Source organism: Microbulbifer maximicatervae (SeqCode), assembly GCF_052467815.1.
Map to the genome: position 1 here is coordinate 3,936,223 of NZ_CP174326.1, position 922,746 is coordinate 4,858,968.

Sequence of the window (922,746 nt, forward strand, 5' to 3'; positions counted from 1 at the left end):
TTAACGGCCCGAATCGGTATGCCGACTTTGATCCAGCCAGGGGAGCCGGAGCCGGTATCAGTTCAGGCACTCGCGGATATTGTCGGCCAGGCTTGCGACTAGAGTTTTAAGAAAACACGAACAGCACAAAAAAAGTGATTACGGAATTTTTACTTATAAAACGGGGTTAGGAGGAGAGATGCAAAATCAATCAGGGTTGATCATCGAAGGGCTCTTTAAGACATATAAAAATGGGGTGAAGGCGTTAAACGGCGTTAACTTGGAAGTTGGCCCCGGCATGTACGGATTACTTGGGCCTAATGGTGCCGGGAAAAGTAGTTTGATGCGTACCTTGGCTACCCTGCAAACCCCGGACAGTGGTCGGATCATGCTGGATGGTGTGGATGTGCTGGCAAAGCCGGACTTTATGCGCAGTAAACTGGGCTATTTGCCGCAACATATCGGCGCCTATCCTGGAATTGCAGCGCGGTCATTACTGGAGCGTTTTGCCTGGCTCAAAGGCTTCACCGAAACAAGCGCAAGACGCCGTGAAGTGGATAGGCTATTGGAGCAGGTCAATTTGGCCGATGTAGCCGATCGAGCCGTATCAACCTATTCCGGCGGTATGCTGCGTCGTTTTGGTATTGCCATTGCATTGATTGGCGAGCCGCGCCTGATCATCGTTGACGAGCCAACCGCTGGCCTGGACCCGGCTGAACGCAATCGCTTTCACTGTGTTTTGGCGGATGTCGCGGCGGATGCCATTGTATTGCTCTCTACCCATATCGTTGAAGATATCGAAAACCTGTGCCAGCGCCTGGCCATATTGGCCTCTGGGCGTATTGTTGTTGAGGGCACAGCCCCGGAGGTCACAGACCCTCATATAGGCAAGATGTGGCAAGCACTGATTCCCCGTGGCGAATCACTTCCCGCATCCCTGCACAATATTGCCAGACCCGATGGTACCCAGGTAATCGTACACGGGGAAAAACCCGCAGACTCTCGTTTTACTGCCCACACGCCTCGCCTGGAAGATATTTATCATCTGGCTATTGAGCAGGTAAAAGACCAGCGGGAGGCTGCATGAACAAGCTGGCGCTTATTGCCCATGAGGCAAAGCTGGAGATAAGAGCCGGATTTAGCAGCGGCATCGTGGCTTTGGCCTTCTGGGGGCTGGTGATCTACCTGCTTCTGAATTTGGTCAATGCCGACTACATGCAAAAAATGGGGGCCACAGATATTCCCCGAAACTCACCATCACTCATTTACCTGATGGGTGCGGGATGTATGTTCTTTCAGTTTTTTGCCTGGGCCTGGGTTTTCTCGCAGCCTATTTTGCGGGACCGCAAAGCCAGTCTGCATGAAGTGATCTATACAACACCGAATTCCCTGAGCGTAATGCTTTGGGGGCGGTTTCTTGGCGCTGCGGTAATAGGAGCCATATTAAGTGCATCTGCGCTGGTAGGGTTTTTGGTCTCGCCGGTATTGGTGTGGATGGGCTTGCTGCCCGAAACAGCGATTGGCCCAGCCCCCTGGAAAGCCCTTGGATTTGCATGGATCTGGTTACAGATTCCCGCGAGCATCGGTATTGGCGCTCTGTATTTTGTCGCTACGTTGCGAACTCGCAGCCTGGCCGGTCCTTTTGGGCTTGCAGCGGCTTTAATGATGTTGTGGATGTTTGCTGTGATCGTTCTTCGGGGTGGCAATATTAATCCGCAGCTGGCTGCGGTAATGGACCCCTCGCTATTTACTTTCGTTTATACGGAGGTTACTTCCTGGACACCTCTGCAAAAATCAACCTCGCTACTGCCGTTTACTTTGGGTTCGGTACTGAATCGAATTCTATGGTGTCTTGTTCCTTTGCTTGCCTTGGCGGCTTGCCTGAAATACTTGCGAAGGGAAACACTGGTACTGGAAGGGGCTGCCAAACCTGCCCGGGCTAAGGCCGCTAAAAAGGCAGCCACTCGCAAGGTTAGAGATTTCTCTCCATCTAAGCCCGATACCGCATCGGTTGGCCGCTCCCTGCGTCAACTCATGCTGGAAGCCCGCTGGAGATTATTTCACGTATGGAGTAGTCGCGCTTGGTGGGTCGGTGTTGCGGTCCTGGTAATAATGGGGGTGGCTAGCTCGTTTACCCAGATCATCTGGCACGCTGAAGGACCTATGGCACCGCGCTTGGAAATGCTATTGCCGCTTCTCAAGGATGTTATTTTCCTGGTTATTGCTTTTGTAATTGCCGCATTGACTGGCTTGGTGTGCCGCAGGGATCAGGTGCCTGGGTTTGACGACATGCTGTCTGCAACCCCCGCGCCCGACTACACACGATTATTTGGCGTTGCCCTTACCGTATTCGCCATGACGGTGCTGTTGGCCCTGTTGCCGGGTCTATCGGGCATTATTGCTGTGCTTCTCACCGCTCCGGCATCTGTCGATATCGTACAGGCGTTTACTTATCAATTGCTGATAGTGACAGCTCCTTTATTGGAGTTGTCGATGATGGTGCTTTTGGTGCATGCACTGTTCCGCCATGCGGGCTTTGCCTATTCCATGTCAATGTTTGTGACCTTTATTCTGGTCCTCAATCATGAGCTGGAGCTGGTGCATTACCCGCCCTATGAAGTGGGTATCACCGCTCATATTCAATTGTCAGCACTCAGTGGTTGGGAACCCTGGATCGGTTATTTATTGGCCTTGGATGGATTTAAAGTTGCGCTTGCCCTATTGATGATCGGCCTGGCTGCTCTTTTGATTCCCCGTGGACTGGATAGCCGCATGTCTCAGGGTTTTGCCCTGATACGTTCACGCCTTATGGCCCCTCAGGGCGCCCTGGTGGCTTGTTCCGCTTTATTTCTTCTCGGTCTCGGTTCTGTATTGGGAGATAAGCTGGTAGTGCAGGGCGGGTATCAATCACCAGAGCAACTCAAACAAGAAGATGCCCTCTGGGAATCTTATTGGCTGCCGAAAGCGAGTGGGTTTGAGGTGTCCGGTGGTGAATTGAATATCAATATCAACCCGGATAACCAAACAGTAGAAGGTGAGTGGTTATTGCATAAAGTTCATGTCGAAGGGCAGGGCTTGCAGTTTGAATTACCCCACGGATTTGTATTGGTTAAGGCCTTAGTGGGCGGGCGTGAAGTCACACCGGATCAGCGTTACGACCATATGTCGCTGCCAGTATCAGGCTGCTCTGATCAGGGTTGTAACATCAAACTGTTGTGGCAAATGACGGCGCCGGGGTGGTCCGCAGAGGGAGAGCCCTCAGGGCTGACTGCCAGTGGAGTCTGGTTACAAGCGAGCGATATTGTTCCGCGTATCGGTGTTGACCCCGAGCGTATCTTGCGTGTGTTAGCGGAACGTGAAGCGCTGGGCTTGAACCCTGAGTTCAGCCTGCCGGCTTCACAACTGGCCACAACCCTTGAGGGCGCGGCCCCATCGGGGGACTGGCGTTGGCAGATCCAAATCCAAAGGGATGATAAAAATGTCTTTAGTGAGCAGGGCAGCACCCATGGCCCCTTGGATTTCTCCATTCAATGGGCACCCAATACGAAACTAGCGGTATTCGATGGGTTTGATGTTTCCCATGATTCCGATCGCTCAAATATGGTTTCTGCCATTGCTAAAGACGTAGGGCAGATGCAGGCCTGCGTGAGCCAGCGGCTGGGTACTGATATCGAAATTAAACGGATTGCCCAATGGCCAAGAGGACTTGGAGAGACACGGGCCAGCGGTAATTTGCTGCAATTGTCCGAGGGGCCTCATTGGGATATTGCCGATGAAGGTACAGGGCGTTGGCTGCGGCGGGTCGATATCGCCCGAGCTTTGGCCCGCCAGCATTTACTGGAAAGTTCGGACTTACGACGTATTGCCGGCTCCGCGTGGCTCAGCGATGGAGTTTCTGGAGCGATTGGCCTGCTTTGTGTAGCGGAAATCGACGGCATCGAAGTGCTTGATGATGTGCTGGTTCGATACTCCGATAAGACGACCAGAGACTTGGCTGGCAGTGAGGTACCCGTTGAGCGCTTGAGCACCGCACCGATTTCCGGTTGGACTCGCTACTATGCGCCGGTGGCCGCACTGGACTGGACGCTTCTGCAATCTCCTGAGTCCCTGTCCGCGTTACTCGATGACATCAAGCAGCAGAAGAATATTGAAAATGTACTGAGCGCTTATGTCGGTGAGACACGGACGCAAAATATGCTCGGGGCTCCTCTTTCATCAGCTCTAACGGTCGAGTACCTGGAGTCCGGTCAAATACGCCTGGACGGACAGCGTTGGCGCTGGGAGAAGGGTGGATGGCAACCGGTCGCACAAACGGCCAGCTACCGTTTGCTAGCCGATATCAATGAGTTGGATTCCGAGGTCATCAATGGAAAAACGCTGATTGAGCGTCTGCCCTCGGAGAAAGTTCTAGCGCTGGATATCTGGCCTTCCTATCAGCGGGACCCTGCACAGAATTTACTGGCTGAGAGTTCTGAAGTATCGAATATCAATTAATAGCCTAAGTAATAGAAAGGAAATTCAATTTATGCTCAGCTTAAACCTAGATAAGAAAGTACTTGCGAAACAAATTTCGCTAATATCGGCAAGTCTGCTTTACGCTTCCGGAGCCTACTCTGCGGCGGAAGGAGCGGAAAAGGAGAGTTATTCCGAAACAGAAATGGAAGTCGTTGAAGTTACTGCCCGGCTTACAAAAGAGAAAGCCAAGGATGTTCCCTTCAGCTTGAGTGTTGTTAGCGAAGAGGATTTGAAAAACCGATTGCTGCTCAATTTTGAAGATGCATTGCGCAGTGCACCTGGAGTAGATGTATATTCTTCCAGTGGTGCGGTGGATGCAAATATCCGTATTCGCGGGGTTGGTTCACTGACTCAGGTAAATAAGGATGATGGCTCTGTTGTTGTGAACCTTGATGGCGTATCTATGCCTGCGGGAAATGTGTCCCTTGGGACTCTGGATATCGAAAGATTGGAAATATTAAAGGGTCCTCAAGGAACCTTATTCGGGCGCAACAGTGAAGCTGGCGCTATTAATATTACCACTAACAAGCCAACCGAAGAGTTTGAAGCTTACGGACGTGTAGAGCTCGGAGAGGATAACCAGAGTTTATATCAAACTGTTATCAGCGGCCCATTCTCTGAGTCACTCCGTGGCCGAGTAGCCATCCGACATATCAGTGAGGACCATTGGGTTGAGAATACGACTAACGGCGATCCAATGACTGAACCCAAAGACCTGGCTTTCAGAGGTAGTCTGGAATGGGATTTGGGTGCGAAAACATCAGCCTTATTTATTGCTGAGAAGCAACAACAGGAAGGCTTTCTGAACCTTCAGTTATTACAACCTTTCGGTGATGACCCTGGCAGTGAACACACACCAGGAGCTTTTGACGATAATGAAAAAACCGTTGAGCGATTTTCCACTGAAATCAATCACCAATGGGCTAATACTCAACTGACTTCTATCACTGCATTGGTCAACACGGATTTTAGTTACCTAACCGGTTTTGACCAAGAGACTGCCCAAGCAGTGTTCAATTTCCCAATGGAGTATCTTCGTGGCGATAGCCAGGACGAGCAGACCATCAGCCAGGATCTACGCTTGTCCTCATTGCCTGAGGCATCTACATTCTGGGTGATTGGACTCAATCTACAAGAAGGTGAAAGAAGTTTTGACTCAATTGATTTGGTGTCCTTCGCCAATCAATACCGGGATTACGATACTGATAGCCAGGCTATTTACGGTGAGACTACATTACCTGTAACTGACTCCCTGAAATTTACAGCTGGATTACGTTACACCCAAGAGAGTAAGAAGTACGCCGGTGAGTATTCCAGCTACGGTACGGATGGCAATCTCTACGTTTCTCAAGATCAAAGAGATTTGGACGATAGTTATACAACTGGCCGATTGGCTCTTGGTTATTCGCTGTCCAATTCCACAAATATCTATGCAGTTGCCGCACGAGGCTATAAATCTGGTGGGTTCAATGACTTTGCTTTGCAGTCTGCCGATAGCGTTGCTTACAAGCCCGCAACTGTCGACACCTTCGAGCTAGGCATTAAAAACGAGTCAGACAGTCTGAATATCAGTGGTGCTGTATTCTTTAGCTCAGTGGAAGATGATCATTTGTTAGGCTTTGATTTTGCTTCCTATTCCTCTGCTGCAGTAAATGCAGATACGGAGACATTTGGTGCAGAGCTTGAGGCCGATTGGTTTATTACCGAGCAGTTTAGTATTGCCGGTGGCTTGAGCTTCCTGGATACGGAAATTACAAAAGATGTGTATGGTGTTTCCGGCGGTGACGTTTTGGCGGGTAATGAAGTGCCTGACGTACCCAGCTGGAGTGCTAGCCTGGCATTGAATTACTACCAGCCTCTGCCAGACTTTATGGGGTTAAGCGCACCGGCTCTCAATACTAACCTGACTGTACGCCATGTAGATGAGCGCCCGGCAGATGCACAAAACCACTTTAACCTGGATGCTTACAGCAAGGTGGATCTTCGTGTAGCACTGCAAACGGACTCTATGGAGCTTTATCTGTTTGCTGACAATCTGCTTGATGAGCAGTATCAGTTATATGGCTACACCAATGCGATATTTGCCCCTGATGCCAGAATAGGGGCGCCGGCAAAAGGACGTCGTGCGGGAGTTGGAGTTCTATACCGTCTGTAATGAGATTTCGACAGTTTAGTTAACGACTGTTTTATCTATCTTGATGGTGAGTGGATCAATCTCTGTAGAGATTGATCCACTAAATAGCTCAGAGGCTCCTTAGCTTGCTGGGTTGATTGTACTCCCATGCAATAGAGTCGGGTCCAAATTTTCTCTCAGACCACTAACCTCTATACCCGTAACTTTGGTTGTAGGCCCGGGTTTGATATTAAATGTGGAATCTTTATCGATTAAACGTTGTACAGTTTTCCAGTCCTGTTCACTGACTTCCATGTGCACTTTACTCAGGCCAGTAGCACCATTTTTATGGTTTGTTTCTTGAGGGTACTGAGGTGGGTTATATGGACTTACAATAAATGGCAGTCGCTCAGAGCGAGGATATACAAAGCGGAAGCTGGTTTTTTGTCCGTTTGGCTTGGTTCGTTGCCAGGGAATCACTCGCCCGGTTTGAACACCCTCACGCTTCATCGCTGAAAGATCATTATCAAAATCGTCACTGACTAAGGCAACATCACAAAAACCTTCCCCTTCTTGCGACCAACGTATCATCCTACGTCCTGCGCCCCGGCCGGCAAAGATATCAATAATCCATTTGAAATAGTGGGCATTGGATGGAGATGTCAATAACTCAATAATAGCCCCTTCACTAAACCAAATATGGGCGTGCTGGGCGTTCTTTTCTTTTGTGGCGTAATCCACAGAAAAGCCGAGCTGACGGAAATCTCGTACAGCTTGATGAATATCCTCCACCCAGAGTAAAACGTGGCTACAGCGTGTTCTCATAAGAGTGCCTTTTGTCTAAAAATAGTGTTGCTTGTTTGGTTTTTATTTTTTAGGCGGCAGTTGTTAGTTAATCATTTCTTGTGGTTGATTTAACCATACCAGAAATTACGATAAGGGTGATTTAACTTTTGCCGAAATTTTAATAATTATGAAAGTAATATAATCTACTTGGTGATTCTTTCAGGAATTGTATGGGCCGCTGAACAGTGTAGGGGTCAACGCTCCGTAGTGAGAATCGGGTGTCTATTTCTAAAAACACAAAAGATTGATGTGGCTTGGACCGAGCAGAAATTACTCTGAAACCTCAGGTTTGATCCCCACGCAATATTTGGCGGGAACCTCATCTAAGCTAAATGCCTTCATCAGTTTTCTGCTTGCTCCCACATAAGACTCTACCGTTGCACCAGACCAGTAACCCGTATCACAGCTCAGGGATACACAGTCGCCTCCAAAAGTTACAAAAGGCTTATCACGCACAATCTTGCATGTGCATATGGCTTTGAGAGGATTCATCGGATCGACAATGCAGGGTTGATCCAGGCAATCAGTCCAGGGTTTACCTTCGGGGCAGGAAAGTACAGGCTTGGTGGGAGCCTGCGCGAAAGAAAATGTCGATAAGGCTTTTTTGACGTCGTTTGAGTCAGTCACAGGAGTCCGGTTTTTACATTCAGAAAACCCGAAGTTCAACCCCTTATTAACGTCACATCTGCAACTTGCATTTGAATCTGGATTACTGGGATCTGGAATGCATGGGGCAGATGTGCATAGAACATACTCATTATTACAAATGATGCCCTCACTATTCTTGATTGAGTTATGACTATTCTCTTCTGCTGCCGTTTTAGCTCCCATAAAAGCAAGGGAAATCAAAATTATTGTGAATAGAAGTGACAGTTTCATCATGAGCAGCTCTTTTATATGTTAATCGCCAAAATAGAATGAAAGCTGATATTTCTCAGATGAAGACGATTGAAGTGTCGTTTTTTCGATTGGACTTGACTTCATCCCGCTCGATATCTCATGGACTATCAGCCCATTTACGGTGCCTCTGTTCTATTCGACAAGGGATCTTTGGAGTTAAAAGATACACTGGGGCCGCCGTAGGAGTATGGTTGGGAGGCTGAAGGTTTTAGCGGTAAAATTTGGGATCGAACCCTGGCTCCATCCTTGGGGCCACAAAAGAAGTGGGTAGCGGCTAGGTCAATGACATATAGATAAAATTCAAGTTAGCTTGCGGTGGTTTTGGCCAATTTCAATAGTCCAGCTTTCAGAGACACCGGAGGCTTCAGCGAACTGCTCCCAATTTGCTACCGCACTTGCGACCTGATCAATTATCTCCATTGGGCGCTTAATACTGATGGATTCCCCTAATGTTATTAAGTCATCTAAATTGAAGTGATCACGCTTTCCGTTAATACTTATCTGGTGTTGACTTGTCCAAGCTCCGCCAGGATTGTGGGCATAAGTCAGGTCAAAGGCTGGTGAAAGAGACCATTCTCCGGCTGGGTCCATAAGAAATGCAATATTCTTTGTATGATCATCTTGATTCCTGGCCAATACGTTGAAGACCATACGGCGATATTGCTGAACGGCTTCATTTTTAGGCAGATATAGTTCACGCATTATGCTGAATACTTGCTCATAGGAGTGTGCGCCTGCCATGTTGAAATCCAAGTGCGCAATACCACATAGAGACTGCATATGAAGCTTTTGCCCGTTTACCCGATCAAAGCGCCGCGTCATAAAATGCGCTCGGCCATTTTCCTCCAATAGCCGGCATTCCGCCATATTGATACCCGCTTCGCGAGCCATACGATGATAGGCGTATTCAACCCGCCCGTAGCCATCGCTTACCCCGAGTTCAAGATCTCCAGCGCCGTCAAATTTGAGAAGCCAGTAGTCATAGCCTTTAGGGGCGGGGACCTGACCAGAGCGAATATCCCCCATAGCATTCATGGCAATAATTGCTTTTGCACGGGCGCCTCCCGCACTGGTTCCTACGCGCAATATGTCCAGCAAGGAGCCTGATTTTTCAGTATCACTATGTCCAAATTGCGTGTTGAGATCTGTCTGCCTATTGGTAATTGCGGCAGCTAGTTTGACTAATTCTTCAACGTTCAGGTCGACAGAATCTTTGAAGGTGCCGTCCACCGCCGGTTGAAATTCAAGCGCTCCCATACCACGAGTACCGGTGTAACAGAGTCGCTCAATAGGGTTGAAGCTCTCTGGAGTTCGCCCTTGGCGTGCGAGCCAGGCATCAATCACCGCATTGCCGAACTTGTCAGGCAGGCAATCGGCGAGGAGTCCCGGTAATCCTTTAAATGTTTCCCGACCGAGGCCGCGAAATGTATATGGCTCATTTGAAGCTTCAATAGGCATGGTTATCGGAGCTATATCCAGCCCCCGACGCAAGAACTCCGGTGCATACTCGAATGAACCATAACCACTGTCACCCCAGTGGACAGCGCCTACCAACTCGCCCCACAAGTGAACTGTTGCGGCATTTGTCTGGTTTACCATTCCGGCTTGCTCCTTTTCTTATTGCTGTTCAAGGGCAGGGTATCGCGCTGATTCTGTGAGCTGCGGCTGGCTCTCTGCCGCTGTTTACCTTGAGTAGCAATTTGCATCGGACTTACTGCCGGTTCAGGTAAGAAGCTATCCAATGAATCAAGTTGGCGAAGTACTCTCAGCGCAGCAACAAGGCTATCAAGCCTGCCACGACCAGCCTCCAGCCCTTTAATGGTGGAGGTGGATAGGCCTGCACGCTCAGCCATGTCATCCTGAGTAAGGTTCATTCGTAAGCGGTAGTTTTTGAGACGATTGCCCAGCGACTCAAGTATTTGCTTATCTGATTGACCGTGAAATCCCATAATAGTTGCCTTTCCACCCTTTGATTAGGTTTTGTCGAGCTAAAGGGTGCTTTTTGAGCTATTATAGTCTACAAAAGTTAAAAGTGTTAATAGGTGGAGTTGCAGCTATTAATGCTTAAATTGATCGTTTACAGGTGTTATTCAGGCTATTATTTGTATTAATCCTATTATTGATGGAGGCCGCCTCTACCGGAAGCTCAACTTCTGCTGGCGATAAGAGAAACACCTGTTCTACATAAGATTTGATGCCATAGGCGGGCGACTACTTTCCTCGGGGATGATTAGGCTCCACTGCTGCTATTAGATTTCTTGCCGTTGCCAAATGGGAACAACTAAGAGGTTTCTATGGATATTTACATTAGATACTGCCATGAACAGTGGCCTCAAATTAACTAGAAGCAAATTGTTTCCCTATATTGTTCTATGGGTAAACCAACAGTAGCTGACCGTTACAAAATTTATCCCTGTTAACTCCTAGTTAATAGGAAAGCTTATTTATAAGCTTACTTGTAGTTTGTGGGGGAAGTTTGGTTGTGATTAAATTTTTATAAGCCTGAATACCAGTTTTAGTATAGAGAGTCTCAGCTCTTCTAAATCTTATATCTTCTGCTATTTACGTTGTCTTAGGTTCTTAGTTAATGGAATATCGTACAAAAAATATCGGGATAGCTCGCATTGTGACTCCATATTGGACTTTCGAGTGAAAAACGCCTTTACTAAGCTCCTCGTACAAGCAGGTATTGAGTTAATTGGGTTTGCAGTCTAGTTTCACTGGTGCGCATCCATTTCGTATTTGAAAGCCACTCTAAGTATTGTAGAAAAGTAGATAATGAAGAAAAAAATTGATGCGGCTATATCAATAGTTTTAGTGATTTGTTCATTCTTGGCCGCAGGCAAGGTTTGGGCAAGAGAAGAAGTTGCTACATCTCCCATACCAGATTGGGTAACAAAGGTAGTAGTTCCTGAAGTAAATGAGCGGCCGATCGATAAAATCCAGGATGGGGTTCATTATCTTCTTCTGGACTCGCAGATCAAAGCGGGGGATAAGCCAGAATTTGAATACTTCTTTCGAATGGCTGAATACATTATTAACCCAGAGGGGGTTGATGAAAGCTCACAGATAAGTATTGATTATGACCCAGAGTATCAAAAGGTTACATTACATACTCTTAATGTGATCCGCGATGGACAGGTTTTAAATAAACTCAATACTGCGCGAATAGATCATATTCGGCGCGAAGAGGAGATGGATGAGTCAGTCTACCATGGTCAATTAACACTCAATATTTTGTTAGACGATATCAGGGTGGGTGATGTTGTAGAGTATAGCTACACGCGTTCGGGGGTGAATCCTGTTTATCAGGGGATATTTGCATATAGCTCCAGTCTGAATTGGTCTGTCCCACTTGAGAGACTCTATTTGCGTATATTGTGGGAGAAGCAAACACCTCTCTATAGTTCAATTTTAAATAGCGATTTGGAACTCAAACAAAAAGATCTGGGTGGTGCCAGAGAGTATGTCATCGAGGACAATAAACTTGATCCACTTAAATCTGACGATGGGACTCCTTCCTGGTTTAGTCCTTGGGGCGCTATTTACTTTAGTGAACAGGCAACCTGGGAAGCTGTTGGTGTCTGGGGGTTAGGGTTATATCAAGGAGTTTTTAATGTTGATGCGGAGATAGCTAAATTAGTCGCTGACATCAAGTTAAATCACAAAGATAAGAGTTCCCAAATCTCTGCCGCACTTCGGTTTGTCCAGGAGGAGATACGTTACTTGGGAATAGAGTTGGGGGAAAACTCACACAAGCCCAGACCAGCCAGCACGACTTTGCGGTATAGATATGGAGATTGTAAAGATAAAACTGTACTGTTTTTAACTCTATTGAAAGAACTTGGAGTTGATGGCTACCCGGCTCTAGTGAATACCGAAACAAGACTTACTAGCGGGGCAGAAATAATCAGTACACCCTGGTAATATAAACTGCATGAAATACGATGCCAGAAAACTTAGTACTGAGGAGCAGCACCTCATACGTAAAATTGCTGTTCAGCGAGTATTTGATGGAGAATCTGCGGCGGAGGTTAGTCGTAGCTTAGGGCTGGGGAGCAGAACTATTTTCCCATGGTTAAGGACTGCTCGGGAGAAAGGTATTGAAGCGCTATCTCCAAAAATTAGACCTGGACGCGGTAGAAAACTGTCAGCTATTGAAGAAGAGGAAGTCAAACGATGGATTATTGGTGGCGATCCAAGGCAATATGGCTTTGATTTCGGATTGTGGACACGTCAGATCGTATCGGATTTGATTTTTGAGAGATTCAAAATTGAACTTAGCGTTTCTAGTGTCGGCACACTTCTACATCGACTGGGCCTGACGCCACAAAAGCCTCTACGAAGAGCTTACGAGAGAGATGAGAAGGCGGTGAATAAATGGGTAAAGGAAGTCTATCCAAAGATTAAATCTTATGCGAAAAAAACTGGTGCAGAAATATTTTGGCTGGACGAGGCTAGTATCAGATCAGACGATCCACTCCAAAGGACATGGGGAGAAAAAGGAAAAACTCCAGTGGTAAAAACGAGTGGTCAAAGACAGTCAATCAATGCGATCTCAGCTTTATCGAATAGAGGTGGCTTCTGGTATCATATTTATAGTGGAAAGTTCACGGCAGAAAAGTGCGTAGAATGCTTCAAAAATTTCCAGAGAAGTCAGAAAAGACCAGTGATTCTCATTGTTGATGGGCACCCAGTACACAAATCGAAAAAGGTATTGGAGTATGTCGATTCACAGGATGGAAAGCTTGAAATGGTGTTCTTACCGCCATATGCACCAGACCTAAATCCAGATGAGTTGGTCTGGAATCATATGAGAAATATAGGGACTTCAAAGAGGCCGCTGAAAAAAGGTGAGACACTACTGAGTCGTGCAAATGCAGATTTGCAGAGCATCAAGAAAAATAGAAAACTTGTGAAATCATTTTTTCAAGAGTCGACTGTATTCTTTGCTGCTGCCTAGGTAGTAAAGATAGAATCCCCAGCGTACGGTCATTTGACCATGTTATCAGCTATTTTGAATTTGAAGACAAAGAGTATTGGGTAGATCCAACGCGTAGCTATCAGCATGGTGACTTGAGTAGTATTTTTCAGCCAGATTATGGAAAAGCACTAATACTCAGGCCGGGCACTGATGACTTGGTAAATATGGAGCCAGATTTCGCAAAGTATGGAGTATTTGTAAAAGATGAGTTCACAGTACTGGATGACGGCCCTGCAACCTTTACAACCACTACTGTAAATTATGGTAAGGACGCCGAAAGGCAGAGACAGCGTTTAGCTAGCAATGGGCGAGATCAAATCCAGACAGAATATTTGGAGTTCTTTGAGGATTATTATCCCGGGATTGAAGTCGCTGCTCTAATTGAGCTAGAAGATAACCCAGAGCGAAATATGTTCACCTCTCATGAGCAATATAAGCTGGAAAATTTTTGGGAAGATAAACCAGATAGAAAGCGCCACGAGGTTGATTTTTATGCAAACATTGTTAGCCCATGGGTATCTGAGCCGGATGATCAGGATAGGCACCATCCGTTGGCGTTATCGTATCCAGAGCATATAGAGCAGGTTATTGAAATTCACTTCGAAGGAGACGATTGGTTTTTTGATAGTGAGTATTTTGAGGAAAATAACAGCTTTTTCTATTTCAAAAATGAAGTTTCCTTTCAGGAAGACAGTAAGACGCTTTCACTGAAATATATATACCGCAGTAAGGCTGATCATGTTAAGCCGAGTGAATATCAAGCCTACGTAGAGGCTATTAACAAACTCAAGAATCAACTGAGTTACGGTATCTATCAGTCTTATGAAAATACTTCAGGAGATACTGAGAGTGGTTTCTTGTCACAGTTATCGCTCGCCACGTATATCTATATCTATGCCGCCATGTATGTCTTCCTGGTCTTTATGTGGCGCTTTGATAGATGGAAGAATCCTGTAAAGGAAGATACGATTTTTTACCCTGTCTCCCTGGGTAAGCTGACGGCGATGTGGGTTTTTACATTCGGAATTTTTGGTGTTTATTGGTTTTATAGAAACTTCAAATATATCCGGGAGCAGGAACGTAGTGCGATCATGCCGCTCGCTAGAGGTATTTTTAACAAGTTCTGGTACTTCCCCCTTTGGAATAAACTCCGTGAAGATAGTGAAAATCGATATGGTAAATCATATTTGCCAAACAAAAGATTTGCAGTTGTATTGGCCATTACCTTTTTGATCTCACCAGTCTTGGGTAGATATACGGGCTACCCCCTGGTGTTCCAGCTTCTAACCGTGCTAACAGTATTGCCATTGGCAAACTATTTACTGTTTGTGAATGGTGATAAGTCACCAGCGGTAATTGAGGGTTCCAAATGGCGTGCTAGGCATGCTTTGTTAGTGGTGTTGAGCTTGCCTGTGTGTGGGCTGGTGGTCGGTGGAGAGTTTGGTTTTTTAGCTAGCGACAAGGTTGTTGAAGGCAGTGAGATATCAGATAGGGACCTCAAGTTTATGCAGAGAAAGGGGATCCTAAAGGCTACAGATGAGGTAGCATATTTCTATAGTGACGCGCTTCTATTCGTGAGTGAAGATGGCAATGGCTTTACACAACGCCATGTATTTTCCTATTGGAAAGATGGGGATATTTTGGAAAAGGAAATGGCATCTTACGAAGATATTGAGGACCTACAAGTAGACTGGTCCAGTTCATTAGGCGATACCACCACAGTAACTGTTGTCAGAAAAGATGGTAGTGATTTTATACTTTATGTTTCCAATCTTGGGGGGAAGGATAAGGTGTTTATATCCTCTCTGAAAGAGCGGTTGAAAGCTGTTCTATAGGTATGGTTGGGGTCTGCTGGAGCTTAAATTTATAAAATAGCTCCAGCTGTCCTACCTTGAATTTTTTAGACTTGGGATAAGGTAAAATTCATAAATACCTCTTGTACTTTTTCAGTCTTCAGGTTTCATACCTAAAGACTGAAAAAGCCTCTGATGTTGTTCAGGTTCCATTTCTTCAAACTTATGGTGCTATGCGAGCGTTGAGGCTTCATCAATCCCTTCGGCTCTAATGATTTCTACCCATTGGCTCTTTGTGACCATTATTCAATAGAGAGTTGTTCGCTTTCTTTCCTACGCACCCAGCTTGCTGCCAGTAAAAATTGCTGATAGATTCTAAATGTGATCACATTTCAGCTGGGCAAAAATGTAAATAAGTTAAAGGGAAGGGATAGTTTATGGTGAGTCCGATTGTAAGGGCCGGGGCGAAGCAGAGTAGTGAGGTCGCAGGACTGGTAACAAAATTGCTGCAAGCTCTTGTCGGTCATAAGCGCAACATCGATCCAGAGGTCATGGCAGTAACGGCTAAGAAGTTACTTTCACAAGATAATGGGTTCCATGCTTTCCTATATTATGCCGATGGAGCTCCAGTGGGCGTTATTACCCTATCAAGGTCTGCTGCTATTTATGCCGGTGGCAACTATGGGGTAATTGAGGAATTGTATGTTGAGCCAGAGTTCCGTTCACAGTTTATTGGTAAGGCTCTTTTGGATGAGGTGATCAGATTTGCGAAGGAAGAGGGCTGGCCACGGTTGGAAGTTAGTACTCCGGAAAGAGAAAACTGGCAACGAACAATTGATTTTTACCTCCGAGAAGGTTTCCTCGAAAATTCGGTCGGGGAGAGGTTGAAGCTGGAATTGTAGCTCTTAACCTGAAAAGGAACAGGTCGCTTTGAAAAAAGAAAGTCGTATAGGCTGAGTTTGATCTGACAGGGTAATTCAAAAAGTAGCGCTGTCTGCCAGATCAAGCTTGGGCCACAGGGCTCAGTGGTGTGTTAAACCAGAGCTGCGACTAGCCTCAAACAAAAACCATGACCGCTTTTCCGCCTGATCAATATACTCTTCCAGCAAGCTTGCTGTAGCAATATCTCTATGCTCATCACAAAGTTCGTGGACTTTACGCATACTTGCAATCATTTCCCGATTGTCTTCGCCGAGCTCTAACAGCATATCTTGCGGATCTACATACTCGGCATCATTATCTGAAGAACGCTGTAGCTTAGCGATATGGCCAATGGAGCGAAGCGTAGTGCCTCCTAGTTTGCGTACGCGCTCCGCCAGTGCATCGGTCATCTCAAATACTTCATCGGCTTGATCATCGAAAAGCAAATGATAGTCCCTGAAGTGGGGGCCACTGACATGCCAGTGAAAGTTCTTGGTCTTCACATATAGGCTGAAAGTATCTGCCAGCAGGGTATTAACGGCGATAGTAATGCTGGCCCTCGCACTCTCACTTAAATCAGATGGGGCGGCTAGCCTGGATTGTGTGCCTACCGCTTCTCCAGTTGCTTTTCTCATATCAAACCTCATAAGTTATGACAAAGGTACAGGTGTGGCAGTCGGTGTCTCCATGGCACTAGATTAGACACCTATATGGAGACTAGCCATTCACAAAGGGGAAGATATTTAAGGTCTTCACAAAGAATGTCCTCTCTGAACTTGATAGTTCTCGGGGAAGCAAAGAAGCCTATGCCTATAAAGCTATAGCCAGGTGCGATCGTTTAATTTCACTAGTGAAAGAACACCTATAAAGACCAAGATATAGCAGCTATACAATTCGGAGTGATTAGATTTTCTGCTGATTTGTCAGGCGGTGAATGGTTAGCTCAAGTAAGTGGCTGATAACTAGTGTCGATTAAAGTAGTAGATTTTTTCTTTACTTTCATGCTCGCAAGAGCGCCCATCCCTCATTGAATCAACTTAGCAATCATCAAAGTCATAGTTAAATAAAATATTTTTGATGTGATATAACATTGCCTTATGCTTAAGGAATAAGGCCGTATTTTTTGTCATAAGTGATCTGTTAATCCTCTTTGGCTGTGTCTCTCGTGAACCATTCCACACTTTTTTGCGGAAAAATATTTATTACTAAAGTTTTTTGTAGAGATTTAAAACTTGTCATCGCAGTCCACATGAGTTTCGAGATCTCCATTGAGGACAACAATTTCCGAGTCGTTATACATTTGTACCAAGATGAAACAATGGTACCAATTTCGCTCAAGCTAACTAAATGATCCTAAATTCAGCAGTTTTTGGGCTTTCCCTTTATAGAATTTATTTAGCCAAAGCGGGGCGGTTTAGGAGTAACCAATATCGAATGATTTTTTGGTATTGGAATAAATATAACTTCGGAGAAACCACAATAATGAAATTATCTTTAAAATTTCTTTTACAAAAGACGGCTTTAGCAAGTGCATTCTCATTGCTATGCACTGCGCCTTTTGGTGCCTATGCGGAAGAAGCGGATAACAAGCTGCTAACTGATCGCATCATCGTTAAGTACAAAGAAAGCGCTAAAGTTGGACGGGCCGCTACTATGGCTCAGGAAACTGTGGAAAAAGCTTCCCGTCGCGCTGGCCATAAAATGCACCATCTGCGCCGCATAGCTACTGGCGCTCAGGTAATGCGCCTGGAAGGTCGAAAAAATAGAGCTGAAGTAAATGCAATTATCGATCGCCTGAGGCAAGACCCGGATGTGGAGTACGCAGAACCAGATCTGATCTTGAAAGCAGTGGCTGTACCTAATGACCCAAGTTACCTCAATCAGTGGCACTACTATGAATCTACAGGTGGCTTGAACCTTCCATCAGCCTGGGATACCACTGCGGGTAACGGGGCTGTGGTCGCGGTACTCGATACTGGTTATCGACCCCATGCAGACCTGGCAGCCAACATTTTGCCGGGCTACGACATGATCGACGATACCTTCGTTTCCGTAGATGGCGATGGTCGCGATAGCGATGCCACCGATCCGGGTGATTGGTATAGCTCTGGTACTTGTGGAGATAGCTCCTCAAGTAACAGTAGCTGGCACGGTACCCATGTTGCCGGCACTATCGCTGGCGTTACCAACAATAATCTTGGTATCGCAGGTGTTGCCTATGAGGCCAAGATTGTTCCTGTCCGTGTGCTCGGCCGTTGTGGTGGCTATACGTCAGATATTGCTGACGGCATCATTTGGGGTGCTGGTGGTTCTGTCAGTGGACTGCCAGCCAATGCGAATCCCGCCGACGTACTCAATCTCAGCCTTGGCGGCAGCGGAAGCTGTGGTACTACTACACAAAATGCCATCGATACTGCTCGCAGTCTCGGTGCGACGGTTGTTGTAGCTGCTGGCAATAGCAATGCTAATGCAAGCCAATTTACTCCTGCCAGTTGTGATGGGGTGATCTCAGTGGCTGCGACTAATCGCAGTGGCGGTCGTGCTTACTACTCTAACTACGGCAATGTAGTAGATGTTGCAGCGCCGGGCGGAGCACAGAGCTTCGCCAATGACTCCGACGGCGTCCTCTCTACCTATAACAATGGTGCTACTGACCCAGGCAGTGATAGTTACTATTACATCCAGGGCACCAGTATGGCGGCGCCTCATGTGGCCGGTGCCGCAGCATTGCTCTACTCTGTAGACCCTACCTTGACCCCAGATGAAGTTGAATCAATCCTCACCAGTACCGCACGGAGCTTCCCGGCTTCTTGCAGCAGCTGTGGCTCAGGTATTGTCGATGCAGCAGCGGCCGTAGCCTCGGCCAATGGTGGCGGCGGTGGTGGCGGTAACGACGGCGGTGAACTTGAAAATGGTGTTGCTGAGACTGGTATCGAGGGTAACAGTGGTGATGAAATTAACTTCACCCTAGAAGTGCCTAACAACGCTACAGACTTGTCTTTTGTAATGTCCGGTGGAAGCGGCGATGCTGACCTCTACGTTCGCCATGGCAGCGCCCCCACAACCAGTACCTATGACTGCCGCCCCTATACTTCAGGCAATAATGAAACTTGTGATATCGATAACGTACAGGGAGGAACCTATCACGTCATGGTACGTGGATATAGCTCCTTCTCTAACGTAAGTCTCGTGGGCAGCTATACCGCAGGTGGTGGCGGCGGTGGCGGTAGTGACAGCTGGGAAGAGACAAATCTTAGTGGTTCCCGCAACGGCTGGCAGCATTTCACTATTGAGGTTGATAGCGGAGCTTCAACGCTGAGCGCCGTAATGTCTGGTGGCAGTGGGGATGCAGATCTCTACGTCCGTTTCGGCCAAGAGCCCACCCGCACAGCCTACGATTGTCGCCCTTACGAGTGGGGTAATGATGAAAGCTGCAGCATCAGCAATCCAGGCGCAGGTACCTGGTATATCAGTATCCGCGGTTACTCTGACTACTCTGGCGTTTCTCTGAGTGCTAGTACTGAGTAAATGGGCTAACTCCCACTCGACAGGTTCCTGTGGGGTGGGTAGATAGCTGTTCTACTCAAATAATGCCAGTCAGTTAAGCTGACTGGCACTTTCATTTAACACGTTGATCTCTGCAGAATCCTTTCCTAGTGATATTGCCGGCAATATCACCAATTCTGTGATGATCATTTCCACTGTTCGATTAAAGCTCGTTTTATCAGAGTGAATTACCTTCAAGCTCCAGCCTTTTCTTTAAAGTTGATAAATTTTCGAACGGTATTTTGCAGCCTTTCTGTGCACAGTGATTGGAAAGCCCTTAGTTATCTCTATATCGGTGCAAAGACAGATAAATAAGTTTGTTTAGGTGGAGGCTGTCACAAGAATAGAAAGAGGCCGACAATCACCTAAGAAGGATACATCGGTTGCCACTACTATCCCTGTGGGCAAAATTGAAACACTGGTACTAATTTTGTCTCGATATCCAGCCATGACTTGCTCAGGCATATATCTTGCGTAAAGCCTAACGTGCCCTGTCACAACAGGGACAGTGGTACTAATGGTTAGGATGTTACACCCCGTCGGCTAAATCATCATGGAGAGATAACAATAATGAAGTCACTGTTGAAAAAATCCACTCTAGCAGGTGTGTTTTCACTTCTATGTACAGGCTCCTTCGCCACCCAAATGGATAACCTAAGTAGTTCCCCAACAACTGACCGGATCATTGTGAAATACAAGCAGGATTCCACGATCGGACGGTCAGCGAGCATGACTCAGGAAACTGTGGAGAAAGCCTCTCGCCGTGCGGGCCACAACTTGCGCCACTTGCGGCGCATGGCGACGGGTGCACAAGTCATGCACCTGGGGAGCCGAAAAAGCCAAGCCGAGATCAACCTGATAATCAACCGCCTAAAACAAGACCCCAATATTGAGTACGCTGAGCCCGACTTGATGATGCACCCTATGGCGGTCCCTAATGACCCCAGCTATTACGACCAGTGGCACTACTTTGAAGCTGATGGTGGACTGAATTTGCCCGCAGCCTGGGATATAACTCAGGGGGAGGGCGTGGTAGTAGCAGTTATTGATACCGGTTATCTCGCTCACACAGACCTCATGGACAACTTGCTGCCTGGTTACGACATGATTTCGGATTCCGATATCGCTGTAGATGGGGATGGCCGTGATAGTGATGCCAGTGATCCCGGGGATTGGTATACCGATAGTTACTGCGGAAACCCACTTTATCCCGAATTTGATAGCAGCTGGCATGGCACTCATGTGGCCGGCACCATTGCTGCCGTCACCAACAACAATATGGGTATCGCTGGGATAGCCCATAAAGCAAAAGTGCTCCCCGTTCGAGTACTCGGCCGCTGCGGCGGTTACACATCTGATATTGCTGATGGCATTGTCTGGAGCGCTGGCGGCTCGGTTAGTGGTGCACCAGCCAATGAAACTCCGGCTCAAGTGTTGAACTTGAGCCTGGGGGGCTTTGGCCTCTGTGGAAGCACAACTCAAAGTGCCATCAATACAGCCCGTAGCCTGGGCGCCACAGTTGTTGTTGCCGCAGGTAACTCTGGGCGGAATGCCTTCTGGTTTTCGCCGGCTAACTGTTCAGGAGTCATTACAGTATCCGCGACCAACCGCTCCGGAGGACTTGCTTACTACTCCAACTACGGCAATGTGGTCGATGTCGCTGCCCCCGGAGGTGAAACTAACTCGGTGGAATCCGATGGCGTTCTCTCTACATTAAACAGCGGCGCGCGAACTCCCGGTAGTGATAGCTTCGCTTACTACGCCGGCACCAGCATGGCCGCTCCACATGTTGCCGGTACAGCCGCACTTATATATTCAGTCAAGCCCGATGTTACACCAGATGAGGTTGAATCCATTCTCACCAGTACAGCCCGAAGTTTTACAGGCTCATGTCGGCGCTGTGGGTCAGGCATTGTTGATGCGGCGGCAGCCGTTGAGGCCGCTATAGAGAATTGAACTGTCGAAAGGCGCTAGCTTAATAAAAGACCGACATTTCGTCGGTCTTTTACACTTTCCCACTAAAGGATCTAGCCAAGTACAGGGGTGAGGTTAATATTCATCCTTGTTCCCATGCGGGAAATGGATCATTCAATGTCGCCCAGTATTCTTTGCCTCGTAGCACTTCGTCCTCGCTTAGCAGGCAGTCATCAAGCGCTTTTGTCATGCTGGTTTGATTCAAACTCTGGCCAATAAATACTAGTTCTTGCCGCATATCACCAAAGGGTTCTACCCATTGTTTTTCAATGGAGCTGCGATAATTTTCGTCTGTGGGCCAGTTTTCTTTGGGTATAGCTTTCCAGAACATCCCAGCGAAACCATAGTGGGCAATGCCTCCCGCTTGACTCCATTCGCCTGCAAACTCAGGGCGGGACGCCAGCCAAAAATACCCTTTGGAACGAATTAACTTGCCGTGCCTCTCAGTATTGTGCAGAAATTGATGAAATTTTTCTGGATGGAAGGGTCTACGTGCTTCGTAGCTGAAACTGCTAATGCCATACTCTTCCGTTTCAGGAATATGTTCACCTCGCATCTCTTTAAGCCAACCAGGTGCTTGCTGCGCGCGCTCGAAGTTAAATAAGCCGGTACTTAGAACCTCGTCAATATCGACTTGCCCTTGAGAGGCCGGAACTATTTTTGCCTGCGTATTTAGAGTTCGCAGAATGGCCTCTAGGCGCTCAACATCAGAAGGGCCAGCTAAATCTGTTTTACTGATCAGAATGACATCTGCGAACTCGACCTGGTCGATCAGCAAATCAGTTACACTGCGTTCGTCGTCTTCACCTAATGATTCACCAGCATCCTGTAAAAATACGGCCTCGTCATAGTCCTTTAAAAAATTGACTGCATCGACCACCGTCACCATTGTGTCCAAACTGGCAACATCAGAGAGAGAAACACCATTTTCGTCGGCAAAAGTGAAGGTTTCTGCAACGGGTAAGGGTTCAGAAATCCCTGTTGATTCAATAACGAGATAATCAAACCGTCCTTCCTGCGCAAGCTTAGTGACTTCCTCCAGAAGGTCTTCCCGCAGAGTGCAGCAAATACAGCCATTACTCATTTCAACAAGCTTCTCCTCACTACGGTTAAGAGAAACTTCGTTCTGTACTTTCGTCGAATCGATATTGATTTCACTCATGTCATTGACGATTACAGCAATTTTTTTGCCTTCGCGATTGTTCAGTATGTGGCTAAGTACGGTAGTTTTACCGGCACCTAGAAAACCTGAAAGGACGGTGACAGGGAGTTTGTTTGTATGTGCCATTAGCCTCTCCGCACTCTGAGTATTCATCCATGTGTACTAGGTTAACCAGATGATGCGCAATGATATATCGTATCTTTCTTGGGTCAAGCTATTTCATCTATATGAGGGTAGGGCGGTAGTATTACCGCTCCTCCTTTACCCGCTTACTCCGCCCACTTTCATGCCGCTCTCGCATATCGGAATCAATGTAGCGATCGGTCGTAGCCATACTTGCATGTCCCGCATCATCGCGCACATGCTCGCGGGGGCGGTACTTCACATCTTCAGAAATACCCGTATGGCGGAGCCAGTGAACAGTAGCAGCCTTAAGATCTTCAGCATCTTCCCCTAAGCCTTCTTCAACCATCCGTTGGTGGGCAGCATCAAAGCAGTTTTGAACAATCAGGCGAACCTGTCGGGTACTGGTAACCGGTCCCTTGCCACGGGACTTGTGCACCAGAGGTGTCTGCTCGTTAATGCTGGGCAGAGCAGGGAGCTGCAAATAATTCCTGTAGCGCTTCAAGGCCTTCAACATTTGATCGCAAACAGTGATCGCCCGGCCTTTGTTACCTTTACCCGTAACGTGAAACCACCAGTTTCCGTCGCGATCTTTCTTAAAATCACCCATAACTGGTGCCGATCTTTCATCTGCAACCAACTCAGAAATTCGCAAATACATAGCGAATAGGGCGTTCATAATAAATAAAGTTCGCTCGTGATCAGTTGGCGATGTCTCGGCCATGATCTCAGCAGTCTCCAGGACATAATCCCACTGCAAGTTGCTGATTCGACGTACAACCTGGCTTTGTTGCTCACGTCGAACAAACTTACTTTTCTGGCGAATCAGTGCCACAGGATTGGCTGGAACCAAGCCTTCTTGATAGAGAAAATCGAAGAAGGATGACAATGCAGTAAAGATGCATTTGATCGCTGCCTGGGATGGCCGAAACTCCTTGGGAGAAGCTGTCTTGCCAGCACGAAACTCAACTTTGGACACACTGACTACGAATGGCCGCCAATCGGCATTCACAACGCGCTCGCCATTTTGTGTTTTGAATCTGGCAACATTTTTAGTTCCGATCCAGGCAATTGGTGGCTCAATGCAAAACTGCACAAACTCCTCAATGTGTTCGCGCTTCAGAGTCATTATTGAAACTTCTTCAATGCGCCAAGCCCATTGCAGCAAGCGCTCAAGTTCACGGCGGTAGCTGTTAAACGTTGCCTGGCTGCCGTTATAGCTGTAAAGAAACTTAAGCGTGAACTCCAGATCGGTATCAGCACCAGGAATCTGCTTGCTGAGATAACGGCTAGCTGAAAAGCTGGTGCAGCGGAATGGATTCTCAAGGTTGCTCAGGTTGTCGATGATTGGTGCTGGTGGCCGGTTGGAAGCAGACATAGAAATATGGAGTTGTTGTTGGAATGCGTGGACTGCCAAGTAAAGTACTTAATCAGTATTCATAAAAAGCCGTTATTAATCAATAATTTATCATAATTTTTGCCAACTAAAACCTAGATTTCCAACATAAGCGACACACGCTTGCCCACCAGAAATTCCAGTGGGCTCCAATAATTTAACATTTTTCTTGGGCGGGCATTAATACGAAACACCGCATCGTCAATCTGGCTTTTCGGTAACTTGCCAATCTTCATCCCTTTCGGGAAGAAACGCCTTAGCAGCCCATTGGTGTTTTCGTTCAACCCCCGCTCCCACGAGTGATATGGCTTCGCAAAATATATCTTGCAACCTAGTTCCCGCGCAATCGACTGATGGCCCGCGAATTCACCGCCGTTGTCGAAGGTTATGGTTTTACACACTGCTTGATATGGCTTCAGCATCTGCTTGATGGCACGACTCACAGTCTTCTTACTCTTATTTGACACTCTGCGAGTGAGCAGCAATTTGGAAACTCGCTCAACTAAGGTCACCAGATAGCCATCTTGACCATAAACTGTATCCCCCTCCCAATGCCCGAGCTCTGTATTGCCATCAACAATCACAGGACGTTCGTCAATGTCGATGCGCCCCGGTATAAGCTTCACTCCCGCCTCAGGGCCCGTGCGTTTGCGATAAGGTTTACCTTTTCGCGGTAGGCGCAGTCGCCAGTTGAGCCGCTTAATCCAGCGGTAAATCGTTGAGCAGCTGACGGTTTTGTTACACTTCTCAAGCCGCATGCGCCCGGCAATTTGTTCGGGGCTTGCGTTTTTCAGTTGGTGGTCGATTTGCACTTTCATGGCGAAATCGAACTTAGTGTATTTGTGCGCTCCGTGTCGCCGCTGCAGCATCTGTCGGTGTGCGCTCTCCGCACTATAAGGGTTACAGCGGTTTAATTCGCGGGAAACAGTTTTGTTTGAACGACCGAGCTTTATCGCAATGGCTCGTGCTGAATAGTTCTGCCCATTAAGGACTTCAATCTGGTATCGTTCTTTCAGGGTCAGCTGGCTGGTATGGGTTCCCATGGGGTTCCTGGCTTGTTTGTGTGGAAGCTAACCAGCCTACAGCTAGCTGGCCCCCTCTGCTATCGCCAAGTGTGTCGGTTGTTATGGGAATCTAGGAAATACTTAATTGCACAAATATTTATCATTGCGGAATCAAAAATTCACTTTCCCAACTAAAGTACTTAATTGAACGACCAGTATAGGCCTTGGATAAGGTCTTCAATCCCGACTTGTCTTCAACTACTCCTAGTATACTTAGAGAGAGTTTTTAGCGATGGCATAGCATACCCCTCTCACTCTGATAATGTTTAAGCACTAAAAGCCAACCAACTGTCAGTGGATAGGTTTACCCCAACGTTCGCCTTAACAGCAATGTCCCTTGATGCCAAGATTCCACGAGAGAAATATTTAATTAGTGGAAATTTGAAGTTCTATTTCTGGTACATCTTGATTTTAACTAGTAGTGTTAATTGGAATCCTCTTCTTCACGAGCAATAATTATTTGGTATTGTTGTAAAATTAATTCTGGCATCCTCTACAGAAAGACCATTATAGCCCAAATGCGCTTATTATCATGAGCTGCCCAGCCAAGCTGGTATGCCATACGTTTTAACACCGTGTTTAATTATCCGGAATTGCCTACGATAAGCCGCTCTAGATCATTTTGACTAATACTGGACGCAATGGGAATAATCCGCGCAGTATTCCGTAATTGCCTTTAAAGGGAGCTGGTATGACTGTCAACATGTCTCAAATGTAACATTTAAGTCATTTCCGCTCGCACCTGTCTATGCGGCCAGCATGGTGGTGGTAAACCCCTTTTCTGAGTTTCCTACGCTTGAGCTGAACGCCCTGATTACCCGATTTAATATCATACTGCCTAGCAAGGCATGGAAAGCAAGCTTCGGATAGAGTGAGTGTGCACCCATAAGCTGGCGTATTCGTCCCCCTATAAGTTGTCGCAGTTAGGGGCCAGAAGGGCTATGACTCACAAAACGACCAGTAAATGAGTCATAGATCCAAGTTCTATGACTCAAGTGAATGGATACCCTCTCCCGGTTACACCTCTATTACAGAAGCAAGCCGAGACATCAGCCGTTACTTGATGACTTACTGCAACTGGGAGCGTCCCCACCAACACAATGACGGATTACCTCCCGCAAAGCGGAAGAAAAATTTAACTTACTGTCCGGAAATAGTTGACCACTACACCGCCACCATTTAAAGAGAAAAGCTTAGGGCCTTCTATATTGGCTAACGAAACTTTACCTACTTCATGAATAAGTATTTATAAGCGTATTATCCATTCTTTATGAGCTATGAATAAGTACCCGTAAGTAGTGAGTCCTTTTCACTTTTGACTGTGTAGGCTACAGCATCACTAAAATTAGGACAGTTAGTGTTTTCTCATATTCTTCAGATATGGCTGAAACAGCCCAACCGGGGTAATTGATCTAATCCCAATTTATCAAAATCGAGGGGTCTGGGTTCAGAAGAAAATTGTATTCACCAAGTACGGCTGCACCGGCACTTATAATACTGTGGAAGAGCCCAGATAAGCCCCTAATATCTCACCTCGTAAGCAGAGGGGTATAGTGTCCTCCTGCTGGCCTCCGGGTAAATACCGCACATCAATGTACTTCATTAGAGTTTCACTAGCGGGCACATAAAACAATTGCTTTTATTGCCTATTCACAAGTTTCCCAGTTGGTGGGAATAGGGGAGAGGTATGATAGAAGGAGAAGGTATCCCTCTCCACTCACTTCAAAGGTCACGGTACTCAGGCCGAGTTTAGCTGCCTCAGGCTCCTAATCGATAACCTAAAAACTTTCACACTGACACGTGTCATTACCCGATTTATCCGCCGGGGCTGCCTGTCAGCAAACATTCCCATGAAGTGAGCAATCACGAGGCCTTTGGCCATAGATTAGCAGTCTTGACCGACCTCTTAATATCACAAATATAGCTATTTCATTCTTGTGACATTAAGACGAGGTGCTAGTATCTATCACATATATAGTTGATAATGACATTTGTGATACCCGTTAAAGAAAAAACTACAGATGCCCGTAGAAAAACTGTTTACCGAACCTGAGTTGCAAGTGCTCCTTGATATGAATGCTGCGCCCCCTCACGGGCAACGAAATGCAGCCCTTATCATTGGTGCGGTGTATTGGGGTATTACCCCATCAGAGCTAAGTTTGCTTCGCCTTGAAGATGTTATGGATCAAGGAGGGCAATTCTTCAGGGTTTGGACGCTTCCAGCCTCAACAGCCTACAACGGCGAGGTAAGGGAACTACATACTGAGGATCATGTTCTTCCATTCTTTGAAGCTTATATGGGTCAGCGAGTTAAAGAAGGATTGTATAAAAGTAATCAGTCCTGGTATCGGAACTCAGACCCTAAAAGTTATTTCTTTTTAAATGATCGTGGCGAGCCATTTAAATTGTCACCACGAAAAAAGGGGGCCACTGATTACCAGCCTGCTTCTATGAACTCCAAGCTGAAGCAGCTTATTGCGAATACTGGTATTCAAGGGGCGAAACCTTCCACCTTTAGAGATACATTCATAAAGAATATGTATGAAGCAGGGTGTGGATACAAAGAACTAATGAAGGTTAGCGGCATTAAAGGCAAGGAAACACTTGATCGAAAAATCAGGCCGCACGAGCGAGAACTTGAAGCTGTCTTTAAAAATCTCTTTTCAAGAGTAAAACAACCTACATGATTTAGCTGTGAGTTCAACTGGCCGTATATTGCAGAAGAACTCATTCACTATTGAGCCATAATTTATCGTATCAAGTGTTAATTACGATATAAACAAATTATTCGCTAAGGCAATATCGCCGGATCAATGCTTATGAAATTAGAAACTGTCGTAGTAAAAAACTTTCGTTGTTATGAAGAGCTAGAAATTGATCTTCATCCCCAGACAACCGTGCTGGTAGCAAATAATGGTCAAGGTAAAACCTCGGTACTCGATGCTATTCGAGTAGCGCTCTGGCCCTATGTCAGTCAGTTTGATCTAGCTAAGGGTGCATATGTTGACCCTGCTAATACAATCACTATTGATGATGTTCGAATTGTAAAAGTGAGCTCCGAATCTACAGCTGCAGGCTTTGGAGTGCTTGATGAAATGGCACGCCAATTTGCCTCTTCTGTCACTGCTACGGGAGACTATGGGAAAGGCAAAAAAATCTGGGAACGCTATCGTGATAGTGAAGCTGTTAAGTCCCAAACTAAAGATGACAAAGCTTGTAGAGATCTTAAAAGCTTTGCTAAGGGTCTTCAGCAACAAGTAAGAGATTTGGATAAAGAGCCAAAAACATTACCTGTATTTGGTTACTATGGAACGGGCCGGCTTTGGAAGGAAAAGCGCCTTACGGAATCAAAAAAAGGAAGTAAGGCCAATGATGAAGGCATCCGTACTTTCGCCTTCAGAGATTGTCTTGATCCTGCATCTAGCTATCGTCAGTTTGAAGATTGGTTTACAGCAGCTTACAAACGAGTTTTGGAGCATCAGATTAGCCAGCTGCAACGAGGGACAACTTTTATAGATGTTGATCCAAAACTAAAGATACCCGTTAAGGTTGTACAAGATGCAGTCAATGAAGTATTGAAGCCTGTTGGCTGGCAGAACCTTCAGTTTAGTCAGCGTGATGACGAGTCGCTGGTACTACGCCACGACGAATACGGTGTAATGAAAGCAGATCAATTAAGTGATGGTATCAAGAATATCTTGGCTATGATTGCTGACATAGCGTATCGCGCAGTACTGTTAAATGGTCATCTCGGCGAAGCGGCGGCCAAAAAGTCGCCCGGTATCGTCATGATTGATGAGGTCGATATGCATCTGCATCCCCAATGGCAGCAGACTGTTATCGGCTCACTCCAAGCAGCGTTTCCAAATATTCAGTTTGTCGTAACAACCCATAGCCCTCAGGTCCTATCTACAGTGCCATCAGAGAGCATTCGTATTATTCGACATGAAGTTAACCCAGATACAGGCAAAATTGAGTCATCCGCTAGCCCGGCCTCGGTTCAAAGTCTTGGCGTGGCAAGTGCGAATATTATGGCTGAGCTGCAGGGTGTTGACCCTGTGCCAGATGTCGAGCAGGCACGATGGCTGACAGAGTATAAGGCGCTTATTGTAGAGAGTAACTTGGATAGTGAAAAAGCAAAGGGGCTTAAGAACAGAATCATTGATCACTTTGGTGAAAACCATCATGAATGGTTGGAGTGCGAGCGTTTAAGACGCCTGCAGGTCATGAAAGCAAAACTACCTAAAAGAAGTAAATAAGGAGCTTTCATGCATAAGCTAAACAGGCCTATTCCGCCTGCTTGTTTAAGCCAATATCAACATGGCAGAGACAATTGGCATCAGGTCACGCAGGCCCATAAAAATGAGATCTGGTTGAAGATTGATGAGATGCAGAACGGTCGCTGTGCGTATTGTGAAGCCACTATTAGGACAACACCTGGCGAGCGAAATGCCCATTTAGAGCATTTTCGCCAAAAAAGAACTGACTGTTACCCTCAGGGAACATTCCTATGGAGTAATTTGTTTGGTTCCTGTGGGCGTGATGATAGTTGCGGTAAGCACAAAGATAGACAGCTGCCTTATAACTATCAAGATCTGATAAAAATGGATCAAGATGATCCGGTAGATTATTTGAGTTTTCTGTCTGATGGGAATGTTGTTCCTGCAAAAGGGCTGCATCCAGATCAAAAGAAGCGAGCCGTAGAAACTATTCGAATTTTTAACTTAAACGGCTCTTTACGGCAGATACGAGAAACAATGCTGAAAGGCTATATAGAAACAGCGGAAGAATTTGCGGATTATGCTGCGGATTTTGAGGAAGAAGAATGGTTGCCTTTGCTTGAAGAAGAATTAGAGAATATTAAGAACTTGCCGTTTACAACAGCTATTAAACATGTGCTTCTTCCGGCTTAAAATCTTAATATGAGACAACAGAAATAGTGGGATATGGATAGTTGGAATATGGTTCTGTGATAATATCTATGTTAATAGCGCTAGAGTGATCACTATATAAATTTTAGGTATGAAGGATAATTATGGCGCACTTAATTGAAACTATTCGAAACTCATCTTTAGGTGAAGCAATTCTCGAGCTGGAGCGGACTCATGAACTAATTGTTTATGCAGCAATATCTGCACAAAATGAAATCGGCTCTAAAATAAATACTTGGGGTTCGGACTTGAAGCGATTAGAAGTAGTATTGCCGCAAGGTCAGCTCTTATTAGGAAAGTCTACAGAGAAGCTAGTTGAATTGATAAATATTCTAGCTACAACTGAGCGGACAATTTCAGCGTTAAAATGGTTTGAAACTCTGTATCCGAATGCCTTCCTCAGAGAATGCCACTCTTCAACAAGTGATGATACGGGAGGTAATGATATTGTGTTGATAGAGCCTAAATCTGAAAAGGTAATTGTTCGATGTGAAGTTACGGACGTTACTTCTAGTAATCCGGGGCAGAATGGAAAAGAAAAGAAGGACCTAAAGAACTTGGGGTGTTCCTACGCGCTACCCAGCGACGGAGTTGATAGGTATATCGCAACGTCTTTAGAATTTTCAAATGCCCTTAAGTCTGAAAAACGAAAGTGGAAGTCTCTACATTACAGGTATTTTGCCCATGAGACTAAATGTAGCAATCAAACGGTAATGTTGGAAATCGTCAGCGCCTAACTAGCGTATGTTGCCGGACTGGTTTTCCGCTGCGCTTAAAATTAGTCTCAGGGAGGTTATTGGAAGGTGAAATTGTGGAATGAGTCTGACATGAAAAATTCTTTTGGGCGTCGAATTGCTAGAGGTATGCCCAGTATGCCCAAAACCATGGTTCTGGGATTTTTAATCTCGGAATGGCTGTTCCGTGTTCATAGCGATAATCAACATCCTATATCAATAAAGGAATTAGATAGGAATATGAAGTTTAGGGCTTGTGGTTGAGCCGGAAGACCGATGTTCTCCATATAACAAGAAATCTCAATACCCCTACTCACAAACTGTTGAGGATGAAATCGTAGAAAATATGGGAGGGAATATTTACGGGCCATATACCGGTCGATATTTTGTTTCTGATAATGAAACAGATATAGAGCACATTGTTGCAGCTTCGGAGGGCCATGATAGTGGGTTATGTGCAGCGAATGAAAATGGAATGATTTATCTATGAGTCTTGCAGGTATTAGGTCGAACAGGGGGGATGCTTATCAACGTGCTGTGGCATTGAACTGGGTTGTTCAAATGCTGACTGGAGAAAAGGTCGAAGGTGTGATGGTTGACGTTATCGCAATTCCTGGCGAGACCTATTCCATATACGGCGATGACATTGTAGTTTTCTACCCCCACGATCGAAAAGCATTTATTCAGGCAAAGGTCAATCAACCAAATCACTTATGCTGGAGGTTGAGTGATTCGGTGTTAAAAAAGGAGCTGATAGCCGCGTACAAGCAGTTGTCTTCAACACCCTCATGTGATTTTCTCTTTTACTCCCGAACGCCGTTTGCTGATTTAGAACGGGTGATAGAGGAGGTTAATTGTTATCCAGATTATGCTGCTTTTGTGCGACAGGGAATAAAAAAACAGCAGCAGGTTTTGGATGTCCTTGTGAGCCTTTGGCAATGTACTGCTGAACAAGCATTTTTAGCAATAAAGCGTATTAAGATTGGTTCACACCACTCCGTGGAAGAGTGGGAGCAGCACAGTTTTAGTTTGATGAGGCTGCATTTTTCACAGCCACAGACCGCTATTCAATTGCTTTACAGCTATGTAGACAAACAGCATAGTAAATTGGCTGAAACGCAATACATCATTGACAGACAGTCTGTACTAACCATGTTGAAAGAGCATGGAATCTACCCGGTGCTCAATTTCAATGAAGAGAAGATTATCCAGTCTTTTCGAGCATTTTCCGCTCAAGGGCGACAATGGGTAAGGACGATAGGCGATACAGTCATTCAAAGGCCTGTCGTTGGAGATTTAATTCAGGCCGTGGAAGATAATACGCCAACGGTTCTATTGGAAGGTGTGGCTGGAGGGGGAAAGACCTGCATTCTTCTTGATGTGATAGATCATTTCGATAATGAGGATAAGGTTGCTTCTCTTTTTGTAAAAGGTGATCTCTATGCGCATATTGAATCATTATTTCATCTTAGGGATTTTGGATTGGATAATGATCTCGTTGCACAGTGCGCTTTTTTGGCAGAGAAGAGAAAAGTAGTCGTTGTTATTGATTCTCTGGATGTATTGGCTGTAGGAAAAAGCCATAAAAGCCTGTGTTGCTTTCTTGGCCTGATTGCCTGTCTTCGTCATGTTCCAAATGTCACGATCATAGCGGCTTGCCGTTCGTTTGATGTTGCTTATGACCCAATGCTGAGAGAAATGGACTGGCATGATACAGTTAAGATCCAACCGCTTTCCTATGAGAGTGATGTTTCTCCGCTACTGGTTACATGTGGAGTGCCTCCAGGTGACGTCAGTCAATCTCTCCAATCGTTATTGATTATTCCCCAGAATTTGAGGCTATTTTATACCCTTATTAAAAAAGGGATGGTTCTTCAAGATATTGAAGAGCATGACCTCTACGATCTCTATATACGTGAAGTGATTGAAGGACACGAATCATTCGGCCGCGAGGTTGTTGATAAATTACAAGATGTGGCAGCCAGTTTACTTGCGGAGCGCAGTTATAATTTCAGTAGAAATTCGATCCATTTAGATGATCAAGTTATTACTCGGTTGTTGAGCGAAGGTATTTTAACCGAAGTTGATGCTTATCAGTTGATGTTTAGCCACCAGACCTTGGCTGATTCTCTCCACATTCGTAAAGCTCAGAAGGAAGGTGTTGACTTGCTGAGCTTTGTAACTTCACAGCCTCAGCTACCTTTTGTGCGCCCTGCAGTTAGAACGTTTGTCCAGTATCTTCGATTTGCGCAGCCCAGAGCTTTTACTAAGCAGCTGAAGACCTTTTTGTCCGATAACTCTGTTGCTACACATTTGAAGCGGCTGTCGTTAGAGACGCTTGCAGAAATGTCACCAAGACAGTCTGATCTGGTGATTATCAAGGCACTGGTTGGTTATTCACCCGCTTTACTGAAACGATTTTTGGATAAAGCCGATGATGCTATTTGGTTTGATCTGCTTCGAGGCCCATTGGTTTCATTTTCGGCTACCTCGGCTGGAGAAAATATTGCAGGGACTGTGTTGCGGTATTTTGAGCAATTCGCGGAAGGGAATGAAGAGTGGTTAGTTAATGTTTGGCATCGTGCTATTGATGAGCAGTGGTTACCTATGAGTAGCCTTGTATGGAGCATATCTTCGTCATTGAAAAATTTGAAACGGTGGGATCTTGACCCAATAGCCGGTTTGTTAGAGAAGCTTTTAGATGCCAAACCTGAACATAGTGATATCGGTGGGGCTATATGCAAATATGTAGATGCCACGAATAGCAGTGATGAGTTGCTCTGGAAATTTATCGTTCAAGATGCAGAGCCTATTGAAGATATTAAGCGGGGTAAAGAAATAAAATTAAACTGCAAACGACATGATTTACTTGATGATGACTATCTAGAGCAGCGACTAAAGACCTCTGATGTCTTATTTGGTCTTGCGATGGATTATTTACTTCAGTTTGCATTTGATCACAATGAACTTAAACAATATTCTCCATTCGAGTCGATACTATTAGATTATACATCACACCACAAACTCCATAACAAAAGTGATATCTACTCACATGACTCTATTCACGAGTTTATGGATGCAGTTGAAGGTGCGCTGATTTATCGGTCTGGCAATGATGATTTACTATGGCGACAGTATGAATCAAAACTGAGAGAGAGCCGGGAATTGGGTGTTCGCTATCTGCTATGCGAAGCTTATACTAAGAATATCGACAAGTATATCGAGAGCATCAGTCTACAGCTTTTAGATCGTAAATTACATCGTTATGGATATTTGGAGTATGAGCTTGGACTGTTGGCAAGTAGAGCTTACCCACAGTTGAGTCCAGAAACCCAAAGGAATCACCAAGAACTGATTCGGCATCTATACGATGATGTTGACAGTGAGTATGAGGGGTGGATTGAAGAAAACATCTATGAGCGATTACTTTACGTACCCTCTATCTATCGCCTTGAAGAGCATGCTGATTTTTATCGGCGCTGTGAAAAGAAGTATGGCAGTTATAAGCCCAAACCGAAAATTACTTCCGGCGGAGGATGGGTTCGATCACCAGTGTCGAGTGATCAGCTTATTGAATTGAGTGACAACGGACTGGTAAAGCTTTTTTATCATTACGAAAGTGTAGGGCATTGGGATTTAAGGCAATCGGACAGTTTAGTCGGAGGGCAAGAATCTTTGGTAAGCGAGTTGAGGAACGCTGTATCTTGGGTGCCAAATCGATTTTTTGGCTTGATTCCTCTGCTTCTTTCTCCTGATGTTTCAAAGGTTTACCTTTTTGCGATTATAGACGGTGCCGTTTCACATCTGACCTGCCGTTTTGGCAATACCCGTAGTCCTAATTGGAAGAGGGTGGAGCCTCTTCCTGATGGCTATAAGTTGGCGACTACAGTATTAGGATTGATCGAAAAGTATTGTGAGCTGAAAGAAGCTCATTGTTATAGCCTAGCTAGGGCAATAGAAGCATGTGCGTATGTGCTAGATGATGAATTGAGCATTAATAGGATGATATTTCAGCTCTGGCGATTAGGGTTAGCTCAATATCCGGAACCAGCAAAGGATGAGGAGCAGCAGAGTTATATTGGTGCAGGTATTAATGCGCCACGAGGTATAGCAGCTAGTGCTTTGATGACCATCGCTGAGGGTTTTGCGAAGAGAAAAAAGCCTTTATGTGGTGAGTTATATTTGCTCTTGAGTCGATACGCATCAGACCCTTCTATGGTTGTTAGGTCGATTGTTTTATGGCGACTACCGTATTTCTTGAGCCGAGAACCTGAGTTTGGGTGGGAGCTGGTGGAATTGCTTATGGCTGGTGCTAGTCCTCGTTTAGGAAAGCACTTAGAGCGTACACTGTACTATCAGTATCACTCGAATTTCCATCAGGTAGCTCCCTATATTGACCAAATCAAGTATCTTGATGATGAGAAAACCGGAGCAGCATGGGGGCGGCTTGCAGCCTTATCCTATTTGTCAGGCTACATTTCCGAAGAAGATTTATGGTCTGGCGTATATGACAGAAACCCATCTCAGCTAGAAGGCATTGGGCAAGTATTTGTGGCTAATCTTGATAGCCAAAAGAGCCTTAAAAAATGTATAAAAGGTCTATCCCTGCTGTTTAAAAATGGTGTAGCACAAGCTGTTTTTTCTGATTTTGAGCTGGCTTTAGAAACTAAAGAGAAGCTACGCAACGTACCCCTAGAGTTGATCAGAGTTTATATTAATTACATTGAATTTTCTCATCTACGTGAAGTGGATGGAATATTCCTTTGGCTTGAGAAACACGCTTTATTGATGCCCCGTGATATCTTGGGGGTATTGGAGAAATTGATTGAAAGGTTAAAGGAGTTGGATCAAGCGATTTATTTCCATCGACCAGAGGCTCTGATTACAACAATTAAATTGTTGCTACAGGAGGCAGATTTATCAGATGATAATGAGTTCATTGATAGAGTTCTAGCTGCTCAGGAATGGTTTTATGATCAAGGGGTGAATGAACTTGAACGATTGCTGAATTGATAATAGCTAGGCTAACTATCAAAAACCCAAATAATGGGGTGACTGACTAGTTGGCGCACATCATATTGGAACTTAAATTACCAACATAGGTTGTAGTAGTTCAGGCTGTATCTGGCAGTTACCGGTCTTTCAGAAGACGCTCTGCCAAGTCAAATTCAGTTTGCAAGCTTCTCTTTCCAGTTGCTGCGCCCCCCTGGGGGACCCGAATACCCTACGCTTACGTAGCTTATTTGGAGACTCGAACTTGCCTAAGGAAGATTATCTTCATACTAAATACCCCTTAATGGATCAGTGATGACTATTCGAGATTGAATAAGGCATCCTCTAGCACTTCCTCAGGTGGTTCTTCATAGATTAAGGTTGTTGATGGGTTAACGTGCCCGGCAATTTTCTGAGCTATTTTAACTGATTTCTTTTGTTTATGGATGACATTGGTAATCAGCGAACGCCTGCCACTATGTGAACTAGCCTTTTCGATGCCGGCCCAATCACGAAGCATCAAAGCCATATGTTCTTGCAATGTGTTGGGAGAGTAGGGACCGCCTTATTGGGTAATAAAAAGAGGGGAGGAGGGTTTTATCTTCTCCCCTTTAGCAAGTCGTAAATTTAGATAGCGCGCCAAAGAGTCGCGGAGACCTTGGTCAACCATCGGGAGGTCCCGTGATCTTCCTTTATGCTGTTTAACTGTTGGGTAGAAATCTTCTGGGCTGACGTCAGCGCCTGATTTGGCTAAAGCTTCAATTTGCCTAACAACTTTGTTGAAACTATCAATATTGAAGCTGATCGTTTTACGTTGGTAGTGGCTTTTGGAGCGCTTCATGGCATCTGCACCCTTGGTATAGGCTGCAGGTAGGCTCATCACTTCCAACAATTTTAGTTCAGTGCCCATAGAATTAAGCTTGGCAACTTCCTTCACTGGTAGAAGAGCAATCTCTTGGGCACGCAGTCCCAGTTTAAAGCTGACCTGCATGATGGCCGCGTTCTTTTCTGGGTGGCGGTGGTCCTGGATCACCTGGAAGAGGTGACTTTGTTGTTCTCGTGTAGGGACGCGAGCTTGACCAGATTTGGGCATTAAAGACCTCGAAATAGGGGTGAAAAATAATCCGTAATAATGTTATTTTAACGGATTATGGCAGGGTATCTAGCTTAAATGCTAGATCTATAAGTGGCTATTCAAACGAAAGCTATAAGTGTACTTAGCTTATAGGCGCTTTTTTGATCAGCTTCATCCACGTGAAGTCGCCAGTGCACTTCATAGGTAGATTCACTTATACACCTATTAGCACGGTTCTTTCGGCTCACTTGTCCAAAGGTTTTTCAGAATTGCGTGAGTAATTTGGTCTTAGGAAAAGGCTTTGATGCGCTCCGATGATTGTATGCGAAAACACCTGGAATCCTGGAATCCTGGAATCCTGGAATCCTGGAATCCTGGAACCCTGTCACCTTAGAGCGCTGTAACCTTGGAACGCTATGACCCTGGAGCGTGGAAACTTAGAACACAGGAAGACAAAATGGAGATTACTCGGTCGGAACTAGAGTAGATGGACGCACGATTAAGTGTTTTAGTTGGAAATTAAGTATTTTAGTTGGCAAAAATTAAGTACTTTAGTTGGACGTCCATGCGGCAAATTATACGGAAAAACAGGCATTTATAAAATATCCGATATTCACAAATATCGGAAATACTGGGAGCCCTGGTGGGGCCTAGGTTTGAAGTTTTTGGACGTCCAACTAATGAGCCTGTAGCCACAGGATTATTAACGTTCAGGTATTAGAATTAAAATTATAGGCTGTCGTACTATCTACGCTGACTGTATTACCAACGGCCCTACTCCAACGGTAACTGGGTCACCATTTTCATCAAAATAGGTTCCTGGCACTGGAGAAAAATTACCGTTCGGCCCCTTTTGTGCAAGAGAATTACCTATTGATCACCTTAGCTGAGCCAACATATACAACTGAGCAAAAAAACAACGCTAGAGTAAACCCTACCAAAAAGATTGTAATTCCATAAAGTAAACCGCTGCTACCGCCATATTCTGACATCGAGTTAGTAACCAAGCCCGACCATAAAAGGAGCACCCCAAAAATTAAAGAGGTAATAATTGATATAGCTATACCTTTTCCTCGTGATCGAACAATTACAACCGAGGCAATGAAAGACAATAAAATGACCGCCAGTGATCTAATTAATATGTAGATAACATCTAAATGCCCACTTTCATCAATATAACCAGTGCCGGCTTGAGAAAAGCCAAACCATGAGACCATTGCCAAATTTAGGGTAATTAGAGTCCAACGGAAACCTAATTTGTAATTCATTGTTATTATCCTAGCCGATCGGTTAAAATTTGTGCGGCGAAGAGCTTTAGGCGTGTGAGGCTTACAAGAAAATGTCAAACTAAAGGGGCCACTCTTTCAGCATATCACTAGTAATATACTGGTCAGGCTCATACTTACTTAGAAATCTTTTGAAATCCATCCCAAGCTTTCCCGGCGAGGATTTGGACATCGAATCTAAGTCTTTCAGTCCAAAGCCTACCTTCACAGCCCCCTCGATATTAGCTTGGTACTTAGTCAACACTGCATTCCAGAGGAAGGAAATAGGACGAGCCCATTCTCGCAAATTGCCGCTATGAGATAAAGGTACAAACTTCCCGCTAGAGTCAAGTATCCAACCATCTTTTGCTTTTGATCGCCGATTCTCCAGAGTGGCAAATGTCTGCTCGTCCAAAAAACGAGCCCCTAATGCTTTGAAGCTACTCTTTGTGTGCACTGTAATTTTTCCATTTAAAAAGCACACTACAGGAAATGTAATAACCGAATCCATTTATTATCCTCGATTACTCGCCCTTTCCAGCTTTAAGGCTTGCCCCAAATGGTAACGCATACACCATCAAATTTTCGCTCCTCTCGGTAGATAAGTGGCCCTCTGCAATGCACACTTAAATTCAAATGAGCCACTTTGACCTCGAGTCCCATGTCTTTGGGTGGGTTGTGCCCACCCTATTTCGTTATGAATTATCTGACACGGGGTTACAGTCGATTGTCCTCTAGGTACTTTAGCGCAACACTTAATGCTTCATCAGGCTCTGTATTGATGTGGGGTTGAATTTTATATACTGGTTCGCCGCGTATCGAGGCTGACTGCCCTATTGGCAGCGCAATTGTCGTACCGTTTGTAAATTCAAATGTATAATTTGTAGACATTAGGCCTGCTGTCTCTGATCCTATCAGAATAGTATTTTCTCGATCTAAAAAAGTTTGGGCGAGCATCTCTGGCGCACTACCAGTATCATCACTTATCAGTACAATTACTCTTGCTTTTGAGAGTGGATGATGAGCAGTAGAATTATCTTTCCGTGATAGAGATCTTTCCATTGACGTCCTATTACCGGCCTCAACACTACCGTCTTTCAACCAGAAAATTCTTCCGATCCGTCAACCAATTGGCTTGAGTAGAGCTGCTGATCTGAGAAAAACTGTCTGGTGAGATAAAATAGCGGGACCAGATTGCCCCCTGGTTGATCGCGCAAATCAATAATCCAATTCTGTACCCCGTTTTCACTATATTTCTCGATTAGTGCGCCTGTGCGGGTAAATTCCGCCTGTCGAGCTGTTTCAGAACCAAACTTCTTGGGGAGAGAAATTAAGGCAGTTTTATTGCCAACTAAACTTAATTCACTCTTCAGTTGTCTTGTTTCTCCATACGCGGAGGTATCTGCCCGATTATAGATTGTAAGATGTTTATGATTGAGTTTTGAAAATAATGCAGTGAGAGCCGCATCTGCTTGATCATCGTTTTGAATTCCCATAAAAACGTCGTCTGCAAATTGTTCGAACTCTGTAATATCGATCGTGTCGCGCAAAATGTAGTGATCTTTGATTAGTGAAAGCGCATATTCTTTGAGTTTGTCGTAAGACTTGTTCGATTCAGCCTCAGTTTTATCTTGTAATAATTGCACATCTCCCAGCCACACTTCTCCAGATGAAAACATAAGATAACCGACTATTGCATTTGTCGCTTTACTAAGGCGTGGGATGCTCACGGAAACTGTGCGCCAATCGTGAGTTCCACTAACTGGATCATTTCTCATTTCGTATAGATAAAGGGGTGATCCATTGCCTTCAACCTTAACGATAAAGTGGCCAGTTTTAGTGACTTCATTCGCCTTGATTTTGAATTTTAATTCTGTTGGCCCCTTATGGAAAATTGATGGATCAATATCAAGAGTCATAAATAGTTGGCTGTCAGCTTGAGCTACTATATGCGCCAAAGCCCCTTCTGATGTTGAAACAATATTGCGAGTAGCGTTGTTAGTCTGAAATTTCCATTCCTCAGAAATTTGTAAGGTCTTCGAGTCTGATACAGATGTTGAAAGAGCATTTTGTGATAGAGCCAAAAAAGTCAAAACTGCAGTATTAATTATTGTTTTAAAGTGCATGGTCGCCGCCTTTCCTGTCGCATCCTCAAGTAAAGTTAAATTGATGCTAAAGTTTTAAGAAATGGATATTAGAATAGGTGTGTAACCATCTAATCATTGCAGGATGAAAAGTACAAGATTTTATTGCGGTAGCAAATAAATTTTCATTACCTGAAAAAGGTTCATTCGTACTAACTTATTGCGGTATATATTGATCCATTCTTAATCGGCACCTGGATTAAATTCTCATTTGATGTATCAAGGGTAGGTTTTAAATATTACTTCGACGCCACATGATAAAGGTCTTATGACATGGAATATCATCATATTAAATACGAGCAAATTGGCCCTGTAGCCATCGTTACTTTTAACCGTCCAGAGGTTAAGAACTGTATTGGTACTCGCGCTCACCGTGAGCTGGTGGATGCATTCGATCGCTTTCGTACCGATGACGGAGCAAAAGTTGCGGTAATCACCGGTGCTGGCGATTCTGCATTTTGTGCAGGGGGTGATTTGAAAAGCAATCTTGCTGCAACCGAACCTACCAACCACCCCGATCCTGACGTGGCTGTTTTATGTCCTGTAGAGCCCGCTGATATTGCCCGACATAATCGAGGTGAAGCTCCAGGCATTATAGGTCCATCCCGCTGGACCGATATTTATAAGCCTATCATTGCGGCTGTGAACGGAATCGCTTATGCGGGTGGCTTTGAGTGGGCATGTTTTGCCGATATGCGGATTGTAGAAGAACACGCATCCTTTGGAATGACTTGTCGTCGTTGGAATATCGGCTTAGCCGATGGTGGTACTCAGCGTTTGCCGCGTATTGTTGGTATGGGGCGAGCGCTGGAGTTAATCATCACGGGAAAAGTTATTGATGCTAAAGAAGCTTATCGCATTGGGTTGGCCAACGAAGTGGTGCCAAAGGGAGCCGCATTAGATCGTGCCGTAGAGTTAGCACAGTATATCTCCACCCTTCCCCAGCCAGCGATTCACTCTGATAAAGAAGCTGCCATCCGTGGTTATGGAAAGGATCTTGATGAAGGTCTACGAATTGAGGCTGAGTGCTTTAACCGATTATTCAGCGACTCAGAATCCAAAGAAGAGCTGTCCGAAGGCTTGAGGCGTTTTAACGAGCGCGATCATCCTGACCGAGTACGGGGACAAGCCAAAACACCCGGCATTATTCGTAGCGAAATGGAGTAATTGTGATAAGCCAAAAGAAGGCTGTATTCAAGAGGATGTATTGTTTAGGGGCTTAGATACCACGAATATCTCGGACAATATAGTAGAGGCCCATAGTGGCTATATGGGCCTCATTACTTTGGTGAATCAGTGGGGTTCTTATCGTCACTTTTATGATCTGGACAGCCGCCCTCTTCCCAAGGCCCAGTTTTTATTAGACGCATGAATCGGATACATGTTGTTTATTTGCTGTTACGCTCAACCATTCGAATCCATATCCTTACTCCAAGCCATTGGCAAAAACGCATCATCGAGACTGACATTCAGATTGTGGGTAGAGTAATTCGAGAGTACTTTTAGGCTAGTTCCAACTATCACCTCTAGAACCGTCTCTTTCGTATAACCTGCTGCAAGAAACGCCTCAACTTCCTCTTCTGTAGCCCATCCACGTTTCTCATTGATAATGACACTGAATGCTCGGAGCGCTTCGAGTTTAGGGTCATCGAGTGTTTTACCGCTACGCAGAGCCTTGATTACATTTTCATCTACACCGGCCATTTTGCAAACTGCGGTATGCGCAGCCATGCAGTAGGTGCAACCGTTTAGGCGGCTGTTTGTCATCAGGATTATCTCTCGCTCCGTTTCGCTCAAGCGAGATTTATCGAATAATCCCATAAGTGTTAGGTAGCTCTCCACCATTACAGGTGATTCGGCCATGGTTGCCATTAGATTGGGTACAAATCCCATTTTCTTTTTAGCGGCTTCTAGAGTGGGCTTAGAGGCTTCTGGTGCTGTTTCAATTGTGTAACGTGTAAAATTGACCATGAGTCTTACCATATAAGTTGGGTTTTACGGTGCTCGATATCGATTTACATTGAGTGCTTCCACCTCTTTGGCGCTAGTCAGCGCTAAAGAGGTGGAGGTGTTTACATACTATGCAGTTGTAGACTGACTGAGCTTTTCAAGTACGGGAAATAAGTCGCTGGGTTCGGGGCGACGTGTATAGTCAGGATTCACCTCCGCATATGCGATTGTTCCATCGGTATCTATGACATATCTTGCAGGCATAGGTAAGTTCCACGCGCCGTCACGATGGATGGTCGGGAGTTCGACTTTGAACACCTTGTGGAACTCAATTACATAAGGTTGTAATGTCCAGCGGATACCAAACTCTTCAGCAAGCTTTCCACTTTGATCAGTCAGAATTGGGAAGCTTAGCTTGTTATCCCTCTGAGATTTGCGGCTTTCAGCGGGCCCTTGCATGGAAATAGCAACCAGGGTTGCGCCACGCGCTTTGATCTCTGCAGCAACTTCTTCTAACGCTTGCAGCTCAATATTGCAGTAAGGGCACCACACGCCTCGATAGAACGTTAGAATAACGGGCCCTTTGGCTAGGAGTTCTTCCAGGACAAGGTCGTTACCTTCTGAATCTGGCAATGTAAAGTATGGGACTTTCTCCCCTACTTTAATCGAACGTTCAACTTGGCCACTAGCAGCCAACTCCTTGGATGATCTGGCAAAGGCTTCAAATGCTCCTTCCGGGGCCTGTTGCTTAAATACTTCTTTGAAAGCATCTAGTTTGTCTTGAAGAGACATAACCTATTCCTCTAATGGTTTAAAGTTTGGAAGCGCGAGCTTTGGGTAAGCCTTCGATGTGACCTGGCTAATTCTCCAATTGGTCTCTATGCAGGTACTTACGCCAAACCACTATTGGGAAGATTAGTTGCTTTGATTTGCGCTATAAACATGCTATTTTGATACTCATTGTATCCATTAGGGACACAATCTGTGTTTCAACAAGCCCATTTGAACGAAATAGTTGTATTTATTGCCGTTGCCGAACATGGAAGCTTTACAAAAGCGGCGGCATCATTGAACTCAACCAAATCAGGCGCTGGTAAGGCAGTGAAGAAGCTTGAGGAGGAATTGGGTCTTAAGCTATTCAACAGAACCACACGAAGTATCAGGCTGACAGAAGAAGGCAAAATATTTCTAGATGCTGCAAAACATGCGTTAGAAACAATCAATGAGGCCAGGCTTTTGCTGCATGCCAGGAAGGATGAGCCTGCTGGACGATTGCGTATCAATTTGCCAATAGGCATAGGCCGAACTATTGTCAGTGCTTTGAAGGGGTTCACGCAGTTGCATCCCAAGGTTACGGTCGAGGTCTCTCTTTCAGACAGTCTAGAGGACGCTATTAGAGGTGAATGGGATGTCGTCGTGAGGATTGGTGAACTGGAAGATAGTTCTTTTATCGCAAAAAAAATATGTGAAACCAGACGTATCCTGTGCGCTTCACCTGAATATCTTTCACAAAAGGGTATGCCAAAGACTTTGGAAGATTTAAAGGAGCATGATTCTCTTGTTTTCCGTGCACCTACAGGAAAATTGAGAGGCTGGTTGTTCCAAGAAGATGGAGGCCCAATTACTGAATTTTCCCCCTCACCGCTAGCAATATTCAGAGACGGACGAACTCTGATTGATGCAGTGGTAGCCGGTATGGGAATAGCTCAGGTTTATGATAAAGCGCTTGGCTTTTCTGTTCAAAATAGTGAAGTTATTGAGTTATTCCCAGAGAAAGCAGTTCCAGGACCGCCTGTTAGCGCACTGATTCCCAGTGGTCGAGCGATGCCGGCAAAGACCAGAGTCTTTATCGAGTTTCTAAAAAAGGAACTGAGTTAAGCCCCGGATTACTGGGTGGACTAGGAGCAACCTAAATTCCAACTAGTGCTGTTTCTATTGTTCTTTACAGCCCAGCTCTCGATAGTTGGCGGTTCTTTACTGTTGCAAGGCTTCAAAGTTCGATATTACTCTCTGTAACATCCGATATTAATTAATGTATCTTTGAACCCAGGCTCCAATAACATTACCGACATATTCAGCATCTGATTTTTTCATAAGCAAATGATCGGCTTTGTCTAAAGAAATAAAACTTTTAGGATGGTTCGCAGCAGCGAATATTTTCGCCGCATGCTCAATTGAAACAGTGCTGTCTAGTGGTGAATGCATTACGAGCAGCGCTTTCCTTAATTCCTTAAGGTTAACCAAGACGTCTGCTTCATTTATATCATCAATGAACTGCTTCTTTAGCGTAAACTCTCGGCCAGCCAGAACCACTCTTGCCTGACCTGTTTTATTGATGCTATCGAGTTCATCTTTAAACATATGCTGGATGTGTTTAACATCACTTGGAGCAGCTATAGTAACAACAGCTTTAGCTGTCTTTATCATGCCAGCGGCTTTCAAAACGGCAGCACCTCCAAAACTATGCCCAATTAACAATTTTGGTGCCTCGAAGCGGTTTTCGATTTCATTGTAAGCACTAAGTAAATCTTCAACATTGGATGAAAAATTAGTATTGGAAAAATCTCCATCACTATTACCCAATCCGGTGAAGTCAAACCTTAATACTGATATGCCTTTACTGGTTAATGACTTACAAATATTGCTTGCTGCAATAATATCTTTTGAGCAAGTAAAACAATGTGCAAAAATTGCATAAGCCTTTGGGGTTCCAGCAGATTCCTCTAACTTGCCCTTTAATTCTACGCCATCACGATTTGGGAAGTTAAACTCCATGACGTTCTCCAATTTCAATTACTTATAGAATACTCTAATCTCAACAAGGAAAAACCCCTGTCTATCATAGAAAGGGGTATGTGAATATGTGATAGTCTTTTATATGTCAATTAATATAAGGTAGACCTGTATTTGCTTAGGCATCGATAGAATCTTCAGGCTTTATATAATCCATACTGGTTGTTCTAAGGCTGATCCTACCCATCAACAACGGACACACCACTAAGCGACTAGTTGTTCCTCAAACGCCTCAGGGCTGAGATAGCCATTGGCGCTGTGTAAGCGATTTCGATTGTAGTCTATCTCTATATACTCAAATACGGTCTCTCGCATGAGGCACCTTGTGGGAAAGCGGTTACCATGGATTGCTTCTACCTTAAGTGAGTGAAAGAATGTTTCTGCACAAGCGTTATCATAGCAATTACCTTTGGCGCTCATGCTGCACCGCAGACCATAAGCTGTAATCAAAGATTGATAATCTTTAGAGCAATACTGGCTTCCCCTGTCAGTATGCACGATAACATTCGTAGGTTTCTTACGTCGCCATAAAGCCATTTGAAGAGCGTCACAGACCAATGTAGCTGTCATCGTTTCTGACATCGCCCAACCAATAACTAGCCGACTATATAGGTCTATCACTACAGCCAGATATAACCAACCTTCTTCCGTTCTCAGGTAGGTTATATCCCCAGCCCATTTCTGATTCGGCCCTTCAGCATTGAAGTTCTGCTCGAGCAGATTTGGAGCTACTGGCAGACCATGTTTTGAATAGGTTGTGGCTTTATATCTCTTGGCGGCTTTAGCCCGTAGGCCCTGTCGACGCATGCTGGCAGCAATTGTTTTTTGATTATATTTACTCCCCTCACTGGCCAACTCCTTCGTCAGGCGAGGAGAGCCACTACGTTCTTTACTGGCTATAAAGCGCTGCTGTACCAAGCTATCGAGCTGCATTCGGTACTGCTGGTACCTGGATTGGCCGGCCGATCTTGACACCCAGTCGTAAAACCCACTGCGAGATACGTTCAATACCTTGGCCATCGCTTTTATGCTGAATTCATGCCTGTGCATTTGCATGAAGGCGTACCTCATTTCAGGCTCTTTGCAAAGTACGCTGCGGCCTTTTTTAAGATCGCCAGCTCCTCTGCCTGCTCAGCCAGCTGCCGCTTAAGGCGAGCATTCTCTGTGGCCAGCTCTCTCTCGGCATCCCCTCGGCTCTGATGTAACTTAGCCTTGCTTCGCCATCCGTAAATCTGAGAAGGATGTAACCCAAGCTGTTTAGCGGCAACGCTTACCCCAACTTTGAGCGCAAGTGCTAGGGCATCCTTTCTATACTCCTCTGAGTACTGTTTACGAGTGGTTTTGGTTGGTTTATTTGATCTTGTCATAGAGCACCTCTGCTGCGTAGTTTATCGCTTAAGAGAGTGTCCGTCGTTGGTGGGTAGGATCAGGCATTTACTTAATCCAGATTCAGGCCTGCGACAATATTGCTAGCTAGACAGTTATCTTTCACTCTTCATGGGCCTATCGATAAGCTCTATGAGAGATTGATATTTTACCTCGCTAGGCGGTACCTTTGAGAGTTGGGTTAGCATCTAAAGTCTGCGGCTTTGAGCCTTCAAAAACATGCAGAAACGTTGTCGGGTCTGGGCGTCTCCGATAATTGTCGGTCTCATCACCGAATATAACCGTACCATCTTCATCCAGTGCTATCACTGTGGCCATAACGGTATCCTTAGGGTACCCAGGCATTCCTGCAGGGGAACCGCCAATATCTTCAATGCCTAGAGCTTTAGCACCCATTAAGTTGTCATCTTGAAGAATTTCAAAATGACCAGGTAGGTCAAGCTTGTCGGCTAACTTCCTTGAGTTATCGTAGCCTTGGTTAGAGATAAACTTTACCTTCACATCATATTGCTTAAGTGTCTCAGCATACTTCTTCACTTCTTTTAACTGGTTCATACAAAATGGGCACCAGTTGGCTCTAAAGAACACTAATAGTGTTTTAGATTCGTCAAAAGAAGTGGAAGACACACCTGATTTATCTAATCGATTAAAATTCATTTCAGGAAGTTTTTGGCCTTTTGATATGGCCTTGCTCTTTCTGCGGTTGTAAACGGAGAATGACCAGACATACCAATGAAGGGATACGAAGCCCAGGGCAGCAGCTGCAATAGGAACGTACTGAGACAAGGACATTGGAGCCTGGTTCGAATAAGTTGAATAAGCAACCAGTGCAACTCCTAAAAAGTTAACGGCTTGAATAACTGGCAGCCTTTCTGATGTTCTTGAAATGCTGAACACATTTGTCAGAACCATCAAGAAAAATGGTAAAGGCAAGGTCGTTAAAAGTGCGCCGACCCAAACCGGATCGCCGCCAGACATATAGATCATGATGCCGGACCCTACTCCGCCAAGCATGTTTAATAGAATCATTGGTAAAATAAGTTTTGCTTTCATTTCAAGCTCCTGAAGCGTTGGGTTAATGTCCAAAACTTGCGATCTACCCTAGTACATCACATTGACTCAATAATTAGTTCAAATAGAGAAATAATGTTGCGAAAACGGATACAATGCTTTTGAGATGACTGATCCTACCCATCAACAACGGACACACCACTAAGCGACTAGTTGTTCCTCAAACGCCTCAGGGCTGAGATAGCCATTGGCGCTGTGTAAGCGATTTCGATTGTAGTCTATCTCTATATACTCAAATACGGTCTCTCGCATGAGGCACCTTGTGGGAAAGCGGTTACCATGGATTGCTTCTACCTTAAGTGAGTGAAAGAATGTTTCTGCACAAGCGTTATCATAGCAATTACCTTTGGCGCTCATGCTGCACCGCAGACCATAAGCTGTAATCAAAGATTGATAATCTTTAGAGCAATACTGGCTTCCCCTGTCAGTATGCACGATAACATTCGTAGGTTTCTTACGTCGCCATAAAGCCATTTGAAGAGCGTCACAGACCAATGTAGCTGTCATCGTTTCTGACATCGCCCAACCAATAACTAGCCGACTATATAGGTCTATCACTACAGCCAGATATAACCAACCTTCTTCCGTTCTCAGGTAGGTTATATCCCCAGCCCATTTCTGATTCGGCCCTTCAGCATTGAAGTTCTGCTCGAGCAGATTTGGAGCTACTGGCAGACCATGTTTTGAATAGGTTGTGGCTTTATATCTCTTGGCGGCTTTAGCCCGTAGGCCCTGTCGACGCATGCTGGCAGCAATTGTTTTTTGATTATATTTACTCCCCTCACTGGCCAACTCCTTCGTCAGGCGAGGAGAGCCACTACGTTCTTTACTGGCTATAAAGCGCTGCTGTACCAAGCTATCGAGCTGCATTCGGTACTGCTGGTACCTGGATTGGCCGGCCGATCTTGACACCCAGTCGTAAAACCCACTGCGAGATACGTTCAATACCTTGGCCATCGCTTTTATGCTGAATTCATGCCTGTGCATTTGCATGAAGGCGTACCTCATTTCAGGCTCTTTGCAAAGTACGCTGCGGCCTTTTTTAAGATCGCCAGCTCCTCTGCCTGCTCAGCCAGCTGCCGCTTAAGGCGAGCATTCTCTGTGGCCAGCTCTCTCTCGGCATCCCCTCGGCTCTGATGTAACTTAGCCTTGCTTCGCCATCCGTAAATCTGAGAAGGATGTAACCCAAGCTGTTTAGCGGCAACGCTTACCCCAACTTTGAGCGCAAGTGCTAGGGCATCCTTTCTATACTCCTCTGAGTACTGTTTACGAGTGGTTTTGGTTGGTTTATTTGATCTTGTCATAGAGCACCTCTGCTGCGTAGTTTATCGCTTAAGAGAGTGTCCGTCGTTGGTGGGTAGGATCATCGCAGCGTTGACAGGCCGAAGCGATTAGTTTTTGAAGTCCACGAGCATTGCAATCTTAATCTGCCAAACAGCACCGAGTCGCAAGAAAATGCATCTTTGGTTGAAGTTGCATTCAGGGGCTCTGAGCTTGGTACCATCGTTACTCTGACACATACGCTTCTCAACACTGACTACGCAAAACTGGCAAAAGTCAGTTGGCCTCAATCAATTCGTCAAATGGAAGCTGTACTTACCGAATCTTTCACGAGCTAGTGTTTTCTCTAATGGGCTGGATTAATGAGTTAATGTAAGTTTTCTTTGGATCAACAATATAATCCAGCTAGCGATAACAAATGGTGCGGTTAATACAATAATATCAGCGCTCATAAAAGCCATTGCGATTGGAACGGTTAATATGCTCCCTGCAAGTGGGGCTAGCCATCGCTTACGACCATTTGATAATGCAATAGCGCTCAAAGATGCATTGTAACCGAAGAGCCCGGCATGTAGTGGTCTAATCCTTCCGGACACTTCGTTAAGATGGTAAAACTACCTAGCGAGGTGAAGTATGACAACAAAAGGTACACGCCGGAAATTCAAGCCGGAGTTCAAGAAAGACGCCGTAGCTCTTGTCTCAGAACAAGGGTATTCGATTTCCAAGGCCGCAGAGGCTGTAGGAACCACTGCTAACAATCTGCGACGCTGGATAAAGGAGCTGGAGCAGGAAGAGAGCGGAGTAAGGTTGGATTCGGGCGAACGAGCTGAACTGGATCAACTGCGACGTGAAGTAAAGCAATTGCGGATGGAGAAGGAAATCCTAAAAAAGGCCAGCGCCTTCTTTGCGAAAGAAATGAAATAAAGTACGAATTTATTAAAAAGCAGCAAGGTAGCTTTCCAGTTAGAGTGCTCTGCCGAGTAATGCAAGTAAATAAGAGCAGCTATTACGAATGGTGTCGTCGTAGTGATAGCCCAGTAGATGGCCAGATTTGGCAACTATGCCATCGATTGAAGGCCTTATTTGCAGAATCTCGTGAGAGTCTCGGAAGCCGTCGGTTAATGAAGCTGTTGCGCAAAGAAGGCTTTGAAATTGGGCGTTATCGAGTCCGCAAACTCATGAAAAAGCTCGGCTTGGTAGTAAAACAGAAGAAGCGATTTACACTAACCACAAATAGCAAGCACCAACTGCCAGTTGCTGAGAATCTTCTAAATAGGGATTTCTCACCGAGTGCTAAAAATCAAGTTTGGACTACGGATATTACCTATATCTGGACTTTGCAGGGTTGGTTATACCTAGCAGTGGTAATTGATCTTTATTCACGCCGGATTGTTGGCTGGCACTTAGACCGCCAGATGGAGACGGCCCTGGCAAGTCGTGCACTGGTTATGGCTATCAATTTGCGCACCCCAACAAAAGGTCTGCTGCATCACTCTGATCGAGGTAGCCAGTATGCCAGCCATAGCTACCAAGCGCTACTAAAGCAGCATGGAATGGTGTGCTCAATGAGCCGCAAGGGAAATTGTTGGGACAATGCACCTACTGAGCGTTTTTTTAGTAGCCTGAAGCGGGAATGGTTAACAGGAAACCTCTATCCGACAAGGGAGGGTGCGATAACAGACGTGAGGGCCTATATTGCGTATTACAATTCACGCAGGATACATACAACACTGGGGGACGTAACCCCTATCGAATTTGAAAAATGTGCTTAGGAAAGTGTCCGGTTGGAGTTGACCACAACAGCAAGAATTAAAGTGGGTGATAATGCCAGGAACATGGCCAGTGATGTGGCCAGCATTCCACCAATAATACTCCAAAACGCATGAGATTTATTCGAGATAAAAATCCCAATTAAAAAACAAATACCTGTAATGGCATTGTTCTGAAAGATGATTTGACCAATACCTTCGAATATCCCCCAGGTTGAGGTGTTTTCGTTAACGATTGCTGCAGTTGGCGCTAGATCTAGTGCTGGAGCCAATATCCATATAGCCCATATCACCAGAATGTAGGGTGCAGTATAAGGCGGAAGGACAAAGTTAAGCAGCATAAAGCGCATGATCAAGACTGTTAAAGCACTTCCACCGACAATCAATAAAACAGTCATTAAAGATGGAGCATATAATAAGAATATGACTACACCGATCAAAGCTCCATTGTACCCAAATAGTCCATCCTCAATTTGTTTTACGGGATAATTAAGAATATTTGCACAGGCAGTTGAGGTGATAACCCCAATTGCGACTCCTATAGCCATGGCAATAGAGTTAACTGTTACTCCGAGTATGAATAGAAAGCCACTCAAGGCGTTTCTTTGCAGGGTGACCTGGCTAATTCCTCTGAAGAGACTGACAAGACAATTTCTGAGTTTTGTAGTTATTGGCTTTGTCATAGTATCTCTATTACAGCCTTAATTCGAATTAGTTAGTGTGGCTGCCAGATTTTGAGCCAAGTGAAACTAGAATATATTCTGTATGAGATTAGCAAAGGGATTATCCATTATCTTTCTTAACCTGAACAAGTTGTAATAGTCCCTGCCCACTCACTTGTTCACGGTCATAAATATACTATTAACTTTAGGTCATCCAGGATAAGCCATGGGCAATACACAGTTACCAGGTAAGCTGATTTTTTTCGATATATTGTAGTGCTACTTAGTTGACTGTCACGTTCTGACCAGAGCCCCGTAGCCTGCTTTAGCTTATTAGATTTTCTTTAACCTGTGATTGAATGTGCTTCCCCAAAAACCATCTACAATTCAACACACCACTTAAGCGCCGTGGGTAGTACTTTAAGCTCTTCCGGTGTATATGGTTAAACGATACTTTCGGTAGTGAGGTAGCAAGCATGTTTAACAACGTAGGTTGGATTATCGAGGGAAAGATAAGAAAGGGACATGAAGCGGAGTTCAAAGCTGTTGTGAATGAGATGGTCGCAGCAACTAAGAAAGAAGGTGGAACCCTGAACTACCAGTATTACGTAACCGATGATGGAAACGTGCTTATCTATGAGCATTTCAAGGATTCCAAATCCGCTCATAAGCATATTGACTCGTGGGACAACTTTGCCGATCGTTGGATAGCAGCTGCTGAACCGACTCGCTTAGTCCACCTGGGAGATATGCCACAAGATCTTCGGGAGCGTCACTCAGGCCTGCAATCAATTCTGTACCACCCTTACGCTGGATTTGAACGTTCAGGCGGTAAGGCTCACTAACCCTTAAGGGAAGAAAGTAAAGGTGTAAGACTTTCACCAGTTGAGCAGATAACTACATGTTTCAAGACAGCTGGTGAAGGCTTGGTAACTTTTCATTTAGAAAAAGTTACTCCGGCAGTTTCATGGAATCCCATATTTTTCAGCCAATCGATCGATTTCTGCTTGTGATCTGGAATTATCTGGACACTTCGCACCAAACCATGGGTTTAGGTCACTATCTGTATTTACAGCGGGTAGCTCTTTAACATCAAAACAGCGGTCTCCAACTTGAACAAAGGTCCCTGTCGAGGTCTGGTATCTGTTTTCTGTAGGCTGATATCGACGGACTTTGTTGCGTTCCCTGGCTATTTTTCTCTCAAGAGCGGGATTGAATACAGTCGGTTGTCGCCCTGACCTTGGCGCAGTTGGGAAACCCTCGGAATGGGGCCTTGCCTCTAATGCTCCTTCCAATTTGGGTGGTGGCTCTTCTATTTTGGCTGGCCTCACCTTATTCAAACTATCAGGTATTGGCGGGCTAGTAACGGTTACTGCATCTGTCGAAGCGGTATCCTGCTCTGATACTACGCTCGGTTCTTCAGCAGTTGGCGGAGACGTAGAAGGCAGAGGAGTAAATGGGGCCAGTAATTTGACTTCTAGCGACGTGTTGGTCCTGGGAGTTGGACCTGGAGCGATTGATACTGGAACAACTATCAGTGCTATATGGGTTCCAATAGCAATAAGTACTGAGACTGCAAAGCGCCAATTTTGGGTGGTTTTGATGTTGGAGAGTGAAGGTGTCGTCGTATTAAAATCCATCTACTTCGTAGACCATATCTCAATAGACCTGGCCAAAATCCTTTTCCGAAAAACTCTGTGATTAGTGCGATAACAGGTAGGACTCCCACAGATCTTATAAGTTCTTTGGAGGCTCCAACTTCACCTGGTTGTTACTTTATGACAGTGAGGCCATCACCCTTCTCCATCTCGATGCCTAGCCTTCTTCGCTCCTGAATACACAGAGAGTCGGCCTAGGAGTTCCTAGTCGAACAAATCCTCGTAGCCTTACTGTAAGAATTTGCACTCCAGTACGACCAAGATGGGTATCTAAACAGATTGTCTTCAAATAGGGGCTTATACCCTGCCACTAAGGATATGGATCGTATGAAATTTATCCGCTTAGCTCTTCGCACCTTGATCGCCGCTACATTAGCTTTTTCTATGTCATTCGCTCTAGCATCAGAGCCATTTTCCGAAGAACGATTCAAGGAGTTACAAGCCGCCAAACGACCCACTTTGATCGATGTGAGAGCAGATTGGTGCCCAACCTGTAAAAAGCAGGGCGAGATTCTGGCGCAGTTTCAGAGGGACAATGCCCAGTGTGGCCTTACGATCCTGAATGTGGATTTCGACTCCCAGAAAAAGTGGGTTAAGCACTTCCGCGCTCCTCGGCAATCAACGCTACTACTGTTTAATGGGGAGCAACAGGTGTGGTTCAGTGTTGCCGAAACTCGTGCCGATGTAATTCAGCAGAATATCTTCGATTCAGTTAAGGCTTGCACTGACAATGCTTGAGCTTAGCGCCATCCCCCTGGCTTTGATCGCGGGCACTCTCAGTATTCTCTCCCCCTGCGTTTGGCCGTTGGTGCCAATGGTTGTTGGTGCTTCTAATAGCGCCGGGCGTTGGGGGCCGTACGCGTTGGCGATTGGGCTGAGCTTGTCATTTGCATTGGCAGGTACTGTGCTGAGCTTTCTATTGGTCTCCTTAGGATTAGACCCAGAACTCTTCCGCTATATTGCCGCGATAATGTTAGTGGCGGTTGCACTAGTCTTGTTGATCAAACCACTTTCCGATTGGCTGACCTTGCGCTTATCAAAAATCACCGCAGGGGCGAGCATTACCGGTGATGGAGCTTGGGCTGGGCAGTTTGGTATTGGCTTCCTTACCGGAATCATCTGGCTGCCATGTGTTGGCCCTACCCTGGGTGCCGCTATAGCACTGGCTTCCACGGGCCAGCAATTGGGGCAGTCATTTATGGTGATGTTTGCTTTCGGACTAGGTACCGGTGCAGCACTTTTAGTGGCTGGGGGGTTATCGAGGCAGATTTATACTCGACTGTCACCATCAGTTGGGGCTTTCGCGATTGGAGGCAAAACAGTACTAGGTCTTATACTATTACTGCTCGGGGTACTGGTCTTGAGTGGGCTTGATAAGGTAATGGAAGCCTGGGCTTTGAATTGGATTCCCGAGTGGACTTTCAGTTTTTGATGGTCTTTTAGTGGCAAGCCAAGCCATATTGGTTTTTATGGGCCGGGTATTCTTATTCGGCCTTCTTAACTTGGAATCACAAAATTAGCCTTACGACTCAATAGGTACTCGCTCCCTTCATCGGCGTGAATGCGCACTTTTCATATTGGAGGATTTACGGTGGTAGAAATCGAGTGCCTATGGGAGTGCAATGATGGATTGGGTGAGACACCGATTTGGTCAGCGGAAGACAAGTCTATTTATTGGGCTGATCACGTTAACCCCGAACCTGATCCCACTGATGCCCGGCCTCCATCCATAAGAAGTTTCAATATCGAAACAGGCGAACGCAAGACCTGGGAGATGCCTGAACAAATAGGCTCCTTTGGCTTCCGCCGTGGAGGCGGAATGATCGGAGGTGGATGCTCCGGTTTCTTTGCGATCGACTTGGAAAACAGGCGTGTCGATACAATCGTTAATCCTGAACCCGGTAGGCCCCACAGTCGTTTGAATGATGGCAAAGTGGACCGCTATGGACGTTTCTGGTGCGGTAGTATGGATGTGCGTTTTAAAGACAAATCTTCCTATCTCTATTGTTTGGAGCCCGATTTAACTTACCGAAAGGCCGATAAGGATTTTCGCTTTGTTGTAGCCAACGGCATTGCTTTTGACCCTGAAGATACGCGAATGTATTTCGGGGATACCTTTGGACATATGGTTTACGTATTCGATCTGGATATCAGTGACGGCCGGATTAGCAACCGGCGCCCTTTCTTTTCCATAGAAGACCGACAACCAGGAATTGTCGACGGTGCAACGGTAGATTCGGAGGGGTTTTACTGGTTTGCGTTGAATCTTGGAGGCAAAATCTTGCGAGTAGATCCCAAAGGAAGGCTTGATAGAGAGATCGATCTGCCGATTCGCAGCCCTACCTGCATCGCTTTTGGCGGTAATAATTATGAGACACTGTTTGTCACATCTCAGCAGTCATTCCTCACTAAAGAGGAACTGGCTCGACATCCTCAACCGGGCTGTATCTTAGCCGTTCACGGGCTTGGAATTCAGGGGCTTCCTGAGCCAAAGTTCGGCAGTTAATCTGCTGTTGAATGCAACTCTTCAAACAGGCATCCCGAATCTTGCGTTCTGTCGGGCTAGAATCTTTGTGTGTGATAAATCTGAATCGCCAATTGGACAAGAGAGGTGTCAGTTGCGTATCCCTGCCATCCCACCAGAAGAACTCAGCGAGGAACAGAAACCCCTTTACGAAGATATGAGTAATGAGATGAAGGGGTATTTCACAGGTTTCATCAAGAAGCGCAAGGATGGCGCTTTACTGGGGCCCTGGGCACCAGCACTGCAATATCCCAGGTTTGGAAAGCCCTGGTGGGACAATATCAAGGCTATTGCAGACAAACCCACGCTTCCTAAGACCGCTCGGGAAGTTGCGATTCTAATCACCGCAGCTCATTTTAAAGCGGGTTATGAGCTGTACTCCCATACGGTTATTGGTGAGAAAAGTGAGTTGGCAAGGAGCAAAATTGCCACTATCGCAGCGGGCCAGCGTCCGATAGACCTAACTTTTGAGGAAACCGCTGCTTATGATGTCGCCGCATCACTTGCAGCTGGAGGCCGCCTGCCAAAGGCTACTTGGGAGATGGCCGTGAGTGCTTTCGGTAACGAGGGTGCCGCCGAACTGGTCTTTCTCGTGGCTGGCTATCATCAGGTCTCTGCCATTTTAAATGGTTTTGATATTTCCATACCTGGCGACGGGAGTTAGGGAGCGTCTCGGTTCGGGAGGGGGCAAGAATGTTCTGGATTTATCCAGCCCAACGACACACTCATCCTATATGTAAGTTGTGAAAAAAAGTAGCGTCCTCTGAATGCTTGAAAGTAAATACCACTCTCTTCGAGAGTAATTGAGTGGAAGGTAAAGTGTGTAGTTGGGATAGGTTGCAGCGCCCTATTCCAGTGCTGTACTGATTCTATAAAGTTTACGAGATGGCATTCGCCATCTCGCAGGAAATAGCCCGTTATTGGGCGGCAACAGCTTGGGGTATATCTGCAGGCTGCTTTAACTGGGATACCTGTCTATAGATATATCTGCTCGAATAGAGGCAAATGACACCCATTACCAGGGCGCCCAGGTCAGTGAAGACTACTGGCAAAGTGACGGACTTCCAGGGGACCAGCAGACCATTTCCAGTTACCAGCGCATTCAGCAGCGGGATGCCGCACAGCAGCAAGCCTGCACAAAGTGAGAGATCTGCTAACGCAGGTTTTATCTGGCGGCTCAACATCGCCCAGGCTATGGCCACTCCCCATACAGATAGATACACCATTTCAATCCAGTGAAAGCGCTGATCGCCACCACTACCGGGAGGTAACAGCTTATTGGCATAGAAAGTGGCCGCGGTGGCGACAACCAAACCGGCACAAACCCCTACCGTGAGCAAACTGAGGAACCAGCCGGAACCTCGGGTATTAATATCACCAGAGGGGAGCTTTTGCCTCTGTGCCTTGCGAACCTGCCAGATAACGGTGCCCGTTACCATCATCAAACACAATGCCAATCCCAACACAAAGTACAGGGCTTTTATCAGGAAGCCACCATAGAGTGCGTAGTGAAGCGGAGTCAGAGAAAAATATACCCGCATAAACGGACCTGAATCCTGCACTGGGTTATTGATGTTAACTACTTCGCCATCTTCACTGCGGTATTTGACATCTACAAAGCGCGCCAGCGCCTCGTTTGTTTGGCCCGAGACTTGGACAACCTGATTGCGATCCCCGTAGGCCTCCACATAAATGGCTTTGGGTTTCGCATTAGGCACTTGGTCCTGGTAGCGCAGCAGCATTTGGTTATAGCTATTGGACAGCAAAGGCTCGCCAGTTATCTCAGGATGTTCCCCCACTACCGAGGCGACTGCTGCTTCCACATTACCTTCAAAAGCAGAAAATGCAGCAACCTGGATCATAATGCCATTCAAGCCAAGTATTGCGCCGGTAAAAGCAATCACTATATGAAATGGTAGCGGCCAGACCCCTAATACTTTGTGCAGGTCTGTCCATTTGAGCCGCCTGCTGCGATCCAAACGGAATTTAAACATCTCTTTAAAGATTTTCTTGTGAATGATGATGCCACTTAATATGGAGAGCAGCATCACCAAGCCCATCAGTCCAACCAGGTAGCGTCCAAAAGGCCTGGGAAACAGTAGATCAGTGTGCATATACGTCAATAGCTCAGCGAAATCAGAGCCGCTGGGCGGCAGCACTTCACCGGTATTGGGGTTTATATGGCGTACCTCGGTTTCCTCGCTTTCAGCATCAGTCCAGAGCACTTCCAGCATAGGGTGGTAGTAGTCTGGCATTGAGATCATAAAAAAGCTGTCCTCACCGATATTTGCCTCGGCGAGCACCGGAGCGACCAGTTGATCTACATCCAAAGGCGCTTCAGTATCGAAGGCAATACGATACTCGGGGCGTTCCCATTGGGTCAGCTCGTGGCCAAATAGTGCGACCACGCCGGAAAAGGAAATTACGAATAGCAGAATAGAAAATAACACCCCAATCCAGGAGTGAATTTCGTAAAAAAGGATATTGCTACGCTGTTGCATTTAAGTTGGCTAGACCGAAAATTATAAAAAAAAAAAAGAGCGCTTAGTCCGAGCATGACCAGCAACAGGGACAATAGGTATGCCGCTGCGCGCCAAGTTGAGGCGGCGAGTAACCCCATACTCATATACCCGACCCATAAAAGTGTCGATAACATAGATCCCGCTGCCATCCGTTCTGTTGGCTCGGCGGACGGCCAGTAAATCGACAACATCACCGTGCTGGAAAACATCAAGATAATGCTCAGCACAATGGTCAGGGCGACCTGTTGCCAACTGATTTTTATTGAAGCAGCCATAGAGTTATCCGATAGTCAGAAGAGCCTGCTCTAATACCAACAAGCCCACTACTGACAGCGGAAAATGGCGAAGCAGCCAATTAGGTTTGATTGGGGCGAGCAGTGCTTGTAATAAAGCACAGAACATCGCGACACAAAGCCAGATGGGTATCCCTACCTCCCAACCATATAGGAATCCATAAGGAATTGAACTCACCGGAAGCACCCACCAGGCAATTCTTTGTAAGCGCTTAAAACTACTGAGCTGTAGATCTTTATGTCTGGTTACAAAAATAAGTAGTACAGCCAAATAAGTAAGTAGGAAAGCCACCAGGTTAGACATTGAAGTTTTCCAGCCTTCTTTGCTTAGAGGTCGCGGATTTCTTGAACATCGCCTTATTCTTTACAGAAATGGAGTTTCGTAGTTGCAAATATTGCCTTCAATACTGGGAGGCTTTGTATTTAGCGATCTACCGGGTTTAAATTTAAGCCATAAATAATAATCATTATCAGTTGCAGTCTATCTTAAGACATATGTTTGTTCAATTGGCTTGAAAATGCAGACAGACTGGAAGGTAGCAAGGAAGAAGTGCTAAGTTCTTTTACCTTTCTTCCATATCTTATCGTTCTTATCATGTGGATTATTGACTTCGAAGCCAGTGGCTTATCCAAGCAGAGTTACCCTATAGAAGTTGGCCTCTGCTCTTAAACAGTGGAATTCCAGGCGCTAATAAAACCAGTGCCACACTGGTCTTATTGGTCCGATGGTGCTGAATCAATACATAACATTTCCCGATCAAAGCTGGAATCCGAGGGTATAGATCCAACTACAGTGGCTTATAGCCTAAACAGGATTCTTTCAGGTCAGATGGTCTATTGCGATGCCCTGCACTGGGACAATTTTTGGTGCAATGCCCTTTTTTCTGATACTGGTATTCATCAGGAGTTTGAACTCAGGGATATTCAGGAGCTAATAGGTGGCTCTGATAATCACCTAAGAACATTCATTAATGAGCGCGAAAAGCTGGAGGACTCTGACAAATTCACAGTTCATCGAGCGCTGGATGATGCAAAAATAATCAGGAAGGCACTAAAAGTAGCATTAGCAGGCTGATATGAGTGAGTAGCTTTAGAGCTAAGTAAAACGGTCGTCCACCTTAGACTAACTAACAGAGAGCCGTAATTAGGGAGCCTCTGAGTAACTCCGTGATACCTCTGGCATGCAGAGCGGTTCACAATCAAGGCGCGGCTTCGCAGGTATGTCTAGACCTTTCAAGAAATCGCAACGCGGAGTGTGAATCGCTCTGCAAGCCCCGAAGGGCGGGTCTTGAAGGCCACAGCTGCTGCGTTGCAGCTCTTGCAAAGGGCTACGGCCATTCGCGGCGAGCTGCGCCTAACATCTGCAGCCTTCAAGACCCGCAGAGGCATTACGGAGTTACTCAGAGGCTCCTTAGATCTATTACTTCTGCACCTTGTGGAGGCACTAACTTTTTGCCGCAATAAAAACACCACTTGCTATAAGCAAAGCCCCAGAGCCGTATTTTAGAGCCGGGGTCTTTCCTGATTGACTGATTGTTGACCGTGCCTTGCAGGCAAGGTACGCATAACCTGCCATCACACTGCCTACAGCTAGCGTTGCAAGTGCAAATATAATTGTAATGTCCAAAGAAGCAACGCGAGTTAGATCGAGGAAGGCTGGAAAGAAGCTTACGTAGAAAAGAATAGCTTTCGGATTACCCAGCGTGGTGACTATGCCCAGTAGAAAACTTGAAAAGCTGCTATGGGAGTGGCTTGTTGCAATTTGGTTTTGGTTGACTTGTCTTTTCTTTGCTGAGAGAAAGAGATTCGCTCCCAGCCAGATAAGATAGGCTGCTCCAGCATATTTAATAACGATGAATAAGCTCCCCAAGGTTTCGGCTAGCGTTGCTAAGCCAAGCAGAGCTAACAAAATAAAGAAATAATCACCAACAACAATTCCCATTACTGTAATTAATCCCTGGCGCAAGCCGAGTGTCACTGAGCGGGAAACAACAGCTAATACTCCCGGCCCAGGTATCAGTGCTAGAACTAGCATTGAAATGAACAGAGCTAAGGATGTAGAGATTGTCATGAGGTACTCAGTGATAGTTAGAGCTTTTATGCATTGATTCTATATGCTCAAAAACTGTACGTAAATTGTGCTTTTGAGGCTTCTGGCTAGCAAATCCTTGGCAACTGCTCCCCTGGTAAACGCCGCAATAGCCGATCACATCCCAAATTGTTTTTTAAAATAACCTGGGAGCTATTTCCTCCCCCAACAGTACCAATAGCCGCAAAGCTGCTATCTACAGTTGCTTTTCGAAGAATGGAAAGTGCCAACTTAACATCGGCTTCGGGGACAAAAGCCACAAAACGCCCCTCATTCGCTACATAGAGTGGGTCTAGCCCCAGTAACTCACAAGCGCCCTGCACGGCATCACAAACAGGTATCTTGCTCTCCTCCAAGGCGAAGGTCCGCCCGCAGTTTTCCGCTAGCTCCACCAATGCGGTGGCTAGCCCACCTCGTGTGAGATCTCGCAGACAATGAACTTCAATTTCGGCATTGATCATTTGTGCAACTACACCATTCAGTGGCGCACAATCGCTGAGGAGATCACTTTCAAACTCGAGTCCTTCGCGGCAGGCCATTACCGCCATTCCGTGGCGGCCAATATCGCCGGATAGAATAATAGAATCACCCTGGCAAATGCGGTTGGGATCAATGGGTTGTTCTCTTATCAGGGTACCGATGCCACTGGTATTGATATAGAGCCCATCCCCCTTCCCTTTCTCTACCACTTTGGTATCGCCGGTGACTAAGGTAATTCCTGAGCTCCGGGCAGCCTCAGCCATCGAGATCAGAACCCGTTGGAGAGTTTCCATGGACAACCCCTCTTCGAGAATCAAGCCGCAGCTTAGAAACTTGGGTTCCGCGCCTGCCATGGCCAAATCGTTGACGGTGCCATAAACGGCGAGCTCACCGATGTTTCCTCCGGGAAAGAAAAGCGGTGAGATTACAAAGGAGTCGGTGGTAAATACGAGCTGATCCGGTTTCCATGGAAGTGTTGCACTGTCATGGGCCTGGGATAGCCAGGGGTTAGAGAAGACAGGTTGAATATATTGATCGATCAAGCGTTGGGTCATCTCCCCACCGCTGCCATGGCCGAGGCGTACGACCTCGTCAGCGGTTGGTGGAATTGGACACTGCAGATTCATTCGATTCCACCTGGTTCTGGTATCGATAGTAGGCCGCGCAAGCGCCTTCAGTGGAAACCATTGGCGCCCCCAGCGGTTGCTGGGGTTGGCAGGTCTTAGCGAAGTGAGGACAGTCCCCGGGCTTTTTTAGCCCCAGCATAATATCCCCACTGATACAGCCCCTGTTTTCAGAAATGCTCAATGCTGGCAGATTGAATGTTTGTTCTGCATTGAATCCTGAGTAATCGTCGCTCAGTACCAGACCGCTAGCGGGAATCTCACCTATGCCGCGCCACTGCTGTGTTGCTACTTTAAAAACCTCTTTAATCAAGTCTTGGGCAACGGTATTACCTGTTTTAGTAACCGCGCGCTGATATTGGTTTTCTACTTCACAGCGACCACTCTCTAATTGACGGACACACCGGAGTACGCCTTCAAGAATATCCAGGGGTTCAAATCCTGTAATCACTATTGGAATCTGGTGTTTTTTCACCAAACGGCGGTATTGACGATATCCGGTTATTGCACAGACGTGACCCGCAGCAAGGAAACCTTGAATCCGGCAGTCTTCACGGGCACATATCGATTGAATTGCCGGTGTAACCAAAAACTGGGATATCAATGCGTAAAAGTTGTCGATTTGCTTTTGCTTGGCGAGGGACAGCGCCAGGGCATTGGCGGTAGCAGTCGTTTCAAAACCCACCGCAAAGAATACGACCTGCTTGGTAGGGTTCTGCTCTGCCATATTGAGCGCTTGCAGCGGCGAGTAGACAATACGGACATCGCCTCCGGCAGCTTTGACTTCTAGTAAATCTCGATCTGAACCGGGGACTCGCAACATATCGCCAAAGGAGCAGAAGATAACATTGGGCACTGCAGCAATCGCAATAGCTCTGTCGATAATTTCCTGAGGAGTAACACAAACCGGGCAACCGGGCCCGTGTACCAATTGAATCTCCTCGGGCAGTAATTGCAGCAAGTTGTATTTCGCGATGGCATGGGTTTGCCCTCCACAGATCTCCATTAGAGTCCATGGGCGAGTGGTGACTTTCTGAATCTCTGCCGCAATCAGCTTGATGTTCTCGCCGTTGCGATATTCCTTGAGGTATTTCATTACAGGCTGACTCAACCCAATGTTTTGAGGTACTCGAAAACCTTATTTGCTTCTTCTTCTCTCAACTTGCTGATCGCGACTCCAGCATGAACGATCACGTAGTCTCCTACTTCAGCCTCGGGTACCAATGATAAATTTACAGCTTTACTGATACCGCCGAAGGAGATTTTTCCAGTGCGCTCCATGGCTGATTGTTGCTCTATTAATTCGATTCTTCCGGGAACTCCCAGGCACACTAGGAACTCTCCTCTCCCAATGATTGCCCAGCAGCATCCATACATTGGGCGTAGTGGATCTGGCCCAGCGATATTCCGCCATCATTTGGGGGGACCTCGCTGTGGCTGTGAACGGAAAAGCCCTGACTTTCCAGAAGCGCAGTGACGGTTTCGGTAAGCCGCTTATTCTGGAAAACACCGCCGGACAGAAAGATATTCTTTTCACCTTGTTGCGTTGCTACTGCCAGCGCCATCTGCGCGAGTGTGTTGTGAAATGCAGCGGCCCTTTGTGGCAGTGATCGGTTTTCATCGTAGATCAAAGCACTAATACAGGGTGTCCAGTCCAATTCCAGTAGGTTCCCTTTTTGAACAAGGCTAAAGGGGTAGCTTTCTTTAGAGCTGACGCCACGGGCACACTGTTCTAGAGCCATGGCTGCCTGCCCTTCAAAGCTGGTATGCGTAGTCAGTCCCAGGAGTGCGGATACCGCATCGAAAAGGCGGCCGACAGAGCTACACGGTGGACTGTTAATCTCACCTTTTAACATGGTGACCAGGTTTTGACGCTCGCCACGGGTGAAACAGCGCTTTAATTGTCGATTCTCCAGGGCGACAAACCCGGAGATTTCATACAAAAGTCCGGCCGCAGAGCGCCTGGGCTCGCGTACGGCCTTTTCACCGCCCGGCAGTGGGAATGTGCGAAAGCTGGCGATGTGTTTGACTGGAGACCGTCCATTCCAGTGAAAGAATTCTCCACCGCGAACAATGCCACTGCGGTCGTAACCAGTTCCATCCCAGCAGATTCCCAGTGCAGGTCCCGAGTGAGCGTGTTCTGCCATGCAGGAGAATAGATGGGCAATATGGTGCTGAACGCCAATACGCACAGCTCTTTGCTTCATAGCCCAGCGGTGAGAGGTATAGCCTGGATGGAGGTCGTGGATTAATTTTTTCGGGCGGCACTGCTGTAGTTTGGTGAGATCGCCAATAGTTTGGTTGAAGTGCTTCAGGGTATTGGCACTACCTAAGTCGCCAATATGCTGGCTGGGATATGCCCACCCGGCGTGAGACAGTGCAACTGTGTTTTTCAGGTCCGCCCCCAGGGCCAGGAAGCTCTCTCGTTCACCTTCGCCCTTTGTGCCTGGTACAGGCAAGGTGATGGGAAGTGGCGCGTAGCCCCGGGCTCGACGCAACATCAGCGGACGGTTATTGACCACCCTGAGTACAGAGTCATCCAGCGGGCGCAAAATTCGGCGATTGTGAACCAGGAAGTAGTCAGCGATTTTACCCAAGCGCTCAAACGCCTCATCATTTTCTGTACAAATAGGCTCTTCTGCGAGATTACCGCTAGTAGCGACAAGAGGGGCTCGATACTTTTGCGCGAGCAAGTAATGTAAAGGTGATGCAGGCAGCATCACCCCCAAGTCGGCAAGATTTGGAGCGACCAGCGGATGTATCCTAGAGTGACTGTCATCCTTCGCTTCCAATAGAACAATCGGTCTTTCTCGGGTTGATAGTAGCTGCGCCTCTTGCTCCGAGACGCAGCAATCCTGGCAGACACTTTTCAGCTCGTCATATAGAAGCGCGAACGGCTTATGCGGACGTTGTTTGCGCTGGCGCAAGTTGGCGAGCGCCTTACCATTGGAGGCGTCGGCTAACAGTTGAAAGCCGCCTACCCCTTTAAGGGCAATAATTTTCCCCTGGGCAAGGGCATCAAGGGCTTTGGATAGTGCCCGACTCATCTTCGCAATTGTAACGCCGGCAGTATTACAGAAAAGCAATTGAGGGCCGCACTGTGGGCAGGCATTGGGTTCCGCATGAAAGCGCCGATTGAGGGGGTCCCGGTACTCCCCCGAGCACTTTCCGCACAGGGGGAAGTGGTGCATGGAGGTGTTGACACGATCGTAGGGCAGTTTGTAAATGATGCTGTAGCGGGGGCCGCAAAGAGTACAGCTGATAAACGGGTAGTCGTAGCGGCGATTGTTAGGATCTGACAATTCCCTGAGGCAATCATCACAGGGAGCCAGGTCTGGTAAAACGATGGTTGAACTACTGGCATCACGGACACTGGGTAAGATTCGAAAGCCGTATTCCGCCTGCAGGGCCACCGGGTAGGATTCAATGTGAGTGATGCGACTGTAGGGCGGCTTCTCTGAAGATAACTTATCGATAAACTTTTCGATTTCCCGGCTTTTGCCTTGGACTTCAATTCTCAAGCCGCCGCTGTAGTTGGCCACCCAACCTTTTAATTGAAAGCTATCGGCCAAGCGATAGACAAAGGGCCGGAATCCTACTCCCTGCACCAATCCGGCGATTTCAATCCGGCGGCGTTCAGTGGCCATCAATCTCCTCAAACTTTAAGCTCTCCAGGATTACATCCTGGGCTTCCTTGTGATTAATATCCTTAAGCTCATCAATTTCCAGCTTAATCCCCTCGAGAGAAGTCCCGAGTATCTCCCTGTCAAAATGCTCCCTCAGATGCGCTGCAGACATATGCGCCAGGGCACCCAAGCGCAAGCGAACGCCGATCGGCCTGCCGGGTTCATCAGAGGCCAGTTCCTGGATTTTATCGATCAGGTTTTTGATGAGATTCTGTTCGTGCATAGTGGTCTCCGCTGTATAGCGTTAGGTGCGCGATAATCATTTGCTCTGCTCGATGGGCTGCACTGGCCACTTTGGGTGATAAGCCCTGTCCTTTTGCCAGACTTTCTGAGTTGATCGCAAAAACATCCAGATGTGCCGGCAGCGAATCAATATGTTTTCCCATGATCAGCGCTTCGGTCAGTCCAAATCCATGGCTTGATGTATTGCACATCGATGGAGCAAATGCGTTGCCTAGACCATCAATGGCGACGACTTCCCCGATAGGGTGCTGATCGCTTACCATGGCGTCTACAAGGCAAACCCATCGACCTTTCCATTGCGAGAGCAAATGTAAAATATCGCCACCGCTTTCGAGGTATTCCACCACCCCTCCAAGTTTTTGGCGAAGTCGAGCGATGATATGTGGCCCTACTCCATCATCACCGCGCAGGGGGTTCCCCAGGCTCACCAGTAACCATGGATTGCTAACTTTGCGCTTGCCCATAATTCAAATGTAGCTGTAGGAAGTGAGTGGAGCAGGAAATGCAGGGGTCGTAATTCCTTATCGCCCGTTCACATAACCCCCGTAATTTATCCTCAGGAAAGTGTATAAAGCTCGGCAACATCAAGCGGAGGTCATCTTCGATGGTCTTCTGGTTTTGTGAGGTGGGAGCGACAATTTTTGCCGTCGTAATCTTGCCTTTCTCATCAATGTCATAGCGATGATACAGAAGCCCACGGGGTGCTTCTGTGGCTGCACAGCCGCTTGCGGTTCTCGGCTCGGTCTTTAAATGAGGCTCGGCTGGGGGTTGGTATCTATCAATAATATGCAGAGCTTCCTCAAAGGCATGTAGTACCTCCAGGCTCCTAACGAGGATGCTTTGGAAGGGATTTAAACAGGGGGCGGTAAAGTTGATCTCCTCAGCCAATTGCAATGCTCGAGGTGACAGCTTGTCGCGATTAAGGTTGTATCGTGCGATAGGGCCCACCAGATAGGCGCCCCGTTCCCGTAAAGTACAGTGCAGCGCGGTGCTGTGAGCGACGTGCTCTTCTTCAAAGTGGTTCTCATAGTCTTGGGCGCTAATATTGAGTCCCGCACTGGAGGTGATCCTGCCCTCGTTCATTGGGTATTCTGACGGGTGCGTTAGAGCGACAAATTCGTAGTGATTATCCCTTCGCCATTCGTAGCTGGGGAAAGGCAAAGCTGCGGACCAGCGCACCAGTTGCTCGGTGAGATCCCGGGCCATTTCCAGCTGAGCTACCAAGGTTGTGAGTTCTCGGGCTTCCGGAACCTTGTAGAAACCCCCTACCCTCACATTAATCGGGTGTACTTCCCTGCCACCAATAAGGCGAACCAGGGCATTGCCCGCCTTTTTAATCTCCAGCGCGTTCTTAACAATCTCTGGATGATCCTTAGCCATTGCGACTGCATTGGGATAGCCGAGGAAATCTGGTGCATGGAGCATGCTGATATGCAGCATATGGCTCTCGATCCATTCACCGCAGTAAAGCAATCGACGAAGCATACGCAAAGCGCCGTCGGGCTTTAGGTTCAGGGCATTCTCCATGGCATGCACAGCACTCATTTGGTAGGCCACCGGGCAGATCCCACATATGCGCGCGGTGATATCTGGGGCTTCCAAGTAATCGCGCCCTCTGAGAAGGGCTTCGAAGAACCTTGGGGGCTCAAAAATCTTGAGCTGTACATTTTGTACGCCGCTATCGTCGTAGTCGATATGGAGGGCTCCCTCCCCTTCGACCCGAGCGAGATAATCTACCTTAATCGTTTTGCTGCGATCCGCCATAAAGCTCACCTGGAGGCAGATTTATCACCAATGTTTGGGGGGGATTAACGCTCCCCATCTTCTTGCCTATCTTCACTTTGCACTTTAAAAGAAGGTGCTAGTGGATTGAAATTCCTAAGGTTTTCAACAATTAAAGTATTTTCTACATTTAGTTTTTCATCCCACCAATGGCAAAGTGATTCGGTGTTGGGATTTTCCTTGGGACCGTAGCAAGCGTAGCAACCGCGGTTGTAACTGGGGCAAATAGCGCCACATCCCGCGTGTGTAACAGGCCCCATACAGGGGGTGCCATGGGCAACCCAGATGCAAACATTGCCGCGCAATTTACAGTCAATACACACCGAGTGATTGGCAACCTGGGGGGCTCGCCGGTGCAGGAATGCACTGATTACTTCAAGCAATTGATGCTTGTTGATAGGACACCCCTGCAACTCAAAGTCCACTGCTACCCTCCCTGATATTGGTGTGGATTCCTTGAGAGTGGCGATATATTCCGGGTGGGCATAGACCACATCGGTGAACTCCTGCACATCGGCAAAGTTGCGAAGTGCCTGAATCCCTCCAGCTGTTGCACAGGCGCCAATACTGATTAGAAAGCGGGACTGACGTCTGACCTCTAGGATTCTCTCTTCATCTGCTGGCGTGGTAATGGAGCCTTCGACGAGAGAGATATCAAAAGGGCCCTCTTTCACCTCACTGGAAGCCTCCAGGAAATAGGCGATATCTACCTGGGCTGCCAAAGAAAGAAGCTCATCCTCACAATCCAGTAGGCTCAGTTGGCAGCCATCACAGGAGGTGAACTTCCAGACGGCAAGCTTGGGGGGAGGATTACTACTCGCTATAGGCTGTTGATTTGAAACCATGAGCGAATATCCCGGTAGCAAAAGACAGGGCCATCTTTACAAACAAAATTAGGTCCCCACTGGCAGTGGCCACAGATTCCAATGGCACACTTCATGTTGCGCTCCATGGATAGATAGATATTGGATTCAGCCACACCTTTATGGAGAAGAACCTGTATGCAAAAGCGCATCATGATCTCGGGTCCACACACAAACACTAAAGCATCATTGCACTCCAAATGAGTGACTCGCAGAGGGTCGGTAATCACACCAATATGCCCATTCCAGTCTGTGCTGGCGTGGTCCACAGATGTCACCAGTTCAAATGAGCTGCGCCAGTGACCAAGCTCTGGCTGGTAAAGCATTTCTTCGGGGCGACGAGCCCCATAGAAAACTTGTAGACTCCTGGCCGGCAAGTGCCCCTTAAGAAAGCTGTAGATCAGGGGCCGCAAAGGCGCTAGCCCGAGTCCGCCGGCGATGATCACTACGGGGCGATTTTCCGCCAAGTGAGTTGGCCACCCCTGCCCGAATGGTCCCCGGATACCCAGTTGCGCACCAACTTCCAGTTTGCAAAGCGCTTGGGTTGCAAGTCCCTGGCCTTTAATCGTATGGGTAAGTGGGTCAGCGGATGGCGTACTGGGGCCACTTAAGGAGATAGCAGCCTCCCCGGCACCAAAGGCATAAAGCATATTGAATTGCCCGGGCTGAATGGGTGATGGGGTCCCAGCAACTCGCGTCAGGGATAGAGTGACAGTGCCAGGAAACTCTTCGCGCCGATGGGTAACACGCCATAATTCAGGGATCACAGCGAGGGATTCCCTGTGACGGATGTGGCCCGTAAAGGTCCAACAACTGTATTCGTGCTGCTTGCAGTCGTTCTGTAGCAACTTTGGTAAACCGTTTCATCAATTCGAAACCGAGTCTCGGTTCTTTTTCGCACTTATCTCGGAGGCACTGCCCGCCGAGTTTAAGGCTGCGAACTGAGGTCAGGGCTCGGGCATCGAAGGCACTCAAGTAGGGAGGATAAAGCCAGGACCAGCCGAATATATCACCACCGTGCAGTGTCATCAGGCAAAGGGGCCCATAGTTGGGGACAAAGGTTTCTACGGCGACACGCCCAGATCGAATTAAGAAGAAATGGTTAGCTGGAGTGTTTTCCCTGGCAAGGTATTCGCCTTCTTTATAGTGACTATTGCTTGTACACCCGGAGAGGAATGCCAGGTCCTTGTCTGCCAGCCCGGTAAAGAAAGGGTGCTCCTTGAGTAAGGTGGTGACAACTTTCATTTTTGTTCCTGGGCGCGAATATTCTGTATCTCTTCCGTGATATCGATGCCTACTGGACACCAGGTAATACAACGTCCACAACCGACACAGCCAGAGCTATCAAATTGGTCATACCAAGTGGCCAGTTTGTGAGTCATCCACTGTCGATAGCGGCTGCGGGTATCCGCCCTAACTGGGCCGCCAGACAAATAGCTCAACTCAGCCGTAAAGCAGGAATCCCAACGCTCCCAGCGCTGTGCTTCATTTCCGGTTAAATCTGTTGTGTCCTCAACAGTTGAGCAGAAGCACGTGGGGCAAGCCATAGTGCAATTGGCGCAGGAGAGGCAGCGCTCGGCGACTTTATCCCAGTTTGGGTTGTCATAATTGCGATAAAGCAGTGTCTTCAGGTCAGAGCTGTCAAAGCTGCGGCTACCGTTACTCACTTGATTTTCGGCTTGCTGAACGGCAGCTTGCCCCTCTTGTTTCTCCGTTTCTGAGGCATCAACAGTGGGTAGTTGCTTTAACACTCTGTTGCCTTGAGGGCTTCCGCTGCATATGAGGAAGAAGTGGGCATCGGAGGTCAGAACTTCGGTGATTACCAGATCACTGGGCAGTCGCACCTGCGGACCCGTGTTCATTGAGGTACAGAAGCAGGTATTTGCTGCCGTTGTGCACTCTACAGCGATAGTGAACAGCTGCGCTCGACGTGCCTTATAGCTGCTGTTGGCGTAATCCCCCTGTGCGAGGATACGATCCTGGATAGCGATGGCGTGTAGCTCGCAACTGCGAACACCGAGAAACGCCAACTTGACCGGAGGCTCTTCAATTTCCAGAATCTGAACATCCTCTCCAGAGCGGCTAGCACTCCAGAGCTGGCGCTGGGGCAGCTGAAGAAACTGCTTCCAGGAATGGGGGCCAACGGCGTAGCCAAAATAAGCCTTGTCATTGCGGTGCTCCACCCGGTATTGCCCCGCCTCTTGCTGATCCGTCCATCCTTGGGGAAGATCTGTGGGAGTTTCAATCTCACCATAGGTTATAGACCCGTTATGCAGTATCGGGCCAAAGAGCTGGTATCCTTCACTGCGAATTGCCTGAATCAAACAATCCAGGTCATTCGCTGCCAGTTTAAGAATTTCCACGAATAGCCAAGAGTTGGCTCCGAAAGAGCAGTAGTTGGTGATCTACTGATTTTTAGGTCTGTACCGGCGCATTGCACTAAGACAAAAGTGCCAAATTGCTAAGAAGAAAGTTTAGAGACATATCTACTATTTTGGGCTTTATCAAGGGAAAGTGTTGCCCTCTAACCAAAGTACTTCATAACCTTCTGATATTTATACACTACGTACCATCTAAGCAGAATAACTGGCGCACTGGTCGCCATCACAAGTACTACATCTGCCCCAAGCTTGTTTAGATTGATAGCGAGTAAAGAAAACTCGAAGATATCGATAAGCACAATTACTGGAATAAAGAAGATCCAGAGTTGCTCGAAGCCTATTCTCTTGCCAAACGCCAGCCCAAACAACACTACGTAGAAAAGGGAGGATACAGTCAGGCTGACTACCAGCCACCAAAAGGGAATGCCTGTGGAGCCATCAGTAAAGACTGTATATTGGGAATATAGCTCCAATGGAAGCAGGATAAAAAAAGCAATTTTCCAGCCTACACTGGGACTATAGGTGATACGAGTGCTATCGAGATCACTTTCTGGAGCTTGGTAGGGGTTCTGCACACTTAGCCTTTATCTTGAGTCGCCGTTGAGAGCGTAGAAGCTTCTGATCATCTCAATCCTATGAGTTAGTACTCAGCTAAGCAATTCTTTTTGGTTGCTATTGGGGTACCTAATTTTCTTTGCCGTTTTCCCTGCAACTTATATAGATTGACATCTCAGTTTTACCTTGTTAACACTGTAAGGAAGCAGGTTGTATTGTCACATTTATGCGATGAGATGCCTCACATTATCGACAAACACTTGTGCCAAGTATTGACTTTAAAGCTGCAGACAATATCCTCGCTGTTCAAATTTTGATAGTCACAGAACCTAGCTGGTAAATAATGAGCACTTCAATTTAGCTCAGGGAATGGCGAGAAGTAACTTTCGGATTGGTAATTGATACCTACCCGGATTAGTGGTGAATAATAAGGAAGTTCGAGATGCAGAATATGTATCAAGCACCAGATAGCCCTCTTACAGACTCTATTCCGCACTACAAGCCTAGTGTGGGTTGGAAGATACTTTTTTTTATTCTTGCACCTCTGGAAATCTACTCCCAATATCTTGGTTTCACTGCTGAAGAGTGGGAACTCCCCATTTGGTGGATGATTTTTAGTCTATTGGTATATGTTGTATTTTTTGTTGCCCTGTTTGGCCTGGCCTTTTCGAAAAGAATTGCTCCCTCAAATGTATGGCGTTTCTATTTACCCATTTTAATTTCCACCGACGTATTTGAATTTTTTTCTATTATAGGGGATTTCAATATGTCGGTACTGAGAAACCAAATCATTATTATGATTTGGCTTTCAGTCATATTTTTTACTTGGTATATCGTTTACAAATATCAAAAAGTAATGAGATATTTTAGCTAATATCAGTAGTCCACTTACTTACCGCCTTTTTAGTATGTTATTGGAAGGTATTACCGACATTACCTGTGCCAGTTTGCGTAGTTAGCGCGACTTCACCGCTGCCAATCTGAAAGGTTGTTTGAATATTGGAGACACCATTTTGCGTCACCAGGATACTGCTACTAGTACCGCTATGTTGATTGATTTGGGAAGAGTTAGAATCACCAAACTGACTCAATACTAATGAGCTTGAGAACAAAGCCCCGTCTTGCCCTTGATCTATTTCTGCCGTGTTCGCAGAGCCGTCTTGGTTGACTTGGGTAATACAGGAAACAACCTCTATCGCAACGATATTTTCGTTGCCTTGATCAAGATTTACGTTATTAGATGTTCCCGACTGGGTAACCTCGCCCACGCTAGAAGTGATATTTTCCTGATCCATCAACGTAAAGTTGCTATTTCCAATTTGAGTAATGACGCCTGTTGCAGCAGACATATCGGTTTCCTGTTCTACTCGTCCAGTATTCGAATTGCCGATTTGTGTAACTATTGCTGTACTGCTGGTGGCTACCTCATCCTGCTCGATATCTATGAAATTGGAAGAACCCGTTTGGCTGGCCATAGCAAAAGTAAAGGTTACACCTCTATCCTGGTCTAGGTTGGCAAAGTTAGAATCACCGGCCTGGCTGTAGGTTGCCGTGCTGCTGTCTACTCCGAGGCGCTGATCTAGAACTACTGTGTTCGACATGCCCTGCTGGGACGCAATGAGTGTACTGGAAGTAACATCCACCTGTTGTCGGATTTGGATGTCGTTTAAGTCTCCAGTCTGAGTGCCGGTGAAGGAGCTGAATTGAGCATCATTCTGTAGCAAGGTTGCTGTATTTTCGTTGCCATTTTGGTTCAGGAGAGCTGAAGTTAACTGGGTTCCGTCTTGCTGTACCGCTGAGGCTTGATTCAAATTTCCCGTCTGTACCAATTCGATAGTACTTTCGGAAGTCCCCGTAGTTTGGGATGCATCCGAGTCATTGAAATCTCCGAGTTGGGTCTGAACAATCAAGTTGTTATCCACAGTGCCATCTGACTGATCAGAAGTTGCATTATTTCCAGTACCTTCTTGGAATACCAGGGTGACATTATTATCAGCTAGAGGGGATATGCTGGCGGCAAATAGCGCGATTGCAGCCACAAAAGTGGTCACTTTCATAGAGGTAATCCCTTATTGGTTAAATCTTATCGGGCGACCGCTTATAAGCCTCGACTGCAAGCCTGGATGAGTATTTAGGGAGCCGCCATAGGAAAAAATGACTGAATAACTAAGAAAAAAGCTTAGGTTGCTGTTTGTTCACCGGGCCGACTTGCTGTATAACCATACAGCCCCAAAGTAATCTCTGCCTCATTATTTGCATATCACGTCATGAGGAACTGGTGTGCGGTATCGACGATAGATAGATCGAAAAACTAGCGCTTGTACCATGACCCAACCGATAGAATTGCCAACTGGCTACTACCTAGACAACTTTAAAGCGTTAATTGACTTTGTTAACCAACACTATTCCTGGATTCTCACCAGTTCTGAGCAAGATTTTTTCAAGACTTTCCAAGGGTTGGATATTTGTAGCCAGCGACTTTATGTGCGTTTGTTGTCCCGTAAAGGTGTGCCCTCCTCTGGAGGATCGCTTTTCCGCCTGGAGAAACTCAGTTACTCTGAGATAGAGAGCATTGAAAGGGCTGCCGCTGTTTTGGATGGTTCCGGATTACTTTGCTACAGCCCAGAGTTAACGGTACAGGAATATCTACCACTATTTACCAAAGCTGAATTGCTTGCGGCAGGACCCTCGGGTATATCCAAGTCTCTCAGCCGGCCTTCCCTCGAGCAACTACTGCTTGAAGACTCCAGTTCGAGTGGCTGGTTTGTGAAGTTGCTTTCTCAGCACAGGGTACTAGCCGTCCAGGGGGCCGAATATTTCCAGACTTTCAAACTGTGTTACTTTGGCAACTTGAATCAGGACCTTACTGATTATGTATTACGGGATCTTGGGCTTTATCGGTATGAAGCTTATCCGCTGGACAAGAAAAATCTCCCCTTTCAAAGTCGCGCACAAATTGATCAGCATCTGCTTTACTACCAGTGCCTGGAGTTGTTAGAAGAGCCATTACTGGAAGATGCAGAAGCCATAATAGCCTTATCTGCTAAACTGCCAGAAGGTATCGATGGTGACTCAACCCTGGCTCGTCGGCTGGATAGAATACGTCTTAAGTTGGCACGGCAGCTTGAGCGGCTCAATGCTTTTGAGCAGGCCGATGCACTATATCAACTTTGTAAAACCCCTCCCTCCCGTGAGCGCCGCGCACGAATTGCCGTAAAGCAAGGGTACGACACTCTAGCATTGGAAATATGCGAGGAAATAATAGCCTCCCCTATGGACCAAGCAGAAAGAGAGTTTGCTCTTAGCTTTGGTTACCGCACAGCCAAACGAAGTGGAGGCCTCAACAACTGGCAGGCACCTCATAAAATCCAAGCCCCCACTGAAGTGATAAGTTTGGCGCAGGGGGAAAGCTGTGTTGAGCTACTGGTGGCAGAGCACCTTGAAGGTTCTAGCGGTGGTGAGTGTTTTTATGTAGAGAACACCCTATTCACCGGTGTGTTGGGCCTCTATATTTGGGACATACTATTTGCACCTGTGCCTGGTGCTTTTTTCAATCCCTTTCAGGTAGCCCCAGCTGATTTCCGCACTGCGGATTTTTACTATTCCCGACAAGCGCTATTCACCCAGCGATTGGCTGAAATAGAGCATGAGTCCTTGAAGTCCCGTGTCCTCGCTACCTTTGCTGAGAAACAAGGTATTGCCAACCCTTTGGTTACTTGGGAGGCTTTGTCTACAGAACTACTTGAGAAGGCGCTGGATAGAATCCCCCCAAGTCATTGGCGTTCAATTTTCACTCGCATGCTCAGCGATATCACACAAAATAGAAATGGGCTGCCTGACCTCATTTGCTTTACTCCCTCCGGTCACTATGAACTCGTGGAAGTTAAAGGTCCTGGGGATCGCTTACAAAAAAACCAAGAGCGCTGGCTGGCGTTTTTTGCTGAAGAGGCGATCCCTCATCGCGTAATTCATGTGGAGTGGCACTAGCTTTGGATAGCTTAGAGCCGGCTGAGACTTTGAATCTTTCTGTAGGAGAGCTGGTCGCTTTTTCCTGCCGCAGCGGAGATTTGCTTCGGGAGCCAACTTCAGGGCCCTCTGCCCAGGAAGGGATTCGAGCCCATCAGAAGCTACAAAAGCAGCGGCCCAAAGACGCTGAGGCAGAATACAAGCTCAAGACTCAAATAGAATGGATGGAACAGCAGGTTACTTTGAGCGGCCGGGTCGATATCTTCCATCCGAAAAGTGATTTGCATAAACCGGCTCAACTGGATGAAATTAAGACCACTTATTTACCCCCATCGAAGTTGCCCGAAGCCGCCAAGAAATTGCATTGGGCCCAGCTAAAAATTTACGGCTATTGCCACTTGGTAAATGAAGGCGCTACAGGTGGTACAGATACAGTTGCCCTGCAAGTTGTCTGGTATAACCTCAAGGAGCGCAAGGCCTATCCAGAATGCATAGAGTACCGCTTTAGTGAGTTAGAGGCCTTCACTCTTGAGGCTCTCACAAAATATTTGTGTTGGCACAGGGCTTGGCAGGAACATCGGCAACAGCTTATTGGTACGGCGAAACAGCTCGCTTTTCCTTTCTTACAATACCGCCCCGGCCAGCGCCAATTGGCAGTGGAAGCCTATCGGTGTTTCCGGGACGGTGGTGAGCTGGTGGCTGAAGCTCCCACGGGAACCGGTAAGACAATCAGCACCCTATTCCCAGCCATAAAGGCAATTGGCGAGGAAAAGCTGGATCAGCTGATTTACCTGACAGCAAAGAATTCCGGTCGACAAATGGTGCGGGAAACTATTGAGGCACTTCAGGCGAGTGGCTTGCAACTATCTTTGCTTGAAATTCAAGCAAGGGAAAAAACCTGTGCCTGTAACCTGGGGCTTTGTACTCGTGATGATGACGGCATCTGTCCGAGAACAAGAGGGTTTTATGATCGACTTCCAGTTGCAATGGATGCCCTGCTCGGCCGGCCCCAGTTAACTCCCAAAGAGATTGCTGATGTGGCGGATCAGCAGCAAATCTGCCCCTTTGAACTCTCCCTTCAGATATTGCCTTGGGTAGACTTGGTGGTATGTGATTTCAATTATGTATTTGACCCTTTGGTACGCCTGACCAGTTTTCAGGACCAGCGCAATCGCCGCGCACTGTTAATCGATGAAGCTCACAATTTGATCGACCGCGCCCAGGAAATGTACAGTGCAAAGTTATCCCGCCGTGATAGTCGCCGCGCAGCTAATGCTTGCAAAGGGCACTCTCCGACATTGCAGAGAAGTATCCAGTCTCTGGTTCGGGCAATTGAAAATTGGATCAAGCGATTGCGAGAAGTTGGTGTAGCTCAAAGCCGCAGTACTTTTGAAGGGGGTGAAGTTTGGGTCACTGCAGCAACAGGTGAAGCAGAGCATCCAGAATCGGTTTCCCGAGCAGTGCAAAAAGTGCTCTCCACGGTCAGCCAACTTACAGAAAGCTCTCAGTCGCCCCCGGAAGAAATAGCGGAGTGGTTAAGGTCTGTCTATCGTTACGCCGTTATTGAGCAGGAGCTTTCCAATCAGCATAAAGTCGTCACACGGGTGATTGACCGGGATGCTCCCTGGCAGGAGCAGGAAATTAAGCTACTTTGTTTAAATGCTGCACAGTTTTTACAGCGATCCTATCAGCAAAACCAAGCCGCTATACTCTTCTCTGCGACTTTGCGCCCAGCCAGCTATATATATAGTCAACTGGGTGTAGAGCATGAGTCGCCCTACTTAAGACTGCCCTCGCCTTTTCAGCCGCAGCAACAGGGCGTCTTCCTGTGCCCATATATAGATACGCGTTACCAAGCCCGCGACCGCTCAATAGAGAACCTCGTCGACATTATTTCCCGTACCTTTTACAGCCGAGCAGGAAATTACCTGGTATTTTTTCCCTCTTATCGTTACCTGGAGCAAGTTGCTGAGAGTTTTAAGGCGAGATTCCCGGAAGTGTGCTTGTTACAACAGCTGCCGGGACAGGGAGAGACAGAGCGCGCTGAGTTTTTGTCTGGATTCAACGAAGGTAACAAGAGCCTTGGGTTTGCCATTATGGGGGGTATCTTTGGTGAAGGCATTGACTATGTTGGGGAGAAGCTGGTTGGCACTATTATCGTCGGTACTGGGCTTCCGCAAGTTAATGTTGAGCGGGAACTACAGCGCGATGCTGCAGAAACCACTGGCATCCATGGATTTGACATTGCCTACCGCTATCCAGGGATGACTCGCGTACTGCAAACCGCCGGTCGGGTTATACGTTCCGAGTCTGATAAAGGTGCGATCATTTTGGTAGATAGCCGCTTTTCGGAACCTTTTTATTGGCAGCTTTTTCCAGAGCACTGGCAAGCGGCGATTTGTCGCAACACCGATCAGTTAACGAGCAACTTGGAGCAGTTCTGGAGCTTGAGCTAATCCAGGTTTTTAGGATTTGTACTCCCTCAGCCCAAATTTTCCCAGCACCCAAGCGATAAGTGTGCCGCTCAATATCCCTGCTGTATTGGCCGCGAAATCCAACCACTCACCTGTACGATTTACGTAAGGTTGGAGCAACTCTATGCCACCGCTCCACAGTACAAAAAATAACCCTATTAGCCACCAGTAACTAGGCCTGCGCAGAGCGACGGGGAACATCAGTGCACTATAGGCAATTAGGTGATTGGTTTTGTCGGTGCCGGGTATATTGGGTACTTCGGGAAGCGGAAACAGGGATAGGCTCGTAATAATGCACAAAAATACCACTGTTAGCAGAATCCAGTAGTTGTAGACGAGCCTTAAGGGAAGTTGAATTATCATTAGTTCCTACTAATTAGGGTTACATTGTTAGCCTAGTGGCACTGCATCTGCATCCAAACATCTGAGAACTTCAACTGCGCAAGGTCTTCATTGTGTATAGAGAAATACAATCTTCCTGCATCTCCCCACATAAAGCCACCAAGACTATTGAGTTCCAATAGCAACTGCCAATCTTCAGCTTTGCCTTTACCCATAATCCTTGCCGCATCTTCAGTAATACCATCGTGCTGTACTGGATTGGGGTAACCAGAAATTTGGAGTAATTTTGATCCTGTAAGGTTTTCTTTCAGGGTGCAATATGCATCAAGCAAGTAATCATCTTCTTCAAATATCTTTAACTCCTCATAAGGATACTCGCCTAAATCTGGAAGGGAAAAAGAGCGCTTGAACGATATTTTACTTTCAGGATAAATCGAAGGTAGTCTCTTTGGCTTTAACAGTCCCCCAAAGCGCTTTTTATAGATACAGGGGGCCTGGTGATTCGAGAGTGCTACATCAGCTGGGATATAGATTATCCGTATAAAGTCTTTCTTACCTCGCACATCCGCCCAAACTCCATCACAGTAAAAAAAGAGCAAGTAGCCTGCCGATGGCAGGATAGGTGATTTTACTTCTGCGCAATTGAGCTGTAGGAGAAACGCCAAAGGCAAACCTCGATAGAATGGCCACTCAAAGTCAGCAGGGACATCAGGGTGCCCCCCAATCTTAGATGAGCCCTGCTCAATAATATCAGAAGACAATTCAGCGGTAGTACATTCAACACACAGCGATTCTATTTCATTCAAAAAAGCTTCAAGACCGACCGCTTTAAGTTCTTTCAATAACAACGCTAGATACTTCCTTCAATATTCGCCCTGGCACGCCTTTCATATCTGTCATAGAAGTAATCAGTGTGATAAAACCTCTCTTGAGACAAAAATTCCCTTAATAGTTCCCTGCGTTTCTTTTTGTAAATCATAATCGGTACCAGCCGATACTCTTTACGGACTTGTTTTTTATAAGCTTCGAAAGCGCTTGTGCTGGCACCCAGGATCGTTAGGTCAATGTCGATAATTAGCTTTTCATCAATACTAACTGGCGTGTAATTGTGGCAGGTTGCCATAATAAATTGGTACACCCTATCCACTCCTGCGGGACAATACCCGGAATCGATCAGGAACTTTTTTGCCCATAGAGCACTGTTTTCTTCATTCTTAGAGGAAAATGGCTTGTAAATCGCATCGTGAAACCAGATAGCCAGCTCGACCTCTTGGGGGTGCTCGGCAAGCTCTGCAACTTTATCAAAGTGCTTCAGCATCCCATCAATGTGATGCCCTGTATGATAATGCCTGTGATTCTCTGCATACGAAGAAACTAACTTTTCGAAGCACTGAAGGGATTCAGGAAGATTGAGTGCCCCCATTAGGTTGAGCCATCTATTTTGGTTCATTGGCTAATCCTCGGAGCGTCATCTTTCCGTAAACCCGTAGCTTCATGAATCCTTAGATACTTATTTACTTTTTTGTACCAGAGTGCAAGTTGAGAGCTGGCAAAGACGCTATTTGCGCCTATTCCTCATAGTAAGTATCGGGGGACCACTCTGACAAGCCGCTGGCCACTTCATTGGGGAGACAAGCCAGCTTTGGTAGGCAAACTTTAAAGGTAGTTGGCCAACGTTGCGGTTAACTCCTGGGTTTTGAGGAAAGCTCGTTTAATCGAATCCCGGTGCCTTTCATCAGCAAATTCCTGGTACTCCGCATTGATTTCATGGAACTCCTCAACCCCCAAATAGTGGCTTAAAGTTCGGATATGTGGCCCCAGGTGATTCATTTGCTCACGGATTCCTCCTTGTCCAAAGCCATACTCCCCGGCAGAGGTGATTAGCACCAGCTTTTTGCCAGACATAATAGGCTCTAAGGGGAAATCACCACGGTCTAAATCAAAGGTGAACGTCTTGTTGATACGAACAACTTGATCGAACCAGGCCTTAAGTGCGGCAGGCATGCCGTAGTTATACATCGAAGTGGACATAACAATGATATCCGCCTGGGATAGCTCATCAATCAAGATGTCAGAAAGCGCTACCAGGGACTGCTGCTCCTTGGTGCGATCCGCTTCAGGCGTAAAAACCGAGGCAATCCAATCTTGATTAATAAATCCTGGTGGGTTTAAACCGACATCTCTATGGATAACTTTATCTTTAGGCCTCTTTCCTAGCCAGCTGCTTATAAAATTCGCGGCAACTGCTTTGGAGATGGAGGTATGCCTGGGTATATTCACACTGTCTTGTGATGCTGCTAAGCCGCTCCACTTCTGGGCACTAGCGTCAATATGTAATAGTGTTTTCATAGTCTGGAACCTTTACTAAACCGTCTGAAGGTTCATCTATGGTGATGCTGGGGAGTATCCTTGACAAACGGGTTATTTCTTCTTATAGATGAGGAAAACTCATCTATAAGAGATTCTGATCGGTGTACCCGAACCTACCCTCCCTCAACGCCCTCAAAGTATTCGATGCTGCCGCCAGACTGGGCAGTTTCAAGAGAGCTGCGGAAGAACTCTTTATAACGCCGACAGCCGTATCACATCAGATAAAGGGTTTGGAGGAATCCCTGGGCACAACATTATTCGAGCGCAAAACCCGTGCCGTGCAGTTGACCAGTGAGGGGCGGATGCTCGCTCAAACTACCTCTCAAATTTTTCAGCAGCTCACTGAAGCTGTGAATGAAATAACGAGTTCAAAGAAAACACTGACCGTCAGTGCGACATCAAGCTTTGCTGCAATGTGGCTTGTGCCCCATCTGGAGAATTTTTATCAGAAATTTCCAGATATCACTGTTTCAGTAATTACCGGTGAAGACGTGAGTGATATCGAGCGAGATAGACGCATCGACATCGCTATTCGGTACGGGAAATACGATGAAAGTACAAAAAATGCCCTCCACTTGGCCACCGAAACAATCGGAGTCTATGCTGCACCAAGCTATCTGACTCAGATTAGGGATATTTCTGAAGCTCAACTTCTGGAAACAAAATGGGTCAATCCGTCACTTCCACCGCTGAACTGGCAAACTCTCCTCAAAAGAAAACTTGATGGCATTCGCGTGCGGCAGTTTGACCAGGAGCATCATGTAATCCAGGCCGCCTTGGCTGGCCAGGGTATTGCGCTAGTAAGTTCGCTTCTTGTTCAAAATCCTTTGCGCAATCAATGGCTGGTTCTTTTTAGAGGAGACTCCAAGCTTTCAGGGATTGAGGGATTTACCTATTCCGCATTAATACCTAGCCGCCATGCAAGAAATGGAAATGTGTTGGCTTTCGTAACCTGGCTGAAGGAAGCACTACGCAATGCTCCCTATAGTTAGGTACATCCAGCTGGTACTGAACTCGCCTTCGGGCTTGCCGAGAGTAGGTATGTACCTAACCTAAGCCCATACCAAGAGCACAACATGTTGTGTTCATCTATTAATCAACGTGCCATATATAGTGATCTGGATCAATTGGTGTCTTTATCTCTTCGATATGCTCTCCCCACAAATTGTGAGGAAGGCCGATGACCAGTACCGCTATACCCGACAGCGAAGCCGCACCAGCTTCAGAACAGATTTCGCAGGTAAATTCAGATCAACTGTTGGTGCGTAAGCGAGATGGCAGGACACTGGCTTTTGATGCTCGCAGGATCACCTTGGCTCTTCTCAGTGCTGGCCAGGCAACGGAATCTTTTGATCAACAGGAAGCGGAGCAACTTACCGAATCTGTTCTTAAAGTGATCAAACACCGCTTTGATAGTGGTGAGCCCATTGATATTGAAGAGATTCAGAATATTGCTGAACAGGTATTGATCAATAACGATTACATTGATACTGCGCGCGCCTATATCGCTTATCGGGGGCGGCATGCGCAAATGCGCACTGATCGGCAAACGCTGGTGGATGTCGGTGCATCTATTGAAGAGTATTTAGAGCAAGCGGATTGGCGAGTTGCAGCCAATGCGAACCAGGGATATTCCCTTGGGGGATTGATCCTGAACAGCGCAGGTAAAATGATTGCCAACTATTGGTTAAATCATGTTTATTCCCCTGAGATCGGCGCAGCACATCGGGATGGCGATTTACACATCCACGACCTGGATATGTTGGCTGGATATTGTGCAGGTTGGTCGCTGCGCACCCTATTACATGAAGGGCTGAATGGTGTTCCGGGAAAAGTCGAATCGGCACCGCCGGCCCACTTGACCAGCGCGGTCGGACAGATTGTTAACTTTCTTGGAACACTTCAAAACGAATGGGCGGGCGCGCAAGCATTTAGCTCTTTCGATACCTATCTTGCACCTTTTGTGCGCAAGGACCAGCTGGACTACGCGACCGTACGTCAGTGCATTCAGGAGCTGATCTTTAACCTGAATGTACCATCCCGCTGGGGTACCCAGACTCCCTTTACTAATCTCACTTTCGATTGGGTTTGCCCCCAGGATTTGCGCGAGCAGGTGCCTGTGATTGCCGGTCAGGAAATGCCTTTCACCTATGGCGACCTGCAAGAAGAAATGGATCTAATCAACCGCGCCTATATCGAAGTCATGAGCGAGGGGGATGCACGCGGTAGGGTATTCACCTTCCCTATTCCCACATACAACATCAGTGAGGATTTCCCTTGGGAGAGCGAAAATGCTGAGCGGCTGTTTGCCATGACCGCTCGCTACGGTCTGCCCTATTTCCAAAACTTTATAAATTCAGACCTGAGCCCAAACATGGTTCGTTCCATGTGCTGCCGCTTACAGCTTGATCTACGCGAACTGTTGAAGCGCGGCAACGGCCTCTTTGGCTCCGCCGAACAGACAGGGTCGCTCGGCGTAGTAACTATCAACTGTGCCCGCCTTGGATATCTCTATAAAGGAAACTGGCAGCTTCTGCTCACCCAGCTGGACAAACTGCTGATACTTGCCCGTGATTCCCTTGAAGTGAAACGGAAAGTCATCCAACGGCATATGGATGCAGGTCTGTTTCCCTACACTCGCCGCTACCTGGGGACTCTGCGCAACCACTTCTCCACGATCGGGGTAAACGGCATCAATGAGATGCTGAGAAACTTTAGTGGGGATAACGAAAGTGTGGTTACGGAAGATGGGAAAGCACTGGCCGAGCAATTACTCGACCATATCCGTATGCGCATGACTGAATTCCAGGAACAAACCGGGCATCTCTACAACCTGGAGGCAACTCCGGCAGAGGGCACTACTTATCGGTTTGCCCGCGAAGATCGCAAACGTTACCCGGAAATTATGCAGGCTGGTAGCAGTGAAGCGCCCTACTATACCAATTCATCCCAGCTGCCAGTGGGCTTTACCGATGATCCCTTCGAGGCCCTGGCCCGACAGGAATCCCTCCAGTCCCGTTACACCGGTGGCACTGTGCTTCATCTTTATTTGGGCGAGCAGTTGCCGGATGCCGATAGTTGCCGCCGCTTATTGCGGCGTGCTCTGGAAAACTACCGCCTGCCCTATATCACCGTGACGCCGAGCTTTTCTATTTGCCCGGTCCATGGATATCTGAGTGGCGAACACGAATTCTGCCCACGCTGCGACGAAGCTCTCCTGGCCCGAGAGCAATCCTGTTGTAGCGACTAAACCATACTTTCAAGGAGAAAGACCATGAGCCAACAAGACACTTTATTGAGAGAAGAAGATCGTACCCGCTGCGAGGTATGGAGCCGGGTAATGGGGTACCACCGCCCAGTTTCATTTTGGAATCCGGGAAAACAATCAGAGCACCGGGAGCGCCAGTTCTTTGTGGCGGACAACAGCAGGAATGCACTAAAAACTTATGAGTAATAAGTTACGTGTCGGTGGATTCACGTCGTTTACGGCAATCGACTTCCCCGGCGAGTTGGCAGCGGTGGTTTTTTGCCAGGGATGCCCCTGGCGCTGCCGCTACTGCCATAACGGCGATCTGCTACCTGCGCGAGCACCCAGTGCCTATGACTGGGATCAGATCCTCACATTTTTAGGCAGTCGCCGGGGCTTGCTGGATGCCGTTGTGTTTTCCGGTGGAGAACCCACCGCCCAGAGTGCCCTGGAACCGGCGATTGCCCAAGTTAGGGATTTGGGATTCAAGGTTGGGCTTCATACTGCGGGAATCTACCCCCGCAAGCTGGAACGCCTGATCCAAAGTCTTGATTGGGTGGGGTTGGATATCAAAGCAATGCCGGAAAACTACCCTTCCATTACGGGTGTTGATGGCAGTGGTGCGGCTCCTTGGCAAAGTGCGGAGCTTCTCGCTCAGTCCAAGATACCTCTGCAAGTGCGCCTTACCAGGCATCCGAGCCTCACAACTGATACTGAACTGAATCAAATACGGGAGAAACTAAGCGGTATTGGCATTGAAAAGTTGGAGGTCCAGCGCTGCAATAGTGAGCAAGCGATTGATCAGACACTTAAATTTATGTCCCATTAAAACAGTAATCTCGTGTTAGTCGCTAATAGTTCACTAATATAGCCAGGAGAATCGCCGTAGCTCTAACTTAAAGGCTCGCCTTACGGGGTTTTAAGGGGCTCCCTAGATCGTGAATTCCTCTGAAATCCAGACATATCACAGAAATATTCATAGGATTCATATCTGATTTAAATATACTCAATGCACTTGCAAAATTTGAATCTAAAACCCTATCTTCAATCTGACCCCGCTGAATATAAGTAAAAATAACTCCCTTTTACTTTGAAATTTATAGTTATCATTCGGGTTGGAAATAAGTACTTATTATCTAAGGAGCCTCTGAATAACTCCGTGATACCTCTGGCATGCAGAGCGGTTCACAATCAAGGCGCGGCTTCGCAGGAATGTCTAGACCTTTCAAGAAGTCGCAACGCAGAGTGTGAATCGCTCTGCAAGCCCCGAAGGGCGGGCCTTGAAGGCCACAGCTGCTGCGTTGCAGCTCTTGCAAAGGGCTACGGCCATTCGCGGCGAGTTGCGCCTAACATCTGTAGCCTTCAAGACCCGCAGAGGCATTACGGAGTTATTCAGAGGCTCCCTAAGTTACAAAGAGCGACAACGGACTCTCTCATATAAGTTTACTCCATAGATAAAGGTTATTATCAGGGATTGACTAACTCACATCTAGAAAGAGGCTCAATACTAATGAAAGGGGTATATTCTAGACCTGAATTTAGTAGTCTCGGTGACTCCGGCTCATCTGATCCATTTGTTAGACGCTTTTATGATATTGATAAGGATATACGACATCTGAATTACGGTAATTTCCCCCCTCTAAGGGGGAATTACGAGGACTGGAAAAATTTTATTGAAGATGCTGTTTCTGAAGATGCTTGTGCAAGTGCCGAGTTGATTGAAGCTAATGAAATGCTAGCAGCTTGGGAGACATCTCTAGGCATTGGAAAAGTAGCATCGTTTCCAGTCAGCGTTAGTGCAAATATTACAGATGTATGTAATGCCAGATGCAATTTTTGCGCATACTTACCTGAGCGAGTTTCAAACCAAAAGTTGTCATATGAACAGTTGCAAAGAGCTGACTGGTTGAAGTTTTGTCGCTCTTTTACACCTAATGGTGGCGGTTTGGGTGAGCCTTTTGCTCACCCCAAAATTTTGGAGATTTTAGAACAGTTAAGGTCGACTGCGCCCTATTTGTCCTTGGGCTCAGTTACTAATGGTTCAATCATGCGTCCTGAAGTGACGGATATCGTGGCTCAGTACTTTTCATATCTTTATGTTTCAGTAAATGCAGCTCGTAAGGAAACCTATGAATGGACAATGACCCCATTAAAATGGGAGCGGTTTATAGCTAATATGGATCGATTAAATGATTCAAAGAAACGTTATGGTAGAGAGCGCCCATGGCTTAGAGCTGGATACGTTGTACACAGTGGAAATCTTGATGAATTACCAGAATTACCCTCATTACTACATCGATTTGGATTTAGGGACCTAAATGTTAACCCGATGGTGCCACCACCCCAGTATGGTCGTAATCACTTGCTGACAGACAAAGCTAGTATTTTTAGGACACCTCATAGGGCAAACACTATCTTCCGTCAATTAGAACAAGAATGTGCGCGGAATAATATTTCAATTACAAAACCTCTGCCGAGCCTGGAAAAACTACTGGGTGCAGCCGTAGATAAAGGCGTTCCAACTCATGACGATTCTGTAATCATTGTAAGCGATAAACCCATCTATACCGCCTCAGGCGCTAGCACAGAACTGGAAAAACCAGTTGTCCCTCGTAAGCTACATAATTCAGATCAAAATCTAAGTGATATAGTTGCAGCTGCTAAAGCGGAATTTGCACGAAAGGAATCGAGGAAAAAATATCCACCGGTCTCTTTACCTCAGGCCACAGGTTTAAATATAGCCAAAATTGCTGCCAGTTACTCTGATATAGAGTCCACGCTCAGCAGCGGAGATGATGTGTCTCTTAGTTACGAATGGTCCATTTTTGATAGGCAAAACCTGGTGCCCGTGTGCTGGGCTCCTTGGAGAGCGCTGAAAATTAATATTTTTTCGCAAACTCAAGTCTGTTGTAACTTCTTTAGGAAACTGCCGAGTTTCAAGTGGACAAATGCCAAGAGTTTCCACAACGAAGAAAATATGTGGAATCACCCTTATATGCAGCATTTAAGGGCAACAATGGGAACTCCCGAAGAGGTCCCCTACTGTACCTTATGCAAAGCAACGGACAAAAGGCATCTAAAAAATGATGATGAGAAACGTTCCGCGATGCAAACAAGCCAAAAGACCTATTATGAGATTATTTCTGGCTTATCTGGTATCAAGCCCCAAGGAAGGTTCGATGAGATAGAGTCGCCGCTATATAGGTGGGAGATTAGCAGCTCACTGCCCGACAAGAGAACTGTCTCACCTTACAGTAAGGAGCTGTCATATTATCGATACGCCATCTTCCAACATGGATTTCATAATGTTGGTCGAGTGCTGATTTTTGCACGTGTTCCAGCAATTTGGGCGCCATTCCTAGCAGAAGTAAATGAATTTGTACATATATTGACACCGCTACATGGGCAATCCCTTATTGTCCAGGATATTTTACAAACTTTGGATTTTGATAACTACAAGTTAACAGTTTTTGAAGATCAATCGTTGGAGGACAATTCTGCTCACCCCGATTTATATGATGCAATCTGGTTGGATGGAATGATTTTTGAGAGCTATAACCGTGATGACATATTATTTGGCTTGCGTAAACGACTAAAAAAGGGGGGAAAACTCAGAGTCATCCAAGCTCCCGGAATTGGTAAGCTCGCAGATATAATCCTCTCTAACGGGAAGGACTCGCAGCAACACCTGGAAACACTTAGGAGTGGAGTCCAGTTTTCTGGTAAAGGCAGCTTCTTCACCCAAAGTGGCGTTCTTTCCATGTTAAAAAAGTATGACCTTTCTCTGAATAAAATGATGCCTCCATCTGGTAGTCGGATGACAGTATCGGAGAATACTGAAAAAATTAGTGAAACAGAGTTCATTGAGAAACTTGAACACTTTATCTGTGGAAGTGGAGCCAATCCGGAAAAGTATCTTGCAGGGATGGATCGAACAGTATCTTTTGCAGCACTTGCCGTTTAGTCTTTAGAATTCCTGTAGTACCACAATTAGGGTGGCGCTCAATTTATAACCACTTGCAATCTGTTAAAAACGCTTTCTAGTGGATAGATATTGTTACATCCTATCGCTTATTTGCACCACGAGATACCTCTATTTAGAATCACAGGCCGACCCCAGAGGGACCGGCCAGGCCATGCACTAGCTGGCAAGCTGTTTGGCGATGGCAACACCAACACCGTGTGCACTTGCTGGGTTCTGGCCGCTAATCACTCGCCCATCTTCAATAACAAACTCCTGCCAAGGTTGTACTTTGTTGTAGCGGGCAGCGCCCCTCGCCAAAGATTCTTCCAGCAAAAATGGGATGTCATTAATGGTGCCGAAGTCAATCTCCTCCTCACGAGTGAAGCCGGTGACAGACTTGCTAGCCAAAAGCTTTTCGCCATTGCTCAGGGTGATAGGCAGGAAACCAGCCGGGCCGTGGCATACTGCGGCCAATGTGCCACCCTCTTCGTAGATCTCGGCACTTAGCTTTGCGAAGTCTTCGTTAGTTGCCAAGTCAGAAAGCAGACCAAATCCACCGGGGTAGAATACTGCATCATAGTCTGCAGTATTCAGTTGGCTCATAGGGATGGTGTTATTGATACGGTTTTGGAAATCTGAATCATTAAGCACCTTTTGGTTGATGTCGTCACCTTCGATGTCAGTGCCATAGAGTGGTGCTTTCCCCCCTTTAATAGAGGCGATGTCATAGTCGAGTCCATTCTCCATAAATACGCGAATCGCGTGAGTCAACTCAGGTGAGTAGGTGCCATTTGCCTGGTCAGTTTCACCAAGAGTGGCGTGGTTGGTCACTGGAATAAGTACTTTCTTCATGTTTCTTTCCTATGTTGGTCAGCATTCAGTGGGGAGGGATTGTAGATTGTCCCTATTCTGCTGATAATGCGTAAAATCTGTTAAATACCTTTGCAGAATGGCAATAATCGAGATTGAGAAACATGGAAAATTTTGACGGCATAGTCGAGTTTGTAGCGGTGGCAGAAAGCCAAGGTTTCTCAGCGGCTGCCAAGCAACTTGGCTGCAGTACTAGCCATGTAAGTAGGCAGGTCTCCCGTCTGGAGGAGCGCTTGGGCTCATCCCTTTTGGCCCGCTCAACACGTCAGGTAAGTCTGACCCAAGCCGGGACCGCCTATTACCAGCGGTGTAAAGAGTTAGTGGTTGGCCTGCAACAGGCGAATGAGCAGGTTAGCCAGCAACAGTTTCAGCTCAATGGAACACTAAGAGTTAGCGGTGCTGGTATCTTTGCTGAGCAATATGTTGCCCCTGCCCTGATGGAGTTTGGCTTGAAACACCCGGGGTTGAAAATCGACATGGACTTCAATAGCAGAATGGTCAATTTCGTCGAGGATGGGATTGATTTTGCCATACGCTATGGTCGCCTTGAGGATTCCGGCTTAGTTGCTCGTAAACTGGCCGACCGCCAAATGATGGCTGTCGCAAGCCCGAGTTACCTGAAAGAAAATGGTATACCCAATCACCCCGATCAACTAAAAACGCAGAGTTGCTTGGTGGCTAACAATGATGAATGGGTTTTTGACCTGAATGGAGAGCCTGTAAGCGTAAAGGTTAGTGGGCGCTGGAGAACAAATAATGCCCATGCGATCGTGAAAGCTTGCGAGCAAGGCTTGGGTATAGCTTATATGCCCAAAAGCAGTTTCAGTGGTTCAATTCAACAGGGCTTACTGGAGCCTATCTTGGAATCTTTTTGTGGGCGCGGAGCCAGTAGCTGGATCGTGTATCAGAATCGTCGCTTTTTACCCATGCGAGCGCGAATGGCGATTGACTATTTGGTTGATTACTTTTCTGACTGGGTGGAATAGAAAGCTATTGGATTAGTTGAAAGGAATAAAAGCACTCCCCATTTCTTGCAAGCCTTCAATCTGGAGGATTAATATCCACCCTCCTCCAATCGACTGGCATTGATTATGGTCCTGACCAGGGCATTTTATCGCAGTGGTCACACTGCAACCCAGCAACGGCAACCCGTTTCGTTTGTGGATGTCAGGAAGAGATTTGGCTTTCGCTCTATTGCTGTTGGCCGGTGGGTCACTCGCGAGGAGCGCGATCGGGCCGCTGGGCTTTTTTATGATGCGCTTGTTGATTTAATGACCATTCTTCAAGGACCAGAAGTGTTGGTATCCTTACGAGGTACATTGTCTTTTCAATATGGAATCGGCGGGCGCCCGGGGATGGCTGCCTTTTATGACCCCTCTGCCCGGAGCTTTTCTCTCGCCAAAAACGCGGGGCCAGGCTCTATTGCCCATGAATGGTTTCATGCATTTGATCATTACTTGGCCCAAAAAGCGTTCAGTGGTACGTCCAGTACCATGTATGCCTCAGAGGCGTGGTTGCGGAATGCAACTCCAGTGCCCCACCCGCTCAATGACTTACTTATTACGTGCTTTAAAACTATGATGCTGGATGAGAGTGGTAATAACCCCAGTGACTTGGTGACTGCTTCCATCAGTGCCGATAAAGCAAATGGTTCGCTCTACTACAGTGAGCCTGTAGAGCTGAGTGCCCGGGCTTTCGAAGCATTTATTCAGGATGCCAGTATCAACAATAATTTTTTGGTTGCTGGCTCAAAGGCTAGCCAAGAGGCAAAAATGGGACTGTATCCACAGGGAGAGCAACGTAAAAAAATTAATCAGGCTTTCACAGCCTATTTTTCCTATTTAGGACGAAGCCTTTGGGCTTCCACTGGTGGGGACAATGACGTCAACCCTTAGGAATACCTTTCTTCTGGGCACGGCCCTTCTCGCAGGTGTAATCGCTTGGGTATGGTCTGAACTATCAAAAAGCTATGAGTTGATTGCAATAGCGAGCGATCCCGTACTGTCAGCGGAGCGTGGATTTACTGATGCGAAAGATGATTTTATTCATAACCGGGCTAAGTTCGTGAATGTTTATTCTCCGGGGGGTGGCCATGTAACGCCCGGGATACTAGGAGAAGACTTGCAGGGTAGGCTCGCTGAGTTCAGTCCTCAGGAAAAATTTTTCTTATGTGGAACCGGCTTCCATATAGAAGATTACGCACTGAATAGCGAGAAGCTTGAACAGAACAAATTCTATGCCCAGGCATACAATGCCAAGTTACTACAACTGATTACCCACACAGTTTCAGAGTAATCATTGGCCGGATTCTGATTATTTCAACTAATCATATTTAGCCATTCCTCATTGTGGTAATTTTCTCTGCACCAGTTTGCAAACAGCCAGTGTCTTCATGAGCCAAAAATCGCCCTCACAATTCAATATCCTAATCGTCGAAGACGATCGAGGCCTAAACGATCAGCTCAGCGAAATGATCCAAGATGCAGGGTATCAAGTGAATGCCTGCTTTGACGGGAATACCGCGCTATTGGAAGCCGCAAAGCAACAACCGCAGTTAATTTTACTCGATCTAATGCTGCCAGAAATGGATGGTATTTCCCTGCTCAAGATTTTGCGTAAATCCAGTCAGGTGCCGGTCATTATTCTCACCGCTAAAGGGGCTGAAGAGGAAAGGATCACGGGCCTGCGCTACGGGGCAGATGATTATGTGGCTAAACCTTTTAACCAGACTGAGCTTTTACTGAGAATTGAGGCCTTATTACGCCGAAGTCAGCCAGCTCAGGCAGAGAGCGTCCACTACACCGAGATCGACAATCTTCGGCTTGATTTGAATGCCCTGCAGGTATTTGCTGGTGGCCAGCCTATTGAATTCACAGCTGCTCAATTTAAGTTGCTATGGGAATTGGCAATACATCGTGGTGAAGTTTTGAGCAAGGCATATCTTTCCCAGCAGGTCCTCAATCGCACCCTGGGTGCCTATGATCGCAGCTTGGACATGCACCTTAGTCGGGTCAGGCGCAAATTGACTGGTGCTGGCTGGCGAGGGGATCGGTTACAGACGGTACACGGCAAGGGGTACTGCTTGAAATGAACCGGAAACTTCTTTGGAAACTCTGTCTGCTGATTACGTCCGGTATTGTCGCCCTCTTCTATCTTATTAACTCCCTCACCATCCGTACTGAAGAGCAGATGAGTTTACTGGACCCCTCTCATCGGCAGGAGTTAAAGCAGTGGGGCAAAAAAGCAGAGATGCGCTTTCTCTCTGGCGATAAAGCCGGATTGGAACAATGGCTGAAAGCGCTTCAGGAGCGGGAGGATACCTGGGCCACCGTTACTCAGTATGAAGTAACCCATATCGCAGGTGAGCGAGGGAATGAGCATCGGTACATTGGATATAATCTCGGCCGCGATGTGGATTGGAAGGTCCACCTGTATTTCGAAGACAATCCGGTAATGGAAATCCCGTTTACAACCGAGAGAACCAGCTTATTGATACTGCTCCCTGACAGGATGCGCCCCGGTGGCTACTGGCAAACCACTCGACTAATGATGCAGATACTACTGCCGATGGGCATTTTGGCGCTGGTATCCCTGATGCTTTATCGTCATATTATGCATCCCTTGCGAAAACTGGAGCAGGCAACACGGGAATTCAGCCGGGGGAATTTTGATGTGCGAGTCCACCATCAGTTGGGCAGCCGTGACGATGAGATTTCCGAACTGGCCAAAACCTTTGATCAGATGGCAACCCGGATAGGCGAGCAAATTGTCAACCAGCGGCAACTGATCGCTGATCTTTCCCATGAATTAAGAACTCCTCTTACCCGCTTGGATATTGCGATAGAGGGCGCCGGCACCCGCTATTCGGACGATAGAAATATCCGGAGAATTCAAAGGGAGTCTGCCCATATTCGACGTTTGGTGGAGGATACTCTTACCCTTGCCTGGCTAGATAATGAGCAACCCTCTATAGGTACCGAAGACCTGGACTTGGTAGACCTTATTGATGTAATTGTCGAGGATGCCCGCTTTGAATTCCCAAATCGCACTATCTGCACCCACTTGCCGGATTCAGCGAAAATAAGGAAATCCAATCATCAGGCTGTTGGCCAGGCACTGGAAAATATCCTGCGCAATGCGATGCGCTATACCCCTGCGGGACAAGCTGTTCACGTCCTTCTGGAGAAAACCGGGAAAGATCAGGTCATTATTGATATTGAAGACTCGGGCCCTGGTGTACCGGAAGCTTTGCTGGACAATATTTTTAAGCCCTTTTTCAGGGCCGATCAATCACGCACTTCAAAATCGAAAAATTTTGGACTTGGCCTAGCCCTAGCACGGCGCCAGCTGAATAGTGTAGGCGCAACAATTAGAGCCTCCAATCGATCCGCTGGGGGTTTAAGTATGAGGGTCACACTTCCCACGCAGTTTTCCGAGTGTTTGGAGCCTTCGTAAGCTGAAATCGCCATCAAATGTAACAAATGCAACACTGCTGTACTTTGTAAGTGCCAATAGGAATAATTCGCATTAGCAAATAGGTAACTCTGTGAAGGACACCACATGGCCCGCAATATTTCCCACAACAAGTACGCGTTACTCCCCTTGATGGTATCCAGCGCCTTGGCCTCTGGCATCAGCCAGGCACAGGAAGCGCAGGAACCAGAAGATACCGCTGAAACCCCGATGGAAACCGTAGTAGTTGTCGGTGTAGCAACGGATACCGAGATTACGCCTGAAGAACTTGATAAGCAGCAGGCAAATGATCTTAGTGATATTTTTCGCCAGATACCGTCCGTATCTGTTGGTGGATCACTGGGTATCGCACAGAAAGTTTATATTCGCGGCATGGAAGACACTCTTCTCAATGTTACTGTAGATGGCGCGCCACAAACCGGCACCCTCTTCCATCATATTGGCCGGGTATCGATAGAGCCGGAGTTATTGCAGAAAGTTGAAGTACAGGCTGGCGCAGGCGAAGCTACCAGCGGTGCTGGTGCGATCGGAGGTGCAATCCGCTTTGAAACCAAAGATGCCGATGACCTGCTTGACGAGGGTGAACAGTTTGGGGCAATAGTGAAAGGCGGTGTCTTTAGTAATGATGGCCAAAAAGCCAGTGCTTCAGTTTACGGGAAGATTACTGAAAACTGGGGGCTTCTAGGGTCATTTGTGACCATTGAGCACGAGAATATGGAAGATGGTGACGGCAACACCATCTATGGCACCGCTTCTGATCAGGACCTCGCCTTCATGAAATTGAGTGGTGATGTATCTGAGAATCAAAAGCTGAGCGTCAGTTTTGAGCAACGGAATGAATCTGGAGAACTCAGCCAACGCCCCAATTGGCCTGCCTATGAGGGGCAAACACTCTATCCAATGGATGCTGAGCGCCAAACGTTTGTTGTCAATCATCAATTTTCTCCCAGTGCTCTGATTAACCTGGAGACCACGGTTTATCACACCAAGTCAGAGATGGAGCAAAATGTCTACGATCGATGGGGCAAGTACGGCGCTTCAGTAGAGTCCCTTGGCTTTGATTTGCGAAATACCAGCAATATCGGACAACACACTATCACTTATGGTGTAGAGGGCCGTGAAGATGAAGTGGAGAGCCGTTACCTCTCGGAACCCTATATTGGTATCTCCTACAGCGAGGAAGGCCAAATTCTCAGCGCTTATGTTCAGGATCATTGGCAGGCAACCGACGCACTATTATTGAGCTTTGGAGTGCGCTATGACGAATACCAGCTGGAACAGGTTACCTATGATGATGAGACCGATAGCCAGGGTTTCAGCCCCAATATCGGCATGAGCTATTCGATTACTGATGCCCTCACCCTCACTGCTGGCCATGCAACAGCTATGCGCGGCAAGGAGGTTGGAGATGGATTTACTCTAGAGTCGGCGGTGATTGATCCTGACCTGGATGCTGAGACCGTTGACAATACCGAACTTGGGCTGGAATACCTTCAGGATGGCCTTGGGCTAAAAGCTGCTATTTACCGCAGTACAATCGATGATGTTATTCTCGATCAGCTTGGAAGTGGTACTTACTACGAAAATATTGGCGAACTGGAGACTGAAGGTTTTGAGCTTAGCGCCTCTTACGCTTGGAACAAGTTGTCACTCAGTGCTGCTTTCAGTCATAGCGATTCGGAACTAAATGGGTATACCGTTGAGGGCTATGAACACAACGGCTTGGCAAATGCCCGTGGCGATACCTGGAACCTGACTGCCACTTACGCCTTTACACCCAAGTTAGAATTAGGTTGGAACTACACTCTGGTACAAGACCTGAATGATATTGAGGTTTTACAGCGTGCAGTTGAAATTGGCTGGATCGATAGCACCCAAACAGTGGATAAGCCGGGTTACCAGGTACACGATCTTTACTTGCACTGGGAGCCTCTTGCAGATGATCGTCTGAATGTTAATTTAGCGATTCAAAACCTTCTTAATGAGCACTACCGCGACCATTCCAGTGTAGCGGATTATAGTGGCATTGATGGTTGGGGTATCGTAGCCGGGTTATACGAGGCAGGTCGAGATATCAGACTATCAGTTGACTATCGTTTCTAATTTCCTTTTATTTTTATTTACGATCTGGGCCCAATACATTTGTATTGGGCCCTTTATTGCCTATGAAATCCAGAAACCGTTTACTGTGGATCAAACTCCACACCTACTTTTCCTGCTTTTTTTTACCCATTGCTATTTTGTATATCGCCACTGGCGTACTCTATCTATTTGATATTGAGGGTGGTGTCGATGAGCAAATTGAGTACACCGTTTCCCTTCCGAAAGGCTTACCCAACAATGAGCAAGAAACTCTAAATGTTATATCTCCAATTGTGCAGCCTGCAGAGGTGGCACTACCAGCAGATTTCTATTTGGAAGATGGGTGGATTGGTTGGTATGGCTACAAGCGCCAAGTCTATTTGGAGCCAAGCGAAGACAAGCAATCTGCGATACTCCATGTAAAGGAGCACGACCTATGGCATCAGTTTCTGCTGATACATAAAGGTCATGCCGGGCCGCTTTTCTGGTTCTCAGCTATTATGCTCGGTGCCAGCCTACTATTTAGCCTGATTAGTGGGTTAGTAGTTGCCTTTGCGGTACCAAAATTCAGGAAAGCCGCTGTTCAATTTACTTCATTGGGATTCATTGCCCTGGTAGTTGCCTTTTTTATTGGGGGCTGAATGAGGAGCTTTTAGCCAAGGGGCCTTTGAATAGTTCTGAATAATCCCTACGGGCCTGAAAGGCCCGCGATACAGATGTTTCAGAGTAACTCACAGGCCCCAAATCCAGCCAGGTGACCTCAGGCCAGTTGACAAATCTTACCTTCTAACTGCTGTTTAAATTGATAGAGATGAATACCATCTAAAAAACAGTGGTTCACTTCACTATATAACGAGGTGATAAGACGTCCCCCCTGACTTTGATATTTCCCCCAGGCAATAAAAGGTATTCCAGGGTCACAGTTTTCTTTCTGTACCGGTTTTACCTGTAGGCTGGAAAAATCTCCCCAGGGGTAGCTGCTAATATTCAGAATATCATGGCGGTTTATGAACTTTTCGACAGGGAGGTGCTCGGTTTGTGACAATGAAAGCTCTTTTGTCTTGTGTACGAACTCCGTCAGACTCTTCTCCATTCCAGCCATAACGAGCTTAAACAACCCATCCTTGCCCCCTAAATCAGCAAACAATGGGTGCACCATATCGTGCTCCATGGGTTGGCTATCGACAATACGGTGTCTAAAGCCCTCTATTTCATTTGCAACCTGAGTGACCAAATAGATAAGGCTATAATAAAAAGGGAGCGCATTTTGTTTACAAAAAGAGACTAAATTTGTCACATCCAACGGCTGGGTTAGGCCTATTCGAGTTGACCCTGCACTGCTCATAAAAAATTTAAAGTGGGCCTTTCTATCCCAACGTTCGATATCTATCGGGGTCATGGACATATGAATATCGAGCCTTCAATGGATATTCATAGTTTAGGGTAGATTATAAACAGCACTAGTGTTGCTAGTAGTTTTTATCTAGTTGGAATACCCGGAATATATTTAGAGGCATTAGATAATATACTGTAATCAACATATCAAAACGCCCTTCCCTTCCGGCTCATACCATTTTTAGCATCGCTACCATATTCCTCTTTCGCCCCTGCTAGGGCACTAAAATAAGTCTAACAACAGACTGTACCACCTCATAAACAGCGATCATCTGTGCATAATTTGCAAAAGTGATGTTCCTGCTTATAAGTTTTAAGAAGGATGCGACTCCCTATAATAACTTCCAGCTGTTACAGCGAAATATCATCTAGGTAACCAGGACTATTAACTATGACTACCAAGTACGAAAATGCCGTTTTGGATGATCAAGCATTGATCGAGGGACTTAAGTCTATTAACCCGGTATGGGGAGATCTAGCTGTACGAGTCGCAGGCGAGGTATGGGGAAAGCCGCTTCTGGATCAGAAAACCAAAGCACTAATCACTATCGCTATTGACCAAATGGCGCTCAATGTAAATGGTGAAGGTAACCCGTTTGGAGCCCATGTTGATATGGCTCTCAAACAAGGTGCAACGTATGAAGAGATTGAGGAATTGATTGTTTTTGCCTCAATGTATACGGGCTTCAATAAAGGGGCTACCACTATGGGCGCACTGAATAAGCTTCGCCATGATCGAGGAGACATCTAATGGCTATCCCCGGACTTAAAAAAGCAGATCATATAGGATTCACCGTCCCCGATGTTGATTTGGCCGTTGAGTTCTTTAGTACACACTTTGGTTTTGAGTTGGCTTATACGTTTGGGCCATTTGCTTCAGACGATACTTGGATGACGGATCACCTTAATGTAAATCCTCGTGCAGAGATCAAGAAAATTGCTGTTATGAATGCTAACAGCATCAATCTGGAAATATTCGAGTATGCCGACAACATAGAACGAAATAAGGTGGCACCAAACAATGCTGATGTTGGGGGGCATCATTTAGCATTCTATGTTGAAGATATTGATGCTGCGGTTGAATACCTCAAGAAGCAGAATATTGAGGTACTTGGCGCTCCTACGGTAATGACTGAAGGGCCAACTGAAGGAGAGACCTGGGTGTATTTCATGGCTCCATGGGGCATGCAACTTGAACTCGTATCATACCCTAATGGAAAGGCCTATGAGCATTTGACTAACGTACGTTTATTTGACCCTCGATGAATATTCTCGCCACTATTTTGGTTGTTATCGCAGGTATGGGGCTCTCTGTCGAGGCGGGTCTGTTGGGGCCCCTAGGTATGCAGGTTGGTCACTTGTGGGCCACCCTAAGCATATTTGGTGTTGGGACAGCCCTACTTTGGCTCATCAGTCTATTTGTCCCCAGTGCAAAATATATAAGCTGGCGAGAGGTTCCAAAGTGGCAGCTTTCAGGTGGCTTGTTAGGACCTGTTTACGTTGTTGTTCTAACTTTAGCCACTCCTATACTTGGAGTAGCTATGACCATGATCGGGATTCTTGTGGGGCAAACAGCCAAAAGCTTCCTAATTGACTCACTGGGGTGGTTTGGGGTACGTAAACAGCCCATTAATCTCCTGAGAGTATGTGGGGCAACATTTTTATGCCTTGCATTATATTTTACCTACTTGGGAGCCAAATTATGATTGGGCTGATGTTACTCGCAGTACTATCCGGCGTAGCGTTGAGCTCCCAGGCAGCAATTAACGGAAAATTTGGAGAAAGTGTAGGAGTTGTCCAAAGCGCCCTATTTACCTTTGGTATCGGAGCTGTAGTGATGGGCTTACTGGTGTTTTTCTTTGGAAAACACAGCGGCCCATCAATTCTTTCCGTACCTAAGTGGCAACTAACAGGTGCACTTTTTGGTATCTTCTACATGATAGTCGTAGTTGCTGTTGTTCCCAGAATTGGTGTGGCATCAACAACAATTGCAACGATTTTTGGGCAGATGAGCATGAGTTTGATTATTGATACCCAGGGATGGTTTACGAATCCGTCTATCCCGTTAAGTTCCTGGCGAATTGCCGCAATGGTTTGCGTAGTTCTAGCGTTGATCTGTAATTACCTTGCTAATCGGAGAGCGCCAGTTCGCAGTAATGAGGCACTGCAGCCCGCTATCCAAAGTTAGCTGAATATACAGGAGTAAAGCACTACTCAGAGGGGCCATAACATCACTCAACAGTTACCCACTATCGACCGCTAGCTAATGAATTACGATATATCAATATTAGAGTTAAAACTGTTCTTAATGACGGCCCAATTGGGTAACTATTCTGAGGTTTCCAGGCAGCAGGGAATGACACCGTCCTCTGTATCGCGAAAAATGGCTCAGCTAGAGGGGAAAGTGGGAACCAAACTACTGCACCGTCATACCAGGGCAATATCACTGACGGATGAAGGTACGGCCTTTGCAAAGTATTGTAGCGATATTGTTCGTCAGTATGAGCTAGTGTGCGGGCAAATTGAGCAAAGAGCCAACACACCACGGGGGGTTGTTAAAATCAGCGCCCCCGTTGCTTTTGGGCGGCTTCATATTGCTCCTTATATTCCAGATTTGTTAGAGCTCTATCCGCTGCTTAGGATCGAAATGCAGCAGACAGATAGCTTTATTGACCCTGCTAAGGAGGGTGTTGACTTACTTATCAGAATTGGAGCGCTCCAAGATTCAGGCTTGAAAATGAATCGCTTTGGCAATCATAACTTTGTATTGGCAGCCAGCCCGGAATATCTGAGGGTAAATGGGGTCCCGGAAACCCCAGAGCAGTTAATTGCTCACAACTGTTTGGTATTTAAGGGAACCAATGGGCTACAGCGCTGGTTTATCGGTAAAGATAGTTTGACACCCTATGAAGTTAAGGGATCACTTTACAGCAATAATGCAGAAACACTGGTTTCCAGTGCTATAGGGGGAGCTGGGGTTGTTATGTTCCCAACCTGGTTAATCAATGAAGAGATTCGGTTGGGCAAGCTGGTTCCTATTTTGACTGACTACCGCGCATCTTCATCGGCAGAAAACCAAACTATCAATGCACTCTACTTACCTACGGATAACCTGGCTCCCAAAGTACGTGTTGTTATTGATTTCCTTAAGGAGAAATACGGTAGTCCCTGCTATTGGGATGCTAAATAGAGAAGCCCTCTTGCTATGACTCTGTGGGTATCGTGTACATTGTACTGCAGACAGGTTTTGGTTACAGGCAGGGGCTCCTGCCTCGGCCTGTAACTTCTGCTTGGTATTGACTAGCCAGCTAGTCTAAATAAGCTACAGTCATCAAATACCGTAAGAAGAGTTAAAATTTATAACTCACCATTAATGACGTACGTCTAGAGCTATCAGTGTCCACGATTGGGCTATTACTAATCTCATCGCCATACCAGGTTTGATATACGCCCGCCATAAGAATAAGGTTTGGGCTAATGTTGTATCCCACTTGTACACCTAACCGGGTAATGATATCTGCATCTGCTTCATACGCTGCCCTATCTTGAGTTACCTCATTTAGGTCCACGCCATAGTAGTAATCCAACGCACTATCACTTTGCCAGCTTATACTGAAGTCGGGTTTGATGATCCACTTTTGGTGCTTGTAAGGCAAACTATATCCAGCCGATAGACTGTATCCGTCGTGGGTATCACTGATATCTTGTGAGATGCCAATCTTCCAAAGGCCTACCGGGCTTTTATAGTTCATTGATAAGTTGGCAAGAATCGCCAGGTCAAGCTCTTCCATATCGCTGAGCTTATCACTGTCCCCTCTGTCTCTATCGCCCGCCAGGTCACCGCCAATGCCAAACTTCACTCGAAGTTTTTCGTCGTGGTACAGGTCAACACCCAACTCAAAACCCTGAAAGTAAAAGCGCTTGTAGCGGGCTGAGATCAATGGAAATATGTTGTTTTGGTCCTCTCCATCAACGTAGATTGACTCAACGCTAAAGGTTCCAATACCTACAGAAAGTGCCGTCTCATCCTGCTTTGGCGGCTTCTGGGTAACTTCATCTGCAAAAGCTAGGCTGGATAATGCCGAACCCACCAGCGCGGTGCACATACTCAAAGTTAATGGCAGAGAACTCTTATGGTTTTGATCTTGCAAACTAGACATATTGAATCCCAATTTGAACTGGTTGAAGTTCCGTTATTTCAGGAGTGGATTCTATGCCGCTAAAGGTAAACGCCAGGTAAATAAACTCATGCCCAGGCCAGGTTAACGGTTAAGTATTGTTCATTTTTGTTGTAAGAAAAGATCCATTGCTGCTGATCGGCCACTTGCTTAAGGATATGAAGACCTAAACCAAAACCCTGCCCTTCCCCCCTGTCAAAATGCACCTGCTGCTCCGGCAGTATGGGGTTCTGAACCCGGATTCCATTTGCATCAAAATCAATATCGATAATTCCCTCAAGGGTATGCTCAAAGGCATTTCTGAGCAGATTGGTTATGGCGATATCCAATAGCACTTGTACTTGCTTCAAGTTGACCAAACTATCCGAATTGAGATGAACATGTACATCTCGCTGACCCAAGAGGTATTTGAGCTGCTCAACCCGAGTTTGAATCATATTACTGAAATCAAATTCTGTTGATTCCAGATTTACCTTGCTTTGAGATAGCAGCAGAAGTGCCTGTGTCAGCTGGGTCATCTGTTCATAGGAGCGCTCAATCTGCTCCAGTTGAGTATCGATTGGCTTACCTTTTTTTTGCCTTACCTTCACCACATGCAAGGCACTGCCAATGGTTGCCAAGGGGGTTCTCAATTCATGGCTCGCATTCTGTAGAAATTGCTTTTCCTGCTCTTGATGATTCCATACCTGCTGTAGCGACTCTTGCAGTACCCGCCCTACACGACCAAATTCATCCTTCCTTTGCTTTAAAGATTCCGGGATCGGAGTCAACTTATGCCGACTCTTTTGCGCAAATTTCTCTAGGTCTTTTAATGGCGATATCACTTGTCTTGCAAGAATAAGTGGCACACTTAACGCTAAAGTAAGGGTTAGTAAGACACCGATAAGAACTTCAATTTCTACCTTTTTGTACTTGCTGGGTATTGCAGCTTCTTCTATTTCCAGCACGTAGTAAGTTGTCTTAAGGGCGCTTTCAGCATAAGGCATAATGGCTAAATAGTAGCGATCATCAATTAAGTCTTTGCTAAAGTGCACCCTTTTTTCTTCGCCGTCAGCTTCCTCTAACACGCGCTTTGCCGTATCTGGTAGTAAACTGTACTCATCATATGTTTGTAACTGGGCAAAAAAAGGGTCATCAATAACCCCTCCAGCCTCAATGATACGTTTTTCAGCTACAGATATCAGTGTCGCACCTAAAGCGTGCTTAACCATTTTGATTTTGGATCTCTCGACGACAACTGCACTGCACGCCACAATTGCGGCAAGAATCCAAATATAGTGAAAGAAAAATTTTCTACGAATGGAGCGATCAAAGGCTTTCATCACGCTTCCCCAGGATAACGCCCTTCCCTCTGATCGTGTGCAGTAGTGGAATACTGAACCCCTTATCGATTCCCTGCCGCAACCGATACAGATGTACTTTGATTACGTCGGATTCAGGGGAAAGAAACTGCCATAAATGCTGTTCAATTTTTTCTTTAGTAACCAGCTTTGGACTCTGTTGCATCAAAAACACGAGCAATTCCCAACAGATTGGGGGCAGATTTATAGATTTCCCCTGCCTGGTGACTTCATGGGTCTCTAAATTAACTTCCAGGTCCTCAACTTTATACCGGGTTTGGGTAACACGTCGTTTTATCGATAGAGACCGAATCCGCGCGACCAGCTCAAGCATTTCGAAGGGTTTAACCAGGTAGTCATCCCCTCCAGATTGGAAACCGGTGATTTTATCGTCCAATTGGTCCAGCGCGGTCAGCATCAATATTGGTGTCGAGCTTCCTGCATTGCGCAACTTAGAACTCACTTCGAAACCGCTTCTACCCGGCATCATGACATCAAGTACGATTACATCGAAGTCATGCTTTGAGGCCAGCTCAGTGGCCATTATTCCATTGTCAGCGTAGTCACATCGAATATTGTACTCTTCGAGGCTCTCGATAATATTGGCCGCCAGCGCGTGATTGTCTTCAGCTAAGAGTACCAATAATGGCGTTTTGCAGTCAGGCCCCATTGATCTAGTCACTCAAAAGTTCTTGATACCCTGGAATGATAAGGCTCAATGGGTAAACAGTAAGTAAACAAGTGTAAAAGTGATGAAATTTTAACCACCTGTATAAAGCTTGCTTGTGAGCAGGCCTCACTACAAATACGAGATCTATAGCCCCTCTTCCCAAAAGGCTATTTGATTGCTGGATTACAATTTCGGTTAAAACTCATTTTCGGCAATAGTTGCTGCCAGCTGCTTTAGCTTTGGCTGCTGCCCCTCGATATTGGTGAGTCCAATTATTAAATGGTTTTCTTTAGGAAATATGACGATTAGGGCGCTAAAGCCATAGATTCCGCCAGATTGCGTATACACTTTTTTGCCAGCGACTGTGGAGGTAACCCAGCCAAAACCATATCCCCTCTCGACAAAAACATCCTCTTTGTCAGCGGCAGAAATCAAAGAGCCTGTGGCAATGGATTCGGACCAGGTTTCCAAGTCTGCCAGGTTACTGGACAAGGCCCCCGCAGAATAAGGAATCGACATATCAATATAATTTGCCAGCTCAGCCTGGTTAGCGGTTGCATAGCCTTGAGCGTGGCTCGCTTGGGAGATTGTACTCTCGCCATATATTGTATGATCCAAGCCTAGCCCCTCCAGAATATGTTGGGACAAGTACTGCGTGTAGGTGTACCCGGAGATCAACTCAATAAGGTACCCCAGTAAAATATAGTTTGAGTTTGAATAGCTATATTTTTCACCAGGCTCGAACTCCAGAGGCTTAAACTTAGTCAGATTGACCAATTCCAAAGGACTAAAAGATTCATTGTGGTCAATGCCGTAAAAAAACTCTGGGATACCTGAGCGATGAGTGAGGAGGTGTCTAAGGGTGATCTCATCTCGTCTTGGGTAGTCCTTCACAAAATGTGAAACAGGCATGTCGTAGCTGGGAATTTTCCCAGTGTTTTTTAGCTGTACAACCGCTAATGCCGTCAGGGTCTTGGAGAGAGAGCCAATTCGATACTGGGTATCAATTCGGTTAGGTATCTTTTGGGCTACATTGGCAAAGCCGAACCCTTTTCTCAAAATATCGGTGCCATCACGCTTGACGAGAAATGACCCTATAAAACCTTCAGATTCAAGCAAACTTTCAGCGCTGGTGTAATCCGAGTGGGATGGATGACTGTAGACTTGTGGAGAGAGTGCACCGAAAGAAGCGATTAACAAAACCGCAAGACAAACTGCTTTCATTCTTATATCCGTGAAACTGTAGATGAGCTGGTAGCAACCCCTGGTCAGGGGCAAGAAATAGCCAAGGTCTTAAAGAAAAGCTAGTCAATTTTAGTGAGGTTTCTAGAAAGTTGATCTGCAACGGCAAAAAATGCCTGCAGATCTTTTTTGTCGATGCCTTGCATCAGATCTTTTGAAAAGTTTCCCTCAATTTCCTCTACACGAGCAAAGAATTGGTTGCCTTTGCCGGTAAGCCGTAAAAGTTTGCTGCGTCCATCACTAGGATTGGGAACACGCTCTACCATTCCCGACGTACACAGCTCATCGACCAATCTTGTAATTTGCCCTTTGTCTCGCTTTAAGGCCCCACCTAATTCTGCTGGCGTCAGCTCCTGTTGAACCCATATTTGCCTCATTGCCCGCAACTGCTGGGGGGCGAGTTTTATCCGCATTTTCTCAAGTTGAGGTGCTATCTGCATGCCCAAGTCGTAACTGAGGCGGAAGATCGCTTCATGAATACTTCTGTGCTTTTCCACCTGATGTTCTCCTGACTTTAAAAACTGTGTGCGAGAGAGTCGCACTTTAACTGATTTGCCCCGTCCAAGATAGTTGACATTGGTCAACCAAATGGAATAAGTTGATATATGTCAACTAAAAGCATTATGGAGATTACTACTATGAAGATACCGCCAACCCTGAAGAAAGTAATTCTGGCTGCACTGGCTTACACTTGGATAGAAGCGGCAGTTGCAGCCCTAGGCCGGCGAGTACTGCTGACTGATATTTATGATGGAGCGGACTTCTTTGACACTGTTGAGCCGTCACTATCCGTATTCCTACAAGGTATGAGTATTCACTTTCTTGCTGGGTTGCTAGTTTCTTTGTTATTTGCACGGATGTGGACATCAGCAAGGCCTGATCGCCCTGCATCTCCGGTAACCTATGTAATCGTGATGGGACTATTGCACTGGGTGCTGGCTGTCTATGGCTATATTCCTCGCCACCATATGACTGATGCGGGAGTCTTCCTTGGACTAGAGACCCTCTTTGTTGCTATTACTTTTGCGCTTTATGGTCTGGTGCTCAGCAGAATATTCAAGCGGCAGAAAGATAGTACCAAGGTACAATCGGTAGGAGGCTGTCAACTAACTTAGTTGAGCTTGGTAGGTTTTTTAGAGTGAGAGGTTTTCCCGGCTCTGTCAGGTTTTCCAGAGGAAAATAAAAACCGGCAATATATGAAGGGTATTACTTCTGAAGTGCCTCCCCAGCAAATATCTTGCCGGGGAGGTATAGCGGTCTCGCCCCTTATTGGGGGCGAAGCCTAAAGTTTACAGGCAGACAATGTTTTCTGCTTGTGGGCCTTTAGCGCCCTGAGTCACGGTAAACTCTACCTTCTGGCCTTCGGCCAAGGTTTTAAAACCGCCACCGGAAATTGCGCTGAAGTGAGCAAAAACGTCGGGACCGGATTCCTGGGCGATGAAGCCAAAACCTTTCCCTTCGTCAAACCACTTAACGGTACCAGTAACTGTATTAGACATAATAGATATCCTTGATTGAACAATTGCGCTCCAATTGAATGGAGTTGTGCGGGCAAAAAGTATTATTTTAAACGAGACCGAACGAAGGATTATGACTAAAACTACGAGGTAAACTGCAATAAAAAATGGCTTTTAAACCGGCGGACGAATAGTAGCACTAGCCTGTCACCTATGTCCACTTTTTCCTAAATCTACCCCCGACATTGGCACTCAGACCGCCGTCCACTGCCGCATAAAGGCGCGATGAACCGGAGGCACTGAGGCGATACAGTGGGCCGATAGCCACAATGCCGATTTTGCCAGAGGATTGCTCGAGGAGATCAGCTTTCTCGCCAGCTCTGTTTTCTTAACCACGGACTCCCCTGCCTCATGCCGGGAGGTAGAGTAGCTATCGACCGCACCGTTAGCGATAGCAGATGCTGCGGCTATGGCGTCGGCCATACCCAGATTCATCCCCTTTCCTCCCACTGGAGAGTGGCAATGGGCTGCGTCTCCAGCCAATAACACCCGGTGCTTTCGGTAAGTTTTTGCCTGTCGGATGGAGATTTTAAAGGCCGCTGTCCTCCGGATGTTGGCGATTTCTATCGGCAGCCTGAGGGTTGCCAGGGCATCTTCGGTTGATGATGCGATACGAGCGCGGCGCCGCTCGATAGGGAGCACCAAGGTGAACTCACCTTCCCCGCCGTACAGGTCCAGGGCAATCTCTTCCGGATCGAAGTTTCCTCTCAAATCCACATCCGCAATTGACCACTTATTGGGCAGATCAATACCAGGGTACTGTATTTTCAGCTGCTGTCGCACGGCGGACTGTATGCCGTCTGCGGCAATCACCCAATCAAAAGAGGCGCTGGTATTGTCCGAGAAGTTGACGGCCGCCTTGTCCGGGGTGGTTGTGATGTTAGTGACTGAGACCCCGTACTCAACTTCGACACCCCTCTCGGCAAGAGTGTCCCGGAGGATTCCCTCGGTCCGGTTTTGCGGCAGCCCCAGAGGCACCCTATCGCGAAACTCATTCCCGCTGTTGTCGATATAAACCAGGGTTCTCTCATCGCGCAATATGTGCATTTTCCTCAGGGGCATCGCCTCTACAAGAAAGGAATCTGCGGCGCCCAGTTCACGAAGAGCATCAATGGTGGCTGGCATAATGCCAACAGCGCGGGAGAGTTCAGAGGGGCTGTCTTTGTGCTCAACAATACGACACTTCAGCCCCAGGGATGTGAGAGCGACTGCAGCAGTCAATCCGGTCGGACCGGCACCAATTACAAGGATGTCCATCGATACAACTTGTAGCCTGAAAGCTCAACCGGTCGACACAGAATGCCTCGATCGCTACAGGGAGCTTGCTGCTGCAAGCTTAGACAAATTTCTACAGCTGTAGAGGGGCGTAATGGCCACTAAATGCGTGCACAACCGCTCTTCTCCGGTGTCGCTACTTAAGTGCTTTTATCTCCGTCGGAGGAGTCGGGGATGTCACTGTAGCCCAGTGCCGTTGCGGGCTTATCCATTGAGGCACCCTGGCGATCCAGAACACCGATATCCAGTACTGGGGAAGCATCGATATGTTGAGCATCCATCATTTGGGCAACGCGCTGTAGAGAAGCAATTATCATGCTTTGCTCCCAGTCTTTTAGATCGCCAAACTGACGAGCAAATTGGTCCTGAAGCGGGATGGGGGCATCGCGCAAAGTCTCCGCGGCCTCCTCAGTAAGGTAAGCATGCACTTTGCGCTTGTCCGCCTGGGAGCGCTGGCGATAAACCAAGCCTCTCTTCTCCAGGCGATCCAAAATATTAGTTACTGTTGCCTGGCTCAGGCTTACCTCGTTGGCCAGTTCGCCGATCGTCACTTCACCCTTATTGCGAATAGCTTGTAGCAACAACACCTGCGGGGCGGTTAAGCCGGTGGTTTTAGCCAGGTGTTTGGAGTGCAGGTCCGTGGCTCTTATTACCCGCCGCAGGGCCACTAGCACTTGTTCGATACTGTTCAAAGTTACCTCTCAATCATGGAGTCAGGGTGATTGCCGGAATTATATCGCCGTACCCCTCAATCACTAAGCGCTTATAACCCGACTGCGAAACATCACCCCCACAAGAGTCTCAAGCTCCATCACAAAACTGTCCATTTTATGGCCAGGCGATCTCTCAGCCGGCATCTCCAATAGAAAATTTTATCGACCTCGAAATATTATTTTTACCTGCCTATAGGCTGTATATCCCACATATCTAGGCATTTCTAGGTCAGATATTGTGACTTGATTCGCCTCAAGTATCCTGGACTTTGAATTTAATTTGTGTACGATATTTAGCGTTCAAAGCATTTTTAATAGTAACCCGGCATAAAAATGCCTCTAGAAAGCTATATTTACGCCATTTGCTCAACACTTGTGCAGGTAAATATTTAGAGGTGAAAAAATATTTAGTCGGTTGGGAAGGTTTTTTGTCTAGCTCAGAAAATATTTTGTTGCGCAGTCCATTGATTGAAGATGGGATGGCCACTTACCGATTGATCAAACGTTGCCCTCCCCTGGATACAAACTCCAGCTACTGCAACCTCCTCCACTGCAGCCATTTCGCCAACACCTCAGTCGCCGCAGAGGTTGATGGAGAGCTGCTGGGCTTTATTTCCGGGTATATCATCCCCGACCGTACAGACACCCTTTTTGTCTGGCAGGTGGCCGTCGACGAGAAAGCCCGGGGGCTTGGACTGGCCTCCCGGATGATAAGTCACATCCTCGAGCGTCCTCACTGTGATTCGGTCAGATTTATTGAGACCACGATTACAGAACACAACCTGCCCTCTTGGGCGCTCTTCCACAGTGTCGCCGATAAATTATCGGTCGATCTTCACTCCTCCCCCTGGATGGACTCTCAAGCCCACTTTGATGGGCTGCACGACTCCGAAACCCTTGTCCGCATCGGGCCTTTCGCCCTCGAAGAAACACCATAAAAGAGAAAATCATGAAGATCTTTGATGAGATTGAATCAGAAGTGCAAAGCTATGCCCGCTCCTTTCCGCGAGTTTTCAATCGCGCAAAAGGCGAGCTGATGTGGGATGAGGAGGGAAATCAGTATCTGGATTTCCTGGCTGGTGCCGGCACACTCAACTACGGGCACAACAACCCACTGTTCAAGCAGGCACTGCAAGATTACATCGAGGCCGATGGAATTACTCACGGCCTCGATATGCACACCAGGGCCAAGGGAGAATTTCTACAGGCACTGAATGAGAAAATTCTCAAGCCGCGGAATATGGAGTACGTGGTGCAGTTTACCGGTCCGACAGGGACGAATGCGGTAGAGGCGGCGATGAAGATTGCCCGCAATGTAACCGGGCAGCAGAACATCGTCACCTTTACCAACGGTTTCCATGGCGTAAGCCTTGGCTCGCTGGCCGCCACCGGCAACTCGCATCACAGGGATGCTGCCGGTGTCAGCCTCAATGGTACGCACCGCATGCCCTTTGACGACTACCTGGGCAAAAATATCGATACCACAGAATACCTCGATAAAGTCCTCTCAGATTCCAGCAGCGGTATTAATTCTCCCGCAGCAGTGATTGTTGAGACAGTTCAAGGGGAAGGCGGTATCAATGCGGCCAGTATCGAGTGGCTAAGAAACCTTCAATCCGTCTGCAAAAAACACGGCTTACTTTTTATTGTCGATGATATCCAGGCTGGCTGCGGCCGCACGGGCAACTTTTTCAGCTTTGAAGAGGCCGGTATCGAACCCGATATCATTACGCTATCCAAATCCCTTAGTGGCTATGGGCTGCCATTTGCGCTGGTGCTAATGAAACCAGAGCTGGATCAGTGGAAGCCCGGTGAGCACAACGGCACTTTCCGTGGCAACAATCTGGCTTTTGTAACTGCGAAAGCCGCTATCGATCATTACTGGTCTGACGAAAACTTCTCACGGGAGATTAAACGCAAGGGCAAATACATTTCCGAGCGTTTGAATGAAATTGTCAGCCGATATGGTGAGGGCAATTTCACCACTAAAGGCCGGGGTATGTTTCAGGGTATCGACTGCATCAGCGGCGAACTTGCAGGAAAAATCACCAAACTCGCATTCAAGCAGGGGCTGATTATTGAAACCAGCGGAGCCGATGACCAGATCGTTAAGCTCCTTTGCCCACTGATTATCACCGATCAAAACCTTAAAAAAGGGATCGACATTATTGAATCCGCTATCCGGGAAGTCTGTGCCGGAGAGCGGGATATGCCTGAGGAAAGAGTCTTTTTTGAAGCCTGCTAGACTTTAAGGGCCTCTGAAAGGCTCACGCAAAAGATCCAACTGCGCAGGCTGCAAATTAAGAATATTGCTGACCAGCCAGACTCGAACACACACGAAACAGCGAAATACCAATGATTGTCAGAAGTTTACAGGAAGCTAAAAAATCCGGCCGCCGGGTTGTTTCACCGGATAGCAACTGGGAGAGCACCCGACTCCTGCTTAAAGATGATGAAATGGGCTTTTCTTTCCATATCACCACTATTTATGCAGATGCTGATTTCCAAATGCACTATCAAAACCATTTGGAAGCGGTTTACTGCATTTCCGGCAGAGGTGAGGTAGAAACTCTTGAGGATGGCAAGAAGCACCCTATCGAACCTGGAACTATCTATATTCTCGATAAGCATGACCGGCACATTTTAAGAGCCTTTGAAGAAATGACTATGGCCTGTGTATTTAACCCCCCTTTGAATGGCAAGGAAGTACACAATGCTGAGGGAGCCTACGAACTTGAGGCCGACAAGATTGATGAATAATTAGTCAGTCATAGGGCAGTATCCATGAAGTACCTTCCAGATAGCTCAAGTGTTACCAGGGAAGATTGTTACCCCTCCCGAAAACCGGGCCTTCTGGGTGGTACCAGGGTGCGCAAAGATCCAATTGTGTATGGGGACTGCCAGTCCCTCTCCCCACTGACATCATCTCAACTCAAGCGCTATGCAGAACAGGGCTTTGTTGTACTGGAGAATATGTTTTCCCAGGCGGAGATTAACCTTTTTACGCAAGAGTTGGCGGAGATTAAACAGCGCAGACACACTGACAAGTCGGAAGAAATTATCACCGAGCCTGAAAGTAACGAAGTGCGCTCAGTCTTTCGTATCCACAAAAGCAGCCAAATTTTTAACCAGCTTTCCAGGGATCAGCGGCTATCAAGTATTGCGAAATGTATTTTGGGTGATGAGGTTTATATCCATCAGTCTCGCGCGAACTACAAACCTGGTTTTCGCGGGAAAGATTTTTATTGGCACTCCGATTTTGAAACCTGGCATGTCGAGGACGGCATGCCCCGTATGCGGGCACTCAGCATCTCCATTACCTTAACAGAGAATCATCATTTTAATGGCCCATTGATGCTGATTCCCAAGTCCCACCACCATTACATTGCTTGCGATGGGGAAACGCCAAAACGGAACTACCTCAGCTCACTGAAAAAGCAAGAACTTGGTATTCCCTCAGATAGCCATTTGAGGTCCCTGGTATCCAATGGCGGAATATCAGCTGTTACAGGCAAGCCCGGCAGTATTGTTGTGTTTGACTGTAACTTAATGCATGGCTCCAGCAGCAATATCAGCCCCGACCCGAGGTCTAATTTGTTTTTTGTTTTTAATGCCCTGAGCAACAAGGTGGAGGCTCCGTTTTGCGGCTTGCCTCCCAGGCCGGAATACATCTGTGCGAGGAAATCAATTTCTACTATCTGAAGCAAATCTCAATTCAAACCACTCACCCAGTTTTTAAGAGAAAGAAGGACCAGTAAGAGACGATGCATACGATAGAAAAGATTGGCGGCACCTCTATGACGGACTACGAAGCGGTCCGGGATAATATTATCAAAGGTGACTCCAAGGGGATCTACAATCGTGTTTTTGTAGTCTCTGCCTACGGCGGTATTACTGACTTGCTTCTAGAACACAAGAAAAGTGGTCAACCAGGTATCTATGCCCTCTTCTCCAGCAGCATTGAGGATGATAGCTGGCTGGTTAAGTTTGATGAGCTTCGGGCAGCACTGCGGCAAATCAACGAACGCCTTTTCGGGCATGGCGATCTTCTCGCGGAAGCGAACCTGTTTTTGGATGAAAGGCTGGAGAGCGCCAAAAAATGCCTGAGAGACCTGCAAAGCCTTTGTCAGCACGGCCACTTCTCCCTCGACGCTCACTTGGGCACGGTAAGGGAGATGTTAGCCAGCCTCGGCGAGGCCCACAGCGCATGGAACACTTCTAAACTGTTGCAGCGGGATGGTGTAAATGCCTGCTTTGTCGATCTGACTGGCTGGCGCACCAACAAGCACATACCCCTGGATGAGCGTATCCGGGATGCCTTTGCCACTATCGACTTAAGCAGGCAGCTGCCCATTGTTACCGGCTATGCCCATAGCGATAAAGGCCTGCTGATCTCGTTTGATCGGGGCTACAGCGAGATGACTTTCAGTCGTCTCGCCGTCCTTACCGGGGCAAAGGAGGCGGTGATTCACAAAGAGTTCCACCTGAGCAGTGCAGACCCTCGCCTGGTGGGAGAGGGAAATGCAGTACCCATTGGCCGCACCAATTACGATGTGGCCGACCAGTTGGCCAACCTGGGTATGGAAGCGATTCACCCCAAAGCCGCTAAGGGGCTGCGCCAACAAAATATCCCTCTCAGGGTGAAAAACACCTTCGAGCCCGAGCACGCCGGCACCCTGATTACTGGTGATTACATCAGCGACTCTCCACGAGTGGAAATTATTGCCGGCTGTAAAGGGGTTTACGCCCTGGAGTTGTTTGACCAGGATATGGCGGGCAGCATCCACGATTATGATCGCGAAGTGCTACTGGTGATCAAGCGCTTCAAAGCCCACATTATTTCCAAAGACACTAATGCCAATACCCTTACCCATTTCCTCTCCACCAACCTGAAAACAATTAAGCGGATTCAGGCTGCATTGGAAGAGCATTTTCCCGAAGCCGAACTGAACCAGCGCAAAGTCGCCATAGTTTCAGCCATCGGTAGCGATATGCAAATCCCCGGCGTGCTGGCCAAAGCGGTGCAGTCGATGTCCAAAAGCAATATCCGCGTGCTCGCCATGCACCAGTCCCTGCGTCATGTAGATATGCAGTTCATCGTTAACGAGCCAGACTATGATGCAGCCGTTCGGACTCTACACGAGGCACTGGTAGAGATTTACAATCACGGGACGGCGATATGCCTCGCATCCTGAGCCTTTGTGCCCTGCTCTTTTTATTAACTTCCGTCACCTCTATTTCCCAGGAAGCGGAAGAAAAGAAAAAAGACAGTGCGCAAAGCGAAGTCGACACCCTTGAGAAGCCCTTGTACACACCCTTCATCGAGCGCTATATGCTCGACGAAATTAAGCAGCTGCGAATCGATCAGGCTAATGCCAAGCAGGAATTGATTCAGCAAATTGTCGATCGTGAACACAACTCTGTCGATCGAGCCGTAGCCTACGCAACCGATACGGTTACCTACTTTTTCTACTTGATAGCCGCCGCCACTTCAATTTTGGTTTTAGTTGGTTGGCGGTCATTTCAGGATATTAAAGAGCGGGTGCACTCCCTGGCCGATGAGGAGATCTCAAAGCTGGTCCAGGAATACGAAAAGCGCTTGGAAGTTATAGAGAAGCAGCTTCAACAGAAAACACAACATATTGAAGAAAACCGCGAGGAAATCGAGCTAACCCAGGAAGTACAGTCCCTGTGGCTGCGCGCTCAACAGGAATCTTCAGTGGCCAATAAAATTGCCATTTACGACGAGATTTTGCGCCTCCGCCACGAGGATGTAGAAGCCCTTACCTATAAAGCTGATGCAGTGCTGGAGCTTAATGAACCCCAGTGGGCCGCCAATCTTTGTCACCAGGCCCTGGGTATTGATCCAGATAACAGCCATGCCTTCTACCAGCTAGCATGTGCCCATACTGCCATGGGTCAATTTGATGAAGCGCTGCGTTATCTGGCGGAAGCCATTAAAAGACGGGAAAGCTACCGCGATGAAATCCTGGTTGATAGTGCCTTACAGCCTCTAGCGGAAAGTGAAGTATTTGAGGAGCTCGACCAGGTTATTGCCAATACTCCCTCGCCGCAAAGTGGTGGCAAGGGGAGCTAGAAATATTCGGATAACCTCTGAAGACCACCCCATAAAAAATACGGGATAAAAATAATTGGATTGCCGATGATCTATTCATTTCTTGGTTTTTTACTTTTGTTCACTCTGGTCGGCCTCTCTTCTGCGATGTTCAGCCGTCAAACCAAAGCTGACTATTACCTTGCCAGCAGTGGTGTCTCCCCCTGGCTGGTGGGGTTGTCTGCCGTGGCAACGAACAATAGCGGCTATATGTTTATCGGGGTTATCGGCTATACCTACACCACTGGGTTGGCCTCCATCTGGTTGATGGTGGGGTGGATTGCCGGTGATTTTCTGGCTTCCCTCTATGTACACAAGCGATTGAGGACCGCTACCAGTTCAAGTAGTGAAGTCAGCTACGCAGGTGTTCTCAGTAACTGGCACGGACAGAAGTACTCAGCCCTGCAGCGCCTGATCGGCATCATTTCCCTGCTGTTTTTACTAACTTATGCCTCTGCCCAAATGGTTGCCGGCAGCAAAGCCCTGCACGTACTGCTGGATTGGCCTCTCTGGTCCGGTGCTGTAGTTGGAGCTGTGCTTGTATGCCTCTACTGTTTAGCTGGCGGCATCCGCGCGTCCATTTGGACTGATGCGGCCCAATCCATCGTTATGATGGGGGCTATGGCAGCACTTCTAGCCGTCGCCCTTGCCAACTTGGGTGGCATCACCAGTGCGGCGATACAAATGCAGGCTATTGAAGGTTTTACCCATTGGTTTCCCGAGGGGCTCGCCTTTGCGGGCTGGGGCGGGGTGATACTCTTTGTGATCAGTTGGGGGTTTGCTGGATTGTCTGTGATTGGACAACCCCACGTTATGGTTCGATTTATGACCCTGAAGGATTCCAGCAAGATGAACCGGGCAAGGGCCTGGTACTATCTGTGGTTCATCCTTTTCTATTGCATGGCTACCGGGGTCGGCCTGCTATCCAGAGTGTTTATTGCCGATACAGGGAGCTTTGATGCGGAGCTTGCTCTTCCCACCATGGCTATGGATTTGTTGCCCCCTGTTTTTGTTGGGCTGATCCTGGCTGGTATCTTTGCCGCAACCATGTCCACCGCAGACTCCCTGCTGCTCAGCTGCTCCGCAGCCATTACCCACGATATTCTTCCGCACAAGATTGAAAAAACCTGGTTTCTCAAGCTTGTCACAGTTGCGATAACCGGCGGCGCATTGCTGTTGGCGCTCGCCAACAGCCAAAGTGTGTTCAGCCTGGTTATTTTCGCTTGGTCGGGACTTGCCAGCGCATTTGGCCCCCTACTCCTGGTATTGTGTTTTGGGGGTAAGCCATCCCAGGCAACCGCTATCGCAGCAGTGATTATCGGCTTTACAGCAGCGATTACCTGGCGGCTACTGGGGTATCACGGCGTGATCTATGAGGGATTGCCGGGTATTGCAGCTGGGTTAGCAGTGCTATATCTGGCCAGCCTGAACCGCCAAACCTCCACTTTACGCGAGGCAAACAGTTAAATTCACTCAACGTAATTCTGGGGAGGTAGAGCCTCCCCACCTGCCAGACCTTCACCAGCTAGAGCCTCCTCCCCCAAAAGCGACAAATCCTATCTCCTGCCGTCCGAAGCCCCCGCCCTTCGGGCACCTGACTTGACCCCGAGACAGCCAGATTGAGCAAAATTCATACAGTGATTTTTATAGAGTTCAAATGAGATTTTTGGCCCAACCCAGCCCACTTTTAACCCTTGAAAATACGGATTAACTCTGTAGTCGCTGAAAAATAAATCCTCCTACGAATCCGCCAGCTTTGTTGCATTGAGTGCTAACAATTAGAGTTCAAATTAAAAATATGTTACATTTTGTGTAATATCGCTCGATAAACGACTATCGAGCTCGGGCTGGAATCTGACGATTAGGGACAAATGTCTTCGTCAGACCGGCCCTTTTTTATGATGACTGGACCTTCACGATCGGCCCATTGCGCCCTTCAAGTCCATCGCCAACGAACAACCGACTGACCCTCTGTTAAAGCAGTATGGAGAGACAGATGTCACTGGACAAACAACGGAATTTTGTAGACGGCCGCTACCTGTCGAATGAGAGCGGCGAGTGCTTTGATGTATATAACCCGGCGACCAACGAGGTCAGCTATCAGGTTGAGGTTGCCGACGAGAAGGTACTCGCAGAAACCATCGAGAGCGCCAAGCGCGGTTTTGCCCAGTGGTCAGCGATGATGCCGGTAGAACGCAGCCGCATCCTGCTGAAAGCAGTAGCACTGTTGCGCGAGCGCAACGACGAACTGGCAGCTATCGAAGTGACTGATACTGGCAAGCCCTGGCAGGAAGCCAGTGTTGTCGACGTGGTGACTGGGGCCGACTCTATCGAATTCTTTGCCGGCCTGGCTGCAGGCATTGAAGGCAATCAGCAGCAAGTCGGTGAGGACTTCTACTACACCCGCCGCGAGCCCCTGGGCATCTGCGCCGGAATCGGTGCCTGGAACTACCCCTTACAAATCGCTTGCTGGAAAGCCGCCCCGGCCCTGGCCTGCGGTAACGCCATGATCTTCAAGCCTTCCGAAGAAACCCCCAAAGGTGCTTTGAAGCTGGCCGAAATTTTTATTGAAGCAGGCATGCCTCCTGGTGTGTTCAACGTAATCCAGGGTGACGGCAAGGTCGGCGCCTGGCTGACCAACCACCCGGATATAGCTAAGGTATCTTTTACTGGCGAAGTAGGTACCGGTAAGAAAGTGATGGCTGCGGCCGCTGCGAACCTGAAAGAAGTCACCATGGAGCTGGGTGGCAAATCTCCGCTGGTGATCTTTGATGATGCCGACCTGGAGCAAGCCGTTTCTGCTGCCATGCTGGGCAACTTCTACACCCAAGGGGAAATCTGCACCAACGGTACCCGGGTATTTGTACACCGCAGCATCCACGATCAGTTCCTCGCTCGTCTGAAAGAGCGTGTTGAGCAAAATATTATTGCCGGTGATCCGATGAATCCGGACACCAACTTCGGCGCCCTGATTTCTGCCAAGCACCAGCAACTGGTAATGGACTACATCAGCAAGGGTAAAGAGGAAGGCGCGACCCTGTTCTGCGGCGGTCACACCCTTTCACCAGAAAATTCCCCCAACGGTTACTTCGTTGCTCCCACCGTATTCACCGACTGTCATGACGATATGACCATCTGCCGCGAAGAGATCTTCGGCCCGGTAATGTCGGTACTGGTCTTTGATGATGAAGACGAAGTGATCCGCCGCGCTAACGATACCCGATTGGGCCTCGCCGCCGGCGTATTTACCCGTGATATCACTCGCGCCCACCGTGTGATCCACCAGATGCAAGCGGGTATCTGCTGGATCAATGCCTACGGCGCTTCCCCGGCAGAAATGCCGGTGGGCGGATACAAGTTATCTGGAATCGGACGCGAAAATGGACTTGCGACCCTGAACCACTATACCCAGCTAAAAGCGGTGTATGTGGGCCTGGCACCACTGGAAAGTCCATTTTAAGCGGTACCCTGTATGAGTGAGTTTGACTACATCATTGTCGGCGCCGGCTCTGCCGGTTGCGTTCTGGCCAACCGCCTGTCTGCCCAGGAAGATAAAAAAGTCCTCCTGGTAGAGACAGGAGGTAGCGATCGCAGCATCTTTATCCAGATGCCCACCGCGCTGTCCATCCCCATGAATACTGAGAAGTACGCCTGGCAGTTTACGACTGAACCGGAGCCCCACTTGGACAACCGCAGTATGCACTGCCCCAGGGGCAAGGTACTCGGTGGTTCCTCCTCGATTAACGGGATGGTGTACGTGCGCGGGCACGCTAAAGACTTTGATGAGTGGGCACAGCACGGCGCTGAAGGCTGGGATTACGCCCACTGCCTGCCCTACTTTAAACGCTCTGAGACCTGGGCTTTCGGCGGTGACGATTACCGTGGTGACGAAGGCCCACTGGGGGTCAATAACGGCAATGAAATGGCCAACCCCCTTTATGGAGCCTTTATCGAAGCTGGCAAGGAAGCTGGCTACGACTACACCGCAGATTACAATGGTGAGCAGCAAGAGGGCTTTGGCCCCATGCATATGACGGTAAAAGATGGTAAGCGTTGGTCTACCGCCAACGCTTACCTAAAACCGGCAATGCAGCGCCCCAATTTGACGGTATTGACCCACGCCACTGTGCATAAGGTGATTCTGGAAGGTAAACGGGCAGTCGGAATCAAACTTGAACGCAGGGGAAAGACCCTGGAATTCAAGGCGCGGCAGGAAGTCATCCTCAGCGCAGGTCCCATCGGCTCCCCTCACCTTCTTCAGCTCTCCGGAATCGGAGATCCAGACACTCTGGCAGAAGCCGGTATCGAACTCCAACACGAACTCCCCGGCGTCGGCCAAAACTTGCAGGACCATCTGGAGTTCTATTTCCAGTTCCGCTGCAACCAACCGATTTCCCTGAATGGCAAGCTCGATCCGTGGAATAAATTCCTGATCGGCGCTCGTTGGATACTGAAGAAGGATGGTCTCGGAGCCACCAACCATTTCGAGTCCTGCGGTTTTATTCGCTCCAAAGAAAATGTGGAGTGGCCGGACCTGCAATATCACTTCCTGCCAGCAGCCATGCGCTATGACGGCCGCGAAGCATTCGATGGCCACGGCTTCCAGGTGCATATTGGGCACAACAAGCCCAAGAGTCGCGGCAGGGTCAAAGTAGTGAGCAGTGATCCCAAGCAATCCCCTTCAATCCTGTTCAACTATTTGCAGGAGAAAGAGGACATCGAGGGTTTCCGTGCTTGTGTGCGACTGACTCGCGAGATTATCAATCAGCCAGCTTTCGACGAATACCGAGGCGATGAAATCCAGCCCGGCACCGATATCCAGACTGATGAACAAATTGACGCTTTCGTACGGGAATCCGTCGAGAGTGCTTACCACCCATCCTGCTCCTGCAAGATGGGCACTGATGCAATGGCAGTGGTAGACCCGGAAACCCGTGTACACGGATTGCAGGGCTTGAGAGTTGTAGATTCCTCCATCTTTCCGACCATTCCCAACGGCAACCTGAATGCGCCCACCATTATGGTGGCGGAGCGGGCTGCTGACCTGATTTTAGGGCACCCAGTATTGGCGCCCTCCGAGGCACCGGTAGCGACCAAGGCTACCAGCACTCAGCGACCTGGCCGCCCTGCGCGCTCAGTTAGCTGATTTTTCGTCGGCGCTCTGGCAGAGATTTGACTGCCCCCTTCAACTGCGACGGGGATACTCAAATCTCGCACAGCAATGCCCTCTGGGGGCGCCGGCATACCAATAACTAGCTGGAGACTCAGCATGACAGCTTGGCTTTCTGCGGGATTATTGTTTACCTTCACGGCAATAATTTTCTCGCTGATTAAATGGGGAAATGTGAAGATGGTCGGGGTGACCCCGGTTAAAACCTTCACTTTTATAGCGATCCTTTTCACCTCCGGCCTCGATGTAGGCCTTATCATGTTCCCCCTCACCGAGTTCGGTGGCTACGCAGACCTAACCGCAAACCCAGAATACGGCTTCACCAACGCACTCGCGATTGAGTTTGGTTTTTGGGCCTTCCTGATCTGGGGCTTCTACTTCCTCACCTGTTTTTACTTCTGCATTATCGAACCCAAAGTTAAATTCTTTGAGATAGGCCTGGTAAAACTAATCAACAATGTAGTGATTATCGGAACCTGTGCCTTTACCGCCTACTTGTTGCTCAGCAACCTGCCCTGGTACCTGCCGCAAGTTGGCGATGGTGAAACTATTGTTGGCACCTTCTACCTGATCGTCTTTGCAGTGATCGCCGCTGCGGTCTACTCATCCACCAGCCTGCGCTATGTACGCTTCCTCAGCCTGGCGACTACCTGGATGTTTATTGGCCTGATCGCGGTAATGTGGGTAGGCGCCTTTACTGGTGAGAACGGCAGCGTTGGAGACTTTGCTTCCACCTTTGCACTGCTCGGCGGTTACTTCGGCAATATCCACCAGTTCGCACTGCCATTAAATGACTACCACGAGTTCTACCTGTTCTGGTGGTTTGCCTGGAGCATTATGATTGGCCAGTTTACCTCCCGCTTTGTGGGCGGCCTGCGTACTTACCAAGTGCTGGCGGCGATGCTGATCTTCCCATCCATCCCCATCGCGCTCTGGTTCACCGTGCTCTACTACTACTCCAGCCAAGGCCTGGATACCAGTGGCTTCTACAACCTGGCCATGGTCATTGTGGGCATTACCTTCGTGATCAACTCGCTGGACTCCCTGATTCGCCTGTACACCGACAACCTGGGTATGACTGTTGCGCGCCTGGGCAAGTGGAAATACTTCGCCCTGAACCTGGTTGCGATGAGCCTGCTCACCCTGCTGTTCAAGCTCAACTTCCTGCAAATCCAGTGGATCGGCGCCCTGGTAATTGGCATTTTCTTCTGCTGCCTGGGTTACATCCTGGTGAAGCGCTTCAGGGCGGTAGCAACTATCGATTCCTCGCCTAAAGAAAACAAGATCGACTTTAACAAGATCGAACTGGCGAGCTAACTGTTGAAATCCCTCGTCTAGTTTGGCGGGGGCTACAAAATATAAATAAGTGGTAATTGAACAATGAAATCAACTTTGAAACTTTCTGCACTGACCTGCGCTTCCTTGCTGGTACTTGCCCAGCAATCCCAAGCGGAGTTGTCCTCTACTGTAAACCTGACTACTGACTACACTTTTAACGGTGTCAGCCAGACTCAAAACGACCCAGCACTGCAAGCCAGTCTGGACTACGGCTTTGATAACGGCTGGTATATCGGCACCTGGGCTTCCAACGTAGACTTCGGTGGCGATGACGATACCAACTTGGAGTGGGATTACTACGCTGGTAAGTTTATGCAGCTCACTGACAAAGTGAGCCTGGATACAGGTATTGCCTACTACACCTATCATGGTGATAGCGCTTCTGATGAAGGCAATTATCCAGAAGCCTATGCCAAATTAGGCTACAGCTCTAACCTGGGCGAATCAGAAGTTAATGGCTGGTACAGCTGGGACTACTTTGGTGGTGGCGGTAGCCACTACATTATGATGCTGGCGCACACCTTTGAGTTTGCAGAGGGGCACAATGTTCGCTTCAGTGTCGACCGCTCTACCTCCACCAATTTGGACAATTGGGACTGGGACACTAAAAAATCGTACAACCACTACCGAGTGGAGTATATGACCTCCCTGGAAGGCTTTGATTTCAATATTGCCGCCGAGAATACTAATCTTGACTGGGGCATTGCTGACGAGCGAGTTGTCTTCTCTGTTGCACGCACTTTTAGTCTTTAAACTATAAGTGCAGCTGGGGCCTAAAAAGCCCCAGCATATCTTACTAGCCTGCTCTCAGGGTGCTTCTTCTTTCCCTCTCCGGCTAATCTTCTTTACAGATTTCATCACAACTTGCCCTGATGCAGTATTTCCACTCCAAGCACCTTCCCTAGCCGCCCCTTCCAAAACAATTTCCCTTTCAAGGGTAACAGGGTGCAAATTCAAGTCATGCCGAGCAACTTTAACCATTGAGATACACAGCAAGAGGGCAATTAGCAACAAAGGAACACCGGCGATAATACTTGCCGCCTGCAGTGCTTCCAGTCCGCCAATAAGCAACAAGGCAATAGGCATTACTGCCAGCGCGAAGGCCCAGAAAATTCGATTCCACCGAAGCGGCTCGCCATGGACCTCTTTCTGCACAACTGCGGCAAGAATATGAGATATGGAGTCAAAAGTAATGACCGTAAAAACCAGCGCGATCAGCGTATACAGCAGCACAACTAACTGGCTCGCCGGCAACTTATCTAAAACGGCAAAGATCACGGTATTGGCCCCCTGCTGATTCAGTATTTGTACTAAGTCCAGCTCACCCGAAAAATGCAAGTAAACACCGTAGTTGCCTAGCACCATAAAAAACAAGAAGCAGCCAAAAGTTCCAAAAAATAGTGCCCCAAGAATCATCGCCTTGATAGTCCGCCCTCCGGAGATACGCGCAATAAATAAGCCAATACTCGGAGCAAAAACCAACCACCAAGCCCAATAGAAGACGGTCCAGTCCTGGGGGAAGCGAGTATTGGGGAACTGTTTAAAATGAGAGAAGGACTCAGTCCAAGTGGCCATTTGCAAGAAGTTATGCAGCGCTCTACCCAGTGAATCCAACCCACTATTGAGCATAAATAATGTTGGTCCCGCGATAAACACGAAGAGCAGCAAGACGAGTGAGAGAAAAATTGTAAAGTTTGATAGGACACTAAGGCCGCGCTTTACGCCGACAAGAGCACAGTAACCAAATAATAGCGCACAAAATATCAGTGCCCCAACCTGAAATCCCACCCCAGTAGGAACCCCAAATAGCTTATGCAATCCCAAAGTAATCAGCGGCGCTGCAATACCAAGCCGTGTAGCCGCGCCCCCCAGCATGCCAAATACCAGGGAAGTATCGATAAGCTTACCAATAGGTCCACTCACTCTACGCTCGCCCAATACTGGCGCAAGCGCAAGGCTCAGCTTCAGAACCTTGCGTTTACGCACATAGTAGTAATAGGCAATTGGCAGTGCGGGGATTAGATAGATAGACCAAGCCAGTGGTCCCCAATGAAAGATACCGTAGGAAACCGCCCAGCGCGCAGCTTCCGCAGAGTTTGCCTGAACCTGGAATGGCGGCTGTTGATAGTAGTAAATCCATTCAACCATCGACCAATATAAAATAGAGGCGCCAATACCGGAAGAAAACAACATGGCAGCCCAGGATAGAGTTGAGAATTCGGGGCCCTCTTTCCCCCCTCCCAACTTTATCCTGCCAATATCACTAAAGGCGATATACAGCACAAATAACATCGCACCTAGGCCTAGCAGGAGATAAAAGACCCCCAACTTCTCTGTCACCAGATCTTTAGCTGCCAATAACCATAAAGAACCCGCCTCGGGAAAGAGGATCAAGGGCACTGTCACCACTAGTAGCAATGCAAAAGAGCCCCAAAAGGTGGGCTTGTCTATGAGATCCTTTGTTCCCTTATTCAACAAGGGTTCCTTCTGAAAAGATGTTCTTACAAAACGGGAAGGAGTTGGGAGCTAAATCAATTACAGTCTGGCTATTTTTTGACCAGACGGAACAAAGTTGCTGAAACTAAAGACGCCAATCTTTAAGGCGAGCACTGCACTGCCATTTACCAACCGCTGGCATGACGTGATTAGCATCCTTTTGAGTGCTGATTTAACAGGCCAAATGCAATTCAAGTGTGAACAGGATGTGCATACTCAAATACTATTTGAAACGGGGCTTTCCCAAAGGAATACCGAGAAGCGATATGTATAAGAAGGCTATCGCCGCCATTGTGGGCCTGGCGCTATTTGCATGCACCAAGGACAAGGATAGGAATATCAATGTTAATGATTTTGAACCTGAACCAAAGATAGGGATTTACGACATTTCCCAAGAAGACTGTGAGCTGATGAAGCTCCGGCAGGTTCTTCGGAACAACTCCCCTATTGGCTGTGAAAGGCTGAAAAGAGTCGTCTTCAACTATACGCCTCTCTTAGATCCCCCTGCTCAGGATAATGTTGGCATCGAAGCTGATCTATACCGCAGAGGCGCTGTTGTTGTACTTGATATCGTTGCCGAGAACGTCCTGTCTCTATTTGGCGAGATCTACCGATCTCGCTTTCCAATACAGTCAGCCATTCCTGTCGAATATTTTACTCTGCAAGAGCGAATGGCAGATGATCGAAACAACACGCTGGCTTTTGATTCCCGGCCTATTACTGGCGGAAGCAGATGGTCTGAGCACGCTTATGGTGTTGCTATTGATATTAACCCCCTACAAAATCCCTACCTGTATATTGATAAACACACCCGAGCCAAAGTAATCCCTAAGGATGCAACAGAAGGATATTTAAACCGGGCAAAGTTTCGCCCGGGAAAGCCAACCCGTATGGGGATGTCTGAAGATGTAACCACAATCTTTGCCAGGCATGGCTTCGCTGTCTGGGGTGGAGACTGGAATGTCCCGATTGATTATATGCACTTCCAGGTTGGTTCCCGTCAATTCATTAACCGCCTTGTAACTTTGCCAAAGGAAAGAGCAAAACAACTATTTGACCGATATACCGAGCAATTGAATCGCTGTTTTGAGGAGAGCAACTCGATAAAAAACGCTACTCACCTCAGAAAACATTGTGTCGATAAAGTGGTGTCAGAATTTGATGGAGAGCAGGAATGAAAACGGCCTCCTCCTGCTGCCCAACTGTTAAAGTCGAGATGGATGGCTTCCCGGATCACCCTCTATATGGGGCTTGTCATCGTGGGAGACACCGTGTTCCGATTGGGTTGGAACGTCCCAGTTGCCCTCTTCCGTCCACGGATCATCCTCTGGGAACTCTTCAATATAGATTTCCTTCTCTTCGTAGCTCGGCTGGTAGCGCAAGTCATAGTGAGCGGCTTTCACAATCGATATGCACAGCAGTAAAGCAACAATTAAAAGCGGCACGCCACCGATCACGCTGGCAGTTTGCAGCGTATCCAGGCCGCCCAAAAACAGCAGCGTTATCGGCATCAGTGAAAGCGCAAATGCCCAGAACAGGCGGTTCCATCTAGCCGGCTCTTCATCGACCTCTTTCTGCACAACAGCAGCAAGAATGTATGAGATGGAATCGAATGTAGTTGCAGTAAAGATGAGGGCGAGCACCGTATACACCAGAATCACCAGCTTACTGCCGGGAAGTGTCTTGAGCGTGGCAAAAATTGCAGCAGTTGCGCCCTGTTCATTTAGCATCCCCACCACATCCAGCTCACCGGAAAACTGTAAGTAGACGCCGTAATTCCCCAGCACCATAAAGAACAGGAAACAGCCTAAGGTGCCATAAAAAATGGAGCCAACCACCATGGTCTTAATGGTTCTCCCCCGCGAGATACGGGCAATAAATAAGCCGACACTCGGAGCAAAAACCAACCACCACGCCCAGTAGAAGATGGTCCAGTCTTGGGGGAAATGGGTGTCAGGAAACTGCTCAAACTCTGCAAATGGCTCAGTCCAGGCGGCCATATGGAAGATGTTATCCAAAACACGACCGAGGGCATCCAAGCCGGTGTTCAACATAAATAAAGTGGGGCCAACCAGGAAAACAAACAGAAGCAGCACAATAGACAACCACATATTCAGGTTGGAAAGTGCGCGGATACCCTTCTTAAGCCCAACAAAAGCGCTATAGCCGAAGATTGCCGTGCATATCATCAGCACTACAACCTGGGTTCCCAGTCCGGTGGGCACGCCCAAGAGTTCATGAGCCCCCTGAGTGATCAGCGGCGCGGCTATCCCCAGGGTCGTAGCGCCACCGCCCAACATGCCAAAGATAAACAGCACGTCGATCAACTTACCAATTCCACCTTGGGCACGCTGCTCCCCCAAAACGGGCATCAGCGCCTCACTAATTTTCAGTACGCTGTGATTTCTAACGTAGTAGAAGTAGGCAATTGGCAGAGCGGGAATCAGGTAGATGGACCACGCCAGCGGGCCCCAGTGAAAAATACCGTAGGCAACAGCCCAGCGCGCAGCTTCGGGTGTGCCTCCTTCAACCTGGAAAGGTGGGGTTTGGTAATAGTAGATCCACTCGACCATAGACCAATAGAGAATCGATGCACCGATGCCGGCACAAAACAGCATTGATGCCCAGGAAATGGTGGAGAACTCAGGGTTTTCTTCAGCTGTTCCCAGCTTGATCTGGCCGATATCACTAAACACGATATAGACCATAAAGAGAATTGCCCCGACACCCAGTGCCAGATAGAAAACCCCCAGCTTGTCAGTAACGAAACCTTTAGCGGCTAAAACCCAGGCGGCACCAACTTCGGGGAACAGAACCAGTGGGATTGTCACTGCCAACAGCAGCGCCAGTGAACCAAAAAAAGTGGGTTTATCGATGATTTCTCTGAAATGATTGGACAACACTTGCCTCCCAAATGCCTTGTGAACCGCGGCAAATAAAAGCAAGGGGGACTTTATATAAGGAACTTTATTATGCGGTGTTAGTGAGTAGGACTTATATAAGGATAGGTAGATCAACTACAGCTAAATTTGCTCTTACTTATCTTTAATAGTACCAGCTAGTCAAAGTATTTCAATTTGACAGTTGTCACATCTGTTTAGATGCGACAACCAATTGAACTGGGGCTATCAACTGACGACGGCCCCAACCTGCCGGGTTCTGAACTACTGCTTACCCAAAGATTTTTCCAGTTGAGCAAACTGTCCTTGCAGCATTGCCTTCTCCTGTAGAAGGATACGATTCTCGTCTGACAAGGTCTCTATCCGGTCTTTCGTAGCACCCAGTTCCGCATCCAGTCTTTCCAGAGATACTTGCTGAAGCTGAATTTCTTTCGCCTGTCCTACACCGCTGCTCTGGAGGCGGGCAACCTCATCCTGTAGTCGTGTAATTTCAGAAGATTGGGATTCAGAGCTTGCTGCCTGCTCTTCAGCCTGCCGCTTGTAGTTTGCCGCTTCGGCTTGAGCGGCGCCTATATTTTCACGCAACTCCTGCTTTTCCCGATTGAGCTCAGTAATTAATGCCTGCCCCTGTTTGTACAGGAGATCCTGCTCAGAAATCCTCTGTTCCGCCAACCCAAGTTGCTCCGTCAGTGAGGTCACCTGCCCCTTAAGTTGCTCACTGGAAGATCGAAACTGATCTCGCTCGTGCTGCCGGTCTGTAGCTGTTCGTTGCTGGAAGTGCTCAAAGTGCTCGCGCACATCGCGATTCTCCTGCTTCATCTCTTCAATTGAGGCCTTCTGCTCCTCAACTCGAGCCGAGGCCTGCTCCAATTGAAACTCACTTTTTTCCAGTTCTGACTGAGTTTCACCCAGGGTAACTTTGAGGCGGCGCTTCTCACCTTCAGAAGCTGAAAGCTTCTGCTCCAGCTCGCGAATCAATGCGGTTTGCTTGCTACTGGTCTCTTGAGCTTCATTTAGTCTCTCTGTTATCTCCAGCTCTTTAGCCTCAAATTCCTGCTGAACCTGCTCCACTCTTTGGCCTGCATCGCCCTGGATACGCTGATGAAGCCCTTTCAGTGCCTCCACCAAATCTTTAGGCAAGCCGCTGACATCAGTGCTGCTGGAACTCTCGCTTTTCCACCGTTTTAGAAGCGGCGCAATTGTACTTTTACTCCCAGTCCCCAGATAAGCGCGCACCCTATCAACTGTCGGTTCCTCCCCCCGGGCCTTAATCGCCTTTGCTGCTTCAAAAATGTCCAGATAGGTGACCCCTGTGCGCGCCATTAGCCTTTCCTCAGATTATTTTGTACTAAATTACGTATTACGTAATAATACATAATATATAAAAATAAACCAATTCTTGAATTAACCCATCTAACCTTCGATAATGATTCTTATCGAAGGTTATAAAAGTAAGGGAATCCCCCTTTAACGTACCCTCAGTACAAATAGTGGTTTCCGGGTGACGCAGAATTCATGAGAAAACAGCCCCTAGCCTCAACCAAAATCCAACCTCAGTTCCAGCTCAGCAGTACATCTAGCGGGGCTGGAGCACTTCTGACTGAGGGTGACATTCAGAAGTACCTGCGAGCAGCGACTTCAGACAGCACTCGCAAAGCCTATCGGTCTGCCATTCGCCAGTTCGAGAAATGGGGAGGCCGACTCCCCACCGATAGCCATTCACTGGTTAGCTATTTATTGAGTCGGGCCGAGCAATTGAACCCACGCACCCTGGATTTGCACTTAACCGCTATAGGCCAGTGGCACCTTTATCAAGGCATTTCCAACCCAGTCGCTGAGCCGCTAGTACAGAAAACCATGCGCGGTATTCGCCGCACCCACGGAAAGCCCAAGCAAAAAGCCAAGGCGCTGAGCCTCGAACACATTGCGGCCCTTACCCGACAGTTGCGCTCTCAACCAGACTCCAAGAAGAAGGCCCGTGACTTGGCATTGGTGCTGGTAGGTTTCTTCGGTGCCTTCCGGCGCAGTGAGCTGGTGTCGATCCAGGTAGAAGACTTGATATGGGAGGAGGAAGGCTTGATCATTCGCCTGCCCAAATCAAAAACAGATCAAAGTGGTCAGGGAATGATGCGCGCCCTTCCCTACGGCACCCCTGAAATCTGTCCCGCACGAGCACTTAAGTCCTGGCTAGACGTTAGTGGCATTAGAGCTGGGCCAGTATTTCGGTCAGTCAATCGCTGGGATACGGCGCAAAGTCGACAGCTAAACCCCACAGCTATCAACGATCTACTGAAAAATCTCGGGGAAGCCTGCGGTTTTGACTTTGTTGCCGAACTCAGCAGCCACAGCTTTCGCCGAGGCCTGTCTACTTCTGCTGCGCGAGAAAAAGTTGGCTTTGAGCTGATCAAGAAGCAAGGTGGGTGGAAGAGTGATGCCACTGTCTGGGAGTATATTGAGGAGGGGCAACAGTTTACCGACAACGCCTCAGCTATCTTGATGAAGAAGATGTCGGAACTACTATCTTAAGAAGTTGGTATTGACCTGCTGGCAAGTCCCGCCTTTCAGGCGGGCAGTATATGTGCGGAAGTATTCAGCCTGGCTGCTGGGTGCTTGTTACGGCACAAACTTAACAAGTGTGTGATTTTCGCCTTCAAGTTCATTTTCTATGATGCTGGAAATTACCTCCCAATCTCCACCGGCAAGCCCCGCACCTATTAGAGGATACCCAATCCTCTTCCCCGGAAAATCTTTCTTAACTTTGGTGAATACACTGCGTATAGCCTCATAATCCGCCATTACCCCCTTACCTCTCCAGTGAAACTGAGTGTAAGCATTGACGACCGTAAAGCTGGCCTCTAACTGTGGTATGTAAGCACTTGAATAGGTGCCCAGTTTAAGTCGTGAGCCTTTTTCTGTACCCAAGTCTGCTGCGTAAGCTTCAGGGAAAAGCTTCTTGATAGTTAAGGCTATCCCCTTTCCCATTTGGCACTGGCAATTACACCCATGGACAATTACATCAAAATGGCCCTCAAGTGCCATTTTGATCAAATCACCTTCTACTACGTTCATCCGCGACCTCTGGAAATCTAAAACGCCTCAATAACCCTTGGCTCGTATTCAGTGAGCTAAGGTGCAAGCTATCTAGCGCAATTGCAAACCCTCTTGATTGATTATTGCTCTCAACTAAAGGCGGTCTCAAATCTTGGCTTATAGGTAGAAGCATGCTTGTTGATAGACTTAAAGCATCGGATGTGACAGAAAAATCGTTGTATATCTAGCTTTTCCGTAGACTGATCGACATTGGCTACAAGGGAACCTCTGAATAATTCCAAGCCAATTTGGTAGTATTCAGTAATCCGTCAAGACTACGATAGATTATGCACCAAGTCACCTTTGCCGAAGCAGAATATAAGCTAAAGCGCCGTATAACTCGCCGAGAGCAGTTTCTTTCTAAAATGGAAGCCCTCATCCCATGGCAACGACTAGAGGCTCAGATCACTCCTTGCTATCCACAAGCCAAACGTGGCCGACAGCCATATCCATTGAGTGTCATGCTCCGTATTCATTGCATGCAGCTATTTTATAATCTCAGTGATCCCGCTATGGAGGATGCACTGTATGAAATTGAATCCATGCGTAGTTTTGCTGGATTGACTTTGAGTGGCCCAATTCCCGATGAAACAACGATTCTTAACTTTCGCCACTTATTGGAGCTCAATCAGCTAGGTGCAGCTCTTTTTGATGAAATCAACAAGCATCTTGCTGAGAATGGCATGGTACTGCGTGAAGGCACGATTGTAGATGCCACTATTATCTCTGCGCCAACTTCAACCAAGAATAAAAAGAAAAAACGTGATCCAGAAATGCATCAAACAAAGAAAGGCAATCAGTGGCATTTTGGAATGAAAATGCATATCGGGGTTGATGATGTGCTCGGAGTAATACATAGCATAGATACAACAGCAGCCAATTCGCATGATGTCACAACCACAGAGCGAGTTCTCCACGGGGAGGAGAAAAGAATCTGGGGAGACTCTGGGTACATTGGTGCGGAGAAACGTGAAGAGTTGAAAGAGCGGGAGGCAGATTGGTACATAGCAATGAAGCCGAGTAAGCTAAAAACTCTTCCAGGGCGTGATGCACTCCGTAAAGCGGAAAAAATCAAGGCGCAGATAAGAGCAAAGGTCGAGCACCCCTTTCGATACATAAAACGGGTATTTGGTTATGACAAGGTCCGCTATCGGGGACTGGTAAAAAATACTGAGAGGCTGTGCTTACTGGCAGGCTTTACCAACTTATTAATAGGGAGAAAATACTTGGCCACCTAGGGGTGGTGCGCCTGAAATCCGCCAACTGGGGATTTTAGGTGAAAAATTAGGGGGCTATTACGCGAAAATTAAGCGTTTTGCGTCGAAAAGTGAATTTTTCAAAAAAATCAGCTTAATTCTAGAAAAATGCTTCATTGATCAGAGGTTCCCAAGATCTACTGCACAAGGATCAAGTCCCCCTTGATTTTCAATATGCTTCCCGCACAAAAAGCACTGATAACTTTTGTTATCTCTCATAAATGAATAACTTTTACATTTGTAATACTAACTTACCCTACGCTCTTCGTACGATTAGATAAATCATACTTTATTAGCGCCGCTTTCAGGTGTTTTGCAGACTTAGATGTTTCATTCAAAAACCACAAGACTTCACAAACAAGAAAGAAGAATGCGATTCCAATTAAAAGATAGTCTTTCTTCACTATCCCATAGATTGCTGCCGCACAAAGTGGAAATATATAAGGCCAGTATGCAATCAAAGTTCGCTTCAGCCTCGGATCTTCAGCAATGCATTGAGCAACAACAGCTCTCTCTTCTGGGGTCAATTTCACAGCTAATCTCTTGATATTCTTGTAAGACGGCGATTGCTTCTATCCGTGTAGCAAGCTCGCCCCCACGAAACCTTATATGTTATTTTCAAGCGCATCTGGCCAGACTGCGACGCATTGTCGATAATCCATTACCTTATATTCTTTAGTCAAATACACACAATTTTCACCATCAACTGATACAAACCTCTCCCCTTCAGGTAATACATATATCGGGAGCAGCTCTACAATATACCCTTGATCCGTTGAGCGGGCATTGTACACTATTTGCTCCGCAGCTTTCTTGTGACTAACTTGTTTGTAGTAAAATTGGCGAGCCCTATCAACTGCCATAGCCAACTTGGGCGTTACAATGTAATCCTTGCTAGGTATCCACTCTTGAAGTGCTTCCAGCTCTTGGGGCAAACACATCAAAGCAAAGTAAAATGCTGTACGCTTCATTTAAATACCTGGAGGCTCAAAAATACATGTAATAGATTGTTTTTCACACATTTATCACAAACCTCTTAGTAGTTTTACTTTTCTATAGAGATTAAAAGCCATATAGCCAACACTTCAAACGAGCAAGGCAGGCCAGAGGGTTGAGCCACAACCCTGCAGGCAGGTGACTGATATTTGCACCATCACTGCTGACCCAACTACCTACTCTGAATTGAGTTATTTCTATAGTCATGCCAGTATCGAGTAAAATTGCCACATCAGAAACTGTAACTATAAATTGATAAAGTAAGCCCTATTATTTGAAAGACTAATTGTTCTTTAGAATGACTCACTCTTGATACTTATAATGCTCCCATAACAGCCGACCTAAGCAAACTCAAAGTACTCTACTGTAGTTAATTGGCTGGATATGCCTCCCTATACCGCAGGCCAATTGCAGAGTACACATATTCAGGCTTACCGCGCTCTCGCAGGTATTTCTCAACCTTTTTATAGGGGACCAGTAAAGATATGTCATCGCGATCTATTAGAGCAGCATACCACCCGATTTCCGTCACTTGAATGACGACACATGATAAGCCCGGGTTAACAAACTTCATGTAACGGCCACTTTGATATCCCCAGCCATGTAATAGCTGAACAATTACTACATCAGGATTAGCTTGATCACCTGACACCTCTAAAATCTTAACCACCGCCAAGTTTTTATCATTAGCAATATCTTTGTAGTTTAAGCCAGTTTCCGGATAAATATATTGAAATTCACCGTAAGGCGTTGTAGGTGGAATAATTGTTGGCGGTGGGTAATCACAAGCCAGTGTCTTCGGCACCGCCAAAATCAATAAAGATAAAGTTAGACCATATTTCATATTTGTACCCCACAAAGCTCCTACAAGCGGCAGTCTTGCTGGGAGTGCGCTTTCGTCTATAAAGTAGCGATAGTTGATAAACTTGCTAAGTGTTCTATACACCAAGCTTAACATGCCATCACCTGCACCTAGATTATAAACACCACCCAGCATGGGCTTGAGCCTCTCTGGGTGCGGCACTCCCCCTGCTTGCTTCATACGAACAAAATCAACGATACCTCAAGAGAAAGGCAAACTAAAAAGGTTCGCCTGGGGCTGGAAACGTAAGTGTTGGCTAATTAGTAAGCGATACGAGCATCATTATTGCCTGATGATTATGGCAAATGAATATACTGGGCTACAAAACCGACGATAACACCAGCACCTTTACTGCTTGCTATGGGTCTCATTGAAGATTGATTCCCAATCCCGATCAAAGGTCTCGGGTATCGATGAGGATGACCTCCGAAAGAACAGAACCCCAACGTGAGCTTCATGACCCTGCCCTGCAGAATGATCAGCTGTAACCTCTTCAATAAAGCCGCGCATAGTGCCACTGCCATCTAAAGTCAAATTTGTAACGCTCTCATCGGATACATCAACAGCTACCAACTCGATTCTATTACCACTCTTCATATAGGCAAAGATACCGATATCCTTGGCAATAGTGGCCTCATTCACCGTCTCTTCAACAGCAGTCAGCTGGTGTTTAACATTCGGTTTCTTCGTTACCTCAAGATAGCGACCGCCACCGCCCACCCCCGTTTGTTTGAGGACCTTAAAAGTTCGGCAAATCTGCCCCTTTTCTAAGGTAAAGGCGTCTGAGCTATGCTCGTAAAAAATAAACGACTCACCTTCAATCGCACACCAGACCCCTTCCAGGGAATCTTTGGCTTCCGATTGGGCATTGGCGTGAGTAGCAATAAGAGTCAGAAGCACTGAGAGCAACAGAAGTGATAGCTGATTGATTATTTTCATGGTGACTTCCAAGATGGTAGTCAGTCAAATATAGGCGCAGCTTTACGGTTAGATAATCTCGAGGCAAGCCGAATCACGCCAATAGTAACGATCCCCAGCGGATCCTGGATGAATAAGTCGAAGTCTGGTATCCACAAGTTGTGCAGACTAACAATGTGTCGCAGATCTATTTTGATGAAGTTCAACCCGCCCCTCTTTGAAATCACGGGATTAGAACTCAGGCTATTATCTAAGTGGTGGCAAGGAGGCCCAAAATGACGACGTTAAATCAGAAGCAAATTGAAGACTGCAAGTCTAGCGCGTCGGACTTCTCCGACCTCAAGGCGCTATTCCTCAACTGCACACTAAAGCCAACACCTGAACTCTCCCATACAGACGGCCTAATTCGCATATCCAGAGAAATCATGGAGCGAAACAAAGTCTCAGTTGAGGTATTACGCCCCGTTGATCACGATATCGCTTTTGGTGTTTACCCGGATATGACAGAGCATGGCTGGGACACTGATGAGTGGCCACTGCTCTATCACCGGGTTGAAGACGCAGATATCCTGGTTATTACCACGCCGATCTGGTTGGGAGAGAAATCCTCTATCTGTACCCAAACTATAGAAAGGCTCTATGCGAACTCAGCTGACCTGAACTCCAAAGGCCAGTACGCATACTATGGCCGGGTGGGCGGTTGCCTTATCACCGGCAATGAAGATGGCGCAAAGCACTGCGCCATGAATATTCTCTACTCTCTGCAACACCTTGGCTATGTTATCCCTCCCCAGGCAGATGCGGCATGGGTGGGAGAAGCTGGCCCCGGCCCCTCGTATCTTGACCCCGGTTCCGGTGGTCCACAAAACGACTTTACCAATCGCAACACCACCTTTATGACCTGGAACCTGATGCATATGGCGCGAATGATAAAAGAAGCTGGGGGCATTCCCGCCCACGGCAACCAGCGCTCCGCCTGGGATGCCGGCTGTAAGCCCGACTTTCCTAACCCTGATTATCGATAGAAACATCCTGCATTTTTAACTTTATAGAGCTAAGCAGCCTAAATTTGTTGCTGTTTGGCTAAGTCTATCCGTATTTACAAAATCCTATTTACAAGGTGTAGCACCAGGGATAAATTCCCGCCTTCTTTGCTCCCATTAACACCCACCTGACCGGCATAGCACTCTTACCTCCATAAAGGGGTGCTAGGCGTTGCCATATGAATTGGTGGTCCAGTAATTCCTGTGAGGTCCCTGTCCCGAATGAAACCAGAGTTCTTAGCGCATATCCTGGATAGCAAATTATTTATCACTATATGCCTGATCTCAGTAGTGATGTTATTACGTGGTCTGCTCACGCTAGTAATAGCACGAAGTAGTTGGCAAAAAGCGGATAAGCGCCGCCGTATAAATACCGTACATAACCTTGGCAACTTGTTGTTGGTTGTTGGCCTGATGGCAATTTGGGTAAGCGAACTCCGGGACTTTGCCCTATCCATTGCCGCTTTCTCTGTGGCAATTGTATTGGCACTTAGAGAGGGGGTGCAGTGCCTCGTTGGTGGCTTGTATCAGGCAAACATGCGCTCGTTTACTGTGGGAGACTGGATTAAAGTCGGCAATCAATTTGGTGAAGTCACCGATAGTGACTGGCTAAGCACCACCCTTTTAGAAATCGATCCTCACGGTTTGGGCAACGGCTATACAGGAACAACTCTGTACATCCCTAACAATGCCTTCTTTACCCAACCAGTAAAGAACCTGAACTTTATGCGCCGGTATATCGAGCATACCTTTTCGATTACCCGGGAAAGCAAAGGAATGAATCCATTTGAAGCCAAGAAGTTTATCTCTGAGCGACTTAAAGAACACTGCGAGTCCTTCCGTGAAGTTGCCGAACGCTACTGCAACCTGATTGAGAACCGCATGGGCGTTGAGCTCTCGGGACCGGATGCCAAAGTCTGTATCACGACCAATGAGCTCGGCCACGATGTAACCACGGTAACCGTATTTTGCCCCCGAGAGGAAGCCACCAATATCGAACAGTTGGTGACTGAAGACTTCTATAACTTTTGGTTCGAGAAGACCAAGGACGTGGAGTCTAAAGCTTAACGCAGTCGTATTAAAGGGTATCGGCGATTGAAGCCGCTAGCAGTTCTGCATTGCTAGCGGCTCTTGTATGAATTTGTGCCGTTAACTTTCCCCATCAACCCGGAAGTTGGCAACCTCCCAGGCGCGCTCACGGATAACCCGGGCATTATCTTCAAGGTTGGAGGTGCCTGTAGGGTCTCCATCTATTGTGATATCCGGGTTGGACCACTGCTGAATTCTGGGGCCGCCTCGATCCGATGGGCAATTGTAGGCCATCACACTCCTCCAAGTTGAAGGGGTGGTATTGCAGTAGCCGTGGCCATATTCAAACGGCTCCATATTCGAATCACTGTAGATAATATGTCGGGCTCCCAGCAGGTGGCCAATTTCATGGGCAAAGCTGAAGTACCCCGTTGCACACCCTTCCCTTGCGAAAGCAAAAGCTGTTGATTCCGACGCGTAGATCATCTTAGCCAATCCACATGATCCGCTGTACAAATCATTGCCGGTTAAAACAATCATTACATCTGCACTATACAAGTCTCTTAGTTCGTATAGCTCTTTGGTTTCTGGGTATGCGTCATTCGAAAAGTACTCGCGGTCCACATAGAAGCTACCGCTTTCTGCATAGCTGGTTCTATAAGCGTGAACAATTTCTACCGAGGTATCGACTTCACTATTGGCAAATGAAACATTGGTTTCCTCTTCCAACAAATCCATGTAAGCGGGTACATCACCGGCATCTGCCTCAAAAGCATCGGTATAAGCGACTATAACGGTTATTTTTCCACCAGAGTCAGTAGTCGCAATTCCTGAGGTTGTGTTTAGCGCACCAACCTTGGAAGTAAAATCCATCTCTTCGAAGTAGTTACTATCATGGTCGACAAGTGAATTGTCTGGAACCTCAGCGATTGTAACCGCACCTTTTCCGGCAGGTCTCACTTTGTAGAGCCTACCTTCAGATTGTATTGAGCCAACAATTCTACCGTTGTTCTCGGCTAAGGTAATAAACCCTTTTCCATCCTCGGAAAATGCAGATAATGAAGCCCTATTTTTTGTTGATCGAATATTTTGCAAGGTAAACCGTTGCTTGCCGAGCTCACTGGAAACCTCAAGGGTACTACCGGGCTTCAAGCTAAAAATCTTATTATTTAAACTTTTTTTAGCTTTATGTGAGATTAGATTTGATCTACTTTCACTCATGGAAGATTCAAAAACAACATGCACATTTTCTTCTGAATGAGCGCCAAATGTAGAAAATAGCAACACGAAAGGCGCAAGAACTTTAAAGCTTTTCACAGACATACTCCCTGTATCTGCTTCTCGGAAAATCAATTTAGAAAGATCCGCACTAAAGATGAAAATAAATCTGTTAATGCAGCCTTTCAAAGGCTGAATAGAAATATTTATTGAAATCCGCAGTGCGCGGCTACTCTATATGATTTTTAACTAAAAAAATATTCTTACGCCTACCAATAATTTAACTTCGCAAATTTTTGACAAGTTACTATCTGAAGAGCAGATAACTTTTTGGAAAATTAAATTCAAATGGGAGCTTAATCACAATCCTTTAAATGGAAACTGAAAATATTTTACTTAACCACTCAATAAATGCTCTAACCCTGGGAGATAAAAAGCGATTCTGGGTGAACACAACCGATACCGGCTCGCTGGGCGGGCGAAAATTGGGCAATATTTCAACTAAATTTCCAGCATCCAACTCTTTTTCTACATGAAACTTTGGAAACTGAGCTAATCCGAGCCCCCGCTTAACGCCATCCAAGTAACTCTCTGTCCCGGTTACCGTCAATTGCGCCGAAACTTGCAACGTCTCTACCCTATCGCCAAGACAAAAAGAGAGCGGCGTAGACTTCCCAGTCGTTATAGAGCGAAGCGCTACAACACGGTGACCATTCAGTTGCTCCAAAGAGCTTGGGTGGCCGTAGTGTTCCAGGTATTGCGGCGATGCGCATGTAAGCCGTTCCAGCATGGTTAAACGCCTGGCAATCAGCTCACTATCCGCCAAGTGTCCATAGCGAATAGCACAGTCGACCCCTTCTTGGACTAAGTCCACCCATCGATCCCCCTCACTCATTACCAAAGAAATGTCAGGATACTGGGCAAAAAATTGGGGGAGTTGCGGCACAACAAAATGACGGGCAATAGTTCCTTGTACATCTACCCGCACCTCACCGCTTGGCAATAAACCTGTAAATGCCCCTTCTGCCTCCTCTACGTCCGCAAGTATTGAAATACAGCGCTGATAATACAGTTCCCCATCCAGTGTTGCCCTGACCTTGCGAGTCGATCGCTGCAACAACCTGACTCCCAGCCGTTTCTCTAGCCGGTTGATCACCTGAGTCGATGTCGACCTCGGAATCCCAAGGTCAGTAGAAGCGGCTGTAAAACTGCCCCGCTCCACAATCCGCACGTACAAGCGCATCGCATCCAGCTTATCCATATCGCCCTATTGTTTGGTTATTTGGAATAATAGGTTCTATTTTAGCCGGATTATCTACATGAATAACACGAATAGTATGGGAATACAGCCAAATCAGGGAGCTGCAAGGGCAGCTCCAGTAATCACTACGGAGATCATTATGGAGAAAGTGGCACTGGTAACAGGAGCTTCCCGTGGCATAGGCGCGGCGATCGCCTCTCGCCTGGCAAAGGATGGCTTTACCATTCTGGTGAACTTTGAAAGTAATATTTCAGCTGCCGAAAAGTTGGTAAACCGCATTGAAACCGAGGGTGGCAAGGCGGTTACTGCCCAAGCCGATATCAGTGATCAACAGGCGGTTTCACGCCTATTCAACTCGGCAGAAGTCACCTTTGGCGGAATCAATACTGTCATCAATAATGCGGGCATTATGAAACTAGCCCCTCTGGCAGAATGTGAAGAAGATGATTTCGATCGTCAGGTAGCTGTAAATCTTAAGGGCACCTTCAATGTCATGCGTGAAGCCACCGCAAGGCTTCAAGAAGGTGGCCGGATTGTCAACTTATCCTCGAGTGTCGTCGATTTGTGTATGCCGACTTACAGCGTATATGCGGCGACCAAGGCAGCTGTTGAAGCTCTGACCCAGGTAGTCGCCAAGGAATTGCGAGGGAGAGATATGACCGTGAATGCCGTCGCCCCAGGGCCCACCGCTACCGAGCTATTCCTGTCGGGAAAGACCGATGAAATGGTGAGTACTCTTGCCAAAATGTCACCACTTGAACGGTTGGGCAGGCCTGAAGATATTGCAAATACCATTGCCTTTTTAGTCAGCGAGCAAGGTAGCTGGATCAACGGCCAAGTTATACGAGCCAACGGTGGAATTATCTAGCTTCACAGCCAATGCCCGCCTCAACTTAACAATCTCCAACTGTTCGTTATACCAGTTGGAAAGAGGACTAAAAACCAATGGTCGATCAAGCCCAAGTACCGTCGGCTAAATACATCAGGGATACCCTTATCGCTGCAACTATTGCCAGTGCAGCAGCATTCACTTGCTCTATGTTAGAACTACCACCCTGGGCTATGTTTGTTGGCTGGGTTGCTTTCTTTACCCAGCCAGGCTCTGCCTTCAGCGCAATCTCCAGTGGGATTTGTGTTGCTCTGGGAATATTGATGGGGATGACAGCAGCTATAGTTAATGCCCTATTGCTACCAATGATGGGCAATATTGCCTTCGCGGTTATAGTGTTTTCCGTTGCATTTGTGGTGGTATCACTTAGAGGACTGCCACTTGTAGGTAATATCATTGCCTGGTTTTTAGGGTTAATCACTTTCTTTGCAGCCCATCCAGCCAACGTTCTATCTGGAGTGATTGGGCTGACAATAGTGACCGCTCTAGGCATCCTCGCTGGCTATTGCTGCTCCTACCTACAATCTCTTACTGGAGAAAGTAAAGCTAATTGATAGTTAGGGAGTCTCGGCATAATTCAGTAATATCCTACAGGACTTAAGAGGCTCCCCGATTTTAAGCTGGTAATCCCAACTTATGTTTAAAACTATATAAATTGAGCGCTAAGTCGTATCCCCCTCTCTCAATTCACACCGCAAATATCCAGTATCTTATTCATTAGGTCATTATTTCTACTACTTAACATACGCGATACAGTATAGTGGTTTTTATTTTTCAAAAGTATATATTCGTATGGGCTTTTCGTTTGCTGTAGCTTCCCACAGTATCTTTTTGACTGATCAATAAATTCCGCAGTCTCATCATCACCTACTGCAACAATCGCTTTGGTGAAACATCTAATATCGCCAAAAATGGGGCTCAAATTAGTAACGTCATCTTCTGATAAACGCAGAGATTCATTGAGATAAGATTGCCTCATCTTTGTTAAGTCATAGAGCCCGCTTAACATAATAGCGCCGCTAATTGAGCTACGGACTTCAGGTGTCCACTCAAATTCTAAAATTTTAGCCACAAGGAATGCCCCAACAGAGTGACCACAGATCACTATATTACTGGGGTTGCCATTCCAGCGATCGATATTTTTATATATCCATAAGAATGCCTTTATATTTTGCTCAATAATTTCTTTAACACTGACGGCGGGCGCCAAATCATAGTTAACCAAAGCAACTGTACACCCGGCCTCTACAAAGGGCTTGGCAATATACCGGTATTGCTTTTTATCTAGCGCCCGGAAGTACCCTCCGTGGATGAATACAAATACCGGTGCATTGGGGGATTTAGCAGGAAATATATCTACTTTCTCACCGGAGCTATCTCCATAGCTGATATCCAGCGAGTTTCTTAGGGTTTGTGTAGCCAAATAGCTTTGTAGCCCATTGATTAGCAGATGGGCTCTACCAAATGGGTGCCGCTTACGCAGATTAAACTGATCATCATACTCACTCATTAACTCTGTCGACTCCGCAATTACCGGCTTAAACTGCCTATTTTACACCAAAGGAACTCTCTAGAGTCTGAAGAACCTCTAAACAAATTCGTGCCCCCCTGGCTTACGGGGCAATTCATGCTGAGGCGAGGCTTATCATTTAGCAGGCGGGTTTATGGGGTACTCCTCGAAACACTAAGGATGGACATTGAAACCTCTTTCGGACCGATGCCCTTATATGAGCTAGGCCAGCTTAATGAACGCGTAAGTCTACTATTAGCAGTTCGAAGAATAAGTATATTTCGTACAAAAGCTAATCAACAAAGAAGGAACCCCTATAATAATTAAGACCTACAGAGTATTTAAGGAGCCTCTGAATAACTCCATAATGCCTCTGCGGGTCTTGAAGGCTGCAGATGTTAGGCGCATGGCCTAGTCCTTTGCAAGAGCTGCCACGCAGCAGCTGTGGCCTTCAAGGCCCGCCCTTCGGGGCTTGCAGAGCGATTCACACTCCGCGTTGCGACTTCTTGAAAGGTCTAGACATTCCTGCGAAGCCGCGCCTTGATTGTGAACCGCTCTGCATGCCAGAGGTATCACGGAGTTATTCAGAGGCTCCTTAACAAACAAATATCTGCCAAATATATTAACAAGCCAGATATTGCGCACAAAATTATAAGGCCATCTCGCTTTTATTAACCCAAATAAAGAAGATGTAATTTAGTCAGGTTTTCTGATCTATATATAACGCCTATAGTTAAACTTTTAGTTTTATCCTACAAATTTTGAACTACAGATCCGCAGAGGACCAAAAGAATGTTAAAGCGTTTAACCGTGTTTATTCTAAGCCTCGTTATACTGTGCGGCGTACCCTTCGTATCATCCCAAGAAAACCCAAAACCTTTTGTTTTCACTGCCATTCCAGACCAGGACCCGGAGCGCTTACAAAAACGCTTTGGCAAAGTTGCACAGTATTTGTCCGACACGCTTAGGGTTGAAGTTAAGTACTTACCGGTGAAGTCCTACAGCGATACGGTTGAAGCCTTTAAAAATAACAAAGTTCAATTGGCCTGGTTTGGCGGATTTACTGGAGTACAGGCCCGTGTTGCGGAGCCTGGCGCCAAAGCCATTGCCCAGGGAGAAGGAGATCAAAATTTCACCTCCTATTTTATTGCTAATAAAAGTACTGGGCTCACTCCCTCAAAAGAGTTCCCCCACGGTATTGAGGGTATGACCTTTGCTTTTGGTTCAGAGCACTCCACTTCTGGACGGCTAATGCCCGAGTATTTTATTCGAAAAGCACTGGGCAAGCCCCCTGCCGAGGTGTTCAGCCGTGTGGGCTTTGGAGGTGACCACTCCAATACGCTCGATCTAGTACAGTCTGGGAAATATCAGGTGGGCGCCCTAAATCACAAGGTGTGGGAAAATGAAAAGAAAGCCGGCAAAGTGGATGAAAGTAAAGTGCAAGTAATCTGGAAAACCCCAGGATATCCAGATTATAACTGGACAATTCGTGGGGATGTCGATGAAACCTGGGGCAACGGCTTCTTAGACAAGGTCCAGCAGGCAATTTTGAATATGCGGGACCCTAAACTACTTGCCGCATTTCCCCGCAAAGGGTTTATCAAAGCCGACAACTCAATGTACCAGCCAATCGTCGAGACCGCTCACGAAATTGGCTTGTTGAATAATGAGTAAGCGAATTAGGTTCAAACTGTCCCTACTAACCAGTTCACGACTTAGCTAAGAAGCCTCCAGGGGAGTTAAACCCTTCAAACGGTCCTTGATAATAGCCGCCAATCTCCGTGCGCCGGGACCGATATCGTCCCGGTTAGGGAGGATCAGGTACATAGGGACCTCCCTTTTACTTCCTCCCTGGAGGGGCAAGGGCTTCAAGCTTCCTTCAGCGAGTTCATTCAGAATTTTGTCTTCTGGTAGCCATGAAAAACCGTAGCCTTTGCAAGCGGCGCCAATCAAAGAAGACATACTACTTAGAGTCCACCGCTTAGCCACTTCAACCGTGAGCGTTTTACTACCACTCTGGGGGTTCGTATCCCGAACCACCAGGTGACGATGATTGCGTAGGTCATTCATAGTTAGCGGGCGGTCCAGCTCATGCAGGGGGTGCTTGGGATGGGCTACCGGGATTAGACGTGCAGGAGCTGGCAGTAATTCACCGTTGTAGCCCAGGGGAATTCTGGGGCTTATTGCAAAATCAACCCTTCCCTCATTCAAGGCTTCTAAAGTTCCACTAATCACCATCTCATGCACTTCAATACGAGTCTGGGGGCTCTCTTCGCCAAAAAGTGCAAGGCAATCCAGCAACAACCAAATTGGGAACAGCACCTCCACGGAAATCGCAATCTGGGACTCCCATCCAGCCGAGGCCCGGCTGGCGGCCTGCTCCAATGCAGAAGCATCCTCCAGTAATTGCTTTGCGTGACGGTAGAGCATCTCACCAGCGGGAGTCAGAATCGCCTTGCGCCCGCTAATAGTGAAAACTGCTACAGCCAGTAGTGATTCCAACTTCTGCACCGAATAGCTTACCGACGACTGACTCTTATGCAGAAGCTCGGCGGCCTTTGCATACCCTCCCCCTTCAACTACCGCTATCAAGCAACGCCACTGCTCAAGAGTGATCTTTGGGTTTGATAATTGCGCCAACTGTTGTTTCATGATCGAATTTTTCGATGTAAATAAGCAAATAATTCTAATTTTTAATCAACTTAATGAATGTTTCAATAGCTTCATACAAAGTTAGTTACGAGGAAGCAGTCATGGCAAAGGTACTCAACATCAAGTCCAGCCTCTTTCGAGAGAACGGCCAGTCATCTCAACTTACGGACAATTTCATAGCGAGCTGGAAGGCTAAGAACCCGGAAGATGAAATCATCCATCGTGACTTGGTATCCGAGCCTGTACCTCACCTGAGCCTGGAGCACTTTCAAGCCCACAATACGCCAGCTGATAGCCGTTCAAACAAGCAAAGTGAAATTGCAGAACTTTCGGACAAGTTGATAGAGGAGATATCATCGGCAGATCTGCTGGTGCTAGGTATCCCGATGTATAACTTCAACATCCCATCTAACTTGCACACCTACTTCGATTTTATTGCGCGTGCCGGGGTAACATTCCGATATACCGAAAACGGCCCTGAGGGCTTATTAAGGAACAAAAAGGCCGTCGTCTTTATTTCACGGGGTGGTATTTATGGTGACGATCATCCCCAAAGTAATTATCTTCGACAGTTCCTTGGGTTTATTGGTATTACTGATGTGGAGTTTGTCTATGCTGAAGGTCTGGCAAAGGGAGATGAAGCAAAAGAGAAGGCGCTGGCAGCTGCGAAGAAGCGTATTGCTGAACTTGTGTGAGATTCGGCGATAACCAAGTTCTTATGTGAGTACCTGAAGGGGGAAACTAACTCTCCCCCTCTATTTAAAAAAATGGACAGGTTATTGTTTAACCCATCCTACATATATCAAATCTCATTTAGAGCTTCTTAAAATAGAGTGTTACCCCAAGTGCACCGCCATGATCTGTAAAATCCAAATAGCAATGTGACATAGCTTCCCTTTGAACTTGGGAAAGCAACTTGTTTAAATCATAGTTATTCATTTGCATTCTAGGAGCCATAAAAGGCTCGCCTTTAAGAAGGTTAAGAATATTTCCTACAAAAGGCACAGCACTGCTCAGAAATGAAGTCAATCTTTTTAATTTTGAAGTTTTAGTGTATGAAAAATGGGCAACACAAATTCCACCCGATTCTAATTTATCAAGCAGAAGACTAAATAGTCTTTGCCCTTTTTTAACAGGGATATGTTGAAACACGATAAAGGAGTGGATGAAGTTGAACTTCCCTTGAACTAGAGAGAGGCTCTCATCAGCTTTCACGAATTCAATATTACTTAAGCCCTGCTCGCGACTATTTCTTTTAGCCTCCATAAGCATCGAGTCAGAAATATCAACTCCTGTAACATCTTCAGCAATATACGCTAAAGGGATCGCTACTCTTCCAACTCCACAGCCAAAATCAAGCGCTCTCTTGACGACCAAAGCATCATCTACATGCTGTTTCACTTTTGTGAGTGTATTATGGACATGGCTTTGTCCCGTTTTAAAGAAATCTTCCTTTACACTATCTGTTAAGTTTTCCTTCCTAAATTTTTCCTCGGTTAGAACACCATAATAAGCATCATCTTTGCCAAATTTTTCCCACTCTTTGTCAGAGTCAGCAATAAACATCGATATTCTCCCGCTACTACCCCGCTCACTCCAAATCTAAGATTATTTGAAATAAGCAATTCCATTTGACCTTGAATACGAAACGATTGTATCAAGAAACGGTTTCCCAGAACGAATATTTTCAGAGTACCAATGTACCAATTAGATCCTCGAGGAACTCAAAACATATTGACTGCCTTAACAAGCCACGCCCTACTCAGATTGAGTAGTTTCAATAGCGACTCTAATCTATTTAGCTGTACCTTGATTCCATAATATATTATATGGCTATATAGCTAAGTAAAAGCAATCCACCCAGGCACTACTTTTTGCCAACTGAATTATTAGAGTTTGCGGGCTTGTAATAAGAACATAGAAAACCCCCTTCTTGATACAACCCAATGCGTCGAGTCCCTGCAACTCTAATTAGGGACTCTAAGTTTGAGGCGGTGATCACGCAAAAGAGTATTTGTTTTTCAGATGTGGTAAAAACACTATTGTTTAGCTGTTCACCGCATCATCCATATACTTCACTGACTCGCCAATAGAAATAGTGAACACGCCGGCATTGCCATTAATATATTCACGTTTCCATGAATTATAGCCTTCCTCATGATCAGGTATCTCAGGCTCCCCCCCATCAGTTCAGATATGCTTACCCCTAGCACCTCAATGACCTCCCCACTATTAGGGTTATTAATCTTTATACCTGAAATCTGAGCATGCACTACCATTGAATCGCCCTTAAACTCTTCCATTTTTACTCGCAGAATATCAAATAAGAGTAAGAAGACAGTGGGCCGTGCAATCAAGCAGATGCTGAAGTCTTATCAGGCCGCGTGTAAAACCATAACTTACAACAACGGAGGTGAATTCGCTGGGCATCAGTCGAGCGTGCGGGAACTAGGCTGCAATATATATTTTGCCAAACCGTATCACTCGTGGGAGCGTGGTTTGAGCGAAATTACCAATGGACCGCTGAGGCGTTTTTTCCAAAAGGGATAGAGATTAGCAAGTTACCGAACAGGTAAATTGACGATGCAGTGTATCGTATTAATGCCCGACCTAGAATGATGTTAAATTATTGGAGCCCGCTGGAATTTCTAGTGAGTAAGCGTCTGTCACTTATGTTGGCAATCTAGCTAGCGCTCTGGGTGCTCATTAAGAATTCCTGATCGTTAAAAAACAGGAGAGTAGAGAAAAGTTGGTGGGTGTTTTAGGTGGGCTTGCTTAATCGCTTACGAAACATCCCGGTTAAAAGTGTTTTTTGAGGATGTTCCGTTATTTAGCGGTGTGAATCTTTTTAGATAACCCTTCTTCGACTCTGCGAAATCAACAAACCTCTACAGATTTTCGCACCACAAATGACACCGCAAAACATGATAAGTAAAATATCGGGTCGGGCGTGCTGCCTGCGTCGACCAAGCCTAGGATCTTCCATGTCACCAAAGTAGTGTAAAAGGCTTGGGACTGCCCTCGGTAAAGCGCCATTAATACTCATACCCCATAGAATTAGGGTATGAGCGGAAATTCTATAAGTTAGTACGGGTACGGCTTCTGCTGGTCAAAATCATTCCCTCGGCTAGGTGACCGACAAGCAGTGAAATGTATCCTAGTGTATTTTAACTTGTTTTCAGTGATAACCTTGAAAACATCAGCCAATTTAATGTTGGCACCCTTTTTCACTAAAATCAGATCGTGGGTATGAAGTCCACCTTCCCAAGCGGTTTTGATATTTTCCAGATGTGGACCGCCTTTTTCGTTATACGAAAGATTATAGTTGCGAACCTCTGCACCGCAGCCAGCAATAGAGATCGCTTTTCCAGACCCCATTCTCAGAAATGTTTTAGCTTCGTCAAATGTGACTAAACCATTCTTGTTATCCTCGTCGGCAGGCTTACCCGTTTTAGTCAAACTTCTGACTGCATGATCAGTAGAAGCAGAGCCATGAAAGGAGTAAAAGTACATCGCTACCTTTTCTGGCAGCGCCACAACTTTGGCGCCTTTATCAAATGAACCATGCGCATAAAGAATGGCCTCTCCCCCAGTCGAGTTATCTTTTTTATGTATTATTACGTTTCCGAGTTCAAGAGTTTTCATAACAATCTCTATCAATTAAAAGGTTAGTTAAAATTCCCTATCCGGGTCTAGCTGTATTCAATATTTACAGATTAATAAATTCAGATCAACGGTAAAATCCGTAAGGGCATCACCCCGCCCGCTATTAATAGCCGCAAACCTGCTTTCCGAACAACAACATAATCATGCACACCTGACATAACAAACACATTAGGATAAACATCTCACAATATGGGTTGGAGCATTAAATTTATCAATTAAGGAATTTTCCGTGCACATTTCAAAACCGGGAAAAAAGGAGCGATACTAAAGTCATACTGTAGATTTCTCTCTACAAAATATACCGATTAAAACTCACAAAATAAGTACTGATATTATGGTTATTCATTGAAATAGTGGCTATACCGCCATCAAGAATTGCTAAAGTCTCCACCAACATACGACACTTCACCACTTGGAATTGATTTCTTTCCTGTATTCACAGAATGTAAAAAATTAAATGTGAACAGGCTTACGCTCAAATTAACTAAGAACTATAAGTTGCCTCATAAATTGATTGAGCCTTGTCTTCCCCAGCTACAATGTAGAAAAGTAGGTCTGAAACCTATTGATAACTGAGTATGTTTTGAAGCTATCTTATGGATTTTGCTATCAGGTTACGAAAGAAAGACCATCCTTCACCTTACCCTCCACTGAGCACTTGCTGGAAAGACCTCAGTTTTAGCGCATGCTTGGTTTCGAGGTATGGAGGATGTTTCTCAGGTAGTTTGATCAGCGGTCTCTACTTAACTAGTAGTGGTGTAACGAACAAACTATTTAAATAAATTGTGACCCAACTGCTGCTTTTGGTATACAGACAATGTCCACCCCCGTAACAATAGCCCTCACTGAAGAGGAACGTAAAGAGTTTCAACGTCTCTGTCGCAGTGGTAAGACTCCAGCGGGAATCAAAGAGCGCCTGTCAATTGTATTGATTGGCGATGAAGATTTATCGAACAGAGAAATTACTGAACGCTTGCCCTTTAGTGCCCATAAAATTGCTAGATGGCGAAACAGGTTCGCAGAATCTGGCTTTAAAGGTAATGAGAAAGATCTACCACGGGGATCAAACCATGGCGGCCATGCAGGCGGAATTGGAGGAGCACCTCGCCAGCAGGGACAAGCCCAACCGCAAGAATGGTACCACCTCAAAAACCATGAAAAGTCCCGCCGGTAGCTTCGAACTGCAGACGCCACTGGACCGTGCTAGTACTTTTGAGTCTCAAATCGTGAAGCATCAAGCCCAGCTTACCGACGAACTGGAGCGCAAAATCACTGCCCTGTTTGCCTTGGGTAACAGCTACCAGAACATTCGTACACATATTGCCGATATCTGTGGAATGGAGCTTTCCAACGGTACCAACAACACAGTTACAAACAAGCTGTGCCTGGGCTTAAAGCCTGGTGTGAGCGTGATCTGGAGGCTATTTACCCTATCGTCTAGCTCGACGCTTTTCATTATATGATCAAGGAAAATGGTCGTTATGCTAGCAAGGCCATTTACACGATTCTTGGTCTCAATATCGAATGCAAGAATGAATTGTTGGAACTCTATTTATCCGACCAAGAAGGCGCCCGCCATTGGCTGAACGTCCTAACTGACCTCCATAACCGTGGGGTCAAAGATATCCTGATGGCATCCAGGGCTTTCCCGAGGCCATAGAGATCATCTGCCCAAATACCGAGATCCAGCACTGCATCATTCACCAGACCCGAAACTCGCTGAAGTATATAGCTTCAAAAAATCAGAAGACCTTTATAGCTGATATTAAGTGCATCTACAAAGCGGCAACGCTCTATACCGCCGAGAGCGCTTTAGATAAGCTGGAAGCTCGGTGGGAAGAAAAATATCCAATGGTGATAAAGTCGTGGGGCAGTAAATGGACAATTCTCTCTACCCACTTTAAGTACCCGGAATCTATCCGCACACCGATCTATACGACAAATGCAGTGGAAGCCGTCCACAGGCAATTCCACAAGCTGGCCAAAAACAAGGGAGACTTCGCCAATGAGAATAGCTTACTGAAGCTTCTGTACGCCGGCATACTAAAAGCCTCCGAGCGCCGGACGCACCCGATTCAAAACTGGAATCTGACGCTGTCACAGCTAACGATCCACTTCCCCGATCGTTTGGAGAAATACATCAGCCTCTGAGGCTATGGCTGACACAGAGTTTTGAATACTCTCCATTTGTCGCTGAAATGTGGTAGCAAATCTATTATTTAGCTGTTCACCGCATCATCCATATACTTCACAGCCTCTCCTATAGAAATAGTGAACACTCCGGCATTGCCATTAATATACTCTCGTTTCCATGAATTATAGCCCTCCTCATAATCAGGTATCTCACACTCCCCCATTAGTTCAGATATGCTTGCCCCTAGTGCCTCAATTGAAAACGGCATATGAGTAATTTCCTCAATGACCTCTCCACTATTAGGGTTATAAATTTTAATGCCTGAAATCTGAGCATGTACCACCATTGAATCGTCCTTAGACTCTTCAATTTTTAATATGATAACCCGCGAATTCTCCTCGCCCTCTCGATTATCATATTTCCAAACTTGACCTTCTTTAACTTTTAAATCCATCCCGACTCTTCACTTTAAATTATCTGCTAATAACATTTATGCAATATCGGTGCTTCCTTGCATGCCCCATAGAAGTACTAATCTATGAACGTCCATATCAGGCTTCTATACTGCACTCTATCTAGCTTGGAAGTGAGGCTCAATCATGTATGGATAGCTACTCACCTTGCCTGGAATTAGCATTTTGACTCCAAACACTATTCGGCTTCTTGATTTAAATCATTGCTGATGTTTCATTACTTCAGCGAGTAATTTAAAACGATGACATGTTGGCGGAGCTGGAACTAAAGAGGTTCACTTTGTATCTTGAGACTCGCAGTAGCACCCTATTCAGGGATCTTGTGGTTTATGGGGGACCAAAAGTAAAAAGCCAGGCCCATTAACCTGGCCTGGCTTTATTTACTTTATAGTTAAAGCTCTGTTAAAGCGCTTCGGCCTCTTCTGCTCTCTCATTTTTTTCTGACGAGATGTCTTGTTTAGCCAGCTCCACTTCCTGCTTTTGCACTCTCTTGCCAAACAACCGCTGCACCACAACAAAGAACAGTGGGATAAAGAAGATTCCCAGTAGAGTTCCAACAATCATGCCGCCGAACACACCGGTACCGATTGCCCTTTGGGCACCTGAGCCAGCTCCGGTTGCTATGGCTAAGGGCAACACCCCCAAACCAAAAGCGAGAGATGTCATTAAGATCGGGCGCAACCTGTCCCGTACAGCTCGCATCGTGGCATCTACCAACTCCATACCGTCTTCCAGGTTCTGTTTAGCAAACTCCACAATCAGGATGGCATTTTTACTGGTTAGCCCCACTGTAGTCAGCATCGCCACTTGGAAGTAAATGTCGCGCTCCATGCCCCTTAGGCTATTGGCCAGTACCGCACCCAGGATTCCCAAAGGAGCCATCAATAGTACTGCTGTCGGTACAGTCCAGCTTTCATAGAGAGCAGCCAAGCACAAGAACACAATCAAAAGGGACAAGGTATACAGCAATGGGGTTTGTGCTCCAGCAGAGCGCTCTTGATATGAGAGACCACTCCACTCCATACCAATACCTGCGGGTAGCTGCGCCACTAGGCGCTCAACCTCTTCCATTGCCTCACCAGAGCTGACTCCGGGTGCAGCCTGCCCATTAACCTGCATTGAGGGAACGCCGTTATAGCGCTCCAAGCGGGGGGAACCGTACTCCCAGCCAAAACTGGCGAAAGATGATAGCGGTACCATATCGCCCTTATCGTTACGCACTGACCACAACTGGAAGTCTTCCGGGACCATCCTAAAGGGAGCATCAGCCTGCATATACACCCGTTTTACCCGCCCGCGATCGATAAAGTCATCAATATATGAACCGCCCCATGCTGTACTCAAGGCGCTGTTAATATCGTCGATAGACAACCCAAGCGCAGCGGCTTTTGCATTATCAATTTTTACACGGAATTGCGGTGTATCCTCTTGGCCATTGGGGCGAACATTAGCCAAAAGTTCACTCTGCCCGGCCATTCCCAGAAACTGGTTCCTGGCTGCTGTTAAAGCCTCATGACCCAAACTGCCATTATCCTGAAGGTAAAAGTTGAAACCACCAGAAGAACCCAACTCGGGGAGCGGCGGAGGTGCGAAAGCGAAAGCCATCGCATCTTTAATTTGCATCAAGGCACCCATCGCGCGCATGGCGACAGACCCAGCGCTCTGAGACTCTTCTTCACGCTGGGACCAATCTTCCAAATTTACAAAAGCAATACCTGTATTTTGCCCGCTACCGGCAAAGCTGAACCCCTGTACCGAGAATACTGATTTCACGATACCCTGCTCATTGTTCAGGAACTGGTCCTCTACTTTTCGGATAGAGTTCATAGTGCGCTCCTGGGTTGCCCCCACCGGCGCCTGCACCATGGAGAACAGCACACCCTGGTCCTCATCCGGCAGGAACGAGCTGGGCAACCGTAGGAATAGGAAGGCCATGACTGCGGAAAGCGCAACAAACAACAGCATGAAACGACCGCTGCGCTTCAAAATACCTTGCACTCCACCTTGATAGCGCTGGCTACCTCGATCAAAGTTGCGATTGAACCAGCCAAAAAAGCCCTTCTCCCCATGCCCCTCCCCTTTGGATATTGGCTTCAGCAAGGTCGCACAAAGCGCTGGTGTCAGGATAATCGCCACCAACACTGACAACGCCATAGCGGCAACAATCGTGGCGGAGAACTGACGGTAGATCACGCCGGTGGCGCCATCCATAAATGCCATAGGCACAAACACTGCCGACAAAACTACGCCAATGCCAATCAGTGCCGCAGTAATCTGGTGCATCGACTTCTTAGTCGCTTCTTTAGGGGAGAGTCCTTCCTCCCGCATCACCCGCTCGACATTCTCCACCACCACAATGGCGTCATCCACAAGCAGACCAATGGCCAGCACCATGGCAAACATTGTGAGCATATTGACCGAGAATCCCAGCGAAGCGAGCACGGCAAAAGTGCCCATCAGTACCACGGGTACTGCAATCGTCGGAATCAACGTGGCGCGGAAGTTCTGGAGAAACAGATACATCACCAGGAATACCAGGACGATCGCTTCAATCAGGGTGGTGATGACGCCCTTAATAGAGGCCTCAACGAACGGTGTCGTGTCAAACGGTACTACTGAGGTCAGGCCACGGGGAAAGTAAGCCTCCAGCTCCTTCAACTTGGCTTTCACCCCCTCAGCAGTTTCCAGGGCATTGGCCCCAGTCGCCAAGTTAATTGCAATGCCGGTTGCGGGCTGGCGATTGTAACGGGAAATAAACTCATAATTCTCCGCACCTAGTTCGACCCGAGCTATATCGCCGAGGTGCAAGAGCGAGCCGTCGTCATTGGCTCTGACGATAATATCCCGGAACTCCTCAGGGGTTTGCAAACGTTCCTGGGAAGTAATTGCCGCATTTAGTTGTTGTCCTGGAATAGAGGGAGCAGCACCGAGGCTTCCGACCGTAACTTGTGCATTTTGGGCCCGCACTGCGTCGGTAACATCATCAGGAGTAAGTTCATAGGTGGTGAGCTTATTGGGATCGAGCCAAATCCGCATCGCGTACTTGGAACCAAATACCTGCACATTGCCCACGCCTGGCACCCGGCTGATCGGGTCAACAATGGCCGAATTGATATAGTCAGCAATATCATTGCGGTTCATGCTGCCGTCTTCAGACACAAAGCCGGCAACCATTAGGAAGCCACCTCGAGACTTACTAACATTTACTCCTTGTACCTGGACCTCCTGTGGCAGCAGCGGCATCGCCAGTTGCACTTTGTTTTGCACCTGGACCTGGGCCGTATCCGGGTCAGTTCCATTCTCGAAAGTTAAAGAGATTGAAACGCCACCGTTGGATTGACTGGTGGCGGACATATAAAGGAGACCATCGAGGCCCTTCATGTTGCGTTCAAGGATTTGAGTAACCGAATCCTCAACCACCTTGGCGGAAGCGCCCGGATAATTTGCCTCAATATTGATCGACGGTGGCGCAATATTTGGATAGCGCTCAACTGCCAGCTCGCCGATAGACAACACACCTGCCAGTATCGTGATAATTGCCAGCACCCAGGCAAAGATGGGCCGATTGATAAAAAAACTTGCCATAACCCCTACCCTTAAGACCCCTGCTGTGCAGGCGCTTCGCCAGCCTGTTGACCGCCTTCAGCCGCCGGCAGCTGCTCATTTTCGCGCTCGCTGGCCTGTACCGGGGCTCCTGGGCGAATTTTCTGCAGTCCGGCAACTACGACCCTGTCCCCGGCCTCGAGCCCATCTTCCACTAGCCAGCGATTGCCAATCGTACGACTAACCCGCACAGATCGCTGGGCAACCACATTTTCCTCATTAACAACCATGGCTGAGGTGTTGCCCTTTGGGTCCCGCGCGATTCCCTGCTGAGGTACCAGAATTGCGTCTTCACGTACACCACTACCGACAATTGCGCGCACATACATACCCGGCAACAGCATGGTATCCGGGTTTGGGACAACTACTCGCAACAACACGCTGCCAGTTGAGGGATCGACACTGGCCTCGGCAAACTCCAGCTTGCCCTGGTGCTCAAATTCGCTGCCATCTTCTAATAGGATTGTCACAGGTAGATGAGTGGCGTCGGCCAGTGTGCCCGCTTGAAGTGCTCGGCGGAGGCTAACAAGCTCAGCTGCCGACTGGGTAACCTCAACATAGATAGGATCTAGCTGCTGCACTGTAGCCAAAGTTCCGGCCTGATTGGCCGTTACCAGAGCGCCTTGAGTAACTGTTGACTTGCCAATTCGGCCAGTAATCGGAGAGGTGACCCGCGCATATTCCAACTGGATTTCCGCCCTGTGCAGCTCCGCCTGAGCTGCGGCTACATCGGCTCGGGCCTCCTGAAGATCGGCTTCTGCAGCATCATTTTCCTGCGTGCTAACGGCACCATTACCTACCAGGTTCGCGGTACGCTCGGCTTTGAGGCGAGCGATGTTCATAGCCGCCTTTGCACCTTGAAAATTTGCTTTGGCACTATCAACGTCAGCACCGTAGAGAGCGTCATCTAGCTGGTAAAGCGGCTGACTTGCACTGACTTGGCCACCTTCACGGAACAATTGGCGTTTTATGATGCCATTAACCTGCGGGCGAACCTCGGCCACTTTAAACGGTGAAGTCCTCCCCGGAAGCTCCCTGGTAAGGGTGACTGATTCAGGCTGAAGTGTGACTACGGTCACTTGGGGGACCATTCCCGGTGGAGCCGAAGCTTCCTCGTTACATCCCGCCAACAATGCGGAAGCGACCAAAAGACTGGTGAGGGCTCGGGCTTTTAACATGACTACCTCTAAACCTGACTGCACAGACAAAAAGTTGGCAGCTAGCGGAATTTTTAAGTGACAGGGAAATCCAATTAAAGTAGCGTGGCATTTTATGGGTTCGTACGAAACATGTTCAACTGTTCATAATCGTGCAATTTTCATCTAACATGCACTTTCACCCAGTATATTCAAGGATTTGCACAGAAAGTCCCTTTGTCCGTTTGCGGTTAATTGCTGTAAAAATGAGTCAGAGTGAAACTAATAATTGATTAAAGAAGCTGCAGTTCCCCATGACCAAACGCAGAGATGAGCAAATTTTAACCACCCGTGAGCGTATATTAAACGCCGCGCTCAATGTGTTTCATGAGTATGGAGTGTGTCGCCCTTCCCTTTCTGAAGTTGCAAAGCTGGCTGGAGTTAGTTGCGGTGCTGTTGCCGACCACTTTCACAGCAAAACCGGTTTGCTACTCGCTCTGACAGAACGCATGGTACTACCCGGCGAACAACTTTGTAATAACGCCGGCGAGCAACTCAACGCCAATCCCCTCGGTACACTGCGAACCCGCTGGGTGTGGCTGTTTCAGGAAATTGCTTGTAACCCAGAGTGGCAGCAGGTACTTGAGATTATCTTCCATCCCTGTGAAGAAAAGGTTACCGAGAACAATGAAGCCCACTTGCGTATGAAGCAAGGGCGCACCCGCGGGCTTGAGCGAATGGCACAACTGATTGCCCTCGCAGTATCCGAGCGCCAACTGCCCGAAGATCTTGATACAGACCTCGCGATGCAGATGTTACACGGTGGCCTGTTCGGTGTGATTGAAACTTGGCTCTTATCCTCAAGAATTGAAGATATCGGCGAACTCGGTGAACGCTATATCGACTCTCTAATCGATATGATCCGCTTCTCCCCCACCATGCGCTTAAGTTCACGGTTGGTCCACACCCTGCACTAACGCACCTTATCAATGTCGGTGGGGCATACTCCCTTACAGTGCTCGCCTCACCATAGATACCTTTTCTCTTTCACTGTTTATTGGAAAGCCCCCACTCGTTATCTTGACCCTTAAATCATTGGTTACAGCGAAGTCAAAGCGCTCTTATCTAACAAAAACACTTAACTATTATCCATTAAACCAATTTTGTTAAATCAGAAGGCAAGTACTCAACAGGAAAACAAGCATGTTCTCCCTCACCAATAGCCATAAAGAAGACCATGGCACTGTCTTTATCCAACTTCAGCAGACTCTCAAACTCTTCATCGTAAAAAGCGCCCGCTATAAATACGTCTTGCTTAAGAGAGTGTGCATAGAGAAATATATTCTCAGATAGATGGCCGGCTTCAAGGTAAGCCATCCGATAGATACGGGAATGACGATACTTGGACCAGAACCGATTAAATTTGCAGACAAAGCAAATATTAACTGCGGCACCCTCGGCATAGGGCTGACCGACCAGCAAGCGGCGGATCTTATCATGGCTAACAGGACCTCCGACTTTGGTCAATCCATGATCAATTGGATTGTAAAGGTAAATACCAGGATCAATCCCCTGTACCGAATGCACTATCAGGTAAATATCTGTAGCTTGTAAGGCGCCGCCAGCAGGGCTGCTGCGAAAATATCCAAAATAATTTATTTTGTCTGAGTGGGCCTTATAAAACTTTTCAACAAACGGAGAAGTACGAAATTTTACACAATGAAAAAGTATTTTTTCCAAAAGCTCACGTTTTAAAGTGGTACCCGGTACAAATTTTCGTGAAGAAAACCGGGTCCCAAACACAGACTCCAACTGATTGGTGGTAGGAAAGCTATTCAGTGGAATATCCACTTCTGGATAATTGTACTTGCCTTTAGCCTTTTCCGGCACCTGTTTACAGTAGTCAACATACTGTCCTACCCAAGATACCCTGGGATCTTCACTAGCCCCTTCTTTGCCCTCAGTCGAGGGCGGTAACGAAAGCTTGGTACCATAATGGTAAAACCAGGATAGTACATCCCAACCCCATTGTTTCCGAGCTAAATCACCGCTGATGAAGGCTCCATTACTTTGAAGGAAATCTGCTGCCTTAGTTTCTCCTGTCTGCACATCGGAATAAAATTTATCCAGAATATTTATGAGGGTTTCTTTATCCAAAGCCCACTGATCGTGATGAACAACATCCCACAAGATGACTTCATTTTCACTGAAATAGAGAAAGAAATTATCTAATAAAGCAGCGCCTTTCATCATCGCTTAACCATCATATTTACTAGAAGTGGTAAAAAAACTAGAAAGGCAGAATCGCTAAATTCTTGATTTGTCTGTATTAGCCCTGAATGAGACGTCCCTCATTTTCAAGGGCCATCTCATTTTTTGTGAAAAACTACCTTCTATTAACAGGTAGTGTAGACTGTGACACAAACTCCCAGAGCATAGGGTGTTGCGTCTTCTATATATACCCTTTTCATGATAAATCCCTCCATTCAAACTACTTTAAATTACTCCTTCAACTGAGTACTAGTATAAAATGCACACATTTCCTAGATCGAATTGATATATGAGAGCTAATAAAATACTCAATTGCGCCTAAACTGAGTACGCTGATATGAAATTAAAAATTTACAGAAAGGTGCGGACACCTCCCTGTGTCCGCGTGACTGGGAGGCAATCAGGTTAGAAGCTATAAGTCAGCCCCATATAAGCTCGTCGGCCTGAATATGAGGAGCCCCAAACCCTATTTTCCTCGCCCCAATATCTATCCACTTTCTCTTCGGTAAGATTGATTATGGAGGCGGTCAATGTCAGGTTATCCATCAAACGATAAGACGCATTAACATCCAACTGATCGTATTCATCAGTGAAAGTGTTCATGCCATTGTGGAATCCGTCTGCATAGTCACTGCGATAATTGTAAGAAGCGCGAATGCTAAAGTCGGTATTTTCATAGTAGAGGGACAGGTTGTACTGGTCCTTCGAAGTGCCGGCAATTTCTGTTTTGGTTTTGATACCTTCAGAGTCGATCTCAGCTAGCTCCGTATCTGTGAAGGTATAGTTTGCATAGACTCCAAAGCCATTATCAAAGGCATACTGAACAAACAGCTCTACACCTTGCGCGGTAGCATCAGTGCCATTTACCGGCATAGACATAGACACTGTCCGGGTAACACCATCGATATCCCTTGTCACCGTGGAACTGCCGTTGATTACAAACGAAGCAATATCCTTTCTGAACAAGGTCAGTCCTGCAGCAGAGGCATCATCGAAATACCACTCCAGACCCAAATCAAACTGATCAGCTCTATAAGGCTCCAACTCAGAATTGCCCGCATACCCCTGACTGACGGTTGAGCCGGGCAAAGGAGCGTGGATCACTTCTGAACCACCGAGGTTATCGTATTCCACTCTCGCTACGACTCTGGCGAGAGCTGCGCGCATAACCAGTTCATCGGAGATATCCCAAGCGATATTAGCACTTGGTAAAATATCAGTATTACTGCTGTCACGAATATTGGGTTCGTCCTGTAAGACCCCATCAATATTGTCGTAGGTGCTCGCATACTGCTTGGTCTGGACTGCTCGAATACCAAAGTTTCCGCGCAGGACTGCCGAGGCAAAATTCTGCTGTACATAAGCAGCCGTAATTTCCTCACCAACCCGGTAAACCTGATTTTTCTCGACGATTACCGTAGGGTCACCATAGGTTGCGTATAGAAACTCTTTTAACTTATCAAACTCCAGATAAGCGAAATTTGGCACATTCACACCGCCGATAATATTATCGACAGGGCCGTTTGAAAGGATATCGATCGTGTCGGGCACGCCATCGGGGTCAGTGTGGAATGAATCGCTTGGCCACCAGGGGTAACAAGCTCCATCGACATCACCCCAGTTAATCGTAGGACAAGGGGGATTATCATCATCCCAGGATTGTTTGGTGATGCGGCGGTTTATCTCATGGTCCCGGTACTTAACCCCAACATCCAGGGAGGTAAGCCACGCATAATCCATATCGATGGAAACGTCCAGCTGGTAGTAACTCTCCTCGTCCTCGCTGCTGGTCCAATGGGATGAGAACCAGTCATATAAAGGATAAGTATTGGGATCTCCCAGATCTGCACTGGTACCAATTTCGGCAGTACCACTGCTGAGATCCCAGCTCCAATCAGTTGCAGTGCCATAACGGGAATTGACTGATGCAAACAATTTCTCAGAGGGGCCGCCCTCTGCACTGGTATTACCGACTACCAACCGAGCACTATATCCATCTCCCTCGTAACTGATATTGAAATCCAGCGTGTCCGAAACATATTCCGCTCGTGTGTAGTCACCAGCTACCTGTGGAGACTGTAGCTCTGCCTGGCCCCGATCGAGCATACCAATGCCAAGAAGAGTATCACCATCTTCATCAAACTTGAGACTGCCCGGCGCTATTGCATCCCCGTAGTTCCACTCAGGAAATACGATACGATAATTCTCTGAGTTGCCGCCCAGCTCAAAGCGGAAATAATTGACACCAAATTCCAGCTGTTCTACCGGACGCCATTGGGCACTTAGCTGCATGCCATCCCGGGTCCGTTCCTCTTCCAAGACACTACCGACAACGGCTCGCGGCGCATAGAAATCCCGGTATTCATTACCGTCGATATCCACCATCGGCCCCCTGGCCTCTACGCCAGTCTGGGGGGACTCATCGCCCTGCCACCCCCAGTTTTCTACCGAGGTGCTAATTACCCGGTTCTGACGATCCTGCTTTGAGTATCCAAACAATACGCCAAAGGTTTCCTGATCATTTTTCCATGAGTAAAAACCGGTGTACTGAGGTTCGTACTCCTCAGTGACATCAGCATAAGTACTCTCAATGGATAACATGCCCTCCCCGGAATCCAGGTCCAGTGGCTTGCGGGTGTGTAAAATTACAGTACCACCTATCCCGCCTTCATCCAGTTTTGCTTCTGGACTTTTATACACATCCGCTCGGGAGATCATCGCTGAAGGTAGCAATGCGTAGGAAAATGATCGGGATGGATCATCGCCGGGAGTGGCTATATAGTTTCCATTTAGCTGGGTAAAAGTGAGCTCAGGTGCAGTTCCTCGGATACTTACCTCGGCACCCTCGCCGCCGCTTCGAACGATGGATACTCCCGGAACCCTCTGCAAAGAGTCTGCAACATTCTTATCGGGGAATTTACCCATATCTTCAGCGGTGATTGAATCTACCACCGCATTGGAAAAACGCTTTACATCGAGATTTTTCTCCATGCTCCGACGAATACCCAATACCTCTACCTCCTCTAGCACCAGACTCTCTGTATCAGATTCACTGGTGCTCTGGGCATTTGCCATACCGACAACACTGCACAACACTAGAACACTTACGGACGTCCGCAATAGATCTAGCTGGCGATTTGTATTTAAGGGTATTTCTCTCATTGCTCAAATTTCTCTTTTATTATTTTTTTCTAGCTTTCCGTTCACCCTAAAAGCCCGACATATCATTTGCCGGGCCACCGGAATATGCCCTACTCTTATCGATCCAGTTCTGTCTCGATATTTTTATATGTACCTATAGCGCTAAAGCAAAAAGCGTTTTTAGCTATCCAAGCCAAGTCGCTTGAGAACTTCAGGGGGTGCTCCAGGGAAACTCGCCATTGGTCGGTTACCCACATAGCCAATATCCGCCATACCTTCCTCGGTGGTATAGAAAGCGGTGGACACGAGAACTCGAACTTTGGCAAAGAAACGAGCACCAGCCTGGAACTCAGGCTTCGCCGTGCGAGTCCACTTTATATCCTCACAGATGGCTACTTTTTGAGGCTCATTCAGATCGACAAAGGAACCTCCAAATCTGCGCTTGGACTCACCCTCCAGCCAAACAACCCCTCCCCGAATCGTGACAAGATCCGCTTTATTATTGGAATATGGGGCGCTGACATATTCGTTGATGTAGTGATGAGCCCCGACTGAAGAGGCACTCGGAGAAGTTTCATCTGCGGGAATAATGACGTCGCAAAGTGCTGCCAATACCGCTAACTCACCCATTTCAAGCTGCATCTCCCAAGGCACAACGGGATTAAGAAGATCCGGATCTGTCGGCGTGCCCCTGGCCAGAGTCTGCTTCGGGGCATCCAGGTTCTTTACTACCGGTTCAGCCGCTGGCACCTCCTCTTTCACTACAACTTTTTGCGCTACTTTCTCAGAACAGCCAATGACTGGAACTGCAGCAGCGGTGGTAGCAATCAAACGTAGGGCGTTGCGCCGACCCAGGTTGGTTTTTTCCTCGCTCATATCAGATATTCCTCTTCTTGAACTGGTCCACGATGTAGTCGCAGGTGCGCCAGGCCAGCGCCATAATGGTCAGGGTTGGATTCTTATCAGCATTGGAGACAAAGGGTGCGCCGTCAGTAAGGAAGAGATTCGGTATTTCCCAGGACTGGCAGTAAGGATTGAGCACGGAATCATTCGGATTTGAGCCCATGCGCGCGGTGCCGACTTCGTGAATGATCGCACCGCCGTTGATAATTGCCTTGGCACCGTCGGTTTGCACGGTAGAGGTGACCTTACCACCCATACCCTCAATGATTTCAGCAAAGGTTTTGTGCATGTGAGCGGCCTGGTTCAATTCCTGGTCACTCCATTTCCAATGGAACTTCAGTACAGGGATGCCCCACTGATCTACCTGGTCCTTATCAATTTCACAGTAGCTGTCCTCGTTGGGAATCATTTCCCCGCGACCGTCAAACCACACAAAGGAGCCGTAGTAACGCCGGCAGGCTTCTTTCAAGTCTTTGCCATAAGCACCATTGGTAAAATCACCCATACCGCCGAAAGCACCTGCGCCCGGCATACTGCGACCACCGCCGAATTCAATGTGGTAACCACGGGCAAAATCCAGGTCACCACGCAATTGTTCCTTGTACAACCACCAGGGCATATACATGTGCATCGCCGATGCGCCGTCCTCGTTGTGGGCAGGCATACTTTCCAAAGCGGGAATCTGCCCGCCGATACCAGCTCCCACTGTATCCATCAGGTATTTCCCTACGGCACCGCTGCCATTGGCGATACCATCGGGGAATAAAGTGCTTTTGGAATTAAGGAGAATGCGCGAAGTTTCAGCGGCACTGGCTGCAACAACCACAGCGCGGGCACTGGCAAATTTTTCCTGACGGGTATCTTTATCAATATAGATAACCCCGTTAGCCTTACCTTTTTTGTCAACGGTAACTTCACGCACCATGGCATCAGTAATGATATCCAGGTTGCCCGTCGCTAATGCCGGTGGCAGCAGTACAGTCGTGGACTGGAAATTCGCCTTGATAGAGCAACCGCGACCACAGGGCGTGGCCCAAAAACAGGCTGCACGAGATTTCATCGATTCCCGGGTAACGTCCTGGGCAAGTTTATTTTCCGGGAATAGTTTCTGCGGAATATTTTCGTGATCTAGGCGCTCACTGAGAATAGCCAGGTGAGAGGGAATTACAGGGATCCCCAGTCTATCGCACGCTTTTTTGGCCAGGAGTTCATAGGCACGGGGCTTCGGGGGCGGCAGCAACACACCCGCAGAAGAGTCGGGAGTATTCTCTAACCTCTCGTTGGTGCCATAGACACCAATGAGCATCTCGGTTTTATCGTAGTACGGGGCGAGATCGTTATAACTGATCGGCCAGTCAAAACCGAGTCCGTCCCTTGAATAGGGTTTAAAATCATACTCACCCATTCGCAGGGAAATCCGTCCCCAGTGGTTCGTGCGACCACCCAGCATACGGGCACGCCACCAATCGAAACGGCGGCCTCTTTCCCTAGAGCCCTGAGTGTAAGGTTCACCAGGTACCTGCCAACCTCCATCAACCGTTGCATCATAGAAACCGAACGGCTTTTCCGGTGTGCTACCCCCACGCAAAGGCGCATCTTTTGGCAGATTAAACATCGGGGTTTCCTTGACTGGGTCATAGGATCTCCCCGCCTCCAGCAATAGAACCTTGAGCCCTGCAGTGGCTAGTACATAGGCAGCCATACCGCCGCCAGCACCAGATCCAACAATCAGTGCGTCATACTCTTTCTTCTCGAAGTCATCATTCGGCATCGCCTCTCTCCTACTTCATCAATTATTTTTGTTTTACTCATTTAATTTTAATTAACCTATAAGATAAATCTGTAACCGGTTACATTTTTTGTCAAAATTTTTTATCTATCCGTTACATCTAATGTCTAACTTATGTTTTTTTAACCAAAAATATTAATTCTTATGAACATTTTTAACGAGCCTAGAAATCCATAAATATTTTGATCAAAAAATGAGAGTAACCGGTTACATTTTTAACCAAATAATTATTACTTACTCACTATATAGATCATCCTGTCGTGACAAGCGCAGCAAAAGCTCTTTCGTTGCTTTGATCCCCCAGTCTTCATCGCCGGCGCCTTCATACTCAATCCCGATATACCCCTTGTAACCCGCCTTTTGAATTATCCGCAGCATCCGGGCAAAATCCGTATTGGTCTCATTTCCCCGCTTATCAAATGAAAAACTCTTTGCGCTGATTCCGCGGGCAAAGGGCATCAACTGCTCTACTCCCAAGTAGCGGTCGTAGTCACCAAAGTTCCCAAAGTCTGGCAAACTTCCACAGTTCGGCATACCCACTGACTGTAATAACTGGGATAACCAAAGTCCGTTTGAGGAATAGCCACCGTGGTTCTCCACCACAATATTGATGTCGAAATCCAAGGCAAACTCTGAGAGAGCTCGCAGCCCATCTCTACAAGCAGAACTAACCTCCCTGCTACTACCCTGTCCGCCAGCATTCACTCTGATAGAGTGGCAACCCAAATATTTGGCAGCTTCAACCCACTGGAAATGATTTTCTACCGCTTGTTGTCTTTCGCCAGCATTTGGGTTGCCAAGATCACCTTCTGCATCAACCATAATCAAAAGGCTTTTAACCCCGTGATCTATTGCACGCACTTTCAACGCTGAAAGAAAATTCTGATCCCTGGCCTTATCGGCAAAAAACTGATTGACATACTCTACCGCGTCAATTGCAAATGCCTTTCTTGCCTTAATAGGGAAATCCAATACCTTGAGAGTGCCACTTCGCAATTGCCGATGCAGGGACCATTGGGCCAGGGAAATGTTCACAGGGCCACCCGGGGTATTGGTAATGATTCGCCCACTATTACCAAACAAGGGGGCGGTAAAAGCAGCTGCAGCCAAGCCGGCACCAACCTGTAGCAAAGTTCTACGCTTCATTCCCGCTCCCCAGCTTGGAGTAGATTGCCAGACAAGTTACCAGGGGAATCTTCTCTAGTGCCATCCTTATCGTTTTGATGCAATGAGCGGCGGAAACCACTAATCGCTCCTCCAAGGTCTTCTCCCAGACGGCGGATCTTGCCACTACCAAATAGTAGAACCGCTAACACAAGAACAATAAGTACCTGCCAAATACCCACGCCTGAAATACCCATGATTTACAGCTCCCGAATTCTGATATTGCGGTACCACACTTTGTCGCCGTGGTCTTGTAAAGCAATAAAGCCGCTCTCACTACGGGCAAAATCGGGGTAAGAGGAAAACTTACTGTTGGCAAGACGTGTATCCCAATCTTCAGACCAAAGTTCATAGCTGACAATCATGCTTCCATTCAGCCAATGTTCAACCCGACCATTCTCCACTCGAATACGCGTTTTATTGAATTCTCCTGCCGGCTTTACCTCATCTTCGCTGGGTGCATACAAGTCGAAGACTGACCCTGCGCTGTGGCTCAGTTTTTCCAGTTCGGGAAAAGCACTGTTATCAAGTACCTGGTATTCCATACCTGACATCCAGACTGGTGCATTGCCACCAGCTACCCGATAAATAATGCCGCTGTTGCCTCCTTCAGATATCTTCCACTCCAGTTCCAGCTCAAAATCAGAAAACTTATCTGCAGTGACGATATCCCCCGCTCCACCAGCAGTGAGCACCAGGTTGCCATCAACGACCTGCCAGGACTCTCCTACATGGGAGCCATTGGCACCGGTCCAACCCTGCAACGTTTTACCGTCGAATAGATGCCTCCAGTCCTTAACCGCTTGTATACCGGATTTTTCCGGCATCCGTTCACAACCCCCTAGTGTGACTAGTAGTGCTGCAGAGGCCAGTAAAGACGTGCAAAATTTTGTCCCAGTGAATTTTTTCATCGTTGTTATCTCCACATGAATTGGTGTTTATCTAATCAGTTTGCCGCGATGGGTTTACATCCGCACTTTATTAATCCTGATAGCGGGCCGTACTTCCCCTTACCACTAAATCAAAGGGCAAAATAGTTCGGCTCGCTTTTAACGGTTTTCCGTCAATAATGCGACGCAAGGTTTCCATCGCATATCTGCCCAGCTTCTCTGCGGGCTGGTCAATTGTCGTCAGGGGCGGGTCCGTAAATTGCGAAAACTCAATATTATCGAAGCCCGCCACTGATACATCCGCAGGCACCTGCAAACCCATTTCCTTCGCTTGATGAACAGCACCAATAGCCATTTCATCATTCATACAAAAAATGGCGGTAGGCGCACTGGCTAAAGAGAGCAGTTTTTTTGCACCCTCCACACCAGACGGCATAGTGAACTCCCCGTTTACAACCAGGTCAGAATTCAACTCGAGACCGTGCCGTTGCATCTCCTCCTCAAAACCGGCCAGGCGATCACGCACAATCGGACTATTAAGTGGGCCGGTCACTATGCCGATCCGGCGGTGACCCAGCTCGATCAAATGGCGAGCCATGGCTTGCGCTGCGCCGGAATTGTCCAGTTCAACAACCGGATAGCGGTCGTCTTCAGCAATGCGCTCACACGCATTTACCATTGGAATCGACGCTGCTAAAGCTGCATCTTTCTCTGCAAATGGATAGCGGCTATCCAGTTGAATAAGCCCATCTGCCTGATTCGTCAGCGCCATTCCCGCATAGAACTGCTCGTGAGCTGGTTCGCCCTTGGTATCTCCCAGCAATACGGAGTAACCCTGGTCTTGAGCTGCCTTTTCTATCCCTCGGATAACTTTGGAAAAAAATGGATTGGCGATATTTGGGACCAGAACCATCACCGCAAATGACTTACCGGAACTAAAGTTTCTCGCCAACATATTGGGCCGATAGCCGGCCTCTTCCACCGCTTTCAGCACGCGCTCCCTGGTCCGTGGAGAAACCATTTGCGGGTCTTTCAGGGCTCTGGACACGGTCGCGACGGAAACACCGGAGCGACGTGCAACTTCGCGAATGTTTGACATACTTTTCCGTTACTTTGTTGTTAGTAGTCGACTATTTTCGCACAAATGGAAAACGCCTACTGGTTGCCTACTGCAGTGACACCTTGCACTTTGCTCGCTGCCTGCCTGCGATCCCAAAACCAGATAAACGCAAAAATCGGCAGCAAGATAAGGGGAACCACGGCCAGTGACTGGAATGATTCGATAGAGGCAGTTGCCAACACAGCATCCAGTTCATCGCCCGTTAACTTTTCAAAGGCTTCCAAACCACCGGCAGCCTCAATCTTGGCGTTGTCGAAAATTTCTCCAAGTTTCGGCAGTACGAACTGAATAGACATTCCCCCAGCAAACCCCAGCAACCCCAAAAACAGTGCGCCACCGCGTACAAAACGCTCGGATACCGTAGCGAGCATGGTGGGCCACATATAGCAGACACCGATGCCCCAAACTGTTGCCGCTAAGAATGCAGTTACCGGGGTTCTCGCCATCCCTAAGCAATAGAGGCCAACAGCTGCAAGTAAACTACTGAGCCACAAGAGTCCAATGGGAGAGAGTTTTTTGGCCAGCCGTCCGGCAAAGTGGCGCATTACAAACATCAACATGCTGACATAAACCAGAATGAGAATGCCCTTCATACCGACTACTCGAGAGAGCGTCAGGTCAACCCACTGCCCTGGAGCCAGCTCTGTTGCAGCGGTTAGCCACATACAGATCCATAGCACGATAAACATCGGCTGCCTGAAAACTTCTTTAAACATCTCGCCATAACTGATGCCAGAGGAAACCCGTTCAGTTACCGGGAATTCTGTTCTGGACACAAGCCACGCCATGACCACAGCCGGTAGGGCCAAAACAATCAGGTTCAACTGCCAGGGAAGTTCAAGCGCAGAAATGGCTAACCCAAGTAATCCGCCCACCACAATCCCGGCAGGCCACCAGGCATGTAGTACATTTAGGCGCTGAGTTTTATTTTCAGGATCAACCGCTGCAACCATTGGGTTACTGGCGGCCTCCACAGCCCCCCAGCCCAAACCGGTAAGTAACAATCCCGCAAGAACCAGATTCTCAACGCCCTCCCCGGGGGTTACTAATGATGCTGCAATAATAAGCAGACTGCCCAACACGTAGCCTATTGATGAGAGCATTAACATCCGTTTGATACCGACCAAGTCCACCAATGCGCTGCCAAATAGCAGGGTTAGGGCAAACCCTGAAAAGGTAAATCCAAGCGCTTCTCCAACCATTGCGGTGGAGTTGGCAAGATCAATATGATCATAAATGTCCGACTGTAAGTTGCCGGCGATCGAAGCCCTCACAGCAAACCCAAGACCAATCATAAAGATTGACAGATTTCCTACCAGGAAGACATTCCTGTGCAAAGCCTTTGTCTGTGTACTCATCTATCCAGTCTCCGCATGATTTATTGTTATTCGTTGTTCACTGGGATTGGCAAAAATTAGTCCAGCCCTAAAATCCTACGATTTCGAGCGCGATCTGTTTCAGCACCGGCAAAATCATCAAAAGCTTTGTCAGCCACGGTTATCAGGTGCTCTCGAATAAATGGCGCACCCTCGCTGGCCCCCTGCTGTTGATCCTTAATGCAACACTCCCATTCCAATACCGCCCAGCGATCGTAACCGTACTGGGTCAGTCGGCTAAAAATCCCACGAAAATCTACCTGACCATCCCCCAGGGAGCGAAAGCGACCGGGGCGGTCAATCCAAGGGGCGTAACCGCCGTATACTCCAGCCCTTCCACTCGGATGAAACTCCGCATCTTTCACATGGAAAGCCTTGATTCGCTCGTGATAGATATCGATAAAGGCCAGGTAATCCATTTGCTGTAAAAGCAAATGGCTCGGGTCATACAAGATGTTGGCTCTAGGGTGATCTTCCACCTCGTAAAGAAACCGCTCGAAGGTCAATCCATCATGCAGGTCTTCACCGGGGTGCAGTTCATAGCAGACATCGACCCCCGCACTGTCAAACGCATCCAATATCGGACGCCACAAACGGGCCAGTTCGCAAAAACCTTCTTCAACCAACATCGCTGGGCGCTGGGGCCATGGATAAAAAGTGTGCCAGAGTAAAGCGCCGGAGAAAGTTGCATGGGATTTGAGCTTCAGGTTGGCACTAGCCCGAGCGGCAAGAACTAACTGATTGCTCGCCCACTCTGCACGGGCTTGCAAGTTTCCGCGTACTGCCTCTGGAGAAAAAATATCCAGCATTTCCTTATAGGCTGGGTGAGCTGCGACCAACTGCCCCTGCAAATGCGTAGATAATTCAGAAATCTGTACCCCAGCCTCCTCACAGATTCCCAGTACATCATCACAGTAAGCTTGGCTTTTACTGGCCAGCTCAAGATCGAAAATCCGCTTGTCCCAAGTGGGAACCTGGATGCCTTTGTACCCCAGGTCTGATGCCCAACGAGCCATAGATTCAAGCGAAGCTGGCTGTTCGCTCGATGGGAGAAACTGGGCGAGAAAAATTCCGGGCCCCTGAATTCTGGGTGCCTTCATTTATTGTTATCCTTTTTACTGCTGTACTTATTAATTCTGCAACCAACCCTTTCCAAGCGATTGGTTTGCACCTTTTGAGAAAACTCTTCAAAAGGTAACTGGCCGCAGGCCGACACCGGCACCTCCCTGTGCCGTACTAGCTGCCGGACGCCCACCCTGCCAGAGATACCTAAATTCTGTGAGGTTGGACCTAGCCACTCACTTCCAATAAGGCGCCAGGGAAACCCATGAGGATTTTGCGCGACTGCTCTCCAGCACACCGCGCACAAATGCCATCGCGCGAACACCTACATCAATGTTGCCAACGGCAGGACTGTTCTTTGAAACTAACCCCTTCCGGCGGCCTCGGACTTGACCAGCAAAATCGCGATAGATATTGGCGAAGGCCTCTATATAGCCCTCCGGGTGCCCTTGAGGTGTCCGGCAGAAAGACCTGACGTCTCCATCCAGATACTCACAATCCGCACCGGCTTTCCAAATCGCCACAGGCTGCCCCCTGCGCTTTACTTGCAATTGGTTTGGGGCTTCCTGCTCCCAAAACAGCGAACCGTCTTCACAGTAAACGCTGATATTCAGGTTGTTCCCCTCTCCTCCACAGACTTGACTGGCTGTAAGTGTTCCTCGGGCGCCCTGATCTAATTTAAATAGCGCTGCACCGTCATCATCCAACGCTCTTTCATCAACTACCGCTTGCACGTCTGCGCAGACTTCAGAGATATGCTGGCCAGTAAAAAACTCCACCAGATGATGAGCATGGGTGCCTATATCCGCAAAGCAGCCACTTTCTCCCGAACGTGCAGGATCTGTTCGCCAATTCGCCTGCTTACTTCCCGTGGAATCACCGGCTAGTGCCAGCCACCCCTGCGGATAGGCAACAGTAACTCGTCGAATAGACCCCAACTCTCTCCTGCCCAGGATTGCTCTCGCTTGCATAACCAGAGGGTAAGCAGCATAAGTGTGGGTCAAACCATAAAGATGCCCGCTTTGCTCCACTTCCTTTTTAAGCTCAAGTGTTTCTTCCAAAGTGGAGGCGGCTGGCTTGTCGGAGAGGACATGGAATCCCGCCCGCAACGCAGCAATAGAAACGGGTAAATGGAGATGGTTGGGAGTTACTACAGATACAAATTCAACTCGATCATCAGCGCTGCGACGGGATTCCTCTTGGAACATCTGTTGATAGCTTTGGTAAATCCGGTCCGGGTGTAGCCCCAGCTTTTCACCAGTTTTACGACTGCGTTCGGAATCGCCACTAAAGCAGCCGGCGACTAGTTCTATCTCACCGTCGAGAGCTGCTGCCATCCGATGGATTGCACCAATAAAAGCACCCTCTCCACCACCAACCATGCCCATTCTTATTTTTTTAACCAAACCCCATCCCCTCGGGCCACTCAAAGAACCAGCTGAATAAACAGCCTATTTATTTTTATTTCCGTGTTTTGTAAGCGGACACGCTGTTTCCAAATCGCGGTTTTCGTAGCACTCCACCGTTTGAAACAGAATGTAACCGGTTACATTTCAATTTAAGATACAGAAAAAAAATGTCTTTGCAAGCGAAATACGTTGTTAATATCGCCTTATTGGACTCATAGACTAATGGCTCGACGCCGAAATACTAAGCAAATCACCTGATTGGCAGGCCCATTTTCTGGACAAACTCAGCCCAAGAGTGCCACTTCAGCTCGTCGCTTTGCCATTTATTACAAATAGCTTGATGACCAACTGACAGCGACAGCAAGCTACCTGTCGCTTCAGATTGGGGATGCCGAGGCCTAGCTTTTGAGCGAACCCATTTCCCGGCCTCCTTTGCAGCTTCCACGGCGAGACCCCAGTGATTCGGCCAAACCGCCAAGAAATTGGCTATATCAAAGCTGTGGATGTGGTATGGACGCGGATAGTTTAACTGCACAAGAGCATCCCCATCCGGCCCTGGAGCGTCAGTTTTCCAACCTGCGTAAACACCCCAATGGCAGCCGGCTGCCCAATCCTCAAACCCGGTCATACAATTTGCCAATCTATCCAGGGTATCCCGGATTAACGCCCTCTCTATGGGTGGGGCCACCCTCATGTCAACCATACCAGAGCGAAATCTGGGGTGCTCTGGATTGAGGGTGAGTATCCAAAGTCCCTCTCCACTTTCCAGCGGGTGATATGCCACTACCATGTCCATCAGGAAGGCTGAGATTGGAGGGGTATTAGCCCCCTTAGCCAGCAACATATGTAGGGGCCGAACAACTTGACTATCCCGCACACCTTGAGCTGGCACTCCAAGACTTTCGAGTATTGCTGCATTGCCCGCCCCGCATGCTGAGAGAACCAACTGGGGTTTTATTTGGTGGGAACTACCACCGATATCGGCAGAGACCTCAGTCACGCCACCACTATCTTTGTCGAATTTTCGGATACTCCCTTTCACCAACTTCTCGCTAACAGGAGCACTAAAACGTCGATAGGCTTCAGCGCCGTCAAACATAAGGTCATCAGCAAATCGATAGCACTGATGCGACGGCAAGCTAGTTGTTACCAGTGGAGCTGGAATCGGCACCTCTTCCACTGGAATACCCGCCGCAATCCAGTTGGGCTCGACAGTATCTAAAAATTCTCGGGGAAGCGCGGCATAAAAATCTGTTATGTGGCTATCAACACCATCGCTCTCCAGTTGTGTGCGCCAAAACTGTGCGGCCTTTAAGTAAGCTTTTGCCGCACTTGGGTGTGCCGCATTCCAGCCTGAGGAGAAATAGCCATGAAAGTGTAATGACTCGGCATCGTCTAACCCCTGGTCTATTGCCAGCACAGAATAATCTGTTGATAGCTCTCGCAACAATGAAATCGCTTGAATTCCGCCCCCTAATACCAGGACGTCTACGTCTACCGTTTTAGCCATGGTCAGCCTCAAACAAATCCTATCTATCACCACTTAGCAAAGGCTGGCCTTCTGTCAACTTCTAGGACCTCAGCTCATTCACCTAGGTGACACTTTTTTGAAATTCAGATTAAACACAGAACTTGGTTAATCCGTTCCAGTTATATCCCCGTAAAGAGATTGTCGCTTAGCTATGAAGCTGGCGGCCTAAAAAACTGCGAACACAAGGAGCGAGGAAATGAAGAGTTTATTGAGAGGTATAGGGATTGTACTGTTTGCACTCAGTACCCAGGCCGTTCTGGCAGATGATGAACTGGAAACGGTTCCCTATGTCGATGTGAATCAGTATCTCGGCAAGTGGTATGAGATTGCCCGGCTACCGCAAATTTTCCAGCCGGCTTGTACTGCGGTAACAGCGGACTACGGCCTCAATGATGATGGATCTATCAGCGTTTTCAATTTTTGTCGAATCTTACACCCAAAATATGGGTTCCCGATCAGTGTTCAGGGTACTGGAGTCCCCATTGATGAGACGAACAGTAAACTTGCTATCACCTTCTTTGAGGGTAAAGCTGCCGGCGACTACTGGATACTAGAGCTAGATCCTGGCTATCAGTGGTCACTCGTTGGTGATCCGGACCGCTCCAGCCTCTACCTGTTAAGCCGCACTCCCCAGCTGGATGAAGCTATTACAGACTATCTACTAGACCTGGCAGTTACAAAGCATGGTTACAACATTGACCACATCATCATGACCCGCCAGCTGACTGAGTAAATAATAAAGCGGGTGTCACACTTCTGGCACCCGCCACTTAACAAACCACATTAACTTTTCATTAATTCTTTATAATCAATAGGTTAACTCATTATATTAATGTATTTTCTTATATTTTTGTGTACTTTATGTTCGCTAGAGTATTCCCGTCAGCTAGCAACCCATATCAGTTATAGTTACCACTCCATTTAATAGAGCACCCCATACTTGGCAGCTGCTTTTCCGGCCCTGCCCCAGTCTCTGCGATCAACTTCATTGCATTGACCAGCTCCCTGGTTCGGCCTGCCGGGTTTCCCATTCCCGCATCATCGATTCGGCCTCGATATTGGAGCCCTCCATCCTTATTCAGCCCGAAGAAGTCTGGTGTACATACCGCCTGGTAAGCTCTCCCAACGGACTGATCTTCATCAACCAAATAGGGGAAAGTAAACCCATGGTCTCGGGCAAACTTCGCCATATAAGGAGGGTTGTCAATCTGGTAATCGCGATAATCGTTTGACATAACAGCCAAAACATTAATGCCCAGCCCTTGTAGCTCTCGCACATCCTCAGCTAGACGATTTGCAATCGCCTGAACATAGGGACAGTGATTGCAGATAAATGCAATCAACAGCCCCTTGCTTCCCAGATGGTCCGACATGCGAAAGCTCTTGCCGTCAGGGTCTTTCAGGGTAAAGTCTGGGGCTTTCCATCCGAAATCACATACTGGTGTATCTAGTAACATTGCCCGATCCTCTCCTGGGTTCTAAATTAGCTTTCAATCTCAAGTACGCTCTTGGCATAGGGGGCGTAAATTTTTGCGACCTCTTGAGCCATCTCATCTGGATAAACAAAAAAATCACCCGTTGTTAGTGCCTTCATAATGCCATCGAAGACGATGCTCGCTGGAGGGGCTCCCTCTCCCATGCCTGCGGAGTCGGCCATATCCGTCTTGATTGGACCAGCAATAACACTGATAACTTGAGTCCCCTGCTCGACCCAGGCCTCCCTCAAACCCTGAGTTACTGCATAGGCAGCCGCCTTTGAGCCGGAGTAACCAGTAAATGGGAGAAAATTTTTGATGGATGCCAGTGAGTTCATTTGGACAAAGACACCCCCACCATTAGATTTCAAAACAGGGCCAAACGCTTTGGCCAGGTTTATCAGTGGGTAAACATTGCCCTCCATCTGATACTTGAAGCTCCCCACAACATCATCGTCCAAGGGTGTCGATAGCTTCACTACGCCCGTATTGGAGACAACCAAATTGACATCACCGGCAACCTTTGCAGCGCTTTGAATGGTTTCTTCACGTGAAAGATCAAATTTCATAGGAGAGATCCTTGTTTCCACTGTTTCCGACCAAGTGGTAAAAACACAACTCGCAGATACAACTACTGGCACTCGCCCGATATTCGCCTATTGCTCCGAAATCAAAACACCATTTTTGCGGTCACAGTGATTATTGGAGCAACACTTCTAGCCGAGGAGCGCTCACTCGAATTAATAAAGTGGTAACTGGTGCAACTTCATGACCCTAAAAGCCTTCAAAGTCATCAAAGTGGTTCTGACCTGTTAGTCAAAGTGCTTGTTTTTAACGCTTTTTTACAGTTGCAGTTACACAATAGTTATGATGACCATACATACTCAAGCCTTCAAAACGAGAAAAAATGCCTCAATTTCACACTCAATAGGAAAGCTATTTTGCTAAATACAGTGTTAAAGAAAAAGATCCATCTCTGATTAGAGGTATTTCATGCCCTTTGGAGCTTTCAGCCTTTATACTTGTCCTAAGCTATAGGTCGCCGAGCCATAAGGGCCGGACGCCTATGAAGTAGGACGTATAAAGAGACTCCCTATGCTTACCAATCGGATCGCCGCTTACTTTTCCGGCTTCTTGGTCATTGGCCTTCTTTCCACAAGTGTTCTGGCAGAGCCAGAGCGAATAGCCCCCGAAGAGGGTCAAGGTGGTACTGCACAAGAGATAGTCAGCAAGCTTGAAATGCTGCACTACAACAAAATCAAAATCGGCGACGAAATGTCCGAGAACTTGTGGAACGAGTATATCGATGCACTCGACCCCACTAAAAGTTACTTCCTCGCCTCTGATATCAACGAATTCCGCGCGTGGGAAGCGGAGATGGATGACCAGCTTCGCGCTGGTGATGTCACCGCTGGGTTCAGTATCTACAATCGTTTCCGCCTGCGTATGGGGGATCGGCTAGATAACATCCTGTCCCAACTAGAGAAAGGCCTGCCCGCCTATGACTTTTCTCGGGAAGAGACTCTTGAGCTGGATCGAGAGGAAAGCCAGTGGCCCAACTCGATCAGCGCTGCAGATGAGCTGTGGCGCAAGCGCTTAAAGAGCAGCATCCTGAATCTTCGCCTTACCGGTAAGACCGATGAGGAAATCCAGGACCTTCTTGTGCGCCGTTACAAAGGCCAAAAGAAGCGCCTCGAGCAGCAGAAGAGCGACGACGTTTTTGAGCTCTATATGAATTCGTTGACTCGTCTCTACGATCCGCACAGCAATTACCTGTCACCGCGCTCATTGGAAAACTTCAATATGAGCATGTCCCTCTCCTTGGAGGGTATCGGTGCTGTGCTACAGGCAGACGAGGAATACACCAAAGTTGCTCGCCTGGTACACGGTGGTCCAGCCGACCGCACCGGCAAGATCAAGCCCAACGATAAAATCGTGGGTGTTGGCCAGGATAAAGAAGGCGAAATGGTCGATGTAGTGGGCTGGCGCCTGGATGATGTTGTCGACTTGATTCGCGGCAAGGCCGGTACCTATGTTCGCCTGGAGACCATCCCCACTGGTGGTGACGGCACTCACAAGACTATCTTGATCAAGCGCAGCAAAGTGAAGCTTGAAGATCAGGCGGCCAAGAAGGCAGTGTTTGAATTCTCTGACGGCAGTAAGAGTTACAAGATCGGTGTGATTAACCTGCCGACCTTCTATATCGACTTCGATGCCTATCGCCGCCGCGACCCCAACTATAAGAGCACCACGCGAGACGTTGCCCGTCTTCTGAGTGAACTTAAAGAGGAGAAAGTTGACGGTATTATCCTGGATCTTCGCAACAATGGCGGTGGTTCACTGCAAGAAGCCACCATGCTCACAGACCTGTTTATTGATCAGGGCCCTGTTGTGCAGATCCGCCACGCCAATGAGCAGATTTCCCGCCATAACCGCTCGCGCTCCCGCGCCATGTACCGCGGGCCGCTGATGGTATTGATCAATCGCTTATCCGCCTCTGCATCCGAGATTTTTGCCGGTGCAATCCAGGATTACAACCGCGGCCTGGTGGTAGGTAACCAATCATTTGGTAAGGGTACTGTGCAAACTATGGCTCCCTTGAAGGAAGGCCAGTTGAAAATTACCCAGTCCAAGTTCTACCGGGTTTCCGGAGACAGCACACAGCACGCGGGTGTGAAGCCGGACATCGATATGCCACAGTTGATTGATGCCGAAAATGTCGGTGAAAGTGCTTACGATACTGCCCTGCCCTGGGACCGTATCCACGCTGTGCCTCATGCGAAGTATTTCAACTTGAAGATGCTGATCCCGAACTTGATTACCAAGCACAACAAGCGCACGGAAACAGATCCAGATTTTGTTTTCCTGCGCGATCAGTTCAAGTTCGACGCTGAGCGGGCTGACAAGAAGTATGTCTCTCTCAACGAATCAACTAGAGAGAATGAGCGCAAGTCCGTTAATCAGCGATTGCTGGATATGGAAAACCGTCGCCGCAAAGCTAAAGGCCTTGAACCCTACGAGAACTTTGAGGCATACGAAGAAAGCGAATCTGAAGAGGTGGCTAACATTGGTGGTCCTGTAGAGATCAAGTTGGAAAAAGATCCAATTTTGAATGAAGCGGGCTATATAATGGCGGACTTTATCGGCCTCGCCGATAAGGCCAGCAAGGCCCCGCCCCAAGTTGCCAATTTCTAAATACTGATAGGCACTGGGCGCGGCGTGCGCCCGGTCCGCGAACTAACTCTTAGGTCGGGCTAGCCCGACCTTTTTTATTTTGGGGGAAGAGATGAAGGTTGTTTCCTTTAACGTCAATAGTATTCGCACTCGCCTGCACCAGATGCAGGCCCTGGTAGACAACCATCAGCCCGATATCATCGGCCTACAGGAAACCAAAGTCACCGACGAAGATTTTCCAGTAGATGCGATAAAAGACCTGGGCTATGAGCTGATTTATTTTGGCCAAAAAACACACTACGGCGTTGCCCTGCTCTCACGCCTACCTTTTATTGATCGCGAATACGGTTTCCCAACTGATGCCAGCGACGCCCAGCGCCGTATGGTTGCCGGCAAGTTTGATATCGGCGGTCCTGAGCCCCTCACGGTTATTAATGGCTATTTCCCGCAAGGTGAAAATCGCGAGCACCCGGTTAAATTTCCGGCAAAGCAAAAGTATTACGCCGACCTGGATACCTACCTGCAAACCACGTGTAAGCCGGAAGCGCCTGTATTGGTTATCGGCGATATGAATATTTCACCCAGCGACCAGGATATTGGTATTGGTGAACCCAATCGCAAGCGCTGGCTGCGCGATGGCAAATGCAGCTTCCTTCCAGAAGAACGCGAGTGGCTTCAAAAAATTGAAGGCTGGGGGCTCACCGACACCTTCCGCGCACAAAACCCAGAAACAGACGATGTATTCAGCTGGTTCGACTACCGCAGCCGTGGGTTCGATCGCGAGCCCAGACGCGGCCTGCGTATCGACTTGATTCTAGCCACCAACCCTCTTCTGGAAAAATGTGTCGGGACTGGCGTGGACTACGATATTCGAGCTATGGAACGCCCATCAGACCACGCGCCTGTATGGGCCGAGTTTAAGCTATAAGCACAGGTTACAGCCCGCTGGTTCAGTGGGCTATTTTTAAGACTATGAATATATGGTTTTCCATATATAATTGTTAAAAAGCCAAATGGAGCCCTCCAATGAAAAGGCGTGTTCTGTTTGTTTGCGCCGGGGACTCTGCCCGCTCACTGATGGCTGAGGCACTGTTGCGGCATTTTGGAGGCAATTCATACGAAGCCGTTGGCGCCGGAACCAATGTCCACACAGTGGACCCACGCGCTCTGCAAGCACTGGAGCGACTGGGGGTTTCAACAGAGGGACTCATTCCCAAAGCTGTAGAAGATGTAGCTGACCAACCTTTTGACCTAGTCATCACACTTTGCGACAAAAGCCGGGAAGAATACGTACCCTCCCCAAAAGTTGACAAAATGATTGCCTGGAATTTTAAGGAACCGACAAAGCGACACTGCTTCTGCCCTTTTTACACCACGGCACGTGAATTGAGCACTCGCATCAAACTACTGGTCTTGGCCCAAGCCGAGGCAGATTTACGAAAAAGAGCGGCATGAACCCAGTACAGTTTTACAAATGCCTGGCCGATGATACGCGGCTACGCACATTGCTCCTTATTGCTCACGAGGAAGAGCTTTGCGTATGCGAGCTAACGGCAGCCCTCGAATTGAGCCAGCCGAAAATTTCCAGGCACCTCGCCTTGCTGAGAAGTTCAGACCTGCTCCAAGACCGCCGCCAGGGGCAGTGGGTGTTTTACCGAATCAACCCTGACTTAAATGCCTGGGCAAAGTCTGTACTGTTCGACACCTTGCAGGCGAACCAGCACTTTATTACCGAAGACCTCAACAACCTAATTCAAATGGGAGACCGGCCAGAGCGCACAAGTCTGTGCTGCTGATATTGCCTGCCGACCTAAGATTTAAACTATCCAGATATATATGATTTTTCATATGTGCCTGACAGAAACGGAGCAAAATTAACAATGACCATCAAAATTGGGATCAATGGATTTGGCCGAATTGGCCGGCTGGTACTGCGCGCTGCTTGGGATTGGCCTGAAGTTGAGTTTGTCCAGGTTAACGACCCTGCCGGTGATGCAGCCACTCTCGCCCACCTGCTCAACTTTGACTCTGTACACGGGCGCTGGCACAGAGAGGCGAAAGCCGTTGATGACACAATTCAGGTTGATGGCAAAACAATAACCTGTAGCCGCAATACCGCTATTGCAGATACCAATTGGAAAAACTGCGACCTGGTTGTAGAGGCCTCCGGTAAAATGAAAACTACTGAACTTCTTCAAGCCTACCTGGATCAAGGGGTAAAGAAGGTGTTGGTCTCTGCACCAGTTAAAGAGGCTGGAGTTCCGAATATTGTCCTTGGAGTGAATCAACATATTTACCAGCCGGACAAACACCAGATTATTACCGCCGCTTCCTGTACGACTAACTGCCTTGCTCCAGTAGTAAAAGTTATTCACGAAAACCTGGGTATTCGTCACGGTTCAATCACCACTATTCACGATATCACCAATACCCAGACTATCCTCGACGCACCCCATGGAGATCTACGCAGAGCCCGCTCTTGTGGTGCCAGCCTGATTCCCACAACAACAGGTTCAGCTACAGCTATTGCCACCATCTTTCCAGAGTTGTCCGGCCGCCTAAACGGCCACGCAGTTCGTGTTCCCCTCGCCAACGCATCCATTACCGATTGTGTTTTCGAAGTGGAAACCGCCACTACCCCAGAGGCAGTAAACCAGTTATTTAAGGACGCTGCAGAGGGTGAACTAAAAGATATCCTCGGCTATGAGGAAAGGCCCCTCGTCTCCGTGGATTACAAAACCGACCCCAGATCGAGCATTATCGATGCTCTATCGACCATGGTCGTTAACGGCACCCAGGTAAAAGTTTACGCCTGGTATGACAATGAATGGGGTTACGCCAACCGCACGGCGGAATTGGCTCGAATGATTGGCACCATGGGCTAAGCAGCCAAAGTACAATGGGGCCGGAAGGAAAGAACACACTGCACCTGAGGGGTACGCCTCTCCATGAGCTCATATTTTTTCCTCCCACTTTTAGTAAGTAGCAGTACACAGAACAAGATCATGCAGTTTCTTCACAATTTATCGTCGCCAGTGCGCCAATACCTGCTGGTAACAGGCAATTACTGGGCATTTACTTTGACTGACGGCGCTCTGCGCATGCTGGTGCTGCTGCACTTTCACGAACTCGGCTACAGCCCTTTGCAAATAGCCTTGCTTTTCCTTTTCTACGAATTCTTTGGCGTAGTCACTAATCTTGTCGGCGGCTGGCTCGGTGCCCGGATTGGACTCAACCGGACCATGAACTTGGGACTGGCCTTACAGGTTGTTGCTCTTTCCATGCTGCTGGCACCCAGTCAGTATCTCTCGGTCCCCTTGGTTATGGCCGCCCAAGCCCTTTCCGGTATCGCCAAAGACCTGAATAAAATGAGTGCGAAGAGCTCAATCAAGTTACTAGTGCCCGATCAGGCCAGTGGCACCTTATATCGATGGGTCGCCCTTCTTACCGGTTCGAAAAACGCGCTAAAAGGCTTGGGCTTCTTTCTCGGCGGTGCCCTACTCGCCTCACTTGGCTTTCAAGGCGCGATTGCATCGATGGCCCTAGCTCTTGGAATAGTTTGGATATTGAGTCTCAAATTTCTTAAGCGGGACTTAGGGAAAGCCAAAGCAAAAAGCCGATTTAGAGATATCTTTTCCAAGAGTCCCGCAGTCAACATATTGTCGGCCGCGCGCTTACTCTTGTTTGCTTCCCGGGATGTTTGGTTTGTTATAGCTCTACCGATTTTCCTGGCTAGCCAGTTCGGTTGGAGCCACTGGCAGGTAGGTACCTTCCTGGCATCCTGGGTGATCGGATACGGCATAGTGCAAACCCAGGCCCCAAAGGTCACGACGGCACGTTCAGCTCAGGCTCCGGATGGTCGAACCGCACTATTCTGGGCAATAGCGCTCACTGCAGTGCCCGCATTAATCGCAATCGCATTATATAAAGGGGGGGATCCACAGCTCGCCGTACTGGGTGGACTTTTGATGTTTGCTGTACTCTTCGCCGTAAATTCATCTTTACACAGCTACTTGATAGTTGCTTATGCTCGGGAAGATGGCGTCTCTATGGATGTGGGCTTCTACTATATGGCAAATGCCGCTGGGCGATTACTAGGGACACTGCTCTCGGGGTGGGTATTCCAAACTCAGGGGTTGGTGGCTTGCCTACTTATTTCCAGTGCTTTTCTTCTGTTAACCGCACTGGTTTCACTGGGTTTGCCCAGACACAAAACCGGGGCTCCGGAGATTGGCAGCTTAAGTAGGAGCTGATCCGATAGCAGTATGAGTGCTACTTGCCAGCGCAAGCTGGCAAGTAGGCTGAGGGACTGTTTCGACTTGCGCGATTCGATACAGTTTGGACTCAGGTATGCACCCCATTTGAAATAGAATCAAAGCAAGGACCAAATACCTCATATAACACCCACCTCAAGTCCAAGTGCACAGCTCTACAGGAGCTGCAAAAACTCGAGATTAAAATGTCTGGATTTGGCACTCAATGCCTATTTACCACTAATTCCTGCCAAAATTAGCGCAAGAACTATGACTTTTTAGTCACGGTCATCCTTAGCAAAGTCCGATCCTTTTTGATGTAGTGATGGTAAAGAGCGGCCATTACGTGCCCCAGGATCAAGATCCACACCACCCACTGCCCTAGAATCTCCTTATGGATAAAGTCCACAGGCTTCTCAAACTCTTCAAAGGTTAGCCCCATTCGATCCTGAACTATCGCCACAAAAGCTTGGGTGCTCTCAAACTTAGGAATTTCAAACAGGAAAAAGTAATCCGTATCCACGCCTGTTCCGATATACCCTGTTAGCGGAGCGACGATCATAATCAAGTAGAGAAGAACATGACCGGTATGAGCGGCAAAATGTTCCAGGGAGCTACCTGGTTCTAATGGCGGTGGCGGATTAGTGAGACGCCATACGACTCTTAAGATGACGATCACCCCAATGGTGACACCAATAGATAGATGTAGCTGCAAGGCAGTCCAATTCGCCGGTGTTTCCTCTTGGGTAAACCACTGACGGTAGTAGACTGAAATATAGGAACCCAAAAACAATAAGGCCGTTAACCAATGTAGCCACTTGGCTACTGAACCGTAACTGTCAGGTTGATTTCTCAGGCTCATTTCTATCTCTTTCCCACTTCCGAAAACTATATTCTATCGGCAGTTCGCCTACTATTTCTCCGAGTAGAATCTACGTAAACCCAAAATAAAGAGTACAACACCAAACGCTTGGACAAAATGATAGATAATATTGTGATCAAGGTCCCAAATGATACTGACTGATAAACTTCCATCTAACTGGACAGCCATTGCAACAATACTAACTATCGAGCCAAGTGCCATAAACCAACTACCACGCAGTGAGCTTTGTCTCCTTAAGGCTAATATAAAGTACCCTATGAAAGCCACCGCGCAGATTAAAAACTGATAAACAGCAAAAGCAAAAATTTTATCTTTAAGTGAAAAGGAAAAAACAAACAATATCAGGAAAAGAAATAACACTGGAAAAATAGCCCGTTTGGAAAAACCTTCATTCACCAAATCTACGCTAACCGCAAGAACAAAAGAAGAAATTAGTAAACCAAGTAAAAAAAGTATTCCATACCATAAGCAACTTCGAAAATATGGTCTAATTTCAACCCCATGATATACGGCCGCCATTAATGAGGCGATAAACATACTACCTAGGCAGCAGCAAAGAATACAGTCGACTCTTGAAAAAATGATTTCACAAGTTTTCTATTTTTCTTGATGCTCTGCAAATCTGCATTTGCACGACTCAGTAGTGTCTCACCTTTTTTCAGCGGCCTCTTTGAAGTCCCTATATTTCTCATATGATTCCAGACCAACTCATCTGGATTTAGGTCTGGTGCATATGGCGGTAAGAACACCATTTCAAGCTTTCCATCCTGTGAATCGACATACTCCAATACCTTTTTCGATTTGTGTACTGGGTGCCCATCAACAATGAGAATCACTGGTCTTTTCTGACTTCTCTGGAAATTTTTGAAGCATTCTACGCACTTTTCTGCCGTGAACTTTCCACTATAAATATGATACCAGAAGCCACCTCTATTCGATAAAGCTGAGATCGCATTGATTGACTGTCTTTGACCACTCGTTTTTACCACTGGAGTTTTTCCTTTTTCTCCCCATGTCCTTTGGAGTGGATCGTCTGATCTGATACTAGCCTCGTCCAGCCAAAATATTTCTGCACCAGTTTTTTTCGCATAAGATTTAATCTTTGGATAGACTTCCTTTACCCATTTATTCACCGCCTTCTCATCTCTCTCGTAAGCTCTTCGTAGAGGCTTTTGTGGCGTCAGGCCCAGTCGATGTAGAAGTGTGCCGACACTAGAAACGCTAAGTTCAATTTTGAATCTCTCAAAAATCAAATCCGATACGATCTGACGTGTCCACAATCCGAAATCAAAGCCATATTGCCTTGGATCGCCACCAATAATCCATCGTTTGACTTCCTCTTCTTCAATAGCTGACAGTTTTCTACCGCGTCCAGGTCTAATTTTTGGAGATAGCGCTTCAATACCTTTCTCCCGAGCAGTCCTTAACCATGGGAAAATAGTTCTGCTCCCCAGCCCTAGGCTACGACTAACCTCCGCCGCAGATTCTCCATCAAATACTCGCTGAACAGCAATTTTACGTATGAGGTGCTGCTCCTCAGTACTAAGTTTTCTGGCATCGTATTTCATGCAGTTTATATTACCAGGGTGTACTGATTATTTCTGCCCCGCTAGTAATAGCGAAAAAGACAATCCAAATATTTCTCTTCCAGTATTTCTCCCTTACAAATATCAACAAATAAAGAGCGCCAATAAATGCGACCAGAGCCAGCCCGACATTAGTAATTGCAGTTAGCAGGTCTATTTCGCCATGTACTAGATTCATTCTATTTCGGATATAGTCGATACACTTTCATATGCAATCTCTACCCACCCCAAATCGCAACGTTATTACGCAATATATCAAACTTTCTGAGAATCAACTGAAATTACGTGTGTCATCTACACGAGCTAAGTCATACCAATTTCTCAAGTGGAACCTCAATAATGAGGCAGACGTAAAGTGTAAAGAACACGAAGACAAACAAGAGCCAGCGCGCCATTATATTTCAAGGCGGCACTGACACTTATTGATCGTTTCAACTCTTATCAACTGGCTATAACAGATATAATCACCTTGCCTTTAGCGCGTCCTGAAGCGAGATATGAAAAAGCTTCTTTGCCTTGCTCTAAAGAATAGATCTTGTCTATTACTGGAGAAAGAGTCTTCTGCCGGTACAGACCTCCCAACTCACTCAGCTGCCCGCCATTAGCCTCCATAATAACCATTCGATAGAGCGCAGATTTGCCCTTCGCTGCCTTCATTAGCTTTCGTGACTTAAGCGCCAATAGCTTGCGGAGAAACCAACCTAGCCCAAGCTCTTCAGCTGTCTGCGGATCTAAAGCCCCTTTAACAGAGACAACACGCCCACCAGTTTTCAGGACCTGAAATGCATCCAAAGCATACTGGCCACCCAAAGTATCGAACACGACATCCATATCAGATAATAATTTCCGGTAGTCATCTTTTTTATAATCAATAACAAGGTCGGCACCGAGTGCTTTCACCCACTCCACATTCGCACTACTTGTTGTAGTCACCACATAGGCGCCTACAGACTTCGCCAATTGGATTGCCATAGAGCCAACACCACCTGAGCCTGCATGTATCAGCACTTTCTCGCAGGACTTCAAACCCGCAACTTTGATCAAAGACTGATAAGAGGTCAGCCCAACGAGCGGAATACCCGCCGCTTCACTGTGTGACAAGTTTTCGGGCTTTGCAGCCAAGTGAGAAACACTAACGGTGAGATATTCTGCAATAGTGCCCACATGATCCTCCCCCACCCTGGAAAACACCAAGTCCCCTACACTGTATCCAGTAACATCATTCCCCACTGCTACAACTTCACCGCTGACATCCCGGCCAATACCGACCGGAAATACTTCCTTTCGTACCGATTTAAGCTCCCCCCGCAACATCATGTTATCAACTGGATTTACGCTAGCGGCATGCACCCGAAGCAAAACTTCACCAGCCTTGGGGGTGGGAACCTCAGCTGACTGAAACTCCAGGCTGCTATCAATATCCCCATAGCGAGTCATTTTCAAAGCTTTCATTGGTCATCCTAACAATCGGTTCAACAAACATTGAAAGCGATAGTGCCCATACTGCGACCATAAAAACAGGTGGTAATAGGTATAAGTCTTTTGTCATTATGGCAATAATGGGGAATATTTTGAGCCGATGACAAACAGTTAGAAGTTGATTATGGACAAAATCAGAGCATTGCGTTACTTCAAGCGGGTGGTAGAACTGAATAGCTTTACTGCAGTTGCTGAAGAATTCGAGGTTCCCGCTTCATCAATCTCTCGCCGCGTAAAAGATCTGGAGCAGTCCTTAGGAGTGGAGTTACTGCAACGCAGTACCCGCCAAGTCAAGGTTACTGAGCTCGGCAAGCTCTACTATTCGATGATAAGTAAAGCAATTCGCCAGCTTGAACAGGCTGATGAACTGGTTAGCCAGACATTTGAAGCGCCCAACGGTCTGATACGTATCAGCTGTCTCCCAACTTATGGAGAGCAGCATTTAACCCCCCTTCTTGAGAAGTTTGCCCAACGTTACCCCAATATCGTATTCGACTTAACCTATAACGATGACCTGTCCCAGTTAGGGAAAGATCCCGTTGATATTGCGATTCGCGGAGGGTTTGCCCCGGATGAGCATGTTATTGCTAAGCGGCTGTCTAGTAATGAATTCTCTCTCGTAGCCACACCACAATTTATCGAAAATCTGGAACACGACCGCCCCTTGAACAAGTCAGCGATTGAGTCTGTTCCCAGCTTGCAATACCGGGGGCCACGGGGAGTCATTGAGTGGTATATGCTCACTGACGGTCAGTGGCAGCCATTGAAACTGTCCCCAAAGGTGATTAGCAATAATGGTAAGGCCCTAACAGCAGCCGCGCTAAATCATCGCGGCATGTTTTGTGTGCCCTCTTGGAGTATTTGCAACTATCTCGAATCAGGAGAGCTGGTACAAGTTCCTTGCGAAGGTAAAGTTTCAGTTAGCCCCGGTGGCGATTTGGGAGTTTTCCTGCTTTACGAACGCGGTAAATATCAAATCCCCAAGATAAAACTCTGTGTGGACTTTATCTACAACAGTCTAAATGGACGATAGAAGGGTATTTAAGGCACCGCTGAAGAATTCTGTAATATCACTGCGGGCCCTTTCAACGCGCCCCCCCTGTATTGCGACCGCTTGATAGATCTGAACATTCCTGTATAACCACACCCTGATTCTGAACCGTCTTAAAAACCGGAGGCATCACGGAATTGTTCAGAGGTTCCTTAAGTCCATTTAAGAAGTTTCCAAAACAAACCTGGGCCTTAAATACATACGTAATTATCAAACTATCCCTGTATTTTTTGTTTAGGAATAATTTTATTTACCTTCGCCCCCCAGATGAACATATTAAATTGAAATGGGGCAGCTAAATAGCACACCAAAGGCAAACCACGATTTAAGATCCCAAATGAGCTAATCATGAGGCTATAAGATGATTAGCTCACAGCAATAGGCAACTGCAGCTAGTGCATGAAATTAAACATCTAACTTGGAGAAGAGCAATCCAGAAGCTATAACCCTTCAGGGTGGCCACTAGCGGCAGAGGTACAAAAGGCTTTATTTCCAATAAGCTTACATAATCAAACTTTTAGCGCAAAAAAAAATTGCGCAATTAATTAATGATCTAAATTTCATCATTGCAGACCACCTCCAACTATATAATAAGACCATTGCAACCGGAGAAAGCACGCCTTAACCAAGCTGCCAATCCCGTCCTCAAAGCTAAGAACGTACTTGTATGCAGCCATATCTCAGCTATTGATAAAGTACATTCAGAAGCTGGCGGAGATGTAACTTTCAGTACACCAACAATCCACACTAGCGGATGCTGTTGAAACAACAACACCGCCCTACTCCCCAGCATAAGACTTGATAATGCTATCCAATCACGTGCTTTAAGTAACTTGATTTGACAGAGGTGCACAAGTCCATGTGGCAGTTATTACCAGCCATCGGCAACTACAATTAAAGAACGCTTGATAGCTGGCACATCTTGGAACTACTCAAAGTTATGGTTCAAAGCATCCTCAAATGAAACAGACTTAATCACGCTCCTAGCTGTAAAACGATTCATCCTTGCGGTATACGTTGACTTACATCTCTGTGAAGTCCCCAGATCCCTAGCCTTAATCTCATTGGCTATAGCCCAGTGCCATTGAGAATGATATTTAAAAGTTTTATCGGCCAGCTTTGTGCAAAGTTCCCAATCACCAAATCGCTTAACCCTCGTGTCCGGCTCTCCAAGAAAAACTGAACAACCAGTGGACAGAATCGAACCCGATATGACCAAAACCTTTAGAATTCTCATACTCTATAAACCCAAATGATACTTCAAGGATGAGCTTTTCGATATCCTGAACCAGATCACAGGATCGTACGACATCGCCAGCCCTCATCCATCTCAATTACTACCAGATACTCGTAGGCTACCCATAAGCATTCTAGAAAATCACAAAATATTAACATATTATTGATATTTAGTCATTTTGTTCTGTCTAATATGCCTAAGGTATTTGCATGCCCAATTTAAGTACCACTTGGTTAGTTAATTTTAGCTACCAGCTAAACCTAGTAAGCGGCCTATCCTATCACTCCCACTGAATCGCATATTGTTCAATACTCAAGTCAAAGAAGAGGACTCTAAGAGTGACCACTAAAATATCGGCGATTTAACTCCCTATTTATCGGTTAATGTGGGAATCTAGGATCGATTACACAGAAAATGGGGTGCCAAATATATTTGGCAAAGCATTATCACTCTTGGGAGCGTGGATTGAACGAAAATACGAATGGTCTACTGAAATGTTTCTTCCAGCAAGGTATGAAATTGACAAGATACCCAAAAGCCGTATTGACGATGCAGTATTCCGAATAAACACCCGCCCAAGAAAGATTCTAAATTACTTGTGCCCACTAGAATTTCTAGCGGGCAGGCGTGTGTCACTTATGTTGGCAATCTAGGATTTAGCATGCTGATCATTATCGGCCGCAACATGCAGCGTGACCGAATTTCACAGGGTTTAAAATTCAAAGGAGTATCCAAAGTACGGCTATTAGGTTCAGTGACATCATTATAAAGTCAGTGATAAAGATAAAACGCATCACGCCTTTAACTTGCCACGGCCCTTCACCTTTTCGGTTTTGTAGGGCTACCGGGACATTGTAAATAAATTGTGTTCCGTGAGTGACAGCAAAGGCCAGCAGCAACGTAGCGCGTTGCACATCCGTAGCAAATACTGAGGGGCTAATTAGCAGTAGTATATTGAGGAACGCCAATGAGAGGTTAAAACCACCCAGAAATTTTCCCGATTCTGCCAAGATATTAAACACGGGGGTATCTCTGTTTTCCCTGGGTACCAGCAATTTGGCAAATATATGATTTCGCAAAGAGAAGACATTAAACCCCATTAGAAACCAAATTGTGTTTAACACCAAAACAATTTCAAAGATCATCGGTATCTCCAAGACTTACTAATTGCCCACTGTTTGGGTTGTGTATTTCAGGCGTTACCTAATACCGGCCAAAGGTCCACAATCTCGCCTTTGCTGTAGACCGCAATATCACCAAACTGCAGGAACACGGACTCACTTTGAGTGGGCCTTAAGAAGACCCACTCGTCTTCATTCAGTAACACTTTTTTAGAGCCATTCAGCATTTCCTGGTTACTGGAGCGGCCATAGATGGGATTGATCGACAAGCCCTTTGGTGATTCAGGCTCCGCCTTCCAATAGCCGCCAGACATAAAGAAGCTTTGCTCCCGATTTGGGTTCAACCAACTAAAGGGTCCGGTGAGCCCTTCTATGCCGGGTATCTGTGTCTGTGACAATTTTTTCAATACCGGACTTGCGATATACGCCGCTGGCAAATGATCAGACAGGGTGGGAATATCAAAGCCCGTCGGTTTAACCAGGCACGAGCCAGCGGCAATCTCGTTACAGGGAGCCCGGTCTGCTCGGGATTTGTACAGTTGGTAGGTTGGGCTACCGGCAGCGTTCAAAGTGGCCGCCTTCGGGAATGCACTTCCCAGCTGGATCTTAGCTTGCTCCACCCTGCTTTGGTAAATATCCAACCCCCGAGTGATTGCCTTTTCAGGTCCACCGAGAACACCTGGCATTTTTGCGGCGTGGGCGTCGTAACCCATAAAACCGGAAAATTCCAAATAGGGTTCCCGCTGAATGATACCGAGCATCGCGGAGAGATCTTCCGCACTGGCAATGCCACCCCGGTGTAGGCCTACATCAATCTCGATATTAATTCGCAAGGATTGTTTGAGCGATCGTGCCAGATCGGCGTATTGATTAAGTCTGCGGGGGCTGTCAACCAGCCACTGTAACTGCCGCGTAGGATCAAAATGCTCCGCCTTAGTGCCAAAATAAAAGGCCTTTGCCGCAGTAATCGGGAGAGGTTTGCCCAGCAAAATATCACTCGCTGGATAAGATTTAACCAGTTGCTGTAGAAATGGCAGCTGGAATACCATGATGCGATTAGTATTTGTTCGCTGAGTAATAGCGTCCAGCAGGTTTAGCGAGGGCAAAGATTTAGCCACTACCCGGTAGTCATAGTGACCTCTGAGGTGGCCGGCTAATATATCGGCGTTCTTTTGCAGATTTTCCAGGTCTACGACTAAGGTGGGACCAGAAAAGCCGGCATTATCCAGAGCTTTAGAAACACTGGAGAAGTATTTGCTGTGCCCTCCCTGCCCTTGCGCTTTAGGGCGAAGAACGGCGACACCTGCCGCCGCTCCTAACGCGACCCCACCTAGTATTAGCTTTCGTCGCTTGATATCCATTGTGCTTTCCTCTTTGAGGGTTCACTGCTGAGCAGCGTTGCTCAGGTAAAAAGCGTTTTCAGATAAGGGTTTAAGAACTTACCACTGGGGTCTAGCTCTCGGCGAACCTCAAGAAAATCCTGCCACTGAGGGTAGAGCTCGGCAAAGTCCGAGCCTTGTAGCTTGTTTAACTTGCCCCAGTGCGGGCGGCCCCCATATTTGCGCATAATGGGCTCAATGGCCTGGAACAGTGGTAGGTGGTCCTCTTCAAAGTAGCGGTGTATGGCGATGGATACGGAATCTTGCTTATAAAACGGACTCAGCCAGATATCGTCAGCTTTAACGAAACGCACCTCGATAGGGAAGAAAACATCCAGATTATTTTCCTCAATCGTTCGACGTATTTCCGCGAAGGCTTTCAAACCGTCCTCGCGGGGCAAGTGGTACTCCATTTCATTGAAACGTACGTTTCGCTCACTGGCGTAATTCCGCCAGGAGGACTCGACAACGACTTCTCTCTCGATATCTTCCATCGCATTTTGCAGCGCAAACTGACGCAACTTCGGTGACCAACCCAGCCAGTCCCGCACAGATTTCAGGGTCATTACTGCTTCATTAGTATCTTCCCGCTCCGTAGAGAAGATTTCCTCTGTGGTCGGCTGGTGGGAATCAGCCATGCACATCCCAGAAAATGGGATATAGTAAAATTCAAAGTTACGATTGGCCTCTGCCAGTGCTGTAGCCTGATCCAACACCTCTTCCAGGGGCGCTACCCAAGATTCACGACGCAAACGGTAGCTGGGCTGGTTCTGCATACGCACCTTGGTCACCATACCCAGGCTGCCAAGGGATACTTGCGCTGCCGCGAACACCTCGGGGTTTTGCTCACCATCACACCAGAGCGTATCCCCTCCTGCGGTCACCAGTTCCATACCCGCTGCATAGCTGGACATACAACCCAAGCCTGCACCGGTTCCATGGGTCGCGGTTGCCAGGCAACCACCTAAAGTCTGCTCATCGATATCTGGTTGGTTAATCAGCGCTTGACCGATATCCTCTAAGGGTTGGCCAATGTCTGCTACACGGGTGCCGGCGTAGATCGTCGCCTGCACTTTGTCAGAATCGTGGTCGGCGACACCGGTAATGCGGCCCAATGAAATAATTGTATCGTCAGTGGGTACCAGTGCAGTGAAGGAGTGACCCGCACCTACCGCCCTGACCGTACCTTGCGCTTCCGCAATTATCGTTTGCAGTGCAGGAATATCTTTGGGTGCCAGACGATGGGCCGGCAGACACTCTTGTGAACCAGACCAGTTCCGCCACCGTACTCCCGCTTTTTTTGTCGGTGGGGCTGCAGCTTGCAATAAGGTGCGTGCAACTGATGAGATAGGCGCGGCCGCTAATGATGCGGAGCCGATCGCGATAGAGTTTATAAACTGGCGACGATTGAACCCCATATCCTTTACTCCGCTGTAGCCATAAAGACAATCAACTGTTCAAACTGCTCGGGGGAGCACTCAAAACAAAGGCCTAGTGGCGGCATACCCTGGAACCCATTGATAGCATTTTCCACCAACACATCCATCCCCTTCTCCATACGAGGCTTCCAGTTGGCTAAATCTCCGGTAAGGGGTGCGGCACTGGCGCCAGTGCTGTGACAGCTGCGGCAAGTGCGAGTATATATTTCAGCGATTTCCGGATCAGCGGGCGCAAGAGACAGCGCTCTTTGGGTCAAAAATGCCCGGTTTTTTTCACTATCCTGCGGAGGCTCAGAACATCCTTGAATGACATTTAGTATCAAAACCAGGGACAAGAGCTTAAAGCCCCGGCGCAAAGCTACCAGTTCCATATGCGTACACCCACTACATTATTGTTGTTTATTTCTTTTTAGCTATTGCCAAAGTTATTGTGTACATATCGCTGGCACTATTGTTAATCATGATGGCCGCTAAAACAACTACCTGAACTCACCGGTCTCAATATTTGCTATCACAATTTATTTGCGTACCAATTATAGGATTACAGCAATAGAACCACAGGCCGAGGAAATCTTACGGCTGACATCAACATTTGCGAAACCAATAAATGACTTGTCTAAATAACAGATTGGTTTCTGAGTATTAAATGGGGCTACCGATGTTTACCAACATATAACCATAGACAACCAGCCGTCGGCCAAGATGGCCACAGAAACAATTAATTCACTCGTGGATTGAAAGATTTAAGAAAATCCAGATACATATCAATTGTCCACAATGACAACAGCACTAGTGAAAAACTTAAAATATTCGGAGAAAAAATAGAGTTTTATCTACAGACCGAAAGAACTGAGCACACTATATGTCATGCTTAGAACTTTACTTACAAATATTGCATATAGAAATGGTTATATTTTTCCGAATCCGGCAGCATTGGATTTGAATAAATAATTATCAGCCAGCCGGTAACTTTTTTATCAGCGCTATCCATGCAGCGCTTCCCTGTTGAAAGATCTTCGCTCAGGAGAAGCGAACAGAAAAAAAGTATTAAGAAAGTGATAAACGATTACTCAGGTTTCGTTAGCTGCTTAATTCAACTGTCAACCTGACATGAGGATGTGGCTATCGGCAATCTGCTCATCACATTAGTCGTTGAGAATCAGCAGGAACAAGAATACCCTTGCACTTTTCGACCAGGCAGGTATTCAGTGGTTAATAGAGTGCAAGCATCCCTCAACGGGCCGGAACTGTCAGAGCTAATTCAAGGCTACTGGCGTGTGAGTGAATGGAGCCTAAGTCCTCAGGAGCGCCTGACATTCCTGAAACAGCATGTAGACCTTGGAATTACTACCGTCGATCATGCAGATATCTACGGGGACTACTCCTGCGAACAACTGTTCGGCGAGGCGCTAAGGCTTGATCGCTCTATTCGCAATCGCATTGAAATTGTCACCAAATGCAACATTAAGCTGCTCTCTGAAAAGCATCCCGGCAGAAAAGTAAAACACTATGACTCCAGTGCTGATCATATTCGGCACTCGGTCGATAACTCCCTTTCTCGTCTTGGCGTGGAGCATATCGACATTCTGCTTCTTCACCGGCCGGATATGTTGATGGATGCGGATGAAGTCGCTAGTGTATTCACCGAGCTCGAAAAGGCTGGCAAGGTAAAGCACTTCGGCGTTTCCAATTTTACTCCCTATCAATTTGACCTGCTGCAGTCCCGGTTAAGCTCCCCACTAGTAACAAATCAGGTCGAGATCAACCCTGTCAACTTTAGCGTGGCAGAGGATGGAACCCTGGATCAGTTACAGCAATATAGGGTTCACCCCATGGCCTGGTCCTGCCTAGCAGGCGGAGAGATTTTCACGAGGTCAGATACTCAAGCTGAGCGTATACGTGTCACCTTGGACGGTATTAAAGAAGAGGTCGGGGCTGCCAGTATTGACCAAGTAATCTATGCCTGGGTACGACGCTTCCCTTCCAAGCCCTTAGCGATTGTGGGCTCAGGAAGTATTGAAAGAGTCAAATCGGCTATTGAAAGCTTAAAACTCAACTTAAGTAGAGAGCAGTGGTACAAAATATGGACTACCGCTAAAGGTTGCGAAGTTCCATAAAATAGCGTAACCCTCTAGAGAAGCTTTCGGTTACTCTTCTACACTAGCTGACTTCAGCCCAGATTTTTTGCTACTGGGAATAAGGCGATGCAAATTGTAATTCACTGCATCACCTGTTCCCCTAATTAGCTTTAGCCCTGCTGCCCCATTTGACTTGACCACTGCATTAAGCGGCCTTGAGACATGTTTTTATTTTTTTCATCTCCAGTGTTCATAAATGATGCCAATTCAGTTACGTAATTTCCCTTACGCCAATCGTAAAGGAAACTTGCCAGCACGTGAAAAGCCGCATCCGAGCAATTAGAAATAATTTGTAATTGGCCGTTATTATTCCCCTCCAAAGAGCTAAGTCTTTCCATCCACTTACCAGGAGCAAATGCATATTGGAATGTAATGCCGGTATTGTTGAGGTGGCGCCCAAATCCTTGGGTACCTAAAAGATCCTGTCGTAAAAAATCCCTGAAGTCGTTGTGCTGAGTCTGGCTAATTTTAAGACCATAGTATTGCGCTGTTGGATCCGCGTTCATGCCAGTGTCATCACGCCAACGGCCGTCAATAGGCCGCATACTATTATGGCGCCCACCTACTGAACCTTTAAATGCACTCCAAGAACTATTGGGATCCCAACCAACAATCGTATCGATAGCCCCATTGCTACCGGAAATTAGTGCGGTGTGCCCATTCCAAGTCCTACCCAGCGAGCTTTCTATTCCTCCATTGCCCTGCCATTGCGCATAAAACCTGGAAAATAGAGAGCCGTACGACCTCAAACTGGATACAAAACAAATACCAGCAAAGTGCTCCTGACACGCCCTAGGATTAAAACCTCTTCCACTCATCGATGACATCCTCCATAACGACTGTAAATAACGTCAGCATTAAAGTCTTATTTTGTTTAGCCAAGAATTCTTTCAATTCACACCTAAACCCGATGAATCATTATTTTTATTTCTAAGGGCTAAATACAAACTGATAAATTCACCATGCAACTCGAGATTATTTGATACCAAACAGGTACAAGGGTGTCAACACGAAAGGTGTGTATACAAAGAGAGAAGGTAACACTTCAGGAAGAAATACTACTTAGAGATTACACCGCTCAATAATCAAAAAAAACTTTTCAAAGAGATTAAAAGGTGGATGCGTGGCCCCTAAAGACCCACTATTAAAAATTAATCGCTTACCCATCAAAAAATCAAACTATAAGAAGCTATTAAAAAATCACCCTACAATTAATAAAATCGCAGATACATACTAAGAAATTATAATTTTTTAGTTTTCCCTTCAGGCTTAATAGTACTTCCATCTTCGAACCCTAGAAGATTAACTTGCTGAAACTCCTTTAAGATCAGTAGCAACATCAACCTGTGAGTCAGGCAGAAAAAACTTATCAATGTCTTTAGGTACCGGAGTCATCCTAGGCCATACCTACCTAGACCAACCTTATAAAAGAAACAATTCTTGCATTTTTCACCAGACTTTCAGTACAGGTGACTGGAAAACTACCATATCGAGATCGATTGGCCGCTATTTACAAATAAATTCTAAAATAAAACAACAATTCAGATATATGTGTAACCAGGCTACACAAAATTGGGGGCTAACTTGGCATATTTTGAAGATCCAAGGCTCTCGGCTCACCACAATCAGAGCAAAGGTTGAGGCAAGCCTGGAGTAGAATTATTTGCTGACAACATCGATTCCTGGATTACCCAGAGTACCGTTCAGTACAGATGCCAGACGAACCCCACCCTGTTGTAATCGCATTTCAACAGAGTCCTGACAGCGCAGAAAGTACTTTTCACCCAATTGTGCTTCAGTGGTATAGGCCAGCTTGTGGGCCAATTTGTGGGATTCCTGGGCCCAAACTTCAACCGAGGTAGACTGCCAAAGCTGCCTTTCGGACCCGCTAATTTTTTTTACTCGCTCCTGAGCGTAATCTTGCCAATCTAAAACTAAACGGGATACTAAGTGAATATCCCAAAGTGCGTGTAGGTTTGTTTCACTCCCATAAAACTGGACTTGCACATCATTACCACCCTTATCCGAAAGTAATCCGGTATGTAGCGGCTGATGAAGGTCTCCAACAAAGTGGGCAATAAACATTAGTGCTTCTGCTCGCTCTTTCTTGGTGCGCGAGCGATCGGCCAGTACCTTCTGATAATTTTGGATCGCCTTTAATATACACCCTACAGCAGGGCAATCCCGCTCCTCAACATAAGTACTCCAATCTCGCGACAGGTTTATATAGTGGAGTGGCGCAGCCCAGTTGTAAGCCTCGTTAGATCTAATTCGATCAGCCCAAGTTGTGGATTCAGCTAGGTGCGGCTCACCGACTTCATCAAGGAGCAACTCTATTTCGGCAGCTACCTCCGGGTCCAGGTAATGCCATGCAATTTCTCCAACGACCCTGTGGCCATCATCTCCCCAAGCGTATGCCTGTGTCATAGCTGTGAGTCCGAATAGTGCAACTGCTATACAGGCAATTATCAATCGTATGCTCATTGGGCATGTCCGCCAGAGTGAATTTGCTGGGTACTTTAACGCCAGTATGTGACAAGTTCACGGCTGTAATAATTTATTTATATGTGCACTACATAATCGCTTCAGCTCTTAGACAGTACCCAATAAAAATCACATAACAGCCTCCATTGGAACTTGGAACCTAAGTTGCAAGAGCAAAACTCGATAATTACTTGGGTCACTTGAGTTGGCAATTCTTTAGACCAGGAAAACGCTATGAAACCTTCTCTGTTCCCGCGCGTATTACTATCTGCGGCGATTATTTCTGTTGCTAGTACGGCGCAGGTATCTCAGGCACAGGAAACTGCAGCCGGCATTCGCGGCTCTATTTCCGCAAGCAACGGTCAAGCAATTACCAATGCGACTGTAACAGTGGTTCACACCCCCTCCAATAGCCGCCGTGAAGTAGAAGTCAGCGACGCGGGGCAATTTAACCTGAGTGGCCTGCGAGTGGGTGGCCCCTACACCGTCACCATCGATTCCGAGGAAGGCCAGCGAGTTATTGAAGATATCTACCTCTCCGTTGGTGATATCCTCCCTCTGAGCCTAACCCTCGGCACTAGCAACCTGGAAGAAGTAACCGTATTGGGACAAGCGCTCAGCACCTCCCGCTTAGCTGTAGGTCCATCTTCGCACTTTAACAGTGGCGACCTTGCCAGCGCCCCTTCCATTAATCGCGATATCAAGGATGTGCTACGTCTCGATCCGCGAGTTTATGTGGATGAAGCCAATGTTGATGCTATCCAGTGCGCCGGCGCCAACCCTCGCTTCAATAGCCTTACGGTTGATGGCGTACGCATGAATGACAACTTCGGCCTAAATAGCAATGGCTACCCCACTGAACGTATGCCGTTCTCGTATGATGCTATCGATCATGTCGCCGTCGAACTGGCGCCGTTCGATGTTCAGTACGGAGGTTTCAGCGCTTGTAATATCAACGCAGTGACCAAGTCCGGCACCAATGAGTGGCATGGTTCATTTTTCTACGACTACACCGATGATGGTTTTCGTGGTGATTCCCTGGAGGGTGACGATATCGATGTGGCCAGCTTTGATGAGAAGCGCTACAACGCAACTCTCGGTGGAGCCATTATCGAAGATAAACTCTTTTTCTTTGCTGCCTATGAAAAGCTGGAAGGCGTTGCCACTTTTGACCGAGGACCTGCAGGCAGCAGCTCTGCCACCGAAGTACAAGGGGTTTCCCAAGAGCAGCTCAATGAGATTATTCGTATTTCCAATGAAGTCTATGGCTACAATCCGGGCGGCCTACCCACCAGCATGCCAGAAGAAGACGAAAAGCTGTTGGTGAAACTTGATTGGAATATCTCTGACGGTCACCGAGCTGCGTTTACTTACAACTACAACGACGGCTTTTCCATAGCCGAGGCCGACAATGACCCCGATGAGCTGGAACTATCCAACCACTATTACGAGCGCGGAGCCGAATTAAACTCCTATGTTGCACAGCTTTTCTCCGATTGGAGTGACATATTCTCTACAGAGGTGAAGATTGGCTACTCCGATTTGGACAATCGCCAAAACTCCCTGGGTGGAACTGACTTCGGTGAAGTACAAATCACCACTTATAATGACCACGATAACGATGGCAGCGATTCCCGTGCAACGGTTTACTTGGGAGCAGATGACTCACGTCATGCGAACAAATTGAGTTATGAAAACCTTACTTTTAAGCTCGCAGGTAAACTGCTGCTGGGTGAACACAATTTAACTGCAGGCTACGAGCACGAAAATTTCGATGTTTACAACCTGTTTATCCAGGAAGCTGCCGGCGAATACCGTTTCGATAGCATCGAAGATTTTGAAGCCGGGATTGCCAACCGGGTAACCTATGAGAATGCAGCTGGCACCAACAATATTTTAGACGCTGCCGCTGAATTCAGTTACAGCATCGATACACTCTACGCCCAGGATGAATATACCTTCGCAAATCTGGACCTGACAGTGATTGCGGGACTGCGTTATGACCGCTACAGCAGTGATGACAAGCCAGTAGCTAACGCAGACATAACCTCTACTTATGGCTTTTCCAACCAGCACAATATGGATGGCCTGGACCTGCTACAACCTCGCCTGGGCCTGAGCTGGAACCTTGACGATAACCTGGAGCTACACGGCGGTATCGGCCTTTACTCCGGTGGGAATCCCAATGTATGGATTTCTAATAACTACTCAAATAATGGTGTTCTGCAAATCGAAGCCCAAGATAGAAGCGGCACCCCCCTATTTGATATGGATTGGACCAATAACGGCGATCCGATCTATGAAATCCCACAAGACCTCTATGATATGGTCGCAAATAGTGATGGTTCTGTAGGTGGGGTCAACCTGATGGATCCGGATTTTGAACTGCCATCCATCTGGAAGTATGCAATCGGCGGTAGCTACGAATTTGAATCCGGTTATTTAGCATCTATAGACTATTTGTACAGCGATTATCAAGATGCCGCAATTATTCAAGATATCTCTCTTGAGCAAGTTGACTCGACTGCTGATGGGCGCCCGATTTACGGCAGTGCCAATGGTCGCAGCGAAGACTTCATGCTGACCAATGTGGATGGCGATTCCGGTTATTCCAGCGTACTTTCTCTCGGCCTCAGCAAGTCTTTTGATTTTGGCCTGAGTATTGCCCTTGGCTATGCCTTCACCGAAGCTGAAGATGTTAACCCCATGACCAGCTCTGTGGCTTACTCCAATTACACCAAAATCGCTACCGCTGATGCACAGAATCCAGGCACTGCAACATCAAACTATGTAGTTCCCCATCGCTTCACTTTGAAGTTGGATTACACCCAAGAGTTTTTCTCAGGCTACGAAACACGATTCACCTTGTTTGGTTCTGCCAATGAAGGCATTCCATACAGCTACACGTTTGGTGATCAGATCTTTGGTGATGCGGGCTGGGGTCGCGGCCTGCTCTACGTACCCTCAGGCGCCGATGATGCCAATGTTGTATTTGCAGATGACTTCGATACTGAGGCCTTCTTCGCCTGGGTTGACTCTGAAGACCTGGATAGCGGGACTAAGGAACGCAATTCACTTAACAGTGATTGGTGGACCAAGTTCGATTTGCGTATCGACCAACAACTACCGGGATGGCGTGCGGAAGACCGGGTTAACGCGTACTTTGTTATTGAAAACCTGGGCAACCTGCTGAATGACGAATGGGGCGTTATGTATGAGGGCGGATTCCCTCGTTACCAGTCAGCGGTAACGGCCAGCATCGACGACCAAGGGCGCTACGTATTTGAGGAATTCCTGGACCCAGCGGGGCAAACCCGAGTGACCGATGCCTCTCTATGGAGTGCTCGTATGGGGGTTCGCTACGAGTTCTAACCCATACTTTGTCGAATGCCGCAGCATTTGCTGCGGCCATTCCTATTTCCCCAAACCAAAAACCATTTCTCGGTGCCGATCATTTCAATAGCGACTGATAATGAGTCTTTGGAATAGCACTTTTCTCAACTTCCAAAGCCACAAGACGCCCACCTTGAGTAAATGGGAAATAAAAAAACCGCACTGAAGTGCGGTTTTTTTATCGAATATCAAAGCAAGATCAGTAAGCTAAGCACTACCCAGCCAACGCGCCAAGGTTTCCCGAAGAAGATCTTTACTCAGTGGCTTGGTCAGAAAATCATCCATTCCTGCTGCCAGGCAACGGCCCTCAAATTGCTCTTCAGTAGTACTGGTTACAGCAACAATAGGCAGGCGATCATCCGGGCGGTGCTCAGACTCCCAGCGACGCAGTATCTCGATAATCTGCGCACTATGATCCGTATTTTGCTGGCAGTCCACTAACACCAAATCATAATGGCCTTCAGACAAGCGAACTAAGGCATCATCCGCATCTACCGCTATATCTACCTGGTAGCCGAGGGCCTGAAGCATCTCCTCAGTCACCCACTGATGTGGCCTGGACTCCTCTACCAATAGCAAAGAGTAGTGGCGCGGCTGATCCGCCCCACCGGTAACCACTCTTCGACAGCTTCTTTTCGCACCGCCAAACAGTAATCCCACTAACGCATCGTGCAGTTCTTTACGGGTCACCGGTCGACTCAGATACTGTGACGATGGTAAGAGTTGCTGCAGGTGAGCAAACTCGCTTTTCTGGCCAAAGCCGCCCAGGCATACCAGGCGACTCTCTTTTTCACCAGCCTCTTGGGACTCTTTAAAGAAAGGCGTAATGGAGTCGAAAAGAGTCGAATCCCCCATTGCCGGTGCCATCATTACCAATTGGTTGCGTTCTACCGCTTGGCGCAGCAACTGCTCGACTTCACACTCGCAACCTTCGCACCAGCGGATGGACTTTACATCCATCCCAAAAGAGCGCAGTACCTGCGCGAGACCAGAAATAAACAGGCCCTTCTGGTGAATTAACAGGACTTCAATATCCTGTAATTTCCTATCCGGTGTGAGATAGGTTCGCTGATTTGGCTCTGTAGAATACTTGATTACTACCTGATAGCGGTTACCATCCGGCGTTGAATGCAGCTGTAGATAACCGCCCATCGCTTCAGCTAAACCTTTAGCTATCGACAGCCCAAGACCTGTAGTTACCTGGGTGGTATCCATACGGGAGAAGGCACCGAAAAGTTCGCTCTCGTCCGGCAATATCTCACCGCGCCCATCATCCATCAAAGTGATCGAGAGCTGCCCCTCTACCGTGGTGATCGGGTTATAAGATACCTCCCCCCACAGCTCGCCTCTTTGGGCAATGCCAGTAGCGGAGTCCACCAGATTGCGAATCAGCTGGGCCGTTTTGCGATTATCCCCTGTCACCATCACCGGGAGATTGTCATCAATCTGGAAGTTAAATTCTAACTCCTGACTGTGGGCAGCTCTCGCTGCAAACTTGAATGATTTTTCCACCGTTTTCACCAGGTTAAAGGGGCCCTGGCGCAAGCGGATATCCTTTCGGGCCACACGGGTAAACAAGCCTACATTATCAACCAGTTTTAGCTGCTGACTACTGGCGGCCTTGGCCAGCTCCACCCATTCGCGTTGTCGCTCGTTTAATGGTTCAGCTTCCAGCAGCGCCAGAGCGCCGAGGGAATCAGATAGCTGACTACGAAATTCTTGGCCGATATTGGCAATAAACTCATTGGTCAGTTCAACTGCAGCTTCAGAGTGTTTGCGGGCTGCAGCCAGGCTACTCGCTCTCTGTTGCAGCTCCTGCATCGCAGACAGACGCTCCCAATAGTTCTCCGATTCGCGACGGCCCTGGTGGGCAGTCAGCCAAATAAAAGCGAGGGTGAGAGTCCCGTAGATGGTCCCCAGGATCATGCCCGAGAACAGTGCCATTAGCGCTGCTGGCAGTAGTGAGGTTGCTGTGAACCAGGTCAGGAAACGATGGTAGGGAGAAAATACGGTGGTGACACTGGAGCAAAAGATTACCGAGTAGATCCACAGGAAGTGGGTCTCAGGCGCAAACCCCATTAAATAGACAAAGTAAAATAAAGTAATGCCCCACCAGGCTGAGCCGATAATCGAGAACAGAAAGTAACGATTGCGCCAACGATTTGGTCCCGAGCCATACAGGTGGTCGAAGCGAAAAACGTAGTAGCCCCTGATCAGGGTTAGTACTACCAGGCCGATTCCCATTGTTAATAACAGGCGCGGAGCTTCTAGGCGCATATCGCCAATAGAGGCTGCGATCAGAAATGCAAAAAGGGAGAGAACCATGCCGCGCCGGGTATATTTGGCGATACGCATATCAGTTGCGCGGCAAATACGTCTGTCTTTTTGAACCTTGAGTTCAGGGCGATCAAATATAGACATTGCGACCTTCCCTGAGAGACTGGGTATCCGGTGCCATTGAAGCTCCCTAGCCTATCCCGAGTACTTCAACCAAAACGGTCTTTATTAGAAACCCCAGCAGTCCAAGCCCCAGAGCGAGGAACAGAATAAATGTCCCAAATCTACCAGCCTTGGAATCTTTTGCCAGGTTCCAAACAATAAACACCATAAATAGAATTAGTGCACCGATTCCCAACCACAGGGAATACTCTTCAAACTGCTCAAATGTCATGCGTGCATTCGCTTAAAAAATTGGCGCGCATTGTACAGTGCTTGAGGGCAACTGGTAAGTCATTGGCAAAATCTAGTCGACCACTGTACCATTTGGTAAAACTATAAATTCAAGCACCCTGATAGTAGTCGCCATCCTCTGAAGCGTGAGTGCCGCAACGAAGCCTGCGAACCTCTTTATCCCGGTAGCGGCTATCATGCCAGCATCTAGGAAGTGGCTCACCAGAGAGGAAGCATAAGTCAGTTTTATCGAAGACTTCTGGGTCTTGAATCTCTTCACCCCACAGATAACGGCCCACCACAGTCAGCTCGTAGGGATTCGAAAGTGTGACAATATCAGCCACTTCTACCAAATGCTTGGTGGATATGTCTTTAAAAAGCATAGTGGCACCTTTTTCCTCATTCCTAATCCAGTATAGGGCTAAAGATGACATTTCCGCCTAAAACCACCCTACTTCTGTGGGGATGCACACGATTGGGAGCGCCGATGACGACGTGCGCTTAAGAGGTGGTGGGGAGAGGCAGGCCCGAGTTCTATATTCGAGCCTGCCTGTAGGGAGGTTACTAGCCTTCGATCGTCAATCGAGCAGAGACCATACCTTCATCGGCAAGGGCATCCAGATTAATCGTACGAACAGCCATTTTCTCCTGCATTAGGCGATTCAACCAGGGTTGCAAATCCTGATAACGGACTTCTTCAATCCACAATCGAATACGGTTTTCACCCTCAGGCTCAAAGCGCTTAATCACAATCTGGTTTTGTTTGGCCGCACTAGTAACGCGCTGCAGAAGAGTTCCTGAAGCACCACCAGTTCCACCGCCTGCGGGCTTTATTCGCTCCAACGTCGGGCGCTGGCCCTCCATCCAGTTAACCAGCTCACGATTTTCTTCCGCTCGCAAGCGGGACTCATCAAAGAAGCCCTTTGCCGGGGAGTACAGGCCATAAACAATAAAAATTACGGCTCCGAATATACTTAGCAGACCTAAGGCTCTCTGGTCATTGGGCGGAAGTGCCTGCCATTTTTGGCGCCACTGTTCGATCTGTTCTTTCATTATATTGCTACCACCAATCTCTTCTTACGCTTGGCTGCTTTATGTAAACCGCTGGCTCTAACGTAAGCGAATACGGCCTGAAACGCCTTTTTTCAACTCGTTCGCACCTAACAGGTCCGCCTTGATCCCACCGCCAGATAGCTTGCTGACAAATGCATCGAGATCAGACAGGTTTTCTGCCTGAAGTTGCAACACCATTTCTCCACGCTGACCATCGAATCGCAGGGACTGTAACTTTAATGCGCCCCCTTTGTGAGCAATCCAGACTTTACTCAACTGCTGCATCTGGGTAGAGAAAGCACCACCCTGATTACCCGCGCCTTTCAGAAAACCTTCAAGCTGTCGGCGCATCTGGGCAGACGGTCGAGTATTCGGGAACAATTCCGTAAACATCGCCTGGGCCTGCTCTTCAGACTGGTTGCCCTTCCACTGATAAAAAGCACCGGCACCGACGAAAAACAGTAGCTGGATAACAAAACAAGCGGCAGCAACTTTAGCCGGGCGTATCCACCAAACCGCAGCGCTCTTATTACTCGATAACTGATAATCTCCAGTGAGCAAGTTTGTTAGCAGCCCCAGCTTGAACCGCTCAATAAAGACTTCTTCCGCTGAGCGCTGGTTAAGCTGTAAACCATCACCAAACTGGGATTCCAGCTCAGCAATCAGCAATCCATCCTGCTCGCCAGCCCCCAGCAGTACTACCTGTTTGTTATCGATCGGCTCGCCGCTTTCAGAGTCGTCTTCGCTTTCAGATTCATCACCTTCATCAACTAATAGCGAACCAAGGAGAGGTTGTAAAAAATCGCGATTAACAGTTAGACCCTGCCCGGCACCTTTCCAGATATGCGCTTGGCCGCCATCCAGCCACAGGCGAATGTCACCTTCGATCAGGCTAAGTAATTCATACTCCGGTACTACAGCAGCCAGCGGCCACTGGAGCCGCTCCAACTGGGAGTGAAGCGCTTCTATTTTTTCAACATCAATGGCGTATACGCTGCAGAGATCACCAGTGCGGGGGCTGCAGGCAAAGTGCAAGTCCTCGACATCCTGGGCTAAATGCTCCTCAACCATGTAACCAATGGCACTTGCTTGGCGACGAGCTGCCTTAGGTATAGTTTCGAGGCCGCTCCATACCCAGTTACCAGGCACCATCAGTAGCGCTTTGGCTCCCTCAGGAAGGTTGAGCTGAGGGAATTCCGGCTGCTCTTCGACAGCTTCAAATTCGGGATTAAATGCCTGAGCAAATTCTGAATCCAGGGTTACTTGTTGCCATTCACCCTCTTGCCACTGATGCAAACGCAGAGTCAAATCCGCAGTTTCACTCAGCCGCAACAGAACCAAAGACGACTGTGGAGGCGCTACTGGGGCTTCAATCTCATTAATGCTTTTCTTTTTAAACATACAATTTCTAACTATTCGCTCTCTTCAGTGCTTTCGTAGTCGAGTAGCTCCTGCATCATTTGACCAGAAAATGTTCGGCGCTGGCGCTGGCGCACCCGAACCGAACCATCTGTGCTATTCCGAACAAGGGCGGACTCCCAATATTGCCGGTATTCGCCATCTTCCCCGAGTTGGACAGCAATACGCGCCAGAAAGTGCTGGCTTTGATAGGTAAAAGGCCCTGAATTGGCGATGTCATAATCAGCATATTCACTCGAATCGCTGATATAACCACCCGACTCACGAAGTTGCACCAACTTAGAAACACTCGCAGAGGGCTCAATTGCCTCAATTAGCTCCTCAGAGGCAGTGTTGATATTTACCAGGGTTCCCGTTTCCGGGAGGGCACAGAGAAAAGGCACTAACTTCTGCCAATCCTCTAGCTCCATATCCACTACCGAAGACAATTCAGAGATGTCACTGATCATTATGTCCGGTGTTCGATGGGCAAGTTCTCTGCCCAAATAACCATCATCCTCTGTAGCTGAGGTTCTCGGGGTATCACCGTCATCCACCCAATCCGCGATTGAGTTGGCTAGATCGGACTTGCCAGTGACGTTATTCACTAGGCGCTGGAAAATCGCAAACTGATCACTATCGCTGCTATCAGACAAATTATTCACATTGAAACATGAATGTAAGTCCATGATATTCATGCGAATTTTGCCATTGTCAGGATTGAATTGCAGAACCGGGAATGCCCAGGACTCCAGAGAGTGATCTGCAGTCTCCTCCTCTTCTTGATCCTCCTCAAAGTCTTCTAACAGAGCTACCCGCGTCCAGGCTTCCGCAGCTTCAACAAACTCAGCAAGCTGTGTATTGGCCAAAAGTGCACCACTACGGGAAATCGCAATTTGATCCCGCAATATGGCATGGGTTACCGCCGCGATAGCAATCACCATCACCAGCAGTACAACAATCAGAGCTACCCCCCTTTGACGACCCAACGACTTCGACATATCGCTACTTTTCATGGCCTAAGTCCCGTTATCGTCATTGTCATCAGAAGAACTATCTTCCTCTGTCAATATCTGGAAAACGCGACGGATCTCTCCGTACTGTTGGGTGACAATAACGAACTCAATAGCTTGAGGAAGGCGTGTATCGGCCTCTGTTGTGGAAGTAGTAGTACTAACAGGCGGCCATTGGGCAACCCAGGCATCACTGTCTGGATCCAAGTATTGAAGGCTCAAGCTTTCGACACCCATTAGGAGGGGCTCAGTAATGGGCTCAGAGTCGGGGGACCGGTCCAAAACCTGCCATCGACTGCGTAACAACAGCCCACCGAACTCTTCATCCTCCCCCCCTGTACCGATAGTCAAGGAGTCGGTTTCAAGGTCCTCGGCATAACCGATACTGTAACTTAAGCGCAGCAGCTCTCCGCGAGGTTCACCTGTGAGGTTTGCCGCACCTAAGCGAGTAAACTCCAGCTCATCTTCGTCCCCGCGCAATGCGGGCTCATAGCCGCTATAAGCATTCTTAACCGCGCGGGCAGTGACTTGGCGAAAATCGTTATCTATACGGTACATCGCCATAGAAAAGCGGCGTAGCTGTTCCGCTCTCTGATCCACCATTTCTTCAGTATCAAAAAAGAGTCCCAGCAGGGAGAAAGAACCGACACTGATAATTGCGACCAGGATTAAAACAACAAGAACTTCAACAAGGGTAAAGCCCGACTGGCTGGGAAGGCGCATAGACATATTAGTTACTCCTCCGCAGCCCAGGCATCCAGAGTCAGGGTCGGGTACTCCGCATCCAGGTGGCCCACCTCAATAATGATATGGCGCAAGCGCTCATTACTAGTGGCCTCTACACGGGCGCTTACCTCCCACTCCTGCTGTCCAAGCACTACCTGATCAGTTTGTTCACCCAGTGGAGGCCAGGGAGTTTGCACGCGAACCTGGGAGAGCACCTGTTGGGCAACCCAGTTTGCGGAAAGTCGGTCTTCCATTACTCGCTGCTGGCGCACACTGCGCTGCATTGCTTGCAAGACACTGGCGGCAATAACCCCAAAAATGACCAGAGCTATTAATACTTCCACTAAGGTAAAGCCGCGCTGGGCACCCTTAAATCTCATCGGCCTGCCACTCTAGCTGCAATCCATTCAGGCTGGTGTAAGAAATTGTCGCGCCTCTAACATCGTCGCCATTCTCAACAAGATACATGGCAACCTCCACTGGAAGCACCTCTCCACTAGAGAGAGCAACAAATTGGGGAACTACCCGATCTTCGCTGGTTTCTTCCGCAAATTCGGTAGATTCTGCCGAGGGCAGTTCGGCCTCTGTTATCACTTCGAGGCGTACAATTTCAGGCAGCTCATGAGCGGCAAAACGTGCAGCGCGCCTTCCGGACACTACTGAATCCAAGGGCAGCCAGGTCATGGTCTCCTGCTCAAAATGCACAACACTATAAGTGCCTTGTTCAAAAACAACGCCGTAATGCACTTTGTCAATCAGGGCTCGATCCGCAACCAACTGTAAAAGGGCCGACAGGCGCTGGGCTTCTTTTTGCCACACACGCCCGCCAGAATTCCCCATCGATAGAGTCGCCATGCCCGCCAGAGAGGCGATGATGACAATCACTACCAACAGTTCGATCAGCGTAAAGCCGCGGCTTCGACCGATGCTATACATCAAGTACAAATTTCAGGTGTTACAGGTCAGTAACGTAGATATCAGCGGCTTCGCCCTCACCGCCCGCTTTGCCATCGGCACCGAGGGTGAACAGGTCGTAGGCACCGGCACTGCCTGGGCTGATGTACTGATATTCATAGCCCCAAGGATCTTTTGGCGCTTTCTTAAGGTAGGGCTCAGTCCAGTTCTTCGCTTCGGGGAAGCCGGATGGGCGGGATACCAGTGCCATCAAACCCTGGTCAGAGCTGGGGTAGACAAAGTTATCCATACGGTAGAGGTCCAGTGCAGTCTCGATGGCTTTCAGGTCAACCCTTGCCGCTTTCATGCGAGCTTCTCCGGTCTTGCCAAGTACATTAGGTACAACCAGTGCACCAAGCACCCCGAGAATTACGATCACCACCATAATTTCAATCAGGGTAAAGCCACCACTTTTACGTAGGGTTTTCATTTTTCTCTCCTAGTTCACTCTAACTCTGGGAACCCCAAGGGTCACGATACCCTTCGTGACCCCAATTATTTAAAAGTCACCAAATCAGTAAATTACACGATTCCCCAGCCTAAAGCAGCAACATGCCCAGCAAAACTGCCGCTCCCAGCCCAACAAGAATCTTCGACGCCTCTAGCAGTGTAAAGCCGGCGCTGCTGCGCAAGGATTTCATACCAACCTCCTGAAGCAACTACGCAATTTCTCTTTGACCTACACCTAATTTGAGCGTTAAACGACCAATTCGTTCATGCTCAGAATTGGCATCATAATAGCCATAACGATGAACAACACGATGGCAGCCATTATCAGCAGCATCAAAGGTTCAAAGATGCTCACAAAGGCAGTTACCGCACCCTGCAAATCCTGCTCTTGCGAATCCGCCGCACGCTGCAGCATTTCATCGAGAGTGCCCGAAGACTCACCACTTGCGATCATGTAGATCATCATCGGTGGAAAATAGCCTACATCTTCCAGTGCTTTACGAAGGCTCCCGCCCTCGCGCACGCTCTTTTGAGCCGCATCGAGCCTGTCTTTAAGGAAGGTATTGGTCATTACCCCTCCGGCGATACCCATGGCTTGTACCAACGGGACACTGCTGCCCGTAAGAATCGCTAGGGTACCCACATAACGAGCACTCTGAGCACCGCGTATCAACCAACCAATAATTGGTAGCTCCAGCAAACGATGGTGGAAACGATATCGGATTGCCGGGCGCCGCAGCATCATCACAACCCCAAAAATGAGTGCTCCAAGTGCCGGCGGCACCAACCAGCCCCAGGCAGAAATAAAATCACTCATGGACACCAGGATACGGGTAGCCAGCGGCAAAACCTGCCCGGTGCCGGTAAATACCTCGATAACATCAGGCACCACGTACACCATCAAACCGGTTACGACCAATACACAGATAAATACCAAAACAACTGGGTAGATCAGAGCAAGCTGCACCTTCTGCCGGAATTGCTGCTGCCCTTCCGTGTAGTCACCGAGGCGATCCAGCACCGCATCCAAATGACCAGAGTGCTCCCCTGCTTCAACCGTAGCGCGATAGAGTTTGGGGAATGCCCGTGGAAAACTGCTCAGGGCCAAGGCAAAGCTGTGCCCTTCAAGAATTTTGCCCCGAACAGCCAATACCACGCGCTTGATTTTTTGGTTGCGAGTCTGGTTGGCAATGGCCCCAAGGGTTTCTTCCAGGGGAATACCCGCTCGAAGCAAGGTGGACATCTGCCGAGTTAGCAGGGCCAGGTTTTTAACACTCAGCCCAGGGCTACCAGATAGAAAGCTGGCACCGCCCTTCTCTTCTTTCTCGGTAGCTGCACTGACTTCCAGGGGCACCATACCTTTAGCGCGCAGCTGTTGCCGCGCAGCGCGCGCGCTATCCGCCTCGAGCGTACCGCGGCTCTTGCGGCCGGATGCTGCCAGCGCTGTATACTCAAAAGCTGCCACAATCAGGACTCCTGCGTAACTCGTAGCACTTCCTCTAGGGAGGTCCTACCCGCCAGTACTTTCTCTATGCCGTCGTCGCGGATGCTGGGGCCAAGCTTGCGGGCTTCTGCAACCAACTTACTCTCTGAAGCGCGATCGTGAATCAATTGGCGCATCACTTCATTGAGCGGCACCAATTCATAGATACCGATACGACCGACATAGCCACTGTGGCTACACTCTTCACAGCCATTGGGTTGATAAATAATGGCTTCTTCATCGGGTTTGACACCCAGAACCTCACGCTCGCTGCTGTCAGCCACATGAGGTTGCTTGCATCCAGGGCACAAAACTCGCACCAGTCGCTGGGCTAGAACACCAATCAAGCTGGACGATAAAAGAAAAGGCTCAATTCCCATATCCACCAGGCGGGTTACCGAACCCAAAGCCGTGTTGGTGTGCAGGGTTGAGAGCACCAAGTGTCCGGTCAAACTCGCCTGGATTGCAATCTGCATAGTCTCCAGGTCTCGAATTTCACCGACCATCACCACATCTGGGTCCTGACGCAGAATCGCGCGAAGCCCCCGGGCAAAAGTCATATCGGCTTTGGTATTTACCTGAGTCTGTCCAACCCCTTCCAGGTTGTATTCCACCGGGTCCTCAACCGTCAGAATGTTCTTCTCACGGTTATTGATACTGCCGAGGCCAGCATACAAGGTGGTGGTTTTACCGGAGCCCGTTGGTCCGGTCACCAGGATAATGCCGTGGGGGTGTCCCAACAGGTCTGTCATCACACGCAAGTCGCGATCTGCCATCCCCAGCTTACTCAGGTCCATTTTGCCCGCTTGCTTATCCAGCAGACGCATTACAACCCGCTCACCCGCCGATGACGGCATGGTAGAGACACGTACATCTACCTCTCGGCCAGCCATCAAAAGGGAGATCCGGCCATCTTGGGGCACACGTTTCTCTGCGATATCCAGCTTTGCCATTACCTTAATACGGGATACCAGCAATGGAGCCAGAGCACGCCGAGGCTGCAGTACTTCGCGGAGTACACCATCCACCCGAAAGCGCACAACGAGGCGCTTCTCAAAGGTTTCAATATGAATATCCGAGGCGCCCTGCTTGAGCGATTCGGCAAAAATTGCGTTGATCAATTTGACGATGGGTGCATCGTCTTCCTGCTCCAACAAGTCTTCAGTCTCAGGCAGCGAATCGGCAACTGCTGCAAGATCCAGGTCTTCACCCAGGCCTTCGACTTCGGAGAGGTTGCCCCCCTCCCTGTTCTCGTACAGGCGTTGCAAAGCGCCCTGGAAAACGCCTTCCTCTACAGCCTCCAAAGACACAGCCGCACCACTGATGCGCTGCACTTCGGCAACCGCTGATGGACTCAGCGGCGCCACATATTGGCAGAGGGGTTTGCCTTCCTGCTCTGTTAACAAAACCTTGTGACGCTTTGCGAAAGCGTAGGGAAGGCGGCGAATTGTTGGAGTCCCTGTTCCTGTTTCAGCCGTCATTTAGCTTCTTCTACCTCCAACACCTCAACGTCCACTTCCTCTTCCAGTGATTCAATGGCAGCACCATCTATAGAACCATCTACCGGAGCAGGGCTCTCGTTATAGGTACCGGTTGGCGGCATCATATCAGGCAGCACATCACCGCGATGCCAATCCCAGATCAGGCTGGTGCGGTCTTTCAGGAATATTTGCTTTTGCTGCATATCCATATAGCGTCTGCGCGTCTCCTCGTAGCCAGCAACCTGGGTACTGAGGATTCTGGGGCGTAGAAATACCATTAGATTAGTCTTGGTAACATCTTTACTAGTGTTGCGGAAAAGACGTCCGATACCGGGGATATCACCCAGCAGGGGCACTTTGGACACTGACTCAGAAACCTGATCTTCCATCAGGCCGCCCAGCACTAGAATGGCGCCATCATCAATCAGTACTTTAGTGCGAATTTCGCGCTTGCTAGTGACGATATCCGAAGCCCCAGTTTCAGCCTCAACTGTCGACGGCAGAACATTTTCAACTTTTTGCTCAATTTCGAGAGTTACTGAGTTGTTGTTGTTAACACGGGGAATCACTTTGAGGGTGGTACCTACATCTTCACGCTGAATAGTGGTGAAGGGATCGTCATTACTACCAGACAGCAATTGCTCACCAGTAATGAAGGGTACGTTCTGACCTACCAAAATCTCAGCTTCTTCATTATCCAAAGCCATGATGGTCGGTGTAGACAGAATATTGGTATTGGTTTCAGAGGCCACAGCATTAATTGCTGCGCGAATATCAGTACCACTCAGGTAACCCAGATTTAGTGCACCTGCGCCCAAGAGGTCAGTTACTGGCAGCGAGAACGGATTAATCTCGCCATCATCATCAAAAGAACCAGTATTGTTCCAGCCCGCAACCGCATTGTCACCAGCACCGGCAATCCAGCTAATCCCCAGCTCATTACCAGTACCTTCTGTCACTTCGACAATAATTGCTTCGATCAGAACCTGCGCTCTGCGCACATCCAATCTGGCAATAACACCTTTCATTGTCTCAAGCAGTGCGGGAGGGGCAGTTAATACCAGAGCATTGAGAGATTCATTAACCTGGATACTAACTTCAACATTTGCAGCTTGCTGATCCTTCTCAGTGTTTTGGATACTGCCGCTCATACCTTCAAGAATTGGCTTTAGGTCTGCAGCATTTGCGTACTGGATATAAACAACTGCAGTGTTGCCATCGCCATCTAGCGGCGCATCTAGGCGACCGATAACGGTCTTGATCTGCTGTCGAGTAACTGGGTCTCCGGTCAGCAAAATGCTATTGGAACGTTCATCAACAGAGATTCGCAGAGGCTGCACTTCTTTGCCAGCCTTGTTTCCGCTGGTTTGAAGAAGGTCATTAAGTACCTGTTGGACTGCTTTCGCGGAAGCAAACATCAGCGGTACCACTTCAATATCAATGGCACCAGCCCGATCAAGCTGTTTCACCAGACGAATAATCTGGTCAATATTGGCAGCGCGATCGGCAATGATCAGGGTGTTGGTATCCGCGTAAGCCGCCAAGTGCCCAGTTTGCGGAATCAATGGGCGAAGCATGGCGATCAACTGTGAAGCGGAGATATTCTCTACCCTTACAGTACGCACAACGAGGGACTCCGCTGGAGCGCGAGTAGTCTCATCAGCGACAGGTATTGCTTGCTGCTTGGCTAATGCATCTGGAACTACCTTCCAGGTGCCACCCTGCTCCACTAGGCTAAACCCGTTAACCTGGAGCACGGACATAAACACATCAAAGGCTTCGTTATGAGTCATGGGGTCGCCGGCAACCACAGTGACCTTACCTTTAACGTTTGGGTGGACAATAATATTTTTGCCAGTGAAGTCAGCGGCCCAATTGATCAAATCACGAATGTCTGCATTGTCGAGAGAAAGGGTAACCCGCTCCGGGCCCTGAGCCAGCGTTGCAGTACAAACAAAAAAACTCAATCCGACCGCAAGCAGCCGTCGATAAAACATCTTCATCATTATTTATCTGGCTCTAGTAAATGTTCAAAAAATCAAAACAATCTAGGTAGATAGTTTTTATTTAGGCTCACGCTGAGCACGTCGCTCGCGGGCCAATTCACGCAGTTGCTCCATTCTCTCCCGAATGTTCTGCTGGTTCTCACCCCGTTGCGCAGTGCTTCTTCTGGAGGAGCTGGAACTCGCCGTTCTCTGCCTGGAACTACTGACGCCTTTCAAAGGTACGTTTGGTCTTCCATCCACTTCTGGGTATGTCAGTTTTTCCATCCTGCCATTACGACGAAGAACCACGTGGTCAACCTCAACAGAATATAGTTCGGCGCCACCTGGAAGCCGATCACCAACATACAAACGCTTGGAGGGTTTACCTTTCTCCGACACCAGAGCACTGGCTTTGGTTTTATTGGAACTATCAAAAACACCGGATAAAACGATATTCAACTGAGTCAAAGGAATATTATCGAGATCGACTTCAGGGACTTCCGTAGCTTTTTTAGGTTCAGCACGACCAAAGAACGGAGTGCTGGGGAGACTGGCAGCGCTGGGGGGGAGAGCCCCTCTCGGGCTTTTGCGCTCTACCAGCAGAGACTCCTGCGGATCGCTTGGTACCAGTAGGGAGCCATAAGCAAATAAGTTGCCGGACAACCACAACAGGCCAATAGCTGACGCCGCCATGGTGCCACGGGAAAGACCTTTGCTCGGCTCACCCTGGGCAAACTTATTGCCAATTGAGCCTACGGCTCGTGCTAGAGGGGACATGAACATACCCACATACAAGTTCAACTTTCTGAGGTTATTGGTTTTTGACGCCTATTTTCTTGCCTCAGCCCGGGAAAGGCAACGCTCTTTCAAGTTAAACGCTGCAAACCCTCATTTCGTCCCTTAAATTGCACACTAGTTCCGCAGTTTGTCACCAAAAAACGAAAAAAGGCGGCATGACGCCGCCTTTTTCAATGCTAGCTAGTATAGCAATCGGGCATTACAGCTTTGTCTCAAGCTCTGGTACAGCTTCAAACAGATCAGCTACCAGGCCATAGTCAGCAACGGAGAAGATCGGTGCTTCTTCATCCTTGTTAATGGCTACGATAACCTTGGAGTCTTTCATGCCTGCCAAGTGCTGGATTGCGCCGGAGATGCCAACGGCAATATACAGGTCAGGAGCAACGATCTTACCGGTTTGGCCAACCTGCATATCGTTAGGTACGAAACCTGCATCCACAGCAGCACGGGAGGCGCCAACTGCAGCACCCAGCTTGTCGGCCAGTTTATACAGCATTTCGAAGTTTTCGCCATTCTGCATGCCGCGGCCACCAGAAATGACTACGCTCGCAGCGGTCAATTCAGGGCGATCGGATACAGCCAGCTCTTCACCAACAAAAGAGGAAACACCAGCGTCATCTGCGATATCTACAGACTCAACTGCGGCACTTCCACCTTCAGCGGACACTGCGTCGAAGGCTGTAGTACGCACAGAGATCACCTTAATGGCATCGGAGCTCTGTACAGTGGCAATGACGTTACCGGCATAAATCGGGCGCTTGAAAGTATCTGCACTTTCAACAGCAACGATGTCGGAAATCGGCTGTACATCCAGCAGCGCAGCAGCGCGTGGCAGCATGTTCTTGCCGGTAGTAGTGGCTGGAGCCAGGATGTGGCCGTAGTCTTTGCCCAAGTCCGCTACCAGCTTGGCAACGTTCTCAGCCAACTGATGCTCGTAAGCAGCATTATCTGCCAGCAGTACTTTGGAAACGCCTTCAGCTTTAGCAGCAGCTTCCGCGACAGGGCCGCAGCCAGATCCAGCAACCAATACAGCAACATCACCGCCAATAGCCTTGGCAGCAGCGATGGTATTGAGCGTAGCGCCCTTCAGCTCGGCGTTGTCGTGTTCAGCAATAACCAGAATGCTCATCAGATTACCTTCGCCTCGTTTTTCAGTTTCTCTACCAGTTCAGCAACGTCAGCAACCTTAATGCCTGCTTGACGCTCAGCCGGCGGCTCAACTTTCAGGGTTTTGGTGCGGGGAGTAATATCAACGCCCAGCTCATCCGGGGTCGTGGTATCGAGAGGCTTACGCTTTGCCTTCATGATGTTAGGCAGGGAGGCGTAACGCGGCTCATTCAGGCGCAGGTCAGTAGTAACAATGGCAGGCAGTTTCAGTTCAACAGTCTGCAGGCCGCCGTCAATTTCACGAGTTACCTTAACAGCGTCGCCTTCTACGGCAACTTCAGAGGCGAAGGTACCCTGCCCCATGCCAGTCAAAGCGCCCAGCATCTGGCCGGTCTGGTTGTTATCGCCATCGATGGACTGCTTGCCCAGAATTACCATTTGAGGCTCTTCTTTCTCAACAATCGCTTTCAAGCATTTGGCTACTGCCAAAGGCTGCAGCTCAGCATCGGTCTCAACCAGGATACCGCGGTCGGCACCCAGGGCCAGTGCTGTGCGGATTTGCTCTTGGCATTGCTTGGAGCCCATGGAAACGGCGACTATCTCGCTGACAACGCCTTTTTCCTTCAAGCGCACCGCCTCTTCTACTGCGATTTCGCAGAAGGGGTTGATAGACATTTTGACGTTGGCTGTATCAACGTCAGAGCCGTCCGCCTTGGGGCGAACCTTGACGTTGTAGTCAACAACGCGTTTCACAGCTACAAGAACTTTCATGGAAATCCCGTCTCAAATATGCTTTTTAACAGCCGCGACTGATAATTCACGTCGCGAACGGATACGGTGTTCTGGTCAAACAAGTGTTTGAACGGCGTGTATGGTGGCGGTTCTATAACGCAAAATCAATAGTCAAATGGAAGTCCCTCCTGCCATTCACAAAATCTATTTCCGGGAATAAGAACCACCTATCCACCCCCAGTAAGCCGTTGAAATACAGCGCATTTGCCATAGCAAATGAATAGTCATGCAATTGGTAGGGTTGATTAAACGCCTATATAATCCGCCAGCAATATAAATGATAAGGCCGGATTGGCCGCAAAAAAGTTGAATACAACTGCTGAGGAGAGTGCCGTGGAACGCGAATCAATGGAATACGATGTAGTGATCGTGGGTGCCGGCCCCGCTGGATTGGCCGCGGCCTGTCGTATTCGTCAGCTCAATGAAGACGTCTCTGTATGTGTCGTGGAGAAAGGCTCAGAAGTAGGAGCTCACATCCTATCCGGTGCTGTATTTGAGCCCACCGCCCTTAATGAACTCTTCCCCGACTGGAAAGAACGTGGAGCCCCCCTCAATACTGAGGTAAAAGGCGACGACATCTACGTCCTGCGCAGCGAAGAGAACTCTATAAAAGTCCCCAACATGTTTGTGCCCAGCACCATGCACAACGAGGGCAACTACATTATCAGTCTCGGCAACCTGTGCCGTTGGCTGGCAGAACAAGCCGAAAGCCTGGGAGTGGAAATCTTCCCTGGCTTCGCCGCTGCCGAAATTTTGTACAACGAAGATGGCTCTGTAAAAGGTATCGCTACTGGCGATATGGGCATCGGCATGAACGGAGAGCAGAAAGACTCTTACATGCCGGGCATGGAGCTGCATGCCAAATACACTCTCTTCGCTGAAGGTTGTCGCGGTCACCTGGGCAAGCAGCTGATCGAACGCTTTAAGCTAGACGAAGATGCCGACCCACAACACTACGGCATCGGTATTAAAGAGATTTGGAAAGTCCCTGCGGACAAACACCAGCAAGGCCTGGTTGTTCACACCGCTGGCTGGCCGCTGGAACAAAGCTCCACCCACGGTGGCGGCTTCCTTTACCACCTCGAAGACAACCAGGTTGTTGTCGGTCTGATTACTGACCTCGCCTACAGCAACCCCCATGTGAGTCCATTTGACGAGTTCCAGCGCTATAAACACCATCCGGTAATCAAGCAGTACCTGGAGGGTGGCGAGCGCGTCGCCTACGGTGCCCGCGCCATAGTAAAAGGTGGCCTTCAATCCCAACCGAAAATGACCTTCCCTGGCGGCCTGTTGATCGGTGATAACGCCGGCACCCTGAACTTTGCCAAGATCAAGGGCAATCACACCGCGATGAAATCCGGCATGATCGCGGCTGAGTCTGTAGTTGAAGCCCTCGCTGCTGAGCGCAACAGCGAAGAGCTGACCGACTACACCACCAAGTATCGCGATAGCTGGGCCTGGAAAGAGCTGCACATGCAGCGCAACTTCGGCCCTGCCCAGCACAAATGGGGCAACATTCTGGGATCTGCCTATGCATTTGTGGATATCAATATCTTTAAAGGCAAGCTTCCCTGGACCCTGCGCGACACCAAGGCTGACCACGCCCAGCTCAAACCTGCTGCTGACTGCGCAAAGATTGACTATCCGAAGCCCGACGGCGTGCTCAGTTTTGACAAGCTATCTTCCGTGTTTATTTCCAATACTAACCACGAAGAAGACCAGCCTTGCCACCTGACCCTGAAGGACCCAGAAGTTCCGCTGAGTCACAACCTGCCGATTTACGATGAACCCGCGCAGCGCTACTGCCCTGCCGGTGTTTATGAGGTTATTGAAGACACCAACGGTAAGCGCTTCCAGATCAACGCTCAAAACTGCGTACACTGTAAGACCTGTGACATTAAGGACCCAACCCAAAATATTGTTTGGGTAACCCCTGAAGGTGCCGGCGGCCCCAATTATCCAAATATGTAATTGGGTCTACACATAAAAATGGCGCCGATGGCGCCATTTTTTATTGCTTGAGAACGCATATTTTCGTGCACTTAATCTAAGGCACAGCCAGCTGACCTCCCTAGAACTTGTACTGCGCGCTCAATGCGAAAGTCTGCCCAATCTCCTCTTCAAAAACGGTGCCCCCCTGCCTCTCAATTTCAATGGCTTCACCCAAAAGGTTCTGCACTTTCGCCTTCACCGTCACCTCATCAGTTGGATACCAGAAGTAAGTCAAATCCAGAGAGTGGAATGGCTGCTCAAATGAATCGGGATGAGGATCTCGCCCCGCTTTGTAAAGGCGCTCACCAAATACGTTATAAACCAAGCTGGCAGAATGGTTCCCGTCCGGGCTATCAAAGCCGAGCAGCATATTAACCACATAATCAGATGCCCCTGTCATTTCGCGGACTGCATTAGTCGGTGCATCAGCCTCATCACCGGCAACAATTTCCGAGTCTTGAAGCGTAATATTGCCCTGCAGGAAGAAGCTATCCATTGGGTCAGAGATAAAGTTAAGGCTTTTCATACCCTCTATTTCTATACCGGTAATCTCACCAGACTCAGCATTTATAATCTCTCGCGCAATATTGTCATCACTTGAGGCAGCTTCAAAAAACTCAATAGGATTAACAATATCCTTATAGAAAGCCGAAATAGTCAGGCTATCGCCGCTATCAAAAAACCACTCTGCGCGAATATCGTAGCTGTCGATCTCCGACGGCCGAACACTCGAATTCCCCCTGATCTGATCATCAGTGTGCGGATCTATATAAATAGCGTCGGTAATTTCACGCAAGTCGGGCCGAACAGCAGTCTTGGATGCGCCGAATCTCAACTGGAATGCCTCCGCCCAAAATGACCCCATATAGGTCAAGGATAATGAAGGATAAATATCATCATCCGTATATACCGCTTCAGCCAACTCCTCGGGGTCATTCGTAATCTGTGGTTCACTTTGCGAGAAACTATAGGGGTTCCACTCTAAAGCAGCTTGACTATAGTCCTCCCATCGGGCCCCAGCTGAAATACGCCAGGTTTCCTCAAGAGTCCAATCGAATTTACCGTAGATCGCATCTGTCGAAGTAGCAGCCAAATAACTTTGCTTGTTACTACCAGACTTGGCAAAAACAAAATTATTCTCATCATCTGTAATATTGGTATCACTGAACACATCACCCAGAGGATCATCAAGAATTGCGCTATCAGCGACATTGAAGATATCCAATCCGAACTCAGTTTGCTTATAGGAGCGCCCTTTCTCAATCCGAGCAAATCCTGCACTCAACTCCAGTGTGGACGAGGAAAATTCAACAGGCAATGTTGCAGACCAACCGTAGTTTCGAACCTCATCCTCCAGCTCAGTAAATCGGAAGCTAGCGCTCCGCGAAGCAATATCCACAGTTGAACTGAGAACTTCACCTGTTTCCGGATCGGTTTCGGTACTCGCAATAACCTCAACCTGATTGGGAATGTCAGTTATCGCTGTCGCATCGGAATAAAACCAATCAACCACCAATTCCTCAGGAATCCAACTTAACAAACCAATAGGCAGCAGCCCCTTAGTTTCCGGACCAAGGGAATGGCTCCCTTTTAGCTGGTGAAGCTCCAACTCCCGCTCTTCATATTTCAGTTCGTAGTTTCTAAATCCAGTACCGTCAGATAACAAGCGATTTGAATTAAAATAGTCGCGGATAGAAGTTTCATCATCCGTATTCCTTAAGAACAAGCTAGTACTTTCAACCGCATGTTCATCCGAAAAACGCAAGCCCAGGTTTAAGTTTCCACTGATATCCACGGAGTAAGTAGACTCATCTCGATGATCAATCTGCTCTTGCGGATTACCGTAATCACGAATAACTCGCTCACTCTCCCTCCACTTACTCTTGTAAGAGCCTCCAGCCAGAAAACCAAGCTCCCAATCATCTCCAAAGTAGAAGCGGTTCCCCACGCTAGCCTTATAATCTTGATCGGGATCAGTAGACGCCTTTGTGATTGAAATATCACGGTTCAAGCCCAGGGCCAATTCCCTGTTTATTGCTTGCGCCGCTTCATATGCCTCCTGATTGCTGGAATACTCATTGCCTTCAGCAATCAGGGTGTCACGAATACCTGCAACCGTCAGATCTCCTTTAAAGCGTTGCAGGGCTGCAGAAATTTCCCCAGACATAGCCCGGGTTCCATCATCGGTGCCCCAAATATCATCATCTCCACCGCTATAGCTGAGCGCATCCCCACTGACTTCACTGTTGCTACCTGTACCAATTTCGACCGAGTAAGTCAGATCATCAGGTATTCCCTTAGTGCGGATGTCAACATTGCCACCACCAAACGAGGCAGACTTATCTACCGAGTAGCTCTTCTGTACCGCCAGCGATTCCACGATAGAGGTTGGGAATAGATCCAGTGGGATGACATTTCTGGTCAGATCCGGGGATGGCACCGTCGAACCATTGAGAGTTGTACTTGAATATCGCTCACCCAAGCCCCTTACGTAAACGAACTTGTCACTTATCAGGGATAATCCAGATACTCGTCGCAGCGCTGCGGCTACGGTAGAGTCCCCCACCCTGCTGATCATCTCAGCCCCGAGGATATCCGTAACTACCTCCTCCTCCAGGCGCTCGCTAATTAGGACTTCAGCTGAGTCTCTAAGGCGCCCATGGACAATAACCTCTTCAACTTCAGGTGCAGAGTTTTCAACTAGCTCTGCATCTTGTGCAGACGCAACGGAAGCAAATGTCGAGCCCGCAGCTATCGCTAAAACAAGCGGCGCCCTTTGAAATTTTTCGTACTTAGCCATCGAACCGGCCTCTTTTCGTTCCAAAGAATCGCGGTCTGAAATCAAAGAAGGCGCCGACTCCATCAGCGAAGGCGGCGCCTTAAATGATCGGGAGCTGTTTCCCAAACCGCTACCTCAAGCTATTACTCAAACCACAGAGGTTGAGCGCGGTCACCTTGATGCAGGCCATAGGTCCAACCTTTAGTCCAGTCGGTACCATCCTGCTCAAGCGCTCCCAAATAGGCGCGACCCAACTCGGCAGAAACTGTCGGTGCAATGCCATCGATCATTTGAGCAGATTCGTCAACGGTAAACATCGCAGGGGAGCCGCCGAGTAAAACAAAGTCTGTATCGGCGTCAGAGGTTGGGTTAACTTCACCGGAGATGGTGGCAAATTGATTGCCGCTATCTACAGCCCAAGTCTCCACATCAAAACTATCTTCATCAGTTTTAGTTCGATCTTCACAAGCAAAAATATTAGAAGTCAGGGCCACCTCGGTGCCTGCAGATGCTTCATCCCGAGTCTGAGAGCTCTCAACACGTAGGCAGTAGTTATCCCCAGCTACTCCGGTCTCATCAGCGAAGAAGGAAGCAACAATTATGGAGTTGCTGATCATCGGGTAAATTCCCTCACGCAGACGCCAACCAGCGCCCGGATCATGGGTACCCTCTTCTTGAGCAGAAATAATGCAGGTCAGGCCATCAATTACCGGTCGACTATTTAACCCCTGGCCAATCAACGAGGAATAGTCAGTAGCATCGCTGTAGGATCCAATTCCATCGGCCTCAATACAGTGATTGCCGTCGGTCTCACTTTGAATCACCAACGCATTGGTAATACTTCCGCGATAACCTTCATCGATATCAATGGAGTCATCACGAACATATAGCGCAACATAGTTTTCTACGTCTACGGCACCGCCGAAGAATTCGATACCGTCATCATAAGTGGAGTAAGTTTGAAGGTTGCGAATGGTTGTTCCATTACCCACGGCGTCAAATGCAATTCCGTTCAACTCATCACCACTGGCAACTTCAGCACCCGTGTGCTTTACAACAACATAAGAAAGCTCGCCAGAGCTGTCGGCATTATTGTCTCCACCGTAATAGGAGGTGTTGTCATCGGTGGAACCTTCAGCAGCTACGTGACACTCACCAGCAAGGGCAAGATTGCCGCCATCAATAGAGCCTGTGTACTGGCACTTATTGGTTACACCAAAGCCATTTATAACCATCCCCCCCCACTGTGAAACGTCTTCGGGACCTACAGTGCCGAGGACATCAGTCTCTGAGGTGAAGGTGATTGGTGAAGTTTCAGTACCGCGAGCAAATACTTGTGATCCACGGTTTACAACCATAAATGCTGAATTATCTTTAAAGGCGATAGTAGCACCCGCTTGAATTTCCAGCTTAACGCCATCACCACCCTCAGAAATCCCTGCTGCAGCCAGATCAGAGTCGCTGGAATAACTTTCACCAACAAACAGACTGCCACTAAAGATATGAGCCCCATCGTTATCCAGCGCAGCCAGATACAAATCTTCAGTCAGGGGGTTTGCTGCAGAAACAAAGTCAGCAGTGTAATAGCAGTTACTATCGCTATATTCACCTTGCACACTAGAACTTTCTATAGTTGCACATGGATTCTCATCCGAAGAATCACCACCTGGATTGGTGATAGAATTGTCCACCGAGTTATCTACTGTTTCCGGCTCGATACTCACACCGCCACCGTCACAACCCGCTAATAGCGCAGTAATCGCAGCTGCCATTAATAGCTTATTCTGTACCCGCTTCATATTTCCCCCTATAGGAATTTCAATCCAAAACTTTAATTGCTTCAACTCCGCCATTTTTAAAAATATAAATGGAAGCTACCAAGCAAATAAAAACTATATTTTTTTGTTTCGCCGTAGCGATTTAGACGGAGGAAAGTTTAGAAATGCACTGTTGCGGATTTGTTACTTATTTAGATATTTCCGTAAATTATCGAATTAATATTCTATTCCTTTCAGAACAAATACACTTATATTTCCATAAGATTTCAAACACTATTTTTTTAATAGAAATGAAATACAGCAACACCACAAACAAATAGTACGGACATGTATATTCCCGGGCTATTTTCCGGACTCAAGCAAGCACCGGCGCAATCAAGTATAAATCCCATAGTGCTAATCAAAATAAAGAAGCGATAGTGGCATCCACTAAACAGTTTGATACCAAAGATATAAATAAGGAAAGTTCGTCGAGAGAGTAAAGTTAGGAGCTATAGGGTCAAGCAAGTACTTTCTAAACTTGAACAGTGTGGAGCAAGGCTATGAATTAAAGCCCCAGCTACAAATCAGCGCTGAGGCGCGAGGAATCCGCCAGCAGGAACCTGAAGCTATCTAATTGCAAGAACCCAGCAGGAAATCTTTTCCGTCACTTTGCACAAAAAGCTTATCGGAATCGCGATCCCCTTCAAGCGCCCAGTCTACCAACTGGTAAAAAACATCCCGGGAAGCGCGAGCCTGTAACCCCCCTCGAATCTCCAGGTAGGGGATTGGCTGCGGCGGGGCACCAAAGTCTCTCAGTTGCCACTGCCCCTCTTCCGACAGCTCAACAACGTCGCCCACATTTGTGGTGAAAAGTAGTTGTTGATGAGTACTCCCGGGGTTGCGGGCCACCTGAGTGATCACAAATGGAACATCCTCCACTGTGATTCGCAGCTTTTCGACAGGGGTGACAAGGAAGTATTCATCCCCCTCACGCTTCAAAATGCTGGCAAACAGTTTCACAAGAGGGTGACGACGAATCTCTGTTCCCTCGTGGATCCAACGGCCATCAGATTTGATGACCATATCCATGTCCCCACAAAGCTCTGGGTTCCACCTTTCTACAGGTGGATGCCCATGAAATTCAGCCTGTAATTTTTGCAGCTGCTGGAACAGGGGCTCAGCCAAGGGCGGACCCCGCAGAATCGCTGTGATGGCTTGTTTGGCTTCCCTCTGGCGTTTTGCGAGAGGACATATCACCGATATGCACACCCACATCCATAATAAACTCCATCAAACCTTCCCTGTCCTCTATTACATTGGCAAAAGACTTGGAGTGATAAAGCTCTACCGCCCCTTGCACAAGCGCCCAGTATGTTGAGTAATAGAAGTATGCAGGAACGTTCTTCAGCATGCCCTGCTCCATACGGCGCTCAAAGACCCGATTGAGAGAAGTGGCATTGGAATTACGGATGTTGTGGAGCTCCGCAATCATTTCTGGAGCCAGGTTCAACGCGATAATCTTCTCCTCCAGGCGCTGGAAGAGTCTATCTTTGCCAGGATCGGCCATACGAGATTCAAAATAGGCGCGGGCTGGCGCGGTGATATCACCTTGCTCAGCTAAAGCTACGGCGGTTTTAAGGCGTTCGGCTAGGGATTTCTCATAATCCATCAGCAAGCGCATGTAGATTTCTGTCTTGGAAATAAAGTGCTTGTAAATTGTGCCCTTACCAATATCCACGCGCTCGGCAATCTGTTCGACCGTGACCTTCTCTTCACCGTGCTCCAACAGAAGCTCCAGAGCCGCATCCAGGATACGCTGCTCCCGCGCGCGGAACCGCTGAACCTTCTCTTTTGCCTTATCCATACTTCCGACCTTCTTTGCCCTTAAAAATGGGGACTGAAATTGACTATTCATTCATGAATAATAGGCAATTCAAGTCGGTTGGAAAAGTGAATCGGGGAATTAGACTGCCTAATATTGAAATTTTTAGTCTGTTTTGCTTACTTTTCAATCAAAATGAGCCTGATTTAGGCGCTGCGTAACTTTTAATTTTAGCACATTGTGACACCTGTCAAGCCAATACCGTAGGGATAGTGCCTTAGGGCTGGGTGCCGAGAGACATCGGGGTAGTCCATCACCCCGAGTTGCTTTTGAACTACAGCAGCAAACACCGCAGAGAAAAGCGAACACCTATTAAACAGATTTCAACTTCAGCTCTAATAAAGGTGCCACTACATCACTATCTTGCGTACGAATCCAAAGCATCTCCTCCTCAGAATAGAGTTCAGCAACAATCGCGTTTGCCAATTCACAATCATGGGAGATCAAGTGCTGCGCCAACCACTCAGCAGCAAAACTACGCTCCTTGCCGAGAGTACCCTGTGAGCGCTTATACAAATTTTTAACGGCCTTCCGCGTGTACTCAATCGTGGCGACACCCGGGGTAGCCTCAACCATCTTGCGATGCAGTTTCTTGCTTTTTTGATTAATTATGTACGGAAGCACCTGCCCTGAAACGTAGTCGTGAGTAACAGCACCTTTACAGGGGCAGTTGTAAGACTTTCTGTTCGCAAATATTTTCTTCAACGCATTCAGATGGTTATTGGTTTTGTAAGCAGATCGGGCCGCTAGACCAGCGTAACCAATAGACAATGCAGTCCCCGCGACAACCAAGCCAATTCCTGTCGCTGAAGTTGCTGCCGCCGCACCGGTAGCCAACCCAGTCAAAGTAGCTCCTGTGGCAGTTTGCGCACCCCATACCCCGTAATACGCAGCGGAGCCAACGCCCCCAACCACAGCCTTTGCAGTACGGTGCCTGCTGACAACCTTGCCAAATTTAAGCGGTGGACGAATATCAATATTTCCGTGTGGCACCTAAGGTATCTCCTACTTCTCTTATTCAATTTTTGTGAGATAGCTGCAAACAATTTAGTTTGACTATCCCCAACAACTATTGGCGCTTTATATCACGAAAATAAGCAAGAAATCGACATGTTGAAATAGTCAATAGCACAGAATATCAAGTTGGCTGAGAAAACCGGCATTTGCGTACTGTAAGTAGACAGATGACAAAAGAGGAGGAGTACCTGTGACCAAAATGGGCCTAACGTTCAAAATATGAATGGGGTTAAAGGGATTTGCTGTTATTATCCTTTTGATTAAGAGCGCAAAGCTCCCCATCTGCAAACTCTGTTAAGTGGAATAGGTAACGGGCAAAATCCCTTATGTTGGAAAAATTAGGTAAGTTATTGGATGTTGAAGAGCTGGATCGAAATCTCTTCCGCAGTCGTCATCACGTTGAAAATTATCGTAAAGTGCTTTTTGGCGGGCAAGTTCTGGGCCAGGCACTGATGGCAGCAACTCGTACCGTTGAGCATCGCCTACCCCACTCCCTACACGCCTACTTCCTCCGCCCTGGCTCTAGCGAGCTGCCGGTGATCTACGAAGTAGACCCAATCCGCGATGGCGGTAGCTTTACCACTCGTCGCGTAGTCGCCAAACAGCGCGGGCGCGCGATTTTCAATATGTCCGCCTCCTTCCAAATTCGGGAACCAGGATTTGACCATCAGGCCGACCTGCCTTGTGTCGAGATTCCCTCCCCTGAGAGCCTGAAAAACACCCAGGAGCTGGCCCTGGAAGCTGGATTGGTTAGCCCGCAGTACGATCAGCGGCGCTATATGATCGATTTTCGTCCGGTAGACCCACAAAGCTACTTTGGCGCTGAAACTCGCGAAGCCAAGTGCATGTTCTGGCTGCGGGCAGAGGGCGAGATGTCGGACGACCCGATGGAGCACCGAGCAGCACTTTGCTATGCATCCGATATGGGACTCCTGGGTACCTCCCTACAACCGCACGACATATCCTTATTCGACCCCCAATTGATGCCCGCGAGCGTTGACCACGCGATGTGGTTCCACCGCGATTTCCGCCTGGATCAATGGCTTCTCTATGTAACGGATAGCCCTTCGGCAACCGGTGCCAGAGGCTTTACCCGCGGCCAGATTTTCACCCGCGACGGAACGCTGGTAGCGTCTACCTGCCAAGAGGGACTGATTCGACAAATAAAAAATTAAATCAGTGGTTTACAGCAGAAAAATTGCTGCTATAGTGCCGCCCCTTCGCAAATGATGCGAAACAAAAAACGGTGAGTAGCGCAGCCTGGTAGCGCACTTCGTTCGGGACGAAGGGGTCGGAGGTTCGAATCCTCTCTCACCGACCAGATTTTCAAAGCCCGCTTTTAGCGGGCTTTTTTGTGCCTGAACTCTTTAGCTTGAGCTGACGATAAGCCGTTCAGATTGCCCCTTACTTTCCCTCAGCACATCGCACCTGGAAAAAGTGCAAGCAACTCCTACTTGCACCTTGTTGGGGCCCCACCTTAGAGCCACTTGCTATTCAACTTCGTCAAATTAGGGGCTAATGCGGAAGCAAACTACAAAAGTCAGATGCGATGGGGGCAAATAAAGAATTGGTTTCAGAAATACCGACGAGGCTTTGAGTATGGCTGGCTTAACTATTTACGCCGATAAACAACTAAGAGATTGCACCCTCAAGGCAGCTGTGTAATTACCCATGTAAACCTTTAGAGTAAAAGCTCTACCAGGAATGAAATCATAAACACAAAAAAGCCCGCTAAAGCGGGCTTTTTCTTTTTGTATGGTCGGTGAGAGAGGATTCGAACCTCCGACCCCTTCGTCCCGAACGAAGTGCGCTACCAGGCTGCGCTACTCACCGAGGCCGCGAATACTACTCATCCATTTTTCAAAGATCAAGTAATTTTTGGCGCGAATGTCATCATGAGTCATTTTGCCGACACAACCGGTCTTTGAGCTGTCCTCAAAGGCAGTCTAATCCGCATTATAGCTGGACCTCCCCGGCTCCAAGCGCCTCTTTCTACACTGGAGATTCAAGCTTTACGGTTGCTAGTAATTGCCCCTATCTCCGACACATCCATTTAGTCTGCCAACTAACAACCAATCCCTTGTTCTCCCTGGGGTCGAACACTTTCCACCAATCTATCCACTCTCTGAACCCCTCTTCTCGTATACGGCAAACTGTGGTCGCCAAAAAAATACCGATATTATTTCTATCCACTTTCTTGTATTTACGTATCTTCAACGACTATCAAGTACTTTTAGTTTTGAGAGCACACGTATAAAAAAATGCAAAGCTCTCCACGGAGAATGCAAGAGTTTGGTACAGAAAAACCAAGAAGGGTATACAGCGCGAGGCAATAGCAAATTACATTGAAACGCAACTAGATATCGTTTTTTGATGTTTTGAGTAAGTAGACCTTTACATAAAAGCGAACTGATAAGTTCTATAAGTTACTTTTCCAAGACATCGATATATACAGTTACCTTTAAATTCCAGTTCGCTATTTACGGATATTTCTACAAGTGCCGCTAGTTTTCACCGGGCATCCGAGAGGGATTTTCCTGAGCCCTAACACCAATACAATGGAGCAGCACCCTGCACGCCACAAGAATATTTACCACCCATTTAAGTATCAAATTCCAAGTAAAACTTTATTTTTTAAAAAATACTCCTTTTGGAAAAATTACAAAATTTTAAGAAAAATAGTGACTACAATTGCGCCCCCATTACCTTTTTGTTTCCCGCTCCATTTTTTTTCAAACTTTCCCTGTGCTTCTGAAAAGCTTCTCTATACTCAGATCAGCCGGCTGAGTGTCCGTCGCAAGATGCAACAACTCGAAAGCTCATTACCGATTTATTATCAGCAGGCTGATCCTAAAAACGGGGCTCTATCAAGCTCCAAAATTCTCACCCGTAAACCATGAAATAACCTGGGCGATAGCCCCCTATCGTCATTGGTCTACTCGAGGAGTACGTTCATGTACCAACCATATGCATATGCTCAAGGGATCTTTGGACAACCACAAAACTATGCCGCACCTCCGATTAATCCGGTCGTCGGACTCACTCCCCCCCAGCCATACCTACCGCTTCAACAGTTAGCACCACAAGGGTTGCTGGGAGAGTTTATTAGCCGCGCAGCTCCGGTAGTTGGTGGCATTGTCGGTGGACCACAAGGTCAATTGATCAATGCACTCGGCGGATTGGGCCAAGTACTGCCCTTCCAGGCCGCACCACAGCTTCCACACCAGTTAGCGCCCCACATTCCTCAGCAGCTTGCTCCACAGATTCCACCTCAGTTCGCTCATCAGTTTGCCCCCCAAAACTATCTCAGCGAATTGATAAATCGCGCGGCCCCTGTTTTGGCCAGTTACATCAATAACCCTCAGGCACAGCTAATCAATGCAGCCGCCCAGCTAGGACAGTTCCTGCCCTACCAAACCGCTCCGCAACTGGCACCGCAAGGTCTCCTCGGTGAGCTGGTTAGCCGTGCCGCACCTGTTCTTGGTAACTACATTGGTGCGCCCCAACAAGGTCAACTCCTTAACAACTTGGCGCGCCTTAGCCACCTACTACCCTACCAGGCCGCACCGCAATTCGCGCCACACCTCATTCCTCAGACCTATGTCGGCCAACCGGTAAATCAACTGGCACCTGTGGCTCCGGAGCAGTATGGGTCGGTTCCCCCGCAGGCTTTTGCACCACTGAGTCAACCGGTGCCATTCCAGGCTTTCCCGCAGCCGCCACAGCAACCTTTTCAGAATTTGAGTGGCATCGGACAACCACTGCCCTATCAGGCAATGCCGCAACCCAACTCAGCCTTTCAGCAACAAGCTTATCTGCACTAAAAATGATGCAAAAAGGGGCTTCACGCCCCTTTTCCTGGGGGTGGGTTCGCCCCTGCCCTACTTTGGATAGCACAGTCACAATGAGAAGAAAATGAAGAAGTTTGAGCAATATGTAGCCGTACCCAATCGTAAGGTATCAGCTAGCACTCTGGAGCTAGAGGAGCTGGTGAAGGAAGCTTCAAATTGCCCCGATGTTAAGGACGTTACTTTGCGCAAAAGCAACGTCACCCTTGTGGCTACACCCGATGCCGTCGACGACCTAAGAAGGAAATTGGGAGGCAAAGTAATTATTGATCCGGATCAACCTGTCCACCCTCTCAATTGAGACTGAAACCCACTCGATTCACCACTTTCAGACGTTTCACACGCGTACTAAATCAGTACCGCACTGAAAGCGAAGGAACATGAACATGACTGAATCCCGACAAGAAAAGGCCGCAGGAGAACCTTCGGTCGAGGTTGCAGAGAAAGTCGAGTTACTTATTTCACCCCGCCGCAGCCTGATGGCTAAATCCATGGGCGTGCAGCCATTGAGCTCGGGCTCAATGCACCATGTGATTTCCACTATTGCCAGGCAGGCAGGTTGTGAGGTGCTTCGTGAAATACGCCCCGGCAGAAAACTAAAAACGCTGTCTTCCGCCGATGAGGCCACCAATATTTACAAAGTCCGTATGGATGTGGATGCTGCTGCGGCACTTTACCAGACCACACCACCAAACGTCGCCGTTGAACTGGACTCACTTCTCTCTTACGGGCAAGCGAGCTATTCACCGACCTTTTCCGCAGTTTTTGCACAGCAACCCGGACTATTGCGCGAATACCACGTCCAGGCACAGCAGGTGCACTTCCGCGTTATCGGTGCAAAAGGTGAGCCCATACGCGACGCGCAAATAATTGTTGAAAGTGCGGGCTTTCCTCAAGAAGGGGTCACCAACAATAAAGGGGAAGTCGCGCTCAGTATTTTTGCGCAAAGCGGCGGCGCTCAAGTGAAATCACTTCTGATCCGCCCCGCCAAAGATTTCTGGAACAAATATATTCGCAGCCCCTCCCTATCACTCACCGGTGTAAACCTGGTGAAACTCCAACCCCTAAGCGAAGCCATACCCAACTTCCCCAATGATGCTTCCTATGGCTGGGGGCAAAAGTACATGGGCCTGGACCAGCTACCCGATGAATACACCGGCAAAGGTATCAAAATCGCAATCATCGATTCCGGTGCGGACAATAAGCACCCAATACTGAGCCACTTAAAGAATGGTATCGATGTCACCAATAATTACGATGCCAATAGCTGGGCAGAAGATATCGTCGGCCATGGAACCCACTGTGCGGGAATTATTACAGGCCAACCCTCTGGCACCGAGGCAATACGCGGTTTTGCTCCTGAAGCCGAAATCTATGTATTCAAAGTTTTCCCCGGCGGGCAATTTAGTAGCTTGATTGATGCGCTCTCACATTGCATAGAGCTCGGCGTTGATGTGGTGAATATGAGCCTGGGCAGCTCTGATTCATCAGAGGCTGTTGAGCAGCAAATCGAGGAAGCAGTCCAACATGGTATCGCCTGTATAGTTGCCGCTGGCAACAATGGCGGGGCAGTCCAGTACCCAGCCAGATCCCCAAATGCTATGGCTGTAGGCGCTCTTGGAATGCTCAATGAATTCCCCAAAGATTCCTGGGAAGCGCAAACAGTAATACCCTCAACAGCATCAGCCGACGGTCTATTTGTTCCTAGGTTTAGCGCTTTCGGCCAGGAAATTTCTGTTGCCGCACCTGGTGTGGGTATCGTTTCGTCTGTGCCTGACAAAGGCTTCGATGTTCAGTCAGGTACATCAATGGCCGCGCCGCATATTACCGGTTTGGCAGCACTACTACTTGCCCACCATCCATTATTTAAAGGTGCGCTCCGGCAGAAAGATGTATCCAGAGTGACCGCCTTATTCCAACTGATCCAATCCTTGGCCGCACCAATGCCCCTCGGGGCAGAGAGAGTTGGCGCAGGTGTTCCCAAGCTTTTCGGTATCAACTCCGCTTTTGAGTCCGCCAAAGAGCAAGCAAGGGCCGCGGCTACTCATGCCGCTACCGCGCAAGGCCCCTCCCCAGCCACTCCATACTCTGGGTTTACTATGAGTCCGTTACAGGGCTACCCCCCTCAAGCTACACCCAGTTGGCAGGGGCAGTTTGTGCCGGGAGGCTATTACCCTTCCGAAATAGCCGCGGTTAACCCCCAGCAACCAATGGTAAGCAGTTTTCCAGATGGATTTGCCCTGAGCGCCTACGGTATGCAGTTCGTTGATCCCCGCGCAATCAGATATTGGTAGCTCTGTCTCCATCGTTAGTTAGACTGCAAAAGACCTTTCAAGACCGCAGCTATGCTGCGGTCTTGTCCTTCGTAGCGCTCAATTCCCACTTTGTCAGCATGCCTGCCCACTAATTCAGCCCTCTCAAAAGATGTTTGTGCCGGCCCACCCATATCTATCTTCTTGTTTACTTATACGGGAGATGCTTAAGAGAATGCGCCACCATATGATAACGACTTTGTAAGTGTATTCTTTTTAAGTGGTACATATCTGAAAACCAATCCAATGAAACCTGACGGCACAAAACTGTCACCTCATAACTGGCTAGCTTGTGACCAGTTTGCTTGAAGGTGACACAAGGGCACCTGTAGGCTTAGATACTGTCGAAACGACTAATTGTTGGATTTCCCGCTGAAGAAATGATGCTTAAACGATTACTAACACTGCCGCTATTACTCGCCACTCTATCCCCTGCTCTTCAGGCTTATGAGATTCTTTACAGTGCAGAGATCTCGCCCAACTCCAAGCTGGCTGAGGTGGAAATGGCGCTCAGCGGTGATGATATGCCAAGTAAGCTCGTTCTTAACTTGCGCTCTGGCCGCTATCAGGACCTGGAAAGTGACACCCCTCTAAAGATCGAGGGCGACAAAGCAACCTGGCAACCCGAAGGGAAGAACCCCGTCCTTAAGTACCGCTTTGTCATAGATAACCAGCGTAGCAACGGTGGCTACGACTCACGGATCACCAAAGACTGGGCAATTCTCCGCAGCGATAAATTGATTGCACCGGTATCGGCAACCAGCCGTGGCCGCTCTACCGCCCGCCTTAAGCTGGAACTTCCTGACCAATGGTATGCGGCCCTGCCCTACCCTGAGATCGAAGATAACCTATACGAGTTATCTGACCCCAAGCGTAAGTTTGTAAGACCCAAGGGCTGGATGATTGTAGGGAAAATTGGCAGTCGGCAGGATATGATTGCCGGCACTGAAACCCGTGTTGCAGGCCCTAAAAATGAGAACATTCGGCGGCAAGACATCCTGGCCTTCCTAAATTGGAACCTGCCAGAGCTCAAGAAAATCTTCCCCCTCTTCCCTGATCATCTATTGATCGTAACCGCTGACGACCCCATGTGGCGCGGCGGGCTGTCGGGGACACGCTCTCTATATATGCATGCTGATCGACCATTGATCAGCGGCAACCGCACCAGCAGCATGATCCACGAATTAGTTCATGTGGGCACGGGAATTCACGGTGACGATGAGAGTGATTGGATTGTAGAGGGACTGGCTGAGTTTTATTCCCTGGAGATTTTAAGGCGAACTGGTGGCATCAGTGAGACCCGCTATCAGGAGGCGATGGATAAACTGATCAAGTGGGGTAAGAAGGCTCCTTCACTATTAGTCGAACGCTCGTCCGGCCCCATTACCGCCCGTGCGGCCGGGGTAATGCAGCAACTGGATAAAGAGATTCGCGAGGCCAGCAATGGCAAGGCAAGTATTGATGACGTCGCACGAGAACTGGCTCAAGCACGCGGTGAAGTGACTCTGGAAAGGTTTAGGTCCCTGTCTGAGAAAGCAGCCGGTAAACCCGTGGATGCATTAGCCACAGAAAACCTGACAGACCGGGCGAAAGACTCCAATAAATAGCAGACAAAAAAAAGCCCTGACGACGGGGGGGGAGAGCGTCAGGGCCAAGACCATTAGGAGTGAAACTTGGAGGATTTCATCCTTGCTTCCGGGTGGTAGCCATGTGAGCCACCCTACCAGCATTACTAAACACGTTGGGGGAGATGTGTTAGCCAGATAAAGACAGTATCGAACACAGGTCACAGATTGCCAGCACACCTGAAGATTAATTTAGAACAAATGGAAATAGGTTCTTGAGCACCAGTGCTAAAAGTTATTACAGCCCTCCCCCACCATCAGAAGGTAACTTTTCCTACTTTTTTTCACTTGATTGCAACATTGATGAAAACAATGCTTGACTAATCCTCTAGAGTCCCTAAAATGGCGCCCACTTACACAGCGAAACGCACGTAAGTATAAGAAAACGCTAGGATTTTTCAGATTTATCAGATAGAATTCGCAGCGTTCTTTTCCGCCAAAGGCGGATAAAAAAGGCTAGGTGGCAGAGTGGTCATGCAGCGGACTGCAACTCCGTGTACGCCGGTTCGATTCCGACCCTAGCCTCCATTTTCCTCTTCATTGCAGTATCCTGTTGAATGCAATGAAAGTGAGAATGAAGGGCAACTATTAAACATCGCCCTCTCTCGCAAAGGATCTGCCCGGGTGGTGGAATTGGTAGACACAGGAGACTTAAAATCTCCCGGCTTCACGGCCGTGCCGGTTCAAGTCCGGCCCCGGGCACCAATCAGATCTTTGAAACCAATAATTTACATATCTTTTAGTGCAAATTTTATGCGCTAACCTCTACCCTCCTCAAACGATACAAATCTAGTTAGCGTTTTTGCTGAGCGAAGAAAATAGAGCTCGCACTTCCCATCACTGATAGCTTCTAAACCTGGCGATAAATGCAGCTAAAGCATTAGTTATGAGGTTCTCATCAAGGCGGGCTGACTACTCTTAATGGTCATCAGCAGGCGGGGGATGCACCCGATTCTGAAGGACGTTGCAGGTTTATCAAATGCCCACAAGCACTGTGTTACGAACAAGCCTAAAAAATAAATGCTGACGATCTCTAGGCTGACAGCTTCAGATTGATGAAGGCAGAATTGGATTGGAGCGTCACCTTACATCAATAAAATACGAAGAAAGCTTCATTTATTAAAGCAACTGAGTTTTGATTTAAGCATTACAGCAACCCAAATCCTACAGCGCTTGGAGTCAGCCCCCCCCCTAGTGGACACTTATCAACCTCCCGCCAGCTGGCATGCAGCGGTCTACTAAACCCAGACACCAATATAGGTGGTGAAGTTACCAATAAAATAGATACTCGATGAGCCGGCAACGTCGAGCCTCTATCAATTTCAATACGTTCAGAAGAGGGAATGGCGCTAACTCCAAAGTAAATTATTATAATGAAAAATCGTATTTAATTACTTAGAAACACGGGCGAGCTCCCCGTTTTTGATAATACCGGAGCCAAGATCAATTCAATTCTAGATTTTTCTTAATTGTTTCGCCCTTTATGGCAAGTAGCCCAAAGTGCAGAGGCAATCCAATCTATGTTCAGACCCTTGGCTCTACTAGTATTCGCATCAGTCCCGATACTATTATGGATATCTTTTCCTGCTATCCGACTCTTCCTCCCTCAACTTAACGGCGTTAATTGTAATGGCCTTGCTTGCGTTGAAGATAAGAAAAGGCTCGCAGAAGCAACCGTACTATATCGATCAGCGAATGATTTACTGAACAGAAACAGTCTTCTACTAAATAGCCAACCTACTTTTGTTTATTGCTCAACTGTCGAGTGTTACCGTTCATTTGGCGGCAGGCAAGAGAGGGCCATATCTTTCCCTTACTCGGGCACTGTAATTGCGCCGAGATCCTGGCAGGTCTATATTACTCAACATGAAATGGTGCACTGGTTTCAATTTAAAGAAATCGGCCCACTGAATACAATACTTAAGCCTGAATGGCTTAGAGAGGGAATGGCGTACCTATTCCTGATTCAGATATCCCTGATCACTATTACCCAATAAGAATGGCACTCAGATATGGAGTGGAATGAAGTTATCTGCGCAGCAAGAGGGCTTTAGGGAGTCTCTAAATAATTCCGTAATATCTCTGCGGGCCTTCAGGGCTCATCCACGGGGCTTTCAGAGCGATTCACACCCTGCGTTGTGACTTTTTGAAAGATCTGGACACTTCTTGCCAAGCCGCGCCTTGATTGTGGGCCAGAGGCATCACGGAATTATTTAGACCCCCTAGACCTAGCCCAGATTGTTTGGCAGCAAATTTATAAGAAAATATTCCCATGAAGATAAAGACATCACCTATAAATGCATTAATTTCTGCACTTTTCACTATTACGCTTTCCAGTTTCAGCTATGCAAAGGAGGTTGAGCAGGTTGAATTTCTGAACCCAACAGGATCAGCCTCAAAGCTACCGTTTTCAGAGGCTGTAAAAGTTGGCAACCAGCTATTTCTTTCTGGCCAAATAGGGTTTTCACCGGAGACTAAGCGGTTAGCCCAAGGGGGATTCTCTGCGGAGACCAAACAGACTCTAGACAATATAAAGCAAACTCTGGAGCGCCACGACTACGAAATGAAAGATGTTGTTAAATGCACGGTCATTTTAACAGATATCAAGAATTTCCCTGAATTCAACAACATCTACCGAAAGGCTTTTGCCTACCCCTACCCTGCAAGGACTACTTTTGCAGTGAAGTCCCTAGCGCTGGGCGCCCAAATTGAAATTGAGTGCATTGCTGCCAAGTAGTCATTGTTAAAATTGGAAGTGCCTGCCCCCCTATTTGACTCATCAGAACTTTTACTGCGATCTAGATTTTTAGTATACGTTGGCACTTAAACTCAACACGCAGGGTCACCTAAGTGACCCTGCGATATCTCGACAATAAAACAACCCTACTTACTTATCTAAAAGTTGAAATCATCCAGCTTCCACCAGCAGTGCCCATCGCCAGGTAAATCAAAGCCAGCTGATGTAATTCGGCCTTAACGCGGTTGTATCCGTTAAATACAAAGGAACCAAAATTGGGATCAAAAAGTCTCCAGGTATTACCATTCTGTACTTGAATTGCAATGGCATGACCACTGTTGGGGCCCAGGAATCCTATCAATGCAAAGCCTTGGTTAAGGCGCGCCACCCCCTGCCGTATCCATCGCAAAAATGTGGAGAAAGGCTCAAATGGATTCAACTGATGCCCACGGGCGATACAGTGCTCGGTATACCCATCTGTCCGACAAATCGTCCTTAATCCTGACGAAATACCCATCACATTTCCCTGGATCTGCTGCTGCGCGGAAATTGCTCTTTGCATTGTATAGATAGGCTGGCCAAAGCTTGTGGTCGACCCGCCAACAGCCCTTAAAAACATACCTGGAGCTGCTCTGTTAAGGGCGTTTCCAATTCCCGTATTGTGGTACCGCTGTTGCAATCCTGCCTGGAGGTGCATATTTATATGACCGCCGGGTTGCAAGCCGAGTCTCACCCACATGTAGGATAATGCGTAACAAACTCCGCGCCTTACATCATTGTGGACGCCGGGTTGGATGTAATTTGCCTGATCCAATAGAAATTCTGTTTCTGTTAGTTTCGGATTGAACATGGAGGTCTCCCTATTCTTTAGAGATAGTGGACTTTTGCCTATCCGCAGTATCGCGGCCCATGTTCTATTTTTCTCACCTACAGCTTTATCTCTATCAATTTTCTTGCGGCTTTTTTAGCTTTAAGTCATTTTAAAATGTAAACCGAAATTTGATTACACTCAATTTCAACCGGTTTTCAGGGCTTTAAGAACAAAATACGATAAAATTTCCAGTTTGAATTGCGTTTGGACAGGGGCAGAACGTATATTTATTTTTAATCATATACAAGTACGAGTATCGCGCTGGTAATAACAAACCCACCGGAACAGTGAGATATCAAATACCAGCGCTAATATATCTGTTGAGAAGGCTGCGGAATCTAAATCAAACCTTTCCATATGATATTAACTGGGTAGTTGGGCAAGGAAGAAATCTCTAAGGTTCTCACCCATTACTTTACGGATCTCTTCTTCAGTAAACCCTTGCCGAAGCATTTCTGCGGTAAGCACGCCCAATTCACTCACGTCAAATGCAACCTTTACACTGCCGTCATAATCCGAGCCCAATGCGACATGATTCACACCCAGTGTATCAATGGCATAACGGATGGATTTAACAATGCTCTTGGGGCTGGTATCGCAGACAGCACCAGGCCAGAAACCAATTCCAACCAAGCCGCCTTTGCCCGCTATCTCCTTCATTAGCTCGTCACTGATATTCCGGCATGAGTTACACGCCCCCTGAAGCCCGGTATGAGAAACAATCACTGGGCGCTCGGCAATATCCAAAACTTCGCGGACGACCTGCTCTGAAGAGTGGGCGACGTCAATCACAATGGAGCGCCTCTCCATCTCCTTCACCGCTTCCCGGCCAAATGCACTCAAACCCTGGCCGCTTTCTCCATGCAGGGAGCCACCCAGCTCATTGTCAAAAAAGTGTTGCAACCCCATCACCCGGAATCCAGCATCGTATAGGTGACCGATATTTTCGATCTCCCCTTCCAAAGGGTGGGCACCTTCAGTGCCAAGGAGTGCAGCCAAGACCTCTCCGCCCTGCCTCCTTGCTGCAAGCACCTCTTGTAAATCTGCCGCACTTTTGACGATACGTATTTGATCAGGCGCAGATTGCTGTAGCGCATTAACACGCTCTGCATGATAGAGCGCCCGTTCATACAAGCTGCCCCACGCCTTTACTGGCCACGCCTGAGCAATGGCCAATAAGGTTATATTATCGCCAGCTTTGCTGGAGTTCTTTTGATAGTTCTGCCCCCGGGGAGACTTGGTAACTGATGTGAAGACCTGGATACCCAGGTTGCCTTCTCGCGCCCGGGGAAGATCCAGATGACCATAGTCGGCTCGCTTCCTCAAATCCCTGGCCCACAGGAAACTATCTGCGTGGAGATCCCCCACCAATAGACTTTGGTGTAGCGCTTTAGCCTCAGGTGACATCGCTGCAATTTTGCCCGGCTCTACTTTGTTCATCGACTTTTCAATAGCCGGAAGCAAAAGCCATTTCCAACTGGCGAACAATATCACCACCATTGTTGTCAGAAGAATGGACCACTTTTTCATCTATTGTCTCCATTAGTAGAAATCCGTGGGGAAGTTTGCACAGAGGCAACAACCTTCTTCGATCCATCAGGATTACAGAATGAAGCAATTGGAGCGCCTGCTCAATAAGCAAGCAAAACAAATAGAATTGTGGTGGCCGTGGAATAAGCGTGGGGACATCAACCTCGCACTTATCAGAGAGAAAAATGAAGGACAAGCAGTGATCAAGCTTTTACAACTGAACTTACTCGTATTATTCGCTCTATTCATGGGTGGTTGCGCCGCTTTATCACCCAATTTTCAGCAGCCTGAAGTTGAGATTATTGGGCTGGAGCCGCTTCCTCCTGCCGTCGGCAGCGACCTGCGCTTCAGAATCCATTTGCGTATTTTCAATCCTAACAATCAAGAACTACCCCTCTCCGGGATCTACTACAAGCTCAGTCTTGCCGGCCATAAAGTAATGGCAGGAACCTCAAACAACCTATTGCCCATTGCCCCCTATGGCCAGGATGACATCTCGGTAGACGCAACTGCGAGCTGGATGGGGTCTCTATTCGCCGCCGCTGAATTAGCGAATAGAGGGCAGCAATCGGTACCCTATGAACTTCAGGCAAAGATTGGCCTGAGCAGGTCCTTTGTGCCTTCCATTACAGTGCAGCGAAGTGGCGAAATTCGACTGAATCAGAATCTGGGCCTCTACCACTAGCCCAGGCGTATTCACCTTGGAATTAGCGCTTTAATCTCCCCAGTCGCCGACCTTGTCGGCACCGGGGATCTGATACTCAAGATAGTCTTCAATGGTGAATGGCATCTCACTGATGACTGCGCGCACGCGTTCACCAATAGCCTGTGTCTCAGGGCGCGCATTGGCCAGCCCGGTATAGGGTATGCCTTTACCGCTGGATACGTCTGGATATTTACGTTTAAACAAGCGGTGGCGGGCCACCATATGATTGAACTGGCCCTGGGTGTAAATTAACGGCACCAACTGCGGGGACTCCTCCCGGGGGTCCATATATAAATCGTAATAGGCCTCCGGCATCCCCGACCCTGCCACCTCCCCCGCTCCCAGCCAATGCCTCTTATATCGCCCCTTTACTGTTGCCCCCAATTCCTTGCCCGTATAGATAAATACATAATCCCGGCGGCCATGGGTATCGCCGTTTAGGAAAAGAGCGGTCTGATCGAGGCCGTCAACGACGCGATCCGTAGGAATAGCATCAGTTGCTCCACCCAAGCGAGCGAAAGTCGTATACAGGTCAGTGATATGAATAATATCTCCTGCCGTTTGTCCCGCTTCGATAGTTCCTGGCCACCAGGCAAAAGCAGGTACGCGAACGCCGCCCTCAGTAAAATCCCCTTTGCCACCCCGATACAACATGGGCAGCATTCCCCACCCCGCCGGCGGACTGTGGACCATAGGGCCGTTATCCGCCATTGCAACGAACAAGGTATTTTCAGCGAGCCTCAAGCTTTTCAATTCTTGCATCAGCACCCCGACAAAGTTATCCATCGCCGGGAAGGCATCGGCAACCATCAGCCCGGCCACCGAGCGCTTGGGGTTATACATCGCCATGAAATTAAGAAGGTTGGGCCAGTAGGCAACGAAAAACGGTTTCTTCTGCTCCGCACTGCGTCGAATAAACGCCAGCGTTCTCTGTTCTGCTTCTGGATCAAACTTAGCGAAGCACTCGTTGGATGTTCCGCACCACTCCCGCCCGGCTTGTCCTTTTTTCCCCTCGATATTCATTACCCAGCCAGCGGGTATCAGACCGGGGCTGTCCAACTGATAGGGATCAGGTGGGTAGATTTCGGGGAACATGCCCAGCACCGCATTCGCCACATTTGCCTGGGGGTTAAACAGGGAGGTAATCTGGTTCATTGGGGTGAACAACGCCTCATCAAATCCCTGATTGTGTAAATAACTCTCCTCGATATCTCCAAGGTGCCCCTTGCCAAAAAAGCCCGTCGCATAACCCGCTTGCGAAAGTACCTCGGCAATAGTGACTTCTTCGGCGCGCAAACCAGAAAACTCGTGGGGCATCCCCACTTCACCCATACCATAACGCACCGGTAGCCGTCCGGTGAGGGCAGCGGCGCGGGTCGGAGTGCATGAGGGCTCAGAGTACATGCGGGTAAAGTTGATACCCTCTGCGGCCATCTGGTTTAGGTTTGGCGTAGAGTAGCCAAAGTTCTTTTGCAGCGCAGGAAAACCGACAGCTCCAAATGCAGTGTCATCCCACAACAGGAATACGATATTCGGTGGCTGTCCAAATTTCTGCCGCAATTGCTGCAAGCGTTGCTCAACTTCCAAATCCTCTTGATCCCAACGATCGCCGTTTTGCATCTTGAGAATATAAAACTCGGCATCGTGTACAATTTGCCCCTCGACAGTGAGAGTGATGCAAAGCAGCCAAATCATAATCAGGTGGCTTTTGACGGACATGAGCTTCCTATAGATCGCAGAAAAGTATCTAACAATTTAGAGGAGCGCAGGGATTTGGAAGAGGAAGAGCGAGTTGAAACGTGGTAAAGAGCGCCTCGTTTTCCAGCACATGCCGGAGTCGAGGCGCCAATTTTGTGAGAGAGGTAATCCCCCTCTATCTACTTATCCTGGCTGTCGGCCATAAGGGCCGGCCATGCGGCGCGCAAGTACATCACCATAGTCCACAAGGTGAGGCCGGCAGCAATATAAAGAAGCAGGTATCCAATAGTTTCCATCACCGGAAACTCTCTAACATCGAAGGCAAGCAAAACAAGAATTGCTGCCATCTGTGCAGTAGTTTTGATTTTGCCTACATAGGAAACCGCAACGCTACTGCGCTGCCCCAACTCAGCCATCCACTCCCGCAACCCCGAGACCGCGATCTCCCGACAGATAATCACCGCCGCAGCAATCGCAAACAGCGGGTGGTCATGTAATCCCACCAGCAAGACCAATGCAGTAGCCACCATTAACTTATCGGCAACCGGGTCCAGAAAGGCTCCCAGGGCAGTACTCTGGTTTAATTTTCTGGCGAGATAGCCATCAAGCCAATCGGTAATTGCGGCAACTGCAAAAATTGCAGCAGAAGCAATGTAACTCCACTTGTACGGCAAATAGAAAACCAAAACAAAAAATGGGATCAAAGCAACACGTAACAGTGTCAGTTGATTGGCGATTGTCATACTTTTCTCTATTCTTGCGGAGGGCGTACGTTATCAAGCCATCGCGCAAAATGAAACGCTTTGGAAAAAACTGGCCATTTAATCGCCAGCTCACTCCTGTTCTACTCGTGGTGTAGTGCCGAGTATATATCCTGAGCCAATTTACGGCTGATACCATCCACGCTGGCAATCTCCATTACTGTTGCACGCTTTAGCTCCTGTAAACCTCCAAAATGTCGCAGCAGTGCCCTGCGGCGAGTAGGCCCTACTCCAGCAATACCTTCCAGTGGGGACTCCCTGCGTTTTTTATCCCGTTTTGCCCGGTGGCCAGCGATAGCAAAGCGGTGCGCTTCATCTCGCACTTGTTGAATTAAGTGCAACGCTGATGAATCGGCGGAGAGTACAAGCTCTTTGTTACTGGAAACCACATGTAGTGTTTCAAAGCCGGCTTTTCGTGTAGTTCCTTTGGCAACACCAATAATTTGAACTCCGACGATGCCGAGTTCATTCAGAGCTTCTACCGCCTGTGTCACCTGGCCTTTTCCCCCGTCGATCAACAGGATATTGGGGAATTTGCCCTCGCCACCGGAAAGGCGGGTATAGCGCCGCTTTAGCGCCTGCCCCATTGCCGCATAATCATCGCCCGCCTGGATACCCTCAATATTGAATCGGCGATAATCCGATTTCACCGGGCCACCGGTATCAAATACAACACAGGACGCAACCGTGGCCTCACCGGAAGAATGGCTGATGTCAAAGCACTCGAGCCTCTCCGGGAGCTGCTCCAGTTCGAGCACTTCCTGGAGTTTCTCGAACCGACTGTAAAGTTTTTGCTGGGCTGCAGTTCGACTGCTCAAATTCTGTTGCGCTGCTTGTTGCGCCATTTCAACCCAAGTGGCCCGCTTGCCACGCAACTTATGGGTGATACCGACATCGCGACCACACTGCTCGCTAAGAGCCTGTTGAAGTGGTTCGAGATCCTGTAAGGCCTCTGAAACCAATATCTCACGGGGGATCTCTCGGGGACTGCCCAGGTAAAATTGCGGGACAAATGCGGAAAGTAGCTCTGGCGGTGTGAGTCCCAGGCGCTCACTGGGAAAATAACTGCGACTCCCCAGAATTCGCCCCTGCCTGACAAACAGAACGTGTACGCAACAGCTACCGCCTTCACTGGCTATTCCCAGCACATCCACATCGCCACTTGCACCTTCAGCTACCTGGTCCGCTTGCAGACGACGCAGTGCGGAAATTTGGTCTCGCAGTCTCGCGGCTTTTTCAAACTCCAGCGCTCGGGATGCCTCATCCATTTGGTCAGCCAACTCTCGAATAATGTTGTCACTTTTACCCGTGAGAAACATCTCTGCGTGGCGTACATCCTGGCGATAGTCCTCGGGGGAAATAAAATCGACACAGGGAGCGGTGCAGCGCTCTATCTGATATTGAAGGCAGGGCCTTGAACGGTTGCGAAAAACACTATCTTCACAAGAGCGGATTCGAAAAGTTTTTTGCAAAAAGTTCAGGCTGTCGCGAACCGACGATGCGTTTGGAAAAGGCCCGAAGTATCGGCCTTTCTTGCGCTTGGCACCGCGGTGGAATGCAATACGGGGAAAAGTGTCATTGCTGGAAAGAAAGATATAAGGGTACCCTTTATCATCCTTCAGCATCACATTGTATGGGGGCCGCTGGGACTTGATCAGGCTTTGTTCAAGCACCAGGGCTTCGGTTTCACTGCGCGTAACGGTGACTTCGATGTTTCCAATACGCTGCACCAGCGCCATGGTTTTTGTCGTTAGTCCGGAGCTGCGAAAGTAGCTCGACAACCGATTGCGAAGGTTCTTGGCTTTCCCTACGTAGAGGATTTTATTTTCGGCGTCGAACATCTGGTAGACGCCGGGTTTGCGAGTTACTGTCGCGAGGAAACGCTTGCTATCGAACATCTGGCAACCGGCCTCAATATTTTACAAAGTTCAGCCACTTTTCAATTAAAGTGCAGCTTCTGGATCAAGAATCTGATGCTTAACAGCGAGGATCGTCAACTCCACATCACTATTAATATCTAACTTCTCAAAAATCCTGTAGCGGTAGCTATTCACCGTTTTGGGGCTTACCGAGAGAGACTTTGCAATATCCGCAACCTTAGCACCATTAACGATCATGTCTGCAGTCTGCAATTCCCTTTTAGATAATTTTTCAAACGGAGATTGTTGTTCATCCTGGCCACTGACACTTCGCATCGCCATTTTGGTTGCCATGGAATTACTGATAAACACACCACCAGAAATTACAGTGCGTATCGCTCGAACCATTTCTTCAAGGTCCGCACCTTTAGTGACATACCCCATAGCCCCTGCCTGCATCAAGCGACCAGGGAACAAGTCATCATCGAGTGCGCTGACAGCTATAACTTTCGCCTCCGGGCATCGCTGTAGTAGCTTCCTGGTCGCTTCAAGGCCACCCATACCTGGCATTTTTACATCCATTAGAATGACATCAACATTGGACCGGCGAACGAATTCCAAGGCCTCCTCACCACAATTTGCCTCTCCGGCGACTTCTATACCCTCAACATCACCCAGCATGCGCGAAATACCCATTCGCACAAGATCGTGATCATCCACCACTAAGACTTTGATCAAGCTATCCCCAACTACGGATAAGTGCAGTGGCCACGCCGCGTATACATCCTCAACGCACGAGCTCTATCAACTGCGTTTTCTTTTAAGCTCACGGTGAAACTACCCCGTGTAGGTCCCCCTGGAACCCAATCGCAACATACCAGACAAAAACGCTACTGCAAAGCAGAAGCACCGTTTCAAATGCTGCCGATCAGACATTTAACCACAGGATCTTGCTGCCTTTATAACATTTAATTATACCGTAAAAACGTACCGATTGATTTTTCTGCGAACAGGGTGAGCGCTTCCGCAAAATTTGCGATTAAACATTCACTTTCTCGCAGAAAATATTTATGAAAGAAATTGAAATATAAAAAAATCTTAGAAACAAATTTTGTTATAACAAAATAATCGTCAACAACTAGAATAATTCTCTGTTGAGCTTATGCCTGAGCAGGACTCCCCAAAAGAAATTCGCACTTAGCTATTGGGTACTTACTGATTGTCGTTCAGTGAAGAAAAAGAAAAGGTTTGTCGGCGCCACCCTGCAAGCAGCACCGAATTGCTTACGGATAGTAGCGAGGTTCAGGCTCTAACGTAACACCAAACTTAGCCTGCACATCGGAAGCTATGGCGCTAGCCAATCTAGTCACCTCATCGCCCCCGCCCCGACCGGGATTAACCAAAACCAATGCCTGCTGGTGGTGAACACCAACCGCCTCTTGCCGCTTACCCCTCCAACCAGCGCGATCAATTAGCCAGCCCGCCGCCAACTTCCAACCTTCACCGCTGGCATAAGCTACCAAATCGGGATGTTCCGATTTTAGGCTTTGATAAATGTCCGCATTCACCACAGGGTTTTTAAAGAAACTCCCCGCGTTGGGAATTTGATCGGGGAGCGGCAATTTACTGTTGCGAATATCGATAACCGCAGCGGCAATTTGCGCAGGTGTCAAGGAGTCACAATTCCAACCTTGCTGGGAAATAAACTGCTGCAATGCTGGGTAGGAAACTTTCGGCTGCCAATCTTTTGCAAGACGAAGATTTACCTGGGTAATAATGTACTGATCCAGCAGCTCTCCTTTAAACACACTATTCCGGTAGTCAAAGTCACACTCTGCCACAGAAAAGTTATGCAGTTCACCGGTAGATATTTCCATGGCCTGTAAGCTACAAAAACAATCGCACAGCTCTACACCGTAAGCACCAATATTTTGGATGGGTGCTGCACCCACTTTTCCTGGAATTAATGCGAGGTTTTCCAGCCCTCCCATACCCAGCTCAACAGTAGACATAACTAACTGGTGCCAGCCCTCCCCAGCCGCCGCCTCAATAGTGCCACCGCGACCATCGGGAGTAATTTCCAACCCGCGTAACCCAACCTGAATGGCGAGCCCTGGAAAGTCCCCCGTTAATACGACATTACTACCTCCACCCAACGGTAAGATCGGCAAACGCTTCTGCTGTGCAAAACTCAAAGCCTCACGCAACTCATCCAGCGTTTCCACCCGCGTAAAAAAAGCGGAGTTGGCCGAGATTGCAAGGGTATTGTGGGGCTGTAAATCGATATTAGCTTCAATCATTGGGTACTACATCAGGCCAGGGTTTCACGCATACGCTGAAGATCCTGCTCAGTATCCACACCTCCGGGCACTTCTGCACAGGCATCTGCTACGTGAATTTCTTGATCGTGGTAAAGAAAACGCAACTGCTCCAAAGCCTCAAACTGCTCCAGTGGAGCCATAGGCCAGGAGATAAACTGGCGCAATAGCGCAACACGGTAAGCATAGATACCGATATGGCGACGGGGTTCCAGGCCCCTTGGCAATTCGCTGCTATCCAAAGCAAAGGCGTCCCGCGGCCAAGGGATTGGTGCACGGGAAAAGTACCTGGCCAGTCCCGACTCTGTTGTCACTACCTTAACGATATTGGGGTTGCGGAAATCCTCCACTGAAGTGATGGGCTCCGCCAGAGTTGCAACGCCGGCCCGCTTGCTCACGGCCAGGTTTTCAGCAACCTGATTTATCACCTTGGCGGGTATCAAAGGTTCATCGCCCTGCACATTGACCAAAATACGGTCCTCGGCAAGGCCCAGATTTTGAGCCACTTCCTGTAGTCGATCAGTTCCTGAGGCATGCTCTGCAGAAGTCATACACACCTCAGCGCCGAACCCATGAGCCACCTCCGCTACACGCATATCATCGGTGGCGATAACGACCCTTTGAGCATCACTCTCACGGGCACGCAAATAAACATGCTCCACCATCGGCTTGCCGCCGATATCAGCCAAGGGCTTGCCTGGCAGGCGGCTCGAGCCATAGCGTGCGGGAATAATGACGTCGAAAGAAGAGTTACTTTTCATTTTCACTAAATTGTTGCAAGTGCTTGTGTACTTTTTGATAAAAAAGGTCTGGCAACTTGGCCCGCACCTCGAGTGCCCACCAATGACTTTCCCAGAAATCACGGCATTTCACTGCATCTTTCATGGTCATGATCACCGGGGTTTCCCCATCGAAATGTAGTTCTTGGGGGCTGAATTGATGGTGATCGTCAAAAGGTTGCTCTGTCACCTCAAATCCCAGCGTTTTCAGTGAACGGAAAAACCGCTTGGGATTACCGATCGCTGCAACCCCGTGGCAAGGCCCCACCTCTGGCCCTGACGACAAGCGCAAAGTAGAGGTTTGATCGAGGTTAAACTGATGCCAACATGAAGGCTCAAGCGTCATCTCAAACTCTAAAAGCCCTCCGCACTGATCCCGGACCTTAGCTTCTGGCTCGCCATTACTTACCAGCATGTCGACGCTTTGCAGACGCGTCGCCGGCTCCCTCAGAGGCCCCCTGGGCAACATATGGCCGTTACCCAAACCTCGATGACCATCAACCACACAAATTTCGTAACTGCGCCACAAACTATAGTGCTGTAGCCCATCGTCAGACAAAATAACATCGCACTGGTGATAGTCGATCAGGGCCTGCGCCGCCTCGGTGCGATTGGGAGAAACCATCACCGGCACACCGGTGATCAAGTGCAGCATCAGCGGCTCATCCCCGGACTCCAAGGGGTGGGATTGGGCAGTCACTTGGTAAGGATATTTTTCTGCACGACCACCATAGCCACGGCTGATAATCCCCGGATTGCGACCCCGCTCCTTTAGCCAGCGAGCCAGCTCCGCCACCAATGGCGTTTTACCCGCACCACCAACGGTGATATTACCGATGACGACGACAGGAACTGATAAGGGCTCCGGTGGAGTGCGCGAACTCATTACCCGGCGCCGTTTGCTCACCCCCCCATAGAGTAATTCCAGCGGAGTAAGCAGGGAGAGCGAGCGACCTTCACCCTTTTCCGGATACCAGCGTTTGTTAAACCAGTCTTCCAGTGACATCCAGATGCCCTACCCCATTGTTTGCTGCTGTAACAGAGATGCGTATCGCCCACCCTGGGCAAGCAGCTCTGCGTGATTCCCACACTCTACAATTCGACCTTTCTCCATCACCAGAATACGATCAGCATTCTCGATCGTACTCAGGCGATGGGCGATAACAAACGTGGTGCGGTTTTTCATGACTTCAGCCAGAGCCGCCTGAATGTGGCGCTCCGATTCATTATCCAGCGCTGAGGTAGCCTCATCCAAGATCAGTATGGGCGCATCCTTAAGCAGGGCGCGAGCAATAGACAAACGCTGCCGCTGGCCGCCGGATAGCATCTGCGCATTATCTCCCAGAACCGTATCCTGCCCCTGGGGAAGCTCTTCAATAAATTGAGCCGCATGTGCCTGCTCTATAGCACGCAATACATTTTCCTTCGGTGCATGCTCTAACTCACCGTAAGCAATATTGCGATATACAGTATCGTTAAACAGTACGATATTTTGGGAAACCATACTGATATGGCGGCGCAACTCTTTAAGTGGCACCTTGGAAATATCAGCCCCATCGACCAGGATACGTCCACCTGTCGGCTCGTAAAACCTAGCCAGCAGACTTACCAGCGTGCTCTTGCCGGAGCCAGACGCACCCACCAGGGCTACCGTTTCTCCCGGATTTACCGCGAAACTGATGTCGGAGAGTACTTTGGGTGCTGCCGGGTCATAGCTAAACTCAAGCCCTTCAAAAGCTACTGTTCCATTCACAGGCTTAGGTAGCTGAACTTCACCATCCTGGGGCTCTCTGGGAGCATCCATTACTTCAAAGATACTCTCCGCTGCCGCAATACCCTTCTGGATATCGGCAAAAATTTCGGAAAGGCTGCGCACTGGCTTAGCCAATGATGCAGCTGCACCAATATAGGCGGCAAAAACCCCAGCAGTCATGGACTCAACCATACCCGGTGCCAGAGCCAGCCAGACAATAGTTGCAGTAGACAAACCAACCAGGATCTGAATCACAGAAACACTGGCATTGTTTGCTACTACGAGCTTCATAAACTGCCGACGGTTATTGTCGCTGGCAGAGAGGAAACGGGATTTCTCGTAATCCTGTCCCCCATACATCCGCACCACTTGATAGCCATTGATCGCTTCCTGGGTGACATGGGTAACGTCGCCCATGGAATTCTGGATGCGATGGCTCAGTTTGCGGAAACGCTTACCCACGATACGCACAATAAAGGCGATCAAGGGGGCAAAAAGGAAGAAGGTTAAAGTCAGCTTCCAGTTCACCAGTAACAGGTAGGTCAAGAGACCAATTACCGTAAACGACTCGCGGAAGAGTACCTTCACCGCCTTGGTGATGGAGTTGGTTACCTGCTCAACATTGTATGAAACCTTTGAGATCAGGTAAGCGCCGGTATAGCGGTCAAAATAGGAGCTGGGAAGCTGGCCAATTCTCTCGAATAGCTGTGTTCGCAACTCGTGGATCACTGCGCGGCCCACATAGGCCAAACCATAGCTGCCGACAAAATTGCCAATAGCCCTAAGGACAATAATCAGCAACATTGCGAGCGGTACAAGCCAACGAGCAGTCTCCTGGGGCATTACTCCATCGGGGTAATAGGATGCTACAAACTTTGAGAGAAACCCGCGACTCTCTTGGATACCAGCCCCCACTGCATCGAGCAACAGCTCGGTCACAGCAATCAGGCTGACGCCCATGATCGAAAACAGGAAAAAGCCCAGTACCGCAACCCCAAAAATTGCCATGTGCGGGCGGGCGTAAGTAAGCAATCGACGATAAGTTTCCGCCCCATTTTGCGGCTTGCTGGGAGGCGCTTTTACTTTCTTCATACAGACCAATGAATGGACTCGCCCCAACTGGGGCGAGTGGGCACAGAAACCGAAGGTAAGTCAGTTCCCAGTCAGGGTTCCGCGCTAGTTTTCTTCCGGTTGCCGTGTAGTAATGCTTAGGTTGACAAAGCCTAGCTGTCCAGCGGCATCCATTGCCCGAACCACGGCTTGGTGATGAGCGGTGGCGTCGGCGGTTATCACAAGCGGGCGATTGTACTCGCCTGCGGAAACTTCCGACAGCGCAGATTTGAGAGTGTTGATCTTCTTATTGATTAAAGCCTGCCCATCTACTGAGTATGAGCCATCGGAGCTGATCAAAATCTCCACAAATTTAGGCTGTTCAACAGCTTGGGGGCCTGCTGCTTCAGGCAGATTCAGCTTAAGGTGGCTTTCCTTAGTAAAGGTTGTAGACACCATAAAGAAAATCAATAGCAGGAATACCACATCAATAAGCGGCGTCAGGTTAACCCCTTCCTGCTCTTTGGCTTGGCGGCGGAATTGCATCGCTTGCTACCCCACTCAGGCTGCGACTTCGATTTTACGATCGCTATGCAAGGCATCAACAAGCTTGACCGCTTCCTGCTCCATTGCCACAACAATGGTGTCAACGCGACGCTGGAAGTATCTATGCGCCATCAATGCCGGAATCGCTACGGTCAAGCCAGCAGCAGTGGTGATCAGGGCCTTACTGATCCCACCGGCTAAGGCAGCAGGATTACCTGTACCCTGAATTACAATTTGTCCGAATACATCAATCATGCCAATCACAGTCCCCAGCAGGCCAATTAGCGGTGCCACTGCAGCAATAGTACCGAGAGCACCTAAAAACCGCTCAAGCTCATGAACTACTTGACTGGCAGTCTCCTCGATACTGTCCTTCATTACTTCGCGACCGTGGCGAGAATTGGAAAGACCCGCAGCAAAGATTTTCCCCAATAGACTGGAGTCGCGCAGCTCCTTTAATTTTTCAGCATTGATCTGGTTGTTTTTGAGCCAACCCCAAACTTCCCCTAGAAGGGTATTCGGTGCAATGCGCTGTGAGTGCAAAGTCCATAAACGCTCTCCGCAGATAGCTAAAACTGCTACAGAACAAAGCATGATTGGTACCATCAACCAGCCGCCGAGCATTAATAAATCGTATAGTTTTGTTTCTTCTACCACTTTTATAGTCCCAAACAGCGAAAGGCTTCATCGGAAAAATTATTAGCGCATCTAAATATGCGTGGAGCTGCACTTTACCACAGCTGATCCCGGCGGCTAAGTCCTCCCATACTTCGTTAGTCCCTGTTGTGACTCGCATACCAAAACCGAGGTGCCAAACGAGCCTGTTTAACTTCAGGTGCTTCCTCTCCGTGCCTCCACAAAAACTCGATCGCACCACTCTCAGCGGTATTTAAAATTCTTGCACCGAAGTTTTGGTAGCGCTTCACAACATCGGTGTGAGGGTGGCCAAAGTGATGGCGGAAACCGGCACTAAATACAACCCGTTTAGGCCTGGCCCATTCGAGTAAAGCGACCGATGAGGAAGAGCGGGAACCATGATGAGGCGCGATCAGTACGTCAACAGCGGAAAATTGTGGATACATTTTAGACAGTTGATATTCAACCTTACGACTGATATCCCCAGTAAGCAGTAAACGCACCCCCTGCCACTCAGCCAAAATTACACAGCTGTGATCGTTCTCCTCACCATCCAGTAATTCCTCTCCCTGTGCCGTTAAGGAGGGCCATAACCATCGAAATGATATATCTCCCAGCTGTTCTTCCATTCCTGCCCAGCACTGCTCAGTAATCGTGGCTGGCGATAATGGTAAATTGCTAGTTAAAGTCCCCGGAGCATAGAGCTTTTTTGCTTCAATGTTTCTAAGTAAACCCGCCACGCCGCCGGCATGATCCCTATCACCATGACTGACGATTAGCATATCTAGTTCACTACCTCCGCTACTCATCAAGTAGGGAGCCACTATCGAACCTCCCGCGCTCCAGCCCGAGGGGATTGAAGGCCCTGCATCATAAACAATACGACTTTTTCCAGTGCTGATAACTACTGACAACCCCTGACCAACATCCAGGACTGACAACTTCAAACGCTCATCTGCCGGCGCCAATGTAGAAAGCCAGGGCTGAGCAACTGGAAGAAAAAATAACCAGCCCAACTTGCGCCCTGGCAACCCTTTAGGCAGCAAAAGTAGCACCGCGCCAAGCCCGGCGATGACTATCACCAATGCAGTGGAAGCAATCGCAAAACCACGGAACCCCGGTATCGAATGATCGACAATATCGAGCGCAGTCATCAGCAGATCCAATTGCCAACCTGCAAACTGCAGCAGCCAAACACCCAGCTGAGTATCAATAAATACAGCACCTAACATAAGTGATGGTAAAATAGATAGGCCCATCCAGGGAATCGCTACAAGATTGACCAATACACCTGAAAGGCTAAAGCCAGAAAAATATATTATCGATGGGATAAACAAGCCAATTGCAATCAGCCACTGGCTGCGCAACAGCTGCCATAACGATAACTGGGAAAATCGATGCTGCCATGAGGTTACAGCATCAGAGGCCTCAGCCTTCGGCCTCCATTGCGGCACTCGACTTAAAGCAATTCGCCCACTAAACCCCAAAAGCAGACTGCCGACGGCCACAAATGACAACCAAAAGCCAGCACTGTAAAAAGCCAGTGGCTGCAAGCTAAGCACTATTGCCAGTGCCAATGAGAAAGCAAAACCCGCTCCCAGTCTGCGCCGCCAGTGCCACCCCAGCAATAGCACCCAGGTCATTACAAGCGCCCGTTGTGCGGATAGAGGAACGCCGGCGATCAAGGTATAAACAAGGCTAGCCACCAAGGCGAGTCCTATCGCAATACCAAAACGGCTGGTGCCCGTGAAAAGCCCAATCCCTTTTGCCAGAAAGGTGCCCATCAACAAAATACAACCGGCCACCATGCCCACATGTAAGCCAGATATGGCTATCAGGTGGCCTGTACCTGTCCTTTTAAGCAGGTCGGTATCACCTTCGCTCAACTGACTGCGATCCCCTAGTAATAGCGCCGCTATCAGGTCCGGTCGATGGATCGGTAACTGGCTAATTTGGGAGCGCAATTCATCCCTTAACTCGATAATGCCTCCCCCCTGCCCCAGCCACTGAGGGGGATAATCGCGGGGGCGAACATAACCTGTTGCCGTAATTCCCTCTCGCAACAGCCAGCCTTCATAGTCGAATGTATGTGGATTAACACTTCCCCTTGGGCTTCTCAATCGGACAGGCAATACCCATTGGGAGCCACCCCGCAGACGAGCTAGAGCCTCACCGTCAACTCGGTACCAGGTTAGGTTGAGAAGGCTACCGATAGATAGCTCTGGCGGTGATAACTGGGGCTCCTCTTCAGTTAAAGAACTAGAAACGATATCCACAACTCGAGCCCGGAAACGCACCGTTCGTGATTCGGGACCAGCGCCAAATCCTCCCCCCTCCGTTAGCTCAGGCAGGGAGACTAGATCCAACTGAAGTACAAAGTCTGCACCGTGTGCGTTGAGGGGAAGCCGTCGATCCAGGGATACTCCATGAGAGTGGAGTGCCCAGGCCGCACCAATAAATGAGAGAAGGATCAGAGCAAGGAAGCGCCAGCGGCGTGTGATCCCCCCAACCAGCAAGGATAGGGAGATATACAATATCCACAGCGTACTTTCAGCAGGCAATTGGGCAAGGCAGCCAACCGCAATTATGGATAGTGAGTAAACCCAAAGGTATATGCTGGGCCCTGCGAGATCGATAATGCCTCTCGCCCCGGCCAGTAAATGCGAGAACCTGTGATTCAGCCCCCCCAAACTCAATAATTCCACCCGCAGCGCCATCCTTTGCACCACCTTTTCTGTTCAACTATTGACCACTCGCACCCAAATCAACGATGATTGCGCCCCACCGCTCCAGGCGCCTAAAACCTTACTGTAGCTAGCTTACCTGCCATTCATAGCACCGGCCGGTCACATATTTTTAAGAAAAATGCCATTTTTAACATGTTTGTAATATTCAAAACGCAGAATCCGCACCAAATCGAAAGGTAGCCAACTAGGACGACACGGAAGGCACCTTCCAACCCAAAACCATAAACTGTGCGAGACGATTATGAATAAGACCGCTCTCTCTCTGGCCATCGTTGCCATGGTACCTGCTCTGGCCAACGCCCAAGATGAAGGCGATGTACTCGACTTTTACGGCAAAGCCAATGTCACTTTCCAGGCGGCTGACGAAGGTGATGATTCTGTCACCGACGTTCAGAGCAACGCTTCCCGCCTGGGCGTTAAGGGCGAAATCGCCCTGACTGAAGGCGTTAAAGGTATCTACCGTATGGAATACGAAGTAGATATGGACGGTGACGCTGACGATACTTTCTCCCAGCGCAACATCTACGCAGGCCTGGAAGGCGGTTTCGGCCAATTGATCGCGGGTAAATTCGATACTCCCCTGAAAGTTGCCCAGAAGAAAGTTGACCTGTTCAACGATCTGGAAGGCGATATCAAGAGTCTGATCACCAACAGCGATAACCGCGAAGAAGACGCGCTTCAGTACACTACCCCTTCTTTCGGCGGCTTCAAAGCTTCCGCTGCTTTCATCAGCAACAAAGAAGAAGTTATTGACGACGTAACTGGCGAAGAACGCAACAACGGCGTATCCATGTCTGTCGCCTACGACAACAATGGTGTTTACCTGGCCTACGCTATGGACCAGGACGTTGAAGATCAGGACGTTGATGTTCATCGTTTCGTAGCCCAGTACAACATCGGCCCCGTACAGGTAGGCGCCCTGTTCGAAGAGCAAGACACGGATGATGGGGAAACTGTTGATGGCTGGATGAGTTCTGTTGCTTACAAACTGGACCAGTGGACACTGAAAGCCCAATACGGCCAATCTGATATCAAAGAAGAAGGCGGTGAAACTTTCAGCCTGGGCGCAGACTACAAATTCAACAGTGCAGCCAAAATTTTCGGCTTCTACACCGACGAAACCGCTGACGACGACTACGATCGCAGCTACGCCGGTATTGGTGTTGAATACAAGTTCTAATCATTCCTGAGGTGCAGCGATCCAATTTGGGAAGTGCGATTCTGTCGCATAGGGAAGATTGAGCAGTAAAAAAGGCGGCCTTTGGCCGCCTTTTTCACTCTGGGGAATTTCCTAAGGAGCCTCTAAATAACCAATAGATCCATAAAGCGATTAACTGACAACTGCTTTAACCCTTGAAGATCATTAATAGCTGCAAAAATTTTGTTAGCCCGCCCTTGAGGGAATCGCGTAGCTAAATTACTACGGAACTTATCTTCCAATAACGGAATCCCCTCCCGTCGGCGACGGCGGTGTCCCATCGGATATTCAACTTCAATCTTTTCTGATGCGTCACCACTTTTAAAAAATACTTGTACCGCACTGGCTATAGAACGCTTATCTGGGTCTAAATAATCTTTTGAGTAACCTTTATCTTCTATCACTTCAATCTTGTCCCGCAAGATATCGATCTCTTTGTGATCGCGATGAAAATCATCTTCATAAAAACCTGGCTGTAAGTCACCAAAAATAAGCGCCACTGCAACAATATATTGCAAACAATGATCCCGATCTGCCGGATTATTTAATGGACCTGATTTAGTGATGATGCGAAGGGCTGATTCATGTGTGGTCACTACCACCTTGGTAATATTATCGATACGGTCTGCAACCTGTGGATGTAAAATAATTGCCGCCTCACAAGCTGTTTGACCGTGAAACTCAGCCGGATAAGAAATTTTGAATAAGATATTCTCCATGACATAGGAGCCAAAACTTCTGGGGAACTGAAAATTGCGCTCTGATGGTGGTTTCAGTTGCTGCTCAGCATTCAACTTGCTAAACAGGACATCATAAAACCCCCATTGTTTCGCCGTAAGTACTCCGGGCACTCCCATTTCTCCACTTATCGCCAAATCAGCCAAGCGAACACCACGGGAACTCGCATCACCTGCAGCCCAGGACTTGCGTGATCCAGTATTCGGGGAGTGCCTATAGGCCCGCAATGCTCCACCGTCCGCCCACGCCTGAGACACCGCCGCCATTACTTCCTCCCGCCCAGCACCTTTAAGCCAGGCAGCCACAGCGGCAGAAGCAACCCGCACCAGTAGTACATGATCGAGCCCAACCCGATTAAAGCTGTTAGACAATGCCAAGACACCTTGAATCTCGTAGGCTTTGACCATTGCTTCGAGTACCGCGCCCATTTTTATTGGGCTTCCCCCTTTAACTAATCGCCCTTGCGACAGGTGGTCACAAACGGCCAATATTGCCCCAAGATTGTCAGAGGGATGCCCCCATTCAGCCGCCAACCAAGTGTCGTTGTAATCGAGCCATCGAATTGTACAGCCGATGTCCCATGACGCTTTTATCGGGTCCAAGCGAAACCGGGTGCCAGGTACCCGGGCCCCATTCGGCACCCATGTCCCCTCCACCCAGGGACCTAACAACTTTGTGCATTCAGGGAAACTCAACGCCAGAAAGGCACACCCCAAGGAGTCCATCAGGCTTAACCGTGCTGTTTCCCAAGCATCACTGGAACCCACTTTGAAATGAAGCACATAATCTGCGATATCCTGTATCACCTGATCGTAATCGGGGCGGATATTCGGAGCGGGGTCAGCAATCATGATTGAATAGCCCGTGAAATTGTCGGAGGGCAAAACAGATGGAGTAAGATTAGCTGTTTCCTAAACTTCAGATAGTTAAACAAACGACCGAAGAATTTTATATTGTTAGGAATCTCTAAAAACAGGAATCAACCCACTTGCAACGAACTAGCGATCCAATAAAAAAGCTTCGATTCCTCAAAGAAACGGTATTACTCCGACAAGGGGATTCTGGTTCCCAGGTTTATTTTATTCATGCCGGCTACGTCCTTATCCAAAAAGTGGACTACTGCGGCAACCTAGCCATTATCGATCTCTACGGGCCCGGATCATGGTTTGGACCAGGTCTAACTGGGAAAAACATGGACATTCAAGCAACCGCCAAATCCGGCAGCGAACTGGAAGTTACATCCATTCAACATCTAAACGCCGTGATGGAGCGCCAATCACAGACCCACGATGGGCTATTGCAACAACTAGCCACAAGGGAATCTCAGCTTCAGCAACGTCTTTTCCTCCACATCACCGCCCCCTTACCGGTCCGGTTGGCCAATTTGTTAGCACAACTATTTAATTACCGGGGACAACCCTGTGGTCATGGACATCAACTAGACATCAAGTTGACCCAGTCCGAACTAGCCGTCATGGCTGGTGGCAGCAGGCAAACAGTCAGCCAACAGCTTAAACAGTGGAAGTCTGATGGTGTTATCGACTATACGCGCCAATATATCTGCCTTCTCGATCAAACCGCGTTAAAAAGCCTGGCAGAGAACCAAATATATGCGCCAGTGTCAGCCAGCTGACAGTTTTACCCTTCCCGCCTTCATATACTTTCCAGCAGCTGAAACCCGGGTATAGCTCTCCCACATCAACAGCAATGGAAAAGGATTATGCGCAGCGCCTACTTATTTACCTCTTTAGTTCTGACACTCGTATTGGGTATTTCTGCAAAGGCCGATGAAAACCTCAATTCAACCTATAAAAGCATGGTTGATAGCCAGGGGAATATTACTTTGCCGGATAATTACCGCCGGGAATGGGTCTTCCTGGGCTCCTATCAGGTAAAGTCCTCGAGTGGCGATGGATGGGATACTCATAATGTTTATACCCAGCCCCAGGCAGTAGAAGGGTATCGCAAAAAGGGGAAGTTTCCCGATGGGACAGTTTTGGTAAAGGATGTTAATAGCACCCAATCGGAGCCCTTAACCACAGGGTTGGCTTATTACTCCTCAGACCTTCAATTCACTTTTATGATGGTAAAAGACGATAACAACCGCTTCCCAGAAAACCCGGCTTGGGCAGAAGGCTGGGGATGGGCTTTATTTAAGCCAGGAATAGCCAAAAGTGAAACTGAAACCTGGAAAGGCACCGGGCTTAACAACTGTTTTGGATGTCATTTGCCTGCCAAGAATAATGACTGGGTATACACACAGGGTTATCAGCAGGTCCTGCAGAACTAAAAAGTAAACAGCAAAAATCAGAGGTTAGAGGTCTATTATTCGGCTAGAGTAACAGCATAGATTCCCTCCATAACAGCTTATCACCCCCACCCCAGCGCTAATTGATTTATATCAATTAGCGCGATCTTGAATACCGTTAACATGCGGCCGCGTCCGACTATTCCACTATGAGTTTTTCCGTGTTTAAACCTGAGTTACTGTCCCCCGCAGGGACTTTAAAAAATATGCGATATGCGTTTGCCTATGGTGCCGATGCCGTTTATGCCGGCCAACCCCGCTACAGCTTGCGTGTGCGCAATAATGAATTTAAAAATATTGAAACCCTGCGCCTAGGCATAGAAGAAGCACACCAGCAGGGAAAACAGTTCTATATCGCCTCTAATATCGCCGCTCACAACGACAAAGTTCGCAGTTACCTGCGGGACCTGGAAGAAATTGTCGAAATGGGGCCTGACGCCCTGATTATGTCCGACCCGGGCCTGATAATGATGGTAAGGGAGCGCTGGCCTGATCTGCCAGTCCACCTATCCGTACAGGCCAATGCGGTAAACTACGCGACCGTAAAGTTCTGGCATCGCCAGGGGTTATCTCGGGTGATACTTTCCCGGGAATTATCCCTGGATGAGATTGAAGAAATTCGCCAGAGAGTGCCTGAAATGGAGTTGGAAGTCTTTGTCCACGGTGCGCTCTGTATCGCCTATTCCGGGCGCTGCTTGCTATCCGGTTATATGACCCATAGAGATGCCAACCAGGGTGCCTGCACCAACTCCTGCCGCTGGCAATACCAAGCTCATGAAGCCAAAGAGAATGAAGTTGGCGAGTTGATTCATGTGCAAACCCAGGAACCCACCAAGCAACCCACCTCCGCCAGTGAAAGTACTTCCCAGGCCTTTTTACTACAGGAAGAGGGTCGCCCTGGAGAATATATGCCGGCCTACGAAGATGAGCACGGTACCTACATCATGAACTCCAAAGATCTGCGGGCCGTACAGCACGTCAAGCGCCTCTCGGAAATGGGCGTTCACTCTTTAAAAATCGAAGGTCGCACCAAATCCCACTACTATGTGGCTCGTACTGCTCAGATCTATCGTCGCGCGATAGACGATGCTGCAGCAGGAAAAGACTTTGACATGAAGATGATGGACGAATTAGAAACCCTCTCGAACCGGGGCTACACGGAAGGTTTCTACCGTCGCCATCCACCAGCAGAATACCAGCAATATGAAAAGGGATTGATATCAACTCCGGGCCAACAGTTCGTAGGCGAGCTTATTGACGGCAGTCCTGAGTATTTGACGATTGATGTAAAAAATCGCTTTGAACGCGGTGATCAATTGGAGTTAATGACTCCCAGCGGTAGCTTGTTCTTCCCCTTGGAGCAAATGGAGAATACGGAAGGTAAGGCTATCGATGTGGCGCCAGGCTCAGGGCATATTGTGAAAATTCCTCGGCCGGAAGGTATTGAAGATACGCAATTGCAGCGGGCATTATTGGTCAAAGCACTGGGCTAAATAACTACCCACAGTGATAAATATGGCGTAATCGCCTTTTTGCAGCTCGTTTTAGCAATCTAGGGAACCTCTGAATAACCCAGAGGCTCCCTAGAAGACTCATTCAGTTTTCTAAAGCACTTCACTCCCCCATCTATTGGCCTACTTACAACCGTTCAGGAAATTTCAAACTCCAGCACTAGACAAGTGCCACTAGCTTGAAAGTCAGCTGAATCCTCAACCACTTCATTCCACATATTTTTCTGCTCGGCTGCAGCTATCTTCAGGGAATGAAAAAGAAACAACCTTGAAATAGCAAAAGTCTCAGCTAGCCTCTAGGCACTAGGCGCACCGCTTACTCTCTCATGCACTCATGGATGAATAGCATATGAGTCACTTCCTGGACCGCCTCACCTTTTTTCGCCAACGCACCGAAACTTTTTCTGACGCTCATGGAATTACAACAGGTGAGTCCCAGGATTGGGAGGATGCCTATCGCAAACGCTGGGCGGCTGACAAAATTGTACGGTCTACCCACGGTGTCAACTGCACCGGCTCTTGCTCATGGAAAATCTACGTAAAGGGCGGCATTGTTACCTGGGAGACTCAACAGACTGACTACCCCCGCACCCGGCCCGATCTACCCAACCATGAACCGCGAGGCTGTCCCCGGGGTGCCAGTTACAGCTGGTACCTCTATTCCGGCACCCGAGTGAAATACCCACTGGTTCGGGCACGATTGGTGGAGGCCTGGCGCAACGCGCGCACCTCTAAATCCCCTGTAGATGCCTGGCGCTCTATTACAGAAGACCAGAACAGTCGTGAGAGCTGGGTTTCCCGCCGTGGTAGGGGTGGTTTCGTCCGTATCGGCTGGGATGAAGTCAATGAGATAATCGCCGCAGCTAACGCCTATACGATCGACAAGTACGGACCCGACCGAGTCGCTGGCTTCTCCCCTATTCCCGCAATGTCGATGGTTTCCTATGCCGCCGGCAGTCGCTATTTATCACTTCTCGGTGGCGTGCTGCTGAGCTTTTACGACTGGTACTGTGACCTACCCCCCTCTTCCCCCCAAACCTGGGGAGAGCAAACCGACGTTCCTGAGAGCGCTGACTGGTACAACTCCGGCTATCTCCTGGTATGGGGGTCAAATGTCCCACAGACACGCTCACCAGATGCGCACTTTTATACCGAAGTGCGCTACAAAGGCACTAAAAGCGTTGTAGTTTCACCGGACTATAGCGAGGCCTGTAAGTTTGCCGATCTGTGGCTGCACCCCAAGCAGGGAACAGATGCCGCCTTGGCCCTGGCACTCGGACATGTTGTTCTCACCGAGTACTATGTAAAGCGGCAGGTTCCGTATTTTATGAACTACGCACGGCAATTCACTGACATGCCATTCCTGGTCAAACTGGTTGAGCGGGATGGACAGTTAGTACCAGACCGGTTGTTGCGGGCGGCCGACTTCAGCGGCGCTCTGGGTGAGGACAACAACCCCGACTGGAAACCCGTCGCTTTCGATGAACCCAGCGGTGATATTGTCTGCCCCAACGGCAGTGCCGGATTCCGCTGGGGACAACAGGGCAAGTGGAACCTGGAAGAGAAAGATGGCCAGGGGCGCGCTATCAAGCTCGCACTGAGCCTGGAGAAAATATCGAACAGCCGGGAAGCCGTTGCATTCCCCTATTTTGGCGCCGATGCCCCTGAAACCTTTGTTGCAACCGGGCACGATACCATCCTGGCGCGTACGATACCGGTAACGACCGTCGAACTAAAAGGAGGCCCTTGCCAAGTAGCCTCCACCTTCGACCTGTTTCTTGCCAACTATGGCGTCGATCGCGACTTCGGCGGCGGCAATATAGCAAAAAGCTACGATGATGATCTGCCTTTTACCCCCGCCTGGGCCGAATCAGTTTGCGGTGTAAAACGCGATGCCATCATCCATGTTGCACAGGAATTTGCCACCAATGCTGAGGCTACTGAAGGCCGATCCATGGTGATCCTGGGCGCCGGCCTCAATCACTGGTACCACATGGACATGAGCTATCGCGGCATTATTGCACTGCTGATCATGTGCGGCTGTGTGGGTAAATCAGGAGGAGGATGGGCACACTACGTCGGCCAGGAGAAACTTCGCCCACAAACCGGCTGGCTGCCAGTCGCCTTCGCCCTGGACTGGAACCGCCCTCCCCGCCATATGAATGGCACCTCATTTTTCTATGCCCATACCAACCAGTGGCGCTATGAATCCCTGAAGGTTTCCGACATCCTTTCCCCACTCGCCCCCAGGGGAGACTGGGGCCAGGAGATCATCGACTACAACGTGCGCGCCGAACGTATGGGCTGGCTGCCTTCCGCACCACAACTGAATACTAATCCACTAGAAGTTGCTAAACAGCTTACCGAAACGGGGGAATCCCCCGCAGAAGCAATTCCCAGAAAATTAAAATCCGGCGAATTGGCATTTGCCAGCGAGGACCCGGACAGTCCCCAGAATTGGCCGCGCAACATGTTCTTCTGGCGCTCCAATGTGCTGGGTGCCAGCGGCAAAGGTCACGAGTATTTTCTCAAACACTTTATCGGTTCATTGCACGGCGTGGTGGGAGAAGAAAATGATGCTGATGAGGGGCGCCCCAGTGAAGTGCGCTGGCATGAAGAGGCCCCTGCCGGCAAACTGGACCTGATGGTGAATATTGATTTCCGCATGTCGACCACCAGTTTGTACAGCGACATAGTCCTGCCCACCGCCACCTGGTATGAGAAACACGATCTCAACACCTCAGATATGCATCCATTCATCCACCCCTTAACCGCTGCGGTGGACCCGGTTTGGGAGTGTCGCAGTGACTGGGATATTTTCAAAGGGATTGCCCGGAAATTCTCAGAAATATGTCCGGAGATACTCGGCGTGGAGCGGGATTTAGTATTGACCCCGATCCAACATGACACACCCGGGGAAATTGCCCAGCCCTACGAACCCAAGGATTGGAAGCGCGGTGAATGCGAGCCCGAGCCTGGCGTTACCATGCCCAGTATCGCCATTGTAGAGCGCAACTATCCAGCCACCTATGAACGCTTTACCTCCATAGGCCCAGAACTGGAACACAAAGGCAATGGTGGCAAAGGGCTCAACTGGAATACCAATACCGAGATCGATAACCTGGCTAATCTCAATGGCAGGATCAAGTCAGGGGAGTGCGCCGGGCGCCCCAAAATCGAAACCGACATCGAGGCCTGTGAAACCATTCTGATGCTGGCACCGGAAACCAACGGTGAAGTAGCGGTAAAGGCGTGGCAAGCACTGGGAAAAAATACCGGCCGTAACCACGAGCACTTGGCCGAGGGTAAAGAAGAGGAAAAAATCCGCTTTCGCGATGTAGTATCACAGCCCCGAAAAATCATTTCCTCTCCCACCTGGTCCGGTATCGAAAGCGAGCATGTTTCCTACACCTCTAACTGGACCAATGTACACGAGCTGATTCCCTGGCGCACAATCACAGGCCGCCAACAACTGTACCAGGACCACAACTGGATGCTGGCATTTGGAGAGGGGTTCGTTACCTGGCGGCCTCCTATCGATACCCGTTCAGTCAAACAGGTGCTGGGGAAAATCCCCAACGGAAACCCAGAGATCCAACTCAATATTCTCACTCCCCACCAGAAGTGGGGAATCCACTCTACCTATACTGAAAACCTGATTATGTTGAGCCTCAACCGGGGCGGCCCGGTGGTGTGGATGAGTGAGGAAGATGCACAAAAAGCCGGTATTAGGGACAACGATTGGATCGAGGCCTTCAACATCAATGGTGCCCTGACGGCCCGCGCGGTGGTCTCCCAGCGCATCATGCCGGGCTCAGCCATCATGTACCACGCCCAGGAAAAAATCGTAAATACCGTGGGCTCGGAAATTACCAATCAGCGCGGTGGCATCCACAATTCAGTCACCCGGGTCAATATGAAGCCAACCCACATGATCGGTGGCTACTGCCAGCTAGCCTATGGTTTCAATTACTACGGCACCGTCGGCGCCAACCGCGACCAGTTTGTGGTGGTGCGCAAAATGAATGAAATCAACTGGTTTGACAAGGAAGTACTACCGGCTACGACTTAAACAGCCTCACTCTCACCACTGCCCCAGCAAAATAATTTTGTGAGTTGTTATGGATTTGGAAATGGACGCGCAAGGTCGCCGGCATAAAAACAGGAAGCTGAGATGAAAATCCGTGCCCAGATTGGGATGGTCCTGAATCTCGACAAGTGTATTGGCTGTCACACCTGTTCAATTACCTGCAAAAATGTATGGACCAACCGCGAAGGTGTCGAATACGCCTGGTTTAACAACGTGGAATCCAAACCCGGTGTTGGTTACCCGAAGGACTGGGAAAACCAAAAGCGCTGGAACGGCGGCTGGATTCGCAAAAAAAATGGCAAGCTCCAGCCCCGGGCTGGCTCAAAGTGGCGCTTGCTGGCCAATATTTTTGCCAACCCGGACCTGCCGGAAATTGATGATTTCTATGAGCCCTACACCTTCGAATACGACTGGCTGCAAAAGGCTCCAGAGCTCCAGGCACAGCCCTCAGCCAAGCCCCGCTCATTGGTCACCGGTGATGTACTGACAAAAATCGAATGGAGCGGCAACTGGGAGGATGATCTGGGCGGCGAATTCAGTGCGCGCTCAAAGGACTATAACTTCGCCGGTGTCGAAAAAGAGATTTACAGCCAGTTTGAGCACACCTTCCTGATGTACCTGCCACGGCTGTGCGAGCACTGCCTGAATCCATCCTGTGTAGCCTCCTGCCCCTCTGGTGCTATTTATAAACGGGAGGAGGATGGCATCGTCCTAATTGACCAGGGCAAATGCCGTGGCTGGCGTATGTGCGTTTCCGGCTGCCCCTATAAGAAGATTTACTACAACTGGTCCACTGGCAAATCTGAGAAATGTATCTTCTGCTACCCCAGGATCGAAGCCGGGATGCCAACCGTGTGCTCGGAAACCTGTGTTGGTCGTATCCGCTACCTGGGCGTTATGCTCTACGATGCCGACCGAATCGAGCAAGCCGCTGCCGTAGAGAATGAAAAGGACCTGTATCCCGCGCAGCGGGATATCTTCCTCAACCCCCACGATCCCGAGATCCAGGCGCAAGCGGCCCGCGATGGTATTCCCCAGGCATGGCTGGATGCCGCAATCAAATCCCCCGTGTACAAAATGGTAATGGACTGGGAGGTGGCATTCCCCCTGCATCCGGAATACCGCACTCTACCGATGGTCTGGTATGTCCCTCCTCTATCGCCAATTCAATCCGCCGCTGAAGCCGGCAAGATCGCCGTTAACAAAGGGATGCCAGATGTCAGTTCGCTACGAATCCCTCTGCGCTACCTGGCCAATCTCCTCACTGCCGGCGACGAGGCACCGGTAGCCCGTGCGCTGGAACGGATGCTGGCAATGCGCGCCTATATGCGCGCTAAAACCGTCGATGGAATAACCAATGAGGAAATCCCAAAAAACGTAGGCCTCACCCGGGTAACCATTGAGGATATGTACCGCTATATGGCGCTCGCCGCCTACGAAGACCGCTACGTAATCCCGACCAACCACCGTGAATCCGAAGAAAATGCATACCACCTGCGCGGTGCTATGGGCTTTAGCTTTACGGAACCACACAACGGAAGTACCAAGCTTGATCTATTTGGCGGCCCCAAGCGCATGCCGGGTAAACGCTATACGGATACCCCCTAATGAAAAGGTTATTACGTGCTCTGGCATTACTACTGGACTACCCCAGTGAATCCGTGAAAACGCATATCAATGATATTCGCGAAACACTGGACAGTGAGCAAACACTTTCCAGCATAGATCGCGCCATGATTGCCCCCTTGCTACGTAGTTATTTACAGCAGGAGCTGCTGAGCTTACAAGTGGACTACAGCGATTTATTCGACAGCTCCCGCGCCCTATCACTACATTTTTTTGAACATATTCACGGTGAAAGCCGCGAGCGCGGCCAGGCAATGCTCAATCTGGGCGAAGAGTACATTGCACACGGCTGCTTCCTTCAACGCGATGAGCTGCCTGATTACATCCCGATCTTTCTGGAATTTATTTCCTGCTTGCCAGAAACCGAAATCCGTGACTGGCTATCGCAACCGGCCCATGTATTTGCCGCCTTAGCCCAGCGCCTCGACGAGCGCCAGTCAGCGTACGCAGGGATCTTTCACCTGCTCATAAAACTCGCAGGAAAACAGCCCGATGCCCAAGCGGTAAAGGAATTACTTGCGCGAAACCAACAAGCAACGGAAACGTCTGTCGAGGAAGAATGGGAGGAAAAACCCATCACCTTTACAACGCCCCAGCACCAAGTTCCACCAAGCGGGATTATCGCGCGGCTGAAAGCCGCCGGTAAATTGATTATGTCTTCCAGCGAAACGTGAAATAAACCACCCAAAAGTTTATTGAGACAAACACCATGCACAGCGTCATCAACTATTTATTATTTGGTTGGTACCCATATGTGGCCCTTACCGTACTGGTGCTCGGTAGCATCATTCGCTTCGACAAAGGCCAATACAGCTGGCGATCACAATCTTCACAGTTCTTACGCCGCAAACAGATGATGCTGGGGTCTAATCTGCTCCACCTGGGAATCCTGATCCTGTTTGTTGGGCACTTTGTTGGCCTACTGACTCCTATTGGGGTTTTTGATTATTTTGGGGTGAGTCACAGCTTCAAGCAGTTAATGGCACTGATCGTTGGCGGCCTTGCCGGAATTGCCGGATTTATTGGCTGCAGCATACTGTTACATCGTCGGCTCTATTACGCTCGCATCCGCCACAGCTCTTCGGTCGGTGACATCCTGGTCCTTGTGCTGATCTGGCTGCAGCTATTTATCGGACTGGCCACGACCATCTGGACCATGGATCACCTGAGCGGTAAGGAAATGGTATTATTTATGGGCTGGGCTCAGGGCATACTCACGTTTACTCCCTCTGCCTCTGAGCTGATTATCAATACCCAGCTCGTCTACAAGATACACATTGTGCTCGGGCTGACACTATTCCTGATTACCCCCTTTACACGATTGGTGCACATCTGGAGTGCGCCCTTTGCCTATGTGTTGCGCCCCGGATACCAAATAGTGAGATCGCGAAGACTCGCTCGCAAAAGTACGACGCCGATACCTGATCCGACCGCACCTCAACCGACAAGCTCAGCACCCAAGTGAAGGCTCAATATGAGCAAAGACAACGCCATACAGTATATCGAACTGCCCCCCTCTCCTACTGGGGCAAAGCTCCAAGACCCCGTATTACCATCTGCCTGCGAGGTCGGCGGTTGCGGTTATGGTCCAGACGTTGAACACACACCGATGCCTGCCTTTGCCGAGGTGCGAGTCAATGGAGTAGAGATTACAGCCGAGGAGATTGCGCGGGAGATGCAATATCACCCAGCCCCAGAGGGCGAAATCGCTTGGCACCAAGCGGCAAGGGCTCTGGCTATTAGGGAACTTCTGCAGCAGGTTATCGCCAGCAGACGTCACAAAGGACAGAGACAAAACGATACCGACAATCCCAATGACACGGAAGAAAATACAGAAATAAGTGCTTTACTGGAGCGGGAACTACCCGCAGCCCACGTCACTGAAGAGGAATGCCGCCGCTATTACGATGGGCATATCCATCGTTTCCGCACGCCTGACTTATTTGAGGCCGCTCATATCCTGATTGAACCCATCGAAGATACCGACAGTGGTCGGCTGCAGGCAGAGCAGCAGGCTCGACAGCTCACCAGCGAATTAGGCAACGATGCAGAGAGCTTTGCCGCAGCCGCTCGGGAATTATCCGGCTGTCCAACAGCCCAGCAGGATGGCTCACTGGGCCAGGTTCGCCGTGGCGAGCTGGATCGGGCTGTACAACAGGCCCTGGAAGCGCTGGCAGAGGGATGCACTGGGCGGGAACCGGTACAGAGCCGTTTCGGCTGGCATGTGGTGCGCCTGCATCGCCGGATTCCCGGGCAGACACTGCCATTTGAGTTGGCCAGGGAAAAAATCCTCGACATGCTGGAAGCGCGCGCTTGGGTAACATCGGCCTCAAGGTTTATTGGTGAACTGGCGCGCACTGCCAATATAGAGGGCGTACAACTCGATTTAAATGCATCGACGACTGAGAGCCCAGCATCATGAGTATCAAAAAACCTCCCAAGGATGCCCACTTGAACCCGGACCTGCACGCCGTGCGGGATGACACTTATGGCCCGGACCAAGAAGGACACGACCCGATGGAGTCAGTCTCCGTCAAGCCTGAAAAAAAACGCCTATGGCCAATGGTGTGGGCCATTGTGACTATTGCCTGTGTACTGATTGCGGTGTTTCTACTGATTCCTTAAGCCTCGGGATAGGGAAAATCCATCATGGCTTCACTACCTGCCGCCTCCCGGCCCGATCAGGTTCGGGCATTGAGCCTGAGCACCATCGCCTTTACCGCCTGCTTTGCGGTGTGGACGATTTTCTCGATCATTGGCATTGCGATTAAAGAAGAGCTGAGTATCAGCGAATCCGAGTTCGGCCTCCTTATTGCAACTCCGGTCCTCACAGGCTCTGTCACCCGCCTAATTCTTGGCATATGGACAGAACGCTATGGTGGCCGCCTTGTCTTCACCCTGCAAATGCTGCTCACCGCTCTTTCCACCTGGCTGCTGACATTCGCCTCTACCTATCCAATGTATCTGCTGACCGCCTTGGGGATTGGCTTGGCCGGAGGCTCATTTATTATCGGGGTTACTTATGTCGCGAGTTGGTTTGAGCCCGAGCGACAGGGCACCGCTCTGGGCATTTTTGGCGCAGGTAATGTGGGCGCTGCCGTTACCAAGTTTGTAGCCCCCTTTATCCTGGTGGCTTTCGGTTGGCATATGGTGGCCTATATCTGGGCCGCTGCGTTGGCGCTGATGGCGGTCACTTTTTTTGTATTCGCTAAGGATGAACCCCAGTGGGTGGCGCAGAAGGAATCTGGCAAGCCAGTGCCCTCATTTGCAGAGCAATTCAAGCCTTTGGAGGATATTCGTGTTTGGCGATTTTCTCTGTACTACTTCTTTGTATTCGGCGGTTTTGTCGCCCTGGCACTGTGGACCCCCAATTACCTGATTGAAGTCTACGAAGTGGATGTGCGCACTGCCGGCATCTGCGCCGCAGCCTTCTCTCTATCGGCATCACTATTTCGCGCTTATGGGGGACATCTCTCTGACCGTCACGGCGCGCGGACCATAATGTACTGGACCTTTGGTTTCTCCCTGTTACTACTGCTGATGCTGTCTTACCCACCCACCCAGTACATTATCACTACTAAAAATGGGCCACTGAGTTTCAGTACCCAGATGGACCTATTGCCATTTGTAGTGGTGCTCTTCCTGCTCGGCTTCTTTATGAGCCTGGGCAAAGCAGCAACTTATAAACACATCCCGGTTTATTACCCCAAGCATATCGGTTCTGTCGGTGGACTAGTGGGAATGATCGGGGGGTTGGGCGGCTTCATACTGCCGATTATTTTTGGCATCGCATTAGATTTAACAGGTATTTACACCAGTTGCTTCGCAATCCTCTTTGCCCTGGTCGTATTCGCCTTAATCTGGATGCATTTGTCGATTCAAGCTGAGGCCAAGCGCCCAGAACAGGTTGAAGATACTGAAGAAGATCTGCGCCCAACGGAGGAAGAAGCCAGAAAAGATCGGGTCTTGGAAGACTGGAACCCAGAGGACAAAGAATTTTGGGAAACCCGAGGCCGCACCATTGCACGGCAGAACTTATGGATCTCTATCCCGGCCTTACTTCTCGCATTTGCGGTGTGGATGGTCTGGTCAGTAGTGGTAGCGAGATTGCCTGCGATCGGTTTTAACTTTAACTCCGCCCAATTATTCTGGCTTGCCGCCCTACCCGGCCTGTCTGGCGCCACATTGAGAATATTTTATAGCTTTATGGTGCCCATCTTCGGCGGAAGGCTGTGGACCGCAGTATCCACAGCATCCCTATTGGTGCCGTCAATTGGCATGGGTTATGCCGTGCAGGACCCAACCACACCATTCCTGATTTTCCTGGTATTGGCCCTGCTTTGCGGTTTGGGCGGGGGCAACTTCGCCTCCTCAATGGCAAATATTGCTTTCTTCTTCCCGAAGAAGGAAAAGGGCCATGCTCTGGCACTGAATGCAGGGCTCGGTAACCTGGGCGTATCGGTGATGCAGTTTCTGGTACCCCTGGCGATCACTGCGGGCATTTTCGGCGTGCTGGGTGGCAGTCCACAACAGGCGGATGATGGCACCTTGCTATGGATGCAGAATGCAGGCTTTATTTGGGTCCCGCTGATTATTGCTTCCACGGCGGCCGCCTGGCTGGGTATGAATGACATCGCAGATGCAAAGTCCAGCTTTGCAGAACAAGCTGTTATTTTCCAGCGCAAGCACAACTGGTTGATGTGCATCCTCTATACCGGCACATTTGGTAGCTTTATTGGATACTCCGCTGGATTCCCATTGCTGACACGGCTGCAGTTTCCGGATGTTAATGCGTTACAGCTGGTATTTTTAGGGCCATTGGTGGGGGCCCTGAGCCGCGCTGGTAGTGGCTGGCTAGCGGATAAATACGGGGGCGCCAGGGTTACCTTCTGGACCTTTGTCGGAATGATGCTTGCAGTACTCGGGGTAATTTACTTTATTGCCAACAATGAAGCAGCCGGGGCTTTCTGGGGATTCTTCACCTGCTTTATGGCCCTGTTCTTCCTCACCGGGGTCGGCAATGCCTCAACATTCCAAATGATTCCAGTGATTATGGGCAAAGAGATCCCACACCTTATACCCAGCTTGAACAGTGAGGAACAGAAACGCCAGATCGACCGCGAGAGTGCTGCCATAATTGCTTTCACCAGTGCCATCGCAGCTTATGGAGCTTTTTTTATTCCCAAGGCGTACGGAACATCCATAGAGGTTACCGGTGGCCCCTTGGCGGCACTGTGGGGATTCCTTATCTTTTACCTGATTTGCCTGGTCATCACCTGGCGCTTCTATTCTTCAAGGTATGGCTTACTTTACGACGTAGAGCGCGGTTCCTGCAATAATTGACATAAGAATAGAATAAAGAGTCAGGAGATTGGCTCTATTGTGCAACCCCCCAATTATTAGAGCCTGTGCTCAATTACATAATCGCATCATTACCACTGCGGGCAATCAGCTCAAGTCCGGGGCGGTCACACCAGTAGCCATCCACCCCCGGCGGCAAGAGTTGTGGGAGCAATTCACCGTGCCGGGCACGATCGAAAGCTTCAATAACCTGGTGCGTTCGTTGCCATTGTGGAGACAGGCGCAGAATATCAATATCCATTTCACACAGTTGTGGGTAGTGTGGAAGTAAATTAACTACTTCCCCGGATAGCGTCTGAATCCCATTTATCACGAATAAATCTTCTCCTTCCTGAGATGCCAACGGCAACCCATTGGGATACTCCATGCAACGGTAATCGCAATTATCTTTTGCCAGCCCGTGGTGGCGGGCAGTAAAGCAGCGCGCCGAATAAGCCAGTGGCATATGGCCATGGGCAAACAGCTCAATTTCTGGTTTATTGGTGCAAACTTCAAGCACCGCTCTCAATTGCTGCGCCCCCATTTCTACCGGCACCGTCCAGCGCATCATGCCTATTGACATTAGGCGTTCTACGACTTTGTGATTATAAATATTGACGGCAGGACCACAGGTAAACGGCAGCCGGGCTTCCGATAAAAGCTGTACTGCCGACATATCATTAGCTTCAACCAACCACTGACCATTGTCACAGATTTTCCGTACCCAGTTGAGATCCGCATTGGATTCCAGCAACGTCAGTGTAGACAGGACTATTTGCTTGTCCGAAGCCTCCGCCAACATCCGGGCCAGATCCAACCAGTCCGCCGCTCGCAACTCATGTCTCTTACCACACACCACTTCTCCCAAATAAATAATATCCAGCGGTGCCGAAAGAATTTCTTCATAGAAAAAATTAATATCGGTACGCCGCCAATAATATTGCGCAGGTCCCAGAGCTAGCCGCATCTTTTGTCCTCTACTGCCAGGGGCGATCATAAGCGCCCAGAGTCGTTTGCTTGCCTTCAGAATTTTTTGCCAATGTATCCCGCCAGCGATCCCTCACAGAGAAATCATCACCAAGCTGTAACACCGCATCAATCGCCTCACGCCAAGTGCGCACTATTTGCGATACATAGGCAGGACTCCGCTGTCTGCCTTCTAGCTTAATAGCCTTTATACCCGCCAACCTCAGCTCCGGCAGCAGAGCCATACTATTCAAGCTTGTCGGCTCCTCAAGCGCGTGCTGACGCTTTTCGTCAACGATAAACCGGCCCTTACACAAGGTTGGGTAGCCAGCATTTTCACCCTCGGTAAACCGGTCGATCAGCACTCCATTCAGCCTGGTTTCCAGTCCGTTCGCTACATTCCTCCATTCCACCGCCTTGGCCGGCGAACAAACGCCGTTCTTATTAGGCGACTCTCCAGTTACGTAGGAACTTAGATGACAGCGCCCCTCAGCCATAATACAAAGGCTACCGAAACCAAAAACTTCCAACTCCACTGGGCTGGCAACTGCCAATTGCTCTACTTGTTTAAGTGACAGTACCCGGGGTAGAACCGCACGGCGGACACCAAATTGCTGCCGGTAGAATTCCAATGCGGGTCCACTGGTAGCAGATGCCTGCACCGATAGATGGAGAGCCAAATGCGGATACTTTTTCTGCGCATATTCCATAAGACCGATATCCGCCAAAATCACGGCATCAGCACTGAGCCCTGCCGCCCTATCTACCGCTGCCTGCCAGCGCGAAAAAGTATCTGGCTTTGCGTAGGTATTAATAGCCACATATAACTTTCTACCTCGGCTGCGAATTCGCTCCAAGGCACGCAACGCACTCTTGTCATTAAAATTTAGTCCGCCAAAGTTCCGTGCATTGGTTTCATCGCTAAAACCGATATAAACCGCATCTGCACCATTATCGACTGCGGCCTCCAGTGCTGGCAGGCTCCCGGCCGGGCATACAAGTTCCATAGTTGTTCCCTAATTAATTCGGGTAATCATTGCTAATTCAGCAGCAATAATATCCAGCCAGCGCAGGGTCCACTGCGGTATGCGGCTTCGATCGAGTGCATCAAGCCGGTTCTTTACTGTCAGACCAATTTCGGTCTGTCCACCGAGGCATAGCCTACGTTGGAAAAAAAGCGTATCCGGGTCCTCACGACCGCTGGCAATTGCCAGAAAATCGGCAATATCAGCTGAGATAGTAGAGTCAGCCACGGCGTGAGCTGGCGCGCGTACAAAGAGTGTGTCGCGCTTACTTACCCTAAGACAAACTCCCATATCCCTAACGGTAACTTCCAGCACCTGACCATCTAGAAAGTCGAAGAGTCCATCGTTTAACTCCTCTGAAAGCCTCGTATTTAGCAATTTGATAAATGCGATCTCACCCGGCCAGCTGGGTAACAACGGCATTACTCTGCAGCTGAGTCGATAGCCCATATGTGAAATTGATTTTCTAATCGCCAGCATTTTCCCTCCATATCCGATAAAACAGCTACAACTTAGCTCCAGCTTTATCATTTGCCCTGAAGCCTGCTATGCATCATTGTGGAAAACGTTACTCCCTTTGACCTTCTTCAACAGGAGTATTCAATGTTTAGTGATTTTCGCAGGAAGCCCCCTCAGGGTAAGAACCAAATACTTCCAAAGATGAGTAGTCGACATCCATTGTTTGTAAAACATCAAGCTAAAGGAATGGACCCCTATATTTTAAGAATTACCTTGATCATGGCGGCCATACGGCAAAGGATCACTATTGGCAGATGGCCGTTAAATTCAGCGGATAAGTGGGTCACGGTTCTGTCATCATAGACAGCTGGGGAATCACCACGGAATTCCAGATACGCTCTATTTCCTCTTCACACGGGTCCGCATGCATTTTTTTTCGGACCCCCTCCTTGGAAAGGTCGATGTGTACTTCAGGTTCAACCCCCTGGCGCCTTAAGCAGTTGATGGCACAGTGCAAAGGACAGCCATCCAGGACAATTTTCTTACGCCCTGATTTTGCAGTTTTAACCAATGCATCTACATCTCCTCCGACCCCAGCCACACAGGACATCTCTGCCTGCGCATTCCGGTCTAGCTTCACAGCTAAAGTATTTGCTAACTGTGCGGCACTGGAACACCCGGAGCATGCATAGACCAAAGGCAACTCCCGGTAACCTGATTTACTAGTCACTATCGATTTACCCCATGTAAATTTGTTCCGGGTATCTATCACTGGATTCGCGACATTTTTGATCAGCGGACATATTCTTCAGCAGAATGCGCTTCGAGCAATTCATTAACCGAACCACTATGAAACAGAAGACAAGAATTTATGCACCCCAGACGCGCTGAGAATACGTCTCTATAAACGCATAATCGGTATCCATGCCTCACACGGCCGCAGGCGCAGTAAACTCTCCCCTCAATTTCTAGCAAAAACCTCCTGAATAAATCAGAGGTATCTCTGCATACCCTAAACTCTATAGGAGTGGCTCCACGAGAATAACCACACACTACAAAATAAATAATTTGCCACCCGGAGCATTTAAATACAGTTAAATTGTGATACACCCGGATAATATATAAAATCAATAAAAAAGTGACACCTGCCCATTATAGGTAGGCACAGTGCATTTACCCCCAAATAGGTAGAGAGATTTGCGGGCAACAATAGCTCTATTTAACTAGAATCAAATTCTGACAGGGACTTCCAAGATAAATAGAAGATAAGGGTTCAGCCTCTTTTTTTAGAAAATTTTTTTTGGTATTGCCAAATCAGCCTCTACCACGGAGATACAACTAGCTTAACCAGTTTATCTAAAGCTCTCTAGATTGAGTGTCAATCCAATCAATTTATACGCGCCCCTCCCAACTCCCTACCTGCTCAGGACAAGATATAACTCGCACCATTATTTCGGACACTGCCGGAAATAACATGACTATAAGATAAAGAACCAATCAAACCACACCTATGAAAACCAAATAAATGCTCGATCAAGTGTGACCTATAAGCAACCTCGCGAAAATTTAAGGTATCTAGAAATCGAAATACGCTTACCACTTTTCAATATCTAGATCTACTTGTCGGGGTATAGATCAACAACTTACTTTAAGGTTTACGTACCCGTTACTGACTACTACACTGCTGCGACACATATCTATTAATAATGGCAACCATTACAGAGAGCGTGACATGAAACGCTATGGCCTGCACCTTGCTTTGGCCTGCTTGTACTTCTCCAGCCCCTCTATCGCGGATATAGCCGAAACAAAAGGGGGATTAAAAATCACCTCTGATGATGGCAATTTCTATGGTGAACTCGGCGGAATTATCTTCTTTGATGGATATATTTTTGACAAAGATGACTCTTTTTACTCCGAGTTAGACGAAGATTATTTTGTTTTTCGAGATATAGACGAGCCTGTAAACACCACTGACTTTCGCGCTGTACGCTTGATAATGAGAGGAAAACTATGGAAGTGGGAATACAAACTGGAACGTGATTTCTCCATTGCCGGCACTAGCGGACTTTTAGATGTTTATATGAATACTGAAGTCTTTAATGGAAAATTCATCACAGGGAATTATAAGCCAAGTAGATCTCTTGGTGAGCTAATCGGACAAAATGACATCCTGATGATGGAGCGCCCCTTTGCTTCAGACGGCATTTACTTTGGCCGCGTCAGGCAACAGGGGCTTGGTTGGCATACTTATTGGTGTTGCCATACATTCGGCATTGATGTGTTTAATCTGCGCAATCCAGGCAACCCACGGAACTCAGGTATCGGTACTGCAGCAAGGTTCACATGGGCCCCGATCAATGATCAGATAAGCACCCTTCACCTGGGTGCATCAGTGAGCTACGAAAACCCCAATAGATTCACCCTTCCACGCACAGCCTTTGTTGAATATTCTGGACGCCGTGGCCTTGGTCAGCTAATTGCACTAAGCCCTGGCGGAGATGACCTTTTCTTTGGGGAATTTGGTGACGACGAATTTTACCTTGGCAGCCCTGAAGGTAACGTCCACTTCACTGGGCTAGAATTAGCTGGCACCTATGGGCCATTTTATTTTCAGTCAGAATATGCTTTTGGAAAATTTACCGGGGATTATTTTCTCTCCGAGCTAACCTTCGAAGAATTTTTTGGAGCTCCACCAGACTTTTTCTGCGACCCTTTCTTCGGGTGCTTCATAGGCGATCAGGACGTTCGCACTTGGTATATTACTGGCAGCTGGGCTGTTACCGGAGAACGAAAGCCCTACAATGAAAAAAGAGGCACTTTTAAGTCTATAAAGCCTATCCCTCCGGCAGGTGCTCTTGAGTTAACCGCTCGATATCAGTCTATAGAAAATAGGGATATCCCAGACATGAAGGCTAGCAATTTCGTATTTGGATTTAATTATTATTTCAATCCCAGAGTGCGTGTAATGTTAAATATAACTTTAGGGAACAATAGATTTCTAAGTGACGACACAAATCAATTCGCTGTTCGTATTCATGGATTTTGGTAACTAAAGTACTCACTGCGATATAGTCATCCAATATGGTACTCCATTACAAATCCTAGACACCAAATACAAATCATTCAATGTAGCAAGACTGAGATTTCCAGATTATTCAACAGCTTTACTCTTTAATGCTCACTGAACAATATATTGCCAGTAGAGTCAACTTGTAGTGGTCTAATCCTTCCGGACACTTCGTTAAGATGGTAAAACTACCTAGCGAGGTGAAGTATGACAACAAAAGGTACGCGCCGGAAATTCAAGCCGGAGTTCAAGAAAGACGCCGTAGCTCTTGTCTCAGAACAAGGGTATTCGATTTCCAAGGCCGCAGAGGCTGTAGGAACCACTGCTAACAATCTGCGACGCTGGATAAAGGAGCTGGAGCAGGAAGAGAGCGGAGTAAGGTTGGATTCGGGCGAACGAGCTGAACTGGATCAACTGCGACGTGAAGTAAAGCAATTGCGGATGGAGAAGGAAATCCTAAAAAAGGCCAGCGCCTTCTTTGCGAAAGAAATGAAATAAAGTACGAATTTATTAAAAAGCAGCAAGGTAGCTTTCCAGTTAGAGTGCTCTGCCGAGTAATGCAAGTAAATAAGAGCAGCTATTACGAATGGTGTCGTCGTAGTGATAGCCCAATAGATGGCCAGATTTGGCAACTATGCCATCGATTGAAGGCCTTATTTGCAGAATCTCGTGAGAGTCTCGGAAGCCGTCGGTTAATGAAGCTGTTGCGCAAAGAAGGCTTTGAAATTGGGCGTTATCGAGTCCGCAAACTCATGAAAAAGCTCGGCTTGGTAGTAAAACAGAAGAAGCGATTTACACTAACCACAAATAGCAAGCACCAACTGCCAGTTGCTGAGAATCTTCTAAATAGGGATTTCTCACCGAGTGCTAAAAATCAAGTTTGGACTACGGATATTACCTATATCTGGACTTTGCAGGGTTGGTTATACCTAGCAGTGGTAATTGATCTTTATTCACGCCGGATTGTTGGCTGGCACTTAGACCGCCAGATGGAGACGGCCCTGGCAAGTCGTGCACTGATTATGGCTATCAATTTGCGCACCCCAACAAAAGGTCTGCTGCATCACTCTGATCGAGGTAGCCAGTATGCCAGCCATAGCTACCAAGCGCTACTAAAGCAGCATGGAATGGTGTGCTCAATGAGCCGCAAGGGAAATTGTTGGGACAATGCACCTACTGAGCGTTTTTTTAGTAGCCTGAAGCGGGAATGGTTAACAGGAAACCTCTATCCGACAAGGGAGGGTGCGATAACAGACGTGAGGGCCTATATTGCGTATTACAATTCACGCAGGATACATACAACACTGGGGGACGTAACCCCTATCGAATTTGAAAAATGTGCTTAGGAAAGTGTCCGGTTGGAGTTGACCACAACAACTATTAAGCTTACGTCATTCACACTATCTATATTTCCACGCCATTCATCGCAAGTAACTAGCTCTACTATCTATTTTACTGCACTTTCATTCCTTATAAGGTTCAGCAGAAAGTTGATCGTTGATATTTGGGTATGGATAAATAAAACATGTTCAGCTTAGCAAGTTACAAGCACCGAGATCCGGAAATTCTCAAAACTCCAATAGATATCTCCTAAATCTCAATATGTTTAATTTTTCATATTTTACAGAATCAGGCAAAAAAGCTACACAAAAAGAAAATTGCATAACGTTTACTTAACTCAGGAAATGCCTCAAAATGGATATAATTAAAACCAAGAAACGCCCCCTGATTAAGCACCCTTTAATGCTGGGTGGTGCTGCTCTTGCTTTAGTGGCATTTACCAGCACTCTCCTCTTACTTCCTGATAGCGCCTACAAAGTTGAGCGGGAACAACTGATGCTAGGCACCGTCCAACGGGGAGACCTGCAAGTTGTGGTAGATGGTTATGGTAGGCTGCGTTCAGACAAGCAGACGTTAATTACCGCTCTAACCGCAGCGAATGTTGAAAAAATCATGTTGCGTCCTGGTGCAGAAGTACAAAGTGATAGCATCATTATGCAGCTGAGTAATCCAGAGTTAATGCGCGACCTGGATGCAGCCGAAACCTCCCTGGAACAAGAGGAAGCTAATCTGCGTCGGCTTGTTCTGAACAACCAGCGCGATGTTCTCGCGGAGGAAGCCATACTCGCGGAACTGAACTCCAATTACCAAGTGATCAAGTTGCGTCGCGAAGCTGAGGACGAGCTGGTAAAAAGTGGAGTGGTTTCCCAGCTCACCTACCAAACCACCGTCTTACGCCAGGAACAGATGAAAAAACGTGTGGACCTGCAAAAACAGCGTATCAATCACTTGCGCAAAGTCGCCGTCGAATCAGAGTTGATCCAGCGCGAGCAAATCAACCAAGCCCAAACCCAATTGCAAAGTATCCAGCAACGTACAGACCGACTGACAGTACGCGCCGGCCTGGACGGCATACTGCAACGACTACCGGTAGAGCTGGGGCAAGGCGTCGATCCCGGGCAGGAGCTGGCACTGATCGGCAGCGAGACTGATCTTCTCGCTTTGGTTCAAGTACCACAATCCAAAGCAGAACAACTGGAGGTTGGCCAGCCCGCTGAAATTGATACCCGCAGAGAAAAAGTCGAAGGTATGGTAACCCGTATTACTCCTGAGGTTCGGGACGGCAATATTGAAGTGGAAATTGCTTTTAGCGCGGGCGCGCCAGAGTCTGCCAGGCCACAGCTCAACGTCGATGCCCGGATCTTCACTGCCACGATGGAAGATACGCTGTTCATCGAGAGGCCTATCAATGTGCAGAGACACAGTGAGGCCAATCTCTTCCTGATTAATGAAAACGGGGAGGAAGCGGCACTCCAGCCCATCAGCTTCGGCGAGGAGTCAGGTCGATATATCCAGATCACCCAAGGCCTCAATGAAGCAGACCGCATCATCCTCTCGGATATGGCCAATTTTAATGAAGCTGAGCATATCCAGATTGTTGACTAAAGCGAGAACAGGGAGTTCGCTATGTCCAAGCCAATCCTCCATATGGCCGGGATCACCAAGGTGTTCAGCACCGAAGAAATGGAAACTCACGCCCTGCGGGGCGTTGACCTGAGTATTTACCAGGGGGAATTTGTATCTATCTGCGGCCCCTCGGGTTGCGGTAAATCCACACTTCTCTCGATTCTCGGCCTGCTGGACCTCCCCACCAATGGCAGCTATCAGATTGAAGGGTTTGAAGTCGCTCAATTGTCGCTGAGTGAGGCGGCGACTATTCGCAACGAGAAAATAGGCTTTATCTTCCAATCCTTTAACCTGATTGACGAACTCTCAGTCTACGACAATATCGCCCTACCCCTGCGATACCGCCGCAATCCTATTCCCAAGTCTGAAGCCGACAAAAAAGTGAAACACTGCCTGGAGAAGGTGGGGATGAGTCACCGGGCCTCTCACAAACCTAACCAGTTATCCGGTGGCCAACAGCAGCGAATCGCCATAGCCCGCGCGCTAGTTGGCAATCCATCCCTGCTACTGGTGGACGAGCCCACCGGCAACCTGGATTCCCACAATGGCGATGCAGTAATGGAAATGCTGCGGCAACTCAATAATGAAGGTACCACCTTATGCATGGTGACCCATGACCCTCGCTATGCAGATATGGCCAGCCGTCAATTGCATCTGCTGGATGGAAAAATCTCAACGCCGCAGCCCATACTAGAGCCCCATGAGATGGCCCTATGATCACCACAAAGGACCTGTCCATTGCCCTCCAGTCCCTCAATCGGGCGCGGAGCTACGCCACCACTATTACTCTGACCCTGGGTATCACTCTCGGCGCCCTGGTAACGCTGTTTAATCTCAACTACCAACTGCTGGCCGCGCCCCTACCCTACCCGGACGAAGATCGGCTGTATGTCGTAAATGGTAATCTCTACCAGAACAAGCAGCTGCGGCTGGAAAACAACAGCCAATACCCCGCCCTGGTTGAAATCTATAAAAACGACAGTTTCTTCGAGTCCAGCGCCTTGGTGTACTTCTGGGAAGATGTGGTCCGCAATTTATCCGGATCACCACGGGTTAATGTTTCCTATGTCTCTCCGGAATATCTCCAGCTGGCTGGGGCACCCCTGGCCTTGGGCAGACAATTCAGTGCCGATGAAGGGCTCGATAGCCGAGTCCCCGTGGCGGTTATCAGCTATCAAACCTGGGAGCAGATGTTCCGGCGCAACCCAAATGTCTTGGAGCAAAGCCTGCAATTTGGGGAGGTGGACTTTCGTATTGTCGGCGTCATTGCCAAAGACTTTATTGAACCGCAGATCTATAAACAGGGCCGGCAAACAGCGGTCTGGCTGCCCTGGGACTTTAACGATACACAAGTAGAGCGCAGAAATAATTGGAGAGGCTTCCTGCCTTTTCGCATGCTCACAGGAAAGCTGAAGCCGGGCATTGACCCCGCCAGTGCGGGGCATGAATTGAGCACATTAATGAATGCCCAGTATCAAGCGGCCCTAGCGGGAAGATCCTCTTCGGTAGAAAGGTCCGTTGAATACCGACTCACCCCCTTCGCCAATAAAATACTTGGCGACAGCGCCACGCGAACCCTAATGGTAATGGGCGGTACACTGGTGCTTCTGTTAATTGCCTGCGCCAATGTTACCAACCTGATTCTTTCTCGCGCAGCCAAACAACAACGCAATATGGCGATACAGGTCGCGTTGGGCGCACATAAAAAACATATCTTTTTGGCCCTCCTATGTGAAATCGGCCTACTTATGTTAGGGGCTGCATTACTTTCTCTACTTTTAGCCCTGGGATCGACGGAAGTATTAAAGGTGATGGCTACGGAACAAATTCCTCGCATTCAAGAGCTCACCTTAAACTGGCAGACACTGGTTTTTGCACTGTTGTGTGCCTTACTGCTCGCCCTGTTCTTCTCAGCCATAGTTAGTCGCCAGGTTAATTACCGCGCACTGAATCAAATGCTGCAGAGCAGCGGCAAAGGTTCCGGCGTACAGATCTCGCCTCTAATCCGCAAAGTCCTCATCAGCAGCCAAGTGGCGATGACCAGTTTGCTTATCGTCGCCAGCTTGCAGATTTTCCTTCAAGCTAACCGACTGATTAACCAGCCCTTTGGCTTCCCCTTGGACAACGTTCAAGTAATGACTCTGAATATCGGCAATCTTAGGAGTGCCCCCGCTGCCGAACGGGAGAGTTACCTGAAGGCCATCAGGCAAAGATTGCTGGAGCACCCTAAAGTACAAAATGCCAGCCTGAGCCTAAACACTCCTATCTCCATCAGCCGGCCACTCTGGACCACATCCCTGAGTCATGATGCCAGCCGACAAAACCCGGTGATGGCCAAGACCACAGTGGTCGACGAAAACTACCTTTCCATTTTGCGTATGCCTTTGATAGCTGGCCGCCATATCAATGCGGCTGAATTTTCCGATAACAATCGCATGATGCTCGTCAACGAAACCCTGGCCCAGCAACTGGAGCCGGATGGAGAAGTATTAGGCAATCGCTACTACTGGCGAGGTGACTTGCCCTACCAAGTGGTCGGTGTAGTACGCAACGCAAGCCTGCCCGGCAAAAAGGAACCCGCCCGCTTATTTGTGCGCGGTATCAACGTGAGCTATCCCCTACTCGTACTCAGGCATAAACCTCACCAACCGCTCAGCACCACAGAAATAAATCGGGAATTTGCCCAAGTAAACAGGCAGTACAAAGTTTCTGAGCTATTCTCCCTGGAGCAGGCGCGAGACCTACTCCTAAGCAATGACCGGGTGTCAGTTTGGGTAACCACCGCCCTGACGTTACTGGCACTCAGTCTCGCTGCCATCGGTATCTTTGGAGTACTCAGTTACAGTGTACAACTGCGGCGTACAGAGCTTGGCGTGCGCATGGCAATCGGCGCCCGTCCAGCGACGATTTTCTATCACACCCTGATCGATAGCCTGATTCCCGTCGTTATTGGTATCGCTGTAGCGGCTTTGGCCCTAGTCCCTCTGGCGCTTTGGCTTGAGCAAAGCGAGTTCAGTATTGAAACCAGCCTCTGGGGCTGGCTGCTACCACCACTACTTATTATCGGCCTAACCGCCTCGGTGACCCTGCTTTCAGTATGGAAGATAATCAACAAGCCCGCGATTTACGCATTGCAAGGAACAGGATAATTACTTTCCACCTGATAGCCGCTGCTTGAGGTTGCGCGCTCATCGTGCAATCTTTACAGCAAACACAACAATAAGAAATGGAACAGCCAATGCAGCCTCAGCAGTGGTTATCAAACGGAAAGATTTTTGATTATCAAAACCACCAACTCTTCTATGTCGATAGCAACCCAAGCTGCCGACATAAACCAGTGCTGCTTTTGATTCACGGTTTTCCAACCAGTAGTTATGACTGGCAAAAGGTATGGCCCCAACTGACAGAGCACTATCGCTGTATTGCTATGGATATGCTGGGATTCGGCTACTCAGACAAACCCAAGCAGCATAACTACAGTATCTATGGGCAAGCTGATTTACATGAAGCTCTTCTGCAACATTTAAACATCAACAAGGTCCACCTGCTGGCCCATGACTATGGGGATACCGTTGCCCAAGAGTTACTCGCCAGAGCTAATAGCGGTGGTACCACGAGGTATACCTCAGCATGCTTGCTGAACGGCGGTCTATTTCCAGAAACTCATCAAGCACGTTTCGTACAAAAACTGCTGCTCTCTCCCGCAGGCTTCCTGATCAACAAACTGATGAGTTACCGACAGTTTTGCCGCAGCTTCAGTGCCATTTTCGGACCAGACACACAACCCTCTGGCAGAGAATTGCGAGACTTGTGGCAAATTCTCCAATATAAGAATGGCAACCGGCTCCTCTATAAACTAATCAGTTATATGCGCGACAGGCGCCAACATCGTCAGCGCTGGGTCGACGCCCTAAAGCAATACCCCGGCCCCCTGCTACTAATCAATGGCTCACTGGACCCAGTTTCAGGGAAGCATATGGTGGATCGATTTCGGCAACTGATAGATCGTCCAGCAGATATTATTGAGCTGGGGACGATTGGGCATTATCCGCAGTGGGAGGCACCTACTCTTCTAGTCTCGAACTATCTAAAGTTTATTGAGGCCTATTCAAACAAAGAGACCCAGGTCAGCCTATAAACAAAGCCTGGACTGCCAAAACCCACTTAAATTGATAAAAGGCCAGTATCAATGAAAGAATTACCAGGATGTATAGCTCCATATAAGAAAACCCCTGAATTCACTGAGGAGAATATCCCCCCAGGACTACTGAAAGATCACACTACCAAGGAGGGCGTATGGGGGAAGATAATAATCCTCGCTGGGTCACTGGAATATACGATTCAAGAGCCCGAGGTGGAGATTATTGAGCTAAGTCCAGAAAGATCTGGCGTAGTAGAGCCAACTGTAAAGCACCATGTTAAGCCGCTGGGGGCAGTAAAATTTTATGTTGAATTCTATCGATAAAGAAAGATTAAAGTGACTGACATAAATCGCCACACCAAGCTGTAGTGTTTCTTTTTCAAATTTCCGAACACAGATAGAGACGGCAAATAACTCAAATCTAAAATTTAATAGGAAACCAACTTTACTCATAAATAGTCTGAATATTTCAAACCAACACCTCCCGAATAAAGAAGACATAAACCAAAAGAACTCAAGGATATACCTATGCTTCGAATAATACTTTTTACCCTATCCACCCTACTCGCTAGCGCTGTAAATGCCGACTCATCTAATGATAAAAAAAACATAGAAAGGGCTGTACTCGACTATATTGAATCACAACATCAAGTTAAGCCCGACTTAATGAGTAGAGGTTTAGACAAAAAACTAGCGAAAAGGACCTACTGGAAAGCCAAGGATGGCTCAGAGTTTATAATGGAGACAGATTATGAAACTATGCTTTGGGTAGCTGAGAACTACAACAAGGATGGTAATAAATTTCCTCCGACCCCAAGACTTGATATAGATATTCTCGATATCGACAGTCGAGCTGCATCGGTAAATTATCTGTAGATGAATGGATTGACTATATGCACTTATATAAAAATGACAAGGATGAATGGAAAATTATCAATGTGCTCTGGCAGTACCATGACAAAAAAAGACATATCAGCAAATAATATACTTAAGAGACATAATCTAGAAAGACCCAGGTAATGCTCAGATTTTTAAATATCTTAACAATAGCTTTCACCATTTAGACAACAAACAATTGGTACAAAGTTTACACTTAAAGCTTAATTGGTACGAAGATTTAAACTGCAATTTAAACACCAACTGGGACATAAACAGATGATATCCTTCGTGATTGCCTGACACCCAGGTTACAGTTGAAACCCAGGAAGGCTTACGGGTGTTTTTATCCGCCTACTCTCCAGCCAATAACTGGCTAAACCCGGTATGACTCTGATATAAAGCCGTCAGATTAGACGCTTCAATTTGGTAGTTGTAGGCCGAGAAACAATCATTTTCTTTTAATTGGAATTAAAGGTCGGGGATAGATATGGACATCAGATATATCAATCATCTCTTTCTAATTGTTGTACTAGTACTGCTCGCCAGTTGTGGTGGTGGTGGCTCTGGATCGGGCACGGATAACGACTCAACGACAGAATCATCTACACCTACACCGGATCCAGAACCCGACCCAGATCCCGAGCCCGAGCCCGAGCCAGCTCCCGAGCAGGCATTGGAATTAGTGAACCACTGGGGACACGGTGCCTGCCTAGATTTCACTATGAGAAATGACATTGTGTATTGCGCAGCAAAAGGGGCAGGAACAGAAATATATCGTATTGAGCCCGGTAAATTTGTCCCTATCGGCAATCTCGACACCGCCCAAACCAGCAAGAATTCTCCTGAAACAAGTGATATAAAGTTAGTTGATAACAAATTGTATGTGGGCAGTCGTGGAAACTGGATAACAATTTATGATGTAACTATACCTGATACTCCAACTTTATTAGGTGAGTTTCCGGGTTCAGACTACGCGGGCGTTAACGATATTGAAGTGATAGGGAACTACGCCTACGTTTTCTTGACTTACGGAAAAATTGCAGTTTTTGATATCCATAACCCTGAACAAATTAGTGAAGTAGGCCAGGTCGGCCTTTACAACGAAGACAGCACTTACAGTGAGATGGGATATATGGCAATAAACGGAGATGTCATGTATGTCACAGACTACAATAATTTCTATATTATCGATATCACTGATTTGGCTAACCCCCAGATTATAACCAAGCGAATAATTAATAGTGCCGGTGCGTTAGGTGCCGCAGCATTTTATCTGGATGTCGACAGGCTCTATTCAGTGGGCACTTCTGGATTGGATGTTTACGACATCTCAGATGCATTTAACCCTATTAAGCTCAAGACTATTGGAGGTACCTATGGAGATGCGGTAACAACACACGATGGACTCCTATTTTATTCCTCATACTATCACCCCCTTTCCATATACAGCATTTCCGACGACAGTTATCTCGGTGGACAGTCTGTCAACGTGGAACTTGGACAGGTCTATACCATAGGCGTGATTGATGGAAGCCTTTATATTTCAAGTACTACGGGGCTATGGGAATTGGTCGACTACGACGAGACCACCATAAAGCTGGAATCTGTCCTTGATAGCCAAGGAAATGCAAATAAACTCCTAGTGTACGATGAATATATATTCTTATTAAATTATGCTGGCCCAATTAGGGTTCTCGATCAGAACTTGCAGTTGATAAACGCTATCGATGGTCAATTTAGGAATATGGCCATCTCAGAAAAGGGATTGTTGTACGCAGCAAACGGGCCAACATTTACGAATTTCGTACAAGCTTTTGATATTACTGATATTGATAAAATTGCTCAACTGAGTGAAGTTGATCTTAACGACTACCTCGATCCAATTGGATATGGCTGGGCAGAAAGTATCGTTGTTGAAAATGATATGGTTTTTATCTTCGCCAGTGTCTGGGGGGCAGACGATCAAGTACTCTCATTTACTGACGATAAAACTCTTCCGTTTTCAGATGGAAAATCTGTGTCACTTGAATTTGACGCTTATGCAATGGTTGCCGATGATAATAATTTATATTTTACAGGGTCTGGTAGCTGGATAAAGAGATTAGATCTGACCACCTGGCCATACGATATAGAATTCTCTGAATTTTCTGCATACACAACACAGGTAACTGATATCAATTTTGCCAATGGGAAGATGTATGTTAGCTCTTATCAGGACATTGAGATTTACGGTAAATCTGAGATTAACGAACCTGTTTTCGAGTTCACATATCATTCGCCTAATATTAACGACTATTCGAATGAGATTAATGGTGCAACAGATTTTCTGGGCAACTTGATCTACATTTCTCAGAACAGCCAACTCTGTTTACTGGCTGCACCATTGACGGAGGATTCCGAAGCTACTTGCGCAGATCCTGTCGCAGGTTTCACAGCTGACTTACTGGTTGTCGACGACCATATATATGTGACAGGAGGCACAGATGGCCGAATTTATAAGTATAACTACCACTGACTACATTGATCATTGCTAGGATCGTAACGGAACCTCTGCACAATTCCGTAATATCCCTGCGGGTCTTGGACGCTACCGATGCTAGCTACAGCTCATCGCAGCCTTAGTCCTTCCCAAGGACTAAGGCCTTCAAGGCCCGCTCTACGGAGCTCTCAGAGACTCCCTGATTACTATGTAAATTTTCTGGCATGAACTGGTTATAAAGGTTAGTTTTCAGGCACATTTACCCTTATCTGCCAAATCTGAAAATATGGGTATTCTGATACGTATAAATCTGCTGCTACCTACAGACAAGCTGCGTTGATATTGATTGGGGTCGTAATATTTGGCTCTATACCCTAAGGAAACCTGTGACCTCAAGTGATTACTCCTTAATCAGCATTAACTGTCTAGCTATAAAATATTGTGGATGGTCTTGCTTTTGCCGGCAGCAGTACCTAGCCAATTCGGAAGTAGTGCATAAGTACTCTCACCTTCAATAACACAGGGCGGGCTCTTCAGCTAAATAAACCGGAAGCTAAAAATAAATTTTCCAGTTCTCACTAATGAAAAATCACTAGCTAGTAAGAATCACTAAATAGCAATCTAGATTTTTATTGCAGCCAATAGCCGACTAGAAGATACCTATTGGCTTTTAGATGGCCATCCACTACCCTCCATTATAGAAAGGAGGATAGATATGATTCGAGCAGTTAAACACTCTGACTCTTTAGAAATCGCTAAAATCTACAATTACTATGTAAAAAACACCTATATTACTTTTGAAGCTGAACCGGTTTCCACTGAAAATATCGTCAACCGAATCGAGGAATGCGCAAAAAACAAGCTTCCCTGGCTTGTTGCCGAAGGCGAAGACCGCGTACTCGGCTATTGCTATGCCAGTAAATGGAAAGGGCGCTGTGCATACCAGTACTCCGTAGAGGCTACCGTATATTTGGATATGAACTATGCCTCAAAAGGCTGGGGTTCAAAGCTCTATGCAGAACTGTTTAAACAGTTAAGCGAACTCAATGTCCACGCAGTAATCTGCGGTATAGCTCTACCAAATACTGGCAGCGTAGCACTTCATGAGAAGTTTGGAATGGAAAAGGTTGCTCATTTTAAAGAGGTGGGTCGAAAATTTAACCAATGGATAGATGTCGGTTATTGGCAATGCTTACTCCCATTAAAAATGGTTAAAGCATGAAACAAGAATTTCATACCCGGAGTGCATTTGTAATACATATTACTGCGCACCCACGTTAACTCTAACAGGACTTTTTACCTTAAAATGGTACCAAAATTTCTCAAAGATCATAATTGCACACTTTTACGCCGCAAGGACTATTGCATCGAGTAATCGAGACTTCATTTCATTACCGGAAAACCAACAATGCCGGCTACGAGTTCAATTCTCATAATTGCTTCAGCTGGCTGAGTATGGGACTACTAAAGGGCTCAATAAAATAACGGGCTCAGTTTTCGACCATTAGTTAACCCAAGATGAGGCTATTTCAGAGCTGGATGAAACAAACCCAGCATCACATCAAGGATACAAAGTTAGCTAGTTTCACATAAGCAATGACCTCTCCGCATCAATGTTACTTGGTGAAATCCAAAGGTCGAAAACGAAAAATTGCGACTTAGCCTTTACCTCTGCAAAGGCGCGCAATAGCTACCTAACGCCCTAACCTTACAATATTGGTGATAAATGGCGATTCCGCCTGATCTTTCCTAACTTACAGCTTATCTATATTCAGGGAAGCGGTTTTACCCATCATATTTACACTCAAAACAAGGGTGGAAAAATTGCTACCGAGAAAGCCGCAGCAATAACTGGGCTGCATTTAATTTAGCTTATACTCCATCAAAAATAACCGGGCTATATGACCACTACACTTTTCATCACGAAATCCCAACTCATTAAATGCGACATCAAAACTAAAAACGAACATTCGATTATCACCAAACAATCGAATATACTCGCGTAACAGATCGAGATAAGATTACTAATAATGTAAAATAGAAGAGTATTTCTAATTCAGGGGGAGCAAAATGATTTTTTCAACTACGGAAACAGTGCCAGAAAGAGAGATATCGGAGATATTGGATATCGTTACGGGTAACGTTGTTCAGTCAAAACATATTGGCCGTGATTTAATGGCTGGCATCAAAAGCATTGTCGGAGGAGAAATCCGGGGCTACACAGAGATGTTAACCGAAGCGAGAAACAAAGCTTTTCAAAGATTGAGTGACAGTGCCCGGCAAAAAGGCGCTGATGCCGTAGTAGGCATTCGTTTTACTACAAGCGCAATTATGGATGGCTCTTCAGAAATTCTTGTTTTTGGTACGGCTGTAAAACTAAAAAGATAGATTGAAATATCCCTAAATTTTGACACGCATGCTCGCAGACAACTGGCTCAACCTACAAATGATTACAAATTTATTTGACCCCTAAAGCTCCACCGCAAACTGCCCCAGTTTTCTCCGCACTGCAGGAATAGAACTGGCGGCAGCGATTAACGCTCGAAATTCAAATCTTGCTTTCAGGGATTGTCCAGTAATCATTTTCCGACCACGCTCAGTAACCTCAATAACCTTTTTATCTTCTTGATGGCGCAATTCAGAGTAGCCTAGGAGCTGCCCCTCAGTGATCCGTTTTGCCAATTCGGCTGCATCAGCTATCCCAAGGTTCATACCACGACCTCCAACCGGAGAGTGGCAATGGGCAGCATCCCCAGCTAGATGTATCCTACCCTTTGAGTAAGTTTCCGCTTGCCGAATTGAGATTTTAAAGGTTCCCTCCCGCCGAACCCTCTTAACATCCACCGCCATCGGAAATGCTTTAATTGCATTATCACAGCTAGCTACCAGACGGTGTCGGCCTTCTCCCAATGGCACTGCAACAGCGACCACGCCAGATTCCATTTTGACCAAGGTAAACTTTCTTTTAGGAGGCCAATCCCCTGTATCAACATCCGCGATTGACCACACTTCTTCCAAGTCAAATCCAGGATAACTGATACCTGCAGCTTCACGAACAGTACTGCGAATACCATCCGCTCCTACAACCAGGTCAAATCGCTCCTCTTCACCATTGTCAAAAAAAGCCACTACCCCGCTCTTTTCCTCGGTAAGGGTTTTGAGTTCTTTCCTATATTCAACTTCGACTCCCATACCAAATAAAACCTGAGCCATGAGAGCTTCAGTTCTGTCTTGAGGAAGTCCAAGAATGGCGGGGAAATAAGTCCGATCGGAATGAAGGGGAAACTCTAGTGCTAAATGCGTATTTAGGTAAATGCATGCGCTCTGAACCGCGATCCCCTCAGCAATCAACTTTTCAGAAACGCCAGAGTGTGAAAGCAACTCAAGGCTGCGAGAAGTAACTCCCACCGCTCGACTAAGGGTTGAAGCGCTATCCCGGCGGTCCACAATTCTTGGCAATAGCCCTCGCCGAGCAAGCTCGACCGCTGCTGTAAGGCCCGTGGGCCCAGCCCCAACAATCAGTACTTTCACAAGCTACCTCATATAACCCCACCTAACATTAAGATAGTACACATGAAAGAGTAAAAGTGACTTTAAGGTCTGAGACTCTTAATAAAAACCCAGGCCGCTACCTATGACTTCTTTATAGCAATACTAGTCCCGCTTTGTGAGGACGTAATTAAAAAGGCATGGCCATTACAAACTCTATCTGCCTTTAGCTTTTTGTTCCACAGTTCTATGCTTGGGTATTATTTATGTTGGGTTTAAGTCTGGTATTCAGTATAGTCTTTGAAGTAGAACAAGCTTAGGCTAGAACTGAGGCATAACAAAGGAATATCAAAGTGAAAAGAATTGCCACCGCACTGCTATTTTTATTTGCGGCGATTGCCTGCTACGCTTTCGGAGTCCCTGTGGGAGGAGTAATCTTCCTTGCTCTTGGCATTATCTTTGAAGGAATCTTCTGGATTAAGCTATTTAAACGTAAAAAGGAGCCAACATAGGTGTAGTGATACAACGTTATTTCGGCTAGATTCAATTGAACTAGTGATTATCGAATAAACTACACGCCTCAACCTGGCACCATAGAACAGGAAGGTCGCTTACTCCCTAAGCCACCTAATTGCCATCCCATCATTCCATAAATTTATTTTCCAGCCATCAGTAATCCCCACCTCACTATTGGTACGCACTTGCATCAGGAATAGATACCGAGCACGGAAACCATGGAGGAAACTTGAGACATATTTAAAGACGGACTAAATTGTGCGTCGTTAAATGGATTCTATAAGGAAATACCCATGTCCCTTCACCGCTCACCACGCTGGATTGCGGTCATTCTTCTTTGTCTTATTGCTATGGCTTGCTCACAAGAAAAGTCAGAGAAGAAACTCGCTGACACCCCCAAGCTTGCGGAAGGCGGGAGCGTTGAAGAGGGTAACAACCAGGCACAAGCTCTCAGCGTCACTAAGAAAGTGCATAAAAAAGAAGCGGCGTCTTCTAGTGAAATAAGCTCGAAAGCTGATGAAGTTCAGCGCACTTCTGAAACTAATTCTACTGAGCTGACAGAGAATGATGCTACCCCTGCACAAGTCACAGCCAGTGCCAGTACTCAAATCTCCGGGGATCACTTTCTAAAGGTCCTCCATGTTGGGGAGCGGACGTTTAAAGATGCACGGGCCATCGCTGTTATCTTTTCTGAACCTTTACTGGGCAATGCCCATTTTGGCTCCTACTTGAATCTATCCCGTGACGATGGCGAGCGTGTAGATGGTGGTTGGGTTCTCTCCGATAACCAGAAAATTCTCTATTTTCCTCATATTGAACAAGATACTCGCTATAAACTCACCGTGCTCCCGGGTCTGCCCGGCGAAAACGGCTTGGAGTTACAGGAAGAGAAACAGGAGAGGCTTCGCACCCGACGGATTGAGCCCAGTATCAGCTTTGCCAGCAATGGAAGTATTTTTCCCGCGACGGTAACTCCCGGCCTACCTGTTACTGCAGTCAGTGTTGAGGCCGCACAGATTCACTTCCATAGAGTGAAACCTGAACATTATTCCGAGTTCTTCAGGCTGATCAAAAGCCAGTCACTAAAATACTACTACCGCTTGAAGTCCCTCAATCAAGTGGCCGATTTTGTCTATAGTGCCCAGTTCGATCTCACCAAGGAGAAATATGTCCAGCGAGATTTCGACCTCTCTATCGGGCATATAAAGCCCCTGCAACAACCAGGTATCTATGTCGCGGTTATGCAGCCGGCAGGCATGTATGACACCAATCTCTATGATGTCACCCACTTCTCTATCTCCAACTTAGGCCTTCATGCGCGGTACTATCCAAACAGTGTTGACCTCTATGTTTCATCTCTGGATGAAGGGCAGGCTCTTAAGGGCATTGAAGTTGAGCTGCTCAACAACAAAGGGGAGCTAATCCAGCAATACACAACCGACCAAGACGGCCAGGTGCGCTTTGCTCTGACGCAGGAACAGGAAGACTCACAGCGCTTCTTCATCGCAAGAGATCCTGATACCGGTCACTTCTCCATTCTCGACCTGCGTGAACCTGCATTGGACCTTTCGGATTTTCAGTTGGGCCAGCGCCCTTCAAGACCGATGGAGTTTTTCATGTATGGCCCGCGAGATCTGTATCGTCCCAATGAATCGATCCAGGTGAGCGGGCTGCTGCGCAATTATGATGGTCGCTATATCAAAGACCTGCCGATCAAGGCAGAACTCATAAAGCCGGACAATACCAGCGCGCGCGCATTCACATGGCACGCCAGCGCGCCCGGATACTACGAAAAGCTTATCCCACTTCCACAAAATGCACCTACCGGTGACTGGCGTTTGGATGTTGAGCTAGCCGATGGGCGCAAAGTGAAATATCCATTTAAGGTAGAAGAATTCTTGCCAGAGCGAATGAAGCTGGTTTTGCAAGACGGTGAAGAGCGCAGTCTGGTAGAGGGCCATAAAGAATCTTTCGAACTTCAAGTAGAAGGTAGTTATCTCTATGGTGCGCCAGCGGCAAAGAACCGCCTGGAAACTCTGGTGCAAATTAGCCACTATCGCGAGCCCTTTCCCCAGTGGAAAGGGTTCTTATTTGGGAACACTAGTGAATCTTTGCCCACGCGACAGTTTCATGCCCCAACGATTGAGCTCAATGAGGAAGGGTTGAGCAATCTGACTTTGCGCTCCCGTTGGAAACGAGCAAAGAGCCCGCTGAAAATCAACTTGGTTTCCAGCCTGTTCGAATCCGGCGGCCGCCCGGTAACTCGCCAACATCCAGTCCTGGTATGGCCCACACACCCGGTGGTAGGTATTCGCCCAAGTTTTGGAGAGGAAAACCCATCGGCCAACAGCAGGCCTGAATTTGAAATAGTGGTTGCCGACGCACAGGGCGAGCCTGTTATCGGGCGGGATCTCAAAGCGGTGTTAATTTCCGAAGACCGCCAGTACTTTTGGGAGTACTCTGCAAATCGGGGCTGGCACTATGAATACTCAAGTGCTGAATTTGAAACTTTCAGTCGCCAGCTCCAATTCACCGAAGAGCAGCCACTTAAGCTCACAGTCCCAGTGGAACATGGCCACTACCGCTTAGAGGTCACTGATACCAATACGGGAGCAACCAGCAGCTTACGCTTCCACGCCGGCCGGGACTGGTATTACTGGTGGCGTAAGGATCAAGTAGCCAAAGGCCAGGCTGCGCGTCCAGATACCGTGGCCCTATCACTGGATAAACCTAGGTACTCTTCTGGAGATCTGGCGCAACTCACCGTAGTACCGCCCGCTGACGGAGAGGCGTTGGTGTTGGTGGAGAGCGACCAACTATTGTGGTCCAAACGACTACCTGTAGAAAAGTCGGGCACCAATATCGAAATCCCAATCTCTCCTGAGTGGGATCGCCACGACACCTATATTTCTGTTACTGCTCTGCGCCCTGCGGACAAGAGTGAGCGTATCGCCCCCAATCGCGCTTTTGGTCTCGCCCACCTGCCCCTGGATCGCGATCCTCGGCGTCTGCCCATTTCACTCGAAGCGCCCACGAGTGCCCTGCCCGGCTCGGAAATTGAAGTTACCATTTCTGCTGACGAAAATTCTATCGAACAAAACGGAAGCAAAGCCTGGGCCACCCTGGCCGCCGTCGATGTCGGTGTACTCAATATCACCCGCTTCGAAACCCCGGATCCCTTCGAGGCCTTTTTTGGCCAGCGCCGTTACGGTGTGGATGTAAGGGATATTTATCATCGCATTATTGAATCCAACAGTGGCAAACTGGTGGAGCAACGTTTTGGCGGCGATGCGGAACTGGCCCGAGGCGGCGACGAGCCCAACTCCGACGTTCAAATAGTATCTTTATTCTCAGGACCCGTTGAATTTGATACTCAGGGCCAAGTAAAGGTCGCGCTACAACTACCGGAGTTTAACGGACAGCTGCGCCTGATGGCGGTTTCTTTCAGCAAAGACCGATTCGGTAGCACCGACGGAGAAGTAACAGTCGCCTCACCGGTTGTCACCCAAGCCGCCTTGCCTCGCTTTATGGCCCCTGGTGATAGCAGCACACTGGCCCTTGACCTCAATAACTTAAGTGGCCGCTCCCAGAAACTCACTGTAAATATGCAATCAGTGGGCGCGGTAGATTTGGAAATGGGTGAGCGGATGCTGGAACTGGCGGATGGTGAACGCAAAACTTTGCGCTTCCCTATCACCGCCAAAGATGCCACCGGAGATGCGGAGTTCAAACTGGTCGTGCAGGGTGCCGTCGATAAAGATGGAAATAATATCAATATCGAACAGCAGTGGCGCCTGGGCGTGCGCCCCGCTTGGCCGGCAACCACACGCAACCAGCGCAGACTCCTGTCCCAGGGCGAGAGCTTCAGTGCCGATAGCAGCTTCCTGGATTCCCTAATGCCTGGAACTGTTCAAACCCTGGTATCCCTGGACAGCCGACCGCAACTGCAGTTACAGGATCACCTATCCAACCTCCTGCAATATCCTTACGGCTGCCTGGAACAAACCTCCAGCCGGACCTTCCCGCTAGTCATGGCAACGCCGCAGCGACAGCAAAAACTGGGCCTTGAACCTCTGGATGAGAATGAGCGGGCCGAGCGTATCGACGCAGGTATTGAACGCATTTTCAGCATGCAAAAAGGGAACGGCAGCTTTGGCCTATGGAATTCCGAGTCTTCCGAAAGCCAGTGGCTAACCGCCTATGTAGTCGATCTTCTATTGCGGGCCCGGGACCAGGGAATCGTATTTGACGATAACCGCCTGGAATCCGCACTCAAGCGCCTGCAGGATTACGCCCGTGAGCGCGGTACTTTCTATCAGCAACGCTATAGCTATAGTCCCGATTTCTATGCTTATGCCTCAAGAGCTTACGCTGCCTATGTGCTCTCACGAGTACAGAAAGTGTCTCTCGGGCAACTGCGTACCCTTTATGAAAGCGGCTCTAGCCTGACCCAATCTCCCTTGCCAAATCTGCATATGGCAATCGCTTTGCACACCATGGGCGATGCCACCCTGGCCCAGGAGGCCCTGCAAAAAGCGCTTAAAATCGAGCGCAAACGCCGCAGCTACTATGGCGATTATGGATCAGACCTACGGGATACGGCCCAAATGATCTCCCTACTCCTAGAGCACAATTTCGCAGGTGATAAAACGGAATCCCTGGTGTTCGAACTGGCAGATCTTCTCCACGGCCGCCAATATCTCAGCACCCAGGAGCGCAATAGTGTGTTTATGGCTGGAGCACAGTTGCAACTCAATAGCAGTGCAAACTGGTCTGCGACTATGGCCAGTATTGATGGCTTGCGCGAGCTCAATAGCGATAACCCGCACAGCGCATTATTCCGTGGGCGCGAAGCCGCCAGCGCACTTGAGGTAACTGCACAGATAGAAAAGCTCTATGCAGCAATCACTATCAATGGTTACAGCAAGGAGTCGCCAGAGGCGGAGATGAATAAAGGTGTCAGAATTAAACGCAGCTACCACAATTTGGATGGCACGGAAGTCATTCCCAACCAGGTTCGTGAGGGCGAGCTTTACCTGGTGCGTTTACAAATTGATGCGGACCAACGCCTGCCCGACCTACTTGCAGTGGACCTATTGCCCGCAGGTTTTGAGCTGGAGAATCAAAACCTGGCCGACAGTGTCAAAGTGGATGAACTCGAGTTCGATGGCAAAAGTATTGCCCAGTGGCAGGACACCCAGGACAATATCCAACACACTGAATATCGCGATGACCGCTTTGTGGCGGCACTGGATCAGCTGAGATACAAAACCACCAATCTCTTCTATATCACCCGCGCAGTAACCCCCGGCAACTATCAGGTACCCCCACCCTACGTAGAGGATATGTACAAACCGGAACGCTTCGCTATCGGTGAAAATCCCCTAACGCAAATGCGGGTAATCGGTAAACAGTGAAGCTGTTGGCCACTATCCGGAGAGCCTGGCAAAGCAGCAGTCGCAGAGTTCGCGCACTGCTGCTTGCGCCCGCCGCCCTCACAGCGGTACTGCTACTGCTCGACTTTGCTTTCCCTCCTCCTCTTCCCGAAACTCAAGATTTTGCACGAGTCGTTGCAGATCGTTACGGCAAACCACTACGTTTCTTTGCCGACAGTCGCGGAGTTTGGAGATACCCAATATCTCGGGAAAATGTATCACCGCGCTTTATCGAAGCTCTTCTCACCTACGAAGACCGACACTTCTATCGGCACCCCGGAGTAAATCCGCTAGCCCTATTGCGAGCTTCAGTCCAATACCTTCGCAATGGACGAGTCGTTTCCGGCGGTTCCACTCTCACCATGCAGGTAGCGCGACTACTGGACCCACACCGCAAAACTCTGCCGGGCAAAACCAAGCAGATATTGCGTGCATTGCAATTGGAGTGGCACTTCAGCAAGAATGAAATTCTCGATCTGTACCTGAACCTCGCACCTTACGGCGGCAATATTGAAGGCGTGGAAGCAGCCAGCCGTCTATACCTGCGTAAATCAGCCTCCGACCTTACCCATGCGGAAGCTGCACTGCTAGCTGTACTCCCTCAGGCGCCGAGCCGCCTGCGGCCAGATCGGCATCCTTTAAAGGCACAAAATGCCCGGGACAAAGTTCTGGATAGGCTGCAGTCATTTACCGTCTGGAGCGCAGAGGATGTTAAACGCGCCCAGCTTGAGCAAGTCTATGCGGAACGCTTGGAATTCCCGCAAAACGCCCCGCACCTAGCCCGCAGACTGGTAAATACCATCAGCGACCAAGAAGTTATTCGCACCACAATCGACGGCAACATCCAGCGCGGATTGGAAGATTTCCTTCGGGATCATATGGATAGCTATCCAGCCAAAACATCTGCAGCTGTTGTAGTTTTGGAGAATTCCGATTTATCCGTGCGAGCCTACGTGGGAGCTTCTCATTTTGGTAACGGGCGCCGCTATGGCTATGTGGATATGGCCAGGGCTGTACGCTCACCGGGCTCTACGCTCAAACCCTTTTTGTACGGACTTGCCATTGATGAGGACCTGATTCACAGCGCCTCCCTGCTCAGCGATGCGCCCCGCATCTACGGCGATTACCGCCCTGAAAATTTCCATCGAGGCTTCGCCGGCCCTGTCACCGCCACTGCCGCCCTTCAGAAATCTCTCAATGTCCCTGCAGTTCAGCTACTGGAACATTACGGCCCCGGTCGATTGGCCGCAACCCTGGAGAATGCCGGACTAGCACTAGAGTTTCCCAGTGGTGGTAGACCCAACTTGGCCATGATTTTGGGGGGCGTAGGTGCTCGTCTTGACCAGCTGACAGGTATTTATGCCGCACTGGCACGGGGAGGCCAGACTGCAGCTCCCCGCTATTTACCCGAGGAGCCCGTACGTGAAAGGCATCTGATGTCTCCTGAGGCGGCTTGGATTACATTTGAAATCCTCGCTTCCAATCGCGGAGGTTCCCGCCGTTGGCGCAATCTGGTGCGACAAAACAAGGCAGATATCGCCTGGAAGACAGGCACCAGCTACGGCTATCGGGATGCATGGGCGATTGGCGTAACTCCCGGCTACACCGTCGGCATTTGGGTAGGCCGACCGGACGGCACTCCCCTACCCGGTTACTATGGCTCCATTAGTGCTACACCTCTATTGAACGCAGTTATCGCCGCATTACCAGACAACAAACAACAGCACCTGAAAAAGCCAGATTCAGTAACTCAAGAGACTATTTGTTGGCCGCTTGGGGGCCAGAAGACGCTCACACAAACCAGCCACTGCCATCTGCAACACAACGCCTGGTTAATCCAAGGGCGCACACCCAGAACACTATCGCCGCAAGGTGAGCCTCTGCGGGCAGCACAAACCTTTAGTTTCTTTGCAAACCGGCAAGGTATGCGGGTAAAGCCCAGTTGTATGGATTCTACTACTGAAAGGCATAGCCTAGCCCTTTGGCCAAAAGAACTGGAATCCTGGCTACCCGCAAACCAAACCCGGGCCCAGCAAATTCCTCCGACGGCTCCCGAGTGTTACACCCCGACTGCAACAACAGGAACTCCACTAAAAATTATCGGAGCTGGAGACGGTAACCAGTATCGACCTACCGGCAAAAATGCCCCACTTCCGCGTTTGACTCTGAGCGCGATTGGCGGACAGGGAAAGCGCTATTGGTTCCTAAACGGTGAACCCAAGGGCGAAACCCTCGGAAACGAAAATCTGGCACTACTTCCGGGCAGTGGTAAGCACCAAATTGCTGTACTGGATGTTAGCGGGAATGTCGATCGGATTGTGATTTTTGTAGGAAGCGACAACTGATTTTCATAAAGCAGAAGACTGCCATGTCGTTTCTCTCACTGAACATATCCCTTAGTGTCACCCTATCGGCAATCGAGTGTCAGCATTGGCGTGAAACATCGTAGTTCGGGTTTAATTTTAGTAACTCCGCAACTTACCCAAAATAGGGAAGACGCGAATGCACAGCACACCTTAAACGCAGTATATCTTTCCGTCTTCTCCAGCAGTATCACTTACACGCTTCTACTTTCCCCAGATTAAAACCTCCCCGAACTTAATCCAAACAGGCAGGTTCTGCTGTTACATGAGTATTGCCAATCCAAGTATTACTTCCACTACAGGTTGGATCGCTAGGATCACGTAAATCAAATGCAGAATTATCAAGCGATGTATTCCCTACCACCACATTATTCTCATTATTGAATCCAGCGATATTGATACCGGCTGTATCAGGCGAGCCATTTGTCCCATTTTCCATTACTATATTTTGTATTATAGAAGTACTTGATACATCCACATTGAGTTCAATCCCATTACTCGCACTGCCGGTAACAAAGTTTTGAATAACTGTTGTGTTACTTTCATTAATATCAATTCCGTTATCACCATCAGTACTACCGACAACAGTATTTAGCTGAACCAGTGTAAACACACCATTTACCGTAATTCCCTGATCACCGGCTGATTCAATATAATTATTGATAATTTGGTTTCGATCGCCTCTAACATCTATACCATCATCATTGCCAGTATCAATAATTTGATTCCCAACAATATTATTGGAGTTACTATCAATAACAATTCCCTCTCGTGGAGAGTTTAATATCATAATTCCATCTATGGTATGAAATCCATCTCCCTCCAGGTTTAAACCATCTGGGCAGTCGGTTATCGTCCCACCATAAACGGCACCAGATAATCCATTAACCAAAATTCCAGCAATACTTTCTAGATTTGGGTTGTCACAAATAATTTCCCCGCCCTCTGCCATCGTAAGGCTTCCACCGGGTCCAGTTACTGTTACCGCATAGGGATTCGCCAGGCTCAGTTCACAATTTAGCGTTTCCGACAGGGTTTCAGCTGTTGTTATAACATCGCCACAATCAACAGCCATAACTAGTGGTGATGAGAACAAAGTAGCACTTGTGACGAAAGCTGTGACTAACTTGTGGTAACAGGTGTTCATGGCAGGTCCCTCTCATTGATATAAGAAAATTGTAGGCATAAGCCACACTTCACGTTTCCAATATCAATGAAAAGAATTTATTCTGAGCCTAAGGGGGCTTTCATTATATTGCTCTATCTCCCATCTATTGTTTGAGCTAGGCAAGCATAACGAAACTTTGATAACGCCAGTAAATAGACACTGTAATTGCCTTTACAATTTACCCAATTAATCCTTGAGGCCTACTAAAAGAACCTCAATAGCGATTCACCCCTATTTATCGTCTCCTTAAAAGCTATTCTCGAACAGGACGTCATTTATCGACAGCTGTCCACCACGCCCATTCGCAACTTTTGCCGCTTTTCCAATCACTATCATCATCCCGATCAAATAACCTTCGGGCAAATTGATCAGCTCAGCGACTCTCTCTGGGTCAAACCCAACCATTGCACCTGTGTCATATCCCATCGACTTTGCCGCTAACATCATGGTTTGTGCTGCCAATCCGCAGCTTCTAATAGCCTCGTCCCGCTGTAGTTGCTGCTTACCCTTGTAGAACTCAGTTAGCATTGGCACTAACACATCCCTAGCCTCTTTCGGCGCTTCGGCCCAGTACCGCTCCGGCCGGTCGCTCCAGGCATTAATATCTGCACAAAGTATGATCAACTCAGAAGCATCTTCTACTTGCTGTTGCCCCCAGGCTGCATCTTTAAGCTGACTGCGAAGGGAAATATCTGTGACACGCAGGAAACGCCAGTGCTGAATATTGTAAGAAGTCGGCGACAACATGGTCGCCTGGACCAGACGGGTGAAGTCCTCGACAGGCATCTCTGCAGTGATATCGAAATGCTTAACCGAGCGGCGGGATTCAACAGCTTTAAACAATTCCATAAGTTTCTCTCTGACTATCGTTCGTTGATTGAATGTCGATGAGAAGAAGCTTATTGGGTTTCCTTATCGTTGATAATGGGGTTCGACGGAGACTTACTGTTGACGAAAGGTTAACAATTTACTGATCCCAGTAAGGTGTATCGCCGCCAAAGTACTCTATTGCAAAGTCTATAAAGGCGCGGACTTTGGCTGGCATAAACTGCCGCTCAGGGAAAACCGCATAGATAGACTTGGCAGGCATCTGGTACTCCTCAAATAGAGGAATTAGCTTTCCAGCCTCAATGTCTGGTCCTGCCACGAAGGTGGGTAAGCGACCTATCCCTACACCCTGAAGAAGAGCTTCCCTCAGTGCCTCACTATTATTTACCTGGTAGTTACCCTTCACCTCGATGGTATGTAAGTGATTGTCTTTGATAAAACCCCACTCTTTCACATCCCTGGAATAAGTAAAAATCAGGCAATTATGGGCGCTCAACTGCTCCAGTTCTGTGGGCTCTCCGAATTCCTTCAAGTAGGAAGGTGACGCACAGAGTACACTTTTCAGAGGTGCAAGTTTGCGGGCAATCAGGCTGGTATCGGGAAGGTCACCTCCGCGAATAGCGATATCAAAGCCCTCCCCCACTAAATCGACAACTTTATCGTCCAGTATCATGTCGATACTAATCTCGGGGTAACGCTTCATAAATACGGGAATTAAGGGAGCCAGGTGTAATCTACCAAAGGACATAGGAGCATTGATCCGCAAGCGCCCCCGAGGCTCCCCCTGTAGCTGCAGAACTGCGTCTTGTGCATCTTTGGCCGATTTATAAGCAATGCGTGCGTGCTCATAAAAATGCTCCCCAGCCTCCGTCAGGCTCAACTTTCGCGTAGTTCTGTGCAAAAGCTTCACCCCAAGCTGCAGCTCCAACTGGGTAACCCGCTTGCTTACCGCTGATTTTGAGATGCCAAGTAACTTTGCCGCCGGGGAAAAGCCACCGGTTTCTGCCACAGTCACAAATATTGGAATTGCTGCAATTGTCTCCATAGGCGACTGTTTCCTTCTCCTCAACAGTGAGTGTCTATAATGCTGGATTATCAGTTTACCAGAAACGACATACACTTATCTCTCGCTAATAGAGGGAAGAAGCATGAGTGAGCTTACCAGGGACATAACCCCATCAACTACAAGCCCCAACACCTCGCTCTGGTGGGTTCACTGCCTGATGATTCTTTGTACACTACTGGTTGCAGGATCATTTCCTATTGGGGAGTTAATCGCCGATTCACTCCCGGCGGATTCCATGATGTTGATTCGATTCTTAATTGCGGCGGGACTATTTGCACCCTTCATATTTTTAAAGCACGGGATTCAGCTTCCAGAACCCAAAAAACTGCTGGGATATGCTCTACTCAGCATCCCACTAGTTATCTTTTTCTGGTGTATGTTTGAAGCACTCAAATACACCACTGCAGTGAATACCGGCGCTCTTTTTACAACAGTTCCGGCGATGACAGCCATCTTTACTTTGATCATCAATGGCGAGCGAAGCAGCACCCGCAAAGTTATCGGCCTAACCCTTGGGACTCTGGGTGCAGCCTGGATTGTATTCAAGGGGAGTGCCTCAACAGCGATAACGCTAGACCTAAACAAAGGGGATTGGATATTCACCCTAGGTGCTATATCACTCAGTTTATATAACCCGCTTATCAAGAAGGTTCACTCAGGGGAGCCTACAGAGGTCATGACATTCTGGGTTATTCTATTTGGTGCGCTCTGGTTACTATTGCTCTCTTTTCCAAACTTGAACCAGATAGAATGGCGAAATATACCCACCGAGACTTACGGCGGGCTATTCTATTTAGCCTTATTCTCAACTTTAATTAGTTTTTTTCTGCTGCAATTCAGTACATTAAGGATCGGGGCAACTAAAGTAGCAGCATATAGTTTCTTGAATCCGATATTTGTACTAATAGTGGCCATAGTATTGGAAATGGCAAACTTTAATATCAGCTTTATACCTGGAATAGTGTTGGTCTTTGCAGCCATGCTATTTATCCAGGCGGAAAAACCTAAGGAATAATATCTCTGAACAGCTTATAAGAGATAGAATCGCACTGCCATCAACAGGTGCAATAATTCTAGTCGACAGGCTTTTCTATCTCATAAATTGCATCAGAAATATCCTCCAACTTAGAGGACACTATTACCTGAGCATCATGTAAACCCTGATTATAAAAGCCAGCCCCCATCTCCTTTGCAAGGAAATCAATAAAGAACTCCGCTTCAAAACCGCCAATTTCCAGCTCAAATTCTTTAGACAAATAACCCCTAACCTTTTCGATTAGCTCTGATTTCCGTCTTTCTTCCAACTCTATTGTAGACATTATCTATTTTCCACCAATACACAGATTCAGAACAAACACCCAGACTCGTAGGAGAATAACACAAATCTTGAGTCTCCTTAATGAAACCCAAATGAGCACCATGCACACCGATGCTAACCTTTATCAATAAACCGGTCGGTGCTAGATTCAAGTCTATTCGGACTAACAAGAATCAAACAGGATCTAAATGAGACTCTTTAACTACTTACTTGCCCTTCTTATACTGGGCAGTAACTACGGTTGCTCAGAATCAGGCAACGAAAGTTCAGTAACCTCATATAACAATGCTCGCGCCTCCAGTAAGGTAGTTGCAGATATTCGGTTCCCGGAACCTATTTCAGGCGGCAATCAAGGTGGGCGAGGTCAATATATTGCTTACGAACACTTCCTGACAACTGAGCTACCTGCTGAAGAGGTTGAACCTGTATTCTACAAGCTCCAATTACTCTGCCAGCAAGAGATGGAGAAAGAATGCACAATATTGCATTCTAGTCTCAGCAACGGTGAAAAGCCCTACGGAAGGATTCACTTTAGAATCCACCCCAGCGGGGTCGACAAAATCATTGATCTGGCATCAGAGCAAGGAGCAGTGATACAGCGAGAAACCAAAGCAGAAGATTTACAAGATGTCATTATCGACAACCAAAAGCGCCTTGAAATGTTACTTCAGTATCAGTCGAGGCTTGTAGAGCTGGAACAAAAATCTGCCAGTGACATCGATACTCTAATCAAGGTTGCTGAAAAGTTAGCATCGGTACAATCTGATATTGAGTATTCACAGGGGAAAAAAGCTAAACTGCTCAAGCGAACTCAGATGGATGTGGTTCAAATTGAGTTACACTCAAAATCCTACACTTCTTTCTGGGCCCCCATATCAAACTCCCTATCTCATTTTGGTGGAAACTTGTCTGACGGGTTATCTGAAGCAATCACTGCAATCGCATACCTTTTACCTTGGACTCTTATCGCCCTATTTTTATTTTATATGATTCGCATAATTTGGCGCAAAACTAGATCCTAGCTACTTACATAACCCCAAGATACTTGCATGCCTTAACAAGGCAAAAGAACTCGTAAGAAGCTTTGACACCACACACGAGATATAAAAAAAGCCGGACAATTTAAAATGATCCGGCTTTTTATTATGGAGCAGCAGTAACTACTTAGAAGTTGTAGTTAAAGCGCACACCGTAGCTCATTGGGGTAGAGAATGGTCCGGATACCAGGCCATCACTTCCATCTGCGTAGTACGGAACAACTTCGTCAGTCAGGTTGTTGCCATAGGCTTCAACATTCCACTGATCGTCCGGGCTTACGTACTTCACAGAAGCATTGACCATCCAGAATGCGTCACGACTATCATCGTAGGCCGAAGTATCACCAACCGGGAACTCATGCTTGTCAACGTTCCAGTAGGTCAGGTAAGACTCATCTTCCCAATGAATACCGATAAACGGAATAATTGCACCGCCGTGAGCCAGCTCAAAGGTATGATCGTAATTGATGGTGAAGCTGAATTCCGGTGATACCGGCAACTCATTGCCCTTCAGGTTACGGTATAGCTCCTCGTTACTATTGTCGTGAGCTGCGCCCCAGTCATCAATCTCAAACAAGGATTGGTTATTGAAGTTCCAGCGGTTCCAGAAATCAGAGGTAATTTCTGTTTTCATCCAAGTGGCAAAACCACTAATTCTGCCATTCGGATAGGGAGCCCAGTCAAACTCAAACTCCATACCCATTATTTCTGCTCTAGCAGCATTTTTTGTCAGATAGATAACATAGGGCTCAGTAGTGATATCACCCGTCAAGTTACCTTCGTCATCCCGCTCCTCAACATAGTAAGTATACGCAGTATCCGGTGCGGCAAGCTGCATATCTTTATATTGAGAGAAGAAGAAAGTATTAGCCAGATTTAAGCGGCCATCAAGGAAGCTACCTTTAGCACCAAATTCCCAAGTAACAACCGATTCTTCATCGTAGTTGGTATCGTAGGTTCCAGCTACTACTCGATTGCCATCCTCATCATAAATATACTCAGCGGTATCTGGGTCTTGCTCGTATTGATAAATAACATCACCCAAACCACCGGACTTAAATCCAGTTGCAACATAGGCATAAAGCATAACGTCATCAGTTAGATCGTAATCCAAGCCGATGCGATAATCTGCATTGCTCCATGTATCACTAGTATCATTGTAGGTTTCTACAGTGTAGATCGAGTCGTCAGCAAAGTAACCTGTTGAGAGAGTATTAAAGGTAGCTTGATCATAAGCCGGGAAGCAGCCATATTCATCAGCGCCCCATTCTATGGACCAATCACGGGTACAACTTAAATTGTTGCCGCCCTCATCGCTCTTCTTATCCTGAGTGTAGCGTCCGCCCAGTGTGAGGTGGATTGTATCGGTAAGACTGTAAGTTGCCTGAGCAAATGCGCCACTAGCCTCAACAGTTCTATCTGGCTGGCGCCAGAAAACGGCATTATCCAGTGAAGCCAAGAAGTAACCATTAAGGTCATTGGTCTCATGGAAATAGAACAGGCCAGTGATCCATTGAAGTGGAGCATCATCGGTAGATTGGAGCTGCAGCTCGTGGGAGTATGAAACATTTTCTGCATCAGTGATGCTCATGCTCATGTCCCAGGTATTTCGACCTGCATCAACATCGATCAGGTTACTGCGGTTTTGTACTGCATAGCCAGTGTTGTACACAAATGCCATGCTATCGCTAAAGTCCCAGCGGAAGTTGGAACGGAATGCACTCATGGTAAGATCAAGTTCACCAGGAACATTCACAGCTACAGTGTATTCATCCGCACCGGAACCGTAATAAGTTTCGCAATTTACGCCATCATCGCGCTCATCAGCTTTATCACAGTCAATGGTATTAATACCACCGGCACTTTTGTCCTCATAATGCTCAACTACGGCATACCAGGAAATATCTTCACTTGGTTCCCACAGGGCACCAATACGTACGGCTTGCTGGTCAACATTCCCGTAGAAGTCATCTGCATCAGCCCTTACCAGGGAAACATCCTCAGATGCCCACCAGTTTCCATTTTGGGTAAAAGTGCGTTCTGCATCGTCGGAAAGAGTAGATGCACCAAGGCTATCAGCATCAATATAACGATTGTCGTACTGGTTAGCATCGTAATAACCAGTCAGGTAGGAATCACGCGTTTCATCCATAAAGGATGCGCGAAGTGCGAAGGTGTCAGAAACCGGGATATTGATAACACCCTTAACCAGCTCTTGATTCCAGCGGCCAAGTTCAACACCGACAGAACCTTCAAATTCGTCAATTACCGGTCTTTTGGAGATAACGTTGATGGCACCTACTGTGGAGTTGCGTCCATATAGGGTACCCTGCGGCCCACGCATGGCTTCAACCCTTTCGGAGTCAAACATCATTGCCATTGCGGACTGCGGACGTGCAGAGTAAATACCGTCAAAGTGCAAGCCTACCGCCGGATCGCCAAGTTCACTGGTATTAGTAGAGCGCACGCCGCGCATAGAAATTACTGGGGAGGACTGGGAGGCATCGTAGCCAATATCCACGTTGGGGATAGTGTTGCCCAGATCTTTTACATTCTTAATACCCTGGCGATCAAGCTCTTCTTGCGTAAATGCACTGATCGCTACGGGGGTATCCATCAAATTGGTTTCGCGCTTGGTTGCGGTAACCGTTACTTCTTCCAGCGCCCAATCGTCATCCTGTTGGCTATCTTCCTGAGCCCAAGCCGACACTACCGCGACATTTGCCATTGCAATTGCAAAGGTAAGTGGTTTTTTAATTCTCATTGATGTCTCTCCAATCTGCTGCAAAAGGAAAGCCACATTTATTTTTTAATGAATGGCCATCCCATAGGGCCGTCGGCAGTACGGCGGCTAGGCTAAAATCTCAAAAAGAAGGGACGTTAGAAACTCAGATACGATAGAGCGGATCGCGACTAGGACAAAGAGGACTAGTTCACAATTTGCTGTCACTAGTTGCGACCAGCAAGTCAAATAAGTACTGAAACCGTAGGATTCTTACACCAGCTTTCTACGAATATTGGGAGTTTTTTAGAGAATATCTGCTTGCTTACCCAACGCCTCGCATCCCAACAGCAGGCCTTAAATATACGTACGCTGAGCAATAAAGGCTATATCTAAACAGACCTAGATGTGACTATTAAGGCAAGCCCTGTCTCACAATGATAAAAATACAGCTTTTTCTGAGATAAAAAACTACCTGAAAACATAGGAGAACCGAAAGAAAAGTTGCTGTCAGAATACCTGAAACTTATATTTTCCTATAAAGCTAAATATATGCGGAATATAAAATTTGACTGGAGTAAAAATTTAAAACCGATTCCTAATCAATTTTTAGAGAAGGAAAATAAAAAGGGGCCCAAAGGCCCCCTATAAAGAAATCACTAAAGTCCTAAAAGCTATCGCCAGGTATTCGCACCCAACCCTCCATTAGGATTCGAGCGCTGCGACTCATAACAGCCTTGATAGCAGTCCACTGCCCTTTGACCTCTTTGGCTTCAGCACCCACACGCAAGGTGCCTGATGGGTGACCAAAACAAACGGAGTTGCGCTCACCCCCGCCGGCAGCAAGGTTGACCAAAGTCCCAGGGATCGCTGCGGCGGTGCCAATGGCTACCGCTGCCGTGCCCATCATGGCGTGGTGCAACTTGCCCATAGATAAAGCGCGCACGAGGAGGTCGACCTCGGAAGATGCTACTGCCTTGCCACTGGATGCAGCGTAATCCTGCGGTTTAGCGACAAAAGCAACCTTAGGGGTATGATGGCGATTGGCAGCTTCTTCAATGGTAGAAACCAATCCCATCTTTACCGCACCGTGAACGCGAATGCTCTCAAACATCGCCAGTGCTTTGCTGTCACCGTTAATGGCATCCTGCAATTCAGTGCCGGTGTAGCCAATATCTTCTGCATTGACGAAAATCGTCGGAATGCCAGCATTGATCATGGTGGCCTTGAGCACACCTACATCGGGCACTTCCAGATCATCGACCAGATTACCGGTAGGAAACATGGCACCCTCACCATCGGCGGGGTCCATAAATTCCACTTCCACTTCAGCCGCCGGAAAAGTTACTCCGTCTAGCTCAAAGTCCCCGGTTTCCTGAACTTCACCATTGGTCATAGGTACATGGGCAACAATGGTCTTGCCAATATTGGCCTGCCAGATGCGCACGGTGCAGATGCCATTTTCTGGCACTCTGTCGGGCTCTACAAAACCGCTATTAATCGCAAAGGCACCCACGGCGGCGGTGAGATTGCCGCAGTTACCACTCCAATCAACAAACGGCTTATCGATGGAAACCTGGCCAAACAGGTAGTTCACATCGTGATCGGTTTTATCGCTGGGCGACAAGATTACCGTTTTGCTGGTGCTTGAAGTAGCGCCACCCATACCGTCGGTTTGCTTACCGTAGGGGTCTGGACTACCAATCACACGCAGCAGCAGGTTATCACGGGCCTGCCCCGGCACCTGCGCAACTTCGGGCAAATCTTGCAGGCGGAAGAAAACGCCCTTGCTAGTTCCCCCGCGCATATAAGTCGCGGGGGTTTTTACTTGAGGAGCAAACTTCATAACTCAGGCCGTCGCTTCTGCTTCGAGGAAGTCTTTAGCAAAGCGCTGCAAAACACCCCCAGCCTCATAAATGGAAACCTCTTCTGCGGTATCCAGACGACATGTAACAGGAGCCTCAATCGTCTCACCATTAGCACGGTGGATAAGCAAGGTCAGCGTGGCATGGGGAGTGCGCTCACCGATTACGTCGAAACTCTCGGTACCATCGACACCCAGGGTTTCACGGGTAGTGCCCGGCTTAAACTCCAACGGCAATACACCCATACCGATCAGGTTGGTGCGATGAATTCGCTCGAAGCCTTCGGCAACAATCGCTTCCACACCGGCAAGGCGCACACCTTTCGCAGCCCAGTCACGAGAAGAGCCCTGCCCGTAATCAGCACCTGCAATGATAATCAGAGGCTGCTTCCGATCCATATAGGTCTCGATGGCTTCCCACATACGGGTAACCTGCCCTTCCGGTTCGACTCGAGCCAGGGAGCCCTGACGGACCTCGCCATTATCATCGCGCACCATTTCGTTGAGTAGCTTCGGGTTGGCGAAAGTTGCACGCTGGGCAGTGAGGTGGTCGCCACGGTGGGTCGCGTAGGAGTTAAAGTCCTCCTCCGGCAATCCCATTTTCGCCAGGTATTCACCGGCAGCACTGCTGGCCAGAATGGCATTGGACGGAGACAAGTGGTCAGTAGTGATATTGTCACCCAGCACCGCCAGCGGGCGCATGCCCTTCAAGCTGCGCTCGCCCGCCAGGGCACCTTCCCAGTAAGGTGGCCGGCGGATATAGGTGCTCATCGGGCGCCAGTCGTAGAGTGCGTGGCCCTGCTCTTCTGCGGCATCCCGCTCTTCGAACATGGGAATATACACATCGCGGAACTGCTGTGGCTTCACGCTCTGACGTACGATCGCATCAATCTCTTCGTCGCTGGGCCAGATATCTTTCAAGGTAATCGGGTTGCCATCGGCATCGTATCCCAGCGCATCTTTTTCAATATCGAACCGAATGGTGCCGGCAATAGCGTAGGCAACGACCAGTGGCGGTGAAGCCAGGAAAGCCTGCTTGGCATAGGGGTGGATACGACCGTCGAAGTTGCGGTTTCCGGACAGGACCGCAGTAGCATACAGGTCGCGATCGATCACTTCCTGCTGAATTTTCGGGTCCAGGGCACCGCTCATACCGTTACAGGTGGTGCAGGCGAAAGCCACTACGCCGAAGCCCATCTGCTCCAGATCCGGTAGCAGGTCGGCCTCTTCCAGATACATTTTTACCGTTTTGGAGCCTGGAGCCAGAGAGGATTTCACCCAGGGTTTGCGGGTCAGGCCGAGCTTGTTCGCATTGCGGGCAATCAGGCCTGCGGCAATCATATTGCGCGGGTTACTGGTATTGGTGCAGCTGGTAATCGCGGCAATAATCACAGCACCATCGGGCATCTCACCGGCTTTCTCTTCCCAGGCTTTAGCGATACCGCGATTGGCCAGTTCCGAAGCCGGCAGCAGCGCGTGGGGGTTGGAGGGGCCAGCAAGGTTGCGACCCACTGTGTCCAGGTCAAACTTCAGTACGCGCTCGTATTCGGCATCCTTCAAGGTGTCGAACCAAAGGCCCGTTTCCTTGGCAAACTTCTCTACCAAAGCTACCTGCTCATCATCGCGGCCGGTGAGTTTGAGATAGTCGATGGTTTGCTCATCGATAGAGAACATGGCCGCAGTAGCGCCATACTCTGGAGTCATATTGGAAATAGTGGCGCGATCGCCCAGGGTCAGGTTGGAAGCCCCCTCACCGTAAAACTCCAGGTAGGCTCCAACCACGCGCTCGCGACGCAGGAATTCAGTGAGAGCCAATACCAAGTCGGTACCAGTAATACCCGGCTGCAACTTTCCGGTGAGCTCCACTCCAACAATATGCGGCAGACGCATATAAGAGGCGCGGCCAAGCATCACGCTCTCAGCTTCCAGGCCGCCAACACCCACAGAAATCACACCCAGAGCGTCTACCATCGGCGTGTGGCTGTCGGTACCGACACAGGTATCCGGGAAGGCCACGCCCTCGCGCACCTGCACCACCGGAGACATTTTCTCCAGATTGATCTGGTGCATGATGCCGTTACCGGGGGGAATCACATCGACGTTTTCAAATGCGGTTTTGGTCCAGTTGATAAAGTGGAAGCGATCTTCGTTACGACGCTCCTCTACCGCACGATTTTTTTCAAAAGCATCCTTCTCAAATCCGGGGTGCTCTACCGCGAGGGAGTGATCCACAATCAACTGGGTGGGAACAACTGGATTTACCTTGGCGGGATCACCGCCTTTATTGGCAATGGCATCGCGCAGACCGGCCAGGTCTACCAGCGCAGTTTGGCCGAGGATGTCGTGGCACACCACTCGGGCTGGAAACCAAGGGAAGTCCAACTCGCGCTTACGCTCAATAATCTGTTTCAGGGAGTCGGTCAGTTTTGCCGGCTCGCAGCGACGCACCAGGTTTTCCGCCAGAATACGTGAGGTATACGGCAGTTTGGCATAGGCTCCGGGCTGGATCGCGTCAACAGCGGCTCGGGTATCGAAATAATCGAGGTCTGTACCGGGCAGTGATTTGCGGTAATCAGTATTCATAGCAGGTAAATCAGTCGAATCTTTTTTTAAAATCGTATCTCTTCTGAGGGTGGCTCCAGGCCACTCACCAAAGGCAACCTGGAGCCGGCACACCGGGTGTGCCTCATTTCAAAAGTGAAATGAAAATTAACCGCGCTCAGCGATTGGAGTTACTGTACGGGGCTCAACACCTACGTACTCCGCACTCGGGCGAATAATGCGGTTATCAGCGCGCTGCTCGAATACATGTGCAGCCCAGCCGGTAACCCGGGACATTACAAAAATCGGGGTAAACAACTTTGTGGGAATACCCATAAAGTGATAAGCGGAAGCGTGGAAGAAGTCTGCATTACAGAACAATTTTTTCTCGCGCCACATCACTTCTTCACAGCGAACAGATACCGGGTACAGCACGGTATCACCAACATCTTCAGCCAACTTTTCAGACCAGCCTTTGATAATCTCATTGCGCGGGTCGGACTCGCGGTAAATGGCGTGGCCGAAACCCATAATCTTCTCTTTGCGCTCCAGCATGCCCAACAGTTCTTTCTCTGCTTCGTCGGGATTGGCGAAACGCTCGATCAGTTCCATTGCCGCTTCGTTGGCACCACCATGCAGAGGACCACGCAGGGTGCCGATAGCACCGGTGATGCAGCTGAACAGATCGGACAAAGTGGAAGCACAAACGCGAGCGGTAAAAGTAGACGCGTTAAATTCGTGCTCTGCATACAGAATCAGGGAAACGTTCATGACCTGCTCGTGCAGTTCATTGGGCTTCTCATCGCGCAGCATATGCAGGAAGTGGCCGCCAATGCTGTCATCATCGGTTTCAGTTTCGATGCGCACATTGTCGTGGGTGAAACGATACCAATAGCAGATTATGGAGGGGAATGCGGCCAGCAGGCGATTGGCTTTATCCAACTGCTGGGCGAAAGATTCTTCACCTTCCAGGTTACCCAACATGGAACAACCGGTGCGCATTACATCCATAGGATGGGCATCAGCCGGAATGCGCTCAAGCACTTCTTTTAATGCCTGCGGCAGGCCACGCTTGGCTTTCAGCAGCGCCTTGTATTCCGCCAGCTCTCCCTCAGTGGGTAATTCCCCATAGAAAATCAGGTAGGCCACTTCTTCAAACTCACAGTGCTGGGCCAGATCCTTAATATCGTAACCGCGGTAAGTCAGGCCGGAACCGGATTTGCCCACTGTAGAAAGTGCAGTTTTACCTGCTACCTGGCCGCGCAGACCAGCACCGCCCAATGCTTTCTCTACCATCTTCTTATTTCCCCTGTTGTATACACATTTGCTGTGTTCATCCAATTGAAAGCGCAGCGCCCGGCTTTCGCACCGGGCAGCTTGTCCCTACTTTGTGAAAAGGTCGTCCAGCTTCTGCTCAAACTCGTGGTAATTCAGGTAATCGTACAGCTCCTCACGGGTCTGCATGGTGTCGACAACCGCTTGCTGATCGCCATTTTGCAGGATGCTGGTATAAACATTTTCCGCCGCGCGGTTCATCGCACGGAACGCCGACAGTGGATACAGTACGATATCTGCGCCCGCTTCGCCCAAATCTTTGGCGTTATACAGCTTGGTTTTACCAAATTCGGTAATATTCGCCAAAATCGGCACATTTAGTGCGTCTTTAAAGGCACGGTAGTGCTCAAGTTCAGTAACCGCTTCCGCGAAAATGCCGTCAGCGCCAGCCTCAATACAAGCCTGGGCGCGTTCAATAGCTGCATCGAGCCCTTCCTGTGCAAAGGCATCGGTGCGAGCCATTACAAAGAAATCGTCATCAGTACGGGCATCTACCGCCGCTTTGATACGGTCGACCATCTCCTGCTTGGAAACAATCTCTTTATTCGGGCGATGGCCACAGCGCTTCTGCGCTACCTGATCTTCGATGTGTACCGCAGCGGCACCTGCGCGGATCATCTCTTTAACGGTGCGGGAAATGTTGAAAGCGCCGCCCCAACCAGTATCGATATCCACTAAAAGCGGCAACTCACTGGCAGCAGTTATGCGGCGCACATCCTCCAGTACATTATCGAGACTGGTCATACCCAAGTCCGGCAGACCGTAGGAGGCGTTGGCAACACCGGCGCCAGACAGGTAAATCGCCTTGTGACCAATACGTTCGGCCATAATGGCGGAATAGGCGTTGATGGTACCAACCACTTGCAGCGGTTGATTCTCGGCGAGTGCAGCGCGGAAACGCGCGCCAGCAGAAGGCTTTTGGCTCATGCTCTACCTCAGTTTCTTTTCAATGTTTATTCTCGAGGCGCGGATATGCCGGCGCATTAACAGCTCCGCCAGCTCACCATCCCCAGCCTCAATGGCCTCAATAATATGGTTGTGCTCGCGGAAAGCCCGTTGGGCCCGGGGACTGGCCATCCCCAACTGGTAGCGATACATACGAACACGGTAATAAAGTCGATTGCACAGGGTATCGATCAGAAGATCATTCTTTGATGCCTGCACGATACGGAAATGAAAATCAAAATCCCCTTCCGGCTGGAAGTACGCCTTACCGGCCTGCAGCTCTTCCTGCTGCTCATGGTGATAGAGCATTTGGCGCAGCTCGACCAGGTCTTCCTCGGTGCGCTGTTCCGCTGCTAGACGGCAAGCCATGCCCTCAAGGGCTTCGCGAACTTCATAGAGTTCCAGTAAGCCGCGCTCACTTAACTCTACAACCCGGGCTCCGACATTGACCTTGCGTTCCAGCAGCCCCAAAGACTCCAGGCGCATCACGGCTTCGCGCAAACTCCCGCGACTGGCATTAAAGCGGCGCGCCAGTTCCGGCTCGCTAATTTTGCTGCCAGAGGCAATTTGCCCCTCCACAATTTCAGCGCGCAAAGTCAGAAATAAGCGTTCAGCAAGGCTTTGGCGTTCCTCTGAAGCTGAACCGGCAGTACCAACTACAGTCATGCAAGACCTGGATTGTCGACAATCTTAATGGGGCATGACATTAAATCACCAGCATTCTCTCGTCAACTGCAGGCATCTACGATTAAACATTAAGGATTGTTGACAATAGGGCAAAATAGGTGACTTTCAACAGAGCAGTAGTCTTGCCATGTTTAAGTGGGCATAATAGCGCCCGCGCCAGATGAGCCTGTTCGACTAACGCGAGCGCTCTATGCTTTATTTGGGGCTTAGGGAAAATCCCACAGATAGAATATCCAGGCCTCGGAACAGCGCTTGTTTTAGGCTGCCACCACCCAGGTTACAGACAGAGTTATGCCGAAGAGTATTATCAGGCGATGGCTGCCAAGCCCCGAAGAAGTTAGAGCCAACAATGGCCTCAAATTTCTGGGGACTCTTCTCCACGACCCCAACCTTTTTCATTTGAACCGACACTCAGTCTCGGTCGCATTTGCGGTTGGCGTATTTACCAGCTTCCTCCCTTTGCCAGGGCAAATGGTTATTGCCGCCCTGCTCGCACTTTGGCTGCGCTGCAATCTACCTTTGTCAATGATTCTTGTATGGATCAGCAACCCAATCACCATGCCGGCTATTTTCTTTAGCACTTACAAGCTCGGCGCCTGGGTTCTAGGGGCGCCACCGGTGGATTTCAGCATCGAACTGTCGTGGGAATGGTTGACTAGTGAAGTCGGGAAGATCTGGCTGCCACTATTTACCGGCTCTCTGATTGCCGGGGCATTCTTTGCGACAGTGGCCTATTTTGTCATGCGTGCCCTCTGGCGCTGGCACGTTGTGAAAAGATGGAAATTGCGAATCCAAAGGCGATCAGCGGTCAGTTAACTTTTCCCACTGTAACCCCTCTGCAGGCACCAACAGGCAAAAGCCCCTGAGGCAATTGCCAGCAATGCCTGCAGGTAATACTCGGTAAGAGCACCTAGCACCAGAGCTGCAATAGCTCCAACAAATAAAGCCTTGCGGGCCACCTTAATTTTGGCGGTAGCCGCAGCCAACGCTGCCGCCCACACCACCATAAATGCTGAAAGTACCGCTCCCAGTGAAACAATCCAAATGGGCCAGATCCCCCACCCCTCTGCGTAGCAAACTGAACCACTACGCATGCCTGGCGGACAAAAAACCCTTAGGTACCGCCCATCCAGCATCAAGGTAAAACAGGCAGCCAGCACCCAAGCCAAAATTGCGGCGGGCACCGGCAGATATCTTCTGAAAATTGAGACCCTACCCAAAAGCCCAGCCCGAGTTACTCATTGCGCAAGGCCGCTGCCGGCTGAACCCGACTGGCCTTAAAGGCCGGATACAAAGTTGCCAGCAAGCTAAGCAGAAAGCCCGCCGCCACAACCAGTGCCACGTCTGCCCATACCAACTGGGACGGCAAATAATCCACGGGATAGACATCAGACTTTAGGAACTGAATGCCGAGCATTGATTCCAGCCCCGCTACCAATTTGGTCACCGTCAGGGAGCCTAACACCCCCAACGCACCGCCAACTACAGCCCCCACAAGCCCGACCAACGCCCCCTGACTCACAAAAGTCAGCAAAATCTGCCGGGTACTGGCACCCATAGTGCGGAGGATGGCGATATCAGCATGCTTATCGATGACCACCATTACCAAAGTGGAAACCACATTAAAAGCGGCAATCGCAATAATCAGGAAAACCAGTAACCCCACCAGGTTGCGGGACATTTGAATAGCCTGGTAGAGATTGCCGTGGGTTCGGCTCCAATCAGTACCGTAGAAATTGCCCCGAGGCAAGTCTTGCAGAAGACGCCGCATAATCCAGTTGGCCTCGAGCATTTCATTGACCCGTAACTGGACCCCTGCCCCACCGCTACCTCCAGCCAGAGTCCTGGCCTGCTGCCAGGCAACCAGGGCGAGAGATTGATCCAATACAGTGCCAGAGTGAAAAACCTGCGCCACTTTAAATCCAGCAACCCTGGCTGCCTTGCGTGCACCGGTGGCACTATCGTTATTTGGTACAATCAGGGAAAGGTAATCACCCGCCTCAACCCCCAACTTCTCAGCGAGCCCTTTACCCAGAACCACACCCGGTTCAGATGGGTCCAGCAAGGCATCGAAGGATGAGGATTCAAGGAAGTCCCCGATATTGGAGACTTCGGTAATTGTCTCCGGGTTGACCCCCTGCACCAACAGCGGCGTCACTTCAGCCCCACGCCTGGCAAGCGCATTGACCTGCCACACTTCTGCCGCGGAGAGAACCGCAGGGTCGGAAACCAATTGTTGGCGCAACTGGGCCCAATCCACATCAGGGCTCCCGTTGTAAATAGTGACATGGGGCATGATTCCCAGGATTCGCTCGCGCAACTCCCGGTCAAAACCATTCATCACCGACATCACCACAATCATCAAGGCAACACCGAGGATCAAACCAATCATCGATAAACCGGAAATGAATGAGACCAAACCGGCCGAATCGTCATTTCTGCGCTGGGCACCGGCATAGCGAAGCCCAATATAGGCGGGAAGAGGCTTAAACATGATCACCCTGGTGCCAGTCAGCAGTCAGCCGCCCATCGATCAGATGCAGACAGCGATCCAGGGCTGCCGCCAGATCCGGGTCATGGGTAACAATCACAAAGCTAATTCCCATCTCCTGATTCAAGCGATCCATCAATTTATGGATCTCTGCCGCCGTAGCCCGATCCAGATTGCCGGTGGGCTCATCCATCAAAACACAGGCAGGCCTTGTCACCAGTGCCCGGGCAATGGCCACCCGTTGCCGTTCACCGCCAGAAAGCTGTGATGGCTTGTGCCCCATGCGTTCACCCAGGCCTACCGCCGTGAGCATCGCCTCTGCCTCTTTGCGAGCTTCGGCAACTGAACGCTTACCTATCAGTAATGGCATGGCGACATTTTCCAGGGCGGAAAACTCGTTAAGCAAATGGTGAAACTGGTATACAAAACCGAGACTGCTATTTCTCAACCAGCCCCGCTCATTGGCGTTGAGTTCAGCGAGATTCTTACCCGCAACCCAGACCTCACCGGAGCTTGGGGTATCGAGACCACCAAGCAAGTTGAGCAGTGTCGATTTACCAGAGCCGGAAGCGCCGACGATGGCCAATTTCTCGCCCCGCTTTACCTCAAGCTCAACACCACTCAGAACCTCCAGGTCCCGGCCTCCCTGGCGATAATGTTTGCGCAATTGCCGACAAGCCAAAACAGCACCATCCGGGGCCGGAGCTGGCTGCGCTTTTTCCGTATCTATTTCCACTCGACTGTTCATCAAACTATTCGCTGTCTCTCAACATCTATAAATCACACCAAAACAGGCCGACTTATATAAATTATTCGTAACGCAAAGCTTCCGCCGGCTCAATCTGTGCCGCTCGCCAGGCAGGAAATATCGTTGCCAACAGGCTCATACAAATTGCCGCCGTTAGCACCACCACTGCATCGCCGACACGGAATTCAGAAGGCAGGTAACTAACAAAGAAAACACGGGGGTCAAATATCTTGGCGCCTACCACCGACTCAATCCAGGTCACCATTTCAGTCAGGTTCATCGCTATCACGATGCCTAAAACAGCACCGGCAAAAGCGCCGATAATGCCAATGGCACTCCCCTGAATCACAAACACCGCCATAATCTGGCGGGAGGTGAGCCCCAATGTCCGCAACACTGCAATATCGGAGCGCTTATCCGCAACCATCAGTACTAATGCGGAGACAATATTGAATGCGGCCACGGCGACAATGATCATCAGCATCAACGTGACAACGGTCTTTTCCATTTTAACTGCCTGGAAAAGACTTCCCTGGGAATCCCCCCAATCTTCACCCTGAAAACCTTCGCCCAGCTCATTTGCATAAACAGAAACAAGCCCCAACGCATTGTCCATATCGTCAAAGCGCAACTGCAGCCCCTGGACCTTACCCGTCATCCGGGTCAGGCGCGCAGCATCTTCAATATTGATCAGCGCGACATTCTGATCCACCTGCGCACCCACAGAGAAAACACCCGCAACCGTGAAACGCTTTGTTCTGGGGAATATACCAGCGGGGGTAACGCTGACTTCTGGCAGGGTCAGTATTACCGAATCCCCGGGAATCACATTGAGCTGATGGGCAAGGATTCGCCCCAGAACCACCCCGTAGCTGCGGGGCTCGAGCAAATCCAGGTTACCCATCACCATATGCTCACCGACGGTAGACACCTTGCGCAGCGCTTGCGGTTCCACACCCTGGAACTGGGCACCGTGACTGCTGCCGTGGGCACTCAAGAGGGCGTAGCCATTCACAAAAGGGCTGGTCGCTTCGACATGTGGCTGAGCTTCCAACTGCCGTGCAGGTGTCTCCCAGTCCGCAAGACCGCCTTCCCGCTCGACAAAGCCGTGAGGTACAACACTTAGTATTCGGGTTTTAAGCTCACGATCGAAGCCGTTCATAACAGAAGCGACAACAATCAACGCAAAAACACCAAGGGCCATTCCCAGTAGAGAAAAGCCATTGATAAAGGAAATAAACTGCTGCCTGCGGCGGGCAGCCACGTAGCGCAGACCAATAAATAGGGGAACAGGTTTTAACATAGGGTCGATTTAAACGGAAAAACGCCAGGAAATCCAAAGATTTAGACAGGTTTACCGAACGTTGTAGGTCTTGAGCTGGGCCTTCAGGCGCTTCAACGCCTCTTCATCCCACTCCTCTGGCTCTGTAAGGGCGAGCCATGCCAAGGTATATCCCCACGGGGTATACCGGTGACCAAAGGATAATGGAGCGAGCCCTACATTTAAGTCTGCCAGCAGCTGCAAGCCTGTAACCAATGGGTACCACTCTAGATCTGGGGATACATCCGGCCCTCTGGGCTGATCCAGCCAGTCGGGCCTTTCCAGCACCCAGCGCACACTGAAAAATACAATGGGATCACTGGCATGCTGTAGAAACGCAATCCTGAACTCCCCCCAAGGCTCACGGCCAATATACCCCCCATACTGATTACCAAAACGCACCACCTCCCCTCCTTTAAACTCGGGGAGCCAAGCTGGAGTGCCCGGATCTCGGTTTCTTACAATTTTGCTCCAAATACCTACCCCGAGGGGCGGCCCGGCCCATAGAGCCCCGTCGATGGGATCATCGATAACGTCATAGAAATCGAAGGAGTCTTCGGAAAGTTGAGCGCCAAGACTGAGGCCAAACAAGTAAACTCGGGGCCGCTCATCTTCTGGCAACTCAGCCCAATAATCATAGATGACCTTAAACAATGCTCGCGCCGACTCGAGCCCCTCAGAATCATCCGCCATCAGTGCTATTGGGCTGGATAAATAGGAGTACTGCGCTGCAACAATAGCTGTATTACCGCGGTACAAAAACTCAAAAGAATTTACAGCACCGGGATCAACCCAGCCGGCGCCGGTTGGAGTTGCCACTAACAAGATCTCACGCCGGAATGCACCAACCCGCTTTAACTCCTCCAGCGCCAACTGAGCGCGCTTCATGGGCGTCGAAGCGCTATCAAGCCCAACGAAAACCCTGATAGGCTGTACTGCAGAACCAGCTACCTCTTTTATCTCTTCCACTGTCGGCCCCAGCGTTAAAAACCGGCGCCCCTGATTGCCAATGTCATCCCACTTGATCAGCGAATTGGCGCCGCCAGGAAGGTTGGGGTCCGCCGGTGGGGGAATACTTTGTGCATAAGAATTATCTAGCCGCTGATAGGTCGATGAAATCACATGCAATCCTGCTTTCAACAGCACCCCATTAAAAACAGCCCAGTAAAGAAGCACAGCCGCCAACACGCCCACAAGCATCGCCACTCGCTCCGGCACATGCTGCTCCACATAGCGAGTCACCAGGAGGACTATTCGCTGAAACCCTTTTCCTAAGCACCACAACACGAGGAACATGAAGAGCGCAGTCATAGCTACAGTAATCGGTCCTACGGACCCCACCCGCTCCATGCTCATAAGAGCACGGATCGAGTTCTGCCACCTCACTCCCTGCCAAAGAGATAAAAGGATAACCAAGAGACATACAGCCAATACGCTCCGATCAAATAAGCGCCTCTGCCATGGAGAAACCGCCAGATTTGGAATACCCAGATATTTCCAGAGCCAACTAAGAATGACCCCGAAGACATAGCCAACAAAGAACGCTACGCCGGCCAATATTCCTTGCATAAAGTCACTGCGAGGAACAAGGGATGGCGTAAGGGAGAGCGCAAAGCAGATGGAACCAATAAGAAGGCCGAGAATTGAAAAGGTATTAACCAGCCTCATTCTTGTCCGCTCGACAAGCCAAGCATAATAAACAGCCTAGCATAGGCGCCTAGACAACCAGCCAAGTAGTCTTCTGTTCAGCCGCATCAAAATTCGATGTAATAACGCTGCAATAATATAGGTGTCAATTCGTAGCACCTAACATCCCAAAAGGCGCATTTATTTCTATTCTTGACGCCAAAACGTGAAGAAGAACAGGAGCATTGGCGGAAATTCTGTTTTAATGGGACGGCTAATGGAACATCTACATCGGAGAATAAAAAATGTTCAGCAGACTCCGCAGCGGATTGAATTGTCTCGCTGGCTCAATGGCACTACTTCTTACTTTTGGCGCCCAGGCGACAACCATTGAAGTACCCGTAGGCACCCAGGGTGGGGAGCTCACCATTGAAGAAGTCCGTGGGCTTAAAAAACATGATGTGACCTCACGCCTGGGAGAACCCCTTGGTATTGAGGGGCCAATTGGCGAACCCGCCATCACGCGCTGGGAATACGGCGAGTTCTACGTTTTCTTTGAGCAGGACACCGTCCTACACACGGTGAAAAAACCCAGCGGCTGATCTAGCGCATTCTGGCAGGCGCTCAACTGAAGCTGCCTGCCTCACCCAAAGTGAAGCACCCCACTCTAGCTGCAGCTGCAGCTGCAAGATAATTCAGCCCCGCCCTTTTGCTGATTCGGAAAATTTATATCACAGTAACCTGAAGCAACCACCTCCAACTGGAGTTACAAGCTGTGCGCTATATCACCATTCTGCTTTTTGTACTAACCACCATTGCCCAGGCTGAAGTCACCCTGGTGGAAGTGATTAAGTCCGAAAACAAAATGCACTTGCTCGATGGCGACAAGGTTATAAAGAGCTACCGTGTAGCCTTCGGCGGGCACCCCCAAGGACACAAGCGGCAGGAAGGCGATGAAAAAACCCCCGAGGGACACTACACGCTGGACTACAAAAAAGAAGACTCCTCTTATTATCGGGCAATGCATATCTCCTACCCCAATGCCGAAGACCGCACTCAAGCTGAGGCTCGGGGAGTCTCGCCAGGTGGCTTCATTATGGTCCATGGCCAGCGCAATCGACTCGGATGGCTCGCTCCAATCACCCAACGTTTTAACTGGACTGATGGTTGTATTGCCCTTACCAATGACGAGATGGATGAGTTTATGGCACTCGTAAAAATCGGCACCCCCATTGCAATCCGCTGGTGAGACATCACCAATATAGAGGCCATAACAGCTCTTCAAAGTCCTTAGGGAGATTTTGAAGAGCTGCCCGATAGCCAAGGGACTGGATTTCCCCTCTACAACCAGTCAATATGCCCGCCGTAACTTCACCTTGGTGGGGTGGTCAACTTTTAGGCAAGCTGACAGAACACCACCTTCCGGACTAATGAGAAACCGATAGAAAATGACAGTAAAAGTCGAATCCGTAGATAGCCTATTGAAATGCAGCGGTCGCGAGGGCGAAGAAGTCCGCGTTCAAGGCTGGATCAGAACCCGCCGCGACTCCAAAGCCGGCCTCTCTTTCCTGGCCGTACACGATGGCAGCTGCTTTGATCCGATCCAGGTGGTTGCTGAGAATCACCTGCACAATTACCAGTCAGAAGTGCAGCGCCTGACTACCGGCTGCGCGGTAGATATCCTCGGTACCATCAAACCATCCGAAGGCAAGGGACAGTCTATCGAACTGCTCGCCACCGAAGTCCAGGTTGTCGGCTGGGTGGAAGACCCGGATACCTATCCCATGTCCCCCAAGCGCCACACTATGGAGCACTTGCGCGAACACGCTCACCTGCGCCCGCGCACCAATGTCAGTGGTGCCGTAGCCCGCGTACGTAACTGTATCGCCCAAGCGATTCACCGTTTTTATCACGAGAACGGCTTCCTCTACGTGCACACCCCAATTCTCACCGCTTCTGACTGTGAAGGTGCTGGCGAGATGTTCCGGGTCAGTACCCTGGATATGGAGAACTTGCCGCGCACAGATAAGGGTGCGGTGGACTACAGCAAGGACTTCTTCGGCGAAGAGAGCTTCCTCACTGTATCCGGCCAGCTGAATGTTGAGAGCTACTGCCTGGCCATGTCCAAGGTGTACACCTTCGGCCCCACCTTCCGTGCAGAAAACTCCAATACCACTCGCCACCTGGCAGAGTTCTGGATGGTTGAGCCGGAAGTGGCCTTTGCAGACCTGGCAGATGTAGCCGACCTCTCCGAGCAAATGTTGAAGTACATTTTCAAAGCAGTACTGGAAGAGCGCGCCGATGATATGGCCTTCTTTGCCCAGCGCATCGACAAGGAGGCTATCAGCCGCCTGGAAAATATCGTCGACAACGATTTCGCCCGCATCAACTACTCCGAAGCGATTGAAATCCTGGAAAGCTGCAAAGAGAAGTTCGAGTTCCCCGTATCCTGGGGTATTGATCTGGCCTCTGAGCATGAGCGTTACCTGGCAGAGAAGCACTTCAAAAAGCCAGTTATCGTGATGAACTATCCGAAGGATATTAAAGCCTTCTACATGCGCATGAACGACGATGGTAAAACTGTTGCCGCAATGGACGTTCTGGCACCGGGAATCGGCGAAATTATCGGCGGCGCCCAACGTGAAGAGCGTTTGGAGAAGCTCGATGAGCGTATGGATGAAATGAATGTACCCAAGGAACACCTGGACTGGTACCGCGACCTCCGCCGCTACGGCACCGTGCCTCATGCGGGCTTTGGCCTGGGCTTTGATCGCATCGTGTCCTACGTGACCGGCATGGGCAACATCCGCGATGTAATCCCCTTCCCGCGCACACCGAAGAACATCTCGTTCTAAATAAAAAGCCCCGCAACGCGGGGCTTTTTATTTCACATACAAATCTTCAAGCGCTCAGCCCAGTTGCTGTAGCAATGATGTCATCGCTCGCCTTTTCACTGATCATATAGACCGGCACCACAATGAAGAAACCGGGGATTCGGGGGAACACCGAAGCATCCACTACCCTTAAATTATTGGTGCCGTGAACCCGGAATTTACTGTCGACAACTGCCATAGGATCACTGGCAGGCCCCATTTTATTGGAACAGGAAGCGTGATGTCCCCAAGCTTGGTTCTTAACAAAATCGCCAATTTGCTGATCTGACTGAACCTCATTACCGGGCAATAATTCCCTGGAGACCTGCTTACTCACAATAGGGCCCGACATAATATCCCTGGAAATTTTTACCCCCTCAACAACTGCCTGAAGGTCCTCTCCCAGAGCATCATTACCTTCACCGAAATAGTGGAAGTTGATCTCCGGCGTGTCCCTGGGATCAGCAGATTGCAGGGTCACACGTCCGGCGGTATTGTTCGTATGGCCTTTCAGTACAATCCAGGAGAAACGGTCTTTGTAGTCCCGCAACGCCTGGGAGTACCCGGGAAAGTATCCGTGGAAATCGGAGGGCACTCCGAAAATAAACAAGTCGGGATCTTCCAGCTCCGGCTTGGAACGTTTGACCAGAGACAATACCGGACCATTTCCACTATAGGGCCCCTGATTGAACCAGCCATAGCGATAGCGATTTAAGCAGGGATCATTCCCCTCCCCCCAAGTGCAATCTTTAAGAAGGGCAAGATCCTCACTCATCTCACTAACAATTCCGACCTCGTAGCGATCCTGGAGGTTCTCTCCTACCCCAGGCAGATCTACCAGGGGCTCTATGCCGTGATCTCGGAGCTCATGGACGGGACCAATTCCCGACAACTTGAGAAGTTGCGGGCTATTGAAGGCCCCTCCAGACAAGATAACCTCGCGATTTGCCCGCACTTGCCTCAAGACTCCGGCAGTACCACTTTCGTCATGGTAAGGGTCTGCCTTATACAGGCTCGCCCCCTCTAAAAACTCCACCCCAACAGCAGTATTCCCCTCAAACAACACACGAGTTGCCAGTGAATCTGTACGAATATGAAGCAAGTTTGGGTAAATTGATTGAGTATCTAAGAGGTATTCGCGCACACTGGTACGGCGGTTTCTACTATCTGCTGCCATAGGGGCGATAAAAGGCCCTTCTTGGCCACTGGCCACGTCCCAATGATTGATATCCAGGCGAAGATTGCCGCTGATAATTTTTTCCAGGGCCCCTTCGAGCCCATACTTGGCCAGCGCAGCCTGCGCAACTTTCAAGATCGCCGGGTCTTCCAGCAATAACGCGGGGTTGCCGCGATTCGTGGGCAGCCAACCATCAAAACCGTGGCGAGATGGATTGGAGAAAATTGGGCGGGGCACATATTCACAACGCTCTAATCGCTCAAAATATCGCCGCATATTTGCACTATCCCAGGAGATATCCCCTGTATCCCGAGCTATGCGGTCAAAGTCATTATTATGTGGATAGACCGTAATCAGTGCGTGGTGCGTGGTACAACCACCGATAGTACTCGCACGTGGGTAGAGGATTCCCTTCCCGGAAACATATTTTTCGTCCAGTTGCTGCTGATTGATATCTGCATAATGCTTGACAAAAAAGTCCCAGCTCAATTTGGGGTCTTCAGACGCGAAGGGGTGCCATGCTGGAATATTATGGGTGTCATCACTGGGGTCGTCAGCACCAGCTTCCAACACCAAAACAGAAAATCCCGCCTTTGCTAAATTTACCGCTAATGGCCCTCCACCCGCACCCGACCCAACAATCACGTAATCATATTGATCATAGAAATTCCGATTCAACATTGAGAGAGCGGAAACCAACCCTGTCGAAGCTGCGCTGGCAGCGATACCTAATTGAACCGCCCCTTTAGTGAAATTTCTACGGCTAATCTTTTTATTAGAAACTCTCTTATCAATCGAATCCTTCTCTTCCATAGTGCCTTATCCATTCTTATAAAGTTCTACCCGAGAGAAGCATTATGCATGCCGGCTTTTTGTAATTGTGTCTTGCGAAGGTTACTTCAGGCTAAAGCTGAACCTAATTACCAACACAAGGATGCATCACATGCCTATAAGCGTATCGATATATAACTTCTTAAATACAAATCAAATAAAGCCCTCTCATTCCACCTTGAGAACCCAAAGAACAACCACCCGAAAGGCATCCAAAAATGACAAACCATTGCGAAGGGAAACAAACAAACTCAAGGACGCATCTCATAGAGAAAAAAAATCAAACAAAACACCCCACACCACCGTAGAACAAAAAAATGGAAAAAATTTGAACAATGGTTGGGAAGTTTAAGATTTTATGCATTGATGTAAGTCTACCCACCGATAAATTACTCCGCACAGCAAGTAACAAACTCAACTTACATCCGCAGCTTTCGTGAATTTTCTACACAACAAGTCGCAAAATATTCTTATCACCCTTATTGAGAACTTAAAACATTGCCCAAAGTATCAATCTATCTATATGATTCAACCACTAAAATTAATTGCGATTTCTGGAATAACAACTAGATTAATAGACACCAAAAAAAGCGACCCGATTCAGTCAAGAACGCTTAGAAGTATCGGTCATAAGTTTTAGCTGATGACTGTGAGAAGGAGATCAGAATGTCTGGAAAAGAGCTCTATATCACCTACGAAGAACTTTTAAAACTCGAAAACTTTAGAAAACCCAATTCACCCCAACAAAAACCACAGAACATTGACATCACCCACTTAGATGATATCGAAGTAATCATTGCAAATGGCAAGGGAATTCAGGCCCTCGACAGAGAAGCCATTAATGAGCTACCGCTAACAGGTTGGGTATGCAGATTCCCTGCGCACATTCACCCACCCAAAGGATTAAAATTCATTCAAATCAGCGAGCACATATTTAATATCGCTCCTGCCAGAAATATGCCCCTGCAGAAATTTGAAGCTTTAGTCAAGGAACTCACGATCAGTGCCATCACGATTTTCAAAAAACAAGGTCGAGCAGTCTAATCGTGATACGGATTACGGTCTCTGGCAAAGCGGCATTCTACACAATTGCCGCTTTGCTACGATACGCGAACACTTCTTTCAGGTTATTAATTTTTGAAAATCAATCAATTTCCTGATGTAGGCTCTCATCTGTGGAGTGTCAAATTGCCCCTGATACCGATCAGGGTCATTAATTGATCGCCCCCGAATACCAGGACATCCACCAAATCGTATTAGTGTAGAAAACGCAGGCATTAACTGCAGCTCCTCTACAGCTGCTTTAATTTTCAAGTCCAAATGATCTGAATATTCATCCACATATTTGGTAACCACCCCCATCCCCGACAGTGTTTGCGAGCAAACCATATTCCCAACTGTCCCAAACTTGGGAAAACGATGAACCTCTTTAAAATCCACTCTATCGAAGCTAGTTAACAAATTTTTCTTCAACACCAATTCTGCAAACTCCAAATGCTCACCCCTCTTCGGCTTCATACCCGTCACCTGATAATGAAGAGCCTCAAATGGAACAAATAGATTACTCCAACCTTTCTCTATCTTAGACAGGGCATGATTTTTATAAGCCGCCTTTTCCTGATACTTATCAACTGTTTGAAAAACAGAAAGTGCCAGACCAACAACGGCCACCCCTGCCGCCACTCCCCCTACCCGAGTTATTCTTTTTATCCCAACTCGACTTTCATCCCATGTCTTTCCATAGATAGCTATAAGTGCTGCAATTGCAGTTAATGCATGACCTAGAATTGAAATTATTAAATCCATTATATTCTCCCAATCATTCAAACCTCTATTTCTCGTAGGCAAGGGGTATAGAAGTTGCAATACCCCATTATTTTTACTGGACCTCACATAAATTTAAATACAAAAATGGACCAACCAAATAAAAGCACTTAAAAATCACCAATAACATCGAACAAGCCAAGCAATGATTCAATTAGCGCCTTTAGAAGCTTCTTTATCAGATATAACATCAAAAAACCGGCTTTTATTTCTAATCTTTATTTATCTAGTCTAAATTAGGCTTTTTAGGCATAACCACTTATCACAAACAGCTCCTGGAACTTGACCTGAAACGGCTAAGGACTATACCTACTCACGAGAATACAAAATCCGCGCCATACACTGACCAGCTGGTATCCATATGATACATCTATTTATGCACGCAAATGTCAAGGATTACAATGAATGGCACAGAGTACTGGAAGAGTTTATGCCTACCTTAGAGAAGATGGGAGCTACTGCAACATCCGTATATCGTGAAATTGATAATCACCACAATGTAACCGTAATCCATGAATTCCCCTCAAAAGAAGAGGCTATTAATTTTGTTAATAGCGACGAGCTACAGGAGGCAAGGAAAAAGGCTGGCGTTCTCGTAACCCCAAAGATTTGGTATACAGAAAAGCTCTAACTGATTTATGAATGCCCGGATTGAACAAAGAAAAATGGATGTCAATAGTTATATGTCTTACTTAATCAATCCGGGTTACTCTTATCTCTACTAATATCACAATCATAAAATCAATCACTTAAAGGTTCACCTTGGCAAAAATATGCTCATCAAAGTACTTACTCCCCTTCTGAATGGAGCAATTCAAAACGCCTTCCAAGTCAAAACCAGCTTTCTGTAGAACTCGCACCGAACCATCATTTCCAGAAAAAACCGAGGCAAAAAGCCTGACAACTTTTCCAGAAGAAAAAATATCACTTGAGAACCTTATCAGAGCTTCTGTTGCAATTCCCTTACCCCAATACTCTTTTGCAATCCAATAACCTATTTCCCCAGAGTGTGAATGCTCAAATTCCTGTTTATGCATGCTAATTACTCCACACAAAACACCATCACACTCTATAGCTTTTACAATTCCCACCTCTTTACTACCAACTTCTACCCACCAGGCAGCATCTTCTGCTGTATAGGGGTAGGGTATTCTGGAGGACAGATATTCCAAAACTAATGTGTCATTTAAGTACTCAACCAGTAATGGTTCATCGCGCTTAGTCAAATCTCGAAGTTTAACCATATTATTTTCCCTTTTAGAGGAATCCACAGGAGGCAACCTGGAAGCAGGTAAATATTGGGTAAAAGCAACTCAATCAGAAGCTCTTTGACGCTTCTCAATGGGCTGAACATAATGATTTGAAGGGCCTGCAGGCTCGAAAACTCGAGCCCTCACCTTTCTATACAACCAATAAGGTGCGACGCAGAGAAAGCTACCTGTTGAAGGCGTAGTCAAAGTCAAATAAATGCTGCCCATCTTCAACTTTAATGCTCATTTCTCCAGATAATCCGGTAAGTTCACCTGTGCCAGAATCAGGGACAACCTCTAAAACAAGTCGATCCTTACCCTCTTTCATAGTGCCAAAGTGCTGCAGCACAAAAGTTCCCCTTTTACCTCCCAAGGCGCCGACCACTTGCTCTATTGCTACATAGCCCGCAGAGCCTTTGACTGGTGTAACAACACTGAGCATCTCACCTTTACTTTCAGCTGAAAGGTCGCCATGGAAAATTTTATTGATAGACATGCGCCCCAAATTTGAACCCTCAATCCCCTTAGCATAAGGGTCCATAGGCTTTACAGTGACATCAAACTTTCCTGAGATTTTCATACTGGCTCCGTGTGAGTATGGTTAAGACATCGACAATTTTACGACCCAATCTTAGCACCGATAATAGAGATACCATGGGTCGCGCGTCTGTATTCAATAATCTAATCGATTTTACTGTATATAAAAACAGTGTCCGGGCAAAAATAGAGAGAATGGTAAAGATTCGTTGGGGAAGAAAGCATCACCAGTTCAATCACCACCCAAAAAGTCTACTTTTTAGCCTACTTTGTATTTGGGTAGCCTCTGGAGTATAAAGAACTTACGATTGCAACTTCCCGCAAACTCGCCAGCAAAAATCACAATCAAGAAAGCCGTACGATTTCTCGTACGGCTTTCTTTCAATTGACAACGGTCAAGAAGCTTAAACTCCCTTTCGAACTATCCCGCTGCAACCGCACCATCCTGCGGAATCCCGGGCTCTTCATCCTCCCGGGGCTCGGTAAACCCAAAGTCCTCCAATATTCCGTAGAGCGCCGGTAGCACCAGAAGGATCAGAATAGTAGAGCTGCTAATACCAAACACAATACTGGTGACCAGAGGTACCAACACTTGTGCCTGCAAGCTGGTTTCAAATAGCAGTGGCAACAGACCGACAATTGTAGTCAGTGAGGTAAGGAAGATTGCCCGGAAACGATCGCGACTGGCCTGACTTGCCGCGCTATGTACATCCATTCCCTCACGCACTCGCCGCTTCACAAACTCCACCAGCAAAATTGAGTCATTGACCACAATTCCGGCGAGAGAGACAAAACCCATCATACTGGGCATAGACATATTCTGCCCCATGATCAGATGCCCCCAAATAACACCAATCAGTGCCAGGGGAATAGCCACCAATACAATCAGAGGCTCCACGTAGCTACGGAACTGCATGGATAGGAGAAGGTAGATACCAATGGCGCCTATTAACAGGGCTCGACCAATGGACTTGCCGGTAACCTCACTGTTTTTCATTTCCCCTTGCATATCAACGCGCAACCCTGGGAACTCACGGGTTAACTCAGACAGGAACTTCTCCTGGGTGTCGCCAAGTACCTGTCCAGCATTTGCTTTCTCTGTAAAAACATCAGCAAATACACTCACTACCCGCTCGCCGTCAATACGTTGAATTCGCGCATACTCCCGATTCATTTCTATATCGGCAACGGCAATCAACGGTACTCGTTGCTTGGTAGCTGGATGGATAATAACCAATTCATCGAAACGGCTCAGCGCTCCGCGGGAATCTGCATCCATACGAACTTGTATCTCGTAGGTTTCCCCCCGATATTGAATTTCATCTATCTCCATCCCCTGGTAAGCAGCTCGCAACTGATTGGCGACATTGCTGGCATCCAGGCCGGAGGCATAGGCGCCTTCACGCATTTTGACGGTGAGTTGCGGCTTGCCGGGACGCAAGTCATCCACCACATTCACTACGCCGTCGTATCCACGCAACCAATTTTGCAAGCGAATGGACGCTGCCTTTAGTTGATCCAATTCCAAACCGGCAAGGCGTATGTGGATAGCACGGCCGGCAGGGCCCAAGGCCGGCTCTTTATAAAGAATAGCGATTGCCCCTGGTGTATCGCCAGCAGCCTCACGCCAAGCATGGCGTAACTCATCCATGCTGGTATTGCGACCTTCAGCGGCGAGCAGATCGACATTAATTGTGGCCACATGGGGCCCCGATTCAAAGGCATCTCCGTTAACACCAAAAGTGACACTCGTATGGGTCACCAGAGGTGCTCTTTCATTTTCAGAAAACTCTGAGGCAACTTGATCCAACGTCTTCAACTGCTTATCGACTAATTTCTCCATATCGACCAAAGAAGTGCCTTGAGGCATTAAGATCCGAGCTTGTAATAAATCGCCCTCCAAGGTGGGAAACCCCTGAAACTTGACGATCCCCGATGTCATCAAACTAATAGTGACCAGGAATAAGCCAAATACACCCCCGACAAAGGCATAGCGATATTTAACAGCCCAATCTGCTGCGCGCCCCATATTTTCTCGCCAACCATCAAAACGTTTGGCAAAAGCCTGCTTCCAGGCGGGGGTGCGACTTTTATGCTCAAGGGCATGACGCAAGTGTGCCGGCAAAATCAGGAAAGCCTCGATCAGACTAATGAGCAATACAGAAATCAATACAATGGGGAGCACCTTGAGGACCTGCCCCATATCCCCCTTAATAAAGACCAGTCCTCCAAACACCATTACCGTAGTTGCGAATGAAGACAGTACTCCACGAGCCACTCGCTTGGTGCCATTGATAACCGCTTCCAACGGCGACCTTCCCTCACGGTGTTCACTGGCAATACTCTCCGATAACACAATGGCGTCATCCATCAGGATACCAATGGCAATCAGCAGTCCTACCAGACTGATCATATTAATGGACACGCCCATGGCCGTGATCAGTGCAAACGAACCCAGGAATGAAACCGGCAAGCCCATGACCACCCAAAAGACGTAGCGGCCACTGAAAAACAGATAGAGAGCCAGCGCTACCAAAATCAGGCCCTGCCAGGCGTTAGCCATAATCATCTGCAAGCGATCCGCAACGATAGAGGCGCTGTCCTGGGTTAGCGTGAGTTTCATACCCTCAGGCAGATTTTCATTTTCACGGTCGACAAAGTCCCGTACGGCTTCAAGCACACGCAAGCTATCATCCACACTATTCTTCTCGACATTGAGAAGCGCTGCTCGATGGCCGTCAAAAGTAATTTTGTCTTCAGCCAGCTCAAAGTCATCGTAAATTTTTGCAATATCCCCAAGTCGAACTTCCGCTCCATCACCACCTTTAATCACCACCAGGTTTTCCAATTCTGCAACCGTGCGGCGCTCTTCGGTAAAACGTACCTGGTATTCTCGATCCGGCGTGGATACCTTGCCGGCGGGCATATCGATCGCTTGCTGGTCAATAATATTGGCCAGGTCCATCACGCTGAGTCCGTACTGGCGCAAGTTATAATCTGAAACTTCAATCTGAAGCTGGTGGTCAGAAAAACCGGAAATGCGCACAATAGGAATAGCGGGATCGCGGAGTAATTCGCGGCGGTAGTGCTCCGCCAGCTGGTTTAATTGGGGCAAAGGAAGGTCAGCACTGATAGCAATACTAACCACCCCCTGAGTGCGGCCCAGTTCTTCAATCACCGGGCGCTCGCTTTCACCAGGAAGCGAATCGATACTGTCTACTGCGGATTCCACATCAGCAACAAACTGGTCCATATCACCGGTTTCTTGCATCTTGAGGGTCATCAGGCCCAGATTATCTTTTGCCTCACACAATCGCTCATCAATAAAGCTGATTCCATCGGTGGCCTCCTCCAAGGGAAGGCAAATACTATCTTCCACTTCGGCTGCTGCAGCGCCGGCATAGGGAACCGAAACCTGAACTTCAAACTTATCGATTTCCGGCATCGTTTCACGCTTCATGCTGGGCAGAACAAAAAGCCCGCTTAGCATCAGCGCAACCATTAATAAATTGGCCGCCGTTGGGTGGCCGGCAAAATAACGAATCACTGCTGGGCACCTCTAGCGCTCGCCGCAACGGATTGTTCTGCGCTGACAACGGAAACTGCCATTCCATTAATCGCAGGGATTACATCAGTCACAATAACCTGCTCACCGGGATTCAATCCCTCGCGGATCACAGTGGTGTCGCCCTGGTGGTAGTCAATCTGTACGGGGCGCACTCTTAGTTGACCATTTTCTACCAGATAAACCTTGCCTTCATGGAGGGCGCGGCGGGGTATAGCGAGTGCCGGTGCGGCGGGAGCCAATAACTCTACACGGGCATACATACCGCGAAATAGCGGTGGTTTTTCACCGGTCACAGCTTTGCCATAGGGGTCATCCACAGCTACAACAACGGAGAGTGTTCGACTGGTGCTATCCAGGGTTCCACCCAAGCGCACTACCCTCCCCTGCCACTCACTATTCCCCGGGCCACCCACCAGGGTGATCCGAGCTTCCAGCCCTAACAACATTTTGGGTAGATCATCAGGAGTCGGATTGGAATCGATGCCAGGCCTTAAATTGCGCAAAAGTGGAGCCACATGAACCATAGGAAGCTCTGCTGCAATTTCTACTTGGGCAAGGCCGCTTGCATCAAATAAACGGGCATTGCCAGCAACATATTGGTTTTCTTCAACATGAACTTCGCCAATACGAGCATTAAATGGCAGGATCACCTGGGTGCGCTCCAGATTGTATTTACTGTCCCGTACCTGAGCTTCTGAGCGAGCTATCTGGGCTTCAATCACTTTGCGGCGGGTCGGGAAAAGGGAAAGCTGGCTGCTCTGGTTCTGCACTTCCTGGCGCAAGCGCAGCATATTTTGTTCTTCAGTATCTACGGTCGAGCGGGAGACGGTTCCCTTAGCAACTAACTTTTGTTTGCGAGCGAGTTCTTTCTCACCCAATTTGAGAGTGCGCTCGGCGATGTCCAAAGAGCGTTTACTATTGGCTTCTTCCACATCCAGCTCTTGCAAATTAGCGCGATTTGCAGCCAAGTCACTTTCAGCCTGCGCCAGGGCAAGCTGGTAGCTGGTATCATCGATCTTCAACACCAGTGTACCGGCAGAGATAATATTTCCCCGCTCCAATTCCGGAGCTGTATACACCACCCTACCACTGACTTCTGCATTGGCTTCCAGGAAAGTACTGGGTTTCACCTCACCATATGCAATAGCTTGAGCTCGCAGCGGTAACTCCTGCACTTTAATTGCGTCTACCACCGTTATAGGAGCCTCAATAGCATCGTGTTTAGGCTCACCTTTAGTAACGACCAATGCCATAGATATAAACACCCCCGCCGCTATCAAAGCTGGTAATGCCAGCCGGCGATTCATCAGTGCTTTCATATGAGTCTTAATTTCCATTGCCGACTTCCTCGCCTTTGGTCACAGATTTATTGGAAACGCCACGGAGTAAGAGTTGAACGGTATGGTTAATCCATCTCTCCCGGTTTTCCTCCCCCAGAGCAAAGCCAAGCCCCTCCTTCAAGGGGTCGCCAGCGATGAAGGGAAAGGCAATCAGACTGATAAAAGAGACTGGCATCAGGTCAATATCCAGGTCCTCTCGCAACTGGCCGCTGGATTGGAGAATTCCCAGCAACCCGCGCAGCTTTGGCACCAGTTGTGAGGCTAACCTGTCAACAAAGAGTTCGCGCATTCGACCAGATTTGGAAGCCACTTCATCAGCAATCAGGCGCGGAATCCAGGGCTCCTTGATGTATAGGCGTATCATTCGACTAATTGCTTCTTTCAGCAACTCTAAAGAGGGCTCCCCTCCATCCAGCCCTGCACTGACGAACGCGGGGCCATACTGCATGATTTGGCTCCGAACCACCTCGATAATTAGCCCCTCCTTGCCGCCAAAGTGGTAACTGATCATCGCAGAATTCACCCCAGCTCCCTGAGCAATCTCCCGAATGGAAATATCGCGGAAGGCCTTATTCCGAAGTAGAGAGTAGGCTGAGTGCATAAGTGCCTCACGCACCTGGGATTCACGCTCAGGATCTTTTGGGCGCCCGCGGCCTCGAGTGGATGGCTTATCAGTCAAAGGATACAACCTTAATTAATCAGATGATTAATTAAATGTTAGAAGCCACATAAGTACAAGCGCGCTTTGTGACTAAAAGGTCAGAAAATAGAGTGGCTACCGTTAGGTAGCGAGGAGTAGTCGATTCGATCTGGCAACCTACCCCTCTAAAACAGGAATCGGGCTTTCTCTATTTTTCTAATGGGACTTGGTGGTCCAATGATCTGCGACATCTATCTGTAGCAAATAGGTAAGTCCGCCTATCGTTGCATACAGCCCGGCTTAGACTGAAAGCGCCAAAAAGTTGGTCCGTCATAACGTGACAACATTTTCTGTGAGGAGCTTTAAAGATGGGCGGTGTAAAATTTACGGTAAACACCGCCAGCGCTCTATATCTACCGAATCTACGAAAAGGCTCCACGACGGAAGTTGTATACAGCCACCTGAGAAAGAATAAATAGTGTAAATGTCACTATCAATCCTGTCAGCATTACGGGTTCATAGCCCTCAACCAATACAGAAATTACTCGTGAAGAACCGTTAAATAGGAAGTACATCGAGGCAGGAAGTATTAATAGCCACTCTTTGCGAAACGCTCCTATTGCCGTAATGATAGCAAGGCTAAGTGTCGGAGCACCAAGGGTACGCAGATTGGTGAAACCATAATTAGTTGTAGCATCAAATCCAGCGGGGCCATTAATGATCTCAGGGAAAAGCATAGTCACTAATCCTGCTGAACCCAGCACAAGTACAAATATACCGGAAAGAAATTGTGAGAAACGAATCATATTAAATATTCCATTTGGTTGGTAAAGCGAAAAGATTGAGTATTTGAATACCTTCTGAAAATTTCCTTATTATCTCTACTAGGCTTTCAGGGGCTCCTTAACTTGGATAGCTGCCGGAAATAGGCCAAAGCGATGTTCCTAATCGACCGAATCAAGCTTCACTATTCATTGATTACATAGGGGTAAGACTGATTTTCGCTAGAGCTTCCAGCAAAGAACCGTTGCCCTGCTGCCCATTACTTAAATGATATAAGTAGTAACTTGCAGCCCAATTGGACTTTTGGCCCCACTTTCAGTGTTGCTATTCAGGATCATTAGAATCCACGAATAATCGTGTTTATTGTCCTTTTCAACAGGCACCAACAAGTAGAGAAAAGTGAACGATTTATATGCAACGCAGGTATCAGTTGTAGCTCGCGCTAGGAAGGCACCAATCAGGCCTCTAGGGTGATAACTAATGCGCTTCGGGCAAAAAATAGAACCAATATCACAATTTGCTTCAGCAGTGAGAATATATTCATTCTTTAGCCCCTCAGTAACAAGAGGGTTTAAATATAAGGACATATCGGTGAAGACGTACGCTGTTAAAACAAGGACTAGGTTAAGCGGTAAGTCAACAATTCACTTGAAACATCCAGTCAAGGATTTGTACAAATCCGTCAAATCGCCTTTTTACGCATTTGGGAAGGGGCTACTTGGTAGTGCTGTTTAAACACCCGGGAGAAGTAGCTAAGCTCGTCAAAACCGCACTCCAAAGCAATCTCTGTCAGGCTAAGATCGCTATTTAGAATCAACCGCTGTGCTTTCTCCATTCGTTTCGAAGCAATATATTTCGTGGCACTGCAGCCATAGACTTGCTTGAATTTACGAGTAAATGTTGACTCACTCATATGACAAAGAAAAGCTAGATCCGCCAGTTTCAGCGAAGTGTACAAGTGAGCTTGCACCACTTCCTGTAGCTTAGGTTGCTGCCTGACGAACAGCTGCCCCAACATCTTGGCAACTCTTCCACTACTATCAAGCCTGGGGATAAGCTCTACTAATTCTCGAATCTTTAATACCACTAGTGGCTCACTGAATACTTCTGGCTGCTGGATATAGTCAATTATGCTACGCATATAATTGGAGAGCAGTACAGATTCCTGCAGGCGCTCAGCCGAGGAATGCTGTTTAAGGGGATTATTACCATCCTTAACAGCACTTCTGCTTTCACCATTATTATTAAAGACATCAGGCATATCATTTGGGTAGAGTCGCAGTAATAGCTCTGACGTTAGCCGAAAACCGATGAAATTAACTTCATTATTTACTCCATCTTCGTGCCATTGATTAATAAAATTATCCGTCTTCATTAGCACAGTAGCGCCTGGACTCAAGGTGAGAGTTTCATCACCACAAACCAGGGTTGAACGGCCACTGATAACGTAAACCAGCCTTGCCTCATCAATCAAACGGTCTTGATAGCTTAATGGCGCTCTGAATTTTCTCTGACCAAGCACCACTTTTCCTTGTATTTTAAATACGACTGATTCTTCGCTATCTGGCATAAATTATTATCTTTATCAAGGGGGGAGTTACTTCCAATCACCTGGAGGCAATATCTAACGTTTTTCCTCCAAGAGATCAAGTTAAAACAAGTGACTAAAAACAACCTTCCCTTCCAAGAACTTTTTGAGAATAAGAGATTAAGAGACTCTGAATAATTTCGCAATAGCTCTACAGGCCTTGAAAACTGTATGTGTGTAAGCTGATTCCATTATCGACTCACCATCTATGGTTCACACCCCAAGTCTCTTGGTTACACTAGCCCGCACTTAAACAATTAACCGCTTAACCAAATAAAAACTTCAGAGACAGTCACAAAGTCAGACCTTACAGTCTAAGAGTGAAGAAAGAAAACACACGATTAAATGGGAAACCTACAATTGAATGAACAGAAACGTTGTAAAACCTGACGCACCCGGAGTCTTATATAGGCCTGTGAGAATGACTAAGAACAAGTTATCGCTGAGCTGAAATTCTGATATGCTTGTACTCCAAAGGCAAAGCAAAATTTAAAACTTCTCGATAAATCTTCGATTCGAACATTAATCGAGATCCCTAGCCTGGCAAATAGTTGAAAGTAACAGGAGATAACTGACTAGGCGCCTAGACTACTCTTCGTCAGCAAAAGCCATTCAAAAATAACCAATATTTCATCTAAGACATCCCGCCTATTCATAGCAAAAGGAAAACTAAGAAAGCTGAATAGCCTATTACACGAAAACATAATGAGTAACCACCATTTCAGACACAACCAAAAAAGTATCGTTCAATACATCAGCGTCAAATGCAATTTTTTAGTGGGAGGGTAATTTCAACTCCCAGGTCTAGCATAATAAAAACTCTGGTTGGTTTTGGACGCACTTTCATTCAGCATGCGTATTTTCACTGCAAGCTCATACAGGAAAATCTAAAACTCACCACCGCTTGTGAGTGGCTAGGACCTGGATATACCGAAGGGAGTACCCTCCTATTATTTGGCACTATTAGAAAGGAAAACATTACAAGTTGCCTTCCAACAATACCTTTTCTTTCCATCCAAAGAACAATTTATTCCCTAATTAGATATTAGCAATGAACTCCAAAGCGGCCACTAAAGACACTAGAAACTCTGCTGTATTTATTGCTCATATAGATTTCAAGTATATGCTCACCGAAATTTCAGGTTCATGATCTCCCATAGATCCAACTGTATATTCATAATATATGGTCACAAGCAACTAGATATATCGATCGGAATATCTTTTATATGATCGATTACCTAGATCTAACAGGTTGGACTAATTAGCAGTTAGACATTAAAAAATCAAGTTCCCTCCTCCTTTAAAGGCTAATTATCTCTGCATAGGATCGGTTCCTTCGTGAAGCACTCGCACTTCAGACCTTCTATTCAGGTGTACAAGATAAATGGATATGACATTCAACTAGGCAGCACAAATTTTCATATAACCGCAATTTCTATATCTTAGCGATATTGTATTCACCCTTGATCAAGCATCTCTTCATCACAACCAGAATCCACAACTATTTTTGAGAGAAATAAGCGACATGACTAGGCACACATGCCTGAAACTCATTTAACCATGAAATTCTCATCTGAGAATCTAATCCTTTTTTAAATTTTAGTTGCGCCTTCCTCAACCCCTTTGAACCATAAGCATTAACAAACGAAATCTCATCCCAAGGAATAACACAAGAGCAAACCCCAAGACAATATATAAAAACGCCCTCCCCCGTAACATTTAATACCACAGTAAATATATTGCCTTGAAAAATTAAATTACCCTTCAACAAATCCCCATCCTCAGAAACTTCAACATCCCTAGCTATTGTTTTAAGAAACATCTTAAGGGACTTTCCTCTAACAATCTCCATAAAGTTAGCAATTAATATCCACACACAAAAAAGGAATGCACCTGAGGCGACAGTTACCCCCCAGGAACCACTAACCTTAAAAATCAAGAACAAAACGAAAGAAAAAACAATTGCTAAAATAAGCCTCCACATCCAAAAACACCGATTATTCATAGAGTTTAATTTAGAATGGCTGAGTATATTCAGATGAGGGGCGCTTCGGTACCGAAGGTATTCTTCCCCTAGAAATAAGTCCACTCGTGCTCGGAAGCTCAACATTTAACGCCTCCTCAACTCCAGCACCCAGCGAACGACGAAGAGCCTCAGCAATAAATAGCTTTCTAGCTCTCGGCCAGCCGTTAACCCAGTGAGCGGCTCTAACCCCCCCGTTAACTAAACCAGTACCTCCCAGAACAACAAAACCAAAATTATGGACATCTTGGCTTGCAGATAGATAGGCCTGACGCATAAGGCCATTGGTTATATCACGACTGGTTATTGTTAATGTAGAAAGCCTCAGCTGCGTCCAGCGTGCTCCTAGACTATATTGAGCAACCTTCAGGGCCCCCTGATCAACACTTAAATCGTTTTCCATCACCGCTAAACCTTCAGCTGCAGCCTGATATGCCTTAAAATCATCAAGCTGATCCCATTGGACCTCTGGCACCATTTTTCCGACAAGTTCATCATCTGAAAAGTCACCACCAGAATCCACTTCTGTAGTAATTATTGATTTAAACGCAGCCGTCACCGCTCCATTTGCAAATTTACCGCCAGTCATGTTCGAAACAGTACCACCAACAACTGCACTCGCCGCTACCTTACCAAAATCACCATCGATACTGCCAATAACAGGAGACGCTGCAGTGCTCACGGCAGCAGACACAAATCCATGACCAAATTTCCCTCCTTGCAGCACGCTCATGGTCCCACCAACCATACCAGAATAAAAAACTGCTTCTCCAAACGTTATCGCGCCACCCTCGTAACCTGAACCGATTTCGCCGAAAGCATAAGATGCTATATAAGAAAGCCCGGCAGACTTTAACGCGTCGCCTGTGGAAACTCCCATAGCCCGACCAAATTCATAGGCCCAAATTGCTGATCCTATTGGCCCCCCGTAATAAGTGGCAATTATATTACCAACCATATTAACTATCTCTGGGCCTAGAACCTTCACAGCTGCCCTGATAATACTCCGGCCAATTTTCTTTGCTAGTGAGTGCAGGAAGTACCCACTAGGGTCAGTCGCATTCAGTGCGTTATTACGTACATAACTATAGCGGTTATACATCTGTGTATCTGCAGCTGCCTGGACAAATGGATCTGCCTGTAAAAAACGCCCCAAGCGAGGATCGTAGATCCGCCCATTCATATGGATCAAGCCGACTTCATCCAGCATCTCGTGGCCAGTATATCCCCGAGTAGTACGACTATGATCAAAGGTAGTCAGAGCGGTTAGAGACAGCGCACTCCAATTGGCCGTATTTCTACGTTGTCCCCATGCATCGAAGGACATTTCTTGCACCACGCTCCCGGTATCATCGGTTAGCAAGTCCATTGACCCCAGGTGATCCTTATAGAGGAAGACTTTATCGGTTGTCTGTACCACAAAGGCTGAGTCCGTCTTTGTTGTGTATACCGCTACTCCCCCCAAGTGCCGCTTCCATTCAATCTCATTAGGCGCAGAAGATTTATGAATACGTTCAACACCACCGATATACCAAGTTTCAGTTACCTCCCCGCTATCCTGGTTAGTATCTTTTCGGTAATAGCGGCTGTGGTTAGGGGCGTATAGAAATTCAGTTGAGTGATTGCCCTTAACAATGAGTGAAGCCTTATCGAAGGTGGTATAAGTGATAGATCGCCCACCATCAAAACTGTCTGAGGTCATATTACCGTTAGCATCGTAGCTATAGCTTACTCCACCGGCTGTAGTTACCGCATGTGGTCCGAATCCATTCTCTCCGTAGGTATACGAACCAACATCGCTTTTATAAGTAATATTCCCAATGGTGTTGTAGCGAATATCCTGGTCAGAGCTACTAAGGCCACTACAGTTATAGTTATTACTTCCTATATGGGTCTTAATCAGGCGATTGAGATTATCGTAGCAGAAGCTCTCGCGCAGGTTTTTGCTGCCACTCTGGTTGTGGCGACTGGTGAGGTTACCAAGGGTATCCCATTGATATGTAATATCTTGGATACCAAAAGTGCCTAAGACTGTAGAGCTCTGATTCAACAGGCGACCGGTAGAACCCTCATAGGTATAACTAGTAGTTGCGCCATTGCCTAATAATTGCTCCTTTAATTGTCCTCGAGCAGTTTGATCTACAACTTCCTGAATCAAGTCCCCACTACTGAGATCAGTCACTTTATACAAATAACCATTGCTATTGTAGTAATTCCGAACCCCCGATTGCCCGGAGCTAAGTAAACTGTCCAGCGCATCGTAGCTATATTCAACCCGACCATAATCATCAAATAGTGTTGTTGTTACGTAGACTGGCTCAGAGCCATTTCCATCAAAGTCGACCGCTTGTGTATTATTGCGACCAAGATGGTCATACTGATATACCGCCTGGTAGCCAGTTACACTATCCGTAATCGATTCAACCAGACCAAGACCATTTTGGGCAGTGTCATAGAGCCAACTGACGTCACTGGTTAGATTAGTATCATTTTCTTTTTCTACTCGAGTCAGTTTTCGGCCAAGCGCATCATATGTAAATTCCACCGTATGGCCATTGGCGTTTGTCTGTTTTTTAAGCTCCCCAAAGCCAGTGTATTTATAAGTCCAGCTTCCCTTATCTGGATCATCCATACTTTCTTTTCGGCCAAGATCGTCATAATTTATCGTAACGGTAATGGGGTAATTGAGGCCATCGCCCTCATCAATATGGCCACCTGAAGCATTTGTCTTACCCCAAGATTTAGCCTTGTGAAGATTGCCTTGACTATCATACTCGTACGTCAGACGACCATCCGCTGCATCAACTACTTCTATCAACTCACCGGCAATATTTTTGATTTCTGTTTTCTGCTGGCCTGCATCATTCGTAGTAACTGTAGTCAGCCCCAAATATTCAACGACAGAAGTAGAGTCATCTGGAGCTGATATCAGTATAGGGCGCCCTAACAAATCATACTCGGTCTCAGTCCACATACGTGTATCGCCAGAAAAATAGGGCTCACTGAAAAATTTAACTCTCCCGAGACTGTCATATTCTTTGTCAGTATAAATTGAGTTGTGTAATCCTTTCACCTCTGCACGAACCGATCTCCCAAGAGAATCGAAATATTCCCTACTCCAGCTACCCGTATTACTACTGGTCGTGACTTTATATTTTGCACCATTCGCACAGCTACTTACGCAGCGTTCATACTGAGTTTTTTTATCTGCTCCCGCATTGTTCCAGCTATACCCTTCACGCCCGAAAGCATCATATGAGAAATAGCTAATCAATCCATTGGCACTTTCCACAATAAGCGGAGCACCAAAGTGATTTCTTGAAACTACTTTTTGCTCCAAGTGACCAAGCGCGTTATAGCTTTCCAATAAGTAGCGGCCAGAGGGATCATAAACAGAACTGGCACTGCGGCTTACTTCACCGGCTGCACTAACAGTCTTCTTCTTGATATTGCCAAAGTCATCATATTCATATGATGTCGTTAGGGTAAATTCAGATTTCCCTGGTTCAATTACTTCAGTTTTTAGCAACCCTTTGTATATTCCCGAGGAGTAATAAGTGAAGGACGACTCTCGCACATGGCTGGACATACCCGGTCGGGAATTGGTGACCGTCGTATTGCTGAGCCGGCCCATTTCTTTATCCCAAGAACTACTGCCGTAAATATTGACTGTTTCTTTTATAAACCGGTCATTTGTCACGGCATCAGTAGTAACCACATCAATTGTCAGCGCATTGCCATATTCGTCATAGCTGCTAGTAGTACTTACAGTACGTAAAAGATCCCCGGGAGCAGTGCCATTATTTTTCAGGTCGTAAGTATCTTCTACGGCATTATAAATGTATGGCTTGTAAGGAACTGCAGGGGTACCACTCCCAGTCCACCCTTGTAAACGCCAGTTATTGGACGCACTCTTAAGAATCTCTCCGCTGGCAGTGCGAGTCTCTGTTAGCAGAGGCATCCCGGTAAATGGGAAGTCCTGCCGATAGGTAGTTTCTGTAACTACTCCTGTCTGGTCATCCGTTGTTCTGATCTTTTGAAATCCCAGCATACCACGACCAGCGGCCTGCAGCTTCATCTGGTGATAGTGATATGAAATTGAGCTAGTGGCCGACTGACTGACTGACCCAGGATTAATACCTGCGGCAGGTGCAGTACTGTCCACTTTGGAGATTAAGAACATTGGAGCAGCAATATCAAGCACTGGCTTGTCTCTGCCAAGAGTATGACTATCCGAGGGAAGTATCCAATCCCCATTCAATGCAGAGTAGAGAGAAGCGGGATCGCTGGTAGTTACGGGAAAACAGATAGTTTCCCTACTTATACTAGAGTACTTTGATATATATAAATCATCAATATAAGTTACACATTCCTCGCTTGTACTAGTAGACATCTCAAGCCGGGAATAAACATCTCCCCCCAACATATTGGCATAGGTAATTTCAGTAACGTTACCTATGCCGTTATCAATTTTTTGAATTACATTTCTGGGGGTATTCTTGTATTCTGGGTATAGGTCATTGGCCAGCTGCGTATATACCTTTCCACTCGAATGATCATATTTATGATAATCGATCTGGCTATCGCCATTTGTATCGACAAACCAAGAGAAGTCCCTATCGTCAGTACCTATATACTTCCAGTTTTTGGTCGTATTAACAAAATTATTTGTATTCTGATCAAAGTATCTAACTTTTACATATCCAGTATCAAAATCTGGCCAAACTAAATCTGGATATCCATCGTTATTAAGATCCGCAAAATTTGCCTTATCACCAACGGTAAACGATCCTAAACTTACGAACTCTGTTCCTGTGCTTAGTTTCACTACTAGCGAGTCTGAATCATCTGACAAGCCGTATATATATGCTATGTCTGTGAGTCCATCGCCATTAATATCCACAGCTATAGGGTCTTTGCTGTGACTACTGTATGACAGTAAACCCATAGAGTTAAAGGTTTGGTCACTATGATTCAGGGTCACCACATGATGCCCCTCATAAGTGGCGCCTAGATAGGTCCAAGTGTAGCCTGAACTACATGTAGAGATTTGCTGTGAAGTATCGTCAAAATTTTCTAATGAGAGTGGCTGATCTTCTCCTATCTCAGCCACAATAGGCTCAATACCACCATCATTTCGAACACAACCCCAACGGTCATCATACGTAGCAATTAATAAATCTATCGCCCCGTCGCCATTAAAATCTCCTAAGCTATTGGGCACTCTTTTATCTGGACTACCAGAGATAGTTCCATCCACATTTAAAGTATAATAATCCGGCGAATTACTGAACTTGTAGTAGTTGTCTGAAGTGATTGCTGCACCATAAGACTCCAAGATTCGAACTGTTATCTTCCCACTGCTAGCAGCAGAGATATAATCCGACAGCCCATCGCCATTAAAATCAGCAAAAATTGCATCTTTATCACCTAACCCAGTACTTATGGGATTTGAACTCAGCTGCCATTTGCTTCCACTATAGCGGCTTAGAAAAACATGCCATTTTTCTGCTGAAAGACCATATGCGCTACGTGAGTTATAGATTGCCAGATCCTGCCTTCCATCTCCGTTATAGTCCAATATACGAATAGCAAAGTCTTTACCTACATTAGTACCTGTAAAATAAGCCAAATCAAAATTTGACCCCGAGAAATATTCCCTTACAAACTTTGTCCCATTGGAAATAGCATATTTGACCCGTGTATCAGTATCATCATCATCCGCATCCCCTTCAATCCATATAATATCCTGCTTTCCGTCACCATTAACGTCCGCATACTTGTAATCGACTAGAAAGCGCGATGACGCAGGAGAAAAGTCAATAGCTTCGTAGGTAGTACCATCATGGTACATAGGTGGTTGTAACCAGTCGAAAGTGACAGCAGGTAAACAGCTAGAACCTACACACTCTTGAATAGTTGAAAGCAGAGAAGTTCTATCAGAGTAACTTTGAGCCGAACCAAACTCTAGTACGGGCTTATATCCCAAACTATATTCCCGAATAGTGTCACCATCAGACTTAGAAACCACTTTCTCTAACCGCTTTGTGGTTTTAAGCTCATAGCCACCGATATAACTACGTAAATACTCTGGCCGAGCGCCGTACTTAAATTCTATTTCAGCCTCATAACTCCCAGAACCATAGGCATATCGCACTTCCTGTATTCGATGTCCGGTAGTCTCATCCCCTTCGTAGTGAAATTCAATGTGGTTGCCAACACTATCTTCGAAACGATTCTGTGCCCATGCCAGCGTGTTGCCACCGGCTAAAAGCTTTGCATCGTCACTATTTCCGTAGTAACTAATTGAGCCATCTTTGCGCTCGACCGTGAAATATCCTGGCGCACCAAGACTACCCCCCACAGAAGTGATTTTGGCAAAAGAATCCAATTCGGTCTTATAAGTGGCCCCAACAGCACCATACGGATCTCCACCAGAAACTACTAACCGTTGGCCATCCAAGCAAAATCTATCTGACTCAGACCAACTTATAGGAGCTAAATTTTCATCACTAGCTAATGTTTGGCGGCAACGTGAAATCCCGGAGAGGCCGCCAATTGACCATCCACGGCCAAGCAGACCATTTCCACCATTTCCTGTATAGCTCAGGGACATCCCGGGAGTCACGCCCGCAGTACCCGGCGCTGTTACAATAGGAACAGAATATGTAGCCGCACCAGATTCATTTACCCTAAATTGGCCAGCTGTCATTCCAGCCATATTTGGGTTGCCTGTAACAATAGGAGCATCATAACTATCGAATGTCCCATAAGCATTCGCTATTAAAGATGCATCAATCACCCCTTCTACCAAAATGTCATCACGCCCATCGCCATCGATATCTTCAATAATTACCAGATCTGGATTTGCTCCCGATAAGATAACAGCCACTTCCGTCGTATTACTTCCAATCGGAAAACTTTGTGCTAAATCTGGCAGGCCGTTGCCATCCGCGTGTAGGATAAGGGGAATACTAGATAACACCAATAAATCTGATGCTCCATCCCCATTGAAGTCACCGGTCAGAGATATATTTTTATCAAGAAGCTCTAAAGTATTAATCTCAGAATCTGTCAAAGTAGACTCAACGGGAGGTGTATAAGCTAGATCATATCCAATAAGGGCCCCAAACATAACAAAACTGGGAAGCTCTGCCATAGCTACAGGCAAGGTTACGTCACCATGAAGCATGATAATGGGACGATGGTATTCAAAATAGAGATCATCCTTACCATCTCCATTTATGTCCCCACTATAAATATGGTACCCATTATCCCAAATACCAGTAAAAGCATAAGTATTAGCCGATAAAAACCCGCTAACAAAAATAAGCAAGCAGATAGAAATAATGCGCATGAGGAGAGCCCCGAAAAGCAGCAAGATATAGTTTTAGTTATGGCTACCACTGCTAAAAATCGATGCCACGCGCAAAGCTACAGGCATTTCAGCGAGCTTACAAGCATCGATAAATAAACTTTTCGAAAAAGACCAGCCTAATACTGAAAAAACTGACTAACTCTCACGAATCATTTCAACCGTGCATATTATTTTCAGGTATAGGGAAAGCTAAATGATACTGACGTATAAACTATGCGCAACTAACACTAGTAATATGCATAATATTAAAATCTAAAACCAACCCAAGAGCTCTTTCAGTTCTTATAGTTAACTTAGATAACTCAATCAAAAAAATGGCTAGATTGTTCATAGGAGTGAACTTCAAATAATTCGTACTTACAGGCCTCGACAATTACCAACCTAAATAGTATTGATCTATTTTCCCTCCAAGCTCCATTTTTAAATTAGCGCATTAACTTCAATTTTAGTTCCCACCGGATCAAAGAATACCAATTGCCGAAGATTGCGACCCGGAACATCCATTTGATGGCTAGCAACACCTAGCGCATCCAAACGTTGTTTTATAGGCTCCAAAGCTTCTGTACGAAACGCAATATGATCCAGGTAGGGCTTCTCAGGCTGGTCACCGCTCACCTCACCATCTATTAAATGCAAAATAGCCCTACCATTGCCATAGAGCCAAAAACCATCTCGCTTAAAGTTAGGCCTCTCACCCTCTGTCAGACCGAGAACCTGGACATAGAAGTCCCGTACCCGCTTTAGGGTTTCCATAGGAGCAGTAATATTGACGTGGTCGAGTTCCATCTGTTTTCCCTAAGTTACAAGGCACATCCTTGTGCCTGATTAGCAGTAAGTTATCTATCTATAACTTACACAATACTCTTGTTTCGCAACTCTTCTACTTGCTCGTCACTTTTGCCAAGCAAATCCCGCAATACTTCCTCAGTGTGCTCACCCAATACTGGCGGCGCCTGGGTGTAGTCGAGTGCGGACTCAGAGAAGATTACAGGGTTACGCACAGTCTTCACCTTTCCAGCTTCCGGATGATCCTGCTCAACCACCATACCCCGGGCCTGTACTTGAGGATCAGCAAAAACCTCCTCCAATGTATTAATAGGCCCACAGGGAACATGAGCATCACTAAGATGCTGGAGCCACCAAGCGGAATCGTGCTTACGAGTCGCCGCTTCAATCTGCGGCACCAATTCTTCACGGGCCATTACCCGCGCTGAGTTAGTCCCGTAGGCAGGATTTTCTGCCAGTTCTTCTGCACCCGCGATTCCACAGAAGCGTTTAAACTGGTCATCATTACCCACTGCCAACATAAAATAGCCATCTTTTGAGGGGACTGCCTGGTAGGGGACAATATTGGGATGGCCGGTACCCTGTCGCTCAGGGCTTTTACCAGAAGTAAGGTAATTTTGGGCTTGGTTAGCCAACCATGAAACCTGGGTATCCAATAAGGCGAGGTCGATATGCTGGCCAACACCCGTATGCTGCCGGTGAACAACAGCTGCCAATACAGAAGATACCGCGTACATCCCTGTCATCAGGTCGGCTACGGCCACCCCCACCTTTTGCGGGCCCGCGCCCGGTTGCCCTTCCGGCACACCGGTAATACTCATCAGGCCACCCATCCCCTGGATCATCGCATCATAGCCTGCTCGTTTTTTGTACGGGCCAGTTTGCCCAAAACCTGTAATCGAGCAATAGATAACACCAGGATTGATCGCCTTGATGGATTCATAATCCAGGCCGTACTTTTTCAGCCCATCTACTTTGTAGTTTTCAAGGAGGATATCGCATCGGGCTGCCATCTCCTTGATCAGGGCCTGGCCATCTTCAGTAGTGATATCTACGGTTACTGATTTTTTTCCGCGATTGGCACTTAGGTAGTAAGCGGCATCAGCAGTATCATTTCCCTTCTCATCCTTTAGGTAGGGAGGGCCCCAGTGGCGAGTGTCATCCCCTCGCTCCGGGCGCTCTACTTTAATAACCTCAGCCCCAAAGTCAGCAAATACCTGCCCAGCCCAGGGTCCGGCGAGAATACGACTTAAATCGAGTACCTTTAAGTGTGCGAGTGGACCTGCCATAACTTCCTCATATCGCTTACTTGCGGGTTAACCGCATATTTTTGCGGCAGCCTAACAGATAATTTGTGCCCGCGCCCTGATTGGCGGCCGTAGCTATTCGTCTTAAACTTAGGAGTCTCTGAACAAACCCGCGATACGGCTAGCTTACGGAGCGATTCAAAGTTAAGGCGCTGCCTCGTAGCAACGCCTGGACCTTTCAAGAATTCGCAAGGCAGAGATATTACGGTTTTGTTCAGCGGCTCCCCTGATTGTGCAATAAAAATAAGGAGGCACAGCATGGCCGCAATAGAAGCGCAAAAATTTGAATCTTTTCGCGAGTTTTATCCATTCTACTTACAGGAACACAGCAACCTCACCTGTCGTAGGCTGCACTTTTTTGGTACCAGCCTGGTGTTCGCGACAATAATTGCGGCTGTAGTAACTTCCAATATGTTGTGGCTGGCAGTTACTCCTGTCGCAGGCTACGGGTTTGCATGGATCGGGCACTTTTTCTTTGAAAACAATCGCCCGGCAACCTTTAAGTATCCGTTCTACAGCTTTATCGGTGACTTTGTTATGTTTAAAGATATGCTGATCGGACGAATCGACCGCTAAGCAAACTATTTTTTATTGGCCGACAAGCCGTATTTCCGCAATTTGTTGGCCACAGCGGTATGAGAAATACCCAGCTCCTTAGCCAGCTCCCTGGTTGAGGAGTGACCTTTGATAATGTCCGCCAACAACGCCCTCTCCAACTGCTCCATCATTTCCTTATAGGTAAGTCCACGGCCCCAGTCCCGCCAGGGAAGTTCCGCCTTAACCATTAAATCCGGCACGTCCGCACAACTGATCGACGCCGCCCCTCTAATCAAGCATTGACTGGATGCGGCCATTAAATAGTCCCTGAGGCCATTGAAGTTATCCGGCCAGTCGTGCAGCTTGATCAATTCCATCACCTCGCTATCAAAATCGAGCTCACTAGCCTCTGGAGACTCCTGGCGCATTAAAGTAGTGGCATAGCGCGGTAGAGCCGGTCGCATATTTCGCAACGGGGGCAAGGACATCGCTAATGACGAAAAGAGCTGCGCAAGTGGCGGCGCAATAGATTCCCTATCAATAGCGGTGGCCACCAATCTCAGCGATGCCGGCAAATTGCAGAGTTTTCTCAATAAATCAACTTGAGCTTCTGTTTTGAGAGTATGTATATCCTCAAGAATCAAAGTACCCGTTCGACGAAGATGTGAAGGCAGCTGCATAGTCCCATCACTGGGGATAATTCGATAGCAATCAGCCCTTGAGGCCGACGGGGAGAGGTAATGCACCGCACAGGCAAACGTTGTCTTTCCTGTGCCCCGCTCACCCAGTATCAACAGAGGTGCGCTGAGTTCAGATAAGTCCTGCAACTGGAGGCAACTCCTTCGACGCAAATCAAAATCCCACAACACCATCGGTCTTGGCAGCTCAGTGACAAACTCGCTGCTATCCCAAGGCTGTAAACGCAGTACTGCCCCAGCCAGTGAATCCACTGCTCCGGGATTTCCCTCCAGGGTGATCGGGGACCAGTCCACACGAAAACTCTGCCCCCGCACCACTAACGGCAGTCCATAGCGAGGCACTGCAAAATCCCGCAGTAATTCAGCGACCTGCATAAGCGGCAGGAATCTCTGAAGCTGTAGGCCTGGCACCTTATCCAGGCTCACACCAAAGGCCCTCGCTGCTGCCAGATTCGCAGCGACCACCCTGCCCTCCCGATCCACGCTTAGAACCGGATCAGTCACATGACTCAGCAAAGTGTCCAACTCGAAATGGCGGCGCTCCAGGGGCAGTAGAGAAATCCTCCGCACCCGCTTAACCCCAGGAACCTGATGCAGGGACTTCTCGATAGTCTGGTATTGAGTGGCAAGCATCCCGGGCGCTATGAGATAGACCTTATCCCCACTGTCACCCCCGAGCTCACCAGAGGTTACATTTATTCGATATTCACCGAATATCTGCATTATTTCATGTAAAATACCGACACGATTTGCGCAAGTAATCTCTACCCTCACAGCCCCACCTGTAAAGAAATATTTACAGAAAGTGTAATTTGAACTCCCCGGAAGGCGCAATAGCTCCCCTCCACCTCTCCCCACCATGGGCGCGCCTGGCTAAAAATAGAGGTCGAAACATAACAACAACAGGTTCAGCGGCGGTGCTGGGCACTGGAAATTAGCGAAAGCCACCGAGCCGCAGGAGAGACATTCATGAAGAAAGAAGCGAAGAAGGCAAGCAAGTACGTTGCCCGCGAGCCCAATGAAGATGGCTTTATCGAGTATACCGACCTTGAACACCAGACTTGGCAGCGCCTTATTGAACGTCAGCTGGATGTCTTACCCGGTCGCGCCTGCGACGAATATATGCACGGCCTGGAGTTGCTGGACCTACCGAAAGACCGCATCCCCCAGCTTGAGGAAATCTCCAGTGTGCTACGCAAAGAAACGGGCTGGGAAGTCGCCCGGGTTCCCGCACTGATCGGTTTTGAGACTTTTTTCGGTCTGTTGGCAGACCGAAAATTCCCGGTTGCAACCTTTATTCGCACCCCAGAAGAATTTGACTACCTGCAAGAGCCGGATATCTTCCACGAGATTTTTGGCCATTGCGCCATGCTTACCAACCCAGCATTTGCAAATTTCACCCATAAATACGGGCAACTAGGCCTTAAAGCCTCCCCCAAGGAGCGTGCCTATTTAGCCCGCCTGTACTGGTTTACAGTGGAGTTTGGCCTGCTGAACACAGACGATGGGCTACGTATTTACGGCGGCGGCATCCTGTCCTCACCGAAAGAGACTCTCTATGCATTGAGCCACCAGCCAGAACGCTATGATTTTGACGCAGTTACTGCACTCCGTACCCCATATCGTATCGATATCGTTCAGCCCATTTACTACGTACTGAATAGCTTGCAGCAGCTGCAAGACCTTACCGAAATTGACCTGATGGCCAAGGTGCGCGAAGCCATTGAACTAGGCTTATTTGAGCCCCGCTTCCCCCCTAAAGACGCAGCCTAACTTACGGCACGAGATTGGGCAGCCAACATCCGCCCAATCTCAACTACCCAACTAAAAAGCTCCCCCAGAAGCGTTGCATATTTAGGGAAATTCCACTACCAGCACTCTCGCCCGGAGCCTATCGTATCTGCAGTAGGTGTGATGGGAGTTGATGACAACTCATCGAACGGCCCTCTCACCCACTCGCCCAAATACCGTCAGGGGTTGCCAGGGAGGCAACAAAATCAGAGCAAGGACACAGAACCCCTACCTTATAGGGAGCGGATAGCACTATGTCCTCACTTGACGCGATTGATAGAAAACTTCTTGCGATTCTGCAATCTGACGTCAGCCTTTCAATCGAGGAGCTGGCGGAGCGTGTGGGCCTGACAAAAACCCCATGCTGGCGCAGGGTGCAGAAACTGGAAAAGAGCGGCATCATTCGGCGCAAAGTCGCCCTGCTCAATGCAGAGATTCTAGGACTCCCGGTCTCAGTGTTTGCCCAGGTCAAAACTGACCAGCACACACCGGAGTGGGCAGACAACTTTGCCGAGCATATGGCTCAACTGCCCGAGGTAGTGGCTTGCTACCGCATGGCAGGCGACTACGATTACCTGTTGCGAGTGGTAGTCAGCGATATCACAGCCTACGACCGCTTTTACAAAGAGTTAATCCGGCACGTTGGTATCAGCGATATTGTCTCCAACTTTGCCCTGGAACAGATCAAAAGTACTACCGAGTTACCGATTCCGTCTGGTGAATAAGGTCTCAACAGAAGCACTTGGTAGGCACATAGCTCTTTCAGCTGTTCGCACATCTATGGATAATGGTTAAATCTCGCTCACACATAAGGATGGCCTGTGGCGGACAGCTCCCTTTTCCAATCATTCTTCTTGATCTTTAGTGGCGCAGCAATCGTCGCCTCACTGGCTCTCTTTGGACGGCAACCACTTCTGGTCGCCTACATCGCTCTCGGTGTTCTACTAGGCCCTTCAGGATTCGCAGTAATCGATAACCTGCGGCTGCTATCCGACATGTCCAGTGTTGGAATTATCTTCCTGCTCTTCCTATTGGGGCTGGATATGCAACCACAGGCACTGGTATCTGTATTGCGCAAAGCTACTTTTGTGGGGGTTGTTAGTTGTGCAATCTTCCTCGGCCTCGGTTTTGCCATAGGCTTGCTATTTGGGTTCACTACCGTTGAGTCCTGGGTAATCGGCATGGCGCTGATGTTCTCTAGCACCATTATCGGTATCAAGCTCCTTCCCACGACGGTACTTCACCACAAGCACCTGGGTGAGCTTATGGTGGGGCTTCTTCTCTTTCAGGACTTTGTAGCAATAGTCTGCCTAATGGTACTGCTGAGTGATAACACCGGTGATGAACAGATCTGGCAATTGGCTCTCTCCTTTGGATCGCTGCCTCTGCTACTCCTTTTCGCCTGGCTTATCGTAAAATATATTTTATTGCCACTATTTACCCGCTTTGATCGCTTCCACGAATACGTATTCTTAATGGCACTTGGATGGTGCATGGGAATGGCAGAGCTGGCAGAAGTTGTCGGCCTTTCGAGGGAAATCGGTGCATTTATTGGTGGTATCACGCTGGCCGCCAGCCGGATTTCACAGTACATCGCCCTCAGTCTTAAACCATTGCGAGACTTCTTCTTGATCCTTTTCTTTTTCAGTCTGGGAGCGCAATTCGAACTTGCCATGCTCCCGGAAATCCTAGTTCCGGCACTGGTTACGGCCGCTGCCGTACTGGTGATAAAGCCCGTTGTATTTCACTTCCTACTTGGGAATCGTAGTGAACACAAAGTGCTCTCGTGGGATATTGGGTTTCGGCTCGGGCAGATTAGCGAATTTTCACTATTAATTGCCTTACTCGCTTATACACAAAACCTGATTGGCAGCGAAGCTTCACATCTAATCCAGGCGACAGCAATTCTGACCTTCCTGGTATCATCTTACATTGTGGTAATGAACTTCCCCAATCCCATTGCGATCAAGGATGAACTGCGAAGAGACTAAACCCCTTAGCCTCTTCCAGCAGAGGGGTTTAGCAGAGCGCAGCCATCAACTAACAATGGTGGCAACTCACTAAAGCTTAAACACCTTCTCAGCATTCTTATATAAGAAGAGTTCGGCAACCCCATCCTCCAACTCCAGAAGGTGCAACTCCTTTAAACACATCTCCGGTGTGAGCATCGGATAATTGGTCCCGAACATCACCTTATTTTTACCGTGAGACTTGATAAATGAAACCAACTCACGGGGGTATCGTTTCGGCTTATATGCAGAAGTATCTATATAAACATTGGGGAACTTGGTCGCAAAAGCGATCATTTCATTGTGCCAAGGATACCCAATATGGCCGCAGACAATCTTTAGATCGGGAAAATCGAGAGCAATCCTCTCAATATGAGCCGGTCGGCCAGAATCAGAGCTGCGCAACGGCCCGGTAAGACCCACTTGCAAACAAACTGGCACATCCAGCTCAACACATGCCGTATATAGCGGATAATACAAAGGGTGAGTACAAGGCAACTCCCAGAGCCACTGCACAATACGCAGCCCTTTAAAGTCATGCTCCAAAACATACTTGCGCAGGGTTTGCACAGCCTCTATCGGCTTTCGCAAGTCCACTGATACCAGACCGCAAAACCTGTCAGGATGAGTTAAAGTAAGATCCAGTACTTCATCATTGCTAATCAAGGCCCCGCTCGGTCCATGCCAAGCAGAGATCAATGCCTTGGATACGCCTGCCATATCCATAGCTGACAGGGTCCACTCAAGGGGAACTTCTTTAAAATCCTGCCCCATCCAACGTTTTAAAGTATCAAAGAAAGGTTCAGCAAGAAAACGCTCTGTAGGATGCTGGGCCCAAACATCAATCACCGTCATGTTAGCAACTCCCCGCTCTTAAAGTGCACTTCAAGTTAGAGTTAAGACAAAATGAAAGCCATTCGCTTGTAACCTTGGGACTGCCTCTAAGTGGAATGCAGTACCCGCCACGACCAATCCATTAAGCTAACACTATCAAGGTGCCCCCACTCTTCTTAAACATTATCTTTCAAAAAGCCTAACAAATTAGCTAACCCTGAAGTCACTTCGATATAGAGGGGAATTAAAAGCTCCTACAATCATCAATATTATTTATGCCTAACTCTCCCCAAACATCATGTATTCACACCAACAAAAAATAGACGGATTTATTCAGGCCCAATATCCACATAAAAAATTCGACAATAAAATCAAAAAATTGACCAATAGAACACTTTAATTATTTAATCGTAAACTCCTCTGGAATCTCTCTCGAATATTTAACCCCCCTCCCTTTGAGATCTTCTGAATTTCACTGAAACGCACCGCCCTAAGCTCTACAACATCCTTAATAAGAACGTCGACATAAACCATCAATACATTCCCATCAAATTTTGGAAATTGTAATAGCACCATCACAGCCACCACTAGCAACAAGCATACAGAAGCACTAAACAAAGAAAAACCTTAAGAATTTTACCGGCATAAAATACTGATTCAATAGTGAAAATATTCCCAATTAAAAACAACCGATACAAACAATAGATTGCGATTAGAGGCAAGCATCTACCTCTGCTGCAACAATTAATCTTCAACAGGAAATCAATCGAGTAATATTATGCCACTAGTAAGAATGAAACAAGAAACAGCGATAAAGCACTTTTACGCCATCCCAGCAAATAACAATATGATTGCTGGCGTTTTAAGCGATTCAGGTTTACGTAGAAGTATTGCAATTACACAACATAAAGAAAGACCAGATTCAACAGACAAGAACACCACACTTTTTATAAGACAGTCAACTTTTGATCAAATAGTCCGCGGCGAATATTGCGCTCAGCATGAACGCCCTATTGGTAACAACCCAAATCAAATTGAACGATATGTTTGCAATAGGGACATAGTTGCAAAAGTAACAACAAAAAAACACATAGACGCTTATGAAGTAGAAATTGACCTGATTGACGACGATACGGGTGATGCCACATTTAACTGTCAATTTCAAAATGATGAATGGCTTCTATGGCACATGAACAACTAACAATACCATTTAGATACCAATAAATTCATTTCCTCTAAAAATGTAGCTAAGTATTAAGCTGTTAACTTTAGCTACATTTTTATGATCCAAAGTATAAAGGGATTATAGTTGTTGCTTATAGCCAGGTTATTCATCAATCTATTGAGCACCAATAGGCGGACACAGTTTTTTCTTATGCCCCCTTCAACCCCAGAGTGCCCAAGATCATTCACCATATAAAGGACAAAAACATATCCATTATTATCTAAAACCATCCACGCTAAAGCCTATAGACGCTCATGGCAAAACTCACTTTCTCATGTCAATTTATTGACTTATAGTATTGAGCCGATCTTTCACCGCCGCAGAATCTACTGCAGTGTAACTCGAAATCAGCTTTTGTCGTTCACAGTCTTTACCAAGCATAATTCCTACACCTATCATTATCCCAGCCGGAACCGTAAAAACCGACACCCAGATCTCACCCAGCCCAAAAAATCTGACAGCAACCGCCGAGACTACACAAAGAAAAAGTGCAGTAACTTTAAGAAGAACCTCACCTGACTTATAGATTTTCAGTCGCCCCTCAAGATCCTCTTCCCTTTTCAAAAGCTCCTGCAAGACCCCTATCTCATATTCTTTTTTCATCTTTGAATCCAACACTTGTTTAAATGATATACACCAATACAAAAATAAAAACGATACCCCGCCAATAGTTAGTCACTGCTTTTCCCTATAGCAATGAAGTGCCCCTCACTGACAAAATCGACAACCTCAAGTGAACTAAATTGCTTCGATAAGTTTTCACCTTCCAGGTTCCACTTCCAGCCTTCTTTCTGCCAATCATAAAGATCTTCATCTTCACAAGAAATCACTTGATCTTTGATCTGAAGCTTTTGGCAATAACCGGAAGCACTCCATAAGTGATGTTTTGACGGCATCAGATAACTATTTTCTCGTGTAAGTAAGAGAAACACTCTTACCTCACCCCTATCTTTTAAAATCAAATACGAGTGCCCCCAATAGCCATCAAAGCCACTATCTATAATTACAAAGCGCTTTTCTTTCAGCTCGCCCATGTCGAACCTTATCAAATGCTCACCAGCATTGGCAGGCATACTCCACGATTCTATTAGTGGCTTAAAACTGAAACCAATACCACCCAGAAGCAGAGATATCACTAAAGCAACTAACACCCTCTTTCTATACATGGAAGCTCCCTCTCCTAAGAACCAACGACACTACTTACAAAAGGCACGGCGATCATTCGAAGCTTCCCGACCAACTAACCCAGCCTTGTTAAGCAATTAGCAGAACCTGTGCTAGACCTCCCTGGCACGATCCACCCTATCGATTAAATCTTCAACAACAGGGCTTTTAGAGAAAAAATTAAGTCTCATAGGGGGGATAAAAGCCAACTCCTTTCCAATATCCCCCTCCGTGCGCACTTGCAAAACAATTCTCTCCGGCGCGTTCATTTGGGCATAGTTGATATTAATAACATCTTTAAGTTGAACTCTTTGCCGCTTCCTCCCTTTTTGAAAGAGCAATGATTCCCCCTCATCGTATACTTCATCAGCCAAACTCCACAGCAGCTTCTTAAAAAAGACAAAGCCAAATACAGCCATGAAAATCGGCATAACTAAAAGCATAAACGAATCTTTAACCGCGCCTCCAGATATGGAGGAAGCCATAAAAAACACCAAAAAACCAAACCACGCACCTGGAAAAATTCTCTTAAAATAGAATGTAGATCCTGATATCTTCTTCATATTTGCATACAACTCTACGCGTATTTAACCCTAAACATTGCCTTTCAGTGCGGATTGCGCCACCGCTCAACGAACGGTGGCGCCCCACTTAACCACAGAAAACTCCCATTCAATAATGCCTGCCCGATATAGTTGATTTATCCACTCTCATACCTATGCAGTTATTGGCTATCTGGTGCCTGCGCATGCTCACTTAAACCACGTCGCACCTGCCATATCTATTTATAATTGTCACTTCAGTGACGATATCGATTAGGATCTTTTCAGGTCAAAATAACACCCACCAAAGTTAACCCTAAAATGATAAGCCTTGAATTTTTCACCACTTGGTTTTAACTCGATATGAGCCTCCAAAGGCACCTGAAAAATATTATCGGCTCCCTCAGGACCTATCCATGCTGAGCCGCTGAAACGACAAGACTGGTCGCAAAGCACCAATCATCAAGTGATCTTTCCTTAACCAGCAGAAAACTAAGTCTTCTCACTGCCAGCCACTCCATTCGCAGCACTCGTCGCTTAATTCTCAGCTTGCTGGAATAAATATACTTCCAGTACCGATCCTCTCTCGATCCAACTTCTTCCGTCATAAGTCAGGCTTCTATTCGAAGCTAGCTGAAGGGGTAATGGTTAGGCAGGTAGCTAGCTCGACAAAAACAATACTATAAGTCGATACTTATAACATTCTAAAGGTGAGGAGGCGAGGGAGACGTGATATGAAGGGGGCTGGAGGAAGGCTGGCGATACGATACTCTTCAATCAGCAGGCAGCCCCCTACCCGCTGATCCAAAAAGCCACCCCCAAGCAGGAAATGACTCAGTTCTAAAAAGAACGCCCCAAAATACGCTTGGCAGCATCCATCGCAAAATCCTTATAATCCGCCTCTACTTGCGCCATCTCCAACTCATATTTGAACTGTTCTTTACGCGGCAGTTCTTTCCAGTCTTTGAGAATTGGGATATGACTGGTTTTCTCTGCGATGGTGTAAAAGGCCACAAACTCTTCACGCACTTTATCTTCCACCTGAAGTGCATCCAAAAGAACGCGAATACGAATCGAAGCTTCGGTAAGCCCTACACCATCATCCAACAGGGTGCGGGCAATAATCTGGATGCTGTCGTTTACTCTTTCGCGCTGATCTTCAGCAGCTTGCTCTAACTCCGCCAGTTGTTCGGCCTGTTTCTTTTGTGCTACTGATAGTTTGCGCAGATAGTAGCCAGCCACAATAGCGAGAGCAAAAATGATTACTGCTGCAAGAATAAGCAACCAGGTTGGGAAAACGGTCATTAAAAGTACACCTTTAGCAATGCCAGCCCGATACTGGCAGTAACAACAGAAAGCAATGTGCTGAGCCCCACAATATTCGCCGTAAGCTGGCTGTTCCCGCCCATCGCATGGGCCATTACAAAGGCCGAGATCGCACAGGGAGCACCCGTCATCAGGATCAAATATCCCAAGTACTCAGGGCTCATGCCCAATGCCAAACCAATCAACAGGCAGACAATCGGGGCAACAACCAGTTTAAGTAATGAGGCCGCCAGCGCTGTAGGGGAACTGCGCATCAGTGTTCGCATTTTCATGCTGGCACCAATACAAATAAGCCCCAATGGCAAGCCCACAGATGCAAGATACTGAATGGTATCGTGCAGCACCTCCGGCAACCTTACAGCCAACAAACGGCACACAATGGCTGCGATTACACCGAGGATAAGAGGATTCTTGACCAGCTCCCACAGCATCACCCGCCAGCCAAATTTTCTGTCCTTATTGTAAAGCACGAAAAGAGCGACGGCGATAACATTAAACTGAATCGTAAGTGCCGCTACCAACCCTGCGGAATTGGAAACACCCTCACTTCCGTAGGCTTTTTCGATCCAGGCAAGGCCGACAATCGCCACATTTCCACGAAAGGCTCCCTGGATAAATGCACTGCGATCCATTGGCGCTACCGGCCGTGCCAGCAACCATGCCAACGGGAGCATTACAAAAGTGCCGAGAACCCCTGCTACCAGTAGGTCTATTTCTTGCGCGGGGCTGGTATCCGAGGAATAGATATTAATAAAAAGCAGTGCCGGCAAAGCTACGTGGAAAACAAGCCTTGAAGCATCATCAATAAAGCTGTCCCGAACTATCCCTTTATACTTGAGCAGGTATCCGCCAATAATCACCAGGAAAATCGGCCCTGTGACTGATAGCGCGAATACAAGATTTTCCATAAAAAGTTATTCTTCCGCAGTAGTTTCCTCAGCCTGTGGCAATCCCTTTACCTCAGGCTGATCCGCTCGCTCCCTTAAGTCCGCAGAAATCTGTTTACGGGTTTTAGCACCAAGCTTACGCAGACTATCAATACGCTTCACCGCGTTACCACGGCCTGTCGCCAATCGCTTGTAAGTCTGCTGGTAAGCGTCATCAGCCTGGCGCAGACGGTCACCAAGAATGTCCAGTGACTCCAGCACCATAGCAAACTGATCGTGCAACTTGCCGGCCTCGTCGGCGATTTTTTCCGCATTCTTATTTTGTTTTTCGTAGCGCCAGATATTCTCGACGGTGCGTAGTGTCGCCATCAGGCTGGTTGGGCTAACCAACACAATTTGCTTCTCATACGCGAAACGGAACAGGTCCGGGTCCGCTTGCATAGCCAACATATACGCAGCTTCAATGGGCACGAAAATAAAGACGAAATCCAGGGTGCGCACACCCTCCAGCTGCTCGTAGGCTTTCTTGTTAAGGCCGGTGATATGGGCGCGCAGGGAATTCACATGCTGTTTCAGGGCTTGGGTGCGCTCCTCATCGGTTTCCGCCGAGCTGTAACGTTCGTAATCAACCAGGGAGACCTTAGAATCGATAATCAGGTCTTTGTTTTCCGGCAGGCGCACAATCACATCCGGCTGGCGCCTGCGGCCATCGCTCGTCAGGGTTACTTGTGTTTCGTACTCGCGACCCTTCTGCAAGCCGGACTCTTCCAGCAAACGCTCAAGCACCACTTCACCCCAGTTACCCTGGATCTTGCGATCTCCCTTCAGGGCCGAAGTCAGGTTCAGGGCCTCATCGCTGATGCGCTGGGTTTGCTCGCGCAACGCTTTGATCTGCCCGAGCAGGCTATTGCGCTCGGCATTTTCACGATCATAGACATGCTCCACCCGCTTGCGGAAATCCCCCAGCTGGCGCTCCAGCGGATCGAGACTTTTGCGCAGGCTGTCTTCACTGCGGCGCACGAAGCTCTGCTGCTTCTCTTCAAAAATCCGGTTGGCCAGATTCTCGAACTGTTCACCCATGGCAATACGCATTTGCTCCATCAGCTTGCGCTGCTCCGCCAGGGCCACCTCCCCTTTTTCTACCAGCACCTGGCTTCTCGTGAGCTGTTGCAGCTTGTCCGCCAGCTCGGTACGCAGGGATTCCACCTCAACCCCAAGTTGGGATTCCCGCTCGCGGCTGCTATCGATACGCGCCTGAGCCACCTGCAAAGCGGCTTCGCTTTGCAATAAAGCGCGGCGGCTACTGGCTCGCGCCAACCAAAACACCAAGCCCAACAGAAACAAGATGGCAACTGCCGCCATCACCGCATGATCGGCATTCAATTGCAGCGGAAACGCTGGCATAGAGTGGTACTCCCAGACCTGGAAAGAGATGGATAAATCAGGATTTTGCCAGGGGCCTCGCCCGCTGGCCTGCCCGGGAAATAGCCCAAGCGAAGGCGCCATTCTACCAGCTTGCCCCTGGAAAGTACCCCGCGCCAGCCCGGCCGATAACCTCAGTAACAAGGGATAGGTTTGCGCCCGAGAAGACCCAGCGGGAATTTTTACGGGGTTTTAGGTATTCTTGGAGGATTGGTTTCGATGTTGGTACTCCAGAACGCATGCACAAACACAGCGCCCACCCAGATAGCCCAGCTCCCAGCGCCCTGATCTTTGATTCCGGCGTGGGCGCCATCAGCATTGCGCGGGAGATCCGCCGCCTGGTGCCGGGCCTGACCTTGCACCTGGGTGTGGACAACGGCTTTTACCCCTACGGCAATAAAAGCGAAGAGGAGCTGCGCCCCCGCATCGTCCAGCAGTCCCAGGCCATGATGGAACACTGCGGGGCCGATATTTTAGTGGTGGGCTGTAATACTGCCAGCACCCTGGCCTTGCCCCAACTGCGCGAATCCCTACAGAAACCCGTAGTGGGCGTTGTGCCCGCTGTGAAACCCGCCGCTGCCGCCAGCCGCTCGCGCACTATTGCCCTGATTGCCACTGAAGGCACCGTCAACCGCCGCTACACCCGAGAGCTGATTGAGCAATTTGCCAACGGCAACCGGGTAATTAATGTGCCCGCACCGGAGTTGGTGCATCTGGCGGAAAGCAAACTGCGCGGCGAAGCTATCACCGCAGAGGATTTGGAGCCGGTCTTGCACCGCGTATTCCACACCGCCGGCGGTGACCAAGTGGATATCGCCGTATTGGCCTGCACCCACTTTCCCCTGCTGCGGGAAGAACTGGACCAGTTCGCCCCTCGCTCAATCCAATGGCTGGATTCCGGCGAAGCCATCGCCCGGCGAGTGCGCTGGTGGCTGGAAGAACTCGAGCTGATGCTGCCGGATACCCCAAACACTGGCCGCCTGATCACCAGCACGGTTGACCTAACCGGCAATATAGAACGGGCCTTCAGCGAGTTCGCCCCAGTTGCTGAACCCCTCGAACCCAACACCTAAGATCGCCAAAATGATGAGAACTGCGCACTTGGGTTGACAGCTCCGTCACAAACCGCGACCGTTCCCCGAATAACAAGCCCTAACCGGTACCCGAATTCATGCTGAAGCCGGCATTTCCCGCTCTCGAAATATTTGCGCAGCTGCCTCCCGGAGGACTGCTGCTCACCCCCAACAACCGTTTGCGCAACCGCTGCCAACAGGTGTTTGCCGCGCAGCAGTCGCCCGGTGCCTGCTGGATGCCGCCGCCGGTGGAATCCTTGCGCAGCTGGCTGGACAAGCTCTGGTTCCAACTGCAACAGCGCAACTGGCAGCCCGCCTTGCAACAGGTATTGAATCGCGAGCAACGGCAATTACTCTGGCAGCGCGCCCTGGATGAATCCCTGGACCGGCAACTGCTCAACAGCCAGCAGTTGTGCCGGGATACCGATAACGCCCTGGCGCAGCTACTCCAATGGCAACTGATCTCCGACCTCTCGCAAATAGATGAAGCGCTAACTCCCCTGCTGGAACAGTTCGCACTCTCTATGCGTAGCGATGAACTGCCGCTGTGCGCCATGATCAAGGCCTTTGCCACTGAACTTCAGGCCCACAGCGCCATCACGCCAGACCAGCGCGATCAATTGATCCTGCGCGCATTCCAAGAAGGCATTCTGGAACCCGTCGCGCAAATTGATACCGCCGGCTTTGCCCAGATTTCGCCCCTCGCCAATGCCCTGATTCACGCAGGTGCAACAGCTGTTAATGAAAGGCCAGGACTTACCCAGCAGAGCGAACTATCCGTAGCCGCCTGCGCCGATTTGGATGAAGAACTCTACCAGGCAGCCCTTTGGGCCGGGCAGAAATTGGCCGAAAACCCCGGCCACAGCGTCGGTATAGTGGTGAATAATTTGGGCCAATGCCGCGTCCAGGTGGAAGCGGTATTTTCCCGCGTGCTCGAGCCCCAATACCTGGACCCGCAGCAACCGCGCTACACACTGCCGTTTAACTTCTCTGCCGGTACGCCCCTGGCACAGACACCGGTCGGCAGCGCCGCTTTACAATTGCTATCGCTACTGCAAGACGAATGGGATTACCCCCAGTTGCAAAACATCCTGTTCAGCCCCTTCTGGGGTGACGACAGTGAAACCTGGCTGCGCAGCGCCCTGTTCCGTCGTTTACAAAAACTGGAACTTCGCCGCATCGACGGCGCAACCCTGCGCTACTGGGCCGAGCGCACCGCAGAAGTCCTCCACTTGGAATCACCGCAACTGCCCCGCCAGCTGGAGCAAATGGCCGAACGCGCCCGGCGCTGGCAGCGAGCCCCCGCAGAAATTTGGGCCGCGCGCTTTTCCGAAACCCTCAGCGCACTAAACTGGCCCGGCAGCCGCAACCCGGATAGCCAGGAGTACCAACAGCTGATGCAGTGGGAGTCGACCCTGGAAGAGTTCGCCGCAATCAGTGCCTGCGGCGGCAACCTGCCCCTCACCCAGGCCCTGCAATTGCTGCGACAGATTGCCAGCCGCACCCCCTTCCAGGCGGAAACCCGCGATGGCCCCCTGCAAATTCTCGGCGTACTGGAAGCCGGCGGCCTCGCCTTCGATCACCTGCGCCTGGTCGGTTTCGGCCAACAGCAGTGGCCGCCGGCACCGGCGCCCAACCCGCTGCTGCCAATTCAATGGCAAAAACACTGGAAGATGCCCCGTGCCAGCGCCGAGCGGGAACTGGAACTGGCCCGCGAACTCACCGCCGACCTGCTCAATGCCAGTGGCGATATCGTCGTGAGTTACACCTGCGAAGAAGATGGTGTGCAGCAAGGCCTGAGCAGCTTGTTTGAAAGCCCACAACAAGCCCAACACTTTGCCGAAGGCGCCCTGCACCATCACTACAGCCAACTGGCGCAAGCCTGCCAGCTAGAAAAAATCGAAGACAAAAAGCTACCGCCACTCACACCCGCCGAATGCGAACGGGTGCGCGGAGGAGCTTCGGTACTCAAGGCCCAGGCCCTGTCCCCGTTAAATGCGCAGTTGCGCTTCCGCCTCGGCGCCAGCAATTTTACCCAACCGGATATCGGCCTCGGCCCCGCCGAGCGTGGCAATGTGGTGCACCAGGTGCTGGCGGAATTCTGGCAACAGTGCGGCACCCTCGCACAACTGCAAGCTATGGACGACGAGCAACGTCAAGCGCAAATCGAACGCGCGGTGGAGCGCTCCCTCGGCAGTGTGCGCAAAAAATACAATCACCTGCCTATTGGATTTTGGGCCATGGAAAAGCAGCGCCTGGAGCGCCTGCTGCAACAATGGCTGTCCGTGGAACTGGACAGGCCCAATTTCTCCGTAGAAAAAGTCGAATGGGAACAAGCCGTGGAAATCGGCGGGCTGCACTTTAACCTGCGCCTGGACCGACTGGACCAACTCGCCAGCGGCGAACAACTGGTAATCGATTACAAAACCGGTATCCCCAGTATTCGCGACTGGCTTACCCAGCGCATCCGCGAACCCCAGCTGCCGCTCTACGCCCTCTTCCAACCGGACGCCCACGCCATCGCCTTCGGCCAGGTGCGCAACGGCGACTGCAAATGGAATGGCTGCGGAGATTTGGAGCACCCCATTACCGGCATAAAAGCCGTGGGCGATACCGAAAAGGAATCCCCCTACGGCACCTGGAGCAATCTGGTGGAGCACTGGCGCTACAGCCTGGAATCCCTCGCCACCGAATATCGCAGTGGTGTAGCCACCCTCGCCTTTGATCGCCCCACCGATAACAACAGTGAACTCCGGCCCCTAAACCGCTGGCCGGAAAGGGAGCAAATAACCGAATGAACGAAGTCGTGACCACTCCCGCCCTGCGCCGCCCCATCGATGCCGACGCCCGCAGCCAAGCCCTGGATATCAGCCGCAGCTTTGCCGTGTCTGCCCCGGCGGGCTCCGGTAAAACCGGCCTGCTCACCCAGCGCGTATTAAAGTTGCTCGCCGCCTGCCAGCAACCGGAAGAAGTGCTGGCCATTACCTTCACCCGCAAAGCCGCCGGTGAAATGCGCGAGCGCCTCATCGACGCCCTGCACAGCGCCCGCGACCAAGCCCGGCCAGATAATCCCCACGATGCCATCACCTGGGATTTAGCCCGCGCCCTACTGGAGCGGGATCGCGAACTGGAATGGGAACTACTGCAAACACCCCAGCGCCTGCGTATTCAAACCATCGACGGCCTCTGCCGCAGCCTCGCCAGCCAACTGCCGATCGAAAGTGGCCTGGGCGCACCGGGTGAACCCCTGGAGCGTACCCAAATCGCCTTCGAACTGGCCGTGGTGAACCTGCTCAAACACCTCGATGGCGAAACCCCAGACGCAGACCTACAGCAATTACTGCTCCACCTGGACAACGACCTGGGCCAGCTCAATAAATTGCTGCGTATTTTGCTGGATAAGCGCGAGCAATGGCTCGGCCCACTTTTAAGCGTTAACTTCGACGGCGCTCAGGACTATTTCCATTTTGTTATCGACGAACTGGTAGCAGAAAAGCTGCAAGACCTCACCACAGCCCTCGGCAGTTATGCCGGGGAACTGCTGGAGCTGGCCAGTTATGCAGGCAGCAATCTACAAAAGGAAAACCCCAGCCATGGCCTGTGCCTCTTCGCCGAACTGGACGATTTCCCCAGCACAGGCAGCAGCGGCCTGCCCGCCTGGCTCGCCCTCGGCAGCCTGCTCCTCACCAACACCGGTGATCTGCGCAAAGGCGGCGGTATCAATAAAAAACTCGGTTTTGGCCTGCCGGATAAAAAAGATCCCGAGCGCCCCATCGCCGAAGAATACAAACAGCGCATGAAAGACCTGCTGGCGGAACTGGCCGGCAACGAACCGCTGTTATCCGCACTGCGGGAAGTGGGCAAACTCCCCAGCGGACTGCAACAGAGCCAGTGGCAACTGCTGCAAGGGCTCGCCCAGGTACTGCCCAAGTTGGTCGCAGAATTAAAACTGGTCTTCCAACAGCTGGGCGCCACCGACTATACCGAAGTGGCCCAGGCCGCACTGATCGCCCTGGGCGATAGCGATAACCCCACAGACCTGGCCCTAAAACTGGACCTGCAAACCCAGCATATTCTGGTGGACGAGTTCCAGGACACCTCCCACACCCAGCTACAACTGCTGGAAAAACTCACTGCCGGCTGGCAGCAGGGAGACGGCCGCACCCTATTTATTGTCGGCGACGGCATGCAGTCCTGTTACGGCTTCCGCAATGCCAACGTGGGTATTTTCCTAGATGCGCGCAAACGCGGTATCGGTGAAGTCCCCCTGGAAGCCCTCGATCTCCAGGTAAATTTCCGCTCCGAAAGTGCAGTGGTGAACTGGGTCAACGAGACTTTCCAGAGGGCCTTCCCGCAAGCAGACAATATCGGTCGCGGCGCCGTGCGCTATCTGCAATCCGAAGCTTTTAAAGGCAGCAAATGGGCCGAGCCATCGGTAAATTTTTACGGCTGCATCGATGATGAAGACCGCAACCGCGAAGCCACTCAAGCGGTTGAACTGGTGCAGCAATTACAAGCGCAAGATCCGGAGAGCCGCATCGCTATTCTGGTGCGCAAGAAAAAACACCTGCAAAAAATTCTGCCGGCCCTAAGCGCCGCCAATATCGCCTTCCAGGCCCCAGAGCTGGCGCCGCTCGCCAGTAAAATGGTGGTGTTGGATTTACTCAGCCTCACCCGCGCCCTGCTCGACCCCAGCGACCGCATCAGCTGGCTGGCCGTACTCCGCGCCCCCTGGTGCGGACTTCAGCTACCAGATCTCTATACCCTGGCCAACTGGGGCAATGGAGATATCACCGTAACCGATACCAGCGCGCGCCCACTATTAATGGCCTTGCAGGAAGTAGACGATATCGCCCTGCTCAGCGATGAAGGGCGCACACGCCTGGCCCAAGTGGCTCCCAAACTGCTGCACGCCTGGCAACAGCGCGGCCGCAAACCCCTGCGCACCTGGATTGAAGGCCTCTGGCTGGAACTGGGCGGCCCCGCCACCGTTGCACAAAAATCTGACCTGAATAATGTGCAGGATTTTCTGCAATTATTAGAAGCCTTCGATATCGGCGGAGCCATTACCGACTGGCAACAGTTCACCCTGGCCCTGGAACAGCTCTACGCCCGCCCCGCCCAGGATGCCAAAGTGCAGGTGATGACCATTCACAAATCCAAAGGGCTGGAATTCGAACACGTACTGATCCCAGGCCTGGATCAGGGCGGCAAACCCGGCAGCGATCAACTGCTGCGCTGGAGCGAATGGCTCAACCGCGAAGGCGAAAGCCGCTTCCTGCTCGCTCCTAAAAATGCGCGCGGCGGCCGCGACCCGGTTTTTGAATACCTGAAGCACGACAACAGCGAACGCGAACGCCTGGAAGGCACGCGCCTGTTGTATGTAGGCTGCACCCGCGCCATCCGCTCGCTGCATCTTTTAGCCTGCATCAACCGGGATGAAAAAAAGGGCCACCTAAAAGCCCCCGGCAGCGCCGCCCTACTCGCCGGTATCTGGCCCAGTGTTTTGCACCACCAGGAAAGCGACTGGTGCCACTGGCTGGAAGCGGAAGAAGCCTTGCTAAACCAGGACGAAGCCAGCAGAGATCACGACTACCTGTTACGCCTGCCCAACCAATGGCAACCCCCGGCCATGCCCCGACAGGAATGGCTGGCCCAATACCGCATGCCAGACTACCAACCCAAAACTGAGGAAGAAGACAATATTCCCGAGCTGGGCCAGGTAGCCCTGCGCTGGCTCAAACACGCCGGCACCGTAGCCCATGAAACCCTCGCCACCATTGCCGAGACCAATATCAACGACTGGACACCCAGCAAACTGGAAGCCCAGCGCCCCCTATGGCAACTGCGCCTGAAACAGTTGGGGCTATCTGCCACCAGCCTGGACCGCGCTGCTGAGAAAGTGGAGATCGCCGTACGCAACAGCCTCAACTGCCCCACCGGTCGCTGGTTATTGGATGGATCATTAAGAGAATCCGCCTGCGAACTGGAACTCCACAGCGGTGGCCGACAATTAAGACGTTCTATTGTCGACCGCACTTTTATCGATAACGAAGGCACTCGTTGGATTGTCGACTACAAAACCGCAGAGCCCAGTGGTGAAGAAAGCCAGGAAGAGTTTATTGCGGCTCAGCTGGAGCAGTACCGGAATCAGTTGGAGAATTACCGCAAGCTCTTTTATGCGCGGGGAGAGCGGAATATTCGGTGTGCGCTGTATTTTCCGTTGATGCAGAGGTTGGTGGAGTTGGGTTAGGGTGGATATAGATAGCATAGTGACAGGCTCACTGTTGTAATTAGTTATAGGAATCGCAAGGAATATATCGTGATATATGAAACCCTAAAAGCTCGGACCAACCCTTTAAATCATCCTGAATTAAAGGGATTTTCAGCTACATCCTAAATCACTAGTGAGAAAAAAGAGAAACATTTAGAGGAAACTACAAAACTCCGTATATAAGGCTTCTATTAAATACACATTTAAAAACTTGCTTTTTTTGTGCATAAATTCTTAAACCAAAAAATTACTGTCCTGCATAATTTACTTTGCAGCTTTTGCACACAATTAAAAGTAAAATTTCCGTACTAGAAGCTCACAAAGTAAATTATCAAAAAATAAAATCTAGGCATTTTCTTCCGGAGGGGATCCACCTTTTTCATCGAGCAATAGCTCATTCTTTTCCGGGAGATTCATTAACTTGTGCAAAATATCGCCAACAACTGGGTCCTGAAGGACCTCCGAAAGCCCGTATTCCAATGCACCCTTGTCTTCACAGTAAATCTCATCTGAACCAAGAGTAATTTTACACGGATAGCCTGCCCGATCCATCTGCCACTTTGCTAGCTCTTTAGTCACTGAACTTTCTGCTTTTGGATTTTCTGCTGCAATTGCCAGATAGTATTTCTTAGGCTCGAACAGTGCCACTTTCAAAGGATGTGTAGGCTCATAGAATTTCTCTCTACTTATCCTGATTTTACCGTGCGAAACAGATTCCAGCTGCCTATTAAGTTCCTCAAAGACTGAGCCTATTTCCAACTTATTAGAATCAGCTATTTCAGCAGATTGGATTCCTTTATTAAATGATTTGGTAAAATCTATCATACTATGCTGCCTTTTCAATTACACCTAAAACAGGGAAATGATCAAAATGCTCTTTAGGGTTTATTACGAGATCCTTATAAAATGGGATATCCAATATTGTTGTTAACCTCTCATTAATATGCCAATCAGAGCGCCCCAAAAAGTTTGAAGAGAATATTATCTGATCAAAAGTTCTCCACCGAGAAATGGTTCCAGCTCTATGATAATAAGTACCACATTCATAATAGTGATCCTGATCAGAGTCAGATGTATATGGTTCGTAATGGCCAATTCGTCTCCAAAATGGATTATAAAGAAGGTGGCTCTTACTATTAACTAGCCCCCTATCTCGGGTGGCCATTAAATGCTCAGCAAGAGATTGATCAAAAGGTTCATCATTGTAATCACCTAAAAGGATAAACGTTGCATCATCTTTATAGGTTTCTATAAGCGAATCAATTGAATCTCTTAACTTCATCCCAAGCAATGCGCGCTCTGGATCATTGGGCTTCATATGTAGCCTGCTAGGCCAATGAGATATGAATATGTGTAATGGAACCTCGTGCTCACAAAACATCAAATCTAGTCTTTGAGCAATCTTGAATACTCTACCGCCTTTTGAGGCAGTTACACGCATAGAATCAATTAATTTGAACTTATCTCTTCTATAAAGTACACATGTATCGAAATAAGCTCGCCCAGCCTTTTCAAACCCTCTATAGACTTCATAGTCTTTTGTCTGACAGTTTTTAACTATCTCATTAATATCAAGATCAGAAACTTCACCAAGTGTAATGAAGTCTATATGCAACTCAGTAGTGAACATATTAATGATATTTCTAACATGCTTCTTATGCTCCAAGCTTGATCGATCCTTACCAGCAGGGGAAAGACTTGTATTCCACCACAAAAAAGATAAATTCATCTACCTCTTCATCCCAAACCTGTAGAATTCAGCTATTTTATAATCAAAAAAAACTGTAATATCATATGTCATATTATAACTATCTTAAAGCGCATGTTCGATCTTACCGATTAGATCATCGAATTCATTGTTGACGACATTTACATATTCCCTAATAGCAATAGTTTCGAAATATTCTTTACTTCCTTCAGCCTCTTTAGCTAATGCTGATGAAATATCATGATGATCTTCAATTTCATCTCTTTCAAGTAACCAAGGAATATCTAGATCATATTCATCTCTAAAAAAGTTTTGCACTTCATTATTAAGAAAAACTTCTTTCTCTGGCGGCATCTCACCAGGAAATTTATACAAGCCTTTTACAGGATCCTCCCCTACATCTGGGTCACGTATTGCTATAGCTTTCTTTCCTGTGGAAGTTAGTATATCTTTTGCCACTCTTACTGCATCCTTGTCACCAACACCATGCACCGCTATTGCCTTCAATAATTCCTTTCTTTTAGACCGGATTATCTCCTTAAGTAAAATCTTAGCAAATTCATCCTCAACACATATATCTAGCTCTCTGGCATGGCCACCCGACAAAATAGATCTTGCATGAGTTGTAGAAATCTTATTGCTTATCCTTACCCCATCTTCATTCCTTATTAGTAATTTTCTTGCATCAGATGGTAATGCATTAAGGATGGCACTCGAATGAGTGGAAAGTATTATTTGATGGTGCCGTCTATTACATACATCTATGAGGTACTTAGTAAACTCATACTGTGATCCTACCCATCAACAACGGACACACCACTAAGCGACTAGTTGTTCCTCAAACGCCTCAGGGCTGAGATAGCCATTGGCGCTGTGTAAGCGATTTCGATTGTAGTCTATCTCTATATACTCAAATACGGTCTCTCGCATGAGGCACCTTGTGGGAAAGCGGTTACCATGGATTGCTTCTACCTTAAGTGAGTGAAAGAATGTTTCTGCACAAGCGTTATCATAGCAATTACCTTTGGCGCTCATGCTGCACCGCAGACCATAAGCTGTAATCAAAGATTGATAATCTTTAGAGCAATACTGGCTTCCCCTGTCAGTATGCACGATAACATTCGTAGGTTTCTTACGTCGCCATAAAGCCATTTGAAGAGCGTCACAGACCAATGTAGCTGTCATCGTTTCTGACATCGCCCAACCAATAACTAGCCGACTATATAGGTCTATCACTACAGCCAGATATAACCAACCTTCTTCCGTTCTCAGGTAGGTTATATCCCCAGCCCATTTCTGATTCGGCCCTTCAGCATTGAAGTTCTGCTCGAGCAGATTTGGAGCTACTGGCAGGCCATGTTTTGAATAGGTTGTGGCTTTATATCTCTTGGCGGCTTTAGCCCGTAGGCCCTGTCGACGCATGCTGGCAGCAATTGTTTTTTGATTATATTTACTCCCCTCACTGGCCAACTCCTTCGTCAGGCGAGGAGAGCCACTACGTTCTTTACTGGCTATAAAGCGCTGCTGTACCAAGCTATCGAGCTGCATTCGGTACTGCTGGTACCTGGATTGGCCGGCCGATCTTGACACCCAGTCGTAAAACCCACTGCGAGATACGTTCAATACCTTGGCCATCGCTTTTATGCTGAATTCATGCCTGTGCATTTGCATGAAGGCGTACCTCATTTCAGGCTCTTTGCAAAGTACGCTGCGGCCTTTTTTAAGATCGCCAGCTCCTCTGCCTGCTCAGCCAGCTGCCGCTTAAGGCGAGCATTCTCTGTGGCCAGCTCTCTCTCGGCATCCCCTCGGCTCTGATGTAACTTAGCCTTGCTTCGCCATCCGTAAATCTGAGAAGGATGTAACCCAAGCTGTTTAGCGGCAACGCTTACCCCAACTTTGAGCGCAAGTGCTAGGGCATCCTTTCTATACTCCTCTGAGTACTGTTTACGAGTGGTTTTGGTTGGTTTATTTGATCTTGTCATAGAGCACCTCTGCTGCGTAGTTTATCGCTTAAGAGAGTGTCCGTCGTTGGTGGGTAGGATCACTGAGCACTTTCATGTAACGAGGTTTCCGGCTCTTCTAACACAAATAAACTATGTTCAGGGCTGTTCTCCAACTTATCAATAGTGTAAAGAACTCTTCCTTCTCCAAACCCCATGTGATTCTCTGAATAAGAGTAACCAAGCCTTGTTGCTATGCCAATTTCCGAAGCTTTCTTCTTATGTGATAGCCCTTGAAATACGATATCGTCATATCTATGTCCAAGCACTCTTGCAAGTTTTGAAACGACCTCTGAATCAATTTCTCTTTTCTCAGTCAACTCTAAGGTTTTAGCTCCATAAATACTCAAATCCCGCCTTTCAACCTTAGGGATATATACTGTAAAACCTATATAGTAACAATGTCTTTCAGGCTGTCGTTTATAACCAGACCACGCAGATTTAGCTCGAGCAACTGTTAGCATTTGAGGCGCTGTATAATCATCTGTTTCATAATGATATATTACCTTGGCATCGTCAGAGATCGGTGTAGGATCGGCTTTGGAAACCGGAAAGAAGTCTTTTATATACTGCCTTTTATAATCTCTTGCAGTGGTTGGCTGTTTGTACGCACATACTGCCAGCTGACCTAACGTACTCTTACCAGCTCCATTTAACCCAGAAACGGCTGTAATAGGCGAGTCAACCTCGAAGTCTAGGTTATTAATTTCTCTAAATCCGTGAATCTCGATCTTCCTTAAGCAAGCTCCAAAATTTTTGTATCTATTCTTAATACTATATTTTGCCTGAATCTTCTTTTTGGGGTCCGGCATTTATAATTTTCCTTTTTAAGACATCAAAGGTCAAGCACCCATCTAAAAATTTATAGATCGATTATAAAGCTTACATAGTATGTGCAAAAACCTGACTGAAGCCAAGACTGCAAGAGCAAAACATTCCTAAGCGCCTAGTAGCTTACTTATGATACAGCGCTCCATTTCTTTATAAACAAGCGTATCCTCATCCAATAAATCAGCCATTACATCCCGCATGAACATATCTGCATTGTTCCCACAGCGTGTTAGATTTAGCAACCTCTTTAAACCTAGATATATATCTCCACTAGCTGATTTTATATCATCAGGGGCTTTACCTCTCTCGATACTCTTTTGTATTGCATCACTCTTAACTTGTAGTGCTTGCTCCTTTAATATTCCAAGCTTGTCAGAGTCCATTGATTGGCATTCAGAGGTTTCCCTTCCAATTAACTCAGCCCTAAATATTTGCTCAACTAATTTTATGATCAACTCATCATCCAAAAGATACGACTCAAGATGTCTTCTAGAGGTTACATATATACCTCTAAGTTCAAGCTCTTCAACCTCTTGATCAGACTTGTCATCGCGATCAACCAAGCGTACCAGCCTGGAATTTGGAAGCACTTCCGACAAAAGTTTAAACCCTATATTTTCAGGATTTTCGATCTCGTTACAAGAACCACCCGATACGAACGCTAAGCCTGGATACTTACCCTTAAACAACTTTGTATATAAAAAAGAATCAAAACTCTTCCTGCGACGCCCATTAATATCTCCCTCACACATCACTAAATATTCCGGATTTAGAGTGGCAGAGAAATCCCCCAAAGCCACTGATAGAAATTTCTCCCACATTAACCCATCAATGGAAGCAGGTGTAATTTTGGCCTCACTATCAAAATCAACTTCACCAAAATCGATAAATACAACGCTTCCAGGATCCCTGGATGAAAGCTCTTTAGCCATTCTCATGACACCTAGAGAGTGCGTCGTCATCCACATTTGGGAATTATTGGGAATCACCCTAAACATCTCTTTAATTAACCTTCCCTGAAGAGATGTATGCATATGAGTTTCAGGTTCATCAATAAAAAATATAGTATTATCGTAGTGTTCAATCTTAACTAAAAGATCTAACAATAGATCAAAAGCTGCCTTCTCACCGCCAGAAAGATTCTTATAATGATAGGAGGCAACCTCCCCTTTTTTAAAATGAAAAGAACCATCACCAAGCGGATCACCTATATTATTGAGAACCAAATCGTCAAATACATTTAGCATTGACTGCCTAACCCTCCCTATCAACTCCTCCCTAAGCTCTTTAACACTCTTTTCATTATTAGTTTCAGAGTACACGCCAGAAATAGTATTGTGTACGAGTCGTTGATAGTTTTCAGAAACAGTTTGGTCATTGTCAATAAAACGACTTACTTTAAGATTTTCGTGTGGCGGACCCACTTTTGAAAAGCGTGAAATATTAAAGTCTGGATCATTTCGATAAGCTGTTCGAAAGTACATCGATTTTTTTTGCACAGCCACTCCATGAGGGTGGTCATGAAATACGACACGGACACTATCATTTCCACTAAAGGCTATACGAGTATCTTTGCGATAGTACTTTTCATCATTTGGCGCTCCAAAACCTGAATTCGATCGATACCATGAATTAAAAGCATCAAACAAAGAAGATTTCCCACTACCATTCGGCCCTGCGATTATTACTAACTTCGCATTCTCTGGAATATCCGAAATCCTTAAGCTTGTAAACCTTTTAAAATTATCAAGTGAAATGCTAGATATTTTCATATAATCCCCCACTTAACTCTATCATACAGCTGTGAACAAAATGATAATTATAAGAATACCAAATTTAGTATTCATCAGCGGCCTACCATGCAATAGTAGATAGTATAATTTTGTCTTGATTAATGATACACTCAGAACATTTTCATGTGCCACATTATCCCTGCCATCTGATCAAGAAGTAACGCTTTTCGACCAACTTTCGCATACGCAATTGATTTTGTTAAGTCTACATCTACAACATCCACTTTCTTTGGGATATTACCTCCATTGCGCTCAACAAAAGTATCAATTGAGTTCCCTTAACTGAAGCTCTTTAAATTCCGCTCTAGCACACTAGCAACAACAATCACCTGCAGATCTTTTGTGCTTTTTTAATAAAATAATCAACCTTTTCAAGTAAATTACCCAGATTTACCAGCCAAAATTAGGCCTCTTATAGAATTTAACCAAACCTATCTGCCTCTATTACGCTCTCTATGACCCTAAGAATTTCAATCTACATTGTTATAGTAGCCGCCATTGCATAGCCAAACTTCCCTGAAAGTCAACAAAGTAAAGAGATTAGCAAAAATTATCGACTTGAAAATTGCAGATGACCCTGCTTTTTAAAAAGCAAATCAACCCAGAACCTTCTTCGAGCACTTTTACGCTGAATCTCTTGTACTTAAGCCTCCAAGGCTATTGACTCATCAAGTCGCCGCAACGGTATTTCCGCACCTAAAATTTATCCCCGAGCTACTAAGGGCCGTTACCCTTTGCTTCTACACAATCAAGTCACCCAATAAAAACTTCCGCATATATTAACAGCCCAATAAAATCAAATTAGAAATGTAGGCACCTAAATTATCTTATTGGAATTTATTAAGCTTTCTTTAATGGAAAAGCCACGTAAAATTGCGAAGTATTTGTCAGCATTAAGGGCTTCAATAAGGAAAGATCTTCAAAGGTGGCATTTTAAGAGAGGCCAAAGAATTCCCTTAAAAACCAGGCCTTAATAGGGGAACGGTAGCGTGAAATAAGAATAGATAGAAGGCGCTGACCCAAGGTGCTGCAACACCAGGGGCCAGCTAACCAAATTGATAAACCGAGTATCAAGATGGCTGTATGCATACTACGCTAGAAACCCGCTCGTCTTCAATAAAGTGGAGCACTATCAGCAGCTTGGAGCGACCCCCCAAGCTCTGGGAGCCTAGCGCCCGCCTTTTCCTATTCTGCGCCCACCGCCCCCGCGCCCCACCCCACTCTTCCACCAAGTATCACTTACCAAGCTTCCCCACCAAGGAATGCCCACCCACAGCTTGAGTATCGGTAGGAAGAAAACATGTTGATCCTAAAGCGCCGAACAGGTGAAAACCTAAGAATTGGAACGAATGTCTCGATCACAGTGTTAGAAGTGAAGGGAAATCAAGTAAAGATAGGCATCCGCGCCCCCAAATCTCTTCCCGTACATCGAGAAGAGATCTATGTGCGTATTAAAGAAGAACACAAAGTAGGCAATTGAGGGTGTTGAGGACCGCTTCTCAAAGGAAGGATTCTATACTTAGCCACCACTGCAATAATTTAATTTTATTAAATAACAAGATGTTTCAGATTCCGATTATCACACTAGCGCCGCCTGCTAGTGTCAAAAATCAGACTATAGCGGCGGCGTTTTGGCCTCACTAGTTGCTTTACTAGAGCCTTTATTTCGATGAGGTATTGAACTCTATTCTCATTGGTAAATCAGTCATAGCGTAATGTATGAACTGTTGCCCTAACGCTGTAAGTTCATAGCCTTCGCTCTCATCAAATGCAGATACCGATGGCTTAGGGCCGCTACCTTTAGGGCGTCGTTGCGACGTTTTAGTTATAAAATTTCCCATGCGATCTCTTTCTTTATGCTGGCGAATAATACTACCGGTACTGAGGTCTCTGAAAAGAAGTTTATAGAGATCCGCATCTGCTGAATCTTCACGAACTTGCCCCTTACCTATTTTTCTCCAGATTTGGCCTCTAGTGATCCCACCATTATTGTAAATTGCACCAATTACCTGAAAATGCATTTCGGAATAGATGTTGATCCAGTCAATGAACATTCGGACCACATCATCACTAGAAACTTGACAACTAGCCGCATTTGCAAGAATGTTACGAACATATTCACGCTTCTCTTCACTTTCAGCACAGGACCACGCTCTAAAAGTTTTCTTCACTAGTGACTGGTAAGAACAGCTCTCAACTCGTTCTGAAATTGCTTGATCTTGTAGATCAAGCCTTCCCATGATTTCGATTATGGTCTCTTCTTTTTCTTTCAGCTCATCCTCAAGCATCCGAACCCAATGCTCGAAGAAACGATTTACCTTATCTTGTTCATGCTCAGACCAGGCGCCAGCGATTGCAGAGAAGACTCCACCAGCTATAGGTATCGCCCCACCAACAGCAGATAAAGTACCACGAGTTACTTTTGATACTTTTCTGCTTTCTGGACGTTTTCTTTCCGCAACACCTTCAATTTCATCGCTCATTATTATTTCCCTGTGATTGACCAACCGAGGACATGAAAAACCCATCCCACTCTCATTTTTAACTTCTACGATAAAAATAGTCTACTCGCATGAAAACTAAATCAGAGATCACGTAGAACCACAATTTTTTGCAATATTCAACTACACACAAAGGTGCATATATATTCTCAAATTTTTCTACAGTCTGAGTACCAAATTCAGCGGCACCTCAGACATCCATAGGGACTATCAATTAGTTCACTTGCTTGTGATTTTTAATTACTTAACCAATATAACCTTGCTCGTATCCATGAGCGAATTCCGTGTAAAACTCTTATCCTTGCTGATTCTTAGGACTCCCCTGTTAAAAGAGACATTACCTATATACCTATCGCCCAAAGATAATCTACCGATCAAGCGAACAACTGGTGTGCTTAATAGCTGCGGCGCCTCATCGTCATACTCGAGAAGATCAGCATCTTCAATCACTACGAGAATTAATGAATGAAATGTTCCTGATCCACTTGCATCATCATATGTATGAAGAGCGTGAACCCCAGATTCTGAAGTACCTAGATACTCGTACCCAAAAACACCCTGACCATCCTCGCCCTCAACTTCAACAAAAGTTCTATCTTCAAGTTCACGAACTCTTATATCACCATAATATCTATTGCTTCTATTTGATCCATCGATATCAACTGAAACAATTTGTCTTTTTGAGTCTGAAATCCATCCGATTAAATCCTTTATAATTAAGGGACTTATTAATTGATCATTTCGAAAAGAATAAGGGCATTTTCTCCAAGATCTGGCTGATACTGAGTCACTTGAAAATATCAATTCCGGCCTTTTATGAAACTTGAATAAATAAAGTAGAAACCCTGAAACAAGAATCAGAAAGAACCCTAAAAATAATGTAGTATTTTCTACAGATTCGATACTTTCATACCCGATTGTAAAATTGCTTGAACTGATAGAGATTCCATTAAGAATAAAAAGCAGTTTAGGCATCAAAATTAAACTAAACCCAGAGATGAGCGCCCCATAGATCACTCGATTCTCAATTTTCGGATTTATAAGTGAATCTATTCGCCTTAATATGATATCTGATATATTATCTTTCATGTAAACCTAAATATATTATGAGACTAACAATTAACTCAAAGCAGAGTCTATATATCACGCTTTCCTATAATTCCCAAATTCGTTAGAGAGACCGCCCTCGTAAATCCACCTACACCGCACCCAAAGATCCAAAGGCAGCCCTGCACACCAATCAAATAGAGTACTCATCCAACGAACGCCATTCACCAACTTTCAACATCGAGGAATACTTTGCTTACCCACGAGTTCTGTCTCAGCAGAAAACAAACACGTTGATAATAAACCGGCAAATGGGCGAAAACCTAGAAATCAGGACTAAAGTACCAACCAAAGAGCTTAAAGTTAAGAAGAGTCAGGTAATGCTAAACATCCACGTCCAAGCCTCACCCATCTAGCGAGAAGAGAACTAAGTGCGCATTAAAAGAGAACAAAAAGCAGGCAATGGGAGGTGCGAACAGCACAGTCTCCACGGAAGCAGGCTCAACCTCTATTATCAATCGATAATTCGCTTGAAAGAACCATTTACATGCCAGGCAATACTCCCACATACCCACTGCACAAATGAAAAAAAATAATTTTTCAAGCACTTCATAGGATAAAGCATGAGGAATGCTAAGCGATGAACTACTCCAATTTTCTATTGCCTCATACCTGTGAATAAGGAATAACACAAACCTTCGCCGTAATTAAACTGATCATCTGGTACATGAACTGTCGCGGAATAATTGCCACGGCCTCCGTAGCCAATGGGCGTAGCTCACCTTGCATGATTTCTTCTATCTCTGTTGGACGATATCTAGCAGAGTGCCCTAGATAAAACATAAATAAATATGAATTGCACAGATGGTGATAGGTACCTTCTTGAATAGAGCAATAGTATCTATAGCCATTTCTAGTCAATATAGACGCGAACCCTAATCTTGAATATTCTTTAAGAACATTTCGATACACCGTTGGCCAGTTGTTATTGTTAACCTTCTTCTTTCGCTTACTGCGATAAACAACATATCCATTAGATTCATACGGGGGGGAGAAATATTCTTTACGCTCACCCTTCAAAAATTTATCAGTATCCACCAGGCTTTCACTCCCCTTTGCATATGAAACCTCAGTTTGCAAGTATGCATTTGATTCATTTACGCAGAAACTTATATTCACTGGAAGATATTTTGGTTTTTGGAAAAAGCCTAGATTCTGGCTTATTCCATTTAATTCCGGTATATACCAAAAAACATGTCGTAGGTTTATTTCATGCTTACCCGAAACTGGAGTACCCATTATTTTTGAAAACTCAAGGAAAATATTTGTGCAATCTTTCATTTTCCCCGAGATAGTCAATGAATGTTTTTTGGCGTGTGTGTTTGTTATCCCATGATGCTCCACAATTTCTTCTAACTTAATCTTTTTTACAGAAAGAAGTGATTTAACTAGGTTCATCATTCCATAGTAATAAAGAGTGCCTTTCGTAGGCATATCTATTGACTCTGCTGACTTGTAAAAATCTTCAGCTAAGGAGGAATAATATCTAGCTCGATTTAGATATTTTTTATTATCTCCTACGGATTTCTCAATTTTCTTAAGTAAGCTTCCATGCAAGTACGACCATGGATCAGCTGTTAAGACAGCGGGCTCCGCCGGGTTGACCAAGATGTGTGAGTAACTGACCTTCTGATACTTAAATTTTGCTACTTTTAATTCCTTTAAAGCCATATCAAATACTCACTTTTAAAAAAATCATTACACAATGTGTCATAGTTGAATTTAATAATGCTATTTTAACACCCTATACAGTCTTAGTAACTCTGAATACCCACTAATTTTAGTGACGAGTAGGCAAGCCATTCTGGATACCAACCAAATAGAAAAGTAAACAAGACTTTGGTAACCAGGAAAGTAAGTTGACATTAATACTGCAAGAACGTAACAAATTCTATAGATTGTGAAGAGTACCAAGCCCTGAAAACATGCCGGTTTTTCCCTACCCTGTGCCTACGTCACCCACACATCGCCCTACTACTCTACGTTAAAGCATGACTCACTAACCCTCCTACCAAGGAAGACCTAACCACAACTTGGATATTATTAGGAAAAAACGGGTTGATCCTAAAATACCGAACCGGCGAAAACCCAAGAATTGGAACCAATATCTCAGTCACGGAACTGAAAGTGAAAAGTAAAGATAGGTACCCACGCCCGCAAACTCCATCTCGTCCGCTTTGAAGAGATTTATGTGCGTATTGAAGTAGGTAAATGATGACATTGCGGGCAGACTCTCAAAGAAAGAAGAGCGTATTGTAGCTACAAAACCTTCTTCCGGGGCAAGAGACGCTTGTTAGATTTCTTCGAACTCAATTGCAAATTCCCCCTGTTTACGTTTTGCAATGTAAAATTGTACTTTATTATCTCTAAATATATTTTTAACTGTTTTGACTGATTCCTCATTGGACCTTAGACCAAAATATATAGCGGTAATTGGTGCAGGCAGAGGCAGAATAACATTTCCTCTTTTTGCTACCAACCTCCATTCAGCTTCGTATTCCCATCCTTTGGCCTTTGTAAACAGGTTGACGTCTAACAGATCAATGATTCGGTTTAGGTTTGGATATTCGCTTGTATAGCTTACCTTTCTACACATAAAGTGGCTAAGAAAATTATTTTCTATATTTTTTCTCTCAAATTCAACACAAAATCCTGTGTGGTTATTTGCATAATGAGCCCACATAAGTATGTCATCATTCTTTTCACTTAAAGAGAATACTCCGGACTCTCTTGCCTCGTTCATATGCTTCTTAATAGACGTATCTTCAACTTCTTTCACGGGCTTTAGAGAATTTCTTTCTATAATTTCAGCGATTTGCTTTTCAGCTTCCGCTGAGTCATAAAGCTCCCTAATTAATTCACTTAGCTGATGAAGCTGATCATCAGTCGTTTTAATGCCTCCAGGCGTAAGCGAACAATCAAAAGGATCATTAAAATGTTCTGGTTTTGGCAACCACATTTCTTTATTTACAAGCATTTTCATCGAAAATTCGTTAAATGCTCGATACTTGTATAGCTTCGTAACTTCTGGGTATTCCATAAAATGTAATAGTCAATTCAAAATCAGTATCTATATATCATGCTTTTCCATAATTCGAAAGCTCATTAGCCCTGCGAAAGAAAAGGGACAATTCTGAATATCCTCAAAGTAGAGTCGCTAGCAGAGTAGCACTAACCAAATGAGGAAATTGCCATCGAAGATATAAAAACAGTTTAAATTCAACAAATTACAGTGATTCTCCAGCTCAGGAAGACTAGTACCCACAATTCTCTATTCTGCTTCACTATGGCCCTTCCCTTCACTCTAAGCACCACTTACAAAACTCCTCCACCAAGGGATACCCACCCACGACTTGAGAATCAGCACGAGGTGAGCATCTCGACCATAAAGCACTGAAACGGCGAAAGCCTAAGAATCGAGACGAATGTCTCAATCAAAGAGCTGAAAGTGGAAGGGAATCAAGTAAAGGCAGGCATCTCCCCCTCAATCCCTCCCTATCCACCGAGAAGAGATCTATATGTGAATGAAAAGAGAGTAAAAAGTAGATAGTGAAAGGACCTGAGGGCAGATTCACTAAGGAAGGAGGCCCGAACGCAAGCTTTCACTTCCATGAATCATGACTATGGGGGCTGGCATGGCAAGCCAACTTTGAAATAAGTATTATCGTGTCCCCGGAACCGGCTTCCCATATAAGAGACGGGAAGCCCATCACCCTCGGTATAGGTGTAACCCTATTGGATAACAATCACATAAGCTGGTAGTGAAAGGGCTTAGTCTCTTACGACTTCAAAATCAGAATCACTAGTGTATAACACGAATACTCCAATCCAAACCACATGACATCTACTTTTAGGAGTGGATCACCCAGCGTAAGGTTACTAGCTTATAAATTAAGTTCTACAACACGTACTTGCTACGTAATCTTGCGCTCAAGCCTTTCTCGTTTTTCATGCAACTTGGCTTTAGTACTCTGCAGGTCATTACTCTGGATAATAGCTCTCGCAAAGTAAAAACATACACCTACTCCAGTACCAAGCCCACCAAGACAGAGACCATAAATTACACTGCGAAGCAACAAAGGTGGATTTAAAAAATGAACCATTAATAGAAGTACGATTACAATAAAAAGAAGAAAGAAACAAATAAAAATTAGCGTAAGTGAACTTCTCAGCAGCTTAGTATTTCCTTTGCTCAGCTTCTCGACAAACTCTTGATGAGAGTCTATCTCTTCAATCTTCTTTCGGATCTGATCTTCCCTAAAACGAATATATTTGATACACGCTATTCCAGCGAAAAACGAAACTATAAAAGATGTGACAATTACTTCCAGGCTCACAGTTTATCCTTATATATCGCTTTTACATAATGCTATAATCACGCACCTGTTAAGTAAACTACTTTATTACGAAACCTCGTCAACCTCCGGAAGTCTTGCCCTCCCATTTCCTATTCTGAGCCCATCACCCAACGCCACACCCCACTCTTCCTCCAATAATCACTTACCATGCTTCCCAATCAAACAGTATCCATCTACAGCTTTAATATCAGTAGGAAACAACATATTGCCCCTAAAGCACCGAGTTGGAAAACGCCAGGAATTGGAACCAATGTCTCAGTCATGATACTGGTAGCGAAAGGCAATCAAGTAAAGATAGGTATCCACGCCCTCAAATACCTCTCTACTCATCGAGAAGAGATCTATATACGCATCAAAAATGAACAAAAAGTCGACATTTGAAGACGCTTAGGATAGTTGATTCAAGAAAAGAGGCCTAAGCTGATTTAAGTTTCTATAAATAGCAAACATAGCTTATCCGGTAAGTGGTACATTTTTTACGGAAAGAATGTACTTGATGTGCTTATTTAGTATTTTTTACTTCGAGCTCTAGCTGTGCTTTTGCCTTTTTTATTAGCTCGAGGCAGTCGATTGATGCTGAGGTAGCCTTGTCACAGTTGAATTGCCAACCCTCCTGGTTCTCTGCGATGTCGATTTTTAAAGTTGCTTTAAAGTAACCCCAATATAGATTAGCTTGGTCCTCTATAGTCAGTAATTTTTCTTTCACGCCGGGAAAGTATAGGGATGAAATCATTAGTACTTCTGATATAAGATCATGTGCTTCGCCGTAATTTTTATCAAAATAGCGAATTTTATCTTCGCCTTCTGCCATATCTACTTTGGCTAAAGATAACTTCAACGAGAGGCTTGACAAGTTGAAGTGAATTTTTTCAGCCAATTTACGTCTGTTTTCATAGTTTGATAACTCTCGATCTATTTTGGATTTTTTCTCGATCAAATATGCTTGAAGCACCCCGCTAAGCAGTGCACCAGACAAGGCCGAGCATGCGGCGATCAATGCGTAAGTTGATTTGATATCCAAATAAACCTCCGAGAATACTTAACAGTTAATTCAACATCACAACTTTATATCACGCTTTTCTATAATTTCAACTCCTGTCAGCCTTGTGACTGAATAATATTAGACACTAGCAGTTCTGGACACCCACCAAATAGAGTGGCGAGCAGGGAAGTAAAAGAGAAATGGGGAAATTGGTATTTGGTCTATAAAAATGATTTGAATTCAACAGGTTATAGTGAAATACCGAGTCATGAAGACTAGCCCCCTTCCCTATTAAGCACCACTGTGACCATTTCCCACTCGAAAAGCAGTACTTACCAAACGTCCCAACAAGGGATACCCACCTACGACTTGTGTTTAAGAGCAATTCTGGACACCCATCAAATAGAGTAAACTCAAGATCTTGCAAAAACTCCCTAAGCTCTGAAAGAAAGGTACTGGCTTTTCCCTATTCTGAGTCCCCGCGCCCTACCCCACTCTTCCACCAAGTATCACTGACAAAGCTTCCCCACCAAGGAATGCCCACCCACAGTTTGAGTATCGGTAGGAAGAAAACATGTTGATACTAAAGCGCCGAACAGGCGAGAACCTAAGAGTTGGTACGAATGTCTCGATCACAGTGCTGGAAGTGAAGGGAAATCAAGTAAAGATAGGCATCCGCACCCCTAAATCCCTTCCCGTTCATCGAGAAGAGATCTATGTGCGCATTAAAGAAGAACACAAAGTAGGCAATTGAGGGTGTTGAGGAAAGGCTCACCAAGGAAGGAGGCTCCAGACGATTCTCCTTCCTTTGGTTAACAAATCTAGCTCTTTGCTGAGCCGTAACCAAACAGTTAGGGCCTGAGTTTTGCTAATGATTGCTCGGACAAGTAACATTGAGGGCAACACATCAGCACAATAACTTGTTAGAGTTAAAGTGGTTCCCTACTGAAATTGGTAATTTGTTGACCAAAAACTTCTATTGCTTGTTTTTCTAAACGTTCCTTGAGGCCAATAACTTCTAGATAGTCATTCCCAGCATCTGCCACTTCATCCTCATCTTCAGATTTTTCACAAATAGACTTTAGACGCTCAGCTTCATGAGTTATTGCTTCAAGTATTATCCGGGTTTCCCAATCACATAGTGATGAGTTCATTTCTTTTATATGTGTCATAACGCAATCTGCTTTTTGAATACCTTCTGACATTTAATTGCCAATCTTGAAAGTAGACCCTTGAATTCATCCAGAGGCATATTTGCCGTTGGAGCGATACTATTATGCCTATCAAAAGAAAAAAAGTAGGCACTGAAAGGCCGCGGGACCAGATTCACAATGGAGGGAATCCCACCCAAATCTCCTCCCCTCTTTCATCATCATAGTGGCACCTTTGAGCGCACACTATTTCTATGATGGGAAATGTCACAGCCATACAGTTACTTCCAAATGTATTAGAAAACAGCTGCACACACTCTATAAGTGAAAATCGACACTAACTGGGGAGATCAGCTGAGTTCAAGACATAGCTAGCATTGCTGCAATCTGTTCACACTAATTTTTATCAGTTACCTCTTCCCATTCATCTTCATAACCGGCTGAACGAAAATATGCCATCAGCGTAATGATGATTTTCTCAAGGATATATTCACTACTCTCACCTTGCTTTTCATCTTGCTTATTAGACTCACTGACAGTTCTCCAGAAAAACTCAGCGAAGTGAATGGCCTCTTCTTTATTAGCCAAAGATCCCGATTTGATTATATCGAGGCTTTTTTTATCATTGAGTAACTCTGCATAATGCAAAAGAAACTCCTTTTCCTCGGGCAATTTATAATTAATCACCCTATCACCTTCGTACCATCTCTTATTACACTCATGCGATCAGCAACCATCTGGAGCTTTTGGACTAGTTGAGAAGCCGTCATTCTCCTCGTAATGGTTAGAAAGTAGTGTCTATTATCTTTCTGATCTTGCACAAATTTCAGATCAGGCGGCAAATCTGACTTCTCCAAAACCCAAAATACGTCGACATTTTTCCCAGGGTTTTTAGATGCTTTCAGCTTATTTATTGATTTGAGGTGCTGCCAGTTTGCCGAAAAGCTGAGTCCCGTCTGATTATGAGGAATCACCCACTCGTGCTTCCTCTATAGAGATTTAACTTTGGTGTATCAAACTTTGGTTACCGTACTATCGCCATAAAGAGGCGCATAACGTTGATCGCCGACTGTAATACCCTAGTAAACTCATAGTAGTTCGCGTGAAAAATTAACTATATTTTTTCCGTATTTTTCAACTGCTTTCTCTTTAAGAGGCTTTAGTAGGAGCCTTACTTCAATAAGATCATTACCAACATCCGCGATCTCATCTTCATTATCCGATGTTTCGCAAATATTGGACATTTTTTGTTCCATTTCTATCAGCGCTTCCAGGATAATCTTGAGCTCTGATTCTACTAGGCTTAATTGAAAGTCATTCATACCACTCTACCTTCTTTCTTAAAAACTCTTGTGGCGCTAAGGGCCATTTCTTCGAGAAGTCCTTTAAATTTATCAACCGGCATATTCTGGGTGGGAGATATGCAATAGTGATGGGCCTTATCTTGAACCATCTTGAGGCCCATTGGTGGTTTAGTATTTGGTTGAAATCTCCAAACCCAACCCGTCATCGGGGATTCATTAATCCCTTCCCGATCAAAAACACTTATACCCTTGCCGTTAGCGATAATTACTCGAATGCCATTGACCTCCATTGTATCAACATCCTTTGGTCTAACATTTGATAACTTTGGGCTTGTTGAATTACCGAGCCTAAATAGCTCTTCTGGAACAATGAAGAACTCCTTTGGGAACATGATGATCTCCTTTTCAAGATACTGAATTAATCCTGGCCCCACACCGAACAAAAGTATAAACCGCTAAGGCTATTGGCTGAAGAGGATAATTATACAAAAATTTGGTATTTACGATCTCTTATTCGAAAATATTAATTTTTTTACCTCTAAGGGCAATTCTGGACACCCTCCAAGTAGAATAGCGAGCAGAGCAACAGTAGCCGGATAAGAAAATTGGCATTGAAAATATAACAAGTTGTAAACTCAATAAGTTATATTAGCTAATCAATTCAGGAACACTTATATCCACCCTTCCCTATTCTGCACTATTACGACTGCTCCCCATCCGCAAAGCATCACTCACCAAGTTCCCGCAGTAAGGAATCCCCTCCCCACATCTTGAGTATCTTCACGAAGTAAGTAGGTTGACCATAAAGCACCGAGCCGGCGAAAGCCCATAAGCTAGTACAAGTGTGCTAGCTGCAGTACTGGAAGCGAAAAGCAATCATGAAAAGATAGGCATCCACGCCCCCAAATCCCCTCAGCCCATCGTAAAGGGATCTATGTGCGAATCGAAAGGTAAGCAATAGAAGGAGTTAAAGGCAGATTCTCCAAGGAAGGAGACTCTACCCTAATAGGGCTCCAGAGAGGCGCTATTGATAGCTAGCTATCTTTCAGGTAACGGGCGGTATGCTCATAGAACCCTTTTCACACCTACAAGGAATTACCTCTCTACAAAGCGGAAAAGACAGTACAAGTTAGAGTGAACAAGTAGCCTAGCTACTTAGCAGAAGACTTTGATCGTTTTTCAACCTACTCCTCCTCATCAATACGATCTACTAGGTTTTCTGGTGAACCCAAGGTACTGTCTTTTTCAAGCTCTTTCTTGATATCTTCAGGAAGTGGTTTGAATAACTCTTTTGCTTTCTCTTCAGCATTCCTTTTTACTTTCTCGTAACTTGGTTGACTCCTCATGAAACTCCTATCAGAAAGTGAGGGCTAATATGGTGGGTCAATGAGCCTGCTACGGAGCTTATAAATCAAACAGGCAATGCAGCTAGCGAGCGAGTGAAATATCGACTACCCGACAGTTTTCACGGTGTAGTTTCACAGTCGGCTGACCACCGCCACGTCCATACTTTGATTCTTCCTTCGGAATCACTAAATAGAAACTGCCATCAACAATCAACTTGTAGTCCCCAACTTTTGCGCTTTTGGCCGGAAACTTTGTAGCAATTTTGGAAACCCCTTTTTCAAGAGCTAGTTCATGTGAACACAAGCAGGCGCTTGCAGTGTGGGAACAAACTGTCAATGCCATGAAAACTATTATTTTTACATTAAAATTATAGAATACTTTAAACATAGCAAGTTACCTTGTATGTATGGCTACCCATTTAGTAATACAGCCTTCTTGTTGGAGCGAAACTGAAAGCGAGTCTATCAATATATACTCGTTAAGAGTCATTGACAGATGCCATTTCCTCTAATTTTCTTTTCGCAAACTTACCCCTTTCTGATACAGGGTGAGACTTATCTGAAGCAAACTTGTTAGCTAACTCCTTTGCAATAACTGCTTCAATTTTACCCAGCTCTCGTATCAAAATCTCAGCTGAAACTCGTCTAACGATAGACGAGCGATCATCAGATGATAATTCTAAAAAATCGAGTATAGGGGTCTTGATGTCTAGTTTTCGTTCACCTACGATGGGCCTTACCCTACCTTCACAATAGCGTATATCTGTCCATTCCCATTTCCGGCCCTCCATCCATACAATACGGCCTTCAAATAAACTACGATATGCCTTAGCTCTAACCGAAGGTTGAATAGCTAATCTCGCTATTTCTTCTAAATTCTCATCAAGAATAGGTGTGCGCCCAAGCTGGGAAAAAAATGATGGCATGGGCCCAGACGCAGACGAAATTAACTTACGCCAAAGCGACTCTGCTATATCTTTTTCACAAATGATTTGAAGAATAATCTGCTTGTCTTCTTCCTTGATCCTACCCCATGAGTTCCAATTTGATAGTGCAATACATAGTGCTTCAACTACGCATTTTGGATCAGTTAATTTTGCTATCTCAGGAAGCTTTTCCCTTGCAGCCTCACGCACTTGAGGCACCCAATCATTCAGCCTACGAACGGCAAGCGAGAAAAAGAATGTATTTGGCGCTCCTCCCGAAAGGGCTCGTAGAGCTTTCTCTCTTTTGTAACCATCCCAACTAATTAGGTCAAGCCAAGTTATCAGCTCCTTAGGTTTTGACCAAAGCTTCCACTTGGAAGGCGTTGATTCTCTTAGTGCTGAAGAGAACTCAGTGCGTATAAACCGTTCCCAGTAGTCAAAACTGGAAAGAGATAACTGACTCGTCACATCAACTAATGCAGACATATCAGCTACAACCTTGCTCCCCGAATTTATCGAGTTCGCAAAGTCCTTAACTGCTAAAATAACTTTCTCTTCCATCATCTTCAACTGTTGCACCTATTTCACGGCTTGAGTAGTGGTAGGACAGCCGGTTACCCTAACTGCCCCCACGCAGATCCGGACGTGCGGAACTACCGCATCCGGCTCTTCAGTAATATATTCGCTCGTGTAAAGCACGAACCCTAATACCAGTCCACAAGTATACTGCGTTTGTATACTCGCGGTGGCTTTAGCCCAAAATATCCCAGCATTTCCTTTAGACCATTCCAGTTGTAACTCTTGCGCTGACTCCGCCGGTTGAGCCATTTGTGTATGCTGTGTAAAACATAGCTGTACAAACGGGACAAGCTTCGACTGTTGTCTGGTAGACCGAAGTAGTTCTGGAACCCCTGTAGCTTGCGCTTCAGTGTGGGCAGCCATTCTCTCAGACGCTCACTGCGCTTGGCTTTGATCCAGTGGTAGAGCGCTTCCATTGCGCCCTTCTGTTTCTGTGCGGCAGTCCGGCGCCTGAGCCTGGGGCGTTTGTTGACGTCCAAGCTCCAGTAGAACTCAAAACCCAGAAACTGGAACTGCCGTTTTCGGCCCGGATGGAAGCGGCTAAAGCGCTTCAGGTGCGTTTTCTCGGGGGCTAACTGCAGGCCAAACTTGTTCAGACGTTGCGGTAGTACCCGGTAAAAGCGCTCTGCATCCGTTTTCAATTGGAAAGCCACTACATAATCATCGGCGTACCGGATTAGCATGGCTCTGCCACGCATACGCGGCTTAACCTTCTTCTCGAACCACAAATCCAGGACGTAGTGCAGATAGATGTTCGCCAGTACCGGACTGACCACACCTCCTTGCGGGGTGCCTGCTGCCGCTTTACTGAACTTACCATCTGGAGTTTGCACGCGTACTTTCAGCCACTGCTTAATCAGTGTCAGCAGGGCTTTGTCGTCGATACGAAGGGCTAGCATCCGCAGTAACCAGTCGTGATCCAGCTGATCAAAGAAGCCTTTAATATCGGCTTCAACGATGTAGCCGTAGCCTTTGAATTGCAGATTTAAGCCAAGACTGTGTACGGCTTGGTGGGCGCTTTTCCTGGGACGGTAACCGTAGCTGAAGGGCAGAAAATCCTGCTCCCAGATACTTTGCAGTAGCTGCGCTACGCTCTGCTGCACCAGTTTGTCTTCCACCGTAGGCAGCCCCAGTGGGCGCTGCTTGCCGTTGCCTTTGGGAATCAATACCCGCTTAATCGCCTGGGTGCGGTAGCGTTTGTCACACAGCCGTTGATGTAGGCATTGAATATTTTGCGGCAGTCTTTGCCGGTAAACCTCGGTAGTTACTCCGTCGATACCGGGGCGGGCCTGCTTATTGAGCTGGCCCCAGCTTTGATACAGCAGGTTGGAATTTAGCAATTCTGAAACCTGTGTCTGGGGTGGCTCTGTGCTTTAAATGCGATGGCGTGCAAGGCGGTTGTCATAGTGTCTCCAGCCCTACTTTGTCCAGACTATGTTTCTGTTGCACACCGATATTACTGTCAGCTCCTTCGCCATGTAAGCGGCTTTCCCGCTCTCGGACTACTATGAGCTGATCCGACTTCCGAGTGGTCTTCGTTGGTTTCACCATTAGGCTTAACGTCCCTACCTGTTCCTTCAGGAACCTGCTCGGATCTCTCAAGTTCTCAATACCTCTCTTTCTACATGCCACGGCTTGATAACCCCGCCGATCCGCCACAACCTCACCAATGCGGTTGCTTTGCCTGGACTTCGATGGCGTTACACATCTCGTCAATCGGAGCTCACTTTATTATCGGAGCGATACCAGCACTTCAGGGTCACGATAACCCCTATGGTCTATAGAATTCTCTGTGTACGCTTCACATAGTTTGTTCACAGTGAGAAAAAAAATGAGTATATTTTTTTTCCTTCTGCTCCGCCCTACGCGCAACACTCGATACGGGTGGCTGGTTAGGCCTTACCCGACAGGGACTTCCACCCTGCAAGAAGCATCAAGCTTAGCTTGACGTACTAACGCCCAAATCAGCGGAGTTTCAGTTCCGCTGTATTTTCTTATTACATGCCCTACGCCATCTCTCTTAGCAAGTGAATAGATGTATTTTTTGGCAACCCCATTGAGCTTGCCAAACCATCTATACGATTTGCCACCATGATAATCTCTGACTCGGCCACCCCTATCGCCTCACACAAAGCAGGATAATCAACCTCAATTTTTCTATCTGTGGCCGGGATGAATGGCTCGTCATCAATGCACTCAATTATTACTTTATCGCCCTTTCTAAACGCACGCGGACTTGGATGCCCCTCAATGGCTATGTAGAGATCGGATTCCGACTTCAATCGCATCCAGGACTCAAGATCAGCCATAGTCCCACAACATTGGGGAAATAATTTATTAACTCCATTTATGACTAGAGCAAAGCCGCCAAAGAAGGCGCAACAATCTTTGACTTCAAAATCTGATATATGCAGTTCAATTGCGCGCGCCAAATTGTTGTCATTAAGCTTACTTAACGAATGGAATTGATGATCAGCTGAATATCCGACCAAGTCTCGATATCCACTTACTGTAAGTAGCTCGTCTCTTGCAGTCGAGCTACATTCTTTCCTAAGATCGTAAGCCTGATCTGATATTGGCAACTCTATTAATGCTTCTATTTTTACTTCCATATTTATGAAATTCTGGCCCACCACTTCCTCAGCCACCCGATTCCTCTCCAAGACATCACTTACCAAGCTTCTCCGCCAAGGAATGCCCACCCACGGCTTGAAAATCAAGCACGAAGTAAGCACTTTGACCATAAATCACTAAACCGGCGAGAACCTAGGAGTCGGTACGAATGCCTCAATTATCGAGCTAAAAGTAAACCAGAATCAAGTAAAGGCAGACATCCACACCCATCAAACGAAATGAACCCTCCGCACACATCTGAATGAAGCTAATGAGAAGCGGCCTCACCAAAGGAGGCCTGCCAGGGCTTTTTCTTAAGCAGTTTAACTTTAGTGAATGGCAAGAAACACAAAACTTCAATTATCTCGCTCCCGGTCACATCAGATGCGCCATGGCCTCATCTGAATTTGCTCATCGGCGGTCACTCCCGTACGTATAAAGCTTCGACAGTACTTGCGCCCAGAGAGTTAGCCTTAACCATATAGCCAGTTAGTGCCCCTGATGCATCGCTTGGTAAATCTAATTTCTTTGATAATGCATAAACCGTAAACTGGTACCGGTGGGCGCCATGGCCTTTAGGTGGACAAGCACCACCAAAGCCCCTTAAACCATAATCATTTACTATTTGTATACTACCCTGAGGGATACGGTTTTTTTCTGAGTTTCCTGCATCAGCCTGAAGTGAAGTAGTATCTTTGGGAATATTTACAAGTTGCCAATGCCACCAACCACTACCTGTTGGTGCATCAGGGTCATATGCAAAAACAGCAAAAGCTTCTGTCCCTTCTGGCGTATTAGACCAAGATAACTGTGGTGAAATATTACTACCAGTACAGCCGAATCCCTGGAATTCCTGCTCTTTGCTCATAAATTTTCCAGCATGTATATCTTTACTCGATAGCAAAAATGACTCTGCACAAGCCGCACCGGATAAGAGCACTGTAAAGACAACAAAACTGAACCTGCTTATTACACTTGACATTTTTTCTCCAAATATATTCCGAATGAATACTTATGATAGGAGTTTCAAATTCAGAGTAATAGATCAAAAACAGTCAAAGTTTTGCCTCAAACGTTCACTCTTGTTTTTCTCAGTTCTATAGGGGTTATGCCAAAAGCTCTCTTAAACCTATCTGCAAATCGAGACTGTGACTTATAGCCACACCTTTCTGATATACGGCCTACAGGCTCAAATGTCGTTTGAAGCAAGTGCAGTCCAAAGCCAAGCCTGACATCATCTATAATAACTTTAACACTTGTACCTTCACCATTTAACTTCCTTCTTAGTGTTGACTCACTCATTGCTAATTTTGACGCCAGCATATCTACCCTTAAGTCCGCTGCTGGATTTTCACTGATAATTCTATATAACTTTTGACTCACACTCGCTGACTCCAATACAGAAGCTACTTCTTGGTACCCCAAATAAAATAATGTTTGTAATATTTCTTGTCTTCGAATATGCCATAGATCTGAAGAAACGGATGAACCCCATTCCATAAACTGATGGAGGGTTATCTCCAAAGTAGAACCTACCTCACCGGTAAAATAGCTTTTTTCAATACTCTTCTCAAAAATTAATCTATCGAAATCCTTATATTCAAATTCAATAAGCAGCGCAAAATATTCCGAATCGACTGGGATATTTCGCATATCAACTTTAGGGCTATTAGATAGAAATATAAACTCCCCCAGCTGAGCAGCTCTTTTGGCTATCCCCACCTAGTTCCTTGCATCCGTCAAGTACACATATCAAGGTAGGATTAACAATTGGAACATTAAAAATATTTTGTTCCTTATATGAGGAATAAACTGAAAAAGGTAAGCTCTTACCCTCCTCCAGCAACTGTTTTGCTAATTGCTTAAGTTTTAACATAAGTTGATTGAGCGCCTAACAGTAAATTCAAAAGCAGGGTCTATATAGCATAACCATCAATAATTACAAAATGTTCCAACCCAATCACGCACAATCAGATTCTACCCACTAGCGACGGACACTCTCTTAAGCGATAAAATATGCAGCAGTGGAGCTCTTTGGCCAGACCAAGCAATCCAACCAAAACCACTCGTAAACAATGCTCAGAGAAGTATTGAAAGTACTGGCGTTCAAAATCGGTGTTAGCGTTGCCGCTAAACAGCTTGGGTTGCATCCTTCCCAGTAATGATTTAAATTCAATAGGTTATAGTGAAATCCCAATTCAGGAAGGCTCGTCCCCGCCCTTCCCTATTCTGCACCACTGCGGCCATTCCCCACTCGCAAACATCTTAGTTCTCCCTATAAGCGATACCCAACCACGGCTTGGGTATCAGCCTGAAGTAAGTAGATTAACTATAAAGTAATGAACCAACGAATACCTCATTCACAGTACTGAGAACGAAAGGAAATCAAGTAGAGATAAACACCCACTCCCCAAGCTCCTGCCCTTTCATCACGTAGAGATCTATATACACATCGAAAATGAACAAAAATTAGACACAAGCGGAGAGTTAATAGCGAATTTCTCATAGTGGAGGCCATAACCAGGCTTCCTCCATGAGAGTTAAACGTTATTTGAGTCAAGGATACGGTAATTACATGTAATAGTTCAAATACAGCTATATCATGACTTAGAGTTTGCTTTAGTAAAAAAATAATCAATCACTTAAATCCGATAATTTGGATATACTTCAAATTTTGATAAATCCACTTGTATCTTAAAAATTACAATACGATGACCTATAAACTCTCATAGAAAAAGGCCTTGAACGAGGCACGCTTTATTTTTTACTAAAAAGAGGAGAGATTATTATCCCTATACACTCTAGATTTTCAATTTACACTGATATACCACAGAAATATTTTGAGACCTCATGAAAGTTGGGTTTCGCCATAACTTCAAAAGAACCTCAAAACATACGTTGTTGCCATATAAAATCTATAAGAGAGCAGCTTCACCTAAATATTGCTCGAGAGGCATTCGACTAGACATCAAATCCTTCAAAGGGCTAATATTAAAATTTATTTTTGCCAAATGCAGATTAGTACGATGCTCGAACTCTTTTTCTCCATTGTTACTTCCTGAATTAACGCTATGCTTCTCCTTGCTCGAAAAAGCTATACTGGCCCCACCAGCCCTCATTGCAGAGCGTAAATCTTTTTGCTTTATTTTAAAATTTTCTTTGTGACTAAACACCCAGAAATTCACTGAGCTACTCTTTATTTTTGAGACCCGATGAATTGCTTCACATGTCTTTGCGTACAACCTCTTGTTTCTTCTGACAAGTGTTTCATTAGTCTCTTTTTTATTAGTATCTACATTTAGGTTTTTTACGTAAATATCACTCAAGAAAAATTCTGGCCTAACGCCAAACCATTCCGCAGCTATATCTAGCGCTTTATAAATATCTCTTGAGCTAGTGGCATCAACACCAAAAACCCATAACTCGCCACCTAACCAAGCTGCATATCCTTTCGACTCAGGATCTTGCTTTTTAGCTCCCTCCAATCCATACGCATAGCTAGTTATAAATGGAGATCCAGCTGCACTTCCTCCATAGGTTGATTTCCATGCTGCATAAGTTAGATAGCAAGTTCGCAAAACAAAATGCCTATCAACTTCCCTGTTATTAAAAATAACACTGACATCAACTGTCTTATCGCCTATATCTCCCTCAGCTAAAGCCATTGCGAAAGGGCGACTTTCACCAATATTTCCGCTATCTTTTATTCCCATCACTTTATCTCTAGATCAAATTCACAACTATTAAATTTTACACAAATAGCAAGACAAGAAAATAAATGAAGAATTACGGATGATTACACCCAAATGTAATCAAGAACAAACCATATCTTTTGTAAGCGATCTTACGAGGTCGCAGGTGAAAGCTGTGTTTAGAGTATAGGAATAGCGTCGCTGAACACCAGCGGGCAAACATTCTGGCCCGCCACCAAATAGAGTGGTTAGCAGGGCAATAGTAGTCGTATAGGGAAATTGAACCTGTAAAAATTTGTATACTCAATAAGCTATAGTGCATCGTAAACTCAGAAAGAATATCACTCATCCTCTGCTACCCTGCACCGCTACGGCCCTTCCCCACTCGTAAAGTATCAATCACCAAGGAATACCAACCCTCAACTTGAGCATCTTCAGGAAGCAAGTAGGTTGACCATAAACAAAAGCTCTGCAGTAGGCACAGGTGTTACAGTTACAGTGCGGAAAGCGAAAGCCAATTAAGTAAAAATATGCATTCACACCTCCAAAACTCTCCATTCATCCCTAAGAAGTCTATGTACCCACCAAAAGAGTACGAAAAGTAAGCAGCGCAAGTTATTGAGAGCAGATTTTTCAAGAATTGAGCAAATACCCATCTTGCATTCCTTTACGTGGCTAATTCTGCAGGGTACTAAATGTATTGCTTGTTTAAGTAACCGCTATAACATCATATCCTTAGTACGAAAGCGGCAATATATTAGTTCTTTGTGTTGAGGTACTGCCTACTCATCAGTTAAAACTAAATCAGAATTCATGTAGAAGCACAATAGTTGGTTAAATTTCAGTCGCGCCTGAAAGATCATAGATATACGCTAGTTTCTACAGTCTGAACGTCCAGCTAATGCGCTACGTACTGAAGTATTACTTTTAAATTGGATTTCGAACCTATCGAGCAACACAAAAATAAAGCCAGGATTTTGCCATCCTCTCTCATTTTTTGTTATTTAAGGTCTTGTGATACTATAATCACATATCTACCTCTTTTGGAAAGCCAGCCATCCCCAGTTTCTTAAAGGCTGAATACAGAGCCTCTCGGTCTTTTTTCTTTAGAACCACCTGCGCTGGAACAAAGCGATTCATACCGTGTAATATGCCCACTTCTCCAGTACGCTTCTTCACTACGAGCTGTTTGGTGGCTGCACTTAGCGTAGAAACCTCTTCATCAGATAGTTTTATTTTCAAGTGATTTAGTCCTTGCTTAATACGTCATATAACACTCGCCGCACACACGAGTAACTTGTCACAGTTTCAACGTATAAAGTACACGCTTATGCCAATATTGTTAGAAGCATTTCTCAACTCAAGAACCAATTTCCTTGGATAGCACCGGCTCCACTACTCGAAAATACCAAAACGAGATTGAGGTAAACAATAAGATTACAGTTAGGCCCTCAGTGTGCGTAGCGGAAGCGCTATCCAAACCGAAAACAAACTCAATAAACAATACTGGCGGAAGAAGCATAAACAACACAATCACCATATTGTGAGGTACTAGTGCCAGCGACAAAAAGGCTGGCCTTCGATAATCAGTACGATGACGATGAGCATGCCTGTGAAGCTTATGGCCTAAAATCCAGCTTCTAAATATTAGTGTGATTATGTATGGCGTTATGCAAAGGAGCACAACAGCTGACAAGCTTAAAGATGCAGGGCTATCTACAATTCGAAGTAAAATTTGGACTAGTAACAGTGTGGAAAGCAATAATTCCCACACATTCTTACCCTTTATCAATGAAAAAATCATCGTTGAACTCGAACTCCTTCTGCATAGGCAGCCTTGTAGTGAAGATGAATCCACAACAGAAAAGCTGCCTCTATATCAGCTTTATTAGCTATATATTGCACGTTCTCTTGCATCCCTTTCTCTATCCGGGTCTTCTATACTTTTGGTAGCTTCCAGCTTCTTTAGGTAGTCAGCCGGAACCCCAATTTCTTTCGCTCCATATATCACGTGATATAGATACCAAGAATAAGGCTGCAAAGAAGGATCCGTATTCGTTGCATAATATGTAAATGCTTCGAGCGAATACCCCTTAGCGTCAGTCACCCAAACTCTCTTTTCCTGATAGCCGTATCCTAAGCCCTCCACTCTATCAAGAGTACCTTTTTCGCTATCTGATATTTCAAACAGGGCACCAATAACATAATCCCCTGGGTCTCGAGTAAATAGTGCATCGCACTTACCAGATCCGTCTTTTTTACTCACTTTATGAAAATAGAGACAATGTTCAGTTAAAGTAAATACTCCTATCCGCACGGCACTTGGAACTCTTTCCTTCAATCTTGGAAGGGACATATTTGACCCGTAAGCAAAATACCTCACGCTGGCCCCATACTGTTAACCGTTAATCAAAATTAGTTGTTGGTTCTTTCAAAAGAATAGAGGAAATAGCTCTACTATTCAGGCATGCAGAATAGAACATAAATGCCAATACTGCCTTAATTCGCATCTTGCGAATAGTCTAGTTAGAAGTCCACTTCTTATTACGAACCAGCCATACCCCCGAAAACTAACGCCTTCCCGAAAGCTACTTGCTAGTCTTCTCCATCCTCGGGAAATACCCATGTCTACAACTCACCTATTCCGTTTCTAAGGGTAGAACCTGGGATTACGTCGTAAAATTCTTTCGCACAATTTGCAGAAACCTTGTGGGTATTAAAAATAGGTAATGGAAAATACTGGGCGCAGTATCTCCTTCCTATAGGGGAGTGAGATACTCTCAGATAACAAGACACACTAAATCTCAATTATCGCATTAACTCCAATACAAATTTTCGAGTGACACAATACGCAACGAAGTGAATCTGATATTTTTTAGTGTTCTAGGGGGTTTATTTTACATTCACTAGGTAGCTTTTCAATATTTTCATATACAATGCTGGCTGCTGTAAATAAATTAGTATCAATAAAGAAGTCATTACATCGTGGGATCATGCTCATTCTTCTCTCAAAACCTACAATTCCATCTCGTGTCGGCTTATGACTTACAGCAATAGAAACTCTTGTTTCATCGTCACAGGAAAAGGATTCATCTCCTAGATTTGGAGCAAGCTTCAGGTCTCTTATCGCTTTATTTAAACTATAAATTACCTTCACTTTTTCAATCTTCGGAAACTTAAATTGGCAAGGAAGTGTACCTGAATGGCCTAAATTGGCGTAACCAGCGCTCCCATCTGATGTTACCCAGATAACTTCATACTGTCCCCAACCGTTTGTAAAGCTAAACTGGGTAACCCAAGGTTCGATTGGGCTATCTGTGAGTGCTATACGGGGAATAATCAACAGTAAAAATAAGTATATGTACTGCACTTTAAAAGTGTTCTCTAAATTAGCTTGACATCTGTAGGCGCGTAGTCTGTCAGTGTTCAGGGGTTAGCAACCAGGCTATAAGCCGAGTATTTGAACCTGTTAAAGCCTTAGTGCTCCAAGGTGGCTTTATCTGCTTCCACAAAGTACTTCCCTTCAATTGCACCACTTGGCTCTTACCAGAATTTCTCCCAGCTAACAAAATACTACTTGGCCATATCTATACTGCCAGAGTTGTGAGTATACGTATAGTAGCCCTGGACATCCGTCAAATAGAGCGCTTGCTCAACAAGAACACCTGCTACACCTTTCCGCCAAGAATTACCCACTCGTGGTTTGAGTAGCGCTAGATAAAATCATATTGATCCTGTATATGCTATACCGACCAAAGCCTAAAAACTTGTACTACTGCTTCATTTGGCACGCTAAAAGTGAAGAACAGCTGCGTAACCAAAAGGCATTCACCTCCACCAAGCCCCTCTACCAAGCCCCTCTACCAACCTTGAAGAGATCTATTCGCGACTATAGTGAACAAAAAATAGGCTATGGGAGGCGTCACGGATAGATTCGCCTAGGCGGAAGGTTTGATAACAACTATGTGTTAATATTTACATGGACCAATAGCCAACAATATGATGCTTACCTTCTTGATCGGCTTTTAGGCGTACACCAAGATCCCTATAGCCTGGGCAAGATATGTAAGCATGATTTGTCGCAGTACCATCGCCAATAGGTGGCTGGGCATCACCAAGCACTACCCGAATTAGTACACAAAGAGAAAACTCTTCGCCGTGCAGAAAGTTTAGATCTTATATTGTTACCGACATGAACAAAACTACTCGTTTCACCAGTTTCTAGTAAGATACTCAATGCACCACTGATCGATTCATCCGCCAAACTGTCAAGTGAAGCTAATAGTAATAGTAATAGTATTGAAATACTCTTCATAATTTTTGACATCTTATATATACGGGTGAGCGAAGCATGGTGTAACCCGGCAGTTCACGTTTTTTGGATAATTTTCTATTGATTGTTATGAGTTTTTACCATTGGGGTTTGAAAGTGTTGTATACAGTCAGGTATATACTCTTGCCCTAGCAACATAAATTTTACGCTAGCTAAGCTACTCAATAGAAATTTTCATACTAAGGCAACCAACATCCATCTATTGACACGCATAGAAACTTAACTCTCTGCTCCGGCCAAGCTATGAGTGGCGTAAGTAGCGTAATTAGTATGAGTTTCTTCATTAGAGCTAACAACTTAAAGGACTGGAGAATTCTGTAGATCGCCTAATTGTGAAGACTCTGCTTCAGTACCATATTTGAGTTCAATGGTATAAACTCAATCCATACATCCCTCAGTGGCAGGGTATGAATCTTGACCAGGGGCTGCATCAGGTCTTCTATAATTTGAGCTTGTATCCATTGGCTCAACAAAGCATACAGTAATTAGGCCGCCAACTAATGGAAATAACCAAATTAAGATGCATTGGATTCCCTTTTGAACCCTATTAGAGTAGTCAGAACGTATACACCCTATGTTGCGTAAAGGTTGAAAGAAGCCAATACAGATAGTGAAAATACCAAAATATGTTCTTGCTTCATAAAAACTTGCACCTCATCCTAACAGCCTGATAAGAGCCGCTTCGAGAGCAATTTATTTGTCTAAAAGCTACCTTATACGGCCTTGCCATCTAATGGTTGATAGAAGTGCATGAAGGCTCCTGAAGGACATGCCGAAAATTTAATGAGTTTGTATTTTGATGAGATCTTGCCATTTTCAAACAAACGTTTTCCTTCTCCAACAACTACGGGAAACGTCCACAGTCTAAGCTCATCTACCAAACTATGCTTTAGAAGTGACTGTACCAATTGCCAACTTCCATGAAGCTGCAACAGCGGCCCTTCCATTTCTTTAACTTTGCCGACTTCTAAAGCCGCATTCGAGCTCCTGAGCTTGAATGAATTATTCCACATGAGATCATCAGTGCCTGATGTCACAACGTATTTTTTTGCCTGATTAAGTTTATCTGTGATTGGATTGCCAGGTTCCGCATTCGAGAAATTTGAGGCAAATAAGTTGTATGTATTGCGCCCTAATAGCAGATCATACGGTTCTGCCATTGCTTCCTTTCCCACTTGCTCCATGACTTCATCCCAACAATCTTTAGCCCAACCTCCATGACTAAAGCCACCTGAAAAATCTTCCTCAGGTACACTCGGAGCTTGCATTACACCGTCAAGCGTTTGAAATATCAATATGGCTAATTTTCTCATTGGTTGATTCTCGCGAAGAGCCGAATCCTTTGTGCGGTATAAGTCCAAATATACCCTTATGTCCCGAAATTGAATTCAGTACCGATTTATAAAGTCAGCGAACAAGTATAAGTGTGATAGACACTGACTACGCATAACTCGAGTAACTAATTGGGCCTATGCCTGAATAGCGAGGCAAATACAGCTTATCTTATGAAGCCTCAGGAGATCAATGTCGGCATCTATGCCAACCAGAAAGAATTCCATATCTATATGGAACTGCTAGACCACTCTTTTGTGTCACTAATAACCAAATCTTCTATTAGACAACTGCAACCCCTTAAACCCGAATGGGCGCTAATAGAAACTACGGAAATACTTGAATTAAACTCTATTTTCGTCGTGCCCTAAGCGTTCAGTCGACGCAGCCAAATCCAATAAATCATACTCACCCCATGATCTAGAAAGACGATCACACTCTGAACACAATGAAAAACAACCTATATCGGGTGTAAGTAATGTCCACCAGCTTTACAAACACCCATAAATACTTTTTAAGAAGCCCCATCAGATAAACGATTAATACCATAGATAACTGACGGAATACCTACTAAAGCACAAGCAAATGACATTCCTAAATAAGGCAGCATCTCCATTGTGTATTCCACATCCTCATAGTCAAATCCCCGGATGAACTCATGAAGTAAGAAGACAAATGCCACTGTGAAAAATATTCCTATCGTAAAAGGCAAGCTTTTAATGGTTAACTTTTTCATGATCAGGTATTTCCTCTACCAAAATGCCCAGACAGACCCCACTGGTCCTACTCAAAATTTCTACTATCACAGCAAAACAGAGAATTGAAGCAAATACGAGATATAAATTTCTTTTTTTCATACTACTCCTAATAGCTCATATACTGGGCTTATATACCCCGATTCCTATTAGAGGGCCACATCGAAATAAGCAGTCTCGTGTATAAATATAAGTAGCTTTAGGTACCGACTCGTACTCATTGCTATGTATTTACTCCATCAAGGTGACCTTACCCGCGTCTACGCTCCAAAGGCCAGCAGAAGTGCTTACATAAATTTTCTTCTCATGATACAGACTCAAAAATACATGAAATTCAGTTGGTACATTTGAGATCAAGTGAGTAGAGAACGGGATACCATCCCCCTCAGCCGGAACCAATAGACAGGTCTTTGTTGATGGAGATACATCCACAATATCATTACTACCTAACCTGAGTCTGAACTTCAGATGACGGCCAAATTGAATACTAGAATCATTCTCAGGGCTTAATAGGAGATATATATTTTCAGTTTCAAACTTTTCATCCACTACCGATACAGCTTTGTACCTCCCCTTACATACAAGGTCTTTAGACATTTCTAAGATATCCTGCTCTCTGCTTGTATAGGGTGAGCTTCCATCTTCTGAAAGCACTGCATCGTATAGCTTCTTCCCTAAGTATTCTGAGTGTGCCACCTGGAATCCTGTATCTGCATCATTTCTCACAGACGTAGTTTTACATCCAGAAATAGCCAAAAACGTTACAGCCATCAACACTATTTTTTTCATTATTGTATTCTCTAATTCAAGTATAACGGTTGATTCAAAGTTGGTACCTATATCACGTTTCTCAATGATTCGGAAGCTGGTTAACTCAACCATATACAAATATATAAAAGTTCACACTCCACCTTTAGATAGTACGAACGCTCAATATAAATAATACAGCAAAGTCTTTATAGCTCTCCCCCCATCCATACTCTACTTATTTCCAGAAAATTTCATAGAAAAACTGACTTAATTTATATCTCTTGGCAATTTATAGAAGGGTTTATTTCATATTTAATTCCCCCCCTACTCCATCCTAATTCGCAAGTTTCCCATAACCATAGCTTGAAGCACTATATCACCCTCCTTCCACCGCACAGAAATCTATGTATCCATTGAAAATGAACAAGGAGTAGGTCGTAGAGTGTGTTGCTAACAGGCTCTGTGAGAATGAAAGACCGTGCCAAACCTCTCCGTAGAAACCAGGCATTATTAAGCCGCAAGATACATAATAAAAAAGAGCCCAACGGGGTTGAGCTCTGTTGTTTCATATCTCATTCATGCCCTTACCACTTGCACATGTGCAGTGGGTGATTCAGTAACATAAGGGCTTTTACTATTCGCAACGCCGTGTTGACCAACCAATTTTTTGAAAACGGCATCCCCTGTACCACCACCAGAACCGGCATGCCCTGGATCTTGGGCAATGCCAAAGTCCTGTTTGCCCGGGTGCCAGTGTCCACCTGCGTGGTCCAATGTATTGTCATCATAGGTCTTTGATGCTACATAACCCAGATGATCTGAGAATCTTGCGAGAGTGTTGTACTGAGCTTTCATTTCTACTGAGTGTGTGTTGTATTGCCTGCGGACCTTTCCCAGGGCTTCTTGAGCAGACCTTGAAGAACCAGTAAATAACGACCAAGCCGCCAGAAAACATCCTGTACGCCCGGTCCCGCCCCAACAGTGGGTGGCAACAGATCCATAAGCGCTACGCTCATGGACAGCCTCGCAGTAACGTACCAACTGTTTAACAGAAGGGGCATGCCAATCCGCTAGAAAACAGCTAAACCATTTAAAATCTGGGAAGGTTCCAGAGGTTGCAGCTTTCGTGGCAGCTGCCCCATTACTTTCAATAGTTATGACTGTTCGAACATCATTTTTATAAAGCCAGAGGCCTGCCTTATCTAGATCTGGATTGCTGTTGAATTTCGACATACCTCCAATACCTGGGCTCATCCAGCTGAAATTTTGTGGTTGAATTTCACCACCAAGATGTGTAAGCAGATAGTTAAGTGCATTTCTATATTTTAACTTTTTCCTTGCCGACATTGGACGAATGGCACCTAAAATATCGGCTACAGAGGCTTGCCCGGGGTCTGCATTGCGTAGCACCGTGTACAAAGATCTCAAAGAAGAACGCGCCTCAGTAAATCTACTGTTCGCTACATTTACCCGCTGCTTAAATGTATTAAAAACGTACATTTTTATTCCTTTTAATCTAATCGTTTAATATAACAACCGACCACTATATGATTGTGCGCCATACCGGCACAAGAGAGCTTCATTTAAGTCTGCCATAATTTATTTTTAGATCTATGTGTTTTCACACAATTTTCTAAAAATGATCAATTACTGCAAATAAAAGCTTAAGCATCCTCCCAACAAGCATCATTTTTCAATTTTTGCCTCAAAGAATGCCGCTCTCAGTTTGAACATCAATAGGAAACAATCAGACAAGTGCAAAAGTTCAGATTTATGGAAGCCCAGCAAGTGGAACAAGTGTCCCACTATCACCACTAAAAACGGAAATAAATCTAGTAAGGTCTTATTTCCATGTCTTTAATCTACTTCCCCATACGATACGAAGAGATCTACTTACGCACTTAAAAGAAGAAAAATAAAAACTGGAAGACATTGAAGGCAGATTCTCCAATGAAAGAGAGACTAACAAATCCTTCCTTAAAGAAGTTAAACTCTATTTTTTGAAAAAATGCGGCAATTGCTTCATATCCCCCCTCAAAAACAAACACTCTAACTAAGCACACCTGTATTTATATCCTACAGGAAATACACCCAAGAAAGAGCGTTTGCTTTTCTGAGTAGGACCATCTTTTGTTGCCATCCTTCGCCTTGCTTGGTAGTTTGTCTAGCTTAGCGAAGTATCCAATGGAGTTAAAATTGCTACATACGTATGCATACAACCTTGCCGCTGCTTAAAGTGTATTATAGGCACCACCGGCTTAGTTAGATGGTTATTTTGATAATTTGGAACTTACGGTACTGAGAGCACGGTACAATTGCATAAATCATCACTTTCAAAAACTGTTTGATCACCTGCTGTAAGACCTGGAACTGGAAATAAGCGAACAGTTAATGGTTTATTTAGTCGATAGGCCATAGTTCCGGTATCTCTCATAAGTGCAGAGATCTTTTCTATGGGAGTATCGCCAGGAATGGGAACCGTATCCAAACCGATGCCACAAACAGCACTGAATGTTAGAAGGGATCGTATATCAAAATTGTCCTTTTTAGTCCCTTCAGCCAAGCCAGTATCTTCAGTTAATGCCAGCATAAGACCAGAGAACCCGACTAAATCTACCCCCTCTATAGACTTGAAGACTTTTGTCAATAATGACGAAGCTTCAACTGTTCCGGATGCACCAAAATATTCTACACCCATTTGTTTATAGACTTCAGCCATACTTGAACAATCTTTTGAAGGCGCTGCAGAACTATCAAAGCCAGAGAACCTAAAATTGTGTTTAGACTGTGAGTTCAATATGACTTCATTGATGCTTGAGATATGATATTGAAGCGCATTTCTCATAATTTGAAAGTAGTTTTTGTAACGCTCATTATGGCTCTTAGTAGATGCACTTAGACTGTAAAGTTTTAGCACATTCACAAGTAAATCAGGGGTCTCCAAACCAATAACAAAACAATTACCTAGTTCTTTTCGATGATAGCTAGCAGGAAAGTATGGGATAAGAGGTTCACAATTGAAGTTAACGGTGAAATTGAAATTCCCCTCTCCTCTTTCCGTGATTTGACTAATCTTTAACACAGTTTTAGCCGATTCTTCTATAAGATCATTGGTAAGAACCCCAAACTCATCAAGGCTCACATTCACGCAGACATTGCATAAATCACCGAAATCTTTAATCAACTCTGGGAGTAATTTTATCTCATTTTTGGTTTTTGCTTCACCAATAGCAAAGCGAATTCGGAGCCCAGACCTGTTTGCCCCTTCCAATAATTTACTTATATACTGCAGGTCAACTCTTGCTGTTTCATATGAATCAGTATTTAAATATTCGCCAAACGAATTAGTGACAACCCTCACCGACTGAACAATATACCCATTATTATGAAACTCCTTTGACAGGCTGGCACAAAAAAATGATGCCTTCTCAATTTCTTTTTTCCAACTATTTTTATCTCGCCCCAAACTAATAAAAGTTGTAACTGTTCTAATTCTGCATAACTCTTTGCTTTTATAGTTCACGTCTTCACTTCTTCCTTGGTGGTAAATTGCTCTTCCAAAGTCCATCTTTAGATTTTAATGTTAACTCATCCCCTAACGGTATCCTGCTAGCTGTTTTTTCCTGATATTTCATACAGAGCAGATAATGCAGCTTTAGCTTTCTCTGATTGAACAAAGATATGGTCATGAAAATAGGCAGCTACTACGTTTGCACTGATACCTTTTGACATAAGCTTATTTGATATTACAGCGGTCAAGCCAACAGCATTTAAACTTGAATGTACCGTTAACATTATCTGTTTGTAAGTACTTTCAAATCTGATATTTTCGTTCTCAGCAATGCTTTTTAATAAAATCAGGGTTAAGCCTTCTGGTTCAATAAAACTGGCACGTGGCTGCAAGTGAACATAATCAGATAGCTGACCTGAGACATGACAAAATACATACTCACTCTCAAACAATTGTGGATTCATATCATCTAATAGTTTCCCAAGATCTACTGTTCCTGACATTAATATCCTCCAGCATTCTAACAATGGTGAGTTTGGTGAGGCCGCTTTCTTTGTGGCCGAAACGAGATTATTGCCGCCACCAATCAACCTGGCAGCATGCGTATAGTATCTTTAGCTTTGATAAACATGGAGAATTTTTTAACAAACCAGGCTGGAGCCCTATAAATATAGATGTACATCTAGAAGCATGCTCTATAAGAAACGGAAAATAAATAGCACAACCCATTCCAATCCTCCAATACTGTTTCGTAAATCTTGCAATCAACTATACCTTCACTATCAGCCCCACTCTATCGACAGTAAAATACTGCTCACTCATTGTGCAAAGCGCGCATATCCAGCGCGCTCAACTTAGCCTAAATTCTACTACCCAGAAAGATTCTCCAAGCTTCGCTTTATCGCTAACAGCTAAATCAGGTACATCACTATTGACACCTTAATATTCTTGATATATTTCAGCTATCAGCAGCAGTCCCAGTTATACCAGACTTTAGAAAAGTCTTTTTTCTTTAGCGCTTCTCTTTCGATAAAGAAGTTACCTACACCCATATCACCCCACATTATTTGATTGTCACCCACCAGTTCAGAGTCCATCTGAAATAACAAAAGCCAATTATCTTTTTTCTCAGAAATACGTGGATCTTCTTGTGCAAAACTAGCATAACCCCCTATTTTACTGCCTTCAGCAGAAAAATTCTCGTACACATATTCAGCAAGGTCGTCCTCATACTCCAAAGGATCAGACGCATACATCTCATATCTATAGTCAGTAGGTGATGGTATTTCTTTATCGAGGATACATTCAATTCGATACTCCCTAGAAGCGGGAAGGAAATGTTCATCATTCGCTCCTGGAAGATCTTGCTCTAAATACAATTCATTTTTTTCAATTTCAGGATGGTATATGATCCGATAGCCGCTAGGCGATGAAATTACTTCTTCTGTAGGTCTGTCAAAATCCATCCCGTAAACGTCATCATCCTCGATAAAAAATTGAAGTATTCCACTTTCAGGATATTGACTCAATTTGGGTAGCTCATCGAAGTTCAGCTGAGCCAAAAGGATTAACTTGGCACCATCATCTGACACAGGATATGCCTTACCCTTTGGCCAATATGGTTTCCCGCCAAACTTTGTACTCCAAATATGTTCAGCTTTCTCCGCTTTTGGGAACAACTTAATTGCCGGAAGGCTAAATTTCTCTAGCTCGGAACGAATTTTCTTTGCTTCTAATTCAATATCCAATTTCTACTCCATTTTCAAGACTGACGCTCAAGCATTACCTTGTAAGCTAACAGTTAATTCAAAATCAGCATCTATATATCACGCTTCTCTTTAATTCCAAAGCCCATTGGCTTAGCCAGCTGCCCCACCCCCAAGGGCCACTTACCGAACTCCTCAACCTGGAACGCTACCCACAACTAGACTAATAGTAGAAACTAGGTTTAGTGCCAAACCGCCGAGCCATGAGAACCCTAAAATTGGGACATGTGTATTGATTCCAGTGCAAGAAGTGAAAGGTAAACAAGAAAATATAGGAATCTTCCCCTGAAATTCTACCTACCCTCCGAAAAGGGCTATATACGCATCAGCTACTCACAATAGCCAAATAATAAACATAATTGAAGTGCGTTTTTTTCAAATATACGGCTAAAACCCATACTTGCAACCGATATAGTTAAGATCAAATTGGCAGCATTTTATTTACAGGGTAACGAAATCAATCCCGCAACACATAAGGTAATAATTCAGTATTACCAAATTAATTTTGCGATTAAATAATATTCGCCCTAACATACGGAGGCCACCATGATTTTTCCAGAAAACTTTAAAGCAATAGTAATCAATCCAGCCAACCTGCATGCCAAGCCACCCGGAATAAAGTATAAAATTAGGGATTCAATCGGTCAAAATTTTTTAGTTAAAAATTATGACCTCCTAATCGGTGAGTGTGTAACTGTACATAATGAAGAAGACGGCTATTTCTATGTCACAAGAGATTTAACTGAAAACTATCAAAAGGGATATATAAAAAAGAAGGCTCTTATCGGTCGTGACAGTATTGAAAAAAAGAACATTACTCAAAGTCTAGCCCCAAATCAACATATAAAAAGATACTACCTTGATGTTATTGATATCTTTGGGAATAGAATACAGCAAGTAAAGAGAGTTATTGACATTCCCCTGAATAAGCGGGTAGCTGAAGAGTTGCTAAGGGAGATTGTATTGCAGGGTATTTCTGAAGCCGGTAACGCCATTACCTTTGGATTAGGAACTGGTGTTTCAAAAGCTGCTGACAACTGGTTAATTCCCAAAACACAAGGAAAAATTAAACTGGAAATATCAAACGATATAAAAGGCAAAAAAGCGCCTGGGTATATCAGTATTTACCGTAAACTAAATCACCTTTACAAAGGTGATCGTGAAGGCGAAGGTACTTTATTAGCATTTGAAGAGAGATGTAACCAAACTTACTACTCCTTGGTACACTGCCTGTTAAATAGAGAAGAAATGGATATAGAAACCAAACAGGAGGTAATTGACCACTACTTCCTCAAGCTGAACAGTTCATTCCCCTTAGTTGATCAGTAAAATAATAATATTGCCTTGGCTGAATGCCAAGGCAATATTTTCCAGAGACACTCTAAACACCTAATCTATATGGCCCGTCATCTCAATAGGCAAAAGTAAAACCACACAGAACACTAGGTATCTAGCTACTAAAGTAGACATGGAACGCATAACAATATCGCGATGTACCCAAATACCCCTTGTGCAATAGCCGACTATGATGACACTCCTCACTGTGTGGTAGGCGCATTTCTGATTGATAGGGATATCAAGTGCGGAAAGGATTGTGGGCAGGTATTGTTTCGTGGAGAACACGACCTGGCCAGGGCTTCGAAGGTCCATAGAGAATTTTATTTACCAGACAGACGTCAAAACTAACAAGTTAAAAGCGGCTTTGAAGTCGATGGCTGCTGAAAGCTAGTACAACCCCCAAGCACCTGCATTACTGTTTCTCCACCTCAACCTGTGCCACTACCGCAGGCCAGACCATTCCCGCCCTCGTTCCTACTAGTAGCATTACGAAAGACATCTCCAATGCTAGGAAAGTGCCAATAGGATGATTGGGAACGCCTCGTATCATCAGGTAGAGCAAGTAGCTCATAGTAAGCAGATTACCCGCGAGCGTAACGTTTAGCGCATAGCGACGCTCTTGCCAGAGTGGCTTACAGAGGAGGAGGTTCAACACCGCCGTGCCGGCGAGCATCACACCGGGCAACATCAACAACAAACGACGGGATAAACCAATTCCATCGCTGGTTATAAAAGGCCAGGTGGCAACAAAGTGGCCCTGGGCTCCAAGGAGGAAAAACAATCCCAGAACTACAGCGCCACAGGCGGCAAGGCGATTCAGTGCATTGCGTTGCAAAGCGGGTTTTGATCTAGAAGCCGACATCGTACTCCCCCACAGTGGCCAGGCCACATTCGTAAGCGAATACGACTGCCTGCGCACGATCGCGCAGCTCCAATTTTGACAGCAAACTGGAAACGTGGGTTTTCACGGTAGCTGGGCCAATAAACAGGGTTTCGGCAATCTCTGCATTACTCTTGCCTGCGGCGATGGCTTCCAGCACTTCACGCTCCCGAGTGGTCAGACGCTCCAGGCGTTTTGCCAGGTTGCGCCCGGCACCCAATTTCTGTGCGAACTGGCTAATCAGGCGTTGGGTGATGCCCGGTGCAAGCATGGCACCGCCCTCTGCTACGGTGCGCACTGCCTGTACCAGCGCCTCTGGGGGAATATCCTTGAGCACAAAACCACTGGCGCCAGCCCGCAGCGCACGAAACACATATTCATCAGGATCGAACGTGGTCAAAATAATGACACGGCAAGTTGCATCACTAGCTTCCAGTATGTGCGCTGTGGATTCCAGCCCGTCCATCTCCGGCATACGGATATCCATTAGGATGATATCTGGCTGGTACACTCGCGCGGCTTCAATTGCCTCGACACCCGTACCGGCCTCGGCGACCACCTCGATATCGGGCTCGTTATCCAAAATCAGGGCAAAACCGCGCCGCACCAAAGCCTGGTCGTCCACCACCATCACTCGCAACATTATGTTTTCACCATTCCTGTAGGTATTTGTGCATATACCTCAAAACCACCACCATCGACTACACCCGCATACAAATGGCCACCGAGCAGTTCCGTGCGCTCGCGCATGCCTGCGATGCCGTGCCCTCCGCCGGGTTGCTTGTCAATAGCTGTTTCTTCCATGGGCCGCTCGCCGACAGTATTTCCATCATCGCACACTCGAATCGTGAGAGTGCCGTGGTCTGCGCGTACACTCACTTGGACTCGCGCTGCGGCACCGACGTGCTTGATGACATTGGTGAGAGATTCCTGAACGATGCGATAGGCGGCGAGCGCGACGCTAGTTGGCACTTTTCCCAGTGCGCCGTGGGTCTCGTAGTCAACCAGGGTTAACACCCGTCGGACCTTTTCAATCAGAGCTGGCAAATCGTTGAGATCTGGTTGCGGAGTGAGTGCAGTGTCGTTATTAGTCGGTCGCAGTACACCGAGTAAATGACGCATTTCCGTCATGGCCTGACGGCCAGCCTCCTCTACAGAAGCCATAGCCTCACTGGCAGCTTGCGGGTTATTGCGACTGATAGCCCTGGCGGCACCGGCCTGCACAGTCATAAGACTCACTTGGTGCGCTACCACATCATGCATTTCACGGGCGATTCGAGTGCGCTCAGCCGCGACTGCACGCTCGGATTCGGCATTGCGTTCGCGCTCTAAATACTTGGCTCTCTCTTCCAACAATCGCAGATATTCGCCGCGAAAGCGCAGCCGGCGGCCGATATACCACAGCGCCCATACCAGCATCACCGTTACTGTGCCTGCTGCAGTTGGCTGAACCGGAATACCCTGGTCAAGCGCCACAAAAACCAGCGTCGCGATAACGCCAAAAAAGCTGGCCCGGGTATTGGCCTCGTAACGACCGAGGCTATACAGCGAAATCGCCATAGCCACGATGCCATCTGCCGGCAAACCCAGCTCCAGCAATATTGTTGCGCCGAGAATAACGGCCTGTACCTGCCAAGGGTGGGTGCGACGCCACAACAGAGCGAAGGAGCCAACGAATGCACACTGGAAAGTAATAACATCCGACAGGCTCTGCATGGATAGCACTCCGGGCGAGCCGTTGCGCGACCACATCAGTAGCGTTAGCAAGAACATAAGCAACGCAATAAGCAGGTCGGTCAGGTGCGGCCATCGCTCAAACGGCCCACGTAAGGGCTGCCACATAGGGAGCTTGGGCAGTTCCGTGCTGGCATTGGGCGGATTCGGCGCAGGCGTACTTAGGGACGAAGATTTCATTTCCGCATGCTAAACCAGGGGCAACCAGCTGTCATGGGACTTTCGGGGGAGATGGATACGGCAAACTCTCCACCTTTTGGGGGAGTTCGATTCCTGCCTGCGGCCGATGTGCGTAGGTCTGAAAAAGCAGAACATGTCCGGCAAGCACATTCAGACCCAATACGGACCATAATCGCCTGGAGAACCCCATGAACGACGCTGTACTCAGCCAAACACTACCGCGACCATTCGATACCCGGCGGGCAGTTAACCTGTCGGTAAAAACCTGGTTCTGCATCGCGGCTATCGGCCATGCGATCTTCTTTGCCTATATCCTGGCCGTCTTCTACCCTCCCATTGCCGAATCAGGAGTGCACGGCTTGAAAGGGCTACACCTGCCGGCAGGCTTCCGCGAGGGAGATATATTAGGCAACCTGGCTTCGGTGAGCCACGTGCTATTGGCCGCGATTGTCATCGGGGGTGGTCCACTTCAGCTAATCCCTTCGGTGCGGCGCCATGCCCCTAACTTCCACCGCTGGCTGGGACGCAGCTATCTGCTGACCGCTGTCATAGCCAGTATTGCGGGGCTCTACATGACCTGGACGCGGCACACTTTTGGCAACCTGGTGTCGCAGATCAGCATTACAATGGACGGCATACTGATTCTGTTATTTGCCTTTCTGGCATTGCAGACTGCGATGGCCAGACGCATTGCTGAGCACCGCCGCTGGGCCTTGCGTCTTTTTATGGCAGCAAGTGCAGTGTGGTTTTTTCGTGTAGCCTTGATGGGCTGGGCAATGCTAACCGGCGGCTGGGGGATTGACTGGAAATCCTTTACCGGGCCTTTCCTATATGCACTGGGCTTCGGCCAATACCTGCTCCCACTGGCCATGCTGGAATGGTATTTTCACTGTCAAAAGCGTGGAGCCGCACAGGGTATCCAGGTTGCGTTTGTCAGTACATTAGTGCCGCTGACCGTGTTTATGGCCATTGGTATTTTTGCTGCTACGATGGGAATGTGGCTGCCACGGATCTAAGGCTACCTAGGCTGGTTATCGTGAACTTCTTATGCTGATTTGGCTTTAGAGGTTCACGACTTGGAAATCCCGCTACTGGCTACTGAAGTAAGACACAAATTGCAATCCTGGGCACCCACTGAATAAAAGTACGATGAGCATCCGTACCCCCTCGCCGAATGGGAACCATCTATATACACAAAGAAAAATACGAAAAGCCTACAGAGAAGCAGCCCGGGATGGATTCTCCAATACGGAAGGTAATACAGAACCGTTAGCCAAATAGAGTCCCGCCCAGATTAAATAGGCCGTGATTACCGTATTAACCCCCGACAATTCAAATCTAGTGAAAAACAACTGAAGATCCTAATTGACGCATTCATTTAATACTCAGTTGGATACATCACCTAACACCCAGAGTTCAATGGACCAAGCCGTTAATCAGTAGTAAGTGATCAGGTTTGCATTACACACCTTACCCTCAATACTTACTAAAGGTCGTGTTTTGATTAGCTTGTTCGAAATGAAATACTTCGATCACCAAGGTATAAAGAAGAGCGTGATCAACAGTATTAGTAAAGCTACCGCCCCCTAAACCTGTTAAGGAACCTCTGATCAATGAAGCATTTTTCTAGAATTAAGCTGAATTGTTTGAAAAATTCACTTTTCTACGCAAAACGCTTAATTTTCGCGTAATAGCCCCCTAATTTTTCACCTGAAATCCCCAGTTGGCGGATTTCAGGCACACCACCCCTAGGTGGCCAAGTATTTTCTCCCTATTAGTAAGTTAGTAAAGCCTGCTAGCAAGCACAGCCGCTCAGTATTCTTTAACAGTCCCCGATAGCGGACCTTGTTATAACCAAATACCCGTTTAATGTAGCGAAAGGGGTGCTCAACCTTCGCTCTTATCTGCGCCTTGATCTTTTCCGCCTTACAGAGTGCATCACGCCCAGGAAGAGTTTTCAGCTTGCTCGGCTTCATTGCTATGTACCAATCCACCTCTCGTTCTTTCAACTCTTCACGCTTCTCCGCACCAATGTATCCGGAGTCACCCCAGACTCTTCCTTCCTCCCCGTGGAGGACTCGCTCTGTGGCTGTAACATCATGCGAATTCGCTGCTGTTGTATCTACGCTATGTATTACTCCGAGCACATCATCAACCCCGATATGCATCTTCATTCCAAAGTGCCACTGATTGCCTTTCTTTGTTTGATGCATTTCTGGATCACGCTCTTTCTTTTTATTCTTAGTTGAAGTTGGTGCAGAGATAATAGTGGCATCTACAATGGTGCCTTCACGCAGTGCCATGCCATTCTCAGCAAGATGTTTATTGATTTCTTCAAAAAGGGCTGTACCTAGCTGATTCAGCTCCAGTAAGTGGCGAAAGTTAAGAATCGTTGTTTCATCGGGAATTGGGCCGCTCAAAGTCAATCCAGCAAAACTACGCATGGATTCAATTTCATACAGTGCATCCTCCATAGCGGGATCACTGAGATTATAAAATAGCTGCATGCAATGAATACGGAGCATGACACTTAATGGATATGGCTGTCGGCCACGTTTGCCTTGTGGATAGCAAGGAGTGATCCTACCCATCAACAACGGACACACCACTAAGCGACTAGTTGTTCCTCAAACGCCTCAGGGCTGAGATAGCCATTGGCGCTGTGTAAGCGATTTCGATTGTAGTCTATCTCTATATACTCAAATACGGTCTCTCGCATGAGGCACCTTGTGGGAAAGCGGTTACCATGGATTGCTTCTACCTTAAGTGAGTGAAAGAATGTTTCTGCACAAGCGTTATCATAGCAATTACCTTTGGCGCTCATGCTGCACCGCAGACCATAAGCTGTAATCAAAGATTGATAATCTTTAGAGCAATACTGGCTTCCCCTGTCAGTATGCACGATAACATTCGTAGGTTTCTTACGTCGCCATAAAGCCATTTGAAGAGCGTCACAGACCAATGTAGCTGTCATCGTTTCTGACATCGCCCAACCAATAACTAGCCGACTATATAGGTCTATCACTACAGCCAGATATAACCAACCTTCTTCCGTTCTCAGGTAGGTTATATCCCCAGCCCATTTCTGATTCGGCCCTTCAGCATTGAAGTTCTGCTCGAGCAGATTTGGAGCTACTGGCAGACCATGTTTTGAATAGGTTGTGGCTTTATATCTCTTGGCGGCTTTAGCCCGTAGGCCCTGTCGACGCATGCTGGCAGCAATTGTTTTTTGATTATATTTACTCCCCTCACTGGCCAACTCCTTCGTCAGGCGAGGAGAGCCACTACGTTCTTTACTGGCTATAAAGCGCTGCTGTACCAAGCTATCGAGCTGCATTCGGTACTGCTGGTACCTGGATTGGCCGGCCGATCTTGACACCCAGTCGTAAAACCCACTGCGAGATACGTTCAATACCTTGGCCATCGCTTTTATGCTGAATTCATGCCTGTGCATTTGCATGAAGGCGTACCTCATTTCAGGCTCTTTGCAAAGTACGCTGCGGCCTTTTTTAAGATCGCCAGCTCCTCTGCCTGCTCAGCCAGCTGCCGCTTAAGGCGAGCATTCTCTGTGGCCAGCTCTCTCTCGGCATCCCCTCGGCTCTGATGTAACTTAGCCTTGCTTCGCCATCCGTAAATCTGAGAAGGATGTAACCCAAGCTGTTTAGCGGCAACGCTTACCCCAACTTTGAGCGCAAGTGCTAGGGCATCCTTTCTATACTCCTCTGAGTACTGTTTACGAGTGGTTTTGGTTGGTTTATTTGATCTTGTCATAGAGCACCTCTGCTGCGTAGTTTATCGCTTAAGAGAGTGTCCGTCGTTGGTGGGTAGGATCAGAGTGATCTGAGCCTCTAGTCGCTGCCATGGGATGAGGGCTTCCATTTGAGAAAGAAACTTCTCTCGGCGAGTTATACGGCGCTTTAGCTTATATTCTGCTTCGGCAAAGGTGACTTGGTGCATAATCTATCGTAGTCTTGACGGATTACTGAATACTACCAAATTGGCTCGGAATTATTCAGAGGTTCCTTAAGTGATTACTTGACTCTATGAAAATATTCACGGCCAATTTCACTCTCTAGCTTTACCCAATACAGGTTCTCATTAACCACTGTAAGTTGGTAAGTATCTATTTTGCCAAATTTCTCGTATTCAACTTCGATTAAGTTACTTGTACACGTTTTGTAATTTATGCCTGATACATCCCCTGAAAAAGCAAAAGGGTAGCTTTTCCCTTCTATTACCACTTCTATATTTTCAGTTTCATGCACCTCTAGAAAGTCTTCCGAATATGTAATTATCATATGGCCAAAAGCGTATTTGACAAAGTCTAATTGCTTGCGCTCGACTTTTGGATTTTGGGATGCGTAATCATAGCTTTCTTTCATCGAGGACTTCCAAGTCCCAAAGAGAAACTCGCAAGAGTGCGCCACTTGAGAGCATAACATCAATAGGATTATAAAGACTGACTTCATTGCTTATTCACTTAACCAATTTGGAACTGCAAAGAGTTGGAAAATCAACGCCAATTAAGCGATCGCTATCCTTGGGTCGAGAATGCCTCATGGTACGCAACCTCTCCTTGCGGAAAATTACGGTTAAACGACAGCGCCTGGAAGTACTCTGCAGGAACCCCTGGCAAAACCAACCCCTCGACAACCTTAAAGCCAAACCGCCCATAGTAATTGGGGTCCCCTAGTACGACACAACCCGCAGCCCCCTGCTCTTTGAGGTCCGCAAGGGCTTTTTCCACTAGTTTTGAACCAACCCCCTCACCTTGATGCGCAGGCAATACCGAGATCGGCCCAAGCCCATACCAGCTAGTTGAATCATCAGAAATATTGACTGGAGAAATAGCAAGATGACCCAAAATTTCTCCATCTAATTCAGCCACTTGAGACAAAAATAGCGCACCAGCCCGGCGAAGAGCCCTCACAATAAATTGCTCAGTGTGATCAGTATACGGAGCTTCCCGAAAAGCTAATTCTATAACTCGGTGGATTAGCTCAATATCTCGGCTACTCTCATTGCGAATCTTGACGTCCAACTTTTTATCCCTTGAGGAAGTTAATTGTTAGTTCAAAAACGATGTCTATATATCCCATTTTTCTATAATTACAAAATTCATCATCCCTCCATAGTAGCAATATAATTCTAGCTCTATCGCGGTTACACCCAGCAAGATTGAATGTTATATCAATTTTTGATTATCACGATACAGCCTAAAATCCTGCGATAAAAACGAACGAAGTAGACGCTTGAATATCGGCAATCTTTGTCTTTCCGAGAAGGCTCTTTCTTTAGCAAAATTGTAAACCCAACGTATATTAGTTAGAGATTTTGGGGAATGCCGATACTTCAGAACCGCATATAAGATTACCCTATGCGCTCAATTTCACAAAACCACTAACGCGGCCCACAACAAGTATAAAGCAGCATCCGAAGCTCTAAACTTATTTATATTCTCCATAACGTCTTAATGACGCCCCTTCTTAGAAAGGGCCGCCACTAAGTTATTATAAACTTATCGGGATTCCAATTGGTGTTGTTGAGCACGAGTAACGTAGTCTTGATATGCCGGAATTGAAATGGCAGCCAATATTCCAATTACAGGAATTATTAAAAAGAAGAGTACAAGTACCAAAACTAATGCCGAACCACCCTTTTTATTTCCATACTTGTCAAACCACTTCTCGTTAGATGTGCATAAGAACACAATACCTTCGATAAAAGCGATTAATCCAGGAATTCCTGTCCAGCAGAACAGAAGATAGAACAATCCCCACCATTGGCCCAGATAAAATCTATGAAGACCAAAACCGCCTAAAAATATTGCCAACAGTCCAGCAGCCACTTTCCCCTTACCACCTATCTGCTGAGCCACTCCGCAACTTGGGCAAGTAGATGCCGTTCTTGAAATCTGGGAACCGCAATCCCTACAAAAGACCAAATTTCGCTCAAGTTCAGATGAGGGTTGCTCATAGATATTTCCGTCCAAAATAAGGCTCCTTAACCTACTTCTATAAATATAACAGTTCGCTGAAAAGCAGCATCTATATATCACGCTTCTCAATAATTCTAAAGCCCACTAATCCAATCTTCTCCACACACCCGCCTATTCCACCCCTAAGAATCAATTCCCAAGCCTCCCCTCCACTGAGTGGCCACTCATATCTTGCGTGCCGCTAGAAAACAACTAGATTGAGCCTCCTGAGGTGAATGGCAACCAAGTAAAGTTAGGCATCTATGCACCAAAAGACTGACCGTCCCACAGAACAAAGATTTAAGTACGCACTTACTACTGGGGTGGAAGGAAAGAATACACCACACTCGAGACACGCTGTGAATACATCCCTGTAAGCTCCTAATCGGCATCCATGCCTCATAGGGTCCCAAGCGCGGTGTATTCTTTCCTTCTCCCTTTTTAGTAATATGGACTAAAAGTAATTTATAGAGGACGTTGATAGCAGGCAATTCCAGAAAGGGAATCCAACAGAGCACCAAATCCTATAGAAGTTTCCCACTATCAGCGAACGATTCATTACTGGTAGCAACGCAAACCGTTTGGCATAGTTCCATGGAGATGACCAACCTGGCCTGCTTGATTATCGCCGCCTCACTCGATACCCACTACTAGCTATATCCGGCGATGCACCCCGTTACGTAAGCGTGAATATTGCCTCCCCTATACCTGTTGTTGGTAAAACCACTGTGAAAATAACTTGTGTGACCAAACATATCGGAATCGCCCTCTTTAGAACTGGATGTACGAATTCAAACTTCAGCCGATCAATAGTGACTGGAATAAGTAGCGGTCCATATGTGCATAGAAGAGTAAATGCACTCCCATCAATGGGAGTTATGGGACAAAAGGGAATTCTAATTGCAGAAGCAGGAATCATTCTTAAAGAAGCAAAAAACATAAAGTACTTATGCGAGTACAAGCTACACCTATAAATCACTCCCAAGATATAGAATACAGCAAAGAAAATAATTTTGTGTAAAACTTCTCAAAATAGACTTTGCTTCAGCGGATTTGGACAATCCATAATTCCAGGCATCATCTCAATACCACTAACCATCTAAAACAAAGAGCAAAACACTCACGTACCCAGGCTTCCTATGGATGGCGAATTTTCTCGAGAAAACCAAAAGGGGTTGGATACAAAATAAAATATACCAACCTAAATACAATATTTCATGAGCAACAGGATCGAAGGGTTCACTCTTTGTGAGTAGCGAGGAATCAGTGATGTGAGTATTACACAAAGTAGAACGATAGAAAACTTGCGGTAAAGGAGGCTACGCTTAAAACCGCAAACCTTTTTTGATACTGCGAGTCACTTACCTCCTCCAAATTAGTATCCTTTTATTGTTACTAGCGACTCACAGTTAACCCAAGGAGCTCCTTACAAAGCCTTCTCAATAATTAGTGCTTACGTACCACTGAGAACCAGAAGACTGTAAACTAGCTGCCCCCCCCCCCCGCATACCAGATTAGCGAAACCGGATCAAATTCAGTGAAAGACTAAAAGTAAAGATAAGCATTCACCCCTCAAGCCTATCCCCACCCACGGTGAAGAGGCCTAAAAGGAATGAGAAGCAGGAAGTGGCAAGAAATGTTAGGCCATGATTATCGTGCTGACTTCAGCATAACCAGCCACAGGTGAAAAATATCGTAGGCTCAGTAAAAGCGATATAAATAGCTAGAATAAGATCTATATCCTAGCAGGCCGGCCAACTGGTACCGCCGTACTTTGCGGTTCGATTATCAGCTGCCCCGGGTAATCATTTGGTTAAAATACGATATTAAAGTCTCTCTTTGTATGGCTCTCGCCCCATACGCAAGTAGTATTGCCCTTCCATGAAGAGACTCAGGCTCAAAATTTATTACTTCTGCCCAATTAGCAGGGGCAAGCTCAACAAGAACTCACCAAACGCCACCCAATTCCCCTAAAGCTACTGCCACTGCAAATCGCTACCAGTCCAACGTGTAGCCTGTCTTGTGGAGCCCAGTTTTTTGTGGCCGAAATGACTTCAATGGTCTTGTACCGGAATTACAGGAGGCCCCACACTTTGAGTGTTACTGGAATTAAGCTAAAAATTGATCTTCCCATCTTCACCCAAAATTAAATGATTAAGGACTTGATCTTTTGACAATTTACTCTTTCCCTGTAAATCAGTCTCTCGTTGCTCCAGCATTTTAGCTCGAGGCGTTTTTCCTAAATCCTGGGTAGCTCCACCGCTACTAGGAATATTTACATATGGATCACCGGACCAAAGCTCGGCATTAAGCAGATCCTCTTGGCTAGCACACCCTACCCCGCATACAGCCATGAATATGGCCATTACAATCAATTTACTACTCATAATCCTCTGAACTCTACACAATACATTATCGCCGATCTCACTAGACCGATCCGTTGCATGGCCTGGGTATCTATTGTATTTGGTGAGATACAAATAGGAACAAAACCAGCCTCCATGTGCCAACTACCTTTAGAACGCCACATTGTAGCTTGATTAGGCCATGATTAAGAGAAATTTTGTGTTCAAGACTTCATAATTCTGCCACCAAAGAAGACTTTCATCGCTTATTTAGCTCCTACCTTCTTGCCATATCGCCCACCGACCTGCCCCACTACAAAGAGCTAGTTACCGCCATGACATCTTCATCCACTACTTGGCGATCACTAGCAAGCATGTGCCCTTAAAACAGTAACTCAGAAGGGGCCTGTACATTGGTACGAATGCTCCAGCCCTACAGCCAATTCGAATGGAAGTCAAGCAAAATTGACGCCTCTATCACCAAACCCCTTAGTGTTGCTGTGCAGGGCCCATGTGCGCATCAGCAGTTATCAATGAAAGTCATTAATGACACGACAAGGGCAAGCGAGCTCTTTAATTCAGAGCCGCTTGAGTTTCTTTGAATTGGCGACCCTGCATCAAAGGTATCGGCGTATGTTTTCATTGTATGTTCCTCATCACTAACATGTCTTTTTTATTACAACTTCCCCCAGATTTTCCGACGCCACTATCATCCTCATTTTCAGGCGAAACCTAACCGTAAGAAGGAAGAAACAGCACGCAAGGTACTCTTGCGTGGAGATTTAAAGGAGAGCTATCAAACTGTTCGCCGCCTATCATATGGCGCAATTTCAAAGGTCAGTATTCAATTTGACTTGCCCCGACATCTAGCTGGACTAAGATGTTTGAGGGTTAATGAGTCATTACGTGTCTACCCTGCTTTTAGGTGGTTCTATCTCAGCCTGGTTCAAATATGGGTATCTAGCTGGACTGGCCATTAGAAGTTATCAGTACGTATTCCACCTTTGGCCGATGAATCACCCGTAACACTCATTACACATACATCTGAAATGTTAACTTCCTGATAATTATTTTAGGCACAATTACGAGGCTCACGAATTTTATATCGACACAATATTACCCACAGAATGTAAAACAGATATTCAAGTGCAGAAGCTTCTTAACTGAGCACTCACAATTAGGATGTAAGAGGACATATATGTTTACACAACTCTCTCCTTTAATTAAAAAACTACTAATTGGTGATCGCAGCTGGGAATGGATACCCATTTTAGTTGCACGCCTATCTCTGGGGCTATTTTTTTCAGTGTCTGGATATAACAAACTATTCGATCCCAAAAAACATGAAGATCTTATAAATTTGATGAATGAAATAGGAATGCCTTTCCATGAATCTATGGCGATAGTTTTAGCTAGTATAGAATTTTTTGGTGGACTGTTATTGTTTGTTGGACTCTTGTCAACACCTGTCGCAATTGTATTGACGATTACAATGATTGTTGCTATCGCTACGGTCGAAATTGAACATGTTATTCCTAAAGGTATTGGGCCACTGGATTGGATGAGCTGGTTTCTTTATCTACCTCAAGTCTTATATATTATTTTATTTATTTGGTTAATGGCTACTGGCCCAGGTCGATTTAGCTTAGATTATCTAATTGCCAATAAGTTAGGACTTAACAAGAGCAGTTAAATAAAATAGATAGATACGCAGGCATAACAGATGCACACTGAATTGCTATCAGCATTAGCGTAATCCTTGCTTTGCAATAATCAGAATTTGCAACTTCTCAGAAACATACAACCCTGAACACTCGAGAACACACTTCAAATACTAACAACCAAAGTGGAAAACCAGAAAAATTGGCGAACAGCCAACCCACCTTATATCGCTAATATTAATTTTTATATATTAGAAGAATATCCTTGTGCTATATATTGAGAATCTCGATCTTAATATACAGTTAGCTTTGGCTTTATTCTTCTCTACCTTATAGCCGCTCATAGAGCCCATTACATTATACGTGTTGAGAAGGTGTAAGTTCATAGCCATGAACATTTAATTTAAAATATAGTGGACTGTCATAGGGAGTTCTACTTATAGAAACACAAGTTACTAAAAATGGAGAAGGGAAGAATACACCGCGCTTGGGACCCTATGAGGCATGGATGCCGATGAGGAGCTTACAGGGATGTATTCACAGCGTGTCTCGAGTGCGGTGTATTCTTTCCTTCCACCCCAGTAGTAAGAGACTATTCCACCCTCCTCCAGTACTACAAATCTCATAATCACATATTTCTCACAAAATTCCAGAATAATCTTTCCACCTCATAAACATAAGTAAGAATGGCTTTAATACACTGAGAAGCATTCGATGCAGTATTTTCACATGGATAGACATTCTTCTTTTGAGCACTATCAGTTATTAGATTTGGTCTACACTAGTCCACATCAGACAAAGCCACTCACCGTTACCAAATAGTAGGGCATGCTTAACCCGGGAAGAATTTAATTTACTGGAACATGCCGCAGCGACCAAGGGATATCAAATGGAAAAACAACCCGCCGTAAAAAGTACTCGATTTTGGTTGTGGATTTCTATTCTTATTTTTGCCGCATCCAACTCTGTCGTTGCTAAAATAGGCGAGCTTGGAGCCCACTATCCCATTCATGGGCACAATCCAATTTCCTTCTGTAACCTCTTATTCGCTGGAAATCTTCTGGCGGGTATAACTCTTCTTATCATTTATAGAAAAGATTGGCGTCTCGACCTTCTAAAGCAGTACCCCTTTAAAGACTGGTTTTACATGTTTGTACTCATTTTAATGTCTGGAGTTCTTGCTCCCGCATTCTTCTTTATTGCCCTAATGATTACAGAGGTAACCAATGTAGTTTTAATCTCAACCCTAGATGCACCCTTAGGACTACTACTAGCTTATGTAATGTTCCGGGAGAGGCCTACAGGGTTCTCGATAGTCGGTGCACTTATTGTAACCGTAGGTGTTATTGCTATTTTCGCTCTGAATCAACCCCCAATGGAAAATCAGATGACAATGAAAATGCTGGATGTTGGAAATCCAGCTGTGAACCAATTTCTACAAACCCTCCCCAAAGCTGGAGAGATTTTAACGGCGGTAGCAACACTTTTAGGGGTGATTGCCGTTCAAGTGAGCCGGAAACTACTTGATCGTGTTCCTATTGGTGTATTTTCAGTTTTCCGTATGCTTGCAGGAGTGATCCTCTTTTCGATTATTGTTCTCTCTGTATTTGGCCCTAACCACTTTGACGACCTTTTTTCCCCTTTCCTCTGGGTATGGATGCTTGTATACGGAGCAATCATTATCGTTTTTGGGCAGATCACATGGTTTAAAGGTCTTCAAGGAGGTGCAAGCTCTGCTGATATCTCCATCGCGACAGCCATCACTCCGGTTGCTGGTACCTTCTTCGCCTTTCTTATCCTGCAAGAGGTCCCCAACTTTGCTCAAATCATTGGGGGAGTCATCATTATGGCAGGAATAGCCACCTCTTTGCTCGGGCAATATCGTGAACAGAAAGCTGTCGAAATGAAGTATAAGAAGCCATGCTCATTTAAGGGGGTGTAGCCCTTTAAAGCTTCATTATCAGCAAAGAGCTACAGGCTTAGGGCACCCAATTAGACGAAGAGATATTGATCTACTGAGATAGATAAAGTAATAGAAGAAGAGTTTTACAGAATATAAACCCAAAATCACCACTCCGTATGGCGGAAGCGTTTCACTTACATTAATCGATTTATGTACGATACATCCGCTAGTTCATACCAAGTAGATGTTCGCCTCTAGCCAATATAAAGCTAGCAGGTTGATCGATGTACATATTATCCAATTCTCTTTGCTATCTTCGACATAATAAAGATAGCAATCCAGGAAAGCTACCCCGATAAATATATAAGCTTACTAGACAATTGATTGAAGAGAGAATTTGTGTAAAGCTAAAATTCTAGTACTTGGAGGAATATCTCAACCATATAACTTGAGATCAAAAGTGTGAAGTTAAAGTTAGTATCACCACGGAGGACTTTAAACAACTTCACCAGTATTAATTTATTAGATATCGCAACAAAGCCACTAATAAGCCAATACATATCTTCTGCCATTTTATTCAAATGTAACAATTAACTACCTCAGAGCGAAAAGTTAGCCCCCCTTTTGTAGGCAGTACTCCGTCTCCATTATTGCGTTACCAAAATATAAGTCTGTCCAGGCCAGGCTATAAAACAAGTTATAGTTGATTCAGCCCTTTTTATAATAATATTCAAGAACAAGCTTATCTTTATGTAACAAAAGAACACATTCATAATCACCATACCTCCCCTCTTCCAGCTCCTGAGTAAGTATAAAGATAGAACTTTCACTATTATCATCGGTTACCAGCTTTCCAATATGATTCCATCCTTCTTATTAGCTGAACTTGAGTCAATATAAGCTTCTGTAAGAAGCTGGTGTGTTTATCGAAGGAATATCTCAAATTATTGACATCAAACTCCGGCAATTCTGGACACCCTTACTAACTACTTCAGAAACACATTGGTGCCAAGCGTGCCGCACTCACCACTAATGTAGTTATACTATCTAAATGTTTTACCTGAAAAAACTATTTTCAAAAGAATCGTAAATAAATAGGTTAACTTGAAAAATTTCACCAGAAATATAAGTTTACAGCATCGTGTTTGGTCATTTTCATCTATTATTTTTTAGATCTAACCGGATGAGTTTTAGAAAAACCTGCAGCTATATCAGCAGCCTCAGTCGAGCATATGGGATGCCCCCAGCCACTTGAACTGACATCATCGACAATATCGTTGACAATGTTGTCATCGTTGCTTGGACTGACGCCAGCAGGAACATAGTCCAAATTGAGCTTATGCCGAAGTTTCCATGCGATATTATGGTCTGCACAAGAACTGTCACCACTTAGCCCAACAGCACCAAGAAGCTCTCCAGCTTCACTGTACAATGCTAAACCGCCACCAAATACGTTAACCCCACCAATCTTCTTACCAATCATAGGGTCGCTCTCTGTGCCAAATTCACTTGATGAGCCACCATAAGCTACGCTAGTATCAACTGGATTGCTATGCTGCAAACCGTACAAACTACCGCCTGGTTGAACTGCTGAAAACAGATTGGCTGTAGAAAGTGATAAACCTGGAAGGCTGAATGAATTTGCTGTATTTGCTTTTTGTGCAGAAATGACTCGGCTCCCAGGCCATTGATCTCCTCTATCTTTACCCGAGAATACAACCGCTTTTACGACTCCATCTCTATCAACTACGGTAGCCCACATATTGAGATTAAATCCACCGTTTCCTTGACTGATAACTTCTCTGAGAGCCCTCTTAAGTTCAGAATGTACGGGTAACTTATCTGAATTGACCTCCACTTTAACTTCCCCTTTTATTGTTTAAGTGGTTGATGACTATCCATACTAGTGCATTTTCTCAAATACTCCAGAGGCCTCGAATACTGAGGACTATCCCTTACACCTGAAATTTTTAATTTTGCAATTGATTTAGATGCGTCTTTTGGATAGCTGATAGTTTATATACCTACAGTTTCACTTATTTCTACTACTGCATACATCATCACTGCAGGATAGGCTATATCCTCACTGCCGAAACGATTGGGGGGGGCTAGAGTGGCTTATTATTTACTTTTACAAGAGTCTAGATTTATAGGTGATATGATACGTAATGATCTTATCCTACTACCGATCATTTTGAGTGACTGAAAGGATCATAACCTGCCACCCAAAATACATTTTCTGCACCATTCCCACCTACTGTATCAAATGATTCATACACCCATAGATCAGGATCTAAATCTCTATCTATTTTATTTGAGAGATACTGAATATTACCTTTGATTGATACATTCTTAGGATTTGAGGAAAATATTAAAACCAATGTCTTTAATGAGTCGCATTTTCTTAATTTATCAAAGTCACTTCTGATTCCTGGTATTTCTGGACTGCCTGTTGAACTCATCCAACGCTTCATTTCCACGGCAACCTCTACTTTCGAGGGGAGATCTTCCCTAAACACAACAAGATCAATGAGGTCATACTCTACCTGAATCCTTCTGGAAAAGTGTCTAAACAGGTACCTTGCAATTATAAACTGATAGTATCGTTCATTGTTTATACTCAGAACCCCAGTCTTATCGCATGAGTAGCATTGATTATTAGAAAGTGACTCACGAAGATAATGATCCTCCTCCTTGAGAGCATCACAAGATAAAAAAACTAATTCCTTTAACAACGATTCCATCTAAACCCCAAAATGATATTGCCCGACGTATTGCTGGTCCGTGCATTAAGACTAAGCCTTGAGAGGAAATGGCTATCCTCAATAAACATAAACCCAGTCAAATAATATTCATAATTTTCTAAGGCTCCAGCCTTCAAACAACAATAACATTCTCCTATTAATTTACCAAAAGTTAAAGCTACGCCTTACTTAGATCTCAGGGGAAACCTATCCTATCACTACTGCAGGAATTCTCTAAGCTGAATATGATTGCCTTCAGGATCCGCTATATTACACACTTTAAAAATTGAATTTGACCATTCGCCTTTCAAAGCCTTACCGCCCAACCCCTCCGCTTTACTCTTTGCAGTATTAAGACTTTCAACTGCAATATACAATTTAACAGCATTAAATTTCCGCTCCGGAATTTCCTCAGGCGGGGCATGTACAACAACATTAAACCCTCCCCCACCTATACTAACCAGCTTATCTGTTTTATGCAGCACAGATAGGTCAAACATCTTCAAATAAAATTCGGAGAGAGCCTGCATATCCTTTGCATATATAATAGCTCCAAATTTTACCATTTCACTCATAATTGAGACACCTGCAAAATTATAACCCCTACCGCATTGAGCGATTAGCCAAGGCATAAAAGCTTTCAGTATATTAGATAGTCACTCGGGGCTAAAGCTTTATCTAAAGCCTACAATTGAAAATGACTTTGCCTTTGAGTGGCCAGGACCAATATTTATTATCTGTTTTATAGATACCCACTTAAGCCTACCAACAATTTAGGGGTACACTCAATAAACAGACAACAATTGAAACGAGTGGCTAATAGAAATTTTTTTCGGACCCATTACGATCTTGACCCGCTCTTCTCAAAGTTTATTTCAGCAAATTCTTACGTTCGACCAGCTATCCGTTTTGATAGGCTACTAGATGCCTGTAGTGGTCTAATCCTTCCGGACACTTCGTTAAGATGGTAAAACTACCTAGCGAGGTGAAGTATGACAACAAAAGGTACACGCCGGAAATTCAAGCCGGAGTTCAAGAAAGACGCCGTAGCTCTTGTCTCAGAACAAGGGTATTCGATTTCCAAGGCCGCAGAGGCTGTAGGAACCACTGCTAACAATCTGCGACGCTGGATAAAGGAGCTGGAGCAGGAAGAGAGCGGAGTAAGGTTGGATTCGGGCGAACGAGCTGAACTGGATCAACTGCGACGTGAAGTAAAGCAATTGCGGATGGAGAAGGAAATCCTAAAAAAGGCCAGCGCCTTCTTTGCGAAAGAAATGAAATAAAGTACGAATTTATTAAAAAGCAGCAAGGTAGCTTTCCAGTTAGAGTGCTCTGCCGAGTAATGCAAGTAAATAAGAGCAGCTATTACGAATGGTGTCGTCGTAGTGATAGCCCAATAGATGGCCAGATTTGGCAACTATGCCATCGATTGAAGGCCTTATTTGCAGAATCTCGTGAGAGTCTCGGAAGCCGTCGGTTAATGAAGCTGTTGCGCAAAGAAGGCTTTGAAATTGGGCGTTATCGAGTCCGCAAACTCATGAAAAAGCTCGGCTTGGTTGTAAAACAGAAGAAGCGATTTACACTAACCACAAATAGCAAGCACCAACTGCCAGTTGCTGAGAATCTTCTAAATAGGGATTTCTCACCGAGTGCTAAAAATCAAGTTTGGACTACGGGTATTACCTATATCTGGACTTTGCAGGGTTGGTTATACCTAGCAGTGGTAATTGATCTTTATTCACGCCGGATTGTTGGCTGGCACTTAGACCGCCAGATGGAGACGGCCCTGGCAAGTCGTGCACTGGTTATGGCTATCAATTTGCGCACCCCAACAAAAGGTCTGCTGCATCACTCTGATCGAGGTAGCCAGTATGCCAGCCATAGCTACCAAGCGCTACTAAAGCAGCATGGAATGATGTGCTCAATGAGCCGCAAGGGAAATTGTTGGGACAATGCACCTACTGAGCGTTTTTTTAGTAGCCTGAAGCGGGAATGGTTAACAGGAAACCTCTATCCGACAAGGGAGGGTGCGATAACAGACGTGAGGGCCTATATTGCGTATTACAATTCACGCAGGATACATACAACACTGGGGGACGTAACCCCTATCGAATTTGAAAAATGTGCTTAGGAAAGTGTCCGGTTGGAGTTGACCACAACAGCCCCCTCTAAAATTGTCATACAAGCAAGATACATACCTACTAAAGCCTATTATCCCTAGCAGGCCTCCTTCACCTTAGCCACAAATATCGGAGAAATAATGCTATGAAGATGGCGACTTTTATCAGTCTACCTATTCGCACACAGAGGCGGGGTTGAGATCTAACATTCCAAGGTAGCGTACTTTCCAAGTCATTTCTAACAGCACTCAACCTGTACCCAGAAGCCACTCTCGTGGCTCATACAAGCCGAACGAAAAGCATTCTTTGCTTATCTCGTATAAGTTAAAATGCAGCATATATAGCCCTTTTTCTAACCAGCCGACCAGCTCCCCAAGGGAGAGAAAAGCGCCAAATCACCGCTCTATTACAAGAAACTCTCAAATAGGCAACGATACCAGTCAACCGGGGATAGTTATTATCGTTGATCCAGGCGCCTTTTAGAGGTCGCAAAGATTACGATACCTTGCATGTTGTGTTCGAGTCTGTAATATGTAGTTAAACACGCGTCAGGGATTTGATCGTTAAAATCATTATGTATCAGTATACGTATGAGCCTACTCCCAAAAATGTCCTACTGGACTTAATGGGTGTAAATAGGCGCCATGAGCTTTCAACTAGTCAGCTAGGGTTCATATCTGACGCATTTGACATTTCCACCAATAATCTTCGCGTAACGTTAAATAGATTGGTTGGAAGCGATCTGATTACTCATGATGGGCGCGGCATGTACCGCTTAACGGAAAAAGCTTTAGCGAAACGAGCTTTTATTGATCGCTGGCAACAAAATACCTTTCACTACGAAAGTTGGGATCACAGTTGGATCACTTGTCACTTGCCCAAAGGAGTATCACGTACTACTCGAAAGAAGTCATTGATGGTTCTCGAATGGTATGGCTTTGCCGCTGGGCTAGACCAATTGTGGGTACGCCCTAATAATTTGAAGCTAGCTCATTCTGAAATAACTGTAGAACTGGAAACTCTTGGCCTCGAAGAAGGTGCGTATTGCTTTGTACTACAGGAAGTACCAGATTTACTGGCCTCCCATTGGGCTCATCAGTTATGGGATGTTGAGAAGCTCGATAGCGAATATGAAGCTCTTGTACAAACTCTTGAAGATAGCCTAAAAGCTCTTTCAGGGAAACCTGTTTGCGCAACATTGTATGAGACATGTCGCTTAGGTGGTGAGGCTATCCATCGACTAGCGGTTGATCCTCTATTGCCGAGAAATATTAGACCTCAAAATAGGTATCAACAGTTGAGAAATATCGTGCACAAATACGATCGCGCTGGTCGGAAAATTTGGCTAGATCAATTGAAGACGTTAGGTGTTGACGAATAATCACGACAAGGTGCTACACAATGAATGTTCCTATTAGCAAAGAAGAACTCAAGCCTTTTCTCCAGCGTAGTGACACCAAAGCTTTATGGATTGTTTCAAGGACATGGCTTGAAATTTCAGGAATTTTTTTAATTTCGGCATTGCTACCCCACTGGTCTACTTATATCGCAGCTATCTTCTTGCTTGCGGGAAGACAACAGGCGTTGGCAGCGATCATGCACGAAGCCGGCCATAAAACACTTTTTGCAACACGCTCCTACAATAATTTTGTTGCAAAGTGGTTATCTTCTCCTTTTTTGCTAATGGATGGTGAAACCTACATTAAAAGCCATCTAAAACATCACCGAAATGCTGGCACCGATCAAGACCCAGACCTAAAGAACTATAAGGACTACCCGGTAAGTAAGAAAAGTCTGTTCAGAAAATTTACTCGGGATTTTTTGGGAATTACAGGTTTAAAGGCGAATCTATATTTATTTTTGAGCGGACGAGATCTATTAAGTCGAAATAAACGGACAAATTACCAGCTTACACGCGGCCTTTTTGTTAATGGCATCATGTTTGCCATATTGTGGGCCTCCGGATTTCCTCAACTGTATGCTTTGTGGGTAATTGCCTACCTGACTGTGTATATGGCTATTATACGTATGCGTCAAATTGCCGAGCACGCTGGGGTCAAAGACCTATATCACTTGGAACCAAAATATAATACACGATCCATTCCCAGGGGGCTTTTAGGCTTATTATTTGTCAGTCCCACCGATGGACTAAGCTACCACTGTGAACATCATGCATTTATGGCTGTCCCTACCTACAACCTAAAAGCGCTACATAAATTTCTTAAAGTGCGTGGGTATTATAATGATGTGGAGATGGCCGGAAATTACTTTGGCGTACTGAAACAAGCAGTAAAATAATGTTTAATTGCTATTATCCTCTTAGAGAAAGAACAATTTAGGCCTCGATTCCCGACCGGTGCATACAGCATTGTTTTCCCAGTTCTTAAAATATTGTAATATTGCTGAATATAGTCATAAGCAGCAGCAAAGCTTTTTAGCATGTGAGAAGCTATTTTCTAAAGCTTTGCTGCTTTCTAAACCTCCATTGGTGAGTGTCTCCAGATCCCCAACTCTACATAGAAAAAGACTCAGCTATTACTTTCTACCGCAAGCTAAAAATACCAGGTGTTTTCGGCAGCTTCCCTAATGACGGTCTTAGCCAACAAATAATTTGAATTTAATATCGGAAGAGCAGAGTTTGAATTATTAATAATTAAAGGAATTTCGGTACACCCAAGTATAACCGTATCACAGTCTGGGCAGGTTAAGAAATCAGCGCCTTGAGCTTTTTAGCAGAGGGCAGCATTAGCTCAGCAATCCCCATTAAATCGTGAGCACTTAGTCTATCCACATAATTCCCTAAGGAATGAGTAAACATAGAAACCTCAGGGTGTCTATAGACCCCTAAAAGTTTTAGGACTCTCAGTACATATCGTTTTGTAACTTAGGGCCGCACCTTCGGCTGAGCATCCAACTATACCTACATATTTCGACAACATGTTTACTATATCGATACCCTCAGCCTCTAATATCTTTTTGATATTCATAGCGTTAACCACGTTCAGGATTACCTGAATTCAATTTAATCTGCGTTACCTGAATCGAAGAAGTTGCTCTCAGAATAATCATCTCTCCCCCAATGAGAATTGCTCATAGAAGCAATGGAAGACTCTATTTCTTTTCTAATATCCATTGAACTTAGGTTCACACCAAGACTCGTGCAATATATATCAAATTGATCTTTGCCGGACCACATATATATTGCATAAGCTTCATGCTTGCAATACTTTGGGAAGTGTTTTTTTACGCTCTTGGATACTTTATCCCCAGGGTATTTCTTCTTGTTTCCCCAGTCATCCGAAAGCTTACGCTTCAAATCCCTTTTGAAAACCTGTATAGCTTTCCGTCGGCCTCCTAAATTAAAAAACCACACACCTAGCGCCCCTTACCATATCCACTACCAATAGACAATTTAATGGTAGCATGCACTGTGAATTGAAGATCGACGAATGTTAATGCACTTTAATCTATAGCGATTTAATTTTTTACCCCAATTGGCATTTTCAAAATAAACCGATCTCATAACTTATGAACACTATCAGTCAGCTCATTAAAAATTTGATTGGGTAGATTTGATGTAGCTAATATTAAGTATTTTCAAAACTGAAAACTTATTTATAGACATGCGCCGCATAGCGGCGCTGCATATATAGAGCAACTCTAAATATTACCAAACTTTTGGTTGAATGCTTCATCACTCATAGTCAATAGAATGATAAATTCAATAAAGGCTACAATTGCGGGGATGAATGTCCAGAAAAACACTAGATATAGAATCCCTAAACCAACCTGCCCAAGATAGAATTTATGAACACCAAACCCACCTAGGAAAAAGGCAAGCAATGCTGCTGCAACTTTACTCTTGCCGTTTGGAGCCAACCCAGATCGCGCTGACTGTCTTACCCCGCATTTAGGACAAATTTCCGCTCTTTCTTTAATGTTTTCCCCACAGTCACTACAGAACTTTTCGTCAGCTCCCTTGACTCTATCCACAACTACGTCATTCATTTTAAATAATCTCCGTTTTGCCACTATGTAGAACTTGGCGCCCGTGCTTTATACACACCTTTTGGGATTATTCAAAGCCTCAACATAACAAAATTGTTTAATAGATCCCCCCTAAACCAACACAAACATATACAGTCGTACCACTTAAGGAGCTAGAGCGCCATAAATATCCATACTTATAAATATTACTTCCGGATATAGGGAGCTTATCGGTTAATAAATGCCTATTTATATATCACCTTCGAGGGGGGGGCTATGAAGATCCAGGGTAGAGGCAACCTCTTTCGTGTCAATGGCTCATCGGTGTCCCGTTTATACTACCGTATACTCCGGGCACTTAAATTTAAGCCGTCGGATTTATTATTGGAAACCTATAACCTTACTTAGAATTTATATCTTAGTAGCTAAACCGCGACTCAAATGATTTACATAGTGTATTGGTCAACTAATGTCGGGCAGTAAGTTAAGTTTTTTCTTCTGTTTTTCCAGTTGGAACTCCGCCATTGTATTGGTAGGGACGCTCGATGTTGTAGCAATTTATCAAATAATGACTGGTATCTTGGCTTGCTCGTGCTAAGGCGCTGTAACCGGGAGAAGGTATCCGTTCACTCTTCAGATTCCAGAACTGGCGACTCATGTATTGACCTCCTTGATCCGGGTAGAACAGAACTCCATCTAGTTTTCCTTGCTGCTCCCAGGCCAGCTCCTGTACTTTTATAGTTAATACTGTATTTGAGCGTCCTGAGAAAGGCGCCAAACAACCTATCCTCTCTATCACTCCCATCTAATTTACGCTGTGCAGTTCTGGCCCTGTAATCTATTCATCAGCTGCTATCTTGCTTTAAGCAGCAAAGCTGAAGCTTGGGGAGGAAGTGCTTATGTCTATCATGTGCCGTTTAGCCCTTCTGGCAGTAGTTTTTGTAGATCTGATGGGCCAGGGATTGCTGTTTCCGATTATCAATGAACTGGTTATGTCGACAAAATTCCAGTTTTTACCTGCTGATACACCACAATCAACTCGGCATTTATACTATGGGGTTGTGATCGGTAGCTTCTTTCTGGCGTGGTTCGTTGGGTCTGTATATATCGCCAAGCTATCTGACAGTATTGGACGCAAGACTGCAATGGTACTGTGTTTGGTGGGAGCTATGGCCGGGTACGCGATCACTGTTCTCTCTTTGATAAGCAATAGCCTTTGGCTTCTTATTCTCGGACGAGTGATCAGCGGCTTTACTGCGGGAAACCAGCCTATCGCTCAAGCAGCAATGATTGATGCCAGCCAAAGTGAGCTGGAGGCTTCCAAGAACCTAGGGTTATTGGTAGCAGGAATGAGTGCTGGGGCTGTAGCTGGACCGATTATGGCAGGAGTCTTGGCAGACAGGGAACTATTGGGGAGCATAGCCAGTATCCAGCTGCCCTTTTACTTTGCTCTGGTACTTGTCGCTATTACTTTGTTTTTGATCCTGACCTTTTATCACGATACTCGCCAAGCCCCGATGCAGCTTAGGCTTCGCTTTCTGGATCTATTTACTCAGTTTATACATCTGAAGGACCGCCCTCGAGTTGTCCGACTTTGTCCTGCCTACCTCTGTTTCATGCTGGTGCATCTCAGTTTTTATATATTTATCACGAATTATTTAAGCAGCAGATTCCAAGCAGGCCTGCTAACAACCAGTATGGCCATGCTGACTATGGGTATTGCGGTGGCAATTTCCAGTCTTTATATGGTCAAGCCTGTTTTGTCCCGCTGGACTAAGTCCCTGGTAGTTATGGTTTCCGCCTTAGTAATGGGAGCGAGCGCGCTAGTCTTCGTATTCAGCAGCCACATTTGGCTATGTTATCTCAGTGTGTTCTTCGCGTACCTTTGCTTTGGGATCGCTTACCCCGCTCTCTTGAATATATTTGCCAATAGTGTCGATGAGACGGAACAGGGTTGGGTAATGGGAATAGCTACTGCAGGCTTCACCTTGGTAGCAAGCTTGATTTCACTCGCGGGGGGCATGGCTATGGAAGTTAATATCCGCTTGCCATTTTACATTACAGCAACTGCATCGATATTAGTGTTTGTTTTAATCCGGTGGAGCTGGCGAAAGCTCCCTGGCGTAGCAAAGTGAAATACGGGGTAAATAAGTAACTGACTTGCTCTGCCAGTAATACCAGACATGGGCCCATCAGGGTAAGCTGAAAGGCCCATAACTTTAAACCTCGCCCCTCATGAGTTAATGAATCGCCTGCTCTCTAGCTAATCCACAGTCTACAGGGTTATTTACCTCCACACTTAAATCTAGAATACGGGCGATCCACCATATAAATGGCTCAACCTGACCACTTAATGTACAGCTGCCTGTACAAATACCATCGAGCAGCGACTGAACATCGTGAAGCCGCAAAGCCATGACAGACCTCTGATTTCTTAGTGTTAATGAGCAAAAAGGAACGTCGTCAGCCGAGTGATCACTTAGGGTTACTTTGCCACCATCAATTAAAATCCTCACCGGCTCAAACTGTTCAGTAACACTCACTGACAAGCACAAGTTGGGCACGGGGCTGGATTGTCGGTTGATATATTCCTTTAGGAAGTTAGAAAAGGTATTTGCCCACTCAGCAATTTCAGCAAGGGCTTGCCCCAAATCCATAGCTTCCTCTTTTATTTTCTGGGGTTGAACATCAACCTCTTTTTCAGCCTCAATAAGAGCTTCCAAGGTCCTATCAACATCCTCCCTAGTGTGAGCTGCGGAACAAATCAACCTCAGGCGCCCTCGGCCACTTTCAACTATAGGATAGGTGACAGCAGAAGTTTGAATACCGCGCTGATATAGGGCTTGTACTATCCCGTATAACTTATCTTTATCACTAAAATGGGGCGTAATAATTGGCCCATCACCTGTTCCCAGGTCGTACCCAGCCCGCTCAAACCTTTGTCGCATATAGCGGGTCGTATCCCATAATTGCTCGCGTAATCCATCGTCAGATCTAATGCGCTTCAATGCTGCTAATGCAGCAGCAATATCTGCGGGGCTGACAGAAGCCTGGAAAATGTATGCCCTCGCTGAGGATTTCAGCAGATCAACATATTCCTTATTCGCAGCAACAACGCCACCGAGACTACCAAGCGACTTGCTAAGAGTTGTCATTATAAAGTCTACTTGATCTGTAACTCCTTGAGCCGCACAGATGCCCGCACCGCTTTCACCGTAAAAACCAAACGAATGTGCCTCATCAACCAAAACGAGGGCATTGTATTTCTTTGCTGCGCGTACAATCTCTGCCACCGGTGCAGCCCCTTCCCCCATACTATAAACCCCCTCGAGTACCACTAAAATTGTACGGTAAGGGGATACCTCCGACTTGAGTACAGACTCCAGATCAGAAGTGCTATTGTGTTGGAAAGTCCTGATTTTGGCTCCACTGAGGCGAGCTCCATCAACAATTGAGGCATGGCAAAGCTGATCGATAACCACGACATCATCTTCACCAAGAAGTCCTGCGACGACCCCGACATTGGCTGTGTAGCCCGTTGGAAATAAGCAAGCTCCAGACTTACCTACTAAATCAGCAAACTCCGCTTCAAACTGCAGGTGGAGGTCTGTCAGACCTGATGCCGCTGCAGAAGTACCCATTCCGGTACCGAGGTGCCGAAGAGCCGACGATGCCTGCTCGATAACTGACTCATCCCTATTCAAGCCAAGGTATAAGTTTGTAGTCCATATAATGGCATCTTGAGTATCATCGCTGTAAACATCCGTTACTGTGCCCCGAGTACCACTGCCTGTGAGTAAAACCTTGCTATAAGGATTCCTCTCCTGGTTATTAACCATCGCAATCACAGCTTGCAACAACCTACTTTTATCGGAAGCAGACCAGGATGATGCCTTTGCAACTTGAAAACTTGGATGACTCAATTGGAGCTGAGACTGGAAGTGAGCCAGCTGATCGGTTTTAGCGCCGACAGCCACGCAAGGTGATTCAGAATCAACTTTGCTATCCATCAAGTCGAGCATATAGCCAGCCAATAACTTTGGCGTGGGGTAATCCTGAATTGCTTGAACAGTAAGCGGACGTCCCGCGCAATGGCTGAGACGGCTAGCCAACTCTAACGTCGTCAAAGAATCCAATCCCTGCTTATCGAATGTTAGCTCTGGTAATACACTTTCGGGATTTGAGTGGTTCATAAGAGAAGCCATCTCACCCTGAATAATTGACATAATAATTGTTTCGCTATCCACAGATAAAGCTGCGAAGTGTCCAAGTAATTTGCTGCCTTGGTTAATATCATCATTTGCGGCAAAACTATTATCAACAAAGGCACTGAAATCGACTTTGAGGAGTGCTAGTTTTTTTCGGTCGAGCTTATTGTTAGGGAGCAGAGGCAACTCACGTAGATGTCGAACAAAATGGGGAACCATATATTTTGGAAGACGCTCATTGAGAAAAGCCTTTACAGTTTCCTCAGTAATTGCCTTATCTGTAACGACAATATAGGCCACTAGTATCTGTTGCCCTGCTCCGCCATCAACTACAGTAGCGGCCGCTGCATTAACCCCGGTTAGCGACTCAAGTGTCGACTCGACTTCTTCCAACTCAATACGATACCCCCTGATCTTTACCTGACAGTCAGCACGCCCCAGATATTCTATTTCCCCATTCTCTGTCCATCGGCATAGGTCTCCCGTTTTATACAGACGTTGATCCGCTATTCCAGTATCGGGAGCTGTCTGAATAAATCGCGCCTTGGTTAGTGGCTCATCATTCAAATAGCCTCTAGCGAGCTTGTCACCCGCCAAATATAGCTCCCCCTCTCTACCGGGAGAAACCGGTCGCAGATTTCTGTCCAAAATATACGCGCAGGAATTCGGGAGAGTCTTCCCTATCGTAATACTACCGCTACCAGGGCTAACCTCAGTATAAGTAGAATAAACCGTATCCTCTGTGGGACCGTATACATTCACTATCCTCGGTTTAACCGCCCCTGCATAAATCTGATCAACCAAGGACTGTTTAAGTACCTCACCCCCAAAAATCAGGCAACGGATTCCCCCGGGCAGCTCTTCTACTGAAAGTAAGGCCTGCATTGCTGATGGAACAGTGATACAAGTTCGCACTTGCGCAAGAGAGGGTAACTGCGGCAACTCCAAAATATTTTTTGCCAATATAACCCGGCCACCCAATGCTAGAGCTCCTATAGTCTCCATCACAGACGGGTCAAAACAAACTGAAGTCGAAGCTAGCACACCTTCAAGCTCATCATTACTCAATAGCTCGCTCATGGACTTACTGAGAGCGATAAGGCTGCGGTGCTCAATAGCGACCCCCTTCGGGTTTCCGGTAGAACCCGACGTATAGATTACGTAGGCCAAATCACTCGCACCGGGCCTTACCTGCTCGGGCGGCAAGTTCGGCGACTCCCCTCGTAACTCATCAATCCATAGCAGCTCATTAACACCAAGACACAAGTTTGCACTACTATCACAATCAACTATTGCTGCCGCAGCTTTGGAATGTTCGAGCATATACCGCACGCGCTCTTGCGGGTAAAGCGGATCTAATGGGACATAGGCACAACCTGCACGCATCACACCAAGTAAAGCAGCGACCAACTCCCAGGATCGATTCATACAGACCCCCACCAGGGAACCTGGCTTAACTCCCCGGCTTACCAATTCAGCTGTAATCCCATTGGCGCGCTTCATTAGGAAAGTGAAACTTACCTTCTTGTCGCCATCAATAATAGCGACCTTATCGGGACTCTTTAATCTTTGTCTTTCGATTAAATCACAGACTGTCTCTCCCGATGATACAGCAGCTATTTCTACTTGACTTACATCTTCGGGTTGAACTTTCAATTCGTCTATTGAGCTGCACACTGAACGTTACCTTTTATACTTATTAAAATCTGAAAACTAACTTTCAATCTATCTCGCTGTCTTTCAAATTTGGTCAAAATTTTATGTTATTTGAAAATACAGAGGAATCATTCGGTAAACGGGAAGTATGCCGGGAATAAATTTCATAACATTGAACTAGCCCAGCATTTCCGCTACTGAAAATTCAATGAATGAAGAGGAATACAAATAGATCGAGCGTTCTGGAAGCTAGAAGCGGAAAGCGGAAACCACTGGGGAAAAATCGGTCACAAAAGAAGTGGCATTGAGAAGAGATGCAGTCGGCACAAAATGCCGACTGCATTTAAATCTATTTATGTACAACTACACCTTCACCTCTAAGGCGGATAAAGTTGTTTTTCAGCCATACGAATAACTGTGGAATATCTCTACCCATCATTAAATAGAGACAGGGTACTAATAACAATGAAATCGCCGTGGCAGCAAGTATTCCATAGCCCAGCGAGATCGCCATTGGAATCATAAAACGCGCTTGCACCGAGCTTTCAAAGATCATCGGCATCAAGCCGCAGAAAGTTGTTACAGTGGTCAACACAATTGGGCGGAAACGCCGCGCTGCAGCTCCCTTGATAGCACTTTCCAAATCGGCACCATCATTTCGAAGGCGATTGCTGTACTCAATCATTACCAGGGTATCGTTAATCACAACTCCGGCCAGTGCTACCATCCCCAGCAGACTCACCATACTGAGTCCATACCCCATACCTAAGTGACCAAGTAACGCACCGATCACACCAAAGGGTATCGCCACCATTACGATCAACGGCTGTACGTAACTCTTTAAGGGAATTGCCAATAACAAGTACAGCACCGCCATTGCAAGGGCAAAGGTCATCGCCAGGCTTGCCAATCCCTCTCGCTCCTCCGCTTGGCGTCCCTCATACGAAACACTTAAGCCGGGGAATTCAGCTTTCAATTGGGGGACCACACTTTCATTCAGCTCATTAATCACAAGCGTCGCTTGGTCACTGGGCTCCACATTGGCGGTAATTGTTGTAACCCTGCGGCCTGCTCGGCGATTAATCGTGGCATAGGCGCGCCCTTTATCAATTTTTACCAGATCTGGCAGGGGCATCCAAAGTCCATTGCTGGCCCGGATCATAATGCTATTCACATCATTGATATTGGCTCGCTCATCCTCTGGCAAACGCACCATGACCTTCACCTGATCCCGGCCGCGCTGTTGGCGCAGGGCCTCAGCCCCGTACAACGCTGCCCGCAACTGGCGACCAATATCCTCCGCAGACATGCCCAAACTTTTGGCCGTTTCAGTCAGCGTAAGGTCCAACTGGGTTTTACCGAGGGAAATACCGGGATCGATATCGCTGACATTGGGGAATTTCTCCAGTTCATCCCCTAAACGTATCGCAGCTTGCTCTAAGGTATCCGTGTCGGTATGACGAAGCTCCACGGTTAACGAGGAGCCAGCGCCGGGACCGCCACGGTCAGAAGCTGTTGTCGCGCTAAGGGCACCGGCAATGGGTCCCACTTCCTGGCGCCAGGCGCGAATAAACTCACCGGTGGAAAAAGGACGCTCATCTGCGGGAACAAAGAAAGCGTCCACCATAATCGCGTCATCGCCCATCAAACCGCGAATCCCCAGGAAGACCTTTTCTTTATCGTATTGCTCGAGCACCCTATCGGCAGCAGTAATAATCTGCGAGCGCGCTTTTTCCAGCTGGGATTGGGCCGTCCCGGTGGGAAAGGTGACAGCAAAGCGACCGGAGTCACGCTCCACCCTGGGCATCAGGGTGAAGCCCATACGGCCGCTAGCGGCATAACCACCAACCACCATCAGTGCCGCAACTGCCACCGCAATAGTGGTGTAGCGATGCTTGATACATATATCCAGGAAGGGCCTAAATCGCTGCTGTACAAAACGATCCAATCCCCGCGCCAGCATTTTCTGCCGCGCGGCAAAGCGGCGCGCCCGGCGACTTTTATAGCCGCGACGAGAGTGGGCCAAGTGACCGGGCAAAATAAACAGGGCTTCCACCCAGGAAATAATAAATACCGAGCCCACCACAAAGGGAATCACACCAAAGATCTTGCCCATAAAGCCGGGTAAGGCCATCAATGGAAGGAAGGCGACAATATTAGTCAGAATCGCAAATGTGAGCGGCACCGATACCTGCCGGGCACCGGCAACGGCAGCCTCCAGATTGCTGTAGCCTTTTTGTCGCCACTCGTGGATATTCTCACCGGCAATAATTGCATCATCCACCACTATTCCAAGGGCGATAATAAAGGCAAACATACTTACCATACTGATGGAAATATCCAGCCCAGGCAGGAATAGCAATGCCCCCAGGAAGCTGGTAGGAATGCCCAGTGTTACCCAAAAAGCCAACCGCAATTCCAGAAAGGCTCCGAGCACAACAAATACTAATAAGAGCCCAATAAAACCGTTCTTCAGCAGCAGGGTCAGACGCGCTTTGAAAATTTCTGAGTCGTCATCTCGAACTGTCAGGGTCACCCCCGGAGGCAGGCTTGCCCTGACCTCATCAACGACTTCATGGGCAGCCTCACTGACACTCATTGGTGTTTGGTCGCCCACCCGGTAGATCTTGATGCTGATAGCTGGCTCGCCGTTAAACACCATATTGCGCGCTTCTTCCTCAAGCGCATCGCTGATATTGGCAACATCCTTTAAATAAACAGCACCGCCACCAGCGCCCTGGGCAATAACAATATCGCCGAACTCACGAGCCCAATCACGGCGCTCGGTCACCCGAACCAATATCTCCCCCGCATCAGACTTAACGCTGCCGCTGGGAATATCTACCGCTGCATTTTCTACGATGCTTGCCACTTCCAGCAGGGTAAGCCCATAGCGACGCAGGTCATCGCGGCGAATCTCGATCGCCACTTGTAAGTCCCGCATACCCTGTGCTTCCAGCTGGGTAATACCGCTGTGCGCTTCGAGCTTATCGTAAACCTGCATCGCCAACGCGCGCAGGTTTTGCTCGGTAAGATCGCCGTGCAATACGAGGTCCAGCACATCCCGTTTGCGCTCAGCCAGACTGACCTGGGGCTGCTCAATATCTGTGGGGAAAGTGGTAACGGAATCGATAGCCTGCTGAATATTCTGGTACACCAAGGCAGCATCAGCATCGCCTTCCAGCTCCAGTGTCAAAGAGGCACTACCCTCATTGGCCCTCGCGGTCATCTCCTTGATCCCTACCAAGCCCTGTACCGCCTGCTCTGCGGCCACCAGTACACCGCGCTCGACTTCCTCAGGGCTGGCACCGGGATAGGAAATGGACACGCTCACAGTGTCCAGGCTGAACTCCGGGAAAACTTCCTTTTTAACGATGGTCGAAAAAATCAAACCACCGATCAGGAAAACCAGCATCAACAAATTGGCGGTTACATGGTTGCGCGCCATCCAGGCGATGGCGCCCGTGCGGGTATCGACCTTATCTTTGGATCTATTCTGCTCAGTCATCTGCGCCCCCAGCATTGGGTCCACCGGGGCCGCGCCTTGGCGGCCGTTCTGCAGAGGCAGCCGCATCTATCGGCGGACGCTGCTGGCGATTACTGTCTCCGGCAATTCGCACCGGCATACCCTCAGTAACGGTTACCAACCGGGTCGTCACTAAGGCTTCTCCACCGCTGAGCCCCTGCTCCAGGACTGCAAAGTCGCCGCTCATATAGGCCACTTCTACCGGCAGAACCGTGGTGCGGTTCTCGCGAACCACCCACACATTGTTGCCGTCTTGCAACGCAGTGAGGGGGATACGCACGCGCTCATCCTCACTTTGGGAAACGATCTCTACTTTCGCCAGATCGTTGAGAAGCAGCTGCGGCTGAGACGGATCCTGGACGGAAAGCGGGTCTTCCAGCTCTACCAACACACTGGCGAGACGACCCTGCTCTTCCAGTACCGGGATAACCCGGACAAACTCACCGCGGCGGTAGACGCCCTGCGGCCACTGGCTGCCGTAAATTCGAACTTCAACATCACCGCGTCCGAGCCGGTGCAGTTGCGACGCGGGAACCTCAACGGCAATCTGGAAACGGTCGGCACTAGCGAGGCTGTAAAGAGTATCTCCCGGAGAGACGCGATCACCGACGTCGGCATCACGCTCAACTACCAGGGCATCAAATGGGGCGCGAATCTCGGTAAGCCGAAGATCGCGTTTAGCCAAGGCCACATTTGCCTCTGCGGATTTTACTGCCGCCTCTGCTGCAGCTCTCTGAGGCTCGCGCAACACCAGAGCCTTATCCGTTCCAGACAGGGCTGTGCCGAGAAGCTCGTATTCCTCTTGAGCAACTTGCTGCTGTCCTTGCTCCTGCTGCAATTCAGCACGGCGTTCGGCGAGGGTGCTCTGGGCCGTCATCAGGGCCAACTGGTAGGGCTCCTGATCAATACGCAACAGCACCTGCCCTTTTGGCATTACGGCTCCGGGGCCCAGATCATAATCGAGCCACTGCACCTGCCCCTGTACTTGGGGCTCCAACTCCGCTAACTCACGGGCACTCACTTTACCCAGCGCGCTCAGGGTCACAGGAAAACGACCCTGCTCAGCAACGGCTACATCGACTGTCGGCGGTGGCGATTTGCGCTCACCGCGACTGACCGACGGTTTTTCCCGCATCATCCAGTTGAAGGCCAGGAATGCCAACACCACCAAAATTATGGGGATCAGCAGGCGCCAATTGAGTTTCTGCAACATCAGTTATTTCCCTCCAGGTACAACTCCAAATCCACTGGCTCGGGGGCTGGAAGATCCGCCTGGGGGATCCCGCCGGAAAGCGCGCGGTAAAGTACTACTCGGTTTTCAATCAGTTCGCGCTCGGCAGACAAGATTTGTCGCGCCAAACTCTGTTGTTCACTCGTCGCGGTCAACACATTGAGGAAGTCGATGGTCCCCCGCGCATAGGCGCGGCTTTGGCGCAGAACCAAAAGGTCTGCGAGACGCTCACGCTCACGTAGATGGTTGAGTCTCCGCTCGATCAGGCTCTCTCGAATCAAGGCCTGCTCTACTTCAGACAAGGCTTCATTGACTGCACTGCGGTAGAGCGCCCAGCGCTCCTGCAGAACGGCGTCCTGTTGCTCCCGGGCTGATGCCAGGGCGCCACCATCAAAAATCACCCCCTCAATAGAGGCTGCGATGGCCAAGAGCCAGTTTTCAGTCACATCACTAATTAAACTGGTGCCATTGCTGGCTACCGCAGACAAACTAAATACGGGCAGTCGATCTGCCCAGGCCTCATCGGCTAAGTGATAGCCCTGTAGAAGGTCTCGCTGCGCCTCAACGACATCCGGGCGGCGCAATAACAATTGCGATGGCACGCCGGTCTCTGGCAGGGCTGGTAATACCGGCAACCCGGCCTGTTCGTGAATAATGCTGCTAAGTTCCTCGACATTGATACCCAAAAGCACCGCTAACTGTACTTTTAGAGTTTCGGCATCCGCTTCCTCCTCATCCAGTTCCTGCTGTGACTGCTGGACCAGTTGCTGTTGCTGCAAAACATCGGCTGCACCTGAGACGCCACGACCAAAGCGCAGTTCCAGAACCTTCAGGCTTTTGCGATTGATCTCCAGCTGTTGTTGCAGCAAATCCCGCTGCCCCCACTGCTCCCGCAACTCCAACCAGGTAGCTGCCACCTCGCTCGCCAGGGTCAGAGCTGCCGTCTGTAAATTCTGTTCCTGGGCCAGGTAAGCCGCCTCTGCAGCACTGGCACCGGCACGAACCCGCCCCCAAAGATCCACTTCGTAGCTGGCGGCGATACGGGTACTCCAACTATTGCCCTCCGCAGAGGGATCGGTGAACTCGCCGGAAGAGTAGCGCTGCTCAGTATTTTCAATACTGGCGGTCAGTCTTGGCCAAAGGCCCGATCGCGCTCCCCGCGCGGTGGCTGCGGCCTGCTCCAATCGCCAATAGGTAGCCTGAATATCCGGATTATCTTTCAGTGCCAGCTGTACCAAATTGTCCAACTGCGGATCTTCCAAATCTCGCCACCAGCGCAAACTCGGTGCGACGGTACCCGATGCACGAAAAGATTCTGGTAACCCTAAATTTTCATCGGGTTGAATGGTCTCAATTGGCTGCGAACTACAGCTGACAAGCAGCGGAACACAAATTGCCAAAATACGGTAAAAGGACAAGGAATATCACCGAAATTAAACGTTTAATCGTAAAAAATAGAGATTTATTGCGTGCATTATCCGCCCCCCAAAATCGCTCGCAATGCGTTTTACTCTTGTTTACAAAGCATACGTAAAATCAGGCAAAAAATTGCTGCCCGCAGGAGTGCCGAAAACCGACTACTTCGGTATGATGCGGCACACTAAACTGAATAGTCATCGGGGTTTGACGCGGAGCTTATCCAAAAAGTCTCCCCTCTGTACAAAGGTGCTCGGCCTTCTTCAGCCGGCCCCCTTGGACGCTCCGGTGGAATTAATAACGGAAGTAGAAGAGACAAACCATGAGTAAACATCAGCCACTCGCCCATTGGGACGATATTTTGCTGCTGGACCAACAGCTGACCGACGAAGAGCGCATGGTGCGCGACACGGCACGTGAGTACTGCCAAAGCAAACTGATGCCCAGAGTTCTCGAGGGTAACCGCCACGAAATCTTCGATCGTGAAATCATGAACGAGATGGGTGAATTGGGCCTGCTCGGTTCCACCATCGAAGGCTACGGCTGTGCCGGTCTCAACTACGTTTCCTACGGCCTGGTGGCGCGCGAAGTTGAACGCGTCGACTCCGGCTACCGCTCCGCCATGAGCGTTCAGTCCAGCCTGGTTATGCACCCAATTTACGCTTACGGCAGCGAAGAGCAGAAGCAGAAGTACCTGCCCAAGCTGGCATCCGGCGAATGGGTTGGCTGTTTCGGCCTGACCGAGCCCGATGCGGGTTCCGATCCCGGCGGCATGAAAACCCGCGCCAAGAAAGTCGATGGCGGCTACCGCATCAGCGGCTCCAAGATGTGGATCACCAACAGCCCAATCGCCGACGTTTTCGTTGTTTGGGCGAAAGATGACGACGATATTATTCGCGGCTTCGTGCTGGACAAGGGTATGGAAGGCCTCTCCGCACCGAAGATCGAAGGCAAGTTCTCACTGCGCGCCTCCATTACCGGTGAGATCGTGATGGACAATGTGTTCGTTCCGGAAGAAAACAAGTTCCCGGAAATTGGCGGACTGCGCGGCCCCTTCGGCTGCCTGAACCGCGCTCGTTACGGTATCTCCTGGGGCGCCATGGGTGCCGGTGAGTTCTGCTGGCACGCCGCTCGCCAGTACGGCCTGGACCGCACCCAGTTCAACCGCCCTCTGGCTCAAACCCAGCTGTTCCAGAAGAAACTGGCTGACATGCAGACCGAAATTACCCTGGGCCTGCAAGCCTCCCTGCGCGTTGGTCGCATCATGGATGAGAACAAGCAGTTCGACCCCACCATGATCTCCCTGGTGAAGCGCAACAACTGTGGTAAGGCACTGGATATCGCCCGTATTGCTCGCGATATGCACGGCGGCAACGGCATCTCCGACGAATTCCACGTAATTCGCCACGTGATGAACCTGGAAGCTGTAAATACCTACGAAGGTACCCACGACGTACACGCATTGATCCTCGGCCGCGCCCAGACCGGCCTGCAAGCATTCGTGTAAAACACGTCTAGTTCGATGCTCACGGTATTTTCCGTGGGCATCGCCCTTATCCCATCACTTCTTATCTGCTTACTTCTACCTCGGCCCCAGGTTGGTAGCACAAAGCCATTAAACTAAAGTTCGGAATAATCACGCAAAAAGGCGGCGCATAGACTGTGGAGCAGTATTAAATTATTACCCACACCAAGCAAAGTACTGCACCGAAAAAAACGTTTGGATTTAAAGTAAAAATAATTTGAGAGCAGGCCAAAACTCACTGTGACCGTTTACGCATCATCGAACCGCGAAACAAGTAAAGACAGCCCTCAGCAATTATTAAACTCTCAATAAAGGTATAAAAAGGAAGTTTTGGGAACCGCGGAAAGCCCAAACAGAGAGCTCAACAAGCTGAATAAAATTATTACCCCTCCCCTAACTTCCCTCCACATCAACAATCTCCTGCCCCGGATTTCGATCATTTAATTTCACTACACAAAGAGCAATACCCAGCAACACAACAAAAGTCGCTACCCACTCAACAAATGTAAGATATTCACCGAGGATAATTGATGAGCCGATTATTCCCACAATAGGAACCAGCAACCCAAATGGTGAAACGCAGGCAGAGGAATAGCGACGAATTAAATCACCCCATAAAATATAACCAACCAATGTCACCATGCACACTTGGTAAACAATTGAAAACCAACTGGCCGTATGCGCCTGAAAAAAGAAAACCCAGGGAGTATGGCTCTCATAAAATATTGACAAGACCAAAAGAGGTACCGGCGGCACCAATGAAGCCCAAACCATTAAATGAAGTAAGTTAACACCTGGCATCCTGCGGAATACGATATTCGCTATCGCCCAAGACAGCCCCGCCCCCATAATAAGGATAAATCCCACTATCGTTGTCGACCCACCTTTATCGGCATAGTAGAAGAATACAGAGAACCCTACAGCCGCTATTACCAAACCCAAGCACTGCTGCATATTTATCTTATCGCCAAACAGCATTGCGAATAGCAATAGGGTGAATGGCACCTGCGACTGCATAAGCAGTGACGCTACACCCGCTTGAATATCGGCCTTCATGGCGTAGTACATCAACCCCAGAGAGAGAAACTCTAAGAAGAAACCGAGCGCAACAACATTGAGGATCGAGGTCTTGGGGAATGGACAAAAGAAAACCAGAGGAACAGCGACGAGGGTGAAGCGAACCGAAGCCAATAACATTGGCGGGAAGTCGGCCAGCGCCACCTTGGTTATCGGGTAATTCAGTCCAAAAATTGAGACTGCCAGCAAAGCCAACAGTATGCTTTTATACGGCATCTCTACAGCCAGTGAACAATGGACGTAACCAAAGGGTAGCAGCCTCCATTACTCTTCTGCGCCTAATGGGCCCTTGGTCATTGTTTCAATAGCTCCCTGGTACCGATCTATTGCGGCGCCTCACACTTCTCACCAGTAGATCGCTGCTCAATTCCCTTTGCGTAGACAGAAGTGCTATTCTCCCCTGCCCGCCAATCTCTGGATGTAACGATGATATGGATGAGCTGCTGCACTGGTTTGAATTGATCGGTATCGCGGTCTTTGCCTTCAGCGGCGTACTCGCCGCCGGCCACAAACAGATGGATTTATTTGGTGCCGTGGTACTCGCCTGCGTCACCTCTATTGGCGGCGGCACCGCCCGGGACATTATTCTCAACGTCCCTGTATTCTGGCTTGACCACACCTATTACCTGTGGATCGCCTCAATTACCGGTGTAGTAAGCTTTTACCTGATACGCTATCTAAAGGTCCCTATGCGCCTGCTAATGGTGGCAGATGCCATTGGACTCGCCGTTTTTGTGGTGCTCGGAACCCAGAAAGTACTAGAACTGGGCTATTCCGCGACCATCGCAATCGTGCTCGGCGTAATGACCGGTACTTTTGGCGGGGTGATTCGGGATGTGCTGTCCGGTGACATTCCACTTTTACTCCGGCGAGAGATCTATGCCACCGCTGCCCTTACCGGTACGGCCATACTCGTTGCCTTGGACAATGTAGGGTGGCTACCCCATGAGCTAGTGGTGGCTATTGCTGTATTTGTGACCTTAGCGATTCGCCTCGCGGCATTGCGCTGGAATATCTCCGCGCCAGTGGCACGCTTCGGCAAGCACTGACCCACTCAAAGGTCTGAAACCATAAACCACTATTTAGTAGCAGTCACAGGAATAATCTAAGTGCAAAAAGCCCGATTGCGCATTCTCCTCATCATTCTCTTTTCCATGGTGATTGGAGCCTGTGAGCGCTCGACAAACTCTGCTCAAACCGGTCAATCCCCGCAAAAACAATACGCTCGCCTGGTAGCAAAGCCCTGCTGGTTCAAAACCGATGAAACCTGGCCTTTCACCCAGTGTTTCATGATGGAGGTGCCGGAGAATTATGCCCACCCAGAAAAGCGCAAAATCCGCTTTCCGGTAGTGCGCTTCCGCGCCACAAACCCCGATCCCAAGAAAATCCCCCTACTCCACCTAGGCGCCGGAGGCCCCGGAGCCAGCATGGGGTTAGAGCCCGAGAACGCCAGCGATTGGTTGTGGCTTAACTATGCCGCCATGACAGTAGAAGACGGCCGGGATCTTTTTGTTATAGACCCCAGGGGCACCGGTATGGCCCAGCCACGCCTCACTTGCAGCGAGTTTATCGAAGATGCCGATACCGCCTTCCGGCGCAACCTGTCTCCGGAAGAAGAGGCCCGTGTTTTCTCCTTCAGTATGGAGCGCTGTTACAGTCGCCTGAGCAAAGGTGCCGACTTGGCCCAGTACAACAGTTCTGTGATCGCCAGGGATGTAGAAGAGCTGAGAAAAACCCTCAAACTCGATAAATTCGATCTCTACGGGGTGTCCTACTCCTCCCGCTACGCCCTGACAGTGGCCCGCGACTTCCCGGAATCAGTGCGCACCCTGGTGCTTAACAGCGCGGTCTTCCCCAATATCGTCTACACGCAGCAGCTCCCACAGGACTCCCTGGCTGCCTACGAACGCGGCCTGAAGCATTGCATCGAAGACGAGAAATGTAACAGTCGCTATCCCAATTTGCGCCGCAGGCTGGAAAACCTGATCCAGACCTTAGACGAAGAGCCGCGCACCATTCCGATCAAGCACCGCTACTCAAAACAAAGCTATCCCTTTGTGCTTACTGGACAGCGCTTGCTGAGAGTTCTATTCCAGGCGCTGTATAACGAAAACTTCTACAGTGAACTGCCCAAGATGATCGAAGGGCTGGAAAATGAGGGCGATGAAGGTCTACAGCCAGCCCAGGATGCCATCGCACACTTTATGGAGATCGTACTGGACCCCTACTTTGGGGATGCAGCCGGCGTTAGCCACTTCTGCTATGAAGAGGCTCCCTTTGTCGATTTTGATCAGGCCAGGGCCAACGCTGCAGACACCGGCATTCTCGGCGGGGCCGTGCGATCAGATTTAAATTTGTTGCAGCTACAATGCCGCATCTGGGCAATCCCCTCTGCTCCTCTCACTGAGTCAGAAGCCATCTCCACCCCAGTTCCAGTGATAGTGTTACACGGCGGCCTGGATCCGGTACTGGCCGCAGATGATGTCGATATCGCACGCAAAGAGCTACCGAATCACCAATGGCTGCTATTTCCCAACCTGGCTCACGATATTATTTCCGCAAGCAACTGCGCGGAGCGGGCAGTAGCGCGCTTTCTCGACAACCCTGCCGAAGATCAAACCGAAACCACCATGACTTGCCGCAAAGCGGAGCTGGCAGACCAGATTTCCACCGAAGAAGAGTCTGAGTCCCAGCAAGAAGCCGAACAACAGGCCGTTGAACCCCAAGCAGCAGAGGTCCCTGCCCCGGAAAGCGGCCAATAACCAAAAACAACAGCTGAAGTTACACGACAAAAGCGGTATCAAGGATTGAGGAGAGGCCGATGGAGAGCAACAACAACCCCGCCCTGATTGAAGTTGCGTATTTGGTAGAGCTCAAAAAGACCGGCGAACCCGTAATATTGGACTGCCGCTATAGCCTGGCGGATCACGATAGTGGTGAGCGGGACTATCGGGCTGGCCATATTCCCGATGCCCATTACGCCTGCCTGCACCGTGACCTCTCTGCCCCTGTGCAACGCTACGGCGGCCGCCACCCAATGCCGAGCGCTGCACAGTTCCAGGACTACGCTCGCAATCTGGGAGTCGATAGTGGCACACAGGTAATCGTCTACGACGACAACCGCCTGGGTTTCGCCGCCCGTGCCTGGTTCCTGTTTTTCTTCTTTGGCCACAAGAAAATCAGCATTCTGAATGGCGGTCTAAAAGCCTGGCTCGATGCAGGGGAGGATTTGGACACAAGCGAGCCCACTCTATCCAAGCAAGGAAACTTCAGCGCACAACCAAAAGAAAATCTTTTGGTTCATTACGAGACTATCAAACAAAACCTGGATAAAGCACCCTGGCAGTTAGTAGACGCCCGGGACAGTCAGCGCTTTGAAGGAATTGAAGAGCCTATCGACCCGATTGCCGGACATATACCTACCGCCATCAACCAGCCCTGGCAAAACATAACTGACAAAAACAATGGCAAAGTGAAATCTATTGCCGAACTTAAATCACAGTTTGGCAACTTGGCAGATGGTAAACCACTTCTCAATTACTGCGGCTCCGGAGTTACTGCCTGCGTTAATTTCTATGCACAATATTTAGCTGGTCGCCACGACTCACTACTCTATCCAGGGAGTTGGAGTGATTGGTGCGCACATCAGTAAAAGAAAAAATCAGAACTCCTTAGCACACACAACTGTCAAGAGGTCATTTAAGTAGATACAGCGTACTTGTCCAAACTATATGGCTATAAGGTAACGAGGCCAAAAAAGATAAGAGACAGAGCCCGGCATGAGGGTTAGCGATCGGGAGTACGCCCCTAAAAAGCTAGAAGAAAAACCCAAATATAATAGCTAAATTTAAATTCAGCCCACACTCAAAAAATTCTCAGCCGACTAACGTAAATACTTTGGTAAAAGAATCCGCAGCTATAGCCATCACACCAAATGTGAAATTATTCTTCTCATTACAATGAATACTTTTGGTACATACATTAGAAAATATCTCAGCCCTCACCAAGCGGAATAAAGCGGATAACCCACACTGCGCCTTCCTCCAAGCATCTCTTGATACTGCCAATGATATTGTAATATTTTATCGCCACTCGAGATTGCGAACAATTATCAAAAGCCTAATGGAATATTCTTTTTACCAAGCCTGTGCAACAAATTGAACTACCAGACGCCTCTAAAATCAGTATGCCTCTCAGTTCCGAGATCTATTAACAGATGATAGAATGCAGCCGTTTTGAACATGCCATTAAAATTTATAGATCATGCTTTCAGCGGCAAAAGATGGCTACACAGGTCTCAGGAGAGTAACCCGAACTGATACTTACGTACCAATTATTGTCGGCATCAGCTTATGGGAAGAACTGGCTGGGAATTGAAATAACTGTGTTTGCCTTGCCAGATTCTAATATCTATAGGTCTCAATCATAAGGAGATTAATCGTGAGATACAGGAAAGCATAGCTTTACATCATTCAGAAGAAAGGGGGTGGTTAGTGCATGCACCCTAAAATTAGTAAGTAAAGGCACCTGACATCACAACCTTAACTAACTCTGGTTGTGTAGCAAGTGCATTAAGCGTTATGTGATATGAATAACACGCGTAGTATATTCTTTAAGTATCTGTCATTTTTAAGCATATTATTCCCTTCCATTTGTTTTTCGGGTAATTACTTACCTTTAAATAGCAGTTGCGATGGATTCCCTAAAGTTGCTGTAGGTAGTATTAAAGGAACCTGTATTGGGATTGTCAGTCAGTTCTCAGGTTTTAAGAAGCCCCGTAAAGCGATCCAATTGGGCAAGCGCAGTCTCCTTATAACCGATATGGGCGGATGGTCCGAGGGTAAGGGAATCCTCTGGCTCCTTGAGTCCTCTGATGATCATTTAAAAGGAAATGTCACAGTTACCCCTCTGTTGCATGGGCTCAATATGCCTCACGATATTGAGATGGACCCCAAGGGACGTATTTTAGTAGCAGAGACTAATCAGATTCGTCGGCTAGAGTTAGTAGACAACCAAATTGTTTCTGATGAGGTAATAATTGGAAATTTACCTCACAAGGATTCGCTGCATCCTTTAAGTAATTTCGTTCAACTACCTGACAACTCACTGTTAATTAACTTTGGCTCAAGAACTGACCAGTGTGAGCGTCATATAACGGATGGTAAGTGTAATGAGCTAGACGAGAACGGTCTCTGGCAATACAGCTATAAAAATTCTACCGATAGCTACTCCGCAACAGGAAGACAAATTGCAAATGGGTTAAGGAACTCAATGGCCCTGGTGGCCCACTCTTCCGGGGTAATACTACAGGCAGAAAATAGCAGTGATGTGAAGGATGCTGATGAGCCCTATGAGGAAATCAATATAATCAGGGAAGATGGATTTTATGGCTGGCCCTACTGCCTGAATGAAATGTTTGATCAAGGCAAAATCAAAAATGGCTGCCATGTCAAGAACTACCACCCTCCCTATACACTTCTACCTCCCCATGTCGCCCCACTAGATATGCTATATAGCCAATCCAGTAAAATACCAGCGTTAAATAATAGACTTTTAATGAGCTGGCATGGGTACCGTGTGGTAGGTAATCGGTTGGTTGCCTATGATATCGATCATAATGGGCTACCCGTTTTAACCGACAAAGTATGGTTTAACCGTGACCCTATCGCACCAAGCACAGAGTGGACACGCCATCCATTTGCCCCCCAGGGAGGAATGTCACAACAAGCTCAACACATAGAAATTATCACTAACTGGAATCAGGTACATAACCTTCGCCCCGAAGGCGCACCGGTTGGCTTAGTTATGCTTATGGATGAAACATTATTAATCGTCGATGACAAAAATAGAGCTATTTTAAGGCTTGCTACTGGAGAGTCATATATAAGTGAAGAGCCTATTACTGACGACGATGACATTGACGCTGAAGCTATGGCCACAATTTTGGACAAGCACCCGAACCTTAAAAATACCCTAATTGAACACTGCGCCTCATGCCATGAAGATATAGCTAAATCACCGGAAAAGCTGTTAAACAACACCAGCGGCTGGCTTAAGCCTACAGATGGAGTCATGAATATCGAACTAGCGCTATTCAACCCTGTTCGCCCAATGCCTCCATCATCCACAATGAGCAAAGAACAAAAACAACAATTGATCAATAGCATTAAGTCTATTTTTGATTAACTGTTTCCGCGAACACCTAAGAGAGGCGAAGATATAACCATAAACCCAGGGTCTGCATTTCTTATTGCGAACAACATAAAATATACGCGACACTAAGAAATGTAACCCTTTGGCATTCGGAAAAAGCACCTTAGGAAATCAGTTAAACTTGACAATAACAGGCAACTATGAACCTTTGCCTTTGGGCAGTTATACCAACTTAACAGAACAGTAACAATATACACTTTTGAAAAAAATTGCAGCAAAAGGGAGTTTAAGACCTTGATTAGTTCACCCACAAAATGGGAATACAAAAAAGAAACCCAAAAAGTCACAGGCGACATTGACAACTCAAACGCTAGTATTATTGTCAATGTAGCAAAAAATTCCCCTGCAGATAGTATTGGATTAAAGAAGGGTGACTTTATCCTCAGCTTCAATGGGGAACCATTGATAGCTCAAGATGAAATTGACTTAACCTACGGTAGAGGAACTGTGAATTACCGCTTTTATTCACGCGGTGATCACACAATATTAAATGTCAAAGCATCCCCAGTCCCTCTCGGGGTTATTACTGAGCCGAGTTCAAATTATATCCTAAAGGAGTTAAAGACTGGCAGCTTCCCTGGCTGGGAGGGATTTCGCTTGCTATGGAAACGCAGAGATTGAGAGAGACTGCTTGAAGCAAGCGAGGCCACATATTCAGACACAAGTATTAGCCGAATAATTAGAAAAGCATTTAAGAATTTCGGGAAAAATGCTGGAATGCTTTATAAAGGTGCATCACTTTTTGAAACAAACAGGGAAGAAGAAGGTATCCATCTAATTTCTGACTTCATCGACAATCAACTATCAAGCTATGAAACATTTGAGCATGCCATAGCCTATTTTTATGCCTCCAAGTGGTGTGAACTGAGGGGGGATAAGGAAGGTATGTAGTGGTCTAATCCTTCCGGACACTTCGTTAAGATGGTAAAACTACCTAGCGAGGTGAAGTATGACAACAAAAGGTACACGCCGGAAATTCAAGCCGGAGTTCAAGAAAGACGCCGTAGCTCTTGTCTCAGAACAAGGGTATTCGATTTCCAAGGCCGCAGAGGCTGTAGGAACCACTGCTAACAATCTGCGACGCTGGATAAAGGAGCTGGAGCAGGAAGAGAGCGGAGTAAGGTTGGATTCGGGCGAACGAGCTGAACTGGATCAACTGCGACGTGAAGTAAAGCAATTGCGGATGGAGAAGGAAATCCTAAAAAAGGCCAGCGCCTTCTTTGCGAAAGAAATGAAATAAAGTACGAATTTATTAAAAAGCAGCAAGGTAGCTTTCCAGTTAGAGTGCTCTGCCGAGTAATGCAAGTAAATAAGAGCAGCTATTACGAATGGTGTCGTCGTAGTGATAGCCCAATAGATGGCCAGATTTGGCAACTATGCCATCGATTGAAGGCCTTATTTGCAGAATCTCGTGAGAGTCTCGGAAGCCGTCGGTTAATGAAGCTGTTGCGCAAAGAAGGCTTTGAAATTGGGCGTTATCGAGTCCGCAAACTCATGAAAAAGCTCGGCTTGGTTGTAAAACAGAAGAAGCGATTTACACTAACCACAAATAGCAAGCACCAACTGCCAGTTGCTGAGAATCTTCTAAATAGGGATTTCTCACCGAGTGCTAAAAATCAAGTTTGGACTACGGATATTACCTATATCTGGACTTTGCAGGGTTGGTTATACCTAGCAGTGGTAATTGATCTTTATTCACGCCGGATTGTTGGCTGGCACTTAGACCGCCAGATGGAGACGGCCCTGGCAAGTCGTGCACTGGTTATGGCTATCAATTTGCGCACCCCAACAAAAGGTCTGCTGCATCACTCTGATCGAGGTAGCCAGTATGCCAGCCATAGCTACCAAGCGCTACTAAAGCAGCATGGAATGGTGTGCTCAATGAGCCGCAAGGGAAATTGTTGGGACAATGCACCTACTGAGCGTTTTTTTAGTAGCCTGAAGCGGGAATGGTTAACAGGAAACCTCTATCCGACAAGGGAGGGTGCGATAACAGACGTGAGGGCCTATATTGCGTATTACAATTCACGCAGGATACATACAACACTGGGGGACGTAACCCCTATCGAATTTGAAAAATGTGCTTAGGAAAGTGTCCGGTTGGAGTTGACCACAACAGTATTGAACACTGGCTGTTAGCCTCAGATAGAAGCAATGCTGGTGAGTTTGAGAGAATCTCTCAAGAAACTTACCTGAAAGGATTTGATCCAGCTCCCAAGAGGTATAAATGGATAAATAAAGAATTTCCGAGCAGCTATATTCTTGAAAATATAGGTAGCGGGGGTACCACCTCTCTTACTGAGTCATTGGCGAGACTAGATGCCAGTCAACTTTTACCCGTTTGCGTGATGCCATTCTATCGAGGTAATGGACCTTACAATGATGCACTAGGCTGTTATGGAAGTATGTTTGAATATATTTCCGATAAAATTGCTCCTATGCACGTCATTTTGGATTCTCCTAAAAAAGAAGAAGGAGAAGAATGGCGCTACGAAAATGAGGAAAAACTCATCAATAATGGCGTTCCTTTTGAACTCCTATATGATCCGGAAAGTTCGATTTCTAAATCTCTAGATCTTGAGTATTCACCAGTATTTTACCTTCTAAACCAGGAAGGTTTTATTGTTTATGAGGGCGCGCTCAGGAAGGCCTATGACTATTGGGACACACTAGTGGCCCATGCGGAAATTAATGTAACTAATGGCGAACCGTCCGTGTAATGTATCTGTTATGCGTACACCTAAATCATTTCAAGTTTCTGATAGTGGAGTATCCACTCTGAGCGAGTGGTGCCGATCAACAACCCTTTCAAATGGACAAGTAATGCGAGCGAAGATAATTCTTCAGCTCAACGAAGGCATGCCTCCTACAGATGTAGCTACTGCACGGAGAACGCCACCGAAGACCGTTGATCGGTGGAGAAGCAGTTTTGAGCAGGAAGGTATTGAAGGTCTGCATGAGCGTGCTCGTAGTGGTCGGCCAACCCTTATCGAGAAGGGCATAATCACTCTTGAGAGCGTGGATTGAACGAAAATACGAATGGTCTACTGAGACGCTTCTCCCCGAAAGGTATGAAAATTGACAAGATACCCAAAAGCCATATTGACGATGCAGCATTTCGAATAAACACTCGTCCAAGAAAGGTTCTAAATTACTTGAGCCCACTAGAATTTCTAGCGGGTAGGCGTGTGTCATTTATATTGGCAACCTAGGATTTAATAACAGCCAAATACAGGGAAGTAAGTTCAGAGAAGGCAGGAAAAAGACAGAAAAGTGAAGTGGAAGTAACTGTGTTCAGCATCACAAAAACAGGCAGCAGTCACCGCGCCGCCTGCTTCTGCAATCTATCAATTCTTAGTCGTGCATTGGGTTGCGAAGAATTGGGCAAACAGCGTCTTCATTCTTAGCCATATACTGCTGGTGGTATTCCTCGGCATAGTAGAACGGTTGAGCCATGCTGATTTCGGTAGTGATTGATCCACGATCTTTGGCATCCAGCGCTTCCTGCACAGCTGCCCTGCTCGCTTCCGCCTCCTGTTTCTGACCTTCGTTCAAGCAGAAAACACAGGAACGGTACTGGGAACCGATATCGTTACCCTGGCGCATACCCTGGGTTGGGTCATGGTGATCCCAAAAGATCCGTAGGAGTTCTGCATAGCTCACCTTTTTGGGATCAAAGATCACTTTCACCACCTCTGCGTGCCCGGTACGGCCGGTGCAGACTTCATCGTAGTTCGGGTTTTCAGTGGCGCCATCGGTGTAGCCAACGGCAGTGGCAAACACACCATCCGTATCCCAGAACACATGCTCTGCGCCCCAGAAGCATCCCATACCAAAAATGGCGACTTCCAGGTGCTCGGGGAATGGCTCTTTAATGGTGTTGCCATTTACAAAGTGGGTGCCACTGATCTCCATCGGCTGGGGCCGGCCGGGCAGCACCTGGTCCGCATCGGGTATCTGAAATTTGTCGTATTGCATACTGTTTTCTCAAGTGCAGGTATTTTCTTTTGTCAGGATAGCTCGAAGGCGCTTATCCTCCCAGATCAAGTAATATTAATCCGCGAATCACGTAGTTAAGAGGACTCTTGATACGCAGAACAAACATTGGCAGATCAACACTATAAGGAGTCGTCATTGGCGCGCTTAATCTTACTGATTTTAATCGCCATCGGTGCCTGGTATCTCTGGCAAAAAATCAAATCTAGCTCACCGCAGGAGCGGCGCAAGCAGATTTTTATGGCCTGTATCGCCGGCGTCGCCGTAATAGTGGTCGTGCTGGCTATCACCGGGCGCCTGCATTGGGTAGGAGCAGCGCTCGTGCTCATTCTTCCTGTGTTGGGCCGTTTACTCAGTCAGCTCTCCCGTTATTTACCCTGGTTGATGCCACTGTTTGAAAAGTATTCAAACAGGCGCCCAAATCCAGGGGCCACTCAACATCCTCCGCCTCACAACTCCGAGGGCCCGCCACTCTCGGAACACGAAGCGCGCCGAATCCTCGGCGTTGATGCCAATGCTGCCAGAGATGAAATCATTAGTGCACACCGAAAATTGATCCAAAAACTCCACCCAGATCGCGGCGGCAACGATTACCTGGCATCGCGTATCAACGCCGCTAAGGAGTTACTACTGAGCACTCTTGGTTAAACCTTACAAAGCAGGTGGATATACCTGGCCAATTGCCGATAGGGGTCCACCTGGGAGAATTCAAGCTCCTTTTCCACAATGGCCGACGCGGGCAACTTTTCCCGGATTAATGGCGTCATAAAGTCGTGGAAGCAGCGGATGCCGCTGTGACAAACCACGGAAAAGCCCGCTTCGGTCAGCCAGTCTTCCACCCATTCCGGCAGCAGTGGATTCTGTGGAGTGAGGCTGCCAGGGTGGCCACCCCAGTTATCCCCTTCAATATTGCGGTCCAGCTGGCGAAAGCTGCCCCGCTGTAATAGACGGAACTCAAGGGCACGCCGATTGTAGAAAGTGAGCGAAAGATGCCCACCAGGCTTTAACAGGCTGCGCAGCTGCTGCAACGCCTGTTGCGGCTGCTCCAACCATTCCAGCACAGCGTGGCAAATTACCAGGTCTGCGTCCTTTAACGCTTCTACTTGCGGCAGTTCTTGCAGGGGTTTATGCAGCAAGGTCATTTGCTTTTGCAAATGGCGCTGGCGAATTTCCGCATCCGCGAGTTCAAGCATCTGCGCAGAAATATCTGCGAGAAAAACCTCGTGCCCAGCCTCAGCCAGATCCATGGCAAAGTGGCCCTGACCACCCCCAGCGTCAACGATTTTTAGAATGCGCTGCTCGCTCCCCAACAGCAGCGCTAGATCCCGGTTGAGCACTGCCAGACGAATGTCCCCTTTGAGGCCACCATAGATACGGTTGCGAAAACGGTGAGCGAGATCGTCAAAGTTTCGATCTTTACGCAGGCTGTCACCCATCGGAGCCCTCACCTTGCAAAGCCTCATTGCATCGACGGCGGTTCTCGACGAATTTGCGCTGTAGCGCCTCTTCCATATCAACCCCCAGTACAGCGGCCAGTTTGCTCAAGTACATCTGAATATCCGCCAGTTCAGCGGCAACTTGATCGGCCTTGTCGCCTGCCATTAGATCCTGGATATCTTTATCACTGCACCATTGAAAGTGCCGCCCTAACTCTGCAACTTCCACAGATAGCGCCATGGCCAGGTTTTTTGGGGTATGCAGTGACTGCCAGCCGCGCATTTCAGCGACTTCATCAAAAGCCGCCAGGATTTCACGGTCTTTCATCGAATTTTTTCCTCTGCTGGCGCTCCAGCCCGCCCTCCCGGGCCGCCAAAATTGAATTCAGTGCGCGGGACAGAAACTCACGCCTGTATAAAACACAGACAACAAACAGATAGCCGGCAACAAACAGGATTGGATGGATAAACCAGCCCAGCACTGACATTGAGAAATAATAAGAGCGCAGACCGTAGTTGTAACTGTGGCCCGCATGGTCGATCACCTTGGCAGTACTGATGGCAAACCGGCGTCGCTCTTCCTCAGATAGATCACCGGTTTCCGGCGGCGGTGCTGCACCAATGAGCACATTGGCGAAGGAGTACTGGCGCAGTGACCAGGTAAAATTGAAAAAGGCGAAGATAAAAATCAGGATCAGCAACATCACCTTGAGTTCAAACTGCTCAACGGTGGTGGGCTCCGCAAAAGGCAAACTGGTGAGCACTTCGATGGCCGCCTTGTTCGCCGTCAAAGCCGTCACTAAACCCGCCAGGATAAGAATACTGGTGGAGGCAAAAAAACCAATGACCCGCTCCAGGTTACTGAGAATAGCGGTATCAGCCATGCGCATATCCCTATCGAGCATACGCATCATCCACTCAACGCGGTACCACTGAAGCGATGAAGTAAGGCACCAGGTTTCCTTGGCTTTTTTTCGCGCAAAAACGGTGTAACCCACCCATGTGATAAAAAAGCCAATGACACTGGCAATATCCAACCAGGACAACCTCTAATATCTCCGTGTTCGTCTACATTTATGCCGTAGCTTCGGCAAGCGAAGTCTTCGCCCTACTGGCATCCTTGTCAACACTGTCTTTCCGATGTGTGCAAGCGGTAGAATAGCGCCCTTTCGCCGGCAGCAGTGGCCGGCCAGAAAATTCATATAACTCCAGGGAGCTGTCTTTTGAGCAACTCACATCCTGCATTTGAACTGGTTACCAGCGCAGATATTGATTCTCTCGGCGTGCGCGTCGAGGAATACCGACACATTACGACCGGTGCCCAGCACCTGCACATCGCCGCAGACAACTCGGAAAATGTTTTCCTTGTCGCCCTGCGCACCGTGCCCGAAGACTCCACCGGTGTCGCCCATATTCTTGAACACACCGCCCTGTGCGGCAGTGACAAGTACCCGGTGCGCGATCCTTTCTTTATGATGATCCGGCGCTCACTCAATACCTTTATGAACGCCTTCACCAGTTCAGATTGGACCGCCTACCCGTTTGCCAGCCAGAACCGAAAGGATTTTGACAACCTTCTCGACGTCTACCTGGATGCGGTATTTTTTGCGCGCCTGGACCCGCTGGACTTTGCCCAGGAAGGCCATCGCCTGGAATTTGCCGAAGCGGATAATGCGAGCAGCGAGCTCGTCTACAAAGGTGTCGTGTTCAATGAGATGAAAGGCGCCATGAGCTCCGTCACCTCGCAGCTGTGGCACACCCTGAGCAAATATCTGTTCCCCACCACCACCTATCACTACAACTCCGGTGGCGAACCTACTGATATTCCAAAGCTGAGTTACGAGCAGCTGGTTGCCTTCTACCGCAGCCACTACCACCCCAGCAACGCCACCTTTATGACTTTCGGTGATATTCCCGCAGCGGAACACCAGGCCGCGTTTGAAGAAAAAGCGCTGCACAAGTTCGAGAAACTCGACAAGACCATTTCCGTTGGGCGCGAAGACCGCTACCAGGCGCCGCTGAAAGTCGAAGAGCACTACCCGTTAAATGGCGAGCCTCTGAAGGCCAAGACCCATATCGTATTGAGCTGGCTACTGGGTGATGTCACCGATCTTGAAGAGGCCCTGACCGCACACCTGCTCGCCGGCGTACTGCTGGATAACAGCGCTTCACCGCTAATGAAGCTGCTGGAAACCACCGACCTGGGCACTTCCCCTTCTCCGCTGGTTGGCCTGGACGATTCCCAACGCGAACTGGTGTTTGTCTGTGGCATTGAGGGTAGCGAACGCGAAAGTGCCGACGAGCTTGAGCAACAGGTTCTCGACGTGCTGAGGGACGTGGCGGAAAACGGCATCCCCTACGAACAGGTAGAAGCCAGCTTGCACCAGCTAGAATTACAACAGCGAGAAATTGGTGGCGACGGCTACCCCTTCGGCTTGCAATTGATTCTCACCGCATTGACCGGCGCCACTCACCGTGGCGATGCCATCGGCCTGCTGAATATCGATGCCACCCTGGAGCGACTGCGCGAGCAGATCAAAGATCCGAAGTTTATCGCCAATAAAGCCCGTGAACTTCTGCTGGAAAACCAGCACCGCGTACGTATGGTTCTGAGTCCCGATGAGCAGCTGGCTGCGCGCCGCGAGCAGGCGGAGAAAGACCAGCTGGCGGAAATCAAAGCCGCTCTCAGCGACAAAGAAAAAGCACAGATTGTCGAAACCGCCAAAGCCCTGGCCGATCGACAAAACCGCGAGGACGACGCTTCTATCCTGCCCAAGGTCGGCGTGGAAGATATTCCCGCAGAGCTTCCCGATGTCGAAGGCGAAGCAATAGAGTTGGGCCCACAGAAGTTGACCCGCTATAGCGCGGGCACCAACGGCCTGGTTTACCAGCAAATGGTCTGCGCGCTACCGGAATTCACCGAAACCGAAAAGCAACTGCTGCCCTACTACTGCCAGGTACTGAGCGAAGTTGGCCTGGGTGAAAAAGACTACCTGGAAGTCCAGCAGTGGCAGACCAGCGTGGTGGGCGCCCTGCACGGTTTCACCAGCAGCCGCACTGCCATCGACAACCTGGATCTCTTGTCCGGCCACTTTATCCTGTCCGGTAAAGCGCTGGCTCGCAATCAGGGCGGCCTGACCGAACTGATGCAAGCCACTATGGAGCAGGTGCGTTTTGACGAGCACGCCCGCATCAAGGAATTGCTACTGCAAACTCTCGCCCGCCGCGAACAAGGTGTTGTCGGCAACGGCCACGCCCTCGCCATGGCTGCCGCCAGTGCCGGCTACAACCGCGCCGCCTGGGAGAGCCATGCCAGCGGTGGTCTGCTGGGATTGCGCAACCTGCGAGCCCTGGTTGCCGGACTGGAAAAAGAGGAAGGCCTGCAAGACCTTTCCACTCAATTCCAGGCTATCCACCAGAAAATCCTCGCAGCACCGCGCCAGTTCCTGCTGGTGGGTGAAGAAGAGAAAATTGGCGATTTCAGCCAGACACTGATGCCACTGACCTCGACTTCCAGCATCGCCGCAGCCAACCCCGCTGCACCTTTCGAACGCAAACAAATCGAGGAACTCTGGGTTGCCAACAGCCAGGTGAACTTCTGTGCCAAGGCCTACGCCACTGTGCCTATGTCCCACCCGGATGCGGCACCACTGTCGGTTTTGAGCGGCTTCCTGCGCAACGGCTTCCTGCATCGCACCATCCGCGAACAGGGCGGCGCCTACGGCGGCGGAGCCGGCCACGACAGCAATATTGGCGTATTCCGCTTCTACTCCTACCGCGATCCGCGTATGGGTGAAACCCTGGAGGACTTCGACGCATCCCTGAAGTGGTTGGCCGAAGAGAAGCACAAGGAAGAACAGGTTGAGGAAGCGATCCTCGGCGTCGTCGGCGGTCTGGATAAACCCGGCTCCCCCGCTGGTGAAGCCAAGAAGAACTTCCACTCGGGCCTTTACGGCCGCACCCACGAGACGCGCCAGCAATTCCGCAAACAGGTTACGGAAGTTACCCTGGAAGACCTGCAACGCGTCGGTGCCACCTATCTGGACCCGAGCAAGGCCAGTACCGCCATTGTTACCGGTCCCCAAGGTAGCGAAGCGGCAGCCAAACTCAACCTGAAGGAAGAGAAGCTCTAACTGGAGCTCGACGATTCCCCGGCAATTTGTCCGGAGAAGCTCTGCGGCGCCGGCCAAAAACCGGCGCCGATCTATCGCCGTTATCCTCTAGCGAAGTTCCAATGAGTAAACACGACAATATTTATGCAAACCCACTGGGCCAGGTAGCCGGCTTCGAGTTCGATCGCCAGGTGGTGCAAGTTTTTCCCGATATGATCAAGCGCTCCGTGCCCGGCTACACCACGATCGTAGCCATGATCGGCACCCTGGCAGAGCGCTACGCCCAAGCCGGAAGCCGCTGCTATGACCTGGGCAGTTCCCTGTGTGCGGCAACCCTGGCCATGCGCCATCGCATTCCCGCTGCCGACTGTGAAATCGTCGCCGTGGACAATTCACAAGCCATGGTTGATCAGGCGCGCACAGTACTCGAAGCCGATAGCGGCGAGGTTCCCGTTCAACTTATCTGCGACAACCTGCAAAACGTAGCTATCGAAAATGCCTCGGTCGTAGTGCTCAACTTCACCCTGCAATTTATTCCGGTGGAAGAGCGCGAAGAAATCCTGCAGAAAATCCACGATGGTTTGCGCCCCGGCGGCATTCTGATTATTTCCGAGAAAGTGGACTTCGCCGATAAAGCCCACAACGAGTTAATGATCGAACTGCATCACTCCTTTAAAGCCGCCAACGGTTACAGCGCGCTGGAAATCGCACAGAAGCGCTCTGCCCTGGAGAATGTACTAATTCCGGAAACCCTGGATACCCACCGCACACGACTGAAAAATGTCGGCTTTACCAGTGTCGATGTCTGGTTCCAGTGTTTTAATTTTGCCTCTTTAATCGCCATCAAAGGCGCGCCGGAAAAGTAAGTACCCCGTGATCGACTACACCCAACTCTATCAAGGCCTGCAACACGTTCCCGCCCTGCGCACCTGGCTGGCCCAGCTGCCAACACAGGTGGCTGAAAACCTGAGCCCTCACCGCTGGGGCGACCTGCCGGATTGGCGCGCAGCGGTGGAAGCCCTACCGGAAATTGCGCCCTCCTCTATCGAACTCAACAGCAAAGTCAGCGCGGGCACTGCCGCCGATGCCAGCCCGGAACAACTCGAAGCCCTGGAGCGGGAACTGCGTAAATTGCACCCCTGGCGCAAAGGCCCCTGGGAGTTATTTGGACTAAATATTGATACTGAGTGGCGCTCCGACTGGAAATGGGATCGGGTACTTCCGCACTTGGCACCACTGGAAAATCGACTGGTGCTCGATGTGGGCTGTGGCAATGGGTACCACTGCTGGCGTTCCTACGGTGCCGGCGCGCGCCGCGTAATCGGTATTGATCCTTCCGCCAAATTTGTCGCGCAATTTTACGCGCTGAAAAAATACCTGGGCCGGGAAGCACCAGTGGATTTGTTGCCCCTGGGTATTGAAGCGCTCCCGGCAAACTTGCGCGCTTTCGATACCACTTTTTCCATGGGGGTGCTCTATCACCGCCGTTCACCCATGGATCACCTGCGCGAATTGCGCGAGACCCTCCGCCCCGGCGGCCAGCTTGTACTGGAGACATTGGTTATCGACGGCGGGCTCGGCGATTGCCTGGTACCCGAAGACCGCTATGCAAAGATGCGCAATGTGTGGTTTTTCCCCAGCTGCGCCACCCTGGAGAGCTGGCTGCGCAAGTGCGGTTTCCGCAACCCCAGGACCGTGGATTTGAACACCACCAGCCTGGAAGAACAGCGGCGTACCGACTGGATGCACTTCGAATCCCTGGCAGATTTTCTCGACCCGGAATCGCCAGACAAAACCGTGGAAGGTCACCCCGCGCCCAAGAGAGCGGTTTTGGTCGCGGAAGCGCCGTAGCTTGTCTATACGCTTAAGGTCTGGGAACTCATAAATTCCGCAAAATTTGCTGCTAATAGAATTTTGTACGGAATGGGGAGCACCATCTTGATTGTTGCGACTCATAAGGCAAAGTGCGCCCCTAAATAGTGCAACTATATCCTTTAGGGAGGGCTGCCGCAGGATGCAGCCCGGCGCAGAGAATATTTATGAGTATTAGCGTTTTTGAGCTTTTCAAAATTGGGGTTGGCCCTTCCAGCTCCCACACGGTGGGCCCCATGGTTGCTGCCCGCCAATTCGTGCAGGATTTGCAAGACCGGGACCAACTGCCCCGCACAGACCGTGTACAAGTCCATTTATACGGCTCACTGGCCCTGACCGGGGTTGGTCACGGCACCGATATGGCAGTTCTGATGGGGCTATTGGGTCAATCTCCAGACACCATTGATGTCGACTCGATTGACGAGAAAATGGCGCAAATCCAGAGCGAGCGCCACCTGTTATTAAATAGTGACCAGGATATCGAATTTATTCGCGAGCGCGATCTGGTTTTCCATATGGAGGAATTTCTTCCCCAGCACTCCAACGGAATGACCTGCCAGGCTTACGCTGGCGAAGAGCTGCTGTTCGAGCGCAGCTATTTTTCCATCGGCGGCGGCTTTGTGCTCTCCGAAGAAGATTTCGCTCACAAAGAGGAGATCGCCACCCTTCTGCCTTATGACTTCAGCAATGCAGAACAGCTGATGAAGATCTGTGATCATCACGGTTGGACTATTGCCGAGCTGGCAATGGAAAACGAAAAAGCCTTCCGCGGCGAGCAGGAAGTCAAAGACCGTTTATGGAATATCTGGAAGGTAATGGATGCCTCTATTGAGCGAGGCTGCCACCAGAATGGCATCTTGCCCGGCGGCCTCAATGTTCGCCGCCGCGCTGCTGAACTCTACCGGGAGTTGAGTAAACAGAGTCCGGAAGAGCGCAACCACGGCCTCGCCATTCTCGACTGGGTAAGTCTTTTTGCTCTCGCCGTCAATGAGGAAAATGCCGCGCGCGGGCGCATCGTCACCGCACCCACTAACGGCGCCGCTGGTGTGATTCCCGCCGTTATCGCCTACTACGTGGAATTTGTACACGACAGCAAAATTCACGGTGAATTGAAAGACCAGGTAGTGAAATTCCTGCTCACCGCCGGCGCTATCGGTATGCTGTTTAAAAAGAATGCCTCTATTTCTGCCGCTGAGGTGGGCTGCCAGGGAGAAATCGGCGTAGCCTGCTCCATGGCTTCCGCCGGCTTGGCCGCCGTAGAGGGCGGCACCAACCAGCAGATTGAAAACGCTGCTGAAATTGGAATGGAACACAACCTCGGCCTTACCTGCGATCCAATCGGCGGGTTGGTGCAGGTCCCCTGTATCGAGCGCAACACCATGGGTGCAGTAAAAGCCATTAACGGCGCACGCCTGGCCCTGCGCGGTGATGGCGCTCATATCGTACCGCTGGACAGCGTTATCGAGACGATGCGTCAAACCGGTATCGATATGCAGAGCAAATACAAAGAGACCTCTCTCGGCGGGCTCGCAGTAAACGCTGTGAACTGCTGATATTTTTCGGCAGGAGCACAAATCCGCTCCTGCCTCTTACTTAGCCCGGAAGATACCAAATTCTTTTTGTGGCATATCTCCAACGAACCCCCACCGGTCTTTAAAAGTCACTGGTTAAATATCAGCGAGCGATGAGCCCCAACACCCGCCATGGTGCCGGATGCAATCGCGAAGGTTCCGCTTTGCATCGGGTTGGATAAATCCCCAGCAGCAAAGACCCCCTTTACAGAAGTTTCCTTAAAGCCATCCACCTTCACAATCCGCCCGGTGAAAGACTCCTCCAGCTCCAACCCCAATTTATCGATAAACGGAGAGGTCAATTCCGCTTTGGGGCTCACGTAGAGCCCCTCCAGTGGCAACTTGCGGCCATCTGCTAAAACAACTTCACTTAAACTATCCCCCTCTCCCTCCAACTGCGTAATCGGGGCTTCTTCCAGCATTACTCCCCGAGCCAGCAGATGATCGAGCACTTCCCCCTGCGGATTGAATTGGCCCTGGGTAAACAAGGTAGTTGCGCCCCAATCGGGAATCATCGCCGCCTGGTGGAAAGACAGCTCGCTGGTAGCCAGCACACCTAAAGGGCGATCACTCAGCTCATAGCCGTGGCAATAGGGGCAGTGAATCACACTCCTACCCCAGCGCTCTTTCACGCCAGGGATATCCGGTAGCTGATCCGTAATGCCGGTTGCAAGAATTAGCCTCTTCGCTTTAAAAGTGGTACCTCCCTGTGCAGCAACAGCAAACCCCTCTTCCTGGACATCCACACTATCCGCAGTGCCTTCAACCACCTGGAAGCTCGAGTAAGCCTGTAGCTGGGAAAGCGCCGTGCTACGAATTTCCTCAGGCCTCTTACCATCCAGGCAAAACACTCCATGGGACGCTTTTGCAAAGCGGTTTCTAGGTCTTTTAGCATCCAGTACAACGACCTTACGCCTGCCGCGAACCAGCTGCATCGCCGCAGACAGGCCGGCAAAACTTCCACCGATAATCAATACATCCGTATCCATAGCCATCCCTCCGATATCATGTAACTTTTATTGTTACACAAAAATTCAAAACCGTACAACACACGTAACAGCAAAAGTTTCGTGATAAACTGCAGGATCAGAAATTTAGGTGAATTATGCGCAAAGACAGCCGATTATCCCGGGCACTTCATGTCCTTATCCATTTGAACATGACCGACAAGCCGGTTACCTCAGACAAGATGGCAGCTATGCTCCTCACCAATCCTGTGGTGGCTCGCAGAACTATGGCGCTATTGCGGGATCAGGGGTACGTGCGCTCCAGTAAAGGGCACAATGGGGGCTGGTCACTCGCGAAGCCCCTTAATGAAATTACACTTCTGGATATCCATAAAGCGCTGGGAGACAGCTCAGTTTTTACCATTGGTCTCACAGACGAACACACTAACTGTATCATTGAGCACGCAGTAAATGCCGCTCTAAAGGATGCAATGGATGAGGCCGAGAGTATTTTACTCGCGCAATTTGGTGAGATCACATTGGATCAGCTCGGTAGGGATTTTTCTAGCTCTGGGGTTTCAGAATAACTGCTCACATCCTAAGCTGCCGGGGAGACTCAGGTTTTTCTAGTTTCTGAATTTCCCCAAACAGCTATATCTATAATAAGATGTCAGAATAGACTCTATACTTTTAAAAGATACTTAGGGCCTGTCAGAGACATCAGGACCACATAAGCTTTTAAATTACTTAATAGATAAATTTCTTAAATCTGCGACATTTGTATAAAGAGTGCAATCATCACTACTCTTTATAATTACATCTCTCCCCGCCGCCAACGCAGATAAAAGAATGCTCAAATACAAACTTCCCTCTTCAGTAGTTCCATCAAAAACATATGAAAAACTACCATTTGTTGAACAGGCGACATCCCCAACTGGTAAATCTTCGGTTTCAACAAAGACTCGCCCTTGATATTGGGGGCCAGTATGAATCTGAGCGATTTTGCCAGAATAAACAAGCTCAGCATTACTTAATGCAGAATAAAAACCCAAGATCACCACAAATAAAACCCGCATAGATATACCTTTATTAAAAACCAAATCCGTTTAAAAAGAACCGGGATATAAATATATAGAACTGTTGATTTCAAGTAAATACCGAAAAATTCGCAACCTGCGTGAACTGCCTCAACTTATACTCTCTGTCCTGACTTCAACTCCTACTCAGCCGTTACCCGACAAGAAAAAAATCTCATAATTCTACCTAGCCACCATCTATGCTAAGCCTCAGTATTCTTTCTGGTATGGGTGGCAATTAGATAAAATTAAACTTGGGAAATAATTTTTTCTGGACTGGAATAACTTTAATATTTTCACAGCTTATCGAAAAATTCGCATTTGATTATTTCCATATAGACACCTAGAGGTACATAAGTACCTCCTCGACAGCTTTACATCCTACTCCGAAAAGGCACCCACCAACCAGATAGACTAATCTAAGAACTAGTACAATCTGGGAAGGTCTACCTGTGACCAAGTATAACAACCTATTCAACCGTCACTTCGCAAGCTCAAAAACACTGAGAAAAAGAGCAAAACAGAAAATTCCGAAATTCTCTTACGAATATCTGATAGAGGGCTGCATGGACGATATTGGCCTACACCGCAATCGCCGAGCCTTTAACTTTGTCAAAATGACACCTGAATACATTCGCCCAAACTTGACACCAGATTTGAGTTGCCAACTGTTCGGTAAGCTATACAGTGCCCCTTTTGGCATAGCACCCATCGGGCTACAAGGGCTTATGTGGCCAAATGCGCCAGTGATACTTGCTAGAGCCGCCTACAAGCACAATATCCCCTTCATTCTCAGTACCGTTTCTTCAGAATCACTGGAAAAAATAGCTCAAGTCACTCAGGGAACAGCCTGGTACCAGCTCTATAATCCAACTGAGCCAGCCATCCTTTCTGATTTGATATCCAGGCTAACCACAGCACAGTACCAACATTTGGTCATTACCATTGATGTTCCCACTTTTGGCTTACGTCCCAGGGACTTTCATAATGGATTGGCAATGCCACCGAAATTAAATATTAAGAATATCTGGCAAGCGATACTTAAACCCCATTGGAGCCTATCCACATTACGATATGGCCTACCCAAATTTAAGAACCTTGAATGTTACATCAACAACGATAATAAGAAACTTGAACTGACCGAATTCATGAATACTACGACTATGGGCCCGTTAGATTTTGACAGTTTGAAGCATATAAGGGACCTATGGCCTCACAAGCTTATAATCAAAGGAGTCATGAGTGAACCGGACCTACAGAGGGCAATCCAACTTGGGGCAGATGGAGTAATTTTGTCCAATCATGGTGCACGACAGCTCGACCTTGGAGGAGCAACACTTCCGATGTTGAACCACTTCTCTGGTTACCAAAACAAAATTCCACTGGCAATTGATAGTGGCATTAGATCCGGTGCAGATATTGCCGGTGCTTGTGGGCTTGGGGCTAAGTTTTGTTTCCTTGGACGGTTTTTTATGTACAGTGTCTGCGCCCTAGCTGAAAAGGGGGGCGACCATGCAATCTACTTGCTAAAAGCTCAATTAACTCAGGTGATGCAGCAAGTTGGGGCTGGCACCCTAAAAGACCTTTGCGAAAAGGTGGATCTAACACTAACTGAAAAGAGCGATTTTTAAAGAAACGCTAACACCGTTCTAAATGACTACCTAGCAGCAATACAAAATTATGGAATTGCACACCGATTAGTCGCCAGAGTTGATTATTGACCAATGATCAACTCTGGAAAAAACCATATAGTTAAAGGGATCGTAAAAACTCTAGCAGATCTGCCCTCTCTGAATCACTCATGGAACGATAATTTTCCCTGCTTTCCCAAGCCTCTCCACCATGCCATAAAATAGCCTCCTCAATAGATCTCGCCCGACCATCATGTAGAAAGCTACTATGCCCATTTACAGCGGCAGCCATCCCCAACCCCCACAATGGCGGCGTTCTCCATTCCTGGTTGTAATCGGTAGATTCACTCAGAGAGTCCGCCAGCTCTTCTCCCATATCGTGGAGCAACAGGTCAGTATAGGGGTGTATGGTATTCCCCCTTAGCTCAGCCAGGGGGTGGCGATGATCAGTATTCATTTCAGTGCGATGGCAGGCGTCGCACCCAGCCTCAGAGAACAGCCCCTCTCCGGCAAGCACGGAGTCGTTAGAAATACTATCTTGATCACGGGGAGGCGCTCCCAGAGCCTGAAGGTAACCCACCAAATCTTGCAGATACTCATCTGCTAACTCAGCTGAATGTTCACTATATTGCCTACAAGTTAACTGCTCATACCCACAATCAGCATCACCGTTACCGCTGGTGACTCCAATGTCATTATTGAGAGCATCTTGCGTAAAGCTGGTTAGACTGGCATGACTGGACTTCCAGCCAAAGCGCGCGATATATGGAAGACCACTGTCAAATTCCTTTACCAGAGCGGCCCGACCTGAAATCCCATCCTCATCGGAATCATCTGGATCATGCCACTCCAAGATCTCAGACTCAGGCACCGCCTCGAGTAACCCTAGCCCCAGTATTTGTTGCGGCATACGGGGGGAAAAGTACACTATATCGCTTCCAGTATCATCGAGCTTTTCGATACTGTAGACTGGTTTTCTCAAGGTATACGCAGTTCCGTCAGAGTAGTAATCCAGCACCTCTTCATAGGTAACTGCCACCTGCCCTTCAGCTTCTATCTTGTCATCAGAAGTAACAGTTTGCAATAAATGACCAAAGTAGTGATGGGGCAATGCTTGACTTTCGGTATTGAGCCCGCCCGATCCCAGTTTCATAACCATCGTTTCTGGGAAATAGCCATCCTCTGGAGACGGTCCACGCCCATTATTGATATGACACGCAAAGCATGAATTCTCTATTTTAAGATCAGTGGCCAAGTCTGCCAGCTCTGAAAAGCTTGGGTTCCCCTCCTCTTCGTGATCCCCAGAATCAAAATCAGTGTGAAACAACCTTCTACCACGCAAAAATGTATTATGGGTATCCCACTGAATATTCGATACTTCCTGCATATACGCAGCCCAATCGGCAATGCCACTATCAACTATATAAGTATCGTATATGTCGACCCCATCCAAAATTGGATACGTAGCTTGAGTGGCGTCATCTGAATCACCGCTAACCCATGAGCCATCGCTACCGACATAATAAGTTAAACTCTGCTCCGACAAATTTTCTGAGATAATTTCAGTAGCAGGTACAGAATCTCCCGCAATTATTGGAGTTGCTGTCGCACTACCTCCAGAACGAATACTTTCATCAATGTCATTATCATTGACAAGATAGATACCAGGCTCGCCCAATTGTATACGGTAAGTATTGGTATAGTAGATAGTCTGGCCTTCTACATTCTCATCCCCATCGTATTGCCCCAGAAATTGCTGGAATTCAAATTCCATCCATTCACCGGCTTCAAGAATACCATCATCCCCATTGTGTGCATCAAAAGTAATTAAACACACCCATACTTGCCCACTTCCATCCTCACCAGCCTCAATTAAAGGAGTATCCTCAAACTTAGCATTATTGTTGAAATCCGCTCGGTACACATTTGAGTATGCTGATCGGCACTCTGGAGAGCGATAGTGGGCATATTCAGGAGAATAATAGATTTCAATTAGGCTTTCACCTTTTGGAGTGTGATCATGAATTTCAAGGCCAAAGCTTCTATGTTCAAAATAAAAGGTAGGAAAAGTATAAAATGATTCCTCAGACTCATGACGCGACCTGGCCCTGCCACTAGCAAATGTCACAATAGTTCCATCTTCTTCTACATACCAATTTTGAGATTCATCAGCAGAATAACTACTATCAAAAAGTGGTATGTAACTTAGAGTGCTATTAGTGGAAACAAAATTTAATGCCTCATCAAACAGCATAAGCTCCCAAATAGTGTATTGAGAGCTTCCTTCACTTAACTCATTCCCCTGAATTCGTAGGTAGCGGTAGCTGCCTGACAGCTGGTGACTATCAATTCTAGCCCCATACTCCCCATCATATGCATCAACAAGAGTCACCCATTCATTACCATCATTGGAAGCCAGTATTTCATAACTAGCGGCATTATCATCACCCCAGTCTATGATTACCTTCGTCAATTCTGTTGCTTCACCAATGTCCAATGATAGATAGACTGCATCACCTTCCCCCTCCCAGGCAGTGCTTCTCAAATCATCAATAGCAAAAGCAGCTTCACCTACGGAAGAAGAAATTGTAGCTTCCAGAGCAATATTACTTCCTACGTTACTCGGGGTCTCCTCCACCGAGTTATAAATAGGTTCGCCATAGACCTGAAATTCATAGATTGAGTATCCCCAAAAATTTCCATCACTACGAGTCAATCCATTCAACCGTATATACCGAAACTTACCGGATATTTGAAAAGTATCTGTTCTATCTCCAAATTCTCCATCGGAAGACTCCGCTAACAGCTCCCATTCCTGTCCATCATTCGAAGCTTCAAGTTTATAAGTATCCGCATTTGCAGCCTCCCAGTAGAGAACCACTTGCTCTAGCTCAGAAGTAGTACCCAGGTCTATGGTTATAGTACTGGGATCTACCTGATGTGAGCTTTCCCAGCGTGTACTCATATCATTGTCAACGGCAAAAGATGCCGACTGCAACTCCGTACTTGCAGTAACACTTCGACCTTCAGACAGAAGTTCAGCCGTTACACTGGAACAAAAAAGAGATAATAGGGTTAGGATACAACTTACAAAAATTGTATTTCTCATCGTCGGGGCACCTATTTTTTTAGATACAGAAAGATCCCCCCATATGACGAGAGCCTTACTATCCCTGTAAAAAATGAACGCCCTTAAAAGCTCCACCGCGAAGGCGAAATCTTCTGAACTTTAATTATTTTTTTGGCTATAGTTAAATGGATTTCGATTGGTAAAAAACAAAGTAAAAGCTCCTGAGACAACTGCCTCAATGTCCCTTACAGTTCTGCAAATTAACCCATTCAACGCTAACTACTGAATTATATGCCACACCGAATTGTTATCATTATTTAATCGACCAAAGGGAGGGCAATAGAGTTAAGTCGGATAAATAGCAAATAAATACGACACTCTTGCGAACTATTTCACACCCCCTCCTACCCCTTACAATTCTTAACCATATGATCCAAATGCCAACCAAGAAGAGAGGCTTTTTTCTGCGCTAGGGATGGCAAATCAGCTTCTATAAACTGCCTGTTCAATATTTGTACACCCAGGATATGATTCAGCATTGCATCCAACTGAACTTTTTTTGATCTCGCTATAGACGGCGCCTTGTATTCTTTAATCAACCTATCTATGGCTGAGTATTGCAACAACCCAGCTGATTCAACCTTCACTGGGGTGACATATTCTTCAATAATTTCATGTACCCAGTTCCAGGCTCCAGAAACTGTATCTACTGGGGGAGCCATAAATGCAAACTTTTGTTTTCTACAAATAATATCAGGTAGAATTTTATCCATAGCTTTGCGAAGAACATACTTTTCCGTAGACCCACGAATCCGAATAGAGGGAGGGATTTGTGCAGCGAATTCAGCCAAATGATGATCAAGGAATGCTGGGCGGGTTTCAATGGAGTGTGCCATATCCACTCGGTCACTCACCCAGCCCAATATCTGAGTTTCAAACATTGTTTTTAGCCAGACATACTGGGATATATCCAGGGGGTGCCTTCCTTCGACTTGTAATAAGTCCAATTTACTTACAATAGCCCCCCCAGCATCGTATCCGCAGATCTCATTCTGCCAATCTTCATTTAGTAATTCTACAGCATGAAAATGGCAACTAAGCCAAGCTTGTAAACAAGCCGGGGTGAACCCCAGAACCCTATCCATCTCCGCTGATCGATAAGGGGTAATGGGCAACATAGCTCCCTTAAACAAGCTATTGCTCTCTTCTAGATACTTCTGCCAAGCTCTTCTTTGGGCTCGTTCAACTCCAGGAGAACCATACATATAAAAGTCCTTTTTAAATGCTGGATATCCTGAAAATAATTCATCCGCTCCCTCCCCTGTTATTACAACTTTATATCCATTAGACCTAACAGCCTTACTCAGTAAAAACTTTGCAACTGACAAGGTATTGTAGAATGTCCTTTCTGTATGCCAGACAGTATCCGTGTAGTGTTTGTATATATCCTCGCCGGAAATTTTTATCATTAATTGGTTAGTGCCAATTTCTCTCGCAACCTCCCTTGCAATAGATGATTCATCGTATTCTGGGCTTTCAAAACCTATTGTAAATGCGGTCTGAATTTTCTGAGAAAGCGACTCCCCTACTCCCAACAAACTACCAGAGTCAATACCGCCGGAAAGATAATAGACCACCGGCACATCTGCTTGAAGCCTTAAAGATACTGCATCTATAACCTTCTCACGCACCCCCTCAATATAATATTCATCTGTTCTATTAGAGACATTTTCCCTCGATGCGGGGAAACCAATATCCCAATACTTATGCCGCGAAATCACTAATCTGGAATCATACCGGCTAATTTTTTCGATACATCCAGGCTCAACCTGAAAAACACCATCAAAAGCTGTTTCTCCTGGAACAGAAACTTGTATAAGTTGATGATATATCCCATGCGGAGTTAAACGTCGATGCACATCGGGGTGTGCGAACAGGCATTTAATCTCAGAACCAAATACCAAACCCATTTTGGTTCTTGTCCAATATAGTGGTTTCACTCCAAACCGATCTCTAACCAAATAGAGACAGTCCTCTTCCGCATCAAAGAGAGCAAAAGCAAACTCACCTCGAAGATGTTGGATAGCTTCGCTTAAACCTAATTGTGCTATGAGGTGCAAAATAACTTCGGAGTCGCTTTTACTAAAAAAAGAAAATCCAGAAATACACAATCTGGCCCTAATACGTTGATAGTCATATATTTCACCATTATGGACCAAATAGTAGCGGCCATCTTGTGATATATATGGCTGGGATGCGCGGTCTTTACTGAGATCATTAATAGCCAAACGAACATGGCTCATTCCCATCCCCAAACCTTCGGGGTTTGCGAAACCTATACCATCCGGGCCGCGATGAAACTGAATAGCGGCCATATTTAGAAGAAGTTGGCCATCTACTGGCATTATTCTTGAACTATGAAAAATTCCTGCAATCCCACACATAGACGATACCTTTTGTCGGGATTCATTGAGATGTAAGATTCTAGATAATGTCACAAACCTCATTTGGATAACCACATATAGCGATTGCTAACGCCATTCTCACATATACACCACCTTTAGCTTGAAGGAAGTACCAATTATGCGAGGTATTGTCCAGATTCTTATCAAGTTCTTCCATACGAGGTAAAGGATGTAAAACAATTGCTTGTTTTTTCAATGGCGATTTGGCATTCAAAAAATAGCTATCCTCAAACCTTTTATGGCCTGCTGTCTTTAGCGATAGAGCATTCATGTAAACAATATCAAGCCTTGGAAGAACTTTAGCTACATCTTCGGTTAAATTTACTTTTAGACCTTTTTCCTGCAGTGCCAGAAATTGATCCTGCCGAAATGGCTCTTGCTCTTCCTTACCACACAAAATGAACACCTCGGAAAAAATCTCAGGAAAATGACTCAATATTGTCAGCAAGCTTCTCGAGGCTCTCATTCGGTCAGGAGCACCAATTAAACCTATTGTGTACTTCTTCTGCTCCCTTGTCAGGATTGCGGGATTCCACTTCAAAATCGTATATAAGTCGATAAGGGATTGGGTAGGATGCTCATCTATTCCATTACCGGCATTGATTATAGGAACGCTAAGATGATCTGCCATAACTTTAACTGAATTTTCACAGGAATCCCGTAAAACAACACAGTCACCATAGTTACTCACCATCTCAGCAACATCCGGCAAGCTCTCTCCAACACCAATACGTGTCGTTCCTTTATCTGTGATTGAGACTATATTCCCACCCAGGCTTAGCCAAGCACTCTCAAAGGACAATCTTGTCCGGGTACTCGATTCAAAGAATGCACTAATCAATATCTTCCCCCCTAAGTGATTTGAAAATTGGCCTCGATTTAACTCACAGCGACACGACAATCTAAGCAACTGTAAAATTGCACTCCTAGAAAGTTCACTGCTTGATACAAGACTTTTCCCATTCAAAGACTTCAAGTAACCCCCCCTTTCGGGAATGCTCTCCAATAAGGCTTTCGTCATTGAGATTGTATCTTTTCCGTGAGAAGCGCCAGCTATCATAACTATGTCTCGAGTGAGAAATTTGAAGAAACGGGCATCGTCAAACTCAAATTTAAATATATCAACACAATATTTCTGACATCTTTTAGCGATACTAGCCCCCTTCCACACAAAAAGTGATATGGCTGAAGTTATTGTAACTTGTCCCAATATGGTGTTCGTTGAAGCATCTCTCGCCAAATTCTCTTAGGAAGAAGCTGAAATGGTGCAATTCCCTGTTGAATCTGCCACCCACCTCCCAGCGACAAATACACTTGTACAAGATTAGCTGCTACGGCACCGCGTGCTATCGCCAAAATATCCTGCTGCTGAACATCTGATATCAGCGTAGTTATCACAGTATCAAATTCCACTTGGCCATTAGTATATTGAGACAGGGAAATGTCGACAGATCGCTGGGAGGCTTGGGCAGCCACCTCATAGTGAACTAATTGCCTTTGGGATTTTATATAAGCGACAATAGCGTTCTCCACATCAGCTTGCGCTAACAGAACTATTTGCTGATAGTCAGACACCAACTGCTGAAAAATCGCATCCTGTAGCCTGACATTGCTCCGAAGTCTTCCGTAGTTAAAGAGATTCCAGTCAAATTCAATAAAAAGGTCCCAGGCACTACTGCTGCCATTAAGTTGACCGCCATTGATATCGATAGCCCCTATCTCCCCACCGATACTAAAGTTTGGATAGAGTTCCGCCCTCGCAACACCTATTAACTCACCTTGAGCTGCCAGCCGTCGCTCTGCTGCACGGATATCGGGTCGCTGCCTTAATAAATCCTGAGGCATACCAACAGTAACGACTTTAGGAATCATAGGTATGGATGAGGGAAAAGAGACTATGTACCTCAAACTATTAGGAGGTATTCCCAGAAGGACTGCCAGGGCATTTTCAAACTGCTGTAAGCTTATCTCCAGTCCCGGCACGCTGGCTTCTGTGTTACTGAGCAACGCCTGCGCTTGCTCCGCATCCAGTGCACTGACCTCTCCTGCACGAAATTTGACTCTCGCGATCCTTAAACCCTCGCGTTGTACGCGAATGTTTTCCCTGGCAACTACCAGTCTGCGTTTCGTCGTGCGAATATTAATATAGGTCTGCGCCACCTGGGCAATAATAGAAACCAGCACACCATCATAGTCCGCTATGCTGGCTTCAAAATCTGCTGCGGCCGAATTAACCAACCTTCTTAACTGCCCCCAGGTATCTAATTCCCAAGTCAAGTTGAAGTTCGGGTAATATTCAGTCTGCAAATTGCCGGTGATGCCCGATCGAACATACTTTGAACGATCAATAAGCCCCTCAAGCTGTTGTGTTTGGGGATACTGGTTACCTATTGCAATAGCTAGCTGTTGCTGGGCCTGGAGAGCCCTGAGAGCCGCAGAACGCAGCTCCAGGTTATTCTCAATCGCAAGTGAGACTAATTCGTCCAGCGTTACATCTGAAAATGCCCGCTGCCACCACAATGGGTTAACGGCTTCCAAGGTATCCAGTTTTGAGCTGGTTTGATAGATCCACTCACTTTCGACCTCCACCGGCGGGGGATGGTAATCTGGCCCCAGCATACAACTACTGCCGAAGCTGAGCAGCAATGCCAACAGGCTCCCCTGTAAGCTCCGTATTAACCCTTTCCTGAAACTATTGGGATTGCACCGGTTCATCTTGCTCGGTGCCCGCAGAATTGCTCATTACTAGCACTGAGCTGGTAAATCCAACACGAAGCTTCACAGATTCGGGGACTTCTGTCAGATGAATCCTGACGGGAATACGCTGTGCAAGGCGAATCCAGTCAAATGTGGGATCTACCATTGGCAATAAGTCATTACCCGCAGTTCCATCTTTGCGAGCAATACCCCAGCCAATACTTTCAACATACCCTTCCAACTCTAGATGAGGATAAGCCATCAACTTCATAAACGCCTTATCCCCCGGAGCAATTCGACGAACAAAAGTTTCGCGAAAAAAACCATCTATACGAAAAGTGCTTATATCAACTACAGAAAGTGCGGGCTGGTTGGCGACGGCCTGATCGCCGTAACGAAAATCTATATTGGTGACATAACCAGTAACCGGAGCAACAACCGTTGTGTATTCAAGATTTAGCCGCGCCTGCTCTAGCAGCGCAAAAGCCGCACGAACGCCCGGGTTATCGGCTCCAAGCGCACCCAACTGTGCTCTAACCTGCTCCAGCTCTGCTTGGGATTGCTCCAGAGCAGCCATAGATTCCACCAAGCTGGCTTCTGCGCCCGCTCGATACTCAATTGTGGATTCATACTCAGCCTGAGCCGCTTGTAATGCCCTTACTGATGTCGCTCTCTGGGGTAGCAGTTCTCTCTGCCGATCATATTCAGCTTTGGTTCTTGCAACTTCGGCATCGAGTGCGCCGATATTACTTTTAGCCAGATCAATATTTGCTATTGATTCCCTAATCCTGGCCTCATAAGCGAGAACATTCTTGTTTTGCGCTCGGTACGTATCCAGAGCTTCCTCGTACTCTGCCTTGGCCTCTTCCAAGGCTGCTTCATATATTCGCGGGTCAATCTGAAACAGTAGATCCCCAGCATTAATAAACTGATTATTCTTAATAGGCAACTCAACTACCTGGCCAGTTACCCTGGGAGTCACTTGAATAATATCCGCCTGCACCTTCCCATCCCTGGTCCAGGGATTATTGAGATATCTCCAGAACTGGATAATAAGCAACAACAGTGCTAAAAGAACTATTGTTCCAGTAAAAATATACTTTCTATACCTAGCCACTACTATATTCCCAAGAATATCCTTCCTATAAAAATTGCATAAATTACACTAAGGGAGATAATGACAACCGGTGGATTGGCAAAATATCGGGACAAACGATACCGATCCAGAAGCCTAGCGGTTAACAAGGCCGCAACAACACCATACAAAGCTATCACCAATATTGGTGATAGATAGAAACTGCCTATTGATATATCGTGCGGCACTCTTTCCATTTAAAACCCTACAGACATTAAAGACACCTTTCCTCACAGAAAGCCTTCCAATCCACAGATTCTGAAACGCGACGAAATTCTACCAGATAGTTATTGATACAATGCGTAACACCCAAGAAATAAAGAAAGTTTGTTACACCCTCTCTGGACTTTTCACTACACTCCCTCAATTCCATCAACTCACCGACATCGATATTTGCCCTCTCAAATATCCTCCTATAACCTCTTCGCAGGGATTCAATATCAACCTTTTGGTTACCGCCAGAAAAATAGATAAGTATTTTGCTTGCGAGCCGCCTCCATATGAATGCCTCGCGAAGTAATCTTTTAGGAGCCACAAAATTGATTTTTTTCTTATCAATTTTATATAACAGCTTAACCTGGTTGGATATCAACATAGCCAAACCTATAAGGCTTTGCATCTGGCTTCTGGTCATACCCCGCATTTTTTTATCAGAAATACCCTCCACCCAATAGAACACTCTCTTCCTTGAAATCATAATAATATTCAGGTGGTACAATATATATAATCGGAAAAACCATGATTTCCTCTTCTTTTTTGGAATATCACCCTCCACCACCAGCCATGCAGCGCTGTTGAGAATCCTGTCAATGCTTCTCTTCAGGTTTATTTCTGGATGGGCAGTGAAGGGGATATTTCTTGAAACGGCCAAAATACAAAAAATTATTGCTAACACAAATAGATAATTTGTGTAAACCACAAAACTATACTCTTGAGAGTTGTTGAAATTGAAAATAATCTGAGGAAAGATAAGAACCAAGGTTCGAATCATCGACTGGGGCCCAAAGACCTTATTTGAGGAAAAGCTTACTACAAACGTCCATACAAAGATCACGACAGCCAACGAATAAAATCCATGCAATTTCGGCATTAAAAAGAAATATATAGGTGCCGATAATATGCATACTAAAATCGTGAAAACACAGGTTTCAAACAATTGAATTTTGGGGGTCATTGAGGCGAGAATACCTATTACTGTTATCAGTAATATAACCAGCAATCCACCAATCATATCAGGGATAAAAAGATATGCCAGATAAGCGATCCACATTCCCATCTGAACACGGACAATATTAGTCAACCTGTCTGGGTCGGGCATCAAAGCTCCAAGCCACCCTATACCATCACTACTTACCTGTCTCGAATAGGAGTCACCCCGGGTTTGTATATCATTTACTGAATCAATCAGAGATCGGGTTTCTACCTCCAAGTCATTTAAGGATTTTCTAGTAACGGCTAAAGCTGCGGTTTCAAAGGTTGACAACCTCTTTACTTCTTCAATATTTCCTCGAACCACTCTCCCATTGGCACTATCTACAGGCATTTCCTCTGAAAGGGCAGTTTCCACTTGCGCGAGACGCCCCTCAATGTCGGGCATGTATTCGTCGACACCAATAAGGAATTTTGATATACCAAGATCACCAGAGAGGGCTAAGCTTTCTTCCAACTTCAAGAGGGATTGCGTGACGGCTGTCGCAGATTGACCAAAGTGACCCCACTGCTTTCGACATTCCCACACCTCATAACTATCTGAGCTCGCATCGCCAATGGCTGTTTGTAAGCGCGTATCAAGCTCTAAAAGAGCAACACGCTTTTTACGCCTAATTTTTATTTTCTCGCCACTTCTAACCCGGGAAAAACAATTATCCGCAAACCGACGATGCTCTCTCAATAATTCCAGAGATGCTCTTCTTAACTCACCACGACTACAGTTAGGCCAGATCAAAACGGCTACCAATCCGTAGACAATTATTCCGAGCAGGGACTCCTGAATACGTAATACCCCAGCCTTGTAGGATATAGAAAAGTCACCGCCGGTCACATCCCACAATAAAAAGATGACATAACCACTTGTAAGCCAAAAGTACTGGTAGTTCGATCTCTGTAAAAAATAGACGCAGATAGACACCCAAATAGATAGGGCGATCATAAACAACCAGCGATCCTGTGGAAATAACGCGACGATTAACCAGCCTGCCAGCAAGGCAAATAGCGTCCCTAAAATCCACAAAATAGCTCGATTTAGCGACTGCCCAAGATTTGCCTGACTGCAAACAATAACAGCAAATCCACCCCAAAAAGGTTTTTCCCAATTCAGGCCTAAAGCGATGGCATAAACGATTACTAAAGCTGTTGCTAGCTTAATCGACTCTTTAATATTGCGAGACAACTGCAAAGCTTTCTCCGACCATTTCTACATGCTATTGCTTCACCATTTTGATCTTTGGCACAGCAACATTTATCTACCCTAAATACAAATTGGATATCCAAAAGGGAGTATGGCATATAAAGAGGTAGAGAAATCCAAGACCTGGGGGCTTAGCTAAAACATTCCGAGGCCTAACAATCCTCCCATTGGCACGAAATACAAATGCTGCAGCTAATAAAAATAAACGCCTAAAATACCAAAATGATTAGGTATATCTTCCAAGCTCTCTTATCGCAATCCTGAAGACCAAGCCTTCCCCCATCTTCGCCCCACAACTTTAAATACAATAATTATAAATCCTTAAGGCATGAGGGAAATGAAGTATTTGCAGTGTTGCCAGACCAAACATTGGTGCCAGAGCTACAATCCGAAGCTTCATTGTCATCTGAAAGGTCGTCAAAACCACTGCCCGTCACAGTATTCCCACTAACCACATTATCCATATTTGGGATTACATAGGGGCCACCAATAGCAATCCCTAAAACTTCGTTATTCTCAACAACATTACTGGCAATAACACAAAAAGAAGCACCTACAGTCTGCCCGTCAATTATTCTTGCCCCTAAGCTTATGGCTACCCCATTGCCTTCTAAATAGTTGTTTCCAATATAGGAAAAGAAACCAAAGCCACCTATTCCATCTTCGAAAAACCCAGAGATACTATTTCCAATAGCAACATTCGCCACGCCCTCCAGAACAATACCCGAAGCCTGGACATTAGTCGTATTTAACAGGGTACTTTGTCGGATAAGGTTACTATTACTTTCCGCAAAAACGCCTGCACCACTGGATTCCTCGACAGTTACACTGATTACTTTATGTAGGCCACTCCCCGCCAATTCCAATCCAGTTTCACAATTGCTAACAACTCCACCCGTCACAATTCCTGAGGTTCCTAATATAAGTACCCCAACCCCATCAGTGGTGCATTCAATTGCGCCGTCACCAGACATTGCGAGACTGCCATCAGGACCCTCAATGGTAATTGCTGGATCTTCACTGCAAGATAGCGGGTCAGTGAGCGCCTGCGAGTCAGTAATCGTATCTCCACATTGAACATCTGCTATGGCATAGGAGGAAAAAGCCGAAATCAACATTATCAGCCCCGCCAAATATCGCTTATTCGGAGAATTAGACATAGCTGGAGCCTCGACGTGAAGTTAAAATTAAACTTCAGTGTCGGACTCCAAAAAGCAGCTTGCCATAAGAATATATTCTCATTCTAACTTAAACGATAGAGATATATCTTATGACTAAAATCATAAAATCACTGACAATGCATCGACAATCGCCCTTATATACAAACCTAAAAACTAACCCAGCATATTAATTAACATACAACCAAGGAGCATTCCCAGATTAAAAACTCAGTTGATCACGATTTGCTTTTTAGGAAACCGTATAACACCGTCGCTTTCCCATCGATAACTGTCTTCCACCTCCAAATTCTTAAGCTGAACCCCATCAGGCATATTGATTCCTTTAATAAATCTGCCCGAATAATCCCAAAACCCCATATGACAAGGGTCGAATAAACCTTGCAGCGGTATATCTCCCGCAAATCCTGAAGAATCGTGTAGAAAACACCCTTTATGGGTACTCAGCGGATAATAAACAAAAAAGTCTGGAATAGTCCCTTCACTATAGTAGGGACCATTTGTCAATTTATTATTAGCAACAAGCTCCTTCAAATATTCTTCTGTAGGCCGATAAATTGCTAAAGGCCTACTCTCATATTCATAGATTTGCATCTTGCCTTTAGGGATTGAATAAACACTAACAGTCAAAGGCCCATCCGTTGCAGCAGATGGTTTCAAGCTTTCAACAAAGGGGTATAAAGAAAATAGTAAGCCGACACAAACCAACCCCCAGACACACCGAACAAGAATTTTCCTTTTGCTCATCTCAATCCCCTAAGATGCACCACCTAATTTTGCCTCAGCCACCCAGTTCAGTAATAAATATTAAAGATGGCAGGCTTCGCAAACCGAAGCTCCATAATACAACTTAAGAGTCAGGAGAGAACTAACAAAATTACCTGCGACAATCTGGATTAGCGCAGGGTAACAGAGCTAAAACCAATTAATAGCTGATGCAGATACCCCAAAATAAAAAAAGGCCCCAAATGGGGCCTTCTCGAACTCAACTAGCTCAGCAATTATGCATTTAGAGCTTTAAACTCGCGCCTACGGCGATGCAGAACCGGCTCGGTATAACCATTTGGCTGGGCACAACCTTCAAATACCAGCTCACAAGCAGCCTGGAAGGCAACGCTCTTATCAAAGTTCGGTGCCATATCGTTATAGTTGGAGTCGCCGGCATTCTGGCGGTCTACCACAGCAGCCATACGCTCCATAGTTTCACGCACTTGTTTTTCGCTAACGATACCCTGCTTGAGCCAGTTGGCGATATGCTGAGAGGAAATTCTCAGGGTTGCACGGTCTTCCATCAGGCCAACATCATTGATATCCGGCACCTTGGAGCAACCCACGCCCTGCTCTACCCAGCGCACTACATAGCCGAGAATACCTTGGGCATTGTTGTCCAACTCAAGCTGGATATCTTTAGCACTCCAATTGGTTTCAGCCGCTACCGGAACCGTCAGAATATCTTCCAACTTGGCGTGATGGCGATGTTGAATCTCTTCCTGGCGGCGATTCACATCCACTTTGTGGTAGTGCAAAGCATGCAAGGTAGCAGCCGTGGGCGACGGTACCCACGCCGTATTGGCACCGGCCATTGGGTGGGCCAACTTAGCGTGCATCATGGCTGACATCTGGTCTGGAATTGGCCACATACCTTTACCAATTTGTGCTCTGCCCTTCAGGCCACTGTTCAGGCCAACATCCACATTCCACTCTTCGTAGGCGCTAATCCAAGTGGATTGTTTCATATCACCCTTGCGAATCATGGGGCCCGCAAGCATGGAAGTATGAATCTCGTCACCGGTGCGATCGAGGAAGCCAGTATTAATAAAGACTACACGCTCTTTCGCTTCGGCAATACAGGCTTTGAGGTTCACAGTGGTGCGTCGCTCTTCGTCCATAATGCCCATTTTTACCGTGTAACGGGGCAGATCGAGTGCATCTTCGATTCGGTTAAACAGAGTATTGGCGAAAGCCACTTCCTCCGGGCCGTGCATCTTCGGTTTTACGATATAGATGCTGCCTTCACGGGAATTCTTGATCGGGCTCTCACCACGGAGGTCGTGCAAAGCGATCAAGCTGGTGATCATGCCGTCGAGAATCCCTTCGGGGATTTCCTGGCCATCGCCGAACAGCACTGCATCGTTGGTCATCAGGTGACCGACGTTGCGCACGAACATCAGGCTGCGCCCCGGTAAGGTAACCTGGTTGCCGTTCGGGGAGGTGTACTCACGATCTGCATTGAGCTTTCGCTCAAAGGACTTACCGCCTTTGCTAATGGTTTCCTTCAGGTCGCCCTTCATCAGACCGAGCCAGTTGCGGTAAACCACTACCTTATCTTCAGCATCGACAGCCGCTACCGAATCCTCGCAATCCATAATGGTGGTCAGCGCGGATTCCATTAGCACATCTTTAACACCGGCATCATCGGTTTTGCCGATGGGGCTCTCGCGATCCACCTGGATCTCAAAGTGCAAACCGTGCTGCTTCAGCAGGATGCTGGAAGGCTCTTCGCTGTCACCCAAATAACCAACAAACTGCTTGGCATCTTTTAAGGTGGCGATGTCGCCATTGGCCTGTACCACTTCCAGCAGCGAGCCATTGATGCGGTATTGCACCGCCTCAGCGTGACTGCCACAGGTAAGCGGGGCCGACTGATCGAGGAAGTTGCGTGCATATTCGATCACTTTAGCGCCGCGAACCGGGTTGTATTCCGTACCTTTTTCCGCGCCACCCTCTTCACTGATCACATCTGTACCGTAGAGTGCGTCGTAAAGGCTGCCCCAGCGCGCGTTTGCCGCATTGAGCGCATAGCGTGCATTCATTACCGGCACAACCAGCTGAGGTCCCGCCAGGATGGCGATCTCTTCATCGACATTTTCGGTAGTTGCGCTGAATTCAGCAGGCTCATCGGCGAGGTAGCCGATCTCTCGCAGGAAAGTCTGGTAGCCTTCCAGATCGCGGAAACCCTCGGGGTTGTCCGTGTGCCAGCGATCCAGGGTCTCCTGCAGTTCATCACGTTTTTCCAGCAACGCGCGATTTACCGGGGCCAGATCGTGGACAATAGATTCCAATTTGGCCCAGAAAGCTTCGGCGCTAACTCCAGTTCCTGGAATCACCTCCTCGCAAACCAGGTTGTAAAGTTCTGGTGCGATTTGCAGATCGCCGATTTGGACTCGTTCCGTCATACCCAGGGCCTCTCATCAGATTGTTGGAATAGCGGCATTCTAAACAGCCATTTCCACATACCGCTAATTTATAGACACAATTCCCACTATTCATAGATCGAATTTTTATGACAAAGCAGTTGATGTGTGTTTGCCCGGACAAAACCGCGCAGACACAGCGCCCACCTGCAACATCGTTACAAAGCGCGGCCAATATCGAGAATTAAACGGCGCAGCCAGCGGTGCGGGGCGCTCTGTTGCAACAGTGGGCTCCAAGCCATTTTTAACTCCAAGTTGGGAATTTCAAGGGGCGGATCACGCCTCACCACGCGGGGATTATCACTGGCCAATTGGGCCAAGCGAGTGGGCACCGTTACGATCAGATCGCTCTGTTCAGCCAGCAGCATAGCTACCTGGTAGTGACGGGTGAAAACGGAGATATCCCGCTTCTCTCCCAAACGACCTATGGCCTCATCTACCCAGCCCAAGCGCTGTACATCTTCCGGGTTAACCCCGACACCCACCCCCATACCGGTCTTGCTCACCCAGATATGCTGGGCTTCCAGATAACTCTGAAGATTGTAATCCCGGAGTATCGGGTTATCAGCGCGCATCACACAGGAGAAGCTGTCGCGCCATACGGTGGCCTGGTGAAAGCTCTGAGGCATGCTGTCAAAGCGGTTGATCACCATATCCACTTTGCCTTGCTCTACATCCACAAAGCTCACATCACTGGGCGTCATGATATCCAGGCTGATACCCGGGGCGTCATCCCGCAGCTGCTTTAACAGCGGCGGTATCAGGGTGGACTCGGCATAGTCACTAGCCATGATGCGGAAGGTGCGGCGGGTATTGGCGGGGTCAAAATCCCGATTTGGCTGGATAACCCGATCAATGGAGGAGAGTGCTTCGCGCACCATCGGCTGCAATTCCAGAGCCCTTTCCGTGGGCATCATGCCCTCACGGGTGCGCACCAGCAACGGATCGTCAAACAGTTCCCGCAGGCGCTTCAGGCCATTACTCATGGCCGGTTGGGACAGCCCCAGGTAATTAGCTGCACGGGTCACATTGCGTTCGCGCAGTAGCACATCGAGATACACCAGCAGGTTCAGGTCAGCTCTTTCCAGTTGCATACATCTATTCGCCAAATCGATAGTGGAAATAAAATCAATAAATTAGGCAAATTATGCCACTCCTCCTAAGATACTCAACACCTAATCGCAGTCACCGTTTAAGGATTTACAGTCATGTCCACTTACACTCAAGACATCGACGCGGTAGCAAAGCTCCGTGAAAGCCATGGCAGCTCCTGGGACGCCATCGATCCCGAATCTGTTGCCCGTATGCGTGCCCAGAACAAATTCAAGCACGGCCTGGATATCGCCAAGTACACCGCTGATATCATGCGCGCCGACATGGAAAACTACGACAAGGACACGTCCAAGTACACCCAGTCCCTGGGTTGCTGGCACGGTTTCATCGGTCAGCAGAAGATGATTTCTATTAAGAAGCACTTCGAAGGCAATACCGACCGCCGCTACCTGTACCTGTCCGGCTGGATGGTTGCCGCTCTGCGCAGCGAATTCGGTCCTCTGCCCGACCAGTCCATGCACGAAAAAACTTCCGTAGCTGCTCTGATCGAAGAGCTCTACACCTTCCTGCGCCAGGCTGATGCCCGCGAACTGAACGACCTGTTCCGCGAAGTGGACGCCGCTCGCGAAGCTGGCAATAAAGAAGCTGAGAAAGCTGCCCAGGACAAGATCGACAACCACAAGACTCACATTGTACCGATCATCGCCGACATCGATGCAGGTTTTGGTAACGCCGAAGCAACTTACCTGCTGGCCAAGAAAATGATCGAAGCGGGTGCTTGCTGTATCCAAATCGAAAACCAGGTTTCTGACGAGAAGCAGTGTGGTCACCAGGACGGTAAAGTAACCGTTCCTCACGAAGACTTCCTGGCCAAGATCCGCGCAGTTCGCTACGCGTTCCTGGAACTGGGCGTAGACAACGGTGTTATCGTTGCCCGTACCGACTCCCTGGGCGCTGGCCTGACCAAGCAAATCGCTGTAACCAATAAGCCGGGTGACCTGGGTGACCAGTACAACGCCTTCCTGGATTGCGAAGAAATCGATGCTTCCGAGCTGGCCAACGGCGACGTAATCATCAACCGCGAAGGCAAGCTGCTGCGTCCTAAGCGTCTGGCTTCCAACCTGTTCCAGTTCCGCAAGGGCACTGGCGAAGCGCGCTGCATCCTGGACAGCATCACCTCTTTGCAGAACGGTGCAGACCTGATCTGGATCGAAACCGAGAAGCCTCACGTTCGCCAGATCGGCGGCATGATGGACGAAATCCGCAAAGTCGTTCCCGATGCGAAGCTGGTTTACAACAACAGCCCGTCCTTCAACTGGACCCTGAACTTCCGTCAGCAGGTATTCGATGCTTGGTCTGAAGAAGGTAAAGACGTATCCGCATACGACCGCGCCAACCTGATGAGCGCCGAGTACGACGACTCTGAGCTGTCTGCAGCGGCCGACGAGAAGATCCGTACCTTCCAGGCCGACGCGGCTCGCGAAGCTGGTATCTTCCACCACCTGATCACTCTGCCGACTTACCACACTGCGGCCCTGTCTACCGACAACCTGGCCAAAGAGTACTTCGGTGAGCAAGGTATGCTGGGCTATGTGAAAGGCGTACAGCGCAAAGAGATCCGCCAGAGCATCGCCTGCGTTAAGCACCAGAACATGGCTGGTTCCGACATCGGCGACGACCACAAAGAATACTTTGCTGGTGACGCTGCCCTGAAGGCTGGTGGTAAAGACAACACCATGAACCAGTTCGGTTAATCGACCGGTACGGTTTCAGTAAATTTGAGGCGGCACTTGCCGCCTCTTTTTTTGAACCCATTGGGTTCATCTCAAAGCACCGCAAGTTTGCCTACGCTTTGATCTCTGCAATTTTTATTACTTGGGCCGCTACTGCGGCCCTTTTTTATTCCGAAACTGAACTACCCCGGTTCTTTCCCTCGTAAAGACAACTCCTCGGCTAGCCTTAAAGCACCCTCGTTGAAATTCGCGCATCATGAGCGATCAAAATTTAATTCTGATATTCAATTGCGGCAGCTCGTCAGTGAAGTTTTCCGTGCTGGACCCAGATTCGGGTGCAGAACATCTTGCTGGTATCGCGGAAGCCCTTGGCACCCCCAAAGCCAAACTGAAGTGGCACTATCAAGGAACAGAAGACTCCCATCGGCTCGCGCTGGATAGCGACCACGCAGCGGTCATTAATGAGCTGGTGACTCAGTTTGACAAGGCTTGGTCAGATTTACAGCACGGGCTTAAGGCCATAGGCCACCGAGTTGTCCATGGCGGCGAACATTTCTCCAGCTCCGTTCTGATCAATCAGAAGGTGATGGCCTGTATCGAAGAGTGCTGTGATTTGGCCCCTTTGCATAACCCCGCTGCTCTCAAGGGGATCTACGCCGCCCTTGATGCATTCCCCCAACTCCCCCAAGTCGCCGTTTTTGATACCGCCTTTCATCAGCAAATGCCGAAGTATGCGTATCTATACGGGCTCCCCTACCCACTGTACGAAGAGCACAAGATCCGCCGCTATGGCATGCATGGCAGTAGCTATCAGTACATTGGCGAGCGGTGCGCCGAACTACTGGGAAAACAGACGGCTGAACTCAATATTATTGCTGCCCACCTCGGTGGCGGCGCCTCTATTTGCGCCATCAAACAGGGGCGCAGTGTAGATACAAGCATGGGGCTTACACCTCTTGAAGGACTGGTAATGGGGAGTCGCTGCGGCGATCTGGACCCGGGAATACTCCTCTACTTACAGCAAGCGCTTGGATATACCCAAGCCTCACTAGAGCAGCTGCTAAATAGAGAAAGCGGTATGCTGGGCATATCCACCCTGAGCAGTGATTGCCGCGCGCTGGAGCAAGCTGCAGAAAAAGATCATCAGGGAGCCAAACTCGCCCTGGAAATATTCTGTTACCGCCTAGCCAAATATATCGCTTCCTACACCATCCCCTTGGCTAGCGTCGATGCTTTGGTATTCACAGGCGGTATCGGGGAGAACTCCTCCGGGGTGCGAAGCCGGACCATCGAATGGCTCAAGCCCTTAGGCTACCAGCTCAACCCCGAAGCCAATCAGAAAACCAAGTCGCAAGTAGAGGGGGTAATCTCTGCGCAGGAAACTCCCTACATCCTGGTAATCCCCACTAAGGAAGACTGGATTATTGCCCGGGATACATCGCGCTTGGTGCAGTCTTAAACATGCTGCGACACAGCAATGCCAGAACCCTAATGCTGGTTCCTCTGGAAGCGGGGGCCGGTATCACCTCCGTGAGCCTGGGTTTAATTCGGGCGCTAGACCGAAAAAGTATTGAGCTTCAATTTTTTAAACCTGTCGCCGAGCCCCCGCCACCAGACGGCACTATAGAGCGCACCACTGAAATCTTGCGGCAAACATCCAACCTGTCCATCCCCAGCTCGCTGAGTGCCGAATATGCGGACTCGATGGTATCCACCGGAAAAATGGCGGATTTACTGGAAGAGATTCTCGCCCGTTTCAGACGAATCTCGGCGAAGGCTGAAGTTAATGTAATCGAAGGCGTGCTACCCAGCCGCGACAATCCCGTGACTAATCAGCTGAATTATCAAATTGCCAAAACCCTAGATGCGGAAGTGGTACTCGTCGCCTGTCCATCTCCCGGTGCCAGCGATTCAGTCAAGCAACTTCGCGAGAGACTGGAATTTGCCGTTCGTCTTTATGGCGGCGAGGATGCGAAGCGCGTAGTGGGCTGCATCATCAATAAAGTGGGTCTGCCTGCGGAAATTATGGATACTCCTGGAGCTCATTTAATTGGACTGCATTCACAACTGGAATCTAGTAAAGAAAGCCCCCCTAGCCTGACCCCTGAGATACTTTCAAAGCAGATTCCACTGCGTATTGTCGGTTTTATTCCCTGGAATGCAGAACTGCTCTCCCCCCGTGCACTCGACCTGGCGCGGCACTTTAATGCAAAGGTACTCAATAAAGGGGAGCTGGAAACACGCAGGTTGCATACCGTCACTTTCTGCTCCCGCTCACTGCCCAATATGTTGAGAAGATTTAAGCCCGGGGCCATGCTGGTAACTTCTGCCGATAGGCCCGATGTGGTTGTGGGCGCATGTTTGGCCGTTATGAATGGAGTCAAAATTGGATGCCTGCTATTAACCGGCGGCTACCATTTGGACAAAGCCATTTTGAAACTGTGTACCCCGGCCATGGAAACAGGCCTACCCATTTTACTGGTACCTTCCAATACCTGGCACACGGTGATGTCACTGCAGACTTTTAATTTGCGCACCCCATCAGATGACAGAAATCGCGTGGATCGGGTGCAGGAATTTTTCGCCAGTCGCCTGGATGAGGAGTGGGTGGAATCACTGAGCCAGCAAAGTGAAATCCCCAAACGCCTTTCACCCCCGGCATTCCGCTACCACCTCACGGAACTGGCCCGGCGCCGCACTATGCGGATTGTCCTACCCGAAGGAACCGAACCCCGCACCATTCGCGCCGCCCAGCTCTGCCTGGAGAGAGAGATTGCACATCCGGTTTTACTGGGCGAAGAAAAAGATATTTTCAAAATTGCTGAGCAGCAGGGGTTAAAGCTCAATAAAAAGTTGGAAATTGTCGATCCCAAGGCGGTGAGGGCACACTATGTGGAGCCCATGGTTGCCCTGCGTAAAAACAAGGGACTTACTCAAGTAGTGGCACTTGAGCAGCTACAGGATAATGTGGTTCTCGGAACCATGATGTTGGCATTGGGTGAAGTGGATGGACTGGTGTCCGGCGCTATTCACACAACAGCCAATACCATTCGGCCCGCCCTACAACTGATCAAAACCGCCCCGGATGAAGAGCTGGTTTCCTCGATATTTTTTATGCTGCTCCCTGAACAGGTACTGGTCTACGGAGATTGCGCGATCAATCCCGATCCCGATGCACAGCAACTCGCCGCTATAGCCATTCAATCAGCAGATTCCGCAGCGGCATTTGGTATAGAACCCCGAGTCGCAATGATCAGTTACTCCACCGGCACATCCGGCAGCGGCAGCGATGTCGATAAAGTCCGCGAGGCCACCCAGCTGGCCAAACAGAAGAGACCGCAGCTAATTATTGATGGCCCCCTTCAATACGACGCCGCCTTAATCCGCAATGTCGCTGCCCAAAAAGCCCCGCACAGTCCCGTGGCCGGCAGGGCCACAGTTTTTATCTTTCCCGACCTGAATACCGGCAACACTACCTACAAAGCCGTTCAACGCAGCGCTGATTTAGTGAGTATTGGGCCAATGTTACAGGGATTGCGCAAGCCGGTTAATGACCTATCACGGGGCGCACTCGTGGATGATATTGTATATACCATTGCCCTCACCGCCATCCAGGCCCAGGGCAAGCTTCACTAATTTTATTTACTCCCGGCGCAGAGGCCTGCGCTGGTCGATATACTCATGTAATGCGGCAGCAACGATATAGGCTTCCAGCCTGTGCTCATAGGTCTCTGTATGATCGTACCCCATTCGCTGTAAGCAGCGTTGGATATAATCGGCACTTGAGGATTTATCGTGCCAGACCCGGCGGCCTTTAAAAATATTGGCCAGCACTTTCCACCAACTTTTATCAGCGGAGCGCAAGTGCTGTAGAGCCACCGCTAGCAGGGCTTCCTCATCAGAGAAATCAGTACCCAGTGGATAGTGAGGCAGCTCCGCCAGGCATTTTTCGTCATTGAATACACTGGCGAGGTGTTCAGGTGTGTTGTTATTAAAACTCTCAGGAATCGAAAAGCTTTTTTCTATCTTCCCCGCGTGCTTGGCCTGCTCTAACAGTACAGCTTGAAAGCGGGTATCACAGATACTGAGCATGGCCACCATTACATCCCGGTCTGTTTTACCACGCAAATCGACTGCGCCATATTCCGTCACAACCACATCGCGCAAATGCCGGGGAATCGTCGTGTGAGGATATTCCCACACAATATTACTCTCGCAGATACCATCACGCATTCGCACACTGGGGAGCGCAATAATGGATCGGGCCCCTGGCAAGTCCCAAGCCTGGGCGACAAAGTTATATTGCCCCCCCACCCCACTCACCACGTGGTTATCCACTAAGGCATCCGAGACAACCGCCCCCCCAAGAGTCACCATCATGGCTGAATTTACAAAGCGCGCATGCTGTCGCTGCGCCAGCTTTAGGTCTCTTTGGGATTGGAGGTCATTGGTAAAACTGATGTCAATCATATCGAGACCTGCCCCCTCCCTAGGGTCCAGATCCCGCAACTCTCGATACATAAGTTCCGGCCCCAGATAGAAGCCGCCATGTAACCAGATACCCCCAGCGATCTTTTTATTCAGGCAACTACCAATTAGACGGCGGCGCCCATGTTCGCTGTGAAGATCGCACTCCTCCTCTTCACCATCAGGAGTCAGCAGCTTATGGCCCCGCCAACTATAGCTGGGGTCCACAATGCCAAGCTGCTGTAAAAAATTTGTATCCGCCACGGTTAAAGGGCAACTGATACGACCTACATTTTTCAGAGCTAGCAGGGTTTCCTCATGCACAGTATCAGTAATCTGATCACTATCGAGCAGATGTTGAATTGTCGCGTCAGCGTAGACTTTGCGGGTCAGAACCCCGGCTCTGCGCAGATGGAGAAAACCGTGAGGCACCATTTCACTGGCCCCATAAAGTCCCCGCTTAAATGTACCAGTGCACAGCGGTAATTCCTCTCGGTAGCGTTTTGTATCCTCTTCCACCAAGTCATCCAGAATCCGGCAAAAGAGGGCGTTTTCCTTATGTCTCAAACGCAGTACATGGCAAACCGCATCTCCCAGAGCACCAATACCTACTTGAAGGGTTCCTCCATCTTCAACCAGACTGGCGATATGGTAGGCGATGCTGTATTCGGTAAAGGTTACCGGCAGGGCCGGAGCAGCAAACAGCGGCATATCAAAAGTCTCGCCTTTCAACAAAAAGTCAAAAGCACTGGCCGGCAGTTCACTGCTTCCTTGGATATAGGGCAGCTGAGTATTTACTTCACCCAATAAATACAGGGGGTAGTCCTTGCGCTGAGCTGCCAGTTTTAGAACAGGCAGTGTCAGGTCTGGATTGCAACTTAAGCTGTACTTGTCTCCACACTCTGAAGGCGCCACCATTTGCGCAATAACGTTAACCCCCCGACTGATCAACTCACCGGGTACTTGGGTATAATTTGCACTTACGTAGTGTTGCTGCGCATAGTTATTGCCGAGCAGAGAACCGGGCTCCATAAAGAATTCAATAACCTTAATATTACCTGGCAGGTGCCCCTTTCTTCTCGCGGGAACATAGGCAAGATCTTGGTATTGACTGTAATGGGAGTCCAGGAGTGGCTGGATAAAGCGCCGGGAAATGTCGCTGTCACCATGGGGGCGCTCCAGCGTCAGGGCCGTAAATATGGTCAGTGAAATCGTATGATCTTCTGCCGCTCGAGCGTATAGTGTATTGGCGAAGTGGTTTGCCTTACCAAGCCCCAACGGTAATGCCAGAACAATTTTCTTGCCGACAACTTCTAAGAGCTTATCGACACACTCCTCAGCACTGGTAAAGCTCTCTGGAGAATTGTTGTGCGCAGATTCCATCGGAGGTAGCTTTCCTCAAACCCTATTGGACTGTGCCCGCACACCCACCCAAGTGCTCAAAGTGATCCACCTGAATTGCCTTCTCCACAGCATCCGCTGCATCGTAGAGTATCTCAGCCTCTTCATCGCTGATTAGATTTTTCTTTAACCCTTCTTCCACGCTATCCCTGCTCAGGTTGCGAATACCGCCTTTTTTTAATTTTTCTCGAGCCCGCTCGGAAGCGCATACCCGATCAAACGCCTGCTCAACAATATCCACTCCATCCCCGGGAGTTCCGAGAAAAACTCCACTGGTCAGCCGGTCGCGAGTCGCCGACGGCGTCAACAGTAATTCCGCACAGGCCTTGGCTTGCCGATCCGATGCGGTGTGGACACTGTGACCCCAAGGCATGGTGAGGAAGTGCATTACCTGGCCAATAAATGGCCGGGGGAAATTTTGAAACACCTCCAACAAGTTGACTTCGATCTTATGCAACCCGTCTCGCATGGAAAATTCCATCAGAGGGAGGTCATCCTTAGGGTTGCCATCATCATGAAAGCGCTTCAGGGTGCAGCTGAGCAGATACAGCTGACTCAAGACATCACCCAATCGGGAAGAAATCAATTCTTTTCGCTTGAGTTCTCCCCCCAGGGTCATCAAGGAAAATTCAGTAATCAGAGATAGCACCGCCGAATACCGATTCAATTGCCGATAGTACTTGGCAGCGTGCCCTACGTTGCGAGGGCTGCTGGCAAACAAGCCCACCGTCCAGCCGTGAAAAATACCCCGGCAGAGGGTTTTGAATTGAAACCACATATGCTTGGGCAGCAACTTATCCAATTCATCCAATCCCGCTTCATGGTCTGGATTTTCTGCCGCCAACATTTCCTTCAAAATATAGGGGTGGCAGCGAATTGCACCCTGGCCAAAGATCATCAAGCTGCGAGTGAGAAGGTTGGCCCCCTCTACCGTAATTGCTACCGGTATCGCTCGATAAACATTACCCAGGTAATTTAATGGACCATCCATAATGGCCTTACCCGCATGAATATCCATTGCATCAATAATGGCCTGGCGTAGACCACAAGTAGCATTGGCTTTCATAATCGCGGTGATCACCGCTGGCTTCCGCCCCTCATCCAGGGCGCGGGTAGTCGTTTTATGGGCGCTATCCAATACAAATGCAATAGAAGCAATTTCAGCCAAGCGGCGTTGCACGCCTTCAAAGCGGCCAACAGGCACATTAAATTGCTCTCGAACCCGGGCGTAAGCGCCGGTCATGCGCGCGGCCATTTTTGCCCCACCGGTAGATAGGGATGGCAGAGAAATTCCTCGGCCTGCGGCAAGGGCACTCATCAGCATCTCCCAACCTTTGCCGACTTTCTCCTCGCCGCCAATAATCCAATCCATGGGCATAAAAACATCTTTTCCCCAGTTGGGCCCGTTCTGAAATGCTTGCAGCGCTGGGAGATGCCTCTGACCAATGGAAACGCCCGGTGTATCTGTGGGCACCAGGGCAACCGTAATACCCAGCTCTTCTTCATCGCCGAGAATATGGTCCGGGTCATAGAGCTTGAAGGCCAAACCTAACACCGTGGCTATCGGGCCCAAGGTGATATAGCGCTTGTGCCAATCAACACGCATACCAAGGACCTTTTCGCCTTGATATTCGCCGTAACAGACTACGCCACGGTCAATCATGGATGCCGCATCAGATCCGGCCTCCGGACTGGTCAGCGCAAAGCAGGGAATATCAGTGCCATCTGCCAGACGTGGCAAATAGTAGTCCTTTTGCTCTTGCGTACCGTGAGCCAGTAGCAGCTCTCCCGGGCCCAATGAGTTAGGCACCATTACTGTGACACCCACACAAGTACTGCGGGTGGTAATTTTGGTCACTATCTCCGCATGAGCTGTCGGGGAAAAGCCAAGGCCGCCATATTTCTTGGGAATAATAATGCCAAAAAAGCGATTTTTCCGAAGGAAATCCCAAACATGCTCCGGAATATTGCGATCCACATAGCTAATTTGCCAATCGTTGATCATTCGGCACAGCTCTTCGACTGGCCCCTCCAGGAAAGCCTGCTCCTCTTCATTGAGCGCAGGTGGCCCCATCCCCAACAACTGATCCCAATGTGGTTTACCTGACAATAACTCAGCGTCCCACCAAACTTCACCCGCTTCCATCGCCTCCCTTTCTGTTTCAGAAATTGGCGGAAGTACCCGTTTAATAATTTTTAAAAGAGGCGCGGTAAAGAATTTTTTGCGCAATTCGCTCATTTTCACCTTCCATAGCGGCAGCCGTTGCAACAAACACTGCCAATTCCCGCAGGGTCGAGAGAGTCATCAATGCACAATAATAGGAGACGTTTGATTGCAGGTAAGAATTCACAGAAGAAATCCATGCCCCTACCCTGATAGGCATTTTATTTTTCAACAAAACCGGCGTTGTTTTTTTCAGGGACCATTGAAAAATTATTGATATTAGCTTTTTCTCAATCCGTCTACACAAATCCATATTGTGAGACCCCCATATTCCTTTCAATTAAATAACCATTCTTTATCAGGGACTTAGCTTTATAACTTTTTGAAAGGAAAATAAAAATAAACAAGGATTTTGACATGAATCGACTTACGGCAATATCTCTCACCAGCATCAGCCTGATGCTTCCATCGTTAATTTATGCCGATCTAATCGGCGAGGAGCCACGCTTAAATCCAGAAGATAGGATTAGCCAGGATAAAATTTCCCAGGGACAACTCCACCTCGACGAAATACGTGAAGCGGGGATGATTATTTTCAGCACGCCTTTCAATCGTTACGACGGTTTTGGTGATGGCCCCCACGATTTTTCTGAACCAGACAACCACTCCCCCACCGGAGGTAACAGGCCCACCCTGCAAGGGAATGGCACATTTTTGCGGGTCAATGGCCTCGATGCGCAAAACTGCCTGGAGTGCCATACCGTCATCAGCAATCGAACAACGCCTCCCAGATTGGGCATTGGCGGAGGTGGAGGGTTCGGAACCAGCGTATTATTCCGCCCCGCCAACATCGATGTTATCGATGAAAACTTTGACGGTATCGCAGAGTTTGATGGGCGGCTGATTAATCCGGTATTTTTATTTGGCGCCGGGGGAATTGAATTGGTTGGTCGTGAGATGACCCATGAATTACAAAATCTAAAACAACACGCCCTCAACAATCCCGGCATCATCGTTGAGCTGGAAACAAAATCAGTCAGTTTTGGGAGCATCATTGCCGACGAGTACGGCAATTTGGATACCACCAATGTCGAAGGCGTCGAGCACGATTTGATTGTCAGGCCATTTGGTCGAAAAGGTGACAACGCCTCAGTCAGGGAGTTCGATGTCTCCGCCCTGGCATTTCATATGGGGATGCAGGCCTCGGAAGCCTTTGGCGGAGCAACAGCAGATGCTGACAATGACGGAGTAGTCAATGAAATCACCGTTGGGGACTTATCCGCACTAAGCATCTTTATTACTACACTGGAACCACCATTTGATACCGATGACAGAGAACACCGTGACGGCAGGAGGCTTTTCTCCGATATCGGCTGCGCCGACTGCCACCGCCCAACGATGGTAACCGAAAGAAGGACCCTCCCCTATAAACTTACCGGCTCTCCAGAAACTCCCTTTGAAGACATTTTCTACGAAGTGGACCTGACCAAGCATCCGACAAATTTTCGCCAAAACCGCAATGGCGGAATAGAGGTCGCTATGTTCTCTGATCTCAAGCGCCACGATATGGGCGAGGGGCTGGCTGAGAACGCCTTCTTCCAAACGGACCAGCAAAACCGTGAGTTTATTACCGCACGCCTTTGGGGAGTGGCCGATACTGCGCCCTATTTACACGATGGCAGAGCCACTACGTTGGCAGAAGCCATTTTTCTCCACGACAGCCCCGGAAGCGAGGCCAGTAACGCAGCACAGAATTTCAAGTATTTAAGTGAAAATGATCAGAATAAGATCTTGGCATTTTTGATGTCCCTGAGAATGCCGGAGAACCCCGCTGATGATCTAATTGATCCCCGCTAAGTTGATTCTCAACAACTGGCAGCGCTTTTGGGCTGCCAGTTTCCAGGCCGCCCAATAGACTTACTGGCGCTTTTTTAAGTCAGAGCCTTACCCGCCACGATTACACCATTGTTATCCGCGTAGAGGTATTCCCCCGGGCGGAAATCCACACCCGCAAAGCTCACAGTCAGGTCTCTTTCACCAATTCCCTTTTTTTCTGTTTTCATTGGATGGCTACCAAGTGCCTGCACCCCCAGATCCAGTTCCGCGATTTCATCTACATCGCGAATGCAGCCATACATCAGGATACCTTCCCAACCGTTGGCAGCCGCCTTTTCTGCCAGCATATCGCCAAGACAAGCCCGCCGCATGGATCCACCGGCATCTACTACCAAAACCTTGCCCTGCCCCGGTTCAGCCACCAGCTCTCGCACCAGGGAGTTATCTTCAAAACATTTGATAGTGACAATCTGCCCACCAAAACGATCTCGGCCACCGTAATTGATAAACATAGGATCAACTACTCGCACCTCATCAGGGTAGGCATCACATAAATCGGGGGTTGACTTGAGCATCAATATTCTCGCAGCAATCTATGGAAGAGAAGGATAATAGCGGGAAAAAAGTAGAAGAGCTAAGAGGCAAATAAATACCGGGTATCACCACGATGGATAATACCCGGCCAAGCCTTCGCTGCCACGAAATTGAAACTAGTGTGTTACACGAACCGGCGTGCCTACACGCACATGCTGGTAGAACTTTCTCGCCATATGTGGGGGCATACGTACACAACCATGAGAAGCGGGATAGCCGGGCACGTGGCCAGAGGCATGCAGACCGATACCGCCATTAAAACGAATGTAGTTATTCATTTTTGCACCGCGATACACAGTACCCGCAGGGCGACGATGCTTTCGAGTATTTACATTCGATCTCACGACTCTGCCAGTGCGTCTATCAACAAAACTGCCATAAATAGACGAGCGGTGATAAGGGTGTTTGGACAACACACGAAAATGCCCGGGGCGTGTGCTATAACCGCGCTTCCCCGAAGAAATACGGGAGACACCAACTAATTTCCCACCTTTATACAGATATGCGCGCTGCTCACTTAAATCAATTCTAATCGATGGACTACCACCTCTGGCTGCGGCGCGATCATCAAACCAATTAGATGCGCGTGGCTTTGCATCTGCCGGCGGCGCTGCCATTAAAGCCATAAGGCACATCATCAAAAAGACATGAAGTATGGGGATTTGAATCTGTCTACTCGTTTGCATAGCTCACCTCACCGAGTCTGGGTACCCTGCCCTGAATTCAACAGATAAACAGTCTGTCGGTAATTTTCAGGTGCGCGCCAGTGGGGCCAGGGCCCACGGCGAACATTTTTACGGAGCACATTGCGCAATCTGTTTTTCGATTTACACGCAACCTTAAGACTCTTCCGATTCTATTGAGGCGAGCGGAAAGATTTAGAATGAATTCTTCTGTGTGGATCAGCTGATAGAGGTTTGTATTTTTTGGATAATGTGTCGTTTAAATTTTTCAAACACAATTAGCAGAACAAAATCAGGTGTTTCTGAGTTTAACGGCAACAACGGACTCATTTTCCACCAAGGCAAACACCGCTTCAGCAGAAAAATTACAGTTAAATATAGCGGGGGAATAATTGGGAAAGCGGCCCACAATTGGGCCGCTTTAGGAGGAAAATTAACCTTCCTCGTTGGCCAGGAATAGCCAGGTATCTACTGCGGTATCCGGGTTCAGGGACACACTGTCGATCCCCTCATCCATCAACCAGCGGGCGAAGTCTTTATGGTCAGAAGGACCCTGACCACAAATACCTACATATTTACCCGCTTTCTTACAGGCTTGGATCGCCCTGGAAAGCAGTGCCTTGACCGCTGGGTTGCGCTCATCAAACAAATCGGCAACCAGGCCGGAGTCGCGGTCCAGGCCAAGCGTTAGCTGGGTCAGGTCATTGGAACCGATAGAGAAACCATCAAAGTGCTGCAGGAAGTCCTCCGCCAGCAAAGCGTTAGACGGCAGTTCGCACATCATAATGACCTTGAGGCCACCTTCTCCACGGCGCAGGCCGTTTTCAGCCAGCAGACCGACTACTTCCTCAGCTTCTTCCGGGGTGCGAACGAAGGGCACCATGATTTCCACATTGGTCAGTCCCATTTCATCGCGGACTTTCTTCAGTGCACGGCACTCCAGGGCAAAGCACTGGCGGAAATCTTCGGAGCGGTAGCGAGCTGCACCACGGAAGCCAAGCATTGGGTTTTCTTCGCTTGGCTCGTACAACTGGCCACCCACAAGGTGCGCATACTCATTAGATTTAAAGTCGGACAAGCGTACGATGACGCGATTCGGTGCGAAGGCTGCAGCCAAGGTAGCGATGCCTTCCACCAACTTTTCGACAATAAAGTCTTCTGGAGAATCGTATCCACCGATACGCTCGCGAATATTCTGCTGCAGATCTTCCGGCAGGTTATCCAGTTCGAGCAGTGCTTTCGGGTGAATACCGATCATGCGGTTGAGGATAAACTCAAGGCGCGCAAGGCCAACGCCCTGGTTCGGCAGATGGCTGAAAGCGAATGCTCGATCCGGGTTGCCCACGTTCAACATAATTTTGAACGGCAGCTCCGGCATTTCCGCAACTTCAGTTTCCTCGCGCTGGAATTCCAGTTCACCAGCCATTACAAAACCGGTATCGCCTTCCGCACAGGAAACTGTCACCGGGGTGCCGGTTTCCAGCAGCTCGGTTGCATTACCACAACCTACAACTGCGGGGATACCCAGCTCACGAGCGATAATTGCCGCGTGACAAGTACGGCCGCCGCGATTGGTAACAATAGCACTCGCTTTCTTCAGGACCGGCTCCCAATCCGGGTCGGTCATATCGGTAACCAGGACTTCACCATCCTGCATCAGCGCCATGTCTTCTACGGATTCAAGCTTGCGAACGGGGCCCGCGCCAATGCGCTGGCCGATTGCGCGACCTTCACACAATACGTCACTGCGCTCCTGCAAACTGTAGCGCTCGATGCTGGTGCCCTGATCGCGGGAGCGTACAGTTTCCGGACGCGCCTGTACGATAAACAACTTACCGCTGTCGCCGTCTTTAGCCCACTCGATATCCATCGGGCGACCGTAGTGCTCTTCAATCTTGCGGGCCTGGATTGCCAGGTCTGTCAGCTCCGCATCGTTGAGGGCAAAGCGCTGGCGGTCTTCGTCTGCCACCGGGATAGTTTTTACGGAACGACCACATTCACCGCTCTCGTCGTAAACCATCTTGATCGCTTTACTGCCGCGATTGCGGCGCAGAATCGCAGGACGGCCCGCATCCAGGGCTGGCTTGTAGAGGTAAAATTCGTCCGGGTTAACTGCACCTTGAACAACGGTTTCACCCAAACCAAAGGCGGCGGTGATAAAGATCACATCGCGGAAGCCACTCTCTGTGTCCAGGGTAAACATCACACCCGCTGCGCCGGTCTCACTGCGCACCATGTGCTGGATACCGGCAGACAGGGCAACGCCCACATCCGCATAACCGGTGTGCACGCGGTAGGCGATAGCACGGTCGTTGTAGAGGGAAGCAAAAACTTCTTTTACTGCCTTCAATACAGCGTCGATACCGCGGATATTCAGGAAGGTCTCCTGCTGACCGGCGAAGGACGCATCCGGCAAGTCTTCGGCGGTTGCAGAGGAGCGAACTGCAACAGCAGTTTCCGCACCACCCAGGGCCTCATAGCCCTCGCGAATCTCTTTTTCCAGCTGCTCGGGGAACGGAGTCTGTAAAATCCAGTTGCGGATTTCATCTCCCGCCTGGGCCAGCTCGGTGACATTACCAACATCCAATCCTTGCAAACGCTCGGCTATACGCTGCTCCAGCTGTTCGTGAGCCAGGAAAGCCCTAAAGGCTTCTGCGGTGGTAGCGAATCCACCGGGTACGCTCACGCCGGCACCGGCGAGAGAGGAGATCATCTCGCCCAGTGATGCGTTCTTGCCGCCGACTTTGTCGACATCGGCCATGCCCAGTTTTGCGAAGTCGATCGTGAAGTTCGTCAAGTGAAGGCCCTCTAAAATTCAGGTTGAGTGGCGGCAGATTATAAGGATGAGTTTTGTAAAAAATAGCCCGTAAAAATTGGCCAAAATGTTGTAAATTTTCTACAAAAATTGCAAAACGCCAGAATAAAAGACCTTTGCCCCATTCCTCCCCTACAATAGCCCCCTCACGCCGACAAACTGAGAACAAACATGGCAAAAGACAAGCGCACGGCTTTTTTTATCTCCGACGGAACCGGTCTCACCGTCGAAGCGATTGGCCACAGCCTACTCGCACAGTTCCGCGATCAACAAGTTGAGCAGGTCACGCTTCCCTATATCGACTCCACCGAAAAAGTTAAACAGGCCCTGCAACGCATAGAAAAAGCAGCCGATGAATCCGGTTTACAGCCGATCATTATTACCAGCATTGTTTCTGACAAGATCCGGGAACAGCTGCACCAAAGCTCTGCGCTGATGCTCGATATCTTCGAGAACTACCTCACGCCACTGGCCAATCTGTTTAACCGGGATCCGGCACAGATGGTCAACGTCTCTCACGGCATTGACGACAACCGCCGCTACACCGACCGGATTGATGCAGTGCACTTCGCCATGGACAATGACGATGGCCGCAGAGTCAGCGAATTCCAGCAAGCCGATGTGATCCTGTTGGGCGTTTCCCGCTCCGGCAAAACGCCTACCTGCTTGTACCTGGCACTCCAGTTTGGCCTGCGCGCGGCAAACTACCCCATCACCGAAGAGGATATGGACTCCACCACCCTGCCCAAGATCCTGCGCCCGTTTCGCAACAAGCTGTTTGGCCTGACAATCGAGCCCGAGCGCCTGATGCAAATTAGACAGGAAAGGCGCGCCAACAGCCGCTACGCTTCTAAGGAACAATGTGAATTCGAGGTGCGCCAAGTTGAGCAAATGCTGAGGCGGGCCCAGGTGCCTTTCCTCAATGCAACCCAACTTTCGGTGGAGGAACTCGCCACCCGCCTGATGTCTCAGGCCGGTATTGAGCGCAGGATTGACTAAAGAGCCACACACCCTTTAATTGCCGCCGCAAAATGTGTAGTGTGCGCCGTCTTCCGGACTGCTGTAGCTTGATATGCAAATTGTCTCTCTGCCCTACTCATTAAACACGCCCGCCGCATTTGCGGCGATAGCGGATTTACCTATCCCCGTTTGGCTCGACAGCGGTCGACCTCTCGCGGAGGGTGGGCGCTATGACATCATTAGTGCCGACCCGATAAATACCCTTGAGTTAAGTGCCGACACACCCGAGCCATTTGCCCGACTGGATGACCTTGTGTGCGAACTCTGCCCTCAGGACAGGGACTCACAACTGCCTTTTTGCGGCGGGGTTATTGGTTACGCTGGTTATGAACTCGGTGTAGAGGGCAATTATCTACCGGCAGATATGCGCCCTACGGACTTGCCCGCAGGCTTTTTTGGGCTCTACACATGGGCCTTTATTGCCGACCACCAACTGGGTAGCAGTCACCTGGTTTTCCACCCCGCCTGCCCCCCACAGCAAGTTCGCGAATTGATACAGCGATTTAAAGCTATCAATTGGGAGACTCCGCTTACACCCGGAGACTTCCGGCTGCTTTCACCATTTGAGCACGAACTGAGTGCAGATGATTATCGGGCACAAATTGAGCAGATATTGGAATATATCGCCGCCGGCGATATCTATCAGGCAAACTTTACCCAGCGTTTCAGGGCCCCCTACAGCGGCGATCTGCTAACAGCTTACCTGGCATTGCGCTCTCAAGCTGCCGGTCCCTTTTCTGCTTATATGGCCCTGCCCCATGGCAGCCTACTCAGTATGTCGCCGGAGCGATTTATCCGAGCTGATGGCGCCAGTTTACGCACGGAACCGATTAAAGGCACTGCAGCAAGACACGCTGACAAGATGGCAGATCAGCGCGCCGCCTTCTCGCTGCAGAGAAGCCCCAAGGACCGGGCGGAAAATCTGATGATCGTCGATTTACTGCGCAATGATTTGAGCAAGCTGTGTCGCAGTGGCACCGTACGTGTTCCCGAGCTATTCCAATTGGCAAGCTTTGCCAATGTCCACCACTTGGTCAGCGTAGTAACTGGTGAGCTACCCGAAGAGTCAGTTTATAGCGAATTACTCGAAGCTTGTTTCCCCGGCGGGTCTATCACAGGTGCTCCAAAGCGACGCTCAATGGAAGTGATCCGGGAGCTGGAATCCAGTCCCCGGGGGATTTATTGCGGCAGTATTGGCTACATCAGCAGCTGTGGCCGCGCTGACACCAATATCGCCATCCGGACCTTCAGTGCCAACGATGGACATCTAACCTGCGCGGCAGGTGGTGGGATCGTTGCAGATTCCGATCCCACCTCAGAGCATCAGGAGTGCTTGGCCAAGGTGCGCTTACTACTGGAAACAACTGAACAATTTTTGCAGTAGGTATCAAACCGCCGAAAAGCGACCAAAAATTAGCCTGTTTTGGCGCCTTTTGTAGCATCACTACAAATTTTAGTTATAAAGGTATCGGCGATTGATATTTCAAAGTTATTAGGGGTTCTGATAGATTCAGTCCATCTTGCCTTTAATGGCATTGCACTGGATCAAGGAAATTATCGTGAAGATCACACTGGTCAAGAAAATTCTCGCCGACGGCTCGCCCTGCGCCAAGTGTCGCGACGTTGAAGAAAAGCTGGAAGAAAATGGCCAAATGCAATTTATCGACCAGACACTTATCGCCGACCTGCGTGACCCGCAAAGCCCGGGTTTACAGCTGGCTCAGCAGTACAAGGTGGAGCGAGCGCCCTTCTTTGTCGTAGAGCGCGAAGGTAAGGAAGCAGAAATTTTTACTGTTTACTTTAAGTTCGCCAAAGAAGTGCTGCGCCCCCTGATCGAGATGGAGGCTTCATAGCCTCCATCCCTTACCTTTATTTCGGCACTCCCCCTTCAACAGCACCTCTAGTAAACCGGCAACTCCATATCGGCGAACAGCGCATCGACCTCAGAACGGGATGTCGCCTGTGCCGCTTGGTCAATCAGCTCACGGCTGAGATGGGGGGCAAATTGCTGGATAAACTCATACATAAAGCCCCGCAAGAAAATCCCCTTACGGAAGCCAATTTTCGTAACACTCGATTCAAATAGATCACTGGCATCGAGAGCCACAAGGTCCTCATCTTCGCCATCAACGGCCATATCAGCCACAATGCCAATTCCCAATCCCAGACGCACGTAAGTTTTGATTACATCAGCATCGGCGGCGGTAAAGACTACCTTAGGTGACAACCCTTTCTCCAAGAAAGCTTCATCTAACTTGGAGCGGCCGGTAAACCCAAATACATAAGTAACTATCGGGTACTTCGCCACGTCCTCAAGGGATAGCTTACTCACCTGGCAAAGCGGGTGATCTTTCGGTACCAGAATGCAGCGGTTCCAGCGGTAGACAGGCATCATCACCAAATCGCTGAAAAGCTCCAGAGCTTCGGTAGCGATAGCAAAGTCTGCAGTGCCATCTGCCGCCATCTCAGAAATTTGCATAGGGGTTCCCTGATGCATGTGCAGGGAAACCTCCGGATAACGACCTATAAACAACTTAATAATCGGGGGCAAGGCATAGCGCGCCTGGGTGTGAGTGGTAGCTACAGCGAGACTACCTTTTTTATCATTGCTGAACTCTTGCGCAACCTGTTTGATATTCTCCACTTTGCGCATAATTTCGCCGGCAGTCTTTAAGATTGCCTCCCCTGCCGGGGTCACCCTCGTGAGATGCTTGCCACTGCGCGCAAAGATTTCTACGCCAAGCTCATCCTCCAGAAGGCGAATTTGTTTACTGATTCCCGGCTGGGAGGTATAGAGGCTCTGCGCTGTAGCAGAAACATTGAGGTCGTGATGTGCCACTTCCCAGATATATCTCAACTGCTGCAGCTTCATAGATCCTCCCTTTCATTAAGTTCGCTCCTGGCCGAGAGCGAGTAATGCCATTTTTTGATCGATAGTTATAAAAACTATCTTGAGTTATACGAGAAAAGAATAGCAGTGAATCAAAGCCAGGGCCAATGGACGGTTGAATATCCGTGGTAGAGACGAAAGTGTCAATCAACTTTGGGGGATCCTGGGCTTTCTGTCGGCTTTATTTTCTAGTCGGTAGCTACATTGCTCCATAGTGGTGCAATGCACCCTTTACCGTATAACGCCCACTAAATTGCCCACAACTATCTAGGCTTCAACATTAGCTATGCCATGGGGAACATGGCCTGTTGCCACGTGTTCAGCAGCAGAGGCGCAGTGACTGGGCTGATCATCAAAAAAGACATCGGCACCAAAGGCGCGCAAAAACTCACCCTTCGGTAACCCCCCTAGAAAAACTGATTCGTCTACCCGAACATCCCAGGTCCGCAGGGTCCTGATAACCCGCTCATGGGCCGGAGCAGAGCGAGCAGTTACCAGCGCTGTTCGAATTGGGCAGGCATCCATGTCAAATTCTGCTTGCAACCGCTGAAGCGCCTCAAGAAACCCCTTGAAGGGCCCTCCTCCCAGAGGTTTTTGCGCTGATATTCGCTCGGCTTTGGTAAAAGCCGCCAACCCCTCTCTTTTATAGATTTTCTCAGCCTCATCCGAGAATATGACTGAATCACCATCAAATGCGAATCGCAAAACATCGTTCCGATTTTCACGGCTTGCACCCGCCACTAAAGTTGCGGCAGCAACTCCCTGCTCCAAAGCCTGACGAACATCGGCACCATCTGCGGAAAGGAATAGATTGCACCCAAAGGGGCCTATATAGCGATACGGGCTCTCACCATTACAAAAAGCAGCCCGCGTAATATCTAGTCCGTAGTGTTCTATGGAGTTAAATACTCGCAATCCAGTGTCAGCACTATTTCTTGAGAGTAGGATTACCTCGACCCGGGGGTCCCCATCAAGAAGATCATTAATCTTCAAGAACTTTTCCACTAAGAGGAAGGCATCGCCTTTGTTCAGGATGTCATTTTCCCGCTCGACCTGATATTGAGAGAAAGCGTGCAAGCCCTGCTCTTCAAAGACCTTATGACTATCGCCGAGGTCAAATAAAGCGCGGGAAGATATAGCAATTACTAACTTGTCAGGGCGCACCGCCATTGATCTATCTCCACATTTTCAAATCTATCAGAACCAAGGAGTCTCTCTTCCGGCCTAAAGCGGGCAGCCTCCGCAATCAGAGCAGCCTCTTATCATCACTCGACCGGCAGGGAGGTGGACGCTTAAGGTAAACCACATGCCTAAATTCTACAAATAGGAGGATATCGACAAACAAGACAGATCAAGTCAACTTTTAACAGAGCACTCATCAACCAAAACAATAATCGGATTAAAACCATTAAGATTTAACCCAAGAGATAATTGAAAATTAAAGCCATTCTAGACCGGGACTAAAAAGAGTCTTAAGACGGATAAATACACGCTTTAGGTGGAACAGCAAAAACCACCTCTAACATTCAGAAAATCTAAGCAACAAGAATTAAAAACAACTTTCAAATTTAATCCTTTAGTTTGTTTTTATAATGGCAAATACAATGAAATCAATTTTGAGCCCTCCATGAGTGCAACTTAAATTAATCCTAAAAAGTTCGCACCAAATACAAACACACAATATAAAACATACAATAGACCCCACCATATCTAAAAACTACTGACAAAACTCCCCTTTATACCTACCTTTATTAACCAGACATAAACACAACAGATTTGTGACGCACACATCAAAATAAAAACATAAACATTCAAATGATAATTTCCGCGACAAAAGCATATTGTCAGAAATAATAGTAGCGGATATTGTTATTCCGCCTTGTAACGGCAAACAATTCAACACCCCAGAAAATCTCTTACTATTGTATTCGCACAAGTTAAAGATAGTAATGCAAGACATTTTCAATGGTGAAAACTAACAGGCCAGAAAACGAAAAAGTGAATTTCACTATAAATTTCCACACTATATTGGCCACATCAATAATAATCATAAAGAGAAAGCTAAAATGAAACTATTATTAGGAGTAGCAAGCACGCTTGCCCTAGCCATTAGCGCCCAGGCAGCAGAACGTATTCAGGTCACACCGGACCTGCTTTCCAATCAGTCACTGGCTTCCATTGCCGGATCAGATATGAAATTGGAAATGGTACTCGAACGCACACTTTCCAATGGAAAAACTATTTCGCGATACCAACAAACCCACAAAGGTATTCCTGTTTGGGGAAAAACAGTTGCCCGCAGTCAAAATGGTTCATCCCAGAAAGTAAGGGGCCACGTACTTTCAGGCCTTGAACTTGAGGTTCCCAACGCACGCGCTTCTATTGATGCCAACAATGCGATCGAACGAGCCATGACTCACCAATTAAATTTGCGTGAGCAAAATGGCTCAACCAAACGCGCATTGTCTATGCCTGCAATAAAGCTAAATGCTCAAAACCAAAAGAAAGAACTTTATGTATACGTAGATGAAAATGACCAGGCACGTTTGGCGTACCTGGTAAATTGGGTTGAGTACGGTGAAGAACCTACCAGGCCCTTCTATTTTATTGACGCACTCACTGGCGAAGTGATCAAACAGTGGGATGGTTTGGCATTCCGGGATGCTACAGGCCCTGGAGGCAATGAGAAAACAGGACGCTACGAATACGGTACCGACTACCCTGCCCTTGAGGTCGACAGCAGCTGCTCCATGAGCACTGACAATGTTGAAACTGTGGATCTGAACCACGGCACCAGTGGTGGTAGTGTTTTCTCCTTTACCTGTCCTGATAACGATCACAAAGAAATCAATGGTGCCTACTCTCCACTGAATGATGCCCACTTCTTTGGTAATGTAGTTTTCAATATGTACAGTGACTGGTATGGATCATCACCACTCACACAAAAATTAAGAATGCGGGTTCATTACAGTAACAACTACGAAAATGCATTCTGGGATGGCAGCCAGATGACATTCGGTGATGGCTATACAACCTTCCACCCACTTGTCAGCCTGGACGTTTCCTCTCATGAAGTTAGCCATGGCTTCACTGAACAAAACTCAAACCTGACCTATTCCGGCCAATCAGGCGGCATCAATGAAGCCTTCTCTGATATGGCCGGAGAGGCAGCAGAATACTATATGAAAGGTAGTAACGACTGGATGGTGGGAGCCGACATTTACAAAGCTAGTGGCGCTCTCCGCTACATGGACGACCCCACTCAGGATGGCCGTTCAATTGGCCATGCAGATGACTACTACAATGGCATGGATGTGCACTACAGCTCAGGCGTGTTTAACCGTGCCTTTTATTTGATCGCAACATCAAATGGCTGGAATACACAAAGTGCCTTTGATATTTTTGTATTGGCAAATCAAACCTACTGGAATGCAAGTACAGACTTTGCTGAAGGTGCTTGCGGTGCCTTGTCTGCGGCTGAAGATCTCGGCTATGATATTACAACTGTCGCATCCGCCTTTGATACTGTAGGCGTATCTATCAGTAACTGTACGGATGACCCCGGAGAGATTGATGGCTGGGAAGTGACCAACCTATCCGGTCGCCGTAATAGCTGGCAGCACTTCACCCTGGATGTTCCTTCAGGCGCTTCATCTTTGAATATTGATATGTCTGGAGGCAATGGTGATGGCGATCTATATGTCCGCTACGGCGCTACACCAACCTCGAGTGACTGGGACTGCCGCCCATATGTAAACGGGAATAACGAGAGCTGCAGCTTTAGTAACCCTACCGCTGGCACCTGGTATATCAGTATTCAAGGCTATACTTCGTACAGACGAGTGACTCTTTCCGCTCAGAGCCAGTAACATATATGGCCAGTGTCGACACTTGCGTGTCGGCACTCCCTGCCTAATCCTTCCTGGACCTATCTTCCAATTTTGTCCAATAAGCTGTGATAGAGCATCCCCAAAACCAAACCCGGCCATCTCAACAAAGTCCCACCTGGAAAATCAATTTTGGGGAGAGAAGCGAATATATTATAACCTCCACTCTCCCCATAAATCGCATCAGCTAAAAGCTTACCGGCTAAAGTTGCAGTGGGCACTCCATGCCCAGAATATCCCTGACTATAATACAAACCCGGTTGCAACTGTCCCATACAAGGCATTCGATTCATGGTAACGGCCAGTGTTCCTCCCCAGCCAAATTCAACACCAGTATTTTCCAGCTGTGGATAAACTCTCAACATATACTTTCTGACGAAACTACGAATATCCTCAGGAAAGCGCCTGGTGTAATTCTCCCCGCCACCAAAAATTAACCTGTTATCACCTGATAGTTTCCAATAATTAATAACATGTAGGGTGTCTTGCACTGCAAAATCATTAGCAATGATTTCCCGGGCAAGGTTTTTAGGTAAAGGCTCTGTCGCCAACACAAAATTATTTATCGGCATTATCCATCCGGCCAAACGGGACTCAAGATTTCCCAAATACCCGTTACAAGCCAAAATCAGCTTTTCAGCCCTTACTTGTCCTCGCGCAGTTGAAATCGTAAAAGGGGAAGACGCCGAGTATCCCTGCACCTCACTGCGCTCAAAAAAATGGACTCCTGCAGAGGCTCCTGCACGAGCAAGCCCTAAAGCAAAATTGAGTGGGTGGAGATGTAGTGAACCAAAATCTATCTGAGCACCAAGATATCGCTCACTACCAACAAGCTCCCGAACTTCTTTTTTCTCTATATATTCAACCTGCCTGTATCCATATCTTTCCCTGAGCTTGTCAGTTTCACCCTTCAGATACTTATCGTGGCTGGCCTTTGCCGCCAGATGCATAATCCCACGTTTTAAATCACATGGAATCCGGTGCCTGACTATTAAACTCTCCACCAATTGAACAGCATCGATACTTAAATCCCATAGCTGCTTAGCCATGTCGAATCCGAACATGGCTTCCAGATCACCCTGACTTCGCCTTTGTCCAACACCGACATGTCCTCCATTCCTTCCTGATGAGCCCCAACCAATCCTATTAGCCTCCAGAAGCACCACACAGTAGCCGCGCTCTGCCAAGTGCAAAGCACTAGAGAGTCCCGTATAACCACCACCAATGATGCAGACATCTGCCTCCACGTTACCTTCCAGGCATGGATACTCCTGAAGGTCGTTAGCTGTAGCGGCATAATAGGATTCCGTGTGCTCATCCAACCTATTCATCACCTTCATATTTCTACCAGATACCCTCAATGCCATTTAAATAAACGGCCCTGTTCCAATCGGCAGTATATAGTTCCTTTACACAGGAGGAATTATTTTCAGCGCAATGCTTTCCGGCACTGATCATAGAATTTCACTCAGGAAGAAAAAGTAAGCAATGGCTATCCAATGGATAAAATTACAAACTGGCTGGCAAATCACAATATTGCAGAAGTTGAATGCCTTGTTCCCGACATGTCAGGTAACGCCAGAGGAAAGTTCACCCCCACCGATAAGTTCTTAACTCAAGACAGCCGTTTACCGGAAAGCATTTTGGTGCAAACTGTAACTGGGGATTATGTCGACGAACACAATGAGCTTGTTGATCCAGCAGACACCGACATGCTCCTAATCCCTGACCCCAACTCAGTGCGCCTAAACCCTTGGGCCAATGATCCGACAGCACAAATCATTCATGACTGCCATTCTCGAGATGGGGACCCTCACCCTATCAGCACCCGTAATATTTTAAAATTTGTCCTCGAAAAATATGCAGACAGAGGATGGAAGCCTATTGTCGCTCCTGAGGTAGAGTTTTATCTTGTAAAAAGAAACCTGGACCCGGATGAAAAGCTATCCGCGCCTGTGGGAAGATCGGGACGCACAGAAAAAACCCGACAATCCTACAGCATTGATGCAGCCAATGAATACGAGCCCATCATTGAAGACATGTATGATTTTTGTGAAGCTCAGGGGCTTGATGTCGACACACTGATCCACGAATCAGGCACTGCCCAGATGGAAATTAACTTTCTACATGGAGATCCACTTCATTTAGCTGACCAGGTCTTTACCTTTAAACGCACAGTGCGCGAAACGGCTCTTCGCCACGGCATTTATGCAACCTTCATGGCAAAACCGATGGAAGACGAACCTGGAAGCGCACTGCACTTACACCAGAGTGTGGCGGATAGAAAAACCGGTGAAAATATTTTTGTCGATAATACAGGAAAAGAGAGCAATAATTTCTTGCATTTTATTGGCGGTATGCAGAAATACACTCCCGGTTTTATTAGTTTTTTTGCTCCAAATGTAAACTCCTATCGCCGCTTCACACCTGAAATGGCCGCACCCACCAGTCTCCACTGGGGTTACGACAACCGAACAACAGGCCTTCGGGTTCCCGACAGCTCGCCACAAAGTAAACGTCTTGAGAATCGTTTTCCCGGGGCGGACTGTAATCCCTACCTTGCCATAGCAGCTTCTCTTGCCTGCGGGTATTTAGGAATGACCAATAAAGTCGCACCGAGCGCACCTTATCAGGGCGACTGCTCCAAAGAGTCAATTACACTTCCCCGCACCCAGGAACATGCCCTGACACTCCTATCAGATTGTGATGAAGCAACAGAAATGTTTGGCAGTAAATTCGTAAAAGCCTGGAGTGCGATCAAGAGAAATGAATATGAGGAGTTTAATCGTGTGATCAGTTCGTGGGAGAGGGAATTTCTATTATTAAATGTATAAATAACCGTTCCACTAAAAGCTAACAGAAATAATAAACTGTTATCGCCAAATTTATTTTTTCGGAAAAAACAACTCATCTTTCCCTCCCCACAGGCAGAACATCACTTCCTAATTTGTGACGATCCGAGCAAAAATATCGAAAACAATTCAAATATATTAGTTTGCCATCACCTTTTTGTTGCCTAGATGCGTATGCAGGGTAATCTCAAGTTGCCCAATTAATTAGGGCAACCGGTTTGAGAAAGCGAACGCCACTGCCGCTACCGCGGTCCCTTCTTGGCGACGGTTATCTTCTGCTGTCTTACCACATAAAAATCCAGCCTGTATTGGCCAACCAGATTTAATACGGTCCCCACAAGGGAAATACGGCTGTATACCGGCGGATTCATATATAAAAAAGCTATAAAAGGGAAAGCTAGCAATGAAGCATTTTGTAGGACTAAGCTGCACTTTAGCCTTGGCTATTAGTGCACATGCTGTTGAGCGCGTCCCCGCCACGGCGGACATGCTCTCACCACAAACTTTAGCTGCCACCGGCGGATCGGATATGGCGCTCGAAAAAGTTCGTGAGCGCACTCTCGTCAACGGCAAAACCGTAGCCCGCTACCAACAGACTCACAAAGGCATTCCTGTCTACGGCCAAACAGTAACCAGCTCCGGGCAGGGTCTGATTACTGAGGTTCGCGGCAATGTCATCACTGGGCTGGAACTGGAAGTACCCAATATCAAAGCATTTATCAATGAAGATAATGCTATTGAGCGGGCAATGGACCACCAGATCAACTGGCGCACGCAGCAGGGCGTTATCCAGGGAGCTTTGTCAGTTCAGGCTTTGAAGCTGGAAGCACATAACCCCAAAAAGAAACTCTACGTCTATATCGATGAGCAAGACAATGCCCGCTTGGCTTACCTGGTCAACTGGGTTGAGTACGGCGATGAACCCACACGCCCCTTCTACTTTATCGATGCGATGACTGGCGAAGTTCTCAAGCATTGGGACGGCTTGAACTTTGCACAAAATGCGACAGGCCCAGGGGGCAATTCAAAGACCGGGCGCTACGAGTATGGTACTGATTACCCCCACATGATTGTTGACGACAGCTGTGCCATGGATACGGACAATGTAGAAACCGTTGATATGAACCACAGCACGAATGGCGGTAGCATCCACTCGTTCACCTGCCCGGACAATGACTATAAGTCAATCAACGGCGCTTACTCACCACTCAATGACGCACACTTCTTTGGCGGTGTGGTCTTTGATCTCTATAGCGACTGGTACAACACATCCCCTCTCACACAAAAACTGAGAATGCGGGTGCACTACAGCAACAACTACGAGAATGCCTTCTGGGATGGCAGCCAGATGACATTTGGTGATGGCCAGAGCTACTTCTATCCACTGGTTAGCCTCGATGTTTCCGCTCACGAAGTCAGCCACGGTTTTACCGAGCAAAACTCTGACTTGAATTACTACAATCAGTCCGGCGGCATCAATGAAGCCTTCTCTGATATTGCTGGTGAAGCTGCCGAGTACTATATGCGCGGCAGCAATGACTGGTTGGTAGGGGCCGAAATCTTTAAGTCCAGCGGAGCACTCCGCTACTTTGAAGATCCAACTGACGATGGCAGCTCCATCGGTCATGCCGATGATTACTACAACGGCATGGACGTGCACTACAGTTCCGGTGTCTTCAATCGGGCTTTCTACCTACTGGCGAATACCAACGGCTGGAATACCCGCACAGCATTCGACTCCTTTGTTCTTGCCAACCAGATGTATTGGAGTGCCAATACTGATTTTGAAGATGGTGCCTGTGGTGTTTTCTCTGCAGCATCAGATTTAGGTTACGACACTGATGACGTTGTTGCCGCATTCTCCACGGTAGGCGTTTCCACCAGCAGCTGCGGTGGCGGCGGCGGTGGTGGTGGCGGTGGTAATGAAGGCGGAGAACTCGAAAACGGGGTTACCGAGACCGACATCGAGGGCAGCAGTGGTGATGAAGTTCACTTCACCCTGGATGTACCCGCAGATGCCACAGGCCTGTCTTTTGCAATGTCAGGCGGAAGCGGTGATGCCGACCTCTATGTTCGCTTCGGCAATGCTCCAACCACCAGCACTTATGATTGCCGTCCGTACACTTCAGGCAACGATGAAACTTGTGATATCGCTGACGCTGACCTGCAGGGCGGAACCTATTACGTCATGGTGCGCGGCTACTCCTCCTTCTCCGATGTCACCCTGGTAGGCAGTTACACCGGTGGTGGTGGTGGCGGTGGTGGTAGCGACAGCTGGGAAGAAACCAACCTTTCTGGTTCCCGCAACAGCTGGCAGCACTTCACCATTGAGGTTGATGCTGGAGCTTCTACCCTGAGCGCCGTAATGGAAGGTGGCAGCGGGGATGCAGATCTCTATGTCCGCCACAACCAAGAGCCTACCCGTACAGCGTACGACTGCCGTCCCTACCAGTGGGGCAATGACGAAAGCTGCACCATCAGTAATCCGGATGCTGGAACCTGGTATATCAGTATCCGCGCTTACTCTGCCTACTCTGGCGTTACCCTGAGTGCAAGCACTGAGTAATTGAGCTGATTTCCACCCAGCAGATATCTGCTGGGTGGGCAAGCTCTCGCAGATCAAAGTATCGGCGGTGCACAAACAAAAAAGGCGGCCATATTGGCCGCCTTTTTTAATCAAACCCAGACAAATTATTTATGGCTTGGGTCTTTCCAGTAATCCTTCACAGTATCTTTCATCTCCTTGGCCAACACAGTAATTCCAAACAGGTTGGGCAAGGTCATTATCACAATGGCCACCGCAGAGAGGTTCCAAATAACTGTGGTGTCCTCAATCGCAGCCCAGAAGAATGCAATAACGTAAACTATTCGGTAAGGCATTACTGCCTTGGGCCCGAAAAGGTAAATCATTGAGCGGTCGCCGTAGTATGACCAGGCAATTGCTGTAGAAAAAGCAAACAGCAGAATTCCCAGAGTAACAATCAGACCACCGTATTCACCAAAGTAACCGCGCTGGAAGGCAAGATTGGTCAGAGCCACAGAGTGCACAAGGGACTTACCCCAAATATCCACATCTTCATTGGCAAACTTACCATCTTTCACATCCAGAACACCGCTAAAGCTGTCATCCCCCACACGGAAATCCAGGTCTTCAGCAATAGAACGGGCGTGGATAAGGGTAAAGTCCTGGCTGTTCAGCGGGTGGCCATCAGTCACAACAATGGAGCCGTTATAGGCCTTAACATCACTCTCCTGACCGCTCAAATACTTGAACAGCTGCTCAACATCCTGGGTATTCTTCTCATCGTAGCTACCCGCTACAACGTAAGTATCTGCACCTTCAAACAGGTTCTCGTGTTTCTCAGTCCAGACACCAGAAGAAAGAATCACAAGTCCGGTTAAGGTACAGATGATAATGGTGTCGATAAAGGGTTCCAGCAGGGAAACCATACCTTCAGAAACCGGCTCGTCTGCGCGAGCGGCGGCATGAGCAATAGGTGCAGAGCCCTGACCCGCTTCGTTCGAGAAGAGGCCGCGGTTCACACCACGGTTAAAGGCATAGGCAAAGCTCGCACCCAGGAATCCACCTACAGCCGCACTGCCGGTGAAGGCATCGCGGAAAACAGCCCCAAAGGACGGCAGAATATTTTCGTAGTTGTAGATGATAACGCCCAAGGCACCTATTACGTAGATAACTGCCATGGTGGGAACAATGGTGGAGGTCACTTTAGCGATTCGGGTAATACCGCCAATAATCACCATGCCCAGCAAAATCGCCAGGATGCCACCCGTCAGAGCCTTCTCAACACCAAAAGAATCGTGCATTGCCTGGGCAATGTTGTTGACCTGGGGCAAGCTGCCGGTACCGAATGAACAGATAACGGTCGCGATTGCAAAGAGCACCGCAAGCCATTTCATATTCAAACGACGCTCCATGTAAAACATGGGGCCACCCGCGTAGTAACCATCCGCTGCTTTAATACGGTATTTGTGTGACAGGGTCACTTCCACAAACTTTGTGGTCATACCCAGGAATGCGGTCATCCACATCCAAAACAGCGCAGCGGGACCACCGAGGAAAATAGCCAAGCCAACGCCACCGATATTACCGGTACCTACGGTACCCGACAGTGCCGTAGCCAATGCCTGGAAGTGGGAGGTATCACCCGGGTCTCCGGGCTTGTCGTACTTACCGCGTACAATCTTGATCGCATGCCCAAAATAACGAAGCTGCGGAAAACCAAGATAAATGGTGAAAAAGAAACCGACTCCAAGTAACACCCAAGGGAACCAAGGTGCTGAGCCGAGCATGCCGTCTATTAACAACAGCAGATTGTTAAAGGAATCCAAACTAACCCCCCACTACTCTGACTTATTTCTGTTTGTTTTATATACAGATACAACTGTAATTTGTTGCGCAGGTTAGCAGCTTACGCGGCACGAGAACAGTAATGTCGTATTATTCGGCCACAGGGAAGAAGTGGGCTCGGTGGGGGAAGAGGCCAAATTGCCCTCCGGTATGAATAAAAACCAGGTTGCCTGAGCCCTGGTAATTTCCTTTTTTTAACTCCTGTAGCAGACCATGAAATGCTTTGCCGGTGTAGACAGGATCGAGAAGAATACCCTCCAAACAAGCCAACTCTTTAATAGTTTGGTAAACCTCTGGCTCCGCCACCCCGTAAGCCGGACCTTTATAGTCGGCATTAACCAAAATCTTGAGGGACTCCAAATCAAGCGATACGCCAGACTGTGCCATCCACTGCGAAATATCCTCACGCACTTTCACTTGGAAATAATTAGCACTGTCGCAAACGGCGAAACCCGTAACTTTCGTACCGGCTTCCAGCAAATGGCACCCCAAGGTCAAACCCGCTTGGGTCCCACCGCTGCCAGTAGCGCATAAAATATGATCAGGCTTGAACCCTCTATCTGCACAGTCTGCGAATAATTCCTGAGAGGCCGAGATATAGCCCCAGATGCCTAAACCGTCGCTGGCGCCAGTGGGGATACAGAAAGACTTCTGTCCTCTGGACAGATACTCAGCAGCCCAGTTGTCAAAGAGGCCCTGTAAATTCCGGGAGTATTCCTCCGGTGAGTAAACCGCAATTTCAGCACCTGCCAACTCATCCAGTAAAAGGTTGCCATCGGGGTTTGCAGTACGCTCGCCACGTAAAATCAACTGAACCTTAAACCCCAATCGAGCCCCCACCAAAGCAGTGGTACGGCAATGATTGGATTGCACTCCGCCACAAGTGATCAAAACCTGAGCCCCTTGGGCCCGGGCCTCAGCGGCAACAAACTCTAGCTTTCGCAGTTTATTTCCCGACATGCCGGACTCGGTAAGGTCATCTCTCTTTATCCAAATCCTGGGCCCTCCATAAGGAAGGGAGTAAAGATCACTGATTCGGTCTAACGACTGCAGAGGTGTGGGCAGGTTCGCCAGGCGCAACCGCTTAGGCAACTCTGTTGGCAGGCTCTTAAGCACGGTGAATTAAACCTGTTATGTCTAATTATTAGTTTTATCGATGTGACTCAGTAAGAGAACACCTCTTAGCAAAAAGTTTCCGCAGTAACAGAACCAAGCTTGCTAAGTATGCTAATGGAGGACTAGCTTTTAAAAATGAATAAAAGTATGCCTTTCAGTGCTATTTATTGCTTTTTGTCTAACCTGTTTTTTTATTGGAAAATTAATCAGACAAATTGGTCCAGCCTTTGATTAATTCCGCAATTTTTCTGTGGGCTTTCAAGGTCCAACAAAAGCTACCCGCGCAAAAAATAGTAACCATAAAAAAGCCCGGCAATTGCCAGGCTTTTTTAGTGACGACATTCAAAGATAAACCCTGAATAGGATTAGATCTTTTTAATCGTACCTTTGGGTAATACTGCGTGCACAGCTACTTTTTGGAACTTCAAAGACATGCTGTCTGCAACTTCCAACACGATGTAGTCCTCATCGACCTTGTCGACGCGGCCCAGCATCCCGCTGCTCATTACAACTTCGTCACCCTTTTTCAGAGCGCCAACCAGCTCTTGGTGCTCTTTCTGGCGCTTGCGCTGTGGGCGAATAATAAAAAACCACATGAATGCAAACAAACCCGCAAACATCAGCAGGGTTATCATCGGATTACCCTGTGCTGCCGGCGCCGCTTCCTGTGCCATGGCGGAGGGGATAAAAAAGCTCATGCAAAACCTCAAAGAGTCAGCCTATTAAATTGCCGCCAACTCTAACGGGTTTGCCCCGCGGAGGCAACGGATTGGGCCGATCCCGTAGAGACCGGCCAAACCAATCCACACTCAGAACCTCTGGCGGACCTGCCGGCGGTAGCCAGTGGGAGACATCCCGGTCCAGCGTTTGAACGCGCTGGTAAAACTGGTTCGATCAGAGAAGTCGAGAATTCGTGAGATTCCATCAACGCTCAGCGCAGTATCTTTGAGGAAATGCACCGCGTGACGAAAACGAACGTGGTCACGTAAAGATGCAAAACTGAGGTTGTGTTCCTGCAACCGGCGTTGCAGAGTCCGGGTGGACATACTTAGGTCGGACGCTACCGGGCGAATAGCGAGAGAGGCCTTACCGATACGCTGCTCCAGCACATCTATTACCCGTGCGGCAATACCAAAACTGGTTGCTTCGGGGGGGGCCAGCAGCTGGTCGAGAATATTCGGGTCTCCGGATATTCTGGCCTGCTGAAGTGATTTGTCTTCAGAGAGCGAAGTCTGGTCGGGCTGAGTATGGTTCATCGAGCTGCTCCTATTGAGTTCCGTGAGCCGCAGTTATTTTTCTATGTCCGCATCCAGCGAATCCCGGTTGCCCCTGCCCACACCAACACAACATCAACTTCGGCGGACGACTACATGATGCGGGATGCACCAAAAAACAGACATCGAATCCTTCACAGAGATGTACAATTTTTAAACTAACCGCTCCGGCAATTCCCGCAGAGAGACTCTCTCTAGCCGGCGCACCTTTCCTTTACAACTGCCAGTATAGACCAAGAATTAAGAAAGCAAGGGGCGACAGTGCTTTTTTTCATCTTATTGTGTACCAAGGGCCAAAAATACTTACTTTCGGTACCCACGTGTCGCCTTTGAGTCCGAAAGGTAGGAGCTACAGCAGACCAAGCACCAGTCCAGCCCCGCCCCTCAGAGTCTGGCAATTAATCCAGGTTCTCGCCAATCCAATTCAAAACATCAGTGTCATGGGTCTTGGTTTTAACTTTGTCGATAATATGGCGAAGGCGCCCACTCTTATCGATAATAAAAGTTGTTCGCAGAAGCCCCATGTACTCCTTGCCCATAAATTTCTTCAAGCCCCAGCAGCCATATTTATCAGCAATCTTGTGTTCTTCATCAGATAGCAAATCAAAATTCAGTTCGTGCTTGTCGATAAAGCGCTGCAACTTTGCTTCTGGATCCGGGCTCACCCCCAACACAACAGTATTGGCTTTTTTAAATTCAGCCGCACTATCGCGAATCCCACATGCCTGAGTGGTACAACCGGGGGTAAGTGCTTTCGGGTAAAAGTAGAGGACGACATTACTTTTGTCACGAAAATCCTTAAGTGACACTTTCTCGCCACTTTGGTTGGTCAGCGTAAAAGCCGGAGCCAAATTACCGATCTTCGGAAAAGCCATCTGATATCCCCTGTGGAACAGTTAAGAGTAAAGCGGGGATTATAGCGAAAAGAAACAAACGAGACGCCAGTTCTATAGAGAAATCAGAACTGCTGCAGACGAAACTCTTTCTCTTTCCTGGCACAAATGCCAAAACGACCTAACTTCTGCACCAGCTCCGCCTTTTCAGCCTCGGTGAGGAACTCCCCGACTTCAAGGCACCCCTCAGGACCACTAAAGTTTACCGAAGCCATTTCGGTAGCACTACTCCCCATCCTTACGAGTACTGCCAACTTATCGCGGGCGAACTCCCGGTGATACACCGTTTGCTGCCTGAAACCCTTACAGCAATCCAGAATTACCAACTCCTCATTGATGCGTATTACTTCTCTGCGGGTCCCTTCGAGGTACACGTAGGTAAACAGGATGCCTAGCAGGATCATTTCAAGCCCGGCAAAGGGAAGAATCATCCAGGCTCCCGCCATCGCAAAAGCGAGGCTGATTCCAAGGGATACCCCAACCAAGGAGAAAAACACCCACAGATTACCGGAGAGGGACAGGGACTGGTTAGGCTGCAGCAGGATACAGGCGCAACGGGCGGTGTTGCGGCCAACTTCAGTGACCATAGCAGGGACATCCGGCAGATATATAAAATCAGTGTAGTGCCGATGGCGGCAGCTCACACGAAGATACTGACCGTGAAAGTTTCCTGGTCCGGGCCGGGGTTTACAAAATTCAAGCATAAAAAAACCCACACCATAGTGTGGGTTTTTGGGAGAGGTCTGCGGCCAAGGCCTGGGACCTATCACTCCCTATTACGGCAGCAGGTGTGCTACTGCATCACGCTCTTCCGCCAGCTCCTGCTCGGTAGCAGACATTTTCTCGCGGGAGAAGTCGTTGATGTCAACGCCTTGAACAATTTCCCAGTCGCCGTCTTTGCAAGTGCAAGGGAAAGAGTAAATCAGGCCTTCCTGAATACCGTAAGAACCATCGCTGAATACAGCCATGCTGGTCCAGTCACCTTCAGCGGTGCCCAGAGCCCAATCGCGCATATGGTCGATGGCAGCGTTGGCAGCGGAAGCCGCAGAGGAAGCACCGCGCGCCTTGATGATAGCTGCACCGCGCTGTTGAACAGTCGGGATGAAGTCGTTTTCGTACCATTCCTGCTCCACTTTATCCATGGCTGCAGCACCGGAAACCTTCACTTGGTGCAGGTCTGGGTACTGAGTGGAAGAGTGGTTGCCCCAAATGGTCATATGGGTGATGTCGTTAACGCTGGAATCAGTTTTGTTTGCCAGCTGAGACAGAGCGCGGTTGTGATCCAGACGGGTCATCGCGGTGAAGTTACGCGGGTCCAGGTCTGGCGCATTACGCTGAGCGATCAGGGCATTGGTGTTAGCCGGGTTGCCAACAACCAGTACTTTTACGTTACGAGAAGCAACGTCGTTCAGGGCTTTACCCTGTGCAGAGAAGATAGCAGCGTTAGCTTCCAGCAGGTCCTTACGCTCCATACCCGGTCCACGGGGACGCGCGCCTACCAGCAAAGCGTAATCTGCATCTTTGAACGCAACAGTAGCATCATCGGACTGAACGATACCCGCGAGCAGCGGGAAAGCGCAGTCTTCAAGCTCCATAGCAACGCCTTTCAGCGCTTCCAATGCCGGAGTGATTTCCAGCAATTGCAGAATAACCGGCTGATCTTTGCCCAGCATTTCGCCAGAGACGATGCGGAACAGCAACGAATAGCTAATCTGACCGGCAGCGCCGGTAACAGCAACACGTACAGGTGCTTTCACGATAGTTCTCCCTCGTTTGTAAGCGGCCGCATTATAGGGCCTCGCGAGTAAATTTCATCTTACACAAGCGAAATAGCGGCTCAATTTGTATGACAAAACCTCTCAGACTGTATTGGACACTCTTTGCGAGTGATTATGTCAGCGCCAATTCCCGGTAACGCGTCTGCAGTGCCTTGTAAACCTGGTCACTGTAATCAGCAGCAGATGAGTCCAAAAGTCCGGCAATTTCCGCTAGGTGTTCATTGTCTTCACGGCCCGCCCAGTTTTTTACATAGCTGCCATCTTTGTAGCCGTTATCCTGACGGAATCGGTTGAGTACATTTTTACCAACATATCGCTGGTACAACTCAGCAAAAGACATTTCTGCATCGGCCAATAGTTGAGCAAAGCCAGCAACACCAAACTGTTTGGTGGCCAGGGTGTTCAAGGTGAAAGACTCGAGGTTTTCACGGAAATCACCCGCCGTATGCTCGGAACCGGCAAACTCCTTAAGCATGATCTCAGCCACTTCCTGCGGAGAGCCTTTTTGCAATTCAAGGCTCAAACCGAAATGCCAGATATCCACCAATTCAAGCTTCACCTGATCCATTTCTGGAAGTTGCTTCTTCCACCACTTCCAACCGTAATGGTCTAACAACTCTGCACTTTCTACCCAAATAGCGCGGTACCAGGCAAAGTTTTGCTCACGCCAGTTTTCATTTACTACTGTATTAATCTGGTCTTGCAGAGTCAGCATGACTTGCAACTGCTGCTTCATCATAGGGGAACATCCAATAGACCCGGATCAAACTGCCCGGGGGAATAATCTGAAAAAGTTTTCTGAGGTGATTTCGGCCAGATCTTCGTAGGGAATACCGCGTAAATCAGCGATAAATTCTGCCACTTCACGCACATAGGCCGGAATATTGGGCTTACCCCGATAGGGCACTGGAGCCAAATAAGGGGAGTCAGTCTCAACGAGCAACCGATCCAAAGGCAGCCTGCGGGCGACATCCCGCAGCTCCTCAGCATTTTTAAAGGTCACGATGCCGGACAAAGAAATATAATAATTGAGATCCAGGGCAGCCTTGGCCATATCCCAGCTCTCGGTAAAACAGTGCAGAACACCTGCGGTATTGGTATTACCGTGCTCTTTAATGAGAGCGATAGTATCTTCCCGCGCATCTCTCGTATGCACAATAACCGGAAGCTCTGCCTGCCCGGCCGCTCTCAGGTGTGCAATAAAGCTCTGCTGCTGGATTTCCTGGGTGTCAGTGCTGTAGTAGTAATCCAGGCCTGTCTCCCCCAATGCAACAACATTGGGCTGGTTAGCCATTTCTATCAGTCGCTCAACATCCGCCATGCCAGAGTCGACATCCAGCGGGTGCACACCAACGGAACAGACTACGTCCTCGTAGCGGGATGCGATTTCAACAATCGCATCGGCGTTTTCCAAACTGATACCGACACAGAGGAACTTGCCAACACCGCGACTGCGGGCCAGGTCCAATACAGCATCCAGATCGCCATCAAATTTATCGAGCTTAAGTCTGTCCAGGTGACAGTGAGAATCAACAAGCATTAGAGAGTTACAACGTATGGGTTGGGCGGCTGGATTCTAAGGTTCCCGCCAAGTGAGTTTCAATCTTGTTTTGCGCGATATTGTCCTTATCGCCAAACTGAACTCCGATTCCGGGAGTGCGGTTGCCTTGAGCACCATTGGGGGTAATCCAGATCACTTTACCGGCAACCGGAATCTTTTCCGGCTCATCCATTAAGCTCAAGAGTAGAAAAACCTCATCGCCAAGGCTGTACGATTTATCGGTGCTCACAAACAGGCCTCCATTTTTTACAAAAGGCATATAGGCCGCGTAAAGAACAGATTTATCCTGGATTTTCAGTGACAGGATGCCGTTGCGGGCACCGCCTCCCATGGCTTTCATGAACAACCTCAATGTTTATATTTCTAAATGATGCGCTAACTTATCTAAGCCCGCTGCCTGTGTCCAGGCAACGTCAATCACCCTACCCGATTTGCGTAAGGCGCCTAAGTAAAAAGCTTTGCCCAACGAATAAATAATTCTTCCAGTAGCAAACGACGATTGGGGTTAGCTGTGCCCAGCAACCCTTTGCGCGCCTGAAGTAGATGATCATAGAAGGCAAATACTGGCTGTAAACTTTGCTCGCCCTCCCCCGGCAGCCTCTGTAATAGTGCCATTAACTGGGCATCTCCAGTGAGATCACAACTGCGAATCTGAACAATTTGGGCAAGCCAGTGCTGCCAGAAAAGTAGCAATTGAACCAGCTCAACACCGCTGGGGGGCGCCTCCCAACGGCCCGCCGTAGAGACAGAACTTGCCCCGCCCTGTGCCACAGCTACCAGATCTTTAAAGAACTGCTCGCGAACTTCTCTCGATTCAGGTTCAGCCAGTTTAACAGCCAATAACGGCGCTCCACCGGCCAGGGTTAAGACACGTTGCGCCAGCGGTTCCTCCAGTCCCTTTGCGTATAACCACTGTAGCGCGATCTCTTCAGTTGGAGACGGAAAAGTAATGGCTTGGCAGCGACTTCGAATGGTTGGCAAAAGGCCAGTGGGGGCATCGGTGATCAGCACAAAGATAACGGAGGGTGCCGGCTCTTCCAGGTTTTTCAACAGGGCATTGGCTGCGTTGACATTCATCGCCTCCGCCGGCGACAAACAAACCAGACGCGCCCCGCCCCGCCCACTGGTGTGGGAAACAAAGTTGCCCAGCTGACGGATCTGTTCCACTTTCAGCGGACCACCGGGCTTTTCAGGTTCAACTTGTAGGAAATCAGGATGCGAGCCAGCCACCCACAACCGACAATCCTTACATTCTCCACAGGCCTGACCTGCTCTCGGTTGTTCACATAGGGCCAATGCCGTAAAAGCAGCCGCGAATTGTCGCTTCCCCAACCCCTCTGGGCCAGTCAGCAGCAAAGCGTGCGGACAGCGGCCCGCCTGCAACTGCAACCCCAACCGCTGCCATTGCTCGGAGTGCCAGGGAAGAGGTACCGGTATCGATTTATACTCAAAAGTTTCAGGCACAGACATCAGCCACAATTCTTATCATTTAAAAATAGATTCTGGGGCAAGATAGCTTAAAGCAACAGCTCCAATTGCTTGGCTAGATCCATCTGCACCTGTTCCAGAGATTGGCCGGCATCCACAACCGCGTAACGGGCAGGCGCAGCTTCAGCTCGATCGCGATAAGCCGCACGCACCCGCTGAAAAAACTCCAGGTGCTCACTCTCAAACCGATCCGCTTCCCCAGTGCGCGCGGCTCGCTGTAGCCCCACTTCCGGGTCGAGATCCAATAAAAGCACTTTATCTGGGCGCAAATCTCCTTGAACTGTCTGCTCCAACTGCTCGATCAATTGTCGATCCAGTCTGCGACCGCCACCTTGGTAAGCATAGGTAGCATCGGTGAAGCGATCACAGATCACCCAATCCCCACGTTTTAAGGCGGGCAGTATAACCTGAGACAGGTGTTGCGCGCGGGCGGCAAACACCATCAATAATTCCGCCGTGGGATCAACGGATTCATCCCGTTTGGCCAATAACAGCTCTCGCAGCTGTTCTGCCAATGGGGTGCCTCCCGGCTCCCGCGTTTGGATAAAGTTAATATTGTGCTTTTTGAGCCACTCGGTGATGAAGAGTAAGTTGGTAGATTTCCCCACCCCCTCTACCCCCTCGAGGGTGATGAACTTGCCGTGCGACACTAATTTTTTCCTTTTGCCGGGCTCGAGCGGTAATCCGCGCGCCTTTTCAGCTGATACTCCCGCACCGCACGGTTGTGCTCTGTCAGAGTCGCTGAGAAATGATGAGATCCATCCCCTTTACCAACAAAATATAAGCTCTTGCCGGGCTTCGGATTTAAAGCGGCCCGAATTGCCGCTCGCCCAGGCAGGGCAATCGGCGTGGGGGGAAGGCCATTAATAACGTAAGTATTATAAGGTGTTGCTTGGCGCAAGTGAGTACGGGTCAGATTTCCATCAAAGTCCTCACCCAAGCCATAAATTACGGTGGGGTCGGTCTGCAAGCGCATGCCTTTATTGAGCCGGCGTACAAAAACACCGGCTATTTCACTGCGCTCCGATGGCTGCCCTGTCTCTTTCTCGATAATTGAAGCCATGATTAAGGCTTCATAGGGCGACTTATAGGGCAGATCATCCCCTTTTGATTGCCACTCCTCATCCAGTACTTTCTGCATCCGATCATAGGCCTGGCGCAGCAGTTCAATATCTGTGGTACCGGACCGATAGACGTAAGTATCCGGAAAAATCCAACCCTCGACCTCATCTTCCTTTAAACCCAAGGCCCGGGCAGCGGCACTGACATTGCTTCCCTCTTCGGACTGAACGATTCTGTCACCGGAGCGGATTTGTCGCAGCGCCTGGCGAAAAGTCCAACCCTCTAATAGCGTAATGCGATAGCGGGTAACTTCACCGCGATTCAGGCGCGCAATCAAGTCCCGCGCGTTACTGCCAAAGGGAACTAAATACTCGCCGGAATGGATTTCTGTTGTGCCCTCCCAATAGGCATAGGCGAGGAGTATTTGCGGCCACTGGATTACCCCTTCGCCCTGCAAGCTTCGCAGCGTCCGGGACAAACTTCCGCCCTTTTCCACCTGAAGCGTAAGCCCATCTTGTGCAATCGGCAGGGGGGATTCCAAGGCTTCCTTTGCCACGTACAGAGAGGCAACTGCAACCAAGCAGGCTAATACCAGCCCACCAAATAACAGTTTCAACACTCTCCAAGCGAAACTCGCTTGCTTTTTCTTCACCACAATTTATCCAATATCAGCTTCTGTAGCTTGCGGGTCTCGGCACCCACAGGCCAATTTCTGTAACCGATTACCTCTACCACCGGTAATACACCTCGAACACTGTTGCAGAGAGCCAGTTCATCGGCCTCACAGAGCTCGGAAAGCCCCATGTCTTCCTCTTGCCAGTGGATATGGCTCGAGAGCCACTGCCGCATCACACCATGAACACCACATCGGTGCAGGGATGGAGTCATCCACTTCCCACCAAATCGGGCCAGGATATTACAGCGCAGGGTTTCGATGACCCTTCCCGCCGAATCCAGCATCAATCCATCGAGAAATTGACCCACCGGCAGCTCTGCTTTTGCCGCATTATATCGGTTACGGAGTAAAGTTTTGCAGCCCTGGTTCGAATTACTACCGACCGGCAAGCTCGTCGAACAAGGGAAAAGGCTAGTGCCCACTTGCCCCTCAGCAGTTTCAATCAGCGGCCGCAGCACCAAATCCCAACATTGCTGCCCGCGCACACTGCCAACACGCAGGCGCGCAATCGCCTCAGGCGAGCGACAGCCGGCTGTCAATTTTAACGTCGACTGCTCAATTTCTCCCAGACAGGCCTCATCCAACACTCCCGAACGCTCCAGGCGAGCGCGGTGGAAAGACCAAAGCGGTAGACCTTTGTTGTGACAGCGCATTGTTTCGAGGATTCCACCCGAGTAATCAGCATCATCTGGCAACTGATCAACGGCCAGCCCCCGAAAGTACATTTGAGGTAACTGGTACATGGAGCTCCCAAGGCAGGTGTGCCCACCTCGCGGTGGGCACGGGGATCAGACTCGCTTGAATATCAGTGACCCGTTGGTGCCACCGAAACCAAAGGAGTTGGATAGGACTGCATTAATCGCCATTGACTGGGCCTCTTGAGGCACCAAGTTAATACCTTCACAGGCCTCATCCGGGGAGAAGAGATTAATAGTGGGAGGCGCAACCTGGTCACGCAGCGACATGATCGAGAAAACTGCCTCAATAGCACCAGCAGCTCCCAACAGATGGCCGGTCATTGACTTGGTTGAGCTCACGGCAAGTGAGTCCGTCGCCCCACCGAATACTTTTTTAACAGCTAAAATCTCAGCCTTATCTCCCAGTACCGTAGAAGTACCATGGGCGTTGATATACTGGATGTCACTGGGGTTCATGCCCGAATCTCTCAAAGCATTTTCCATTGAGAGTGCAGCACCAGCACCATCTTCCGGGGGAGACGTCATATGGTAAGCATCGCCACTCATACCAAAGCCGGCAACTTCCGCATAAATCTTGGCTCCGCGAGCTTTCGCGCTTTCGTACTCCTCCAATACGAGTACAGCTGAACCCTCACCCAGTACAAAACCATCGCGGTCTTTATCCCAGGGGCGACTGGCAGATTGCGGATCATCATTGCGGGTAGACAATGCCCTGGCAGCACAGAAACCGCCGAGCCCTACCGGGGTGGTAACCATTTCTGCACCACCACATACCATCACATCGGCATCACCGTGCTGAATCGCACGGACACCGAGACCAATCGCGTGAGTCCCAGTGGTACAAGCGGTTGTCACTGCGAGATTGGGGCCTTTGAGGCCATACTTAATTGAAAGGTTACCCGCAACCATATTAATAATGGCGCCAGGCACAAAGAAAGGTGATACACGGCGGGGACCTTTTTCAGCAATCAGCAATGAATTGTCTTCGATCGCCATGATGCCGCCCATGCCTGAGCCGATACAAGTGCCCACCCGCGGGCCGAGTTCTTCAGTTACATCCAGGCCACTATCTTGCATTGCCTGAATACCAGCAACCAATCCATACTGCAAAAAAGTATCCATCTTGCGCGCTTCTTTTGCGGGCATGTATGGCGTGGGATCAAAGTTTTTTACAGTAGCTGCGAAGCGGGTTGAAAAAGCCGAAACATCAAATGTATCAATCGGAGCAGCGCCATTAGCTCCCTGTAGCACCCCAGACCAAGTATCCTCTAGGGTGTTACCTAACGGGCTAACGACTCCCATTCCGGTTACAACAACTCTTCTTTGCGACACTGCGCTCCCCCCTGAAATTTTCTGCTACCGCCCTTCACCAATGTAGTTAAAAGAACAACATCCGGTCAGCAGTCACAATTCCGTAGTACCAAATAAAAAGAAAGCCGCGCTATGAAACATAGGACGGCTTTCAGAATCGCTCGGCTAGGTACAGCATATTGAGCTGCCCGTGCCTAAACTACCCAGCAGGAATTAACCAAGGTTGTCCTTGATGTAATCCATTGCCAGCTGAACAGTAGTGATTTTTTCAGCTTCTTCATCGGGAATTTCAGTTTCGAATTCCTCTTCCAAAGCCATAACCAGCTCAACTGTGTCGAGTGAGTCAGCGCCCAGATCTTCAACAAAAGAGGCTTCAGGCTTAACGTCTTCTTCCTTAACGCCCAGTTGTTCAGCAACGATCTTTTTAACGCGCTCTTCAATGCTGCTCATGATTCAATTTAACTCCTAGTGGGTAAAAATCTGTTTTAGTCGCTATTGTTTTTCACCGTATCCAATGTTGTTGGTGATAACGACCGGCTCACACAGCTTTTGGATAATTCAGAGGCCATTGTACCCCAAGTTTTTCGGGATGTAATGTGCGGCCCCTCAACACCATCAGCTAAAACAAAAATATCTCTAAAATCAATAAGTTAAAGACATATTCTGAAACACAAACTACGCCATGTACATACCGCCATTGACATGAATTGTCTCACCGGTGACGTAGCCTCCCGCATCGCTAGCCAGGAAGGAAACCACCGAAGCAATTTCTTCCGGCTTTCCGAGCCTCGCGAGAGGAATCTTACCCAGAAGCAACTCGCGTTGCGCTTCAGGCAAGACTTTTGTCATGTCAGTATCAATAAAGCCGGGAGCTACGGTATTAACCGTGATTCCTCGGGAGCCCACCTCCGAAGCCAGGGAGCGGGCAAACCCTCCCACACCAGCTTTGGTCGCCGCATAATTGCTCTGACCGGCATTACCCATACTACCTACGACGGAGCTGATATTAATAATCCGCCCCCATCGCGCCTTGGTCATATCGCGCAGGCAAGCCTTACTCATGCGATAGACCGCGGTCAAATTCGTATTGACGACTGAATCCCACTCGTCATCCTTCATGCGCATCAACAAGTTGTCCTTGGTGATGCCAGCATTATTAACCAATATCGCAGGAGCACCAAACTCATTTTTTATCGCTGCATGAAGCTCGGAAATACTTTCCGCATTGCCCACATCCAGAACTTTCCCGGCACCTGCGATACCAGCTTCTGCGAAGCGGGCGCTAATTTTTTCAGCACCGGATTCGCTGGTGGCAGTACCAATAACTGTGGCACCCATTCCACCGAGCATATCTGCAATTGCCGCACCAATACCGCGACTTGCACCTGTCACCAAGGCAACTTTACCCTCAAGGGACATCTGTAAGGTCATTCTCACTTATCCTTATTCGACTACTGGACTACTTTTTGAGCGATTTATACCGCTGTAGCTCGCAGAGCTTCATTAAAGTTACTGGGGCTATCGATTGCGTGACAGGAAACACTTCGATCGACACGTTTGATCAGGCCAGACAAAACCTTACCCGGACCACACTCAACCATTTGCTCCACTCCGGAGCCAATAATTTTTTGTGCGCAGGCAGTCCAGCGAACCGGGCGATAAATCTGCTCGATCATCAGGGACTTAATTTTTTCCGGTTCCGCTTCAAGCTCAGCGTGGACATTGTGCACGATAGGTATTTCTGGCGCGTTAAATTCTGTCGCCTCTATTTGAGGGGTCAGCTTTTCCGCCGCGGGACGCATCAGCTCAGTGTGGAATGGAGCACTGACCGGAAGAGGCATAGCCTTCTTTGCACCGGCAGCTTTACAGGCTTCGATGGCGCGCTGCACCGCCGCGCTACTTCCCGCAATAACAATCTGGCCGGGAGAGTTGTAATTCACCGCAGCGACTATTTCACCCTCAGCAGAAGCAGAACAAGCTTCTTCAACAGCTGCATCATCAAGACCGATGATCGCAGCCATAGCGCCCTCCCCTACGGGAACCGCCTCTTGCATCAAGCGACCGCGCTCGCGAACCAAATGAACCGCATCTTTAAATGCCAGAACGCCAGAGCACACCAGTGCTGACCACTCGCCCAAGCTGTGACCGGCCATAAATGCAGGCTGGGCACCACCGCGAGAGCGCCACATGCGATAAAGGGCAACACTGGAAGTCAGTAAGAGAGGCTGGGTACGCTGGGTGAGATTAATGGCCTCCTGCTCGCCATTCTGGCACAGGTCCCAGAGGTCATAGCCGAGCACATTGGATGCTTCGGCAAAAGTGGCCTGAATTTCAGGCGCCTCTTGGGCAATCTCAGAGAGCATACCTATTTTCTGGGAACCCTGCCCCGGAAAGACAAATGCGAGTGCGGCATTGGTCATAAGATATCCTTAACCTAAATGTGGCTGATTTCAGTAAGGGAAAACTGCTTTTTACCCTTCATCCATGGAGCGTCTTTCGCCGGATTGTGCCATAGCGGCATCGACCCTGGCTGCCAGGTCAGCATCGGCACACTCCTTCGCCGTAACCATCGCCCGATAAAAAGCTTCGCTGCTGGCTCCGCCGTGACTCTTGATCACGTTGCCCTTTACCCCTACAAAGCTGGCGCCATTATAGCGAGCAGGTTCCACCTGTGTACGCCATTTTCGCAACAGCTTTATGGCCAATTGGCCAAAAAAACGCTTGAAACACCCTCTTTTCTCGATTGTGAACGCTTTTTGACCCATTAGTCGAATCACACCCTCGGCAGATTTCATCGCGACATTACCCATCAGGCCGTCGCAAACAACAACATCTACCGAGCCGGTAAAAATATCATGCCCCTCAACAAAGCCAACATAATTGACCCCGGGGTCCGCATCGAGCAGCTCCGCTGCACGGCGTATTTCGGCGCTACCCTTATGTGCTTCCGCCCCAATATTGAGCAGCGCCACCTTTATATCCTTCACACTCTTGCGGGCAGTATGAATCCGCTGAGCCTCAATCCCCATACGGGCGAACTGAAGCAAATCCTCAGCACTGCAATCCACATTGGCACCAAGGTCCAAAAGATAGCAGGAACCCATACCTGAAGGTACAGACTTACCGAGCGCCGGCTTCCTAACACCTTGGATATTACCGAGAATACTGCGACTCAACGCCAACAAGGCGCCGGTATTGCCGGAGGTAACTGCAGCCTGCACATCTCCCGATGCAACACTCTTCAGGGCCATCGCCATGGTTGAATCGCGCTTATGGCGAACAGCCTGCAGCGGATTGCACTCTTGAGTGATAACTTGCTCGCAATGGATAATTTCGAGACGGCGGGTAACGCGGCGGCGATGGCGCTGCAGCTCTTGATGAACCAGAGCTTGAAGCTCTGCGCGCGGACCAAATAGCTTTAGCTGCGCTTCAGGGAAGTTTTGAAGAAATCTAATACATGCCGGAACGACAGAGCGGGGACCTAAGTCCCCGCCCATTGCATCCACGGCCAATCGCAATTGGCTGGACAAAGCTTACTCTTCTTCAGAGCCGCCGCTAACTTCGATCACTTTGCGACCACGGTAGAAACCGTCTTTGGTCACGTGGTGACGACGGTGCTTTTCACCGGTAGTCGGATCGACGGAAAGGGTAGCACCTGCGCCCAGCGCATCGTGGGAACGGCGCATACCGCGACGGGAACGAGTCTTCTTGTTTTGTTGAACAGCCATTGCTAGCTCCTAAAATAAACAAATTTCGCTGGAACCGGGGCGCCTACCGGCGAGCCCAAACTCATCGGGAAACCTAGGATTTACCCGACGAACCCTTCAACTGCTCCAGCACTTTAAAGGGGTTTGCCTGTTGCTCATCCGCCTCGGCAACCTCGTCACCAAAATGAAAGCTCTCCTTGGAGACACATTCTTCCTGGTGATAAGCCACCATTGGCAAATTGAGCAAAATTTCATCTTCAAGGATCTGGTGCAAGTCCAGCTCATCGCCGTCCTGGATCACCGGGTCCAGATCTTTGGGCAGGGCCTTACCCTGCTCCTCAGTCCATACGATACCCCAGCTAAACTGTGCCTCGATCTGCTCATGGACCGGTGACAAACAGCGCTGACACAAGAGGTCAACTGCAAGTTGAACCTTACCGCTCACCGTTTGGTGACCTTGCAAGTCTCGCTCAAACTGCAATTCAGCAGAAATCTCTCCGTGGACAGACTCAACTGCGCTACCAACCCGAGGCAGGGACTCCAACGGCAAAACACCATCGAGCAACTGCTCTCGCTGTACCAATTTCCGAGCATCAATGCTCTTTGGCAATACTGATTTAGAGGGGGCTATCGACATAAGCGCGCAATTCTATGGACTCACCTTAGCCTTGTCAAAACAAATCAGGCATTGCAGTATCGCCCGGTCACAAACCACTATTCGACCCAGCGGAAAATCCACCAGAATGCCCCACCCTCTGATACTAGCCTCCAGCTCTCCTTACCGCAGAACCCTACTACAACAGCTTGGCATCCCCTTTCAGCAGGATTCGCCCCATATAGATGAAGCACCACAGGCGGGGGAAGCGCCAGCTGCACTCGCCCTGCGCCTCGCCACAGAGAAAGCGCACGCCCTGGCAGGCCGCCACCCGAAATCACTGATTATCGGTTCAGATCAAGTTGCCTCTTGCGACGGTCAAATACTTGGCAAGCCAGGCAGTAGGGAGCGCGCCATCGCCCAGCTGCAAGCCTGCAACGGCAAAAAAGTGATGTTCCACACCGGCTTGAGCCTGCTAAATAGCGCAAGCGGAGAGCAGTTGGGCGATACCGAAACCTTCACTGTCTACTTTCGGCAGTTGAGCACAGAGCAAATTGAACGATATGTAGAGCTGGAACAACCTTACGATTGTGCCGGCTCTTTTAAGGCGGAAGGGCTAGGTATCGCCCTGTTTGAAAGGCTTGAAGGAGCAGATCTCAACACCCTGGTAGGGCTGCCACTAATCCGCCTTACCGATATGCTGAACCACTTTGGCATAGATCCATTGGGCCCGCAGGCCACTTAAAGGAGTGGCGGCCAGCGGAGCAGCTCAGAGAAACGATCGATAACAACCTTGGGGCCACACCCCTGCAGTCGGGTCGGGCAATGAGCGCCATAGCTCACCCCGATAGAGGGCATACCGATCGCCGCCGCCATTTCCAGGTCGTATACGGTATCCCCTACCATTACCGCCTGCTCCGGACCGGTTCCGGTCTCATGTAGCAACTCATTCAGCATCAGCGGGTCAGGCTTGGAAGCGGTCTCATCCGCACAACGACTGGCGGCAAACAAGTGGCCGAGGCCGTGCTCCTCAAATTCCCGATTGAGCCCCTGCCGACTCTTCCCGGTCGCTACCGCCAACTGGTGACCACCGCACAGCAACTGATCCAGGGTATCCAGGACTCCCTCAAATAACGGCAGGGGATCAACCCGAGCCGCCATCCACTCATCAAAGTAAAGTTGGCGCAACGTGAGCTTTTCCTCACTGGCAGCCTCCGGAAACAGAGAGGATATCGCTTCCGGCAGACCAAGCCCGATAATGTTGCTAACCGCTTCCGGGGCAAGCACCGGCAAACCAGCTCTATCTGCTGCCCGCAACATACAATCGACGATACGCGCCTCAGAATTACAAACCGTCCCGTCCCAATCGAGGATTACCAACATAACAAAAGAACGCCCTATTCTTCCCTTAACCTATTCAGCACTGCACTCAGCTCCGCAGGGAGTGGAGCCTCCACCTCAACCTTGGAACCATCTGGCAAAGAGCAGCGCACTGAAGCCGAGTGCAAAAAGAGACGCTTCAGACCGCGACCACGAAATTCACGATTGACTTCGTCCGAGGTGTACTTGTTGTCGCCCGCCAGAGGGCAACCAACAAACTGAGCATGAACTCGAATTTGGTGTGTTCGCCCGGTGACCGGCTCTGCGGAAAGCAGAGTCGCCGCCTTAAATCTCTCAATCAACTTAAAGCGGGTCTCTGAAGGCTTCCCCTCAGGGTGCACTGACACCATTCTCTCGCCGCTTTTCAAAGTGTTCTTGCGCAAAGGTGCCTCAACAACGCGGCGACCTCGGGGCCACTTGCCCACCGCCAATGCCTGATACGATTTACCGATCTTTCCCGCCCGCAACTCCGACTGAACATGCTGCAATACCGCGCGCTTGCGGGCCACCATGATGGCGCCACTGGTATCCCGGTCCAGGCGGTGCACCAACTCAATAAACGGGCTTTGCGGAAACATCTGGCGCAAAACTTCAATCAGGCCCAATCTGACACCGCTGCCGCCATGGACCGCAAGGCCCGACGGTTTATTGATCACCATAAGCCCGTGCTTGTCATAAAGTATGGACTCTTGGATCAGCTGGCGCAGAGATTCACCAGCGAGAGGGGCCTCAGCCTGCTCGGCAACACGAATTGGCGGCACTCGCACCACATCGCCCGCCTTTAACTTGTATTCAGCCTTTATTCGTCCTTTATTTACTCTTACCTCACCCTTACGCAGGATTCGGTATATACGTGAACGCGGCACACCCTTGAGGCGCGCCTGGAGGAAATTGTCGATCCTCTGTCCCGCCAGCTCTTCAGGTACAGTTAAAAGCTGCACGCCGCCAGATGGATTCGAGGTCTTTGATGGGGTCTCGGCCGGAGCCTTCTTAGGGTGGGGTATACTTCGCATGACGCGCATCATAGCGTTGCCAGGGATACAATTGAAGCACCTCCCTGCCCATGCTATATTCGGCCGGCCTGAATTCGGCGTATTTTCGGTCAAAGGCGACTTCCCACATGAAGAGATAGCCGTGACCCCAACGAAAATACCCCATTCGGTCGGTGCGCGGGGATGCCGCGTCATTGATAAAACTTAGCCGTTGAGATGTCCCCCAATTACCAGAACCAGAGGGGAGCTCACCGGCAACAACAGCCCGCGGTTATGCGGGTAATTATCGCGAAGGTAAGACGGGCCGTGACCCGCAGCGCTTGAAAGGACGACTCAAACTTGCGTCCGGTTTTGCAGAATACGACGAGCCAGCAACCGAACTGGCAACCAGGGCAGCACAGCTTCCGCAAGCCTGGTAAAAAAAATTAAGAAGAATGGGTATCAGCCAAAAGCTGAACTGCAGAACCTCTGATGATTGACGCAAACCTTGCCGCCCAGCATGAAACAAACCAAGGGGCGGCGCCCAACCCTGCTGCAGAAGCCTGCAGCACAGGTACAGGGCAGTACTAACAAAAGGTATTAAAGGTACCAACGGATAGCACAATAACAGCGCGTATCCGGAGTTTTTGCAGAGCGAATAATAGGCAAATGCCAGTCTCAACAAGCCGCATAGATCCATGGCGCGGTAGAGCTGGCATACCTTATTTTCCCTGCCCTGCCTGGTGGTCCTCTCCACCGGACAGCCAACAAGCAAGCCTGTGAGTAGCGGTGTCACACCTTTGCGCAACGCAAGGAAAACGACACGCATGAAAAGAATGCTAATCAACGCAACCCAACCTGAAGAGTTGCGTGTTGCCCTGGTCGACGGCCAGTGGCTCTATGATTTAGATATTGAGAACCGAACCCGCCAGCAGAAAAAAGCGAACATCTACAAAGGTAAGATTACCCGTGTAGAACCCTCCCTCGAAGCTGCATTCGTCGACTACGGCGAAGAGCGCCACGGGTTCCTCCCCCTGAAAGAAATCTCTCGCGAGTACTTCCTCAAGCAGCCCAAAGACATCGAAGGCCGCATCAAAATCAAAGATGTTGTCAAAGAAGGTATGGAAGTTATTGTCCAGGTGGACAAGGAAGAGCGCGGCAACAAAGGCGCCGCCCTCACCACCTTTGTCAGCCTCGCCGGCCGCTACTTGGTGTTAATGCCCAACAACCCTCGTGCCGGTGGCATCTCCCGCCGCATTGAAGGTGATGAGCGCTCCGAGCTCCGCGACGCACTGGCCAGTGTAGACGTCCCTTCGGGCATGGGCATCATCGTGCGTACCGCCGGCGTTGGCCGCAGCGGTGACGAGCTGCAATGGGACCTCAACTACCTGCTGCAACTTTGGAACGCCATCAAAGAAGAAGCTGATACCTCCAAAGCGCCACACTTCCTGTTCCAGGAAAGCAACGTCATTATCCGCGCCATCCGCGACTACATGCGCGACGATATCGGCGAAGTTATTGTCGACGACAAAGGCGCCTTTGAGCTGGCCGCAGAGTTTGCTCGCCAGGTAATGCCCCACTACGCCAATAAGGTGAAGTACTACGAAGACGCCATCCCGCTGTTCAATCGCTATCAAATTGAAAGCCAGATCGAAACAGCATTCGAACGCGAAGTGAAGCTCCCCTCCGGTGGCTCCATCGTTATCGATGTGACCGAGGCTCTGGTATCTATCGATATCAACTCCTCCCGCGCAACCAAGGGCGGCGATATCGAAGAGACCGCGCGCAATATCAACCTGGAAGCCGCCGATGAAATCGCTCGCCAGCTGCGCCTGCGCGATATGGGTGGACTGGTTGTCATCGACTTTATCGACATGCAGAGCAAGTCAAACCAGCGCGAAGTTGAAAAGCGCATGGAGAAGGCCCTCAGCATGGATCGCGCCCGCGTTCAGGTTGGCCGCATCTCCCGCTTCGGACTTTTGGAAATGTCCCGCCAGCGCCTGCGCCCATCCCTGGGTGAAACCACCTTCCGCGTCTGCCCCCGCTGTAGCGGTCAAGGCACCATTCGCGGCACCAAGTCTCTGGCTCTCTCCATTCTCCGCCTGGTAGAAGAGGAAGCGAAGAAAGAGCGCAGCGCTGAGATCCGTGCAATTACCCCGGTGAATGTCGCGACCTACCTGCTGAACGAAAAGCGTAAAACGATCTCCCAGATCGAGTCCCGCAATTCCACTCGCGTAGTAGTTGTGCCCAGCGCGGAAATGGAAACGCCGCACTTTGAAGTTCAGCGCCTGCGTGACGATGACACCGCGACCCTGGAAACTTCCTACAAGATTTCTGGCACTGCCGAAGAGACAGTGACCAAGAAAGAGGAAAAGCCACAGCGTCCAGCTTCAGCGCAAGCGGCCGTGCAGCAAATTGCCCACACCGCTCCAGCTCCCACCCCGGAGAAAAAGGAAGAGCCGGGACTCTTCAGCCGATTGATTAGTGCTATCGCCTCCTTCTTCACCGCAGAAGAGGAAGAGCCGAAGAAGCATCAAAAGTCCAAAGGCCGTGGCAAGGACTACCAGCAGCGCAACCGCAATCGCAACCAGCGCGGAAATCGCAACAACCGCAGTGGCCGCCCCGCGCGCCGCAAGGATGATCGCCGCGAAGACAATAAACGCGACGACCAACGCGAAGATAAGCGCAGCGCCAAGCTGGACGAGCATGACAGCGCCTCCGATCGCCAAGGTGAAGGTCAGCGCAGACGTCGCCGTCGCCGCAACGACAACCGCCGCAGCGACAACCGCACCCAAGCTGCTGAAACCCAAAATACCGTTGATACCAACGAACAGGCTGGAGACACTTCCGATCAGCAGCGTCCAGCACGTCGCCCGAGCAATGTGCGCGGCCGCCCTCAGGCGCGCCGTCGCGGCGGACGTCGCAGTGAGAACACCGCAGCAACCGCGGTAGCTCACAGTCAGGAAGAGCTGAATCGCGAAGTTCACGAAGCTATCGACGAAGCTGAAAGCGAAGCCCGCAAGACCAAGGAGGTCGCAAAAGAGGCTCGCACCGAGGCGCCCAAGCCCAAGACGAAAGACTCTCAGAAGGCTCAGAGAGCTCCCAAGCAAGCAGCTCAGCCCGCCATCACAATGCCGGTGCGAACTGCTCACGAGGCAAAACCTGAAGCACGAGAGACCCAGAAACCTGCAGCTCAACCGCAAAGCGCCCCACATGCAGCCAAAGCAGCCGCCTCCGAGCAGCAACAGCAGCCTACTCAGCCCAAGCCCAAAGCTACCCCGGTAGAAAAAGCAGCTGCGCCAGCTGCCGAGCCAGTCAAGCCTGTAGAGCAAGCGCCAGAACAAAAAGCCACCACGGCAGAAGTTCCGGCTGCCCCCAAAGCTGAAACCACTCCTGCCAAGCCAGAAGTAGAAGCAGCAGAGGAAATCGTGCTTGAAGAAGCACACGCTGCAGCTGAAGCTTTACAGGAACAGGCAGGCACCAGCGAGCCGGAAGTTCAGGAAGAAATTGTTGCCGCCGAGCAGGCAGCTTCCGAAGAGGAACCGACCGCACCCGGCCAGGGACGCGCAGTAAATGATCCGCGCATCAACCCCAAACCACTGGGTGAATTCTCAATTGTTACTGAGCGCCGTGAAGTGGGCTCCCAGCAGCCTCTGGATACCGCGCAGCCGGCAGCGATTGAGCACAACCCACGTGCCCTCGCCCGCCCGGCCAACGACCCGCGTATCAGCCGCAAGGCCGTGGAAGTTGATGCCAGCGCAAATATCGATCGCGACTCTGCAGAAGCGAGCTAAGCGATAACTGCCAAGCCGCCCCAGCCAATGACTGGGGCGACCTTATCAACCTGACAATCAGCCTTGAGCTGATCAATAAATCACCTAACTTATTGAACTATATAAAAAAAATCAAAATGGCGCTTGTACATCCCCGGAAGCCATGTATAATGCGCAGCACAATTTGGTGGGGTGGCTGAGTGGTCGAAAGCGGCGGTCTTGAAAACCGTTGACTGTAACAGGTCCCAGGGTTCGAATCCCTGCCCCACCGCCATATAAAGTCTTGTAAATCATAGACTTACAAGCATCGAAGGGCGGTACCAATTTCCTTGGTACCGCCCTTTTTCGTTTACATCTCAACAAAGTCTCAACTCAAAAATATCTCTTACTACCAGGGAGGCGGGAAGTGCATGCCTTCATGGCGCCGGCACCCTTCTCCAAGCTGAAAGAAAAAAGCAGAAAGCCATTTGAAAAGGAGTTTATATGGCAGCCTGTAAGCTGAGCATGCGCGAGGAACTAGAGCGCAGATATACCGAACTCAGACGGCAATTGATCCAAACGGCCAATGAGGCACTGGATCTACCGGATACCCGCCTTGCACTTGTCGATAGCGCCTCCTGCGCGGCTTTCCGGCATTGGGAGAATCACTCCAACCGGAAGGTTGATTGGGACTGACCTTCTTCCTGGATAAGCTGGAAACTCAAGCTCCCTAAACGATTTGAATCTGCTACTTGGGCTGGGAACCGTCTAGTAGGTTTCGCTGTGAGGCGTCCAACCTATCACGCTATAGGGCTAAGGCTGGACTACATCGAGAAATCACCAGAAGCTGGGGAACCACATTTAGACCTAACCTATTTGGCCCTATACGCCTATGCCACGCTTCTCGGCGCTACGCATGTAAAAATCATGCACCCTATAAACAGTGATGTCCGAGATTACTATGAACACAAAGGGTTCCAGTACGACCCCAAAAGCGACAGCTGTATACGGAGAATTATTTGATGAATGACAAAATCAAAGACTTCAATACTGCTCATGATGAGAAGCTCAAAGGGCTTTCTAAAGAAGAGCGAGCAAAGCTGGGCTAAAGAAGCTGGCTCAACAAATGAGAGCAGAGAAAGGCAAGATCAAAGAGCCTGAAGGCTTGGCATCCGGTAAAAGTGATAAAGACGGAAAAATGATCATTGATCTCGATTGGGACCATGACGATGAGTAACAAGCCGCTAACCGACAAAGAAAAACAGTTCACTGTTCTGCCCAATGAAGCCGACCCCAAGAGTTCGTACACAAAGGCAAAGAAAGCAATCTCAAAGGCATTAGCTGAGGTCAAAAAAGGTAAAGGCACAAGATAACTGCCTGACCAACGCTGCCATTGCAAGTCAAGCCAGAGCGCGCCAGCCCTAGCTACAAAGATGCTCCTGTCGCCCTCTTCCCTTGTAGCCCGTGCCAGTATTCTGAGGCTCTGATCAGTGAAAAATCTGTTCAAAGCGCTTCAAAGCCTTTCATTTTGTGAAATTCCTATTGGCTGTAGACCCCGCACCAGCGCAGGCCATAGCCACTTATGCCATTTCACCAACCAAAAGAACGCCCAAAACCGGCAGGCGTGGGGAGGAGTGAACGGCGACCCTATTGGCGGTATGTTTTTTGATCAGAGGGGAGCTGTAGGCCTTAGGAATTGCGGGGTTTGGGGGAGATTGGTGGTTTTGGTTGCTTTTAGAAGGTATGAAGGGTTTTGAAATTTGGTTAAGACCACAATGGTTACGTGCTACAGCTTTAAAGCCACTTCCTTGGAATGTTAGGATTTGATGGAATAATTAATCAGAAGGAGCTGAATATGCGTACCTTTGCAGGGTTATTTTTCGTCATTGCAAGCCTGCTCCTTTTATCAGGGTACGAAAGGAATAACAGAGTTTATCCGAATGCGGAAAACCTATTCGAAATTGAAAGTGAAGGGCTTAAGGTTCTTGACGCTAGAAATATCGAAGATGGCATATTTGTTGTGATTGGTGAATCTGCCTCTCGGCGATGTGAAATAGAAGTATCTGGAGTAACTTTAGAAGATGGGCTGGCGGTCAATTCAATTGAGCATAAAAATAAAATTCAAGCTGTTTGTTTCTGGGAAGATAAAACCTACAGGCAACTGGAGAATCCATTTACAAATATAGCGCTAAGAATAGATGAGAGTATAACTGTAGATCTCCAACTGCTAGGCAGAGAAAACAATAACTATTTGGCAACTACTCTAGTAAATACCCCTGTAGATAAATGAAAATGGAACAACAAGTTAATATCAAAACTGAAAAAAAACCAAAACAAACAGAGCCGACATTAACCGAAGACACACGGTATAAATTTTTCTTTTGGGCAGGAATAATAGCTACATCATTCATGCTTCTTATAATGACCATGCTGTTTATTGAAAGGCCACACCCTGAACCCAACAACACAGGGATAGGATGGATACAAACACTTATCGTCTACCTTACACCCGCATTTAGTGTAGCAGCAGGCTCAATTGCATTGATCGGCATTGTCTCTCTGGCTTTTCGCAGTGAACAAACTGCACGGCAAATTGAACATGCAAATAGTGCCCTGGATCATGAGAGGAAGAAATCTTCATTTTCAACCTTCATTGAACACCAAAAATTATTCAGAGAAAGAATAGATTTGATTGAAGAACAAGTTCCATTTAAATTTATAGATAAGCACAGACTCCACTCTTAAGTATTCCCTCTCAATGAAATAAAAAACTTCGATATTTCCATACCGAAAGACTCCAATATCGACGAAGCAATACAACTAGCCGAGAAAATCAGGAAAGACGATCAAACCCATAAAGAGCAGCACTATTTCTCCCTAGAAGACCTAACAGATCAATATTCTAACCTTACTTCTTTATGCTCAAAACTATGGGTCATGCACGATGTACTACAGGATGAATTTGCAATGTGTAAAGATTTCAGGGAAATTTATCGGCAACTTGAATACATTATTTTAGAACTAACAAGAATGTCCTCCAATGAAAACTACAACCAAAGTCCAACGCTCAGAATGGGTTACATTTATCCAATAGCAATGAAAAAAGCTTTGTCTTTAACGGCCAGCCATATACCTAATGAGGAGGGCGAAACTTTCTTTATTTTTGGGGAACTATTAAGGACCGCCCGCCCTGGTAAGAGACTCTATTCAACTCATGTACATCGAATATACGTACCTATAGACCAACTACCAATAGATCGAGTAAAAATAAAAGAGTATATCCACACTTGAGCCTAGATTTAAAAGCGCCAGCTAATGCTGACACGTCATGTCTCATTCCGGGCACTCTCTTTCCTCCAACATCCCACCCCGCAATATTGAATAGCGTGTAATTTCCCCCACCCAAACATCCAAAATATTTAACCATGAATAAAATATTGCCTTATCAGATTTAGCAATTTCTTTTGCAAGCTCCTTGGCTTCCAGCTCGCTAGGTGCTGCCACCTTAAAGCTGTTTGCGCCGTCATTCATCAAATGAATCCCACCTGCAAATATTGCGCATCTATTGCTTTTCTGTTTTTTCATATATTTATCCAGAATTTTTAAAAAACCTTAACTTCAAAATTCTAAATTGTAGATACAGGCTAAATGTTTTAATCCACAATCGGCGCCAACTCAGCGTCCAGCTTGTCGGCGTCGTCCTTCTGCCCACTAAACTCCCCCGCCTGGTCCGGCACTTTGGTTTTTAGTGGGGTACCGTTGTCGGTGTACTCGTGGGTGTGCCCTGCGGACGTGTTGGCTATTGCGCTGGTCACTTTGATTAACTCATCCAGGATGCGCAGTACGTTGCTGGATTCATTGCCTAGCCACACAGTGCCGCCGTCCTTCACTACCAGGCGTTGCTTCAGCTTGGCAAAGCGCTCCGCCACTGCCTGGCATTACTCACTAATATTGCCCGTGCCGTCAATGCGGTAATAATTGGCCGCATCCTGGGCCAGCAACATATCTGTAGCCCCCAGCTGCGGTAGCAGTTCCCCTCGCGCAAATACCGAGCGAATAAACGGCCTGTGCGGCAGACCCATTACAAAAGCGAGCTCCACCAGATTTGGCATCAAGGCCTATTTCAACCCAGCCTGCCTACAACACCTCTCCTGCATAGAAAGCCATCAGAATAGCCAGGTCTATACCCCACCCTTCAATCTTCTCGATTGATAATCCAATGCTTAACTTTACCGGCCCCGCCCCTGCCACCAGGAGGAACTACCACTCCATCATCATCCCTGGATATGATTGCAATCAGTTTCCCAGCAAAGGGCACAGTTATGCAAATCTAAATCTCAAATAAAACCTTTTAAGCTTCAGGGCTTTACTCCTGGTAAGATAACTCAAGCCGACAACAAAGAAACTACCCATGGAAAATCAAGATCTACAACCTATCGCAACCCAACTTTCATGCCCTGAAGGAAAGGCCGGGATTGAAATGGGCAACAAAATGAATGTGCTCAACCAGATGATTACTAATCAGGCCATTCAAAAGTTATCAGTTCAAAAAGGTGAGTCCATCGTCGAAATCGGGCCTGGTAATGGATCGCTATCGCTACCAATATTAAATAGATTAGGTGCTGATGGCCACTATTTAGGTGTTGAGCTGTCAGAAGTCATGGCAGATGAACTTCGGAAAATGTTGCTAGATAGCTGCTGCACTGCGGAAGTAATCTTTGATGACTGCCTAGACGTTCAACTTGAAGGTGGGAGTGTAGACGGTGTTATAGGGGTTAATATTCTCTATTTTATCGAGGATTTATCGGCTTTCTTTAATCACATCAGCGACTGGCTCACTCTAGGAGGGCGGGCAGTATTTGGGGTTCGCTCAGATAAATCGCTCAAAAAAATACCCTTTACCCAATTTAAATTTCATATACGCTCCACAGAAGAAATTAAATCCCTTATGGAAAAAGCAGGTTTTGATTCGGTTGAATCCCACCACTTTAATGAAGAAAAGATTCCTTTTGAAAATACAATCGTGCCAGCTGATTCAGTAATCATTATTGGGAAAAAATCCAGTTGTAAAGCTTGAAATGCGCGGTCAGCTGTAGAAGCGGAACCTTATTACCCACAGCAAGGAAGATCTTGCCTTTTAAATGTTCCGTCCTACTCAATGTCGAGTACAGAATAGGCAGTCAATTTCCCTCTGGCATGCTCCATGTCTTTCGCCAGAAACGCTCCTAGCGAAGTTATCACTTGGTGCCACCATCACTATCTTTCCAATACATAAAGGTTTACACAAAGTTCCAGCTAGCACTCCAACTATGCGATACTCCCACCCCAAAAGAAGTGTAAAGAAAACAGGGAAGGCCCATGACCAAAATCACACTTACTCTGGCAGCAATATTGTTGGCTGGCTGCAGCTCCGTCACTCACCTTTCACAAAAAACAGCAGCGGAAGTCAGGCAAGCGGTCTCTGTCCAAGCGGATGAAGAAAGTACAGGTACCCAATTCTCAGGGCCAAAATTGCAAGCAACTACTGATGGCTCCGACTTAAACCTCTACTATTATAATCTCCGTGCCTTCGCCCCTACCGATAACGAGCCGACCAAGTACCACCTTCAGGTTTTTATCACTTACCGCAGAGCGTGGCGTCACTATGAATCTGCAGAATTAAGTGGTGGACAGCCAGTAGAAACCGCTCCTATTAACAAGAGTGTCCTTCAGTGTGTCAGCGGCAATGAGTGTATGCTCGAAGAAGCTCTGGATATCGCACTCACCGAAGAGCAAATACTGGCTTCAGTGCGCAATCGGGACAAGCTCAAACTCAAATTGAGAGCAAAGTCTGGACACAGCTCTACTATTGAGGTTCCAGCCAACTATCTACTTGGATTTTACGCAGCGGTTGTAAACTATGAGGGGTAGAGCCCCCTCTCTGTAGGGATAAACTACTAACTAAGTGCTCTTCTGAGCAGGTTCTGGAGCCCTAGCCTGGCAATATGCCTGAGCCGTGTTGGCCAACCCTTCCCCCAGGGCCACTGGGGGAGTCCAGTCCAGCTGCTCTTTGGTTTTAGCAATATCTAACTGCAGGGAGCCGCACAGACGCTCAGCGATAGCCCCCTTTCCTATCAGCTTTAGCGCACTGGTAAGCGCGAGCTGGGGAACTGGTATTAGCGGGGTATTACACCCCAGAGCATGAGATAAGCCACGCAACAAATCTGTGACAGATATATCCATATCATCAGATACAAGAAACACCTGATTTGCCGCATTTGGGTGGCAAATACATACACATATCAAGTCTATTAGATTACCGATAGACACTAAACTACGGCGATTGTTGATTGCACCCAACGGCAGAGGAACGCCCTTTATGAGCCAACTCATCATCGATTGGAAATTCGCCTTTACACCGGGGCCGTAGACTAAAGGAGGGCGAATAACAACTACTTCCATTCCAGTAGTGCCAGCCAACTCGAGCAGCCCATCTTCAGCTTCCTTCTTTGAAAGCCCATAGGGGTCGGTGGGATCGCACTGCTCATCCGCACTAAATGGGGCACGATTGTCGGTGGACTCGCCATTAACTTTAATGGAGCTAAGGTAAATAAAGCGTCTGACACCAGCTGAAGCCGCCTGCTGTGCCAACTTGATAGTGCCCTCAACATTCACTCGCCGAAATTCGGCTAAGGGATCAGCCGAAGTCTCTTCCATCACATGGACACGCGCAGCAGTGTGAATGACCGTATCTATATCAACCAGCGCATCACCCCAATCTGTATTGCTTGACAGATCACCGATCTCAAAACCACCCTCAACCTTGCGGCGATACACTGGCAGGACCGTATAGTCTTCTTTACGAAGCTGTGACAAGAGAGCAGCCCCAACAAAACCGCTGGCACCGGTTAGCAATATACGTCCTTTCAAAGAAAGCCTATTTTTTGCTGAAAAATTCACGTTAGTTTACACCGACTGCCATTTCGACACACCTTTCTAGTCATAAGGAGCTTATCAACCAAAATGCAAAACTGAACAGTCACCAGAATAACGCTGGTATTAATTATCCTGCCTTTGATCCATACCACAAAATCGCTCTCTGTCAGCGCTAGCATTCCTAAGCCTGGCCCTGACATTATTCAAGGCCCTCTCATGAGGGGCATAAGTATCAGGCCTGCCCCATTGAGCCTCCCAGGCCTCCCTGGCCTGCAGGCAGGCTTTCGCTTGCTTGAACTTCCAATTCGCTTCCTCACAAGGCTGCAATCCCTGAGGTGACTTGCGGTCACAAATCTGGTGATATTTTTTATGCGCCATCTTCTCTTTGAAGTTCTTAGCGGTAGCCCCTTCAAAGTGGCGAATTGGTGGAGTCTGGACTTTCCTATCAGTACGCCCCTGCTTGTCTCCAGCGCTATCCAAATAGGTTACTGGAAAAAATACAGCATCCAAAAGTTCACCATCTGTATACTGACGGTCACCCGTGCTAATGGAAAAAATGTCGAAAGGGTAATGTGCAAAAACAAAAGACGGAATCACCGGCAGGAAAAATACTATAATTAACAACACCCAAAACGGGAGGTTGGCCGAGAATTGTTTTGGCATTGAGTGATGAAACCTCCCTAAACCATCTATTTATGACGGCTGATTCCATATCATACAACCAAATAAAAGAGCTTACGAAGTCTAGTGAATTAGACTACAAATCCCAAATCTGAATACACTTATTGCACCCAATAAGTTAGCACAATAGGCAGAATGAAAATACTCATAAGAGTTGAGAGGAAGATAATACCGGATATCTTGGCCGAATCCTGGGGGCGATAAATGGATATCCAAAGGTAAGTACTAACCGCGCAGGGCATCAGGCATTGCAAAATAAGCACTCCTCGCATAGCACCGACAAAATTAAAAATGTTTGTCAAAACAAGCGCAGTAGTTCCCCCGAGAATCACATGGCCAATAGCAAAGATAATTCCAACCCTAGTGTCGCTCAGTTTAATCTGGGCTAAGCTATGCCCTAGTGTCACCAACATTAGTGGGATCGCCATACCCCCCAGTATATTAAGGGAGGACATAACGGCCTGTGGCAAGCTTATATTAAAAATCAGTGCAACTATAGAAAAAACCACACTATAAATTGCCGGACTAAGTACAATTTCCTTAACAGACCAGCTACCAGAGGTTACTCCAGGAGCGACAACAAAAAAGAAGATCATTCCCACTACAACAAATGCAATCCCGTAAAGAACTCCCGAGTGCCCGAATGCCAGTGCACATACTGCCAGGCCAATATTGCCCACATTATTCATACTTAAACAAGAAAAGTAAGTACGTATATTCTGCCGAAACAATGATAAAAACAGGAGGGCTAGCACCGACATAAGAGAATACATTAGAAAGGCCGCCAGCAACACCCACAGAAATTTATCCAGCACTATCGTCTGTCCCAACATATGATCCAATATCAACGCAGGATAACCAATATGGGCCATTAATTTAGATACCATTCTAGAGTTTAGCTCTTGCTTACTCGCTGCGAACAGGTACCCAATAAGAACACAGATAAATACGGGAGCAACAACCTCAAATACGTTCTCAAACAAGGTTCTCATCGAACGTTAAACTCTCATCATCCCACGTCTTGGCATAGCAAAATAATTTTTCATTTTGGGGACTGGTATCACTTACCCACTTGGGCACACCCAGAACATAGGTTTTTAACTATCCTCAGGTAAAATCATCAATTAATTCTATCGTAGAGCTACATAGAAGAAACCTCATCAATATAACAAGCCGCTATCAAACTGAAAGAAATAGAACATGAATATCTGCCTATAAGTTCAGCTGTAACTCTTTAAGATTTAAGGTTGGGGTTATCCAAATTTCAGCATCAAAGGCTGCAAAAAATTTTTCATTGTAGGTCATTAACTGATCTTGGCAATTTTCCTCAAAGATAAAAAGCGCTGCGCGCTTACCATGCTCCAGGAAGAAGTAAGAGGCTTCTGGATTGGCTGTGGCAATAAAGTCGTTCATGGCGACAGACATGCTATTGTCAGTAATAGACTTATTGCCGGCCTTAACCGGTATCAAGACTTTCATTAGTAGACGCATTTAGATCCCTGCTATTTTTCGCGATTACGGGATCAAAACATAGCCTTTTAGCTATCCCACTGCGCTGTATTAAGTGACAATTCTCAAAACGAAGTCTTGATAATTAATAAAAGTCAATTCGCTAGAAATGTAACTTTCTTACCTGTAATATTTTCGCCTACAAGAGCCACCAAGTTACGAAGCTCTACCCACCCTCAGAGAAAATACCCCGTCAGTAGAACAAGACCAGGGTAGTTAACTCGCCTCAGGTAGTTACCAAATCACTGGGATCACTGCCTTTTTTTGGCGCTTGTTCAACCCACTTTATCCACTTTAAATCCTCTACCATAGTTGTATATATAACCGGCACCAAAAATAAGGTCCCAAAAGTAGCCAGGATAAGTCCTCCAATTTGCGCAAAACATAATGGCCGCCATAGAGGGCCACCATGAATAGCTAAGGGAATTAAAGCAAAAGTTGTCGCAGCAATAGTGATAAGGATGGGGCGCAACCTCAGGATTCCCGCATCCAGTAGAGCCTGACGAAATGAATCTCCAGCGGCATGGCGCACTTCTATAAAGTCAAACAACACGATAATGTGACTTACAATAACCCCAATAAGGCTCACGATCCCCAGAAATGCCATGAAGCCAAATGGTTGCCCGGAAATAAATAATGCAGCAAGTGCTCCTACCATACCCAAAGGGACAGTAGCAAATACTACTAGCGGTTTTATCAGACTGCTGAACTGGAATACCAGAGCGAGAAATATTGCACTAGAGGAGACAGCCATAATCATCAGCAACTGTAAGAACCCATGTCGAGTACTGGCTGCATCTCCAGATATTTGCAGTTGATATCCGGCAGGCAGGGATTCAGAGAATTCATCCAACTCTTCCTGAATACCCGCCACTATATCTGATGAAATAAATCCTGCGTATGGAAATGCATAGACAGTAATCGTACGAAATTTCTCCAACCGATAGATTCGTTCTGTCGAGAACAAAATTGAAGTAGTTGCCACTTGTCGCAAGGGAATATGAATATCGCTATCAGATGCAAATACATACAAATTATTGACATCTTCCAATTGTCCGCGCTCCGCCAGGCGCAGTTGCGCTACGATGGGAATTTCTTTATCTCCCTGCCGTAAAGTATCCACAGTAGAACCATTAAAGCCGGAAGATGATGCTATCGCGATATCAGCATTGGTTACTCCTGACATCTCAGCCCTGTCTTCCAACACATTCATATTTAGCACTAAGCTTTTTCCTGCCCAATCTGCACGAACTACACGAGCGTAGGGAGACTTTTCAACAATTTCTTTAACTTTTGCAGCGTATTCTCTCAGGAGTGAAATATCCTTCTCTTCCTCAAGAGACCCAACGGCTACGCGTCCCGAAATCCTTATCTCAACAGGGTGCTCAACTGTGCTTGTCTGCAGTTGCCGAACGTCCAACCCCGCCCCTGGAATACGTTCAGAAAGGGCGCTTTGAATGAGTGGAATCAAAATAGGTGTCAAATATTTATTGCTTAATCGAACTATTATCTGCCCATAATTCGGCTGCTTTTGCTGAGGGTTGGCGGTGTACCAAAAACGCGGTGCTCCACCACCCAAAGTACTACTAATTCCCTCCAAAATGGGTTTATCACTATCTTTTATATGTTTCTTTTCATACTCCTCAATAGTCTCCCTAATTATCTCTTCCGCTACTTTTGCAACATTGTCTGTTGCATCAATACTCGCATCATTTTGCAACCAAACATCAACATAAAAGAGATACTGAACATCTGCAGGAAAAAATGCATTCCTCAACTGGCTTTTTATAACAACACCTAGCACAAGCAATCCCAGGGCAATAAACAGTACAATCTTTCTATTACTGATCGCCCAATCTGCCGCGCGATAATAGCGCCCTGTAAGCCCCTCTTTTCGCCTAACTTCCAAACTTTGCTCCACTTGTTGAGGAGGGCGTAACAACGTGTTACCTAGAAAAGGAATAAATGTCATAGATACTATGCGGGATGCAACCAAAGCGCATACCATAACAATAGGAAGGCTATGCAGAAAATCACCCTGATTACCCGTCAGCAATAGGAATGGAAGATATGCAACAATATTGGTTAGAGTTGCAAAAAAAATGGCCTTGGCTAGCAAAGTTGGCCCCAACCAAGCTGCAATAATAGAGGGTTTTCCAGATGCCATTTGCCGTTTGATCGCATCGCTTGCTACAACAGGATCGTCTACCAACAGCCCCAGTGCGATAATCAGCGCCGCAATAGACACTTGCTGGATATCGATTCCCAACAACTGCATAAACCCGAAGGTCATTGTCAATGTTACGGGTATGGATATCATTAAAAGCACAGCAGATCGCCAATCGGAAAATCCGATAAATGCAATTATTACGACCAAAATAATTGCTTCAATCAAAGCTTCCAGAAAGAGACTTACACTCTCTCGTACCTGCCGTGGCTGATCAGAAACTCGATCTATAATCAGGTCTTTTGGCAGGTCCACTTTGACTTTTTCTAGGACTTCACTGACATTGCGTCCGAGCTGTCCGATTTGTCTACCATCCAGCATCTGCACTGAGAGGTTAATGCTGCGGCTACGCTGCCACTCACTATTCTCATCCCTATTTACATAGTAATTTAAAAGTGGGGGGGGACTTTGGTACCCCATAATTACATCAACTATCCCCCGCAAGTACACTGGCGTCCCAGTATCGCTCAGTGTCACAGGAACGTCAGCTATTTCCTCATGATTGGTGAATTCACCACTGGGCATAATGGCTATACCCAGGTCATCCGCAATAATCGAACCTCCGGGGATAGTTGTATTACGAGCATTTAGAACCGGAGCGATCATATCAGGCCGCAGGCCATAGGAAGCCAACCTCTCTTGGGAATAAAACAGTTTCACTTCTTGAGTGAGTACACCTGTTCTTAACACCCTTTTTACTTCTGGAATAGCTCTGATATTAGATGCGATAAGGTCTGAAAAATCATCGAGCTGACGATAACTATATTTAGCTCCCGCAACCTTCATTAAATGGTCACGGGTATTGACGAGATTGCGAACTACGAAAGGGTCCCAGGCATCCGGAAAAAAACGCTGGGCACTTAATTTATCAGACAAATAGCGTTTTGTTGCCGCCAGCAACTCGCCGTTACTTTTATCTGATAGGAAATCTACCCCTAAATAGCCAGCCCCGTTTAAAACTTCAAAATCTGTTCCATAACCTTGCGCTTCAAGCCAACTCGCAAATATCCATAATCCTGTGGCAGAGTATGTATTAGCCAAGGACAAAGGGAGGGCGACAACAATACTTACGCGCTTGTCGCTATTTGATTCCTGTCCGCGAATCTCAGATATTCCCTCCCTAATATCTTCCGCACGCAAGGTAATCTCAGTTGGTCCAGCTCGAGGACTAGCCACACTAAGCAATACTGCAGCTGTATCACCAAACTCAGAATTCAGAGAAATTTTACTGGCTCCAGAAGGTAGTTGCTGCTGGGCATCAATCAACTTCAGGTTAAGGTCATTAAAAGCTTTAGTAGCATCAGTTTTCGGTGCCAACTGTGCTTGCACCATAGAAACGCCATTTAATGTCAGGGATTTAATCCCAAAAGTTCTCGAATCTGGCTCATGGAGATATTCACTTTGCGCTATCGCTTCTTCCACCTTCCGGGTTACTAACTCCTCAACCCTAACAGCTGATTGTCCTGGCCAATGAGTCGTCGCTATTGCAATACGCACAGGAATGTCTGGATCTTTACTTTTTGGCATGAATAGATAGGCAACCACCCCCCATATCAGGAAAGTCACCAGCAATGCTGCCGAAATACTCGGATTATCTACAAAAAAACGGGCAGTATTGAAACGGTGGTGACTTTCCGCCTCAACAATTTCTGCATGTCTTTTTTCTTTCTGATCTGCCATCCCCTAGTCCTCAAGGCACGACTATTATGGCTTCCCCATTGCTGAGCTGAGCAGCACCAGTAGAAACCACTTCCTCGCCCACCGTAACCCCCTGGATAATGACAATATCGTTGCCTGTTACCTGTCCCGGGAGTACCTTTCTTAGTTTTGCTCGCAAAACTTCTCCATCTCTCTCCAATACAAATACAGCAAACCCTTTTGCTTTTCCCGGATGAGCAACTAAACAAGAAAGCGGTATAACGACCCTATCTTGAGGTATCGGTATTTTGTCCAATGCCAGAGACATAATCATACCTACCCGTAACTGAGCCTTGGGATTATCAACAGTGACCGTAATTGCAAATACCCGAGTTCGAGGGTCAGCCATAGGGGAAACTTCAGTGATCATCCCTTTGAAAGTAAGATCTGGTAATGACTCCGTACGCAGTGACACCACACTACCTAGAGGGGCATAACTCAACACCAAGTCCGGTACAGAAAATACAACCTTCACTCGAGTGATATCAGCCACAATGTAACCAACCGACTGTGTGTGAACTAATGTGCCCACTTCAATGTTCCGCTGCAGGATAATTCCGGTAAGTGGGGATCGCAGCACTGTATCCCGCAACTCTTCCTCTGCCCGGTCTAAATGAGCCTTACTGCCAACGACTGTAGCCTGTGCAATTTCATACTCTTCCCTGGCTGTATCATAATCAGGAGCGGTGATACTAGCCGTGGCAAAAAGTGCAGTTGCCCTTTTGTAGTTAAGATCAGCTTTACGCCGTTCCGCTTCAGCTTTACTCACGTTTGCAGCTGCTTCCACCACGCGATCCCGATATTGCTCGTCATCAATCTTAGCCAGTACCTCGTGACGTTTTACATAATCTCCTCCCTGCAGCAAACGAGTCTGTCCGAGCGCCTTTCGGGATGGAATCACACGTACATAGCCTTCAGTTCGAAACGCCACATCAACTTGTGTATAAGGATTGACAACTGCAGAATAGGGATAACCCGCTGCAGCGTCTTGCGTGCGGGCAACAAAAACTTCTACTGGTGTGGGCTTTTTCTCTGGTGGATGGCGGTGACAGCCTGTAACAACCACTAGCATTGTAAAAAGGCAAAGGCTGATAAAGCGCATTTATCACACCTCCCCCACGGACCTTTCATATTCAGCCAAAGATCCCCACACAGAAAGTACAGCGCGGTTGTAATCACTATTCGCGCGAAAAAGCTGTTTTTCCGCCTCCAGTACATCACTTAGAACTGCGGCTTGTTCGCGGTAACGATTTGTCATTACACGCACTTTCTCTTGGTAAGCTGCCTGTAATTCCCTTGCAACTCCCACAGATTCTTGGGAGGTACGTAATCGTCGCAGGCTCTCACGCACTTCTATTTCTATTCGATTGCGAACCTCTTCCGACTTTTTTTCAGCTTCAATGATTTTACTGGCACGACTGGATAGCTCATCTCGTTTTCGCCCCCAATCAAAAAACTCCCAGCGCATTTCCAGAGCAACAAATGCTTCGGCATCAGGTATCAACCTAACGTCATAGAGTTTTAGGTATTCAACAGTCAAATCTACATCGGGGATATATTCAGACTTTTTAACATCGTAGCTATATTCAGCGCGCTCAATTGACAGCTCTGACTCAGCGAGATCTGGACGCTGCTCAAAGGCTAGCCCCAAAGAAGTTTCTATATCGAAGACTAAATGATGTGGGTTTGGAAGACTCTGAATATTGAAAGGAGTTTCAACATCCCGATCCATCAATGCATTGAGACGCTCTTTCGCTGTAGCCATTTCATCGGTAAGACGCTGGCGCTCCAATTTGCGCTGCGCAAGGCGTGCACGTACATCCAAGAGTTCATATTCAAGGGCAACTTGTTGCGCGACATAATTCCCTACAAGCTCACTCAGGGAAGTAAGGAAGATAATGGCTTCATCTACAGCCTGTAGATCCCCAAGTATTCTGCCAATTTCAAAGTACTGGATCTTGGTGAGGTAGCCCACATCCTGTTGCACCAGGCGAACTTTCTCCTCCGCCATTTCGGTCACAACATACCCCTCACAAATCTCGAGCTCTATGGTATACAACTGTGTGATAGGTTGGGTCGCACTGACGGAAAAGGACTTGGTCACACCTTCCTCTGATGTGATCTCGATATCTTCTGGAGGAATAGGCCCAATTGGGGAGTTTTGCACCCAGACGCCACGATCAAAGGTATACCTCTGGCGTGTAAGGTTATCAATGATGCCCGCTTTCATTTCCAACCTGGGATAGCGCCTTGTTTTTAATGCCTCAACGTCATCCCAAACCTCATTGACTTCAAGTGCAGCCGCTTGAACCCGTAAATTGGCAGTCACCGCCAAATCAACAGCATCCTCCAGAGTCAAAACCGGTTCGCTGGCATAGCTCCAGGCTCCACCGCCAGTTAGCAATATTGCGAGCGCGCACTCGAACAACGGTCACCTCTATTTCCAGCAACAATTTTGATCTGCTCACTGCGCAAATAAATTTAGGATCGAGTAAGTATATCTGTTGACAGCCACTGTCCTGGCCACTGAACCCAGACTGGCGGATTCCTGCTTATCCTCTTAATTGATATTTAAATTTTTAATAAATCAACAAATTAATATTCCATCCACTCAAAACTAAAGAGTCATTATCGAAACCACCAATGCCCTTCGGGGTATTTCGTCTCACCCATCAATTTGCCCAATAAAAACTGTCAGGACGCCATAAAGAAGTATCGCCTGTCGCCATCCTTTAGCTAGGCTAATTAATGGCGGCAATCAAAACCGTGTTTCTTTGGTTCCGTGGATAACCCTATGGTGGCGAAGCTTCTTCCTTTATTGATTCTCGCGGTTTGCACTATCGCCGTAGCCGGGGTATTGAGTTTATTGGTTTATTTTGACCTTGATGACCAAATTATTGAGCTAATGCAATGGCTCAACGAGCAGGGCTGGCAGACAAGCTTGCTATTTATCTTAATTGTGGCCGCAGCAATCGTCTTTTTATTACCTGGCGTCATTTTTACGATGGGAGCGGGGTTTGTATTTGGCGTTATAAAAGGAACCCTACTGGTCATCGCCGGCACCGTACTCGGGGCAACCCTGGCATTTCTAATCGCCCGCTATCTCCTCGGCGAAAGAGCCTCCCGGTGGATTATGTCCCATATCAAACCCGCAACGGTCGGCGAGGTGATTCGTCGCGAGGGTTGGCAAATGATTATGCTGACCCGACTGGTCCCCCTATTCCCTTTTAAGTTGTCGAACTACTTCTTTGGACTAACTCCGGTTCGACTGTGTGACTTTGTGATCGGCAATGCGCTTGGAGTTATCCCACTCACATTACACAACGTTTACATCGGCTCTATTGCCGCAGACCTTACCTCCCTGGGTAAGGTTGAGGAACGCACGCCCGTCCAGTGGGGGTTTTACATTGCCGGTTTTGCCCTCGCCGTCATCGCACTAATCGGGCTCACCCGCATGGCTCGCCGTGCATTGAAAAGAATTATTAAAGAAGAGGACCTCTGATGCCTTGGATGAAATGGCTCCCTTGGCGCTTCTTCGTACGCCGCTTTGCCACCGCTCACGGTTTCCTTGACCCACTCACGTTAATGGCGCATTTACAGCGCTTTGCTGAACCCTCGGAGGTGAGTGAACCCATCGAGCTGCTGCGAGCAGGAGCGGTATTTCACGCTCGTGCGTTAATTAACAGCAAGGTGATACAACACAACCTGGACTGGGTTTGGCCCTACTGGATCCAGCGCCAATTCGACCCCCATGACAAGTCGTTTATTCCACGCGCCTTTTCCATTAGTCACTGCAACCTAAGCCACCGAAACTGGACTGCAGTTGGCATACCGGACTGCGAAGAGTTACCGATTATAGATCCGCGAGGCCTGCTAACACCCCACTACGATGGCTGGTCTATCGATGCCTGGATTATCAGTGACAGCGGTGAAGAGTTGATGCCCTCTACCCTCGGATTCTGCAACCAGCACCAGGAACTGGGAGATGATATTGCAATAGTCACAGAATCCCACCGTCGCGGTCTTAAGTTACACAACAGAGCTTCAGCGAGCCTACTCCAGGGCCACCCCCGCTGCGTGCTAGAACTCAACGCGCAGTGCCCAGGAGGAGGCTGGCTCATGGTCGTTCTACGCCCCTGCAACCCCGAAGGGGTCAGCTTTGTACATAAGGTTCGCCTGAGCGACAGTGGGCGCAGTTGGCTTATTGAAGATAAGGCTGCAGTCGAGTTCAGTCAGCAGGTAGACAAACATTTGGCATCTAACTACAAGCGCGGTGATATCTATCTACATCTCAGAGATAAGGAGAGTAGCCGCGAAGGGCTTTGCGATATTGGCATGGCCTCCGCAGCTGCCATGTTTCGTATTGAAGACCGAAAATCCCGTAAGATTGAAGTTGCCATCCCCTTGGTTACAGAAGAGAGCAAACAACGCTCTCCCCTCTGCTGGGAACACGTCCTGGAAGGTCACTGCGCCCTGACCGTGCCCGACGAAAAGTTTCAATTTCTCTACGACTCGGCAATACGTACCCTCATCCTCCACTCACCCAAAGATGTTTACCCAGGGCCATACACCTACAAGCGGTTTTGGTTTCGAGATGCCGCGTTTATGATCCAGTCGCTACTTTTTGCTGGCTTTATCAACCGCGCAGAGAGAGCCCTGGAGCAGTTTCCCCATCGGCAAAAGCGGGATGGATTTTTTCACTCTCAGGACGGGGAGTGGGATTCAAATGGCGAAGCCCTGTGGATTTTTAACCTTTACTGTGAATTAACCGGCAGCCCCCTCAAGCAGGCATGGTGTGACCCTGTTGTAAAAGGTGCCAAGTGGATTATCGGTAAGCGCCTACCGAAAGATGACAGTCTCTGTGGAGGGCTTCTGCCGGCAGGTTTCAGTGCAGAACACCTTGGACCCAACGACTGCTACTACTGGGATGATTTCTGGGGCGTCGCCGGTTTACAAAGTGCAGCGGCCATCTGTACGCGCGAGGGGATGGATGACAATGCCCATCGCTTTAATAATGCTGCCAGCGACTTCCAGCGCACCATTGACCACAGCCTTCAAGGCGCTCAAGACCGCCTGGGACGCCCCGCTATGCCCGCTTCACCAAACCGGCGCCTGGATGCCGGAGCCATCGGGTCAATCGCCGCCGGTTATCCTCTACAACTTTATCCCCCCGAAGACCCTAGACTGATAGACCTGGCGGAATACCTGATGAAGAAGTGTTTTGTCAGTGGCGGCTTTTTCCAGGACATGATCCACTCAGGCATTAACGCTTACCTCACCCTCCATATTGCCCAGGTATTGCTTCGCGCTGGGGATCCTCGCTGTATTGACCTTATGCGCAGTGTGGCAGAGCTGGCATCACCAACGGGACAATGGCCAGAGGCTATCCACCCCCACTCCCTCGGAGGATGTATGGGAGATGGACAACATGCCTGGGCGGCAGCTGAGTGGGTGGCGATGCAGCGCAATTGCTTTGTACGGGAAGAGCAAGATGCCCTGGTACTGATCTCCGGATTACCCCCGGAATGGCTCCAAGGCACCGACTCCGATCACCCCATCCGCTTTGGGCCCGCACCCACTCGCTTTGGACCAGTCACCCTGGAAATCCAACCAGGCTCTACGCCCAAGGTTTCTTGGGCTGCCGATTGGCATGGAAAACCCCCAGCAATCGCCATTAAAGCTATCGGCTTCCGGTCTGTGCTGATTACAGACGATGCCCAGAGTGCGGAGTTGAGCCCTCAGTGAATATCGTTATGCTCACTAACACCTACCTGCCCCACGTAGGCGGTGTTGCACACTCCGTCGCAGCCTTTAGCAAGGAGTACCGAAAACTCGGGCACAAGGTACTCGTAATAGCACCCGAGTTCTCTCAAAAATCCGATGATGAAGAGCATATTCTGAGAATTCACTCAATCCAGAATTTTAACGGCACCGACTTTTCCATGGCTTTGCCATTTTCAGGCGTTTTGAATGACGCACTAGATAAATTCCGCCCGGATATCCTTCATGCTCACCATCCTTTCCTTTTAGGACTAAGTGCGCTACGAATTTCGCGGGAGCGGGAACTTCCCCTCGTTTTTACCCATCACACGCTGTATGAACACTACACCCACAACTTAATGGGAGATTCGCAAGCACTAAAACGTTTCGTTATGGAGGTCGCAACCCGATATGCCAATAAAGCGAACCTCGTCCTGGCCCCAAGCATGAGTATTGTGAGGCTACTCCGGGAGCGAGGGGTACAAACTCCAATTGCGGAAGTCCCTACCGGAGTAGATCCGGAACAGTACGCCCATGGCAAGGGAGATCAACTAAGGAAAAAGTTGAAAATACCTGCATCGGCATTTCTGCTGGGGCACTTGGGACGTTTTGGGAAAGAAAAAAACCTTATTTTCCTTTGTCAGGCTGTCGCCAAATTTTTACAAGAATATCCTTCCGCCCATTTCCTGCTCGCTGGAAGTGGGCCACTGGAAGATCAGCTTCAACAGTTTTTTATCAATAAAAAGTTAATACAGCGGGTGCATATGCCGGGAAAAGTAATTGGCAATGCACGCCGTGATGTTTACAGTGCAATGGATACTTTCCTGTTTACTTCCACCACTGAAACTCAAGGATTAGTTTTATCTGAAGCAATGGCATCTGGGGTGCCAGTGATTGCTCTCGAAGCCAATGGATCACGAGATATGTTGAAACAAGGCATTAACGGCTGCCTTGTAACCAAAGAAACACTCAATGATTTTGTTGCAGCAATACGCTGGTTTCACAACCAGCCTCACGATCGCCGTCAGCAACTAATTAAAGAAGCCAGATTAACTGCCCAGGATTTCTCCATGAAGAGTTGTGCGCAACGTGCGCTGGATCTTTATCAACCACTAGTGCATTACAACTGGCCGCTTGATAATTCCATTTACGCGCGATGTGTACGCACGGGAAAATTAATCACCATACAATGGGAAATTTTTGAAGGCTTCACCGAAGCTGCCGGCGCAGCCCTGAATCAACCACCCAAGCGTTAGTCCAGAAACCATGTTAAGCCGTATCGGACTATCCATCAGACGCTGGCGCCGCCGACTAAGTCGAAGTGAGTGGATCACTCGCCTGCTTGGGTTATCCACTAACCCAAACAGCCCTCATGCTCCAGGGCTCATTTTGATTCAAATTGACGGGCTGGCCTACCCCGAACTTCTCAAAGCACTAGCCCGGGGACGGATGCCATTCCTCAAACGGTTAATAAGGAAAGAGCACTATCGCCTGGAGCATATGTACCCAGGAGTACCCTCGACAACTCCGGCGGTACAGGCCGAGCTTTTTTACGGAGTGCGCCAAGCCGTACCCGCCTTTGGTTTTCTGGTCCATGAGACACAAAAGCTGGGGCGCATGTATGACCCGGAGGTTGCCGCCCTGGTAGAAAAGAGAATTAAGGCTCAACACCGGGATCCACTTTTAAGAGGAGGCAGTTGTTACCTAAGTTTATTCAAGGCCGGTACAAAAACCGGTGAAGCACACTTCTGTCCTGCAGATCAGGGTTGGGGTCCGGCTCTACGCGAGGCCGGCCCTATAGCAATCACCATCTTGATTCTCACCAATATTTGGAGCCTGGTTCGTACCACAGCTCTGATTTTGGTTGAATTGGTTTTATCCCTGGTAGATTGCATACGCGGGATTATTGCCGGCCAAAACCTGCTAAAGGAATTGATGTTTATCCCAACAAGGGTCGCCATCACCATTCTTACCAGGGAACTGTGTACCATGGGGGTGAAAGTCGATATCACCCGTGGCCTACCGATTATTTACATCAACCTACTTGGTTACGATGAACAATCCCACCGGCGCGGGCCAAAGTCAGCCTTTGCCCACTGGGTATTAAAAGGGATAGACAGCGCGATAGCCAAAATCTGGAAGGCTGCTCACGGTTCTGAACGGCGGCACTACGATGTGTGGATTTTTTCAGACCACGGTCAGGAACAAACCGTAGCCTATGAAGAAGTCAATGGGCGCAGCCTTGGCGATGCCCTCTCGGAAGCTCTATCCAGTTTACCTTCAGCGCCACAGATCAAATCTACCACCATCCCCAAAAAGGTCCGATTCGAGCGGGCCCGCCTGTTCGGCAGTGAGTGGATGGACAAAAGCAGTATCGAGGAGGAGTCCAAACAAGAGGGCGATAGAGCACCCACTGCCGTAGCGGCCCTGGGCCCAATCGCCATGCTGTACAACATAGACTTGAACGGCACCAGCCGGGCAGATGCCGCCAAAAGGATGGTAGAACAAGCCAAAGTGCCCCTAGTGCTCTATCTGGAAGACCCATCCTCCCCCGCTTCCTCACCAGTGCGTGGATGGTGGAAAGATGGCCCCATCAAGCTTCCTGAAGACGGACGCAAGCTGATGGGGGACGAGCACCCCTACCCGGTTGAAGCCGCTGAGGATATGGCCAGCCTGTGTCGGCATCCAGACTCTGGCGACTTTATGATGTACGGCTGGTGTGCCGGCATGCAGCAACCCATGACTTTCGCCATGGAGAATGGCAGCCATGGTGGCTCTGGCCCCAATGAAACCCATGCCTTCGCCCTGATGCCAGAGGATATCCAGCCCCCTGACCCCAGCCGGGGTTATTGGCGCCCGCAGGATCTGCGCTCCACAGCCCGCGCCTATCTCCGTGGCGCCCGCCCCATGAAGGTAGATAACCACAGGATGCCAAAAACTGTTTTGCGCATCATGACCTACAACGTACACAGTTGCCGAGGGCTAGATGGCAAGCTCTCCCCACAGCGAATTGCCCGGGTAATTGCCCGCTATCGCCCGGATGTGGTGGCATTACAAGAACTGGATGTCATGCGCAAACGCACCGGAGGCCTCGACCAGGCTGAGAGACTTGCTCGTCTACTGGCAATGGACCTGCACTTCCAGCCAACCATAAATATGAAAGAGGAGCGCTACGGCGATGCGATCCTCACCCATCTCCCCGCCCGACTCATCAAGAAAGGGATTTTGCCCGGCCCTCCCTCCGGCAAAGGGGGGCTTTTTAACCCTGCTGCAGACGAACCTCGCGGAGCTGTTTGGGTGGAAATCGAGGCCAATGGCAAACCTATCCAGATTATCAACACCCACCTGGGGCTATCCCGTGCAGAGCGGCTGCGTCAGGTAGATGCCCTTCTCGGCCCCGAATGGCTTAGCAATCCCCGCTGCACCGGAGAGCGAGTGCTGCTGGGGGACTTCAACGCGCTACCCAACTCTGCCGAGTGCAAGCGCCTCGGGGGCTATCTCAGGGATGCCCAGGAACAGGCGCCTCGCCACACCCCCAAAGGAACCTTTCTAAAGGTCCGCATTGATCACATATTCCTCAGTGCAGGACTCAATGTGAAACGGGTACGGGTGCCCAAGACTTCACTGACCCGCCAAGCCTCAGATCACCTGCCATTGATCGTGGATATTGACTTACCCATCAAGGGGAGAAAGTAATCGATCTCGGCTTATCGCGCCCCTCATTCTTAACACCTTCCACCCCAAGCAATAACACTTGAAAAATGCCCCGCAGCCCCCACAATAAGCGGAGAATATTTGAATAAATCCTTTAAAAATATAGGGTTTTTGCGAATTCATAGAGACTGGCAGACGGGCATTAAAAGGGTTTCCCCGACTTGATGCCCCCCACTGCGAGCGATATGATTCTTTTATCAATTAATAGCAGGAGTCGCTAAATGCAACCGCAAGCTTATACTCAAACCCGCGCACTGGATCGCTCGGAATCGGCGAAGGTGTTGCGCAATACCTATGCCTTACTGGCAATGACCGTTCTCTTCAGCGCCATTACCGCTGGCATTTCCATGGCTATTGGCATGGGCCGTGGCATGAGCCTGATCTGCTCCCTGGCAGCCCTGGCCTTAATCTTTTTCGTATTGCCTCGCACAGCAAACTCCTCCGCCGGTGTAGGTGTTGTATTCGCATTTACCGGCCTGCTGGGTGCCTCTCTTGGCCCAATGCTTGGCCACTACTTAAGCATCCCCGGTGGCGGCCAGATTGTTATGCAGGCTCTGGGAACAACTGCAGTCATCTTCTTTGCCCTGTCTGCCTATGTACTGACCACCCGTAAAGACTTCAACTTTATGCGCGGCTTCTTATTTGTAGGAATCATCGCGGTCGTGGTTTGTGCCCTGGGCCTCGTTATTGCAGGCCTGTTTGGCATCCACATGCCACTGTTTAACGTTGCCCTGAGCGGCGTTATTGCCCTGCTGATGTCCGGCTTTATCCTGTATGACACCAGCCGCATCGTTAACGGTGGCGAAACCAACTACCTGATGGCTACGGTTTCCCTGTACCTGAACATTCTGAACCTGTTCACCAGCTTGTTGCACATCTTCGGATTCGCCTCCGACGACTAAGCAACAACTTTATTGAGCAAGTCACAATGCCCCGCACTGCGGGGCATTTTACTATTTGAGCCCCTATGAAGTTTTCCCTTACGGTTTACTCCGCTCCTCACAGCAGCCAATCTGCATCCAGTGCACTCCGATTTGCCAAAGCCCTCCTGGAGCAAGGCCACGAAATTTATCGAGTATTTTTCTACTGCGACGGCGTGCAAAACGGCAATGCCGTAACGGCTCCCCCCCAGGACGAAACCGATTTGACTGCCGAGTGGCAGGCACTGGGCCGCCAGCACCAATTGGACTTGGTAGTTTGTATTGCCGCTGCGCAACGACGCGGTGTGCTGAATCAGAGAGAGGCCGAGCGCCTGGAAAGACCCGCCGCCAACTTGGCAGAGGGTTTTGAGCTGGCTGGACTCGGCCAACTCACCGACGCTGTCGCCAACTCCGATCGCCTGATTACCTTTGGAGGCTGAGCATGAGCACTAAATCATTGGCCCTATGCCGCACCGCCCCCTACGGCAATGCCCTGGCGCGGGAAGGTATCGAAGCCGTACTGGCAGCGGCGGCGATGGAACAGGACATGGACCTGCTATTTCTCGGCGATGGGGTATTCCAATTGCTGGACCAGCAATCACCTGCGGATATCGGCCAGAAAAGCCTGCGACGCAATTTGCAGGCTCTGCCTATGTTTGGGGTTGAACAGTTTTTTGTTTGTGAAAAAAGCCTCGCCGAACGCAATATCCGCCTGGAACAAATTCAGGTTGCCGGCGCAGAAACTAAAACCGTAAATGATACCGGCTCACTGATCGCCGCCTACCCCATCGTATTGAGCTTCTGATATGACTTTGCATATTGTCAGCAAATCCCCCTTTACCAGCAGTGCCCTTAGGGAATGCCTGGATGCATTTGCCCAAGATGACGCCCTGCTTCTAATTGAGGACGGCACCCTTGCACTGCGCCACGAGGCCCTCGAAACCGTGCCAAATGGCCAAGTTTATTGCCTCGAAGCTGATGCCGCTGCACGAGGCCAGCAACAACTTGCGGCAACCATGGATAAGGTAGAAATAATCGATGATGCTCGCTGGGTACAGCTCTGTACCGAGCATCACCCCATAGTCAGCTGGTTTCGGTAAGAAAAAATGAGCAACCTGGTAGTTAATGGACAGGAAATCCCCTTGGATAAAGAGGGCTACCTGCACAACCTCGATGATTGGAGCAAGGACACAGCCATTCAGTTAGCTAATGGCGAAGGTATCGAGTTAACCGAAGAACACTGGCAGATTATCGAACTGTTACAAGAGTTCTACCGCGAGTTTGAACTATCTCCCGCGATGCGTCCCCTGGTGAAGTATATTGGCCAGCATCTTGGCGCAGAAAAAGGACGCAGTATCTATTTGATGCAGCTTTTCCCCCCAAGCCCGGCAAAAGTGGCCAGCAAAATTGCCGGCTTACCCAAACCAACCAATTGCCTATAAATTTCTCCACCGGCCAGGCGCACTTTGATACAGCCTGGTCAGTTTCCCCTCTAAATATCCGGCTGACCGCCCCCATCAATCACCTGCTCTAGACTCTGGTAGAAGCGCAATCTATCGCTCTCAATTTTAAATCTCACCAGGAGTCATCCAATGTCAAAGCTGCGCTTTGGAATAGTCGGCAGTGGCGCGATTGCCGACTTTACCTGCAAAGCAATCAGTCGTGCTAACAGTGCCTGCCTCTCATCCGTTGCCAGCAGACGGTATTCGCAAGCCAAGGAGTTTGCCCGTGAGCATCAAATTCCCAATACCTACGAGGATTGGAAATCTCTGCTAGAAGCGCAAGATTCGGATGCCATTTACGTGGCTAGCCCCACCACCAGCCGCGAGGAAATCTGCCTCGCGGCACTGGCCAATCATAAGCATCTTCTCTGCGAGAAACCTTTTCTCAATACTGCTTCGGTCGACAAAATTGCCGCACGTGCTCAGTCTGAAAGGTTGGCATTTATGGATGCCACACATTTCACCCACCATCCCCGCACGGCCAAAATTATTCAGCAACAAAAACAGCATCTGGGCCCGGTGAACAGAATTCACAGCGCCTTTTTTGTCTCGATGATGGACCGCAACAATATTCGCTTCGATTCGCACAAAGAACCCACTGGCGCAATAGGAGATATCGGCTGGTACAACATGCGTGCAATCGTCGAATTTATGCGCCCTATAGGAGCAATAAAGACAATTTCAGGAGCGATAAAGCGGGACTCACAAACAGGGACCATTATAAGCGGTGCGGGCCTGATTGAATTTGCCAGCGGGCAGACGTCAACTTTTGACTTCGGCTATGACTCAGGCGTTTGGCAAATGGACCTGGACATCCTGGGTGAAAACGGCCTGATCCAACTGGATAACTTTGTGCTCGACTGGAGAGACAGCGCAGTCTTTTACAACCCTGAATATACGCCAGAATTTGTGATTCGCCGGGGGGAGGCATCCCCAGACGAGTTCGAGCACCAGCAAGTGCCAATAGAACGATCGCAGGCGGTACAGATGATCGAAGACTTCTGCCACTTAACAACCCCAGATAATCAAGTTGATCGTATCCAGGCTATAGAGAGGGCCCGCGCAACCCAGTCATTGATCGACCAGTACTGCCAAGCAGTTGGCGTAGCCGTCTAGCTATCGCCACCAACACGCGGCATTGAATCAGATATGCAGGATTACGTGCCGAGCCCCGTGGTGATGGCGGTGCTCCCAAAGGTAGATCCCCTGCCAGGTACCCAGCATCAGACGCCCCTTTTGCACTGGAATGGACAAGCTGGTCGCGGTAAGGCTGCATTTGATATGGGCCGGCATATCATCTGGCCCTTCAAGGGTATGGGTATAAAGCGAGTCATTTTCCGGCACCAGTCGATTGAGCCAGTTCTCAAGGTCACGGCGCGCACTGGGGTCGGCATTCTCCTGGATCAGTAAGCTTGCAGAGGTGTGCTGTATGAAAAGTGTACACAGGCCCTCATCGGGAGCCTGTTCACTGACCCAATCAACTACACTGCCGGTAAACTCGTGAAGCCCCTGCCCATGAACCGGAATTTTTATCTCACCTATTGCCATACGGTTTCCTATATAATTCGCGCCCGCTTTTTGTACTGATACCGCATTGTAATATGGCACTGTACCGCGTTAATACTGACGACTACCCACAACAGCTTCACAACAAGGCCGAGCGCCTGCAAGAAGCTTATAGCAAGTTCACTGACCTGGAGCCGGAACTCTTCCCCTCCCCGCCCATTCACTACCGCCTGCGCGCCGAATTCAAGGTGTGGCATGAGGGAGGTGTAGCCAATTACGCCATGTACCGCCAGGGTGAGTACAAGAAGCCCTTTATCATCGATGAGTTTACCGTCGGCTCTGAGCTGATGAACCAGTTGATGCCGAAGGTGCTGGCTGCTGTCAATAATAGCGAAGTCCTGCGCAAACGCCTGTTCTCCGCCGAGTTTCTTACCACGCTGAATGGTGATGCGCTGATTACGCTGATATACCACAAGAAACTGGATGAGACCTGGGAGCAGGAAGCCAAAGCACTCCAGGCACAGCTGGGATTCCCGATTTTGGGGCGCTCGCGCAAGCAAAAAGTGGTTTTGGAGCGCGACTTCGTTACCGAAAAACTGGATATCGATGGGAAAACTTACCAGTACAAACAGGTAGAAGGTAGCTTTACCCAACCCAATGGAGAGATCTGCCGATCCATGATCCAGTGGGCGAGAAGTGCCTGCGGAGATAGTGATAGCGATCTGCTGGAGCTCTACTGCGGCAATGGCAATTTCACCATCCCGCTCAGTGAGAAATTCCGCAAGGTCCTGGCCACTGAAATCTCCAAGGTATCGGTAAATTCCGCCCAGGAGAATATCGCCAACAATCAGATCACCAATCTGGATATCGTGCGTTTATCCAGTGAAGAGTTTACCCAGGCCATCGATAAGGTACGCCCCTTCCGCCGCCTTAAGGATATAGATCTGGATAGCTACGATTTCTCCACCGTCCTGGTTGATCCTCCCCGAGCGGGCTTGGATGAAGACACCTGTGCGATGGTCGCCCGCTTCCCGAGAATCCTGTATATCTCCTGCAATCCGGAAACCCAATTGGAAAACCTGGAGTCGCTGACCAAAACCCATCGCATTGAGCGATTTGCTCTGTTCGATCAGTTCCCTTATACAGATCATACGGAAACCGGGTTATTACTAGTGAGGAAGTAGTGTCTCAATAGCTAAAAGCCTCCAGTATTCTGATCTTATTGAACGCTGGAGGCCTTCCTAAGTCCATTTATAAAATCGCGATAAAGATTCAAAGCTCAGCAATACAAGTAGATTTTTAAAACTATACTCATTTCTCGATATTTTCTGAGCTGAAGAGATTTCAACTTACTTTCCAAACGATGAGCACCATTAAATAATCTACACACCCTGCTCAAGTCATTGCTGTATTAATCAATAGCTAAAACCAGCCACTCCAGTAAGCTTGGGCTTTTTATAAGAATCAGGCTCGACGTAGCGATGATCAATGTTCGATAACCATTCATAAAAAAGTACGGCTCACCTTTCAATATACATAACACCTTCGCGTATAAAAAATTAATTATCAAGACTTAGAGCGTGACACCTAGTGCTGGTGAGCTTGTTAATTAATAAAAAACACCCAAGGGAATAAAGGTAACTGTGGGTAGAAAACTAAATACCAACCTTTAAACAACTATTTTTAGTTGTACCAAATCTTACACAAGACTTAAGATTAACTGTTTAACGCACTCAGCATCACAACTGACACACGATATCAATCTATAAGCCAGACCTATTAAGTACACCGATCTAAATCACAGACATGAGGTGAGCTCTATCACATACATCATGCGAGGTAAAACAGGAAGCTAAGAACAAGTTCATATCGCTTTCCTTCTTAACTTAAATTCATCCCCTCTGGGCGCAGCATAACGATGCAAATAAAAAATATAACTATTATGCCGTCCTACAAATCAAGCTAGAAAATTCATATCCAATATTTACCAAGAGTAATCATCACCAAAAAACAGCAGCACATACAAACAAAAGGACACACACTAAAAATAATAGTTAAATTATTTTTACCCCGAACCAAGCACACTTAACAAGAATTTTGAAATTCTCCTTTTAAATTAAAGAAAAAGTTCATTTCATCACTATTACTATATATAGCTGTTGATAAAACGAGAAATATATGGATCCGTATTTCAAGAAAACAATCAATCCACTGGCAAAAATCTATTTAACAGCATTTTTCGCCTTATTCATAATGGTATTGTCCGGATGTGGTGGTGGAGGCGGGGATAATAGCTCTGATGAAGACCCCACAGAAGCTACCCCCAACTCTCAGGGCAACGGCTCCACTGATGAAACACCGACTTCAAGCGGTGAGCCCGCTGAGTCCGATAAAGAGGTTGGACAAAACATTGCAGGTAGTGGAACTATCTCTTCCAGTTCTGGCAACGGGGTCCTTGCCATTGATGACTTAAGAAGGACACTTTGGGAAAGTGGTGATACTGCCAACACATCAAGCCTCACCCTTGACCTTAAATCTACACACTTGCTCAGCAAAGTGGTCATAGACTGGGGCGACCACAACGCAAAATCTTACGAGGTACTGGGCTCAAGCGACGGCACAACATGGACCACCCTGGCAACAGCTGATTCAGGAGAATATGGCCAACGCATTGATTCTCACCTAATTGGTGGAGAGTATCGCTATATCCAGCTAAACGGAACTGAACTCAGTGAGGGGAGTTCGCAATATAGTTTGTGGGAACTGATGGTTTTTGATCGTGCGGCAGAGGAAATTAATCAAACCGCGTCCATAGAATATACCCCTCTATTTGATACTGAGCAGCCAGAAGAAGAGTCTCAACACTGGTATATTCAGGAAGATGGCACCATTGTAACACTGGCAAGTGGCCGAGCACGTCTGCGACATGAATCCGAAGATAGTTTTTACGAGTTCCCGACCTTCTACTTTGAACACAGAACCTTTGGCATAGAGATTCACGACCATACGCCCGCCGGTGAGAACCTGATTGAGATCTTTTACTCTGCCGAATACGCGCTTTATCGGCCACCCGAATGCCGCTCCTCTTATTCAAATGAACACCGCGCTGACTTTAATAGCAACGCCAGATTTGATGAAACCCCTTACCGGGAAGCTGATGAAGATGGGAGAGGCCAAGTCTGGGTATGTCGTATCACCTACGATGCTCACGATGGTGATGACGGGCAGCTGGAAGTCGGCGAATGGATGGAGGTGGAGTTTCAGCAATTCATTGGCATTGAGGAGGGCGATGAGAATGTCAGTGGGCAGACAGTTTACTACACAGACACCTACCGCATTCTCCTGGGCCAACCCGGTATTCATATGGTTGCAGACCTGGAAACTGAGACCGCTGTTGAAAGTGCCGGTGAAGCAACCGCAGCATACATCAGGGCTACTGACCCGGTACCCGCTTCAGAAGTCATTTCAGTAAATACTGACGATAATACTCTTACCTACTATGCAGGCAGCGATGGTAAATGGGCAACGGCTTCCGACGCTGATGCCGTTGAAGTCACCTACCCAATACTGGATGGTATTGATGTCTATGATACTTACATCGTGGATAGCGGAATCGCCGACTGGACAGCCTATTTCAGAGAAGCCCTCAACATCCAGTGGGAGACGCACAACGAGTTTCTAGATGGTCGCAGGATATTCCACACTCGGTTTAATACCGGAGAGCACGAGGAACTCGGGAACCCAGACTTCAACCATATGGCAAACCTATCAGCAGGCTTAACCATTGAGCAATCATGTCTGGCGTGCCATATCAATAACGGCCGGGGCCCGGCCCCCTCAGAGGCTAGTGTTCCCAATTCGATGGTCTTTAAGCTGTCGTCCGGTGCAATAACCCAAGCAGGACAACCCCTGCCAAACCACTACTTTGGCCCTGTCCTCCAAACCCATTCACTCAATAGTGACATAGCCCCAGAAGGATCTATTCAAGTCACCTATAGCCCCATTCAAGGTAGCTATGCCAATGGGGATAGCTACACCCTACAGTCCCCCACTTATGTAGTAACAACCAATGAAGGTGAAAACACATCCGCTGATTACTTTTCGCCACGTATGCCACAAAACATCACTGGCTTGGGCTTACTTGAGGCGGTTGACGAAACAGAAATCCTTGAGTGGCACGACCCTAACGATTCCAATAGCGATGGTATCTCTGGGCGAGTATCACTGGTCGATACGGGCTCAACACCTCTTCCCCAGGTAGGACGCTTTGGCTGGAAGGCTACCCAACCGAGCTTGCGCAGCTTCTCAGCAGATGCGTTGAACAATGATATTGGCGTGAACACAGCACTGGAACCCAATGCAAACTGTGGTATCGAACAGCTGGAATGTAAAAAGCACAGTAATCACAACGAAGAGCTCACTGATTCTCACCTGGACGACCTAACTACTTATCTTCAGGCACTGGGCGCACCGCCCAGAAATCCCGATTTAATCAATGAATCCATCGTGGCTCAGGGTGAAGCTCTATTTGAATCGATCAACTGCTCATCCTGTCACCGGCCAGAGATGAACACCAATCACGCTCACCCTCTTGAGGAGTTGAGAGGCAAGGTCATTCGCCCCTATACAGACTTACTCCTGCATGATATGGGCGAAGGTTTGGCAGACAACTTGACGATTAGCGCGGAGTACAACCGCGAGTGGAGAACGCCTCCCTTATGGGGATTGGGTGTTAATAGCGCAGTGAATGGTCACAGTAATTTGTTGCATGATGGTCGCGCCCGGTCTATTGAAGAAGCCATTCTCTGGCACGGGGGAGAAGCTGCTGAGAGCCAACAGAACTATATTGATCTGTCGGCTTCAGAGCGAAACTCGCTACTCAAGTTCTTACAGTCGCTGTAAACCATAACCTAACCAATCACAAGGGTATCCAGCTAAGGTCATAGCTTGCTGGATACCTTTCTGGTGGAGATATACGTTATTGTTCACTGGAAAAATTCAAAGCTTTTACAGAAACGTCCATCCGCAAATAACGTGCTCTATTTTTATCAAAACTTAAAAAATCGATTCAGTAGCAATGGTGCGGCAAGCCTGCACTCCGCTAAAAAGACCTAGGCGCGTGGCTCGCGAAATTACAGCCGGTTAATGCTCCTCCCTCTTCAACTGAGTTATAACCGATTAATCGTTATACAACGACTACCATCTCTTCTGAGTGCTCTGCACCTCCAAAATCGATTAAACATTAGAGGTAGACGTATACACTTCCCTTTTTACTTGGATGACAGTTTAGAAATGGAGCCGTTGAGCTTAGTTACAAGGAAGTTAAACTAGTTTTCAACAGCCGGCATTAATAGCGCACTATTAAGACTCGCCATGATGGTTTCCCATCTCTTTTTCGCAGTTTCTTGTAATGCTTTTTTCTGAGGCCCGTCCATAAAATCCTGCTTGTGCTTACTTAGACGGGTGTAGTGCAGGGCTATTACCTCATATTTCTTATTGTCCTTGAATGCCTGGTAAACACTTTCGACATTCTCAAAACTGTCATCAATGAAGATAATGTTGGAAATTAGGTAGTGCTCACTACTATTAGCCGAAGAATTGTAGGATCGCAGCAAGCAGTCAAGCATAAAACCTTTATCTTGCCCGGCTAAGTACATAATACCTTGCCGATAGCTTACTGGCCTTGCCTCACTTAAATCACAGGGCTTAAACGGACTTGCAAGGCTAAATTGATTATTTGGACTGAAGTTGAGAGTATTTGACCGAATAAGCTCTAATAAATTTTGGTAGGACGTATTCGGGGTTGGCAAGCGTTTGAACTGTCTCTCGGTAGCTGAAACATCTGCATCGCCCCTTGCAGTTTCAACCATCAATCGCACCCCACTTTGCCTCAAACTGTCAAGTACCGGCACAATATTGTCATCTGTATAAACCATATTGCTCACAGAGAAGAGCAAACCGGATATATTAACCAACTCCTCTTTTGTTTTTGCCACAAGGAAACCTGAATTAGGATCGGTTTCCAATAAAGTTTCTTGCCATGAGTACCAAGCTGCGCCACCAAGATATTGACATTGAGACTTTTCAGCGCAAGGCATCATACTCAAGGTGTCATCATTATCCATAACCAGTAACGTATTTATTGGGGTGGCTGACTCTTCAATTATATTCTGGACGTCCTCAAAGCTGTTCACCTCTTTCTTAATAGCACCGGCAGACACACAATGAGAAGCCACAATTAAAACAATCGAATACAGTAGAGAATTAAACTTGCTCATAAAATAAATTCCTTTTTACTTACCCTGATTATTAACACAAAAAAGTGAATGGTTTTGGCGTAGCTGGAGACAGAGACTGTACTGGCATAATGCCTAGACTAGATAGTACTTAACTTGTGCCCCTGAAAAATAGCAATTTATCATTCAGAGCCAAAAAAACAGAAAATCGAATCAAGTTCTGAGGGGGTACCAAATAGGAAGCGTAAGCCGCCAGCTCTATTAGCAAAGAAATAATACTTAATCTGTGAATAATTTGAACAGAGCTTCATATTGTTGTCGTACAATACAACCACCAGCCCCTTAAAAGATATACTTTTCCCAAACCCGGATATTAGATTCTGCTATTAGCGGCATAAAGTTGCCCCTCCCCCAACTCGGCATGCTGATAATTCGGCACGCCGGGTGCTTCTAAATAAGCTACTTCCCATTAAGCGAATCTGCGATCCAAATTCAAGGCACCACAGCCCTGACAGTGTTTTATAAACGCTTCTTCTATGCCCAGGGGCTCCTGGCAGTAAAAGCAGTGCCCAGATCTTACCGTTATATGAACAGCCAATTTTTTGCTGTAGAGCATAGGCAATTTAAGTTCACCGCTCAGCGCTTTTATCAAACTTACGCTAATACGCCCCTCAGAAAAATTCCGCGTAATTTTTTGAATGTTCGGCAGGGCCTTATCAGCAAACTCCCAAACTTCACCACAGTGGTCACAGGAAATCATCATTTCCCAATTTACTCCGCCTTTCCAAAGATACAATTATTTTAGTCCCAAAGGCTGAAGTATTTTTTCCATCTGCTTAAAGGAAAGGCGACACAACAAAGAAGGAAATAATCTTTCCAGCCACCACAGCAACTTAAGTTTTGCTGGCACAACAATGATTTCTTTGTTCTTTGCAATTTGAAACAAAGCCTTTTCTGCAAAAGCATCAGCAGATATTGGCCCCAGAGGCTCGAATATCTCTGCTTGCTGTTGAAGAGGAATGGGAGTTGGCATCCGCCCATTGACGCCACCTCCCTGCAAAATCGGCGTTGATACTGCCCCGGGACACAAAACACTCACTCGAACACCACAGGACTCAGCCTCAGGGCGAATAGCCTTTGATATTGCTACCACAGCACTCTTGGAGGCTGAGTAGGCAGCCATTGCTGGCGACGGAACTAAAGCCGCCATCGAGGCAGTATTGATAATATGGCCAGAGCCCTGGCGCTTCATGACCTGAAAACCACATTGGAGCCCATGAAAAACGCCAAACAAATTGATATCAATCGCCGCTTTCCAATCTTCAAGATTATGATCGGAAAAATATCCACCCACCCCTATACCAGCATTGTTAAAAAGGAAATTTAACGGAGATATTTCACTAATGACCTGAAAAAATTGATCAAAGTTACGAACATCCAAGTGAACAAACGATGCTCTCCCACCGGACTCCTGTATTTGGCTGACAACCTGCGTAGCGAGGTCCTGCTGGATATCCGCGATAATGGCTTGAGCCCCAAGTGCTGCCAGTCGACAGGCCAAGGCCGCACCGATTCCAGAAGCACCACCGGTAATCAGTGCCGTCTTGCCACTGAAGTAAGATACCTGATCCATAAGCGCTTTCCCTTCCTTGCTTTTACCACTTTATACCCCAGTTTCTGCTATCATCGCGCCCGCAAAACCTAAGGGGTGGCCTTGCCTGAGATGTCCGGGGATCAAATTGGTCTGTCGCGACAAACCCTTGAACCTGATCCGGTTAATACCGGCGTAGGAATAGGTAGACAAAGCAAAACCTCCCCACGTCGCACTCCGGGTCTCTTTCACTGCCGTTATTCGAGAGAGAACCATGAAAAAACAGTTTCCCACCCACCCTATTGCCTGGTCTGTCAGCCTTGCCAGCAGCCTGTTCGCCGGTATCGCCACCGCTAATACCGCAGAAACCGGGCTTGAGGAAGTGGTGGTTACGGCACAGCTACGGGAAACCAACCTTTTGGAGCTACCTTCCAGTGTTACCGTACTGGATGAAAGCGCGATCGATGCGCGGGGCGCGGCCAACCTGGACCAGCTTTTGAACATGGCGCCCAATGTGAATTTTTCGTCTGGCGCCTCCAGGGGACGATTTGTACAGATTCGCGGCATTGGTGAGCGCAGCCAGTTTATCGATCCAGTAAACCCCTCAGTTGGCCTGATCATCGACGGTATCGACTTTACTGGCCTGGGGCTCGCAGCCAGCACCCTGGATATCGATCAAGTGGAAATCCTGCGGGGCCCACAGGGCACGGTGTACGGCGCTAATGCCCTGGCCGGCCTGATCAACATGACCAGTGCAGCGCCCACCAGTGAGTCGACCACCAAGGTGTCCGCCGAGCTGAGTGAGTACAATGGACAGAGTCTGTCCGCAGCTACCAGTGGTTCTTTGAGCGATGCTCTTGGCTATCGACTGGCTGCCAGCAAACGTAAATCCGACGGCTATACCGAGAATGTGTATCTCAACCGAGATGACACCAGCAATATTGATGAGTCTGTACTGCGCGGTAAGCTGGCCTACTCCCCGTCCGACGATTTAAAGCTGGGCGTTACCCTCTTCTATATCGACGTTGATAACGGCTACGATGCTTTCTCACTCTATAACACTCGCGAAACCCAATCTGATCAGCCCGGCTGGGATCGCCAGGAAACATTTGCCGGCGCATTGACTGCTCAATGGTCTGGCAACGAGAACTTTACCCTAGAAGGCACTCTCAGCCTCGCCGATTCAGATACAGAATATGGCTACGATGAGGATTGGAGCTATGTCGGCTTTCACTCCTGGGAATACAGCTCCACGGATAATTACCAGCGCGATAAAGACAATATCAGTATTGACCTTCGCGCACTCTCTACCGAAGAGTCCAAGTTATTCTGGGATCGCAGCCACTGGGTTGTAGGCCTTTATGGCCGCACGGAGCGCGAGGACCTGAATCGCAACCAGAGCTTCCGCAGCACTTTTGATACTGAAAACTCTGCCATCTACGGCCAGCTCTCTACGGAAATCACCCCTGCGATCGAGTTGATCACCGGTCTGAGACTGGAAAGACGCGAGGCCGATTACTCAGATTCCTATAACATCGATGCAGATAATGGAGAAAACCTGTGGGGCGGCAATATCTCGCTGCAATACCATTACACCGACAACACCCTGCTCTACGCTACGGTTTCCCGGGGCTATAAAGCCGGCGGGGTAAACGGCAGAATCATCTCAGAATCAACAAGCAACACTGAGATCAACAGTGACATGTTCGAGTTCGATACCGAACAACTGCTCAACTATGAATTAGGTATTAAAGGCAGCTGGCTGGAGAATCGTTTGCAAGCTCAGGTTGCGGCTTTCTACCAGGATCGAGATGACGTTCAGGCCAAGGTTTCTATCTTTAACCCTGCCGACTACTCATTTAGTGACTACCTTGCCAATGCAGCCGGCGGAAGCACTACTGGTCTTGAGGTGGAACTGAACTATCAGGCTACCGACGCCCTGCGCTTTTTCGCCTCTGCTGGCTGGCTGAATGCGGAATTTAAAGACTACAAAAGCAGTTCCCACGTCGATGCCCGCGATGACTACGCAGGAACAGTGTTGGCTGCGGTTGATCTGGATGGCCGTGATATCGCTCACGCCCCCAACTACCAGTTCTTTACCGGTACAGAAATCGATCTGCTTCCAAACCTGATCTTACGATTGGAGCTTGAGGGTAAAGACGAGTTCTACTTCTCAAACAGCCACGACGAAAAATCCACAGCCTACGAACTGGTCAATGCTCGCCTGACCTACCAGGGAGATAACTGGGATGTTGCCCTGTGGGGAAGAAACCTCACTGACGAAGATTACTATGTGCGCGGGTTTTACTTCAGTAACCAGTATGGCAACAACCCGGCCAATGGCTACGCACCCGAGCCCTACTATCAGTATGGTGAGCCACGGATTGCCGGGGTAACAGGCACCTACACCTTCTAATCACTCAGTGACTTTGGGGCAGCGTTTCGCTGCTCCAGAACTCTCTATCAAGAGGGAAATTATGCAGCTCTCTGTCGAAATCAGTATGTATCCGTTAAAGGACGAATACATCCCGGCTATTCAAGCGTTTATCGCACAGTTAAACAGCCACCCAGAACTCAAGGTAATCACCAATACAATGAGTACTCAGGTGTTTGGCGATTACGATCTGCTGATGGATATGCTCAAGTTGGAAATGCGAAAATCCTACGAACAGTTTGGCCGCGCCATTTTTGTATGCAAGTTTATCGACGGCGACCTGGCCCCGGGAGAAGCGCATGTTTGACCAGGATATCAGCACCGCAATCAGCGCTTCGATTGCAGCCATGTCCCTCTCGGAAGTAGCTGCAGTAATACTGGCCCTGGCTTATTTGCTTCTGGCCATGAGGGAGAAAATCAGCTGCTGGTATGCCGCGTTTGTCAGTACGACGATCTACCTGTTTCTATTTTGGGATGTCAGCCTGTTAATGGAGTCTGCACTACAGGTTTTCTATCTGCTGATGGCAGTTTATGGCTGGTGGCAATGGCGAAATCACCGCAACCGGCAAGACGATTTAAAAATCCATCGCTGGAGCGGAAAAACCCACTCAATAGTTATTGGCGCTACCCTGATACTGACGTTACTGATCGGCTACCTGCTGGATCGCAACACCAGTGCCGCCCTCCCCTACCTGGATTCATTCACGACTCTGGGGGCAATCGTCACCACCTATATGGTCACCCGGAAGGTACTGGAGAACTGGCTTTACTGGATTATCGTGGACGGTGCTTCAATCTATCTCTACCTGGACAGAGAACTCTATCTTACTGCCGTATTGTTTATGCTGTACCTGGTGCTGGTTGTAATTGGCTATTTCCAGTGGTTGGCCATTTACCGAAAAGAGAAACTACAAACCGCTAGCGCTCCTCAAGCAATGGCAGCGGCATAGTGACCAACTGATATGAACCAGGACTTGAGCAACATTATCCCCAACGATTGGCATCATTGGAGCAAGGCCCGGCCCACGGTGGTCAGGGCCCTGGCTGGGGGGCTGACCAATAACGCCTTTCTGGTTGAGTCCGCCGATCAGCTGATGGTGCTGCGGATAAACTCCAGCATCAGCGATCAGCTCAATCTCGACAGAGCAGCTGAACAGCAGGCCCTGCAAGCTGCCACATATTCCGACAGTTGTGCCCCTTTGGTTTACTGTGACCCACATTACCGATATTTGGTGACCCGCTATATTGAAGGCACTCCCTGGGATAAAAATGTCGTCCACAGTTTGGAAAAACTTGCCGATCTGCTGCGCCGTATACACGGTTCCCCTGCAATTGATGCCCAATTAAACATCGGTGAGAAAATCTCAAGTTACAGGCAGTTTATCGACAAGCGAGCCAGTTATTTCCACTTGCTCGACACACTGCAAGAGAAACTTCCGCAATTAATTGATGCTGCTTATCGGATGGGCGACGAAATTTGCCTGTGTCACAACGATCTAACCGGCGGCAACCTGATCTGGGCTCCCTCTGACAAGCTATACGCTATCGACTGGGAGTTCGCGGCAATGGGGGATAAATTCTATGACCTCGCTGTTTTGGTAGAGGAACACAACTTGAATCAGCGAGAGCAAAATAGTTTGCTGGAGTGCTATCTTAATCGCACTGTGTCACCTGAAGACAATCAACGCTTGGAGTTATGGCAGCTGATCTACGGTTACCTTTGTATTCTCTGGCACGGGGTACAATGGAGTAACCAAACCCAAAGGTCCCCGGAGCAAGGGAGATATATCGGGAAAAAAGCCCAACAGTTATTGAAAGGCCTATCGGCTCACAGCCTCAGCTGAGTAATCCCTGCTAGAATAGGCCCAATCCCCAAGAAGCGACTTTCAGTCACTGCGGCGCAATCCAAGTTGCTGTCGAAGTAATTCAACTAGGGCCCGACTCGGCTAAAATACCCCCCTTTTTCACACCCCCAAAATAACCACAGAGGTACTCCTGTGATCAGATCATTTTTTGCAATACTACTTACCTTTATCGCTATCAACGCACAAGCGGTAGAGAAACCCGAAGGTTTTAAAACGATAGACGGGCTGTTTGCTGCGCTTTCAAACCTGGACCACCAGGCTATGCGAGACGGCGTCAGCGACGATTTTATACTCCTTGAGCACGGTGAAGTCTGGGATATTGAAGACCTTATCGCCGTAATGAAGCCCAATCCCTCAAAGCTGGAAAGAATCAACTACTTCAGCATTATCAACTTTGAAGAGCATGAGAACCTGCTGACCATCAATTACTGGACCAAGTCCATTTTTAAATCCGAGGATGGCAATAAAGAAGCGGTGTGGTTGGAAAGCGCCATTGTTAAGAAAATCGATGGCAAGTGGCTAGTAGCCCAATTGCACTCAACCCGCCTGCCCGCAGAGAAATTCCCCAAAGACGTCCAGTTTGAGCAGCAAGTCCTCTAATAAAATGCCTTACAGGCCCTGCCCGCACAGGGCCTGTGTCCATTTGATCTCTCTCAGGTCCCTCCCAACTAGAACAACTACCGGATTTCAAAGCTTCCAAGTGCTAGTATGTGACTCTAAATCACATATTAGTCTCCAGTTCTACAGGGCCACTCAATGAAGCTTAAAGTTTACCTCTCCGGCGAAATCCATTCCGATTGGCGTGCGCAAATTATCGAAGGTTGCCAAAAAGAAGGGCTGGATATCTCCTTCTCTTCCGCAGTCACCAACCACGATGCCAGCGATGCCGCTGGTGACGGCCTGGGTGAGGAGCAGAACGCTTTCTGGCGGGATCACAAATCTGCCAAAGTTAACGCAATCCGAATCAAGCACCTGATTGAAAACTGTGATTTGGCGGTGATTCGATTTGGCGAGAAATACAAACAATGGAACGCCGCATTTGATGCCGGCTTTTGTGCAGCCTTAGGCAAGTCCTATATCACACTTCACGATGAATCCTTGGTGCACGCACTCAAGGAAGTGGACGGTGCCGCCCAGGCCTGGGCACAGACCCCCGCACAGGTTGTCGATATCCTGAAGTACTTAACCACTCAGGCCTAAAGAGCTTCTGGATAGCAAGCCGGCAGGCATCTACTGACAAAACTGCACAACCAGTAGGTGCCGCCAGCTAAAAGCCGTAATTAAGGACACCGGCATAGTTCGGCCGAGAGGCTGCCTCTGCTGATGGGTTGTGCACTAGCTCGCCGCTACGATTGATCGCATAGATTTCTGCACCGCAGTGCTTGCAGAATGCCTTCTCCCGTAAAGCCCCCTCTTTAAAGTGGTATTTGCGCAGTGACTTTTCAGGATCGCTGATATGGATAGCGACTTCAGTATCAGCGTGCCCCCTTTGGCCCGCTGGTACAAACAGGGCATCTATAAGCTTGTTGAAATGAATCGCTCCACAATGACAAGTTAATGGATTCATAGCCTTATCTCCCTGGTCGATTAGTATGGGGAAGCAGTTTACTATTTACTTTAATTTAACAAAGGGGATATATTGAAAAGATCTTTTAGCTTTAAGGAAACAGTCTGTGCGCAGAGAGTACGACAAATACCACTTGATCAACGTTTTTTGCAGTGTTGTTGATCACGGCTCCTTAAGCAAAGCTGCCAAGCACTTGGGTCTGTCTACGCCCACCGTAAGCAAGACTCTCGCCCAACTTGAACAGGCCCTTGGCCAGGTATTACTCAATCGCACCACCCGGGCGATCGCTGTCACAGACGCCGGAAGGATTACTTACCAGAAAGGGCAAAAAATAATCAGCTCATTCACTGAGCTGGAAGACCAGATTGCAGAGGCGGCAACGCTCACCCGAGGAAAATTAAAAATCACTTTTCCGGAAACCCTCGGCTTAAAAGTATTCAGTCATATCTGCAATGATTTCCAGAAAGCATTCCCCGATTTCAGCTTGGAGCTTATCTTCAGCCCCTATCACCTGGATTTAATCGAGGACGATATCGACATTGCTTTTCGCGTCTGGGAAACCCTGCCCGATTGCCAGTTTTACGCCCAGCCCCTATTTAGTATCCGCCCTATTTTTATTGCCGCACCGACCTATCTGGAAGAACACGGCTGCCCTAAATCCATTGCCGAGCTCAGCCAACACAACATCATGCTAACCCGCCTTGACGGCCTGGAAGATGGCTGGTCAATTGATGGGAAGTTCTATCAATTCAATGGAAATTTAATCTCGAATAAAACTTTCCATACCCGAGCAGCCGCATTAAACGGGAATGGCATTGCCAAGCTTCCCTCCTATTTTTGCCAACGGGATATCAAAAAGGGGCGACTGGTAGAGGTACTTCCTGAGTTGGAGCGAAAAGATAAAACTGTAGGCGCTATCTATAAAGTAAAGCGAAAAGATTCAAAGAAAATTGACGTGTTTTTAAACTTTGCACAAGAGCGCTTGCAGGAGTATGACTTTAGCCTGTTTGATGAGTGAGGATGTGTCGATGATAAAATCTACACCAATTAGAGAGCCTCTGTGAAACACTCAACTGTTTGGCTCCACATTAGGTGGTACCATAGAACAATAATAAGCGACTTACTACTGGGGCCTAAGAGAGTGAAAACACTACTCTCGAAGCACATTGTGGATACATCCCCTCTCCTTTATTGGTAAAGCCGCACAACAGTCATACACTGGAGCTTGAAGTGACAATCACTAAAGAGGTCGAACAAGGCCAAGCTGTCTATTCCAAACCCGTACTTTGGCTTTATGATATGTGGGTTCTGGGCATATCAAACTGCTTTATTTGGAAGTGCCCAACTCCTGGAATACTAGAGCACTTCAATCGAAATATATCTTCCAACCACTTGGATGTAGGTGTCGGAACGGGCTACTTTATGGACAGGTGCCATTTCCCCTCCGACAAAGTCCGCCTCGCCCTGATGGACCTGAATCAAAACAGCCTGGATATCTCAGCGCAAAGAGTGGCCCGATATAACCCAACACAGTTCCGCTGCAATGTCCTGGATAAAATTACTTTAGAGACTGAAGTTTTTGATTCAATCTCCTTAAATTACCTATTTCACTGCCTTCCCGGCAAGCTGCCAGAAAAACTGGTTGCGCTGGATAATGTCGCAACCCTGCTATCGGATTCAGGCACCGTATTTGGTTCCACCATCCTGTCTGAAGGAGTACCGAAAAGTGGAGCTGCCAAGAAATTAATGGCTATCTACAATAAGAAAGGGATATTTTCTAATACTCAGGATTGTGAAGAGGACCTCGATACATTCCTTGCCAGTCGATTTAAAGAGTACAAAATAGAAGTTCGCGGGTGTGTAGCACTATTCAGTGCGCGGCATAAAATCACTGGCTAGAGTATCTACAGGGCACTTATGAGGATGAAGTTCTCGTTTAAGTTGGGGCTGAATAGTCCACTGATATTCTTTACCTTGTTAGCTTTAGCAGTAGCTCCCACTTATTGCCTGGGCCTGCATTTCAGTGTGTTTGAAGATAAATTTGAGTGCAGTGATATTCACAACTCTATGAGCTGTGCACGGTCAATCGAAAGTAGCTTGAGTGATCAAATCAGCCATATCCAGCGGACGCAACCAGGGCACCTGACTATAGCCCTGAATAGCGGGAAATCACTGACATATACGGATACATTTCCCGCTAATAGTCCCTCAAAACACACAGCCTACTCTGCAATTGATCAAATAACTGATTACCTGTTGTTGATACATCAACAGTTCTGGGAAGCACATTCCTATATTTTGCTCGACTTGAGAAACGGCCATGAATATTCTCTTGCCGGCTACCCTTTGTTGTCTCCACAAGGCGGCTACCTTTTTGTTGCCGAACAAGACCTGGATGCCGGTTTTAATGAAAATGCCTTACAAGTTTACAAGCTATCTGAAAATACTTTGGACTTACTATACGAGCTAAAGCCTGAAAAGTGGGGACCAGACCAAGTTTACTGGACGACAGAAAATACGGTCTCTTTTATTAAAAAGCAGCTTAATCCCAACTACCTTTCAAGTAAACACCAGCCGTTTTATATTGAGACTAAAGCTGTACTTTCTATTGCCCCTGATAGCCAGCGTGTAAACATTCGATATTTTGATTAAAATGCGCCTCTTTAATGTACCCGAAATATCTTGGAGCTATTTTGACAGCTAATTCAGGTCTCTCGATATTATTTGTCTGCCTCGGTAATATTTGTCGCTCCCCCTTAGCGGAAGCCGTTTTCCGCACCAAGGCACAGCAGGCAGGTATTCCTGTTTCCGTCGACTCTGCGGGCATTATCAGCTACCACGCGGGTAAGCGACCAGATCCGCGAACTTTGGCTATTGGTGAAGAAAATGGCTATTCGTTTGAAAATAGCTACGCTCGCCAGGTAGCCACCACCGACTTTACAAAATATGATCACATCTTTGCGATGGACAAAGATAACCTGGAAGCACTGCAATCCTTACAGCCTGATTCATCAGGCGCCCAACTAGGGTTATTTTTATCAGTGTTGCAAGATAGTGATTTAGCTGAAGTGCCCGATCCTTACTATGGTGGTATTGAAGGGTTTCAACATATTCTCCAGCTTATAGAACAAGCATCTGATGCATTTATCGAGCAGCTTAAAAGCAGAGAGTAAGCAAAGCCCCCACAAATTCTACCGGGCTTGTGGGGGGAAACTTTCCTCCAGGGCAGACCTATCCCACATTCCCTTATCGGCTGCGGCTTCATAAGTACTCTGCAAAAAATCAAACAGCGCCTCATCAGGGGAACGTGAAGCTCTCACCGCATCATAGGGCAGCAAGAACTCACCCAGATCTTTGGAATAGTAAGCTGAGGCGGGCGCGACCCTTGCTTCGGGAAATCCTTGGGGCTCAGGGTAAGTATATGAATAGAAGCAAGCGCCATCTACACCGCCGCCGCCAGGCCAAAAACCGGCACTGCTAACTTCATGGGAGTAGGCTTCCCGGGCCACCCAATCGGGAAAGTGTGGAATGCCACCAGGGTGCGGAGGCGCCTCCCTGCCAGAAAAACGGGTAAGTGCTAAATCAAAACTTCCCCAAAAAAAATGAATTGGACTGCACTTGCCAATAAAACGACTGCGAAACTCAGTGAAAACTCGATGAATTTGCACCAACGCCTGCCAAAGCTGTCTAGCATAATCCGGATCATACTCGTAGTTATCCTGATCCCTCTCAAAGGGTATCGCATCCGCCACTTCGGATGGCATAGTGTTAATCTCAACCGGTATACCTAGCTGCTTGAGTGCAGCCATCACTTCCCAGTAGAAATCAGAAACTGTGCGGGACTCCAAGGGTAGTACCCATTCTCCCCCCTCAGTGGTCAATAGCTTCAACACGTGATGATAGAAATCGAAGCCAATTGAAAACGAGCGTCCTCCATAAGGGATAAGAGATGTCTCCAGGCCTCTGGCGGAAATATATAGAGGAACATGCCAGGAGTGATTGATCCAAGGGGTTTGTACCAGGCGAATCTTGCCAATAACTTGCATCCACATATGTAGGGTGGCAATCGTATTTACCGACTCAGCATAGGGTAACTCTGGCCAGTCTTTACTCTCAGAACGATTCTTTAAGTTGCTCACTTTATGTGCTCCAGATTGTCAGCCATTGGCCCTGTAAACTGCAGATAACAACAAACTCTCGATAAAAAAATTCTCTAGAATTTCTTAAATAACACCTTAGACTGTGGGCAATTGAGCTACCCAACCAACAAGCATTATCAAAATAAAATACAGCACTATAACCACTAAAGTTCCCATGAAATTTACTCGAGTTAGCTTCCCTGATGTGTCTGACAACCAAATTCTAAAAACTTTAGTCATAGCGGGTATAGCCACCCACGAAAGTGAAGAAACAATCAGCATACTCACAACAAAATTGGTTGATGCAAACGGCAAGTCCTTCACCAAGGGCAACAGCCATATTTCAATGGCCATAACTATGGGGTACAACATCAGTAGAACCAACATTGCCATCTTCCACTGCGCGGGCCCAGGATTGTTGGCTCGTCCACGAGCATGAGTAAACCAATCTTCAAATCCATGCCCTATCCGCTTTATATTTACATCCCTAAAAAAACCCTTCCCTAATTTCACCAACTTCTGATGTTCATCAGAGTCAAGCCAATTATCAAGATGCTTATTGGAATCAAACCGAAACACCACTACCCAATCATCCTGAACACCTTTTATGGGTTTGGTAAGACCACCCCCCAGAAAACCAGGAAATGCTTTAATTGCCTCATTTATTTTTTCCTGCCACTCCATATATTCGCGAAAGTACTCGGGCTTAACACTCTTGGAAATCACAATTGTCACCGGCACTGTCAACTGATCTGCTTCAGCTATAACTTGTGAAACGACTTCAACAGAAAACTGCTTTTCCAAAAAAGTAATAAGGTCTTTAAATAAACCATTACTGACAAAATCCTCCAGTTGATCAATCGTCTCAAACTGAAAAATTTGAACCCACTCATTTTGAATTTTAGAGACAGGCTCCAACAAACTGACCTCACGTAATCCATCGCACTCTAGCGCAATGTCTACCAACTTTTGGTGGCATGAGCGGTACTCTTCCCCTAAGCGCTTTGGCACTTCCTGGGACAAGACAAGACATGCGCCGGTACTCTCCTCCATTAGCAGGCAACAATCTCCATGAAGTTAGGTAGGGAAACTAAAGTCCACATAAGTTGAAAATTTTATATAAACAACAAACTCGTCGTTGTTGATTTCCACGAACTAACGCTTTTCAGAAAGCAATGGGCAGCAGATAAATTTAGATGAAAAGTCAGAGCTGACATCAAGGGTAGCATTTGAGGAATCAAGCTCCGAAAAAATGACGGAACTGTCTTCAAAAGTGCCACCTCATCAGGTGGCACTTTTGGTGGGATACTATTTAATACTTAGAATTCAACTGGCAAGGCTTTCACTAACAACCAGCACTTTGCCGTCACGCCCGCCTGCCGCAGCTATTCGTACGGCTTCTTTAATTTCAGACAGAGGGTATGTGCCATGAACTGGTGCAGATAACTTACCTTCCGCTACTAGCTTTGTGATAGTGCCAAAAACTTCCTGTTGCCGCTCTGGGGATGCCGAGCCAAACCATTTGGCCAGCCAGAACCCGCGCACGGTGATATCTTTAAAGATGATCATCCCCGGTGTGATAACGCAGGGTTCCCCACTAAGTGCGCCATAATTCACTAAGGTTGCGCCATTTGACAGAGCCTCGCCCATGCGAGCAGTTGCCATTCCACCAACAGCATCAATGCCTAGCTTGATCTCAGCACCACCAGTAGCCTCAGCCACTCGCTTACCCAGGTGCTCACCATCCACGAGAACCACATCAGCGCCTGCGGCCTTCATCGGCTCAATCAAAGACTCACGACGGACAACATTGATCACTTTTAGACCCCGTAACTTGGCCAGGGTTGTCAGATAAGACCCCACACCGGAGTTTGCGGCATTCTGAATAACCCAATCCCCCTCCTTGAAATCTACAAATTCGCTCAACAGCAAGTAAGCCGTTGGCGGATTAATCGTTATCATGGAAAGCTGTAGAGGGTCCACATTATTCGGGAGCGGAATCAGCCCCTGGGCATTGACCACCATATGTGTGGCCCAGGTGCCGCTTCCTACCGGTAGCAGAACGACCTGACCAACGGCTGGCGCGGTAACATTAGGTCCATGTTTGACGACCTTGGCAACACCTTCATTGCCTCCAACCGCAGGAAGAGGAGGCAACATCCCATAATCGCCCGTCAGGGTTAGAACATCTGAAGGGTTAATTGGAGCTGCCAGCATCTCCAGCAACACCTGCCCCTCTTGAAGTTCAGGGGTATCAAAGGACACCGCCTCAATAACATCCTGCGGCACTGGTCCGCGCTCTTGATATTCTGCCTTTAACATATCGCCGTATCCTTTTTCAGATTGATTATGAACAACGACCTTCACTCTGTACAAAATGTACCATGAGCACTAGAGTTTGACGTCTATTAGCAGTGGGGCCATTTAGATTCCGCCTGGTAAATCAAACCCTTTTACAAATCGCCATTTGGATCTACTTATGTGTGGTTCAAGCTAGCAATTTCAAGTCAGCCACTTGAAGATAAGCCCAATAAAGCAACTCGCAACAGCAAGAACAATAAGCAGATAAGAAGTTAAATTAAGCAGGCTGGAGTAAACAACGGCACTTTTGTATTCGACCCGATCAATTACCACCTTAAGCACCGAATCCGCAACAGCAAGTACAGGGTCTGGGCCTGGGTCTGGGTCTGGGTCTGGGTCTGGGTCTATCACAGAACCTACAATAGTATAATCCTTTCCCATTGTTGCCCCCCAAAACCCGTAAGTCTTATCACCGCTGCAACCTCGGCCCCCTCTTCATAAACTATCCAATCGATAGCCAATTTTTCAGGATGATCGTTACACTTTTCTTTATCAAGGTATGCAATACCCAACCGACAATTTAGCTCACTGGAATCAAGTGCCCTTTCTATCTGTAATTCCAGTTCGTAGGGCACACTTAGTTACGAACGAAAGTTAAGTTCACTTCTCCCCTTTTTTGTAAAATCAACAAGATACTCAACCGCTACCCATTTATATTTTTTATAGGGAACAGTTTCATATACCAATATCAAAACTGCAACAACTAACACCAGCGATAATTTAACGGCTAACCGCATATCCTCCCCCCCCAAATTCCTTCCTCAATATGTCACAGCTATATCCCCTGAGACCCAAGCAGCACCAATAAACAGACAAGCTCACAAGCTGCCAAATAGCGCACACCCCAAACAGCCCAACAATCAATTATTTAAATTTATTAAAATAATCATCATGGAAAATAAAACATATAGCAAAACGTACCAATTAAGAGTAGAGTCGCAGAGGCATCCTTAAGATAATCATTCAGATAGTTACAAGATGTACTTCAAAAAAATCACAAAAAAAATATTAATTTCCCTGGGGATTCTCCCGCTCCGCTCACTAAACACACAACCTGACCAAGAAGAACTTTTTAGTTCGAACATTATAGGCAAGCCCAGAATATCACTATCAAAATTATTTTGATCAGGACCATTGGGTTATACCTCTTGCGTATGAAAATTCGTCTTAAAAACTTTAATAATTCACAATTTTTCTCAGTCAAGATAATTCGTAATGCGAGCGGGATAGGAGAATAATAATGGGACTCTGCATTGACTCTAATAACATCGTTTTTATCACACAGGTAAGAACTGCTCTGAACACGCTGGTAGGTAATGTAGGTACAGCTCTGACCTATACACAGGAAAGATATCGAGCTGGGGGGCGTCATGTACTTCGAATTACTGAGGGCGTTGGCATTTTGACAGCAGTCGGATTAAGAGCAAATAGCACCACCCTACTGCGCCGACTAATATCAAGCCGCCATGACACAAGGATTACCGAACATCACGCCCTAGGATTTCGCCCAGACCAATGGCTAAAGGATCAGGTTTGGAGCGGCTTTAAGAGCTACATTCCCCTAGTCAGCTCAGACAGGGGCTTTATGGCCAAAGTGATGAGCAGCGGGTCTAGCGGGGTCGTTATGTGGAACAATTCGGTCCTTCAAACTGCCAATCTGACCAACAACGGCACAGTCACGATGGGGAATTGCCCCAGTTACATTACTCTCGCCCATGAGCTGATCCACGCTGATCGATGTAATCGCGGCCGCTACCTCTCAGGGAGTGCCAACTCCACTTTCCTCGCCGACGAGCGCCAAGCCCCCATGGGAAGAGTACTCCGTCAGCAGGGAGCACCTTTGACCATGGCGCGTATCGCCAATGGGGGACTAAATATTATTTATAACAATATAACTATCCCAAACCGTAACAACTTAATATCAACCAGAACCAGTGGCTGGATTTGGGTAGGTGGGTCTATGGAGCTGCGTGAAGAGATTGCAACTGTGGGGCTCAGTGACGATCTCGGTAACGTACCCACTGACCTCCTAGCCATCAACGAAAATATGATTCGGGCTGAACACGGTGTCGCACAACGGATGAAATATGGTCAGATCAGAAATCTAGTCTAACCCCACAATTTGAGTCCAGATGATAAGTACAACTGGGCCTAAATCTTCAAAGTCGACTGATCAGCCAGATCTAAGGAGACTCTGAAGCGGCACTGCTTTGCAACTTTATTAGCTGCAATTTTCAAACGTTTCACGTTTTTCATATTGCACCAGACCGCAGCATGTCGTTATGCTTTGGCGGCTAGAATCACACCTTCCTTCTGCCTGGAAGGCACATAGGACACCTTGGTCAACATACAGCCAGATCATAACCATGATTGATTATGCCCTTATAAAACACGTCCACATGACCGCCGCAGTACTCAGTATCCTGCTGTTTACCATCAGAGTGGGATTGGAGTTCAGCCACAACACGGGCTGGCGAAATGGCCCTCTGCGCTGGGTGCCACACCTCAACGACACTTTGCTGTTAGCTGCGGCTGCCGGACTGGTGATTCTCGGCAGCTGGAACCCGGGCACATCGCCCTGGCTAGGTGCAAAAGTAGCCCTGGTATTTGGCTACATTATTGCTGGCGTCTTTGCTTTGCGCCCAAACTTCTCCAAGCCAATTAGAATCACTGCCTGTGTACTTGCCTTCCTGCAAGTAGTCGCTATTTTCTATCTGGCGATGCACAAGCCCAGCTTGTAACTGGATGGCATTGAGCACTTGGTATCAGACTCAAATTGGTATCACCCCCAAACATCGTGCTCAATGCCTTTTATTCTAAATTTACTCCCATTGAACACCGGCTCACGCACCCCGGAAGATAACTGACTCTCGTAATCTGCCATTACCTTAAAAGCCACACCAGACAAAAGTAAGATAGCTATAAGGTTTGCCGATGCCATAAAACCCATCGAGACATCGGCCATACGCCAAAGCAAGGCAAAATTTTCTGCACTTCCCGTATCTGCCACCCAAGCCCCGAAAAGCACGAACATTAAAAACAACAGCCGATAACATAAGATGGATGTTCGGGTGTGGTAGAGGTAATAAATATTGGTTTCGCCGTAATAGTAGTTACCGATAATTGATGTAAAGGCAAAAAACATCAATGCAGTAGCAATAAAACTACTTCCCCAGGTACCCACCTCGCTCGCCAGTGCGTCTTGAACTAAACCAACCCCTTCCAAATTACCGACCATAAAGACATCTGCCACCAAGATAATTGCTGCCGTAGAAGTGCAGATAATAATGGTATCGAGAAATACCGATGCCATTTGCACGTATCCCTGCACCATTGGGTGTTTTACATCTGCAGCAGCAGCAACATTGGGCGAGGAGCCAAGTCCAGCTTCATTGGAAAACAGGCCCCGCTTGATTCCATTGGCCACCGCCGCACCAAAGGCCCCCGCCCCAGCTTCCTGAAACCCAAAGGCATTTGCCAGAATTTCCAACAGCACCCCGGGTAACTCAGAAATATTGGCGACCAAAACATAGAAAGCTACCAACAAGTAACCAATTGCCATAAAAGGGACAACAATACCGGCAAAGCGCGCAATTGAACGAATACCACCAAAAACAATAATCCCGGCAAAGAGCGCAATAAAAAAACCAACCCATAAAGGGCTTACACCCCAAGCTCCATACAGCGCGGCAGCCATCGTATTTGACTGCACAGCATTAAAGGTAAATCCGTAACAAATCATAAGAAAAACTGAAAAAGTCAGGGACAGCCATTTCCACTGCGGACCCATCCCCTTTTCAATATAATAGGCAGGCCCTCCACGAAATGCCCCGGGAACATCGCCACGCTCTTTGTAGGTTTGCGCGAGAGTATTCTCTACCAAACTGGTGGCCATCCCCAGCAAGGCCACCAGCCACATCCAAAACACCGCTCCGGGCCCACCAGCGGTTATGGCCACAGCCACACCAGCAATATTTCCGGTGCCGATTCTCGCAGCCGCGCTAGTGGCAAATGCCTGAAAGGCAGTTACCGAATTTTCATTTTCCTTATGAATGCCACGAATCATGACTTTGACCATATGACCAAAGTGACGAAATTGTATAAAGCGAGTGCGAATAGAAAAGTAGAGCCCCGCCGGCAGCAATCCTAAAATCAAGATTCCAAGCCACCAGATGCCACCGACGCCACCCCAGGCAAGTAAATTTGCCCACTCGATCAAAATCGTGAAAAGATCCAGAAAATCTTGCATTACCTACCCCTTGACCGCTTATAGTTATATACACTGTCAGCCAGTTGGAAGTAAGATTAGCAGATATCTCAAGAATTAATTTTAGATTGAAAGTCGGTCGCTGCGATTTATGGCAGAATTGGCGTGAAAATTATGCCAACCGCAAAAGACTTTCAGTAAATCCTCAGTAGTAGAAGGAGAATTTAATAGTGAAATATTCTCACAATTTAACTAGAGATACGATCAGCCACCAGAAGCAGATCATAAAGTTTATTTGAAGGTTTCAATATATGAAGTAAGATTGCAATTAGGTAATTATTCATAACTATATAGAGGCTTTTTCTAATAGTAAGGGCCATTAAGCAAGCCCAACTATGAATGCCCAAATCATCATCCCCGCCTTCGTAGGAGTCGCTATCAGAAACTGGAAAAGGAAAGATTACAATCGCCCCATTATCAGCAACTGTTTTTACAATAAAATATTATCTATTATTAGAGGAATAGCTACTGAGACCATCTCTACATATTACACCATACACCCCTTAACTCCTTTCTTAGAGGTTCAAACATTAATTTAGCTTAAATACCGAGATGTCAGCATTGTCCTTTTTATCATATTAAACACTATCTATTTACTTCAAGATTGAATCGACCTACAAGACAAGACACTAAGAAAGCACTTAAAACCAGAAAATAAAATGGCAATAGGGGAGCTGGCCAACCCACAGACTCTATGAATACGCTGAAGATGTATTGTTGAAGCAACACTCCAACATCCTCAGCGCGAAACTACCATGAAGTTGACTTAGAAGACCAAATAAACATTTCGAATAAGAGTGGAAGTACCCTCACAAATCACATTTGAATTTCCTTCAATCTTCACTTCTTTTCCAGCCATTACAGAAGAAAGTAGCATTGAATATTGGGCCGCACCAGCTTCAGAAGTCAAATAACCAGTCCATTGACCACCACCACAAGTATCTTCAGACATCCCTCCATCTAGCTTAACAATAAATCTATTACCTGAGGATGAGTCTGACTCAGGCGTTTTATGGACCTGCAGAAAATTAATCTCACCCTGCTCGTCAGGGAAATCCGCATAAACACCAGCAGAAAAGAAAATAAAAAATATAGAAAAAAATCTCATATTAATACTCCGATAAAAAATTTATAAGGAGCTGCGCCACCTACTAAGTAATGGCGCAGAACCTTTATTTAACTTTTTAACCCCCAATCCACATCATCGAAAATGACACCCTCTTAAGGGCAAAAATATTAGTAAACTTTGAAATAAACCGTATCATCAGTATAGATCCAGTCAGCATATGATGGATCGCCTCCAGGTATCAAGACCTCGTAACCATCACAAGTCGGGCAATTCTTATATGCTGAACAATTGTAGAAATCAAGCCCTAATGAATGGTATGTATCCCCCACACCGGTTCGAGTTACATCGGCGGTGAAGCTCCAATGTTCACCTTGATATTGACTTGAATATACAAGCTCACCATCAATATCTGCCTTTAAATAACAATCTTGAGTTAAACCGCTCGCACTTTTTGCCCGTACGGTAAAGTTAATTTTCTTTCTATCACGGGGCCTATCATCATTTTCAATAGGTTGATTTGGGCACCCCATCGTAAAGGTCCAAGCGGTACCATCAAGCGGCGCATCAACAGACACATTCATTTTATTGACTGAGTCGAAATTCTCACTAACATAAAAACTACCCTCATGAAACCCACTAACTGCCCCATCTGAAGAGTACACAGTTCTTCCTGCCTCATTCGTAATTAAGAGCCCATCAGGAATACTAAATGCTTCAAACTCAAAACTGACTGTACCAGGCTGATTCCCCAGATCTTGAATAAAGTCGTATGTACCTTTATTCCCCTCTTTCGACAATGGGGTGCCACAACTAATAACTTCTGTGCAATTAGATTCCTGAAAACTTCCGGAAACACTATCTACACCTGCCTGAACTGCAGAGATAATATTAGAGAACTCTTCAAAATACACCGGGAAGCTATGGTTCTTCCAGTCTATATTACTAGTGCGATCATAATTTCCAGGGAGCGTAGATGGATATCGAGCACGAACTCCAGAAACTACGTAATCTTTAACTAGACTGACATACTCACCTCTACCTTCTGATGAGAGTGGCACTGAATTTGTAACCGCTCCTACGAGCACACTCCCTAACTGGGGTTTCACCTCTGGACTCTCCGACAAAATCGAGTCAGCTGCCATCTTGGCATACAGGGACCCTTGAGAGTACCCAAGAAGAATCACATTTTTCCCAGATGAGAGTTCCGGCACTACTCGATTTAGGTGTCTATTTAAATCTGGCTGACCATTTAAATGCCTTAAATATTGTTTTTCTAATACATCTAGAGCCGCTTCTCTTAGCTTTTCAACGTACTCAATATCTGTGGAGCTCGTGTTATTTTCCAGCTCACTTAAAAGATCTCCTAATTTTTCAATCTCCTTCTGTTCGGCGGCCTCAATCACATCATCCTTTAACCCATTCGTAGATACATATGATAAGAGTACGTTATAGCCTGGAAACAACTCTTTAATTCTAAGATATGCAGCATTAGCAGAAGATGGGGATGTATTCATCCCATTAATATAATAAATAGTAGGCTTAACCACTTCGCATTGATTTGACACAGCGTGTAATGGCAATAGGAAAAACCAACAAGAGAAAAAAAATCGAATAAAAGACTTCATCATTGACATTTAACCTCCACCCCACCTAAGGAAACAATATCCTCCATTAAGTCATCTAAATTGTCTGCGTATGCAATAAATCTTGCTTTAGTATTAAGAGATTCTCCAGTCAGATCTGAGATCAAAGCTTCCACCTCAGACTTGCTTGATGCCTGAGAAACACAATCGCGAGCTCTTATTAGCGACAGGTTTATAGATCTTACAGACTCGGCAGTTCTGACTATTGCCCGTTGCTGTGCAGCAGCAAACTGGTACAAAGAGTCTCTAACCGGAATTCTGTCGTGGTACTTCAGGCCTATATATCTCTCTAAATCGTCTCTTACACCATCCTGATCACTATCAACCCCCTCAATAGTGGCATCGCCAATCTCCCCTGGGTCTTCAGGGACGCTATTCTCAAATATCTGTATGACGAAAGTGACTTCACCAACACTTATCGGCACAAATAAAGTAGAATTTCCGCTCTGCACCAGCCCTGGAGAAACAACCTCCTGCGCAACTGAAAAACCAGAAATAAATACACAAAAAAAAGCGAGGCCTCTTAGTAAACTCATACTATTTAAAACCTTTCAAATCAATAGGAATAAAAAACAAATAATAAAGGCATTTATCCAAGGAATTAAAGCGGTCATTAAGCACGCATTAAGCTTATCTCTCCGGTAAAAATAGATAAAAAAAATAATTGTGATAACAGTAATATGGAACTGAGCTGCCATGGAGAGAATTAAAATTGCAACAATTCCAACCTGCTCAATTAAAGATGCACCGTCAACACCCATTAGAACAAAGGGAAGCAAAGAGTAAGTGACAGGCACAAGTATTACACTGAAGACCATCAAAAATAATGACACCAACCTCCCCCACCGATTTATCATTCTGACCTTCTTCGCAAAACAAGAAACCTAAACCCGACTAATTCATTACGCCCAAGAAACATTTCTATAGCGGTTGATGATATTACAAAACAATAACACCGATATGTTTCCTGCAACTATCGCGCATAACTCTACCAGAAAAGATTCAGCAGAGGAAAAAATATCTCACCCCAAAGCCACCCTGGAACACCAACTCCAAGAAACCAGCCTCAATGTGCACGCTCGTATCAAATGTTCTGTAATAATCGACTACCTCTGGACCGCAAGTTAAGTCTTTTCTCTACTTCTGGAGCCAGATCAAAATTTAATTAAATATTTCCACCCAAACAATAAACACAATTCTTTTTAAACACAGCAATAAGGCCGCATACTTAATATGTATATCTCTTATAATATTTATAGATTCACAATTAAATCACACCATTAAAAATGCCACTTATTTTTTCAAAAAACAGAAGACATAAGTTAGCCCCAAATGGCTATACCATACCTCTGCAAGAGCCGGGCGGATAATTAGAGCCTACAAGAGCGCTAAGCAATATTATACTTAGCACCCTTGGTGGAAAACTGGCCGAACTCTTCAAAATCCGTTAGCACCTCAGAAGTTAACAAAAAATCTCCCGCGCCCGACTCGGCGATACCACCTTTCGCCCTGTCTCTTCAGCTACAGCCGCAAGAGCCTCTATCAATTGACCATTCCCTGAAGTCCGCTCTCCTCCCGGCAAGTAAAAGGTATCTTCAACTCCAGTGCGCAAATGGCCGCCCAATTCTGCAGTCTTGCGATGCACCGGCCAGATTTCCTCACGGCCGATCACTGTGCTCTGCCATAAGCTGCCGGGCTTCATATATTTTGGAATAATCTCCAGTAAATTGGGGTCGGCAGGCATACCTGAAGCCACTCCCATCACCAGGTTGTAGTTGGGCTTATCCACCATCCCTACATCCGCATACATGCCCACAGAGCGAACGATACCGATATCAAAGCACTCAAATTCCGGGCGGGTACCGGTCTCCCGGCAGACCTCCAACAGCTCCTCTACCTTATCGACCGGGTTATCAAATACCATGGGTGGCCAAGCCCAGGTGCCGTTGGATCGCGCCTTTAAATAGTTCAGGCTTCCCGCATTGCAGGCGGCAATTTCCGGCTTACCGGCACGCACACAACTCAAGGGACCTTGCTGATCCCGTCCGATAGTGCCAGTTGAAAAATTTAGAATAACGCCAGGGCATTTATCGCGAATTGCATCGGCAATTTCCAAGGCTATTTGCGGGTCCCAGGTGGGTAAATGGCCTTTGTTTTCCTCTTGCGCGCGGAAATGAACATGCATAACGGAAGCCCCCGCATCGTAGGCTTCACGGGCGGACTCCGCCATTTCCTTGGGGGTTACCGGGACCGGGTGCTGCTGGGGGTTGGTAAGCACTCCGGTTAGGGCGCAAGTAATCACCACTTCATCAGACATCGCTGGCTCTCCTGAATTATCTTTGTTAAGGCCGCTGTTTACAGGGCTATCCAGCGTTGAGCGCCGCTCCTACAACACCTACTGATCGTAAAAGGACCAGAGCGAGTGGAAGAGCTGATTCTGGATAGTGCATCGACAAAATACAGCACCAAGCGCTTGCTTGGTTACACGAGACTATCATAGGGCCCCCGCCAAGGCACCTTGTTTCCCCGGATTCATCTCGGCAGAATGCGAAAAAACCCAATAAGGAAGTAAGTACCTCATGAGCGAGACTATCACTCCAACCATCGCCACTTACGGCAGCTGGAAATCTGCAATCAACGCAGAACTTCTCGTGGAGGGCAGCGTTCGCCTGGCAGAAGCCAATTTAGTAGATGGCCGCTATTACTGGCTGGAGTCCCGCCCGTCTGAAAAAGGCAGGAATGTACTGGTGCAGTATTGTCCAAAGAATGGGCGCAGAGATCTCACCCCCGCCCCAATCGCCGTACGCACCAAAGCCCATGAATACGGAGGCGGCAGCTACCTTGTTCACGGTGACACCGCCTATTTCGTACTGGCAGAAGATCAGCGCATTTATCGCATGAAGCTCGACAATGCGATCCCCGAAGCAATCACCGCAGAAAATAGCTCCCGCTACGCCGATCTGATTATCGACCCTCTGAGAAATCGATTAATTTGTGTCGAGGAAGATGCCAGTGGCCACCAGCAGGGCGAGGAACCCCGTGCGCGCATTATCGCGGTAGACCTAAACAACCCACTGGCTAATTCACCGACAATCCTTCAGGAGGGGGCAGACTTTTATTCGAACCCAACCCTGAATCCGGCCGGTGATCGACTCGCATTTCTGCGCTGGCACCACCCTAACCTCCCCTGGGACGCGACAGAGCTCTGTATCGCCAAACTCGATCAGGCGGGGGATATCGGTGAAGTTACCCAAGTAGCAGGCGGTGAGAATGAATCCGTCTTTCAGCCTCAGTGGTCTCCTGAAGGCGAACTCTGCTATGTCTCCGATCGCAACAACTGGTGGAACCTATATAGGCTGGGACAAAGCGAATCCTTGTGGAAAAAAGAAGCAGAATTTGCCACTCCGCAGTGGGTATTTGGGATGTCCACTTACGGCTTCATTAGCTCCACGGAAATCCTCTGTACTTACACCCAGAATGGCACTTGGCACCTTGGCAAGGTCGATATAAAGAGTGGAGAGCATCAAACTCTTCCGCAGCCTTATTGTGATATCGATTGCCTGCACTGTGAAAATGGCAGCGGGGTGATGATTGCCGCAGGTGCAGAGAGCTTTCCCGCTGTTATTAGCTTTAACCAGAAGACGGGTAAAACGGAACAGATTGCCAGTAGCAATAGCAGCTCGCTGCCAACCGATTTGTTCTCCATCGCTCAAGCCGTCACTTTCCAAGTGGATGATCGTGCGGTACACGGGTTTTATTACCCACCCCACAACCCCAACTTCCAAGCACCTAGTGACGATAAGCCACCGCTGATTGTATTTAGTCATGGGGGCCCCACCGGCGCTACATCAGCAGGCCTCAGCCTGAAAGTTCAATACTGGACAAGCCGGGGATTCGCCATTCTTGACGTAAACTACTCCGGCAGTACCGGCTATGGCCGCGAGTATCGGGACCGCCTCGCCGATAAATGGGGCATCTATGACGTGGAAGATGTCTGCGCTGGTGCAGAATACCTGGTAGAAGATGGGCTCGCCGACCCCAATCGCCTGCTGATCAAAGGTGGTAGTGCTGGCGGTTACACAGTCCTGGCAGCGTTGACCTACCACGATACCTTTAAAGCGGGAGCCAGCCATTATGGAATTGGAGAGTTGAGCAGCCTCGCCAAAGACACCCACAAGTTTGAGTCCCGCTACCTAGATAAACTGGTAGGGCCCTGGCCTTCCGCAGAAAAAGTCTACCTTCAGCGCTCCCCCATTAACGATGTGGAAAAGCTGAATTGCCCCGTGATTTTCTTCCAGGGCATGGAGGACAAGGTAGTGCCACCCAACCAAGCCGAAACCATGGTGGGTGCCCTGAGGGAGCGAGGTATTCCGGTGTCCTATATTACATTTGCCAATGAGGGGCATGGGTTCCGCAGTGGCGACAGTATCAAGTTGGCCCTGGAAGGAGAGCTTGAATTCTACAGCCGCATATTTAATTTCCCGCTCGCGGAACCCGGCCCGGGAATTACCATCGAAAACCTATAATTAAATAATATTGAATTAAAAAGAGTTAAAAAAATACTATGGGAAGATGGAGACCGCCGCGTCCACGCGGCTCCCGCTACATCACCGCAGAGGGCGCGCAGCGTATGCGCGCCGAAGTTAAGCACCTCTGGGAGGAGGAGCGCCCTCGGGTAACCCAGGCAGTTAGCGACGCCGCCAAGCTGGGAGATCGCTCGGAAAACGCAGACTATATCTACGGTAAAAAAAGACTGCGGGAAATCGACAGCCGCGTGCGTTTTCTCACCAAGCGCCTGGAAGAGATTACTGTTGTAGATCGAATACCGGACGATAAGGAAAAGGTTTTTTTTGGAGCCTGGGTAACGCTTGAAGATGATGAGGGAAAGAGCATTTGCTACCGCATTGTAGGACCCGATGAATTCGATGTAAAAGCAGGACTAATATCAATGGATTCCCCCGTTGCCCGTGCTCTGCTGGGGCGTAAGCTCGATGATGAAGTGGATATCCGTCAGGGGGAAAAGTGGCAGACTTTTTATATTACTGACATTCGTTACGAGGAGTAGTTTCGGCCTCCAGAGCCTTTGAAGAGGTCGTACTTATAGAACTAAATACGACCTCTAAACAACCAAGCTGAGATAATCATTATCACAACTTTACCAATCCATGCCGATACTTATACAACGCTTTCTCCTCCTCATAGTTTAATCGGCGCCTTGACACAGCCAAGCAACACAAGATGTTTAGTAGTGGAAGTAAAAATGTGTAAATGGAAATCCCCCCTAAGCTCACCCAGATAGAGACGATCACCCCACTCAATAACCCAGGAATCACACGGTAGGATGCTGTAACAGGCCGCCCCATAAACTTAACGAGGATACCTGTAATAAATCCTGGGATCACATAAACATACAAAGGGATAATACCGCGGGCAAATGAAAGCAAAACGAGCGTACCCAAAGTACCTAACAACACCGCAAATATCGCGAGGGGCATACTCTGTTCTTTCAGTAACCTCTCAATCAAAGAGTGGTACTTACTTGTATTTAATTCACTTTTAGGGGCTTTATAAATATCACTCATGGGGCTTGTACACTTTCAGGGGCTGCCGAAGTGCGATTATAGTATCTCAGTTCAGCGCTTTCAAAAACATTAGATGAACAATTTAGAATCGCTTGCAAATACACGAATTGAAATGTACCCATAGAAATGGCGTGAGCCCCAGATAAAAATCGATGGCCATTCTGTAACCACCTTAGAAAGCGAACCTGTACCCCCTATCAAAAGCCAAAAAAAGCTTACCTTTTAGGTAAGCCTTCAGTAAAACTAAAAAAATACTTCTTATAGAGTATTATAATACTGATTCACACCAACAGTGCTTCCAGCAGAAAAATCAGATTTAACCTGTTCTGAACTCATTCTAATTTTCAAGTCTGCATTGTTCACGTTGAGCTCAATAAAAAGGCTTCCCACTTGGGAATAGGCATCATTCCTCTCGGCCACCGCTTCGTTGAGGCCATTAATAACTGCTGTATAGTTTTGCCCCCTCTTCATCAGAGATCGCAGTTTGAATATCACTTATCGCACCGGAAATATCACTTTCAAGTGTTTGCCACTCTTGCAATACGACCTGTAAATAATCTTCAACTTGCTGGATTTCTTCTGCTAGCTGCCCAAAGCTCTGAGACAGTATTTGTAAAGTGGATACATCAGTAGTGATCAGGTCCATCTCTGCCTGCTGATCCTGAATACTCTTTTGATCCGCAACAATTTTTGCAGCAGCCACCGGCCCCATCACAAACCATTTCAACAAGCCCTCTGGAAAAGCCACGATAGAAGCAACCGTACCCAGAGAGATAGCAGTGGCATCAGCAATACCCAGCGCAACGATGCTGGCATTCAGGGGTTTAATATCTGCCTGTAAATTCTTGATATCCTGCTTTAGATCAGCAACTTTCTGCTCGTCAGCCAGGGAATCCTTTACAGAATTGTCGAGATAGGTTGCTTCTTATAATGAATCGCAAACAAAAATACATTTATATTCACATTGCTGATATCAAATCAAACCTTCTAGTCCAGTAAGCACTGATCAGAATCACTCAGCCTGGCAACTATCTCCGTCAAATGCTGCAATCAAATCCAAGGCACCCCCAACCTCTTTATATATGATTAGCTTCCGACTATAAGAACCCAGCAGCCATGAGCCGCAGGCCACCCAGTAAGTGGCTTCTCTTGAGGTAACACAGAAGACGCTTTGCGCATCAGATACACGCCAAAACAATCGTCCTTTGGAAAACCCCCTGCTCTCGAGTCTCAAAACGCCAATATCATTCTGTTTAGCCCATTGAAGAATTTGCGCCTTGAAAAACTCGGATCTAATCGGCATTAACAAATAGGGAACTGCACCCAATAGAGCCAATAAGGCCACTATTACATTGTTCCCCAGAGAGGGGCTAAACACATAGGCCAGCTTCCCCAAAGTTACCGATATTATTAATACAATAAATGGACGCATATTCACTGCCGCCGATTCCAGTTCCCTTTAGAAAGAATGGCAGATAAATATGCAGAGACAAGATTTAGCTAAAGGGCGATCGAGTAATCCCGAATTGGTTGCCCTCGCTATAGCATATTGAAACCAACAGGTAGAGATTGGTCGCATCGAGGCCAAACTCGTTAGAGGTTGACCCGCAGAGTGACTGCCTAACGATAGAGCAAATACACAATAAATTACTGGAGCAATTTAGTTGCTCTCGATTAAACCCAGCATTTCTTTTGCAACCAGCGCAGAAGAAGGTAAAAACATTGTAGAAACAATACGCTGATCGGATATGACATCATGCTTATCTGCAACATTATCCTTATTAATAATAATGGCTCCATTCTCTCGAAGGCGTTCCTCTACCAAGAACGGTAATAAAGTGCCCTGCTTAGCCCAAGACTTCTCTTTTTCTGTGGAGTCCGGGAAACCGGCAACCTTCTTGCCCTTTACCATATAATGGCCATCTTTCAGTTTCACATCAGCAAACGCACCTGCCCCATGGCCACAGCTGCCCACAACTCCCCCTTTCTGGTAAATCCCACCCATAATATTTAGGGAGCCTCTGAATAACTCCGTGATACCTCTGGCATGCAGAGCGGTTCACAATCAAGGCGCGGCTTCGCAGGAATGTCTAGACCTTTCAAGAAGTCGCAACGCGGAGTGTGAATCGCTCTGCACGCCCCGAAGGGCGGGCCTTGAAGGCCACAGCTGCTGCGTTGCAGCTCACGATTGGATGCCACATCAAATAAGGTTCCATAGCCTCCACCGATATAAACAGCTGCATAATTCTCTATAACTACTTGCTCAGGCTTTAGTGAACTATTTGCCCGCTCTAAAAAACCTTCATGTTTGATGGTGTAACTACTAATCCCCAGTGGATCCATCATAAACGGGACCACCCCACCTTTTGGCGAAACAAAGTCCACTTCATACCCATGGGAAACAAAATATGGTAAGGCGGAGCATACTCCCACAAATTATTTCTTGCATCGTGTTTCTCCGGATCACCCATATCCTGAAGATTAGAAGCAACGATTAGTATCCGCTTAGTCTCAGCTGCTTGTGAAGGTGTAATAATGCCCATCACAAGAATTATCATAGAGCAGATAAGGCTAAAGATTTTTGCCGTTTTTCCCACGTTCAACTTCCCCATTCGAATAACTTTGATACGAAATAGATAGATTACATGAGTAACGTACAACCTTGACATAGGATCGATAGTTTGCAGGAGAAAATCGATATAGCGAGGTCAAACTGCCCCAAAAGTAACAACGGCCAACATTTCTATAGCGCCAAGCCTACCACCACAAAGTTAACACCCTATTACCGAGCAGCCTTAATAATTAGGGCAGTAACAACACCCCAAATCCAATTGAAAAACAATACCAGGACTGGTGTTAAGACTCCCAACTCAAATCCGGCAACACCCTTCCCAGCCACCACAGGGAAAACCACAAACAATTGAAATGCAGAGGGAAACAAACTAAGAAGAGCTCCTTTTAAAAGTAACTTCGATGACCAGAACGGAAGAATAAATAGCAGCCCCCATAAGCCACCCCAAACAATACGAGGATAAAGCCACTCAGGAGATAGAGGAGGGGCAATTGATACGCCAAAAGCGGCATTAATCCCCAACTGGCCAAATAGCCACACCGCAATACTGTTTGCCAAAGCACCGAGACTTCCGGCTGCGAAGAATATCAGTAAGTTTTTCATCTCCCTCTCCTAGAGTTGTAGGACCACTGCAATATTTACTCGCGAATCACACCACAATATAGAAGAACCATCGTCACTCAACGGAAAATAACCTCGCGCACGAATCACAGCCCCACCCGAGATGACAGAGTAACTTTTCTACTTTACCTACCCAATAATACAAAGCATAAACCAGATTTATCTTGAGTACGTCTGCGTACCAATTAGACACAGCAGAAACGCCAGAAAAATTAGATAAAGCACTAGCCCCCTACTTCTCAAGAATGACTACTTAAAAAATATTTTCAATTTGAGAACCAGCAATATCCGCTGATCGTTTTTGCAACTAATCCCGAAAGAAAATAACTAGCTTCTCAAGCGCCAAATTTATGTAATAGATAAGTGGTACGCTTGTATTTATTTTATAAATTAATTAAAACCAAAAAGGAACTAGTACTTATGAAAGTGCCATCAGCAGGAGTGCTGTACCCGATTTTATTAGGATTGGCGATCCAGTCAGCGACGTCTCAAGCCCAGTCCTTTGATGAGAGCGCCTATATTGACAGGCAGCTGCAATATATTGAGGAAGGAGTCACCTCTACCAACGATACTGCCGTCGTACTTCAGGCATACACAGGTGATGATCTCAACTGGGATGCGCTAAATAAGAACCTGGATGTACTCCGCAACGGCGGCAAGAAAAATTCTGACTTCACTCTCACCCGCCTAATCCGCATCTTATTCTTCCGCCCCGAAATAAAAGACGAACTCTTTGCCGCACTCGACGGCTATCACTTCTGGTTTAAAGAAGGCGGGACGGGTGACCATGTTTTTGCTTCAGAAAACCATATGATCATGTACACCTCTGCCCAATATCTCCTCCAGGAGAAATATGGGGCATTTGAGGACGACAGAACTTATAAGCGCCTAAAGCGTTATCTGGAAGTGAAGAACCAATATGGTTACTATGAGTTTTACTCCCCTGTTTACTACCCCTATACCCTCTCGGCACTGCTAAACCTTGTAGACTTTGCAGAAGATGAGGAGATCCGTGAACTTGCAATCGGCGCTGCTCATCGCTTGCTGCAAGATATTTTATTAGTGACCAACGACCAGGGGATTAACTTCGCTGCGGCCGGGCGCAGCAATGACGGCTACCGCCGCAATGGGTCCGGAGGGAATATCAACCGGATTATCTACCTCCTGACAGGCCTGGGCAAAGAGTCAGTACGCACCCCCAGTCCCGCCGGCGTAATGCTCGCCACATCCGGTTTGGAAATCACCGATGAGGTTTTCGAATATTTCGGTAAAGATCTCAACATAAATTATTCAGTCGGTCATTCGCTGGGGGATGCCAGAAACGAGATCTATGCAGACTTTCCCCGGGAAGAGCGCGTACCCTTCTATTGGAGCCAGGGAGCCTACTTCCACCCCGATGTCGCAGCGGATACCGCCTGGTTCGCCAGCAAATACCAACTCGAAGGTTATGAGGGGCTCAAAGCATTTGACCAGTTCCTGGGACTATCGGAAGCAGCCGCCCCTGCGGCCGCCAAGGCGGGGGCTGTATTCAGCCGCAGCTCTGTCCTCTCCTCGGCTAACTTCTCCATATACAAAGATGGTGGAGTTATGATGCACTCCATCCAGAATTATTGGGGAGGCCGCCAGGGCTACCAACAAACCCCCTGGATAGCCACCACCGGCTCCCAGTCTATCTGGGCAAAAGTCGGCGACGGCAATAGCACCATGCAAAATGACCACCTACCTAAGATAAAGCAGGTAAACAATGTTGCCGTGATCCAATACAACCCCTACCCGGAGATAGAATTGTTTCACTCCGGCGGCTCCGATGTCGCTCTACAGTGGCCCGAAGAGTTCGAGGAGGAGTCCCGCAGCGGTAACTGGAAGTTTGGTAGGGAAGATGATGGATACGTTGCCGTCCGCTACCCCTGTGGCAACGGTGACTCCAACACTGTGACCTGTGATTGGAACGAGCAGACCTGGGTCGTCATTATGGGAAGTGAAGAGCGCTACGGGAGCTTTGATGCTTTTAGACAGAAGGTGCTCAATGAAGTCAGTTACGATGCCGACTGGGAATGGCACGGCTCCTTCTGGAAAGGTACCTTGAAGTATGTGTACGATTCAGATGTACAGTTTGATGGAACCGATATCAGCTTAACTTGGTAACAATCAGCTACCGGTGCTACGGGAGGGAATCACCTTCCCGTAGCACCCTGGAAATTCTGGAGAGCAACCTCGTGTGCCAGTCTTCCCAAAGCTTTAACGGCCTAAAGGGAGGCTTTCTCTGCTAACCCCTCCACAGCAGGAGCTTTAGGCTTATCAAGCAGAGATTTCCTCAGTAAATCGATAAGGAATAACCCCAGTAGAAAGCCACCGATAGCAAAAATAACATCCCCTGGAACACGCATCCACACCAAGCTCTCCACTAAGGGACTATGAATAACCTTCGGGGAGCGACCATACCAATAACCATTCTCTAGGACAGCAAAGAACTGGGTTAGACCAATAGGCAGCAGCGACATAAATAGCATTGCAGCCAGGCCCAGGTTAAGCATCCAGAATGCGCCCTTTAGATACACGCCATTCCAGGCCAAATTGGTATTCAGGCCCCGCAAACAGAATAGCATTAATCCGATACCCAGCATTCCGTAGACACCCATCAAGGCTCCATGACTATGAGTTGCGGTAGTATTTAGCCCTTGTACAAAGTAAAGCGAGATCGGGGGGTTGATTAAAAATCCTAGAATGCCCGCACCAACCAAATTCCAAAAAGCTGTAGCTACGAAAAAGAGAATGGCCCATTTGTACCGCGCCATCCAAGGGACAGCATTGTGCATGCGATAACTTTGAATAGCCTCGAAGCCAATGAGTGCCAGTGGAACCACTTCCAGTGCCGAGAAGATGGCCCCCCAAGCTATAACAGAGGTCGGAACTCCAGTGAAGTAGATATGGTGTAACGTTCCAATAAGGCCGCCGCTAAGGAATATCACCGTGGCCGACAGCACAGCACCATTGGCGCTGCTGGCTCGTATAAGCCCAAGCCGCACAAGCATAAGTGCGATCACCGAAGTTGCAAAAGTTTCAAAAAAGCTTTCAACCCATAAGTGAATTACCCACCAGCGCCAGTATTCAGCAACTGCTAGATTAGTATGCTTCCCAGCAAAGAGGCCGGCACCATAAAAGAGCCCGATAGCAACGCAAGAACCATAGAGGACCCACATTACTGGCCTTATTTCAATTTGCGTGGCAAATGCCGGTTTAATCGCTGCTGTTACCAACAACAGCCAGATTACCAGCCCCGACAATAGCAATAGCTGCCATATTCGACCGAGGTCGATGTACTCATATCCCTGGTGCCCCAACAGGAAATTCGTGTCCAGGTCAAAATATTGCTGAATTCCCAACCATTCACCGGCCATGGACCCAACAACAAGCACGACTAAAGCGATCCAAAGCAGATTAACACCCAGGTACTGATATTTAGATTCATGTCCCGAAAGGGCCGGTGCAATATACAAACCGGTAGCAAGCCAAGTCGTCGCAATCCAAAATACACCTAGCTGGGTATGCCAAGTACGAACAACCGAGTAAGGCAACATTTCGGACAGGGGAATACCATAGAAATTTTGCCCTTCTACGGCATAATGTGCAGTAATTCCCCCCATAAAAATCTGTAGTAAAAATAGTGCAATTGCGGTAGCGAAATATTTGGCAACGGCTTTCTGCGACCTGGTGGGCTTGGTAAAAAACAATGGGTCTTGCTTATCGGGTACAGGCAAAGACTCATGCCTGCCACTGGCATGATGCCACACCAGAGCACCAATTCCGGCTAATAAGGTAACAATACTAAGTATTGACCAAATAATATTGCTAGGTGTCGGTGTATTGCCAAGTTGCCGGTCAAAAGGCCAATTATTAGTATATGTATATTTCTGCCCAGGTCTCTCAGTAATGGCCGCCCATGCTCCCCAGAAAAAAAATGCGCTAAGCTGTTTACGGCGCTCAAGTAAAGGCACTGTGTCTTCCTTCATAGCGTACTGCTCACGCAATGCGGCCTTCTCAGGATCGCTGCCAAAAAGCGAGATGTAGTGCTGACTCACTTTTTCAATTGCCTGAATACGAGTCGTCGACAGCGAGACAGAGGTCTCTCCCGTAGCGGACATATTCGCAGTGTTTTGACGCATATCCTTACGAAGACTCAATTCCAATCCCGCCTGAATCTCGGGGCTAAGGTCAGAAAAGTTTTCTCCATAGCGTCGCTGCGCTGTAATGTCCAACCAAGCCTGCGCCTCTTTATGTAGCCAATCTGCTGTCCAGTCAGGAGCAACATAGGACCCATGCCCCCATACCGATCCTAACTGGTGCCCCCCCATAGAGCGCCATACTAGCTGCCCTCGCTCTATATCCTCCCGGCTAAAAACAATCTGCCCCCCTGAATCGACATATGCCACAGGAATCGGAGGTTTCTCCCTATAGATATCGCTCCCCAAACTCAATAACACAGTGAATGAAGCAGTTAGCACAATAAACAGTGCAATAACAGTTAGCTTGTGTTTATTCATAACTTTTCCCCTCTCAGGGATTATTAATCACTGCGAATATGCGCAATTAAATTAAGACTTGCTCTGTCATTCGCAATGACTCAATTTAAGATGGCTGATTGATCCCCAATCTTTGATCCACAACCAACCTCCGCTGACGACACTTAAATTAACTTGGTAACTTTCCTCCCTGAACCACCAATATTTATGAGCAGCAGAAAACACAGCTAATCATCCACTACGGTTCTTGTGCTATGTCAATCCACTGACTCTTCAGGACAATCGTTATTTACTTGCTCATCCACTTCTCCTGAGCTTGCTAAAACCACTTTAGAAATTGCAGAAACCACGTCGTCAACGCCCTCATTTACCCCCTTCATTTGATAGCTGATTTCTCCCTGCTGGTTTAGCACAGTAATCATATTAGAATGTGCAATATCTTTTTTATCATTATTCATGGGCTTATAACGCACACCCAGCAATGCAGAAAGCTCAAGCACATCTTCAGGATTACCGTTTAACATCATCCACCGACATTCACTTAAACCCTTATCCTGCATATATTGCTTCAACTGTTGGGGACTATCACGCCCTGGATCAAGAGAAACAAGTAGAAACTGCGTATTCAACTTATCGACATTAGAAATACTCTTCTCAATCTGCCTCAAATTGGCGAGAATAACCGGACAACTGTGCTCACAATAGGTATATACAAAAGATATAACCTGTACTTTGCCTTGCAAATCGGAGATATTGATTGTTCGACTATTTTGATCCAACCAATTGGATGCCACATGATAAACAGAATCGTCAGGAAGCTTCGACTGGGACCAAGCTGAAGCTACAGGCAAGAGTGTTATCAAAAAAATAAAAGTAATCTTTCTACACCACGGGTTATTCCCCCTTGATTTAACAACTTGCCCAATCAACCGATTCAGACTTCGGCCACTCCGGCACAAAAAAATAAATATGGCGGTCCTGCCAAAAATACTTAGCTGACTCATTTCAACCTCCAGAATTAGTACGACTTATTCCCGACATTCTCAATCACACGCAACATCATAAATATTATGATTTGTAGGAACTGAAATTAACCTCGCTTCCAGCCATATCGGAAATACTATGAAGACTACAATTTAATTAACATCTTTCGCACAACGAAATCCAAGAGAGCGCATTGTATATGTAGCTTGATAACTGCTACGTAAGGCATAACGCATAAACGCCGCATAATCGCCGGGATCGACAGAAGAAACTGATCCAGAACCGCAAAATAGTGACTGTTCCAACTGTGAATCTCCTCGAGACTCCCCTGTAACTAACGCAGTATTAAAATCATTGACCAGTTCCCAGACAATCCCATGCATCCCATGTACCCCCCAATAATTCGCAGGAGTATCTTTTACGTTAGGCAACAATTCATTTGCAGGCCTTGAGTACCATTCAAGGATTTGCTGACGGTATTCTGGGTCATCCTGACCATTCACCTTATCGTCACTTGCACGTGCAACATACTCCCACTCATCAAGTGACGGCAGACGCTTACCCAAGGATTTACAATAAGCCCGCGCAGAAAACCAGGAAACATTGGTCACAGGCACATCAGCCAGATCATTCATACTCAAAGAATTCATTTGGCGCAAATAATTCCCATCACTGAACACGGGCTTGATATTTTTTTTACTCCACTTGGGGTTCTTTAGAGTAAATAAATAGTATTGAGAGTTTGTTACCGCATAGCGATCAAGCAAAAAAGGCCCGACAACCAAAGAGTCAGTTACATCTTTAAAAAACGGTCTATAGCTCCCTCCAGCTATATAGACCATTTCACCTTTACTCTTATCATCGAGCGACTGACTTGTAGAAGCACTTTGCGCGGCAAATGGTAGGCACATCAGTAAGAAACAGACTAATAGAGCAGTATTCACCATGCACCTAACAACCATTTTATGAATCTCGCAAAAGTCTTAGTGAGTACGTCTTTCAATAACTTGCTCAGGCAGTATTTCACCGCCATTATTGCCCCAGCTGTTCAACACATAAGTCAAAACATTGGCAATACTTTCATCAGATAGCTGCACAGCAGGCATCACACCATTGTAAGTCTGACCGCTAACCACAATTTCCCCTGAAAGCCCATGAAGTAGGATATCAATTGAGCGGTCGGGTTTTGAAAGTAAATAGTCAGATCCTGCCAGCGGTGGAAAAGCACCGGGAATACCCTGGCCGCTTGACTGGTGACAGGCCATGCAATTTTGTGCATAAGTACGCTCACCAAACAGTATGCGCTCTTCTTTGGTTTTAGCCTTGACAGATACTGCGCTGACATCAGCAATACTCTGAATGCCTCCCCCCTCTGGAAGATAGACACTATCCTTTTGCTTGCCTGAATAAATAGCCAGATCTTCGCTACCATCAATTTTTAACATTCCCAGAGCACCCTTATTGAATGCACGGAATATTGAATGATCAACCAATATGAATGTACCCGGAACATCCACCAGAAACTCTACGATCGCAGAACCCCCGGCTGGAATAAGTGTTGATTGCACATGGTGATTTACCATATCACCGCCCTCAACATAAACCTTATCAAAAATCTCCCCAATTACGTGAAACGAAGAAACCAGATTGGGCCCTCCATTCCCAACAAATATGCGAACAGATTCACCAACCTCGGCACGTATCGAATCATCACCCGCTATTGCTCCTACAGCCCCGTTGAATACAACATAATCGGGTGTTTCAGAAAGCGCTTTTGCCATATCAAAGGGCTGTAGGCCCTCTTCTCCATACTTTCCTTTCGTATAAAATTCACTTTGCATTATGTAATATTCTTTATCGACCGGAGGTAAACCCTCTTTAGGTTCAACAAGAATTAACCCATACATACCATTGGCAATATGCATTCCTACCGGTGCCGTAGCACAATGATAGACATATAAACCTGGATTAAGCGCCTTAAATGAAAAGCGTGAGGAATGACCTGGAGCGGTAAAGGAAGAAGTCGCACCACCCCCCGGACCGGTAACCGCGTGTAAATCAATGTTATGGGGCATCTTACTCGAAGGGTGATTATTCAGATTAAACTCAACGTGATCCCCTTCTCTGATGCGGATAAAACTGCCTGGTACCTGACCTCCAAATGTCCAAAATGTATAATCAACGCCGTCACTCAAGCGTCCGACCTTTTCTATAGTTTCAAGGGTGACAATAACTTTGGCTGGGTGATCTCGAGTAATTGGAGGTGGAACAAGGGGAGCCGCAGTAAGTGTTGCATGCTCTACCGGAAGCTCCACATCCGTTTCCGCTAGAGTTGGCGTCCCCATCCCCCAAGCCATTCCCACTACAACAAGGGCAGCCAATCTTAAACTTCTATACTTTAACACCTTACCTATATTCATTTTATCATCTCCAAACTTCTTGCCCGTAGTATTTTGACTTCCTGATATAGAATTGAATCCTAAAGCCCGAAATCAGCATGAAAGCATCGGCAATTCAGGTAAATACCCATCAATGATGACTTGGTCGAAATTAGCGTAGAAAACCTCCATATTCACGCAAATTAAAAACCTACGAGAGCAAACATCCTGCCAGCAGAACGATGAGTCGTAAGAACATACGTGGAATACATACACTCACAGTGAAAGATCTAACCAATTGCTCCGATCAATCGAAACCATGAAGCACAAAAACCAGTCATTCACACCCATACCGTTACGCCACATCAAAATATCACACGGTAGAATAGGAACTTAGATAAACTAAATCGCACCCCAAAACCATTACGGATCTTTCAATCCGAAGCAATATTGAGATTCCGATACTAATAAAGCGAAAAACGAAGAATGGTAACCATAGGCGAAATATACCCCTGCACTTATAATTTAAAACAAGAGAATCAGGTAAATTTAAGGACGCCGATAAATTAGAGGAGCTGACAACAGCATACTCGCAAGATACACCCCTGCACTTTCGCCAACTCCCGCAAGCACGACCGTGACACAAATACACCAAAAAATATTGATTTACATCAAGCAAAATACCAGCCGCCCGAAAATCCAGCCACTTTTAATTTGACACAGAACAACCAGCAAATAACAACCAGATTTTTTGGGCTAACGGAGACTTATAGCCTTTCATTTGTTGTGGATATAGTTCGAAAAAACAGAAGATAGAAAAACACAAAATACACCCAATTAATTAAACACTATACCTACTCAATAATTAGCCAAGAAGGCACTTAAGGATATGCCCAGGCACAATAAAAAGAAGCAGCTATTAAAAGTTCTGCCAACCTGAAAACAAGTAAAAATACTCAACTTAGCAATAAAACAAATTCGTAAGGCAGAAGTGGGATCAGTGGCACACCATGAGCTACTCACGTGTTATCTTAGACACTAAAAGGAGCATTCTCTGCCAGAGCTAACACCTCTCAACAAGTGCCACCTTGCCTCTTTCATTACTGAGCAGATTACCAATACGCAGCAAATCAGAAACTTGGCAACCTCCATATGGTTGACAGAGTCAACCAATATCAATAAAGTTGACACTATCAACCAGTTAGCATGGCGCCATGAACGATACCGCAATCAATGAATCCCTCCACCAGCTTATTCACGCCTACAAACGGCGTTTGCGAGCTGGTATACAGGAGCAGCAAATTGGCTTGCCGGTGAGCCATATACGGGTACTCAAAGGTGTCTTCAAATTTCCACTGAGTACTGCCCGGTCAATTGCCCAGCGGATGAATTTGGACAAAGCCCAAGTAACACGAGTGCTAAACGACCTGGTGCACTCGGGGCTAATCGAAAAGACCGACAACCCCAATGATCGGCGCAGCCAGTTTTTGACACTGACTACAGACGGAATAAGCACGCTGGAAAAAGTAAGCGAACAAGAAGCTGAAGTGGCCAGGCAAATGACTCGCAACTTGAGTACTGAAGAGCTAGAAAACTTCGCCCGCATTGCCAGCGTTATGGTCGCCAATATGAAAGAGCACTCCACCCCTGACGAAAGGAGCTAAACCCTATGGCCGAGAAAGTTACCAGAGAATTGGTCGTTATTCGCAGGACACAAGTTACTGAAAATATGCTGCGCATCACCCTCGGTGGCGATGATCTAAAAACTCTCGCCCCCAACCAGGAAAGCGCTTATATCAAATTTCTGTTTCCACAAGCTGGAAGCGAGCGCCCGCTATTGCGAAGCTATACCATCAGACACCAGCGTGAAACTGAAATTGATATCGACTTCGCCCTGCATGACCACGAAGGGCCCGCTCTAAGCTGGGCACTTAAAACACAGCCCGGCGATACGATCTTAACCCGCGGCCCCGGCCCCAAAAAAATGACCAATCCCGAGGCAGACTGGTTTTTACTATTGGGAGACATGACTGCACTGCCAGCCATCAGCGTAAACCTTGCGGAGCTACCCAAGGATGCAAAGGGGTACGCATTAATTGAGATATCCAGTGAAGCTGATATTCAGGAGCTGGAACACCCAGAGAACCTGCAAATCCAATGGATTATCAATCCGGCTCCATCTGGCGAGAAACTATTGGAAAAGTTACAGGCACTAACCTGGCTTGATGGACAGGCCTCCGTATGGGCCGCCTGTGAATTCGACAGCATGCGCACCCTACGGCAATTCTTTAAGCAGGAAAGAGTAATCCCCAAAACCCATATTTATATCTCCAGTTACTGGAAAATTGGGCAGTCGGACGAAGGCCACAAACTCGCCAAGCGTATGGACAATGAAAAGATGGAAGGACAGGGATAACTTATAGATAGGCGGGAAGAGAAAGCCTTCTGATTATAGGCTTTCCCTACTCAACAGAAACGGGCCTATCTAACCGATACCAATAAGTAGACAAAAAGCCCCGGGCATCGGGTTTAGAAATCTGCCTGATAATTTCCGGGACACCCGACCTGCAGCGCCATTCGTACATAGAGGCACGGCCAGCCACTACCGCAGGAATGACCCCGGAACTTTGATTATCGTTGCAATATGAAAGCATGGCACTACTCGGCTCCCGACTGGTGTCAGCTTTCTCATCACAGGGGAGATTAACCCCAACAAAGCAGGCATAGACACTTCCATCCATACATCGCCAATAGGTCCCCCTCGCGATCCAATCTTCAGGTGCTTCTGCACCGAGATTGACCGCTTTTCTGATACCATCAACGATTTCCTCTGGCATAGCTTGGCCGGCAAAGCGCTGAACTGGGTTATCATCGTTTACCACCGCCGCACAGTAGTCGAAAGGACTAGTGAGAACGCTTACCTCTCCCACTTTTTTATCTTCAGAGTTGGCGTAATTTATTGCAGCAAAGAAGATTACAAAAGCTAATGCTGTTGCACCCAAGTTTTTCTGCATAAATACTCTCCTTTAATAAAAAACAAACCAACCATCGAGCTGAAAGTTCAATACAACTTAAATATCAGAGGTATCCACTTTAGTTTGATCAAGCCCACCCCAAAAGACCGAACAAAAAATGGTTACGCATAATGTACTTTTTCAAACTGACAGTAAAAAACCATTACCATAAATCAACAAATAAATCCAAAAGCAATACTCGAATAAATTTTAAAAATAAAAAATTGGGACACCTAAAAAAACAATCTAGAAAAAGGCAGAAAAACTGATATATTTCTTAAAAATTCGAACTGGAGACTTCCATTGAGCCAAGATCTGTCACCCTCTGCCAAAGGTGCACCCAACTTAGAATTGCCCCAATGGATTAATTGCCAAGAACGCTTGCCCGAACAGTCCGATGCGACCTCTCGCGGCTACGTCCGAGTCATATGGAAATCCACCAACAGCTCTGATGGTGTTATTACGCGCACCTGGGAAGTTGGCATGGACCACTATGAAAATGCCCACAATTATCTGGGCTGGATGCCTATCTCAATCATTGTCGAATCTACCGAACCCCATTAAAGCGAACAGTTCAGTTCTGACAGGTATGAACTCTTCGACAGCTGCTGATATTGCACAGCACACCAGTAGCAACTACAAACCCTTCACTCTAAAAAGGGGTAACCAGACAGGTCAGCCCCTTCCAAGCCAGATTCCATCCCACTGATTGACCCCACTCGCCACTGAACAGCAAACAACCAGCCCGACTCCTCAAAGTAGAAACGAGCTTTAAACAGCATCCCATTGACTACAATCATACTGCGCCTACCGATACCCAATTGAGAGAATCTGGCTAAGGCTCCACAAGAATCATCCTGCATTTCACTGTTCAATCTTATCGACGCCAAAATGTTAGCAAGCTTGCCATCACCCAATTCTTGCGAAGTGGTCTCAGATACTATGACGAGCGGCCTGACTCTCGGCAGGATACTTGCCTTTTTGATTGCGTTTCTCAGTTCAAATCTCCCATCAATGCAGTGAATAGTGTTCAGCCATGACCCAAATTGTTGAAAACGTCAATGCCAAGCAATCACCCTCTTTCTCCTTAGATAACCTGCTAAAAAGCGACCTCTTTGAGCGTGAAAATAGCTATCTCGATTCTAAGTATTTCGGAATGAAAGGAGAAATTGATCAGCTGTTGATTACTGAAACAGCCAAAGATATGGGAATGCAGGTCGACTACTACTCCAAAGATTTATACAAGATTACATATCAAGGAAAATATGTACTCTTTTGTGGAAACTCTGCACTGGTATCTGAGGCCTATCGTGCTTGCGCTCAACAGAAGCATCTGACGAAAGACTTGCTTGCTAGGAATGGTGTCCCCGTGGCAACAGGTCGGGTCTTTGACGATATCAAAGCTGCAACAGACTATTTCTCAACACTTCGCCACCCTGTGGTCATAAAGCCAGTTACGGGTAGTCATGGCCGGGGTATTACCACGGGGATCACATCGGTCGATGCATTGCAAGATGCTTGGAAAACCGCCAGCGCCAAATCAAATAAAATAAAATAAAATAATCATCGAGCGTCATATCAGTGGCTGCGACTTGAGAGTGAATGTTATCGGGGGATGCACGGTGTCTGCTTGCCTGAGAATTGCTCCCAACGTCATTGGAGATGGAACGCATAATATCAACGAACTAATCTCGGAGAAAAAAAACAATAAAAGTAAACGCAACCCAAAGTATCGTGTGGACTCGGACTACATACTCAGAACAGAACTGCTGGATGTGAATGGTATTTCCCGTGAATATGTGCCTGCTGAAGGAGAACGCATCTGGTTGGCGGGCGTAGCAAATATTTCTGCGGGAGGAGAAAGTATTCAGTTATTGGACAGACTCGACACTGAGGTCATTCAGGTTGCAGAGCGTGCAGCCAGTGCATTTCCTGGGATTTACTATGTTGGAGTGGATATTATTGTCCCTGACGACTCTTCCGAGACAGCCGGCTCTCCCTATGTGATCGAAGTCAATTCAAACTCTGCAACCTCAACACCAGTTTTTCCTGATTTTGGTAAACCGATCGACCTGCCAAGGCTACTTCTGGAATATCTATTCAGTGCCTCTGGGCCAGCCCGCACCATTCAGCACGCTGAGAAAGGCCAGTATTGTCCCGAGCTCCACCCTATACGACTAGCGGCACCATGGAACTATCCTTTCTACACACCAAGATTCCGAAACCGACAAAACGCGCTGATCAGCTTGGCTGCATATAAATACGATTTGAAGCCCTACAACATCAGCACCAGTATCTCTAATATCGTATACGGCGACAAACATGTCTTGTTTCATCAATCGACCCCCGATGTTGTGCCTCAAGTTGCGCGTCGTGTCTGCCTAAACCGTGTATTACGAAACAAGAGGCTAAACGAAGCAGGGATCAATACGAGCTTGACTTCATCCACCCATGATCCTGGTAAAGTGCCTTCTCGGCTCCGAAAATTTCGCGCCCTAACCATTGGCGGACAGGTTGTTGCCGCATTGGAAAGAGGGATAGAGCCAATCCGCAATTATGAAAGTAATAACATTGAGACTCATCAACAGCGCTTCGGAGAATTTTTTCGCGACGTCAGTGAAATATTGCATGCAGATTTCGCATCAATTGCGACCCAATCTGTAGAGGCGCTATTTAATCCACTAATTGCGGGTGTCGACATAGTCGCAGAAGACATTAGTCGGCCATTACCATCTCAGTACTGGATGGTAAGCCAAATCACATGTAGCCCCTCGCTAGATTGGCATTACTTTCCCACTTATGGTGTTGGACGCGATGTCGCCTCGGCATTGCTACTGCAACTCTTTCCTAAATTGGAACAAACCAAAATTCAATTGCAACACTGGAGAATCAGGGTCAAAGGAAAAGTTCAAGGTATTGGATATCGAAAGTGGGTTCAACGTTCAGCATTTAGCAAGGGCATTGTCGGAAAGGTATTGAATAGACCTGACAAAAGCGTAGAGATATGGGCGCAGGGCTCTCATACCGCCCTTGCCGCACTACTTGACCAATGTCCATATGGCCCACATGAAAAGCCAAGCTTCGATATCGATCTGGAACCTCTCCCCATTACCGAATATCAAGGCTTTCGGGTTGATCACTCAAGTTCCGCCGCACATTCTGGAACTTCGTTGAAAGAGTGAAGTTCCAATAACCGTCAGCCACTACTCAATACAATGAAGCTGGCGTATGTATCCGCCACAGACCGACGCTATGTCGCGTAGCCTCGCCGTATTGAGAGCTTTTTGCCCGGGACTCAAATCAACCGGGGAGACCGTCATCACTTAGCTTCTCATAAAATCATCACAAACCTCAACACCCCCTTGCCCCCCCTGCCACCGTGGCAGCAGTAGAAAGCCTGAGCGCCATGTATTTCTTCCATTCCCCACTTTTAGTAACAGCTGTTTCCTGTTTGAAAAACACTCTCAGAAAATGCAATAAATAAATACCCGTCGCTAAAGCGAAGCTGTTTACCTAAGGGTTTCGAAGCTGCTACAGCACTGAGAAAATCTGACAGAAATTCTATCCCACAAGTCAGGATTATTTGATAAACGCGCCGAGGTGGAAACCTATAAAAATCAATCCAACTAGCCCGCGCTATTTAGTAGCTCTAATCGGCCTTATATTGACTAACCACTACCAAAAGGCAGCAACCACCTGTAGCAATCCCCGCACTTTTAGTCGAGGAGGATTTTAAACCACAGCCCTTTGTTTTAAGATCGCTTGAAACAACTGATTAGGAGGTTTTTATCAAGCCGAGTGGCCAGCTCTATTATTTAACTTAGCCTTTTAGTGAATAGAAAAATAATTATCCACAAAGCTTCAATCTCACTTTTTGCAGTAATAGCCGCCATTGGATAGACGACAACCGGCGAATGGAAAACAAATAGGCCAGCACAATAAAAGCCTTTGTTGGAAAATGCTAAGCGCATCTAAAACATATTTTCTTTCAAAAGGCTGCGCATACTTTTTGTCTGAAAACTGTCAACAAAATGTAACCAAAACTCCAACTGGATTATTTATTAGCTTTCAAATGAATTCACTTTAAGCCTTAAAATTTTGACACCCCTGAGTATCAAAAAAACCCTAATCCATAAACCCTAAGGAGGTTTATCATGGAAATGAACTTTAAAGACAGAGGATCCCTCTCAACGTGGCACTTAAATATGGTCACTTTTGATAGAGAGGATAACCTTTGGTGTGTGGGCACTTCGAATAATATCGGAAAGTGGAATTCAAGAACTTTTGGCCTCGTTGACAAAAAAGAGTACAACCAATCCTGGGACTCCAAGATGATTGCATTTGACAAGTCAAATGTCATGTGGAGCGTTGGGACTAAAGGTAATCTTGCCAAGTGGAATACCACCGCTGGAGCCTGGGAGGAACCTGAGATTAAAAAGCCCTGCCCCCTAAAAATGATTGCCTTCGATAACTTTGGAGTAATGTGCTGTGTAGGCGCTGACGGTAATGTAGGTCAATGGAACCCCATTGACAACAAGTGGGATAATCAGGGGGATCTCGGCGGCTGGAAACTGGATTGGATAGCCTTTAGGCCCGGTGACCCAAGAAATGATATCTACTGCGTGGGAACCGAGCACAACCTGGGACTTCACGACCCCAAATTCCCAAATGACACTTTCCATATCGCCTCCAATTTTGAATGTAAAAGCCTCTTTTTCCATGAAATATTTGGATTCTGTGTCGGTACTGAAGGCAATATGGGTGTCTCAATTTAATAGGCAATAACTTTATCTGCTGAATAATATTCATTATTTTCAAGCTATTTCGTTGCCCCACCCAAAAAGTGCTCCTCTGGACCTTTTTGGGTGGGGCGCGGCACTTATCAGGTAAATAGTCCAACAACTAGATACTCTCCTGACCAAACCATTTCCCAGCCAATAAATGGAGCTCTCAGTGGGTTTCAAGGGCTGGACAAGTGGACCTCCCATTTCGCAGTGAAGGGAAGCTGTTCTCGCAAATGACATCGTCCTCCTGAACAACTCACCCTCAGTCTCCATCAGGTAAGCACCACGCCATTGCATCGACCATGCCAGCAAGTACGAATCCCGCTATATATCCAAACACAGCCACAGCCACAGCCACAGCCACAGCGAGATATTTCATCGTTTAATGAGTCAAGTAGTATTCAAGCGGGAAAGCAAATAAAGACGACTAGATGCTATGACGAATTTGATTCTGGGTGATACCCTGCCTTTTTCACCTACAAGCGGATAAATTGTCTAAATTCTCTTGTAGATCGCTGTCACACTACGGAAAGCCGACATGCAAAAATCGCCATGGGTTGAAAACGCCATCGCAAAAGCGGATGCACACTGGCAGGCATCCAAGTCCACCATTGAGGGCAAAGTATTCAGTGATGTACAGGACAACCAGGGCCTTCAGTATGTCGATATCGTGATGGAAGGTGGCGGTATGCTGGGGATCGCCCTGGTGGGATATACCTACATTCTGGAAAAGGCGGGAATTCGGTTTCGCAAAATTGCAGGAACCTCAGCGGGTGCCATCAACGCACTCTTCTTGGCAGCGGCCGGCACACCGAGCACCGGCAAAAGCGAAAAGCTCTTGGGTATCCTCGCCAATGCGGACTTTGCCAGTTTTGAAGATGGCGAGCGCTATGCGCGCAAAACGGTACAGCGCCTGCTCAAGGGCAAAGGCTTGATGAGTAGTTTGGCATTGCACCCCTTCGATTCTATCCGCACCTTGCGGCACCTGCTCAGACATAAGGGGCTAAATCCGGGAGATACCTTTACCCAGTGGTTACAAACGGAGTTGAAACAGCTGGGCATTACCAACACCGCACAGCTCAACCAGAGAATTAACCAGTTCCCACAGCTCCTATACCGTGGCACACCCGATCACCTGATCGGCAGCGGCGAGGTTGCCCTGGTGGCAGCGGATATCACTACCGAGACCCGCGCGGTATTTCCAGCCAAGGCGCCGCTCTACTTCGATAATCCGAGCGCAGTAAACCCCGCGGAGTTCGTACGTGCCTCCATGTCGGTACCCGGCTTCTTTAAGCCCTACACCGTAAAGGGCATCCCCCAATTAAGTGAGTGCAATACTGTCGCCGAGAATTGGCGCAGCATTAAAGGCATCGGTGATCCCAAACGTTTTTTCCGCGCTGGCTTTCCCAAAGATATTGAATTTGTTGACGGCGGCCTTGTCTCCAACTTCCCTTTCGATATCTTCCATAAACCCATCGGCACCCCCAAATTGCCAACCTTTGGGATCAAGTTGGAAGTGGACCTGTACCAGCCAAAATCAGATAAGGTAGGAAGGTTTGCGATGGGGCTGATCAGCACTTGTCGCAATATGCTCGACAACCATGTACGCGCGAGCTTGAACGCGGAATACCATGCGCTGGTAAAAGAAATCCCCATCAACCCCACCGATACCGGAGAAAACCCGCACTGGCTGGATTTTTCCATGCCGGACCACCACTGCGAACACCTGTTCCTATCTGGCGTCAATGCAGCAATTGAGTTTTTGAATCAGGGATTCCACTGGGAGGATTACTTGGTGTTGCGCCAACCGGACTCCTTCTATACCGGGGAAAAGCTGGCTTAAATGCAGGCCCGATGCGATAGTCGCAGCGGGCCCAGCACTCTCATTTAGAAAGAGCGACGACGATAAGAGCGGTAATCTGCACGCCAGAAGTTACGCTCTAGCAAACGCTCTAGATGCTCGCGGCTCACCTTGGGCGCAACGCCATCCAATTGCGCCTGGGCAGCCACTGCCCTGGCAATATGCATGCTCACATCGCGAATATCATTCAGGTGTGGCAATAAGGCGCCTTCACCATCTTTCACCACCGGCGCCTGCTCTGCCAGGGCGTTGGATGCTGCCATCAACATACTGTCAGTCACTTTCGAAGCACCGGAAGCAATCACGCCGAGGCCAATGCCCGGGAATATGTAGACATTGTTACACTGCGCTACCGCATAGTGATGGCCATCGATTTCTACCGCTGCAAAGGGGCTGCCGGTAGCCACCAAAGCTTCGCCCTTGGTCCAGCTGAATATCTCTGTTGGAGTCGCTTCAGCCCTGGATGTGGGGTTTGACAGTGGCATCACCAAAGGACGGCGGTGCCCCTTGTGCAAAGCTTCGATTACTGGCTGCGTAAACAAGCCACCCTGCCCGGAAACACCAATCAGGATGCTGGGCTCAACATTGCCGATCAGCGTCTCAAGATTCCAGCTGGACACTCCATCGTACTTGCTCGGGTCCTGGGCCAAAGCCGCTTGGAAGTCGTGCAGGCCTTTCATATCGGAAGTCACAAGCCCGTAGCGATCGAACATAAAGATCTGTTCACGAGCCTCGGCATCGGATAGACCGGCCTGCACTTTTGCACTGACGATTTGCTCGGCAATACCACACCCGGCTGAGCCGGCACCCACTATCGTCACCTTCTGCGCGGCGAGGGTCTCTTGCCAGGTTTTACAAGCAGCCAGGATAGTACCCAGTGCTACAGACGCCGTGCCCTGAATATCATCATTAAAACAGCACAGGCGGTCGCGATAGCGCTCTAACAACGGCGTGGCATTGGTTTGGGCAAAATCCTCAAACTGAACCAATACCTTGGGCCAGCGACGTTTTACCGCTTCAATAAATTGCTCCAGGAATTCATCGTACTCTTCCTGAGAAATCCGCTCATGGCGCCACCCCATATACATGGGATCATTCAGCAAAGTGCGGTTGTTGGTGCCAACATCCAAGGTGACAGGCAAGGTATAAGCCGGGCTTATGCCGCCACAGGCGGTATACAGGGAGAGCTTACCAATAGGGATACCCATGCCGCCGATACCCTGATCACCTAACCCGAGTATCCGCTCGCCATCGGTCACCACAATGACTTTGACGTTCTCTTTAGTGGCGCTGCGCAGAATATCGTCGATATATTCCCGGTCCGGATAGGAGACAAATAATCCCCGGTGGTTGCGATAAATACTGGAAAACTCTTCACAAGCTGCACCTACAGTTGGGGTGTAGATAATCGGCAGCATCTCTTCCGTATGATGTTCGATCAGATAGAAGAATAACGTCTCGTTGTCGTCCTGGATTCCCCTCAGGTAGATATGTTTTTCCAAGCCAGTCTTACACTGCTGGAATTGGAGGTAAGCGCGCTTGGCCTGCTCCTCAATCGTCTCAACGGTATTCGGCAAAAGACCGACCAAATTAAATTCGAGACGCTCTTCCAAGCTAAATGCGCTGCCTTTATTGAGCAGTGGTATTTCCAGTAGGGAGGGGCCTGCATGGGGGATGTAAAGTGGACGCTTTTCGTTGTTACTCATATGCCTGCTTTTGCCTATCGCCCGAAGCGATGATTATTGCGTAGCCATATTTCAATATGACTGAATTAGCCAACCATGTTCTTGAAGTTGCATAAATGTGCTAACTCAACTGGAGCCGAAGACTATCTATTGTGCCGATAGATAACAAGGCCCCCAGTGTGGCCCAATTCGCGAATACACAGAGTCGCTCAACTATGCTAGCTGTAATTTATCTTCTCTTCGCAACGAATTCTTTTCAGTTAAAAAGCGATCCGACACATTCAAGAAATGGAGCCGCCATCAATGCACAAGAGCAAAGCTGGATTAACCCTGCTCCTCTTTATTCTTGTACTCAGCCTTTATAGTTGCAGTAAAAAGCCCGACGGAGATAAAAATACAAATTCAAACGCCCGACAGACAGAGGGTGCCACTCCAGAAAAACAAAGGCCGCTCACGGCGATGGCACCGGAGATAGAAGCGGAGCTGGAAGCCCAACGGGACAGCGATAAACGCATCGCTCGCAATGTCTATTTTGGCGATACACATGTCCATACTGGCTGGTCGGTAGATGCGGGGTTGGATGGCGCAATTCTTACTCCCGATGACGCCTATCGATTTGCCCTGGGAGAAACTGTTACCTCCAACAGCGGACTGAAAGCCAAGCTCAGCCGCCCTTACGACTGGTTCATGATCACCGATCATTCAGACGGTATGGGAGTTATCAGCGAGATCGTCGATGGCAATCCGGAAATGATGTCCAATGCCACCTTGAAAAAATGGCACGAGGCATTAATTTCAGGCAGCGAAGAAGCGACCAATGAAGCAAAAAGTGAAGTCATCGTGCTTCAATCAGAAGGCAAACTGCCCGAGCAGGTAATGGATCCCAAATGGATGAAATCCGCCTGGGAAAAAACCGTTGAAGCCGCAGAGAAATATTACAAACCCGGAGAGTTTTCTACCTTTATTGCCTTTGAGTGGACAGTTAACGCCGATGGTGGCGACAACCTGCACCGCAATATTATTTTTCGTGATGGCGCAAACCGCACTAAGACCCTGCTTCCCCTGACCACCTTTGATACCGAGAACCCGGTAAAACTCTGGGAGTGGATGAAAGCCTACGAAGACAAAACCGGCGGCCGGGTGCTCGCCATCCCCCACAACGGCAATATGTCTAATGGCCGTATGTTTATCGAGCGTCAGTTTAATGGCTCCGAACTCACTCCGGAGTGGGCACAAATGCGCGCCCGCTATGAACCCCTTTACGAGCTGGTGCAGGTAAAGGGACAAAGTGAGTCCCACCCTGCCCTCTCCCCGGAAGATGAATTTGCCAACTGGGATCTGTGGGATAGAGGCAACCTGATCTTAAAGCCCAAGCCCCCCGGTGCCCTGCAATACGAGTACTGGAGGGAGGCACTCAAGTCTGGCCTACGCCTGGAGGAGAAGCTGGGCACCAACCCTTTCGTGCTAGGCGCAAACGCAGCTACCGACACCCATACCGGGCTTTCGACACCGGACCAGGACAACTTCTTTGGCAAGTTCAAGACCCTGGAACCCAGTAACAAGCAGCGCTGGGCATTTCCCCTGCTCAAGGGGCTTGGTGGAGAGTACTTCGGCTGGGAACAAGCTGCCTCAGGCGTTACGGGAGTCTGGGCCAACGAGAATACGCGGGAGGCAATATGGGATGCGATGTACCGCAAAGAGACTTTCGCCACCACAGGCCCCCGGATCTCAGTTCGCTTCTTTGGAGGCTATGACTATAACGATGGGGATATTCACGGTGATCTGGTCGCCAATGGCTATAAAAAAGGCGTACCAATGGGCGGGAAACTACCTCAAGCCAGTGAGGGACAGGTACCGACATTCCTTATCGCAGCACTGAAAGACCCTGAGGGCGCCAACCTGGACCGCATTCAAATCATCAAGGGCTGGCTGGATAGCAGCGGACTCACCCGGGAGAAGATCTTTAATGTGAAGTGGTCTGGAAGCCGTAAACTGGATACCGAGGGAAAACTACCCCCGGTTGGGACTACTGTGGATATGAAGACGGCGGAATACACCAACTCCATCGGCTCCCCTCAGCTAGTCGCGGTATTCAAAGATCCCGACTTTAACCCCAAGGAAAGAGCCGTCTACTACCTGCGCGCCCTGGAGATACCCACACCCCGATGGACTCTATTTGACAAGGTACGCTTCGGTATTGAAATGGATGAAAAAGTACCCCTTACCCAGCAGGGGCGAGCATTCAGCTCGCCAATTTGGTATTCACCCTAGAGTTAAGGAGCCTCTGAATAACTCCGTGATACCTCTGGCATGCAGAGCGGTTCACAATCAAGGCGCGGCTTCGCAGGAATGTCTAGACCTTTCAAGAAGTCGCAACGCGGAGTGTGAATCGCTCTGCAAGCCCCGAAGGGCGGGCCTTGAAGGCCACAGCTGCTGCGTTGCAGCTCTTGCCAAGGGCTACGGCCATTCGCGGCGAGCTGCGCCTAACATCTGCAGCCTTCAAGACTCGCAGAGGCATTACGGAGTTATTCAGAGGCTCCTTAAATAGCCCGTATATATACGCGATTCAATTACTTAATGGATATGGCTATCTGAACCTCGTTTCCATCCACATACTGCTCAAAATCTGTGGTGAAAGCTCGCTGATGGGGGCAATCCTCCGCAGCAAAATAACTCCAAACCTCGCCCCACAAATCAATTGCGACCTGAGGCATTTCCCCTTTAGCGGAAAACATCAGGTATTTGCCGGGCAGTATTTGAATCGACTTGAAATCCTCAGACATATCCTTCGACAACATATCTGAACATGCATACACATCAAAAAAGCCGGTATGGTCAGATTCGTAGTTGGAGTAAACACCAAATACCTTAGGGTTGCCCCTTAATTTGGGGGCAGCCTCTGCGCCGAACCTATCCCAGAGTGGCGCTATTTTTGCCTTTTCCGGATCGGCCTCATTAGCATTCTTAGTACGGGTATAAAAACCCACCAAATCCAGACTCCCTAATTCTCTAACTTCCATATCGACAGGCCATTTTTCTAATTATTTGCAGGAAGCCGAATACTATAACAACTTCTGTAATACTGGCCAGGCATTCAAAGTCACAAGAAATCACAGACGCTTAATCAAGAGCGTCCATGAATTTCTGTCTCACCTCCGAGGGCGGGCGCCCATACATCGACTTATAAAGCTGGGTAAAATAGGACTGGCTTGAGAACCCACTCTCCAGAGCGATATCAACTAATCGCTTATTTGTAGTCTTCAATTGAAGATCAGCATGCTGTAGCCTGCGCTCATTAATCCAGGACTTGGGCGATTCCGACTTGAATACCCGGCTGAACCTATTCTTAAATGATGTAAGACTCATCCCAATATGCTTGGCATAGTTTGCTACAGACCAAGGTTGAGTTACGTTCTCCTCCATAAACCGGCGAAAACTCTCTGTTGCCGGGTTTACTTGACGAAGCAACTCATTAGCCAAGTAACAACCGCAATCCCCTTTTAGCTTCAAAAGGAGTAGCTCTTCCAATTTTAAGTAATTCAAACTTTCATCATTCAGTTCGCTAAATGCACTCAATGAATCCAAAGTGAAGCGCGTCAGATCACACGCAGGGAGAATAAAGGGATCTCTCTTAGGAGCACTTCCCACATGAGTTGCCAGAACAAGTTTGTTTTTAGCTTTTAGCAGTACACGTGTGTGCCGCTTATAAAACCGGGTCAACATTGCCGAGCTGATACTGACACTGATAATCAGTAAACTTTCCCCCTTAGGGAGGTTGCCAACCATAAAATCGCCAACAGCACCAGTTAACCAGACCTGCCCTGACCCCATACGGAACTCACGAATACCACAATTGATACTAGCTACACCGCCAATCACCATTAAAAGGTTAAACCCAGACAAGAATTCAAGTGATACATTTTGACCAGGTGGGACAGTTACCTTTTGAAACTGAAATAAATCATCTGAATAATGGCACTCAAATAAGACCTTCTGTCTCAAAGGAATGCCCAAGTCCTTTTGGTTTGGGAGAATCATGGGGTTCACCGCTAAGATTACATCAATGTTCCTTTAAGCCTCATCTGAAGTAGCTGAGGCCAAGCTACAATCATCGGTCCGATTACTTTCCCTACAACTTCTAGGAACGATCATTAAGAGGGGATCGGAGCCACTATCTGACTCACCTATTAAAGCCAACAACCGTTGAACTGAGCGTTTGAAGCATCAATTGAATATCTAGAATTGTGATATTTTTTATGGAACTAAAGTGCCATACTGCCTGATGTAATCGACACTAAACTGCCAATATGGGCTAGGGTAGATAGCCGCTACAAATCAAAAGTTCGCGGTACACTGTGCAACCACCAAATTTACCAGGGCATCCCCCAATACATTATGCCTGCCCCCTTTACACTTATTTACACTACCTCCAAAAGGCAAGATAAGGCCCTTCGTGCTAATACTTACATTTGAAATTGTCGCCAGATGAAAACTCTAAGTCTTACAACTTGCCCCCTATAAGAACTGCAAAATAACCAAGCTATTCCCCAATGATTCAACTATTGATCAAGTGCTTTTGAAACTAAGAAACAATTAATTTGTACCAGGTAGGTTTTTTACTTAAAATATGAGAAAATGCTCCAAAAGGTATTCTCCAGCTGCTCCACGGCAGAATTTGCACCATCAGAGTGCTTGGAGCTAGGCAGAATATTTACTGATAAACTGAGAGAAATTTACATAAAGCCTATGCAATCAGAAAATTTCATAGCAATACCTAACCTTTATATATCATTTATAAGCTAGTATTTATTAAGATCTTTTCTGTTAATCTTTGGATTTATCAGTATTTAAATCAATAAACTCTTACGCATTTGAGATTTATGTCAACTAGTTATTCTAAAGAATTAAATCGACTTGCCCAACTTATGTGGGAGCAAGAAGCGGAACTGGAACTCAAGCCCCAAGAAGAGAAAGAAGCCGCACCAGAGAAATCCTCAGTGGACAGTGCCCCCAGTGACGTTTTTTGGGGGAAATGGAAGGGGCGGTATATCGTGCTTATGCGCTATATATCAGGAAGAACAACTTCCAATGTAAAATTGCCCAATATATATGCCGATGAGGCCGCTGCCCGTTCTGCAGCCCTCGATATCATTCGAAAATTCCCAGAAGCCTCGATCCGTTATCTTTCCGCTAAAGAATTGGCCGTTTATCTGTAGCTAAATTTTCGGGGATCATTTGCCAGAAGCTTCTTGTCCGGGTGGCCGCTCGCCAGCACCACCCTCTCTCCAATAGCCTCACTAAGTTACCTATTAGTGCTTTGAAATAAATTGGCGAACTTCCTCTACAAATACCTTAGAAGCAGGCTCTCGCCCGAGAAGCAAGTGGCCATCGCTATTGAGGCCGACAAATCGAGCACCCGGGATTACTGAAGCGATTTCGCAACCCGTATGAACCGGGATACGCTGATCCCCCAGTGAATGGATTACCAAAGTGGGGACAGAAACTTCTTTGAGCCTTTCCCGCACATCAATACTGCCAAAAACTGAGAGAAAGCGAACAGCATTTTCAGGCGAGGTAGTAAGCCGCTGAAATTCGTTAAACCAGGCTAGCTCACCGGCATTAGCACTGGGCATAAATGTCGATGAGAAAATTTGCCGATAAGCGGGATTATCCTGCCCCCACCCCGTCTCTGTCAGGGTCATGACAGCTTCACGCTCTTTAACCGTAGCTTCGCTCGCGCCAATCCGCCAACCCGCGTGATAACCGCCAAACAAAATAAGCTGCCTGACTCGATTGGGGTGCCTAACAGCATACTCAATAGATACTGCTGCTCCCTGAGATATCCCCAGCAGGGTAAAGTTATCGACAGCACAGGCATCAACTACCGTCTCTAGATCAGTGACAAATGACTCAAATGAAATATTATCGACCTCCCAGTCAGAGAGGCCATTCCCACGCTCATCGTAACGGATAAACTGGTGATCTGTAGAAAGCTCCTGAAATAACGGGCTCCAGATGGGAGAATCCCAGTCATGCTCCAAGTGACTCAGCCAATTTGCAGCTTTCACAATAGGAAGCCCTTTTCCCATCTTGGCATAGGCAATACGCACTCCATCACTGGCCGTACAAAATTCAATCTTTTGCTGGGTTAGCAGTTTACGTCCATTAGCCAAATTATCGGCAGCCTCCTGCACTACCTGCTCCCCGAGCTTACAGGGCGACCACGCAATACCTGCTTTGCGGAAACGGTTTGACAGCCTTGAGCGCTCAAGCTCTATTTCACTATCCATCCCCAGTGATGCCATCGCCCGCAGCAACTGCGTCGCAGCATTTGGGTTATAGGGCTCCAACTCTTCCCAGTGGCGAGCCCAAATAAGCTGATCAGGCAAAGGAATACCCGGATGGGAGGCTAGGCGCGACAACACCCTCCCCCGTAGATGGACGATCTCCTGGCGCTCTGACAACAACCATTGCTGGAAAAGTTCCTGATCAGGGAGATCGACACCATCCAGGAAAGGCTCTTGAAGCTTTCGGTAGATATCCTCCAGCTCCGCTGCCAGCAGTTTGGGGGAATCAATAGTTGAAGCAATTTGGACAATGTCGATAGCCACACCCTCCGTGTCCATACTGACACGCTCTCTGTCGGCTAGTAGGCGCTCCTTATCGGAGTCGTTGACTATCGATCGGATTTTGCTCAAAGACCAGCGCAACGATGCGCGCGGATCATCTGGCAACTCCCAAAATATTTCACACAGGCGATCCCGCCGGTGGGGCCTCGCCGCCAACAACAGAAAAGCCAAAAGGGCTCGGGTTATTTTAGAGGGCGGTAGATTGACCGGACTGCCATCACGAGTGACAAGAAAGTCGCCCAACATCTGAACTGAAATACCCATGAATGAATTATTTACCCCTGAAAAATGAGATATCTTCTAGAGAGCCCCTGAATAGCTCCTTGATGCCTTTGACTTTCAGAGCGGACCTCAGTCAAGGTGCGGCTTCGCGGGGCCCAAAAGGAGTCACAGCGCAGAGTGATAGTGCTTTGAAGGCTGCGGCCATTCGCGGCGATGGTGCCCAACACCTACAGCTCCCAAGGTCCGCAGAGATATTACGGAATTATTCAGGGGCTCCCTAGCACCCAAGAAATTTCCTGGCAATTTTCTCAAGGAAACCAAATGGCTGCAAACACCATTCATTACAGTTGTGAACCACTTGAACAATAGGCGCCCCACTTCGCTATAACGGGCCCAACGCTTAACAACTGGGCGGCAAAAATAAGGAGTAAAAGGTACCGCACGGTACAAAGGCGAGACTCGAACTTCAAGATTAGTCAGCAGGGGGAATTGCAGCGGACCGCCTAAAAAGTGGCAGGAATCAAATCCCGTAGAGGGAGGGCGCGAAGCCGCTACTTACCGGCAACCAAAGCGCCCCTCAGCTTTATACGAAAAAGCTTATCAACTTCATCCGTCGCCAAAAGACAGGGGCATTTATCTCGGACTAGCAGCCCAGTTAATCCCGCCCCCAGAGCAAATGGTAACTATTTATACAAACTCAACACCCTTTTACTGAATTAAACCTAACGGTCTTTGTGCATAAAGAAATCAAACCCAATTGTACGCGTTGTTCTATACAGGCGTGATTTCCGATGGTAATGTTCATACCACTTCCGGAACCTATCATAAGTCAGGAATTTAAACTCGCCCTTATTAGGATCAAAATAATAGCTTGTCTTATTGGCACCTGCCTCTATACGAAATGCTGTTGCATGCCCCCAGCCATTCCCGGCAAATCTCATCATGCTGTAAATAGTGCCAGTTTGCTGCTTAAAGATATCTGATTCTTCAAGCGCACCAAAGCTCTCGTCCAACGTAACCGAAACCTTGCGACTTTAGATAATTCTGAGATTCCACAAGCATTTCACGGCTTTTATGAAATCTCCCCTCCTCACCATTTTTAAACTTAAAACGGTATATGGACGCGTAGCGCTGCGCGACCAGAGCGATCTTGGTGGAATCTATACTGTCGCCAGTAGTCAATGCAGCCTTCAAACCACCATGCAATGATTTAGTAATCCAACTCACCGCCAAGGCTTCACAAACACCATCTTTCGAAAAGGCGTGCTTTTTAGTAATACTTGAATACCCACCCTGGCTAAACTTCCAGGTTAAAACCCCGCCCATATTAGAGGCATCTACATCAACAGCTGGAAAAATTGGCATTTTATCATCCTCACATCGCAACCGATATCCGGCTTCCATACCATCTGGCATTTATGCAAATAACACACAAATTATTACTTAAAGAAAAACAAAAAAATCTACAAAATAGATATCTTTCTAAAATCCGGAACAAAACGATCACTACAAATACACCACTGCCCCGCTTTTACAAAGCTACAAGACTTAAAAATAAGGCAAGCAGCAGTCATTTATTTGAAAAAACTTACTCATATAAAACTATAAGCATGCTATATTTTTGCGGACCACAAGTCCACGATAAGCAACCAATATCACCATCAGGCAAACCAAACATAAAATAATTGTCGCCATTTAAAAAATCCACACCCTCAACAGCGGTATTTTTTAGATATCCCACCCAAATAGACATTCGGAAATTTCCCAGCACGGAAATATAATTAAAGCTAAGTAAACTAATAGTTAAGTTTATATTTACAATCAACAAACCCCAGCCGACAAATAGAGTTAAATCAATAGGCTCTTATTAAACTTTGTACGGGGTACGATAGCGCGACTAAAAAGCAGGGAAATATATACCGATAAACACGGCAAGATTAGAACAGTTAAGAGTAGATCTGGATAAAATGCCCAGTCTATTAGAAATTCGGTTGGACAATGCACCCTTCAAATATTGGCACATGGAGCCAATATTTAAAGGGCACAGCTCAGACTTAAGCGTCCTCGCGAACCACTAGAGCGGCAAAACCAAGCAATACGCTGCCACTAAAACGCTGAATCCATTTCTGTATCATTCCGCCTATAGAAACCGCTCGCCATTGCGACAGCATAATCGCAACCCCCAAGAACCACAGAAAGATAATGGATGCGTGAATCGAGACCAGTAAGAAAGCTTCATAGTAGCTAGCACTACCTACCGAGATAAACTGCGGGAAGGCGGCAAGGTAAAACATCGATACTTTCGGGTTCAGAATCTGGGTCAGGAAACCCTCAGCAAAATTTCGGCACGCATCACCAGGCGCTTTTGCGCTTGGCTGTAATCTATCGGGAGCCCTGTGAGCGGAAGGTCTCGAGAAAGTAGCCACTATCGTTTTTACGCCCAAATAGGCCAAGTAGGCAGCCCCGAGATATTTGATCAGGGTATAAAGTTCAGCCGACTGTAGAATAATCGCCGATAAACCCAGAATTGAGATGGCGCCGTGGGCAAACGTTGCCGAAACCAGCCCCAGAATATTCTCCACACCCGACCTCAGCCCCTTATCGGCCACCGTTTTAACAATGAGGACACTGTTCGGCCCCGGGGAAATTACTAACAAAAGGGAGACTGCGGCAAATGCAAGAATTTCACTCATAACAATAAACACCTTAAAGAAAGCCAATGGATAGGGGGTACATCTAAGGGGTATATCTAAGGAGGTCTCCGAGCCAAGGGTTGGCTCGGACTAAGGTCAATACAGGTAAGTTGCCGTACCGGTAGCAATCAATTCATCCGTGTCGTTAATCAACTCCATTCTCGTTACAACCAGCTTGTTACCGGTGCGCAGAATTGAGCCATGGCAGAGAAAGTGTTCTCCCCTGCCCGGCTTTAGGTAGTCTACACGCATGTCGACCGTACCCAGCTTTAATAGGCGATCCACTTTTTCTTTCCAGTGCACATCTCCCAGATGCTGGTAGGCGGCGACCATTGCGGTCAAACCACCAACCGTATCCAGAGCGGTGGCAATTACGCCACCGTGCAGGATGTTCTTCCACACATTGCCGATCAACTGTGGGTTCAGTTCAAAGCCTGCGGAAAGTGTGAGCGCCTCCAGGTCCAGGTCGCGCATCTCAAGTCCAATTTGTTGATTAAAAGGAATCTGCTCAAAAAATTCCTTTACCAACGCCTGAAACTCACTGGGTGAGGGTTCTGTCATAGGCGGGCAACCCGGTTGAGCCCATCCAGTGCAGCACTGCGATATGCCTCTGCCATGGTGGGGTAGTTAAAGGTGGTATTAACGAAATAATCGATCGAATTATTCGGTGCTGGTTGTTTCATAATGGCCTGGCCAATATGCACAATCTCAGCAGCCTCTGCTCCAAAGCAGTGAATGCCCAGGATTTCGTGAGTCTCGATATGGAACAAAATCTTGAGCATGCCTACGCGCTCACCAGAAATCTGCGCCCGCGCAGTGTGCTTGAACAGTGCGCGGCCCACTTCGTAAGGTACTTTGGCTGCGGTTAGCTCTGATTCGGTTTTACCCACAGAGGAAATCTCTGGAAGGGTATAAATCCCGGTAGGCGCATCTTCAATTACTCGATGGCCACGGCCCGCAATCGCTGCTGCAACCGCACGCCCCTGGTCATAAGAGGCACTGGCAAGGCTGGGCCAGCCAATCACATCACCTACCGCAAAAATATTTTCAATTTCGGTACAGTAATGATCGTCAACGCTCAATTGTCCGCGATGGTTCGCTTCCAGACCGACATTCTCCAGACCGAGGGAGCTGGTGTTACCAGTACGGCCGTTACACCAGAGCAATGCATCCGCATGAATACGTTTGCCGGACTGCATCTCCATAATTACGCCCTGCTCATTGGGCAGTACCCGCGCATACTCCTCCTGGTGGCGAACAGTCACGCCCATATCGCGCAGGTGATAGCTCAGCGCATCAGAAATCTCATCATCGAGAAATTCCAGCAGGCTGTTACGGGTATTAATCAAATCCACCTTAACGCCGAGGCCAGCGAAGATAGACGCGTATTCACAGCCGATAACACCAGCACCATAGATCATAATGGAGTGAGGGGTGTGCTGCATGTCCAGGATCATATCGCTGTCGTAGACCCGTTCGTGATCAAAGTCTACATCGGCGGGGCGATAAGGGCGTGAGCCAGTAGCAATAATAAATTTCTTCGCTGTAATAGTTTCCGCCGCACCATCGGGCATAAGCACCTCGACAGTATGTTCATCGCGGAACTTAGCTTCGCCGACGATTAGCTCAACCCGGTTGCGGGCATAAAATGAAGTGTGCATTTCCACCTGATAGGAAATGACTTTATTCACCGTCTGCATTACCTGGGGGAAAGTAAGGCGGCGGGGTTCACCCAATGCGCGAAAAACGCTCTGGGTGTTATAACGCATCAACTGTTTGACAGAGTGGCGCAGCGCCTTGGAGGGAATGGTACCTTTGTGAGTACAATTACCACCAACCACTTGGCGCTTTTCAATAACCGCAACGCGCATGCCCTTTTTTGCTGCGCTCATTGCGGCGGCCTCTCCAGCCGGGCCAGAACCAATTACTACCAGGTCAAACTTTTGCTCTGCCATTAAATGCTCTAATTCTATTTTCCAAACGGAGTCCACAGCGCGCTAACGCCATTTACTCAATACTAAATATACGGTTATCGACACCACTTGTGCCAATGACATAAAACAACAAGCCCGTTGATCACGGGCTTGTTGGAGAGGGAAAGCTTACTTGCGTTTAGATGCGTCGTAAGCGAGATCTTCGGCAGTCATCTGCTGCTGTCTTTGCCTCTCCTGTTCCTTTTCACACTCATCGTCATCGCCACCGCAGACTGTGCAATCCTGCTTCATGCCGATATTGTTGAGCCCGCCACAAGTTCCCTTTAACGGTTTGTTCTGAACCATGGCCCCGATCGCCATACCGGCAACAACGAGCAACATGGCCACAAAGGCAAATATGAAAATTGTCACTTCTCAGACCTCTCTACATAAGGTTTAAAGCCAGAGCTAGAACGCTCTTCGAAACCTGAATCAGTTTTCACCACCATAAAGACGGCTAGATTATCTCTTTCTGCCAACGCCATGCCGGCATCAGCACCGAGGACATTGATCGCGGTAGCCAGACCATCGGCTTCTGCACAGGTGTCGGCAATAACGGTTACCGATGCCAATTTGTGCTTTATCGACCGCCCGGAGCGTGGGTCGATGCTATGGGAGTAACGAACACCATCCCTTTCGTAGTAGTTGCGATAGTCTCCACTCGTAGCTACTGCCTTCCCACTCACCGCGATTGGCTCCTGCACCATCTGCCCTGCCACGCTGGGTACTTCAATGCCAATTACCCAGGTCTTACCCTTTGGATTCACACCCTTAGTTCGCAGTTCACCGCCAATTTCGACCAAGTAGTTTCGAATACCCAGGTCTTCCAATAGCTCGGCAACCCGATCAACTCCATGGCCCTTAGCAATCGCTGAAAGATCCACCTCAACGGGGCGGCTCTTGATAACAGTGTCTGGCTTACGGGTCAGGGTTAACGCATCGGAACCGACGACGGTTAGCAGATCGGCAATGTCTTTATCTGAGGGGATATGCTCCGGTTCCGGTTGGGGGCCAAAGCCCCACAAATTGACCAGCGGGCCGACCGTCACCTCAAAAGCGCCTTCACTGCGGCGATAAATATCCAGGGACATTTCCAGTACATCTGCCAAGTATTGGCTAACCGGGATCGCCTGCCCTACCGGGCTTTGGTTAAAGCGCATTAACTCAGAGTCGTCGATATAGGTCGACATCTCCTGGTTGACCTGCTGCAACTCATCGTCGATCAACTGCTGCAACTCACCCTGCTCCAGCCCAGGGGGCACCTGAACGACGGTGATGTGATAGCTGGTTCCCATGGTGCGGCCAGCCAACTGCCAGGACTCCGGCGAAGGAGCACAAGCCGATAAAATTACAACCGCCCAAAGCAAAAACAGGGCCGTAAAGACGGGCCCTGTTTTTGAGTTTGTCGGGCCTGTGATTGCTTTTAGCAAGCTAAGCCCTCCAATTATCCGCCGAAGTCATCCAGCAGGATATTTTCATCTTCTACACCCAAGTCTTTGAGCATATTGATGACTGCCGCGTTCATCATGGGCGGCCCACACATGTAGTACTCACAATCTTCCGGAGCCGGGTGGTCCTTCAGGTAGTTTTCATATACCACGTTGTGGATGAATCCGGTGTAACCGGTCCAGTTGTCTTCCGGCTGCGGATCGGACAGAGCCACATGCCACTGGAAGTTATCGAACTCGGAAGCCAGACCGTTGTAGTCATCTTCGTAGAACATCTCGCGCAGGGAGCGCGCACCGTACCAGAAGCTGATCTTACGGGTGGAATTCAGGCGCTTGAGCTGGTCAAAGATGTGTGAACGCATTGGCGCCATACCGGCACCACCGCCGATAAATACCATTTCGTTGTCAGTTTCCTTGGCGAAGAACTCACCGAAGGGACCGTACACCTTAATCTTGTCACCTGCCTTCAGGCTGAAAACGTAGGAAGACATCTGACCCGGCGGAATACCCTCAGTGCGGGGCGGCGGAGTCGCGATACGGATGTTGAACTTAACAACACCTTTCTCTTCCGGGTAGTTAGCCATGGAGTAAGCGCGAACCACTGGCTCGGTCACTTTGGACTCCAGCTTGAAGAAGCCAAAGTGCTCCCAGTCGCCACGGTACTGCTCTTCGACATCGAAGTCGGCAAACTTGACATGGTGAGCCGGAGCTTCCAGCTGTACGTAACCGCCAGCGCGGAAGTCAACGTTTTCACCTTCGGGCAGACGCAGAGTCAGCTCTTTAATAAAGGTGGCCACGTTCGGGTTGGATTCCACAGTGCATTCCCACTGCTTAACACCAAACACCTCTTCCGGCACTTCGATTTCCATGTCTTGCTTAACCGCAACCTGACAGGAAAGACGCTTGCCTTCTTTTGCATCGCGCGGGGTAAAGTGAGCCGCTTCAGTCGGCAGCATATCGCCACCACCGGAATTCACCTTACAGATACACTGCGCACAGCTGCCGCCGCCACCACAGGCGGAGGCCAGGAACAGGTTGTTGGCAGCCAGTGTTTGCAGCAGCTTGCCGCCGGCCGGTACGGTGAGAGTCTTCTCACCGTTAACCAGGATGTTGACGTTGCCGGTGTTTACCAGGCGCGAGCGGGCCGCAAGGATCACCGCTACCAGCGCCAAAACGATGACGGTAAACATCGCTACGCCGAGGATAATTTCAATACTCATTCTATTGTTTTCCCCGCTTAGATATCGATGCCGCCGAAGGACATGAAGCCCAGGGACATCAGACCAACAGTTACGAAGGTGATACCCAGACCTTTCAGGCCATCCGGAACGTCACTGTACTTCAGCTTTTCACGAATACCGGCCAGAGCGGTAATCGCCAGTGCCCAGCCGAGGCCGGCACCGAAGCCATAGGCAACACTCTCGCCAAACGCGTACTCGCGCTCAACCATGAACAAGGAAGCACCCATGATGGCGCAGTTCACGGTAATCAGCGGCAGGAATACACCCAGCGCGTTGTAGAGAGCCGGTACATATTTATCCAGGAACATCTCCAGGATCTGTACCAGTGCCGCAATTACACCGATGTAGGACAACAGGCCGAGGAAGCTCAGGTCCACGTCGGGGTAACCGGCCCAGGCCAGTGCACCGTCTTTCAGCAGGTAGGTGTAGATCAGGTTGTTCACTGGTACTGTCAGAGTCAGCACCACGATAACCGCAACACCCAGGCCAATAGCGGCCTCGATCTTCTTCGATACCGCCAGGAAGGTACACATACCGAGGAAGAAGGCCAGCGCCATGTTTTCAACGAAAACGGCGCGGATAATCAAAGAAATATAATGTTCCACGGATTAGGCCTCCTGCGCTTGGGAATTAGGCGCAATCTTGAACTCATCTTCTTCCACCTGTGCCGGTTTCCAGGCACGGATTGCCCAGATGAACAGGCCGATCAGGAAGAATGCACTCGGCGGCAACAGCAGCAGGCCGTTGGGGATATACCAACCGCCGTTGCTCACGGTAGTCAGGATATCTACACCGAACAGTTTGCCGGCGCCGAAGAGTTCACGAACCACCGCGAGACCGATCAGGATCACACTGTATCCCAGACCGTTACCAAGACCGTCGAAGAAGCTGGGCAGCGGCGGGTTCTTCATAGCGAAGGCTTCCGCACGGCCCATTACGATACAGTTGGTAATGATCAGACCAACGAATACAGACAGCTGCTTGGAGATGTCGTAAGCCAGGGCCTTGATCAGCTGGTCTACCAGGATTACCAAAGAGGCAATCACGGTCATCTGTACAATGATACGGATGCTGTTCGGGATCTGTTTACGGATCAGGGATACCGCAACGTTGGAACAGGCCACAACCGAGGTCAGTGCGATACACATTACCAGGGTAACCTGCAGCGAGCTGGTAACAGCCAGTGCAGAACAGATACCCAGGATCTGCAGCGCGATCGGGTTGTTGTTAAAAATCGGCTCTAGCAGAGTATCTTTAATTTTCATGCTTATGCCTCCCCTGCTTTCAGGTTTTTCAGGAAGGGACCATAACCCTGGTTACCCAACCAGAAGTTCACCAGGTTGCTAACGCCCTTACTGGTCAGAGTTGCACCAGACAGACCATCTACTTCGTGAATCGCGTCTGGGCTGTTGGGGTTAACCTGACCCTTGATCACTGCGATATCCACGTCGCCCTGGTTGTTGAAGACTTTCTTACCAATCCACTGGGCTTTCCAGTTGGGGTTGTCAACTTCACCACCCAGTCCCGGAGTTTCCTTGTGCTCGTAGAAGCCGAGGCCCGCTACGGTGTCGAGGTTGCTCTCCAGAGCGAGGAAGCCGTACAGGGTGCCCCACAGGCCATAACCGCGAATCGGCAGAATGATCTTGTCCAGCTTGCCGTCTTTCTCTACCAGGTATACCTCTTTGGTATTTTCCCGGCGGATAATTTTGGCAGTGTCCTCGTCAGCCGGCAGTTTTTCACTGTCAGACGGGATCTTGGCAGCAGCGCGACCACTGCCACCAGCCGGAGCCTGATCGGTAAACTTACCGGTATTCAGGTCGACGTATTTGATTTTTACGTCGGCGAAGGCCTTTTCGACTTCCGCTTTATCAGCGTGAGAGTCTTTCAACAGGCCGCCAGCCATCAGTACGTTGCGCTTCATGTCCAGCTCGGCATTCGCCTGCTGGGCAGGCTTCAGCATTACCGCAGCGGTGGATACCACTACGGAGCACACCAGGCACATTACCAGCGCGACAATCAGAGTACCGGTTACGGAATCTTTATTAGCCACGTGCCAACCTCCGTTTGATATTGGACTGCACCACAAAGTGGTCAAACAGCGGAGCGAACAGGTTGGCGAACAGAATCGCCAGCATCATGCCTTCCGGGAAGGCCGGGTTCACCACACGAATCAGGACAACCATCACCCCGATCAGGATGCCGTACCACCAGCGACCGGTGTTGGTCATCGCAGCGGATACAGGGTCCGTAGTCATAAAGATCAGACCGAAGGCAAAACCGCCCACTACCAGGTGCCAGTACCAGGGAACCTGGAACATCGGGTTGGTCTCGGAGCCGATCATATTGAACATGAAAGCAGTGGCCATCATACCCAGCAGGGTGCCAGCTACGATGCGCCAGCTGGCGATCTTCATGCCCATCAGGATTACGCCGGCAATCAGGATAGCCAGGGTAGAGGTTTCACCAATGGAGCCATGGATCTGGCCGAAGAAGGCGTCGAACCAGGTTACCTGGCCAACAGCAGCATTGACGATACCGTTCTGGATGCCTTCGCTTGCCATAACAGACAGCGCGGTAGCACCGGTGTAACCGTCAACCGCAGTCCAAACCGCATCGCCGGACATCGCTGCCGGGTAGGCAAAGAATACGAAGGCGCGGCCGGTAAGTGCCGGGTTTAGGAAGTTCTTGCCGGTACCACCGAATACTTCCTTGCCGATAACCACACCGAAGCTGATGCCCATAGCCACCATCCACAGAGGCAGATCCGGCGGACAGGTCAAGGCGAACAGGATGGAGGTTACAAAGAAGCCTTCGTTGACTTCGTGACCGCGCACCGCAGCAAACAGGACTTCCCAGATACCGCCCACAATAAAAGTGACCGCATAAATAGGCAGGAAGTACATAGCGCCGTAGACAAAGTTGTCCCACAGGCTAGCTGGGTTGTAGGAAGTCAGAGCGCCGATAATGGCGTGACGCCAGCCGGACAGATCCGGGTTGGTCATACCTTCCAGAATGGTGTTGGACTGGAAACCGATATTCCACATACCGTAGAACGCCGGGATCATGGCACAAGCCCAAACGGTGATCATAATACGCTTCAGGTCGATACCGTCGCGCACGTGAGCAGTGGTTTTGGTCTTGTCTGCCGGCTGGAACAGACCGGTGTCAATCGCTTCAAACAGGGCGTAGAACTTTTCGAACTTACCGCCTTTGTGAAACTTGGGTTCGATCGAATCGAGGAATTTACGCAACATACTTACCCCTCCTTCTCAATACGGGTCAGGTTGTCCCGCAAAATGGGGCCGTACTCGTACTTGCCCGGACACACAAAGGTGCACAACGCCAGATCTTCTTCGTCCAGCTCCAGTGCGCCCAGCTTCTGAGCCATTGCAGTATCGCCAACGATCAGGGAGCGCAGCAACTGAGTGGGTAGTACATCCAGCGGCATGACTTTCTCATAACTACCGACGGGTACCATGGCACGCTCAGAACCGTTGGTGCTGGTGGTGAAGTTGAACAGCTTGTTCTTCACCAGGCGCGACAGATAAATCGGGAATACAGAGAAACGCTTATTACCCGCACGCAGATAGTGCAGGAACGGACGCTCATCGCCCTCTTCCAGTACAGAAATCTGGTTGTGGTAGCGACCCAGGTAAGCCATCGGGCCAGCAGCGGTGCGGCCACCAAATACAGAGCCGGAGATGATGCGATCGTTATCGCCTTTCAGCTCATCAGAAGTCAGGGTTTCCAGACTGGCACCGAGGCGGGTGCGCAGCAGACGCGGCTGCTTGACCTGAGGGCCTGCCAGGGAAACGACACGATCGGTAAACAGCTTACCGGTGGTAAACAGTTTGCCTACAGCGATCACATCCTGGTAATTAATGGTAAATACACTGCGGTTGCCAGAAACTGGCTTCAGGTAGTGGATGTGGGTACCGGACAGACCTGCCGGATGGGGGCCGGCAAAGGTTTCGCGGCGAATATTCGCTGCGTTCGGTACTGGAATATCCGTATCTGGAGCAGTACAGACGTAAGTGGTTTCTGCCAGTTTGGAAAGAATCTCAACGCCCTGAGAGAAGGCTTTGGGATTCTCAGCAATCACTACTTCTGGATTGGCTGCCAGAGGGTTGGTGTCCATCGCATTGATAAACACAGCTACCGGCTCAGCGTCCAGGGCGGGAACGCGGCTGAACGGGCGGGTGCGCAGTGCGGTCCACATGCCGGACTCAACCAGGTTTTCAACGACCTGTTCGCGAGTCAGACCAGACAGTTTATCTGCGCTGTAGCTTTGGAACTGTTCCGCTGCATCGCCGTCTATGCCAATCACGACGGATTGCAGAACACGACGAGCGCCACGGTTAATCGCAACAACACGACCGGCAGCAGGCGCTGTGTAGCGCACGCCTTCAGTTTTTTTGTCGCTAAACAACAGCTGACCAAGATTGACGCGATCCCCTACAGCCACTGCCATTGTCGGCTTCATCCCGTGATAATCGGGGCCGAGAACAGCAACGGTCTTGATCGCAGGTCCTTTTTGAATGACCTGCTCGGGCGCGCCGGATATGGGTAAGTCCAATCCCCGACGGATCTTTCTCATACGCCTATGCCTAAGTTTCTAGTTTAAAAAAATTGCAATAGGACCCACCGTCCCATGCCTGGGATGACGGGTCCTATTGTGGAATTCCGTGCTGCGAGGGCTTATGCCGTATCACCCGTGAACCGGGAGGAAGGAAGCTGACTAATTGGTTGTGCGCGCTAACTTCTCGGCGCACGGCCGCCCCGCAAAATCGCGCGCATTATAAAGACGGGCCAGAGTCATTACCAGCCTGGAAAGTCGTTAAGTGGCACTAAGATCGGAAATTTCTGTTGAAAAAACAGGGATTTGGGGAGGCATGGCGCGGCGACTGGGACAGTCGCCGGAACCCCGCAGTCGGCTCTGGGTACCGACTGCGGCGAGGAGGCTTGACGCCTTAGTCTTCTTTGGGGAACTGCTTATAACGAACGCCAGCCATATCTTCCAGGCAGCGAACTACCTGACAGCTATAACCAAACTCGTTGTCATACCAGCAGTAGAGCACAGCGTTCTTGCCATCCACGATAGTCGCAGTGGAATCGAATACGCAGGCAACGCGGGAGCCAACAAAATCGCTGGACACCACTTCCGGGGAGTTGGTGAAATCGATCTGCTGACGCAGCGGCGAGTGCAGTGCCACATCGCGCATGTATTCGTTCAGCTCTTCCTTGGTGGTCTCTTTACCCAGGTTCAGGTTAAGGATCGCCATGGAAACATTAGGAGTCGGAACGCGAATTGCGTTGCCGGTGAGCTTACCTTTCAGCTCGGGCAGCGCTTTGGCAACCGCCTTGGCAGCACCGGTTTCAGTCAGAACCATATTCAGCGCTGCTGCGCGACCGCGACGCTCACCTTTGTGGTAGTTGTCGATCAGGTTCTGGTCGTTGGTGTAGGCGTGTACGGTTTCTACATGGCCGTGCTCAACGCCGTAGCCATCCATCATCGCTTTCAGGACAGGCACGATGGCGTTAGTGGTACAGGAAGCGGCGGACAGTACCTTGTCTTCCGGCTTGATGTCGCTGCTGTTGATACCGTAAACGATATTCTTGATATCGCCCTTGCCCGGTGCAGTCAGCAGCACCTTGGAAGCGCCTGGGCTCTGCAGGTGCTGGCTCAGACCTTCTTCATCACGCCATACACCGGTGCTGTCAACGATAATCGCATCGTCGATACCGTGCTGGGTGTAATCCACTTCCTGAGGGGAGTTGGCGTAGATGATCTTGATTTCGTTACCGTTACAGATCAGGGAGTTGGTCTCCTCGTCCACACGGATAGTGCCCTGGAAGGCGCCATGTACGGAGTCGCGACGCAGCAGAGAAGCGCGCTTCACCAAATCGTTGGGGGCCTTGCCCTTGCGCAATACGATAGCGCGCAGACGCAGAACATCACCACTACCAGCCTTGTCGATCAGCAGGCGGGCAACCAGACGGCCGATACGACCAAAACCGTAGATCACAACATCTTTGGATTCGGGCAGAGGCTTGCCGGCACCCGCTGCGTCGGACAGCTCTTCACGTACAAACTCGTCCACAGACAAGCCGCGATCATCGCGCATGTACTTGTTGGTCATGGTTCCCAGGTCGATATGTACGGGACCCAGCTCCATCTTGCAGATGGCTTCCAATACAGGGAAGGTTTCAAACTCGGAGAGTTCATTTTCCTCAACCTGACGCACGAAACGGTGCGCTTTCATAATGCTCAGCACTGAGCGATTAACCAGGTTGCGGCCGTACATATAAATACCGACGTTGCTCTCACGGTTGAGCTTTCCAATCATCGGGATCATGGATTCAGCCAGTGCTTCACGCTGTTTCCAGTCCTTGAAAAAGTCCGCGGGCTTCGGTCGCTTCTGAGTCACTATCGGACACCTCTGCAATGTATTTAGTAGGCAAGAAATACGGCCTTGAAACCACTCAGGACCGCATGGCTGCGCATTATAGTGTTCGCTTTACACTGCGCAACTGAGCAAAAAAGAGCCAAAAAAATGTAGTAAAACTACCTTTTTGTAGTCCACCCGAGCGACATTGCGCAATCCATAAAAAAGCGTAGTTGTTCCCGACTGGAAACACAGGCAGGGTTAACATTCCCTGCAAGCAAAACTGTTCGCGGCTACAATAGCCGACCTCGAAGACATCTCGAATGAATGCGCGGATATATAAGGAAAGATGACAGAAATACAGCCCCTGACCCCACCGAAGTTTCGCTCCTCCAGTGACCGACAATTTTGGGGACAACTGCATGGCGCAGCTGCCGCGCTCGCCATCCTCAACGCGGCACGCAATAACAAAGCGCCCACCCTGTTAATCACAAAGGACAGTCTCGAAGCGCACCGTTTAGAGGTGCAATTGAAATTTTTTAACAAAGCGCGGCGAGATAAGGGGGAAAACGGGGAGCTGGAAATTTTCCATTTTCCCGACTGGGAAATTCTCCCCTACGACACCTTCTCCCCCCACCAGGACATCATCTCGGATCGCCTCGCCACCCTTTACCAGCTGCCGAAAATGGGGGCCGGGATCGTCATAATCCCAGTTAGCACCCTGATGCACCGGCTACCACCCTGCAATTATATTGCCGGCAATGCGCTGATATTGGAGGAGGGGCAGCAGTTTGATATCGATATCCAGCGGAGACTGCTGGAGCAGGCCGGCTACCACTGCGTAGACACCGTCTACGAACACGGCGAATTCGCTGTGCGCGGCTCACTGATGGATATTTTCCCAATGGGCAGCCCCCTGCCCTACCGCATCGATCTGTTCGACGATGAAATTGAATCCCTTCGCACCTTTGACCCGGAAACCCAACGCACCATCGACAAGGTGAAAACCATTCACCTTTTGCCTGCGCGGGAATTCCCTTTGCACAAGGCTGCCTTGTCAGGATTCCTGCAAAATTGGCACGGTGAATTCGATAGCGACCCCAGCCAAGTGCCAATTTACCAGGATATCAGTGCAGGAATTGCCCCGGCGGGCATTGAGTACTACCTGCCCCTGTTCTTCGATGGGAACTGCTCAAGCCTGTTCGACTATCTGCCCGAGGGCAGCCAGGCATTTTTACAGGGAGATATCCAACAGCCGCTGGACAATTTCTGGCGCGAAGTCAACAATCGCTATGAAAGTCGTCGCGGCGACCTGACCCGTCCCATATTGCCACCGCGCCAGATTTTACTGGAAATTGATGAGCTTAACGGTGCCCTGAAGTCCATGCCCCGGGCAATCTTCTCTACGGAGAGTCTTCCGGAAGCTCAGGGCAACTGTAATTTTGACACTTCCGTACCCCCCTCACTGCCAGTAGATGGCAAGTCCGAACAACCCCTGGCTGCACTGGAAAGCTACCTGATGGAATACTCCGGTCGGGTGCTATTTTGTGCTGAAAGTAGCGGGCGTCGCGAAGCGCTGCTGGAGCTATTAAAGGGCATACGGCTCAGCCCTCCCAGCTTTCAAAGTTGGCAGGACTTCCTCGCCGCAAAGGACACTATCGGCATTACCGTAGCCCCCATCGATCAAGGGCTGCTGCTTAAGGACCCGCAAATCAACTTGATCGCGGAACCGCAGTTATTTGGTGAGCGGGTACTGCAGCAACGCCGCCGTAAAAAAGCCAAAGATGAAGCGGACAACGCGGTTAAAAACCTGGCTGAACTGCGCATGGGCACTCCCGTCGTTCACATTGATCACGGCGTAGGTCGTTATCGCGGCCTACAGCACCTGGAGATCGACGGGCAACCGGCAGAATTCCTGACCCTTGAATATGCCGACGATGCCAAACTCTACGTACCGGTAGCCAGCCTGCACTTGATCAGCCGCTACTCCGGTGCCGATGAAGCCCTGGCCCCGCTGCACAGAATGGGCAGTGAACAGTGGCAAAAAGCCAAACGCAAAGCCGCCGAGAAAGTCCGCGATGCAGCTGCGGAGCTGCTGGATATCTACGCCCGCCGCGAAGCCCGTATTGGCCATGCCTTCGATAACCCTCAATTGGCCTACCGGGAATTTTCCGCAGGTTTCCCCTTCGAGGAAACTCCAGATCAACAACAAGCCATCGAGGCAGTTCTGGGGGATATGCTCTCAGATAAGCCGATGGACCGACTGGTATGCGGCGACGTGGGATTCGGCAAGACCGAAGTGGCCATGCGGGCTGCATTTGTCTCGGCCCACGCAGGTATGCAAGTGGCCATGCTGGTTCCCACCACCCTGCTGGCCCAGCAACACTATCAATCCTTCCAGGATCGCTTTGCCGATTGGCCGATCAATATCGAGGTGATCTCCCGCTTCCGCTCCGGCAAGGAAGTGGACAGCGTGAAAGAGAAGGTTGCCAGTGGCAAGGTGGATATCCTGGTTGGCACCCACAAGCTGTTGCAAAGCGATCTGGACTTTAAAAATCTCGGCCTGCTGATTATCGACGAAGAGCACCGTTTTGGCGTCCGGCAGAAGGAGCGTCTGAAGAGCCTGCGCTCTGAGGTGGATATCCTCAACCTTACCGCTACCCCTATTCCCCGCACCCTTAATATGGCCATGGCCGGTATTCGCGATCTATCGGTGATCGCCACCCCACCAGCACGGCGTCTCTCCGTGAAAACCTTCGTGCGCGAGCGCGATGATGCCCTGGTAAAAGAAGCTATCCTGCGGGAAATCCTGCGCGGTGGTCAGGTGTATTTCCTGCACAACGAAGTCAAAAGCATTGAGCGAATCGCGCGGGAGCTACAGGAGATGATCCCCGAGGCCCGTATCGGCATAGGCCACGGCCAGATGCGCGAACGGGAGCTGGAACAGGTGATGAGCGACTTCTATCACAAGCGCTTCAATGTCCTGGTCTGTACCACCATTATCGAAACCGGTATCGACGTCCCCACAGCCAACACGATACTGATCGAGCGCGCAGACAAGTTCGGCCTGGCCCAGCTTCACCAGTTGCGCGGTCGCGTGGGACGCTCGCACCACCAGGCCTACGCCTACCTACTGACTCCCAACAAACGCTCCATGACCAATGACGCCGTGAAGCGCCTGGAAGCGATTAGCGAGGCCCAGGATTTAGGTGCAGGCTTTACCCTGGCTACCCACGACCTGGAAATTCGCGGTGCAGGCGAACTGCTAGGTGAGGAACAAAGCGGGCAGATTCAGAGTGTCGGTTTCAACTTGTATATGGAGATGCTCGACAAGGCAGTGAAGGCCATTCGCGAGGGCCGCACACCGAATATTGACGAACCCCTCGAATCCCCTGCGGTGGACGTCAATCTGCGGGTTGCTGCGCTGATTCCCGAGGACTACCTGCCCGATGTCCACGGCCGACTGATCATGTACAAACGCATTGCCAATGCCACTGACGGGCAGCAACTGAAAGAACTTCAGGTAGAGATGATCGACCGTTTCGGGCTACTGCCGGAATCGGTAAAACACTTGTTCCGCACCACGGAGATCAAGTTAAAGGCCGAGAATATGGGCATCCGCAAACTTGAGGCCTCTGCGGCAAGAGGGCGTATCGAATTTGCGGAGAATACCCGTGTAGATCCGCTCACTTTGGTTAAGATGGTGCAAACCCAGCCAGGACGCTACCAGCTGGCCGGCGCAAACCAACTGAATTTCAGTCTCGATGAGGAGGGTACTGATCGCAAGCTCCAGGAAATTAACGAAGTTCTGGAAAAGCTTGCACAGTGATACCATCCGGCAGGCAGCAGCGGGAGCTGGCGGCAAAACTAATTAGTCTCCTACTCCCGCTTAAACGGCCTGTCGACAATGACACCCTCGGCACCCAAATAGAATTGTTTAAGTGGTAAACCCATGAAAAGGATAATTAGCCTCTGCTCAACCCTGGCGCTCACGCTGGCAGCAACCAGTGCCCAGGCCGTCAACTACGCTGGCAATACTTTCGAAATAGAAATGATCGTATTCGAGCGCCCCCAGGGGATGGAAAGAACCGCAGAGACCTGGCCGACGGCACCCCGTCTTCAGTATCCATCAAAGTGGATCGACTTTGACACCCTGCGCACCCCAACTCAGCCAACAGAGGATGAGGTGTTATCGCTTGAAGACATCATCTCGAGCCCAGAAACGAGCGGCCCAGCCGATATTGAATCATCGGAGCTTGAGGGCGACGCATCTACTAGTTCGCAGAACTCTGAGCAAGCACCAAGAAACTTGCTGCTAAGACCTGTACCCAGGCTGCTGGACAACAAAGCCGCCGCAATTTCCAGGGCTGGTGACAGGGTCCTGTTTCACAAGGCCTGGCGCCAGGTTTTAAAAACCAAGAGAAACTCCCCGGCCATTCTGATTGATGGCGGCAGCCAGCTCAGCGGCCACAGCCAGCTTGAGGGATCTATCACCCTGAGTGTCGCTCGCTATTTACATATCAGTACTAATTTGTGGCTCAGCGATTTTTATACGCAACCCGGGGAACACAGTATTCTTCTTCCTCAGCGCCCACAAAATAAAATCGAAAAGCCACTACAAATCCTAACCGGTAATTACAGTGATATTGAAAATTCATATTCACAAAATAACGGGTTTGATATCGAAAATAGTCAGGGCGCAATTAACACAACTGAGCCACTCACACTGGGCGAGCCGGAATTTATAAAAGAAGAGCCATTATATGTAGCCCAGGCTGCGAGACTGCAACACGAGAGACGTTTGCGTAGCGGACAACTTCATTATATCGACCACCCTGCATTTGGCATTCTTATTGAAGTGCGCACTGTAGCCAAACCCAAAGAAGACTCGCAAAATATAGATATACTTAATTCCGACCAAGAAAAAGATAACCGCACAGAAAGTTAATTTATTTAAATAACCGACTTTCGCCAATGGCCCCTGCAAATCTTGCCGGGGCTATTATTTTAAATATACCTTTAAAACTCTTCACCTCAAACGAATTAATTTCACCATCACTACAAGTACACCCCACCCAACCGATATTTAATCAATTTATCTTTAATCAAAATACAGCCAGCAAACAAGCAAATACCGCCACCCCACAACAACATAAAATTGCAATCAGTGGGGCAATATTCCTGGAGCATTAAAGCAATAATTAGCACAGCGGTATTGAGCACAATAAACTCACTCATATACACACAATTACATTGGGGACTTTAGGCGGGGCGGGATATGACCAAATCTACAAAGAGGGACACAAATGCAACTTAAAGAAGAAGAGCCTATATCCACTGCAAAGTAGCAAACAAAAAAGCGGATCATAAAGATCCGCTTTTCAGAGGCGCTGACAGGGCCGGCGTCAATTGAGCCGCAGGACCCTACACGACAACAGTTCTTTCAACGAGTGATCTATAAATCACTCACAGGGAACAACATCTTCCGCCAGCAGTCCTTTGTCACCTTGTTGCATTTCGAACTCTACCGCCTGCCCCTCATTAAGGGTTTTGTAGCCCTCGCCGCGAATGCTGCGATAGTGAACGAAAATATCTTCAGTTCCTTCTCCACAGGTGATGAAGCCATAACCCCGTGCGTTATTAAACCACTTCACTGTACCTGTAACGCGATCACTCATTGAGAAAACCTCATTATTGTTATTGCGCCTACCTCTTTTACCTCACTGCTCAATTCGGCAAGAGGGGCAAACGCCACCCCATTGTTAACAAACTGCTCCATGCAGAATGCTATCTTGCTTAATCCGATGAGCATATACCCAAAGGACGTACCCTGATTCTTAGATAAAACAGCGCCAGTGTCTAGTTTTCTATGTGAAATAAATACTACGTTTTTCCCAATATGCGTAATTAACCGTCAAAATCTTCAATAGTGCTCAATTAGAAACTAATCATTTGTACCTTATTGCACTCCCATTCCTCAACTGTCTAACGCGGCCTCTCGCGTTAATGAAGGTATATCGGCAATATGTAATGTTGAGGTTGGGAATGCACAGGATGCCCCATATCCCTCAATTATTTTAAGAATCGTTAATAGAACATCCTGTTTTACTTCATGATAACGAACCCAATCGGTAGTGCGGGTAAACGTATATATAAAGAAATCCAAAGAGGAGGAAGCAAAACTATTAAAATTAACAATAAGCGTACGATTAGAATCAATTTCCGGATGTTCCTGTAACATATTTTTAACATCCGCCACGATTGCCGCCATATGATGTGCATCTTCATAACGAATACCAATCGTTTCAAAAATCCTACGATTTAACATACGGGAAGGATTTTCTACCGCAATCTGGGTGAAGATGCCATTGGGAACATAGACGGGTCGCATATCAAAAGTGCGGATTCTGGTCAGGCGCCAACCGATATCTTCCACGGTCCCCTCAATCTCCTTATCGGGGGAGCGAATCCAGTCGCCCACCGCAAAGGGCCGATCCAGATAGATCATCAGGCCACCGAAAAAGTTTGCCAGCAGGTCCTTGGCCGCAAAACCGACAGCAAGCCCGCCAATACCACCAAATGCCAAAACACCACTGACGCTATAGCCCAGGAACTGCATGACCACAATTCCCGCCGTGATCACGATTGAGGCCCTGACCAGTTTGCCGATCGCACGTACCGTAGTGGCATCCATCGGCTTGCCCATATAGCGCGGATCGCACAGATTGTGTTCCACGCTGTGTGAGAATCGCCAGGCAAACCAAGCCATCACCAGGATCAAGCCTATTTCCCGCGTCGGTGCAGCCAGGGAGAATATCTCGGCACCAGTGGCGTCCCCCGCTCGCTGGGCAGCGACACTCAAGCCCAGCAGCCATACCAGTACCTGCCCGGGAGGGGAGAGTGCCCCAACCAAAGCATCATCCCAGGGATTAACCGTCTTTTCCGCCTTAATGGCCATGCGCTGCACAAACCGGCCAAATAACCAGGCCAACACCCCAGACGCAAGTACTATGAGGAAAACAGAAACTATCCAGACCCGGTTCTCACCAAGCCAGGACAACAGCACGCTCTCAACGGACTCCACTCGAACCCCTCCGCTTTAACCAACAATCAGTAATATCCGTACAACGCCTTCTCAATAGACGACGGATCTCAACAACTTATTTCAGCGCATTATGGAAGCTAACCACTCCCTGGTTCTGTGCCACCGCGCACTCTTCTCAAGCTCCCCCCAGGAGCCGATCACCGGCCTGCCACCCATGGCCGACAACCGATGAGTGGACTCCGGTTTGGGCACAAAGGTATCCAGTGCCGCCAGCGCCTCAAAAGCGCCGACACGATTGTTGCATACGATACCCATATCACAACCGGCTTCCAGGGCTGCGCGAATCCTATCGCCATAGCCTCCGGCCGCACCCGCCCCCTCCATAGACAGATCATCACTGAAAATCACTCCATTGAATCCCAGCTGTCGCCGCAATACGTCCTGCAGCCAATAGCGGGAGAATCCCACCGGCTGGCTATCAATGTTGATGAAGCGGATATGGGCCGGCATCACCGCGGTAAGTTCCTGGGCTCCAATACAATCGATAAACGGAAGTGCATCGGTTGCCAAGACCTGATCCAACGAGCGCTTATCCTCTGGCAACTCCACATGACTGTCTTCCAGCACGTGGCCATGCCCCGGAAAATGCTTGCCTGTCGTGGCCATTCCCGCTTCGCGCATTCCTTGGATAAAGGGGCGAGCCAGTGCGGTTAACTGGGCGGGGTCGGGACAAAAACTCCGATCGCCGATCACCCTGCTGTGACTGTCATCCGCATCCAAAACCGGCGCAAAGCTAAAATCCACGCCTACAGCCAGCAACTCTGCGGCCAGCAGCCACCCCACATCCTGTAATTGCTCGTTACTGGCGACAGCACTAAGGGCCTGCATTGAAGGTATTCGCGTAAAGTCATCGCGAAACCGCTGAACCCTGCCACCCTCCTGATCTACCGCTAGCAGGATCTCTGGTCGCACCGCACGGATGGAGTTAACCAATTGGATAAGCTGCTGGCGATCCCGATAGTTTCTCGCAAAAAAGATCAGCCCGCCCACCATCGGATGCCGAAGCAACTCACAGTCTTCCTCGGTGAGTTCAAGCCCCTCGATATCCACCATGACCGGTCCGGGTGGTAAAGACATATTAAGTTCCTTATCGATTTAAGAGTGCGCCCACTAATTATCTACCTTCAACATGGCCGAAGCAGCGGGTACCAATCGCTCAAGAGTCTGGGTCAGGGTACTGTCAGAACCGAAATCCTCCCGCAGGATAGCCTCAATCGCATCGTGGCTCGACAGTGTGAAAATGGTCGCTCCCAGCATAAAGTAGAGGCGCCAATAGAAAGTTTCTGGGTCCAAGCCCGGTAGCGCTTCAGCCAGCAGTCCGGCAAAACGGCGGTAAGTATCCCCGTATCGAGATACGATAAATCGACGCAAATGCCCCTGGAACTGGGTATAAGCCAATCCTAAAAGACGCATAAATCGCTGTGGATCCTTTCCCTCCAGCCCAAGGCTTCCCAACCCAACTCGATACAGGCATTCGATCAGCTCCTCCACCCCCAGGGGCTGCCCCAGGGCAATACGGCGATCAAGCTCTTCTTCCAGAGCGTTAGTGAAAGGCGTTAAAAAGCGTTCAAATACCGCCTGTATCAATTCTTTCTTGGAGCCGAAATGGTAGTTAACTGCCGCCAGATTAACCCCGGCCGTGCTCGTAATTGTTCTCAATGAGGTTTCAGGAAAACCCCGTTCAGCAAACAGCACTTCCGCTGCATCGAGTATCCGGCTGACCGTATCTATCTGGCTCATAAGTATCAAACCACCATTTAAAACATACGTTTAATCGACGCCAGAGTAGCACATTCTCACTGATCTAGAGCCCGCCAGCTAAGCCCTCCACTCAGCAAGGTGCAAGAGTAAAAATAACAGGGAAAAGTATGTCAGGCGGCAAGATCAATACTGCTGGAGTTGATCTCCCGCCAACTTGAGCAAGTACGCCACCCCACCAGCCGACATAGCCTTTTAGTCCGGGGGCAGCTTTAACAAAAATAACTTTGAAAATTTTTTCGGTATTTTAAGATCACCCGAATAATTATTCTTTCACCTGCATATATTTCATAATCAGGGCCGCAGCCTCCTCCACACTATCAACGATATGAAAAAGGTCGAGATCACTGGCATCGATACAATCGCGCTCTAACACTGTATCTACCAACCAATCGTACAACCCACTCCAGTAACGCTTACCTACCAACACAATTGGGAAACGCCGCACTTTCTGCGTTTGCACCAAGGTAAGAGCTTCAAACAACTCATCCAACGTGCCGTAGCCACCGGGAAGTCCAACGAATCCAAGTGCGTGTTTTACAAACATAAATTTCCGTACAAAAAAATATCGGAAGTTCAAACTGATGTCCTGATATGGATTTGCCGCCTGTTCAAAAGGCAGTTCTATGTTTAGCCCAATTGATGCGCCGGGCTGCCCGAAAGCCCCTCGGTTACAAGCCTCCATCAGCCCCGGCCCACCACCGGTAATCACGGGGATCCCTTCAGCCGCGAGCAACTCTCCCAACTTTACCCCCTGTTGATATTCAGGACTGTCCTCTGTAAATCTCGCCCCTCCAAACACTGTCACTGCACCACCTAACGCTATCAGCCGCTCTATCCCATCTACCAATTCAGACTGAATGCGAAGCACTCTCCAGGCTTCCGGCATTTTTGCATCCAACATTATTTTTCCCTCTTTGTCAGTTCCTTCAACGCTTTCTTCTCTCCTTGCTTTCTCCATCAATGTAGCAGCTCACAAAGACTAAAACCTGAGGATTGCGCGAACAATAAATCTGTATATAATTCCAGCAACTGTATATAAATACAGAAAACTAGGTAAATCTATGACCAATCTCACCGCTCGTCAGTCCCAGGTTCTCGACCTGATCAAGTCCTACCTGGATGAAACAGGCTACCCGCCAACGCGGGCAGAAATTGCCCAGGAGCTCGGCTTCCGCTCGCCCAATGCCGCCGAGGAACACCTGAAAGCGCTCGCCAGAAAAGGCGCCATTGAGATGGTTGCCGGCGCCTCCCGGGGTATTCGAATTCCGGATCACCAATCCGGCTTGCCGATTGTGGGTAGAGTAGCTGCGGGGAATCCCATACTCGCCAGCGAACATATTGAAGATTACTGCGACTTGCCCGCGAGCTTCTTCCACCCCCCCGCAGATTATCTGTTGAGGGTGCATGGTATGAGTATGCGAGATGCGGGCATTCTCGATGGAGACTTGCTGGCAGTGCAAAAGACCGAGCAAGTACGCAATGGCCAAATCGTTGTTGCCCGTATCGATGACGAAGTCACTGTAAAACGCTTTCGCCGCAAGGGAAATCAGGCAACCGTTCAGTTGCTACCTGAAAATGATGACTTTGAGTTAATTCAAGTCGATATGAGAGATAAGAACTTTGTGATTGAGGGATTAGCCGTAGGGGTCATTCGCCAAGCTCCTTAAACCCCTAAAAACGACAACAGCGGCCATTGGCCGCTGTTGATAAAACTCAAACTAACGCTGACGTTAGTGGATAGTATGATTTACCGGCATTAATTCATCTTCTTCCTCGAAGTAACCAGCCTCAAGATCGTCTAGATTTTGTACGGCTTCAATGCCCGCTTCCAACATAGCCCTTGCCACAGCAACCTTGTTCTTGCGCAGAAACTGAAGGCTTTCCGCAGAAAAAGAAATGCTTACCAAAGGGTCCTCTTTATGGCCAGCACGACGCAAAGCTACATCGCCATTAGCCAGCTCGATTATTTCAAAAGTTTCGGAGGACATTCGCTTTTCCTTCACGGCACAACAGTTTGCGCCCAGTGTACCACAGGCTTGCGATAAGTTTCATTCATCCAATTTGAGAGGCTTCTGGCTCCTGACTTTCGAGGCAGTCTATTACCAGCACGCTGTATCAAAGGATTATCTAAACCACTGAAGAGATCACAAGAGAAGAGTGAATTGCTTTGCACGTTGCACCGGTTGCGGGTTATGTCGAGTGGGCCACAACTACTCTATTGTGACTCACTCAAAGGACAGCGGAGTTTCCCGCAGAAGTGCGCCTAATATCAACAACCTTCAAAATTCGCAGAAATATTACGAACCTATTCAGAAGTTCACCGAATTCGAATGCGTATTAGTTAACACTCATCCAAGTGAGCGCGCTGCCTCACCACCAATTCATTCAGCGAGCGATGCCACTGAAGCAGCAACTCTTTGGACAAAGGTGCAAACTCGGGCTTGGCAACTTCGTTGTGTAGCGGGATTAAATTAACCTGTTGCTGTTTTTCATCAGCACCCACAGATATTTTCTGCTGCTCTTCCCAGGCGTAAAGCATATGGGATAACCAACTCTGCGGGTCGCCGACCAGGCCGGACAGCTCATTGGCCTCTGCACTAGCCCTACCCTGAACGCCCAGCGCATCAATGATCAACTGCGGAGACTCCGGTTCGAACCCCAACTGAAGCTGGGCTGCCTGCTCTGCCAGAAAGGCCCGATAGGCCTTGCACAACTGCATCAACGCTGCCTCTTCCAGCGCATCGCGCTGGAGAGGCAAATCCCACGGCTGTTGCAGCAACAGCTGGCTCTTGCGTAGAGCCGAAGTGACATGAATCGTGTAAGAGTTACTCATTACCTACTTCTTTGCCGCTGTCTTTTTAGCTGCCGGTTTCTTGCGCTTGGCGGCAGTGCTCTTGGTGGAGGCCTCTACTTTCCAACCACCATCACGATAAAAAGCACGCCAACCGGTCGCTTTGCCTTCTTCCTCAGATTGAACATATTGCTCCTGGGTTTTGCGGCTGAATCGAACTACGGTATCCCGCCCACTATCATCTTGCGTCGGTGCAGAGAATAGGAAACTGTACTTTGGATCGATCTCCCTCTGGTGAGGCAGCAGCTCTTTAACCAGGGGCGCACGGGTCTCACGGTTTTTCGGGAACTGGCTGGCAGCCAGGAATAGACCCGAGGCACCATCTCGCAGGATATAGTGATCCTCAACTTTGATACAGGCCAATTCCGGCATGGGAACCGGGTCCATTTTCGGCGGCGCCGGCTGCCCATTTTTCAGTAGCTTGCGGGTGTTTTTACAGTCTTCATTGGTACAGCCGAAGTACTTGCCGAAGCGACCAGACTTCAACTGCATATCACTGCCACACTTATCGCACTCAATAATGGGGCCGTCATAACCTTTAATTTTAAAAGTGCCCTGCTCAATCTCGTAGCCATTGCAATCCGGGTTATTGCCACAGATATGCAATTTACGCTGCTCATCTAACAGGTAGCTATCCATAGCCGTGCCGCACTTGCCGCAGCGGCGCTTCTCCCGCAGCAACCTGGACTCAGCTTCCTCGTCCTTATCCGCATCGACCGCCTCATCACCAGAAACCAGGTTCATGGTATTGGTGCAACGCTCTTTTGGCGGCAGTGCGTATCCAGAGCACCCCAGGAATACACCGGTGGAGCCAGTGCGGATCTGCATATGGCGGCCACATTTGGTGCACTCGATATCAGTATCTGTCGGCGTGTTGCGACGCATACCTGCATCGGCAGACTGGGCTTTTTCCAGGCGCCCGGAAAAGTCCTGATAAAACTCATCGAGCAGTTGCTTCCAACCCTTATCGCCGTCGGCAACCGCATCCAGGGATTCCTCCAGGTTTGCGGTAAATCCGTAGTCCATCAGGTTCTTGAAACTTTCGCTGAGACGGTCGGTAACAATATCCCCCATTTTCTCAGCGTAAAAACGACGGTTTTCCAAGCGGACATAACCGCGATCCTGGATCGTGGAAATAATGGAAGCATAGGTGGAGGGGCGGCCGATACCGCGCTTCTCCAGCTCCTTAACCAGGGCCGCTTCACTAAACCGCGCAGGCGGCTTGGTGAAGTGCTGCTTGGGATCCAGCTGTTGCAGGGATAGCTTTTCGCCGACCTTCACATCAGGAAGCACCAGATCTTCATCTTTCTTGCCGCTCGGTGGCGCAACTTTCAGGAAACCATCGAAACGAATAACTCGACCCCGCGCACGCAACTCAAAGTCACCAGCGCTGACCACGATTGAAGAGGAAGTAAATTGGGCGGGCGTCATCTGACAGGCCACGAACTGCTGCCAAATCAGGTTGTATAACCTCTCCGCATCCCGCTCAACCCCGGACAACATATTGGGGGCGATACGAACATCGGACGGGCGAATCGCTTCGTGCGCCTCTTGAGCGCCCTCTTTACTGCTGTAGCTATTGGGGCTTTCTGGAAGATACTTATCGCCGTAATTCTCGGCGATATAATCCCGTGCAGATTCCACAGCCTCTTTACTGAGATTGGTGGAATCTGTACGCATGTAGGTGATATGACCGGCTTCATACAAGCGCTGGGCCAGGGTCATGGTCTTCTTCACACTGAAGCCGAGGCGGTTACTGGCCGCCTGCTGCAAGGTGGAAGTAATAAATGGTGCGCTGGGCTTGGAGCTGGTTGGCTTATCGTCACGAGCGGAAACAACAAACTCACTGGACTGAAGCTGCTTGGCAGCACTCATTGCCAGCTCTTCGTTGGTAGGACGGAAAGCCTCACCAGCCTGCTTTTTCACCTCGAGGCGCAGCTTGGAAGCCTTTGCCGTCGCCGTATCGGCAAACAGGGTCCAGTACTCTTCCGGGATAAACGCGCGAATCTCCCGCTCCCGCTCAACCACGAGACGGACCGCAACAGATTGCACACGACCCGCAGACAAGCCCCTGGCCACTTTTTCCCACAGTAGAGGGGATACCATATAGCCAACGATTCGATCGAGGAAACGGCGCGCTTGCTGGGCGTTTACCCGATTAATATTCAGACGGCCGGGATCTTTAAAGGCCTCCTGAATCGCAGACTTGGTAATTTCATTAAACACTACCCGGCGGTAGCGATCGTTATCGCCACCAATTGCTTCACGCAAATGCCAGGCAATTGCCTCTCCCTCGCGATCCAAGTCCGTTGCGAGATAGATATGATCGGCGCCTTCGGCGAGTTTTTGTAACTCACTCACCACTTTCTCTTTACCCGGCAGTATCTCGTAGTGGGCTTGCCACTCGTGATCCGGGTCGATCCCCATACGCTTAATCAGCTGATCGCGGTTTTTCTTCCGCTTGTAAGCCTCTTTCGCCTCGGGGGAAAGCTTGCGTGTTTCCGCTGCACGACGGGCGCGCTCCTTTGCGTCAACCGGCTGTTTATTGCCCCCACCTGTGGGCAAATCGCGAATATGGCCGACACTGGACTTCACAACAAAGTCCTTGCCGAGATATTTATTGATGGTTTTCGCTTTGGCCGGTGATTCGACGATGACCAGTGATTTACCCATAAGCCTTTGATTTCAAATGAAAATTTACTGCTATTGCAAGTCTTTCAAGCCCTCTTATCGGGCTTGTGCTGCGCGAATATATAAGCCTCACTTCAAGCGCGGTCAAGCAAAGCTGACAATTTTCCACTCACAGTCACCAAATTTGGCACTGGGCAGTCCGCCTAAATGCGACTCAGTAGACGCTCTTTTACACCGCTAATACGGCAATCAAGACAGCCCCTCAGTCGCCGCGCGTGAACTCACTTTTCGAATAGCTTCTTCTATTAAGGGGGTGTACTCATCGAGCGACGCCATCAGTTTCTGGAAGGCTTGATTGCCTCCTGACTCCGGCCACTGAATACCGAGACCCACTGGTGTTGCAGTAATCGCACAGGCGTCCCGAGGGATTCTTTCCAGTAACTCGCGCAAATATTTCCATGCCCCTTGCGGAGCTGGCTGGCCATCAGCCCAATCCCAAACACCGGAAAAATTGAGTTCGTGCTCAATCCGTTGCTTATCCAAAACCCACCCCACACTCAGGCCTTTGCGGTTCTGCCAGCGGTGATAATAGACAGCCGCAGTCCCATCCCCCAAAGCCACAGGCAGCGCTTGGATTTGTACGGTAATGCCAGCCTGGGCCGCCCGGCTACGCAAATCTGCAAGACGGCTGTCACGGGCATTGGGCTTTAGCCACATCACCGGCCCCAGCACCAAAGCGATGGCAAATCCGACGATAATCACCGGCAACCAATCAGACATAACCACTCCTCATCAGTGGAAAAAAGTGACTATTGTGCGGTGTTCCGCGTGATCTATGTCAATCGGTTTTTTTTGCGGTAGACTCAAAATAGGTGTCACAAGGGTGTTTTTCACAGTCAATAAAAGGGATAGGAGCAGGTAAATTATGGCGAAATACCGACACATCCTCGTGGGCTTGGACCTGTCAAAAGAATCTTCCCAGGTGCTTGATAGGGCCGCTGACATGGCTGAAGCATTTGGTGCAGAGCTAAGCTTACTTCACGCCATTGAGCCCCTGACTTTTGCCTATGGCGGCGACATCCCAATGGACCTCTCCGAGGTACAGGACCAGCTACAGTCCCAGGCCAAGGAGCAATTGCAAAAAGCCGCCGATCGGCTAGATATCCCCGCAGATCGCCAGCACGTAATACTCGGCCAGCCATCTACTGAGATTCATCGCTTAGCCAAAGATATCGAAGCCGACTTAATCATTATTGGCAGCCACGGTCGTCACGGCTTAGCGCTATTACTCGGCTCCACCGCTAACGGCGTTCTCCATGGCGCCAAATGCGACGTTCTGGCGATTCGGGTACATATGGAAGACGAATAATCCTTCAAAATTGAGGGGAAGCCGCAATGATTGCAGCTTCCCCTTCAACTTAGTCGTCTCCCCCCTCCAGCTCTGACCAGCGTTCAAATGCCTCTTCGAGCTGGGCCTGTCTTTCCGTCAGGGTGTTCAGCTTAGCCTGCACCAACGCCTGCTCCTGCTGATAAAAACTGGGGTCGGCAACCTCTTGCTCAATAGCCCCTATCTCTTCTTCCAAAGACTCAATCAAGGCGGGCAGGCTATCCAGCTCTCTTTGAAGCTTATAGCTCAGTTTCTTTTTCTTCGCTGGAGCCGCCTCCTGGGACTGGGGCTTTTCCTTTGGTTTACTAGCAGCTGGCTTAACTTCTTTCAGCTCAGCAACAAAGCTGCCACCTTGGCGCACAAAATCCCCATAACCACCCACGTATTCACGGATGCGGCCATCCCCCTCAAATGCGAGGCATGAGCCCACCACATTATCCAGGAAAGCACGGTCATGGCTCACGAGTAGAACCGTTCCGCCAAAGTCCAGGAGTAACTGTTCAAGCAGCTCCAGGGTTTCTACATCCAGGTCATTGGTGGGCTCGTCGAGCACCAAAATATTGGCGGGCTGGCTAAACAATTTTGCCAGCAAGGCGCGATTTCGCTCTCCACCACTCAAGGCGCTGACTTTAGTACGGGCTTTAACACCACTAAAAAGAAAATCGGCCAAATAAGACATTACGTGGCGGCTTTTACCACTAATAGTCACTGAGTCGCGCCCTTCTGCGACATTATCGAGCACAGTCAAATCGGGATTCAGCTGATCCCGGCGCTGATCGAAATAGGCCACTTGCTGCTTGGTACCCAGGCGCACACTCCCCCCCTGGGACTTTAGCTCTCCCAGCAGCAATTTGATCAGGGTACTTTTGCCGACACCATTGGGGCCTATTAGGCCAACGCGGTCTCCGCGCATCAGCGTGAATGATAAATCCCTAATCAACGGTTGCTCATCGGGATACGCAAAAGTGACGCCCTTCAACTCAGCAACCAATTTGCCGGACATCTCACCGCTATCCAGGGCCATCTTGGCTATACCCTGCTGGGACCGGCGCGCTTCCCTTTGGCGGCGCAGTGCTTGAAGCGCTCTTACCCGTCCCTCATTACGGGTTCGGCGAGCCTTGATGCCCTGGCGAATCCAGGCCTCTTCCTGTGCTAACTTCTTGTCGAAAAGAGCTTCATTTTTTGCCTCTTCTTCAAGGAGCTTCTCTTTTTCTTCCTGGTAACGGTCGAACTTGCAGCGAAATGTCCGCAGGTGTCCACGATCCAAATCCCATACGCTGGTGGCCAAACGTTGTGCCAATGCACGATCATGGCTCACAAACAACAGAGCGCCACGATAGCTGGCGAGGAAGTTCTCAAGCCATTCGACTGCAGCAATATCCAGGTGGTTGGTTGGCTCATCCAGTATCAGCAGATCAGGCTCCACCACCAAAGCGCGAGCCAGAGCAGCACGGCGCTGCCAGCCACCGGAAAGATCGGCAACCTTTTCGTCTGCATCGAGCCCCAAACGATCTAATACACTGTCCACTTTCGGCAGTAGCTCCCAACCGTGAGCCGCTTCGATTTTGGCTTGTAGCTCTGCTGTGGGGGAGTCTCTGTATGCCGACAAAACAGCGCCAATTTCACCCAGTCCCATAGCCACATATCCGTAGACAGAGTCGGGGCAATCGGCAGGTAACTCCTGCTCCAACACCGCTTGAACCATACCGCTGGCACGAACAATCTCGCCGCTATCCGCGTCAACTTGCCCCGCTATCAAGCGCAACAGGCTGGATTTCCCCTCCCCATTACGCCCCACAAGGCATATACGATCTCCACGTTCAACTTTTGCGCTGACATTGTCTGCCAGTACCTGGGTCCCGTAACGAAGACTGACCCCATCCAATAGAAGCAACATAAATAGGCACTACAATTATCAAACCCGAACCTCAATCCCGCTGATGAAAGAAGCGAAGTCGGCTCTTTCGGGTTCTGTGAAAAATCAGCTATTTTACGCGTTTTTACCGTATAGTCAGTCATAGCTGGAAATACACGTCCAACTGAGGTAATTGAGATGTCAGCTGACGCAAAAGGAATCGCGCTTCTTTCTGCCCTAATCATCACCTGTCTCTGCACAGCCGTGCCCACTAATGCACAATCTGTTCAGGCAACCACTATCGCACCGGAAGTATCCGAAGATGATCGTGCGGCGCAGAGAGAAAAGCTGCGCCAGGCCCGGCAGGCGATAAAATACAAGGATCGACGGCAACTTCGAGCACTTAAAGCTGAGCTCAAAGATTATCCCCTCGCTGCTTATATTGACTATTGGGCGCTCAGTGAAAAACTGCACCAACTGCCCTTAAAAGAAGTTGATCAATTCCTGGAGAGCAACAGAGGCACGGCTATTGGCGACTGGATGATGGTCAGGTTGTTGCGCCAACTCGGTAGTCAAAAAAAGTTCTCGACTTACCTGCGCTATTATCAACCTTCGCAACACAGTCGCACCTCACTCCGCTGCTATTACGCCGATGCCCTATCGCGCCGAGGCGGCTATCAGGCAGAAACACAGCAGTTGATATCAGAACTCTGGCTTGTTGGGCGGTCCCAAGTCGAGGAGTGCGACCCCGTTTTTGCCCGCTGGATGAAAAACGGCGGCTTGACGCAGGAACTCGCTTGGAAGCGGCACCTGCTGGCAGTCGAAGAAGGCAATCTCGATTTGGCACGTTATATCGCCAAAAAAATGACGCCAGCACAAGCAGAGAAAGCCAAACTTTTACGCTCGGTCCATCGCAACCCACAGAAGCTTCTCACTGACACCAAGTTCGCCTACAACCCACTGGAATATCGCGATATCGTGTTGCACGGATTGCACCAATTGGCGAAAAAAGACGCGATCAAAGCTGAAACTGCGTGGCACCGCTATCAGGCCAGCTACTTGTTTTCCGATGCCCAACAAGAAGCCATGTTCAAGCACTTGGCGCGTCAATTTGCTCGCCAGGATAATATGCAGCGCTTGCAACAGCTGGTTGAACATCACACAGTGACCGATGGCCGTACCATCGAGTGGCTAGCCAGACAATCCCTACGTGAATTAAATTGGCAACAGGTCGCGTTCTGGATTGACCGCCTGCCAGAGGAGAAACAACAACTCGACCGGTGGATATATTGGAAAGCCCGCTCACTGGAAGAACTTTATGGCACAGGAAGTTCCGAAGCTTCCTCCCACCTTTACCGCAAAGCCGCCCGCAATCGCAGTTACTACGGTTTCCTTGCCGCTGATACCTTGGGGCAACAGTACAGCTTTGAGCACCGGCCGGCACCAATCACCCCCATTCAAGTGCAGGAGATGGCAAAGCGCCCCGAACTGCTGAGGGCCCGAGAATTACAAGCGATAGGCGAACTCTTCCATGCCCGAAGGGAATGGAGCTATGCCACAAGAGCTATGGACCACCAGGAATTACTTGCGGCTGGCAAAGTAGCTAGCGCCTGGGGTTGGTACCATAAATCAATCCAGTCAGTGCTTGCGGCTGACTACCTCGACGACTTGGAACTGCGATTCCCACTCGCTTTTTCCGATATTGTTCACGATGTGAGCAAACAGGTTGGTGCCCAGAGCTCGGCACTAGAGCCATATCTGATTTACGCTGTGGCACGACAAGAGAGCCACTTTAGCCACGATGCAAAATCCAGCTCCGGGGCCCTGGGACTTATGCAATTGCTCCCATCCACGGCAAAAGCTACTGCACGCAGAGCGGGGGTGCGCTATCGACGCAGCTGGGACCTTTTGAGCCCCAATACTAACATTGCGCTGGGCAGCTTTTACTTAAGTAGCTTACTTAACCGCTTTGACAATAACCGCTTTCTGGCAGCCGCCGCCTATAATGCCGGGCCAACCCGCGTAGCGGGATGGCTAAAAGAGACCCGAAAACAGCTGCCCTATGATGTGTGGATTGAAACCATTCCATTCCGGGAAACGCGTAATTATGTGCAAAATGTACTCGCCTATTCTGTAATTTACGCCTACCGAAGCGGCACCAAGCTGCAACTATTAAGGGAGAGTGAAGCTGCGAGCCGGCTGTAATTTAAAGCCGCTCCTTCAGCCAATCTTGCAATTGGACCTGGTCAAACGGCCAACCGCAAACATCGTCGGGGTCTCCAAGGCCAACCACCGGAATGCGGATAGAAAAGCGCTCCATTAACGCTTCATCCTCGGCGATATCCACCTCGCGAAGACGCAAGTTGAATTTTTCCAGGGCAGGCCAAATTTCAATTTTGGCTTTTTCGCACAAGCCGCAACCCAAAGTGGTGTAGAGTAAAAGCTCTTTTATATCACTCATCCAAAAACCCCCAAGCTGCTGCCCCAGAAATATCCCGCAACACTCAACGCAAGCCCCACTATTAAAAGCCACGTTTTACTTTTAGCCTTTGGCTTATCGACTTCCCCAGGCACCTCCTCAGGCAGACTGGGTTGCACTGCATAGGGGATTGTATCGGCGTCTCCAGAGACAGAGGAAGAGCTGGGCAATTCGAACTCCGGCAAAGCCGGGCGAACAGCTGTACGATTATTGTCATCAGCAGGACCGACCACCGAGAAACTCAAAGAGTCGAATCTCAGTTCATCTCCTCTGCGCACTCGACTTTCACTTACCTTCCTATTGTTGACAAATGTTCCATTTGCTGAACCTAAATCAATAACAAACAGTAAGCCCTCCCTTACCTCGAGACGGGCGTGCCTGCGCGAAAGGTGAGAAAGCGAAAAGGTAATATCACACTCATCGGAGCGCCCTATTACTGCGCTCTCCTTCACAGGAAATACTTTTCCCGCAATTGCCCGGTGATTGGCACGCAGCGCCCAAGCAACACCTTTATTCGTAACCGACTTGGAAGTATCAGACTTAAGCTTAGTCACCTTGGGGTCGACAACCTGAAGTAAACGGCTACCCACTTTGACCTGATCATTTATTTTTAATCGACAAGGAGTACCAGTTGGCTGGCCGTTAAGTAGTATTCGGGCAGCGCCCGATAAATTGTGAAGGGTCAGAACATCCCCATCCACTGTAATTTTCAAGTGCGACTTCGCTACTGAATCATCCGCTATACACAAGTCACTACTCTGTGCCCGCCCCACAGTTACTCCGGGTGATACCAGCCAAACACTTTGGCTGAGATCATTGATATCGCAAAGTTTGAGCATTGAAATCGCTCCTAAAGCCACAATGGCCGCGTAAAAATTGGCCGATTATTGAAGACAGTGAGCTTAACTAATGTTAAAAAGCAGCCGAAACACTCACTTTTATTGGTAAAGTTGAGTTTATCATGGGCAATATCATTAGCGTGTGATTCGGTTTGCAGCTTAAAATGGCCCAAAGGTCTAGTATTTAACAGATTCAGCGATGACCTATTAAGCATTTGACAAATAGAACATGTCAAAAGTACAACAGGGAAGAGGCGCGTGATTACCGGAGGGTTATCACCGTTAGAAAGATCAAAATAAATTACAGGTAGTTGCACGCCAGTGAGTGAAGCCAAAGTACGCGAAGTATCACGGCACAGCGGGTCAGTTCAACATAGCAAAAATGCTACACGCAGTGCTGGCGCCACCCATACCGGCTATAAGCGTGAACAGAACGAAGACGCCTATTGGGCCGCAGAAGACAAAGGCATCTGGGTTGTAGCTGATGGCCTGGGCGGTCACCACGCAGGTGAACTCGCCAGCAAGACCGTTGTTGAGGAAATCCAAAAGTCAGCCGAAACTGACAGGCACTACGAGCGTGCCCTGCAAAAAGCACACGCTCTTTTGCTGGGCGACGAGCAAACCACAGCCAATATGGGTTCCACAGCGGTCGTTGTTGCCGAAGAAGGAGACTACTTCCATATTTACTGGGTAGGTGACAGCCGTGCTTATCTATGGGTCCCAGGGGAGTCAAACGGAAAGCTCACCCAACTTACCAGTGACCACTCCTACGTGCAGATGCTTATGGACTCAGGAGCCATCAACTCTGAAGAAGCCGCTATACATCCAAACCGACATGTAATCACCCGATGCATAGGCGGCAGTACCAATCCCAAGCTAGAAGTTGACAGGGTTTCCTATCGGTGGGCTGCGGGACAGAGGCTACTTATCTGTAGTGACGGACTTAGTTCTGAAGTACCAGCAGAATTAATCGCCCAAGTACTTGCAGAAAACAGTGATATCCATAGAGCTACTGAACTCCTGATCGCAGCAGCTCTTGATGCAGGCGGAAAAGACAACGTCACTGTTCAGGTTATAAATGCTCCAGCCACAGCGCGGCCCTTTTCTCCCACCAATCCAATCAGCGGGTCCAACCCCACCAACTCTACATACAAAAAGTACAGCCCTCTTGCCCTCCTCTTAGCAGTCGCTTTAATTGCCGCAGCTGCCTACGGACTTTCATTTTTGCTTTGAGATAAGGAAAGCATTTAATGGAAGTCGTCAATAGCAGTACTTCGTCACTGCAAATACCAGGCTATCGCATCCTGAAGAAGATCAATCAAGGCGGGATGTCCTCTGTCTATCTGGCAGTGCAGCGCAGTGTTGGCCGTCAGGTAGCCCTGAAAGTTATGTCGCCGGTATTAAATGCAGACCCAATCTTCAGTGAGCGATTTCAGCGAGAAGCTAATATCGTCGGACAGTTGTCGCACCCCAATATTGTTGGCATCCATGATATTGGACGCTATCGCAGCCTCAACTATATCGCGATGGATTATATGCCCGGCGGCTCAGTTGCCGAGCAGCTGGGCAAAGGTGGACTTGAGCCATTGGAGGCGCTCAACGTAGTGCGCCAGATTGCCATGGCCCTGGATCACTCCCACAGCAAAGGTTATGTGCATCGAGACCTAAAACCAGAAAACATTTTGTTTCGTGAAGATGGGTCGGCCGTACTCAGTGACTTTGGTGTAGCTAGAGCTATCGCAAGAACCACTCGTATGACAAACAGCGGGATGGTTGTAGGGACCCCTCACTACATGAGCCCTGAGCAAGCGCGTGGAGCAGCAGTGGATGGTCGCGCAGACCTTTACAGTCTAGGAGTTGTTTTCTATGAAATGCTTACCGGAGCCGTGCCCTATCAAGCAGATGAAGCCGTCGCTATAGCGATTAAACATCTCACAGACCCGGTGCCAAGACTGCCAGCCCGACATGCACTCTATCAGCCTCTACTCGATCGTTTTCTGGCCAAAGATCCGGACAAGCGCTTTCAGCGCGGACTCGATATTGCCGATGCAGCAGACGATTTAGTCGCGGCACTCGCAGGCAAGCCTGCCAATCAAATCAGTCAGCTAAACAATTCAACCTTAAAAACTTCGAGCCTGGCAAAAGCGCTGATACTGACAATCTATGGCAGTGTGACAGATCGGCTCAATAAAATTACTACCAGCTGGCAGGGAACAGCAACACCAGAGCAACCAGCGCGCAAAGAACAAGACACCGTTGTGCGCCTACGGCAGTTCCTGGCCGAACCGACGAAGCACAGACGCTCCTGGCTAGTGAGTAGTCTGGTGGCCCTTTCCCTCACCACAACTTGGAGCTTGTACAGTATAATTGACCACAAGGCAGGCTGGCGACTTGGTGTACCGGTGCTGGATAGTGCTAGCGATTTTACTGCAGTCTCACTTCTGGGAAGCAAAGAAGAAGATAGCTCTGCAATTCCTGATACAGGTGTTGAACCTGCACTGATAACTTCAGAAGTAAATCACTCTGGCTCACAGGAACAAACCGCACAGGTAAGCCCCCCTCTCGTACAGGCTGCCCAAGCCAGGGAAATTCCTTCTAATAACCAGGCACCTGCTCCAATAGAAAATGATGCCTCCATTGAAAAGCTCCCTTCCCAGCCTAATGAACCAGAAGTAAAGAGCGAGCCTCCGCTGTACAGTCTGACAATAAACACTGAGCCCTCTGATGCTCGTGTACGGATTATGAATATAGCCCCGCGCTACCTACCAGGCCTAGAATTGGGCCCCGGGAGATATGATGTAGAGGTGAGTAAGCCAGGCTTCAGCAAGGTTCGTCAATGGATCGTGCTTGAAGATAAAGACCTGGAAGTGACTTTCAAGCTGGAGCGAGCCTACTTTATTGGCAAGAGATTCCAGTCCAAGTTGTCCTCAGGTGGACTGGGTCCGAAAATGGTCGCTATCGAAGCCGGTAGTTTTACTATGGGCAACAACCAGCGGCGCTTAGCCAGCCCCGCGCACAGGGTACACGTGAAGCAGGACTTTGCCATATCCATCTTTGAAGTCACTTTTACAGAATACGATCGTTTTGCAGAGGCCACTGGCAGTGCCAAGCCAAGCGATGCCGGCTGGGGACGCGGCGATAGACCAGTTATTAATGTAACCTGGCAGGATGCACAGAGGTACGTAGGTTGGCTATCAAAAGAAACGGGCAAGCATTACCGATTGGCCAGCGAAGCCGAATGGGAGTACGCCGCCAAAGGTGGCAATTCACATCAATACTGGTGGGCTTCCAGCGATGCCCGGGGCAAAGCCAATTGTCGCAGAGGTTGCTTTAGCGAATTCACAAAGCTGTTCAGCACCAGTACAGCTCCAGTAGGGCACTATCAGGCGAATCCGTTTGGCCTTTTTGACACAGCAGGGAACGTGGCTGAGTGGGTGGAAGACTGCTACCAAGCTGGATACACCCCTACAAAAACCACATCGACACCAGTAAAAATTAGCGGCTGCCAGCTTCACACTGTAAGAGGTGGATCGATGCGAGACAGTTCTAACAAGATATCTTCTGACTATAGAAAAGGCCTAAATGAAACAGCCCGTGCCAAGGATGTTGGGATACGTGTTGTGATGGAACTTGATCAATAAAACCTAACAATACAAGAAGGAACTTCAGTGCAAAGATTACTACTCGCTACTTCTTTAATCTTACTTACCGGCTGCAACGGTATAGAGATACAGACAAACGCAGGTACATATGTGTCTGACAAGGTTAAATCCACACTGATTGAAGAGTATTCTTTAGCTGAGATTCATCGAAGCAATGGGACATTACTCGGCACCGTATCAGCCAATAGCTGCCAAGCCTTACCCTCCGATGAAAAACCCGAGCCGGCAAGCATCAAAAAGTCACTAAAAATCAAAACCCATAATCTCGGCGGAAACGCCATAGTTTTTGAGAGTTGCACTACACAAAATTCTGCTGGCTGCCTAAAATTTATCGAATGCAACGGCCTCGCTTATATCGTTCCACAGCACAATGAACAAGAGATCGATAACCCACCATACACTCCCAGTCACGCATTTTGATTTTGCGCCGGTAAGCCGACTGCTTTTAGTAGCCCTTAGAGAGCTCCCATAATATCTGCAGACCTGAAGATCTGCAGATATTACTTGCTGTGAATACGCTTACACTAAAATATTTCAGCAATGTGGAGCCCCATTATTCAAGCGAGTTTATTTTACCCGCAGCTCCCAAACATTGTGAATTTTCGGATTGCGCTGAAAATCCTTATCCAGAAGGTTCAGCTTCTCTACCGAGTATTCACAGGAAACGTCCTCATCCATCTTAAAGCTGCGCAAGTTGTTGGAAAACACCAAGCGACCTTGAGGCGACAACAGGGACATACACTGACGAATCAATTTCCCGTGGTCCCTCTGAATATCTAGTACCCCGTTCATCTTGGCGGAATTGGAGAAACTCGGGGGGTCCATGAATATTAAATCGTAATGGCCTTTCCTGTTCTGTTGAGCAGATTCAAGCCACTGCAAACAATCGGCCTCTACCAACTGATGATGATAAGGATCCATGTTATTAGCACGGAAATTTTGTCCCGCCCAGTTTTGATAGGTTCGCGACATATCGACACTAGTGCTCTGCTTGCAACCACCCAGAGCCGCTTGGACTGTCGCACTGGCGGTATAGCAGAAAAGGTTTAGGAATGTTTTACCGGCAGAAATCTCTCGTAGATATTTGCGCACCGGGCGATGATCGAGGAAAAGCCCTGTATCCAGGTAGCTCCACAGATCTACCGCCAACTCAGCACCATACTCCCCAACCCAGAGTTCCTTTCTGGATTCGGTCTGCTTCTGATACTGACTTCCACCCTTACCTCCGCCCTTGTGGCTGTGGCGACGGCGTTCTTTAATACTGATATTCGCGCGAGGCAATTCGAGCACGGACTGAAGGGCCCTTAACAAATCGCGCAAGCGCCCCCGAGCCTTCTCTTCCTCGATAGTGGCCGGCGGACGATACTCCTGCAAATGCGCGTACACGGCGCCATCCAGGGTTTTATAGATATCGATAGCCGCAGCATACTCAGGCAAGTCCGCATCGTAGAGGCGATAACAATCCACGCCACCCCTCGCGGCCCATTTACCCGTAGTGCGCAGATTTTTGCGTAAGCGGTTCGCTACCATCTCCGCCTGGGGTGAAAGCTTCGGCCCAGTAGCTTCACTCGCCGCCGCTCCGCTTTGCGCACGAACCTCAAACATCAGCAACTGACTGGGAATACTGCCATTGTATAACTGGTACTGCTTATGAGAGCGTAAACCGGTGGCATAACCCAGTTCCGGATTGCCGGTAAACACACCGACCAACCAGCCCGGGAACTCCGCTTTTAACTGCCGCCCCAGTTCAAAATAGGTCTCCCGCAAAGCCTCCTGCTCACCCAAGCGCTCACCGTAGGGTGGGTTTGTCAAAACCAATCCCGCTTTGACTTCTCTATGACTCGGTACCCTAAACCCTGCTACTGGGCGGCAACTCACTCGCACCTGGCGCTCCAGACCGGCCCGGGCAATATTAGCTTCAGCCGCAAACAAGACTTTCGCATCGGCATCGTAACCGCGAATCTCTGGCAGTTCGCGAGCCAGGCCAACGCCTTGACGCTGTAATGCCTCCTCGCGAAGCTCATTCCAGATATCGCTTTGGTGGTTCAGCCAACGCTCAAAACCAAAGCTATCCCGCATTAATCCCGGTGCTATATCAGCAGCGATCATCGCCGCCTCCACCAGAATAGTGCCCGAGCCACACATCGGGTCGAGCAATGCTCCACCCTGCTCGGCAATCTTTGGCCAGCCGGCTCGCAGCAACAGTGCTGCCGCAAGGTTCTCTTTCAGTGGGGCTGCACCGATATGGGTTCGGTAGCCACGGCGATGCAAGCTGTCACCGCTTAGATCGATGGCGATATCCAACTTATCCCGATGCAAGCGCAGGGCAACCGTCAAATCTGGATGATGTTTATCAATACTTGGACGGGCTCCCGACTGGCGGCGAAGGCGGTCGACAATAGCATCTTTTGCTTTTTGAGCACCGAACTGACTATTGCGGATCTCTCGATTGGTCCCAGAGAATTGCATCCACAGTTTGCCCGAGGGGCGAATGTGGAGTTCCCAGGGTTGCTCGGCAACTGCTTGGTAAAGGTCTTCAGCGGTGGCTACATGCACCTGCGCCAAACGCAGCATAATGCGGTTTGCCAAGCGACTCCACAGACAGCAGCGGTAAGCCAGCTTCAGGGAGCCGGAAAAATACACTGCCGCCGGCTGCTCCCTTACAGACCCTGCACCCAGGTCGCGTAATTCATTAGCGAGCAGTCCCTCTATTCCCTTGGGACACGTAGCCGTAAACTCAAATTCTTCGGTTTGTAAATCTGTCAAAATACTTACTCATTAAGCTCCTCCTCTGGAGGAAGTTTTGTGCGCCAATAAAGACCGCCCACTTAAAGCTGCCGGCAACGTCTGCGCCGCCAGTACGCACAAATAAAACTTGGAGGCAAAACCTTTACCGCCCCCAACTAGGGAAATTGAGCATTATCGCCTTGCCCAAAAGAGGACGATTATCCCATTTTGTGGCAGAAGAGAATACGCCCTGCCGTTAATTACTACCTGCCCCATAAGTCATACTGTCAACTAGAGATGTTTTCCGATTCCCACGCAGCCACTTTACTCTTACTAATAAGGTGGATTGGGTCGGTCCGTTCAAAGACTTATTTCCTTCACTAAAATTCATTGAGAGACACCCCCAAATAGAGCCGTTTGCGAACCTGCCGACAAACTGTCCACAGACCGACAAAGTAGAGGTGCCGTATACGATGAAACGCCAAAAACGAAATCACGCCGACAGGGCATTTTACAAGGGCTATTTGGCAGCCCTGAACAACAAGTCTATGGATAGCTGCCCATTTGTCGAAGAGGATCCTCATCAGGAGTGGATCAATGGTTGGCGTGAGGGGCGGGAAGATTACTGGAATGGCTTCGACAGAGTGACCAAGGCGCAAAAACTGGAGATTTATGGCGCCGTTTCTACCGACATCCAATACCCTGACGGGTGGAGTACCATTTAGCGATGGCAAGGGGGCTTATCGTCAAAAGCCCCCCTTTTCCTAGCAGTCAGCAACTGATACAGCTTACCCTTGCTCTGTTCGACGACGCTCCAAAGCAATTGCCTCTGCCGCCTCACGAATCAATTCAGGCCCCCGATAGATAAAACCGGTATACATCTGTACGGCAGTCGCCCCAGCACGAATCTTTTCGGCCGCACTGTCACCATCAAAAATACCGCCAACCCCAATAATCGGGATCTGCTTGCTCAACTCTTTCGATAACAGCTCGATGACCTTGGTGGATTGAGCTCTCAGGGGTTTTCCGCTCAAACCGCCCTCTTCGCTACCATGGGGCAGCTTGGCGACTGAAGACTTATCGATCGTCGTATTGGTAGCGATCACGCCGTCGATATCGTACTCACACAGCGCCTCAGCTATCTGGGCCACCGCATCGCCTTCCATATCCGGGGCAATCTTGACAGCGACAGGGACGTAGCGATCACTCTTTTGAGCCAGCTCCATCTGCTTGTCCTTGATGCTGCCCAGCAAGCGATTGAGACTGTCTCCAAACTGGAGGTCACGTAGCCCTTTGGTATTCGGAGAGGAAACATTGGCAGTGATGTAGTCGGCGTAGCGGTACACCTTCTCCATACACAGGCAGTAGTCATCGGCAGCCTTTTCCACTGGAGTATCAAAGTTCTTACCTACATTTATCCCCAAGACACCGCTATAACGGCGTTTTTTCACTCTTTCAATCAGGTAGTCAACACCGAGATTGTTAAAACCCATACGGTTAATAATCGCATCGGCCTCTTCCACCCTAAACAGCCTTGGCAGCGGATTGCCAGGTTGGGGACGCGGTGTCACGGTGCCCACTTCAACAAACCCAAAACCCAGGGCTCCGAAACCATTGAAGGCCTGCGCATTCTTATCCAGACCAGCTGCCAAACCAACCGGGTTGGGTAGAGTGAGCCCCATCAACTCGACCGGATCATCCGGGATCGACTTTTTGTAAAGGGACATCAAACCGAGGCGCTCTGCAGCGCCAATGGCATCAATCGACAAATGGTGGGCCCGCTCAGGGTCAAGCGCAAACAAGGCTTTACGCAGTGTTGAATACATACCTTTCCTTACGTGGGGAGGCGAACCCTTCAGAAAAACGAAGGGCTCTATCTTGTGATGACGACACTACAGGGGCCTTTGAGCGGCCCCTGGGCTCTATTCCGCTACTGTTCTGCCAGGGTTTCCCGGTCCGCAGTGGCGTGGGCGAGATACATTAGCTCGCGCAAGGCCACAGTGAACATGGCGAAGTCGCCGACAGAAGTAGACTTCAACTCGGCAATCATATTGTGCCAGCGTTGAATTGCGGGCGCCATGATAGCGCTCCAGCGGGACATTGCACCCTCTACATCAAGATTTTCAGCCTTGCCCAAGCGGAGAATGTTCACCGCCAGTGTCGACAACTGGCTGTCCAGGTCATCCATACTGGTCTCCCGGGCCTGTGCCTGCCAGAAGCTGTCTACCGGCAAGTCGACGATCAGATTGCCAAACCAGTGCAGGTTCAGCTCATCGGACAGCCTGAAGTAGACCGTAGCAACTTCCTCTACGGCCGTATCGCTGGCTCGCGCCGACTCGGAAATACCCAGTGCCGAGTAGAGGTAGGTGGGCGACGCCGACAGCAACGCTAGGGCCTCTGGCACCCCTGCTTCCAGGAGTTTCTGGTAGCGCTGCTCCCATTCGTTAAGGGGCTCGCCACTCAAGATCTGGGGCAACGCTGTAATAACCCGCTGTACCGGCTCCTGGAATAGCTCGCAGTTGGTAGCTGGCTCCAACTCATTGCGACGATTGCGCAGGAACCACCGGGTTGCCCGACGCACACGCCCTATCATCGAGTTCAGCAGTTCTGTTTGCAGCTCCGCTGGCACCTTGTAGTCCAGCGCTGCCAGCTGCTTCTGGAAGTCGTGCATCTCGTACACATCGCGAGCGCTGACGTAAGCAGCAGTTACATCATTCACATCGGCGCCAGTAGCTGTACTGATACGGTTGTAGAAGGTGATACCCATACTGTTAACCATCTCATTGGCAACCTGGGTAGCCACGATCTGGCGCAACAGCGGATGGTCATAGACTTGGTCGCGATAACGCTCGACCAATTTTTCCGGGAATGCAGACTCAACCGCAAAACGCACCCGCTCATTGTCGGTGATTTGTGCATTTTGCAGCTCTTCTTTCAACTTGACCTTAACGTATGAAATTAGAACCGATAATTCGGGGCGGGTCAGGGACTGCCCTTTGTGCTCGCGCTCAGAAATCTGCTCGTTGTCAGGAATAAACTCCAGCGCGCGGTTCAATCGGCCGTCGTCTTCCAAAGTGTTGATAGTTCTGCGGTACTCGTCCAGGCGCTTGGCAACCTGATATTCCGCCACACTGAGGGCAAAAGTCTGCTCATAGTTATTGTGCAGCACCAATTCACCGACAGCATCGGTCATCCCATCCAACAGCTCATTGCGCTGCTTTTCAGTCAAATCACCCTGGGCAACAACTTTATCCAGAAGGATCTTGATATTTACCTCGTGGTCAGAACAATCCACACCGGCCGCATTATCGATAAAGTCGGTGTTACAACGCCCGCCATTGAGAGCAAACTCAATACGTCCACGCTGGGTCATACCCAGGTTGCCGCCCTCGCCAAAGACTTTGGCACGCAACTCCCGACCATCAACGCGCAAGTGATCATTGGACTTGTCACCAACTTCGGAGTCCGTCTCGGTAGTAGCCTTAACATAAGTGCCAATACCGCCATTCCAGACCAGATCCACCGGCGCTCTGAGCAAGGCACTAATCAGCTCGTTGGGGTTCAGTTGATCCTGTTTGATATCAAACGCTTCTTTCATTTCGGGCGTAATAGCAATGGCCTTGGCGCGACGCTCGAAGATACCACCACCTTTGGAAATTAATTTGCGCTCGTAATCTCTCCAGCTCGACCGGGGCAACGCGAACAAACGCTGGCGCTCTTTAAAGCTGGATTCTGCATCTGGATTGGGGTCCACAAAAATATGCAGGTGGTTAAAGGCTGCTTTCAGGCAGATATGCTCAGACAGCAACATGCCGTTACCAAAAACATCTCCACCCATATCGCCAATGCCGACAACAGAGAAGTTTTCTTTCTGGACATCCACCCCCATCTCACGGAAGTGGCGCTGCACCGATACCCAGGCTCCACGGGCTGTAATACCCATTTTCTTATGGTCATATCCCTGACTGCCACCGGAGGCGAAAGCGTCGCCCATCCAGAAGCCATACTCCCCCGCAATGCCGTTGGCAATATCTGAGAAAGTCGCCGTCCCTTTATCCGCAGCCACTACCAGGTAGGGGTCATCCTCATCCCGGCGGACAACATATTTGGGCGGTACAACTTCGCCATCTTTTAGATTGTCAGTGATATCCAAAAGGCCGCGAATAAAGGTTTTGTAACAGGAGATTCCCTCTTCCATCATGGCTTCGCGGCTGCCATCGGTAGGCGGACGTCGAACGACAAATCCACCTTTTGCACCACTGGGGACAATAACTGCATTTTTCACCGCTTGGGCTTTTACCAGGCCCAGAACTTCTGTGCGGAAATCTTCCAGTCGGTCAGACCAACGCAGGCCCCCGCGAGCGACTTTACTGCCGCGCAAGTGCACACCTTCCACGCGAGGGGAATAAACAAAAATCTCAAACTCCGGGCGGGGTTCGGGAATGCCGGGAATATCCCGGGGACTGAATTTGATCGAAATATAATCCTTGGGCTGCCCTTCATCATCCACCTGGAAGAAGTTAGTGCGCAGGGTCGCCAGGATTAATTCCAAATAGCGGCGCAGAACCAAATCTTCATTCAGGTTATCAACCGTATCCAAACCGTCGTGAATTTTAGCGATCAAGCGCTCGACACGGGGCTGCTCCTGCTTACCCGTGCTTAAACGGGGATCGAACATCGCCCTAAACAAGGCTACCAGGTTGCGGGTGATATCCACGTGGCTGGCCAGGGTAGCGGCAATATAGCTCTGGCTGGCACCGGACTTGGTTTGCTTCAGGTAACGGGCGTAGGCACGAAGCATGGATACTTCGCGCCAGTTAAGGCGGGCGGCCAGCACTAGGCGATTGAAGGCATCGCTTTCCGCCGTGTGATTCCAGATCGCAGCGAACGCATCCTGGAACAGGCCACGGGATGCTTGCGCATCAATTTTGGTGGGCAGACCAAATTCCAGATGGAATTCGTGCATCCACACATCGGTATAGCCACGGGGGCGAATCGTATAGGGGAATTCACCAATAACCCGCAAGCCCAGATTTTCCAGCACGGGAATCACGTCGGAGAGCGTCAGGCCGCTGCCCCAGTTGAATACCTTGAACCGCAGACTGCCCTGAGCGGCCCCCACCGGCTGGTAGAAACTCATTGCCACCCGGTTATCTTCACTGAGGCTCTGAACGGCTGCTACATCCTGCACCGCAATACGAGGCTCAAAGTCTTCACGGTACCCCGCCGGGAAGGCGCGACCAAAAGTGCGATAGAGACGACTGCCCTCTTCTTCCCCGCTATTTTCAATTAGTGATCTTTGGAAAACATCTTCCCAGGAGCGGGTAATATCCACAATTTGCGCCTCCAGCAGCGCGACATCAAAATCAACAGGCTCATCGGGGGACACGCGGAAAACAAAATGAACCCGCGCGAGAATGGATTCGGAGAAGAAAGTGGTGAAGTCCGAGTCCTTCGCATTAATCGCTTTGGCAATATGCGCGCAAATCACCTCGCGCACATCACTGTTAAACAACTCACGGGGAACGTATACCGTGGCAGTAACGAATTTACCAAAGGGGTCGCGACGCATAAACAGACGAAGGTGAGCCCGCTCATTTAGCTGCAGTACACCCATTACCACGTCAAACAGCTCTTTGGTGCTGCCTTGGAAAAGTTCATCCCTTGGGAAGGTATCGAGAATCCGGCGCAGGGCTTTGCCATCGTGCCCCTGCCCGGAGAGACCGCTAGACTCGATGATCGAGGCCATCTTTCGGCGAATAATCGGAATTTTCGCCGGGCTCTCAGTGTAAACCGGCGAGGTATAAAGACCCATAAACGCCGCTTCACCAATCACCTCACCATCGGTGTTGTAGCGCTTAATCATCACGTAGTCCGAATAGGCCGTGCGGTGCACCCGAGACTTAACGGAGGACTTGGCAAATGTCAGGTAATTGGGCCCTTGGTAGAAACGCTGCTTGCCCTCACTAAAAGAGGTTTCCAGCATAGGCGCAGCCTCTTCCAGCTTTTTGAAAATACCGAGCCTGCGATCTTCAACTTCATTGAGGATTTTTTTATCCCCGACAACACTGAACTCGTACTCACGATATCCCAGGAAGGTGAAGTTACCGTCGCGCATCCACTGTAAAAATGCACTGGCTTCCAATAGGTTGGTATCTTCATCTGGAAGTCCCGCCTGTAACTGCCCCTCCATTGCGCTGCAGGTTTCCAGCATTGGGACATAGTCGTCCACCACCAGTTCCACATCGCCGAGCACGTCTTTTAAGCCAGTCATCAAACCTGAAGCGAATTCAGATGAAGTGTCGTGATTAATCTCGACATAAATCATCGCTTCGTTCGTAATGCGCTTCCCTTTTGCCTGCGGCTTTTCGCCCAGCAACTCTTCCTCTGTCGGCAACAGGCGAGTCAGTTTCCCCTTGGCATCACGCTCGACTCGAACTACCGTACTCTTTATCGAGTGAGTCACTGTATTTCGACGATTGATCTCCATGCGAATGGAGTCCACCAGAAATGGCATATCCCGCTGCAGCACACCAATGACTGTATGCGAGCACTCCCAACCATCATCTTCGAGGCGGGGGTTAAAGACCTTCACCTTGGGTAGGCCGCCCGGGCGCTGTTGAATAAAGTTCCACCAGGTGTATATGCAGCCATAGACGTCGACAAGACGACGGCCGGCCAGATCCTCTAATGGGTACTGATTGAGGAACTGCTGGGCAAAAGCCACAACGGGTTCGGCTTCGCTGGTCAGCTTGTCACGAATCAGCTCGCAAATCTGCGCAACTAATTCTTCACGGCTGTCGGTAATAACCGTCGCCATATTCACGGGGAACCTCCCAATCTCATTTTTGTCACATCGAATCCAAACACTGTAGATCCGAAAAGGTCATCATCTCAGCCCATACGCAGCTGCAGGGTTGAGTCCTAAAAATTACACTTTCAGTCAGACGGTGAGGAGAAGTCCATTCCACCTCAGAATCTAGTCGGCTCGGCAGAGGCCTACATCTCAAGAGTTGCCTCTTCATTTGGTGCCGCTAAAATCATCAGTCGCCACCTTCTCGGCGGCGACTATATATAGATGGTAGAAAGCCAGCCAGGTCCGTGCGGCGGCTAAATTCTCAGAAGAAGAGATACTATGGAAGCAAACCAGACTATTAGGGATCATATCGCCGCTTTGGGCGATTGGTTGGAAGAGCAGATTATCGGTCAAGAGAGATTGGTTAACCGATTGCTGATCGCCATGCTGGCCGATGGCCACCTTTTGGTGGAGGGAGCGCCAGGCCTGGCCAAAACCAAGGCCATTAAAACACTGGGCGAAGCTATTGAGGGTGACTTCCATCGCGTTCAATTTACGCCAGATCTGCTTCCGGCGGATATTACCGGCACCGACATTTACCGGCCGGAAACCGGAGAGTTCCATTTTCAACCAGGTCCAGTGTTTCACAACCTGATACTGGCCGATGAGATTAACCGCGCGCCAGCCAAAGTTCAGTCGGCGCTGCTCGAAGCTATGGCAGAACGGCAGATCAGTGTCGGCCGAAAAACTTATCCCCTTCCCCAGTTATTTTTGGTAATGGCTACCCAAAACCCTATTGAGCAGGAAGGGACTTATCCTCTGCCAGAGGCACAATTAGATAGATTCCTAATGCAGGTAAATCTTGCCTATCCCAATGCGGAGGCGGAAGCAAAAATCCTGCGCCTGGCCAGATCCGAGGCTAGCCTTGGCGAAAATCGCCCCACTGAAATTATCAGCCAAGAAACCATTCTTCAGGCGCGCAACCAAATTCTGGAAATGCAGATGGTTGAGGCCGTGGAAACCTATACTGTCCAACTTGTCATTGCTACTCGCGAGCCGGCGAAGTATGACAGCGAGCTGGCGTCATGGCTAGATTTTGGTGCAAGTCCGAGAGCAACAATTGCACTGGATCGCTGCGCGCGCGCTCACGCCTGGCTCGCCGGGCGCGACTACGTCACCCCAGATGATGTGATGAATGTCGCTCCCGATATTTTACGCCACCGGCTCCTGTTGAGTTTTGAGGCGGAAGCGGCGGGAATTACTACCGACCAGGTAATTGAGCGATTACTTCAACAGGTGCCTGCGATCTGATGTCCGCTGAAGCACCCCCAACTGAACTCGAACTGCGCGGGGCTTACCCTGAAGTAACGCCGCTGGTGCAAATGCGTTACGCCGCACGGCAGCTGCAATTATTCAAGCCGCGCCTGGCCCGCAGTGATCAGGCCGGCAGCCTGCTCACTCGCTATCGCGGCCGCGGCATGAATTTTGAGGAAGTGCGGAACTACCAGGCAGGCGATGATGTGCGCTCCATTGACTGGCGCGTAACAGCTCGAACCGGCCAAACCCACACCAAACTTTACCAAGAGGAGCGCGAACGCCCGGTAGTTATCCTGTTGGATTTGCGCTCGCCGATGTTTTTTGGCAGCCAAAGGGCATTTAAATCGGTGACGGCAAGCGGCATCGCTGCAGCCCTGGGTTGGGCTGGCTTACAGCACAGTGATCGGATCGGGGCGCTACTTTTCTCCGACCGGGAAATAGATACAGTGCGCCCGCGCCGCAGCCACCACGCCGTACTTTCGATGATCCACAGTACGGTTGCCCGCGCTGCGGAACTGAACAGCCCCATCCCCGAACAGGGCAACCAAACACTGAAAACATTGCTGGAGGAAGCGCGAAGAATCGCACGCCCCGGTAGTGCGCTCTTTTTAATCAGTGATTGTCACGATCTCGACGAGAGCTGCTCACAGCCACTCTATCTTTTATCCCGCCATGCCGACCTCCAGGTACTGAGGGTATCGGACCCGCTGGAGCAACATCTGCCCGGCCAATCCCTCACTATATCTGACGGTCGCCAGCGCACATTCCTTCATGCCGGCAATCGGCCGGTACACGAACATTTTGCCGAAAAGCAAGCCCGCGCCCGCGCCGAGGTTGAACAACTGTGCCGGCGTTATCGGCTGCCGTTGCTGGACTTTGATAACACCCAACCGCTTATTCCAGCACTGATGTCCGTCTACGGCTCGCGGCAAAGAAATAATGGCTGGCAAAATACGAGAAGGCCCAAGTAGTAATGAGTTTGAAAGTGCAGAAAAAGCTAGTCGCCAGCGTTTTGGCGAACCAAGGAGCGAAGGCAAAACGCACTGGCAATTTAATTGAGGGCCAGTCGTGATAAAAGGAAGTCTTCTGGCAAAACAAATGCAATCCCCAACACCGCAAGCGCCTTCGCCCGAGGCCCAGGAACTGTTATCGCAACTCCGCGATATACAAGAGCCCAATGCGGTTAATTGGTGGCCACCCGCTCCAGGCTGGTGGATGTTGGCCGTATTAATTCTTGTCTGTGTGGCCGCCGCTGCCCTATGGTGGCGGCAGCGGCGCAAAAAAATTGAACGCAATCGCTATCGTGTCGAAGCAGCCTCACTGCTCGCCGCAGTAAATACTGAGGAGGTGGATGCAGTTCCAGAAATTAATGAAATACTTAAGCGAGTGGCAGTTACAACATACAGTCGCACAGAGTGCGGCAATCTTATCGGCACAGCATGGGTCGAATTCCTGAAAAAGTCAGCCCCACTCGAGTGCCCCTCTGATGCGCAACAAGCACTCGTCGAAAACCTCTATCGTGGCAGCTGTGACCCAGACAAAAACCGAGCGCTACAGGAATATGCCATTTTGTGGGTGAAGCAGCACGGACAACCCACCCAAAACAGCCCGCAACACCAAGGCGGGGAGGCCGCGCATGTTTGAATTCGCCTGGCCATGGGTTTTCTTTTTAGCCCCACTCCCGCTACTCGCTCGCTGGCTGCTACCCCGCTCCAAACCCATGAGCAGCGCCCTGAAGGTGCCATTTTATTCTGAGCTATCCCAACGCGGCGGCGGCGAACAAAGCAATCTGCTCAATCTCTTTTTGCTGATTCTGATCTGGCTGCTTTTAATCAGCGCCGCAGCCCGTCCCCGGTGGTATGGGGAGCCGATATCTCAACCCAGCAGCGCAAGGGATCTCCTTATTGCCGTAGATATTTCAGGCAGCATGGAAACGCCCGATATGGTAATTAATGGCCGACCGGCGATGCGTATCAATGCAGTAAAACAGGTGGTTGGTGACTTTGTTGAACGGCGTAAAGGTGACCGTTTGGGGTTGGTATTGTTTGGTACTCGCGCCTACCTGCAAGCCCCACTCACTTATGACAGGGAGACGGTAGAAACTCTACTAAAAGAGGCCCAGATCGGCTTTGCTGGACAGGGAACTGCCATCGGTGATGCCATTGGGCTATCGGTCAAACGCCTGACCCAACGCCCCGCAGAGCAACGCGTGCTGATACTCCTCACCGATGGCGCCAACACCGCGGGGGAAGTCTCCCCGCTCAAAGCTGCCGAGCTGGCACAACAAGCGGGCATTACGGTTTACACCATCGGTGTAGGTGCCGACGAAATGGTTCAACCCGGCCTTCTGGGGAGCCGTTTTGGCAGCCGTAGAATTAACCCTTCGCGAGATCTCGACAGCAAGACACTCAAGGAAATTGCCGACAAAACTGGAGGCCGCTATTTCCGCGCCCACAACCCGCAGGAGCTGGCAGAAATCTATGCCGAACTGGATAAGTTAGAACCTGTCGAACAAGAAGCGGAAAGTTACCGCCCCATGAAGTCCCTGTTCACCTGGCCCCTTAGTATCGCCCTACTACTGGCTGGAATTTGGGCCCTGATTCCCCTGGCGAGCAATTTTCAGCTCCCTGCCAGACGAGAAGAAATAAGTCGTAACAATGGAGGTCAAGCCCAGTGAATATGCTCGACCTAATCCAATCCTTCCACTTCCTGCGCCCAGGGGTTCTGTGGCTGCTAATTCCCGCAGCACTACTCTGTTGGGGATTGGCAAAGATGGTGCTCAACAGCGCTCAACTGCAAAAGGTCATAGACCCAGATCTGCTGCCCCACCTTCTACTGCGCGGCGGCAGTAAAAGACCCTGGTTATTTGCATTAATATTTGCGCTGCTGGTCGCGATGATTATCGCTCTGGGCGGCCCCGCCTGGCGCAAGCTGCCAACCCCGGTGTACAGCAACCAGGATGCCGTGGTAATACTGCTAGACTTGTCACCGTCCATGATGGCGACAGATCTCTCGCCCAATCGACTAACCCGCGCCCGCCTTAAAATTTTGGATATTTTGCGCCAGAGAAAAGACGGCCTCACCGCGCTCGTCGCCTATGCCGGAGAAGCCCATGTCGTCACCCCTCTTACCGAGGACACGGCTACTATCGCCAATCTGGTACCCGCGTTGTCGCCCTCAATCATGCCCGTCCCCGGCAGCAATATCGAAATGGCCGTCGATACCGGGATTCGCCTGTTAAAGGATGGAGCCGCAGGACGCGGGCAATTACTTGCCGTTACCGACGGCATAGACTCAATGGCCGCCGATGAGGTTGCCAAAGCTCTGTCCAACGCAAAAGTTGAGATGAGCGTACTCGCCGTGGGCAGCGGCGAGGGCAGCCCCATCCCACGGGGGAATACCGGTGGATTTGTGACTGATAGTAAAGGGGCCATCGTCATCTCCAATTTCGATGCCAGTGAGCTTCGCCAGCTCGCCCAGTCCAGCGGGGGGCGTTTTGCCAAAATTACGGTAAATGACAGCGATATCGACTATTTACTGCCTCAAACTGACAGCCCGCAACAAGCGCAGCTCACTGAAAGGGAGTTCGACCAATGGCGGGATGAAGGGCCCTTATTGCTGCTTTTAATACTACCTTTTGCAGCCCTACTCTTCCGTCGGGGAGCTCTGGCATGCGCCCTGCCCTTACTGTTGATAACTGGGATTTCAAGTGAAAGCCAGGCTATTGAATGGCAGGATTTTTGGCAACGCAAAGACCAGCAAGGCCAGCGCCTACTGGAAGAGGGACAGCCGGCCGAGGCCGCGCAAGAATTTCACAACCCCGAATGGAAAGGCACTGCCAACTATCGCGCAGGCAATTACGCAGAGGCCCAGGAGAATTTCGCCCAAAGTAATAATTCACAGAGCTTGTACAATCTTGGCAACAGCCTGGTGCAACAGGGGGACTACGATAAAGCTATCGAGGCTTACGATGAAGCCCTGCAAAAGCAGCCCGAGTTTGCCGATGCCGAGCACAATCGAGAAATTGCTGAAAAGCTGAAAGAGCTGCAAGAAAAACAGCAGCAATCCCAACAGCAGTCCGGTGAACAGCAGCAAAGCGAGCAGGAACAGGGCCAGCAGCAGAGCCAGGAACAACAGCAAAACCAAGAGCAGCAAGCTGAGAACAACGAACAGCAGTCCAGCGAGCAGCAACAACAGGGCAATAATCAACAGCCCTCTGGTTCACCAGAGTCCTCTGAGCAACAGCCCCAAGGTGAGGAGCAGCAGGGCTCCCAAGAAAAGGGCCAGGAAGAGCAGGAGAGCGAACAACAACAGCAAGGTGAACAACAGGGTGAAGAACAACCGCCGCAAGGGGAATCGCAGCCTACTGGGGCTGAAGAAAGCCCACTCGACCAGGAAACCCAACAAGCCCTGGACCAATGGCTCCGTCAAATTCCCGATGATCCAGCCGGCCTGATGCGCGAGAAGTTCAAATACGAGAGCCTGCAAAGGCGCCGTGCCTATCGCAGCGGAGAGTGGGAGCCGCCGGAAAATGGGGCGACACAAAGATGGTAAAGAACAGTAGAACAATGTCGCTGGATTCAAGGACACTGATTTCAAAAATGCCTATGGACGCAATCATTAACAACCGAATAAAACTTTGGAGCCTCCCACTCAGCCACGCCTTCGCTTTGCTACTTCTTGCAATAGCACTTTGTCTGTCGACACCGGTTTTAGCAAGCGATCTCAGCGCAACGGTCGACAGAGATAAGATTGGAATTGATGAGACAGTCAATTTACGTGTGCGCTATTCAGGAGACAAAAGTGGTGGACAACCGGACTTTGACTTGCTGGAACAGGATTTCGATATTCTCTCACGCCAACAGTCCAATCAGTATCGCGTTATCAATGGCCGTGCAGAGAGTTTTGTCGAGTGGGTACTGGCGCTAGCCCCCAAACGGGAAGGCAAACTGTTTATCCCCTCTTTTAACTATCAAGGAGAGGTTTCCGATGCGGTTCCCGTCACGGTCACCGAGGCACAAAGTGGACCTAACGGCGGTGAAAAGCAGGCTTTTCTGGAAGTAACACTCGACAAGGAAAAGGTCTATGTCCAAGAGCAACTGCTGGTAAAAATTCGCCTGTACACCACTATCGGCTTACACGATATCGCAACAGAGCCTCTCAAGGTTGCCGGCGCTCATGCAGAAAAAGTCGATGAGCAGCGATATGAGCGCAAGCTCAATGACGTGAGCCATGCGGTTTACGAAGTTACCTACGCCGTTTTCCCAGATAGCTCAGGCAAGCTCAGCATCCCCGCACTTACCTACGTGGCCATCGCTGGGCGCAGGGATCCCTTCTCCCTATTTAATCGCAACAGCCAAAGGCTTCGACTTCGCTCCCAGGAGAAGTCTATTGAAGTGCTGCCAAAACCCGCTGACTACTCTGGCAGCCAATGGCTGCCCGCTGCCAGTCTCGGCATTGTTCAAAGCTGGAGCCAGGACCCGGACACCTTTGCCGTAGGCGAACCTATTACCCGAATTCTTACCGTACGTGCCGAAGGGCTCAGGGCCGCACAGTTGCCCCCACTTCCCAAACTCAACGTGGATGGCCTTAAAACTTACCCCGATCAACCGCAACAAGAAGACCAGGTTGGGCCCAACGGCGTTACCGGAAGCCGTATTGAGACAACCGCGATTGTGGCTACACAACCCGGGGACTACGAGCTTCCTCCTGTCACTGTGACCTGGTGGGATACAAAAAGCCAACGACAACGCACCACTCAACTACCGGCATTCCGCTTCTCAGTTTCCGGTACTGCTGCTGCAGTAACCAGCGACAATGAAACCAGTGCTAAAGTACCTCAGTCAGCTACACCCACTGAACAAGTCGGTACGGTGAGCCATTTTTGGCGCAACCTGGCTATTATCGCGATTGCCTCTCACTTACTGTGGGTGCTGTACTTTTTCTTTCAGAGGCGCAAACCCGCCCAGCAAATACCGAGCAACCACACCCAGGCTCCCGACTTACAACGTGAAACCCGTGCCCTTAAAAAAGCTCTGGAGAGTGAGAACCCCATCCATATCCAGCAAGCCACTTTAAAGTGGCTTGCTGCAAAGTGGCCGCAAGTAAATGGGAAGAGCTTGGCTGAGACCGCGAGGCAACTGAACATCCCTGAGCTGGATCAGCTCCAAGCAGTTCTGGACGCCGCTATTTACAAGTCACCGGCTAGTCCTTTGGACATCAATAAGGTGAAAGCAATAGTCGACTTACTACTGAACGCGAAACCTGAAAGTGAACCCCGTGAAACGGATAGCGCCCTGCCCTCACTGTTCTCTTAACAGGAGCCACTTCAAATCAAACAGGGAAAGGTTGGCCTTCACCGCCTATGGGTAAGGCCAATTCCTGTGTATTCGAGCAGTTTAAGAGGTACTTTAAATAGAATCAGAAAAAAGTTTGTGTAGATATGATTTTCTTTGCAGGCCCTAACAATTTCCAGATTTTGATGAATCCGCCCCCAAACGCCCTGGGAACTAACACCCCCTTCACGCATTTTCACAATACATTTTGGCAAACGCCTGAAGCTGATTTTATCCCGATGAAGAAAACGAGCTAGCAATTCAAAATCCGCTGCAACACGGTAGTTGGTTTTATATAAACCTAGCTTTTTATAACAGTCACGCCGTACAAAAAATGTAGGGTGGGGTGGCATCCAGCCCCAGCGAAATTTAGACACCCTAAATTTACTGGATCCATAAAAACGCACTCTTTGGCTTAAGTTATTGCGAGCCACAATCTCCAGGTCTGCATAGACAGATTGGGCTCCCGAAACTAAAAATTCATTAACAACATTTGAAATTACACGATTATCAGAATAGACATCATCAGAGTTAATTGTGCCGACAATATCGCCAGACGCCAGGCATATGCCTTTATTCATAGCATCATAAATACCTGAGTCTTTTTCAGACACAACTGCCGCGACTTGGTCTTTAAACTCAGATATTATCTCTAGCGTGCCATCAGTAGAGCCACCATCAATAATTATATGCTCAATATTTGCATAATCTTGAGCCAACACGGATAGTATTGTGTCGCGAATGGTGTCAGCACTATTTAGACAAACCGTTATCAGGCTTATTTTTATCACAAAAAGTCTCAAGTTGTCGGTTCGTGAAAAGTAAAACCTCTCTTGAGAACTTTAGTACAAATTACAATATCTGACATTCGATCAACGTAAAATACTTCTATACCAGTCGTATGTTTTCTTTAACCCTACCCCTAAGGAAGTCTGGGAATCCCACCCCAACTTCGATAGCTTTGAGATGTCTAGCAACTTCCGCGGCACACCATCAGGCATTGACCTGTCAAATGTAATATTTCCCTCAAACCCAGTGATCTCGGCGATTAAATAAGCCAGCTCCTTGACAGTGCAATCCACCCCAGTACCCACATTTAAGTGGGAGCACATAGGCTCTGTCACGGATCGATATACTCGATCTTCCAAACCCATTACAAACACCAACGCATCAACCATATCCTCTACATACAGAAATTCTCGTCGAACATCACCACTCCCCCAAATCCTGACATTCTGCACCCCTTCATTTTTGGCCTTATGGAAACGATGTATTAATGCAGGGATAACGTGTGAATTTGCAGAGTCAAAGTTATCATGTGGACCATAAAGGTTTGTCGGCATAACACTGCGATAGTTACGTCCATACTGCCTTGAGTACGATTCGCACAACTTAATTCCGGCAATCTTGGCAATAGCATAAGGCTCGTTAGTCGGCTCCAGACTACCACCAAGCAAGTCCTGCTCCCGTATCGGTTGGGGGGAATTCCTTGGATAAATACAAGACGACCCAATAAACAACAAATTTTGGATATCGGCCTTGTGCGCCTGATGGATTACATTGCCTTGAATTATCAGGTTCTGGTAAATAAAATCAGCTGGGAGCCTGCTATTCGCCAATATGCCCCCCACCTTTGCCGCAGCCAAATAAACAGTATCAATCGACTCCGAATTAAAAAAATCAGAAACAGCAGCAGCATCTGTCAAATCCAGTGAATCTCGTGGGCAAGTAATGACTTCACAGTTTTTTACCGGTCTCAGCCTCCGAATTAATGCTGAACCAACCATACCCCGATGACCTGCGACAAAAACTCTCTGGGAGTATTTCACTAACTACTCCTCAAAAATAGGCTCAGTGCGATAACCATTCCCAGCCAACAACAAATTCCGCTTCGCTTCCCTCAAGTCATACTTAACCATCTCTCCAATCAAATCTTTCAAGGTTGTTTTAGGTGTCCACCCCAGCTCTTGCCGCGCCAATGAGGCGTCACCTACTAGTGATACCACCTCTGTGGGGCGAAAATAACGAGAGTCCACTTTAATAATTACATCTCCACATTTAACTGCTGGAGCATCTTCTCCCACAATTGAAGCAACAACACCTACCTCTTTCTGCCCCTCTCCATGAAACTCTATCGCTATCCCCAACTCTTGAGCACAATTACGAACAAAATCCCGAACGGAGTATTGCAGCCCTGTAGAGATAATAAAATCCCTAGGACTTTCTTGTTGCAACATCAACCATTGCATTTCAACATAGTCCCTAGCATGGCCCCAGTCCCTCAGTGCATTCAGCTCTCCCAAATACAGGCACCGCTCTAAACCTTGGGCAACATTTGCCAAACCCCGAGTTATCTTTCGAGTAACAAAAGTTTCACCACGCCGTGATGACTCGTGATTAAATAAGATTCCATTGCAAGCATATAAGCCATAGGCCTCGCGGAAATTGACCACAGTCCAATAAGCAAACAATTTTGCTATTGAGTATGGAGAGCGAGGGTAAAAAGGAGTGTTTTCATTCTGAGGGGTAGCTTTAGCAGCACCATAAAGCTCCGATGTTGAGGCTTGGTAAAATCTGGTTTTATCCAACCCCAGAAGACGCATCCCCTCTAATATTCTGAGGGTTCCAAGCCCGTTCACATTTGCAGTATATTCAGGGCATTCAAAACTGACTGCAACATGTGACTGAGCACCCAAATTATAGATTTCATCAGGCTGCACCTCCTGAAGAATTCGGGTCAAATTGCTCGTATCGGTAAGGTCTCCATAGTGAAGAAAAAACCTTCTACTGTCATCTTGCGGCCCTTGGTACAAGTGATCTATGCGGCTCGTATTAAATGAAGAGGACCTTCTTTTAACCCCATGAACCTCATACCCTTTCGCCAATAAAAATTCAGCTAAATAAGAGCCATCCTGGCCTGTTACACCCGTTATTAATGCTTTTTTCATGTCTCAGCCTGTTAGAATTATTGGTATACAAGCGCACCACCTCTCCACAACCAATACCGTCCAAACACTTACAAAAATCAATGTCGCTCAGGTTTCGCCCCTAACATCAAGCGAGCCACCTCCCATATTTCAACCCCCCACAACCTTATCTGAACGAAAGTTGCCAACAATCTATAACCAATATAAATTTCCCTTTTCTGCCAAAAAAATACGACCGACCTTACCGGCGGAAGAAGGGTATATAGGATCAACTTAAACCTCCCCGCCCCTTGAGAGAGAGAAAACTGCCCTCCCTTTATCCGCCTTGCTTTTGTCGCTACAGATTGCCAGGAACATCTAACTCGATGATGGACAAAAGCAGACTTCAGAAATAAAACTTGGTGCCCTCTAGCCCTCAACCTTTTGCAAAACTCAAAATCACCACTCGAAAAGGAATTCTCACTAAATCCGCCAAGCTTCAGGAACAAAAACCGATCCACTACCATATTTGCTGTAGCCGCTACTCCTGCAGATACGTAAACTTCTTGTGGTATCCCCCTCATAAAGTCATAGACTTCATAGATGTTAGAAAATCCATATTGCTTTTGGCTTCGGACATCACCGCCAAACAACTTCACACTCCCTCCCCAACACCCAATCGCCCTATCAATTCCAGCTATCCACTTTGAATCCGGCAGGCAATCAGCATCCGTAAATATAAGCCAATCACCTTCGGCTAACTCTGCCCCTTTGTTTCTTGCCGCATAAGATCCAGGCTTTTTGCACGTTCCCGTCTTAATATGAAAACTCCCCCCCCCTAAAAAGGATGGAGAATTCCCGTCGTTTGATATCAGTACAAGCTCAAAAAGGCCCCTTGAAATGACCTGAGACTCCAAGCAACAAATCAGCTCCTCAATGAAGTGCCACTGCTGATAGACCGGAACAATCACGGAAAATTTAACCCGCATAGCAGCACCAATTGCAGATATTGTTAGACATTTGAATCATCACGCACTGACTAAACGATTAGCACAACACTTGGAATTAGCAACCTACAACATTGGCCAACAAACAGGATGGGCGGGGATTTCAACAACTGGATCAGGAGAGAGATAGATGGGAATTTCGACAGTAGCCAGGGCAGTTAGAACCTGACAACCTTAAGGGAAGACCGAAACAATCAATGAGAAAATAAATTTGGATAAGGCTTAAAGCCCCACAACCTTGAAACCGCAGAACACAAACATACTTCAGGGAATAGCCAGAGACCCGCCCGAAAAGAGAATGGTGTAGAAGCTAGCGCTATAAAAAGATGAACCAAAGCCAGCTACTCGTTGATAGCAGCCTCCTCCAACACCTTCAAGGTGGCTTCCGCTGCTCGATCCCAAGAAAACTCTTTTACCCGAGCGCATACAGATTCCTGAAGGCTATGGACCAAATCCAAATCTGAATGCAGCTGATGGATACCATTAGCCATGCTAGAAACCGAAAGAGGGTCGACTAAAATAGCTCCATCTCCAGCCACCTCCCGCATAGCTCCAGTATTAGAGGTCAAAACCGGCGTATTCTGCGAAAACGCCTCAACAATAGGCAGCCCAAACCCCTCATAAATCGAAGGGATAAGCAAAGCTCTGGCATTATGATACAAGCCTCTTAACTCGTGATCAGGCACATAACCCCGCACCTTTACCATTTCACCTAAACCCAACCCCTCAATAACATCACTTAATCGAGGCAGCCCCCAGCCTTGCCCACCGCAAATATAAAGCGGCAATGCTCCTTGAGTAGCCATATCCAAGTAAGCTCGATATGCGGCCAGCAGGCGCTCCAAATTTTTCCGGGGCTCCAGAGTACCGACGAAAAGGAAATACTCCCCATCAATGCGGTCGTCAGTATTTTCCAGGAAAGGTGCTTCGGGAATAACAACAGTCTTACCCACAGACTTCGGCATTAACTCTGTGAGCTCATCGGCGGTAAATGCTGATACCGCTATCACCGTTTGCGCCGAGTTTACCGAAGGGGGCATCAACCCACGCTCTAGATGTTTACCAAATACAGACATAGTTTCAGGAAAGCGCGCCCAAACCATGTCGTGAATCGTCACCACCCGGCTTACTGAAGACGGCATCATCAGTGGCAAATGATGCCTGGGGGACCAGAATACCTGCAAGTCATCATGCCTAGCCCAGGATGGGAAACGGGCTTGAGCAAAAAGAGTACCCAATGATTTACGCCCAACCTTCCCTGTACGTACGACCACATTAGCTGCATCACAGAACCTCTCAGGGAGCGGCGCATCACTATAAAGGAACCATTCATGCCCGCTTTTTACCATACGCTCAATGAGGGCTTCCGTATAACGGCCAATACCTGTAGTGACAACTGACAACGGCCTGGCATCAACACCAATCCTAAGCACAGGAATTCCTATCAGAGTCAATCACCTCACTACCAACATCAGCCCCTAGAACTTCCCGGTAAAGCTCTTGATACGATTCTCGCATCTTCTCGCCCGTAAACAGGGTCTCATAACGCTGGCGGGCTGCAGCCCCCATCATCTTAGCTCTTTCGGGGTTGGAGCTGAGGTCATTCATAGCCGCCCGGAGCGCGGAGCTATCCGCTGGAGGTATCACGTGGCCAGTTACGCCATTCTCATTTACAAAGCTTGTACCGGTGCCTATCTCACAACTTATTAGCGGCTTACCGGCCATAAGCCCTTCAACCAAGGTGACCCCAAAGGCTTCAGAACGCAAATGGGAAGGAAAAACTACAGCACCGCATAGTCTATACAATGCTGCCTTTTCTTCATCGGATACAAACCCCAGAAATTCAACGTTATCCAGGCCCTGCTTAGAAACAAGAGCGCGCATACGCCCCTCTTCTGGTCCCGCCCCCGCAATCAATATGCGGCAGCCAGCCCCCTCAGCTGCGCGAACCAGGTATTCAAGGCCTTTGTAGTAACGAAGAACACCAACAAAAAGCATGAAACCCTGGCCATAGGTGTCCTCAATACGCTTCAAGTCGTCTTCACGCGGGGGCGGCAAGGTATCCTCATCAACCCCCAAGGGAATCACAGAGACCTTATGCTTCCAGCGCTGCAAAACAGGGCTTGTTGCCACATACTGCTCAGAAGTAGCGACGATACGATCCGCTTTGGCAAAAAAACGATTCATGAGAGGGGTGTAAAGCTTCAGCAGCCACCTCTGCCTCACCACATCAGAATGGTAAGTCACAACCAAGGGGCGCCGCTTGCCTGCAAATAGGTAGGCAAGATCACCAAAAGGCCAGGGAAAGTGCAAGTGCAACACTTTCGCTTTGCTACGCCATACATCCAGTAGCAAACCCGGTCCAAAACACATTGAATTGAAAGAAAACCAGCGGCGACTAGCCCGAACTTGCAAGCCGGGCTCAATCTCATAAGAGCCGGGCTTGCAAGAGAGGGCTAATACCTCACCTCCGGATCGAGCCATCTGAAATATGGCCTGTTCCAGCCCTCCATGCGTTTCAGGAAGGAACGTCCTATAACAATGAGCTGCGGTTACTTTTTGTACCAAAACATACGGCCTTTACAAATTCAACGTACTAGTTTACAGCATGTAAGCTGTTGTTTCTAAAGCTTTTACTGTATATTTGGCGCTTCTGTGCCTTTATAATGCCACTCCTATTTGTAACCGTAACACCTGGATGCTTAAGAATCACTTCAATATTGTTTGGCTCAGGGGCGTAAACGCCTTAAAAGCGGACATGGAAAATACCTACCTAGGAACTGTCTGGTGGGTAATGGAGCCACTTCTTCTCACAGGGCTTCTCTACTTCGCATTCGCATCTGGATTCCGCGGCAACCAAGCTGGGCCAGAATTTTTAGCATTCCTGCTGTGTGGCATGCTCCCATTTAAATGGTTTGCGTCATCCATCAGCAATAGCGCCGAATCGATAGTTAACAACAAAGGGATACTTGGCCAATTTTACTTGCCCAAGTGGATATTTGCTTGCTCAATCAATCTATCTATGCTCTTGAGGTTTGTATGCGTCCTGCCAATACTTTTTGGTGCGCTATGGCTCTCGGGGTTTGTCCCCTCCGTCGCATGGTTAGGACTTATCCCTGTCATTTTCTCCCAGCTTGTCATTAATCTCGGGCTAAGCTTGTTAGCTGCGGCTACCATACCTCTGGTGCCCGATTTACGACACTTGGTACCTCTATCCGTAACCGGGGTACTTTTCACATCAGGTATTTTCTTCGATATAGGCAGCCGCCCGCCAGAGGTTCAGGAGCTTCTGTTTCTCAATCCATTTGCTGAAATTTTTGTTAGCTACAGAAAGGTTCTTCTAGAGAACCAAATGCCCGCGATTGGAGAGTTAGCCTACCCACTCATTGTTGGAGCTATATCCCTTATCTCCGCCCTAGCCCTGATTAAAGCGTTGGATAGAACTTACCCAAGAGTGCTGCTATGAGCTCGCCGATATTAACATTTTCAAAAGTAGGCCTCGCCTACCGTGGAAGGTTGAGCCTATTCACAAAGCCAAACTGGGTACTCAAGGATATCTCATTTGAACTGCTACCTGGCGAAACACTTGGCGTTATTGGGCGAAATGGTGCCGGCAAATCAAGCTTGCTTAAATTGCTCGCAGATATCATCACCCCAAATACAGGAAAAATTCACAGAAAGCCTCATATCAAGTCACAACTATTATCACTTGGGCTAGGTTTTAATAAAAACCTGAGCGGTATTGATAACGCCCTTATGGCACTGGTAACTCAAGGGAGCAGCATCCGACAGGCTAAGACTCTAATTCCCATCATCACGGAGTTTTCTGGCCTCGGCGATACAATTAAGGAGCCTGTTGGCACCTTTTCAGCAGGCCAAAAAGCTCGCCTGGGCTTTGCCACAGCAATCCATGCAACACCGGACGTACTTCTACTTGATGAGATCCTCGGAGTAGGCGACAAAGACTTTAAGCAAAAATCAGCAAAGGCACTGAAGGATAAGGTGCGGTCGAACCAGACTGTAGTACTAGTATCTCACTCTACCCAAACGTTAAAAAAGCTCTGTGACAGAATATTGTGGATAGAAAACGGCGTAATTAAAGCGATTGGAGAAGCCCAGAAAATCTTAGAAATGTATGAAACTGAGGCAGTACCAACATGAAGATCTACGTCCATATTGGCTCAGATAAGACTGGGTCAACCGCCATTCAAGCTGCCCTCAGTCAAAACCGGGATGCACTAAGGGCGAACGGGATTGAGTACCCTCAACTCTTTAAACAAGAAAGCCACCACGAATGCTTGTTTCGAGAACTACGGTCAGGCCAAAAAGGTGGCTGCTGGCTCAAACTGGACAAAGTTATCTCCAGCAAGCCCAAGCATCTTATTCTTAGCGCCGAGGCCTTTTGCAATTTAAAAGCCTCCGAAATAAATTTGTTTAAAAAATGGTTAAACCATTCCGACATATGCGTAATAGCTTATATTCGTAGAGCAGATGAATATCTAGAGTCGGGAATAATGCAAAAACTCAAGACCGCAAAATCATACTCTGCGTTCAAGTGGCAATATTTAATGGCAAAGTATGTCCCCACTCTTTTTGATCCCTGCGTCTATAGTGCAGCCTTTAAAACGCTATTTATCAAACGCTGGGAAAAGGTGTACCCTAATAAAATAATCACCCGCCCATATGACAAGAATCAATGGGAAAGCCAAAACCTCATCTTGGATTTTTTGAGCAGCCTAGGCCTTACAACGGCAACTCAGAATTCAATCCGAGCCAGCAAAGTCAGCAGAAATGTTACTCCCAGCATAGCAGGCGTTTATGCAACTTCGATTCTAACACGAAACAAGCTTTTTGGGCTCAGGCAAAAACTCAGCCAAAGCTTTGCAGGGGACCCCTTACAGAAAAAGAAAGGCGCATTTTTGAGTTGGAATAAGCGTGCAACTGCGCGCATGATTTCTCAAATATTTAACTACTTCACAATTGGCTCTCAAGGGGTCAGTTTTTCTAATGAAAAAACCCCAAAATCAATTGGGCTTCCAAGCCTATCTGAGGTGATATCCGCTTCTGAAGATATTGTTGCGAACCAATTAGCTGAAACAAATAAAATGCGAGCTAACCTTCAACACAAGCTAAAAAGTTGCTCGCCCGCACCTAAAGAGCGGCCCATCGCAGCTAAAGATTAATACAGGAGCATACTGGTTTGACGTTAGACACTACAGACAAATCAGCCTCTGTGCCGCTCATTGAGATTGTAATTGTGACTTACAATCGAAAGGCAGAACTGATCGATCAACTAAAGCTACTAACACATTTAGATTACCCCAAAGAAGCTTATAGCATTACGATTATCAACAATAATAGTGATGATGACACCGCTCTGGCAGTCGATGATTTTATTCAGCAAAACAGTAATTCACGGCCGCAAATTAAAGTGCTCACTCTGCATGAAAACCTTGGGGGGTCTGGCGGCTTTAGCGAAGGCATTAGAAAAGCAGCCTCCCAAAACAGGGCCAACTATATTTGGCTATTAGACGATGATGCAACGCCACAAAAAAATACACTGAAGCTTTTGGTTGCTAGCGCAGAAAAGGAAGCTGGCAAGTGTATTATTGGGGGGGTAATCCTAGACAAGTCCAATACAAAAAAAGTGACAGAGGCGGGAGCCAAGGTCCGCTGGTGGAGAGCCAGGCAAGAGCTACTTTTTAATGGCGAAAGTATAGGTGACCTTCCCTCAACCCCCTTTGAAAGCGAGTACTCATCTGCGGCTTGCATGCTCATTCCCATGGACGCAGCAAAAAAACTCCAAGATTTTGCAAACTTTTTCCTTCACTTTGACGACGTAGAGTGGTGCCTACGAGCAAGGGAAGCAGGCTATAAAACACTTATCGAACCAAAAGCACATGTTGCACACCCAACGAAGAACAAGGAGTATCGTCCCGGCATTAAATACTACGATGTCAGGAATTTTTTGTATGTTTCGGTAATGCACTACAAGGTAGCAACCCCATACCTCTTTATTAGGTTCTTTGTAAAAGCAGCCATTTGCAGCCTCTCCCACCACAAAAGAAAAGAGAGCCAAGAAATCTTTAAAGCTTTATTAGACTTTACAACTAAAACTCAGGGCAAAATGCAATGACTTCAAAAAACAACTCTATCGCAATTGTCGGCGCAGGATTCTCAGGGGCCGTTATTGGCCGTGAGCTTGCAGAGGCTGGATATAAAGTTAATATCTTTGAGACGCGAGACCATATAGCAGGAAACTGCCACACCGAACGTGACTCTGAGACTGGCGTAATGGTCCATAAGTATGGACCACACATTTTCCATACTGCGGATGAAGAAGTATGGAAATATATCAATAAATATGCTGACATGATGCCTTATAAAAATCGTGTCAAAGCAATTTATAATGGCAATGTATATAGCCTGCCTATTAATTTACATACGATAAATCAATTCTTCGGAAAAACCTTATCCCCAACTGAAGCCAAGTCCTGGATTGAATCTCAGGCAGACCTTTCCATTGAAGATCCTAAAACCTTTGAGGAGCAGGCACTCCGCTTTGTCGGGAAGGACCTATATGAAGCCTTCTTTAAGGGCTACACACAAAAACAGTGGGGACTCCACCCTTCCGAGCTTCCTGCCTCCATTCTTAAACGCCTCCCTGTGCGTTTTAATTATGATGACAATTACTTCAATCATCCATTTCAGGGAATGCCTAAGCATGGTTATACCGAGATCGTATCCAAGATCTTAAAACATGAAAACATTACCCTCCACTTAAGCAGCCCTTTCAACCCTGACGAAAGAAAGAATTACAAGCATACCTTTTGGTCTGGCCCCCTTGACGCCTTCTTTAATTATGAGCATGGCCGGCTTGGCTACAGAACCCTAGATTTCGAACGAAGCACTCAAGATGGGGATGCCCAGGGAAATGCTGTAATTAACTATACAGAAGAAAAGGTACCTTATACCCGAATCACTGAGCACAAGCATTTCGCACCCTGGGAAGAACATGAAAAGACCGTGATTTACCATGAATACTCCAGGCTTTGTGAAGAAGGTGATACTCCTTACTATCCTATTCGCCTTGCTGGAGAGGTTGAAATGCTGGAGACCTATGAAAAAGAGGCGCAAAAAATTGAAGGTGTAACTTTTGTTGGGAGACTGGGGACTTACCGATACCTGGATATGGATGTCACTATTAGAGAAGCACTAGACCAAGCAGCGGCCTTCCTAAAAGAATCACCACAAACAGAAAAATAAATCTTTGGTTACACGCTAAAATTAGATTGAATAGAACAATGAACACTATACACTCAATTATCCCTCCTAATAGAAAAGCCACAACACTGGACTCGCTTTACCAGCACTATTCTGGTGCCATCAGATACTCCGAGCCCGAATCTGCGTGGCATATCGGCCCATTTTCAACTCTATCATTTGACACATACTTTAATTCTTTTAGCCTTGGGAAATGGCTCAAGTATTGCGATCTTACCTCGCTCAAGGCAAAAATTAGGGGTGCTGGGACCTTTACATGTGAAGTAATCGCCGCATCCAAAGAATCGGGAAATGTCGTTCTAGCAAGAAGATCTATTCAGCTAGAAGATTGCTCAGAAGTAGTTATCGATATTGATTTAACTTCAGCACCTAAAGCAGGCTTGGCATTCATTAAAATAGAAACCAGTCTTGACGCAGCAAAAATCTATGATATTGCCCTCTTAACCGAGAATGCTCCCCGCCAAAATTGCTCTCTGGCTATTGTTATGCCGACCTATAAAAGGGAGAGCTTCGTATATAGAAACATCAAGCTTTTTGATGAGCTTAAGAAAAAAATTGACCCTAGCACTGTCATCGACCTTTTGGTGATAGATAACGGCTGCACTCTCACCGCCCCCGATAACTCTTCTGTAAAATTATTTACGAATAAAAACTATGGTGGGTCAGGCGGGTTTGCAAGAGGGTTAATTGAGGCCACGCGTGAATCAAACAAATACAGTCATATCGTTTTGAGCGATGATGATACAACGATAGAACCAACAACACTGCTTCGACTGCAAACATTCTACTCATATTGCCATGACAGCTCTGTAGCGGTTAGTGGAAGTATGCTACGACTTGATCAGCACAACATCCAATATGAAAATGGTGCCATACTTAATAGCGACGCACATTTTATCCCTATAAAAAGCCAACTTGACTTGAACCACCTTAATGGTCTGCTTGAAAATGACCAAGAAGTGGCAAAGCAATATGCTGGTTGGTGGTTCTTTTCTGCTCCAACTTCGACATTTAAACACCTAGGCTTACCGATTCCTGTATTTCTAAAGTGGGATGATGTCGAGTATTCGTTAAGAGCAATAGAAAATGGCATCAAAATTATAGATATGAATGGTATTGGCGTATGGCATGAACCATTCGAAAACAAATACTCCTCAGCAACATTTTACTATGAAGAGAGAAATTCGTTCATAGGACGCAGCATCCATGATTCCAACTTCAGTTACTGGGCTATGTGCAAGCGATTGCTAAAGAAAACAATCGTGCTGTCACTGGGGTATCGTTATGACTCAGCTCAAAAAGCAATTGATGGAACAAAAGCTGCATTGAACGGATTTTCTAAACTTCATGATACATTGCCAGATGAGCTGCACGGAGCCTTACTGCGCTCTCAAGAAGATGTAGCAAAGAGCATCGCCCCATCTAAAATCCCCCAATTTAGATTTGATGATTTCAAAGTAAGGCTTAAACATAAAATTTTATCCAAGCTAACTTTAAACGGGCATATTCTACCTAGCTTTCTCATTTTTCCTGACAAGAACATAGCAGATCCAGGAATAAGATATATGTCAACCTTTGACTGGAATTACATCAAGTGCTTGCGTGCTCGTAGGGTACAATATATTCAACCCTCAACCCTGAGCGGTTTTACAGCTACACGAAATCCCACAAGATTTTTTAAGATTGTTGGGCAGGCAACAATGCTCACCCTTACATCTTACAAGCTATTCAAAAAAGCCAAAGTCAGCTACGTAGAAAATCAAAGACATATGACATCAAGAGAGTTTTGGGAGGAATTTCTTGACATCAAAAAGGATAATTTTGTAACAGAACCCACCCCAACTACAGAAAATCACTAACGTCTGGCGAGCAGCATGAAAACACTGTACTTACATGTCGGAAACTTTAAAACTGGAACTTCTAGCATCCAGAGAATTTGTCATGATTCCGATTTAGACGTACTGTACCCAAAAAGCTGCAGACCTCAAAACAATACTACCAACCATGGAAGGTTAACTCTTAGCTTACTCAGAGACTACGGAGTACCATCTCCCACCTGGTTCAATGGTAAAAATATAATTTTTAAAAATGAGCTAGAAGCTATCCAACAGGAAATCCTCTCCAGCCCGAAAGACAAGGTCCTCATATCATCTGAGGAGCTATTCAGCATCTGCGCTTCGGGCAAAGGAGATGAAATTGCAGAAGCACTTCAATCTAGCTTCAGGGAATTCTCTGTGAAAATCATCATGTATATTAGAGAGCCTCTTAGCTTTTTAAATTCATGGTATAACCAACTTAACAAAGGGCCTCACAGCACACAAAATCTACTCATGTTTTTTCAAGGGGTTGAGGAGTCACTGCTTTCTCAACTCCCAGTTTATAAGGTTTTTTGCAGACACTTCGGAGAAGAGAACTTAATAGTCAAATCATTTCACCAGACTGGCCATGACCATATTAATGATTTTTTTAGCACTATAGGCTCCCTTTTCCGCCTACCTGCAAACCGCAATGCCACTTACAATTCATCTCAAAATGAAAGCTCTTTTGAGTTAAAACGCATAGGTAAGTTCAAGGGAACCGTCGAGGACGCAATCACATCATCCGGGATAAACACCAAAAGGATATTAGGAAAAATTGAAAGCATAAATTCAGGGTTTAACATTATAACCAGGAAATCTGATATAGCCATCAATAGCGATTTAACAATTCAAGCTTTGGCTAATGCCTATCTGGAAAAACTGGAAACCATCAAAGAGCTTGCATGCAAGGAAGTGCAGCCTTTGAAGCGCCTCGCAATTGAGCTTGAAAATAAACACATAGAGACCGCCTCTTTACTAATGAACGCAGCACTTACTCTGCGACCAAATGGGCCGCACATACAGAAAAAGTGCAACGAGTACTCCATCCGACTACAAAATAAATCTAACCTTATTACCGAATAAACCAAACATGTAGCTTAATAGCTTTTCAGTAAGGCATGATTTCACTACTAAATTGTGCTTTACTACTACCTCTAGCTTACCAAGCTCTAACGGCTCAAGTAGTCACACAACAATAAATTCAGCGCCGATCTGATTAAAAGCTTTTATGCTCCGCCACTTACCTTCAATCCTTTTGCATTTCAATTACCAAACGTCCGGAAAGACCGACCCAGCCACAATTATACAGAACCAAAACTGAACCACTCACCACCTATTTCATCCGAGTGTAAATAATGTAGCTTTCTCGAGAAATTTTTATTTACCTGCCAACTTATTACTTCAACCTATTTGAGACTGTAAATTCAATGGATTTTAAGTCAAAACAGCAAAAAGAAAATAAATTTTTGGAGCAAAGAAACATAATAGGGAGGCCAAGGACCTTAAATTTCCCACTCTCTGCTTACAATCTTTGGAGAGTAATGCCCCTCAATTAATCATATAGGTATCTGGTTATTTTCCTCAGAGACTTCCAAGATATTTAACTTCAATGAGAATACTCTGAGGCAGAAAGCAGATTGAATAAAAATAGTCTACTGTCTACATAAAGGGGGGGGTCCGGAAAGCCCATAAGTCCATATAAAACTTAGGCGCAACGGTAACAGATAAATTATAAAGCGTCGATCAATTGATGTGAGGAGTTAATTACACTGGTAAAGCTGGGAGCTCCTACCTAAGATTGACAATCGACATCAACCATAACACACCTCAACTTAGAGTAAATGTAACAATCATCCATTTTTGGACGTAATTCTGACAACCTAAATTCAACTTGTCATTTTTTCCTTTCGACTTTTTAAAATATAAACATGCACCACAACATTTTTATTCCAGTAAGTGTAATCACTATCAAAATATACCTGCCATTCTCCTAGATATTTTCACACCCCTCTTTCGACTTATTAATCTTATAATGATGAGCAATAGACTTATTGTAGAATAGTTTTAAAGTAGCCCTCACAAACAGTATTAAATCGCGGGGAGCTAGCATTTATCTTGGCAACCCCTATTTCACTTTTTCCGCCCAAGAACAACTGATGATCACACCATCCCAAACTGATATCATATTTAGCACCACGCCACATAGAATAATACCAAGAAGGGCATACAAATAATTACCCGAAACAGCCTTATAGTATCGACAGAAAACTCCCTCCATACACAGTTTTGGAGACATTTTCAAGCTCAGCTGCCAGATTTAGCAATCCAATCAAGCATCTGATGATGCGATCACCAGCATCGCATCACAGGGTTTACCCAAGACTTTACCTCTAGGTATAGGCGCCCTCATCAAAGCGAGTAACCCCCCGCTTTGATGAAGGGATTTTACAGATTTGAGCAGTTAAACTAACTCTGGCCAACTCCCGGCATGGGGCATAACTTTAGCACCAAAACCCAACTAAGATTTTTACTGGCAACCTTATGAGTATGCACTCATGGAATAAGTGAGCAATACCACCCTCAATGGATATCTATATTCTTGAGAAAATCTTTTACTGCCGGCTCAGTCAGCTCCCCTCTAAGAAGCTTCCAAACCTGCTTAACTCCATCTCGCGCAGTCTCAATTTCAGGGTAGGGTTTCACTTCCTTCACTTTATCTATATCTTCAAAGAAAGACCGCTTACCAGTAAGCTTGTTCAGGTAGTCATGAACTGGCTGAAATTCAGAGAATAGAAATTCTCTCTTTTCTGGTCCAAACAACTCGATCTGTTTACTCGGAGGCAAATCAACTTTAGAGGAAATTTTTATCATCTTTCGACATAGCATTCTGGCACTTTCTGTTTCAAGATGATGGAGCGCCAACCTGCCAACCTCAAGCAACCCAAGATGTATACTTTGGTTTGCAGAAATACTCTTTGTACTTAAACCTTTAATTTTCTTTTCTAGCCCCGCTTGCTTAAAGAAATCTATAATTGAACCACCTTCACCCAAAACGTCAGAATAGCTTCGAATTGCAAATTTTGCTTGCGGGAACTCCTTTACCCAGGGCTCTAACAGTGATCGGTAATTAAAGTGTATATCTGACAAGTACTCCTCTAGGCCATCATCCCTCAAAGCGCCCATCTTATGCCCAAAGCGAAGCCTTTGAGAGTGCCAAGATGCCAAATATTCATCTGGCCGTCGAAGTGTACACACTATCGTGACGTCCGAAATACCCAGCTCCGCCTTTAACCTTTCAATCATTTCAGGGCATCGCACTCCAAAATTAGAGAATACCTCAGAGCAAAGAACTACTGTTGATGGGGTTAACGCGGCAATTTGCTCTTTTATTATCAAAAGCATTTGGTGAACAGACGGAAGTCCGGTGTGATAAGGAGGTATACGCCAAGAGTTAGCTGACTCAGACATCATTCTGAAAGCTAAGGCATTATGGGGTTCGCGGATATTTATATGTGTAGGCCCACCTAGATCCTTTCCTTTCACGGCCCGCAACAAGTTACTTGCCATCCCTTTACTTTCAACCGCCGGGTATAAAACACCCCTATTGATTAATGTAAGAAAATTATTCGTTAAGAAGGTTTGTAGGGATGTTGACCCAACCTTGTGATGCCCAATAAAAATAACTAAGTTCATACCTACTCCACCTACTATAATAAATAAGGCACACTCAAATCTGCACGACTTGCTCGATGTAAATCCATACCGATCCTATAGTTTGCATGCAGCAATTTAGCGCCCCACTTTCAATACCCACCCTAAAAACAAGCTGCCAGAATACCCATAAGCCCAATTACTACAATCAAAATTTTATTCAGCCCACCCGAGTTTAGACCTACAAGTCTCATAAAAGTTATGATCAATGGGGTGAATCAATGTAAGGCGATGCGGCTTCTTATGGACCCGAATAACATCTCCAGGCTCCGTTACCACCTGATCATGTCCATCACAAGTAATATAGGGCTTTGCTACATTTTGCTCCCCCACGATCAACTTGAATTCGCTACTACCTTCCACAACAATCGGGCGACTGCTTAAAGTGTGGGGGTTCAGGGGGACCAGAACTATTGCATCTAACTTAGGATGCATAATGGGCCCCCCTCCGGAGAGCGCATATGCAGTAGAGCCCGTTGGGGTCGAAATAATTAGGCCGTCTGATCGCTGCGTATAAACAAACTGACCATCGATATAGAGATCAAACTCTATCATCCTTATAAATTCACCCGGGTGAAGAACCACGTCATTTAATGCCGAGCCCTTCCCAACAGGTCTACCGTCACGAGTGACTGACATATCTAGTAAAAACCGGCTTTCCGCCATGTATTTACCGGATAAGACTTCACCAACCTTTTGCTCTACCTGATCAGGCGTGATATCTGTAAGAAAACCTAAGCGGCCACGATTAATGCCCAGAAGAGGAACGCTATAGCGCGCCAGGGATCTGGCCGCTCCAAGGAGACTGCCATCTCCTCCAACAACAATTACAAGATCGCATAGCTCACCCAGTTTATCTCTGGTAGACACCCGCGCGCTGTGGGACGAAACGCAGGAAGCTGTGCCTTCCTCCAGCACCACACTGTAACCCTCTCTCTCAAGGTAAGCTATCAGGCGCTTTAGAGACGAAACTGCGTTTTTACTTTCTGTTCGGCCGATCAGCCCTATATTCTGAAATTCCGACACGGCCCCTCCCTTTCGGCACTTCAACCAGCCTTTTTGGCCACAACAACACAACGATCAAGTCGCACCTTCAGCACCGAGTAAGGCCTGGCAGCACAGAACTGACTATTATGCCGCAGGCCTATAGATGAGTCGAACACCGTAGTTCCATTGATCGCTGGCTTAGCGAAAAATAGCAGATGTTCAAGCAATACCACGTCGACCTTGCAACCCTCCTGAGTGGATAGCTAATATCTTACTACCCTTTCGAAGCCGACTATTTTTTGCACTATTTGATAATGCAAATAGCAACTTAGCCGTATAAACTGGGTCTAGTGGAATACCCGTCTCAACCTCTAACTCGTCCTGAAATCGCCGCAACTCCTCCGGGTACTTTGCATAACCTCCACAGTGATAGCCCGAAAGCAGCCGGTGGTGGATGCCGCCTGCTTCGTCTGTAAGAATCTTATGAGTTGCGTCAAGACGTGCGATTTCTCCCTCCTGGGGCAACCAGGTAGCAGCATCTCTCAATATACTGTTTCCCGCCTTTAGCACTTCAACACCCACTGTCGAAATACCCTTGAGGCCTGAGGCTAACCCCGCGAAAGTAGCTCCTGTACCACAAGCCGTCCAGACCTGATCAAATCCGACTGGAGCACTCCTTAAAATTATTTCACCTAGAACCCTTGCCCCCCTCACGCCTATATAGTTAGATCCCCCTTCGGGAACAAATAACGCCGACTCCTCGTCCACTCCAATTTCACTAATGAAGCTCGCCTCCCCTCTTCGACGATATTGCTCTCTGGATACAAAAATCAACTTCATCCCGAAACGCTCTGCATCTTGTAAAGTTGCACTTAACCTATGCGCTCGCTCCCCCCGAATTACACCCACTGTGTCAAAACCAAAACGAGCCCCCGCAGCTGCAACAGCATGAATATGATTCGACCAGGCTCCACCGCAAGTTACAACGGTCCCCAATTGGCGTGCCTCTAGCTCCAATAGGTTATAAAGGAGTTTATAGGCTTTATTACCAGAGATTAGCGGATCAAGAAGGTCATCTCTTCTCACCCATAGCTCTATACCAGGAAATAAATCACTACCCACCAACTGATAAGGGACTTCCAGTGCAGCTTTTGTAAAAGCATCAACATTTAAACAAGACAGGAAACCAGAAAGCATTGAGCAACCATGCAAGACTATTAACTAGGAAAGAATGATAATTGTGTATCGCAAAATATCCACAAGCATCAAGCCAGGGAACCCCGAGCAACCCCACTCCCCCTACAAACCTCGCGGACTCTCAAAACCCGCAGAGATATTTCAGAGACTCCTTGGATACCCCTCCTCAAAGAGGCCGGAAACTTTCACGCAAATGATAGAAATGATGCTCTTAGCCTTTTCGAAAAAATTAAAGAAAAGCTTGAACCAAAAAAGAAGAATGGACCACTTGCATAGAGAGCACTAACCCAAGCCCTTTACGAGTCTGCCGACCCAAAAAAGTCCGCGTCAATCACAAGGTCCAGCAATAGAGCTAAACCTGCAACAGCCAGACACAAAAAAGCCCTCGCATGTGAGGGCTTTTTTGTGTCTGGCGGACCGGACGGGACTCGAACCCGCGACCTCCGGCGTGACAGGCCGGCATTCTAACCAACTGAACTACCGGTCCTCGGTAGTAAACTTCCTTTGGGAAGTTTGGTGGGTGGTACAGGGGTCGAACCTGTGACCTACGGCTTGTAAGGCCGTCGCTCTCCCAACTGAGCTAACCACCCGCTGCTCTTTGTTTTTGAGGCCGTGCCCCCTTGAGCGAGGCGAATATTACCCGACTGTAGATTTCTGTCAACAATTTTCGCGCCAAATATTTATACGCGGTCAATTTTCGTCCGAATCGTCTGGTAAAGAGACTGGTATTCCTCTCATTTCCACCTCATCAGTGCTTGCCCCTTGCAATACCTTCCCCTGACGATAGTCAGGGTCAAGTAGATGACCGGCAATCTTCACTGGCATCTCCCTCGGTATCAACTGCTCTTTAGGGCGGGCAAGGTCTTGCTCATTATAATTGCACACACCGGTTGGAAAAATCCGCTTTAGATCTACTACACGACTAGAAATTTCCTCTGTGAATGGACCATAAATACCCTTCGCCAAAGCTCTCTCAACCGGCTGCAGTGCACACTTAAAGACATCATCAGTCACTGGCGCTCCCGCCACTTGTCTTGAAGTACTATGGATCGGGTATACCCTCATACATTTACCAGGAGCTTGGCTATTCCAGGAACCATTCCAGACATCATCCCCTGACGCCAGCAAATTTCCTTTCTTGTCGAAGCATCGATCATTAGCATCATCCGGACGGTTTTCCACCACACCTTTACCTGGATTTTTCATAATGTTCAGCATCCAGCGATCAATAAGGTCTAGCGCCTCATGCAATGGGTTATAACCTTTGTCACTCATCCAGATCAATTGATTTTCTGCATGCCCACGAGCGCGCCGAATACGCTCGCGTGCAGAGAAAGATGCTGAGCTATGGTGCATATCCGGCTCTTTATCCAAGTAATGCCGTAAATCAATGATGGGGATCTCTACATCTCCGAGGAAAACATGGCCGGAACGATATATCCCATTAATAGTCTCCAGGCTTGCTCGACTGCGCTTCGCCGGGTTTTGAAGTGTTCCCATATTAAGGTTTTGCTCACTCCAAAGAGATAGGCGAACAGGAAACATATTTCCATTCATAAACCACAATTGCTCTTGGCTCTGATTTTCTGGTGCTTTCCAGCCACCTACAGCAGCATTAACGCGTAGAAATGTATCTATGTTAATTTCGCCATTCACCAGGGCTTTTAGTCCGTATTGAACCCCCTCATTATCCCAAGAGCTATTTGCATACCCCGATGCACTAGCACCATAAAACTGTCGCAGGTCTTCCCAGTGAGTCCAATGTACTTTTGGGACAAGTTCCGATGCAAAACTCTTCGCAAAGTGAACAAAGTTAGGATTGTTGACCAGTGGTACCAAGCCTCGCCACCCCTCAACGCACTCAGTACTTCCTTGCATCTTATTTCGGTAGCGGCTATTAAAAATCCCAGCGAAAAAGCTCAGCACTCCAAATTTGCTCGATCCATTTTCACTGGCTGCCAACCCCTGAATAACAGTCCGCTCTTCAGCTTTTTTCCAACGCTGATTCGAACTATCCACTATGTCAAAGAAATACTCCAGCGGCTCACAGTCAAAGGCGTAAATAGTTTGGGATACCATATCCGGATAGGAATAGAGGGGGATAGCGGCATCCAAAAGGCCAGGAGCATTCTGTGCAAATAGATACTGCTGAATCGCCCCCCCTGACCCCCCAATACCAATCGTGTACATCGGTTCACCGTACAACGATTCAAATTGCTTTTTTACCCTGCGAGCAGTGTCTTCCGCCAGCCACATATTGTAGTGATTTCTAGTCTGATTGGCGGTCGAATAGACAATCGCATAACCGCGCGCAAGCTCATCCATTCGCCGCGTGGTGATATCTCCTTTGTTAATCTTTCCCTGGCGCCCCCCTATACCCACGCCACCACGAAACTGATAAATCAACCGTTTATTCCAATTGCTACCACTTGGCTTACTCGCAGACTCACCCTCTCCCCTTAACACAGCTATCGCATAAAAGTGACGATTGATCGTGCCCGTCTCCACGCGAACAATAAAATCCACCTGTTTTCCGTTTACCGTCACTTTGTCGATATCATTTCTGGCCTCATGCATATAGTGAAACTGGCCATCGGTAGTGCTTCGATAAAAATAGGTAACTTCAGTAGCGTGACTGCAATCCCGGCTATACCCAATAACCTCTTTTGTCTTCCTGCCCTTATCGTTTAGAGCAAAAATGGGCACCCCTTCCCCATTTTGGTTGTCTACCAGGGGCTGCTTATTTGTAATATTGTTTTTCCCGCAATAGAGAGGGTACCTAGACGGGCCACTAAATAGAGTCTCCACAGGTCCCAACTCCCCTAACCCAATAGGAAAGGGAAAATATTCAGGCGGGCGGGACATCATTCTCGGATGAGGGCCGGAATAGGCAGCTATAGGTTGATAGTCCAGCCCCCCTTCAGGAACACCCAACACCGGAGCATCTACGCTCCCATGGACTTTTGGCAGCTGATTATACCCATACCATGCTGCCGCCCCCAGGCCTATTAGCACCAAGAGCAAAATAGAGAGTATCCAGCCTCTCCTTACGGACATAAGCGCCTCCACAGGGAACATCACTTTCTGTACAGCTTGAGTATATGAACGGATGTCCCAGGCTACTGACAGTTGGCGCCAAGAGAGACTTGAAGATAGGAAGGACTTGTTGAGCAATGCGCAACAGCGCAAATATCTTTGTGACAAAAACAAAAAAGGGAGACCGAATGATCTCCCTTCTCACGAATAGTACCGCTTAGTCTTTAGCGATAATACCTTTCTCCTGGAGAGTAGAGAGAATCACTTCAACCTCCTCCTCAAGAGTCATCTCAGCAGTGTTCAGGTGTAACTCAGGTGAAACTGGCGCCTCATAGGGGTCATCAATACCAGTAAAGCCTTTGATCTCACCTGCGCGGGCTTTCTTATACAGACCTTTGGGATCACGCGCCTCAGCTTCCTTCAGCGGGCAATCTACGAATACCTCCATGTAAGGAAGGTCACCTGCTTCGTGCATCTTTCTTACCAAATCGCGATCTTCGCGGTATGGACTGATAAAACTGGATAGAACAACCACGCCAGTATCTGCGAACAACTTGGAAATTTCGCCTACACGACGGATATTTTCCTGGCGGTCTTCAGCCGAGAAGCCAAGATTAGAGTTGATGCCCAAGCGGATGTTATCGCCATCCAGACGGTAGCTAAGCACGCCACGCGCAGCCAGAGCCTTCTCTACCGCAACAGCCACAGTGCTCTTACCAGAGCCCGAAAGGCCGGTAAACCAAAGGGTCACGCCTTTGTGGCCGAGGATGCTCGCCCGGTTTTCACGGGTGACATCACCCTCATGCCAATGAACATTGGTCGCTTTTTGCTCAACTGTAGCCGTCACTGATCACTCCACGTCTTGAATACAATTCCTAATGCCACCGGTACAAGACACTTCACTGTACCCTGTACAAATGTCTGCCTGTGGTATGGGCGCCAATTATCGAGTATTTGAGTGGCCAGCGTAAAGCCCCTTGTTATAACGTGTCTATTCAATCCAAAGCCTTGAGTGCATAAGAAGCAAGGGGTAAATTTCCTTTGCAGGAAAATCAGATTAGAAAAATAGTCCGGTCAGTAAACTCTCATTGGGACGTAGTTCACGAACTTTTCAGCGACATCTGCAGGAACACCCCTCTAGCACCTGCATTTAAACCGAGGCTGAATAATACAAGAGCGTTTCTTTGATTGTATCCCGAGCCTACTCTCTACAGGAAAGTCTGCACCTGGTTTTAACTATTAACCCCTCCACTAACGTTAAGATAGGACTGAACTCCTTTGACCTTGCGAAATATAAATATTCCCACTTTCAGAAGAAAACGAACTCATATCAAATCACTAACAACAAAATATAAGCTTCTTTGAAATTGCCACTTCACCCAGCCTCTAAAGCTCAAGCAATTTATATAAAAGGATCTTTTTGCTCTCTGTGCAAGTAAGCATATTCCTGTTTTGCAATGCAAACTCTCACCTAAAACTCCGACCTAATAATTCAGTCATTGTCATCCCCCTCAGATTGTCACTAATTGAGAGCCCAGCTCCTGATGGGCCACCAATAAAATCACCAAAGAGTGAATTCACTTCAGCACTGCAATCCTTCCCGCCCATATAAAAATGCCCCCTGGGAACCTCTACCTTCAACTGCTTGGAAACTTAGAGTCGAATTATGACCAAACCAACCGAGTAGAGGCGAAGAGAGTAAATTTGTTCAAGCCCCATATCTATTTATCTATGCGCATATAGACAAATCCTTATTGAGGCCAAAATAACAAATAATTCTCCGCTGCAACCCCAGCCCATCAATACACAATTAACGGCCATCTTACTAATGTCATTCACGGCAAAAAACCGACAACCAAGTTCAAATCGCCAATACCAAGAGCTACATATAGAATCACCCTTTGGACATTAGAGTATTAACAATAAATTAACAACGCCCACCAGCAACTGCATGAAACTTATTGCCCCCCCTTGCAACCAACCTCCGAATGACACCTTTTAATCTAGTTAAAAATACAAGATCCATGATAATCTCTCCCTCCTAAAGTGAGAAATAACAGCCCTATATTTCGTAGGGTTTAGCCAAGAAAGGAGGATTCTCGCCGATGAGTAAAGGGGTTTTAAATAGGTTTAAAATTCGCAAAGGAAAAATTTTTGAAGCCCCGCTAGAAGAGGCATTTGGTCGCCTGGTTACTCCTTTTGAGGAATTTATTCATCGACAAAGTAGCAGCGGTATTTTGCTAATGCTTTCTGCGCTTATCGCTTTGATCGTTGCTAACTCCCCACTGCAGGAAACCTACAAGCACCTTCTTCATATGCCTATTGCCATAGGTGCTGGGGGCTGGACCTTTTCCCTTTCCCTGCACCACTGGATTAATGACGGCCTAATGGCCATCTTTTTCTTTCTAGTTGGCCTCGAGCTAAAGCGAGAATTTCTTGTGGGAGAACTCTCAGATCTTCGCCAAGCGGTACTGCCTGTGATGGCCGCTATTGGCGGGATGGTAGTGCCAGCCTTACTGTACAGCTCCCTTAACTCAGGTACAGAAGCTGGTCCAGGCTGGGGCATCCCGATGGCAACAGACATAGCCTTTGCCGTGGGCTGTATCGCACTTCTAGGTAACCGAGTACCACGTGCAGTAGTAACCTTTTTGGTTGCACTGGCTATCGTAGACGACCTGGGGGCGATTCTCGTTATTGCCGTCTGGTACACCGAACAAGTAAACATGACTGCGCTTATCGTTTCAGGCGGCCTGGTTATGGTACTAGGCCTACTCAATGCCGCTGGTATACGCCGATCCGCAGCCTACGTCTTCGTTGGCGGCCTGTTATGGTATGGTCTTCACTCAGCCGGTGTTCACGCTACTCTTGCGGGCGTGATTACTGCCATGGCATTACCTGCCAAACCCAAATACGACCCTGTAGCATTTAGCACCTTCGTGAAAGATATAATTCGAAGTTTTGACCGCTGCTTCCGCCCAGGTGACAAAATTATCGCTAATGACGATTTACGAGCCCGAGTAATGGGCCTGGGTAATGGCGTAAACTTAGCCCAATCTCCACTACAACGCATGGAAACCCGCTTACATATTCCGGTTGGATTTGTAGTGATACCAATCTTCGCACTAGCTAACGCGGGGATTCCGGTCGACAGTTTCAGTAGCTCTGAAGCTATACTCAACCCAGTCACTCTTGGGGTTATTTTCGGCTTGGTAGTCGGCAAATTACTCGGAATTGTAGGGGCGACCTGGATAGGCTGGAAACTAGGCTGGGGGCAATTACCCAAAGCAGCAAATTTTCAGCATATTATCGGTGTAGCATTACTCGCAGGTATCGGATTCACCATGTCCATTTTTATTGCCGAGCTAGCATTCAGCTCACAAAATGAGCTTCTGATCCAAGCCAAGGCCGGTATCTTACTGGCATCGGTTATCGCTGGAACTGCTGGCTTTTTAGTCTTACGCAACGCTCCCGCTACAGAAGACAATGTCGTCGAGAACGAGGGCTCAGATCACCCACCTCAGGCTACCTCCAACTAAATTGCGGTAATCAAAATAGGCCGGGGCAAATATGCTTGCCCCGGCCTACTAAAAAGCACCATCACAAAGAACTGTGTGATTACGAGGCGAATTTTGATCCAACTATCTATGGCTCTAAAACTTAGATCCGAACTAAAGTTACATCGCAATGCGCATAGTTCACTATGCTATTGGCTGTAGAACCAATCAGGGAGCTCAAACCTTTCTTGGAGTGAGTACCCAGAACTATCAGGTCCACATTCCTCTTTTCAGCTTCCTTGCAAATAACCTCATAAGGCTTTCCAACTTTAAGAGCTCGGTTTCTTTTGCTAACCCCAAAGTCTTCTGTAATCTCCTCAAACTTTGGAATTGCGCTTTCTTTCAGCTCTTTTTGATAATCCTTGGGCAAGAAGCTATAAGGCAGTACATTTAACACTATCAACTTACTATCGAATTTCTTAGATAGTTCTACCGCTTTAGACAACACATACCTACCTTCTTGAGACGCCTCTATAGCGCAAAGGATAGTATTATACATATTTCCCCTCCAGCAAATGGCCGATATAAAATATCTGAACAAAATAGATATTAATCTAACTACAGGTTAAAAGAAATAAGGCTAATGCACAAAGACTATAGGATTCCTGAAAGCACTCCACGACTTTACGCTCTCCGATCTGCAGACAACTACCGAAGGAAATCTAACTTGGCGCAGAATAAAACCCTTGTGTACATAGCCTATTAAAACCATTAAGTGCTTGATTTAAATCACTCAAAAAGTAGAAACAACAGTCAGCATATCCGTATATTCAAGATTAAAAACAAATCTATAGCGAAATCACAGCATACCAACTAGAAAGTAAGGCATAAAACTGAATATATAACGGTAACGGGTGCTTTAGAGTCCGCATCCGACTGGAACTTCATCAACTCAAACTTTCCAAACTCAAAGCGCCCCGACCTTGCCTTCGATAAAGAAAGCAAAGAATTACCAAAAAAGCTATATATTCCTCCTAGACTCTTCAACACGACTTAAAGCTTTTCGGCTTGAAAAAAATTCTCAGTCTCAAGAATATTAAATTATTATATTCAACCCTCCCAATTCAAATATAGGACAAACGACAGGCTAATGCAGACCCAACAAAAGACAGCCTAAAGCCCGACATGTTTCTCTGGTCCCTTATCACACTAAGAAGGTTCGCCCCAGGAAAAATATTTTTCAAATAGCTCATGTGAAACCACAACCCAAAAGCAAAGTGACATTACAGTCCACAGACCTATCAAGAAGCCCTTTAGCTAGTCATCCTTGATGAATTAAAGGCTGATGGAGGCACTCTGTGGGAATTCTTGATACAACCTCTATTTTATCCCCCAAAGGATAGCTATTATGTAAAGGTCTATGCTGAATACGCTTATCGATAAAAGTAGAGACCTCATCAGCAGAGGCCCTATTATCACCGCTCCCTCCTTGATCAGGTGCGATATACCCAGAGCTGCTCCACATCCTCATCACATGCTTGGCATCGCTCTCTTGCCGGGAAGTAAACGATAAAATTGGTTTATCATTTGCCTCAGGCTCTGCTTGAACTTTAACAAGTCGATCGGACAAGTCAGAAGTAAGATTCAAGCATAACGAATCCACAACATCCTGAGCAAAGCTTATTTGATCTTCCCAAGGAATACACTGATTCACCCGGTATGCATTACCAGCATTCGAAGCTGAGCGTGTAATATCAAACCTAAAACTCAAAAAGTGCTTATCTGTTAATGCAGTATGCCAGCTAATCCTATCGGGCTTATTTCGTAAAGGCTGACTTTCAAAGTATAACCAGCTCTTACCATCCTGCTTTACCCATTGACAATTGATGGGACCAAAATAGCTCGGCCATCGATATTGAGTTAAGTCAAATGGATCTTTTTTCAAGCCCGGGTCGAAATTATGAAGATCTATCAATTCATATTTGCGGTAAACTTCCTTTGCCAACACGTTTGTATCAAATAAACTTTCATTGATGGGAAGGTCTTCTATTGAGACAACAGTTGCAAACAGTTTAATATTCCCCCCGTACCCTCCAAGAACAGGTCTACTCTTGACTCCCCAACAACTTGAAAATATTTTTAAATACTTAATGGCTGGAAAATTAATTTTCTCATCCAAGTTCTTACTTGATCGATATGAAATTGGGCGATAACTTTTAGCCTCATAGATATCAAACTCTTCAGGCTCCACGTCCCATTTTTGAGAGGAGGATAACGGGTCTGATGGAGGAGGCACCATGAAAGAAAGCTTAGAGCCAGATAGAGTCTTTTCAACTCTTCTAGCTCTACGGAAGTTCGGCCCACGGGAGAAAATTTCTTTCAAACAACTCATAAAGGACTTGCATTCAGAAAAGCATGATAAAATCCAGACTCTTGAGAAGAATAGAGGTTCATCGAGGAGCCCTTTGACTCTTCATTCCTGATAAATTAAAGGATGATGAAGATTCTGAGTAGGAATTCTAGACGCAACCTCTATTTTGTCTCCCAAAGGGAAACTATTATGCAATGGCCTAGGCTGAATACGCCTGTCAATAAAACTAGAAACCTCATCGGCAGAGGCTCTATTGTCATCCGTATCTTTACCAGGGGCAACATATCCGGAGCCACTCCACATTCTCATCACATACTTTGCATCGTTTACTTGCCTGGATGTAAAAGATAAAATCGGCTTATCATTACCCTCAGACTGACCTTGAATTTTAACAAGACGATCGGATAAGTCAGAAGTAAGATCGAACTCTAAGGAATCCATAATACGCTGTGCAAAACTAATATAATTTTCCCATGAAAGGCATTGATTTATCCGATATGCGTTACCAGCATTCGAAGCGGAGCGTGTAATATTAAATCTAAAACTCAAAAAATGCTTATCAGTGAGTGCAGTATGCCAGCTAATTCTATCAATTTTATTTCGCAGAGGTTGACTCTCAAAATATAACCAGTTTTTATTAGCCTGTTCCACCCACTGGCAATTAATGGGCCCCAAATAACTAGGCCAGCGATACTCGGTCAAGTCAAAAGGATCATTTTTCAATCCCGGATCAAAGGTGTGGAGATCTCCTAATTCATACCGGCGATATACTTCTTTTGCCAGCACTCTTGTATTAAATAAACTTTCATTGATGGGAAGATCTTCTATTGATGTAATAGCAACAACCAGCCCAATCTTGCCGCCATACCCCCCTATAATTGGCATTCCCTTAAACCCCCAACAACTTGAAAATACTCTTAAATACCTAATAGGAGGAAACTCGATTTCATCATCCAAGTCTTTACCCGGGCAATATGAAATTGGGCGAAAATTCTTAGCCTCAAAAATATCAAACTCATCAGGCTCTGTCTCCCACTTTTGAATAGAAGAAAATGGGTCGGCCGGAGGAGGCACCATAAAAGAAAGCTTAGAGCCGGATAGCGTTTTATCAATTCTTCTCGCACGACGAAAATTCGGCCCACGAGGAAAAATATCTTTAAAATAACCCATGTAAAACTTTCACCCAAAAGAACTGTACTATGTCCTCCATAGAGGCCTAACAAAAGCCCCTCTAACTCATCACTCGTGATGAATTAAAGGCTGATGGAGGTACTCTGTGGGAATTCTGGATACAACTTCTATTTTATTTCCCAGGGGATAACTATTATGTAAAGGTCTAGGCTGTATACGCTTATCGATAAAACTAGAAACTTCGCTAGCGGAGGCTCTATGGTCCTCACCCTCACCTTTACTTGGATCTGTATACCCTGAATCACTCCACATTCTCATCACATACTTTGCATCCTCAACCTGCTTGGCGCTAAACGATAAAATAGGCTTATCTTTAGCTCCTGACTGCTCCTGAACTTGATAAAGTCGCTTTGATAAATCAGAAGTAAGAACTAAATCTAAAGAATCTACAATACGCTGTGCAAAGCTAATGTAATTTTTCCATGATACACGCTGATTTATCCGATATGAGTTGCCGGAATTTGAAGCTGAGCGTGTAATATTAAATTTAATGCTCAGAAAATGCTTATCTGTCAATGCTGTATACCAGCTAAGCTTGTCAAACTTTCTTCGTAAAGGCTGACTTTCAAAGTACAGCCAATTTTTATTGGCTTGTTTTACCCATTGACAATTAACAGGGCCTAAATAACTAGGCCAGCGATACTGAGTTAAATCAAATAGGTCATCATTTAATCCTTTATGAAAATCATGTAAATCTTCTAATTCGTACTTACGATAAACTTCTTTTGCCAACACTCTTGAATCAAATAAGCTTTCATTTACAGGTATATCTTCAACTGAATTAACATCTATAATCAATCTAACATTACCACTATACCCCCCAATAATGGGCACTCCCTTAAACCCCCAACAGCTAGAGAATATCCTTAAATAACTTATATGTGGAAAATCAATTTTATCATCCAAATTCATACTCGAACGGTATGAAATTGGTTGAAAATTCTTAGTGTTAAGAATATCGATCTCATCTGGCTCCACTTCCCATTTTTGAGCAGAGGAAAATGGGTCGGCAGGAGGAGGCACCATAAAAGAAAGTTTAGAGCCAGATAAAATTTTCTCAACTCTTCTCGCACTACGAAAATTTGGCCCTCGGGGGAAAACCTCTTTTAAAAAACTCATATAAATCCTATTTCTTGGCCAAACTTTTCTGCAATAATTGCTTTAGAGGCATGGTTGCCCCACTATGATACTGCTCATTAAGGCTTGGAATACTTGCTAATGTTGTACTAGCGGCAAGTTTCAACCCTTTGGCGCCAAGCGCAACAAGTAGCGCCTTTGTTCCAGCAAAAGAATACCCCATTGTTGATGCGGACACCGCCGTAGAGACAGCCAAAATTGTCGGAGTAGCTACTTTTTTAGCCTCTTTATAGAAATTTGTGGCCGACTGTCCAGCATCTACGAACTTATTGATACGATCTTCGCCCGTTGATGCCCTGCAAAGCGCACTTACCGCCATCGCTATATTTCCGAGCCCCAATTCCGAGCCACCGACAACCTGGGCAACACCGGGGGTGGCCTTAAACCATGTAGAATCCTGTGTATTCATCCCAACCTTACGGCGTAAATTATCGGCCACATAATGACTTGAAGTAGCATCACTAAGAAATATTGTTTGCTTCTCATCTACGTTCACCCGCCTTAACGCAAGTTGTTCCATAGCTTTAGTTAGCACTTTTGAACCACCCCGATGACTTATCCAGTCAACATATAGACCTTTGTCATGCGCCTCTTTCATATATCCGGCAAGAATCCTTGCAGCTTCCATATCCTTTGCAGTAGTACCACGCCCTAGATTTTTAACATATCGCCAACCTGCCTTTGCAGTGCCATCTTGTGGCACGTAAAAGAGGGTATAACCTTTACCCTGCAATTTTTCTAATTCTACAGTATCACCTCGAGTAATATGGGATGGTAAGATTTCAGCAGCATGATTTAAATCCTTACAATATCCATTGATACCAATTTTTAATGGAGAGTCCTTCTTGCCTGTTACATTGCCGCTTGTATTTAAAAACATAGCTGGATCCTCTTTTCTTGACCAGCTACCACCACTATCTTTAGATTCCCACTCACTCCTTTTCCGCTTCACGCCTTGCTAATCGAATATCAAGAATAACAACATCAGTCTGCGGTCCACCATAGTAATTGATTAATTCATACTCAATCTCAAAACCATCCCCAACAATACACCTTCGAGTTGCACTTCCATTCTTTAAGTAGGAATTAACCGGTGCGGCAGCTCCTCTTAAGCCATTTACTGCATTAGTCAATGCAAGGGCATGGTAGCCATCGCTACTAGGTACACGGCTAAGCTCCTGAAACCCCTCCAGCATTTGATGAAGTTGGTCATTAGCTACTATTGAACGACCAGAACCAGATTGACCAAAGGTTTTAAGTCCCATGCCGGCAGCTGATGAAGGTAAAGAGTTCATTGTTCATCCCTATTCAATAAACGCAGTTTCTCCTGTGAATTAAGTCACATAAAGATATTCTGCAGGAAGATTTGTGACTCAATTTATCAGTGGGGCCATTCTAAGTACATTTTTTGAAATTGTCGCACAAAATCGAATTAATTCGATTTGCTTTAGAGGCTTAAAAGTCAAAATTCAATAAGTATGCAGGGTAAAAAATTGGTGCCAGAGTGGAATTTACTCTACCCATGACATTGATTGAAAAATAATCACCTAAAATTAGAAGCAATGTAATTGTATGTAATTGGTCTCCCACCACTTTTGAGACATATATCTCATGCAAGAAATTCACAATTTTTTCACAATTACAACCTTCGTACTAGTTATCAGCTAGCATCTCCGCCATTATTGCACCATGGTACAGTTTAGAGTCAATCAATTACGCTGCAAAAATAACCCAATAGCACCAAAAAAGTACTAACTAAATCTGTACAGATGTTACCCCACCTTATTATTGTTGCTTCAAATCGCAGGTACTAAGCATCTATACTCCGACTAAAACCAGCCATTTAGAATTTAAACCTCTCACACAAAACCAGCACGAAGCCGGCCTTGAATGAGTCAATGTTAGCAATAAAGAAAATCTTGATGTTTCGTGAATATTGCTAACGCTCACCAGCACTCTCAAGTGCTTGGTAGACCCGCCCGGGAAAATCGCCAATAATCCCGTCTACACCGAGCGATATACTGCGCTCGATATCCTCCATGTCGTTAACAGTCCAAAGATCCACCGCCACACCTTTACTCTGAAAAAAACGAACATAAGGCTTCGTCGTGATACTGTATGGTAATTGGGCAACATCAAAATCCGGTTTAAAAGCCCATCCAAACCCCGAACTCCAGGCAAGGCTCGCTTCTATAAGTTCCCCAATAGTTGCGCTAGTCCTAATATATCCTCCGCTGATATCACGAAAATGCCCCATAGCCTTGTTATGCTGACTAGCCACCGTGACTTGCTGTTCCATTCTATAATCAACAATTACTTGCCATAGTATTTCCGACAGCACTTTATCATTTGGCTTGATTTCAATATTAAATATAGCGCTGGGGTAGCGTTCAAACAGCTCATTCAAAGTTAAGAGTGTATGCCCTTGATTACGGAACGGGTAAGTGCTGCCATTATCCGGGGAGAATTCGTGTCCAGCATCTAAGGCCTTAATTTCGCCCAAAGTCAAATCTTCAATTTTATCCGCAACACCTGTATTCTCTTTAAGGTCTGCATCATGATTGATAATAATGTATTGATCTTTCGACAGATGTATATCTAACTCGAGGATATCTGCTCCCTGCTCTAATGCCATATCAAAAGCCAGGGCTGTACCCTGGGGGTACTCACCAGATGCCCCCCTGTGAGCAAGAATATCAATAGCCCAAACCTGACTATAAATGATCATTGAGAAAGCCAGACAAGTAACGACCTTGAGTATGTTGTTCATTTAGAATTCCCCTTTATATTAAAAGACAAATAACTACTCAGATACAACTAAAAGCCAAATAAAAAAATAGAACCTACATATTCCTGCCATTGTGTACATTTTAATATCGCATACAAAACACTTGTTAAACATCATATTACTTAGAGAATATCAAAATAAGCCTTACAATTCCCACTGTTGTGGTCAACTCCAACCGGACACTTTCCTAAGCACATTTTTCAAATTCGATAGGGGTTACGTCCCCCAGTGTTGTATGTATCCTGCGTGAATTGTAATACGCAATATAGGCCCTCACGTCTGTTATCGCACCCTCCCTTGTCGGATAGAGGTTTCCTGTTAACCATTCCCGCTTCAGGCTACTAAAAAAACGCTCAGTAGGTGCATTGTCCCAACAATTTCCCTTGCGGCTCATTGAGCACACCATTCCATGCTGCTTTAGTAGCGCTTGGTAGCTATGGCTGGCATACTGGCTACCTCGATCAGAGTGATGCAGCAGACCTTTTGTTGGGGTGCGCAAATTGATAGCCATAATCAGTGCACGACTTGCCAGGGCCGTCTCCATCTGGCGGTCTAAGTGCCAGCCAACAATCCGGCGTGAATAAAGATCAATTACCACTGCTAGGTATAACCAACCCTGCAAAGTCCAGATATAGGTAATATCCGTAGTCCAAACTTGATTTTTAGCACTCGGTGAGAAATCCCTATTTAGAAGATTCTCAGCAACTGGCAGTTGGTGCTTGCTATTTGTGGTTAGTGTAAATCGCTTCTTCTGTTTTACTACCAAGCCGAGCTTTTTCATGAGTTTGCGGACTCGATAACGCCCAATTTCAAAGCCTTCTTTGCGCAACAGCTTCATTAACCGACGGCTTCCGAGACTCTCACGAGATTCTGCAAATAAGGCCTTCAATCGATGGCATAGTTGCCAAATCTGGCCATCTATTGGGCTATCACTACGACGACACCATTCGTAATAGCTGCTCTTATTTACTTGCATTACTCGGCAGAGCACTCTAACTGGAAAGCTACCTTGCTGCTTTTTAATAAATTCGTACTTTATTTCATTTCTTTCGCAAAGAAGGCGCTGGCCTTTTTTAGGATTTCCTTCTCCATCCGCAATTGCTTTACTTCACGTCGCAGTTGATCCAGTTCCGCCCGAATCCAACCTTACTCCGCTCTCTTCCTGCTCCAGCTCCTTTATCCAGCGTCGCAGATTGTTAGCAGTGGTTCCTACAGCCTCTGCGGCCTTGGAAATCGAATACCCTTGTTCTGAGACAAGAGCTACGGCGTCTTTCTTGAACTCCGGCTTGAATTTCCGGCGTGTACCTTTTGTTGTCATACTTCACCTCGCTAGGTAGTTTTACCATCTTAACGAAGTGTCCGGAAGGATTAGACCACTACACCACCACTCTTATCATGATATAAATGTTAGATTAAATATTTTTAACACACCTGAAAATAAAATTGAATTTTACTAGCAAAATTCTTGGTAAAAAACAACATTTCCTCATGTATACTCACATAGTCATTCACTCTTGCATTTAGCCCTTTAAATTAATTTGCACCCCACCGTAATTGTACTCACTTCATTGAGCAACTATGTGCTTTAAAATATTCAGCACAAACGCACAACAATGGAAAATTTCGCCGCCTCATTCATTATTTAGGTAACGCCCCCACTGTGTTTTATACACATCATTTAAGCCCATTTAAAGCCTCTGCTGCTTCAATATAATGGAGCAGTTTGGTATATCCCTGCCAAACAGTTTTAACCCCTGGTTCGCCATCACCTTTACGTCCTAGAAATCCCCCTAGGCCTGCCAACATACGCGTTATATCTCTTATGCTTGGAGGTATATTCGGTGGGCAACTTTTATCTCGCATCATCCATACCATGCGCCATTCTTTTTCAGAGTAAGCACTCGTACATGGTTCATCAGGAAGACTTCTTGCTTGTGTAGTTATCGAATGTAGTCGCCATCCAATAATCATATAGATCGCAATACAATTCAACATTCGCTGCTCTGTTCTAAAACGATTACTTTCTATCTGGCATCCGCCTTTTACTACCCGAAAATAGGTTTCAATTTCCCACCGGCTTCGATACCACTCAATGATAACTCTCGCCTGCTTAAAGTCTTCAACTGGAAGATCAGTTAACAGCATCCACTCAATGCCTTTTTCACCCTCTGGTGGGTTTAATTCTTTGGCCAATACAGCATAGAGAGAAAGTGGTCGTTTAGATTTTCCTTTCCCAAGTAGCCGTATCTCAGTAGTGGATACACTGACTTTGGCTTTTCTTCCAGGTTCTCCATTCCGTTTGGGAATGTCTACCGTGTATAGACCAACAGATTTCTGCTCATTCATATGATCCCAAAGCAAAACTGTTTCTTCTCCATCGAGCTCTAAAGTGCGATTGGCCTTAGCTCGAACGATATAGCTCGCCCGCCGCTGTTCACTTTGATCTTCAGCCCGTTGAAACCACTCATGAATATCACCTTCTCTATCAGCAATACTCACAATTGTGCTTTCAGGGCAGAGCTCCTGTATCTGACAAGCCGCTTCGTAATGGTCTAGCCAGCGTCGACTCTCCTTATCCTTTATCGACTTGGTATAGCGAGAATTAGAGCTTGATTCCTTGTCTCTCTGCCACATACTACCCTCAACAACACCCAAGTTAACTCTTGATGGCGTTATAGCGATTGAGGTGTGCAAAAGTTGCTGATTGGTCTCTTTCCGTCGAAGAGTTCCCATCTCTTTACTTTCTAGGTCAGTGGCAAAATTTAAAAAGGTAGTATCTTGAGGAATAAGAACAACGGGCTGCGCTTTGATTCTCTCAAGAGTTGCTGATTTATGGCCGCTCATAATAGAGTCAAAGTTGACTTTATCATTTTCGATAAAGCGATAAGCCGCAAACGTTTCTGCCCAAGTTTTGTTTGCGCAGGGAATACTATTCTTTGGGTCGGAACTTAAATTACTGAGAATATTAGACAGGCGCTTATTCAAGCGTGTATCACCCATAACCTGATTTTTTATTTCGTCCATGACCCAGTCCTGCATAATTATCCAGCCAAATCTATAGTTCTTACTGGGTTAAACTGTAACTTATTGATTTATAAGATAAAACTGAAAAAACTTATGTATAAAACTTAGCGCCCCCATCACCCACGAAGGAAATATGTATTAACCTCCTTAACTCAGGGGCTCTATCTTTTAAGCAGGAAATGGAAAGTTAGAATGAATATTCAATCAGAAATAAATCGACTAATGCAATGAGTAACAGGCGTATATAACCCCCTACAACTATGAGGCAGGCTATGCCCCATAGCAAAAAAATATCCCGGTTAAGCTCCCATACATAAAATTTAGGGTTAACTTAAGGTGCATGGCCAACAGTAACTATCCAAGGTTGCCGGCTCGACCCCCAGATCTATAAATGTGGAGAATCTCATGGAAAGATACGCACTGCTCACCGGTACTTACAACCTACTTATGGGTGGAATAAAGGATTTTAAGCGATCGTTTCATAATGAGGAGGACGCCTACAAGGAGATAGAACAGATCGCTAATACTGACCCCTTTACTCGATGGGCACAAATATTCGATAAGAGAACTGACAAGGCGAGAACTTTTAACATTGTCGACAAGAAAGTAATTGAGTGTAAAACCAATAGCTGCCCGAAGCAATCAGCAGAATCTATGATTAAGGCAGTGAAGAAGCTCCGTTAAACCTTAACAAACATAATTTCAGCCCGCTTAACGCGGGCTTTTTAGAATCGGAGACACGGTCAAAACTGTATTTTAGGTTTAATCAATTTCTACCTAAGTGACAAAACCAAAAACATTCAAAAGACCACACCGGCAACAGTTAATTTATAGCTAAGCTATCAACCCTCAGCTGCCAGTAAATTCTCATACTCCTTTATCTTTCTATTAATCAGAAGACCTTTGGGACGCAACTCTTTAGCTCCCGTCATAGCTTCTAATGCAGCTTCAATATCACCCTGCCTCTCATAAGCAATGGCCAACCCTCTCAGGCTATCTGCTCGAAATTCTTTATTTTCCTTTGTGAAAGAATCAAGCTCAACCTCAAACTCTAAGATTGAACTATCATTCCTTATCTCTCCCAAAGGGAAAAGCAAACCTAACTGCTCCTTTCTTTCCACATCACATTCAAGAAATTCATTCTGAAAAATCTCATGGACAATTCTATTGAAATTCTCTTTTTCCTTAAAAGCGCGAAAAAGATCAACAATTTTTTGACGCGAAGGAGTATGCGTTGCCTCGGTTTCAGCGTGACGTAGAAATTTACTTTTAAAAGAATCAAAGTCATACCCTTCCCTGTGAATTATATGCATTCCACACCGCAATAGAGGAACACCTTCAATTACATGGATACGAGCCTCCAGCTCTTTATTTGGCCTAAAGAGAAGCTTCCCTCTCGGGTGCCCCCTGAGCCAATCTTTATTGCTCTTCTCCTCTATAAAACCAAGGAGAGCAGCAAGGGATAACTCGTCCTTGCTAAGAGCCTTCTTATATAAATCAGGACGCCCAACTACAGGCTCAATAACATCCAACCTAATTGCTTGAGCCGATACACCTTGCAAGTCCGATTTCTTTAAGTGTAAAAATTCATCGGTGTCAATATTCGTAATCCAGCATTTAAGTCCAGCCCAATCTAAATACTTATTTACGAAATTTATGTTTCTAATCTGTCGCGCATTTAAATTTCTAACATTCTTAGAATATGCTAAAGAGTCTACAAATGTTACATACGAATCATACTCACAAAAAGCATCTCTATTTAACTCTCCCTCATAAAAAATAAAGAAATGATCAACGCCATATTCACGATTCTTTTCAATAAAGAATTTTAACGTATCCTCTGATTCTTTTGCAGTTGTAACCGCAACTATAAAGTTATCGCTCATACCCCTCCCTAAGCGAAAATATCCACATTATCAAAATTACAAATCTAAGAATCCAAAATAGAAAACCCGCCAAATGCGGGTCTTATATATTCTTATCAATCAAGAAGGATATAAATTAGCTATAAGGAGTTAGCCCTAGAACCTACAAGATTCGACTCTTTCCACTACTTTTAACTGATTATTCCAACTTCGAGCGTAATATCTGAGTATGAAACTAATATCTCACTCGTAATTTCCGGCATTAAACATTGATAGCGACCTTAAATCAAGCTGAATTTGCACTTAACAGATAACTTTATGGGTACAAAAATACCAAATTGCCTAATGACTGTCCGTTCAAGCTAAAGCCTCTTTCATCAGAAGAATTGGCCAAGTAATAATTATCATTTGCTGACTAGGGTTATTCCCAGATTCTCTCCCGTAGCTTTAAACCTACATCATCCATCAAAAACAGAGACCATTGAGTCACTAGTCATAACGACTTTCTTCGAAAAATAATATCGTATCAAATTTCTTTAACACTTAATATTAAGTTACGGTTGAAATATTACCATCAACTGACAAATTTGCCGTAGTAACTCCCCCTTTAAAAAGTTTACTTCCTACTCTGCATATGAAGAAAGATAACTAATAAGATTCAAATAAGTTGGCATCCAGAAGCACCTAGGTAGTTGCAAGTATATTCTCGATGTAAAAAAGGTATGATTCATAACCAAGTTAATACCCAAATATTGAATAGATTTTGGTATGCAGCAGCGTACCCGCCTCCTCAGTATCAACAACATATCCGACTTGATTAAATTAGCGCTCAAAATCAACATTAACAGATTTATATATAAATCACTTATATACAGACACCATATAGGACACCCATAATTGAATTACCTAAAAACACTTTTTCGCAGGCCACTTAGAAGGCGCCCAGCCTTAAACATAAAAAATTTTATTCGCTGTACTCAGCATTTATTACTAATATTCCAGGGAATTGACACCTAGTATAGATGTACTATTGTAAGTAATTCAGAAAGAACGTAAATAAAAATCTAATACCTACAGCCAAAGATGATGGTGAAATAATATCAGTAGACAGATTTAAGTAATCCATTTTATCTAAAGTCATACCACTCGCACTTCTATCTGAGTGCTATACCCCGAAAGGACAGCCGGAGCACAAAAATTCCCCGGCCTACCAGAAAAATTTATAACGTTCGTAGTAAAGCTACTTCCCCCCATAGGCGTGTTTTAGTGAGATGGCAGGTTTACGATGACCAGTTACAGCTAAGAACCAAGGACCTGCAAAATTTTACAAGAATATCCTTAGATTTGAAGTTCAGAAAGAAAATTTAGTCGGTACTTTTTGTGAAATACAAACTATCTTTCACCCGAGCTCCTGTGCTCGGATCAGTTACATACCAAGTCAGCTCGTAATCCCCAGCCTCAAACCACTCTGGTATATTTAGATAATTTTGAGTATAGTCCTTTTCCTCAGAATAATTCAACACAACATCCCGTGATTTATGAATGGGGTAATTATCACCGTTAGGGAATTTAAGGACACTCCATTGTTCGAATGTCACTAACGATTGCGTAGAGTCTAAATTACGAATACTTGCATCATAATTGACTCTCCCTCCATAGGAAGGAACTTTGAACTCAGCAGATTCGTCAATATCAATCGCCAGCTGAATGTCGGAAACAACACCCTCAACAACCAGTTCAATATTCCAGAACTCTACAAAACCACCAGACACAAAGAGTCTAAACTGACCCTCCCCATCAAGGAAGTTATTTGCAAAAAAACTATTCCCATTTTCACAAAAATTGACATCTCCAATTTGGGGTACGGGATCAGGGTTTTCTGGTGTTGAAAGGTCGACTGAATAAGTTAGCATCGACATTTCCATAACTTCGTTTAAGAAACCGTCAGGCCCGACTGTTTCACTTCTAAACCCATAGCCTGCCCATGAGGCATCACCATCTTTAGGCTCAGTATTGATACAAATTTTCTCGATAGAATCGAACTTATAGCCGATATCTAACTCCACCTCGTGATCAATTCCACTCTCCATCTTAAAGGGGTATGGTTCACCTAGATCTATTTTAGCACTTATCGTATCTGCTTGAACCAATGCCGATGCAGATACTAAGGTGACACCAGCGATAGATTTTTTCAACACAGCCTTGTGCAGAGTGCAGCTTGCATTCATTTTTTTCAAAATCACATTCCATTAGATACATTATGAGGCACAACAATACTTTGGACAGTTTTTAAAATTCAGTCCTAGTAATGCAAGACCTGTGACTTGATACGGGGAAAACTGGGACACATAAGCACCCCAGCCTGCCGGGAGATTAAAACTTAGTCGGCACTTTTAGTGAAATACAGGCTATCTTTCACCCGAACCCCGGTACTTGGATCAGTGATATACCAAATTAGCTCATAATCTCCAGCTTCGAACCAAGCAGGTATGTTTAGATAATTTCGAGTATAATCTTTCGCCTCAGAATAATTTAATACCACATCCCGTGACTTATGGATGGGATAATTATCCCCGTTGGGAAGAGTGAGTACGCTCCATTGCTCAAATGTAACCAATGATTTCGAAGAGTCTAAATTACGAATACTCGCATCATAATTGACTCTTCCTCCGTAGGAAGGAACTGAAAAATCTGCAGATTCATCAAGCACGATCGCCAGCTGAGCATCAGAGGGATCACCTTCAATAATCAGCTCAAAGTCCCAAAAATCCACATAACCACCGGACACATAGAACGTAAATTTACCTTCTCCATCAAGAAAGTTATTCGCCGAAATACTGTTTTCACCTTCACAGAAGCTGATATTTTGCATCCGTGGAGCCGGATCGGGATTTTCTGGAGTTGGAGCATCGACAAAATAAACCATGGGAGTTCCAAACGTTAACTGTACACTTTCAGAGCCTGGAACAGGTTCACTTCCCACACGATAGAATGCCGCAGAGGCAAATCCTTCTTTAACTTCAGTTTTAATACAAACTTCTTCAATGCTATCGAATCGATAGCCAACATCTAAATCTATCTCGTACTCAATTCCATCTTCCACCCTGAAAGGGAACGGCTCACCCAGATCTATTTTTGTGCTGATTGTATCTGCCTGAGCCAGTGCCGATGCGCAGATTAAAGTGATACCACCGATAGAATTTTTCAATGCAGCCCCGCAATGGGGGTATTTATTAGTTAACTTCTTCAAAATCACATTCCATTAGATACATTATGAGGCACAACAATACTTTGGACAGTTTCTAAAATTCAGTCCTAATAATGCAAAGCCCGCAGCTTGATACAGGGAAAACTGGGACACATAAACGCCCCAACCTGCCGACATCTTAAACCTTATTCAGCACTTTTAGTGAAATACAGACTATCTTTCACTCGACTACCGGTGTTTGGATCAGTGACATACCAAATTAGCTCATAATCTCCAGCTTCAAACCAAGCAGGTATGTTTAGATAATTTCGAGTGTAATCCTTCGCCTCAGAATAATTTAACACTACATCCCGTGACTTATGAATGGGATAATTATCTCCGTTGGGAAATTTAAGTACACTCCATTGTTCGAGTGTCACCAAAGATTGTGTGGAGTCTAAATTACGAATACTTGCGTCATAATTGACTCTCCCTCCGTAAAAAGGAACTGAAAACTCGACAGACTCATCAATTGCAACTCTTAACTGAGTATCAGAGACATCACCTTCAACAAGTAATTTAAAGCTCCATAACTCTACATAGCCACCAGATACACTGAAATTAATCTCGCCTTTTCCGTCAAGAAGATTCTTTGGCAACACATTACTTCCATCCATACAATGATTGAAGTTTTGCACCTGTTTACTCGGGGTGGGATTTTCTGGAGTTGGGAGAACAATGGAAGGGTACAAAGGTACCGAAATCCATTGTCCAACTAAAGGCGGGTAGCCTGGGGATTCATTTTCCACTTTAAAAACTGCATAGTCCGCATCTCCACCTTTAACTTCAGCATTGATACAAAGCCTTTCAATACTATTGAATTGAAAGCCAACATCTAACTGCACCTCATGAGTAATTCCATCCTCCATCATAAAAGGATACGGTTCACCCAGATCTACTTCGGTACTGATCATATCTGCCTGTACAGATGCCGATGCGCAGATTAAAGTGATACCACCGATAGAGTTTTTGAATACAGTCCGGCAATGAGGGTATTTATTAGTTAACTTCTTCAAAATCATATTCCATTAGATACATAATGAGGCACAACAACACTTTGGACAGTTTTTAAATTCAGTCCTATTAATGCAAAGCCCGTGGCTTGACACAGGGAAAACTGGGACACATAAGCGCCCCAGCCTGCCGAGAGTTTAAAACTTAGTCGGCACTTTTAGTGAAATACAGGCTATCTTTCACTCGACTGCCGGTGCTTGGATCAGTGACATACCAAATTAGCTCATAATCTCCAGCTTCAAACCAAGCAGGTATGTTTAGATAATTTCGAGTGTAACCCTTCGATTCAGAATAATTTAATATCACATCCCGTGACTTATGGATGGGAAAGTTATCTCCATTGGGAAATTTAAGTACACTCCACTGTTCGAGTGTCACCAGAGATTGTGTAGAATCTAAATTACGAATACTTGCATCATAATTAACTCTTCCTCCGTAGGAAGGAACTAAAAATTCAGCAGATTCGTCAAGTACAATCGCCAACTGAGTATCAGAGACATCGCCCTCTACAACCAGTTCAAAGTCCCAGAAATCTACATAACCACCGGACACATTGAATGTAAATTTACCCTCACCATCGAGAAAATTCTTTGCCAAGACACTATTTCCATTCCCACAGAAATTTATGCTTTTTTGTAGCTGTGGTTCGGGGTTTGGATTTTCCGGCGTTGGGCTAGGCATGCTAATTGCGAGTGTTTGCGCAACAGACTCAAAACGTGGGAAAGTGAAAGGCCCTGCAGGTTCACTTTCTGCTGAATAGAATGCTGAGCTAGCATTTCCATTTTTAACTTCAGTGTTGATACAAATTTCTTCAATGGTATCGAATTGATAACCAATATCTAAATTTATCTCCTGCTTAATTCCATCTTCCATCCTAAAGGGGAACGGATCACCTAAGTCTATTTTTGTACTAATTGTATCTGCTTGGACCAATGCCGATGCGCAGATTAAAGTGATACCAGCGATAGAATTTTTCAACACAGCCTTGTGCAGAGGGGAGTTTATAGTCAGTTTTTTCAAAATCAAAACCCATTACATATTTTAAAACTTACAACAATAATTCAAACAGCTTTTTAGGCCCAAACCCTATTAAAGTAAGACTTACACATTAACAATCAGTATTTATCGAACCCCTTGGGCATCTTCGAGTTACGAAAATATTCTAATAAAAATGCAGCCCTCAAGAATGACCAAACAAAAACTATCCGAGGCATTGTATTTCACTGCCCCCCATCCCTCCAAAATTTTTTCCCTTCCGACCGTACCAAGTAAATCGATGGCTAGCTCAACTACTATCAACCAATCAACATAATCGGTTAACATTTTTAATAACGATGGAAAATTACTCTCTATATTTTTCTAAATTGTGCTTTACATCACTGCAATGTACTAACCCTATAGCAAACACATCGTAGCAACATTCAGGGAAATAGCTCCCAATTAAATTACCTCACGTTACTACAGATATTCATGGATGTTTGTGGATCAGAGCATAACGGTAGAAAACCGAGAAAGAACTATTCTAGTTATTATGGTGAAGCGGGATGAAGCCAGAGATTCCATAAGAATCGGGGCCCCAACAACAGTAGCTATACTACCGGGAAATAGCTGGTGCTCGTTATTCAGATGAGTGGAGAGCTGAAGCCTTTTGACAATGACTTACTAGCGGGGCAGAAATAATCAGTACACCCTGGTAATATAAACTGCATGAAATACGATGCCAGAAAACTTAGTACTGAGGAGCAGCACCTCATACGTAAAATTGCTGTTCAGCGAGTATTTGATGGAGAATCTGCGGCGGAGGTTAGTCGTAGCTTAGGGCTGGGGAGCAGAACTATTTTCCCATGGTTAAGGACTGCTCGGGAGAAAGGTATTGAAGCGCTATCTCCAAAAATTAGACCTGGACGCGGTAGAAAACTGTCAGCTATTGAAGAAGAGGAAGTCAAACGATGGATTATTGGTGGCGATCCAAGGCAATATGGCTTTGATTTCGGATTGTGGACACGTCAGATCGTATCGGATTTGATTTTTGAGAGATTCAAAATTGAACTTAGCGTTTCTAGTGTCGGCACACTTCTACATCGACTGGGCCTGACGCCACAAAAGCCTCTACGAAGAGCTTACGAGAGAGATGAGAAGGCGGTGAATAAATGGGTAAAGGAAGTCTATCCAAAGATTAAATCTTATGCGAAAAAAACTGGTGCAGAAATATTTTGGCTGGACGAGGCTAGTATCAGATCAGACGATCCACTCCAAAGGACATGGGGAGAAAAAGGAAAAACTCCAGTGGTAAAAACGAGTGGTCAAAGACAGTCAATCAATGCGATCTCAGCTTTATCGAATAGAGGTGGCTTCTGGTATCATATTTATAGTGGAAAGTTCACGGCAGAAAAGTGCGTAGAATGCTTCAAAAATTTCCAGAGAAGTCAGAAAAGACCAGTGATTCTCATTGTTGATGGGCACCCAGTACACAAATCGAAAAAGGTATTGGAGTATGTCGATTCACAGGATGGAAAGCTTGAAATGGTGTTCTTACCGCCATATGCACCAGACCTAAATCCAGATGAGTTGGTCTGGAATCATATGAGAAATATAGGGACTTCAAAGAGGCCGCTGAAAAAAGGTGAGACACTACTGAGTCGTGCAAATGCAGATTTGCAGAGCATCAAGAAAAATAGAAAACTTGTGAAATCATTTTTTCAAGAGTCGACTGTATTCTTTGCTGCTGCCTAGGTAGTATTAAGCACAGATCACATCATACGCCAGTACATCAGGTAGATTAGATCTTTGCCTGCAGCTAGACAGCAGGACTGTGCTCCCCCCTGCTCAAGCAGTTGTAAAAGAAGAGGGCAGCAAATTATTCAGTAGGTGACTGAAAAGTGTAGATAAAATTCGTTGATGTGCAGAAATTTACCATAGACAAAGTCTACCCCATGACAGTAAAACAGCTGGTTAAGTGAATTAGCACAGAGAAAATATTACATATCTGCTTTAGATATAACTGATATTCACACCTCTTCAAACTTAGCAATACCCAGGCAGTATTTAGACTATTCTCTAACCACTTTTTATAGCATACGTACAAGATGAGAGGCCAGGCTGACTGGTAGATAGACAATTTCTCATTGTAACTACTCACATTGTTAGATACTAATATTTATTTGATTTTCTTGAGGGTATATGGTGTGGCTCGGTATTTAAGCTCAAAACTCTAGGCTCGCGCTTACGGAATTCATAGAATCGAGAGAAGATGAACAATGCACAACGGAGAGTTGTGGTACCTCAAATCTCAAAACCAACTTCAGCTACTCTATCTTCACTCTCATAGGCATATTCAACTCCTTGTAACGGCTAATCTCGGTGAGCTTTATCGAATACTGCTGTAGGATGGCTAGCACTTACTCTCCTATGTGGTATTTAGGTCGGCTCACCCCTGCTACAGGAAGTCAAGGCTCCGAAGTGTTATCCTAGGTGAAGGCCCTTTCAGATTTTTCCTGAAATGCGTGATAAAATTCAGTACGGGATCAATTCTCAGCTAGAGCCCTTCGGGTTCTAGGCTGCTTACCATTGCCCAGGATACACATTTCATTGATGACCAAGGTGTTCTGCTGGAAATCGAAGGGAGTCAGCCACTTAGCCTTCAAAAGTGGATCAAGCGCGGGTACCCGGTAGAGAAAAGTCACTATCGGATGCCGTTAGTGACGTAGTGCCATCGCTCCATCCCAATACCCACTTAACGTTGTCTACCGTGTCATCCTACGAAAGCTCATGCAGACACTTATGTACCGCATTTTACGAACCTATTTGAGACCTACCGATGACAGCCCCGGTGTACGCGGCCCCAATTGAACCTTTTATCGAGCCCCGCCAGAGCAGTATCATCGATCTGAACCACTAGATTTCCTATAGGATTAAAAGAATTTATCCCGGTTAATTTTTTGTATAGAGTCACCTGGCAGATCAATAAAACAGATATTGGTATCTCTGAGCCTATTGCAATTCACTAGTCAATTTAGTAGAAATTAAATGCTAGTGCAGGAGTGTGTCATTCAGTGGACTGTTGGGTCTTGGAGATCAGGCGCACTTCACCCAAAAGCCAACCTTGACCTAGGGAGAAATCGGCTTGGAATAGTGCGAAAGCCTCACAGGCACCGCCGGGATCTCGATCTTATAGAACGATCTCAACATCCTGATCCGACAGTGCATAGATGTCTCCCGGCAGTACACCGCAATAGCAAGGTCTAATCGGTAGATAGTACCTGAAAGCTCGAGTTCTGTTTGTTCACCCGTCAAACAAATAAGGGTTGCCTACAGCTTTTCCCACTAGGTGTATTAATTCTACCCGCTGGAGGAAAGTTATAGCCGGATAAGGTTTCAGGCTGTTTAAAGCGGCATCACGGATTCATTTACTTTGGATCATTAGGATATGCTTGGGGGTTTTGGGCATAAAAAAACCCGCTAGTGCGGGTTAGAAAAAATTGTCATAAAATAATTGTTTGTCAGTTTATTTGAAAATTACTAAAGTCCCAGGATAAAGAATTGGCATCACAAGATAACGTGTATGTCAATGAAACCTCACTCATTGACATTTTTGCTGCTAGTACAGCAGACAACACTGCGTTATGTGAAGGGTTATCGCTAGTAATGGCAACCCTCTGATGCCCACCACTAAGATTACACGCATTAGGCAGGTTATCCATATATATAAAGACACCTCCTTCGGTTCCGACGTTGAAAAATTTAACTTTATCTATCTCCCCTGTTACAGTTGCCGTTTCCGCGAAAGAAATTGCTGGGAAAATCACTGCAAAAAAGATCAATACAATTTTTTTCATTTTACTCTCTTTTAATTTACGGTAAAAAATAAACTCATCATTTCGCAATTTTATACTAGCTAGGGAAGCCTTTGAAGGAGCAGCTGCTACTGAACACTCGAAGGGAGGGGAGCGAAAGTGGGCGAGCGCCAATTCATTTCAGCATTGTATTCTAACTCAAGGCTACCGTGACCCGAAACAACTTTGACGAGGGAGCCCCGCGTAACTCATTCCAATACCACTTTACGCCATTTTAGCTTCCACACGGGAAGCTTTTCCGGAGTGGTCGCCGGTACCGCAGTAACAGACAAACTCTTCACTCTTCGGCTTTAGCTCCCAGCGCTTTTTGTGCAGCTTATACTCCATATGCTTCTGCAGCTCCATACGCTATAGGATAGCTCTGAGTTCCTCAGCCCTCATTTGGTACATTTTACCAAAATAGCTCAGTCCAGCAGCTCATAGATATCCCACCCACTATGAATCACTACTGCTACAACAAGATCCGGTCAGAGGGTAGTGTCCGAGAGTCCCTGCTCGATTTGCCCCATGGCAAAGTTCACAAGGATTGCCGGCAAATTTCTCGTTTAATGTATTCAGTACTACTCGCTGAGGGGGAGGTTGTAACAAAATAGCTTTTCAAATTATTCAGATCGGCACGATGGATTATTATGCGCTGGGTCACTGGCGGTCGTTCCAGGAATTTCGGATATAAGAAAACCCGCTTGTGCGGGTTTTGGTATCCATCGTTATAATATATCTTTTGTACTAACCGTTTATTACAGTAGCTCCCCAAAAACTCAAAGAGCCATATATATAAAATTTTAGATTCTTTGATCTAATGCTACGCTTGATAGCATTGTTAGCCGCCTTGACTCTCCTGATGCTGTGCATGATTTAGAGTACAGCTTCAAAAGACTTGGATTCAATGGATTTTCACCTGGTCAACCCACTAATTTGAGGTCGCCTTCAAATTTACATTTGTTACATTAAGTGTGGAGTCATCAAAACCAATCCATACTGTTTTTCCGCTAACAAGAGCCGATGTTACGAGTGAATGAATCCGATTTACTCCGTTGTGCCCAAAGATAGAATGTTTAACACGCAACCATTCTGTCACCCCGGCATCTTTTGACCCACTTCCAGTCCATGTAGCCTTCACTCTTATATCGAAGTCCGGAGAGTAACTATCATATACTGCAACTTCTTCAATTTTTGCCTCTGCGGCACCAGCCAAACAATTTGCAGAAGAAACAAATATACTAACCAATGCTAGGTATACTAATTTTTTCACTTATGAATTCTCCTATTTAATGTTATAAAGCAAGAGTATCCTATTATTATAATCCTTGCGTAAAAAAAAGGATGCTAAAAAATCTTCTTCGAGCTTCTAGAGCCCACACCTGAAACGAATGTGCAGAATTGGATTTAAAGTAGCCTATTTATATCTCAGTGTTTTCACTACTCTAAATTATTTTATAAAAACTTGGAAAAGGCAATATCCACTTAACACCCCAAAGGGAGTGAAAATGGGGAAGCACATTTCCTTGCGGTATTTTATTCACGCCCATGGCCGCCCTAAAACTTAAACTACCTTAAGGAAGTAGCCCCACGAGTTATTCCACGCGCCAGGCAATCTATTCTAATACCGCTTGACGCCATTTGAGCCTCTGCGCTGAAGCGCAGTTGGAGCTATTCATACCGGTACGCAATAACAACCAAACTCTTCACTCTGCTGCACTAGCTCCCAACACTACTCACATGATTTCCAGCCCTAATACTTCTGAAATCTCATATACTATAGAATGGCATAAACTCTTGAGTACTCAATTCGTACGCTTTACCCAGATAGTCTGATCTAGTAGTTCATAGATACCCTATTCTAGGACTATATACTACCTGCGCGACAGAAAGATCCAGCCAGTGGATAGTGCTAGAGAATGCTTTTTTTGCTTGTTTCATAGCAACGTCCACAAGGATTACCGGCAGTTTTCCCGCCCCATGAATTCAGTGTTGCCGGCTAAGAGAAATCATAGCCGGATAGGGTTTCAACTTGTTTAGAGCAGAATCGACAAATGTTATGCACTGGTTCACTGGGCGGTACTTCCAGAATCTCGGATATAAAAAAGCCCGCTTGTGCGGGGTCAAGTATTAATAGTGCAGCAGAGCCTTATTACAAAGGAACCATTTAAATCAAAATAGAAGTTTTGGATTTAAACGCCTCCCTGTTAATCAGAAACCACTAACCGCATCATGCTCTCAAACACATATTAGATCTGTCCGACTTCAACAGTGAGTTACACGAGGGCACTATTGGTTTAGATCTATTGAAACCGCCGATACACAATCAGTGTCATCTGTATAGCTATAAACATCGACTTTTTTACCCGAAACTAAAGCAGTCGTTGCTAGCGTGAAAGTTCGCTGAAATACCCCCTCAGTTCCGGCATTATCTAGTTGGAATTTTACTTTGCCCGAACAATTATCTGTATTTGACGAATACCATACCCAAAAAGCGTCTTTATTTTGTGAAGTTGCCGATACCTTTGTTACTGTAGCCCCCAAGGCAAGATATCCTTCACCAGCAAATGTATTCATAGAAAAAAAGAACAAAACTGCCACCAAGTACTTTTTCATTTGTTTCCCCATCTACAAGTTGAAGTACATTCATACTATGCTTAATTACTATTCTACATTATCGCCTGTACTCATCTCCTTGGGAACTATTTTCTAGTTTATCTAGAACTTACTGGTTTTTATCCATAAATAGGGAAAGCGGTGACTGACTTCTGGATTTCTAAGACTTCTGTACCTTTTTTTGCCCCATTAAACTTTCTCAAATAGCTAAAAACCGACGTACTGCCAGTATTGACTATCCATCCACTTACGCCCGCCAAACAACCCCTTCATCCGGCGAATGCTTACGTACCGCATGCCGCTCACCACCAAACATAATCACTCCCCCGGAACTGTAAACTCACCTGCAGGCATTCCTCATCATCAAAACTTTCAATCTCCTACTCAAAGATCACCCGGCAATCTATTGGCTCTCCGCCGCTACCATCATCATAGGTAGCAGCTCTGCCCCATTTGCAAAATGCACGCCCTACGACTATCTGCTCCAGATCTATAGTTCACTTCGTATTTAATGGAGCCGGGTATGCCAGTAAATGACTGCAAAGCTAATTACATTGGAACCTGTATTCTCAGCAACAAAGGTCACAGCGCCGGCAATATTACTAATAGCTGAATGTGCCTGCATTTTTGCCAAATGAACTGGAACAAGCCCCCAAGTAAAGGTCCCCCCGAATCTATTCCTGTGGCAAATACCTTAGACACTGTGAATACGCTATCAATACCAATCACACTGGACTCACTCACGACAATATCAATCAGCACCCACCATGCCGGCACTTGACCAGAGGTGATTCACACGAGTGTTATTGATGTAATCCAGCACACGCCCATCTTGCACAAAATTAATAGCCATTCTATGACCCCCGCTGAAATTAATATAGAAATAAAAAAGGCCGCTTTATGCGGCCTTCTGCAACAAATTGCACTACTAATTAGTAAATAAGCTGCGTATAAATTAACTCACAGTTAGAGGAGCTTTCTTCAATTCTAAATTTTAAGGACTTTTGAGCAATAGCGGCTGATAAGATCATTGAATAGATCTCTGAGTGTAGACCATTATCTTTTGTCAAAGTAATAAATCTACCTTCATTTAGAGTGCAATTCAGCGATGACATATCAGCATCAAGCTCAATATTAATATTCTCTGTACTACCATGCGGGTAAAGAGTCGTGACATTTGCCGAGCAAGAGTTTGCACCACAGGACCCAGCGAACACAAAATTAGAGGCTAAGAAAAATAGAAGGAAAATTGATAACTTTCTCATAGTCCACTCTGAGTAATATTAACTTCAAGAAAAATGACGAGAACACAGTTTATTGTTCTTTTGGCGTTTTTACCATTCCTTTAGTATCCCAGACTTTCACGACAGTATCCAGGCGCAAATTGAACTCCACCCCTTCAACGCTTCAGCCATTTTTCCCTCCAAGATCTGAACTTACTAACTGTCCAAATAGAGTACCTTGATAAACTCATGCATTATTAGATCAGCACTAAGGTACCAACCGTTATGACTACTGAGGTGTAAATCATAAATGCGCTTCAGCGATATTGCGCGCTAGTCCGGATAGTATTGTTTTTAATTTCGACTTCAGGTTCCAAGGCAATCTTTGCACTGCTCTCATCGGCTATATCAAAAATCAGGAAATTGGACCAAATGTTGAGTACTGCGTCGCCACCCCTTGCTTATCCATTAATACCCGGTCGACATCAATACTGTTGGCATTGATGTCCGCTATGCTGGCGAGACTACTGTGACTAGCGTGGAACACGGGACGTACTATCTACCATATTCGAATTTTTAACCAGAATGCTGTATACAGAAATCCCATCACACATACGACAATCGGGCCCATCTTTTGTGGGATGCTGGAGAATGTGATGAGATTATCGATAGCGATGGGTTCGCGGGTTATGGAGTAGAGTTCACCGAAAGTTGCTAGCACGGGAGTATCGGCGCGCTCCTCAAGACTCTCACTACTTTACGCAATGAGGGACGCTGCCCAGGTCCGTGCGCGTTATCAATTTAATGTCACTGAGGTCGCGGCCCTCTGCCTCCTCATAACCCTTGTGCATGGGATTCTTGGCAATATTGCCAAGGACTGTCATTTAGCCACCAAAATCACGGGTGAACGCTGTGGCGGCCACCCTCATTCGAACAAGCCCTGGCCATAAGCCCGCATCAAGATGCAGGCGACCTCCATTATGGCGTAACCGTTCCTCGTGCTCTTTTCACCGAGGACGCACAATACTTACTGGTACCTACAACCTATCGATGGGCGGTATTAAAAATTTCAAGCGCTCCTACGCCACTGAAGAGGAGGCCTTCGAAGAAATACAGCGCATCGCTCAGAATGACCTGTTTACCCACTGGGCGCAGATATTCGATAAAAAAACCGACAAGGCAAAAATTTATCGCACAGTCGATAAGAAAATTATTGAAGAGAAACCCAAAGACTGCCCTCACCCAGAATCAAAACCCAAGGCAGAACCGCAATACGCTTGATCTCAATTAAAAACAGTTTTCTCAGCCCGCCAAGTGCGGGCTTTTTAGGTAGAAGACAACTACGCGAGGGATGTGCGATGGGTAACTTGCTAACCAAGCATGAGATAGCCCGACTAACAGGCGCTGGCGCCGAAAATGCCGAGGAGCAAAAGCGCATTCTCGATGCCAATCGAATCCCCTATGTGCTGAAAAAGGACCGATCCCCTGCACTCACCTGGGAAATGGTTAATCAAGCCATTCTGGCCCGAGGAACCTCAAAACCTGACTTAGCCGGTGTTAACCTACCCCCAGGCTTTAACCTTGGAGCAGCAAGCTAATGGGCAGAAGGCGCAACCCCGAAAATGCATGGATGCCACCGCATGTAGCGCGGTACAAAAACGGCTATCGATTTCACAAGCATGGTGAACCAACCAAGCATATTGCCGGCCACGACGCCTCCCAGGCTGAAGTCTGGGTTGCCTATGAGAAATACCTAGCCGGTCTAGTGCAAAAGACCTTTACCTTCGCGGATTTAGTGGAGCTCTACTTTGCCTCCCCTCAGTACACCAAACATATAAAACCGCAGACTCAAAAAGACTACTACCGCTACAGCCAACGTGTTCTCGCGGTATTTGGGGAGATGGAACCAGACAATATCACCTCTCCGCTAGTGCAAATGTTTATGGATGCGCGCGGCGCTGAGTACCCCACCTCAGCCAATAGAGAGCGAACCTTTCTAGGCATTGTGATGAAATGGGGCAAAGCCAGGGGCTTCGTGAAGATTGAAGACCCCACAGCAGTAGTAAAAACAATTAAAGTAAAGCCCGGCGGGCGCTACGTAGAAGACTGGGAATACCAAGCATTTTGGCAATGGCTGGGTGATCGCGGCCATGTGATGCACCAGTGTGCTATGGAAATCAGCTATTTGTGTGCAGCCAGGCAACAGGATGTACTCGCCCTGACCCGCGCAGACATCCAAGAAGATGGCCTATTGATCGTTCAAGCCAAAACAGGCAAAGCTCAATTGAAGCTATGGAGCTCAGCCCTCAAAGAAGCCGTTGATCGCGCTGTAGCCACTAATACCGAAGCACAAATCCAAACCACCCATATCATCCGCAGCCGCGTTGGCCGCGCCTACACCCGCACCGGGTTTAATGCTATCTGGCAAAGGGAGCAACGAGCAGCCTTGGCCGCTGGCGCTATCAAACAGCGCTTTCGGTTTCATGATTTGAAAATCAAAGCAGCCAGTGACTTTGATGGCGATGTTCAAAAATTTACCGGACATAAGACGCGATCTATGGCTGAGCGGTATAACCGTACGGCGGATCGGGTGACTAGCCTAAATCGAACAAGAAATAAAGCGCAAAAACTTTGAAGTTTCCCAAATAGCACAATACTTGATTTTACGTACAGTACAATTAAGATTACAAACTTATCTTTTGGCGCCATCAATCTGCACGCTAAACACCCCAAAGTGACCATAATGTAGATAGAGGCTCCTCCTACACCAACCTACAATTAAAGATTACGCAACACACGCTGCGATAGTGCACAACTTGCTCAAACTCGATTATGCTCAAACTCGATTATACTGAAAACAAGACCTGCCCATGCTAGAACTACTAAATAACAAAATAACTCAAGGTTTACTAGCCTCAATCGCTTTTGCAATCATTGCCTGGTGTATCAAGAGAATTATCTTTCTGCATGATGAAAAAAAGATATACAACCTAATAAAGTCATCAAATCAACGCTTTCGAAGCACGGAAGCAATATCATCAAATCTAAACTTAGAATCCGCTCGTGTTCAGCACGTCGCAGGAAAAAGTAAAAAGATAATTAGAAACGAAAAGGAAAAAGAAAGTTGGCGCTTGCGAGATGAATAAGCTCAACCCCAGCGCAAAATAAAGCGATAGCACTTAATTATTCAAAATTCGTGGAGCCAAATTTGAACACCATGCCAACCGCCTCTATATCAGAGATATCATTCTTTAACAAAGTTACTATAAAAATAGAAAAGGATGAAAAAATAATTTTAGTAGGCCCCAACAATAGTGGAAAATCTCTCTTTTTAAGAGAAATATCAAGAGTTTGCGAAAAAGGTAGAACAGCCGATTGCCTGATCATTAAAGGATTAAAATTAGCTAAAGAGGGGTCCGCAGGAGATCTCATGTCATTTCTAGAGGCAGAAGCTGATTATATAAACGGTTTTTATAACTATCGAGATTGGAAAATCCAAAAAGATATCATTAGAAATTGGGACCGCCATTACCTTCAAGGCCAACTATTGAACGGTTTCGTCAAGCTAATCACTGCTGATGAACGATTGTCTATATGCCACCAACAAAGCAGCGTTTCTCCAGGGCAACAAAAAACAAAACCACAGCACGTATTATATGAAAATGATGAGCTTATGGAAAAGGTTAGCTCATTATTCAGGCAAGCTTTCGGCAAAGATTTAATGATTGACTTCAAGGGCGGCTCCAAAGTACCCATTCATGTAGGAAAAAGCTCCGAGCTTGAAGGCCTAATCGATAGAGTAAGCCCCCAATATGTGAAAGCGGTAAGAGATAATCCCCTTTTGGATGAGCAAGGGGATGGAATGAAAAGCTTTGCTGGAATTTTACTTGAAGCAATCGTGAGAAATATAAGTATAACTCTTATAGATGAACCTGAAGCTTTTTTACATCCTCCACAAATGAGAAAGCTAGGCGAAATACTTGCCTCTGAAGTAATTGGCCAACTTTTCATCTCAACACACAGCAGTGATATATTGAGAGGATTTCTCGAAGGTACACGAGGAAATATAAGAATATTAAGAATAAGCAGAATGGAAAATGAAAGTACGATATTGGAGGTCTCTAAAGAAACCATTAGAGAACTATGGGAAAAGCCTGAACTCAGATACTCGAACGCTCTTGAAGGAATCTTCCATGAACAAACCATTATTTGCGAAGATGATAGTGACTGTAGGCTTTTTAATTGCATTGCCGACCACCTAAGCATGCAGTCTCAAGAACAGTGGCTAGATACTGCTTATGTGCCTACCGGAGGTAAGCACGGAGTAGCCAAAGTAGCTAAAGCACTTCACGCGACAGGTGTACCAGTCAAGGCAATATTTGATATAGATTTTCTGGCTGAGAGGCAGACAGTACAAAGTACAGTAGAAGCATTTGGAGGAGACTGGCTAACCATTGAGCCATTATGGAAAAGACTTGATGCAGACATTCGCGGTGGAATAAAGCCTCCTAGCGAACAGAAAATAAAATCTGACATTATCAAAATTCTAAACGAGTCAGAAGAGGACACTCTACCTAGAGGCAAAATTCAGGCGGCTCTTAAGCAAAATAAGCCTTGGAACATATTAAAAAAATATGGCATAGCAGGACTACCCAGCGGGGACGCCCAAACTATTTATAATAATCTAGTAGAAAAACTAGAAAATATAGGAATTTATCTAGTACCCGTTGGAGAAATAGAAAACTTCTGTAAGGAAATAGGAGTCCATGGCCCCAAATTCGTCACACGCCTTCTATCCACCATCCCATTAGATGATGAAAAACTATCAGACCTTAGGGATTTCATCGCTAAGGTTCACAGGGGCCCGTACAATAAGCCCCCCACCCCCGATAAAGAACCTGCAACAACTCTGAAACAGCCTGAGACAGAAGAGCATTAATTAAATATCGCGTCGAGCAAACAGGGGATTTAGATACACCTCAAAATATAAACTTGCACTTAAGGAGCAAAACTTCTCACAACTTGAGGCTTTGCTCCTTAATAAATAAGCAGACACATGAGGTATAACGCCGCCCCAGGGAGAACAAACCTCTCCTACACACTCTAATGCCCATAAACCATTTTGACTTCACGCCTACCCTATAGCCAGAATGCAACATTCATCGCTAGAGCTGCTGCCCACATAAATATCAGCACCAACAACAATTAAAGGCCCGAAAACCTCTAAATGAACCTATCGAAGAGTAAGGGAACCCCATAATAATGAACAATTTCATCATCTAGGTCATTTGACTGGCAGGCCCCCAGAAATTCTCTAAAAGTAGCCATGAGAGAACTCTAGCCCCCAACTACCCACAAAAATAAACCTCAACATAGATTGAGGCAGAGATTCGTACACCGAATTCGTACACCGAGGCCCAAAACTAAAAAACCCCGCACTAGGCGGGGTTTTAAGTCCTTGAAAAACAAGGAAGAATCTGGGGTGGCCGACGGGGATCGAACCCGCGACCTCAGGAGCCACAATCCTGTGCTCTACCAACTGAGCTACGGCCACCATAAAAGTGATATACTTCAGCACCTTGTGGCAGTACTGATTGCCGGATACCTCTTACAGCCAATCTGGCTTCAGACTAAGTCCTTTTTGCCAAACCAGCACCATCTTGTGAAGATGGCACGCCCGGCAGGACTCGAACCTGCGACCATCCGCTTAGAAGGCGGATGCTCTATCCAGCTGAGCTACGGGCGCAAGGTGAACCCGGAAAATTGGTCGGGGCAGAGGGATTCGAACCCCCGACATCCTGCTCCCAAAGCAGGCGCGCTACCAGACTGCGCTATGCCCCGTTTTTCCAATCATTCGCACCTCTTTGACCCTGTTAACCGCCTCGTAGGTGGTTGTGTAAGTCGCTGTAGCTGCGAAGTGCGTGCATAGTAATGATACCCCCGGCCCATGTCAACGCTTCTAAGCTATTATTTTTAAAGAAGTTTATCCTTTTGCCTATCTGGGCCCAGAAGTGGCGAAATTATTTCCAACCTGTGCGAAAATGGCGCACTTCGCGAATCCGACCGGATAAAAAGTAAGCGTTTTTAAAAATCGCCGGCTTCCGCCCTTCTATATAAAGTAGGTGCTGAAGCAGATTCCGGTCTATTAGCCATCGATTTTTTACTGTTAGAGATAGTATCTATGTCTGCACTGGTTCTGGACGGCAAGGCCCTGGCACAGAAAACTGAAGAGGAACTCTCGGCTCGGGTAGCCGTACTAAAGGAAAAGAGTGGTGGCCAAACGCCAATCCTGGCGACCATTCTGGTAGGTGATGACCCCGCCTCTGCCACTTACGTAAAAATGAAGGGCAATGCCTGCCGCCGAATCGGCATGGACTCCCTCCAGGTGGAACTGCCCTCCTCCACCACCACTGAGCAGCTGCTCGCCAAGATCGAAGAACTCAACACCAACCCCAACGTCCACGGCATTCTGCTCCAGCACCCGGTACCGGCGCAGATCGATGAGCGCGCTTGTTTTGATGCAATCAGCCTGGAGAAAGATGTAGACGGTGTAACCTGCCTGGGCTTTGGCCGTATGGCAATGGGTGAAGAGGCTTACGGCTGCGCGACTCCTAAAGGAATTATGCGCCTGTTGGAGGCCTACAATATTGAATTGGAAGGCAAGCACGCCGTGGTTGTGGGTCGCAGCCCCATTTTGGGTAAGCCGATGGCGGCCATGTTGTTGAATGCCAATGCCACCGTGACTATCTGCCACTCCCGCACCCAAGACCTGGCCGAGCATATCCGCCGCGCCGATATTGTAGTGGGCGCCGTGGGCAAGCCTGAGTTTATCAAGGCCGAGTGGATTAAGGATGGCGCTGTGGTTGTGGATGCCGGTTACCACCCCGGCGGTGTCGGCGATATCGAGCTGGGCCCGCTGACCGAGCGCGCTGCCGCTTACACCCCAGTACCCGGTGGCGTTGGTCCCATGACCATCAATACCCTGATCTATCAATCTGTCGATTCCGGTGAGCGTAAAATTGGCTAACCTGATTCGTTTGGATAAAGCGGTCAGCCAGGTCACCGACCTCTCCCGCACTGATGTAAAGCGCGCCGCCTGGGCGGGGCGCATTACCGTCAATGGTGAAGTGGTCACCAATGCAGCCACCAAAATACAAGTCAGTGATGAGTTGTGCCTGGATGATGAGCCCCTGCACGAGCCGGGGCCCCGCTACATTATGTTGAACAAGCCCCTGGGCTATGTCAGTGCCACCAAAGATGGCGAGCACCCTACTGTGCTGGACCTGATTGATGAGCCTAACAAGGAAAAGCTGCATATTGCCGGGCGCCTGGATATTGATACCACCGGCCTGGTACTGCTTACCGATGACGGCCAGTGGTCCCACAAGGTGACCTCCCCCAACCACCATTGCGACAAGACCTACTACGCTCTGTTGGCCGAGAAAATTGAGGAAGATGCCGTGGCTAAGCTTGCCAAGGGTGTCTGGCTCAATAACGAAAAGAAGAGAACCAAGCCCGCCAAGCTGGAGATCCTCTTTGCCAACGAAGTGCGCATCACCATCGGTGAGGGGCGCTATCATCAGGTGAAGCGTATGTTTGCGGCCCTGGGCAACAAGGTACTGGAGTTGCACCGGGAAAAGATCGGCGAAATCATCTTGGATGAAGAGCTTCAGGAAGGTGATTACCGCCTCCTGACCCCTGAAGAAATTGCCTCTATCAATTAAAAAAAAGATATGTCAGCCCTTCTACATCAGGAACTTATCCAGGCCCCAGAGGAAACCCTGTGGATCGCCGATGAAAACAGCAAACCCCTCTTACACCAGGAGGGGTTTCATTTTGCCGGGGATTTAATCAGTAACCGCTGGGATATTGCCGAGCTCGCCGAAAATACGGTGAAGCGGAGCTTCTTCAACGATTTCCACTTCGAAGAACTGGACCGCAAATACCGCCGTATTGTCTACGCCGTTTCGAAAGAAAAGGCCGTAGTTCACCATATTATTGATTGTGCACCTCACTTCCTCGGTGAAGGTGGCGAATTGGTTCTGCTGGGGGAAAAGCAAAGCGGAATCAAAAGCTACGCCGCCAAAGTAGCCGAGCGCCTGGGCACTGCCAAGCACTTGCAAAAAAACGGCAACGACTACCTGAGCAGTAATGTTGTCGCTCACGAGGACACCGGCAATCCAATCGGTGAGCTTCAGTACGCCCAGTTACAAAAGCTGCCCGAGCTTGGCGACCTCTACTCCAAGCCGGGATTGTTCGGTTGGAACAAAATCGATAAAGGCAGTGCCCTACTCGCCCAGCAATTAACCACTGAGTTGCCACAGGACGGTTCTCGTATTGTTGATCTCGGTTGTGGTTATGGCTACCTGAGTATGCAATTAGCCGCTTTGGGTAAATATCATTTTACCGCTACGGATAATAACGCTGCTGCTCTATTGGCCTGCCGCAAGAATTTTACCGAACAAGGAGTCGAAGGCATCGTTGTGCCCTCTGACGCAGGCTCTGAACTGGAAAGTGAAATCGCCGACCTGGTGCTGTGCAACCCACCTTTCCATCAGGGCTTTCAGGTGGAGGGAGATTTGACCGATCGCTTTCTGCAACAGAGTGCTCGGATTCTCAAAGATTCCGGCGCTGCAATTTTTGTGGTGAATGAATTTATTCCCCTGGCGAAAAAAGGGCCCCGCTATTTTTCCCAGGTGGATTTAATCACCAAAGAGCAGGGATTTTGCGTATACCGACTGCGCCCCTAAGAGCTGGGGGCGCAGGCCGGCAGCAGTCGCCTGGAAACAGGATTAAAGGCTAGTAATCGCGCAAATTAAACAAGTTCATCGACAGCGTATGCTCTTCCAACTCTTCGAGTTGTCGCAATCGTTCGAACGCATCCCGTGCCGATGGGGTTTCAGCACCCTGGGCAAGGTCCCGATATTGATCGGCCAGGTAGATCTCGATATCCATGGCCAACTTGGCAATCTGCTCCAAGTCTTCAATATCAATGCCGCGCAAGCGCTGCAAAAATTCTTTCTCTCGCCCTTCCGGGGCAAATTGCACCCAGGTATGTAGGGCTCCAGGGGGCAGGTCTGCATGGAAGTTTTCCAGTGAATGCTTCATGGAATCTTCCCGTCGTCGCAGCTGATCCAGCAGCAACTCGACCCGTTCATTGGTGGCAAGCTGCTCATACTCTTCGTATTGCAGCGCCAACTTGGCATGAAAATCCCTTCCTTCCTGAATCACTTCCTCAACAGTTTTGTACCGCATCAATCGATCCCGGCAGAACACTTCGCTCAACTTGAGTATAGTCACGAGGTGACAAAGGGCGCCAATGAATATCACTATTAAAGTGACAGGGATTTTAGGGGCCAGCCTCTGTGGGGGTTGTCGAGATCAGCGAAGCTGGCTCATGCGGAAATCCAGGCGCCGATTGGGGTTGGCGGGATTAATCTTTTCTGGGGCCCTGGCCGCCAGCTCACCTTTGCGCAGAGTTCTTCTGCTCACTGCCAGGATATGATTCTCGTACTGGGGCATACAGGCCATCCAGGCACCGCCGAGTCGATCGCGCAGAGCTTTGTCGCGCCAAGCGCTGTTCTGTAGCTCGGGCCTATCCCCAAAGTTGCTGACCAGCACGCCATCTTTATGAAGTAGGCGCATCAGACTGGAGCACCAGGACTTATCGGCAGGTACCGCTCGCTGCGCTACGCCGTCGCAGTGCCCAAATAAATCGTCAATCACCAGGTCGAAAGTGCTGTGAGAGGGTCGCTTCAAGTGGTCGCGTACAAAGTCACAGGCATCCGCGCACACCAGTTCAGCATCGCGCACGCCAAAGAAGCGACGGGCAATATCCAGGTGCACCGGGTCCAAATCTACGCCGACAATACGCTTGGCGGAGGTGAACGCCTGCAAAAGGCGAATCAGGGCGCCGCCACCAACGCCGAGCACCAATACCGAATTCAAGCGCTCTTCAGGGAGGAAGTATGCCGGTAGCAGCAATAACTCCCATAGGGAGCCCTTGAGCGGATCGCGGGGATTCCACTGAGAGTGGAAAACCCCATTGCTGTAGAGGCGCACACTGGCGCCATGGTTGCGCACCTGGTAACAGGTGTCGCCAACCTGCTTTTGCCAAAGCAGCGCCATCAGCTCGCCGAGAGGTCTGAGGACTTGAGCAATACCCGGGCAAAATCCTGTAAGCCCGCCAGGTCTTCCTCGCTAAAGCGCGCCACACTGGGGCTATCGATATCCAGCACTCCCAGGCAACGACCCGCTTCGTCATAGAGCGGCACTACCACCTCTGAAGCCGACACGGCATCGCAGGCGATATGGCCGGGGAACTGATGCACATCCTCTACCAATTGGGATTCACCGGTCGAAACAGCAGTACCGCATACACCGGCGCCCACTGGAATCCGGGTACAGGCGGGCTTGCCCTGGAAGGGCCCCAAACGCAATTCATCACCGTAGAGGAAATAGAAGCCGGCCCAGTTGATATCCTCCAGCTCCATAAATAACAGCGCACTGGCATTGGCGGTGTTAGCCAGCCAGTCTCGCTCCGCAGAAAGCAATCCTTCCAGCTGCCCATTTAAGGTGGTGTAAAACTTGTTCAGCGACATACCTAGCGCCCCTTGCCCACTTATAATTTCAAATCGTGTCAGCTAAAACTGGCAAACCCGCAAAACAGTATCCTGCGGGAGGCAGGTATTTTGCGGGCTTTGGCGAGGGAATCAATATGCAGAGTGCAAAATTACTGGTAGGGATCGACCACTGCAGGCTCTTCACCGGTCTCACCGCGATACTCATCGGCATCTACAGTTGGGCGAGACCACTCGCTTTCATCATTGTTGCTACGAGTGTTCGACTGGATAGCCGGCGGCGCGCTGGTAACGTCTGATTGCATCAGGTTGCGCGACTTTTCAAAGCGGTCTTCCACTTTTGGCTTGGGCGCAACTTGTGCGGGATTGCCGCTACCTTCACGGCGAATACGGTTGGCCATAGCACTCAGATTAGGGCGGCGGCGCTCCGCAAGCTTCACGGTTTCCAATTCGCTGTTCAGGCGGTTGATCTCCGCCTGTAAATCACCCATCTGCGCCTGAAGTTCAGTAATCTGGGTCAACACGCCTTTTACTTTACGACTTTCCTTCTCGTACATCACGGCGGCGCCGCCAAAGGCCAACGCAAAAATGACCAGGATGGAAAACTGACGCATAGCAAACTCCGGAAACTGCACTTGTTATTCTGAGGGGCATTTTTACAGCATATTTTTTCTATCTTCCGAGAAATTGCGCATAAAAAACAAGTTCAAACGCCCGCCGACACCTTGATAGTCACCATTCCATAAAAAACGAACAATTAAAATTTATCGGATAGCGACATATTCACACTAATGTCCCAGCCAGCTCCCCAATCTCAACCGCCTCCTGATCCACATAGCGATTGCTGTCTGAAATTGCTGGCAGCAGAGTGCTATCTGCGTATTGGCAACCAATCGCTTGCACCAGCTTTTGCCCCACCTTTTCCGCCTGCTCCGGAGCATGGGCTTTTCCCGTGCGCAGAAAATGCAGTAACAGATCGTAGCCCGGGCGCCAGCACTGCAAGTCGGGAAAGCTCTTTCTCAGCGCTGCGGCAATCCGCAATCCTTCATAGTCCAGATCCCCCCAGAAAAATGTTGGAACCGTTCGGGACTCCCCATCGTGCCACCAGCTTAGGAATTGCTGCCGGATATTTTCACTAACCACATTAATAGTGCTGAAGCGAACCCTCTCCCCATTGCGAATCCTCTCTGCGCCTCCCTGGTAGCCCTCGCTATAAACCAGTGCTGCACGACTGGGTTGCAGCTCCGCCAGGCTAATAAAAGTGTCCTGGTTTTCGATAAAAATGACCTGCTCAAATTGCCTGGGGAGGTAGGCGTGAAGTAAAAGCTGGCGCCCCTGGATTTTACGGCTCAGGTCAGGATAGAGGTTGCGCACCAGAGATTGGCGGCTGGGTAATTCCAGGTATTTGGAATCCCCTTTAAAGCAGCGTGCGGCTAATTGTCGCCAGGAAATTTTATTGGCAAAGATCAGCTCTTTGCCGACGGACACCCAGCAAGCAATAATTTCTTCGACGGAATCAAACCCCGGTTGGAGTTCCAAGCCCTCGAGGGGAAAAGCAGAGGGATTTTCAAAGCGATCGACATAGGGTTCCAGCAGACTCGTCCAGGCGGATTGTCGAACGGTGGGGGATGGGCGATTGAGCCACAGGCGCAGCTGTTCCTCGCTGGCATCCCGAAAAATCAATTGGGCCCCTTGCCACTCGGCAATACCCGGCCGCCTTTTCGGATTCGGTTTTACCGTAAAACACTGGTATTCCCGCGCAAAATGCTGCAATTCATTCCACAGCTCCTGCTCGTCTTGATCGGGGTCCCTGAGGGGCTCCAACACTTCCAACCAGCGTTTACTGCCAGCGCGCAAATCCAGCCTGAAACTAATGCGGGCTTCCTTGCCGCGTTCCAGCTGGCTGTCCCGCCGATCCAGAATAAAATTCAGGATGCCGATTAACAGCGGGTTTTCCTCTACCCAATAGGGCAATGTCTTTTCCATCGGTTGCCTCCCTGCCAATGGAGGGGTTTCCCCCGAAAATACCTATCCCTCTACTTCTACCAGGTCCATAAAATCCAGCGACGCCTGCTGGCGAATCGTGCGGCGGTGATTGGCCCAGAGTTCGGCGATACGCTCCTGGTTGCACACCTTGCGATCGACATACACCCGGGTATTCAGCTGGCCGATGGGCTTTGCACTGGGGCACTTACTGAATACAAACTGATTCGAGATCAGGTCCATAAAAGGACCGGATTTACTGCTAGGCATAATAAACAGCAGCTGTAGCCCCAGGGTTTCAGTCAGGTAACGGATCACTTCCTTGGAGCGGGACTCATCCATTTTGGAGAAGGCCTCATCCACCAGCACCATCTGCAAATGGCTGCCACTCTCACCAAAGCGGAAGGCCGAAGTGACCGCTGCGGAGCGGATAATATAAGCCGGCGTTTCCAGCTGGCCGCCGGAACCGGTGCCGTACTGGCTGAGCGCAATCGGCTCCTTACCTTCCGGTTCCTTATAGATCTCATAGCTGCGGTAGTTGCGATAGTCGCTGATTCGATCCAGCTCGCGCCGCGCTACCTGCTCGTCTTCACTCAACAGCATACTCAACAGGCGATCCCGCACCTTGCGGTGCTTGGGCGCCAAGTCCGTGTCGAACAGGCTCTGCTCTTCACCCAGATTCGGCAGTTCAATTACCGCCTTAAAGAAGCTCCAGTACTCCTTGAATTCCGCCACCCACTGGTAGTCGAAACGGAAGCGCTCGCGGTCGGCGCCAAAGCGGTGGTGTTCCAGCTCTTTGTTCAGATCATCCAACACGCGCTTACCATCGTTAATGGACTGGTAAATAGCGTGGCACAAGTGGGTTACAAAAGTGGTGTTAAAGGATTTTTTCAATCCCAGCAGTTGATCGTGGCGCTCCACCAACAGGTTATTCTTCAAGCGGTTGCGCAGGGTCTCTACCTGATCGCCGAGACCGCTGATCAACTTGAACAAGCCATCTTTGTGGCCGCCACTCAAGTCTGGCTCAAACACCAGGGTATCGACGCTGGCACAGGTGGCGTTGTACTCCATCACCGCGCGATCCAACTGGCGACTGTATTTCTCCAGCTGCCCCTGCCAACTTTCGATATCCGCAGAGAAATCGAAGTTGTCAGCTGCGCGCTCTACCTGCTCATCAGCAATAACCAGTACTTGCTCGGCATCGAAAGTGGGATCGATGGCGGTAATACGCCTTACCATTTCCTCGCTGTCACTGGCGGCATCGTCCAGGGACTCCAGCTCGCCAGACAGCGCGTATAAGAGTTTGTCGTTGCTTCTTAGCTTGGTCTCCAGAGAGCCATGTTTGCGCTGGAGGTCCGACAGCTGCTTTTGCTGATCTTTGAGCTGGGCCTTAAGTTCATCGACCTGCTGCTCGAACTGCTCGAAGTCCTTCAGGTCCAGGTTTTCCAGGGCGCGCTCGGCACTGCGCCATTCCCGCTGGGCCGCCAGGGCGGTATCCACAATGGACAACAGCTTGATATTCGCCAGTCCGCGCACTGCATTGGTGACGCGACGGTAGAGCTGGTGGCGCTCGTTGACGTGGGCGGCCTCTTCCAGCAACTGCTCCATAGCGCGCTGCTGCGCCGCCAGTGCGCGGGCACGGGCGCCCTGGCCAAATACCAGCTCGGCATCGTCCATATCGCAGCGCCACATGCTGTAGTTGCCACTGGCCATACCGTCGGCAGTCAGGCCCCGGCGGGTGCCGCGCAGCTCGTGTTCATCCTCCACCTGAACCACGGCACCGTAAGAGGCGCGCAAATAGTGCTCGGCAGTTTTATGGGTGAACTCCATCAGTTCGATAATGGAGCCCGACGGCATATCCAGGCGCTCCGCATCGCGGCGGGCTTTATCCCCCTGGATCACGCGGGCGCGGTTGTTGCGCCCGGGCAGGCTGCGCACGATGCGAATCGCGCGGGCCTCGTGTTCCGGCTCCACAATAATCGAGAAGCGCGCGCCGCCCAAATAGCCTTCAATCGCCATCTGCCAGCGCTCATCCAGCACTTCCACATAATCACACAGGACGCGGGGCTCCGCCTCTGGGCACTGCTCGCGAATTGCAGCCAGGGCCACTTCTACCGATTGGGGGTAGCGCACGCGATTGGCCTGGAGATGCTGAATGCGACTCTCTTGGGTGCGCAGCTGCTTTTGCAGTTGCTGCACTTTTTGCTCCCAGCGGGAGGCCTGCTGGGCAATCTGCTCTTTGGGGGAAACCTCATCACTGGCGCCAGCTTTACCACTGCTATCCAGCAGGTCGAAGAGGCGGTTCTGTAGGGCCTCACTGCTGGCGGCGCGCTCTCGCAGTGGCTCCAGTGCGGCCAGATCGATCCAGTCCTTGCCAAGCAACTTGTGCAAATCCGGCAGGTCTTCCTCACGGGCTACCTGCTTAATTGCCTGCACCAGTGCCTTATCGGAGAAGGCGGGAATTTCCAGCTCGGCGGAGGTGGAGTTGAGCAGGTTTAATAATTCTTCAGCGGCCTCGCGGTTCTCGCGCCAGCGGGCCTCTTCGGCAGACATGGGGGTGTGCTGCTGGGACAGCAGGCTCAGGGCATTGTTAATACGCTGTTCCAATTCGTCCTTATTGCGCAGCGCATCGATACCCAGGCGCTGGGCTTGAAGCTCTACCAGCTGGCCATTGAGTTGCTCGACGCGCTCGGAAGCGACGCGCACTTCCCGCTCATTGTTATCCAGATCACTGCGCAGTTTTTTCTGGTCGTTCTTGCCGCTCAGATAACTCTTTTGCACCCGCTGCTGGCGGTGGCGTGCGCACAAATATTCCTGCACCCGCAATTGCAACCACTGCTCCCGGTAGAGCTCTACCGACTGGGCGATGGCCTCCAGGGAACTGACCCGCTCCACAATCTGGCGGGCTTCCTGCTCCATGCTGTGAATGGTTTTCATCAGCTCGGATACGGAGCGGATGGCATCACCCAGATCGCGTTTTTCCAACACTTCCTGGGCGACAAAATCGTTGATGCTTTTTACTGGCTTGTAGGCCATAAAATTGGCAAAGGTGCGCGCGGCGTGCATAGCTTCGCGATCGGAGACCGCATCGCGGCGTCCGCGCAGGGCGCCGTAAAGGCGGCGCAAGTAGGCCTTTTTCTTGTCGTACTGTTCTACTTTTTCGAACTGCTTGCTCAGGACCTGGTTGAATTTATCCAGCGGCAGCAGGTGTTTACCATCGGTGTAATCCCGGACAAAATCCCCCATCACCAACTGTTCGCCGGGGAATACGAAAAAGCGCAAATCACTTTGGCGAGCCTGGGCGGGCTTGCTGCTGTTATCCAGGTGCGCGCGAATACCCATCACTGCGGTAAAGGGCTCAGCATCGTCTTCACCGCTGGTGGGATGGAAAATACCGGCGATGTAACAGTCGGTGGGCTCTACACGGGCATAACTGCCATCGTCACAACCCAGTACATAGGAAGCTAGCGTCCGCACCTGCTTGCCACCCCGCCCGCGCTGGGTGGTTTCATCCTGCCCCGGGTTAAAGGTAAACAGGGTATCGTGGGCGGCGGTCATCAATGTCTGGATAGCATCAGCCGCCGTGGTTTTACCGGAACCGTTGCCACCGGAAAACAGGTTGATCGGGCCGAAATCATATTCCAACTGCGGGATATTGCCCCAGTTAATCAGGATCAGTTTTTTTAGGAACATAGTCTTTTCAAAAAAACGGTCTTTTCAAAAGCAGGGTCTTTTTTGCAGGCGGGAAGCCGACACCCTTCTCCGAGGCTCCCGGGCGCGATTTACGCAAACCCGGGCGGTCGAATGTTTTCGATTTTTTATAGCCGCTAGTGCGGCCTCTATTTTCAACTAGGAAGCGGCTTCACTCTCAAACAGGCTGTTATCTTCGACTTCTGGAGTGATGCGTTCGAGCGCTTGCTCTTCTTCTGCTTCTTCAGCCTCATCAATTTCATCAGCTTGAGTAGTCCCGCTCTCCACTGCGGGCGGGACTTCGCTGTCGATCAGCTGGTGCAATACCGACTCGCTGACAAAGTGAGCAATGGTCGGGCGCACGCGCAACCAAACCTCCGCACTGGTCTCCACTTCTTCACTGCTGAACTGCACCAGACGCAGCTGGCGCAATTTCTTCAGCAGGTTTTTACGCTCGGCGTGCTTATCCGGCAGGGACATTTTCAGCAGGTTGCGCATGCCCAGTTCCAGGGCTTCCATCGATAGCGCGGCACAGCCGCTCTCATCCACCTGCCCTTCCCGCAGCGCTTTATCGTATTCCACGCGCAGGGCGAGAATCGCGGCCACTTCCTGTTGGCTGAGACGGGCGCGGAAGCCGCCGTGGTGCGGCTCTTCCTGGTCCGGCAGTCCCGGCACTTCGGCGCCGGGCGGATACACGCGGATAAACTGGAAACGGCTGTCGTGCTGCAAACGCAACCCCAGCGGGACCAACCACTCGCGCACCAGCTGCTCACAGCGCTGGAAGCGATCGTAAAGCGTGGTCTCAATTACGCTTTCATCCCGGCAGATAACGCCGTAATCCAACAGGCGCACCAGCAGCTCGGAAAATTCGCTGCGGTTCAGGCGACACTGCGCCAGGGCCTCTTCCAAAGCCTGTTCAATCACTGTTTTTCAGCTCCAGGATATATTCGTCAAATTCGGTGAAATAGTCATTGCTGGCGATTTCACCGGTAAATTTCACCTGCAGGTCGGCGGCACCGCTCTGGTTCACCGCCGCCGCTTCGATCACATGGCTCATAGCGAGCAGATCACGCGCATCCCGCAATGGCAGGTTGCGGCTGTTGATCTGGCGGCCGGTGCCGAGGGCATCACTCAGATAATCGCGCAGGTTACTGTTGTTGAAATTAAACGCCTGGTCGAGCAATTGTTGCAGCTCGATCTCGCGGCGGTTCTCTTCACCGATGGGGGTTTCATCTTCAACCCGGGTATTCACCGGCTGGCGGCGATTGCGCTGCCACAGCTGGGTTTGCTTGGGGTCAAACAGGCGCAGCTGGAAGCCGCCTAACTGTTCGCCCAGCTGCTCGAGAATTTGTGTTTTTTGCTGGCTTTCACCGAGACGCTGGCACAGGTCGGCAAATTCACCTTCGGCCTGGCTGTGCAGGTAGCTGAGCTGGCGGATAATAATATCCGCGCGCTTGGTAAAGCCCTGTAGTGCGCGGCGCAAAGCGGGCAACTTCACCTCGCAGGCGCGGCGCATGCGGTCCTCGATGGTGTCGAGCATCAGCCACAGCAGGGACTGGCCCGGTTGCACCAACTCCGGCAGCAGTTGGCGCAGGCGCTTCTCCCACTCCGCTTTCTGCATATCCTCCTTGCGGCGAATGCAGTCAATCACCCGGTTGATGGAATCGCGATGTTTTTCCACGCTGTCCGCAGACAGACGGATAGCCAGGTCCGGTTGGAAGCGGCTCTCCATAAAGGAGAAAAACTCATCGGTGGCCTGCTGCACCAGCAATTGGGCCTCAACTTCCCGCACCATTTCCCGCTTGCGCTCTTCCAGCTCGGCGATCATATCGGTGAAATCCGCCACGATACGCTCGGAGTATTCCCAGGCATCGATCAAGTCGTGGATTTCACCTCGGCTGGCAAAGGCTTCCAGGGCATTTAAGGTGTTGCGGGTATTCCGGTGGCGGGTGCGTACGCGAGTGCCGTTCACCTCCACTAGCGGCTGAGTGAAAAGGCGGCCCCGGCGGCTAAACGGATAGGTGGCGGTGAGCGTGGCGCTGTCCACCTGCTTCTCCAGCCAACCGAACTCCACCAGGCTGTTCAGTACCCAGACGGCCTGATCGCGCAGGTTGCGGAAGCGGCCCTCGGGGTCCTGCACTCCATCTTCACTATCGAGTTGGGGCGCGCGGGTCAGGGCCTCGGCAAAAATTTCCAAGATCTGCTCGCGCAGCAAAGACTCACCGTAGTCAGCCTTGGCGGTGTACAGACGCTCATACAAAAGACGCAAGCACTCAACCACCTGTTCGCGGTATTTACCGGTCAGCGGGCGGAAGAAGTGTTGGTAGGAATCGACGAAGAACAACGACTATAGGCCCGCTTATTCCTCTTCCGGCTTTTGGTTGAAGACACAATATTTTGTGTAGTCGCGGGTATCGTCAAAAGTCCACTGCCCTTTGGGAATGCCATCCATTTTCTCGCACCAGGCATCGGAACCCCGTTTGGGCTCACAGCCGGTCAGTGCGATAAGGGCGATCACAGCGCTGGTCAGGACAAATACTTTTTTCATGGTTCGCTTCTACAAATGAAATTCGAATTTCACTTCCCCGGCGGCCGCAATGTGCCAAACCGGGGAAAATCTATCGGTGTCTCAAGTCTATCCGTGTCTCGGGGTGGGACCGCGCTATTCGCGGCGCCACTTGGTCCCTTCGCGGCTATCCTCAAGCACCACACCTTTGGATTTTAACTCTTCGCGAATCTCATCGGCGCGGGCAAAGTCACGGTTCTTCTTGCTTTGTGCGCGCTCTTCGATCAGTGCTTCAACTTCTTCGGCAGAAATACCTTCATCTCCACCACGGGCCTGTTTGAACCAGGCTTCCGGGTCTTGCTGGAGAATGCCCAGCATATCTGCAGCGGCCAGTAGCAAGCCTTTCAGGCGCGCTTTATCCACCTCATCGGCTTTGTTCAAGTCACGGGCAATCTGGTGCAATTCGCTGATGGCGATCGGCGTATTCAGATCGTCTTCCAACGCCCTGATAAAGGCGGTGTCATTAAGATCTGCCGCTTCAGCCTCAACCGCTTCCGTTTCACGCAGTGCGCCATAGAGAGTATCCAGGGTGCGCCATGCCTGATCCAGCAAATCAGCACTGAAATTCAGCTCAGAGCGATAGTGGGCAGACAGCAGTGCGAAACGCAGCACTTCACCGGGGTATTGGCTCAGCAGGTCTTTGACCATGCGGAAGTTGCCCAGGGATTTGGACATCTTTTCGCCATTGATATTTACATAGCCGTTGTGCATCCAGTAGCGCACAAAATCCACACCATTGGCGCAACAGCTCTGGGCGCGCTCGTTTTCGTGGTGGGGGAAGGTCAGGTCGCGACCGCCGCCATGGATATCGATAGTGTCACCCAGGTGCTTCTTGATCATGGCCGAGCACTCCAAGTGCCAACCCGGGCGCCCACGGCCCCAGGGGCTGTCCCAGCCGGGCTCGTCATCGGCGGACGGCTTCCACAGTACGAAGTCACCGGCGTACTTTTTGTAAGGCGCTACTTCCACCCGCGCACCGGCGAGCATATCGTCGAGGGAGCGCTTGGACAGCTGGCCATATTCCTGCATGGATTCCACGGCGAACAGCACATGGCCCTCAGCGGCGTAGGCGTGACCTTTCTCCAGCAGGCTTTCGATCATCGCGATCATTTCCGGCAGGTGCTGGGTGGCGTAGGGGACAATATCCGGCTCCAGGTTATTGAGCGCGGCCATATCCTCGTAGTAGGCCTGGGCATAGCGCGCCGACAGCACGCCGATTTCCTCGCCGTTGTCCCGCGCGGTCTTCATGATTTTGTCGTCAATATCAGTAATATTGCGCGCGTAAATCACATCGCTGAAGTTTCTTTTCAGTACCCGGTACAGGGTGTCGAACACCACCACAGGGCGGGCATTGCCAATATGCACGCGGTTGTACACGGTGGGGCCACACACATACATGCGCACCTGATCTTCCACCAATGGTACGAAGGGTACTTTCTTCCCGGAAAACGTGTTGTAGACCTGTAGAGACATCTTTTCTCTCGAATTCTTTTTGCTGTGTGGCTGGGCCAGTCATTGACCCAGCCGCGAAAACTGCCGCTCGGGCAGCTCTCCGCTTTGCTATTTGTTTTGCTCTTTGGCCCAGCTGTCGCGCAGACCAATGGTGCGGTTAAACACCGGCGCTTCCGCGCTGCCGTACTTGCTGTCGCGACAGAAGTAGCCGTTGCGCTCGAACTGGTAACCCTGCTCCGGCTCCGCTTTGGCCAGGCCGATTTCCGCCTTACAGCCTTTTAGGATTTGCAGGTTGTCCGGGTTTACGCAGTCGAGGAAGTTCTTGCCGCCGGCATCCGGCGCCGCATCATTGAACAGGCGATCGTATAGACGCACTTCGCAATCGACATTGTTGTCCGCAGATACCCAGTGAATAACGCCCTTTGGCTTAACGCCGTCGGCCGGATCTTTGCCCAGGGTGTCCAGATCAACCGAGCAAATCACCTCAACAATTTCTCCGGCATCGTTCTTCACGACTTCTTCAGCAAAGATCACATAGGCGTTGCGCAGGCGAACTTTTTTGCCCAGCACCAGACGCTTGTACTTCTTGTTGGCCTCTTCGCGGAAATCCTCTTTCTCAATATAGAGAGTGCGGCCAAAAGGAAGTTCACGGGCCGGCAGATCATCGCGCACCGGATGGCCAGGTGCTGACAGCATTTCTTCCTGGCCTTCCGGGTAATTTTTCAGGGTGACCTTCAAAGGCTCCATTACGCACATGGCGCGCGGTGCATTTTTATCCAGATCGTCGCGAATGCTGTATTCCAGCATGCCCACATCGACAACTGAGTCGGAGCGGGTTACACCGATCATTTCGCAGAAGTTGCGAATGGAAGCCGGAGTAAAGCCGCGACGGCGCATACCGGACAGGGTCGGCATGCGGGGATCATCCCAGCCGTCTACATGGCCTTCATCTACCAACTGCTTGAGCTTGCGCTTGGACACCACGGTGTAGTTGAGATGCAGGCGGGCAAATTCATACTGACGCGGGCGCGAAGGCACCGGCAGGTTCTCGATCAGCCAGTCGTACAGCGGCTTGTGATCTTCAAACTCCAGGGTACAGATGGAGTGGCTGATACCCTCAATCGCATCACACTGTCCATGAGCGAAATCATAGCTGGGGTAAATACACCACTTATCACCAGTCTGGTGGTGAGCCATCTTTTTGATGCGGTAGATGATCGGATCACGCAGGTTGATATTCGGTGCGGCCATATCGATCTTGGCGCGCAAGCTGCACTGGCCCTCTTCCATTTCACCGTTGCGCATCTTTTCAAACAGCGCCAGGTTTTCCTCGACAGAGCGATCCCGGAAGGGGCTGTTCTTGCCCGGCTCTTTCAGCGTGCCACGGTAGTGACGAGCTTCTTCTGCGGACAGGTCGCAGACATAGGCTTTGCCATCTTTAATCAGGTGCAGAGCCCACTCGTACAATTGATCAAAATTATCCGAGGAGTACTTCGCCTCGCCATTCCACTCAAAACCAAGCCAGGAGACATCGCGCTTAATCGCATCGACAAACTCTTCCTCTTCCTTGGCCGGGTTGGTGTCGTCAAAGCGTAAATTACAGGTGCCACCGAATTCCTGCGCCAGACCAAAATTCAGACAGATGGACTTGGCGTGGCCAATATGCAGGTAGCCGTTGGGCTCCGGCGGGAAGCGGGTCGCGATCTGCGTAACCCGGCCCTCAGTCAGATCTTCACGGATAAGGTTCTGTAAAAAGTGAGCTGGCTTGCTCTCGGATGTCATAGGATTCTCTTAATTTACAGCTGTGCGAACGTAAACGGCGAATTATAACCTACTTGAGAGACAGAATATCGAATTTGAAGGAACGCTTTTCATAGAAATTCACTGCAAGCGTTTGATTTTTGTGCAATTGACACAGATATTCCGACACAGCATTTTACAGCTACAGACTACAAGGTATCATGCCGCCCCAAATCAACCCTCATAGGACATTTTATGATCACCCTTCACACAACCCATGGAGATATAGCCATCGAATTGGATTTCGAAAAGGCACCCAAGACTGCTGCCAACTTCTTGCAGTACTGCCGTGACGATTTCTATACCGGCACTGTCTTCCACCGGGTGATCAACAACTTTATGATCCAAGGTGGCGGCATGACTCCGGACATGCAGCAGAAGGAAACCCGCGATTCCATCGAAAACGAAGCCAACAATGGCTTGAAGAACGACACTGGCACCCTGGCCATGGCCCGCACCATGGACCCACATTCCGCCAGCTCCCAGTTCTTTATCAATGTTAAGGACAACGATTTCCTGAACTTCCGCAGCGAAGACTCTCAGGGGTGGGGTTACTGCGTATTTGGTAAGGTTGTCGACGGCATGGACGTGGTCAACAAAATCAAAGACGTTAAAACCGGCAGCAAAGGCTTCCACCAGGACGTACCCCTGGAGACTATCGAAATCACCGGTATCAGCATCTCTGACGCCTACGCCGATAAGTAATTCCACGGGTCAGTACCGACTCTAAGGCGGGGACATTGTCTACTTATTTTATTTCTGACTTGCACCTCGACGAAAAACGCCCGGATATTACCCGGGCGTTTTTTGATTTCCTGCACGGGCGAGCTGCCGGTGCTGAGGCGCTATATATTCTCGGCGACTTTTTTGAGGCGTGGGTTGGCGACGACGACGATGCCCCGCTGGCCCGCGAAGTGATTGGCGAGCTAAGTCGCTATAGTGGTACCGGCGTAGAGTTGTACCTGATGCACGGCAATCGGGATTTCCTGCTGGGTAGCGACTTCGCCCAGCGCGCGGGAGCCACTTTACTTCAGGACCCGACTGCGTTGTCCCTCGGTAATGAGCGCGTGCTGCTTATGCACGGCGACAGCCTTTGCACCCTCGACAAAGAGTATATGGCGTTCCGCCGCCAGGCCCGGGACCCCAAGTGGCAACAAGAGCTACTGGCCAAGTCCCTACAGGAACGCCGCGCTATTGCCGCGCAGATTCGTATGGCATCCAAGAGTATGAACAGCCGCAAGGCCGAAGACATCATGGATGTAACCCAGGAAGAAGTGGAACGGGTGATGCTCGAGCACAATGTGCTTCGACTGATCCACGGCCACACCCACCGGCCCGCCCGCCACGCGTTGACGATCAACGGTGAACCGGCGGAGCGTATTGTGCTGGGAGACTGGGATAAGAATGCCTGGTGCCTGAAAGCGGACAACGACTCACTGGAGTTGATTCACTGGCCGATCGGCTAGGAGCCGGCGTTTTGGTAGAGGCTCTGCTGTTGCTGCACAGCCTCTACCAATTCCTCAAGCGTCTCCCGCAAACACTGCACACCCCCAAATCGAAAACCTATTCCCTGTAAATAAGCGCAATCCATCACTGCTGGCGGTTTCATTTGTGGCTGGGGAGGTAGCGGTCCCTGCTGTCCGGATATCGATCTTAGAATCTTCACCAACTCGCGACTGCTAACCAGGCAATCACTACAGTTTACTGCCCGCCCCCGGGCATCTTTGTGCTCCAGTAAAAGCTCTACCGCCCGCGCCACATCTTCTCCGTGCACTTCCGTTGAAAGCCGGGAATTTAAATAGGCTTCCCCAGATATCACTGCTCGAGCGATGTCATACCACTTGCTACGACTTAGCGGACTCACCAGCCCATAAACTCCAGTTAAGCGCAATGAAACTGTATGCCAGCCACGCTGATACGCCCAAGCAGACAGCATGGCTTCCACAGCCGCTTTATAGCCGCCGTAGAAAGTATCCGGCTGAACAACCTGCTCCTCACTTAAAGAACCGCTCAACTTTCCAGTGGCATAAACGGCACGACTGGAAATAAATACAAATTTTTTTACCTTCGCTGCATAGGCGAATTGGATTAATGCCAGGGTTCGATTGAGATTTACATGTAAAAAACCCTCAAGATCACCCCCTTCTCCATTTCGATAGCGACCGGGAAGATGCTCGAAAGCTGCATGCACCACCACATCCAGATTGCTGGCGAATGTCTGTAGTGTTGTATCAGAAGTAATATCCCCGACGCTCCACGCCAATCTGGGTGAAGCAATACTGCGAAAAAGATCTGCACTTTCCTCCCTGCGCAGTAATGCTCGCACTTCATAGCCCTGCCGCAAAAAATGCCTGACCAGAAATTGCCCCACATAGCCACTCGCACCAGTTATCCCTATTCTCACAATTCCCTCTCTCGATTTTATTTTCTAAGCACGGGCTAACTCACCCAGATCAACGGCGATATCTCGCCCTTCGTAAACCGCCCACCATAAGTCGATCAGGGGCTTGAGCTTTTCAACTTTTGAGTGCTGTTTTTGCCAGGGTTTTTCATATTGGTAGTGAATGACATGAATACTGTCCCACTGCCACAGCTGGGGTAAATTCAGGTAGAGGTATTGCAAGGCGTTATAGATATAAGGCAGACCATGCCAACGAGGGAAAAAGGACTGTAAAAATGTCTGGTCTGTACGCCGCCAGAAAACCCCTGGTCGATCCAGCTGCTCAAGCATTTTTTGGTAAGTCGCTTCACTCGGCACCGCAGTAAACAATCCCGAATTCATACGATGAAACCCATCCAAGTTTTCGTAAAGATTGGGCGCTGCGCAAAATTCCGGATAATTCATCAAGTGATCAATATTGCGCAATACCAGGGTGTCCGCATCCAGGAAAACAAGCTTATCGAATTGGGTCAATTGCCACAGTGCCAATTTGCAAAAGTTATTTAATGGATCGTGAAAGGCTGGTTTATTGCCCTTATCAAAGGGCGCGCGCCGGTGCAGCGCTTCACGTTTATGGCGACTGACAAATTCATCAGAAAAATGGGGAGGGAAGACTTCTTTGATCAAACAACCCGATGCTTCCAATGGCGAAACATCACAACTATTTGCGGGCACCATACAAACCAGCGGATGAGCACTGGCCACCTGATCTAATGAACGTTTTAGTGCCATCGCACCAATTACATAATCCCGACTATTAACCAAAGTCACGAAAGTACATCTTGACATAACAATTGGCTCAACAATCCCTTTGCAGCATTATTTACAGCTGAGGAAGTACATCTTCAGGCCCGCACAATAATCTGTCACACCAGCGGCTTACAATTGCTTCTACTTGTTTTTCCTCAAAGCAGTTCTCATTGTAGATAAAGCTCGAGCGCAACTGTTTCCCAAAGACGGTGATAGATAAATAGATGCCATATGGCGTCAAGCGCGTCGCCAGGGGGGCAATCCGGATCTTCAAGTGATCATTCAACCTTGCCCAATCTGAAGTCTCGCCGGTGTAGACAGCAAAAAAACCTTCCCTGTGCTCCTCCGTTTGCAGAAAGGTCACCAAATAGCAATGGGATGCATCAAGGTGATGGCCAATCCGGCCATGCGGACCGATGGACTCAGCCGCATAAACCGTGCGCATTGCATATTTTATCTCCGTAGACAGGCGCGCAAGCTTTTCATGCCAGGGCTCATCACGACAAACCATCAGGTTCACATATCGACACATAGGGCCGAACACTTCCCGATGCTCCTTCTTCAACCGAAGAGATAAATTCCCACTCATCCAAAAAGTGTGTGGTAGAAACTCACATAGCACTTGCTGAAAGGCCGCCGCCAAATAAGCAAAGAGGCTGACATTCTCCGAGCTAGCCAACGCCATCACCCTCTCAATTTCCCCTTCGCCCAGACTACAGACTGCTTCACTGCAAAGAACCGAAGTCTCTTCAGACTGGGGTAGCTGCTTTATTTTTTCCTCTTGGATTTGCAGTCGATCTTGCCAATAGTCCCGCGCCTTCTGTCCACGTGCCGACTGCAGGTAAGCTTGTTCAAAATTTACATAATCCGCAAAGTCAGTAGTTTCCACACGAGGTTGGTAGTCCTTCCCCACTTCCCCACTCAAATAGTGAGACAGTGCTTCGGACCAAAGAAGTGACAAGCTAATTCCATCGGTAATAATGTGGTGGCACTTGGTTAAAAAGATATATTCATCCTCGCCAGTGCGGAGAAGACTAAGGCCCAATAATTGGTCTCTTTCCAAATTAATTGGCGAACTGCCAAATTGGCGCAAAAAACTCGCAACATGCGCTTCACTCAAATGGCGAATATCCAAATAGTCCAGTTCGATATCGACAAAAGAGCGAACAGCGGACTCTCCGCTATAGCGGCAACGAAAAATCGGATAGGTATTTACTACCTCTGAGATGGACTTTTTAAACAACTCAACATCCAGGTCTCCCTTGACCACCATGGCGCGGGTGATCAGGTCGACCAGATCCTTTCGGTGATGCAAGTCATAAATACGCTGCTCAGTGATCGACAAAGGAACCTGCGTCGATAAACTCCAACCGGCCATGGCGGTCTCCGAAAATCATTTGCCCGACAAAAGATTACGGTTAAATCTAGTAAAAATACGCAAGTCCCACGGGCACGTTACTTTTAGAATATACAAAACAGCGGGATGCAATGGCGCTTCACTATGATCACAATCAATATTCTCTTGCTTTAGGTCGCCGGCACAATGCATGATCTCTTCAGACTACAAGGGGCAGGAGTTCCATCCAGGTGATCAATAACCTGAATAAACGCGTATTGATTCTCGGCGGCTACGGCAATTTTGGCGCACGCATCGCGCAAATGCTGAATACGGAGCCCAATATCCAACTGATCATTGCCGGCCATAACAAATCGCTGGCCGACCGTTGCGCCCAATCACTCGGCGGTCTCGCCGAGGGGTTACGACTGGAACGGGACTCCATTAACCTCGCCGCACAATTGAAGGCCCTGCATTTGGATTTAATCATCCATTGTGCCGGCCCCTACCAGAGAGAAACTGATTACCGGGTGGCCAAAGCCTGCATTGAAGCCCGCACACCCTACATCGATATTTCAGATGCGCGCCGCTTTGTATGTGATTTTCACCGTCTCTCCCCGGCCGCCGAGGCCGCCGGTATCGCCATGGTATCCGGTGCCAGCAGCCTGCCCGGCCTCAGCTCAGCAGCCATAGCTGAAATCCAGAAAGAGCTGCCGGTCATTCGCTCCGTGCAGGCGGCAATTGCTCCGGCACACAAGGTAGAGCGCGGCCTCGCCACCGTGCGCTCTGGCTTTGAAGCGCTGGGGGAGAGCTTCCCCCAATTGCGGGATGGGCGCTGGAGAGAATCATTTGCCGGAAATCACCTGCGCTCGGTAAGTCTTGCCCACCCTGTGGGAAAACGCTGGCTGTGCGACTTTGAAGTACCCGACCTGGAGTTGTGCCCCAGATACCTGCCAGATTTAAACACAGCACTATTTTCCACGGGGACAGAGCCCCTGATTCTCCAGGCCGGCCTGTCTTTGTGCGCCCAACTCTCGCGCCTAAATTTGCCCGCTACAAGCTCCCGCATCGCACAGATTGCCCATAAATTGAGTGCCCGCTGGCCTGGTGGCAGCTCTCACGGCGGCATGATTGTCCGCGCACTGGGTGAAGATGCTGACGGTAGGACAGCTGGTAGGCAGTGGCAAATACTTGGAATGGATGGCGATGGCGTCTGGATTCCTGCAGCACCCGCAGTGGCTTTAGCGAGAAAATTCCTTCGCGGTGAGATTTCAGACAGTGGCGCGCGCGCATGCTGGCAACTATTGAAGCTGGATGAAATTCTGGATGAACTGAAGGATTACTCCATCGTCACTGCCATCGAGTTTTTACCTGCAGAGCAAAATTCACTGCCTGCGTTGGCGGCGAGCTAGGGGAAAAAGCCCTTTAGTTGACCTTATCAAGGCAGAACCCTTACAAATGATCTAGGTTCAGTATCGGAACTTTATGTAACGATGCTGAACCTGATTTTATGAGTAGCTCCAACCCCTGGTGCGCCTATTCCGGCCGGAATGGTATAAAGCGCGCAATAATCCCCATTACCGCTCTTATCCTGACCCCATTCTTCTTGGTGCTCACGTTTACAGACAGCGCCTGGTGGCTGGTGGCTCTATTAATTAGCGTTTCACTGGTACTACTGGGAATCTACGATATGCTCCAACCCCACTGGAGCATTACGCGGAACTTCCCGGTTGCCGGCCGCATTCGCTGGATATTCCTGAATCTGCGTCCCTATTTCCGCGCCTATATGGTCGAGGGTGATGAAGAGGGACGCCCTTACAGCATTGAAGCCCGACGACTGGTGTACGCCCGCTCTGAAGGTTTTTCCGATATGCATCCGTTCGGCACTGAAAAAGATGTGCAGAGTGAGGAATATACCTGGCTCACTCACTCGGTGAAGCCCGAGAAAAATGCAAACACTTCCTGCCGTACTGAAGTGGGCACGGGCCGCTGCAAGCAGCCCTACTCCGCCGCCCTGTTAAATATCTCCGCCATGAGCTTTGGCGCTCTCTCCGCCGCTGCAGTAGAGGCCTTGAATAAGGGAGCCTCAATTGGCGGCTTCTATCACGATACCGGTGAGGGAGGCATCAGCCCCTATCACCGCAAGCATGGCGGCGACCTAGTGTGGGAATTGGGTACCGGTTATTTCGGTGCGCGCAACGATGACGGCAGCTTTAACCCGGATCTATTTCGCGAGGCCTGCAACGATCAGGTCAAAATGACGGAAATTAAATTGAGCCAAGGCGCCAAACCAGGGCACGGTGGGGTTTTACCCGGCGCCAAAGTTACCCAGGAGATCGCTTCCACCCGCAAGGTTACACCCGGGCAGAACTGCGTCTCCCCTCGCGCGCACTCCATGTTCTCCACCCCCATTGAAATGCTTGAATTCGCCGAGCAAATGCGCGAACTCTCCGGCGGCAAACCGGTAGGCATAAAACTCTGCGTAGGGCATATCTACGAAGTGATGGCCATTATGAAGGCCATGCACGAGACCGGGAAACTGGTGGACTTTATTGTTGTGGACGGCGCCGAAGGCGGCACCGGCGCAGCACCATTGGAGCTGTCCAACCACGTGGGCATGCCGCTACTGGAAGGGTTGATTATCGTGCGCAATGCCCTGGTGGGGGCGGGCCTGAAAGATAAGGTGAAGCTGGCCGCCAGCGGCAAGGTTTATTCCGCGTCCGGCCTGGCACAGTGCCTGGCCATTGGCGCTGACTGGTGCAATGCGGCGCGGGCATTTATGTTTTCCGTGGGCTGCATCCAGTCCCAGCGCTGCCATACGGATACCTGCCCAACTGGTGTTACCACCCAGGATCCTCGGCGCCAGCGCGGGCTGGTGGTGGATGTGCAGAGTAAAAGGGCGGCTGCTTTCCAGGCAAAAACTCTCGAAGCTCTGGGGGATATAGTGGCCGGTGCAGGACTTACCGATCCCCGGGACCTGAAACCCTACCACCTGGTTCACCGAATTAATGGCGCTGAATCCAGGCCGATAGACCGTATCTGGCATTTTCTCGACACCAACTCCCTAATCGACGCACCAGAAGATACGCCCTACTGGCACTGGTGGCTGGCCGCACAGGCAGACAGTTTTCAGCCTGCGATCAAGCTCGAAGAAGGCAAGTACGCGTCAATCCGCCGCGCTATTAACCGCTAGCCCCACCCAATCTGTGGAGACTGCTATGCAGACCGTTTCAGAAATTATTGTCGATACACTGGTCAAGGCCGGCGCCAAACGGTGTTACGGCATTGTCGGCGATACCATCAATCACTTCACATCAGCGGTGCGCACTTCCGATTTGGAGTGGATACATGTGCGCCATGAGGAAGTGGGCGCTTTCGCCGCTGGGGGTGAGTCTTACCTTACCGGTGAGCTGAGCGTCTGCGCCGGAACTGCCGGGCCCGGCAGCCTGCACTTTATCAACGGCATATTTGAAAGCCATCGCAATGGCGCCCCGGTGGTACTGATTGCCTCCCGCATTGACCGTGCGGAACAGGGGTTCGGCTATCCACAGGAAGTGGACCAGCAAAAGCTCTACGAACAGTGTTCGGTCTTCTGTGAAACCATGACCCACCCGGAGCAAGCCCGTCGAATGATTGTGCAGGCTGCACAAACTGCGCTTACTCGCGGTGGAGTCGCGGTGGTGCAAATCAGCGGCGACTTGTTCAAGGAGAAGAGCAAAGACAGTCTGCCCTGGTCAGTACATCGCCCTGAATGGCTAGCGCGTCCGTCTGACTCTGAACTCGACGCCCTGGCAAAGAAAATCAACGCCGCAAAAAATATCACTATTTACGGCGGTATCGGCTGCCGTCACGCTCACGATGAAGTAATAAAATTGGGACAACACCTGGCCGCTCCTATTGCCCACACCACCAAGTCGAAAGAGTTTCTCGAATACGACAACCCCTGCCATGTGGGCATGACCGGGATTCTCGGCAATCCCGCAGGCTACCGGGCCATGGAGACTTGTGACCTGTTACTATGCCTGGGTACCGATTTTGCCTACACCCAGTTCTACCCAGAAAAAGCCACCATTATTCAAATTGATGCGGAAGCGCCGCACCTGGGGCGACGCGCTCCTGTGGATATGGGCCTGGTTGGGCATGTGGGTCCAACCATTGAAGCCCTCTTGCCCCGATTAAAGGCCCGCACCGACAGTACCTTCCTTAATGACCTTCTCGAACGATACAAAAAAGATCGGGAAGAGATGAAAAGCCGCGGCAAAGAGAAAGACCCCAGCCTGATTCACCCTCAATTTGTCGCTCAGACGCTCAACAAGCTGGCCGATGAGGATGCCGTGTTTACCGCCGATGGCGGCGCCTGTATGGTTTGGATGCTCCGCGATCTCACTGCCAACGGCAAACGCTCATTTCTTACCAGCCTTTCCCACGGCACCATGGCCAACGCCTACCCCCAGGCGCTTGGCATGGCCAAAGCCTATCCCGGGCGCCAGGTCATCGCTATGTGCGGCGACGGTGGTATGACCATGTTAATGGGGGACCTGCTGACACTGGTGCAAGAAAAAATCCCATTAAAAGTCCTGGTATTTAACAATCACTCCCTCGGCTTCGTAGAGATGGAGCAGCGCATTGAAGGACTACTCGACAGCTATACCGACTTACATAACCCGGACTTCGGCCGCGTTGCCGAAGCTTGTGGCATCAGTGGTGCCAGTATCGAGAGTGCGGATCAGCTTGAGGACAGCATGAAGCGCTGGCTCGCCACTGACGGACCGGCGCTACTCAGCGTACCGACCAACCGCGTGGAACTGGTGATGCCACCAGAAGTTACGGCGCAGCAAGTCACCTCCACCGCACTGTTCGGACTTAAGGCAATACTCAACGGCCGCGCCGATGAGGTGGTAGATCTTTTGCGAGACAATTTCCTGCGCTGAGACTTTTTAGCAGGCCACAACAAAAGGTTTGTGCGGCACTCATGCATCATTTCGGACAGCAACGCCATAACAGCATGCTGGCCCTGATCGCCAGCAGTGAAGTCGACGACAACAGCGCTCCCGGCCGCGCCGCCATGAGGCTACAGACAGAGTTATCAGAGCGAAAAATTGACGTAATAACAACCACCAGCGGTAGTGATGCCTGCGCCATACTGAGCACTAACACCGCGATCCAATGCCTGCTGATTAATTGGACCCTGCCCGGTGAAGCGAAATGCCCCACGCTGGTTGTATTGGAAGAACTTCGCGCCCGCAATCCCCAAATGCCGGTATTCCTTCTGGCAGATCAGCAGACTGTCAGCAACATGCCGCGACGGGCCCTGGAATTAGCCAACGATTTTATCTGGATGCTGGAAGATACTCCGACCTTTATCGGCGGTCGCATCCAGAGTGCGATTGAAAGATACCGCCACGCCATTCTTCCCCCCATGTTTCGCGCCCTGACCCACTTTGCCCGGGTCCATGAATATTCGTGGCACACACCCGGCCATACTGGGGGAACAGCTTTTCTCAAATCCCCTGCGGGTCGCGCTTTTTACGATTTCTTTGGGGAAAATATGTTGCGCTCGGACCTCTCTGTTTCTGTAACAGAGTTGGGATCGCTTTTGGATCACTCGGGCCCCATTGCCAAGGGAGAGCAATATGCAGCAAAAGTATTTGGTGCGGATCGCACTTACTATGTAACCAATGGCTCTTCGACATCCAATAGAGTGATATTGATGGCATCGGTTACCCGGGGGCAATTGGCTCTGTGCGATCGAAACTGCCATAAATCCGTCGAACACGCGATCACCATGTCAGGTGCAGTTCCAACCTACCTGATTCCCCTACGCAACAACTACGGCCTCATAGGCCCTGTCCCTCCCCAACAGTTGACGGCCAGCTCTGTTGCCAATGCTATTCGGCAAAACCCGTTGTCCAAGCACGCCAAAAACTCCCGTGCCGTTCACGCAGTCATTACTAATTCCACCTACGACGGTCTCTGTTACAACGTGCGCAGAGTGGAAGAACTTCTCGGCGAGTCCGTTGATCGCCTGCACTTTGACGAAGCCTGGTACTCATACGCTCGATTTAATCCTATCTATCGAGATCGCTTCGCAATGTACGATTTGGGAGAAACCGACACGAAAAATGGCCCGAGCAAATTTGCCACTCAGTCAACACATAAGTTACTCGCCGCATTGTCCCAGGCATCGATGATTCACATTCGCGATGGGCGTAAACCCATTGAGCATGGGCGCTTTAATGAAGCATTCATGATGCATGCCTCAACCTCCCCACTTTATTCCATCATGGCCTCCAATGATGTGAGCGCAGCAATGATGGATGGACCGGGTGGAAAAGCATTAACAGAGGAGTCAATTGCTGAGGCCGTAGCGTTCCGACAAGTATTGGCCCGTTTGCAACAGGAGTATCGCGATAAAGAAGAATGGTTCTTCGGAGGTTGGCAGCCCGAGCATGTCACCGACCCCAGTAACGGGCACAACTACGCCTTTCACAGCGCCCCAGCAGAACTCCTGTGTCATGAGCCCAGCTGCTGGTTATTAGGCCCCGGCGAGTCATGGCATGGATTTGGTGATATTGAGCCAGATTACTGCATGTTGGACCCGATTAAAGTATCGATTACCACCCCGGGGATAAACCCTGATGGCAAACTGTCTGCATCTGGAATACCTGCCAACATCGTCAGTAAATACCTGGACAACCTCGGCATTATCGTGGAGAAAACTACCGATTTTACGATTTTGTTCCTGTTTTCTATCGGTATTACCAAGGGTAAGTGGGGCACTCTAATCAATGCTTTACTGGCCTTTAAGCGCGACTTCGATGCCAACCGGCCCTTAAGTGAATGCCTGCCAAACCTTATAAAAAAGTCCCCAGCCTATCGCAATATCGGGCTGCGCGACCTTGCAGACAATATGTTTGCTTCCATGAAAAAATTGCAAACCACAGTGCAAATTTCTGCAGGATTTTCAGCCTTACCTAGAGCTGACTGCAGTCCGGTACAAGCTTATGAAACCCTGGTTCGCGGCGATGTGGAAATGCTTCCGCTAAGCAAGTTACCGGGACGTACGGCTGCCACGGGCGTTGTACCCTACCCTCCAGGTATTCCTCTGCTAATGCCCGGCGAAAATTTTGGCGATGAAGATAGTCCGGCATTGATTTACTTGAGAACTCTGGAAGCCTTCGACCAGCAATTTCCAGGCTTTACCCACGATAACCACGGAGTAGAGGTGCAGGACGGCCACTATCATATTTACGCCCTGCGGGGAGACTCGCCATAGGCTCGCCTATCAAAGAGGAGCATAAAATAGGCCTGGTCCCCGCAACCCTGATGGTTGCAGGCAATATGATGGGCTCCGGGGTTTTTATGCTCCCCGCCAATCTCGCTGCAGTCGGCAGTATTTCTTTGATCGGCTGGTTGATAACCATCGTCGGCGCTATCTCCCTGGCACTGGTATTTGCCAAGCTCGCCGCTATCTATCCCGCAGCCGGCGGCCCCTATGCCTATGCCCGCCGCGCTTTTGGCGATTACATTGGCTACCAAACCAATCTGGTTTACTGGCTGGCCAATGTAATCGGTAATGTTGCGCTGATTACTGCAGGCCTGGGCTATCTGACCCATTTTTTTCCACCGTTAAAAGACCCACTGACTTTTGCCATGGCCCAGGTTGCCATGGTCTGGCTGCTAACTTACGCCAATGTACTGGGCCCGCGCACCGTCGGTCGCATCCAATCCCTCACCACCGGCCTGGTTTTGCTTCCAATCCTCGGCACCGCTATTTTTGGCTGGTTCTGGTTCGACCAGCAAAACTTTACCAGCAGCTGGAATGTCTCAGGCAAAAGCGACCCCAGTGCTATTATGGCCAGCCTGACCTTCACGCTCTGGGCCTTTATTGGGGTGGAAACCGCCTCTGTATCCGCCGCAGTGGTAAAAGACCCCACCAAGAACGTCCCAATCGCAACGGTTGGGGGAGTTATCCTGGCTTCTATTGCCTATGTACTCAGCTCATCGGTCATTATGGGGATGCTGCCGAACCAGGAATTAATCAGCTCCTCCGCTCCCTTTGCCGATGCTGCTCGCCTGGCACTGGGAAATACTGCGGCCAATGTCGTAGCCCTGTGCGCCGCTATTGGCTGTATCGGTTCATTGGGCGGCTGGATACTGTTGGTGGGGCAGTCTGCCAAGGCGGCGGCAGATGATGGCCTGTTTGCAGCACTATTTGCCCGCACCAATAACAAAGGCGTGCCTACCGGCGGATTGACTCTAGTAGCCGTGTTGATGTCTGTATTGATACTTACCACCATATCGCCAACGGCCAGCCAGCAGTTTGGCAAAATTGCCTCTGTCGCTGTGATTATGACGCTGATGCCCTATATCTATTCAGCGGTAGCTTTGCGGGTTTTGGCCTACGGCAAAATGCCGCCTCAGCAGTACGGACTGTTTACTGTGATTTTGCTGATTGCAGCGGTGTACTGCCTTGTGGCCCTGGTGGGATCTGACGGGCAACAAACCCGCTGGTCCCTGATCTTTGTGATTGCGACAGTCATTTTTTATGCACTAATTTTAAATCGCCGTCGCAGCGTTGAAGAAAAGCACTTTCTACCCGGTGGGCCAGAACCAGCCTGGGTTCACTACTTCACTCTCTTTGCCACAATTGCTGCCCTGTGCCTGTTCTTCTGGTTTTCCGTAGGGCAATACCCGGACTTGGAATTGCGCCTGCGCGCACCCAACCCCTCGGGTCATCATCTTGAGAGGCACATTGAACCCTAGACTCAGCGGGTTAGCGCCCTCTCGATGGTTTCCGCGGTAATTTCAGTAATCCCTTGGGAGTTGGATTCACGGTTACCCGCCACATTGAGCGTCTGCGGACGGTTCTTGAGGATGAAGTCGCGCACCAGTTGTACTCGATCGGCATCAGTCGGATTGACTACCAAGTGTGGTTTCCCCAATACCTGGCAGAACTCAATAGTAAACAGGGTGCCATCACTACCGGGATTGGTTGTGAAGATAACCGTGGCATCGGAGTTGCGGATATTCTCACGAGTACGCTCTTCCAGGTCCGGGGACGTGTTTTCAATCAGCCCAAGTCCTTTCAGAAAATCAGGCCGATCACCGATCTCAGTCCAGTAACCCTGTGGTGCTGTGCCACCGGTGGCAATTCCCAGGCGCTGCCCCGCCAGCAGGCCTCCGGTATCCGCCCCCGTCTGACCACCACTGATAATTTTCTCCGGTCGGAAGATCACTTTTCTCCCCCATATCGTTCATCGTCTTACTAGCTTGAGCTAGCAGACATCAAGCCAGCGATAATTGACATTGAAATTAACGGTCGCAGCCACTAATTTATCTCCAACTTTAGTCTGACCGGCAGCACTGTGAATTACTATCTGATACTGAAAACACTGCATATCCTCTGCTCCATAGTCGTTCTCGGCACAGGGACCGGCATCGCTTGGTACACCCTGAGGGGCTGGCTGTCCGGAAATGCCCAAGTCATGCAGTGGGTCAGCCGGGAAACGGTACGGGCAGACTGGATATTTACGGGATCAGCGGTAATTGGTCTATTTGGCAGCGCGGTGGGTATGCTGCTGATCAATCCTAGCTGGATGCTACAGGCCTAGCTGCAATTGGCCGCCGGTCTCAGCGCAACCGTGTTCTTGTTGTGGCTGCCGGTCGTTTACCTTCAGTACCAGCTGCGTAAACATGCCAAAGAAGACGGTAATCTAGATAAAATGCGCAAGCTAATGATGGCTTGGTGCCTGCTCGGGGCTATCGCATTTCCCATGACCATTATTATTGTCTATCTAATGGTATCCAAACCTCCACTGTAAATTGGATGGCAATATTAAAATCAACTATGAGCAACTTTTTTAGCTTGTACCTTAAAGATAAAGACAATCCCTCAATAAAAAATTCTCTCAGGTAGGTTAATTGATGAGATTATTTAAAAATAATCAAACCACACATTAACTTTACCAATCGACATTTAAATTATTCAACAAGTGTGGAATACACTGACCCCATCAACTTACAACGTCCTACATGCCTCATCAAAATCCAATCGGGGATTACGCGGATGCAGCTTTTCAGTTTCTCCATACCCCAGGTTGCACAGGAAGTTAGATTTAATAACGCAGTCAGGAAAGTGCTCAGGTAAAAATGCTGGCGCTGAACACCTTTTACTGAAGAACTCCTCATCAACCAGCGTATTATCAAATCCCGACATAGGTCCGCAATCAAGCCCCAGTGCCCGCGCAGCCAAAATAAAGTACCCCCCCTGAAGGGAACTATTACGAAATGCCGTTACCTCAGCATATTCCGGATTGTCGGCAAACCATTCCCGTGCAGGGGTCTGAGGATAAAGTCTCGGTAGGTTCTCATAAAAATGCATATCGTAGGCAACAATTGCAGTCACCGGGGCTTGCATTGTTTTTTTGATATTTCCTTCATTGAGGGCCGGTTTAAGTCGCTCCTTGGCCTCCTTGCTTACGACAAAAACCAATCGCATGGGGCAACAGTTCGCGCTAGTGGGCCCAAACCTGACCAGATCGTATAGCCGCTTCAAAACCGCTTCCGAAACAGGCCTGTCCTGCCAGTAACTATGGGTTCGAGCCTCGTTAAACAACTGATCGAGCACTCCAGAGGAAACCGGTTGCATAAAAGCTACCCCAAATGACTTCTCTGGTAACAGTTTAGTTTGCGCATGCCATTTCAAAGGAGTAGCAGGATCATAAACAGATGGCAGAACATCACCAAGTAAGTCACAATACTACGGGTGCGGAAATACTGGTCTCGCCCCGGCAAGTTAGGGTTCAACTTAGCCTCAGCCCAGGCAACAAAGCCAAAAGCGAGCAGCAGCACTGGAAGCGCCCAGGAAGTGCGAAACATCAGCAACGCTCCCCAACCCAATAGCGTCACCAGATTGCTAAGCAGCGCCAACATCAGCCGGTGCGGGTGCCCCACCCGATTAAGTGCAGCACCCCACCAGACACCACAAAGAAAGCTGAGTATCACAGCGCTATAGGTCGTGAACAGCAGGCGCGGAGTCACCCCCAAAATCGATAACCCCAGCCACTGCATAAAGATTCCAACGACAAATGGAATCAGACCAAAATAAGCTAACCAGTCAAAAAACCGGGTATCTACTTTAGGGTAATTATGGCTGTCAGTGTCCATGTCGTCTAAGCTTCCAAGTCAGAGACAGTTTCATCTCAAAGCAACAAGCTTAGCGGCAAGGGCAAGCAGCAATGGATGCCGAACAGAAGATTGACGTTAAACAAGCGCTGCGGGTATTTGATAAAGCGACAAAGAAGGGACTCAAAGAAGGCAATGAATGGCATTACCAGGGGCTGGCCGTCAGTACTGACTATGACGGCTATACAGTGTTCATCAACTCCCCCAAAGTAAAACTCACCATATTTTTTCACAATAAATTTTCTGTAGACTCCACCAGTAACAAAGAACTTGAAGAATTTATCCGGTTGCTGAAAAAGCTTGATTCAGAATAAAAGAAAGGAATCTACGAGCACCAAAATGACACCACTTTAAGAGTGCCCTTCGGCACTCATTAGAATAACAGAATTTGTGCATACAGAGACACTATTCTCAATCAAAACTAAAAGTCTAGAAATACCGCATACACCTGATTTAAAACTGGAGCCTGACTCTGCTGTAGCCAGCATCCAACAAATTGATCATCTTTCATCTTATAAAATTATTTGGGTGATATCGGGTTTTTCAGCACTCTCTATAGGCAGGAAAAAGACTCTACTGATCCACTGGCTGCAAATTTATAAATTGAGCATGTGATAATTACAATACGTTGGGACGACTTCTATTTGCACAATAACAAAATTTGCCACTACCCTTCGACAAATTTCATTAACCCATGAAAGACCAAGTACGCAAGTAGCTACAGCAACAAGAGATAACCCAGCGGAACTTTAACCTATTACTTTGTCATAAGTCCGCCGGGTTAAAATATCACTCCTCTCCCAATAGAGCTTTAATTATTGCCCCAATAATATAACCAACGTTATCCACCATTGCACCAGAAGTGCCACTCTCGGCCGTTAACGTCTCCTGTGAAAGGGTTTTTCCTCCTTCAAATGCAGAAGCATAAACCACATCCTTATGTATTGAGCCAGCAAAAGACACACTGACAATTACAGCAACAAGAAAAAATCTACATATAATTTTCATAAAAATTCCTCTTAATTGATCCAGTTTTTCATCTTCCCGTCCTCCAAAAACCTCCCTATTTATGGAACATCCACACTAATGGATATTTGAACAGCCTTCAAACCCATTAAATTAAACTTAAAAATCTCATATGGAACCTTATTAGCTTTCAGGAATGAAATAACGCCAACGCGATCATCCCAGGTACAACTAACGGAACAATGTGGCCAACAAAGCTGAAGCTGTGGTAGTCGACACCCTCTGGATCATATTCAATCCCCCAGGAGTCCAAAAGAGCATCAACACCGTCAAAGGTTCAATATTATCACCGGAATAAGCCCGAAGTGCTTGCCGGTCATCCCCTAAAACAAGGGAGCATGACTTGACCATATGATGGAATCCCATTTAAAAAATCTAACTACCGATTATCTAAAACCCGCTATTTGATTGAGCATAAGCCCCAAAATGGCAGTATCTACATCTAGCGTAAAGTCAAGGCTATCATGGAAGATGACAGCGTTGCACCAGACCCTGAATCTACTGTCATATATTTGACACCATGTAACCAAGTCACCATCTCTTCGATCTTCTTTTGAAATCGCTCCTTACTTTTAGTTGCATGTAAATATTTTTTAACACCCCAAGAGTCAATGAAATATTTACAAGATATCGCCTTGCGCATCAATACTGATACCGAGTCAGCTACCCATATTGGCACTCCAACGGCAAAATATTAACCTATCCCAACAGGATAAAGAGGGAAATTAACTATCTTTTTGTGGCCCTTCTTGATGAAAGTCAGGTAGCCTTAATCCCCAAGAGGAGTTTAAAAGCCTTATTGATACGTCCATCTACCCAAGGGTAAATGTAAATCAGGGTCATATCTACTGTGGAGCGTCCCAAAACCCCTTATATTAGCTACAAACCAAAATTCTCAGCAGCCTGAGTGACTAGAGCCATCGTGATATCGTCTTGTTTTATAAGGCCTTACTCAAAATTATCGAGTAAAGAAAAAAACAGCCATGTCTTTGTATTTCTATCCGCACCTATATATTGCCAGGAACTGAAAGACAGCTTATTTTGGGGAGGGAGGAGAGAAACCAGGCTATCTGGTACCAGTCCACCATAAGAATCATCCCGGCGAATCATTACGCAAACCTAAAGCTAACAAAACCAGGTTTTAATGGAAATTTTTACATTGGGCCACCTTAGGTGTGAGCCCCATTAAATAGTCGGCTCGATCAAGCCTGTCGCCTTAGCCCGCAGTTACCCAGGAAAAACTGAGAGACTGACACATTCAACTTACCTCCTCGACCAGACAAACTTGGCGCAACTCCAGCAACTGTTATGCCGCCGCCCCACAGGCAATCACCAGACTTCTAAACACAAAGAAAATTCCTATTTGGCACTCACCTGAATTTGCACAAAACAGTAAATAGCCTTCAAAGCACTAGCAGCATACTCTGGTTTCAATTCTGCTCGAAATCAGCATATCTGAACAATTTGTTAAAAAAAAGAGTGGAAGACCATCGCCGAAAGCACGACCACTCGCTGAGCACTACTAGCAGCTGGAGATGAGTGGTTTTATCAACAAGCTAGATTCTGATCTTACTTTTCCCTTCCAACTTACCCCCGGCTTACTGAAGTAGATCGTTCTACCAGGCTGTCAGTAAAGAACTTCAGCCAGAGGCCTGCCAGATCTTTTTCTGGCACTAGTCCGGACAGATTCGAGTTGGTTTTGGGAGCCTTAATAGCTCGCTATCGACTTCTTTTAGAGAGCTCAAAGTGATCGAGCCAGAACAAAAGAGTAAAGAGTAAAGAGTAACGGCGCTTAAATACTCTACTTCAACACATTGACGCCATACAAACGTAGCTTTGTCTTTTTAAGGGAGGGATACCCTGTAGAAGTCTACAGGGCAGTAAAAATATTTTTCAAAACTGCGGTTAACAGAGCTTTAATAGAACCATCCCTGGAGTACGAAGTTTACTTTCTAGCATTCTAACGATAGTACAGATTACAAGTACCCTTTAATACGTACTTCTCACCCCGCATGCCTATAGCGTTCGATCAAGCAATATCGGCTTATACCAGAGAAGTATTAAAGAAGCCCGTACTGAATTTTAAAACAAAAATGTGTAACAGGGGTCCATAGAATCAGGAAGCTTGTAGCCAATTAACATCAGTGCAAAAGCTTCCTGTAAATCTGACCCACCTTAGCAGGCCAAGCGAGAATTACTGCCCGGCACTCTCCGGCACACCACTGTGAAAGCGGAATTGCCCATCACTGCCTTCCACTAATTCCTTTTCTTTCTCCAGCAGTGCCTGAACCCTAGATTGAATATCTTCATCGGAAGCCTTCTGGGCAAGATGTAGATAATCGCGGAAGTGACGCGCCTCAGATTTAAGCAGGGAGAGATAAAACTTCTGCAACTCATCATCTAACTGAGGCGCAATCCGTGCAAAGCGCTCGCAGGAGCGCGCCTCGATAATAGCGCCACAAATCAGCGTATCGATCAGTCGCCCCGGCTCTGCGCTGCGGACTTCGGCACGAAGACCGGCCGCGTAGCGGGAGGCACTAACGTGGGGATAGGCGATACCGCGTTTCTCCATAATCGCCAGCACCTGCTCAAAGTGGCGTAACTCTTCGCGAGCCAGACGCGACATTTTGTTCAGCAGCTCAAAGTCATTCAGATAGCGAAACATCAGGTTCAAGGCAGTACCCGCCGCTTTTTTCTCGCAGTTGGCATGATCGATCAGCATCATTTCCGGCTCCTTCAATGCAGCCTCCACCCAGGCATCGGGCGTAGGACACAGCAGGAATTCATTGATAGCGGACAGATCTGGGACTTGAGCATTCATAGGGCGAACAAACTTAACCGGAGCAAAATAACTTGGCGCGGGATTATAGCGGCCCCAAGCCACAAACGCCCGCTTTTAAACCACCAGCGGGCACTACTCCCCCGACTGACAAACCGGGGCTGCAATTATCCAGGAAGGTCCCTAGTGATAAATACACTCAACTTGATAACGATTTATTAAGTGCATTAATATAAAAATCACTTTTTATCCGGCATATCTGATGAATGACTACAGAACCCAGGCAAAAGCTATCCCGCCGTTATTAGAAAATGTCCATGGCGCCGCCCAAGCCCTGAGAGAATCCCTAGAGTTGCTGCAAAATGCCGAGAAACCCTGGCAGCACTATCTACTTCAGCCCCCTTTCGCACAGGATGCCGCACTCAGCCTCAATCAGAGCTTTGAACGCCCCTATTCATTGTCAGGCGCTCTCTACTCACAACTCGACTATCTGGAGCCCATTAGCGCCGGAGGAGATGCCCGCGCTACTTTACAGGTACCGGGTTTATTGGCGGTACCGGCCAAAACCCTTGAGTTTGCCCAACAACTCAATAGCCACAAAGAGATCTTCGCCAAGGCTATTGCCGAACTTCGCAGCGCCCTGGCGGAGCGGCCAGTTGCCGAACAGGATCGTACGGTGCGAGAAGTGCTTGCGGATGCTGGATACCCGCGCGCGCATTTGCGCCAATGCTACCGCCTGGTGTTAATGTGCCTGAAGCGGCCTGATGCCATCACTCTTTCATGGATCAAGGCGCGTAAATCCATTCGCAAGGTCACGGTGAAATGGTGTGAAAAGAAGTTGGTGCAGCTGGACCCCCAAGGGTCCGATCCCGGTATCCAATACCAGCGCCAGTTGCTCGCCGGGCTACACAAAAGCCAGCAGGAGGATTTACGCCAGGTGCAGGTACAGAGTCGCCCCAATCTGCAGGTAGCGGAAATCTTCTATGGGCACGGGCTAGGCGAGGAAGAGGAATATCATCAGGTCGGTTATTCCTCCATGCCGATTCTGGTAGAAGCCAACGAAGCCGGGCAACTGCCTGAATTCACCCGAGTCGACCATCAACCGAGTTTGAGTCGACGGCGCCAGAGGCGGGATCTGGCAATCGCCAGCGAACCCTTTCTACCGGCGCTCAGAGTATTTTTGCGCCAGCAGCGCTGAACCTAAGCCCCAAATGGGGCTGCCATCAATTTTTGAACCGCCCTAGGTAATACCCGGCGCCACGTAGCGCTGGTAATAGGCGACAGACAGTGCGTAAAAATCCTCATCGATAAGGCGGCGAATTTCCACCAGTGGGACGCCGCGCGCCTGTGCGGTGAGTTGCAACCCAAAAGCCTTGAGGTCTGATATCTGGCTGGCCCCTGCCCTCAACAGTTCGAACACCCAACAGTAGGGATTTTGACTTTCATCAAAACGGACCCGCTGGTGATGAAGCTGCTCCAATAGCAGCTCGCGATCCACGATCTCCAACTGGCTGCGCACCGCATTCACCAAATACCCTTCTCGGCGCTCAGCAATTACCCGGCGCTGTTCTTCACTGTAGGCATTCCAATCAATCACCTCGTGTGCAAAGCGCTTGCAGCCACGACAAACATCATCGCCAATTCCTGTGGAGCAAACACCGATACAGGGCGTGCGAACCTTCTTATACATTAACTATCCGACCAACCTATTTATGCCGCCCGCGCGGCCTTCAAATTGCGCGTAGCCTATTTTGTTTCCGCCGCCAAGAAAAGGGGGGAAGTACCAGCTGCCAAACTACTAAAATTCACCTAGCAAATAGTCATAATTCACTTAAATTATTGATTTTTCGATAAACTTAACAGCAGTAGGGCTTTCCTGTAGTATTCGCCCCCCGCCATCAGCGGCCTCGAAAAAAAAATCCCGGCTGACCGTTAATAGACCGGGAATTCCACCCGCTGTAGGTGCCACCCCACACACCAAGAGGGACTTATCAGTGCTTGAAGCCTATCGCAAACACGTCGCCGAACGCGCCGAACAAGGCATTCCGCCAAAGCCATTGGACGCCGAGCAAGTCGCCGGCCTGGTTGAATTGCTGAAAAATCCGCCAAAAGGCGAAGAACAGGAACTGGTTGACCTGCTCACCCACCGCGTTCCGCCGGGCGTTGACGAAGCCGCTTATGTTAAAGCCGGTTTCCTGTCCGCCATTATCAAAGGTGAAGCAGAATCCCCGCTGATCGATCGCAAACACGCTGTAGAACTGCTGGGCCAAATGCTGGGCGGCTACAACATTTCCACCCTGGTCGAGCTGCTGGACGACAAAGATCTGGCCGAGCTGGCTGCCGAGCAGCTGAAAGGCACTCTGCTGATGTTTGACGCCTTCCACGACGTGGAAGAGAAAGCCAAAACCGGCAACGAATTCGCCAAAGCAGTCATCCAATCCTGGGCTGACGCCGAGTGGTTCACCAAGCGTAACAAAGTGCCCGAGAGCATCAAAGTTGCCGTATTTAAGGTAACCGGCGAAACCAACACCGACGACCTGTCTCCGGCACCGGATGCCTGGTCCCGTCCGGACATCCCCCTGCACGCGCTGGCCATGTACAAAATGAAGCGCGACGGCCTGGAGCCAGAAGAAGCTGGCGTTACCGGTCCGCTGAAGCAGATTGAAGAAGTTAAAGCCAAAGGCCTGCCCGTTGCTTTCGTTGGCGACGTAGTAGGTACCGGTTCTTCCCGTAAATCCGCCACCAACTCCGTACTGTGGTACTTCGGTGACGAAATGCCCGGCGTGCCCAACAAGAAAGGCGGCGGTATTTGTATCGGCGGTAAAGTTGCCCCAATCTTCTACAACACAATGGAAGATGCCGGCGCGCTGGTATTCGAAGCCCCTGTTGACGAACTGGGCATGGGCGACGTTATCGAAATCCGCCCCTACGACGGCAAGATCCTGGCTGAAGACGGTAAAGTCCTGTCTGAATTCCAACTGAAGTCCGACGTACTGCTGGACGAAGTTCAGGCTGGCGGTCGTATCAACCTGATCATCGGCCGCGGCCTGACCGGCAAAGCCCGTGAAGCCCTGGGCCTGGCGCCTTCCGAGTTGTTCCGCAAGCCTGAGCAACCTGCCGACACCGGCAAGGGTTACACTCTGGCGCAGAAGATGGTTGGTAAAGCTTGTGGCGTTGAAGGTATCCGTCCGGGCACCTACTGCGAGCCGAAAATGACCACTGTGGGCTCCCAGGACACCACTGGCCCCATGACCCGCGACGAACTGAAAGACCTGGCCTGCCTCGGCTTCTCCGCCGACCTGGTAATGCAGTCTTTCTGTCACACTGCGGCCTACCCCAAGCCCGTTGATATCAGCACCCAGCACACCCTGCCGGACTTCATCATGAACCGTGGCGGTGTTTCCCTGCGCCCGGCAGACGGCATCATCCACAGCTGGCTGAACCGCATGCTGCTGCCGGACACCGTAGGTACCGGTGGTGACTCCCACACCCGCTTCCCCATGGGTATCTCCTTCCCGGCAGGTTCCGGTCTGGTAGCTTTCGCCGCCGCTACTGGTGTTATGCCGCTGGATATGCCTGAGTCCGTACTGGTGCGCTTCAAGGGCAAAATGCAGCCCGGCATCACCCTGCGCGACCTGGTGCACTCCATTCCTCTCTACGCCATCAAGCAGGGCCTGCTGACCGTTGAGAAGAAAGGCAAGAAGAACATCTTCTCCGGCCGCATCCTCGAGATCGAAGGTCTGGAAGACCTGACTGTAGAGCAGGCATTCGAGCTGTCCGACGCCTCCGCCGAGCGCTCCGCTGCTGGCTGTACCATCAAGCTGTCCGAAGACACCATGTCTGAGTACCTGCGCTCCAACGTAACCCTGTTGCGCTGGATGATCGCTGAAGGTTACGGCTCCAAGCGTACCCTGGAGCGCCGCGCGCGCGCCATGGAAGAGTGGCTGGCCAACCCGAAACTGATGGAAGCGGACGCCGACGCCGAATACCTGGAAGTCATCGAGATCGACCTGGCCGAGATCAAAGAACCGATCGTATGTGCTCCTAACGATCCAGACGACGCTCGCCTGCTGTCCGACGTTGCTGGCGACAAGGTAGACGAAGTGTTTATCGGCTCCTGTATGACCAACATCGGCCACTTCCGCGCTGCCGGTAAACTGCTGCAAGAACACAAAGGTGGCATCTCCACACGCATGTGGATCTCCCCGCCCACCAAGATGGACGAGCACCAGTTGATGGAAGAGGGTTACTACAACATCTACGGCTCTGCCGGTGCCCGCACCGAAATGCCCGGATGTTCCCTGTGTATGGGTAACCAGGCACGTGTAGCACCGAACGCCACCGTACTGTCTACCTCTACCCGTAACTTCCCCAACCGTCTGGGCGATGGTGCCAACGTGTACCTGACCTCCGCTGAGCTGGCTTCTGTAGGCGCCATCCTGGGTAAACTGCCGACTCCGGCTGAGTACCAGGAATACGCACAGAACCTGGATTCCATGTCCAGCGAGATCTACCGCTACCTGAACTTCGATCAGATTGAAGACTTCCAAAAGTCTGCCGAAGAAGGCAAGCGCATCGCCGCGACTGAGATCCAGGAAGTGAATGTCTAGGTGACAGCCTGATCCAGACGAAAAGCCCCGCAATTTAGCGGGGCTTTTTTTGTCTATAAAAAATATTTCTATCTCCCTACCCTGCAAAACCAGATTTTCCTGCCGCTAATTCCTACGCAAGCCCCTAAAGTCACAACCACTATTGGCCCATAAATAAACTTTTGAAATACCCCACTGCGAAAGTGTATACATTCTTCCGGCTGAGATTCGGGAGATGAGCCTTAAATTGAAAGGCTAAACAACATAAAAGCCGCCACTAAGCAAACAATATATTGCCCACTTCATTACCACCGGCTAGATTTAAAGATTGGCATTCATACAGAGTTTACAACGAGAAACCTTAGAAAATTAAATTCGATGATTTATTGGAAAACAACCTCTATTACTCGATAGACTTTCTTTAAATGAAAAAATTATTGATGAAATTTAGCCGACCTACATTCAAAAAGTTTCCTATAAGACTCGAATCTCCCCCTAAAATCTTTTTTTGCCACATCCCGAAATGTGCAGGTTCCTCCCTGCACTCCGCCATTAGTTCTCAATATTATGAGCCAAATAAATTAGGCAGTTTCAGTATTAAACGAGCAGTTAGCAAACGAGCATCAGACGTATTAGAAATGCCAATGATGTCTGTACGAGAAACTGTAATGGTTCACAACCTGTCTATAAAGTCTAATTATTATGGGCACGGACACTCATTCTGCCGTCCGAATGTTGTAAAGAATTTTTCCCGCGAATGGAATTTTATAACAGTATTACGAAACCCTATTGACAGATGGATATCTCTCTACACCTACAACACCTACAAAAAGAGCCAATGGGACAAGAACTCCCTCCCGCTGGAAAAATATATAGAATCCCAGGTTGGGGCCATGACAGGGCAAGTTTTCATACGGTATTTTTCCGATTTTGCCGACTCCAATCCTTCAGAGCATATAGAGCGGGCCTTAGAAAATTTACAGCAGTTTTCAGTTGTTGGCACAACTGATCATTTAAATAAGTTAACCCAACAAATATCTAAAGACTTCGATATAAAACTAGACATCCCTAAGATCAACAAGAGTCCTAATACCAAACTTGCTCAGGAGATAAAATCAGACGCAAAAGCAATCAAGAAAATTGAGAAGATTTGCCAATATGATATGGAAATTTACAAAAGATTTACTGATAAGCATGGACCAATATTTTCTGGCAAGGGTTACAAAGAGATGTAAAAACACTGAAAACATACCAAGTCGTGGAAGCCCCCACCAAGACGACAACCCTGCAAAGGGGGAGAGGATTACGAATGGTATAAGTTATGCTGATTCAAATAAAAAGAGCGCAATGTTGCTACCCATATACAAATATAAGAAACTCCCTCCAAACATATCTCTTAGATCATCCGCACCCACAACAGCGAAAACTTCTCGATTATTGCTTGAAATATAGCTACCTTTGAATCTACCCGAGAAGACAAGTGGAACGACGCGAATTGTTATCACTCATAACCACCTCAATTTGTATCAACTAATGGCGATAAGCTTCAGTGATGGCGTAATTTACAACTTCCTTTGCCTCTCCATCCCTAAAATCAGGTCAGCTATAATCATTTACAAGCCATAATGTAAAAGTTCGACCATTAGGAATTCCCCTGATAACAATAAGGTTCGCTTAAATACACCTTCAAAATATCGAACTATAAGAATATAGATACCAATGCCCATTAAACACCCTGGTTTTAAACAAAAACCAATAACTCCCGGTAAAGATACTTTTTTAATACGGTGGCAGAATCGCCGGGCGTTTTTCATTCAAAAATTCAAACGGAAGACCCTGAAGTATGCCGGTCGCCTAATCAATGCTATCTTCCACAAGCATCGCCATTTCCCAAACTTCTACTTCCCCAATAGTCGCCCACCCTACCCAAAGACTATACCAAGTAACTCCTATACAAGCACATCAGACAATGCACAGACTTTTATTCTTTACAGAATTATCGGCAACGACCTAATCCCTCGACACAGTGCCGGACAATCCTACAAAAATCTTGAATTCATCTTGCAGCATGAACCTCCACTAGAGGGTTGCAAGAAGGTGTTCATCCTCAACCGAATTGTCGACCCAAGCGAGGAAACTGCCATTATCAAACTGCTTTGCAATTACAAACAAAGTTACTTGAGAATCCCCTTTCACTGGGATGAATACAAAGAAATTGGGTGGAACATCTTGGATTACCCGATTAATTATGCCCCCTATAAACTGAAAGACCTTTGCATGCGACGGGATTTGGAAATACAAGCCGAGCTGGGTCTATACCGTCATAAAAACAACTATGTAATGAATAATAATGGAGCGAGAAATCTCGCTCTGAAAGATGGCAAATCAAAAGCAGATTGGATTTTACCCTGGGATGGCAATTGCTTTGTGAGTTCAAAAGCCTGGAACGCAATAAAACAACAAGTTCTCAACCATGCCACTTACCCATACCATATTATCCCAATGGCAAGATTATTGGATAATCAGTCCATACTGCGTGAAGACTTCGAACCCTCCCCCACAGAGGAGCCACAGGTTCTATTTCGATCTGATAGCACAGAGGTTTTTGATAGCCGATTCTGCTACGGAAGACGCCCTAAGGTAGAATTTTTATGGCGCCTAGGGGTACCGGGGAAATGGGATGATTGGGCCGTTTTTCCCTGGGATCTCCCATGCCCTGACTACTCAAAGGATGCAGGCCACTACATTCAGGGCGCCTGGGTGGCCAGATTGTTTTCTGGTAAACCCCACCTAGAAAGAACGGATCAACAGTCCAGCCGAGAGCGGGGAGAAACCCGTTCCGAAGCCATCCTTACAATGCTAGATCAACTGGACAACTACACCCCAAACAAAAATACTCCAACCACCATGCCATCTGAACCGAATAGTACGGGTAACCTCAGCTTTTCTTATCTCACTCTATTGAGCGAAGCCACACAGAGAGCAGCGAGAGCACAACAGAAGTTACAATCCAATTCAACAGACTGCCTGCTGCAGGATTTAGTGATTGCAGGCCTTGCTCAATCTCACAAGGTAAGACCAGAGTTTTCCCGATTAATCGACGATAGCCTACTCAAGCTATTCCCAGATACCCAAGACAAAGCAAACACCAGACGACTAGAGACTGCAAACCCCAGCCTTCTGGCCCACTTGCTTTCTACTCTAAAAAACCTAAAACAAACACATCGACTCTACTCAACAAGAATTCAACAACTAGACGATCTCCTGAAACGGCACCTCATCTGGTTAACAGGAAGCCCCTGCGGTCAGTCTATGCGCTCAGATTTGGGGTATCTTGGCACACAGTATGATTTACAGGTCGCAGCGGTAGCTCTCTATCTCGACCAGACACAAATTGTCAGGAAAACCCTTAGAGACTCTCGTTTCCGGATACTGGAACAATTTGATGCTTCGGGTAAGCAACAACCAAAAACCAAAGGAAAAAATAGCACTCACTATGAGTGTCTCAATCTGCAGTTATGGATACATCTTGCTGAATTGGCAATGACGCTAGATGAGAACCTATGGAATTTTACTGCAAGAGACGGAGCTGGTGTCCAACAAGGAATACGCTGGTTCCTACAGAAATTTGAGATTCATAGAAATGCTAAAGATATTGATAAGCAAAGGCTGCTCCCAATTATCAATGCTTACCAAAAACAATATGGGGAACTACTGAATTTACGAATCAAACTTGGCCCCAAGCATATCCCCCAATACAAATCTATTTTTCCTATTGAAACAGCAATTCACCCATTTTGGAATTTAGGCTACGAAGAACATAGCAATTCATTCACAACCACCAAGAAGTTAACTCCAGAGATCCCTGAGTAAAATACAATTAATTTATAGTATTCTTATCAGCTTCAACAAATAGGATACAAACAACAAAAGCAAATATTGCCAAACAAGCATTGAGAGTAAATGCATGATCAATGCCTGATGGCATATCTTTGGCCATCGCCACTATAGTGGTATTTAAACCCAACCCTACAGCTCCGCCCGCTATCTGAAACATAAATATGATTGCACCTGCCAGGCTCGCCCTACTCTCATCAACAACCGTAATAGCCACAGTTGTAATAGTGGAATTGAACAAGCCGATACCTCCACCCAATATGACCAGGCCGGGAATCAGAGAAGTATACTGAGTATCTTTATGAATGTGAGATAAAATATACATTCCTAGTGCCATTAGTAATGTCGCTGCAGAAACTATTTTCTTCGCTCCGATCACATCATATAATTTCCCTGCGAGAAATCCGAAAACGCTGAAGGATAACATCATAGGGATCAACCCCATTCCCGCCTGCATAGCCGATGTATTGCGAATATTGGTTAAGAACTGTGGAATAAAGAACAACCCGGCAAAGAAGAGTGCAGAAATCAGCAAAGTAGCAATTCCGGCGAAAATAAATCGCCTGTTCCCAGCCACATCCGGCGGAATCAGGGCCTGCTGCCCCACCCTGTTCTCTACAAAAGCAAACAGGCAAATAAACAGAAAAAAGGCGATAATAAGGCCGAGAACCAGTGGGCTTTTAAAACCCACATCAACAACAAGATCAAAAGCGAGCAATAGAGCAAGTAGCGCCATCGACAAAGAGGTGATTCCGGCGTAGTCAATGTGTTCATCACAAGACTCTGGAGAATCATCGGGAATGACTCTCCAGCAAACGTAAAGAGCGATCACCGATACAGGTAGGTTGATAAAAAAAATCCACCTCCAACTGATATAATCAGCCAGAGCGCCCCCCAACAGTGGGCCGGCTGAATTGGCAATGCCGCAAACAGTGATCACCAATCCCCCTGCTAACCCCGCTCTCTTCTCTGTCATCAAACCATAGGTCATGCCTAAAATTGATGGCCACATCATCGCCCCCCCAACCCCCATCAAAGCTCGGGATATCAACAACATACCCATATTGATCGCTATTCCACCCAACAACGAAAAAACCATGAATAGTAAGGTTCCGACAATAAACACTCTTCTCCTGCCATACATATCGGCAAGACGACCACCTGAGACTATCAATACGCCAAAGACCAGGGCATACCCATTAATAACCCACTGTGTGGTTGTTATATCTGAGTGAAATTCATGCTCGATGGTAGGTAGTGCAGGAGAAAATGCGGTGAAATCATTAGCGACAATAAAGATTGCAAGGGACAAAGCCATCAGGCCGGCATAAAGATGCTTATCTGCTGATACTTTTCGCTCGTTCATCCCTGCCATCCATGATTAATAAAAATAACAAATTAGCTCCGATGACCTTTTAGATAGGACTAGGTATTATGAATAGTGAGCAGTTAATTATCTTTGCGATAAAAGAGAAACAACAACATCAACAAGCCATTTACAATAAAATCATACGCCATTACTCCTTAGCTGCCAGGATCCAGAGCCAACCCACATCTTCACAACCAACAAATTATGTAGAATATAATCAACAAGTTAATGGATATAATACAAAAATAGATGCCTTCTGACAGCCGATGAAACCCACTATTTAGATGTACATGCGTGTCATCTTAGCACCTATGAGGGTGACATACTCGCCACATTCTTTCATAATTCATCGTGTACACTATAAACAGTATAATTTCTACCACATCAAGAGGATAAAGTGGGATAGAAGACTTTTAGCCCATAAATACATGTCCACCAATTATTACAAGCCACCTAAGGCAAACCTGGAAAATAACCCCCCTTCTAAGCGAAGGGATATATCTTTCCTGATTGCCCTTACAGCAACATCGATGACATGTATCATGTTGCCAACCTTTATTGCAATATTTTCCCTGCCAGGAGCATCATTTTTTCATATCATTATTGGTACGGTGCCCATGCTGGTATTTTATCTGGCAACTACTGCAATCGCCCTAATCGTAACCCTTACCTATGGAAGATTGGTAGAACACGTCCTCCAAAAAATGCAAAGATATAACCGAGCCTCTATGATTTTTGGTGGTATCCTTCCCGGCATATTGATTTATTCAATTGGAGCAGTAACAACCACACCAAATCTTGCTAGCCTCGGAATTATTATCGCTTTATACGCCACTCCCATTTCCTTTTTATGCTATTTTTTTACAACCAAATCCATCAAACTTGAAAATAACGAATAAAACACCCGCCCCACCTTTCCCCCTTGTAATACTTAGTTAAAACCTTAAATCCGCCTATGCCTGGGAATTTTTTCTCAGATTATTGATAGTTAATTCCCAAGGAAAATACTTGGTACCTGACCGAGAATCGGAGGGTCATCCTATAACGTCATCCAATATCATTTGAACGATAGAATTTTGGATGCCAGTGGTAACTTTGGGTGAAAATAATTCAAGTAATTACCCAGAGATTTGAGAGTCGTCTTTGCCTAACCAGCTATTCAGCAAAGTCCCAAATCGACAAACAGGCAGTAATGCGCTTGATAGAACTTAATATGTTGATTTGTAAGGAAACAGATATGAAAACTTACGCCTCCATTGCTGCGGCAGTCGCTTTAGTTATCAGTGGGCACGCTGCCGCCAACACCACCATTGTCAATCAAAATGGTATCGGGAATACTGCTACATCTAACCAGGCTGACCCGACCACCTCCGGCAATTTTGCCATATTCACACAAACAGGCGACAACAACTCATCAACCACATCCCAGGTAGTCAACTCTACCAATAGCGTTATCAATAGCACCCAAATTGGCGACAACAACACCGTTTCATCGATTGATCAAAGCGATGCCACTACGTCAGTAGTTAATGTATTGCAAAATGGTCAGACTAATTTATTCAACGCACTTCAAAATACTACTACATCAAGTACCTCAACAACTACGCAAACTGGCACCTCCAACCAATATGCAACGGTACAAACGAATTCATCCCTAGATACCACCGTAATTACCCAAAATGGTGATTCCAATAGCGGCTCTATTGTTCAAGCATTAGGTTCGGGGAATGGAATTTTTGTCACCCAGCTTGGAACGACCAATTCCACAGGCGGTACTCAGTCAAGTGAAACATCCAGTACCACTACTGTATTTCAGGATGGTACATCAAACATGGCCTCATTTGGCCAAGGGCTAGGAACGGGAAATATCCAGACTACAATCCAACTGGGAACGAGTAACACTTCATTAGTCGTACAGTTTACATCCATCGGCGATTATGCTGAACTAATACAGGATGGTGATTCAAACGATGCCGACATCGAGCAGGATTTAGGTTCTGGTAATAGCCTCTACGCCGAGCAGCTTGGCACCTCCAATATGGTGATGACGTATCAAACTGGAGCAGGTAACGAAGGGGAGATCGAACAGGATGGTTTAAGTAACTCTGCGGACCTCTCCCAAGATGGAAGCCTACTGCTGGCCTTTATGGAGCAGATTGGCGATACCAATACCGCTACGATTACTCAAACCTCCACCATGAATACTGCCAGTACAATGCAAATGGGTACAACTAACACCCATGACACTACCCAGGCAACATCTGGAAACTCTGCAACTGCTACTCAAGTGGGAACCAGTAACGTAGGTACCATCCTACAGTAATCCAAAGGCCGGCATCCGGGAAATTTCAACCGGAGCCGGCCAACCGAGAATCTCATGGATCTTGATTTTCAAGTGAAAATCTACCCGTCTGTTATGCTCCAAACTTTTCACTTCCAAATTTCCAATGAGCAAGAAAAGTAGTTGATTCGGTTAGCCTCTGCCTATCTTGCTCATACAAAAACTTAAGAACAAACCTGTAGCCATCCCTCTAAGCATTTATTCTCAGCATATTGATATTTAATTCCCAAGGAAAATACCGCTCACCTGACCGAAAATCGTTAGGTCATCCTACATCATCACCCAATATCATTTTAACGATAGTGTCTTGGGTGTCAGCGGTAACTTTGGATGGGAATAATTCAAGTAATTACCCAGGGATTTGAGAGCCGTCTTTGCCTAACCAGATGTTCCGCAGAGTCCCAAATCGACAAACAGGCGGTAATCCGCTTGATAAAGATTAATATGTTGATTTGTAAGGAAGTAGATATGAAAGCTTACACCTATATTGCTTCGGCACTTGCTCTAGCAATCAGCGCGCATGCTATCGCCAATACCACGATTGTCAATCAAAATGGCATCGGGAATACAGCAACAGCCAACCAAGCTGACCCCACCACGTCGGGTAACTTCGCGATATTCACTCAAACCGGCGACAACAACTCATCAACCACATCACAGATAACCAACTCTACAAATAGTGTTATCAACAGTACCCAAATAGGCGACAACAATACCGTTTCGACGATTGAGCAAGATAATGCGACCACATCGACAATTACTGTACTCCAAAGTGGTCAAACTAATTTATTCGATGCTACTCAAACCAATACCACATCGGTAACTTCGACAACCACACAAATTGGCACGTCCAATCAATTCACCACAACACAACTCAATTCCTCCCTCGATACTGCCGCTATTACCCAAAATGGTGACTCCAATATCGGCTCAATTGTTCAATCAAGCAGTTCAGGGAATGGGATTGTTGTTACCCAACTTGGAACATCCAATGAAGTCGACGGTACTCAGGCAAACGAATCCTCTAGCACGGCAACTGTATTTCAGGATGGAACATCAAATATGGCTACCTTTTTTCAGGTCGCCGTTGGCTCGGGGAATGTTCAGAGTACAATCCAGTTAGGGACAGGTAATACCTCACTCATAACACAATTTACATCTACCGGTGGTACTGCCGAGCTAATACAGGATGGTGATTCAAACGATGCTGATCTTGGACAGCAGGACGGCCTCGGTAATAACCTTTTTGCCGAACAACTGGGTACAACCAATATGGTTTTTGCCATTCAATTTGGTGACAGTAACGATGCTGAGATCGAACAGGATGGCCTAAGTAATTCCTCTACGCTGTTTCAGCTCGGAGATTTACTGGTTGCCGATGTGGAACAGATTGGAGATTCCAATACGGTTACGATTAACCAATCAATGATGATGAATACCGCCAACATTACGCAAATGGGTACAACAAACACCCATGATACCACCCAGGCAACATCTGGAAACTCTGCAACCGCTACGCAAGTGGGCACCAGTAACACAGGCACAATCTTACAATAATCCCCAGGCCGGCCTCCAGAATCACGATTGAGGCCGGCCATTTTGTGTGATCGGTTGAGGCTTGTATTCCTAGAGAATCACTCCCTTCACCCAGTTTCATGACCATCAAACTTTTACATAATTAAACGGCTCAAGCATAAATCCACTCGTAGAGTTAAAGTTGTATTTCAAGATTCAACTCTAAGGCCAGGGGTACTTACCAGTACCCTCTTTCTCAAACTGCTCTAACTTCTCTTTAGCTTGAGGTAAAAGGTCATAGATTGGCGGATTATTGGATATAAAACCGATCTTGAATTGTGGGGGATACTTAATAAGTTCTTTCATGTAGTCCCCTGCTGTTGTCATCACCGGCACAAGCATTGGCAAATGACGCACACCGATACTGACATCTTCCTGAGGATTGGAATAAAGGTTAAATAATATTGCCCCGCCACTCTCGACAAAGATAGGACCACTAAACCCGCCCCAGTTCCCTCTCTGTACAACACCATTCTCGATTTCTGCCGTCCATACATATTTGAACTCATCAATACGCATTGCAGAAAAATACTGATTCATTGTATAGGGTCTGCTACGGCGTGCAGACTGGCCATTATCCGCCAACAGCATTCCCGTTTGATCGATACCATCGATATATCGATCTTCACTGACAAAGCCGGCAACCTCTTTGCCTGGCTTACCTGCTATCGAAATGGCCGTGTTAAAGAGATCAGCCAGGTCAAACAACCCTTCAGTACGGCGAGGCTTTATCATCCCCTTCCAATAGGCAAATGTCGGCACTCTTACTCCACCCTCCCAGCTTGTACCTTTACAACCCCGGAAAGGGGTTCGGCCATAAGGGGGAACCTCGCACTCGGGGCCATTATCCGAGGTGAAGAAAATCAGGGTGTTATCCAGCTGGTTTGTCTCCTGCAATGCACTAAATAGCTGTGCAAGTACATAATCCATATGCACCATACAGTCGCTATATACTGTACGAGCTCGCGATTTCCCTGCCCATTTATCAGATGGATAATTATCAAAGTGACAACCTCGGGGGGCGTGATACAAAAAGAATGGCTTTTCAGAGCTTTTCATTTGCCTAATGAAATTTACACTGTAATCCATCCATTGGTCATCGAGCACCTTGATATAGTCCAGATCAATCAAATGAACATCTTCACACCGTTCCGTATCCTGCGGCGTACAGTGTACTTCGCTATGACTAAAAGGCTCCTTCTGCATCATGGCAAAGCGCTCTGGAGACAGTGCCACTTCCGGATTAAAATAGATGTCTCTCCATTCCGTATACATATCTGATACACCGAGAAATCCCCGGTAATTGTCATAGCCAACATTCTGCGGTAACGATCCCTTATTTTCGCCCATATGCCATTTCCCGACTCCCTGGGTAATGTATCCCAACTTCTTGAGTATGGCGGGCATTGTGACTGCACCATCCAAACCGCCGGCTTCACCATACATCGGCGGGCGCAAAATGCCGTGGTGCAAGGGATTCTGACCGGTATGAATCGTTGCCCGTGTTGGCGAGCATGAAGGCGTTGAGTAGGCAGAGGTTAGAATAAGCCCCTCATTCGCCAGCTTATCCATGGTGGGCGTAGCATTGCCGACAGCAATACCTCCACCATTAAAGCCAACATCCATCCAGCCCACATCATCAAGTAGGAAAATCAATATGTTAGGCTTTTTACCAAATTTCTCCTCCAGAAGAGCCAGCTTCTGTCTAGCTTGCTTTTCCTCTTGCGGATGCTGAATTACCGGATACATATTGTCAGCCAGTTTTACAGGCTTTAGATGCAGAAACTGATCCGGGTGGCTGTATCCTGGTGCAGAGGTTGGCCCCGTGGTGCTTCCCCGCAAGTTTTCTGCCTGAACAGCAGAACTTGATAGAACAAAGATTAAAGCAAAGTAAACAATAGATAGTTTTCTGCGAAAGAAACACAGCCAAGACAGCTTCATATCCGACATCCCGTTAACGTAAATATTGACTTGTGGCCGCTAAAACCACAATACCGCAGAATCCACCAAAGTTAAATTGCCAATAGCCCATACAAATTAAAATAGAGATAGCTTTCCCTGATATTCATTTAAGGATAGCTCTGAGTGCTGGCCCTATACTTTACAATCAATATTTGGAGAATATAAGAAAAGGAACACGCCTGTGAAGGACAGTAAGAAACTAGGTTACCAGGAGGAAATAAATATCCTTTTATTACCTTCCCTTCTTCTCCTGGAAGAAGAGAAGAGAAATCAAGAAACCTATCAGAACAATAAACCCATCTACCAGTAGTGCTCGGTTTACACCGGCAGCAATATCCGGCGCTGACGCCAATATGGCTGAATTGATCCCCAAGCCCACAGCGCCACCTAAAAAACGGAACATATAGACAACAGCGCCAGACAAACTGGATTTACTGGCCTCCACGGAGGTTATTGCGGCAGTCACAGCGGCAGGGCTAAATATACCTAATCCAATGCCAATCAATAACATACCCGGTACAAAGACCAGATAGACGATATGATTACCGTGGACCGAGAGCATAAAAAGCCCCAGACTCATCGCCAAAGCACCTGAGCAGAGCAACAGCTTTGGGCCAAACCGTTCATGAATAGCTCCAGATACAAAGGCAAAAATGCCAGAAGAAACCATAGCCGGCAACAAAGCCAATCCGGCCTGAAATGCGGAATAATGATGCACGCTAATAAAAAGCAGAGGGATATAGACAAGGATTGCAAAGAACGCGATGGCAACAAAAAAGACACTGACTCCTGACACCATGAAAATACGATTAGTTACCAAACTCGCAGGAATCAGTGCATCATCTGCCATATATGACTCAATTATGATAAAGCTGATCGCAGAGATAAGCGAAACTACCAACAAGCAAACAACCAATATTCCAGAAGTGGTTTTTTCTGTCATAAAATCCAAGGCAAGCAAAAATAGGAATAATGACAGGGAGAGTGTCAATACACCCAAATAGTCAATTCTCTCCACTTTTTTCTCATATTTTTCTTTGGGGTACTTTAATCCATAAAAAGCAACCACCAAAATAGCAATGGGAATATTGATAAATAGAATCCAGCGCCAGCTCAGAAAGTCTGACAAGATCCCACCTATAACAGGGCCGCAAGCTGTAGCCACCCCTAGCGCAGCCAAAATAAATCCCCCGACAAATCCAGCACGATCTGATGGCAACAATGTATAAACCATCCCCAGCATTGCCGACCAGGCCAATGCACCCCCTAGCCCCATCAATGCTCTGGCGATTAGCAGCACCTCAACTTCATTGGCAAGGCCACCCAGGAGAGATGAGAGAGAAAAGATAAAGATACCTATCAAGAAAATCTTTTCACGCCCGTAGATATCCGCCAAACGCCCACTGGTCACAATAATGACTCCATAGGCCAGGGCATAGGCATTCACTACCCAATGCACAAATGATATGCGGACAGAAAAGTCTTCGGCGATAGCGGGAAGAGCCGGTGAAAAGGCGGTAAAATCACTGGCGATCAAAAATACTGATAAAAAGAGAACAGACAGCCCCCAGATTTGCCCTTCTGAGATACCCTTCACTTTTGTCATTTTTACCATGCAAGCTCTCTAAGACCCCACTTAGTGACACTCTAGTCCATGGGGTCAGAGTAGGAGTCTCACAGCCTGTACAGCTCCATACTATTGCATCTGGGGACGATTGAAGAAAGTGGATTGGAAGGCTTACTGACTGAATCGGTTAAATGACGACTAATAACGCCATTTACTCTTTACTTAAAAAGTGGAGTTACTACTGGGGTGGAAGGAAAGAACACACTTCACTCGAGACACGCTGTGAATACATCCCTGTAAGCTCCTAATCGGCATCCATGCCTCATAGGGTCCCGAGCGCAGTGTATTATTTCCTTCTCCCTTTTTAGTAAAAGGTAAGATTAAGCAACCTGATTCTTTTCCGTTTTAATAACTTCACATTATTGTTTGAAGCTCAAACGAAAAGGATAAGATTTAAGGCCCAACCTGCGCCGGGCCCTAAAATTACAGCTTGCCAATTATATTAATAAACACCCCATGACTGTCATAGTCCAGCTGGGTGAGGTCATCAGAGAAGTCGGTAAAGTTGTAGCCCACCCCCAACTTAAGGTGATCCCCAACATGGCGATACAAGCCGATTAGGGCGCCGCTCTTACTATCCTGGGCGTCGGGTAGATCGAGCAGACGGGCTTCCAAGAGAAGGTCCCAGCGTTTGATAAAATGCCAATCGGCACGCAGTACATAAAGGCTGGCACGGCTATCGAAAAACTCCGGGTCTTCCGTGTCCATACTCAACTGGCCCAGACGATAAGCGTACTTACCACCCAAGGTCCACTGTCGATTGAGATCGTAACTGGCGTCTATCGAAAAGATATGACTCTTCTGGATAAATTCAGTGGAGGTATTTTCAACCGTAACCTGGTCCTGGGTCGGCACATTATAGAAATAGGTGTACTTCATCAGGGTATTCAGGCGGTCGTTATTCACCGGGCGATAGGCATAACCCATTACCGCTTCGGTAAATTTGCCATCGTAGAATTCACCTTCCGAACTTTTGCTGTCTGAATAGTTGAGTTTGCCAACCAAGCGCCAGTCTGGAGTAAACTGGTAGTTAAAGGTATTTTTTAATAACCATGTATTACGTTCAGTTTCCGATACGGTATTTTCGTCCGATACCGTTTCCGATATATCCGTACGGTATTCCAGCGCTGATGCTATACGTATCGCATCCCGGCCATAGCCCATATTAAAACCCATGGCATTGCGTTCGGTTTTGGCTCCTGTATCCGGATCTTCGAGCGTACCCGCCTCCAGGGTAGTGCCATAGCTCCAACGGTCATTGGGCGCCAGATCCATACCCAGAGCGTGGGTCAGGCCAGTGGAAACATCGCCGTGACTGTAGCGCTCTTCACCATAAATATTGAGCGTATCGGAATAGCGGCTGCGGAAGCCTGTGCTCATATTGCCCTTGCGTGCACGCACACCGGTATCACTGCGCTCGTTATCCAGCGCATAATTCATATAAAGGCTGGTTCTGTCAGTCACCAGAAAGTCCGTACCGAGCCGGGCAGCTGTGCCGGTATCACCGCCGGAAACCTCACTATCCATTGTCAAACGGTCACTCACCCGATAAGCACCACCGAGGCCGATGCGATTGTTCTCTTCCCGAGTACCGGTCACTTCCATCGTGTTCTGAACAAAACCAAAGGCGCTCCAACTCTCACCGGAGTCATAGCTGGCCTCGACAGCAACATCCGTTCGATCCCCTTCTGTCTGGGTTGCGGCGACAACTTCGGATTCATCCTCGCGGCTGTCATTGCGAACCGCAGAGGTGAGACGCCAGTGATCATTGATGCGGTAGCCAAGCATCAAGTCCATCGCATCGGTCTGCAACCCATCTTCTTCCTCTTTGGTGTCGGCTTTGACCCTTACATCAAAACTCTCACCTATCGGCAGGTTAACGCCACCGCCATATTGGATAGTATCGCCATCCACAAATTGGCCTGGACCGGAAAAACCCGCTTCACGCTCTTGATGGTAGAAATTACCAGAGCCGCGCAAACTCTCGAAGAAATCTCCCAGCTGTAAAACGCCTTCCACTTTAGTTGCACTGGCTGCAACTGTGGAATCCAGGCTTTCGTCTTCAAAGGTGTAGCCACCATCCAGTGAACTGACACTATCGAGGTTGCTACCCTCGCTATCGGCCATTTCAATTTTCACCCAACTACTGGCGCTTTTACGCAAAGTCAGGTCAATACCCTGCAGGGAACTTTCTTCCTCATCTTCGTCTTGCTGAATACTGCTTAGGCCCAATTTGACATGATCACCTAGCCAATAGTGGGCACGTCCACCGACAGCCAGGGTATCCATTTCCTCAAAGCCCGGTGTGTATTCGTAACGCGCTACCAGATATTGGGGGTTACCGTTGTAAGCGCCATCTTCAATGAGCAGTTCATCATTTGCCAGGGAAGATAAGGGGCTATTGAGCAGGATACGCCCTTGGATATAGTCAATGTCGTAATCAACTACTGCAGTGAGGGTCTTAACTGCGAGCACCAGTCCGGAATCTTTATCCCGAACTTCCACACGTAAACTTTCCGAGCCGCTGGAAATATCCTGGTGCCGAAGGTAATACAAGGAACCGCCCGTTCCGCGATACTCATCGCGCCCGGCAACTGTTCCAGGCTCGGCCCCAAAGGCATCTATTTGAAAGCGCTTTTCGCCAAAGCTGGTCATCGCATCGGTTTCAAAGTGACCGCTACCGCCGTAGAGCGTTCGATCAATTTGGGCCAGTTCATTATCGGCGTAGTTCGCTTTGAAATTACCCCAGAGGCCGTAGTCATCGTACTTGGACAATTTCACATAGAACTTGCCAGAGGTAGGGGCGTCTTCAACGACAGTGGAGTCATCGCCAAACGTCGGATAGTACAAATCGCTATCCATACGGCGGAACAAGGCATCGGGAGACTTTTCCATAAAGTTGGAAAACAGATCATCTACCGGGCCTTCTTCGGTGTCAGCGCTCGCTGACAGGCGCCAGCCCTCCCCGAAGCCACCATTGGTATAAAATGCCAGGCGGCCATCGTAACTAACGGAATTGTCGTAGTGAGTCTCATCGCCGGTGACCAGTGCAGCAGGGCCGTTGGTTTTGTCGTAACCCACGGTAAGGTCGGCAATTCCTACGGCAAACCAATCACTTTTAGCAAAATCCAAATCTCGCAGGAAGAGTTCACCATTGCCCTCGTCATCGAGAATCGCCACTTCAACTGTATGCATACCCGGTGCAAAAATTTGCTCGGCGATAAACTGGCCTTGACTGTCTACCGGGACCGGATTGCCCGCTAGCCATACCGTGTGTCCAGGTGGCACCTGGGCACCATTGACCAATACGCTATTGCCATCGAGAGGAATATTCTGTTGGGCCAGGCGATTCTCACCATAACCTACCAACAATTCCCGACCGATATCCTCATTTTCGGAAGAGTCTTCGATTTTATCCACTAACCATAGGGTTTGCTCAGTGGTCTCGTCATAGCGACCCTTGTAGTCGTAGGCACGTAAAACATAGTGCAGTTTTTTCAGTGGCGCTTGGTAGTCAGAAAATTCTGCTCTCCACTCCCCTTTACCAAAGTGATCCAGCGGCACAATAGCCAGCGGGGTATCGCGCAGAGATTGCCCCTCTTCAAACAAGCGCACTTCTGTAGTTTTAACAAAAGAGGGATAGTTGGTATAACTACTGAAAAATACCCGATTCTCTGCCAGATCGGTATCCGGGTTATCCGCATAACGGATGGTATTGGGCCACGCTGTCACATTCAGGCGCGGCTGCATTTTTTTGTTGTCGAAGCGGAATTGAATATTGGCTTCCTGCAAAGCCACATCGGTACAACGCTGCAAGTCCGCCGAGTTTTTATAGGGATCGTATTCCGGGCTGCCGTCGACAGTGATACGCATTAAGTTAAGTGCGTAGGGATTATTGGCTATGGCTTCACGATTAATGCGCTCGATTTCCAAGCGATCACTTTCTGTGAGAATTGCCAGTTCATCGTAAAGGATTTCGACCTCAACCCTGGCGCCATCCCGCTGCTCAAAGCCATTGCTCACCACATCCGCAGATTGGACGTAGCCACGCCCTTCAAATTCCACCTGGGTGTCTTCCAAGTTAAGTAACTCCTGTACCTGCGCCATAGCGCGTTGGGCACGGGCACCGGACAAACCCTGGTCATCGCCGTAAACCATAGCTTCGCGGCGATCCATACGCTGGTTATCGCTGTAACCAATAAAGCTCAGGCGCACATTTGCCTTATTGGAGATTTCAGCCATGGCTGCACGTATCTGTGTCAGCTGTGCCTGGCTGATAATCGGGTCACCGTTATCAAAGCGAATCGGAGATATTTTTCCACCGGCGGACTCATAGGCGATGGTGAGAGTTTCTGCTGCTGCAGCTTCCGGGCAGGCTTGCACCGATTCCGTAGGGACTTCCAGCGGATCGTCATACCAAAATTCCACTTCTACCCGGCGGTTAAGGGCGCGGCCTTTGGGAGTATCGTTAGCCGCTATTGGCTGGCTCGCCCCTTTACCACTGCTGGTAACCATAGTTGCGGGTAAGTTCAGTGCAGCAGCCAAAGCCTGAGCGACACGGCGAGCTTCACTGTAGGACCTTTCCTGATAGGCTTGCTGCTGGGCTTCCGGGTTTTCACCCACATCCAGCGGGCGGGCATCAGTGTGGCCAATAAAATGAATAACCAGATTATTTTTATCGGCAAGGTTTGATCGAACCTCCCGGATACGGCGAATAAAGGCTTCCGGTAATTCTGTTTGCCCGGGCTCTATTCTCAGTGGCGTCACCAGATTTCTAAGGCGTGCCCGCTGTTCACTACCCGCAGCATAGGTGAGTTTACACACCGTTTCCTGGCGGCATACTTTCACCCGGTTGAGTAACAGTGCCTCCGCCCGGGCACGGTCCGCCATGGCTTTTTCATCCAGGGCGTCGTAGGTTACTTTTACCTGTACTCGGCGATTTTCTTCACGACCTGCAGTCGTAATATTATCCGCTATAGGCTCAATATCTCCGCGCCCTTCAACGGCAATCATTTGCTCCGGCAGTTCGAGAGCCTCTTGCAGGAAGTCTGCCACAAACTGGGCTCGCGCCAGGGTAAATTCTTCTTTGCTGGTAAAGTCCGCTACCAACTCCCCAGTAAGAGGGTCAGAATCGGTATGGCCAATGAAGTGCAATTTGAAATTAGGCGTCTCGCCCAATTCATTCAGGCTCTGGCGCAACAATTCCACCGTCTCTGGAGAAACTTCATCTTCAACGCCATGGAACAGGATTGGGTCAATAAAATCTTCCACCACAATCGGGTCTAGCGGCGATACGAATTGTGTCGCATCCTGAAGCCACTGATTTGTGGGGGCGCGCAGCAGCATACCTTCGGTATTACTACCGATTGATTGCTCCTCGAACTCTACTTGAGTTTCATTTTCCTCAGAATTCAGGCTTGGAATATTCTGCCACACCTGCCACCAGCCAAGCTCATTCAGTTGCGAATCTGCATCTTGGGCCTGGGCCGGAAGTGTCAGTGCCAGTGCAATTGCAGTGGCCAGACGGCGGTCCCGCCGGGGGAAAAAGCGGATCGACTTCACTGAAGAGTTTGTCGAGCCTGCTTTCTGGAAAATATTCCGTTTCGCAAAGGGCATTACTCCAACCCTCCTTTGCCAGGAGGCGCTCCACGGCGCCAGAAAACTTCAGTTTCAATGGTCAAATCGTAGTCGCCATTACGACTCGTCCAATCCTTGGCAACCTGATCCTTAATTGCCTGCAGGCGCTCTTCCACCAAATCCGGATCTTCATTTTCACCGAGATAGGCAAGGCGTAAAACAGAGGGGGCTTCGCTGAGTTTTTCCAACAGTAAGTCCATTCGGGAGTGCCATTGCGGGCGCAGTTCTATTGTGCCCGGTTCAAATACCGCATCGGCAATGTCCAGGCGCACCACCCGGTGCAAGCTGGCTCCAAAATTGAACTTCAGCATCTTGCCTCGGGTAGCTCGCAGCACGCGCGGGTTTTCAGTGGTGAGACGATACCCGCTTGGCAAGCTGCGATCGTCGAGCTTGAGCACAAAATTAGAACCCCGGTCTCCATTCGGCACCACTGCGCAGGTAATATGGAAACGACCATGGGAGTCCGCAGTAACATTCAAGCCGGTCGCAGTTGCCACACGCGCTCCGGGCAGGCCACCCTCGCCTTCATCCTGGTAGCCGTTCATATTTTTATCGTCAAACACTTTGCCGATAACATCAGTACAATCAAAGGTGGGATCGGGCACTACCCGCACTGTCGCAGAGGCTTCACCAGAAGCGGCCTGCCCAGAGAGCTGATTGAACATGCGCGCGCGGTTTACGTATTTGCCCTCGCCCACACCGGAACCTACAACCAAGAGCAGCTTTAACACACGAGTTTCTTCCGCTTCCACTCGCAGATCCGACCAACTTAATTGCAGGCCCTCACTTTCAGGTTCAACCGCCTCGCCATCAAGGCGCGCTGAGCCCGCCACATATTTGAAGCCTGCGGGGAAGTAATCCACCAACTGCAAATCGGTTAGGGGTATCGGCAGAGTGTTGCCAAAGGTAATGGTGTAGGGCACCAGCTGGCTACGGGTTACATTGAGCATGGCGGCAGTTTTGGTGATGGACAGCGCCCCTTCCAGCTCCGGGTCCATAGCGATATGGTTGTTAAACAGCTGGCTTTCCCCTGGAATCTGGCCGTCATCCAAAGTCATGCGCAGATAGTAATCTGTTGCTGCATCCCGGGCCTCCACATCGAGGGTGGGGTGTGCGGAAGATTCCTGTACCTCACAGTGGTCCGCAGTTGCTGGAACCATATCGGCATTACTGCCCAGGCAGCCAGCCACATCAAAACCGGCAGTTTCGCTATTGGTCTGCGCGGGGATTACCAGTGACTCACCACCGGTGTAGTCATCATCATCGATTTCTACCTGAATCAGGTAATCCACGTTGGACGGACAGGAAGCATCGCTGAAATTAATATCGAATTTGTAGTACCCCCCGGACTGGGCTACCTGTCCCTGCTGCTTCTCATCATCAAAGCAACGCGCCGGTAGCTCCTGACCGGAACTCACTCTCAGCATGGTGAGTGTGGCACCTTCAATAGCAGATCGGGTTACAGAGTCGTAAACCACTCCATTGGGTGTCAGCGGTAAGTTTAAGTCCTGGGGGTTTGCTCCCGATTCCACATAAATTTCACTGATCGATTGTGGTCCATTGGTGAAATCAGAAACAGGATTACCCAATGAAGCCGTATTTTCCGTGGCATCCGGTGCGGTGTAACGCATCTCGTAACTGAGGCCGCCATAACTGTTGGGCACCAGTCCCTGGAATTGGAAATAGCCATTTTCATCAGACTGAGCTGTTTCCATCAGCTCCTCATTGAAATACAGATCTACTGCCCAGTTAAGCAGTAGGCTCTCATCCGTATCCAAAGCATTGTTGAAATTCACATCGTGCCACAGGTAACCAGCCAGGTTGGCAATGCCCGGCGTACCGCCAACATCAATGGCAACACTGGCCTGAGCGCTGGAAGCCGGGTCATTCCACTGCACTTCTGCCGTGTTCACTACGGTAAAACCGTAATCCAGGTTTTCCGACATCTGCGCCTGGAAACGCAGTGTAACAACCTCTCCCGGCTCCAAATCACCGTAGGTAGTGGCGTAGTCCGCAGTGATCAGTGTGTTGGCCACTGTTACACCGTCAGCCTGCCCATTGAGCAGAGCTGAATCGGCAACATAAGTGAGGACGCCATCGCCGGCAATGGCCAGGTCATCGGTAATCTCAACATACGTGGCAGAAACACCACTGATATTTTCGACGGTTACCAGGTACTCCAATACCGCCCCTGCTTCTGCAGCCCCGCCACCGACAACGGCAACTTCTTTCACAATGGACAACAGCTGGGCATCACCTACGACCACCTCAGTTGGCTGAGCGCCATTGGCCGAGTTGCCGTCTGCATCGGTTAGGGTAAGTGCCAACTCATCAGCTTCAACACTACCCTGGTTACTAATAACCGTACCTGTCGCTGTACCAGCGTTCACCATCACTTCAAAGGTAACGGTGGCTGTTTCGCCCGAGGTAATAACACCCTCGTTAGCTCCCGGCAGGGGTGGTGTCAGGTCATCGGAAGAAACCGGCAATGCAGAATCCAGCTGTGAATTACCACCACCGTTATCCGCTACCGATTCACCATTTAATGTGGTAGTACCGGCAACATAGGTGGTGTCATCTGGCACCTGGTCGGTAAGCGCTACTTCCTGTGCATCCACACCCCCCATATTGGTAATGGCGATGGTATAGCGGAGCACATCACCGGGATCAACAATCCCTGTGGAGGTGTAGTCTTCAGCAATTTCTACAGTCTTGTGGGCAATTAACAGAGGCACATCGCCGACAATATCGATCGTGGGATCATCGGGGGTATCAGTATCCGGATCATCGGAGGGCACTTCATCAAAAGTACCACTACCCGCTCCTTCACCATTTACGAATCCCTGGTTCGAAATTACGGTGCCATCATTAACGTCATTAATGGTGACATCAAAGGTGATAACCGCTGCAGAAACACCATTGGCGCTGGCACTGATAAAACCATCGGCTTCGCCATCGGTATTAATATCCATACCGGCAGCCAGCGGGGAGGTACCGCTGACATCGGACACTGTAGAGCCGTTCAAGGTAGTAGAGCCGCTGACATAAGTCGTATTCGCGGGGATCTGATCCCGTATCTGAGTATTGATCGCGTTCTCATTACCGGTATTTTCCACCGAAATGGTGTAACGCAGGGTATCTCCCACCATCAACAAGTCGGCATCATCAGTAATATCTACCGACGTTTTTTCTACGACCAGTAATGGCTCTGATTCAATCTGTACTTCCGTGGGATCTTCATCTCCCGCAGTATCCGGATCATCGGTACCATTGATATTGGGGTCATCACTGTCTTGTAACGCTTGCCCGGGCAGCTGAACTTGGGCCTGGTTAAAGACTTGAGTCCCACTATCAATAACTGCAGCCAGCGTAACCTCGTAAATAATCTGGATAGAATCCCCTGTTGTGCCGCTCGCAGTGAGGTCCAGATTACCAACTTCCAGGTAGCCACTATTCCAGGTTCCTGCTGAGGCATCGATAGCACTACTGTCACTTCCGGCAGGTGCACTGACTAACTGCAAAGTGCCCGATTCAAATAATGCAGAATTATTTAATCGACCAAGGTCATCGGAAACTTCAACTCCACTTACATCAACACCGCTCGTATTGGTCAGTGTCAGTGTGTAACGCAAAACTTCTGCCGGACTGGCGGTAGTAGCCGGGTTTTCTCCACGGCTGATATTTTCCACCGCTTTGTAAAAAGTCACTGTCGGCACAGAGGAGGTAACCGAATAAGCGTCCTCATGATCAAGCACGCCAGGAGTACCATCGGTGGGCGCCGCATTGGTGTACTGGCGGGCTTCGCTGAAGCTGCTATCCCTGCTATACCACTCAGTAACACCGGCAATATTCGTCAGCGTATCCCCATCAACGGTGTCGGTATCCAGGTAGGCATCGTAGCCCACAAGTAGATGGTAATCCGCATCCAGCATCGCCGCTGAGCCAATGGAGGTAATTGTGAGCGTACAGCTCGCGCTGTCGAATACTGCAGTAAAGTCGGAGCCTTCCGTCAGAGTAGCCGTGGTGATACCAGTGCTATCGGTAATTTCCGCAGTAAAATTGTCAGGGGCCGTTTCACACATACCACCGGGATTATTGTCCGGCAAAATATCGGTAACACTAATATCCCAGGCGGGACCCGTACCGGTATTGTGTAAATCTAAAGTGAAGGTACCACCAACACCGGACTGCACACTGGTCGGGCCAGTTTTAGTCAGGGTAATTGCGCTGGGCTCCACGACTTCCATATCTGCCGTAGTATTTCCGCTACCGGCACCCTGCCCCACAGAAGCATTATCATTTTCGTAGTTGTAGCTATAGCTGGCACTCGTAGAAAAATTCAAACCGTCTACATTTGGCGGGTCTATATCCAGCAACTGCAGTGTTACATCGATTACCACTTGTTCGCCGGCAGGCACATCAATTCCAGTCGTATTGTCTGCAATACTAAGACTGGTAGCGGTACCATTATTTTCAGGGGTGAAAGATGCACTGCCAGAAACTTTACTGGCACTGACAAATTCTAAATCTGCAGCGGACGTTGTGAGATCCATCAACACAGTGACATCGTGAAGCGCTGTGGTCTGCACCGTTTCCGGGATGGTAATACGATAATTAAACGGTTCGCCGATAGATGCGGTTGATTGGGTAATCTCAATCAATAACGGTGAAGCATTGGGCGTATTAAATTGAACACTAACTGGAGAGGTCGGACCATAGTCCTCACGTAAATCCTCAGTTACCGCGACGGAATTTAGTGACGGTAAATCATCATCATCGAGAGAATAATAAACTTCAACATAGGCTGCATTCTGCAGGCTCAGCCCAGCGCCCAAGTTGGAATCAGCCTCAACCCGATAAACCATTTCCAAAGATTCGCCCGCATCGATTCCATAACCGGTCCCTGAGGCAAAATCCCAAATGACTTCACCGGTACTGCTATCAAAAGAGGGGGCGACCACCGCTGCAGTGGCACCATTTACCGTAAGGGACTGCACACTGATTCCCGCCTGTCGCAAACCTGAGGGAATCACATCGCGGAATACCGGATCATAAGCCGGTGAAGAGCCGTTATTAGTTACCGTAACGGTATATTCAATCGTATCGCCGGCAGAAAGCGTACTGCCATCCGCAGGGCTTGAATTTATCGCCACAGAGAGATCCGGCTGTAGCAGATCCAGGGTTTCACTATCGCTACGGGTCTCAGCGCCTGTGGCAGCATCGAAACCAAACTCTGCAGTATTGGTCAATGCAGTATTCGCTGCCGGCCAGGGGTGGGAATCCTCATTGAGAACCCGCACCAGGTAACGCACAACAAATTCATCGTTGCTGCTATCGTTATCAGCGGTATTTACCAAGTCCGGGATACTCCAGGTGACTGTAGTGGCACCGGTGGCAGGGTCTCCAGACTGCAGCGGCTCGGCAATATCACTGTGGGTAAACGGTGCGCTGGCAATAAATGGTGCCGAACTCTCGCCATTGATTGAGAGTGTGCTTACAAACACCATCCCCTGAGGCAAGGTATCGACAATTAGTCCGTTGGAAGCCGTGCCCTCTGGCAGGGAAAGGGTAATCTGGTATTCAACCAAATCACCCACTCGCAACTGCTCATCAGCACTACCATAGCTGTCATCCAGACGAATTTTGCTGATTGTACTGTCGTTGGCAGCATCTACCTGAGCAGCAATATTCTCCAACAAATAATCATTCAGCCCAGCGCTGCCATCGGCACCATTACGCTCATAGGTGCTGCTGTTATCTTCATCGAGGCTGGTCCACTCAACACTGGCAGTTGCGGACAACGTCGCTGCTGGCTGTACACTGTTGAGAACAACCGCGTCAAAAACCAGCGCACTGCTATCACTTGCAGCGATATCCAGATCGCTGTTAGCCCGATCCCAAGCCAGGGTTTGTGCAGTTGTAACTCCGTCACCACTTACAGTTGGATCTGCCTGGGACGCCCCGGCAAAAGTTACTGTGCCCGGCACAAATTCAAGCCCCAGGGACAGCAATTCGCTAACTGAAATGTCATAGGCTGCAGAATTTTCTGCATTGCCCGCAGCGCTAAGGTCCAAGGTGAAGCGCAGTACATCACCCGCATCCGGGTCGTTACCTGGATTGGTTTGATTCGCAACAGAAGCAGTTGCACTTAGTTCCGGCTCAACAATCGTGAGTGTCGCCGCAGTGCCGGTACCGCCAGACTGTGAAGTGCCTCCGTCCGTTGCGGCGTAAGTATAAGTCACTTCATTTTCAAAACTGTGGCCAGCCTGGGCCGTCGCATTATTGGCGACCCGGGTGCGCACTTCAAAAATTGCCACAGTACCCGCTGGAATAATATCTATTGTCAAATCGATATTATTCCCACTGGTATTATCGGTATAGGTGAGCCCATTAATTTCCTGCAGCTGCACCAGCTCCAGACTGGAATCCAGTACGTCGGAAATTGCAATATCGTAAATTGCCGAAGTCGTGCCACTGCCAGGCACCTGTATTTGATATACGACTTCGTCACCGATAGCGGCAGTAGATGCTGTCTGCAGTGTCTTTTGCGGAGCGGTCACACTGGTCGCAACGGTACCCATTGGATAAGGAGTGCCCAGGGAAACTGCAGAATACTGCTCGCCATCATTGCCCTCCAGCGACCAAAACTCATCGACTGTAAAAGTATTAACCCAGCTTTCACCGCCACTGATATCCGTATAGAAACCAATTTCGTAGCTGATTTCCAGGCAAGTGCCCGCCTCAACTGGCACCAGGAAATCGAAACCCATATCATCACCGCGCGTTGCGGGCGCGCTATAGGTGTAGTCGGTTCCCTGTGTCAGTACAGCACCGTCGAGGCTCACCTGGAGATTGGCAATGGAACTCTCGTCCATTTGCGTCGCTAAGTCGTCTGTTAGCGATAGGTTGTAGGCGGAGGCGAGGCCCGAGTTACAGGCCTGCAAGGTAAACTGCATAACATCGTTGGCCGGGTCCACATTCATATGGGAACTGGGCCAAGTGGCATCGGTCTTGGTGAGACTGTCGATAACCGGTTGCAATACAGTAATATCGGCGCTGTCCTGCAAGGTACTGGCCGCGCCGGTGTAGTTTAGCTGGGCCGTATTGGTAAGAGTTGCAGTAGGAGAGGCAATTCCCGAACTCACCACTACCTTGGCTGTGTACTCAATAATAAAATTATTGGTATTCCCAAAATTACTGCTGATATCCCCCAGGTCCCAGGCAACTGTACCAGTATCACCTGCTGCAGGAACTGAATTCGCGGAATACGTGAAATCGTTCAGATTATCACTGTAGGGCGCAGCACTGTCCCCATTTACGCTGACAACAGTGTCAAATTCCAAACCACTGGGCAGCACATCATCAATAGTGACCCCAGGCGTAGTACCCGCCTGCAAATTCAGGGTTAGCTGGTAAGTAACCGTATCACCAACACGCAAGGTGCCCACTGCAGTTGCCGTATCCGTATCGGCAGTTACTGTTTTTGTAATACTGGTATTATCAACTGTATCGATACTGGCCTCTGCGGGGCCAACACAATAATCATCAGGCGCAGAGATACTGGGACATCCAGCACCATCACGCTCATAAGCCTGATCATTGATGCTGCCATCATCCAGCGAGGTCCAGTCCAGCATTACACTGTTATTAATGGGCGAACCAAAAACGCCTGTAACCTGGGTGCGGTAGGTGAGCACCAGTGTTTCGCCAAGCTGCAGATCCAAGCTGTTATCACTGTTGTCCCGCCCCCATACCAGTGGGCCCGAGGGGGCTGCTGCCGGCGTAGCTACAAAACCGGAAACTGCGGTGCCGCCAATTTCTGCGGTAGGAGTAAAGCTGCTATCAAAGGTCAACTCTGAAGGTAAGGTGTCTACTAAATTCAGCTCATAAGCGGGGGCACCGGAGCTGGAATCATGCTCCACGGTAATCACATATTCCAGTACATCACCGCCCACCGGTAGGTTGCCGGGATTGGTGGCATTGCTCACAGTCTTGCTAATCGCAAGTAGGGGTTCTACTACCGTTATACTGGTTGTACTGTCGTTAAGACTTTCCGTACTACCGCTTTCCCCGTTGCTATAGGTCAGCGCAGCACTGTTCTGGCGACTATCCCCGTCATTTGTAGAGAGATCATTTTCAATACGTGCAAAATAGGTGATTCGGATCAGCGGGGAAATACTGCTTCCTGCGGTATCATCTTCACTATTAGTATCGACAGTGCCGATATCCCAACTGGCATTGCCGGAAGTATTATCCCCCGGGAAACTGTTAAAAGCGGATTCGGATGGCGCGCTGCCATTAATTGTCTCAATGCCGACAAAGTCGTAAGTGATATCGTAATCAGTATTGTGGGAAAGCACATAACCTTCAGGGCTGCCCAACTGATCAGTGACGACTACATTTTCACTGACCCCTTCCGGCAAACTGATTTCCAATTGGAATTCTTTATGAGCACCAATAGTAGGAACTACTGTGGTGTCTAAATCTGTTTTAGTCAGCTCTAATGCCGGGACTTCGGTCTGAGCGCTGGCGGTGGTTTCATAGTCGTTGATGGGATCGCCAACATTAGGCAAAACACCAATACGCATTCCATCAGCATCGCCATCGGTTCCAATAACATTACTGCTGTTAAGGGCAATATCTGAACCCGGTAGCGATTGCCAGCGAGCTTCGATGGTATTATCCAGAACTTCATGGGGCTCAACGCCCTGCTCTACCTGAACTTCAAAAGTAAATGTTTTTGTATCGCCAGCGGCAATGGTGTAATCGCCATTACTGCGATTCCAGCTAAAGATGGGAGCATTAGAGCCCACCGTAGTGACATCAATATTATTGGGGGGATCATTGCCACCTACATTGCCCAGGTAAACTAAATTACTGCCGGTGAGATCGTCGAGTACCTGTAAATTGTAAGCATCGGCGCTACCTGTATTTTCAGCGATAACCGTCACTGTAAGAATATCGTCAGCATCACTATTAGTAACGGCAAAGGATTTTGTCAGCTGTATTTCAGGTTCGAGTATCGTTATTTCATGTGCGTCAAATGGTACCGCTACAGACGCACCGGACTCATCCACGTAGGAAACCTGTGCAGTCGTGTAACTACCACCATTGCCCAATACATCACCGTCATTGGTATTGCTGCTGTTTTCAATACGGGCAATAAACTCTACAGGGAAATCAAAAAGGCTACCGGAAACGGTGGTGAGTTCCTGATCACCAAAATCCCACTCTACATAGTCCGCAGTACCAGTGCTGGTACAGGTAGCGTTAAAGGTACCGCCCGGTACGAAACCTGCAGTATCAAAGGGCGAGGCACTTAAATCGATAGTTTCTCCCTCGATACAGCGCATGCCCGCCGGCAATTCATCGCGAATTACAAAGTCCCGTAACTTTGCCGCCGGAATCTGTGCGGTCAACTCGTAACGAATCTCTTCACCGACAACAGCGGTATCACTGCTGGTACCACTGGCGGTGCCGTTGGAAAATTCCAGCGCTTCCTTCGGTTCTGCCTGTACCTCAATAATCTGCATCTGCGCTAGGGCATTATCAGATTGGTAGTGGCGAGCACGCCCCGCTGCAGGGGTGCCGTCACCTACACCATCATTGTCCGTGTCACTGACAATTTGAGGGGTAGTCTGGTTACTAAAATCATCCTCCAAACTGTCGTAACGAGCAAAAAATGTATTCGTAAACAGCTGCAGTGGTGCCACTGACTCGTCCGGCTTCACACGATAATACAAAGTGACAGAATCACCGGGATTAATCCGCTCAAGCGCGCTGGAGTGCTCATAGGAGAAGGTAATAACCGCTGGAGTACCGCCGTCTCCACAATGAGAAGCTTCCGAATAATTATTTGTACCCGATGTAGTTCCCACCCAGCCATCATCGCCACTGGTAGTTTCCGAACTGCCATCGCCATCATTATCCAGACTGTCAGACTCCAGAGCCTGCACACACATCTGGCCCGAGGAATCCAGGTTATCGGTTACTACAATATCGTACGCGGGCGCTCGATCAACGCCGTTATCTGAAGCCCGATTGGTAACCGTCAGGCGGAAAATATAAGTCTGGTCACGGTGTCCTTCATCAGTAAAATCAACAAAGTTGCTACAGGTGGTTCCTGTCCCGTAAAGGTTTTCATTACAGACTTTTTTGTCCACCTCTATTGAAGGCTCAGTAACCGTAACCGATTCCGACCACTCAGTGACATCAGGGAAGCCTGGAACGGTTGTTGGAACACCATCAATATTAGTGAGGGTACCACTGGTATTGTAGTTATCGACGATTATCGTTTCCGTATCGAAAACCGCAGTAAACTGGGCCCGGGCATAATCAATACTGTCATTCGCATGTTGGTTCGGATCTGTACTCTCAGTATCCGCCGGGTCATTCAGCAAGCGAGTGGTCATGTCCGCGAGGAACCAGCGATCTTTCTCTGTAATACTGGCAGTAATATCCCACTGTAAATCTGTTTCACTCAGTGAGTTATTCAGACCGCCACCTTCGACAATATCGCCAGTGGAAATAGCTACACAATTTGCCTGAGAGGTAGTGTCGGGAAGAGTGACATCGGAACAGTTTAGGGCGGAATCCGCAATATAACCCTGGCCATCGGGGAGGTCATCGATAACATCAACATCTTTCACTTCAATTAAAGTGAATCCGGGAGTGTCAAAACCAAACCAGCCACCGGCTTGAATTTCAAAGCTACATTCTTCACCAATCAGAACACTGCTATTGGGATAGGCACTTTCACTGGTAAGCTCGTTACATTCATCGGAACGATCTTTAATCAGGTTAAACCCCATAACCCGTGCGCGCATGCCATCGAGGGTATAATTATTGGCCAATTGTTGATTTGGGGTCGTGTTGGTTAGGGATACCGGATCGGGAAAACCCAGCGCAGTACCATCATATAAGGTGATTTCACCCACAACATCTGCGCGGAAAGTAAGATCGTCATCGGTGGCAGAGTGGTTTTTCTCCACCTCGAAAACTACCCGTTCTGTATCACCAGGCCCAATTTCACCACCCAGATCACCACTATCACAGAAATACACGGTAGAGGAATCTGGTAAATAATCAGGCTGATTCCAAAGTGGGTGCCCAGGGACAGTGCCTAAACTGGGATTTCCCAGCGCCGTACAGCTGCGATCATTAGACAGAACCGTCATCGCCTCACCAAAGGTGATATAAACGGAATAGTCATTCGCATCGTGGCCACCATTATTGGTGATATCCACTGTTAACTCTGAAGTACCGCTGTCACGAACAATATAGAGAGGGTGAACGGTGCTGACATCCAGGTCTTCAGGGTCGGGAGTAACCGATTCGGTCTCCACTTGAGTAGCAGGACTTGTTGAAGAACAGAAGTCCTCGTAATCAATCGTCAGAACATTACCTGTTAAGGCAATATTACTATTTGGATCAGTTCCGGTAGTGGAGGACTCTTCCTCTACATCCAGGTCCGCCTCGAAGTCATAGAAATCTGGCTCTATCGTAACGACGCGAAATCGAATTTGAATTTCATCTCCGTGCCGCATCATGTTCTCTTGGTCGGAATAAACCGAGTGAACGGTACTACTCAATAAGCGGAATTCTGGTTGGTTATTGTTAAGTGGATCAGTATCCCACTGATTCCAGGTAGAGCCCACACGCCATTCCAGTGTATCGACTTTGCCGTCATAGGTTGAACTATAATTGGCTCCATGATTGTCAATTCCACGGCGCTCCTGGGTGATCTCCGGGGTAAAAGTAGTATCAACTACATATTCGTCAGGCAGATCACTAACAAATTGGACGTCCTTTACCGAACCCCCGGTCTGGTTATTTACCGTAATGGTAACGTAGCCGGAAGCACCCAGGGGCTGGTTCAAATTGGTACCAGTAATCTCCTGGCTAATAGTGAGGTCTGAGGAAGACACAACACGCATTGCCGACGTATCAGAACCAGGGGACGAAGCTTCCGCAGGGCTGGTAATACCACCAACGCCCGTGTCGCCATCAATTTCACAACCCCACTGTAAATCTGACACCGTATTGGTGCCGTTACTACAGGAAGTATTTACCTTACCCACCAGGTAAATATCCAGGGTCCCTCCAGACGGAACGTCAGTGCGCCCCGAACCATTGGAAAAATTGCCATCCAGCTCAAAATCGTTAACCGAATTACTGGCTGATACACAGCTACTGCCACTGGGAGCCACACCATTGTTGTTGGCAACAGCTTCTGCCGTAGTTTCACTCGGACAGGCGTAGTTGATATCCATATTGGGGTTGGACATCAAATCGTCAAACCGTGCATCCTGCATATCCGCCTCACCGTTATTGGAGATACGGATGCGCCAAATTACATCGTCCTCAATATTGCCATAGACATTATTGGTGTAGTTCGTTTGCGCGGCATCCATGTTGCGGCCGCGCTTATCCATGGAGGGTTCGGGCTCACGTATGGCCAGCTCCATGCTGTCGGTATCTGTGGTGGTTGGGTAGCTGCAGTAATCGAATGTTGCAGTAGCATTCAAGGTACGATTATTGACTACCAGCTCCTCTTCCTCTTCATCCTGGCTTCGCACATTAAACGTGATAGTTAAAGTAGTGCTCTCAGCGAGATCAGAAAGGGCTGACAGATCATTTTGGTCCCAAGTGATAGTGGTACCGCTAATCGTGGGCTCTCCCAAAACAGATCCAGAACTTACAGAAGTGGAGCCCGTTACATACTCCAGGCCAGAAGAGCCAAAGTTCTCAGTAATAACGATATTCTCGATATATTGAGTACCCGCGAGGCCGCTATAAATACTGGGTACATCAACTTCTATGGTGACCTGTCCATCACCACATAAAACACACCAACTATCGCTAGAGCGATGACTGAGGATATTGAACCCTGTAGGGTCCTCAGTTATAGAAGGGCAACTACTTTGAGCAAATGCTTGCGGCGCAGCTATTAAGAACGCAGCACAAACCAATAAAAATCCAATAAATGTAGACTTGTAGGATTTTTGCTCAACTATTTCCGACTTCATTATCACTTAACAGCCGCCACTTTCTAATGCAGATATTTGGAGACAAGTCGGGCATTTACGCCAGACACTCCACGGTGGGCGAACTTTAATTACAACGCCATCTGGTAGCCGTGAAATAAGTCATAATTAGCCAGCTAGCAGGGGGAACTTTTGCGGGGATTGCCAAGTGGTTCTCAGGCAAGCACTGAGGATGAAAAGTTTTTTCTAGTATGAGCAAAAAAAGAGCGCAAAAATCTGGTGAAATTTTCGCCGTATTGAAGTGATCGGAACCCACCTATTTTTGGCAGGCTCCGATCGTTCATTGACCTAGGTAGGAGGGAAGAAGTCAATTGGGTAAAGAATAGTGATTGTCGGCACTCCAGCCTTCTCACCAAAGTTAAACCGTTTGACCCTAGCCACAATTTTTGCATTGAGTGACGGCGAATCCACATCACTGGAATCTACACTCACAGCAGAAACCGATCCGCTGGGCTCGATAGTAATCTTCAACACCATCTTGCCTTGCAGTGCGGGATTATTACGCAGTTCACGATTGTAAATACGGTACAAGGTAGCCTTGTAGCGATCGAAAACGATCTGGATTTCTTCGTCCGTCCGCGACGGTCCAGCGCCATCGCTAAGAGGACTATCCTCACCGGCAAAGTCACCTTCAGTCCCGATAGAGCTTTCCACTCGCGCAAAGGCAACGCCACCCAAGTCCGAACCAGATCCACCCACATTACGACTCAGCTCTGCTGTGTTGATACCACCACTACCTGCGGTAGATGCTGCAGTGATCAGTGAGCGCTGACTGCGGTTCTCTTTTTTACCGGCCGTGCTCAGCTGGGTTTGCTGGCCGAGGCGGTTATCCAGATCATCCTGTATCAGGTCCTGGAAGTTATCCTTAAAGGCGAGAACACCGGATCGCTCAGCTTTTTTGCGCGCCTGCTTTTTCTCCGCCTTGGAAGGTTTCGGATCCTGTTTGGCCACCTTCTGCTCAGGCTTCTTCTCCGGTTTTTTCTCCTCTTTTTTAGGCTTGGATTTTTCTGGCTCTGGCGGTGGCTTGGGCTTGGTTTTCTTCTCAATAACCAGCTTGGCCAGGCGCTCAGGAATCTCCACTATCTGGGTTTCAGGCTTGGGCACGGTATACAAAGGAATCAGGTAGCCCAACAGTGCGGCGAAAAACAGCGAAACAAAAACACAGCGACGAAATCGCTTTTCGTCCTCACCCTGCTTATGCCATGGCATCACCATAGGGCGGAAACTAGGTTGTTCGAATTCCCTCGTTATCTCAAATTCGAACTTGGACTCTTCCTCCTCACGGCGCAGCTCATCCGCGCGCTCATCCAGCGCAAAGATCTCTTCCTGGCAATCGGCTATTCCGCCCTGCAAAGCACTGCGCTCACCGCGCAATTGCTCCATGCCCTCATTGAAACTGCGTGTCGATTGGCCGATCCGCGCAATAACTTGCGCTGAAGCATTCTCCCGATAATCTTCGGCCCAGAACATTTCTCCCGCGCCAGCATCCTCAAGCTTGCGCAGACGTTCTGAAATCTCGTCGAGCAACTGGTACTTGGACCCCTGGTCCTGTAATTCAGCCAGCTTCTCTTCGATTCGTTGCCGCTCATCCTCGAGCAGCTGCATGCGATGGCGAACCGCTTCAAGCGCTTCGCCTACCGCCTGCTGTTGTTGAAGAAAATTACTCACAAACTTCCATTAACCCTGAGATGCTTTCTGAATAACCGCCAGTGAAACTTTGGTATAGCCAGCGTCTGTACAGCTGGACATCACCTTTTTCAGCAAACTGAACGGAATGCCTCTGTCCGCGAGAATATTGACCTCCGGTGGTTCCGGTTCCTGGCCTCCCTCGACGCCGCCCTCACCTGAATCTGCCGAGGCCTGGGCAACACCAATTGCCTTGGCCAGCTCTGCAACCATCGCTTCCTTAATGGCCGCAATAATGGTTTCCTCACTTTCCAACACTTCGGAAGTGGCAATTACCGAGTTAGACTCCACCAGGATTTCATCATTGGTCACCATCAAGGTCACCGTTTCCCGAGGTTTAGTCTCCACCACTGAGTCCGGTAAGGTAATCACCTTGGGGGGCTCCAGCGCTTCATTGCTGGAGGTATTAGTCAGCAGGAAAAATACCAGGATCGTAAAAACATCCATCAGGGAAGTCAGGTTCATACCTGAGGTTTTCTTGCGCTTATGACTTCGCGCCATACGCTTCATGCGTCGGCTTTCATTTCTCATGGCGCATCCCCTATGGAAATATCAGGAAATAAAACCACCTTTTCCACCGCATCCAGATCACTGGGATCACTCCCCTCAACCCGTACTTCAGCTCCGCGCACAGTATCCATAATGCCCACCAAATGCTCATAGGCGATTGTGGGCTCCATCAGGATGATGGAATCAGTTTTTTCCGGATAACTGGCCTTAACTTCCAACAAGAACTGCGTGAGCTTTTTAAGGTCATACACTTCTGCTGTGGGCAGCACAGCGAGAATCTCAGTCTGTTCTGTATCTGCTCCAACGGGAGCCTCAATAGGAGCATTTTCACCCTCGCCATCGATATTCAGGTTGGGGAAACGTGCGATAACCTTTTCACCATCACTGATTTCCACGGCCTGTTCTCGCACAACTACCTCCACCGTAACCGTGGGATCATCCGGTGCTCCACCACCGGCACCACTCGGCATATTCAGTTCGAGAATTGTCACCCGCGAAAATACCGCCGATACCAATAGAAAAGGCACCAATACCACCATCAAATTCAAGAAAGCGGTGATATCCAGCTCAGGAGCTTCTTTATCCCGCCCGTGGCGCCGCCTTCTCATTACGCAGTTTCCGCTTGCTGTGCTACTGGATTGGTTTTAGCTGGGGCAGTTTTTTCACTAGACGGCTTGGATTTTGCGGGCTCCACTTCAAAACGGCGACGGGTTGCACCATCAATCAGGTTGGATGCTTTTACTGAGACCATCTCCAGGCTATCGATAATTTCACCGGTGAGTGAGTTCAGCAGTGCGTGGACAATCAACAACGGGATACCAGTCATCAGACCAAAGGCGGTGGTGTTCATCGCCACGGAAATACTGGCGGAGAGCAAGTCTGCCTTTTCTGCCGGGTTGGCATTGGCTACCGCTGTAAAGGCTTCGATCAGACCCATAATGGTTCCCAGAAGCCCGAGCAAAGTTGCGATATTGGAAAACAAAGCGACGTAAGGGGTGCGCTTTTCCAGCTGTGGAGTAATCTCCATCATGCTCTCTTCCATCGCGATTTCGATATCTTCACGACGGCGAACAGCCCCCTGCCGGGCCAGCCCCATAGACAGTAATTTACTCACACTGGACTCGTCCTGTTTTACCAGGTTGCGAGCGCGATCGAAGTCTCCCGAAGCTAATACAGGCTGCAGCTTATCCCACATATTGCGGTTGCTGCGGCGCTCCAAATGCAGGCGGATAAAGCGCTCGATAGCCACAGCACCACCCAGTGCGGCAACCACGAGAATCGGGTACATAAAAGTACCGCCCGTCTGGAAAAACTCGATGACGTTATTGAAAAAGCCCATTACAAACCCTCTTGAGAAATACAGCTAAAACTTGGTGCTACTCCGGCGATAGCCGGAGTCTATATGGCGTTAATCGCCGGACAGGCTGAGCTGGTAGAACTCCAACTCACGCATGAAAACTTCCTTGTCGAGCGGTTTGAGTTTGTCATCCATCAAGCTGGAGACAAGGTCGCTTTCGACACCCACTTCGGAACTTTTCCAGGGGACAATATAGAGAGACTTAGGGGCTTCCTTGTTACCGATAATAGAAATACCCGACAACTCCTTAATTTTCGAATCCACCTTTTTATCGGTGGATTCTTTCTTCTCCTCACCCTCAGACTGAGCCAAGGCATAAGGAAAAACCATAAAGCTGGCCACGAATGGCAAAGCCCAACGAAGTTTAATCATTTACCAGCCCTCCGTTGAATATCAGCTAACCAGATAGTGACATCCCGGTCCTCTGGTTCCAATTGCACATATTGTTCGAATTGTGCCAGAGCACACTGGAGATCTTGCAGATATAGATCACACAATATGCCCAGATTTTTTATTAAAGGTAGATATTCCGGATTTTCTGCCAAAGCATTCACATATATTTTCCGCGCTTCGGCAAAGCGCCCCTGCTTTCGGTAGAGAACCGCCAGTTCATTAGTTGCCACCGGATGTTTTTCGTCCAGCGCCAATGCCTTTAAAAAAGCCTCTTCCGCTTTTGCCTCATTGCCACTTTTGTAGTGGGCAATACCCAGGTTGATATAGGGTGCCGGAAGGCGCTGCTCGCGCTCCACCACTGACTGCAGAAGTTCAATAGCACTCGCATAATCCTGCTCGGCAAGATATTCCAGGGATCGCTCAAAGTCCCGACTCACACTGCCCGATACCCGCACCGAGGAATAATCAGAGATTTTTCCAGACTTGGTTTGGGTGCTGGCGCAAGCTGCTAACAACAAGGCTAAGCCCACCAGAAAAAACAAACGCAGTTGTTTTTGCATAACTTTCCACTCCAAAAGGCAAATGCCTGTTATTAGTGACCCGAAACTGCTGATCCCGCTGAGGGCAATTCCGGCTCTGGCGGCAGGGGTACAATAGTCTGGAGATACTCACCAGCCTCTTCCACCCGTGCATAGCGAGCGGGCATTAAATTGGCGAGCTTGCCAATACTTTTATCAACCCAGGGGTTATAAATACCGACGCCCAGCAACTCGACATTCTTCTGGTGAACAGAAATGGCTTTTTCCTCGAAGGGATAAATCTGCTCCTCCAATGCCAACTCATACTCTTCCAGCTCCAGGGCATTCAGGTTGGTTGGACGTTCAGAGTCCTTCAGGGCCACGCTAAAGTGGAGATAAATTTCAGCCAGGTAAAAGGTTGCCGCAGCGGTCACATCGGCCACCTGATAATCAATCAGGTCAGTAAATGCACGGGTGGCTGCTTTCATACGCTTGCGCTTGAGGTTGAGGCTTTTCTCGATAGGCGCAACCAAATCCACCTGGGTGAAAGCCTCAAAACTGGGTTCAGCCAATAGCAGGGCCGCATTACCTGCGAGATAACGGGTGCGGTCGCTGCGCTGGGAACCACCGCGGGACTCAACTTTCACCAGTTCACGAAGCTCTGCCATGTAAAGCTTTTGATTCCCGGACACTTTGTAGATATCGGCAATTTTCTGGCGAGTCTCCAGCGCCGGCTCCATGGGTTCGGGGAAATAATCGACGTAGCGACGCAAAACAGACAGCGCTTTAGCGCTATCTTCAGCCGCTGCATAAAGATCTGCCGCCTGGGTTAAGGCCTCACGGCGTATTTCATCGTCCTCGGATTCCCGCTCAATACGCTCAAATTCCGCAGCTGCCAGCAACAGCTCACCGCTCTCCTGGTAAACCACTGCCAACTTCTTGGTGACATCTTTCGCCAGCTCATGCTCCGGGAAGTGACTGCGGAAGTTATTTAATACCGTTGCCGCTTGTACCCAATCCTTAAGCACTATCAATGATGCGGCAGCATCGTACTCCGCCGTAGCCAGAATGGTCGCGCCAGGTGCAGCACCTCGAATACGCAGGAAATGATTCGCTGCGGTTGCATGATCCTCCTGCTTACGGGCCATATCACCCTGCTGGTAGATGGAAGCCGCCAGGTTATCTACCAGACCCGCCCTATCCTTTGCATCCTGGGCAGTCAGCATCAAAGTTTCACCGTAAGCGATTTCTGCATCCGCAAAGGCCGCAGTATCGAAAGAAGCGTGAGCCACCAGCAGCCAGGCAGAACGTCTAATCTCCTGCTCCGCAGTGGGGAACTGCTCCAACAGTGAACGGCCATTGGCGATCGTCGGGGCATAGTCTTTTAACCCGTAAAGATCCTCCACCGCTCCAAGCATGATCTGAGGGGCTTTGGCATGCTGAGGGAATGTGGCTGCAAATGTCAGCGATGAACGGATAATTTCCCGCAATAGTGGTGCACGCTGCTCATCCGTTGCATCTTTTAAGTTATTGGCCAGATGTTCGCGATAAGCGTAAACCGCTGCGTAGCCTGCTTCGCTGGAATCCTTATGCGCAGGATATTCATAGGCCGTGCGCTCATACTCCAGAGCTGCACCATGGAAATCCCGGTTTTCCAACATCAATCCGGCAAGCTGATAATTGATTTCCGGTGCGCGCTCAGTTTCCCGGAAGGAATCGAGATAGCTTCGATACCAGTGAATCGCCTCGCGATAATTCTCGGCCTTCTTATCTTTTAACTTCTTGTTCTGGTAAGCCGCATGGTAGTGCCCGGCGAGGTCGATCAGGTTGGTCTGCAGGAAGGCAACCACCTCTCCGTATTCATTAATATCGAAGACAGTCCAGTAATCGGCATTAAGTGCATAAGTAGTGGCGAAATCCTTCTTCGCTTCCAGCACCAGCTTGGGGAATCCGCCTTTACTGTAGATTTCAATAACACGAATTGAGAAATCCGCAGATACTCTGTGCAACTGGTTTCGATCAACAAACGCAATATAGGATTTTGCCGCATCCTGGTAGCGACGCTTTTCCAAATAATATTCACCCAGCTGGCTATATACCCGGAATTCGTAATCTCTATTGCCCTTGCGGGAGAAGTAATCGACAACCGAATCAGGACCTTCCAGGTAAGAAAAGCTCAAGCTGACCACACGGAAAGTATCGTCAATATGCTTGCGCTCGCCTTTATTGTTTTGCTGGTCGAAGTCATATCCCTGGGAAACTTTGTAATCCAGCATGGCGATATAGTCATCCAGGGCCATTTCATACATATCTTGCTTAAACAGCGCCCAACCGCGTTTATACAGGGCAAGCTCGTAAAAACTGGATATCACACCAATATCGATAACTTTTCCGTAGGACTCTTCCGCATCGAGAAACTTCTTGCGGGTAAAATAGTATTCGCCCAGCCGGAACCAGGATTCATCGATATGTCGCGAGTCCGGATAGTTGGCCACCAGCTGGCGCAATACATCCACCGCTGCATCAATCTCTCCCGCTTCTTCATAAGCCCGGGATAACTGATACATCACCTGGTCGTTGCGGTGGTATAGGGGGTACTTTTGCAGCAATTTAATATAGAGATCGATGGCCTCGCGGGCATTGGCTGACATCATCTCTTCAGAATCAACGCCCGGCGCTTCAAGCGGGGTTTCATCTGCAGCTATTTCTATGCTGCCACTTGCCCGGGTTTCAAACTCCTCGTCGGACTCGACAACCCCAGGATCCTGCGCTTCAGTCACTACCGGCTCTACCTTGGCCACCGGTGCTGTCATCTCTGGAGCATCCAGGGTATTTTCAGCCATAGCTTCTGACGCATCGACAGAGATCACCGCCCCGCTTCCAGCAGCAACTCCAGCAAGGTTATCGAATTCTGCATCTTCAGCGCGGTGTGCCTGCTTGATTTTCAGGTCGGCAATCCTGCGCATCGCCTCGGGGGTCAGCTTGGACTCAGGGGTTTCCTGCAAGTACTTCTGGTAGCTGGCCAGTGCTTTCTCCAGGCTGCCATCAATATGCTCTTCCTTGATTTCTACTTCGACATTTTGAAGACTGCCGATGGTCTTGCCGCTGTTTCCCGCACAACCCCCTAGCACTATAAGTGCAGAGAGAAGACCGGCGCCGCGATTTAGAGATTTACCAGCTCGGGATTTAGGTTTGAGCAACTTACTCACGAATCACCTCCCTCTGCTGATTTTTCTTCCTCCACCGGCTCCATCTCCGCTGGATTCTCCTCAGGAATTTGCTCTTCCAACAGCGCCTTGTGCTGCTCTACCTTAAATTCATCTTCACGCTGCTCCTGAAGCTCATTAGCGCGGTCATAGCTGTCTGCCAGGGCAAAGCGGGCTTTAATTTGATAACTCTCCAACTGCGCGCGACGGCGTTCCAACTCAGCAATTGCCAAGGCCTCAAGCATGGTGCCCTGACGGGCCATCAGGGTTTTCAGTCGCCGCTGGGTTTGCTGGATACGCGCGCGCAAACGAGTAATATCGCGGTCGTAACCGGTATAGCTGTGAGTTGCCGCCTGGCGACTGCGCACAAAGGAGTCGTAAACAGACTGGAGACTTTCGATCTCCTGGTTTAATTCCGCCAGGTGTTTGTAGGCCTCGGTCAAGCGCTGGTCGTACTCAAAGGAAAGACGCAGGTCCAAAACACCTTTGAGCCGCTGTACCCGCTCCAAAGTAGTTTCAGTAAAGCCCTGGGGATGCTCAGCAATTTTTCCGCTAAGTTCCAAGAGCTTCAATCGCGCTTCCTGCTCTTCGGCCGTTGCCAGGTATTCTGGGCGGCGGGAGATCAGCATCTGCTCTATACGACTGGCAAACTGATCGCGCTGCTCCATCCGCAGCTTGATACGGGCGTCGAGCTCCCGGAACTGTCTGTCCAGTTCCGGCAATAGGGGCTCGTAATAGTTGCGGCGAATACGAATAATATTTTCGTAGGCTGTCAGGCTTTTTAGCCACTCTTCATTGCGCTCATATAAATCGTTGAGGTCGCGATAGTTCCGCAGAAATTCCTGATAGTCATTGGACGCCATCAGGTCGAGTAAGTAATGGGTCTCGGGGGCTTCCGGTAAATTGCGCAAGGCCACTACCCAGTTCTGTACCTGGGTAGCCTCTTTACGACGCAACGCCTCAAGGAACTTACCTTTGCGAATACTATGAATAGACTGAGTGAGGGTATCGATCTCACGCCCGAAAGCGTCTAACGCGCGGCCGTAATTAATTGCAGCAGTACTGTGGACATCCAATTTGCCATAGGCATAGGGCACCGCCAACATGACCTCTTGCACTGGCTCATTGGTGCCTTTGCGGTCTTGCAACAGTTTCCAGGGCACCAGTGCCCGGTCATAGCGGCCCGCACGGGCCTCTACCCAGCCAGCACCCAGCAGCGCCCTATTTGAAAAAGGGCCATCGAGGTTTACACGATCAAAATAGGGGCGCGCCATATCCAGCTTGCCCAGCTCCATTAAATGGGAGCCCAATAAGAGGTTGGTTTTATCGTAAAGGGCCTGCAGGGCCGCCTCTGAACTGCGCTTTCTTCCCAGTGCAGTCAACTCCAGAACACCGCGTTCCTCTTCTCCCGCCTTCAGTTGGGCAATACCCAAATTGAAGGAAACAAAGCCCTCTAGCGATTCTTCACCCTTCAGGTCTTGCAGTAGTTCTACGGCCTCCTCGAATCGACCGAGCTGCATATAGACTCGAGCACGCAAAAACTGCTCATCTGCACGGACCCTCTCGGGAACCCGCCCGTCAATCATTTCCAGGGCGTGTAAGGCGTTGCGCGGCTGTTGTTTGTGATAGTGAATTTTTGCCAGTCGATACGCGGCTTCATTGCGCACCGGCTGGGAAACATTTCCCTGCAGTACAGCCTCAATAGCCCGCCCGGCCTCCCTGTGCATTCGGTAGGACAATTCCAAGTCACCCACCGAAAACTCAGCTTGCCCCAAGTGCGCACTGAAAGGATCGAGTTCGGGCTGATCTAAGCGGTGATACTGAGCAAGTTCTGTATCCAGTGCCACAATCGCATCAAAATAACTTTCCTGATGGGCATGAAACATTGCCGCACCGAAAAACAGGTCTTTAAGTTCTTCCTGCGATTCAGTCGCCGCTGCAGCGGGGAGAGCAGCCAAAGAACAAAGGGATAGAGCACCAAGCATCATCCTGGTTTGACAGGACAACACATTTACCAGGGACCTGAGCATGATTACCAGTCCTTGAAGTTTATCGTGGACTCGGTTCCCAGAACCTTAATCTCGACAAATTTAGGACCCACTGCCTTCTCCACGGTGTAGGAAGCTGTAGCCCGATACTCTTTTCCTGATGGGGTTTTACCGAGAAAACTAACCTCTAATGGGTGCCCACCCACCTGCACATTGCCAGTGTATATTTTTTGTACCCCACCTTTTTGCAGGGACTCAATTTCCCGATAGGTATAGAGATGATGGGCAACTAATTTGCCATTCAATGTGACCTCAACCGACTCCAGCTCGAAGGGCTTTTCATCAGCCACCGAGACAAAAAGAGCTACCTGCGTATTAGAGGGGAATAAGAGCTTTTCCTCCAGCTGTGACAATTCAGCAGTGAGATCAATTACATCTTTCTTAACATCCTGGATCTGCTCATCCAGGCCACGGATATCATCTCTATCAATAGTCTGAGCATGCCCAGTACTGGCCAACAGAAAGAAAAGTACAATCTGAAGAATTCTGAACATGTGGCCTACCTCCGACCCAACCCTAAACTATCAATTCCTGCCAGAGAACCTGGAACAGGACCACAATAAACCCAGGCACAACAGGGCCTTGAGCTGCGGCATTGTATTGAATAGAGGGCTAATCAGATGTGAGGAAATTCAAATCTCACAAAAACTCAAAGAATGGATAAATTTTGAAAAAAGCACTTCAATTAGATAAAAGAGATCTACGACACAAAAGAAGTGAGACGTGCTTCACTTGCAATCAAGAAAGCTCTCCACTTTGGCTCTCTGGCCTACCGATCACAAAAAACATACAGACAATCAAACCAACCAAGGCTAGGTAAGCATTTACTGTAAAAGCTCTATCTATACCCGAAGGTATATCTGGAGCAAAGGCGATAATTGTAGCATTCATACCCAAACCAACCGCACCCCCACCAATTTTAAACATATAGAGGATTGCGCCTGCCAAGCTGGCACGGTGAGGTTCCACCACCGTAATACCCGCAGTCGTACTGGATGGATTGAACAGCCCAATACCCACTCCCAACACGATCAAGCCCGGACACATATCCAGAAAGCCCGTGTCCGAAGTCAAGTTCGAGAGCATGAACATTCCAACACTCATCCCCAAAATACCTAATGAGACGAGTAATTTTGGCCCGGCTAGCTCATAGAAGCGGCCGGAGATAATAGCAACCAGCCCCGATACAACCATTAAAGGGACCAAAGATAAACCAGCCTGAAACGCTGAGTAACCACGAAAATTCGCCAAAAACTGGGGGACATAGAGAATTGCCGATAGGAATACTACCGAGATTAGGAGTGTCGTAACGCCTACCGCCAGGAACTTCCGGTTCTTTGCAATATCAGGGGGAATCAGGGCATCTTTACCAACTCGATACTCCACGATGGTAAACAGGCAGAGCAACACCAGGAACACAACGATCAGGCTGATAACCACAGGATGCTTGAAACCAATTTCCGCGGAGACATCCAGTGCAAAAAGCAAACAAAATAGCGAGGTGCATAGTAGTAGCACACCGAAGAAGTCTATTTTTTCCTCTGTGTCACGAGGTTTATCGGGGGGCACTGCCCACCAACAAGCCAGCATTGTTGCCAGGGTGAGGAGAATATTAACGAAGAAAATCCACCGCCAACTGAAAAAATCTGCGAGCACCCCACCCAAAACTGGTCCAGCTGCATTCGCTAACCCACAGGTGGCCATCAGGATACCACCCGCCACCCCTGATCTTTCATAGGTCAACAAGTTAAAAGTCATTGCCAAAGTGGACGGCCACATCAATGCCGCACCCACTCCCATCAATGCGCGGGATATCAATAACATCCACATATCCATTGCCAAGCCACCCAGCACGGCAAAGAAAACGAATATTCCCGCTCCAATCATAAATACTCTGCGGCGGCCATAGATATCCGCCAAGCGGCCACCGGTTATGATGAAAACACCAAAAACCAAGGCGTAGCCGTTAATGATCCACTGGGAGCTAGTTATGTCTGCATTGAATTCTCTTTCGATGGCAGGTAGTGCGGGGGCAAAAGCGGTATAGTCATTACTAATAAGGAAGGCCGCGAGAACTAATGCAGCCAACCCCAGGTACTGATCTCGTGTAATTTTGCCGCTCTGTTTCGCCATACAGTGTAATTCACTCGACACCCGAGCCGCTCAGGTAATCCTTCAGAACCTAATTAGCTTGCGATATATTTTTAATACTCCCGCCTAGAGCCTAGACCACTCGCTAATTTACACGCCTTTTGACTAGTCAGTTTTCACTGTGGATACGGATCATCATCTGCCTTGTAACTGGCAGTTCATATCTTATGCTTAAAGGACATCCAGGCGCCGGAAAATTGAATTAGTGATTGGATAGCCTACTGAGCCCCCTAAGATCACGCTAATAGATGAGATTAGTAAATGCATAAGTTCATTGTGCTTGTCTTGGTTCTGTTGACTTCTTCTACATTCGCCCAGGGATCTACGGTGAACGACCTAAAAGATTTCCAGTGGAAAAACCGCATTCTATTACTGAATATCCCGGAAGATCCCAATAGCACAATCAATGAATTACTCAAGTTAGCGCCGCAATTTGCAGAGAGAAACTTGATATGGTTCCTATTCTCTAACGGCACCCTTGAGACTAACTTCCCCGGTAAAGTCACGGATAATTTTGCTAAAAATGTAAGGGAAAAATATCTGCAAGGACCAGCAATGCAGGTGCTTCTTATAGGAAAGGATGGGGAGGTAAAGTATAAAGCCAATAAATTCTCAGCCGTCGAAATTTTCCAACGTATCGACAGCATGCCCATGCGACGCAATGAGATGCAGCAAGGATCTGCACAGTGAACAATTATTGAACATCCACAATCTGATAGAGAATTTTTGTATCCTCCAGTATTACTAAGGAATCCCAGAGTTAGATTTCCCTCAATTAATTACGCTTCGGCCTTCTTTGCTCACCAGACACCCTTTCCATCTGGCAACTTTTAACAAACATAGACATCTTTGCGCTAAAGTACGCTATTAGCCTTGCGAACATATACCCAATGGAAATTGACCTCCAATGAGCAAAAGAGCCATTATCCTCGGAGCTACGGGCCTTATCGGTGGCCATCTCACAGAGCAACTGGCTGGTGAAGAAGTCTTTGATGAAGTACTTACCCTCACTCGACGCCCCAAAGCCACTGCAAGTCAAAAAATACATAATCATATTGTCGATTTTGATCGATTGGAGGAGGCTGCTCCTCTTTTTCAGGGAAATACTCTATTTTCCTGCCTGGGAACCACTCGCAAGCAAGCCGGCAGCCTGGCCGCCCAGTATAAGGTTGACGTTGAATATCAATACAAAGCGGCCCAATTGGCAGCGGAGGCAGGGGTCAGCCATTACTTACTGGTTTCATCCAGCGGGGCCAATGCCAATAGCGCCAGTGCTTACTTACGTATGAAGGGTGAGCTGGAAGAGAAAATCAAGAAACTTCCATTTAAGCGCATCAGTATACTGCAACCCTCCCTACTCCTCGGAGATCGTGCAAATGCCCGACCCGGTGAGAAAATCGGAGGCATCCTCCTACCAGTAATTTGTATGCTGCCGGGGCTGAGACGTTATAGGCCCATTGAGGGGCGTGAAGTAGCCAAAAAAATGGTTTATTTAAGTCGACAAGAACGAACAGGGGTTGAGACCCTGCGTTTGGATGAGTTATTCAATTCTTAAGGAGCCTCTGAATAATTCCGTAATGTCTCGGCGAACCTGGGAGGCTCCTTAAACCCCAAAGGTTAAATTCGGGAGCTTAAAACAAGTAAATCGCTCCCGAATATTACGGTTATTCTTTTACTTTAATCCCTAGCCAATGCGGATATTGAGTCAAAACAATAAGGACAATTGCATCGTAGACTGCGTGCCAGATTATCACTCCCAATAAGCTTCCGGACACTTGGTAAACCACTCCTAGAACCACACCAATTCCCAAAGTCAGAAAGAAATTGGTCCACGATGAGAAATGAAGTAGCGCAAATGCAATTGCGGAAATTAATAACCCCAACAATGGCGAGCTAAGTTCTGACAACCAGGACTGCAAAAACCCCCGAAACAAAAGCTCTTCGCAAATTCCGACTACAACAGAAATCAACAGCAGCTGAAAGAAAGACAATCGTGAAAATAGCGGAATCAAGGCGATCGATTGACGCCGCATTGACTTGCCAAGGGTCGTTTCTGAGCGAGTTAACGACAACATCACACCATAGGTAGCCATTGCACCAATGATGCCAATTGTTACTTGCAACCCTACACTATCACCAATGATCACTACCTTGAGTGAAGCCAGATAAAAGCCCAGAAGGGCCAGCAACAAGCAAACAACCTGAGTGCCAATTAATAAAAGAAAAACTGGTGGATTCCCTTTTGTTTGGTCAACAGCATCCATTTGTGACCGTCCTTTTTTTAGTCGTTTATCGAGGTAGTCAAGTGGCTCAGTACCTAAATAGACTGCCTAAGGATTCCGTATCAACTAGAAACCACATTGAAATTCAATTAGCCGAAATAAGCACACCCGCCATCGGCAATAATCTAACAGAAAATGATGACAGGCATAATCCTCCGCCAACAGCCTATCTCTATCCGTTTAGTTTGACGCCAGACAGCTTATCCCCTTTGAAAAACTGCCTGACTTTAGCCGAAAAGCCAGTCACAGTGCTATGCTCGACAATATCTCTGGAACCGGATAGCTTGTAGAGACTACCCGGTTTCCAGCCCTCTTATCAGTAGATTGTCTTGCAAAGAAACTACACAGCAACTAATTCCAACCATGACACAAGAAATCATAGGACTGGGCCAGCTGCTGAAGGATATTGAGGAGAAAAGTCAGGGGCAGGAGAAAATCTCCATCCAGCATGTTATTGAGGCTGTGGGGCTTCGATCCTTTGCCCCATTCCTTATCCTTATCGGGTTGATCCTGTTTTCCCCTCTGAGCGGTATTCCCGGAATGTCTACCGCGATGGGCGTATTGCTACTACTGTTTGCCCTACAACTGCTGATGAAGCGCAACTATATCTGGCTTCCTCAGTGGTTAATCAACCGCTCCATATCCAGCGAGAAGCTGATGGATGCCCTGCACTGGATGGAAAAGCCCGCCCGGTTTGCCGACCGCTGGATTCAGCCACGGATGGATTTTATCGTGCGCCGATATGGCACCTACGCTATTGCTGGAACCTGCATTTTTATTGCATTGACCCTGCCAATAATGGAAGTAATCCCCTTCTCTGCCTCAACTGCTGGTCTCGCTCTCACCATTTTTGGGCTATCGCTGGCAGCTCGAGACGGACTCTTAGCGCTTATTGCTTTTATCCTAACGGCCTCCCTGGTACTAGTGGTGATCGTTGCCGTGATCTAGGGAGCCTCTGAATAACTCCGTGATACCTCTGGCTTGCAGAGCGGTTCACAATCAAGGCGCGGCTTCGCAGGAATGTCTAGACCTTTCAAGAAGTCGCAACGCGGAGTGTGAATCGCTCTGCAAGCCCCGAAGGGCGGGCCTTGAAGGCCACAGCTGCTGCGTTGCAGCTCTTGCAAAGGACCGAGCCATTCGCGGCGAGCTGCGCCTAACATCTGTAGCCTTCAAGGCCCGCAGAGGCATTACGTAGTTATTCAGAGGCTCCCTAGGAGCCCACGAGTAACTCCGTAATATCTCTGCGGGTCTCCAGACCAAAGCTGGCTACTTACCCTCGCTTTAAGACTTGATTTTTTAATCCGAGCAAATGGGGAAAGTGCACTATGGCGAAAATAGCCAAAAGGTCGTATACCGCATGCCAAACAATCGCCCCCACCAAGCCCCCGGACATTTGGTAGAAAATGCCTAAAATAAGCCCAATCATAAAGGTAAGGAAGAAGTACACCCAGGAAACACAGTGCAGTAATGCGAATATCAGTGATGCACCCAATAAACCGAGGAATGGCGTACTGAGCTGGGAGAGCCAAGACTGTAGAAAACCACGAAACAACAGCTCCTCACAAACACCCGCAGCTAAAGCAACCCATACCATCTGTGATGGGGACAACTTGGAAAATAGTGGAGTCAATTGAGTACAGTGGAGCCGCAGCATTTTCCCAAATAGCGTCTCAGAACGAGCCATTGTCAGTACTACCGCAAATGTGACAATAGCGCCTAACAATCCCAACAGCAGTTGCAGCCAAACCGTATCACCAATAAATGAAACTTCCATTGGCACAAAGTAGAGCCCCAGAGCCGCAAGCAATAGACAGCCCAGCTGAATATCCATTAAAAAAAAGAAAACCGGCAGGCTGCGCCGTGCCGGACCAATCGCTTCCATTCCTGATTTTTCCCTTTGCCTATTGATTCCCAGAGCCTCTGACAACCTTCAAGCTCGCTCGCCCATCCGCAGAAATCATCAATTCGGCCACGCCTCCGTCTCGCAGTTGTTTTTCCAGATCCAGGGCTTTTTCCTTCGGAGCAAAGTAGGCTTCAATACCGTAGCGAATCCGGTAGCTATCTGATGAATTCCAAAAATTCTGGCCTGCTACCCGCCCTCGAATAAAGACTCCGCCCTGTGGTTGTTCAAGGCTGACAGAGGCGCGTTCATACAATCCGGATGGCCCTTTTTCTAAGCCCACATAAACCACCTCTCCCTGACGCAGCCGTCCCAGCCCTTTAAACAAGGCTTTATCTAAAGTGGAAAAGGGGTAATTTAATTGGGCATAGTTACCGCGAAACAATGAGCGCGGGTCTACAGGAACAGTTTCCACTGAAACAGGCTGGCCCGTCCACAGCGGCATTTGAGCCTTAATATACATTCCTAACAGTATAAAAAACTGCACGCCAATGGCGGCAACCAGGCCAATCACAACTCTACGTTTCATCGTAAACTTCCCCCCGCTTGGTGATATTTCCAATACTTGGCTGCTGCCAGCAATAAAACTGCGAAGAGAATAAACAGGAGAGCAGCTCCTATATAGTCGCCAATCAAGTCAATATAGCGCAGCAGAGCCGTCAACAGGACCGCCATAACTCCGAGAAAGAAGTAGTGTGAGATACCATCGTGAATACCCCTGAAGATCAACCAGATTCCACAGGCAATCAGGGCGAAGTTTGTAAAAATTTGTAACCAAACTGCGTAGTCACTGGAGCTGGCATTCGTTACGAACGCAAGTACTGCCGCAAAAACACCGCACAACCCCAGTCCGAATAGCAACCTCTGAGACAGCAGCGCCAACACTATCGACACAGCAGACATAGTCCCCACTACCCCCCACATAGAAGGTAGGTGACTCCAGGGGGCTTCTATCATCTCCTCCCAGGGATATTCAAAGCTAAAAATCAGTAAGCCAATTAAAGTAAACCGAAGGCACCAAATAGAGATTACTGCTGCGTAGTCCTTGGCTACCGCCGACGGGCGAGTTGCCAACCAATGGGCAAAGCAATACATCAGGATAAAGAGCGAGACTGCAACAGCAAGGTTCTCTGGATAAATATCCGCACTAAATTTCCCATCCTGCAAACGCCAAAATTCTGATAGGGAAAATTCCAGCCAAAAACCTAAGCCAAAGATAAAGGTCAGCAAGAGAATCACGCTCGCACGACCACTTAACAGGATATAGAGGGCTCCCAGCAAGAAAATTGGGAACAGGGCGGGGTAAAAGCCTAAACCCGACTCCAGGAAGAACCAAAGCAAAGCCAATAGCAAGGACTGCTCTGCAATCCACGTGCTGCGGGTAATTAAAGCAAATGGCAAACTACCCAGTGCCCACCAGAAAATACCATCTGGCATATGCTCGCCCAAGTGGTATACCTGTGCGATCAAAATAATCGCCGCACCAAAAAACAGGTTGCCCAACAAGAACAAGCCCTCTCCGGCTTTCCGATCTCCAGACAGGTAAACCTTAAACGCCACTCCCTGGGTCACCAAGGTCAAAGCGATCAGCCCCCCCATTCGCAGCGCTCTGGGGATTTCCTCCCAATTGGCCCCAATCAGTGTAATCACCGCCAGCCCGATAAAGAGATAGGCCAACCCAATCAAAATACGATATCCAAGTGTTCTTTCTTGCGCCCGGTGGTAATCCACTTCATAGCGGGCACAGATCTGCTCAGCCTGAGCTTCACTGATCACACCGTCTTCAACCCAATCTCCGGCCTCGCGGGCCAGATCATGCTTAAGCAACCGAATCAATCGCATAGATGCGCCTTGTGAAAAATTACCCTTACCCTAAGGATGGGTATTAATACTTTGGTCCCGAGTATCCCCGATGTAACCAGCGACCTCAAATTGGTACGGATTGCAGACTAAATTATCGCCAGGCTGCCTAGATAGCAGAAAACTATCTCAGATATTTAAATTGTTAATTTCTATTATTAGTGATCAGCCAATAGCATAAACAGCATCAAAGTTAAGAGCCAGGCACCCAATAAGGAGCTAACCATGTCCCGCTATATCGAATCCGAACTCAAGCCGTTTAACGCCAAAGCCTACCAAAATGGCGAATTTCACGATGTAAGTGACTCTGACGTCAAAGGTAAATGGGCCGTATTCTTCTTTTACCCCGCCGACTTCACCTTTGTATGCCCCACTGAATTAGGCGATCTGGCAGACAACTATGAGGAGTTTAAGAAGCTGGGTGTAGAGATCTACTCAGTCTCCACAGACACTCACTTCACCCACAAGGCCTGGCACGATTCCTCTGACACCATCGGTAAGATCCAGTACCCGATGATCGGTGATCCTACCGGTACCATTACCCGCAACTTCGGTGTAATGATTGAGGAAGAAGGCATTGCCGACCGTGGTACTTTCGTAATCGACCCGGAAGGCCGTGTTCAAATTGTGGAAATTACTGCTGGCGGTATCGGCCGCGATGCCAGTGAGCTGCTGCGCAAGATCAAAGCTGCTCAGTACATCGCTGCTCACCCCGGTGAAGTTTGCCCAGCGAAATGGAAGGAAGGTGAGGAAACCCTGGCCCCCTCTCTCGATCTGGTAGGCAAAATTTAAGTCTTCCCAAGCCCTCACAGGATTGGAACTGGCCTTGCCCGCCCTTTTGGCGGGCATTGTCGTTTTTACTACCTGCCCCCCCCCCCCCCCTTAATTCCCAACAGCTATCAGCAAAATAATCCGTTGAGGGAGGCTTACGGCGTCACAGCTCAGTGTATCTACCACCCACGCCTCTCAACTCACTCACAAATAAAAAGCTATCTAAGTATAAGCTTTAATTGCCAAATACTATCAAATGTATAGCTATTGATAATTTCTATTAAAAAACATTAGTCGATAGTATAAATCCCGTTCCCAAACAACGACCGACAAGACAGTGATAAATAAGGAGCTATCCATGTCACGTTACATCGAATCCCAGCTGAAACCCTTTAACGCCAAGGCTTATCAAAACGGCGACTTCTTCGATATCAGCGACGCCGACGTTAAAGGCAAGTGGGCCGTATTCTTCTTCTACCCCGCAGACTTCACCTTTGTCTGCCCCACTGAGCTGGGCGATCTCGCCGACAACTATGAAGAGTTCAAGAAGTTGGGCGTTGAGATCTACTCCGTATCCACCGATACCCACTTCACCCACAAAGCCTGGCACGACTCTTCCGACACCATCGGCAAAATCCAATACCCGATGATCGGCGACCCCACCGGCACCATCACCCGCAACTTCGGTGTGATGATCGAAGAGGAAGGCATCGCCGATCGCGGCACCTTTGTAATCGACCCGGAAGGCCGCATCCAAATTGTCGAGATCACTGCCGGCGGAATCGGCCGCGATGCCAGCGAGCTGTTGCGCAAGATCAAAGCTGCCCAGTACATCGCCGCTCATCCCGGTGAAGTCTGCCCGGCCAAGTGGAAAGAAGGCGAAGAGACCTTAGCCCCCTCCCTCGATCTGGTAGGAAAGATTTAACCCAAATACCTCTGACCCGGCCCATCAAAAGGTGGGCCACAACCAAGCCTTAATATTGTTAGAGAAAGGACACACCGATGTTGGACGCAAACCTGAAAAAACAACTGGACACTTACCTGCAGAATATCGTCAAGCCGATCGAGATTCGTGTGTCTACAGATAACAGTGAAAAATCCAAAGAGCTGGAAGCCCTGGTAGATGAAATCTCTGGGCTCACCAACAGAATTACTGCACAGCAGAGCCAAGCCAAGCGCACGCCGAGTATGACCATTGCTCCTGCCGGAGAGGAACCCCGGGTCAGCTTTGCCGGAATTCCCCTTGGGCATGAATTTACCTCACTCGTACTGGCCCTGTTGCAAGCGGGGGGCCATCCCTCAAAAGCAGACCCGGAACTGCTGGAGCAGGTTCGAAGCCTCAAGGGTGAATTCCACTTTGAAACCTATATCTCGCTCTCTTGCCAAAACTGCCCGGATGTTGTCCAAGCGCTGAACCTGATGGCAACCCTCAACCCAAACATCACCCACGAAATGATCGATGGAGGCCTGTTCCAAGAGGAAGTTGAAAAGCGCAATGTTATGGCTGTACCTGCGGTTTACCTCAATGGTGAACACTTCGGCCAAGGCAGGATGTCCCTCGAAGAGATTGTTGGAAAACTGGATACCGGCGCAGCCGAGCGGAAAGCCGAAGAGCTGAATGAAAAAGCACCCTACGATCTTTTAGTTGTAGGGGGTGGCCCAGCGGGCGCAGCGGCTGCTATTTATGCCGCTCGCAAAGGCATTCGCACTGGCATAGTGGCAGAACGCTTCGGCGGCCAGGTAATGGATACCGTAGGCATCGAGAACTTTATCTCTGTACCTTATACCGAAGGCCCCAAGCTTGCAGCCAGCCTTGAGCAACATGTTAAAGAGTATGGTGTCGATATCATTACCGACCAACGCGCAGCCAACTTGCGACGCAATGAAATGGTAGATATCAAGCTACAAAGCGGTGCGACCCTATCCAGCCGCTCAGTAGTATTGGCTACCGGTGCCCGCTGGAGGGAACTGGGGGTTCCCGGCGAAGCCGAATACCGCACCAAGGGCGTAGCCTACTGCCCCCATTGCGACGGCCCCTTCTTTAAAGGTAAGCGCGTAGCCGTTATCGGTGGCGGCAACTCGGGCATCGAAGCAGCTATCGACCTCGCCGGAATCGTCGAGCACGTCACTGTACTGGAGTTCGCGGATAAACTGCGCGCTGACGAAGTACTGGTACGGAAAGCACAGCTGACAGATAACATCGATATTATCGTCAATGCGCAAACCACCGAAGTCCTCGGCGACGGCAACAAAGTTAACGGCCTGGCCTATACCGATCGAGAGAGTGGTGAAAACAAGCAACTCGACCTGGCGGGCGTCTTCGTACAGATTGGCCTGGTACCCAATACGGAGTTCCTTAAGGAAACCGATATAGAGATGAATCGCATGGGCGAAATCGTGATCGACGAGCGCGGCGCAACTTCAGTCCCCGGCGTCTACGCCGCCGGCGATGCGACCACTGTCCCCTACAAACAGATAGTGATCTCTATGGGTGCAGGTGCAACTGCTTCGCTGGGCGCATTTGACTACTTGATTAGGTCTTCGGTTGAATAACACCAAAGCGTTAAAAAGGGCCAGTCATTGACTGGCCCTTTTTTATATTCACTTTAAGCATGGACAATATAGGAGAACAGACTTCAAGCTAAGACCTGAGCCCACATAAAATATCATGCGCCATTTATAAACCTATATTTATAATGGACACTAAATCTGCACCTTTAATTTATATATATTATTAACAAACCAAAAACAAACTGGTTAAACCCTATAAAATACCACTTGGCATCACCTATCAATTACCAGTCGAAAGAAAACTTTAGAGTAGATAATAGACTCATTATCTTGGGAGCCCCCCCATGAAGAAGCCAAGCCTAACGCTATTTTTAACCCTGCTACCAACCTTTGGATTACCTTTAGCCTCAAACAGTTTTGCTGTGAGCTGTGGTGACACGATTACTACCCAGGAATCCCTCACAGAAGACCTCTCCTGCGAAACCAATCCAGCCCTCACAATTGACGGCCCCGGTGGCGGGCTGAACTTAAATGGGTTTACTGTTACCTGTATAGAACCATTACATGAGGGCATCTATCTAACAGGCCTAGCTGCAAGCCTGTTTAACGGCGTAATAGACAATTGCAATGACTCAATAGCACTTACGGAAGATGGTGTTCATTTTGTCAGTGATATTGAGATTAACAATCTTGTCGGCGTCGGCGTACGTATTGAAAGTAACAGTAATTTTGTTACCGGCATCGTGATACCTTTTAATGGTACGCAATATGCAATAGGCATAGAAACAGCTAATCCCGCAAGCCTCAATCAGATCACTGGAAATTTTCTAGAGTTCCCGGGATTTTCAGGAATATATATAGAGGGGCGAAGCAATACAGTCACCGGAAATGAAATTCTTAACCCTGGTGATTTTGGCATAGCTCTTGATTCTGATGGAGGGAGCAACTTAATCCTACTTAACACTATAATCAGTGACAGTAAAGCGAGAATACTCAACACTCTCAATGGCGATGGAGATGTGGGAATATCTGTAAGTTCAGATTCAAATCTCATATCCCAAAACAGTATATCGAACAGCACCACTGGAATCAGAATCAATAACAGTGACAGCAATACAGTAAGCAGCAATGAAGCTGACAATAACATTGACTATGGCATAGTGATCGAGGGAACTAGCGCAGAATTCAATAACATTTTATCTAATACAGCCAATGACAATGGTATATTCGACCTTTACTCCCCTGATGATCCGAACTGCACATCTTCGAACAACTGGATTGGCAACATCTCTACAACCAACGATCCCAACTGTCTGGACTAAATATTCACTCGATTACATTCACACTCCCTAATTTACAAGCAATAGCTGAGTAGTATATCGCTGGCTAACAAATAGCATAAATAACCAGGGAGCCTCTGAATAGCTCCGTGATGCCTCTGGCATACAGAGCGGTTCACAATCAAGGCGTTGTTGCGTAGGGATGTCTAGACCTTCCAAGAAGTCGCAACGCGAAGTGTGAACCGCTTTGCATGTCAAGAGATAAAACCTTCAGCCATCCTGTCTGTCTACACCTAAGAAACCCCAACAATAAATAGCGCTCTAAAACAGACAAACAGCCCACTTAAAGGCGTAATAATAGATTCATATTAGAAATAGCCCTTAAGCCCTCCTCTATCATTTAAATTAAGTATTATTAAAAATCATTAAAACAACTAAATATTGCAGGGGGAACACTGATATATCCTCACGAAATTCACCCAGACTAAAAAACTGCCTATCTAAGGTATCCGCAATAATTACTGACATGGTACAAACCCTATGAAAAAACTAACAATAGCCCTTTGTTACATCCTTTTAACAACCGCCGCAATATCAACCTCTATTAATAGCTATGCCGTTACCTGTGGAGGCAGTATCACTACAGCGGAGACGCTAACTGAAGATTTAAATTGCACTACAAATGTTGCATTCAGCATTGTGGGTCCATCAGGCAGCCTTAATATGAATGGCTTTACCGTTACATGTCCTCTCACAGCAAATAATGGTATAGTTCTTGGTGGTTTTTTTGCGAGAATATCCTCAGGGACTGTCGAAAACTGTAATAATAGCATTATATTAACAGGAGACGGCTCCCACCAGGTTGTAGACGTTGATATTGTTAACCCTACCTCTACTGCATTATTTGTTATAAGCGATCACAACTTTATCTCCGGTGTTCAGATACAGTCGAACGTCCCCGACTCTAACTTTGGTATACGAATTGAAGACAATGATTTCAACCAGGTTTTCGGAAATACTGTTGATGGTATGGATAACGTTGGCGTGCAAATAGAGGGGTCTTCAAATAGTGTTTCTGGCAATATAATCACCAACACCTCTGACACTAATGGCTCTGGTGTTGGTATATCTATTGAACCCCCTGGCAGCTCCAACATAGTTACATCAAACATTATCGATCAGAGTGCAGGTGAAGGCATATTAACATTTGAATCAGATTCAAACCTTATATCTCAAAATGTAGTAACAAACAGTCTAACCGGCATCGCAATTGATAATGCAGATAGCAATACAGTCACTATAAATAGCGTTAGCGATAATACGGATTATGGAATATCTATTGAGGATGCAAATGCTAGTGGCAATAACATTTTATCTAACTCATCGCTAAACAATGGGATTTTTGACCTTTACTCCCCCGATGATCCAAGCTGCACCGCCAATACTTGGTTAGGTAATACTTTTGTTACCAGCGACCCTTCATGCCTGAATTAAGCGAAAAGATTACTCAATCGAAGGTTTAGTTTGAAGACGATAATAAAGCTCCATATCGTCTTCTTACATAATTACCAACGCAACTTTAGGATTTACATTGAATTGGAATGCTACGCCTTTATCACCAGCATCACTATTTATTTATCAGTTTTTTAACAAAAATAAGTAAAACCTCCCATTAAACTAATGTCCCACTAAATCAGCACTTACCTCTCATAGCGCCTATCTAGGCCATCTATCAAACTCATACTTGTATCAACCCCATTCACAAGGAGTACGTGCCAGATTGTCGGCCAAGTTCCGACGATTAGGCTAGTGAACGGTGATTGATACGACCTCAACCTTGAAAATGCAATGGAAAACGACATTGGTCGTACAGTCTCATCACTAAAGGAGTTTATGATGAAGAATATTGCACCTCTAGCCGCCAGTATTGCCCTGGCAATCATTAGCCAGGGCGCTATCGCCGACACCAATACTGCAACGGTTTACCAAGAAGGTCTTGGGAACACTGCAACAGCTGATCAAAGTGATCCAACCGCCACAAACAATACCATCGATCAAACTCAGATCGGTGATAACAACACCAGCTATGCGGAGCAATCCGCTAACAGTGATGGTGGCACGATTATTCATAATCAAACTGGCGATATGAATACAGCCGAGTCCTATCAGGATAACTCTGTAGGCGCCTATATCGAAATCAATCAGGGAGACAACAATCAATACGTCTTCACTCTCCAGTCATTTGTTGACGGTAGCACCATGTCCATTACCCAAGATGGGGATGGCCACAGTGCAACCTTAACTCAAACCAATAGTACCGATGATGTTATTGTGGTGACTCAAGCTGGGGTAAACCAAACCGCATTTGTTACCCAAACACTGACGTCAAATAGTGAAGTCTATGTAGATCAGCTCGGCGACTCCAACCTGGCGACCCACAATCAAGTCAATGGAGACTCCAACTACTCCTCCTCATATCAGGACGGTACTACCAATACCCTTAATGTGATTCAAACCAACGATGATCACGAGAGCAACCTCTGGCAAATTGGCGACAACAATGTGGCCATTCATAGCCAGACGGGTTCTGATCACTACGCACTGACCGAGCAGCTTGGGACTTCCAACTTTGCCAATATTACGGCAACAGGTATTGGTTCTTCCGCTCAAACTTACCAAAATGGTGTGGGTAACGCCCAGACAACAACACAAATTGGCGATGCGCAATCCGCTATTGCCAATCAAACCGGGAACGCAAATATAGGTGTGATTTTACAGTAGCGAATCACCTGCACAATGCTGCCCACTTGTGGGCAGCATCCCGGACTTTATAAAACCCAAACTATACTGAGTCGATATATATCCAAAATATCAGATGACACGCTCACATATACATCCACCATGCCACCAACAAATAAGTTGAAGGCAATGGCTCCTGCTAACTCACTTCAATAGAATGAGGTTCACCTGTGAACAAACCAACTTTTTACTCTCTACTCTTTGCATTTTGCTACCTTTTTTACCTGACCCCGCCCGCTCTCGCACAATCAAACAACTTACAGGAAAATAAAAAGCTTGCCATGCAGGCTGTTGATATCTGGCTGAGTGGAAGTAAAGTTGACCCCAATAAAGTCTTTTCTCCTGACTATATAAACAACCTGGACTCTTCAACATCGGATAGTGCAGGCCCACAGAAACGTAACCTCAAACAGCTTGAAGAAGAAGCAGCAAAGTTCCATACAGCATTCAAAGATGTCAAAGCAATCAACAACAGGCAAGTTGCGGAAGGAGATTTAGTAGCAACTCATATTACAATCAGAGCCAAACATGTCGGTTCATTTATGGGGGAAAATCCAACAAAGAAAACTATCACTTGGGATGCGGTAGAATTTAGCAAGATCCAGAATGGAAAAATAGTCGAAGCCTGGGTCACTTGGGACAAATATGGATTCCTGAAACAGCTTGGCGCACTGGAATAATCTATCACGAAAAAAGGGAATCCTTAATATGGATTAGTTCAGACCAAATCTATCGATATTATTGACCGGTATCTCTTATGAGTTCAGAAGCTCCATCTCGAGAACTTGGCCCCCAAGAGGCTTTGTTTATTGAGATGACACGGCTTTCCTACGGTGGCTTGCAATTTGTTTCTTTCATAAAGGTTTGCAAACCGTTAAGTGTTGACATTTTACGTAAGGGATTAGAATACCTGCACCAGCGCCATCCCCTTCTACGTGCCCGCATCCAAAGAGGGGAAAAACTTCACTGGGTTTGCGATGTTGACTTCAATGATATCCCATTAAAGACATGCCAGGTTAGTGGTGCTCTCAACTTAGAGGATGAGTTTAAAAACCATGGCACAAACTGTCTGGATAGTGAGAAATATGTATATAGCCTTAAGCTATATCTTGATAAAGAAGGGTTCGTAAAGTGGATTTCAGTCATCAATAATCATGCGGCATTTGATGGCAGATCAGTAATGACCATATTTTCAGATTTGGACAAATTTCTACGCTCAAGCATAGATCCAGAGGAAACTAAATCACTAGCGTTGCAAAAGAGTATTGCGAGCCAACTTAAATCAGCTGGCTACTTTGGAGAAAAAGAAATTGAGCACAAGAATATGAGGGGTTTTTGCTGGCCAGTAGAGAAACAGGCTGCACCAAAAGAACGTAGAGCTTGCGCCGTCTCATACCTGATGCCCCCAGAGAAAATTCACAAACTAGCCAGGTGGGGCAAAGACAAGGGAATTAAAATCACAGCAATTTATTGTGCCATTGCATCGATTGCAGCAAGAGCTATACCTGTCGACAAAAACCTAACAGAAGTTATCCTAGCTATGGATGCCAGAGGATTATGCTCGCCAAGCATTCCTATAGGTCACATTGGAGCATTTTCAGAGACCACCAGCTTAGACTTACCAAAAAATATTGAGTCTGCCGATGTTATTGACGTGGCCAGGAAGCTTCAAGAACAGATTTTTTCAGTGCTCCTCAAGCAAAGTCCGATGACAAAAAATCTAAGCTCAGACTATAAAATGGATGATATCACCCGTATGGCATCAGTAATAACGAATCAGCAAAAGTCTTTTCCTGCAGGAATTATCGTTTCCAATGTGGGTAGCATGCGCTTATTGGCGGATGAAATGCAGTATTTCGAGATACAAAAACCTATGATTACCCTAACCAACGGTATAAATCCTCTTATGGCCGTTACCTACACCACCTATCGCAACGCTGTTTTCGTTTTTGGCTATTGTGAACCATTGATTAGCAGGCATAGTATTGACTTATTTGTTGATGAGTACATGCGTATTCTCAACAACCTTATTTCCAGCAAATAAGCCCATCAACCTTTCACAAAACTTAGCCGCAGATTTAGCTCGAGGATGCAAATAAAAACGCCTGATATTGACTCAAAAACACCCGCCCCGACAACTTACTTAAAAAGTGACTTGCCTCCAACCTATCTTTAACCGGACCTTTAACTTCAGACAAATGAAGAGTTATACCTTTATCCGTCAGATTAACATTGATCGCCTGTAACACTTCCAGGGCACTCCAGTCAATCTCATTAACTGCACTACACATTAATATCACATGCTTGATTGCTTTTCTCTGCTCCACACTAGAATAAATACGTTCTTCCAGGATTCTAATATTGGAGAACATCAATCGGCCATCAACCCTGAAGGTGAGCACCTCTGGAACAGTCGTCACAGTATAACGATCAATGTTGCGAAAGTGTTCAGTGCCTTCCACCAAGCCTACTTCAGCAATATGAGGTCTCGACGCACGATAAATGAATAAAAGGAGTGATGCCCCCACTCCACAGACCACGCCAACCTCCACACCCAGGAGCAGAGTAACTGCAATTGTTAATGACACAGACATAAAGTCTGCTTTAGAGAAATGCCAAGTCTTTCGAAGAATAGAAACATCTACCAATGCTAAGACGGAAAAAATAATTGTGGCCGCAAGAGTTACCTTTGGAAGAAAATATAGCGGTAAAGTAAGAAAAAGGGCCGTACAACCAATACCAAAGGCGGTAAATAGGCTGGCAAACTGTGTCTGCGCTCCAGCTGCATCATTAACTACAGACCGAGAAAAGCCACCACTAACTGGAAACCCACCAGAGAAACCCGCCCCCACATTTGCTAACCCTAAAGCTACCAATTCTTGATTCGCATCAATTCTCTGCCGGCGCCTTGTAGCTAAAGTCTTGGCCACGGATACGGATTCAACATAGCCAATAATGGCAATCATTAGCGCAGGCACCGCTAGAGATTCAAGAAGGGAAAGAGAAAGGTTCGGTCTGGTAAATGAGGGGAGGCCTGACGGCACACTACCAATTAGTGCTACTCCCCAAGCTTGGAAGTCAAAAGTATATGAGACGTAAATAGTCACCAATACAGACACCGCAGGAGCTGCTTTAGTTAAAAGATCGGCAGTTCTAGATGCTACCCCTAGCTTCTGTAAAAGCTGCACAGCACAAGCTTTTGTTAGATATAGAAATAGCACCACCCCCAGTCCGACCAACAAAGTCAGTTGATTATAGTTAGCCAAATTCTCGGCCAAGTTCGGTAGCAACTCCAGTAGTGTGTCTCCATTTGCTGACACGCCCAACAATTGAGCAACCTGGCTAAGTGCAATTAATAAGGCAGACGCAGTTATAAATCCTGAAATTACCGGGAGGGATAGAAAATCAGCCAGAAAGCCCAACCTAAATATCCCTAGCACCGCAAGTATCACGCCTGACAGCAACGTCAACACGGCAGCAGCGGTGAGATAATCTACCTGACCACTGGCTGTTACCTCACCCAAGGCAGCCGCACTCATCAAGGAGATTACTGCTACAGGCCCTACAGATAGGGTTCTGCTGCTACCAAAAACGCCATAGATCACCAGCGGAACCATACTTGCGTAGAGCCCTACTTCAGCTGGCAGCCCGGCCAGCAGAGCATAAGCAAGCGATTGCGGGATCAGAAGCACGGTGACAACAAGAGCCGCCAGTAAATCCTGAATCAGTAACTGTCGATTATAGAATTGAATAGTAGCCAGAATGGGAAACCATCTGGTGAGATGCTGCATCGCCATGATCTGTTTTCCGCTCTGGCCTTACGGCCTGAGTTCTATCGCCTTAAAAGAAGGGTTTGAATTGCAGCACCGAAAGTGCTGCACTTTAGAGCTAGGGTTCAATCGATATCAGCACAGCGCCAATATCAAATCCTGCGGCCTGGGCCTGGAAATTGAGCTGCTTTTTATCTGCCCCCATCAGGATCTTGGCACCGGCCCATACCTGGCTGGAACGATTTCCCGTCCGGCAAAACGCGTGCACTTTGTCTCCTTCCTGCAAAACATCACGAAATGCCTCGCAGTGATTTCGCATCATACGTCCGCGAGTAAAAGGTATAGCCACAAATTTAATGCCCACCGCTAATGCGGCCTGCTCCATTTCCACATAGGAAGGGTGAGTCTCACTCTCACCTTCCGGGCAATTGCATACTACAACTTGCACCCCACTCTGAGCCAATGGCACCATGCTTTCACAGGCTATATGCTCAGAAACGCTCACCTGTTCATCTAATTGTTTAATATTCATTGTCACCTCAGTTCTATGCATTCAACTGAATAAATATATCGATCAGTAATTTCGTCTAAAGCTGATTAAGCGGCACTTTCAAATAAACCATGCCATTCGATTCTGCCGGGGGCATTTGCCCCGCACGAATATTCACCTGCACAGACGGTACTATCAGCCGCGGCACAGATAAAGTGGCATCGCGCTTGCGGCGCACCGCGACAAAATCTTCCTCGGCAACCCCATCGCGCAAATGAATATTCTCCCTGCGTTGCTCTCCCACGCTGGTCTCACACTGATACCCCCGCTTACCTTTAGGCGGGTAGTCGTGACACATAAACATGCGAGTTTGATCGGGAAAGGACAAGATCTTACGCACTGAGCGATACAGCTCTGACGCATCGCCACCGGGAAAGTCACATCGCGCACTGCCAACATCCGGCATAAATAAGGTATCGCCAACAAAAAGCGCATCGCCGATTAGCCAGGCCATATCTGCAGGGGTGTGGCCGGGACTGTAAATCACTTTCGCTGTCAGCTTACCGACCTGGAAAGTTTCACCATCCTTAAAGAGATGATCAAACTGACTACCATCTGCCAGGAATTCCCGCTCAAGGTTAAATACATCGCGGAAGATTTTCTGCACCTGGCAAATGTGTTCACCGATCCCGATACGCCCACCCAATTGCTGGCGTAAAAACGGTGCCGCTGATAAGTGGTCAGCATGGGCATGAGTCTCCAGTATCCACTCCAGAGTCAGGTCTTTCTCTTGAATAAATGACACCAGCTCCTCAGCACCTCGGCTACTGGTGCGACCCGAGGCTGAATCAAAATTCAGCACAGAGTCCACAATAGCGGCGGAACCCCCTTCCCTGTCGTACACCACATAGCTCCAGGTTTCTGTATCCCGATCCAGGAACGGCTGTACCCGGGCACAGTGTTCTTCATGAGCCATCTTCTGCTCTCCCGTATTCACTACACCAACAATATACAATGTGATATTATATAAAACAATATATTGTAATTGTGTAAATTGATTTGGTTACTATGCCTGATACTGAACATCTCGATCTCAACAAAATGCGCGATTCCGCTGGCCAGGCGGCAGCGATGCTGCGCTCCCTGGCCAATCAGGACCGCTTGCTACTTCTATGTCAGCTCAGCCAGGAAGAGTTAAATGTAGGCGAATTGGAAGAGCGCCTGGGTATTCATCAACCAAGCCTGTCCCAACAACTGGGGGTCCTCCGTCGCGAAGGCCTGGTCGAAACACGCCGCGAGGGAAAAAACGTCTTCTACCGGGTTGCAGACCCGCGAGTACTCGCCCTGCTGCAAACCCTTTACCAGCTCTACTGTGCGGAGTAATCCCATGACCATCGATTGGACCGCTTTCACCCCGGGCACTGCACTCGCCGGGGGGCTGCTGATTGGCCTCGCCAGTGCCGCTTTACTCGCCTTTAACGGTCGTATCGCAGGTATCTCCGGCATCATTGGCGGACTGCTTGACCAAATCCAGGGCTCCCTGTGGCGCCTGGCCTTTATCGGGGGGCTATTGATAAGCCCTCTTGCCTGGAAAATCTTTGCAACAGTGCCCGACATTGATATCCAGGCAGGTTATCCCACCTTAATTGCAGCGGGATTACTGGTGGGCCTGGGCACGCGGATGGCTTCCGGTTGTACCAGTGGCCATGGTGTTTGCGGCTTGTCCCGACTCTCCACTCGCTCGCTAACCGCCACCCTGATATTTATGGCCGCGGGCTTCGCAACCGTATTTCTAATGCGACACCCCCTGATCGGCCAGCTGGGGCAATGATGATGAAAACCAATATCAGCGCACTTTTGGCCGGGCTCACTTTCGGCCTGGGGTTATTGCTCTCCGGTATGGCCAACCCAGAGAAAGTTCTGGGCTTCCTAGATTTAGCCGGCGCCTGGGACCCCTCTCTGGGACTGGTGATGTTTGGCGCTATCGCCGTGGGCCTGCCACTATTCCATTTCATCAGACGGCGGGGACAGTCTATCTGGAAGCAACCGCTTCACCTGCCGGCAAGTAACCAGGTTGATCGCCGATTGGTATTGGGCAGCCTTCTATTTGGCGCCGGCTGGGGACTGGCGGGGTTTTGCCCCGGACCGGCGATTGTCGCTACTGGGGCAGGACAACTTAAAGCGGTAATTTTTATGCTCGCCATGCTCACGGGTATGGGGATATTCCAACTCTTCGGAATCAAGCGCACTGCCGCAGTGGAGTAACTTGCGCCCAAGCACTACGGTGAGGCAGCCGCCGTCTATCTTGTTTGAGCAGTCCACACAATTGCGGCAGGAAGAGAGCGGAAACAAGTGTAAGGATGCGGCTACTCCACCTAATCCCTCCATGGCTTCGACGCTACCAGCCCAAGTGGCTGGTGGGAGATAGTGTTGCCGCCCTACTGGCCAGCATGATGCTGATCCCACAGGCCCTCGCCTATGCCGCACTTGCCGGCTTGCCCCCTTATCTAGGGCTCTACGCTGGGCTGCTCCCATTAGTAGGATACGCACTGTTTGGCTCCAGCTCAGTGCTGTCCGTCGGCCCGGTGGCCGTGCTCGCCCTGATGACCGCTTCAGCTCTCACCCCCATAGCCTCACCGGGAAGTCCCGAGTACATTTCCGGAGCCATATTATTAGCGCTCTTGAGTGGAGCAATCCTGCTATTAATGGGGTTTCTTGGCCTCGGCAGCCTCGCCAACCTCTTGAGTCTTCCGGTTGTTGACGGTTTTGTCTCCGGCGCCGCCTTATTGATTATTGCCGGGCAGATTGCCCCTTTACTGGGAATATCAAGCAATGGCGATACGGTTCTCGAGATATTGATCAGCACCTTTAACCACCTGCCCGAAACCGATCGGGAAGCGGCCCTGCTGGGGCTCATTGCACTGGCCAGCTTAATTGCCGCCCGTCTAGGTTTGCCCTTCCTGCTCAGGAAAATCGGGGTCGGCCCGGCACGATCCAAATTGCTTTCGCGGTTGGCGCCCATGCTTATCGTGGTGATTGCCATTGTGCTTACCGCTATTTTTCACTGGGAGAAGGAATTACCCGTTGTGGGAGTTATTCCCGCTGGCCTACCGCACCTAAGTATCCCCTCTATTAACCCGGGGCTGATTTACAAACTGCTTTTGCCCGCCCTGATTATTGCCCTGCTCGGTTTTGTCGAGAGCTTATCTATTGCTCATTCTATCGCCCAGCGGCGCGGCGAGAAGCTCAACACTAATGCGGAACTGCGGGGGCTGGGCGCCTCCAACCTACTCAGCGCATTTTCGGGAGGGTTTGCAGTAACCGGCAGCTTTGCACGGACAGCCGTTAACGATGAGAGCGGGGCAAAAACCCCTCTCAGCGGCGTGATAGCCGCAGTGCTAATCGCCCTGCTACTTATGTATGCCACCAAAGTCTTTACCGAACTGCCAATCTGCGTGCTAGCTGCCACCATCATTGTTGCAGCCGCAAACCTGATCAACTTCCAGGGTATGGCCCACCACTGGCGCTACGATCGCACCGATGGACTGGCTATGGCCGGCACATTTCTCGGGGTAGTGTTTTTTGGCGTGGAGACCGGGATTGCCCTGGGCGTCGGGCTCTCATTCGCCACATTGATCTGGCGAGCCAGCCGGCCACATATCGCTGTCGTGGGGCGTGTACCGGGTACCGAGCAATTCCGCAATGTGCTTCGCTATACAGTGAAAACCGACTCTGAAATTTTGTTCCTGCGTATTGATGAGAACCTGTTCTTTAGCAACATCAATGCGATCGAGGAACGTTTGTTTATAGAGATAAAGCGGCATCGCAATACCCGCCATATGGTGCTGATCTTATCGTCTGTTAACCGGATCGACAGCACAGCGATAGAGCGCCTGTTACAAGTAAACCGGGATCTACAGAGTCGGAATATCCAGCTGCATCTGGCTGAGGTAAAAGGGGCTGTACTGGATCGCCTGGGCCACTCCAAGTTACTGCAGGAATTGAGCGGCCGCGTGTTCCTCTCTCCCTACATCGCTGAGCTTGCCCTGCGCCATCATCAAATCTCCGATAGCGACAAACCATCCGAATAAGGTTGTGCGACTTGTAAGACAGCATCAAACACTGGCAAAATATCCAGTATTTGAGCAAAGAGCGCGATGGGCGGAAATAACCTTACCTCTGAACAACAGGCAATTGCAGATCACGCCGGTGGTCACGCCAAGATCATTGCCGTTGCCGGCTCCGGCAAAACTACTGCTCTGTTGCACTACATAAAGAACCGCCTTGATGCAGGTATCGCCCCCGAACGACTGCTGGTATTAATGTACAACCGCAGTGCTCGGGAGGACTTCGACCGCCGCTTACGGCAGCTGGCTGAAGGCTCGATACCAGCGGTACATACCTTTCACAGTGTTGGATATCGTTTATACCAACGCATGATCGCCAATGACCATATCGCTGCTGCCAACCTATCCCCCCTCCCCCAATCCACAATCCAATTACAAATCTGGAAGGCCATTGAAGAGTGCGCGCCCACTCACGAACTCGAAGAGATTAGAGCACGGAAGCAATCTGAGATTGAGGCCGCTGAATTTTTTATCGACTACACCAAAACGATTTTGTCGGGAGATCTCAGCGCATTTCAGGAACTGAAACTCGGCGATGAATACATGTATTTTCTGCAGGTGTTTCGCACTTTTGAAGCTTGGCGCCGCAGCCAAAATGCGGTTACCTACGCCGATCTGATTTATGACCCAGCCATGCTGCTCAGCATGGATGAGGAAATGGCCGAGGAGTACGGCAGCTATTACGAAGATATCCTGGTGGACGAATACCAGGATATCAATGAGATACAGCACTTTTTACTGCGAGTTCTCTACGGAAAATCTGGCAACGTCATTGCGATTGGCGACCCAGACCAAACAATTTACGAATGGCGAGGCTCCAAACCGGATTTCCTGCTCACATTTTTCGATGGGGATTTTCCCCCTTCGAATATTTATCACCTGAGCCGCACTTTCCGTTACGGCCACCAGCTATCCTTGGCCGCCAACCACTTTATTGAGAACAATCGTGATCGCGCCGATATATTCTGTGTTTCAGCCAATGAAGATCAGCAAACAGAAATCGAGTTGGTAAAAACCGATAAGGAGGGGCGCTGGCTTGTAGAGCACCTGCGCCGATGTCAAAAGCAAGATCAACCACTCAGGGATGTCGCCGTATTGGTGCGGCTGTGGTCTATCGCCGCTCCTATTGAACTGGCACTGCTGGCCAATAATATTCCCTACCGTTCAGCAAGCCGCAACACCGTCCTTTCGCGCCGGGAGCTGCGCCCCTTATTTTGGAGTTTAAATATTGCCTCCGGTCGATTCGCCGAACTTCCACCCAAGCGTCGCCAGCAGGGACTTTACGAATGGCTGACCTCTCCCCATGTGCGTATTCCGCGCAAAGTCCTGGAGCCCATCTGTTCCTCTCTGGCAGCGCTGGACAAAGGCTGGGGCAAGAAGCTGATTGCCCTGCTACCTGAAAACCTGAGTAAGCCCCAGACCAAACGCTTGCGCCAACGGGCAGACCTGCTTACCCAGATTGAGAGCTGGCGCGGTCACGCTGGAGAGCTACTACGTCGCCATATCGGTGAACTGGAACTTCTCAGCGGAATCGCTGACGACGCCTTCACCCGCCAACAAGGGGAGGAGAGGCAGCAAACCATCCTTGCTTTCTGCAAATACCTGGACACACTGAAGCAGCCGCCCGCTGAAGCCCTGGCACATTTACAAGAGCTTCAACGCCAACACCGGGAGGGTGAACAAACTGAAGCGGATGCTATACAAATAACGACTATGCACCAAGCTAAAGGTTTGGAGTGGGAACAAGTAATTATCCCCACCCTCACCCAGCACAATATGCCCTATCAGCCCCAACGGGACTTCAGCACACCCGCGTCACTGGAGAGCGAACGCCGCTTAATGTATGTGGCGATGACCCGAGCCAAGTCAAAACTCTTCTTATTGGCCCCTGCAGAAGACTCCAAAAAGAATGATCCAGAGGCTTCGCAGCCTTCATTATTTATTAATGAAATGCAGCTTCCTTTAAGTAAATTGATGGCAGACTCCTTAAAGGAGCGTCCAGAAAAAATCGACACTGATGTGCCGGTTTCACGCCAAGCGCTCCACTATTTAGAAGCTTGCGATTACAACCCCACTATCAGTGCACCCCGGGCACCCATGCGAAAACCCGAACCAGGAGAGGGACTGCGGCATCGAAAACTTGGCTATGGAAGGGTTTTAGGATGGGAGGACAAGCGTATCGAGGTTTTATTTAGCGATGGAAAAGCTCGACGATTTAATTGGGAGACTTTGTCACAATATCTGATGTAGCAATATCCAAGAACGTGTGTACCACAAAAAAATTATTCATTCGCTATTATCAGGTTACCTAATGCAAATATCTATCAAGAGCCTCCTTCATAATTATCTTTCCCAACTACTTTCAATTGTGACTAAAATTCCGCAGGAAATATTTCACAAGCAGCTGGCACATGACATGTTCAGCTTAGCCGAGAATGCAAAAATTGCAGCCAATTTTTCTCTTCGCGGATATTGCCCACTCGTTGACCAGAAAATTGTGACATTTGAAGAAGATGGGAATACAAAGGAAATTATTCTGAGAACCATCCAGAAAACACTAAATTATTTAGATTCTTTACCCGAAGTAACCGATCTGGACAGTAGTAGAAGAATCAATGATAAAGCGGGTTTCACAACAGTGGATCTCCCACAGCCACAATATATCCATCAATATATAATTCCAAACTTCCTATTCCACATGAGCATGGTTTATGCAATTGCACGCCACTGCGGTGTACCCCTTAGCAAAGGCGATTTTGATGGGTTCCACAGTTATCCGACTGGATTTACTTTTATTTAAAAGCCTTCCTAGATATCCAGCCCCAGTTTTTCATTCACAGTTTTGGCTTCAAATTCTATATCAGCCACTAGCCACCCCGGCATAAAGAGCAACAAAGATTAAACCTTAATCTTACGATGGTACCAAAATATTTTATTTTCAAACCCTTTAAATCCTCCAAAAAACTTGACCACATCCATCAAAAAAAATATAAACGCGCTTCAGCTAAATAGTAACATCACCTTTTAAAGGAATAGAGGTAACGGGCATGAAAATTTCTAGATGGTTTCTACTACTCCCGGCTTTGACAATCTCCAGCTTCTCTATGGCTGTAGAAAAACCATTTTATTTAGGAATAGGCACTGGCAACTATGCTTTTGATGGTCAAAAAGACCTCCCAGATTATTATCAAGCAGGTGAGCAATTTACGGATCATGCTCGCTCGACCGAGATATATGTCGGCTACCAATTCCATAAGTATTTTTCTGTGGAGGCCGAGTACAATCACTTTAACGAGACCTACAGCACTTACGCAACCAGTGTCACATATATTACTGATGATGAGACTATTAATGCCGACAACATTCAGATAAATTCTGTTGTTCAGTACCCCGTATTGGAAAGCCTTACTTTGAACGCCCTACTAGGCATTTCATACACTAGGGTCGACAGTGTATATAGGCCAAAATCAAGTTGGCTACACGATGGCCCCTTAAGCCCTATTGATGAATCCAAGGATAATAGTTTCGATCTGACCTACGGTATTGGAGCGACCTACAACTTTACCGACAGCTTTTCAAGCAGGCTGCAGTGGACAAGAATCGATAATGACATCGTGAGAATAAGCGGGGCCTCTCTGTCACTGGAAGTTCGCTTCTAACCAATCGTTGAAGAATCCTTAAGGAGCACAGATTTACGGTGCTCCTAACCTCCCCTAACATTGACAACACTACCCACCCAGGAATAGCGACTACTTGGTCAAGAAGCTTCCAAAGTGCAACCCTGGCAGGGGCTATCCGCGACGTATACTATATACCCTAAATGTCCAATCTTTAGCCAACACAATGATTTTTAAGGATTTTTTTATTCTTTAGGTTGACTTGTGCCAGGGGCATCTATAATATCCGCACCCGTAACGCGCTCGTAGCTCAGCTGGATAGAGTACCTGGCTACGAACCAGGCGGTCGGAGGTTCGAATCCTCCCGAGCGCGCCACACACGAAAAGCCCGCACCGAAAGGTCCGGGCTTTTTTTATACCTACTCACGCCTCTCTCAATCCACAAGAAACCTAAACCTCATCCCTGCTGATTTGACACTCCCCCTCCCCATAGCATCCCCACCCTATATCAGCAATACTTTCCCTACACCGATTGACCCAGCCAAGATATTGCAACAAGGATGGCTGCAAGGGGTTACCCATAGGGCTTCCGTGAGAGAAGTGACTGAGCAAGCTGAGGTCAAGCCACGCACCCCCTTCCGCCAGCGACTTTCCAGCTGAAGTTCTTCAAGACGGTGTGCTTAATCTCGTATTTTCATTTGGAGGATCATCAACTCAATCCCTTACTACACAACCTGGCAAGCTAAATGAATTATTTCACCAGCTCATTGGGAGTAGAAATTTTGCCTCTACGCTCAGACTGGCGTATCCAATACAACAGCAACCTTTCAAGATGGAGCCTACGAGGCAATCAATATTGTGTAATTTGGTAGTGGCAACACGGGGAATATCATCCAGTGATATTAATAGCGGCCTTTCCAGGCAATTGGACGGAGCTACAAACCTCGCCCAACTCGATCTCTTTTTCAATTCCCAATAACTACGCAGCTCAATTTAAAAAACTCCAACAATAGCACCCTAAAAAATACCCGCCACAAAATCGCCATAAAATTTGTAACACTTTTGATAAGCCAGTAAGTCTCTTATTAAATTATTGAAAGATAAGCGCATCAAATTTGATTTTTATCAACCTCTAAATTCAAGCCCTACGGTAATGCTCCGCTATCCGGATGGTCAGTCAAAATATGCATCACCACATTCAACCAGAATGTTACAAATAACGCTTTTGCTTCGATTTGAAATAAAATCCTAATAGTCGCCCCACCAACCAAATCGTAAACCATCGCTCTTCAGCGAGTTTCAACCGGGAGAGATTGCGACAAGGTCAAGCAAATGCCCTGCGACAGCCAGCACCTAGCCAAGCCTCCCTCACTATCAACTCAGATAGCGTTACCTCGATCAAAACAACCCCTGCCAACATATTGCCAGCCCTTAATGTCGCCAAACATCAAAAATAATCCAATAGCCGAAGAAAATGCTTGACTCTGCGCCTGCCTATCTATATTGTGCGCCTCCTCGACGCGCTCGTAGCTCAGCTGGATAGAGTACCTGGCTACGAACCAGGCGGTCGGAGGTTCGAATCCTCCCGAGCGCGCCACTTTCAAGGGGCTTACGTTTTTTGACGTAAGCCCCTTTTTTATTGCGGCAACCTCAACCCAAATCGCAGGGCTACGAAAACAAGGAGAGGTTTTCAGGGGTAACACTATGGATATGGACATCACCAATCTGGACATGCTCGAGCAACCAGGCTTGCTGGCCATAGCCTTTACCGCAGTACTCGCTGTTAAGTACGGTGACACAGTATCTGAGCCCACCGCTCAACCTCGGGACCTTAACCGTGAGTTAAGTGCCACCAACCCTGTATCACCATTACAGGCCCAACAGGCAGCCCAAATATGGCAGGGTTTGAGCTTAACTGTGCACCGCAGGACTCAACACAGACGGATTTCTACACAATAAAGCTCCAGAGCACCGCAGCAATTCCCGGCGACGGCCTACCAACTGCACAAGTGGAGCCACCACCTCCAACTCAGGCCTCCACTCCACCTCTAATATTGGAATAAATAGCGCTCCAAGAAATACCATTTTGCTTTTTGGCAAAGGCGATATCATTACTAACGTCGATATCACGGGTCCTGCTGCCTGATCCACCTCTGGTAGCATTGAGATCCTGGGGGACTACAACAATATGTCCGTTAATACCGCCTCTAGGTTTAGCCAAGATGGCTTCGAGATTGGCAGTGACTTAAAATTTATATCTAACAACATCATTGAGAATAACGGCGAGGCCGGACTTCCGATAAACGACTATTTCAACGACATAGTAAGTAACAGTGTGACAGAAAATGGCCAGTTGGGTATTAACCTGAGTGGCGACTCAAGCAATTCGATTGCAGGCAACACTATATCCAATAATGGGATTTCGACACTATCGAGCAATGGCGGCATTATCGTCACCAATTCGAACAGCTTGAATAACCAAATTACTGGAAATACCCTAAACAGCACCCAACAATTTGGCCCTGTAGCCCCCTTTAACCCAGACTGCAATAAGGGAAATCTTTGAAGTGGAAACCAGTTTACCATTTCAGCCCCCTCATACTTAGACTAACAGCCCAACAGAGGAGCGGCTTGCCCTGCAGTCGAGCACCCCCCCCCCCGATCTCACTAAGGCCATTCCCAGGATTTAAACAACAGCAAACAAGACACAAGTACCAAAATTGCTGTTCAAGGTTAAACCAAGTTGAATCAAGAGTCTCAATAGTTAAAAATGCATGAGGAGCTGTCAAAATCAGAAGTAAGGGACTACATGACTGATATCCTCAAAGATATACTCCAGTTTGTTCAAAATATGGGGCTAAAGAATGGCCTCTTTGTCATATTTTTCATCTTTGCACATTACCTGCTTTTCTGGATGTACAGTGGTCGCCTAAAGGACCGCCAAGTTGAAATTGACCGACTTGCAGCAGATAATAAAGAATATAGGGATAGGTTTTTAAAGCTGATGGATAATGCCTTCTCTTATTCGCCCCCGACCAGAAAAGCCGCGCCTAGAAAGCCAGTTAATGAAAAGGAGTTTGAGTAGTGCTCTATCTATTGCCCGCAATTGCTCTAGCTTTCATTTTCGCCAAAATGTACCAACTTCTGGAGGTGAAGAAACATGATCAGCACTTATTTGAGTTTTGTCAGTTACGGAGAGATACGATCAACTACCTCTCTAACTCGTATACTGACCTATCAAGAACTGATTATATTGCCCTAAGAAAGACCAATGATGCACTTAGCACTATCATTGCCGGCTATAAAGAACATAAAACAGTAGTGTTCAATCTCAGGTTGTTTTCAGAGTATGTCAACCAACTAAAAGCCTTTGAAAAAAAGGCAGAAAAAATATCAACCAATAATCCCGAGATACAAGAACTACTAAACAGAGTTCATCAATCAATATTTAATGCATTCCTCGCATTTACACCCTACCTAAAATCCGAGTTAGCTTTCACCGTAATAATGAAACTGATTTCTCTGGGAGTAAATGCTGGAGCCAATTCCTTTAGAGAGCATTTGCTTAATCTTAAGGAAGCTAAATCCTTGCTCACCACTTTTAAAAAGCACTCCTCCCCCTGCTGAAGCCGCCACTAGCTCAGCCTGAAAGATTCACACATTAGCGTACTGAGAGGCACAGATACCAAAATGTATACATATGAACCTCTCATATCAATTAAATTGAGGCCGACCAGATAGGAAAGACCTCCCTCAGGATCAAAGCTTTATGATGTAAAAATCAGCTAAAATCGGAACCTGCAGTCAAATAAAAGATAACAAAAATCAATAAGTTAATACATAAGTACGCCCTATTCCTGGAATCTACATTACTCAAAATTAGGACAAATCCTCACCAAGCGCCTCATCTACAGAAAACAACTAAATAGTCATCTTATAAATTTGGAAAACTAATCATCCACCTTCAATATATCGATAATTTCGAAAAAATCGATATACGAAATAATCATTACCAGAAAACTAAAAATAAGACGCGCCAACCTTAAAAGCGCACCTTTTTCTCACAAAAATCTCCCAATAAAAATAAAAAACTAGGGACCACTAAACCCATAAGAATTAATATCACATAGATTTTTCACCGACTCCACGCTTTACAAAACCAGTCTCCTCTGATTGGTCAACCTCGAAGATTCAGTGTCTATACCCATGTAGCGTCAATACCTGATAGGTGCGGAAATGGAACTCGGTTATATTCTTGTTATCTGTACAGTGATCATCGTGATCTTTACTGTCTGCGCCTATCTGTATAACTATATCCTTACAGCGAGCGCAACATTTTATCACTCACCAGTGGGTGACAATGAGAATACGATACGCAGTCATTTAAGAGATAAAGACACGATTAATATACTAGTTGTTGATGGCGGTGGTATTCGTGGACTTATTCCACTCTACGTCATCAAGCATTTGGAGGAAGCTCTCGGACAGCCAGTTGACGAGCTCTTTGATGTATTCAGTGGTGTGTCAACAGGAGCGGTCATCGTTACCGGATTGAATGTCCGATCTTCTCATCTGGCTAGAAATTATGCTGACATTGATTCCAAAACAGACCTGCTCATTGACTTGTACAAGGCAAAGAGTAACTACTTATTCTCCACCCCCTGGTATCATAAACTCTTAACGGGCTCCGGCCTCTTCTCACCCAAATATCTGGGTCGTCGCCTTCATAAGGTACTGGAGAAGCACTATACACCCGAGCTGAATTTCACCGACCTGAAAAACTATGTGATTATTCCTTCTCTCAGTGTAAATACCGGTGAGCTTCACCTCTTCAAAAACCGGGGAGAAGATACTAGCGCACTTCCCACCAACAGTCTTTATCAGTTGGTTACGGCTGCTGTTAGTGGGGTTTCGTTATTCCCTCCCGTCGGATTTATGGCTGATAGCAATGAGATAGATCACAAATATTTTGCGGATGCAGGTATTTCAGCTAACAACCCTGCAAGTGTAGCGCTTCTGGACATTATCAAGGAGTTCCCTCACAAGAACTACTATATATTAATTCTTGGCTCTGGAACCTCACCACTAACTAGTTCAAAAGTTAAATATAAAGAATTAAAGAACTGGGGCATAATACAGTGGACGCGAGATGCCATCTCCAGTGTTCAGAGATCAATGGATGAGCAGCAGATCCATGCACTGGAAATTGCCAAGCTTCTTTCTGACAATGTAAAAGTTAAGTACAACTATCTCAATGTGGAGGTGACGGAGCCACATGTCGGTCTATTCGACTACGACAATATTGATTCTCTCAAAATTCACTCAGATCGACTCATCAAAAACAATGGAGAAACGATACAGCAGGTAATTGACCAGTTGGCCACCGCCAATGGATAAAAGCTCACCCGGCTAACAAAGGACAATTATCCGAAACTTATAGCGGCGACTCAAAGTACTTTGAGTCGCCGCTATAAGTTTAATCAGAGAGCCCCCAAACTGGAAAACAACTTAACAATCACCTCACCAATAAAAAATAAATATTTCAAAAAAATATAAGGTTTCTCACTGAAGCAAAGCCAATGACACTATCGTTCAAAAAATTAACTTGGTCGACACTTTAATCATGTCAAAACGAGCTTATCTGTTAGCGACTATAATCATTCTAACACCTTACTTCCATACATACGCTAGAGCTGGCGAGCTTCATGATCGAGAAGCGAGGAACAGATGTGTAAAAACCTGCAAAAATAGCTATTACGACTGCATTAAAAATAATGAAAATCAAGATTGGTGTGTAGATAAGAAGGAGCATTGCGATAACATTTGCTATGAATACGAAGAAGATCGCTGGCGTTGGTACCGCGAAAAATCTTCAACACATTAACAGAAATACATAAAATAGAAATATCATGTAAGATTACCCCCACTAGAAACGCAAGAGTTTAACCTTATCGCCCAATATTTTCTAACACGTTGAAAAGGTAAAGCAAATTGTATCAACCGATAAATAGATGAGTACTCTTTTACCTTAGAAGGCTGTGCTTCAATAATATATTTTGTTAAAATATGGACCTGACAAAGAACTCTCCAAAAATGAGAAAACATGAAACTCCTTTCTATCAATACATCCAAGAAAGTTGACATTGAATACAAGGGTAAAACCGTCACAACAGGGATGTTCAAAAATCCCGTTCGGGGTAAAGTTTTTGTAGGCAAAGGCAATCTTGAGGGAGATGAGCAGGCAGATTTGAAAAATCATGGCGGTCAAGATATGGCAGTATATGCATTTTCTTTTGATCACCACTCTTTTTGGAAGAAGCAGTTAGGCAGAAAAGAACTCAAATATGGCTTGTTTGGTGAGAACTTAACAATAGCCGGCCTCCAAGAAGAGGAGATCTATATTGGAGAGCAATTTCGCATTGGCAGCTGCATTCTAGAAGTAAGTCAACCTAGAGTACCCTGCTTCAAGCTAAATATGGCCCTCGAAAATAGGTTTGCAATCAAGATTCTCACTAGCAGCTTTAACTGTGGGGTATATTTTAGAGTCATTGAGGAAGGCCATATTGAAAGCGGAGATCTATTTAACAAGATATTTAAAGCTCCAGGCTCAGTCAGTGTACAATCATTGTTCAGAGCTTTATTTGATAAGCAATTTTCTAATGCAAGGGAGGTACTCCAAATAGCAAGTACTCTAAAGCCGTTATCCCAAGAGTGGAAAGAAAAAGCTACAAAACGACTATCCAAGCTCTGATGGTTGATAAATCCATCATGCTCACTACTTGGTAATATACTCCCTGGAGAGCAGATGCTTAGACAAGCATTTAACTAAAGCAAGAATCTGACCATCAACATCCCCCCTTCACTATTCAATTTATTAATGATTATTTTTCAGCAATAAATATTGGTTTTAATTTTTATCACCAATAAAAATCCAAGTAATATTAAATATTTCAATTTCTTGTCAACCGCTTCCATTTAAAGACGTTTCAGCTAGTACCCCATGTCATATATAAAGGGTAATTCATTGGTGCTTTGGTCCCAGACTGCAACAAACAAGGAACAGGTTGATGAGCATTGAAATCTTTATCAAATATAAGATACTCATATTTCTATTGATATTTAGTATTTATAGTCAAGCCCAACCCACACCTCCCCCACCCGGAGAGCCAGGAGGAATTGAAATGGGGACTGCGGAGCAAATTGAACTAGGGAAGTTGCTTTTTTTGATAAGGAGCTAAGTGGAAATCGAAATATTTCATGTGCAACGTGCCATCACCCATCCACTCATACCGGTGATACTCTTTCCCTGCCGGTGGGGGAAGGTGGGCAGGGATTAGGGAATCTACGCGATACTGGTATTAGCAATGACGCTATAGTCCAACGTGTCGAACGCAACTCTCAAGGGCTTTTCAACCTGGGACGCGGTAATGTACAGCATCTATTCCATGATGGACGTGTTGCTATAGATCTCAACGAAGAATCTGGCTTTAGCAGTCCTGCCGGGTCAGATTTACCTCTTGGCCTGGAAATATAGTCTCAGTCCAAGCTATGTTTCCAGTTACCTCGGCAACTGAAATGGCAGGGCAAGATGAAGAAAACGAAATTTCTATCGCTGTAGCAGAGGGCAAACTTGCTGGTGAAGACGGCGTATGGGAATTACTCGCTAAGAGACTTCGTGATATTCCTGGTTACTTTGAATTTTTTGCGGCGGCTTATCCGGAAAATGTGGAAACCCAAAGCGATATAACATTTGTCATGGCTGCCAATGCTATTGCAGCCTTTGAAATTAGCGCTTGGCAAGCTCTTAATTCGCCATTCGATCAGCAATTAAGAGGTGAAGATGCAATGAGCGAAGCTGCTTTACGTGGTATGGCGCTATTTAATGATAAAGGCTGTGCAATCTGCCATGCCGGCCCACTCCAAACAGACAATCTATTTCATGCTATCGCTATGCCACAAATTGGCCCTGGCTTGGGAGATAACAGAGAGGGATTCTCAGACGGGCTTGAAGATTTTGGCCGAGAACGAGTCTCAGGTAATAGTGCAGATCGCTTTAAATTCCGCACGCCATCATTACGAAATATTGAATTAACCGCGCCCTATGGGCACTCTGGTGCTTATACAACTCTTGAGAGCATTGTAAATCACTATAACAATCCTGTTCTCTCCTTAATGACCTATGATCATAGCCAGGCCATATTACCTTCTCGAACCGATTTAGATGAAATAGACTTTACCGTAATGAACAGCCCAGCTCGGACTGGATCGATAGCACAAGCCGCACTACGAGAACCCTTGTTAAGACCCGCCAATATGTCTGCAAGTGAGGTTTCTGATATCGTAGAATTTCTGAAAGCATTGACCGATCCAAATAGCCTTGATCTAAGTGAGAATATTCCCGGTTCAGTACCCAGCGGTTTGCCAATATCTGATTAACTCCTCTGTGCACCTGGAATCAAATCCAAAATCTCCAAGTGCACATATCCCCCATTAAATAGAACACAATATTTACAAAGTGAAAATACGCCTTGTGAAATCACAATTTATTATATACCCTGCAAAATCTCACATACGGTTTTGAAGATATCAGCAAATAAAAGACAGCAGAAAAAGCCAAAACCAACCATTCATATTGGAAAAGATATAGAAGCCACAAGTAAATAACAAACGGAAGAACAAGCACTGCCAGCTTTTTCAACCCAATACTGACCACATGTAGTGATGCATAAATACAAATTAAAATAGACAAAGATACACAAACCAACAACAATGAAGATGATGAGGTTATCGTTGTCATTAGCATCCCCAGCAGAGCAAAAACGACTACTCCAAAATGTCTTAGCTTGGGCTCCAATGCTCCCATACTAATGGGAGCTGCCATATATCCAACAATATGATATCCAGAAACGATCACCATTAAAGCCGCCCAACTATCAGCATGGGCAAGTACAACTGCAGCTATCAGCCAATTAGTGAGCATCGAGCGTCTTGATAAATTGTGTATAGGATCTAAAACAGCCAGCCATCGTGGCATTTGTCCTACTGAGGCCATTGCAAATAGAATTCTCGACGATGCTCCCAAATAGGTATATCCAGATGCAGAGGGGCTTATTACACTGTCAGCAAGTAGTACCATCGCAAGAAAATGCAATCCAAGCAGCGTCGCCAAGTCCAAAAGCGGTGAGTCAAAATTAATTCCTTTCCACCCACCATTTTCCACCAGGAGGTCATTCGGTACTGACGCCATAAAAGCGTATTGTAATGCCAGATAAACGAGCGTCATGATTGCAATTGAAAAAGTGACGGCCAAAGGAATATTACGCTTTGGATGTTTTATTTCACTGGCAAATGCAACACTGATCTGAAAGCCATTAAACGAGTAAATTAAACCCGCCCCAATAACTGCAGAAAAAGCACTTTTGAAGCCAAATTCCTGACTAGGGTCAACTGAGAAATTTGACCCACTTGTATCGTTACTAAATACAACTATTAACAATACGATTATTGCAAATGTCGGTGTAAATATTTTTAGTACAGTAATAACATTATTGATCTTGGCAAGAAATCGTATTCCATAATAGTTAATCACCAAGTATATAAAAAGAATACTTAAAGCCAATACCTTTCCCCATGGGGTCAAGGTATGATTATCAATTAACAAAGAAGAATCTATTGCAGATGAGAGGTATTGGGTTGTTGCCTGCGCCTCGGTTGCAACAACCATTAATGTGCCAAACCAGTTAGCGAACGCAAATGGCATCCCAAAGATGCTATTGTGTGACAGTGCACTAGACTGTGCTAGGGCCCCACGAACCGGATAGAATGCAACTACCCGACTTAGACACAAACCTACCATCAAGACCAAAAGTGCCGCTAATATCCAAGCTCCAAAAGCCCAATTACCGGCATAGTTTGCAGTAAGTTGTGCACTGAACAACCAACCCGAACCTATCATACAGGTGGCACTAAGCAGCGTAGCACTCAACAGAGAAACGCGTTTTTTCCCGCCTTTGGCACGACCCATATCAACCGTTTTCTGGAGTGTTTCGCAGGTATCGTATCTATTTAACCTGATTGGCCCTGCTGCCAGTAATATTAGTTTAGCTAGCTCGATTCATTTTAACCACGGAACAGTAAGTTATCCTTTTTGTTCAAGGTCAGAAATCAAAACTAAACATGAAGCTATTGCGCTTTAGGAATAAAAAGCCGTCTGTATTTAGTAAGTTAAATAAACTACCACCAACTCCCTTAGGGGCCAATACGCTTTACCAAAATACCTCGACTCTCAATACAGTCGCTTTATCAAGCTTTAGGTGGTAAAAGCCTCTCTCTCCCTAAAGACAAGTTTTGGAAATATTTTCTAGCTCAAATGCTATAGTGAATCGCTCCCATATCCAGTAGTATCATGGATACATAGTGGTACTGCACAGGCTACCTTGGCTGAAATCAAGCGGTAGGTACTAAGCATCCACTGAAGACTGAGCAAAGCTCCAACGGTCACAACTTTGAATATCAATATATTCCTTCAAGATTGACGTAATACGCCCCCTCATGCGCCAGAACTGACCTGGCACATAATTAGTCGCAAAAGCTATTGAAGCCTTGCATTCAGGAACAACTAAAAGGTAAGCCGTAGCAGCATTATCAGTCACTCCACCATGATGCAGCGCTAACCATGACTTATCATCCTTTCCTAGCTTGACACTAGCCACCCTCCAACCAAGTGAGTATTTTTCCTCATTGATCTCGCCACTACGCAATTTTACCGGCATTGAAAGCGCTTGTAGGGCCTCTACTGACAGATACCCTACTCCATAGGTGGCTTGAGCCATTCGCACTAGATCAGTTGGTGTTGAAATAAAACCTCCACCACCAAAAAGGAAACTCCTATCTCGCTTGTCGAGCGAGCGAACATGTAATCCTTCTTTGTTCACACTGGAATAGTAAGTTGCTTCACTCTCCTGTCCGGCAAAAGAGGTATCCAGTTCAGTAGCCTTCATTCCCAAACGATCCCAGACCTCAGAGCTAAGATAATCGACATATCCTTTTGAAGATGCCTCTTCGATAACAGCAGATAGCAATATGTATCCATTTGATGAATAGTGCTGCCCGGTTCCAGGTTCAAATAAAAGAGGATGTTTATCGAATACGTAAAACGCATCCATAGGACGTTGATGATCCTTTACATCAATGAACTCAGCTAAATCTCTCTCAGGAGTATCGTGTGGCACTCCAGCAGTGTGTGCCGCAAGCTTAGCAATACTAAATTTCGACGTATATTGAGGACGCTCCAGATAATCACTTACTGGCTGTCGCAAGTCCAGTTTCCCGGTAGCAACTAACCGGGCCACAGCCAAGCCAGTCATTGGTTTAGACAAGCTGCCAACCGAATATTGGGTATCCGTATTAGCTTCCAGATCCTTTTCAATATCGGAATATCCTACTGCTCGGGCAAAAGCTAGTCTATTGTTAAGTCCAATTGCAACAGATAGTGATGGTAAATTAAACTCTTCCTTTAGCTCTACAATCTTCTGTTCCGCGCTATAAAATTTATCATCAGCAGCATAGGCTCTCAAACTCAAGCCAGCAAATAACGCTACCAAACCAAATAATAAATAATTTTTTAACATTTTTTTCACTTCGAACTTACCATAGCCACACCGGAACTCTTTACCCAATGAAGCACACTCGCTTATCAACTGCTAAAGTTTGCAAATATTCCCAAACCGAGGTGAGCCATATTGAATCAACAACAAATTTATTAGACGCATCTAATGCTGAAAATGGATTCAGCAAGGCAAACTTTTTTATTGCCGGTCGCAAACCTACAGTACACTGCAATATTTCCGGTTTAACACTTATCAAAGCTCGTATAAGTGGATGCTCAGTATTTACCTAAAGTGACGACAAGCGTTAAATCGAAGCCACCAAAATTTGTGCAAGTTCCTTGGGCATATCTATCATCACATCATGGCCACAGGGAATGGTCATCGCTTCCCAACCAACTTCTCTCTGAGCTTTTTTGAAGAACGGCCCGCCAATACCTGGCGTCCACCCAGTCGCGTAGATATATCGATATCGAGCTACCTGCTTCCACAATCCTTGCAGCTCTATTGCTTGTACAAAAGACCCCAACGGATGATCGACACAGTGTCGATCCACCCAACCCTGATCTTGCATGCCGACCCCAAAAGCTATAGCCGGAGTTGGCGCTACACGATAGCCATCCCCCTTGGTTCTAGCAGCTTTCTGAAGCTCCATGCCGATATCAGCGGGCAAAAGATCGATGACATTTTGTCCATTTTCTGGGACCAAGGCATCGAGATAGACTAGTGAGCGAATATATTGATGCAATTTGTCAGCAACACCTGTTATTACCACTCCGCCATAGCTATGGCCGCACAGAACAATATCTGTTAACTCTTCACAGGCAACAACACCGAGGATATCTTGAATATGCGTATCTAGGTCTATCGACTCACATAGTAGGTGTGCCCTCTCCCCAAGGCCAGTCAAAGTCGGACAATATACCTCATGGCCATATTGCCTAAGTAACGCTGAGACCCGCTTCCAACACCAGCCACCCTGCCAAGCACCATGAACCAGGACAAATGTTGCCATATTGGCATCACCATTAGCCGGACATGCCGACTGTATAAATTGTCACCGCTTGAGTTCTCACAAGTATAGAAATAAACAAACAGTTGACACATCTAGGGCGATTGACCTAGCATTAATGTGTCTAGGTCGACCGTCCTAGTCGTATTAATGCCAGGTCAAAAGGAGATACAGCATGGCAAGTCTATTTCACCCCTTCGACTTATCCGGTCTTCAACTTACAAACCGAATGGTTATGGCACCGATGACGCGAAATCGGGCGGACAAAAATGGAGTCGTAACCCCTATAATGGTTACTCACTACCAACAGCGGGCAAGCGCTGGCCTAATTATCGCTGAATCATCTCCTGTCTCTACCCAAGGCATTGGATATCCCTATACACCAGGTATATACACTACTGAGCAAGTTGATAGCTGGAAAAAGTTAACCCATGCAGTACATCAGGCTGATGGGAAAATCTATATACAGCTGCAACACTGCGGTCGGATATCCCATCCCACTCTACAGCCAAGTGGAGAGGTTCCCGTTAGTGCATCGGCAATCAAGCCAACTGGACAAGCTGTTACCTACGAGGGCAAAAAGGATTTTGTCTATCCCCGCGCATTAGAAACTTGCGAGATTCCAGAAGTCGTGGAGCAATTTGGTTTTGCAGCACAAATGGCGAAAGAAGCTGGCTTTGATGGAGTTGAAGTTCACGGTGCTAACGGTTATCTAATTGATCAATTTCTGCGTGACGGAACTAATCAGCGCAATGATGTCTATGGCGGGAATATAGAAAGCCGGATGCGCCTCTTAAACGAAGTCATTGATTCCATATTGGAAACTTGGCCTTCAAATCGCATTGGCATACGTCTCACACCAGAGAACAGTTTTAATTCAATGTACGACTCCAATCCACAAGAAAATTTCGAGTATGTATTACAGCAGCTAAATTATCGAAATATTTCCTACGTGCATATTTTGGAAGGCGACATGATAAAGAATAAAAGGACTTTAAACTATCAAGCTCTACGCGAAAGTTTCAAGGGTGTTTACATTGCCAATAATAGCTACAATCTTGAACGAGCTCAAAAATCCCTAAAAAATAATAGTGCCGACCTAATTGCATTTGGAACACCATTTTTAGCTAACCCTGATTTAGTATACCGACTTAAAAAAGGCATACCACTCAACCAGGCCGACCACTCGACTTTTTACGGTGGAAATGAAAAAGGCTACACCGACTATCCATTTTTCGCAACTCAAGTATAAACTCAATAATGTGATCCCTATGGAAAAAATAGACACCCGAGACCGAATCATCGCCATAGCAGATGACTTATTCTATCAGCAGGGTTTTGAACACACTTCGTTCAAGGATATCGCAAATCTATTAAATATATCCAGAGGAAACTTCTACCACCATTTTAAAACAAAAGACCAAATCTTATCTGGCGTTATAGAAAGAAGACTAAAAAAAACCAAAGCAATGCTTGAAGAATGGGAAAAACAAGGAGACACACCCAACCAAAGAATCAAGTGTTATATCCGTATTGTGGATGCTAACTGGGATAAAATTAAGGATTTCGGCTGTCCCGTAGGCACGCTATCCAATGAACTTGCCAAGTTGAATCATTTGAATCGCAAAGATGCCACTAAAGTTTTCACCTTATTCCGAGAATGGCTGAGAAAACAATTCACACAAATTTCCCACAATATTGATGCAGATAATCTTGCGCTACAAGTACTCTCTTGGAGTCAGGGAATTGCAACCATGGCAACCGCTTTTCAAGACAAGAGCTACGCCGAGCAAGAAATCAGTAAAATGTGCCATTGGGTCGATACATATAGAAGGGAAAAATAATATCATCTGTAAGGAAGAGCAAGTATATGTTTATTATCTTGTTGAAATTTTCAGAGAAAAAAGCACACGCGGCAAAATATATGCCAGACCACAAAGCGTGGCTTCAGAAAGGTTTCGATGATGGAGTATTTCTATTATCGGGCAGTATTAAGCCTGGAATCGGCGGGGGCATTTTAGCATTCAACACCACCCATGAAGATCTACTAGTACGTATCAACCAAGATCCTTTTGTCTCTGAAAGTATCGTTAGCGCTGAAGTCATAGAGATTAATTCATCGAAAGCTAACCAATCGCTTAAATTTCTATTAAATGCTGAGAGAAATTAATATGACTACACAACTTACTCAAGGTTCTGACGGTAACTACCGCTGTAGCTGGTGTTTCTCTGCACCAGAATTTCTGCAGTACCATGATAATGAGTGGGGATATCCAGTTGATAATGATTTCCGACTATTTGAAAAATTATGCCTGGAGGGTTTTCAAGCCGGTCTAAGCTGGCGAACTATCCTCTCAAAGAGGGAAAATTTTCGGGAGGCATTTCACGACTTTAACTTTAATAAAGTGGCTCACTTTAACAGGAAAAGTATCGAGCAATTAATCACAAATAAAGGGATAGTTCGACATCGAGGAAAAATTGAAGCAGTTATTAACAATGCAAAATGTGCCAAAGAAATCGTTAAGAGTGAGGGCTCTCTTGCATCATTTGTTTGGAAATATGAACCTGAAGATAAAGTACTTGCAAAACCTCAATCTAAGTCTACTTCAAGTGAATCAATTGCATTATCGAAAGACTTAAAGAAGCTAGGCTGGAAATTTGTAGGTCCAACGACAGTATATGCCTTTATGCAAGCAATGGGACTGGTTAATGATCACCTGGAGGGGTGCATAACCCGATCAAAAATACAGAGGGCTAGAAGTAACTTTATAATACCCTGATGTCAGACAACATGCTTACCACTAAGGCTAAAACAACCTTGCTTTATCTCAGAAATATAAATCTGAACATGAGACAAAAATTTAGCACGCTACAAATTAAAGTCAAAGCAAAGAGATCAAACCGCTTTCCCTCACCTATGATTTCATACGGTGAAATTGAGGAAGGGAAAGACAATTTTATAACCCGCAGCTTTAACTCTTTACCAATTAAAACTACCTACTTCTTGTGTGAAAAAAATCCAACACCTTTAACGACAACGCAGTTAAGTCCGCCGTTTGTTCACTATCTACATTCTTTATAATACTTACAGAACGGGCATGGTCGGGGCAAAGCATCAGGACACTAGTAGCGCCAACACTCGCACCATCAATCATCTTAACATTTGGGTGCTCCTGAATAACTCTAATCAGGTCTACATCCTCTTCTGAATTATACCGATCTAGCAAGGTATTGAAAGCAACGACCCAGCCCACACCAAAGTCCAGTTCATCGCCACTCGTTAGAGTACCTGGAGTAAAAAGCTCAGAAATCGATTCATCACTCAAGTAGCGGCTATCAAGATGAGATAATGCAAACCTAACCAGATCACTTGGTGTTGAGAGCATACCGCCGCCGGCGTATTTATAGCTGCTATTCACCTCAGGTGAATTGCTAAGACTCTCCCCCCAATAAGAATAGGCCCTCTGCCTATGAGATATGATAGGAGAATTCTCATCAAAGGTACTATTTTTTAGATTTAGGGAATCAAATACTTCCTCTTGCACTAACTCCTTAAATTCAACTCCTGATGCGGACTCCATCGCTGCAGCAAGTAGTGTCCAGGCATAGGTTGAATATTGGAAGTCTGTTCCAGGATAGAAAAGTAAATCATCATCTTTAAAAATATCTAATGCATCTATCGTAGAGCTATATTCCACATTAGATAGTATTTCCTCCATAGAGCTATAGTAGCGTATGCCAGAAGTGTGATTTGTTATCTGCCTAAAGCTAATATCTGCATGTGATCCAGGCCACGCTTCCACCAATGGACCAACATAGGAATCCAACTCAATGACTCCCCGATCTTTTAATCTCATTAAAGCAGCTGCTGTAACAACCTTTGATATACTTGCTATCCTCAACTTTGTCCTTCTTGTCATTGGAACATGAGATTCCAAATCAGCATAGCCATAGCCTTTTGCCCAACTAACATGCCCATTTTCTCCTATAGCAACACTAACTCCTGGCACTGAATCCTCAGAAATCACGCTATCAAAAAGATCATCCAAGTTATCTATATGAGATTCTGCATTTGCAGACTGAAATAAAGCGCACAATAAAAGCGCTGTACTAAAAGTAAAACGTTTGTACATATTATTAAATCCTTTTGAAGTGTATAAACTACGTGAAAATACTTTGATGACTGTATCAATCAAACAGAATACAAACAAATGGAAGTTACTCATACCACAATAGATAGCTCATTTTTATTTGTGATAATCAGTAATGACTGATAAAAATCCACAAAAACATAAGATTTTCTTATTTTTTAACTGTATTTAAGCTACTAAACGGACAGATCCCTACTTACCAGTAAGCTCTTACATAGCCTTCATCACCACGTAGAAATACGAAATTAAGCGCTATGCAATATCCAGCCTCAATTACATCCCTTAGTACCAACAACAGATGAGACGTTAATATAAAACTCACTTATATAGCTACTCTCTATTTCCGTAAAGTAACCTCTAAGTTCTAGTAGTAGTTGCGATAAAATTGCCCGGCAACTTCAAAAACAATTCTTCCGACAATATCTCATCCACGCCTACTTTCCAGACGACCACTTACAAACATCCATTTCTTTATCAAAATCGGTATCCTTTAACGATGCCTTCAAACACATCCCCTAGGATTTTTCGTTGCCCCTACTCCACAGTATGAATATAGTTGGATAGGATAAGAATTAACCTAAAGATCTAATAGTTAATCCATAAATATAGCTGGACTAAGCTTTGAAAGTACTCACTATAGTGGAACATCTGTTCAAGCTTACCACCAATGTACTAATAGAGCTCAAACAATGCGCCGCCCCACAAAGTTAACTTTTAACCACCGCCACTCACAAAACCTAGGATTAATACAAAGTGCCATATTTAAAAGTTAAATTATTAGAATTTACAAATAGCATTTAGGCTATAATTACAACACCACATCAATTTGCACCTTACTAAAATATCTTGTCAAATCTTACAAATGACAGTTTACGTACCAGCCACTATTATTTTTATGATTGTTAAGAACTGAATAAACCTGCTACAATCCTCACTCCGGAGGACATAATTTTAGTGAGCAAAAAAACATGAGCCACAAGTTAATATTGGCATATAACGGCTTTGGTTTTCATTAGCAACTCTCAGCTAATGGAGATCAAAGCTGAGCTACCGCTACTTTCGAAACCCTCACACCAAAAATGAAATGAAGCAATACTATGCTTCCATTGAAAATGAACTAGAAATTTTTATAAAAATTAGGGACCGGAGAAAACCCGCAAACCTACCGCATGCTTGGGAGGACTACTTTCGTTGTTTTGAAAGATCTTGGAAACGCCACCGCAGAGCGCAGTGGAAAAATAACTCCCCCCAATCAAAACCCTCATAAATATTCCCACCAAAGACTTCAACTTAATTTGCACCAACTGATTAAGCTGTCGTTTTTGGTAAATCTTATGCTTGATAGATGCAATTTAAGTTCGCTCTATCATTAAGTAACATTTATATTTTTTACACTTCGATCTGATCTCCATAGGGATATCGGTAGATATCGCAGCCAGTCGAGCCAAGCCAACAAGAAGCGAGCTGTTTACCAATCAAGTTTCGATCTAAAATTAAAAAAGTCAGAGCTTAGCCCCTATTGAAGAATCCATTTTTTCTGACAATAACTCCACATATGTACCAATTAACTTCTCTTCTATTTGATGAATGAAGGTAGCTAGAAAACACAAGTGCTTGATATACTTGAAGACCATATGTTTTAGCAAGGCAAAGTAAACCTAGTTAAAAGCTAAGTATCTGGAAGATACTCACTTAAAGATTAAATTCAGCTTGGATGAATATTGATTCGATGAATAAAACTATATTATTTAGTATTTTAGCAGCAATCACCATCTTCACAGGATGTGGTGGCGGCGGTAGTGAAAGCACGGAAAAGTCGGTATCGGACTCACAAGCAGCTCCTGTGTCAGAATCTGGACCCGAACCTGAACCTGAACCTGAACCTGAACCTGAACCTGAACCTGAACCTGAACCCGAACCCGAACCCGAACCTGAACCCGAACCCGAACCCGAACCCGAACCCGAACCCGAACCCGAACCCGAACCCGAACCCGAACCCGAACTATTCTCTACTGCCACTATTAAAGCAGTCGAGAATATAGGGAATGCTCAGGCTAGCTTTCAAATTGAGTGGGTTTTAAATGATGAAGTAAATGCCAAACTTCAACTCAATCATTTTCAACTTGATGGCTCCTTCGGCAGTATCGTAGGGTCTGATGGCAGTACCCCAGACGCGAGGATTCTCTTTGATTCAATCTCCAAGGATGCACATACTTTTAAGTTCCATGTTCCGCTTCATCTTTTCCAGCCAAACACCAATAAAGATATCCAATTTCAACTACATGCCGTCGATGCTGAGGGGGGAATTATAGCTTCAACTCAAGCACTGGATACGCCGGAAACAGATGAATCCAAAGATCTTATTAGCTATTTAAAGTCAGATAATTCCACTGACTGGGAGTTATTTGGATACTCAACGGCTATCTCTGACGATGGTACGGTTATGGTAGTTTCTGCATCCAGTTACTCCGGTAAGGAGGACTCTCAAGGTGCAGTATATACCTTTGAACGGAATGAGAATTTTGAATGGGAACAGAGAAGTAAGCTGATTGAAGCTAACCCGCAGGAAAAAGCTTATTTTGGGCGGAAATTACAACTTTCAGCTGATGGAAAAATACTAGCAGTGATGTCAAAAAACTTTATTTTCCATCTATTTAAACGTGAAAATACGGATTGGAAACTTTTTAATACGTTTTCTCACACATATGACTGGAATGATAAATTTCTATATAGAAGTCCATTAGCCTTATCTTCAAATGGTAAGCGCTTAGCGGCTAAAACCTTGGAAGGCATTTCCATTTATGAGATTGACATCTATGCAGAGGAAGGTTCCGAGGTAAAATACTTACAAACATTGGCTCCAAAATTTACCGGCTCAGATACAGATACGAAATTTCCAGAAGAATATCTCTATGAATCCAAATTTGGAGCAGCACTTGCTTTTTCTAAAAATGGTGAAATATTAGCTGTTGGAGCACCAATGGATTGGATTGACCCAGGCGATAGGGAATATACACCATCAAGCTCTGATAATCTCGATTACGGTGCAGTTTTTGTTTTTCGAGAGACTGATACCCAAATCTGGGAGCAAGCCGCCTACTTAAAGAGTTCTGACTCTGATTATGGTCAAAATTTTGGTTACTCTGTTTCTCTTTCCCAAAATGGTCGAGTACTTGCTATCGGAGCGCCTAGAGAAGTAGGCTCCGGTAGCGGAGTTACTGCAACCCCCCCAGTAGAATTTGACTACGACTATCTATACGCTGGTGCGACTTATATATATCGAGAGCCTGATGCAAATGAAAAGGTTGACCCATGGTCTGGATACAATGATAGTAACCTGCCGGGGAATCCGGTTTATATAAAGTCTCTCTCTCCACAGAGCAGCGAGTATTTTGGTCAATCAGTTCAGTTATCTGGTGATGGTGGCATTTTGGCTATCGCTGCTCCGAACAATAATGGCGGGGCTACAGGTGTGGGAGGACTAATTGAAGATCAATCTAAGCTAAATTCTGGTGCGGCCTACATTTATCTCTATAACGCTCTATCTGGTACATGGGAAACTGGCAACTATATCAAGGCCAGTAATACAGATTCTCGTGATATGTTTGGACACAATTTGGCAATATCATCTGACGGGCAGACCTTAGTCATCGCAACACCTTTCGAAGATGGGAATTCTGATGGAACTGAAGGTGTCGGGCAGGATAACAATGATGCACCTTTAGCCGGCGCAGTGTATGTATATTAATTAGCTTCTTTCAATTAACCCAGGGCCCACTGACAATAACCAACGTATCGGTAGGCCCTGATGGAACATTTTAATCAACAATCATCTTTAATAAATTAGCTTTATATAACAGGATAAACAATCATAAACTTACGTCAACGATAACTAAATTCAATTGATACAGTTGTAGTAAGTATGAGTTATCTTATTACTGACCCCATAATCCCCATGTATATCTGGCACTTTGGCAATCATCGTCATTTTAATGGTTGCCATCTCTTTCCCCCGCCAGTCTACTATTGTTTCACCAATATAGCACTCCTCGAGAGTGTAATTATCGAGCAGGTAATCGCCATTATCATAGTAAAATTCAGCATAGCAATACATTTCGCCTGCATGCTCTTTTTTCTGAAAACTAACACCTTCAACATAAATATTACCACTAATATTCCATGCTCTTTCACAGTCTCCATATACGGATAGGGGCATAAGCATAGTCATCAACACAACAAGCAGTATAGTTTTCATTAGAATTCCTTTCAGTGATTGAAACGTAAAACATTAATAGTCAGATACAAGGTTGATTTAATAGGCTCTATCATTCTACCCATCTGACATAGTGAAACATATAACAAGAAAGGCACTCTATCACTGTGTAATATCAATATCGGTAAATTGGCCTATCCCATCACAATAAAAATCCAGAAATCCAACTCCATCTTAGATCTATTGTGATAAATGGTCAGGCATCATCTTGAGCCACATAAACCGTGCTTGAAATATTTATTTCCCCCTTATTTTCTGGTATTTTTTTATATATCTAACCTAATCCTCATCTACATAGAGAATAATAATGAAGGATTTTTTGATTATTGGTGGAGGTCATAATGGCCTAGTGTGTGCTTGCTACTTGGCAAAAGCGGGAAAAAAAGTAACAATCCTTGAGCGCCGATCTATAGTAGGCGGCGCTGCGGTTACTGAAGAGTTTCATCCAGGTTTCCGAAACTCAGTGGCAAGCTACACTGTGAGTTTACTCAACCCAAAAATCATCGAAGATCTGAACTTGCATGAGCATGGCCTGGAAATCAAATTACGGCCACAATCTAACTTTTTCCCGCTGTCAGATAGAAAAAGTCTCTCCTTCCATAAAAATCTTTTGGATACACAAGCAGAAGTCGCTCGCTTCTCAGAGAGGGATGCAGCTACCCTACCTGACTTTTATGCCATGCTGGAATCCGTAGCTAATATTCTGCGTGAGGAGCTATTGCGCTCTCCCCCCAATGTGGGTGGCGGCTTTGCGGACTTGGTGCGTGCAGGCGGCTTTGGTTTAAGGGCAAAGAAACTGAGTATGGCATCACGCCGTGATGCGCTTGACTTATTTACCAAGAGCGCCACGAGTGTATTGGATGCCTGGTTTGAAAGTGACCATGTCAAAGCAGCATTCGCCTTCGATTCTATTGTCGGAAACTATGCGGCTCCCAGTACCCCCGGCTCCGCTTATGTACTATTACATCATGTGTTTGGTGAGGCTAACGGTGAGAAAGGTGCTTGGGGGCATGCCATGGGCGGTATGGGTGCTATCACCCAAGCTATGCTTAAAGAAGCAGAACTCCTCGGGATTACTATTCGTACAGATACTGAAGTTAGCAAGGTGTTGGTTAAAGGAGGTAGTACTAGCGGTGTACAGCTAAGTAACGGGGAGACGATTACAGCCAAAAAAGTAATCGCCAATGTCGGCCCTAAACTGCTCTACTCCCAAATGATTGATGAACAACATCTAGAACCGGAATTCCGTCGCCGCGTGCGCGCTTTCAGAGTAGGTTCCGGTACTTTTCGTATGAACGTGGCACTGTCTGAACTGCCAGACTTCACCTGCAAGCCCGGAATTCATCTACAACCGCATCACCAGTCTGGAATTGTCATCGGCCCCACAATGAACTACTTGGAGCAGGCCTATATGGATGCAATCCAACACGGCTGGTCAACACAACCTATTGTAGAGATGTTGATTCCCTCTACTATAGACCCCTCCCTGGCTCCTCAAGGTCAGCATGTCGCCAGCCTTTTCTGCCAACAATTCGCTCCAGAACTGCCAGATGGCAAAAGCTGGGATGATTGTCGTGAGCTTGCAGCCCAAACTATCATCGATACTGTCACTAGACATGCCCCCAATTTCCATGACTCCATCATCGCCCAACAAATTCATTCACCGCTAGATTTAGAGCGCAAGTTTGGCTTGATAGGGGGAGATATATTTCATGGCGCCTTGGGGCTGGACCAACTGTGGAGCAACCGCCCTTTTATGGGCTTTGCTGATTATCGCACACCGATTCGGGGGTTGTATCTCTGCGGTTCTGGTAGCCACCCCGGAGGTGGAGTTACTGGAATTCCAGGACATAATGCTGCGATGGAGATTTTAAGGGATAGATAAGGGTACCCCATTGGCGATAATAAAAAATACCTGGAGCTCGAAAAGCGGGCTGAGAAAAAACTAATACCTGTTTTGCTAAATAGTAGGCGAAGTTTGTTTTCAAGCACCACTCAAGATTTTTACTTACCTCCCCCGGTCAGAATGGCTCTCAAAGAAACTCTTTTCATTCGCAGGTACTGCTTACTAACTGGCGCACACAAAGCTGTGAGTACTTTTTCTTTCGCAGCAATGCTCTAAAATAATTCTGAGTTTTAGCTACTAAAAACTACCTCTTCCAACCGACAACGTAGTTATTGTCTACACTTCCCACTCCTTAATTAACCACATCATCATTAGAGTTAGGTAATGTCTGTAATTTTTCAATTGGCTTAAGGGAAGCTAGTGCGCCATTAGATACATTGTTTCAGAATTCATGATCATCCAGTGGATACCATCACTGAACCCCACATTGCTAGTTACTTTAGCAACCCCTACAATCTCCAACCATTTATCAACTATTCCAACTGGCCGAAAATAACTCTTTTTATTCTTCCTGAGTCAAATTCAACATACTCCCGCCGTAACTCAACCCTCTTCCTATGTATTCCTTCCAATAGAATTGATAATTGAAACAGTATAAAAAATACTGAAAATATCAACCATACCAAATAACTTCAGGCTCTCCCACTATAAAGAAGATGGAAGAGACTATTAGACATATTAAGGCCATAGATAAAACCCCTACGAAATACAAAGGTATTTCATTTCTTGACCGTTAAAATCAATAGATCATTTGAGTCTTCACCCTGGAAAACAGCCAAAACAAATATAAATAGACACCTATTAATTCAGTAAAACCGACCTCTTATTTACTTACACTTCTCAACTTCCATGGGAGACTATTCTCTTTTGTCTGCGTCACTTAATTTTTGCTCTATGGCACTTAGATCCAAATACGGCTTGATAAATGGTTGACATTTATAGCTTGCTCTAACTATAGATACAAATCCTATTGCAACACCTGAAAATAGCAAAATTGAAAAGGTCACGTAAATATTAATTTCGCCAGCTACCAATAATCGTTTCACAGCAACCAATAAAACAATCATGCCAATCGAGCTAATAACAACAAAGGGCATGCGAGCATAGACTGGCATCCTATTTCTTGAGTAGGAACGGACTACAGAACGTAAAATTTTATTTTCTTGCTTATTCATAATTCCCTAAGATGTCTAACGATAAAAGCACCGGTGGCAAAACCTAAACGACTGTTTTGACGTCGGATAGCTTTACTTGTTAACTAACCCTTAAATTCAGTTCACTGGCTTCAACTCACGCCTCTTTTTGGCAGTAAATCATGAGAGTTTCTGAGTAAGGATTAATCGCTCCCTAGCCTCTACCAATCTACCGCCATAGAATATCATCCGAATCTTTCATTGAAGGGCTCACCGCTAGTGACCAAGATAGAGTGCATACATAAAGATACCTTGAATTTCGCCTGGAGCAGTGATTCGAGTGCGTAGAGATAACTACATTAACAAATGTCTGGGATGAGAACTTACATTGAACTCATTTAAATTAAACTCAATTCTTTTACAGCAGGCCATTCAGCAGATTGAACTCCAGAACACAGTGCCATTCGCTTTAAGATCAATAGATTAGTTCCCTTTAAAAAATACTCCAGGCTCCCTAATACAGCCAGATCTCAGCACATGGACGACCGAAACATAACGTCGGCCGCCAGTCAAATTTATCGGGCGATCGTACTACTGTTTGTTATGTGGATGAACTCAAATCAAAGCCGCAACTCTTGCAGAATTTCGGGTTCAAACCTTTACCTAGATAATTTGTGCACTTAGGACACCGCCAATTGAATCTAGAGAAAACTAAATATGCAACTATAGCGAGAATGCATCCGATCATCCAGGCCACTATAGGTATACCGGCAAAGGTTTCCACCCCACTTTCCATAGCCTCTAGAGAGACAAAAAGACCGATAAGAGCAGGAGCAAAGAAAATGCTTCCCATAATTTGCTTTCTACGTAACTTCTTAAACTCATCTTTCATCTACTTATTTAACCCATATAATACTTTGCTACGCCACAACCGAAATCAAATCGATTATGCTAGCAGAGTGAAGACCATCGGGGGCAGAAACTTGCTATAAAATCCTATAGCGTTAACTAAAAAATTGAGCCGATAGCCTCAAGCACACCCGTAACTGCGTCAACCAAACCGTCTATGAAGGCTTCCAAAACGCCAGTTAAAATCTCAACGACCCCCATTGTAGACTCAGAAATAACCGTCGGTATTACAAGGCCAACTATTGAGGATACAACGATAGCTGAAGACACTAACTCTACTCCATAGATTAGACTATAACAGATAACACCTACTATAGACAGTGAGCAAATAGATTGGATAATCTTCATCGCTTTCGATTTTTCTTTTGGTTCACTGCTCATCATTTTCTCCTATTTATAACGGGACTTAGACACACTCATCCCAATTTTTATTTAGTGCTTCTACGTGAAACAGTCGACTCATCGACAAGGAATAATTAGGCCGCTTACGGCCGGAGTGTAGTTGAGTATTTTATTCTGAAGTTAGTCATATTGCATTACATTTTTTTACTGAACCTTGCTCAAGACAAATATATAGAGAAATAAGAATGCCACTTCTCATGTCTATTCCATAGATATCAAAGATCCAAAAAAAAATTTGTAGCCTTCCATGGAAATTAGAAAGCCTAAGGTTCCTTCTTTCATTGAATATTTTTCAAGAGAATTTTGCTCTTGAGTATTCTTTTGCCTCTTTCGCTTAATTCTCTCTATATCCACATGAAGTTAACACGGAGTGCGGGGGCTGCTGTTAAACAGGCCCTGCGTAAAGCATCCGTGCTTCCACAATTTATTATAACTTTTCTGCCACATACCGTGAACCTAAGTAAAAAACCACCGCAGCTAATAATAATGGGACAAACAAGCTTAGCCAATAGTACCAATCCAGTACGACAGTTAAGACTCCTTCCATTCGAGCAGCGCCTAGCCTTACAGTAACCATAGTCAACAATACCACCGCCGATACTACGGAGGTTTTAAGCTGACTGGCTGAAAATCTCGCCAAACCTAAAAGGATGCCAAGCAACGCCCCTTTTATGGCAAAGCTCATAAAATCCATTAACCAACAACCATACTCTGATTGAACGCAGGGATGATGGAACATCAAATGCGAGGAGCCATAGATCTTGTCACTTGTAAAAAACGCTAACCAAGGAAGCAGGATTGCAAACAAATACTTTATGTAAATCACAAGGTCCTCATAATTTATAATGCCTTTGGCTGCAGCACATGTATCACGTCTGGGCCACACAGTTCGTACTGCCCAAACTAGTTATGTGTTTTTGATGACATAAGTATAAGACTCGAGCAACTTTCCTGCATGCTCAATCAGATTTACCGATTCTTCATCATCGTCGAAGCCTGCTATATCATGATTCCAAAAGTACACGGGCGATTCTTCATCACTTATGTCGATAAAGTAATAATCTCCACAGCCACTTTCTCCAATCAAAAAGTAGCTAAGTTCAATATCTAGGTGCAACCTTACAAACCGATTGAGTTCTACCAGTCGATTTTGATTGTTAAGAAGCTCTACTTCCGCAGCCCAAAAACCATCAGCTAACAGCATATCTGGATAGTTTGAAATGAACTCCTTGTAGCTTTGAGGAAGTTCGATATCTAGGGATTCTTCTATTTCTTTAAAATTCATAATGTTCTCGGAGCAACATAACGAGGGTATAGAAAACTCACCCCTATTTTGCATTGTGCATCTGCATGAAAAATAGCCTATTCATCAGTGAAAGCTCAATTAGAATTCACGTAGAATCACCATTTATGGTTAATAGTTGAAACCAAGTGAACTTAAAGGGTCATAGGTGCACATTAGTTTTTCTACAGTCTGAACACCCAATTAAAGGGCTCCGCTTCGCGGCGCCCCTCTTGAATTAGTTGTTAGCTTGTACCAGGACTTCAGCCTTGGGCATTTAATATAGCTATTTAGTAAATATATAAGAAATAGTAAGTACCCAAACATAACCCAACCTACAAATATACTAATTGGACCCGCATTAGCGGGGCATTTTATTACACCTATACCACAGCTAAGCATTAACCACACACCTGTATTTTTCAGTTGCATTAAAATCCCAAATGATAGAAATGCAACTGCACCTTTATATGAAAGGGAGTTTTTCTTGTATAAAGCAAAGAGGCACAAAAAAGAAAGAGTGAAAATAACAAAATATTCTATATGCAGCCAAGCTGAAAACGTACTTTTAACTGAGTATTTGGGATACTCAATGACTACAAGAAGCAGGTGAATTGCTGCTAATACCAATGTACTTATAAATACTATCCAACTTTTCATGATTGATATATTTCTATTTACAGGCTAATGTTCGAAATTTTCGCGGCTGGAGTATAGCGGAAGTCGTCCGGCTACGATAGCGGCGAACAACCTGCGCTTTTAAGTGTTTCGGAACCAAGCATCACTATTGAATTCCTCGGGTATATTTTGTTCAGTAGGATCATCAAATCCCATACTCTCTAACTTATTAAACCATTTATCTCGTTTTGAGCCCGGTAGCTCCTGGCCACACCATGGACAAAACCTGATAGAAATAGAACTACTACCACCATCATGAATAATGAGACCATATTCATCAAACTTTGGGATAAAGGAAACAAGGGTGTCTGGACACTCATAGTTATTCTAGTGATCCCTACAGTTAAGCTCGACTCTTTTTCCCATTTCTTTACAACAATGCATAATTATCTTGGATACTTAACCCCCGTAATAACCGGCCGGCCAATCTGGCGATTTTTTGGTCAGAAAAAAGTAACGGGCTTGGTTAATCACATTGATTCCCTTGCTACCTGCCTGTCCCTGTCTAATCACTGCGACATCCATGTCGTTGCCAAATAGTGCTTATTCACGATTAGCCCACGGCGATTTCTTTTCAAAAGTTGAGATATACAGATTCTCAACTTTATCTCGCGCCCACTGGGTTTTGCGTAAAAACTTGAGCGAAGACTTAACTGATGGGTCACTCTTAAAGCAACTGATATTAATCCTATCTGCCAAGCCATCCCAGCCATAGTGCTCCTGCAAACGGGTAACAACTTTCTCAAGAGTAATACCATGTAGCGGATTATTTGGTTACTCTTTGCTCATTCTTCAATCAATACTCTATGTTTTATAACGCATTACGTCGTTGTATGTGGCGACCTACGCAGTAGGTTATTCAAACCGAAGGCGACAACACAACTTTGTTAAGCATTGTGTACGCCGAAAATCAAAGTATATGGAATTTCTATAGCCAACACCGTAACCGGAATCCATACAGAGCACTTTAGAGATTTTTTTGATGAATACCCTAGCACTTTCTTTAAATAGATAAACGGAATAATAAAATATAAGGAATATGCCGATAAAATAATAATCCCCGAAAAATCGTTTCCTACAACTACTAAACTGATTATGAATATAAGAATCATTGGTGCAAAAACGAAGACAAATGCAATCCACCAATCAATATCAGAGTCACTACTTTCGGCATTGTTTCCATCAATCAACTTGTAGATACCTACCAGTATCAACGCAGTTATTGCAGCCTGTAACATCTTCCCACCTATTTATGCTTAACGAGAATGTAGAAAAACTCAGCCCTCTTTTCGTATTGTGCCTCTACGTGAAAAATAGCCTACTCACAAGTAAAAGCTAAATCAGAATTCACGTAAAATCACCACTTGTGGTCGATACTTAATCATATTTGAAGAGTCATAGATGCACATTCATTTTTCTACAGCCTAAACACCCGCAGCGTAGGCTGCCCCGCGAAGGCTTTGACAGGAGCCGTAGCACCCGGCCTATATTGTCATGCCTCTGAACTACGCAGTTAAAGATGAAGTACACCACCCACCCTGATTTCAGTTGGGTATACGAATGTCTTCTGTCGCAAAACTTGATTATCGCACAATAATGACGCTGAATATTTTTCCTCGTTAGGTGAAACCACAAAATCTTGGCTAAACAATCCGGCCACCTCGCGAATATTGTGACTCACAAGGCTGTCATCTTGCTTTGATATTGAGAGGAGGCAATCTCCAGCTGTAGAGCCTTGAACAATGAACATGCCATCGCCCATATTGAAGCTTACACACCCAGTCAGAGTGAAGCTAAAAATCATTGCAAATTTCATATTCATGCTATTGAGGCATAATGCCGCCAACACGTTCCGAAATGGAGCAGCGAAGCTGCGGAATGTAAGTCCAGCCAGTTCTGCTTGCGTTCGTGCTTGACATTTCTATGGACTTTCTTTTTCTGTCACGTTCTCAAAAATCTGGAAACAGTACGACTTGAAGTCATCTTGGCTGCCAACAAACTGAGCAAACGGAACATAAGTTGCTAAAGTGCTCGAAAAACCAGATTTAGAAGCCATTTTGACTGATGGGACCACAACTTCCGTGGGCCCAGCTCTTAATGGCGACATAACCTCAAATACATAGTGGTAAGATCTATTACCGCTTTTCCCTTTATCAATTGTGTACTTTAGTTTAGGATTTGCCTTGCACAGCAATTTAACTTGGCCTTTCTTGTATCTGTACAACTGACCTTCATGAGAAAAGCAAAAGTCATTGCTTTCTTTTTCGGCAACCAGGCTTCTGCCAACTTCTTGAACTTCTTTCATGCTTAAGTACTCATGTTGCAAAACACCGCAAACAGCGGTAGATTTCGAGCAGCGCAGCTACTTAAAACTGTTCAGTCACATGTAGTGGGCGGTGCTGCTTTACTAGTTATGCAATGCTAGTATTGTTGTTACTCTATTATTTGGCTTACGGTACTTAGATCAACTCCACACTCTTTGAGCCACGATGTCATTTCTGACAAGCTAATTGAGTGTTTTGTGAACGCTCCACCGCTATAGCCCTCAAAATAGTAGCCTGAGCTATTGTGCCCCTCGTAAATTGTTTTTATACCTTTGCAATCTACAAGAAATTCCCCTCTAAACTCATCCTTTCCCTGTAGAAGCTTAATTTGTGACTGCGTTGTACAACCAGCTTGCACAAGAATGAGGAATATTGAAATAAATATCGGGACTTTCTTCACTCATTTCCCTCGTGAATATAACATTCGTATTTGCGGCTGGTAAAGCGTAGTATAAGCTGTCCGGTCGCTATAACGGCGAGCAACATGCGCTTGTTAAGTGATTTAACACTCACCATCACTACCCGCTCCATCTCCACCTCCAAAACTACCAGAATCACCACTGCCATAGTAACCACCAGAGCTAGAGCCCTGAGTTACCCCGAACTTCACAATAAACCACAGTACACTGGAAATTAGGAAAGCTGTAAATAATAACGGAGCAAAAACAGAATTAAGCGAGTTTTCGGAAGTAAGATCAATCATATACCAAGACCCAACTAAACCGACAAGATTAATGATGAATGATTTCATTGACTATCCCCTTGTCACTTAACGAGAGTGTAGAAAAACTCAGCCCTCTTTTCATATTGTGCTTCTAAGTGAAAAATAACTTACTCATCAGTGAAAGCTAAATCAGAATTCACGCAGAATCACCATATGCAGTTAATATTTGATCACACTTGAAGAGTCATAGATGTACATTAGTTTTTCTACAGCCGGAACGCCCGCAACAGGGGCACTCAATACTATGCCCGATTTGTACAAATCTGGGAGCGCAGCGATCTGCGCAAAACATACATGGCGTTGGGCGTCCCTCGGAGGCCCGAAAGGCTGTACCAACTACTTGCGCTTGTATGTATTTTTACTTCTGTGGTTCTATAAGCCACTGTGAAAAACCACCTTCTTCGCTTGTACGGCACGAGTAGACGAAACCAAATTCGTATGATTTTGGCATGTTTTTCAAGTATGCCCCCGATTTTGACATATAGTGTTGGAAAGGTTCTACGCTATTTTCTTTTTCAAAGAAGACAGAGTGATCTGAGCCCTCAGTTATACAACAACCATTACCCTCACAAGCTATCCCCTCAGAGATAGAAACCTCAACCGCTGCGTCAGAAGTACTAACCACGGTCGCTCCTCCTATACAGATACATGTGCCAGATGCCATGACGTTACTAGAAATTATAAATAGAAGTAGAACTATCGATCTCATAACGGCCTACACATAATGCCTCAATCAGCCACTGCCTCAGCGGTCGAGTGTATTGACTTGTTCAATTTTGATACGTGAATCATACATTTTTCTCTGAGCAAATCACGATTTTCCCCATAATGAGCTTGGCGATGATGGTTAGGGCAAAGGGCAATGACATTTCTAGCTGAATCCTCCCCCAACTCTGACAATGGAACTATATGGTGTGTTTCGAGATACCTAGCTCCTGCTAAGGTTTTAAACCCCTCAGCTCCACAAAATTCGCAGTAGCCTTTTGCTCTTTCCAGTACACTCCGTCTAACGTCAGGGTTTCGAGAATACTGGTTGCTAGCTACTTCTTCTCTCACTACCGGAGCTGATTTAACAATTGATTCGTCAAATTGATCTATATATTTCGCTGGACCATCAATGCCTCTAACTAAAATACACTCTCCTGAATCTCTATCGTAACTCTCTAATGTCCACGGTTCATCATCAAGCATTCTTGTTTCTGTTTCCGAACGCTTTCTATCTGGAGTGTCGTCCCTAAGGGTACCATCACAAATTATTACTCTCACAGGCCAATTAAGTCGTGCCGCTTTTTGAAGCGCAAAGTCCATTTCGAATGCCCTTCTTCTTTGGGGGGAGCAACTCATTTCTTCTGCAAGTGTTCTCATGTTCAATTGTTGGATGATACTTTCTTCGCGAAGCTTAATATTTTCGTACCATAAATTAAGCACAATTAGTTCGCTATCATGATCTTGAAAGGTCCACTCATAGCAGTATTTTGGATTACTAGCCGCGTATTCTTCTCCTCGCTTATAGTTACCCCAATCACTTACATCAATACCCACTTGCTTGAGCAAGTCCATGAGTCGCAACCTTTCTTTCGGCTTTAAGAAATCAAAATCCATTGCAAATCTCCAAGAGGAATTGAACAATTTTATAAGCGGCGCGCGCTTTCTGAGCGCCCAGTGAAGATCGTTTTTTAGCCCTAGTGATGTTTGGTAAACTTGTTATTTTAATGTTGCACCACACCATAAATGAAACCAATTAATCCAAGTATTGCCAGCGGCAAGTAGTAAAATTTTACCACCGGCTCTTTTAAGCACTTCAACCCCTGGACTGGAAGAAAGTTAAAAGCCAACACCCAGGTTCCAACAAGAAAAACGACCCCTTCAGATAGTTTGCCATCGTCAAAGGTCCACCATAAGCCAGCCATTATCGCCATTAAAAGGACACCGAATAGCACAGCTAGATTGTAAATTGCCAGGAAAATATTATTCATGCTTTAAATATTACCCTTTTAGCGCCTGCCTCAAAACCAAAACGAATCGATGGTTTTGATGTCGGATATCTTTATTTTTTATAACTAGTGTACTACACATGCACTTCCACACTTTTAGGATTCAAAGCCATTGCTAGTTCTCGGAATATACGTTCCTCTACTGAGGAAATACCACCTTCAACCATTTCTTTAGGCTCTACAATTACCTTGGGCTTCCGTTTAAAGAGTCCTTTTATAGATAACTTTTTCTCAGCATTCACGATGCAATTCCACGCCGCATCAAAATCTCCAACCAAAAGTCTTTGAGTTGAGAATGCCTCTTTAGGAGTCTCAAAGTGAACTTTAGAGCCAGTAAACAGCTCTATCCTATTCCTATAAATTTTTAATTTTACTTCCATCTCTACTCGACTGTTTAGTTAGAACGCCCGCAGCATTTGGTGTCCCGTAGAGGACCACAGGACCGGAATAGAATGCCTGCGATTGTTATCCATTACTTGGCACGTCCTATATTTTTTAGGAAGACTATCACTGAAGCTGTACTTAGAAACCAAAAAGCCAACTTAAGAACAAAAACTACCAAAAACAAAAATGGATGAATTTTCAACCATATAATATCTGTAGTGCGGACATTAGGAATTCCGAACTCTGTTACGGCTTGCCAAAGATGGCCTCCCAACCAAATTGCAGAAAAAATAAAAATGCAGAACCACAACCAGTTTTGACATACCAAAGAGGTAACATCTTCTAGAACTTCAAATTTTCTTTTTAAACAACCCTGATCTGAATTTAGATTCTTCCTTCTATTTTTTTTAGTGCGAGATCTTTTCATATCCTATAAATAACTCCAAACTCATCTGCGGAGACGTGTTAGCACCGAATTCCAGTACAGCGCTTTGTTACATTTCTATCTGCGCGATCTCTTCATAAAGTATGTCAATACGTAGACATTTTCTATCTTAATAATGAAATAGAGAGATTTTTCGACGTTCTCTACCTCTATATCAAGCTTGTAAATGGGGTTTCTCAAAAGGGGGTGGAATACGCCATCTTTATTTAGTGAAGATGAAAGCAGTCCGTAATACTCGTTTATATCCTCAATCAAAATCTTCGACGCATACCCTCTTGCATCTTCATCTGGCATCAGCTGTTTATTCAGTAGTCCATTGAAAATATAACTTTCTATTTCTTTGAATAGCCAATCTGATTCGACCTCTACTCGACCGTTAAAACGGTATTCTTTCGCCGCGAGATATTCATCCCCTTCTGACCAATGCGCAACAAGTTCACTTACGAAAAAATCAATTTCTTGCTCAGCTGCGTAGGCTGCCACTCCGAATCTATATCCATTCGCACAAAGCTTCGACAGACATTTCAAGTAGCCATGAAGCGATTCTACATGTGGATTATCTATGTGCTTAATCATGCTCAAAATGTAACGCCCGGCTCATCGGCGAGCGCAGCAAGTCCACTAAAGGCCACAGGCCGGATCGAAATGAAGACGCTTATTAAGTGTTGATCTCATCTTCCCTGTCACGGATTGTATCAGAATGAATTCTATAAATACCACGATCAATTCTTTGTGTGAAGTTCTCATATGTTGGGCTATGTTGGCCTGTCTCCATTTCTAAGTTTGATAGAATAACACCTGTATATGCCTCTGGATTCTGTGGAAAGTAGCTTTGCCCTCATATTCGTAATTTAACGCCAATCTCACCGGCAGAGGCGCCACAGCGCCGGAGTCGGGTGCGACGTCTTGTTAACATTTCTCTCTCCGATCACTTTCATTCCATTCTTTTTGATTCCAGTGAACACTCTTTGCTCCCACTTCCCTAATTGAGAGATTGGGATCGTTACTATGGATTAACGTAACGAATTTTCTTCCGTAAACAAGATAGGAATAAGTTTGATCAGACATTATCTCTAGAAACACTTGTGAGTTGGAAATATCTCGTTTACTCCAAGAATCAAAATTTCTCACGCAGACTAATACATCACCTTGAGAACCTCTCTCAATCTCAGAAATGACATCGTCAAAAGCTCCCCAATTGCGTCCATAGTAACTAGGGAAAGAAAATACTTCATGGCAATCACTATGGAAGCTCTCCATTGTGTACCATTTTTCTCCATCTAAGAAGTACACTTTATATCCCGCGTCTTCATACCATGATATGTCTTTCTCAAATAATGCTAAATCAAAGTATTTGGCCACGGGCCCATACGCAAGGGTTTTAAGATCTAATTTAAATTCAGCCATGTTCGATTACTGCTGAAAGTTAACGCCCGGCTTCGGGGCGGACTAGGATATGCGAAGCAGCGGAAGGGAGGTCCCAGAACCGAGAGCGCGGCAAAAGCCGCTTATTAAATTTCGATGCTCTAGAAGAAAACCAGAACCGCATTTTCTTGCAGATCATATTCATGAACTCCTTTGAGTACGTAAGCTTCTTTTTCTATCGGTACTGGATCTTTACACAATAGCCACTCCTTGACAGCTTCCGCCTCGATACACTCTTCAGATGCACTTCTTATTTTTACTCTATACACCTCTCCAGGGGCTCTATCAGTGACTTCAGCAATCACAACAACCACACCTCGGTCTATAACCTCAAATTTCTCAATTATTGAATATTCCTCAAACATGGACTTGGAATTTAACGCCCGGCAGGCCGCGCGAAGCATGGGCTGTCCGGCAGAAGCCTCGTAGAGGCTGGAGCGAAGTTGATGCACTTGTATGGTTGTTCTTGCCCAATTCTGAAGTTGCGAAGTCTACAAACCATACGTAATGGACAAACTTTTGAGGGTACTTTGCTCACCAGATATTTCCCACTCTAACCAATTTGTCCACTCCATATGTATTTCGTCACCATGCTTTTCGAGAATATAGCAATCGTAGTCTATTCCTTTATAGAAAGCATCTAAATTATATTCAGATTGAATCCGCCAGCCATGCTCCTTGACCAACTTCTTCAATATGTCGCTTCCAATCTCCGTTCTTATGTCAGTAAGTTTCATAACGTGTATTCACATAACTCCTCAGGAACGGGTGCGATTTACTGTATTCTTCTTGCTTGATTTGTTATGTGCTGACCTAATTGAAAAAAACATCAATTGAGCGCAGGCAATTAATTGTATTAAAGGAATATACCAATAATTTGTGCCGTACTCATTAAGATAACTATTATAATCAGGGCCACATAAGTGATTGCCGCTAATAGTAGTGTTTACTAAAAGCAAAGACCATATATACCCTACAAATAAACACAATATTAATATTAAACTAGCTGAGATGTTTTCAAAGTAAACATTTGTCGGCTTGACCTTAAAAATAATGAAGGAGGCAAGTAATGCAAAAGGAACAGATAGAATGACACTTCCAACGTAACCACCTGTATCCCCCATAGTACAAGTCTCAGCCATAGGGCCGAACCACGATAGCAAACAAAAAAGTAGCGCAGAAAACACTGCAATTATCCGTAAAAAAATATTTATAGCTTCACTCCATTTGGCTAATAGCACCCAAAGCGGGGTGCCGTTTACTGCATCCTTTGCCTTTGATTGTTAAGTTTATCTCGATACTCGCTAAGCTTTTTAATGTATTCTTTAATAGATTGACTATACTTGTGCTCTTTATCTAGTTGCTGAGCTTGATATATAATTTGAGCGAGCTTCCCTAGCCAAAGAGTACTGGAAAAATCGTTGTTTTTAGAGCCGCACTTTAATATTGAACATACCAGTTCACGAAATATCTCATACCGAATTCTGGAGTGCCTATTTGTTTCCAATTTAGGCAAGCATTCCCATACCCAGCTATTTATCTCTTCATCATTTTCAAATTGTGAAATAAAGGTACGGATAGACTTTGAAGATTTTTTCTTCAAACCCTTATCTTTGTATTCTTTGAATAATTGATAGCACTCAATTTTCATAATAACTTAACGTATGTATTTGCGACGGGTGAAGCGTACCGAAAGCCGTCCAGCGGCGAATAATATACGCTTGCTATGCATTTCTACTTACCGCACCAAACACACCACAAAACTCTTGCTCCATTTTTGAGCTGATAATACCAGTTTTATACATAGCCCAGGTAAAATGCGAACCTAGCCAACATGCTTTATCCAAAGTATCATCATCCAAACCAGACCTGTATTCATGGACAAGCTCACTATCAAAGTTATTCTCGCAATCAAGCTCTCCTAGGGGCCTTTTAGCATAAACATTTAATGGCGTATTTGAAGCCTCCGCTACATAATGAGCCAACAATCTGGTTTTAGAATTATGAATGTAAAATTGTAAACGGAAGTGGGAGTCATGGCACGATCTTTCACCCCACACAATTCCTTCATTTAAGCCTATCAGTTCTATTAGTTTTGTGTAGATAATATTCATTTGGCTTTTATGTATCCAAGCGGAGTTGCGATAGCACCTGAGTCGAGTGCAGCGCCTTGTTACAAACCCAACACCTTACGTGAAAGGTCTATTGTTTGTTCTCGATCTTTGGTTACAACAAGCCAGTCGAAATAAACCTCGCTGAATTGCCCAACCTTTCCGTCAAAAGCTGAAACTCTAACTGGCTCTCCAAAGAAGTCTTCACTTTTAGCAGATTTTACTGCCTGAATGATGTTTTCGGCAAATTCCAGAAGCTCAGCTTCAGTACCAATAAGGTATGCTTCTTCCCAACCTGTTTGAGCCGTAATCAAGGGCCCAGCATTTCTATCTTTATTCATGAAAATACGTACTTTTTAGATACTTGCAACCCCCCGCTAACGCGGCGAAAGCTGCGTAGCCGCTAGAGTCCGTGCCCTTTGTAGCACTGCGCTGCATTGAGCGCCCTATTATATGCCTAGTCCTCCCAAGTACCGGACTTAGCCGAGTTAACCAAAACCGATACAGGAAGAGGGGCGATGTCATCCCAGTTTTCTCTAGTGACTCCTTTACATCCATACAAAAATCCTTTTAAAAAGGCCCAGATGCCTTCAAATGGGTTTAAAGAGATACCTTCTGGGCCAAAGTACACACGATCGATACCAGAGATGTCTACATTGAATTTATGAGAGAATTCGATGAGGAACTCATCACCATCATCACCATCGACAGCCAGGTCGTCGTTCACTAGGGTTTCTAGGCGGATCTTCTCTGCTGCTATCCCTGTAAAGTTCGATACGAACTCTATGACGTCATTTTCCATAAGGCATGTAACGAGTGTGGAGAAAAACTCATTCCTCTTTTCGTATTGCGCTTCACGTGTAAAATAGCCTATTTATCAGTGAAATCTAAATCAGAATTCACAGAGAACCATCACATGCGGTCAATATTTGACCATACTTAAAGGGTCATAGATGCACATTAGTTTTTCTACAGCCTGAGCACCTTAATCTGCGGTAGGCCACGCTAAGCGTGGGCTATCTGGTAGAGGCTCGCAGCGCCGAAACAAACAGTATCAACTTGTTTTGTTTTTCACAATGTTCCAACATGATTGAAGCTACCCGAGCCTAGATCAAAGTGCTGGATTTCGACATTATTGGGGAAAACTGCACCATTAAATTTTTTGAAGATTCTATCTGCCATTTCTTTATCGGTAAGGATATGAAGCCTTCGTTCAGGACCTTGCCAAAGAGTGAGCCACAGGATTTCAGTTGCCGCACGATCCTGACCTGAAGTATTGCCAGTTTGCTTACCTTTCGCATTAGGATTATTGAACCATGGAGATGTACTGACTCCACCAATAATTTTACCTTCCTCAAAAATATCAAACTCGTGTGATGGCCCACCCTCAGAAAGACTTAGTATTTCCTTCTTTGCCGTGGTACCAATGAGTTTATTGAGTTTGTCACGTACCTTTTTTTCAACTTCTAGTGGTGACACGGAACTCTCCTAATACATAACGTCGAAATCGATGGCGGCTTGCTTTGCGTACATTTTTTACATGCATATTGGAGTTCTGCGACTATGTAAAAAGCGCACAAAGTAAGACGTCAACTGCATTGCCTTGTTAAGGTTTTTTCCTGTTAAACGTAAATTTATTACCACCTTCTACCAGCCCCCTAAAGAAATCCTGATCAATCTCGGCAATATGAGTTTTTATTATATGAGAACTATTTAAACGAAGAGTGAGTGTGCTCCCTATTAATTTCCAAGTTCCTTCAAAGGGAAAAACCAAACTGCCTAGTTTTGGATAGTTAGTGCACAGAAAAGTGTTGTCATATCTAAACTCACACTTATCCCATCCCGATTCACCACCAAATATACCCCCACTCCTATCCTCCCAAGTGCCTTCTAGATCCTGAGCTAAAAAAGCATTGCTACTTAGCAGTAATAGAGTGACGAGCTTACTCATGAAGTACCTTAACGATTAGAGCACCTGCGGCAATACCAAAGCGAAGCGACGATTTTTACGTCCGGTGCCTTTAGTTTTTAAAAATTTTGCTGATCATAGGTACGATTTATCTCTGACCTAGAATACCCATACTGCTCTAATAGATCTTCGAAGAATCCTATATCTTTGATCTCATCCATAGTTGCCTCGTCTTTGTAGGCAAGGCATAAAACCATATGTGCCACAGCCATTTCTTGGTCACTTGTTATTCTAGGGAGCCTCTGAATAACTCCGTGATACCTCTGGCATGCAGAGCGGTTCACAATCAAGGCGCGGCTTCGCAGGAATGTCTAGACCTTTCAAGAAGTCGCAACGCGGAGTGTGAATCGCTCTGCAAGCCCCGAAGGGCGGGCCTTGAAGGCCACAGCTGCTGCGTTGCAGCTCTTGCAAAGGGCTACGGCCATTCGCGGCGAGCCGCGCCTAACATCTGCAGCCTTCAAGACCCGCAGAGGCATTACGGAGTTATTCAGAGGCTCCCTAGGCCCACTATTACCATCTACCCATGCCCACAATCTTCCCTTCATTTCACCCTCATTGAAGTCCACACCTGATCCTGACCAATAAGCCTTCATTACTTCATAGGAGTCAGAAATGGGGGATTGAAATTGTGACTCAATCTTTTCAATCCATGAAATCATGTATTGTGCGTATTCCTTCTTCATACTTTTAACGTCCACAGCGCGGGCGATCGAAGCGTAGGCTGTCCCGCGAAGGCCCATAGAAACTTCCCTATGATTATTAGCTGCTTTTACGTGGTCGGTCATTATATATTTCCTGTATCTTAGCATGGCCAACTACTCTTGAGCCTTCGCGAACCTCTAGATTGGAACCTACCTTTAGGCATTTTGGATATGCCTCTGATGTGGTGAATTTGACAAACGCTAGAGCGCGCCTGTTAGGTTCCGTAATCCCTGAATCAATAAACCAATAAATCGTAGTTGTAAGATAGTCGGCTTTAACCTTATAGTGAGGTCGGTATCCACTTTTTACGGTGGTATCTTTATCAGAAAAATATACTTGCATAAGGGCATCAGGCTCCCAGTCTGGGTTTTCAATTCTCTCGAATTTATCAGATATCACATTTACCCATTACAACAGTTAACGCTCGCAATAGCCGGCCGGAGGCGCCGGAGGTCCGGCCGAAATCACGCAGTGGCTGGAGCGAAGTTAATTGTTTTGTTACGTACGGCGTACTAGCCACTAAATCATGTACTTTCACGCTCGCAAATATTATCCCATGTCTCCCTCGGTACGATTTCCATGTTTGAAACCTCAGTTCCAACAAGAACATTTTTTTGATCCCATGAGATCACTTCTTCCAAATCTCTTGGAGGCTCACCACCGAAGCTTGGCACGTTGCTAAGGGAAAATACCCAAAGCCCTTGGACAAAATTATTATACAATTCACCCACATTTTTTGGATAATCAACAATTACAGGGATTTTGGATAGATGCCTGGCAATTTCTCTAACATCCCAGTAATCGTCATCTAGACACCAACCATCGCAATCAGACCAGAGGTAGGATTCAAATTCTCCTTGAGAAATCAAAATAGAATTAACTGACATTCCATAGCCAGCTTGATAAAAGATTCTATATTGCAGCGACTTAGTTTCAACAACTTCCAAACTTACTGGGATGGCTAAGGGAATATCAGATTGTATTAGGTTGTAGATTGACGCTAACTCGCGATTGATCGCCTCAAGATCATTGAAATTTAACAATGCACACTCAATCCGACTCTGAGCGTCATTCATTAAACTTGTCGTATCCATCTAGGAACCAAAAGTCACGTAACACCAACCACACACATCGAATTGAAATTTTTTGCTGCTTTTCAAGCAAAGTTTACGAAGGCTGTCATACTGGTTTTTGCTAAGCAACTTTTCCACCATGCTTGAGAACAGATTTTCTTATAAATTCCATAGCCTCATCATCAATGGATGCAAGAGGTACCGATGTATAATTACCCCGGTTAACTAAAAGGATGAAAAAGTCTTTATGCTGGTGAAGTGAAGATATCTGACCCCATGGTATTTCTGCGAAACCTAGCGGTGAACTAAAACTAATACCAGATTCAGATAAACCAAATATAGTTTCTCCATTTCTCAGCTCATTGGCCGTTGTTTTAGCATGCTTCAAGTGGCCGATAAATAATGAAATCATTATTGCACCAACAATAAATACACCGCCGCCCGCCAAGCCTACCCTCCAAGAATAGTCTTCATTATATACTTGAATGCCGGAGTATATCGACAAACCAATAAAAACGACTGGGAATACTGGCCCGATTAGTTGTTTTATATAGGAAACAGCAGCTGACTGTAGTAAAGCCGGAGAATATTTTAGAACGTAATCTCGATTCATACCTATACCTAACGTTTGGCACAGAGGGGGTTTTGGAGCGACGAAGGAGTGGAAAAACTATCCGACTGCTGCCGCTTGTTAAGCGCTGAATCTTGCCTAAATGCCCAATACCGCAATGTGCCCATATTTATTAATATTTGTTTCTGCCCAAGCTGACAATTCTGAAATCATTTCTTGAAGCTGGCCTCTGCAAGACTGGAAATGATTTTGAAAATAGTCCCTAGTACCACTGAATACAAAACTCACTTTTCCGATGATTTCATTAAATTCATTTGCTGATCTTAGTGACTCACTCAGTTCTTTTAGCTCAGTTAATATCTTACCCCATGAGTTTGAATCAGCATCATTCATACAGTAGTGGTTATAATTAGGAATATTCCTTTCAAATATTACTTCGATAAGACCAAAAACCTCTTCATCGAAAAACAGGCTACTCTCATCCCAATGCTTACCCTTGTACTTCCCTAAGCATAGCTCGATATAACATGTTCCTTCTAGCTTGGACTTATCTTTGATTATCTGAATTTGCTCCATGACTTAATATCGCCTAACGCCTTTGTACCGAGCAGCTGTTTGGCGAAGCCACACTTAAGGCTGCCCAGCCCGAAGGCCGGTCGTTGACAAACTTGTTAAAGGTCATGCTTTCTCCAGTGGGTAGAAAGTAAAACCCGAATATGTATTCTTGTGTTCTATGGGCATTTCATGAGCCACTTTTACAAGTATGGTGTGGCCGGGTAGTCCTTTGCCACTAATTTCTGGTTCCGTAAGTAGTTGTGAAATTACCTGGCTAGACGCCTCCTCTTCGGTTTCGGCCTCGGCACGCCTAGTAGCGAAAAATCCCGCAGGTTGAATTGCCCCCTCAACATCTAAGTTGAAATTTTCACCTTGTACTAAAACCACGAAGTTTCGCATAAGACCTTTAACGCTTTGCCCACAGGCAGCCGAAATGCAGTGTAGGCTGCCCAGCCCCGAAAGGGACGATTGTGCGACAACTTGTTAGCCATGCATGCAAATTTCTGCAATATTCTGCGCCTTTTCTATGCTTATACCATTAATAAAGTCATGATAAAACTCATGCTCTGTTTCATGTAAGCACAGTGTTGGTCTTGAACCTTCGCTTTGAGGGTTTACATCTGCTGCTAAAGAATGAGTGCTTTTATAATAAGGAAGTTCACTGCAGAACCAACCAAAGTAACCTGTGCCAGTATCTGGTTCGTCCCAATTCTCGATATAATGGTTGAAGCTTTGTTCACTTAAAGATACCCAGACACCCCACATGAATGGGTCTGTTACACCGTGGATAGGTATCTCTATTATTACTCTTGCAAAATAATGTGTGCCACCTTCATCTGTGTAATAGCAAAGGTCATCACTGATCTTTCCTTTCTCTTTTACTTCATCTGGTTGTGACAACCACGGATCAGGAGCTTTGAAACCAAAGCTAGGAGAGCCTTCGTGGACTTCACCGCAACATGAACATGTAAAGCTAAATATTCCTGCCATATCTCTAATTCTTTATTCAGCTAACGCCCGCCACAACCGCATTTCTGGAGAGGATTGTTTTGTATTATGAGCGCAGCGAACACAAAACAAGCACCGGAATAAATGTCGGATTTCTGACGTTTGTTAGGAATTTTTACCACACTCGTTTTTAACTTTTTGCTCAAGCTCTTTGATGCTTTCCTGTAGATTGCTCATATGCTGTGAGTTAGCCTCACGGTCAAACTGGAATTCCGCTTCAAGAGCTTCGACATTGGCACCCTTCGATATTAGATAGCGAACAATTTCAAAGTGCTCAAAATCATCAGCCACTTTCAAAGGTGTAAATCCACCTTCACCTTTTTGCTCGATATTGATGCCATTTTCTACAAGCAATTTTGCAGCATCTATGTCACCCCATACGCAAACACAATGGAGAGCGTTATCACCAAATGCATTCGTGTCATTTATGTCCTTAAGATCGGTGCCGGAAAAATCCGGCACCGATTGGATATCATCTAAAATCTTTCTGAGTAGCTGGTCCATGCCTGTATACCTAACGCTTTTATTTGGGGCGGCTGGAGCGTAGCGTAAGACGTCCCAGCCACGAAGTGGCGACAACATAAACTTGTTATGTGATACACAATAGAATTATAACTACCACCCAAAAAACCAGACCGATAAACGCAACTGCTAATGCTCCGAGATAAACTTGGTCATCTCTTTCTATGAGAGTGAATCCGTTTTGTTTACTGCGCCTACCCCCACCCTTTCTATTGAGACTAATACTTTCTGGCCTCCATCTTCCTAAAGAGATTATTGGAGTTAATACAGCGCCAGTAGCATAGCTAATCCCCCAAAATGCGACATCTAAGAGCAAGCCAATTAACACGAACCCCAGTAGATCTTCCATGCCTATATCTCAGCAGCCTGATTCACATAACGAGGGTGTAGAAAAACTCAGCCCTCTTTTCGTACTGTGCTTCTACGTAAAAAACAGCCTACTCATCAGTGAAAGCTAGATCAGAATTCACGGAGAATCTCCATTTATGGTCAATATTTGATCGCATCTAAGAAAGCAAAGACATAAATTAGTTTTTCTACAGCCTAAACATCCACAGCAGGGCGGCTTACTTTGTGCACGTTTTGCGAAAAAATGGGAGCGGAGCGACCTGCGAAAAAAGCGCACAAGGTAAGCCGTCCCGCAGGGGTCCAGAGGGCCGTAGCAAACTGCCTGTGTTTGTTAAGGCCTCAACTAATCGCAGCCTGAGTCACCGAAACCAAAATCTATGCCACCACCAAAACCATCAGTTGACGATGGCACTCTTGTTTGCGCTGCTTTCTTCTGCCGCAATTCTTTCTCTACAGCTTTTCGCTTATCTTCGATTACAGATTTCTCAGACTCTGTAAATTTCTGATTCTCTAAAAGCTCAGCACCACAATACATACACTTATCAAATCCAGTGTTCTGAATCTGACGATCACATATATGGCACAAGCCTTTGTACATGTTTACTTGCCTTTACGCCTTTGTAACGGGTAGCTTTGCTGCGAGGCAGCGCTTAATGCTGTCCAGCCCGAAGGGCGATCGTTGACAAACTTGTTATGTGTTTGCACTACGCCCCCCAACTATTGCGAACCAAAAAAACGCTACTCCAGCTAATACAACCGCAAGTGCCGTGTGGTTTGGCGCTATGCTGCGTACATAAATCAAAGGCGAACCAGCCATCGCCAATGATACAAATAGGTATGCAAGTTGCGGCCACCTTTTTGTACCGTTCATATTCTTCCGCCAGGCATTCAACAACAGAGTGCCAGCTGGAATGAAAACGATCATGAATACTTCAAATATTCCCATATATCTCTACGACACATAACGCCTGCATTTAGGGCCGTAGCACGCAGTGCAGAGGGCCCAGCCCACGAAATGGGCGAACAACATGTACTTGTTAGGCTTTTTCAAGCGCTGCACCATAATTGATACCCAATAATACCCTTTTCATTGTTTCTTCGAAACTGCCTACTTTATAGAGCTGCTCGTCAGGGTCAGTAAATATGTAGAAGTTATTTTGGTCGTCAACTAGTAGCAGCATATGGTCGTGATGTGCTGAAGCAAAAGCATACAAAGACACATCTAGACTTTGCCAATAGTTGTGGAACTCCTTTCCGAAATCAAACGCCCTGGCTCTGAACGATATGTCACTCGCGGAAAGCTCTCGCCCTGGGCCGACTTCCCCCACATTGAGGCCACCGAATTCAGCCAGTACGGCAGCTGCATTTTTATGGCCGGCACTAGATACGCTTAAGGTCTGATTTAGGCCCTCAACTTGGCGACCTTCATGCCACCCTGCATCGACAAATAATTTAGTTATATATTCTTCGGTATCCATAGAGCCTAACGTCTTGCTAAACGGCAGCCGGAACACAGTGTAGACTGTCCGGTGGAGGGCGCGACTTTTGCGCCCGGAGTGTACTTCAGCAACTTGTTATGAATTACTTGGTATTGGCTCACTCTAAATAGAACCCCCGAGCATAGTATGAAAGGAAGTTGCTACCCAGAGTAATTCCAGATGGGCCACAACATACCCAAGGAATAAACCCGTGACCACCCCTAAATACTTGTATTTCACAAGCCCTTTATAGGTAATGACACCCCAAACAATGGGCAGAACAAATACGCCCCATGGAAGTGTATTAAGCCAAGTTTGTTGCTCATTAAGAAACAAAACAAAAATTGCATCTAAAACAATTAGGTAAGCTAGGGAGACCATTGATGTACCTAGTAGCCAAATCGCAATCCTGCTCACGTTAGCTTTTCTTAGTTCCATACTCATGACTCATAACGCCGGCCACACAGGCGAGCGAAACGCAGTGTAGCGAGTCCAGCCAAATGCGTTTTTTGCATTTGGCGATTGTGCTGGCCCTTGTTATGAGCCAGCTCTTGATTCAAGGTACTTAATGACACGCAGCCTTTCTACCTCGTAATACTCTTCTCGTGTTTCGTAATGAATTGTGGGGCTACAGCTTGATACCATAGCCCCTCCCTCAACGGCCATACCATACTCAGCTGATTCCCTAGAGCCGGGATATGCGAACACAACATATTCAACTCCTTCTTGAAAGGTGAAGCCACAAGCAGAAGACTGAGGATGAGTAAAAACTGTTACCTTTTCAGCAGCGCTAGATTTGTAATTTTTGGTTACTTCGAACTTCACTTTATTCAGGCTGTTCGGTAGCCAATAACCTTTTTCCCAAACCCACTTACTCCCTATGCTTTTTACTACGCCACGAAATACGAACTCGTAGTCGTTAAAAGCTTCTTCAATTTCATAACCTCTGCAGCTGCATGCCATGGCTACATTAGGCAAGATTATTAGAAGGGCTATTACCACATTCTTCATTTACGATTCTCACAACGCTTTGCCTGTGTTTTATACACATCATTTAAGCCCATTTAAAGCCTCTGCTGCTTCAATATAATGGAGCAGTTTGGTATATCCCTGCCAAACAGTTTTAACCCCTGGTTCGCCATCACCTTTACGTCCTAGAAATCCCCCTAGGCCTGCCAACATACGCGTTATATCCCTCATGCTTGGAGGTATATTCGGTGGGCAACTTTTATCTCGCATCATCCATACCATGCGCCATTCTTTTTCAGAGTAAGCACTCGTACATGGTTCATCAGGAAGACTTCTTGCTTGTGTAGTTATCGAATGTAGTCGCCATCCAATAATCATATAGATCGCAATACAATTCAACAATCGCTGCTCTGTTCTAAAACGATTACTTTCTATCTGGCATCCGCCTTTTACTACCCGAAAATAGGTTTCAATTTCCCACCGGCTTCGATACCACTCAATGATAACTCTCGCCTGCTTAAAGTCTTCAACTGGAAGATCAGTTAACAGCATCCACTCAATGCCTTTTTCACCCTCTGGTGGGTTTAATTCTTTGGCCAATACAGCATAGAGAGAAAGTGGTCGTTTAGATTTTCCTTTCCCAAGTAGCCGTATCTCAGTAGTGGATACACTGACTTTGGCTTTTCTTCCAGGTTCTCCATTCCGTTTGGGAATGTCTACCGTGTATAGACCAACAGATTTCTGCTCATTCATATGATCCCAAAGCAAAACTGTTTCTTCTCCATCGAGCTCTAAAGTGCGATTGGCCTTAGCTCGAACGATATAGCTCGCCCGCCGCTGTTCACTTTGATCTTCAGCCCGTTGAAACCACTCATGAATATCACCTTCTCTATCAGCAATACTCACAATTGTGCTTTCAGGGCAGCGCTCCTGTATCTGACAAGCCGCTTCGTAATGGTCTAGCCAGCGTCGACTCTCCTTATCCTTTATCGACTTGGTATAGCGAGAATTAGAGCTTGATTCCTTGTCTCTCTGCCACATACTACCCTCAACAACACCCAAGTTAACTCTTGATGGCGTTATAGCGATTGAGGTGTGCAAAAGTTGCTGATTGGTCTCTTTCCGTCGAAGAGTTCCCATCTCTTTACTTTCTAGGTCAGTGGCAAAATTTAAAAAGGTAGTATCTTGAGGAATAAGAACAACGGGCTGCGCTTTGATTCTCTCAAGAGTTGCTGATTTATGGCCGCTCATAATAGAGTCAAAGTTGACTTTATCATTTTCGATAAAGCGATAAGCCGCAAACGTTTCTGCCCAAGTTTTGTTTGCGCAGGGAATACTATTCTTTGGGTCGGAACTTAAATTACTGAGAATATTAGACAGGCGCTTATTCAAGCGTGTATCACCCATAACCTGATTTTTTATTTCGTCCATGACCCAGTCCTGCATAATTATCCAGCCAAATCTATAGTTCTTACTGGGTTAAACTGTAACTTATTGATTTATAAAATAAAACTAAAAAAACTTATGTATAAAACTTAGCGCTTTGCTAAGGGGCAACCGAAACGCAGTGTAGGTTGTCCCACGGAGGCCGCGATCTTTGCGACCGGAGTGTACTTCAGCAACTTGTTAAATCCCTACTGCCAGAGCTTCAAGTACTTGCTATGAAGCTCTTTCCGCTCTTGATCTGACATGTTTGAAATTGCCAAACCTTTAGCGCACCTATTTTCGATCACATACTCCTGCCAGCTTGGAGGGAAACCTGAAAGCCTAACCTCTGGCCCAATTTGCTTAAAGTGAACCAGCTTGAGAGTAAAGTAACTAAACTCTTGTTCTCCACGCATAACTTGGAATGATTGCCAAAAATGCATATGCCCAAAGAAAACAGATATCATTAAAACGAGCGAGAAAAAAGGAACAAATCGCTGGGATTTTGCAACTATACCAAGTACCAACTCCAAAAGTGACCAGATAGCAAGCAACAGGAAAACTATCGTATACATCCAAAAAGGATTCAATGGATCCGGGCGGTAATCCCATACTTCCTCAAAACTCCAGCATTCGAATGGAGTTACCGTGATAAAAATATGAAATCGGAAAAAAATCAGAACTGCCGTAACCGACAGTACTAGCACCGTTAATCTCCAATAACTTGATTCCACGTATCTCATTTCTACTATGACTTAATCGGGATAGGGAGGCACCTCACGATGCCCCTCCTCCCACACCACCAGGCATACGGGTCACGTACCATGGCGGTTCAATTCTATTCCCCTTCCTATCTGCCAATTCCGGCAGCCCCAAGTTCCTAAAGTATCTATTTGGCAATGCTCTGTAAAGGGCAGGACTTTTGCTTAGCCTCCATGGTCCATGCGCTGATTTGGCCGTGTTCCACGCTAAAAAGCGATCAACACCCAGCCTTCTTAATCTGCGGTAACCACTACGTCCCCATTGCTTCCATAAATAACATCGCAACTTCCGCCTTATCCACTTGTCCAGATCTTTCAGAGGGCTCAGTACTTCACTGATGTCAAAGTACGCTTTCCAACCAAGCAGGGACTTCTTTAACTCTTCTATGATCTGAGTAAACTTGCGGCCTCGTGTTCGGCGGGTGACCATTCTGATCTTTGCCTTCAATTTATTAATCGATGATTCTGATACCTTTATCCGGGCATCCTTCTTCAGCAATCTAAATCCTAGAAAGCTCCGCTTCCAGAAGTGATCCTCTGCACTCTTCTCAGTATTTACTGTGAGCTTCAGCTTACATTTGATGAAGTGCGTAAGGCTTACTTTTATCCGCTCTGCAGACCGACGACTTCCCACCAGAATTTGAAAATCATCGGCATATCGTACAAAACTGAGTTGCCGCTTGTGCAGCTCCCAGTCCAGTTCATTAAGCACAATATTCGCTAGAAGCGGAGATAACGGCCCACCTTGCGGGACGCCTTTTGTTGTAGCTATTACCTTGCCATCGACTACCGTTGGCGCTTTTAGGTATCGGTTTATCAACCCCAGCACATCAGCCGGTATTCCGCTTTGCTTCAGTGTTAGCATGAGCTTGTCATGATTCACTTCATCAAAGAAGGATTTCAAGTCCATATCGATCGTCCAGCGCTTTCCTTGCCGGACAAAGTTTTGGACCTGTCTAATCGCCTGGTGTGCCGATCGATTTGGTCTAAAACCAAAACTAAGAGCATGAAACTTCGGCTCCCATTGCTCACTGAGTATCTGTGCGATAGCTTGTTGGATCAACCTATCTTGCACAGTGGGTATACCCAATGGACGCAGGCCTCCATTGCCTTTTGGTATGAAGACGCGTTTCACCGGTTGAGGACGATAGCTACTACTTAACACCTTTTGTCGGGTAGCAATCCAGGTCTGCTTAAGATGTTCCGGCAACTGTTTTACCGTCATACCATCGAGACCTGGCGCACCCTGGTTACGAGAAACTTGTTGTAATGCTCGAAACAGATTATTCCTATCTAGAATTCGCTGCATTAAAAGAGATGGGAAATTGGACAATGTATGATTAAGTTTCCAGTTTGATGTTCATCCAGAAAAAAATATTTTTTTTCTGGCAACTAAGTTACTTGTCAGATGCAGTCATCAAGCTCTGCATTAATAATACTGTCCAGAATTGTTCAGGCCTTCAGTAGCACGAAATCTACCTACTATGCCCTCTGCTGACTTCTATGGGTCGGTCAAAACCAATCTCTCAGTTTTCAGTTATTCCATTAACAACCCATAGACCTCCCAGGGTAAGACATTTAACTTTCTTCACGTAGATGCTGGATTTATAAAACGCAGGCCAGTTGTGGATGGAGAGCTTTATGGTCACGTGCCCACTGGCTCCACCTGCGTCACACCTCATATCCAGTTCTTGTTCATCACCCCGTGAATTTGCGTTGGGCTTCCTCCAGCTAATACCTCGCGATATTAACCTTGCCCTTTCGCTAACCTTCGGCTCCACGAATACCTGGTAAGAGGACTTTCACCTCTCTAGTTAAATGCCATGCCTGGCACACACGCCCAGCGCAGGCGCAGCCAGCGCGGAGCGCAATTTGTGTTAATGTTTGAGCGCCAGCGAGTAACACAAAAGGTGCGTAGCGTTGGCTGTCGCTCTGCCGCTGCTTGTTATGTGTTGGATACATTAACTACTTTACGACCTCACACTCTTTACTGTCATACATGAACTTACCGCCACTATCTAAGCACTTATCTATTTTTAACTGAAGCATGATGGCCGGCACGCCCACAGCAAGTACGAGCAGAACAAGAACAATTGAAACGGGTATGAACCAACTTTTCATGCGACCTATTGAAAATCCATATTTCTGTTGAATATCCAAGCTTGTGCTAACGGTGACACATAACAGTTAATTCAAAAGAAGCTTCTTTATATCACCCTGCTTTATATTTCTATGCCTCACTTCCTTTGGGGACTCAAAAAAGCTCATAAAATCAATAAATTATCGTAACTTGGCGCAAATATGCAAGAATAAATACCAAGCAGCGTCTTTATAATTCTGTATATTCTCTGCTTTATATCATTTTTGGAACCCTTTAAGTATCAATGAGTTACGGAGTTTCACCTAGAAATAGGAGCAGCTGCTGCTGATTTTGTTGTAGAGTGCACAACTGTATACTTTTCAATCAAAACCTATCTATATAACCACAAACCGACGATCTGAGAGTTATGTCTAGCCTACCACTTATACCCTAAAATCAGCCCCATCACTCACAGGCGCTTGCGCACGGTGTACTCCATATCATCAGGCGCGACCTCCTCCCCACCTGTAAGCCCAAGCTTCACTTTCTTGTAAGTACAGGTCGATATACAGTACCTCCACTCACCTTTCTACCCCTACTTTATTGATCTCCTAATTTTTGTCACCCCGCGTCAACAGGTTCTCCGCTGCTACCACCCTTATACGTGGCAACAACGAATCTGGGGGGCTGACTACAGGCTCGGGAAAGCATGAAGGGAAGCACAGATTCCGTCAAAAGTGGAACCTCCATTGCTGGCAGCTGGATTGATCGCTGACTCGGCGCACAAGAGCTAGGGAGCACTGACGGAAATATTCCTCCATCACTATGAGGCTAGATATCTTGGCAGCCGTGGGCTCTAGCTTTAGCACAACCCCGAAAGCCGCTTTAAACAACTGGTGGGCTCGTCAACATTCATCTGGAGGGTCTGTGTATAGCAAGCCAAGCATTGAGTACACGTCTTATGGCGTTGGCAAGGCTTGCCTACCCTCTCTTCCTGTCGGATAAGAGGGTCTGCTTGTTAAACACCTCCAAGACTTCAGCATGGCCACTCCGAGTTCGCTACCTAATCACCTTTGGCATCCAAGAGGCATTCGAATCAGAGCGCGTATATCCCCTACCGAACAGAGGCGCAATGATTCTACTTGGAATCCCATCTTTTAATTACTGGGTGCCTTAAGTTGCCCTACCCTTTTTAGGATATTCAGGCCTTTGCTCTCTGCTGCTTTTTGATCCGCACATAGATTTCTTCACGGTGGATGGGGAGTGATTTGGGTGCGCTTATGCCTATCTTCACTTGATTGCCTTTCACCTCCAGCACTGTGACTGAGACATTTGCTCCAATCCTTAGAAGTTCACCTGTCCGTCGCTTTAAGATCAACATACTTATTTCCTTCGATGGTCAAAGTTTGGGCGCTTCCGGGGTGGGAAAGCTTGGGTTTAACGTTTGGAGGAAATGTGGGGTGGTGCGCGGGGGCGGTAGGCAGAGAAGAGGAAAAGGCGGGCGCTAGGCTTCCAGAGCTTGGGAACAGGCCCCAAGCCGCTGAATGTACTCCACTTTATTGAAGACGAGCGGGTTTCTAGCGTATTATCCATATAGCCATTTTGATAGGTAGAATATCAATTTGGTCAGCTGGCCCCGGGTGTTCCTAGCACCTTGGGTCAGCGCCTTTTACTTACTCTTACTTCACGCTACCGTTCTCCTTTGAGGGGATGGGTCTTTTAGAAAATTCTCGACTCTCTCGAAGCTTTCAATACTATTTAAACTTCTGAAGCGTTTTTAATTGGCTCGCTCAATTACGGCCAAAATACCAGAAATATCTATCGATTTTACGCAGCTTTGAGATTTAAACAAACTGAATAAATTCCAATAAGATTATTTTCGCGCCTATATTTTTATACATTTTTGACTAAGGAAGCCTCAGTCAACCATTGGAGAATTCAGTTCACACTGGAATTTACCCCATGATTTTCTGAAAAGATTAAAGAGTAATACTCTTATTCATATAGTTAACTAAAGGCAAAATCGTGGATTGTGAAAGTTCACTAATGATTTAAATGGCTCATTAGTTTTATGCTTGTAGCCGCATCCCTTGGTTAAATACAAGATGAACGGGATTCTATTGTAGGGATAAATATTGAGTTCGGCGTGAAGTTACCATCTTGCAAGTCAACTCCCCACATTAGCGCTATTGCTTGGTTATTTTGGGTTAAAACCAACCGTACAAGTAGCCGCTGGTAAGGTCGTTTTAGATTTTAGGCTTAGCTCTATCAGTTACGTGGACCTCAACCTTGTCTGTTCTGGCATAGCTAAAGCTCCAGGGGAATTCGATTACACTTCAATCCAGCAACGCATTCATACTGCAATCTCAGGTGAGCAAACCACAAATCTTTTACCGCTGGCTGGCGGGGCGGCGCCGGAATATGCCCAAAGGCTTGCCTTTTCAGATGTAGACCACTATTTAGAGCTGGTAAATTGGAGTGGCCGACAGCTGCCCCCTAAAAGGCGCGGGGCCATTGGAGCGGATGCACCACCTACCCGAAAACAGCTGGGCATCTCTCCAAAGCACTAGCTCTACCTCAACTTTGAAAGCCACTTAAGCGATTAGTGGGCTCAGCGGAAGTGGTGCGCCAAGTCTGTGCACAGAAAAACAAATGCTGGATGAACGGGTTACGCGATTGCCAGCGTTTTCTGCTTCCCACCTCCTGCTAAATTCAGCCTATTCACCTGGACCGGCTAGCTCGCTGTGCAGCTCTTTGCGCAATCTCTTGCTAATTGACCCGATAAGCGGCTATCAGGACTAGCATACCGCCTGTTTTAACGCCAAACCTCTGAAAGTTCACCAACTAGTATGGAAGTCAGGTTCTTCACCTAAATGCTTTTCAATTGATAAATGTTCTCAATCGTGATCATTGAGTGTCCAGAATTGCCATCTCGGACACCCACTAACTCAAAAGCTGTAAAAAATACTCTTCTCTCGCGCCCCAGTCTCGACCAAACAATTGACACCATAAGACGATCGCAAAAGAATTTTCTATCTACGAGATCAGATCAATCCACCTATTTTTCTCTATATAGGATAAACACATTATCTAACTCATGCGGCTCCCACTCTAAAGTAAAAGACTGATCACCCTTTGAAAATATAGCTTGAACTTTAACCACTCCACTCAAACCTTCAAGATTATTAATATCAGCTTTACCCCCTTCAGAATCCACTGATAATATCTCAACGTAAATTCTATTTTTATAAACATATTCCCACACACTCTCTAAAGCTCGCTCTTCCTCCTGGGCCGTAGAGCTCGAAACGACCTTTGATGCTAGGACTTTTATATCACCCATACTATCTCCCCTGCCGCAGGATACCAGGCTAAAAACCAATAATATTAAGCATAAATTTTTAAGCACTATGAAATACCATGATTCGCTAATTTACTTTCTAACCATTTCATATGAGTACTGTCATGCCTTTTAAGTACTGTTTCGCCACTATTCATAACAGATCTATAGTCCCCATTATGCTTACTTGATTTATGATATTCATCTTCAAGGCCAAGCATGTGACCAAACTCATGGACTGCACCACGCTGCCGTTGACCACCCGACTTCCTTACAAGCTTCAAGTCTTGACTATCCAGTGCAACGGTTCCCATTACAGGATTAACACTACTTACAGCAAACTTGCTAACCTTTTCTACGGTTATTTCCCAGTGATCCAACATCCAGCCACCTATTTGCGTCTCAAACCTAAAATCTATACCAATAGCTTTTCCAGATGTCAGATATTTAAGTATTCTTCCACCCCACTTGTTCTGTATAGCAAGCTTCCACCGACTAACAAAAAGTGACTTTTCTGATGAACTCCACTTACCACCTTCTCCATCCTCAAAGAAGAACTGGATCTTCATAAAAACTATAAGTAAATAATTTCCACTAGCCAACTTCACCAGATATAAATCGAATGCATCATTGACTCCACCATACCCTATAGTTCCAGATCGAACATCCGTTTCTGAAGCTATAACAGTCTCTCCTGACCTTAGCACTGACATGCGTTCCCCTAAGAAAATAAATATCAATTTCACAAAAAAACCAACGAGCATCATTATTCCCCCCGAAGTTCAGATATCAACTACAGGTAATGAAGTGTAATCGCACTCAAGGCTAATTTAAGAGAAGATCTGAAATATTACCTCACACGAAGTCAGATTTAGACAGTTAAACTAATCATTGATACTTACGGCCTCAGAATTATAGCGGTGCTGTCCCGGTTGCCCTTGAGGGCTCTCACCCAGATCAGACTGGTTTCAGAGATAGTGTAATAAAGATCATAGCGATCAACGGAAAGGCTTTTGAGCCCTTCCGCCAGTTCGATTGGCCTAGCCTAAGCTAGAGAGGGCAGCCAGCTTATGAACATGCAATCATAACCTGTCCAGATATCTTCGGTGTTAATAGGTTGATCTTCGACCACAATCCCATGCACCCACCAAACAAGGTTCATAATCCGACAATCCTGTTGACAAAGGTGGGAACCCCGCAAAATTACTTATATATGTCCACCGCAGTACCTATAGGCCAATGACTTTACCCTGGAGTGCCCAGGTACCCCTTACACTAATCTTTGGGTGTGCAATATTGCCGTTTCTCTGATACTTAATTGACTTAACATTTGTCTTTGGGGCTGAATTGGAAAAGCTCAAGGGCTGCCCCAATTCCACAAGAGCGATAACATCCGCTTGATATAATTTTACTAAGTAGAAACGATTTCCATCACAACTACTTTCCAGCCATTTTCTCTCATACACGCAACAAGCTGGATTGTAGCCATCGAGTCCTTCGGCCATGATTTAGGGCCATATATTTCCCTACTCATTTCTTCTAGAGAATCTATGCAAGCGAAAATTGTCCGCTCGAACGTCACATTTCCATTGATTCGTATGAATCACATTCACTCCGGTAGTCCTCAACCCAACAACCAGATAACCCTACACCAAAATCTCCCAAATCTATGGTCACTATTTCCTTCGCAACCTGTCGATATGGAGAAGTCGAATTACATCCAATACAAGCAACTAAAAAATATAATATTATGAAGTACTTCATAGAAGTATGGGGTCCACAGAAAATGGCCTGTGATTGTTAAACATGGCGCTAACCAAGAATTCCAGAACTGAAAACCCAATAGTAGATTGGGCCGCAGACAGCCCACCCTGAGACTGCAAATTTGAAAAAACTATCCCGCCTTGGCGCCCCTATACTTGCAAGGCCCGTAAGCTCTTTCTCTTGAATTGGCTTTATAAGTCTGTAGGTTTTTACCAGCAGCCATCCAACCAGAAGTGGGAGTAATGTCAACAGAATGATAGTGCCGATTGTAAGTAAAGCTTCAGGTGATAATTTTCTCATTTATCTTATCAACTATTTAGAGTATTGGGGGTAAATGTACCGAGCGCACGCCAGTGCGCCCGGTGCTTTTACTCGTTAGGCATAGTACCGAATCGTCCACCAAAAGACGGCAGTAGCTACCATACCCACATAACACATGAGAACAGCATGCCCTATGACATGTACATGGCTGGGCGAGCTTGTTCGACCTGGTTATGCGTCGCTTTGTTATCCATGGCTTCTAGACTTCAACATAGATTCAAATAAAAGTATTAAAAAAGCGCCACTTATAACTGGTAAAATTATTCCGAAAATGAAAAAAATAGCAGCCAATGAGCGACTACCTGTTTTATAGCGCCTGTAGCCCTCTATGAACGGATACAATAGGAATCCTATCAGTACGCTATATATGATGAACTCCGGGCCCCTCAGTAAAGCCCCACCCCATAACCTTTCTAGGCCGAGGAGGTAGATTACCGGATAAAGCAGGCCGGCTAGTATAAAAATAACTAAAAGATAAAGCCACTTACTCATATCTCTCCGCTGAAGTATACAACGCCACGTTTAGCCGCGACCAAAACTGGGGGACTTTTTTGATATTGATATTGCGATCACAAAAGACCCTCTACTTTAGACAAAGTACTGTAACGCTTTGTTATGAGCTGCGATAGCACGGGATATACGAACCAATAAAATGAATGTAATTGGATTCACTTGTTACCTCAATTGGTGAGCCGGGTTTGATATCAATCAATACTGTATCGAAAGCCCGTTTACCATCAACTCCCTCTGCTCCCTTACATTCGATATATTTTGAGTCTCCTACTGACATCCTAATATAAATTCGATCTCCAACATCCGGAAAAACATGCCCGAACATACCATACTCTGTTCTTAAGCTACCCAAGTTTACGTCCTTAAGTTTCTTCATCTCAGCAGCGGGTATCTTAATCTGTTTGTCGCCGACTCTAAGATTAAAAATTCTGACATTATCCGTATTTTCGTCAAGCTCTATTTCGAGAAAAAATTCCTTATAAGGCTCAGGAAGAACGCCCTTCAATTTTAGCTCGTGAACGTGTAATAAAGTTGTATCGTAGCCAAAAGCTGAGGCACACAAAAAATATGTTAATATTGCTAGTCGATTCATATCATAATCTCGTAATACAGGCGCCTAAACTTGTTAAGTTTTTTATGACCAATGTAAACCAACTAAACTTAAAAATGTTTTATTAGTTACTGGCATACCTGAAGAGGCCCCAACAACAACGCTGCCTAACCCACATTTTGGACAACAAGCTGTTTGCTCATTGTCAGTCCAGCGGACAATCTCACTTGGTGGAAAATTCTCCTCGCACATAAAACACCCACAAATTTCACTTCGTAGAATTTCTTCCTGGTGATTTACTGCATGATCAGAGAGCTGATATTGATCATACCCAAACTCCGAAGACAAATGTTGTTCAATACTTTGATATTTCATTCTGATGGATACTGGTCTTAACCTTAATGCCTTGCGAAAATGTCTTGCTCACCGGGACATACTGCAGGGAGCATTTTTGTGTGAAAATGGTGCACAGTGACAGATATAAAAATGAGCGTAGCAGTATGTGCCTGAATACAGTAACTTGTTAGTCTTTGGAACTAGAAGAAACATTCCCACTTACAGTTGAACTCTTTAGTTTTTATATTAAAGCTATATTCACAGCCCTCAGCTGTAAGATCGTTGACTCTTCCATACACAGTAGAACCCACTTGCTTTTCGATAGAAATACCATCTGCGGATACTCGATTACCTGACCAGACCATGTTAGTTCCCTCGATAACAGCCAAACACAATCCATCTGTGGCAACAAAGCAATTTGTTTCGCCATTGTACGCGACTGCTTCAATCATATCCCAATCTGTTTTTGCCATTACTTTTCTAGAATCTGGATCTACAAGATAGCCTTGACCACCAGCAACAATTAAAAATAGGTGTTTATCTTGTAACGGGAGCACTAAATTTGTTGATTCGCAATCACCTTGGCTAAAGACGCCAACCCATTCCAAGTATTCCGAATCCAAAAATTTAACCCACAGAGTATTATTTCCTGACTCTATGAATGAATGCTCTTCAAATTCTCCAGACAATGGAGGTCTATCTAAAATACTTGCTTCCATTCCTTGAACTCATGTAGAGGCTAACTCGCCAATAAACTGTCCAGTGAGGCCCCTATAATAGGGACGGCCTCGTGCCAACCCAGCGGCGCTTAGTAGTCAGACTTCATTGGATTGTTAGGCAGGTTTAAACCAGCGTTCTGGTGCTCTTTTGTTTAGCAGATAGTATACCGCTAGAAAGCATGAAGCTTCGCCGATCCCCGTATATAGTGAGTAAGCACCCAGAGGTGTGAGAATACTCATGCCGGCAACTACGATAGCCAAGATCAGGAAGGTACTTTTAGGATTCTCGGTCCTTTTTCTGATCATGCCAGAGACCCATAGCAAAATGGCACCCCATATAGGGATGAATATGTAATTAAAGGGGTCGAGTATTCCTGTTTCAGAGCTAAGCACGTAGATAAACTCTTCAATCAAGAAGATTAGAAAGCTTAGGGCTATGAGGAGGTACACCATCTTGATACTTGTAGGAGTAGCTAGTTTCTCTAGCTCAATATCTGATTCAGGTGCTTTGTACGGATTCATGAATGGTATACCTAACGTTCACATAACCGGCCGTAAACGGCGCGGCAGTTTGTTGTAGTCCAGCCAGCTCTGCTGGCGAGATTGATGTACTTGTTAACTGTTGATTACTGGATAGATTGCATAGAAAACGGCCCTACCCCTGTGACGGTAAGCGCTGAGGCAACGACTTTACGTTTAGTGTTAAATAATGTTATGCCCGGATAGTGGCGAATAATATCACCCGACAACCAAAACAATGAGAAAAGACAGGCTACCCACGCGGCTTGCCTTGTTAAAGTCAACGTACCATCTCGGCAGGGAATAACTATTCCATTTGATAGTGCTCCGACAACAAAGTAGGCCAACATCAAAAATAGAATTAGCCACAAAGCCAGTACTTTCCCACCAGCTTGTGCGACTTCGCTCATGACTACCCCAGACAGCTAACTGTTAATTCAAAAGAAGCTTCTTTATATCAGCCCGCTTTATATTTCTATGCCCCACCTCTCCTAAAAGCTAAAAAACCAATATAATCAATAACTTATCTTGATTCGGTGCAAGTGCGCAAGAATATATACAAAGCAGCGCCTTTATAATTCTGTATTTTCTCAGCTTTACATCACCTTTGGCACCCTTTAAGTATCAATGAGTTACTGAGTTTCAACCAGAAGTAGGAGCAGCTTCTGCTGGCTTTTGTTATTGAAAGTACAGCTGTACACTTTTCGATCAACACCAACCAATTTACATAGCCGAAAACTGATAATCTGGGGGTTATGGCTAGCTAGCCACTTATGTCCTCTAAACAACCCGATCATTCATAGGCTTTTGCGCACGGTGTGCTCCATATCATCAGGCATAGCCTCCCATCCAAGCTGTAAATCTATACTTCACTGTCTTGTAAACACAAGTCGATATACAGCACCTTCACTCACCTCACTCCCCCAACCTTATTGATCTCCTGGTTTTTTATCACCTGGCGTCAACAGGGTTTCCATTACTACCATCCTTGTAAGTAGCGATAACGATTCTGAGGGGCTGGCTATACAGGTTCGGAAGAGCGTGATGGATTGAAATCTAGCGATGTGGAGCGGCACCTTGTATGTTAGGCGAGCCGCTTGATGCTCCATCCAGGAAAGGATGAGCTGCGAGGAGCAGAAAAACCAAAGCATAGATTCCTTCAAAAGTGGAACCTCCTTTGCTGGCAGCTTGATTGATCACTGACTCAGTACACAAGAGCTAGTGAGCATTGAGGGGAATATTCTTCCTTCATCAAAAGGCTAGGCATCTTCACTTAGCCTAGGCTCTGTCTTCAGTGCAATCCCGGAGGTTACTTGAAGCAGCTGGTTGGCTCGGCGACATTCATCTGGAGGATCTTTGTATAGCAAGCCAAGCATTGAGTACACGTCTTTTGGCGCTGGTAAGGCTTGCCTACCCTCTCTTCCTGTCGGATAAGAGGGTCTGCTTGTTAAACACCTCCAAGACATCAGCATGGCCACTCCGAGTTCGCTACCTAATCACCTTTGGCACCCTAGAGGCATTCGATTCAGAGCGCGCATATCGCCTTACGAACAGAGACGCAATGATTCTTCTTGGAATCCCGCTTTCAATTATTGGGCGCCTCAAGTCGCCCTACCCTTTTTAGAATATTCAGGTCTTTGCTCTCAGCTGCTTTTTGATCCGCACATAGATTTCTTCACGGTGGATGGGGAGTGATTTGGGGGCGCTTATGCCTATCTTCACTTGATTGCCTTTCACCTCCAACACTGTGACTGAGACATTTGCTCCAATCCTTAGAAGTTCACCTGTCCGTCGCTTTAAGATCAACATACTTATTTCCTTCAATGGTCAAAGTTTGGGCGCTTCCGGGGTGGGGAAGCTTGGGCTTAACGTTTGGAGGAAATGTGGGGTGGTGCGCGGGGGCGGTAGGCAGAGAAGAGGAAAAGGCGGGCGCTAGGCTTCCAGGGCCTGGGAACAGATCCCAAGCAGCTGAATGTACTCCACTTTATTGAAGACGAGCGGGTTTCTAGCGTACTATGCATATAGCCAGTGCGTCCTGAGTATTTTTTTTTTTTTTTTATAAATAAAAAAAAATACGTGCTATCCAGGAGATGGAGGTCGGCCCTCCGTTATCGCTTTGCAGGAAGTGATAACAAACCCCCTCAAGGTGATCGGAGTAAAGAGCTTTGGTTAGAAGCGCTTGAGGAAAAGGCGTACGAGATACGTCAGGTATGTTGTGTAGAGACGAATGCAAATGAACCACTGATGAGGTGTCGAAAGCGTATTACCAAGATGATGTCAAAACCCGTGCACTGGCTAAGTGCGGGGATAAGCTTGGAGGTTACCTGTTTACCGACCGAGTGGCATCCGGCATAGAGGTGGCGTGAACACACAACAGGCTTTTGGGTGGAACAGGAGAACCTGTCGTCCAGGTGTTAAGGAAGAGCGTCAAGTAGAGGCCCTGCAAGACGTTGAGTACCAAGACTGGTCACAGGGGCGGAACAACCCGTAGTAGTGGAGAAGCGGCTGTAATGGACGTGGAGCGAAGGGGTTGTCGTATTCGGCGACTAACCGTGTAATCAACCCAGATGGGGAGGAATTAACGATTAGCGCAAAGCCATTCAATATTCCCAAGCGAGCGGTTTGGGAAGCGTGGAAGCAGATCAAGGCCAATGGCGGCGGAGCGGGGATTGATGAGATAACGATAGAGCAATATGAATCGAATCTCGCCAAAAACCTGTACAAGCTATGGAATCGGATGTCATCTGGCAGCTATTTTCCATCAGCCGTCAAACGAGTGGATATTCCGAAACTCGATGGCAGCCTGCGACCACTGGGTATCCCCACAATCGAAGATCGCATTGCACAAATGGTGGCTAAGCAACTGCTGGAGCCAGAATTGGAGAAGGTATTTCACCCCGACTCCTACGGCTATCGGCCAGGCAGATCTGCTATAGACGCAGTGCGTCGAGCTCGACAACGATGCTGGGATAGAATCTGGGTAGTTGATTTAGATATCAAAGGTTTCTTTGACAATATTAATCACGAACTCCTGCTGAGGGCATTAGATAAACATAATAATCATCGGTGGGTCAGACTCTATGTACAGCGCTGGTTAACGGCTCCAGTACAACATCGGGACGGACAGCTTGAAGAGCGAACACAAGGTACTCCACAAGGGGGTGTAATCAGCCCGCTACTGGCAAACTTGTTTTTGCACTACGCGCTGGACGCCTGGATGGTGAGAACGCACAGAGATATTCCTTTTGAGCGTTACGCGGATGATGCTGTTTACCATTGTCGTAATCCTCGAGAGGCGGATCGCTTACTGGCGGCTCTAAAAGCACGCCTGACTACCTGCGGGCTTGAAGCTCATCCAGAGAAAACCCGCAAGGTTTATTGCAAGAACAGCAACCGCAAAGACAACCACCCTGTGATCCATTTTGACTTTCTGGGTTATCGATTTGGTCCCAGAAAAGCAAAGAATCGCCATGGACAAACCTTCACTGCCTTTGGTCCATCAATGAGCCCAAAAGCTTTCAAGAGGATCAAGGATAAGGTTAGGCAATGGCGTGTGATTAACTGGGTGGATCGATCACTGTCGGAGATGGCACAAGCACTTAATCCAGCAATACAAGGATGGCTGAACTACTACGGTCACTTTGGGCGGAAATATGGTGTTTATCGACTTCAGAAGTATCTTGACCAAACGCTGATGCGTTGGGCCAGGAAGAAGTTTAAGCATCTGAAGCGAAGCTGTTTCAAGAGTTGGGTCTTTATTGGAAAGGTTCGTCAACAAATGCGTGGCTTGTTTGCACACTGGAGAATGGGAAGATTGAAAATGTGCTGAATACGAAGAGCCGTATGAATTGAGAGGTTCACGTACGGTTCTGTGAGAGGCTGAAGGGGAAGTTCCTTTGGTCTACTCGACCTTTGATAGTCTACGTATCAATTTGGTTAGCTGGCCCCGGGTGTTCCTAGCACCTTGGGTCAGCGCCTTTTACTTACTCTTACGTCACGCTACCGTTCTCCTTTGAGGAATGGGTCTTTTAGAAAATTCTCGGCTCTATCGAAGCTTTCAAAATCTTTTAAACTTCTGAAGCCTTTTAAAAGGCTCGCTCTATTACGGCCAAAATACCAAAAACATCTATCGATTTTACGCAGCTTTGAGATTGAAACAAACTGAATAAATTCCAATAAGATTATTTCCGCGCCTATATTTTTGGTTATTTTCGGTTAAGGAAATCTCAATCAACCATTGGAAAACTCAATTCACATTGAAATGCACTCCATGCTTTCCTTAAAAGATTAAAGAGTAATGCTCTCAGTCATACAGCTAACTAAAGGCAAAGCCGGGGAATGTGAAAGTTCACTAATAATTTAATTGGCTCATTAGTTTTATACTCGTATCCACACTCCATTGCTGAATACTGGAAGAGCAGGATTCCGTTGTAGGGATAAATATTGAGTTCAGCGTGGAGTTACCATCTTGCAAGTCACCTCTCCAAATTAGTGCTATTGCATTGTTATTTTGGGCTAAAACCAACCGTACAAGTAGCCGCTGGCAAGGTCATTTTAAATTCCAGGCTTAGCTCTCTCCTTACCAGTATTGCCAAGATATTGAAGACTCTGATTACACTTGTACTCAACAGCGCATTCGCACAGTCGTATCTAGTGAGCAACCCAAAGCTCTACTTTATTTATTGGTGGTGAGCGCTTTAAGGAAGCTATAGCACTCCCCTTTCAGTTGGAATACTATTTCGAGCCAGTGACTGGAGTGGCCGATATTTAGATCCTTAAAAACGAGGTAGGATGTGCTGTATCAGCCCTCCTATCCGAGATACTTGATGCCTCACCTCTCCACTGGCTATGAAGCAACCATATTTTGAAAGCAGATTAAAGTTTGCAGGTGACTGCCAGTAGCTTCCTCTCAGCGTTCCTTATAATCTGGCCTAACCCCAAATCAGCCTTCCCAAAGCCTGAACGCCAATTCTGGTATTCCACTTCCCTTGCCACTATGTCAGAGATGAAGAATCTGCAGAAAGCTCTCATGGCTATTTACATCAGAGCCACTGCCATCTAGGGCCATCAGGATAAAGCCTTAACCTTTGCCCTTGAATATGTGTACGGCCGGTATAAGTATCCTCGCTCCCATCGACAGTTTCTCTAACAACAGTACCGCGAAAACGTTGATACCATTTGCCTCTATAATTCTGATCTTGAAAATTTTTTAAGCGCAACTTACAGGTTTTTGACGAAATCCCAAAATCCATTTCAGTTTCACTTAAGTCAACATTATTTTTTTCCAGTTCTTCTTTAAACTGCTCCATATAATCGCTAGTCGGCTGATAGTGGCCACTGAAATTATTAATATGCTCTATTATTCCACCTACCACCGAGATATGCCCAGCCGCAGCAACTGGTCGCCCCGAGAAAAATGCTGAATGGTGCTGAATGTCACCATTTTTGTTACCACAAAAGATACGCCCATTCTTATCCATAACGAATGCCCAAGATCCGCCAGGATTGGTATTAAGTCTCTCTCCGCGCCAAAACAGAAGCCCACCTTGTATCGTAACCTGATATTCTTCTCTTTCAGCTTCACTCATATAGGGCACAACAACTCCACTATAAGTATCTTTACTTAAACCGCTATCTTTTAGCATTCCAAGTTCTTTGTATGGCATGGCAGTTATCTCCTTTATAAATGCGCTTAATAGGTAGCCATCAATAATAGCTAGTCATATTGATAACTATTTCAAGAGTATTTCTATCTCCATTCGTAAGTTTGACTCCAATGTAAATCATTGCGCTTCTGGTTACATACGCAGGGCCTTTCTTTGTGGGAAAGATACCCAACCCGGAGAGGATTTTGAGAGTCGGCATCAGTGTATTGAGGGTAGAATGCAAAAGCTAGTCGCCATCTTTGCGTTCGATGTTGCAGCCTATGCTGTGGTGAGCAACCACTACTATATTGTGTTCTATATCAGCGCAGAAGCCGCCAAAACTTGGTCCGATACCGAGATCCTTACTCCCTGATGAGGGCGCTTAAGAACTTCCGTACTAATTCAGCGCTATCTTCAAGGGAACACTCTCGATTCTAGCGAAATAGAAAAGCTCCATGAGCTTAAAGAGTGGCCATAATGAATGACTTGCCACTAGAGACCTATAAAGCATGATAAATTTCAATGAATATAATCAACCAGCAAAGACATTGGTTCTGTATTATACGAAACAACTAAACTCTGAAATCGCTCGATCGGTTGTTTCTGGAAACTCCAATTTAGATAGTAAAGAGGAGGCAGAGTCTTTGGCTTACTTTTTCTGGAAAATGACGGATCAAGCGGTTGATGACGAAAAAGATTGCAAGATGATTGAGGGTATTTCAGATATTCAGTCTTGGCTAGAAAAAGCACTTCATATATTTAGAGGTTACTTCAAAAAGCAAGGCTATCAGCAAGAGTGGTCAGAGGGCTATGGCAAATACCATAGTGAGTAGAGTTTTATAACAAACTTCCGCCTAACTGCTATGAGGAGAGGTAGGGTCGCCACTTTTGGGAGGGGCATTCAGGTCTCAAGCGTATTTCTGGACACCCACCAAATAGAAAGTATAAACCGCCAGCCCTATTGACAAAAGGATGAAACCCTTCAGGATACTGTATATTCATACAATACAATACACGTGCCGCCGATGACTCTACCCCGAAGCACCCAGATATCTCTGGATTCAACACCTTATTATCACTGCGTTTCCCGCTGTGTACGCCGTGCATTTCTCTGTGGCAGAGATAGTAAATCCGGAAAAGATTACGAATATCGGCGCGAGTGGATTGAAAGCCGTATGTATAAATTGGCCGAGGTGTTTGCGTTAGATATTGCCGCCTATGCAGTAATGAGTAATCACTACCATATAGTGCTCTATATCGACAGAGAAGCTGCTAGCAAGTGGTCTCTCAAAGAGGTAATTACTCGCTGGCAAAAACTGTTCAAAGCTTCCAGCTTGGCTCAGCGCTATCTTCAGGGCGATACCCTCGATCACTGTGAGGTAACTAGGCTAAAAGAAGTCGATTCTCTATGGCGGGAGCGTCTAATGGATATCAGCTGGTTTATGCGCTGCTTAAACGAATCTATCGCTCGCCAGGCCAACGCTGAGGACAACTGTACAGGCCGCTTTTGGGAGGGCCGTTTTAAGTCCCAAGCCTTACTAGATGAAAGAGCCCTTGCTGCCTGCATGGCCTATGTAGACCTCAACCCGATCCGTGCCAATATTGCCAAGACCCCTGAAGACTCCGATTACACTTCGATTCAACAGCGTATTCGTGCCGCAGTCTCAGGCAAGCAGCCCAAAAGTCTACTTCCGTTTGTCGGCGGTGAGCGTTTGAGTATGCCGAAAGGGCTACCTTTTCAGCTGGATCACTATTTGGAGCTAGTAGACTGGAGTGGCCGACATTTAGATCCCAGAAAACGAGGCTGTATTGCCGAAAACACACCTCCCATCCTGGAGCGGCTTGGTATCTCACCCAAGCACTGGCTCTATCTCAACCGAAATTTTGAAAGTCGCTTTAAAGGCTTGGTAGGATCAGTGAAGGTGGTACAGCAAGCCTGTAGCCAGCTCAATAAACGCTGGGTACACGGTATTGGTGACTGCCGGCGCTTCCTCTCAGCTACCCCCCACTAATCTAGCCCTACTCCAGACATTCGATAGCACGATTGCCGGTTTTATATCCAAAAATTGCGCTACCTACAGACTGAACACAACCCCCCCTGTATTCCACCCCCCTTACCCCTAAATCAGAGAGGAAGAACCACCAAAGCTGGTGCTTGCCATGTAACGGACACTTCTCCCCCAATCTTTGGGTGTCCTGGATTTGTTAGCTTTTGGGAAGGTCATTTTAAGCCTCAGGTTTTTTTGGATGCGGGCACTCTAATTAAAGAGGATTTACGTTAGGCGATGGTCACTACCCATAAAGCCAAAAAGTTACTGAGTACCTTGGCTGGTTTGATACTACTGGTAGCGCTGTTAGGATTAAGGTTGATACCCAGTATTATGATTTGACTGAGAGCGCAGTCACCTTTTCTTAACGGTTATCAACTAAAGGGTGGTGTGGGCATCTGAGAGTGTTCAAAACTCTGTGTCAGCCAGGAAGCTATAGGCTGATGTATTTCTCCAGGCGATCTGGAAAGCGGATCGCCAACTGTAGAAGTGCCCGATTTCAATTTTGAATCGGGCTCATCCAGCACTCGGAGGTTTTTAGTATACCGGTGTAAAGAAGCCTCAGTAAGCTATTCTCATTGGCGAAACCGCCCTTAGTCTTAAAGAGCTTGTAGCCAGCTCACTAAACGTTGAGTACACGGCATTGGCAACTGCCGGTGCTTCCTTTCAATTATGCACTGCTAATCTAACCCTACTCCAAGCACTCGACGCTACGATTGCCGATTTCCTATCCAAACACAAAACTTTCCGAAGCCTGACCGAAAATATCCAACATTTAACGTCCCTTAGAGATTAACAACCACCTGAACTAGTGCTTATCGCGTAACTGAAACCTCTCTCCAATCTTTAGATTCCAGAATCGTTTTCAATGTCAATAACCATACAGTGCACGTCCAAAGAGTTAACCAGCACCTAAAGATGCAAGCTCGTTAATTTTCATCCCATTCTTAGGGTAAAGCGAACACCAATGATCGATCCTTCCAAGCGGATCCAACACAAAGAGGAACTCCTTGTTCTTTGTTAGATCTTTAGGTGCGTTCCCAAGAGACTTAGATTTCTTTAGTTCCAATTTCAGTGCATCTGGATAAAGTTCAGCTACATCGGAACAAAATGCATTGCTTACAATTACAACAGCACCGCGTCCGGCAGCCTCACGAGCAGCTCTCGCCAATCGTACTTGGTCATCCCAGTCAAACACGCTCGCGCCGTATCTGTCGAACTGACTTCTTGAAGAATTTCGATAGGTTGGATCACAGTAAACTACATCACCCTGACCCGCAGACTTTACTGAAACCTCAAAATCGCCACTCGCAATTAACACCTGGCTCTTACAAAGAACTGTTGATGAAGCCACCAACAATCCCTTCTCCCAAAGACATTTATGGTTTCTCTGCCCTCCACCAAAGGGCACATTGAAATCACCCTTTTTATTCTCTCTGTAAATTCCCCCATAGCAGTTTCGATTGAGATAAAGAAACCTTATTGCCTTTTCTAAATCATGGTCAGGTCTGCTAGCTCGGACGGTATAGTAAACATCCTTAGAAGACTCAATCTCTTTTAACCGGCTTAAAAGCTCGACCGGAGACTTTTTTAAAACCCTGTACGTGCAAATGAGATCTTCATTTAGATCTGACAAATACGCTCTACGAGGCTGAAGCTCAAAAAAAAGAGCACCACCACCTAAAAATGGCTCAATATATCTCCTTTTCAGAACTTTCGATATTAAAGGGGCTAGATCTTTTGCTAGCCATCGTTTGCCACCGGCCCACCTTAGAAATGGAACTGTCATGCTAACTCTATGCGTTCTCTGGAATCATTTTGTCGACAAAATCCTTTAATATTCCACTTGATGGCTCTCTACTCAATGAAACCGCTTCATTTGCAAGTACCAGTGGGATTAATGCATTCTCATACCGTGAACTTAACAATGTAAATAAGGCTCGTACAATTCGATTAAAACCAATCAAATCAGCGGGCATCGGGTTAGTACAGAACTCTCCTGTCGGAACATTTAAAACAACATGATGATGACCTCCCAACTTTATTGCTACTTTTGCCCCATAATTTACCCTATTGCGATATGTTTCCGTGTCAAACTGCCTGCCTGAAACTTCTTCAACAAGAAACTGAACTGTCGGCAAGAAAAAATCGCCTTGATTCGTAAACACTCCCTTATGCTCAGAGAAAAAATTTGTGAAGTCCCCATTTTTTTCTACGCCTACTAGATGAAGACTAAAGCCACAATCCCTCGTCCAGGCAACAAACTCCCTAATTGGATCAACCAACCTAGAAAGCGCCGCCCTTAACAGCAATGGACCGTCCTTCACGAAAAGGATTTCTTTCAACTCTTCCGCACGATTATGGCTCACTAAATACGATGGGATTTCGAATAGAGAGAGAGTCTCAAGGACCGCCATCAAAGCATAAGCTGTATCCTCTTTAGACCATTCCTCACTACCTTCCTGTCCAATCTGTAAATAATCACTCAGAAAATGTTCATGACCACAATCGGAACAAGAAAAAAGCTTTGAGCGTTGGGGAACTACAATAGTCGCTCTACACTCATAACACTCCATTGATGGAGGTTTATACTGAGCAGCCGTATCCCACTTTCTGAATAACAAAAACTCTAATACTGGGTATAGATTTGTATATGCGCTTGAAAGAACACCATTTATACAGGATCTAATTGTATGTTTGACACTCATTCCTGGACGACGAACGCCTGAAAGTGGCAAAATAGTTGGTCTATAAGAAATTTTATTCAGTCTTTCTTGTATCTCTCGGGGGTCCATCATCGGAGTTGCTTGCATTTCATTAAGGTCATCCACCTTCAGCAAACAAGTGCCGACCTGAATAAAAGCAAGTGTTTTTTCTCGCTTAACGGGGCTCGGTACTACTGATAAGCCTCCATCGATGGTAACTACATAGCGTATACAATTTTTGCCTTCAGCGTAGGGAGAAATATTCCCTGTCACTTCTAACCCTGCTGGTTGTACCGGAACCTCATCTGAATGAAATGATTGTAAAAGCTCGATTACAGAATCATCCTGTATTAATTTCATATGCGCTATCTTCGACGCACGCTCCATCGGTAATCCACTCGAGCTTTTGTAAGCCATAGTTACTCTCCCTCTTCTATGGTTACAGGATCTGCGGCACCATCGAAGCGTCGTATTTGGACAGGAAGTGCCATTGGCATACTCAGAGTTTTTATTCTCACGTATCCCTTAGACTGAATTCGCTCAACATCTGATGCAACATCACGAAATGCCCGCTTATGCTCTAGCTCGCGAACTTCTCGATCATCATCTAGATGTGTAACGATAAAATTTTCAGTATTTTTCAATAGATCAGGTGAGAGGGTACTCATCGATTGAGTTGCATAGACCATCGAAATATTAAATTTTGCACCTTCTTTTGCAATCTTATTGTAGACATTATCCCCAAGCCCTCTATCATCTTTTGGAAAGAGATTGTGCGCCTCTTCAAAGTAAAGTACGACGAAGGTATCCCCTAGTTTATTTTGGCTAAATCGGCCCATCATCCGGGAGAGTAACTCCTGACAAATCATTCGAGCCATCGCTTTTCTGACATCGACATCGCCCATTGCCAGGTCAACTAAAACTGTCTTACCTTGCATAGCAAGCGATACTATTTCCTGAAATACGGATCCGCCAGCAGGAGAGTGATAGATTTTAAAACGTGTAAATTTAGTTGTTCCAGAGCCCACTTGACCTGATAAAATTTTTAGCATTGATTCTTCGGTCTTATTAAAGTAACTACTTCCATCAGATGTGCCGAACCAAGTTTTTTTTCCTTTGTGCTCTTCCCATATGTCCATCATTTTTTTAAATATAAGTGGAAGAGCTTTAATCCTCTGGCGATCATTTAAACAGGGCTTATCACCCGAATGATCAATGTCCACTGCTGGATTTTCATGAATTTCAGCAAGCTCTGCGAGATACTTCCTGACCGGCGCCTTAAGGCCAATATAGACTTTTTCATCAGCATTTTTAGGCACGTAATGAGCATCGAAAAGAATCGCAAACCAAAGTGACATAGTGCGCCAGTAGTGATTATATCCACTGGGATCAGCTGTTTTACCTGGACATGTAGCTAGCGGCTTTGGTTCCCAGCTAAGTGTAGGGCTAATGTAATCAGGCACGTGATTGTAAGCCGCAGCCCACATCTGGCTGATTATCCCGAATCCAACATCTGGGTTTTTGAAGAAATTAATCTTGAGTTCTTTCGGTGTAGTAAATCCCTTTTCTTCCTCAGCCGCTATTATCTTCGGGTGCAGACTATAGCGCACGCATTTTTCAGAGTGCTTGGAATACAAGCTCCCATCATCTTGCTCATTTTCGTACGTATATTCACCCGACGGGTCAAAAACGATCTGTCCGACGAGATTTTCCTGCGACAGTACAGTATCAGCTACTACTTTCATCGTATTCGATTTACCAAATCTAGTTTTACCGAATAAGCCTGTTCGATGACCATAAGACTTTCCGACAAAGTCTGTTGGGTCCACTCTTACAGGAACTAGTGACTGATTCGCGAAAGAAGGAGTCTCCGTATATCTTAAATGTCCAATAGTTAACGGTGCTGGGTGTTCGGAAAAACAGTTAATAAGCTGATCGAGGTGAGGCTTCGTCGGTACATAAACCTCATAGCAATGAGCAGAAAAATAACTATCGACGTCCAGTCCAAAAGTAATTTTTCCGTAATCATCGTCGTAGAAAGTGCCTATCACGGAGCCCTTAAGGGCACTCCACTGCAGCTCTTTTTGAGTAATAGGGTCAATATTTGCCTGATTTTTGTGTATTTGATAAACCGTCTGAATAATGTCTTGCGCTACAGGAGTAGGTACGCTATCGGTTATGCGCACCATGACCACCCTTTCAGCAGCCTTTCTATCACTCGCGTCGACAGCAGATGGGGATACCTTCACTAGGACGAGAGAATTTTTAGGTACGCCGCCACACTGTCTCTTCCAAGGGTCACAGGTAACAATCGTTGCATGGTCATAGGTTATATTTAATAAAAAACCTAGAAGCTGATCCCCAAGTTGCCCATCGCTCGCCTCACGCTCAGGCACATAACAGTTGGCAATTTTCCCCACAGGTCCTAATGGCTCTTCAACTCCTTGAGCAACAGACTCAGAAATGATGGCATCAAGCTCTTCAAGTACGACATTACTAGCCACGTAATCAACTCCCTTTTGATTATTTGTCTTCAATCCATCGTGAACAATATCGCAAAGATAAAGATAAGGAAATTGCTAGGCCACAGAGAATAAGCACACCAACTGTACGACTGGCTTAATATGGACCTAAATTCCAGCCACAAAAAAACCCGCTAAAAAGCGGGTTTCTTGGCCGTCGCTAGGCAACGATATATGGTCGGAGCGGCCGGATTTGAACCGACGACCACCACACCCCCAGTGTGGTGCGCTACCAGGCTGCGCTACGCTCCGATTTTGAAAAATCGCTCACTTCGCTAAGTGATTGATTTTTAAAGACATCGTGTCTCGATGTGGCGTGAATCATACCTGAGTGCGGCTGGATTGCAAGCCCAGGTTTACAGTTTTTTATAAATTATTTTTCCCTTCCAGCAGGGCCACCACGTCCTTTAGTTCTGCGATCACTTCGGGTAGTACTTGTTGAAGCTGTACCACCTCTGCCCGCTCACTACCGGTTTCGATCTGCTGGCGGGCTCCACCAATGGTATAGCCCTCTTCGTACAGGAGCGCACGGATTTGGCGGATCATGATGACATCTTGGTGCTGGTAGTAACGGCGGTTGCCGCGACGTTTGACGGGTTTCAGCTGGGGGAATTCCTGCTCCCAGTAACGCAGGACATGGGGTTTAACGGCGCACAGTTCACTCACTTCACCAATAGTGAAATAGCGCTTACCGGGGATTGCAGGCAGCTGAGCGTTATTGCTCGGTTCCAGCATGCTCTTCTACTCGTGTCTTGAGTTTTTGCCCGGGTTTAAAAGTGACTACCCTGCGGGCCGAGATGGGGATTTCCTCGCCGGTCTTAGGATTGCGACCGGGACGCTGGCTTTTATCGCGCAGGTCGAAATTGCCAAAGCCGGAGAGCTTGACCTGCTCGTTACTTTCCAACGCATTGCGGATCTCCTCGAAGAAATATTCGACGATCTCTTTCGCTTCGCGCTTGTTAAAGCCCAGCTCTTCGTACAGTTTCTCGGCGAGCCCGGCCTTGGTCAGTGCCTCTGTCATTGGATCCTACCAATTGATTCAGAGGCGTCGACTCCAGATCGGAAGCGGCCCAAACCGCGGCGGCTTTCAACCCGGTAGCAGACGCTCTCGGGGTGCAATTCAGCCTGCACCCGAGAGCATCATGCTCTACTAGCGCAGACTAGCGTTATATTTTTCTTCTAGTTTTCCGACCACCGCATCTACAGCGGCATTGATTTCGTCGTCATTAAGGGTGCGTGACGAATGCTGAAACGTCAACCCCAAAGCGACACTTTTTCTATTTAAATCAATACCTTTGCCCTGGTAGACATCAAATATCTTGAGGTCCGTCAAGGTTTCACCTGCAACTTCGACAGCAGTTTCCACCAGGCTGGCGGCAGGAACCTCTGCATCAATCAGCAGGGCCAGATCGCGGCGCACTTCCGGGAACTTGGACAGCGGACGGAATGCGGGGGTTTTGCCCTCGCCGATCGCTTCCAGGCTCAGTTCAAATACGAACGCGGGCTTGGACAGGTCCAACTTCTTCTGCAACTGCGGGTGCAGGGCTCCGATAACCCCCACTTCGCAGTCGCCGCGCATAATCTTGGCGGTTTGGCCGGGGTGCAGCGCGGGGTGTTGGCCAGCGACAAAGCGGAATTCATCGGCTACACCAGTGCGAGCCAGCAGGGCTTCTACATCGGCTTTCACGTCGAAGAAATCCACGGCGTCTTTGCTGCCAGTCCAGTTTTCGGAGTAGCGGCTGCCGTAGGCGAGACCGGCAATCATCTGTTCCTGGTGCAACTCAGCACCTGGTACAAAACGCAGGCCGGTTTCAAACAGGCGCACGCGGTTTTGCTGGCGATTCAGGTTGTACTGCAACGCTTTGCACAGGCCCGGCAGCAAGGTGGTGCGCATAACCGCCAGCTCGGCGCTGATCGGGTTTTGCAGGGCCACTGGATCGGCTTTCGGATCAAACAGCGCGGCGCTGTCGCTATCGATAAAGCTGAAGGTAATCGCTTCGTAGTAGCCACGGCTCAGCAGAGTTTGCTCCAGGTTGTCCTGGGCAATAGTGCTCTCCGGGCGCGGGGCGATTTCCAGCTCGGCGGTAAAGCTTTCGCTGGGGATACGGTTGTAGCCGTAAACACGGGCCAGTTCTTCCAGGAGGTCTGCTTCGATGGCGATATCGAAACGGAAGCTGGGGGCGAGGAAGGTCCAGCCTTCGTCGTTCTGGTCGATTTTTTCCAGGCCCAGACGGGTGAGGATATCGACGATTTCGTCATCGGCCAGTTTGATGCCCAGGCCCAACTCTACTTTCGCACGGCGCAGGGTAATATGGCGCTCGGCGGGCATAATTTCAGTCAGCTCGCGCACGTGTACCGGACCGGGCTCACCGCCGACGATATCCAGCAGCAACTGGGTAGCGCGCTCTACCGCTTTCTCTTGTAGGTGGTAGTCCACACCGCGTTCGAAACGGTGGGAGGAGTCGGTGTGCAGGCCGTAAGAGCGAGCCTTGCCGGCAATGGCCAGCGGGCTAAAGAAGGCGCTCTCCAGGAAGATATGCTGGGTGCCCGTGGTCACGGAGGAATCCAAGCCACCCATAATACCGGCCATCGCCAGAGGTTTTTCCTCATCGGCAATTACCAGGGTGCCCTCTTTCAGTTTGACTTCCTGGCCGTCCAGCAGGGTCAGCTCTTCACCGGCTTCCGCCATACGCACTTTGATGCCGCCGGAGAGTTTCTCCAGGTCGAAGGCGTGCATGGGCTGGCCCAGTTCCAGCAAAACATAGTTGGTAACGTCTACTACCGGGTCGATACTGCGCAGGCCGCTGCGACGCAGGCGCTCTTGCATCCACAGAGGCGTTACCGCTTTGATATCGATATTGCGAATGACACGACCTACGTAGCGCGGGCAGGCGGCTTCGGCCAGCAGGGATACGGGCATGCTCTCGTCGATCTGCTGAGGTACCGGAGCAACTTCCGGGCCCTGAACGGCGCAGCGATTCAGTACGCCCACTTCGCGAGCGATACCGGCAACACCGAGGCAGTCGGAACGGTTCGGGGTGAGATCCACTTCGATGGTCTCGTCGTCCAGCTGCAAGTATTCGCGCAGATCGGTACCGGTGGGTGCGTCTTCTGGCAGTTCCCAGATACCGTCGTTGTCTTCACCCAGTTCCAGTTCGGTCTGTGCGCAGAGCATACCAAAGCTCTCTACACCACGGAGCTTGGCTTTCTTGATTTTAAAATCGCCCGGCAGCTTGGCGCCTACCAGGGCAAAAGGAATTTTGATTCCGGTGCGCGCATTGGGAGCACCGCACACAACTTGCATTTCACCGTCGGGGTGGCCCGCCACTTTACACACGCGCAGCTTGTCCGCATCCGGGTGCTGTTCACAGGCGACAATCTCACCGACAACCACTCCGGAGAAATCGCCCGCAACTTTTTCTATACCGTCCACTTCCAGGCCGGCCATGGTGATTTGATCGGCCAGTTCCTGCGTGGTGAGTTCCGGGTTTACCCATTCCCGCAACCAGGAGTTGCTGATTTTCATAGTTGATCTCTTTCTGTATTCCGTCAGCGCAACTTGGTGCGCATTTCGCCTGGGGCTGTTTCGCCTCCCAGGCCTCCACAATTCGACTGCTGTTGCGAAGGGCCATTGCCATTCGCGCTGTCACTTGGCTTAGAACTGTTTCAAGAAGCGCAGATCGTTATCGAAGAACAAGCGCAGGTCGTTGACGCCATAGCGCAGCATGGCGAGGCGCTCGATACCGATACCGAAGGCAAAGCCGGAGTATTTTTCGCTGTCGATATCGCAGGCGGCGAAGACGTTCGGGTGCACCATGCCGCAGCCGAGAATTTCCAGCCAGCCGGTGCCGGAACATACGCGGCAGCCTTCACCGGAACAGGCGGTACACTGGATGTCCGCTTCTGCGGAAGGCTCGGTGAACGGGAAGTAAGACGGACGGAAACGCACCGGTACTTCCGCTTCGAAGAAGGCGCGCAGGAATTGGTCGATGGTGCCTTTCAGGTGGGCGAAGCTGATGTTCTCGCCGATTACCAGGCCTTCTACCTGGTGGAACATGGGCGAGTGGGTGACATCGGAGTCGCAGCGGTATACGCGGCCCGGGCAGATAATACGCAGCGGTGGAGACTTTTTCTCCATGGTGCGAATCTGCACTGAGGAGGTGTGGGTTCTCAGTACGGTGGTAGGGTCCACGTAGAAGGTGTCGTGCATCGCGCGCGCGGGGTGGTGCGCGGGAATATTCAACGCTTCGAAGTTGTAGTAGTCCTGTTCGACTTCCGGGCCGTTCTCAACAGAGAAGCCAATGCTCGCAAAGAATTCTTCCACGCGCTTTAAGGTGCGCGTAATGGGGTGGGCATTGCCCTGCTCTTCACCGCGCCCCGGCAGAGTGACATCAATGGTCTCTTCGGCCAACTTCGCGTTGATCGCGGCCTGCTCCAGCATAGTGCGGCGCGCGTTAATTTTTTCCTGAACCTGCTGCTTGGCTTCGTTGATCTTGGCACCCGCTGCCGGACGCTCCTCAGCCGACAACTTGCCCAAGCCTTTCAGCAGTGCCGTCAGCTGGCCCTTTTTGCCCAGGTAATCAACACGCACCTGATCCAGTGCGGCGAGGCCATCGGCCTTCTCCACCAGCTCCATAGCCTGCTCGGTGAGGGACTGCAAATCTTGCATCGAACTGTTCCCGTTTGAATCCAACTTCGATTAATTTTTTCTGCTTTGTTCGGCCGGTACTTTCTGTACCGGAGGGAATTTCCCCAGGCACCGCCACCGGTAAAAAATAGCGGAAACTCCATAAAAAAATAGGGAAGGGCCACTACAGCCCTTCCCTATTTTGAGTATTCAGTTTTACAACTGAAGTGACAGCTTACGCTGCCAGGGCTGCCTTAGCTTTTTCAACTACGGCAGCAAAAGCGACTTTATCGTAAACAGCCAGATCGGCCAGTACACGGCGATCCAGTGCGATGTCCGCTTTTTTCAGACCTGCGATCAGGCGGCTGTAGCTCAGGCCTTCAGCACGGGACTGGGCGTTAATACGAGTAATCCACAGAGCGCGGAAGTTACGCTTTTTAACGCGACGGTCACGGTATGCGTACTGACCAGCTTTAATTACTGCCTGCTTGGCAACGCGGAATACGCGTGAACGCGCACCGTAGTAACCTTTAGCCTGCTTCAGAATCTTCTTGTGACGACGACGCGCCTCTACACCACGTTTTACACGGGCCATACTTCTATCCTCTTAAACCTTTGCGATTTGGGCCAATTACTTGGCGCGCAGCATACGATCGACCAGACCAGCATCAGACTTGTTCATAGTCTGGGTGCCACGCAGCTGACGCTTGCGCTTGGTGGTCATCTTGGTGAGGATGTGGCTCTTGTTAGCGTGCTTGTGCTTGTAGCCCGCAGCCGTCTTCTTGAAGCGCTTGGCAGCGCCACTGTGAGTCTTTGCTTTCGGCATTTTGTACTCCAAAGTTAATATTCGCCTGTAAAACAGGCACCTTTAGTAACTGCCGACAACCGAAGTTACCGGCACTGCGAGAGTGGGGAGGCAGCCGTCGCCCAACCACTTCTCAAAGGAGATCCCGGGAATGACTTCCCCAAACCTCACTTTTTCTTTTTGAGCGGAGCAATCACCATCAGCATTTGACGACCTTCCATTTTCGGTCGCTGCTCTACGGTGCCCAGCTCTTCAAGGTCCTTTTCGATGCGCTGCATCATTTCCATGCCCAGCTCTTGGTGAGCCATTTCGCGGCCACGGAAACGCAGGGATACTTTGGCCTTGTCACCCGCTTCCAGGAAGCGGGCCAGGTTGCGCAGCTTGATCTGATAGTCACCGACATCGGTGCCCGGGCGGAATTTCATTTCCTTGATCTGCTGCTGCTTCTGCTTCTTCTTGGCGGCATTCTTAGCTTTTTTAGCTTCGAATACGTGCTTACCGTAGTCCATGATCTTACAGACTATCGGCGTGGAGTCCGAGGCAATTTCAACGAGATCCAAGCTAGCTTTCTGTGCAGCTTCCAGCGCTTCATCCAGGGAGACAATGCCTACCTGTTCGCCATCAGCGCCTATCAGGCGGAGTTCTGACGCTTCAATCTGATCGTTTATGCGGGCCTTTTTGGACCGTCCCTTAGTGTCTCGTTTAATAGCTATGGTCTCCCAGTTGCCAAGTTGTTATGCATTATCTTCTGTCAAACGACCGCGACGATTTACGTCTTGCTCGAGGATCTCGAGAAATGACTCATACGTCAT

General features: G+C 47.6%; 771 protein-coding genes, 13 tRNA genes, 11 pseudogenes and 1 riboswitch (2 of these 796 cut by a window edge). Of the genes and pseudogenes, 305 read left to right on the forward strand and 490 right to left on the reverse strand.

Annotation, left to right across the window (positions count from 1 at the left end; genetic code table 11):
- The 4 genes from ACJJIW_RS17065 to ACJJIW_RS17080 all read left to right on the forward strand — a co-directional run.
- Nucleotides 1-102: the end of a Gfo/Idh/MocA family oxidoreductase gene (locus ACJJIW_RS17065; RefSeq protein ID WP_444935843.1), read on the forward strand. 1,005 nt of this gene lie to the left of the window's left edge; the window shows 102 of its 1,107 coding nt (coding positions 1,006-1,107); the start codon falls outside the window, past its left edge; its stop codon occupies nucleotides 100-102.
- Between the two features lie 76 nt (nucleotides 103-178).
- On the forward strand, nucleotides 179-1,066 hold the full coding sequence (locus ACJJIW_RS17070) for an ABC transporter ATP-binding protein (RefSeq protein WP_282932862.1): 888 nt from the start codon (nucleotides 179-181) through the stop codon (nucleotides 1,064-1,066).
- Nucleotides 1,063-4,473, forward strand: coding sequence for an ABC transporter permease (locus ACJJIW_RS17075; RefSeq protein ID WP_444935844.1), 3,411 nt, complete (start codon nucleotides 1,063-1,065; stop codon nucleotides 4,471-4,473). The genes ACJJIW_RS17070 and ACJJIW_RS17075 overlap by 4 nt, the downstream gene beginning before the upstream one ends.
- 31 nt (nucleotides 4,474-4,504) lie before the next feature.
- A complete protein-coding gene (locus tag ACJJIW_RS17080) occupies nucleotides 4,505-6,649 on the forward strand; it encodes a TonB-dependent receptor (RefSeq protein WP_444935845.1) in 2,145 nt (714 codons plus the stop codon).
- A 99-nt stretch (nucleotides 6,650-6,748) separates the two neighbouring features.
- Here ACJJIW_RS17080 and ACJJIW_RS17085 read toward each other — a convergent pair whose 3' ends face one another.
- The 4 genes from ACJJIW_RS17085 to ACJJIW_RS17100 form a co-directional block, all read right to left on the reverse strand.
- The gene (locus ACJJIW_RS17085) at nucleotides 6,749-7,432 is read right to left on the reverse strand and encodes a VOC family protein (protein WP_444935846.1); all 684 of its coding nucleotides are present in this window, start codon (nucleotides 7,430-7,432) and stop codon (nucleotides 6,749-6,751) included.
- 291 nt (nucleotides 7,433-7,723) lie between these two features.
- Nucleotides 7,724-8,335, reverse strand: coding sequence for a hypothetical protein (locus ACJJIW_RS17090; RefSeq protein ID WP_444935847.1), 612 nt, complete (start codon nucleotides 8,333-8,335; stop codon nucleotides 7,724-7,726).
- A gap of 318 nt (nucleotides 8,336-8,653) precedes the next feature.
- Nucleotides 8,654-9,952: a type II toxin-antitoxin system HipA family toxin gene (locus ACJJIW_RS17095; protein WP_444908241.1), complete on the reverse strand. Its 1,299-nt coding sequence runs from the start codon at nucleotides 9,950-9,952 to the stop codon at nucleotides 8,654-8,656.
- On the reverse strand, nucleotides 9,946-10,302 hold the full coding sequence (locus tag ACJJIW_RS17100) for a helix-turn-helix transcriptional regulator (RefSeq protein WP_282932855.1): 357 nt from the start codon (nucleotides 10,300-10,302) through the stop codon (nucleotides 9,946-9,948). Before ACJJIW_RS17100 ends, ACJJIW_RS17095 begins: the two co-directional genes overlap by 7 nt.
- Nucleotides 10,303-11,131: 829 nt before the next feature.
- On the opposite strand from ACJJIW_RS17100, the gene ACJJIW_RS17105 reads away from it, so the two are divergent.
- From ACJJIW_RS17105 to ACJJIW_RS17120, 4 genes are all read left to right on the forward strand, one after another.
- Entirely contained in the window at nucleotides 11,132-12,280 is a 1,149-nt protein-coding gene (locus ACJJIW_RS17105; protein ID WP_444935848.1) for a DUF3857 domain-containing transglutaminase family protein, read from the forward strand.
- Between the two features lie 10 nt (nucleotides 12,281-12,290).
- On the forward strand, nucleotides 12,291-13,316 hold the full coding sequence (locus ACJJIW_RS17110; RefSeq protein WP_282931436.1) for an IS630 family transposase: 1,026 nt from the start codon (nucleotides 12,291-12,293) through the stop codon (nucleotides 13,314-13,316).
- A 113-nt stretch (nucleotides 13,317-13,429) separates the two neighbouring features.
- Nucleotides 13,430-15,172: a hypothetical protein gene (locus ACJJIW_RS17115; protein ID WP_444935849.1), complete on the forward strand. Its 1,743-nt coding sequence runs from the start codon at nucleotides 13,430-13,432 to the stop codon at nucleotides 15,170-15,172.
- 395 nt (nucleotides 15,173-15,567) lie between these two features.
- Complete coding sequence (locus ACJJIW_RS17120; protein ID WP_444893932.1) at nucleotides 15,568-16,032, forward strand: GNAT family N-acetyltransferase; 465 nt, start codon at nucleotides 15,568-15,570, stop codon at nucleotides 16,030-16,032.
- A gap of 120 nt (nucleotides 16,033-16,152) precedes the next feature.
- Here the strand turns inward: ACJJIW_RS17120 and ACJJIW_RS17125 are convergent, their stop codons facing one another.
- Entirely contained in the window at nucleotides 16,153-16,686 is a 534-nt protein-coding gene (locus ACJJIW_RS17125; protein ID WP_413662045.1) for a Dps family protein, read from the reverse strand.
- A gap of 847 nt (nucleotides 16,687-17,533) precedes the next feature.
- Here ACJJIW_RS17125 and ACJJIW_RS17130 point away from each other — a divergent pair.
- Nucleotides 17,534-19,579, forward strand: a complete 2,046-nt coding sequence (locus ACJJIW_RS17130) for a S8 family peptidase (protein WP_444897382.1) — start codon at nucleotides 17,534-17,536, stop codon at nucleotides 19,577-19,579.
- 588 nt (nucleotides 19,580-20,167) lie between these two features.
- A complete protein-coding gene (locus tag ACJJIW_RS17135; RefSeq protein WP_413662043.1) occupies nucleotides 20,168-21,553 on the forward strand; it encodes a S8 family peptidase in 1,386 nt (461 codons plus the stop codon).
- A gap of 100 nt (nucleotides 21,554-21,653) precedes the next feature.
- On the opposite strand, the gene zigA is transcribed toward ACJJIW_RS17135, so the two are convergent.
- The 3 genes from zigA to ACJJIW_RS17150 form a co-directional block, all read right to left on the reverse strand.
- The gene (gene zigA, locus ACJJIW_RS17140) at nucleotides 21,654-22,859 is read right to left on the reverse strand and encodes a zinc metallochaperone GTPase ZigA (RefSeq protein ID WP_444935850.1); all 1,206 of its coding nucleotides are present in this window, start codon (nucleotides 22,857-22,859) and stop codon (nucleotides 21,654-21,656) included.
- Between the two features lie 121 nt (nucleotides 22,860-22,980).
- Nucleotides 22,981-24,234, reverse strand: a complete 1,254-nt coding sequence (locus ACJJIW_RS17145) for a tyrosine-type recombinase/integrase (RefSeq protein WP_282932847.1) — start codon at nucleotides 24,232-24,234, stop codon at nucleotides 22,981-22,983.
- Between the two features lie 113 nt (nucleotides 24,235-24,347).
- Nucleotides 24,348-25,295, reverse strand: coding sequence for an IS30 family transposase (locus ACJJIW_RS17150; RefSeq protein WP_444935851.1), 948 nt, complete (start codon nucleotides 25,293-25,295; stop codon nucleotides 24,348-24,350).
- 1,015 nt (nucleotides 25,296-26,310) lie between these two features.
- On the opposite strand from ACJJIW_RS17150, the pseudogene ACJJIW_RS17155 reads away from it, so the two are divergent.
- The 6 genes and pseudogenes from ACJJIW_RS17155 to ACJJIW_RS17180 all read left to right on the forward strand — a co-directional run.
- Nucleotides 26,311-26,499 (forward strand): annotated as a pseudogene (locus ACJJIW_RS17155) (hypothetical protein); the annotation flags it as partial.
- A gap of 838 nt (nucleotides 26,500-27,337) precedes the next feature.
- A complete protein-coding gene (locus tag ACJJIW_RS17160; protein WP_444935852.1) occupies nucleotides 27,338-28,003 on the forward strand; it encodes a site-specific integrase in 666 nt (221 codons plus the stop codon).
- Nucleotides 28,004-28,135: 132 nt separating this feature from the next.
- A complete protein-coding gene (locus ACJJIW_RS17165) occupies nucleotides 28,136-29,575 on the forward strand; it encodes an AAA family ATPase (RefSeq protein WP_444935853.1) in 1,440 nt (479 codons plus the stop codon).
- A gap of 9 nt (nucleotides 29,576-29,584) precedes the next feature.
- On the forward strand, nucleotides 29,585-30,229 hold the full coding sequence (gene ptuB / locus ACJJIW_RS17170) for a retron Ec78 anti-phage system effector HNH endonuclease PtuB (RefSeq protein ID WP_444935854.1): 645 nt from the start codon (nucleotides 29,585-29,587) through the stop codon (nucleotides 30,227-30,229).
- A gap of 122 nt (nucleotides 30,230-30,351) precedes the next feature.
- Nucleotides 30,352-30,984 carry a hypothetical protein gene (locus ACJJIW_RS17175; protein WP_444935855.1) on the forward strand — a complete coding sequence of 211 codons (633 nt, stop codon included), beginning with the start codon at nucleotides 30,352-30,354 and terminating at the stop codon, nucleotides 30,982-30,984.
- Between the two features lie 483 nt (nucleotides 30,985-31,467).
- Entirely contained in the window at nucleotides 31,468-35,994 is a 4,527-nt protein-coding gene (locus ACJJIW_RS17180; protein WP_444935856.1) for an NACHT domain-containing protein, read from the forward strand.
- Nucleotides 35,995-36,292: 298 nt separating this feature from the next.
- Here ACJJIW_RS17180 and ACJJIW_RS17185 read toward each other — a convergent pair whose 3' ends face one another.
- From ACJJIW_RS17185 to ACJJIW_RS17210, 6 genes are all read right to left on the reverse strand, one after another.
- Nucleotides 36,293-36,502, reverse strand: coding sequence for a site-specific integrase (locus tag ACJJIW_RS17185; protein ID WP_444935857.1), 210 nt, complete (start codon nucleotides 36,500-36,502; stop codon nucleotides 36,293-36,295).
- 36 nt (nucleotides 36,503-36,538) lie between these two features.
- On the reverse strand, nucleotides 36,539-37,066 hold the full coding sequence (locus ACJJIW_RS17190; protein ID WP_444935858.1) for a hypothetical protein: 528 nt from the start codon (nucleotides 37,064-37,066) through the stop codon (nucleotides 36,539-36,541).
- A gap of 848 nt (nucleotides 37,067-37,914) precedes the next feature.
- On the reverse strand, nucleotides 37,915-38,316 hold the full coding sequence (locus ACJJIW_RS17195; RefSeq protein WP_444935859.1) for a hypothetical protein: 402 nt from the start codon (nucleotides 38,314-38,316) through the stop codon (nucleotides 37,915-37,917).
- Nucleotides 38,317-38,395: 79 nt separating this feature from the next.
- Nucleotides 38,396-38,824, reverse strand: coding sequence for a hypothetical protein (locus ACJJIW_RS17200; RefSeq protein WP_444935860.1), 429 nt, complete (start codon nucleotides 38,822-38,824; stop codon nucleotides 38,396-38,398).
- Nucleotides 38,825-39,030: 206 nt separating this feature from the next.
- Entirely contained in the window at nucleotides 39,031-39,375 is a 345-nt protein-coding gene (locus tag ACJJIW_RS17205; RefSeq protein WP_444935861.1) for a S41 family peptidase, read from the reverse strand.
- Nucleotides 39,376-39,410: 35 nt separating this feature from the next.
- Nucleotides 39,411-40,439, reverse strand: coding sequence for a S41 family peptidase (locus ACJJIW_RS17210; RefSeq protein WP_444935862.1), 1,029 nt, complete (start codon nucleotides 40,437-40,439; stop codon nucleotides 39,411-39,413).
- A 291-nt stretch (nucleotides 40,440-40,730) separates the two neighbouring features.
- On the opposite strand from ACJJIW_RS17210, the gene ACJJIW_RS17215 reads away from it, so the two are divergent.
- A complete protein-coding gene (locus ACJJIW_RS17215; protein ID WP_444935863.1) occupies nucleotides 40,731-41,624 on the forward strand; it encodes an enoyl-CoA hydratase/isomerase family protein in 894 nt (297 codons plus the stop codon).
- 237 nt (nucleotides 41,625-41,861) lie between these two features.
- Here ACJJIW_RS17215 and ACJJIW_RS17220 read toward each other — a convergent pair whose 3' ends face one another.
- Together ACJJIW_RS17220 and ACJJIW_RS17225 are read right to left on the reverse strand one after the other, a co-directional pair.
- Nucleotides 41,862-42,428 carry a carboxymuconolactone decarboxylase family protein gene (locus tag ACJJIW_RS17220; RefSeq protein WP_282932840.1) on the reverse strand — a complete coding sequence of 189 codons (567 nt, stop codon included), beginning with the start codon at nucleotides 42,426-42,428 and terminating at the stop codon, nucleotides 41,862-41,864.
- A 108-nt stretch (nucleotides 42,429-42,536) separates the two neighbouring features.
- Complete coding sequence (locus ACJJIW_RS17225; RefSeq protein WP_444935864.1) at nucleotides 42,537-43,199, reverse strand: peroxiredoxin-like family protein; 663 nt, start codon at nucleotides 43,197-43,199, stop codon at nucleotides 42,537-42,539.
- A gap of 192 nt (nucleotides 43,200-43,391) precedes the next feature.
- Here ACJJIW_RS17225 and ACJJIW_RS17230 point away from each other — a divergent pair, with 192 nt between their 5' ends.
- A complete protein-coding gene (locus ACJJIW_RS17230) occupies nucleotides 43,392-44,285 on the forward strand; it encodes a LysR family transcriptional regulator (protein WP_444935865.1) in 894 nt (297 codons plus the stop codon).
- Between the two features lie 147 nt (nucleotides 44,286-44,432).
- On the opposite strand, the gene ACJJIW_RS17235 is transcribed toward ACJJIW_RS17230, so the two are convergent.
- From ACJJIW_RS17235 to ACJJIW_RS17250, 4 genes are all read right to left on the reverse strand, one after another.
- Nucleotides 44,433-45,182, reverse strand: coding sequence for an alpha/beta hydrolase family protein (locus ACJJIW_RS17235; RefSeq protein ID WP_444935866.1), 750 nt, complete (start codon nucleotides 45,180-45,182; stop codon nucleotides 44,433-44,435).
- A gap of 222 nt (nucleotides 45,183-45,404) precedes the next feature.
- Nucleotides 45,405-46,567 (reverse strand): IS3 family transposase gene (locus ACJJIW_RS17240; RefSeq protein WP_282932943.1). Its coding sequence is split into 2 segments (ribosomal slippage): nucleotides 45,405-46,309 and nucleotides 46,309-46,567, totalling 1,164 coding nucleotides; the frame shifts between segments, so codons are not numbered across the junction.
- Between the two features lie 175 nt (nucleotides 46,568-46,742).
- Nucleotides 46,743-47,639, reverse strand: coding sequence for a peroxiredoxin family protein (locus ACJJIW_RS17245; RefSeq protein ID WP_444893919.1), 897 nt, complete (start codon nucleotides 47,637-47,639; stop codon nucleotides 46,743-46,745).
- 159 nt (nucleotides 47,640-47,798) lie between these two features.
- Nucleotides 47,799-48,961 (reverse strand): IS3 family transposase gene (locus ACJJIW_RS17250; RefSeq protein ID WP_282932943.1). Its coding sequence is split into 2 segments (ribosomal slippage): nucleotides 47,799-48,703 and nucleotides 48,703-48,961, totalling 1,164 coding nucleotides; the frame shifts between segments, so codons are not numbered across the junction.
- A gap of 78 nt (nucleotides 48,962-49,039) precedes the next feature.
- Here ACJJIW_RS17250 and ACJJIW_RS17255 point away from each other — a divergent pair.
- Nucleotides 49,040-49,276, forward strand: a pseudogene (locus ACJJIW_RS17255) (SRPBCC family protein); the annotation flags it as partial.
- A gap of 21 nt (nucleotides 49,277-49,297) precedes the next feature.
- On the opposite strand, the gene ACJJIW_RS17260 reads toward ACJJIW_RS17255, so the two are convergent.
- A complete protein-coding gene (locus ACJJIW_RS17260) occupies nucleotides 49,298-49,534 on the reverse strand; it encodes an urea transporter (protein WP_444935867.1) in 237 nt (78 codons plus the stop codon).
- Nucleotides 49,535-49,571: 37 nt separating this feature from the next.
- Between ACJJIW_RS17260 and ACJJIW_RS17265 the strand changes: the two genes are divergently transcribed.
- Nucleotides 49,572-50,710, forward strand: a protein-coding gene (locus tag ACJJIW_RS17265) for an IS3 family transposase (RefSeq protein WP_444935868.1) whose coding sequence is annotated in 2 segments (ribosomal slippage) — nucleotides 49,572-49,821 and nucleotides 49,821-50,710 — 1,140 coding nt in all. Because the reading frame shifts where the segments join, the coding sequence is not laid out codon by codon here.
- On the opposite strand, the gene ACJJIW_RS17270 is transcribed toward ACJJIW_RS17265, so the two are convergent.
- Nucleotides 50,707-51,390, reverse strand: coding sequence for an urea transporter (locus ACJJIW_RS17270; RefSeq protein ID WP_444935869.1), 684 nt, complete (start codon nucleotides 51,388-51,390; stop codon nucleotides 50,707-50,709). The genes ACJJIW_RS17265 and ACJJIW_RS17270 overlap by 4 nt on opposite strands.
- Nucleotides 51,391-51,845: 455 nt before the next feature.
- Between ACJJIW_RS17270 and ACJJIW_RS17275 the strand changes: the two genes are divergently transcribed.
- The 6 genes from ACJJIW_RS17275 (at nucleotide 51,846) to ACJJIW_RS17300 (ending at nucleotide 56,215) form a co-directional block, all read left to right on the forward strand.
- Nucleotides 51,846-52,214, forward strand: coding sequence for a putative quinol monooxygenase (locus tag ACJJIW_RS17275; RefSeq protein WP_444908268.1), 369 nt, complete (start codon nucleotides 51,846-51,848; stop codon nucleotides 52,212-52,214).
- 367 nt (nucleotides 52,215-52,581) lie between these two features.
- Nucleotides 52,582-53,070 (forward strand): hypothetical protein, encoded by a 489-nt coding sequence (locus ACJJIW_RS17280; protein WP_444935870.1) that lies wholly within the window; start codon nucleotides 52,582-52,584, stop codon nucleotides 53,068-53,070.
- Nucleotides 53,071-53,354: 284 nt separating this feature from the next.
- Complete coding sequence (locus ACJJIW_RS17285) at nucleotides 53,355-53,765, forward strand: thioredoxin family protein (RefSeq protein ID WP_444935871.1); 411 nt, start codon at nucleotides 53,355-53,357, stop codon at nucleotides 53,763-53,765.
- The gene (locus ACJJIW_RS17290; protein ID WP_444935872.1) at nucleotides 53,758-54,459 is read left to right on the forward strand and encodes a cytochrome c biogenesis CcdA family protein; all 702 of its coding nucleotides are present in this window, start codon (nucleotides 53,758-53,760) and stop codon (nucleotides 54,457-54,459) included. Before ACJJIW_RS17285 ends, ACJJIW_RS17290 begins: the two co-directional genes overlap by 8 nt.
- 129 nt (nucleotides 54,460-54,588) lie before the next feature.
- Nucleotides 54,589-55,533, forward strand: a complete 945-nt coding sequence (locus ACJJIW_RS17295) for an SMP-30/gluconolactonase/LRE family protein (RefSeq protein WP_444935873.1) — start codon at nucleotides 54,589-54,591, stop codon at nucleotides 55,531-55,533.
- 112 nt (nucleotides 55,534-55,645) lie between these two features.
- Nucleotides 55,646-56,215 (forward strand): carboxymuconolactone decarboxylase family protein, encoded by a 570-nt coding sequence (locus ACJJIW_RS17300; RefSeq protein WP_444935874.1) that lies wholly within the window; start codon nucleotides 55,646-55,648, stop codon nucleotides 56,213-56,215.
- A 253-nt stretch (nucleotides 56,216-56,468) separates the two neighbouring features.
- On the opposite strand, the gene ACJJIW_RS17305 is transcribed toward ACJJIW_RS17300, so the two are convergent.
- Nucleotides 56,469-58,052, reverse strand: coding sequence for a PepSY-associated TM helix domain-containing protein (locus ACJJIW_RS17305; protein ID WP_444935875.1), 1,584 nt, complete (start codon nucleotides 58,050-58,052; stop codon nucleotides 56,469-56,471).
- A gap of 300 nt (nucleotides 58,053-58,352) precedes the next feature.
- Complete coding sequence (locus ACJJIW_RS17310) at nucleotides 58,353-58,670, reverse strand: hypothetical protein (RefSeq protein ID WP_413661967.1); 318 nt, start codon at nucleotides 58,668-58,670, stop codon at nucleotides 58,353-58,355.
- 396 nt (nucleotides 58,671-59,066) lie between these two features.
- On the opposite strand from ACJJIW_RS17310, the gene ACJJIW_RS17315 reads away from it, so the two are divergent.
- The gene (locus ACJJIW_RS17315; RefSeq protein ID WP_444935876.1) at nucleotides 59,067-59,441 is read left to right on the forward strand and encodes a hypothetical protein; all 375 of its coding nucleotides are present in this window, start codon (nucleotides 59,067-59,069) and stop codon (nucleotides 59,439-59,441) included.
- Nucleotides 59,442-59,810: 369 nt separating this feature from the next.
- On the opposite strand, the gene ACJJIW_RS17320 is transcribed toward ACJJIW_RS17315, so the two are convergent.
- The 13 genes from ACJJIW_RS17320 to ACJJIW_RS17380 form a co-directional block, all read right to left on the reverse strand.
- Nucleotides 59,811-60,437 (reverse strand): LysE family translocator, encoded by a 627-nt coding sequence (locus tag ACJJIW_RS17320; protein WP_444935877.1) that lies wholly within the window; start codon nucleotides 60,435-60,437, stop codon nucleotides 59,811-59,813.
- 86 nt (nucleotides 60,438-60,523) lie between these two features.
- On the reverse strand, nucleotides 60,524-61,561 hold the full coding sequence (hypE, locus tag ACJJIW_RS17325) for a hydrogenase expression/formation protein HypE (protein ID WP_444935878.1): 1,038 nt from the start codon (nucleotides 61,559-61,561) through the stop codon (nucleotides 60,524-60,526).
- The gene (hypD, locus tag ACJJIW_RS17330; protein ID WP_444935879.1) at nucleotides 61,527-62,654 is read right to left on the reverse strand and encodes a hydrogenase formation protein HypD; all 1,128 of its coding nucleotides are present in this window, start codon (nucleotides 62,652-62,654) and stop codon (nucleotides 61,527-61,529) included. Before hypD ends, hypE begins: the two co-directional genes overlap by 35 nt.
- Nucleotides 62,655-62,665: 11 nt before the next feature.
- On the reverse strand, nucleotides 62,666-62,890 hold the full coding sequence (locus ACJJIW_RS17335) for a HypC/HybG/HupF family hydrogenase formation chaperone (RefSeq protein WP_282932832.1): 225 nt from the start codon (nucleotides 62,888-62,890) through the stop codon (nucleotides 62,666-62,668).
- Entirely contained in the window at nucleotides 62,890-65,205 is a 2,316-nt protein-coding gene (hypF, locus tag ACJJIW_RS17340) for a carbamoyltransferase HypF (protein ID WP_444935880.1), read from the reverse strand. The genes ACJJIW_RS17335 and hypF overlap by 1 nt, the downstream gene beginning before the upstream one ends.
- Nucleotides 65,195-65,467, reverse strand: coding sequence for a hydrogenase/urease maturation nickel metallochaperone HypA (locus ACJJIW_RS17345; protein ID WP_444935881.1), 273 nt, complete (start codon nucleotides 65,465-65,467; stop codon nucleotides 65,195-65,197). The genes hypF and ACJJIW_RS17345 overlap by 11 nt, the downstream gene beginning before the upstream one ends.
- On the reverse strand, nucleotides 65,430-65,915 hold the full coding sequence (locus ACJJIW_RS17350) for a hydrogenase maturation protease (protein ID WP_444935882.1): 486 nt from the start codon (nucleotides 65,913-65,915) through the stop codon (nucleotides 65,430-65,432). Before ACJJIW_RS17350 ends, ACJJIW_RS17345 begins: the two co-directional genes overlap by 38 nt.
- Nucleotides 65,916-65,931: 16 nt before the next feature.
- The gene (locus ACJJIW_RS17355) at nucleotides 65,932-67,251 is read right to left on the reverse strand and encodes a Ni/Fe hydrogenase subunit alpha (RefSeq protein ID WP_444935883.1); all 1,320 of its coding nucleotides are present in this window, start codon (nucleotides 67,249-67,251) and stop codon (nucleotides 65,932-65,934) included.
- 44 nt (nucleotides 67,252-67,295) lie between these two features.
- Nucleotides 67,296-68,114, reverse strand: a complete 819-nt coding sequence (locus ACJJIW_RS17360) for an NADH-quinone oxidoreductase subunit B family protein (RefSeq protein ID WP_282932827.1) — start codon at nucleotides 68,112-68,114, stop codon at nucleotides 67,296-67,298.
- Nucleotides 68,090-68,899 carry an FAD/NAD(P)-binding protein gene (locus ACJJIW_RS17365; RefSeq protein WP_282932826.1) on the reverse strand — a complete coding sequence of 270 codons (810 nt, stop codon included), beginning with the start codon at nucleotides 68,897-68,899 and terminating at the stop codon, nucleotides 68,090-68,092. Before ACJJIW_RS17365 ends, ACJJIW_RS17360 begins: the two co-directional genes overlap by 25 nt.
- Entirely contained in the window at nucleotides 68,889-69,377 is a 489-nt protein-coding gene (locus ACJJIW_RS17370) for a cyclic nucleotide-binding domain-containing protein (RefSeq protein WP_282932825.1), read from the reverse strand. The genes ACJJIW_RS17365 and ACJJIW_RS17370 overlap by 11 nt, the downstream gene beginning before the upstream one ends.
- Nucleotides 69,374-70,495 (reverse strand): 4Fe-4S dicluster domain-containing protein, encoded by a 1,122-nt coding sequence (locus ACJJIW_RS17375; RefSeq protein WP_444935884.1) that lies wholly within the window; start codon nucleotides 70,493-70,495, stop codon nucleotides 69,374-69,376. Before ACJJIW_RS17375 ends, ACJJIW_RS17370 begins: the two co-directional genes overlap by 4 nt.
- A 161-nt stretch (nucleotides 70,496-70,656) precedes the next feature.
- Nucleotides 70,657-71,088: a hypothetical protein gene (locus ACJJIW_RS17380; RefSeq protein WP_282932823.1), complete on the reverse strand. Its 432-nt coding sequence runs from the start codon at nucleotides 71,086-71,088 to the stop codon at nucleotides 70,657-70,659.
- Nucleotides 71,089-71,510: 422 nt separating this feature from the next.
- Between ACJJIW_RS17380 and ACJJIW_RS17385 the strand changes: the two genes are divergently transcribed.
- Nucleotides 71,511-71,942 carry a hypothetical protein gene (locus ACJJIW_RS17385; protein ID WP_444893899.1) on the forward strand — a complete coding sequence of 144 codons (432 nt, stop codon included), beginning with the start codon at nucleotides 71,511-71,513 and terminating at the stop codon, nucleotides 71,940-71,942.
- 37 nt (nucleotides 71,943-71,979) lie between these two features.
- On the opposite strand, the gene ACJJIW_RS17390 is transcribed toward ACJJIW_RS17385, so the two are convergent.
- Nucleotides 71,980-73,125, reverse strand: coding sequence for a hypothetical protein (locus tag ACJJIW_RS17390; protein WP_444935885.1), 1,146 nt, complete (start codon nucleotides 73,123-73,125; stop codon nucleotides 71,980-71,982).
- 268 nt (nucleotides 73,126-73,393) lie between these two features.
- Between ACJJIW_RS17390 and ACJJIW_RS17395 the strand changes: the two genes are divergently transcribed.
- On the forward strand, nucleotides 73,394-75,055 hold the full coding sequence (locus tag ACJJIW_RS17395; protein WP_444935886.1) for a VRR-NUC domain-containing protein: 1,662 nt from the start codon (nucleotides 73,394-73,396) through the stop codon (nucleotides 75,053-75,055).
- Between the two features lie 2 nt (nucleotides 75,056-75,057).
- The gene (locus ACJJIW_RS17400; RefSeq protein ID WP_444935887.1) at nucleotides 75,058-77,490 is read left to right on the forward strand and encodes an ATP-dependent DNA helicase; all 2,433 of its coding nucleotides are present in this window, start codon (nucleotides 75,058-75,060) and stop codon (nucleotides 77,488-77,490) included.
- A 9-nt stretch (nucleotides 77,491-77,499) separates the two neighbouring features.
- Here the strand turns inward: ACJJIW_RS17400 and ACJJIW_RS17405 are convergent, their stop codons facing one another.
- The 4 genes from ACJJIW_RS17405 to ACJJIW_RS17420 all read right to left on the reverse strand — a co-directional run bounded on the left by ACJJIW_RS17405 (nucleotide 77,500) and on the right by ACJJIW_RS17420 (nucleotide 80,199).
- Nucleotides 77,500-77,871: a VanZ family protein gene (locus ACJJIW_RS17405; protein ID WP_444917156.1), complete on the reverse strand. Its 372-nt coding sequence runs from the start codon at nucleotides 77,869-77,871 to the stop codon at nucleotides 77,500-77,502.
- Nucleotides 77,872-77,903: 32 nt separating this feature from the next.
- Nucleotides 77,904-78,692, reverse strand: a complete 789-nt coding sequence (locus ACJJIW_RS17410; protein WP_444935888.1) for a YwqG family protein — start codon at nucleotides 78,690-78,692, stop codon at nucleotides 77,904-77,906.
- Nucleotides 78,693-78,700: 8 nt separating this feature from the next.
- Nucleotides 78,701-79,300: an HD domain-containing protein gene (locus ACJJIW_RS17415; protein ID WP_444935889.1), complete on the reverse strand. Its 600-nt coding sequence runs from the start codon at nucleotides 79,298-79,300 to the stop codon at nucleotides 78,701-78,703.
- Between the two features lie 206 nt (nucleotides 79,301-79,506).
- Nucleotides 79,507-80,199, reverse strand: coding sequence for an FMN-dependent NADH-azoreductase (locus ACJJIW_RS17420; RefSeq protein ID WP_444935890.1), 693 nt, complete (start codon nucleotides 80,197-80,199; stop codon nucleotides 79,507-79,509).
- A 122-nt stretch (nucleotides 80,200-80,321) separates the two neighbouring features.
- On the opposite strand from ACJJIW_RS17420, the gene ACJJIW_RS17425 reads away from it, so the two are divergent.
- The 4 genes and pseudogenes from ACJJIW_RS17425 to ACJJIW_RS17440 all read left to right on the forward strand — a co-directional run bounded on the left by ACJJIW_RS17425 (nucleotide 80,322) and on the right by ACJJIW_RS17440 (nucleotide 87,431).
- A complete protein-coding gene (locus ACJJIW_RS17425; RefSeq protein ID WP_444935891.1) occupies nucleotides 80,322-81,212 on the forward strand; it encodes a LysR substrate-binding domain-containing protein in 891 nt (296 codons plus the stop codon).
- 188 nt (nucleotides 81,213-81,400) lie between these two features.
- A pseudogene (locus ACJJIW_RS17430) lies at nucleotides 81,401-83,674 on the forward strand (ribonucleoside triphosphate reductase).
- Nucleotides 83,667-84,296 (forward strand): anaerobic ribonucleoside-triphosphate reductase activating protein, encoded by a 630-nt coding sequence (locus tag ACJJIW_RS17435; protein WP_444935892.1) that lies wholly within the window; start codon nucleotides 83,667-83,669, stop codon nucleotides 84,294-84,296. The pseudogene ACJJIW_RS17430 and the gene ACJJIW_RS17435 overlap by 8 nt, the downstream one beginning before the upstream one ends.
- A 681-nt stretch (nucleotides 84,297-84,977) precedes the next feature.
- Nucleotides 84,978-87,431 carry a radical SAM protein gene (locus tag ACJJIW_RS17440; protein ID WP_444935893.1) on the forward strand — a complete coding sequence of 818 codons (2,454 nt, stop codon included), beginning with the start codon at nucleotides 84,978-84,980 and terminating at the stop codon, nucleotides 87,429-87,431.
- 177 nt (nucleotides 87,432-87,608) lie between these two features.
- Here the strand turns inward: ACJJIW_RS17440 and ACJJIW_RS17445 are convergent, their stop codons facing one another.
- Nucleotides 87,609-88,283, reverse strand: coding sequence for a type 1 glutamine amidotransferase domain-containing protein (locus tag ACJJIW_RS17445; RefSeq protein WP_444935894.1), 675 nt, complete (start codon nucleotides 88,281-88,283; stop codon nucleotides 87,609-87,611).
- Between the two features lie 122 nt (nucleotides 88,284-88,405).
- Between ACJJIW_RS17445 and ACJJIW_RS17450 the strand changes: the two genes are divergently transcribed.
- The 7 genes from ACJJIW_RS17450 (at nucleotide 88,406) to ACJJIW_RS17480 (ending at nucleotide 95,497) form a co-directional block, all read left to right on the forward strand.
- Nucleotides 88,406-89,287 carry a LysR family transcriptional regulator gene (locus tag ACJJIW_RS17450; protein ID WP_444935895.1) on the forward strand — a complete coding sequence of 294 codons (882 nt, stop codon included), beginning with the start codon at nucleotides 88,406-88,408 and terminating at the stop codon, nucleotides 89,285-89,287.
- Between the two features lie 105 nt (nucleotides 89,288-89,392).
- The gene (locus ACJJIW_RS17455) at nucleotides 89,393-90,196 is read left to right on the forward strand and encodes a CLCA_X family protein (RefSeq protein ID WP_444935896.1); all 804 of its coding nucleotides are present in this window, start codon (nucleotides 89,393-89,395) and stop codon (nucleotides 90,194-90,196) included.
- Nucleotides 90,180-90,596, forward strand: a complete 417-nt coding sequence (locus ACJJIW_RS17460; RefSeq protein ID WP_444935897.1) for a hypothetical protein — start codon at nucleotides 90,180-90,182, stop codon at nucleotides 90,594-90,596. The genes ACJJIW_RS17455 and ACJJIW_RS17460 overlap by 17 nt, the downstream gene beginning before the upstream one ends.
- Nucleotides 90,597-90,693: 97 nt before the next feature.
- Nucleotides 90,694-91,392: a response regulator transcription factor gene (locus tag ACJJIW_RS17465; protein ID WP_282932805.1), complete on the forward strand. Its 699-nt coding sequence runs from the start codon at nucleotides 90,694-90,696 to the stop codon at nucleotides 91,390-91,392.
- A complete protein-coding gene (locus ACJJIW_RS17470) occupies nucleotides 91,389-92,756 on the forward strand; it encodes a sensor histidine kinase (RefSeq protein ID WP_444935898.1) in 1,368 nt (455 codons plus the stop codon). Before ACJJIW_RS17465 ends, ACJJIW_RS17470 begins: the two co-directional genes overlap by 4 nt.
- A gap of 105 nt (nucleotides 92,757-92,861) precedes the next feature.
- Nucleotides 92,862-94,877 (forward strand): TonB-dependent receptor, encoded by a 2,016-nt coding sequence (locus ACJJIW_RS17475; protein WP_444935899.1) that lies wholly within the window; start codon nucleotides 92,862-92,864, stop codon nucleotides 94,875-94,877.
- Nucleotides 94,878-94,939: 62 nt separating this feature from the next.
- A complete protein-coding gene (locus tag ACJJIW_RS17480; RefSeq protein WP_444893886.1) occupies nucleotides 94,940-95,497 on the forward strand; it encodes a PepSY-associated TM helix domain-containing protein in 558 nt (185 codons plus the stop codon).
- Between the two features lie 119 nt (nucleotides 95,498-95,616).
- Here the strand turns inward: ACJJIW_RS17480 and ACJJIW_RS17485 are convergent, their stop codons facing one another.
- Entirely contained in the window at nucleotides 95,617-96,261 is a 645-nt protein-coding gene (locus ACJJIW_RS17485) for a CatA-like O-acetyltransferase (protein ID WP_444935900.1), read from the reverse strand.
- A gap of 381 nt (nucleotides 96,262-96,642) precedes the next feature.
- Between ACJJIW_RS17485 and ACJJIW_RS17490 the strand changes: the two genes are divergently transcribed.
- From ACJJIW_RS17490 to ACJJIW_RS17510, 5 genes are all read left to right on the forward strand, one after another.
- On the forward strand, nucleotides 96,643-97,002 hold the full coding sequence (locus ACJJIW_RS17490; protein WP_413665785.1) for a carboxymuconolactone decarboxylase family protein: 360 nt from the start codon (nucleotides 96,643-96,645) through the stop codon (nucleotides 97,000-97,002).
- Nucleotides 97,002-97,517: a VOC family protein gene (locus ACJJIW_RS17495; RefSeq protein ID WP_444935901.1), complete on the forward strand. Its 516-nt coding sequence runs from the start codon at nucleotides 97,002-97,004 to the stop codon at nucleotides 97,515-97,517. The genes ACJJIW_RS17490 and ACJJIW_RS17495 overlap by 1 nt, the downstream gene beginning before the upstream one ends.
- Nucleotides 97,514-97,957: a DMT family transporter gene (locus tag ACJJIW_RS17500; protein WP_444935902.1), complete on the forward strand. Its 444-nt coding sequence runs from the start codon at nucleotides 97,514-97,516 to the stop codon at nucleotides 97,955-97,957. The genes ACJJIW_RS17495 and ACJJIW_RS17500 overlap by 4 nt, the downstream gene beginning before the upstream one ends.
- A complete protein-coding gene (locus ACJJIW_RS17505; protein WP_444908314.1) occupies nucleotides 97,954-98,439 on the forward strand; it encodes a DMT family transporter in 486 nt (161 codons plus the stop codon). The genes ACJJIW_RS17500 and ACJJIW_RS17505 overlap by 4 nt, the downstream gene beginning before the upstream one ends.
- 78 nt (nucleotides 98,440-98,517) lie before the next feature.
- Complete coding sequence (locus tag ACJJIW_RS17510; protein WP_444935903.1) at nucleotides 98,518-99,441, forward strand: LysR family transcriptional regulator; 924 nt, start codon at nucleotides 98,518-98,520, stop codon at nucleotides 99,439-99,441.
- A gap of 160 nt (nucleotides 99,442-99,601) precedes the next feature.
- Here ACJJIW_RS17510 and ACJJIW_RS17515 read toward each other — a convergent pair whose 3' ends face one another.
- The 5 genes from ACJJIW_RS17515 to ACJJIW_RS17535 all read right to left on the reverse strand — a co-directional run bounded on the left by ACJJIW_RS17515 (nucleotide 99,602) and on the right by ACJJIW_RS17535 (nucleotide 104,178).
- Nucleotides 99,602-100,411 (reverse strand): MipA/OmpV family protein, encoded by an 810-nt coding sequence (locus tag ACJJIW_RS17515; protein ID WP_444935904.1) that lies wholly within the window; start codon nucleotides 100,409-100,411, stop codon nucleotides 99,602-99,604.
- A gap of 86 nt (nucleotides 100,412-100,497) precedes the next feature.
- Nucleotides 100,498-101,751 (reverse strand): sensor histidine kinase, encoded by a 1,254-nt coding sequence (locus ACJJIW_RS17520; protein WP_444935905.1) that lies wholly within the window; start codon nucleotides 101,749-101,751, stop codon nucleotides 100,498-100,500.
- Nucleotides 101,738-102,451: a response regulator transcription factor gene (locus ACJJIW_RS17525; RefSeq protein ID WP_444935906.1), complete on the reverse strand. Its 714-nt coding sequence runs from the start codon at nucleotides 102,449-102,451 to the stop codon at nucleotides 101,738-101,740. The genes ACJJIW_RS17520 and ACJJIW_RS17525 overlap by 14 nt, the downstream gene beginning before the upstream one ends.
- A 183-nt stretch (nucleotides 102,452-102,634) precedes the next feature.
- A complete protein-coding gene (locus ACJJIW_RS17530) occupies nucleotides 102,635-103,663 on the reverse strand; it encodes a serine hydrolase domain-containing protein (protein ID WP_444935907.1) in 1,029 nt (342 codons plus the stop codon).
- A gap of 80 nt (nucleotides 103,664-103,743) precedes the next feature.
- The gene (locus ACJJIW_RS17535; protein WP_444935908.1) at nucleotides 103,744-104,178 is read right to left on the reverse strand and encodes a MarR family winged helix-turn-helix transcriptional regulator; all 435 of its coding nucleotides are present in this window, start codon (nucleotides 104,176-104,178) and stop codon (nucleotides 103,744-103,746) included.
- 141 nt (nucleotides 104,179-104,319) lie between these two features.
- On the opposite strand from ACJJIW_RS17535, the gene ACJJIW_RS17540 reads away from it, so the two are divergent.
- Nucleotides 104,320-104,796 (forward strand): hypothetical protein, encoded by a 477-nt coding sequence (locus ACJJIW_RS17540; protein ID WP_444935909.1) that lies wholly within the window; start codon nucleotides 104,320-104,322, stop codon nucleotides 104,794-104,796.
- Between the two features lie 174 nt (nucleotides 104,797-104,970).
- Here the strand turns inward: ACJJIW_RS17540 and ACJJIW_RS17545 are convergent, their stop codons facing one another.
- From ACJJIW_RS17545 to ACJJIW_RS17555, 3 genes are all read right to left on the reverse strand, one after another.
- Nucleotides 104,971-105,180 carry a cold-shock protein gene (locus ACJJIW_RS17545; RefSeq protein ID WP_108733254.1) on the reverse strand — a complete coding sequence of 70 codons (210 nt, stop codon included), beginning with the start codon at nucleotides 105,178-105,180 and terminating at the stop codon, nucleotides 104,971-104,973.
- Between the two features lie 210 nt (nucleotides 105,181-105,390).
- Nucleotides 105,391-106,455, reverse strand: a complete 1,065-nt coding sequence (locus ACJJIW_RS17550) for an FAD-dependent oxidoreductase (protein ID WP_444935910.1) — start codon at nucleotides 106,453-106,455, stop codon at nucleotides 105,391-105,393.
- A 158-nt stretch (nucleotides 106,456-106,613) separates the two neighbouring features.
- On the reverse strand, nucleotides 106,614-107,165 hold the full coding sequence (locus ACJJIW_RS17555) for a MarR family winged helix-turn-helix transcriptional regulator (RefSeq protein WP_444908320.1): 552 nt from the start codon (nucleotides 107,163-107,165) through the stop codon (nucleotides 106,614-106,616).
- Nucleotides 107,166-107,614: 449 nt separating this feature from the next.
- Between ACJJIW_RS17555 and ectA the strand changes: the two genes are divergently transcribed.
- From ectA to ACJJIW_RS17610, 11 genes are all read left to right on the forward strand, one after another.
- A complete protein-coding gene (gene ectA / locus ACJJIW_RS17560; protein ID WP_444935911.1) occupies nucleotides 107,615-108,124 on the forward strand; it encodes a diaminobutyrate acetyltransferase in 510 nt (169 codons plus the stop codon).
- A gap of 11 nt (nucleotides 108,125-108,135) precedes the next feature.
- Nucleotides 108,136-109,431, forward strand: coding sequence for a diaminobutyrate--2-oxoglutarate transaminase (gene ectB, locus ACJJIW_RS17565; RefSeq protein WP_413665775.1), 1,296 nt, complete (start codon nucleotides 108,136-108,138; stop codon nucleotides 109,429-109,431).
- Between the two features lie 110 nt (nucleotides 109,432-109,541).
- A complete protein-coding gene (locus ACJJIW_RS17570) occupies nucleotides 109,542-109,946 on the forward strand; it encodes an ectoine synthase (protein WP_282932786.1) in 405 nt (134 codons plus the stop codon).
- Nucleotides 109,947-109,970: 24 nt separating this feature from the next.
- Nucleotides 109,971-110,888 carry an ectoine hydroxylase gene (gene thpD, locus ACJJIW_RS17575; protein WP_282932785.1) on the forward strand — a complete coding sequence of 306 codons (918 nt, stop codon included), beginning with the start codon at nucleotides 109,971-109,973 and terminating at the stop codon, nucleotides 110,886-110,888.
- 62 nt (nucleotides 110,889-110,950) lie between these two features.
- Complete coding sequence (locus ACJJIW_RS17580) at nucleotides 110,951-112,381, forward strand: aspartate kinase (protein ID WP_282932784.1); 1,431 nt, start codon at nucleotides 110,951-110,953, stop codon at nucleotides 112,379-112,381.
- The gene (locus ACJJIW_RS17585) at nucleotides 112,366-113,283 is read left to right on the forward strand and encodes a TPR end-of-group domain-containing protein (protein ID WP_444935912.1); all 918 of its coding nucleotides are present in this window, start codon (nucleotides 112,366-112,368) and stop codon (nucleotides 113,281-113,283) included. Before ACJJIW_RS17580 ends, ACJJIW_RS17585 begins: the two co-directional genes overlap by 16 nt.
- 66 nt (nucleotides 113,284-113,349) lie before the next feature.
- Complete coding sequence (locus ACJJIW_RS17590; protein WP_444935913.1) at nucleotides 113,350-114,768, forward strand: sodium/proline symporter; 1,419 nt, start codon at nucleotides 113,350-113,352, stop codon at nucleotides 114,766-114,768.
- Between the two features lie 529 nt (nucleotides 114,769-115,297).
- Complete coding sequence (gene betB, locus ACJJIW_RS17595) at nucleotides 115,298-116,761, forward strand: betaine-aldehyde dehydrogenase (RefSeq protein ID WP_444935914.1); 1,464 nt, start codon at nucleotides 115,298-115,300, stop codon at nucleotides 116,759-116,761.
- 12 nt (nucleotides 116,762-116,773) lie between these two features.
- Nucleotides 116,774-118,447: a choline dehydrogenase gene (betA, locus tag ACJJIW_RS17600; protein WP_282932780.1), complete on the forward strand. Its 1,674-nt coding sequence runs from the start codon at nucleotides 116,774-116,776 to the stop codon at nucleotides 118,445-118,447.
- A gap of 123 nt (nucleotides 118,448-118,570) precedes the next feature.
- Nucleotides 118,571-119,788: a BCCT family transporter gene (locus ACJJIW_RS17605; RefSeq protein WP_413665768.1), complete on the forward strand. Its 1,218-nt coding sequence runs from the start codon at nucleotides 118,571-118,573 to the stop codon at nucleotides 119,786-119,788.
- A 63-nt stretch (nucleotides 119,789-119,851) separates the two neighbouring features.
- Nucleotides 119,852-120,562, forward strand: coding sequence for a TorF family putative porin (locus ACJJIW_RS17610; protein WP_444893862.1), 711 nt, complete (start codon nucleotides 119,852-119,854; stop codon nucleotides 120,560-120,562).
- A gap of 54 nt (nucleotides 120,563-120,616) precedes the next feature.
- Here ACJJIW_RS17610 and ACJJIW_RS17615 read toward each other — a convergent pair whose 3' ends face one another.
- Nucleotides 120,617-122,284, reverse strand: coding sequence for a BCCT family transporter (locus ACJJIW_RS17615; protein WP_444935915.1), 1,668 nt, complete (start codon nucleotides 122,282-122,284; stop codon nucleotides 120,617-120,619).
- 287 nt (nucleotides 122,285-122,571) lie between these two features.
- On the opposite strand from ACJJIW_RS17615, the gene ACJJIW_RS17620 reads away from it, so the two are divergent.
- A complete protein-coding gene (locus ACJJIW_RS17620; protein WP_444935916.1) occupies nucleotides 122,572-123,483 on the forward strand; it encodes a M15 family metallopeptidase in 912 nt (303 codons plus the stop codon).
- 27 nt (nucleotides 123,484-123,510) lie between these two features.
- Here the strand turns inward: ACJJIW_RS17620 and ACJJIW_RS17625 are convergent, their stop codons facing one another.
- Together ACJJIW_RS17625 and ACJJIW_RS17630 are read right to left on the reverse strand one after the other, a co-directional pair.
- Entirely contained in the window at nucleotides 123,511-125,205 is a 1,695-nt protein-coding gene (locus tag ACJJIW_RS17625; RefSeq protein ID WP_444935917.1) for a BCCT family transporter, read from the reverse strand.
- A gap of 264 nt (nucleotides 125,206-125,469) precedes the next feature.
- Nucleotides 125,470-126,528, reverse strand: a complete 1,059-nt coding sequence (locus tag ACJJIW_RS17630) for a DNA-binding protein (protein WP_444935918.1) — start codon at nucleotides 126,526-126,528, stop codon at nucleotides 125,470-125,472.
- 192 nt (nucleotides 126,529-126,720) lie between these two features.
- Between ACJJIW_RS17630 and ACJJIW_RS17635 the strand changes: the two genes are divergently transcribed.
- Nucleotides 126,721-127,731: a tyrosine-type recombinase/integrase gene (locus tag ACJJIW_RS17635; RefSeq protein ID WP_444935919.1), complete on the forward strand. Its 1,011-nt coding sequence runs from the start codon at nucleotides 126,721-126,723 to the stop codon at nucleotides 127,729-127,731.
- An 87-nt stretch (nucleotides 127,732-127,818) separates the two neighbouring features.
- Here ACJJIW_RS17635 and ACJJIW_RS17640 read toward each other — a convergent pair whose 3' ends face one another.
- Nucleotides 127,819-128,274, reverse strand: a complete 456-nt coding sequence (locus ACJJIW_RS17640) for a macro domain-containing protein (RefSeq protein ID WP_444935920.1) — start codon at nucleotides 128,272-128,274, stop codon at nucleotides 127,819-127,821.
- A 308-nt stretch (nucleotides 128,275-128,582) separates the two neighbouring features.
- Here ACJJIW_RS17640 and ACJJIW_RS17645 point away from each other — a divergent pair, with 308 nt between their 5' ends.
- Nucleotides 128,583-129,533 carry an IS5 family transposase gene (locus tag ACJJIW_RS17645; RefSeq protein WP_444935921.1) on the forward strand — a complete coding sequence of 317 codons (951 nt, stop codon included), beginning with the start codon at nucleotides 128,583-128,585 and terminating at the stop codon, nucleotides 129,531-129,533.
- Between the two features lie 269 nt (nucleotides 129,534-129,802).
- Here ACJJIW_RS17645 and ACJJIW_RS17650 read toward each other — a convergent pair whose 3' ends face one another.
- From ACJJIW_RS17650 to ACJJIW_RS17665, 4 genes are all read right to left on the reverse strand, one after another.
- On the reverse strand, nucleotides 129,803-130,084 hold the full coding sequence (locus tag ACJJIW_RS17650) for a hypothetical protein (RefSeq protein ID WP_444935922.1): 282 nt from the start codon (nucleotides 130,082-130,084) through the stop codon (nucleotides 129,803-129,805).
- A 72-nt stretch (nucleotides 130,085-130,156) separates the two neighbouring features.
- Nucleotides 130,157-130,522 (reverse strand): hypothetical protein, encoded by a 366-nt coding sequence (locus ACJJIW_RS17655; RefSeq protein ID WP_444935923.1) that lies wholly within the window; start codon nucleotides 130,520-130,522, stop codon nucleotides 130,157-130,159.
- A 395-nt stretch (nucleotides 130,523-130,917) separates the two neighbouring features.
- Entirely contained in the window at nucleotides 130,918-131,589 is a 672-nt protein-coding gene (locus tag ACJJIW_RS17660) for a hypothetical protein (protein WP_444935924.1), read from the reverse strand.
- Between the two features lie 168 nt (nucleotides 131,590-131,757).
- The gene (locus ACJJIW_RS17665; protein ID WP_444935925.1) at nucleotides 131,758-132,348 is read right to left on the reverse strand and encodes a hypothetical protein; all 591 of its coding nucleotides are present in this window, start codon (nucleotides 132,346-132,348) and stop codon (nucleotides 131,758-131,760) included.
- A gap of 254 nt (nucleotides 132,349-132,602) precedes the next feature.
- On the opposite strand from ACJJIW_RS17665, the gene ACJJIW_RS17670 reads away from it, so the two are divergent.
- Both ACJJIW_RS17670 and ACJJIW_RS17675 read left to right on the forward strand, forming a co-directional pair.
- Nucleotides 132,603-133,352 carry a flavodoxin family protein gene (locus tag ACJJIW_RS17670; RefSeq protein ID WP_282932768.1) on the forward strand — a complete coding sequence of 250 codons (750 nt, stop codon included), beginning with the start codon at nucleotides 132,603-132,605 and terminating at the stop codon, nucleotides 133,350-133,352.
- A gap of 240 nt (nucleotides 133,353-133,592) precedes the next feature.
- Nucleotides 133,593-134,438, forward strand: a complete 846-nt coding sequence (locus tag ACJJIW_RS17675) for a mechanosensitive ion channel family protein (protein WP_444893851.1) — start codon at nucleotides 133,593-133,595, stop codon at nucleotides 134,436-134,438.
- Between the two features lie 81 nt (nucleotides 134,439-134,519).
- Here the strand turns inward: ACJJIW_RS17675 and ACJJIW_RS17680 are convergent, their stop codons facing one another.
- The gene (locus ACJJIW_RS17680; protein WP_444935926.1) at nucleotides 134,520-135,716 is read right to left on the reverse strand and encodes a M12 family metallo-peptidase; all 1,197 of its coding nucleotides are present in this window, start codon (nucleotides 135,714-135,716) and stop codon (nucleotides 134,520-134,522) included.
- 271 nt (nucleotides 135,717-135,987) lie between these two features.
- Nucleotides 135,988-136,878, reverse strand: a complete 891-nt coding sequence (locus tag ACJJIW_RS17685) for a LysR family transcriptional regulator (RefSeq protein WP_444935927.1) — start codon at nucleotides 136,876-136,878, stop codon at nucleotides 135,988-135,990.
- Between the two features lie 58 nt (nucleotides 136,879-136,936).
- Here ACJJIW_RS17685 and ACJJIW_RS17690 point away from each other — a divergent pair, with 58 nt between their 5' ends.
- Both ACJJIW_RS17690 and ACJJIW_RS17695 read left to right on the forward strand, forming a co-directional pair.
- Nucleotides 136,937-137,746: an SDR family oxidoreductase gene (locus ACJJIW_RS17690; protein WP_444935928.1), complete on the forward strand. Its 810-nt coding sequence runs from the start codon at nucleotides 136,937-136,939 to the stop codon at nucleotides 137,744-137,746.
- 77 nt (nucleotides 137,747-137,823) lie between these two features.
- Complete coding sequence (locus tag ACJJIW_RS17695; protein ID WP_444935929.1) at nucleotides 137,824-138,321, forward strand: DUF1097 domain-containing protein; 498 nt, start codon at nucleotides 137,824-137,826, stop codon at nucleotides 138,319-138,321.
- A 128-nt stretch (nucleotides 138,322-138,449) separates the two neighbouring features.
- Here the strand turns inward: ACJJIW_RS17695 and ACJJIW_RS17700 are convergent, their stop codons facing one another.
- Nucleotides 138,450-139,277, reverse strand: a complete 828-nt coding sequence (locus ACJJIW_RS17700) for an alpha/beta hydrolase (protein WP_444935930.1) — start codon at nucleotides 139,275-139,277, stop codon at nucleotides 138,450-138,452.
- 792 nt (nucleotides 139,278-140,069) lie between these two features.
- Between ACJJIW_RS17700 and ACJJIW_RS17705 the strand changes: the two genes are divergently transcribed.
- Nucleotides 140,070-140,951, forward strand: coding sequence for a putative selenate ABC transporter substrate-binding protein (locus tag ACJJIW_RS17705; RefSeq protein WP_444935931.1), 882 nt, complete (start codon nucleotides 140,070-140,072; stop codon nucleotides 140,949-140,951).
- A 45-nt stretch (nucleotides 140,952-140,996) separates the two neighbouring features.
- Here the strand turns inward: ACJJIW_RS17705 and ACJJIW_RS17710 are convergent, their stop codons facing one another.
- Nucleotides 140,997-141,929 carry a LysR family transcriptional regulator gene (locus ACJJIW_RS17710; RefSeq protein ID WP_282932759.1) on the reverse strand — a complete coding sequence of 311 codons (933 nt, stop codon included), beginning with the start codon at nucleotides 141,927-141,929 and terminating at the stop codon, nucleotides 140,997-140,999.
- Between the two features lie 101 nt (nucleotides 141,930-142,030).
- Here ACJJIW_RS17710 and ACJJIW_RS17715 point away from each other — a divergent pair, with 101 nt between their 5' ends.
- A complete protein-coding gene (locus ACJJIW_RS17715) occupies nucleotides 142,031-142,624 on the forward strand; it encodes an FMN-dependent NADH-azoreductase (protein ID WP_444935932.1) in 594 nt (197 codons plus the stop codon).
- Nucleotides 142,625-142,742: 118 nt separating this feature from the next.
- Here ACJJIW_RS17715 and ACJJIW_RS17720 read toward each other — a convergent pair whose 3' ends face one another.
- Nucleotides 142,743-143,495 carry a class I SAM-dependent methyltransferase gene (locus tag ACJJIW_RS17720; protein WP_282932757.1) on the reverse strand — a complete coding sequence of 251 codons (753 nt, stop codon included), beginning with the start codon at nucleotides 143,493-143,495 and terminating at the stop codon, nucleotides 142,743-142,745.
- A 509-nt stretch (nucleotides 143,496-144,004) separates the two neighbouring features.
- A complete protein-coding gene (locus ACJJIW_RS17725) occupies nucleotides 144,005-144,232 on the reverse strand; it encodes a hypothetical protein (protein ID WP_444935933.1) in 228 nt (75 codons plus the stop codon).
- A gap of 58 nt (nucleotides 144,233-144,290) precedes the next feature.
- Here ACJJIW_RS17725 and ACJJIW_RS17730 point away from each other — a divergent pair, with 58 nt between their 5' ends.
- Entirely contained in the window at nucleotides 144,291-144,479 is a 189-nt protein-coding gene (locus ACJJIW_RS17730; RefSeq protein WP_444937370.1) for a hypothetical protein, read from the forward strand.
- 298 nt (nucleotides 144,480-144,777) lie between these two features.
- Here ACJJIW_RS17730 and ACJJIW_RS17735 read toward each other — a convergent pair whose 3' ends face one another.
- Nucleotides 144,778-144,975 carry a transposase family protein gene (locus tag ACJJIW_RS17735; RefSeq protein WP_444935934.1) on the reverse strand — a complete coding sequence of 66 codons (198 nt, stop codon included), beginning with the start codon at nucleotides 144,973-144,975 and terminating at the stop codon, nucleotides 144,778-144,780.
- Nucleotides 144,976-145,013: 38 nt separating this feature from the next.
- Nucleotides 145,014-145,574 (reverse strand): putative adhesin, encoded by a 561-nt coding sequence (locus ACJJIW_RS17740; protein WP_444935935.1) that lies wholly within the window; start codon nucleotides 145,572-145,574, stop codon nucleotides 145,014-145,016.
- Nucleotides 145,575-146,620: 1,046 nt separating this feature from the next.
- Between ACJJIW_RS17740 and ACJJIW_RS17745 the strand changes: the two are divergent.
- Nucleotides 146,621-147,746 (forward strand): annotated as a pseudogene (locus ACJJIW_RS17745) (IS256 family transposase).
- A gap of 68 nt (nucleotides 147,747-147,814) precedes the next feature.
- Here the strand turns inward: ACJJIW_RS17745 and ACJJIW_RS17750 are convergent.
- The 3 genes from ACJJIW_RS17750 to ACJJIW_RS17760 form a co-directional block, all read right to left on the reverse strand.
- Nucleotides 147,815-148,183 (reverse strand): hypothetical protein, encoded by a 369-nt coding sequence (locus tag ACJJIW_RS17750; RefSeq protein WP_444935936.1) that lies wholly within the window; start codon nucleotides 148,181-148,183, stop codon nucleotides 147,815-147,817.
- A 421-nt stretch (nucleotides 148,184-148,604) separates the two neighbouring features.
- The gene (locus ACJJIW_RS17755; protein WP_444935937.1) at nucleotides 148,605-151,787 is read right to left on the reverse strand and encodes an efflux RND transporter permease subunit; all 3,183 of its coding nucleotides are present in this window, start codon (nucleotides 151,785-151,787) and stop codon (nucleotides 148,605-148,607) included.
- Nucleotides 151,788-151,798: 11 nt separating this feature from the next.
- Nucleotides 151,799-152,983, reverse strand: coding sequence for an efflux RND transporter periplasmic adaptor subunit (locus ACJJIW_RS17760; RefSeq protein ID WP_444935938.1), 1,185 nt, complete (start codon nucleotides 152,981-152,983; stop codon nucleotides 151,799-151,801).
- A 272-nt stretch (nucleotides 152,984-153,255) separates the two neighbouring features.
- On the opposite strand from ACJJIW_RS17760, the gene ACJJIW_RS17765 reads away from it, so the two are divergent.
- Nucleotides 153,256-153,918: a TetR family transcriptional regulator gene (locus tag ACJJIW_RS17765; protein ID WP_444927753.1), complete on the forward strand. Its 663-nt coding sequence runs from the start codon at nucleotides 153,256-153,258 to the stop codon at nucleotides 153,916-153,918.
- A gap of 175 nt (nucleotides 153,919-154,093) precedes the next feature.
- Here the strand turns inward: ACJJIW_RS17765 and ACJJIW_RS17770 are convergent, their stop codons facing one another.
- From ACJJIW_RS17770 to ACJJIW_RS17825, 12 genes are all read right to left on the reverse strand, one after another.
- Nucleotides 154,094-155,194, reverse strand: a complete 1,101-nt coding sequence (locus ACJJIW_RS17770) for a SagB/ThcOx family dehydrogenase (RefSeq protein WP_444935939.1) — start codon at nucleotides 155,192-155,194, stop codon at nucleotides 154,094-154,096.
- 423 nt (nucleotides 155,195-155,617) lie between these two features.
- Nucleotides 155,618-158,374: a TonB-dependent receptor gene (locus tag ACJJIW_RS17775; RefSeq protein WP_444935940.1), complete on the reverse strand. Its 2,757-nt coding sequence runs from the start codon at nucleotides 158,372-158,374 to the stop codon at nucleotides 155,618-155,620.
- A 159-nt stretch (nucleotides 158,375-158,533) separates the two neighbouring features.
- Nucleotides 158,534-159,229 (reverse strand): gluconate 2-dehydrogenase subunit 3 family protein, encoded by a 696-nt coding sequence (locus tag ACJJIW_RS17780; protein WP_413665737.1) that lies wholly within the window; start codon nucleotides 159,227-159,229, stop codon nucleotides 158,534-158,536.
- Nucleotide 159,230: 1 nt separating this feature from the next.
- On the reverse strand, nucleotides 159,231-161,027 hold the full coding sequence (locus ACJJIW_RS17785; protein ID WP_444935941.1) for a GMC oxidoreductase: 1,797 nt from the start codon (nucleotides 161,025-161,027) through the stop codon (nucleotides 159,231-159,233).
- 252 nt (nucleotides 161,028-161,279) lie between these two features.
- Nucleotides 161,280-162,191 carry a sugar phosphate isomerase/epimerase family protein gene (locus tag ACJJIW_RS17790; protein WP_444935942.1) on the reverse strand — a complete coding sequence of 304 codons (912 nt, stop codon included), beginning with the start codon at nucleotides 162,189-162,191 and terminating at the stop codon, nucleotides 161,280-161,282.
- Nucleotides 162,188-162,406 (reverse strand): twin-arginine translocase TatA/TatE family subunit, encoded by a 219-nt coding sequence (locus ACJJIW_RS17795; RefSeq protein ID WP_444935943.1) that lies wholly within the window; start codon nucleotides 162,404-162,406, stop codon nucleotides 162,188-162,190. The genes ACJJIW_RS17790 and ACJJIW_RS17795 overlap by 4 nt, the downstream gene beginning before the upstream one ends.
- Before the next feature lie 3 nt (nucleotides 162,407-162,409).
- Entirely contained in the window at nucleotides 162,410-163,120 is a 711-nt protein-coding gene (locus ACJJIW_RS17800; RefSeq protein ID WP_444935944.1) for a 3-keto-disaccharide hydrolase, read from the reverse strand.
- A 70-nt stretch (nucleotides 163,121-163,190) separates the two neighbouring features.
- Nucleotides 163,191-164,198, reverse strand: a complete 1,008-nt coding sequence (locus ACJJIW_RS17805) for a LacI family DNA-binding transcriptional regulator (protein ID WP_444935945.1) — start codon at nucleotides 164,196-164,198, stop codon at nucleotides 163,191-163,193.
- Nucleotides 164,199-164,254: 56 nt separating this feature from the next.
- Nucleotides 164,255-165,577 carry an MFS transporter gene (locus ACJJIW_RS17810; RefSeq protein ID WP_444935946.1) on the reverse strand — a complete coding sequence of 441 codons (1,323 nt, stop codon included), beginning with the start codon at nucleotides 165,575-165,577 and terminating at the stop codon, nucleotides 164,255-164,257.
- Between the two features lie 56 nt (nucleotides 165,578-165,633).
- Nucleotides 165,634-166,695, reverse strand: a complete 1,062-nt coding sequence (locus ACJJIW_RS17815) for a sugar phosphate isomerase/epimerase family protein (protein ID WP_444935947.1) — start codon at nucleotides 166,693-166,695, stop codon at nucleotides 165,634-165,636.
- A gap of 198 nt (nucleotides 166,696-166,893) precedes the next feature.
- Complete coding sequence (locus tag ACJJIW_RS17820) at nucleotides 166,894-168,063, reverse strand: Gfo/Idh/MocA family protein (protein WP_444935948.1); 1,170 nt, start codon at nucleotides 168,061-168,063, stop codon at nucleotides 166,894-166,896.
- A gap of 253 nt (nucleotides 168,064-168,316) precedes the next feature.
- Nucleotides 168,317-169,576: an FAD-dependent oxidoreductase gene (locus ACJJIW_RS17825; RefSeq protein WP_444935949.1), complete on the reverse strand. Its 1,260-nt coding sequence runs from the start codon at nucleotides 169,574-169,576 to the stop codon at nucleotides 168,317-168,319.
- A gap of 217 nt (nucleotides 169,577-169,793) precedes the next feature.
- Here ACJJIW_RS17825 and ACJJIW_RS17830 point away from each other — a divergent pair, with 217 nt between their 5' ends.
- Nucleotides 169,794-170,330, forward strand: coding sequence for a lipocalin family protein (locus ACJJIW_RS17830; RefSeq protein ID WP_413665728.1), 537 nt, complete (start codon nucleotides 169,794-169,796; stop codon nucleotides 170,328-170,330).
- A gap of 166 nt (nucleotides 170,331-170,496) precedes the next feature.
- On the opposite strand, the gene ACJJIW_RS17835 is transcribed toward ACJJIW_RS17830, so the two are convergent.
- Entirely contained in the window at nucleotides 170,497-171,054 is a 558-nt protein-coding gene (locus tag ACJJIW_RS17835) for a thioredoxin family protein (protein ID WP_444935950.1), read from the reverse strand.
- Between the two features lie 26 nt (nucleotides 171,055-171,080).
- Nucleotides 171,081-171,713 (reverse strand): SDR family NAD(P)-dependent oxidoreductase, encoded by a 633-nt coding sequence (locus ACJJIW_RS17840; protein ID WP_444935951.1) that lies wholly within the window; start codon nucleotides 171,711-171,713, stop codon nucleotides 171,081-171,083.
- A gap of 454 nt (nucleotides 171,714-172,167) precedes the next feature.
- Here ACJJIW_RS17840 and ACJJIW_RS17845 point away from each other — a divergent pair, with 454 nt between their 5' ends.
- From ACJJIW_RS17845 to arsJ, 6 genes are all read left to right on the forward strand, one after another.
- Nucleotides 172,168-174,267, forward strand: coding sequence for a carboxy terminal-processing peptidase (locus tag ACJJIW_RS17845; RefSeq protein ID WP_444893825.1), 2,100 nt, complete (start codon nucleotides 172,168-172,170; stop codon nucleotides 174,265-174,267).
- 91 nt (nucleotides 174,268-174,358) lie between these two features.
- A complete protein-coding gene (gene xthA, locus ACJJIW_RS17850) occupies nucleotides 174,359-175,174 on the forward strand; it encodes an exodeoxyribonuclease III (protein ID WP_413665722.1) in 816 nt (271 codons plus the stop codon).
- A gap of 98 nt (nucleotides 175,175-175,272) precedes the next feature.
- Nucleotides 175,273-175,701: an arsenate reductase ArsC gene (locus ACJJIW_RS17855; protein WP_282932733.1), complete on the forward strand. Its 429-nt coding sequence runs from the start codon at nucleotides 175,273-175,275 to the stop codon at nucleotides 175,699-175,701.
- Nucleotides 175,698-176,042 carry a metalloregulator ArsR/SmtB family transcription factor gene (locus tag ACJJIW_RS17860; RefSeq protein ID WP_282932732.1) on the forward strand — a complete coding sequence of 115 codons (345 nt, stop codon included), beginning with the start codon at nucleotides 175,698-175,700 and terminating at the stop codon, nucleotides 176,040-176,042. Before ACJJIW_RS17855 ends, ACJJIW_RS17860 begins: the two co-directional genes overlap by 4 nt.
- An 84-nt stretch (nucleotides 176,043-176,126) precedes the next feature.
- Nucleotides 176,127-177,131 (forward strand): ArsJ-associated glyceraldehyde-3-phosphate dehydrogenase, encoded by a 1,005-nt coding sequence (locus ACJJIW_RS17865; protein WP_282932731.1) that lies wholly within the window; start codon nucleotides 176,127-176,129, stop codon nucleotides 177,129-177,131.
- A gap of 120 nt (nucleotides 177,132-177,251) precedes the next feature.
- Entirely contained in the window at nucleotides 177,252-178,499 is a 1,248-nt protein-coding gene (arsJ, locus tag ACJJIW_RS17870) for an organoarsenical effux MFS transporter ArsJ (RefSeq protein ID WP_444935952.1), read from the forward strand.
- A 268-nt stretch (nucleotides 178,500-178,767) separates the two neighbouring features.
- Here arsJ and ACJJIW_RS17875 read toward each other — a convergent pair whose 3' ends face one another.
- From ACJJIW_RS17875 to ACJJIW_RS17890, 4 genes are all read right to left on the reverse strand, one after another.
- The gene (locus ACJJIW_RS17875) at nucleotides 178,768-179,361 is read right to left on the reverse strand and encodes a cytochrome b (RefSeq protein ID WP_444935953.1); all 594 of its coding nucleotides are present in this window, start codon (nucleotides 179,359-179,361) and stop codon (nucleotides 178,768-178,770) included.
- A 51-nt stretch (nucleotides 179,362-179,412) separates the two neighbouring features.
- Entirely contained in the window at nucleotides 179,413-179,919 is a 507-nt protein-coding gene (locus tag ACJJIW_RS17880) for a DUF6962 family protein (protein ID WP_444935954.1), read from the reverse strand.
- 5 nt (nucleotides 179,920-179,924) lie between these two features.
- Complete coding sequence (locus tag ACJJIW_RS17885) at nucleotides 179,925-180,950, reverse strand: IS630 family transposase (protein ID WP_282931436.1); 1,026 nt, start codon at nucleotides 180,948-180,950, stop codon at nucleotides 179,925-179,927.
- Between the two features lie 459 nt (nucleotides 180,951-181,409).
- Entirely contained in the window at nucleotides 181,410-182,420 is a 1,011-nt protein-coding gene (locus tag ACJJIW_RS17890) for an NADP-dependent oxidoreductase (RefSeq protein ID WP_444935955.1), read from the reverse strand.
- A gap of 151 nt (nucleotides 182,421-182,571) precedes the next feature.
- Between ACJJIW_RS17890 and ACJJIW_RS17895 the strand changes: the two genes are divergently transcribed.
- The gene (locus tag ACJJIW_RS17895) at nucleotides 182,572-183,480 is read left to right on the forward strand and encodes a LysR family transcriptional regulator (RefSeq protein WP_444935956.1); all 909 of its coding nucleotides are present in this window, start codon (nucleotides 182,572-182,574) and stop codon (nucleotides 183,478-183,480) included.
- 1,974 nt (nucleotides 183,481-185,454) lie between these two features.
- Here ACJJIW_RS17895 and ACJJIW_RS17900 read toward each other — a convergent pair.
- Genes ACJJIW_RS17900 through ACJJIW_RS17915 form a run of 4 tightly spaced genes read right to left on the reverse strand, consistent with a single transcriptional unit; the run spans nucleotide 185,455 to nucleotide 189,045 of the window.
- The gene (locus ACJJIW_RS17900; RefSeq protein ID WP_282932727.1) at nucleotides 185,455-185,880 is read right to left on the reverse strand and encodes a hypothetical protein; all 426 of its coding nucleotides are present in this window, start codon (nucleotides 185,878-185,880) and stop codon (nucleotides 185,455-185,457) included.
- Between the two features lie 47 nt (nucleotides 185,881-185,927).
- Nucleotides 185,928-187,217: a DSD1 family PLP-dependent enzyme gene (locus ACJJIW_RS17905; RefSeq protein ID WP_444935957.1), complete on the reverse strand. Its 1,290-nt coding sequence runs from the start codon at nucleotides 187,215-187,217 to the stop codon at nucleotides 185,928-185,930.
- 41 nt (nucleotides 187,218-187,258) lie between these two features.
- Complete coding sequence (locus ACJJIW_RS17910; protein WP_282932725.1) at nucleotides 187,259-188,653, reverse strand: FAD-linked oxidoreductase, L-gulonolactone oxidase family; 1,395 nt, start codon at nucleotides 188,651-188,653, stop codon at nucleotides 187,259-187,261.
- A gap of 5 nt (nucleotides 188,654-188,658) precedes the next feature.
- A complete protein-coding gene (locus ACJJIW_RS17915) occupies nucleotides 188,659-189,045 on the reverse strand; it encodes a c-type cytochrome (protein WP_282932724.1) in 387 nt (128 codons plus the stop codon).
- 849 nt (nucleotides 189,046-189,894) lie between these two features.
- Between ACJJIW_RS17915 and ACJJIW_RS17920 the strand changes: the two genes are divergently transcribed.
- Nucleotides 189,895-190,791, forward strand: a complete 897-nt coding sequence (locus ACJJIW_RS17920; RefSeq protein WP_444935958.1) for an aldo/keto reductase — start codon at nucleotides 189,895-189,897, stop codon at nucleotides 190,789-190,791.
- Nucleotides 190,792-190,922: 131 nt separating this feature from the next.
- Here the strand turns inward: ACJJIW_RS17920 and ACJJIW_RS17925 are convergent, their stop codons facing one another.
- Both ACJJIW_RS17925 and ACJJIW_RS17930 read right to left on the reverse strand, forming a co-directional pair.
- Nucleotides 190,923-191,630, reverse strand: coding sequence for a hypothetical protein (locus tag ACJJIW_RS17925; RefSeq protein WP_444935959.1), 708 nt, complete (start codon nucleotides 191,628-191,630; stop codon nucleotides 190,923-190,925).
- A gap of 841 nt (nucleotides 191,631-192,471) precedes the next feature.
- Nucleotides 192,472-193,239, reverse strand: coding sequence for a S1/P1 nuclease (locus tag ACJJIW_RS17930; RefSeq protein WP_444893812.1), 768 nt, complete (start codon nucleotides 193,237-193,239; stop codon nucleotides 192,472-192,474).
- Between the two features lie 291 nt (nucleotides 193,240-193,530).
- Between ACJJIW_RS17930 and ACJJIW_RS17935 the strand changes: the two genes are divergently transcribed.
- Nucleotides 193,531-196,668 carry a TonB-dependent receptor gene (locus tag ACJJIW_RS17935; RefSeq protein ID WP_444935960.1) on the forward strand — a complete coding sequence of 1,046 codons (3,138 nt, stop codon included), beginning with the start codon at nucleotides 193,531-193,533 and terminating at the stop codon, nucleotides 196,666-196,668.
- 228 nt (nucleotides 196,669-196,896) lie between these two features.
- Here ACJJIW_RS17935 and ACJJIW_RS17940 read toward each other — a convergent pair whose 3' ends face one another.
- From ACJJIW_RS17940 to ACJJIW_RS18015, 16 genes are all read right to left on the reverse strand, one after another.
- Nucleotides 196,897-199,110 carry a hybrid sensor histidine kinase/response regulator gene (locus ACJJIW_RS17940; protein ID WP_444935961.1) on the reverse strand — a complete coding sequence of 738 codons (2,214 nt, stop codon included), beginning with the start codon at nucleotides 199,108-199,110 and terminating at the stop codon, nucleotides 196,897-196,899.
- Nucleotides 199,111-199,156: 46 nt separating this feature from the next.
- Nucleotides 199,157-199,360, reverse strand: coding sequence for a DUF2788 domain-containing protein (locus tag ACJJIW_RS17945; RefSeq protein ID WP_282932717.1), 204 nt, complete (start codon nucleotides 199,358-199,360; stop codon nucleotides 199,157-199,159).
- A 109-nt stretch (nucleotides 199,361-199,469) separates the two neighbouring features.
- Complete coding sequence (locus ACJJIW_RS17950) at nucleotides 199,470-199,742, reverse strand: acetyltransferase (protein WP_282932716.1); 273 nt, start codon at nucleotides 199,740-199,742, stop codon at nucleotides 199,470-199,472.
- A gap of 181 nt (nucleotides 199,743-199,923) precedes the next feature.
- Complete coding sequence (locus ACJJIW_RS17955) at nucleotides 199,924-200,412, reverse strand: type II secretion system protein M (protein WP_282932715.1); 489 nt, start codon at nucleotides 200,410-200,412, stop codon at nucleotides 199,924-199,926.
- A gap of 57 nt (nucleotides 200,413-200,469) precedes the next feature.
- Nucleotides 200,470-201,813, reverse strand: a complete 1,344-nt coding sequence (gspL, locus tag ACJJIW_RS17960) for a type II secretion system protein GspL (protein ID WP_282932714.1) — start codon at nucleotides 201,811-201,813, stop codon at nucleotides 200,470-200,472.
- Nucleotides 201,814-201,824: 11 nt separating this feature from the next.
- Nucleotides 201,825-202,811, reverse strand: coding sequence for a type II secretion system minor pseudopilin GspK (gspK, locus tag ACJJIW_RS17965; RefSeq protein ID WP_282932713.1), 987 nt, complete (start codon nucleotides 202,809-202,811; stop codon nucleotides 201,825-201,827).
- An 18-nt stretch (nucleotides 202,812-202,829) separates the two neighbouring features.
- Nucleotides 202,830-203,552 (reverse strand): type II secretion system protein GspJ, encoded by a 723-nt coding sequence (locus ACJJIW_RS17970; protein ID WP_444893808.1) that lies wholly within the window; start codon nucleotides 203,550-203,552, stop codon nucleotides 202,830-202,832.
- A gap of 5 nt (nucleotides 203,553-203,557) precedes the next feature.
- Nucleotides 203,558-203,929 carry a type II secretion system minor pseudopilin GspI gene (gene gspI / locus ACJJIW_RS17975; protein ID WP_444935962.1) on the reverse strand — a complete coding sequence of 124 codons (372 nt, stop codon included), beginning with the start codon at nucleotides 203,927-203,929 and terminating at the stop codon, nucleotides 203,558-203,560.
- Nucleotides 203,919-204,485, reverse strand: a complete 567-nt coding sequence (gspH, locus tag ACJJIW_RS17980; protein ID WP_444935963.1) for a type II secretion system minor pseudopilin GspH — start codon at nucleotides 204,483-204,485, stop codon at nucleotides 203,919-203,921. The genes gspI and gspH overlap by 11 nt, the downstream gene beginning before the upstream one ends.
- A gap of 19 nt (nucleotides 204,486-204,504) precedes the next feature.
- The gene (gene gspG, locus ACJJIW_RS17985) at nucleotides 204,505-204,933 is read right to left on the reverse strand and encodes a type II secretion system major pseudopilin GspG (RefSeq protein WP_282932708.1); all 429 of its coding nucleotides are present in this window, start codon (nucleotides 204,931-204,933) and stop codon (nucleotides 204,505-204,507) included.
- Nucleotides 204,934-205,200: 267 nt separating this feature from the next.
- Nucleotides 205,201-206,418, reverse strand: coding sequence for a type II secretion system inner membrane protein GspF (gspF, locus tag ACJJIW_RS17990; protein WP_444893806.1), 1,218 nt, complete (start codon nucleotides 206,416-206,418; stop codon nucleotides 205,201-205,203).
- 2 nt (nucleotides 206,419-206,420) lie between these two features.
- Nucleotides 206,421-207,917 carry a type II secretion system ATPase GspE gene (gene gspE, locus ACJJIW_RS17995; RefSeq protein ID WP_444935964.1) on the reverse strand — a complete coding sequence of 499 codons (1,497 nt, stop codon included), beginning with the start codon at nucleotides 207,915-207,917 and terminating at the stop codon, nucleotides 206,421-206,423.
- Nucleotides 207,914-209,923 (reverse strand): type II secretion system secretin GspD, encoded by a 2,010-nt coding sequence (gene gspD / locus ACJJIW_RS18000; RefSeq protein WP_444935965.1) that lies wholly within the window; start codon nucleotides 209,921-209,923, stop codon nucleotides 207,914-207,916. Before gspD ends, gspE begins: the two co-directional genes overlap by 4 nt.
- A gap of 57 nt (nucleotides 209,924-209,980) precedes the next feature.
- Nucleotides 209,981-210,679, reverse strand: a complete 699-nt coding sequence (locus ACJJIW_RS18005) for a type II secretion system protein N (RefSeq protein WP_444893804.1) — start codon at nucleotides 210,677-210,679, stop codon at nucleotides 209,981-209,983.
- 220 nt (nucleotides 210,680-210,899) lie between these two features.
- The gene (locus tag ACJJIW_RS18010) at nucleotides 210,900-211,829 is read right to left on the reverse strand and encodes an electron transfer flavoprotein subunit alpha/FixB family protein (RefSeq protein ID WP_444935966.1); all 930 of its coding nucleotides are present in this window, start codon (nucleotides 211,827-211,829) and stop codon (nucleotides 210,900-210,902) included.
- Entirely contained in the window at nucleotides 211,829-212,578 is a 750-nt protein-coding gene (locus ACJJIW_RS18015) for an electron transfer flavoprotein subunit beta/FixA family protein (protein ID WP_282932702.1), read from the reverse strand. The genes ACJJIW_RS18010 and ACJJIW_RS18015 overlap by 1 nt, the downstream gene beginning before the upstream one ends.
- A gap of 354 nt (nucleotides 212,579-212,932) precedes the next feature.
- Between ACJJIW_RS18015 and ACJJIW_RS18020 the strand changes: the two genes are divergently transcribed.
- Nucleotides 212,933-214,570 (forward strand): electron transfer flavoprotein-ubiquinone oxidoreductase, encoded by a 1,638-nt coding sequence (locus ACJJIW_RS18020; RefSeq protein WP_413665690.1) that lies wholly within the window; start codon nucleotides 212,933-212,935, stop codon nucleotides 214,568-214,570.
- Nucleotides 214,571-214,670: 100 nt separating this feature from the next.
- Here ACJJIW_RS18020 and ACJJIW_RS18025 read toward each other — a convergent pair whose 3' ends face one another.
- The 5 genes from ACJJIW_RS18025 to ACJJIW_RS18045 form a co-directional block, all read right to left on the reverse strand.
- Nucleotides 214,671-217,391 (reverse strand): TonB-dependent receptor domain-containing protein, encoded by a 2,721-nt coding sequence (locus tag ACJJIW_RS18025; RefSeq protein WP_444935967.1) that lies wholly within the window; start codon nucleotides 217,389-217,391, stop codon nucleotides 214,671-214,673.
- Between the two features lie 122 nt (nucleotides 217,392-217,513).
- A complete protein-coding gene (locus ACJJIW_RS18030; protein ID WP_444935968.1) occupies nucleotides 217,514-219,169 on the reverse strand; it encodes a beta-helix domain-containing protein in 1,656 nt (551 codons plus the stop codon).
- 591 nt (nucleotides 219,170-219,760) lie between these two features.
- The gene (locus ACJJIW_RS18035; protein ID WP_444935969.1) at nucleotides 219,761-220,315 is read right to left on the reverse strand and encodes a DUF1285 domain-containing protein; all 555 of its coding nucleotides are present in this window, start codon (nucleotides 220,313-220,315) and stop codon (nucleotides 219,761-219,763) included.
- Entirely contained in the window at nucleotides 220,308-220,994 is a 687-nt protein-coding gene (locus ACJJIW_RS18040) for a TetR/AcrR family transcriptional regulator (protein WP_282932697.1), read from the reverse strand. Before ACJJIW_RS18040 ends, ACJJIW_RS18035 begins: the two co-directional genes overlap by 8 nt.
- 330 nt (nucleotides 220,995-221,324) lie before the next feature.
- Nucleotides 221,325-222,005: a hypothetical protein gene (locus ACJJIW_RS18045; RefSeq protein WP_282932696.1), complete on the reverse strand. Its 681-nt coding sequence runs from the start codon at nucleotides 222,003-222,005 to the stop codon at nucleotides 221,325-221,327.
- A gap of 350 nt (nucleotides 222,006-222,355) precedes the next feature.
- Here ACJJIW_RS18045 and ACJJIW_RS18050 point away from each other — a divergent pair, with 350 nt between their 5' ends.
- Together ACJJIW_RS18050 and ACJJIW_RS18055 are read left to right on the forward strand one after the other, a co-directional pair.
- Nucleotides 222,356-223,204, forward strand: a complete 849-nt coding sequence (locus tag ACJJIW_RS18050; RefSeq protein WP_282932695.1) for an acyl-CoA thioesterase — start codon at nucleotides 222,356-222,358, stop codon at nucleotides 223,202-223,204.
- A 69-nt stretch (nucleotides 223,205-223,273) separates the two neighbouring features.
- Nucleotides 223,274-223,350, forward strand: a tRNA-Pro gene (locus ACJJIW_RS18055).
- Between the two features lie 435 nt (nucleotides 223,351-223,785).
- Here ACJJIW_RS18055 and ACJJIW_RS18060 read toward each other — a convergent pair.
- A tRNA-Pro gene (locus ACJJIW_RS18060) sits at nucleotides 223,786-223,862 on the reverse strand.
- 665 nt (nucleotides 223,863-224,527) lie between these two features.
- On the opposite strand from ACJJIW_RS18060, the gene ACJJIW_RS18065 reads away from it, so the two are divergent.
- The 8 genes from ACJJIW_RS18065 to ACJJIW_RS18100 all read left to right on the forward strand — a co-directional run bounded on the left by ACJJIW_RS18065 (nucleotide 224,528) and on the right by ACJJIW_RS18100 (nucleotide 232,551).
- Nucleotides 224,528-224,929, forward strand: coding sequence for a hypothetical protein (locus ACJJIW_RS18065; protein WP_444935970.1), 402 nt, complete (start codon nucleotides 224,528-224,530; stop codon nucleotides 224,927-224,929).
- Between the two features lie 54 nt (nucleotides 224,930-224,983).
- Nucleotides 224,984-225,853 (forward strand): hypothetical protein, encoded by an 870-nt coding sequence (locus tag ACJJIW_RS18070; RefSeq protein ID WP_444935971.1) that lies wholly within the window; start codon nucleotides 224,984-224,986, stop codon nucleotides 225,851-225,853.
- 91 nt (nucleotides 225,854-225,944) lie between these two features.
- The gene (locus tag ACJJIW_RS18075; protein ID WP_444935972.1) at nucleotides 225,945-226,178 is read left to right on the forward strand and encodes a hypothetical protein; all 234 of its coding nucleotides are present in this window, start codon (nucleotides 225,945-225,947) and stop codon (nucleotides 226,176-226,178) included.
- An 85-nt stretch (nucleotides 226,179-226,263) separates the two neighbouring features.
- A complete protein-coding gene (locus ACJJIW_RS18080) occupies nucleotides 226,264-228,171 on the forward strand; it encodes a S8 family serine peptidase (protein ID WP_444935973.1) in 1,908 nt (635 codons plus the stop codon).
- 398 nt (nucleotides 228,172-228,569) lie between these two features.
- Entirely contained in the window at nucleotides 228,570-229,796 is a 1,227-nt protein-coding gene (locus ACJJIW_RS18085) for a hypothetical protein (RefSeq protein WP_444893795.1), read from the forward strand.
- A gap of 472 nt (nucleotides 229,797-230,268) precedes the next feature.
- Nucleotides 230,269-230,342, forward strand: a tRNA-Cys gene (locus ACJJIW_RS18090).
- A 90-nt stretch (nucleotides 230,343-230,432) separates the two neighbouring features.
- Nucleotides 230,433-230,519 (forward strand) — tRNA-Leu (locus ACJJIW_RS18095).
- 1,567 nt (nucleotides 230,520-232,086) lie between these two features.
- The gene (locus ACJJIW_RS18100; RefSeq protein WP_444935974.1) at nucleotides 232,087-232,551 is read left to right on the forward strand and encodes a RidA family protein; all 465 of its coding nucleotides are present in this window, start codon (nucleotides 232,087-232,089) and stop codon (nucleotides 232,549-232,551) included.
- A 154-nt stretch (nucleotides 232,552-232,705) separates the two neighbouring features.
- Here ACJJIW_RS18100 and ACJJIW_RS18105 read toward each other — a convergent pair whose 3' ends face one another.
- Together ACJJIW_RS18105 and ACJJIW_RS18110 are read right to left on the reverse strand one after the other, a co-directional pair.
- Nucleotides 232,706-233,401: a YopT-type cysteine protease domain-containing protein gene (locus ACJJIW_RS18105; RefSeq protein ID WP_444935975.1), complete on the reverse strand. Its 696-nt coding sequence runs from the start codon at nucleotides 233,399-233,401 to the stop codon at nucleotides 232,706-232,708.
- Between the two features lie 384 nt (nucleotides 233,402-233,785).
- A complete protein-coding gene (locus tag ACJJIW_RS18110) occupies nucleotides 233,786-234,952 on the reverse strand; it encodes a dipeptidase (protein WP_444935976.1) in 1,167 nt (388 codons plus the stop codon).
- Nucleotides 234,953-235,031: 79 nt separating this feature from the next.
- On the opposite strand from ACJJIW_RS18110, the gene ACJJIW_RS18115 reads away from it, so the two are divergent.
- Nucleotides 235,032-235,637, forward strand: a complete 606-nt coding sequence (locus ACJJIW_RS18115) for an LEA/WHy family protein (RefSeq protein ID WP_444935977.1) — start codon at nucleotides 235,032-235,034, stop codon at nucleotides 235,635-235,637.
- A 30-nt stretch (nucleotides 235,638-235,667) separates the two neighbouring features.
- Here ACJJIW_RS18115 and ACJJIW_RS18120 read toward each other — a convergent pair whose 3' ends face one another.
- The 11 genes from ACJJIW_RS18120 to ACJJIW_RS18170 all read right to left on the reverse strand — a co-directional run bounded on the left by ACJJIW_RS18120 (nucleotide 235,668) and on the right by ACJJIW_RS18170 (nucleotide 249,775).
- Nucleotides 235,668-237,377: a sulfatase-like hydrolase/transferase gene (locus tag ACJJIW_RS18120; protein ID WP_444935978.1), complete on the reverse strand. Its 1,710-nt coding sequence runs from the start codon at nucleotides 237,375-237,377 to the stop codon at nucleotides 235,668-235,670.
- 158 nt (nucleotides 237,378-237,535) lie between these two features.
- Nucleotides 237,536-238,099, reverse strand: coding sequence for a CDP-diacylglycerol--glycerol-3-phosphate 3-phosphatidyltransferase (gene pgsA, locus ACJJIW_RS18125; protein WP_282932685.1), 564 nt, complete (start codon nucleotides 238,097-238,099; stop codon nucleotides 237,536-237,538).
- Between the two features lie 101 nt (nucleotides 238,100-238,200).
- Nucleotides 238,201-240,015, reverse strand: a complete 1,815-nt coding sequence (uvrC, locus tag ACJJIW_RS18130; RefSeq protein ID WP_282932684.1) for an excinuclease ABC subunit UvrC — start codon at nucleotides 240,013-240,015, stop codon at nucleotides 238,201-238,203.
- A gap of 45 nt (nucleotides 240,016-240,060) precedes the next feature.
- Nucleotides 240,061-240,714, reverse strand: coding sequence for a UvrY/SirA/GacA family response regulator transcription factor (gene uvrY, locus ACJJIW_RS18135; RefSeq protein ID WP_282932683.1), 654 nt, complete (start codon nucleotides 240,712-240,714; stop codon nucleotides 240,061-240,063).
- A 545-nt stretch (nucleotides 240,715-241,259) separates the two neighbouring features.
- On the reverse strand, nucleotides 241,260-242,276 hold the full coding sequence (gene murB, locus ACJJIW_RS18140; protein WP_444935979.1) for a UDP-N-acetylmuramate dehydrogenase: 1,017 nt from the start codon (nucleotides 242,274-242,276) through the stop codon (nucleotides 241,260-241,262).
- 11 nt (nucleotides 242,277-242,287) lie between these two features.
- On the reverse strand, nucleotides 242,288-243,055 hold the full coding sequence (kdsB, locus tag ACJJIW_RS18145) for a 3-deoxy-manno-octulosonate cytidylyltransferase (RefSeq protein WP_444935980.1): 768 nt from the start codon (nucleotides 243,053-243,055) through the stop codon (nucleotides 242,288-242,290).
- Nucleotides 243,045-244,079 carry a tetraacyldisaccharide 4'-kinase gene (gene lpxK / locus ACJJIW_RS18150; RefSeq protein ID WP_444893785.1) on the reverse strand — a complete coding sequence of 345 codons (1,035 nt, stop codon included), beginning with the start codon at nucleotides 244,077-244,079 and terminating at the stop codon, nucleotides 243,045-243,047. Before lpxK ends, kdsB begins: the two co-directional genes overlap by 11 nt.
- A gap of 9 nt (nucleotides 244,080-244,088) precedes the next feature.
- Nucleotides 244,089-245,918 carry a lipid A export permease/ATP-binding protein MsbA gene (gene msbA, locus ACJJIW_RS18155; protein WP_444935981.1) on the reverse strand — a complete coding sequence of 610 codons (1,830 nt, stop codon included), beginning with the start codon at nucleotides 245,916-245,918 and terminating at the stop codon, nucleotides 244,089-244,091.
- A gap of 84 nt (nucleotides 245,919-246,002) precedes the next feature.
- The gene (locus ACJJIW_RS18160) at nucleotides 246,003-246,422 is read right to left on the reverse strand and encodes an ExbD/TolR family protein (RefSeq protein WP_282932677.1); all 420 of its coding nucleotides are present in this window, start codon (nucleotides 246,420-246,422) and stop codon (nucleotides 246,003-246,005) included.
- 15 nt (nucleotides 246,423-246,437) lie between these two features.
- A complete protein-coding gene (locus tag ACJJIW_RS18165; RefSeq protein WP_282934683.1) occupies nucleotides 246,438-247,046 on the reverse strand; it encodes a MotA/TolQ/ExbB proton channel family protein in 609 nt (202 codons plus the stop codon).
- 149 nt (nucleotides 247,047-247,195) lie between these two features.
- A complete protein-coding gene (locus ACJJIW_RS18170; RefSeq protein ID WP_444935982.1) occupies nucleotides 247,196-249,775 on the reverse strand; it encodes a DNA internalization-related competence protein ComEC/Rec2 in 2,580 nt (859 codons plus the stop codon).
- 271 nt (nucleotides 249,776-250,046) lie between these two features.
- Here ACJJIW_RS18170 and ACJJIW_RS18175 point away from each other — a divergent pair, with 271 nt between their 5' ends.
- Nucleotides 250,047-250,985 carry a porin gene (locus ACJJIW_RS18175; RefSeq protein WP_444935983.1) on the forward strand — a complete coding sequence of 313 codons (939 nt, stop codon included), beginning with the start codon at nucleotides 250,047-250,049 and terminating at the stop codon, nucleotides 250,983-250,985.
- Between the two features lie 122 nt (nucleotides 250,986-251,107).
- Here ACJJIW_RS18175 and ACJJIW_RS18180 read toward each other — a convergent pair whose 3' ends face one another.
- Entirely contained in the window at nucleotides 251,108-252,592 is a 1,485-nt protein-coding gene (locus tag ACJJIW_RS18180) for a bifunctional 2-methylcitrate dehydratase/aconitate hydratase (protein WP_444935984.1), read from the reverse strand.
- A 137-nt stretch (nucleotides 252,593-252,729) separates the two neighbouring features.
- Here ACJJIW_RS18180 and ACJJIW_RS18185 point away from each other — a divergent pair, with 137 nt between their 5' ends.
- The 10 genes from ACJJIW_RS18185 (at nucleotide 252,730) to ACJJIW_RS18230 (ending at nucleotide 266,619) form a co-directional block, all read left to right on the forward strand.
- Complete coding sequence (locus ACJJIW_RS18185; RefSeq protein WP_282932672.1) at nucleotides 252,730-253,374, forward strand: Crp/Fnr family transcriptional regulator; 645 nt, start codon at nucleotides 252,730-252,732, stop codon at nucleotides 253,372-253,374.
- An 87-nt stretch (nucleotides 253,375-253,461) separates the two neighbouring features.
- Entirely contained in the window at nucleotides 253,462-254,031 is a 570-nt protein-coding gene (locus ACJJIW_RS18190) for a cytochrome P460 family protein (RefSeq protein ID WP_282932671.1), read from the forward strand.
- A 167-nt stretch (nucleotides 254,032-254,198) separates the two neighbouring features.
- Complete coding sequence (gene trhP / locus ACJJIW_RS18195; protein ID WP_444935985.1) at nucleotides 254,199-255,542, forward strand: prephenate-dependent tRNA uridine(34) hydroxylase TrhP; 1,344 nt, start codon at nucleotides 254,199-254,201, stop codon at nucleotides 255,540-255,542.
- A gap of 367 nt (nucleotides 255,543-255,909) precedes the next feature.
- A complete protein-coding gene (locus ACJJIW_RS18200) occupies nucleotides 255,910-259,632 on the forward strand; it encodes a nitrate reductase subunit alpha (protein ID WP_444935986.1) in 3,723 nt (1,240 codons plus the stop codon).
- A gap of 102 nt (nucleotides 259,633-259,734) precedes the next feature.
- Nucleotides 259,735-261,258, forward strand: a complete 1,524-nt coding sequence (gene narH, locus ACJJIW_RS18205) for a nitrate reductase subunit beta (protein ID WP_444935987.1) — start codon at nucleotides 259,735-259,737, stop codon at nucleotides 261,256-261,258.
- Nucleotides 261,258-261,950, forward strand: coding sequence for a nitrate reductase molybdenum cofactor assembly chaperone (narJ, locus tag ACJJIW_RS18210; RefSeq protein WP_444935988.1), 693 nt, complete (start codon nucleotides 261,258-261,260; stop codon nucleotides 261,948-261,950). Before narH ends, narJ begins: the two co-directional genes overlap by 1 nt.
- A 35-nt stretch (nucleotides 261,951-261,985) precedes the next feature.
- Nucleotides 261,986-262,741 (forward strand): respiratory nitrate reductase subunit gamma, encoded by a 756-nt coding sequence (gene narI, locus ACJJIW_RS18215; protein WP_444935989.1) that lies wholly within the window; start codon nucleotides 261,986-261,988, stop codon nucleotides 262,739-262,741.
- Between the two features lie 9 nt (nucleotides 262,742-262,750).
- Nucleotides 262,751-263,698 carry a peptidylprolyl isomerase gene (locus tag ACJJIW_RS18220; protein WP_444935990.1) on the forward strand — a complete coding sequence of 316 codons (948 nt, stop codon included), beginning with the start codon at nucleotides 262,751-262,753 and terminating at the stop codon, nucleotides 263,696-263,698.
- Entirely contained in the window at nucleotides 263,695-263,901 is a 207-nt protein-coding gene (locus ACJJIW_RS18225; protein ID WP_444893773.1) for a hypothetical protein, read from the forward strand. The genes ACJJIW_RS18220 and ACJJIW_RS18225 overlap by 4 nt, the downstream gene beginning before the upstream one ends.
- Before the next feature lie 24 nt (nucleotides 263,902-263,925).
- Nucleotides 263,926-266,619, forward strand: a complete 2,694-nt coding sequence (locus ACJJIW_RS18230) for a nitrate/nitrite transporter (RefSeq protein ID WP_444935991.1) — start codon at nucleotides 263,926-263,928, stop codon at nucleotides 266,617-266,619.
- Nucleotides 266,620-266,692: 73 nt separating this feature from the next.
- On the opposite strand, the gene ACJJIW_RS18235 is transcribed toward ACJJIW_RS18230, so the two are convergent.
- The 4 genes from ACJJIW_RS18235 to ACJJIW_RS18250 form a co-directional block, all read right to left on the reverse strand.
- Nucleotides 266,693-267,583, reverse strand: a complete 891-nt coding sequence (locus tag ACJJIW_RS18235; protein WP_444935992.1) for a U32 family peptidase — start codon at nucleotides 267,581-267,583, stop codon at nucleotides 266,693-266,695.
- A gap of 10 nt (nucleotides 267,584-267,593) precedes the next feature.
- Nucleotides 267,594-268,589, reverse strand: coding sequence for a ubiquinone anaerobic biosynthesis protein UbiU (gene ubiU, locus ACJJIW_RS18240; protein WP_282932661.1), 996 nt, complete (start codon nucleotides 268,587-268,589; stop codon nucleotides 267,594-267,596).
- A 9-nt stretch (nucleotides 268,590-268,598) separates the two neighbouring features.
- Nucleotides 268,599-269,087, reverse strand: a complete 489-nt coding sequence (gene ubiT, locus ACJJIW_RS18245; protein ID WP_444935993.1) for a ubiquinone anaerobic biosynthesis accessory factor UbiT — start codon at nucleotides 269,085-269,087, stop codon at nucleotides 268,599-268,601.
- Between the two features lie 322 nt (nucleotides 269,088-269,409).
- A complete protein-coding gene (locus ACJJIW_RS18250; RefSeq protein ID WP_444935994.1) occupies nucleotides 269,410-269,796 on the reverse strand; it encodes a putative zinc-binding protein in 387 nt (128 codons plus the stop codon).
- A gap of 1,002 nt (nucleotides 269,797-270,798) precedes the next feature.
- On the opposite strand from ACJJIW_RS18250, the gene ACJJIW_RS18255 reads away from it, so the two are divergent.
- From ACJJIW_RS18255 to ACJJIW_RS18305, 11 genes are all read left to right on the forward strand, one after another.
- Nucleotides 270,799-272,118: an OprO/OprP family phosphate-selective porin gene (locus ACJJIW_RS18255; RefSeq protein WP_444935995.1), complete on the forward strand. Its 1,320-nt coding sequence runs from the start codon at nucleotides 270,799-270,801 to the stop codon at nucleotides 272,116-272,118.
- 225 nt (nucleotides 272,119-272,343) lie between these two features.
- Nucleotides 272,344-273,482 (forward strand): IS3 family transposase gene (locus ACJJIW_RS18260; protein ID WP_444935996.1). Its coding sequence is split into 2 segments (ribosomal slippage): nucleotides 272,344-272,593 and nucleotides 272,593-273,482, totalling 1,140 coding nucleotides; the frame shifts between segments, so codons are not numbered across the junction.
- A 349-nt stretch (nucleotides 273,483-273,831) separates the two neighbouring features.
- Nucleotides 273,832-275,082: an efflux RND transporter periplasmic adaptor subunit gene (locus ACJJIW_RS18265; protein ID WP_282932657.1), complete on the forward strand. Its 1,251-nt coding sequence runs from the start codon at nucleotides 273,832-273,834 to the stop codon at nucleotides 275,080-275,082.
- A 21-nt stretch (nucleotides 275,083-275,103) separates the two neighbouring features.
- Nucleotides 275,104-275,820, forward strand: a complete 717-nt coding sequence (locus ACJJIW_RS18270) for an ABC transporter ATP-binding protein (protein WP_282932656.1) — start codon at nucleotides 275,104-275,106, stop codon at nucleotides 275,818-275,820.
- The gene (locus ACJJIW_RS18275) at nucleotides 275,817-278,252 is read left to right on the forward strand and encodes an ABC transporter permease (RefSeq protein WP_444935997.1); all 2,436 of its coding nucleotides are present in this window, start codon (nucleotides 275,817-275,819) and stop codon (nucleotides 278,250-278,252) included. Before ACJJIW_RS18270 ends, ACJJIW_RS18275 begins: the two co-directional genes overlap by 4 nt.
- An 89-nt stretch (nucleotides 278,253-278,341) precedes the next feature.
- Complete coding sequence (locus ACJJIW_RS18280) at nucleotides 278,342-279,241, forward strand: alpha/beta fold hydrolase (protein ID WP_282932654.1); 900 nt, start codon at nucleotides 278,342-278,344, stop codon at nucleotides 279,239-279,241.
- 51 nt (nucleotides 279,242-279,292) lie between these two features.
- Nucleotides 279,293-279,568 carry a TehB family protein gene (locus tag ACJJIW_RS18285; RefSeq protein WP_282932653.1) on the forward strand — a complete coding sequence of 92 codons (276 nt, stop codon included), beginning with the start codon at nucleotides 279,293-279,295 and terminating at the stop codon, nucleotides 279,566-279,568.
- Between the two features lie 204 nt (nucleotides 279,569-279,772).
- Nucleotides 279,773-280,120, forward strand: a complete 348-nt coding sequence (locus ACJJIW_RS18290; RefSeq protein WP_444935998.1) for a nuclear transport factor 2 family protein — start codon at nucleotides 279,773-279,775, stop codon at nucleotides 280,118-280,120.
- 490 nt (nucleotides 280,121-280,610) lie between these two features.
- Complete coding sequence (locus tag ACJJIW_RS18295; protein ID WP_282932651.1) at nucleotides 280,611-282,638, forward strand: LVIVD repeat-containing protein; 2,028 nt, start codon at nucleotides 280,611-280,613, stop codon at nucleotides 282,636-282,638.
- A 679-nt stretch (nucleotides 282,639-283,317) separates the two neighbouring features.
- Nucleotides 283,318-283,824 carry an arsinothricin resistance N-acetyltransferase ArsN1 family B gene (locus ACJJIW_RS18300; protein WP_282932650.1) on the forward strand — a complete coding sequence of 169 codons (507 nt, stop codon included), beginning with the start codon at nucleotides 283,318-283,320 and terminating at the stop codon, nucleotides 283,822-283,824.
- A gap of 848 nt (nucleotides 283,825-284,672) precedes the next feature.
- Nucleotides 284,673-284,990, forward strand: a complete 318-nt coding sequence (locus tag ACJJIW_RS18305) for a heavy metal-binding domain-containing protein (RefSeq protein ID WP_444935999.1) — start codon at nucleotides 284,673-284,675, stop codon at nucleotides 284,988-284,990.
- Nucleotides 284,991-285,071: 81 nt separating this feature from the next.
- On the opposite strand, the gene ACJJIW_RS18310 is transcribed toward ACJJIW_RS18305, so the two are convergent.
- Nucleotides 285,072-286,133, reverse strand: a complete 1,062-nt coding sequence (locus ACJJIW_RS18310) for an FAD-dependent oxidoreductase (protein ID WP_282932648.1) — start codon at nucleotides 286,131-286,133, stop codon at nucleotides 285,072-285,074.
- Between the two features lie 311 nt (nucleotides 286,134-286,444).
- On the opposite strand from ACJJIW_RS18310, the gene ACJJIW_RS18315 reads away from it, so the two are divergent.
- The 3 genes from ACJJIW_RS18315 to pbpC all read left to right on the forward strand — a co-directional run bounded on the left by ACJJIW_RS18315 (nucleotide 286,445) and on the right by pbpC (nucleotide 294,387).
- Complete coding sequence (locus tag ACJJIW_RS18315; protein WP_444936000.1) at nucleotides 286,445-286,603, forward strand: hypothetical protein; 159 nt, start codon at nucleotides 286,445-286,447, stop codon at nucleotides 286,601-286,603.
- A gap of 297 nt (nucleotides 286,604-286,900) precedes the next feature.
- Nucleotides 286,901-292,024: an alpha-2-macroglobulin family protein gene (locus tag ACJJIW_RS18320; RefSeq protein WP_444936001.1), complete on the forward strand. Its 5,124-nt coding sequence runs from the start codon at nucleotides 286,901-286,903 to the stop codon at nucleotides 292,022-292,024.
- Entirely contained in the window at nucleotides 292,021-294,387 is a 2,367-nt protein-coding gene (pbpC, locus tag ACJJIW_RS18325; protein WP_444936002.1) for a penicillin-binding protein 1C, read from the forward strand. Before ACJJIW_RS18320 ends, pbpC begins: the two co-directional genes overlap by 4 nt.
- Nucleotides 294,388-294,640: 253 nt before the next feature.
- Here pbpC and ACJJIW_RS18330 read toward each other — a convergent pair whose 3' ends face one another.
- The 3 genes from ACJJIW_RS18330 to ACJJIW_RS18340 all read right to left on the reverse strand — a co-directional run bounded on the left by ACJJIW_RS18330 (nucleotide 294,641) and on the right by ACJJIW_RS18340 (nucleotide 297,446).
- The gene (locus ACJJIW_RS18330; protein ID WP_282932644.1) at nucleotides 294,641-295,552 is read right to left on the reverse strand and encodes a right-handed parallel beta-helix repeat-containing protein; all 912 of its coding nucleotides are present in this window, start codon (nucleotides 295,550-295,552) and stop codon (nucleotides 294,641-294,643) included.
- A gap of 267 nt (nucleotides 295,553-295,819) precedes the next feature.
- Complete coding sequence (locus tag ACJJIW_RS18335; RefSeq protein ID WP_282932643.1) at nucleotides 295,820-296,422, reverse strand: nitroreductase family protein; 603 nt, start codon at nucleotides 296,420-296,422, stop codon at nucleotides 295,820-295,822.
- Between the two features lie 118 nt (nucleotides 296,423-296,540).
- Nucleotides 296,541-297,446: a LysR family transcriptional regulator gene (locus tag ACJJIW_RS18340; protein ID WP_282932642.1), complete on the reverse strand. Its 906-nt coding sequence runs from the start codon at nucleotides 297,444-297,446 to the stop codon at nucleotides 296,541-296,543.
- Nucleotides 297,447-297,549: 103 nt separating this feature from the next.
- Between ACJJIW_RS18340 and ACJJIW_RS18345 the strand changes: the two genes are divergently transcribed.
- On the forward strand, nucleotides 297,550-298,482 hold the full coding sequence (locus tag ACJJIW_RS18345) for a DMT family transporter (protein WP_282932641.1): 933 nt from the start codon (nucleotides 297,550-297,552) through the stop codon (nucleotides 298,480-298,482).
- A 58-nt stretch (nucleotides 298,483-298,540) separates the two neighbouring features.
- Here the strand turns inward: ACJJIW_RS18345 and ACJJIW_RS18350 are convergent, their stop codons facing one another.
- A complete protein-coding gene (locus ACJJIW_RS18350) occupies nucleotides 298,541-298,786 on the reverse strand; it encodes a DUF2164 domain-containing protein (RefSeq protein ID WP_282932640.1) in 246 nt (81 codons plus the stop codon).
- A 187-nt stretch (nucleotides 298,787-298,973) separates the two neighbouring features.
- On the opposite strand from ACJJIW_RS18350, the gene ACJJIW_RS18355 reads away from it, so the two are divergent.
- A complete protein-coding gene (locus tag ACJJIW_RS18355; protein ID WP_444936003.1) occupies nucleotides 298,974-299,807 on the forward strand; it encodes a DUF4349 domain-containing protein in 834 nt (277 codons plus the stop codon).
- A gap of 142 nt (nucleotides 299,808-299,949) precedes the next feature.
- Here the strand turns inward: ACJJIW_RS18355 and ACJJIW_RS18360 are convergent, their stop codons facing one another.
- From ACJJIW_RS18360 to ACJJIW_RS18385, 6 genes are all read right to left on the reverse strand, one after another.
- Complete coding sequence (locus tag ACJJIW_RS18360) at nucleotides 299,950-302,586, reverse strand: TonB-dependent receptor (RefSeq protein ID WP_444936004.1); 2,637 nt, start codon at nucleotides 302,584-302,586, stop codon at nucleotides 299,950-299,952.
- Nucleotides 302,587-303,211: 625 nt separating this feature from the next.
- Nucleotides 303,212-304,390: a 2-methylaconitate cis-trans isomerase PrpF gene (gene prpF / locus ACJJIW_RS18365; protein ID WP_444936005.1), complete on the reverse strand. Its 1,179-nt coding sequence runs from the start codon at nucleotides 304,388-304,390 to the stop codon at nucleotides 303,212-303,214.
- Between the two features lie 3 nt (nucleotides 304,391-304,393).
- Entirely contained in the window at nucleotides 304,394-306,991 is a 2,598-nt protein-coding gene (gene acnD / locus ACJJIW_RS18370) for a Fe/S-dependent 2-methylisocitrate dehydratase AcnD (protein WP_444936006.1), read from the reverse strand.
- A 126-nt stretch (nucleotides 306,992-307,117) separates the two neighbouring features.
- Complete coding sequence (prpC, locus tag ACJJIW_RS18375; protein ID WP_282932635.1) at nucleotides 307,118-308,245, reverse strand: bifunctional 2-methylcitrate synthase/citrate synthase; 1,128 nt, start codon at nucleotides 308,243-308,245, stop codon at nucleotides 307,118-307,120.
- Between the two features lie 87 nt (nucleotides 308,246-308,332).
- Nucleotides 308,333-309,211: a methylisocitrate lyase gene (gene prpB / locus ACJJIW_RS18380; RefSeq protein WP_282932634.1), complete on the reverse strand. Its 879-nt coding sequence runs from the start codon at nucleotides 309,209-309,211 to the stop codon at nucleotides 308,333-308,335.
- 3 nt (nucleotides 309,212-309,214) lie between these two features.
- Complete coding sequence (locus tag ACJJIW_RS18385; RefSeq protein WP_282932633.1) at nucleotides 309,215-309,895, reverse strand: GntR family transcriptional regulator; 681 nt, start codon at nucleotides 309,893-309,895, stop codon at nucleotides 309,215-309,217.
- A gap of 312 nt (nucleotides 309,896-310,207) precedes the next feature.
- On the opposite strand from ACJJIW_RS18385, the gene ACJJIW_RS18390 reads away from it, so the two are divergent.
- Complete coding sequence (locus tag ACJJIW_RS18390) at nucleotides 310,208-310,732, forward strand: DUF2062 domain-containing protein (protein WP_282932632.1); 525 nt, start codon at nucleotides 310,208-310,210, stop codon at nucleotides 310,730-310,732.
- On the opposite strand, the gene ACJJIW_RS18395 is transcribed toward ACJJIW_RS18390, so the two are convergent.
- The 5 genes from ACJJIW_RS18395 to ACJJIW_RS18415 all read right to left on the reverse strand — a co-directional run bounded on the left by ACJJIW_RS18395 (nucleotide 310,729) and on the right by ACJJIW_RS18415 (nucleotide 316,144).
- A complete protein-coding gene (locus ACJJIW_RS18395; RefSeq protein WP_444936007.1) occupies nucleotides 310,729-311,100 on the reverse strand; it encodes a hypothetical protein in 372 nt (123 codons plus the stop codon). The two genes, ACJJIW_RS18390 and ACJJIW_RS18395, sit on opposite strands and share 4 nt — an antisense overlap.
- A gap of 50 nt (nucleotides 311,101-311,150) precedes the next feature.
- The gene (locus ACJJIW_RS18400) at nucleotides 311,151-312,410 is read right to left on the reverse strand and encodes a lipoprotein-releasing ABC transporter permease subunit (RefSeq protein ID WP_444936008.1); all 1,260 of its coding nucleotides are present in this window, start codon (nucleotides 312,408-312,410) and stop codon (nucleotides 311,151-311,153) included.
- Nucleotides 312,403-313,155: a lipoprotein-releasing ABC transporter ATP-binding protein LolD gene (gene lolD / locus ACJJIW_RS18405; protein ID WP_282932629.1), complete on the reverse strand. Its 753-nt coding sequence runs from the start codon at nucleotides 313,153-313,155 to the stop codon at nucleotides 312,403-312,405. The genes ACJJIW_RS18400 and lolD overlap by 8 nt, the downstream gene beginning before the upstream one ends.
- 61 nt (nucleotides 313,156-313,216) lie before the next feature.
- Entirely contained in the window at nucleotides 313,217-314,458 is a 1,242-nt protein-coding gene (locus ACJJIW_RS18410; protein ID WP_444936009.1) for a lipoprotein-releasing ABC transporter permease subunit, read from the reverse strand.
- Nucleotides 314,459-314,509: 51 nt separating this feature from the next.
- Entirely contained in the window at nucleotides 314,510-316,144 is a 1,635-nt protein-coding gene (locus ACJJIW_RS18415) for an alpha/beta hydrolase (RefSeq protein WP_444936010.1), read from the reverse strand.
- A 263-nt stretch (nucleotides 316,145-316,407) separates the two neighbouring features.
- On the opposite strand from ACJJIW_RS18415, the gene ACJJIW_RS18420 reads away from it, so the two are divergent.
- The 3 genes from ACJJIW_RS18420 (at nucleotide 316,408) to asnS (ending at nucleotide 318,957) form a co-directional block, all read left to right on the forward strand.
- On the forward strand, nucleotides 316,408-316,704 hold the full coding sequence (locus ACJJIW_RS18420; RefSeq protein ID WP_282932628.1) for a hypothetical protein: 297 nt from the start codon (nucleotides 316,408-316,410) through the stop codon (nucleotides 316,702-316,704).
- A gap of 173 nt (nucleotides 316,705-316,877) precedes the next feature.
- Entirely contained in the window at nucleotides 316,878-317,351 is a 474-nt protein-coding gene (locus ACJJIW_RS18425; RefSeq protein WP_444936011.1) for a L,D-transpeptidase family protein, read from the forward strand.
- Nucleotides 317,352-317,550: 199 nt separating this feature from the next.
- Nucleotides 317,551-318,957 carry an asparagine--tRNA ligase gene (asnS, locus tag ACJJIW_RS18430; protein ID WP_444936012.1) on the forward strand — a complete coding sequence of 469 codons (1,407 nt, stop codon included), beginning with the start codon at nucleotides 317,551-317,553 and terminating at the stop codon, nucleotides 318,955-318,957.
- A gap of 46 nt (nucleotides 318,958-319,003) precedes the next feature.
- Here asnS and ACJJIW_RS18435 read toward each other — a convergent pair whose 3' ends face one another.
- Nucleotides 319,004-320,965, reverse strand: coding sequence for a GMC family oxidoreductase (locus ACJJIW_RS18435; RefSeq protein ID WP_444936013.1), 1,962 nt, complete (start codon nucleotides 320,963-320,965; stop codon nucleotides 319,004-319,006).
- Between the two features lie 684 nt (nucleotides 320,966-321,649).
- Between ACJJIW_RS18435 and ACJJIW_RS18440 the strand changes: the two genes are divergently transcribed.
- Nucleotides 321,650-322,027: a hypothetical protein gene (locus ACJJIW_RS18440; protein ID WP_444893739.1), complete on the forward strand. Its 378-nt coding sequence runs from the start codon at nucleotides 321,650-321,652 to the stop codon at nucleotides 322,025-322,027.
- A 78-nt stretch (nucleotides 322,028-322,105) separates the two neighbouring features.
- Here the strand turns inward: ACJJIW_RS18440 and ACJJIW_RS18445 are convergent, their stop codons facing one another.
- The gene (locus ACJJIW_RS18445; RefSeq protein ID WP_282932623.1) at nucleotides 322,106-322,789 is read right to left on the reverse strand and encodes a hypothetical protein; all 684 of its coding nucleotides are present in this window, start codon (nucleotides 322,787-322,789) and stop codon (nucleotides 322,106-322,108) included.
- Nucleotides 322,790-323,168: 379 nt separating this feature from the next.
- Here ACJJIW_RS18445 and ACJJIW_RS18450 point away from each other — a divergent pair, with 379 nt between their 5' ends.
- Nucleotides 323,169-323,438: a DUF1330 domain-containing protein gene (locus ACJJIW_RS18450; RefSeq protein WP_282932622.1), complete on the forward strand. Its 270-nt coding sequence runs from the start codon at nucleotides 323,169-323,171 to the stop codon at nucleotides 323,436-323,438.
- 118 nt (nucleotides 323,439-323,556) lie between these two features.
- Here ACJJIW_RS18450 and ACJJIW_RS18455 read toward each other — a convergent pair whose 3' ends face one another.
- The 11 genes from ACJJIW_RS18455 to ACJJIW_RS18505 all read right to left on the reverse strand — a co-directional run bounded on the left by ACJJIW_RS18455 (nucleotide 323,557) and on the right by ACJJIW_RS18505 (nucleotide 343,989).
- Nucleotides 323,557-324,051, reverse strand: coding sequence for a GNAT family N-acetyltransferase (locus ACJJIW_RS18455; RefSeq protein WP_444893737.1), 495 nt, complete (start codon nucleotides 324,049-324,051; stop codon nucleotides 323,557-323,559).
- 190 nt (nucleotides 324,052-324,241) lie between these two features.
- Entirely contained in the window at nucleotides 324,242-324,637 is a 396-nt protein-coding gene (locus tag ACJJIW_RS18460) for a DUF3224 domain-containing protein (RefSeq protein WP_282932620.1), read from the reverse strand.
- A gap of 378 nt (nucleotides 324,638-325,015) precedes the next feature.
- Nucleotides 325,016-328,141 carry an efflux RND transporter permease subunit gene (locus tag ACJJIW_RS18465; RefSeq protein WP_444936014.1) on the reverse strand — a complete coding sequence of 1,042 codons (3,126 nt, stop codon included), beginning with the start codon at nucleotides 328,139-328,141 and terminating at the stop codon, nucleotides 325,016-325,018.
- The gene (locus tag ACJJIW_RS18470; protein WP_444893735.1) at nucleotides 328,138-329,499 is read right to left on the reverse strand and encodes an efflux RND transporter periplasmic adaptor subunit; all 1,362 of its coding nucleotides are present in this window, start codon (nucleotides 329,497-329,499) and stop codon (nucleotides 328,138-328,140) included. The genes ACJJIW_RS18465 and ACJJIW_RS18470 overlap by 4 nt, the downstream gene beginning before the upstream one ends.
- Complete coding sequence (locus tag ACJJIW_RS18475) at nucleotides 329,489-330,181, reverse strand: TetR/AcrR family transcriptional regulator (protein WP_444893734.1); 693 nt, start codon at nucleotides 330,179-330,181, stop codon at nucleotides 329,489-329,491. Before ACJJIW_RS18475 ends, ACJJIW_RS18470 begins: the two co-directional genes overlap by 11 nt.
- A 383-nt stretch (nucleotides 330,182-330,564) precedes the next feature.
- On the reverse strand, nucleotides 330,565-330,948 hold the full coding sequence (locus tag ACJJIW_RS18480) for a hypothetical protein (RefSeq protein ID WP_282932616.1): 384 nt from the start codon (nucleotides 330,946-330,948) through the stop codon (nucleotides 330,565-330,567).
- Nucleotides 330,949-331,607: 659 nt separating this feature from the next.
- A complete protein-coding gene (locus ACJJIW_RS18485; RefSeq protein ID WP_444936015.1) occupies nucleotides 331,608-332,495 on the reverse strand; it encodes a helix-turn-helix domain-containing protein in 888 nt (295 codons plus the stop codon).
- A 1,519-nt stretch (nucleotides 332,496-334,014) separates the two neighbouring features.
- Nucleotides 334,015-334,497 carry a hypothetical protein gene (locus ACJJIW_RS18490; protein WP_282932614.1) on the reverse strand — a complete coding sequence of 161 codons (483 nt, stop codon included), beginning with the start codon at nucleotides 334,495-334,497 and terminating at the stop codon, nucleotides 334,015-334,017.
- A gap of 31 nt (nucleotides 334,498-334,528) precedes the next feature.
- Nucleotides 334,529-341,893, reverse strand: a complete 7,365-nt coding sequence (locus ACJJIW_RS18495; RefSeq protein WP_444936016.1) for an FG-GAP-like repeat-containing protein — start codon at nucleotides 341,891-341,893, stop codon at nucleotides 334,529-334,531.
- 441 nt (nucleotides 341,894-342,334) lie between these two features.
- Complete coding sequence (locus tag ACJJIW_RS18500) at nucleotides 342,335-342,700, reverse strand: VOC family protein (RefSeq protein ID WP_282932612.1); 366 nt, start codon at nucleotides 342,698-342,700, stop codon at nucleotides 342,335-342,337.
- Nucleotides 342,701-342,765: 65 nt separating this feature from the next.
- Nucleotides 342,766-343,989 carry a CaiB/BaiF CoA transferase family protein gene (locus tag ACJJIW_RS18505; RefSeq protein WP_444936017.1) on the reverse strand — a complete coding sequence of 408 codons (1,224 nt, stop codon included), beginning with the start codon at nucleotides 343,987-343,989 and terminating at the stop codon, nucleotides 342,766-342,768.
- 276 nt (nucleotides 343,990-344,265) lie between these two features.
- Here ACJJIW_RS18505 and ACJJIW_RS18510 point away from each other — a divergent pair, with 276 nt between their 5' ends.
- Complete coding sequence (locus ACJJIW_RS18510; protein ID WP_282932610.1) at nucleotides 344,266-344,583, forward strand: Mpo1-like protein; 318 nt, start codon at nucleotides 344,266-344,268, stop codon at nucleotides 344,581-344,583.
- 5 nt (nucleotides 344,584-344,588) lie between these two features.
- Here ACJJIW_RS18510 and ACJJIW_RS18515 read toward each other — a convergent pair whose 3' ends face one another.
- Nucleotides 344,589-346,016, reverse strand: coding sequence for a TyrR/PhhR family helix-turn-helix DNA-binding protein (locus tag ACJJIW_RS18515; RefSeq protein ID WP_444936018.1), 1,428 nt, complete (start codon nucleotides 346,014-346,016; stop codon nucleotides 344,589-344,591).
- Nucleotides 346,017-346,211: 195 nt separating this feature from the next.
- Here ACJJIW_RS18515 and phhA point away from each other — a divergent pair, with 195 nt between their 5' ends.
- The 3 genes from phhA (at nucleotide 346,212) to ACJJIW_RS18530 (ending at nucleotide 349,024) form a co-directional block, all read left to right on the forward strand.
- Nucleotides 346,212-347,015, forward strand: a complete 804-nt coding sequence (gene phhA, locus ACJJIW_RS18520; protein ID WP_444893728.1) for a phenylalanine 4-monooxygenase — start codon at nucleotides 346,212-346,214, stop codon at nucleotides 347,013-347,015.
- A gap of 272 nt (nucleotides 347,016-347,287) precedes the next feature.
- The gene (locus ACJJIW_RS18525) at nucleotides 347,288-347,758 is read left to right on the forward strand and encodes an Lrp/AsnC family transcriptional regulator (RefSeq protein WP_108733441.1); all 471 of its coding nucleotides are present in this window, start codon (nucleotides 347,288-347,290) and stop codon (nucleotides 347,756-347,758) included.
- 96 nt (nucleotides 347,759-347,854) lie between these two features.
- Nucleotides 347,855-349,024, forward strand: a complete 1,170-nt coding sequence (locus tag ACJJIW_RS18530) for a cation:proton antiporter domain-containing protein (RefSeq protein WP_282932607.1) — start codon at nucleotides 347,855-347,857, stop codon at nucleotides 349,022-349,024.
- A 69-nt stretch (nucleotides 349,025-349,093) separates the two neighbouring features.
- Here the strand turns inward: ACJJIW_RS18530 and ACJJIW_RS18535 are convergent, their stop codons facing one another.
- On the reverse strand, nucleotides 349,094-349,897 hold the full coding sequence (locus tag ACJJIW_RS18535; RefSeq protein ID WP_444893727.1) for an amidohydrolase family protein: 804 nt from the start codon (nucleotides 349,895-349,897) through the stop codon (nucleotides 349,094-349,096).
- Nucleotides 349,898-350,654: 757 nt separating this feature from the next.
- Here ACJJIW_RS18535 and ACJJIW_RS18540 point away from each other — a divergent pair.
- Complete coding sequence (locus tag ACJJIW_RS18540) at nucleotides 350,655-351,077, forward strand: hypothetical protein (RefSeq protein ID WP_444893726.1); 423 nt, start codon at nucleotides 350,655-350,657, stop codon at nucleotides 351,075-351,077.
- Nucleotides 351,078-351,383: 306 nt separating this feature from the next.
- On the opposite strand, the gene ACJJIW_RS18545 is transcribed toward ACJJIW_RS18540, so the two are convergent.
- From ACJJIW_RS18545 to ACJJIW_RS18575, 7 genes are all read right to left on the reverse strand, one after another.
- A complete protein-coding gene (locus ACJJIW_RS18545) occupies nucleotides 351,384-351,704 on the reverse strand; it encodes a hypothetical protein (protein ID WP_444936019.1) in 321 nt (106 codons plus the stop codon).
- 68 nt (nucleotides 351,705-351,772) lie between these two features.
- A complete protein-coding gene (locus ACJJIW_RS18550; RefSeq protein ID WP_282932603.1) occupies nucleotides 351,773-352,267 on the reverse strand; it encodes a hypothetical protein in 495 nt (164 codons plus the stop codon).
- 111 nt (nucleotides 352,268-352,378) lie between these two features.
- Nucleotides 352,379-352,828 carry a hypothetical protein gene (locus tag ACJJIW_RS18555; protein ID WP_444936020.1) on the reverse strand — a complete coding sequence of 150 codons (450 nt, stop codon included), beginning with the start codon at nucleotides 352,826-352,828 and terminating at the stop codon, nucleotides 352,379-352,381.
- A gap of 389 nt (nucleotides 352,829-353,217) precedes the next feature.
- Complete coding sequence (locus ACJJIW_RS18560) at nucleotides 353,218-353,415, reverse strand: hypothetical protein (protein WP_444936021.1); 198 nt, start codon at nucleotides 353,413-353,415, stop codon at nucleotides 353,218-353,220.
- 232 nt (nucleotides 353,416-353,647) lie between these two features.
- Complete coding sequence (locus ACJJIW_RS18565; protein ID WP_282932600.1) at nucleotides 353,648-354,112, reverse strand: DUF2489 domain-containing protein; 465 nt, start codon at nucleotides 354,110-354,112, stop codon at nucleotides 353,648-353,650.
- On the reverse strand, nucleotides 354,112-355,041 hold the full coding sequence (locus tag ACJJIW_RS18570) for an AEC family transporter (protein ID WP_444936022.1): 930 nt from the start codon (nucleotides 355,039-355,041) through the stop codon (nucleotides 354,112-354,114). Before ACJJIW_RS18570 ends, ACJJIW_RS18565 begins: the two co-directional genes overlap by 1 nt.
- Nucleotides 355,042-355,047: 6 nt before the next feature.
- Entirely contained in the window at nucleotides 355,048-356,526 is a 1,479-nt protein-coding gene (locus ACJJIW_RS18575; RefSeq protein WP_444936023.1) for a DNA recombination protein RmuC, read from the reverse strand.
- A 155-nt stretch (nucleotides 356,527-356,681) separates the two neighbouring features.
- Here ACJJIW_RS18575 and murI point away from each other — a divergent pair, with 155 nt between their 5' ends.
- The 3 genes from murI (at nucleotide 356,682) to ACJJIW_RS18590 (ending at nucleotide 363,768) form a co-directional block, all read left to right on the forward strand.
- Entirely contained in the window at nucleotides 356,682-357,515 is an 834-nt protein-coding gene (gene murI, locus ACJJIW_RS18580; RefSeq protein WP_444936024.1) for a glutamate racemase, read from the forward strand.
- Nucleotides 357,516-357,613: 98 nt separating this feature from the next.
- Complete coding sequence (locus ACJJIW_RS18585; protein ID WP_444936025.1) at nucleotides 357,614-360,313, forward strand: PD-(D/E)XK nuclease family protein; 2,700 nt, start codon at nucleotides 357,614-357,616, stop codon at nucleotides 360,311-360,313.
- Nucleotides 360,310-363,768 (forward strand): UvrD-helicase domain-containing protein, encoded by a 3,459-nt coding sequence (locus ACJJIW_RS18590; RefSeq protein WP_444936026.1) that lies wholly within the window; start codon nucleotides 360,310-360,312, stop codon nucleotides 363,766-363,768. Before ACJJIW_RS18585 ends, ACJJIW_RS18590 begins: the two co-directional genes overlap by 4 nt.
- 366 nt (nucleotides 363,769-364,134) lie before the next feature.
- Here the strand turns inward: ACJJIW_RS18590 and ACJJIW_RS18595 are convergent, their stop codons facing one another.
- The 6 genes from ACJJIW_RS18595 to ACJJIW_RS18620 form a co-directional block, all read right to left on the reverse strand.
- Nucleotides 364,135-364,614 carry a hypothetical protein gene (locus ACJJIW_RS18595; RefSeq protein WP_444936027.1) on the reverse strand — a complete coding sequence of 160 codons (480 nt, stop codon included), beginning with the start codon at nucleotides 364,612-364,614 and terminating at the stop codon, nucleotides 364,135-364,137.
- 1 nt (nucleotide 364,615) lies between these two features.
- Nucleotides 364,616-365,518 (reverse strand): endonuclease/exonuclease/phosphatase family protein, encoded by a 903-nt coding sequence (locus ACJJIW_RS18600; protein WP_444936028.1) that lies wholly within the window; start codon nucleotides 365,516-365,518, stop codon nucleotides 364,616-364,618.
- Nucleotides 365,519-365,602: 84 nt separating this feature from the next.
- The gene (locus tag ACJJIW_RS18605; RefSeq protein ID WP_444936029.1) at nucleotides 365,603-366,103 is read right to left on the reverse strand and encodes a hypothetical protein; all 501 of its coding nucleotides are present in this window, start codon (nucleotides 366,101-366,103) and stop codon (nucleotides 365,603-365,605) included.
- Nucleotides 366,104-366,316: 213 nt separating this feature from the next.
- Nucleotides 366,317-367,479, reverse strand: a protein-coding gene (locus tag ACJJIW_RS18610) for an IS3 family transposase (RefSeq protein WP_282932943.1) whose coding sequence is annotated in 2 segments (ribosomal slippage) — nucleotides 366,317-367,221 and nucleotides 367,221-367,479 — 1,164 coding nt in all. Because the reading frame shifts where the segments join, the coding sequence is not laid out codon by codon here.
- 59 nt (nucleotides 367,480-367,538) lie between these two features.
- Nucleotides 367,539-368,309 carry an AAA family ATPase gene (locus ACJJIW_RS18615; RefSeq protein ID WP_444936030.1) on the reverse strand — a complete coding sequence of 257 codons (771 nt, stop codon included), beginning with the start codon at nucleotides 368,307-368,309 and terminating at the stop codon, nucleotides 367,539-367,541.
- Between the two features lie 126 nt (nucleotides 368,310-368,435).
- Nucleotides 368,436-370,100 (reverse strand): AAA family ATPase, encoded by a 1,665-nt coding sequence (locus ACJJIW_RS18620; RefSeq protein WP_444936031.1) that lies wholly within the window; start codon nucleotides 370,098-370,100, stop codon nucleotides 368,436-368,438.
- Between the two features lie 1,321 nt (nucleotides 370,101-371,421).
- On the opposite strand from ACJJIW_RS18620, the gene csrA (ACJJIW_RS18625) reads away from it, so the two are divergent.
- Nucleotides 371,422-371,601, forward strand: a complete 180-nt coding sequence (csrA, locus tag ACJJIW_RS18625) for a carbon storage regulator CsrA (protein WP_444893715.1) — start codon at nucleotides 371,422-371,424, stop codon at nucleotides 371,599-371,601.
- A 181-nt stretch (nucleotides 371,602-371,782) separates the two neighbouring features.
- On the opposite strand, the gene ACJJIW_RS18630 is transcribed toward csrA (ACJJIW_RS18625), so the two are convergent.
- The 5 genes from ACJJIW_RS18630 to ACJJIW_RS18650 form a co-directional block, all read right to left on the reverse strand.
- On the reverse strand, nucleotides 371,783-372,604 hold the full coding sequence (locus ACJJIW_RS18630; protein WP_444936032.1) for a hypothetical protein: 822 nt from the start codon (nucleotides 372,602-372,604) through the stop codon (nucleotides 371,783-371,785).
- Nucleotides 372,605-372,862: 258 nt separating this feature from the next.
- Complete coding sequence (locus ACJJIW_RS18635; protein WP_444936033.1) at nucleotides 372,863-373,711, reverse strand: hypothetical protein; 849 nt, start codon at nucleotides 373,709-373,711, stop codon at nucleotides 372,863-372,865.
- Nucleotides 373,712-374,335: 624 nt separating this feature from the next.
- Nucleotides 374,336-375,400, reverse strand: a complete 1,065-nt coding sequence (locus tag ACJJIW_RS18640) for a YaaC family protein (protein ID WP_444936034.1) — start codon at nucleotides 375,398-375,400, stop codon at nucleotides 374,336-374,338.
- Nucleotides 375,401-376,022: 622 nt separating this feature from the next.
- Nucleotides 376,023-376,712, reverse strand: coding sequence for a DUF2971 domain-containing protein (locus ACJJIW_RS18645; protein WP_444936035.1), 690 nt, complete (start codon nucleotides 376,710-376,712; stop codon nucleotides 376,023-376,025).
- A 931-nt stretch (nucleotides 376,713-377,643) separates the two neighbouring features.
- Nucleotides 377,644-378,066, reverse strand: a complete 423-nt coding sequence (locus ACJJIW_RS18650) for a hypothetical protein (RefSeq protein ID WP_444936036.1) — start codon at nucleotides 378,064-378,066, stop codon at nucleotides 377,644-377,646.
- Between the two features lie 282 nt (nucleotides 378,067-378,348).
- On the opposite strand from ACJJIW_RS18650, the gene ACJJIW_RS18655 reads away from it, so the two are divergent.
- Nucleotides 378,349-378,468 (forward strand): carbon storage regulator, encoded by a 120-nt coding sequence (locus tag ACJJIW_RS18655; RefSeq protein WP_444936037.1) that lies wholly within the window; start codon nucleotides 378,349-378,351, stop codon nucleotides 378,466-378,468.
- Nucleotides 378,469-378,589: 121 nt separating this feature from the next.
- Here the strand turns inward: ACJJIW_RS18655 and ACJJIW_RS18660 are convergent, their stop codons facing one another.
- Nucleotides 378,590-379,108 (reverse strand): hypothetical protein, encoded by a 519-nt coding sequence (locus ACJJIW_RS18660; protein WP_444933047.1) that lies wholly within the window; start codon nucleotides 379,106-379,108, stop codon nucleotides 378,590-378,592.
- A 535-nt stretch (nucleotides 379,109-379,643) separates the two neighbouring features.
- Between ACJJIW_RS18660 and csrA (ACJJIW_RS18665) the strand changes: the two genes are divergently transcribed.
- Nucleotides 379,644-379,823 carry a carbon storage regulator CsrA gene (gene csrA, locus ACJJIW_RS18665; protein WP_444936038.1) on the forward strand — a complete coding sequence of 60 codons (180 nt, stop codon included), beginning with the start codon at nucleotides 379,644-379,646 and terminating at the stop codon, nucleotides 379,821-379,823.
- Nucleotides 379,824-379,998: 175 nt separating this feature from the next.
- Here the strand turns inward: csrA (ACJJIW_RS18665) and ACJJIW_RS18670 are convergent, their stop codons facing one another.
- The 22 genes from ACJJIW_RS18670 to ACJJIW_RS18775 all read right to left on the reverse strand — a co-directional run bounded on the left by ACJJIW_RS18670 (nucleotide 379,999) and on the right by ACJJIW_RS18775 (nucleotide 403,109).
- Nucleotides 379,999-380,274: a hypothetical protein gene (locus ACJJIW_RS18670; RefSeq protein WP_444898365.1), complete on the reverse strand. Its 276-nt coding sequence runs from the start codon at nucleotides 380,272-380,274 to the stop codon at nucleotides 379,999-380,001.
- Nucleotides 380,275-380,616: 342 nt separating this feature from the next.
- On the reverse strand, nucleotides 380,617-380,907 hold the full coding sequence (locus ACJJIW_RS18675; RefSeq protein ID WP_282953305.1) for a hypothetical protein: 291 nt from the start codon (nucleotides 380,905-380,907) through the stop codon (nucleotides 380,617-380,619).
- 401 nt (nucleotides 380,908-381,308) lie between these two features.
- Complete coding sequence (locus ACJJIW_RS18680; protein WP_282953304.1) at nucleotides 381,309-381,542, reverse strand: hypothetical protein; 234 nt, start codon at nucleotides 381,540-381,542, stop codon at nucleotides 381,309-381,311.
- On the reverse strand, nucleotides 381,539-381,916 hold the full coding sequence (locus ACJJIW_RS18685; protein ID WP_444897095.1) for a Tse2 family ADP-ribosyltransferase toxin: 378 nt from the start codon (nucleotides 381,914-381,916) through the stop codon (nucleotides 381,539-381,541). The genes ACJJIW_RS18680 and ACJJIW_RS18685 overlap by 4 nt, the downstream gene beginning before the upstream one ends.
- A gap of 792 nt (nucleotides 381,917-382,708) precedes the next feature.
- Nucleotides 382,709-382,870: a hypothetical protein gene (locus tag ACJJIW_RS18690; protein WP_444936039.1), complete on the reverse strand. Its 162-nt coding sequence runs from the start codon at nucleotides 382,868-382,870 to the stop codon at nucleotides 382,709-382,711.
- Nucleotides 382,871-382,952: 82 nt separating this feature from the next.
- On the reverse strand, nucleotides 382,953-383,258 hold the full coding sequence (locus ACJJIW_RS18695; RefSeq protein ID WP_444936040.1) for a hypothetical protein: 306 nt from the start codon (nucleotides 383,256-383,258) through the stop codon (nucleotides 382,953-382,955).
- A gap of 91 nt (nucleotides 383,259-383,349) precedes the next feature.
- A complete protein-coding gene (locus ACJJIW_RS18700) occupies nucleotides 383,350-384,360 on the reverse strand; it encodes a hypothetical protein (protein WP_444937371.1) in 1,011 nt (336 codons plus the stop codon).
- Nucleotides 384,361-384,500: 140 nt separating this feature from the next.
- Nucleotides 384,501-385,715 carry a group II intron reverse transcriptase/maturase gene (ltrA, locus tag ACJJIW_RS18705; protein ID WP_444936041.1) on the reverse strand — a complete coding sequence of 405 codons (1,215 nt, stop codon included), beginning with the start codon at nucleotides 385,713-385,715 and terminating at the stop codon, nucleotides 384,501-384,503.
- A 666-nt stretch (nucleotides 385,716-386,381) separates the two neighbouring features.
- Complete coding sequence (locus ACJJIW_RS18710) at nucleotides 386,382-387,023, reverse strand: hypothetical protein (protein WP_444936042.1); 642 nt, start codon at nucleotides 387,021-387,023, stop codon at nucleotides 386,382-386,384.
- A gap of 386 nt (nucleotides 387,024-387,409) precedes the next feature.
- Nucleotides 387,410-387,970 carry a YbhB/YbcL family Raf kinase inhibitor-like protein gene (locus tag ACJJIW_RS18715; protein WP_444936043.1) on the reverse strand — a complete coding sequence of 187 codons (561 nt, stop codon included), beginning with the start codon at nucleotides 387,968-387,970 and terminating at the stop codon, nucleotides 387,410-387,412.
- Between the two features lie 86 nt (nucleotides 387,971-388,056).
- Nucleotides 388,057-388,710, reverse strand: a complete 654-nt coding sequence (locus tag ACJJIW_RS18720) for a helix-turn-helix transcriptional regulator (RefSeq protein WP_444936044.1) — start codon at nucleotides 388,708-388,710, stop codon at nucleotides 388,057-388,059.
- A 1,193-nt stretch (nucleotides 388,711-389,903) separates the two neighbouring features.
- Nucleotides 389,904-390,701: a hypothetical protein gene (locus ACJJIW_RS18725; protein ID WP_444936045.1), complete on the reverse strand. Its 798-nt coding sequence runs from the start codon at nucleotides 390,699-390,701 to the stop codon at nucleotides 389,904-389,906.
- Nucleotides 390,702-391,706: 1,005 nt separating this feature from the next.
- Nucleotides 391,707-391,922, reverse strand: a complete 216-nt coding sequence (locus ACJJIW_RS18730; RefSeq protein ID WP_444936046.1) for a hypothetical protein — start codon at nucleotides 391,920-391,922, stop codon at nucleotides 391,707-391,709.
- Nucleotides 391,923-392,568: 646 nt separating this feature from the next.
- Nucleotides 392,569-393,063 carry a gamma-glutamylcyclotransferase family protein gene (locus tag ACJJIW_RS18735; RefSeq protein WP_444936047.1) on the reverse strand — a complete coding sequence of 165 codons (495 nt, stop codon included), beginning with the start codon at nucleotides 393,061-393,063 and terminating at the stop codon, nucleotides 392,569-392,571.
- Nucleotides 393,064-393,555: 492 nt separating this feature from the next.
- Nucleotides 393,556-394,050 carry a hypothetical protein gene (locus ACJJIW_RS18740; RefSeq protein WP_282932570.1) on the reverse strand — a complete coding sequence of 165 codons (495 nt, stop codon included), beginning with the start codon at nucleotides 394,048-394,050 and terminating at the stop codon, nucleotides 393,556-393,558.
- Nucleotides 394,051-395,726: 1,676 nt separating this feature from the next.
- Nucleotides 395,727-396,326 (reverse strand): dihydrofolate reductase family protein, encoded by a 600-nt coding sequence (locus tag ACJJIW_RS18745; protein ID WP_444893696.1) that lies wholly within the window; start codon nucleotides 396,324-396,326, stop codon nucleotides 395,727-395,729.
- Between the two features lie 533 nt (nucleotides 396,327-396,859).
- Complete coding sequence (locus ACJJIW_RS18750) at nucleotides 396,860-397,081, reverse strand: hypothetical protein (protein WP_282932567.1); 222 nt, start codon at nucleotides 397,079-397,081, stop codon at nucleotides 396,860-396,862.
- A 250-nt stretch (nucleotides 397,082-397,331) separates the two neighbouring features.
- Nucleotides 397,332-397,889, reverse strand: coding sequence for a hypothetical protein (locus ACJJIW_RS18755; protein WP_444893694.1), 558 nt, complete (start codon nucleotides 397,887-397,889; stop codon nucleotides 397,332-397,334).
- Nucleotides 397,890-398,426: 537 nt separating this feature from the next.
- Complete coding sequence (locus tag ACJJIW_RS18760) at nucleotides 398,427-399,350, reverse strand: phosphatase domain-containing putative toxin (RefSeq protein ID WP_282932565.1); 924 nt, start codon at nucleotides 399,348-399,350, stop codon at nucleotides 398,427-398,429.
- A 790-nt stretch (nucleotides 399,351-400,140) separates the two neighbouring features.
- Nucleotides 400,141-401,373 (reverse strand): DUF711 family protein, encoded by a 1,233-nt coding sequence (locus ACJJIW_RS18765; protein ID WP_444936048.1) that lies wholly within the window; start codon nucleotides 401,371-401,373, stop codon nucleotides 400,141-400,143.
- A gap of 86 nt (nucleotides 401,374-401,459) precedes the next feature.
- A complete protein-coding gene (locus ACJJIW_RS18770) occupies nucleotides 401,460-401,864 on the reverse strand; it encodes an ACT domain-containing protein (protein ID WP_444893693.1) in 405 nt (134 codons plus the stop codon).
- A 462-nt stretch (nucleotides 401,865-402,326) separates the two neighbouring features.
- Nucleotides 402,327-403,109: a YwqG family protein gene (locus ACJJIW_RS18775; RefSeq protein ID WP_444936049.1), complete on the reverse strand. Its 783-nt coding sequence runs from the start codon at nucleotides 403,107-403,109 to the stop codon at nucleotides 402,327-402,329.
- Nucleotides 403,110-403,673: 564 nt separating this feature from the next.
- Here ACJJIW_RS18775 and ACJJIW_RS18780 point away from each other — a divergent pair.
- The gene (locus ACJJIW_RS18780; RefSeq protein WP_444893692.1) at nucleotides 403,674-404,456 is read left to right on the forward strand and encodes a hypothetical protein; all 783 of its coding nucleotides are present in this window, start codon (nucleotides 403,674-403,676) and stop codon (nucleotides 404,454-404,456) included.
- A gap of 421 nt (nucleotides 404,457-404,877) precedes the next feature.
- On the opposite strand, the gene ACJJIW_RS18785 is transcribed toward ACJJIW_RS18780, so the two are convergent.
- The 3 genes from ACJJIW_RS18785 to ACJJIW_RS18795 are packed head-to-tail and all read right to left on the reverse strand — an operon-like array spanning nucleotide 404,878 to nucleotide 407,259.
- Nucleotides 404,878-405,327, reverse strand: a complete 450-nt coding sequence (locus ACJJIW_RS18785; protein ID WP_444936050.1) for a hypothetical protein — start codon at nucleotides 405,325-405,327, stop codon at nucleotides 404,878-404,880.
- Entirely contained in the window at nucleotides 405,314-405,988 is a 675-nt protein-coding gene (locus ACJJIW_RS18790) for a response regulator (protein WP_282932558.1), read from the reverse strand. The genes ACJJIW_RS18785 and ACJJIW_RS18790 overlap by 14 nt, the downstream gene beginning before the upstream one ends.
- Complete coding sequence (locus ACJJIW_RS18795; RefSeq protein WP_444936051.1) at nucleotides 405,988-407,259, reverse strand: sensor histidine kinase; 1,272 nt, start codon at nucleotides 407,257-407,259, stop codon at nucleotides 405,988-405,990. Before ACJJIW_RS18795 ends, ACJJIW_RS18790 begins: the two co-directional genes overlap by 1 nt.
- Nucleotides 407,260-407,447: 188 nt before the next feature.
- On the opposite strand from ACJJIW_RS18795, the gene ACJJIW_RS18800 reads away from it, so the two are divergent.
- Entirely contained in the window at nucleotides 407,448-408,275 is an 828-nt protein-coding gene (locus ACJJIW_RS18800; protein WP_444936052.1) for a DUF2306 domain-containing protein, read from the forward strand.
- A 732-nt stretch (nucleotides 408,276-409,007) separates the two neighbouring features.
- On the opposite strand, the gene ACJJIW_RS18805 is transcribed toward ACJJIW_RS18800, so the two are convergent.
- The 6 genes from ACJJIW_RS18805 to ACJJIW_RS18830 form a co-directional block, all read right to left on the reverse strand.
- Nucleotides 409,008-409,868 carry an IS5 family transposase gene (locus ACJJIW_RS18805; RefSeq protein ID WP_444936053.1) on the reverse strand — a complete coding sequence of 287 codons (861 nt, stop codon included), beginning with the start codon at nucleotides 409,866-409,868 and terminating at the stop codon, nucleotides 409,008-409,010.
- Nucleotides 409,868-411,030 (reverse strand): IS3 family transposase gene (locus ACJJIW_RS18810; RefSeq protein ID WP_282932943.1). Its coding sequence is split into 2 segments (ribosomal slippage): nucleotides 409,868-410,772 and nucleotides 410,772-411,030, totalling 1,164 coding nucleotides; the frame shifts between segments, so codons are not numbered across the junction. The genes ACJJIW_RS18805 and ACJJIW_RS18810 overlap by 1 nt, the downstream gene beginning before the upstream one ends.
- Nucleotides 411,031-411,290: 260 nt before the next feature.
- On the reverse strand, nucleotides 411,291-411,641 hold the full coding sequence (locus tag ACJJIW_RS18815) for a hypothetical protein (protein WP_282932555.1): 351 nt from the start codon (nucleotides 411,639-411,641) through the stop codon (nucleotides 411,291-411,293).
- A 152-nt stretch (nucleotides 411,642-411,793) separates the two neighbouring features.
- Nucleotides 411,794-412,300 (reverse strand): GNAT family N-acetyltransferase, encoded by a 507-nt coding sequence (locus tag ACJJIW_RS18820; protein ID WP_282932554.1) that lies wholly within the window; start codon nucleotides 412,298-412,300, stop codon nucleotides 411,794-411,796.
- Between the two features lie 477 nt (nucleotides 412,301-412,777).
- Nucleotides 412,778-413,251: a TM2 domain-containing protein gene (locus ACJJIW_RS18825; RefSeq protein ID WP_282932553.1), complete on the reverse strand. Its 474-nt coding sequence runs from the start codon at nucleotides 413,249-413,251 to the stop codon at nucleotides 412,778-412,780.
- 2,099 nt (nucleotides 413,252-415,350) lie between these two features.
- Nucleotides 415,351-415,623, reverse strand: a complete 273-nt coding sequence (locus ACJJIW_RS18830) for a hypothetical protein (RefSeq protein ID WP_282932552.1) — start codon at nucleotides 415,621-415,623, stop codon at nucleotides 415,351-415,353.
- Between the two features lie 1,156 nt (nucleotides 415,624-416,779).
- Between ACJJIW_RS18830 and ACJJIW_RS18835 the strand changes: the two genes are divergently transcribed.
- Nucleotides 416,780-417,274 (forward strand): DoxX family protein, encoded by a 495-nt coding sequence (locus ACJJIW_RS18835; RefSeq protein WP_444936054.1) that lies wholly within the window; start codon nucleotides 416,780-416,782, stop codon nucleotides 417,272-417,274.
- An 857-nt stretch (nucleotides 417,275-418,131) separates the two neighbouring features.
- Nucleotides 418,132-419,184 carry a DMT family transporter gene (locus tag ACJJIW_RS18840; protein ID WP_282932550.1) on the forward strand — a complete coding sequence of 351 codons (1,053 nt, stop codon included), beginning with the start codon at nucleotides 418,132-418,134 and terminating at the stop codon, nucleotides 419,182-419,184.
- Nucleotides 419,185-420,307: 1,123 nt separating this feature from the next.
- Here ACJJIW_RS18840 and ACJJIW_RS18845 read toward each other — a convergent pair.
- From ACJJIW_RS18845 to ACJJIW_RS18855, 3 genes are all read right to left on the reverse strand, one after another.
- Complete coding sequence (locus ACJJIW_RS18845) at nucleotides 420,308-421,003, reverse strand: GlcG/HbpS family heme-binding protein (RefSeq protein WP_444936055.1); 696 nt, start codon at nucleotides 421,001-421,003, stop codon at nucleotides 420,308-420,310.
- A 331-nt stretch (nucleotides 421,004-421,334) separates the two neighbouring features.
- Nucleotides 421,335-421,889 carry a hypothetical protein gene (locus ACJJIW_RS18850; protein ID WP_444936056.1) on the reverse strand — a complete coding sequence of 185 codons (555 nt, stop codon included), beginning with the start codon at nucleotides 421,887-421,889 and terminating at the stop codon, nucleotides 421,335-421,337.
- A gap of 218 nt (nucleotides 421,890-422,107) precedes the next feature.
- Nucleotides 422,108-422,464 carry a VOC family protein gene (locus tag ACJJIW_RS18855; RefSeq protein WP_444936057.1) on the reverse strand — a complete coding sequence of 119 codons (357 nt, stop codon included), beginning with the start codon at nucleotides 422,462-422,464 and terminating at the stop codon, nucleotides 422,108-422,110.
- A gap of 417 nt (nucleotides 422,465-422,881) precedes the next feature.
- On the opposite strand from ACJJIW_RS18855, the gene ACJJIW_RS18860 reads away from it, so the two are divergent.
- The 3 genes from ACJJIW_RS18860 (at nucleotide 422,882) to ACJJIW_RS18870 (ending at nucleotide 426,307) form a co-directional block, all read left to right on the forward strand.
- Nucleotides 422,882-424,020 (forward strand): IS3 family transposase gene (locus tag ACJJIW_RS18860; RefSeq protein ID WP_444936058.1). Its coding sequence is split into 2 segments (ribosomal slippage): nucleotides 422,882-423,131 and nucleotides 423,131-424,020, totalling 1,140 coding nucleotides; the frame shifts between segments, so codons are not numbered across the junction.
- Between the two features lie 545 nt (nucleotides 424,021-424,565).
- Nucleotides 424,566-425,390, forward strand: a complete 825-nt coding sequence (locus ACJJIW_RS18865; protein ID WP_444936059.1) for a hypothetical protein — start codon at nucleotides 424,566-424,568, stop codon at nucleotides 425,388-425,390.
- Between the two features lie 20 nt (nucleotides 425,391-425,410).
- The gene (locus tag ACJJIW_RS18870; RefSeq protein WP_444936060.1) at nucleotides 425,411-426,307 is read left to right on the forward strand and encodes a fatty acid desaturase family protein; all 897 of its coding nucleotides are present in this window, start codon (nucleotides 425,411-425,413) and stop codon (nucleotides 426,305-426,307) included.
- 724 nt (nucleotides 426,308-427,031) lie between these two features.
- Here the strand turns inward: ACJJIW_RS18870 and ACJJIW_RS18875 are convergent.
- From ACJJIW_RS18875 to ACJJIW_RS18885, 3 genes are all read right to left on the reverse strand, one after another.
- Nucleotides 427,032-427,382 (reverse strand): DUF6559 family protein, encoded by a 351-nt coding sequence (locus tag ACJJIW_RS18875; RefSeq protein WP_282932544.1) that lies wholly within the window; start codon nucleotides 427,380-427,382, stop codon nucleotides 427,032-427,034.
- Between the two features lie 287 nt (nucleotides 427,383-427,669).
- Nucleotides 427,670-428,017 (reverse strand): TM2 domain-containing protein, encoded by a 348-nt coding sequence (locus tag ACJJIW_RS18880; protein ID WP_282932543.1) that lies wholly within the window; start codon nucleotides 428,015-428,017, stop codon nucleotides 427,670-427,672.
- A 463-nt stretch (nucleotides 428,018-428,480) separates the two neighbouring features.
- On the reverse strand, nucleotides 428,481-428,774 hold the full coding sequence (locus ACJJIW_RS18885; RefSeq protein ID WP_282932542.1) for a hypothetical protein: 294 nt from the start codon (nucleotides 428,772-428,774) through the stop codon (nucleotides 428,481-428,483).
- 121 nt (nucleotides 428,775-428,895) lie between these two features.
- Between ACJJIW_RS18885 and ACJJIW_RS18890 the strand changes: the two genes are divergently transcribed.
- Nucleotides 428,896-430,131 carry an MFS transporter gene (locus ACJJIW_RS18890; protein ID WP_444936061.1) on the forward strand — a complete coding sequence of 412 codons (1,236 nt, stop codon included), beginning with the start codon at nucleotides 428,896-428,898 and terminating at the stop codon, nucleotides 430,129-430,131.
- A 105-nt stretch (nucleotides 430,132-430,236) separates the two neighbouring features.
- On the opposite strand, the gene ACJJIW_RS18895 is transcribed toward ACJJIW_RS18890, so the two are convergent.
- From ACJJIW_RS18895 to ACJJIW_RS18910, 4 genes are all read right to left on the reverse strand, one after another.
- Nucleotides 430,237-433,881 carry an amino acid adenylation domain-containing protein gene (locus ACJJIW_RS18895; RefSeq protein ID WP_444936062.1) on the reverse strand — a complete coding sequence of 1,215 codons (3,645 nt, stop codon included), beginning with the start codon at nucleotides 433,879-433,881 and terminating at the stop codon, nucleotides 430,237-430,239.
- Nucleotides 433,882-434,209: 328 nt separating this feature from the next.
- A complete protein-coding gene (locus tag ACJJIW_RS18900; protein ID WP_444936063.1) occupies nucleotides 434,210-437,368 on the reverse strand; it encodes an efflux RND transporter permease subunit in 3,159 nt (1,052 codons plus the stop codon).
- Nucleotides 437,361-438,599, reverse strand: coding sequence for an efflux RND transporter periplasmic adaptor subunit (locus tag ACJJIW_RS18905; RefSeq protein ID WP_282932538.1), 1,239 nt, complete (start codon nucleotides 438,597-438,599; stop codon nucleotides 437,361-437,363). Before ACJJIW_RS18905 ends, ACJJIW_RS18900 begins: the two co-directional genes overlap by 8 nt.
- The gene (locus tag ACJJIW_RS18910; RefSeq protein ID WP_444936064.1) at nucleotides 438,599-440,035 is read right to left on the reverse strand and encodes an efflux transporter outer membrane subunit; all 1,437 of its coding nucleotides are present in this window, start codon (nucleotides 440,033-440,035) and stop codon (nucleotides 438,599-438,601) included. Before ACJJIW_RS18910 ends, ACJJIW_RS18905 begins: the two co-directional genes overlap by 1 nt.
- Nucleotides 440,036-440,355: 320 nt before the next feature.
- On the opposite strand from ACJJIW_RS18910, the gene ACJJIW_RS18915 reads away from it, so the two are divergent.
- Nucleotides 440,356-441,540 carry an acyl-CoA dehydrogenase gene (locus tag ACJJIW_RS18915; protein WP_282932536.1) on the forward strand — a complete coding sequence of 395 codons (1,185 nt, stop codon included), beginning with the start codon at nucleotides 440,356-440,358 and terminating at the stop codon, nucleotides 441,538-441,540.
- Between the two features lie 411 nt (nucleotides 441,541-441,951).
- Here the strand turns inward: ACJJIW_RS18915 and ACJJIW_RS18920 are convergent, their stop codons facing one another.
- Nucleotides 441,952-442,851: an EamA family transporter gene (locus ACJJIW_RS18920; protein ID WP_282932535.1), complete on the reverse strand. Its 900-nt coding sequence runs from the start codon at nucleotides 442,849-442,851 to the stop codon at nucleotides 441,952-441,954.
- Nucleotides 442,852-443,066: 215 nt separating this feature from the next.
- Here ACJJIW_RS18920 and ACJJIW_RS18925 point away from each other — a divergent pair, with 215 nt between their 5' ends.
- From ACJJIW_RS18925 to ACJJIW_RS18970, 10 genes and pseudogenes are all read left to right on the forward strand, one after another.
- Nucleotides 443,067-443,684, forward strand: a complete 618-nt coding sequence (locus ACJJIW_RS18925) for a trimeric intracellular cation channel family protein (protein ID WP_282932534.1) — start codon at nucleotides 443,067-443,069, stop codon at nucleotides 443,682-443,684.
- Between the two features lie 60 nt (nucleotides 443,685-443,744).
- A complete protein-coding gene (locus tag ACJJIW_RS18930) occupies nucleotides 443,745-445,397 on the forward strand; it encodes an alpha/beta hydrolase (RefSeq protein ID WP_282932533.1) in 1,653 nt (550 codons plus the stop codon).
- 59 nt (nucleotides 445,398-445,456) lie between these two features.
- Nucleotides 445,457-446,287 (forward strand): sulfurtransferase, encoded by an 831-nt coding sequence (locus ACJJIW_RS18935; RefSeq protein WP_444936065.1) that lies wholly within the window; start codon nucleotides 445,457-445,459, stop codon nucleotides 446,285-446,287.
- Nucleotides 446,288-447,222: 935 nt separating this feature from the next.
- Nucleotides 447,223-448,821, forward strand: a complete 1,599-nt coding sequence (locus tag ACJJIW_RS18940) for a PQQ-dependent sugar dehydrogenase (RefSeq protein WP_444936066.1) — start codon at nucleotides 447,223-447,225, stop codon at nucleotides 448,819-448,821.
- 261 nt (nucleotides 448,822-449,082) lie between these two features.
- Nucleotides 449,083-449,469 (forward strand): PDZ domain-containing protein, encoded by a 387-nt coding sequence (locus ACJJIW_RS18945; protein ID WP_444936067.1) that lies wholly within the window; start codon nucleotides 449,083-449,085, stop codon nucleotides 449,467-449,469.
- A gap of 96 nt (nucleotides 449,470-449,565) precedes the next feature.
- Nucleotides 449,566-449,739, forward strand: a complete 174-nt coding sequence (locus ACJJIW_RS18950; RefSeq protein WP_444936068.1) for a hypothetical protein — start codon at nucleotides 449,566-449,568, stop codon at nucleotides 449,737-449,739.
- A gap of 58 nt (nucleotides 449,740-449,797) precedes the next feature.
- A protein-coding gene (locus tag ACJJIW_RS18955; RefSeq protein WP_282932108.1) for an IS3 family transposase occupies nucleotides 449,798-450,936 on the forward strand; the annotation gives its coding sequence in 2 pieces (ribosomal slippage) (nucleotides 449,798-450,047 and nucleotides 450,047-450,936; 1,140 coding nt in all).
- The gene (locus ACJJIW_RS18960) at nucleotides 450,927-451,568 is read left to right on the forward strand and encodes a peroxiredoxin family protein (protein ID WP_444936069.1); all 642 of its coding nucleotides are present in this window, start codon (nucleotides 450,927-450,929) and stop codon (nucleotides 451,566-451,568) included. Before ACJJIW_RS18955 ends, ACJJIW_RS18960 begins: the two co-directional genes overlap by 10 nt.
- 103 nt (nucleotides 451,569-451,671) lie before the next feature.
- Nucleotides 451,672-451,875 (forward strand): helix-turn-helix domain-containing protein, encoded by a 204-nt coding sequence (locus ACJJIW_RS18965; protein WP_444936070.1) that lies wholly within the window; start codon nucleotides 451,672-451,674, stop codon nucleotides 451,873-451,875.
- Nucleotides 451,863-452,060, forward strand: a pseudogene (locus ACJJIW_RS18970) (IS30-like element ISVsa7 family transposase); the annotation flags it as partial. The gene ACJJIW_RS18965 and the pseudogene ACJJIW_RS18970, both read left to right, overlap by 13 nt.
- A gap of 142 nt (nucleotides 452,061-452,202) precedes the next feature.
- On the opposite strand, the gene msrA reads toward ACJJIW_RS18970, so the two are convergent.
- Nucleotides 452,203-452,826, reverse strand: a complete 624-nt coding sequence (msrA, locus tag ACJJIW_RS18975) for a peptide-methionine (S)-S-oxide reductase MsrA (protein WP_282932528.1) — start codon at nucleotides 452,824-452,826, stop codon at nucleotides 452,203-452,205.
- A 156-nt stretch (nucleotides 452,827-452,982) separates the two neighbouring features.
- On the opposite strand from msrA, the gene ACJJIW_RS18980 reads away from it, so the two are divergent.
- Complete coding sequence (locus ACJJIW_RS18980; RefSeq protein ID WP_444936071.1) at nucleotides 452,983-453,492, forward strand: DnaJ domain-containing protein; 510 nt, start codon at nucleotides 452,983-452,985, stop codon at nucleotides 453,490-453,492.
- On the opposite strand, the gene ACJJIW_RS18985 is transcribed toward ACJJIW_RS18980, so the two are convergent.
- From ACJJIW_RS18985 to ACJJIW_RS18995, 3 genes are read right to left on the reverse strand one after another with little or no spacing between them, the layout of a single operon-like run.
- On the reverse strand, nucleotides 453,489-454,280 hold the full coding sequence (locus ACJJIW_RS18985) for a methyltransferase (protein ID WP_444936072.1): 792 nt from the start codon (nucleotides 454,278-454,280) through the stop codon (nucleotides 453,489-453,491). The genes ACJJIW_RS18980 and ACJJIW_RS18985 overlap by 4 nt on opposite strands.
- Nucleotides 454,273-454,608 carry a nucleotide pyrophosphohydrolase gene (locus tag ACJJIW_RS18990; RefSeq protein ID WP_444936073.1) on the reverse strand — a complete coding sequence of 112 codons (336 nt, stop codon included), beginning with the start codon at nucleotides 454,606-454,608 and terminating at the stop codon, nucleotides 454,273-454,275. The genes ACJJIW_RS18985 and ACJJIW_RS18990 overlap by 8 nt, the downstream gene beginning before the upstream one ends.
- Entirely contained in the window at nucleotides 454,595-455,326 is a 732-nt protein-coding gene (locus tag ACJJIW_RS18995) for a DUF599 domain-containing protein (protein WP_108733516.1), read from the reverse strand. The genes ACJJIW_RS18990 and ACJJIW_RS18995 overlap by 14 nt, the downstream gene beginning before the upstream one ends.
- A 177-nt stretch (nucleotides 455,327-455,503) precedes the next feature.
- Between ACJJIW_RS18995 and ACJJIW_RS19000 the strand changes: the two genes are divergently transcribed.
- From ACJJIW_RS19000 to ACJJIW_RS19015, 4 genes are all read left to right on the forward strand, one after another.
- A complete protein-coding gene (locus ACJJIW_RS19000) occupies nucleotides 455,504-458,413 on the forward strand; it encodes an insulinase family protein (protein WP_444936074.1) in 2,910 nt (969 codons plus the stop codon).
- 101 nt (nucleotides 458,414-458,514) lie between these two features.
- Complete coding sequence (cmoA, locus tag ACJJIW_RS19005; RefSeq protein WP_108733518.1) at nucleotides 458,515-459,258, forward strand: carboxy-S-adenosyl-L-methionine synthase CmoA; 744 nt, start codon at nucleotides 458,515-458,517, stop codon at nucleotides 459,256-459,258.
- A gap of 7 nt (nucleotides 459,259-459,265) precedes the next feature.
- Nucleotides 459,266-460,243: a tRNA 5-methoxyuridine(34)/uridine 5-oxyacetic acid(34) synthase CmoB gene (gene cmoB / locus ACJJIW_RS19010; protein ID WP_444936075.1), complete on the forward strand. Its 978-nt coding sequence runs from the start codon at nucleotides 459,266-459,268 to the stop codon at nucleotides 460,241-460,243.
- Between the two features lie 188 nt (nucleotides 460,244-460,431).
- On the forward strand, nucleotides 460,432-461,817 hold the full coding sequence (locus tag ACJJIW_RS19015) for an L-serine ammonia-lyase (RefSeq protein ID WP_444936076.1): 1,386 nt from the start codon (nucleotides 460,432-460,434) through the stop codon (nucleotides 461,815-461,817).
- Between the two features lie 107 nt (nucleotides 461,818-461,924).
- Here ACJJIW_RS19015 and ACJJIW_RS19020 read toward each other — a convergent pair whose 3' ends face one another.
- Nucleotides 461,925-462,824, reverse strand: coding sequence for an NAD(P)/FAD-dependent oxidoreductase (locus ACJJIW_RS19020; RefSeq protein ID WP_282932520.1), 900 nt, complete (start codon nucleotides 462,822-462,824; stop codon nucleotides 461,925-461,927).
- Nucleotides 462,825-462,940: 116 nt separating this feature from the next.
- Between ACJJIW_RS19020 and ACJJIW_RS19025 the strand changes: the two genes are divergently transcribed.
- Nucleotides 462,941-463,369 carry an Rrf2 family transcriptional regulator gene (locus tag ACJJIW_RS19025; protein WP_282932519.1) on the forward strand — a complete coding sequence of 143 codons (429 nt, stop codon included), beginning with the start codon at nucleotides 462,941-462,943 and terminating at the stop codon, nucleotides 463,367-463,369.
- A 156-nt stretch (nucleotides 463,370-463,525) separates the two neighbouring features.
- Here ACJJIW_RS19025 and ACJJIW_RS19030 read toward each other — a convergent pair whose 3' ends face one another.
- Nucleotides 463,526-463,858 (reverse strand): hypothetical protein, encoded by a 333-nt coding sequence (locus ACJJIW_RS19030; protein WP_282932518.1) that lies wholly within the window; start codon nucleotides 463,856-463,858, stop codon nucleotides 463,526-463,528.
- A 452-nt stretch (nucleotides 463,859-464,310) separates the two neighbouring features.
- Here ACJJIW_RS19030 and ACJJIW_RS19035 point away from each other — a divergent pair, with 452 nt between their 5' ends.
- Complete coding sequence (locus tag ACJJIW_RS19035; RefSeq protein WP_444936077.1) at nucleotides 464,311-465,489, forward strand: alpha-hydroxy acid oxidase; 1,179 nt, start codon at nucleotides 464,311-464,313, stop codon at nucleotides 465,487-465,489.
- A 121-nt stretch (nucleotides 465,490-465,610) separates the two neighbouring features.
- Here ACJJIW_RS19035 and ACJJIW_RS19040 read toward each other — a convergent pair whose 3' ends face one another.
- From ACJJIW_RS19040 to ACJJIW_RS19090, 11 genes are all read right to left on the reverse strand, one after another.
- On the reverse strand, nucleotides 465,611-468,598 hold the full coding sequence (locus tag ACJJIW_RS19040) for a di-heme oxidoredictase family protein (protein WP_444936078.1): 2,988 nt from the start codon (nucleotides 468,596-468,598) through the stop codon (nucleotides 465,611-465,613).
- Between the two features lie 365 nt (nucleotides 468,599-468,963).
- Nucleotides 468,964-471,003, reverse strand: coding sequence for an asparagine synthase (glutamine-hydrolyzing) (gene asnB / locus ACJJIW_RS19045; RefSeq protein ID WP_444936079.1), 2,040 nt, complete (start codon nucleotides 471,001-471,003; stop codon nucleotides 468,964-468,966).
- A 40-nt stretch (nucleotides 471,004-471,043) separates the two neighbouring features.
- Nucleotides 471,044-472,084, reverse strand: a complete 1,041-nt coding sequence (locus tag ACJJIW_RS19050) for an aspartate/ornithine carbamoyltransferase family protein (protein ID WP_444937372.1) — start codon at nucleotides 472,082-472,084, stop codon at nucleotides 471,044-471,046.
- A 131-nt stretch (nucleotides 472,085-472,215) separates the two neighbouring features.
- Complete coding sequence (locus ACJJIW_RS19055; protein ID WP_444936080.1) at nucleotides 472,216-473,676, reverse strand: efflux transporter outer membrane subunit; 1,461 nt, start codon at nucleotides 473,674-473,676, stop codon at nucleotides 472,216-472,218.
- Nucleotides 473,677-473,716: 40 nt separating this feature from the next.
- Nucleotides 473,717-474,838, reverse strand: coding sequence for an HlyD family secretion protein (locus tag ACJJIW_RS19060; protein WP_444936081.1), 1,122 nt, complete (start codon nucleotides 474,836-474,838; stop codon nucleotides 473,717-473,719).
- A 2-nt stretch (nucleotides 474,839-474,840) separates the two neighbouring features.
- Nucleotides 474,841-475,053, reverse strand: a complete 213-nt coding sequence (locus ACJJIW_RS19065) for a DUF1656 domain-containing protein (RefSeq protein ID WP_444936082.1) — start codon at nucleotides 475,051-475,053, stop codon at nucleotides 474,841-474,843.
- Nucleotides 475,054-475,070: 17 nt separating this feature from the next.
- Nucleotides 475,071-477,251 (reverse strand): FUSC family protein, encoded by a 2,181-nt coding sequence (locus ACJJIW_RS19070; protein WP_444936083.1) that lies wholly within the window; start codon nucleotides 477,249-477,251, stop codon nucleotides 475,071-475,073.
- Nucleotides 477,252-477,574: 323 nt separating this feature from the next.
- Nucleotides 477,575-478,381, reverse strand: coding sequence for a right-handed parallel beta-helix repeat-containing protein (locus ACJJIW_RS19075; RefSeq protein WP_444936084.1), 807 nt, complete (start codon nucleotides 478,379-478,381; stop codon nucleotides 477,575-477,577).
- A 270-nt stretch (nucleotides 478,382-478,651) separates the two neighbouring features.
- Nucleotides 478,652-479,188, reverse strand: coding sequence for a Rieske (2Fe-2S) protein (locus tag ACJJIW_RS19080; RefSeq protein WP_444936085.1), 537 nt, complete (start codon nucleotides 479,186-479,188; stop codon nucleotides 478,652-478,654).
- Nucleotides 479,189-479,442: 254 nt separating this feature from the next.
- Nucleotides 479,443-481,617: a malate synthase G gene (locus ACJJIW_RS19085; RefSeq protein WP_444936086.1), complete on the reverse strand. Its 2,175-nt coding sequence runs from the start codon at nucleotides 481,615-481,617 to the stop codon at nucleotides 479,443-479,445.
- Nucleotides 481,618-481,793: 176 nt separating this feature from the next.
- A complete protein-coding gene (locus ACJJIW_RS19090; RefSeq protein WP_444936087.1) occupies nucleotides 481,794-482,729 on the reverse strand; it encodes a LysR family transcriptional regulator in 936 nt (311 codons plus the stop codon).
- 114 nt (nucleotides 482,730-482,843) lie between these two features.
- Here ACJJIW_RS19090 and ACJJIW_RS19095 point away from each other — a divergent pair, with 114 nt between their 5' ends.
- The 3 genes from ACJJIW_RS19095 to pta all read left to right on the forward strand — a co-directional run bounded on the left by ACJJIW_RS19095 (nucleotide 482,844) and on the right by pta (nucleotide 488,057).
- The gene (locus ACJJIW_RS19095) at nucleotides 482,844-484,442 is read left to right on the forward strand and encodes an isocitrate lyase (RefSeq protein ID WP_444936088.1); all 1,599 of its coding nucleotides are present in this window, start codon (nucleotides 482,844-482,846) and stop codon (nucleotides 484,440-484,442) included.
- 235 nt (nucleotides 484,443-484,677) lie between these two features.
- Nucleotides 484,678-485,880 carry an acetate kinase gene (locus ACJJIW_RS19100; RefSeq protein WP_444936089.1) on the forward strand — a complete coding sequence of 401 codons (1,203 nt, stop codon included), beginning with the start codon at nucleotides 484,678-484,680 and terminating at the stop codon, nucleotides 485,878-485,880.
- A 2-nt stretch (nucleotides 485,881-485,882) separates the two neighbouring features.
- Nucleotides 485,883-488,057 carry a phosphate acetyltransferase gene (gene pta / locus ACJJIW_RS19105; protein ID WP_444936090.1) on the forward strand — a complete coding sequence of 725 codons (2,175 nt, stop codon included), beginning with the start codon at nucleotides 485,883-485,885 and terminating at the stop codon, nucleotides 488,055-488,057.
- 6 nt (nucleotides 488,058-488,063) lie between these two features.
- Here pta and ACJJIW_RS19110 read toward each other — a convergent pair whose 3' ends face one another.
- From ACJJIW_RS19110 to ACJJIW_RS19120, 3 genes are read right to left on the reverse strand one after another with little or no spacing between them, the layout of a single operon-like run.
- Complete coding sequence (locus ACJJIW_RS19110) at nucleotides 488,064-490,271, reverse strand: acetyl-CoA hydrolase/transferase C-terminal domain-containing protein (RefSeq protein ID WP_444936091.1); 2,208 nt, start codon at nucleotides 490,269-490,271, stop codon at nucleotides 488,064-488,066.
- Between the two features lie 22 nt (nucleotides 490,272-490,293).
- Nucleotides 490,294-492,528, reverse strand: coding sequence for an acyl-CoA dehydrogenase (locus ACJJIW_RS19115; protein WP_444936092.1), 2,235 nt, complete (start codon nucleotides 492,526-492,528; stop codon nucleotides 490,294-490,296).
- On the reverse strand, nucleotides 492,476-492,766 hold the full coding sequence (locus ACJJIW_RS19120; protein ID WP_444936093.1) for a hypothetical protein: 291 nt from the start codon (nucleotides 492,764-492,766) through the stop codon (nucleotides 492,476-492,478). The genes ACJJIW_RS19115 and ACJJIW_RS19120 overlap by 53 nt, the downstream gene beginning before the upstream one ends.
- A 104-nt stretch (nucleotides 492,767-492,870) precedes the next feature.
- Between ACJJIW_RS19120 and ACJJIW_RS19125 the strand changes: the two genes are divergently transcribed.
- A complete protein-coding gene (locus ACJJIW_RS19125) occupies nucleotides 492,871-494,310 on the forward strand; it encodes a di-heme oxidoredictase family protein (protein ID WP_444936094.1) in 1,440 nt (479 codons plus the stop codon).
- Between the two features lie 74 nt (nucleotides 494,311-494,384).
- On the opposite strand, the gene rraA is transcribed toward ACJJIW_RS19125, so the two are convergent.
- The 3 genes from rraA to ppsA all read right to left on the reverse strand — a co-directional run bounded on the left by rraA (nucleotide 494,385) and on the right by ppsA (nucleotide 498,363).
- Complete coding sequence (rraA, locus tag ACJJIW_RS19130; RefSeq protein ID WP_282932500.1) at nucleotides 494,385-494,864, reverse strand: ribonuclease E activity regulator RraA; 480 nt, start codon at nucleotides 494,862-494,864, stop codon at nucleotides 494,385-494,387.
- Between the two features lie 135 nt (nucleotides 494,865-494,999).
- Nucleotides 495,000-495,509, reverse strand: a complete 510-nt coding sequence (locus ACJJIW_RS19135) for a L,D-transpeptidase family protein (protein WP_282932499.1) — start codon at nucleotides 495,507-495,509, stop codon at nucleotides 495,000-495,002.
- Between the two features lie 490 nt (nucleotides 495,510-495,999).
- Nucleotides 496,000-498,363, reverse strand: coding sequence for a phosphoenolpyruvate synthase (gene ppsA / locus ACJJIW_RS19140; RefSeq protein ID WP_282932498.1), 2,364 nt, complete (start codon nucleotides 498,361-498,363; stop codon nucleotides 496,000-496,002).
- 189 nt (nucleotides 498,364-498,552) lie between these two features.
- Here ppsA and ppsR point away from each other — a divergent pair, with 189 nt between their 5' ends.
- The 3 genes from ppsR to ACJJIW_RS19155 all read left to right on the forward strand — a co-directional run bounded on the left by ppsR (nucleotide 498,553) and on the right by ACJJIW_RS19155 (nucleotide 501,254).
- Nucleotides 498,553-499,380 carry a phosphoenolpyruvate synthetase regulatory kinase/phosphorylase PpsR gene (gene ppsR, locus ACJJIW_RS19145; RefSeq protein WP_282932497.1) on the forward strand — a complete coding sequence of 276 codons (828 nt, stop codon included), beginning with the start codon at nucleotides 498,553-498,555 and terminating at the stop codon, nucleotides 499,378-499,380.
- A gap of 73 nt (nucleotides 499,381-499,453) precedes the next feature.
- On the forward strand, nucleotides 499,454-500,785 hold the full coding sequence (gene pabB, locus ACJJIW_RS19150; protein WP_444936095.1) for an aminodeoxychorismate synthase component I: 1,332 nt from the start codon (nucleotides 499,454-499,456) through the stop codon (nucleotides 500,783-500,785).
- A 175-nt stretch (nucleotides 500,786-500,960) separates the two neighbouring features.
- Nucleotides 500,961-501,254 (forward strand): hypothetical protein, encoded by a 294-nt coding sequence (locus tag ACJJIW_RS19155; RefSeq protein WP_444893650.1) that lies wholly within the window; start codon nucleotides 500,961-500,963, stop codon nucleotides 501,252-501,254.
- A gap of 47 nt (nucleotides 501,255-501,301) precedes the next feature.
- On the opposite strand, the gene cysB is transcribed toward ACJJIW_RS19155, so the two are convergent.
- Entirely contained in the window at nucleotides 501,302-502,273 is a 972-nt protein-coding gene (gene cysB / locus ACJJIW_RS19160) for an HTH-type transcriptional regulator CysB (protein ID WP_282932493.1), read from the reverse strand.
- Nucleotides 502,274-502,558: 285 nt separating this feature from the next.
- Nucleotides 502,559-503,461 carry a 5'-nucleotidase gene (locus ACJJIW_RS19165; RefSeq protein ID WP_282932492.1) on the reverse strand — a complete coding sequence of 301 codons (903 nt, stop codon included), beginning with the start codon at nucleotides 503,459-503,461 and terminating at the stop codon, nucleotides 502,559-502,561.
- A gap of 896 nt (nucleotides 503,462-504,357) precedes the next feature.
- Between ACJJIW_RS19165 and ACJJIW_RS19170 the strand changes: the two genes are divergently transcribed.
- A complete protein-coding gene (locus tag ACJJIW_RS19170; protein ID WP_282932491.1) occupies nucleotides 504,358-506,160 on the forward strand; it encodes a M4 family metallopeptidase in 1,803 nt (600 codons plus the stop codon).
- 59 nt (nucleotides 506,161-506,219) lie between these two features.
- Here ACJJIW_RS19170 and ACJJIW_RS19175 read toward each other — a convergent pair whose 3' ends face one another.
- The gene (locus ACJJIW_RS19175; RefSeq protein ID WP_282934679.1) at nucleotides 506,220-507,509 is read right to left on the reverse strand and encodes an NAD(P)/FAD-dependent oxidoreductase; all 1,290 of its coding nucleotides are present in this window, start codon (nucleotides 507,507-507,509) and stop codon (nucleotides 506,220-506,222) included.
- Between the two features lie 168 nt (nucleotides 507,510-507,677).
- Here ACJJIW_RS19175 and ACJJIW_RS19180 point away from each other — a divergent pair, with 168 nt between their 5' ends.
- Nucleotides 507,678-509,012, forward strand: a complete 1,335-nt coding sequence (locus ACJJIW_RS19180; RefSeq protein WP_282932490.1) for a glutamine synthetase family protein — start codon at nucleotides 507,678-507,680, stop codon at nucleotides 509,010-509,012.
- A 421-nt stretch (nucleotides 509,013-509,433) separates the two neighbouring features.
- Complete coding sequence (locus ACJJIW_RS19185) at nucleotides 509,434-511,596, forward strand: M4 family metallopeptidase (protein ID WP_444936096.1); 2,163 nt, start codon at nucleotides 509,434-509,436, stop codon at nucleotides 511,594-511,596.
- 125 nt (nucleotides 511,597-511,721) lie between these two features.
- Here ACJJIW_RS19185 and ACJJIW_RS19190 read toward each other — a convergent pair whose 3' ends face one another.
- The 21 genes from ACJJIW_RS19190 to ACJJIW_RS19290 form a co-directional block, all read right to left on the reverse strand.
- Entirely contained in the window at nucleotides 511,722-513,380 is a 1,659-nt protein-coding gene (locus tag ACJJIW_RS19190; protein WP_413662275.1) for an alanine/glycine:cation symporter family protein, read from the reverse strand.
- A gap of 109 nt (nucleotides 513,381-513,489) precedes the next feature.
- Entirely contained in the window at nucleotides 513,490-514,515 is a 1,026-nt protein-coding gene (locus ACJJIW_RS19195; protein WP_282932487.1) for a D-cysteine desulfhydrase family protein, read from the reverse strand.
- Nucleotides 514,516-514,880: 365 nt separating this feature from the next.
- Nucleotides 514,881-515,213, reverse strand: a complete 333-nt coding sequence (yajC, locus tag ACJJIW_RS19200) for a preprotein translocase subunit YajC (RefSeq protein ID WP_282932486.1) — start codon at nucleotides 515,211-515,213, stop codon at nucleotides 514,881-514,883.
- Between the two features lie 111 nt (nucleotides 515,214-515,324).
- Nucleotides 515,325-515,771 carry a helix-turn-helix domain-containing protein gene (locus ACJJIW_RS19205; protein ID WP_020415217.1) on the reverse strand — a complete coding sequence of 149 codons (447 nt, stop codon included), beginning with the start codon at nucleotides 515,769-515,771 and terminating at the stop codon, nucleotides 515,325-515,327.
- 416 nt (nucleotides 515,772-516,187) lie between these two features.
- Nucleotides 516,188-516,664 (reverse strand): thioredoxin-dependent thiol peroxidase, encoded by a 477-nt coding sequence (gene bcp, locus ACJJIW_RS19210; RefSeq protein ID WP_282932483.1) that lies wholly within the window; start codon nucleotides 516,662-516,664, stop codon nucleotides 516,188-516,190.
- An 83-nt stretch (nucleotides 516,665-516,747) separates the two neighbouring features.
- Nucleotides 516,748-517,386, reverse strand: a complete 639-nt coding sequence (locus ACJJIW_RS19215) for a DUF2244 domain-containing protein (protein WP_444936097.1) — start codon at nucleotides 517,384-517,386, stop codon at nucleotides 516,748-516,750.
- A 72-nt stretch (nucleotides 517,387-517,458) separates the two neighbouring features.
- Entirely contained in the window at nucleotides 517,459-518,439 is a 981-nt protein-coding gene (locus ACJJIW_RS19220) for a malate dehydrogenase (protein WP_444936098.1), read from the reverse strand.
- Between the two features lie 133 nt (nucleotides 518,440-518,572).
- The gene (locus ACJJIW_RS19225; RefSeq protein WP_444937373.1) at nucleotides 518,573-519,196 is read right to left on the reverse strand and encodes a dUTP diphosphatase; all 624 of its coding nucleotides are present in this window, start codon (nucleotides 519,194-519,196) and stop codon (nucleotides 518,573-518,575) included.
- Nucleotides 519,197-519,223: 27 nt separating this feature from the next.
- Nucleotides 519,224-520,000 carry a TatD family hydrolase gene (locus ACJJIW_RS19230; RefSeq protein WP_282932480.1) on the reverse strand — a complete coding sequence of 259 codons (777 nt, stop codon included), beginning with the start codon at nucleotides 519,998-520,000 and terminating at the stop codon, nucleotides 519,224-519,226.
- Between the two features lie 7 nt (nucleotides 520,001-520,007).
- The gene (locus ACJJIW_RS19235; protein WP_282932479.1) at nucleotides 520,008-520,361 is read right to left on the reverse strand and encodes a PilZ domain-containing protein; all 354 of its coding nucleotides are present in this window, start codon (nucleotides 520,359-520,361) and stop codon (nucleotides 520,008-520,010) included.
- A 104-nt stretch (nucleotides 520,362-520,465) separates the two neighbouring features.
- The gene (locus tag ACJJIW_RS19240) at nucleotides 520,466-521,491 is read right to left on the reverse strand and encodes a DNA polymerase III subunit delta' (protein ID WP_282932478.1); all 1,026 of its coding nucleotides are present in this window, start codon (nucleotides 521,489-521,491) and stop codon (nucleotides 520,466-520,468) included.
- Nucleotides 521,492-521,538: 47 nt separating this feature from the next.
- Nucleotides 521,539-522,159 carry a dTMP kinase gene (gene tmk, locus ACJJIW_RS19245; protein ID WP_282932477.1) on the reverse strand — a complete coding sequence of 207 codons (621 nt, stop codon included), beginning with the start codon at nucleotides 522,157-522,159 and terminating at the stop codon, nucleotides 521,539-521,541.
- The gene (gene mltG, locus ACJJIW_RS19250; RefSeq protein ID WP_444936099.1) at nucleotides 522,159-523,223 is read right to left on the reverse strand and encodes an endolytic transglycosylase MltG; all 1,065 of its coding nucleotides are present in this window, start codon (nucleotides 523,221-523,223) and stop codon (nucleotides 522,159-522,161) included. The genes tmk and mltG overlap by 1 nt, the downstream gene beginning before the upstream one ends.
- Nucleotides 523,220-523,990, reverse strand: coding sequence for an aminotransferase class IV (locus ACJJIW_RS19255; protein ID WP_282932476.1), 771 nt, complete (start codon nucleotides 523,988-523,990; stop codon nucleotides 523,220-523,222). Before ACJJIW_RS19255 ends, mltG begins: the two co-directional genes overlap by 4 nt.
- Before the next feature lie 45 nt (nucleotides 523,991-524,035).
- Nucleotides 524,036-525,277, reverse strand: coding sequence for a beta-ketoacyl-ACP synthase II (fabF, locus tag ACJJIW_RS19260; RefSeq protein ID WP_282932475.1), 1,242 nt, complete (start codon nucleotides 525,275-525,277; stop codon nucleotides 524,036-524,038).
- A gap of 192 nt (nucleotides 525,278-525,469) precedes the next feature.
- Entirely contained in the window at nucleotides 525,470-525,706 is a 237-nt protein-coding gene (gene acpP / locus ACJJIW_RS19265) for an acyl carrier protein (protein WP_020415205.1), read from the reverse strand.
- Between the two features lie 225 nt (nucleotides 525,707-525,931).
- On the reverse strand, nucleotides 525,932-526,675 hold the full coding sequence (gene fabG, locus ACJJIW_RS19270) for a 3-oxoacyl-ACP reductase FabG (RefSeq protein WP_282934677.1): 744 nt from the start codon (nucleotides 526,673-526,675) through the stop codon (nucleotides 525,932-525,934).
- A gap of 56 nt (nucleotides 526,676-526,731) precedes the next feature.
- Entirely contained in the window at nucleotides 526,732-527,676 is a 945-nt protein-coding gene (gene fabD / locus ACJJIW_RS19275; protein ID WP_282932474.1) for an ACP S-malonyltransferase, read from the reverse strand.
- A 51-nt stretch (nucleotides 527,677-527,727) separates the two neighbouring features.
- Entirely contained in the window at nucleotides 527,728-528,786 is a 1,059-nt protein-coding gene (gene plsX / locus ACJJIW_RS19280; RefSeq protein ID WP_282932473.1) for a phosphate acyltransferase PlsX, read from the reverse strand.
- Between the two features lie 3 nt (nucleotides 528,787-528,789).
- Complete coding sequence (gene rpmF / locus ACJJIW_RS19285) at nucleotides 528,790-528,984, reverse strand: 50S ribosomal protein L32 (protein WP_108733564.1); 195 nt, start codon at nucleotides 528,982-528,984, stop codon at nucleotides 528,790-528,792.
- A gap of 73 nt (nucleotides 528,985-529,057) precedes the next feature.
- A complete protein-coding gene (locus ACJJIW_RS19290) occupies nucleotides 529,058-529,600 on the reverse strand; it encodes a YceD family protein (protein ID WP_444896972.1) in 543 nt (180 codons plus the stop codon).
- A 106-nt stretch (nucleotides 529,601-529,706) separates the two neighbouring features.
- Here ACJJIW_RS19290 and ACJJIW_RS19295 point away from each other — a divergent pair, with 106 nt between their 5' ends.
- A complete protein-coding gene (locus ACJJIW_RS19295) occupies nucleotides 529,707-530,303 on the forward strand; it encodes a Maf family protein (RefSeq protein ID WP_444936100.1) in 597 nt (198 codons plus the stop codon).
- Here ACJJIW_RS19295 and ACJJIW_RS19300 read toward each other — a convergent pair.
- Both ACJJIW_RS19300 and rluC read right to left on the reverse strand, forming a co-directional pair.
- Nucleotides 530,300-530,941: an HAD-IA family hydrolase gene (locus ACJJIW_RS19300; protein WP_444936101.1), complete on the reverse strand. Its 642-nt coding sequence runs from the start codon at nucleotides 530,939-530,941 to the stop codon at nucleotides 530,300-530,302. The two genes, ACJJIW_RS19295 and ACJJIW_RS19300, sit on opposite strands and share 4 nt — an antisense overlap.
- A 14-nt stretch (nucleotides 530,942-530,955) precedes the next feature.
- A complete protein-coding gene (gene rluC, locus ACJJIW_RS19305; RefSeq protein WP_444896969.1) occupies nucleotides 530,956-531,951 on the reverse strand; it encodes a 23S rRNA pseudouridine(955/2504/2580) synthase RluC in 996 nt (331 codons plus the stop codon).
- Between the two features lie 785 nt (nucleotides 531,952-532,736).
- On the opposite strand from rluC, the gene ACJJIW_RS19310 reads away from it, so the two are divergent.
- The 5 genes from ACJJIW_RS19310 (at nucleotide 532,737) to ACJJIW_RS19330 (ending at nucleotide 538,406) form a co-directional block, all read left to right on the forward strand.
- A complete protein-coding gene (locus ACJJIW_RS19310) occupies nucleotides 532,737-535,703 on the forward strand; it encodes an Rne/Rng family ribonuclease (protein WP_444936102.1) in 2,967 nt (988 codons plus the stop codon).
- 165 nt (nucleotides 535,704-535,868) lie between these two features.
- Nucleotides 535,869-535,956 (forward strand) — tRNA-Ser (locus ACJJIW_RS19315).
- Between the two features lie 209 nt (nucleotides 535,957-536,165).
- Nucleotides 536,166-536,357, forward strand: coding sequence for a hypothetical protein (locus ACJJIW_RS19320; protein WP_444936103.1), 192 nt, complete (start codon nucleotides 536,166-536,168; stop codon nucleotides 536,355-536,357).
- A gap of 1,159 nt (nucleotides 536,358-537,516) precedes the next feature.
- Nucleotides 537,517-537,951: a hypothetical protein gene (locus ACJJIW_RS19325; protein ID WP_444936104.1), complete on the forward strand. Its 435-nt coding sequence runs from the start codon at nucleotides 537,517-537,519 to the stop codon at nucleotides 537,949-537,951.
- 2 nt (nucleotides 537,952-537,953) lie between these two features.
- On the forward strand, nucleotides 537,954-538,406 hold the full coding sequence (locus ACJJIW_RS19330) for a hypothetical protein (protein ID WP_444936105.1): 453 nt from the start codon (nucleotides 537,954-537,956) through the stop codon (nucleotides 538,404-538,406).
- A 588-nt stretch (nucleotides 538,407-538,994) separates the two neighbouring features.
- On the opposite strand, the gene ACJJIW_RS19335 is transcribed toward ACJJIW_RS19330, so the two are convergent.
- The 3 genes from ACJJIW_RS19335 to ACJJIW_RS19345 all read right to left on the reverse strand — a co-directional run bounded on the left by ACJJIW_RS19335 (nucleotide 538,995) and on the right by ACJJIW_RS19345 (nucleotide 539,773).
- Nucleotides 538,995-539,246, reverse strand: a complete 252-nt coding sequence (locus tag ACJJIW_RS19335; protein ID WP_444936106.1) for a hypothetical protein — start codon at nucleotides 539,244-539,246, stop codon at nucleotides 538,995-538,997.
- Between the two features lie 68 nt (nucleotides 539,247-539,314).
- A complete protein-coding gene (locus tag ACJJIW_RS19340; protein ID WP_444936107.1) occupies nucleotides 539,315-539,590 on the reverse strand; it encodes a hypothetical protein in 276 nt (91 codons plus the stop codon).
- Between the two features lie 9 nt (nucleotides 539,591-539,599).
- The gene (locus ACJJIW_RS19345) at nucleotides 539,600-539,773 is read right to left on the reverse strand and encodes a hypothetical protein (RefSeq protein WP_444936108.1); all 174 of its coding nucleotides are present in this window, start codon (nucleotides 539,771-539,773) and stop codon (nucleotides 539,600-539,602) included.
- A 299-nt stretch (nucleotides 539,774-540,072) separates the two neighbouring features.
- On the opposite strand from ACJJIW_RS19345, the gene ACJJIW_RS19350 reads away from it, so the two are divergent.
- Both ACJJIW_RS19350 and ACJJIW_RS19355 read left to right on the forward strand, forming a co-directional pair.
- Nucleotides 540,073-540,738 (forward strand): class I SAM-dependent methyltransferase, encoded by a 666-nt coding sequence (locus tag ACJJIW_RS19350; RefSeq protein WP_444936109.1) that lies wholly within the window; start codon nucleotides 540,073-540,075, stop codon nucleotides 540,736-540,738.
- 281 nt (nucleotides 540,739-541,019) lie between these two features.
- Nucleotides 541,020-541,571: a hypothetical protein gene (locus ACJJIW_RS19355; protein WP_444936110.1), complete on the forward strand. Its 552-nt coding sequence runs from the start codon at nucleotides 541,020-541,022 to the stop codon at nucleotides 541,569-541,571.
- A 30-nt stretch (nucleotides 541,572-541,601) separates the two neighbouring features.
- Here ACJJIW_RS19355 and ACJJIW_RS19360 read toward each other — a convergent pair whose 3' ends face one another.
- The 7 genes from ACJJIW_RS19360 to ACJJIW_RS19390 all read right to left on the reverse strand — a co-directional run bounded on the left by ACJJIW_RS19360 (nucleotide 541,602) and on the right by ACJJIW_RS19390 (nucleotide 551,119).
- The gene (locus tag ACJJIW_RS19360) at nucleotides 541,602-542,570 is read right to left on the reverse strand and encodes a UDP-glucose 4-epimerase family protein (RefSeq protein ID WP_444936111.1); all 969 of its coding nucleotides are present in this window, start codon (nucleotides 542,568-542,570) and stop codon (nucleotides 541,602-541,604) included.
- 129 nt (nucleotides 542,571-542,699) lie between these two features.
- Complete coding sequence (locus ACJJIW_RS19365; RefSeq protein WP_444936112.1) at nucleotides 542,700-543,239, reverse strand: hypothetical protein; 540 nt, start codon at nucleotides 543,237-543,239, stop codon at nucleotides 542,700-542,702.
- A gap of 119 nt (nucleotides 543,240-543,358) precedes the next feature.
- Nucleotides 543,359-544,249 carry an AEC family transporter gene (locus ACJJIW_RS19370; RefSeq protein WP_444893586.1) on the reverse strand — a complete coding sequence of 297 codons (891 nt, stop codon included), beginning with the start codon at nucleotides 544,247-544,249 and terminating at the stop codon, nucleotides 543,359-543,361.
- Nucleotides 544,250-544,469: 220 nt separating this feature from the next.
- Entirely contained in the window at nucleotides 544,470-544,748 is a 279-nt protein-coding gene (locus ACJJIW_RS19375) for a hypothetical protein (protein WP_282932410.1), read from the reverse strand.
- Nucleotides 544,749-544,992: 244 nt separating this feature from the next.
- A complete protein-coding gene (locus tag ACJJIW_RS19380; protein WP_444936113.1) occupies nucleotides 544,993-548,673 on the reverse strand; it encodes an efflux RND transporter permease subunit in 3,681 nt (1,226 codons plus the stop codon).
- A 10-nt stretch (nucleotides 548,674-548,683) separates the two neighbouring features.
- Nucleotides 548,684-549,793 carry an efflux RND transporter periplasmic adaptor subunit gene (locus tag ACJJIW_RS19385; RefSeq protein WP_444893584.1) on the reverse strand — a complete coding sequence of 370 codons (1,110 nt, stop codon included), beginning with the start codon at nucleotides 549,791-549,793 and terminating at the stop codon, nucleotides 548,684-548,686.
- Nucleotides 549,794-549,796: 3 nt separating this feature from the next.
- Nucleotides 549,797-551,119: a TolC family protein gene (locus ACJJIW_RS19390; RefSeq protein WP_282932407.1), complete on the reverse strand. Its 1,323-nt coding sequence runs from the start codon at nucleotides 551,117-551,119 to the stop codon at nucleotides 549,797-549,799.
- A gap of 366 nt (nucleotides 551,120-551,485) precedes the next feature.
- On the opposite strand from ACJJIW_RS19390, the gene ACJJIW_RS19395 reads away from it, so the two are divergent.
- The 10 genes from ACJJIW_RS19395 to ACJJIW_RS19440 all read left to right on the forward strand — a co-directional run bounded on the left by ACJJIW_RS19395 (nucleotide 551,486) and on the right by ACJJIW_RS19440 (nucleotide 561,703).
- Nucleotides 551,486-552,193 carry a TVP38/TMEM64 family protein gene (locus ACJJIW_RS19395; protein WP_444936114.1) on the forward strand — a complete coding sequence of 236 codons (708 nt, stop codon included), beginning with the start codon at nucleotides 551,486-551,488 and terminating at the stop codon, nucleotides 552,191-552,193.
- A complete protein-coding gene (locus ACJJIW_RS19400; protein WP_444893583.1) occupies nucleotides 552,193-554,436 on the forward strand; it encodes a hypothetical protein in 2,244 nt (747 codons plus the stop codon). Before ACJJIW_RS19395 ends, ACJJIW_RS19400 begins: the two co-directional genes overlap by 1 nt.
- Before the next feature lie 8 nt (nucleotides 554,437-554,444).
- Nucleotides 554,445-555,707 carry a glycosyltransferase gene (locus ACJJIW_RS19405; RefSeq protein ID WP_282934676.1) on the forward strand — a complete coding sequence of 421 codons (1,263 nt, stop codon included), beginning with the start codon at nucleotides 554,445-554,447 and terminating at the stop codon, nucleotides 555,705-555,707.
- 133 nt (nucleotides 555,708-555,840) lie between these two features.
- Nucleotides 555,841-558,147 (forward strand): endonuclease/exonuclease/phosphatase family protein, encoded by a 2,307-nt coding sequence (locus ACJJIW_RS19410; protein WP_282932404.1) that lies wholly within the window; start codon nucleotides 555,841-555,843, stop codon nucleotides 558,145-558,147.
- A gap of 239 nt (nucleotides 558,148-558,386) precedes the next feature.
- Complete coding sequence (locus tag ACJJIW_RS19415; protein WP_282932403.1) at nucleotides 558,387-559,067, forward strand: Bax inhibitor-1/YccA family protein; 681 nt, start codon at nucleotides 558,387-558,389, stop codon at nucleotides 559,065-559,067.
- Nucleotides 559,068-559,132: 65 nt separating this feature from the next.
- Nucleotides 559,133-559,525 carry a sulfurtransferase complex subunit TusD gene (gene tusD, locus ACJJIW_RS19420; RefSeq protein WP_444936115.1) on the forward strand — a complete coding sequence of 131 codons (393 nt, stop codon included), beginning with the start codon at nucleotides 559,133-559,135 and terminating at the stop codon, nucleotides 559,523-559,525.
- Nucleotides 559,526-559,527: 2 nt separating this feature from the next.
- Nucleotides 559,528-559,890 (forward strand): sulfurtransferase complex subunit TusC, encoded by a 363-nt coding sequence (gene tusC / locus ACJJIW_RS19425; RefSeq protein ID WP_282932402.1) that lies wholly within the window; start codon nucleotides 559,528-559,530, stop codon nucleotides 559,888-559,890.
- Nucleotide 559,891: 1 nt separating this feature from the next.
- On the forward strand, nucleotides 559,892-560,185 hold the full coding sequence (gene tusB, locus ACJJIW_RS19430) for a sulfurtransferase complex subunit TusB (protein ID WP_282932401.1): 294 nt from the start codon (nucleotides 559,892-559,894) through the stop codon (nucleotides 560,183-560,185).
- Between the two features lie 6 nt (nucleotides 560,186-560,191).
- Nucleotides 560,192-560,527, forward strand: a complete 336-nt coding sequence (locus tag ACJJIW_RS19435) for a TusE/DsrC/DsvC family sulfur relay protein (protein ID WP_444936116.1) — start codon at nucleotides 560,192-560,194, stop codon at nucleotides 560,525-560,527.
- 150 nt (nucleotides 560,528-560,677) lie between these two features.
- Nucleotides 560,678-561,703, forward strand: coding sequence for a Gfo/Idh/MocA family protein (locus ACJJIW_RS19440; RefSeq protein ID WP_444936117.1), 1,026 nt, complete (start codon nucleotides 560,678-560,680; stop codon nucleotides 561,701-561,703).
- A gap of 27 nt (nucleotides 561,704-561,730) precedes the next feature.
- Here ACJJIW_RS19440 and ACJJIW_RS19445 read toward each other — a convergent pair whose 3' ends face one another.
- The gene (locus ACJJIW_RS19445) at nucleotides 561,731-562,135 is read right to left on the reverse strand and encodes a secondary thiamine-phosphate synthase enzyme YjbQ (RefSeq protein WP_108733595.1); all 405 of its coding nucleotides are present in this window, start codon (nucleotides 562,133-562,135) and stop codon (nucleotides 561,731-561,733) included.
- A 53-nt stretch (nucleotides 562,136-562,188) separates the two neighbouring features.
- On the opposite strand from ACJJIW_RS19445, the gene trmA reads away from it, so the two are divergent.
- Together trmA and ACJJIW_RS19455 are read left to right on the forward strand one after the other, a co-directional pair.
- The gene (gene trmA / locus ACJJIW_RS19450) at nucleotides 562,189-563,277 is read left to right on the forward strand and encodes a tRNA (uridine(54)-C5)-methyltransferase TrmA (protein ID WP_444936118.1); all 1,089 of its coding nucleotides are present in this window, start codon (nucleotides 562,189-562,191) and stop codon (nucleotides 563,275-563,277) included.
- A 994-nt stretch (nucleotides 563,278-564,271) separates the two neighbouring features.
- Nucleotides 564,272-566,995: a di-heme oxidoredictase family protein gene (locus tag ACJJIW_RS19455; RefSeq protein WP_444936119.1), complete on the forward strand. Its 2,724-nt coding sequence runs from the start codon at nucleotides 564,272-564,274 to the stop codon at nucleotides 566,993-566,995.
- 425 nt (nucleotides 566,996-567,420) lie between these two features.
- On the opposite strand, the gene ACJJIW_RS19460 is transcribed toward ACJJIW_RS19455, so the two are convergent.
- The 3 genes from ACJJIW_RS19460 to ACJJIW_RS19470 form a co-directional block, all read right to left on the reverse strand.
- Nucleotides 567,421-568,371 carry a DUF2608 domain-containing protein gene (locus ACJJIW_RS19460; RefSeq protein ID WP_444936120.1) on the reverse strand — a complete coding sequence of 317 codons (951 nt, stop codon included), beginning with the start codon at nucleotides 568,369-568,371 and terminating at the stop codon, nucleotides 567,421-567,423.
- Nucleotides 568,372-568,798: 427 nt separating this feature from the next.
- Nucleotides 568,799-569,092: a hypothetical protein gene (locus tag ACJJIW_RS19465; RefSeq protein ID WP_413662386.1), complete on the reverse strand. Its 294-nt coding sequence runs from the start codon at nucleotides 569,090-569,092 to the stop codon at nucleotides 568,799-568,801.
- 33 nt (nucleotides 569,093-569,125) lie between these two features.
- Nucleotides 569,126-569,962, reverse strand: coding sequence for an SDR family NAD(P)-dependent oxidoreductase (locus ACJJIW_RS19470; RefSeq protein WP_444936121.1), 837 nt, complete (start codon nucleotides 569,960-569,962; stop codon nucleotides 569,126-569,128).
- A gap of 61 nt (nucleotides 569,963-570,023) precedes the next feature.
- Nucleotides 570,024-570,139, forward strand: a riboswitch (TPP riboswitch).
- Between the two features lie 55 nt (nucleotides 570,140-570,194).
- On the opposite strand from ACJJIW_RS19470, the gene ACJJIW_RS19475 reads away from it, so the two are divergent.
- From ACJJIW_RS19475 to ACJJIW_RS19500, 6 genes are all read left to right on the forward strand, one after another.
- Nucleotides 570,195-572,336 (forward strand): TonB-dependent receptor, encoded by a 2,142-nt coding sequence (locus ACJJIW_RS19475; RefSeq protein ID WP_444936122.1) that lies wholly within the window; start codon nucleotides 570,195-570,197, stop codon nucleotides 572,334-572,336.
- A gap of 61 nt (nucleotides 572,337-572,397) precedes the next feature.
- Complete coding sequence (locus tag ACJJIW_RS19480; protein WP_444897651.1) at nucleotides 572,398-572,661, forward strand: hypothetical protein; 264 nt, start codon at nucleotides 572,398-572,400, stop codon at nucleotides 572,659-572,661.
- Entirely contained in the window at nucleotides 572,654-573,304 is a 651-nt protein-coding gene (pnuC, locus tag ACJJIW_RS19485) for a nicotinamide riboside transporter PnuC (protein WP_444936123.1), read from the forward strand. Before ACJJIW_RS19480 ends, pnuC begins: the two co-directional genes overlap by 8 nt.
- Before the next feature lie 12 nt (nucleotides 573,305-573,316).
- The gene (locus ACJJIW_RS19490; protein WP_444936124.1) at nucleotides 573,317-574,198 is read left to right on the forward strand and encodes a phosphotransferase; all 882 of its coding nucleotides are present in this window, start codon (nucleotides 573,317-573,319) and stop codon (nucleotides 574,196-574,198) included.
- Between the two features lie 153 nt (nucleotides 574,199-574,351).
- Entirely contained in the window at nucleotides 574,352-574,819 is a 468-nt protein-coding gene (locus tag ACJJIW_RS19495) for a nuclear transport factor 2 family protein (protein ID WP_444936125.1), read from the forward strand.
- A gap of 156 nt (nucleotides 574,820-574,975) precedes the next feature.
- Complete coding sequence (locus ACJJIW_RS19500; RefSeq protein WP_444893547.1) at nucleotides 574,976-575,419, forward strand: YtoQ family protein; 444 nt, start codon at nucleotides 574,976-574,978, stop codon at nucleotides 575,417-575,419.
- Nucleotides 575,420-575,486: 67 nt separating this feature from the next.
- Here the strand turns inward: ACJJIW_RS19500 and ACJJIW_RS19505 are convergent, their stop codons facing one another.
- A complete protein-coding gene (locus ACJJIW_RS19505; RefSeq protein ID WP_444893546.1) occupies nucleotides 575,487-575,786 on the reverse strand; it encodes a GFA family protein in 300 nt (99 codons plus the stop codon).
- Nucleotides 575,787-575,892: 106 nt separating this feature from the next.
- Here ACJJIW_RS19505 and ACJJIW_RS19510 point away from each other — a divergent pair, with 106 nt between their 5' ends.
- The 4 genes from ACJJIW_RS19510 (at nucleotide 575,893) to ACJJIW_RS19525 (ending at nucleotide 578,959) form a co-directional block, all read left to right on the forward strand.
- Nucleotides 575,893-576,804, forward strand: coding sequence for a LysR family transcriptional regulator (locus ACJJIW_RS19510; RefSeq protein ID WP_444936126.1), 912 nt, complete (start codon nucleotides 575,893-575,895; stop codon nucleotides 576,802-576,804).
- Between the two features lie 212 nt (nucleotides 576,805-577,016).
- Nucleotides 577,017-577,685 carry a class I SAM-dependent methyltransferase gene (locus ACJJIW_RS19515; RefSeq protein ID WP_444936127.1) on the forward strand — a complete coding sequence of 223 codons (669 nt, stop codon included), beginning with the start codon at nucleotides 577,017-577,019 and terminating at the stop codon, nucleotides 577,683-577,685.
- 126 nt (nucleotides 577,686-577,811) lie between these two features.
- Nucleotides 577,812-578,438 (forward strand): hypothetical protein, encoded by a 627-nt coding sequence (locus ACJJIW_RS19520; RefSeq protein ID WP_444936128.1) that lies wholly within the window; start codon nucleotides 577,812-577,814, stop codon nucleotides 578,436-578,438.
- A gap of 41 nt (nucleotides 578,439-578,479) precedes the next feature.
- The gene (locus ACJJIW_RS19525) at nucleotides 578,480-578,959 is read left to right on the forward strand and encodes a low molecular weight protein-tyrosine-phosphatase (RefSeq protein ID WP_444936129.1); all 480 of its coding nucleotides are present in this window, start codon (nucleotides 578,480-578,482) and stop codon (nucleotides 578,957-578,959) included.
- A gap of 18 nt (nucleotides 578,960-578,977) precedes the next feature.
- On the opposite strand, the gene ACJJIW_RS19530 is transcribed toward ACJJIW_RS19525, so the two are convergent.
- The 4 genes from ACJJIW_RS19530 to ACJJIW_RS19545 all read right to left on the reverse strand — a co-directional run bounded on the left by ACJJIW_RS19530 (nucleotide 578,978) and on the right by ACJJIW_RS19545 (nucleotide 582,667).
- On the reverse strand, nucleotides 578,978-579,925 hold the full coding sequence (locus tag ACJJIW_RS19530; RefSeq protein WP_444936130.1) for a DUF5996 family protein: 948 nt from the start codon (nucleotides 579,923-579,925) through the stop codon (nucleotides 578,978-578,980).
- A gap of 96 nt (nucleotides 579,926-580,021) precedes the next feature.
- On the reverse strand, nucleotides 580,022-580,978 hold the full coding sequence (locus ACJJIW_RS19535) for an antibiotic biosynthesis monooxygenase (RefSeq protein WP_444936131.1): 957 nt from the start codon (nucleotides 580,976-580,978) through the stop codon (nucleotides 580,022-580,024).
- Nucleotides 580,979-581,251: 273 nt separating this feature from the next.
- Nucleotides 581,252-582,247 (reverse strand): zinc-dependent alcohol dehydrogenase family protein, encoded by a 996-nt coding sequence (locus tag ACJJIW_RS19540; protein WP_444936132.1) that lies wholly within the window; start codon nucleotides 582,245-582,247, stop codon nucleotides 581,252-581,254.
- A 180-nt stretch (nucleotides 582,248-582,427) separates the two neighbouring features.
- Nucleotides 582,428-582,667, reverse strand: a complete 240-nt coding sequence (locus ACJJIW_RS19545) for a hypothetical protein (RefSeq protein WP_444936133.1) — start codon at nucleotides 582,665-582,667, stop codon at nucleotides 582,428-582,430.
- An 859-nt stretch (nucleotides 582,668-583,526) separates the two neighbouring features.
- Here ACJJIW_RS19545 and ACJJIW_RS19550 point away from each other — a divergent pair.
- Together ACJJIW_RS19550 and ACJJIW_RS19555 are read left to right on the forward strand one after the other, a co-directional pair.
- Nucleotides 583,527-584,399 carry a M91 family zinc metallopeptidase gene (locus ACJJIW_RS19550; protein ID WP_282932376.1) on the forward strand — a complete coding sequence of 291 codons (873 nt, stop codon included), beginning with the start codon at nucleotides 583,527-583,529 and terminating at the stop codon, nucleotides 584,397-584,399.
- A gap of 253 nt (nucleotides 584,400-584,652) precedes the next feature.
- Nucleotides 584,653-585,027, forward strand: a complete 375-nt coding sequence (locus tag ACJJIW_RS19555; RefSeq protein ID WP_444893538.1) for a SirB2 family protein — start codon at nucleotides 584,653-584,655, stop codon at nucleotides 585,025-585,027.
- Between the two features lie 41 nt (nucleotides 585,028-585,068).
- Here ACJJIW_RS19555 and ACJJIW_RS19560 read toward each other — a convergent pair whose 3' ends face one another.
- The 6 genes from ACJJIW_RS19560 to ACJJIW_RS19585 form a co-directional block, all read right to left on the reverse strand.
- Nucleotides 585,069-586,535, reverse strand: coding sequence for an alanine/glycine:cation symporter family protein (locus tag ACJJIW_RS19560; protein WP_444893537.1), 1,467 nt, complete (start codon nucleotides 586,533-586,535; stop codon nucleotides 585,069-585,071).
- 784 nt (nucleotides 586,536-587,319) lie between these two features.
- On the reverse strand, nucleotides 587,320-587,661 hold the full coding sequence (locus tag ACJJIW_RS19565) for a hypothetical protein (RefSeq protein ID WP_444893536.1): 342 nt from the start codon (nucleotides 587,659-587,661) through the stop codon (nucleotides 587,320-587,322).
- 128 nt (nucleotides 587,662-587,789) lie between these two features.
- A complete protein-coding gene (locus ACJJIW_RS19570; RefSeq protein WP_444893535.1) occupies nucleotides 587,790-589,256 on the reverse strand; it encodes a hypothetical protein in 1,467 nt (488 codons plus the stop codon).
- Entirely contained in the window at nucleotides 589,247-589,801 is a 555-nt protein-coding gene (locus tag ACJJIW_RS19575) for a hypothetical protein (protein ID WP_444893534.1), read from the reverse strand. The genes ACJJIW_RS19570 and ACJJIW_RS19575 overlap by 10 nt, the downstream gene beginning before the upstream one ends.
- A gap of 15 nt (nucleotides 589,802-589,816) precedes the next feature.
- Nucleotides 589,817-590,098, reverse strand: coding sequence for a hypothetical protein (locus ACJJIW_RS19580; RefSeq protein ID WP_444893533.1), 282 nt, complete (start codon nucleotides 590,096-590,098; stop codon nucleotides 589,817-589,819).
- Nucleotides 590,099-590,727: 629 nt separating this feature from the next.
- Complete coding sequence (locus ACJJIW_RS19585) at nucleotides 590,728-591,582, reverse strand: beta-keto acid cleavage family enzyme (protein WP_444936134.1); 855 nt, start codon at nucleotides 591,580-591,582, stop codon at nucleotides 590,728-590,730.
- A 262-nt stretch (nucleotides 591,583-591,844) separates the two neighbouring features.
- Between ACJJIW_RS19585 and ACJJIW_RS19590 the strand changes: the two genes are divergently transcribed.
- Together ACJJIW_RS19590 and greB are read left to right on the forward strand one after the other, a co-directional pair.
- Entirely contained in the window at nucleotides 591,845-593,791 is a 1,947-nt protein-coding gene (locus ACJJIW_RS19590) for a S9 family peptidase (protein WP_444936135.1), read from the forward strand.
- A 38-nt stretch (nucleotides 593,792-593,829) separates the two neighbouring features.
- Entirely contained in the window at nucleotides 593,830-594,330 is a 501-nt protein-coding gene (gene greB, locus ACJJIW_RS19595) for a transcription elongation factor GreB (RefSeq protein WP_444936136.1), read from the forward strand.
- A gap of 82 nt (nucleotides 594,331-594,412) precedes the next feature.
- Here the strand turns inward: greB and ACJJIW_RS19600 are convergent, their stop codons facing one another.
- The 5 genes from ACJJIW_RS19600 to ACJJIW_RS19620 all read right to left on the reverse strand — a co-directional run bounded on the left by ACJJIW_RS19600 (nucleotide 594,413) and on the right by ACJJIW_RS19620 (nucleotide 598,022).
- Nucleotides 594,413-594,847 carry a hypothetical protein gene (locus tag ACJJIW_RS19600; protein ID WP_444936137.1) on the reverse strand — a complete coding sequence of 145 codons (435 nt, stop codon included), beginning with the start codon at nucleotides 594,845-594,847 and terminating at the stop codon, nucleotides 594,413-594,415.
- Nucleotides 594,848-595,283: 436 nt separating this feature from the next.
- A complete protein-coding gene (locus ACJJIW_RS19605) occupies nucleotides 595,284-595,574 on the reverse strand; it encodes a hypothetical protein (protein WP_444936138.1) in 291 nt (96 codons plus the stop codon).
- Nucleotides 595,575-596,507: 933 nt separating this feature from the next.
- On the reverse strand, nucleotides 596,508-596,852 hold the full coding sequence (locus ACJJIW_RS19610; protein WP_444914099.1) for a type 1 glutamine amidotransferase family protein: 345 nt from the start codon (nucleotides 596,850-596,852) through the stop codon (nucleotides 596,508-596,510).
- A gap of 5 nt (nucleotides 596,853-596,857) precedes the next feature.
- Nucleotides 596,858-597,193, reverse strand: a complete 336-nt coding sequence (locus ACJJIW_RS19615; RefSeq protein ID WP_444936139.1) for a type 1 glutamine amidotransferase family protein — start codon at nucleotides 597,191-597,193, stop codon at nucleotides 596,858-596,860.
- 436 nt (nucleotides 597,194-597,629) lie between these two features.
- Nucleotides 597,630-598,022: a hypothetical protein gene (locus ACJJIW_RS19620; protein ID WP_444936140.1), complete on the reverse strand. Its 393-nt coding sequence runs from the start codon at nucleotides 598,020-598,022 to the stop codon at nucleotides 597,630-597,632.
- 438 nt (nucleotides 598,023-598,460) lie between these two features.
- On the opposite strand from ACJJIW_RS19620, the gene ACJJIW_RS19625 reads away from it, so the two are divergent.
- Complete coding sequence (locus ACJJIW_RS19625; RefSeq protein WP_444936141.1) at nucleotides 598,461-600,185, forward strand: hypothetical protein; 1,725 nt, start codon at nucleotides 598,461-598,463, stop codon at nucleotides 600,183-600,185.
- Nucleotides 600,186-600,286: 101 nt separating this feature from the next.
- On the opposite strand, the gene ACJJIW_RS19630 is transcribed toward ACJJIW_RS19625, so the two are convergent.
- The 4 genes from ACJJIW_RS19630 to nirK form a co-directional block, all read right to left on the reverse strand.
- A complete protein-coding gene (locus ACJJIW_RS19630; protein WP_444936142.1) occupies nucleotides 600,287-602,581 on the reverse strand; it encodes a nitric-oxide reductase large subunit in 2,295 nt (764 codons plus the stop codon).
- Between the two features lie 236 nt (nucleotides 602,582-602,817).
- The gene (locus ACJJIW_RS19635; protein WP_444936143.1) at nucleotides 602,818-603,564 is read right to left on the reverse strand and encodes an SCO family protein; all 747 of its coding nucleotides are present in this window, start codon (nucleotides 603,562-603,564) and stop codon (nucleotides 602,818-602,820) included.
- A 132-nt stretch (nucleotides 603,565-603,696) separates the two neighbouring features.
- Nucleotides 603,697-604,491: a formylglycine-generating enzyme family protein gene (locus ACJJIW_RS19640; protein WP_444936144.1), complete on the reverse strand. Its 795-nt coding sequence runs from the start codon at nucleotides 604,489-604,491 to the stop codon at nucleotides 603,697-603,699.
- Nucleotides 604,492-604,527: 36 nt separating this feature from the next.
- Nucleotides 604,528-605,964: a copper-containing nitrite reductase gene (nirK, locus tag ACJJIW_RS19645; protein ID WP_444936145.1), complete on the reverse strand. Its 1,437-nt coding sequence runs from the start codon at nucleotides 605,962-605,964 to the stop codon at nucleotides 604,528-604,530.
- A 1,172-nt stretch (nucleotides 605,965-607,136) separates the two neighbouring features.
- On the opposite strand from nirK, the gene ACJJIW_RS19650 reads away from it, so the two are divergent.
- Complete coding sequence (locus ACJJIW_RS19650; protein WP_282932358.1) at nucleotides 607,137-607,586, forward strand: MarR family winged helix-turn-helix transcriptional regulator; 450 nt, start codon at nucleotides 607,137-607,139, stop codon at nucleotides 607,584-607,586.
- 5 nt (nucleotides 607,587-607,591) lie between these two features.
- Nucleotides 607,592-608,338, forward strand: a complete 747-nt coding sequence (locus tag ACJJIW_RS19655; protein WP_444936146.1) for a siderophore-interacting protein — start codon at nucleotides 607,592-607,594, stop codon at nucleotides 608,336-608,338.
- A 46-nt stretch (nucleotides 608,339-608,384) separates the two neighbouring features.
- On the opposite strand, the gene ACJJIW_RS19660 is transcribed toward ACJJIW_RS19655, so the two are convergent.
- Nucleotides 608,385-608,936, reverse strand: a complete 552-nt coding sequence (locus ACJJIW_RS19660; protein WP_444936147.1) for a hypothetical protein — start codon at nucleotides 608,934-608,936, stop codon at nucleotides 608,385-608,387.
- A gap of 303 nt (nucleotides 608,937-609,239) precedes the next feature.
- On the opposite strand from ACJJIW_RS19660, the gene ACJJIW_RS19665 reads away from it, so the two are divergent.
- The gene (locus ACJJIW_RS19665; RefSeq protein ID WP_444936148.1) at nucleotides 609,240-609,500 is read left to right on the forward strand and encodes a hypothetical protein; all 261 of its coding nucleotides are present in this window, start codon (nucleotides 609,240-609,242) and stop codon (nucleotides 609,498-609,500) included.
- A gap of 83 nt (nucleotides 609,501-609,583) precedes the next feature.
- Here the strand turns inward: ACJJIW_RS19665 and ACJJIW_RS19670 are convergent, their stop codons facing one another.
- Nucleotides 609,584-609,736 carry a hypothetical protein gene (locus ACJJIW_RS19670; protein ID WP_444936149.1) on the reverse strand — a complete coding sequence of 51 codons (153 nt, stop codon included), beginning with the start codon at nucleotides 609,734-609,736 and terminating at the stop codon, nucleotides 609,584-609,586.
- Nucleotides 609,737-609,972: 236 nt separating this feature from the next.
- Between ACJJIW_RS19670 and ACJJIW_RS19675 the strand changes: the two genes are divergently transcribed.
- The 4 genes from ACJJIW_RS19675 to ACJJIW_RS19690 all read left to right on the forward strand — a co-directional run bounded on the left by ACJJIW_RS19675 (nucleotide 609,973) and on the right by ACJJIW_RS19690 (nucleotide 615,563).
- Nucleotides 609,973-610,494 carry a hypothetical protein gene (locus ACJJIW_RS19675; RefSeq protein ID WP_444936150.1) on the forward strand — a complete coding sequence of 174 codons (522 nt, stop codon included), beginning with the start codon at nucleotides 609,973-609,975 and terminating at the stop codon, nucleotides 610,492-610,494.
- A 64-nt stretch (nucleotides 610,495-610,558) separates the two neighbouring features.
- Nucleotides 610,559-612,118 carry an acylphosphatase gene (locus tag ACJJIW_RS19680; protein ID WP_444936151.1) on the forward strand — a complete coding sequence of 520 codons (1,560 nt, stop codon included), beginning with the start codon at nucleotides 610,559-610,561 and terminating at the stop codon, nucleotides 612,116-612,118.
- Between the two features lie 972 nt (nucleotides 612,119-613,090).
- Nucleotides 613,091-613,711 (forward strand): hypothetical protein, encoded by a 621-nt coding sequence (locus ACJJIW_RS19685; protein WP_444936152.1) that lies wholly within the window; start codon nucleotides 613,091-613,093, stop codon nucleotides 613,709-613,711.
- 547 nt (nucleotides 613,712-614,258) lie between these two features.
- Nucleotides 614,259-615,563: a patatin-like phospholipase family protein gene (locus tag ACJJIW_RS19690; RefSeq protein WP_444893513.1), complete on the forward strand. Its 1,305-nt coding sequence runs from the start codon at nucleotides 614,259-614,261 to the stop codon at nucleotides 615,561-615,563.
- A 44-nt stretch (nucleotides 615,564-615,607) separates the two neighbouring features.
- On the opposite strand, the gene ACJJIW_RS19695 is transcribed toward ACJJIW_RS19690, so the two are convergent.
- On the reverse strand, nucleotides 615,608-617,287 hold the full coding sequence (locus tag ACJJIW_RS19695) for an NAD-dependent malic enzyme (RefSeq protein WP_444936153.1): 1,680 nt from the start codon (nucleotides 617,285-617,287) through the stop codon (nucleotides 615,608-615,610).
- Nucleotides 617,288-617,569: 282 nt separating this feature from the next.
- On the opposite strand from ACJJIW_RS19695, the gene ACJJIW_RS19700 reads away from it, so the two are divergent.
- Nucleotides 617,570-619,537: a DUF3604 domain-containing protein gene (locus tag ACJJIW_RS19700; protein WP_444936154.1), complete on the forward strand. Its 1,968-nt coding sequence runs from the start codon at nucleotides 617,570-617,572 to the stop codon at nucleotides 619,535-619,537.
- A 299-nt stretch (nucleotides 619,538-619,836) separates the two neighbouring features.
- On the opposite strand, the gene ACJJIW_RS19705 is transcribed toward ACJJIW_RS19700, so the two are convergent.
- Nucleotides 619,837-620,286 carry a GyrI-like domain-containing protein gene (locus tag ACJJIW_RS19705; protein WP_444936155.1) on the reverse strand — a complete coding sequence of 150 codons (450 nt, stop codon included), beginning with the start codon at nucleotides 620,284-620,286 and terminating at the stop codon, nucleotides 619,837-619,839.
- Nucleotides 620,287-620,386: 100 nt separating this feature from the next.
- The gene (locus ACJJIW_RS19710; RefSeq protein ID WP_444937374.1) at nucleotides 620,387-621,304 is read right to left on the reverse strand and encodes a helix-turn-helix transcriptional regulator; all 918 of its coding nucleotides are present in this window, start codon (nucleotides 621,302-621,304) and stop codon (nucleotides 620,387-620,389) included.
- A gap of 842 nt (nucleotides 621,305-622,146) precedes the next feature.
- On the opposite strand from ACJJIW_RS19710, the gene ACJJIW_RS19715 reads away from it, so the two are divergent.
- A complete protein-coding gene (locus ACJJIW_RS19715; RefSeq protein ID WP_282932341.1) occupies nucleotides 622,147-622,482 on the forward strand; it encodes a hypothetical protein in 336 nt (111 codons plus the stop codon).
- 93 nt (nucleotides 622,483-622,575) lie between these two features.
- On the opposite strand, the gene ACJJIW_RS19720 is transcribed toward ACJJIW_RS19715, so the two are convergent.
- The 16 genes from ACJJIW_RS19720 to ACJJIW_RS19795 all read right to left on the reverse strand — a co-directional run bounded on the left by ACJJIW_RS19720 (nucleotide 622,576) and on the right by ACJJIW_RS19795 (nucleotide 637,903).
- Nucleotides 622,576-624,159: a bifunctional AfsR/SARP family transcriptional regulator/alpha/beta hydrolase gene (locus tag ACJJIW_RS19720; protein ID WP_282932340.1), complete on the reverse strand. Its 1,584-nt coding sequence runs from the start codon at nucleotides 624,157-624,159 to the stop codon at nucleotides 622,576-622,578.
- A 680-nt stretch (nucleotides 624,160-624,839) separates the two neighbouring features.
- Nucleotides 624,840-625,130 carry a YopT-type cysteine protease domain-containing protein gene (locus ACJJIW_RS19725; protein ID WP_282932339.1) on the reverse strand — a complete coding sequence of 97 codons (291 nt, stop codon included), beginning with the start codon at nucleotides 625,128-625,130 and terminating at the stop codon, nucleotides 624,840-624,842.
- Nucleotides 625,105-625,482, reverse strand: a complete 378-nt coding sequence (locus ACJJIW_RS19730) for a hypothetical protein (RefSeq protein WP_282932338.1) — start codon at nucleotides 625,480-625,482, stop codon at nucleotides 625,105-625,107. The genes ACJJIW_RS19725 and ACJJIW_RS19730 overlap by 26 nt, the downstream gene beginning before the upstream one ends.
- A gap of 223 nt (nucleotides 625,483-625,705) precedes the next feature.
- Nucleotides 625,706-625,870 (reverse strand): hypothetical protein, encoded by a 165-nt coding sequence (locus ACJJIW_RS19735; RefSeq protein ID WP_282932337.1) that lies wholly within the window; start codon nucleotides 625,868-625,870, stop codon nucleotides 625,706-625,708.
- Between the two features lie 301 nt (nucleotides 625,871-626,171).
- Nucleotides 626,172-626,810 (reverse strand): LysE family translocator, encoded by a 639-nt coding sequence (locus tag ACJJIW_RS19740; RefSeq protein WP_444936156.1) that lies wholly within the window; start codon nucleotides 626,808-626,810, stop codon nucleotides 626,172-626,174.
- Nucleotides 626,811-626,906: 96 nt separating this feature from the next.
- Complete coding sequence (locus tag ACJJIW_RS19745; RefSeq protein ID WP_282932335.1) at nucleotides 626,907-627,371, reverse strand: thioesterase family protein; 465 nt, start codon at nucleotides 627,369-627,371, stop codon at nucleotides 626,907-626,909.
- Nucleotides 627,368-628,765 (reverse strand): Si-specific NAD(P)(+) transhydrogenase, encoded by a 1,398-nt coding sequence (gene sthA / locus ACJJIW_RS19750; RefSeq protein ID WP_108733649.1) that lies wholly within the window; start codon nucleotides 628,763-628,765, stop codon nucleotides 627,368-627,370. The genes ACJJIW_RS19745 and sthA overlap by 4 nt, the downstream gene beginning before the upstream one ends.
- 147 nt (nucleotides 628,766-628,912) lie before the next feature.
- Entirely contained in the window at nucleotides 628,913-629,155 is a 243-nt protein-coding gene (gene nqrM, locus ACJJIW_RS19755) for a (Na+)-NQR maturation NqrM (RefSeq protein WP_282932334.1), read from the reverse strand.
- Complete coding sequence (locus ACJJIW_RS19760; protein ID WP_444936157.1) at nucleotides 629,152-630,213, reverse strand: FAD:protein FMN transferase; 1,062 nt, start codon at nucleotides 630,211-630,213, stop codon at nucleotides 629,152-629,154. The genes nqrM and ACJJIW_RS19760 overlap by 4 nt, the downstream gene beginning before the upstream one ends.
- A gap of 14 nt (nucleotides 630,214-630,227) precedes the next feature.
- Nucleotides 630,228-631,451 carry an NADH:ubiquinone reductase (Na(+)-transporting) subunit F gene (gene nqrF / locus ACJJIW_RS19765; RefSeq protein WP_108733652.1) on the reverse strand — a complete coding sequence of 408 codons (1,224 nt, stop codon included), beginning with the start codon at nucleotides 631,449-631,451 and terminating at the stop codon, nucleotides 630,228-630,230.
- A 17-nt stretch (nucleotides 631,452-631,468) separates the two neighbouring features.
- Nucleotides 631,469-632,077 carry an NADH:ubiquinone reductase (Na(+)-transporting) subunit E gene (gene nqrE, locus ACJJIW_RS19770; RefSeq protein ID WP_020413086.1) on the reverse strand — a complete coding sequence of 203 codons (609 nt, stop codon included), beginning with the start codon at nucleotides 632,075-632,077 and terminating at the stop codon, nucleotides 631,469-631,471.
- Between the two features lie 3 nt (nucleotides 632,078-632,080).
- On the reverse strand, nucleotides 632,081-632,737 hold the full coding sequence (locus ACJJIW_RS19775) for an NADH:ubiquinone reductase (Na(+)-transporting) subunit D (protein ID WP_282932331.1): 657 nt from the start codon (nucleotides 632,735-632,737) through the stop codon (nucleotides 632,081-632,083).
- Nucleotides 632,738-632,739: 2 nt separating this feature from the next.
- On the reverse strand, nucleotides 632,740-633,522 hold the full coding sequence (locus tag ACJJIW_RS19780) for a Na(+)-translocating NADH-quinone reductase subunit C (RefSeq protein WP_282932330.1): 783 nt from the start codon (nucleotides 633,520-633,522) through the stop codon (nucleotides 632,740-632,742).
- On the reverse strand, nucleotides 633,515-634,726 hold the full coding sequence (locus ACJJIW_RS19785; RefSeq protein ID WP_444917559.1) for an NADH:ubiquinone reductase (Na(+)-transporting) subunit B: 1,212 nt from the start codon (nucleotides 634,724-634,726) through the stop codon (nucleotides 633,515-633,517). Before ACJJIW_RS19785 ends, ACJJIW_RS19780 begins: the two co-directional genes overlap by 8 nt.
- A 2-nt stretch (nucleotides 634,727-634,728) precedes the next feature.
- Entirely contained in the window at nucleotides 634,729-636,069 is a 1,341-nt protein-coding gene (locus tag ACJJIW_RS19790; RefSeq protein ID WP_282932329.1) for a Na(+)-translocating NADH-quinone reductase subunit A, read from the reverse strand.
- Between the two features lie 373 nt (nucleotides 636,070-636,442).
- The gene (locus tag ACJJIW_RS19795; protein ID WP_444916215.1) at nucleotides 636,443-637,903 is read right to left on the reverse strand and encodes a glyceraldehyde-3-phosphate dehydrogenase; all 1,461 of its coding nucleotides are present in this window, start codon (nucleotides 637,901-637,903) and stop codon (nucleotides 636,443-636,445) included.
- Nucleotides 637,904-638,207: 304 nt separating this feature from the next.
- On the opposite strand from ACJJIW_RS19795, the gene mfd reads away from it, so the two are divergent.
- The 3 genes from mfd (at nucleotide 638,208) to ACJJIW_RS19810 (ending at nucleotide 643,051) form a co-directional block, all read left to right on the forward strand.
- Complete coding sequence (gene mfd, locus ACJJIW_RS19800) at nucleotides 638,208-641,687, forward strand: transcription-repair coupling factor (RefSeq protein ID WP_444936158.1); 3,480 nt, start codon at nucleotides 638,208-638,210, stop codon at nucleotides 641,685-641,687.
- 123 nt (nucleotides 641,688-641,810) lie between these two features.
- The gene (locus ACJJIW_RS19805; protein WP_444936159.1) at nucleotides 641,811-642,806 is read left to right on the forward strand and encodes a CsiV family protein; all 996 of its coding nucleotides are present in this window, start codon (nucleotides 641,811-641,813) and stop codon (nucleotides 642,804-642,806) included.
- Between the two features lie 26 nt (nucleotides 642,807-642,832).
- Entirely contained in the window at nucleotides 642,833-643,051 is a 219-nt protein-coding gene (locus ACJJIW_RS19810) for a hypothetical protein (protein ID WP_282932326.1), read from the forward strand.
- 269 nt (nucleotides 643,052-643,320) lie between these two features.
- On the opposite strand, the gene ACJJIW_RS19815 is transcribed toward ACJJIW_RS19810, so the two are convergent.
- The 5 genes from ACJJIW_RS19815 to ACJJIW_RS19835 all read right to left on the reverse strand — a co-directional run bounded on the left by ACJJIW_RS19815 (nucleotide 643,321) and on the right by ACJJIW_RS19835 (nucleotide 647,625).
- Complete coding sequence (locus tag ACJJIW_RS19815; RefSeq protein WP_020413094.1) at nucleotides 643,321-643,536, reverse strand: cold-shock protein; 216 nt, start codon at nucleotides 643,534-643,536, stop codon at nucleotides 643,321-643,323.
- Between the two features lie 299 nt (nucleotides 643,537-643,835).
- Entirely contained in the window at nucleotides 643,836-644,942 is a 1,107-nt protein-coding gene (locus ACJJIW_RS19820; RefSeq protein ID WP_282932325.1) for a mechanosensitive ion channel family protein, read from the reverse strand.
- An 81-nt stretch (nucleotides 644,943-645,023) separates the two neighbouring features.
- Entirely contained in the window at nucleotides 645,024-646,040 is a 1,017-nt protein-coding gene (gene nagZ / locus ACJJIW_RS19825; protein ID WP_444936160.1) for a beta-N-acetylhexosaminidase, read from the reverse strand.
- A 33-nt stretch (nucleotides 646,041-646,073) separates the two neighbouring features.
- The gene (locus ACJJIW_RS19830) at nucleotides 646,074-646,703 is read right to left on the reverse strand and encodes a TetR/AcrR family transcriptional regulator (RefSeq protein ID WP_282932323.1); all 630 of its coding nucleotides are present in this window, start codon (nucleotides 646,701-646,703) and stop codon (nucleotides 646,074-646,076) included.
- Nucleotides 646,704-646,986: 283 nt separating this feature from the next.
- Nucleotides 646,987-647,625 (reverse strand): LOG family protein, encoded by a 639-nt coding sequence (locus ACJJIW_RS19835; RefSeq protein ID WP_282932322.1) that lies wholly within the window; start codon nucleotides 647,623-647,625, stop codon nucleotides 646,987-646,989.
- A 160-nt stretch (nucleotides 647,626-647,785) separates the two neighbouring features.
- Here ACJJIW_RS19835 and lexA point away from each other — a divergent pair, with 160 nt between their 5' ends.
- Nucleotides 647,786-648,391: a transcriptional repressor LexA gene (gene lexA, locus ACJJIW_RS19840; protein WP_413662434.1), complete on the forward strand. Its 606-nt coding sequence runs from the start codon at nucleotides 647,786-647,788 to the stop codon at nucleotides 648,389-648,391.
- Between the two features lie 63 nt (nucleotides 648,392-648,454).
- Here the strand turns inward: lexA and ACJJIW_RS19845 are convergent, their stop codons facing one another.
- The 4 genes from ACJJIW_RS19845 to ACJJIW_RS19860 form a co-directional block, all read right to left on the reverse strand.
- Entirely contained in the window at nucleotides 648,455-648,712 is a 258-nt protein-coding gene (locus tag ACJJIW_RS19845) for a hypothetical protein (RefSeq protein WP_108733665.1), read from the reverse strand.
- Nucleotides 648,713-649,065: 353 nt separating this feature from the next.
- Nucleotides 649,066-649,557 carry a DUF6586 family protein gene (locus tag ACJJIW_RS19850; RefSeq protein ID WP_282932319.1) on the reverse strand — a complete coding sequence of 164 codons (492 nt, stop codon included), beginning with the start codon at nucleotides 649,555-649,557 and terminating at the stop codon, nucleotides 649,066-649,068.
- A gap of 3 nt (nucleotides 649,558-649,560) precedes the next feature.
- Nucleotides 649,561-652,248, reverse strand: coding sequence for a type I DNA topoisomerase (gene topA, locus ACJJIW_RS19855; RefSeq protein ID WP_444936161.1), 2,688 nt, complete (start codon nucleotides 652,246-652,248; stop codon nucleotides 649,561-649,563).
- A gap of 207 nt (nucleotides 652,249-652,455) precedes the next feature.
- Complete coding sequence (locus tag ACJJIW_RS19860; protein ID WP_444936162.1) at nucleotides 652,456-652,986, reverse strand: hypothetical protein; 531 nt, start codon at nucleotides 652,984-652,986, stop codon at nucleotides 652,456-652,458.
- Nucleotides 652,987-653,131: 145 nt separating this feature from the next.
- Between ACJJIW_RS19860 and ACJJIW_RS19865 the strand changes: the two genes are divergently transcribed.
- Nucleotides 653,132-653,575 carry a universal stress protein gene (locus ACJJIW_RS19865; RefSeq protein WP_282932316.1) on the forward strand — a complete coding sequence of 148 codons (444 nt, stop codon included), beginning with the start codon at nucleotides 653,132-653,134 and terminating at the stop codon, nucleotides 653,573-653,575.
- 49 nt (nucleotides 653,576-653,624) lie between these two features.
- Here the strand turns inward: ACJJIW_RS19865 and ACJJIW_RS19870 are convergent, their stop codons facing one another.
- A complete protein-coding gene (locus ACJJIW_RS19870) occupies nucleotides 653,625-655,490 on the reverse strand; it encodes an ATP-binding cassette domain-containing protein (RefSeq protein ID WP_444936163.1) in 1,866 nt (621 codons plus the stop codon).
- Between the two features lie 156 nt (nucleotides 655,491-655,646).
- Here ACJJIW_RS19870 and ACJJIW_RS19875 point away from each other — a divergent pair, with 156 nt between their 5' ends.
- Entirely contained in the window at nucleotides 655,647-657,653 is a 2,007-nt protein-coding gene (locus ACJJIW_RS19875) for a transglycosylase SLT domain-containing protein (protein WP_444936164.1), read from the forward strand.
- A gap of 1 nt (nucleotide 657,654) precedes the next feature.
- On the opposite strand, the gene ACJJIW_RS19880 is transcribed toward ACJJIW_RS19875, so the two are convergent.
- Together ACJJIW_RS19880 and ACJJIW_RS19885 are read right to left on the reverse strand one after the other, a co-directional pair.
- On the reverse strand, nucleotides 657,655-657,909 hold the full coding sequence (locus ACJJIW_RS19880) for a glutaredoxin family protein (protein WP_413662439.1): 255 nt from the start codon (nucleotides 657,907-657,909) through the stop codon (nucleotides 657,655-657,657).
- Nucleotides 657,906-658,766, reverse strand: coding sequence for an FHA domain-containing protein (locus ACJJIW_RS19885; protein WP_282932312.1), 861 nt, complete (start codon nucleotides 658,764-658,766; stop codon nucleotides 657,906-657,908). The genes ACJJIW_RS19880 and ACJJIW_RS19885 overlap by 4 nt, the downstream gene beginning before the upstream one ends.
- Nucleotides 658,767-659,087: 321 nt before the next feature.
- Between ACJJIW_RS19885 and ACJJIW_RS19890 the strand changes: the two genes are divergently transcribed.
- Genes ACJJIW_RS19890 through rcsF form a run of 3 tightly spaced genes read left to right on the forward strand, consistent with a single transcriptional unit; the run spans nucleotide 659,088 to nucleotide 662,848 of the window.
- Complete coding sequence (locus ACJJIW_RS19890) at nucleotides 659,088-659,999, forward strand: PP2C family protein-serine/threonine phosphatase (RefSeq protein ID WP_444936165.1); 912 nt, start codon at nucleotides 659,088-659,090, stop codon at nucleotides 659,997-659,999.
- A 17-nt stretch (nucleotides 660,000-660,016) separates the two neighbouring features.
- Complete coding sequence (locus ACJJIW_RS19895; RefSeq protein ID WP_444936166.1) at nucleotides 660,017-662,407, forward strand: bifunctional serine/threonine-protein kinase/formylglycine-generating enzyme family protein; 2,391 nt, start codon at nucleotides 660,017-660,019, stop codon at nucleotides 662,405-662,407.
- A 27-nt stretch (nucleotides 662,408-662,434) separates the two neighbouring features.
- Nucleotides 662,435-662,848, forward strand: coding sequence for an Rcs stress response system protein RcsF (rcsF, locus tag ACJJIW_RS19900; RefSeq protein ID WP_282932308.1), 414 nt, complete (start codon nucleotides 662,435-662,437; stop codon nucleotides 662,846-662,848).
- A 147-nt stretch (nucleotides 662,849-662,995) separates the two neighbouring features.
- On the opposite strand, the gene rlmKL is transcribed toward rcsF, so the two are convergent.
- The gene (gene rlmKL / locus ACJJIW_RS19905) at nucleotides 662,996-665,194 is read right to left on the reverse strand and encodes a bifunctional 23S rRNA (guanine(2069)-N(7))-methyltransferase RlmK/23S rRNA (guanine(2445)-N(2))-methyltransferase RlmL (RefSeq protein WP_282932307.1); all 2,199 of its coding nucleotides are present in this window, start codon (nucleotides 665,192-665,194) and stop codon (nucleotides 662,996-662,998) included.
- 434 nt (nucleotides 665,195-665,628) lie between these two features.
- Here rlmKL and rmf point away from each other — a divergent pair, with 434 nt between their 5' ends.
- Nucleotides 665,629-665,880 carry a ribosome modulation factor gene (gene rmf / locus ACJJIW_RS19910; protein WP_108733677.1) on the forward strand — a complete coding sequence of 84 codons (252 nt, stop codon included), beginning with the start codon at nucleotides 665,629-665,631 and terminating at the stop codon, nucleotides 665,878-665,880.
- Between the two features lie 63 nt (nucleotides 665,881-665,943).
- Here rmf and ACJJIW_RS19915 read toward each other — a convergent pair whose 3' ends face one another.
- Entirely contained in the window at nucleotides 665,944-666,981 is a 1,038-nt protein-coding gene (locus ACJJIW_RS19915) for a quinone-dependent dihydroorotate dehydrogenase (protein WP_444936167.1), read from the reverse strand.
- A 104-nt stretch (nucleotides 666,982-667,085) separates the two neighbouring features.
- Complete coding sequence (locus ACJJIW_RS19920) at nucleotides 667,086-671,975, reverse strand: NAD-glutamate dehydrogenase (RefSeq protein WP_444937375.1); 4,890 nt, start codon at nucleotides 671,973-671,975, stop codon at nucleotides 667,086-667,088.
- 315 nt (nucleotides 671,976-672,290) lie between these two features.
- Between ACJJIW_RS19920 and ACJJIW_RS19925 the strand changes: the two genes are divergently transcribed.
- The 6 genes from ACJJIW_RS19925 to ACJJIW_RS19950 all read left to right on the forward strand — a co-directional run bounded on the left by ACJJIW_RS19925 (nucleotide 672,291) and on the right by ACJJIW_RS19950 (nucleotide 679,585).
- Nucleotides 672,291-673,262, forward strand: a complete 972-nt coding sequence (locus tag ACJJIW_RS19925) for an AAA family ATPase (RefSeq protein ID WP_282932305.1) — start codon at nucleotides 672,291-672,293, stop codon at nucleotides 673,260-673,262.
- The gene (locus ACJJIW_RS19930; protein WP_282932304.1) at nucleotides 673,262-674,239 is read left to right on the forward strand and encodes a DUF58 domain-containing protein; all 978 of its coding nucleotides are present in this window, start codon (nucleotides 673,262-673,264) and stop codon (nucleotides 674,237-674,239) included. The genes ACJJIW_RS19925 and ACJJIW_RS19930 overlap by 1 nt, the downstream gene beginning before the upstream one ends.
- A 127-nt stretch (nucleotides 674,240-674,366) precedes the next feature.
- Nucleotides 674,367-674,912 (forward strand): DUF4381 domain-containing protein, encoded by a 546-nt coding sequence (locus ACJJIW_RS19935; protein WP_282932303.1) that lies wholly within the window; start codon nucleotides 674,367-674,369, stop codon nucleotides 674,910-674,912.
- Nucleotides 674,905-675,945, forward strand: a complete 1,041-nt coding sequence (locus ACJJIW_RS19940; RefSeq protein ID WP_282932302.1) for a vWA domain-containing protein — start codon at nucleotides 674,905-674,907, stop codon at nucleotides 675,943-675,945. Before ACJJIW_RS19935 ends, ACJJIW_RS19940 begins: the two co-directional genes overlap by 8 nt.
- Nucleotides 675,946-675,947: 2 nt before the next feature.
- Nucleotides 675,948-677,822: a VWA domain-containing protein gene (locus ACJJIW_RS19945; RefSeq protein WP_282934673.1), complete on the forward strand. Its 1,875-nt coding sequence runs from the start codon at nucleotides 675,948-675,950 to the stop codon at nucleotides 677,820-677,822.
- A complete protein-coding gene (locus ACJJIW_RS19950) occupies nucleotides 677,816-679,585 on the forward strand; it encodes a BatD family protein (RefSeq protein WP_444936168.1) in 1,770 nt (589 codons plus the stop codon). The genes ACJJIW_RS19945 and ACJJIW_RS19950 overlap by 7 nt, the downstream gene beginning before the upstream one ends.
- A gap of 38 nt (nucleotides 679,586-679,623) precedes the next feature.
- Here ACJJIW_RS19950 and ACJJIW_RS19955 read toward each other — a convergent pair whose 3' ends face one another.
- The 6 genes from ACJJIW_RS19955 to ACJJIW_RS19980 form a co-directional block, all read right to left on the reverse strand.
- Complete coding sequence (locus ACJJIW_RS19955) at nucleotides 679,624-680,394, reverse strand: glycosyltransferase family 2 protein (RefSeq protein WP_444936169.1); 771 nt, start codon at nucleotides 680,392-680,394, stop codon at nucleotides 679,624-679,626.
- An 81-nt stretch (nucleotides 680,395-680,475) separates the two neighbouring features.
- The gene (locus ACJJIW_RS19960; RefSeq protein WP_444936170.1) at nucleotides 680,476-681,432 is read right to left on the reverse strand and encodes a GDP-L-fucose synthase family protein; all 957 of its coding nucleotides are present in this window, start codon (nucleotides 681,430-681,432) and stop codon (nucleotides 680,476-680,478) included.
- Nucleotides 681,433-681,435: 3 nt separating this feature from the next.
- Entirely contained in the window at nucleotides 681,436-682,551 is a 1,116-nt protein-coding gene (gmd, locus tag ACJJIW_RS19965; RefSeq protein WP_444936171.1) for a GDP-mannose 4,6-dehydratase, read from the reverse strand.
- 77 nt (nucleotides 682,552-682,628) lie between these two features.
- On the reverse strand, nucleotides 682,629-683,498 hold the full coding sequence (locus tag ACJJIW_RS19970; RefSeq protein WP_444936172.1) for a glycosyltransferase family 2 protein: 870 nt from the start codon (nucleotides 683,496-683,498) through the stop codon (nucleotides 682,629-682,631).
- Between the two features lie 359 nt (nucleotides 683,499-683,857).
- On the reverse strand, nucleotides 683,858-684,949 hold the full coding sequence (locus tag ACJJIW_RS19975; RefSeq protein ID WP_444936173.1) for a glycosyltransferase family 4 protein: 1,092 nt from the start codon (nucleotides 684,947-684,949) through the stop codon (nucleotides 683,858-683,860).
- Nucleotides 684,942-686,000, reverse strand: a complete 1,059-nt coding sequence (locus ACJJIW_RS19980) for a glycosyltransferase (RefSeq protein WP_444936174.1) — start codon at nucleotides 685,998-686,000, stop codon at nucleotides 684,942-684,944. Before ACJJIW_RS19980 ends, ACJJIW_RS19975 begins: the two co-directional genes overlap by 8 nt.
- A gap of 274 nt (nucleotides 686,001-686,274) precedes the next feature.
- On the opposite strand from ACJJIW_RS19980, the gene ACJJIW_RS19985 reads away from it, so the two are divergent.
- From ACJJIW_RS19985 to ACJJIW_RS20015, 7 genes are read left to right on the forward strand one after another with little or no spacing between them, the layout of a single operon-like run.
- Nucleotides 686,275-686,982 carry an ABC transporter permease gene (locus ACJJIW_RS19985; RefSeq protein ID WP_444936175.1) on the forward strand — a complete coding sequence of 236 codons (708 nt, stop codon included), beginning with the start codon at nucleotides 686,275-686,277 and terminating at the stop codon, nucleotides 686,980-686,982.
- On the forward strand, nucleotides 686,979-687,677 hold the full coding sequence (locus tag ACJJIW_RS19990) for an ABC transporter ATP-binding protein (protein ID WP_444936176.1): 699 nt from the start codon (nucleotides 686,979-686,981) through the stop codon (nucleotides 687,675-687,677). The genes ACJJIW_RS19985 and ACJJIW_RS19990 overlap by 4 nt, the downstream gene beginning before the upstream one ends.
- On the forward strand, nucleotides 687,674-688,699 hold the full coding sequence (locus ACJJIW_RS19995; RefSeq protein ID WP_282932295.1) for a hypothetical protein: 1,026 nt from the start codon (nucleotides 687,674-687,676) through the stop codon (nucleotides 688,697-688,699). Before ACJJIW_RS19990 ends, ACJJIW_RS19995 begins: the two co-directional genes overlap by 4 nt.
- A gap of 17 nt (nucleotides 688,700-688,716) precedes the next feature.
- Entirely contained in the window at nucleotides 688,717-689,652 is a 936-nt protein-coding gene (locus ACJJIW_RS20000; protein WP_444936177.1) for a glycosyltransferase, read from the forward strand.
- The gene (gene glf / locus ACJJIW_RS20005) at nucleotides 689,649-690,782 is read left to right on the forward strand and encodes a UDP-galactopyranose mutase (protein ID WP_282932292.1); all 1,134 of its coding nucleotides are present in this window, start codon (nucleotides 689,649-689,651) and stop codon (nucleotides 690,780-690,782) included. The genes ACJJIW_RS20000 and glf overlap by 4 nt, the downstream gene beginning before the upstream one ends.
- 38 nt (nucleotides 690,783-690,820) lie before the next feature.
- Entirely contained in the window at nucleotides 690,821-692,659 is a 1,839-nt protein-coding gene (locus ACJJIW_RS20010) for a glycosyltransferase (protein WP_282932291.1), read from the forward strand.
- A gap of 15 nt (nucleotides 692,660-692,674) precedes the next feature.
- Nucleotides 692,675-693,742 (forward strand): hypothetical protein, encoded by a 1,068-nt coding sequence (locus tag ACJJIW_RS20015; RefSeq protein ID WP_444936178.1) that lies wholly within the window; start codon nucleotides 692,675-692,677, stop codon nucleotides 693,740-693,742.
- A gap of 1,497 nt (nucleotides 693,743-695,239) precedes the next feature.
- Here ACJJIW_RS20015 and ACJJIW_RS20020 read toward each other — a convergent pair.
- The 7 genes from ACJJIW_RS20020 to cysC all read right to left on the reverse strand — a co-directional run bounded on the left by ACJJIW_RS20020 (nucleotide 695,240) and on the right by cysC (nucleotide 702,437).
- Nucleotides 695,240-696,352, reverse strand: a complete 1,113-nt coding sequence (locus ACJJIW_RS20020) for a hypothetical protein (RefSeq protein WP_282932289.1) — start codon at nucleotides 696,350-696,352, stop codon at nucleotides 695,240-695,242.
- 174 nt (nucleotides 696,353-696,526) lie between these two features.
- Complete coding sequence (locus ACJJIW_RS20025; RefSeq protein WP_282932288.1) at nucleotides 696,527-697,396, reverse strand: NAD(+) kinase; 870 nt, start codon at nucleotides 697,394-697,396, stop codon at nucleotides 696,527-696,529.
- Between the two features lie 180 nt (nucleotides 697,397-697,576).
- Nucleotides 697,577-698,554, reverse strand: coding sequence for a 1-aminocyclopropane-1-carboxylate deaminase/D-cysteine desulfhydrase (locus ACJJIW_RS20030; protein WP_444936179.1), 978 nt, complete (start codon nucleotides 698,552-698,554; stop codon nucleotides 697,577-697,579).
- A gap of 410 nt (nucleotides 698,555-698,964) precedes the next feature.
- Nucleotides 698,965-699,041 (reverse strand) — tRNA-Asp (locus tag ACJJIW_RS20035).
- 27 nt (nucleotides 699,042-699,068) lie between these two features.
- Nucleotides 699,069-699,144 (reverse strand) — tRNA-Val (locus tag ACJJIW_RS20040).
- A gap of 100 nt (nucleotides 699,145-699,244) precedes the next feature.
- Complete coding sequence (locus ACJJIW_RS20045; RefSeq protein ID WP_444936180.1) at nucleotides 699,245-701,611, reverse strand: DUF6351 family protein; 2,367 nt, start codon at nucleotides 701,609-701,611, stop codon at nucleotides 699,245-699,247.
- Between the two features lie 196 nt (nucleotides 701,612-701,807).
- The gene (cysC, locus tag ACJJIW_RS20050) at nucleotides 701,808-702,437 is read right to left on the reverse strand and encodes an adenylyl-sulfate kinase (protein ID WP_282932285.1); all 630 of its coding nucleotides are present in this window, start codon (nucleotides 702,435-702,437) and stop codon (nucleotides 701,808-701,810) included.
- A gap of 1,258 nt (nucleotides 702,438-703,695) precedes the next feature.
- Between cysC and nhaA the strand changes: the two genes are divergently transcribed.
- Nucleotides 703,696-705,126 (forward strand): Na+/H+ antiporter NhaA, encoded by a 1,431-nt coding sequence (gene nhaA, locus ACJJIW_RS20055; protein ID WP_282932284.1) that lies wholly within the window; start codon nucleotides 703,696-703,698, stop codon nucleotides 705,124-705,126.
- Between the two features lie 121 nt (nucleotides 705,127-705,247).
- Here nhaA and ACJJIW_RS20060 read toward each other — a convergent pair whose 3' ends face one another.
- The 9 genes and pseudogenes from ACJJIW_RS20060 to ACJJIW_RS20100 form a co-directional block, all read right to left on the reverse strand.
- Complete coding sequence (locus ACJJIW_RS20060; RefSeq protein WP_282932283.1) at nucleotides 705,248-705,643, reverse strand: universal stress protein; 396 nt, start codon at nucleotides 705,641-705,643, stop codon at nucleotides 705,248-705,250.
- Nucleotides 705,644-706,405: 762 nt separating this feature from the next.
- On the reverse strand, nucleotides 706,406-707,467 hold the full coding sequence (locus tag ACJJIW_RS20065) for a hypothetical protein (RefSeq protein WP_282932282.1): 1,062 nt from the start codon (nucleotides 707,465-707,467) through the stop codon (nucleotides 706,406-706,408).
- A 90-nt stretch (nucleotides 707,468-707,557) separates the two neighbouring features.
- Nucleotides 707,558-708,625 carry a hypothetical protein gene (locus ACJJIW_RS20070; RefSeq protein ID WP_282932281.1) on the reverse strand — a complete coding sequence of 356 codons (1,068 nt, stop codon included), beginning with the start codon at nucleotides 708,623-708,625 and terminating at the stop codon, nucleotides 707,558-707,560.
- Nucleotides 708,626-708,694: 69 nt separating this feature from the next.
- A complete protein-coding gene (locus tag ACJJIW_RS20075) occupies nucleotides 708,695-709,765 on the reverse strand; it encodes a hypothetical protein (RefSeq protein ID WP_282932280.1) in 1,071 nt (356 codons plus the stop codon).
- Nucleotides 709,766-709,772: 7 nt separating this feature from the next.
- Nucleotides 709,773-710,663 (reverse strand): hypothetical protein, encoded by an 891-nt coding sequence (locus tag ACJJIW_RS20080; protein ID WP_444936181.1) that lies wholly within the window; start codon nucleotides 710,661-710,663, stop codon nucleotides 709,773-709,775.
- Nucleotides 710,664-710,715: 52 nt separating this feature from the next.
- Complete coding sequence (locus tag ACJJIW_RS20085) at nucleotides 710,716-711,078, reverse strand: hypothetical protein (protein WP_444936182.1); 363 nt, start codon at nucleotides 711,076-711,078, stop codon at nucleotides 710,716-710,718.
- Between the two features lie 644 nt (nucleotides 711,079-711,722).
- A complete protein-coding gene (locus ACJJIW_RS20090) occupies nucleotides 711,723-712,553 on the reverse strand; it encodes a glycerophosphodiester phosphodiesterase family protein (RefSeq protein WP_282932278.1) in 831 nt (276 codons plus the stop codon).
- Nucleotides 712,554-712,758: 205 nt separating this feature from the next.
- Nucleotides 712,759-713,889, reverse strand: a pseudogene (locus tag ACJJIW_RS20095) (IS3 family transposase).
- Nucleotides 713,890-714,245: 356 nt separating this feature from the next.
- The gene (locus ACJJIW_RS20100) at nucleotides 714,246-715,610 is read right to left on the reverse strand and encodes an IS4 family transposase (protein ID WP_507021871.1); all 1,365 of its coding nucleotides are present in this window, start codon (nucleotides 715,608-715,610) and stop codon (nucleotides 714,246-714,248) included.
- A gap of 390 nt (nucleotides 715,611-716,000) precedes the next feature.
- Between ACJJIW_RS20100 and ACJJIW_RS20105 the strand changes: the two genes are divergently transcribed.
- A complete protein-coding gene (locus ACJJIW_RS20105) occupies nucleotides 716,001-716,279 on the forward strand; it encodes a hypothetical protein (protein WP_282932277.1) in 279 nt (92 codons plus the stop codon).
- 158 nt (nucleotides 716,280-716,437) lie between these two features.
- Here the strand turns inward: ACJJIW_RS20105 and ACJJIW_RS20110 are convergent, their stop codons facing one another.
- From ACJJIW_RS20110 to ACJJIW_RS20130, 5 genes are all read right to left on the reverse strand, one after another.
- Nucleotides 716,438-717,481 (reverse strand): hypothetical protein, encoded by a 1,044-nt coding sequence (locus ACJJIW_RS20110; RefSeq protein ID WP_282932276.1) that lies wholly within the window; start codon nucleotides 717,479-717,481, stop codon nucleotides 716,438-716,440.
- A gap of 1,343 nt (nucleotides 717,482-718,824) precedes the next feature.
- Entirely contained in the window at nucleotides 718,825-719,688 is an 864-nt protein-coding gene (locus ACJJIW_RS20115) for an RbmA family biofilm matrix protein (RefSeq protein WP_282934672.1), read from the reverse strand.
- Between the two features lie 152 nt (nucleotides 719,689-719,840).
- Complete coding sequence (locus ACJJIW_RS20120) at nucleotides 719,841-720,710, reverse strand: hypothetical protein (RefSeq protein WP_282932275.1); 870 nt, start codon at nucleotides 720,708-720,710, stop codon at nucleotides 719,841-719,843.
- A gap of 143 nt (nucleotides 720,711-720,853) precedes the next feature.
- Nucleotides 720,854-721,723, reverse strand: coding sequence for a hypothetical protein (locus ACJJIW_RS20125; RefSeq protein ID WP_282932274.1), 870 nt, complete (start codon nucleotides 721,721-721,723; stop codon nucleotides 720,854-720,856).
- Nucleotides 721,724-721,865: 142 nt separating this feature from the next.
- On the reverse strand, nucleotides 721,866-722,741 hold the full coding sequence (locus ACJJIW_RS20130) for an RbmA family biofilm matrix protein (RefSeq protein ID WP_444936184.1): 876 nt from the start codon (nucleotides 722,739-722,741) through the stop codon (nucleotides 721,866-721,868).
- A 687-nt stretch (nucleotides 722,742-723,428) separates the two neighbouring features.
- On the opposite strand from ACJJIW_RS20130, the gene ACJJIW_RS20135 reads away from it, so the two are divergent.
- On the forward strand, nucleotides 723,429-724,454 hold the full coding sequence (locus tag ACJJIW_RS20135; RefSeq protein WP_282931436.1) for an IS630 family transposase: 1,026 nt from the start codon (nucleotides 723,429-723,431) through the stop codon (nucleotides 724,452-724,454).
- 1,766 nt (nucleotides 724,455-726,220) lie between these two features.
- Here the strand turns inward: ACJJIW_RS20135 and ACJJIW_RS20140 are convergent.
- The 5 genes from ACJJIW_RS20140 to ACJJIW_RS20160 all read right to left on the reverse strand — a co-directional run bounded on the left by ACJJIW_RS20140 (nucleotide 726,221) and on the right by ACJJIW_RS20160 (nucleotide 731,276).
- Nucleotides 726,221-726,556 carry a hypothetical protein gene (locus tag ACJJIW_RS20140; RefSeq protein ID WP_282932272.1) on the reverse strand — a complete coding sequence of 112 codons (336 nt, stop codon included), beginning with the start codon at nucleotides 726,554-726,556 and terminating at the stop codon, nucleotides 726,221-726,223.
- Between the two features lie 222 nt (nucleotides 726,557-726,778).
- A complete protein-coding gene (locus ACJJIW_RS20145) occupies nucleotides 726,779-726,901 on the reverse strand; it encodes a hypothetical protein (protein WP_282932271.1) in 123 nt (40 codons plus the stop codon).
- A 583-nt stretch (nucleotides 726,902-727,484) separates the two neighbouring features.
- Complete coding sequence (locus ACJJIW_RS20150) at nucleotides 727,485-727,826, reverse strand: hypothetical protein (RefSeq protein WP_444936185.1); 342 nt, start codon at nucleotides 727,824-727,826, stop codon at nucleotides 727,485-727,487.
- 1,016 nt (nucleotides 727,827-728,842) lie between these two features.
- Nucleotides 728,843-729,169, reverse strand: a complete 327-nt coding sequence (locus ACJJIW_RS20155) for a DUF5992 family protein (RefSeq protein WP_444893465.1) — start codon at nucleotides 729,167-729,169, stop codon at nucleotides 728,843-728,845.
- A 1,975-nt stretch (nucleotides 729,170-731,144) separates the two neighbouring features.
- Nucleotides 731,145-731,276, reverse strand: coding sequence for a hypothetical protein (locus tag ACJJIW_RS20160; protein WP_282932267.1), 132 nt, complete (start codon nucleotides 731,274-731,276; stop codon nucleotides 731,145-731,147).
- A gap of 166 nt (nucleotides 731,277-731,442) precedes the next feature.
- Here ACJJIW_RS20160 and ACJJIW_RS20165 point away from each other — a divergent pair, with 166 nt between their 5' ends.
- The 5 genes from ACJJIW_RS20165 to ACJJIW_RS20185 all read left to right on the forward strand — a co-directional run bounded on the left by ACJJIW_RS20165 (nucleotide 731,443) and on the right by ACJJIW_RS20185 (nucleotide 735,331).
- Nucleotides 731,443-731,673 (forward strand): hypothetical protein, encoded by a 231-nt coding sequence (locus ACJJIW_RS20165; RefSeq protein ID WP_282932266.1) that lies wholly within the window; start codon nucleotides 731,443-731,445, stop codon nucleotides 731,671-731,673.
- A gap of 77 nt (nucleotides 731,674-731,750) precedes the next feature.
- Nucleotides 731,751-731,990: a hypothetical protein gene (locus ACJJIW_RS20170; protein ID WP_282932265.1), complete on the forward strand. Its 240-nt coding sequence runs from the start codon at nucleotides 731,751-731,753 to the stop codon at nucleotides 731,988-731,990.
- Nucleotides 731,990-733,027 (forward strand): tyrosine-type recombinase/integrase, encoded by a 1,038-nt coding sequence (locus ACJJIW_RS20175; protein WP_444936186.1) that lies wholly within the window; start codon nucleotides 731,990-731,992, stop codon nucleotides 733,025-733,027. The genes ACJJIW_RS20170 and ACJJIW_RS20175 overlap by 1 nt, the downstream gene beginning before the upstream one ends.
- Before the next feature lie 235 nt (nucleotides 733,028-733,262).
- Nucleotides 733,263-733,538, forward strand: a complete 276-nt coding sequence (locus tag ACJJIW_RS20180) for a hypothetical protein (RefSeq protein ID WP_444936187.1) — start codon at nucleotides 733,263-733,265, stop codon at nucleotides 733,536-733,538.
- A gap of 71 nt (nucleotides 733,539-733,609) precedes the next feature.
- On the forward strand, nucleotides 733,610-735,331 hold the full coding sequence (locus tag ACJJIW_RS20185; RefSeq protein WP_444937376.1) for an ATP-dependent nuclease: 1,722 nt from the start codon (nucleotides 733,610-733,612) through the stop codon (nucleotides 735,329-735,331).
- A gap of 539 nt (nucleotides 735,332-735,870) precedes the next feature.
- Here the strand turns inward: ACJJIW_RS20185 and ACJJIW_RS20190 are convergent.
- The 3 genes from ACJJIW_RS20190 to ACJJIW_RS20200 form a co-directional block, all read right to left on the reverse strand.
- A tRNA-His gene (locus ACJJIW_RS20190) sits at nucleotides 735,871-735,946 on the reverse strand.
- A gap of 115 nt (nucleotides 735,947-736,061) precedes the next feature.
- Nucleotides 736,062-736,138, reverse strand: a tRNA-Arg gene (locus ACJJIW_RS20195).
- Between the two features lie 18 nt (nucleotides 736,139-736,156).
- Nucleotides 736,157-736,233: transfer RNA gene (locus ACJJIW_RS20200), tRNA-Pro, on the reverse strand.
- Nucleotides 736,234-736,573: 340 nt separating this feature from the next.
- On the opposite strand from ACJJIW_RS20200, the gene folD reads away from it, so the two are divergent.
- Genes folD through ACJJIW_RS20215 form a run of 3 tightly spaced genes read left to right on the forward strand, consistent with a single transcriptional unit; the run spans nucleotide 736,574 to nucleotide 739,142 of the window.
- Complete coding sequence (gene folD, locus ACJJIW_RS20205) at nucleotides 736,574-737,419, forward strand: bifunctional methylenetetrahydrofolate dehydrogenase/methenyltetrahydrofolate cyclohydrolase FolD (RefSeq protein WP_108733712.1); 846 nt, start codon at nucleotides 736,574-736,576, stop codon at nucleotides 737,417-737,419.
- On the forward strand, nucleotides 737,412-738,116 hold the full coding sequence (gene rsuA, locus ACJJIW_RS20210; RefSeq protein WP_282932200.1) for a 16S rRNA pseudouridine(516) synthase RsuA: 705 nt from the start codon (nucleotides 737,412-737,414) through the stop codon (nucleotides 738,114-738,116). Before folD ends, rsuA begins: the two co-directional genes overlap by 8 nt.
- A 9-nt stretch (nucleotides 738,117-738,125) precedes the next feature.
- Entirely contained in the window at nucleotides 738,126-739,142 is a 1,017-nt protein-coding gene (locus ACJJIW_RS20215; RefSeq protein WP_444936188.1) for a class I SAM-dependent methyltransferase, read from the forward strand.
- 49 nt (nucleotides 739,143-739,191) lie between these two features.
- Here ACJJIW_RS20215 and ACJJIW_RS20220 read toward each other — a convergent pair whose 3' ends face one another.
- The 11 genes from ACJJIW_RS20220 to ACJJIW_RS20270 all read right to left on the reverse strand — a co-directional run bounded on the left by ACJJIW_RS20220 (nucleotide 739,192) and on the right by ACJJIW_RS20270 (nucleotide 752,445).
- Nucleotides 739,192-739,647: a hypothetical protein gene (locus ACJJIW_RS20220; RefSeq protein ID WP_282932198.1), complete on the reverse strand. Its 456-nt coding sequence runs from the start codon at nucleotides 739,645-739,647 to the stop codon at nucleotides 739,192-739,194.
- A 126-nt stretch (nucleotides 739,648-739,773) separates the two neighbouring features.
- Entirely contained in the window at nucleotides 739,774-740,520 is a 747-nt protein-coding gene (locus ACJJIW_RS20225; RefSeq protein ID WP_444936189.1) for a spermidine synthase, read from the reverse strand.
- Nucleotides 740,520-740,993, reverse strand: coding sequence for a free L-methionine (R)-S-oxide reductase MsrC (msrC, locus tag ACJJIW_RS20230; protein WP_444936190.1), 474 nt, complete (start codon nucleotides 740,991-740,993; stop codon nucleotides 740,520-740,522). Before msrC ends, ACJJIW_RS20225 begins: the two co-directional genes overlap by 1 nt.
- A gap of 131 nt (nucleotides 740,994-741,124) precedes the next feature.
- Nucleotides 741,125-741,586, reverse strand: a complete 462-nt coding sequence (locus ACJJIW_RS20235) for a 6TM ABC transporter family protein (protein WP_444897771.1) — start codon at nucleotides 741,584-741,586, stop codon at nucleotides 741,125-741,127.
- Nucleotides 741,587-741,755: 169 nt separating this feature from the next.
- Nucleotides 741,756-742,958, reverse strand: a complete 1,203-nt coding sequence (locus tag ACJJIW_RS20240; RefSeq protein WP_444897772.1) for a Wadjet anti-phage system protein JetD domain-containing protein — start codon at nucleotides 742,956-742,958, stop codon at nucleotides 741,756-741,758.
- 42 nt (nucleotides 742,959-743,000) lie between these two features.
- Complete coding sequence (locus ACJJIW_RS20245; protein WP_444936191.1) at nucleotides 743,001-746,648, reverse strand: ATP-binding protein; 3,648 nt, start codon at nucleotides 746,646-746,648, stop codon at nucleotides 743,001-743,003.
- A gap of 156 nt (nucleotides 746,649-746,804) precedes the next feature.
- Entirely contained in the window at nucleotides 746,805-747,569 is a 765-nt protein-coding gene (locus ACJJIW_RS20250; protein WP_444936192.1) for a DUF4194 domain-containing protein, read from the reverse strand.
- Nucleotides 747,562-748,989: a Wadjet anti-phage system protein JetA family protein gene (locus ACJJIW_RS20255; protein ID WP_444886516.1), complete on the reverse strand. Its 1,428-nt coding sequence runs from the start codon at nucleotides 748,987-748,989 to the stop codon at nucleotides 747,562-747,564. Before ACJJIW_RS20255 ends, ACJJIW_RS20250 begins: the two co-directional genes overlap by 8 nt.
- Before the next feature lie 15 nt (nucleotides 748,990-749,004).
- A complete protein-coding gene (locus tag ACJJIW_RS20260) occupies nucleotides 749,005-749,193 on the reverse strand; it encodes a DUF3012 domain-containing protein (RefSeq protein ID WP_108733723.1) in 189 nt (62 codons plus the stop codon).
- Between the two features lie 114 nt (nucleotides 749,194-749,307).
- On the reverse strand, nucleotides 749,308-750,684 hold the full coding sequence (gene cysS / locus ACJJIW_RS20265; protein ID WP_444936193.1) for a cysteine--tRNA ligase: 1,377 nt from the start codon (nucleotides 750,682-750,684) through the stop codon (nucleotides 749,308-749,310).
- Between the two features lie 87 nt (nucleotides 750,685-750,771).
- Nucleotides 750,772-752,445 carry a glutamine--tRNA ligase/YqeY domain fusion protein gene (locus tag ACJJIW_RS20270; protein WP_282932191.1) on the reverse strand — a complete coding sequence of 558 codons (1,674 nt, stop codon included), beginning with the start codon at nucleotides 752,443-752,445 and terminating at the stop codon, nucleotides 750,772-750,774.
- Between the two features lie 213 nt (nucleotides 752,446-752,658).
- Here ACJJIW_RS20270 and ACJJIW_RS20275 point away from each other — a divergent pair, with 213 nt between their 5' ends.
- Both ACJJIW_RS20275 and ACJJIW_RS20280 read left to right on the forward strand, forming a co-directional pair.
- Entirely contained in the window at nucleotides 752,659-753,168 is a 510-nt protein-coding gene (locus ACJJIW_RS20275) for a peptidylprolyl isomerase (RefSeq protein ID WP_108733726.1), read from the forward strand.
- A gap of 35 nt (nucleotides 753,169-753,203) precedes the next feature.
- Nucleotides 753,204-753,929, forward strand: a complete 726-nt coding sequence (locus ACJJIW_RS20280; RefSeq protein WP_444917650.1) for a UDP-2,3-diacylglucosamine diphosphatase — start codon at nucleotides 753,204-753,206, stop codon at nucleotides 753,927-753,929.
- On the opposite strand, the gene ACJJIW_RS20285 is transcribed toward ACJJIW_RS20280, so the two are convergent.
- From ACJJIW_RS20285 to ACJJIW_RS20295, 3 genes are read right to left on the reverse strand one after another with little or no spacing between them, the layout of a single operon-like run.
- Nucleotides 753,926-754,867: an NAD-dependent epimerase/dehydratase family protein gene (locus tag ACJJIW_RS20285; RefSeq protein ID WP_444936194.1), complete on the reverse strand. Its 942-nt coding sequence runs from the start codon at nucleotides 754,865-754,867 to the stop codon at nucleotides 753,926-753,928. The genes ACJJIW_RS20280 and ACJJIW_RS20285 overlap by 4 nt on opposite strands.
- Before the next feature lie 24 nt (nucleotides 754,868-754,891).
- Nucleotides 754,892-755,674 carry a glycosyltransferase gene (locus ACJJIW_RS20290; protein WP_444936195.1) on the reverse strand — a complete coding sequence of 261 codons (783 nt, stop codon included), beginning with the start codon at nucleotides 755,672-755,674 and terminating at the stop codon, nucleotides 754,892-754,894.
- A 52-nt stretch (nucleotides 755,675-755,726) separates the two neighbouring features.
- Nucleotides 755,727-757,031, reverse strand: coding sequence for a condensation domain-containing protein (locus ACJJIW_RS20295; protein ID WP_444936196.1), 1,305 nt, complete (start codon nucleotides 757,029-757,031; stop codon nucleotides 755,727-755,729).
- 209 nt (nucleotides 757,032-757,240) lie between these two features.
- On the opposite strand from ACJJIW_RS20295, the gene ACJJIW_RS20300 reads away from it, so the two are divergent.
- The 5 genes from ACJJIW_RS20300 to adiC all read left to right on the forward strand — a co-directional run bounded on the left by ACJJIW_RS20300 (nucleotide 757,241) and on the right by adiC (nucleotide 765,755).
- Nucleotides 757,241-758,401 carry a saccharopine dehydrogenase family protein gene (locus ACJJIW_RS20300; protein WP_444936197.1) on the forward strand — a complete coding sequence of 387 codons (1,161 nt, stop codon included), beginning with the start codon at nucleotides 757,241-757,243 and terminating at the stop codon, nucleotides 758,399-758,401.
- A gap of 98 nt (nucleotides 758,402-758,499) precedes the next feature.
- A complete protein-coding gene (locus ACJJIW_RS20305; RefSeq protein WP_444936198.1) occupies nucleotides 758,500-760,182 on the forward strand; it encodes an FMN-binding glutamate synthase family protein in 1,683 nt (560 codons plus the stop codon).
- 25 nt (nucleotides 760,183-760,207) lie between these two features.
- Nucleotides 760,208-761,920 carry a thiamine pyrophosphate-dependent enzyme gene (locus tag ACJJIW_RS20310; RefSeq protein WP_282932183.1) on the forward strand — a complete coding sequence of 571 codons (1,713 nt, stop codon included), beginning with the start codon at nucleotides 760,208-760,210 and terminating at the stop codon, nucleotides 761,918-761,920.
- A gap of 41 nt (nucleotides 761,921-761,961) precedes the next feature.
- Nucleotides 761,962-764,265, forward strand: a complete 2,304-nt coding sequence (locus ACJJIW_RS20315; RefSeq protein WP_444936199.1) for an Orn/Lys/Arg family decarboxylase — start codon at nucleotides 761,962-761,964, stop codon at nucleotides 764,263-764,265.
- An 8-nt stretch (nucleotides 764,266-764,273) separates the two neighbouring features.
- The gene (gene adiC / locus ACJJIW_RS20320; protein WP_444913394.1) at nucleotides 764,274-765,755 is read left to right on the forward strand and encodes an arginine/agmatine antiporter; all 1,482 of its coding nucleotides are present in this window, start codon (nucleotides 764,274-764,276) and stop codon (nucleotides 765,753-765,755) included.
- Nucleotides 765,756-765,757: 2 nt separating this feature from the next.
- Here adiC and ACJJIW_RS20325 read toward each other — a convergent pair whose 3' ends face one another.
- Nucleotides 765,758-766,228, reverse strand: a complete 471-nt coding sequence (locus ACJJIW_RS20325) for a YpsA SLOG family protein (protein ID WP_282932181.1) — start codon at nucleotides 766,226-766,228, stop codon at nucleotides 765,758-765,760.
- A 129-nt stretch (nucleotides 766,229-766,357) separates the two neighbouring features.
- Between ACJJIW_RS20325 and ACJJIW_RS20330 the strand changes: the two are divergent.
- Nucleotides 766,358-766,813, forward strand: a pseudogene (locus ACJJIW_RS20330) (DUF2269 family protein).
- Between the two features lie 197 nt (nucleotides 766,814-767,010).
- On the opposite strand, the gene ACJJIW_RS20335 reads toward ACJJIW_RS20330, so the two are convergent.
- A complete protein-coding gene (locus ACJJIW_RS20335) occupies nucleotides 767,011-767,640 on the reverse strand; it encodes a malonic semialdehyde reductase (protein ID WP_444893384.1) in 630 nt (209 codons plus the stop codon).
- 53 nt (nucleotides 767,641-767,693) lie between these two features.
- A complete protein-coding gene (locus tag ACJJIW_RS20340) occupies nucleotides 767,694-768,158 on the reverse strand; it encodes a DUF3429 domain-containing protein (RefSeq protein ID WP_444936200.1) in 465 nt (154 codons plus the stop codon).
- A gap of 71 nt (nucleotides 768,159-768,229) precedes the next feature.
- On the opposite strand from ACJJIW_RS20340, the gene ACJJIW_RS20345 reads away from it, so the two are divergent.
- Complete coding sequence (locus ACJJIW_RS20345) at nucleotides 768,230-768,490, forward strand: DUF3081 family protein (protein ID WP_282932177.1); 261 nt, start codon at nucleotides 768,230-768,232, stop codon at nucleotides 768,488-768,490.
- Between the two features lie 475 nt (nucleotides 768,491-768,965).
- On the opposite strand, the gene ACJJIW_RS20350 is transcribed toward ACJJIW_RS20345, so the two are convergent.
- Both ACJJIW_RS20350 and ACJJIW_RS20355 read right to left on the reverse strand, forming a co-directional pair.
- Nucleotides 768,966-769,184 (reverse strand): hypothetical protein, encoded by a 219-nt coding sequence (locus tag ACJJIW_RS20350; protein WP_444893382.1) that lies wholly within the window; start codon nucleotides 769,182-769,184, stop codon nucleotides 768,966-768,968.
- 2,212 nt (nucleotides 769,185-771,396) lie between these two features.
- On the reverse strand, nucleotides 771,397-772,023 hold the full coding sequence (locus ACJJIW_RS20355; RefSeq protein WP_282932175.1) for a MiaE family protein: 627 nt from the start codon (nucleotides 772,021-772,023) through the stop codon (nucleotides 771,397-771,399).
- Between the two features lie 220 nt (nucleotides 772,024-772,243).
- Here ACJJIW_RS20355 and ACJJIW_RS20360 point away from each other — a divergent pair, with 220 nt between their 5' ends.
- Nucleotides 772,244-773,179 (forward strand): hypothetical protein, encoded by a 936-nt coding sequence (locus ACJJIW_RS20360; protein ID WP_444936201.1) that lies wholly within the window; start codon nucleotides 772,244-772,246, stop codon nucleotides 773,177-773,179.
- 42 nt (nucleotides 773,180-773,221) lie between these two features.
- Here the strand turns inward: ACJJIW_RS20360 and ACJJIW_RS20365 are convergent, their stop codons facing one another.
- Entirely contained in the window at nucleotides 773,222-773,671 is a 450-nt protein-coding gene (locus tag ACJJIW_RS20365; protein WP_413662547.1) for a DUF1289 domain-containing protein, read from the reverse strand.
- A gap of 304 nt (nucleotides 773,672-773,975) precedes the next feature.
- On the opposite strand from ACJJIW_RS20365, the gene acnB reads away from it, so the two are divergent.
- The 3 genes from acnB to ACJJIW_RS20380 all read left to right on the forward strand — a co-directional run bounded on the left by acnB (nucleotide 773,976) and on the right by ACJJIW_RS20380 (nucleotide 780,443).
- Nucleotides 773,976-776,591 (forward strand): bifunctional aconitate hydratase 2/2-methylisocitrate dehydratase, encoded by a 2,616-nt coding sequence (gene acnB / locus ACJJIW_RS20370; protein WP_282932172.1) that lies wholly within the window; start codon nucleotides 773,976-773,978, stop codon nucleotides 776,589-776,591.
- Between the two features lie 404 nt (nucleotides 776,592-776,995).
- The gene (locus tag ACJJIW_RS20375; protein ID WP_282932171.1) at nucleotides 776,996-777,805 is read left to right on the forward strand and encodes a sulfotransferase family 2 domain-containing protein; all 810 of its coding nucleotides are present in this window, start codon (nucleotides 776,996-776,998) and stop codon (nucleotides 777,803-777,805) included.
- A gap of 1,525 nt (nucleotides 777,806-779,330) precedes the next feature.
- The gene (locus tag ACJJIW_RS20380) at nucleotides 779,331-780,443 is read left to right on the forward strand and encodes an alginate lyase family protein (protein ID WP_444936202.1); all 1,113 of its coding nucleotides are present in this window, start codon (nucleotides 779,331-779,333) and stop codon (nucleotides 780,441-780,443) included.
- Between the two features lie 7 nt (nucleotides 780,444-780,450).
- Here the strand turns inward: ACJJIW_RS20380 and ACJJIW_RS20385 are convergent, their stop codons facing one another.
- The gene (locus ACJJIW_RS20385; RefSeq protein WP_444936203.1) at nucleotides 780,451-781,833 is read right to left on the reverse strand and encodes an MFS transporter; all 1,383 of its coding nucleotides are present in this window, start codon (nucleotides 781,831-781,833) and stop codon (nucleotides 780,451-780,453) included.
- Between the two features lie 68 nt (nucleotides 781,834-781,901).
- Between ACJJIW_RS20385 and ACJJIW_RS20390 the strand changes: the two genes are divergently transcribed.
- The 4 genes from ACJJIW_RS20390 (at nucleotide 781,902) to ACJJIW_RS20405 (ending at nucleotide 785,734) form a co-directional block, all read left to right on the forward strand.
- Nucleotides 781,902-782,096: a hypothetical protein gene (locus ACJJIW_RS20390; RefSeq protein ID WP_282932166.1), complete on the forward strand. Its 195-nt coding sequence runs from the start codon at nucleotides 781,902-781,904 to the stop codon at nucleotides 782,094-782,096.
- A gap of 282 nt (nucleotides 782,097-782,378) precedes the next feature.
- Nucleotides 782,379-782,735, forward strand: coding sequence for a hypothetical protein (locus tag ACJJIW_RS20395; protein ID WP_282932165.1), 357 nt, complete (start codon nucleotides 782,379-782,381; stop codon nucleotides 782,733-782,735).
- A 200-nt stretch (nucleotides 782,736-782,935) separates the two neighbouring features.
- The gene (locus tag ACJJIW_RS20400; protein WP_282932164.1) at nucleotides 782,936-784,159 is read left to right on the forward strand and encodes a hypothetical protein; all 1,224 of its coding nucleotides are present in this window, start codon (nucleotides 782,936-782,938) and stop codon (nucleotides 784,157-784,159) included.
- A gap of 348 nt (nucleotides 784,160-784,507) precedes the next feature.
- The gene (locus tag ACJJIW_RS20405; RefSeq protein ID WP_282932163.1) at nucleotides 784,508-785,734 is read left to right on the forward strand and encodes a hypothetical protein; all 1,227 of its coding nucleotides are present in this window, start codon (nucleotides 784,508-784,510) and stop codon (nucleotides 785,732-785,734) included.
- A 180-nt stretch (nucleotides 785,735-785,914) separates the two neighbouring features.
- Here ACJJIW_RS20405 and ACJJIW_RS20410 read toward each other — a convergent pair whose 3' ends face one another.
- The 14 genes from ACJJIW_RS20410 to ACJJIW_RS20475 form a co-directional block, all read right to left on the reverse strand.
- Entirely contained in the window at nucleotides 785,915-787,693 is a 1,779-nt protein-coding gene (locus tag ACJJIW_RS20410) for a sulfatase-like hydrolase/transferase (RefSeq protein ID WP_282932162.1), read from the reverse strand.
- 253 nt (nucleotides 787,694-787,946) lie between these two features.
- On the reverse strand, nucleotides 787,947-789,329 hold the full coding sequence (locus ACJJIW_RS20415) for an MFS transporter (protein ID WP_444936204.1): 1,383 nt from the start codon (nucleotides 789,327-789,329) through the stop codon (nucleotides 787,947-787,949).
- A 435-nt stretch (nucleotides 789,330-789,764) separates the two neighbouring features.
- Nucleotides 789,765-794,957 (reverse strand): OmpA family protein, encoded by a 5,193-nt coding sequence (locus tag ACJJIW_RS20420; protein WP_444936205.1) that lies wholly within the window; start codon nucleotides 794,955-794,957, stop codon nucleotides 789,765-789,767.
- Nucleotides 794,957-808,006 (reverse strand): isopeptide-forming domain-containing fimbrial protein, encoded by a 13,050-nt coding sequence (locus tag ACJJIW_RS20425; RefSeq protein ID WP_444936206.1) that lies wholly within the window; start codon nucleotides 808,004-808,006, stop codon nucleotides 794,957-794,959. The genes ACJJIW_RS20420 and ACJJIW_RS20425 overlap by 1 nt, the downstream gene beginning before the upstream one ends.
- Nucleotides 808,007-808,312: 306 nt before the next feature.
- A complete protein-coding gene (locus ACJJIW_RS20430; protein ID WP_282932158.1) occupies nucleotides 808,313-809,692 on the reverse strand; it encodes an AgmX/PglI C-terminal domain-containing protein in 1,380 nt (459 codons plus the stop codon).
- A gap of 9 nt (nucleotides 809,693-809,701) precedes the next feature.
- Nucleotides 809,702-810,241: an ExbD/TolR family protein gene (locus ACJJIW_RS20435; protein ID WP_282932157.1), complete on the reverse strand. Its 540-nt coding sequence runs from the start codon at nucleotides 810,239-810,241 to the stop codon at nucleotides 809,702-809,704.
- Complete coding sequence (locus tag ACJJIW_RS20440; RefSeq protein ID WP_282932156.1) at nucleotides 810,238-810,828, reverse strand: ExbD/TolR family protein; 591 nt, start codon at nucleotides 810,826-810,828, stop codon at nucleotides 810,238-810,240. The genes ACJJIW_RS20435 and ACJJIW_RS20440 overlap by 4 nt, the downstream gene beginning before the upstream one ends.
- Entirely contained in the window at nucleotides 810,828-811,559 is a 732-nt protein-coding gene (locus tag ACJJIW_RS20445; protein ID WP_282932155.1) for a MotA/TolQ/ExbB proton channel family protein, read from the reverse strand. The genes ACJJIW_RS20440 and ACJJIW_RS20445 overlap by 1 nt, the downstream gene beginning before the upstream one ends.
- 69 nt (nucleotides 811,560-811,628) lie before the next feature.
- On the reverse strand, nucleotides 811,629-811,949 hold the full coding sequence (locus tag ACJJIW_RS20450) for a hypothetical protein (protein ID WP_238152012.1): 321 nt from the start codon (nucleotides 811,947-811,949) through the stop codon (nucleotides 811,629-811,631).
- On the reverse strand, nucleotides 811,946-812,530 hold the full coding sequence (locus ACJJIW_RS20455; RefSeq protein ID WP_282932154.1) for a tetratricopeptide repeat protein: 585 nt from the start codon (nucleotides 812,528-812,530) through the stop codon (nucleotides 811,946-811,948). Before ACJJIW_RS20455 ends, ACJJIW_RS20450 begins: the two co-directional genes overlap by 4 nt.
- Before the next feature lie 32 nt (nucleotides 812,531-812,562).
- Nucleotides 812,563-815,697: a tetratricopeptide repeat protein gene (locus ACJJIW_RS20460; protein WP_444936207.1), complete on the reverse strand. Its 3,135-nt coding sequence runs from the start codon at nucleotides 815,695-815,697 to the stop codon at nucleotides 812,563-812,565.
- On the reverse strand, nucleotides 815,694-817,724 hold the full coding sequence (locus tag ACJJIW_RS20465; RefSeq protein ID WP_444936208.1) for a tetratricopeptide repeat protein: 2,031 nt from the start codon (nucleotides 817,722-817,724) through the stop codon (nucleotides 815,694-815,696). The genes ACJJIW_RS20460 and ACJJIW_RS20465 overlap by 4 nt, the downstream gene beginning before the upstream one ends.
- Nucleotides 817,725-817,726: 2 nt before the next feature.
- On the reverse strand, nucleotides 817,727-818,236 hold the full coding sequence (locus ACJJIW_RS20470; protein ID WP_282932151.1) for a hypothetical protein: 510 nt from the start codon (nucleotides 818,234-818,236) through the stop codon (nucleotides 817,727-817,729).
- A 244-nt stretch (nucleotides 818,237-818,480) separates the two neighbouring features.
- Nucleotides 818,481-819,875, reverse strand: a complete 1,395-nt coding sequence (locus ACJJIW_RS20475; RefSeq protein WP_444936209.1) for an MFS transporter — start codon at nucleotides 819,873-819,875, stop codon at nucleotides 818,481-818,483.
- A gap of 279 nt (nucleotides 819,876-820,154) precedes the next feature.
- On the opposite strand from ACJJIW_RS20475, the gene ACJJIW_RS20480 reads away from it, so the two are divergent.
- Both ACJJIW_RS20480 and ACJJIW_RS20485 read left to right on the forward strand, forming a co-directional pair.
- On the forward strand, nucleotides 820,155-820,583 hold the full coding sequence (locus ACJJIW_RS20480) for a DUF4174 domain-containing protein (RefSeq protein ID WP_444936210.1): 429 nt from the start codon (nucleotides 820,155-820,157) through the stop codon (nucleotides 820,581-820,583).
- Between the two features lie 217 nt (nucleotides 820,584-820,800).
- Entirely contained in the window at nucleotides 820,801-821,448 is a 648-nt protein-coding gene (locus ACJJIW_RS20485) for an oxidoreductase (protein WP_444936211.1), read from the forward strand.
- 109 nt (nucleotides 821,449-821,557) lie between these two features.
- On the opposite strand, the gene ACJJIW_RS20490 is transcribed toward ACJJIW_RS20485, so the two are convergent.
- A complete protein-coding gene (locus ACJJIW_RS20490; RefSeq protein ID WP_444936212.1) occupies nucleotides 821,558-822,157 on the reverse strand; it encodes a CPBP family intramembrane glutamic endopeptidase in 600 nt (199 codons plus the stop codon).
- Between the two features lie 381 nt (nucleotides 822,158-822,538).
- Here ACJJIW_RS20490 and ACJJIW_RS20495 point away from each other — a divergent pair, with 381 nt between their 5' ends.
- Entirely contained in the window at nucleotides 822,539-823,123 is a 585-nt protein-coding gene (locus tag ACJJIW_RS20495) for an exopolysaccharide biosynthesis protein (RefSeq protein WP_282932146.1), read from the forward strand.
- A 322-nt stretch (nucleotides 823,124-823,445) separates the two neighbouring features.
- Here ACJJIW_RS20495 and ACJJIW_RS20500 read toward each other — a convergent pair whose 3' ends face one another.
- Genes ACJJIW_RS20500 through ACJJIW_RS20510 form a run of 3 tightly spaced genes read right to left on the reverse strand, consistent with a single transcriptional unit; the run spans nucleotide 823,446 to nucleotide 825,917 of the window.
- A complete protein-coding gene (locus ACJJIW_RS20500) occupies nucleotides 823,446-824,057 on the reverse strand; it encodes a CPBP family intramembrane glutamic endopeptidase (RefSeq protein WP_444936213.1) in 612 nt (203 codons plus the stop codon).
- Nucleotides 824,058-824,076: 19 nt separating this feature from the next.
- On the reverse strand, nucleotides 824,077-824,604 hold the full coding sequence (locus ACJJIW_RS20505; protein WP_444936214.1) for a GDYXXLXY domain-containing protein: 528 nt from the start codon (nucleotides 824,602-824,604) through the stop codon (nucleotides 824,077-824,079).
- Nucleotides 824,601-825,917 carry a DUF2157 domain-containing protein gene (locus ACJJIW_RS20510; protein ID WP_444936215.1) on the reverse strand — a complete coding sequence of 439 codons (1,317 nt, stop codon included), beginning with the start codon at nucleotides 825,915-825,917 and terminating at the stop codon, nucleotides 824,601-824,603. The genes ACJJIW_RS20505 and ACJJIW_RS20510 overlap by 4 nt, the downstream gene beginning before the upstream one ends.
- Nucleotides 825,918-826,160: 243 nt before the next feature.
- Between ACJJIW_RS20510 and ahpC (ACJJIW_RS20515) the strand changes: the two genes are divergently transcribed.
- The 8 genes from ahpC (ACJJIW_RS20515) to ACJJIW_RS20550 all read left to right on the forward strand — a co-directional run bounded on the left by ahpC (ACJJIW_RS20515) (nucleotide 826,161) and on the right by ACJJIW_RS20550 (nucleotide 835,340).
- Nucleotides 826,161-826,727, forward strand: a complete 567-nt coding sequence (gene ahpC / locus ACJJIW_RS20515; protein WP_413662577.1) for an alkyl hydroperoxide reductase subunit C — start codon at nucleotides 826,161-826,163, stop codon at nucleotides 826,725-826,727.
- Nucleotides 826,728-827,064: 337 nt separating this feature from the next.
- Nucleotides 827,065-827,631, forward strand: a complete 567-nt coding sequence (gene ahpC / locus ACJJIW_RS20520) for an alkyl hydroperoxide reductase subunit C (RefSeq protein WP_444884410.1) — start codon at nucleotides 827,065-827,067, stop codon at nucleotides 827,629-827,631.
- Between the two features lie 77 nt (nucleotides 827,632-827,708).
- Nucleotides 827,709-829,259, forward strand: a complete 1,551-nt coding sequence (ahpF, locus tag ACJJIW_RS20525; RefSeq protein ID WP_444936216.1) for an alkyl hydroperoxide reductase subunit F — start codon at nucleotides 827,709-827,711, stop codon at nucleotides 829,257-829,259.
- A gap of 302 nt (nucleotides 829,260-829,561) precedes the next feature.
- A complete protein-coding gene (locus tag ACJJIW_RS20530; RefSeq protein WP_444936217.1) occupies nucleotides 829,562-830,539 on the forward strand; it encodes a right-handed parallel beta-helix repeat-containing protein in 978 nt (325 codons plus the stop codon).
- 498 nt (nucleotides 830,540-831,037) lie between these two features.
- Nucleotides 831,038-831,991: a NosD domain-containing protein gene (locus ACJJIW_RS20535; RefSeq protein WP_444936218.1), complete on the forward strand. Its 954-nt coding sequence runs from the start codon at nucleotides 831,038-831,040 to the stop codon at nucleotides 831,989-831,991.
- 354 nt (nucleotides 831,992-832,345) lie between these two features.
- Nucleotides 832,346-833,278 (forward strand): hypothetical protein, encoded by a 933-nt coding sequence (locus ACJJIW_RS20540; protein ID WP_444936219.1) that lies wholly within the window; start codon nucleotides 832,346-832,348, stop codon nucleotides 833,276-833,278.
- 188 nt (nucleotides 833,279-833,466) lie between these two features.
- Nucleotides 833,467-833,976 carry an ester cyclase gene (locus tag ACJJIW_RS20545; protein WP_282932136.1) on the forward strand — a complete coding sequence of 170 codons (510 nt, stop codon included), beginning with the start codon at nucleotides 833,467-833,469 and terminating at the stop codon, nucleotides 833,974-833,976.
- A gap of 77 nt (nucleotides 833,977-834,053) precedes the next feature.
- Nucleotides 834,054-835,340, forward strand: coding sequence for a hypothetical protein (locus ACJJIW_RS20550; protein WP_444936220.1), 1,287 nt, complete (start codon nucleotides 834,054-834,056; stop codon nucleotides 835,338-835,340).
- A gap of 34 nt (nucleotides 835,341-835,374) precedes the next feature.
- On the opposite strand, the gene ACJJIW_RS20555 is transcribed toward ACJJIW_RS20550, so the two are convergent.
- From ACJJIW_RS20555 to ACJJIW_RS20565, 3 genes are all read right to left on the reverse strand, one after another.
- Nucleotides 835,375-837,093 (reverse strand): SulP family inorganic anion transporter, encoded by a 1,719-nt coding sequence (locus tag ACJJIW_RS20555; RefSeq protein WP_444936221.1) that lies wholly within the window; start codon nucleotides 837,091-837,093, stop codon nucleotides 835,375-835,377.
- 91 nt (nucleotides 837,094-837,184) lie between these two features.
- Nucleotides 837,185-837,598, reverse strand: a complete 414-nt coding sequence (locus ACJJIW_RS20560; RefSeq protein WP_444936222.1) for a protein tyrosine phosphatase family protein — start codon at nucleotides 837,596-837,598, stop codon at nucleotides 837,185-837,187.
- 55 nt (nucleotides 837,599-837,653) lie between these two features.
- Complete coding sequence (locus ACJJIW_RS20565; RefSeq protein WP_444936223.1) at nucleotides 837,654-838,532, reverse strand: MBL fold metallo-hydrolase; 879 nt, start codon at nucleotides 838,530-838,532, stop codon at nucleotides 837,654-837,656.
- 92 nt (nucleotides 838,533-838,624) lie between these two features.
- Here ACJJIW_RS20565 and ACJJIW_RS20570 point away from each other — a divergent pair, with 92 nt between their 5' ends.
- The 17 genes and pseudogenes from ACJJIW_RS20570 (at nucleotide 838,625) to ACJJIW_RS20650 (ending at nucleotide 853,736) form a co-directional block, all read left to right on the forward strand.
- Nucleotides 838,625-838,939, forward strand: a complete 315-nt coding sequence (locus ACJJIW_RS20570) for an ArsR/SmtB family transcription factor (protein ID WP_282932131.1) — start codon at nucleotides 838,625-838,627, stop codon at nucleotides 838,937-838,939.
- Between the two features lie 4 nt (nucleotides 838,940-838,943).
- Nucleotides 838,944-839,387, forward strand: coding sequence for a YeeE/YedE family protein (locus ACJJIW_RS20575; RefSeq protein WP_444936224.1), 444 nt, complete (start codon nucleotides 838,944-838,946; stop codon nucleotides 839,385-839,387).
- Nucleotides 839,387-839,821 (forward strand): DUF6691 family protein, encoded by a 435-nt coding sequence (locus ACJJIW_RS20580; RefSeq protein ID WP_444911150.1) that lies wholly within the window; start codon nucleotides 839,387-839,389, stop codon nucleotides 839,819-839,821. The genes ACJJIW_RS20575 and ACJJIW_RS20580 overlap by 1 nt, the downstream gene beginning before the upstream one ends.
- 95 nt (nucleotides 839,822-839,916) lie before the next feature.
- The gene (locus ACJJIW_RS20585; protein WP_444936225.1) at nucleotides 839,917-841,647 is read left to right on the forward strand and encodes a SulP family inorganic anion transporter; all 1,731 of its coding nucleotides are present in this window, start codon (nucleotides 839,917-839,919) and stop codon (nucleotides 841,645-841,647) included.
- A gap of 66 nt (nucleotides 841,648-841,713) precedes the next feature.
- A complete protein-coding gene (locus ACJJIW_RS20590) occupies nucleotides 841,714-843,933 on the forward strand; it encodes an ATP-dependent helicase (RefSeq protein ID WP_444936226.1) in 2,220 nt (739 codons plus the stop codon).
- A 61-nt stretch (nucleotides 843,934-843,994) separates the two neighbouring features.
- Nucleotides 843,995-844,483, forward strand: a complete 489-nt coding sequence (locus tag ACJJIW_RS20595) for a DUF1993 family protein (RefSeq protein ID WP_444936227.1) — start codon at nucleotides 843,995-843,997, stop codon at nucleotides 844,481-844,483.
- Nucleotides 844,484-844,730: 247 nt separating this feature from the next.
- On the forward strand, nucleotides 844,731-845,342 hold the full coding sequence (locus ACJJIW_RS20600; protein ID WP_444936228.1) for an outer membrane beta-barrel protein: 612 nt from the start codon (nucleotides 844,731-844,733) through the stop codon (nucleotides 845,340-845,342).
- 257 nt (nucleotides 845,343-845,599) lie between these two features.
- Nucleotides 845,600-845,676 (forward strand) — tRNA-Arg (locus ACJJIW_RS20605).
- Nucleotides 845,677-846,820: 1,144 nt separating this feature from the next.
- Nucleotides 846,821-846,897, forward strand: a tRNA-Arg gene (locus ACJJIW_RS20610).
- A gap of 107 nt (nucleotides 846,898-847,004) precedes the next feature.
- Entirely contained in the window at nucleotides 847,005-847,259 is a 255-nt protein-coding gene (locus ACJJIW_RS20615) for a hypothetical protein (protein ID WP_444936229.1), read from the forward strand.
- Between the two features lie 211 nt (nucleotides 847,260-847,470).
- Nucleotides 847,471-847,866, forward strand: a complete 396-nt coding sequence (locus tag ACJJIW_RS20620) for a right-handed parallel beta-helix repeat-containing protein (RefSeq protein WP_444937377.1) — start codon at nucleotides 847,471-847,473, stop codon at nucleotides 847,864-847,866.
- 204 nt (nucleotides 847,867-848,070) lie between these two features.
- The gene (locus ACJJIW_RS20625; RefSeq protein ID WP_282932121.1) at nucleotides 848,071-848,385 is read left to right on the forward strand and encodes a hypothetical protein; all 315 of its coding nucleotides are present in this window, start codon (nucleotides 848,071-848,073) and stop codon (nucleotides 848,383-848,385) included.
- Nucleotides 848,385-848,927, forward strand: a complete 543-nt coding sequence (locus ACJJIW_RS20630) for a hypothetical protein (protein WP_444936230.1) — start codon at nucleotides 848,385-848,387, stop codon at nucleotides 848,925-848,927. Before ACJJIW_RS20625 ends, ACJJIW_RS20630 begins: the two co-directional genes overlap by 1 nt.
- Before the next feature lie 609 nt (nucleotides 848,928-849,536).
- Entirely contained in the window at nucleotides 849,537-850,697 is a 1,161-nt protein-coding gene (locus ACJJIW_RS20635; protein ID WP_444936231.1) for a patatin-like phospholipase family protein, read from the forward strand.
- Between the two features lie 706 nt (nucleotides 850,698-851,403).
- Nucleotides 851,404-852,051: an MOSC domain-containing protein gene (locus ACJJIW_RS20640; RefSeq protein ID WP_444936232.1), complete on the forward strand. Its 648-nt coding sequence runs from the start codon at nucleotides 851,404-851,406 to the stop codon at nucleotides 852,049-852,051.
- A gap of 480 nt (nucleotides 852,052-852,531) precedes the next feature.
- Nucleotides 852,532-852,834 (forward strand): annotated as a pseudogene (locus ACJJIW_RS20645) (cytochrome c peroxidase); the annotation flags it as partial.
- 14 nt (nucleotides 852,835-852,848) lie between these two features.
- Nucleotides 852,849-853,736, forward strand: a complete 888-nt coding sequence (locus ACJJIW_RS20650; RefSeq protein WP_444936233.1) for a cytochrome-c peroxidase — start codon at nucleotides 852,849-852,851, stop codon at nucleotides 853,734-853,736.
- 100 nt (nucleotides 853,737-853,836) lie between these two features.
- On the opposite strand, the gene ACJJIW_RS20655 is transcribed toward ACJJIW_RS20650, so the two are convergent.
- The 3 genes from ACJJIW_RS20655 to ACJJIW_RS20665 form a co-directional block, all read right to left on the reverse strand.
- Nucleotides 853,837-855,324: an APC family permease gene (locus tag ACJJIW_RS20655; protein WP_444936234.1), complete on the reverse strand. Its 1,488-nt coding sequence runs from the start codon at nucleotides 855,322-855,324 to the stop codon at nucleotides 853,837-853,839.
- 436 nt (nucleotides 855,325-855,760) lie between these two features.
- On the reverse strand, nucleotides 855,761-856,978 hold the full coding sequence (locus tag ACJJIW_RS20660; RefSeq protein WP_444936235.1) for a serine hydrolase domain-containing protein: 1,218 nt from the start codon (nucleotides 856,976-856,978) through the stop codon (nucleotides 855,761-855,763).
- Nucleotides 856,979-857,213: 235 nt separating this feature from the next.
- Complete coding sequence (locus ACJJIW_RS20665) at nucleotides 857,214-857,921, reverse strand: alpha/beta fold hydrolase (RefSeq protein WP_282932115.1); 708 nt, start codon at nucleotides 857,919-857,921, stop codon at nucleotides 857,214-857,216.
- Nucleotides 857,922-858,093: 172 nt separating this feature from the next.
- On the opposite strand from ACJJIW_RS20665, the gene ACJJIW_RS20670 reads away from it, so the two are divergent.
- Genes ACJJIW_RS20670 through ACJJIW_RS20685 form a run of 4 tightly spaced genes read left to right on the forward strand, consistent with a single transcriptional unit; the run spans nucleotide 858,094 to nucleotide 860,698 of the window.
- Nucleotides 858,094-859,170 carry an alkene reductase gene (locus ACJJIW_RS20670; RefSeq protein ID WP_282932114.1) on the forward strand — a complete coding sequence of 359 codons (1,077 nt, stop codon included), beginning with the start codon at nucleotides 858,094-858,096 and terminating at the stop codon, nucleotides 859,168-859,170.
- Nucleotides 859,171-859,189: 19 nt separating this feature from the next.
- Complete coding sequence (locus tag ACJJIW_RS20675) at nucleotides 859,190-859,762, forward strand: TetR/AcrR family transcriptional regulator (RefSeq protein WP_444936236.1); 573 nt, start codon at nucleotides 859,190-859,192, stop codon at nucleotides 859,760-859,762.
- A gap of 26 nt (nucleotides 859,763-859,788) precedes the next feature.
- On the forward strand, nucleotides 859,789-860,088 hold the full coding sequence (locus tag ACJJIW_RS20680) for a YciI family protein (RefSeq protein WP_282932112.1): 300 nt from the start codon (nucleotides 859,789-859,791) through the stop codon (nucleotides 860,086-860,088).
- Between the two features lies 1 nt (nucleotide 860,089).
- A complete protein-coding gene (locus tag ACJJIW_RS20685) occupies nucleotides 860,090-860,698 on the forward strand; it encodes a DNA-3-methyladenine glycosylase I (RefSeq protein ID WP_444936237.1) in 609 nt (202 codons plus the stop codon).
- Nucleotides 860,699-860,911: 213 nt separating this feature from the next.
- Here the strand turns inward: ACJJIW_RS20685 and ACJJIW_RS20690 are convergent, their stop codons facing one another.
- The gene (locus ACJJIW_RS20690; RefSeq protein ID WP_444936238.1) at nucleotides 860,912-862,144 is read right to left on the reverse strand and encodes a serine hydrolase domain-containing protein; all 1,233 of its coding nucleotides are present in this window, start codon (nucleotides 862,142-862,144) and stop codon (nucleotides 860,912-860,914) included.
- A 1,639-nt stretch (nucleotides 862,145-863,783) separates the two neighbouring features.
- Here ACJJIW_RS20690 and ACJJIW_RS20695 point away from each other — a divergent pair.
- The gene (locus ACJJIW_RS20695) at nucleotides 863,784-865,817 is read left to right on the forward strand and encodes a hypothetical protein (protein ID WP_444936239.1); all 2,034 of its coding nucleotides are present in this window, start codon (nucleotides 863,784-863,786) and stop codon (nucleotides 865,815-865,817) included.
- A 150-nt stretch (nucleotides 865,818-865,967) separates the two neighbouring features.
- Here ACJJIW_RS20695 and ACJJIW_RS20700 read toward each other — a convergent pair whose 3' ends face one another.
- Nucleotides 865,968-866,324 (reverse strand): hypothetical protein, encoded by a 357-nt coding sequence (locus tag ACJJIW_RS20700; protein ID WP_282932106.1) that lies wholly within the window; start codon nucleotides 866,322-866,324, stop codon nucleotides 865,968-865,970.
- A gap of 325 nt (nucleotides 866,325-866,649) precedes the next feature.
- Here ACJJIW_RS20700 and ACJJIW_RS20705 point away from each other — a divergent pair, with 325 nt between their 5' ends.
- Nucleotides 866,650-868,227 (forward strand): phytoene desaturase family protein, encoded by a 1,578-nt coding sequence (locus ACJJIW_RS20705; protein WP_444936240.1) that lies wholly within the window; start codon nucleotides 866,650-866,652, stop codon nucleotides 868,225-868,227.
- An 878-nt stretch (nucleotides 868,228-869,105) separates the two neighbouring features.
- Here ACJJIW_RS20705 and ACJJIW_RS20710 read toward each other — a convergent pair.
- The 48 genes and pseudogenes from ACJJIW_RS20710 to csrA (ACJJIW_RS20945) form a co-directional block, all read right to left on the reverse strand.
- Nucleotides 869,106-869,423: a hypothetical protein gene (locus ACJJIW_RS20710; protein ID WP_444936241.1), complete on the reverse strand. Its 318-nt coding sequence runs from the start codon at nucleotides 869,421-869,423 to the stop codon at nucleotides 869,106-869,108.
- A gap of 966 nt (nucleotides 869,424-870,389) precedes the next feature.
- Entirely contained in the window at nucleotides 870,390-870,671 is a 282-nt protein-coding gene (locus ACJJIW_RS20715; protein WP_444936242.1) for a hypothetical protein, read from the reverse strand.
- Nucleotides 870,672-871,119: 448 nt separating this feature from the next.
- Nucleotides 871,120-871,518, reverse strand: coding sequence for a hypothetical protein (locus ACJJIW_RS20720; RefSeq protein WP_444936243.1), 399 nt, complete (start codon nucleotides 871,516-871,518; stop codon nucleotides 871,120-871,122).
- Between the two features lie 81 nt (nucleotides 871,519-871,599).
- Nucleotides 871,600-871,977: an SMI1/KNR4 family protein gene (locus tag ACJJIW_RS20725; RefSeq protein ID WP_444893328.1), complete on the reverse strand. Its 378-nt coding sequence runs from the start codon at nucleotides 871,975-871,977 to the stop codon at nucleotides 871,600-871,602.
- 756 nt (nucleotides 871,978-872,733) lie between these two features.
- Nucleotides 872,734-872,967 (reverse strand): annotated as a pseudogene (locus ACJJIW_RS20730) (DUF6980 family protein); the annotation flags it as partial.
- A gap of 228 nt (nucleotides 872,968-873,195) precedes the next feature.
- Nucleotides 873,196-873,414 (reverse strand): annotated as a pseudogene (locus ACJJIW_RS20735) (VF530 family protein); the annotation flags it as partial.
- 125 nt (nucleotides 873,415-873,539) lie between these two features.
- Nucleotides 873,540-873,890 carry a hypothetical protein gene (locus ACJJIW_RS20740; RefSeq protein WP_282932098.1) on the reverse strand — a complete coding sequence of 117 codons (351 nt, stop codon included), beginning with the start codon at nucleotides 873,888-873,890 and terminating at the stop codon, nucleotides 873,540-873,542.
- A 275-nt stretch (nucleotides 873,891-874,165) separates the two neighbouring features.
- Nucleotides 874,166-874,468 carry a hypothetical protein gene (locus tag ACJJIW_RS20745; protein ID WP_282932097.1) on the reverse strand — a complete coding sequence of 101 codons (303 nt, stop codon included), beginning with the start codon at nucleotides 874,466-874,468 and terminating at the stop codon, nucleotides 874,166-874,168.
- A 105-nt stretch (nucleotides 874,469-874,573) separates the two neighbouring features.
- Nucleotides 874,574-874,957: a hypothetical protein gene (locus ACJJIW_RS20750; protein WP_282932096.1), complete on the reverse strand. Its 384-nt coding sequence runs from the start codon at nucleotides 874,955-874,957 to the stop codon at nucleotides 874,574-874,576.
- Nucleotides 874,958-875,478: 521 nt separating this feature from the next.
- Nucleotides 875,479-875,727 (reverse strand): hypothetical protein, encoded by a 249-nt coding sequence (locus ACJJIW_RS20755; RefSeq protein ID WP_282932095.1) that lies wholly within the window; start codon nucleotides 875,725-875,727, stop codon nucleotides 875,479-875,481.
- A gap of 702 nt (nucleotides 875,728-876,429) precedes the next feature.
- Entirely contained in the window at nucleotides 876,430-877,302 is an 873-nt protein-coding gene (locus ACJJIW_RS20760; RefSeq protein ID WP_444936244.1) for an HNH endonuclease, read from the reverse strand.
- Nucleotides 877,303-877,409: 107 nt separating this feature from the next.
- Nucleotides 877,410-877,676, reverse strand: a complete 267-nt coding sequence (locus ACJJIW_RS20765; protein WP_282932093.1) for a hypothetical protein — start codon at nucleotides 877,674-877,676, stop codon at nucleotides 877,410-877,412.
- A 92-nt stretch (nucleotides 877,677-877,768) separates the two neighbouring features.
- Nucleotides 877,769-878,074, reverse strand: a complete 306-nt coding sequence (locus ACJJIW_RS20770) for a hypothetical protein (protein ID WP_444936245.1) — start codon at nucleotides 878,072-878,074, stop codon at nucleotides 877,769-877,771.
- 92 nt (nucleotides 878,075-878,166) lie between these two features.
- Entirely contained in the window at nucleotides 878,167-878,505 is a 339-nt protein-coding gene (locus tag ACJJIW_RS20775; RefSeq protein WP_282932091.1) for a hypothetical protein, read from the reverse strand.
- Between the two features lie 75 nt (nucleotides 878,506-878,580).
- Nucleotides 878,581-879,006 carry a hypothetical protein gene (locus tag ACJJIW_RS20780; protein ID WP_444936246.1) on the reverse strand — a complete coding sequence of 142 codons (426 nt, stop codon included), beginning with the start codon at nucleotides 879,004-879,006 and terminating at the stop codon, nucleotides 878,581-878,583.
- Nucleotides 879,007-879,432: 426 nt separating this feature from the next.
- Nucleotides 879,433-879,930 (reverse strand): barstar family protein, encoded by a 498-nt coding sequence (locus tag ACJJIW_RS20785; protein WP_444936247.1) that lies wholly within the window; start codon nucleotides 879,928-879,930, stop codon nucleotides 879,433-879,435.
- A 119-nt stretch (nucleotides 879,931-880,049) separates the two neighbouring features.
- Nucleotides 880,050-880,400, reverse strand: coding sequence for a hypothetical protein (locus ACJJIW_RS20790; protein WP_282932088.1), 351 nt, complete (start codon nucleotides 880,398-880,400; stop codon nucleotides 880,050-880,052).
- A 39-nt stretch (nucleotides 880,401-880,439) separates the two neighbouring features.
- A complete protein-coding gene (locus ACJJIW_RS20795; RefSeq protein ID WP_282932087.1) occupies nucleotides 880,440-880,643 on the reverse strand; it encodes a hypothetical protein in 204 nt (67 codons plus the stop codon).
- A 63-nt stretch (nucleotides 880,644-880,706) separates the two neighbouring features.
- Nucleotides 880,707-881,090 carry a hypothetical protein gene (locus ACJJIW_RS20800; protein WP_282932086.1) on the reverse strand — a complete coding sequence of 128 codons (384 nt, stop codon included), beginning with the start codon at nucleotides 881,088-881,090 and terminating at the stop codon, nucleotides 880,707-880,709.
- Between the two features lie 116 nt (nucleotides 881,091-881,206).
- Nucleotides 881,207-881,599 (reverse strand): hypothetical protein, encoded by a 393-nt coding sequence (locus ACJJIW_RS20805; protein ID WP_282932085.1) that lies wholly within the window; start codon nucleotides 881,597-881,599, stop codon nucleotides 881,207-881,209.
- A 73-nt stretch (nucleotides 881,600-881,672) separates the two neighbouring features.
- A complete protein-coding gene (locus tag ACJJIW_RS20810) occupies nucleotides 881,673-882,062 on the reverse strand; it encodes a hypothetical protein (protein WP_282932084.1) in 390 nt (129 codons plus the stop codon).
- 59 nt (nucleotides 882,063-882,121) lie between these two features.
- On the reverse strand, nucleotides 882,122-882,400 hold the full coding sequence (locus ACJJIW_RS20815) for a hypothetical protein (protein ID WP_282932083.1): 279 nt from the start codon (nucleotides 882,398-882,400) through the stop codon (nucleotides 882,122-882,124).
- Nucleotides 882,401-882,516: 116 nt separating this feature from the next.
- Nucleotides 882,517-882,861 carry a DUF1493 family protein gene (locus ACJJIW_RS20820; protein ID WP_444893320.1) on the reverse strand — a complete coding sequence of 115 codons (345 nt, stop codon included), beginning with the start codon at nucleotides 882,859-882,861 and terminating at the stop codon, nucleotides 882,517-882,519.
- Nucleotides 882,862-883,130: 269 nt separating this feature from the next.
- Complete coding sequence (locus tag ACJJIW_RS20825) at nucleotides 883,131-883,538, reverse strand: hypothetical protein (protein WP_444893319.1); 408 nt, start codon at nucleotides 883,536-883,538, stop codon at nucleotides 883,131-883,133.
- Nucleotides 883,539-883,665: 127 nt separating this feature from the next.
- The gene (locus ACJJIW_RS20830) at nucleotides 883,666-884,010 is read right to left on the reverse strand and encodes a hypothetical protein (RefSeq protein ID WP_444936248.1); all 345 of its coding nucleotides are present in this window, start codon (nucleotides 884,008-884,010) and stop codon (nucleotides 883,666-883,668) included.
- Between the two features lie 338 nt (nucleotides 884,011-884,348).
- Nucleotides 884,349-884,813: a hypothetical protein gene (locus ACJJIW_RS20835; protein ID WP_444936249.1), complete on the reverse strand. Its 465-nt coding sequence runs from the start codon at nucleotides 884,811-884,813 to the stop codon at nucleotides 884,349-884,351.
- Between the two features lie 441 nt (nucleotides 884,814-885,254).
- Nucleotides 885,255-885,806, reverse strand: coding sequence for a hypothetical protein (locus ACJJIW_RS20840; protein WP_444936250.1), 552 nt, complete (start codon nucleotides 885,804-885,806; stop codon nucleotides 885,255-885,257).
- A gap of 118 nt (nucleotides 885,807-885,924) precedes the next feature.
- Nucleotides 885,925-886,416: a YcxB family protein gene (locus ACJJIW_RS20845; protein ID WP_444936251.1), complete on the reverse strand. Its 492-nt coding sequence runs from the start codon at nucleotides 886,414-886,416 to the stop codon at nucleotides 885,925-885,927.
- 96 nt (nucleotides 886,417-886,512) lie between these two features.
- Complete coding sequence (locus tag ACJJIW_RS20850; RefSeq protein ID WP_444936252.1) at nucleotides 886,513-886,950, reverse strand: hypothetical protein; 438 nt, start codon at nucleotides 886,948-886,950, stop codon at nucleotides 886,513-886,515.
- Between the two features lie 102 nt (nucleotides 886,951-887,052).
- Nucleotides 887,053-887,328, reverse strand: a complete 276-nt coding sequence (locus tag ACJJIW_RS20855) for a hypothetical protein (protein ID WP_282932076.1) — start codon at nucleotides 887,326-887,328, stop codon at nucleotides 887,053-887,055.
- Nucleotides 887,329-887,412: 84 nt separating this feature from the next.
- Complete coding sequence (locus ACJJIW_RS20860) at nucleotides 887,413-887,919, reverse strand: DUF2199 domain-containing protein (RefSeq protein WP_444936253.1); 507 nt, start codon at nucleotides 887,917-887,919, stop codon at nucleotides 887,413-887,415.
- Between the two features lie 123 nt (nucleotides 887,920-888,042).
- Nucleotides 888,043-888,441 carry an ankyrin repeat domain-containing protein gene (locus ACJJIW_RS20865; protein WP_282932074.1) on the reverse strand — a complete coding sequence of 133 codons (399 nt, stop codon included), beginning with the start codon at nucleotides 888,439-888,441 and terminating at the stop codon, nucleotides 888,043-888,045.
- A 709-nt stretch (nucleotides 888,442-889,150) separates the two neighbouring features.
- Nucleotides 889,151-889,405 (reverse strand): hypothetical protein, encoded by a 255-nt coding sequence (locus ACJJIW_RS20870; protein ID WP_444936254.1) that lies wholly within the window; start codon nucleotides 889,403-889,405, stop codon nucleotides 889,151-889,153.
- Nucleotides 889,406-889,844: 439 nt separating this feature from the next.
- Entirely contained in the window at nucleotides 889,845-890,285 is a 441-nt protein-coding gene (locus ACJJIW_RS20875) for an SUKH-3 domain-containing protein (protein WP_444936255.1), read from the reverse strand.
- Between the two features lie 123 nt (nucleotides 890,286-890,408).
- Nucleotides 890,409-890,723: a hypothetical protein gene (locus ACJJIW_RS20880; RefSeq protein WP_444936256.1), complete on the reverse strand. Its 315-nt coding sequence runs from the start codon at nucleotides 890,721-890,723 to the stop codon at nucleotides 890,409-890,411.
- Between the two features lie 99 nt (nucleotides 890,724-890,822).
- Nucleotides 890,823-891,296, reverse strand: a complete 474-nt coding sequence (locus tag ACJJIW_RS20885) for a netrin-like domain-containing protein (protein WP_444893313.1) — start codon at nucleotides 891,294-891,296, stop codon at nucleotides 890,823-890,825.
- Between the two features lie 39 nt (nucleotides 891,297-891,335).
- A complete protein-coding gene (locus ACJJIW_RS20890) occupies nucleotides 891,336-892,700 on the reverse strand; it encodes an IS4 family transposase (RefSeq protein ID WP_507021872.1) in 1,365 nt (454 codons plus the stop codon).
- 188 nt (nucleotides 892,701-892,888) lie between these two features.
- Nucleotides 892,889-893,386 (reverse strand): hypothetical protein, encoded by a 498-nt coding sequence (locus ACJJIW_RS20895; protein ID WP_444893311.1) that lies wholly within the window; start codon nucleotides 893,384-893,386, stop codon nucleotides 892,889-892,891.
- 70 nt (nucleotides 893,387-893,456) lie between these two features.
- Nucleotides 893,457-894,749: a group II intron reverse transcriptase/maturase gene (gene ltrA / locus ACJJIW_RS20900; RefSeq protein WP_444936257.1), complete on the reverse strand. Its 1,293-nt coding sequence runs from the start codon at nucleotides 894,747-894,749 to the stop codon at nucleotides 893,457-893,459.
- A 1,972-nt stretch (nucleotides 894,750-896,721) separates the two neighbouring features.
- On the reverse strand, nucleotides 896,722-896,901 hold the full coding sequence (gene csrA, locus ACJJIW_RS20905; RefSeq protein WP_444893306.1) for a carbon storage regulator CsrA: 180 nt from the start codon (nucleotides 896,899-896,901) through the stop codon (nucleotides 896,722-896,724).
- Nucleotides 896,902-898,578: 1,677 nt separating this feature from the next.
- On the reverse strand, nucleotides 898,579-898,863 hold the full coding sequence (locus ACJJIW_RS20910) for a hypothetical protein (protein WP_282932069.1): 285 nt from the start codon (nucleotides 898,861-898,863) through the stop codon (nucleotides 898,579-898,581).
- 65 nt (nucleotides 898,864-898,928) lie between these two features.
- Nucleotides 898,929-899,627, reverse strand: coding sequence for a zinc metalloprotease (locus ACJJIW_RS20915; RefSeq protein ID WP_282932068.1), 699 nt, complete (start codon nucleotides 899,625-899,627; stop codon nucleotides 898,929-898,931).
- 1,931 nt (nucleotides 899,628-901,558) lie between these two features.
- Nucleotides 901,559-902,050 (reverse strand): hypothetical protein, encoded by a 492-nt coding sequence (locus tag ACJJIW_RS20920; protein WP_444936258.1) that lies wholly within the window; start codon nucleotides 902,048-902,050, stop codon nucleotides 901,559-901,561.
- 42 nt (nucleotides 902,051-902,092) lie between these two features.
- The gene (locus ACJJIW_RS20925) at nucleotides 902,093-902,383 is read right to left on the reverse strand and encodes a hypothetical protein (RefSeq protein WP_444936259.1); all 291 of its coding nucleotides are present in this window, start codon (nucleotides 902,381-902,383) and stop codon (nucleotides 902,093-902,095) included.
- Between the two features lie 161 nt (nucleotides 902,384-902,544).
- On the reverse strand, nucleotides 902,545-903,063 hold the full coding sequence (locus ACJJIW_RS20930) for a hypothetical protein (RefSeq protein WP_282932065.1): 519 nt from the start codon (nucleotides 903,061-903,063) through the stop codon (nucleotides 902,545-902,547).
- A 114-nt stretch (nucleotides 903,064-903,177) separates the two neighbouring features.
- The gene (locus ACJJIW_RS20935) at nucleotides 903,178-903,585 is read right to left on the reverse strand and encodes a hypothetical protein (protein WP_444925415.1); all 408 of its coding nucleotides are present in this window, start codon (nucleotides 903,583-903,585) and stop codon (nucleotides 903,178-903,180) included.
- Between the two features lie 104 nt (nucleotides 903,586-903,689).
- A complete protein-coding gene (locus ACJJIW_RS20940) occupies nucleotides 903,690-903,992 on the reverse strand; it encodes a hypothetical protein (protein ID WP_444936260.1) in 303 nt (100 codons plus the stop codon).
- A gap of 1,219 nt (nucleotides 903,993-905,211) precedes the next feature.
- Nucleotides 905,212-905,391 carry a carbon storage regulator CsrA gene (csrA, locus tag ACJJIW_RS20945; protein ID WP_444936261.1) on the reverse strand — a complete coding sequence of 60 codons (180 nt, stop codon included), beginning with the start codon at nucleotides 905,389-905,391 and terminating at the stop codon, nucleotides 905,212-905,214.
- 721 nt (nucleotides 905,392-906,112) lie between these two features.
- Here csrA (ACJJIW_RS20945) and ltrA (ACJJIW_RS20950) point away from each other — a divergent pair.
- On the forward strand, nucleotides 906,113-907,411 hold the full coding sequence (gene ltrA / locus ACJJIW_RS20950; RefSeq protein WP_444935414.1) for a group II intron reverse transcriptase/maturase: 1,299 nt from the start codon (nucleotides 906,113-906,115) through the stop codon (nucleotides 907,409-907,411).
- A 1,213-nt stretch (nucleotides 907,412-908,624) separates the two neighbouring features.
- Here the strand turns inward: ltrA (ACJJIW_RS20950) and ACJJIW_RS20955 are convergent.
- On the reverse strand, nucleotides 908,625-909,248 hold the full coding sequence (locus ACJJIW_RS20955; protein ID WP_444936262.1) for an IQM protein middle domain-containing protein: 624 nt from the start codon (nucleotides 909,246-909,248) through the stop codon (nucleotides 908,625-908,627).
- A 217-nt stretch (nucleotides 909,249-909,465) separates the two neighbouring features.
- On the opposite strand from ACJJIW_RS20955, the gene ACJJIW_RS20960 reads away from it, so the two are divergent.
- The 3 genes from ACJJIW_RS20960 (at nucleotide 909,466) to ACJJIW_RS20970 (ending at nucleotide 911,239) form a co-directional block, all read left to right on the forward strand.
- Entirely contained in the window at nucleotides 909,466-909,600 is a 135-nt protein-coding gene (locus ACJJIW_RS20960) for a hypothetical protein (protein ID WP_444936263.1), read from the forward strand.
- Between the two features lie 136 nt (nucleotides 909,601-909,736).
- Nucleotides 909,737-910,060, forward strand: coding sequence for a hypothetical protein (locus ACJJIW_RS20965; protein ID WP_444936264.1), 324 nt, complete (start codon nucleotides 909,737-909,739; stop codon nucleotides 910,058-910,060).
- A 192-nt stretch (nucleotides 910,061-910,252) separates the two neighbouring features.
- Complete coding sequence (locus tag ACJJIW_RS20970; protein WP_444936265.1) at nucleotides 910,253-911,239, forward strand: transposase; 987 nt, start codon at nucleotides 910,253-910,255, stop codon at nucleotides 911,237-911,239.
- A gap of 469 nt (nucleotides 911,240-911,708) precedes the next feature.
- On the opposite strand, the pseudogene ACJJIW_RS20975 reads toward ACJJIW_RS20970, so the two are convergent.
- The 13 genes and pseudogenes from ACJJIW_RS20975 to thrS form a co-directional block, all read right to left on the reverse strand.
- A pseudogene (locus tag ACJJIW_RS20975) lies at nucleotides 911,709-911,885 on the reverse strand (IS256 family transposase); the annotation flags it as partial.
- A 291-nt stretch (nucleotides 911,886-912,176) separates the two neighbouring features.
- On the reverse strand, nucleotides 912,177-913,064 hold the full coding sequence (locus ACJJIW_RS20980) for a DNA adenine methylase (protein ID WP_444936266.1): 888 nt from the start codon (nucleotides 913,062-913,064) through the stop codon (nucleotides 912,177-912,179).
- A gap of 7 nt (nucleotides 913,065-913,071) precedes the next feature.
- Nucleotides 913,072-914,397, reverse strand: coding sequence for a hypothetical protein (locus ACJJIW_RS20985; RefSeq protein WP_444936267.1), 1,326 nt, complete (start codon nucleotides 914,395-914,397; stop codon nucleotides 913,072-913,074).
- 2 nt (nucleotides 914,398-914,399) lie between these two features.
- Nucleotides 914,400-916,484 carry a helicase HerA domain-containing protein gene (locus ACJJIW_RS20990; protein ID WP_444936268.1) on the reverse strand — a complete coding sequence of 695 codons (2,085 nt, stop codon included), beginning with the start codon at nucleotides 916,482-916,484 and terminating at the stop codon, nucleotides 914,400-914,402.
- Between the two features lie 193 nt (nucleotides 916,485-916,677).
- Nucleotides 916,678-916,754 (reverse strand) — tRNA-Pro (locus tag ACJJIW_RS20995).
- A gap of 114 nt (nucleotides 916,755-916,868) precedes the next feature.
- The gene (locus tag ACJJIW_RS21000) at nucleotides 916,869-917,237 is read right to left on the reverse strand and encodes a MerR family transcriptional regulator (protein ID WP_108733836.1); all 369 of its coding nucleotides are present in this window, start codon (nucleotides 917,235-917,237) and stop codon (nucleotides 916,869-916,871) included.
- Nucleotides 917,218-917,523, reverse strand: coding sequence for an integration host factor subunit alpha (ihfA, locus tag ACJJIW_RS21005; protein ID WP_108733837.1), 306 nt, complete (start codon nucleotides 917,521-917,523; stop codon nucleotides 917,218-917,220). Before ihfA ends, ACJJIW_RS21000 begins: the two co-directional genes overlap by 20 nt.
- A gap of 129 nt (nucleotides 917,524-917,652) precedes the next feature.
- A complete protein-coding gene (pheT, locus tag ACJJIW_RS21010; RefSeq protein WP_444936269.1) occupies nucleotides 917,653-920,028 on the reverse strand; it encodes a phenylalanine--tRNA ligase subunit beta in 2,376 nt (791 codons plus the stop codon).
- A gap of 129 nt (nucleotides 920,029-920,157) precedes the next feature.
- The gene (gene pheS, locus ACJJIW_RS21015) at nucleotides 920,158-921,171 is read right to left on the reverse strand and encodes a phenylalanine--tRNA ligase subunit alpha (RefSeq protein WP_282932052.1); all 1,014 of its coding nucleotides are present in this window, start codon (nucleotides 921,169-921,171) and stop codon (nucleotides 920,158-920,160) included.
- Nucleotides 921,172-921,364: 193 nt separating this feature from the next.
- The gene (rplT, locus tag ACJJIW_RS21020) at nucleotides 921,365-921,724 is read right to left on the reverse strand and encodes a 50S ribosomal protein L20 (RefSeq protein ID WP_108733840.1); all 360 of its coding nucleotides are present in this window, start codon (nucleotides 921,722-921,724) and stop codon (nucleotides 921,365-921,367) included.
- 36 nt (nucleotides 921,725-921,760) lie between these two features.
- Entirely contained in the window at nucleotides 921,761-921,955 is a 195-nt protein-coding gene (rpmI, locus tag ACJJIW_RS21025) for a 50S ribosomal protein L35 (RefSeq protein WP_020413351.1), read from the reverse strand.
- Nucleotides 921,956-922,101: 146 nt separating this feature from the next.
- A complete protein-coding gene (infC, locus tag ACJJIW_RS21030; protein WP_444916218.1) occupies nucleotides 922,102-922,647 on the reverse strand; it encodes a translation initiation factor IF-3 in 546 nt (181 codons plus the stop codon).
- A gap of 21 nt (nucleotides 922,648-922,668) precedes the next feature.
- Nucleotides 922,669-922,746, reverse strand: partial view of a threonine--tRNA ligase gene (gene thrS / locus ACJJIW_RS21035; RefSeq protein ID WP_108733842.1) — the end only. It continues 1,851 nt past the right edge of the window; the window shows 78 of its 1,929 coding nt (coding positions 1,852-1,929); the start codon falls outside the window, past its right edge; it ends in the stop codon at nucleotides 922,669-922,671.

Bases quoted from the DNA above. Each gene is read 5' to 3' on its own strand.
- ACJJIW_RS17735 (WP_444935934.1), bottom strand. From the start codon at position 144,975: ATGAGTATTAATGGCGCTTTACCGAGGGCAGTCCCAAGCCTTTTACAC.
- ACJJIW_RS20305 (WP_444936198.1), top strand. From the start codon at position 758,500: ATGAGTAGCTCCAACCCCTGGTGCGCCTATTCCGGCCGGAATGGTATA.
- ACJJIW_RS18330 (WP_282932644.1), bottom strand. From the start codon at position 295,552: ATGAACACCTGTTACCACAAGTTAGTCACAGCTTTCGTCACAAGTGCT.
- ACJJIW_RS18600 (WP_444936028.1), bottom strand. From the start codon at position 365,518: ATGAATTTATCTTTTTTGTGGTGGAATACAAGTCTTTCCCCTGCTGGT.
- ACJJIW_RS20225 (WP_444936189.1), bottom strand. From the start codon at position 740,520: ATGGCGCTGCTTTGGCAAAAGCAGGTTGGCGACACCTGTTACCAGGTG.
- ACJJIW_RS20440 (WP_282932156.1), bottom strand. From the start codon at position 810,828: ATGAGAAGGCGGCGCCACGGGCGGGATAAAGAAGCTCCTGAGCTGGAT.
- ACJJIW_RS17285 (WP_444935871.1), top strand. From the start codon at position 53,355: ATGAAATTTATCCGCTTAGCTCTTCGCACCTTGATCGCCGCTACATTA.
- narJ (WP_444935988.1), top strand. From the start codon at position 261,258: ATGAAAAGGTTATTACGTGCTCTGGCATTACTACTGGACTACCCCAGT.
- ACJJIW_RS19460 (WP_444936120.1), bottom strand. From the start codon at position 568,371: ATGAGCAAGTTTAATTCTCTACTGTATTCGATTGTTTTAATTGTGGCT.
- ACJJIW_RS18270 (WP_282932656.1), top strand. From the start codon at position 275,104: ATGTCCAAGCCAATCCTCCATATGGCCGGGATCACCAAGGTGTTCAGC.
- ACJJIW_RS18480 (WP_282932616.1), bottom strand. From the start codon at position 330,948: ATGATTCGTTTCTCACAATTTCTTTCCGGTATATTTGTACTTGTGCTG.
- ACJJIW_RS18685 (WP_444897095.1), bottom strand. From the start codon at position 381,916: ATGTTCCCAAAGGAGTTCTTCATTGTTCCAGAAGAGCTATTTAGGCTC.
- ACJJIW_RS20295 (WP_444936196.1), bottom strand. From the start codon at position 757,031: ATGGCCGGTTGGAGTTTATCGACGCAGGTTCCTTTGTCGATCACTGAG.
- ACJJIW_RS18615 (WP_444936030.1), bottom strand. From the start codon at position 368,309: ATGCCGGACCCCAAAAAGAAGATTCAGGCAAAATATAGTATTAAGAAT.
- ptuB (WP_444935854.1), top strand. From the start codon at position 29,585: ATGCATAAGCTAAACAGGCCTATTCCGCCTGCTTGTTTAAGCCAATAT.
- ACJJIW_RS20165 (WP_282932266.1), top strand. From the start codon at position 731,443: ATGGGCGGTATTAAAAATTTCAAGCGCTCCTACGCCACTGAAGAGGAG.
- ACJJIW_RS19100 (WP_444936089.1), top strand. From the start codon at position 484,678: ATGAGCGATCAAAATTTAATTCTGATATTCAATTGCGGCAGCTCGTCA.
- ACJJIW_RS18785 (WP_444936050.1), bottom strand. From the start codon at position 405,327: ATGTCGGCTTCTAGATCAAAACCCGCTTTGCAACGCAATGCACTGAAT.
- ACJJIW_RS19015 (WP_444936076.1), top strand. From the start codon at position 460,432: ATGAGTATTAGCGTTTTTGAGCTTTTCAAAATTGGGGTTGGCCCTTCC.
- ACJJIW_RS18700 (WP_444937371.1), bottom strand. From the start codon at position 384,360: ATGATGGAAGAGAAAGTTATTTTAGCAGTTAAGGACTTTGCGAACTCG.
- tusB (WP_282932401.1), top strand. From the start codon at position 559,892: ATGACTTTGCATATTGTCAGCAAATCCCCCTTTACCAGCAGTGCCCTT.
- ACJJIW_RS17790 (WP_444935942.1), bottom strand. From the start codon at position 162,191: ATGAAGCGTAGAACTTTGCTACAGGTTGGTGCCGGCTTGGCTGCAGCT.
- ACJJIW_RS18410 (WP_444936009.1), bottom strand. From the start codon at position 314,458: ATGTTAAAACCTGTTCCCCTATTTATTGGTCTGCGCTACGTGGCTGCC.
- ectB (WP_413665775.1), top strand. From the start codon at position 108,136: ATGAAGATCTTTGATGAGATTGAATCAGAAGTGCAAAGCTATGCCCGC.
- rpmI (WP_020413351.1), bottom strand. From the start codon at position 921,955: ATGCCGAAAGCAAAGACTCACAGTGGCGCTGCCAAGCGCTTCAAGAAG.
- ACJJIW_RS19940 (WP_282932302.1), top strand. From the start codon at position 674,905: ATGTTTGAATTCGCCTGGCCATGGGTTTTCTTTTTAGCCCCACTCCCG.
- ACJJIW_RS20830 (WP_444936248.1), bottom strand. From the start codon at position 884,010: ATGAGTAAGCTCGTCACTCTATTACTGCTAAGTAGCAATGCTTTTTTA.
- ACJJIW_RS20450 (WP_238152012.1), bottom strand. From the start codon at position 811,949: ATGATTAAACTTCGTTGGGCTTTGCCATTCGTGGCCAGCTTTATGGTT.
- ACJJIW_RS17710 (WP_282932759.1), bottom strand. From the start codon at position 141,929: ATGAAACAACAGTTGGCGCAATTATCAAACCCAAAGATCACTCTTGAG.
- ACJJIW_RS19445 (WP_108733595.1), bottom strand. From the start codon at position 562,135: ATGGCAATAGGTGAGATAAAAATTCCGGTTCATGGGCAGGGGCTTCAC.
- ACJJIW_RS18050 (WP_282932695.1), top strand. From the start codon at position 222,356: ATGTTGGAAAAATTAGGTAAGTTATTGGATGTTGAAGAGCTGGATCGA.
- ACJJIW_RS20920 (WP_444936258.1), bottom strand. From the start codon at position 902,050: ATGAATCGACTAGCAATATTAACATATTTTTTGTGTGCCTCAGCTTTT.
- ACJJIW_RS19230 (WP_282932480.1), bottom strand. From the start codon at position 520,000: ATGCTTGTTGATTCTCACTGTCACCTGGACAGACTTAAGCTCGATAAA.
- ACJJIW_RS17720 (WP_282932757.1), bottom strand. From the start codon at position 143,495: ATGTTTATTGCTGACTCTGACAAAGAGTGGGAAAAATTTGGCAAAGAT.
- ACJJIW_RS19180 (WP_282932490.1), top strand. From the start codon at position 507,678: ATGGATAAAATTACAAACTGGCTGGCAAATCACAATATTGCAGAAGTT.
- ACJJIW_RS18390 (WP_282932632.1), top strand. From the start codon at position 310,208: ATGCCGAAGAGTATTATCAGGCGATGGCTGCCAAGCCCCGAAGAAGTT.
- ACJJIW_RS19565 (WP_444893536.1), bottom strand. From the start codon at position 587,661: ATGAGATTTTTTTCTATATTTTTTATTTTCTTTTCTGCTGGTGTTTAT.
- ACJJIW_RS19225 (WP_444937373.1), bottom strand. From the start codon at position 519,196: ATGAAGCAGCAGTTGCAAGTCATGCTGACTCTGCAAGACCAGATTAAT.
- ACJJIW_RS20395 (WP_282932165.1), top strand. From the start codon at position 782,379: ATGTTGCCAACCTTTATTGCAATATTTTCCCTGCCAGGAGCATCATTT.
- ACJJIW_RS19415 (WP_282932403.1), top strand. From the start codon at position 558,387: ATGCAACCGCAAGCTTATACTCAAACCCGCGCACTGGATCGCTCGGAA.
- ACJJIW_RS20115 (WP_282934672.1), bottom strand. From the start codon at position 719,688: ATGAATGCAAGCTGCACTCTGCACAAGGCTGTGTTGAAAAAATCTATC.
- ACJJIW_RS19235 (WP_282932479.1), bottom strand. From the start codon at position 520,361: ATGAAAGCCATGGGAGGCGGTGCCCGCAACGGCATCCTGTCACTGAAA.
- ACJJIW_RS18075 (WP_444935972.1), top strand. From the start codon at position 225,945: ATGAAGAAGTTTGAGCAATATGTAGCCGTACCCAATCGTAAGGTATCA.
- ACJJIW_RS19730 (WP_282932338.1), bottom strand. From the start codon at position 625,482: ATGCCAATTTTTCCAGCTGTTGATGTAGATGCCTCTAATATGGGCGGG.
- ACJJIW_RS19095 (WP_444936088.1), top strand. From the start codon at position 482,844: ATGTCCACTTACACTCAAGACATCGACGCGGTAGCAAAGCTCCGTGAA.
- murB (WP_444935979.1), bottom strand. From the start codon at position 242,276: ATGATTGAAGCTAATATCGATTTACAGCCCCACAATACCCTTGCAATC.
- ACJJIW_RS19335 (WP_444936106.1), bottom strand. From the start codon at position 539,246: ATGAAAAAACAGAAAAGCAATAGATGCGCAATATTTGCAGGTGGGATT.
- ACJJIW_RS17385 (WP_444893899.1), top strand. From the start codon at position 71,511: ATGCAGAATATGTATCAAGCACCAGATAGCCCTCTTACAGACTCTATT.
- ACJJIW_RS18265 (WP_282932657.1), top strand. From the start codon at position 273,832: ATGGATATAATTAAAACCAAGAAACGCCCCCTGATTAAGCACCCTTTA.
- ACJJIW_RS20475 (WP_444936209.1), bottom strand. From the start codon at position 819,875: ATGGCGAAACAGAGCGGCAAAATTACACGAGATCAGTACCTGGGGTTG.
- ACJJIW_RS17635 (WP_444935919.1), top strand. From the start codon at position 126,721: ATGAGAAAACAGCCCCTAGCCTCAACCAAAATCCAACCTCAGTTCCAG.
- ACJJIW_RS20600 (WP_444936228.1), top strand. From the start codon at position 844,731: ATGAAAATTTCTAGATGGTTTCTACTACTCCCGGCTTTGACAATCTCC.
- ACJJIW_RS17610 (WP_444893862.1), top strand. From the start codon at position 119,852: ATGAAATCAACTTTGAAACTTTCTGCACTGACCTGCGCTTCCTTGCTG.
- ACJJIW_RS19950 (WP_444936168.1), top strand. From the start codon at position 677,816: ATGGTAAAGAACAGTAGAACAATGTCGCTGGATTCAAGGACACTGATT.
- ACJJIW_RS17765 (WP_444927753.1), top strand. From the start codon at position 153,256: ATGACCAAACGCAGAGATGAGCAAATTTTAACCACCCGTGAGCGTATA.
- ACJJIW_RS18920 (WP_282932535.1), bottom strand. From the start codon at position 442,851: ATGCCGTATAAAAGCATACTGTTGGCTTTGCTGGCAGTCTCAATTTTT.
- ACJJIW_RS18015 (WP_282932702.1), bottom strand. From the start codon at position 212,578: ATGAAAGTTCTTGTAGCTGTGAAACGCGTTGTTGACTACAACGTCAAG.
- ACJJIW_RS20885 (WP_444893313.1), bottom strand. From the start codon at position 891,296: ATGAAGAATGTGGTAATAGCCCTTCTAATAATCTTGCCTAATGTAGCC.
- ACJJIW_RS20700 (WP_282932106.1), bottom strand. From the start codon at position 866,324: ATGAAAACTATACTGCTTGTTGTGTTGATGACTATGCTTATGCCCCTA.
- ACJJIW_RS20135 (WP_282931436.1), top strand. From the start codon at position 723,429: ATGAAATACGATGCCAGAAAACTTAGTACTGAGGAGCAGCACCTCATA.
- ACJJIW_RS17740 (WP_444935935.1), bottom strand. From the start codon at position 145,574: ATGAAAACTCTTGAACTCGGAAACGTAATAATACATAAAAAAGATAAC.
- ACJJIW_RS17210 (WP_444935862.1), bottom strand. From the start codon at position 40,439: ATGCACTTTAAAACAATAATTAATACTGCAGTTTTGACTTTTTTGGCT.
- ACJJIW_RS19720 (WP_282932340.1), bottom strand. From the start codon at position 624,159: ATGGGTATTTCAGTTCAGATGTTGGGCGACTTTCTTGTCACTCGTGAT.
- ACJJIW_RS20310 (WP_282932183.1), top strand. From the start codon at position 760,208: ATGCAGACCGTTTCAGAAATTATTGTCGATACACTGGTCAAGGCCGGC.
- ACJJIW_RS18080 (WP_444935973.1), top strand. From the start codon at position 226,264: ATGACTGAATCCCGACAAGAAAAGGCCGCAGGAGAACCTTCGGTCGAG.
- ACJJIW_RS17875 (WP_444935953.1), bottom strand. From the start codon at position 179,361: ATGAGCCTGAGAAATCAACCTGACAGTTACGGTTCAGTAGCCAAGTGG.
- gspG (WP_282932708.1), bottom strand. From the start codon at position 204,933: ATGAAAACCCTACGTAAAAGTGGTGGCTTTACCCTGATTGAAATTATG.
- ACJJIW_RS20180 (WP_444936187.1), top strand. From the start codon at position 733,263: ATGCTAGAACTACTAAATAACAAAATAACTCAAGGTTTACTAGCCTCA.
- ACJJIW_RS20715 (WP_444936242.1), bottom strand. From the start codon at position 870,671: ATGAGCAGTGAACCAAAAGAAAAATCGAAAGCGATGAAGATTATCCAA.
- ACJJIW_RS20355 (WP_282932175.1), bottom strand. From the start codon at position 772,023: ATGAATGCTCAAGTCCCAGATCTGTCCGCTATCAATGAATTCCTGCTG.
- ACJJIW_RS19915 (WP_444936167.1), bottom strand. From the start codon at position 666,981: ATGTATTCAACACTGCGTAAAGCCTTGTTTGCGCTTGACCCTGAGCGG.
- ACJJIW_RS18320 (WP_444936001.1), top strand. From the start codon at position 286,901: ATGTCCCTTCACCGCTCACCACGCTGGATTGCGGTCATTCTTCTTTGT.
- arsJ (WP_444935952.1), top strand. From the start codon at position 177,252: ATGCAGTTTCTTCACAATTTATCGTCGCCAGTGCGCCAATACCTGCTG.
- ACJJIW_RS20185 (WP_444937376.1), top strand. From the start codon at position 733,610: ATGCCAACCGCCTCTATATCAGAGATATCATTCTTTAACAAAGTTACT.
- ACJJIW_RS20585 (WP_444936225.1), top strand. From the start codon at position 839,917: ATGCGGCTACTCCACCTAATCCCTCCATGGCTTCGACGCTACCAGCCC.
- ACJJIW_RS18770 (WP_444893693.1), bottom strand. From the start codon at position 401,864: ATGTCAGGAACAGTAGATCTTGGGAAACTATTAGATGATATGAATCCA.
- ACJJIW_RS19185 (WP_444936096.1), top strand. From the start codon at position 509,434: ATGAAGCATTTTGTAGGACTAAGCTGCACTTTAGCCTTGGCTATTAGT.
- ACJJIW_RS20335 (WP_444893384.1), bottom strand. From the start codon at position 767,640: ATGCAACCGGTTTCCTCTGGAGTGCTCGATCAGTTGTTTAACGAGGCT.
- ACJJIW_RS20420 (WP_444936205.1), bottom strand. From the start codon at position 794,957: ATGCCCTTTGCGAAACGGAATATTTTCCAGAAAGCAGGCTCGACAAAC.
- bcp (WP_282932483.1), bottom strand. From the start codon at position 516,664: ATGGCTTTTCCGAAGATCGGTAATTTGGCTCCGGCTTTTACGCTGACC.
- ltrA (WP_444936257.1), bottom strand. From the start codon at position 894,749: ATGCAGCGAATTCTAGATAGGAATAATCTGTTTCGAGCATTACAACAA.
- ACJJIW_RS17780 (WP_413665737.1), bottom strand. From the start codon at position 159,229: ATGAGCGAGGAAAAAACCAACCTGGGTCGGCGCAACGCCCTACGTTTG.
- ACJJIW_RS20770 (WP_444936245.1), bottom strand. From the start codon at position 878,074: ATGGAAGTAAAATTAAAAATTTATAGGAATAGGATAGAGCTGTTTACT.
- nhaA (WP_282932284.1), top strand. From the start codon at position 703,696: ATGAGTAAAGGGGTTTTAAATAGGTTTAAAATTCGCAAAGGAAAAATT.
- ACJJIW_RS18115 (WP_444935977.1), top strand. From the start codon at position 235,032: ATGAAGCAATTGGAGCGCCTGCTCAATAAGCAAGCAAAACAAATAGAA.
- ACJJIW_RS20215 (WP_444936188.1), top strand. From the start codon at position 738,126: ATGTCAGCCCTTCTACATCAGGAACTTATCCAGGCCCCAGAGGAAACC.
- ACJJIW_RS18695 (WP_444936040.1), bottom strand. From the start codon at position 383,258: ATGTTTAAAGTATTCTATAATTTTAATGTAAAAATAATAGTTTTCATG.
- ACJJIW_RS17665 (WP_444935925.1), bottom strand. From the start codon at position 132,348: ATGAAAATAATCAATCAGCTATCACTTCTGTTGCTCTCAGTGCTTCTG.
- ACJJIW_RS17465 (WP_282932805.1), top strand. From the start codon at position 90,694: ATGAGCCAAAAATCGCCCTCACAATTCAATATCCTAATCGTCGAAGAC.
- ACJJIW_RS19455 (WP_444936119.1), top strand. From the start codon at position 564,272: ATGGATCCGTATTTCAAGAAAACAATCAATCCACTGGCAAAAATCTAT.
- ACJJIW_RS17145 (WP_282932847.1), bottom strand. From the start codon at position 24,234: ATGTCTGCTTCCAACCGGCCACCAGCACCAATCATCGACAACCTGAGC.
- ACJJIW_RS18445 (WP_282932623.1), bottom strand. From the start codon at position 322,789: ATGGATTTAATAATTTCAATTCTAGGTCATGCATTAACTGCAATTGCA.
- ACJJIW_RS17445 (WP_444935894.1), bottom strand. From the start codon at position 88,283: ATGAAGAAAGTACTTATTCCAGTGACCAACCACGCCACTCTTGGTGAA.
- ACJJIW_RS17075 (WP_444935844.1), top strand. From the start codon at position 1,063: ATGAACAAGCTGGCGCTTATTGCCCATGAGGCAAAGCTGGAGATAAGA.
- ACJJIW_RS20075 (WP_282932280.1), bottom strand. From the start codon at position 709,765: ATGAGTTTTTTAAAAGAGGTTTTCCCCCGAGGGCCAAATTTTCGTAGT.
- ACJJIW_RS17655 (WP_444935923.1), bottom strand. From the start codon at position 130,522: ATGAAGCGTACAGCATTTTACTTTGCTTTGATGTGTTTGCCCCAAGAG.
- ACJJIW_RS18525 (WP_108733441.1), top strand. From the start codon at position 347,288: ATGTCCTCACTTGACGCGATTGATAGAAAACTTCTTGCGATTCTGCAA.
- ACJJIW_RS20560 (WP_444936222.1), bottom strand. From the start codon at position 837,598: ATGAATATTAAACAATTAGATGAACAGGTGAGCGTTTCTGAGCATATA.
- ACJJIW_RS20925 (WP_444936259.1), bottom strand. From the start codon at position 902,383: ATGAAATATCAAAGTATTGAACAACATTTGTCTTCGGAGTTTGGGTAT.
- ACJJIW_RS17515 (WP_444935904.1), bottom strand. From the start codon at position 100,411: ATGTCTAGTTTGCAAGATCAAAACCATAAGAGTTCTCTGCCATTAACT.
- ACJJIW_RS17415 (WP_444935889.1), bottom strand. From the start codon at position 79,300: ATGAACCAAAATAGATGGCTCAACCTAATGGGGGCACTCAATCTTCCT.
- ACJJIW_RS18680 (WP_282953304.1), bottom strand. From the start codon at position 381,542: ATGAATGACTTTCAATTAAGCCTAGTAGAATCAGAGCTCAAGATTATC.
- ACJJIW_RS19535 (WP_444936131.1), bottom strand. From the start codon at position 580,978: ATGGAGGAGAGTACCGGCGCATGTCTTGTCTTGTCCCAGGAAGTGCCA.
- ACJJIW_RS19600 (WP_444936137.1), bottom strand. From the start codon at position 594,847: ATGAGTGATATTTATAAAGCCCCTAAAAGTGAATTAAATACAAGTAAG.
- ACJJIW_RS20575 (WP_444936224.1), top strand. From the start codon at position 838,944: ATGACCATCGATTGGACCGCTTTCACCCCGGGCACTGCACTCGCCGGG.
- ACJJIW_RS17180 (WP_444935856.1), top strand. From the start codon at position 31,468: ATGAGTCTTGCAGGTATTAGGTCGAACAGGGGGGATGCTTATCAACGT.
- ACJJIW_RS19395 (WP_444936114.1), top strand. From the start codon at position 551,486: ATGGTGGCGAAGCTTCTTCCTTTATTGATTCTCGCGGTTTGCACTATC.
- ACJJIW_RS19615 (WP_444936139.1), bottom strand. From the start codon at position 597,193: ATGATGGATCCACTGGGGATTAGTAGTTACACCATCAAACATGAAGGT.
- ACJJIW_RS17900 (WP_282932727.1), bottom strand. From the start codon at position 185,880: ATGATCTTTGAAATTGTTTTGGTGTTAAACACAATTTGGTTTCTAATG.
- ACJJIW_RS19255 (WP_282932476.1), bottom strand. From the start codon at position 523,990: ATGTACCAGTTACCTCAAATGTACTTTCGGGGGCTGGCCGTTGATCAG.
- msrC (WP_444936190.1), bottom strand. From the start codon at position 740,993: ATGTCGCTGAACAAGTTTTACACCACCTTAAATGGGCAGCTGGAAGGA.
- ACJJIW_RS20260 (WP_108733723.1), bottom strand. From the start codon at position 749,193: ATGAAAAAAGTATTTGTCCTGACCAGCGCTGTGATCGCCCTTATCGCA.
- gspH (WP_444935963.1), bottom strand. From the start codon at position 204,485: ATGTATAGCATCGGTCGAAGCCGCGGCTTTACGCTGATCGAACTGTTG.
- ACJJIW_RS17485 (WP_444935900.1), bottom strand. From the start codon at position 96,261: ATGTCCATGACCCCGATAGATATCGAACGTTGGGATAGAAAGGCCCAC.
- ACJJIW_RS19675 (WP_444936150.1), top strand. From the start codon at position 609,973: ATGACCCAAATTGTTGAAAACGTCAATGCCAAGCAATCACCCTCTTTC.
- ACJJIW_RS20175 (WP_444936186.1), top strand. From the start codon at position 731,990: ATGGGCAGAAGGCGCAACCCCGAAAATGCATGGATGCCACCGCATGTA.
- ACJJIW_RS20480 (WP_444936210.1), top strand. From the start codon at position 820,155: ATGCATAAGTTCATTGTGCTTGTCTTGGTTCTGTTGACTTCTTCTACA.
- ACJJIW_RS20015 (WP_444936178.1), top strand. From the start codon at position 692,675: ATGAAAACACTGTACTTACATGTCGGAAACTTTAAAACTGGAACTTCT.
- ACJJIW_RS20070 (WP_282932281.1), bottom strand. From the start codon at position 708,625: ATGGGTTATTTTAAAGATATTTTTCCTCGTGGGCCGAATTTTCGTCGT.
- ACJJIW_RS20750 (WP_282932096.1), bottom strand. From the start codon at position 874,957: ATGAAAGAAGTTCAAGAAGTTGGCAGAAGCCTGGTTGCCGAAAAAGAA.
- ACJJIW_RS20465 (WP_444936208.1), bottom strand. From the start codon at position 817,724: ATGCTCAGGTCCCTGGTAAATGTGTTGTCCTGTCAAACCAGGATGATG.
- ACJJIW_RS18575 (WP_444936023.1), bottom strand. From the start codon at position 356,526: ATGGCGCCTTCGCTTGGGCTATTTCCCGGGCAGGCCAGCGGGCGAGGC.
- ACJJIW_RS19875 (WP_444936164.1), top strand. From the start codon at position 655,647: ATGTCAGCTGACGCAAAAGGAATCGCGCTTCTTTCTGCCCTAATCATC.
- ACJJIW_RS18255 (WP_444935995.1), top strand. From the start codon at position 270,799: ATGAAACGCTATGGCCTGCACCTTGCTTTGGCCTGCTTGTACTTCTCC.
- ACJJIW_RS17360 (WP_282932827.1), bottom strand. From the start codon at position 68,114: ATGGTTTCAAATCAACAGCCTATAGCGAGTAGTAATCCTCCCCCCAAG.
- ACJJIW_RS20835 (WP_444936249.1), bottom strand. From the start codon at position 884,813: ATGACCGACCACGTAAAAGCAGCTAATAATCATAGGGAAGTTTCTATG.
- ACJJIW_RS17100 (WP_282932855.1), bottom strand. From the start codon at position 10,302: ATGGGATTTCACGGTCAATCAGATAAGCAAATACTTGAGTCGCTGGGC.
- ACJJIW_RS17700 (WP_444935930.1), bottom strand. From the start codon at position 139,277: ATGAGTGAGTATGATGATCAGTTTAATCTGCGTAAGCGGCACCCATTT.
- gmd (WP_444936171.1), bottom strand. From the start codon at position 682,551: ATGAAAAAAGCATTAATAACGGGTGTAACAGGCCAGGATGGCTCTTAT.
- ACJJIW_RS20245 (WP_444936191.1), bottom strand. From the start codon at position 746,648: ATGTTCCTAAAAAAACTGATCCTGATTAACTGGGGCAATATCCCGCAG.
- ACJJIW_RS17800 (WP_444935944.1), bottom strand. From the start codon at position 163,120: ATGAAAAAATTCACTGGGACAAAATTTTGCACGTCTTTACTGGCCTCT.
- pabB (WP_444936095.1), top strand. From the start codon at position 499,454: ATGCAAATTGTCTCTCTGCCCTACTCATTAAACACGCCCGCCGCATTT.
- ACJJIW_RS18040 (WP_282932697.1), bottom strand. From the start codon at position 220,994: ATGGATAAGGCAAAAGAGAAGGTTCAGCGGTTCCGCGCGCGGGAGCAG.
- hypD (WP_444935879.1), bottom strand. From the start codon at position 62,654: ATGAAATACCTCAAGGAATATCGCAACGGCGAGAACATCAAGCTGATT.
- ACJJIW_RS17450 (WP_444935895.1), top strand. From the start codon at position 88,406: ATGGAAAATTTTGACGGCATAGTCGAGTTTGTAGCGGTGGCAGAAAGC.
- ACJJIW_RS17310 (WP_413661967.1), bottom strand. From the start codon at position 58,670: ATGTCTAACCTGGTGGCTTTCCTACTTACTTATTTGGCTGTACTACTT.
- ACJJIW_RS20500 (WP_444936213.1), bottom strand. From the start codon at position 824,057: ATGGAAGCGATTGGTCCGGCACGGCGCAGCCTGCCGGTTTTCTTTTTT.
- ACJJIW_RS20815 (WP_282932083.1), bottom strand. From the start codon at position 882,400: ATGAATAAAGATAGAAATGCTGGGCCCTTGATTACGGCTCAAACAGGT.
- ACJJIW_RS17830 (WP_413665728.1), top strand. From the start codon at position 169,794: ATGAAGAGTTTATTGAGAGGTATAGGGATTGTACTGTTTGCACTCAGT.
- fabG (WP_282934677.1), bottom strand. From the start codon at position 526,675: ATGTCCCTTGAGGGTAAAGTTGCCTTGGTGACAGGTGCAAGTCGCGGT.
- ACJJIW_RS17510 (WP_444935903.1), top strand. From the start codon at position 98,518: ATGAATTACGATATATCAATATTAGAGTTAAAACTGTTCTTAATGACG.
- ACJJIW_RS19040 (WP_444936078.1), bottom strand. From the start codon at position 468,598: ATGAGAAATACAATTTTTGTAAGTTGTATCCTAACCCTATTATCTCTT.
- ACJJIW_RS20745 (WP_282932097.1), bottom strand. From the start codon at position 874,468: ATGAAATTTGCAATGATTTTTAGCTTCACTCTGACTGGGTGTGTAAGC.
- ACJJIW_RS20220 (WP_282932198.1), bottom strand. From the start codon at position 739,647: ATGCGGTACAAAACTGTTGAGGAAGTGATTCAGGAAGGAAGGGATTTT.
- ACJJIW_RS19995 (WP_282932295.1), top strand. From the start codon at position 687,674: ATGAAGATCTACGTCCATATTGGCTCAGATAAGACTGGGTCAACCGCC.
- ACJJIW_RS19435 (WP_444936116.1), top strand. From the start codon at position 560,192: ATGAGCAACCTGGTAGTTAATGGACAGGAAATCCCCTTGGATAAAGAG.
- ACJJIW_RS19865 (WP_282932316.1), top strand. From the start codon at position 653,132: ATGGCGAAATACCGACACATCCTCGTGGGCTTGGACCTGTCAAAAGAA.
- ACJJIW_RS18890 (WP_444936061.1), top strand. From the start codon at position 428,896: ATGTCTATCATGTGCCGTTTAGCCCTTCTGGCAGTAGTTTTTGTAGAT.
- ACJJIW_RS18555 (WP_444936020.1), bottom strand. From the start codon at position 352,828: ATGAAGAAGATATCAGGATCTACATTCTATTTTAAGAGAATTTTTCCA.
- acnD (WP_444936006.1), bottom strand. From the start codon at position 306,991: ATGAATACTGATTACCGCAAATCACTGCCCGGTACAGACCTCGATTAT.
- ACJJIW_RS18225 (WP_444893773.1), top strand. From the start codon at position 263,695: ATGAGTATCAAAAAACCTCCCAAGGATGCCCACTTGAACCCGGACCTG.
- ACJJIW_RS17690 (WP_444935928.1), top strand. From the start codon at position 136,937: ATGAATAACACGAATAGTATGGGAATACAGCCAAATCAGGGAGCTGCA.
- ACJJIW_RS20685 (WP_444936237.1), top strand. From the start codon at position 860,090: ATGACTACACAACTTACTCAAGGTTCTGACGGTAACTACCGCTGTAGC.
- trhP (WP_444935985.1), top strand. From the start codon at position 254,199: ATGAGTTTTTCCGTGTTTAAACCTGAGTTACTGTCCCCCGCAGGGACT.
- ACJJIW_RS17590 (WP_444935913.1), top strand. From the start codon at position 113,350: ATGATCTATTCATTTCTTGGTTTTTTACTTTTGTTCACTCTGGTCGGC.
- pta (WP_444936090.1), top strand. From the start codon at position 485,883: ATGCTGCGACACAGCAATGCCAGAACCCTAATGCTGGTTCCTCTGGAA.
- ACJJIW_RS20405 (WP_282932163.1), top strand. From the start codon at position 784,508: ATGGGAATAATTCAAGTAATTACCCAGGGATTTGAGAGCCGTCTTTGC.
- ACJJIW_RS20840 (WP_444936250.1), bottom strand. From the start codon at position 885,806: ATGAATGACGCTCAGAGTCGGATTGAGTGTGCATTGTTAAATTTCAAT.
- ACJJIW_RS19860 (WP_444936162.1), bottom strand. From the start codon at position 652,986: ATGTCTGATTGGTTGCCGGTGATTATCGTCGGATTTGCCATCGCTTTG.
- ACJJIW_RS18780 (WP_444893692.1), top strand. From the start codon at position 403,674: ATGATTTTTCCAGAAAACTTTAAAGCAATAGTAATCAATCCAGCCAAC.
- yajC (WP_282932486.1), bottom strand. From the start codon at position 515,213: ATGAGCTTTTTTATCCCCTCCGCCATGGCACAGGAAGCGGCGCCGGCA.
- ACJJIW_RS17420 (WP_444935890.1), bottom strand. From the start codon at position 80,199: ATGAAAACACTATTACATATTGACGCTAGTGCCCAGAAGTGGAGCGGC.
- ACJJIW_RS20045 (WP_444936180.1), bottom strand. From the start codon at position 701,611: ATGTCCGTAAGGAGAGGCTGGATACTCTCTATTTTGCTCTTGGTGCTA.
- ACJJIW_RS17580 (WP_282932784.1), top strand. From the start codon at position 110,951: ATGCATACGATAGAAAAGATTGGCGGCACCTCTATGACGGACTACGAA.
- ACJJIW_RS17150 (WP_444935851.1), bottom strand. From the start codon at position 25,295: ATGGGAACCCATACCAGCCAGCTGACCCTGAAAGAACGATACCAGATT.
- asnB (WP_444936079.1), bottom strand. From the start codon at position 471,003: ATGTGTGGGATTGCAGGAATTTTTCATAGTTCAAGAATAATGCCAGTA.
- ACJJIW_RS20930 (WP_282932065.1), bottom strand. From the start codon at position 903,063: ATGGAAGCAAGTATTTTAGATAGACCTCCATTGTCTGGAGAATTTGAA.
- ACJJIW_RS20740 (WP_282932098.1), bottom strand. From the start codon at position 873,890: ATGTTACAGGCTGCAATAACTGCGTTGATACTGGTAGGTATCTACAAG.
- ACJJIW_RS17245 (WP_444893919.1), bottom strand. From the start codon at position 47,639: ATGAAAGCAAAACTTATTTTACCAATGATTCTATTAAACATGCTTGGC.
- ACJJIW_RS17540 (WP_444935909.1), top strand. From the start codon at position 104,320: ATGAAGATACCGCCAACCCTGAAGAAAGTAATTCTGGCTGCACTGGCT.
- ACJJIW_RS19490 (WP_444936124.1), top strand. From the start codon at position 573,317: ATGAACCAGGACTTGAGCAACATTATCCCCAACGATTGGCATCATTGG.
- ACJJIW_RS18025 (WP_444935967.1), bottom strand. From the start codon at position 217,391: ATGGCTAAGTACGAAAAATTTCAAAGGGCGCCGCTTGTTTTAGCGATA.
- ACJJIW_RS18085 (WP_444893795.1), top strand. From the start codon at position 228,570: ATGATGCTTAAACGATTACTAACACTGCCGCTATTACTCGCCACTCTA.
- ACJJIW_RS18165 (WP_282934683.1), bottom strand. From the start codon at position 247,046: ATGCTCGGCGGCTGGTTGATGGTACCAATCATGCTTTGTTCTGTAGCA.
- ACJJIW_RS18535 (WP_444893727.1), bottom strand. From the start codon at position 349,897: ATGACGGTGATTGATGTTTGGGCCCAGCATCCTACAGAGCGTTTTCTT.
- rmf (WP_108733677.1), top strand. From the start codon at position 665,629: ATGAAACGCCAAAAACGAAATCACGCCGACAGGGCATTTTACAAGGGC.
- ACJJIW_RS21000 (WP_108733836.1), bottom strand. From the start codon at position 917,237: ATGCTGGAACCGAGCAATAACGCTCAGCTGCCTGCAATCCCCGGTAAG.
- rluC (WP_444896969.1), bottom strand. From the start codon at position 531,951: ATGCGAAGTATACCCCACCCTAAGAAGGCTCCGGCCGAGACCCCATCA.
- ACJJIW_RS19310 (WP_444936102.1), top strand. From the start codon at position 532,737: ATGAAAAGAATGCTAATCAACGCAACCCAACCTGAAGAGTTGCGTGTT.
- xthA (WP_413665722.1), top strand. From the start codon at position 174,359: ATGAAGGTTGTTTCCTTTAACGTCAATAGTATTCGCACTCGCCTGCAC.
- msbA (WP_444935981.1), bottom strand. From the start codon at position 245,918: ATGAAGAAAGTAAAAGCGCCTCCCAGCAAGCCGCAAAATGGGGCGGAA.
- ACJJIW_RS18455 (WP_444893737.1), bottom strand. From the start codon at position 324,051: ATGGTTAAACTTCGAGATTTGACTAAGCGCGATGAACCATTACTGGTT.
- ACJJIW_RS20275 (WP_108733726.1), top strand. From the start codon at position 752,659: ATGATCACCCTTCACACAACCCATGGAGATATAGCCATCGAATTGGAT.
- ACJJIW_RS19590 (WP_444936135.1), top strand. From the start codon at position 591,845: ATGAGCGAGACTATCACTCCAACCATCGCCACTTACGGCAGCTGGAAA.
- ahpC (WP_413662577.1), top strand. From the start codon at position 826,161: ATGTCCCGCTATATCGAATCCGAACTCAAGCCGTTTAACGCCAAAGCC.
- csrA (WP_444936038.1), top strand. From the start codon at position 379,644: ATGTTGATACTAAAGCGCCGAACAGGCGAGAACCTAAGAGTTGGTACG.
- ACJJIW_RS20390 (WP_282932166.1), top strand. From the start codon at position 781,902: ATGAATAGTGAGCAGTTAATTATCTTTGCGATAAAAGAGAAACAACAA.
- ppsR (WP_282932497.1), top strand. From the start codon at position 498,553: ATGGCAAAAGACAAGCGCACGGCTTTTTTTATCTCCGACGGAACCGGT.
- ACJJIW_RS18485 (WP_444936015.1), bottom strand. From the start codon at position 332,495: ATGCCAGATAGCGAAGAATCAGTCGTATTTAAAATACAAGGAAAAGTG.
- ACJJIW_RS20110 (WP_282932276.1), bottom strand. From the start codon at position 717,481: ATGAGCGATAACTTTATAGTTGCGGTTACAACTGCAAAAGAATCAGAG.
- ACJJIW_RS19715 (WP_282932341.1), top strand. From the start codon at position 622,147: ATGTCAACTAGTTATTCTAAAGAATTAAATCGACTTGCCCAACTTATG.
- csrA (WP_444936261.1), bottom strand. From the start codon at position 905,391: ATGTTGATCTTAAAGCGACGGACAGGTGAACTTCTAAGGATTGGAGCA.
- ACJJIW_RS19850 (WP_282932319.1), bottom strand. From the start codon at position 649,557: ATGAGTAACTCTTACACGATTCATGTCACTTCGGCTCTACGCAAGAGC.
- ACJJIW_RS20315 (WP_444936199.1), top strand. From the start codon at position 761,962: ATGCATCATTTCGGACAGCAACGCCATAACAGCATGCTGGCCCTGATC.
- ACJJIW_RS17125 (WP_413662045.1), bottom strand. From the start codon at position 16,686: ATGAGAAAAGCAACTGGAGAAGCGGTAGGCACACAATCCAGGCTAGCC.
- phhA (WP_444893728.1), top strand. From the start codon at position 346,212: ATGAAGAAAGAAGCGAAGAAGGCAAGCAAGTACGTTGCCCGCGAGCCC.
- ACJJIW_RS19380 (WP_444936113.1), bottom strand. From the start codon at position 548,673: ATGGCAGATCAGAAAGAAAAAAGACATGCAGAAATTGTTGAGGCGGAA.
- ACJJIW_RS19870 (WP_444936163.1), bottom strand. From the start codon at position 655,490: ATGTTGCTTCTATTGGATGGGGTCAGTCTTCGTTACGGGACCCAGGTA.
- ACJJIW_RS17500 (WP_444935902.1), top strand. From the start codon at position 97,514: ATGAATATTCTCGCCACTATTTTGGTTGTTATCGCAGGTATGGGGCTC.
- ACJJIW_RS17390 (WP_444935885.1), bottom strand. From the start codon at position 73,125: ATGAAAGTGACCACTTTTGTGGCTGCAATCGCGCTATTTGCCGCCAGC.
- ACJJIW_RS19895 (WP_444936166.1), top strand. From the start codon at position 660,017: ATGGAAGTCGTCAATAGCAGTACTTCGTCACTGCAAATACCAGGCTAT.
- ACJJIW_RS18160 (WP_282932677.1), bottom strand. From the start codon at position 246,422: ATGCAATTCCGCCGCCAAGCCAAAGAGCAGGAAGGGGTTAACCTGACG.
- ACJJIW_RS20655 (WP_444936234.1), bottom strand. From the start codon at position 855,324: ATGGGTCGTGCCAAAGGCGGGAAAAAACGCGTTTCTCTGTTGAGTGCT.
- nirK (WP_444936145.1), bottom strand. From the start codon at position 605,964: ATGAATATAGGTAAGGTGTTAAAGTATAGAAGTTTAAGATTGGCTGCC.
- ACJJIW_RS19660 (WP_444936147.1), bottom strand. From the start codon at position 608,936: ATGCAGAAAAACTTGGGTGCAACAGCATTAGCTTTTGTAATCTTCTTT.
- tusD (WP_444936115.1), top strand. From the start codon at position 559,133: ATGAAGTTTTCCCTTACGGTTTACTCCGCTCCTCACAGCAGCCAATCT.
- ACJJIW_RS19135 (WP_282932499.1), bottom strand. From the start codon at position 495,509: ATGGCTTTAATGGCAGCGCCGCCGGCAGATGCAAAGCCACGCGCATCT.
- ACJJIW_RS18400 (WP_444936008.1), bottom strand. From the start codon at position 312,410: ATGTTTAAGCCTCTTCCCGCCTATATTGGGCTTCGCTATGCCGGTGCC.
- ACJJIW_RS20615 (WP_444936229.1), top strand. From the start codon at position 847,005: ATGGATATGGACATCACCAATCTGGACATGCTCGAGCAACCAGGCTTG.
- ACJJIW_RS18420 (WP_282932628.1), top strand. From the start codon at position 316,408: ATGTTCAGCAGACTCCGCAGCGGATTGAATTGTCTCGCTGGCTCAATG.
- pnuC (WP_444936123.1), top strand. From the start codon at position 572,654: ATGTTTGACCAGGATATCAGCACCGCAATCAGCGCTTCGATTGCAGCC.
- ACJJIW_RS19740 (WP_444936156.1), bottom strand. From the start codon at position 626,810: ATGAGTGAAATTCTTGCATTTGCCGCAGTCTCCCTTTTGTTAGTAATT.
- ahpC (WP_444884410.1), top strand. From the start codon at position 827,065: ATGTCACGTTACATCGAATCCCAGCTGAAACCCTTTAACGCCAAGGCT.
- ACJJIW_RS20010 (WP_282932291.1), top strand. From the start codon at position 690,821: ATGAACACTATACACTCAATTATCCCTCCTAATAGAAAAGCCACAACA.
- ACJJIW_RS17640 (WP_444935920.1), bottom strand. From the start codon at position 128,274: ATGAACGTAGTAGAAGGTGATTTGATCAAAATGGCACTTGAGGGCCAT.
- sthA (WP_108733649.1), bottom strand. From the start codon at position 628,765: ATGGCAGAGCAAAAGTTTGACCTGGTAGTAATTGGTTCTGGCCCGGCT.
- gspL (WP_282932714.1), bottom strand. From the start codon at position 201,813: ATGTTTAAAAAGAAAAGCATTAATGAGATTGAAGCCCCAGTAGCGCCT.
- ACJJIW_RS17270 (WP_444935869.1), bottom strand. From the start codon at position 51,390: ATGACAAAGCCAATAACTACAAAACTCAGAAATTGTCTTGTCAGTCTC.
- greB (WP_444936136.1), top strand. From the start codon at position 593,830: ATGGGAAGATGGAGACCGCCGCGTCCACGCGGCTCCCGCTACATCACC.
- ACJJIW_RS17275 (WP_444908268.1), top strand. From the start codon at position 51,846: ATGTTTAACAACGTAGGTTGGATTATCGAGGGAAAGATAAGAAAGGGA.
- ACJJIW_RS18170 (WP_444935982.1), bottom strand. From the start codon at position 249,775: ATGGCGCTGCGGGTGGAATTATTGAGTTTGGGGGGGCTGAATCACAGG.
- ACJJIW_RS20650 (WP_444936233.1), top strand. From the start codon at position 852,849: ATGTTTCCAGTTACCTCGGCAACTGAAATGGCAGGGCAAGATGAAGAA.
- ACJJIW_RS17355 (WP_444935883.1), bottom strand. From the start codon at position 67,251: ATGGCGGATCGCAGCAAAACGATTAAGGTAGATTATCTCGCTCGGGTC.
- ACJJIW_RS20695 (WP_444936239.1), top strand. From the start codon at position 863,784: ATGAATATTGATTCGATGAATAAAACTATATTATTTAGTATTTTAGCA.
- ACJJIW_RS20570 (WP_282932131.1), top strand. From the start codon at position 838,625: ATGCCTGATACTGAACATCTCGATCTCAACAAAATGCGCGATTCCGCT.
- ACJJIW_RS18790 (WP_282932558.1), bottom strand. From the start codon at position 405,988: ATGTTGCGAGTGATGGTGGTGGACGACCAGGCTTTGGTGCGGCGCGGT.
- ACJJIW_RS19685 (WP_444936152.1), top strand. From the start codon at position 613,091: ATGGAAATGAACTTTAAAGACAGAGGATCCCTCTCAACGTGGCACTTA.
- ACJJIW_RS18690 (WP_444936039.1), bottom strand. From the start codon at position 382,870: ATGAGGAGTCAACCAAGTTACGAGAAAGTAAAAAGGAATGCTGAAGAG.
- rraA (WP_282932500.1), bottom strand. From the start codon at position 494,864: ATGCTCAAGTCAACCCCCGATTTATGTGATGCCTACCCTGATGAGGTG.
- ACJJIW_RS17890 (WP_444935955.1), bottom strand. From the start codon at position 182,420: ATGAAAGCTTTGAAAATGACTCGCTATGGGGATATTGATAGCAGCCTG.
- ACJJIW_RS18105 (WP_444935975.1), bottom strand. From the start codon at position 233,401: ATGTTCAATCCGAAACTAACAGAAACAGAATTTCTATTGGATCAGGCA.
- ACJJIW_RS18800 (WP_444936052.1), top strand. From the start codon at position 407,448: ATGAACGACGCTGTACTCAGCCAAACACTACCGCGACCATTCGATACC.
- ACJJIW_RS18235 (WP_444935992.1), bottom strand. From the start codon at position 267,583: ATGCGGCTAGCTCTGGGACCTGCGCAATATTATTGGCGGCGTACCGAT.
- ACJJIW_RS19670 (WP_444936149.1), bottom strand. From the start codon at position 609,736: ATGATTGTAGTCAATGGGATGCTGTTTAAAGCTCGTTTCTACTTTGAG.
- ACJJIW_RS19300 (WP_444936101.1), bottom strand. From the start codon at position 530,941: ATGTTGGTAATCCTCGATTGGGACGGGACGGTTTGTAATTCTGAGGCG.
- ACJJIW_RS18750 (WP_282932567.1), bottom strand. From the start codon at position 397,081: ATGAAAAAGTTAACCATTAAAAGCTTGCCTTTTACGATAGGAATATTT.
- ACJJIW_RS20635 (WP_444936231.1), top strand. From the start codon at position 849,537: ATGGAACTCGGTTATATTCTTGTTATCTGTACAGTGATCATCGTGATC.
- ACJJIW_RS19475 (WP_444936122.1), top strand. From the start codon at position 570,195: ATGAAAAAACAGTTTCCCACCCACCCTATTGCCTGGTCTGTCAGCCTT.
- ACJJIW_RS19775 (WP_282932331.1), bottom strand. From the start codon at position 632,737: ATGAAAATTAAAGATACTCTGCTAGAGCCGATTTTTAACAACAACCCG.
- ACJJIW_RS19540 (WP_444936132.1), bottom strand. From the start codon at position 582,247: ATGTTAAAGGCAGAATATCAAGAGCGCGGACCAGTGCCGCAGGATGTT.
- ACJJIW_RS18120 (WP_444935978.1), bottom strand. From the start codon at position 237,377: ATGTCCGTCAAAAGCCACCTGATTATGATTTGGCTGCTTTGCATCACT.
- ACJJIW_RS20530 (WP_444936217.1), top strand. From the start codon at position 829,562: ATGAAGAAGCCAAGCCTAACGCTATTTTTAACCCTGCTACCAACCTTT.
- ACJJIW_RS20555 (WP_444936221.1), bottom strand. From the start codon at position 837,093: ATGGCGATGCAGCATCTCACCAGATGGTTTCCCATTCTGGCTACTATT.
- murI (WP_444936024.1), top strand. From the start codon at position 356,682: ATGCACAAACACAGCGCCCACCCAGATAGCCCAGCTCCCAGCGCCCTG.
- ACJJIW_RS17815 (WP_444935947.1), bottom strand. From the start codon at position 166,695: ATGAAGGCACCCAGAATTCAGGGGCCCGGAATTTTTCTCGCCCAGTTT.
- ACJJIW_RS19500 (WP_444893547.1), top strand. From the start codon at position 574,976: ATGAAGCTTAAAGTTTACCTCTCCGGCGAAATCCATTCCGATTGGCGT.
- ACJJIW_RS17760 (WP_444935938.1), bottom strand. From the start codon at position 152,983: ATGTTAAAAGCCCGAGCCCTCACCAGTCTTTTGGTCGCTTCCGCATTG.
- ACJJIW_RS20640 (WP_444936232.1), top strand. From the start codon at position 851,404: ATGAAACTCCTTTCTATCAATACATCCAAGAAAGTTGACATTGAATAC.
- csrA (WP_444893715.1), top strand. From the start codon at position 371,422: ATGTTGATCCTAAAGCGCCGAACAGGTGAAAACCTAAGAATTGGAACG.
- ACJJIW_RS19290 (WP_444896972.1), bottom strand. From the start codon at position 529,600: ATGTCGATAGCCCCCTCTAAATCAGTATTGCCAAAGAGCATTGATGCT.
- ACJJIW_RS20590 (WP_444936226.1), top strand. From the start codon at position 841,714: ATGGGCGGAAATAACCTTACCTCTGAACAACAGGCAATTGCAGATCAC.
- acpP (WP_020415205.1), bottom strand. From the start codon at position 525,706: ATGAGCAGCATTGAAGAGCGCGTTAAAAAGATCGTTGCTGAACAACTG.
- ACJJIW_RS20800 (WP_282932086.1), bottom strand. From the start codon at position 881,090: ATGGCTGAGACTTGTACTATGGGGGATACAGGTGGTTACGTTGGAAGT.
- ACJJIW_RS17855 (WP_282932733.1), top strand. From the start codon at position 175,273: ATGAAAAGGCGTGTTCTGTTTGTTTGCGCCGGGGACTCTGCCCGCTCA.
- ACJJIW_RS20690 (WP_444936238.1), bottom strand. From the start codon at position 862,144: ATGAGTAACTTCCATTTGTTTGTATTCTGTTTGATTGATACAGTCATC.
- ACJJIW_RS20170 (WP_282932265.1), top strand. From the start codon at position 731,751: ATGGGTAACTTGCTAACCAAGCATGAGATAGCCCGACTAACAGGCGCT.
- ACJJIW_RS18585 (WP_444936025.1), top strand. From the start codon at position 357,614: ATGCTGAAGCCGGCATTTCCCGCTCTCGAAATATTTGCGCAGCTGCCT.
- ACJJIW_RS20470 (WP_282932151.1), bottom strand. From the start codon at position 818,236: ATGTTCAGAATTCTTCAGATTGTACTTTTCTTTCTGTTGGCCAGTACT.
- cysS (WP_444936193.1), bottom strand. From the start codon at position 750,684: ATGTCTCTACAGGTCTACAACACGTTTTCCGGGAAGAAAGTACCCTTC.
- ACJJIW_RS18355 (WP_444936003.1), top strand. From the start codon at position 298,974: ATGAGACTCTTTAACTACTTACTTGCCCTTCTTATACTGGGCAGTAAC.
- ACJJIW_RS18345 (WP_282932641.1), top strand. From the start codon at position 297,550: ATGAGTGAGCTTACCAGGGACATAACCCCATCAACTACAAGCCCCAAC.
- ACJJIW_RS20375 (WP_282932171.1), top strand. From the start codon at position 776,996: ATGAAAAAATTATTGATGAAATTTAGCCGACCTACATTCAAAAAGTTT.
- ACJJIW_RS18570 (WP_444936022.1), bottom strand. From the start codon at position 355,041: ATGGAAAATCTTGTATTCGCGCTATCAGTCACAGGGCCGATTTTCCTG.
- ACJJIW_RS20030 (WP_444936179.1), bottom strand. From the start codon at position 698,554: ATGCTTTCTGGTTTCCTGTCTTGTTTAAATGTTGATGCTTTTACAAAA.
- ACJJIW_RS18935 (WP_444936065.1), top strand. From the start codon at position 445,457: ATGGAGAGCAACAACAACCCCGCCCTGATTGAAGTTGCGTATTTGGTA.
- ACJJIW_RS18290 (WP_444935998.1), top strand. From the start codon at position 279,773: ATGCTTCGAATAATACTTTTTACCCTATCCACCCTACTCGCTAGCGCT.
- ACJJIW_RS18630 (WP_444936032.1), bottom strand. From the start codon at position 372,604: ATGAGCGATGAAATTGAAGGTGTTGCGGAAAGAAAACGTCCAGAAAGC.
- rpmF (WP_108733564.1), bottom strand. From the start codon at position 528,984: ATGGCTGTTCAACAAAACAAGAAGACTCGTTCCCGTCGCGGTATGCGC.
- ACJJIW_RS17685 (WP_444935927.1), bottom strand. From the start codon at position 136,878: ATGGATAAGCTGGATGCGATGCGCTTGTACGTGCGGATTGTGGAGCGG.
- ACJJIW_RS17185 (WP_444935857.1), bottom strand. From the start codon at position 36,502: ATGGCTTTGATGCTTCGTGATTGGGCCGGCATCGAAAAGGCTAGTTCA.
- ACJJIW_RS18100 (WP_444935974.1), top strand. From the start codon at position 232,087: ATGAAGATAAAGACATCACCTATAAATGCATTAATTTCTGCACTTTTC.
- ACJJIW_RS20160 (WP_282932267.1), bottom strand. From the start codon at position 731,276: ATGACAGTCCTTGGCAATATTGCCAAGAATCCCATGCACAAGGGTTAT.
- ACJJIW_RS19295 (WP_444936100.1), top strand. From the start codon at position 529,707: ATGCCCCACCCTCTGATACTAGCCTCCAGCTCTCCTTACCGCAGAACC.
- ACJJIW_RS17290 (WP_444935872.1), top strand. From the start codon at position 53,758: ATGCTTGAGCTTAGCGCCATCCCCCTGGCTTTGATCGCGGGCACTCTC.
- ACJJIW_RS19020 (WP_282932520.1), bottom strand. From the start codon at position 462,824: ATGGATACGGATGTATTGATTATCGGTGGAAGTTTTGCCGGCCTGTCT.
- ACJJIW_RS17945 (WP_282932717.1), bottom strand. From the start codon at position 199,360: ATGACATTTGAGCAGTTTGAAGAGTATTCCCTGTGGTTGGGAATCGGT.
- ACJJIW_RS18830 (WP_282932552.1), bottom strand. From the start codon at position 415,623: ATGAGTAGTAAATTGATTGTAATGGCCATATTCATGGCTGTATGCGGG.
- narI (WP_444935989.1), top strand. From the start codon at position 261,986: ATGCACAGCGTCATCAACTATTTATTATTTGGTTGGTACCCATATGTG.
- ACJJIW_RS20580 (WP_444911150.1), top strand. From the start codon at position 839,387: ATGATGAAAACCAATATCAGCGCACTTTTGGCCGGGCTCACTTTCGGC.
- nqrF (WP_108733652.1), bottom strand. From the start codon at position 631,451: ATGAGTATTGAAATTATCCTCGGCGTAGCGATGTTTACCGTCATCGTT.
- ACJJIW_RS19570 (WP_444893535.1), bottom strand. From the start codon at position 589,256: ATGTCAATGATGAAGTCTTTTATTCGATTTTTTTTCTCTTGTTGGTTT.
- ACJJIW_RS17755 (WP_444935937.1), bottom strand. From the start codon at position 151,787: ATGGCAAGTTTTTTTATCAATCGGCCCATCTTTGCCTGGGTGCTGGCA.
- kdsB (WP_444935980.1), bottom strand. From the start codon at position 243,055: ATGAAAAGTAACTCTTCTTTCGACGTCATTATTCCCGCACGCTATGGC.
- folD (WP_108733712.1), top strand. From the start codon at position 736,574: ATGTCTGCACTGGTTCTGGACGGCAAGGCCCTGGCACAGAAAACTGAA.
- ACJJIW_RS19080 (WP_444936085.1), bottom strand. From the start codon at position 479,188: ATGAGCAAAAGGAAAATTCTTGTTCGGTGTGTCTGGGGGTTGGTTTGT.
- cysB (WP_282932493.1), bottom strand. From the start codon at position 502,273: ATGAAGCTGCAGCAGTTGAGATATATCTGGGAAGTGGCACATCACGAC.
- ACJJIW_RS20955 (WP_444936262.1), bottom strand. From the start codon at position 909,248: ATGCCATACAAAGAACTTGGAATGCTAAAAGATAGCGGTTTAAGTAAA.
- ACJJIW_RS18880 (WP_282932543.1), bottom strand. From the start codon at position 428,017: ATGAATGACGTAGTTGTGGATAGAGTCAAGGGAGCTGACGAAAAGTTC.
- ACJJIW_RS19440 (WP_444936117.1), top strand. From the start codon at position 560,678: ATGTCAAAGCTGCGCTTTGGAATAGTCGGCAGTGGCGCGATTGCCGAC.
- ACJJIW_RS20510 (WP_444936215.1), bottom strand. From the start codon at position 825,917: ATGCGATTGATTCGGTTGCTTAAGCATGATCTGGCCCGCGAGGCCGGA.
- ACJJIW_RS18005 (WP_444893804.1), bottom strand. From the start codon at position 210,679: ATGTCCCCTCTAGCACGAGCCGTAGGCTCAATTGGCAATAAGTTTGCC.
- gspD (WP_444935965.1), bottom strand. From the start codon at position 209,923: ATGATGAAGATGTTTTATCGACGGCTGCTTGCGGTCGGATTGAGTTTT.
- ACJJIW_RS18385 (WP_282932633.1), bottom strand. From the start codon at position 309,895: ATGACTGTAGTTGGTACTGCCGGTTCAGCTTCAGAGGAACGCCAAAGC.
- ACJJIW_RS19325 (WP_444936104.1), top strand. From the start codon at position 537,517: ATGCGTACCTTTGCAGGGTTATTTTTCGTCATTGCAAGCCTGCTCCTT.
- ACJJIW_RS17320 (WP_444935877.1), bottom strand. From the start codon at position 60,437: ATGACAATCTCTACATCCTTAGCTCTGTTCATTTCAATGCTAGTTCTA.
- ACJJIW_RS17885 (WP_282931436.1), bottom strand. From the start codon at position 180,950: ATGAAATACGATGCCAGAAAACTTAGTACTGAGGAGCAGCACCTCATA.
- ACJJIW_RS19930 (WP_282932304.1), top strand. From the start codon at position 673,262: ATGTCCGCTGAAGCACCCCCAACTGAACTCGAACTGCGCGGGGCTTAC.
- ACJJIW_RS18435 (WP_444936013.1), bottom strand. From the start codon at position 320,965: ATGGAAGAGAAGGATTCGATTGATAAGAGAGTTTCTAATAAAAAGATT.
- ACJJIW_RS20940 (WP_444936260.1), bottom strand. From the start codon at position 903,992: ATGAGCGAAGTCGCACAAGCTGGTGGGAAAGTACTGGCTTTGTGGCTA.
- ACJJIW_RS19480 (WP_444897651.1), top strand. From the start codon at position 572,398: ATGCAGCTCTCTGTCGAAATCAGTATGTATCCGTTAAAGGACGAATAC.
- ACJJIW_RS19835 (WP_282932322.1), bottom strand. From the start codon at position 647,625: ATGTTGGATGCAAAAATGCCGGAAGCCTGGAGAGTGCTTCGCATTCAG.
- ACJJIW_RS17835 (WP_444935950.1), bottom strand. From the start codon at position 171,054: ATGTTACTAGATACACCAGTATGTGATTTCGGATGGAAAGCCCCAGAC.
- ACJJIW_RS18230 (WP_444935991.1), top strand. From the start codon at position 263,926: ATGGCTTCACTACCTGCCGCCTCCCGGCCCGATCAGGTTCGGGCATTG.
- ACJJIW_RS19090 (WP_444936087.1), bottom strand. From the start codon at position 482,729: ATGCAACTGGAAAGAGCTGACCTGAACCTGCTGGTGTATCTCGATGTG.
- ACJJIW_RS18545 (WP_444936019.1), bottom strand. From the start codon at position 351,704: ATGAAAAAAGAATATGAGATAGGGGTCTTGCAGGAGCTTTTGAAAAGG.
- ACJJIW_RS20890 (WP_507021872.1), bottom strand. From the start codon at position 892,700: ATGCAGGACTGGGTCATGGACGAAATAAAAAATCAGGTTATGGGTGAT.
- ACJJIW_RS17215 (WP_444935863.1), top strand. From the start codon at position 40,731: ATGGAATATCATCATATTAAATACGAGCAAATTGGCCCTGTAGCCATC.
- ACJJIW_RS17345 (WP_444935881.1), bottom strand. From the start codon at position 65,467: ATGCACGAACAGAATCTCATCAAAAACCTGATCGATAAAATCCAGGAA.
- ACJJIW_RS17705 (WP_444935931.1), top strand. From the start codon at position 140,070: ATGTTAAAGCGTTTAACCGTGTTTATTCTAAGCCTCGTTATACTGTGC.
- ACJJIW_RS17130 (WP_444897382.1), top strand. From the start codon at position 17,534: ATGAAATTATCTTTAAAATTTCTTTTACAAAAGACGGCTTTAGCAAGT.
- ACJJIW_RS18280 (WP_282932654.1), top strand. From the start codon at position 278,342: ATGCAGCCTCAGCAGTGGTTATCAAACGGAAAGATTTTTGATTATCAA.
- ACJJIW_RS18645 (WP_444936035.1), bottom strand. From the start codon at position 376,712: ATGAAAATGCTTGTAAATAAAGAAATGTGGTTGCCAAAACCAGAACAT.
- ACJJIW_RS18030 (WP_444935968.1), bottom strand. From the start codon at position 219,169: ATGAAGCGGGTACAGAATAAGCTATTAATGGCAGCTGCGATTACTGCG.
- ACJJIW_RS19830 (WP_282932323.1), bottom strand. From the start codon at position 646,703: ATGAGCCAGATAGATACGGTCAGCCGGATACTCGATGCAGCGGAAGTG.
- ACJJIW_RS17460 (WP_444935897.1), top strand. From the start codon at position 90,180: ATGACGTCAACCCTTAGGAATACCTTTCTTCTGGGCACGGCCCTTCTC.
- ACJJIW_RS19240 (WP_282932478.1), bottom strand. From the start codon at position 521,491: ATGTCTGTGCCTGAAACTTTTGAGTATAAATCGATACCGGTACCTCTT.
- ACJJIW_RS20140 (WP_282932272.1), bottom strand. From the start codon at position 726,556: ATGAAAAAAATTGTATTGATCTTTTTTGCAGTGATTTTCCCAGCAATT.
- ACJJIW_RS17160 (WP_444935852.1), top strand. From the start codon at position 27,338: ATGCCCGTAGAAAAACTGTTTACCGAACCTGAGTTGCAAGTGCTCCTT.
- ACJJIW_RS20980 (WP_444936266.1), bottom strand. From the start codon at position 913,064: ATGACAGTTCCATTTCTAAGGTGGGCCGGTGGCAAACGATGGCTAGCA.
- ACJJIW_RS18950 (WP_444936068.1), top strand. From the start codon at position 449,566: ATGCTTTATAAAGGTGCATCACTTTTTGAAACAAACAGGGAAGAAGAA.
- ACJJIW_RS18350 (WP_282932640.1), bottom strand. From the start codon at position 298,786: ATGTCTACAATAGAGTTGGAAGAAAGACGGAAATCAGAGCTAATCGAA.
- ACJJIW_RS20710 (WP_444936241.1), bottom strand. From the start codon at position 869,423: ATGAATAAGCAAGAAAATAAAATTTTACGTTCTGTAGTCCGTTCCTAC.
- ACJJIW_RS17455 (WP_444935896.1), top strand. From the start codon at position 89,393: ATGGTCCTGACCAGGGCATTTTATCGCAGTGGTCACACTGCAACCCAG.
- ACJJIW_RS19655 (WP_444936146.1), top strand. From the start codon at position 607,592: ATGGCCGAGAAAGTTACCAGAGAATTGGTCGTTATTCGCAGGACACAA.
- ACJJIW_RS18795 (WP_444936051.1), bottom strand. From the start codon at position 407,259: ATGAAATCTTCGTCCCTAAGTACGCCTGCGCCGAATCCGCCCAATGCC.
- ACJJIW_RS17750 (WP_444935936.1), bottom strand. From the start codon at position 148,183: ATGGATTTAAAAGTTAAAGAAGGTCAAGTTTGGAAATATGATAATCGA.
- ACJJIW_RS18965 (WP_444936070.1), top strand. From the start codon at position 451,672: ATGCGAGCGAAGATAATTCTTCAGCTCAACGAAGGCATGCCTCCTACA.
- ACJJIW_RS18510 (WP_282932610.1), top strand. From the start codon at position 344,266: ATGGCCGCAATAGAAGCGCAAAAATTTGAATCTTTTCGCGAGTTTTAT.
- ACJJIW_RS19465 (WP_413662386.1), bottom strand. From the start codon at position 569,092: ATGATGATTTCCTGTGACCACTGTGGTGAAGTTTGGGAGTTTGCTGAT.
- ACJJIW_RS19695 (WP_444936153.1), bottom strand. From the start codon at position 617,287: ATGAGTAACAACGAAAAGCGTCCACTTTACATCCCCCATGCAGGCCCC.
- ACJJIW_RS20350 (WP_444893382.1), bottom strand. From the start codon at position 769,184: ATGAAAATTATATGTAGATTTTTTCTTGTTGCTGTAATTGTCAGTGTG.
- ACJJIW_RS17645 (WP_444935921.1), top strand. From the start codon at position 128,583: ATGCACCAAGTCACCTTTGCCGAAGCAGAATATAAGCTAAAGCGCCGT.
- glf (WP_282932292.1), top strand. From the start codon at position 689,649: ATGACTTCAAAAAACAACTCTATCGCAATTGTCGGCGCAGGATTCTCA.
- ACJJIW_RS18815 (WP_282932555.1), bottom strand. From the start codon at position 411,641: ATGAAAGAAAGCTATGATTACGCATCCCAAAATCCAAAAGTCGAGCGC.
- ACJJIW_RS18220 (WP_444935990.1), top strand. From the start codon at position 262,751: ATGAGCAAAGACAACGCCATACAGTATATCGAACTGCCCCCCTCTCCT.
- ahpF (WP_444936216.1), top strand. From the start codon at position 827,709: ATGTTGGACGCAAACCTGAAAAAACAACTGGACACTTACCTGCAGAAT.
- ACJJIW_RS17395 (WP_444935886.1), top strand. From the start codon at position 73,394: ATGACCCAACCGATAGAATTGCCAACTGGCTACTACCTAGACAACTTT.
- ACJJIW_RS18855 (WP_444936057.1), bottom strand. From the start codon at position 422,464: ATGAGTGAAATGGTAAAATTTGGAGCTATTATATATGCAAAGGATATG.
- ACJJIW_RS20550 (WP_444936220.1), top strand. From the start codon at position 834,054: ATGAGTTCAGAAGCTCCATCTCGAGAACTTGGCCCCCAAGAGGCTTTG.
- ACJJIW_RS18565 (WP_282932600.1), bottom strand. From the start codon at position 354,112: ATGACCGTTTTCCCAACCTGGTTGCTTATTCTTGCAGCAGTAATCATT.
- ACJJIW_RS17860 (WP_282932732.1), top strand. From the start codon at position 175,698: ATGAACCCAGTACAGTTTTACAAATGCCTGGCCGATGATACGCGGCTA.
- ACJJIW_RS17785 (WP_444935941.1), bottom strand. From the start codon at position 161,027: ATGCCGAATGATGACTTCGAGAAGAAAGAGTATGACGCACTGATTGTT.
- ACJJIW_RS17770 (WP_444935939.1), bottom strand. From the start codon at position 155,194: ATGATGAAAGGCGCTGCTTTATTAGATAATTTCTTTCTCTATTTCAGT.
- ACJJIW_RS17880 (WP_444935954.1), bottom strand. From the start codon at position 179,919: ATGTTTATCGCCTCATTAATGGCGGCCGTATATCATGGGGTTGAAATT.
- ACJJIW_RS18560 (WP_444936021.1), bottom strand. From the start codon at position 353,415: ATGACGGAAGAAGTTGGATCGAGAGAGGATCGGTACTGGAAGTATATT.
- ACJJIW_RS19845 (WP_108733665.1), bottom strand. From the start codon at position 648,712: ATGTCCTCCGAAACTTTTGAAATAATCGAGCTGGCTAATGGCGATGTA.
- ACJJIW_RS19030 (WP_282932518.1), bottom strand. From the start codon at position 463,858: ATGCGGGTTTTATTTGTGGTGATCTTGGGTTTTTATTCTGCATTAAGT.
- ACJJIW_RS17305 (WP_444935875.1), bottom strand. From the start codon at position 58,052: ATGCAACAGCGTAGCAATATCCTTTTTTACGAAATTCACTCCTGGATT.
- ACJJIW_RS19805 (WP_444936159.1), top strand. From the start codon at position 641,811: ATGAAAAGGATAATTAGCCTCTGCTCAACCCTGGCGCTCACGCTGGCA.
- ACJJIW_RS17620 (WP_444935916.1), top strand. From the start codon at position 122,572: ATGTATAAGAAGGCTATCGCCGCCATTGTGGGCCTGGCGCTATTTGCA.
- ACJJIW_RS17520 (WP_444935905.1), bottom strand. From the start codon at position 101,751: ATGAAAGCCTTTGATCGCTCCATTCGTAGAAAATTTTTCTTTCACTAT.
- ACJJIW_RS17570 (WP_282932786.1), top strand. From the start codon at position 109,542: ATGATTGTCAGAAGTTTACAGGAAGCTAAAAAATCCGGCCGCCGGGTT.
- ACJJIW_RS20485 (WP_444936211.1), top strand. From the start codon at position 820,801: ATGAGCAAAAGAGCCATTATCCTCGGAGCTACGGGCCTTATCGGTGGC.
- ACJJIW_RS18655 (WP_444936037.1), top strand. From the start codon at position 378,349: ATGATACTGGTAGCGAAAGGCAATCAAGTAAAGATAGGTATCCACGCC.
- ACJJIW_RS20865 (WP_282932074.1), bottom strand. From the start codon at position 888,441: ATGGACCAGCTACTCAGAAAGATTTTAGATGATATCCAATCGGTGCCG.
- ACJJIW_RS18175 (WP_444935983.1), top strand. From the start codon at position 250,047: ATGAATAAGACCGCTCTCTCTCTGGCCATCGTTGCCATGGTACCTGCT.
- ACJJIW_RS20445 (WP_282932155.1), bottom strand. From the start codon at position 811,559: ATGGGCTTTTTCAATAACGTCATCGAGTTTTTCCAGACGGGCGGTACT.
- fabD (WP_282932474.1), bottom strand. From the start codon at position 527,676: ATGACCAATGCCGCACTCGCATTTGTCTTTCCGGGGCAGGGTTCCCAG.
- ACJJIW_RS18985 (WP_444936072.1), bottom strand. From the start codon at position 454,280: ATGGGTGACAGCCTGCGTAAAGATCGAAACTTTGACGATCTCGCTCAC.
- ACJJIW_RS19710 (WP_444937374.1), bottom strand. From the start codon at position 621,304: ATGATTCTCCCAAACCAAAAGGACTTGGGCATTCCTTTGAGACAGAAG.
- trmA (WP_444936118.1), top strand. From the start codon at position 562,189: ATGGCACTGTACCGCGTTAATACTGACGACTACCCACAACAGCTTCAC.
- ACJJIW_RS18505 (WP_444936017.1), bottom strand. From the start codon at position 343,989: ATGGCAGGTCCACTCGCACACTTAAAGGTACTCGATTTAAGTCGTATT.
- ACJJIW_RS17105 (WP_444935848.1), top strand. From the start codon at position 11,132: ATGAAGAAAAAAATTGATGCGGCTATATCAATAGTTTTAGTGATTTGT.
- ACJJIW_RS17435 (WP_444935892.1), top strand. From the start codon at position 83,667: ATGAGTAATAAGTTACGTGTCGGTGGATTCACGTCGTTTACGGCAATC.
- ACJJIW_RS20970 (WP_444936265.1), top strand. From the start codon at position 910,253: ATGACTCTACCCCGAAGCACCCAGATATCTCTGGATTCAACACCTTAT.
- ACJJIW_RS19925 (WP_282932305.1), top strand. From the start codon at position 672,291: ATGGAAGCAAACCAGACTATTAGGGATCATATCGCCGCTTTGGGCGAT.
- prpB (WP_282932634.1), bottom strand. From the start codon at position 309,211: ATGAGCCAAAAGCCTTCTGCTGGCGCGCGTTTCCGCGCTGCACTCGCC.
- lolD (WP_282932629.1), bottom strand. From the start codon at position 313,155: ATGAACAGTCGAGTGGAAATAGATACGGAAAAAGCGCAGCCAGCTCCG.
- ACJJIW_RS19650 (WP_282932358.1), top strand. From the start codon at position 607,137: ATGAACGATACCGCAATCAATGAATCCCTCCACCAGCTTATTCACGCC.
- gspE (WP_444935964.1), bottom strand. From the start codon at position 207,917: ATGACGGCTGAAACAGGAACAGGGACTCCAACAATTCGCCGCCTTCCC.
- ACJJIW_RS18500 (WP_282932612.1), bottom strand. From the start codon at position 342,700: ATGGAACTCGACCACGTCAATATTACTGCTCCTATGGAAACCCTAAAG.
- ACJJIW_RS19640 (WP_444936144.1), bottom strand. From the start codon at position 604,491: ATGGTGAATACTGCTCTATTAGTCTGTTTCTTACTGATGTGCCTACCA.
- prpF (WP_444936005.1), bottom strand. From the start codon at position 304,390: ATGAAGTTTGCTCCTCAAGTAAAAACCCCCGCGACTTATATGCGCGGG.
- ACJJIW_RS17730 (WP_444937370.1), top strand. From the start codon at position 144,291: ATGCTGAAGTCTTATCAGGCCGCGTGTAAAACCATAACTTACAACAAC.
- ACJJIW_RS17915 (WP_282932724.1), bottom strand. From the start codon at position 189,045: ATGGAACTGGTAGCTTTGCGCCGGGGCTTTAAGCTCTTGTCCCTGGTT.
- ACJJIW_RS19400 (WP_444893583.1), top strand. From the start codon at position 552,193: ATGCCTTGGATGAAATGGCTCCCTTGGCGCTTCTTCGTACGCCGCTTT.
- ACJJIW_RS20270 (WP_282932191.1), bottom strand. From the start codon at position 752,445: ATGACATCCGAGAGCAAGCCAGCTCACTTTTTACAGAACCTTATCCGT.
- ACJJIW_RS19790 (WP_282932329.1), bottom strand. From the start codon at position 636,069: ATGAGAAAGATCCGTCGGGGATTGGACTTACCCATATCCGGCGCGCCC.
- ACJJIW_RS17205 (WP_444935861.1), bottom strand. From the start codon at position 39,375: ATGGAAAGATCTCTATCACGGAAAGATAATTCTACTGCTCATCATCCA.
- betA (WP_282932780.1), top strand. From the start codon at position 116,774: ATGAGTGAGTTTGACTACATCATTGTCGGCGCCGGCTCTGCCGGTTGC.
- ACJJIW_RS19345 (WP_444936108.1), bottom strand. From the start codon at position 539,773: ATGCCAAATCTGGTGGAGCTCGCTTTTGTAATGGGTCTGCCGCACAGG.
- ACJJIW_RS17530 (WP_444935907.1), bottom strand. From the start codon at position 103,663: ATGAAAGCAGTTTGTCTTGCGGTTTTGTTAATCGCTTCTTTCGGTGCA.
- ACJJIW_RS17805 (WP_444935945.1), bottom strand. From the start codon at position 164,198: ATGTCAAACATTCGCGAAGTTGCACGTCGCTCCGGTGTTTCCGTCGCG.
- ACJJIW_RS20915 (WP_282932068.1), bottom strand. From the start codon at position 899,627: ATGATGCTCGTTGGTTTTTTTGTGAAATTGATATTTATTTTCTTAGGG.
- ACJJIW_RS17120 (WP_444893932.1), top strand. From the start codon at position 15,568: ATGGTGAGTCCGATTGTAAGGGCCGGGGCGAAGCAGAGTAGTGAGGTC.
- ACJJIW_RS19215 (WP_444936097.1), bottom strand. From the start codon at position 517,386: ATGCTTGAATTTTGTAAACCCCGGCCCGGACCAGGAAACTTTCACGGT.
- ACJJIW_RS19560 (WP_444893537.1), bottom strand. From the start codon at position 586,535: ATGCAAGATTTTCTGGATCTTTTCACGATTTTGATCGAGTGGGCAAAT.
- ACJJIW_RS18915 (WP_282932536.1), top strand. From the start codon at position 440,356: ATGAGTAAACATCAGCCACTCGCCCATTGGGACGATATTTTGCTGCTG.
- ACJJIW_RS19985 (WP_444936175.1), top strand. From the start codon at position 686,275: ATGGAAAATACCTACCTAGGAACTGTCTGGTGGGTAATGGAGCCACTT.
- pheS (WP_282932052.1), bottom strand. From the start codon at position 921,171: ATGCAAGATTTGCAGTCCCTCACCGAGCAGGCTATGGAGCTGGTGGAG.
- ACJJIW_RS18900 (WP_444936063.1), bottom strand. From the start codon at position 437,368: ATGACTGAGCAGAATAGATCCAAAGATAAGGTCGATACCCGCACGGGC.
- ACJJIW_RS17220 (WP_282932840.1), bottom strand. From the start codon at position 42,428: ATGGTCAATTTTACACGTTACACAATTGAAACAGCACCAGAAGCCTCT.
- ACJJIW_RS17910 (WP_282932725.1), bottom strand. From the start codon at position 188,653: ATGGGGTTCAATCGTCGCCAGTTTATAAACTCTATCGCGATCGGCTCC.
- ACJJIW_RS20680 (WP_282932112.1), top strand. From the start codon at position 859,789: ATGTTTATTATCTTGTTGAAATTTTCAGAGAAAAAAGCACACGCGGCA.
- ACJJIW_RS17070 (WP_282932862.1), top strand. From the start codon at position 179: ATGCAAAATCAATCAGGGTTGATCATCGAAGGGCTCTTTAAGACATAT.
- ACJJIW_RS17895 (WP_444935956.1), top strand. From the start codon at position 182,572: ATGGACAAAATCAGAGCATTGCGTTACTTCAAGCGGGTGGTAGAACTG.
- ACJJIW_RS17695 (WP_444935929.1), top strand. From the start codon at position 137,824: ATGGTCGATCAAGCCCAAGTACCGTCGGCTAAATACATCAGGGATACC.
- ACJJIW_RS17505 (WP_444908314.1), top strand. From the start codon at position 97,954: ATGATTGGGCTGATGTTACTCGCAGTACTATCCGGCGTAGCGTTGAGC.
- ACJJIW_RS20675 (WP_444936236.1), top strand. From the start codon at position 859,190: ATGGAAAAAATAGACACCCGAGACCGAATCATCGCCATAGCAGATGAC.
- ACJJIW_RS20085 (WP_444936182.1), bottom strand. From the start codon at position 711,078: ATGAACTCTTTACCTTCATCAGCTGCCGGCATGGGACTTAAAACCTTT.
- uvrC (WP_282932684.1), bottom strand. From the start codon at position 240,015: ATGTTCGATAGCAAGCGTTTCCTCGCGACAGTAACTCGCAAACCCGGC.
- ACJJIW_RS20145 (WP_282932271.1), bottom strand. From the start codon at position 726,901: ATGGAGTATAAGCTGCACAAAAAGCGCTGGGAGCTAAAGCCGAAGAGT.
- ACJJIW_RS19635 (WP_444936143.1), bottom strand. From the start codon at position 603,564: ATGAGTCAGCTAAGTATTTTTGGCAGGACCGCCATATTTATTTTTTTG.
- ACJJIW_RS20090 (WP_282932278.1), bottom strand. From the start codon at position 712,553: ATGAACAACATACTCAAGGTCGTTACTTGTCTGGCTTTCTCAATGATC.
- ACJJIW_RS20540 (WP_444936219.1), top strand. From the start codon at position 832,346: ATGGAAAACGACATTGGTCGTACAGTCTCATCACTAAAGGAGTTTATG.
- ACJJIW_RS18960 (WP_444936069.1), top strand. From the start codon at position 450,927: ATGTGCTTAGGAAAGTGTCCGGTTGGAGTTGACCACAACAGTATTGAA.
- ACJJIW_RS18340 (WP_282932642.1), bottom strand. From the start codon at position 297,446: ATGGAGACAATTGCAGCAATTCCAATATTTGTGACTGTGGCAGAAACC.
- ACJJIW_RS17630 (WP_444935918.1), bottom strand. From the start codon at position 126,528: ATGGCGCGCACAGGGGTCACCTATCTGGACATTTTTGAAGCAGCAAAG.
- ACJJIW_RS19170 (WP_282932491.1), top strand. From the start codon at position 504,358: ATGAAACTATTATTAGGAGTAGCAAGCACGCTTGCCCTAGCCATTAGC.
- ACJJIW_RS17470 (WP_444935898.1), top strand. From the start codon at position 91,389: ATGAACCGGAAACTTCTTTGGAAACTCTGTCTGCTGATTACGTCCGGT.
- ACJJIW_RS17675 (WP_444893851.1), top strand. From the start codon at position 133,593: ATGAAACCAGAGTTCTTAGCGCATATCCTGGATAGCAAATTATTTATC.
- ACJJIW_RS18470 (WP_444893735.1), bottom strand. From the start codon at position 329,499: ATGGAAATTAAGACTCATATGAAAGCACTGATGAATCGCCGGCTGGCA.
- ACJJIW_RS19330 (WP_444936105.1), top strand. From the start codon at position 537,954: ATGGAACAACAAGTTAATATCAAAACTGAAAAAAAACCAAAACAAACA.
- ACJJIW_RS17165 (WP_444935853.1), top strand. From the start codon at position 28,136: ATGAAATTAGAAACTGTCGTAGTAAAAAACTTTCGTTGTTATGAAGAG.
- rplT (WP_108733840.1), bottom strand. From the start codon at position 921,724: ATGGCCCGTGTAAAACGTGGTGTAGAGGCGCGTCGTCGTCACAAGAAG.
- hypF (WP_444935880.1), bottom strand. From the start codon at position 65,205: ATGGCCACTGAACGCCGCCGGATTGAAATCGCCGGATTGGTGCAGGGA.
- tusC (WP_282932402.1), top strand. From the start codon at position 559,528: ATGAGCACTAAATCATTGGCCCTATGCCGCACCGCCCCCTACGGCAAT.
- ACJJIW_RS18335 (WP_282932643.1), bottom strand. From the start codon at position 296,422: ATGGAATTGTTTAAAGCTGTTGAATCCCGCCGCTCGGTTAAGCATTTC.
- ACJJIW_RS19120 (WP_444936093.1), bottom strand. From the start codon at position 492,766: ATGGATTTGTGTAGACGGATTGAGAAAAAGCTAATATCAATAATTTTT.
- ACJJIW_RS18590 (WP_444936026.1), top strand. From the start codon at position 360,310: ATGAACGAAGTCGTGACCACTCCCGCCCTGCGCCGCCCCATCGATGCC.
- ACJJIW_RS19065 (WP_444936082.1), bottom strand. From the start codon at position 475,053: ATGGAAAGAGTGCCGCACGATATATCAATAGGCAGTTTCTATCTATCA.
- ACJJIW_RS20860 (WP_444936253.1), bottom strand. From the start codon at position 887,919: ATGGCAGGAATATTTAGCTTTACATGTTCATGTTGCGGTGAAGTCCAC.
- ACJJIW_RS19585 (WP_444936134.1), bottom strand. From the start codon at position 591,582: ATGTCTGATGAAGTGGTGATTACTTGCGCCCTAACCGGAGTGCTTACC.
- ACJJIW_RS20425 (WP_444936206.1), bottom strand. From the start codon at position 808,006: ATGAAGTCGGAAATAGTTGAGCAAAAATCCTACAAGTCTACATTTATT.
- ACJJIW_RS20105 (WP_282932277.1), top strand. From the start codon at position 716,001: ATGGAAAGATACGCACTGCTCACCGGTACTTACAACCTACTTATGGGT.
- ACJJIW_RS17195 (WP_444935859.1), bottom strand. From the start codon at position 38,316: ATGAATTACAAATTAGGTTTCCGTTGGACTCTAATTACCCTAAATTTG.
- ACJJIW_RS19630 (WP_444936142.1), bottom strand. From the start codon at position 602,581: ATGAATAAACACAAGCTAACTGTTATTGCACTGTTTATTGTGCTAACT.
- ACJJIW_RS19125 (WP_444936094.1), top strand. From the start codon at position 492,871: ATGAATCGACTTACGGCAATATCTCTCACCAGCATCAGCCTGATGCTT.
- ACJJIW_RS17225 (WP_444935864.1), bottom strand. From the start codon at position 43,199: ATGTCTCTTCAAGACAAACTAGATGCTTTCAAAGAAGTATTTAAGCAA.
- ACJJIW_RS18550 (WP_282932603.1), bottom strand. From the start codon at position 352,267: ATGTATAGAAAGAGGGTGTTAGTTGCTTTAGTGATATCTCTGCTTCTG.
- pgsA (WP_282932685.1), bottom strand. From the start codon at position 238,099: ATGACAATCGCCAATCAACTGACACTGTTACGTGTTGCTTTGATCCCA.
- ACJJIW_RS17585 (WP_444935912.1), top strand. From the start codon at position 112,366: ATGCCTCGCATCCTGAGCCTTTGTGCCCTGCTCTTTTTATTAACTTCC.
- ACJJIW_RS20965 (WP_444936264.1), top strand. From the start codon at position 909,737: ATGATAAATTTCAATGAATATAATCAACCAGCAAAGACATTGGTTCTG.
- ACJJIW_RS20705 (WP_444936240.1), top strand. From the start codon at position 866,650: ATGAAGGATTTTTTGATTATTGGTGGAGGTCATAATGGCCTAGTGTGT.
- ACJJIW_RS19620 (WP_444936140.1), bottom strand. From the start codon at position 598,022: ATGAAAAACTTACTGATATTCTTCGCAGCCGGAAGTCTCGGTGCTTTG.
- ACJJIW_RS19505 (WP_444893546.1), bottom strand. From the start codon at position 575,786: ATGAATCCATTAACTTGTCATTGTGGAGCGATTCATTTCAACAAGCTT.
- ACJJIW_RS18010 (WP_444935966.1), bottom strand. From the start codon at position 211,829: ATGAGCATTCTGGTTATTGCTGAACACGACAACGCCGAGCTGAAGGGC.
- ACJJIW_RS17480 (WP_444893886.1), top strand. From the start codon at position 94,940: ATGAAATCCAGAAACCGTTTACTGTGGATCAAACTCCACACCTACTTT.
- ACJJIW_RS20855 (WP_282932076.1), bottom strand. From the start codon at position 887,328: ATGCGAAACTTCGTGGTTTTAGTACAAGGTGAAAATTTCAACTTAGAT.
- ACJJIW_RS19025 (WP_282932519.1), top strand. From the start codon at position 462,941: ATGCGCAAAGACAGCCGATTATCCCGGGCACTTCATGTCCTTATCCAT.
- ACJJIW_RS20385 (WP_444936203.1), bottom strand. From the start codon at position 781,833: ATGAACGAGCGAAAAGTATCAGCAGATAAGCATCTTTATGCCGGCCTG.
- ACJJIW_RS20455 (WP_282932154.1), bottom strand. From the start codon at position 812,530: ATGCAAAAACAACTGCGTTTGTTTTTTCTGGTGGGCTTAGCCTTGTTG.
- ACJJIW_RS19785 (WP_444917559.1), bottom strand. From the start codon at position 634,726: ATGTTGCGTAAATTCCTCGATTCGATCGAACCCAAGTTTCACAAAGGC.
- ACJJIW_RS20080 (WP_444936181.1), bottom strand. From the start codon at position 710,663: ATGTTTTTAAATACAAGCGGCAATGTAACAGGCAAGAAGGACTCTCCA.
- ACJJIW_RS20565 (WP_444936223.1), bottom strand. From the start codon at position 838,532: ATGGCTCATGAAGAACACTGTGCCCGGGTACAGCCGTTCCTGGATCGG.
- ACJJIW_RS20935 (WP_444925415.1), bottom strand. From the start codon at position 903,585: ATGAATCCGTACAAAGCACCTGAATCAGATATTGAGCTAGAGAAACTA.
- ACJJIW_RS19810 (WP_282932326.1), top strand. From the start codon at position 642,833: ATGGCCCCTGCAAATCTTGCCGGGGCTATTATTTTAAATATACCTTTA.
- ACJJIW_RS17110 (WP_282931436.1), top strand. From the start codon at position 12,291: ATGAAATACGATGCCAGAAAACTTAGTACTGAGGAGCAGCACCTCATA.
- asnS (WP_444936012.1), top strand. From the start codon at position 317,551: ATGACAGTAAAAGTCGAATCCGTAGATAGCCTATTGAAATGCAGCGGT.
- ACJJIW_RS19085 (WP_444936086.1), bottom strand. From the start codon at position 481,617: ATGACGGAACGAGTCCAAATCGGCGATCTGCAAATCGCACCAGAACTT.
- ACJJIW_RS18300 (WP_282932650.1), top strand. From the start codon at position 283,318: ATGATTCGAGCAGTTAAACACTCTGACTCTTTAGAAATCGCTAAAATC.
- betB (WP_444935914.1), top strand. From the start codon at position 115,298: ATGTCACTGGACAAACAACGGAATTTTGTAGACGGCCGCTACCTGTCG.
- ACJJIW_RS17810 (WP_444935946.1), bottom strand. From the start codon at position 165,577: ATGAGTACACAGACAAAGGCTTTGCACAGGAATGTCTTCCTGGTAGGA.
- ACJJIW_RS18840 (WP_282932550.1), top strand. From the start codon at position 418,132: ATGGAAAAACAACCCGCCGTAAAAAGTACTCGATTTTGGTTGTGGATT.
- ACJJIW_RS20235 (WP_444897771.1), bottom strand. From the start codon at position 741,586: ATGCGTCAGTTTTCCATCCTGGTCATTTTTGCGTTGGCCTTTGGCGGC.
- ACJJIW_RS20880 (WP_444936256.1), bottom strand. From the start codon at position 890,723: ATGGAACTAAGAAAAGCTAACGTGAGCAGGATTGCGATTTGGCTACTA.
- ACJJIW_RS19690 (WP_444893513.1), top strand. From the start codon at position 614,259: ATGCAAAAATCGCCATGGGTTGAAAACGCCATCGCAAAAGCGGATGCA.
- topA (WP_444936161.1), bottom strand. From the start codon at position 652,248: ATGGGTAAATCACTGGTCATCGTCGAATCACCGGCCAAAGCGAAAACC.
- prpC (WP_282932635.1), bottom strand. From the start codon at position 308,245: ATGGTAGAGAAAGCATTGGGCGGTGCTGGTCTGCGCGGCCAGGTAGCA.
- ACJJIW_RS17095 (WP_444908241.1), bottom strand. From the start codon at position 9,952: ATGGTAAACCAGACAAATGCCGCAACAGTTCACTTGTGGGGCGAGTTG.
- ACJJIW_RS17190 (WP_444935858.1), bottom strand. From the start codon at position 37,066: ATGCCCAAATCTGGTCAAGCTCGCGTCCCTACACGAGAACAACAAAGT.
- ACJJIW_RS19920 (WP_444937375.1), bottom strand. From the start codon at position 671,975: ATGGCGACGGTTATTACCGACAGCCGTGAAGAATTAGTTGCGCAGATT.
- ACJJIW_RS17080 (WP_444935845.1), top strand. From the start codon at position 4,505: ATGCTCAGCTTAAACCTAGATAAGAAAGTACTTGCGAAACAAATTTCG.
- gspI (WP_444935962.1), bottom strand. From the start codon at position 203,929: ATGAGATTTAAGGGTGCCCAGCGCGGCTTTACCTTAGTGGAAGTATTA.
- ACJJIW_RS20340 (WP_444936200.1), bottom strand. From the start codon at position 768,158: ATGGACACTGACAGCCATAATTACCCTAAAGTAGATACCCGGTTTTTT.
- ACJJIW_RS19980 (WP_444936174.1), bottom strand. From the start codon at position 686,000: ATGGCTCGATCCGGAGGTGAGGTATTAGCCCTCTCTTGCAAGCCCGGC.
- narH (WP_444935987.1), top strand. From the start codon at position 259,735: ATGAAAATCCGTGCCCAGATTGGGATGGTCCTGAATCTCGACAAGTGT.
- ACJJIW_RS19885 (WP_282932312.1), bottom strand. From the start codon at position 658,766: ATGCTCAAACTTTGCGATATCAATGATCTCAGCCAAAGTGTTTGGCTG.
- ACJJIW_RS18460 (WP_282932620.1), bottom strand. From the start codon at position 324,637: ATGAAAATCTCAGGAAAGTTTGATGTCACTGTAAAGCCTATGGACCCT.
- ACJJIW_RS17370 (WP_282932825.1), bottom strand. From the start codon at position 69,377: ATGAAAGTTGTCACCACCTTACTCAAGGAGCACCCTTTCTTTACCGGG.
- ubiU (WP_282932661.1), bottom strand. From the start codon at position 268,589: ATGGAACTTGTATGCCCGGCCGGGAGCCTGCCAGCACTGGAGGCCGCA.
- ACJJIW_RS19700 (WP_444936154.1), top strand. From the start codon at position 617,570: ATGCACAAGAGCAAAGCTGGATTAACCCTGCTCCTCTTTATTCTTGTA.
- ACJJIW_RS17825 (WP_444935949.1), bottom strand. From the start codon at position 169,576: ATGGCTAAAACGGTAGACGTAGACGTCCTGGTATTAGGGGGCGGAATT.
- ACJJIW_RS20760 (WP_444936244.1), bottom strand. From the start codon at position 877,302: ATGGATTTTGATTTCTTAAAGCCGAAAGAAAGGTTGCGACTCATGGAC.
- ACJJIW_RS19405 (WP_282934676.1), top strand. From the start codon at position 554,445: ATGCTCACTAACACCTACCTGCCCCACGTAGGCGGTGTTGCACACTCC.
- ACJJIW_RS18755 (WP_444893694.1), bottom strand. From the start codon at position 397,889: ATGAAAAAAATAGTGTTGATGGCTGTAACGTTTTTGGCTATTTCTGGA.
- ACJJIW_RS19205 (WP_020415217.1), bottom strand. From the start codon at position 515,771: ATGAACCATACTCAGCCCGACCAGACTTCGCTCTCTGAAGACAAATCA.
- ACJJIW_RS17550 (WP_444935910.1), bottom strand. From the start codon at position 106,455: ATGGACATCCTTGTAATTGGTGCCGGTCCGACCGGATTGACTGCTGCA.
- ACJJIW_RS20665 (WP_282932115.1), bottom strand. From the start codon at position 857,921: ATGGCAACATTTGTCCTGGTTCATGGTGCTTGGCAGGGTGGCTGGTGT.
- ACJJIW_RS20020 (WP_282932289.1), bottom strand. From the start codon at position 696,352: ATGAACTTAGTTATTTTTATTGGGCATCACAAGGTTGGGTCAACATCC.
- ACJJIW_RS18760 (WP_282932565.1), bottom strand. From the start codon at position 399,350: ATGTACGTTTTTAATACATTTAAGCAGCGGGTAAATGTAGCGAACAGT.
- ACJJIW_RS18745 (WP_444893696.1), bottom strand. From the start codon at position 396,326: ATGAGAAAATTAGCCATATTGATATTTCAAACGCTTGACGGTGTAATG.
- ACJJIW_RS18200 (WP_444935986.1), top strand. From the start codon at position 255,910: ATGAGTCACTTCCTGGACCGCCTCACCTTTTTTCGCCAACGCACCGAA.
- ACJJIW_RS18905 (WP_282932538.1), bottom strand. From the start codon at position 438,599: ATGTTGCAGAAACTCAATTGGCGCCTGCTGATCCCCATAATTTTGGTG.
- gspK (WP_282932713.1), bottom strand. From the start codon at position 202,811: ATGTCGAAGTCGTTGGGTCGTCAAAGGGGGGTAGCTCTGATTGTTGTA.
- zigA (WP_444935850.1), bottom strand. From the start codon at position 22,859: ATGGCACATACAAACAAACTCCCTGTCACCGTCCTTTCAGGTTTTCTA.
- ACJJIW_RS17295 (WP_444935873.1), top strand. From the start codon at position 54,589: ATGCGCACTTTTCATATTGGAGGATTTACGGTGGTAGAAATCGAGTGC.
- ACJJIW_RS20360 (WP_444936201.1), top strand. From the start codon at position 772,244: ATGAATGACTACAGAACCCAGGCAAAAGCTATCCCGCCGTTATTAGAA.
- ACJJIW_RS17175 (WP_444935855.1), top strand. From the start codon at position 30,352: ATGGCGCACTTAATTGAAACTATTCGAAACTCATCTTTAGGTGAAGCA.
- ACJJIW_RS18925 (WP_282932534.1), top strand. From the start codon at position 443,067: ATGGATGAGCTGCTGCACTGGTTTGAATTGATCGGTATCGCGGTCTTT.
- ACJJIW_RS17930 (WP_444893812.1), bottom strand. From the start codon at position 193,239: ATGACACAGGCATACGCTTGGGGAGATGATGGCCACAGGGTCGTTGGA.
- ACJJIW_RS19165 (WP_282932492.1), bottom strand. From the start codon at position 503,461: ATGGCGGTGCGCCCTGACAAGTTAGTAATTGCTATATCTTCCCGCGCT.
- ACJJIW_RS17090 (WP_444935847.1), bottom strand. From the start codon at position 8,335: ATGATGAAACTGTCACTTCTATTCACAATAATTTTGATTTCCCTTGCT.
- nagZ (WP_444936160.1), bottom strand. From the start codon at position 646,040: ATGTCTTTACCACCCGGACCGGTCATGGTGGATATCGAGGGGCTTGAA.
- ACJJIW_RS18835 (WP_444936054.1), top strand. From the start codon at position 416,780: ATGTTTACACAACTCTCTCCTTTAATTAAAAAACTACTAATTGGTGAT.
- ACJJIW_RS19945 (WP_282934673.1), top strand. From the start codon at position 675,948: ATGCTCGACCTAATCCAATCCTTCCACTTCCTGCGCCCAGGGGTTCTG.
- ACJJIW_RS18725 (WP_444936045.1), bottom strand. From the start codon at position 390,701: ATGGGAATAAAAGATAGCGGAAATATTGGTGAAAGTCGCCCTTTCGCA.
- ACJJIW_RS18670 (WP_444898365.1), bottom strand. From the start codon at position 380,274: ATGTCAGAAGGTATTCAAAAAGCAGATTGCGTTATGACACATATAAAA.
- ACJJIW_RS20625 (WP_282932121.1), top strand. From the start codon at position 848,071: ATGCATGAGGAGCTGTCAAAATCAGAAGTAAGGGACTACATGACTGAT.
- ACJJIW_RS17200 (WP_444935860.1), bottom strand. From the start codon at position 38,824: ATGGATTCGGTTATTACATTTCCTGTAGTGTGCTTTTTAAATGGAAAA.
- ACJJIW_RS20785 (WP_444936247.1), bottom strand. From the start codon at position 879,930: ATGGCTGAATTTAAATTAGATCTTAAAACCCTTGCGTATGGGCCCGTG.
- ACJJIW_RS18540 (WP_444893726.1), top strand. From the start codon at position 350,655: ATGCCACTAGTAAGAATGAAACAAGAAACAGCGATAAAGCACTTTTAC.
- ACJJIW_RS19735 (WP_282932337.1), bottom strand. From the start codon at position 625,870: ATGTCTATTTGGGTGGGATATCTAAAAAATACCGCTGTTGAGGGTGTG.
- ACJJIW_RS20155 (WP_444893465.1), bottom strand. From the start codon at position 729,169: ATGAAAAAGTACTTGGTGGCAGTTTTGTTCTTTTTTTCTATGAATACA.
- ACJJIW_RS18110 (WP_444935976.1), bottom strand. From the start codon at position 234,952: ATGAAAAAGTGGTCCATTCTTCTGACAACAATGGTGGTGATATTGTTC.
- ACJJIW_RS17940 (WP_444935961.1), bottom strand. From the start codon at position 199,110: ATGTCTATATTTGATCGCCCTGAACTCAAGGTTCAAAAAGACAGACGT.
- ACJJIW_RS17775 (WP_444935940.1), bottom strand. From the start codon at position 158,374: ATGAGAGAAATACCCTTAAATACAAATCGCCAGCTAGATCTATTGCGG.
- ACJJIW_RS19705 (WP_444936155.1), bottom strand. From the start codon at position 620,286: ATGGAAGTTAGAGAATTAGGGAGTCTGGATTTGGTGGGTTTTTATACC.
- ACJJIW_RS20850 (WP_444936252.1), bottom strand. From the start codon at position 886,950: ATGGAGCAAATTCAGATAATCAAAGATAAGTCCAAGCTAGAAGGAACA.
- ACJJIW_RS20535 (WP_444936218.1), top strand. From the start codon at position 831,038: ATGAAAAAACTAACAATAGCCCTTTGTTACATCCTTTTAACAACCGCC.
- ACJJIW_RS20875 (WP_444936255.1), bottom strand. From the start codon at position 890,285: ATGGATACCGAAGAATATATAACTAAATTATTTGTCGATGCAGGGTGG.
- ACJJIW_RS19075 (WP_444936084.1), bottom strand. From the start codon at position 478,381: ATGTTGATTTCGGCTTTTTCCTCCTATGCCATAGCAGATGTTCAATGT.
- ACJJIW_RS19990 (WP_444936176.1), top strand. From the start codon at position 686,979: ATGAGCTCGCCGATATTAACATTTTCAAAAGTAGGCCTCGCCTACCGT.
- ACJJIW_RS20870 (WP_444936254.1), bottom strand. From the start codon at position 889,405: ATGTACAAAGGCTTGTGCCATATATGTGATCGTCAGATTCAGAACACT.
- ACJJIW_RS19365 (WP_444936112.1), bottom strand. From the start codon at position 543,239: ATGCCAAAACAATTCTCGGCCAACCTCCCGTTTTGGGTGTTGTTAATT.
- ACJJIW_RS20670 (WP_282932114.1), top strand. From the start codon at position 858,094: ATGGCAAGTCTATTTCACCCCTTCGACTTATCCGGTCTTCAACTTACA.
- cmoA (WP_108733518.1), top strand. From the start codon at position 458,515: ATGAGTAAACACGACAATATTTATGCAAACCCACTGGGCCAGGTAGCC.
- ACJJIW_RS19355 (WP_444936110.1), top strand. From the start codon at position 541,020: ATGACCAAAATCACACTTACTCTGGCAGCAATATTGTTGGCTGGCTGC.
- ACJJIW_RS19815 (WP_020413094.1), bottom strand. From the start codon at position 643,536: ATGAGTGATCGCGTTACAGGTACAGTGAAGTGGTTTAATAACGCACGG.
- ACJJIW_RS20365 (WP_413662547.1), bottom strand. From the start codon at position 773,671: ATGTATAAGAAGGTTCGCACGCCCTGTATCGGTGTTTGCTCCACAGGA.
- mfd (WP_444936158.1), top strand. From the start codon at position 638,208: ATGACAGAAATACAGCCCCTGACCCCACCGAAGTTTCGCTCCTCCAGT.
- ACJJIW_RS19625 (WP_444936141.1), top strand. From the start codon at position 598,461: ATGAAAGTGCCATCAGCAGGAGTGCTGTACCCGATTTTATTAGGATTG.
- ACJJIW_RS20505 (WP_444936214.1), bottom strand. From the start codon at position 824,604: ATGAAACGTAGAGTTGTGATTGGCCTGGTTGCCGCCATTGGCGTGCAG.
- ACJJIW_RS17440 (WP_444935893.1), top strand. From the start codon at position 84,978: ATGAAAGGGGTATATTCTAGACCTGAATTTAGTAGTCTCGGTGACTCC.
- ACJJIW_RS18940 (WP_444936066.1), top strand. From the start codon at position 447,223: ATGAATAACACGCGTAGTATATTCTTTAAGTATCTGTCATTTTTAAGC.
- ACJJIW_RS17490 (WP_413665785.1), top strand. From the start codon at position 96,643: ATGACTACCAAGTACGAAAATGCCGTTTTGGATGATCAAGCATTGATC.
- lexA (WP_413662434.1), top strand. From the start codon at position 647,786: ATGACCAATCTCACCGCTCGTCAGTCCCAGGTTCTCGACCTGATCAAG.
- ACJJIW_RS19110 (WP_444936091.1), bottom strand. From the start codon at position 490,271: ATGGAATCTGCGCACAACAATTCTCCAGAGAGCTTTACCAGTGCTGAG.
- ACJJIW_RS20435 (WP_282932157.1), bottom strand. From the start codon at position 810,241: ATGAGAAATGAAAGCCGACGCATGAAGCGTATGGCGCGAAGTCATAAG.
- ACJJIW_RS19935 (WP_282932303.1), top strand. From the start codon at position 674,367: ATGCAATCCCCAACACCGCAAGCGCCTTCGCCCGAGGCCCAGGAACTG.
- ACJJIW_RS20495 (WP_282932146.1), top strand. From the start codon at position 822,539: ATGACACAAGAAATCATAGGACTGGGCCAGCTGCTGAAGGATATTGAG.
- ACJJIW_RS20910 (WP_282932069.1), bottom strand. From the start codon at position 898,863: ATGGGTGATATAAAAGTCCTAGCATCAAAGGTCGTTTCGAGCTCTACG.
- ACJJIW_RS20845 (WP_444936251.1), bottom strand. From the start codon at position 886,416: ATGAATCGAGATTACGTTCTAAAATATTCTCCGGCTTTACTACAGTCA.
- ACJJIW_RS17970 (WP_444893808.1), bottom strand. From the start codon at position 203,552: ATGTCTATGCGCCTTCCCAGCCAGTCGGGCTTTACCCTTGTTGAAGTT.
- ACJJIW_RS20490 (WP_444936212.1), bottom strand. From the start codon at position 822,157: ATGGATGCTGTTGACCAAACAAAAGGGAATCCACCAGTTTTTCTTTTA.
- ACJJIW_RS17135 (WP_413662043.1), top strand. From the start codon at position 20,168: ATGAAGTCACTGTTGAAAAAATCCACTCTAGCAGGTGTGTTTTCACTT.
- ACJJIW_RS20765 (WP_282932093.1), bottom strand. From the start codon at position 877,676: ATGAATAATATTTTCCTGGCAATTTACAATCTAGCTGTGCTATTCGGT.
- ACJJIW_RS19115 (WP_444936092.1), bottom strand. From the start codon at position 492,528: ATGAGCGAATTGCGCAAAAAATTCTTTACCGCGCCTCTTTTAAAAATT.
- ACJJIW_RS19550 (WP_282932376.1), top strand. From the start codon at position 583,527: ATGGGACTCTGCATTGACTCTAATAACATCGTTTTTATCACACAGGTA.
- ACJJIW_RS17845 (WP_444893825.1), top strand. From the start codon at position 172,168: ATGCTTACCAATCGGATCGCCGCTTACTTTTCCGGCTTCTTGGTCATT.
- ACJJIW_RS20985 (WP_444936267.1), bottom strand. From the start codon at position 914,397: ATGGCTTACAAAAGCTCGAGTGGATTACCGATGGAGCGTGCGTCGAAG.
- ACJJIW_RS17865 (WP_282932731.1), top strand. From the start codon at position 176,127: ATGACCATCAAAATTGGGATCAATGGATTTGGCCGAATTGGCCGGCTG.
- ACJJIW_RS18495 (WP_444936016.1), bottom strand. From the start codon at position 341,893: ATGCGCATTATTTCTATCTGCTTGCTTATTTTTGTTAGCGGGTTTTTA.
- ACJJIW_RS17935 (WP_444935960.1), top strand. From the start codon at position 193,531: ATGAAACCTTCTCTGTTCCCGCGCGTATTACTATCTGCGGCGATTATT.
- ACJJIW_RS19385 (WP_444893584.1), bottom strand. From the start codon at position 549,793: ATGCGCTTTATCAGCCTTTGCCTTTTTACAATGCTAGTGGTTGTTACA.
- ACJJIW_RS18640 (WP_444936034.1), bottom strand. From the start codon at position 375,400: ATGGCTTTAAAGGAATTAAAAGTAGCAAAATTTAAGTATCAGAAGGTC.
- ACJJIW_RS17545 (WP_108733254.1), bottom strand. From the start codon at position 105,180: ATGTCTAATACAGTTACTGGTACCGTTAAGTGGTTTGACGAAGGGAAA.
- ACJJIW_RS19320 (WP_444936103.1), top strand. From the start codon at position 536,166: ATGGCAGCCTGTAAGCTGAGCATGCGCGAGGAACTAGAGCGCAGATAT.
- ACJJIW_RS20775 (WP_282932091.1), bottom strand. From the start codon at position 878,505: ATGAAAAGATCTCGCACTAAAAAAAATAGAAGGAAGAATCTAAATTCA.
- ACJJIW_RS18620 (WP_444936031.1), bottom strand. From the start codon at position 370,100: ATGAAAATATCTAGCATTTCACTTGATAATTTTAAAAGGTTTACAAGC.
- ACJJIW_RS20410 (WP_282932162.1), bottom strand. From the start codon at position 787,693: ATGAAGCTGTCTTGGCTGTGTTTCTTTCGCAGAAAACTATCTATTGTT.
- ACJJIW_RS17955 (WP_282932715.1), bottom strand. From the start codon at position 200,412: ATGAAAGAACAGATCGAACAGTGGCGCCAAAAATGGCAGGCACTTCCG.
- ACJJIW_RS20820 (WP_444893320.1), bottom strand. From the start codon at position 882,861: ATGGAAAATGACGTCATAGAGTTCGTATCGAACTTTACAGGGATAGCA.
- thpD (WP_282932785.1), top strand. From the start codon at position 109,971: ATGAAGTACCTTCCAGATAGCTCAAGTGTTACCAGGGAAGATTGTTAC.
- ACJJIW_RS19050 (WP_444937372.1), bottom strand. From the start codon at position 472,084: ATGATAGCTGGCGCTTCTCACGGAAAAGATACAATCTCAATGACGAAA.
- ACJJIW_RS18440 (WP_444893739.1), top strand. From the start codon at position 321,650: ATGTCTGGAAAAGAGCTCTATATCACCTACGAAGAACTTTTAAAACTC.
- ACJJIW_RS17475 (WP_444935899.1), top strand. From the start codon at position 92,862: ATGGCCCGCAATATTTCCCACAACAAGTACGCGTTACTCCCCTTGATG.
- ACJJIW_RS17660 (WP_444935924.1), bottom strand. From the start codon at position 131,589: ATGAAGCAAGCAGGGGGAGTGCCGCACCCAGAGAGGCTCAAGCCCATG.
- ACJJIW_RS18305 (WP_444935999.1), top strand. From the start codon at position 284,673: ATGATTTTTTCAACTACGGAAACAGTGCCAGAAAGAGAGATATCGGAG.
- ubiT (WP_444935993.1), bottom strand. From the start codon at position 269,087: ATGCTGGCGATTAGAAAATCAATTTCACATATGGGCTATCGACTCAGC.
- ACJJIW_RS18295 (WP_282932651.1), top strand. From the start codon at position 280,611: ATGGACATCAGATATATCAATCATCTCTTTCTAATTGTTGTACTAGTA.
- ACJJIW_RS18450 (WP_282932622.1), top strand. From the start codon at position 323,169: ATGATACATCTATTTATGCACGCAAATGTCAAGGATTACAATGAATGG.
- lpxK (WP_444893785.1), bottom strand. From the start codon at position 244,079: ATGTCACTGGAAGACTGGTTTAACAAACGCTGGTATCCGGAAAAGGGT.
- ACJJIW_RS19555 (WP_444893538.1), top strand. From the start codon at position 584,653: ATGATTGATTATGCCCTTATAAAACACGTCCACATGACCGCCGCAGTA.
- ihfA (WP_108733837.1), bottom strand. From the start codon at position 917,523: ATGACAGAGGCACTGACCAAGGCCGGGCTCGCCGAGAAACTGTACGAA.
- ACJJIW_RS18070 (WP_444935971.1), top strand. From the start codon at position 224,984: ATGTACCAACCATATGCATATGCTCAAGGGATCTTTGGACAACCACAA.
- ACJJIW_RS17905 (WP_444935957.1), bottom strand. From the start codon at position 187,217: ATGGATATCAAGCGACGAAAGCTAATACTAGGTGGGGTCGCGTTAGGA.
- ACJJIW_RS18360 (WP_444936004.1), bottom strand. From the start codon at position 302,586: ATGAGAATTAAAAAACCACTTACCTTTGCAATTGCAATGGCAAATGTC.
- ACJJIW_RS18275 (WP_444935997.1), top strand. From the start codon at position 275,817: ATGATCACCACAAAGGACCTGTCCATTGCCCTCCAGTCCCTCAATCGG.
- ACJJIW_RS20725 (WP_444893328.1), bottom strand. From the start codon at position 871,977: ATGAATTTTAAAGAAATAGAAGAATCCCTAGATATCGAACTTCCTCAA.
- ACJJIW_RS19880 (WP_413662439.1), bottom strand. From the start codon at position 657,909: ATGAGTGATATAAAAGAGCTTTTACTCTACACCACTTTGGGTTGCGGC.
- ACJJIW_RS18850 (WP_444936056.1), bottom strand. From the start codon at position 421,889: ATGGAATCGTTGTTAAAGGAATTAGTTTTTTTATCTTGTGATGCTCTC.
- ACJJIW_RS17670 (WP_282932768.1), top strand. From the start codon at position 132,603: ATGACGACGTTAAATCAGAAGCAAATTGAAGACTGCAAGTCTAGCGCG.
- ACJJIW_RS20805 (WP_282932085.1), bottom strand. From the start codon at position 881,599: ATGAAAATTGAGTGCTATCAATTATTCAAAGAATACAAAGATAAGGGT.
- ACJJIW_RS20415 (WP_444936204.1), bottom strand. From the start codon at position 789,329: ATGGTAAAAATGACAAAAGTGAAGGGTATCTCAGAAGGGCAAATCTGG.
- ACJJIW_RS17950 (WP_282932716.1), bottom strand. From the start codon at position 199,742: ATGCTTTTTAAAGACATATCCACCAAGCATTTGGTAGAAGTGGCTGAT.
- ACJJIW_RS18190 (WP_282932671.1), top strand. From the start codon at position 253,462: ATGCGCAGCGCCTACTTATTTACCTCTTTAGTTCTGACACTCGTATTG.
- ACJJIW_RS17725 (WP_444935933.1), bottom strand. From the start codon at position 144,232: ATGGAAGAGTTTAAGGGCGATTCAATGGTAGTGCATGCTCAGATTTCA.
- ACJJIW_RS18285 (WP_282932653.1), top strand. From the start codon at position 279,293: ATGAAAGAATTACCAGGATGTATAGCTCCATATAAGAAAACCCCTGAA.
- ACJJIW_RS20960 (WP_444936263.1), top strand. From the start codon at position 909,466: ATGCAAAAGCTAGTCGCCATCTTTGCGTTCGATGTTGCAGCCTATGCT.
- ACJJIW_RS18715 (WP_444936043.1), bottom strand. From the start codon at position 387,970: ATGTCAAGTGTAATAAGCAGGTTCAGTTTTGTTGTCTTTACAGTGCTC.
- ACJJIW_RS17715 (WP_444935932.1), top strand. From the start codon at position 142,031: ATGGCAAAGGTACTCAACATCAAGTCCAGCCTCTTTCGAGAGAACGGC.
- ACJJIW_RS20810 (WP_282932084.1), bottom strand. From the start codon at position 882,062: ATGAATATTATCTACACAAAACTAATAGAACTGATAGGCTTAAATGAA.
- ACJJIW_RS20100 (WP_507021871.1), bottom strand. From the start codon at position 715,610: ATGCAGGACTGGGTCATGGACGAAATAAAAAATCAGGTTATGGGTGAT.
- csrA (WP_444893306.1), bottom strand. From the start codon at position 896,901: ATGTTGATCTTAAAGCGACGGACAGGTGAACTTCTAAGGATTGGAGCA.
- ACJJIW_RS18415 (WP_444936010.1), bottom strand. From the start codon at position 316,144: ATGAGGCTGGTTAATACCTTTTCAATTCTCGGCCTTCTTATTGGTTCC.
- ACJJIW_RS19470 (WP_444936121.1), bottom strand. From the start codon at position 569,962: ATGGATCAGGTATCTTACTTCAGTGGCAAGACGGCACTGATTACCGGT.
- ACJJIW_RS20240 (WP_444897772.1), bottom strand. From the start codon at position 742,958: ATGGAAAAGACATTGCCCTATTGGGTAGAGGAAAACCCGCTGTTAATC.
- ACJJIW_RS19375 (WP_282932410.1), bottom strand. From the start codon at position 544,748: ATGCGTCTACTAATGAAAGTCTTGATACCGGTTAAGGCCGGCAATAAG.
- ACJJIW_RS19350 (WP_444936109.1), top strand. From the start codon at position 540,073: ATGGAAAATCAAGATCTACAACCTATCGCAACCCAACTTTCATGCCCT.
- ACJJIW_RS17925 (WP_444935959.1), bottom strand. From the start codon at position 191,630: ATGAGTGGAAGAGGTTTTAATCCTAGGGCGTGTCAGGAGCACTTTGCT.
- ACJJIW_RS18490 (WP_282932614.1), bottom strand. From the start codon at position 334,497: ATGTGGAGGCTTATTTTAGCAATTGTTTTTTCTTTCGTTTTGTTCTTG.
- ACJJIW_RS19175 (WP_282934679.1), bottom strand. From the start codon at position 507,509: ATGAATAGGTTGGATGAGCACACGGAATCCTATTATGCCGCTACAGCT.
- ACJJIW_RS17605 (WP_413665768.1), top strand. From the start codon at position 118,571: ATGACAGCTTGGCTTTCTGCGGGATTATTGTTTACCTTCACGGCAATA.
- ACJJIW_RS19610 (WP_444914099.1), bottom strand. From the start codon at position 596,852: ATGGGTGGGATTTACCAGAAAGGGGGAGTTGTGGGCAGCTGTGGCCAT.
- ACJJIW_RS18635 (WP_444936033.1), bottom strand. From the start codon at position 373,711: ATGAAAGATAATATATCAGATATCATATTAAGGCGAATAGATTCACTT.
- ACJJIW_RS20755 (WP_282932095.1), bottom strand. From the start codon at position 875,727: ATGAAATCATTCATCATTAATCTTGTCGGTTTAGTTGGGTCTTGGTAT.
- ACJJIW_RS18870 (WP_444936060.1), top strand. From the start codon at position 425,411: ATGAATGTTCCTATTAGCAAAGAAGAACTCAAGCCTTTTCTCCAGCGT.
- ACJJIW_RS18595 (WP_444936027.1), bottom strand. From the start codon at position 364,614: ATGATAGATTTTACCAAATCATTTAATAAAGGAATCCAATCTGCTGAA.
- ACJJIW_RS17235 (WP_444935866.1), bottom strand. From the start codon at position 45,182: ATGGAGTTTAACTTCCCAAATCGTGATGGCGTAGAATTAAAGGGCAAG.
- ACJJIW_RS19745 (WP_282932335.1), bottom strand. From the start codon at position 627,371: ATGACAGAACCCTCACCCAGTGAGTTTCAGGCGTTGGTAAAGGAATTT.
- ACJJIW_RS19370 (WP_444893586.1), bottom strand. From the start codon at position 544,249: ATGAGAACCTTGTTTGAGAACGTATTTGAGGTTGTTGCTCCCGTATTT.
- ACJJIW_RS17085 (WP_444935846.1), bottom strand. From the start codon at position 7,432: ATGAGAACACGCTGTAGCCACGTTTTACTCTGGGTGGAGGATATTCAT.
- pheT (WP_444936269.1), bottom strand. From the start codon at position 920,028: ATGAAAATCAGCAACTCCTGGTTGCGGGAATGGGTAAACCCGGAACTC.
- ACJJIW_RS17405 (WP_444917156.1), bottom strand. From the start codon at position 77,871: ATGATAATTCAACTTCCCTTAAGGCTCGTCTACAACTACTGGATTCTG.
- msrA (WP_282932528.1), bottom strand. From the start codon at position 452,826: ATGCAATACGACAAATTTCAGATACCCGATGCGGACCAGGTGCTGCCC.
- ACJJIW_RS18990 (WP_444936073.1), bottom strand. From the start codon at position 454,608: ATGAAAGACCGTGAAATCCTGGCGGCTTTTGATGAAGTCGCTGAAATG.
- ACJJIW_RS17495 (WP_444935901.1), top strand. From the start codon at position 97,002: ATGGCTATCCCCGGACTTAAAAAAGCAGATCATATAGGATTCACCGTC.
- ACJJIW_RS19970 (WP_444936172.1), bottom strand. From the start codon at position 683,498: ATGCGGGTTAAATTTTCCGTGATTGTTCCGGTCTATCAGCAGTGGCAC.
- ACJJIW_RS18180 (WP_444935984.1), bottom strand. From the start codon at position 252,592: ATGATTGCTGACCCCGCTCCGAATATCCGCCCCGATTACGATCAGGTG.
- ACJJIW_RS20595 (WP_444936227.1), top strand. From the start codon at position 843,995: ATGCAAATATCTATCAAGAGCCTCCTTCATAATTATCTTTCCCAACTA.
- hypE (WP_444935878.1), bottom strand. From the start codon at position 61,561: ATGAATCTGCAGTGTCCAATTCCACCAACCGCTGACGAGGTCGTACGC.
- ACJJIW_RS20345 (WP_282932177.1), top strand. From the start codon at position 768,230: ATGGATGCCGAACAGAAGATTGACGTTAAACAAGCGCTGCGGGTATTT.
- ACJJIW_RS17795 (WP_444935943.1), bottom strand. From the start codon at position 162,406: ATGGGTATTTCAGGCGTGGGTATTTGGCAGGTACTTATTGTTCTTGTG.
- ACJJIW_RS19545 (WP_444936133.1), bottom strand. From the start codon at position 582,667: ATGGGAAAGGATTATACTATTGTAGGTTCTGTGATAGACCCAGACCCA.
- ACJJIW_RS20060 (WP_282932283.1), bottom strand. From the start codon at position 705,643: ATGTATAATACTATCCTTTGCGCTATAGAGGCGTCTCAAGAAGGTAGG.
- ACJJIW_RS19575 (WP_444893534.1), bottom strand. From the start codon at position 589,801: ATGAGTTTACTAAGAGGCCTCGCTTTTTTTTGTGTATTTATTTCTGGT.